Origin of the sequence: Actinopolymorpha pittospori, assembly GCF_014873875.1 — a bacterium.
GTDB classification, from domain to species: domain Bacteria; phylum Actinomycetota; class Actinomycetes; order Propionibacteriales; family Actinopolymorphaceae; genus Actinopolymorpha; species Actinopolymorpha pittospori.
Genome location: NZ_JADBEM010000001.1, coordinates 8,464,857 through 9,379,062 on the forward strand (window position 1 = coordinate 8,464,857; position 914,206 = coordinate 9,379,062).

At 70.5% G+C, this 914,206-nt stretch carries 818 protein-coding genes, 11 tRNA genes, 5 pseudogenes and 1 riboswitch (2 of these 835 only partly in view); of the genes and pseudogenes, 335 read left to right on the forward strand and 499 right to left on the reverse strand.

Annotated features, from left to right (window positions below; translation table 11 throughout):
* A pseudogene (locus HEB94_RS55135) lies at nt 1-179 on the reverse strand (magnesium chelatase domain-containing protein) (its annotated part extends 172 nt beyond the left edge of the window); the annotation flags it as partial.
* Nucleotide 180: 1 nt separating this feature from the next.
* Nucleotides 181-435: a YraN family protein gene (locus HEB94_RS39270; RefSeq protein WP_337918583.1), complete on the reverse strand. Its 255-nt coding sequence runs from the start codon at nt 433-435 to the stop codon at nt 181-183.
* A gap of 297 nt (nt 436-732) precedes the next feature.
* On the opposite strand from HEB94_RS39270, the gene HEB94_RS39275 reads away from it, so the two are divergent.
* Both HEB94_RS39275 and araD read left to right on the forward strand, forming a co-directional pair.
* Nucleotides 733-2,415 (forward strand): thiamine pyrophosphate-dependent enzyme, encoded by a 1,683-nt coding sequence (locus HEB94_RS39275; RefSeq protein ID WP_192754528.1) that lies wholly within the window; start codon nt 733-735, stop codon nt 2,413-2,415.
* 41 nt (nt 2,416-2,456) lie between these two features.
* Nucleotides 2,457-4,181 carry an L-arabinonate dehydratase gene (araD, locus tag HEB94_RS39280; RefSeq protein WP_192754529.1) on the forward strand — a complete coding sequence of 575 codons (1,725 nt, stop codon included), beginning with the start codon at nt 2,457-2,459 and terminating at the stop codon, nt 4,179-4,181.
* Nucleotides 4,182-4,271: 90 nt separating this feature from the next.
* On the opposite strand, the gene HEB94_RS39285 is transcribed toward araD, so the two are convergent.
* The 22 genes from HEB94_RS39285 to ftsY form a co-directional block, all read right to left on the reverse strand.
* Nucleotides 4,272-5,066 carry a ribonuclease activity regulator RraA gene (locus tag HEB94_RS39285; RefSeq protein WP_192754530.1) on the reverse strand — a complete coding sequence of 265 codons (795 nt, stop codon included), beginning with the start codon at nt 5,064-5,066 and terminating at the stop codon, nt 4,272-4,274.
* A 68-nt stretch (nt 5,067-5,134) separates the two neighbouring features.
* On the reverse strand, nt 5,135-5,695 hold the full coding sequence (locus tag HEB94_RS39290; RefSeq protein ID WP_192754531.1) for an LURP-one-related family protein: 561 nt from the start codon (nt 5,693-5,695) through the stop codon (nt 5,135-5,137).
* Nucleotides 5,695-6,024: a DUF2469 domain-containing protein gene (locus HEB94_RS39295; protein ID WP_192754532.1), complete on the reverse strand. Its 330-nt coding sequence runs from the start codon at nt 6,022-6,024 to the stop codon at nt 5,695-5,697. Before HEB94_RS39295 ends, HEB94_RS39290 begins: the two co-directional genes overlap by 1 nt.
* Complete coding sequence (locus HEB94_RS39300) at nt 6,021-6,827, reverse strand: ribonuclease HII (protein WP_192754533.1); 807 nt, start codon at nt 6,825-6,827, stop codon at nt 6,021-6,023. Before HEB94_RS39300 ends, HEB94_RS39295 begins: the two co-directional genes overlap by 4 nt.
* 21 nt (nt 6,828-6,848) lie before the next feature.
* Nucleotides 6,849-7,775, reverse strand: coding sequence for a signal peptidase I (gene lepB, locus HEB94_RS39305; RefSeq protein WP_337918240.1), 927 nt, complete (start codon nt 7,773-7,775; stop codon nt 6,849-6,851).
* A 23-nt stretch (nt 7,776-7,798) separates the two neighbouring features.
* Nucleotides 7,799-8,158 (reverse strand): 50S ribosomal protein L19, encoded by a 360-nt coding sequence (gene rplS, locus HEB94_RS39310; protein WP_192754534.1) that lies wholly within the window; start codon nt 8,156-8,158, stop codon nt 7,799-7,801.
* Nucleotides 8,159-8,373: 215 nt separating this feature from the next.
* Nucleotides 8,374-9,171 (reverse strand): tRNA (guanosine(37)-N1)-methyltransferase TrmD, encoded by a 798-nt coding sequence (gene trmD, locus HEB94_RS39315; RefSeq protein WP_192754535.1) that lies wholly within the window; start codon nt 9,169-9,171, stop codon nt 8,374-8,376.
* Nucleotides 9,172-9,184: 13 nt separating this feature from the next.
* Nucleotides 9,185-9,808 carry a ribosome maturation factor RimM gene (gene rimM / locus HEB94_RS39320; RefSeq protein ID WP_192754536.1) on the reverse strand — a complete coding sequence of 208 codons (624 nt, stop codon included), beginning with the start codon at nt 9,806-9,808 and terminating at the stop codon, nt 9,185-9,187.
* A 118-nt stretch (nt 9,809-9,926) separates the two neighbouring features.
* Complete coding sequence (locus tag HEB94_RS39325) at nt 9,927-10,175, reverse strand: RNA-binding protein (RefSeq protein ID WP_192754537.1); 249 nt, start codon at nt 10,173-10,175, stop codon at nt 9,927-9,929.
* Between the two features lie 4 nt (nt 10,176-10,179).
* Entirely contained in the window at nt 10,180-10,713 is a 534-nt protein-coding gene (rpsP, locus tag HEB94_RS39330) for a 30S ribosomal protein S16 (RefSeq protein ID WP_192754538.1), read from the reverse strand.
* 311 nt (nt 10,714-11,024) lie between these two features.
* Nucleotides 11,025-12,116, reverse strand: coding sequence for an amidohydrolase family protein (locus HEB94_RS39335; protein ID WP_192754539.1), 1,092 nt, complete (start codon nt 12,114-12,116; stop codon nt 11,025-11,027).
* Nucleotides 12,113-13,714: a signal recognition particle protein gene (gene ffh / locus HEB94_RS39340; RefSeq protein WP_192754540.1), complete on the reverse strand. Its 1,602-nt coding sequence runs from the start codon at nt 13,712-13,714 to the stop codon at nt 12,113-12,115. The genes HEB94_RS39335 and ffh overlap by 4 nt, the downstream gene beginning before the upstream one ends.
* A 169-nt stretch (nt 13,715-13,883) precedes the next feature.
* Entirely contained in the window at nt 13,884-16,307 is a 2,424-nt protein-coding gene (locus HEB94_RS39345) for a [protein-PII] uridylyltransferase (protein ID WP_192754541.1), read from the reverse strand.
* A 12-nt stretch (nt 16,308-16,319) separates the two neighbouring features.
* Complete coding sequence (locus HEB94_RS39350) at nt 16,320-16,658, reverse strand: P-II family nitrogen regulator (protein ID WP_192754542.1); 339 nt, start codon at nt 16,656-16,658, stop codon at nt 16,320-16,322.
* Nucleotides 16,655-18,064, reverse strand: a complete 1,410-nt coding sequence (locus HEB94_RS39355; protein WP_192754543.1) for an ammonium transporter — start codon at nt 18,062-18,064, stop codon at nt 16,655-16,657. Before HEB94_RS39355 ends, HEB94_RS39350 begins: the two co-directional genes overlap by 4 nt.
* Before the next feature lie 317 nt (nt 18,065-18,381).
* Nucleotides 18,382-19,854: an aminodeoxychorismate synthase component I gene (pabB, locus tag HEB94_RS39360; protein WP_192754544.1), complete on the reverse strand. Its 1,473-nt coding sequence runs from the start codon at nt 19,852-19,854 to the stop codon at nt 18,382-18,384.
* 57 nt (nt 19,855-19,911) lie between these two features.
* Nucleotides 19,912-20,667: a thioredoxin gene (trxA, locus tag HEB94_RS53915; RefSeq protein WP_202896791.1), complete on the reverse strand. Its 756-nt coding sequence runs from the start codon at nt 20,665-20,667 to the stop codon at nt 19,912-19,914.
* A 152-nt stretch (nt 20,668-20,819) separates the two neighbouring features.
* Nucleotides 20,820-22,571, reverse strand: coding sequence for a gamma-glutamyltransferase (gene ggt, locus HEB94_RS39375; protein WP_192754546.1), 1,752 nt, complete (start codon nt 22,569-22,571; stop codon nt 20,820-20,822).
* On the reverse strand, nt 22,568-24,388 hold the full coding sequence (locus tag HEB94_RS39380) for an ABC transporter substrate-binding protein (RefSeq protein ID WP_192754547.1): 1,821 nt from the start codon (nt 24,386-24,388) through the stop codon (nt 22,568-22,570). The genes ggt and HEB94_RS39380 overlap by 4 nt, the downstream gene beginning before the upstream one ends.
* Before the next feature lie 290 nt (nt 24,389-24,678).
* Nucleotides 24,679-25,986: an aspartate aminotransferase family protein gene (locus tag HEB94_RS39385; protein ID WP_192754548.1), complete on the reverse strand. Its 1,308-nt coding sequence runs from the start codon at nt 25,984-25,986 to the stop codon at nt 24,679-24,681.
* Nucleotides 25,983-26,756 carry a GNAT family N-acetyltransferase gene (locus tag HEB94_RS39390; RefSeq protein ID WP_192754549.1) on the reverse strand — a complete coding sequence of 258 codons (774 nt, stop codon included), beginning with the start codon at nt 26,754-26,756 and terminating at the stop codon, nt 25,983-25,985. The genes HEB94_RS39385 and HEB94_RS39390 overlap by 4 nt, the downstream gene beginning before the upstream one ends.
* A 7-nt stretch (nt 26,757-26,763) precedes the next feature.
* Nucleotides 26,764-27,960, reverse strand: coding sequence for a signal recognition particle-docking protein FtsY (ftsY, locus tag HEB94_RS39395; protein ID WP_192754550.1), 1,197 nt, complete (start codon nt 27,958-27,960; stop codon nt 26,764-26,766).
* A 298-nt stretch (nt 27,961-28,258) separates the two neighbouring features.
* Between ftsY and HEB94_RS39400 the strand changes: the two genes are divergently transcribed.
* Complete coding sequence (locus HEB94_RS39400; RefSeq protein WP_192754551.1) at nt 28,259-28,948, forward strand: sigma-70 family RNA polymerase sigma factor; 690 nt, start codon at nt 28,259-28,261, stop codon at nt 28,946-28,948.
* Between the two features lie 190 nt (nt 28,949-29,138).
* Here HEB94_RS39400 and HEB94_RS39405 read toward each other — a convergent pair whose 3' ends face one another.
* Both HEB94_RS39405 and HEB94_RS39410 read right to left on the reverse strand, forming a co-directional pair.
* Complete coding sequence (locus tag HEB94_RS39405) at nt 29,139-30,710, reverse strand: sensor histidine kinase (RefSeq protein ID WP_202896792.1); 1,572 nt, start codon at nt 30,708-30,710, stop codon at nt 29,139-29,141.
* Between the two features lie 36 nt (nt 30,711-30,746).
* Nucleotides 30,747-31,424 (reverse strand): response regulator, encoded by a 678-nt coding sequence (locus HEB94_RS39410; RefSeq protein WP_192754552.1) that lies wholly within the window; start codon nt 31,422-31,424, stop codon nt 30,747-30,749.
* A gap of 211 nt (nt 31,425-31,635) precedes the next feature.
* On the opposite strand from HEB94_RS39410, the gene HEB94_RS39415 reads away from it, so the two are divergent.
* The 3 genes from HEB94_RS39415 to HEB94_RS39425 are packed head-to-tail and all read left to right on the forward strand — an operon-like array spanning nt 31,636 to nt 34,638.
* Nucleotides 31,636-32,796: a LolA family protein gene (locus HEB94_RS39415; RefSeq protein ID WP_238361748.1), complete on the forward strand. Its 1,161-nt coding sequence runs from the start codon at nt 31,636-31,638 to the stop codon at nt 32,794-32,796.
* Nucleotides 32,793-33,758, forward strand: coding sequence for an ABC transporter ATP-binding protein (locus HEB94_RS39420; RefSeq protein ID WP_337918241.1), 966 nt, complete (start codon nt 32,793-32,795; stop codon nt 33,756-33,758). Before HEB94_RS39415 ends, HEB94_RS39420 begins: the two co-directional genes overlap by 4 nt.
* 25 nt (nt 33,759-33,783) lie before the next feature.
* A complete protein-coding gene (locus HEB94_RS39425) occupies nt 33,784-34,638 on the forward strand; it encodes an ABC transporter permease (RefSeq protein WP_337918242.1) in 855 nt (284 codons plus the stop codon).
* A 60-nt stretch (nt 34,639-34,698) separates the two neighbouring features.
* Here the strand turns inward: HEB94_RS39425 and HEB94_RS39430 are convergent, their stop codons facing one another.
* The 5 genes from HEB94_RS39430 to HEB94_RS39450 form a co-directional block, all read right to left on the reverse strand.
* A complete protein-coding gene (locus tag HEB94_RS39430; protein WP_192754555.1) occupies nt 34,699-35,706 on the reverse strand; it encodes an adenylosuccinate synthetase in 1,008 nt (335 codons plus the stop codon).
* A gap of 138 nt (nt 35,707-35,844) precedes the next feature.
* Nucleotides 35,845-36,693 (reverse strand): TrmB family transcriptional regulator, encoded by an 849-nt coding sequence (locus tag HEB94_RS39435; RefSeq protein ID WP_192754556.1) that lies wholly within the window; start codon nt 36,691-36,693, stop codon nt 35,845-35,847.
* A 101-nt stretch (nt 36,694-36,794) separates the two neighbouring features.
* Entirely contained in the window at nt 36,795-37,862 is a 1,068-nt protein-coding gene (locus HEB94_RS39440; RefSeq protein ID WP_192754557.1) for a DUF3048 domain-containing protein, read from the reverse strand.
* 148 nt (nt 37,863-38,010) lie between these two features.
* Nucleotides 38,011-38,541 (reverse strand): methylated-DNA--[protein]-cysteine S-methyltransferase, encoded by a 531-nt coding sequence (locus HEB94_RS39445; protein WP_192754558.1) that lies wholly within the window; start codon nt 38,539-38,541, stop codon nt 38,011-38,013.
* A 73-nt stretch (nt 38,542-38,614) separates the two neighbouring features.
* Complete coding sequence (locus tag HEB94_RS39450) at nt 38,615-40,096, reverse strand: AlkA N-terminal domain-containing protein (protein ID WP_192754559.1); 1,482 nt, start codon at nt 40,094-40,096, stop codon at nt 38,615-38,617.
* 122 nt (nt 40,097-40,218) lie between these two features.
* Here HEB94_RS39450 and HEB94_RS39455 point away from each other — a divergent pair, with 122 nt between their 5' ends.
* Nucleotides 40,219-41,055 (forward strand): isocitrate lyase/PEP mutase family protein, encoded by an 837-nt coding sequence (locus tag HEB94_RS39455; RefSeq protein WP_192754560.1) that lies wholly within the window; start codon nt 40,219-40,221, stop codon nt 41,053-41,055.
* Between the two features lie 107 nt (nt 41,056-41,162).
* Here HEB94_RS39455 and HEB94_RS39460 read toward each other — a convergent pair whose 3' ends face one another.
* The 6 genes from HEB94_RS39460 to HEB94_RS39485 all read right to left on the reverse strand — a co-directional run bounded on the left by HEB94_RS39460 (nt 41,163) and on the right by HEB94_RS39485 (nt 49,516).
* Nucleotides 41,163-42,128, reverse strand: a complete 966-nt coding sequence (locus HEB94_RS39460) for an LLM class F420-dependent oxidoreductase (RefSeq protein WP_192754561.1) — start codon at nt 42,126-42,128, stop codon at nt 41,163-41,165.
* Nucleotides 42,129-42,306: 178 nt separating this feature from the next.
* Entirely contained in the window at nt 42,307-44,043 is a 1,737-nt protein-coding gene (gene cydC, locus HEB94_RS39465; RefSeq protein ID WP_192754562.1) for a thiol reductant ABC exporter subunit CydC, read from the reverse strand.
* Nucleotides 44,040-45,830, reverse strand: coding sequence for a thiol reductant ABC exporter subunit CydD (gene cydD, locus HEB94_RS39470; RefSeq protein WP_192754563.1), 1,791 nt, complete (start codon nt 45,828-45,830; stop codon nt 44,040-44,042). Before cydD ends, cydC begins: the two co-directional genes overlap by 4 nt.
* The gene (cydB, locus tag HEB94_RS39475) at nt 45,827-46,786 is read right to left on the reverse strand and encodes a cytochrome d ubiquinol oxidase subunit II (protein ID WP_192754564.1); all 960 of its coding nucleotides are present in this window, start codon (nt 46,784-46,786) and stop codon (nt 45,827-45,829) included. The genes cydD and cydB overlap by 4 nt, the downstream gene beginning before the upstream one ends.
* Nucleotides 46,787-46,801: 15 nt before the next feature.
* Nucleotides 46,802-48,265 carry a cytochrome ubiquinol oxidase subunit I gene (locus tag HEB94_RS39480; RefSeq protein WP_192754565.1) on the reverse strand — a complete coding sequence of 488 codons (1,464 nt, stop codon included), beginning with the start codon at nt 48,263-48,265 and terminating at the stop codon, nt 46,802-46,804.
* A 150-nt stretch (nt 48,266-48,415) separates the two neighbouring features.
* Entirely contained in the window at nt 48,416-49,516 is a 1,101-nt protein-coding gene (locus tag HEB94_RS39485; protein ID WP_192754566.1) for an acyltransferase family protein, read from the reverse strand.
* A 144-nt stretch (nt 49,517-49,660) separates the two neighbouring features.
* On the opposite strand from HEB94_RS39485, the gene HEB94_RS39490 reads away from it, so the two are divergent.
* Both HEB94_RS39490 and HEB94_RS39495 read left to right on the forward strand, forming a co-directional pair.
* Nucleotides 49,661-50,065 carry a BlaI/MecI/CopY family transcriptional regulator gene (locus HEB94_RS39490; protein ID WP_202896793.1) on the forward strand — a complete coding sequence of 135 codons (405 nt, stop codon included), beginning with the start codon at nt 49,661-49,663 and terminating at the stop codon, nt 50,063-50,065.
* Nucleotides 50,066-50,067: 2 nt separating this feature from the next.
* The gene (locus tag HEB94_RS39495; protein ID WP_192754567.1) at nt 50,068-50,979 is read left to right on the forward strand and encodes a M56 family metallopeptidase; all 912 of its coding nucleotides are present in this window, start codon (nt 50,068-50,070) and stop codon (nt 50,977-50,979) included.
* Between the two features lie 105 nt (nt 50,980-51,084).
* Here HEB94_RS39495 and HEB94_RS39500 read toward each other — a convergent pair whose 3' ends face one another.
* The 11 genes from HEB94_RS39500 to rsmD all read right to left on the reverse strand — a co-directional run bounded on the left by HEB94_RS39500 (nt 51,085) and on the right by rsmD (nt 61,822).
* On the reverse strand, nt 51,085-51,255 hold the full coding sequence (locus tag HEB94_RS39500) for a hypothetical protein (RefSeq protein WP_192754568.1): 171 nt from the start codon (nt 51,253-51,255) through the stop codon (nt 51,085-51,087).
* 92 nt (nt 51,256-51,347) lie between these two features.
* Nucleotides 51,348-52,370 (reverse strand): ABC transporter substrate-binding protein, encoded by a 1,023-nt coding sequence (locus HEB94_RS39505; RefSeq protein ID WP_192754569.1) that lies wholly within the window; start codon nt 52,368-52,370, stop codon nt 51,348-51,350.
* A 146-nt stretch (nt 52,371-52,516) separates the two neighbouring features.
* On the reverse strand, nt 52,517-56,080 hold the full coding sequence (gene smc, locus HEB94_RS39510) for a chromosome segregation protein SMC (RefSeq protein WP_192754570.1): 3,564 nt from the start codon (nt 56,078-56,080) through the stop codon (nt 52,517-52,519).
* Nucleotides 56,081-56,354: 274 nt separating this feature from the next.
* Nucleotides 56,355-56,552 (reverse strand): hypothetical protein, encoded by a 198-nt coding sequence (locus HEB94_RS39515; RefSeq protein ID WP_192754571.1) that lies wholly within the window; start codon nt 56,550-56,552, stop codon nt 56,355-56,357.
* A gap of 816 nt (nt 56,553-57,368) precedes the next feature.
* Nucleotides 57,369-58,226: a bifunctional DNA-formamidopyrimidine glycosylase/DNA-(apurinic or apyrimidinic site) lyase gene (gene mutM / locus HEB94_RS39520; RefSeq protein ID WP_192754572.1), complete on the reverse strand. Its 858-nt coding sequence runs from the start codon at nt 58,224-58,226 to the stop codon at nt 57,369-57,371.
* Nucleotides 58,227-58,251: 25 nt separating this feature from the next.
* Nucleotides 58,252-59,022: a ribonuclease III gene (gene rnc, locus HEB94_RS39525; protein WP_192754573.1), complete on the reverse strand. Its 771-nt coding sequence runs from the start codon at nt 59,020-59,022 to the stop codon at nt 58,252-58,254.
* Nucleotides 59,023-59,030: 8 nt separating this feature from the next.
* On the reverse strand, nt 59,031-59,222 hold the full coding sequence (gene rpmF, locus HEB94_RS39530) for a 50S ribosomal protein L32 (RefSeq protein ID WP_192754574.1): 192 nt from the start codon (nt 59,220-59,222) through the stop codon (nt 59,031-59,033).
* 13 nt (nt 59,223-59,235) lie between these two features.
* Nucleotides 59,236-59,805, reverse strand: a complete 570-nt coding sequence (locus HEB94_RS39535) for a YceD family protein (RefSeq protein ID WP_238361749.1) — start codon at nt 59,803-59,805, stop codon at nt 59,236-59,238.
* Nucleotides 59,806-59,908: 103 nt separating this feature from the next.
* Entirely contained in the window at nt 59,909-60,556 is a 648-nt protein-coding gene (locus HEB94_RS39540; protein ID WP_192754576.1) for a hypothetical protein, read from the reverse strand.
* 120 nt (nt 60,557-60,676) lie between these two features.
* Complete coding sequence (gene coaD, locus HEB94_RS39545; protein ID WP_192754577.1) at nt 60,677-61,159, reverse strand: pantetheine-phosphate adenylyltransferase; 483 nt, start codon at nt 61,157-61,159, stop codon at nt 60,677-60,679.
* Nucleotides 61,160-61,246: 87 nt separating this feature from the next.
* A complete protein-coding gene (gene rsmD, locus HEB94_RS39550) occupies nt 61,247-61,822 on the reverse strand; it encodes a 16S rRNA (guanine(966)-N(2))-methyltransferase RsmD (RefSeq protein WP_192754578.1) in 576 nt (191 codons plus the stop codon).
* 145 nt (nt 61,823-61,967) lie between these two features.
* Here rsmD and HEB94_RS39555 point away from each other — a divergent pair, with 145 nt between their 5' ends.
* On the forward strand, nt 61,968-62,654 hold the full coding sequence (locus tag HEB94_RS39555) for an HAD-IA family hydrolase (protein WP_192754579.1): 687 nt from the start codon (nt 61,968-61,970) through the stop codon (nt 62,652-62,654).
* Between the two features lie 85 nt (nt 62,655-62,739).
* Here HEB94_RS39555 and recG read toward each other — a convergent pair whose 3' ends face one another.
* The gene (recG, locus tag HEB94_RS39560) at nt 62,740-65,004 is read right to left on the reverse strand and encodes an ATP-dependent DNA helicase RecG (protein ID WP_192754580.1); all 2,265 of its coding nucleotides are present in this window, start codon (nt 65,002-65,004) and stop codon (nt 62,740-62,742) included.
* Nucleotides 65,005-65,192: 188 nt separating this feature from the next.
* Between recG and rpmB the strand changes: the two genes are divergently transcribed.
* A complete protein-coding gene (gene rpmB / locus HEB94_RS39565) occupies nt 65,193-65,378 on the forward strand; it encodes a 50S ribosomal protein L28 (RefSeq protein ID WP_192754581.1) in 186 nt (61 codons plus the stop codon).
* Between the two features lie 70 nt (nt 65,379-65,448).
* On the opposite strand, the gene HEB94_RS39570 is transcribed toward rpmB, so the two are convergent.
* Complete coding sequence (locus HEB94_RS39570) at nt 65,449-66,537, reverse strand: thiamine-phosphate kinase (RefSeq protein WP_192754582.1); 1,089 nt, start codon at nt 66,535-66,537, stop codon at nt 65,449-65,451.
* A gap of 255 nt (nt 66,538-66,792) precedes the next feature.
* Between HEB94_RS39570 and HEB94_RS39575 the strand changes: the two genes are divergently transcribed.
* Nucleotides 66,793-67,026, forward strand: coding sequence for an Lrp/AsnC ligand binding domain-containing protein (locus HEB94_RS39575; protein WP_192754583.1), 234 nt, complete (start codon nt 66,793-66,795; stop codon nt 67,024-67,026).
* A 9-nt stretch (nt 67,027-67,035) separates the two neighbouring features.
* Nucleotides 67,036-67,506, forward strand: a complete 471-nt coding sequence (locus tag HEB94_RS39580) for a DUF3515 domain-containing protein (RefSeq protein WP_337918244.1) — start codon at nt 67,036-67,038, stop codon at nt 67,504-67,506.
* Between the two features lie 231 nt (nt 67,507-67,737).
* Here the strand turns inward: HEB94_RS39580 and HEB94_RS39585 are convergent, their stop codons facing one another.
* Nucleotides 67,738-68,892: a D-alanine--D-alanine ligase gene (locus HEB94_RS39585; RefSeq protein ID WP_192754584.1), complete on the reverse strand. Its 1,155-nt coding sequence runs from the start codon at nt 68,890-68,892 to the stop codon at nt 67,738-67,740.
* A gap of 73 nt (nt 68,893-68,965) precedes the next feature.
* Between HEB94_RS39585 and HEB94_RS39590 the strand changes: the two genes are divergently transcribed.
* On the forward strand, nt 68,966-70,114 hold the full coding sequence (locus HEB94_RS39590) for a trans-sulfuration enzyme family protein (protein WP_192754585.1): 1,149 nt from the start codon (nt 68,966-68,968) through the stop codon (nt 70,112-70,114).
* A 60-nt stretch (nt 70,115-70,174) separates the two neighbouring features.
* Here HEB94_RS39590 and HEB94_RS39595 read toward each other — a convergent pair whose 3' ends face one another.
* Nucleotides 70,175-70,927 carry a lysophospholipid acyltransferase family protein gene (locus tag HEB94_RS39595; RefSeq protein ID WP_337918245.1) on the reverse strand — a complete coding sequence of 251 codons (753 nt, stop codon included), beginning with the start codon at nt 70,925-70,927 and terminating at the stop codon, nt 70,175-70,177.
* Between the two features lie 180 nt (nt 70,928-71,107).
* Between HEB94_RS39595 and cofC the strand changes: the two genes are divergently transcribed.
* Together cofC and HEB94_RS39605 are read left to right on the forward strand one after the other, a co-directional pair.
* Nucleotides 71,108-71,794, forward strand: a complete 687-nt coding sequence (cofC, locus tag HEB94_RS39600; protein WP_192754586.1) for a 2-phospho-L-lactate guanylyltransferase — start codon at nt 71,108-71,110, stop codon at nt 71,792-71,794.
* Nucleotides 71,795-71,920: 126 nt separating this feature from the next.
* Nucleotides 71,921-72,130: a cold-shock protein gene (locus HEB94_RS39605; protein WP_192754587.1), complete on the forward strand. Its 210-nt coding sequence runs from the start codon at nt 71,921-71,923 to the stop codon at nt 72,128-72,130.
* Nucleotides 72,131-72,242: 112 nt separating this feature from the next.
* Here HEB94_RS39605 and HEB94_RS39610 read toward each other — a convergent pair whose 3' ends face one another.
* From HEB94_RS39610 to leuC, 3 genes are all read right to left on the reverse strand, one after another.
* A complete protein-coding gene (locus HEB94_RS39610) occupies nt 72,243-72,785 on the reverse strand; it encodes an HU family DNA-binding protein (RefSeq protein ID WP_192754588.1) in 543 nt (180 codons plus the stop codon).
* A gap of 692 nt (nt 72,786-73,477) precedes the next feature.
* On the reverse strand, nt 73,478-74,089 hold the full coding sequence (leuD, locus tag HEB94_RS39615) for a 3-isopropylmalate dehydratase small subunit (RefSeq protein ID WP_192754589.1): 612 nt from the start codon (nt 74,087-74,089) through the stop codon (nt 73,478-73,480).
* A gap of 15 nt (nt 74,090-74,104) precedes the next feature.
* A complete protein-coding gene (leuC, locus tag HEB94_RS39620) occupies nt 74,105-75,517 on the reverse strand; it encodes a 3-isopropylmalate dehydratase large subunit (RefSeq protein WP_192754590.1) in 1,413 nt (470 codons plus the stop codon).
* Nucleotides 75,518-75,636: 119 nt separating this feature from the next.
* Between leuC and HEB94_RS39625 the strand changes: the two genes are divergently transcribed.
* Nucleotides 75,637-76,356, forward strand: coding sequence for an IclR family transcriptional regulator (locus HEB94_RS39625; RefSeq protein WP_192754591.1), 720 nt, complete (start codon nt 75,637-75,639; stop codon nt 76,354-76,356).
* 77 nt (nt 76,357-76,433) lie between these two features.
* On the opposite strand, the gene HEB94_RS39630 is transcribed toward HEB94_RS39625, so the two are convergent.
* The 3 genes from HEB94_RS39630 to HEB94_RS39640 all read right to left on the reverse strand — a co-directional run bounded on the left by HEB94_RS39630 (nt 76,434) and on the right by HEB94_RS39640 (nt 77,286).
* Nucleotides 76,434-76,506, reverse strand: a tRNA-Glu gene (locus tag HEB94_RS39630).
* A 45-nt stretch (nt 76,507-76,551) separates the two neighbouring features.
* A tRNA-Gln gene (locus HEB94_RS39635) sits at nt 76,552-76,623 on the reverse strand.
* Nucleotides 76,624-76,704: 81 nt separating this feature from the next.
* Nucleotides 76,705-77,286, reverse strand: coding sequence for a helix-turn-helix transcriptional regulator (locus tag HEB94_RS39640; protein ID WP_192754592.1), 582 nt, complete (start codon nt 77,284-77,286; stop codon nt 76,705-76,707).
* A gap of 153 nt (nt 77,287-77,439) precedes the next feature.
* Here HEB94_RS39640 and HEB94_RS39645 point away from each other — a divergent pair, with 153 nt between their 5' ends.
* The 3 genes from HEB94_RS39645 (at nt 77,440) to HEB94_RS39655 (ending at nt 80,507) form a co-directional block, all read left to right on the forward strand.
* Nucleotides 77,440-78,048, forward strand: a complete 609-nt coding sequence (locus HEB94_RS39645; protein ID WP_192754593.1) for a GNAT family N-acetyltransferase — start codon at nt 77,440-77,442, stop codon at nt 78,046-78,048.
* Between the two features lie 134 nt (nt 78,049-78,182).
* The gene (locus HEB94_RS39650; RefSeq protein ID WP_192754594.1) at nt 78,183-79,685 is read left to right on the forward strand and encodes a carotenoid oxygenase family protein; all 1,503 of its coding nucleotides are present in this window, start codon (nt 78,183-78,185) and stop codon (nt 79,683-79,685) included.
* Nucleotides 79,686-79,724: 39 nt separating this feature from the next.
* Complete coding sequence (locus HEB94_RS39655; protein ID WP_337918584.1) at nt 79,725-80,507, forward strand: VC0807 family protein; 783 nt, start codon at nt 79,725-79,727, stop codon at nt 80,505-80,507.
* 130 nt (nt 80,508-80,637) lie between these two features.
* Here the strand turns inward: HEB94_RS39655 and gltX are convergent, their stop codons facing one another.
* Entirely contained in the window at nt 80,638-82,107 is a 1,470-nt protein-coding gene (gene gltX, locus HEB94_RS39660; protein ID WP_337918246.1) for a glutamate--tRNA ligase, read from the reverse strand.
* A gap of 19 nt (nt 82,108-82,126) precedes the next feature.
* Complete coding sequence (locus HEB94_RS39665; RefSeq protein ID WP_192754597.1) at nt 82,127-82,906, reverse strand: fumarylacetoacetate hydrolase family protein; 780 nt, start codon at nt 82,904-82,906, stop codon at nt 82,127-82,129.
* Nucleotides 82,907-83,076: 170 nt separating this feature from the next.
* Here HEB94_RS39665 and HEB94_RS39670 point away from each other — a divergent pair, with 170 nt between their 5' ends.
* On the forward strand, nt 83,077-84,081 hold the full coding sequence (locus tag HEB94_RS39670; protein ID WP_337918247.1) for a 3-methyladenine DNA glycosylase: 1,005 nt from the start codon (nt 83,077-83,079) through the stop codon (nt 84,079-84,081).
* Here the strand turns inward: HEB94_RS39670 and cimA are convergent.
* Nucleotides 84,018-85,625: a citramalate synthase gene (cimA, locus tag HEB94_RS39675; protein ID WP_192754598.1), complete on the reverse strand. Its 1,608-nt coding sequence runs from the start codon at nt 85,623-85,625 to the stop codon at nt 84,018-84,020. The genes HEB94_RS39670 and cimA overlap by 64 nt on opposite strands.
* Nucleotides 85,626-85,986: 361 nt before the next feature.
* On the opposite strand from cimA, the gene abc-f reads away from it, so the two are divergent.
* Complete coding sequence (gene abc-f, locus HEB94_RS39680; protein WP_192754599.1) at nt 85,987-87,723, forward strand: ribosomal protection-like ABC-F family protein; 1,737 nt, start codon at nt 85,987-85,989, stop codon at nt 87,721-87,723.
* 66 nt (nt 87,724-87,789) lie between these two features.
* Here the strand turns inward: abc-f and HEB94_RS39685 are convergent, their stop codons facing one another.
* Nucleotides 87,790-88,833: an ArsR family transcriptional regulator gene (locus tag HEB94_RS39685; protein ID WP_192754600.1), complete on the reverse strand. Its 1,044-nt coding sequence runs from the start codon at nt 88,831-88,833 to the stop codon at nt 87,790-87,792.
* A gap of 86 nt (nt 88,834-88,919) precedes the next feature.
* On the opposite strand from HEB94_RS39685, the gene HEB94_RS39690 reads away from it, so the two are divergent.
* Complete coding sequence (locus HEB94_RS39690; RefSeq protein WP_192754601.1) at nt 88,920-90,179, forward strand: alpha/beta hydrolase; 1,260 nt, start codon at nt 88,920-88,922, stop codon at nt 90,177-90,179.
* Between the two features lie 161 nt (nt 90,180-90,340).
* Here HEB94_RS39690 and HEB94_RS39695 read toward each other — a convergent pair whose 3' ends face one another.
* From HEB94_RS39695 to HEB94_RS39710, 4 genes are all read right to left on the reverse strand, one after another.
* Nucleotides 90,341-90,616, reverse strand: a complete 276-nt coding sequence (locus HEB94_RS39695; protein ID WP_192754602.1) for a DUF397 domain-containing protein — start codon at nt 90,614-90,616, stop codon at nt 90,341-90,343.
* A 196-nt stretch (nt 90,617-90,812) separates the two neighbouring features.
* Nucleotides 90,813-91,901, reverse strand: a complete 1,089-nt coding sequence (locus HEB94_RS39700; RefSeq protein WP_192754603.1) for a branched-chain amino acid aminotransferase — start codon at nt 91,899-91,901, stop codon at nt 90,813-90,815.
* Nucleotides 91,902-92,062: 161 nt separating this feature from the next.
* Nucleotides 92,063-93,118 (reverse strand): 3-isopropylmalate dehydrogenase, encoded by a 1,056-nt coding sequence (locus HEB94_RS39705; protein ID WP_192754604.1) that lies wholly within the window; start codon nt 93,116-93,118, stop codon nt 92,063-92,065.
* A 43-nt stretch (nt 93,119-93,161) separates the two neighbouring features.
* Nucleotides 93,162-93,317 carry a hypothetical protein gene (locus HEB94_RS39710; RefSeq protein WP_192754605.1) on the reverse strand — a complete coding sequence of 52 codons (156 nt, stop codon included), beginning with the start codon at nt 93,315-93,317 and terminating at the stop codon, nt 93,162-93,164.
* A 237-nt stretch (nt 93,318-93,554) separates the two neighbouring features.
* Here HEB94_RS39710 and HEB94_RS39715 point away from each other — a divergent pair, with 237 nt between their 5' ends.
* Entirely contained in the window at nt 93,555-94,121 is a 567-nt protein-coding gene (locus HEB94_RS39715; RefSeq protein WP_192754606.1) for an O-methyltransferase, read from the forward strand.
* A gap of 58 nt (nt 94,122-94,179) precedes the next feature.
* Here the strand turns inward: HEB94_RS39715 and serA are convergent, their stop codons facing one another.
* The 8 genes from serA to HEB94_RS39755 all read right to left on the reverse strand — a co-directional run bounded on the left by serA (nt 94,180) and on the right by HEB94_RS39755 (nt 104,670).
* Nucleotides 94,180-95,805: a phosphoglycerate dehydrogenase gene (serA, locus tag HEB94_RS39720; protein WP_337918248.1), complete on the reverse strand. Its 1,626-nt coding sequence runs from the start codon at nt 95,803-95,805 to the stop codon at nt 94,180-94,182.
* Nucleotides 95,806-96,105: 300 nt separating this feature from the next.
* Nucleotides 96,106-97,137: a ketol-acid reductoisomerase gene (gene ilvC, locus HEB94_RS39725; RefSeq protein ID WP_192754607.1), complete on the reverse strand. Its 1,032-nt coding sequence runs from the start codon at nt 97,135-97,137 to the stop codon at nt 96,106-96,108.
* Between the two features lie 43 nt (nt 97,138-97,180).
* The gene (ilvN, locus tag HEB94_RS39730) at nt 97,181-97,717 is read right to left on the reverse strand and encodes an acetolactate synthase small subunit (protein ID WP_192754608.1); all 537 of its coding nucleotides are present in this window, start codon (nt 97,715-97,717) and stop codon (nt 97,181-97,183) included.
* 66 nt (nt 97,718-97,783) lie between these two features.
* A complete protein-coding gene (locus HEB94_RS39735; protein WP_337918585.1) occupies nt 97,784-99,583 on the reverse strand; it encodes an acetolactate synthase large subunit in 1,800 nt (599 codons plus the stop codon).
* Between the two features lie 257 nt (nt 99,584-99,840).
* Nucleotides 99,841-100,467, reverse strand: coding sequence for a pyridoxamine 5'-phosphate oxidase family protein (locus HEB94_RS39740; RefSeq protein WP_192754610.1), 627 nt, complete (start codon nt 100,465-100,467; stop codon nt 99,841-99,843).
* Between the two features lie 21 nt (nt 100,468-100,488).
* Nucleotides 100,489-102,165, reverse strand: coding sequence for a dihydroxy-acid dehydratase (ilvD, locus tag HEB94_RS39745; RefSeq protein ID WP_192754611.1), 1,677 nt, complete (start codon nt 102,163-102,165; stop codon nt 100,489-100,491).
* A 123-nt stretch (nt 102,166-102,288) separates the two neighbouring features.
* The gene (locus HEB94_RS39750) at nt 102,289-103,611 is read right to left on the reverse strand and encodes a glycosyltransferase 87 family protein (protein WP_192754612.1); all 1,323 of its coding nucleotides are present in this window, start codon (nt 103,609-103,611) and stop codon (nt 102,289-102,291) included.
* A gap of 120 nt (nt 103,612-103,731) precedes the next feature.
* Nucleotides 103,732-104,670 (reverse strand): 2-hydroxyacid dehydrogenase, encoded by a 939-nt coding sequence (locus tag HEB94_RS39755; RefSeq protein WP_192754613.1) that lies wholly within the window; start codon nt 104,668-104,670, stop codon nt 103,732-103,734.
* 538 nt (nt 104,671-105,208) lie between these two features.
* On the opposite strand from HEB94_RS39755, the gene HEB94_RS39760 reads away from it, so the two are divergent.
* Nucleotides 105,209-106,390: a PQQ-dependent sugar dehydrogenase gene (locus HEB94_RS39760; RefSeq protein ID WP_192754614.1), complete on the forward strand. Its 1,182-nt coding sequence runs from the start codon at nt 105,209-105,211 to the stop codon at nt 106,388-106,390.
* Nucleotides 106,391-106,467: 77 nt separating this feature from the next.
* On the opposite strand, the gene gatB is transcribed toward HEB94_RS39760, so the two are convergent.
* From gatB to gatC, 3 genes are read right to left on the reverse strand one after another with little or no spacing between them, the layout of a single operon-like run.
* A complete protein-coding gene (gene gatB, locus HEB94_RS39765) occupies nt 106,468-107,970 on the reverse strand; it encodes an Asp-tRNA(Asn)/Glu-tRNA(Gln) amidotransferase subunit GatB (protein ID WP_192754615.1) in 1,503 nt (500 codons plus the stop codon).
* Complete coding sequence (gene gatA / locus HEB94_RS39770) at nt 107,967-109,460, reverse strand: Asp-tRNA(Asn)/Glu-tRNA(Gln) amidotransferase subunit GatA (RefSeq protein ID WP_192754616.1); 1,494 nt, start codon at nt 109,458-109,460, stop codon at nt 107,967-107,969. Before gatA ends, gatB begins: the two co-directional genes overlap by 4 nt.
* Entirely contained in the window at nt 109,460-109,777 is a 318-nt protein-coding gene (gene gatC / locus HEB94_RS39775; RefSeq protein ID WP_192754617.1) for an Asp-tRNA(Asn)/Glu-tRNA(Gln) amidotransferase subunit GatC, read from the reverse strand. Before gatC ends, gatA begins: the two co-directional genes overlap by 1 nt.
* A 227-nt stretch (nt 109,778-110,004) precedes the next feature.
* On the opposite strand from gatC, the gene HEB94_RS39780 reads away from it, so the two are divergent.
* Nucleotides 110,005-110,691, forward strand: coding sequence for an ACT domain-containing protein (locus HEB94_RS39780; protein ID WP_192754618.1), 687 nt, complete (start codon nt 110,005-110,007; stop codon nt 110,689-110,691).
* Nucleotides 110,692-110,788: 97 nt separating this feature from the next.
* Here HEB94_RS39780 and ligA read toward each other — a convergent pair whose 3' ends face one another.
* The 8 genes from ligA to HEB94_RS39820 all read right to left on the reverse strand — a co-directional run bounded on the left by ligA (nt 110,789) and on the right by HEB94_RS39820 (nt 121,059).
* The gene (gene ligA, locus HEB94_RS39785) at nt 110,789-112,903 is read right to left on the reverse strand and encodes an NAD-dependent DNA ligase LigA (RefSeq protein ID WP_192754619.1); all 2,115 of its coding nucleotides are present in this window, start codon (nt 112,901-112,903) and stop codon (nt 110,789-110,791) included.
* A gap of 108 nt (nt 112,904-113,011) precedes the next feature.
* The gene (locus tag HEB94_RS39790) at nt 113,012-113,578 is read right to left on the reverse strand and encodes an NADPH-dependent FMN reductase (protein ID WP_192754620.1); all 567 of its coding nucleotides are present in this window, start codon (nt 113,576-113,578) and stop codon (nt 113,012-113,014) included.
* A gap of 553 nt (nt 113,579-114,131) precedes the next feature.
* A complete protein-coding gene (locus tag HEB94_RS39795) occupies nt 114,132-115,718 on the reverse strand; it encodes an N-acyl-D-amino-acid deacylase family protein (protein ID WP_192754621.1) in 1,587 nt (528 codons plus the stop codon).
* Nucleotides 115,719-115,786: 68 nt separating this feature from the next.
* Entirely contained in the window at nt 115,787-116,689 is a 903-nt protein-coding gene (locus HEB94_RS39800; RefSeq protein ID WP_192754622.1) for a nitrilase-related carbon-nitrogen hydrolase, read from the reverse strand.
* Between the two features lie 84 nt (nt 116,690-116,773).
* Nucleotides 116,774-118,294 (reverse strand): Na+/H+ antiporter NhaC family protein, encoded by a 1,521-nt coding sequence (locus HEB94_RS39805; protein WP_192754623.1) that lies wholly within the window; start codon nt 118,292-118,294, stop codon nt 116,774-116,776.
* A gap of 36 nt (nt 118,295-118,330) precedes the next feature.
* The gene (gene menC / locus HEB94_RS39810) at nt 118,331-119,461 is read right to left on the reverse strand and encodes an o-succinylbenzoate synthase (protein WP_192754624.1); all 1,131 of its coding nucleotides are present in this window, start codon (nt 119,459-119,461) and stop codon (nt 118,331-118,333) included.
* Nucleotides 119,462-119,464: 3 nt separating this feature from the next.
* Nucleotides 119,465-120,133, reverse strand: a complete 669-nt coding sequence (locus HEB94_RS39815; protein ID WP_192754625.1) for a MurR/RpiR family transcriptional regulator — start codon at nt 120,131-120,133, stop codon at nt 119,465-119,467.
* Nucleotides 120,130-121,059 carry a hypothetical protein gene (locus HEB94_RS39820; protein WP_192754626.1) on the reverse strand — a complete coding sequence of 310 codons (930 nt, stop codon included), beginning with the start codon at nt 121,057-121,059 and terminating at the stop codon, nt 120,130-120,132. Before HEB94_RS39820 ends, HEB94_RS39815 begins: the two co-directional genes overlap by 4 nt.
* Before the next feature lie 184 nt (nt 121,060-121,243).
* Between HEB94_RS39820 and HEB94_RS39825 the strand changes: the two genes are divergently transcribed.
* On the forward strand, nt 121,244-122,398 hold the full coding sequence (locus HEB94_RS39825) for a M20/M25/M40 family metallo-hydrolase (RefSeq protein WP_192754627.1): 1,155 nt from the start codon (nt 121,244-121,246) through the stop codon (nt 122,396-122,398).
* Nucleotides 122,399-122,413: 15 nt separating this feature from the next.
* Here HEB94_RS39825 and HEB94_RS39830 read toward each other — a convergent pair whose 3' ends face one another.
* The 12 genes from HEB94_RS39830 to HEB94_RS39885 form a co-directional block, all read right to left on the reverse strand.
* A complete protein-coding gene (locus HEB94_RS39830) occupies nt 122,414-123,484 on the reverse strand; it encodes a methionine synthase (protein ID WP_192754628.1) in 1,071 nt (356 codons plus the stop codon).
* Between the two features lie 101 nt (nt 123,485-123,585).
* Complete coding sequence (locus HEB94_RS39835; RefSeq protein ID WP_192754629.1) at nt 123,586-125,472, reverse strand: ABC transporter ATP-binding protein; 1,887 nt, start codon at nt 125,470-125,472, stop codon at nt 123,586-123,588.
* Nucleotides 125,469-127,229, reverse strand: a complete 1,761-nt coding sequence (locus HEB94_RS39840) for an ABC transporter transmembrane domain-containing protein (RefSeq protein WP_192754630.1) — start codon at nt 127,227-127,229, stop codon at nt 125,469-125,471. Before HEB94_RS39840 ends, HEB94_RS39835 begins: the two co-directional genes overlap by 4 nt.
* 43 nt (nt 127,230-127,272) lie before the next feature.
* Entirely contained in the window at nt 127,273-128,358 is a 1,086-nt protein-coding gene (mnmA, locus tag HEB94_RS39845) for a tRNA 2-thiouridine(34) synthase MnmA (RefSeq protein ID WP_192754631.1), read from the reverse strand.
* Nucleotides 128,358-129,569, reverse strand: coding sequence for a cysteine desulfurase family protein (locus HEB94_RS39850; protein WP_192754632.1), 1,212 nt, complete (start codon nt 129,567-129,569; stop codon nt 128,358-128,360). The genes mnmA and HEB94_RS39850 overlap by 1 nt, the downstream gene beginning before the upstream one ends.
* Before the next feature lie 69 nt (nt 129,570-129,638).
* Nucleotides 129,639-130,295: a TenA family protein gene (locus HEB94_RS39855; protein ID WP_192754633.1), complete on the reverse strand. Its 657-nt coding sequence runs from the start codon at nt 130,293-130,295 to the stop codon at nt 129,639-129,641.
* The gene (thiD, locus tag HEB94_RS39860; RefSeq protein ID WP_192754634.1) at nt 130,292-131,110 is read right to left on the reverse strand and encodes a bifunctional hydroxymethylpyrimidine kinase/phosphomethylpyrimidine kinase; all 819 of its coding nucleotides are present in this window, start codon (nt 131,108-131,110) and stop codon (nt 130,292-130,294) included. Before thiD ends, HEB94_RS39855 begins: the two co-directional genes overlap by 4 nt.
* The gene (gene thiE, locus HEB94_RS39865) at nt 131,107-131,811 is read right to left on the reverse strand and encodes a thiamine phosphate synthase (protein ID WP_192754635.1); all 705 of its coding nucleotides are present in this window, start codon (nt 131,809-131,811) and stop codon (nt 131,107-131,109) included. Before thiE ends, thiD begins: the two co-directional genes overlap by 4 nt.
* Before the next feature lie 5 nt (nt 131,812-131,816).
* Nucleotides 131,817-132,626, reverse strand: coding sequence for a hydroxyethylthiazole kinase (gene thiM, locus HEB94_RS39870; RefSeq protein ID WP_192754636.1), 810 nt, complete (start codon nt 132,624-132,626; stop codon nt 131,817-131,819).
* A riboswitch (TPP riboswitch) is annotated at nt 132,619-132,718 on the reverse strand. Its footprint overlaps the gene before it by 8 nt.
* Nucleotides 132,719-132,793: 75 nt before the next feature.
* On the reverse strand, nt 132,794-133,759 hold the full coding sequence (locus HEB94_RS39875) for an electron transfer flavoprotein subunit alpha/FixB family protein (protein ID WP_192754637.1): 966 nt from the start codon (nt 133,757-133,759) through the stop codon (nt 132,794-132,796).
* 21 nt (nt 133,760-133,780) lie between these two features.
* Entirely contained in the window at nt 133,781-134,602 is an 822-nt protein-coding gene (locus tag HEB94_RS39880; RefSeq protein WP_238361750.1) for an electron transfer flavoprotein subunit beta/FixA family protein, read from the reverse strand.
* Between the two features lie 182 nt (nt 134,603-134,784).
* Entirely contained in the window at nt 134,785-135,648 is an 864-nt protein-coding gene (locus HEB94_RS39885; RefSeq protein ID WP_192754638.1) for a sugar phosphate isomerase/epimerase family protein, read from the reverse strand.
* 303 nt (nt 135,649-135,951) lie between these two features.
* Here HEB94_RS39885 and HEB94_RS39890 point away from each other — a divergent pair, with 303 nt between their 5' ends.
* A complete protein-coding gene (locus HEB94_RS39890; protein ID WP_337918255.1) occupies nt 135,952-136,746 on the forward strand; it encodes a class I SAM-dependent methyltransferase in 795 nt (264 codons plus the stop codon).
* On the opposite strand, the gene HEB94_RS39895 is transcribed toward HEB94_RS39890, so the two are convergent.
* The 3 genes from HEB94_RS39895 to HEB94_RS39905 form a co-directional block, all read right to left on the reverse strand.
* Nucleotides 136,743-137,957, reverse strand: coding sequence for an MFS transporter (locus HEB94_RS39895; RefSeq protein WP_337918257.1), 1,215 nt, complete (start codon nt 137,955-137,957; stop codon nt 136,743-136,745). The two genes, HEB94_RS39890 and HEB94_RS39895, sit on opposite strands and share 4 nt — an antisense overlap.
* 32 nt (nt 137,958-137,989) lie before the next feature.
* The gene (locus HEB94_RS39900) at nt 137,990-138,574 is read right to left on the reverse strand and encodes a MarR family winged helix-turn-helix transcriptional regulator (protein WP_192754639.1); all 585 of its coding nucleotides are present in this window, start codon (nt 138,572-138,574) and stop codon (nt 137,990-137,992) included.
* Nucleotides 138,575-138,844: 270 nt separating this feature from the next.
* Nucleotides 138,845-139,609 carry a M23 family metallopeptidase gene (locus HEB94_RS39905; protein WP_202896797.1) on the reverse strand — a complete coding sequence of 255 codons (765 nt, stop codon included), beginning with the start codon at nt 139,607-139,609 and terminating at the stop codon, nt 138,845-138,847.
* A gap of 605 nt (nt 139,610-140,214) precedes the next feature.
* Between HEB94_RS39905 and HEB94_RS39910 the strand changes: the two genes are divergently transcribed.
* The gene (locus tag HEB94_RS39910; protein WP_192754640.1) at nt 140,215-140,622 is read left to right on the forward strand and encodes a BlaI/MecI/CopY family transcriptional regulator; all 408 of its coding nucleotides are present in this window, start codon (nt 140,215-140,217) and stop codon (nt 140,620-140,622) included.
* Here HEB94_RS39910 and HEB94_RS39915 read toward each other — a convergent pair.
* The 4 genes from HEB94_RS39915 to HEB94_RS39930 form a co-directional block, all read right to left on the reverse strand.
* Complete coding sequence (locus HEB94_RS39915; RefSeq protein ID WP_337918258.1) at nt 140,598-141,320, reverse strand: acyltransferase; 723 nt, start codon at nt 141,318-141,320, stop codon at nt 140,598-140,600. The genes HEB94_RS39910 and HEB94_RS39915 overlap by 25 nt on opposite strands.
* A gap of 119 nt (nt 141,321-141,439) precedes the next feature.
* Nucleotides 141,440-141,640, reverse strand: coding sequence for a cold-shock protein (locus tag HEB94_RS39920; RefSeq protein ID WP_192754642.1), 201 nt, complete (start codon nt 141,638-141,640; stop codon nt 141,440-141,442).
* A gap of 424 nt (nt 141,641-142,064) precedes the next feature.
* On the reverse strand, nt 142,065-143,063 hold the full coding sequence (locus HEB94_RS39925) for a class I SAM-dependent methyltransferase (protein ID WP_192754643.1): 999 nt from the start codon (nt 143,061-143,063) through the stop codon (nt 142,065-142,067).
* A gap of 92 nt (nt 143,064-143,155) precedes the next feature.
* Nucleotides 143,156-144,010, reverse strand: coding sequence for an enoyl-CoA hydratase/isomerase family protein (locus tag HEB94_RS39930; RefSeq protein WP_202896798.1), 855 nt, complete (start codon nt 144,008-144,010; stop codon nt 143,156-143,158).
* Nucleotides 144,011-144,218: 208 nt separating this feature from the next.
* Between HEB94_RS39930 and HEB94_RS39935 the strand changes: the two genes are divergently transcribed.
* The 3 genes from HEB94_RS39935 to HEB94_RS39945 all read left to right on the forward strand — a co-directional run bounded on the left by HEB94_RS39935 (nt 144,219) and on the right by HEB94_RS39945 (nt 147,824).
* Nucleotides 144,219-145,916: an MDR family MFS transporter gene (locus HEB94_RS39935; RefSeq protein ID WP_192754644.1), complete on the forward strand. Its 1,698-nt coding sequence runs from the start codon at nt 144,219-144,221 to the stop codon at nt 145,914-145,916.
* A 196-nt stretch (nt 145,917-146,112) separates the two neighbouring features.
* The gene (locus tag HEB94_RS39940) at nt 146,113-147,198 is read left to right on the forward strand and encodes an S-(hydroxymethyl)mycothiol dehydrogenase (protein WP_192754645.1); all 1,086 of its coding nucleotides are present in this window, start codon (nt 146,113-146,115) and stop codon (nt 147,196-147,198) included.
* The gene (locus HEB94_RS39945) at nt 147,195-147,824 is read left to right on the forward strand and encodes an MBL fold metallo-hydrolase (RefSeq protein ID WP_192754646.1); all 630 of its coding nucleotides are present in this window, start codon (nt 147,195-147,197) and stop codon (nt 147,822-147,824) included. The genes HEB94_RS39940 and HEB94_RS39945 overlap by 4 nt, the downstream gene beginning before the upstream one ends.
* A 105-nt stretch (nt 147,825-147,929) precedes the next feature.
* Here the strand turns inward: HEB94_RS39945 and HEB94_RS39950 are convergent, their stop codons facing one another.
* The gene (locus tag HEB94_RS39950; RefSeq protein WP_337918260.1) at nt 147,930-148,949 is read right to left on the reverse strand and encodes an SMP-30/gluconolactonase/LRE family protein; all 1,020 of its coding nucleotides are present in this window, start codon (nt 148,947-148,949) and stop codon (nt 147,930-147,932) included.
* Nucleotides 148,950-149,233: 284 nt separating this feature from the next.
* Here HEB94_RS39950 and panC point away from each other — a divergent pair, with 284 nt between their 5' ends.
* Together panC and panB are read left to right on the forward strand one after the other, a co-directional pair.
* Complete coding sequence (gene panC, locus HEB94_RS39955; protein ID WP_192754647.1) at nt 149,234-150,964, forward strand: pantoate--beta-alanine ligase; 1,731 nt, start codon at nt 149,234-149,236, stop codon at nt 150,962-150,964.
* Nucleotides 150,961-151,860 carry a 3-methyl-2-oxobutanoate hydroxymethyltransferase gene (gene panB, locus HEB94_RS39960; RefSeq protein ID WP_192754648.1) on the forward strand — a complete coding sequence of 300 codons (900 nt, stop codon included), beginning with the start codon at nt 150,961-150,963 and terminating at the stop codon, nt 151,858-151,860. Before panC ends, panB begins: the two co-directional genes overlap by 4 nt.
* Here panB and HEB94_RS39965 read toward each other — a convergent pair.
* The 3 genes from HEB94_RS39965 to HEB94_RS53920 are packed head-to-tail and all read right to left on the reverse strand — an operon-like array spanning nt 151,836 to nt 154,317.
* The gene (locus HEB94_RS39965) at nt 151,836-152,282 is read right to left on the reverse strand and encodes an OsmC family protein (RefSeq protein ID WP_192754649.1); all 447 of its coding nucleotides are present in this window, start codon (nt 152,280-152,282) and stop codon (nt 151,836-151,838) included. The two genes, panB and HEB94_RS39965, sit on opposite strands and share 25 nt — an antisense overlap.
* Nucleotides 152,283-152,302: 20 nt before the next feature.
* A complete protein-coding gene (locus HEB94_RS39970) occupies nt 152,303-153,259 on the reverse strand; it encodes a universal stress protein (protein WP_192754650.1) in 957 nt (318 codons plus the stop codon).
* Nucleotides 153,256-154,317 carry a universal stress protein gene (locus tag HEB94_RS53920; protein ID WP_192754651.1) on the reverse strand — a complete coding sequence of 354 codons (1,062 nt, stop codon included), beginning with the start codon at nt 154,315-154,317 and terminating at the stop codon, nt 153,256-153,258. The genes HEB94_RS39970 and HEB94_RS53920 overlap by 4 nt, the downstream gene beginning before the upstream one ends.
* A 332-nt stretch (nt 154,318-154,649) precedes the next feature.
* On the opposite strand from HEB94_RS53920, the gene HEB94_RS39980 reads away from it, so the two are divergent.
* The 4 genes from HEB94_RS39980 (at nt 154,650) to glgX (ending at nt 161,538) form a co-directional block, all read left to right on the forward strand.
* Nucleotides 154,650-155,891: a site-2 protease family protein gene (locus HEB94_RS39980; protein WP_192754652.1), complete on the forward strand. Its 1,242-nt coding sequence runs from the start codon at nt 154,650-154,652 to the stop codon at nt 155,889-155,891.
* 152 nt (nt 155,892-156,043) lie between these two features.
* Nucleotides 156,044-157,627, forward strand: coding sequence for a GAF domain-containing protein (locus HEB94_RS39985; RefSeq protein WP_192754653.1), 1,584 nt, complete (start codon nt 156,044-156,046; stop codon nt 157,625-157,627).
* Complete coding sequence (locus HEB94_RS39990) at nt 157,620-159,299, forward strand: sensor histidine kinase (protein ID WP_192754654.1); 1,680 nt, start codon at nt 157,620-157,622, stop codon at nt 159,297-159,299. The genes HEB94_RS39985 and HEB94_RS39990 overlap by 8 nt, the downstream gene beginning before the upstream one ends.
* A gap of 118 nt (nt 159,300-159,417) precedes the next feature.
* Nucleotides 159,418-161,538, forward strand: coding sequence for a glycogen debranching protein GlgX (gene glgX / locus HEB94_RS39995; protein ID WP_192754655.1), 2,121 nt, complete (start codon nt 159,418-159,420; stop codon nt 161,536-161,538).
* A gap of 2 nt (nt 161,539-161,540) precedes the next feature.
* Here the strand turns inward: glgX and HEB94_RS40000 are convergent, their stop codons facing one another.
* On the reverse strand, nt 161,541-164,090 hold the full coding sequence (locus HEB94_RS40000; protein ID WP_192754656.1) for a GH116 family glycosyl-hydrolase: 2,550 nt from the start codon (nt 164,088-164,090) through the stop codon (nt 161,541-161,543).
* Nucleotides 164,091-164,179: 89 nt separating this feature from the next.
* Here HEB94_RS40000 and HEB94_RS40005 point away from each other — a divergent pair, with 89 nt between their 5' ends.
* Nucleotides 164,180-164,599, forward strand: a complete 420-nt coding sequence (locus HEB94_RS40005; RefSeq protein WP_192754657.1) for an RbsD/FucU family protein — start codon at nt 164,180-164,182, stop codon at nt 164,597-164,599.
* A 100-nt stretch (nt 164,600-164,699) separates the two neighbouring features.
* A complete protein-coding gene (locus tag HEB94_RS40010; protein WP_192754658.1) occupies nt 164,700-165,545 on the forward strand; it encodes a phytanoyl-CoA dioxygenase family protein in 846 nt (281 codons plus the stop codon).
* On the opposite strand, the gene HEB94_RS40015 is transcribed toward HEB94_RS40010, so the two are convergent.
* The 5 genes from HEB94_RS40015 to HEB94_RS40035 all read right to left on the reverse strand — a co-directional run bounded on the left by HEB94_RS40015 (nt 165,494) and on the right by HEB94_RS40035 (nt 170,622).
* The gene (locus HEB94_RS40015) at nt 165,494-166,357 is read right to left on the reverse strand and encodes a PhzF family phenazine biosynthesis protein (protein ID WP_192754659.1); all 864 of its coding nucleotides are present in this window, start codon (nt 166,355-166,357) and stop codon (nt 165,494-165,496) included. The genes HEB94_RS40010 and HEB94_RS40015 overlap by 52 nt on opposite strands.
* Nucleotides 166,358-166,422: 65 nt before the next feature.
* Nucleotides 166,423-167,646 carry a sialidase family protein gene (locus HEB94_RS40020; protein WP_192754660.1) on the reverse strand — a complete coding sequence of 408 codons (1,224 nt, stop codon included), beginning with the start codon at nt 167,644-167,646 and terminating at the stop codon, nt 166,423-166,425.
* A gap of 1 nt (nt 167,647) precedes the next feature.
* Complete coding sequence (gene clpX, locus HEB94_RS40025; protein WP_192754661.1) at nt 167,648-168,946, reverse strand: ATP-dependent Clp protease ATP-binding subunit ClpX; 1,299 nt, start codon at nt 168,944-168,946, stop codon at nt 167,648-167,650.
* Nucleotides 168,947-169,285: 339 nt separating this feature from the next.
* On the reverse strand, nt 169,286-169,978 hold the full coding sequence (locus tag HEB94_RS40030) for an ATP-dependent Clp protease proteolytic subunit (protein WP_238361751.1): 693 nt from the start codon (nt 169,976-169,978) through the stop codon (nt 169,286-169,288).
* Nucleotides 169,979-170,007: 29 nt separating this feature from the next.
* Complete coding sequence (locus HEB94_RS40035) at nt 170,008-170,622, reverse strand: ATP-dependent Clp protease proteolytic subunit (RefSeq protein WP_192754662.1); 615 nt, start codon at nt 170,620-170,622, stop codon at nt 170,008-170,010.
* Nucleotides 170,623-170,843: 221 nt separating this feature from the next.
* Between HEB94_RS40035 and HEB94_RS40040 the strand changes: the two genes are divergently transcribed.
* Together HEB94_RS40040 and HEB94_RS40045 are read left to right on the forward strand one after the other, a co-directional pair.
* A complete protein-coding gene (locus tag HEB94_RS40040) occupies nt 170,844-171,560 on the forward strand; it encodes an ArsR/SmtB family transcription factor (protein WP_192754663.1) in 717 nt (238 codons plus the stop codon).
* Complete coding sequence (locus tag HEB94_RS40045; RefSeq protein WP_202896799.1) at nt 171,557-172,861, forward strand: MFS transporter; 1,305 nt, start codon at nt 171,557-171,559, stop codon at nt 172,859-172,861. The genes HEB94_RS40040 and HEB94_RS40045 overlap by 4 nt, the downstream gene beginning before the upstream one ends.
* Before the next feature lie 149 nt (nt 172,862-173,010).
* Here HEB94_RS40045 and tig read toward each other — a convergent pair whose 3' ends face one another.
* Both tig and HEB94_RS40055 read right to left on the reverse strand, forming a co-directional pair.
* Nucleotides 173,011-174,441, reverse strand: a complete 1,431-nt coding sequence (gene tig, locus HEB94_RS40050) for a trigger factor (protein WP_192754664.1) — start codon at nt 174,439-174,441, stop codon at nt 173,011-173,013.
* A 179-nt stretch (nt 174,442-174,620) separates the two neighbouring features.
* Nucleotides 174,621-174,697 (reverse strand) — tRNA-Pro (locus HEB94_RS40055).
* A gap of 203 nt (nt 174,698-174,900) precedes the next feature.
* Between HEB94_RS40055 and HEB94_RS40060 the strand changes: the two genes are divergently transcribed.
* Together HEB94_RS40060 and HEB94_RS40065 are read left to right on the forward strand one after the other, a co-directional pair.
* Nucleotides 174,901-174,974: transfer RNA gene (locus HEB94_RS40060), tRNA-Gly, on the forward strand.
* A 544-nt stretch (nt 174,975-175,518) separates the two neighbouring features.
* The gene (locus HEB94_RS40065) at nt 175,519-176,850 is read left to right on the forward strand and encodes a serine hydrolase (RefSeq protein WP_192754665.1); all 1,332 of its coding nucleotides are present in this window, start codon (nt 175,519-175,521) and stop codon (nt 176,848-176,850) included.
* Nucleotides 176,851-176,973: 123 nt separating this feature from the next.
* On the opposite strand, the gene HEB94_RS40070 is transcribed toward HEB94_RS40065, so the two are convergent.
* On the reverse strand, nt 176,974-177,267 hold the full coding sequence (locus HEB94_RS40070) for a hypothetical protein (RefSeq protein WP_192754666.1): 294 nt from the start codon (nt 177,265-177,267) through the stop codon (nt 176,974-176,976).
* A gap of 66 nt (nt 177,268-177,333) precedes the next feature.
* Nucleotides 177,334-177,456 (reverse strand): hypothetical protein, encoded by a 123-nt coding sequence (locus HEB94_RS53010; RefSeq protein WP_273377206.1) that lies wholly within the window; start codon nt 177,454-177,456, stop codon nt 177,334-177,336.
* A gap of 109 nt (nt 177,457-177,565) precedes the next feature.
* Here HEB94_RS53010 and HEB94_RS40075 point away from each other — a divergent pair, with 109 nt between their 5' ends.
* Nucleotides 177,566-178,135: an ATP-binding protein gene (locus HEB94_RS40075; protein ID WP_192754667.1), complete on the forward strand. Its 570-nt coding sequence runs from the start codon at nt 177,566-177,568 to the stop codon at nt 178,133-178,135.
* Here HEB94_RS40075 and HEB94_RS40080 read toward each other — a convergent pair.
* Complete coding sequence (locus HEB94_RS40080) at nt 178,118-178,477, reverse strand: GNAT family N-acetyltransferase (RefSeq protein WP_192754668.1); 360 nt, start codon at nt 178,475-178,477, stop codon at nt 178,118-178,120. The two genes, HEB94_RS40075 and HEB94_RS40080, sit on opposite strands and share 18 nt — an antisense overlap.
* 72 nt (nt 178,478-178,549) lie before the next feature.
* On the opposite strand from HEB94_RS40080, the gene HEB94_RS40085 reads away from it, so the two are divergent.
* The 3 genes from HEB94_RS40085 to HEB94_RS40095 all read left to right on the forward strand — a co-directional run bounded on the left by HEB94_RS40085 (nt 178,550) and on the right by HEB94_RS40095 (nt 181,929).
* Nucleotides 178,550-179,071, forward strand: coding sequence for a DinB family protein (locus HEB94_RS40085; protein ID WP_192754669.1), 522 nt, complete (start codon nt 178,550-178,552; stop codon nt 179,069-179,071).
* Nucleotides 179,072-179,233: 162 nt separating this feature from the next.
* A complete protein-coding gene (locus tag HEB94_RS40090; RefSeq protein ID WP_192754670.1) occupies nt 179,234-180,223 on the forward strand; it encodes an SDR family oxidoreductase in 990 nt (329 codons plus the stop codon).
* A 380-nt stretch (nt 180,224-180,603) separates the two neighbouring features.
* On the forward strand, nt 180,604-181,929 hold the full coding sequence (locus HEB94_RS40095; RefSeq protein WP_192754671.1) for a CocE/NonD family hydrolase: 1,326 nt from the start codon (nt 180,604-180,606) through the stop codon (nt 181,927-181,929).
* 22 nt (nt 181,930-181,951) lie between these two features.
* Here HEB94_RS40095 and HEB94_RS40100 read toward each other — a convergent pair whose 3' ends face one another.
* From HEB94_RS40100 to add, 3 genes are all read right to left on the reverse strand, one after another.
* Nucleotides 181,952-183,487 carry a tetratricopeptide repeat protein gene (locus HEB94_RS40100; RefSeq protein ID WP_192754672.1) on the reverse strand — a complete coding sequence of 512 codons (1,536 nt, stop codon included), beginning with the start codon at nt 183,485-183,487 and terminating at the stop codon, nt 181,952-181,954.
* Nucleotides 183,488-183,666: 179 nt separating this feature from the next.
* Entirely contained in the window at nt 183,667-184,359 is a 693-nt protein-coding gene (locus tag HEB94_RS40105) for an HAD family hydrolase (RefSeq protein ID WP_202896800.1), read from the reverse strand.
* Nucleotides 184,356-185,357, reverse strand: coding sequence for an adenosine deaminase (gene add, locus HEB94_RS40110; protein WP_192754673.1), 1,002 nt, complete (start codon nt 185,355-185,357; stop codon nt 184,356-184,358). The genes HEB94_RS40105 and add overlap by 4 nt, the downstream gene beginning before the upstream one ends.
* A gap of 181 nt (nt 185,358-185,538) precedes the next feature.
* On the opposite strand from add, the gene HEB94_RS40115 reads away from it, so the two are divergent.
* Nucleotides 185,539-186,657, forward strand: coding sequence for an adenosine deaminase (locus HEB94_RS40115; protein ID WP_337918262.1), 1,119 nt, complete (start codon nt 185,539-185,541; stop codon nt 186,655-186,657).
* A gap of 179 nt (nt 186,658-186,836) precedes the next feature.
* On the opposite strand, the gene HEB94_RS40120 is transcribed toward HEB94_RS40115, so the two are convergent.
* Nucleotides 186,837-187,604: an MIP/aquaporin family protein gene (locus tag HEB94_RS40120; RefSeq protein WP_192754674.1), complete on the reverse strand. Its 768-nt coding sequence runs from the start codon at nt 187,602-187,604 to the stop codon at nt 186,837-186,839.
* Between the two features lie 654 nt (nt 187,605-188,258).
* Nucleotides 188,259-188,996, reverse strand: coding sequence for an SDR family NAD(P)-dependent oxidoreductase (locus HEB94_RS40125; RefSeq protein WP_192754675.1), 738 nt, complete (start codon nt 188,994-188,996; stop codon nt 188,259-188,261).
* Between the two features lie 201 nt (nt 188,997-189,197).
* Here HEB94_RS40125 and HEB94_RS40130 point away from each other — a divergent pair, with 201 nt between their 5' ends.
* On the forward strand, nt 189,198-189,848 hold the full coding sequence (locus HEB94_RS40130) for a TetR/AcrR family transcriptional regulator (RefSeq protein WP_192754676.1): 651 nt from the start codon (nt 189,198-189,200) through the stop codon (nt 189,846-189,848).
* Nucleotides 189,849-189,879: 31 nt separating this feature from the next.
* Here the strand turns inward: HEB94_RS40130 and HEB94_RS40135 are convergent, their stop codons facing one another.
* Nucleotides 189,880-190,839, reverse strand: a complete 960-nt coding sequence (locus HEB94_RS40135; RefSeq protein ID WP_192754677.1) for an NAD(P)H-dependent flavin oxidoreductase — start codon at nt 190,837-190,839, stop codon at nt 189,880-189,882.
* Nucleotides 190,840-190,850: 11 nt separating this feature from the next.
* The gene (locus HEB94_RS40140) at nt 190,851-191,285 is read right to left on the reverse strand and encodes an Rrf2 family transcriptional regulator (RefSeq protein ID WP_192754678.1); all 435 of its coding nucleotides are present in this window, start codon (nt 191,283-191,285) and stop codon (nt 190,851-190,853) included.
* Nucleotides 191,286-191,414: 129 nt separating this feature from the next.
* Between HEB94_RS40140 and HEB94_RS40145 the strand changes: the two genes are divergently transcribed.
* Nucleotides 191,415-192,170 (forward strand): SDR family NAD(P)-dependent oxidoreductase, encoded by a 756-nt coding sequence (locus HEB94_RS40145; RefSeq protein WP_192754679.1) that lies wholly within the window; start codon nt 191,415-191,417, stop codon nt 192,168-192,170.
* 71 nt (nt 192,171-192,241) lie between these two features.
* Here HEB94_RS40145 and HEB94_RS40150 read toward each other — a convergent pair whose 3' ends face one another.
* The 14 genes from HEB94_RS40150 to HEB94_RS40215 form a co-directional block, all read right to left on the reverse strand.
* Complete coding sequence (locus HEB94_RS40150) at nt 192,242-193,468, reverse strand: cytochrome P450 (protein WP_192754680.1); 1,227 nt, start codon at nt 193,466-193,468, stop codon at nt 192,242-192,244.
* A gap of 265 nt (nt 193,469-193,733) precedes the next feature.
* On the reverse strand, nt 193,734-196,850 hold the full coding sequence (locus HEB94_RS40155) for an AfsR/SARP family transcriptional regulator (RefSeq protein WP_202896801.1): 3,117 nt from the start codon (nt 196,848-196,850) through the stop codon (nt 193,734-193,736).
* A gap of 188 nt (nt 196,851-197,038) precedes the next feature.
* Nucleotides 197,039-197,111: transfer RNA gene (locus HEB94_RS40160), tRNA-Ala, on the reverse strand.
* Between the two features lie 100 nt (nt 197,112-197,211).
* Nucleotides 197,212-197,850 (reverse strand): histidine phosphatase family protein, encoded by a 639-nt coding sequence (locus tag HEB94_RS40165; protein ID WP_192754682.1) that lies wholly within the window; start codon nt 197,848-197,850, stop codon nt 197,212-197,214.
* Nucleotides 197,847-198,275 (reverse strand): ribosome silencing factor, encoded by a 429-nt coding sequence (rsfS, locus tag HEB94_RS40170; protein WP_192754683.1) that lies wholly within the window; start codon nt 198,273-198,275, stop codon nt 197,847-197,849. Before rsfS ends, HEB94_RS40165 begins: the two co-directional genes overlap by 4 nt.
* Nucleotides 198,276-198,350: 75 nt before the next feature.
* Complete coding sequence (nadD, locus tag HEB94_RS40175; RefSeq protein ID WP_337918264.1) at nt 198,351-198,947, reverse strand: nicotinate-nucleotide adenylyltransferase; 597 nt, start codon at nt 198,945-198,947, stop codon at nt 198,351-198,353.
* A gap of 47 nt (nt 198,948-198,994) precedes the next feature.
* Complete coding sequence (locus HEB94_RS40180) at nt 198,995-199,138, reverse strand: hypothetical protein (protein WP_192754684.1); 144 nt, start codon at nt 199,136-199,138, stop codon at nt 198,995-198,997.
* An 89-nt stretch (nt 199,139-199,227) separates the two neighbouring features.
* Nucleotides 199,228-200,511 carry a glutamate-5-semialdehyde dehydrogenase gene (locus HEB94_RS40185; protein ID WP_192754685.1) on the reverse strand — a complete coding sequence of 428 codons (1,284 nt, stop codon included), beginning with the start codon at nt 200,509-200,511 and terminating at the stop codon, nt 199,228-199,230.
* A gap of 85 nt (nt 200,512-200,596) precedes the next feature.
* On the reverse strand, nt 200,597-200,953 hold the full coding sequence (locus HEB94_RS40190) for a hypothetical protein (protein WP_337918266.1): 357 nt from the start codon (nt 200,951-200,953) through the stop codon (nt 200,597-200,599).
* Between the two features lie 11 nt (nt 200,954-200,964).
* Nucleotides 200,965-202,116 carry a glutamate 5-kinase gene (gene proB / locus HEB94_RS40195; protein ID WP_192754686.1) on the reverse strand — a complete coding sequence of 384 codons (1,152 nt, stop codon included), beginning with the start codon at nt 202,114-202,116 and terminating at the stop codon, nt 200,965-200,967.
* Entirely contained in the window at nt 202,113-203,474 is a 1,362-nt protein-coding gene (obgE, locus tag HEB94_RS40200) for a GTPase ObgE (protein ID WP_192754687.1), read from the reverse strand. Before obgE ends, proB begins: the two co-directional genes overlap by 4 nt.
* A 117-nt stretch (nt 203,475-203,591) precedes the next feature.
* Nucleotides 203,592-203,846 (reverse strand): 50S ribosomal protein L27, encoded by a 255-nt coding sequence (gene rpmA, locus HEB94_RS40205; protein WP_192754688.1) that lies wholly within the window; start codon nt 203,844-203,846, stop codon nt 203,592-203,594.
* A 55-nt stretch (nt 203,847-203,901) separates the two neighbouring features.
* Nucleotides 203,902-204,213, reverse strand: coding sequence for a 50S ribosomal protein L21 (rplU, locus tag HEB94_RS40210; protein ID WP_192754689.1), 312 nt, complete (start codon nt 204,211-204,213; stop codon nt 203,902-203,904).
* Between the two features lie 146 nt (nt 204,214-204,359).
* Nucleotides 204,360-204,860 carry a hypothetical protein gene (locus HEB94_RS40215; RefSeq protein WP_192754690.1) on the reverse strand — a complete coding sequence of 167 codons (501 nt, stop codon included), beginning with the start codon at nt 204,858-204,860 and terminating at the stop codon, nt 204,360-204,362.
* 162 nt (nt 204,861-205,022) lie between these two features.
* Between HEB94_RS40215 and HEB94_RS40220 the strand changes: the two genes are divergently transcribed.
* The 4 genes from HEB94_RS40220 (at nt 205,023) to HEB94_RS40235 (ending at nt 206,923) form a co-directional block, all read left to right on the forward strand.
* On the forward strand, nt 205,023-205,415 hold the full coding sequence (locus tag HEB94_RS40220; RefSeq protein ID WP_192754691.1) for a YbaB/EbfC family nucleoid-associated protein: 393 nt from the start codon (nt 205,023-205,025) through the stop codon (nt 205,413-205,415).
* Entirely contained in the window at nt 205,412-205,798 is a 387-nt protein-coding gene (locus tag HEB94_RS40225) for a YbaB/EbfC family nucleoid-associated protein (protein ID WP_192754692.1), read from the forward strand. Before HEB94_RS40220 ends, HEB94_RS40225 begins: the two co-directional genes overlap by 4 nt.
* A 15-nt stretch (nt 205,799-205,813) precedes the next feature.
* Nucleotides 205,814-206,128, forward strand: coding sequence for a type VII secretion target (locus HEB94_RS40230; RefSeq protein WP_192754693.1), 315 nt, complete (start codon nt 205,814-205,816; stop codon nt 206,126-206,128).
* Between the two features lie 438 nt (nt 206,129-206,566).
* The gene (locus HEB94_RS40235; RefSeq protein ID WP_192754694.1) at nt 206,567-206,923 is read left to right on the forward strand and encodes a hypothetical protein; all 357 of its coding nucleotides are present in this window, start codon (nt 206,567-206,569) and stop codon (nt 206,921-206,923) included.
* An 86-nt stretch (nt 206,924-207,009) separates the two neighbouring features.
* On the opposite strand, the gene HEB94_RS40240 is transcribed toward HEB94_RS40235, so the two are convergent.
* On the reverse strand, nt 207,010-209,994 hold the full coding sequence (locus tag HEB94_RS40240) for an Rne/Rng family ribonuclease (protein WP_192754695.1): 2,985 nt from the start codon (nt 209,992-209,994) through the stop codon (nt 207,010-207,012).
* A gap of 207 nt (nt 209,995-210,201) precedes the next feature.
* The gene (locus HEB94_RS40245) at nt 210,202-211,092 is read right to left on the reverse strand and encodes a TIGR03936 family radical SAM-associated protein (RefSeq protein WP_420481557.1); all 891 of its coding nucleotides are present in this window, start codon (nt 211,090-211,092) and stop codon (nt 210,202-210,204) included.
* A gap of 526 nt (nt 211,093-211,618) precedes the next feature.
* Between HEB94_RS40245 and HEB94_RS40250 the strand changes: the two genes are divergently transcribed.
* Genes HEB94_RS40250 through HEB94_RS40265 form a run of 4 tightly spaced genes read left to right on the forward strand, consistent with a single transcriptional unit; the run spans nt 211,619 to nt 213,627 of the window.
* Nucleotides 211,619-211,999, forward strand: coding sequence for a YbaB/EbfC family nucleoid-associated protein (locus HEB94_RS40250; protein WP_192754696.1), 381 nt, complete (start codon nt 211,619-211,621; stop codon nt 211,997-211,999).
* Between the two features lie 32 nt (nt 212,000-212,031).
* The gene (locus tag HEB94_RS40255; protein WP_192754697.1) at nt 212,032-212,352 is read left to right on the forward strand and encodes a hypothetical protein; all 321 of its coding nucleotides are present in this window, start codon (nt 212,032-212,034) and stop codon (nt 212,350-212,352) included.
* Nucleotides 212,353-212,360: 8 nt separating this feature from the next.
* Nucleotides 212,361-213,275, forward strand: coding sequence for a WXG100-like domain-containing protein (locus HEB94_RS40260; RefSeq protein ID WP_475555132.1), 915 nt, complete (start codon nt 212,361-212,363; stop codon nt 213,273-213,275).
* Nucleotides 213,268-213,627 carry a hypothetical protein gene (locus tag HEB94_RS40265; RefSeq protein ID WP_192754699.1) on the forward strand — a complete coding sequence of 120 codons (360 nt, stop codon included), beginning with the start codon at nt 213,268-213,270 and terminating at the stop codon, nt 213,625-213,627. Before HEB94_RS40260 ends, HEB94_RS40265 begins: the two co-directional genes overlap by 8 nt.
* Nucleotides 213,628-213,696: 69 nt before the next feature.
* On the opposite strand, the gene HEB94_RS40270 is transcribed toward HEB94_RS40265, so the two are convergent.
* Nucleotides 213,697-215,655: a TIGR03960 family B12-binding radical SAM protein gene (locus HEB94_RS40270; RefSeq protein WP_192754700.1), complete on the reverse strand. Its 1,959-nt coding sequence runs from the start codon at nt 215,653-215,655 to the stop codon at nt 213,697-213,699.
* A gap of 223 nt (nt 215,656-215,878) precedes the next feature.
* Between HEB94_RS40270 and HEB94_RS40275 the strand changes: the two genes are divergently transcribed.
* Together HEB94_RS40275 and HEB94_RS40280 are read left to right on the forward strand one after the other, a co-directional pair.
* Nucleotides 215,879-217,090, forward strand: coding sequence for a hypothetical protein (locus HEB94_RS40275; protein WP_192754701.1), 1,212 nt, complete (start codon nt 215,879-215,881; stop codon nt 217,088-217,090).
* A gap of 113 nt (nt 217,091-217,203) precedes the next feature.
* On the forward strand, nt 217,204-217,995 hold the full coding sequence (locus tag HEB94_RS40280) for a DUF1707 SHOCT-like domain-containing protein (RefSeq protein ID WP_192754702.1): 792 nt from the start codon (nt 217,204-217,206) through the stop codon (nt 217,993-217,995).
* 57 nt (nt 217,996-218,052) lie between these two features.
* On the opposite strand, the gene corA is transcribed toward HEB94_RS40280, so the two are convergent.
* Nucleotides 218,053-219,066 carry a magnesium/cobalt transporter CorA gene (gene corA, locus HEB94_RS40285; protein ID WP_192754703.1) on the reverse strand — a complete coding sequence of 338 codons (1,014 nt, stop codon included), beginning with the start codon at nt 219,064-219,066 and terminating at the stop codon, nt 218,053-218,055.
* Between the two features lie 666 nt (nt 219,067-219,732).
* Here corA and HEB94_RS40290 point away from each other — a divergent pair.
* The 7 genes from HEB94_RS40290 (at nt 219,733) to HEB94_RS40320 (ending at nt 228,548) form a co-directional block, all read left to right on the forward strand.
* Nucleotides 219,733-220,002, forward strand: coding sequence for a DUF2188 domain-containing protein (locus HEB94_RS40290; RefSeq protein WP_192754704.1), 270 nt, complete (start codon nt 219,733-219,735; stop codon nt 220,000-220,002).
* Between the two features lie 280 nt (nt 220,003-220,282).
* Entirely contained in the window at nt 220,283-220,903 is a 621-nt protein-coding gene (gene kdpF / locus HEB94_RS49800; RefSeq protein ID WP_202896803.1) for a K(+)-transporting ATPase subunit F, read from the forward strand.
* A complete protein-coding gene (gene kdpA / locus HEB94_RS40300) occupies nt 220,904-222,565 on the forward strand; it encodes a potassium-transporting ATPase subunit KdpA (RefSeq protein ID WP_192754705.1) in 1,662 nt (553 codons plus the stop codon). It begins immediately after the preceding gene.
* On the forward strand, nt 222,562-224,661 hold the full coding sequence (gene kdpB, locus HEB94_RS40305) for a potassium-transporting ATPase subunit KdpB (RefSeq protein WP_192754706.1): 2,100 nt from the start codon (nt 222,562-222,564) through the stop codon (nt 224,659-224,661). The genes kdpA and kdpB overlap by 4 nt, the downstream gene beginning before the upstream one ends.
* 7 nt (nt 224,662-224,668) lie before the next feature.
* The gene (gene kdpC, locus HEB94_RS40310; RefSeq protein WP_192754707.1) at nt 224,669-225,259 is read left to right on the forward strand and encodes a potassium-transporting ATPase subunit KdpC; all 591 of its coding nucleotides are present in this window, start codon (nt 224,669-224,671) and stop codon (nt 225,257-225,259) included.
* A gap of 65 nt (nt 225,260-225,324) precedes the next feature.
* Entirely contained in the window at nt 225,325-227,862 is a 2,538-nt protein-coding gene (locus HEB94_RS40315) for a sensor histidine kinase (protein WP_192754708.1), read from the forward strand.
* Between the two features lie 11 nt (nt 227,863-227,873).
* Nucleotides 227,874-228,548, forward strand: coding sequence for a response regulator (locus tag HEB94_RS40320; protein ID WP_425550418.1), 675 nt, complete (start codon nt 227,874-227,876; stop codon nt 228,546-228,548).
* Between the two features lie 700 nt (nt 228,549-229,248).
* Here HEB94_RS40320 and HEB94_RS40325 read toward each other — a convergent pair.
* Together HEB94_RS40325 and HEB94_RS40330 are read right to left on the reverse strand one after the other, a co-directional pair.
* Nucleotides 229,249-230,352, reverse strand: coding sequence for an IS630 family transposase (locus HEB94_RS40325; protein WP_192756249.1), 1,104 nt, complete (start codon nt 230,350-230,352; stop codon nt 229,249-229,251).
* A 214-nt stretch (nt 230,353-230,566) separates the two neighbouring features.
* Complete coding sequence (locus HEB94_RS40330; protein WP_192754710.1) at nt 230,567-233,572, reverse strand: helicase HerA-like domain-containing protein; 3,006 nt, start codon at nt 233,570-233,572, stop codon at nt 230,567-230,569.
* Nucleotides 233,573-233,860: 288 nt separating this feature from the next.
* On the opposite strand from HEB94_RS40330, the gene HEB94_RS40335 reads away from it, so the two are divergent.
* The gene (locus HEB94_RS40335) at nt 233,861-234,067 is read left to right on the forward strand and encodes a hypothetical protein (RefSeq protein ID WP_192754711.1); all 207 of its coding nucleotides are present in this window, start codon (nt 233,861-233,863) and stop codon (nt 234,065-234,067) included.
* A gap of 272 nt (nt 234,068-234,339) precedes the next feature.
* Nucleotides 234,340-235,776 carry a sulfatase family protein gene (locus tag HEB94_RS40340; protein ID WP_192754712.1) on the forward strand — a complete coding sequence of 479 codons (1,437 nt, stop codon included), beginning with the start codon at nt 234,340-234,342 and terminating at the stop codon, nt 235,774-235,776.
* A 53-nt stretch (nt 235,777-235,829) separates the two neighbouring features.
* Here HEB94_RS40340 and HEB94_RS40345 read toward each other — a convergent pair whose 3' ends face one another.
* Complete coding sequence (locus HEB94_RS40345; protein WP_192754713.1) at nt 235,830-236,750, reverse strand: DinB family protein; 921 nt, start codon at nt 236,748-236,750, stop codon at nt 235,830-235,832.
* A gap of 64 nt (nt 236,751-236,814) precedes the next feature.
* Here HEB94_RS40345 and HEB94_RS40350 point away from each other — a divergent pair, with 64 nt between their 5' ends.
* The 3 genes from HEB94_RS40350 (at nt 236,815) to HEB94_RS40360 (ending at nt 240,932) form a co-directional block, all read left to right on the forward strand.
* Complete coding sequence (locus tag HEB94_RS40350) at nt 236,815-237,846, forward strand: helix-turn-helix transcriptional regulator (protein WP_192754714.1); 1,032 nt, start codon at nt 236,815-236,817, stop codon at nt 237,844-237,846.
* Between the two features lie 43 nt (nt 237,847-237,889).
* A complete protein-coding gene (locus HEB94_RS40355) occupies nt 237,890-239,533 on the forward strand; it encodes a glutamate--tRNA ligase (protein WP_192754715.1) in 1,644 nt (547 codons plus the stop codon).
* Nucleotides 239,534-239,681: 148 nt separating this feature from the next.
* Nucleotides 239,682-240,932 (forward strand): Nramp family divalent metal transporter, encoded by a 1,251-nt coding sequence (locus HEB94_RS40360; protein ID WP_192754716.1) that lies wholly within the window; start codon nt 239,682-239,684, stop codon nt 240,930-240,932.
* Between the two features lie 24 nt (nt 240,933-240,956).
* On the opposite strand, the gene ndk is transcribed toward HEB94_RS40360, so the two are convergent.
* The 4 genes from ndk to HEB94_RS40380 form a co-directional block, all read right to left on the reverse strand.
* Nucleotides 240,957-241,367 (reverse strand): nucleoside-diphosphate kinase, encoded by a 411-nt coding sequence (gene ndk / locus HEB94_RS40365; protein ID WP_192754717.1) that lies wholly within the window; start codon nt 241,365-241,367, stop codon nt 240,957-240,959.
* 76 nt (nt 241,368-241,443) lie between these two features.
* Entirely contained in the window at nt 241,444-241,767 is a 324-nt protein-coding gene (locus tag HEB94_RS40370) for a DUF4233 domain-containing protein (protein ID WP_202896804.1), read from the reverse strand.
* Nucleotides 241,768-241,779: 12 nt separating this feature from the next.
* Nucleotides 241,780-243,162 (reverse strand): bifunctional folylpolyglutamate synthase/dihydrofolate synthase, encoded by a 1,383-nt coding sequence (locus HEB94_RS40375; protein WP_192754719.1) that lies wholly within the window; start codon nt 243,160-243,162, stop codon nt 241,780-241,782.
* Between the two features lie 155 nt (nt 243,163-243,317).
* Nucleotides 243,318-245,969, reverse strand: a complete 2,652-nt coding sequence (locus HEB94_RS40380; protein ID WP_192754720.1) for a valine--tRNA ligase — start codon at nt 245,967-245,969, stop codon at nt 243,318-243,320.
* Nucleotides 245,970-246,035: 66 nt separating this feature from the next.
* Between HEB94_RS40380 and HEB94_RS40385 the strand changes: the two genes are divergently transcribed.
* Nucleotides 246,036-246,635: a GNAT family N-acetyltransferase gene (locus HEB94_RS40385; protein ID WP_337918271.1), complete on the forward strand. Its 600-nt coding sequence runs from the start codon at nt 246,036-246,038 to the stop codon at nt 246,633-246,635.
* A 7-nt stretch (nt 246,636-246,642) separates the two neighbouring features.
* Here HEB94_RS40385 and HEB94_RS40390 read toward each other — a convergent pair whose 3' ends face one another.
* From HEB94_RS40390 to HEB94_RS40400, 3 genes are read right to left on the reverse strand one after another with little or no spacing between them, the layout of a single operon-like run.
* Nucleotides 246,643-247,116 carry a hypothetical protein gene (locus HEB94_RS40390; RefSeq protein WP_337918272.1) on the reverse strand — a complete coding sequence of 158 codons (474 nt, stop codon included), beginning with the start codon at nt 247,114-247,116 and terminating at the stop codon, nt 246,643-246,645.
* Entirely contained in the window at nt 247,109-247,468 is a 360-nt protein-coding gene (locus HEB94_RS40395) for a hypothetical protein (protein ID WP_192754721.1), read from the reverse strand. The genes HEB94_RS40390 and HEB94_RS40395 overlap by 8 nt, the downstream gene beginning before the upstream one ends.
* Before the next feature lie 2 nt (nt 247,469-247,470).
* Nucleotides 247,471-247,797 carry a hypothetical protein gene (locus HEB94_RS40400; RefSeq protein ID WP_192754722.1) on the reverse strand — a complete coding sequence of 109 codons (327 nt, stop codon included), beginning with the start codon at nt 247,795-247,797 and terminating at the stop codon, nt 247,471-247,473.
* Between the two features lie 432 nt (nt 247,798-248,229).
* On the opposite strand from HEB94_RS40400, the gene valS reads away from it, so the two are divergent.
* On the forward strand, nt 248,230-250,890 hold the full coding sequence (gene valS, locus HEB94_RS40405) for a valine--tRNA ligase (protein ID WP_192754723.1): 2,661 nt from the start codon (nt 248,230-248,232) through the stop codon (nt 250,888-250,890).
* 66 nt (nt 250,891-250,956) lie between these two features.
* Here the strand turns inward: valS and HEB94_RS40410 are convergent, their stop codons facing one another.
* Genes HEB94_RS40410 through glgP form a run of 3 tightly spaced genes read right to left on the reverse strand, consistent with a single transcriptional unit; the run spans nt 250,957 to nt 255,797 of the window.
* The gene (locus HEB94_RS40410) at nt 250,957-251,757 is read right to left on the reverse strand and encodes a hypothetical protein (RefSeq protein WP_192754724.1); all 801 of its coding nucleotides are present in this window, start codon (nt 251,755-251,757) and stop codon (nt 250,957-250,959) included.
* 41 nt (nt 251,758-251,798) lie between these two features.
* Complete coding sequence (locus HEB94_RS40415; protein ID WP_192754725.1) at nt 251,799-253,160, reverse strand: alpha-amylase family protein; 1,362 nt, start codon at nt 253,158-253,160, stop codon at nt 251,799-251,801.
* Nucleotides 253,161-253,208: 48 nt separating this feature from the next.
* The gene (gene glgP / locus HEB94_RS40420) at nt 253,209-255,797 is read right to left on the reverse strand and encodes an alpha-glucan family phosphorylase (protein WP_192754726.1); all 2,589 of its coding nucleotides are present in this window, start codon (nt 255,795-255,797) and stop codon (nt 253,209-253,211) included.
* A 266-nt stretch (nt 255,798-256,063) separates the two neighbouring features.
* On the opposite strand from glgP, the gene HEB94_RS40425 reads away from it, so the two are divergent.
* From HEB94_RS40425 to glgB, 4 genes are all read left to right on the forward strand, one after another.
* Nucleotides 256,064-258,385, forward strand: a complete 2,322-nt coding sequence (locus tag HEB94_RS40425; RefSeq protein ID WP_192754727.1) for an alpha-1,4-glucan--maltose-1-phosphate maltosyltransferase — start codon at nt 256,064-256,066, stop codon at nt 258,383-258,385.
* Nucleotides 258,382-260,076: a maltose alpha-D-glucosyltransferase gene (treS, locus tag HEB94_RS40430; RefSeq protein WP_192754728.1), complete on the forward strand. Its 1,695-nt coding sequence runs from the start codon at nt 258,382-258,384 to the stop codon at nt 260,074-260,076. The genes HEB94_RS40425 and treS overlap by 4 nt, the downstream gene beginning before the upstream one ends.
* 95 nt (nt 260,077-260,171) lie before the next feature.
* Nucleotides 260,172-261,581: a maltokinase N-terminal cap-like domain-containing protein gene (locus HEB94_RS40435; protein ID WP_238361752.1), complete on the forward strand. Its 1,410-nt coding sequence runs from the start codon at nt 260,172-260,174 to the stop codon at nt 261,579-261,581.
* Between the two features lie 54 nt (nt 261,582-261,635).
* A complete protein-coding gene (gene glgB / locus HEB94_RS40440; RefSeq protein WP_192754730.1) occupies nt 261,636-263,888 on the forward strand; it encodes a 1,4-alpha-glucan branching protein GlgB in 2,253 nt (750 codons plus the stop codon).
* 176 nt (nt 263,889-264,064) lie between these two features.
* On the opposite strand, the gene HEB94_RS40445 is transcribed toward glgB, so the two are convergent.
* A complete protein-coding gene (locus tag HEB94_RS40445; protein ID WP_192754731.1) occupies nt 264,065-264,274 on the reverse strand; it encodes a hypothetical protein in 210 nt (69 codons plus the stop codon).
* A 515-nt stretch (nt 264,275-264,789) separates the two neighbouring features.
* On the opposite strand from HEB94_RS40445, the gene HEB94_RS40450 reads away from it, so the two are divergent.
* The 3 genes from HEB94_RS40450 (at nt 264,790) to HEB94_RS40460 (ending at nt 270,316) form a co-directional block, all read left to right on the forward strand.
* Complete coding sequence (locus tag HEB94_RS40450; protein ID WP_192754732.1) at nt 264,790-267,960, forward strand: AfsR/SARP family transcriptional regulator; 3,171 nt, start codon at nt 264,790-264,792, stop codon at nt 267,958-267,960.
* A gap of 111 nt (nt 267,961-268,071) precedes the next feature.
* A complete protein-coding gene (locus HEB94_RS40455) occupies nt 268,072-269,385 on the forward strand; it encodes an FAD-dependent monooxygenase (protein ID WP_202896805.1) in 1,314 nt (437 codons plus the stop codon).
* 10 nt (nt 269,386-269,395) lie between these two features.
* Nucleotides 269,396-270,316 carry a GNAT family N-acetyltransferase gene (locus HEB94_RS40460; protein WP_192754733.1) on the forward strand — a complete coding sequence of 307 codons (921 nt, stop codon included), beginning with the start codon at nt 269,396-269,398 and terminating at the stop codon, nt 270,314-270,316.
* On the opposite strand, the gene HEB94_RS40465 is transcribed toward HEB94_RS40460, so the two are convergent.
* The 8 genes from HEB94_RS40465 to HEB94_RS51705 form a co-directional block, all read right to left on the reverse strand.
* Nucleotides 270,268-271,743 carry an ATP-binding protein gene (locus HEB94_RS40465; RefSeq protein ID WP_337918274.1) on the reverse strand — a complete coding sequence of 492 codons (1,476 nt, stop codon included), beginning with the start codon at nt 271,741-271,743 and terminating at the stop codon, nt 270,268-270,270. The two genes, HEB94_RS40460 and HEB94_RS40465, sit on opposite strands and share 49 nt — an antisense overlap.
* A gap of 88 nt (nt 271,744-271,831) precedes the next feature.
* Complete coding sequence (locus tag HEB94_RS40470; RefSeq protein WP_192754734.1) at nt 271,832-272,890, reverse strand: DUF8094 domain-containing protein; 1,059 nt, start codon at nt 272,888-272,890, stop codon at nt 271,832-271,834.
* Complete coding sequence (locus tag HEB94_RS40475; protein ID WP_192754735.1) at nt 272,883-274,541, reverse strand: hypothetical protein; 1,659 nt, start codon at nt 274,539-274,541, stop codon at nt 272,883-272,885. The genes HEB94_RS40470 and HEB94_RS40475 overlap by 8 nt, the downstream gene beginning before the upstream one ends.
* A 178-nt stretch (nt 274,542-274,719) precedes the next feature.
* Complete coding sequence (locus HEB94_RS40480) at nt 274,720-275,658, reverse strand: tetratricopeptide repeat protein (protein ID WP_192754736.1); 939 nt, start codon at nt 275,656-275,658, stop codon at nt 274,720-274,722.
* 137 nt (nt 275,659-275,795) lie between these two features.
* Entirely contained in the window at nt 275,796-277,853 is a 2,058-nt protein-coding gene (locus tag HEB94_RS53925) for an NAD-binding protein (RefSeq protein WP_192754737.1), read from the reverse strand.
* Nucleotides 277,854-277,901: 48 nt separating this feature from the next.
* Nucleotides 277,902-279,497, reverse strand: coding sequence for a xylulokinase (locus tag HEB94_RS40490; protein WP_192754738.1), 1,596 nt, complete (start codon nt 279,495-279,497; stop codon nt 277,902-277,904).
* Nucleotides 279,498-279,635: 138 nt separating this feature from the next.
* Nucleotides 279,636-280,301 carry a response regulator transcription factor gene (locus HEB94_RS40495; protein WP_192754739.1) on the reverse strand — a complete coding sequence of 222 codons (666 nt, stop codon included), beginning with the start codon at nt 280,299-280,301 and terminating at the stop codon, nt 279,636-279,638.
* Nucleotides 280,298-281,500, reverse strand: a complete 1,203-nt coding sequence (locus tag HEB94_RS51705; protein ID WP_202896806.1) for a histidine kinase — start codon at nt 281,498-281,500, stop codon at nt 280,298-280,300. Before HEB94_RS51705 ends, HEB94_RS40495 begins: the two co-directional genes overlap by 4 nt.
* A 230-nt stretch (nt 281,501-281,730) precedes the next feature.
* On the opposite strand from HEB94_RS51705, the gene HEB94_RS40505 reads away from it, so the two are divergent.
* Nucleotides 281,731-282,171: a DUF6069 family protein gene (locus HEB94_RS40505; protein WP_202896807.1), complete on the forward strand. Its 441-nt coding sequence runs from the start codon at nt 281,731-281,733 to the stop codon at nt 282,169-282,171.
* A gap of 351 nt (nt 282,172-282,522) precedes the next feature.
* Nucleotides 282,523-283,377 (forward strand): hypothetical protein, encoded by an 855-nt coding sequence (locus HEB94_RS40510; RefSeq protein ID WP_192754740.1) that lies wholly within the window; start codon nt 282,523-282,525, stop codon nt 283,375-283,377.
* Between the two features lie 87 nt (nt 283,378-283,464).
* Here the strand turns inward: HEB94_RS40510 and HEB94_RS40515 are convergent, their stop codons facing one another.
* The 6 genes from HEB94_RS40515 to HEB94_RS40540 form a co-directional block, all read right to left on the reverse strand.
* Entirely contained in the window at nt 283,465-285,189 is a 1,725-nt protein-coding gene (locus tag HEB94_RS40515; protein ID WP_192754741.1) for an FAD-dependent oxidoreductase, read from the reverse strand.
* Entirely contained in the window at nt 285,186-285,854 is a 669-nt protein-coding gene (locus HEB94_RS40520) for a class II aldolase/adducin family protein (RefSeq protein ID WP_192754742.1), read from the reverse strand. The genes HEB94_RS40515 and HEB94_RS40520 overlap by 4 nt, the downstream gene beginning before the upstream one ends.
* A complete protein-coding gene (locus tag HEB94_RS40525) occupies nt 285,851-287,329 on the reverse strand; it encodes an FGGY-family carbohydrate kinase (RefSeq protein ID WP_192754743.1) in 1,479 nt (492 codons plus the stop codon). The genes HEB94_RS40520 and HEB94_RS40525 overlap by 4 nt, the downstream gene beginning before the upstream one ends.
* A gap of 10 nt (nt 287,330-287,339) precedes the next feature.
* A complete protein-coding gene (locus tag HEB94_RS40530) occupies nt 287,340-288,413 on the reverse strand; it encodes a 2-hydroxyacid dehydrogenase (RefSeq protein ID WP_192754744.1) in 1,074 nt (357 codons plus the stop codon).
* 69 nt (nt 288,414-288,482) lie between these two features.
* On the reverse strand, nt 288,483-289,268 hold the full coding sequence (locus HEB94_RS40535) for a DeoR/GlpR family DNA-binding transcription regulator (RefSeq protein WP_192754745.1): 786 nt from the start codon (nt 289,266-289,268) through the stop codon (nt 288,483-288,485).
* Between the two features lie 239 nt (nt 289,269-289,507).
* Complete coding sequence (locus HEB94_RS40540) at nt 289,508-290,158, reverse strand: histidine phosphatase family protein (protein WP_202896808.1); 651 nt, start codon at nt 290,156-290,158, stop codon at nt 289,508-289,510.
* A gap of 231 nt (nt 290,159-290,389) precedes the next feature.
* Here HEB94_RS40540 and HEB94_RS40545 point away from each other — a divergent pair, with 231 nt between their 5' ends.
* Nucleotides 290,390-291,727, forward strand: a complete 1,338-nt coding sequence (locus HEB94_RS40545; RefSeq protein WP_192754746.1) for an HNH endonuclease signature motif containing protein — start codon at nt 290,390-290,392, stop codon at nt 291,725-291,727.
* A 166-nt stretch (nt 291,728-291,893) separates the two neighbouring features.
* Here the strand turns inward: HEB94_RS40545 and HEB94_RS40550 are convergent, their stop codons facing one another.
* The 8 genes from HEB94_RS40550 to HEB94_RS40585 form a co-directional block, all read right to left on the reverse strand.
* On the reverse strand, nt 291,894-293,351 hold the full coding sequence (locus HEB94_RS40550) for an FGGY-family carbohydrate kinase (RefSeq protein WP_192754747.1): 1,458 nt from the start codon (nt 293,349-293,351) through the stop codon (nt 291,894-291,896).
* Nucleotides 293,352-293,485: 134 nt separating this feature from the next.
* Nucleotides 293,486-295,198, reverse strand: coding sequence for a coenzyme B12-dependent isobutyryl-CoA mutase large subunit (locus HEB94_RS40555; RefSeq protein ID WP_192754748.1), 1,713 nt, complete (start codon nt 295,196-295,198; stop codon nt 293,486-293,488).
* Nucleotides 295,199-295,385: 187 nt separating this feature from the next.
* On the reverse strand, nt 295,386-295,901 hold the full coding sequence (locus HEB94_RS40560) for a MarR family winged helix-turn-helix transcriptional regulator (protein ID WP_192754749.1): 516 nt from the start codon (nt 295,899-295,901) through the stop codon (nt 295,386-295,388).
* A gap of 177 nt (nt 295,902-296,078) precedes the next feature.
* Nucleotides 296,079-297,146, reverse strand: coding sequence for a phosphatase PAP2 family protein (locus tag HEB94_RS40565; RefSeq protein WP_192754750.1), 1,068 nt, complete (start codon nt 297,144-297,146; stop codon nt 296,079-296,081).
* Nucleotides 297,147-297,549: 403 nt separating this feature from the next.
* The gene (locus HEB94_RS53930) at nt 297,550-298,212 is read right to left on the reverse strand and encodes a PH domain-containing protein (RefSeq protein ID WP_192754751.1); all 663 of its coding nucleotides are present in this window, start codon (nt 298,210-298,212) and stop codon (nt 297,550-297,552) included.
* Nucleotides 298,209-298,376 (reverse strand): hypothetical protein, encoded by a 168-nt coding sequence (locus HEB94_RS40575; protein ID WP_192754752.1) that lies wholly within the window; start codon nt 298,374-298,376, stop codon nt 298,209-298,211. The genes HEB94_RS53930 and HEB94_RS40575 overlap by 4 nt, the downstream gene beginning before the upstream one ends.
* Nucleotides 298,377-298,587: 211 nt before the next feature.
* Complete coding sequence (meaB, locus tag HEB94_RS40580; protein ID WP_337918277.1) at nt 298,588-299,604, reverse strand: methylmalonyl Co-A mutase-associated GTPase MeaB; 1,017 nt, start codon at nt 299,602-299,604, stop codon at nt 298,588-298,590.
* The gene (locus tag HEB94_RS40585; RefSeq protein WP_192754753.1) at nt 299,601-300,794 is read right to left on the reverse strand and encodes an acetyl-CoA C-acetyltransferase; all 1,194 of its coding nucleotides are present in this window, start codon (nt 300,792-300,794) and stop codon (nt 299,601-299,603) included. The genes meaB and HEB94_RS40585 overlap by 4 nt, the downstream gene beginning before the upstream one ends.
* A 90-nt stretch (nt 300,795-300,884) precedes the next feature.
* Between HEB94_RS40585 and mce the strand changes: the two genes are divergently transcribed.
* The 3 genes from mce to HEB94_RS40600 all read left to right on the forward strand — a co-directional run bounded on the left by mce (nt 300,885) and on the right by HEB94_RS40600 (nt 304,702).
* Nucleotides 300,885-301,433: a methylmalonyl-CoA epimerase gene (mce, locus tag HEB94_RS40590; protein WP_202896809.1), complete on the forward strand. Its 549-nt coding sequence runs from the start codon at nt 300,885-300,887 to the stop codon at nt 301,431-301,433.
* A 487-nt stretch (nt 301,434-301,920) separates the two neighbouring features.
* Complete coding sequence (locus tag HEB94_RS40595; RefSeq protein WP_192754754.1) at nt 301,921-303,066, forward strand: hypothetical protein; 1,146 nt, start codon at nt 301,921-301,923, stop codon at nt 303,064-303,066.
* 325 nt (nt 303,067-303,391) lie between these two features.
* Nucleotides 303,392-304,702 carry an AI-2E family transporter gene (locus tag HEB94_RS40600; protein WP_238361753.1) on the forward strand — a complete coding sequence of 437 codons (1,311 nt, stop codon included), beginning with the start codon at nt 303,392-303,394 and terminating at the stop codon, nt 304,700-304,702.
* A 125-nt stretch (nt 304,703-304,827) separates the two neighbouring features.
* Here HEB94_RS40600 and HEB94_RS40605 read toward each other — a convergent pair whose 3' ends face one another.
* The 4 genes from HEB94_RS40605 to HEB94_RS40620 form a co-directional block, all read right to left on the reverse strand.
* Complete coding sequence (locus HEB94_RS40605) at nt 304,828-305,613, reverse strand: ThuA domain-containing protein (protein ID WP_192754755.1); 786 nt, start codon at nt 305,611-305,613, stop codon at nt 304,828-304,830.
* Between the two features lie 72 nt (nt 305,614-305,685).
* Complete coding sequence (locus tag HEB94_RS40610) at nt 305,686-306,816, reverse strand: Gfo/Idh/MocA family protein (RefSeq protein WP_192754756.1); 1,131 nt, start codon at nt 306,814-306,816, stop codon at nt 305,686-305,688.
* A gap of 240 nt (nt 306,817-307,056) precedes the next feature.
* Nucleotides 307,057-307,896, reverse strand: a complete 840-nt coding sequence (locus HEB94_RS40615; RefSeq protein ID WP_192754757.1) for an alpha/beta hydrolase — start codon at nt 307,894-307,896, stop codon at nt 307,057-307,059.
* 47 nt (nt 307,897-307,943) lie between these two features.
* On the reverse strand, nt 307,944-308,234 hold the full coding sequence (locus tag HEB94_RS40620) for a hypothetical protein (RefSeq protein ID WP_192754758.1): 291 nt from the start codon (nt 308,232-308,234) through the stop codon (nt 307,944-307,946).
* 74 nt (nt 308,235-308,308) lie between these two features.
* Here HEB94_RS40620 and HEB94_RS40625 point away from each other — a divergent pair, with 74 nt between their 5' ends.
* Nucleotides 308,309-308,518, forward strand: coding sequence for a zinc ribbon domain-containing protein (locus HEB94_RS40625; protein WP_192754759.1), 210 nt, complete (start codon nt 308,309-308,311; stop codon nt 308,516-308,518).
* Nucleotides 308,519-308,599: 81 nt separating this feature from the next.
* Here HEB94_RS40625 and HEB94_RS40630 read toward each other — a convergent pair whose 3' ends face one another.
* The gene (locus HEB94_RS40630) at nt 308,600-312,004 is read right to left on the reverse strand and encodes a S8 family peptidase (protein ID WP_192754760.1); all 3,405 of its coding nucleotides are present in this window, start codon (nt 312,002-312,004) and stop codon (nt 308,600-308,602) included.
* Nucleotides 312,005-312,190: 186 nt separating this feature from the next.
* Between HEB94_RS40630 and nucS the strand changes: the two genes are divergently transcribed.
* The gene (nucS, locus tag HEB94_RS40635) at nt 312,191-312,868 is read left to right on the forward strand and encodes an endonuclease NucS (protein WP_192754761.1); all 678 of its coding nucleotides are present in this window, start codon (nt 312,191-312,193) and stop codon (nt 312,866-312,868) included.
* Here nucS and HEB94_RS40640 read toward each other — a convergent pair.
* Nucleotides 312,820-313,875, reverse strand: a complete 1,056-nt coding sequence (locus tag HEB94_RS40640; RefSeq protein ID WP_337918278.1) for a helix-turn-helix domain-containing protein — start codon at nt 313,873-313,875, stop codon at nt 312,820-312,822. The two genes, nucS and HEB94_RS40640, sit on opposite strands and share 49 nt — an antisense overlap.
* Before the next feature lie 95 nt (nt 313,876-313,970).
* Between HEB94_RS40640 and HEB94_RS40645 the strand changes: the two genes are divergently transcribed.
* The 3 genes from HEB94_RS40645 (at nt 313,971) to HEB94_RS53935 (ending at nt 316,704) form a co-directional block, all read left to right on the forward strand.
* Nucleotides 313,971-314,843, forward strand: a complete 873-nt coding sequence (locus HEB94_RS40645; protein ID WP_192754763.1) for a phytanoyl-CoA dioxygenase family protein — start codon at nt 313,971-313,973, stop codon at nt 314,841-314,843.
* Between the two features lie 121 nt (nt 314,844-314,964).
* On the forward strand, nt 314,965-315,969 hold the full coding sequence (locus HEB94_RS40650) for an FAD-dependent oxidoreductase (RefSeq protein ID WP_192754764.1): 1,005 nt from the start codon (nt 314,965-314,967) through the stop codon (nt 315,967-315,969).
* 75 nt (nt 315,970-316,044) lie between these two features.
* Nucleotides 316,045-316,704 (forward strand): DUF1707 domain-containing protein, encoded by a 660-nt coding sequence (locus HEB94_RS53935; RefSeq protein WP_192754765.1) that lies wholly within the window; start codon nt 316,045-316,047, stop codon nt 316,702-316,704.
* A gap of 34 nt (nt 316,705-316,738) precedes the next feature.
* On the opposite strand, the gene HEB94_RS40660 is transcribed toward HEB94_RS53935, so the two are convergent.
* The 4 genes from HEB94_RS40660 to HEB94_RS40675 form a co-directional block, all read right to left on the reverse strand.
* A complete protein-coding gene (locus HEB94_RS40660; protein ID WP_192754766.1) occupies nt 316,739-317,467 on the reverse strand; it encodes a GNAT family N-acetyltransferase in 729 nt (242 codons plus the stop codon).
* A 170-nt stretch (nt 317,468-317,637) separates the two neighbouring features.
* A complete protein-coding gene (locus HEB94_RS40665; RefSeq protein ID WP_192754767.1) occupies nt 317,638-317,907 on the reverse strand; it encodes a UBP-type zinc finger domain-containing protein in 270 nt (89 codons plus the stop codon).
* Complete coding sequence (locus HEB94_RS40670; RefSeq protein ID WP_192754768.1) at nt 317,904-319,472, reverse strand: Na+/H+ antiporter; 1,569 nt, start codon at nt 319,470-319,472, stop codon at nt 317,904-317,906. Before HEB94_RS40670 ends, HEB94_RS40665 begins: the two co-directional genes overlap by 4 nt.
* Before the next feature lie 70 nt (nt 319,473-319,542).
* Nucleotides 319,543-320,418, reverse strand: coding sequence for a 3-hydroxyacyl-CoA dehydrogenase family protein (locus HEB94_RS40675; RefSeq protein ID WP_202896811.1), 876 nt, complete (start codon nt 320,416-320,418; stop codon nt 319,543-319,545).
* 101 nt (nt 320,419-320,519) lie between these two features.
* Between HEB94_RS40675 and murA (HEB94_RS40680) the strand changes: the two genes are divergently transcribed.
* The gene (gene murA / locus HEB94_RS40680) at nt 320,520-321,842 is read left to right on the forward strand and encodes a UDP-N-acetylglucosamine 1-carboxyvinyltransferase (protein WP_202897768.1); all 1,323 of its coding nucleotides are present in this window, start codon (nt 320,520-320,522) and stop codon (nt 321,840-321,842) included.
* A 69-nt stretch (nt 321,843-321,911) separates the two neighbouring features.
* Here the strand turns inward: murA (HEB94_RS40680) and murA (HEB94_RS40685) are convergent, their stop codons facing one another.
* Nucleotides 321,912-323,186 carry a UDP-N-acetylglucosamine 1-carboxyvinyltransferase gene (murA, locus tag HEB94_RS40685; RefSeq protein WP_192754770.1) on the reverse strand — a complete coding sequence of 425 codons (1,275 nt, stop codon included), beginning with the start codon at nt 323,184-323,186 and terminating at the stop codon, nt 321,912-321,914.
* 176 nt (nt 323,187-323,362) lie between these two features.
* Between murA (HEB94_RS40685) and HEB94_RS40690 the strand changes: the two genes are divergently transcribed.
* Nucleotides 323,363-323,944 carry a cob(I)yrinic acid a,c-diamide adenosyltransferase gene (locus HEB94_RS40690; RefSeq protein ID WP_192754771.1) on the forward strand — a complete coding sequence of 194 codons (582 nt, stop codon included), beginning with the start codon at nt 323,363-323,365 and terminating at the stop codon, nt 323,942-323,944.
* A gap of 23 nt (nt 323,945-323,967) precedes the next feature.
* Here the strand turns inward: HEB94_RS40690 and HEB94_RS40695 are convergent, their stop codons facing one another.
* Complete coding sequence (locus tag HEB94_RS40695) at nt 323,968-324,870, reverse strand: LysR substrate-binding domain-containing protein (protein WP_192754772.1); 903 nt, start codon at nt 324,868-324,870, stop codon at nt 323,968-323,970.
* 133 nt (nt 324,871-325,003) lie between these two features.
* Here HEB94_RS40695 and HEB94_RS49805 point away from each other — a divergent pair, with 133 nt between their 5' ends.
* The 3 genes from HEB94_RS49805 (at nt 325,004) to HEB94_RS53025 (ending at nt 326,620) form a co-directional block, all read left to right on the forward strand.
* Nucleotides 325,004-325,264, forward strand: coding sequence for a hypothetical protein (locus HEB94_RS49805; protein WP_202896813.1), 261 nt, complete (start codon nt 325,004-325,006; stop codon nt 325,262-325,264).
* Nucleotides 325,210-325,422 (forward strand): RidA family protein, encoded by a 213-nt coding sequence (locus tag HEB94_RS49810; protein WP_202897769.1) that lies wholly within the window; start codon nt 325,210-325,212, stop codon nt 325,420-325,422. The genes HEB94_RS49805 and HEB94_RS49810 overlap by 55 nt, the downstream gene beginning before the upstream one ends.
* A 1,066-nt stretch (nt 325,423-326,488) precedes the next feature.
* Nucleotides 326,489-326,620: a hypothetical protein gene (locus HEB94_RS53025; protein ID WP_273377228.1), complete on the forward strand. Its 132-nt coding sequence runs from the start codon at nt 326,489-326,491 to the stop codon at nt 326,618-326,620.
* Between the two features lie 126 nt (nt 326,621-326,746).
* Here HEB94_RS53025 and HEB94_RS40705 read toward each other — a convergent pair whose 3' ends face one another.
* From HEB94_RS40705 to HEB94_RS40820, 24 genes are all read right to left on the reverse strand, one after another.
* Nucleotides 326,747-327,184 carry a DUF2550 domain-containing protein gene (locus HEB94_RS40705; RefSeq protein ID WP_202896814.1) on the reverse strand — a complete coding sequence of 146 codons (438 nt, stop codon included), beginning with the start codon at nt 327,182-327,184 and terminating at the stop codon, nt 326,747-326,749.
* 103 nt (nt 327,185-327,287) lie between these two features.
* Nucleotides 327,288-327,680, reverse strand: a complete 393-nt coding sequence (locus HEB94_RS40710) for a F0F1 ATP synthase subunit epsilon (protein WP_192754773.1) — start codon at nt 327,678-327,680, stop codon at nt 327,288-327,290.
* Nucleotides 327,681-327,838: 158 nt separating this feature from the next.
* Nucleotides 327,839-329,296: a F0F1 ATP synthase subunit beta gene (atpD, locus tag HEB94_RS40715; RefSeq protein WP_192754774.1), complete on the reverse strand. Its 1,458-nt coding sequence runs from the start codon at nt 329,294-329,296 to the stop codon at nt 327,839-327,841.
* Nucleotides 329,297-329,301: 5 nt separating this feature from the next.
* Entirely contained in the window at nt 329,302-330,213 is a 912-nt protein-coding gene (locus HEB94_RS40720) for a F0F1 ATP synthase subunit gamma (protein WP_192754775.1), read from the reverse strand.
* Nucleotides 330,214-330,218: 5 nt separating this feature from the next.
* Entirely contained in the window at nt 330,219-331,862 is a 1,644-nt protein-coding gene (gene atpA, locus HEB94_RS40725; protein ID WP_192754776.1) for a F0F1 ATP synthase subunit alpha, read from the reverse strand.
* A 48-nt stretch (nt 331,863-331,910) separates the two neighbouring features.
* Nucleotides 331,911-332,732, reverse strand: coding sequence for a F0F1 ATP synthase subunit delta (locus tag HEB94_RS40730; RefSeq protein ID WP_192754777.1), 822 nt, complete (start codon nt 332,730-332,732; stop codon nt 331,911-331,913).
* Entirely contained in the window at nt 332,729-333,274 is a 546-nt protein-coding gene (locus HEB94_RS40735; RefSeq protein WP_192754778.1) for a F0F1 ATP synthase subunit B, read from the reverse strand. The genes HEB94_RS40730 and HEB94_RS40735 overlap by 4 nt, the downstream gene beginning before the upstream one ends.
* Before the next feature lie 33 nt (nt 333,275-333,307).
* Nucleotides 333,308-333,517 (reverse strand): ATP synthase F0 subunit C, encoded by a 210-nt coding sequence (atpE, locus tag HEB94_RS40740; protein WP_192754779.1) that lies wholly within the window; start codon nt 333,515-333,517, stop codon nt 333,308-333,310.
* A gap of 54 nt (nt 333,518-333,571) precedes the next feature.
* Nucleotides 333,572-334,345 (reverse strand): F0F1 ATP synthase subunit A, encoded by a 774-nt coding sequence (gene atpB / locus HEB94_RS40745; RefSeq protein WP_192756997.1) that lies wholly within the window; start codon nt 334,343-334,345, stop codon nt 333,572-333,574.
* Nucleotides 334,346-334,394: 49 nt separating this feature from the next.
* Nucleotides 334,395-334,628 (reverse strand): hypothetical protein, encoded by a 234-nt coding sequence (locus HEB94_RS40750; RefSeq protein ID WP_192757218.1) that lies wholly within the window; start codon nt 334,626-334,628, stop codon nt 334,395-334,397.
* 111 nt (nt 334,629-334,739) lie between these two features.
* Nucleotides 334,740-335,204: a Cg1360 family ATP-synthase-associated protein gene (locus HEB94_RS40755; RefSeq protein WP_192754780.1), complete on the reverse strand. Its 465-nt coding sequence runs from the start codon at nt 335,202-335,204 to the stop codon at nt 334,740-334,742.
* Nucleotides 335,205-335,408: 204 nt separating this feature from the next.
* Entirely contained in the window at nt 335,409-336,530 is a 1,122-nt protein-coding gene (locus tag HEB94_RS40760) for an MraY family glycosyltransferase (protein ID WP_192754781.1), read from the reverse strand.
* A gap of 19 nt (nt 336,531-336,549) precedes the next feature.
* Nucleotides 336,550-337,164 carry an arsenate reductase/protein-tyrosine-phosphatase family protein gene (locus tag HEB94_RS40765; RefSeq protein WP_337918280.1) on the reverse strand — a complete coding sequence of 205 codons (615 nt, stop codon included), beginning with the start codon at nt 337,162-337,164 and terminating at the stop codon, nt 336,550-336,552.
* Between the two features lie 32 nt (nt 337,165-337,196).
* Complete coding sequence (locus tag HEB94_RS40770) at nt 337,197-337,850, reverse strand: L-threonylcarbamoyladenylate synthase (RefSeq protein ID WP_192754782.1); 654 nt, start codon at nt 337,848-337,850, stop codon at nt 337,197-337,199.
* A gap of 48 nt (nt 337,851-337,898) precedes the next feature.
* Complete coding sequence (gene prmC / locus HEB94_RS40775; protein ID WP_192754783.1) at nt 337,899-338,762, reverse strand: peptide chain release factor N(5)-glutamine methyltransferase; 864 nt, start codon at nt 338,760-338,762, stop codon at nt 337,899-337,901.
* The gene (gene prfA / locus HEB94_RS40780) at nt 338,759-339,844 is read right to left on the reverse strand and encodes a peptide chain release factor 1 (protein WP_192754784.1); all 1,086 of its coding nucleotides are present in this window, start codon (nt 339,842-339,844) and stop codon (nt 338,759-338,761) included. The genes prmC and prfA overlap by 4 nt, the downstream gene beginning before the upstream one ends.
* Nucleotides 339,845-339,955: 111 nt before the next feature.
* Complete coding sequence (gene rpmE, locus HEB94_RS40785) at nt 339,956-340,192, reverse strand: 50S ribosomal protein L31 (RefSeq protein ID WP_192754785.1); 237 nt, start codon at nt 340,190-340,192, stop codon at nt 339,956-339,958.
* 241 nt (nt 340,193-340,433) lie between these two features.
* On the reverse strand, nt 340,434-342,485 hold the full coding sequence (gene rho, locus HEB94_RS40790; protein ID WP_420481558.1) for a transcription termination factor Rho: 2,052 nt from the start codon (nt 342,483-342,485) through the stop codon (nt 340,434-340,436).
* Nucleotides 342,486-342,764: 279 nt separating this feature from the next.
* The gene (thrB, locus tag HEB94_RS40795) at nt 342,765-343,823 is read right to left on the reverse strand and encodes a homoserine kinase (protein WP_192754786.1); all 1,059 of its coding nucleotides are present in this window, start codon (nt 343,821-343,823) and stop codon (nt 342,765-342,767) included.
* 24 nt (nt 343,824-343,847) lie between these two features.
* Nucleotides 343,848-344,927 carry a threonine synthase gene (gene thrC / locus HEB94_RS40800; RefSeq protein WP_192754787.1) on the reverse strand — a complete coding sequence of 360 codons (1,080 nt, stop codon included), beginning with the start codon at nt 344,925-344,927 and terminating at the stop codon, nt 343,848-343,850.
* Between the two features lie 369 nt (nt 344,928-345,296).
* A complete protein-coding gene (locus tag HEB94_RS40805; protein WP_192754788.1) occupies nt 345,297-346,628 on the reverse strand; it encodes a homoserine dehydrogenase in 1,332 nt (443 codons plus the stop codon).
* A gap of 129 nt (nt 346,629-346,757) precedes the next feature.
* A complete protein-coding gene (lysA, locus tag HEB94_RS40810; protein WP_192754789.1) occupies nt 346,758-348,158 on the reverse strand; it encodes a diaminopimelate decarboxylase in 1,401 nt (466 codons plus the stop codon).
* 74 nt (nt 348,159-348,232) lie between these two features.
* The gene (locus HEB94_RS40815; RefSeq protein WP_192754790.1) at nt 348,233-349,294 is read right to left on the reverse strand and encodes a class I SAM-dependent methyltransferase; all 1,062 of its coding nucleotides are present in this window, start codon (nt 349,292-349,294) and stop codon (nt 348,233-348,235) included.
* Nucleotides 349,291-350,112, reverse strand: coding sequence for a hypothetical protein (locus HEB94_RS40820; protein WP_192754791.1), 822 nt, complete (start codon nt 350,110-350,112; stop codon nt 349,291-349,293). The genes HEB94_RS40815 and HEB94_RS40820 overlap by 4 nt, the downstream gene beginning before the upstream one ends.
* 225 nt (nt 350,113-350,337) lie before the next feature.
* Between HEB94_RS40820 and HEB94_RS40825 the strand changes: the two genes are divergently transcribed.
* On the forward strand, nt 350,338-352,524 hold the full coding sequence (locus HEB94_RS40825; RefSeq protein ID WP_192754792.1) for a glycosyltransferase: 2,187 nt from the start codon (nt 350,338-350,340) through the stop codon (nt 352,522-352,524).
* A 106-nt stretch (nt 352,525-352,630) separates the two neighbouring features.
* On the opposite strand, the gene HEB94_RS40830 is transcribed toward HEB94_RS40825, so the two are convergent.
* From HEB94_RS40830 to HEB94_RS40840, 3 genes are all read right to left on the reverse strand, one after another.
* Nucleotides 352,631-354,793 carry a glycosyltransferase family 4 protein gene (locus HEB94_RS40830; protein ID WP_192754793.1) on the reverse strand — a complete coding sequence of 721 codons (2,163 nt, stop codon included), beginning with the start codon at nt 354,791-354,793 and terminating at the stop codon, nt 352,631-352,633.
* Between the two features lie 497 nt (nt 354,794-355,290).
* On the reverse strand, nt 355,291-357,468 hold the full coding sequence (locus tag HEB94_RS40835) for a glycosyltransferase family 4 protein (RefSeq protein ID WP_337918588.1): 2,178 nt from the start codon (nt 357,466-357,468) through the stop codon (nt 355,291-355,293).
* 260 nt (nt 357,469-357,728) lie between these two features.
* A complete protein-coding gene (locus HEB94_RS40840; protein ID WP_192754795.1) occupies nt 357,729-358,493 on the reverse strand; it encodes a DALR anticodon-binding domain-containing protein in 765 nt (254 codons plus the stop codon).
* A 49-nt stretch (nt 358,494-358,542) separates the two neighbouring features.
* Between HEB94_RS40840 and HEB94_RS40845 the strand changes: the two genes are divergently transcribed.
* The 3 genes from HEB94_RS40845 to HEB94_RS40855 all read left to right on the forward strand — a co-directional run bounded on the left by HEB94_RS40845 (nt 358,543) and on the right by HEB94_RS40855 (nt 360,762).
* A tRNA-Arg gene (locus HEB94_RS40845) sits at nt 358,543-358,614 on the forward strand.
* Between the two features lie 255 nt (nt 358,615-358,869).
* On the forward strand, nt 358,870-359,697 hold the full coding sequence (locus tag HEB94_RS40850) for a pentapeptide repeat-containing protein (RefSeq protein ID WP_337918283.1): 828 nt from the start codon (nt 358,870-358,872) through the stop codon (nt 359,695-359,697).
* A gap of 45 nt (nt 359,698-359,742) precedes the next feature.
* The gene (locus HEB94_RS40855) at nt 359,743-360,762 is read left to right on the forward strand and encodes an MASE1 domain-containing protein (RefSeq protein ID WP_192754797.1); all 1,020 of its coding nucleotides are present in this window, start codon (nt 359,743-359,745) and stop codon (nt 360,760-360,762) included.
* 18 nt (nt 360,763-360,780) lie between these two features.
* On the opposite strand, the gene HEB94_RS40860 is transcribed toward HEB94_RS40855, so the two are convergent.
* The 5 genes and pseudogenes from HEB94_RS40860 to HEB94_RS40880 form a co-directional block, all read right to left on the reverse strand.
* Entirely contained in the window at nt 360,781-361,713 is a 933-nt protein-coding gene (locus HEB94_RS40860) for a helix-turn-helix domain-containing protein (RefSeq protein ID WP_192754798.1), read from the reverse strand.
* Between the two features lie 118 nt (nt 361,714-361,831).
* Nucleotides 361,832-363,044, reverse strand: a pseudogene (locus tag HEB94_RS40865) (IS110 family RNA-guided transposase); the annotation flags it as partial.
* 234 nt (nt 363,045-363,278) lie between these two features.
* The gene (locus tag HEB94_RS40870) at nt 363,279-363,947 is read right to left on the reverse strand and encodes an SDR family oxidoreductase (RefSeq protein ID WP_192754799.1); all 669 of its coding nucleotides are present in this window, start codon (nt 363,945-363,947) and stop codon (nt 363,279-363,281) included.
* Between the two features lie 3 nt (nt 363,948-363,950).
* The gene (locus HEB94_RS40875; RefSeq protein ID WP_192754800.1) at nt 363,951-364,748 is read right to left on the reverse strand and encodes an SDR family oxidoreductase; all 798 of its coding nucleotides are present in this window, start codon (nt 364,746-364,748) and stop codon (nt 363,951-363,953) included.
* Between the two features lie 24 nt (nt 364,749-364,772).
* Nucleotides 364,773-365,633 carry an alpha/beta fold hydrolase gene (locus HEB94_RS40880; protein WP_192754801.1) on the reverse strand — a complete coding sequence of 287 codons (861 nt, stop codon included), beginning with the start codon at nt 365,631-365,633 and terminating at the stop codon, nt 364,773-364,775.
* Nucleotides 365,634-365,776: 143 nt separating this feature from the next.
* Between HEB94_RS40880 and HEB94_RS40885 the strand changes: the two genes are divergently transcribed.
* Entirely contained in the window at nt 365,777-366,388 is a 612-nt protein-coding gene (locus tag HEB94_RS40885; protein WP_192754802.1) for a TetR family transcriptional regulator, read from the forward strand.
* 7 nt (nt 366,389-366,395) lie between these two features.
* Here HEB94_RS40885 and HEB94_RS40890 read toward each other — a convergent pair whose 3' ends face one another.
* The 8 genes from HEB94_RS40890 to dnaK form a co-directional block, all read right to left on the reverse strand.
* On the reverse strand, nt 366,396-368,066 hold the full coding sequence (locus HEB94_RS40890) for an FAD-dependent oxidoreductase (protein WP_337918288.1): 1,671 nt from the start codon (nt 368,064-368,066) through the stop codon (nt 366,396-366,398).
* A gap of 103 nt (nt 368,067-368,169) precedes the next feature.
* Nucleotides 368,170-368,409 carry a UBP-type zinc finger domain-containing protein gene (locus HEB94_RS40895; RefSeq protein ID WP_202896816.1) on the reverse strand — a complete coding sequence of 80 codons (240 nt, stop codon included), beginning with the start codon at nt 368,407-368,409 and terminating at the stop codon, nt 368,170-368,172.
* A 65-nt stretch (nt 368,410-368,474) separates the two neighbouring features.
* A complete protein-coding gene (gene trxA / locus HEB94_RS40900; protein ID WP_192754804.1) occupies nt 368,475-368,942 on the reverse strand; it encodes a thioredoxin in 468 nt (155 codons plus the stop codon).
* A 56-nt stretch (nt 368,943-368,998) separates the two neighbouring features.
* Nucleotides 368,999-371,638 carry an ATP-dependent chaperone ClpB gene (gene clpB, locus HEB94_RS40905; protein WP_192754805.1) on the reverse strand — a complete coding sequence of 880 codons (2,640 nt, stop codon included), beginning with the start codon at nt 371,636-371,638 and terminating at the stop codon, nt 368,999-369,001.
* The gene (locus HEB94_RS40910; protein WP_192754806.1) at nt 371,629-372,006 is read right to left on the reverse strand and encodes a chaperone modulator CbpM; all 378 of its coding nucleotides are present in this window, start codon (nt 372,004-372,006) and stop codon (nt 371,629-371,631) included. The genes clpB and HEB94_RS40910 overlap by 10 nt, the downstream gene beginning before the upstream one ends.
* Nucleotides 372,007-372,008: 2 nt before the next feature.
* Nucleotides 372,009-373,007, reverse strand: coding sequence for a DnaJ C-terminal domain-containing protein (locus tag HEB94_RS40915; protein ID WP_192754807.1), 999 nt, complete (start codon nt 373,005-373,007; stop codon nt 372,009-372,011).
* Nucleotides 373,007-373,618 (reverse strand): nucleotide exchange factor GrpE, encoded by a 612-nt coding sequence (locus HEB94_RS40920; protein WP_238361754.1) that lies wholly within the window; start codon nt 373,616-373,618, stop codon nt 373,007-373,009. The genes HEB94_RS40915 and HEB94_RS40920 overlap by 1 nt, the downstream gene beginning before the upstream one ends.
* Before the next feature lie 48 nt (nt 373,619-373,666).
* Nucleotides 373,667-375,586, reverse strand: coding sequence for a molecular chaperone DnaK (dnaK, locus tag HEB94_RS40925; protein ID WP_192754808.1), 1,920 nt, complete (start codon nt 375,584-375,586; stop codon nt 373,667-373,669).
* A gap of 978 nt (nt 375,587-376,564) precedes the next feature.
* On the opposite strand from dnaK, the gene HEB94_RS40930 reads away from it, so the two are divergent.
* Nucleotides 376,565-377,155: a DUF7144 family membrane protein gene (locus HEB94_RS40930; RefSeq protein ID WP_192754809.1), complete on the forward strand. Its 591-nt coding sequence runs from the start codon at nt 376,565-376,567 to the stop codon at nt 377,153-377,155.
* A 159-nt stretch (nt 377,156-377,314) separates the two neighbouring features.
* On the opposite strand, the gene HEB94_RS40935 is transcribed toward HEB94_RS40930, so the two are convergent.
* The 3 genes from HEB94_RS40935 to HEB94_RS40945 form a co-directional block, all read right to left on the reverse strand.
* Nucleotides 377,315-380,095: a winged helix-turn-helix domain-containing protein gene (locus HEB94_RS40935; protein ID WP_192754810.1), complete on the reverse strand. Its 2,781-nt coding sequence runs from the start codon at nt 380,093-380,095 to the stop codon at nt 377,315-377,317.
* Nucleotides 380,096-380,460: 365 nt separating this feature from the next.
* Nucleotides 380,461-382,683: a hypothetical protein gene (locus HEB94_RS40940; protein ID WP_192754811.1), complete on the reverse strand. Its 2,223-nt coding sequence runs from the start codon at nt 382,681-382,683 to the stop codon at nt 380,461-380,463.
* A gap of 17 nt (nt 382,684-382,700) precedes the next feature.
* On the reverse strand, nt 382,701-383,540 hold the full coding sequence (locus HEB94_RS40945; RefSeq protein WP_192754812.1) for a hypothetical protein: 840 nt from the start codon (nt 383,538-383,540) through the stop codon (nt 382,701-382,703).
* 310 nt (nt 383,541-383,850) lie between these two features.
* Between HEB94_RS40945 and HEB94_RS40950 the strand changes: the two genes are divergently transcribed.
* The 4 genes from HEB94_RS40950 to HEB94_RS40965 all read left to right on the forward strand — a co-directional run bounded on the left by HEB94_RS40950 (nt 383,851) and on the right by HEB94_RS40965 (nt 389,804).
* Complete coding sequence (locus HEB94_RS40950; RefSeq protein WP_192754813.1) at nt 383,851-384,801, forward strand: hypothetical protein; 951 nt, start codon at nt 383,851-383,853, stop codon at nt 384,799-384,801.
* A gap of 198 nt (nt 384,802-384,999) precedes the next feature.
* A complete protein-coding gene (locus HEB94_RS40955) occupies nt 385,000-388,863 on the forward strand; it encodes a multifunctional oxoglutarate decarboxylase/oxoglutarate dehydrogenase thiamine pyrophosphate-binding subunit/dihydrolipoyllysine-residue succinyltransferase subunit (RefSeq protein WP_192754814.1) in 3,864 nt (1,287 codons plus the stop codon).
* A 24-nt stretch (nt 388,864-388,887) separates the two neighbouring features.
* Complete coding sequence (locus tag HEB94_RS40960) at nt 388,888-389,064, forward strand: DUF6104 family protein (protein WP_192754815.1); 177 nt, start codon at nt 388,888-388,890, stop codon at nt 389,062-389,064.
* Complete coding sequence (locus tag HEB94_RS40965) at nt 389,061-389,804, forward strand: AAA family ATPase (protein ID WP_192754816.1); 744 nt, start codon at nt 389,061-389,063, stop codon at nt 389,802-389,804. Before HEB94_RS40960 ends, HEB94_RS40965 begins: the two co-directional genes overlap by 4 nt.
* Before the next feature lie 91 nt (nt 389,805-389,895).
* Here HEB94_RS40965 and HEB94_RS40970 read toward each other — a convergent pair whose 3' ends face one another.
* Both HEB94_RS40970 and HEB94_RS40975 read right to left on the reverse strand, forming a co-directional pair.
* On the reverse strand, nt 389,896-390,867 hold the full coding sequence (locus tag HEB94_RS40970; protein WP_192754817.1) for a zinc-binding dehydrogenase: 972 nt from the start codon (nt 390,865-390,867) through the stop codon (nt 389,896-389,898).
* 62 nt (nt 390,868-390,929) lie between these two features.
* Nucleotides 390,930-392,159 (reverse strand): NAD(P)-dependent malic enzyme, encoded by a 1,230-nt coding sequence (locus tag HEB94_RS40975; protein WP_192754818.1) that lies wholly within the window; start codon nt 392,157-392,159, stop codon nt 390,930-390,932.
* 432 nt (nt 392,160-392,591) lie between these two features.
* Here HEB94_RS40975 and HEB94_RS40980 point away from each other — a divergent pair, with 432 nt between their 5' ends.
* Genes HEB94_RS40980 through HEB94_RS40990 form a run of 3 tightly spaced genes read left to right on the forward strand, consistent with a single transcriptional unit; the run spans nt 392,592 to nt 395,262 of the window.
* A complete protein-coding gene (locus HEB94_RS40980) occupies nt 392,592-393,512 on the forward strand; it encodes an ABC transporter substrate-binding protein (protein WP_192754819.1) in 921 nt (306 codons plus the stop codon).
* Nucleotides 393,509-394,438 (forward strand): amino acid ABC transporter permease, encoded by a 930-nt coding sequence (locus HEB94_RS40985; protein WP_192754820.1) that lies wholly within the window; start codon nt 393,509-393,511, stop codon nt 394,436-394,438. Before HEB94_RS40980 ends, HEB94_RS40985 begins: the two co-directional genes overlap by 4 nt.
* Nucleotides 394,439-394,497: 59 nt before the next feature.
* Entirely contained in the window at nt 394,498-395,262 is a 765-nt protein-coding gene (locus HEB94_RS40990) for an amino acid ABC transporter ATP-binding protein (RefSeq protein ID WP_192757002.1), read from the forward strand.
* Between the two features lie 40 nt (nt 395,263-395,302).
* Here the strand turns inward: HEB94_RS40990 and HEB94_RS40995 are convergent, their stop codons facing one another.
* Entirely contained in the window at nt 395,303-395,641 is a 339-nt protein-coding gene (locus HEB94_RS40995; RefSeq protein ID WP_192754821.1) for a S24 family peptidase, read from the reverse strand.
* A gap of 109 nt (nt 395,642-395,750) precedes the next feature.
* On the opposite strand from HEB94_RS40995, the gene sodN reads away from it, so the two are divergent.
* The 3 genes from sodN to HEB94_RS41010 all read left to right on the forward strand — a co-directional run bounded on the left by sodN (nt 395,751) and on the right by HEB94_RS41010 (nt 397,876).
* A complete protein-coding gene (gene sodN / locus HEB94_RS41000; RefSeq protein WP_192754822.1) occupies nt 395,751-396,155 on the forward strand; it encodes a superoxide dismutase, Ni in 405 nt (134 codons plus the stop codon).
* Between the two features lie 297 nt (nt 396,156-396,452).
* Nucleotides 396,453-397,052, forward strand: a complete 600-nt coding sequence (locus tag HEB94_RS53940; protein WP_202896818.1) for an ATP-binding protein — start codon at nt 396,453-396,455, stop codon at nt 397,050-397,052.
* A 38-nt stretch (nt 397,053-397,090) separates the two neighbouring features.
* Nucleotides 397,091-397,876 (forward strand): RNA polymerase sigma factor SigF, encoded by a 786-nt coding sequence (locus tag HEB94_RS41010; protein ID WP_192754823.1) that lies wholly within the window; start codon nt 397,091-397,093, stop codon nt 397,874-397,876.
* A 2-nt stretch (nt 397,877-397,878) separates the two neighbouring features.
* On the opposite strand, the gene HEB94_RS41015 is transcribed toward HEB94_RS41010, so the two are convergent.
* Complete coding sequence (locus HEB94_RS41015) at nt 397,879-398,463, reverse strand: hypothetical protein (protein WP_192754824.1); 585 nt, start codon at nt 398,461-398,463, stop codon at nt 397,879-397,881.
* A 434-nt stretch (nt 398,464-398,897) separates the two neighbouring features.
* Here HEB94_RS41015 and HEB94_RS41020 point away from each other — a divergent pair, with 434 nt between their 5' ends.
* Nucleotides 398,898-399,149 (forward strand): WhiB family transcriptional regulator, encoded by a 252-nt coding sequence (locus tag HEB94_RS41020; RefSeq protein ID WP_092656556.1) that lies wholly within the window; start codon nt 398,898-398,900, stop codon nt 399,147-399,149.
* A gap of 129 nt (nt 399,150-399,278) precedes the next feature.
* On the opposite strand, the gene HEB94_RS41025 is transcribed toward HEB94_RS41020, so the two are convergent.
* Complete coding sequence (locus tag HEB94_RS41025; RefSeq protein ID WP_192754825.1) at nt 399,279-400,748, reverse strand: histidine kinase N-terminal domain-containing protein; 1,470 nt, start codon at nt 400,746-400,748, stop codon at nt 399,279-399,281.
* A 108-nt stretch (nt 400,749-400,856) separates the two neighbouring features.
* Here HEB94_RS41025 and HEB94_RS41030 point away from each other — a divergent pair, with 108 nt between their 5' ends.
* The 5 genes from HEB94_RS41030 to HEB94_RS41050 all read left to right on the forward strand — a co-directional run bounded on the left by HEB94_RS41030 (nt 400,857) and on the right by HEB94_RS41050 (nt 406,793).
* Complete coding sequence (locus HEB94_RS41030; protein WP_192754826.1) at nt 400,857-401,765, forward strand: DUF2785 domain-containing protein; 909 nt, start codon at nt 400,857-400,859, stop codon at nt 401,763-401,765.
* A 201-nt stretch (nt 401,766-401,966) separates the two neighbouring features.
* Complete coding sequence (locus HEB94_RS41035) at nt 401,967-402,245, forward strand: DUF3311 domain-containing protein (RefSeq protein WP_192754827.1); 279 nt, start codon at nt 401,967-401,969, stop codon at nt 402,243-402,245.
* Entirely contained in the window at nt 402,242-403,903 is a 1,662-nt protein-coding gene (mctP, locus tag HEB94_RS41040; RefSeq protein WP_192754828.1) for a monocarboxylate uptake permease MctP, read from the forward strand. The genes HEB94_RS41035 and mctP overlap by 4 nt, the downstream gene beginning before the upstream one ends.
* Nucleotides 403,904-403,950: 47 nt before the next feature.
* Nucleotides 403,951-405,651 carry an acetolactate synthase gene (locus HEB94_RS41045; protein WP_192754829.1) on the forward strand — a complete coding sequence of 567 codons (1,701 nt, stop codon included), beginning with the start codon at nt 403,951-403,953 and terminating at the stop codon, nt 405,649-405,651.
* A gap of 152 nt (nt 405,652-405,803) precedes the next feature.
* On the forward strand, nt 405,804-406,793 hold the full coding sequence (locus HEB94_RS41050) for a GNAT family N-acetyltransferase (protein WP_192754830.1): 990 nt from the start codon (nt 405,804-405,806) through the stop codon (nt 406,791-406,793).
* 38 nt (nt 406,794-406,831) lie between these two features.
* Here HEB94_RS41050 and HEB94_RS54965 read toward each other — a convergent pair.
* From HEB94_RS54965 to HEB94_RS41065, 4 genes and pseudogenes are all read right to left on the reverse strand, one after another.
* A pseudogene (locus HEB94_RS54965) lies at nt 406,832-407,241 on the reverse strand (thioesterase family protein).
* 5 nt (nt 407,242-407,246) lie between these two features.
* On the reverse strand, nt 407,247-407,462 hold the full coding sequence (locus tag HEB94_RS41055; protein ID WP_337918295.1) for a biotin/lipoyl-binding carrier protein: 216 nt from the start codon (nt 407,460-407,462) through the stop codon (nt 407,247-407,249).
* 59 nt (nt 407,463-407,521) lie between these two features.
* Nucleotides 407,522-408,826: an HD domain-containing phosphohydrolase gene (locus HEB94_RS53945; RefSeq protein WP_192754832.1), complete on the reverse strand. Its 1,305-nt coding sequence runs from the start codon at nt 408,824-408,826 to the stop codon at nt 407,522-407,524.
* Complete coding sequence (locus HEB94_RS41065; RefSeq protein WP_192754833.1) at nt 408,823-410,154, reverse strand: HD-GYP domain-containing protein; 1,332 nt, start codon at nt 410,152-410,154, stop codon at nt 408,823-408,825. Before HEB94_RS41065 ends, HEB94_RS53945 begins: the two co-directional genes overlap by 4 nt.
* Nucleotides 410,155-411,225: 1,071 nt before the next feature.
* Here HEB94_RS41065 and HEB94_RS54970 point away from each other — a divergent pair.
* Nucleotides 411,226-411,300: a 50S ribosomal protein bL37 gene (locus HEB94_RS54970; RefSeq protein ID WP_378079813.1), complete on the forward strand. Its 75-nt coding sequence runs from the start codon at nt 411,226-411,228 to the stop codon at nt 411,298-411,300.
* Between the two features lie 91 nt (nt 411,301-411,391).
* Here HEB94_RS54970 and rsrA read toward each other — a convergent pair whose 3' ends face one another.
* The 4 genes from rsrA to HEB94_RS41085 form a co-directional block, all read right to left on the reverse strand.
* The gene (gene rsrA / locus HEB94_RS41070) at nt 411,392-411,673 is read right to left on the reverse strand and encodes a mycothiol system anti-sigma-R factor (protein ID WP_192754834.1); all 282 of its coding nucleotides are present in this window, start codon (nt 411,671-411,673) and stop codon (nt 411,392-411,394) included.
* A complete protein-coding gene (locus HEB94_RS41075; RefSeq protein ID WP_192754835.1) occupies nt 411,670-412,284 on the reverse strand; it encodes a sigma-70 family RNA polymerase sigma factor in 615 nt (204 codons plus the stop codon). The genes rsrA and HEB94_RS41075 overlap by 4 nt, the downstream gene beginning before the upstream one ends.
* A gap of 344 nt (nt 412,285-412,628) precedes the next feature.
* Nucleotides 412,629-413,264, reverse strand: coding sequence for an alpha/beta hydrolase family protein (locus HEB94_RS41080; protein ID WP_192754836.1), 636 nt, complete (start codon nt 413,262-413,264; stop codon nt 412,629-412,631).
* A gap of 123 nt (nt 413,265-413,387) precedes the next feature.
* On the reverse strand, nt 413,388-414,140 hold the full coding sequence (locus tag HEB94_RS41085) for an SOS response-associated peptidase family protein (protein WP_192754837.1): 753 nt from the start codon (nt 414,138-414,140) through the stop codon (nt 413,388-413,390).
* 515 nt (nt 414,141-414,655) lie between these two features.
* Between HEB94_RS41085 and aspS the strand changes: the two genes are divergently transcribed.
* From aspS to rsgA, 4 genes are all read left to right on the forward strand, one after another.
* Nucleotides 414,656-415,975, forward strand: a complete 1,320-nt coding sequence (gene aspS / locus HEB94_RS41090) for an aspartate--tRNA(Asn) ligase (RefSeq protein ID WP_192754838.1) — start codon at nt 414,656-414,658, stop codon at nt 415,973-415,975.
* A gap of 190 nt (nt 415,976-416,165) precedes the next feature.
* Nucleotides 416,166-416,894, forward strand: coding sequence for a DoxX family protein (locus tag HEB94_RS41095; protein ID WP_192754839.1), 729 nt, complete (start codon nt 416,166-416,168; stop codon nt 416,892-416,894).
* A gap of 104 nt (nt 416,895-416,998) precedes the next feature.
* The gene (aroA, locus tag HEB94_RS41100) at nt 416,999-418,291 is read left to right on the forward strand and encodes a 3-phosphoshikimate 1-carboxyvinyltransferase (RefSeq protein ID WP_192754840.1); all 1,293 of its coding nucleotides are present in this window, start codon (nt 416,999-417,001) and stop codon (nt 418,289-418,291) included.
* Complete coding sequence (rsgA, locus tag HEB94_RS41105) at nt 418,288-419,310, forward strand: ribosome small subunit-dependent GTPase A (protein ID WP_192754841.1); 1,023 nt, start codon at nt 418,288-418,290, stop codon at nt 419,308-419,310. Before aroA ends, rsgA begins: the two co-directional genes overlap by 4 nt.
* Before the next feature lie 43 nt (nt 419,311-419,353).
* Here the strand turns inward: rsgA and HEB94_RS41110 are convergent, their stop codons facing one another.
* Nucleotides 419,354-419,851 carry a DUF2231 domain-containing protein gene (locus HEB94_RS41110; protein ID WP_192754842.1) on the reverse strand — a complete coding sequence of 166 codons (498 nt, stop codon included), beginning with the start codon at nt 419,849-419,851 and terminating at the stop codon, nt 419,354-419,356.
* Between the two features lie 116 nt (nt 419,852-419,967).
* On the opposite strand from HEB94_RS41110, the gene HEB94_RS41115 reads away from it, so the two are divergent.
* Nucleotides 419,968-420,765 (forward strand): inositol monophosphatase family protein, encoded by a 798-nt coding sequence (locus tag HEB94_RS41115; RefSeq protein ID WP_192754843.1) that lies wholly within the window; start codon nt 419,968-419,970, stop codon nt 420,763-420,765.
* On the opposite strand, the gene HEB94_RS41120 is transcribed toward HEB94_RS41115, so the two are convergent.
* On the reverse strand, nt 420,754-421,383 hold the full coding sequence (locus HEB94_RS41120) for a helix-turn-helix domain-containing protein (protein WP_192754844.1): 630 nt from the start codon (nt 421,381-421,383) through the stop codon (nt 420,754-420,756). The two genes, HEB94_RS41115 and HEB94_RS41120, sit on opposite strands and share 12 nt — an antisense overlap.
* A gap of 176 nt (nt 421,384-421,559) precedes the next feature.
* Here HEB94_RS41120 and HEB94_RS41125 point away from each other — a divergent pair, with 176 nt between their 5' ends.
* Nucleotides 421,560-421,988, forward strand: a complete 429-nt coding sequence (locus HEB94_RS41125) for a CBS domain-containing protein (protein ID WP_192754845.1) — start codon at nt 421,560-421,562, stop codon at nt 421,986-421,988.
* A gap of 8 nt (nt 421,989-421,996) precedes the next feature.
* Here the strand turns inward: HEB94_RS41125 and hutI are convergent, their stop codons facing one another.
* On the reverse strand, nt 421,997-423,190 hold the full coding sequence (hutI, locus tag HEB94_RS41130) for an imidazolonepropionase (RefSeq protein WP_192754846.1): 1,194 nt from the start codon (nt 423,188-423,190) through the stop codon (nt 421,997-421,999).
* A 182-nt stretch (nt 423,191-423,372) separates the two neighbouring features.
* Here hutI and HEB94_RS41135 point away from each other — a divergent pair, with 182 nt between their 5' ends.
* Entirely contained in the window at nt 423,373-423,867 is a 495-nt protein-coding gene (locus HEB94_RS41135) for a GyrI-like domain-containing protein (protein WP_192754847.1), read from the forward strand.
* Between the two features lie 70 nt (nt 423,868-423,937).
* On the opposite strand, the gene HEB94_RS41140 is transcribed toward HEB94_RS41135, so the two are convergent.
* Complete coding sequence (locus HEB94_RS41140) at nt 423,938-425,452, reverse strand: COG1470 family protein (protein ID WP_192754848.1); 1,515 nt, start codon at nt 425,450-425,452, stop codon at nt 423,938-423,940.
* Nucleotides 425,453-425,632: 180 nt separating this feature from the next.
* On the opposite strand from HEB94_RS41140, the gene HEB94_RS41145 reads away from it, so the two are divergent.
* Nucleotides 425,633-426,274, forward strand: a complete 642-nt coding sequence (locus tag HEB94_RS41145; RefSeq protein ID WP_192754849.1) for a helix-turn-helix transcriptional regulator — start codon at nt 425,633-425,635, stop codon at nt 426,272-426,274.
* Between the two features lie 146 nt (nt 426,275-426,420).
* On the opposite strand, the gene HEB94_RS41150 is transcribed toward HEB94_RS41145, so the two are convergent.
* The 4 genes from HEB94_RS41150 to HEB94_RS41165 all read right to left on the reverse strand — a co-directional run bounded on the left by HEB94_RS41150 (nt 426,421) and on the right by HEB94_RS41165 (nt 438,977).
* Nucleotides 426,421-432,060, reverse strand: coding sequence for a choice-of-anchor D domain-containing protein (locus tag HEB94_RS41150; protein ID WP_192754850.1), 5,640 nt, complete (start codon nt 432,058-432,060; stop codon nt 426,421-426,423).
* 165 nt (nt 432,061-432,225) lie between these two features.
* Complete coding sequence (locus HEB94_RS41155; RefSeq protein ID WP_192754851.1) at nt 432,226-433,203, reverse strand: hypothetical protein; 978 nt, start codon at nt 433,201-433,203, stop codon at nt 432,226-432,228.
* Nucleotides 433,193-436,849: a hypothetical protein gene (locus HEB94_RS41160; RefSeq protein ID WP_192754852.1), complete on the reverse strand. Its 3,657-nt coding sequence runs from the start codon at nt 436,847-436,849 to the stop codon at nt 433,193-433,195. The genes HEB94_RS41155 and HEB94_RS41160 overlap by 11 nt, the downstream gene beginning before the upstream one ends.
* Nucleotides 436,842-438,977: an AAA family ATPase gene (locus HEB94_RS41165; protein WP_337918299.1), complete on the reverse strand. Its 2,136-nt coding sequence runs from the start codon at nt 438,975-438,977 to the stop codon at nt 436,842-436,844. The genes HEB94_RS41160 and HEB94_RS41165 overlap by 8 nt, the downstream gene beginning before the upstream one ends.
* Before the next feature lie 183 nt (nt 438,978-439,160).
* Between HEB94_RS41165 and HEB94_RS41170 the strand changes: the two genes are divergently transcribed.
* The 14 genes from HEB94_RS41170 (at nt 439,161) to HEB94_RS41235 (ending at nt 454,845) form a co-directional block, all read left to right on the forward strand.
* Nucleotides 439,161-439,766, forward strand: coding sequence for a Pvc16 family protein (locus tag HEB94_RS41170; protein WP_192754853.1), 606 nt, complete (start codon nt 439,161-439,163; stop codon nt 439,764-439,766).
* Between the two features lie 95 nt (nt 439,767-439,861).
* The gene (locus tag HEB94_RS41175) at nt 439,862-442,021 is read left to right on the forward strand and encodes an eCIS core domain-containing protein (RefSeq protein WP_202896819.1); all 2,160 of its coding nucleotides are present in this window, start codon (nt 439,862-439,864) and stop codon (nt 442,019-442,021) included.
* A gap of 142 nt (nt 442,022-442,163) precedes the next feature.
* Nucleotides 442,164-443,753, forward strand: coding sequence for a phage tail sheath family protein (locus tag HEB94_RS41180; protein WP_192754854.1), 1,590 nt, complete (start codon nt 442,164-442,166; stop codon nt 443,751-443,753).
* An 86-nt stretch (nt 443,754-443,839) separates the two neighbouring features.
* Nucleotides 443,840-444,289 (forward strand): phage tail protein, encoded by a 450-nt coding sequence (locus HEB94_RS41185; RefSeq protein ID WP_192754855.1) that lies wholly within the window; start codon nt 443,840-443,842, stop codon nt 444,287-444,289.
* Complete coding sequence (locus HEB94_RS41190; RefSeq protein ID WP_192754856.1) at nt 444,289-444,756, forward strand: hypothetical protein; 468 nt, start codon at nt 444,289-444,291, stop codon at nt 444,754-444,756. Before HEB94_RS41185 ends, HEB94_RS41190 begins: the two co-directional genes overlap by 1 nt.
* Nucleotides 444,753-444,911, forward strand: coding sequence for a DUF6760 family protein (locus HEB94_RS41195; RefSeq protein ID WP_192754857.1), 159 nt, complete (start codon nt 444,753-444,755; stop codon nt 444,909-444,911). The genes HEB94_RS41190 and HEB94_RS41195 overlap by 4 nt, the downstream gene beginning before the upstream one ends.
* A 25-nt stretch (nt 444,912-444,936) precedes the next feature.
* On the forward strand, nt 444,937-448,293 hold the full coding sequence (locus HEB94_RS41200; RefSeq protein WP_192754858.1) for a hypothetical protein: 3,357 nt from the start codon (nt 444,937-444,939) through the stop codon (nt 448,291-448,293).
* Nucleotides 448,294-448,368: 75 nt separating this feature from the next.
* Nucleotides 448,369-448,806: a phage tail protein gene (locus HEB94_RS41205; protein WP_192754859.1), complete on the forward strand. Its 438-nt coding sequence runs from the start codon at nt 448,369-448,371 to the stop codon at nt 448,804-448,806.
* A 32-nt stretch (nt 448,807-448,838) separates the two neighbouring features.
* Nucleotides 448,839-449,612 carry a CIS tube protein gene (locus tag HEB94_RS41210; RefSeq protein WP_192754860.1) on the forward strand — a complete coding sequence of 258 codons (774 nt, stop codon included), beginning with the start codon at nt 448,839-448,841 and terminating at the stop codon, nt 449,610-449,612.
* Between the two features lie 13 nt (nt 449,613-449,625).
* Nucleotides 449,626-451,437, forward strand: a complete 1,812-nt coding sequence (locus HEB94_RS41215) for a VgrG-related protein (RefSeq protein ID WP_192754861.1) — start codon at nt 449,626-449,628, stop codon at nt 451,435-451,437.
* 39 nt (nt 451,438-451,476) lie between these two features.
* A complete protein-coding gene (locus HEB94_RS41220; RefSeq protein WP_192754862.1) occupies nt 451,477-451,761 on the forward strand; it encodes a PAAR domain-containing protein in 285 nt (94 codons plus the stop codon).
* Nucleotides 451,762-451,907: 146 nt separating this feature from the next.
* Nucleotides 451,908-452,318: a GPW/gp25 family protein gene (locus HEB94_RS41225; RefSeq protein ID WP_192754863.1), complete on the forward strand. Its 411-nt coding sequence runs from the start codon at nt 451,908-451,910 to the stop codon at nt 452,316-452,318.
* Entirely contained in the window at nt 452,318-454,282 is a 1,965-nt protein-coding gene (locus tag HEB94_RS41230; RefSeq protein WP_192754864.1) for a putative baseplate assembly protein, read from the forward strand. Before HEB94_RS41225 ends, HEB94_RS41230 begins: the two co-directional genes overlap by 1 nt.
* Before the next feature lie 17 nt (nt 454,283-454,299).
* Nucleotides 454,300-454,845 carry a phage tail protein gene (locus tag HEB94_RS41235; RefSeq protein ID WP_192754865.1) on the forward strand — a complete coding sequence of 182 codons (546 nt, stop codon included), beginning with the start codon at nt 454,300-454,302 and terminating at the stop codon, nt 454,843-454,845.
* A gap of 424 nt (nt 454,846-455,269) precedes the next feature.
* Here the strand turns inward: HEB94_RS41235 and HEB94_RS41240 are convergent, their stop codons facing one another.
* Nucleotides 455,270-455,518, reverse strand: coding sequence for a hypothetical protein (locus HEB94_RS41240; RefSeq protein ID WP_192754866.1), 249 nt, complete (start codon nt 455,516-455,518; stop codon nt 455,270-455,272).
* A 106-nt stretch (nt 455,519-455,624) separates the two neighbouring features.
* On the opposite strand from HEB94_RS41240, the gene HEB94_RS41245 reads away from it, so the two are divergent.
* Nucleotides 455,625-456,533, forward strand: coding sequence for an NADase-type glycan-binding domain-containing protein (locus tag HEB94_RS41245; protein WP_192754867.1), 909 nt, complete (start codon nt 455,625-455,627; stop codon nt 456,531-456,533).
* A gap of 209 nt (nt 456,534-456,742) precedes the next feature.
* Here the strand turns inward: HEB94_RS41245 and HEB94_RS41250 are convergent, their stop codons facing one another.
* The 3 genes from HEB94_RS41250 to HEB94_RS53950 form a co-directional block, all read right to left on the reverse strand.
* Nucleotides 456,743-457,339 (reverse strand): HNH endonuclease family protein, encoded by a 597-nt coding sequence (locus tag HEB94_RS41250; protein WP_192754868.1) that lies wholly within the window; start codon nt 457,337-457,339, stop codon nt 456,743-456,745.
* Nucleotides 457,340-457,421: 82 nt separating this feature from the next.
* Nucleotides 457,422-458,366: a DUF222 domain-containing protein gene (locus tag HEB94_RS41255; protein ID WP_192754869.1), complete on the reverse strand. Its 945-nt coding sequence runs from the start codon at nt 458,364-458,366 to the stop codon at nt 457,422-457,424.
* 305 nt (nt 458,367-458,671) lie between these two features.
* Nucleotides 458,672-461,662 (reverse strand): winged helix-turn-helix domain-containing protein, encoded by a 2,991-nt coding sequence (locus HEB94_RS53950; protein WP_192754870.1) that lies wholly within the window; start codon nt 461,660-461,662, stop codon nt 458,672-458,674.
* A gap of 770 nt (nt 461,663-462,432) precedes the next feature.
* On the opposite strand from HEB94_RS53950, the gene HEB94_RS41265 reads away from it, so the two are divergent.
* A complete protein-coding gene (locus HEB94_RS41265) occupies nt 462,433-464,076 on the forward strand; it encodes a sensor histidine kinase (RefSeq protein ID WP_192754871.1) in 1,644 nt (547 codons plus the stop codon).
* Nucleotides 464,077-464,089: 13 nt separating this feature from the next.
* On the opposite strand, the gene HEB94_RS53955 is transcribed toward HEB94_RS41265, so the two are convergent.
* Nucleotides 464,090-464,473 (reverse strand): nuclear transport factor 2 family protein, encoded by a 384-nt coding sequence (locus HEB94_RS53955; protein WP_192754872.1) that lies wholly within the window; start codon nt 464,471-464,473, stop codon nt 464,090-464,092.
* Between the two features lie 192 nt (nt 464,474-464,665).
* On the opposite strand from HEB94_RS53955, the gene HEB94_RS41275 reads away from it, so the two are divergent.
* Together HEB94_RS41275 and HEB94_RS41280 are read left to right on the forward strand one after the other, a co-directional pair.
* Nucleotides 464,666-465,292, forward strand: coding sequence for a ClpP family protease (locus tag HEB94_RS41275; protein WP_192757005.1), 627 nt, complete (start codon nt 464,666-464,668; stop codon nt 465,290-465,292).
* A gap of 3 nt (nt 465,293-465,295) precedes the next feature.
* Nucleotides 465,296-465,916 (forward strand): ClpP family protease, encoded by a 621-nt coding sequence (locus HEB94_RS41280; RefSeq protein WP_192754873.1) that lies wholly within the window; start codon nt 465,296-465,298, stop codon nt 465,914-465,916.
* Here the strand turns inward: HEB94_RS41280 and HEB94_RS41285 are convergent.
* Nucleotides 465,903-466,247 (reverse strand): helix-turn-helix domain-containing protein, encoded by a 345-nt coding sequence (locus tag HEB94_RS41285; RefSeq protein WP_192754874.1) that lies wholly within the window; start codon nt 466,245-466,247, stop codon nt 465,903-465,905. The two genes, HEB94_RS41280 and HEB94_RS41285, sit on opposite strands and share 14 nt — an antisense overlap.
* A gap of 236 nt (nt 466,248-466,483) precedes the next feature.
* On the opposite strand from HEB94_RS41285, the gene HEB94_RS41290 reads away from it, so the two are divergent.
* Entirely contained in the window at nt 466,484-466,999 is a 516-nt protein-coding gene (locus tag HEB94_RS41290) for a GNAT family N-acetyltransferase (protein ID WP_192754875.1), read from the forward strand.
* Between the two features lie 106 nt (nt 467,000-467,105).
* Here HEB94_RS41290 and HEB94_RS41295 read toward each other — a convergent pair.
* From HEB94_RS41295 to HEB94_RS41315, 5 genes are all read right to left on the reverse strand, one after another.
* A tRNA-Met gene (locus HEB94_RS41295) sits at nt 467,106-467,182 on the reverse strand.
* A 167-nt stretch (nt 467,183-467,349) separates the two neighbouring features.
* Entirely contained in the window at nt 467,350-470,340 is a 2,991-nt protein-coding gene (locus tag HEB94_RS41300) for a UPF0182 family protein (RefSeq protein WP_192754876.1), read from the reverse strand.
* Nucleotides 470,341-470,489: 149 nt separating this feature from the next.
* Entirely contained in the window at nt 470,490-471,542 is a 1,053-nt protein-coding gene (locus HEB94_RS41305) for a YlbL family protein (RefSeq protein WP_192754877.1), read from the reverse strand.
* A gap of 60 nt (nt 471,543-471,602) precedes the next feature.
* A complete protein-coding gene (locus HEB94_RS41310; RefSeq protein ID WP_337918301.1) occupies nt 471,603-472,109 on the reverse strand; it encodes a molybdenum cofactor biosynthesis protein MoaE in 507 nt (168 codons plus the stop codon).
* A complete protein-coding gene (locus HEB94_RS41315) occupies nt 472,106-473,146 on the reverse strand; it encodes an NAD-dependent epimerase/dehydratase family protein (protein WP_337918302.1) in 1,041 nt (346 codons plus the stop codon). The genes HEB94_RS41310 and HEB94_RS41315 overlap by 4 nt, the downstream gene beginning before the upstream one ends.
* Before the next feature lie 229 nt (nt 473,147-473,375).
* Here HEB94_RS41315 and HEB94_RS41320 point away from each other — a divergent pair, with 229 nt between their 5' ends.
* Nucleotides 473,376-474,764 (forward strand): zinc-dependent metalloprotease, encoded by a 1,389-nt coding sequence (locus tag HEB94_RS41320; protein ID WP_192754879.1) that lies wholly within the window; start codon nt 473,376-473,378, stop codon nt 474,762-474,764.
* Nucleotides 474,761-475,309: an NUDIX domain-containing protein gene (locus HEB94_RS41325; protein ID WP_192754880.1), complete on the forward strand. Its 549-nt coding sequence runs from the start codon at nt 474,761-474,763 to the stop codon at nt 475,307-475,309. Before HEB94_RS41320 ends, HEB94_RS41325 begins: the two co-directional genes overlap by 4 nt.
* Before the next feature lie 68 nt (nt 475,310-475,377).
* Here the strand turns inward: HEB94_RS41325 and HEB94_RS41330 are convergent, their stop codons facing one another.
* On the reverse strand, nt 475,378-475,551 hold the full coding sequence (locus HEB94_RS41330) for a hypothetical protein (RefSeq protein ID WP_192754881.1): 174 nt from the start codon (nt 475,549-475,551) through the stop codon (nt 475,378-475,380).
* A gap of 287 nt (nt 475,552-475,838) precedes the next feature.
* Between HEB94_RS41330 and def the strand changes: the two genes are divergently transcribed.
* Complete coding sequence (def, locus tag HEB94_RS41335) at nt 475,839-476,411, forward strand: peptide deformylase (RefSeq protein ID WP_192754882.1); 573 nt, start codon at nt 475,839-475,841, stop codon at nt 476,409-476,411.
* 37 nt (nt 476,412-476,448) lie between these two features.
* Here the strand turns inward: def and HEB94_RS41340 are convergent, their stop codons facing one another.
* The 3 genes from HEB94_RS41340 to HEB94_RS41350 all read right to left on the reverse strand — a co-directional run bounded on the left by HEB94_RS41340 (nt 476,449) and on the right by HEB94_RS41350 (nt 478,321).
* Entirely contained in the window at nt 476,449-477,003 is a 555-nt protein-coding gene (locus HEB94_RS41340; protein WP_192754883.1) for an STAS domain-containing protein, read from the reverse strand.
* Between the two features lie 170 nt (nt 477,004-477,173).
* Complete coding sequence (locus HEB94_RS41345; protein ID WP_192754884.1) at nt 477,174-477,599, reverse strand: hypothetical protein; 426 nt, start codon at nt 477,597-477,599, stop codon at nt 477,174-477,176.
* Between the two features lie 116 nt (nt 477,600-477,715).
* Nucleotides 477,716-478,321: a M48 metallopeptidase family protein gene (locus HEB94_RS41350; protein ID WP_337918303.1), complete on the reverse strand. Its 606-nt coding sequence runs from the start codon at nt 478,319-478,321 to the stop codon at nt 477,716-477,718.
* A 614-nt stretch (nt 478,322-478,935) separates the two neighbouring features.
* On the opposite strand from HEB94_RS41350, the gene HEB94_RS41355 reads away from it, so the two are divergent.
* Nucleotides 478,936-479,094: a DUF5679 domain-containing protein gene (locus HEB94_RS41355; protein ID WP_020575848.1), complete on the forward strand. Its 159-nt coding sequence runs from the start codon at nt 478,936-478,938 to the stop codon at nt 479,092-479,094.
* A gap of 104 nt (nt 479,095-479,198) precedes the next feature.
* Here HEB94_RS41355 and HEB94_RS41360 read toward each other — a convergent pair whose 3' ends face one another.
* On the reverse strand, nt 479,199-479,753 hold the full coding sequence (locus HEB94_RS41360) for a hypothetical protein (protein WP_192754885.1): 555 nt from the start codon (nt 479,751-479,753) through the stop codon (nt 479,199-479,201).
* 184 nt (nt 479,754-479,937) lie between these two features.
* Between HEB94_RS41360 and HEB94_RS41365 the strand changes: the two genes are divergently transcribed.
* The 3 genes from HEB94_RS41365 (at nt 479,938) to HEB94_RS41375 (ending at nt 483,455) form a co-directional block, all read left to right on the forward strand.
* Complete coding sequence (locus tag HEB94_RS41365; protein ID WP_192754886.1) at nt 479,938-481,029, forward strand: ThiF family adenylyltransferase; 1,092 nt, start codon at nt 479,938-479,940, stop codon at nt 481,027-481,029.
* Nucleotides 481,030-481,064: 35 nt separating this feature from the next.
* On the forward strand, nt 481,065-481,922 hold the full coding sequence (locus HEB94_RS41370) for an LLM class flavin-dependent oxidoreductase (protein ID WP_192754887.1): 858 nt from the start codon (nt 481,065-481,067) through the stop codon (nt 481,920-481,922).
* A gap of 171 nt (nt 481,923-482,093) precedes the next feature.
* Nucleotides 482,094-483,455 (forward strand): AarF/UbiB family protein, encoded by a 1,362-nt coding sequence (locus HEB94_RS41375; RefSeq protein ID WP_192754888.1) that lies wholly within the window; start codon nt 482,094-482,096, stop codon nt 483,453-483,455.
* An 80-nt stretch (nt 483,456-483,535) separates the two neighbouring features.
* Here the strand turns inward: HEB94_RS41375 and HEB94_RS41380 are convergent, their stop codons facing one another.
* The 5 genes from HEB94_RS41380 to HEB94_RS41400 form a co-directional block, all read right to left on the reverse strand.
* Nucleotides 483,536-483,697 carry a hypothetical protein gene (locus HEB94_RS41380; RefSeq protein WP_192754889.1) on the reverse strand — a complete coding sequence of 54 codons (162 nt, stop codon included), beginning with the start codon at nt 483,695-483,697 and terminating at the stop codon, nt 483,536-483,538.
* A gap of 286 nt (nt 483,698-483,983) precedes the next feature.
* Nucleotides 483,984-484,235 (reverse strand): hypothetical protein, encoded by a 252-nt coding sequence (locus HEB94_RS41385; RefSeq protein ID WP_192757219.1) that lies wholly within the window; start codon nt 484,233-484,235, stop codon nt 483,984-483,986.
* Between the two features lie 68 nt (nt 484,236-484,303).
* Nucleotides 484,304-484,585 (reverse strand): WhiB family transcriptional regulator, encoded by a 282-nt coding sequence (locus HEB94_RS41390; protein ID WP_192754890.1) that lies wholly within the window; start codon nt 484,583-484,585, stop codon nt 484,304-484,306.
* 687 nt (nt 484,586-485,272) lie between these two features.
* Nucleotides 485,273-487,447: an ATP-dependent DNA helicase UvrD2 gene (locus HEB94_RS41395; protein ID WP_192754891.1), complete on the reverse strand. Its 2,175-nt coding sequence runs from the start codon at nt 487,445-487,447 to the stop codon at nt 485,273-485,275.
* A 189-nt stretch (nt 487,448-487,636) separates the two neighbouring features.
* Nucleotides 487,637-487,879, reverse strand: coding sequence for a mycoredoxin (locus tag HEB94_RS41400; RefSeq protein WP_192754892.1), 243 nt, complete (start codon nt 487,877-487,879; stop codon nt 487,637-487,639).
* Between the two features lie 480 nt (nt 487,880-488,359).
* On the opposite strand from HEB94_RS41400, the gene HEB94_RS41405 reads away from it, so the two are divergent.
* A complete protein-coding gene (locus HEB94_RS41405; protein WP_192754893.1) occupies nt 488,360-488,923 on the forward strand; it encodes a GNAT family N-acetyltransferase in 564 nt (187 codons plus the stop codon).
* Between the two features lie 15 nt (nt 488,924-488,938).
* On the opposite strand, the gene nudC is transcribed toward HEB94_RS41405, so the two are convergent.
* On the reverse strand, nt 488,939-489,862 hold the full coding sequence (nudC, locus tag HEB94_RS41410) for an NAD(+) diphosphatase (protein WP_192754894.1): 924 nt from the start codon (nt 489,860-489,862) through the stop codon (nt 488,939-488,941).
* Nucleotides 489,863-489,971: 109 nt separating this feature from the next.
* Between nudC and deoD the strand changes: the two genes are divergently transcribed.
* On the forward strand, nt 489,972-490,676 hold the full coding sequence (deoD, locus tag HEB94_RS41415; RefSeq protein WP_192754895.1) for a purine-nucleoside phosphorylase: 705 nt from the start codon (nt 489,972-489,974) through the stop codon (nt 490,674-490,676).
* Between the two features lie 201 nt (nt 490,677-490,877).
* Entirely contained in the window at nt 490,878-493,799 is a 2,922-nt protein-coding gene (locus HEB94_RS41420; protein WP_192754896.1) for a M36 family metallopeptidase, read from the forward strand.
* Nucleotides 493,800-493,967: 168 nt separating this feature from the next.
* Here the strand turns inward: HEB94_RS41420 and HEB94_RS41425 are convergent, their stop codons facing one another.
* The 12 genes from HEB94_RS41425 to HEB94_RS41480 form a co-directional block, all read right to left on the reverse strand.
* Complete coding sequence (locus HEB94_RS41425) at nt 493,968-494,114, reverse strand: hypothetical protein (RefSeq protein ID WP_192754897.1); 147 nt, start codon at nt 494,112-494,114, stop codon at nt 493,968-493,970.
* 147 nt (nt 494,115-494,261) lie between these two features.
* Entirely contained in the window at nt 494,262-494,963 is a 702-nt protein-coding gene (locus HEB94_RS41430) for a hypothetical protein (protein WP_192754898.1), read from the reverse strand.
* Nucleotides 494,947-496,230: an ABC transporter ATP-binding protein gene (locus tag HEB94_RS41435; protein ID WP_192754899.1), complete on the reverse strand. Its 1,284-nt coding sequence runs from the start codon at nt 496,228-496,230 to the stop codon at nt 494,947-494,949. Before HEB94_RS41435 ends, HEB94_RS41430 begins: the two co-directional genes overlap by 17 nt.
* 22 nt (nt 496,231-496,252) lie before the next feature.
* Nucleotides 496,253-497,374 (reverse strand): ABC transporter ATP-binding protein, encoded by a 1,122-nt coding sequence (locus HEB94_RS41440; protein WP_192754900.1) that lies wholly within the window; start codon nt 497,372-497,374, stop codon nt 496,253-496,255.
* A gap of 10 nt (nt 497,375-497,384) precedes the next feature.
* Nucleotides 497,385-498,410, reverse strand: a complete 1,026-nt coding sequence (locus HEB94_RS41445) for a carbohydrate ABC transporter permease (protein ID WP_192754901.1) — start codon at nt 498,408-498,410, stop codon at nt 497,385-497,387.
* A gap of 15 nt (nt 498,411-498,425) precedes the next feature.
* The gene (locus tag HEB94_RS41450) at nt 498,426-499,376 is read right to left on the reverse strand and encodes a carbohydrate ABC transporter permease (protein WP_192754902.1); all 951 of its coding nucleotides are present in this window, start codon (nt 499,374-499,376) and stop codon (nt 498,426-498,428) included.
* A 9-nt stretch (nt 499,377-499,385) separates the two neighbouring features.
* Nucleotides 499,386-501,038, reverse strand: coding sequence for an ABC transporter substrate-binding protein (locus HEB94_RS41455; RefSeq protein ID WP_192754903.1), 1,653 nt, complete (start codon nt 501,036-501,038; stop codon nt 499,386-499,388).
* Entirely contained in the window at nt 501,035-503,023 is a 1,989-nt protein-coding gene (locus HEB94_RS41460; RefSeq protein WP_192754904.1) for a hypothetical protein, read from the reverse strand. Before HEB94_RS41460 ends, HEB94_RS41455 begins: the two co-directional genes overlap by 4 nt.
* Nucleotides 503,016-504,626 carry a TCP-1/cpn60 chaperonin family protein gene (locus HEB94_RS41465; protein WP_192754905.1) on the reverse strand — a complete coding sequence of 537 codons (1,611 nt, stop codon included), beginning with the start codon at nt 504,624-504,626 and terminating at the stop codon, nt 503,016-503,018. Before HEB94_RS41465 ends, HEB94_RS41460 begins: the two co-directional genes overlap by 8 nt.
* Nucleotides 504,623-505,723, reverse strand: coding sequence for an ATP-binding cassette domain-containing protein (locus HEB94_RS41470; protein ID WP_192754906.1), 1,101 nt, complete (start codon nt 505,721-505,723; stop codon nt 504,623-504,625). The genes HEB94_RS41465 and HEB94_RS41470 overlap by 4 nt, the downstream gene beginning before the upstream one ends.
* 21 nt (nt 505,724-505,744) lie before the next feature.
* Nucleotides 505,745-506,509 (reverse strand): phytanoyl-CoA dioxygenase family protein, encoded by a 765-nt coding sequence (locus HEB94_RS41475; protein ID WP_192754907.1) that lies wholly within the window; start codon nt 506,507-506,509, stop codon nt 505,745-505,747.
* A gap of 78 nt (nt 506,510-506,587) precedes the next feature.
* Nucleotides 506,588-507,634, reverse strand: a complete 1,047-nt coding sequence (locus HEB94_RS41480) for a LacI family DNA-binding transcriptional regulator (protein ID WP_337918306.1) — start codon at nt 507,632-507,634, stop codon at nt 506,588-506,590.
* A gap of 306 nt (nt 507,635-507,940) precedes the next feature.
* Here HEB94_RS41480 and HEB94_RS41485 point away from each other — a divergent pair, with 306 nt between their 5' ends.
* Complete coding sequence (locus HEB94_RS41485) at nt 507,941-508,885, forward strand: amidohydrolase family protein (protein WP_192754908.1); 945 nt, start codon at nt 507,941-507,943, stop codon at nt 508,883-508,885.
* Between the two features lie 18 nt (nt 508,886-508,903).
* Here the strand turns inward: HEB94_RS41485 and HEB94_RS41490 are convergent, their stop codons facing one another.
* From HEB94_RS41490 to HEB94_RS41515, 6 genes are all read right to left on the reverse strand, one after another.
* A complete protein-coding gene (locus tag HEB94_RS41490; protein ID WP_192754909.1) occupies nt 508,904-512,404 on the reverse strand; it encodes an ATP-dependent DNA helicase in 3,501 nt (1,166 codons plus the stop codon).
* A complete protein-coding gene (locus HEB94_RS41495; protein WP_202896820.1) occupies nt 512,401-515,646 on the reverse strand; it encodes a UvrD-helicase domain-containing protein in 3,246 nt (1,081 codons plus the stop codon). The genes HEB94_RS41490 and HEB94_RS41495 overlap by 4 nt, the downstream gene beginning before the upstream one ends.
* Nucleotides 515,647-515,762: 116 nt before the next feature.
* Nucleotides 515,763-516,578 carry a hypothetical protein gene (locus HEB94_RS41500; protein ID WP_192754911.1) on the reverse strand — a complete coding sequence of 272 codons (816 nt, stop codon included), beginning with the start codon at nt 516,576-516,578 and terminating at the stop codon, nt 515,763-515,765.
* A gap of 151 nt (nt 516,579-516,729) precedes the next feature.
* Nucleotides 516,730-518,334: an ABC transporter permease gene (locus HEB94_RS41505; protein WP_192754912.1), complete on the reverse strand. Its 1,605-nt coding sequence runs from the start codon at nt 518,332-518,334 to the stop codon at nt 516,730-516,732.
* Nucleotides 518,331-519,251 carry an ABC transporter ATP-binding protein gene (locus HEB94_RS41510; RefSeq protein ID WP_192754913.1) on the reverse strand — a complete coding sequence of 307 codons (921 nt, stop codon included), beginning with the start codon at nt 519,249-519,251 and terminating at the stop codon, nt 518,331-518,333. Before HEB94_RS41510 ends, HEB94_RS41505 begins: the two co-directional genes overlap by 4 nt.
* Nucleotides 519,252-519,510: 259 nt before the next feature.
* Nucleotides 519,511-519,777, reverse strand: a complete 267-nt coding sequence (locus HEB94_RS41515; RefSeq protein ID WP_192754914.1) for a hypothetical protein — start codon at nt 519,775-519,777, stop codon at nt 519,511-519,513.
* A gap of 221 nt (nt 519,778-519,998) precedes the next feature.
* Between HEB94_RS41515 and HEB94_RS41520 the strand changes: the two genes are divergently transcribed.
* Complete coding sequence (locus tag HEB94_RS41520; RefSeq protein ID WP_337918307.1) at nt 519,999-520,514, forward strand: GbsR/MarR family transcriptional regulator; 516 nt, start codon at nt 519,999-520,001, stop codon at nt 520,512-520,514.
* Nucleotides 520,515-520,579: 65 nt separating this feature from the next.
* On the opposite strand, the gene HEB94_RS41525 is transcribed toward HEB94_RS41520, so the two are convergent.
* The 4 genes from HEB94_RS41525 to HEB94_RS41540 form a co-directional block, all read right to left on the reverse strand.
* Nucleotides 520,580-520,891, reverse strand: coding sequence for an MGMT family protein (locus tag HEB94_RS41525; protein ID WP_192754915.1), 312 nt, complete (start codon nt 520,889-520,891; stop codon nt 520,580-520,582).
* Nucleotides 520,892-520,908: 17 nt separating this feature from the next.
* Nucleotides 520,909-522,081, reverse strand: a complete 1,173-nt coding sequence (gene moeZ, locus HEB94_RS41530; protein ID WP_192754916.1) for an adenylyltransferase/sulfurtransferase MoeZ — start codon at nt 522,079-522,081, stop codon at nt 520,909-520,911.
* Nucleotides 522,082-522,398: 317 nt separating this feature from the next.
* Nucleotides 522,399-523,073, reverse strand: coding sequence for a response regulator (locus tag HEB94_RS41535; protein ID WP_192757010.1), 675 nt, complete (start codon nt 523,071-523,073; stop codon nt 522,399-522,401).
* Nucleotides 523,074-523,243: 170 nt separating this feature from the next.
* Entirely contained in the window at nt 523,244-524,491 is a 1,248-nt protein-coding gene (locus tag HEB94_RS41540; protein ID WP_192754917.1) for a sensor histidine kinase, read from the reverse strand.
* A gap of 179 nt (nt 524,492-524,670) precedes the next feature.
* On the opposite strand from HEB94_RS41540, the gene HEB94_RS41545 reads away from it, so the two are divergent.
* From HEB94_RS41545 to HEB94_RS41555, 4 genes are all read left to right on the forward strand, one after another.
* Nucleotides 524,671-524,910, forward strand: a complete 240-nt coding sequence (locus HEB94_RS41545; RefSeq protein ID WP_192754918.1) for a hypothetical protein — start codon at nt 524,671-524,673, stop codon at nt 524,908-524,910.
* Nucleotides 524,907-525,809 carry a DUF418 domain-containing protein gene (locus tag HEB94_RS49820; RefSeq protein ID WP_202896823.1) on the forward strand — a complete coding sequence of 301 codons (903 nt, stop codon included), beginning with the start codon at nt 524,907-524,909 and terminating at the stop codon, nt 525,807-525,809. The genes HEB94_RS41545 and HEB94_RS49820 overlap by 4 nt, the downstream gene beginning before the upstream one ends.
* On the forward strand, nt 525,800-526,339 hold the full coding sequence (locus HEB94_RS49825) for a DUF418 domain-containing protein (protein WP_202896824.1): 540 nt from the start codon (nt 525,800-525,802) through the stop codon (nt 526,337-526,339). The genes HEB94_RS49820 and HEB94_RS49825 overlap by 10 nt, the downstream gene beginning before the upstream one ends.
* 133 nt (nt 526,340-526,472) lie before the next feature.
* The gene (locus HEB94_RS41555) at nt 526,473-527,198 is read left to right on the forward strand and encodes a YqeB family protein (protein ID WP_192754919.1); all 726 of its coding nucleotides are present in this window, start codon (nt 526,473-526,475) and stop codon (nt 527,196-527,198) included.
* Nucleotides 527,199-527,321: 123 nt separating this feature from the next.
* Here the strand turns inward: HEB94_RS41555 and HEB94_RS41560 are convergent, their stop codons facing one another.
* Nucleotides 527,322-528,260: an aldo/keto reductase gene (locus tag HEB94_RS41560; RefSeq protein ID WP_192754920.1), complete on the reverse strand. Its 939-nt coding sequence runs from the start codon at nt 528,258-528,260 to the stop codon at nt 527,322-527,324.
* A gap of 190 nt (nt 528,261-528,450) precedes the next feature.
* On the opposite strand from HEB94_RS41560, the gene HEB94_RS41565 reads away from it, so the two are divergent.
* From HEB94_RS41565 to HEB94_RS41590, 6 genes are all read left to right on the forward strand, one after another.
* On the forward strand, nt 528,451-530,727 hold the full coding sequence (locus HEB94_RS41565; RefSeq protein ID WP_192754921.1) for an immune inhibitor A domain-containing protein: 2,277 nt from the start codon (nt 528,451-528,453) through the stop codon (nt 530,725-530,727).
* 151 nt (nt 530,728-530,878) lie between these two features.
* Nucleotides 530,879-531,796, forward strand: coding sequence for a non-homologous end-joining DNA ligase (gene ligD, locus HEB94_RS41570; protein WP_192754922.1), 918 nt, complete (start codon nt 530,879-530,881; stop codon nt 531,794-531,796).
* A 318-nt stretch (nt 531,797-532,114) separates the two neighbouring features.
* On the forward strand, nt 532,115-532,276 hold the full coding sequence (locus HEB94_RS41575; RefSeq protein WP_192754923.1) for a hypothetical protein: 162 nt from the start codon (nt 532,115-532,117) through the stop codon (nt 532,274-532,276).
* A gap of 27 nt (nt 532,277-532,303) precedes the next feature.
* Nucleotides 532,304-532,915 (forward strand): TetR/AcrR family transcriptional regulator, encoded by a 612-nt coding sequence (locus HEB94_RS41580; RefSeq protein WP_192757011.1) that lies wholly within the window; start codon nt 532,304-532,306, stop codon nt 532,913-532,915.
* A 175-nt stretch (nt 532,916-533,090) separates the two neighbouring features.
* The gene (locus HEB94_RS41585; protein WP_192754924.1) at nt 533,091-533,318 is read left to right on the forward strand and encodes a DUF3107 family protein; all 228 of its coding nucleotides are present in this window, start codon (nt 533,091-533,093) and stop codon (nt 533,316-533,318) included.
* A 122-nt stretch (nt 533,319-533,440) separates the two neighbouring features.
* Nucleotides 533,441-533,707, forward strand: a complete 267-nt coding sequence (locus HEB94_RS41590; RefSeq protein ID WP_192754925.1) for a GlsB/YeaQ/YmgE family stress response membrane protein — start codon at nt 533,441-533,443, stop codon at nt 533,705-533,707.
* A gap of 201 nt (nt 533,708-533,908) precedes the next feature.
* Here the strand turns inward: HEB94_RS41590 and HEB94_RS41595 are convergent, their stop codons facing one another.
* Nucleotides 533,909-534,643, reverse strand: coding sequence for a ferritin-like fold-containing protein (locus tag HEB94_RS41595; RefSeq protein WP_202896825.1), 735 nt, complete (start codon nt 534,641-534,643; stop codon nt 533,909-533,911).
* 199 nt (nt 534,644-534,842) lie between these two features.
* Between HEB94_RS41595 and HEB94_RS41600 the strand changes: the two genes are divergently transcribed.
* On the forward strand, nt 534,843-536,537 hold the full coding sequence (locus tag HEB94_RS41600) for a DEAD/DEAH box helicase (protein WP_192754926.1): 1,695 nt from the start codon (nt 534,843-534,845) through the stop codon (nt 536,535-536,537).
* A 238-nt stretch (nt 536,538-536,775) separates the two neighbouring features.
* Here HEB94_RS41600 and HEB94_RS41605 read toward each other — a convergent pair whose 3' ends face one another.
* Nucleotides 536,776-537,498: a L,D-transpeptidase gene (locus tag HEB94_RS41605; RefSeq protein WP_192754927.1), complete on the reverse strand. Its 723-nt coding sequence runs from the start codon at nt 537,496-537,498 to the stop codon at nt 536,776-536,778.
* Nucleotides 537,499-537,616: 118 nt separating this feature from the next.
* Here HEB94_RS41605 and HEB94_RS41610 point away from each other — a divergent pair, with 118 nt between their 5' ends.
* The gene (locus HEB94_RS41610; protein WP_192754928.1) at nt 537,617-538,513 is read left to right on the forward strand and encodes an alpha/beta fold hydrolase; all 897 of its coding nucleotides are present in this window, start codon (nt 537,617-537,619) and stop codon (nt 538,511-538,513) included.
* On the opposite strand, the gene HEB94_RS41615 is transcribed toward HEB94_RS41610, so the two are convergent.
* The 4 genes from HEB94_RS41615 to HEB94_RS41630 all read right to left on the reverse strand — a co-directional run bounded on the left by HEB94_RS41615 (nt 538,486) and on the right by HEB94_RS41630 (nt 541,668).
* Nucleotides 538,486-538,743, reverse strand: coding sequence for a hypothetical protein (locus HEB94_RS41615; protein WP_192754929.1), 258 nt, complete (start codon nt 538,741-538,743; stop codon nt 538,486-538,488). The two genes, HEB94_RS41610 and HEB94_RS41615, sit on opposite strands and share 28 nt — an antisense overlap.
* 179 nt (nt 538,744-538,922) lie before the next feature.
* On the reverse strand, nt 538,923-539,879 hold the full coding sequence (locus HEB94_RS41620; RefSeq protein ID WP_202896826.1) for a RecB family exonuclease: 957 nt from the start codon (nt 539,877-539,879) through the stop codon (nt 538,923-538,925).
* Between the two features lie 118 nt (nt 539,880-539,997).
* Complete coding sequence (locus HEB94_RS41625) at nt 539,998-540,885, reverse strand: PHP domain-containing protein (RefSeq protein ID WP_192754930.1); 888 nt, start codon at nt 540,883-540,885, stop codon at nt 539,998-540,000.
* 147 nt (nt 540,886-541,032) lie between these two features.
* On the reverse strand, nt 541,033-541,668 hold the full coding sequence (locus HEB94_RS41630) for a DUF6758 family protein (RefSeq protein ID WP_192754931.1): 636 nt from the start codon (nt 541,666-541,668) through the stop codon (nt 541,033-541,035).
* A gap of 166 nt (nt 541,669-541,834) precedes the next feature.
* Here HEB94_RS41630 and HEB94_RS41635 point away from each other — a divergent pair, with 166 nt between their 5' ends.
* The gene (locus HEB94_RS41635) at nt 541,835-542,713 is read left to right on the forward strand and encodes an alpha/beta hydrolase (protein ID WP_192754932.1); all 879 of its coding nucleotides are present in this window, start codon (nt 541,835-541,837) and stop codon (nt 542,711-542,713) included.
* A gap of 23 nt (nt 542,714-542,736) precedes the next feature.
* On the opposite strand, the gene HEB94_RS41640 is transcribed toward HEB94_RS41635, so the two are convergent.
* Nucleotides 542,737-543,315 (reverse strand): histidine phosphatase family protein, encoded by a 579-nt coding sequence (locus tag HEB94_RS41640; RefSeq protein ID WP_192754933.1) that lies wholly within the window; start codon nt 543,313-543,315, stop codon nt 542,737-542,739.
* Nucleotides 543,316-543,322: 7 nt separating this feature from the next.
* On the reverse strand, nt 543,323-543,808 hold the full coding sequence (locus HEB94_RS41645; protein ID WP_192754934.1) for a YflT domain-containing protein: 486 nt from the start codon (nt 543,806-543,808) through the stop codon (nt 543,323-543,325).
* 403 nt (nt 543,809-544,211) lie between these two features.
* Here HEB94_RS41645 and HEB94_RS41650 point away from each other — a divergent pair, with 403 nt between their 5' ends.
* Nucleotides 544,212-545,348: a magnesium and cobalt transport protein CorA gene (locus HEB94_RS41650; RefSeq protein WP_192754935.1), complete on the forward strand. Its 1,137-nt coding sequence runs from the start codon at nt 544,212-544,214 to the stop codon at nt 545,346-545,348.
* Nucleotides 545,349-545,424: 76 nt separating this feature from the next.
* Here the strand turns inward: HEB94_RS41650 and HEB94_RS41655 are convergent, their stop codons facing one another.
* Nucleotides 545,425-545,928 carry an SRPBCC family protein gene (locus HEB94_RS41655; RefSeq protein ID WP_192754936.1) on the reverse strand — a complete coding sequence of 168 codons (504 nt, stop codon included), beginning with the start codon at nt 545,926-545,928 and terminating at the stop codon, nt 545,425-545,427.
* Nucleotides 545,925-546,245 (reverse strand): metalloregulator ArsR/SmtB family transcription factor, encoded by a 321-nt coding sequence (locus HEB94_RS41660; RefSeq protein ID WP_192754937.1) that lies wholly within the window; start codon nt 546,243-546,245, stop codon nt 545,925-545,927. Before HEB94_RS41660 ends, HEB94_RS41655 begins: the two co-directional genes overlap by 4 nt.
* A gap of 139 nt (nt 546,246-546,384) precedes the next feature.
* Between HEB94_RS41660 and HEB94_RS41665 the strand changes: the two genes are divergently transcribed.
* The 5 genes from HEB94_RS41665 (at nt 546,385) to HEB94_RS41685 (ending at nt 552,235) form a co-directional block, all read left to right on the forward strand.
* Entirely contained in the window at nt 546,385-548,379 is a 1,995-nt protein-coding gene (locus tag HEB94_RS41665) for a S9 family peptidase (protein ID WP_192754938.1), read from the forward strand.
* Between the two features lie 25 nt (nt 548,380-548,404).
* On the forward strand, nt 548,405-548,971 hold the full coding sequence (locus HEB94_RS41670) for a hypothetical protein (RefSeq protein ID WP_192754939.1): 567 nt from the start codon (nt 548,405-548,407) through the stop codon (nt 548,969-548,971).
* Nucleotides 548,972-549,149: 178 nt separating this feature from the next.
* Nucleotides 549,150-550,406, forward strand: coding sequence for a magnesium transporter MgtE N-terminal domain-containing protein (locus HEB94_RS41675; RefSeq protein ID WP_192754940.1), 1,257 nt, complete (start codon nt 549,150-549,152; stop codon nt 550,404-550,406).
* A gap of 97 nt (nt 550,407-550,503) precedes the next feature.
* Nucleotides 550,504-551,076 (forward strand): DUF1003 domain-containing protein, encoded by a 573-nt coding sequence (locus HEB94_RS41680; RefSeq protein WP_202897792.1) that lies wholly within the window; start codon nt 550,504-550,506, stop codon nt 551,074-551,076.
* A gap of 10 nt (nt 551,077-551,086) precedes the next feature.
* Entirely contained in the window at nt 551,087-552,235 is a 1,149-nt protein-coding gene (locus HEB94_RS41685; protein WP_192754942.1) for an Mrp/NBP35 family ATP-binding protein, read from the forward strand.
* A gap of 115 nt (nt 552,236-552,350) precedes the next feature.
* Here HEB94_RS41685 and HEB94_RS41690 read toward each other — a convergent pair whose 3' ends face one another.
* The 5 genes from HEB94_RS41690 to sigE all read right to left on the reverse strand — a co-directional run bounded on the left by HEB94_RS41690 (nt 552,351) and on the right by sigE (nt 556,941).
* Nucleotides 552,351-552,941, reverse strand: coding sequence for a sec-independent translocase (locus tag HEB94_RS41690; RefSeq protein ID WP_192754943.1), 591 nt, complete (start codon nt 552,939-552,941; stop codon nt 552,351-552,353).
* A gap of 103 nt (nt 552,942-553,044) precedes the next feature.
* Complete coding sequence (locus HEB94_RS41695) at nt 553,045-554,457, reverse strand: S1C family serine protease (RefSeq protein WP_238361757.1); 1,413 nt, start codon at nt 554,455-554,457, stop codon at nt 553,045-553,047.
* Nucleotides 554,458-554,514: 57 nt separating this feature from the next.
* Nucleotides 554,515-555,657, reverse strand: coding sequence for a sigma-E factor regulatory protein RseB domain-containing protein (locus HEB94_RS53960; RefSeq protein WP_192754944.1), 1,143 nt, complete (start codon nt 555,655-555,657; stop codon nt 554,515-554,517).
* A gap of 4 nt (nt 555,658-555,661) precedes the next feature.
* Nucleotides 555,662-556,252, reverse strand: a complete 591-nt coding sequence (locus tag HEB94_RS41705; RefSeq protein ID WP_202896827.1) for a zf-HC2 domain-containing protein — start codon at nt 556,250-556,252, stop codon at nt 555,662-555,664.
* The gene (sigE, locus tag HEB94_RS41710) at nt 556,249-556,941 is read right to left on the reverse strand and encodes an RNA polymerase sigma factor SigE (protein ID WP_238361758.1); all 693 of its coding nucleotides are present in this window, start codon (nt 556,939-556,941) and stop codon (nt 556,249-556,251) included. The genes HEB94_RS41705 and sigE overlap by 4 nt, the downstream gene beginning before the upstream one ends.
* Nucleotides 556,942-557,377: 436 nt before the next feature.
* Between sigE and HEB94_RS41715 the strand changes: the two genes are divergently transcribed.
* The gene (locus HEB94_RS41715; protein WP_192754946.1) at nt 557,378-558,004 is read left to right on the forward strand and encodes an O-methyltransferase; all 627 of its coding nucleotides are present in this window, start codon (nt 557,378-557,380) and stop codon (nt 558,002-558,004) included.
* A 66-nt stretch (nt 558,005-558,070) separates the two neighbouring features.
* Here the strand turns inward: HEB94_RS41715 and glgC are convergent, their stop codons facing one another.
* Nucleotides 558,071-559,297, reverse strand: a complete 1,227-nt coding sequence (gene glgC, locus HEB94_RS41720) for a glucose-1-phosphate adenylyltransferase (RefSeq protein ID WP_192754947.1) — start codon at nt 559,295-559,297, stop codon at nt 558,071-558,073.
* Nucleotides 559,298-559,345: 48 nt separating this feature from the next.
* On the opposite strand from glgC, the gene HEB94_RS41725 reads away from it, so the two are divergent.
* A complete protein-coding gene (locus HEB94_RS41725) occupies nt 559,346-559,882 on the forward strand; it encodes a GNAT family N-acetyltransferase (protein WP_192754948.1) in 537 nt (178 codons plus the stop codon).
* Here HEB94_RS41725 and HEB94_RS41730 read toward each other — a convergent pair.
* Nucleotides 559,864-560,250 (reverse strand): MmcQ/YjbR family DNA-binding protein, encoded by a 387-nt coding sequence (locus tag HEB94_RS41730; RefSeq protein WP_192754949.1) that lies wholly within the window; start codon nt 560,248-560,250, stop codon nt 559,864-559,866. The genes HEB94_RS41725 and HEB94_RS41730 overlap by 19 nt on opposite strands.
* Nucleotides 560,251-560,424: 174 nt before the next feature.
* Between HEB94_RS41730 and glgA the strand changes: the two genes are divergently transcribed.
* Nucleotides 560,425-561,582 carry a glycogen synthase gene (gene glgA, locus HEB94_RS41735; protein WP_192754950.1) on the forward strand — a complete coding sequence of 386 codons (1,158 nt, stop codon included), beginning with the start codon at nt 560,425-560,427 and terminating at the stop codon, nt 561,580-561,582.
* A 420-nt stretch (nt 561,583-562,002) separates the two neighbouring features.
* On the opposite strand, the gene HEB94_RS41740 is transcribed toward glgA, so the two are convergent.
* Nucleotides 562,003-565,485 carry a S8 family peptidase gene (locus tag HEB94_RS41740; RefSeq protein ID WP_192754951.1) on the reverse strand — a complete coding sequence of 1,161 codons (3,483 nt, stop codon included), beginning with the start codon at nt 565,483-565,485 and terminating at the stop codon, nt 562,003-562,005.
* 290 nt (nt 565,486-565,775) lie between these two features.
* Entirely contained in the window at nt 565,776-565,943 is a 168-nt protein-coding gene (locus HEB94_RS41745; protein WP_092656719.1) for a DUF3117 domain-containing protein, read from the reverse strand.
* Between the two features lie 194 nt (nt 565,944-566,137).
* Here HEB94_RS41745 and HEB94_RS41750 point away from each other — a divergent pair, with 194 nt between their 5' ends.
* A complete protein-coding gene (locus tag HEB94_RS41750; protein WP_192754952.1) occupies nt 566,138-566,995 on the forward strand; it encodes a PaaX family transcriptional regulator in 858 nt (285 codons plus the stop codon).
* Nucleotides 566,992-567,870, forward strand: coding sequence for an enoyl-CoA hydratase/isomerase family protein (locus HEB94_RS41755; RefSeq protein ID WP_192754953.1), 879 nt, complete (start codon nt 566,992-566,994; stop codon nt 567,868-567,870). Before HEB94_RS41750 ends, HEB94_RS41755 begins: the two co-directional genes overlap by 4 nt.
* Nucleotides 567,871-567,921: 51 nt before the next feature.
* Here HEB94_RS41755 and HEB94_RS53030 read toward each other — a convergent pair whose 3' ends face one another.
* From HEB94_RS53030 to HEB94_RS41770, 3 genes are read right to left on the reverse strand one after another with little or no spacing between them, the layout of a single operon-like run.
* Nucleotides 567,922-568,341: a Rid family hydrolase gene (locus tag HEB94_RS53030; protein WP_192754954.1), complete on the reverse strand. Its 420-nt coding sequence runs from the start codon at nt 568,339-568,341 to the stop codon at nt 567,922-567,924.
* A gap of 1 nt (nt 568,342) precedes the next feature.
* The gene (locus HEB94_RS41765) at nt 568,343-568,969 is read right to left on the reverse strand and encodes a DNA-3-methyladenine glycosylase I (protein ID WP_192754955.1); all 627 of its coding nucleotides are present in this window, start codon (nt 568,967-568,969) and stop codon (nt 568,343-568,345) included.
* Nucleotides 568,966-569,391, reverse strand: a complete 426-nt coding sequence (locus HEB94_RS41770; RefSeq protein WP_192754956.1) for a DivIVA domain-containing protein — start codon at nt 569,389-569,391, stop codon at nt 568,966-568,968. The genes HEB94_RS41765 and HEB94_RS41770 overlap by 4 nt, the downstream gene beginning before the upstream one ends.
* A gap of 181 nt (nt 569,392-569,572) precedes the next feature.
* Here HEB94_RS41770 and folP point away from each other — a divergent pair, with 181 nt between their 5' ends.
* Nucleotides 569,573-570,436, forward strand: a complete 864-nt coding sequence (folP, locus tag HEB94_RS41775; protein WP_192754957.1) for a dihydropteroate synthase — start codon at nt 569,573-569,575, stop codon at nt 570,434-570,436.
* A 57-nt stretch (nt 570,437-570,493) separates the two neighbouring features.
* On the opposite strand, the gene HEB94_RS41780 is transcribed toward folP, so the two are convergent.
* Entirely contained in the window at nt 570,494-571,390 is an 897-nt protein-coding gene (locus HEB94_RS41780) for an LOG family protein (RefSeq protein WP_192754958.1), read from the reverse strand.
* Between the two features lie 154 nt (nt 571,391-571,544).
* Between HEB94_RS41780 and HEB94_RS41785 the strand changes: the two genes are divergently transcribed.
* Nucleotides 571,545-572,726 (forward strand): threonine synthase, encoded by a 1,182-nt coding sequence (locus tag HEB94_RS41785; RefSeq protein ID WP_192754959.1) that lies wholly within the window; start codon nt 571,545-571,547, stop codon nt 572,724-572,726.
* 6 nt (nt 572,727-572,732) lie between these two features.
* On the opposite strand, the gene dapE is transcribed toward HEB94_RS41785, so the two are convergent.
* Complete coding sequence (gene dapE, locus HEB94_RS41790; RefSeq protein WP_192757015.1) at nt 572,733-573,791, reverse strand: succinyl-diaminopimelate desuccinylase; 1,059 nt, start codon at nt 573,789-573,791, stop codon at nt 572,733-572,735.
* Nucleotides 573,792-573,963: 172 nt separating this feature from the next.
* Here dapE and dapD point away from each other — a divergent pair, with 172 nt between their 5' ends.
* Together dapD and HEB94_RS41800 are read left to right on the forward strand one after the other, a co-directional pair.
* A complete protein-coding gene (gene dapD, locus HEB94_RS41795) occupies nt 573,964-574,905 on the forward strand; it encodes a 2,3,4,5-tetrahydropyridine-2,6-dicarboxylate N-succinyltransferase (protein ID WP_192754960.1) in 942 nt (313 codons plus the stop codon).
* Nucleotides 574,905-575,819: a VldE C-terminal domain-containing protein gene (locus HEB94_RS41800; protein ID WP_192754961.1), complete on the forward strand. Its 915-nt coding sequence runs from the start codon at nt 574,905-574,907 to the stop codon at nt 575,817-575,819. Before dapD ends, HEB94_RS41800 begins: the two co-directional genes overlap by 1 nt.
* Here the strand turns inward: HEB94_RS41800 and HEB94_RS41805 are convergent.
* Nucleotides 575,808-576,485 (reverse strand): DUF308 domain-containing protein, encoded by a 678-nt coding sequence (locus HEB94_RS41805; protein WP_192754962.1) that lies wholly within the window; start codon nt 576,483-576,485, stop codon nt 575,808-575,810. The genes HEB94_RS41800 and HEB94_RS41805 overlap by 12 nt on opposite strands.
* 181 nt (nt 576,486-576,666) lie before the next feature.
* Between HEB94_RS41805 and HEB94_RS41810 the strand changes: the two genes are divergently transcribed.
* The gene (locus HEB94_RS41810) at nt 576,667-577,878 is read left to right on the forward strand and encodes a PrsW family intramembrane metalloprotease (protein WP_192754963.1); all 1,212 of its coding nucleotides are present in this window, start codon (nt 576,667-576,669) and stop codon (nt 577,876-577,878) included.
* Nucleotides 577,879-577,941: 63 nt separating this feature from the next.
* Here the strand turns inward: HEB94_RS41810 and HEB94_RS41815 are convergent, their stop codons facing one another.
* From HEB94_RS41815 to fdxA, 3 genes are all read right to left on the reverse strand, one after another.
* Nucleotides 577,942-579,231 (reverse strand): citrate synthase, encoded by a 1,290-nt coding sequence (locus HEB94_RS41815; protein WP_192754964.1) that lies wholly within the window; start codon nt 579,229-579,231, stop codon nt 577,942-577,944.
* A 211-nt stretch (nt 579,232-579,442) separates the two neighbouring features.
* The gene (gene dapC, locus HEB94_RS41820; RefSeq protein ID WP_192754965.1) at nt 579,443-580,546 is read right to left on the reverse strand and encodes a succinyldiaminopimelate transaminase; all 1,104 of its coding nucleotides are present in this window, start codon (nt 580,544-580,546) and stop codon (nt 579,443-579,445) included.
* Between the two features lie 62 nt (nt 580,547-580,608).
* Nucleotides 580,609-580,935: a ferredoxin gene (fdxA, locus tag HEB94_RS41825; RefSeq protein ID WP_192754966.1), complete on the reverse strand. Its 327-nt coding sequence runs from the start codon at nt 580,933-580,935 to the stop codon at nt 580,609-580,611.
* Nucleotides 580,936-581,014: 79 nt separating this feature from the next.
* Here fdxA and HEB94_RS53965 point away from each other — a divergent pair, with 79 nt between their 5' ends.
* On the forward strand, nt 581,015-582,148 hold the full coding sequence (locus tag HEB94_RS53965) for a GNAT family N-acetyltransferase (RefSeq protein WP_420481559.1): 1,134 nt from the start codon (nt 581,015-581,017) through the stop codon (nt 582,146-582,148).
* A gap of 64 nt (nt 582,149-582,212) precedes the next feature.
* Here HEB94_RS53965 and HEB94_RS41835 read toward each other — a convergent pair whose 3' ends face one another.
* The 4 genes from HEB94_RS41835 to mshB form a co-directional block, all read right to left on the reverse strand.
* Nucleotides 582,213-583,925, reverse strand: coding sequence for a VanW family protein (locus HEB94_RS41835; protein WP_192754967.1), 1,713 nt, complete (start codon nt 583,923-583,925; stop codon nt 582,213-582,215).
* Between the two features lie 350 nt (nt 583,926-584,275).
* Entirely contained in the window at nt 584,276-584,794 is a 519-nt protein-coding gene (locus HEB94_RS41840; RefSeq protein WP_192754968.1) for a flavin reductase family protein, read from the reverse strand.
* Nucleotides 584,791-585,156, reverse strand: a complete 366-nt coding sequence (locus tag HEB94_RS41845; protein ID WP_192754969.1) for a DUF6113 family protein — start codon at nt 585,154-585,156, stop codon at nt 584,791-584,793. Before HEB94_RS41845 ends, HEB94_RS41840 begins: the two co-directional genes overlap by 4 nt.
* A gap of 108 nt (nt 585,157-585,264) precedes the next feature.
* Nucleotides 585,265-586,155 (reverse strand): N-acetyl-1-D-myo-inositol-2-amino-2-deoxy-alpha-D-glucopyranoside deacetylase, encoded by an 891-nt coding sequence (mshB, locus tag HEB94_RS41850; RefSeq protein WP_192754970.1) that lies wholly within the window; start codon nt 586,153-586,155, stop codon nt 585,265-585,267.
* A gap of 64 nt (nt 586,156-586,219) precedes the next feature.
* Here mshB and HEB94_RS41855 point away from each other — a divergent pair, with 64 nt between their 5' ends.
* Complete coding sequence (locus tag HEB94_RS41855) at nt 586,220-588,364, forward strand: S9 family peptidase (protein WP_337918316.1); 2,145 nt, start codon at nt 586,220-586,222, stop codon at nt 588,362-588,364.
* Nucleotides 588,365-588,421: 57 nt separating this feature from the next.
* Here HEB94_RS41855 and HEB94_RS41860 read toward each other — a convergent pair whose 3' ends face one another.
* Nucleotides 588,422-590,512 carry a GxGYxYP domain-containing protein gene (locus HEB94_RS41860; RefSeq protein ID WP_192754972.1) on the reverse strand — a complete coding sequence of 697 codons (2,091 nt, stop codon included), beginning with the start codon at nt 590,510-590,512 and terminating at the stop codon, nt 588,422-588,424.
* A 453-nt stretch (nt 590,513-590,965) separates the two neighbouring features.
* Between HEB94_RS41860 and HEB94_RS41865 the strand changes: the two genes are divergently transcribed.
* Genes HEB94_RS41865 through HEB94_RS41875 form a run of 3 tightly spaced genes read left to right on the forward strand, consistent with a single transcriptional unit; the run spans nt 590,966 to nt 594,405 of the window.
* Entirely contained in the window at nt 590,966-591,760 is a 795-nt protein-coding gene (locus tag HEB94_RS41865; protein ID WP_192754973.1) for a hypothetical protein, read from the forward strand.
* 21 nt (nt 591,761-591,781) lie between these two features.
* Nucleotides 591,782-593,593, forward strand: coding sequence for a fumarate reductase/succinate dehydrogenase flavoprotein subunit (locus tag HEB94_RS41870; RefSeq protein WP_192754974.1), 1,812 nt, complete (start codon nt 591,782-591,784; stop codon nt 593,591-593,593).
* Nucleotides 593,594-593,640: 47 nt separating this feature from the next.
* Nucleotides 593,641-594,405: a succinate dehydrogenase/fumarate reductase iron-sulfur subunit gene (locus HEB94_RS41875; RefSeq protein WP_192754975.1), complete on the forward strand. Its 765-nt coding sequence runs from the start codon at nt 593,641-593,643 to the stop codon at nt 594,403-594,405.
* 124 nt (nt 594,406-594,529) lie between these two features.
* Here the strand turns inward: HEB94_RS41875 and HEB94_RS41880 are convergent, their stop codons facing one another.
* The 4 genes from HEB94_RS41880 to HEB94_RS41895 form a co-directional block, all read right to left on the reverse strand.
* Nucleotides 594,530-595,006 carry a YbaB/EbfC family nucleoid-associated protein gene (locus HEB94_RS41880; protein ID WP_192754976.1) on the reverse strand — a complete coding sequence of 159 codons (477 nt, stop codon included), beginning with the start codon at nt 595,004-595,006 and terminating at the stop codon, nt 594,530-594,532.
* 238 nt (nt 595,007-595,244) lie between these two features.
* Nucleotides 595,245-595,880, reverse strand: coding sequence for a pentapeptide repeat-containing protein (locus tag HEB94_RS41885; protein WP_192754977.1), 636 nt, complete (start codon nt 595,878-595,880; stop codon nt 595,245-595,247).
* A complete protein-coding gene (locus HEB94_RS41890; RefSeq protein ID WP_192754978.1) occupies nt 595,880-596,887 on the reverse strand; it encodes a WXG100-like domain-containing protein in 1,008 nt (335 codons plus the stop codon). The genes HEB94_RS41885 and HEB94_RS41890 overlap by 1 nt, the downstream gene beginning before the upstream one ends.
* Nucleotides 596,887-597,225: a hypothetical protein gene (locus HEB94_RS41895; protein ID WP_192754979.1), complete on the reverse strand. Its 339-nt coding sequence runs from the start codon at nt 597,223-597,225 to the stop codon at nt 596,887-596,889. Before HEB94_RS41895 ends, HEB94_RS41890 begins: the two co-directional genes overlap by 1 nt.
* Nucleotides 597,226-597,360: 135 nt before the next feature.
* Here HEB94_RS41895 and HEB94_RS41900 point away from each other — a divergent pair, with 135 nt between their 5' ends.
* Together HEB94_RS41900 and HEB94_RS41905 are read left to right on the forward strand one after the other, a co-directional pair.
* Complete coding sequence (locus HEB94_RS41900) at nt 597,361-597,660, forward strand: 4a-hydroxytetrahydrobiopterin dehydratase (RefSeq protein ID WP_192754980.1); 300 nt, start codon at nt 597,361-597,363, stop codon at nt 597,658-597,660.
* Between the two features lie 4 nt (nt 597,661-597,664).
* Complete coding sequence (locus tag HEB94_RS41905) at nt 597,665-598,585, forward strand: LLM class F420-dependent oxidoreductase (RefSeq protein ID WP_192754981.1); 921 nt, start codon at nt 597,665-597,667, stop codon at nt 598,583-598,585.
* Here HEB94_RS41905 and HEB94_RS41910 read toward each other — a convergent pair.
* From HEB94_RS41910 to HEB94_RS41920, 3 genes are all read right to left on the reverse strand, one after another.
* Nucleotides 598,575-599,411: a carbohydrate ABC transporter permease gene (locus tag HEB94_RS41910; RefSeq protein ID WP_192754982.1), complete on the reverse strand. Its 837-nt coding sequence runs from the start codon at nt 599,409-599,411 to the stop codon at nt 598,575-598,577. The genes HEB94_RS41905 and HEB94_RS41910 overlap by 11 nt on opposite strands.
* A gap of 73 nt (nt 599,412-599,484) precedes the next feature.
* Nucleotides 599,485-600,432 carry a carbohydrate ABC transporter permease gene (locus tag HEB94_RS51745; protein ID WP_337918318.1) on the reverse strand — a complete coding sequence of 316 codons (948 nt, stop codon included), beginning with the start codon at nt 600,430-600,432 and terminating at the stop codon, nt 599,485-599,487.
* Nucleotides 600,429-601,715, reverse strand: a complete 1,287-nt coding sequence (locus HEB94_RS41920; RefSeq protein ID WP_192754983.1) for an extracellular solute-binding protein — start codon at nt 601,713-601,715, stop codon at nt 600,429-600,431. Before HEB94_RS41920 ends, HEB94_RS51745 begins: the two co-directional genes overlap by 4 nt.
* Nucleotides 601,716-602,620: 905 nt before the next feature.
* Here HEB94_RS41920 and HEB94_RS41925 point away from each other — a divergent pair.
* Both HEB94_RS41925 and HEB94_RS41930 read left to right on the forward strand, forming a co-directional pair.
* Nucleotides 602,621-603,151 (forward strand): hypothetical protein, encoded by a 531-nt coding sequence (locus HEB94_RS41925; RefSeq protein WP_192754984.1) that lies wholly within the window; start codon nt 602,621-602,623, stop codon nt 603,149-603,151.
* A gap of 40 nt (nt 603,152-603,191) precedes the next feature.
* Nucleotides 603,192-603,752, forward strand: a complete 561-nt coding sequence (locus HEB94_RS41930; protein ID WP_192754985.1) for a flavoprotein — start codon at nt 603,192-603,194, stop codon at nt 603,750-603,752.
* Between the two features lie 26 nt (nt 603,753-603,778).
* Here HEB94_RS41930 and ychF read toward each other — a convergent pair whose 3' ends face one another.
* Complete coding sequence (ychF, locus tag HEB94_RS41935; protein ID WP_192754986.1) at nt 603,779-604,852, reverse strand: redox-regulated ATPase YchF; 1,074 nt, start codon at nt 604,850-604,852, stop codon at nt 603,779-603,781.
* 174 nt (nt 604,853-605,026) lie between these two features.
* On the opposite strand from ychF, the gene HEB94_RS41940 reads away from it, so the two are divergent.
* A complete protein-coding gene (locus HEB94_RS41940) occupies nt 605,027-606,271 on the forward strand; it encodes a DNA recombination protein RmuC (protein ID WP_238361760.1) in 1,245 nt (414 codons plus the stop codon).
* Between the two features lie 253 nt (nt 606,272-606,524).
* Here HEB94_RS41940 and HEB94_RS41945 read toward each other — a convergent pair whose 3' ends face one another.
* The gene (locus tag HEB94_RS41945; protein WP_192754987.1) at nt 606,525-606,902 is read right to left on the reverse strand and encodes a hypothetical protein; all 378 of its coding nucleotides are present in this window, start codon (nt 606,900-606,902) and stop codon (nt 606,525-606,527) included.
* 270 nt (nt 606,903-607,172) lie between these two features.
* Between HEB94_RS41945 and HEB94_RS41950 the strand changes: the two genes are divergently transcribed.
* Complete coding sequence (locus tag HEB94_RS41950; RefSeq protein WP_192754988.1) at nt 607,173-608,726, forward strand: DUF6542 domain-containing protein; 1,554 nt, start codon at nt 607,173-607,175, stop codon at nt 608,724-608,726.
* On the opposite strand, the gene HEB94_RS41955 is transcribed toward HEB94_RS41950, so the two are convergent.
* Nucleotides 608,647-609,621, reverse strand: coding sequence for a 4-hydroxy-3-methylbut-2-enyl diphosphate reductase (locus HEB94_RS41955; protein ID WP_202896832.1), 975 nt, complete (start codon nt 609,619-609,621; stop codon nt 608,647-608,649). The two genes, HEB94_RS41950 and HEB94_RS41955, sit on opposite strands and share 80 nt — an antisense overlap.
* A gap of 185 nt (nt 609,622-609,806) precedes the next feature.
* Here HEB94_RS41955 and xseA point away from each other — a divergent pair, with 185 nt between their 5' ends.
* The 3 genes from xseA to glpX all read left to right on the forward strand — a co-directional run bounded on the left by xseA (nt 609,807) and on the right by glpX (nt 612,486).
* The gene (gene xseA, locus HEB94_RS41960) at nt 609,807-611,024 is read left to right on the forward strand and encodes an exodeoxyribonuclease VII large subunit (protein WP_192754990.1); all 1,218 of its coding nucleotides are present in this window, start codon (nt 609,807-609,809) and stop codon (nt 611,022-611,024) included.
* Between the two features lie 129 nt (nt 611,025-611,153).
* A complete protein-coding gene (locus HEB94_RS41965; RefSeq protein ID WP_192754991.1) occupies nt 611,154-611,390 on the forward strand; it encodes an exodeoxyribonuclease VII small subunit in 237 nt (78 codons plus the stop codon).
* Between the two features lie 40 nt (nt 611,391-611,430).
* Nucleotides 611,431-612,486, forward strand: a complete 1,056-nt coding sequence (glpX, locus tag HEB94_RS41970) for a class II fructose-bisphosphatase (RefSeq protein ID WP_202896833.1) — start codon at nt 611,431-611,433, stop codon at nt 612,484-612,486.
* Between the two features lie 36 nt (nt 612,487-612,522).
* Here the strand turns inward: glpX and HEB94_RS41975 are convergent, their stop codons facing one another.
* A complete protein-coding gene (locus HEB94_RS41975) occupies nt 612,523-613,164 on the reverse strand; it encodes a DUF1707 SHOCT-like domain-containing protein (protein ID WP_192754992.1) in 642 nt (213 codons plus the stop codon).
* Nucleotides 613,165-613,322: 158 nt separating this feature from the next.
* Between HEB94_RS41975 and HEB94_RS41980 the strand changes: the two genes are divergently transcribed.
* From HEB94_RS41980 to HEB94_RS51750, 3 genes and pseudogenes are all read left to right on the forward strand, one after another.
* The gene (locus HEB94_RS41980) at nt 613,323-614,036 is read left to right on the forward strand and encodes a spermidine synthase (RefSeq protein ID WP_337918323.1); all 714 of its coding nucleotides are present in this window, start codon (nt 613,323-613,325) and stop codon (nt 614,034-614,036) included.
* 171 nt (nt 614,037-614,207) lie between these two features.
* On the forward strand, nt 614,208-615,386 hold the full coding sequence (locus tag HEB94_RS41985; protein ID WP_192754993.1) for a citrate synthase: 1,179 nt from the start codon (nt 614,208-614,210) through the stop codon (nt 615,384-615,386).
* A pseudogene (locus tag HEB94_RS51750) lies at nt 615,281-616,696 on the forward strand (phosphatidylglycerol lysyltransferase domain-containing protein); the annotation flags it as partial. The gene HEB94_RS41985 and the pseudogene HEB94_RS51750, both read left to right, overlap by 106 nt.
* Before the next feature lie 487 nt (nt 616,697-617,183).
* On the opposite strand, the gene HEB94_RS41990 reads toward HEB94_RS51750, so the two are convergent.
* Nucleotides 617,184-618,473: a citrate/2-methylcitrate synthase gene (locus tag HEB94_RS41990; RefSeq protein WP_192754994.1), complete on the reverse strand. Its 1,290-nt coding sequence runs from the start codon at nt 618,471-618,473 to the stop codon at nt 617,184-617,186.
* A 51-nt stretch (nt 618,474-618,524) separates the two neighbouring features.
* On the opposite strand from HEB94_RS41990, the gene HEB94_RS41995 reads away from it, so the two are divergent.
* Nucleotides 618,525-619,925, forward strand: a complete 1,401-nt coding sequence (locus HEB94_RS41995) for a class II fumarate hydratase (RefSeq protein WP_192754995.1) — start codon at nt 618,525-618,527, stop codon at nt 619,923-619,925.
* On the opposite strand, the gene HEB94_RS49830 is transcribed toward HEB94_RS41995, so the two are convergent.
* Nucleotides 619,922-620,110: a hypothetical protein gene (locus HEB94_RS49830; protein WP_202896834.1), complete on the reverse strand. Its 189-nt coding sequence runs from the start codon at nt 620,108-620,110 to the stop codon at nt 619,922-619,924. The genes HEB94_RS41995 and HEB94_RS49830 overlap by 4 nt on opposite strands.
* A gap of 73 nt (nt 620,111-620,183) precedes the next feature.
* Here HEB94_RS49830 and HEB94_RS42000 point away from each other — a divergent pair, with 73 nt between their 5' ends.
* The 4 genes from HEB94_RS42000 (at nt 620,184) to HEB94_RS42015 (ending at nt 623,966) form a co-directional block, all read left to right on the forward strand.
* Nucleotides 620,184-620,741: a ribonuclease FAU-1 family protein gene (locus HEB94_RS42000; protein WP_202896835.1), complete on the forward strand. Its 558-nt coding sequence runs from the start codon at nt 620,184-620,186 to the stop codon at nt 620,739-620,741.
* A gap of 14 nt (nt 620,742-620,755) precedes the next feature.
* Nucleotides 620,756-621,814, forward strand: coding sequence for a phosphotransferase (locus tag HEB94_RS42005; RefSeq protein WP_192754997.1), 1,059 nt, complete (start codon nt 620,756-620,758; stop codon nt 621,812-621,814).
* Nucleotides 621,815-622,056: 242 nt separating this feature from the next.
* The gene (locus tag HEB94_RS42010; protein ID WP_192754998.1) at nt 622,057-622,407 is read left to right on the forward strand and encodes a hypothetical protein; all 351 of its coding nucleotides are present in this window, start codon (nt 622,057-622,059) and stop codon (nt 622,405-622,407) included.
* Nucleotides 622,371-623,966, forward strand: coding sequence for a multicopper oxidase family protein (locus HEB94_RS42015; RefSeq protein WP_337918325.1), 1,596 nt, complete (start codon nt 622,371-622,373; stop codon nt 623,964-623,966). The genes HEB94_RS42010 and HEB94_RS42015 overlap by 37 nt, the downstream gene beginning before the upstream one ends.
* Nucleotides 623,967-624,017: 51 nt before the next feature.
* On the opposite strand, the gene HEB94_RS42020 is transcribed toward HEB94_RS42015, so the two are convergent.
* The 7 genes from HEB94_RS42020 to HEB94_RS42050 all read right to left on the reverse strand — a co-directional run bounded on the left by HEB94_RS42020 (nt 624,018) and on the right by HEB94_RS42050 (nt 632,555).
* Nucleotides 624,018-625,208, reverse strand: coding sequence for an ABC transporter ATP-binding protein (locus tag HEB94_RS42020; RefSeq protein ID WP_192754999.1), 1,191 nt, complete (start codon nt 625,206-625,208; stop codon nt 624,018-624,020).
* Nucleotides 625,209-625,214: 6 nt separating this feature from the next.
* The gene (locus HEB94_RS42025) at nt 625,215-626,036 is read right to left on the reverse strand and encodes a carbohydrate ABC transporter permease (protein WP_192755000.1); all 822 of its coding nucleotides are present in this window, start codon (nt 626,034-626,036) and stop codon (nt 625,215-625,217) included.
* A complete protein-coding gene (locus HEB94_RS42030) occupies nt 626,036-626,965 on the reverse strand; it encodes a carbohydrate ABC transporter permease (protein ID WP_192755001.1) in 930 nt (309 codons plus the stop codon). Before HEB94_RS42030 ends, HEB94_RS42025 begins: the two co-directional genes overlap by 1 nt.
* 17 nt (nt 626,966-626,982) lie before the next feature.
* Nucleotides 626,983-628,290, reverse strand: coding sequence for an extracellular solute-binding protein (locus HEB94_RS42035; RefSeq protein ID WP_192755002.1), 1,308 nt, complete (start codon nt 628,288-628,290; stop codon nt 626,983-626,985).
* 523 nt (nt 628,291-628,813) lie between these two features.
* The gene (locus HEB94_RS51755) at nt 628,814-629,980 is read right to left on the reverse strand and encodes an aggregation-promoting factor C-terminal-like domain-containing protein (RefSeq protein ID WP_337918326.1); all 1,167 of its coding nucleotides are present in this window, start codon (nt 629,978-629,980) and stop codon (nt 628,814-628,816) included.
* Between the two features lie 141 nt (nt 629,981-630,121).
* Nucleotides 630,122-631,465 (reverse strand): PhoH family protein, encoded by a 1,344-nt coding sequence (locus HEB94_RS42045; RefSeq protein ID WP_337918328.1) that lies wholly within the window; start codon nt 631,463-631,465, stop codon nt 630,122-630,124.
* 328 nt (nt 631,466-631,793) lie between these two features.
* Entirely contained in the window at nt 631,794-632,555 is a 762-nt protein-coding gene (locus HEB94_RS42050; protein ID WP_192755003.1) for an isoprenyl transferase, read from the reverse strand.
* 136 nt (nt 632,556-632,691) lie between these two features.
* Here HEB94_RS42050 and HEB94_RS42055 point away from each other — a divergent pair, with 136 nt between their 5' ends.
* Nucleotides 632,692-633,312 carry an MBL fold metallo-hydrolase gene (locus HEB94_RS42055; RefSeq protein ID WP_192755004.1) on the forward strand — a complete coding sequence of 207 codons (621 nt, stop codon included), beginning with the start codon at nt 632,692-632,694 and terminating at the stop codon, nt 633,310-633,312.
* 52 nt (nt 633,313-633,364) lie between these two features.
* Nucleotides 633,365-634,444, forward strand: a complete 1,080-nt coding sequence (locus HEB94_RS42060) for a TRM11 family SAM-dependent methyltransferase (RefSeq protein WP_192755005.1) — start codon at nt 633,365-633,367, stop codon at nt 634,442-634,444.
* Nucleotides 634,445-634,480: 36 nt separating this feature from the next.
* On the opposite strand, the gene HEB94_RS42065 is transcribed toward HEB94_RS42060, so the two are convergent.
* The 3 genes from HEB94_RS42065 to HEB94_RS42075 all read right to left on the reverse strand — a co-directional run bounded on the left by HEB94_RS42065 (nt 634,481) and on the right by HEB94_RS42075 (nt 637,620).
* On the reverse strand, nt 634,481-635,062 hold the full coding sequence (locus HEB94_RS42065) for a hypothetical protein (RefSeq protein ID WP_192755006.1): 582 nt from the start codon (nt 635,060-635,062) through the stop codon (nt 634,481-634,483).
* Nucleotides 635,063-635,195: 133 nt separating this feature from the next.
* The gene (locus HEB94_RS42070) at nt 635,196-635,537 is read right to left on the reverse strand and encodes a DUF5808 domain-containing protein (protein WP_192755007.1); all 342 of its coding nucleotides are present in this window, start codon (nt 635,535-635,537) and stop codon (nt 635,196-635,198) included.
* Between the two features lie 10 nt (nt 635,538-635,547).
* Complete coding sequence (locus HEB94_RS42075) at nt 635,548-637,620, reverse strand: DUF255 domain-containing protein (RefSeq protein ID WP_192755008.1); 2,073 nt, start codon at nt 637,618-637,620, stop codon at nt 635,548-635,550.
* A gap of 156 nt (nt 637,621-637,776) precedes the next feature.
* On the opposite strand from HEB94_RS42075, the gene HEB94_RS53035 reads away from it, so the two are divergent.
* From HEB94_RS53035 to HEB94_RS42100, 5 genes are all read left to right on the forward strand, one after another.
* The gene (locus HEB94_RS53035; RefSeq protein ID WP_192755009.1) at nt 637,777-638,964 is read left to right on the forward strand and encodes a DNA methyltransferase; all 1,188 of its coding nucleotides are present in this window, start codon (nt 637,777-637,779) and stop codon (nt 638,962-638,964) included.
* Entirely contained in the window at nt 638,961-639,938 is a 978-nt protein-coding gene (locus HEB94_RS42085; RefSeq protein ID WP_192755010.1) for a hypothetical protein, read from the forward strand. The genes HEB94_RS53035 and HEB94_RS42085 overlap by 4 nt, the downstream gene beginning before the upstream one ends.
* A gap of 152 nt (nt 639,939-640,090) precedes the next feature.
* Nucleotides 640,091-640,426, forward strand: a complete 336-nt coding sequence (locus HEB94_RS42090) for a metal-sensitive transcriptional regulator (protein WP_192755011.1) — start codon at nt 640,091-640,093, stop codon at nt 640,424-640,426.
* Between the two features lie 96 nt (nt 640,427-640,522).
* A complete protein-coding gene (locus HEB94_RS42095) occupies nt 640,523-640,747 on the forward strand; it encodes a heavy-metal-associated domain-containing protein (protein WP_192755012.1) in 225 nt (74 codons plus the stop codon).
* A gap of 59 nt (nt 640,748-640,806) precedes the next feature.
* Nucleotides 640,807-643,068 (forward strand): heavy metal translocating P-type ATPase, encoded by a 2,262-nt coding sequence (locus HEB94_RS42100; protein ID WP_273378820.1) that lies wholly within the window; start codon nt 640,807-640,809, stop codon nt 643,066-643,068.
* Nucleotides 643,069-643,133: 65 nt separating this feature from the next.
* Here the strand turns inward: HEB94_RS42100 and HEB94_RS42105 are convergent, their stop codons facing one another.
* Nucleotides 643,134-643,610 carry a winged helix-turn-helix transcriptional regulator gene (locus HEB94_RS42105; protein ID WP_192755014.1) on the reverse strand — a complete coding sequence of 159 codons (477 nt, stop codon included), beginning with the start codon at nt 643,608-643,610 and terminating at the stop codon, nt 643,134-643,136.
* A 54-nt stretch (nt 643,611-643,664) separates the two neighbouring features.
* Between HEB94_RS42105 and HEB94_RS42110 the strand changes: the two genes are divergently transcribed.
* Together HEB94_RS42110 and HEB94_RS42115 are read left to right on the forward strand one after the other, a co-directional pair.
* Nucleotides 643,665-643,838, forward strand: coding sequence for a nuclear transport factor 2 family protein (locus tag HEB94_RS42110; RefSeq protein ID WP_192755015.1), 174 nt, complete (start codon nt 643,665-643,667; stop codon nt 643,836-643,838).
* A 29-nt stretch (nt 643,839-643,867) separates the two neighbouring features.
* Nucleotides 643,868-644,137, forward strand: a complete 270-nt coding sequence (locus HEB94_RS42115; RefSeq protein WP_238361764.1) for a nuclear transport factor 2 family protein — start codon at nt 643,868-643,870, stop codon at nt 644,135-644,137.
* 40 nt (nt 644,138-644,177) lie between these two features.
* On the opposite strand, the gene HEB94_RS42120 is transcribed toward HEB94_RS42115, so the two are convergent.
* The 4 genes from HEB94_RS42120 to HEB94_RS42135 form a co-directional block, all read right to left on the reverse strand.
* Nucleotides 644,178-645,116: an alpha/beta hydrolase gene (locus tag HEB94_RS42120; protein WP_192755016.1), complete on the reverse strand. Its 939-nt coding sequence runs from the start codon at nt 645,114-645,116 to the stop codon at nt 644,178-644,180.
* A gap of 119 nt (nt 645,117-645,235) precedes the next feature.
* Entirely contained in the window at nt 645,236-646,351 is a 1,116-nt protein-coding gene (locus HEB94_RS42125) for an aminoglycoside phosphotransferase family protein (RefSeq protein WP_192755017.1), read from the reverse strand.
* Between the two features lie 63 nt (nt 646,352-646,414).
* A complete protein-coding gene (gene rhmD, locus HEB94_RS42130; RefSeq protein ID WP_192755018.1) occupies nt 646,415-647,593 on the reverse strand; it encodes an L-rhamnonate dehydratase in 1,179 nt (392 codons plus the stop codon).
* Nucleotides 647,593-651,822, reverse strand: a complete 4,230-nt coding sequence (locus tag HEB94_RS42135) for a glycosylhydrolase-like jelly roll fold domain-containing protein (protein ID WP_192755019.1) — start codon at nt 651,820-651,822, stop codon at nt 647,593-647,595. Before HEB94_RS42135 ends, rhmD begins: the two co-directional genes overlap by 1 nt.
* A 148-nt stretch (nt 651,823-651,970) precedes the next feature.
* Here HEB94_RS42135 and HEB94_RS42140 point away from each other — a divergent pair, with 148 nt between their 5' ends.
* The 4 genes from HEB94_RS42140 to HEB94_RS42155 are packed head-to-tail and all read left to right on the forward strand — an operon-like array spanning nt 651,971 to nt 655,363.
* Entirely contained in the window at nt 651,971-652,774 is an 804-nt protein-coding gene (locus HEB94_RS42140; protein WP_192755020.1) for an IclR family transcriptional regulator, read from the forward strand.
* 44 nt (nt 652,775-652,818) lie between these two features.
* On the forward strand, nt 652,819-653,592 hold the full coding sequence (locus HEB94_RS42145; RefSeq protein ID WP_192755021.1) for an MBL fold metallo-hydrolase: 774 nt from the start codon (nt 652,819-652,821) through the stop codon (nt 653,590-653,592).
* The gene (locus tag HEB94_RS42150; protein WP_192755022.1) at nt 653,589-654,365 is read left to right on the forward strand and encodes an SDR family NAD(P)-dependent oxidoreductase; all 777 of its coding nucleotides are present in this window, start codon (nt 653,589-653,591) and stop codon (nt 654,363-654,365) included. The genes HEB94_RS42145 and HEB94_RS42150 overlap by 4 nt, the downstream gene beginning before the upstream one ends.
* Before the next feature lie 29 nt (nt 654,366-654,394).
* Nucleotides 654,395-655,363 (forward strand): GNAT family N-acetyltransferase, encoded by a 969-nt coding sequence (locus HEB94_RS42155; protein WP_192755023.1) that lies wholly within the window; start codon nt 654,395-654,397, stop codon nt 655,361-655,363.
* A gap of 42 nt (nt 655,364-655,405) precedes the next feature.
* Here the strand turns inward: HEB94_RS42155 and HEB94_RS42160 are convergent, their stop codons facing one another.
* The 3 genes from HEB94_RS42160 to HEB94_RS42170 all read right to left on the reverse strand — a co-directional run bounded on the left by HEB94_RS42160 (nt 655,406) and on the right by HEB94_RS42170 (nt 659,197).
* Nucleotides 655,406-655,855 (reverse strand): VOC family protein, encoded by a 450-nt coding sequence (locus HEB94_RS42160; protein ID WP_192755024.1) that lies wholly within the window; start codon nt 655,853-655,855, stop codon nt 655,406-655,408.
* 45 nt (nt 655,856-655,900) lie between these two features.
* Nucleotides 655,901-656,773 carry an aldo/keto reductase gene (locus tag HEB94_RS42165; protein WP_192755025.1) on the reverse strand — a complete coding sequence of 291 codons (873 nt, stop codon included), beginning with the start codon at nt 656,771-656,773 and terminating at the stop codon, nt 655,901-655,903.
* An 81-nt stretch (nt 656,774-656,854) separates the two neighbouring features.
* On the reverse strand, nt 656,855-659,197 hold the full coding sequence (locus HEB94_RS42170; protein WP_337918332.1) for a penicillin acylase family protein: 2,343 nt from the start codon (nt 659,195-659,197) through the stop codon (nt 656,855-656,857).
* A 285-nt stretch (nt 659,198-659,482) separates the two neighbouring features.
* On the opposite strand from HEB94_RS42170, the gene HEB94_RS42175 reads away from it, so the two are divergent.
* Complete coding sequence (locus HEB94_RS42175) at nt 659,483-659,899, forward strand: archease (RefSeq protein WP_192755026.1); 417 nt, start codon at nt 659,483-659,485, stop codon at nt 659,897-659,899.
* Nucleotides 659,900-659,951: 52 nt separating this feature from the next.
* Here the strand turns inward: HEB94_RS42175 and HEB94_RS42180 are convergent, their stop codons facing one another.
* The 3 genes from HEB94_RS42180 to HEB94_RS42190 all read right to left on the reverse strand — a co-directional run bounded on the left by HEB94_RS42180 (nt 659,952) and on the right by HEB94_RS42190 (nt 664,777).
* The gene (locus tag HEB94_RS42180) at nt 659,952-661,784 is read right to left on the reverse strand and encodes a helix-hairpin-helix domain-containing protein (RefSeq protein ID WP_192755027.1); all 1,833 of its coding nucleotides are present in this window, start codon (nt 661,782-661,784) and stop codon (nt 659,952-659,954) included.
* A gap of 50 nt (nt 661,785-661,834) precedes the next feature.
* Nucleotides 661,835-663,763 carry a penicillin-binding transpeptidase domain-containing protein gene (locus HEB94_RS42185; protein ID WP_192755028.1) on the reverse strand — a complete coding sequence of 643 codons (1,929 nt, stop codon included), beginning with the start codon at nt 663,761-663,763 and terminating at the stop codon, nt 661,835-661,837.
* A gap of 246 nt (nt 663,764-664,009) precedes the next feature.
* Nucleotides 664,010-664,777, reverse strand: coding sequence for a uracil-DNA glycosylase (locus tag HEB94_RS42190; RefSeq protein WP_192755029.1), 768 nt, complete (start codon nt 664,775-664,777; stop codon nt 664,010-664,012).
* 115 nt (nt 664,778-664,892) lie between these two features.
* On the opposite strand from HEB94_RS42190, the gene HEB94_RS42195 reads away from it, so the two are divergent.
* Nucleotides 664,893-665,687, forward strand: coding sequence for a maleylpyruvate isomerase family mycothiol-dependent enzyme (locus tag HEB94_RS42195; RefSeq protein WP_192755030.1), 795 nt, complete (start codon nt 664,893-664,895; stop codon nt 665,685-665,687).
* Between the two features lie 62 nt (nt 665,688-665,749).
* Here the strand turns inward: HEB94_RS42195 and HEB94_RS42200 are convergent, their stop codons facing one another.
* Complete coding sequence (locus HEB94_RS42200) at nt 665,750-666,046, reverse strand: hypothetical protein (protein ID WP_192755031.1); 297 nt, start codon at nt 666,044-666,046, stop codon at nt 665,750-665,752.
* 80 nt (nt 666,047-666,126) lie between these two features.
* On the reverse strand, nt 666,127-667,029 hold the full coding sequence (gene mca, locus HEB94_RS42205) for a mycothiol conjugate amidase Mca (protein WP_238363087.1): 903 nt from the start codon (nt 667,027-667,029) through the stop codon (nt 666,127-666,129).
* Between the two features lie 298 nt (nt 667,030-667,327).
* On the opposite strand from mca, the gene greA reads away from it, so the two are divergent.
* Nucleotides 667,328-667,837, forward strand: coding sequence for a transcription elongation factor GreA (gene greA / locus HEB94_RS42210; protein WP_192755032.1), 510 nt, complete (start codon nt 667,328-667,330; stop codon nt 667,835-667,837).
* A 97-nt stretch (nt 667,838-667,934) separates the two neighbouring features.
* Here the strand turns inward: greA and HEB94_RS42215 are convergent, their stop codons facing one another.
* The 3 genes from HEB94_RS42215 to ilvA form a co-directional block, all read right to left on the reverse strand.
* Nucleotides 667,935-668,366 carry a DUF2089 family protein gene (locus tag HEB94_RS42215; RefSeq protein WP_192755033.1) on the reverse strand — a complete coding sequence of 144 codons (432 nt, stop codon included), beginning with the start codon at nt 668,364-668,366 and terminating at the stop codon, nt 667,935-667,937.
* The gene (locus HEB94_RS42220; RefSeq protein WP_192755034.1) at nt 668,363-669,361 is read right to left on the reverse strand and encodes a hypothetical protein; all 999 of its coding nucleotides are present in this window, start codon (nt 669,359-669,361) and stop codon (nt 668,363-668,365) included. The genes HEB94_RS42215 and HEB94_RS42220 overlap by 4 nt, the downstream gene beginning before the upstream one ends.
* A gap of 63 nt (nt 669,362-669,424) precedes the next feature.
* A complete protein-coding gene (ilvA, locus tag HEB94_RS42225) occupies nt 669,425-670,654 on the reverse strand; it encodes a threonine ammonia-lyase (RefSeq protein ID WP_192755035.1) in 1,230 nt (409 codons plus the stop codon).
* An 87-nt stretch (nt 670,655-670,741) separates the two neighbouring features.
* Here ilvA and HEB94_RS42230 point away from each other — a divergent pair, with 87 nt between their 5' ends.
* Both HEB94_RS42230 and HEB94_RS42235 read left to right on the forward strand, forming a co-directional pair.
* The gene (locus HEB94_RS42230) at nt 670,742-672,610 is read left to right on the forward strand and encodes a cytochrome P450 (protein WP_192755036.1); all 1,869 of its coding nucleotides are present in this window, start codon (nt 670,742-670,744) and stop codon (nt 672,608-672,610) included.
* Nucleotides 672,611-672,720: 110 nt separating this feature from the next.
* Nucleotides 672,721-674,349, forward strand: coding sequence for an MDR family MFS transporter (locus tag HEB94_RS42235; protein WP_192755037.1), 1,629 nt, complete (start codon nt 672,721-672,723; stop codon nt 674,347-674,349).
* Nucleotides 674,350-674,443: 94 nt separating this feature from the next.
* Here HEB94_RS42235 and HEB94_RS42240 read toward each other — a convergent pair whose 3' ends face one another.
* The 3 genes from HEB94_RS42240 to HEB94_RS42250 all read right to left on the reverse strand — a co-directional run bounded on the left by HEB94_RS42240 (nt 674,444) and on the right by HEB94_RS42250 (nt 677,714).
* Nucleotides 674,444-675,367: a sulfotransferase domain-containing protein gene (locus tag HEB94_RS42240; protein ID WP_337918336.1), complete on the reverse strand. Its 924-nt coding sequence runs from the start codon at nt 675,365-675,367 to the stop codon at nt 674,444-674,446.
* 61 nt (nt 675,368-675,428) lie between these two features.
* Complete coding sequence (locus HEB94_RS42245) at nt 675,429-676,691, reverse strand: AI-2E family transporter (protein WP_337918338.1); 1,263 nt, start codon at nt 676,689-676,691, stop codon at nt 675,429-675,431.
* Between the two features lie 39 nt (nt 676,692-676,730).
* Nucleotides 676,731-677,714 (reverse strand): ROK family protein, encoded by a 984-nt coding sequence (locus HEB94_RS42250; protein ID WP_192755038.1) that lies wholly within the window; start codon nt 677,712-677,714, stop codon nt 676,731-676,733.
* A gap of 87 nt (nt 677,715-677,801) precedes the next feature.
* Here HEB94_RS42250 and HEB94_RS42255 point away from each other — a divergent pair, with 87 nt between their 5' ends.
* Nucleotides 677,802-678,722, forward strand: a complete 921-nt coding sequence (locus tag HEB94_RS42255; RefSeq protein ID WP_192755039.1) for a hypothetical protein — start codon at nt 677,802-677,804, stop codon at nt 678,720-678,722.
* A 4-nt stretch (nt 678,723-678,726) separates the two neighbouring features.
* On the opposite strand, the gene HEB94_RS42260 is transcribed toward HEB94_RS42255, so the two are convergent.
* On the reverse strand, nt 678,727-681,549 hold the full coding sequence (locus HEB94_RS42260) for a ribonuclease E domain-containing protein (protein ID WP_192755040.1): 2,823 nt from the start codon (nt 681,547-681,549) through the stop codon (nt 678,727-678,729).
* Between the two features lie 211 nt (nt 681,550-681,760).
* On the opposite strand from HEB94_RS42260, the gene HEB94_RS42265 reads away from it, so the two are divergent.
* On the forward strand, nt 681,761-682,585 hold the full coding sequence (locus HEB94_RS42265) for a GNAT family N-acetyltransferase (RefSeq protein ID WP_192755041.1): 825 nt from the start codon (nt 681,761-681,763) through the stop codon (nt 682,583-682,585).
* 7 nt (nt 682,586-682,592) lie between these two features.
* Here HEB94_RS42265 and HEB94_RS42270 read toward each other — a convergent pair whose 3' ends face one another.
* The 5 genes from HEB94_RS42270 to yczE are packed head-to-tail and all read right to left on the reverse strand — an operon-like array spanning nt 682,593 to nt 687,189.
* Nucleotides 682,593-683,471, reverse strand: a complete 879-nt coding sequence (locus HEB94_RS42270; protein ID WP_192755042.1) for an LLM class F420-dependent oxidoreductase — start codon at nt 683,469-683,471, stop codon at nt 682,593-682,595.
* An 8-nt stretch (nt 683,472-683,479) separates the two neighbouring features.
* The gene (locus HEB94_RS42275; RefSeq protein WP_192755043.1) at nt 683,480-684,913 is read right to left on the reverse strand and encodes a glutamate mutase L; all 1,434 of its coding nucleotides are present in this window, start codon (nt 684,911-684,913) and stop codon (nt 683,480-683,482) included.
* Complete coding sequence (locus HEB94_RS42280; protein WP_192755044.1) at nt 684,910-685,236, reverse strand: nucleoside triphosphate pyrophosphohydrolase family protein; 327 nt, start codon at nt 685,234-685,236, stop codon at nt 684,910-684,912. Before HEB94_RS42280 ends, HEB94_RS42275 begins: the two co-directional genes overlap by 4 nt.
* 43 nt (nt 685,237-685,279) lie before the next feature.
* Nucleotides 685,280-686,431, reverse strand: a complete 1,152-nt coding sequence (locus HEB94_RS42285; protein ID WP_192755045.1) for a cystathionine gamma-synthase — start codon at nt 686,429-686,431, stop codon at nt 685,280-685,282.
* Nucleotides 686,428-687,189 carry a membrane protein YczE gene (gene yczE, locus HEB94_RS42290; protein WP_238361766.1) on the reverse strand — a complete coding sequence of 254 codons (762 nt, stop codon included), beginning with the start codon at nt 687,187-687,189 and terminating at the stop codon, nt 686,428-686,430. Before yczE ends, HEB94_RS42285 begins: the two co-directional genes overlap by 4 nt.
* A gap of 62 nt (nt 687,190-687,251) precedes the next feature.
* Between yczE and yczR the strand changes: the two genes are divergently transcribed.
* Nucleotides 687,252-688,787 (forward strand): MocR-like transcription factor YczR, encoded by a 1,536-nt coding sequence (gene yczR, locus HEB94_RS42295; RefSeq protein ID WP_192755046.1) that lies wholly within the window; start codon nt 687,252-687,254, stop codon nt 688,785-688,787.
* A gap of 112 nt (nt 688,788-688,899) precedes the next feature.
* Nucleotides 688,900-689,526 (forward strand): peptide-methionine (S)-S-oxide reductase MsrA, encoded by a 627-nt coding sequence (gene msrA / locus HEB94_RS42300; RefSeq protein ID WP_238361767.1) that lies wholly within the window; start codon nt 688,900-688,902, stop codon nt 689,524-689,526.
* A 469-nt stretch (nt 689,527-689,995) separates the two neighbouring features.
* Here the strand turns inward: msrA and HEB94_RS42305 are convergent, their stop codons facing one another.
* From HEB94_RS42305 to HEB94_RS53970, 3 genes are read right to left on the reverse strand one after another with little or no spacing between them, the layout of a single operon-like run.
* Nucleotides 689,996-690,148, reverse strand: coding sequence for a hypothetical protein (locus HEB94_RS42305; protein ID WP_192755048.1), 153 nt, complete (start codon nt 690,146-690,148; stop codon nt 689,996-689,998).
* Between the two features lie 5 nt (nt 690,149-690,153).
* Complete coding sequence (locus HEB94_RS42310; protein ID WP_192755049.1) at nt 690,154-690,330, reverse strand: hypothetical protein; 177 nt, start codon at nt 690,328-690,330, stop codon at nt 690,154-690,156.
* Nucleotides 690,331-690,369: 39 nt separating this feature from the next.
* On the reverse strand, nt 690,370-691,845 hold the full coding sequence (locus tag HEB94_RS53970; RefSeq protein ID WP_192755050.1) for a recombinase family protein: 1,476 nt from the start codon (nt 691,843-691,845) through the stop codon (nt 690,370-690,372).
* Nucleotides 691,846-692,247: 402 nt separating this feature from the next.
* Here HEB94_RS53970 and HEB94_RS42320 point away from each other — a divergent pair, with 402 nt between their 5' ends.
* On the forward strand, nt 692,248-693,459 hold the full coding sequence (locus tag HEB94_RS42320) for a metallophosphoesterase family protein (RefSeq protein WP_192755051.1): 1,212 nt from the start codon (nt 692,248-692,250) through the stop codon (nt 693,457-693,459).
* Between the two features lie 133 nt (nt 693,460-693,592).
* Here the strand turns inward: HEB94_RS42320 and HEB94_RS42325 are convergent, their stop codons facing one another.
* Both HEB94_RS42325 and HEB94_RS42330 read right to left on the reverse strand, forming a co-directional pair.
* A complete protein-coding gene (locus tag HEB94_RS42325; RefSeq protein ID WP_192755052.1) occupies nt 693,593-695,515 on the reverse strand; it encodes an HNH endonuclease signature motif containing protein in 1,923 nt (640 codons plus the stop codon).
* Between the two features lie 198 nt (nt 695,516-695,713).
* Nucleotides 695,714-696,280, reverse strand: coding sequence for a hypothetical protein (locus tag HEB94_RS42330; RefSeq protein WP_192755053.1), 567 nt, complete (start codon nt 696,278-696,280; stop codon nt 695,714-695,716).
* Between the two features lie 291 nt (nt 696,281-696,571).
* On the opposite strand from HEB94_RS42330, the gene HEB94_RS42335 reads away from it, so the two are divergent.
* A complete protein-coding gene (locus tag HEB94_RS42335) occupies nt 696,572-697,786 on the forward strand; it encodes a PucR family transcriptional regulator (protein ID WP_192755054.1) in 1,215 nt (404 codons plus the stop codon).
* Between the two features lie 12 nt (nt 697,787-697,798).
* On the opposite strand, the gene HEB94_RS42340 is transcribed toward HEB94_RS42335, so the two are convergent.
* The 8 genes from HEB94_RS42340 to HEB94_RS42375 all read right to left on the reverse strand — a co-directional run bounded on the left by HEB94_RS42340 (nt 697,799) and on the right by HEB94_RS42375 (nt 708,835).
* The gene (locus tag HEB94_RS42340) at nt 697,799-698,131 is read right to left on the reverse strand and encodes a YnfA family protein (protein WP_192755055.1); all 333 of its coding nucleotides are present in this window, start codon (nt 698,129-698,131) and stop codon (nt 697,799-697,801) included.
* A gap of 55 nt (nt 698,132-698,186) precedes the next feature.
* Nucleotides 698,187-699,350, reverse strand: coding sequence for a uroporphyrinogen-III synthase (locus HEB94_RS42345; RefSeq protein WP_337918347.1), 1,164 nt, complete (start codon nt 699,348-699,350; stop codon nt 698,187-698,189).
* Nucleotides 699,347-699,697 (reverse strand): nitrite reductase small subunit NirD, encoded by a 351-nt coding sequence (gene nirD / locus HEB94_RS42350; RefSeq protein ID WP_192755056.1) that lies wholly within the window; start codon nt 699,695-699,697, stop codon nt 699,347-699,349. The genes HEB94_RS42345 and nirD overlap by 4 nt, the downstream gene beginning before the upstream one ends.
* Entirely contained in the window at nt 699,694-702,267 is a 2,574-nt protein-coding gene (gene nirB, locus HEB94_RS42355) for a nitrite reductase large subunit NirB (RefSeq protein WP_192755057.1), read from the reverse strand. The genes nirD and nirB overlap by 4 nt, the downstream gene beginning before the upstream one ends.
* Complete coding sequence (locus tag HEB94_RS42360; protein WP_192755058.1) at nt 702,264-703,817, reverse strand: FAD-dependent oxidoreductase; 1,554 nt, start codon at nt 703,815-703,817, stop codon at nt 702,264-702,266. The genes nirB and HEB94_RS42360 overlap by 4 nt, the downstream gene beginning before the upstream one ends.
* Complete coding sequence (locus tag HEB94_RS42365) at nt 703,814-705,928, reverse strand: molybdopterin oxidoreductase family protein (RefSeq protein ID WP_337918350.1); 2,115 nt, start codon at nt 705,926-705,928, stop codon at nt 703,814-703,816. Before HEB94_RS42365 ends, HEB94_RS42360 begins: the two co-directional genes overlap by 4 nt.
* A 56-nt stretch (nt 705,929-705,984) precedes the next feature.
* Entirely contained in the window at nt 705,985-707,442 is a 1,458-nt protein-coding gene (locus tag HEB94_RS42370) for an MFS transporter (protein ID WP_337918351.1), read from the reverse strand.
* A gap of 169 nt (nt 707,443-707,611) precedes the next feature.
* Nucleotides 707,612-708,835 (reverse strand): FAD-dependent monooxygenase, encoded by a 1,224-nt coding sequence (locus HEB94_RS42375; RefSeq protein ID WP_192755059.1) that lies wholly within the window; start codon nt 708,833-708,835, stop codon nt 707,612-707,614.
* 85 nt (nt 708,836-708,920) lie between these two features.
* On the opposite strand from HEB94_RS42375, the gene HEB94_RS42380 reads away from it, so the two are divergent.
* Nucleotides 708,921-709,565: a TetR family transcriptional regulator gene (locus HEB94_RS42380; RefSeq protein ID WP_192755060.1), complete on the forward strand. Its 645-nt coding sequence runs from the start codon at nt 708,921-708,923 to the stop codon at nt 709,563-709,565.
* A 4-nt stretch (nt 709,566-709,569) separates the two neighbouring features.
* On the forward strand, nt 709,570-709,905 hold the full coding sequence (locus tag HEB94_RS42385; protein ID WP_192755061.1) for an SSI family serine proteinase inhibitor: 336 nt from the start codon (nt 709,570-709,572) through the stop codon (nt 709,903-709,905).
* Between the two features lie 7 nt (nt 709,906-709,912).
* Here HEB94_RS42385 and HEB94_RS42390 read toward each other — a convergent pair whose 3' ends face one another.
* Complete coding sequence (locus tag HEB94_RS42390) at nt 709,913-711,283, reverse strand: cystathionine beta-synthase (protein WP_192755062.1); 1,371 nt, start codon at nt 711,281-711,283, stop codon at nt 709,913-709,915.
* 168 nt (nt 711,284-711,451) lie between these two features.
* Between HEB94_RS42390 and HEB94_RS42395 the strand changes: the two genes are divergently transcribed.
* From HEB94_RS42395 to HEB94_RS42425, 7 genes are all read left to right on the forward strand, one after another.
* Complete coding sequence (locus HEB94_RS42395; protein WP_192755063.1) at nt 711,452-712,447, forward strand: GDSL-type esterase/lipase family protein; 996 nt, start codon at nt 711,452-711,454, stop codon at nt 712,445-712,447.
* Nucleotides 712,448-712,629: 182 nt separating this feature from the next.
* Nucleotides 712,630-713,130 carry a nitroreductase family deazaflavin-dependent oxidoreductase gene (locus HEB94_RS42400; protein ID WP_192755064.1) on the forward strand — a complete coding sequence of 167 codons (501 nt, stop codon included), beginning with the start codon at nt 712,630-712,632 and terminating at the stop codon, nt 713,128-713,130.
* Nucleotides 713,131-713,290: 160 nt separating this feature from the next.
* Nucleotides 713,291-714,403: a radical SAM protein gene (locus tag HEB94_RS42405; RefSeq protein ID WP_192755065.1), complete on the forward strand. Its 1,113-nt coding sequence runs from the start codon at nt 713,291-713,293 to the stop codon at nt 714,401-714,403.
* 49 nt (nt 714,404-714,452) lie between these two features.
* Nucleotides 714,453-715,685, forward strand: coding sequence for an acetyl-CoA C-acetyltransferase (locus HEB94_RS42410; protein ID WP_192755066.1), 1,233 nt, complete (start codon nt 714,453-714,455; stop codon nt 715,683-715,685).
* 79 nt (nt 715,686-715,764) lie between these two features.
* The gene (locus tag HEB94_RS42415) at nt 715,765-716,238 is read left to right on the forward strand and encodes a PPOX class F420-dependent oxidoreductase (protein WP_192755067.1); all 474 of its coding nucleotides are present in this window, start codon (nt 715,765-715,767) and stop codon (nt 716,236-716,238) included.
* Nucleotides 716,239-716,423: 185 nt separating this feature from the next.
* Nucleotides 716,424-716,654 carry a DUF4287 domain-containing protein gene (locus HEB94_RS42420; RefSeq protein WP_192755068.1) on the forward strand — a complete coding sequence of 77 codons (231 nt, stop codon included), beginning with the start codon at nt 716,424-716,426 and terminating at the stop codon, nt 716,652-716,654.
* A gap of 15 nt (nt 716,655-716,669) precedes the next feature.
* Complete coding sequence (locus HEB94_RS42425; RefSeq protein WP_192755069.1) at nt 716,670-717,080, forward strand: PPOX class F420-dependent oxidoreductase; 411 nt, start codon at nt 716,670-716,672, stop codon at nt 717,078-717,080.
* A gap of 74 nt (nt 717,081-717,154) precedes the next feature.
* Here HEB94_RS42425 and HEB94_RS42430 read toward each other — a convergent pair whose 3' ends face one another.
* Nucleotides 717,155-717,961 carry a Bax inhibitor-1/YccA family protein gene (locus tag HEB94_RS42430; protein ID WP_192755070.1) on the reverse strand — a complete coding sequence of 269 codons (807 nt, stop codon included), beginning with the start codon at nt 717,959-717,961 and terminating at the stop codon, nt 717,155-717,157.
* 303 nt (nt 717,962-718,264) lie between these two features.
* Between HEB94_RS42430 and HEB94_RS42435 the strand changes: the two genes are divergently transcribed.
* The gene (locus tag HEB94_RS42435) at nt 718,265-719,230 is read left to right on the forward strand and encodes a zinc-binding dehydrogenase (RefSeq protein ID WP_192755071.1); all 966 of its coding nucleotides are present in this window, start codon (nt 718,265-718,267) and stop codon (nt 719,228-719,230) included.
* A gap of 70 nt (nt 719,231-719,300) precedes the next feature.
* Here HEB94_RS42435 and katG read toward each other — a convergent pair whose 3' ends face one another.
* The 5 genes from katG to HEB94_RS42460 all read right to left on the reverse strand — a co-directional run bounded on the left by katG (nt 719,301) and on the right by HEB94_RS42460 (nt 725,157).
* A complete protein-coding gene (gene katG, locus HEB94_RS42440) occupies nt 719,301-721,490 on the reverse strand; it encodes a catalase/peroxidase HPI (RefSeq protein ID WP_337918360.1) in 2,190 nt (729 codons plus the stop codon).
* 120 nt (nt 721,491-721,610) lie between these two features.
* Nucleotides 721,611-722,027: a Fur family transcriptional regulator gene (locus HEB94_RS42445; RefSeq protein WP_238363093.1), complete on the reverse strand. Its 417-nt coding sequence runs from the start codon at nt 722,025-722,027 to the stop codon at nt 721,611-721,613.
* A gap of 232 nt (nt 722,028-722,259) precedes the next feature.
* Nucleotides 722,260-722,337, reverse strand: a tRNA-Leu gene (locus HEB94_RS42450).
* A gap of 29 nt (nt 722,338-722,366) precedes the next feature.
* On the reverse strand, nt 722,367-723,653 hold the full coding sequence (locus HEB94_RS42455; RefSeq protein ID WP_202896839.1) for a class I SAM-dependent methyltransferase: 1,287 nt from the start codon (nt 723,651-723,653) through the stop codon (nt 722,367-722,369).
* Between the two features lie 127 nt (nt 723,654-723,780).
* A complete protein-coding gene (locus tag HEB94_RS42460) occupies nt 723,781-725,157 on the reverse strand; it encodes an FAD-dependent oxidoreductase (RefSeq protein ID WP_192755075.1) in 1,377 nt (458 codons plus the stop codon).
* A gap of 133 nt (nt 725,158-725,290) precedes the next feature.
* Between HEB94_RS42460 and HEB94_RS42465 the strand changes: the two genes are divergently transcribed.
* Nucleotides 725,291-725,962, forward strand: coding sequence for a hypothetical protein (locus HEB94_RS42465; RefSeq protein WP_192755076.1), 672 nt, complete (start codon nt 725,291-725,293; stop codon nt 725,960-725,962).
* On the opposite strand, the gene HEB94_RS42470 is transcribed toward HEB94_RS42465, so the two are convergent.
* From HEB94_RS42470 to HEB94_RS42500, 7 genes are all read right to left on the reverse strand, one after another.
* Nucleotides 725,956-726,828 carry a uracil-DNA glycosylase gene (locus HEB94_RS42470; RefSeq protein ID WP_192755077.1) on the reverse strand — a complete coding sequence of 291 codons (873 nt, stop codon included), beginning with the start codon at nt 726,826-726,828 and terminating at the stop codon, nt 725,956-725,958. The genes HEB94_RS42465 and HEB94_RS42470 overlap by 7 nt on opposite strands.
* Complete coding sequence (locus tag HEB94_RS42475) at nt 726,825-727,784, reverse strand: Ppx/GppA phosphatase family protein (protein ID WP_192755078.1); 960 nt, start codon at nt 727,782-727,784, stop codon at nt 726,825-726,827. Before HEB94_RS42475 ends, HEB94_RS42470 begins: the two co-directional genes overlap by 4 nt.
* 77 nt (nt 727,785-727,861) lie before the next feature.
* A complete protein-coding gene (locus HEB94_RS42480; RefSeq protein WP_202896840.1) occupies nt 727,862-728,386 on the reverse strand; it encodes a DUF501 domain-containing protein in 525 nt (174 codons plus the stop codon).
* 20 nt (nt 728,387-728,406) lie between these two features.
* Nucleotides 728,407-729,111 (reverse strand): FtsB family cell division protein, encoded by a 705-nt coding sequence (locus tag HEB94_RS42485; RefSeq protein WP_337918361.1) that lies wholly within the window; start codon nt 729,109-729,111, stop codon nt 728,407-728,409.
* 101 nt (nt 729,112-729,212) lie between these two features.
* Nucleotides 729,213-730,508, reverse strand: coding sequence for a phosphopyruvate hydratase (gene eno / locus HEB94_RS42490; RefSeq protein ID WP_192755081.1), 1,296 nt, complete (start codon nt 730,506-730,508; stop codon nt 729,213-729,215).
* Nucleotides 730,509-730,600: 92 nt separating this feature from the next.
* Nucleotides 730,601-731,611 (reverse strand): MazG family protein, encoded by a 1,011-nt coding sequence (locus tag HEB94_RS42495; RefSeq protein ID WP_192755082.1) that lies wholly within the window; start codon nt 731,609-731,611, stop codon nt 730,601-730,603.
* 26 nt (nt 731,612-731,637) lie between these two features.
* Nucleotides 731,638-732,255, reverse strand: coding sequence for a SurA N-terminal domain-containing protein (locus tag HEB94_RS42500; RefSeq protein WP_192755083.1), 618 nt, complete (start codon nt 732,253-732,255; stop codon nt 731,638-731,640).
* Between the two features lie 242 nt (nt 732,256-732,497).
* Here HEB94_RS42500 and HEB94_RS42505 point away from each other — a divergent pair, with 242 nt between their 5' ends.
* Both HEB94_RS42505 and HEB94_RS42510 read left to right on the forward strand, forming a co-directional pair.
* Nucleotides 732,498-733,820, forward strand: a complete 1,323-nt coding sequence (locus HEB94_RS42505; RefSeq protein WP_202896842.1) for a sensor histidine kinase — start codon at nt 732,498-732,500, stop codon at nt 733,818-733,820.
* The gene (locus HEB94_RS42510; RefSeq protein ID WP_192755084.1) at nt 733,817-734,479 is read left to right on the forward strand and encodes a response regulator; all 663 of its coding nucleotides are present in this window, start codon (nt 733,817-733,819) and stop codon (nt 734,477-734,479) included. Before HEB94_RS42505 ends, HEB94_RS42510 begins: the two co-directional genes overlap by 4 nt.
* 22 nt (nt 734,480-734,501) lie before the next feature.
* Here HEB94_RS42510 and HEB94_RS42515 read toward each other — a convergent pair whose 3' ends face one another.
* A complete protein-coding gene (locus HEB94_RS42515; RefSeq protein ID WP_192755085.1) occupies nt 734,502-734,921 on the reverse strand; it encodes an ArsR/SmtB family transcription factor in 420 nt (139 codons plus the stop codon).
* Between the two features lie 312 nt (nt 734,922-735,233).
* On the opposite strand from HEB94_RS42515, the gene HEB94_RS42520 reads away from it, so the two are divergent.
* Nucleotides 735,234-735,821: a TMEM165/GDT1 family protein gene (locus HEB94_RS42520; protein ID WP_192755086.1), complete on the forward strand. Its 588-nt coding sequence runs from the start codon at nt 735,234-735,236 to the stop codon at nt 735,819-735,821.
* A gap of 118 nt (nt 735,822-735,939) precedes the next feature.
* Here the strand turns inward: HEB94_RS42520 and HEB94_RS42525 are convergent, their stop codons facing one another.
* Entirely contained in the window at nt 735,940-736,770 is an 831-nt protein-coding gene (locus HEB94_RS42525) for an aldo/keto reductase (RefSeq protein WP_192755087.1), read from the reverse strand.
* Between the two features lie 110 nt (nt 736,771-736,880).
* Between HEB94_RS42525 and HEB94_RS42530 the strand changes: the two genes are divergently transcribed.
* Nucleotides 736,881-737,369, forward strand: coding sequence for a GNAT family N-acetyltransferase (locus HEB94_RS42530; RefSeq protein ID WP_192755088.1), 489 nt, complete (start codon nt 736,881-736,883; stop codon nt 737,367-737,369).
* Between the two features lie 31 nt (nt 737,370-737,400).
* Here HEB94_RS42530 and HEB94_RS42535 read toward each other — a convergent pair whose 3' ends face one another.
* The gene (locus tag HEB94_RS42535; protein WP_192755089.1) at nt 737,401-738,351 is read right to left on the reverse strand and encodes a CAP domain-containing protein; all 951 of its coding nucleotides are present in this window, start codon (nt 738,349-738,351) and stop codon (nt 737,401-737,403) included.
* Between HEB94_RS42535 and HEB94_RS42540 the strand changes: the two genes are divergently transcribed.
* Complete coding sequence (locus tag HEB94_RS42540; protein ID WP_192755090.1) at nt 738,350-739,396, forward strand: hypothetical protein; 1,047 nt, start codon at nt 738,350-738,352, stop codon at nt 739,394-739,396. The genes HEB94_RS42535 and HEB94_RS42540 overlap by 2 nt on opposite strands.
* Before the next feature lie 246 nt (nt 739,397-739,642).
* Here the strand turns inward: HEB94_RS42540 and mfd are convergent, their stop codons facing one another.
* The gene (mfd, locus tag HEB94_RS42545) at nt 739,643-743,281 is read right to left on the reverse strand and encodes a transcription-repair coupling factor (RefSeq protein ID WP_192755091.1); all 3,639 of its coding nucleotides are present in this window, start codon (nt 743,279-743,281) and stop codon (nt 739,643-739,645) included.
* 163 nt (nt 743,282-743,444) lie between these two features.
* Complete coding sequence (locus HEB94_RS42550; RefSeq protein WP_192755092.1) at nt 743,445-744,182, reverse strand: ATP-dependent Clp protease ATP-binding subunit; 738 nt, start codon at nt 744,180-744,182, stop codon at nt 743,445-743,447.
* A gap of 64 nt (nt 744,183-744,246) precedes the next feature.
* Here HEB94_RS42550 and HEB94_RS42555 point away from each other — a divergent pair, with 64 nt between their 5' ends.
* On the forward strand, nt 744,247-745,710 hold the full coding sequence (locus HEB94_RS42555; RefSeq protein WP_192755093.1) for a serine hydrolase domain-containing protein: 1,464 nt from the start codon (nt 744,247-744,249) through the stop codon (nt 745,708-745,710).
* 2 nt (nt 745,711-745,712) lie between these two features.
* Here HEB94_RS42555 and HEB94_RS42560 read toward each other — a convergent pair whose 3' ends face one another.
* Genes HEB94_RS42560 through HEB94_RS42570 form a run of 3 tightly spaced genes read right to left on the reverse strand, consistent with a single transcriptional unit; the run spans nt 745,713 to nt 750,234 of the window.
* Nucleotides 745,713-746,726 (reverse strand): sulfotransferase, encoded by a 1,014-nt coding sequence (locus HEB94_RS42560; protein ID WP_337918364.1) that lies wholly within the window; start codon nt 746,724-746,726, stop codon nt 745,713-745,715.
* Nucleotides 746,723-747,406, reverse strand: a complete 684-nt coding sequence (locus tag HEB94_RS42565) for an AMIN-like domain-containing (lipo)protein (protein WP_192755094.1) — start codon at nt 747,404-747,406, stop codon at nt 746,723-746,725. The genes HEB94_RS42560 and HEB94_RS42565 overlap by 4 nt, the downstream gene beginning before the upstream one ends.
* The gene (locus tag HEB94_RS42570; protein WP_192755095.1) at nt 747,403-750,234 is read right to left on the reverse strand and encodes a PKD domain-containing protein; all 2,832 of its coding nucleotides are present in this window, start codon (nt 750,232-750,234) and stop codon (nt 747,403-747,405) included. Before HEB94_RS42570 ends, HEB94_RS42565 begins: the two co-directional genes overlap by 4 nt.
* 419 nt (nt 750,235-750,653) lie before the next feature.
* Here HEB94_RS42570 and HEB94_RS42575 point away from each other — a divergent pair, with 419 nt between their 5' ends.
* The 5 genes from HEB94_RS42575 to HEB94_RS42595 all read left to right on the forward strand — a co-directional run bounded on the left by HEB94_RS42575 (nt 750,654) and on the right by HEB94_RS42595 (nt 756,672).
* Nucleotides 750,654-752,138 carry a hypothetical protein gene (locus HEB94_RS42575; RefSeq protein WP_238361769.1) on the forward strand — a complete coding sequence of 495 codons (1,485 nt, stop codon included), beginning with the start codon at nt 750,654-750,656 and terminating at the stop codon, nt 752,136-752,138.
* Nucleotides 752,135-753,382 (forward strand): phosphotransferase, encoded by a 1,248-nt coding sequence (locus tag HEB94_RS42580; RefSeq protein WP_192755096.1) that lies wholly within the window; start codon nt 752,135-752,137, stop codon nt 753,380-753,382. Before HEB94_RS42575 ends, HEB94_RS42580 begins: the two co-directional genes overlap by 4 nt.
* Nucleotides 753,379-754,785 (forward strand): GumC domain-containing protein, encoded by a 1,407-nt coding sequence (locus HEB94_RS42585; protein WP_192755097.1) that lies wholly within the window; start codon nt 753,379-753,381, stop codon nt 754,783-754,785. Before HEB94_RS42580 ends, HEB94_RS42585 begins: the two co-directional genes overlap by 4 nt.
* A complete protein-coding gene (locus HEB94_RS42590) occupies nt 754,782-755,594 on the forward strand; it encodes a CDP-alcohol phosphatidyltransferase family protein (protein WP_192755098.1) in 813 nt (270 codons plus the stop codon). The genes HEB94_RS42585 and HEB94_RS42590 overlap by 4 nt, the downstream gene beginning before the upstream one ends.
* A 100-nt stretch (nt 755,595-755,694) precedes the next feature.
* On the forward strand, nt 755,695-756,672 hold the full coding sequence (locus tag HEB94_RS42595) for a glycosyltransferase (RefSeq protein ID WP_192755099.1): 978 nt from the start codon (nt 755,695-755,697) through the stop codon (nt 756,670-756,672).
* A 74-nt stretch (nt 756,673-756,746) separates the two neighbouring features.
* Here HEB94_RS42595 and HEB94_RS42600 read toward each other — a convergent pair whose 3' ends face one another.
* Nucleotides 756,747-757,247: a glycosyltransferase gene (locus HEB94_RS42600; RefSeq protein WP_192755100.1), complete on the reverse strand. Its 501-nt coding sequence runs from the start codon at nt 757,245-757,247 to the stop codon at nt 756,747-756,749.
* Between the two features lie 18 nt (nt 757,248-757,265).
* Nucleotides 757,266-757,766, reverse strand: a complete 501-nt coding sequence (locus HEB94_RS42605; RefSeq protein ID WP_192755101.1) for a glycosyltransferase family 28 protein — start codon at nt 757,764-757,766, stop codon at nt 757,266-757,268.
* 243 nt (nt 757,767-758,009) lie between these two features.
* Here HEB94_RS42605 and HEB94_RS42610 point away from each other — a divergent pair, with 243 nt between their 5' ends.
* On the forward strand, nt 758,010-759,863 hold the full coding sequence (locus HEB94_RS42610) for a hypothetical protein (protein ID WP_192755102.1): 1,854 nt from the start codon (nt 758,010-758,012) through the stop codon (nt 759,861-759,863).
* Nucleotides 759,864-762,797, forward strand: a complete 2,934-nt coding sequence (locus HEB94_RS42615) for an MATE family efflux transporter (protein WP_192755103.1) — start codon at nt 759,864-759,866, stop codon at nt 762,795-762,797.
* 14 nt (nt 762,798-762,811) lie between these two features.
* On the opposite strand, the gene HEB94_RS42620 is transcribed toward HEB94_RS42615, so the two are convergent.
* From HEB94_RS42620 to HEB94_RS42645, 6 genes are all read right to left on the reverse strand, one after another.
* Nucleotides 762,812-763,852, reverse strand: a complete 1,041-nt coding sequence (locus tag HEB94_RS42620) for a glycoside hydrolase family 26 protein (protein WP_192755104.1) — start codon at nt 763,850-763,852, stop codon at nt 762,812-762,814.
* A gap of 325 nt (nt 763,853-764,177) precedes the next feature.
* Entirely contained in the window at nt 764,178-764,762 is a 585-nt protein-coding gene (pth, locus tag HEB94_RS42625; RefSeq protein WP_192755105.1) for an aminoacyl-tRNA hydrolase, read from the reverse strand.
* 24 nt (nt 764,763-764,786) lie between these two features.
* Nucleotides 764,787-765,434 carry a 50S ribosomal protein L25/general stress protein Ctc gene (locus HEB94_RS42630; protein WP_192755106.1) on the reverse strand — a complete coding sequence of 216 codons (648 nt, stop codon included), beginning with the start codon at nt 765,432-765,434 and terminating at the stop codon, nt 764,787-764,789.
* 233 nt (nt 765,435-765,667) lie between these two features.
* Complete coding sequence (locus HEB94_RS42635) at nt 765,668-766,648, reverse strand: ribose-phosphate diphosphokinase (RefSeq protein ID WP_192755107.1); 981 nt, start codon at nt 766,646-766,648, stop codon at nt 765,668-765,670.
* The gene (glmU, locus tag HEB94_RS42640; RefSeq protein WP_337918365.1) at nt 766,645-768,156 is read right to left on the reverse strand and encodes a bifunctional UDP-N-acetylglucosamine diphosphorylase/glucosamine-1-phosphate N-acetyltransferase GlmU; all 1,512 of its coding nucleotides are present in this window, start codon (nt 768,154-768,156) and stop codon (nt 766,645-766,647) included. Before glmU ends, HEB94_RS42635 begins: the two co-directional genes overlap by 4 nt.
* 120 nt (nt 768,157-768,276) lie before the next feature.
* Entirely contained in the window at nt 768,277-769,239 is a 963-nt protein-coding gene (locus tag HEB94_RS42645) for a helix-turn-helix domain-containing protein (protein ID WP_192755108.1), read from the reverse strand.
* A gap of 94 nt (nt 769,240-769,333) precedes the next feature.
* Between HEB94_RS42645 and HEB94_RS42650 the strand changes: the two genes are divergently transcribed.
* From HEB94_RS42650 to HEB94_RS42675, 6 genes are all read left to right on the forward strand, one after another.
* Nucleotides 769,334-770,278 (forward strand): phytanoyl-CoA dioxygenase family protein, encoded by a 945-nt coding sequence (locus tag HEB94_RS42650; protein WP_238361770.1) that lies wholly within the window; start codon nt 769,334-769,336, stop codon nt 770,276-770,278.
* Nucleotides 770,279-770,409: 131 nt separating this feature from the next.
* Nucleotides 770,410-771,201, forward strand: a complete 792-nt coding sequence (locus HEB94_RS42655; RefSeq protein WP_192755110.1) for a TIM barrel protein — start codon at nt 770,410-770,412, stop codon at nt 771,199-771,201.
* Between the two features lie 35 nt (nt 771,202-771,236).
* Nucleotides 771,237-772,223: a Gfo/Idh/MocA family protein gene (locus HEB94_RS42660; RefSeq protein ID WP_192755111.1), complete on the forward strand. Its 987-nt coding sequence runs from the start codon at nt 771,237-771,239 to the stop codon at nt 772,221-772,223.
* The gene (locus HEB94_RS42665; RefSeq protein ID WP_192755112.1) at nt 772,220-773,608 is read left to right on the forward strand and encodes a sulfatase family protein; all 1,389 of its coding nucleotides are present in this window, start codon (nt 772,220-772,222) and stop codon (nt 773,606-773,608) included. The genes HEB94_RS42660 and HEB94_RS42665 overlap by 4 nt, the downstream gene beginning before the upstream one ends.
* A 10-nt stretch (nt 773,609-773,618) precedes the next feature.
* Nucleotides 773,619-775,004 (forward strand): sulfatase family protein, encoded by a 1,386-nt coding sequence (locus HEB94_RS42670; protein ID WP_337918366.1) that lies wholly within the window; start codon nt 773,619-773,621, stop codon nt 775,002-775,004.
* 100 nt (nt 775,005-775,104) lie between these two features.
* The gene (locus tag HEB94_RS42675) at nt 775,105-775,305 is read left to right on the forward strand and encodes a hypothetical protein (protein WP_192755113.1); all 201 of its coding nucleotides are present in this window, start codon (nt 775,105-775,107) and stop codon (nt 775,303-775,305) included.
* A gap of 27 nt (nt 775,306-775,332) precedes the next feature.
* Here the strand turns inward: HEB94_RS42675 and HEB94_RS42680 are convergent, their stop codons facing one another.
* The 3 genes from HEB94_RS42680 to HEB94_RS42690 form a co-directional block, all read right to left on the reverse strand.
* Nucleotides 775,333-775,899 (reverse strand): DinB family protein, encoded by a 567-nt coding sequence (locus HEB94_RS42680; RefSeq protein ID WP_192755114.1) that lies wholly within the window; start codon nt 775,897-775,899, stop codon nt 775,333-775,335.
* Nucleotides 775,900-775,997: 98 nt separating this feature from the next.
* Nucleotides 775,998-776,216 carry an HNH endonuclease gene (locus tag HEB94_RS42685; RefSeq protein WP_192755115.1) on the reverse strand — a complete coding sequence of 73 codons (219 nt, stop codon included), beginning with the start codon at nt 776,214-776,216 and terminating at the stop codon, nt 775,998-776,000.
* Nucleotides 776,183-777,349, reverse strand: a complete 1,167-nt coding sequence (locus tag HEB94_RS42690; protein ID WP_192755116.1) for a DUF222 domain-containing protein — start codon at nt 777,347-777,349, stop codon at nt 776,183-776,185. Before HEB94_RS42690 ends, HEB94_RS42685 begins: the two co-directional genes overlap by 34 nt.
* A 405-nt stretch (nt 777,350-777,754) precedes the next feature.
* Between HEB94_RS42690 and HEB94_RS42695 the strand changes: the two genes are divergently transcribed.
* Entirely contained in the window at nt 777,755-778,693 is a 939-nt protein-coding gene (locus HEB94_RS42695; protein WP_192755117.1) for an aminoglycoside phosphotransferase family protein, read from the forward strand.
* 54 nt (nt 778,694-778,747) lie between these two features.
* Here HEB94_RS42695 and HEB94_RS42700 read toward each other — a convergent pair whose 3' ends face one another.
* Entirely contained in the window at nt 778,748-779,350 is a 603-nt protein-coding gene (locus HEB94_RS42700) for a PadR family transcriptional regulator (protein ID WP_192755118.1), read from the reverse strand.
* 119 nt (nt 779,351-779,469) lie between these two features.
* Between HEB94_RS42700 and HEB94_RS42705 the strand changes: the two genes are divergently transcribed.
* The 4 genes from HEB94_RS42705 to HEB94_RS42720 all read left to right on the forward strand — a co-directional run bounded on the left by HEB94_RS42705 (nt 779,470) and on the right by HEB94_RS42720 (nt 782,508).
* On the forward strand, nt 779,470-780,387 hold the full coding sequence (locus HEB94_RS42705; protein ID WP_192755119.1) for an SDR family NAD(P)-dependent oxidoreductase: 918 nt from the start codon (nt 779,470-779,472) through the stop codon (nt 780,385-780,387).
* 410 nt (nt 780,388-780,797) lie between these two features.
* A complete protein-coding gene (locus HEB94_RS42710) occupies nt 780,798-781,379 on the forward strand; it encodes a DUF1707 domain-containing protein (RefSeq protein ID WP_192755120.1) in 582 nt (193 codons plus the stop codon).
* Between the two features lie 65 nt (nt 781,380-781,444).
* Nucleotides 781,445-781,786 carry an ArsR/SmtB family transcription factor gene (locus tag HEB94_RS42715; RefSeq protein ID WP_337918367.1) on the forward strand — a complete coding sequence of 114 codons (342 nt, stop codon included), beginning with the start codon at nt 781,445-781,447 and terminating at the stop codon, nt 781,784-781,786.
* A 5-nt stretch (nt 781,787-781,791) separates the two neighbouring features.
* Nucleotides 781,792-782,508, forward strand: coding sequence for a cation efflux transmembrane domain-containing protein (locus tag HEB94_RS42720; RefSeq protein WP_192757037.1), 717 nt, complete (start codon nt 781,792-781,794; stop codon nt 782,506-782,508).
* A gap of 63 nt (nt 782,509-782,571) precedes the next feature.
* On the opposite strand, the gene HEB94_RS42725 is transcribed toward HEB94_RS42720, so the two are convergent.
* Nucleotides 782,572-783,594, reverse strand: coding sequence for a nucleotidyltransferase domain-containing protein (locus HEB94_RS42725; RefSeq protein WP_192755122.1), 1,023 nt, complete (start codon nt 783,592-783,594; stop codon nt 782,572-782,574).
* A 197-nt stretch (nt 783,595-783,791) separates the two neighbouring features.
* Here HEB94_RS42725 and HEB94_RS42730 point away from each other — a divergent pair, with 197 nt between their 5' ends.
* The gene (locus HEB94_RS42730) at nt 783,792-784,481 is read left to right on the forward strand and encodes a phosphotransferase family protein (RefSeq protein ID WP_192755123.1); all 690 of its coding nucleotides are present in this window, start codon (nt 783,792-783,794) and stop codon (nt 784,479-784,481) included.
* A gap of 23 nt (nt 784,482-784,504) precedes the next feature.
* On the opposite strand, the gene HEB94_RS42735 is transcribed toward HEB94_RS42730, so the two are convergent.
* Entirely contained in the window at nt 784,505-785,074 is a 570-nt protein-coding gene (locus HEB94_RS42735) for a hypothetical protein (RefSeq protein WP_192755124.1), read from the reverse strand.
* 168 nt (nt 785,075-785,242) lie between these two features.
* On the opposite strand from HEB94_RS42735, the gene HEB94_RS42740 reads away from it, so the two are divergent.
* A complete protein-coding gene (locus tag HEB94_RS42740; RefSeq protein ID WP_202896843.1) occupies nt 785,243-786,055 on the forward strand; it encodes an aquaporin in 813 nt (270 codons plus the stop codon).
* A gap of 39 nt (nt 786,056-786,094) precedes the next feature.
* On the opposite strand, the gene HEB94_RS42745 is transcribed toward HEB94_RS42740, so the two are convergent.
* The 4 genes from HEB94_RS42745 to HEB94_RS42760 all read right to left on the reverse strand — a co-directional run bounded on the left by HEB94_RS42745 (nt 786,095) and on the right by HEB94_RS42760 (nt 789,496).
* Entirely contained in the window at nt 786,095-786,706 is a 612-nt protein-coding gene (locus HEB94_RS42745; protein WP_192755125.1) for an NAD-dependent epimerase/dehydratase family protein, read from the reverse strand.
* A gap of 156 nt (nt 786,707-786,862) precedes the next feature.
* Nucleotides 786,863-787,465 (reverse strand): PepSY domain-containing protein, encoded by a 603-nt coding sequence (locus HEB94_RS42750; RefSeq protein ID WP_192755126.1) that lies wholly within the window; start codon nt 787,463-787,465, stop codon nt 786,863-786,865.
* A 73-nt stretch (nt 787,466-787,538) separates the two neighbouring features.
* On the reverse strand, nt 787,539-788,813 hold the full coding sequence (locus HEB94_RS42755; protein ID WP_192755127.1) for a sensor histidine kinase: 1,275 nt from the start codon (nt 788,811-788,813) through the stop codon (nt 787,539-787,541).
* Nucleotides 788,813-789,496 carry a response regulator gene (locus HEB94_RS42760; RefSeq protein ID WP_192755128.1) on the reverse strand — a complete coding sequence of 228 codons (684 nt, stop codon included), beginning with the start codon at nt 789,494-789,496 and terminating at the stop codon, nt 788,813-788,815. Before HEB94_RS42760 ends, HEB94_RS42755 begins: the two co-directional genes overlap by 1 nt.
* 155 nt (nt 789,497-789,651) lie before the next feature.
* Here HEB94_RS42760 and HEB94_RS42765 point away from each other — a divergent pair, with 155 nt between their 5' ends.
* The 3 genes from HEB94_RS42765 (at nt 789,652) to HEB94_RS42775 (ending at nt 790,983) form a co-directional block, all read left to right on the forward strand.
* Nucleotides 789,652-790,164, forward strand: coding sequence for a hypothetical protein (locus HEB94_RS42765; protein ID WP_192755129.1), 513 nt, complete (start codon nt 789,652-789,654; stop codon nt 790,162-790,164).
* 115 nt (nt 790,165-790,279) lie between these two features.
* A complete protein-coding gene (locus HEB94_RS42770; protein ID WP_337918368.1) occupies nt 790,280-790,762 on the forward strand; it encodes a DUF2975 domain-containing protein in 483 nt (160 codons plus the stop codon).
* The gene (locus HEB94_RS42775) at nt 790,762-790,983 is read left to right on the forward strand and encodes a helix-turn-helix domain-containing protein (RefSeq protein ID WP_192755130.1); all 222 of its coding nucleotides are present in this window, start codon (nt 790,762-790,764) and stop codon (nt 790,981-790,983) included. Before HEB94_RS42770 ends, HEB94_RS42775 begins: the two co-directional genes overlap by 1 nt.
* A 22-nt stretch (nt 790,984-791,005) precedes the next feature.
* Here the strand turns inward: HEB94_RS42775 and HEB94_RS42780 are convergent, their stop codons facing one another.
* The 3 genes from HEB94_RS42780 to HEB94_RS42790 are packed head-to-tail and all read right to left on the reverse strand — an operon-like array spanning nt 791,006 to nt 793,309.
* Nucleotides 791,006-791,878, reverse strand: a complete 873-nt coding sequence (locus HEB94_RS42780; protein WP_192755131.1) for an NAD-dependent epimerase/dehydratase family protein — start codon at nt 791,876-791,878, stop codon at nt 791,006-791,008.
* A 7-nt stretch (nt 791,879-791,885) separates the two neighbouring features.
* Nucleotides 791,886-792,767, reverse strand: coding sequence for an MIP/aquaporin family protein (locus HEB94_RS42785; protein ID WP_192755132.1), 882 nt, complete (start codon nt 792,765-792,767; stop codon nt 791,886-791,888).
* A 41-nt stretch (nt 792,768-792,808) separates the two neighbouring features.
* Nucleotides 792,809-793,309: a carboxymuconolactone decarboxylase family protein gene (locus HEB94_RS42790; RefSeq protein WP_337918369.1), complete on the reverse strand. Its 501-nt coding sequence runs from the start codon at nt 793,307-793,309 to the stop codon at nt 792,809-792,811.
* Nucleotides 793,310-793,356: 47 nt separating this feature from the next.
* Here HEB94_RS42790 and pdxR point away from each other — a divergent pair, with 47 nt between their 5' ends.
* Nucleotides 793,357-794,793: a MocR-like pyridoxine biosynthesis transcription factor PdxR gene (gene pdxR / locus HEB94_RS42795; protein ID WP_192755134.1), complete on the forward strand. Its 1,437-nt coding sequence runs from the start codon at nt 793,357-793,359 to the stop codon at nt 794,791-794,793.
* A gap of 61 nt (nt 794,794-794,854) precedes the next feature.
* Here the strand turns inward: pdxR and HEB94_RS42800 are convergent, their stop codons facing one another.
* Nucleotides 794,855-795,394, reverse strand: coding sequence for an LOG family protein (locus HEB94_RS42800; RefSeq protein WP_192755135.1), 540 nt, complete (start codon nt 795,392-795,394; stop codon nt 794,855-794,857).
* 280 nt (nt 795,395-795,674) lie between these two features.
* On the opposite strand from HEB94_RS42800, the gene nthB reads away from it, so the two are divergent.
* From nthB to HEB94_RS42810, 3 genes are read left to right on the forward strand one after another with little or no spacing between them, the layout of a single operon-like run.
* Nucleotides 795,675-796,388 (forward strand): nitrile hydratase subunit beta, encoded by a 714-nt coding sequence (gene nthB, locus HEB94_RS51775; RefSeq protein ID WP_238361771.1) that lies wholly within the window; start codon nt 795,675-795,677, stop codon nt 796,386-796,388.
* Nucleotides 796,385-797,014: a nitrile hydratase subunit alpha gene (gene nthA, locus HEB94_RS42805; RefSeq protein WP_337918370.1), complete on the forward strand. Its 630-nt coding sequence runs from the start codon at nt 796,385-796,387 to the stop codon at nt 797,012-797,014. The genes nthB and nthA overlap by 4 nt, the downstream gene beginning before the upstream one ends.
* Nucleotides 797,011-797,364, forward strand: coding sequence for a nitrile hydratase accessory protein (locus HEB94_RS42810; protein WP_192755137.1), 354 nt, complete (start codon nt 797,011-797,013; stop codon nt 797,362-797,364). The genes nthA and HEB94_RS42810 overlap by 4 nt, the downstream gene beginning before the upstream one ends.
* Nucleotides 797,365-797,404: 40 nt before the next feature.
* Here HEB94_RS42810 and HEB94_RS42815 read toward each other — a convergent pair whose 3' ends face one another.
* A complete protein-coding gene (locus tag HEB94_RS42815) occupies nt 797,405-798,739 on the reverse strand; it encodes a sulfatase-like hydrolase/transferase (protein WP_202896845.1) in 1,335 nt (444 codons plus the stop codon).
* Nucleotides 798,740-798,875: 136 nt separating this feature from the next.
* Between HEB94_RS42815 and HEB94_RS42820 the strand changes: the two genes are divergently transcribed.
* The 4 genes from HEB94_RS42820 to HEB94_RS42835 all read left to right on the forward strand — a co-directional run bounded on the left by HEB94_RS42820 (nt 798,876) and on the right by HEB94_RS42835 (nt 802,106).
* Complete coding sequence (locus HEB94_RS42820) at nt 798,876-799,745, forward strand: 23S rRNA (adenine(2030)-N(6))-methyltransferase RlmJ (RefSeq protein WP_192755139.1); 870 nt, start codon at nt 798,876-798,878, stop codon at nt 799,743-799,745.
* A 98-nt stretch (nt 799,746-799,843) separates the two neighbouring features.
* On the forward strand, nt 799,844-800,278 hold the full coding sequence (locus HEB94_RS42825) for a DUF1707 SHOCT-like domain-containing protein (protein ID WP_192755140.1): 435 nt from the start codon (nt 799,844-799,846) through the stop codon (nt 800,276-800,278).
* A 96-nt stretch (nt 800,279-800,374) separates the two neighbouring features.
* Complete coding sequence (locus tag HEB94_RS42830) at nt 800,375-801,412, forward strand: NADPH:quinone reductase (RefSeq protein ID WP_192755141.1); 1,038 nt, start codon at nt 800,375-800,377, stop codon at nt 801,410-801,412.
* Nucleotides 801,413-801,437: 25 nt separating this feature from the next.
* Nucleotides 801,438-802,106 (forward strand): GNAT family N-acetyltransferase, encoded by a 669-nt coding sequence (locus tag HEB94_RS42835; protein WP_337918371.1) that lies wholly within the window; start codon nt 801,438-801,440, stop codon nt 802,104-802,106.
* A 24-nt stretch (nt 802,107-802,130) separates the two neighbouring features.
* On the opposite strand, the gene HEB94_RS42840 is transcribed toward HEB94_RS42835, so the two are convergent.
* Nucleotides 802,131-803,024 (reverse strand): LysR substrate-binding domain-containing protein, encoded by an 894-nt coding sequence (locus HEB94_RS42840; protein WP_192755142.1) that lies wholly within the window; start codon nt 803,022-803,024, stop codon nt 802,131-802,133.
* A gap of 114 nt (nt 803,025-803,138) precedes the next feature.
* Between HEB94_RS42840 and HEB94_RS42845 the strand changes: the two genes are divergently transcribed.
* Nucleotides 803,139-803,879 (forward strand): SDR family oxidoreductase, encoded by a 741-nt coding sequence (locus HEB94_RS42845; protein ID WP_192755143.1) that lies wholly within the window; start codon nt 803,139-803,141, stop codon nt 803,877-803,879.
* A gap of 94 nt (nt 803,880-803,973) precedes the next feature.
* Here the strand turns inward: HEB94_RS42845 and HEB94_RS42850 are convergent, their stop codons facing one another.
* From HEB94_RS42850 to proS, 3 genes are all read right to left on the reverse strand, one after another.
* Nucleotides 803,974-804,795, reverse strand: a complete 822-nt coding sequence (locus HEB94_RS42850) for an SCO6745 family protein (protein ID WP_192755144.1) — start codon at nt 804,793-804,795, stop codon at nt 803,974-803,976.
* A gap of 223 nt (nt 804,796-805,018) precedes the next feature.
* Nucleotides 805,019-805,092 (reverse strand) — tRNA-Gln (locus HEB94_RS42855).
* 88 nt (nt 805,093-805,180) lie between these two features.
* On the reverse strand, nt 805,181-806,593 hold the full coding sequence (gene proS / locus HEB94_RS42860; RefSeq protein ID WP_192755145.1) for a proline--tRNA ligase: 1,413 nt from the start codon (nt 806,591-806,593) through the stop codon (nt 805,181-805,183).
* A gap of 51 nt (nt 806,594-806,644) precedes the next feature.
* Between proS and HEB94_RS42865 the strand changes: the two genes are divergently transcribed.
* Nucleotides 806,645-807,100, forward strand: coding sequence for a hypothetical protein (locus tag HEB94_RS42865; RefSeq protein WP_192755146.1), 456 nt, complete (start codon nt 806,645-806,647; stop codon nt 807,098-807,100).
* A 54-nt stretch (nt 807,101-807,154) separates the two neighbouring features.
* Here HEB94_RS42865 and HEB94_RS42870 read toward each other — a convergent pair whose 3' ends face one another.
* From HEB94_RS42870 to HEB94_RS42890, 5 genes are all read right to left on the reverse strand, one after another.
* The gene (locus tag HEB94_RS42870) at nt 807,155-807,967 is read right to left on the reverse strand and encodes a CPBP family intramembrane glutamic endopeptidase (RefSeq protein WP_337918372.1); all 813 of its coding nucleotides are present in this window, start codon (nt 807,965-807,967) and stop codon (nt 807,155-807,157) included.
* Nucleotides 807,968-808,017: 50 nt separating this feature from the next.
* Nucleotides 808,018-808,914 (reverse strand): NAD-dependent epimerase/dehydratase family protein, encoded by an 897-nt coding sequence (locus tag HEB94_RS42875; protein WP_192755147.1) that lies wholly within the window; start codon nt 808,912-808,914, stop codon nt 808,018-808,020.
* Nucleotides 808,915-808,982: 68 nt separating this feature from the next.
* Complete coding sequence (locus HEB94_RS42880; RefSeq protein ID WP_192755148.1) at nt 808,983-809,378, reverse strand: VOC family protein; 396 nt, start codon at nt 809,376-809,378, stop codon at nt 808,983-808,985.
* The gene (locus tag HEB94_RS42885) at nt 809,378-809,911 is read right to left on the reverse strand and encodes a GNAT family N-acetyltransferase (RefSeq protein ID WP_238361772.1); all 534 of its coding nucleotides are present in this window, start codon (nt 809,909-809,911) and stop codon (nt 809,378-809,380) included. The genes HEB94_RS42880 and HEB94_RS42885 overlap by 1 nt, the downstream gene beginning before the upstream one ends.
* Nucleotides 809,908-810,705 (reverse strand): trans-aconitate 2-methyltransferase, encoded by a 798-nt coding sequence (locus tag HEB94_RS42890; RefSeq protein ID WP_192755149.1) that lies wholly within the window; start codon nt 810,703-810,705, stop codon nt 809,908-809,910. The genes HEB94_RS42885 and HEB94_RS42890 overlap by 4 nt, the downstream gene beginning before the upstream one ends.
* Nucleotides 810,706-810,832: 127 nt before the next feature.
* On the opposite strand from HEB94_RS42890, the gene HEB94_RS42895 reads away from it, so the two are divergent.
* Nucleotides 810,833-811,354 carry a MarR family transcriptional regulator gene (locus HEB94_RS42895; RefSeq protein WP_192755150.1) on the forward strand — a complete coding sequence of 174 codons (522 nt, stop codon included), beginning with the start codon at nt 810,833-810,835 and terminating at the stop codon, nt 811,352-811,354.
* A 67-nt stretch (nt 811,355-811,421) separates the two neighbouring features.
* Entirely contained in the window at nt 811,422-811,871 is a 450-nt protein-coding gene (locus HEB94_RS42900) for an Rrf2 family transcriptional regulator (protein WP_192755151.1), read from the forward strand.
* Nucleotides 811,872-811,948: 77 nt separating this feature from the next.
* Here the strand turns inward: HEB94_RS42900 and HEB94_RS42905 are convergent, their stop codons facing one another.
* Entirely contained in the window at nt 811,949-813,811 is a 1,863-nt protein-coding gene (locus HEB94_RS42905) for an ABC-F family ATP-binding cassette domain-containing protein (protein ID WP_192755152.1), read from the reverse strand.
* A gap of 165 nt (nt 813,812-813,976) precedes the next feature.
* On the opposite strand from HEB94_RS42905, the gene HEB94_RS42910 reads away from it, so the two are divergent.
* A complete protein-coding gene (locus tag HEB94_RS42910; RefSeq protein ID WP_192755153.1) occupies nt 813,977-815,236 on the forward strand; it encodes a mandelate racemase/muconate lactonizing enzyme family protein in 1,260 nt (419 codons plus the stop codon).
* Nucleotides 815,237-815,339: 103 nt separating this feature from the next.
* On the opposite strand, the gene HEB94_RS42915 is transcribed toward HEB94_RS42910, so the two are convergent.
* The 10 genes from HEB94_RS42915 to rsmI form a co-directional block, all read right to left on the reverse strand.
* A complete protein-coding gene (locus tag HEB94_RS42915; protein WP_192755154.1) occupies nt 815,340-815,543 on the reverse strand; it encodes a DUF397 domain-containing protein in 204 nt (67 codons plus the stop codon).
* Complete coding sequence (locus HEB94_RS42920) at nt 815,533-816,423, reverse strand: helix-turn-helix domain-containing protein (RefSeq protein WP_192755155.1); 891 nt, start codon at nt 816,421-816,423, stop codon at nt 815,533-815,535. Before HEB94_RS42920 ends, HEB94_RS42915 begins: the two co-directional genes overlap by 11 nt.
* 592 nt (nt 816,424-817,015) lie before the next feature.
* Nucleotides 817,016-817,618, reverse strand: coding sequence for a pentapeptide repeat-containing protein (locus HEB94_RS42925; RefSeq protein ID WP_192755156.1), 603 nt, complete (start codon nt 817,616-817,618; stop codon nt 817,016-817,018).
* A 273-nt stretch (nt 817,619-817,891) separates the two neighbouring features.
* Nucleotides 817,892-819,010, reverse strand: a complete 1,119-nt coding sequence (locus HEB94_RS42930; protein WP_337918373.1) for a serine protein kinase RIO — start codon at nt 819,008-819,010, stop codon at nt 817,892-817,894.
* Between the two features lie 244 nt (nt 819,011-819,254).
* A complete protein-coding gene (locus HEB94_RS42935) occupies nt 819,255-820,163 on the reverse strand; it encodes a 4-(cytidine 5'-diphospho)-2-C-methyl-D-erythritol kinase (protein ID WP_192755157.1) in 909 nt (302 codons plus the stop codon).
* Nucleotides 820,160-821,134 carry a 16S rRNA (adenine(1518)-N(6)/adenine(1519)-N(6))-dimethyltransferase RsmA gene (gene rsmA, locus HEB94_RS42940; RefSeq protein WP_192755158.1) on the reverse strand — a complete coding sequence of 325 codons (975 nt, stop codon included), beginning with the start codon at nt 821,132-821,134 and terminating at the stop codon, nt 820,160-820,162. The genes HEB94_RS42935 and rsmA overlap by 4 nt, the downstream gene beginning before the upstream one ends.
* Nucleotides 821,135-821,354: 220 nt before the next feature.
* Nucleotides 821,355-822,449, reverse strand: a complete 1,095-nt coding sequence (locus tag HEB94_RS42945; RefSeq protein WP_192755159.1) for a resuscitation-promoting factor — start codon at nt 822,447-822,449, stop codon at nt 821,355-821,357.
* A gap of 627 nt (nt 822,450-823,076) precedes the next feature.
* Nucleotides 823,077-823,973: a TatD family hydrolase gene (locus tag HEB94_RS42950; protein WP_192755160.1), complete on the reverse strand. Its 897-nt coding sequence runs from the start codon at nt 823,971-823,973 to the stop codon at nt 823,077-823,079.
* Nucleotides 823,970-825,580 (reverse strand): methionine--tRNA ligase, encoded by a 1,611-nt coding sequence (metG, locus tag HEB94_RS42955; protein ID WP_192755161.1) that lies wholly within the window; start codon nt 825,578-825,580, stop codon nt 823,970-823,972. The genes HEB94_RS42950 and metG overlap by 4 nt, the downstream gene beginning before the upstream one ends.
* 88 nt (nt 825,581-825,668) lie before the next feature.
* Nucleotides 825,669-826,541, reverse strand: coding sequence for a 16S rRNA (cytidine(1402)-2'-O)-methyltransferase (gene rsmI, locus HEB94_RS42960; RefSeq protein ID WP_337918374.1), 873 nt, complete (start codon nt 826,539-826,541; stop codon nt 825,669-825,671).
* Nucleotides 826,542-826,629: 88 nt separating this feature from the next.
* On the opposite strand from rsmI, the gene HEB94_RS42965 reads away from it, so the two are divergent.
* Nucleotides 826,630-828,270, forward strand: coding sequence for a dolichyl-phosphate-mannose--protein mannosyltransferase (locus HEB94_RS42965; protein WP_192755162.1), 1,641 nt, complete (start codon nt 826,630-826,632; stop codon nt 828,268-828,270).
* On the opposite strand, the gene HEB94_RS42970 is transcribed toward HEB94_RS42965, so the two are convergent.
* Complete coding sequence (locus HEB94_RS42970) at nt 828,254-829,138, reverse strand: GNAT family N-acetyltransferase (RefSeq protein ID WP_192755163.1); 885 nt, start codon at nt 829,136-829,138, stop codon at nt 828,254-828,256. The genes HEB94_RS42965 and HEB94_RS42970 overlap by 17 nt on opposite strands.
* A gap of 131 nt (nt 829,139-829,269) precedes the next feature.
* Between HEB94_RS42970 and HEB94_RS42975 the strand changes: the two genes are divergently transcribed.
* Both HEB94_RS42975 and HEB94_RS42980 read left to right on the forward strand, forming a co-directional pair.
* Complete coding sequence (locus tag HEB94_RS42975) at nt 829,270-829,860, forward strand: DinB family protein (protein ID WP_192755164.1); 591 nt, start codon at nt 829,270-829,272, stop codon at nt 829,858-829,860.
* A gap of 250 nt (nt 829,861-830,110) precedes the next feature.
* Nucleotides 830,111-830,722 carry a CBS domain-containing protein gene (locus tag HEB94_RS42980; protein ID WP_192755165.1) on the forward strand — a complete coding sequence of 204 codons (612 nt, stop codon included), beginning with the start codon at nt 830,111-830,113 and terminating at the stop codon, nt 830,720-830,722.
* A 40-nt stretch (nt 830,723-830,762) separates the two neighbouring features.
* Here the strand turns inward: HEB94_RS42980 and HEB94_RS42985 are convergent, their stop codons facing one another.
* Entirely contained in the window at nt 830,763-831,431 is a 669-nt protein-coding gene (locus HEB94_RS42985; protein WP_192755166.1) for a hypothetical protein, read from the reverse strand.
* A gap of 270 nt (nt 831,432-831,701) precedes the next feature.
* Nucleotides 831,702-833,138: a GuaB1 family IMP dehydrogenase-related protein gene (locus HEB94_RS42990; RefSeq protein ID WP_192755167.1), complete on the reverse strand. Its 1,437-nt coding sequence runs from the start codon at nt 833,136-833,138 to the stop codon at nt 831,702-831,704.
* A 393-nt stretch (nt 833,139-833,531) separates the two neighbouring features.
* On the opposite strand from HEB94_RS42990, the gene HEB94_RS42995 reads away from it, so the two are divergent.
* Nucleotides 833,532-834,083, forward strand: a complete 552-nt coding sequence (locus HEB94_RS42995) for a flavin reductase family protein (RefSeq protein WP_192755168.1) — start codon at nt 833,532-833,534, stop codon at nt 834,081-834,083.
* Nucleotides 834,084-834,128: 45 nt separating this feature from the next.
* Here the strand turns inward: HEB94_RS42995 and HEB94_RS43000 are convergent, their stop codons facing one another.
* Both HEB94_RS43000 and rpmF (HEB94_RS43005) read right to left on the reverse strand, forming a co-directional pair.
* Nucleotides 834,129-834,773 (reverse strand): pentapeptide repeat-containing protein, encoded by a 645-nt coding sequence (locus HEB94_RS43000; RefSeq protein ID WP_192755169.1) that lies wholly within the window; start codon nt 834,771-834,773, stop codon nt 834,129-834,131.
* Nucleotides 834,774-835,169: 396 nt separating this feature from the next.
* Nucleotides 835,170-835,346, reverse strand: coding sequence for a 50S ribosomal protein L32 (rpmF, locus tag HEB94_RS43005; protein ID WP_192755170.1), 177 nt, complete (start codon nt 835,344-835,346; stop codon nt 835,170-835,172).
* 356 nt (nt 835,347-835,702) lie between these two features.
* Between rpmF (HEB94_RS43005) and HEB94_RS43010 the strand changes: the two genes are divergently transcribed.
* Together HEB94_RS43010 and HEB94_RS43015 are read left to right on the forward strand one after the other, a co-directional pair.
* Complete coding sequence (locus HEB94_RS43010) at nt 835,703-836,971, forward strand: MFS transporter (RefSeq protein WP_192755171.1); 1,269 nt, start codon at nt 835,703-835,705, stop codon at nt 836,969-836,971.
* Between the two features lie 66 nt (nt 836,972-837,037).
* On the forward strand, nt 837,038-837,553 hold the full coding sequence (locus HEB94_RS43015; protein WP_192755172.1) for an HIT family protein: 516 nt from the start codon (nt 837,038-837,040) through the stop codon (nt 837,551-837,553).
* Here HEB94_RS43015 and HEB94_RS43020 read toward each other — a convergent pair.
* Nucleotides 837,532-837,592 (reverse strand) — tRNA-Leu (locus HEB94_RS43020). The genes HEB94_RS43015 and HEB94_RS43020 overlap by 22 nt on opposite strands.
* A 573-nt stretch (nt 837,593-838,165) precedes the next feature.
* Between HEB94_RS43020 and HEB94_RS53975 the strand changes: the two genes are divergently transcribed.
* Both HEB94_RS53975 and HEB94_RS43030 read left to right on the forward strand, forming a co-directional pair.
* Nucleotides 838,166-839,848, forward strand: coding sequence for a DUF5677 domain-containing protein (locus HEB94_RS53975; RefSeq protein ID WP_192755173.1), 1,683 nt, complete (start codon nt 838,166-838,168; stop codon nt 839,846-839,848).
* A 989-nt stretch (nt 839,849-840,837) separates the two neighbouring features.
* Nucleotides 840,838-842,742 (forward strand): AAA family ATPase, encoded by a 1,905-nt coding sequence (locus HEB94_RS43030; protein WP_192755174.1) that lies wholly within the window; start codon nt 840,838-840,840, stop codon nt 842,740-842,742.
* A gap of 233 nt (nt 842,743-842,975) precedes the next feature.
* Here the strand turns inward: HEB94_RS43030 and HEB94_RS43035 are convergent, their stop codons facing one another.
* The 3 genes from HEB94_RS43035 to HEB94_RS43045 all read right to left on the reverse strand — a co-directional run bounded on the left by HEB94_RS43035 (nt 842,976) and on the right by HEB94_RS43045 (nt 845,186).
* Entirely contained in the window at nt 842,976-843,926 is a 951-nt protein-coding gene (locus HEB94_RS43035) for an SUMF1/EgtB/PvdO family nonheme iron enzyme (RefSeq protein ID WP_337918375.1), read from the reverse strand.
* Between the two features lie 58 nt (nt 843,927-843,984).
* Nucleotides 843,985-844,764, reverse strand: a complete 780-nt coding sequence (locus HEB94_RS43040) for an aminotransferase class IV family protein (RefSeq protein ID WP_192755176.1) — start codon at nt 844,762-844,764, stop codon at nt 843,985-843,987.
* A 224-nt stretch (nt 844,765-844,988) separates the two neighbouring features.
* The gene (locus tag HEB94_RS43045; protein WP_192755177.1) at nt 844,989-845,186 is read right to left on the reverse strand and encodes a helix-turn-helix domain-containing protein; all 198 of its coding nucleotides are present in this window, start codon (nt 845,184-845,186) and stop codon (nt 844,989-844,991) included.
* 169 nt (nt 845,187-845,355) lie between these two features.
* Here HEB94_RS43045 and HEB94_RS43050 point away from each other — a divergent pair, with 169 nt between their 5' ends.
* The 12 genes from HEB94_RS43050 to HEB94_RS43105 all read left to right on the forward strand — a co-directional run bounded on the left by HEB94_RS43050 (nt 845,356) and on the right by HEB94_RS43105 (nt 855,066).
* Nucleotides 845,356-845,835: a Pycsar system effector family protein gene (locus HEB94_RS43050; RefSeq protein ID WP_192755178.1), complete on the forward strand. Its 480-nt coding sequence runs from the start codon at nt 845,356-845,358 to the stop codon at nt 845,833-845,835.
* Between the two features lie 163 nt (nt 845,836-845,998).
* Nucleotides 845,999-846,280 (forward strand): DUF6284 family protein, encoded by a 282-nt coding sequence (locus HEB94_RS43055; RefSeq protein ID WP_192755179.1) that lies wholly within the window; start codon nt 845,999-846,001, stop codon nt 846,278-846,280.
* Nucleotides 846,277-846,573: a hypothetical protein gene (locus HEB94_RS43060; protein ID WP_192755180.1), complete on the forward strand. Its 297-nt coding sequence runs from the start codon at nt 846,277-846,279 to the stop codon at nt 846,571-846,573. Before HEB94_RS43055 ends, HEB94_RS43060 begins: the two co-directional genes overlap by 4 nt.
* Nucleotides 846,573-847,013, forward strand: coding sequence for an RRQRL motif-containing zinc-binding protein (locus HEB94_RS43065; RefSeq protein WP_192755181.1), 441 nt, complete (start codon nt 846,573-846,575; stop codon nt 847,011-847,013). The genes HEB94_RS43060 and HEB94_RS43065 overlap by 1 nt, the downstream gene beginning before the upstream one ends.
* Nucleotides 847,013-848,107 carry a DUF2637 domain-containing protein gene (locus HEB94_RS43070; protein ID WP_192755182.1) on the forward strand — a complete coding sequence of 365 codons (1,095 nt, stop codon included), beginning with the start codon at nt 847,013-847,015 and terminating at the stop codon, nt 848,105-848,107. Before HEB94_RS43065 ends, HEB94_RS43070 begins: the two co-directional genes overlap by 1 nt.
* Nucleotides 848,104-850,365, forward strand: a complete 2,262-nt coding sequence (locus HEB94_RS43075; RefSeq protein WP_238361774.1) for a cell division protein FtsK — start codon at nt 848,104-848,106, stop codon at nt 850,363-850,365. Before HEB94_RS43070 ends, HEB94_RS43075 begins: the two co-directional genes overlap by 4 nt.
* A gap of 153 nt (nt 850,366-850,518) precedes the next feature.
* Nucleotides 850,519-850,809, forward strand: coding sequence for a hypothetical protein (locus HEB94_RS43080; RefSeq protein WP_202896846.1), 291 nt, complete (start codon nt 850,519-850,521; stop codon nt 850,807-850,809).
* A 52-nt stretch (nt 850,810-850,861) separates the two neighbouring features.
* Nucleotides 850,862-851,809: a bifunctional DNA primase/polymerase gene (locus tag HEB94_RS43085; RefSeq protein WP_202896847.1), complete on the forward strand. Its 948-nt coding sequence runs from the start codon at nt 850,862-850,864 to the stop codon at nt 851,807-851,809.
* Nucleotides 851,810-851,855: 46 nt separating this feature from the next.
* On the forward strand, nt 851,856-852,209 hold the full coding sequence (locus HEB94_RS43090) for a hypothetical protein (protein ID WP_192755183.1): 354 nt from the start codon (nt 851,856-851,858) through the stop codon (nt 852,207-852,209).
* A complete protein-coding gene (locus HEB94_RS43095) occupies nt 852,206-853,252 on the forward strand; it encodes an AAA family ATPase (RefSeq protein ID WP_192755184.1) in 1,047 nt (348 codons plus the stop codon). Before HEB94_RS43090 ends, HEB94_RS43095 begins: the two co-directional genes overlap by 4 nt.
* A gap of 51 nt (nt 853,253-853,303) precedes the next feature.
* Nucleotides 853,304-853,615, forward strand: coding sequence for a helix-turn-helix domain-containing protein (locus tag HEB94_RS43100; protein ID WP_192755185.1), 312 nt, complete (start codon nt 853,304-853,306; stop codon nt 853,613-853,615).
* Nucleotides 853,616-853,647: 32 nt separating this feature from the next.
* A complete protein-coding gene (locus HEB94_RS43105) occupies nt 853,648-855,066 on the forward strand; it encodes a tyrosine-type recombinase/integrase (RefSeq protein ID WP_273377294.1) in 1,419 nt (472 codons plus the stop codon).
* Nucleotides 855,067-855,123: 57 nt separating this feature from the next.
* Here HEB94_RS43105 and HEB94_RS43110 read toward each other — a convergent pair whose 3' ends face one another.
* A complete protein-coding gene (locus HEB94_RS43110) occupies nt 855,124-855,924 on the reverse strand; it encodes a DUF5131 family protein (RefSeq protein WP_192755187.1) in 801 nt (266 codons plus the stop codon).
* A gap of 130 nt (nt 855,925-856,054) precedes the next feature.
* Nucleotides 856,055-857,179 carry a three-Cys-motif partner protein TcmP gene (locus tag HEB94_RS43115; protein ID WP_192755188.1) on the reverse strand — a complete coding sequence of 375 codons (1,125 nt, stop codon included), beginning with the start codon at nt 857,177-857,179 and terminating at the stop codon, nt 856,055-856,057.
* 629 nt (nt 857,180-857,808) lie between these two features.
* On the opposite strand from HEB94_RS43115, the gene HEB94_RS43120 reads away from it, so the two are divergent.
* The 4 genes from HEB94_RS43120 (at nt 857,809) to HEB94_RS43135 (ending at nt 861,245) form a co-directional block, all read left to right on the forward strand.
* Nucleotides 857,809-858,786 (forward strand): phosphotransferase family protein, encoded by a 978-nt coding sequence (locus HEB94_RS43120; RefSeq protein ID WP_192755189.1) that lies wholly within the window; start codon nt 857,809-857,811, stop codon nt 858,784-858,786.
* Nucleotides 858,787-859,118: 332 nt separating this feature from the next.
* Nucleotides 859,119-859,403 (forward strand): hypothetical protein, encoded by a 285-nt coding sequence (locus HEB94_RS43125; RefSeq protein WP_192755190.1) that lies wholly within the window; start codon nt 859,119-859,121, stop codon nt 859,401-859,403.
* A 2-nt stretch (nt 859,404-859,405) separates the two neighbouring features.
* Complete coding sequence (locus tag HEB94_RS43130) at nt 859,406-860,137, forward strand: maleylpyruvate isomerase family mycothiol-dependent enzyme (RefSeq protein ID WP_192755191.1); 732 nt, start codon at nt 859,406-859,408, stop codon at nt 860,135-860,137.
* A gap of 532 nt (nt 860,138-860,669) precedes the next feature.
* Nucleotides 860,670-861,245: an AAA family ATPase gene (locus tag HEB94_RS43135; RefSeq protein WP_238361776.1), complete on the forward strand. Its 576-nt coding sequence runs from the start codon at nt 860,670-860,672 to the stop codon at nt 861,243-861,245.
* 889 nt (nt 861,246-862,134) lie between these two features.
* Here the strand turns inward: HEB94_RS43135 and HEB94_RS43140 are convergent.
* The 7 genes from HEB94_RS43140 to galU all read right to left on the reverse strand — a co-directional run bounded on the left by HEB94_RS43140 (nt 862,135) and on the right by galU (nt 867,446).
* Nucleotides 862,135-862,211 (reverse strand) — tRNA-Ala (locus HEB94_RS43140).
* A gap of 118 nt (nt 862,212-862,329) precedes the next feature.
* Nucleotides 862,330-863,274, reverse strand: coding sequence for a divisome protein SepX/GlpR (gene sepX / locus HEB94_RS43145; protein ID WP_192755192.1), 945 nt, complete (start codon nt 863,272-863,274; stop codon nt 862,330-862,332).
* A gap of 106 nt (nt 863,275-863,380) precedes the next feature.
* Nucleotides 863,381-864,007 (reverse strand): GNAT family N-acetyltransferase, encoded by a 627-nt coding sequence (locus tag HEB94_RS43150; RefSeq protein WP_420481617.1) that lies wholly within the window; start codon nt 864,005-864,007, stop codon nt 863,381-863,383.
* A 41-nt stretch (nt 864,008-864,048) separates the two neighbouring features.
* Nucleotides 864,049-864,534: a MogA/MoaB family molybdenum cofactor biosynthesis protein gene (locus HEB94_RS43155; RefSeq protein WP_337918377.1), complete on the reverse strand. Its 486-nt coding sequence runs from the start codon at nt 864,532-864,534 to the stop codon at nt 864,049-864,051.
* Complete coding sequence (gene moaC, locus HEB94_RS43160) at nt 864,531-865,052, reverse strand: cyclic pyranopterin monophosphate synthase MoaC (protein ID WP_192755193.1); 522 nt, start codon at nt 865,050-865,052, stop codon at nt 864,531-864,533. The genes HEB94_RS43155 and moaC overlap by 4 nt, the downstream gene beginning before the upstream one ends.
* Nucleotides 865,053-865,162: 110 nt before the next feature.
* Nucleotides 865,163-866,395, reverse strand: a complete 1,233-nt coding sequence (gene glp / locus HEB94_RS43165; RefSeq protein WP_192755194.1) for a molybdotransferase-like divisome protein Glp — start codon at nt 866,393-866,395, stop codon at nt 865,163-865,165.
* 19 nt (nt 866,396-866,414) lie between these two features.
* Nucleotides 866,415-867,446, reverse strand: a complete 1,032-nt coding sequence (galU, locus tag HEB94_RS43170) for a UTP--glucose-1-phosphate uridylyltransferase GalU (protein WP_192755195.1) — start codon at nt 867,444-867,446, stop codon at nt 866,415-866,417.
* 247 nt (nt 867,447-867,693) lie between these two features.
* Here galU and HEB94_RS43175 point away from each other — a divergent pair, with 247 nt between their 5' ends.
* Nucleotides 867,694-868,326, forward strand: coding sequence for a 5-formyltetrahydrofolate cyclo-ligase (locus tag HEB94_RS43175; protein WP_192755196.1), 633 nt, complete (start codon nt 867,694-867,696; stop codon nt 868,324-868,326).
* 25 nt (nt 868,327-868,351) lie between these two features.
* On the opposite strand, the gene HEB94_RS43180 is transcribed toward HEB94_RS43175, so the two are convergent.
* Nucleotides 868,352-870,877 carry a penicillin acylase family protein gene (locus HEB94_RS43180; protein ID WP_337918378.1) on the reverse strand — a complete coding sequence of 842 codons (2,526 nt, stop codon included), beginning with the start codon at nt 870,875-870,877 and terminating at the stop codon, nt 868,352-868,354.
* A gap of 1,029 nt (nt 870,878-871,906) precedes the next feature.
* Here HEB94_RS43180 and HEB94_RS43185 point away from each other — a divergent pair.
* The 10 genes from HEB94_RS43185 (at nt 871,907) to mscL (ending at nt 881,949) form a co-directional block, all read left to right on the forward strand.
* Nucleotides 871,907-874,051 carry an ABC transporter substrate-binding protein gene (locus HEB94_RS43185; protein ID WP_192755197.1) on the forward strand — a complete coding sequence of 715 codons (2,145 nt, stop codon included), beginning with the start codon at nt 871,907-871,909 and terminating at the stop codon, nt 874,049-874,051.
* 93 nt (nt 874,052-874,144) lie between these two features.
* The gene (locus HEB94_RS43190) at nt 874,145-875,131 is read left to right on the forward strand and encodes an ABC transporter permease (RefSeq protein WP_192755198.1); all 987 of its coding nucleotides are present in this window, start codon (nt 874,145-874,147) and stop codon (nt 875,129-875,131) included.
* Between the two features lie 13 nt (nt 875,132-875,144).
* Entirely contained in the window at nt 875,145-876,263 is a 1,119-nt protein-coding gene (locus HEB94_RS43195) for an ABC transporter permease (RefSeq protein ID WP_192755199.1), read from the forward strand.
* A 104-nt stretch (nt 876,264-876,367) separates the two neighbouring features.
* A complete protein-coding gene (locus HEB94_RS43200; RefSeq protein ID WP_192755200.1) occupies nt 876,368-877,525 on the forward strand; it encodes an ABC transporter ATP-binding protein in 1,158 nt (385 codons plus the stop codon).
* Nucleotides 877,526-877,533: 8 nt separating this feature from the next.
* Complete coding sequence (locus tag HEB94_RS43205; RefSeq protein ID WP_337918379.1) at nt 877,534-878,610, forward strand: ABC transporter ATP-binding protein; 1,077 nt, start codon at nt 877,534-877,536, stop codon at nt 878,608-878,610.
* A complete protein-coding gene (locus HEB94_RS43210; protein WP_192755201.1) occupies nt 878,607-879,140 on the forward strand; it encodes a PsbP-related protein in 534 nt (177 codons plus the stop codon). The genes HEB94_RS43205 and HEB94_RS43210 overlap by 4 nt, the downstream gene beginning before the upstream one ends.
* Before the next feature lie 156 nt (nt 879,141-879,296).
* Nucleotides 879,297-879,668 carry an FmdB family zinc ribbon protein gene (locus tag HEB94_RS43215; protein WP_192755202.1) on the forward strand — a complete coding sequence of 124 codons (372 nt, stop codon included), beginning with the start codon at nt 879,297-879,299 and terminating at the stop codon, nt 879,666-879,668.
* A 182-nt stretch (nt 879,669-879,850) separates the two neighbouring features.
* Nucleotides 879,851-880,681, forward strand: a complete 831-nt coding sequence (locus tag HEB94_RS43220; protein WP_192755203.1) for an S-methyl-5'-thioadenosine phosphorylase — start codon at nt 879,851-879,853, stop codon at nt 880,679-880,681.
* Nucleotides 880,678-881,460 (forward strand): CpaB family protein, encoded by a 783-nt coding sequence (locus tag HEB94_RS43225; RefSeq protein WP_192755204.1) that lies wholly within the window; start codon nt 880,678-880,680, stop codon nt 881,458-881,460. Before HEB94_RS43220 ends, HEB94_RS43225 begins: the two co-directional genes overlap by 4 nt.
* Nucleotides 881,461-881,544: 84 nt before the next feature.
* The gene (gene mscL, locus HEB94_RS43230; protein WP_192755205.1) at nt 881,545-881,949 is read left to right on the forward strand and encodes a large conductance mechanosensitive channel protein MscL; all 405 of its coding nucleotides are present in this window, start codon (nt 881,545-881,547) and stop codon (nt 881,947-881,949) included.
* Between the two features lie 47 nt (nt 881,950-881,996).
* Here the strand turns inward: mscL and HEB94_RS43235 are convergent, their stop codons facing one another.
* Both HEB94_RS43235 and HEB94_RS43240 read right to left on the reverse strand, forming a co-directional pair.
* Nucleotides 881,997-882,149 (reverse strand): hypothetical protein, encoded by a 153-nt coding sequence (locus HEB94_RS43235; RefSeq protein WP_192755206.1) that lies wholly within the window; start codon nt 882,147-882,149, stop codon nt 881,997-881,999.
* Between the two features lie 98 nt (nt 882,150-882,247).
* On the reverse strand, nt 882,248-883,321 hold the full coding sequence (locus HEB94_RS43240) for an LLM class flavin-dependent oxidoreductase (RefSeq protein ID WP_337918380.1): 1,074 nt from the start codon (nt 883,319-883,321) through the stop codon (nt 882,248-882,250).
* A 203-nt stretch (nt 883,322-883,524) separates the two neighbouring features.
* Here HEB94_RS43240 and HEB94_RS43245 point away from each other — a divergent pair, with 203 nt between their 5' ends.
* Entirely contained in the window at nt 883,525-884,319 is a 795-nt protein-coding gene (locus HEB94_RS43245) for an aldo/keto reductase (RefSeq protein WP_192755207.1), read from the forward strand.
* 12 nt (nt 884,320-884,331) lie between these two features.
* Here HEB94_RS43245 and HEB94_RS43250 read toward each other — a convergent pair whose 3' ends face one another.
* Together HEB94_RS43250 and HEB94_RS43255 are read right to left on the reverse strand one after the other, a co-directional pair.
* The gene (locus tag HEB94_RS43250) at nt 884,332-885,141 is read right to left on the reverse strand and encodes an AraC family transcriptional regulator (protein WP_192755208.1); all 810 of its coding nucleotides are present in this window, start codon (nt 885,139-885,141) and stop codon (nt 884,332-884,334) included.
* Nucleotides 885,138-885,794, reverse strand: coding sequence for an alpha-ketoglutarate-dependent dioxygenase AlkB family protein (locus HEB94_RS43255; RefSeq protein WP_192755209.1), 657 nt, complete (start codon nt 885,792-885,794; stop codon nt 885,138-885,140). The genes HEB94_RS43250 and HEB94_RS43255 overlap by 4 nt, the downstream gene beginning before the upstream one ends.
* Before the next feature lie 296 nt (nt 885,795-886,090).
* On the opposite strand from HEB94_RS43255, the gene HEB94_RS43260 reads away from it, so the two are divergent.
* The 3 genes from HEB94_RS43260 (at nt 886,091) to HEB94_RS53045 (ending at nt 888,213) form a co-directional block, all read left to right on the forward strand.
* The gene (locus HEB94_RS43260) at nt 886,091-886,882 is read left to right on the forward strand and encodes a phytanoyl-CoA dioxygenase family protein (RefSeq protein WP_192755210.1); all 792 of its coding nucleotides are present in this window, start codon (nt 886,091-886,093) and stop codon (nt 886,880-886,882) included.
* A gap of 29 nt (nt 886,883-886,911) precedes the next feature.
* Nucleotides 886,912-887,835 carry a D-isomer specific 2-hydroxyacid dehydrogenase family protein gene (locus tag HEB94_RS43265; RefSeq protein WP_192755211.1) on the forward strand — a complete coding sequence of 308 codons (924 nt, stop codon included), beginning with the start codon at nt 886,912-886,914 and terminating at the stop codon, nt 887,833-887,835.
* 252 nt (nt 887,836-888,087) lie between these two features.
* Entirely contained in the window at nt 888,088-888,213 is a 126-nt protein-coding gene (locus HEB94_RS53045) for a hypothetical protein (protein WP_273377298.1), read from the forward strand.
* Between the two features lie 31 nt (nt 888,214-888,244).
* Here the strand turns inward: HEB94_RS53045 and HEB94_RS43270 are convergent, their stop codons facing one another.
* Nucleotides 888,245-889,711: an MFS transporter gene (locus HEB94_RS43270; RefSeq protein ID WP_192755212.1), complete on the reverse strand. Its 1,467-nt coding sequence runs from the start codon at nt 889,709-889,711 to the stop codon at nt 888,245-888,247.
* Between the two features lie 53 nt (nt 889,712-889,764).
* Between HEB94_RS43270 and HEB94_RS43275 the strand changes: the two genes are divergently transcribed.
* The 6 genes from HEB94_RS43275 (at nt 889,765) to HEB94_RS43300 (ending at nt 895,904) form a co-directional block, all read left to right on the forward strand.
* The gene (locus tag HEB94_RS43275) at nt 889,765-890,040 is read left to right on the forward strand and encodes a hypothetical protein (protein WP_202896848.1); all 276 of its coding nucleotides are present in this window, start codon (nt 889,765-889,767) and stop codon (nt 890,038-890,040) included.
* A gap of 254 nt (nt 890,041-890,294) precedes the next feature.
* Nucleotides 890,295-890,570: a hypothetical protein gene (locus HEB94_RS43280; protein ID WP_192755213.1), complete on the forward strand. Its 276-nt coding sequence runs from the start codon at nt 890,295-890,297 to the stop codon at nt 890,568-890,570.
* Nucleotides 890,571-890,811: 241 nt separating this feature from the next.
* Complete coding sequence (locus tag HEB94_RS43285; RefSeq protein WP_192755214.1) at nt 890,812-891,945, forward strand: HupE/UreJ family protein; 1,134 nt, start codon at nt 890,812-890,814, stop codon at nt 891,943-891,945.
* 35 nt (nt 891,946-891,980) lie between these two features.
* A complete protein-coding gene (locus tag HEB94_RS43290) occupies nt 891,981-893,777 on the forward strand; it encodes a calcineurin-like phosphoesterase C-terminal domain-containing protein (RefSeq protein WP_192755215.1) in 1,797 nt (598 codons plus the stop codon).
* A gap of 242 nt (nt 893,778-894,019) precedes the next feature.
* Nucleotides 894,020-895,138, forward strand: a complete 1,119-nt coding sequence (locus HEB94_RS43295) for an AI-2E family transporter (protein WP_202896849.1) — start codon at nt 894,020-894,022, stop codon at nt 895,136-895,138.
* Between the two features lie 97 nt (nt 895,139-895,235).
* Complete coding sequence (locus HEB94_RS43300) at nt 895,236-895,904, forward strand: 4a-hydroxytetrahydrobiopterin dehydratase (RefSeq protein WP_192755217.1); 669 nt, start codon at nt 895,236-895,238, stop codon at nt 895,902-895,904.
* 65 nt (nt 895,905-895,969) lie between these two features.
* On the opposite strand, the gene HEB94_RS43305 is transcribed toward HEB94_RS43300, so the two are convergent.
* Together HEB94_RS43305 and HEB94_RS43310 are read right to left on the reverse strand one after the other, a co-directional pair.
* On the reverse strand, nt 895,970-896,929 hold the full coding sequence (locus HEB94_RS43305) for an NAD-dependent epimerase/dehydratase family protein (protein WP_202896850.1): 960 nt from the start codon (nt 896,927-896,929) through the stop codon (nt 895,970-895,972).
* The gene (locus HEB94_RS43310) at nt 896,914-897,675 is read right to left on the reverse strand and encodes a phytanoyl-CoA dioxygenase family protein (protein ID WP_192755218.1); all 762 of its coding nucleotides are present in this window, start codon (nt 897,673-897,675) and stop codon (nt 896,914-896,916) included. Before HEB94_RS43310 ends, HEB94_RS43305 begins: the two co-directional genes overlap by 16 nt.
* A 313-nt stretch (nt 897,676-897,988) precedes the next feature.
* Between HEB94_RS43310 and HEB94_RS43315 the strand changes: the two genes are divergently transcribed.
* Nucleotides 897,989-899,611, forward strand: coding sequence for a plasmid pRiA4b ORF-3 family protein (locus tag HEB94_RS43315; protein WP_192755219.1), 1,623 nt, complete (start codon nt 897,989-897,991; stop codon nt 899,609-899,611).
* Nucleotides 899,612-899,740: 129 nt separating this feature from the next.
* On the opposite strand, the gene HEB94_RS43320 is transcribed toward HEB94_RS43315, so the two are convergent.
* The 10 genes and pseudogenes from HEB94_RS43320 to HEB94_RS43365 form a co-directional block, all read right to left on the reverse strand.
* Nucleotides 899,741-902,494: an alkaline phosphatase family protein gene (locus HEB94_RS43320; RefSeq protein ID WP_192755220.1), complete on the reverse strand. Its 2,754-nt coding sequence runs from the start codon at nt 902,492-902,494 to the stop codon at nt 899,741-899,743.
* Between the two features lie 3 nt (nt 902,495-902,497).
* On the reverse strand, nt 902,498-903,853 hold the full coding sequence (locus HEB94_RS43325) for an ABC-2 family transporter permease (RefSeq protein ID WP_192755221.1): 1,356 nt from the start codon (nt 903,851-903,853) through the stop codon (nt 902,498-902,500).
* Nucleotides 903,850-904,908 (reverse strand): ABC transporter ATP-binding protein, encoded by a 1,059-nt coding sequence (locus HEB94_RS43330; RefSeq protein ID WP_192755222.1) that lies wholly within the window; start codon nt 904,906-904,908, stop codon nt 903,850-903,852. The genes HEB94_RS43325 and HEB94_RS43330 overlap by 4 nt, the downstream gene beginning before the upstream one ends.
* 655 nt (nt 904,909-905,563) lie before the next feature.
* Nucleotides 905,564-906,124 carry an FAD-dependent monooxygenase gene (locus HEB94_RS43335; protein WP_192755223.1) on the reverse strand — a complete coding sequence of 187 codons (561 nt, stop codon included), beginning with the start codon at nt 906,122-906,124 and terminating at the stop codon, nt 905,564-905,566.
* A gap of 74 nt (nt 906,125-906,198) precedes the next feature.
* Nucleotides 906,199-906,447 carry a hypothetical protein gene (locus tag HEB94_RS43340; protein WP_192755224.1) on the reverse strand — a complete coding sequence of 83 codons (249 nt, stop codon included), beginning with the start codon at nt 906,445-906,447 and terminating at the stop codon, nt 906,199-906,201.
* A 405-nt stretch (nt 906,448-906,852) separates the two neighbouring features.
* Nucleotides 906,853-907,638 carry a class I SAM-dependent methyltransferase gene (locus HEB94_RS43345; protein WP_202896851.1) on the reverse strand — a complete coding sequence of 262 codons (786 nt, stop codon included), beginning with the start codon at nt 907,636-907,638 and terminating at the stop codon, nt 906,853-906,855.
* 80 nt (nt 907,639-907,718) lie between these two features.
* Nucleotides 907,719-908,453, reverse strand: a complete 735-nt coding sequence (locus tag HEB94_RS43350) for a hypothetical protein (protein WP_192755225.1) — start codon at nt 908,451-908,453, stop codon at nt 907,719-907,721.
* A complete protein-coding gene (locus tag HEB94_RS51785) occupies nt 908,450-909,328 on the reverse strand; it encodes an ATP-dependent DNA ligase (protein ID WP_337918589.1) in 879 nt (292 codons plus the stop codon). Before HEB94_RS51785 ends, HEB94_RS43350 begins: the two co-directional genes overlap by 4 nt.
* A gap of 2 nt (nt 909,329-909,330) precedes the next feature.
* Nucleotides 909,331-909,549, reverse strand: a pseudogene (locus HEB94_RS53050) (ATP-dependent DNA ligase); the annotation flags it as partial.
* A 121-nt stretch (nt 909,550-909,670) separates the two neighbouring features.
* Nucleotides 909,671-910,126, reverse strand: coding sequence for a hypothetical protein (locus tag HEB94_RS43365; RefSeq protein WP_202896852.1), 456 nt, complete (start codon nt 910,124-910,126; stop codon nt 909,671-909,673).
* Nucleotides 910,127-910,383: 257 nt separating this feature from the next.
* On the opposite strand from HEB94_RS43365, the gene HEB94_RS43370 reads away from it, so the two are divergent.
* Nucleotides 910,384-911,604, forward strand: a complete 1,221-nt coding sequence (locus tag HEB94_RS43370) for an IS110 family RNA-guided transposase (protein ID WP_192755227.1) — start codon at nt 910,384-910,386, stop codon at nt 911,602-911,604.
* A gap of 92 nt (nt 911,605-911,696) precedes the next feature.
* Here HEB94_RS43370 and HEB94_RS43375 read toward each other — a convergent pair whose 3' ends face one another.
* From HEB94_RS43375 to HEB94_RS43385, 3 genes are all read right to left on the reverse strand, one after another.
* Nucleotides 911,697-912,431: a dienelactone hydrolase family protein gene (locus HEB94_RS43375; RefSeq protein ID WP_192755228.1), complete on the reverse strand. Its 735-nt coding sequence runs from the start codon at nt 912,429-912,431 to the stop codon at nt 911,697-911,699.
* Nucleotides 912,432-912,983: 552 nt separating this feature from the next.
* The gene (locus tag HEB94_RS43380) at nt 912,984-913,475 is read right to left on the reverse strand and encodes a tyrosine-type recombinase/integrase (protein ID WP_192755229.1); all 492 of its coding nucleotides are present in this window, start codon (nt 913,473-913,475) and stop codon (nt 912,984-912,986) included.
* A 357-nt stretch (nt 913,476-913,832) separates the two neighbouring features.
* Nucleotides 913,833-914,206: the final stretch of an NAD-dependent epimerase/dehydratase family protein gene (locus HEB94_RS43385; protein ID WP_192755230.1), read on the reverse strand. Its footprint extends 562 nt past the window's final position; only the last 374 of its 936 coding nucleotides appear in the window; its start codon lies off the right edge, out of view — the gene reads right to left on this strand; it ends in the stop codon at nt 913,833-913,835.

Consider the following 914,206-nt stretch of genomic DNA (forward strand, 5'->3'; position numbering starts at 1 on the left):
CACCCCTGACCCGAGTTGGCGACGGCCGCCCGGACCCGGGAGCGTGCTTCGGCCAGGGCCGCGTCCGGGAGTCCGACCAGGCTGAAGCCGGGCAGGCCGTTGCCGATGTGGGCTTCGACGTCGACGACATGACCCTCGACTCCGGTGAGGGCGACCGAGCGTGAACGGGCGAGGGCCATCTCAGTCGACCCCGCGCACGTGCTCGATGCGGGCCGGCCCGGATGCCTGCCGCAGGATGCCGACCACGTCGATGCGGACCGCTTTGGGCCGCACGTCGTGGTCGGCGAGCCAGCGCCCGGCGAGGCGGCGCAGCCGAGCCGCCTTGTCCCGGGTCACCGCCTCGAGCGGGGAGCCGAAACCCAGCCCGGAGCGGGTCTTCACCTCACAGACGACCAGCGTGTCACCGTCACGGGCGACGATGTCGATCTCGCCTATCTCGCAGCGTCAGTTGCGCGCGAGGACGACGAACCCGGCCTCCTGCAGATGCCGGACCGCGAGCTCCTCGCCGTGGCGTCCGATCAGGTCTTTCACGTGCACGGGCGATCACCTCCGGCGCCCACTCTGGCCGGGGCGGGAGAGTGAGGACGGCGAGCGCGGACGCCCTGTGGACCAGTCGACCGGTGTACCGACTGTGGACAAAAACCGGGCGCGACGGGGTGCCGGGTCGGACGGTCCTGATATACGGGACTCAGTCGGGCGAGGGCACCCGAGCGGTCCGAAGGGAGCAGTCGCATGTCGGAGACCGTCGCCAGGACTGTCGTACGCCTCCTCGCCGACGCGGGCGTGCGCACGGCCTACACCGTCCCGGGCGAGTCCTTCCTGCCCCTCCTCGACGCGTGGGAGGCCGAGCCTCGTGTACGCCTGATCTCCACGCGGCACGAAGCGGGCGCGGCGTTCATGGCGGAGGCCGAGGCGAAGCTGACCGGACGGCCGGCACTCGCCCTCGCGAGCCGCGGCCCAGGTGCGGCGAACCTGTCGATCGGCGTCCACACCGCCCAGCAGGACCAGACTCCGCTGATCGCGATCCTCGGCCAGGTCGAGTCGGAGGTCCGCGGGCGCGAGGCGTTCCAGGAGGTCGACCTGGCGAGCTTCTACGCCCCGATCACCACGTGGTCCAGGGAGCCGTGGCGTCCGGAGGAGGTGCCGGCCCTGGTCGCACGCGCCTTCCGGGACGCCACCAGCGCCCGGCCCGGCCCGGTCGCCCTGAGCGTCCCGGCCGACTTCTGGTCGGCGACCTTCGAGGGCGCCGTTCCGCACGTCCTCCACCCGCAGGCCGGTCCGGACGTCGTGGTCGCGAACGCGGCGGAGGCCGTCGTCGCCGGGGCGGTGATCGCCCAGGCCAGCCAGAAGCTGGCCACGCTGCTCGCGACCGCACGCGCTCCCGTGGTGATCACCGGGCCGGGTGAGCGGGTCGGCCGAGACTCGCTCCGGCGTGCCAGCGAGCAACTGGGGTTCGGGGTGTACGCGGCCTTCCGCCGCCAGGACAGCTTCGACGAGGACCACCCGCACTTCCTCGGTCATCTCGGTCTCGGCGTACCCGACTCGATCCTGCGGGCGCTGCGGGACGCGGACGTCGTGGTCGTGGCGGGCACCCGCCTGGACGCGGTGACCTCGCAGAACTACCGCTATCCACTGCCGCACCAGCACCTGGTGATGCTCGGCACGGGGCTCCCGGTCCCCCACCATCCCGGCCGGACTACCCGACTGGAGGCCGACCCGCGCGCCGTTCTCGACGGGCTCGCGACCCAGCCCGGCGCGATGACCAAGCGCGACTGGGTGCCCTACCACGACGCGGCAAGGGAGTACGCCGTCCCGCCCGACCACGCCGCGCCCTCCGGCGAGACCACGAAGGGCCGCGTCCACCCGGCGTCCGTCATCACCGGCCTGCGCGAAGTCGCCCCCGACGACGTGATCCTCACCAACGACGCCGGCAACTTCTCGGCCTTCTTCCACCGGTACTGGCGGTTCCGCACCAGCCACCGCCTGCTGGCCCCGTGCAACGGGGCGATGGGCTACGCCGTTCCCGCCGCCGTGGCGGCGAAGCTCGCCGCTCCGGAACGCTCCGTCGTCGCCCTCGTCGGCGACGGCGGGATCCTGATGACCGGCCAGGAGATCGAGACCGCGCTACGGTACGACGCCCCGATCGTCGTCCTCGCCTTCCAGAACGGCATGTACGGCACGATCGCCATGCACCAGGCGGCGACCCAGGGCCGGCTCGCGGGCGTCGACATCGGTCGGCTCGACCTCGCCGCCTGGGCACGGGGCCTGGGCGCACACGGCCTGACCATCGACGACCCCACCCAGATCGATGCCACCCTGCGGGAGGCCCTCCGATGCGGCCGTCCCTGCGTGGTGGACGTCCGCACCGACCCTGACGTGATCGCGCCGGGTCGACGACTGTCTGAGATGTTGTAGCCGCAGAGCAGCCCGAGGCTGCCCTAGAAGGGAAGGCCGTCTTGCCTCGCATCCGCCCAGAGGACCTCCGTAGCCACGCGTGGTACGGCGATCCAGGACTCCGTGCCTTCGGCCACCGGTCGCGCACCCGCCAGATGGGCATCGCCGCCGAGGAGCACATGGGCAAGCCCGTCATCGGCGTGATCAACACGTGGAGCGAGATCAACCCCTGTCACACCCACCTGCGGCAGCGGGCCGAGGAGGTCAAGCGGGGCGTCTGGCAGGCCGGCGGCTACCCCGTGGAGCTGCCGGCGATCTCGCTGTCGGAGCCGTTCCAGAAGCCGAGCACGATGCTCTACCGCAACCTGCTGGCGATGGAGACCGAGGAGCTCCTGCGGTCCTACCCGATCGACGGCGCCGTCCTGCTCGGCGGTTGCGACAAGACGACTCCCGCCCTCCTGATGGGCGCGGTCAGCATGGACGTTCCCTCGATCTACGTCCCGGCCGGTCCGATGCTGCGCGGCAACTGGCGGGGCACGGTGCTCGGCAGTGGCAGCGACGTGTGGAAGTACTGGGACGAGAAGCGCGCGGGTGTGATCGGCGACCAGGAGTGGGGCGAGATCGAGGAGGGCATCGCGCGCTCACCCGGGCACTGCATGACGATGGGAACGGCGTCCACGATGACCTCGGCCACCGAGGCGCTCGGGATGACGCTTCCCGGCGCGGCCTCCATTCCGGCCGTGGACTCGGCGCACCCCCGGATGGCCGCCGCGAGCGGGCGGCAGATCGTCGAGATGGTGTGGGAGGACCGCCGGCCCTCCCAGATCCTCGACCGACGGGCCTACCTCGACGCGGTGACCACTGTCCTGGCGCTCGGTGGCTCGACCAACGCCGTCATCCACCTGATCGCGATGGCGGGACGTGGCCAGGTCCAGCTGAGCCTGGACGACTTCGATGAGCTCTCCCGGCGGGTGCCGGTGCTCGCCAACATCCGGCCGACCGGCGCCTACCTCATGGAGGACTTCTACTACGCCGGCGGCCTGCGCGGGCTGCTCTCCCAGCTGCGCGACCTGCTCCACCTGGACCGCCCCACCGTCACAGGACACACGTTCGGTGAGGTCATCGAGGGCGCGGACGTCTACAACTCCGACGTCATCCGCTCCCTCGACAAGCCTGTCTGGCCCGAGGGGGGCCTCGCCGTCCTCCGCGGCAACCTCGCGCCCGGCGGCGCCGTGATCAAGCACGCGGCGGCCGAGCCGCGCTTCCACCGGCACACCGGTCCCGCGGTGGTCTTCGACGGCTACCAGGACCTTCAGCGCCGGATCAACGACGAGTCGTTGCCGATCACCGCGGACACAGTGCTGGTGCTGCGTGGCGCGGGGCCGCACGGCGGGCCCGGGATGCCGGAGTACGGCATGCTGCCGATCCCGGACCGGCTGCTGAAGCAGGGGGTCCGCGACATGCTGCGGATCTCCGACGCGCGGATGAGCGGCACCAGCTACGGCGCCTGCGTCCTCCACGTCTCGCCGGAGTCCCACGTCGGCGGACCGCTCGGGCTCCTGCGTGACGGCGACCTGGTGACGCTGGACGTCGAGGCACGCCGGCTCGACGTCGCGCTCTCCGACGAGGAGCTCGCCGAACGGCGGGCGCACTGGGAGGCGCCGGCTCCGTCGTACGGTCGAGGCTACGGCGCGTTGTACCTCTCCCACATCACCCAGGCCGAGGAAGGCTGCGACTTCGACTTCCTCGCCCGGGAGGGAGCGAACGCGGCACCCGAGAGCCGCTAGGTGCGTCTCCCGAATCGAGCCGGTGAAGCGAGCGACCGGCCGCGCTGACAGACGGGGAGCCGGACCACCGGACCGGCTCCCCGGGCCAGGTCAGCCGAGCGGCGGGGGGTTGTCGACCGCCCAGGCGCGGTAGCGGGTCATGGTCGCGTCGTTCGGCGGATACACGCCCGGCAGGGCCGCGCCCGCCTCGATCTGCGCCTGGACGAACTCCTCGAGGTGTTCCTGCGCCACCGCGTCCGAAGCGACCTCGGCGGCGAGTTCGCGCGGGACGCAGACCACACCCTCGGCGTCGCCCACCATGACGTCGCCGGGATAGACCGCCACCTCGGCGCAGCCGATCGGGACCTGCATGTCGACGGCGTGGTGCTGGACGAGGTTGGTGGTGCCGGACACGCCAGCGGAGTACGCCGGGAGCCCGAGCGTCGCGAAGGTGGGCGAGTCGCGCACCGCTCCGTCGGTCACCACGCCGGCGGCTCCGCGCCGCAGCAGCCGGGTGCCCAGGATTCCGCCCAACGACGCGGCTCGGCCCCGGCCGCGGCAGTCCATGACCAGGACCTGGCCGGGCCCCACCGACTCCACGGCCTTGCGCTGGGGGTGCTCGGGGTCGCGGAAGACGCTGAGCACGTCGAGGTCCTCGCGGGCCGGGATGTAGCGGAGGGTGAACGCCGTACCGACCATGCGTGGGCTGCCCGAGTTCAGCGGGCGGAGTCCGACCAGGAAGGTGTTGCGCAGGCCGCGGGCCATCAGCTGGGTGGTCAGCGTCGCCGTCGACACCAGGCGCAGTGCCGCGAGGACCTCCGCGGGTAGGGGTTCGTCCGGAGCTCCCTGGCCCGTGGCCACCCGCCCGCCGTCCGCCCCGCCCGCGGGTGCCTGCGCGTCATCCATCCGGACCTCTCCGTCCCGGCGCACGGGGCGCCCGCTCGTTTGCTTCTGAGTCCAGGCGTGTGGGCGCGTCAGCGCGCCTGCAACGCGTCGAGCCCGACCGCCATCGCGCACACCAACCGGCGGTCGATGGTGGGGTCGCTCACGGTGACGTCGTAGTGGTCTCGCAGTCCGAACCGGCGTTCGACCGACATCACCGGACGACCGTCAGGGGTCTGGAAGTCGAAGTGGTAGGGCCAGGGAAGGGAGTCCAGGACGCGGCGCGCGATCGCCACCACCTGGCTGCGCTCCTGGCCGACACACTCACCCAGACCGGGCTGGCCAAGGTGCCAGGTCGAGCGCAGGAAGGACTGGGCGAAGTCCTTGCGGAACCAGCCCACCGGTGTGCCGTCCGCGGCGGTCACGTCGTAGGTCGCGCCGAGGTCGACGACCGAGCGGGCCTTGAACCCGAACAGCGGGACGCTCCGCTCCTCGTCGGCGTACAGCATGACCTGCTCACGGAACGCCATCCGCTTCTGCTGGGCGATCGCCACCCGTTGCCCGGACGTCCACACCTCGTAGCGGTTCACCATCATGGTGAACCGCTGTCGCACCTCGAACCGCTCCGCGGACTGGAACTCCGCGTCGTCCATCACCGGCCCCCGAAGGGACCGTCATCCTTCGGAACGTCGAAGTCGCTCTTGGCCAACTCCTCGACGTTGACGTCCTTGAATGTCACGACCTTGACGTTCTTCACGAAACGGGCAGGACGGTACATGTCCCACACCCAGGCGTCAGACATCGTGACCTCGAAGTAGGTCTCGCCGCCCTCGCTGCGGACCTTCAGGTCGACATGGTTGGCGAGGTAGAACCGACGATCCGTCTCGACGACGTACTTGAAGATCCCTACGACGTCGCGGTATTCGCGGTAGAGCTGGAGCTCCATCTCGGTTTCGTACTTTTCGAGGTCTTCGGCGCTCATTGCGCGCGCTCCCCTCCCCGATGCCGGCTCCCCGTGGTCACACTCACCAGGTCCTCGTTGTCAGTGAATAGATCGTCTTCGTCGACGGCGACAGCCGCCTCGGGACCATTCTCACCCATCGACCCGCCATCCCCCGGCGGCGGCCCGGTCCGATCGCGCCCAGCTGCCCGAAGAACGTTGACGTAACGGAGCCGATGCTCCGGACACGGTCCGTAGCGATCCAGTGCTTCCTGATGATCGGCCGTGCAGTAACCCTTGTGGGTCGCGAAGTCGTACTGCGGGTAACGCTCGTGGAGGTCCTTCATCAGACGGTCCCGGGTGACCTTGGCGACGACCGACGCGGCGGCGATGCACGCGATGACCCGGTCACCCTTCCACACCGCGAGCCCGGGCGCACCCAGGCCGTCCACCGGGAACCCGTCGGTGAGGACGTAGGCCGGTCGGGTCTCCAGGGCGAACAGCGCGCGCCGCAGGGCCTCGATGTTGACCCGGTGCATGCCGAGCCGATCACACTCGGCGGGGGGTACGACGACGACGGACCAGGCCACCGCCCGGCGTACGACCTCGGCGTAGCAGCGTTCCCGCGCTGCGGCGGTGAGGAGCTTGGAGTCGGCGAGGCCTGGAACCTCCCCGCGCCGGCCCTCGCGCAGGATCACCGCAGCCGAGACGAGCGGTCCGGCACAGGCGCCCCGGCCGGCTTCGTCGACACCGGCCACCGGGGCGAGTCCGCCGCGGATGAGGGCACGCTCGTAGGCGTAGAGGCCCGAATCTCGGCGGACCACCACCCGGCGTTCCGTACGCATGGCCCGACCTCCTCGGTCCGGTCAGCGACCAGCCCGGGATCGGCGGCGCCGCAGCAACCCGCGACGCAGCCCGGCCAACGGGAAGACGATGCCGGACGCGGCGAGGAACGGTGCCGCGCCCGCGAGCGGCGCACCGGGGACGGTCGCGGTCTGCCCGGCAGGCGGCGCAGGACCGGCCGCGAGCCCGGCGTCGGCGAAGGACGGGGGACGGCTGAGCAGCGTCATCCGGTCCAGTGGCCAGACCACGACGAAGGCGCGACCGATCACGTGGTCGATCGGGATGGTTCCGCCGCCCGGGTCACCGAGATGGGAGCGGGAGTCAGCCGAGGCGGAGCGGTGGTCACCCATCACCCACAGCCGGTCGGCGGGCACCCGGATGTCGAACGGCATCTGGGACGGCGGGTCACCGGGGTGGAGATAGCCGGTCTCGGCGATCGGCTTGCCGTTGACGGTGACGCGGTTCTGCTTGTCACAGCAGACCACGTGGTCACCGGGCAGACCGATCACCCGCTTGATGAAGTCCTTCTCACCCACCGTCGCGAAGCCGAACAGCTCCCCGATCTGGCGGAGGACCTTCTGCGGGGCGCCGGAGGGTTCCTCGATGACGACTTCGCTCTCCCAGGAGTCCGCACCGTTGAAGACGATCACGTCTCCACGCTCGACCTCGCCCAGCCGGTAGGACAGCTTGTTGACGAGAACGCGATCTCCTGGGATCAGCGTGTTTTCCATCGACTCGGACGGGATGTAGAAGGCCTGAATCAAGAAAGTCTTGATCAGGAGAGCGAGACCAAGAGCGAGGACGACCAACACCGGCAGCTCGCGCCAGAAAGAACGCTCCTTGCCGCCGCGCCGCCCTGAATCACCCTTGTCGGACTCTTCGTTCGACCGCAACGTCGGCGTCCTCCCCGCAGCTGACTCTCGGTCAGCCGCGATGTCGCGCTCGTCCACCCGTCGAGCCTAACCGGCGAGGGTCAGTTCGCGGGTGTGGACTCGCGCTTCTCCTTGATCTTCGCGGCCTTCCCACGCAGCCCACGGACGTAGTAGAGCTTCGCGCGACGCACGTCACCGCGGGTCGCGACCTCGATCTTGTCGAGGATCGGGTTGTGGACCGGGAAGGTACGCTCCACGCCCACGCCGAAGCTGACCTTGCGGACGGTGAAGGTGGCCTTGATCCCGGCACCCACGCGCTTGATGCAAACGCCCTGGAAGACCTGGACGCGGGTCCGGTTTCCTTCGACGACCTTGACGTGCACCTTCAGCGTGTCGCCGGGCTGGAACTCGGGAATGTCGGACCGCAGCGCGGCGGCGTCGATGGCATCGAGCGTGGTCATGTCATCTCCTCGTGGTGCCACAGGTCACCATCGGTCGTGGTCAGCACGTTTCGGTGCGGTTCGGGCGAATGCCCGGGCGTCCCCCCTGCGGCAGGAACGCGATCGGCTGCGGCGCGAACGAGCGCCGGCCAGCGGCTAAGTGTGGCACATGGACCTGGGAACACCCACATCGAGTCAGGACATCCTGGGGCGCCGATCCGGGTCGAGGCACCAGCTCAGGGCGCCGGGTCGGCGCCGGGACGCACCGCGGAGGGCGGATCCGGTGGCGACCAGCCCTCGGCCGCGAGGACCGCCCGGTCGCGGGTGTCCAACTCCCCCGCCGGCAGGCGGCGGAGCAGGTCGGGCCGGCGCCTGGCCGTACGTCGTAAGGCTTCGTCGCGGCGCCACCGTGCGATCTGACCGTGGTGTCCGGACAGCAGGACCGGCGGGACCTCGGCCTCCCGCCAGGTCGCTGGCTTGGTGTAGACGGGGTACTCCAGCAGCCCCGCGGCATGCGACTCCTCGACCAGGGACTCCGGGTTTCCGAGCACGCCGGGGAGCAGCCGGGCGACCGCCTCCACGATCACGAGGACGGCCACCTCACCCCCGGCGAGCACGTAGTCACCAAGGGACACCTCCTCGACACGCATCCGGCGCCTGGCGTACTCCGTGACGCGCTGGTCGATGCCTTCGTAGCGGCCGCAGCCGAACAGCAGCCACGGCTCGGCCGCGAGCTCCTCGGCGAGGCGGTGGGTGAACGGCGTCCCGGCGGGCGACGGTACGACGAGCCGGGGTTGCGGACCGCCCTCCGGGGCAAGCGCGTCGAGCGCCTCGCCCCAGGGCTCGGGCCGCATGACCATGCCGGCGCCCCCGCCGTAGGGGGTGTCGTCCACCGTGCGGTGCCGGTCGTGGGTCCAGTCGCGCAGGTCGTGGACACGCAGGTCGAGCGTGCCGGCCTCGGCGGCCTTCCCCACCAGGGAGAGCCGCAGCGGGGCGAGATAGTCGGGGAAGATCGAGACGACGTCGAGCCTCATCGGACTTCCCTCCTCACGCCGACCCACCCTGTGTCGATGGTCCAGCTCCGGTCGATGGTCCAGCTCCGGTCGATCGGTCGGTGTCGCCCGCGCCCGCATCGCCCGGCGTGCCGGTGTCCGCGGACGGCTCCTCCTCCTCGGGCCTGAGCAGACCAGGTGGCGGATCGAGCAGCACCCGGCCCCCGTCGAGGTCCACCTCGGGCACGATCGCGGCGACGAAGGGGACCAGGATCTCCCGGCCCTCCGGCGTTCGGACGGCGAGCACGTCCTGCATCGGAAGGTGCAGCACCTCCGCGACCTCGCCGACGTCCTCTCCTCCGACGGTCTGGGCGTGCAGCCCGACCAACTGGTGGTCGAAGAACTCCTCGGGGTCCTCGGGCCGCTCGTCGTCGGAGACGTCGGCGACCAGGGACGTGCCGCGCAGGCGTTCGGCGCCGGTCCGGTCGGTCACTCCCTCGAAGTGGACCAGCAGCCGGCCGCTGGTCCAGCGCAACGAGTCGATACGCAGGGGACCGGAATCGGTGTCGAACACCATGCCCGCCGCGAACCGGTCCTCCGGCTGGTCGGTGCGCACCTGCACGGCGACCTCGCCGCGGAGCCCGTGGGCGCGACCGATCTTGCCGACGAGCAACTCCATGAGGACAGCCTCCGCGAGACGTGAAAGGGCCGGCGGCGCCCCGTTTCGGTGGACGACCGGTGACGTGTGCCAGGTCGTCGGGAAAAGGGGCGCCGCCGGCCCCGGCGAAGCCGTAGGGTCAGCGGCCGGTGCGACCGCGTGCCTCGACGAAGTCGATGCGCGGGCTGCGACCCTTGTCGAGTGCACCGACCACGGTGCGAATGGCGTGCGCGGTGCGCCCACGACGCCCGATCACCCGACCGAAGTCCTCGGGGTGCACCCGCACTTCGAACGTCCGGCCGCGGCGAAGCTCCCGGGTGGTCACCCGGACGTCGTCCGGGTGACCGACGATGCCCCGGACCACGTGCTCCAGTGCCTCGACGAGCATCGGGTCAGGCTCCGCTCTCGTCCTGCGTGGCTTCCGCGGGCGCGGAGGCCTCGGACTTCTCAGGCTCGGCCTTCTCGGCCTTCTCAGGCTCAGCCTTCTCGGCCTTCTCAGCCTTCTCAGCCTTCTCAGGCTCAGCCTTCTCGGCCTTGGGCTTGCTGCTGCGGCTCGACTTGCTGACCGCCTCGGCCTGCGGCTCGAGGTGGGCGTCGCGCAACGCCTCGTCGAAGAGAATGCGCTTGTCGGCCTTCGGCGCCACTGTCTTCAGCGGCTCGGGCGCGGGCTCGCCCTTGAACTTCTGCCAGTCACCGGTGCGCTTCAGGATCGCGACGACGGGCTCGGTCGGCTGCGCCCCCACGGACAACCAGTGCTGTGCACGCTCGGAGTCGACCTCGATGAAGCTCGGGTCGCTCTTGGGGTGGTACTTACCGATCTGCTCGATCGTCTTGCCGTCACGCTTGGTGCGCGAGTCGGCGACGACGATCCGGTAGTAGGGCGCACGGATCTTGCCCATGCGCTTCAGCCTGATCTTGACGGCCACGTGTGTGGAGTCTCCCTGTGTGGATGAAGGGTGAGCGGTCGGAACCGCGTGGGGTGCGAATCCGGCCTCTCGAAGGGAGTCGACCAGCCGCGGAGTGAGAGGGCTCGCGACGGGACGGACTCGGCGGCCCATTCTGCCAGACGAGGCGGCGTTCCTTCACCGTGCGGTACTACTCGTCGCCGGACCTCTGCTTCCGGCGCTGATCCATGCGGGGCGAACCTGGACAAAAGTCCTGCGAAACGAGTAACGCCGCGGCGTCCACGAAGTCTCCGCGGGCGGGACCGGCTCCAGCCCGGGTCGTGCGACCCGACCTAGACGACGACCTTCCCGCGCAGCACCACCCGTGCCGGGGCCACGAGGACGCGGACGTCCTCGATCGGATCGTGGGAGTAGACCACGAAGTCGGCCGGAGCGCCCTCGGCGAGGTCGGCCGGCATGCCGAGCCACTTCCGAGCGCGCCACGACCCGGCCCCGAGAGCGTCGTACGCCGAGAGCCCGGCGCCTTCGGACAGCATCCGGATCTCGGTCGCGAGCAGCCCGTGCGGCAGGACGCCACCGGCGTCGGTTCCGGCGTAGATCGGCACACCCGCCTCGTGGGCGGAGCGCAGCGTGTCGTCGACCCGCGCGTGCAGGTCGCGCATGTGCCGTGCGTAGGCGGGGAACTTCGACTCACCGTGCGCGGCATAGGTCGGGAAGTTGTCGATCTGTCGACGGGTCGGCACCAGCGCCACCTGACGCTCGGCCATCATCCCTATCAGCTCGTCCGAGAGTCCGGTGCCGTGCTCGAGGCAGTCGATGCCGGCCGCCAGCAGGTCGGGCAGGGACTCCTCCCCGAACACGTGCGCGGTCACCCGGGCGCCGAGTTCGTGCGCCTTCCCGATGGCGTCGGCGAGGACGTCGCCGGGCCAGCAGGGCGCGAGGTCACCGACGTCGCGGTCGATCCAGTCGCCGACCAGCTTGACCCAGCCGTCGCCGCGTCGAGCCTGCTCGGCCACCGTGTCGACGAGCTCGTGCGGCTCGATCTCGGCACCGTAGTTGCGGATGTAGCGCTTGGTCCGGGCGATGTGACGGCCCGCCCGGATGATCCGGGGCAGGTCCTCCCGGTCGTCGATCCAGCGGGTGTCCGCGGCACTTCCGGCATCCCTGATCAGCAGGGTCCCCGCGTCACGGTTGGTGAGCGCCTGGAGCTCCTGTGCAGCGGGTGGGACCGCACCCTCGGCGTCCAGCCCGACGTGGCAGTGGGCGTCGACGAGGCCCGGCACGATGTAGCCCTCGGCGACGAGCTCCGCGTCCGCGACCGGGCTGTAACTGATCCGCCCACCGACGACGTAGATGTCACGGTGCTCACCGTCGGGGAGGACGACGCCCCGGACCCGTAGTGCTCGCGTCGTCGGACCCGTCACTTGCCGTCTTTCGGCAGCAGGTCGCGCAGCTCCTTCGGCAGCTCGAAGCCCTCGGGAACCTCCGCGGGGCCGCGCGTCAGGTCGGGCAGGCCGTCGCCTCCGAACGCGGGCGGTAGGGCGTCGCTCTCCGGGCGTTCCTGCGCGGTCACGGCGTCCTGACGGGCCCGCTTGGCCGGGTTGCCGGACCGACCGGCGCGCTGCGCCTTCTTGCCCTTGCCCTTGGCCTTCTTGGCCTTGCGGTTGCCGCCGCCGATCGCTCCCATGCCGGGGATGTTGGGCATGCCCGGCACGCCCTTCCCCTGGCTGAGCTGGCTCATCATCTTGCGGGCCTCGAGGAACCGCTCCACCAGCAGGTTGACGTCGGTGACCGTGGTGCCGGAGCCGCCCGCGATGCGGGAACGCCGCGAGCCGTTGATGAGCTTGGGGTCGTCGCGCTCCGCCGGCGTCATCGAACGGATGATCGCCTCGACCTTGTCGAGCTCGCGGTCGTCGAGCTGGTCGACCTGGTTGCGGATGTCGCCGAGCCCGGGAAGCATGCCGAGGATCTTCGACAGCGAGCCCATCTTGCGGACGGCCTGCATCTGGGCGAGGAAGTCCTCGAGGGTGAAGCCGCGCTCGGTCTTGAGCTTCTCGGCGACCCGCGCCGTCTGCTCCTGGTCGAACGCCTTCTCGGCCGTCTCGATGAGGGTGAGGACGTCGCCCATGCCGAGGATGCGCGAAGCCATCCGGTCGGGGTGGAAGACGTCGAAGTCCTCGAGCTTCTCGCCGTTGGAGGCGAACATCACGGGCCGGCCGGTGACGTGTCGGACCGAGAGCGCGGCACCGCCGCGGGCGTCGCCGTCGAGCTTGGAGAGCACCACGCCGTCGAAGCCGACACCGTCCCGGAAGGCTTCGGCCGTGGTGACGGCGTCCTGACCGATCATCGCGTCGACGACGAAGAGGATCTCGTCCGGCTTCACCGCATCGCGGATGTCGGTCGCCTGCTGCATCATCTCGGTGTCGACACCCAGCCGGCCGGCGGTGTCGACGACCACGACGTCGTACAGCTTGGTGCGGGCGTGCTCGATGCTTCGGCGCGCCACGTCGACCGGGTCGCCGACACCGCTGCCGGGTTCGGGTGCGAAGACCGCGACCCCGGCGCGTTCGCCGACGACCTCGAGCTGTTGGACGGCATTGGGGCGCTGCAGGTCGGCCGCCACGAGCAGGGGCTGGTGACCCTGCGCCTTCAGCCAGCGGCCGAGCTTGCCCGCGAGGGTGGTCTTACCGGCACCCTGCAGGCCGGCGAGCATGATGACGGTCGGCGGAGTCTTGGCGAACCGCAGCCGGCGCGTGTCACCGCCGAGGATCTCGATGAGCTCCTCGTTGACGATCTTGATGACCTGCTCGGCCGGGTTGAGGGCCTGGTGGACGTCGGCGCCGCGGGCGCGTTCCCTGAGCTGGGCGATGAAGGCACGCACGACCGGCAGCGCGACGTCGGCCTCCAGCAGCGCGATCCGGATCTCCCGCGCGCTGGCATCGAGGTCAGCGTCGGTGAGCCGGCCCTTGCTGCGGAGCCGCTTGAACGTCGCCTCGAGGCGATCCTGAAGTGTCGCGAACACGGTGGCAGTCTGGTCCTCGCTCGACGTGGTGGGGTCCTGCCAGAGTAGCCGTCTGTCCGGCCGGGATGGGCGGGCCGCCGCATGGTTGGGGTCGTCTCGTGCGATTTCTGACGATACATGCCGACCTGCGCGAGCGTCAGCCGGCAGGATCTTCCGCCCTGTACGTCCCCTATGCGAGGGACTTCCGCACCGACCGGGAGATCTCCGCGGCCGTGGTGTCCGCGAGCGGACCTCCTTCGGGCCGGGTCAGGTAGAAGACGTCGACCGCGTTGTCGGCCCAGGTGCTCACGTGGGCCGAACGCACCGAGCACCCCGCGGCGGCGAGCACCGCGCAGACGTGGTGGAACAACCCGGGACGGTCGTGTGCGCGTACCTCGAGCACGGTGGCCGCCGTGGACGCTCCGCCGACGACCCGCACCTGCGCGGCAGCGACGTCCGCGCCGTCGGCACTGGCAGCGTCGGCGCCGGCACCGTTCTGAGCCGCGCCGACCGGTCCCGCGCCTGCCGTGCCCACGCCGCCTCGCCTGCGGGTCCGACCCTTCGAAGAGGTCGCGTACGCCGCGTCGAGGCCGGCCAGCCGGTCGGCGAGGTCGGTGCCGCCGGCCAGCGCGGCGGTCAGGCGTTCGCGCAGCACGGCCCGCTCCGGCGGATCACCGGAGACCGACCAGATCGAGACACCCATGCCGTCCAGGGTGTGGACCGACGCGGAGCGGACGGAGAGCCGGGCGAGCGCGAGGACGCCGGCCACGGTCGCGAGCAGGCCCATCTGGTCCGGCGCCACGACCGTCAGCTGGCTGGCGCCGACCTCTCCCCCCTCCCGCGGCTCGATCACCACGTCCAACCCGCCGCGCTGCGCGAGCAGCCGCTGCCAGGTCGCGAGCGGGCCGGGTTGGGGAAGCTGGCCGCGTTCGAGCGTACGGCGCACCCGGTCGACGAGCCGCTCGACGAGTGCCGCCCGCCACGGTGTCCAGGCGGCCGAACCGGTCGCCCGCGCGTCCGCCTCGGTCAGTGCGGCGAGCAGCTCCAGGGTGTCCGCGTCCCGGACCACCGCCGCCACCTGCTTGATCGTGGTCGGGTCGTCGAGGTCGCGCCGGGTGGCCGTGTCGGCCAGCAACAGGTGATGGCGGACGAGCAGGACGAGCGTGGCCGTGTCGTCGGCGTCGAAGCCCCACCGGGGCGCCAGTCGGGCCGCGATCCGCGCGCCGGTCACGCTGTGGTCGGGCGATCCGTCGCCCTTGCCCATGTCGTGCAGCAGGGCGGCGACGAGCAGCAGGTCCGGCCGGTAGACCCAGCGGACCAGTCGGGCGGCCTGGACGCAGGTGTCGAGCAGGTGCCGGTCGACGGTGTGCCGGTGGACCGGCGAGTACTGCGGGGCGCACCGCACCCGGTCCCACTCGGGCACCAGGTCCGCGACGAGTCCGGCCTGGTCGCACGCCTCCCAGACCGGGAGCAGGTCCGGCCCGGCGCCCAGGAGCGCGGTGAACAGCCGGCGAGCCTCGTCCGGCCACGGGGTGGGCAGCGGCCGGTGCGCACCGGCCAGCCGGTCGGCGGTGTGCGGGGCGAGCAGCAGGCCACGGTCGGCAGCCGCGTAGGCGGCGCGCAGCGGCAGCATCGGGTCGGTGCCGAGCCGCGCGTCGGGAGCGAGGACCACCTCGCCGTCGACCGAGGCGACGCCGGGCGCGACCGGGGTGAGTACGGGACCCGGGCGCTGGCGGGAACGGGCACCACGCCGGACCGACCGGCCGGCGAGCGCACGCCCTACCCGCCGCCAGGTGACGTCGGAGAGGTGGCTCATGGTGCGGCCGAGCTGGTAGACGTGTCGGAGCAGGGCGTCCCGGTCGGCGAGCCCGAGCCCGGCCGCCACATCCGCCTGCAGGTCGGCGAGCAGCCGGTCGGTCGGGCGGCGCCCGCAGACCTCGTGCAGGACGTCGCGGACGTCGAGCAGGCCCTCCCGGATCCGCGCGGCGTTCGCCTGGGGCACCTCCACCAGCCAGGTGGCGGCGAGCGCCCGAAGGACCACGCCGTCGCGCAGGCCACCACGGGCCTCCTTCAGATCCGGCTCCAGCAGGGCGGCGATCTCCCCAACCCGGTCCCCCCGCTCCCGGACGCTCTCCTCCAGCTCGGGCAGCCGGCGAGGTGCCGTACGCCGCCATGCCGCCAGCAACGTCGTCCGCAACTGGATCGTCAGCGCGGCGTCCCCGGCGACGTGCCGGGCGTCGAGCAGCGACAGGGCCGAGCGCAGGTCACCGGCGGCGGCCGTGAGGGTCTCGTCGAGCGTGCGGACGCTGTGGTCGAGCGCGATCCGGTCGTCCCAGAGCGGGTACCACAGCCGCTCGGCGATCGCCGCGACGTCTGGGCAGCGGTCGTCGTGGAGCAGCAGGACGTCGAGGTCGCTCGCCGCGGACAGCTCCTCTCGGCCGTAGCCGCCGAGGGCCACCACACAGACGCCGCTCGCGGTGGTCTCGGTGGCCGTCAGCGCGTCGGCGAGCAGCGAGCGAAGCCGCTCGTCGGCACCGCGGGTACGCTCCGCCCGCGAGCGGCCGACCTGGGTCAGCAGCTCGCGGGCGGAGGGAACCGGCGTCGATGCGGGCATCGTCGGCAAGTCCTACAGCGCCTCCGGTCCGTGTTCGCCGGTCCGAACCCGGACCACGCTCTCGACGGGGACGACCCAGACCTTGCCGTCACCGATCTTGCCGGTGTGGGCGCTCTTCACCACGACGTCCACGATGTCGTCGACGTCGGCGTCATCGACCACGATCTCGAGTCGAACCTTCGGCACCAGGTCGATCTCGTACTCCGCACCGCGGTAGACCTCGGTGTGGCCCTTCTGGCGTCCGTACCCGCTCGCCTCCGTGACCGTCATGCCGGAGACGCCGAACGCCTCGAGTGCGGCGCGTACCTCGTCCAACCGGTGTGGCTTGATGACGGCGGTCACCAGCTTCATCGGGTCACGCTCCCTTCCTTGTCCTCAGCCGACTCCCCGGCCGAGTCCACCGCCGGCTTCTCGGCCGACTCTGTCGACTCCTCCGCGGAGGAGCTCGGGCCGTGCTCGGACCTCAGGCTCATGGTCTCGCGCATGAAGTGGCCGCGGGAGCCGCCACCGATCGTGCTGAAGTCGTACGCCGTCTCCGCGTGCTCGGCGAGGTCGATACCGCTCACCTCGTCGTCGGCGCTGATCCGGAAGCCCATCAGCTTGTCGATGACCTTGCCGATGACGTACGTCAGGACGAAGGAGTACGCGAGGACGGCCGCGGCCGCGACGATCTGCCGCCACAGCTGGCCGAACCCACCACCGTAGAAGAGACCGGCGACTCCGGCCGGGGCTGTCGCCGAGGCGAGGAGACCGATGAGCAGCGTGCCGGCCAGACCGCCGACGAGGTGGACACCCACCACGTCGAGGGAGTCGTCGAAGCCGAACCTCGTCTTCAACCCGACGGCGAGCGCACACAGCACACCGGCGACCAGGCCGACCAGGATCGCCCCGACCGGGGTGACCGAGGCGCAGGCCGGCGTGATGGCCACCAGGCCGGCGACCGCACCGGACGCCGCGCCGAGGGTCGTGGCCTTCCCGTCCCGGAACTTCTCGACCAGGATCCAGGCGAGGAGCGCGGCCGCCGTGGCGACCTGGGTGTTGATGAACGCCACACCGGCGAAGTGGTTGGCGGCGAGGGCGGAACCCGCATTGAAGCCGAACCACCCGAACCACAGCAGACCCGCACCGAGCAGGACCAGCGGCAGGTTGTGCGGACGCATCGGCTCCCTACGCCAGCCGACCCGCTTGCCGAGGACCAGGGCGAGCGCGAGGCCGGCCGCACCGGCGTTGATGTGGACCGCTGTTCCACCCGCGAAGTCGAGCGCCTTCAACCGGTCGGCGATCCAGCCGCCGTTGCCCTCGTCGAAGAAGAACACCCAGTGCGCGACCGGGAAGTAGACGATGGTCGCCCAGGCGACGATGAAGACGATCCAGGCGCTGAACTTCGTCCGGTCGGCGATCGCACCCGAGATCAGGGCGACGGTGATGATGGCGAACATCGCCTGGAACGCGACGAAGACCGTGGACGGGATGGTGCCGACCAGCGAGTTCTCGCCCAGCAGTCCCTTCAGGCCGACCTCGCCCAGGCCACCGATGAGTCCCCCACCGACGTCGGTCGAGAACGACAGCGAGTAGCCGTAGAGCACCCAGAGGATGCTCACGACGCCGATCGCGGCGAAGTTCATCATGAGCATGTTGAGCACGCCCTTGGCCCGGACCATGCCGCCGTAGAACAGCGCCAGTCCGGGAGTCATCAGTAAGACAAGGGCGGCACTGGCCAACACCCAGGCGGTGTCGCCGGCACTGAGCTCGGGCATCGTGTCTCCTCCTGTGGAGAGGGTCCGGAGCTGGTCAGGTGCTGGAGATGCGGGAGCCCGGTGACCGGGACCATCGACGGCTTCGACGGCCGCCGGGCGGGCTCTCGAGGATTCGGCAAGACTGGTCGCCCCGTGTTTCGTCGGCACGAGCCCGTTGTTGCGGCGCGATGACGGAACACCCCGGCAATGTGAAATCCGTGTGAACCACGGCCGCCCTGCCGGCGTCGCCACCGGGAGTTCCGACGCCTGCGACCTCAGTCACCGTCTTCCGCGGAAAACCGGCGTCCCGGGGCGGATCGGCGATGTCGCGACCGCGGCTAGAAGGTCCGTTCCGGGGCGTTTCCCGGCGCTGTCTCCGGCGCTGTCTCCGGGGCGGGCGGAAGGGCACGCAGCGGCACGGCGGCCTTGACCAGCATCTCGTCCCACTCCTCGACCGGATCCGAGTCGAGCACGATCGCGCCGCCGGCCCCCACGGTGACCCGTCCCTCGTGGATCACCGCGGTCCGGATCACCACGCTCAGGTCAGCCGTACCCGTCAACCCGAACTGACCGAGCGCACCGGAGTAGATCCCGCGGGCGCGGGACTCGAGCTCGTCCAGGATCCGCATCGTGCGCAGCTTCGGCGCACCGGTCATGGATCCCGGCGGGAAACAGGCGCGGGCGGCACCGACCGGACCGACCTCGGCGCGCAGCCGGCCGCGGACCGTGGAGACGAGGTGGTGCACGGTGGCGTAGGACTCGAGGGCCAGGAACGCCGGCACGGTGATGCTGCCCGGCTCGCAGACCCGGCCGAGGTCGTTGCGTACGAGGTCGACGATCATGAGGTTCTCGGCCCGGGTCTTGGTACTCGTCAACAGCTCCTTGCGGGCGAGCTCGTCCAACCCGGGATCTCCGCTGCGTGGCACGGTTCCCTTGATCGGCCGGCTCTCGGCGTATCCCTCGCGGTCCACGGTGAGGAAGCGTTCCGGTGAGGCCGAGAGGACGTGGACGCCGTCCAGGCGCAGGTACGCGGCGTAGGGGGCGGGATTGAGGCGCCGCAGCCGCCGGTAGACCTCCAGAGGCGTGCCCGTGAAGGGCATCTCGACGGTGTTGGTGAGGCAGATCTCGTAGCTCTCCCCCGCCCGCAGCCTGGCCAGACAGGTCTCCACGTCCCGCAGATAGGCGTCACGCGGACGGTCCAGCCAGGGCTCCGGCTCCGGGCCGGAACCGCCGGAGGGCACCCCCGGCCGGCTCCCGCCCGGCCGCGCGGCGCCCGGCTCCTCCACCTGCCCGGCCGACTCCGATGCGGCCGCCAGGTCGGTGAGGATGGCGGCGGCCTCCTCCAACCAGGCGGCGGGTTCGCCGTCGGCGACGAGTTCGACGACCCACGTACGCCGCTCCTCGTGGTCGACCCCGACGTACCTCGTCGCGGCGAGCCAGCACGCGTCCGGCAGGGGCGAGACGTGCGGGCCCGCCGCGCCGTCGTGGGCCTTCAGCTCATACCCGAAGTAGCCGACGTAGCCGCAGGCGAGCTCCCTGGGGAGTTCGTCCGGCACATCGACACGACGGCGGTCGGCGAGCCGGCGTTCCAGCCGGTCGAAGATGGTCTCCCCGCCCTCGCCGACGCGCTCGGTGAGCACCTCCTCGTGCGGCCCCGCGGACTCTCCCAGTACGGAGTAGCGGGCCGAGCCCCCGAGCAGGCTGCTGTCGAGCCAGAACGCCCATCTGCCGACACCGAAGAGCGCCGCGAACGCCCGCTCGGTGTCCACGGGGAACGCCAGCTCACGGCAGCGCAGGGACCAGCTCGTCACCGCACCAGCATGCCGCCCGGGGGTGGAGAAGACAGCGCCCGACCCGAAACCGGGCGCTCAGCCGAGCTGGAGCACGTCCTCCAGCTCGGCCAGCAGGCGAGCCCTGGAACGTGCGCCGACCAGGGACCTGACGAGCTGTCCGTCGCGGTAGACCTGCAGGGTGGGTACGGCGAGGACACCGCAGGCCGCGCCGGTCGACGGGTTCTCGTCGGTGTTGATCTTCGCGACCGTCAACCGGTCGGCGTACTCCGCGGCGATCTGCTCCAGGACCGGAGCGATCATCCGGCAGGGCGGGCACCAGGGCGCCCAGAAGTCGACCAGGACGGTCCGGTCGGCGCGGAGCACCCGCTCGCCGAAGTCGGCGTCGGTCACGGTCACCGTGGCGGGGTGACCGGACCTCGCGGGGTTCGTGGGGGTGGTCGCGTTCGGCGCCTTCAACAACATGTCGTGTCTCCTGTCGCTCGGTCGAGTGCGGTGGCCAGCTGCTCCTCGACCTGCGCCCGCACCGCCTGGAGCCGGGCGAGGCAGTCGTCGAGCTCGTCGAGCTTGCGGCCGGTAGACCGCGACGGAGTTCGGGCACACGTCGCCCGCGACATGGCCGGACCGTAGGCAGTCCACGAACGGCCGGGTGTCCTCCAGGGAGAACCCGATCGCGAGCAGTGACCGGATCTCCTCGACGACTCGCCAGTCGGCCTCGCCGTAGTCGCGGTAGCCGTTGGCCGTACGCCGTGCCGACAGCAGTCCCTGGGTCTCGTAGTAGCGCAGGGCACGAGTGGTCGTACCGGTCCGTTCGGCGAGCTCTCCGATGCGCATCTGGCCTCCTCGCGACGACCGTAAACGTTGACGTCGGCGTCAAGGCCAGTGTGAACGCGCGGGGACGAGAGGGCGGCAGCGACCTCCTGGTCACTGCCGCCCTCTCGTGCGAGCCGGTCAGGCGGGGAACCCCCGCCCACCCGGCGAGATCCCTACAGCCCGATGACCTGCCCCTCGGACCGTGGATCACTGCCGCCGGCGAGAACACCTGTCGCCGGGTCTCGGGAGATGATCTGCGCGCCGCTCTCGCAGCTCCAGTCGCCGTTGAGCGACACGTCATGGCCGCGGTCGGCGAGGGCCGCGGCGTACTCCTGCCCCGCCCGGCCCTCGAGCGCGAGCTCGAAGCGGCCGTTGGCCCCGGCGGAGGAGGAACCGAACCAGAAGGGCTGCTCGATGCTCTGCTGGGTGTCGAACCCGTGGTCGATCATGCCGGTGACCGTCTGGAGGTTCCACTGGGGCTGCCGGTCACCGCCGGGGGTACCACCCGTGACGACCAGGCGGCCCTGCGGATCCGCGATCTGGTAGCAGTTCAGCGTGTGCATCGGCTTCTTGCCGGGTGCGAAGACGTTCGGCGATTCGGGCGCCAGCGAGAACGCCTGCGCCCGGTTGTTGAGGACGACGCCGGTGTCGCCCGCCACCACACCACTGCCGAAGTTGCTGGCGACCGACTGGATGAGCGAGACCATCATGCCGTTGCGGTCGACGACACAGAGGTACGTCGTGTGGCCGCGGTCGAATTCTCCGGCGAGGACCTCCTGGCCCGCCCGCGCGCCGATCCGGGCGCTGCGCTCACGGGCCCAGTCCTTGGACAGCAGCTGCTCGACCGGTGAGGTGAGGAACGCGGGGTCACCGCAGTAGGCGTACCGGTCGGCGAAGGCGAGCTTGATCGACTCGATCAGGACGTGCGGACGATCCGGGGACGCCGCACCAAGCGCCGGGAGGTCGAAGTTCTCGGCGATGTTGAGCGCCTCGAGCATGACCAGGCCCTGGCTGGGCGGACAGGTCTGGAAGACCCGGTGTCCGCGGTAGGTGGTCGAGATGGGCGCCGAGACGTCGGTCCGATGGTCCTTGAAGTCGGCCGCGGCGAGAGCACCACCCACCTGCGCCATGAAGGCGCCGATACGTTCGGCGATCTCACCCTGGTAGAACGCCTCCGGGCCACCGGCGGCGATCGTCTCCAGGGTCCGGGCCAGGTCCGTCTGCCGGAAGACACTGCCCGGCACCGGCGGTGCTCCCTCGGGGAGGAACACCTTCGCCGACGCCGGGAAGGACGCCAGCAGGTCGGTGAACTTCCGGATGAAGCTGATGAGCACCGGCGAGATGGGATGGCCGTAGGCGTAGTTGACGGCCGGCTGGACGAGCTCGGCGAACTGCTTCGTGCCGTGCCGTTCCAGCAGGGTGAAGTAGGCGTGCACCATGCCGGGGACGGTCACCGAGAGCGGCCCGTTGCTGGGCATACGGACACCGTCACGGGCTTGCCGCATCGCCTCGATGGTCGCCGCGCGAGGCGCGATACCGCTGCCCTGGAAGGACGTCACGCTGCCGCCGTCCACGTTGGGTACGGCAGGGTCGTGCACTAGCGCGAAGAGGTCGCCACCAAGGCCACACATCTCCGGCATCACCACCGACGCGACCAGGGCCGCGCCCACCGCCGCGTCGACGGCGTTGCCACCCTGGGCGAGGATGCGCAGCCCGGTGCTGGTCACCAGTGGGTGGCACGAGGCCACCGCGCCACCCTCGGCGAGGACCGGGGCGATTCGGCGCCGGGACCACTCGAACGGCGTGGCGTCGGCGCGCGGGTGACCGATGACGACTCCGGAGTCAGCCGGTGGTGTGCCCACCTCCCCCGGATCCTTCCGCGGGATCTCCTGGCCCTGGGACGCTGCGGTCGAGGCCGCGCTCATTTGGCTCCCTTCGCGGGTTTGAGCCTTCCGGCGTACATAAGCATGATCGTGAAGTTGTCGGCGTACGGCGAGTTCTGCAGCAGTGGGTCGCTGTCGTCCGGCCACGCACCCACCCGGTCGTTCTCCAGGCAGGGGTTGTTTCCGTAGCGCTCGAACAGCGGCACCATCGGGAGCAGCTCGTTGAACGCCAGCGCCACCTTGGTGACGATGGCCTTCTGCGCCTCCTGATCGAGTCCCTCGCCGGCCTCCACGACGAGGCGTTCCAGGTCGACCTCGCCCACGACCTTCGTGGTCTGCTTGAGCTCGAAGCCCATGCCACGACCGCCCTGGTTGGCGGCGACCGGAATGTTGTGGGTGAACAGGTCCGCCAGGAAGGCGAAGTGCGGGTGCGGGTCATCGGAGGTGCCCCACGCCTGGATCGCCATGTCGTAGTTGCCCTTGTCCACGTCGATCGGTTGCTGGGACTCGGTGACACCACGACCGACGACGCCGAGACCGAAGTCCGACAGCTGTTTCGCGACGTCCTCACCCGAGGCCGACCAGTCGGCGTACTCCGCCGGGAACGTCACCTCGTAGTGCGCCTGCTTGCCGTCCGGCTTGATCCAGTTCGCACCCTGCTTGCGCCAACCCGCCTGCGTGAGCAGCTGTGTCGCCTTGTCCCGGTCGTACTCGTACTTGTTGAACTTCGCGAGATCCGCCTCGGAGATCCAGCCGGGCACGGAGTTGTCGGAGAAGCCGGCCATGTGGACGACGCCCTTGCCGGACTTGTCCAGCGACACCTGGCCGTTCTGGTCGCGGTTGATGGCGTGGGCGAGGGCCTGCCGCACCCGCGGGTCGAGGAACTCCTTGTGCCGGTCGAGGTTCATCAACAGCGCGGGTCCGGAGTAGACCGGTGGCCGGATGATCCGGAAGCCCTTGTTGACCAACTGCTTCTCGGTCGCGACCGGGAAGCCGAAGGTGGCGTAGTCGAGGTTCTTCGCCAGCACGACCGGGGTGATGGTGGTGGTCTCACCGTTGAAGATGACGACCTTGTCGAAGGCCACCGTGTCCGCGGCGTAGCCCGTGGGGTTCTTGACGAAGCTGAGCTGGGAGTTGGTGATGCTGTTGTAGTCGTAGTTGAACGGCCCGGAGGCGATCGCCTCCTTGGGCCGGAAGGACTGGAACTCCTGGTTGAGCTTCTTGCCCTCCGGGGATTCGAGATCCTTGCCGGACCCGAACAGCTCCTCCGCACGCTTGGCCCACGGGCCGTAGGTCGCGTCGGAGTGGATGTGCTGCCGCAGGGCGTAGCGCTCGACGACCGTGGACGGCTTCTTCATCGTGAGGACGACCGTGAGCTCGTCGGGTGCCTCCACCTTCTCGAGGTACTCCCACACCGAGTTGCGCATGATGCGCAGGCACCAGAAGGTGGTCACCGCGTCCTTGCTGGTGATCGGCTTGCCGTCACTCCACTTCAGGCCCTGGCGAAGCGTGTAGGTGAAGGTCTTCGCCGCCTCGTCGACGTTCCACTTCTCGATGAGCATCGGCTCCCACTTCTGCTCCTTCCAGCGGTACATCGCGCCGGGAGCCATGATGAGGTCGATGTAGAAGTGGTCACCCAGGATGGAGTCGGTGACGCCGTCCATGAGGTTGAAGTGGCCTTTGGGCGGGACCTGGTAAGCGGTCCCACCATGAAATTCCGCGGAAGCGACACCCGAAGCGCCAGGACTCGCGCCCTGGCGACAGGAGGAGAGCGCCAAGGCGCCGGCTCCTCCGCTCAGGATGGCGAGCACCTGCCGACGGGACAGGTTCGAGCCGACCAATGGTGAGGTTGAGCGCATGCGCACGATTGTGCTGATGAACGCGCAGAAACGAAAGCACAACAGCAAGGCGCGTCCAGCATCGGACGCGTGAGAGGCTCCTTGCGGACAAGGAGGTTTCCGGGCGAGGTCGCCGTTAACACGGCGTTGACACCGACCCCACCGGCGGCGCCGTCAGCAGGAGTGCGCCTCCCTGGTCACTGCTGACGGCGGTTTTCACTCTGGCACAGGACCAGCCCGGACGCGACCGACGGTGTCGATGTCGACACCTTCCGGACGCCGTCGGTCGCGTCCGAGACGAGGCGACGCGATCAGACGAGGGTTTCGTAGACCTTGCCGAGCGCCGTGGACAGGATGCCGAGCCCTTCCTCGGCCTCGGCCTCGGTCAGCGTGAGCGGCGGGCCGATCCGGATGACGTTGCCGTGCAACCCACCCTTGCCGACCAGCAGGCCGCCGCGACGACACTCCTCGAGGACCATGGCCGCTGCCCGGGGGCTCGGCTCGGTGGTACCGGGCGTGACGAGTTCGATCCCGATCATCAGGCCCTTGCCGCGTACGTCGCCGATCACCGTGGCGCCGTCGGCCAGCGCCCGCAGGCCGGAGAGCAGCGTGGCACCGAGCTTGGCCGCGTGGGCCTGCAGGTCGTGGGCGAGCATGTAGTCGAGCGTGGCGATCGCGCCCGCCATGGTGAGCGGGTTGCCGCCGAACGTCGAGAGCGAGTTGGCGCCCAGCCCGTCCATCAGCTCGGCGCGGGCGATCACCCCGCCGATCGCGAGTCCACCGGCCGCGCCCTTGGCGAAGGTGAGGACGTCGGGCACGACGTCGTGGGCCTGGTAGCCCCAGAAGTGTTCGCCGGTCCGGCCCCATCCGGTCTGCACCTCGTCGGTGACGAAGAGGATGCCGTACTCGTCGAGCACCTCCTTCATCGCGCCGTACAGGCCGTCCGGCGGGGTGGCGAACCCACCGACACCCTGGATGGGCTCCACGATCATGCAGGCCACGTCGCCCGCCGTGGTCGTCTGGATCACGTCGCGCAGGTCAGCGACGCAGGCGTCGATGTAGTCGGCGTCGGACAGGTCGCGGAACGGGCTGCGGTAGCGGTAGCCGCCGTGGACGTAGCTCACGTGTACGGGCGAGAGCGAGGTCGTGCCCCAGCTGCGGTTGCCGGTGATCGCGACGGTCGCGAAGGCCCGGCCGTGGTAGGAGTTGCGCAGCGCCAGGACCTGGTTGCTCCGGCGGGCGTGCGTGGTGAGCAGCAGTGCCGCCTCGTTGGCCTCGGTGCCGGAGTTGACGAAGAAGACCTTCGCGTCGGGGATGCCGGAGAGTTCGGCGATGCGCTCGGCGTACTCCACCTGCGCCCGGCCGAGGTAGGCCGTCGAGGTGTGGACGACGCCGGCGGCGAGCTGGCGTTCGATCGCGGCGTTGATCTCGGGTACGCCGTAACCGAGGGAGTTGCTCAGGATACCGGCGAAGAAGTCGAGGTAGACCCGTCCGTCGCCCCCGGTGAGCCGGCGGCCCTCGCCGCTCACGATCTCCAGGGGCTGGTCGTAGTAGAGCGCCTGCCAGTTGGGCATCACGGCGCGATGCCGCGCGTGCAGGTCGGTGTCGCGGTCGGTCATCTCAGTCCTCCGTCAACCATATCCACGTAGATGTCGAGGCCGGTGACCTCGGTGAACCCCAGCCGTGCGTAGAGGCGGGCGGCGGCGTCGGTCTCGGGGTTGAGGTGGGCCAGGGCCGCACCACCGTCGAATCCCCAGCTCACCAGTGAGGAGGTCAGGGCGGCGCCGATGCCGCGCCGCCGGGCCTCCGGAAGTACCCCTACCCCGAACACGCCGACACTCTCTCCGCCCACCCCGCGGGTGCGGATGCCCGTCGCCACCCCGACCGGCTCGCCGTCGAGCAGGGCCAGGACGTGCCGGAAGCCCTCGGCGCCGAGTTGGGGGGCCACCCAGCCGAGGTTGGGCTCGATCGGGTCGCCGAACGCCGTCGCGTCGATCCGGGCCAGGAGTTCGAGCTCGCCCGGCACCGCCGGCCGGATCGTCACGCTCGGCGGGCAGGGCATGGGGATGAAGGCGTCCGCACGCAGCCCCATGCACCGCTTGCGCAGCGCCAGCCGGCCGTGCGGCCAGTCGACGTCGGGTGGCACCCGCAGGCCCCAGGGGACCGCGCGCGCGGCGTACCACGCGCGTACGGCGTCGAGGTCGACCAGCTCGGGATCGGTCACGTCGCCGGCGTTCCACTGCGCGTAGGGCAGTCCCGACGCCATCAGGCGGACGCCGGGCAGCTCCTCGGCACCGCCGCCGTAGGGCGTACGGATCCGCCCCTCGGCCTGCCAGGCGTCGGCGTGCGCGGCCCAGACCGGCGCTGCGGCCGACCGCTCCACGAGCATCGTGCTCTCACTCTCCGAGCAGCGCGTCGACGAAGGCGGCGGGCTCGAAGGGGGCCAGGTCGTCGGCGCCCTCGCCGAGCCCGACCAGCTTGACGGGTACGCCCAGCTCGCGCTGGACCGCGATGATGATGCCGCCCTTGGCGGTGCTGTCGAGCTTGGTCAACACGATGCCCGTGACGTCGACCACCTCGGCGAAGACCCGGGCCTGGGTCAGGCCGTTCTGTCCGGTCGTGGCGTCGATCACCAGCAGCACCTCCGAGACCGGGGCCTGCTTCTCGATCACCCGCTTCACCTTGCCGAGCTCGTCCATCAGGCCGGTCTTGGTGTGGAGGCGCCCGGCGGTGTCGACGATCACGACGTCGGACTCCTGCTCGACGCCGGCCTTCACCGAGTCGAACGCGACGCTGGCCGGGTCGCCGCCCTCCGGGCCACGGATCGTGGGCACACCCACCCGGTCACCCCAGGTGGCGAGCTGCGCGGCCGCGGCCGCGCGGAAGGTGTCGGCGGCACCCAGGATGACGTCCTTGTCCTCGGCGACCAGGACCCGCGCGAGCTTGCCGACCGTCGTCGTCTTGCCGGTGCCGTTGACGCCGACGACGAGGACGACGGCGGGGTTGGTGGACGTACGGGTGACGTGGAGGGATCGGTCGAGGTCGGTGCCGACCAGCGTGAGCAGCTCCGAGCGCAGGATCTCCCGGGCGTGGTCCTGGCTCGCGGCCCCCTCGACCCGGACGCGGGTGCGGAGACGCTCCACCAGCTCCTCGGTCGGGCCGACCCCGACGTCGGCGGTGAGCAGGGCGTCCTCGATCTCCTCCCAGGTCTCCTCGTCGATCCGGTCCCTGGAGAGCAGACCGAGCAGACCCTTGCCGAGGGTCGACTGGGAGCGCGCCAACCGGGCACGCAGCCGGACCAGCCGGCCCTGCACGGGTTCGGGCCGCTCGATCGTCGGCACCGGGGGCTCGACGACCTCGAGCTCCTCGACGGGCGCCGTGTCGGCCCCTGTGCCGGTCGGGCGTTCGGCGGTGGCGACCGGTCCTTTGTCGCCCTCGTCACGTTCGCCGGTCGTACCGCCACGCGGCCCAGCCGAGGGCTCGCGCGGCTCCGGCGGCAGATCGACCCGCCGACCACGACGGCCGACCGCCAGCAGGCCCAGGACGACGAGGGCGACAACGACGATGACGATGGCTACGACGAGATACTCCACGGTCGCTCATACTCCCAGACGTCACCCACGCGCGCAGACGCCCGCCGCACCCCTGGCCGACCACAAGAGGTCTGTCACCGGCCCGCGGCCCGATCCGGCCCGTCGAGATCGAGCTACCCGACACCGGACGGCGCGGAAACTTTGTCCCATCGGCACCTGCGCCGGAGCCGGTCCGGGTTCGATGGAGGCACCGCCACGTCGGTGAGAGGACGGTCATGGCCACGCCGATCGAGCCCGTCTCCCCGGCCGCCGGGCAGTGGCGCCCGGTGCCCTCCCGGACCCCCGTGTGGGTGGCCCCGTGACCGCGGGCGTCGTGGGGGCCGCTGACGCGGCCGCCCTGGTGGACGCCGTCCGGCGCGGCGATCGGGACGCATTCATCCCGCTGTATCTGGACAATGTGGCCGCGGTCCGCCTCGCCGTCCGGGACCAGCTGCGGGATCCCGACCGGGTCGCAGACGCCGTGCAGGAGACCTTCACCCGTGCCCTCGCCGCGCTCGACCGGCTCCGGGAACCGGAGCGCTTCCGGCCCTGGCTGCTCTCGATCGCCCGGCACACGGCCGTCGACTTCCGGCGCGCCCAGACCCGCGTCGTGCTCGAGGAGCTGATCGAGACCGACATGACCACCCCGGACGCCGACGACCCGGCCGAACTCGCCTCGCTGCGTGACACCGCGGCCCTCGTGCGGGGACTGGTGATCGGGTTGTCCCGACGCGACGCCATCGCCCTGAGTCTGATCACCCTGGGCTTCGGGGTGGGCGACGTGGCGGCCACCCTGCGGATCACGTACGGCGCGGCGAAGGTCGTCCTGCACCGCGCACGCCGGCGGCTGCGGGCGGCGCTGGTCCTCCAGCTGCTGTCCGGCGGGTCGGAGGACCGGTGCCCGCAGCTGGTCAGCACGGTCGAGCGCGAGGGAGCCTCCGCCGGATACCGGCACGCGGAGAGCTGCCCGATGTGTGAGGACTCGGCCCGACGCGCCGTCTACGGCTGATTCCGGCCAACTGTCCCGATTCCGCCGCGCGGGCGCGAGCGCACCGGGAAAGTCGCACCAAGGAAGGCACGGTGGCCCTGTAACCGCCGGGACGGGGCCGCGACCTGCCTTCTGGATGGGCGGACGGTGTCAGACCAGGGGGGTGGGCCTGACGCCGGGCCGGAACGAGAGTTCGCGGCAGGCGCCCAACCTAGGGGGACGGCGGATCCGCAGGGTCCGGCACGGCCGTGACTCGCGGGTCCGCCTCCCCCGACCGTCGCCCGAAGGTGTCGTGGGCTCTCCTTCCACGCCCCTCACCTGACCCGGCTGACTCACCCGCCCCGCCCGCGCCGTCGCGCGGAAGTCGCACCTGCGCCCGTACGCCGGGACCAGCGTCACCGAGCGTGACCGTTCCCCCGTGGAGGCGCACCAGCTCCCGGACGATGGCGAGCCCCAGCCCGCTGCCTCCGTCGTCGCGGGCCCGGGCGCCGTCGAGGCGGGTGAACCGGTCGAAGACCCGCTCCCGGTCCGGTTCCGGGATTCCCGGCCCGTCGTCGGCGACGGTGAGCAGGACCGCGCCGTCGGGGGCCTCCACGCTGACGCGGACGCCGGTCGTGGCGTGGCGTACGGCGTTGTCGAGGAGGTTGCCGAGCAACTGCCGCAGCGCGTCCGGCGTACCCGTGACCCAACCCGGCTGGGCGGCGACCACACCGACCGGGACCCGCGCGTCGGAGTAGCGCCCGACCACCTCGGCGGCGAGGGCGGCCACGTCGACGCGCGCGGTGGGCGGCGGGAGGGCGCCCTCGTCGGCGCGGGCGAGCAGGAGAAGGTCGTTGGTGAGGCGGCCGAGCCGGTCGAGGTCGGTGAGCAGGTCGTTCGCGGTCTCCGTCCAGTCGGTGCCGGCGCCGAGCCGGTTGGCCACCTCGAGCTGGGTTCGCATGCTGGCGAGCGGGCTGCGCAGTTCGTGCGCGGCGTCGGCGACGAACGCACGCTGCCGGAGCCGGGCCGCCTCCAGCCGGCCGAGCATGTCGTTCAGCGTCACCGCGAGCCGATGCACCTCGTCGTCCCCGGCCGGTACGGGCAGCCGACGCGCCGAACTCGCCCCGGTGATCTCGGCGGCGCCGCGACGCAGCGCCTCGACCGGTCGGAGCGTCCAGCCCACGACCCGCCAGGCGACCGCGGCGAGCAGGCCGACCAGGATGGGGAACGCCACCAGCAGAGTCGTCTTGAACACCGCGACCGACTCGCTCATGCCGCGTGCCGAGACCGCCACCAGCACGCTCCCGCCGGTCGGCCGGTCGACGGGCTGGGCCACGACGCGCAGCGGACCCGTCGAACCCACCCGCTCGCCGCCGATCGTCTGGGGCCTGCCGGCTCGCGCGGAGGCAAGGACAGTGGGTTCCAGCAGCGGCACCAGCCGGTCGGCACCGGCTGACCCCGCCACGACCCGTCCACGGCCGTCGACGACCTGGACGAGTGAGGACGCGCCACCGATCGGGATGGGGTCGGACAGCCGCCCCGCCCGGACCAGCGCGGCGACGTCGCTCGCGGTCCCGCGTGCGCTCATGTCGAGATTGCGTTGCAGGCTGAAGGACAGCGTCTGCACCAGGACGAGGCCACCGAGGCCGAGGCCGACCGCGAGTCCGGCCGAACCGATCAGGATGAGGCGCGCGCGCAGGCTGGCGTGGTGCCACCGGTGGCGTACGGCGCTCAGGCCGCGCAGGGGTTCTGGTCGTACGCCGCCACCGCCGCGCCGCCGGCCCGCCCATCCTGGTCTCGTCATCCGAGACTCATCCGCATCCACGGGTCATCCGCGTCCTCACCCGACCTGGCTGCCCTCGTCGCCGACCAACCGGTAACCCGCGCCACGAACCGTCTCGAGCGCGCCTCGACCGATCTTGCGGCGGAGGTATCCCACGTAGACCTCCACGACGTTGGGGTCGGTGTCCTCGGCGGCGTCCCAGACGTGGTCGAGCAACTCGATCTTGGGGACGACTTCGCCGACTCGCCGGATGAGGTACTCGAGCAACGCGTACTCCCGTGCCGTCAGCACCACCTCGGCACCGGAGAGGGTGACCCGGCGACTGGCCGGGTCGAGTGTGAGCGCACCCGCGGCGAGCACCGTCGGGCGTTCCGGCGCCCCGCGTCGCAGCAGGGCACGCAGCCTGGCGAGCAGCACGACGTAGGAGAACGGCTTGGTGAGGTAGTCGTCGGCGCCGGTGTCGAGGCCCTCGGCCTGGTCGTAGTCGCCGTCCTTGGCCGACAGCATCAGGACCGGCACCCAGTTGCGGTCCTCCCGAAGTGCGCGTACGACCTCGAACCCGGACATCTCCGGCAGCATGACGTCGAGCACCACGGCGTCGTAGTCGCCGTGTCTGGCCCGCTCCAGCCCGTCCCGCCCGTCGGTCGCGAGGTCGACGGCGACCCCCTCGGCGGACAGGCCGCGCACCAGGGCCCGACCAAGCCGGGGTTCGTCCTCCACCAGGAGCAGTCGCACGGGCCCCAGCCTGACATGTCGCTGCCCACCGAGGAACTCTCCGGCACGGAGGTACGACAGGACACCGCGCGTTCTCAGCGTGCTCACAGGAGGGTTGTCGCAGGATGGACGCACCGCTTCGTGGCCCCCTCCTGGGCAGGGCACGCGGCGGCCGCCGCCGGTCCAGTCGATGCCGGCGGCGCGGTGTATCCGTCGAGGAGGTGGAGGGGTTTTGTTCGCGTCACGTCCCGCCCTGCGCTGGTTTGCTCCGGCGGCGGTTCTCGCCCTGGTCCTGCTGGTCGGCACGGCCGGCACGCTGTTTCGCGCCAACGCCGCCGGCGCACTGCCCGAACGCACCGCCGCCCAGCTCCTCGTCGACCTTCAGAAGGCCAACCCTGACGGGTTCTCCGGAACGATCTCGCAGCAGGCCGACCTCGGGCTCCCCCAGCTTCCCGGCATCGGCGGGGGTGACGACAGCTCCGACCTGTCCGCTCTGGTGAGCGGAAGTCACACCCTGAAGGTGTGGTATGACGGACCGGAGCGGTCCAGGATCGCGCTGCTCGGCACCCTCGGTGAGTCCGATCTCATCCGCGACGGCAAGGACGTCTGGGTGTGGTCCAGCACGTCGAAGACGGCGACCCACACCGTCCTGCCGGCCGGCAAGTCGGCGCCCGCGAAGTCGGTTCCCGACCTGCCGCGGACCCCGCAGGAGGCCGCCGACCAGGCCCTGAAGGCGCTCGATCCGAGCACGAAGGTCACGACGGACGGCACCGCCAGCGTGGCGGGCCGCGCCGCCTACCAGTTGATCCTCGCCCCCCGCGACGCCTCCTCCCTGGTGGGCCAGGTGCGGCTCGCGATCGACAGCGAGCAGCACATCCCGCTCCAGGTCCAAGTCTTCGCGAAGGGCGCCGGGACGCCCGCGATCCAGGTCGGCTTCACCCAGATCAGCTTCACCAAGCCCAGTGCCGAACACTTCCGCTTCGCACCGCCTCCCGGCACCAAGGTGACCGAGGGGAAGGCCGGCGACGAAGCGCACCCGCGCGGAGATCGAACCGCGCCCGGTAACGACAGCCACGCCCGCGGCGACCAGCAGAACGCACGCGAGCGGGGAGCGGACAAGGGCACCGGAGCGAAGGCCGCCGCCGAAGGGCCGTCGGTGGTCGGCAAGGGCTGGACCGCCGTGGTGACGGCGAAGATGCCCACCGAGGCACGCCATGCCGATTCCGAGTTCCGACCGATCCTCGACCGGCTGCCGCGGGTGAGCGGCACCTGGGGCAGCGGGCGACTCCTGTCCGGGGCGCTCTTCTCCGTCCTGGTGACCGACGACGGTCGGGTGCTGGCCGGTGCCGTCAGCCCGCAGCACCTCTACTCCGTCGCCGGGACAGGACAGTGACCGAATCGCCCTCCGCGGTGGTGACGGCCGAAGGTGCGGCGATCCGCACCTTCGACCTCACCAAGCGGTTCCGTTCCGGACAGGTCGCGGTCAGGGATCTGTCCCTCACCGTGCCGTCCGGATCCGTCTACGGCTTCCTCGGCCCCAACGGCTCGGGCAAGACAACGACGATCCGGATGCTGCTCGGCCTGGTGCGGCCGACGGCCGGCCGGCACGAGCTTCTGGGTCGGCCGATGCCGGGCGGAGCCGCCGGCGCCCTGCCCCGGATCGGTGCGTTGGTGGAGGGCCCGGCCTTCCACCCGTACCTGTCCGGACGCGCCAACCTGCGCCGACTGGACGCCGCGGACCGTACGGCGGACCCGGCCACAGCCGGCACCCGCGTCGACGAGGCCCTGGACCGGGTCGGCCTGCTGGCCGCGGCACGCAAGCGCTATCGCGCCTACTCCCTCGGCATGCGGCAGCGCCTCGCGCTCGCCGGCGTCCTCCTGCAACCACGTGACCTGCTCGTCCTGGACGAACCCACCAACGGGCTCGACCCGCAGGGAACCCGCGAGGTCCGGTCACTGCTCCTCGACCTCGCCCGGGACGGTACGACGATCATGCTCTCCACCCACCTGCTCTCGGAGGTCGAGCAGATCTGCACCCATGTGGGCGTCATGCACGTGGGCGCGTTGGTGGCCCAGGAGCGCCTCGCCGACCTGCGCGGCGGCACCCAGGCACGAGTGCGCGTCGAGACCAGCCGGCCGGACCTCGCCAAGGACACCTTGCGCAGGTTCGGCTTGACAGAACTACGGGTGGAGGGTCCAGCCGTGACCGCCCTGATCGGCGACCTCGCGCCGGAGAAGCTGGTGCCGGCGCTGGTCGAGGACGGCGTACCCGTGCGGGCGTTCGGGGTCATGACGCCGGGCCTTGAGGACGTGTTCGTCTCCTTGACCGGGGAGGGCTTCGATGTCAGTGGCTGAGGCACGTCCAGGGGACGCCGGGCCCGTGAGCGGGACACGCCCGCGCCCGACCTCCACGCCGAGACGACCGGTCAGCCCGCGGTTCTTCGGCTCCGAACTCCTGCTGCTCTTCGGTCGCCGTCGCAACTGGGCCGGCCTCGCCGTCCTGGCCGCCGTACCCCTCATCATCGCCGTGGCCTCGAAGGTCACCGACAGCGGAAGCGGCGGCGGTCCGAACTTCTTCAGCGGTATCACCTCCAACGGGCTCTTCGTCGCCCTGGCCGCCCTCACCGTCGAGCTTCCGTTGTTCCTTCCGCTGGCCGTGTCGGCCATCTCGGGTGACGCGATCGCCGGGGAGGCCAACCAGGGAACGCTGCGCGCGCTGCTCACGGTGCCGGTACGTCGTTCCCGCCTGCTGGCGGTGAAGTACGCCGGCATCGTGGTGTTCGCGCTCGCCTCGACCCTGCTGGTGGCGGTGGTCGGAGCGGTGGCCGGACTCGCGTTGTTCGGCGGTGGTCCGCTTCTCCTGCTCTCGGGGGTCGAGGTCGGGTTCGGCGCCGGGCTCTGGCGACTGCTGCTGGTCTGCTGCTACATCGCGTTCTGCCTGGCCACGCTCGGCGCGGTCGGGTTGTTCGTGTCGACGCTCACCGAGCAACCGATCGGCGCCACCATCGCCACCATGATCGTGGCCATCACGAGTCAGATCCTGAACAACATCCCGCAACTCGACTGGCTGCACCCGTACCTGCTCAGCCACTACTGGCTGGCGTTCGGCGACCTGCTGCGCTCCCCCATCAGCTTCGAGTCGATCACACCGGGCCTGTGGCTCGGCACGGGCTACATCCTGGTCTTCCTGGCGGCCGCCTGGGCGAGGTTCGCCGGCCGCGACGTCACCAGCTGAGGCGGGGCGTTCGTCCCCACCGCCGAACGTCGGGCCGGCGTCCCGTCGCCGGTCGGCCTGTCAGCGTAGGTCGATCATGTCCCGCAGCCGCGGACCCGTGTCGAGCAGGACGACCGGCGCGCCGGTGTCCTGCTCGACCTGGGCGATCAGTTCTCGCACCGGCGCGGTGATGGCGGCGGGGTCGCTCGCCCCTCGCATGGCCGGATCCACGTGGTCGCAGAAGGTCAGTGCGATCTGGGTCGGGCCGTTGAGCATCGCCGCGTACGCCAACAACTCCCGATCCAGGCGGCCCGCCTTGCGCCGAGGCCGTCCGGTCACCACGCCGTACTCCGCGATGCCGCGACGCAGCACCTCCGCCTCGCTCAGTTCGTAGGGCAACGGGCCCGCACCGACGCGCGTCGGCAGCGCCTTCACCACCATGAGGACGTCCTGGACCAGACGCCAGTTGAGGCCGACGTCGTCCATCGCCGCCGCGGCCGTGCAGTTGTCCGACGTGGTGTAGGGATACTCGTCACTGAACGCCAACGACAGCAGGGTCCCCTGCGAACCCTCGACGAGAACGAGGTCGTCGCGCGCCACGTCGTTCACCCGCCGCGCGACGTCGGTGACGTACGGCGCGAGGTCTGGTTCGTCACGGGCCTGGCGAGCCCGCCGCAGCACGAAGTCGGCGCGGGCGGCGCCGTTTCCGGTGCAGGTCGAGCCGACCGTCGCGGCGAGGTGTGCGTCGGCGCGCTCGGCCTCCACGTGCTCGGGCGCGATCAGTGCGCAGCGTCCGTCCACGAGGGCCCGGCCGGCGAGGCCGAAGCGGTCCACCTCGGCCGCGAACACCTCCGGGTCGACGAGGACGCCGGACCCCACCGCGACCGTGGTTTCCGGGTTGATCCAGCCGGTCGGCAGCTGACGTGCCCGGACGAGCGTTCCGTCGTCCAGCGTCACGCTGGCGCCGGCGTTCGTCCCGACGCCGGCGCGGACCGCCAACGGCGCCTTGTCGCGGACCGCGAGGTGGGCACAGACCTTGCCCTTGCCCGAATCGCCCCACAGGGCGTCGACGATGATGACCGCACCCATGACAACACTCCCTTGCGCTCCGGCCGATCGCGTGACCGGCCTTGTGTGATGGGGGTTTCGCGTCGTTCGACGCGCGTGCGGAAGACCTCTGTTGAGACTCCGTGCTGAAAGACTCAGCGCAGAGCTACTCGTGCTGGGCTACTCGAAGGGATTGAGTTCCTCGACCGTGGCGGCGTCGGCGCCGAACCCCACGACCGACATGAGCGCGCTGGCCTGCTCGGCCGGCAGCAGCTTCGACCGCAGTTCGACGAGATGCAGGCCGAACGCGTCCTCGAGTTCGGGACGCAACCGCTCGTAGATCGCGGCGAGGTAGGCCTCGTCCCGGATGAGCTTCTCGACCACCCGCAGGAGGGCCGGGTGTTCGGTGTAGACCGCGGCCGCCGGTTCGTCCAGCGACGCGATCAGCGCGGTCGTCGAGTCGACCGCGAGCGTGAGGAGGTGCCCGCCGACGGTCTTGGCGGGTGCCTCGTGGCGATAGACCTCGCCGAAGTCGACAGGTACGTCGCCGAAGACGTTGACGACGACCTGGCACCCGGACCGGGCGGCCGCGCGCAGCGGCGTACCCAGCCAGTCCAGGTCGTCGGCCCACAGGCAGATGGCGACGCGTTCGCGCGCGTCGGAGACCAGGGCACCGGCGCGTTCGAGCACGGACTCCCGCCCCCGCAGACTCCAGAACGCCGTGGGCTCGGCCGGTCGTGCCAGGGCGGCGAGGTCGACGATCAGCGAGTCGCAGCGCTGCGCGGTGTCCTGCTTGATCCGGCCCAGCACGTGCGCCGGCGGCTTCGCCAGGAAGCGTGCGGGCGTGTCGGTGACCTGCTCGGCGATGTCGCGCTCGACGAGGGTCGCGAGCACCTGGTAGACGTTCGCGCGTTGCAGGCCCGCCACCTTGGCGAGCTCGTAACCGGTCGCCGAGGGCTGGCGCAGCAGGGCGACGTAGACGCGGGCCTCCTGGGAGGAGAACCCCACTCGCACGAGTTCGTCGATCACATGCAGGAACCCTAGGGCAGGAGTAGTAGCGTTCGCAACTACTCCCGCCCTGTGTTGTCGAGTCCCGCGATGGTCCCGCCCGGAGCGAGGCCACCCCGACGTCAGCTCCGCGGAGCGAACACCACCCAGACCTGGCCCGGCGCGAAGGTCATCGGCTGACCCGCCGCGGTGGTGAACGACGTCCCACTGGTGGCGCTGGGCCGTGACCACCGGGCGTCGTAGGACCGGCCGTCGCGGAGCACCAGCGCCCGGCCCGATCCGACCGACTTCGTGTAGGGCGACTTGTTCCCCCACTTGTCGCCGAACCTGGACGGGCTGATGTCGACGTACTGCACGACGACCGTCGACGGGCGGGCCGGCGTGCCGTCGGCGGCGCCGAAGGGCTTGCCGTCCATGGCGACGGACCAGCGCCCCGCACTCGCCGACCAGGTGAAGCCCACCTTGAACGCGGAGTAGCGCACCGTCTCGCTCGTGTCGGCACGACCACCTGCGGGCGCGGCACCGAAGCGGAAGCCGATGTCGTGCGCCTTGCTGGCCTTCGGCGCCCGCGCGAGCAGGTCGGCCGGCCTGGCGTAGAGGTTGTGCGGAGCGGGCTTCGCGGTTCCGCGGAAGTACGGCGAGCCCGCGTGCGCCGGCGAGAGGTCCGTGACCGGCGCCTTCGCGATCAGCGGCAGCACCTTGCTGTTGGCGCCCGAGTAGGCGAACGCCGGCGTCCCGAACTGGCGCAACAACTCCAGATCGGATTCGCGGGCGCTGCGGATCGGCCCCACTGTGGACGGCAGCCGGGACGAGAACACCGCCATGCCCCGGGCGAGACCAGCTTCGACAGGCTCGATGTAGATGAGGTCGGCCTTGGAAAGACCCGTCTGCGGGCGGGCGGCCGCCACGTTGTCGATCTTCACGGCGAGCACCGGCTTGCGGGCCGTCCCTGGCAGGCCGCTCAGCGGCTGGATCGTGGCCGGGAGGCTCGCGGGCTGGGTCCGCGGGCCGGGCTTACTCGGACTCGCGGTCGGCGAGGGCGTGCTCGAGGTCGTGGCGGTCGGTGAGGCGCCCGGTGCGGCCTGGTCGTCGTGCGGGCCCAGATCACCGCATCCGGCGGCCGCGAGGAGGCTGATCGCGGCGACCGCGGCAAAAGCCGCGAAGGGTCTGTTTTTGTAATGAGCCGACATAGAACTGACTCTCGATTGGGGGTGGGACGCTTCGAAGTTGGACGGATCCGACAACGAAGCCAACAGAGTAAAGGGTGTCCATCGGAGTCGAACCTCGCCGCCTGCCCTTTCTCGTTCCCACCCACTCGACAACCCAGTCCGCCGCCCCTTAGCCGAGGCGCCGCACCCCTTGTTCCAGATCCAGCAGGAACCGCTTCCTCGGCAGGCCGCCGCCATATCCGGTGAGGCCGCCGCCGGCCCCCACCACCCGATGGCACGGGATGATGATCCCGATCGGGTTGCGACCGTTCGCCAGCCCGACCGCGCGGGAGGCGCGCGGCGCACCGAGCCCGTCGGCGAGTTGCCCGTAGCTTCGGGTCTCGCCGTACGGAATCGCGCGCAGTTGCGCCCACACGCGTTCCTGGAACGCCGTACCGGCCGGTGCGAGGGGCAGGTCGAACGTCTGGAGCCGACCGTCGAAGTAGGCCTCCAGTTGCGCGGCGACCTCACCGAACGGCTCGGTGTCGGGGTCGGGCTCCCCGAAGGTCTCCTGCGGCGGCCGGTGCCGCTGGTCCTGCATGTAGAGCCCGGCAAGGACGCCGTCGGTCGCGACGAGGGTGAGCGGACCGACCGGGCTGTCCACGACGGTGTGCGTGCGGTGTCCGGTCGTGGCGCGGGTGGCCGCCCGGGTGGTGCTCATGAGGGCGTTTCTCCTACCAGGGTTGGTGATGGTGACGAGACGGTGGCTGACTGGACCAGGGCCGCCCCGCGGGTCAGGCCACGGCGGCGCTCGGCAGCCGGTTGATCGGATGGTCGCCGGTGGCCCAGAGGTACTGCACGGCGTAGGAACGCCAGGGCTGCCAGGCGCTCGCGTGCTGGGTGAGGCCGGCGGGGGTGGTGGGCAGGCCGAGTTCGCGGGCCGCGATCCGAACCCCCAGGTCACCGGGCAGGAAGGCGTCCGGATCCCCGAGCGCGCGCATCGTGATCGTCTCGATGGTCCAGGGTCCGAACCCGGGCAGCGCGGCCAGCTGTGCCCGCGCCCGATGCCAGTCGCCCCCGACGGACAGGTCGATCTCCCCCGCGGCGAGGGCGGCGACCAGAGTCGTGAGCGTCGTACGCCGGCTGCCCGGGACCGCGAGCGAGGCTGGATCGAGCGACGCGAGCGCCTCGAGGTCGGGGAAGAGGTGCGTGAGCCCACCGCCCGGATCCTCGATCGGTTCGCCGTACGCCGTCACCAACCGGCCCGCGTGCGTCCGCGCCGCCGCGGTCGAGACCTGCTGGCCGAGGACGGCCCGCACGGCCATCTCCGCGCCGTCGACCGCACGCGGAACCCGCCGACCCGGGCTCTTGTCGACGTACGGCGCGAGGACCGGATCCGCGCGCAGCACCTCGTCGACCGCCACCGGATCGGCGTCGAGGTCGAGCATCCACCGACATCTCGTGATCGCGTGCGACAGGTCCCGCAGGTCGGTCAGCCGAAGCTGGCATCCGATGTGGTCGGGCTCTGGCCGCAGGGAGACGACGCCGTGGCCATGCGGGAGCCGCAGCGTCCGGCGGAACGCTCCGTCCCGCCACTCCTCCACGCCGGGGACGCCGGTCGCCGCGAGGTGGCCGAACAGGTTGTCCGGGCACAGCGGCGTGCGGAACGGAAGGCGCAGCGAGAGCTGGCCGGGCGTCGCGCCCGAGCGTCCGTTCGCGGATCGCCGTCGGAGTTCGGTCGGGGTGAGCCCGAACACCTCGCGGACGGTGTCGTTGAACGTCCGGACGCTCGCGAACCCGGCCGCGAACGCGACGTCGCTCATGGGCAGCGTGCTCGTCTCGATCAGCAGCCGTGCCGTCTGTGCGCGCTGCGCGCGGGCGAGCGCGAGGGGTCCGGTGCCGAGTTCGGCGAGGAGCTGCCGTTCGACCTGCCGGGTGCTGTAGCCGAGTCGGGTCGCGAGACCCGGAACGCCGTCCCGGTCGACCACGCCGTCGGCGATCAGCCGCATCGCCCGCGCGACGAGGTCGGCGCGGGTGTTCCACGCCGGGGAGCCCGGGCTCGCGTCGGGACGGCAGCGCTTGCAGGCCCGGAAGCCGTTGTGCTGCGCGGCCGCCGCCGTCGGGTAGAAGCGCATGTTGGCGACCTTCGGCGGCACCACCGGGCAGCTCGGCCGGCAGTAGATGCCGGTGGTGAGCACCGCGGTGAAGAACCAGCCGTCGAAGCGGGCGTCCTTGGACTGCACGGCCCGCACGCAGCGGTCGAAGTCAGTGTGCACTCCGCCAACATAGTCGGCGGTCAGCGCGTTGATTGGCGGGAATCCGACGTCATGGTCGGGCGCGACCACCAGGTCGTTTTCCTGCCAGCCCAGCCCCGGCAACCGTTGGTTGACTGCACGTCATGACACAGATCGAGACCGCTCAGTACTTCCGATCCCTGCACCGCCGCGCCGGCCTCCCGCTCCTGCTGCCGAACGCGTGGGACGTCGCGAGCGCGCGGCTCGTCGCGCAGGCCGGCGCGGCCGCCGTGGCGACCACCAGCGCCGGCGTCTCCTGGAGCCACGGCGTGGCGGACGGTGAGCACCTGGGCCGGGATCGCGCGCTCGACCTGATCACTCGCGTGGTCGCCGCGGTCGACGTACCGGTCACCGCCGATGTCGAGGGCGGGTACGCGGAGGAGCCGTCGGGTGTGGCCGAGACGATCCGAGGTGTCATCGCGGCGGGCGCGGCCGGGGTCAACCTCGAGGACGCTCACCACGGTTCGGGCCTGCCGCTGCGGCCGGTGGAGGCGCAGGTCGAGCGGATCGCGGCGGCCCGGGCGGTGGCCGACGCCGAGGGCGTGCCGCTGTTCGTCAACGCCCGCGTCGACACCTATGTGGGGGCCGTCGGCGACCCGGCCCTGCGGCTGGAGGAGACGCTGTCGCGTGCGGGCGCCTACGTGGCCGCCGGAGCGGACGGCATCTTCGTCCCGGGCGTCACCGATCCAGAACTCGTGTCCGCCCTCGTCGCCGGGATCGACGCACCGGTGAACGTCCTGGCCGGTCCGGGCGCACCCACCACTGCAGAACTCGCCCGCCTCGGCGTCGCCCGGATCAGCCTCGGCTCCTCGATCGCGGAGGCCGCTTACGCCGTCGTACGACGGAGTACGAAGGAACTCCTCGCGACCGGCAGCTACACCGCTCTGACCGACGCGCTGGACTACGCCGACGTCAACACGCTGTTGCGCTCGCGTCCCTGACCCGGTGCGGGAAACGCGGCGAGGGGCCTCCCGCACGAATGCTCGTACGGGAGACCCCTCGCCCGCGGACCTTCAGGACACGAGGGCCCGCTGCCGTGCTACCGCGTTCAGCTGAACCGCGGGATGACCTCTTCGGCGAACCGGTGCAACGGCTCGTGGTCGTAGGCCACACCCGGGATGTAGGTGATGAGGTAGTCGGAGCCGGCCTCGACCAGCGACTGCACCTTGTCGGCGATCTCGTCCGACGTACCGATCAGCGCGGACTTCGCGAACTGCTCGTAGCTCGTACGTCCACGCGCCTTGACGGTGGCCTTCTCCGGGTCCTCGCCCTTCGCGATCGGGAAGACGTTGATGCTGGTCGACTTGATGATCGAGTTGTAGTCGCGGCCCAGCTTCTCGCAGTGCTCCCGAAGGATGTTGGCCTTGTGTCGGAAGGCCTCGGGGTCGCCCCCACCGATGTTCGCGGCGTCACCGAACTGCGCGACGAGCTTCAGCGTGACCTTCTCGCCACCGCCACCGATCCAGAACGACGGGTGCGGCTTGCGGACACCCTTCGGCTCGTTGATCGGCTTGTCGATCGAGTAGTACTTGCCGTTGAAGACGGGCTCGTCCTCGGTCCACATCTTGTAGATGATCTCGGTGGCCTCGCGGAACGCACCCATCCGGTCCCGCAGCTCCGGCCACTCGTAGCCGTAGGCCTTCCACTCGTGCTCGTACCAGCCGGCGCCGAATCCGGCGTAGAGCCGGCCGTTGCTCGCGACGTCGACCGTGGAGGCGATCTTCGCGTACAGCGACGGGTGGCGGTAGCCGTTGCAGCCGACCATCTGCCCGACGTTGATCCGCTGGGTGTCGCGGACGAGCGTCGCCGTGATCGTCCAGGCTTCGAACGTCGTGTTCTGGGTGGGCTCAGGCACCGTGTGGAAGTGGTCGAAGACCCAGATCGAGTCCCACGGTCCCGCGTCCGCCGCCTTGGCAACCGCGGTCATCGCTTCGTACTGCTCGACCGGGTCGGCGATCTCGGTGAGATCCATCCGCCAACCCTGTGGTACGAACACACCAAAACGCGCAGCCATGCGCACCATCGTCCCTTCTTCGTACCCGCTTACCGGATACCTCAATTTGGGACCTTACCGACAGCCGGCAAACGTCCTGGGTCCGGACCGTGACCAGCCAGCGTGCGCGTGGCCGGAATCGGACGGGGCGCGGCCGGCATCGGACACGAACAGAAGAGGGACGGTCACCCACAGCCCGTCAGCCCTCACGACCAGCGTCATGACCACCGCCATGACCGTGGGCATCATCACGGGCACGCTCACGGGGAGGGGCGGGGAGGACGAGGACCTCGTCCACCAGGTCACGTGGCACCTCGCGATGGGTGATCAGAACGACGGTCCGTCCCGCGGTGGCGGCCAGCAGGTCACGGGTCAGCTCCGTCGCCGCCGGCTCCTCGAGGTGCTCTGTGGGTTCGTCCAGGATCACCACTGGAGCGTCCGCGAGCAGGCAGCGGGCCAGTGCGAGACGTTGGCGTTCTCCGCCGGAGAGGCGTTCACCGTGCTCGCCCACCCTGGTCCCGAGCCCGTCCGGGAAGCTCTCCACCCAGTCCAGCAGCCGCGCCCCTCGTAACGCGTCCCGTACGTCCTCATCGCCGGCGCCGGGACGGGCGAGCCGGACGTTCTCGGCGATGGTGGTGTCGAAGATGTGCGCGTCCTGCGCGCACAGGCTCACGACCGACCGGACGTCGTCCGCGCGCAGGCGCCGCACGTCCACCCCGTTCACCATGATCCGCCCGGCGGCCGGCTCCACGAAACGGACGAGTGCCTGCGCGAGCGTGCTCTTCCCACAGCCGCTCGGCCCGACCACGGCCACCCGCCGGCCCGGCCGCAAGTCCAGGTTGACGTTCCTCAGCACCCACGGTCCGGAGTCCGACCAGCGTACGGACAGCCTCTCCACCCGGACGTGGTACGGCGGTGCCGGAAGCGGATCCGGGACCGCGGGCTCCCGCACCGGTTCCACCGCCGAGCGGATCTGCGCGAGCCGAGCCAGTGCGGGCCGGACCCGGCCCGCGGTAGCGGCGGCACCCGGCAGGCCCGCGAACACGTCCGCGAGTGCCAGTGGAACGAGCGCGAGGACGGCGAGCAGCACCGGGTCGAGCCGACCCGACCCGACCGCCGGCACGCCGAACGCGAGCCCGGCCCAACTGGCGGCACCGACGAGTAGGACCAGCGTGCCGGCTCCGAGCCCGGTGCTCCACGCGGCTCTGCGCTCGGCTCGCCGTAGTCGCGCGTCGCTTTCCCCGACCCGGGCCAGGGCGGCGTCGGCCGCGCCATAGGCGAGCAGGTCGGGCGCCGCGTCGAGGAGTTCGGTCGTGGTGGCGGCGAGCACGCCGCGTTCGGGGGCGACCGAGGCTTCGGCCCGGCGTCCGGCGCGCGCGACCAGCCAGGGAACGCCGAGGAGGCAGAGTCCCACCGCGGCCGCGGTCGCCGCACCCGCGACGGGCAGGATCACCGCGAGCAGGGCGGCGGTGGCGGCCCCGGTCACTCCCGCCGCGGTCACCGGGAGGGCGATCCGGAGTACGACGTCGAGCACCGCGTCGACGTCGCCGACCAGCCGCGTCAGCAGGTCCCCGGAACGGAACGCCGCGAGGCCCGAGGGCGCGATCCGTTCGATCCGCTCGTACGCGCGGGCTCGCACGTCGCCGAGCAACCGGTACGCCGCGTCGTGGGCGAGCAGCCGCTCCGCGTAGCGGAGCACGCCGCGGCCGAGTCCGAACGCCCGGACGGCCACGATCGCCACCATCAACACGAGCACCGGCGGATGCTGGGCGGCCCGCGAGATCAGCCAGGCCGACGTCGCCAGCAGGGCGACCCCGCTCGCGGCCGCAGCGACGCCGGCGCCTGCCGCGAGGGTCAGGCGCGGCCACCGCTTCACCAGGCGCCACCAGCCGCCCATCGGGCGCCCGCGAGTCGCGTGGATGCTCCCGGCGCTCATGCGGGTACCCCCGCGAACGCCAGGGGCACCCGACCGGGTCGGGAGGTCGGGCACTTCCGCAGAGAGACCTCCACGACCCGGTCAGCCAGAGGGAGAAGGGCCGGCCGGTGGGTGACGAGGACGGTAGCGCAGCCCGCGGCCCGTAGCCGCCGGAGATGGCTGCCCACCCGGTCCTCGGTGACCGGATCCAGGCCCGCGGTCGGCTCGTCCAGGAGGAGCAGGCAGCCCTGGCCGGCCTGGGTCCGCGCGGCGACGCGGGCGAAGGCGCGGGCCAGAGCGACCCGTCGCACCTGACCGGCGGACAGTCCCGAGCCCCGCTCCCCCACCACCAGGGCGGGGTCGAGGTCGTCCGCACCGGCCGCCGCCAGGGCTTCGCGCACCTGAACCTCCGTCGCGTTCGGTGCGCCGAGGCGGACGTTGTGGGCGACCGTCCCGGCCAGCAGGTACGGACGTTGGGGCACCCACGCGAGCCCCGTTCGCCACCGCTCGATGTCGATGTCGGACAGCTCGACCCGCGTACCGAGGGAGCCGGCGCGCTCGACCTCGCCGCTCCCGAGGAGTACCCGGCCCGAGGCTGGTACGACGAAGCCGAGCAGGACCGCGAGCAAGGTCGACTTGCCGGCTCCGCTCGGGCCGGCCAGGGCGACGGTCTCGCCGGGCCGAACCTCGAACGACACACCGGACAGCACCGGCCCCTCCCGGCCCGCACGCACCACCTCCAGGTCCTCGACCGTCAAGGTCGTCCTGCCTGGCTCCGGACCGACCCGTCGCCCGGACGGGTGCACCGGGGTGTCCAGGACCCGGAACGCCTCCTCCGCCGCGGCGAGGCCGTCCGCGCTGGCGTGGTAGTGCGTGCCGACCAGCCGGAGCGGTAGGTACGCCTCCGGCGCGAGGACGAGCACCAGCACGGCGGTCCGCAGGTCGAGGTTGCCCTCGACCAGGCGGAGGCCGACACCGACCGCCACCAGCGCCACCGAGAGGGTGGCCAGGAGCTCCAGCACGAGGGCGGAGAGGAACGCGATCCGCAACGTCGCGAGGGATTCCCGCCGGTGCTGGTCGGACACCTCACGCAGCGCCCGGGCCTGCGCTTTCGCCCGACCGAAGACCTTGAGCGTGGGCAGTCCGGCGACGACGTCGGCGAAATGGTGTGCCAGGACGGCCAGTGCCCGCCACCGGCGCCGCGTCCTGGCCCGGGTGGCGAGCCCGACCAGCACCATGAAGACCGGGATCAACGGCAGCGTGAGCGCCACGGTGAGGGCCGAGAGCAGGTCGGCACCGACCATCCAGGTGACGACGGCCGCCGGGACGACCACCGCGAGGATGAGTTGCGGCAGGTAACGGGCGAAGTATCCGTCCAGCGCGTCGAGTCCCGACGTCACCAACGTGGTGAGGGTGGTACGACGTTCACCGACCAGCCAGGACGGCCCCAGCTCGAACACTCGCGCCAGCAGCCGCGCTCGCAAGGTCGACTTGACGGCGGCCGAGGAGCGGTGCGCGGCCACCTCCTGCGCCCAGGCGAGTGCCGCCCGCGCGACGACGACGATCCCGAGCGCGACCAACAGGTGCCAGACCCCGGCCAGCCCTGTCGCCCCGCCGGAGAACGAGCGACTGATCACGTCGGCCAGCAGCGTCGCCTGCGCGATCACCAGGCCCGCGGTCAGGGCGGAGATGCCGGTCGACAGCCCGACGTAGACCGCGCTCGCCCTGGCGTACCGCAACAGGCGCGGATCAAGCGGTGCGACCCCGCGCCGCGACGACCGGTTCCGCCGGCCGGTCCGGCCGCTCATCCGACCACCCGCTTGCGGAACACCCAGTAGCTCCAGCCCTGGTAGGCGAGCACCGCGGGAACGAACAGCGCGCCTGCCCAGGTGAGGATGCGCATCCCGTACGCCGGTGAGGCGGCGTTCATGATCGTCAGGTCGTGGCCGAGGGTCGAGGGCATGAGCGCCGGGAAGGCGGAGGCGAACACCGCGACCACGGTCAACCCCACCGCGACGGTCGTCGCGAGGAAGGCCCAGCCGTCCCGCCGGACGAGCACCCCCGCGAGGAGCCCGGCCCCCGCGATCAGGACGAGCCACTCGGCCGGTCCTTCACGCACACCGGTCCAGGCGAGGAAGCCGCCACCAAGAACGATCGCCGGCATCGCCGTCGCGACCACGGCCCGCCCGGCCCGGTCCCGTAGCGCGCCGGTGGTCCGCAGCCGCAGGAAAACCGCGCCGTGCAGGAGACACATCGCGAGAAGTGCCAGCCCACCGAGGACCGCGTAGGGCCGTAGCAGTTCGCCCAGGCCCCCGACGAGGACGCCCCGCGCGTCCAACGGCAGCCCGTGCGCGGCGCCCGCCAGTGCGATCCCCCACGCCAGTGGTGGCAGGGCGGAACCCACCGCGATCCCGAGGTCGCAGCGACGCCGCCAGGTCCGGTCGTCGTGCTTGCCCCGGAACTCAAGTGCCACGCCGCGCAGGATCAACGCGACGAGAATCACCACGAGCGGGAGGTAGTACGCGCTGGTCAGACTGGCGTACCACCCAGGGAAGGCCGCGAACGTCGCGCCCCCGGCCACGACGAGCCACACCTCGTTGCCGTCCCAGAACGGCCCGATGGTCGACAGCAGGGTTCCTCGCTCGGACTCGGTCCGCCCGAGCACCCGGGCGAGCACGCCGACACCGAAGTCGAAGCCCTCCAGGACGAAGTAGCTCGACCAGAAGAACACGATCAGCCCGAACCACAAGGTGGCGAGATCCATCGGTCGCACTCCTGCTCAGTAGGCGAACGTCATCGGTCGGTCGGCTTCGTCGGGATCGGCCTCGTCGCCGGCGCGCCTCGCGTCCCCTCCGCCGGAGTCGTCACCTCCGGCCGGAGGGTCGCCCTCGGCCGCTCCGGGCAGGTGTCGCGCCAGCCGGCGCAGGAGGCCGAACTCGACCACCGCGAGGACGGCGTACACCACGGTGAAGGCCAGCAGCGAGAACCAGACCTGCCAGGCGGTGGTGCCCGGTGACACGCCGTCGGCGGTCTTGAACAGGCCGAACGCAAGCCAGGGTTGACGGCCGCCCTCGGTGAACAGCCAGCCGAAGCTGTTCGCCAGCAGGGGAAGGAAGGGGACGGTGAGCGCGACCCTTGGCACCCACCGGTTCGCGAGCAACCCTGGTCGGCGCAGGAGGAGCAGGCCGACCAGCGCCAGGAAGGCGGCGAGCATGCCGAACCCGATCATCAGCCGGAAGCTCCAGTACGTCACCGGCACGTTCGGTACGTAGTCACCAGGCCCGTAGGTCGCGGCGTACTGCTGCTGCAGCGGGTTGATCCCCTCCACCTTGCCGGAGAAGCTCCCGGTCGCGAGGAACGACAGGACCTCCGGCACCCGGAAGCTCCACAGTTCCCGGTCACCGGCGACGTTCCCGAGCGTCAGGAGGGAGAACCCGGCCGGCTGCTCGGTGTGGAAGAGTCCCTCGGCCGCGGCCACCTTCACGGGCTGCAGCGACGTCATCAGCTTCATCATCGAGTCGCCCGTGATCGCCACACCGAGCGCGGCCACCAGGACCACCGAGCAACCCACCCTGGCGGCCGAACGGAACGCGGCCAGGACGTGTGCGGGTGCGCCCGGGCGCGCCAGGTGCCAGAACGCGACCCCCGCGACCAGTGCCCCGCCGGTGAGGAAGCAGGCCGCGGCGGTGTGCAGGCCGGCCTCGACCGCGGTCGGATTGGTCAGCAGCGCGACGAAGTCGGTCAACTCGATCCGCCCCGTGGCCGGGTCGAGCCGATACCCGACCGGGTGCTGCATCCACGCGTTGACCATGAGGATGACGTACGCCGAGATCTGCGTTCCGATGGCGACCAACCAGATGCAGGCGAGGTGCACGCCCTTCGGAAGCCGGTCCCAGCCGAAGACCCACAGGCCGAGGAACGTCGCCTCCAGGAAGAACGCGAGCAGACCCTCGATCGCCAGTGGGACGCCGAAGACGTCTCCGACGAAGCGTGAGTAGGCGCTCCAGTTCATACCGAACTGGAACTCCTGGATGAGTCCGGTCACGATGCCCATGGCGAAGTTGACGATGAACAACTTCCCGAAGAACTTCGTCAGGGCGAGATAGCGCTCCGCCTTGGTGATCAACCACGTCGTCTGCAGCCCGGCGATGATCGCCGAGAGGCCGATCGAGAGCGGCACGAACAGAAAGTGGTAGACGGTGGTGATCCCGAACTGCCACCGCGCCAGGTCGACTACGCCCATGCCGAGATACTACCGAATGTAGTACGACGCGTTGTCGTAACTTACGTCACAGCGCGGAACCGAGCCGGCAAAGGCCCAGCGAGCGAGGGGTGGGTGAGGGAAGGCTGGGTGATTAAAGGCTGGGTGAGCGAGGGCGGCGGTTGGTCGGCGTCAGGAACCAGGGGTGCGCCGCCGGGGCCGGAAGGCCCACTTCATGCCGGGCTCGATCGCCCAGTGGGTGACCGCTCGCACCGGAGGGGTCGACAGAAGCAGCGCGAGCACGACACCGGCGAGCGCCACCGCCGCCACGCCGAGGTTGCTGTGCAGGGCCGGGTGGTCGTACCAGCCGAGATAGGTGCTGAGCTTCACCGGGATGCCGTGCAGGAGGTAGACGTACATCGTCACGGCCCCAAGTGAGGTGAACCACATCCGGCGCGAGGGCACCAGCGCGAAGAACGCCGCCGACAGGATCGTCGCGCAGACCAGCATGCCCATCCGCATGGCCGTACCGGTGAGGTTGTCGACCCCGAGGTAGTCGTTGCTACGACGCCAGAAGATCCACTCCATGCTCATCCGGCTCTGTGCCCAGGAGGCCACGACCAGGCCGCCGACCAGCACCACGACGGCGAGCACGCGCACCCCGCGGCGTCGGAGGTAGACGAAGTACTCGGGCTTGCACAGCATGCCGAGCACGAAGAACGGAAGCAGGCTGAGCACCCGACCGGTCTCGAGAACTCCCGGAAGATCCTGCAGGCCGGCAACGAGCGAGATCGCGACCGCGACCGCGAGCGGCCAACGGATCCGCAGCCAGACCGGCGCCGAAAGCCGCCAGGCGCACAACGCCAGCAGGAACCACACCAGGAAGTACGGGTCGAGCAAGGTGAGGTTGACGTCGCTGCCGCCGACGAATCTCGCCAGCAGCTCATAGACCAACTGGAAGACGATGAACGGCACCACCAGCTGGGTGATCAGCTTGCGCACCTTGTCCGGCGAGGACGGGAAACGCCGGGAGAAGTAACCGGCCACGATGATGAAGACCGGCATGTGGAACATGTACAGGAACAGGTAGAAGGTGCGCGCCGCGGGTACGTCGCGGAGTGCCTCGATCGCGTGTCCGGCGACGACCAGCACGATCGCCAGGTATTTCACGTTGTCGTAGAAGGGATCGCGAACCTTCGACGATCCGGAGACAGAGGCGGCCGCCGACGGGTCAGCTGGACGTGAGGCTGGCTCGACGGTACGTGAATCGGGCTGAACCGTGGATGTCGCCATCAACCTGACCATACCGACACTCTCCGTTTGTCTCAAAGCCACCGTGGGCGGCGACTCCAGATCACCTCCGTCGTCGAGACCGGTCCGGACGGCCCGCGACGGTCGACGCGAGGGAGTACGACACGTCGTCGTAGAATCGGCCCCATGGCACGGCTGGGCAATCTCGAACGCGAGGTCATGGAACGGGTCTGGTCATCGACGGAGCCGGTGACGGTGCGCGAGGTGCACGAAGCTCTCGCGCAGGAACGTGATCTGGCTTACACCACGGTGATGACGGTGCTCGACCGACTCGCGAAGAAGGGCGTCGTCCAACGCGTCCGCGACGGCCGTGCCTACCGCTACGAAGCGGCCGCGGGCAAGGACCAGCTCGTCGCCGACCTCATGCGCGAGGCGCTCGACGGGGCCGGCAACGACGCCAACCGCGCCGCGGCACTCGTTCGCTTCGTCGACCAGGCGACACCGGAGGAGACGGCCGCGCTCCGCGAGGCCCTCGCCGAACTCGACGTGGTCGTCGATCCCCCACGCCGCCGACGCACACCGCGGAGCTGACGATGACGCCGGTCGCCCTGGGCATGCTCGCGTTGCTGCTCACCTGGCCCGTACCGGAACTCCTCGGCCGTGCGCGCTGGCCCATGCGGGTGCCGCGCGCCGCCATCGTGTTGTGGCAGGCCCTCGCCCTCGCCGCGGTCCTCGCGGCGCTCGGAGCCGGGCTCAGCCTCGGCATGAACGTCCTGCTCCAGCCCGACCGTGGTGCCGTGGCGATCGTGCTGCACTCGTTGGTGACGCTCCTCACCTGCATGGTGTTCGTCCGGCTGGTCTGGGCGACGGTGAAGGTCGCGGTTCGCACCCGGGCCCGGCGGCGCCACCACCGCATGCTGGTCGACCTGCTGGCCACCCCGGGCCGGCGCGTCCACCACGGTGATCTCGTGGTGCCCGGCATCCGGGTCCTGTCGGAGAACACGCCCTTCGCCTACTGCCTGCCCAGCGTCCGCGAGTCGCGGGTCGTGGTCTCCTCCGGCACGCTGGACCAGCTCGAGCCGGAGGAGTTGCGTGCCGTTCTCAGCCACGAGCTCGCCCACCTGCGGGCCCGTCACGACCTCGTGCTGGAGGCGTTCACGGCCCTGCGCGAGGCCTTTCCCCGCTGGGTGCGCAGTCGTACGGCACTCGAACAGGGCCACCTCCTGATCGAGATGCTCGCCGACGACGCCGCCCGCCGTCGGGTGGGGGCACCGCCGGTCGCTCGGGCACTGGTCGCCCTCGCGTCCACGCCGTCGGCTCCCACCGGCGGACTGGCCGCGGGTGGGGTCGGCACCCTGGCACGGGTACGCCGGCTCGCGATGCCGAGCGAGTCCCACCGGGCGCTGGCCCTCGCGACGTATCTCGCCGCGGGCGGACTCGTCGTCGTTCCGACCGTCACGCTCGCCATACCGTGGCTGTCCGGGCTCGCCGAACTGCTGCGCTGAGCGCACCTGCCTCCACGGCGTTCTCCGACCGGTTCCGGGCCGCGATCTCCGTAGCTTCGCGCGGTTCTGGCCCGTTTCGACGTTCTCCTCCGAGGAACTCCTCGGTCACGCCGCGTCGTCTAGTCGACGGCGTTCGGCGGGATTTCGCAGCAGCCTGTGACGTTCGTCCTCGTCGACCGGCTTGCGGGCTCTCGCCTTGCCCGCGAGGGCGACGCACGCCATGACCACCAGCGCGAGCGTCATGATCGCCAGCAGCGACCCGATGAGAGCAATCACAGCATGAGAGTTCCCTTCCCGGGTGGGACGAAACTCCAGCCACCTCCGCCCCGCCCGTCCCCCGCGCCCCGCGATCATTCCCGGGGAAGGGGTCAGGTCAGCGCCTTCACGACCTCCCGTACGCAGCGCTCGGCCGAGAGCGGTCCACCGAAGAGCCACGCACCCGATCCGAGGCGGTGCACGCGACCCGTCCGGACGAACTCCAGCCCCTTCCAGGTCGAGCCGTCGGCGACCTGCCCCGTGAAGATGTTGTCCCGCGCATCGGAGAGGTAGAGGAAGTCCGCCATCGCCACGGAGTTCAGCGCGGGTACGCCGACCGTGGTGAAGCCGTACTGATCGGGGTCGCCCTTCCAGTCGTTGTGGAGGCCGAGGCGTTCCAGCACTTCGCTCGCCAACGAACTCCGCGCGAACATCCGCAGCGTCGGGACGCCCCGGTCGGAGTACCCCTCGGCGAGCGCGAACGGCATGTCAGCCTTCCCGGCCTCCGCCAGGTCCCGCCTGCCCGCGGCGATCGTCGCGTCGAGCCGAATCAGCGTCGCCGCCGCGAGGTCGGACCGCCCGACGGCGCGCGCGAGTTCGGTGAACGTCGTCCGCATCTCCTCCCAGGCGGACATATCGGCGCGGTACGGGTCGAACACGAGCACCGGAGCGATCTTCCGCAGTCCGCTGACCCACCTCTGCGCCCGGGTCCGGTCGACCACGATCAGGTCGGGACGCAGGGCGCGGATCTTCGTCGCGTCGGGCTGCCCGCGCGGCCCGACGTCGGCGGTCTTCGAGGAAAGTCTCGCGGCCGGGTCCGCGCCGACCCAGCTGGCATAGCCGGCCCGGTCCGCCACGCCGACGGGTTGGACGCCGACGGCGACGAGGTTCTCCGCGTAGGGCCAGTCCAGGGCGACCACCCGGGTGGCCGCCGCCCGCAGCCGCACCTGTCCCGTAACGTCCCTGACCGTCACCGGGGGAACCTTCGGCCGCGCGGACGGAGCGGGTCGGGACGTGCCGGTCGCCGTCGGCGACGCGGTGGGTTCGTCCCGGTCCGCCCGGCCGTTGGTGCAGGCCGTGAGCCCCACGGTGAGGAGTACGCCGACCACCAGCGCGAGTGCACGTCGTACGGACACGGCAGTCGCCTCTCGGTGTGAGGGAGTTCGCTAGGAGGTGCTTACCCCGCGCCCATGATCGCCGACCCGGGCCGGTTGCCGCTGGTCCATCCCTATCCGCCGCATCCGCCGCATCCGCCGCGCCGACCCGCGAACCGCCGCGCCGGTCAGGCCGACTCCGCCTCCCGGATCCGCTGGCTGATCACGGCGGAAACCCCGTCACCCCTCATCGACACGCCGTACAGCGCGTCGGCGACCTCCATGGTCCGCTTCTGGTGGGTGACGACCAGCAGCTGGCTGGTCTCCCGCAGCTCCTCATAGATCTCCAGCAGCCGGCCGAGGTTGGTGTCGTCCAGCGCCGCCTCCACCTCGTCGAGGAGGTAGAAGGGGCTCGGACGCGCCTTGAACAGCGCCACCAGGAACGCCACCGCGACCAGCGACCGCTCACCGCCGGACAGCAGCGAGAGTCGCTTGACCTTCTTGCCCGGCGGACGGGCCTCGACCTCCACGCCGGTGGAGAGCATGTCGTCGGGGTTGGTGAGGATCAGCCGCCCCTCCCCGCCGGGGAACAGCCGGTTGAAGACGTGCTGGAACTGCGTCTCGACGTCGCGGTAGGCGGCGGTGAACACCTGTTCGACCCGGTCGTCGACCTCCCGGACGATCTCGAGCAGGTCCTTACGGGTCGCCTTCAGGTCCTCGAGTTGGCGGGAGAGGAACGTGTGACGCTCCTCCATCGCGGCGAACTCCTCCAGTGCCAGCGGGTTGACCTTGCCCAGCAGGGTGAGCTGGCGTTCGGCGGCCTTGAGGCGCTTGGTCTGCTCCGCCCGGTCGTAGGGCCGCGGCTCATCCTCGGACTCCTCCTCGCCGGGGGCGGGCGGAGACGGCGGAACGGGTATGTCGGGACCGTAGTCGCGCATCAGAGTCTCCGGGTCGACGCCGAGCTCCTCGACCGCGCGGGTCTCCAGCTGTTCGATCCGCAGCCGCTGCTCGGCCCGGGCCATCTCGTCCCGGTGCACCGAGTCGGTCAGCGCGTCCAGCTCACTGGCCAGGGCACGGACCCGCTGCCGCACGGAGTTGATCTGCGCCTCGCGCGCGGTCCGGGCCTGCTCCGCCTCCTGACGCTCCCGCCCGGCGGCGGCCAGCGACGACTCGAGCCGGCCGAGAACCTGGCGTACGGCGGCGAGGACGGCACCGGCCACCTGGGCCTCACGGACCCGGCGCTCCCGGCGCAGCCGCGCCCGTTCCCGGGCCGCTCGCTCCTCCCGGGCCGCGCGCTCCAGGGAGTCGGCGCGCCCGGACAGCGCCCGGCCCCGCTCCTCAGCGGTACGCAGCCCGAGCCGGGCCTCCATCTCCCGCTGGCGCGCGTCCCGGCTCTCCTCGGCGAGTTGGTCGCGCTCCTCGGTCGAGGGCTCCTCGTCCGGGGCGTCCTCCGCCGTCGACAGCCGCTCCTGCAGCTCGCTCAGGCCGCTCTGGTCGCGCTCGACGGCCTCGCGCGCCTGGTCCATGGCGGTGCCGAGGCGCTCGGCCTCGGCCTGGGCCGAGCGCGCCGCGGATCCCAGCTCGCCGAGCCGCTCCGCGACGGCGGCGAGTTCGGCGTCGGACTCGTGCAGCCGGGAGAGCGCGTCCTCGACCTGGCGGGCGGCGGCCGCGCGCTCCTCCTCGGCGGTGGCGCGTTCGGTCCGCAACCGTTCGGCACGCCCGCTCGCCTCCCGCAGCCGCTCCGTCGCGTCGTCGACGGCGGCCTGCACCTCCAGCAGGCTGGGCTGGGCGGCCGAGCCGCCATGACCCAGGTGGGAGCCCAGCAGGTCGCCGTCGCGGGTCACCGCCAGCACGTCGGGATGGTCGGCCACCAGGGCGCGGGCCGCGGCGAGATCCTCGACGACGGCGATCTTGGTGAGCAGGCGTACGAGCGCCGGAAGGACGTCGTGCGGCGCGCTCGCGACATCGACGGCGTAGCGTGCGCCGGGCGGCAGGCTCGGCCAGCCGTGCGGGTCGGAATCCGGACCGGGTGCCGCACCACCGACCACGAGGCCGGAGCGGCCGAGATCCTCCTCGCGTAGGTGCCGTAGGGCACCGACGGCAGCGTCGATCGACTCCACGGCCACCGCGTCCGCGGCGCGACCGAGCGCACCGGCCACGGCGGCCTCGTAGCCGGGCTCGACCGTCAGCAACGCCGCGACCGACCCCAGGACACCGGAGACATGCTCCGTCGCGGCGAGGAGTTCCGCCGCACCGTCCTTGCGGGCCAGGCCGAGTTCGAGGGCTTCCTTCCGGGCGGCGAGTGCGGCTCGCTCGCGCTCCGCCTCCTGCTCCTCCCGCCGGAGCTCGACCAGGCGCTCCTCGAGAGCCTCCAGGGCGGCGGACGCGGTCTCGTGGACCTCGTCCAGGCCCCGCTCGCCGGCGTCCAGGCTCGCCACGTCGGTCTCCAACGCGGTGAACTCCGCGTGTGCCGCCTCGGCACGGGCCTCCGCCTCCGTGCGGGCGGCCGTCAGCCGCTGGATCTCGGCCTCGCGGGTCTCCAGCCTGCTTCGGACGGTGTTGACCTGACCGGTCAGACGAGCGAGTCCCTCGCGACGATCGGCGGCCGCCCGGGTCAAGGCGGCGATCCGGCGTTCCTCCTCCGCGTGCGCGCGTTCGGTGGCCTGCCGGCGTCCGACCGCCTCGTCGAGGGCGTCGCGGTGCCCCTCGATCTCGGCCTCGATCGCCGCCTCCTCCTCGCGGACGCGGAGAGCCTGCGCCTCGAGTTCGTCTGGATCGCGGCCGGGACGCTCCTCCTCGCGCGCCTCCGCGAGGTGCCGGCTGCGCTCGGCGGCCAGGCTGGCGGTGCCCCCCAGCCGCTCCTTCAGGCTGGACAGGCGGTACCAGGTCTCCTGGGCCCGGGCCACGCGCGGCGCGTCCTCGCGGAGCGCCTCGTCGAGTTCGGCCTCCTCGGCGTGGACGACGCTGAGGTCGCGCTCCACCGTCGCCCGGCGTTCGCGGACGGCGTTCTCGTCGGCGACCTCGCGGGCAAGGGTGGAGGTGATCTGCACGAGGTCGTCGGCGAGCAGGCGTAGCCGCGCGTCACGGGCGTCGGCCTGGATCACCGCCGCCTTCCGCGCCGCCTCGGCCTGCTTGCCGAGCGGCCGCAACGCGCGCCTGATCTCGCTGAGCAGGTCCTGGAGCCGGGTGAGGTTTCCCTCGGTGGCGTCCAGCTTGCGCAGCGCCTTCTCCTTGCGCTTGCGGTGCTTGAGAACGCCGGCCGCCTCCTCGACGAAGCCGCGCCGGTCCTCAGGCGTCGCGTGCAGGATCGAGTCGAGTCGGCCCTGACCGACGATGACGTGCATCTCACGACCGATGCCGGAGTCGGAGAGGAGTTCCTGGACGTCGAGCAGCCGGGAGGTCCGGCCGTTGATGGAGTACTCCGAACCACCGTTGCGGAACATGATCCGGCTGATCGTGACCTCGGCATAGTCGATCGGCAGGGCGCCGTCGGTGTTGTCGATGGTCAGGACGACCTCGGCCCGCCCGAGCGGGGCCCGGCCGGCCGTGCCGGCGAAGATGACGTCCTCCATCTTGCCGCCGCGCAGGCTCTTGGCCCCCTGCTCGCCCATCACCCAGGCGATAGCGTCGACGACGTTGCTCTTGCCCGATCCATTGGGTCCCACGACGCAGGTGATGCCGGGCTCGAAGTGCAGGGTCGTCGAGGAAGCGAACGACTTGAACCCGCGGAGTGTCAGGCTCTTGAGGTACAACGCGCGGCTCCTCGGTACTGGCCGCCGCTCAGTGTTCCCTCAAGCCGGTGTGCGGCGCGGTCGGACGTCCGCGGCGCGCTCGCCGAGAGCCGGCCCGGGTGGGACCCTGCGCGGAGGTCTGGGGGCGGGAAAGACCTTCGCCCGACGATACCCGGGACCGTCCCGAGCCTCGACGCCGACGCGGCGGGCAAACTAAACGGGACGCCTCAAATGAGGCGTCCCGTCCGTACTGGTGTCTTTCGAGGCTGGTCCGCGGACGAGTCCGGGATCTCCCTCACGTCAGAGCGGGCTCGTGCTGCGCTTCGATCGTGAGCAGTTGCCCGTCGTGGGCCACTGCGCTCAGGGAGTCGTTTTCAGCCTGGAGTCGCATCACGTGCGCCTCCAGCTCCGAAACTCGCTTCTGCAGACGTCGCACCTCGGAGACCAGACGGGGGTCGGGGCCACCGACGTGGCCGAGGAGCGCTTTCGCCATAGGGGGTCCTCCACGCTGAGAGACCGATCGATGGATCGCTATGTCACAGCACTCAAGCGGGGCAGGGAGTGCTGGCGGTGCATCTAGAGTCTCACCAGACCGTCGTGCCGTCAAGGTGACCGGACGACGACGCACTGTAGCTAACTGATCGCGCTCCCCACTTATCCTCGGAATTCACCAGGAGCGCGCAAGCCGGACACAGAAACCGGATCCCTTACAGGTAAGGAGATTCGCGCGCACAGTCCACACGGCCGGCGGCCCCCCGAGTGCACGCCTCCCGTGCGGAACATCGCTCAACACCCTTCGCGCGTGTCTTACGGCACGAATGACGTTTGTCACACCCCGGCCAAACTCAAGATCATCTCCCACGTAGCGCCCCCGGTTGTCTTCATTCTCTGACGACAGGAGCCCAAACCTCCTTCTGGTAAAGGCGATGCGAGTGATCCCAGTGATGCGGGTCGTTGGACACCCAAGGACAGGTGCGGGTCAGGCCGAACGAGGGCCGACACACCCTCGTCGTCGTCAGCGCCGCCGCTACGGCGACGTTCCGTCACCGGTCACGCTCCGTCGCACCTGACGGGGTCGTGCGGCCGGCCTACCCGGATCGAGCGGACGAGACACCGGACCGTCCCGATGGAATCGGTGCCAGAAGCCCCGAAAAAATCCGGACTCGCTGTCTCACGTCGGCGTCTCACGAACGAAGACGGTGTCCCATCAAGCGAACGACCTGCCCGGACATGTCTTCCAACGTGGCACGTGGGGCTCCGCCCGGCGCGCCGACCGACGCCGCTCCGTCTCGGTTACCGGATATGCGTCTCACCAACGCCCGTGTCGCGGCCGAGGCTGGCAACGAGGGCAGGTGTAGGAGGAACGGTTCATGAACGGATCCCGTCGGATGGGTGAACCACAGCGCTCACAGGGTTCGGCCTCGCGTCCGTACACCGCGAGTGAGCGTTCGAAGTAGCCACTTTCGCCGTTGACGTTGATGTACAGCCGGTCGAACGACGTGCCACCGGCCAACAGCGCGGCGCCCATGACCTCGCGGACCGCCGCGAGCAGGCGTACGACGTCGGGCCGGCGCATCGTGTCCGTGGCTCGTGCGTAGTGCAGGCGGGCACGCCACAACGCCTCGTCGGCGTAGATGTTCCCCACCCCGGAGATCAGGTTCTGGTCAAGCAAGGCCCGCTTGACACCGGTCCGTCGACGGCGGAGCGCCGCGACGAACGCGTCGTCGTCGAACTCCGGATCGATCGGGTCACGGGCGATGTGCGCGATCTCCGCCGGGAGTTCGGCGCCGCCCGGGCTGATGGAGAGCCCACCGAACATGCGCTGGTCGACGAAGCGCAGGTCCAGGGCCGGCTGGTCGGCGAAGCTGAACCGCACCCGCAGGTGCGTCTCGTCGGGGGCGTCCTTCGGTCGGACGAGGAACTGACCGCTCATCCCGAGGTGGGCGAGCAGCCCGTCACCGGAGTCCAGCGGAAGCCAGAGGTACTTACCGCGCCTGCGGGCGCCGGTGACGCGCCGGCCGAGCAACTGGTCGATGAAGTCCTGTGAGCCGGCCAGGTGCCGGCGGATCGGACGCGGGTGCCGCACCTCGACACTGGCGATCACGTGACCGACGACGTGCTCCTCGAGGCCACCGCGGACCACCTCGACCTCAGGCAACTCAGGCACGGGCGCCGAGCTCCATCTCGCGACGTCAGGCGGAGGGGGACCCGGAGGTCCCCTTGGCTTCGGTCCGCCGCTCCGCGGAACCGTCGGTGCTCTCCCCGAGCATCGCGCGGATCCCGGTCCACGCCGCCTCGGCGGCCTGTTGCTCGGCTTCCTTCTTGCTCCGCCCGGTGCCGAGGCCGTAGTCGGTACCACCGACGACCACGTGGGCGGTGAAGACCTTCTCGTGGTCTGGTCCGCGCTCCTCGACGACGTACTCCGGCACGCCGAGGGCCGCGCGGGCGGTCAGCTCCTGCAGGCTCGTCTTCCAGTCGAGGCCGGCACCAAGACGTGCCGACGACTCGAGCAGCGGATCGAAGAGCCGGTGCACGAACTCCGTGGCGAGCGGGAAGCCGCCGGCGAGGTACACCGCGCCGATCACGGCCTCCACCGCGTCACCGAGGATCGAGGACTTGTCCCGCCCCCCGGTGGTCTCCTCGCCCCGACCGAGCCGGAGGTACTTGCCGAGGTCGAGGGCGCGCGCCACGTCGGCGAGCGCCCGCATGTTGACCACGGCCGCGCGCAGCTTCGCGAGCTGCCCCTCCGACAGGTCGGGATGGGTGCGGAACAACGCGTCGGTGATGACCAGTCCGAGGACGGCGTCGCCCAGGAACTCCAACCGTTCGTTGGTGGGCAGGCCGCCGTTCTCGTAGGCGTACGAGCGATGTGTGAGCGCACGCTCCAGCAGGGCGCTGTCGAGCACCAGACCGAGCTTGGCGTTCAGCTCGTCGTACGCCTCACTTCCCCCGACGCGGTCCACGGCGAAACTCAGACGTCGAGAACCTGACGGCGCCCGGCGCGGGGGCCGTACTGGCCGCACTGCGGGCACGCGCGGTGCGGCAGGTGCGAGGACCGGCACGCCGGGTTGGCGCAGGTGACCAGCTGGGGCACGGATGCCTTCCACTGCGCCCGCCGGCTACGGGTGTTGCTCCGCGAAACCCTCCGCTTCGGAACGGCCACGCCACTACTCCTTTTACCTAGGGTCGTCGGGCTTGCCCGCGACCTCATCTGTGTCGTCCAGCGCCAAACCGGCGAGTGCCGACCAACGGGGGTCGACCGCCGCCTCGTGCTGGTGGTCAGGATCGTCGGCCAGGCGCGCACCGCACAGAGTGCAGAGCCCCGGGCAGTCGTCGCTGCACACCGGTTGGAACGGCAGCGCAAGCACCACCGCGTCCCGTACGACCGGCTCGAGGTCGAGAAGATCACCCTCGAGACGGCTGGCCTCGTCGTCCTCGATGTCGCTTTCCGGGAACGCGTACAGCTCCTGGAAGTCGACTTCGAGCGTCTGCTCCAGTGGCTCCAGGCAGCGTACGCACTCCCCGGCGAGCAGCACCCGCGCCGTTCCCGACGCGAGCACACCCTCCATCACCGACTCGAGCCGCATCCGCAGCTCCAGTTCGGTGCCCTCGGGTACGCCGAGCACATCGGTGCCGAGTCCAGCCGGTGCGGGCACAGAACGCTGCAGCTTGCGCTGGGCCCCCGGGCGGCGGCCGAGCTCGCGAGTGTCGAGCACGAGCGGCGCCTGAGGGTCAACGGTGCTCAAGGCGTCCTTGCTTTCTGATCGCATGACGGAACCGGCCCCGATGGAGACCGATTAACGAGGGTACCCGAGGGCGGTAGGCCCGCTCAACGCCGCCCCGCTCGACTCACTCACCGGGCAGCGGCAGCGCGTCCTCGTCGACGGTGTAGGTGTCGAGTCCGCTCCGGTCACGGAGACGCTCGCGTCCTCGTGTCACAGCGTCCAGAGTCTTGTGCAGAGAGTGTTCGAAACGGCTGAGCTTCTGATCGACGTACTCGTCGACCTCCCGGCGCGCCGCGGGGTCATCACCTCGACGTCCACCTCGGCCTGGTTCGGCGGCCCGCAGCTCCTCGCGGCCGCGCCCCACCGAGGCGAGGGTCTTCTGCAGCGCGATCTCGAAGCCCGCGAGTTTGTGGTCGACATAGTCGTCGACCTCCCGCCGCAAGGCCTCCGCCTCCTCCTCGGCCCGGGCGGTCAGCTCCTCGGCAGCCTTGCGGGCGTCGCGGTAGACGTCGGTGCGCTGGAGCAGATCGGCCCGCTCCCGCTCCCACTCCTCGAGGAGTCGCTGCGCCTCCGCGCGGCCCTCGGCGACGATCGCGTCGCGCTCCTCGGTGACCTTGCGCGCCTCGGCGAGCTCGGGCGGCAGCAGGCGCTCCACCTCGGCGAGGCCGGAGAGGAGCTCCGTCCGGTTGACGATGCACGACGCGGACAGCGGCATGGATCGCCCCTTCTCGACGGTCCTGCGGAGTTCGTCGAGCTTGTCCTGCACGTCCACCGTGTGTCCTTTCGCTCCCCCCGGCCCGCTCGGCGATCTCACGCCAAGGCGGGTCCCGGTGCTTTCTCGTCTCCGGTCACGCGAGCGAGCGTCGGCTCACTTCTCGCGCTCCCCTGCCGCCTAGCGGACCTCCCCGAGGCGCTCGGTCAGGCGGCGCAACACGTGGTCGGGCACCAGGCCCGAAACGTCACCGCCGTACGTGGCGACCTCTTTGACCAGACTCGATGAGAGGAAAGAGTACTCGGGACTGGTCGGAACGAAGACCGTTTCGACACCGGTGAGCCGCAGGTTCATCTGTGCCATCTGCAGCTCGTAGTCGAAGTCGCCGACCGCGCGCAGGCCCTTCACGATCGCCTGGATCCCCTGCTCGCGGCAGAAGTCGACGAGCAGGCCGTTGAACGTCGTGACGCGCACCTCCGGCAGGTCCTTGGTCACCTCGCGGAGCAGCTCGACCCGCTCGGTCGCGGTGAAGAGCCCGGCCTTGTGCGGGTTGGTGCCCACCGCGACGGTGAGGTCGTCGAAGAGCCGGGCACCTCGGACGATGATGTCGAGGTGTCCGTTGGTCACCGGGTCGAACGACCCCGGGCAGACGGCTCGGTGCACTGACGGCTCCCACTGTCGGCGACTCTGGCGGACCGGTGCGAGGACCCCGAGGGGTCCCCGAGGGACTCCGATGGAACTCCGATGGAATCAGTCCCCGCCCGCGGCGCGACCGTACCAAAGGGTCGTGTCGCCGTACTTCCGCATCCGGTCGGAAACGAACCCCGGCGGCCAGGTGAACTCCGCCGTTCGAGACGAGCGTTCCACGACGATCGCGGCGTCGGGCTCGAGCCAGCCGTGGGCGGCGAGCTCGGTGAGGACGCCGGCCACGGCCGCGGCGGTCATGGCGTACGGCGGGTCGACGTAGACCACGTCGAAGGGCGCCGAGTCCGGTGGTGCACCGGCGACCAGTCGCTCGACCTTGCCGACCACGACCCTGCCACCGGGCAGGCCGATCGTGCGCAGGTTGTCCCGGATCACGTTGACCGCCCGGCGGTTGGACTCCACCAGGACCGCCGCTGCCGCTCCACGGGACAGGGCTTCGATACCGACGGCCCCGCTCCCGGCGTACAGGTCCAGGAACCGGCGGCCGGCGAGGTGCCCGAGGTCGGCCTCCAGCGACGCGAACAGCGCCTCCCGGACCCGGTCGGACGTCGGTCGGGTGTCTCGCCCCTCGGGGACGGACAGCCGCCGCCCGCGGGCCTCTCCTGCGACGATGCGACTCATCGCCGCTCATCCTCTCGCACGCCTCCCCCGCGCCGGCAGGTTCCTCGCCGAGGACGGGCGCGCGGGCGGCCCGCGTGCACGAGCCGCCGATCGACGATGATCCGAAGGGCGGCCCGAACGCCCCGCCGTGGCCTAGGGTCATCGCGTGTACCCGCGTGCGGTCATCTTCGACTTCTTCGGGACGCTCTCCCAGAGCGCCTCGACCACCGAGCGCTCCCGCGACCACGCCAAGGTCGCGGCGGCCCTCGGCGTGCCGACCAAGGACTACGAGGCGGCGCTGCGCCGGTCCTGGCCCGATCGCGCCCGCGGCGCCCTCGGGGATCTGGCGGGCACGATGCGCTGGCTCGCCCGCGCCTGCGGCGTCGAGATCGACGACGCGACCTGCGCGGCCGCGTGTGCCGCCCGGATCGCGACGCAGCGCGACTACGTCCGGCTCCGACCGGAGGCCGAGCCGACCCTGCGGGCGCTCCGGGACCGGGGTGTCCCGATCGGGGTGGTGAGCGACTGCACGCAGGAGTTGCCGGCCGCCTGGGACACCTTCCCCATCGCGCCGTACGTCGACGCACCGGTCTTCTCGGTGGAGGTCGGGCTGAAGAAGCCGGACCCGGCGATCTTCCTGCTCGTCTGCGAGCGGCTGGGTGTGGAGCCCTCGGACTGCGTCTACGTCGGTGACGGCGACAGCAACGAACTCCCCGGCGCGGAGGCGGTGGGGATGCGCGCCCTGCGGCTGGTTGCGCCCGACCACGCCGGGGCGCAGGTCTTCGACCCGATCACCTGGACCGGCGCGTGCCTAACCGACCTGCGAGACGTCCTCACCCTCGCCAGCGGGTAGCGGTGTCCTGCTGGCGAGGAGGACACGCGTAGCGGTGTCGTACGAGTGACGACGGCAACGCCGCCAGCGCGGATGCGGGGGCCCGCTAGGTCTTCTCGAGGTAGTCGGCGCGGTCGTCGTCGTAGAGGGCCGCGACAGCCTCCCGCAACGCCGGCAGCCGGGCGAGGCCCGGGTCGGCCGTCACGACCGCGGTCGCGTCGGCGCGGGCGTCGGCGATCACCTTCTCGTCCCGGATCACCGCCAGCATCCGCAGGCTCGACCGGCGGCCGGACTGGTCGGCGCCGAGGACGTCACCCTCGCGGCGCTGCTCGAGGTCGAGTCGACTGAGCTCGAACCCGTCGGTCGTGGAGGCGACCGCGTCCAGGCGGGTGCGGGCCGGCGTTCCCTCGGCGGCACCGGTGACCAGCAGGCACAGCCCCGGATAGCCGCCGCGCCCGACTCGGCCGCGAAGCTGGTGCAGCTGGGAGACCCCGAACCAGTCGGCGTCCATCACGACCATCGTCGAGGCGTTGGGTACGTCGACGCCGACCTCGATCACGGTCGTGGCGACCAGGACGTCGATCTCCCCCGCGGCGAACCTCCGCATCACCGCGTCCTTGGCGTCCGACGGCAACCGCCCGTGCAGAACGTCGACCCGAAGACCCGCGAGGGGGCCGTCCGCGAGTTCGGCGGCGAGATCGACCAGCGCGATGGCGTCAGGGCGGCTGGAGGGCGCCCGGTCGGGCTTGCCCTGGCCACCCTGGATCAGCTTGAGCACCGGTGGCCGGGTGCCGTCAGGCTCGACGAGGGATGCCTCCTCTGGTTCGTCGTCGCCGATCCGGGGGCACACGACGTAGACCTGGCGGCCCGTCTCGACCTCCTGGCGGATCCGCCGCCAGACGTGGTCGAGCCAGGTGGGCTTCTCGGCGAGCGGTACGACGTTGGTCTGGATGGGTGCGCGGCCGCTCGGCAGCTCGGTGAGCGTCGACACCTCGAGATCGCCGAAGACCGTCATGGCGACCGTGCGCGGGATCGGGGTGGCCGTCATCACCAGGACGTGCGGCGGGGCTCCGCCGGCCTTGCCGGTGAGCGCCGCGCGTTGTTCGACCCCGAACCGGTGCTGCTCGTCGATCACCACCAGTCCCAGGTCGGCGAACTGCACCTTGTCCTCGAGCAGCGCGTGGGTCCCGACGACCAGGCCCGCCTCGCCGGAGGCCGCTTCGAGCAGGGCCTTCCGGCGCACCGCGGTGCTCTGGCCACCGGTGAGCAGCGCCACCCGGGTGCCGTTGTCGGCACCGCCGATGAAGCCGCGCTCGGCCAGCGGACCGAGCAGTTGGGTGATCGAGCGGTAGTGCTGCTGGGCGAGCACCTCGGTGGGGGCGAGCAGCGCCGCCTGGCCGCCATCGTCCACCACCGTCAGCATCGCCCGGAGGGCGCAGACGGTCTTTCCGCTGCCGACCTCTCCCTGCAGGAGCCGCTGCATGGGGTGGTCGCGGGCGAGGTCGGCGCTGATGGCGGCACCGACTTCGCGCTGGCCCGCGGTGAGCTCGAAGGGCAGCCGGGCGTCGAAGGCGGCGAGCACGCCGTCGGCCACCGCCTCGCGGGGCTTCGCCGCGAGCTCACGCGCGGCGGAACGTCGCCGGGCCAGCTCGGTCTGGAGGACGAAGGCCTCCTCGAAGCGGAACCTCGCCCGCGCGGCCTGGACGTCGTCCCAGGTGTCGGGCCGGTGCAGGCCGTAGAACGCGTCCCGGAGGCCCGGCAGGCCGTGCCGCTCGCGTACGTCCGGTGGGATCGGGTCGGGAGGGGTGTCGAGCGCGTCGAGCACCCGGCGGACACAGCGGGCGATGCCCCAGGTCGCGAGCTGGGAGGTCGCGGGGTAGATCGGCATCAACCGGCCCGCGAACGCCTCGACCAGGGTGTCGTCGTCGGACTCCTCGTCGCTGAGGAGGACGAAGTCAGGGTGGGTGAGCTGCCGGGTGCCGCGGTAGCTGTCGACCTTCCCCGCGAACAGACCCCGCATGCCGACCTGCAGCTGGGTGCCCCGCCACTTCTGGTTGAAGAAGGTCAGGGACAGTTTGCCCTTGCCGTCGGTGACGACCACCTGGACGAGCGTGCCCTTGCGGTTGCGCATCGGCCGACTCTGGACCGAGGCGATCTCGGCCATCACCGTCGCGTCCTCGCCCGCCTGCAGGGCGTTGAGGTCGGTGAGCTCGCCGCGCTGGACGTATCGGCGCGGGTAGTGGCGCAGCAGGTCACCCACCGTCACCAGGTCGAGCCGCTCACGCAGGGCCTTCCCGGTGGCCGGACTCACCACGCTCGCGAGCTGTGTCCCCAGGGTGGTCTTCGCCGTGATCGGGAGTACCTTCGCCATCGCCCCGTCTGCCTCCTCGCCGCTCCCGGTCGACGTGTCTCCACTCTTCGGAAGAGGCTAGCGACACCCGCCCCCAGCAGCCCGGTTGGCGTATCCGGGCGGGTGTCGGATACTCTCAACCGGTTGTCCCGTGCACCGCGTGCCCTGGGCAGCGGTCCATATCCTCATCTTGCTCGGGAGAGTCTCCGGTGGCTGCCGTCTGCGACGTTTGTAGCAAGGGACCCAGCTTCGGCAACAACGTGTCGCACTCACACCGCCGCACGCGTCGACGGTTCGACCCCAACATCCAGCGGGTTCGTGCGACCGTCAACGGCACACCGAAGCGGCTCAATGTGTGCACTTCCTGCCTGAAGGCGGGCAAGGTCAGTCGCTGACCCTGCCCTCACGCGTCCAATCGGCCGGCTGCCCCTCGGGGCGGCCGGCCTTTTGCCATGCCCGGCGCGGTCAGCGGAAGTGGTCGTGGCCGGCCGGACCGGCGTACGCGCCGCCGTCGACCGTCACCAGCGGGGCCTCACCCGTGCCGGACATTTCGCCCCTGACGGACTCCTCCCCGGTCGCCGGGTGATCGCCCGCGTGAGCGGTCGAGTCGGCGGTCGGCTCAGCGGCGGCTGCGTGCACCTTGCCGATCACGCGCCAGTGCTCCGGGAGTAGGACGTCCGGACCGAACGTCGCGACCAGGGCGTGGTCCTCACCGCCGGTCAGGACGAATGCCAGCGGATCGGCACCGATCGCCGCGGCGACCGCCTGGAGCGGCTCGGCGACCTCCATGGTGCGGGAGTCCACGTCGATGCGGACGCCACTCGCCTCGGCGATGTGACCGAGGTCGGCGAGCAGGCCGTCGCTCACGTCGATCAGGGCGCTCGCACCCAGTGCCGCCGCCTCCGGACCCGCGTCGTACGGCGGCTCGGGGCGCCGGTGTGCCTCGACCACCACCCGGGGCGAGCGGAACCCGCGACCGAGCACCGCCAGCCCGGCCGCGGACCAGCCGAGGCGTCCGCACACCGCGACCACGTCTCCGGGACGCGCACCGGACCTGGTCACCGGCGGCCGCCCCGCGAGCGTGCCGAGCGCGGTGATGGAGATGACCACGAGGCCGGAGGACACCACGTCGCCGCCCGCGACGGAGGCGCCCACGACCGCGCACTCGTCCCGCAGGCCGTCGGCGAAGGACAGCGCCCACGAGGCCGGTAGGTCCCCCGGCGCACCGAAACTGACCAGCAACGCGGTGGGTACGGCGCCCATGGCCGCGACGTCGGCGAGGTTCTGCGCGGCGGCCTTGCGACCCACGTCGTAGGGCTCGGACCAGTCGCGACGGAAGTGCCGGCCCTCGACCAGCATGTCGGTGGTGGCGACCACCCGGCCGTCGGCGGCGGCCACCACGGCCGCGTCGTCGCCGGGGCCGAGCAGGACGTCGGCGTTCGACGGCAGGCGTTCGCGGAGAGCGGCGATCAGGCCGAACTCCCCCAGCGTGGCGAGGGTCTCCCCCTCCGCCGGCTGCTGTCGACCCGCCTGGGATCCGTTCGTCCCGCTCACCCGCACCGCTCCCTGTCTGGCCCGCGGCACCGTACCCCGGCACGGCGACGGGCCGTCGATCTGGATCTGCTTCCATCGTGCCGCCCAGGCCGCCGCTTCCACGGCCCGGCCCCGGCGCAGGACCTTAGACTTCCTGGCCGAGGCATACACGGCGGTGGTTGCCGCGATAGCGTGCACACCGACGTGACCCGACCCGGAGCATCGCGACGACGCTACCGTGTGGTGCGGGCCCACGAGCCGGGAGGACGTGCAGCGATGGTCCAGGCCTACATCCTCATCCAGACCGAGGTCGGCAAGGCGGCGGAGGTCGCCGAGCACATCTCGCATATCGCGGGCGTCACCCTCGCCGAGGACGTCACCGGGCCCTACGACGTGATCGTGCGGGCCGAGGCCAGCAACGTCGACGAACTCGGCCGGCTCGTCGTCGCGCAGGTCCAGGGGGTGTCCGGCATCACCCGGACTCTCACCTGCCCCGTCGTCCACATCTGAGTGGCGCCGGTGAAGCGAGCCACGTGGCGGGGTGCGGGAGGCGGGGCGCTCCTGTGCCTCCTCGCGGTCTCCGGATGTGGCGCCTCCTCGGTCACCGTGGAACCTCCGCATCCGACCGGCACGGCCGCCACCACCTGCCGCTCGTTGATGGCGGCCCTGCCCGCGAAGGTGCTCGACCAGCCGAGCCGTCCGGTCCAGCCGGAGGGTGCGCTCGCCGCCACATGGGGCGACCCGCCGATCCTGTTGCGCTGCGGCGTCCCTCGCCCGGCGAAGCTGCGTTCCAACTCCACCTGCCTCGAGGTGGAGGGCGTCGGATGGTTCGCCGAGAAGGCCGCCCGCGGATACATCTTCACGACCGTGGGCAGGTCGGCGTACGTCGAGATGTCGGTCCCCTCGGCCTACGAGCCGCCCGCCAACGCCCTCGTGGACGTCGGTGAGGCGATCAGGCGGACGGTGCCCGTCCGTACCGCCTGCGTCTGATCTCCGGCCGCGGAGCCTCCCCCCCAGCGCCCTCCCACCGGGTCCCCACCGGCAGGGGGTTCCCTGACGCGGTGGCCGTGCGCCAGGGAACCCCTCCTACGGACCTCGCCGGCTACGGCGGGCGTCCCGCCCGGAGGTCCGGGCAGCACTGGCCCGCCCGGGGACAGGGAGACGCTGAGCGCGTTCGCTGTCCCCGGCGGCGAGGTGGTCGTGGGGTCTCGCGGACCGGCCCTACCGCAGCCCGGTCGGGCGGCGCAGGGCGAGCTGGATCAGGTGGTCACAGAGCGCGGCGTAGTCGAGTCCGCTCGCCGCCCACATCCTTGGAAACATGGAGTACGGCGTGAAGCCGGGCATGGTGTTGATCTCGTTGAGCAGCAGGGTGCCGTCGGCGCTGAGGAAGAAGTCGACCCGGGCAAGGCCTTCGACGCCGAGTGCCTCGAACGCCGTCACCGCGAACTCCCGCACCCGGGCGGTCAGCTGCTCGTCCAGCGCGGCCGGGAGCTGCAGGTCGACGTGGGTCTCGTCGTCGAGGTACTTCGCCTCGAAGTCGTAGAAGTCGTACTCGCTGTCGTAGCGGATCTCGGCGACGACGCTGGCCTGGGCCCGGCCACCCTCCAGGCCCTCGATGACGCCGCACTCGAGCTCCCGGGCGCCCTCGACGGCGGCCTCGACGAGCACCTTGGGGTCGAACTCCTGCGCCTTCTCCACGGCCGCGGCCAGGTCGGCGGGATCGGTCACCTTCGTGATGCCGATGCTCGACCCGCCCCGGGCCGGCTTGACGAAGACAGGAAAGCCCAGTGAGGCGACCGACTCCGCGCAGGCCGCCGGATCGGCTTCCCACTGGGCCGGCTTGATGAGGGTGTACGGCACGACCGGGAAACCCTGCGCCTGGAAGACGAGCTTGGCGAAGTGCTTGTCCATCGCCACGGCGCTCGCGAGGACCCCGGCCCCGACATAGCGGACGTCGGCCATCTCCAGGAGCCCTTGCAGGGTGCCGTCCTCGCCGAACGGACCGTGCAACAAGGGGAACACGACGTCAACCTCGCCCAGCGTCCCGGGAACCGAGCCCGGGTCGAGCGACACCAGCTCACCGCCATGATCGTTGGCGAGCACGACCGTGGTGCCCTTCTCGTCGACCTCGGGCAGGCGGCCCGTCTGGATCGCGAGGCGCTCGGGCTCGTCCTTCTCCAGGACCCAGCGGCCTTCCATGGTGATACCGATGGGGATCACGTCGTAACGTTCCCGGTCCAGGGCCCGGAGCACACTGCCCGCGGTCGAGCACGAGACGGCGTGCTCCGAGCTACGCCCACCGAAGATGATGGCCACGCGTGGCTTGCGTCCGGCCTGCGGTGCGCCGGAGGCCTGGGTGCGCTCTTGCTCGCTCACCGACAAGACCCTACCGGTCCCCCATGAGACGGGGTGACCGGTCGGATGGGACCGCCTCGGGAAGAATCGCCGTATGCCCGACTTCGAGCCCAGCCTCAGTCCCGACACCCTCGCGGTCACCGCCGGACGGCCGCCGCACACGCCGGACGCGCCACTCAACCAGCCGGTGGTTCTCGCGTCCACCTACGTCGCCGGCGGCGAGATGGAGTACGGCCGCTACGACAACCCGACCTGGACGGCGTTCGAGGAGGTTCTCGGCGCCCTGGAAGGCGGCCGGGCGCTGGCCTACGCCTCCGGCCTCGCCGCCGTCGCGACCGTCCTGGACCTGGTGCCGGTCGGCGGGGTCGTCGTGGCGCCCCGCCATGCCTACCTCGGGACCCTTGGCCAGTTGGGCGATCTGGTGGACGCCGGCCGCCTCAGCGCCGCGCCGTTGGTCGACGTCGCCGACACCGAGGCGGTGCTGGAGCTCGTACCCGGCGCCGACCTGGTGATCCTCGAGTCGCCGACCAACCCGGCGCTGGAGGTCGCCGACCTCGCCGCACTGTGCGCGGGTGTGCGTGAGGCGGGCGCCGTCGTGGTCGTCGACAACACCTTCGCCACGCCACTGCTCCAACGTCCGCTGGAGATCGGGGCCGACATCGTCCTCCACTCGGCCACGAAGTACCTCGCGGGCCACAGCGACCTCGTCCTGGGCGCCCTGGTGACCGCTCCTACGCCGCGTGGCGAGCAGTTGCACGAACTGTTGCTGAACCACCGCAAGAAGATCGGCGCCATCCCGGGCACGTTCGAGACCTGGCTCGCCCTGCGGGGGCTGCGCACCCTGCACCTGCGCGTCGAGCGGGCGGCTGCCAACGCGGCCGAACTCGCCCGACGGCTCGCCGACCACCCCGCGATCGAGCGGGTGCGGTATCCGGGCCTGCCATCGGATCCGGGGCATCGTCGCGCCAGCGAGCAGATGAAGGGATACGGCGCGGTGATCTCGATCGAGGTACGCGGTGGCGCCGAGGCGGCGGACCGTCTCACCCGCTCCACTCGCCTGTGGGTACACGCGACGAGCCTCGGCGGGGTGGAGTCGACCTTCGAACGCCGGCGCCGCTGGGCGGGTGAGATCGCCACTATTCCGGACAACCTGGTCCGGATGAGTGTCGGCATCGAGAACGTCGAGGACCTGTGGGCCGACCTTTCGACCGCACTCGACGGCGTACTCGCCTCCCAGGCATAGGCCCATCGCCGCGAGGCGCTCCGCCCATCCGGGCGGGCGGGGCCACTCCCGGTCAGGAACTCATGACTGTTTGGCCCGCTTTTTGTACGGGTTGCCGATCGTCGGCAAGTCCATCTTGCCCGGGTCGAAACGGACCGCCGGCGGAAGCTCGGAGCGCAGGGTGGCGACGAGCCGGGTGAGAGTCTCCATCAGCTCACCCGTCGCCTTCTTCAGGACGGCCGGAGTGGGCCGAAGTCCACGGTAGGCGGACAGATCGAGCGCCGGTCCGGCGAGCATCCGCATCGTCTTGCGCGGCAGCAACCTCGGGAACTTCGCATAGGGCATCAGCACCTCGTGTGCGCCCCACTGCGCGATGGGAACGATCTCACAGCCCGTCCGCAGGGCGATCCGGATGGCACCGGTCTTGCCGACCATCGGCCACAGCTGCGGGTCGCGGGTGATCGTTCCTTCCGGATAGACGACGACGCACTCGCCGCGATCTATTGCGAGGCAGGCCTCCTCGAGGGCGTCGCCGGCCGTGCGCTTCTCCCGGTGCACGGGGATCTGGCCGGCCGACCGCAGGAACCTGCCCACCAACGGGATGCCGAAGAGGCTCGCCTTCGCCAGGAACCGGGCGGCCCGCCCCTGATCATGGATGAAGAGTCCCACGGCCACCGGGTCGAAGTAGGACAAGTGATTGGTGACGGCGATGAAGCCGCCTTCCCGCGGAAGGTTCTCAGCTCCGCGCCAATCACGCTTCGTCAGTGCCGCCATGGCGGGCCGCAGGGCGGCCGCGGCGATGTCGTAGCACCGGCCAGTGGTGGGCAAGGGCACGCTTTCCTCCTCGTCGACCCCTCACGTCGAACGCGAGGATGTGCAGCGACTGCTGGGGCATCCGGGCAGGCGCGCACTGTCCGGGCGCCCACGTCGCTCGCCACAGTGTGAACGACGTCCGCATCGGTGTCGAACGGTGGGTCGACCCTTCCTTGCACCGGGCTGAGAGGATCGGGGTCGATGTCAACGCAAGAACGTCTCGCCCAGCCGTCGGGTTCCGTCGGCTGGAGCCTCGTCGTCCCCGTGAAGCCGGCCGCGATCGGAAAGTCCCGGCTCGCGCCGTTCGCCGGTCAGCACCGCACCGGGCTCGCGCGAGCGATGGCGATCGACACCATCGGCGCCGCGCTCGCCTGCCCCAGTGTGACGGAGGTTCTGGCGATCACGCCGGACCCCGAATCGGGCGCCGTGCTGGCCGAACTCGGTGCCCTCGTGGTCCCCGACGAACCCACCGGTGGGCTGAATGCCGCCCTCGGCCACGGGTGTGCGCTCGCCCGCGCCCGCAGGCCCGACTGCGCCGTCGCGGCGATGCTGGCCGACCTGCCCGCCCTACGTCCGCAGGAGTTGGCACTCGCCCTCGCCGCGGCGCAGGCGCATCCCACGTCGTTCGTCGGCGACGCCGCCGGGATCGGCACGACTCTGTACTGCGCGAACCAGGGAGTGGCGTTCGCACCGCGGTTCGGCGGCCCGTCACGAGCCGCCCATCTCTCCTCCGGAGCCGTCGAACTCCTCCTGCCGACGATCCCGTCCGTACGCAAGGACGTCGACACCGAGGAGGATCTCCACCAGGCCAGGGATCTCGGCGTCGGCCCACGAACCGACGCCGCCCTGACGGCGCTGCTTCGACCGGTGGATCCTGGAGCCGACTAGGTCGTGTCCTGATCCGCAGGACACGACCTGGGACACGGCCCAGCCCATGGCGCCGGGTGGACGAAAGGATCACCCTTCGACTCACCCGGCCCCCATGATCGGGGCACAGGCCATAGGCTGCGATCCATGCAGGCAACGGTGCGTACCTTCGACCCCGCCACCCGCGCGGGCACGGTGCTGGTCGACGACGGCGTCGAGTTGAGCTACGACGCCGACGCCCTCACCGGCACCGGCCTGCGCCACCTACGACTTGGACAGCGGGTCCAGATCGAGGTGGATGGCAGCGGACCCACCACCCGGGTGCGGTCGCTGCGCATCTACACACTGCGGGAATGATCTTCACGCCCTGGTGGACCTTCGCGGGCCGGCCAGGACCTGACCGGGGACAAGCGAAGGGCCGACGCCTCCAGGAGGCTCGGCCCTCTGCTTTGTCTGGTGCGTTGGCGCGTCAACGCTTCGCAGTACGCTTCGCCGGCGTCCGCTTGGCAGTCGTCTTCTTCGCCGTGGTCTTCTTGGCCGTCGTGGTGCTCGGCGTCTTCTTGGCGGTCGTCGCCTTCTTCGCGACGCCGGTCGTCCGCTTGGCGGGCGCCCGGGTGGCGGCGGCCTTCTTGGCCGGAGCCTTCGTCGCGGTGGTCTTGGTGGCTGCCGCCCGCGGCGTAGCGGCCTTCTTGGCCGTCGTCGCGGCGGCGGTCGCCGAGACCCGCGGCAGCTTCTTGCTGCCGGAGACGACGGCCTTCAGTTCCGCCCCAGCGCGGAACTTCGGAACCGAGGTCTTCTTCGCACGCTTCCGCTCGCCCGTACGAGGGTTGCGGACCATGCGAGCCGGACGGTCGATCTTCTCGAAAGCGCCGAAGCCGGTAATGGCTACCTTGTCACCTGCCGCCACAGCGCGCGTAATCACGTCGATGATCGACTCGAGCGCGTGCTGGGCTTCCTTCTTGTTGCCGTCAAAGCGCGGTGCCAGCGCCTCGACCAGCTGAGACTTGTTCACTGTTTCCCTCCGTGAACGGGGTAGTACGAGCCTGCGCTCGATTCATGCGCACGTTAGGGAATGTAGCGCCGTTACTCAATCACCGTCAGCGCCACCTCCCCGATATCGACTCCGATCCTGCCCCCTTTGTGCCCGGTTCAGCCCTCTCGAACGCGTCCGACTGCGACTTTCGGGAGCCCTTTCCACGGGTCGCGTCCGCCCTGCAGGGGTTGGGAATGCGGCATCCCGCGGAGGCCTCCGGTCCGCTCGACGCGAGCATCGCGAGGAACCGCGACCGCCTCGCGTGACCGGCCGGGGCGAGATACCGAGACGCCAGGATTCTCTTGCCTGGTAGGGAAAACGTCGCCCTGGCGCGCGACCGCACAGGTGGCTTCACCGCCCTTCCGACCCTCAGGATCGGCCACCTCCGACCCCACCGCGAGAGGGTCGGCGGCCGGCCGGCCGACCGACCAGGTCCCGCGATGCCCACCAGACAAGGAACCCCGGGCACACCAGCACCACGACCGCCCGGACGGCCGGGGGAAATTTGCAAAAAAACTTGTGAAGTCTCCCCCGCTTCGGCGTGTCGCGCACCGGCATGTCGCCCCCAGAACGCAGGAAGCCCGGCGCCAAGGCCTTCGAAGCGGGCCTTGGAGCCGGGCTGGAAGCGTTCCCAGACGGCGGTCTCCGGCGGGCGGAAACCTCGCCGAGTCCTACGTGGCGACCGGAAGGGTGGTCGGCCGGATGCTGGGTCGACGGGCTTCGTAGGCGTCGATGTCGCTCGCGTGGGAGAGCGTCAGGCTGATGTCGTCGAGCCCTTCGAGCAACCGCCAACGGGTGTAGTCGTCGATGTCGAAGGAGTCCCGAATCGCACCTTCGCCCGAACCCGCGAGCACCAGACGGTTCTCCAGGTCGATCGTCACGCCGACGTCCGGCTGCTCCTCGATCAACGACCACAGGCGTTCGACGACCTTCTGGTCGACGAGGGCGGCGAGCAGGCCGGCCTTTCCGGCGTTCCCGCGGAAGATGTCGCCGAAGCGGGACGACAGCACCACCCGGAAGCCGTAGTCCTGCAGAGCCCACACGGCGTGCTCGCGGGAGGAGCCGGTGCCGAAGTCGGGCCCGGCGACGAGGATCGAGGCGCCCGCGTGCTCAGGTTGGTTGAGCACGAAGGACGGGTCGTTGCGCCAGGCGGCGAAGAGCCCGTCCTCGAAGCCGGTGCGGGTGACCCGCTTGAGGTAGACCGCCGGGATGATCTGGTCGGTGTCGACGTTGGCGCGCCGAAGCGGCAGGGCCTTGCCGGTGTGCAGGGTGAACTTGTCCATGTCGGTGGCTCCCGGTCAGACGGTGGCGTTCGGCAGGTCGGCCGGCGCGGCGAGATGCCCCGCGACGGCCGTCGCGGCGGCGACGAGCGGGGAGACAAGGTGGGTCCGGCCGCCCTTTCCCTGCCTACCTTCGAAGTTGCGGTTGGAGGTCGAGGCGCTGCGCTCGCCCGGAGCGAGCTGGTCGGGGTTCATGCCGAGGCACATCGAGCACCCGGCCGCCCGCCACTCGGCGCCTGCCTCCTTGAAGATCACGTCGAGCCCCTCGGACTCGGCCTGCAGCCGCACCCGACCGGACCCGGGAACCACCAGCATGCGTACGCCCTCAGCGACCGAACGACCACGGACGACTTCCGCGGCCGCGCGCAGGTCCTCGATCCGGCCGTTGGTGCAGGAACCGAGGAAGACCGTTTCGACCTTGATGTCGCGCATCGGCGTGCCGGCCTGGAGTCCCATGTAGGCAAGGGCCCGCTCGGCCGACGCCTGGCCCTCGGGGGTGTCGAAGTCCGCCGGAGCCGGGACATCCGCACCGAGCGGCACGCCCTGGCCGGGGTTGGTGCCCCAGGTGACGAACGGCGTGACGGTGCTCGCGTCGAGGACCACCTCACGGTCGAACGTCGCGTCGTCGTCGGTGCGCAGGCTCCGCCAGTACTCGACCGCGGCGTCCCAGTCCTTGCCCTTCGGGGCGTGCGGCCGCCCTTCCAGGTAGGCGAAGGTCGTCTCGTCGGGTGCGACGAGGCCAGCCTTGGCGCCCCACTCGATGGACATGTTGCAGACCGTCATCCGGCCTTCCATCGACATCGTGCGGAACGCCTCGCCGCGGTACTCGACGACGTGGCCCTGACCGCCGCCCGTACCCACCTTGGCGATGAGGGTCAGCACGAGGTCCTTCGGCGTCACGCCTTCGGGCAGCACGCCGTCGACGGTGACCGCCATCGTCTTGGGCCGGCTCTGCGTGAGGGTCTGGGTGGCGAGCACGTGCTCGACCTCACTGGTGCCGATACCGAACGCCAGCGCGCCGAACGCTCCGTGCGTGGAGGTGTGGGAGTCGCCGCAGACGATCGTCATGCCGGGCTGGGTGAGTCCGAGCTGGGGTCCGACGACGTGCACGATGCCCTGGTCCGCGTCACCGAGTGGGTGCAGACGAATGCCGAACTCCTCGCAGTTGCGGCGAAGGGTCTCGACCTGCGTGCGGGAAACCGGGTCGGCGATCGGCTGGTCGATGTCCACTGTGGGCACGTTGTGGTCTTCGGTCGCGATCGTCAGGTCTCGACGACGGACCTGCCGGCCGGCCAGCCGCAGGCCGTCGAACGCCTGCGGGCTGGTCACTTCGTGGACCAGGTGGAGATCGATGTAGAGGAGGTCGGGCTCGCCCTCACCGCGCCGTACGACGTGTTCCTCCCACACCTTCTCCGCGAGGGTGGTCCCCATCTTCTGCCTCCAGGCTTGTGCGTGCTCCGAAAGTCCTCCGGACCGCTTTTGGACCGCCCGGCCGGTCTTTTTCCGCCGGCGGGCTTGCGTCTCGCAATTCGAGACTGCAATATCGAGTCATGGACAACTCTAGCGGAGTCGGCGTTCTTGACAAGGCGGCGCTCGTACTCGGGGCCCTGGAAGCCGGTCCCGCCACCCTCGCTGGGCTGGTGCAGGTCACCGGGCTCGCTCGCCCGACCGCACACCGCCTCGCGGTCGCCCTGGAACACCATCGTCTGGTCGCGCGCGACATGCAAGGGCGGTTCATCCTGGGACCCCGGCTCGGCGAGCTCGCCGCCGCGGCCGGTGAGGACCGCCTGTTGGCGGCCGCCGGCCCCGTTCTGGCCCGGCTGCGCGACATCACCGGTGAGTCCGCCCAGTTGTTCCGCCGCCAGGGCGAGGGACGTGTCTGTGTCGCCGCCGCGGAGCGGCCGACCGGACTCCGGGACAGCATCCCTGTCGGCACCCAGTTGACGATGCACGCGGGCTCGGCCGCGCAGATCCTGCTTGCCTGGGAGGAGCCTGAGCGCCTGCACCGCGGCCTGCAGGGTGCGAAGTTCACCGCGGCCACACTGGCCGCCGTACGCCGTCGTGGTTGGGCGCAGAGCGTCGGTGAACGGGAGGCCGGCGTCGCCTCGGTCTCCTCCGGGATCCGCTCGCCCTCCGGCAAGGTGGTCGCCGCGGTCTCCGTCTCCGGCCCGCTGGAGCGACTGTCCCGCCAGCCCGGCCGGATGCATGCGCCCGCGGTGATGGCCGCGGCCGAGCGACTGTCGGAAGCCCTGCGCCGCGCGGCCGAATGACGAAGGAGGGGCCGCCCGAAAGGGCGGCCCCTCCAACGCGAAAGACCCCCTCCAGATGGAGGGGGTCTTTCACCTTGTAGCCCCGACCGGATTCGAACCGGCGCTACCGCCTTGAGAGGGCGGCGTGCTAGGCCGCTACACAACGGGGCCGTGGAAGCGAGCTGAACTCTAGCAACTGCCTCACCAGCTCACTCGCTGGGGTACTAGGACTCGAACCTAGACTAACGGAATCAGAATCCGTCGGGCTGCCAATTACCCCATACCCCAATGGCAAGGCCCTCCGCCGTGAAGCAGGTGGGCCGCGAAGCAGAATACCCGAGGTGGGGCACTGACCCCAAAGCGACCGGGTCACTGCGTGGTCGAGGGCCTCTTTCCGCGCCCAGATCCCTGCCCCGCTTCGGCCTGGAAGCGCTCGATCCGGGCCAGCGCCCACCGTGCCCACTCCAAGAAGGCGTCGTACTGGCGGACCCCGAACTCCGCCGCGAACCGGCCGAACTGCGTCGGCGAGCTCGCGTCCTCCTCCGACTCGATGTGGGCCACGATCGCGCGGATCTCGTCGCGTTGCCTGGCCGCCCGCTCGACGTACCCGCGCAGCAGGTCCTGTGCGAGCGGGGGCTCCAGCGCCGACAGCATGAACATCCGCAGGATCTCCTCGCTGCGTACGCGTGAGTCCCTGGTCGGGCTGAGCATCCAGTCCTGGAGGGCGTCGCGCCCGGCGTCGCTGATCGCGTAGGTGCGGCTTCCGCGCGCACCCTCGGCGATCACCTCGATCAGCCCGTCGCCCGCGAGCTTGTTCAGCTCCGGGTAGATCTGGCTGTGGTTGGCGTGCCAGGCGTACTTCTCCAGCGACTGCGCGAAGCGCTGGGTCAGGGCGTACCCACTCCCGGGCTCCACGGCGAGCAACCCCAACAACGCGAACCGCAGCGACACCGCGACCTCCTTCGACTTTCCGCACACTTTACTGTCAACCTCGACATGTAAGGATTGACATGTCGAATCTTACGTCTCATAGTCGTCGTGTCAGCCGGCCCCTCCCGAGTGAGCGGCCCGGGATCGGAAGCGGCGACGGGGAAGGGGGCCGCGATGAGGCCGACGACGCGAGTGGCCGGGAGAGCGGACGTTCGTGGGCTGGCGAGCGTGTTCGCCCAGGCGTTCCACGACGACCCGGTGATGGCGTGGATCCTGCCCGAGGAGCGGGCGCGGACGGTCGGCCTGCCGCGGCTGTTCGCGACGATGCTGCGCCACTTCTACCTGCCCTACGGCGCCACCGATCTCGCGGCTCAGGACACCGCACGCGACCCGCTGGGTGGCGCGGTGTGGACCCCGCCCGGACACTGGCAGCCCACCCGCTGGCGCGGTCTCCGCGCCATCCCGGGTCTGGCCCGCGCCACCGGCCGAAGGGGGCGCGCCGGCGTCAGGGTGACCGAGGCCCTGGAACGCGCGCATCCGCACGATCCGCACTGGTACCTCGCCATCGTGGGCGTGAGCCCGGCCGCCCAGGGCACGGGCATCGGTGGTGAGCTGATCCGGGCCAGGCTGGCCACCTGCGACCAACTGGGGATGCCGGCCTACCTCGAGGCCAGCAAGGCCGGCCTGGTCGGCTACTACGAACGGTTCGACTTCCGGGTCACCCGCGAGATCACGATTCCCGGCGGCCCGTCCCTGTGGGCCATGCGCCGCGAGCCGCGCTGACCAGACCCCGCGTCGCTCGGCCACATCCGAGGCCGCGGGAGGCGGCCCGGACGGCCGCTCCCCCAGGACCATCCACGACCGCCCAGGACCATCCAGGGTCGCTTCGCCCTGCCACGAGTCACGCCGGAGGACACATGTCAACGACAGCTTGGCCGAACGCTGAGCCGCCCGGGAACGCTCGGACCCCCGAGCCTCCCGAGACCGCCGACGCGCCGAGCCTCCGCCTGCCCGGGTTCCTCGCCCCGGTGCCGGACGAGATCGACGCGGTCGACCTGCCGGTCACCGGAACACTGCCGCCCGAGCTTTCCGGTCGCTACCTGCGCAACGGCCCCAACCCCGCACCGGGCGAACCCGCTCCGCACTGGTTCGTCGGCTCGGGCATGCTGCACGGCGTACGGATCCACGCCGGCCGGGCGGAGTGGTACCGCAACCGCTGGGTGCGCACCCGCGCCCGCGAGGGCACGCCGCCCGTCCGCCCCGACGGCAGCCGCGACCTCGCGGTGAATTCCGCCAACACCCACGTGATCGAGCACGCCGGACGGCTGCTCGCGCTGTGCGAGGGTGGCCTGCCCTACCAACTGAACAAGGACCTCGACACCGTCGGTCCGTACGACTTCGACGGTGCCCTGACGACCGCGATGACGGCCCACCCCAAGCAGGATCCGGTCACCGGTGAGCTGTTCTTCTTCGGCTACGGGGTTCGGCCGCCGTACGTCACCTACCACCGGCTGTCGGCGACCGGCTCGCTCGACCTCAGCGTTCCGGTGGAGGTGCCAGGTCCGACGATGATGCACGACTTCGCCATCACCGCCCACCACGTCGTCTGGCTGGACCTCCCCCTCGCCTTCGACCACACCCTGGTGGGGCGCGGCATGCCCTACCGCTGGAACGACGACTACGGCGCCCGGCTTGGCGTGATGGACCGGGACGGGCGCTCGGCGGTGCGGTGGTTCGAGATCGACCCGTGTTACGTCTTCCATGTGGGCAACGCGCGCGAGGACGCCGAGGGCCGGATCGTGCTCGACGCGGTGCGATACGACCGGCGGGCCTGGGACGCCGCGTGGTCGGGCATCGGTGGCAGCACCGAACCCGTCGCCGCGGCGGCCGCGGGCAGCAGCACCGGCCTCGTCACCGCCGCCGCGGGCACCGGCGTGAGTTCCTTGCACCGTTGGGTTCTGGACCCCGCGACCGGGCGTGCGCACGAGCGTCGCCTGGACGACCAGGGAGTGGAGTTCCCCACCATCGACGACGCGCGGACCGGACTCGACAACCGCTACCTGTACGCCGTCAGTTCGGGCGCCTCCGAGACGAGCCGCGCCGACGTGGTGAAGTACGACGTCGCGTCGATGACCAGTGAGCGGCACGAGTTGGCGGCGGATCTCGTACCCGGTGAGGCGGTCTTCGTTCCCGCGGCCAAGCGGGGCAACGAGGACGACGGTTGGCTGCTCACCATCGTCACCGACCGGGCCGGCCGGGGTTCGGAGTTGCTCGTCCTGGACGCGACCGACGTCACCGGCCCCGCCGTCGCCTCGATCCGCCTGCCCCGTAAGGTCCCCGCGGGATTCCACGGCTCCTGGATTCCCGACTCGGACCCACCGCCGCTCGCGGGCGACGCGCCGACGCCGGACGCCGCCTGAATGCCCACCGCCCCCACGAAAGCGACGGAGAACCACGTGATGACCACGCCGGGCACCCCTGCCGCGCGCAGCGACACAGCCCCCGACCAGGTTCACGACCCGAGCACCAACAACAACCCGAACGGCGCCAACGACCCGAACGGCGCCGACAACGCGCCGGCCGGGACCGACCGGATGGGACTTCGCCCCGTCATTCTCAGCTTGGTGTGGGACGTCGGCCTGTCCATCGGCGCCTACTACCTGTGCCGCGCCCTGGGCGCCAGCACCTACGTGTCCCTGCTCGTCGGGACACTGGTGGCCGGCGTACGGGTGGCTTACGTCGCGATTCGGGCTCGCCACTTCGACGCCTTCGCCGGCTTCATGGTCGGCGTGTTCGGCATCGGGCTGATCCTCTCGTTCCTGTCAGGAGACGATCGCTTCCTGCTATTGAAGGACTCCTTCGGCACCGCCGCGGCCGGCCTCGCCTTCCTCGGCAGCTGTGTCATCGGACGTCCGCTGATCTACTACGCGGCGCAGCGGTTCGCCGCGCCGACACCGCAGGGGCGGGAGCAGTGGGAGGCCCTGTGGGCGACCTCTGCGCCGTTCCGCCGGACGTTCGTCGTCCTGTCGGCGGTCTGGGGCATCGGGCTCCTCGTGGAGGCCGCCGTCCGCGTCGTCCTGGTGTACGTCCTGCCGGTCGACGTCATGGCCGGCCTGTCGTCGGTCCTCAGCATCGCCGCCTTCGCGCTGCTGATGACCTGGAACATGTGGTACTCGCGACGGGCTCAGGCACGCGGGCGGGCGCGAGCCGCCGCGGCGGCCGAAGCCGCCCCGGCCGCCTGAGAGGAGCCTCGCGCGATGCGGGGGGCGCTGCCTGGCACGCACAAGGCGTCGCCAGGCAGCGCTGCGGGACTCACCGGCCCGCGGTGGTCGCACGGCTCGTCGGGTTGTCCGAGCCCCCGCGGGGGTCTGCTCAGACGCCGACGTGCTCGTCGAGGGCCTGCTGGATACGGCTGAGCGTGCGGTCTCGTCCGAGCAGGGCGAGCGACTCGAACAGCGGCGGCGACACCCGCCGGCCGGTCGCCGCCACCCGGACGGGACCGAACGCGTGTTTCGGGCGACGACCGAGTTCGTCGACGAGGGCCTGCCGCAGCACCCGCTCGATGGCGTCCTTCTCCCAGACCAGGAGGGTGCGCAGCGCCGCGTCGGCCGCCTCGAGCACGGCTTTGGCGTCCTCGGTGAGGACGCGGGCCGCCGCCTCGGGATCGACCTCGAAGTGCCGGTCGGGCGCCAGGAGGAACGCCAACAGCTCCGCCGCCTCGCTGAGGTGGACGACGCGCTCCTGGATCAGTGGTGCCGCGGCCGCCACGACACCCGCCTGCTCCTCCGTGGGGGTGTCGGTGACGAGACCGGCCCGGGCGAGGAAGGGCGTGATCCGAAGAACGAAATCGGTGGGGTCGAGGGCGCGGATCTTGTGCCCGTTGATGGCGTCCAGCTTGCGCGGGTCGAGCCGGCCGGCGGTCGTACCGACCCGCTCGAGATCGAAGAGCTTGACGAGTTCGGCCAGCGTGAGGTCCTCCCGGTCGCCACCGGGCGACCAGCCGAGCAGCGCGAGGTAGTTGACGACGGCCTCCGGAAGGTAGCCGTGGTCGCGGTACCACGCGACGGAGGACGTGCCGTAGCCCTTCGACAACGGCTTGCCGTCGGACTCCAGGACGTGGGGTGTGTGGGCGTAGACGGGGATGTCCGCCTCGGCGGTGCCCATGGCCCGAAAGATCGCGATCTGCCGGGGTGCGGAGGCGAGGAGGTCGTCGCCACGGACGATGTGGGTGATCTCCATCATCGAGTCGTCGACCGCCGCGGCCAGGTTGTAGAGCGGGTAGCCGTTGGCCCGCATGATCACGAAGTCGGGGACGTTCGCGTGGTCGAAGAGCACCTCACCACGGATGGCGTCGCGCACCACCGTGCTCCCGGTGGGCATCCGGAAACGGACGACCGGCAGCCGGCCCCCCTTCTGGAACGCCGACACCTGACTCGACGCGAGTTCGCGGCAGCGGCCGCTGTAGCCGGGCGGCAGGCCCTGTTGCCGCTGCTCCTCCCGCTCCGCGTCGAGCTCCTCCTGCGTGCAGTAGCAGTAGTAGGCGTTGCCCGCGGCGAGGAACCGCTGCACCCAGGAGCGGTAGAGCGGGAGGCGTTCACTTTGCTGGTAGGGACCGAAGTCGCCGCCGACCTCGATCCCCTCGTCCCAGTCCAGCCCGAGCCAGCGAAGCGTGTCCGCCGCGGCGGCGATCGCCTCGGGCGTCACGCGGGAGCGGTCGGTGTCCTCGATCCGGAAGACGAACTGACCACCGGTGTGCCGGGCCCAGGCCCAGGCGTACAACGCGGTCCGGAGGTTGCCGACATGGAGGTCACCACTGGGTGAGGGCGCGAACCTCGTTCGCACCCGCCCAGATGAGCCCTCCCTAGTCATGTCTGATCACCCGGTTGGTCAGGGTGCCGAGGCCCTCGATGGTCACCGAGACCTCGTCCCCCACCTGCATCGGCCCGACGCCGGCCGGGGTGCCGGTGAGCAGGACGTCGCCGGGCAGCAGCGTCATGAAGGTGCTGACGTAGGCGATCAGGGACGGCACGTCGTTGATCATCTGGGACGTACGCCCGGACTGGCGTACCTCGCCACCCACCGTCGTGGTCAGGGCTAGGTCGGAGAAGTCGAGATCGGTCTCGATCCAGGGACCGAGCGGGCAGAACGTGTCGTAACCCTTCGCGCGCGCCCACTGACCGTCACGTTTTTGCAGGTCGCGGGCGGTGACGTCGTTGGCGCAGGTGTAGCCGAAGATCACCTCGGCGGCGCGTTCCTTCGGCACGTGCCGGCAGATCCGCCCGATGATGACGGCCAGCTCGCCCTCGTAGTTGAGGTCGCTGGTCGGCGGCGGGTAGACGATGCCGTCGCCGGGGCCGATCACGGAGGTGTTGGGCTTGAGGAACACCAGGGGCTCGGCCGGCACCTCGTTGCCGAGTTCGGCCGCGTGCTCGGCGTAGTTGCGACCGATCCCGATCACCTTGCTACGCGGGATGATCGGCGCGAGCAACCGGACGTCGGCCTGCGGCACGCGCTCACCGGTCAGCTGGACGGGGCGGTAGAGCGGGTCTCCGTCGAGTACGGCGAGCACCTCGGCACCCGGGTCACCCTCGACCGCGGCATACCTCGGGTCGTCACCAGCACTGAAGCGTGCGATGCGCAAAAGACTCCAGCCTCCAAAAGTGCGACGAATGGGCTTTCGCAGCCTATCGGGCCCGGCCCGTGGCGGCCTGGCGTGTGCGCCACGGCCGGGCCGGCATCGGCTGGCCGGAGCGGGCGGGAAGCCCCTCCCAGCCCGGCCGTCGACGCTGACGACGCGGGTACGGTGGCCGGGTGCGACCGTCCGACCCGCCCGCGCCGACGCCGGTGCCCACCGAAGTGCCGGAGGCGACCTGGCTCGCCCGCCAGGCCGCCCATGAACGCCGCGTGGACGCGTGGGTGGCTCCCCATCGCGGCCGGCGCAAGGATCAGCGGCGGCATCCGGTCGAGGACTTCCTCTTCACCTACTACTCCCACCGGCCGGCCCGGCTGCGGCGCTGGCACCCCGGCGCGGGTGTCGTCCTCGCCGGCGAGGCGGCCCGGCGGACGTTCCTGCACGGCCGCGACTACGTCGAGGTGGCCGGCGGGGTCATGATCGATCCGGCCGTGCTCGCCGGGCGGGCGGACGCGATCCGCTGGATCCGGGATCTGCTGACCGCCACGCGGGGACGCCCGGCGAGCTTCGGCTGCTTCGGTCTGCACGAGTGGGCGATGGTCTATCGGCTCCCCCAGGAGCGGGTCCGGCACGCGGGCTGGCCGCTGCGGCTCGGCGCCGAGGGCACCGACCGGGTGGTCGAGTCCCAGCGGATCCGCTGCTCCCACTTCGACGCGTACCGGTTCTTCACCGAGCCGGCCAGCCCGCTCAACACCCTGCGGCCCACGCGGGAGACCCAGCTCGACCTCGAACAGCCTGGCTGCCTGCACGCCAACATGGATCTGTACAAGTGGGCCTACAAGCTGGCCCCGCACGTCCCGTCGGAGCTGGTCGCCGACTGCTTCGAGCTGGCCCGGGAGATCCGTACCCTCGACATGCGTGCCTCGCCGTACGACCTGCGCGCTCTCGGCCACGAACCGGTCCCGATCGAGACACCCGAGGGTCGGGCGGAGTACGCCGGGGCCCAGCGCGACTTCTCGGTGCGGGCCCAGGCGCTCCGGGACCGGCTGATCGATGCCTGCGACGGCCTGCTCAGCCTGATCGACCCGCTGGCCCGGGCCCGCTCGGACCGGCCGGGGCCTCAGGCCCGCTCGGACTGCTCGGACTGCTCGGACTGCTCGACCCCGGCCCGGACCAGGCCGTAGGTCACGCCGTCGACCAGCGCCTCCCAGGAGGCCTCGATGATGTTGTGGCCGACGCCGACGGTCTGCCAGGACTCCTCGCCGTCGGAGAGCTCGATCAGAACTCTGATAACGGCGTCCGTCCCGTGCCCGGCGTCCAGGATGCGCACGCGGTAGTCGATCAGGTCGAGCTTCTCCACCACGGGGTAGGACTGGCCGATCGCGCCACGCAACGCGGCGTCGAGCGCGTTCACCGGACCGTTGCCCTCGCCGGTCACGATGGCCCGCTCACCACCCGCGCTCAGCTTGACCGTCGCCTCCGACAGCGCCTCCTCATCCGGGCGGGAGTCGGTGATCACGCGCCAGGAGTCGACGTGGAAGAAGTTCGGCCGGGCGCCCTCGACCTCCTCGATGAGCAACAGCTCGAAGGAGGCGTCGGCCGCCTCGAAGGTGTAGCCCTGCGCCTCCATGGCCTTCACGCGCTCGGTGATCCTGGTCACGAGCGCCCGGTCGCCGGCGAGGTCGTAGCCGAGTTCGCGGCCCTTGAGCTCGATGCTCGCCCGTCCGGCCATGTCCGAGACCAGGAGTCGCATGTCGTTGCCGACGTCCTCGGGATCGGCGTGCTGGTAGAGGTTCGGGTCGACCTTGATCGCGCTCGCGTGCAGACCCGCCTTGTGCGTGAAGGCCGACGCGCCCACGTAGGGCTGCCGGGAGTACGGCGGCACGTTGGTCACCTCCGAGACCGCGTGCGCGATCCGGGTCGCCTCCCGCAGTGCCGCCGCGGGGACGAGGTCGCGCCCACGCTTGAGCTGGAGGTTGGCGACGACGGTGACCAGGTCGGCGTTCCCGGTGCGCTCGCCGTACCCGTTGAGTGTGCCCTGCACGTGGCTCGCCCCCGCGTCGACCGCCGCGAGGGTGTTCGCGACCGCGCAGCCGGCGTCGTTGTGGCAGTGGATGCCGACCCGGGCGCCGGTGCCGGCGAGCACCGTCGACACGACGTCGCCCACCTGGTCGGGGAGCATCCCGCCGTTCGTGTCGCAGAGCGCCACGACCTCCACACCCGCCTCGGCGGCGACCCGCACGACCTCCAGCGCGTACGCCGGATTGTCGCGGTAACCGTCGAAGAAGTGCTCGGCGTCGACGAAGACCCGCTGCCCACCGGCGCGCAGGAACTCCACCGTGTCGCGGATCATGGCGAGGTTCTCCTCGAGCGTGGTCCGCAGGGCGAGTTCGACGTGCCGGTCGTGGCTCTTCGCCACCAGCGTCACGACGTCCGCGCGGGAGTCACGCAACGCCCGCACCAGTGGGTCGTCCGCCGCCTTCATCCCCGCCCGCCGGGTGGCGCCGAACGCCGCGAGCGTGGCGTGGCGGAGTCGGAGTTCGTCACCCGCCCGCCGGAAGAACTCCGTGTCCTTCGGATTGGCGCCCGGCCAGCCACCCTCGATGTAGCCGACGCCAAGCGCGTCGAGGTGCCCCGCAATGGCGAGCTTGTCCTCGACGGAGAGGCTGAGGCCCTCCTGCTGGGCCCCGTCACGCAGCGTCGTGTCGTACACGTGGAAGTCGCTCATCGGAAGAAGCTCCTTGCGAACCTGGATGTGGTCGGGAGGTGTGTCGGGGCCTGACAAACAAAAAACCTCTCGCGGGGTGCGAGAGGTCTGCGCGCAGGACGGGACGTGTCCGGCGCGCCTAGGTAATGATCACCGTGAAGGTGGAGTACATGCGGGCAGTCTCGCACATCCTGTTCGGACATGGTCACTCCCCTCCGCTGTAACCGAGGTGTCGCGAGCCGTCAGCGGACGGTCAGCTGTCCCCTTGTGACCTTCCGTCCTGGTTCGCTAGGGTCGATCCGTGGGCATCTGATCGGAGTTCCCGACCTCTCGCCGCGTGGTGGTTCTCACCCGTAGGCCTCCTCCGAGTTCCTGGGATCCCATGACGACGCCCTTCGCTTCTCCCGCCCTTTCCCGTGCCCCCGGTGCCCCTGTCCTGAAGGCTTCGGGGCTCACCAAGACCCATGACGGTGACCCGCTGTTCACCGATGTCAACCTCATCGTGAACGCCGGCGAGCGGATCGGTCTCGTCGGGCCGAACGGTGCCGGCAAGTCGACCTTGCTCCGCATCCTCGCCGGCCGTGACCGGCCTGACCGCGGCACGGTGAGCTACGGGCCGCGCGACCGGGTTGGCTACCGCGACGCCGACATCCCCGACACCGAGACCACGGTCGGCGCGTTTCTCGACGCGGGTCTTGGTGAGATCGCGGGCATCGCGGCCCGGATGCGCGTGCTGGAGCACGCCATGGCGGACTCCGGTGGCACGCACGACGCCGAGGACACCGACAACACGGAGAGGCCCGAGAACACCGAGGACGTCCTCGCGGAGTACGCCGCGGCACAGGACAGGTTCGAGGTGCTCGGTGGCTGGGAGGCGCAGGCGCGTTCGGAGGAGGTCCGCGACCGGCTGGGTCTCGCCGACCTCGACCCGTCGCGACGCCTGGGCCAGACGAGCGGTGGCCAGCAGGCCCGGCTCATGCTCGCGCGCCTCCTGCTGGAGCAGCCGAGCGTGCTGCTGTTGGACGAACCGACGAACCATCTCGACGCCGCCGGGGTCAGCTGGCTCGGTGACTACCTCGTGCGCTACCGCGGCGTCGTCGTGGTGGTCACGCACGACCGCGCGTTCCTCGACCGGCTGGTGCATCGCGTCGTCGAACTCGACGTCCTCACCGACCAGGCCGAGGTCTACGAGGGCGGCTACACCGCATACCGGTTGGAGAAGCGGCGTCGCCGCGCGCGCCTGTTGGCTGACTGGGAAGCGCAGGAGAAGCACCACCGCAGGTTGAGCGCCGACATCGAACGCACTGCCAACCAGGCCTTGCGCACCGAACTCACCACGCACAACGACCGGATGCGCCGCTACGCCAAGAAGGTCGCGAAGAAGGCGAAGGCGCGCGAGCGCAGACTGCGGCGGGAGATGACCTCGGCGAGCTGGATCGAGCGGCCGGAGGAACGCCCACCCCTGGTGCTCGACTTCGCGGGTTCGACGCCGCCCGACCAGGTGGTGCTCACTGCGCAGGCCCTGGTCGGCGACCGCGGCAACGGTCCGCTCTGGCAGGAGTTCTCGGCCCTGGTCCGAGGCGGCGAACGCGTCGTCGTGAGCGGTGAGAACGGTACCGGCAAGTCCACCTTGCTCGCGCTCCTCGCCGGTGAGTTGTCGCCCCTGCGAGGGCAGGCGACCCTGGGCGTGCGAGCCGGTGTGCTTCCGCAGGTGCATGACCAGCTGCCGTTGCGGATGCCGGTGCTCGACTACCTGCGCCGGCGGATTCCTCTCTACGAGGAGGACGCCGAGCGCCTGCTCGACTCCTACCTGTTCGACGAGGACCAGATCAGGCGCCCGCTCGGTACCCTCTCAGCCGGCGAGATTCGCCGGCTGCTGCTGGCCTGCCTGGTCAACGGCGGGCAGCAGCTCCTGCTCCTCGACGAACCCACCAACTATCTCGACTTCGACTCCCTCGACGTGCTGGACGACGCGCTCGCGGGATTCGGCGGGACAGTCGTCGCCGTCAGCCACGACGAGCGCTTCACCGAGAACTTCAGGCCCACCCAGCACTGGCGGCTCCTCCGCACGGCGCGGGGTCCGGCCACGTGGCAGGTGTCCACGTCGTCGGCGTCCTGAGCCGGGTCCGAGTGGTCCGAGTCAGATCCGGATCGGGGCCGGGGTGGGGCCGCTCGCGGCCGGTCCTCAGACGGTGTCCTGACGCCCCTGTCGGTCGCGGTGGTCCCGGCGGCCTGGTCGGTCCTGGAGTTCGGCCGGACCACGCCGGCGCACCAGCATGGCGCCGAGCGCGGTGCGCCGGTGCAGCACCGCGCGCCCGGCCCGGACGGTACTGATCAGGCCCGCCCCCCGCAGCGCCGCGGTGTGCGCGGACACCGTGGCGTTGCTCACCCCGAGCTGGCGGGCGAGCCCACTGGTGGTGTGTTCGTCGGCCAGCAGGAGCAGCAGGTCGAGCCGCGTACGCCCGAGCACACCGGCCAGGGCGGCCTCGGCGCTGTCGGCACCTGCCGGCCTCTCGGGTGAGAGCGGAATGCCCGGACCGGCCGCGTAGGTGACGACCACCGGCCGGTCCGGCTGGTCACAGACGAGTGGATGGCCGGTCCAGTGGAAGGTGGGGAGCAGCACCAGTCCCCGGCCGTCCACGTCGATGTGCCGCTCGAACGGCGCGTCGAGTTCCCACTCCTGTTCCCGAAACAGCGCGCCCGGCACCAGCTCACCGAGCGCGTGCCCGATGCCGTGCTCGGCCACGGTCAGGGCGTGCCGGGTGAACTCCGCCTGGTGCAGGTCGCTCAGCTGATCCCAGACGGGTCGCAGGGCATGGTCGTACGCCGACCGATGGGCGCGGCGGAGAATCTGCCAGGCCTCGGCGTCGCCCCGGTGCAGCGCGCGGATCCAGGGCGGCGCCGCGGTCGGGTGCGGTGCGTACACCCGCTCGAGCTCGGCACGGACGAGGTCCGGGCGCCACGCCCGTGGGCTGTCCAGCGCCTCGTCCAACGTCTCGTCGTAGATGTCGAGGAAAGCCGGTGCGAGCCCGGCGGGGACCAGGTCGCCGACCGGTGCCACGGCACGGGGCAGCGACCGGAGCATCCGTCGTCGCCACCGACCGAAGAGCAGGCCGTCGTCGCGACGGACCATCATGAGGAGGGCGCTGTTCAGCTCCAGGAGCGGTGCCGGTCGGGGCGAGAACCGGACGTGGGCGAAGTCGGCGGCGCTGAAGCGGATCCGGATCACTACTCCCCCTGGTGGCGTCGCGCAATCGTTTCGGGCCGGAGCTGAACCATCGTGCCCACCGCGGGCCGAACGGCAGCATGCGGGTCATGTCCTACGAACTTCCGCAGCCAGCAGACCCGCGTCCCGCACGGCCCACCAGGCGAGCCCTCACCACGTCGGCCGTCCTGGCCGCGGCCCTCCTGGTCGTGGGCGGTCGGGACGTCGCGGTGGCCCGTGCCGCATCCGCCGACCTGCGCCTTCGGCTACCGGCGCCGACCGGACCCCACCCGGTGGGGCTCACCACGTGGTACCTCCTCGACCGATCCCGCCGCGATCCCTGGGACAGCACCATCCCCGTGCGGGAGCTGATGGTCTCGGTGTTCTACCCCGCCCGCGACGTCCGCCGCCACCCGGTGGTTCGACAGCTCGACCCCGGAGTCGCCGGGGTGTTCGGCATGTTCGTGCCGTACCGGTTTCCGGGAGTGCCCCCGACCGGAGTGGACTGGGCGGCCACCACGACCCACGCCCACCTGGACGCACCGGCACTCGCCGGGCGGCGACCGGTGCTGGTGTACAGCCCGGGCGGCGGGGATCCGCGCGGCCTGGGCAGCAGTGTCGCGGAGGATCTGGCCAGCCACGGCTGGGTGGTGGTGACGATGGACCATCCCGGCGACGCCGTCGCCGTCGAGTTCCCCGGCCCGACCGACTACCGGGACGCGGTTCGCCCGACCGTCTTCGTGACCGATCCCCGGACCGATCCGACGACCTTCCGCACCATGATCGACGCCCGGGTCGCGGACACGCGGTTCGTGCTGGACCAGGTGGAGGTGCTGGCCGGCGGAGGCAACCCGGACGCGATCGGACGAGCGGTGCCGAGCGGGCTCGCGCGTGCGGTCGACCCGCGAAAGATGGGTGTCTACGGTCACTCCGCCGGCGCTACCGCGGCCGCGCAGGCGATGTATGAGGATCGCCGGCTCGGCGCGGCGATCAACCTGGAGGGCTATCTCGACCATCCCGCGGAGCAGCCCGGCCAGGAGGGAGCGTTGTATCCGGTCGCGGAGTACGGCGTGGACCGACCGTTGCTGCTCTGGAGCAGCGAGGGCTTCCCCGACCGGGCGGGCATGGCACGCTCCTGGTCGGCGATGCTCGCTCATCCAGGCGGCTGGACCAGCCGGCGGGACTTCCGGAACGCCGCGCACTGGACGTTCACCGACTTCGCCGCCATCGCGCCCCAGGTGCAGGCCGCCGGGCTGATGACCGCCGCCGCGCGAGCCGACCTCGTGGGCACGATCGACCAGGCCGATGCGGTTCGGACGGTGCGTACCGGCGTACGTGAGTTCTTCGCACGGCACCTGCGTCGTCCCTGACGCGCGGTCGCCGCCGTCGTCCACGGCGCAACCGACGCCTGCCCGGGGCGACCACACAGCACGGCGGGCTGGCACGCGACCGAGACCTGGTGTCAATGGTCGCCTGCGCCAGCCCGCCGGCACTCACACGTGTGGCGTTCTCCCGCGGCCGCGGGTCGGGGTCATCCGGACCCGGCCCTTGATCCCTCGGGCAGGGGCAGATCGAGCTCGGTCGGGTCGAACTCCCCGTCCTTCGCTCCGGAGAGGAATGCCTCCCACTCCCCTGGCGTGAAGACCAGCACTGGTCCGTCGGGGTCATGGGCGTTCCGCATGCCGATCAGCTCGTCCACGAAGGCGACTTCGATGTCGCCGCCGGCGGCTGCCGAACGCCACTCCGCGCGGCCCAGGTCGAAGACCCCCTTGAGGGGGTGGGTGACGCCTTCCGTTTGTTCCGTCATTCGTGGGTACTCCCTGTCTGAGGATCACCAGACGGCGACGGCGACGACCTTTGGGTGTTCCGGCGCCGCCGAAGCCCCCGTTGCGCACGGGAAAAGCTACTCCCTCTTCCCACAGACGCGCACGCAGAGTCCCCGGGTGTCGCACAGAGTGGCGACCAGCCTCGTTTCGGGGCGCCCCGAGGAACGCTCGGCGGGCTCAGCAGACCTTGTGCATCCAGCCGTAGCCGTCCTCGGCCCGGCCGTACTGGATGTCGAGCAGCTTCTCGCGGATCGCCATGGTGACGGGGCCGGCACCGCCGTCACCCATGACCACCTCGCCCTCGGGCGAGCGGAGCGAGCCGACCGGCGTGAGGACCGCGGCGGTTCCGCACGCGAAGACCTCCGTGATCCGACCGCTGTGGGCGCTGTCACGCCACTCGTCGATGCTGATCCGGCGCTCCTCCACCTTGTGGCCCATGTCGCTGGCGATGACCTGGACCGCGTGGCGCGTGATGCCCTCGAGGATCGTGCCGAGCTCGGGAGTGACGATCTGGCCGTCGTCGTAGACGAAGTAGAGGTTCATCCCGCCGAGTTCCTCGACCCAGCGGTGCTCGACCGCGTCCAGGAAGACCACCTGGTCACAGCCGTGCTCACTCGCCTCCTGCTGGGCGAGCAGGCTGCCGGCGTAGTTGCCGCCACACTTCGCCGCGCCGGTGCCGCCCACCGCCGCACGGGTGTATTCCTGCGACAGCCAGATCGACACCGGCTTGACGCCCTTGGAGAAGTAGGCACCGGCCGGCGAGGCGATCACGGAGAAGGTCACCTCCCGCGCCGCGCGCACACCGAGGAAGACCTCGGAGGCGAACATGAACGGCCTGACGTAGAGGCTGGTCTCGCCTCCGGCCGGCACCCAGTCACGGTCGACGCTCACCAAGGTGTCCAGCGCGGTCAGGAAGTCCTCCGCGGGAAGCTCGGGCAGGGCCATCCGGTGCGCCGAACGCTGGAAGCGGGCGGCGTTGGCCTCCGGACGGAACGTCCAGATCGAGCCGTCCTCACGGCGGTATGCCTTGAGGCCCTCGAAGATCTCCTGCGCGTAATGAAGCACCGCGGTGGCCGGGTCGATCGTGAGCGGGCCGTAGGGCTTGAGGGTCGCGTCGTGCCACCCCTGCTCGGGCGTCCACGTCACGGTCACCATGTGGTCGGAGAAGTACTTTCCGAACCCCGGGTCGGCAAGGATCTCCGCCCGGCGCGCGGCCGGGACAGGAGACTCGTTGAGTTGCTTGCGGAACTCGAGGCTTGCGGTCATGGCTGCACCGTACCCAATCCTTGGTCAACCCGCGGTGGCGCGAAGCCCACGGGACCTCCGGCCGTCCGGAGGGTGGAGAGATCTATCGGTCAAACAAGACGAAAGGCGCCGCCCGCACGATGGCGGGCGGCGCCTGGCTCCGAAGGCGAAAGCGTCGGAGCCTACGCGGTTACTCGGGCGGCGATGGCGTCGCCGATCTCGGTGGTCGTCCGGGCCGGCGCCCCGGCGCGAGCGGCGATGTCGGCCGTCGCGGCCTCCTCGATCCGGCGGGCCGCGGCCGGCTCGCCGAGGTGCTCCAGCAGCAACGCCGCCGACAGGATCGCTGCCGTCGGGTCGGCCTTGCCCTGGCCGGCGATGCCGGGTGCCGAGCCGTGCACCGGCTCGAACATCGAGGGAGCGGTGCGGTCGGGGTTGACGTTGCCGCTCGCGGCGAGGCCGATGCCGCCGGTCACGGCGGCCGCCAGGTCGGTGAGGATGTCGCCGAACAGGTTGTCGGTCACGATCACGTCGAACCGCTCGGGCTCGGTCACCAGGAAGATCGTCGCGGCGTCGACGTGGAGGTAGTCGACCTCGACCTCGGGGAACTCCGGCGCCACCTCGGCCACGACCCGCGCCCAGACACCACCGGCGTGCACGAGCACGTTGGTCTTGTGCACGAGGGTCAGCTTGCCCCGGCGGGCCCTGGCCCGCGCGAAGGCGTCGCGCACCACACGCTCGACGCCGAAGGCGGTGTTGATGCTGACCTCGGTGGCCAACTCGTGCGGGGTGCCCTTGCGGACCGTGCCGCCGTTGCCGACGTAGAGACCCTCGGTGCCCTCGCGAACCACGACGAAGTCGATCGGGGCGTCGCTGGCGAGTGGGGTGGGAACGCCAGGGAAGCTCCGCGAGGGGCGGAGGTTGACGTAGTGGTCGAACTCGAAGCGCAGCCGCAGCAGCAGGCCGCGCTCGAGGATTCCGGAGGGAAGGTTGGGGTCACCCGGCCGGCCGCCGACGGCTCCGAGAAGGATCACGTCGTGGTCGCGTAGCTCGGCGAGCACCGAGTCGGGCAGCACCTCGCCGGTCGCGAGGTAGCGTTCCGCGCCCAGGTCGTAGCTGTTCGGCTCGATCTTGACGTCGTGTGCCGGGGCGACCGCCTCGAGGACCTTCAGTGCCTCAGCCGTGACCTCGGGACCGATGAAGTCGCCCGGGATCACCGCGAGGCGGATGCTCTGCGCCATAGGGTCACCGTACTTGTCCTGTCCACATCTCGACACATCGGTCTTACGATGCGGACTTGCGGGTGGCGGTCGGTTTCCCCGCGTCGCGGGCGTCCGAACCACCGGTGGGCTCCACCTGCAGGATGCTCCGACCACCGTTGTCCCGGCGGTCCAGGGCTTCCTGCACGGCTCGATAGGCCAGTCGCTGGGCCTCTGTCATGGGAATTTCCTCCTTCGCGGTAACGGTCCTCGAGGTCGTCGAGGAGGGATGCGGACCAGCAGCACGAACTCCGAGGCGGGGAGCCGGCCCGTTGTCAGCAGAACCCGCCACGGCGGCGAAGGATGCATACCCAGGACACGCGCTCGAGAATAGTAGGACTTCCTAGTAATTGTCTCGCCAGGCGTCAGTGGTTCTCGGATACCGAGACCGCGCACACGTGTGCCACACTCTGGCCGCATGAGTGCTCCGCCCCAGCTTCCCGGTGTGGTCACCCGAGCCCACGCACTGTCGCGTCGGCGCGGATTCGTGTCGTCGTGCCGCAACGAGACCGGCTGGCTTCTCGCCACCCTGGCCGCGACGCGCACCGGCACCCTCGCCGAGTCCGGCACCGGTTGCGGTGTCGGCTCGGCCTGGCTGCGCAGCGGGATGCGCGACGAGGCCCGACTGGTCACCGCGGAGCACGACGCCGGGCTCGTCGAGGCCGTCCGCGAGATGTTCGCGGGTGACGACGCCGTCAGCGTGTTCGAGGCCGACTGGAAGGAACTCGCGCACGAGGCGCCGTTCTCACTGCTCTTCCTCGACGTACGGGAGGCGAAGCGGGCGGGACCCGACGTCGCCGCGGCGCTCGTCGAACCGGGCGGGCTCGTCGTCCTGGACGACTTCACGCCGTGCGCGACGTGGCCGCCGATGTATCAGGGCCGGGTGGACGTGACCCGCCAGCAGTGGCTCACCGACCCGAGGTTCACCACCGTCGAGGTGATGGTGGCCGTCGACGCGAGCGTGCTGATCGCCACCCGGCGCTGACGCCGCACTGGGCGAGCGTCGGCCGAGACGCTCGCCACCACCCGCCGCGACCCGCGAGTCAGTCGTCCAGGTTGATCGCGCGCACGTCTTCGGCGGAGATCTCCCGCACGATCTCGTCCAGCGCCGCCTGCGGGATGGCCGAGTCGACGGTCATCGCCACCAGCGCCTTGCCGCCTCTGCGGTCCCGGCTGACCTGCATCCCCGCGATGTTGACGCCCGCCGCACCGAGGATCCGACCCACGACGCCGACGACGCCCGGACGGTCGACGTACTGCAGCACCGCCATGTGTGCCGTGAGCTCGATCTCGATGTCGAAGCCCTCGACCTCGACCAGGCGCTCGATGTGGCGTGGTCCGACGAGCGTGCCGCCGACCGAGACCTGCCGGCCGCTCGCGAGGGTTCCTCGCAACGTGACCAGGTTGCGGAAGTCGGGGCTGTCCGGATCGGTGCGCAACCGGACCTCGAGCCCGCGTTCGGCCGCCAGCAAGGGCACGTTGACATAGGAGACCTGCTCCTCGACGACCGAGGCGAAGATGCCTTTGAGAGCAGCGAGTTCGAGCACCTTGACGTCGTAGTCGGTGATCTCGCCGCGTACCTCGACGTCCAGCTGCAGAGCCACCTCCCCGGCGAGCGCGGTGAAGATGCGGCCGAGCTTCTCCGCGAGCGGAATGCCGGGTCGGACGTCCTCGGCGATGACGCCACCCTGCACGTTGACGGCGTCGGGTACGAGGTCGCCGGCGAGGGCGAGGCGGACCGAACGCGCGACCGAGACACCGGCCTTCTCCTGTGCCTCCTCGGTGCTCGCCCCGAGGTGAGGCGTGACCACGACGTTGTCGAGTTCGAACAGCGGGGAGTCGGTGCAGGGCTCGGTCGTGAACACGTCGATGCCGGCACCGGCGAGCCGGCGCTCCTTCAACGCGACGTAGAGCGCGTGCTCGTCGATGAGACCGCCCCGCGCGGCGTTGACGATGATCGCGCCCGGCTTGACCTTCGCGAGTTCGGCCTCGCCGATGAGCCCCATGGTCTCGGGAGTCTTGGGCAGGTGGATGGTCATCGCGTCGCTGACGGAGAGCAGTTCCTCGAGCGGCACCAGTCGGACACCCATCTGGGCTGCCCGACCGGGCTGGACGTAGGGGTCGTAGGCCACGACGTTCATGCCGAACGCGGTCAGGCGTTGTGCCACCAGCACACCGATCCGGCCCAACCCGAGAACACCGAGGGTCTTGTCGAAGAGTTCGACGCCGCTGAACCTGCTCCGCTTCCACTCCCCCGCCCGCAGCGAGGCGTCGGCCGCCGGGATCCGGCGCGCCACCGCGAGCAGCAGTGCGATGGCGTGCTCGGCGGCCGAGACGATGTTGGACTGCGGAGCGTTGACGACCATCACGCCGGCCTGGGTGGCCGCCTTCACGTCGACGTTGTCCAGGCCGACACCCGCACGGGCGACGACCTTCAGCCGCGGCGCGGCGGCGAGGGCTTCGACGTCGACCTTGGTCGCGCTACGGACGAGGATGGCGTCGACGTCGGCGAGCGCGGGCAGCAGCGCCGAACGGTCGGCGCCGTCGCAGTAGCGAATCTCGAAGTCGCCGCCGAGCACCTCGACCGTGGCGGTGGAGAGCTCTTCGGCGATCAGGACGACGGGCTTGCGCGCAGCGCCGGGCACTGCGGGCAGAACAGGGGAGTTCACGGGCGGCAGTCCTCCTGCGTCGCGGCGGGGCAATCCGCCCGAGCACGACCTTGGGCCCGGCACTGCCGTCAGGATAGCCACGCGACGCACCCCTGCGCAGGAGGGCGCACGATTGTTACCGAACGCTCACTTGACGCCATTTCCACGGGGCTTGTCCACGATCATGACCTCCGCCAGACCCCTTCCACCGCCGGCCCCACCGGTGATCATGATCGGCCTCACGAAAACGGACGCGCCCGCGGGGGAAACGGAAAGGCCCCCGCCCGGTCACACCGGTCAGGGGCCTTTCCCGCACCACGCTCAGCCGCGGGCGGCCGTGCCCTCGACGTAGTCGTCGTCGTGGCTCTTCACCCACGCCATGAGCTCGCGCAGGTCCTTGCCGACCTTCTCGATCGGGTGCTGCTCGGACTCCTCGCGGAACCGCTTGAACTCCGGGCCACCGGCGTCCTGGTCGTTGATGAAGCGCTGCGCGAAGGTGCCGTCCTTGATGTCGCTCAGGACGTCGCGCATGTGCGCCTTCACCGCGTCGTCGATGATCCGCGGGCCCGACACGTAGTCGCCGTACTCGGCCGTGTCCGAAACCGACCAGCGCTGCTTGGCGATGCCGCCCTCGTACATCAGGTCGACGATCAGCTTCAGCTCGTGCAGGCACTCGAAGTAGGCGACCTCGGGCTGGTAGCCCGCGTCCGTCAGGGTTTCGAAGCCCGCCTGGATCAGCGCGGAGACGCCGCCGCAGAGCACCGTCTGCTCACCGAACAGGTCGGTCTCGGTCTCCTCGGTGAACGTCGTCTGGATGCCGCCCGCACGCAGACCGCCGATGGCCTTGGCGTAGGCCAGGGTGAGCGGCCAGGCGTTGCCGGTCGCGTCCTGCTCGACCGCGACGAGAACGGGCACGCCGCGCCCCTCGCTGTACTCGCGGCGGACCAGGTGTCCCGGCCCCTTCGGAGCCACCATCGCGACGTCCACACCGGCCGGCGGCTTGATGTAGCCGAAGCGGATGTTGAAGCCGTGGCCGAAGAAGAGCGCGTCTCCCTCGGCGAGGTTCGGCTCGATCGCCTCGGCGTACAGCTTGCGCTGCGCCGGGTCGGGCGCGAGGACGACGATGAGGTTGGCCTCCGCCACCGCCTCCGCGGGGGTGAGGACCTTCAGGCCCTCCGCCTCGGCCTTCGCCCGGCTCTTGGAGCCCTCGGGCAGGCCGACGCGCACGTCGACGCCAGAATCACGCAGCGACAGCGCGTGGGCGTGGCCCTGACTTCCGTATCCGAGTACGGCGACGGTGCGCCCCTGGATCACCGCCAGGTCGGCGTCGTCGTCGTAGAACAGCTTTGCCACAACATCTCCTTCTGCATTCAGTGTGTGATGAGGCCGGTACGGCTCAGGCGGACTTCTCGTTCACCCGGTCGAGCGAACGCAGGGTCCGGTCGGTGATCGAGCGGCTACCGCGACCAACGGCGACCATGCCTGACTGCACCAGCTCGCGGATCCCGAACGGCTCGAGCACACGCAGCATCGCGTCGAGCTTCTCGGGATTGCCGGTGGCCTCGATCGTCACGGTATCGGGGGCGACGTCGACCACCTTCGCACGGAACAGCTGCACCGTCTCCAGCACACTGCCGCGAGCCTGTCCGTCGGCCTTCACCTTGACCAGGAGCAGCTCCCGCTGCACCGAGGAGGAGGGCTCCAGCTCGACGATCTTGATGACGTTGACGAGTTTGTTGAGCTGCTTGGTGACCTGCTCCAGCGGGAGCTCCTCGACGTTCACGACGATCGTCATCCGGGAGATCTCCGGATGCTCAGTGGCGCCGACGGCGAGGGAGTCGATGTTGAACCCGCGCCGCGAGAAGAGCCCGGCGATCCGGGCCAGGACACTGGGCTTGTTCTCCACCAGCACGGAGAGAGTGTGTCGGGACATGGGGTCTCGTCCTTTCGAGCGCCTGGGCGGAAACGACCACGTTGAATCGGAACCGGAACGGAACCGTCAGAGGTCGTCGTTGTCCCAGGCCGGCGCCAGGTCGCGCGCGATCTTGATGTCGTCGTTGCTGGTACCGGCCGCGACCATCGGCCAGACCATCGCGTCGCGGTGGACCACGAAGTCGACCACCACAGGAACGTCGTTGACGCTCATCGCCTTCGCCAGCACGTCGTCGACGTCCTCGGGCCGCTCACAACGCAGTCCGACGCAGCCGTACGCCTCCGCCAGCTTGGCGAAGTCGGGGATGCGGGTGGAGTGCAGGTCGGAGTTGGAGTAACGCCCGTTGTAGAACAGCGTCTGCCACTGCCGGATCATCCCGAGGCTGGAGTTGTTGATCACCGCGACCTTGATCGGGATGTTCTCCAGCGCGCAGGTGGCGAGTTCCTGGTTGGTCATCTGGAAGCAACCATCACCGTCGATCGCCCACACGGTGGCGTCGGGCTGGGCGACCTTGGCACCCATCGCCGCGGGCACGGAGAAGCCCATCGTGCCGGCGCCGCCGGAGTTGAGGAACGTGCCGGGGTTCTCGTAGGAGATGAAGTGCGCGGCCCACATCTGGTGCTGGCCCACACCCGCGACGTACAACGCCTCGGGCCCGCCGGCCTGGCCGATCTTCTCGATCACGTGCTGCGGGGACAGCGAGCCGTCGTCGGGCTTGTCGTATCCGAGCGGGTACCGCGAGCGCCACTCCTCCAGCAGCCGCCACCAACCGGCGTAGTCGCCCTTGCGGCCGGCCGCGGCCTCGGCCTGCAGCGCGACCACCAGGTCGGCGATGACCTCACGGCAGTCGCCCACGATGGGGACGTCGGCGACGCGGTTCTTGGAGATCTCCGCCGGGTCGATGTCCGCGTGGACGACCTTCGCGCGAGGCGCGAACGTCGCGAGCTTGCCGGTCACCCGATCGTCGAAGCGCGCGCCCAGGCAGATCAGCAGGTCGGACTTCTGCAGCGCACCGACGGCCGCGACCGTGCCGTGCATGCCGGGCATGCCGAGGTGCAGCGGGTGACTGTCGGGGAAGGCGCCGCGGGCCATCAGCGTGGTGACCACCGGGATGCCGGTCATCTCGGCGAGGACACGGAGTTCCTTGGCGGCCCGCGCCCGCAGCACACCGCCACCGACGTAGAGAACCGGCCGGCTCGACTCGCTGATCAGCCGGGCCGCCTCCCGGACCTGCTTGGCGTGCGGCCTGGTCACCGGGCGGTAGCCCGGCAGGTCGACGGAGCCGGGCCAGGAGAAGGTCGTCATCGACTGCATCGCGTCCTTGGACACGTCGACGAGGACCGGGCCGGGCCGACCGGTGGAGGCGATGTGGAACGCCTCGGCGATCGTGCGCGGGATCTCGGCCGGGTCGGTCACCAGGTAGTTGTGCTTGGTGATCGGCAGCGTGATGCCGCGGATGTCGGCTTCCTGGAAGGCGTCCGTGCCGATCGCGCTCGCCGGGACCTGACCGGTCACGGCGACCATCGGCACCGAGTCCATGTAGGCGTCCGCGATCGGCGTCACCAGGTTGGTCGCGCCGGGTCCGGACGTCGCCATGCACACGCCCGGCCGTCCGGTCGCGAGTGCGTAGCCCTCGGCCGCGTGTCCGGCACCCTGCTCGTGCCGGACGAGTACGTGCCGGATCTTTCGCGAGTCCAGGAGCGGGTCGTACGCCGGGAGGATCGCCCCGCCGGGGATGCCGAACACGGTGTCGACTCCGGCCGCCTCCAGCGACTTGATCAGGCTCTGCGCCCCGGTCATCTGCTCACTCATGAGCACCCTCGCTTCGCTGTGGCCTCGCGCTGCTGCCCGAGACCCTGTGCTGATCCAACATGTGCGACCTGACGGCGTACCCGTCGGGTCGCTCGCTGCGCTCGCTCACCTGCTCGCCCTTCCTGGCGGCGCCATGATCACTCGCGTCCTTGTCATCCGGATTGTCTGGGGAAACAAAAACCCCTCGGCCCGAGAGGGCAACGAGGGGTGCGCGCTGGCATCGACCGCTGGTGCGGTTCAGCCGGCGCGCTGTCGGGGTACGAGAATCTGCGGACGCACCCATGCACGTTCTCGGACGACCCACCCTCACGTCAAGCCGAACCACCGGTCATCTCGCGATCTGGACGGGCCGTCCATATATCGTCGGAAGTGCCGGAAACTTCACGATCGTCGTCATCGAAGGCGGGCAGGCCGTCGATGCTGCGCTGGTTCTTCGCCCGGCGGTAGTCCGCCCGCCCCTCCTCGCCCTTGCGGTCCATGTGGGCGGGCAGCAGGTCGCGCTCGCCCACGTAGTCCATGAGGGGCACGCCGTAACCGCAGGAGTCGGAGATCCGGGTGACGTCGACGACGATGATCGCCCGGGCGCCCCGGAGCTCGCCGAACAACCCGGCGAGCCCCGCGAACTCCTCGTCGTACATCGACACCACCCGGCCCTGCCCGTGCAGGCGGACGACGTTGGGCGGGCCCTCGAACGCGCAGAACATCAGCGTCACCCGGCCGTTCTGCCGCAGGTGCGCGATCGTCTCCGCACCGCTCGCGGTGATGTCCACGTAGGCGACCGTGTGGTCGTCGAGCACCAGGAAGGTGCCGCCGACGCCCTTGGGAGAGACGTTGACGCTCCCGCCCGGGCCACTCGGTGCGGTCGCCACGAAGAAGACGTGCTGCGCCTCGACGAACGCCCGCAGGCGCCCGTCGATGCGCTCGTGGACCTTGCCCATCAGCCGCTCACCGAAGGCCGCTCAGCCGCAGACCGCGCCGTGGGCGGCCGAGGTCACGAGCTTGGCGTACTTCCCGAGCACCCCGCGGGTGAAGGTCGGCGGCAGCGGCTGCCACTCCGTGCGGCGGCGCTCCAACTCCTCGTCGTCGACCAGCAGGTCGAGCGAGCGGTTGGTCATGTCGAGGCGGATGACGTCGCCGTCGCGGATCAGCGCGATCGGGCCGCCGTCGGAGGCCTCCGGCGCGATGTGCCCCACGCACAGACCTGTGGTGCCACCGGAGAAGCGGCCGTCGGTCATGAGCAGGACGTCCTTGCCGAGGCCGGCGCCCTTGATCGCGCCGGTGATCGCGAGCATCTCGCGCATGCCCGGCCCACCCTTGGGACCTTCGTAGCGGATGACGACCACGTCGCCGGCCTGGATGGTGCCGTCCTCCAAGGCGTCGAGGGCGCCACGCTCCCGCTCGAACACCCGGGCAGGGCCCTCGAAGACCGCGGCGTCGAGACCCGCGCTCTTCACGACCGCCCCGTCCTCGGCGAGCGAGCCGCGCAGGATGGTGAGCCCGCCGGTGCGGTGGATCGGGTCCTTGATCGCGCGGATGATCGTGCCGTCGAGGTCTGGCGGGGCGATGTCGGCGAGGTTCTCGGCCATGGTCTTGCCGGTCACCGTCATGCAGTCGCCGTGCAGGAGCCCCGCGTCGAGCAGCGCCTTCATCACGACCGGGATCCCACCCACGCGGTCGACGTCGCTCATGACGTAACGGCCGAACGGCTTGAGGTCGCCGAGGTGCGGGACCTTGTCACCGATGCGGTTGAAGTCGTCGAGGGTGAGGTCGACCTCGGCCTCACGGGCGATCGCGAGCAGGTGCAGGACGGCGTTGGTGGAGCCACCGAGCGCCATCACGACGGCGATGGCGTTCTCGAACGCCTCCTTCGTCAGGATCTGCCGCGCCCGCAGGCCCTTGCGCAGCATCCCGACGACCGCCTCACCCGAACGCCGGGCGATGCCGTCCCGGCGCCGGTCGACGGCCGGCGGCGCGGCGGACCCGGGCAGCGCCATGCCGAGAGCCTCGGCGGCACTCGCCATCGTGTTGGCGGTGTACATGCCGCCGCAGGCGCCCTCACCTGGGCAGATCGCCCGCTCCACCTCGTCGACCTGCTCACGCGTGATCAGGCCACGGGCGCAGGCGCCGACCGCCTCGAAGGCGTCGATGATCGTCACGTCCCGACCGTCGACCTTGCCGGGGAGGATCGAGCCAGCGTAGACGAAGACGGAGGCGAGGTCGAGTCGCGCGGCGGCCATCAGCATGCCGGGCAGGCTCTTGTCGCAGCCCGCCAGCAGCACCGTGCCGTCGAGCCGCTCGGCCTCGACCACGGTCTCCACCGAGTCGGCGATGATCTCCCGCGAGACGAGGGAGAAGTGCATGCCGACGTGCCCCATCGAGATGCCGTCGGACACCGAGATCGTGCCGAACTCCAGCGGGTAGCCGCCGGCGGCGTGCACGCCGTCCTTGGCGGCCTTGGCCAGCCGGTCGAGAGAGAGGTTGCAGGGGGTGATCTCGTTCCAGGACGAGGCGACACCGATCTGCGGCTTCTCCCAGTCGTCGTCACCCATCCCCACCGCGCGGAGCATGCCGCGGGCGGCGGCGCGCTCCAGTCCGTCGGTGACCTCCCGACTGCGCGGCTTGATGTCGGTACTCATGCGTTCGGCTCCTCGTTCGCCGTGGATTCTTCGTACGTCGTCAGGTCGGCACGGGAGGGCGGGCTGCGGATGGGCAGGGCGCTTTCGCCGTGGACCACAAGATCGGGCGGGGTCGCCGCGCACTCACTGTACGGCGGTGGCAGGCAGCGGCGGACGCGCGGGCTCGCGGGAAGGCGCCCGACCCACGACCCAGGCGACCGTCAGCAGGGCCAGCGCGAGCAGCGGACCGAGCACGCTGAGCAGTTGCTGCCAGGGTGCGTAGGAGAGTTCGACGTTGCCTCCCCACGGCAGGACGTACTTGAAGATCGCGGCGGCCACCCACACGACGAACGCCCCGCCCACGACCCGGACCGAGCGCGGCAGGTGCCGGCCGACGAAGAGTCCGGCGCCGAGCGGCACGATCCAGACGAAGTGGTGCGTCCAGGACAGCGGCGAGGCCAGCAACGTCGCGAGCCCGGTGAGGCACACCCCGAGCAGGGGTTCGCCGCGGCGGAACCACAGGACCGCGACGTAGGCGCCGGCGAGTCCGGCCGCGGCGCCGAGGGCGATCCCGGTGTAGTGCTGCCATCCGCCGTACCCGAACAGCCGGACGACGGTGCCGAGCATCGACTGGTTCATCAGGAAGTGCGCCGGGCCGGTGCGGGTGTCGCCGGAGAGCAGCAGCCGCGCGAAGCCGAACGTCTCGCGCGGCATGAAGACCGCGGTTCCGACCGTGATCACGCCGGCGGTGAGGACGACGGCGCGCGCGGCCCGCCACCGTCGGGCCAGCAGGAGGTAGACCACGAACAGCGCCGGGGTCACCTTGATCGCCGCCGCGATCCCGGTGAGGACACCGGCGGGCAGCAGTCGGGCACCGGCCTGGTCCGTCCGGGCGGCGTCGGCTCGACCATCGACCGGATGGTCGGCGGGGTCGGCGAGGCGGTCGGCTGGGCCGGGCCGGCCGCGCCGCAACCACCTGACCAGGTGCGGGCCGACCAGCCTGGGACCCGGCACCAGGTCGGCGACGACCAGGGCCATCAGGAAGATGTTGATCTGTCCGAAGCTGACGGTCGCCCGGACCGGCTCGACGAGCAGCGCGCACGCCGTGGCGACCAGCGAGAGGGTCCAGCCGCGCAGCCCCGCGCGGTGGAGGACGAACAACAGCGCCAGACCGTTGAGCACCGTCCACCCCACCTGGAGCAGGGTGAACGGCACGAAGACCAACGGGACGGACAGGAGCGCGGCCACCGGTGGGTAGATGAAGGCGAGATAGGTGTCGGGCGTCCGGGCGGTGAGGATGTCGCCGCCGTCGAGCAGGACGTGACCGGTGTAGACGTACACGTCGAGGTCGACGGTGTTGGGCGCCCACGGCCAGAACACTCCGTAGGACTGCGCGAACGGCAGCACCGCGAGCAGGGCGACGACGGGTAGCGCCAGCTGCGCCACGATGCCCGCACGAGTGCGCACGCCACCCCTCTCCGCCGGTCCGAACGTCGGGACCTTCCTACCGGATCGGCGTGGACGCCGACCAGCAGGACCCGCCGCCGCGTCGGTACGGTCCCGTCCGGACCCGCCCGCTCAGCCCGATCAGCCCGCCACGACGGTGTTCTCGAGCGGCTCCCCCGCGACCCACCGACGCAGCTGCGCGCTCACCAGTGCCCGACCGCGCGGCACGAACGCCGAGGTGTTGCCACCGACGTGCGGGCTCAGCAACAGCCCCGGCGCGTCCCACAGGGGGTGCCCGGCGGGCAGGGGTTCGGGGTCGGTCACGTCGAGGGCCGCCAGCAGCCGGCCCCGCTCGAGCTCGGCCAGCAGCGCGTCGGTGTCGACGACCGGCCCGCGCGCGATGTTGACCACGAGCGCCCCGTCCTTGAGCATCGCGAGGAACTTCGCGTCGACCAGGCCGCGGGTCTCCTCGGTCAGCGGAATGAGCAGGACCACCACGTCGGCGGTCGGCAGCAGGTCGGGCAGCTGGTCCATACCGAGCGCGCCGTCGCGAGGTGTGCGGTTGACCTTCACGACCTCGCACTCGAACGGGGTCAGGCGGCGTTCGAGTGCCTGTCCGATCGCGCCGTACCCGACGATGAGGACGCGCTTGTCGGCGAGCGACGAGCGCCGGCCGAGCAGCCAGTGGTGCGTCTCCTGGGCGCGCACGAAGTCGGGGAAGCCGCGCAGGGACGCGATGATGAGCCCGACACCCAACTCCGCCGTGCTCGCGTCGTGGACGCCGCGCGCGTTGCAGAGGGCGACACCAGGCCGGACGAAGGGCTGGACGTTCTCGACACCCGCCGTGAGGGTCTGGACGACCCGCAGGCTCGGCATGGACGTGACCAGCTCGACGGTGTGGGCAGCACCCATGTACGGCGGGACGTAGAACTCCACCTCCGCGATCGAGCCCGGCGGCTCGCCGTGCCCGTCGTACACGTCGATCGCCAGCCCTTCGGGCAGACCGTCGTAGACCTCCGGGGGCTCCGGTAGCCAGACCCGCCGGATCCGGTCGGCGTTCCCACCCGCTGCTGCGCCCACTACTCGGGTCCTCCTCGGCAGTTACGTCGACAGCTCGCGACAGCTCTCGACAGGTCGCGATGTGGCGGACGGCGGGGCCTCGCGGCCCGTGCGCCCGCGGCCGGGGCGGAACAGCACCCCGTCACCGGGTGCGAGAGTGCCACATCGTCGCGGCGCCTGGAAAGGCGCGCGCCGCATGTCGGCCACCACCGGCGGAGGACGCCCCGCGACCCGACGGTCGCCGCACGCGACATCCGTGCGGGGCCGGCGCGCTGCTGGACCGCGTCAGCGCGCACGGGGCGGATCCGGCGCGGATCGACGCGGGATCGGCGCGGGGCCGGCACAGAAACCGCGGGAGAGGCTCGAAACCGACGCAGAAACTGTCGCGCGGTTCGTTGCTCAGGAAGACTGGGCCTCCGCGGAGCTACCGACTGGGGCGGCGCGGCCTCCGATTCGAATCGCCGGAGGTGGCCCGCCGCGGCGGTTGCCCTGCCCGTGAGGTCCAGTGAGGTCCCGTGAGCTCCCATGACGTCCCACGAGGTCCCCGGAAGGAGACTCGGTGCGCCGCGCAGGTGTGACCCTCGCCGCCGTCGCTGTGCTGGCCGTAGCCGGCTGCACGGACACCCCCACCACGTCGACAGAACCGACCGAGCGCCCGAGTTCGGCGTCCGCCTCGCCCACCGAGGCCTCCGACTCCCCCACCGCGTCGACCTCCCCCGCCACCTCGACGCCCTCGCCGCGCTCCGCGCCGTCGGGTCCGCCGCGGGTGAGCGGAACCATCGCCGGTGACCTCGCCGTGCCGTGGGGCATGGCGTTCCTCCCCGACCGGAGTGCCCTGATCGCCGAACGCGACAGCGGTCGGGTCCGGCACGTGGCCACGGACGGGCAGACCACCAACGCGGGGACGGTGCCCGGAGTCCGCGCCCGGGGCGAGGGTGGCCTGCTCGGTCTCGCGGTGGCGCCGACGTTCCGGTCGCAACCGTACGTCTACGCCTCCTTCACCGGCGCGGACGACAACCGGATCGTCCGGATGCGTTACACCGACAACCGGCTCGGCCGGCCCGAGGTCGTGCTCTCGGGGATCCCGTCCGAGGCGGTCCACAACGGCGGCCGGATGGTGTTCGGTCCCGACGGCATGCTGTACGTCGGTACCGGCGACGCCACCGAGGGCGAGGAGTCCCAGGACCGCACCTCGCTGGGCGGCAAGATCCTGCGCATCACGCCGGAGGGCCGACCCGCCGCGGGCAACCCGTTCGCCGGCTCGGCCGTGTGGAGCTACGGCCACCGCAACGTGCAGGGCCTGGCGTTCGATCCCGATGGACGGCTGTGGGCCAGCGAGTTCGGCCAGGACACCTGGGACGAGGTCAACCTGATCCGCAAGGGCGGCAACTACGGCTGGCCGGAGGCCGAGGGGATCGCCCGTGACCCGCGCTACGTCGACCCCATCGCGCAGTGGCGCACCGACGACGCCTCACCGTCCGGACTCGCCTACGCCGGTGGCTCCCTGTGGATGGCCGGCCTGCGCGGGGAGCGGCTCTGGCGCATCCCGATCGAGGACGGTCACCGGTCGGGGTCGCCCCAGGCCTTCTTCACCGGCGACTACGGCCGGCTGCGCACCGTCGCCGCCGCACCCGACGGTTCGCTGTGGCTCACGACCAGCAACACCGACGGCCGGGGAACGCCTGGCGGCCGGGACGACCGCATCCTGCGGGTCACCCTGGGCGGCCCCGACGGTCGGTGACCCCGCGGTCGACACGACCGGAAAGGGCGCCTGACGGTCAAATGCCGTCAGGCGCCCTTTCCAGGAGTCGCGGGGTCCTACTGGCCGCCGAGGCGGTCCAGGATGAGTTGACGGACCCGACCGGCGTCGGCCTGGCCGCGCATCTCCTTCATGACCGCGCCGATCAACGCACCGGCGGCCGCCACCTTGCCGCCGCGGATCTTCTCCGCGACGTCCGGGTTGGCCTCGATAGCCCGGTCGACGGCCGCACCGAGCGCGGAGTCGTCGCTCACGACCTCGAGCCCGCGCTTGGCGACGACCTCCTCGGGCGTGCCCTCACCGGCGAGCACACCGTCGATGACCTCGCGGGCGAGCTTGTCGTTGACCGTGCCCGCGTCGACCAGGGCCTGCACCTGCGCCACCTGCACCGGCGTGATCGGGAGCGCCTCGAGCTCGACCTCGGTGTCCTTGGCGCGCCGGGCGAGCTCACCGAGCCACCACTTGCGGGCCGCCGCCGGCGCCGCACCGGCCGCCACGGTCGCCTCGACGAGGTGCAGGGCACCCGCGCCGAGCACGTCCCGGAACTCCATCTCGGTGAAGCCCCACGCCTCGAACAGCCGGCGCCGGTGCTGGTGCGGCGGCTCGGGGAGGCTGCCCCGCAACTCCTCCACCCATTCCGGCGCCGGCGCCACCGGCACCAGGTCGGGCTCGGGGAAGTAGCGGTAGTCCTCGGCCTGCTCCTTGGAGCGCCCGGAGGTGGTGATGCCGGTGTCCTCGTGCCAGTGCCGGGTCTCCTGGATGACCCTGCCCCCGCCCGACAGGATGGCTGCCTGGCGGCAGATCTCGTAGGTCAGCGCGCGCTCGATCGAGCGGAGTGAGTTGACGTTCTTGGTCTCGGTGCGCAGGCCGTAGGCAGTCACGCCCCGAGGACGCAGGGAGACGTTGGCGTCGCAGCGCAGCGAGCCCTGCTCCATGCGTACGTCGGACACCCCGAGCGCGCGGATCAGGTCACGGAGCTCCGAGACGTAGGCCCGGGCCACCTGCGGGGCCAGTCGGCCGGCGCCCTCGATGGGCTTGGTGACGATCTCGATCAGCGGGATGCCGGCCCGGTTGTAGTCGACGAGGGAGTAGTCGGCGCCCTGGATGCGGCCGGTGACGCCCACGTGGGTGGACTTTCCGGTGTCCTCCTCCATGTGGGCGCGCTCGATCTCGACCCGGAACCGCTGGCCCTCGACCTCGATCTCGAGCGCCCCGTCGGTGGCGATGGGCTCGTCGTACTGGCTAGTCTGGAAGTCCTTGGGCATGTCCGGATAGAAGTAGTTCTTCCGGGCGAACCGGCACCATCCGGCGATGTCGCAGCCGAGGGCGAGACCGATCCGGATCGCCGACTCGACCGCCTTGGCGTTGAGCGCGGGCAGCGCGCCGGGCAGGCCGAGGCAGACGGGGCAGACCTGGGTGTTGGGCGGAGCGCCGAACTCCGTCGCGCAGCCGCAGAACATCTTCGTCGCGGTGTTGAGCTCGACGTGCACCTCGAGACCCATCACCGGGTCGTACTGCTCGAGCGCCTCGTCGTAGGACAGCAGGTCGGTCGTGACGGTCACAGTTCGGGTGCCTCCTCCAGGAGCGGGTGCCCCCAGCGCTGTTCCAACGCCGCCTCGACAGCCGCGCCGACGCGGTAGAGCCGGTCGTCGGCCATCACCGGCGCCATCACGTGCAGGCCGACCGGCAGGCCGTCGTCGGGCGAGAGTCCGGCGGGGAACGACGCCGAGGCGTTGCCGGCGAGGTTGGACGGGATGGTGCACAGGTCGGCCTTGTACATCGCCAGCGGGTCGTCGACTCGCTCGCCGATGCGGAACGCCGTCGTCGGGGTGGTCGGCGACACCAGGACGTCGACCTGCTCGAAGGCCCGGTCGAAGTCGCGGGAGATGAGCGTACGCACCTTCTGCGCCTGCCCGTAGTAGGCGTCGTAGTAGCCACTGGAGAGGGCGTAGGTGCCGATCATGATGCGCCGCTTGACCTCCGCGCCGAACCCGGCCTCGCGGGTCAGCGTCATCACGTCCTCGGCGCTGTGTCGTCCGTCGTCTCCGGTGCGCAGGCCGTACCGCATCCCGTCGAAGCGGGCGAGGTTGCTGGACGCCTCACTCGGGGCGATGAGGTAGTAGGCGGCGAGACCGTAGGTGAAGTGCGGGCACGACACCTCGACGACCTCCGCGCCGAGCTCGGAGAGCAGGTCGACCGCCTCGCGGAAGCGCTGCTCCACACCCGGCTGGAAGCCTTCGCCGCCAAGCTCCTTCACGACGCCGACGCGCATGCCGCGCAGGTCGGTCGCCTGGGCGGCCACCACCACCGGCGGCACCGGCATGTCGATGGAGGTCGAGTCGAGCGGGTCGTAGCCGGCGATCACACTGTGCAGGAGCGCCGCGTCGAGGACGTTGCGCGCACACGGGCCCGCCTGGTCCAGGCTGGAGGAGAACGCGACCAGGCCGTAGCGGGAGACCCCGCCGTAGGTCGGCTTCACTCCCACGGTGCCCGTCACCGAACCCGGCTGGCGGATGGAGCCACCGGTGTCGGTCCCGATCGCGAGTGGCGCCTGGAACGACGCGAGTGAGGCGGAGGAGCCACCTCCGGACCCGCCCGGGATCCGATCGGTGTCCCAGGGGTTGCGGGTGGGGCCGAAGGCGGAGTTCTCCGTCGACGAACCCATCGCGAACTCGTCCATGTTGGTCTTGCCGAGGATGACCAGGCCGGCGTCACGCAGCCGCCGGACCACCGTCGCGTCGTACGGCGGCCGCCATCCCTCCAGAATCCGCGACCCGCAGGTCGTCGGGACGTCCTTCATCGCGAGGACGTCCTTGAGCGCGAGCGGGACACCGGCCAGCGGGCCGAGCGTCTCCCCCGCCGCGCTCTTCTCGTCGACTCGCCGCGCCGTGGCCATGGCACCGTCGACGTCGAGGTGGAGGAACGCGTGGATCCGGTCGTCGACCTTGGCGATCCGGTCGAGGTGCGCCTGGGCGACCTCGACGGCGGATGTCTCGCCGGACCGGATGAGTTCGGCGAGCCGGGCCGCGGTGAATCTCGTCAGATCGGTCATCACGCCTCCTCGCCGAGGATCTTGGGAACCCGGAACCGGTTGTCCTCGACCGCGGGCTCCCCGTCGACGACGGGTGCCCCGGCCAGCGCCTCCTGGGCGGTCAGGCCGAGACGGGGCACGTCCTGACGGAAGACGTTGGTCAGCGGCAGCGGGTGGGAGGTGGGCGGAATGTCCTGCGCCGCCACCTCGCCGACCTGGGCGACCGACTCGAGGATGACGCCGAGCTGCGTCGCGTGCAGGTCGAGTTCGTCATCGGTCAGGTCGATCCGGGCGAGGCGCGCGAGGTGCGCTACCTCCTCGCGGGTGATCGCAGGCACTGGGTGCTTCCTTTACCTCGGATGGTCACGGGCGCGTCGGCCGGTCGCCGGCGTGATCATCAGGCGGCGGGTTGTCGCCGACGCGTACGCCAATCCTAGGAGTTCCGCTCCGCGGTCCCCCTCCGGGCGGGCCGCGGCGGCCGACACAAGCGATTCCGGCCAGGAAGCAGGACGAAAGTAATCTCCGCGGCATCCCACACGCCGATCATGCGCGCGACAATGAAGGCGTGTACCTGCTCCGGATCGCGCTCCCCGATCAGCCCGGCACCCTGGGCGTCGTCGCGTCGGCGCTCGGCGCGGCGGGCGCGGACATCCTTGCCGTCGACGTCGTCTCGCGGGCCGCTGACGGCACCGCGATCGACGACTTCGTCGTAGAACTCCCACTCGGCGGCCGCGCCGACTCCCTCGTCTCGGCCTGCCTGGCCGTGTCGGGGGTTCGGGTGCTGTGGCTCTCGCGCTATGCCGCGGGCGGCAACCTGCGGCACGACCTCGAGGCGGTCGAGGCGATGACCGAGCAGCCGGCCGAGGCCGAACGCCTGCTCGTCCGCCACGCTCCGGTGGTCTTTCGGGCCGACTGGGCCCTTCTCGTGAGCCGTGACCGCGACACCGGCCGGGTGGTGGTGCCGCACGCGACGCCGGCGGCACCGGACCTGCCCGGTGACGAAGCACCCTGGCTGCCCCTGGACCGGCCGGTGCGACTGGAGATACCGGCCGGTTGGGAGGACCGGGGCTGGCGCCACGTGACCGCGGCCACCACGCCGCTGGGCAGCAGGCACCGCGCGCTCGTGATCGGCAGGTCGGGCGGCCCGGAGATCCTCGGCTCCGAACTCGCCCGCCTGGCCCACCTCGCCGGTCTCTCCCAGACGGTCCTGCGCACGCTCGGGCCAGAGCCGGATCCCGTGCCGGACGACTGAAGTCGGGCAACGCCGGCGACCGCACTGACACGGCCTGGACCTGACCTGGACGCCACCAGAACGCGACCACTGCCTGGAACTGCCTGAAACCCGACGGCTACTCCGTGAGGGCCCGCTCGCGGGCCGCGTCGGGTCCCTCGTCGAGCAGGACCCGGAACCCGGCCTCGTCGAGGACGGGCACGCCGAGGTCGCGGGCCTTGTCGAACTTCGAACCGGGATTGTCACCCGCGACGACGAACCCGGTCTTCTTCGACACCGAACTCGACGCCTTCCCACCGCGCGCCTGGATGGCCTCGCTCGCCTCGTCCCGGGAGAACTCCTCCAGGCTTCCGGTGACCACGACCGTCACGCCCTCCAGCGGCCGTGGCCCGTCGTCGACGATCTCCTCCCGCAACCGGACGCCGGCGGAGCGCCACTTCTCGACGATCTCCCGGTGCCAGTCGACGCCGAACCACTCCAGCACCGAGGCGGCGATCGTCGGTCCGACGCCCTCCACGGCGGCGAGTTCCTCCTCGCTCGCGCCGGCGATCCGGTCGAGATCCCCGAACGTGCGGGCCAGCGCCTGCGCCGCCGTCGGTCCGACGTGTCGGATCGACAGGGCCACCAGCACCCGCCAGAGCGGACGGGTCCTGGCCGCCTCGAGGTTGTCGAGCAACCGCCGGGCGTTGGCGGACAGTGCGCCGCCCTTGGTGGTGAAGAACTCCGCGCCGAGAAGCTGGTCGCCGGTCAGGGCGAACAGGTCGCCCTCGTCGTGGATGAGGCCGCCCTGCAGGAGTGCCGTGCCGGCCTGGTAGCCGAGCACCTCGATGTCGAAGGCGCCCCGCCCGGCGAGGTGGAACAGCCGCTCCCGGAGCTGGGCGGGACAACTGCGGGCGTTGGGGCAGCGCAGGTCGACGTCGCTCTCCTTCTCCGGCCGCAGCTCGTGCCCGCACTCTGGGCACTTGGCCGGCATCTCGAACTCGCGCTCGGAGCCGTCACGCAGGTCGACGACCGGGCCGACGATCTCCGGGATGACGTCGCCCGCCTTGCGGAGCACCACGGTGTCGCCGATCAGGACGCCCTTGCGGCGGACCTCCTGCGCGTTGTGGAGCGTCGCGAACTCGACCGTGGAGCCGGCCACCTTCGTCGGCTCCATCACACCGTAGGGAGTCACCCGGCCGGTGCGGCCGACGTTGACCCTGATGTCGAGCAACCTGGTGTTGACTTCCTCCGGCGGGAACTTGAACGCGATCGCCCAGCGGGGCGCGCGTGAGGTGGAGCCGAGCTGGCGCTGCAGGGCGATCTGGTCGACCTTCACCACCACGCCGTCGATCTCGTGGTCGAGGCCGTGCCGGCGTTCGCCGTACTCGCGGGCGTAGGCGTCGACCTCCTCGAGCGTGCGGCGGAGGGCCACGTGCTCGCTGACGGGGATGCCCCAACCGGACAGGGTGGAGTAGGCCTCCGACAGCCGGCTCGGCTGCCAGCCGCGCACGCGTCCGATGCCGTGGGCGACGAACTGGAGCGGACGGCGCGCGGTCATCCGTGGGTCCTTCTGCCGCAGCGAGCCGGCGGCGGAGTTGCGCGGGTTGGCGAACGGCGCCTTACCCGCCTCCACCAGGCTGGCGTTGAGCTCCTGGAAGTCGGCGACCCGGAAGAACACCTCGCCACGCACCTCGAGCACGTCCGGGACCGCCGGGCCGCCCTTCACGGGAGTCAGCCGGGTGGGGACGCTGTCGATGGTGCGGACGTTGAGGGTGACGTCCTCACCGGTGTGGCCGTCGCCACGGGTCGCGGCGCGCACGAGGCGGCCCTCCTCGTAGACGAGGTCGACCGCGAGGCCGTCGATCTTCAGCTCGCAGAGGTATTCGGCCTCGGTGCCGACCTCCCGCTCCATCCGCGCCGCCCAGGCACGCAACTCCTCCAGAGCGAAGGCGTTGTCGAGCGACATCATGCGTTCGGGGTGCTCGACCGGTGCGAACTCCGTCGACCAGGCACCGCCGACCTTCTGCGTCGGTGACTCGGGGCTGCGCAGGTCGGGATGCTTCTCCTCGAGGCCGCGCAACTCCCGCATGAGCGCGTCGTACTGGGCGTCCGAGACGGTCGGACGGTCGAGCACGTGGTAGCGGTAGTTGTGCTCCTCGATCTCCTGCACCAGGACCGAGTGCCGGTCCAGGGCCGTCGTCGGAACGCCCGCAACCTTCCGTTTGGTCGCCTTCGGCGCGCTCTCTGCCATACGACGAACGCTACCGGCGGGGACCGACACGCGCCCGCGGGGAACCCCGGGATCGCCGGCACTCCGACCCGTGCAGCCAGTGGTGAGGTGACCGCCTCCGGGGACTCGCTAGGCGAGCCTGGCCCGGAGCGCCTCCACGACGCCGGGCGCGACCCGGCGTACCCACGGGTCGAGCACCTGGTCGAGCGCCACGAGATCACCCTCGAGCACGGTGAACGCCTCCACCGGCAACGAGGCGCCGACCTCGGTCAGGACCGGGCCGAGACCACTCTCGAGGCTCGTGAGGTGATGCGGCGCACCCGCGACCAGCACCGGGATCGCCAGCACGCCACCGAGCGCCAGGTGGGGCAGCCGGTCGAGGAAGACCTTCAACACGCCGGTGAAGGTGCCCTTGTAGGCCGGCGAACCGACCAGGAGCAGGTCGGCGCCCTGCGTCGCCGCGAGCGCCCCGGCGACGCCCGCCGTCGGCTCGGCGGCGAGGAGGTCACCGCCCAGTGAGGCCAGGTCGACCGCGGACACCGTGACGGAGGAAACAGCCTCGCCCAACTCGGGACGGACCCGCTCGACGAGCGCCTCGGCGGCGCGGACCGCCGTCGTGAAGGTCCGGCTCCCGGGGCGGGGATTGCCCACCAGCACCGTGACGCGCAGAGTGTGGCCGGTCGGGGCGGCGGTCATGATCGATCCTCCATCGGTGTGGACAGCCCGAGAGTACGAACTCCTCGACGCCGAGGCCGGGAACTCCCGGATCCGCTCCGCGATCCGCGAGGCCCGCACCTCCACCGCCACCGGGCGGCGACCCAGCCGTGGGACCCACCCGTCACCCTCACCAGGGGCATCGGAGCGGGGCTCGCGTGGCGGCGCCGCGAGTCTCAGGGCGACGTGGGCGTCCCGCGGCTCGGGTCAGCCGGCGTCAGGCGACCCCGCACAGAGCGCGCTCGCCTGCCGTCGTGGTTCGACGTGCGGACGCGAGACGGGCAAGGGTTTCCGGGTCACGCACCACACCGTCGCACCGACCGGATCCGAGGTCAACGACAACCGTCGCCTGTATTACATCCTGGACCGGTCGGAATTGACGGATTGCTCCCCGACCCGTGATCACGAGCCTCGACCGGACGAACCCCTCAGCCGCCACACCCGTGCGGCCACACCCGTGCGGCCACACCCGTGCGGCCACACCCGTGCGGCCACACCCGTGCGGCCACACCCGTGCGGCCTCACCCGTGCGGCCTCAGCCGGAGACGCCGGTACGGACGACCTGGCCCGCGGGCGCGCCGGTCGGCCCGCCGTCCTCCCACACGAACGTCCCGCCGATCAAGGTGTGGAGTACGCCCTCGGCCAGCCGCCACGGCTCGTCGTAGGTCGACGGGCCGGCGACCACGGCCGGGTCGAAGACGGCGAGGTCGGCGACGGCGCCCTCCCGGATGACCCCGCGATCGGTCCAGCCGAGCCGGGACGCGGGCAGCGACGTCATCTTCGCGACCGCGGTGGCGAGGTCGAGGACACCCGCCTCCCGCACGTAGTGGCCCAGCACCCGGGTGAAGGTGCCGAAGCTGCGCGGGTGCGGCGTTCCGGTACCCGGACAGTGCAGCACCCAGCCGTCGCTCGCGACCGCGACCGTCGGGTCGGCGAGGATCGCGCGTACGTCGTCCTCGTCCATGCCGTGGCTGATGATCGACGCCACTCCGCCCTGACGGCGCAGCAGGTCGACGGTCGCCTCCGCCGGGGTCAGACCGACGGCCCGGGCGATCGCCGCGACGTCGGATCCGAGGTACTTCCGGTACGGCCCCTCCGGCGTACCGGACAGCACGATCCGCTCGGGCAGGAACGTCCGCCCGCTCCGGGCGTCGAGGTCGGCGACGATGCGGGCCCGGTCCTGCGCGCTCTCCAGGCGCCGCACCAGCGCACCCACTCCGCCGTCCATCGCCCATCCCGGTAGCCGGGATGTGAGCGTGGTGCTGGACGCGGTGTAGGGGTACTGGTCGGCGTGCGCGTCCACCCCGGCGTCCCGGGCTCCCGCGATGGCGGCCATCGCGGCGTGGACGCGCCCCCAGTTGGGCGGGGCGACCGCCTTCAGGTGCGAGATCTGCACGCGTACGCCGGTCCGCCGGCCCACCTCGAGCGCCTCCTCGATCGCCTCGTCGAGCCGGTCGCCTTCGTCGCGGATGTGGGTCGAATAGACCCGGCCGGCCTCGGCGGCCGCCTCGGCGACGGCGGCGAGTTCGTCCGTCGCGGCGTACATCGCGGGTGCGTAGATCAGGCCACTGGACAGTCCCGCGACACCGTCGGCCATCGCCGCCCTCGCGAGCGCGAGCATCCGGTCCAGCTCGGCCGGGGTCGGAGCCCTGTCGTCCAGGCCCATGGCCGCGATCCGGAGCGCCCCGTGTCCGACCTGGGGGGCGATGTTGACGCCGAGCGGCAGCCGGCCGACGGAGGCGGCGAACTCCGCCGCACTCGACCAGTCCCACGGCATGTCCCCGTCGATGAACCCGCCGTGCGCACGGAGTTCGGACGCGTGCTCGGGTACGACCGGGAACGGCGAGAAGCCGCAGTTGCCGGTCACCAGCGTCGTGACGCCCTGGGCGGCCTGGGTCACCGCCTGGGGTGCGTCGAAGACGGTGTAGTCGGAGTGGGAGTGCAGGTCGATGAACCCCGGGCTGACGACGGCACCGGCGACGTCGACGTAGCGGCGGGCCTCCGCCGCGTCGACTCTTCCGATCGCCACGATCCGACCGGCGCTGATGGCGACGTCGGCGACGACGCCGGGTGCCCCGCTGCCATCGAGGACGGTGCCGCCGGCGAGAACGAGGTCGTACATCGGTTGCCTCCTGTGCGTGGTTGGTCGGGCTCGAGAGTCGGTGCGACGCCGCCCGCCGTGGCGTGTGGTCAGCGCAGCCGGGACTTCGTCTCCGGCACACGGACCGGCTCGGTCAGGCTGGTGTAGTGCCCAGGGTGGCGGCGGCCGAGGAAGTTCCAGCGCTCCCGGGCCGCCCGCGCCTGGTCGACGTCGACCGAGGTGGTCACGAGTTCGTCCGCGGTGGTCGCCGCCCGGGCGAGCACCTGGCCGAACGGATCGATCACGCAGGAACCGCCGATGAGTTCCACGCCGTCCTCCGTCCCGGCCTTGGCCACTCCGACGACGAAGACGCTGTTGCTGTAGGCGCCGGCACGCATCACGAGTTCGTTCTGCTCGTACGCGAGCGGGCCCGCCGGAGTGTTGTAGCCGATGAGCACCAGCTCCGCACCGTCCAGGGCGAGAGCGCGGTAGGTCTCGGGGAACCTGCGGTCCTGGCAGATCGCGATCCCGACCTGGGCGTGCGTCGTCTGGAACGCCTGGAAACCGGTGTCGCCGTGCGCGAAGTAGTAGGGCTCGTAGACGGCCCCCGGCCGCGCCGAGGGTCCGTCTGCGAGCCCGGGCAGGTGCAGCTTGCGGTACTTCCCGACGACCTCACCGCGCTCGTCGACGTAGACCGCGGTGTTGAACTGCCGGCCGTCGGCGGTGCGCTCGGCGTACCCGAGGTGGAACGCGATGCCCGCCTCCCGGGCGCGCTCGAACAGCGGCGCGACCATCGGAGCGGGCATCGCGGTGCTGAAGAACCGCGCCGCGTCGGAACGGATCCGCTTGGGGAAGTACGTCGTGAGCGCGAGCTCCGGGTAGACCAGCACCTGCACGCGTTCGGCGATCGCCTGCTCCAGCAGCGCGAGCAGCCGAGCGAGGATCTCCTCCGGTGTACTCGACTCCTGGTGGGGACCGAGCTGTGCGGCTCCCACCCTCACCCGACGGGTCACGACGTCCTTCCTCCCAAGGGTTCCACTCGTCTTCTGTCGTGCGTCTCCTGTCACGCGCGTTCGGTCGTGCGCGGGCGGTCAGGATCAGGTCATCACGGCGAGCAGGATCGCGTACATCACGCAGGCCGGAAGCATGACCAGCCATCCTGTCAACAACACGTTGCGCATGTTCTGCGAACGCGCCAGCCCCATCGCACCGATCATGTTGGCGTTGGGGAACGGGCCGTAGGTGTCACCCTTGGACGCCCACAACAACACGATGACCCAGGCGCTGGCCGACACTCCGAGGCTCGCACCGATCCCGCCGAACACCTTGTCCAGCAACACGACCTGCGCCGCGGTCGCACCGGGCACACCGACCCAGCCGAGCAGGCCGATCGCGACCGCGAACGGGAAGCCGGCCATGTGCGAGAGCTGGGTGCCGAACGTGTCGAGGATGACGTCGTACGGCTTGAGCCACTGGTCGATGATCATGAACAGCGCCGCCAGCAACCAGAACAGCAGGAAGATGCTCAGCAGTTTCGACCCACCGCGGTACATCCCGGTCGCGATGTCGACACTGGACAACCCACCGGCGTAGCCCGTGACGATGGCGAGCAGGGGCAGGGCGAGCAGTGGGAAGGCCGTTCCGGCGTTGGTGATCGTGGCGTAGACGACACTGGCGACGAGGAGCAGCACGAACGCCGCGGTGGCCCGGCCCGCCTTCGGGTAGCTCTTCGCCGCCGTTCCGGCCGCCTCCTCCGCGGTGTAGAAGTCGGTGCCGGTCGCCGCCGTACGACGCTGCATCCACGGCACGATGATCATCGCGAGGATGATCGAGAGGACCGCGAGCGGCCCGGCGCCCACCCGCAGGTAGGTGAGGTAGTTGACGTCCGCGGCAGTCAGGATCGCGACGTTCGAACCCGCGAACGGCGCGAGGGCGAGACCGGCGCAACCGCCGACGAACATCATCGAGGCCGTGGCCGAACGCGTGAAGCCCATCCGAGCCGTGATCGGGATGAGGATCGGCGCGGCGATCGCGAGCGCACCGGCGAGGGTGCCCAGACTCGCGACCAGGACCAGGCAGGCGAGCATCACGCCGAGCGTCACCATGTGCCGGTTGCGCTCGCCGACCAGCCGCATGATGGCGCTGACGATCATGTCGGCGACACCCGTCACGCGTAGGATCTCACCGACCCCGGCGCCGAGCACGATGATCAGGCCGATCATCGTGACCATGTCGCCGAGGGAGGTGCCGAGCACCTCGGCCACGGCCGTCGGTGGCTTGCCCGCGATGAAGACGGCGGACACCAACGCCACGATCGTGCCCACCACAAGGTCCATGCCGAGCAGGCAGAGGGCGGCGTAGAGAAGGATCGGCAGCAGGCCCCACATCGTTGGCTTGTCGACAGTGAAGCCGAGCACCGCGGAAAAGACCAGGCCGAGCAGTGCGACCACGGTGCAGATCCTGCGGCGCAGAGGCGAGAGCCCCACGGCGTAGGCGTTTCCGCCGCTCTCCTCGTCGCCGGACGACGCGTTCTCGCGCTCCTTCTCCTGCGGCGCGGTGGCGGCCTCCGGGCGTTTCGCGGCACGTCCAGGCGGGTTCGTGGGCCGGGATGTGGGCATTGGGGGTCTCCTGTCGAGGCCAGACCAGTGCGGGGCTTACCGGCTCGGGCCGGCGGAGCGGTGCATGGTTCGGAGCGAGATCTCACGGACGAAGGCTTCGTCCACGGTGTGGCCGCCCCCGACGGCCTTCCACGCAACGTCGACGAACCCGTGATCCGCGCTGATCGGCGGGGTGACGATGTCCCGTGCGTAGTACTTCTCCGACGCCGAGACGTCCGACGGCAGAATGAAGCCGGGCAGGCTGGACAGCGCGACGTTGGCCGCCCTTCCCACTCCGAACTCGTGCATCCCGCCGCACCAGACCGGTACGTCGTGCTGGCGGGCGAGGTCGTGCGCGGCGACGGCGGTGGTGAGGCCGCCCATCCGCGACACCTTGATGTTGAGGATCGCGATCGCCTGCAGGGCGAGGGCGGTCCGCAGGTCGTCGAGGTCGACGATGGACTCGTCGAGGCAGATCGGCGTCTGGACGGTGCGACGCAGCCGGGCGTGCGCCAGCAGGTTGTGCGGCGCGAACGGCTGCTCGATCATCGTGAGGTTCGCGTCGTCGAGCCCGCGTAGCGCGGCCAGGTGGTCCGGGTCCTCGGTGTAGGCGCCGTTGGCGTCGACGTGGAGATCGAGGTCGGGAAACTCGCGCCGGACCGCGCGGACCGGTTCGACGTCCCAGCCGGGTGCGATCTTGAGTTTCACCCGTGGATAGCCGGCCTCGACCTGTTTGGCCACCTGCTCGACCAGCGTGGCCGGAGTCGGCTCGATCCCGAGGCTGACCCCCGCGACCACGCGGTCCCGGGTGCCGCCGAGCGCCTGGGCCAGCGGGACCCCCGTCTCGGTGGCCCACAGGTCCCAGCAGGCCATGTCGACGCCCGCCTTGGCGAACTCGTTGCCGCGCACCCTCCGCCACGACTCCGCCGCGTCCCGCGGGTGCGACCACTGCGCGCCGAGGAGCATCGGCAGGAGGTGCTCGCCCGCGACGTTCCAGCAGCTCTCGACCGTCTCGGGGCCGTAGAACGGCCCGGACGGCGAAGCGATCTCGCCCCAGCCGACCGCTCCGGTCGTGCTGGTGAGCCGGACGAGGATGTGGTCGAGGTAGGACTTGCGGTGCGAGCTGGTCTCGAACTCGTGCACCAGTGGGAGCCGAGCCAGGAAGAGCTCCGCGGCGGCGATCTGCATGCGTCAGGCTCCTTCGTAGATCTCGAGTTCGTGGGTGACGGCCTCCCGGCGGGTGAGGCGACGCCGCGCACCCTTGGCGCTCGCGGCCGTGAGCGTCGCGAGGATGTGGGTCACGGCCGCGACCGCGGTCGGTGAGTCGACGTACGACGCGCTCCGCGTACCGATCACGACCGCCACGTCAGCCAGCCGGGCGAGCGAGCTGTCCGGGTCGTCGGTGAGACCGACCACGGCGCCACCCGCCGCGGCGAACTCCCGGGCGACCGTCACGGTGTGGCGGGTGTAGCGGCGGAACGAGAACGCCACCAGGACGTCTCCGGGGCGTACGTCGCAGAGGATGTCGACCGGCCGGGCCGCGACACCGTCCACGAGCGTGACGTTGGCGAGGCTCGCGGACAGGTCGATGGCGAGCAGCGCGGCATAGGCCGAGGACTTCGCGCCACCGATCACGAACCTCCGGCGGGCCGCGACGATCCGGGCGGCGGCCGCCTCCAGGGTCCCGTCGGTGCGGATCCGCCGGGCCGTCTCGGCGAGGTTGGCCGTCTCGTGGTCGAGGAGCTGGTCGAGCAGGATCGAGGACGACGAACGCCGGCGCAACCGGGCGCCGTATCGCTGGTCGGGACTGCTCGGGCCGCGTTCGTCCGCGCCGAGCCGGGTCCGCTCCTCCGTCGTCATCGGACCTGCCCGTCAGCCGGGGCGGACGCCCTGGCGAGGGTCGGCTGCTCGGCGGGAGTCGGCTCGACGGGAGTCGGCTGCTCAGCAGGGGTCGGCCGACCGGCGGGGGTCAGCTGGTAGACGGCGGTGTCGGGACTGATCCGACGGCAGGACGTGAGCACCATCCCGTCGGCCAGGGCGGACTCGATCTCCGCGGCGACCCGGTCGCGGACGGCCGACGCACGCGCGGAGTCGGTGCGGCTCAGGTCGGTCCAGGCCGCCGGGATGGGCAGCAGTCGGGTCTGTCCGACCGGGCGTGCTTCGCCCCATTCGGTCCCGCCGACCAGGTGGGCGACGTCCTCGGTCGCGAAGGGACGCTCGGCGACCGGCTCCGCCCCGTCCGCGTCGGAGATCCCCTCCGAGATCCCGCCCGTCCGCCACTCCACGACGACCCGGTCGCTGCGGCCTCCGGCGTCGGTGAGGTCGTAGTAGTCGCGGACGAACCACCGGCCGACCGCGCCGAGCACGTCGAGGTTGAAGTGGGCGTTGCGGGCGAGCATCGGGTCGTACGCCCACCGCATGGTGGCGATGCCGTCGCGCAGGGCGTCGGTGGCCTGGGCGCGCTTGAGGATCCGCCCCACGCCCTGGCCCTGGACGCCGGCGTCGACGACCGCCGCCTGGGAGTAGTGGTAGGTCGCGCCGGCCTCGGTGCCCACGAAGCCGTAGGTGAAGCCGACCATCCGGCCGGCCGGGTCGAAGGCGCCGAGGGCCGACCCGCCGTTGCGCTGCAGGGCGGTGAGCAGCTTCGGAGTCATCGCCGGATCGTCGGCCGCGAGGCCGAACACCTGGCGGTAGAGCCGGACCGCCTCCTCGCGCTCGCGCAGGGACCGCAGGGGGCGGGCGATGATCGCCGCCGCCTCACGGGCGGCGGATGCTGCGGCCGGCATGGGCTCCTCGATGGCAAAGATACGAAACGTATGAACGCGTGATTTTTAGCAGCACCGAGGAAGCGAGGTCAATTGATTGGACGTAAATTCCATGTTCCCCCAGGCGACTCGGTGGTTTCGCGCAGGGACCGAAGCGCGGAATCCGAGCTTCCAATTCACTGATACTGGTCATATCCTGCACTCCATGCATACGCCCGACCGCTTTCTGGAGCGCGCCCGTCAGCTGGAGCCGACGATGCGGGAGCGGCTCGCGTCGTACGTCGCGCACGAGACCCCGACCGGCGACGCCCTCGCGCTGAACCGTCTCGCCGCGGTCCTCGGCGCCCACTACACCGAACTCGGCGCCGAGGTCACCCTGGTGCCCTCGGCCGCCGGTGACCATCTGCTCGCGACCTGGGGTGGCGAGGGCTCGCACGTCCTGGTGCTCGGCCACCACGACACCGTCTGGCCGATCGGGCAGCTCGCCACCGAGATGCCCTACGACGACGACGGGGCGATCATCAAGGGCCCAGGCGTCTTCGACATGAAGGGCGGGCTGGTCGCGTTCGAGACCGCGATGCGGATCCTGCGCGACTGCGACGCGTCCCTCGGCCAGCCGGTGCGCCTGGTGGTCACCGCCGACGAGGAGATCGGCACCCCCACCGGACGAGCGCTGGTCGAAGGCCAACTGGAGGGTGCGGTCGCCGCCTTCGGGCTGGAGCCACCCCACCCCCACGGCGGGCTGAAGACGGGCCGACACGGGAGTACGCGAGTGCGGCTGGAGGTCAGAGGAGTCGAGGCGCACGCCGCCCTGGATCCCGGCCGCGGCGTCTCGGCGATCGACGAACTCGTCGACCAGATCGTCCGGATCCGGGAGGTCGTCGCCGCGGAGGAGCACGTGCTCTCCAACGTGGGGACGATCCAGGGCGGCAGCCGGACCAACGTGACGGCGGGTCGGGCGAGCGCCGACCTCGGCTTCCGGTTCGGCGACGCCGACGTCGAGAAGCGTGTCCTGGCCCACCTCGCCCAACTCGAGCCGATCCGCGACCGCGCACAGGTGAACGCGGAGATCCTCACCAACCGGCCGGCCTGGGCCGGCTCACCCTCCGACGCCCTGCTCGACCAGGTCGTCGCCGCGGGCGAGCGGATCGGTCAGCAGGTCACCGGCAAGCACGCCCTCGGGGCCGCCGACACCAACTTCGCCGGATCGGCGGGCATACCTGCCCTGGACGGGTTCGGACCGCGGGGCCGCGGGGCGCACGCACTCCACGAGGAGATCATCGCCGAGTCGCTGGTCGAACGGGCGGCGCTGCTGGCGACCTTGCTGGCCGGCGGGATCGAGCCGACGCCCGCGACCTGACCGGGATGGCCCCGCTCACCTGTCGGCGAGGTGGGCGGCGGCCGTACGGGCCAGCGTCATCGCGGTTCGGGCCCAGCCGGGGTCGGCGCCCGCGAGGCCACAGCTTGGTGTGACGACGGCACCGTTGGCCGCCTCGTCCGCGGCGAACCCCATCCGGCGCCAGAAGGACTGGACGGTACGGGTGACCTCCGCGTCGTTCGACCCGGGCGGACCGGCGGGGCGGGGGCCCCGGCCGTTGGCCGCGGCGCGGGTCGGGGGCTCCTCGGGACGGACCGCGGGTACGGCGCCGACGAGGAGCGCCACGCCGTCCTCGACCGCGGTGGCGAGTGGTTCCAGGTCGGCCTCACCCAGCATCGCGAGATCGAAGGACAGCCCTCGCGCCCCGGCCCGCCGGAGCAGCTCGAACGGCACACCGGCCGCGCACGAGTGCACGACGGGCAGCGCCTGCTCGGCGGAGATCCGCTCGATCATGCCGCGGAGCAGTTCCGTCCCCTCCGACTCCTCGATGGGCCGGTAGCGGGAGAAGCCCGACGCGGTGGGTACGGAGCCGCGCAGGACCGCGGGCAGCGAGGGCTCGTCCAGCTGTACGACGACCTCCGCTCCCGGCACCCGTCGGCGGACGCCGGCGATGTGCGCGGCCAGCCCCTCGGTCAGTGACTGAGAGACGTCCCGGCGCGCACCGTAGTCTCCGACCACCCGTCCACCGCGCGGGCGCTCGAGCGAGGCGGCGAGCGTCCACGGACCCGTGACCTGCAGCTTCAGCGGACCGGCGTATCCCTGCGTCAGCTCTTCCAACGCGTCGAGGTCCTGCGCCAGCACCGACCGCGCACGACGCTGGTCGAGGCCCTCCCCCGCGGTGAGCCGCCAGCCCGAGGGCTGCAGGTCGACACCCAGCTCGACGAGGAGTGCGCACGCGCGCCCGACCATGTCGGACCCGGGACCGCGCATGGGCAGTTCGGGAAGGTGGGGGAAGTCGGGCAGCTCGCCCAGGACGACCCGCGTCGCCTCGATCGGATCGTCGTACGGCAGGGAGCCGACTCCCGTCGCCGCGCCACTCCGCCAGGGCACCTCGATTGGCTTCGGCACGGGGCAAGACTACGGGCCGGTACGACACCGGAACCGACGGCCGGGTGTGGACCCGTCAGCTCAGCCGCCCCGCGGGTCATCAGGTCGCCGGAACGCCGGTGTCAGACGGACCCGTCGGCCGGGACGACCAGGTGTTCGCCACGGTCGGTGGTCCCGTCGGTGGCCCCCTCGGTGGCCCCGCCCGCGGCCCGGTCGGTCGCCCTCTCGGTGGCACCGTCCGTGGCGCTGTGACGGGCACCGTGCCAGGACTCCCAGAGCGCGGCGTAGGCGCCGCCCCCGGCGACGAGCTCGTCGTGGCTGCCCAGCTCCGTGATCCGGCCGCCGTCCACCACCGCGATCCGGTCGGCGTCGTAGGCCGTGTGCAACCGGTGCGCGACGGCGATCACCGTGCGGCCGCGAAGTACGGCGGCCATGGAGCGCTCGGTGTGCCGCGCCGTGGTCGGGTCGAGCAACGCGGTGGCCTCGTCGAGGATCACCGTGTGCGGATCGGCGAGCACCACCCGGGCCAGGGCGAGTTGCTGCGCCTCCGCCGCACCCAGCTGGGTACCGCCCGACCCCAACCGGGTGTCCAGGCCGTCGGGAAGTGCGTGCACCCATGCGGCGTCGACCGTGGCGAGCGCGGCGAGCAGCGCCTCGTCCCCCGCCGTCGACGAGGCGATCGCGAGGTTGTCCCGCAGCGTGCCGAGGAAGACGTGGTGCTCCTGGGTGACCAGGACCACGCGGCGTCGAGCCTCCTCCGGCGTCAGGTCGGTGAGCGCCACCCCGCCGACGGTGACGCGGCCGGTCCGCGGCGCGTCGATGCCGGCGAGCAGCCGGCCGAGCGTGGACTTGCCCGCCCCGGACGGACCGACGATCGCCAGGCGTTCGCCGGGACGCACCGACAGGTCGACACCGTGCAGGACGTCGTGGCCCTCGGCGTAGGCGTACCGCACGTCGACGACCTCGATCCGGTCGTCGGTGGGTTCGCCGCCCGCCGGTGGCGCGGCCGGAACGACGTCGGCGATGCCTTCCAGGCGCGCGAACGACGCCCCGCCGGCCTGGATCTGTTCCAGCCACATCAGGATGCGGTCGAGTGGGTCGACCAGCTGCCACACGTACAGCGTCGCGGCGACGACGGCGCCCAGGCTCACCTGGCCGTGCAGATGCAGCAACCCGCCGACGAGCAGGAGGACGGCGACGGGGAGTGTGTGCGCGAGCTCGGTGACGGGGAACAGCACACTGCGCAGGAACAGCGTCCGGACGGCGGTGCGGTAGGTGGCGGCGACGTCCCGGTCCCCCGCCTCGACCCGCCGCCGCTGGACCCGCAGCGCCTCGACGGTCCGCGCACCGTCGGCGGTCGCCGCGAGGTTCTCCGACCGGTCGGAGTAGGCCTCGCCCTGGGCGAGGTAGGCCGGCCGGGCGCGGGCGAGGTACCACCGGGCGACCACCACGACGACCGGCAGGCCGACCAGTCCGCACAGCCCGAGCAGCGGGCTGAGCAGGAAGACCGCGGCCAGGATGAACGCCACCTGCAGGGTCGCCAGGAAGACGTCCGGTAAGGCGTCGCGCAGGGTGTAACCGACCGTCGACACGTCGCCTGAGCTGCGCGTCATGAGGTCGCCGGTGCCCGCCCGCTCCACCACCGAGGTGGGCAGCGCCAGGGCCCGGTCGACGAACCGCTCGCGAAGCCGGGCGAGGACCCGCTCGCCGAACCGGTGCCCGACATACCTCGCGAACCTGGTCAGCAGCAGTTGGGCCACGGCGAACGCCACGATCGCGAGGGCCAGCCGATCCACGGTGGACACCGTGGTGCCGCCCTCGACCTCGTTCACGATCTGACCGACCAGCCAGGGGCCGGCCAGGCCGGCGGCGACCGCCAGACCGTTCAGGGCCAGCACGCCGACCACGGCCCGCCCGTCCGCGCGGATCATCGCCCAGGCGGCGCCGCGGACGGCACGCGGGCTCGCGACCGGCAGCCGCCACGGGTCTCGCGTTCGCGAGGGACTCATGCGGTGCTCGCCGAGGTCGAGACGGTCTCCTGCGCCAGGGGCGGCGGACCGTCGTCCGCGCCGCGATACACCAGCGCCTGGTAGCCGGGTTGGGTGGTGAGGAGTTCGGCATGCGTGCCCGTCGCCGCGACCCGGCCGTCGACGAGGTAGGCCACCTGCTCGACCCGGTCCAGCACCAACGGCGAGGTGGTGACCACCACGGTCGTCCGGCCCCGGCGGGCCGCGTGCGTGCGGGCCGCGACGAGGGCTTCGGTGTGCGCGTCCACCGCGGAGGTCGGCTCGACCAGCAGCAGGACCTCGGGGTCGGCGAGCAGCGCCCGCGCGAGCCGCAGCCGCTGGCGCTGACCGCCGGAGAGGTTGCGCCCCTGCGCCTCGATCTGGGAGTCCAGGCCGTCCGGTAGGCCCGCGACGACGTCCTCCGCGGCCGCCGTGTGCACCGCCGCCGTCACCGCCGCGCCATCCCGTTCGTCGTGGGTCGCGACGGCGTCGCGCAACGACCCGGCGAACAGGTGCGCGTCGTTGTCGCCGACGAGGATCCGCCGGCGTACCTCCGCGAGCGCCACGGCCGACAGCGGCACACCGCCCCACTCGACGTCGGAGTCGACGTAGCGACCCAGCCGGTCCACGACCGCCACCGCGTCGGGAGGTCGCGCGGTGACGATCGCCGACATCACTCCCGGCGGCACGTCGAGCCCGGACGAGGGATCGCGCAGCATCGCGTCGTCGCTCGGACCGGCCTTGCCCTGGTCGGTGTTGTCGACGGCGGGCCGCAGGGCCAGCAGCCGCACCACCCGCCGGGCGGCGACCAGGCCGCGGCCGACGTCGCCGGCAGCCTCGATGAAGAACCCGACCGGCCCCACGAGCACGGCGACGTAGCCGTAGACCGCGACGAGATCGCCGATGGTGATCTCGCCGGACGCCGCCATCCGCGCCGCGAGCCAGGTGAGCACCGCGACGAAGACGGCGGGAAGTCCGACCGCCAGGGCCTGGATCCAGCTTGTCACCGCACCGACCCGGTAGCCCTCGTCGCGCAGCGCGGCCGACGCGTGGTGGTACCGCTGCGCGAACAGCGGCTTGCCGCCGATGCCACACAGCACCCGCAGGCCCGAGACGATGTCACCGACCCGCGCGGTCAGGGCGCCCTGGTGCTCGCGGTAGACGGTCTCGGCGCCCTGCAGGCGGTTCAGCAACGGACCCAGCAGGATCGCGAGGCACGGCACCCCGAGCACCACCACCGCCCCGAGCAGCGGGGACACCTCGAGCAGGAGCACGGTCACCACGGCGTAGGCGACGACTGCTCCGACACCGGGACCGGTGACGGTCAGGGCCTGGGAGATCCGCTGGATGTCGGCACTCCCGATGCTGACCACCTCCCCGGTCGACATCACCCGCGGAAGCACCGCGCCGAGCCGCACCGCGTGCCGGGTGGCTACCTGCACCGTCCGACAGGACGCGTCCGTGCGGACGAACGTCATCGTCCGGTGCCGGAGCAGACCGAGGACGGCGTTCAGCACCCCGACTGCGACGACGGCGACCGACCACCCGACGAGGGCACGCGCGTTGTCCGAACGGAGTCCGTCGTCGACGGCGCGGGAGATGAGGTACGGCGGGACCGTGAGGCTGACCATCCAGGAAGTGCCCCACAGCGCACCGAGCAGCACTCGCCCGCGCTGCCGCCACACGAGCCACCACAGGTAGCGGGCCGGTCCACGCGCGTCGGGAACCCCGGGATCGTCGTACGGCGCGTGCGCGGGCATGGTGCGTAGGGTAACGACACCGCCCGCAGGGGCATCCGGGCGTTCAGATCGTCGCGGCCGCGACCGTGTGCGAGATCGTCGCCGAGCCGATCACCCTGGTGTCGTCGTACAACACGACCGCCTGGCCCGGCGCGACACCCATCGCCGGCTCGACCAGATCGACCCGGACCACGTCACCCTCGATCTCCGCCCGCGCCGCCAGCGTCTCGCCGTGGGCGCGGATCTGGACCCGGCAGCTGACCTGGCCGGCGGGTGGCGCGCCGCACCAGCGCGGCGCGGTGCCCTCGATCCGGCCCACCGCGAGCCGGTCGCGCGGCCCGACCGTGACGGTCCGGCTGACCGGCTCGATCGACAGCACGTAGCGCGGCTTGCCGTCGTCGGCGGGACGACCCAACCGGAGTCCTCGGCGCTGACCGACCGTGAACGCATAGGCGGCGTCGTGCTCGGCGAGCACCGCGCCGCTCTCGTCGACGACGGTGCCCGGCTGCTCACCGAGTTCGCGGGCGAGGAACCCGGCCGTGTCGCCGTCGGCGACGAAGCAGATGTCGTGGCTGTCCGGCTTCTCGGCGACCGCGAGCCCACGCTCGGCGGCCTCCACCCGCACCTCGCTCTTGTGGGAGGCTCCGAGCGGGAAGAGCGCGTGGGCCAACTGCTCGGTGGTGAGGACACCGAGTACGTAGGACTGGTCCTTGTCGGGGTCGACCGCCCGGTGCAGTTCCCGTCCGGCCGGCCCGTCGACCAGCCGCGCGTAGTGGCCGGTGCAGACGGCGTCGAAACCGAGCGCGAGCGCCCGGTCGAGTACGGCGGCGAACTTGATCTTCTCGTTGCACCGCAGGCACGGGTTGGGGGTGCGGCCGGCGGCGTACTCGCTCACGAAGTCCTCGACGACGTCGGCGTGGAAGCGCTCGGCGAGGTCCCACACGTAGAAGGGAATCCCCAGGACGTCGGCGGCGCGGCGCGCGTCACGGGCGTCCTCCAGCGTGCAGCAGCCACGGGCGCCCGTGCGGTAGGACGACGGGTTGCGGGAGAGCGCGAGGTGGACGCCGGTGACGTCGTGGCCCGCCTGGACGGCTCGCGCCGCCGCCACGGCGGAGTCGACCCCGCCGGACATCGCTGCCAGCACCCGCATCAGAACCGCCCTCCGCTCGCGTTGACCAGCCCAGCGCTGCGCGCGCGCTCGACCACCGGGCCGATCGCCTCGCCCAACGCGTCGACGTCGGCCCGCGTGGACGTGTGACCCAGGCTGAACCGCAGCGACCCGCGGGCGCGCTCCTGGTCCCGGCCCATCGCGATCAGGACGTGGCTCGGCTCCGCCACCCCCGCCGAGCACGCCGAACCCGTCGAGCACTCGATGCCGCGTGCGTCGAGCAGCAGCAGGAGGGAGTCGCCCTCACAACCGGGGAAGGAGAAGTGCGCGTTGCCCGGCAGCCGCGCCGACACGTCGGGACCGGGGTCGCCGTTGAGCTCCGCGTCGGGCACCGCGGTGAGTACCTGCCGGACCAGTTCTCCGCGCAGTTCGACCAGACGGTGCGCGAGGTCGTCACGGGAGGCGACGGCGACGTCGAGGGCCGCGGCGAAGCCGGCGACCGCCGCCACGTCGAGGGTGCCGGAGCGGACGTCGCGCTCCTGTCCCCCGCCGTGCAGCAGCGGGACCAGATCGGTCTCCCGGCGTACGACGAGCGCGCCGACGCCGACCGGACCACCGACCTTGTGGCCACTCACAGTCAACGCGTCGACGCCCGCGAACGCGAAGTCGACGGGAAGCTGGCCGACCGCCTGGACGGCGTCGGAGTGCACCGGGATGCCATGGGGACGGGCGAGGGCCACGAGCTCCTCGACCGGCTGGGTGGTGCCGACCTCGTTGTTGACCCACATCAGCGTGACCAGGGCCACCGACTCCGGGTCGGACTCGATGCTCGCGCGGGCGGCCTCGACGTCGACCCGGCCGAGGGAGTCGACCGGGAGCCACTCGACCTCGGCTCCCGCGAAGGAACCGAGCCAGCTCACGGCGTCGAGCACGGCGTGATGCTCGACCGCGCTCGCCAGCACCCGGCGCCGACGCGGGTCGCCCGCGTGCCTTGACCAGAAGAGCCCCTTGACCGCGAGGTTGTCCGCCTCGGTGCCGCCGGCGGTGAAGACGATCTCGGAGGGGCGGGCGCCCAGTGCGCGTGCGATCGTCTCCCGGGACTCCTCGACGACCCGTCTGGCCGCGCGCCCGGAGGCGTGCAGGGACGACGCGTTGCCCAGCCGGGGCAGCTGAGCGCTCATCGCCGCGACGGCCTCCGAAACCATCGGAGTCGTCGCGGCGTGATCGAGATAGGTGTGCGTCGTTCTGGTCATCGCGTCTCCAGCGTAATGACCGCCGCCCACACCCGAATCCGCGAGGGCGCCTGCCGGGTCACGTGCGGATCACTGCGGCAACGGCCAGCTCTCCTGCCGCCACGCGGCGTCCCAGAACATCCACTCCCAGGTCACCGCCAGCGAGAACGCCTCGCCCATCCGTGTCCGGGTGGCCTGGTCGGCAGAATCCGCCACCCGGTCCGCGATCGCGCGGGCCGTCGCGGTCGAGGCGGCGAACGACTCGTCTGCGTACGTACCGATCCAGTCGGCGTAGGGGTGTGCGCTCAGGTCGCCGGCGCGCTCGAGCAGCCGGGCGCCGACGTCCTGGTAGATCCAGAAGCACGGGAGGAGGGCCGCGACGAGCTCGGCGTACCCGCGGGACTGCGCGATGCCGAGGAGGTAGGAGGTATAGCCGACACAGGTCGGCGACTTCGGGTAGCGCGCGAGGTCGGCCACCTTGGCCCGGTGGAGTGCATGTTCGACCACGATCGCCCCATGTGCGGAGTTCGCGAAGAACGCGAGGTCGGCCGAGGTCTCCGCCTTGACGGCCGCGGCGGCGAGGGCGCGGGCGTAGTCGTCGAGGTAGTGGGTGTCCTGGGCGAGGTAGTAGGTGAAGCGGTCCCGGTCGAGGGTGCCGTCGCCGAGGGCGCGGACGAACGGCAACGCGTCGATCGCCTCCCGCGCCTTCGCCGTGGACTCCCAGACCTGCGCGGAGAAGCTGCTCATCGGGTTCCCCACCAGGCGTGGAAGTGGTGGACGGGGCCGTTGCCGGAGCCGACGGCGAGGGTGTCGGCGGCCGCCAACGCGTCGGTGACGTAGGCCTTGGCGTCCCGCACGGCGCTCTCCCAGTCCGGTCGCTGCGGGCGTAGCGCCGCGACCGCCGAGGACAGCGTGCAGCCGGTGCCGTGTGAGTTCGTCGTGAGCACCCTGGGTACGCGCAGCCAGGTCATGGTGTCGCTGTCGACGTAGAGGTCCGCGGACTCGTCCTGGTCCTCCGCGTGCCCGCCCTTGAGCAGCACCCGTCGCGCGCCGAGCGCACACAACCCGACGGCCTGGCGTTCGACCTCCGCGCGGGTCCGGGCGGTCTCCTCGTCGAGCAAGGCGGCCGCCTCGGGAAGGTTGGGCGTCAGCAGGTCGGCCATCGGCACCAACTGTTCGCGCAGGTCGCGTACGGCGTCCTTCTCCAGCAGCCGGTCACCGCTGGTGGCGACCATCACCGGGTCGAGGACGACCGTGCCGGGCCGGTGCCGGCGCAGCGCCTCCGCCACCGTGTGGATGACCGCGGACTCGGCGAGCATGCCGATCTTGACCGCGTCGACGTGCACGTCGGCGAAGAGGGTGTCGATCTGCTCGGTGATGAACGAGGACGGGATCACGTGGATGCCGGTGACTCCCCGGGTGTTCTGCGCGGTGAGCGCGACGAGGACGGCGGTGCCGTAGGCGCCGAGCGCGGAGAACGTCTTGAGGTCGGCCTGGATCCCGGCACCCCCGGAGGGGTCGCTGGTGGCGATCGTCAGGGCGACCGGCGGGCTGGTGCTCATCGAACCTCCTGCTGGGCCTCGTGGTCCGTGGGGTTTCCCGGACCGGTCGCCGCGCGGCGACCCATCGCCGTGCGCAGCCTCCGGGCGGCGGCACCGGGGTCGGGCTGGGCACAGATCGCGCTGACGACGGCGATCCCGTCGACGCCGGCCGCCCGGACGGCGGCCGCGTTGTCCACGCCGATGCCGCCGATCGCCACGCAGGGCAAGGATCCCTTGACAGCGCGGGACGTGATCGCGGCGAGGGTGTCAAGGCCGACTGGCGGTGCGGCGTTCGTCTTCGTCTGTTGGGCGAAGATCGGGCCGACGCCGAGGTAGTCGATGGTTCCGGGCGGAAGGGCCAGGGCCGCTTCGAGCTGTCGGGGCTCGTGCACGGACAGGCCGATGCACGCGTCCGGTCCGAGCAGGTCGCGGGCCCGCTCCGGTGGCAGGTCGTCCTGGCCGACGTGGACGCCCACACCGAGCGCGTGGGCGACGTCGGCCCGGTCGTTGACCAGCAGGGGCACGCCGGTGCCGGCCAGCACCCGCAGGACCTGCTCCCCGAGGTCGAGCAACTCGCGGGTGCCGGCCAACGGGTCACGCAGTTGTACCGCGGTGACGCCGCCCGCCACCGCCTCGGCGACCGTCGCGGCCACGCCTCGCGGCGCGCACATCCTGGTGTCGGTGACGAGGTAGAGCGAGAGGTCGACGGGCGTCCGCACCATCAGCGTCAACCCAACCTTGCATGGGTGCGGATCCGGTCGGCGTCGGTCGCGTCGAGCTCGTCGATCAGGGCCGTCGCGAAGGAGCCCGGGCGCGGAGCCCGGACGGCCGCCGCCTCGCCGGCGAGGTTGAGCAGCACCGTGGCGGCCACGGCGGCCAGAAGCGCGTCGTCCACGACCGCGAGGAACCCGGCGGTCAGCGCGCCGAGGGCGCAGCCGACACCGGTCACCCGCGTCATCAGGGCATGGCCGTTGGCGACCCGCACGGTCCGGTGACCGTCGGTGATCAGGTCGACCGTACCACTCACCGCCACCGTCGAGGAGTACTTCGCGGCCAACGCGTTCGCGCCCTCCACCGCCTCGTCCGGGTCGGCGGTCGACTCCACACCCCGTCCGCCGAGCCCACCGTCGAGGGCGAGCACCTCCGAGGCGTTGCCACGTATGACGCTCGGCGCAGCGAGGGTGAGCAACTCACCCGCGAGGGAGGTACGCCAGGGCAGTGGGCCCACCGCCACGGGGTCGAGCACCCAGGGCCGACCGTTGCGCGCGGCGGCGGCGACCGAGGCCCGCATCCCGTCGGCGGACGCGTACGTCACGGTGCCGAGGTTGACCAGGACGGCGCCGGCACCGCCGGCGAGAACCTCGGCGTCCTCGACGGTGTCGGTCATCGCCGGCGAGGCACCCGCGGCGAGGAGCGCGTTGGCCGTGAAGTTGGCCACGACGACGTTGGTGAGGCAGTGGACGAGCGGCGACTCCGCACGCAACCGCTCACGCGCGGTCGCTACGTCATCGACATTGACAGGTATGGGCACGACCATCGTGCGACAGTCCCTTCGCCAGCATGATCTGGATCAGGTTCGACGGGTGTGATCTCAGCCTCGGCACTGCCGGGGCACCCCGCGTCATCGGTTTCGACCGTATACCACCCACGCGCCCGGGAGTCACTGGCTCCGCGAAGTCACGCGCGGGAAGCGGTTCGGCACACTCAGCCCTTGCGCTGGTTGATCTCCTCGGTCGCCTGCGGCACCACCTTGTGCAGGTCGCCGACCACTCCGAAGTCGGCCATCTCGAAGATGGGCGCCTCCGGGTCCTTGTTGACGACGGCGATCGTCTTGGAGGTCTGCATTCCCGCCCGGTGCTGGATCGCGCCGGAGATACCGGCCGCGACGTACAGCTGGGGCGACACGGTCTTGCCGGTCTGCCCGACCTGGTAGGCGTGCGGGTACCAGCCGGAGTCGACCGCGGCGCGGGACGCGCCGACCGCCCCACCGAGGGCGTCGGCGAGCCCCTCGATGAGCGCGAAGCTGTCCGCCGAACCCACGCCGCGGCCGCCGGACACGACGATCGCCGCCTCGGTGAGCTCCGGACGCCCGGTCTGGGTCCGCGGCGCCCGCTCGACGATCCGGGCGGCCTTCGCCGCGTCGGAGATGGTGACCGCCGCCTTCTCCTCCACCGGTTGGGCCGGCGCCGTCTCCGGGGTCGCGGCGTTCGGCTTGACGGTGAGGATCGGCGTGCCGCGGGTGACCCTGGCCTGGACGGTGTAGTTGCCCGCGAAGACCGACTGGGTGGTCACCGGCGAGCCGTCAGGTCCCGGTACGACGTCGACGACGTCGGTCACCAGGCCGGAGCTCAGCTTGATCGCGAGCCGGCCAGCGATCTCCTTGCCCTCGGGGCTCGAGGTCAGCAGGATCGCCGCGGGCTGGCAGCGTTCAGCCAGCTGGGCGAGCGCCTCCGCCTTCGGCGCGACGAGGTGCTCGGTCAGCTCCGGCTCCTCGAGCAGGTAGACCTTCTGGGCGCCGAAGGCCACCAGCGTGTCCTTGGCCTGTTCGTAGCCCGAGCCGACGAAGACGGCCGAGGGCTCGCCGAGCCGGCGCGCGATGGTCAGCAGCTCGGTGGTCGTCTTGCGTACGACGCCGTCGACATGGTCGACGAGGACCAGGATCTCGCTCATTCTCAGCACGCTTCCCTTGTCTCAGACGAACTTCTGCTCGGCGAGGAACGCCACGAGCGCCCGTCCGCCTTCGCCCTCGTCGGTGACGACCGTCCCCTTCTGCCGGGGCGGCCGCTGCTCGTAGGAGTCGACGGCCGTCCACGCGGCGGCCAGGCCGACCGCCGCGGAGTCGACGTCGATGTCGCGCAGGCTCCAGGTCTCGACCGGCTTCTTCTTCGCCGCCATGATCGCCTTGAACGAGGGGTAGCGCGGCTCGTTGGCCTGGTCGGTGACGGAGACGACCGCGGGCAGGCTGGCCTCGACGGTCTCCGTCGCCGTCTCGCCGTCGCGGCGGCCCCGAACGCTGTCGGCGCTCACCTCGAGCGCGCTCGCGAACGTCACCTGCGGCAGGGAGAGCCGCTCGGCGATCATGGCGGGGACGACCGACATGCTGCCGTCGGTGGAGGCCATTCCGCACACCACCAGGTCGACCGGGGCGGCAGCACCGATCTTCTCGATGGCCTTCGCGAGGACGAGCGAGGTCCCGATCGCGTCGGAGCCGTGGATCGCGTCGTCGAGCACGTGCACGCCCTTGTGGGCGCCCATCTGCAGGCTCTTCTTCACCGCGTCGGCGGCGTCGGAGGGACCGACCGTGAGGACCGTCACCTCCGCGTCGCCCGCATCGGCGAGCTGCAGGGCCGCCTCGATGGCGTACTCGTCCAGCTCGGAGAGCAGGCCGGGCACGTTGGACCGGTCGACGGTCCGGTCACCGGAGTCGAATCCCCGATCCGCCGTCGCGTCCGGAACGTACTTCACACACACCACGATGTTCATGCTCGCGTCCGGCTCCTCACTCACGTCCATCGCTCGCGGCCTCGATCAGAAACCCGCATCCCAAGCCTGCCAGGCCCGTCACCGCCGTAAACCGTGGGAGTGACGCACCCGTCCCGCGCGACGTTACCCGCGAGTAGTTTGCCGGGCAAGCGGCACGGAGGATCGACCGGAGGCCGGCCCCGATCGATCCGTCCGTGCGAGCACGTGCCGACCTACAGGACCGCCTTCAGGGACTCCGCCGTCCGGGCGACCGCCTCGTGGGCCGGCAACGAACGGAGCTCGGCGTTGAAGGGCTCCACCTTGATCGGTCCGGCGTAGCCGATGTCGCGCAGCGCAGCGACGAACGCCGCGACGTCGATGACGCCGCTCGCCCCGGGCAGCAGGCGCTGGCCGTCGATCTGCTCGTCGCGTTCCCGTCCGGTCGGGGCGTCGTTGAGGTCGACCGCGACGATCTGGTCGGCGGTGAGGGTGCGGATGTCGTCCGCGCTCTCGGCCGAGGTGAACCAGTGGAAGGTGTCCAGGATGACACCGACATTGGAGCTTCCGATCGCGGCGAGCAGTTCCCTGGTCTCGGCCAGGGTGTGCACGAACGGGTACCGCTCGGTGGACCAGAAGGTCTTCGGGCCGACGTACTCGAGCCCGAACCGCACCCCCGCGGCCGCGAGGATCTCGTCCACCAGGCCGATCCGCTCCACGTGCCGCGCGAAGTTGCGCCGGTAGGTGAGCGAGTCGCTCATCGGGCGGATCCAGGTGCCGGCCCGGTCGACGCCGAGCGCGGCCAGCCGGGCGGCGAACTCCTCCAGCCCGGCGAGCTGGGTCGCGAAGGTGGCGGCGTCGGCGTTGATGTTCACCGGAACACCCGCGTTGCCCCACCGCACGCCCTGCTCGGCGAGCCTCGCCCGCAACTGCTCCACCTCCGCGGGCGACTGGCCGGCGAGGTAGCCGACGTCGGGATCGACCGCGCCGAACCCGAACTCCACGGCGAGGTCGACCGCGGCCGGGAAGCCCGGGCTGACGCCGAGCGCCCCGCAGCTGAGGTTGGAGTAGAACCCGTCCGTCTTCGCAGCGTCTGCCATGGGTTGTGGTTCTCCCGTCGATTCGGCGGCATCGCGTCCGTCAGTCACGTCGCGGTCCAGTCTGCTGGAGGAAGACGGACCGGTGGCGTGAGGAAGGCCACCACGACGGGGCCGAAACAGGACCGATCCGGCCGGACGCCGGGGCCGGGCACCTTCGGTGGAGCGAGGTGCGGACGCCGCGGGTAGCCTGCACGGACACCGATCTTGGTCGACCTCCAGCAGGTCGTCGTCCATCAGGTCCGTCAGATCCGTCAGATCGATCGGGTCGGTGACCGTCGCTCGTCGACCAGGCAGGGGGCCGCCGTGCCAGACCGATTCCCCGCAGCAGCCGTCCCGGACCTGCCACTGACCGGCGAACGCACCATGCCGGGAATCTGGCACGAGACGTACTGGTTCGCGCGGCACCTCGTCGTCTACCGATGGGTCGCCGACCGGCTGGCCGGACCGCGGGGTGCACCTGGGCAGACCGGCTCCACCGACAGCGTCCTCGACGCCGGCTGCGGCGAGGGGTACGGCGCCAACCTCCTCGCGTCCTCGACGCCCTTCGCCGTCGTGGGCCTCGACTACGACGCGGCGACCGCGCAGCACGCTCGCCGCACCTATCCCGACGTGAGCGTCGTACGGGGAAACCTCGTGACCCTGCCGTTCGCCGACGACTCCTTCGACGGCCTGGTCAGCCTGCAGACCGTCGAGCACCTGTGGGACCAGGAGGCCTTCGTCGCCGAGTGCGCCCGTGTCACCGCCCCGGGCGGCCTGGTGGTCATGTCGACGCCGAACCGGCTGACGTTCCCACCGGGCAACATCTGCCACGCCCGGGAGCTCACGGCCGCGGAGTTCCGGTCGCTGCTGGACCGTCCGGGGCTCGCCGACGTGACGCTGGTCGGTCTGTGGCACGGCGCCCGGATCGAGGAGTTCCAACGCCGGCACGGCGACGTCGTGAAGGCCCAACTCGCCGCGCCGCCGCAGGCGTGGTCACCCGACCTCGCGGAGTTCGTCGCCTCGTTGGGCCCTGAGGACTTCGAGGTCGGCGAGGGCGACCTGGACTCGTCGCTGGACCTGGTCGCCGTCGCCCGGACCGACACCTCTCCGACGCCCTAGTCGAGGATGCGTTCGCCGACCGCGGCGGCGCCCGCCGGGACCTGACGCGGGTTCGGCTCGCGACCGGCGTACATCAGGACCACCGCCACGAGACAGGTCGCCGCGCCGACGACGAACGGCGTCCGCGCCGACCCTCCCCAGTCGGCGAGGTGACCGACCAGGATCGCGGCGGCCGCGCCACCCATCCAGCGCAGGAAGTTGTAGCCGGCGCTCGCGACCGGCCGTGGCGCGTCGGAGACGGACATCGCCATGCCGGTGAGGAAGGTGTTGAGGCAACCCGAGGCGATGCCGGACACCACCGTCGCGGCGACGATCAGCGGACGCGAGCCCCACACGTCGGCGAACATCACGACGGCGTACAGCACCAGCGCCACCATCGTGGCGTTGCGTTCGCCGATCCGGGCGGCCAGGCGTGGCCCCACGACCACACCGCAGACCGCGACCATCAGGCCCCAGCCGAAGAAGATGCCACCGATCGCGAACGGGCCGTACTCCAGGACGAACGGCGTCCAGGCGAGGACGGTGAAGAACGAGTACGTGTACAGCAGCGCCGACAGCGCCACCACCAGCAGCCGTCTGTCCCGGAGCGCCTGGAACGGCGCCTTCATGGAGGTCCGGGTGGTGCTCGGCCGGTCCCGGACGAGCATCGTCGCGGTCAGGATCAGCGCGATGAGCATCAGGACCGAGGTGCCGACGAACGGGCCTCGCCACGAGATGCTGCCGAGCAGCGCGCCGACGAGCGGGCCGGCGGAGATGCCGAGCCCGAGCGCCGCTTCGTACAACAGGATCGCGGCGGTCTGGCCACCGGCCGCGGCGGCGACGATCATCGACAGCGCCGTGGCGATGAAGAGCGCGTTGCCCAGCCCCCAGAACGCGCGCAGCGCCACCAGTTGCCCGATCGACCCGGCGAGTGCGCAGGCGCCGGCGAAGACCACGATGAGGGCGAGCCCCGCGACCATGGTGCGCTTGCCGCCGAACCGGGAGGCGAACATGCCGGTCACGAGCATCGCGAGCACCTGCACGACGAGGTAGGACGCGAAGAGCAGCGTCACCTGGCTCGGTGTGGCGTTCAGACCCTGCGCGATGGAGAGCAGGATCGGATCGACGAGCCCGATCCCCATGAACGCGATCACCGCGGCGAACGCGACCACCCAGACCGAACGCGGTTGGCCTTTGATGGCATCAAGCAACTTCACCTGATGGGATGACACGGGAGAAGGACCCTCCTTCGGAGTGGACTGCGTCACGACTGGCCTGGCGGGGATGACGGGGGCGGCGGGGGCCCGGTGGTGTCGGGCGGTCCGGCACGGCCGTACTCGTCGGCGGCGACCAGTCGGGGCGGCGGGGGCCCGGTGGTGTCGGGCGGTCCGGCACGGCCGTACTCGTCGGCGGCGACCAGTCGGTCGAGTGCGGGCAGCGCCCGGTCGATGGCTTCGCGGTCGGCGTCCGACAGCCGGGCGAGACGTTCGTCCAGGAACTCCTCCCGGGCCCGCTGGATGCGCGAGATCACGGCGCGCGCCTGCTCGGTGGCCGAGACGATCACCGCCCGGCGGTCGGCCGGGTCCGGGACTCGGCGGACGTATCCGGCGCGCTCGAGGCGGCTGACGACGTTCGTCATCGACGGCAGCCGGACACCCTCCCGGGTCGCGAGGCTGCTCATGCGCTGTGGCCCCTCATGGACCAGGACGTTCAGCACCGAGCCCTGGGTGAGGGTGAGGTCGAGTCGAGGCGAGTGCCGGCGGACGAGGTCGTAGAGGCGGTAGACCAGTGGCCGCATCTGCCGGGCGAGCGGGCTGACGCGGGAGCCGGGGTCGATGACATCAGGCATTACTTAGCCAGGCTAACTTAGCTAGCCTAAGTAATTCCAGCCTTCGCGGCGGCGGGTCCTGAAAGTGGCCGGCATCGGACCCGGGCAGCCCCCCGCGAGTCCGGCGGTCGAGGTTTCCGACAGAGCATGACAAAACGCGACGAGGTCGGCGGGGCCCGACCCTGCCGGGTCAGGTCCCGCCGACCTCGTTCTGACGTGGGGACGAGCACCAACGGTGGTGCCGCGCCCCCCAAGGCAAGGTCACCGCGACGCCTGTTCGGCGTCAGGACATCAGGGGTGCAGCCCCTTGTCGACCAGCCACGGGAACGGGTTCACCGCGTCGTCGAGACCGCCGCCGTGCGGGCGTACCTCGAGGTGCACGTGCGGGCCGGTCACGTTGCCGGTGGCGCCGACGTAGCCGATCACGTCACCGACGTGCACCGACCCCGACCAGCGAAGAATCTTCGACATGTGGCCGTACAACGTGACGGTCCCGTCCGGGTGCCGGATCTCGACCCGGTTGCCGTAGGCGCCGGCCCACCCGGCGGCGCTGATCCTGCCCGAGCCGACCGCGTGGATCGGCACACCGGTCGGCGCGGCGAAATCGAGTCCATGGTGGAAGGAGGACCACTTGTTCCCGCTCTGACCGAAACGTCCGGTCAGGTGGTACTCCGTCAGCGGAAGTCCCCAACTCTTGGGCTTCGTCGCGACGGCGTTCTTCGCGGCGTCCTTCGGAGGCGACGATTCCTTACCCTTGTCCGGCTTGGGGGCGTTCCGGTGTCCACCGCCACGGTTGGCGGCGCTTTGTTCTCTCGCGGTCCGCTGCTTCTCGGTTACGGAGTCGGACGAATTCCCGTTTCCCGTACGCGCGGCGGCCGCTTCCTCGGCGACGGCGGAGTTCACAGACGACGCGGCCGACTCCGTGGGAGAGCCGACCGCAAGGGCGACGCCGCCTCCCACCAGGCCGACAGCGACGACACCGGACACTGCTGCCAATGGAATATTGCGCCACCGCAGGCCCCACAGGGCACGGAGGCGGCTAAGGAAAGAACTCAAGACTGCTTCCTCGCACGTTCGACGGCATGCTCGACCGCACGTTCCCGCACAGGAAACCGAGTTGCCGTGCCCTGGGTGAGGGCGTGGACCATCGACGGCAGCGATATTTGTCGCGCCCCGGCGCGTTGATGGCCTTGACGGATATTTGCGGTGTCGGTACCCGCTTATCGTGGATAAACGCTCGTTGTCCCCAACGCCCAGACACCTACCGGCGCTAGTCCTAACAGAGACCCTTCAATGCTTTCCAGTCGAAGGCGTTAGCCTCGCTACGATGCGGGGTCGTAGTGGTGAGCATTCAGAGCAGCCCGATATAGTCGGCGACTCCGACCACACACGGTCAGTTTGTTCTCCGTTTCGGAGGGACACAAAAGCCCGCTGACCTGACGATTCCTCGCATAGACCACGAGTCGCAAAGAGTAGTGAGAATAGCGATTTGTTCCATCACGCAGCCGTGGCGTTCTCGTTGCCGAGCGGCCCTACGATGATCCGTAGCAGGCCGTCCGGACCGTATGACGCGTCTCACACCCCCACCACGATCACAGCGTCCTCGCCCGCACCGGCCGGCAGCTACTCCGCCCGGCGGGCAGCCGACGACGGGAGCCTCGATGCCCCGGTTCGGTGAGCTCGAGGAGCAGGTGATGCTGCGCCTGTGGGCGACCGACCGTCCGCTCCAGGTCCGAGAGGTCCGGGAGGCGCTCAAACCCGACCGGGAGCTCGCGCACACCACGGTGATGACGGTGCTGGACAAGCTCTACCGCAAGGGCTGGTTGCGTCGGGAGAGCGTCGGCCGGGCCTACGCGTACTCACCGGTGATGTCCCGCGAGGCCTACACCGCGACCCTCATGCACGAGGCGTGGTCGGTCGCGGGACGACCAGCGACTGCCCTGGTCTACTTCATCGAGGCGATGACTCCCGACCAGGTCGAGGCGCTCCGTGACGCCCTCCGGGTCGCGACAGCCGTGCTGGAGGCCGAGCAGCCGGCCACCGATCAGGAGCGTCCCCGCAGCGCCTGAGCCGATCGCGCGGCCTCAGCCGCGGCTCCACGGGCCAGCCCCTCGAGGTAGGCCCGGCGGTCAGCGTCGGCCTCGTGGACTTCGCGCCGGTTCTTCACGACCCTCGCGGGGATGCCCGCGACGATGGAGTAGTCGGGTACCTCGCCGCGGACCACCGCGTGCGCGGCGATCACGACCCCGGTCCCGACCGTCGTACCCCGCAGGACCGTCGTCTTGGTGCCGAACCAGCAGTCCGGCCCGATCCGCACGGGTGTCTTCACCAGCCCCTGGTCCTTGATGGGGACGGCGAGGTCGCTGGTCACGTGGTCGAAGTCGCAGATGTAGGTCCAGTCCGCCAGCAGGCAGGACGCGCCGATCTCGACGTCGAGGTAGCAGGTGATCGTGACGTCTCGGCCGAGCACACACTTCTCGCCCAGTCGCAGCGTGCCCTCGTGGGCCTGCAGCCGGGTCCCGTCGCCCAGGTGCACCCAGCGGCCGAGGACCAGCCGGCCGTAGCCGGCGCGCGCCCCGAGATCGACCCGGCGACCGAGGAAGACGAACCCCTCCGTCACGATCTGCGGGTGTCGGATCCGCAGCAGCAGGAAGCGCCAGTAGCGGAGCAGGTAGTAGGGCGTCCAGGCTCGGTGGCGCACGACCCAGCGCAGGCTCGCGAGGGTGAGGAAGCGGGCCTGGCGGGGGTCCTTGGAGCGTCGTACCACGGCAGTAAGTCTGTCCTGCGGATCAGGTTCGACGGTGCGGGACATGACGAGGGCCCGCGGGAAACCCGCGGGCCCTCATCGCCACAGTGGTGTCTGAATCACACCGCAGTGGTGTCGGATCACACCGTGCGGACGTTCTCCGCCTGCGGGCCCTTCGGGCCCTGCACGACGTCGAACTCCACTCGCTGGTCCTCCTCCAAGCTGCGGTAACCGTCGGCGACGATCGCGGAGAAATGGACGAACACGTCCTGACCGCCGTCGACGGAGATGAAGCCGAAGCCCTTGTCAGCGTTGAACCACTTAACGGTTCCCTGCGCCATGTTTCTTTTTTCCCCTCGCGGAGACGTTGTTGCAGTGCTCGAACCTCACGAGCACCGAGTCGCCTACGGGGCATTGCCCGCGTGTCGAATCCCGCGGGCTGAAAGTACACGGCACAGGACCAATCGGACTCCGATGGCCTGCGTCGTGGACCTTCGCGCGTCTTGTCGATACGACGAACGACCGCCGAGGACGGTACCACCTTTGCGAGCCCGTGACCACGGCTCCTGTCCGGCGCGCGGCCGATGTCGGACCGCGTGTGCACGGATCTGTCGGGGCGGGTCAAGGCTCGTCCGGAGGCCTGTACGGGTCCCATACGGCTTGGATACGGCACCAGTACGACGTGAGTACGGCCTCGGTACCACTACCGTACGCGTTCGGTAGGCATTTCTGGACGGGTCCGATACAGGCCGTCGGTGGCGTGGGTCAGCCACGTACTCCGGTGATCGACACGTTGTAGTAGAGCTCGTCGGGCACGACACGCTTGACCAGCCGGTCGAGCGCCGACAGCCGCAGCCAACCGCGGTAGGCGAAGCTCGCCCATCCCCAGCCGAGGCGCTCGGGGTTGACGGCATGCTCGAACGTGCGCACCGGCCAGCCGAACCACGCGGCGGTGAGCTCCTCGGTGACCGTGCGAACCGTCACCGCACCGGCGCGTTCGGCGGTCCGCGCCAGTGTGTCGGGGTCGAAGGTGTGCAGGTCGACAACCGCTTCGAGGGCCGCCGCGCGCGAGGACTCGTCGAGTTCCTCCCGCGTGCGGGCCCAGCGATCACGCAGCGGCGCGAGCTGGGTCGCCCTGGTCGCGGCCCACCAGGTCGCCTGGGACAGCTTGCGGGCCACCAGGTCGCCGTACCTCGTCGGCTCACCACAGATCACGAACCGCCCGCCGGGCCTCAGCACCCGGAGCATCTCCCGGAACGCGAGCTCGACGTCGGGGATGTGGTGGATGACGGCGTGCCCGACCACCACGTCGAAGGTGTCGTCCTCGTAGGGCAGGCGCTCGGCGTCGGCGACCCGTCCGGACACCTCGAAACCGAGCCGGCGGGCGTTCTCCTTCGCCGCCTCCACCATGCCCGGCGAGAGGTCGGTCACATGTACCTCGTCGAGGATGCCGGCCTGGCGCAGGTTGAGCGAGAAGAACCCGGTGCCGCACCCGACCTCCAGCGACCGAGCGTAGGGCCAACCCGCCGCGCCGGCGGCGGCCACGAACCGGTCCCGGGCGTAGGCGATGCAGCGGTCGTCGAAGGAGATCGACCACTTGTCGTCGTAGGTCTGGGCCTCCCAGTCGTGGTAGAGCACGTTGGCGAGCTTCGGGTCCCGCCAGGCGGCCTCCACCTCGTCCGCACTCGCCACCGGATGGGGAGCCGGATCGGGCCGGTCCGTCGTACCTGCGGCGGTGTCGTTGCGGGTGTCGGTGTCTGACATCGGCTTCCTTCGGCTGGAGGTGTAGGCCTGCGAAGAGACGAGGGCGACCAAGCGACGGTAGACCCGGCAGCTTCGGTCGGACTCGCGGGGGCTCAGCGGCCCTGGAACCTCGGCTTGGCCTTCTCGACGAACGCCCGCATCCCGATCTCGCGGTCCTCGGTGGCGAACAACGCGGCGAACGTCTGGCGTTCGATCTCCAGGCCGGTGGCGAGGTCGACGTCGAGGCCGCGGTCGATGGCGGCCTTCGCCGCGCGCAACGCGTGGCCGGGGCCGCCGACGAACTGCTCGGCCCACGCGCGCGCCGCCGCGTAGACGGCGCCCGGCGACTCGTCGTCGACCACCTCGTCGAGGAGCCCGACCTCGCGGGCGAAGGTCGCGTCGACGATCCTTCCGGTGAAGATCAGGTCCTTGGCAACCGAGGGACCCACCAGCCGGGCGAGCCGTTGCGTGCCGCCCGCCCCGGGGATGATGCCGAGCTTGATCTCGGGCTGGCCGAGCTTCGCGCCGGCGGCTCCGACGCGCCGGTCGGCGGTGAGGGCGAGCTCGCAGCCACCACCGAGCGCGTAGCCGTTGACGGCCGCGACCACCGGCTTGGGTATCCGAGCGACAGCGTCGAACGCCGAGGTCAGGCCGTGTGAACGGACCTCCATCTCGGCGTAGGACATGTCGATCATCTCTTTGATGTCGGCGCCCGCGGCGAAGACCTGCTCACCGCCGTACAGCACCACCGCCGCGACGTCGGCGCGCTGGGTCGCTTCCTGCGCGGCCGAGCGGATCTGCTCCTGCATGGCGATGTCGAGAGCGTTCATCGGCGGCCGGTCGAGCCGGATCGTGCCGACGCCGTCCGCGACCTCGAGCCGCACCCATGTGCCCACCAGGTCTCCCCCTCCGCTGTCACCGATGTCGGCGCCGGCACGGACCGGCACCGTGTCGCCGATGTCTTTCATGTCCGGTTCCGGCAGCACTCGAGCCTATGGCATCGCCGGCGAACGTGAGACCCCCTTGCCGGACGACATCGCAGCGGTGGCCGGCCGGTGGACGACCGATGGCGGCCAGGTCCGGATTGGAGACATAATCCGAAAGACAGTTGCAGTAAGCAACTTTAATCTGGAGATGGCCTACACCTACTAGGCGAAACGGAGCACGAACACCAGGATGCCCGCGACCGGCTCACATAGGAGTTCAGAAACAGCCCCCTCATCACAAGCGACCTTCACCCACAAGCAGATTCTCGAGATCGTCTGGGCGCTTCTGCTGTGTCTCTTCGTCTCGTCGCTGTCCGCGACCGTCGTAGGCACCGCCCTTCCCACGATCGTCGGCGATCTGGGTGGCCAGGACCAACTGGCCTGGGTCGCGAGCGCAACCCTTCTCACGACCACGGTCTCCACACCGTTGTGGGGCAAGATTTCCGATCTCTACGGCCGTAAGCCGCTCATGCAGTTGGCGATCGCGGTGTTCGTCGTCACGTCTATCTTCGCCGGGCTGTCCCAGACGATGGGCGAGATGATCATCGCTCGAGCCGCGCAGGGCATCGGCGGGGGCGGCGTGGTCGCCCTCTCCCAGGCGATCATGGCCGACATCGTGAGCCCACGGCAGCGCGGCCGCTACGCCGGATACCTGGGCGCTTCGTTCGGTGTCGCGACCGTCGCCGGTCCGCTGATCGGCGGGTTCCTCGTCGACGGGCCGGGCTGGCGTTGGTGCTTCTACGTCGGCGTTCCCATCGCGATCGTCGCCTCGATCGTCCTGCAGCGGACACTGCACCTTCCCCACGTCCGTCGCAAAACCCAGATCGACTGGCTCGGCGCCACGTTCCTCACCGCCTCGATCACCTCGCTGCTCCTCGTGCTCTCACTCGCGGGCACCGAGTTCGCGTGGGCGTCGGGGTGGACGTTGCTGATGGTGGCGATCAGTCTCGGCTGTCTCGTCGCGGTGATCGTCGTCGAACGCCGGGCGTCGGAGCCGATCCTGCCGCCGCGGCTGTTCCGTGGCCGCACCTTCAATCTGACCGGGATCGCGGGCTTCTTGGTCGGGTTCGCGATGTTCGGCGCCATGATCTACCTGCCGCAGTACCTCCAGGTCGTCCGCGGCATGAGCCCGACGGCGTCGGGCCTGCTCACCATCCCGCTCGTGGTGGGGATGCTGGGCGTGTCCGTCCTGTGCGGGCGCGCCATCACCCGGTGGGGCCGCTGGAAGATGTTCCCGATGGCCGGGATCGCTCTCATCGCCGTGGCCTCCGGCCTGCTCGCCACCCTCCACACCGACACCTCACTGGTGCTGGTCTGCGCCTACATGCTGATCTTCGGCTCCGGGCTCGGCCTCACCCAGCAGGTGCTGGTGCTCGCCGTCCAGAACACCGCCGAACACCGCGACCTCGGGATCGCGACCTCGGCCGCGACCTTCTTCCGCTCCATGGGCGGCGCCGTCGGTGTCGCCGTCTTCGGGGCCATCCTGACCTCTCGGCTCGCCAGCGCGATCCCCGAACTGCTCGCCGAGCACGGTCTGAAGATCAGGCTCACGGCCGAGTCGTTGTCGGCGCACCTTGGTACGCCGGAGGAGATCGCGCACATCCCCGAGCCGCTCCGGAGTGTCATCCGGGAGGGATTCACCCTCGGGCTCAACCGCATCTACCTGATCGCCGTACCTCTCGTCGTCCTCGCGTTCCTCGCCATCCTCGCCGTCAAGGAGGTGCCGCTCCGTGGCCGGGTCGCCTCGCCCGAGGACGACACGGCGGCACCGGCGCCCGCGACCGGACCGGTCGTGAGCGAGAGCGCACGAGCGGCGGTCCCGGCGCCGGCACCGGTCGTCGCCGACACCACGCGGCACGCCGTACCGGCTCGCGCGCGTCGACGCTGACGCGGCGGAGAAAGCGCCGGGCCAAGCTCGGTTGACCACGCGGGGCAGGGTTCCCACCCACACCCCGTTACTGGGAGGATCACAGGGTCGGTCCCGTCCGACCGGCCCTGTGGTCCTCCTCCCGTCTCTGTGGAGCAGGCCGGGGCCGTCCGGAGCAACCGGCACGAACCAACCCGAGCGGAAAGGGAGTACGGCGATGCCGGACGTCAAGGCCGTGGTGGCTCGAGCCAAGAACGAGCCGGTGAGCGTGGAGACCATCCATGTTCCCGACCCGGGACCGGGCGAGGCCCTGGTCCAGGTGCAGGCGTGCGGCGTCTGCCACACCGACCTGCACTACAAGCAGGGCGGTATCGGCGACGACTACCCCTACCTGCTCGGCCACGAGGCGGCCGGCGTCGTGGAGGCCGTCGGCGAGGGCGTCCAGGACGTGGCCCCCGGCGACTTCGTGATCCTCAACTGGCGGGCCGTGTGCGGCAAGTGCCGCGCCTGCAAGCGGGGCCGCCCGTGGTACTGCTTCGCGACCCACAACGCCAAGCAGAAGATGACGCTGGCCGACGGCACCGAACTCTCCCCCGCCCTCGGCATCGGCGCGTTCGCGGAGAAGACGCTGGTCGCCGCCGGACAGTGCACCAAGGTCGACCCCGAGACCCCTGCCACCGTCGCCGGTCTGCTCGGCTGCGGCGTGATGGCCGGCCTGGGCGCGGCCCTCAACACCGGTGCGGTCCAGCGGGGCGACTCGGTGGCCGTCTTCGGCTGCGGCGGCGTCGGCGACGCCGCGATCGCGGGCGCGACCCTCGGCGGCGCGACGACGGTGATCGCCGTCGACATCGACGACCGCAAGCTCGAGTGGGCACGGCAGTTCGGCGCCACCCACACCGTCAACGCCCGCGGCGAGGACCCGGTCGAGCGGATCCGTGAGCTCACCGGCGGGTTCGGCGTCGACCTCGCCATCGAGGCGGTCGGGCGGCCCGAGACCTACAAGCAGGCGTTCTACGCCCGCGACCTCGCCGGCACCGTCGTCCTGGTCGGCGTACCCACGCCCGAGCTCACGTTGGAGCTTCCGTTCCTCGACGTCTTCGGCCGCGGCGGGGCACTGAAGTCGTCGTGGTACGGCGACTGCCTGCCCGAGCGCGACTTCCCCATGCTCGTCGACCTCTACCGCAACGGCCGGCTGCCGCTGGACGCGTTCGTCAGCGAGGAGATCGGCATCAACGACGTGGAGGCGGCGTTCACCAAGATGCACGCCGGTGAGGTGCTGCGTTCCGTGGTGGTGATGAAGTGACGGTCCGGATCGAGCGCGTCGTCACCTCCGGCACCTTCAGCCTGGACGGTGGCACCTGGGACGTCGACAACAACGTCTGGCTGGTCGGTGACGACCGCGAGGTGATCGTCATCGACCCGGCGCACGACGCGACGCCCATCCTCGCGGCCGTCGGCGACCGAACGGTCCAGGCGATCGTGTGCACCCACGGCCACGACGACCACATCAGCGCGGTCGGCGACCTGTGGGACGCGACGAAGGCGCCGATCTGGCTGAACCCGGCCGACCGGATGCTCTGGGACGTCGTCTACCCCGAGGTCGGGCCCGACGCCGACCTCGCCGACGGCCACGTGTTCACCGTCGGCGACGTGACGCTGACCGCGTTGCACACGCCGGGCCACTCACCGGGCGGCACCTGCCTGCACGCACCGGCCCTCGACGCCGTCTTCAGTGGCGACACGTTGTTCGCCGGCGGGCCCGGCGCGACCGGACGCTCCTACTCCGACTTCGACACGATCATCGCCTCGATCCGGGAGCGGTTGCTCACCCTCCCGGACCAGACCGTCGTCCACACCGGTCACGGCGACACGACCACGATCGGCGCGGAGGCGCCCCACCTGTCGGAGTGGATCGCCCGCGGGCACTGAGTACCGACGGAGCCGACCCGAACGCGACCCCGGTCGCGCCGAGAACGCCGAAGCCGCCCACCGAGACCTCGGTGGGCGGCTTTCGCGACTCCGGGCTGGCCCGGATCAGACCGCCACGCCACCGGAGCGCAACGCGCCGTTGACGGGGAGCAGGACCGCGTACAGCGAGGTCGTGGCGGCGATGAAGAGGCGGTTTCGGCGCGGTCCGCCGAACTCCACGTTGGCCACCGTCTCCGGCACCCGCACCTTTCCGAGCAGCGTGCCGTCCGGGTGGTAGCAGTGCACGCCGTCCGCCGCGCTGGTCCAGACCCGACCCTCCGTGTCGAGCCGGAACCCGTCGAAGAGGCCGGAGGTGCAGGTGGCGAAGACCTCGCCGCCGGACAGCCCTCCGTCCACGGCAACGTCGAAGACCCGCATGTGGGCGGGCCCGCCGGGCGTGTGCGTCGCCCCCGTGTCCGAGACGTAGAGCCGGCTCTCGTCCGGGGAGAACGCCAGACCGTTGGGGCGTACGAAGTCGTCGGCGACGATCCGCACCTTTCCCGTCGAGGGGTCGACCCGGTAGACGTGGCAGCCACCGACCTCGCTCTCGCTCTGGTGGCCCTCGTAGTCGCTGTCGATGCCGTAGGCGGGGTCGCTGAACCAGACCGAGTTGTCGGACTTCACCACGGCGTCGTTCGGGCTGTTGAGCCGCTTGCCGTCGACGTTGTCGGCCAGCACCGTGATCGAGCCGTCGTGCTCGGTCCGGGTCACCCGGCGGTTGCCGTGCTCGCAGGTGACAAGGCGACCTTGGCGGTCGACGGTGTTGCCGTTGGTGAACCCTGCCGGCGCGCGGAAATCCCCCACCGAGCCGGTGGTCTCGTCCCAGCGCAGCATCCGGTCGTTCGGGATGTCACTCCAGACGAGGTAGCGGCCGGCCGCGAAGTAGGCCGGACCCTCCGCCCAGCGGCACCCCTCGTAGAGCTTCTCCAGCCGGGCGCTCGTCTTGACACATGACCCGAACCGGTCATCGAGGATCTCGAACGTCTCGGACACGCCACCCATGCGGGCCTCCTGATCACCTGTCGTACGCCGGTCGGTCACCCGGTTGCCACCGGGCCGGTCGTTGGCCGGTCGCTGGCCGGTCACCGATCGGTCACCGGCCCCCACTCCGCGCGGACCAGCGCGAAAGGGTCCTGCGCCCGAAGGTAGCGACCGTGCCCCGCGAGCGCGACATAGCACCCGCATCGTGCCGCCCTTGGCCGCGTGGGCGTCGTCCGGCCTCCGCGAGACCGGATCGGGGCCGGCCGGCGACACCTATACTTTCGGTGCGCCGTGACCGGGCCCGCCCGGCACGGACCGGCCCAAACGGGTCACCGAGCACGAGATCCGCTTCCACCCCGAAAGACACCGAAAGCCGTCTGGTATCTCCGATGCGAGAACTGGAACGGAACCGAGACGCCGAGGCGTCGTCCGCGCTGCACCGGCTCGCCGTGATCGGCGACGGCCGCACCGGCGGTTCTGTCACCCACGCCGCCCGCGCCGCCGGGCTCGACGTCCACGTCGGCCGCCGCGGCACTTCCGCCGCGACCGCGAGCCTCGCCGAGGTCGCCCTCCTCTGCGTTCCCGACCGCTCGATCGCCTCCGCCTGCGCCGAGCTCGCCGAAGCCGACCCGCTCCCTGCCTACGTCGGGCACGTCAGCGGCGCCGCGGGCCTCGACGTCCTGGCCGCGGCACGCCGGCGGGGAGCCGAGACGTTCACGCTGCACCCACTCCAGACGATCCCCACGCCCGACACCGACCTCGCCGGGGCACCCGCCGCGGTGTCCGGGTCCAGTCCGGCTGCCCGGGACGTCGCCGCGGCGCTCGCCCGCCGGCTCGGGATGGTTCCCTTCGACGTACCCGAGGAGCACCGGGCCGCCTACCACGCGGCCGCCGTCCTCGCGTCCAACTTCCTCGTCACGCTCGAGGAGAGCGCCACCGAACTCCTCACCCGCGCGGGCGTGGCCGACGCCCGCGCGGTGCTGGCCCCACTGGTCCTGCGGAGTGCCGCCAACTGGGCCGAGGCCGGCTCCGCCGCGCTCACCGGCCCGATCGCGCGCGGCGACGAGGACACCGTGCGGGCCCACCTCGCCGCGGTGCGGGCGCTCGCACCGAAGTTGGAACCCACCTACACCGCGCTGGCCGAGCGCACCCGGGCGATCGCCGAGCGCGGCGCGGCCCCATCCAGCCAGGACTGGACGACAGGAGGTACACCGGTGAACGCGCCCCAGGTCATCCGGACCCGCGAGGAGCTACGCCGTGCCCTCGAGCCGGCCAGGCGCTCCGGTCGCCGTATCGGGCTCGTCCCCACGATGGGCTTCCTCCACGAGGGGCACGCCTCACTGCTGCGGGCCGCACGGGCCGGCTGCGACGTCGTGGTGATGAGCCTGTTCGTCAACCCGACGCAGTTCGGCCCGAACGAGGACCTCGCCGCCTATCCGCGCGACGAGGCGGCCGACCTCGCCATGGCGGCGGCGACCGGGGTCGACGTCGTCTACGCGCCCGACGCGGCGCACGTCTACCCGGCGGGCTACGCCACCAGCGTCGAGGTGGGCGGGGAGCTGACCCAGGTGCTCTGCGGAGACCCTCGCCGCCGGGGGTCCGCCCACTTCCGGGGGGTCACCACCGTGGTGGCGAAGCTGCTCAACGCGGTCGGGCCGGACGTCGCCTTCTTCGGGCAGAAGGACGCCCAGCAGGCGATCGTCATCCGCCGCATGGTGCGTGACCTCGACTTCCCGGTCGAGGTCGTCGTCGGGCCGACGGTGCGTGAACCCGACGGCCTGGCGATGAGCTCCCGCAACGTCTACCTCGAGCCCGACGAACGGGTCCGGGCGCGAGCGCTCAACCAGGCGCTGTCGGCGGTCGCCGACGCCGCCCGCGCCGGCGAGACCGACACCTCGCGGGCCCTCGCACTGGGCCACAAGATCCTCACCGACGCCGGGATCGATCCGGAGTACCTCGAGGCGCGCGACGCCGACGACCTCACCCTGGCGGCACGGTTCGGCGATCGTCCCGTGCTCGTCGCGGTGGCGGCCCGGGTCGGACGGGCGCGGCTCATCGACAACGTCGTCGTGGAGTCCCCACAGCCAGGCGCCGGCGCCGCGGCGGAGGTGGCGCGATGAGCTCCCAGCCGGAGCGCACCAGGCTCATCGTCGCCTCGCTCGCCGCGCTCAAGGCAGCGGGGACGCCGATCACGATGGTCACGGCGTACGACTTCCCCTCCGCGCGAGTGGCCGAGGAGGCCGGCGTCGACGTCGTCCTCGTCGGCGACTCGGCCGCGACGACGGTGCTCGGCCACGACTCCACGGTGCCGGTCGGCATGGCCGAGATGCTGATGCTCGCGGCCGCCGTACGACGGGGCCTGCGCACCCCGCTCCTGGTCGCCGACCTTCCCTTCGGGTCCTACGAGCGCTCCGACGACCTCGCCGTCGACAACGCCCAGCGCTTCCTCAAGGAGGCCGGCGCCGACGCGGTGAAGCTGGAACGCGGCGGCACCTCGGTCGCCCGGGCCCGCGCGCTCGTCGCCGCCGGGATCCCGGTGATGGGACATGTCGGGCTCACCCCGCAGACTGCCGGCCAGCTCGGTGGCTACAAGGCTCAGGGCCGGACGGCCTCCGCCGCCGCGCGGATCGCGGAGGAGGCGCTCGCCCTGCAGGAGGCCGGCTGCTTCGCCGTGGTCCTGGAGGCGATCCCGGCGGCGGTGACGGAGCGGTTGATGCCGTACCTGCGCATCCCGGTCATCGGGATCGGCGCCGGTCCCGCGACGGACGGACAGGTGCTGGTCTTCCACGATCTGCTCGGGCTGCTCCAGGGACACACGCCGAGGTTCGTCCGGCGCTACGCCGAGCTGCGGGAGCCGATGGTGCGGGCGGTCGCGAGGTACGCCGCCGACGTTCGGGCAGGTGAGTTCCCCGGTCCGGAGCACACGTACGGAATGCCGGCGACCGAGCTCACGGCGTTCGAGAAGTTCCTCGACCAGGCCGGCGGACCGGGTCAGCCCGGGGCCAGACTCGGGTAGTCGTCGATCTCGAGGTCCACCCGGACCGCGCCGCGTACGGTGTTGGTGACCGTGCACCGCTCGAGGGCCTCACGCAGCCCGACCAGCCGGCCCGGTGGCAGCTCCCGAGGCACCACCACGCGTACCCACACCGCCTCCACGCGGAGCGGAGGCTCCTCCGAGAGCCGGAAGGACGCCCGCACCACCATGGCGTCCTCGGCGATGCCCTGCCGGGCGAGGAAGCGTCCCGCGTGCAGTGCCACGCTCGCGGCGAGGGAGCCGACGAACAACTCCACCGGGGTCGGCGCGGTGTCCGAACCGCCCTCCACCATGGGCTGGTCGACGTGGAGCTGGTGGCCGCGTACCTCCACGGCGTAGGCGTCACCGGCCCGGGACCGCACCTCGACGCACGTTCCCTCCGGGCCGTCGAACGGACGACCCACCGGCCTGCCCCACCCTCCGCTCACCGGTGCACCGCCCGGACGACGGCGACGGAGCAGTGCGCGTGGTGAAGCAGGGTCTGGCCCACCGATCCCAGCAGCAGGCGCTCGATGCCGCCCCGCCCGCGGGCACCGACGACGACCAGTTCGGCGCCGCGGGAGAACTCCGTGAGGATCACCCCCGGACGTCCTTCGAGGACGTTCGTCGCGACATCGACGTCGGGATACTTCACCCGGAGCCCGGCGAGGCTCTCCCCCACCCAGCGGACGTGGTCGGCGCGCCTGCTCGCGAAGGCGTCGGTGTCCCACTGCGCCTCGTCCGGAGCGTCGATCCGCCAGCAGTGGACCACCGACAGCGGAAGCCCGCGCAGGGACGCCTCCTCGAAGGCGAACGCCACCGCGCGTTCGGCGTGGTGTGAACCGTCGGTGCCGACCACGATCCGCGGCCCGGCGGGGGCGTGTTCCTTGGACGCACGCACCACGATCACCGGGCAGTGGGCGTGCTGGGCGACCGCGGAGTTCACCGAGCCCATCACGACGGAGGCCACCGCGCTCCGTGACCTCGAGCCCACCACCACGAGTTCGGCGCCCTCCGCCTGCTCCAGGACCGCCGAAGCCGCGGCTCCGGTCACCACGACGCCGGACACCGCGTCGCGTTCGAGTTGGTCGCCGGCGACCGCCAGGGCCGCGTCGAGGTCGGCGGCCTCCGGCGACGGGTCGGCCGGCTGCCCAGCCTGTCCGCTGACCAGCGCGCTGACCTGTGCGCTGGCCGGTCCGCTGGTCTGGACACTGGCCGGTGCGCCCGCACCGCCCTGTCCGCCTCCTCCGCCCACCATCGCGAGAACGGGCTCGCGGGCACGGACCACCCGGAGGGGGCGGCCCCGGTTGCGGGCCTCGTCGACGGCGTAGCGCAGCGCCGTACGACTCTCCGACCGGCCGTCGATCCCCACCACGACGGGCCGCAGCGTTCGGTCGATCATCGGCGGACTCCAGGTGCGGGAGAGGAGACCCGACCGGCCGGCGGCACGGCGTCGGCACCGGGCGGGCGCTCCTCGGGCCAGCGGGGCACGGGTTCGAGCCACGGTGCGGAGAGGTCGCCGCCCAGCTCGTCCCCGAGATCGGCGTCGGAGGGAACGGGGACGAGCGCGACCGGACAGCACGCCCGGTTGATCGCCGTACATCCGAGCGTGGAGCCGAGCAGGCCACTGATCCCGCGGCCGCCGCGACTACCGACCACGAGCAGGTCGGGGTGCCGGGCGATCCGGAGCGGGCCGGCCACGGTGCCGTCGCCATGGGCGACCGTGACGTCCACGTCGGGGTGCGCGGCCGCGTGTGGCTCGAGGATCGCCTCGACCGCCTCCAGGCCGGGAGCGCTCATGCCGTGGAGCGCGGAGTTGTGATGCCGGGACCACCAGACGTCACCGCGCGGTGGCACCGGGACCGCGAGCAGCCGGGCACCGCGCAGGGCCGCCGCCGCGAAGCCGAACCGGATCACGGCTTCCGAGCGCGCGCTGCCGTCGACCCCCAGCACGACATGGCCGTCGAGCATGGGCAGCCCGGATCGGCTCGCGCGCCGCGCGAGGACCACCGGTCGCGGCTCGACTCCCGCGTCCACCCCCGCTTCGGCAGCGCGCAGGAGCGCGGACAGGACGCCGCGGCCCCGTACACCCACGACCACCAGGGTCGGGTCCGGTACGGCCTGCCACAACATCTCGCCGACCGGCCCGTGCACGGCGAGCGCGTACGCCTCCACCTCGGGGACCAGTGACCGCGCGGACGCGGCACCCGCCTCCGCCACCCGCCACGCCCGGGCCCTGGTGGTCTGCTCCGGTCCGTCCTCGCCCGACGTGCGGGGCGACTCCTCGGCGTCCCCCGCGTCGGGCCCGGCGGCGCCGGACAGTTCCGCGTCGTACCGGTCGAGATGCCGGCGGTCGCCGTACGCGTGCACGACGACAAGCGGCAACCGACGGAGGACGGCCTCGCGGGCCGCCCAGAACAAGGCGGGATGTGCCAGCGCGATGCCCTCGATCGCAGCCACGATCGCCGTCGTCGGACACGGCTGTCGACCTGTCATCGCCCGTCCCCCGATCCGGCCCCGCCCCGCGGCGACTCAAGCGTCACTTTCGCCCCACATTCGCGTGGTCACGTAGAGACGAAAGTCCTTCGCCACAAGCCGTTGGCCCTCCTCCGTGTGGACAGCCGTCCCTCCGACGCGGTGGGGAGCGCCCAGGCAAGCTGACCTTGACGTACTCACCGACGACAGCGACGCCGACGCAACCCGCGGGGACAGGGCCTAAGCCTCTGCTTCGTCCCCGTGGAGTGCGCGGAACCTGGTAGGAGGGGCGGGCAACCGATTCCCGTCAGGTACCCATGAAACCGACGTTCTCACTCGGCCGAATCGCCGGGATCTCCATCGGCGTGCACTGGTCCGTGCTCGCGATGATGGTGCTCGTCACCGAAATCGTCGCCGTGGGGATCCTGCCCGCCCGCGCTCCCGGACTCGGCGCGGTGACGTACTGGCTGACCGGCGTCGTCGCCTCCGTCACCTTCCTCGCCTCGCTCCTCGGTCACGAACTCGCCCACGCGGTTGTCGCGCGGCGCTTCAGGATGCGGGCGGACCGGATCACGCTGTGGCTGCTCGGCGGGTTCACCGAACTCGGTTCCCATCCGCCGACACCCCGCGCGGCCTTCCTCGTCGCTGCGGCCGGTCCGGGCGCGAGCCTCGCCATTGCCGCGGGGTTCGGCCTGCTGGCCTTCGGGGCGGGCTTCACCCCGCTGCCGGCGGTCGTCGCGGCCGTCCTCGCGTGGCTCGCGTTGGTCAACGGGGTCCTCGGCGTCTTCAACCTCCTGCCCGGCGCACCGCTGGACGGCGGACGGCTGTTGCAGGCGCTGCTCTGGAAGCGGACCGGTGACCAGTCCGGCGCCGCGGTGACCGCGGCGAAGGCCGGCCGCGTGGTCGGCGTGGTGCTGATCGTCCTCGGGGTGGTCGAGGTCGTCTCCCAGCGGCTGGTGGGTGGCATCTGGCTGGCGTTGATCGGCTGGTTCCTCATCGTCTCGGCGTCCACGGAGGCATCGTCGGTCTCGTTGCGGGACCGGCTCGCGGGTGTCCGGCTCCGCGACGTGATGAGCCCGGCTCCGCCGTCCGCACCGGAGTGGTGGACCGCCGAGACCTTCCTGGACCGGATGGCACGTGCGGACCGCCACCGGGCCTTCCCCGTGGTGGACATGGACGGCCGGCCGATACGGGTCGTCACCCTCGCCGACCTTGTCCGGCTCGCGCCCGGGATGCGGGCCCACACCAGGCTCGCCGAACTCGGCCGCCCGGTGCGCCAGGACAGCGTCGCGGATCCGGCCGACCTCCTCACCGAACTGCCCGCCTCCGCCTGGCCCTCCTCCTCCGACCGGAGCCTGCTCTTCGTCGCCGACGCGAACCGGCTGGTCGGCATGCTCACCGCGAAGGACGTGAGCCGCGCGATCGAACTCGCCAACCTCGGACACCTGCCCAGCGGGTCCGACAGCCCGGGCCCTCCAGTCGAAGAGCCCGAGCGGGAAGGCCCCGGGAGCGCCCCGCCCGTACCAGGCCGAAGCCCCGACCACGGGCACAACGCCTGATGCGGGACGGAAAGGTCGCCGGCCAGCTGGCACATCCGCGGTCCACAGGAATGCCGCACACCGGTCAGGCGCGGGCCCGCCCCGGCCGGGCAATCCCGGCGTACCGCCCGCCGTCGTCGTGTGCCCGACCCGGATCGACCTACCATCAAGAGGTGGTTGGGAACACCCTCCCGCCGCGCGACCGCCTTCGCCCGCTGGTCGACTCCCTTCTCATCATCGGTACGGACCTGGATCGCCGGCAGGCGTCGGAGCGGGTCGCGCGCTGCGCGGCGAAGCTCGTCGACGCGAGGTCCACGATCCTTCAGCTGGCCTGGCGACATTTCGGGGTCGTGGACCTGGTGGGGTACGGCCTGCGCCCGGAGGAGTGCCGCGAGTGCTCCCGACGTCCGGAGTTCCAGCACCTGGTCGAGCAGGTGGCGTTGTCCGGGCGCCCCATGGGCCACCGGAACCTCATCTGTGTCCCGCTCCACCTGCGCGAGGAGTTCCACGGGCTGCTGTGTGTGCAGGGCAAACGAGGCGGCTTCACCGGGTCCGACCAGGAGACGCTGGCCGCCTACGGACCCGCGGCCACGATGGCGCTCCACAACGCCTGCCTGTACGAGCACCAACGCCGCCGGCGGCACTGGTCGGAGTCCGCGGCCGAGCTCACGCACGTGCTGCTCGGCGAGGTCGAACGTGAGCAGGCCCTCCGCCTGGTGACCCGCCGGCTCCGGGAGGTCTCCGGCGCCGCCTGTGCCGTGCTGCTCCTCCTCGACCCCGACGAACCAGGCAGCGGAGTCCTGCACGCCGTCGACGGGCTGGGAATGGAGCACATGTCCGGCACCAGGGTCCCGGTGCAGAGCCTGACCGCCAAGGTCCTGGAGTCCGGACGCGGGATCGTCACCGCCGACCTGACCAGCGCGCCCGGATACGAGCCGGTGCCCGCGTGGCGGGCCGCCCTGGCTCCGCTCGGACTCGCGATGCTGCTCCCGCTCACCACCGAGGAGGAGACGATCGGTGTCCTCTTCGCCGGCTGGCTTCGGGGGTCGCCGGACGAACCGATGGCGGCGCAGGAGATCTCCCTGGTCGGGATGTTCGCCAACCAGGCAGCTCTGGCGGTCCGGCAGACGCGGGCCCAGGAGAGGCGCGCGGCCCTACGCGTCGCGGGTGACCGCGACCGCATGGCCCGGGTCCTCCGCGAGGTCGTTCTCCGGCGCCTGCACCAGATCGGCGCCGACCTGCGCGACGTGGTTCCGCTCTCCCGCCGGCCCGAGGTGCGCGGCCGGATCGTCGGCGCGGTGGAGGACGTGGACGACACCATCCGGTGCGTCCGGTCGATGATCTTCCAGCTGCACGAGCGGCAGACGCGCTGGGCGACGTTGCGGTCCAATCTCGACGCGGAGGTGCGGGCGGCGCGCGACGCGTTCGGGATCACGCCCGACCTCACGCTCGACCCAGCCGTCGACGCGCTCCCGCTCGACACCCAGCGCGAGCTCGCCACCGGCGTCCACGAGGCGTTCGGGCTGGCCTTCGAGAGGTGGACGCCCCGGCGTGTCGACGTCGTACTCACGTGTGAACGCGACCGCGTGCGGATGGCCGTTTCGTACGCCGAACCGCCCGCTCCCCCACACGCCGAGCGTGACCGCCCGACCGGGCTGGACGGGCTGGCGGCCCGGGCTCGCCGACTCGGCGGAGCCTGCACCGCCGTCGCGAACCGCGGCGGCACGACCATCGAATGGGAGGTGCCCGTTGGCTGAAGGACTGCCGAGCGTACGCAACGCCAGCCCGCTCATCGACGCGATCGTCGCCATCGGCACCGAACTCGAGGTCGGCGAGGTCGGTGCCCGGATAGTGGAGGCGGCCGCACGCCTTGTCGGCGCGCGGGTCGGCCTCCTACAGCTGACGTCGGTGGAGAACCAGGTCCTCGTCGCCTTCGACTACGGCGTGACGCCGGCGGAGGCGAAGCGACTGAGTGACCGGCCCGAACTCGCGGCCGCGCGGGAGGCACTGCACGAGTCCGGGCGCCCGTTGCGGTGGGCAGGATCGATGCGGCCCGCGCGCACCCCGACCGGCGCCGGCACCCACCCCGCCGAGCCGCCGGACGCTCCGGAGATCAGGAGCCTGCTGGCCGTCCCGATCGACATCCGCGACGAAGCCTCCGCGCAGCTCTACCTGGTGGACAAGGAGGCCGGCGACTTCACCGAGGACGACCAGTCGATCGTCATCGCACTCGGCACGGCGGCGACCATCGCCCTGCACAACGCGGACCTCTACGAACGCGAACGCCGCCGCCAGCAGTGGCTGCAGGCGGCCTCCGAGCTCACCCACCTGCTGCTCGGTCAGGTCGAACGCGACCAGGCGCTCAACCTGATCATCACCCGGCTCCGGGAGGTGTCCGGCGCCGACTACGGCGCTCTCCTGCTGGCCGACCCCGCCGATCCCGCGGTGCTGAGCCTGGAGGCGGTGCAGGGCGAGGGCATCGCCCGTTCCTCCGGCGACCACTCGCCCCTGCAGGGCCTCACCGCCGAGGTCGTCCGGACCGGGAGGAGCGTCGTCAGCACCGACCTGCCCCACCTCGAGGGGTACGACCCGCCGCCCCAGTGGCACCCCTCCCTGGCGAGGATGGGCCTGGGGATGCTGCTGCCCCTCACCGCGGGCCGGGAGGTGCTCGGTGTCCTGTTCGCGGGCTGGCGGCGTGGCTCCCCCGACGAGCGACCGGCCGCGCAGGAGGCGCCGATGGTCGAGATGTTCGCCAACCAGGCGGCGCTCGCCCTGCAGCAGGTCCAGTCCCAGGAGAACCGCTCGCTGCTGATGGTCCTCGACGACCGCGACCGGATCGCCGGCAACCTGCACAACGTCGTGATCCAGCGCCTCTTCGGCATCGGCACCAACCTGCAGATAGCCGCCGGACTCACCGACCGTCCAGAGGTCGGGACCCGGGTGAGCCAGGCGATCGAGGACCTCGACGAGACCACCCGGGAGGTACGCGCCGCGATCTTCCAGCTGCACGAGGCGCGTCGCGACGAGCCCTCCGTACGCGCGGACCTGATCGGGGCGGTCGACCGGGTACGCGAGCGCTTCGGGTTCATCCCGAGGCTGGTCGTCCGCGGCCCCCTCGACACGATCCCGGCCCGTATCCGCGGTGAGCTCCTGGCAAGCCTGCGGGAGGCTCTCTCCCTCGTCGGCAAGTACGCCACGCCGAGCGACGTGGAGGTCGAGGTGGAGGTCGCCGACACCTGGCTCGGCCTGCGTGTGGCGTACGACCGCGAGGCCGACATCTGCGAGGAGCGGCGAGCCGCCGACCTCGCCCGGTTGAGCGCCCGGGCCCGGCGGCTCGGCGGCTCGTGCGCGAGCCGGCGCGACGCGTCCGGACTCACCCACATCGAGTGGCAAGCATCCCTTGACGAGGAGGACCGCTCCTCGCAGTGAGGTGGGTGGGCGACCGTCGCCTTGAGTTTTCGTACGACGCCGCCGCGACCGGACCGGCCGGGGTCCCGCGATCCGTCGCTCACCGTCCCCTACACGTGCCGGACCGCGACCCGCCAAGATGTACCCCGTGACGACGACAGGCGCGACGCGGTGGTGGCCCGACGGCGGCCCACCTCGCGGGGCGACCTTCGACGGCGACGGGGTGACCTTCGCCCTGTGGAGCCCCATGGCCGAGCGCGTCGAGGTGTGCCTCTTCGACGGTACGGCCGAACGCCGGATCCCCCTCACCGAGCAGTTGTTCGGCGTGTGGTTCGGCCACGTCCACGGCGTCGGACCCGGCCAGCGCTACGGCTTCCGTGTGCACGGGCCCTGGGATCCCTGGACGGGCCACCGCTTCAACCCCGCCAAACTGCTGGTCGATCCCTACGCCCGCGCCATCGACGGCGAGCCCACCGACCACGAGGCCACCTTCGGACACGTGATCGGGCGGGACGACACCGTACGCGACGACCGCGACTCCGCGCCGTACGTCCCGCGTTCGGTGGTCGTCGACACCCGCTTCGACTGGGGAACCGACCCGCGACCGCGGGTGCCCTGGAGCGACACCGTCCTGTACGAGCTGCATGTGCGCGGCGCGACCATGCGCCACCCCCGGATCCCGGCCGAACTTCGGGGCACCTACGCCGGACTCGCCCATCCGGAGTTTCTGGGTGACCTCGTGGACCTCGGTGTCACCACCGTCGAACTCCTTCCCGTCCACCACTTCGTCAGCGAGTCGATGCTGCGTGGACGGGGCCTCACCAACTACTGGGGCTACAACACCCTGGGATTCTTCGCGCCGCACGCCGACTACTCGGCCGTCGGCGGTGGCGGCGGCCAGGTCGCGGAGTTCAAGGCGATGGTGAAGGCCCTCCACGAGGCCGGCATCGAGGTCGTGCTCGACGTCGTCTACAACCACACCGCCGAGCAGAACGAGTACGGTCCGACGTACTCCTTCCGTGGCATCCACAACGTCGCCTACTACCGGTTGGACGGCAGCGGCCGGCGCTACCGCGACCTCAGCGGCACCGGCAACACCCTGAACCTGCGCAACCCCGACGTCGTACGCCTGGTGCTCGACTCGCTGCGCTACTGGGTGGAGGAGATGCACGTCGACGGTTTCCGCTTCGACCTGGCTCCGGTGCTCACCCGAGGTGAGGGTGACGTCGACATGTCGGGACCCTTCCTCGCGGCTGTTGGCCAGGATCCCGTGCTGTCGAAGGTGAAACTCATCGCCGAACCCTGGGACCTCGGCTCCGACGGCTACCAGGTGGGCGCGTTCCCGCCGCCCTGGTCGGAGTGGAACGACCGGTTCCGCGACGCGGTGCGGGAGTTCTGGTCCGGTTCCTCCGACGGCGTACGCGACCTCGCCTCCCGGCTGTCCGGGTCGAGCGACCTCTACCGCCGAAGCGGGCGCCGGCCGTTCGCGTCGATCAACTACGTCACGGCACACGACGGGTTCACCCTGCGCGACCTCGTGAGCTATGAGAACAAGCACAACGACGACAACGGCGAGGGCAACCGCGACGGCCAGGACGCCAACCGATCCTGGAACGCCGGCGTCGAGGGTGAGACCGACGATCCCGCGGTCGTCTCGATGCGTCTACGCCAGGCTCGCAGTCTGCTCACCACCCTGGTGCTCGCGACCGGAGTACCCATGCTGCTCGCGGGAGACGAGCGCGGCCGCACCCAGGCCGGCAACAACAACGCCTACTGCCAGGACAACGAGCTGTCCTGGCTGGACTGGTCCGAGAACGGCGAGTGGCCGAAACTGCGGGAGACCGTCCGGACGCTGCTGCGGCTGCGTCGCGACCATCCGGTGTTCCGGCGCCTGCAGTTCTTCTCCGGCCGACTCGATCCCTCCGGCGGGCGGCGCGACGTCGGCTGGTTCTCCCCACGCGGCCGGGAGATGGACGACGCCGCCTGGCACGACTCCTCGCTGCGAACGTTGGGGATGTTCCTCGCCGGGGAACGCACCGCGCGCCGCGCACCAAGCGGTGAGCCGGTGCTCGACGAGTCGTTCCTGCTGTGGCTGCACGGAGGTGACCGCGCCGTCAACGTCACGTTGCCGGGGACGCCCTGGGCGTCGGCGTACGCCCTCGTCCTCGACACCAGCGAGACGGTGACCACCCACCGGGCGGGTGCCGGAGACCGGCTCCGGATCCCGCCCCACACCGCTGTCCTGCTGCGCGCCGACTGAGCTCAGCTCGCCGGGACGCGCACCTCCTGGTGCCGACCTTCCTTCCACACCTCGTCGCCGAGGTCGACGCTCCCCGTGCCGGCAAGGGTGAGTTGACGCAGCCGCACCTCTCCGCCGAGTACGGACAGGTGCACGGCCGCACCCTGGTCGTCCGGGCGTTGCTCGATCGTTCCCCAGGCCTGGCCGTTGGACCAGAACCACGAGGCCGTCTCCCGCGCGGACGCGAAGCCGAGAGCGCCGGTCGTCCCGTCGTAGGAGAACCCGGTCAGGGCCGGCACACCACCCCAGCTCGCCATCGCGCGCACGTAGTGGTGGCCGCACTCCGCCTCGTTGAAGGGGTTGCGGCGCCATCCGTCGTGGCGGTCCCGGACCGCCTCGTAGAGCCGGAGGCCCTCGTCGTCCATGCCTTCGCAGAACATCCCCACCGCGGCGGTGTACTCCAGGCCGGTCCAGACCTCGGCGTAGTAGGGGAAGGGCCGGTCGGGCCGGTTTCCGTGCGGGTAGGACGCGACGAGAAGCCCCGACTCCTCCCCCAACGCGTAGCTGCGCATCGGGTTGAAGTGGTCGGCCATGGTCTCGCGCCAGTTGAACGCCAGGATGCTGCGCAGGGTCGTCCGCACGTTGCCGGGGTCGAGCACGTGTCCGAGGCCGGACACGTGTGCCAGCACCTGGCCGACAAGCTGGTCGGCAAGGCAGCCGTCGCCGATCTGCAACTCCGGGTTGACCAGGTCGCGGGCACCGATACCGGGGAGGCGCAGCCCGGGCGCGATCGCGTCCTCCGAGCCCGGTGGGCGGATCTCGTGGCGGTAGTAGTCGCCGTTGAACAGGTGCACGTCGAACCAGGCGCTGCCGCGGGTGAACAGGTCCGCGCACCGCGCCGCGAAGTCGTCCTCGCCCAGGTGGCGGGCGAGTTCCTCCCCCGCCCGCAGTGCGGCGAGGTACCACGCGCCGATCTCGGGGTTGGGCCCGAAGTACTCGACGTCCATGGTGTTGTGCTGCGAGCCCTCCATCACGCCGTCCTGGTCGGCGTCCCAGCCCCCGGGACTCCAGGCGAACTCCAGAGCCTTGCGCGCCTTCGGCCACAGCTCCCGCAGCATCTCCTCGTCACCGCTGAGCCGCCAGTCGCGGTACAGCTTGACGAGGCAGCCCATCTGGCCGTCCGCGGCCGCCACACCGTCGTCGCGGGCCTGGTCGACTGGCTGCTGGACCCGGAAGCTCATGTGACCGTCGTCGCCCGTCGCGTGCCGGAACTCCGTGTCGCGCAACGATCTCGCGAGTGAGCCGAACAGGAACGGCGTGACGAGCTCGTAGTTCCACACGTGGGTGCAGCTGCCGTGGCAGGATCCGCTGCGGTCGTTGCAGCCCTCCCAGCCCCAGAACCCCCCGTCCCGGGTGCGGAAGCAGGTCTGGGAGCGCAGGGTGGAGACGTTGGACAGCGCCGCCTCCTTCACCACCTCGGGCAGGTCGGCGTCCACGAAGGCGTCGAGGAAGGCGAGGGTACGGCTCTCGAGGTCGGGAAGCGCTCCCGCGACCTCGGTGAGGACCTGCCAGGCGTCGGCGTACCTCGTCGCGTAGTAGTTGCCGACCGTCACGTCGCGCCGCCAGCTGAGCCGGTTGGGGAAGTGCCAGCCGAGCAGGAACGTGAAGGCGTGCCGTTCGCCCGGGGCGAGCACGCGCTTCGCCACCACCGAGGCCATCGGCCCCTCGGCCTGGCTCGTGCGCTCCTCGACGTGGCCGTCGGCCACGAAGTCGTCCCAGAAGTCGAGCAGGGCGCCGCCCCAGCTGTGGTCCGCCCACCCCGTTCGGGTACTCACGTCGGTCTCGGACACCACGGCGAGGGCGAGGGAACCCCACTGCTCGGCCGCCGGGTCGACGCCCGCGGAGTCGAGGAAGACCCCGTGCGTGTCGCCGTCTCGGCGGACGGTGTTGCGGTTGCCCTTCGGCGCGCCTTCGGAGCCGTCGGCTCCGACGAAGTTCTGCACGCTGCCCGCGACCGACACCTCGCGGGGACGGTCGCTGTCGTTGGTGACGACGTAGCGGAGCACGGCGACAGGGATTCCGCTCGCGTCGGTGTCGACCGGTACCAGAGGGTTGAACGCCTGCAGGCACACGTCGACCGGCACCAGCGGGTCGTCCAGAACGACCTGACCACACGGGTAGGCGGCGAGGAACTCCGAACCTGCGAACCGGGGCAAGCCGTGGTTGGCGATCGCCGAGCCGTGCGCTCCCCCGTAGTCGGCCGGGTCGATCGGGCCCTCCAGGGCCTTGGCGACCACGTTGGTCGCGGCCTCACCCGCGTCGGTGCGACCCGGGTCGGACTCACCATCGGGGGCGGCGGCTCCGTGACCGGCATCGGCGACCCTGATGGCGAAGAAGCTCGAAGCGGGTGTGAACCCCTTCGCCGGACGGTTGACCACCTCCCAGTCACGCAGGTCGCCACGCCCGCCGAGACTCACGGTCCCGGTGCCGATGCCGCCCAGGGGAAGGGCGATCCGGCGGGAGTGCGCGGCGTCGTAGCGGCGGAGAACTGGCCATTCGGGGACATCGCGCATAGGAGGCGCTCCCTGGAGGGATGGAGAGTCGCGGTCAGCGTCGTCGCAGACGTTATAGTCCGAGGCCGAGGAGAGCGAGAGGGGCGTCCATGCTGCGATACACACTGATCCATCCCGAGATCCTGGCCGCGTTGGCTTCCGCCGGTCACGGTTCGCGGGTGCTGATCGCCGACGGGCACTATCCGTTCGTCACCGCCGCGGGTCCCAACGCCACACACGTGTTCCTCAACCTCACGCCCGGCCGGCTTTCGGCGACCGAGGTACTCACCGCGATCGTCGACGCCGCCCCCATCGAGTCCGCCTCGGTGATGCAGCCGCCGCCGGAGTTGGCCACGCCGGAGATCTTCGCGGAGTTCGAGAACCTGCTGCCCGCCGGCACCCCGGTGGAACGGCTCGGACGGTTTGCCTTCTACGAGGCCGCGAAGACCGACGACGTCGCGCTCGTCATCGCCACGGGCGAACAACGCACCTACGCCAACATCCTGCTCACCCTGGGCGTCGCCGCCTGACGGACACCGTCCCACCGGAAGGGCGGGCGGCGGCGACCTCGACCACGGCACAGTGGTGGTGCGGCACACACCCGGCAGCCGAGTGAGGTGAGGAGCCGAGATGACCACGACAGAGGTGACCGTGCGCCTACGTCCGGACCAGCTCGAGGCGTTCCACCGCGACGGGTTCCTCGCGCTCGACGCCCTCACCACGCGGACCGAGGTGGAGTCACTGCGCGAGGTCTACGACCGGCTGTTCGAGCGCCGGGACGGGTACGCCGAGGGCGACCAGCTCGCGCTCTCCCGTCCCGACGAGGCCGGCCGGGAGACCCTCCCGCAGATCCTCAACCCCGAGAAGTACGCGCCCGAACTCGCCGACACCCTGGCCAGGACGAACGCGCTCGCCATCGCCCGGCAGTTGCTCGGCCCGCTGGCCGACCGGGCCGGCGACCACGCGATCATGAAGCCGCCCGGTCACGGGGCCGCGACACCGTGGCACCAGGACGAGGCGTACTGGAGTTCCGCCCACTCCCACAGCGCGCTCAGTGTCTGGATGCCACTGCAGGAGGCCACGCTCGACAACGGCTGCATGTGGTTCGTACCGGGCAGCCACGACCACGACGTGCGCCCACACCGGCTGGTCGATCCCGAGGCCCACGCGCTGGAGGTGGCCGAGGACGTCCCGACCACCGAAGCGGTCGCGTGTCCGATCCCGGCCGGTGGCTGCACGATCCATCACTGCCGGACCCTCCACTACGCCGGGCCGAACCACTCGGCCGCTCCACGCCGGGCGTTCATCATGGGCTTCCAGCTGCCGCCGCGGCCGCTCGCCGAGACGCGGGACTCTCCTGGCAGCGCCCGGAGTGGCGCTCCTGAGCACACGTCGCGACGACGGGCCCGCGTGACCGTGACCGGTCAGGCCGACGGCGGCACCGCGATCTCTCCGCGGGCGACGGCGACCACCTGACCGGACACCTGTGTCTCCAGGGTCCGGCCACCTTCGGCGCGCACCTGACAGTCGAGCCGGGAGGGTCGGCCCATCTCGGCGCCCTGGACGACCGTGTAGTCGGTGCGGCCGTCACCGGGCAGCAGGCCGGCGCCGACGAGCAGCACACCGATCGCCAACGCCGCGGAGCCGGTCGCCGGATCCTCCAGGACGCCGATCCCGGGCCCGAAGAGTCGGGCGTGCGCGATCCGGCGTTCAGCGTCCCAGGAGAAGACGTACACCTTCGCCACGCCGTGCTCACGGGCGGCGGCGAGGTCCACACTCGCGCGGGCGACCGCCGCGTCGGTCACCGGCAGGAAGTAGTGCTCCATGCCCGCGCTCGCCATCCGCGGCGCGGGACCGACGAGGTCCGCCGCGGTGAGTCCGGCGGCAGCGAGCAGCGGGGCGGGATTGACCTCCGCGCCGAGCACGGGTTCGCCGCCGGTGAGGGTGGCCCGGTCGTCGGCGACCTGGACGGGTAGCGACCCGGCGGCGCACTCCTGTACGACGTCTCCGGACGGGATCCGGCCGAGCCGGCCGAGCGTGACCGCGACGCCCACGCTCGGGTGCCCGGCGAACGGCAACTCCTCCACCGGGGTGAAGATGCGGACGCGGTAGTCGCCGCCGGCACTCGGAGGCAGGACGAACACCGTCTCGGAGAGATTGAACTCCGCTGCCAGGGTCTGCATCTGCTCCGTACGCAGCCCCTCCCCGTTGAGGACCACGGCGAGCGGGTTGCCGGCGTAGGGGCGGTCGGTGAAGACGTCGACGATCTCGTACGGGCGGGTCTGCATGGCAGCCATTCTTCCCGCTCGAAGCGGTCACTGTCGGCGTGGGTGGGAACGGCACCGCGCCCGGCTCACCCGGTGGTGAAGGGCTCCCAGGTGTGCCCGCCGTCGCTGGTCCGGTAGAGCTCGGAGGTGTGCAGGTCGGGGTAGCCGCAGACGAGGGTGCCGTGCTGGGGGTCGCTGAACGCCAGGTCGAAGACAGGTCCACGCTCGGGGACGGCGAGCGTGGTCTCCCAGGTGTGACCACCGTCGAAGCTCATGTGGACGAAGCTTTCGTCGCCACCGGTCGCGCCCACCGCGAGAGTGCCGCCGGAGCTGGCGGTGAAGGCGGTGGTGATCCCCGTGTCCGGAGCCGTACCGACGGTCTGGAAGGGGGCGCCGGACAGCGACGTGCGCACCTGTTTGGTCACCCGACCGCGGCCGGGATTGAAGCTGCAGAGCGCGAGGACCTGGCCCGGCGCCGTCTCCCCCAGTTGGGTGGACGCGTCCTGCTGGCAGGGCGGAGTGCTCGAGCGCCAGGTGCGGCCGTCCGGGGTGGTCCAGTATCGCGTCGGCGCGTACACCGGTCCGAGGCTGACCGCCGCGGCTGACCGCCGTACGCCGAGTTCGCCACTGGCCGAGGCCCCACCGCCGTTGTCGGCGATGGTGAGACCGGGCACGCTGGCCCACCGGCGCTCACCGATCGGCGTGCGGTAGACGTCGGTCCGCTTGTCGACGCCGAAGCCCGAGGCGATGATCGCGTAGGCATCCTGGTCGGTCGCGCCGAGGGCGCCGACGAAGACCGGCCTGCGGCCGCCGGCGAGTGACTCGCTTCGCCAGGTCGCCCCACCGTCGTAGGTCGCGTAGAGCACCAGGCCGTTGGTCACCAGCCCGACCGTGCGCGGGTGCAGGACGTCCTTGCGCTCCGCGAAGAGCACGCGTACCTGGTCGTGGCTCGGCGACGTCCGCACCGGGGGCGCCGGCACCTGGGTCCAGGTGTCGCCACCGTCGAGGGTTCGCATCAGCACGGCGCACTCGCCGGAGGCGCAGGGAGCGAAACCGAGTACCCAGCCCTGCAGGGGCGTCGGCCAGGAGGTGGAGGTCGGACTGAAACCGGCCGGGGTGGCGACCGGGGCCGCGTCGACCGACGGGCCGCTCTGGCTGTCCGCCGCGGGGCGGCTCCCCACCGTGGTCGTCGGGGGACGGGTCGGCCGCGCGTGCGCGGCGGCCGTCGACGCTGCCGCCGCCGTGGCGGGGATCAGCGCGAGACCAGCCAGCGCCGCTGCCATGCCGACCCGTGCGAGACGGGCCAGCACCTCAGGCCGACTTCTCGCGGCGTTCGTTCGAACGCTTGCGGCCGGGTTGTTCGCGGGGGATGAGGGTGGGGTTGACGTTGTCGAGGACGACTTCGCGGGTGACGATGACGCGGGCTACGTCGTCGCGGCTGGGGACCTCGTACATGACGTTGAGGAGGACTTCTTCGATGATGGCGCGGGTGGCGCGGGCGCCGGTGCCTCGTAGGAGTGCTTGTTCGGCGATGGCTTCGACGGCGTCCTCGCTGAACTCCAGTTCGACCCCGTCGATCTCGAACAGTTTCTGGTACTGCTTGATCAGGGCGTTGCGGGGTTCGGACAGGATCCGCATCAGGGAGGGCCGGTCCAGGGGTTGCACGGTCGCGATGACCGGGAGGCGGCCGACGAACTCCGGGATCAGCCCGAACTTCAGGAGGTCCTCGGGCATCACGTCGGCGAAGGTGTGTTCCTTCTCCCGGTCCTCCCGGGTGCGCACGCTGGCGCCGAAGCCGACGCCCTTCTTCCCGATGCGTTGTTCGATGATGCGTTCCAGCCCGGCGAAGGCGCCACCGACGATGAACAACACGTTGGTGGTGTCGATCTGGATGAACTCCTGGTGGGGGTGCTTACGCCCGCCCTGGGGTGGCACGGAGGCGGTGGTGCCTTCCAGGATCTTCAACAACGCCTGCTGCACTCCCTCACCGGAGACGTCACGGGTGATGGAGGGGTTCTCACTCTTGCGGGCGATCTTGTCTACTTCGTCGATGTAGATGATCCCGGTCTCGGCCTTCTTCACGTCGTAGTCGGCCGCCTGGATCAGCTTCAGCAGGATGTTCTCCACGTCCTCACCGACGTAGCCCGCCTCGGTCAACGCGGTGGCGTCCGCGATCGCGAACGGCACGTTCAACATCTTCGCCAGCGTCTGCGCCAGGTAGGTCTTGCCACACCCGGTCGGCCCGATCAACAAGATGTTGGACTTCGCCAACTCCACCGGCTCGTCCTTGGCATGACGGCCCGCGCCCGACAACCCCGCCTGCACCCGCTTGTAGTGGTTGTACACCGCCACCGACAACGCCTTCTTCGCCGGATCCTGCCCCACCACGTACTGATCCAAAAACTCAAAGATCTCCCGCGGCTTCGGCAACTCCGCCAAACCCACCTCAGAGGACTCGCTCAGCTCCTCCTCGATGATCTCGTTGCAGAGGTCGATGCACTCGTCACAGATGTAGACGCCCGGACCTGCAATGAGTTTTTTGACCTGCTTCTGGCTCTTCCCACAGAACGAGCACTTCAACAGGTCGCCGCCATCACCGATGCGTGCCACTCCGGAACGTCTCCTTAGGTTGCTCCGCCCGATGCTCGAGCGTTCGTCGAACCTGCCTCGGACCCGGGCGGGTTAGCCTTCCTCGTCGCCGCCCGGCCTTGTGGGCCCGCAGCCGCGCATCTGAGAGTACAGAGAACGACGGTACCCCGTTCTGGGCGCGAACGGTCGTGTTCAACCGCGCGTTGTGTACGCCCCCGGCGAAATCGGGAACTCTTGACAACGCCCGCCTTCCGCATGCGTCCTGGTTCGCCCGGCGTTGGGTGGGTTCCCGCGATCCCGGATCGGCACCGCGCCGTCCCGGGACCACGGATCCCCCTCACCAGGCCTGTGGCCGGCGTCTCAGACGTCGACCAGGCTCTTCTTGCGGCTCGCCAGCACCTCGTCGATCAGGCCGTACTCGACCGCCTGCTCGGCGCTGAGGTACTTGTCGCGCTCGATGTCGCGGGCGACCTCCTCGATTGGCCGGCCGGTGTTCTCCGAGATCATCTGCTCGAGCATGTTGCGCATGCGCAGGATCTCGTTGGCCTGGATCTCGATGTCACTGGCCTGGCCGTAGCCGCCCTCGGTGTAGGGCTGGTGGATGACGATCCGGCTGTGCGGCAGCGCCGAACGCTTGCCTGTCGCGCCGGCCGCCAGCAGCACCGCCGCCGCCGACGCGGCCTGCCCGAGGCAGACCGTGTGGACGTCAGGGGTGATGTAGCGCATCGTGTCGTAGATCGCCGTCAGCGCGGTGATGGATCCACCAGGGCTGTTGATGTAGATCTGCACCTCACGGTCGGGGTCCATCGACTCGAGGCACAGCAGCTGCGCCATCACCGCGTTGGCGATGTCGTCGCTGATCGGGGTGCCGAGGAAGATGATGCGGTCCTCGAACAGCTTCGCGTAGGGGTCGATCTGGCGGTAGCCGTAGGGCGTCCGCTCCTCCCAGCGCGGGATGAAGTAGTCCGCGCGGGGCAGCCGCTCGGTCGGGGTCGCGAGCCCGGGTGGGGTGACCAGACCCGACGTGGGCGCAGGCGGGGGAATGATCGGCATGGTGCTTCGTCCTCCAGGGAGCTACCGGGTCAGGAGACGGGGCCGACGGAGGCGACTTCGCCGGCGTACTTCACGACGTGGTCGATGAAGCCGTATTCACGCGCCTGCTCGGCGGTGAACCAGCGGTCGCGGTCGGCGTCCAGCTCGATCTGCTCGACCGTCTGCCCGGTGTGGAGGGCGGTGAGCTCCTGCAACTGCTTCTTCAGGTGCAGGCTCTGCTGGGCCTGAATCTTGATGTCGGACGCCGAGCCTCCAAGGCCGCCCGACAGCTGGTGCATCATGATCCGCGAGTGCGGGAGGGCGTATCGCTTGCCCTTCGTCCCGGCCGCCAGGAGGAACTGCCCCATCGAGGCCGCGAGCCCCATCGCGACGGTCGCGACGTTGTTGGAGATGAACTGCATCGTGTCGTAGATCGCGAGCCCGGAGTCGACGGATCCGCCCGGGCTGTTGATGTAGAGCCAGATGTCCTTCTCGGGATCCTCGGCGTTGAGCACGAGCATCTGGGCGCAGATCGCGTTGGCGTTCTGGTCACGGACCTCGGAGCCGAGGAAGATGATCCGTTCCTTGAGTAGCCGCTGGTAGATGTGGTCATCGAGGCCGCCCTGGCCGTTCTGGCCCTGCGCCTCCTGCGCGTATCTGTTCACGTCCTCCGCCTACGTCCTCGTGACTCGTGTCGGTGGCGCACGACGGCCCGTCACGCGGGCCGCGTACGCCATGGAACCTGTCACCGACCCTAGCCAACGCCTGAGCACTTACCGACGGCGAGCGCCCGGTGTTCGCTCACGGCGCAGAGCGGACCCGGACTGCCGAGAAAACCGCAAAGAGACCTTTGCAAATAGTCCTTTGCGATCCTACGATGTCGGGCATGCCCGAGCCGTCCGATCCGTCCCTTTCCGCGGTGTCGACCGATCCGGCCCTGCCCCCGTCGTCCGATCCGACCCGGTCCACCGCAGCGGCCGAACCCCCGCCGGACCTCGATCCGGTCCACGACATCACCCTCGACGCCCGCTCCCTGCGTGGTCTCGCTCACCCGGTCCGGCTCAAGATCGTCGGGCTGCTCCGCGCCGAGGGACCCGCCACCGCCACCCGGCTGGCCGCCCGACTCGGGCTCAACAGCGGCGCCACGAGCTACCACCTCCGCCAGCTCGCCCTCCACGGGTTCGTCGTCGAGGCCCCCGACCTCGGCACCGGCCGGGACCGATGGTGGCGCGCCGCCCACCGGACCACGTGGTACGACCCCAACGCCGTGGGCGGCGACTCGCGTGAGCTCGGCGAGGCCTACCTGCGCACGGTGGCCCGGCTCTACGCCGACCAGATGCTGAACGCCGTAGCCGAGATGTCGACCCTCCCGGACGCCTGGCAGGAAGCCAGCACCCTCAGCGACTACGTGTTCCGCCTGACCCCGGCCGAGCTGGAGCAGCTGATCGAGGACGTCAGCGGGGTCCTGCGGCGCTATCGGCGCATCGACCCGGAGGCGGCGGCCCCGGAGGGCACCGCACCGGTCGCGTTCCAGTTCCAGGCGTTCCCGCTGCCCGGCGCGCTCGGCGTCGAGGCGACCGACGGCCCCGGGGAGACATCGTGAACGCCGAGAGGACGCCGACCGACCGCTCCCCCGACGGGCCGCCCGCGGGGCCGACCCGATCCCGACGTGGGCTCGTCGGGCTGCTGACCGCCCAGGCGGTCTCCCTCACCGGCACCCGGATCTCCGCCATCGCGCTGCCGTGGTTCGTGCTGGTCAGCACGGGCAGCGCCACCGCGACCGGGATGGTGGCGTTCGCGGAGATGGCGCCGTACGTCGTCGTGAAGGCTCTCACCGGTCCGCTCGTCGATCGGATCGGTGCCCGGCGGGTCAACATCGGCAGCGACCTCGTGAGCGCCGTCCTCGTCGCGGCGGTTCCGCTGCTGCACGCGCTCGACGCCCTTCCCTTCGGCGTGTTGCTGGCCCTCATCGCCGTGCTGGGCGCCGTCCGCGGACCGGGCGACTCGGCGAAGGAGGTGCTCATCCCGGACGTCGTGGCGGCCGCCCAGGTCCCCATCGAGCGGGCCACCGGCCTGTCCGGGACGATCGAGCGGCTCGCCTCGACGATCGGCCCGGCGGCGGCCGGCGCGATCGTGGCGCTGTTGGGTCCGCTGACGGCACTGATCCTCGACGCCGTGTCCTTCGTCCTCGCCGCCGGGATCATCGCGGGCACCGTGCCTGGCGGCCGCGCCGCGCCGGACGAGGAGGAGAGCGCCGGAGGTTACCTCCACCAGCTCCGCGAAGGCTTCGACTATCTGCGCGGAGAGCGCTTGCTCCGTTCGATCATCGGCATGGTGGCTGTCACCAACCTGCTCGACGCGGCGATGGCCTCCGTGCTGCTGCCGGTGTGGGCCCGGGAGTCCGGCCGTGGACCGGCGGCGATCGGGCTGATCGCCGCGGTGATGAGCGCGCTGGCCGTCGGCGGGAGCCTGCTCGCCGCGGGCCTGGCCCACCGGCTGCCGCGCCGTACGACGTTCCTGCTGGGCTTCCTGGTGGCCGGCGCGCCGAGGTTCGTGGTGCTGGCCCTCGATGCCCCGCTCTGGCTCGTCCTGGCGGTCTTCGCGGTCGCCGGCTTCGGCTCCGGGTTCCTCAACCCGATCATCGGAGCGGTCGTCCTCGAACGCATCCCGCGCCGTCTCCTCGGCCGGGTCAACGCGCTGGGCGACTCGGTCGCCTGGGCCGGGATTCCCCTGGGCGGCCTCGTCGGCGGCGCGCTCATCGGTGTGGTGGGCATGTCACCCGTCCTGCTGGCGTTCGGTGCCGTCTACCTGGTCACGACGACACTGCCGGGGCTGCGGCCGGAGTGGAAGGACATGGACCGGCTCCGCCGGCGCCCGGTCGAGCGGGTGGAAACCTCTCCCTGACCACGTTCCCGCACCCGGCGCGCTGTCCGGTGGTCGTTGCGCCCAACCGACACCGGCGCCGAACCGACACCGGCCCGGACGACACCGGTGCCCAGACGGCGTCCGGGCCGGTCGCTTGCGCAGCGGCCGGCCCGGACAGTGAGACACGCTCAGGACTTGTCGTCGCCCTCCTGGGACTCCGACTTCTCCTCGGCCGCCTCGGGCGCGCTCTCGGCGCCTTCGACCGCCTCGGCCTCCTCGGAGTCCTCCGGCGCCAGAGTGCCGTCGGGCTGCAGCCGATCCAGGTCGACGGTGCGACCGGAGGCGTCGGTGACGACGGCCTTCTCGACCACGGTGGCGAGCGCCTTGCCGCGGCGGACCTCCCGCACGAGGGTCGGCACGTAGTTGGCCTGGACGACCTGCTGGATGTATTCGTCCGGGCTCACACCCGCGGCCTGCGCGCGCTGGAGCAGCGCCTGGGTGAGCTCCGGCTCGCTGACGGCCGTCTCTTCCTTGTCGGCCACCTCGTCGAGCACGAACTGCGACATCAGCGCCTCGCGGGCCCGCGTGTCGAGGTCGGCGACGAACTCCTCCTCCGACTGCTTCTCGCCCAGGAGGTACTGCTCCTCGGTGATGCCCATGTGCGAGAGCTGGTGGCGGATCGCGTCGCGGCGCGCCTCGACCTCGTTGGTGACGGCGCCCTCGGGAACCGGAATCTCGACGAGCTCGACGAGCTTGGCGAGTACGGCGTCGCGCGCCTCCTGGGCCTGCTGCAGCCGCTTGCTGCGGGCCAGCCGCTCCCGCAGGTCGGCGCGGAGCTCGTCCAGCGTGTCGAACTCGCTGGCGAGCTGGGCGAAGTCGTCGTCGAGCTCAGGCAGCTGCTGCTCCTTGACGCTCTCGACCGTCACCGTCACGTCGACGTCCTGGCCGACGTAGTCGCCGGAGGCGAGCTGGCTCACGAACGTCGCCGACTCCCCGGCCGACTTGCCGCGCACGGCCTCGTCGAGGCCCTCGAGCATCGACTCGCTGCCGATCCGGTAGCTCAGCCCGGTCGCCTGGGCGTCCTCGATCGGCTCGCCGTCCTTGCTGGCCGCCAGGTCGATGGTGAGGTAGTCGCCCTCCTCACCGGCGCGCTCCACGGTGCTGAGGGACCCGAACCGCTCCCGCAGCCCGGTCAGCTGCTCCTCGACGTCCTCGTCGCTCACGTCGCCGTCGGAGACGCTCACCTCGAGCCCGGCGTAGTCCGGGAGCTCCAGGTCAGGGCGTACGTCGACCTCGGCGGTGAAGGTCAGCTCCGCCCCGTCGGCGAAGTTGGTGACGTCGACCTCGGGCTGGCCGAGCGGCTCGACGTCGTTCTCCTGGAGCGCGCTCACGTAGAGCTGCGGGATGGCCTCGTTGACGGCCTGCTCCAGAACGACACCGCGGCCCACCCGCTGGTCGATGATCTGCGGGGGGATCTTGCCCTTACGGAAGCCGGGAATCGTCACCTGCCGGGCGATCTCACGGTAGGCGGTGTCGAGGTTCGTCCTGAGCTCCTCGAAGGGCACCTCGACGGTCAGCCGAACCCGGGTGGGGCTCAAGGTCTCGACGGCGCTCTTCACGATCGTGAATCTCCTCCGGATGCGGCATGGAACGCCCGAATGCGCCGGACGGCGCTCGCAGGCACGGCACCTCGGGATGGTCACTCATCGCGAATCCCGACGCGCGTGGAAGTGTACGCCAGCAGCCGGCGCGCCCGTGGCCCACGGTGAGCATGCCCGCGGGCCACGTCGTACGCCGGTGGTCGGGGAGGGGGGATTTGAACCCCCGGCCTTCGGCACCCAAAGCCGACGCGCTGCCAAGCTGCGCCACTCCCCGGCACCACGACTCCCAGCCGTTCACGACCCAGGACGGGCCGGGACCGGATGAGAACGTGACATGTTGCACCCACCCCGAGCGGACCAGAGTCGGCTGGCACTACGCTTGCGAGCGGCGCCGGCCCGGAGTTTAGTCCACGGACCACACTGGGTGAGGCACCGAGCCGGTCGATGCGGGGTCATGGGATCATGGACCGGCATCACGCGGGTGTAGCTCAATGGCAGAGCTCCAGCCTTCCAAGCTGGTCATGCGGGTTCGATTCCCGTCACCCGCTCCACGCTCCACCGCAGGTCAGAAGGGGTGCCACCCACACCGGGTGACACCCCTCTTCTGTCTCACGACCCCACTCGTGGGACGAGCGGGCCCTCCCCGGACAAGTCGCGGAAGATTCCTCGGCGCGTTCGGTCCCACCCCTCGGGACGTGCACCGGAGCCCCGGGCGCCCAACCGATCCGACCCCCCGGTCGGAGAAATCAGCCTCGCGGTCCCCGGGGTGGGCCGATACGATTCTGGCTGGCGGTTTCCGGCCGCCTCTGGGTCCGCGGGCAGAGCTGCAAGCTCATCGGTTGCACACAAGAGATCACTGGCAGGTCTTTCCAGCCCGTTGTCGCGGACCCTCGGGCGCCGAGGAAGGACTGCCTTGTCTCTTCAGCCACGCCCGCTCCCGACCGGCCCAGCCTCCGCTACCTCAAGCTCGAGGCCAAACGGCGCCTCGCCGCCGGGGAGTTCGCAACGCTTCACCAGGCCCAGCTGACCATCGCCCGCGAGCACGGGCTGTCGAGCTGGGCCGCACTCAAGGAACACGTCGAGGCCGCGGGACCGGTGAGCCACGCCCTCACGCAGGTGCGGTGGGTCCTGTCCCGCTTCGCGACGGCCGACACCCCGGGATGGGCGGCCCCCGACGAGGAGGAGCTGCGCCACCACTTCGGTGATCACTACCTGAGCCTCGTGCCGCCGGAGACGCTGACCGGCCTGCTCGGCTCGGTGGCCCAACGACTGCGCGCGGACCTCGCCGACGTGCGGGCCGAGCCGCCGCTCCTTCGCGCGAGGGTCGCCGACCTGCGGGTCGAGGCGGCGACCGAGGCCGACCCGCCGTACCGGCTGAGCACGCTGCGGTTGTATCCGCTGGAGACGAGGGTCACGGACCCGCGCGTGGCGGCACCGGCGACGCGTACCTCCGGTGCGGTGCCGCAGGAGGCAGCCGCGGTGGCCGCGGACTCCTTCGCCGAGCTGGGCCTGGTCGGCCTCGTCGTGGCCGGCGCGAGCGGTGACGGCTCGGTGTGGGTGACCGCACGGGGCTGGGCGAGCCTGGATCAGGATGAGGTGCTGCTGCCCGAGCACCGCTTTCCCGCGTACTCGATCACCAAGCTGGTCACCGCGGTCGCCGTCCTGCGGCTGGTCGCTGACGGCCGCGTGCGTCTCGACGAGCCCGCGAACGCGTACCTGCGCACCGTCCGGCTCGCCGACGACGCCGTCACCGTACGGGAGCTCCTGTCCCATACCGGCGGCGTCGACAACCCCGCGTCGATGTTCGCCGACCGCGTCCCCGACCTGGTCTCGGTCGTCGGGCCGGTCGCCGCATGCGGCGGGGAGCGGGGCACGTTCGTCTACGGCCACGGCGGGTACGGCGTGCTCGGCCAACTCATCGCCGACGTCACCGGGATGCCCTACCCGCGGGCCGTCGCGCGGATGGTCCTCGACCCGCTCGGCATGGCCGGGTCCGCGTTCCCCACGAGCCCGCCCGCGGCCGAGGTGGGCACCGGACACCGCCTGTCCGACGAGGGCTCCTTCGAACCCGTGCCGGCGCAGGTGTTCAGTCTGCCCGCGGCGGGTGGCCTGTGGACCACGGCGGCTGATCTCGTCCGCCTCGGTCTCGGGTGGTCCTCGCTGCTGCCCGACGCGCTCACCCGCGAGGCGCTCGCGCCGCGGGCCGAGCGGAACGACGGCCCAGGTGGCCAGGCGGGCCTCGGCTGGATGCTCAACCTGCCCAAGGACATCGCCGGGCACCCCGGCGCCGGCCCCGGCTTCTCAGCGTCCCTGATCATCAGACCAGGGCTGGTCGGTCCCGGCGGTGGCCAGACCTGGGTCGTCCTCACCAACCGGCAGGTCCTGGTCGAGCCCGTCAACGAGCGGTTGGCCCTCCCGATCGCCTGAGCGGCCCGCGCGGAGGGCGAGCGCTTCGCCCTCCGCGCGGAGGCACCCGTCGTGCAGGCCGTCCGGCGCACCTTCCTCAGCGCACTCGCTCCCCCCGCGGGAGGCGCACCTGGACCAGGGCACTCAGCCGATCCCCGACCTCCCGATCACACTCGCGGCCCCTTGGTCGCCGCGGGGTGATCCTGGCCCGTCGAAGCGCGTGAGGTACTCGCGGGCACGTGGGCGGGGGTCGGCCCAGAACTGGTCGGGACGCCGGTGGTCGTTGTTCTCACAGAAGGTCGTCAGGTCGGAGGTGACGAGAACGGACTCGATGTCGCCGCTCTGCTCACGGGTGACGGCGAGCAAATCGTCCTCGCGAGTCCAGCCGGCGAAGTCGAACGCCCAGGTGCCGTCGCACACGTACACGTGCCACGGCACCTGCCCGCCCTTGGAGCGCAGCGCGAAGGTCTCGTGACCCGAGTCCGGGTAGACCTCCTGGAAGGTCTAGGCCAGGATGTGACACGCGCCTGAGGCGAAGAACGCTTCGTCGGGGCGTTCCCAGGCCAGACGCTGATCCGCCCGCTGCGCGGGCGTGCGTCGGTACGGCTTGCATCCGGGATAGCTCATGGCGCGACCGTAGGGGCAGCGCCGCGAAGCCCACAAGGGATTCCGAGCGTCGCGGCGCCAGGTGGTTCTCCTTTGTGCTGGGGCGGTACGGGTCCCTACGCTTGCCGCCATGTCCGAGCCCACCGACGCCGTCGTGCCGTTCCTATTCGTGTCCGGCCCGCCCGGTGTGGGGAAGACGGCCGTCTCGTGGGAGATCTTCGACGAGCTCGTACGTCGGGGCGATCGACCCGCCCTCGTCGACCTCGACCTGCTGGGAGCCTCCTGGCCGGTCCCCGAGGACGACCCGTTCAACGAGCGCCTCAAGGCCACCAACCTCGGCGCGATGTGGCGAAACTTCCATGCCTCCGGGGTCCGGCGACTAATCGCGGCGGGCGTGATCGAGAACGGCGCGATCCTCCGCGCGTACGCCGACGCGGTTCCAGGCGCGGTGCCGGTCCTGTGCCGACTCACCGCGCGTGAGGACGTGCTCCGCAGCCGGATCGTCGGGCGCGGTCGCGAGCACGGGGACGACGTGGAGAAGCTCGCTCAGCGGGCGATTTACCTCCGCGATGAGCTCGGGCGTCACGACGGTGCGGACTTCTGGGTCGACACGGACGAGCGTGACATCGCGGAGGTGGCCCGCCTCGTGATCTCCAACGCCGAGGAGCGCTGGCTCCCGGTCTCACGTTCGGCCGGCTGACCTCGGGTTGGGCGAGCGACGGTAGACGAGCCGCTCACCGTCCTCGTCCCAGTAGTGATCGTCGAGTTCCATGCCGATCTTGCGCAGGACGCGCTCGGAGGCGGGATTCGGCGGCCGAACGCTCGCGTACACAGGGATCTGCCGGCTCTCCGCCCAGCCCAGAACCGCTCCCGCCGCCTCGGTGGCGTACCCGCGTCCCCGCGCGCTCGCGACGATGGCGTAGCCCAGGGTGATCCCCTTGGCCTCACGCCAGAACCCACTCGGCCGGGACGGCGAGGACGGTCGCGTCCTCGGTGTCCAGGATCCGCAGCGCGAGGCGCTCGGTCCGCACCACGACGTCACTCACAGCTCCCCCTGCCCGGGTCGCAACGGCCCCTGCCCGTTCGCCGTCACGGCGGCTGCCATCATCGCCCCATGGACTCCGACGCGGCCACCGAACGAATTCCTCCGCCGATCATCGGGGACGAACGCGAGATGCTGCGTGGCTTCCTCGACTACCACCGCGCGACCCTCGCCATGAAGTGCGACGGGCTCTCCGACGAGCAACTTCGCGAGAAGTCGATGCCGCCGTCGACGCTCTCGCTGCTCGGCCTCGTACGCCACATGGCCGAGGTGGAGCGCACGTGGTTCCGCCGGGCGATCAACGGCGAGAGGGACCTGCCGCTGGTGTGGTCGAACGAGGGCGACTTCCAGGTGGCATACGACGCGAGCGCGTCCAGCAGGTCCGAGGCGTTCGACGCCTGGCAGGCAGAGGTCGAGCACTCCCGGCGGATCGAACGCGAGGCAGAGTCCCTCGACGTCATCGGCCACCAGCCCAGGTGGGGCGAGGACGTGTCATTGCGCATGGTGATGGTGCACGTGCTCCTGGAGTACGCGCGGCACAACGGGCACGCCGACTTCCTGCGCGAGGGTGTCGACGGCACCGTCGGCGCCTGAGCGCGACCCCGAGCAGGACCGTGTCGGCGCCGAACCAGCACCGGTGAGCGTCCGGCGACGGCCGTCACCGGAAAGGTCCGCGTCGTGGGTCGGCGGCCGGTGGAAGGATGGGCCGGAAGGCCCGTCTTCGGGGTCCAGCGAGCAAAGGGAGCAACCGACCGCATGACTTCGCTCAAGGTCTTGTTCATCGGCGGGACGGGCATCATCAGCTCGGCCTGTGGCGCGCGCGCCGTCGAGGCTGGCATCGATCTCACCATCCTCAACCGTGGTACGACGTCGATCCGCCCGATCCCCGAGGGCGCCGAGGTGCTCCAGGGTGACATCCGCGAACCCGGCTCCGCCCGCGCCGCACTCGGCGACCGCGACTTCGACGTGGTGGTCGACTTCGTGGCGTTCACGCCCGACCAGGTGCAGGCCGACATCGACCTCTTCGCCGGCCGCACCGGGCAGTACGTCTTCATCAGCTCGGCGTCGGCCTACCAGACGCCGCCGGCCCGGCTTCCGATCGTGGAGTCGAGCCCGCTGCGAAACCCACGCTGGGAGTACTCCCGCAACAAGATCGCCTGCGAGGACCTTCTGACGAAGGCCTACCGCGACAGCGGCTTCCCGGCCACCATCGTCCGCCCCTCCCACACCTACGACCGGACGGCGATCCCGACCACCGGTCACTGGACCGACCTCGACCGGATGCGCCGCGGACAGGAGGTCGTCGTTCACGGTGACGGCACCTCGATCTGGGCCCTGACCCACCACGTCGACTTCGCGAAGGCGTTCGTGGGGCTGCTCGGCCTGCCGGCAGCGGTCGGAGACAGCTTCCACATCACTTCCGACGAGTCCCTCACGTGGAACCAGATCTACGGCGCTCTCGCCACCGCCCTCGGAGTCGAGGCCAAGCTGGTCCACGTGGCCTCGGAGACGATCGTAGCCGCCGAGCCCAAGCTCGAGGGCGCGCTGCTCGGCGACAAGGCACACTCGGTGATCTTCGACAACACCAAGGTCAAGACGCTGGTGCCCGACTACGTGGCGACCATCCCGTTCTCCGACGGTGCTCGCGAGATCGTCGAGTGGTACGACGCGCACCCGGAGCGACAGAAGGTCGACGACGGGCTGAACGCGCTGTTCGACAAGCTCATCGCCGCCGCGAAGGCCTAGGCCCTCGACGAGCGCGCCGGCGCCGGTCCCACATCTGTGGGGCCGGCGCCGCTTCATGCCTGGACCCCAGCCATCGGGCAGAGCGCCGGGCGTCGCGCCACCTCCTTCGGGGGTGACCCGCAGGTTGTGACCGTCGTCACCCCCGGGTCAGGACCGGCAGGTCCCCCGCCCGTCCTTTGTCCCCTACGTCGGTAGGGGGGCCAGACCGCATCGTGAGGGATGGCACCCATCGGCGACTCAGGTGCGCGACCGCCGTGGGGGGACGGTTCGGTCACGACTGACCAGGGCACGCCCGGACTCAGGCTTCGCCCCACAGAGTCCGTGCTGGCCCCGCCGGTGGGTGCCGTCGACTCCGACAGCGTGGCGCAAGGAGGCCGGTCGTGGCGGTCGTGGCACCTGAACGCCCCAAGCGGAGCCCAGTCCTCCGTCGACTGACCCGGCGGATCGGACATCGGCCGGTCTGGCGGAAACCGCGCCGTCCACTCCGGATGCTGCGCTCGGCCACCAAGGTCACCGCGGTCGCGCTCGCGGTCGTCATCGCACCCGGTGGCACGGTGCTCGGCTGCATCTTCCGGATGCTGGCGCTCGCCGCCGTGACGTTCGTCGTCCTGCGGATCGAAGGTCGCGCCAGCCTGCGCCGGCGTTCCGTACTCGCGATCGGCGTCGGCGCGGTCGGCGCCCTCGCGGGCTTCGGCATCGGGGTGCCGCACGCCGCGGCCGACGGCCTGTCCCTGCGTTCCGCCGCCGGAGCCGTCCTGGTCGTGGTCGGCGTCTCGTTGCTGGTCACGGGTCCGCTCGCACTCGCCCGCACCGTGCGGCGCTGGCGGCGCGTCGGCGTTCTCGTGGGATCGCTCGCGGCCGCGCTGATCCTGCTGCCGCCGCTGGTCGCCGCCGTCGCGGTCACCAATCCCCCGCCCACCCATCTGGACCGGCTCACTCCGGGCGACAAGGGGTACCCGTACGACAACGTGGAGCTTCGGACCACCGACGGGGTGCTACTACGCGGGTGGTACATACCGTCGCGCAACTCCGCGGCGGTCGCCCTGGTCCCCGACGCCGGAACGACCCGCTCCAGCGTGCTCCCCCAGGCGGTCCTGCTGGCCAAGCACGGATACGGCGTCCTGCTCTTCGACCCGCGTGGCAACGGCATGAGCGAGGGCGACGCGAACGACCTCGGTTGGGGCTGTGAACGCGACATCAACGCGGCGATCAACTTCCTCGCGAACCACTACGACGTGCGTCGCTCCAAGATCGCCGTGATCGGCCTCGGCCGCGGTGGTGAGGGGGCGATCACGGCGGGGGCGCGGGACGGTCGGATCCGATCCGTCGTGGCCGAGGGCGTCGGCCGCAGGTCCTTCGGGGACACTCTGCGCCTCCCGGACACGCCGTCTGGTTGGCTGCAGCGGGTCAGCGACTCGATCGAGTTCGCCGGCGCCGGCGTTCTGCGCCACTCCCTTCCCCCGCCGAGCCTGCGCAGGTCGATCGCCGCGATGGAACCGAAGAAGCTGCTGTTGATCGCGAACCGTGGCGAGATACGCGTGGGCCAGCTGTACCGGCGTACGTCACCCAAGACCGTGGCGCTGTGGAAGCTGCCCGACACCCCACACCTGCAGGCCTACGCGATGCGGATCGCGGCCTGGGAGGACCAGGTCACGTCGTTCCTGCGTACGACACTCAAGCCTCGCCAGGTGCCAATGCGTTCTTGACAGCACTCGGCCGGCGGCCCGGTCAACTGCGCGGCGCGAACACCAGCCGGTCCCGGATCGCCGTCGACTCGTCGATCGCGATGAAAGCCTCCACGAGGTAGCCGCGCGCGTCGTAGACGTGGGCCAGTTCCTCCAGACCATCGGCCAGCAGGGCCTGGTCGTCGGGGTTCGCCGCTATGGCCGCCACCCCCGATCGACCGGTCGGCCCTTGGCCCGGGTCCGATCCGCCGGTGATCTCCACACCGGAGACCAGACCGGCGACGAGATCGCGGAGCCGGTCGACCGCCTCCTCCAACGCCTGGGAGGCGTCTTCGAGCTGTCCCATCGCGCGACGGCGTACGCCGAGGAGGTACAGGTCGCGGGCGAGCATCCGGGAGCCTTCCTCCGGCCCCGTTCGCGGATCGACGACGAGCTGGCGGTCGACCGCGACCCGCTCCGCGGTCAGCCGGATGGAGGGGCCGCGTTTGTTCAACGCCCAGAAGGTGTCGGCGAGTTCGGTGAGCAGGTTGGCCAACGGGGTGAGGTGGCCGGAGGAGTTCGCCGCGAGGCGCCGCCGGATGACCAGCGCCTCCTCCAACACGACCACCGCCTCCGCAGGGCGGTTCAGTGCCCGAAGCTGGACCCCGAGGCAGCGCAGCGCGAACGCCAGGCCCGCCTCGGCGCGCGCCGGCTGCGTCTCGCACTCGTGCCGGAACAGTGCCACGGCGAGGTCGGCGCCGTCGAGGGCCTCGTCGTGCTGGCCGAGGGCGCCCCGCCACTCCGCGACATCGGCCAGCAGCGCCGCCTGAACACAGCGGTACTGGGCGGGATAGGCGCCGGCCATCAGCTGGAAGTAGGCGAGCGGGCGCGCGACCTGCTCCAGCGCCTCCGCGTAGCGCCCGAGGGCGCCCAACTGGCGCGCCCGCTCCCCCTGTGCGCCGAGGTAGGGAACGGTGTAGCGCCAGCGGCCGCGGCGGAACAACCACTGGTAGGTGACGACCGCCTCGCCGTACGCCGCCAGCGCCTCCTCGTAGCGGCCGCGGCCGGCGAGGAACTCACCGAACCTCGTGAGCACGGCGGCCAGCGCCGGCCGACTCGAAGGTGTCAGCCGGACCACCCGCGCTCCGTCCACCTCGGCGGGCCGGAGCAGCGCGACGGCCTCCTCGATCGTCGTCATCGCGTCGTCGGGTCGCCCCGCACGGGCGTAGGCCAGGGACAGGGCGTGCCGGGTCGTCGCCAGGACGTTGGCGTCCGCCGCGGGATGGTCCTGGACGAGTTCGACCGCCCGCTCGGCGGCGGCGAGCGCCTCGTCGTCGGCGCCGATGTCGCCCAGCCGATCGGCGAGAACACCCAGTGCGTGGGCCAGCCGAGCCTGGTGTCGATCGGGCCGGCGTCGATGGAGCAGGAGCCAACGCCGCACGGCGGTACGCGCGGCGAGAGCGGCCTCCTCACGGCGCTGATGGAACGCGAGATGTTCGGCGAGACTCACCCACACGGTCGCGAGCCACACTCGTCCCCACTCCGGCGCGACCTTCGCCGCCGCCCGAGCGCACGCGAGACGAATGCGTAGGGAGATCACGAGGCTCCTACGAGATGGGGTTGTCAATGACGCCAGGGAGATCATCTCACTCCGTCGGCGTACGGTCACCCGCTGATCGTTGGACATCCAACGATCAGGACTGCCTCGCGGCGCCGTCCGAGGCGGAGTCCATCCCGCGAAGGCCGAAGGGGCACTCCCCGAGGCCGCGCCCGGGCGGCTCAGAAGTGCGTGCGCAGGTCCGGGAACGCCTGCAGCCGCAGCACCTGAGCGTCGGTCGGGTCGACTTCGTCGTGTTCGAGCGCCCAGGTGTGGGGGTTGGGGATGAAGACGGCGTTCATCCCGGCCGCCCGGGCGGGATTGATGTCGGACTTCGGCGAGTTGCCGATCATCCACGTCGCCGAGGGCACCAGCGCGTGCTCGGCGGCCAGCTGCCGGTAGGTGTCGGCCCGCTTCTCCGGAACGATGTGGACGCCCTGGAAATGATGGGCGAGGTTCGACGCGTCGACCTTGCGCTGTTGTTCCTCCGGGTCGCCCTTGGTGAGCAGGCGCAGATCGTGCCGCCGGGCGAGGTCGTCCAGCGTCTCGGCCACGCCGGGAAGGAGTTCGACCTTGTGCTCGACCAGGGCCACCGCCAACTCCTCGATCTGTCGTTGCTCGGCGACGGTCGCGGGGCGCGCGCGCAGGCGTTCGAGGCACTGACCGAGGCTTCGTAGGAAGACCTTGCTGCCGTAGCCGTGCGCGACGGCGTTCGCGGCGTCGACGTCCTCCACCATCGTGCGTAGCTCGGCCCGGTCCAGCGTCGGATGTGCGAGCCAGTCCAGGAAGTCCTCGATCACCCGCTCGTAGAGCAGGTTGTTCTCCCAGAGCGTGTCGTCGGCGTCGAAGATGAGCACCTGCCTCGATCGCGTCACGACGACACCTCGGAGTAGGCCGCGTCGAGCAGGCCGCCCACCCGCGCGCGCACGTCCGCCGGCGCGAAGCTCGCGTCGAGGGCGTCGCGGTTGACCCGCGCGTAGTCGGCGAGCGTCCAGCCGAAGGTCTCGTGCAGGCGTTGGTACTCCTGGGTCAGGCGGATGTCGCTGACTCCTCTGGTGTCGGTGCTGATCCCGACCCGGACGCCGGCGTTGCGCAGCTGGTCGACCGGGTGGGCGTCGAAGGCGGGCACGGCGCCGGTCTGGACGTTGCAGCTCGGGCAGAGCTCCAGATGGATCCGCTCCTCCGCGAGCCGGGCCACGAGGTCGGAGTCCTCGACGGCGCGGACGCCATGGCCGATTCGGCGGGTCGCCACGGCGTCCAGCGCCTCCCACACGCTCGCCGGCCCGGCAGCCTCGCCCGCATGGACGGTCACGCCCAACCCGGCCTGTCGCACCCGCTCGAAGGCCGGCAGGTGCGGGTCGAGCGGATAGGTCGCCTCGTCACCGGCGATGTCGAGCGCCGTCACCGGACCCAACGCGGCGTGGCGCTCGACCAGGCGCGCGGTCCGCAGGCTGGCGTCGGTGTCGAAGTCGCGCAGGGTGCACAGGATGATCGAGGCCTCGATGCCGGTCTCCTGGGTCTGGCGGACCGTCTCCTCGGCGACGGCGCCCACGACCTCGTCCGGGGTCAGGCCCTCCTCGAGGTGGACCAGCGGGGCGAACCTGAGCTCGGCGTAGACCACGTGGTCGGCAGCCATCTGGGCGAAGGCGTCACGCACCGCGATCCGCAGCGCCCGCTCGGTCTGCAGGGCCGCACGATGGTTCAGGGTGTACCGGAGGTAGTCGGCCAGCGATCCACAGCGGGCCGGAGCGACGAACTGCCGGTCGTAGCGCTCCCGCGTGGTTCCCGGATCGATCTGACCTACGGCGTCATAGCTCAGGCAACAGTCGAGGTGGCTGTGCAACTCGACCTTGGGCAACGCCGCCAGGTCCACGTGTCCTACCTCCTCCGTCGGGCCGCTGGAGCGCCAACCGGCGTCGCGCCCGAGCCCGGCCAGGCACGCTACCAAAGCGCTTCTCCACCGACCGCCACGGCGCAGCAATACCGGGTAGAACTTGACAATTTCGTGTCAGCTTCGCGGCATCGCACCCTTGGGGCGTGTCAGACTCGCGGGCGTGCCCTCCCCGTTCCAGCGCACCGACAAGCGCACCGACGAGCTCACCGACGGACTGACGGCGCCTCTGACGGCGCCCATGACGACGACCGTGTCGTCGCCCTACGCCGGGTTCATCGCCGGACTTCCCAAAGCCGAGTTGCACGTCCACCACGTGGGTTCGGCGTCGCCGCGCATCGTGGCCGAACTCGCCTCGCGCCATCCCGGCGCGGCGGTGCCGGCCGACGAGGCGAAGCTCGCGGAGTACTTCACGTTCTCCGACTTCGCCCACTTCGTCACCGTCTACCTCAGCGTGGTCGACCTCATCAAGGACGGCGAGGACGTGCGGACGCTGACGTACGGCATCGCCGAGAACATGCACGCGCTCAACGTCCGCTACGCGGAACTCACCGTGTCACCGCATTCCCACCTCGACCGGGGCATTCCGGGCGAGGCCTTCATGGAGGCGATCGAGGACGCCCGCCTGGCAGCCGAACGCGACCTCGGGCTCGTCCTGCGCTGGTGTTTCGACATTCCCGGGGAGGACGGGTTGCGCGCCGCGGACATCACCCTCGACGCCGCGACCCGGCTGGCTCCCGCGGGGCTGGTCAGCTTCGGTCTCGGCGGACCGGAGATCGGCGTGCCGCGGCCGCAGTTCAAGCCGCACTTCGACGCGGCCCGCGGGGCCGGGCTGCACAGCGTGCCGCACGCCGGCGAAACCACCGGTCCAGGGACCATCTGGGACGCGCTGAACGACCTCGGCGCGGAGCGCATCGGGCACGGCACCTCGGCCGCGCAGGACCCCGAACTCCTTGCCCACCTCGCCGCGCACCAGATCCCGCTCGAGGTGTGCCCGACGTCCAACATCGCCACCCGGGCCGTCGCGACGCTCGCCGAGCACCCGCTGGCCGACTTCGTCGCGGCGGGCTGTCTGGTGACCATCAACTCCGACGACCCGCCGATGTTCGCCACGGACCTCAACCAGGAGTACGCCGTGGCCGCCGAACTCCTCGATCTCGACGAGACCGGCATCGCGGCACTCGCCCGTAACGCCGTGGGCGCGTCCTTCGCTCCCGATGACGTCAAGGTGAGCTTGACAGGAGAGATCGACAGCTACCTCGCCCGGCATCTCGCCGGCTGACCATGGAGGAGATCCTCCACAGATAGTGCCGATGTGTAGAGGGTTGCCTCCGGCCTCTCACTGGTCGAGCGTCTGCGCGTCAGCTTCGCTGGGCGAACGACGAACGGACGCCGGTCGGGGTCGCCTTCTCGACGGCCCCGTTTCCATGCCCAGTTCGGCCTGTCGGTCGGCGACTGAGCTCAGCGGCTCGGTTCGCGTTGCTCGGGCATCGTCTCGTGGTGCTGCTCGGGCATCGCCGCCTTGCGCAGGAGCCGGTCGTAGGTGAAGGCGGCGACGATGCCGCCGACGATCGGCGCGACGATGTAGGCCCACACGTCGGTGAACGCGCCCGCCACGATCATCGGGCCCAGAGCCCTGGCAGGGTTGACCGCACCACCGCTCAGCGGGCCTGCGATGAAGACCGCCGCGGCCAGTGCCAGGCCGGCCGCGGTGGCGGCGACGCCGGTCCGCGCCCGACGGTCCGTCGCGACGGACATGATGACGAGTACGAGGACGAAGGTCACCACGGCTTCGACGAGGAAGACCCGGCCCGCACCGACCCCGGGCGTTGGCTGCGTGGCGCCGAGCAGCGCCACCGAGCGCCCCGCCGTGCCGTACAGCACCCAGGCGATGAGGGCGGCTATCAGGGCACCGCCGAGTTGGGCCACCAGGTACGCCGGAACATAGCTCCACGGAAACTTCCGCGTCACCGCGAGCCCCAGCGTGACCGCGGGATTGAAGTGCGCCCCCGAGACGTGCCCGAACGCGGCGACCAGGACCAGAAGCGCGAGCCCGTTGGCCAGCACCACCGCGAGGGAATTGTAGGGACCGCCGGCGAGCGGTCTGCCCAGCGCGGCTGGAATCGCGGTCGCGATGATCGCCAGCACCAGCACGAAGGTGCCGATCGCCTCCGCGGCCGCGGCGGCGGCCATGTTCGCACCGATCCGGTGCCCGTAGAGGCCCGTCATCTCCTCGGTCGGCCTGGACGGCCTTTCCACGCGGCCTTCCCGGCCTCTGCGCCGGAGTGTGTGTCGCAGTGTCACCTCGCTCCCTCCTCGAGGGTCGAGCCTTCGCGACAGTGACCGCGATGGACCGTTCTCGAAAAGCGTGACACCGTCCGACCGGGCGCCGCCTCCCCCAGCCGACCCCTTCCGGGCGGGTCATCCTGGGTGTCGGTGGCTCATCCGTCCCGTTTCGGCTCCTTCGACCCGTTGGGCTCCTCGGGACGGCCTGTCGTCCTCGGCCGGTCGGGGCACTCCTGCGGCGGAAGTGACTGGCGGATGACGCGCCCACACCCCGGGCAGACCTCGCGATGCAGGCAGATCCACTCGATGCCGAAGAGTCGCCGCACCCAGGCTGGTGGAGGCCCACAGGGTCGGTCCCGGTGCCAGCCGTACATGACGTCTCGGCCGATGACGGATCCGTGCGGCACGCCCTGCTCTCCGTGGCACCAGTTCCGCGTTCCCGCACCCACGCCCTGACGTCCCTCGCGCCGGCCCGGGATGCCCGGACCATGGCGAGAACGCCCGCTCGACATCTGCCCACCTCCTCAGTGGACGGGCGACGCCGCGACGCGCACGTCCCCACAGACCAGGCTAGGTCGCGCCCCGCGGATCGAGGCGTCAGACCGTCTGGTCGGTCGGGCGAAGCAGGATCTCGTTGACAGCCACGTGGTCGGGCTGGCTGACCGCGTAGAGAACGGCATTGGCGACGTCCTCGGGCTCCAGGGTGCGAATCGAGCTCATCATGTCCTGGGCGACGGCTCGCATGGACGGGTCGGTGATGTGGCTCGCCAACTCGGTGGCCACGAACCCGGGCTCGATCACCACCACGCGCACACCCTGCGCGGTGACCTCCTTGCGCAGGGCCTCGGAGAACGCGTTGATCCCGAACTTGGTCGCCGAGTAGACACCCCCGCCGGCCGAGGCCGTTCGGCCGGAGGTGGACGAGGTCTGCACCAGGGTTCCCCGTCGTTCCAGCAGATGCGGCAGCGCGGCATGGGCGGTGTACATCGACCCCAACAGATTGGTCCGCACCATCCTGGTCCACTCCGTGGTGTCGGCCCCGAGGATCGGGCCGCTCAGCATGAGCCCGGCGTTGTTGACCAGTACGTCGAGGCCGCCGAAGCGTTCGACGGTGGCGGCCACCGCCGCGCGGCACGACTGCTCGTCGGTAACGTCGAGTTCGAGCGTCAGCACCTCACCCGACGCTCGCGAAGCGATCCCCGCCAGCCGCTCGGTGCGCCGAGCGCCGACGGCGACTCTCGCTCCCGCCTTCGACAGAGCCAGCGCGGTCGCCTCGCCAATACCCGACGAGGCTCCGGTGACCAGGACGGCCTTTCCTTCCAAGGAGTGATCCATGCGTTCTTCCTGTTCCATTCCGCTTCCAGTTCGCGACTGGTCGCGATCGGGTGGCCGGAGGCAAGGCGAGCACTGTCGCACCCTCCGGGGCCTCTAAGGTGACCAGACGGTCAGGTTAGACCGTAACACGTAACCGGACCGGGCGGTCAGCTTGAGCTAGAGTGGCGCTCGACACAGGACCGAGCGCCGGACTGGAGGGCCATGACCACCGCTTCCCCGACGTCGCGGCCGCCGCGAGCCGATGGCGTACGCAACCGACGACTGCTGCTGAGCGCCGCCGCCGACGCCTTCGCCGAGCACGGAACTGACGTCTCCATCGCCGAGATCGCGCAGCGAGCCGGCATCGGGAAGGGAACGGTCTTCCGGCACTTCACCACCAAGGAGGACCTCCTCGCCGCGATCATGGGCGAGATGGTGGACGGCCTGGTCGCCGTCGGCGTCGGCCTCTCAGACGCCGAGGATCCGGCGCAGGCACTCCTCGCGTTCATGACCGCCGGCGTCGAACTGCTCGCCAAGGACCGCGCGTTCTGCGAGGTCGTGGGACGCCCGTCACTGCACCATCCCGACGTCCGCGCGGGCCTCGAGCGGCTGTGCGACGTCGCGGAGAGGCTGACCGACCGGGCCCGCCGGCAGAAGGCCATCCGCCCGGACGTCACCGGAACGGACATCGTGTTGCTGCTCGGCGGCGTGCACCAGACCGCCGCGCCGCTGCTGGGTGCCGAACCCCAGCTGTGGCGCCGATACCTGGGCCTGGTCTTCGACGGCATCCGATCCGATCGGGCCCAGCCGCTGCCACACCCCGCACCGCGCGAACTGAGGTTCACCGAGACGACGCCGGATCCCTCCGAGTAGGCGGGCCCGGCGACCGCTCGCGCGCCTTCCCTCAGCGCCCTCCGGCTCGAGCCAGGGCATCCTCGGCCTGCGCGACGAGCGCGCCGACAAGATCGGCCGCGGGCGGCAGGTCGGTGATGAGGTCGATGGCCTCGCTGGCCCACACCGGCAACGGAGGCAGATCGCCGCGCGCGAGGTCGGCCTGATAGGCCAGCTGGGCCTGCTGGTCGACGGCGAGTTCCGCCTCCCGGCCCCGCCACCGGTCGAGGTAGGGGTGGCCGAGCGTGCGTGCGGTGTACTTCGACGGCCATCGCGACCCGCGGGCGATGTCGAGGACGCCGCTACGCTCGGTGTCCTCCCCACGGCCCTCGACGATCGCCCTGGCGATCGAGGGATCGACAAGCGCCTCGGCGCTCGCCTGGAAGCGGGTGCCGATGAGCGCCCCGGCGGCACCAAGCGCCAGGACGGCTGCCAGGCCACGGCCGTCGGCGATCCCACCAGCCGCCAGCACAGGCACCGGCGCCGCCAGGTCGACCACGACCGGCACGAACGGCAGCGTGGCCCGCCCGCGTCGAGCCCCGTGCCCACCGCTCTCGGTCCCCTGCGCCACGATGACGTCGGCTCCCAGGTCCACCGCCTGCCTGGCCTCCTCCAGATCGGTGACCTGAACCATCAGCGCGGCACCCGCGCCGCGGACTCGTTCGACGTAGCGGCTCGGGTCTCCGAAGGAGAACATCACCGCCCTCGGGCCGTGCTCCAGCACCCGTTCGACGGCAGCGAGATCGATCGCCCAGGTCTGAAAGCCGACACCCCACGGCTTCCCGGCGCCTGCGACGATCGGCAGCTCGCGGGCGAGCCAGTCCGGATCCCCGCCTCCGGCACCGAGCAACCCGAGCCCACCGCCGACAGACACCGCGGCCGCGAGCGCGCCGCCGGCGGATCCGCCCATCGGCGCCAACGCGATCGGGTGCCGAAGGCCCAACAGTCTCGTGAACGCCGTCGACAACGCCATGACCGCAGAGACTAGCGAGGCGCCGCGAGGACGTTCCGGAGTACGTCCTCCAGGGAGACGCGGGCCAACTCGCGCCTCAGCGTCTCCTCGATGCCCTCGTAGATGCCCTGCATCGCCGGCTGGATGCCATAACCCACCACGCACCCCGGGTCCGGGCTGGCGCGGTGCATCGCGAACAGCGGGCCGGGTTCGACTGCCTCGTACACGTCGAGCAGGGTCATCGACTCCAGCTCACGCGTCAGCGACCAGCCCGCGCCCACGCCTCGACGGGACTCCACGAGCCCCGCCCTGCGCAGCTCGCCGAGCAGCCGCCTGATCACCACGGGATTGGTGTTGGCGCTGGTCGCGATCTGCTCGGAGGTGGCGACCTCGTTGCCCTGGCGCTGGTGGAGGCCGATCCAGGCCAGCGCGTGGGCGGCGATCGTCAACCTGCTGTTTGCGCTCATGGCCCCCTCCTCTCCTCCGCAACGCCTCATGTTACGACCGAGCTGTCGTAACCACAACGGTTGCGATCTGCTGTCGTAACTATTACTGTTCCAACTGCCAAGAAGGTGTCAATCAGCGAGGTGAGAAGAATGAACAAGCCGCTCACGGGCAAGATCGCCCTGGTCACCGGGGGATCTCGCGGGCTGGGGGCCGCGACCGTACGGCTGCTGGCCGAGCAGGGCGCCGACGTCGCGTTCAGCTATGCCAGCTCAGCGAAGAAGGCGCAGGGCGTCGTCGACGAGGTACGCGGCACGGGGGCGAAGGCCGTCGCGTTCCAGTCCAACCAGGCGGACATGAGCCAGGCGCCGGTGCTGATCAACAACGTGGTCACGCACTTCGGCGGCCTGGACATCCTGGTCAACAACGCGGCGATCTCCCCCGAACAGGGCCGCACGGTGGACGACCCGGACGTCGACACCGCCGCGCTTGACCTCATGCACGCCACCAACTACCTCGGAGTGATCGCGACCATCCGGGCCGCCTCCCGAGTACTCCGCGACGACGGCCGCATCATCACGGTCAGCTCCGGACTGGGCACCCGAGTCGGCGTCCCGGGCGTGGCCGACTACGCAGCGACCAAGTCGGGGATCGAGCGGTACACCCTGGGCGTCGCACGGGACCTGGGGCACCGGGGCATCACGGCCAACGTCGTGGAGGCCGGCCTGATGGCGAGCGGCATGGAGCCGCCCGACCCCGAGGTCCTCAAGGCTCTCCTCAGCTCGCTGGCCCTGCAGCGCATGGCCGACCCCGCTGAGATCGCCGCGGCGATCGTCTTCCTGGCAAGCCCCGCCGCGTCTTACGTCTCGGGCGCGGTGCTGGACGCCCACGGCGGCTACAACGCCTGAACCGGTACGTGCCGTGCGCCCCGAAGGAGCGATGTCCTTCGGGGTGCACGTGGCGCGCTCGGCCGAGGGTTCTACGGGGCCGTTTCGGTCCAGGTGACCGGCAGTTCGTGGACGCCGTAGATGTTCATGTCGGTCCTGAGTTTCACGTCGCCGGCCGGGATGGCGAGCTGGAGGGTCGGGAAGCGACGCAGCAGTCCCCCGAAACCCGCGCGCATCTCGATGCGGGCCAGTTGCTGGCCCAGACACTGGTGGACGCCGTGGCCGAAGGACAGGTGACCGCGGGCCTTGCGGTGGATGTCTAGGGCGTCGGGGTTGTCGAAGCGCTGGGGGTCGTGGTTGGCGGCCAGCAGCGAGACGACGACGGTCGATCCCTTGCCGATCGTTTCGCCGCCGAGTTCGATGTCCTCGGTGGCGTAACGGTAGAAGATGTCACCGATGCTCAGGTAGCGCAGGAGTTCCTCGACGGCATCGGGGAGCAGCTCCGGGTTGGCGCGCAGTTCGGCCCGCTGATCGGGGTTCTCCAGGAGCGCGAAGGTGCCCAGGCCCAGCATGTTGGCGGTGGTCTCGTGGCCCGCGAGCAGCAGCAGGAAGGCGGCGCCGGTCAGCTCCTCGATGGTGAGGTCGTCGTGGCCGGCCAGGTCGGACAGGATGTCCTCGCTGGGAGTGGCGCGCTTGCTGGTGACCAGTTCGGACAGGTACGTCATCAGTGCGCCCAACGCCCCCATCTTGTCTTCCAGCGACACCTCCCTTTCCAGGAACTTGGCGGAGTTGACCTGGAAGGTCTCCCGGTCGGCGTAGGGGACACCGAGCATTTCGCAGATCACCAGCGAGGGCACCGGCAGCGCGAACGCCTTGACCAGGTCGACCGGCGGGGTCAGGTGCGCCAGCTCCTCCAGTTGTCGCTCGGTGATGTCGATGATCTGCTCTTCGAGCTGCTTCATGCGTTTGACGGTGAAGGCGCCGATGAGCTTGCGCCGCAGCCGGGTGTGGTCGGGTGGGTCCATGGCGATGAACAGGCCCGGCATCGGCGGGGACGGTTCGGTGGCGGCGGGCATGCCGGGGGTCTCAAAGGGCACGTGCATGACACCGATGTCCCCGCGGGAGCTGAACCGGGTGTCGGCCATGAGCTGGCGGACCGCTTCGTAACCGGTGACGAGCCAGCCCTGGTGACCGTCGGGGAAGGCCATGGGACTGACCGGGCGAGCCCCGCGCAGCCGCGTGATCTCGCTGGGCGGGTTGAAGGGGCCCGCGTCGCGCTCCATCGGGAGGCCCTGCGGAACAGCAACCGTTTGACTCATCGGATTTTCCTTTCGTGGCGGCTGGTGCAGCCACAATCGCCGACGGACCTGACATGCGACTGACATGGCTCAGACACCGGCCATGCCGGGGACCTGCTCGGCTGGGCCGTGTCGTGTGGGTGGTTGAGGTGGTGTCCCGGGTGGATGGTCCAGCAGGTTCCACCGGACCGCGATGGCCGGGGCAGGCCTTCGTCGATTCTGATCACACCCGGTCAGACCGGTGACACCCGATGGTGCTGACCGTGGGAGAGCGCGCGTTCGGCGTTCAAGGGGCGAGCGTGACCGCGACCAGCTCGCGCCAGTTCGCCCGCATCCCTTCCTGCGTCGCCTCGGCGAACCGCGCGTCCCCGAGGCGACGTCGCGCGACCTGCTCGATCCGGGCCACATCTGGTTGGGAGTGATCCCGCAGGCCGCGCACGCTCGTGCTTGCCGCGAGCAGCCGCACTGCCTGCTCGTACTGCTCCTCGCGTAGCGCCAGATCCGCCATCCCGACGATGACCTGCGCGGTCAGGGGGGCGTACCCGTACTCGGCCGTCACCTCGAAGGCGGCGACGCGGTGTTCCCTCGCCTCGTCGAAACCCTCGGCAAGATAACCCAGCATGTCGTGTCTCACCGCGATGATGTGTGTCTCGTTGCCCAGCATGTCCGTCGCGATGCCGAGTTGCTGGCGGGCCTGCTCGGCGTCGCCGCTCCAGCGCGCGAGTTCCGCCTTCGCCAGGGCCAGCTCGGCCAGCGCGTTCGGCCAGGTGACCCGTTCGGCGTGCCGCTGGGCCTCCGCCATGGCAGCCGCGCTCGACTGCCCGTCTCCCAACAGCCAGTACAGCTGGGCCTGCCGCGACCGCAACCGTACGACGTCCTCGATGGCGCCGACCTCGGCGACGACCGCGATCGCCTGTTCGTAGTGCTCGCACGCACCGGCGAACTCGCCGCGCATGGCGATGCGATCCGCCACCTCGGTCAGGGCGAACGACAGCCCCCACCGTTCGCCGATCGCGCGAAACTCGGTGAGCGCCAGCTCAAGATACGCGTCGGCACTCCACCCGTCCTGGCCAAGCATGATCCGCATCTTGCCGAGCTGTAGGCGGGCGATGGCCCGTACCCAGGGGTCCTCGTCGGCGAGCAGTGGTTCCCACGCGGGCAGGACCGCGTCCGGCGCTCGCATCATGCGTTCCAGTGGGGCGAGGAGCCGTACCGCCGGGTGACCGCACTGGACACGCTGACTGATCTCGTACGCCTCGTGGATCCACTCCTCCGCCTGGTAGTGGTCACCCCGTCCGGAGGTCAGGAAGTTCGTGACGAACACGTAGACCGTGGCCCGGATGTCATCGGTCACCTCGCCGGGCACGGCGGTGGCCGCCATGATCAGCTCGTTGCCTTCGGCCTTGTGCCCGCCGAGCCACCAGTACCAGCCGGCGGCCGCCGCGAGCCGCATCGCCCCCTGCGCCTCACCGGCCGCGAGCGCACCGCGCATCGCCGCACTGATGTTGTCGTGCTCGACCTCGATCGTGGTGAGCCATTCCAGCTGCTCGGCGCGGCGAAGATGCGGATCCGCGGTTTCGCCGAGTTCGGTGAAGTACGCCAGATGCGCGTGGCGTGCCAGATCCGATTCCCCAGCCTCCGCGAGCCGCTGGCCGGCGTACTCCTTGATCGTGCCGAGCATCCGGTACCGCGGCGCGTCGTCGCTGTCGGCGACCACCAGCGACTTCTCGGCCAGTGCGGTCAGCAACTCGAGCACCTGCACCGCCTCCACCGAGCCGCCGGCGCAGACTCGCTCGGCCGCTTCCAGGCTCGCACCACCGGAGAACACCGAGAGCCTGCGCAGAACCACCCGTTCGGCGTCGGTCAGCAACTCCCAGCTCCAGTCGATCACCGCACGCAGCGTCCGTTGCCGGGGCAGCGCTGTCCGGCTACCGCTGGTCAGCAGGCGAAACACGTCGTCGAGCCGGTCGGCGAGCTGATCGAGGGACATGGTGCGCAACCTGGCCGCGGCCAGTTCGATCGCCAGCGGCATCCCGTCCAACGCCCGGCAGACCCGCGCCAGGGTCGACAACGTGTGGGCATCTACCGCGAGATCCTTGCGTACGGCGCCCGCCCGATCGCGCAGCAGCCGGACGGCCGGAGCGGACTCGATCTCGCCCGGATCCGCGTCACCCGCGGGCACGGCCAACGGCGCGACTCGCCACAGCGCCTCGCCGGTGATGCCGAGCGGTTCCCTGCTGGTCGCGAGGATCCGCAGCCGATGGCACTCCCCGAGCACCCGATGGGCGAACGCCGCCGCCGACTCGATCACGTGCTCGCAGTTGTCCAGGATCAGCAGCGCCTCGCGCTCACGGAACGCGGTGACGACCCGCCCGGTCGGCTCCGTGTCCGATGCCTCGCCCAGCAGCGCGTCCCGCATGCGGAGCGCGTCAAGCGTCGCCTGCGCCACGTCACCGTCCGCGCCGATGGCCGCGAGCTCCACCAGCCACACACCGTCCGACACACCACCGAGCAGCGTGCGCGCGGTTTCGGTGGCCAGCCTGGTCTTCCCCGCACCGCCCGGCCCGACCAGGGTGGTGAGCCGAGAGCCGTCGATGAGTTCGCGGACCGCGGCGACATCAGCGTCCTTGGCGACGAAGCTGGTGAGTTCGGACCGCAGATTGGTCTTCCGGTCCTCCGCCCGCCGTCCCACCTCGCCCCGCAGCAGCGCGACGTGCAAGGCGGACAGCTCCGGTGAGGGGTCGACGCCCAGCGCGTCGGCCAGCGCTTCTCTCGTGCGCTGGTACACGAGCAGCGCGTCGGTGGTGCGGCCGGCGGCAGCGAGAGTACGCATCAGCGCGGCGACAAGGCGTTCTCGGAACGGATGCGCGGCCACCAGGTCGGTCAGTTCGCTGACCAGCTCCGCACCGTGGCCGAGGCTGATCTCCGCGTCGAACCGATCCTCCATGGCGGTCAGGCGTAGCCCCTCGAGCCGGGTGACCGCCGCGTCGTATGCCGCACTGTCCTGGACACCGACGTCCTGCATGGCCGCGCCGCGCCACAGTGCGAGGGCCTCGCGCAGCATCGGTACCCGCTGTGGATCCTCGTCGTTGTGGGTCTGGCCGACGAGGCGTTCGAACCGGATGGCGTCGACGGAGTCGGGTTCCACCCTCAACCGGTAGCCGTCCGGTTGCCCCTCCACCAACCCGTCCGGCAGTGCCTTCCGCAGTCGGGAAACCAAGCGCTGCAAGGCGTTCGCTGCTTCGGCGGGCGGCTGCTCGCCCCAGATCCAGTCGACGAGCGTCGCCTTCGGGACCACCTGACCGGGCTTGAGCGCGAGGGCGACCAACAGTCCGCGCAACCGGGCGCCCGGCACGTCGGCGAGAACGCCGTCGTCCGTTCGAACCTCGAATGGTCCAAGCATCCCGATCCGCACCTGGCTGATTTTGCCATGGGTGCTCGTCAGGCCTCCGACGGCCGAATTCGCGCATTGGTCGCCAGGCGCCAACGCCAAGGCCCCGACAAGCAAAAACCCTCTCGCTCAGATGGTGAGCGAGAGGGTTTCGTCCGCGGACGAATCGCGGGTCGGAACGCAAGAATCTGAATTCTCGGTGGAGCTGAGGGGACTCGAACCCCTGACCCCCTCCATGCCATGGAGGTGCGCTACCAGCTGCGCTACAGCCCCTCGCCCTTGCGGGCTCCGCAAGCTTACCGGGTCGGTATCCGGTGGGCGAAACCAGGGCACCCCCATCGATCTCGCCGCCTGGCGAACCGACCCGACAGCCTCAGCGGGTGTCGCCGGAACGCGGATCCGAAGGCGGCCCGGCGTTCCATTCGACGATGCGCCAACCGTTCTTGCCCTGCTCGCACACGGCCCACGCGCAGTTGCGGAGTCCGCCGAACACGTCCCAACATTCCGGCGGAAGGCCGACAAGCCGGGCGATCCCGACCCGGGTGGCGAGGCCGTGAGAGGTGACCACGACGGTCTCACCGTCGGCCACCAGCTCCGTCGCACGCAGGAAGCCCTTCTCGGCGCGCTCGGCGACCTCGGCCATGGTCTCGCCGTCGCCACCCCGTCGCACGTCCTCACCGGCGTCGAGGCGAGCCTGCAGGTCGGGGTGGCGGGCGATGAACTCGTCCCTGGTCATACCCGCCCAGGACCCGACGTGGATCTCTCGCAGGTCACTGTCGTAGGTCACGGGCAGGCCGGTGACGCGGGCCAGTGCGGCCGCCGTCTGGGTGGTGCGCGTCAGGTCGCTCGCCACGATGGCCGCCGGCCGCAACGCCGCGAGCCATCCGGCAGCCGCCTCCGCCTGGGCAAGACCCACCTCGTCCAGCGCGATGTCGGTCTGCCCCTGAAAACGGTCCTCGTGGTTCCACTCGGTCCGGCCGTGTCGCCAGGCCACCAGTCTCCTGGCGGTCACGCGTCTGTTCCGGTCGCGCGCGGATCGTCGGCCGACAGCTGGCCACCCGGTCCGCCGCCCACCGTGACAGCTTCGGGGAGCGGAATCTCCGGGCAGTCACGCCACAGGCGTTCGAGCGCGTAGAAGGCGCGCTCCTCGACGTGTTGGACGTGGACGACGAGGTCGCCGTAGTCGATGAGGACCCAGCGATTGTCACGGTCGCCCTCGCGACGGGACGGCTTGACGCCGGTGATGGCCAACTGGTCCTGGATCTCCCGGACGATGGCGCCCACCTGGCGGTCGTTGGATGCGGAGCACAAGAAAAACACGTCGGCGATAGCGAGCCGCTCGGAGACGTCGAAAGCGACGATGTCGCGGGCCAGCTTGTCAGAAGCGGCCCGGGCGGCCAGCTGTGCCAGCTCGACGGATTCGGTCGTTGCGGGCACGAGGTCCTTTCTCGACGAATCCGGACAAAAGACCGGAACGCCGTAACTGATCGGCGTACAGACAACCCCAGGATCTCACGTCCCGCGGTACATGCGCCTCTTGTTGATGTACTGAACAATCCCCTCCGGCACGAGGTACCAGATCGGTCGCCCCGCGGCGACCCGATCACGGCACTCGGTGGAGGAGATCGCGAGCGCCGGGATCTCGACCAGGGTGACGTCCTTCGGCACCTTCTCGGTGTCGAGCACGTGCCCGGGTCGGGTGCAGCCGACGAAGTGCGCCATCGCGAAGAGTTCGTCGACGTCACGCCAGGTGAGGATCTGGGTGAGCGCGTCCGCCCCGGTGATGAAGTAGAAGTCGGCCTCGGGACCGCGTTCGGTACGCAGGTCACGCAGCGTGTCGACGGTGTAGGTCAGGCCCGGCCGGTCGATGTCCACCCGGCTCACCGAGAAGCGTGGGTTGGAGGCCGTGGCGATGACCGTCATGAGGTAGCGGTCCTCGGCGAGCGCGACCTCCCGGGCACCCTTCTGCCAGGGTCGGCCCGTCGGGACGAAGATCACCTCGTCCAGGTCGAACCACGCCTGCACCTCGCTGGCGGCGACGAGGTGGCCGTGATGGATGGGGTCGAAGGTGCCGCCCATCACCCCGATACGGGGACGTCGGTCGTTCACCGTGTCTCCTCGCGCGGTCGAGTCCCGCGCCTGTGGGTCGCCACCGCTCAGCTGTGGGGCCGACCCTTGCCGATGGCGAGCGTGATCGCGAGCAGGATCAGCAGGATGACGAAGGCGAGCAGGCCGATGACCGGACCCGGAACCGGGAGCTCAGGACCGGCGGCCTGCACGATGGGCACCAACGACGACATGGCCGGCAGCCTACCGGGGAGCCACCCGCCGCCTTTCGCCAGCCCGGCGGGCCGGTCCATCGGCCGGCCTCACCGCGCCCGAACGCGGGTCAGCCGCGGATCTGCCCCTCGCCCACCACGACGTACTTCGTCGAGGTCAACTCCGGCAGCCCCATCGGCCCCCGAGCGTGCAACTTCTGGGTGGAAATGCCGATCTCGGCACCGAACCCGAACTCCCCACCGTCGGTGAACCGGGTCGAGGCGTTGACCACGACCGCCGCGGAGTCGACCGCCTGGACGAACCTGCGAGCGGCCGGCTGCGACCGGGTGATGATCGCGTCGGTGTGGGCGGAGCCGTAACGCCGGATGTGACGGCACGCGTCCTCGAGGGAGTCGACCACCGCCGCCGCGATGTCCAGCGAGAGGTACTCGGTGCCCCAGTCCTCCTCCGTGGCGGGCACCACGGCGTCGTCGTGGGCCGCCACCCGCGCGTCTCCGTGCACCGTGACACCGGCGTCGCGCAGCGCTGCGAGCGCGCGCGGCAGGAACGCCTCGGCGATCCCGGCGTGCACCAGGAACGTCTCGGCGGCGTTGCACACGCTGGGCCGGTGCGTCTTGGCGTTCACCAGGATGGACAGCGCCATGTCGATGTCGGCGTCCTCGTCGACGTAGACGTGGCAGTTGCCGACTCCGGTCTCGATCACCGGAACGGTCGACTGCTCGACGACGCTGCGGATCAGATCGGCTCCACCGCGTGGGATGAGGACGTCGACGAGACCGCGGGCCCGCATCAGGTGCGTGACCGACTCGCGACTCTCCGCGGGAACGAGTTGGACGGTGTCGGCGGGAAGGCCGACGTCGACGAGCGCCTTCCGCAGCGCGTCCACGATCGCCGCGTTGGACTCCCGGGCCGAGGAGGAGCCACGCAGGAGGGCGGCGTTGCCGCTCTTCAGGCACAGGCCGGCAGCGTCGGCGGTGACGTTGGGTCGCGCTTCGTAGATGATGCCGACCACACCGAACGGCACTCGCACCTGACGCAGTTCGAGACCGTTGGGCAGGGTGTACCCGCGGACCACCTCGCCCACCGGGTCGGTGAGCTGGGCGACGTCACGCAGGCCGTCGGCCATGCCGCGGATCCGCCCGTCGTCGAGCCGCAACCGGTCGATGATCGCTTCGGGCGTACCGGCCGCGCGTGCTCGCTCGACGTCGATCGCGTTGGCCGCCAGGATGCCCGCCGACTGGGCCTCGAGCGCTCCGGCCATCGCCTGGAGCGCGGCGTCCTTGTCGGCACGGGAACGTGCGGCGAGGTCGACGGCGGCCTCCCGGGCGCGGGACGCGGCGTCGAGGACGGCCTCGCGCTGCGCGGCGGAGTCGTCGTTCACACGATCGGTCATGGATCGATCCTAGGGGCGTGCGCCACCTGGGATCCGTCCAGCCCAAGATCGCCCCGCGAGCGTGCCGGGCCGGGGTCAGCCGGTGTCAGTAGGGGCGGACGGCGGTCCCGGCGAACGGCGGCGGCGCGGTGCCCTCGTCGACCCGCATGGTGAAGGTCTCCTGGTCGAGCACCTCCAGGCCGATGACCTCCCACTGCGGGAGCCCGGTGCTCTCCCGGTGTTCGCTCCACAGGCGTAGTGCGAGGGAAGCGGCGTCCAGGATCTCGTTGGCCTGCTCCCAGTAGCGCACCTCGGCGCGGTCGGCCTGGTAGCGGACGGTGAGGAGGAAGGGTCGCTCCTCGACCAGGCGTTCCAGGGCGGCGCGTACTTCGTCCAGATTGTGCGGCTCGCCGGACACTGTCACGGTGATGTGCCACATCCGCGTCTCCTGGGGGCTCACCACCGCCGCCTCTCCTACGCTCTCGTGCCGTTGCGGTCGCGCTGGCCGACCAGGACGAGATCGTCCCGATGTACGACCTCGCGTTCGTACGCCGGTCCGAGCTCTCGCGCGAGGTCCCGGGTGGACCGTCCGAGCAGTCCGGGGAGTTCGTGCGCGTCGAAGTTGACCAGCCCGCGGGCGACAGTACGGCCTTCGGGATCGACGAGATCCACCGGATCCCCGACGCCGAAGTCACCGTCCACCTCGACGATGCCGGCCGGGAGCAGCGACGCGCGGCGTTCGCAGACCGCCCGCACGGCACCGCTGTCCAACCGCAGCCGGCCGCGTGGCGTCGTCGCGTGCGCCAGCCACAGCTGGCGGGCCGGACGGCGCCGCCCGGTCCGGTGGAAGTGCGTGCCGACCGGCTCGCCGGCGAGCGCCCTACCGGCGTCGGAGGCGTCGGCGAGGATGACCGGAATGCCGGCGCCGGTGGCGATCCGGGCGGCCTCCACCTTCGTCACCATGCCGCCGGTTCCGACGCCGGACCTGCCCGACTTACGGACGACGACGTGGGAGAGATCCTCCTCGCCGCGGACCTCGCTCACCTTCGCCGAGCCGGGCCGGCGGGGGTCCCCGTCGTACAGCCCGTCGACGTCGGAGAGCAGGACGAGCAGGTCGGCGTTGACGAGATGGGCGACCAGGGCGGCGAGCCGGTCGTTGTCGCCGAACCGGATCTCCTCGGTCGCCACCGAGTCGTTCTCGTTGATGATCGGGAGCACCCCGAACTCCAGCAGCCGGGCGAGGGTGCGGTAGGCGTTGCGGTAGTGGGAACGCCGGGTCACGTCGTCGAGCGTCAGCAGCACCTGCGCGACCCGGAACCCGTGCCGGCCGAAGGCTTCGGTGTAGCGGGCGACGAGAAGCCCCTGTCCGACGCTCGCCGCGGCCTGCTGGGTGGCGAGGTCGCGGGGGCGGCTGCGCAGCCCGAGCGGCGCGAACCCCGTGGCGATCGCGCCGGATGACACCAGGACGACCTCGATGCCGTTCCCCCGCCGTTCGGCGAGGACGTCGACGAGGGTGTCGATGCGCTGCTGGTCGATGCCGCCGCGGGCACTCGTGAGCGAGGACGATCCGACCTTCACGACGACCCGATGGGCGCCCGTGACGTCGGTCCGAAGCCCTCCGCTCACCGGCCCTCCAGGCGGGGGTCGCCGCCACGGGGACCGCGGAGCATCTCCGCGCCGGTCTCGACGCTGGGGTCGAAGTCGAACACCACGGCGTTCTGCTCCTCCCCGATCGCCACGGCGTCGCCGGGTTCGGCTCCGAGCTTGCGGAGCTGGTCCTCGACGCCCAGGCGGTTCAACCGGTCGGCGAGGTAGCCGACGGCCTCGTCGTTGGAGAAGTCGGTCTGGCGGACCCAGCGCTCCGGCCGGCGGCCACGCACCCGCCACACGTCGCCCTCGCGCTTGATGCTGAAGTCGGACTCGTCGACGGCGCGCGGCCGGATCACGATGCGGGTCGGCTCCTGCGGCGGCAGGCTCGCCCGGCGCTGGTGGACGAGACGCGCCATGGCGTAGGACAGCTCGACCAGCCCCTCGCGGGTCGCGGCCGACACCTCGAAGACGTGCAGGCCGCGGGCTTCGAGCTCGGGTCGGACGAGGTTGGCGAGGTCCCGAGCGTCCGGAACGTCGGCCTTGTTCAGGGCCACGATGCGGGGCCGGTCCTCCAGCCCACCGTGCGCCGAGAGCTCCGCCTCGATGACGTCGAGGTCGCTCAACGGGTCGCGGCCGGGCTCGAGGGTGGCGCAGTCGATGACGTGGCAGAGGGCACTGCAGCGTTCGATGTGGCGGAGGAACTGGTGGCCGAGGCCGCGTCCCTCACTCGCGCCCTCGATCAGTCCGGGCACGTCGGCGAGCGTGAACGTCGTGTCTCCCGCGGTCACCACGCCGAGGTTGGGGACGAGCGTCGTGAAGGGGTAGTCGGCGATCTTCGGTCGCGCCCGCGACAGTGCCGCGATGATGCTGGACTTGCCGGCACTGGGGAAGCCCACCAGGCCGATGTCGGCGACGAGCTTGAGCTCGAGAACGACACTGCTGCGTTCGGCAGGCTCGCCGAGCAGCGCGAACCCCGGCGCCTTCCGGCGCGACGAGGCGAGGGCCGCGTTGCCGAGACCGCCGTTGCCGCCCGCCGCGATGACGTAGGAGGTTCCTTCCCCGACGAGGTCGATGAGGACCTCACCCTCGGGTGTCTTCACGAGCGTGCCGTCGGGGACCCGGAGCACGAGGTCGGCGCCGTCGGCGCCGGACCGGTTGCTGCCCTGACCCGGCCGGCCGTTCGCCGCCCGCCGATGGGGGGCGTGGTAGTAGTCGACCAGGGTGGTGACGCCTCGATCGACCTCGAGGACGACGCTGCCACCCTTGCCGCCGTTGCCTCCGTCGGGTCCACCGAGCGGCTTGAACTTCTCTCGGTGCACCGAGGTGCAACCGTGGCCGCCGTCTCCACCGGCGGCATGAAGCGTCACACGGTCGACGAACGTGGGTACTGCCACAGCGCACCTCCTTTCCTCGGGCGTCGCGGGCCTTCCTCGACAAGTGTCGCGGGGCCTGGCAAACAGTTCGGGGCGGGCCCATGGCCCGCCCCGACGGCTGTGATCAGGTGTGCGGCTCTACTCGCTCGGGACGATGTTGACGACCCGGCGGCCACGACGGCTGCCGAACTCGACGGCGCCCGCGGAGAGCGCGAACAGCGTGTCGTCGCCACCCCGCCCGACGTTGACGCCGGGGTGGAAGTGGGTGCCGCGCTGCCGGATGATGATCTCGCCCGCGTTGACCAGCTGGCCGCCGTAGCGCTTGACACCAAGCCGCTTGGAGTTGGAGTCGCGCCCGTTCCGCGAGGACGAGGCGCCCTTCTTGTGTGCCATGAGATTCAGCCCTTAGGTCTGTCTTCGGTGGGTTGTCCCGGGGACTTGCCCTGGGTCAGCCCTGCTGGATGCCGGTGACCTTGACCCTGGTCAGCGCCTGACGGTGGCCCTGACGCCGACGGTAGCCGGTCTTGTTCTTGAACTTCAGGATGTGGATCTTGGGGCCCTTGGCGGCACCGAGGACCTCCGCGGTCACCGAGACCTTGCCGAGCGCCGCGGCGTCGGACGTGACGCTCTCACCGTCGACGACGAGGACGGCGGGAAGCTGCACCGTCGAACCCGTCTGCTCGGCCAGTCGGTTGACCTCGAGGACGTCGCCGACGGCCACCTTGTGCTGACGGCCGCCACTGCGCACGATCGCGTACACCGCTGGTCTCACTCTCTTCGGACGTTCCGGGAGCGCGCCACCAGGTGCGGACGCGCGAAGACTGCGTGGATACCACGCCGACGCGCAAGAATACCTGACTGCCGGTTGGGCAGCCAACCCGAGCCCGGGCCGCCGGCCCGACAGGCCTAACGTCGCCCCTTGGCGAACACCTCGAACGCGCGTTCGCACATGCCGCCGAGCATACGCAACAGTATCGCCGGCATGAGGGCGGCCACCGCGACCGCCGCCACCTGGTCGAGTGTCTCCGCGGCCGCTCCCCGAGCCGGGAAGAACGCGAGCAGAGCGGACACCACGATGACGGCGGCCAGGACCCTTCCGCCGGTACGGAGCAGCCGCCCGAGTCGCCGCAGGGCCGAAGGTCGCAGCTGACCCCTCGCCGCGGGGACGGCATGGACGACGCAGACTTCTGCCGACACGGCCATGACCGCACCGATCACGAACAGTCCCACGCTGACCACTCCGGCGCTTCGTACGTCGGCGCCGACATAGGACATGAGGGTACGGACCGCCACAGCCAAGCTGCAGACCGCGTACACCCCGGCACCAAGTGCCCAGATCCACAGCGCCCTCGTCGCCAGACCGTCCGACCCCCGCCTGATCCAACGGATGGCTGTGTTCTCAGGCACGCCGGCAGCCTAGGCGCGTGGAGGAGATATGGAACGACATAGCGACATATGGATTTCATAAATGACATATAAACGGCTTTAAGGGGCGAAGAAGTTCACGCTTCCGCCACGCACACGTCGGCACAAAGATGATCTGCATTACGGGCGAGAAGGAAGGGGACCATGACCGCCACGAACGGGCCGAACTTCTTCGGAGATCTGCACGCCGACCTGGACCGGAGCCGTCGCGAGCTCGAGGGCACGGTGGCGGCGATCTCGGAGATAGAGGACGAACTCACCGGACAGACCTTCATTGGGGCCGACAGCAAGAAGATGGTGACCGTGACCCTGACCCGCGACGGGCTGGTCGACCAGGTGACGATCAGCCCGCAGTGGCGGACGAGGATCACCCCGACGGCACTGGGCCCCGCGGCGTTGTCCGCCTACCGAGCGGCTCGCGCCAGTCTGGCCGAGGAAGTCGCCGCCGCCTTCGCCGACGCGGGGCTCGACGCGCTCTCCGAACAGGTCCGGCGCAGGAGCCGGGTCTCCGACAACGAAGACGAGGGAACGCGATGATGCCCTTCGACGCCGCCTCGGAGCCCGGCAGGCCTGTCCAGCAGGCACAGGAGGCCGCCAGCGAGATCGCGTCGGCGGTGGTGAGTGCCGGCGATCCCAGGAAGGTCGAGGTGACCTGCCTGGCCACCGGCGAGATCCAGGGCATCAAGATCGCGACCACATACCTCTCGAGTGCGAGCCCTGACGAGCTTGGTGCGACGCTCCGAGACACGCTACGCGCCGGCCAGGAGGCCGCGGCCGATCGTCGGGCGGAGGCGACCGCCAAGGTCCTCACCTCACTCGACGAGCTGACTCAGAACCTCGCCCGGTCGATGTCCACCATGTCCGACCAACTGGCCGACGTCGTGTCCAACTTCAACCGACTCACGTTCGGCGGAAAGTGACGGGGGCGACGCACGATGGTCGAGGTCAAAGTCGCGATCAAGGGGCTGAAGGACACCGCCGCCGACTTCGAGGACATGGGCAAGAAGCTCGGCGCGGCATCGAAGAAGGCCGACACGATCGACCTTGCCAACCCCGAGTTCGGTTACATGGGTGAGAAGGAAGGGCTCAACACGGCATACGCCGCCGCTCAGAAGTTTCTGATCGACGTTCTCAAGGACGGAGCGGAGACGATGGAGAGCGTGGCAAAGGCCGTGCGGACCGCCGCCAAGGCATACGAGGCGGACGAGAAGGCCGGTGTCTGTCGCATCGACGACGCCTACGGCGACTAGGCCGACCAGGGCGACGAGAAGACAGCTACGGGAAAGGAGATCCGGTGGGGTACGGCCCTTACGGTCCATACAATCCGTACGGTCCTCGTCCTGAAGTACCCCAGTGGGTGAAGGACGCCGCCGGCAAGGTCGAGGAGTTCGCATCCTGGCTGGGCGTGCGACTGGGCGAGGCATGGGACTACCTGTGGGGGGTTCCTCAACGAACCCGGCGACCAGGACGCACTCAACCAGGCACGTGACGCCTGGACCGCGGAGAAGAGCGAGTCCGTCAAGTCACTCCTCACCGCCGCCCGCAACCATCTCGAAGAAGAAGCGAAGTACGTCGACGTCAACTGGTCAGGCCCCGCCGCCGAAGGCTTCCAGAAATACGTCTACGGCCAGGGCGGACAAGCCGGCCTGCTCGCCAACTTCACCGCCCTCGCCGCCTGCTGCGACAGCATGGCCACGGCACTCAAGGACATCCGCGACGTCCTCAGCGAACTCTGGATCTGGCTGATAGTCCTCCTCATCGCCTTCGTCGCCTGGGCGATCGTCTGCATCGCGATCGCGTTCCCCGGCGGATGGGGCTTCGTGAAGTTCCTCGAAGTCACCGGGGCGTTTCTCGCCGCCGTCGCCATCGCCGTCGTCAACGCCCGCAACACCCTCAACCAAGCCCAGGGCGCGATCGACACACTGCAGGACGTCGACACCGACACCCCGGGCTTCCCAGGCGGCAAATGGCCCCGCCCAGGGGTCGCCCTCAACGACGGATCCGTCACCGACGGAGACGCCAGCGACTGGCGGGTCAAGCGGTAGTGGTCAGACGGCGAAGCGCTGGCCGACACGAGTGTCGGCCAGCGCTTCCTCGTCTGCGGCCGTCCGTCAGAACGGCCCGGGTGCGGTCACTCCGCCGCGACGACCCGCTTGCGGCTGCGACGCCGTGAACCACGCTCGCCAGACTTCCGCCGGCCGCTGCCCTCGCTGGTCGACTCGGCCTGCTCCACCGGCTCGACGTCGGGTTCGAGGGCGTCCGCGACGGTCGTCGACGCATCCTCCTCGCGGGGGCGGAGCGAGTCCTCCTCGCCGGAGGAAGCGCCGGTACCGGCGCCCGCGGCGGTCGAGTCCGCACCACCCGTGGCCTCGGCCTGCTCGGGACGCGCCACGTCGGTCTGCGGCCAGCCGGTTCCCGCGGAGGTCTCCGCGGGGTGAGCGGGCTGGGTCGGTGCGGACTGGGACTGCGCGGACGCCGCCTCAGCCGGCTCGACCTCCGTCGACTCGTGCTCGACGGAGACCTCCTCAGCGGACTCCGCCTCGGCGGGCTCGGACGTTCCACCGCCACCGCCGCCGCGCCTGCGGCGCCGGGAACGACGACCGTGCTCCTCCTCGGTGGTGGCGGCCACGGGCGCGTGGGCCTCCACCGGTTCGAGGCGGACCTTCACCCCACGGCCGTTGCAGGCCTCGCAGGGCTCGCTGAAGGACTCGAGCAGGCCGGTACCGATGCGCTTGCGGGTCATCTGGACCAGGCCGAGCGAGGTGACCTCGGCCACCTGGTGCTTGGTGCGGTCCCGACCCAGGCACTCGACCAGGCGACGCAGTACGAGGTCGCGGTTGGACTCGAGCACCATGTCGATGAAGTCGACGACGATGATGCCGCCGATGTCGCGCAGCCGCAGTTGGCGGACGATCTCCTCGGCGGCCTCGAGGTTGTTCCTCGTGACCGTCTCCTCGAGGTTGCCGCCAGAGCCGGTGAACTTGCCGGTGTTGACGTCGATGACGGTCATCGCCTCGGTGCGGTCGATCACGAGGGAACCGCCGGAGGGCAGCCAGACCTTGCGGTCGAGCGCCTTCACGATCTGCTCCTCGATCCGGAACGACCCGAACACGTCCTGCGGTGACGTCCACCGCTCCAGTCGGTCCGCCAGGTGCGGCGCGACGTGGTCGACGTAGCCCTCGACCATGTCCCAGGCCTCGTCCCCGGACACGACCAGCCGGGCGAAGTCCTCGGTGAACAGGTCGCGGACGACCTTGATGAGCAGGTCGGGCTCGGACAGGAGGAGGTTCGGAGCCTGGCCGCCCGCGGCCTTCTTCTCGATCGCCTCCCACTGCGCCTTCAACCGGGCGACGTCGCGGGACAGCTCTTCCTCGCTCGCGCCCTCGGCGGCGGTGCGAACGACCACGCCGGCCTCGTCGGGAACGATGTCCTTGAGGAGCTGCTTGAGCCGGCTGCGCTCGGTGTCGGGCAGCTTGCGGCTGATGCCGTTCATGGAGCCGCGGGGAACGTAGACCAGGTAGCGGCCAGGCAGGCTGATCTGGCTGGTCAGCCGGGCGCCCTTGTGGCCGATCGGGTCCTTCGTCACCTGGACGAGGACGCTCTGCCCGGACTTCAGGGCCGCCTCGATCCGCTTCGGCTGGCCCTCGTGGCCGAGGCCGTTCCAGTCGACCTCGCCCGCGTAGAGCACGGCGTTTCGGCCGCGACCGATGTCGATGAACGCCGCCTCCATGCTGGGGAGGACGTTCTGCACCCGGCCGAGGTAGACGTTGCCGATCATGGACGACTGCGCCTCGCGGGTGACGTAGTGCTCGACGAGAACGTCGTCCTCGAGGACCGCGATCTGGGTGCGGTCGCCGTGCTGGCGGATCACCATCGTCCGCGCGACCGACTCCCTGCGGGCGAGGAACTCCGCCTCGGTCAGGATCGGCGGGCGGCGGCGGCCGGCCTCGCGTCCCTCCCGGCGGCGCTGCTTCTTCGCCTCCAGCCGGGTCGACCCTTCCAGGGCGCTCGGCTCGTCGTCGCCCCGGCGCGGCTCGCGCACCTTGACGACGGTGTGCTCGGGGTCGTCGGGGGCGGAGTCGAGCGACTCGCCACGACGCCGGCGACGCCGACGGCGGCGCCGGGAGCCACCGGCGGACTCCTCGTCGCCGTCCTCCTCGCCCTCGGCCTCGTCGGCCTCCGCAGCGGCCGCGTCGTCGTGGGACTCGGCAGGCTCGTCGGCGCGGTGCTCGTCGTCCTCGGCGCCCTCGGTGAGTGCTTCGGAACCGTCCTCGTCCGCGCCGCTCTTGTTGCGGCGGCGCCCACCGCGGCGGCGGCGCCGACGGCGGCCACCGTCGTCACCGTCGTCGTCGTTGTCGGTGTCGTCCTCGGCGTGGGTGTCGCTCTCGGCGACTGCCGGCGCGACCTCGACGGACTCCTCTGGTTCGGCCTCGGCGCGACCGCGGGAGCGCCGGCGACGGCTCGGTGCCGGCTCGGCCTCCGCGTCATCGTCCTCGACGGCGGGGTGGTCGGCACCGATCGTCGGCGGCTGGAAGAGAACCGTCGGCGGCTGGAAGGTCACAGCCTGCGCGCGCGGGACGGCCACAGGGGCGTCGATCGGCCCGGCGGACTCCTCCGAGGCGGCCGGGGTCTCGACGGACTCTTCCTCAGCCGGCTCGTCGGTCTCGCCAGCCGGTCCGGGCTCGGACGTCTCCACGGACTCGGGTGTCTGGTCGGCGGTCTGCTCGCCGGAAACGGCCGGTGCGACCTCCGCGTTCGCCGCGGGTGCCTCAGCCGCACTGTCAACCTGGCCTGGCTCGGCCTGGCTCGACTCGGTGGACTCCTCCACCGGCTCCGGCGCCGCGGCCGCCTTCTTCGCGCGGGTCCGCTTCGCAGCGGCCCGCTTGCGCGGCGTCCGTTCCTTGGTCGGCTGATCGTCGGCCGGCTGGTCGGCGTCCGCAGCGGACTGCTCCGGTGCGGCCGACGCGGCGGCCTTCGCCTTGGTTGTCCGCTTACGGGTGGTGCGGCGCGGCTTCTGCGGAGCCTCTGGCTCCGGCTGCGCGCCTTCCGGTTTCGCGGATCGTTCGTCGTATTCGGGTGTCGCGCCCTGTTCGGCGCTTGGCTCGTTGTCGAGCACAGTCGGTCTCCTGTCAGCCCCCGGGCTCGGGAGCCGCGCGGGGGCCACTGTCGGTCGTCGGCACCACCGTTAAGCGGCGACGACGTAAGTCGCTTCGTCAGCTCCGACCAGCCAGCCAAGGCTTCGCTCGGAGCCGCGACGACATCTCCGCCCACGGCACCCGCTTCCCCGGGCGGTTGACCCAACCGCGTCAACGGCTCCTGTCACTCACGAGGTGACGGAAGCGTCGCGGTCGGGCGCCAGCGGGTCGCCCACGGTGCCGGACTCCTCGTCCCACGGGCCCTGACTCCGCCGTGTCATTCGGTGTGGTGGCGGGAGCTCGGAGCCCGACGCCAGGCGGAGCCCAGCGAGGACATCGTCGGGTCGTACGGCGGGCGTTCCATGCCGCACGACCACCTGCAGTATCGCACAAGGAATTGTGAAGTCCTCGGATCCGCCCGGTCGCGGCGCTCCGGCCGGATCCGGCCGGTGGAGTTCCAGGCGGCGGACGGCGTCCCGTATGTCGAAAACGCGAAGTCCGTTCTTGGTGAGCCGCTCCACCTCGACGACCTCCCGGGCGAGGAACATCGGCACCGCCGCGGCCACGTCGTCGGCCGAGTCGGCGGGCATCGCGATCTCCCAGACCGAGGCCTCCAGCCGCTCCGCGAGGGAGTTCGCCCGGGCCTCGACGACCTCGACCACGTCGAGTCCGGGAGGAAGCGCCGCGTCGAGGCCGGCACGGAGCGCGTCCGGATCACAGCGGACCGAGACCCCGAGTTCGGCGTACTCGGCCTCGCTCGCGGAGCCCGTCGGCGCCGCGCCGGCGTAGGAGATCTTCGGGTGCGGACTGAAACCGGCGGAGTAGGCGATGGGTACGCCGGCGCGGCGTACGGCCCGCTCCAGGGCCCGCTGGAAGTCGCGATGGCTCGTGAAACGCAACCGACCTCGCTTGGCGTACCTGAAACGCAGCCGCTGCACCGTCGGGGGTGTGTTGCGGTCGGGTGGCGTCGGTGTCGGGCTCATCTCGTCGCCGACCCTAGCGGAGGGCCGGTCGTGGCCACCCTCGACACCCGCTCCCACGCCACCGGCGGTCTGCCGTACCCCGGGGTCCTCCCCCACAGGCCGGCGACCTCCCGCGCCGCCTCAGGTCGCGCCCGCATGCCCTGAGGACGCGGCGTCCGAATCCATACGGCGACATCCGCACGGCGAGCACCGACCGGGCTTTCCCAACCGGGGCTTCGACGCCGACGTTCCACCCGTGACACGGCCCGGGCCGCGCGACGCTACCGCGTGGGCTCACGGCGACCGAACGTCGCAGCTTCACGGCAGACCGTGATTCACGTCACGCTCGACGACCGACGAGGCGATGCCGGACGGGCGCCCGAGCCGAGCTGACCTCGATCGCCAAGGCGGCGGAAATCGCCCGGGGCGACAAATCGAAGAAATGCACTCGGCGCTGCGAATTCCCCCGAAGCGGCCAGATCGCCACGAAATGTTCCCGGACAATTCGTCGGCCAGAAACCCATATCGGGGCCGTGATCGCCTGTGGTGATTCTTTCCCGCGACGACACATTCTTGATGTCGATCTTGAATACACTGTCGCCGCTTCGACCTGGCCATCGCCGCAGCTGTGAAGGAGTCGCGCGTGAACGACGAGAGTCCCGGCCGGGCCGGCACCGGTCCCGATGTCGAAGCGCAGCTGGCCTCCGTGCGCGGAGAGGGCGAGGCGGCCGCCGGCCTCGTCCGGGTCACGGTCGACGGGACCAGCAACCTCGTCGGGCTCGTGATCGAGCCGAAGGCGATGCGGCTTGCTTCGCAGGACCTGACCGAGGCTGTCCTGGCCGCGTTCGGTGCGGCCCGCTCCGCCGTGCGCGACCAGCTCTCGACCCTGACGCCGACCTACGCCGTCGTCCCGAGCGAAGTGCAGTCCGCCGTCGAGCAGTTGCGCTTCGAGGCCGAACGCCGCCTCGACGCGTTCACCCAGACCGTCGACGACCTCACCACCAGGCTCGATCGGCGCTACTGAGCGACACGGACCGAGCCGCTGGAGGGAAGCACATGGTCAAGGAAGACTTCGACAGTATCGCCGGTGGCGCGACGACCGTCGGGACCTCCGCCGAGAGCCTCGGCCAGGACCTGCGCGCGCTCGAAACGACCGTGACCGCGGACAATCCCTGGGGCGCCGACGAGGCGGGCAGTGTGTTCGGCATGGCCTACACGGCTGTGCTCGGTCACGCGATGGAGGTGCTCGGCTCCCACGTCGAGCTTCTCGGCGGGGGTGCCGAGAAGCTCGGTGTGTGGGGCCTTCGTTCCGAGCTGACCGAGCTCGAGAACACCCTGACAGCGGCCACCGTCGACCCCTCCACCGTGGACGTCTGACCGTGGGAATGGAGCTGCCCGGCTGGCTGACCGAGCCGCTGAGCTGGATCGGTCTGGAGTGGCCACAGGCCGATGAGGTGAAGCTGTTCGAGGCCGGTCAGGCCTGGATCGCCTTCGGCATGCGGCTCCTGCCGGTGTCGGCGGAGGCCAGTACCGCTGCCGCCCGGGTGGTGGCCATGAACGAGGGGCGGCCGGCGGAGGCCTTCTACGAGTGGTGGCAGAGCGAGGACGGCCCGGCCAGACGACTCGACGAGGACGTCGCGGCGGTACTCATCATCGGTGCCGCGCTGATCCTCTTCGCCGCGCTGACCGTCGCGATGAAGCTGCTCTTCGCCGTCCAACTCGCCATTCTGGCGATGCAGGTCGCGGCGGCGGTCGCCGCCGCGTTCGCCACCTTCGGGGCTTCCAGCGCCACCATTCCGGGGTTCGTCGCCGCCACCCGCGCGGCCTGCACCAGGCTGGTGCGCCGCTTCGTCGACGACGTGCTGAAGAAGAACATCGCCAAGCTGCTCGAGAAGGCGAAGGCCCTGCTCAAGAAGATCCGCCAGCGTGGCCTGCTCGGCGGGCGTGGGCCGATCACGGCAAAGAACGTGACGCCGAACGCCACCGTGGGTGACCTGTTGAAGTACGGTCTGCCCGACGTGAACGGCAGCCCTTTGAGCATCGGAAAGAACGGGCGGCTGTTCAAGCTGACGGAGCGAGACCTTCTGAACGCCGTCCTCAATCCTCGACGCGGTGACTACATCATGGTGGCGCGCAAACCCAACTGGGCCGAAGCGGGCGTCGAGCCACCGCTGGGTTACGTCCGCGACGGAAACCACCGTGCTCTCAACCTGCTGCGGTGGGCTCGCCAGAACGAGAAGAATCCAGGAACCGACCCGCTGATCACCTGGGAAACGGAGATCTACGTCATCCATGTTTAGAGCCTCGAAACCATCGCGGTCCCGCGCGGTCGGCTACCTGCTGCACCAGGGCATCCTGGAGATCAGGGCGATGTCCGCCGCGCGCACGCTGCTCTCCACCGACGAAGGTGCCGATCCCGGTTCTCCCTACGAGACCGACTACCTAGCTCGCATCCAGCTGATCGCCGACGTGTGCCACGAGTTCGCGCCGGTGTTGATGAACGACAACCGCGGCGAGCGGGAGGAGGCGGCGGCCGACGCGCTGTCCTACCGCTTCGAGGTCACCGTTCCGGAGGGCCGCCGCTGGATGCGGGCACGGTTGGCCGAGCTCGGTGAGGAGTACAGGGACCTGCTCGGCCCGGACCCGGCCTAGGACACGACCCAGCCGCGTCGCCCATGACGCCGGCGCGGCGAAGCGCCCGCGCCGGCCCCGCTCGCACGACTAGGACTGGGCGATCAGCTCCTGCTGCCGGGTCTGGGAGACACCGACGATCGGAAGCAACTGTTGACCGGTCGGCCCGACCTGGATCTCGGTGCCCATCTGCGGGCACACGCCGCAGTCGAAGCACGGTGTCCAGCGGCAGTCCTCGACCTCCACCTCGTCAAGAGCGTCCTGCCAGTCCTCCCACAGCCACTCACGGTCCAGGCCGGCGTCGAGGTGGTCCCACGGGAGCACCTCGGTCTCGCCGCGTTCGCGGGTGGTGTACCAGTCGAGGTCGACAGGCTCCTCCGCGAGCGCGTCCGCGCACGCCGTCACCCAGCGGTCGTAGGAGAAGTGCTCACTCCAGCCGTCGAACCGTCCGCCGTCGGCCCAGACCGCCCGGATGACCCGGCCGACCCGCCGGTCGCCGCGGGACAGCAGCCCCTCGATCACCGACGGCTGGCCGTCGTGGTAGCGCAGGCCGATGGACTTGCCGTAGGCGCGGTCCTCACGGATGGCCGCGCGCAGCTTCGCCAGCCGTGCGTCGACGTTCTCCCAGGACTCCTGCGCCGCCCACTGGAAGGGCGTGTGCGGCTTGGGAACGAAGCCGCCGATCGAAACGGTGCAGCGGATGTCCTTGCGACCCGACACCTCGCGCCCGGTCGCGATCACCTTCCGGGCCAGGTCGGCGATGGCGAGCACGTCCTCGTCGGACTCGGTCGGCAGACCGCACATGAAGTAGAGCTTGACCTGTCGCCAGCCGTTGGCGTAGGCCGTGCTGACCGTGCGGATGAGGTCTTCCTCGCTGACCATCTTGTTGATGACCTTGCGCATCCGCTCGCTGCCGCCCTCCGGCGCGAACGTCAGCCCGGACCGCCGCCCGTTGCGGGACAGCTCGTTGGCCAGCGTGACGTTGAAGGCGTCAACCCGAGTGGACGGTAGTGACAAGGAGACGTTGCTGCCGTCGTACCGGTCCGCCAGCCCCTTGGCCACCTCGCCGATCTCGGAGTGGTCGGCGCTGGACAGCGACAGCAGACCGACCTCCTCGAACCCGGAGGCCTCGATGCCGTTCTGGACCATGTCGCCGATGGTGCGGATGCTGCGCTCCCGCACCGGCCGCGTGATCATGCCCGCCTGGCAGAAACGACAGCCCCGGGTGCAACCGCGGAAGATCTCCACCGAGAAGCGTTCGTGCACGGTCTCGGCGAGCGGCACCAGCGGCTTCTTCGGATAGGGCCACTGGTCGAGGTCCATCAAGGTGTGCTTGACGACCCGCCACGGAACGCCGCTGCGGTTGGGCGCGACCCGCTTGATCCGGCCGTCGGGGAGGTACTCGACGTCGTAGAACTTCGGGACGTAGACACCACCGGACGCGGCCAGGCGGAACAGCAGTTCGTCCCTTCCGCCGGGTGAGCCCTCCGCCTTCCACTCGCGGATCACCTCGCTGATCGCGAGAACGACCTCCTCGCCGTCGCCCAGGACGGCGGCGTCGAGGAAGTCGGCGATCGGCTCGGGGTTGAACGCCGAGTGGCCACCCGCCAGCACGATCGGGTGCTCGTCGGTGCGCTCGCGGGCCTCGAGCGGGATTCCGGCGAGGTCGAGTGCGGTCAGCAGGTTGGTGTAGCCGAGTTCGGTCGAGAAAGATACGCCGAGGATGTCGAAGGCGCCGACCGGGCGATGGGCGTCGACGGTGAACTGCGGGATGGCGTTGGCCCGCATCACCTTCTCCATGTCGGGCCAGACGGCGTAGGTGCGTTCGGCGAGGATCCAGTCACGCTCGTTCAGGACCTCGTAGAGGATCTGCACTCCCTGGTTGGGGAGCCCGACCTCATAGGCGTCGGGATACATCAACGCCCACCGGACCTCGCTCGAGTCCCAGTCCTTGACGGTCGAGTTGAGCTCGCCACCGACGTACTGGATCGGCTTCTGCACCGCCGGCAGCAGCGGCTCCAGCCGGGGGAACAACGACTCCACGGCCATGTCCTCGCGCACCTTCGATCGGGGGTCTTGTCGGCAAAGCAACCAGGGTAACCGTCGGCGATCGGCGACGAGTCGGGCGCACTCGGCAGACGCCCGACCAGCGCGGATCCGGCGGCCCGCGCTAAACCGGCCAAGCGAGGCGGATCCGACATCCCTCCCGCGCGGGAGGCGGTTCCCCGCCGCGGGGGAGGCACCGCGGTGATCGAGCGGTGACGCTCGGAGCATGCCGACCAGGAACCGGGCTGCTGGGGAGCCGACGCGCCCGACGCAGTCGACCCCACCGATCCAGCCGACCCCAGTGACCGAGCCCGCTTCACCGCCCGCCCACGTCCGCCCCACCACGCCCGCGACGCCGCCGCGATGGATGACCCATGCGCCGCTGGTGGCGGTGGTGTGGGCGTTCGGGTACGGCGCCCTGCGGCTCGTCTGGGCCCTCGGGGGTGCACCTGATCTTCCACCGCTCGGCGAGGACCTGCTGCTGGTGAGCGGCTGGGGCATCGTGGGCCTGTGCGCGCTCGCCGCCATCGTCGTCCTCGGCCTCCCCCTGACGACGGGACGCCTGACGACGGGACGCCTGACGACGGGCCACCTGACCACGGGCCTCGCCCTGACGGGCCTGCGCCGGGCGACAGGCCGCTCGTCCGGTGCGAACGGCCCCATCCTCCGGTCGGGGCGACTCCGCGCACTCGGGTGGTTCCTCGTAGGTCTGGGCTGGTCGGTGAGCGCCGCCGCGACCGCCGCCGCGGCACTTCTGCTCGTCGACCTCGTGGGCCTGCTCTTCTTCACCACCACCTGGGTCGACAACGCACCGGGCGCGCTCAGCCGGGCGGGGTGTGTGCTCGGCGCTCTCGCGGTCGGCGCGACGGTCCTCACCCACCAGCGCCGGTTGCGAGGCGGCTGCCTCACCTGTGGCCGCCACATCCGGGCGAAGTCGCCGGGGCGCGCGGAGGTACGCGCACCGTCGTGGGCACGTACGGCGGCCTACGTGGCGGTCCTGGGCTGTATGACGAGGTTCGGCGCGCAGGCCGTGGTGGGCTTCGGCCCGGAAGGTCACCCACTGCGCGTGAACGCCGTCTCCGGGCTGGCGTTCCTCGTCGGGGCCGCGGTGGCCGGAACGGTCCTGCCGTTGGCGCTGGTCCATCGTTTCGGCCGGGTGTGGCCGCGGTGGACGCTCCCGCTCGCCGGCCGGCGAGTGCCCCGCTGGCTCGTCCTCGGACCCGCCTTCGTGATCTCGGCGGGGATGACGGTGTACTTCGGCGCGGGCCTCGTCCAGATGATCGCCGACCCCGCCTCGATGACCGGGGACTCCGGCCTGCCTCCGGCGTTCTTCTGGGTCGCCGTGCCCGCCTATCTCGCCTGGGGCACCGGCATCGGAGTCGCCGCGCTGTCCTACCGGGTGCGTACCCGCCCGCGATGCCGTGCCTGCGGATGCTGAGTCCGACATCCACCGCCAGCGTCGCCCCGCCCGCCGAAAGCTCTCGCCCCCACGCCGGAGCGGTATTCTCCGTCTTCCACGGACGGATCGAGTGCCAGGATCGTGAGGAACCCATGAGCGACCAGAATCACGAAGCCGACGGCCCGGCCCGACCCGCTGTCCCCTCCTCCGCCAGCGACATCCTGGCCTCCGACGCCGAGCGCGAGGCCGTCGTCGCCCGGCTCAACGCCGCCTGCGGTGAGGGGCGGCTGACGCTGGAGGAGTTCAGCGAGCGGCTCGAACGCTCCTACACCGCCCGCACCCGCGGCGAGCTGCAGCCACTCCTGCGCGACCTTCCCGCGGAGAGCTCCGAGCCGGCGAGCGCTCCCGTGCACGCGGGCGAGCAGGGCGCCCGACGTGGCGAATGGCATGTCACCCCGATCGGCGGCATCAGCCGGCGCGGGCCCTGGCGCATGCGGGATCTGACGTCGATCACCCTGATCGGCGGCGCCGACCTCGACCTGCGCGAGGCGCAGTTCACCGCCCAGGAGGTCACCCTCACCAAGGTCTCCCTGGTGGGCGGAGTCAACCTCACCGTCCCGCCCGGTGTGCAGGTCGTGATCGAGGGGTTCAGCATCCTCGGCGGCCGGCGGGTGGAGATCGACGAGGTGCCCGACGGCGACGCACCGACCCTGCGGGTGCGGGCCTTCTCCCTGATCGGCGGGATCAACGTGCGGAGTTCGCGGCCGGTCGAGCGGCTACGGGCGGCCCGTGAGGCCCGTCGCGCCGGCCTCGACGGCGCCCGAGCAGAACGCCGTGCCGCGTTCGAGGAGGCCCGAGACCAACGCCGGGCCGGGCTGGACGACGCGCGGGCCGCGCGCCGGGCGGCCCGCGACGAACGTCGACGCGGCCGCCGCCACGGCTGAGCCGTCGACGCCACGGCTGAGCGGTCGACGCCGCCGGCGGATCCCTGGACCGCTGTCCTAGAGCCAGCCGCGGAACTTGAAGACCACGTAGAGAATGACGCTCACGCAGAACATCAGCACCACCGCGAAGGGATAGCCGAGGGTCCAGTGCAGCTCGGGCATGTGCGTGAAGTTCATGCCGTAGACCGTTCCGACGAGGGTCGGCGCGAACAGGATCGCCGCCCATCCGGAGATGCGCTTGACCTCCTCGCTCTGCCGGAACGTCGCCTCGGTCAGCCGGGTGATCTCCTCGTTCTGCCGTTGGGCGACGACCGAGGCGTTGACGGTGAGGGCGCTCGCGAGCAGTTGCCGGAACGCCTCCACGCGTTCGACCACGCGGACGACGTGGTCGTGGACATCGCGCAGCTTGCGGCGTAGCTCGACGTCGACGGCGTACTTGTCGAAACCGTCTGAGAGAGCATCGACCACGTCGACCAGCGGCTGGCAGGCGCGTTGGAACTCGATGACCTCGCGGGAGAGCTCGTAGATGCGCCGCGTGACGCCGGCCTGGCCGCCGAACACCTGCGCCTCGATCTCCTCGATGTCGTCGCCGAGCCCGCGCAGAACGGGCACGTAGTCGTCGACGATCCGGTCGAGGATGGCGTACAGGATCGCCTCGGGACCGCACCGCAGGAGTTCTGGATGAGCCTCGAGCCGTTTGCGGACCGGGGCCAGCTCCGGTGCGGCACTGTGCCGGATGGTCACCACGAAGTCCTTGCCGAGAAAGACGTGCAGCTCACCGACCTCGACGATCTCGGGTGAGTCGACGTACCTCGCTGGACGGAGCACCACGAAGAGCGTGTCGCCGTAGCGCTCCAGTTTCGGCCGCTGGTGGGCGTGCACGGCGTCCTCGACCGCCAGGGGGTGCAGGCCGAACTCCTGCGCCACCGAGGCGATCTCCTCGGCGGTCGGCCGGAACAGTCCGATCCAGCCCATCCCTCGCCGGTCCCGGATCAGCTCGTACGTCTGCTCCAGGGTCTCGGGTTCGACACGCTCGCCGCCGACGTAGATCGCGTTGTCCACCACGGTCATCGCGGAACCTCCGTTCGGCGCTCGAGGGGCATCCGCCGGAGCCGGTACGCCCGACGACCCCACAGTGTGACCCACCGCCGGTGGGGTTGGCGCCGCACCCCCGCCTCGGACTGCCGCCCTCTGACCGTACGGCGGACCCGCGGCGAACGGTGCACGTCCGAATGCGTTCTTGACGCGAGCGACCCACGTGACGCGCCAATCGACGCCGTCTGTCCCCGTGAGGACACGAATCGTCATGACCGCGTCAAGGCGACGGATGCCGGCGTCAGGAAGTCGTCAACAACGCTGGCGACCCCGCGAGGTCGCCCGTTGAAGTGGATGGCGGAGGACGCCGCGTGAGTCGCCACGGTTGCGGGACCGGCCGACCCGCGGCTCCTTCCCTGATCGTTCCCACCGGCACGGTTTCCGCGAAGAGGTGAGGGGATGGCGGTGCTCGCTCGACCGGCGTGGTCTCCCCCTCCGGCGCGGCCCTCCCGTCCGGAGTGGCCCCCCTGTCATCAGCGGCGCTGTCGGCGTCGACCGCCGCCGCTTTCCTGACGGTCCTCCGCACCAGCTCCCCCGTATCCCGGCCCTCCGCACACCCAGCGTCCAGGTGCGGATCGAGTGGCGACGACGCCCGCGATTCCGCAGACCTCCACGCGGGCCTCGAGCGACAGGAGTCCTTCCGTGATCATTCAGCCGCGGTTCGTCGAGTTCCATGTCCACCCACACCGTCGCGTCTGGCGGGTCTACCGCGACGGTGAGCTGCTCAGCCTGCACTGTGAGAAGGACCTGGCGGTGGAGGAGGCGCGCCGGCTCGCCCGCGCGCACGCGCCCAGCCGGATGACGATCCATGCCCCCAGCGGGCGGATCGAGACCGAGCACACGTACTGGCCGGACATCATCGCCGTGACCAATGAGGATGTCAGGCCCGGTCACGGGACATTCCCGTCGTGATGGCGGACATCCCACCCAGCCGGGGCTCGGGCCACTCCCCCACCGGTCATCTCCATGCCGTCGAGGGCGCCTTCGGGCGCGTGTGGAGCGGCAGACTGGACTCCTGAGCCGCCCCTGTCGGTGACCTGTTCCGGACCACCGTCAAGGGACCGTTAAGACCGCGAAGCATTCCGTTAGGGGGCTGCTAACGCGGGTATTGACGATGCCCGATCTCTCATTCAATGGAGCCGCCCGGGCCGGCACCTCAATGGTCCGTGCCGCGCAATCGAACGAATCTGCGATGGTCGACCAGGGACAGGAGGATCCGACCATGCTCATGCGGTCGGCCGCCCCCCGCCCAGCCGTCGAACTCGTCCCGGCGTGGGTGACGTTCTGCATCGGGGCCGGAATGTTGTTCCCGGTCACGCTCGTCGTGCGAGGGATCGGGTTCCGCGGTGACCTGGGATCCCTTGTCGTGCTGGCACTGGCAGCGCTCTGGTCGATCCGTTCCACGGCTCCGGCGGCGGCCGGGCTCGGCACCCTGTGCTCAGCCTTCACCACCGGATTCATCGTCAACTCGTTCGGAACGCTGACGTTCGGTCGACAGGACCTGCTCCTTCTCGCCGTCTGCCTGGGTGCACCCCTGGCGGTCTGCGCGTGGAGCAGGTCGACCTGGGCAGCAGTTTCCGCAGGCGGCGACTGGCCGGTCGCAGACCTGATTCTCACCATGTCCCTCGAAGGAGTGACCCACCGTGGCCGACGTCATCTTCGTCCTCGTGACGATCGTCGCCTTTGGCGTCGTCGTCGCCGTCCTGAGGGGAGCGGCACGGCTATGACCGCCGAGAACGTCGTCGGGCTGGTGCTCGCCATCCTGCTCGTCATCTACCTCGTCTTCGCCCTCATCCGTCCGGAAAGGTTCTAAATGAGCCCGGGTCTTACGGCCGTACTGCTGGTCGCGGTCCTGGTCGTCATGCTCGCCATCGTCCACCGACCACTCGGTGAGTACATGGCCAAGTTGTATTCGAGCGACCGGCACCTGAAGCTTGAGCGCGGGCTCTACCGCGTCCTCCGAGTCAACCCCGACTCCGAACAACGGTGGACGGTCTACGCCGCGAGTGTGGTGACGTTCTCCCTCGTCTCCGTCCTGTTCCTGTACCTCATGCAGCGGGTGCAGAGTTGGCTGCCGCTGTCGGCCGGCATGAAGCCGGTCCCGCCGGACGGCGCGTTCAACACGGCGGTCTCCTTCGTCACGAACACCAACTGGCAGTGGTACTCCGGCGAGTCGACGATGAGCTACCTCACCCAGATGACCGGCCTCGCGGTGCAGAACTTCGTGTCGGCGGCCGTTGGTATGGCGGTGGCGATCGCCCTCGTCCGCGGATTCGCGCGACGCAGGACACCGGATCTGGGCAACTTCTGGGTCGACCTCGTCCGCACCAACCTGCGCATCCTGCTTCCCATCGCCTTCGTCGGCGCGATCATCCTGGTCGCGAACGGTGTCGTCCAGAACCTCTCCGACCCGACCACGGTCCACACCCTGGCCGGCGCAACCCAGCACCTGCCTGGTGGAAACGCCGCGAGCCAGGAAGTGATCAAGGAGCTTGGCACGAACGGTGGTGGTGTCTACAACGCCAACTCGGCGCACCCGTTCGAGAGCCCCAACGGCTTCACCAACCTGTTCGAGATCTTCCTCATCCTGATCATCCCGATCTCACTTCCCGTGACGTTCGGGCGGATGGTCGGAAGTCTCAAGCAGGGCTACGCGATCCTCGCGGTGATGAGTGTGATCGCGCTCGGCTCGATCGTCGCGATCTACGCGGTCGAGTTCGCCCACCCCGGGGCCGCGCTGCAGGTCGCGGGCGCGTCCATGGAAGGCAAGGAGACGAGGTTCGGCGTTTCGTCCTCGCCGCTGTTCGCGGCCGTGACGACGCTCACCTCGACTGGTGCGGTCGACTCGATGCACGCGTCGTACACGGCGCTGGGCGGCGGAATCACCATCTTCAACATGGTGTTGGGTGAAGTCGCACCAGGCGGTGTCGGCACCGGCCTTTACGGCATGCTCATCCTCGCCGTGATGACGGTCTTCATCGCCGGCCTCATGGTCGGTCGTACGCCGGAGTATCTCGGCAAGAAGATCGGTAGCCGGGAGATGAAGTTCGTCGCCCTCTACATCCTGACGACCCCGGCACTCGTCCTGATCGGTACGGGCCTCGCACTCGCACTCCCGACTGGACGCTCGTCCATTCTGAACCCGGGACCGCACGGTATGTCGGAGGTGCTGTATGCCTTCGCGTCAGCCTCCAACAACAACGGCTCGGCCTTCGCCGGACTGACCGCGGGTACGCCGTTCTACAACACCGCGCTCGGACTGGCTATGTTGTTCGGGCGCTTCATCCCGATCGTGTTGGCCCTCGCCCTCGCGGGCTCGCTGGCCAACCAGAAACCGGTACCCGCGACGACTGGCACCCTTCGGACCCACTCGCCGCTGTTCGCCGGCATGCTCGTCGGCGTGACGATCATCGTCACCGGGCTGACGTTCTTCCCCGCACTCGCTCTCGGCCCGCTCGCGGAGGGTCTCTCATGACACACCCCTCTCCCACCAAACCCCGCGGGCACCTGGCGCCCGAATCGCTACAGCAACCCGTGGGTCCGCACCGGATCGCGGGCGGGGCCTTCAGCCCCGGCCAGCTGATCGATGCGCTGCCGTCCGCGTTCCGCAAGTTCGACCCACGGCTGATGGTGAAGTCGCCGGTCATGTTCGTGGTCGAGATCGGCGCCGCGCTGACGACGGTCTTCACCATCGCCGACTCCTCACTGTTCGGTTGGCTGATCGTCGTCTGGCTGTGGCTCACGGTGCTGTTCGCCAACCTGGCCGAGGCGGTCGCCGAAGGTCGCGGCAAGGCTCAGGCCGACACGCTGCGGCGCGCCAAGACCGAGACCGAGGCGCGGCGGCTGCGCGTCGACCGCACCGAGGAACGCGTGCCGGCGACGAGCCTGCACGTGGACGACCTGGTGGTCTGCGAGGCAGGCGACACCATCCCCGGCGACGGAGAGGTGATCGACGGCATCGCGAGCGTCGACGAGTCGGCCATCACCGGCGAGTCGGCTCCGGTCATCCGTGAGTCAGGCGGTGACCGGAGCGCGGTGACCGGCGGCACGAAGGTCCTGTCGGACCGGATCGTCGTCCGCATCACCAGCGAACCCGGTGAGACCTTCATCGACCGGATGATCGCCCTCGTCGAGGGTGCCAACCGGCAGAAGACGCCGAACGAGATCGCGCTGACCATCCTGCTGGCCAGCCTCACGATCATCTTCCTGCTCGCGATCGTGACGCTGCAGCCGATGGCCGGGTACTCCGGCGGCGAGCAGAGTATCGTCGTCCTGGTCGCATTGCTCATCTGTCTGATCCCCACGACCATCGGCGCGCTCCTGAGCGCCATCGGTATCGCGGGCATGGACCGGCTCGTCCAGCGCAACGTGCTGGCGATGTCCGGGCGGGCTGTCGAGGCCGCCGGTGACGTGTCGACGCTGCTGCTCGACAAGACCGGCACCATCACCCTCGGCGCCCGTCAGGCGGTCGAGTTCGTTCCGGTCAGCGGCGTCAGTTCCGAGCAGGTCGCCGAGGCGGCGCAGCTCGCGAGCCTCGCCGACGAGACGCCCGAGGGTCGTTCGGTCGTCGTCCTCGCCAAGGAGAAGTACGACCTGCGCGGCCGTGAGCTCGCCGGTTCGACCGTGATCCCGTTCGCGGCCGAGACCCGCATGAGCGGTGTCGACCAACCCGGTGAGCACGAGATCCGCAAGGGTGCGGCGAGTGCCGTCCTGCGCTGGGTGCAGAACTACGACGGTACCATCCCGCGGGACACCGCGGAGGTCGTCGACTCGATCTCGAACACGGGTGGAACTCCGCTCGTGGTCGCGGAACGACGCGACGGACAGGCCCGGGTCCTCGGTGTCATCCACCTCAAGGACATCGTCAAGGAAGGCTTGCGGGACCGGTTCAACGACCTGCGGGCCATGGGTATCCGCACGGTGATGATCACCGGCGACAACCCGCTCACCGCCAAGGCGATCGCGGAGGAGGCCGGCGTCGACGACTTCCTCGCCGAGGCCAAGCCCGAGGACAAGATGGCGCTCATCCGGCGCGAGCAGGAGGGCGGCAAGCTCGTCGCGATGACGGGTGACGGCACCAACGACGCGCCGGCCCTCGCCGCCGCCGATGTGGGTGTCGCGATGAACACGGGTACGCCGGCGGCGAAGGAAGCCGGCAACATGGTGGACCTGGACTCGAACCCGACGAAGCTCATCGAGATCGTCGAGATCGGGAAGCAGCTCCTCATCACCCGTGGTGCGCTCACGACGTTCTCCATCGCGAACGACGTCGCGAAGTACTTCGCGATCATCCCGGCGATGTTCGCGGCCGTCTATCCCGGCCTGAACAAGCTGAACATCATGGGGCTCGCCACTCCGGAGTCGGCGATCCTCTCCGCGGTCATCTTCAACGCCCTCGTCATCATCGCGCTGATCCCGTTGGCGCTGCGCGGTGTTCGGTACCGCCCGACGTCGGCGGCGTCGATGCTTCGCCGCAACCTGTGGATCTACGGCCTGGGCGGCATCATCGTGCCGTTCATCGGCATCAAGATCATCGACCTCATCATCTCGCTCATTCCTGGGATCGGGTGAACAAACCGTGCTGGCAACTGTGCGACAACTCGGCGCGGCGCTTCGCGCCCTGATCGTCCTGACCGTGATCCTGGGCCTGATCTATCCCTTCGCCGTCTGGGCGGTCGGACAGGTCGCCTTCAAGGACCAGGCGAACGGCTCGCTGATCCACTCCAACGGACAGGTGGTCGGCTCCCGGCTGATCGGTCAGGAGTTCGACGGCCCACGGTGGTTCCACTCGCGGCCGTCGGCGACCGGTGACACGCCCTACGACGCGATGAACAGCTATGGCTCCAACCTCGGTCCGACCAACCCTGACCTGGTGAAGATGGTCAAGGAGCGCAAGGCCACGGTCGCCAAGGAGAACGGCGTTCCCCAGTCGGAGGTGCCGCCGGACGCGGTGACGGCCAGCGGCAGCGGCCTCGACCCGCACATCTCCCCCGAATACGCCGCGATCCAGGTCAACCGGGTCGCAGAAGCTCGCGGCCTGTCCGTCGAGCAGGTGAAGCAACTCGTGAAGGACAACACCGACAATCCTTCCCTGGGCTTCCTCGGTGAGCCCGGAGTGAACGTGGTCGAGCTCAACCTCGCGCTCAACCAGGCGAGCGGCAGAGGGTGAACGAGGACCACCGCCAGCTCCGCCCGGGGCGGACCGTGACCCGCCCCGGGCGGACAATGGGGGGCATGGCGCGAGGAAAACTTCACGTGTATCTCGGTGCCGCACCGGGCGTCGGCAAGACGTACGACATGCTCGGCGAGGGGCACCGTCGTGCCGACCGTGGCACCGACGTCGTGATCGGCTATGTCGAGTGCCATGGGCGCATTCTCACCGAGCAGATGGCCGAAGGCCTCGAACGCGTGCCACGGCGGCATATCGAGTACCGCGGCAAGACGTTCACCGAGATGGACGTCGACGCGATCCTGCGGCGCCGGCCCGAGGTGGTCCTGGTCGACGAGATCGCCCACACCAACGTGCCGGGATCCCGTAACGCGAAGCGCTGGCAGGACGTCGACGAACTCCTCGACGCCGGTATCCGGGTCATCACGACCGTCAACATCCAACACCTCGAGTCGCTCAACGACGTGGTGGAGTCGATCACCGGCATCAAGCAGCGGGAGACCATCCCCGACGCCGTCGTACGCCGTGCCGACCAGATCGAGCTCGTGGACATGTCGCCGGAGGCGCTCCGGCGACGCCTGGCCCACGGCAACGTCTACGCGCCGGAGAAGATCGACGCGGCACTCGGCAACTACTTCCGCGCCGGCAACCTCACCGCCCTCCGCGAGCTCGCCCTGCTGTGGGTGGCCGACCGGGTGGAGGAGGGGCTGGCGAAGTACCGCGCCGACCACGACATCGAGGCCCAGTGGCCGGCCCGCGAGCGGGTCGTCGTGGCGCTCACCGGCGGGCCCGAAGGCGAGACGGTCATGCGCCGCGCCGCCCGGATCGCGGCCCGGGGCGCCGGAGGTGAGCTGCTCGCCGTCCACGTGGTCCGCTCCGACGGGCTGTCCAGCTCCTCACCGACGACCCTGGCGCACCAGCGCGCGCTGCTGGAGAGCATGGGCGGCACCTATCACCAGGTCGTCGGGGACGACATCCCGGAAGCGCTGTTGCAGTTCGCCCGGGCTGTCAACGCCACCCAGCTTGTGCTCGGGAGCAGCAGCCGCAACCGCTGGCAGCACCTGATCCGGCCCGGCGTCGGCACGATCGTGCCCCGTGTCGCCGGGGAGATCGACGTGCACATCGTCCCCCTGGAGCACGAGTCGCCCGGCCGACTGCCCGGCGTACGCCGCAGCGTCGGCCGGCGCCGGCTGGTGCTGAGCTGGGTCCTCGCCCTCGCCGGCCCGCCGCTGCTCACACTGGGTCTGATCTCGACCCGGGGCACGGCGAGTTTCGCCATGCAGATGCTCTTCTACCTCACCCTCGCGGTGGCCACCGCGCTCGCCGGCGGACTTCTCCCGGCGCTGGTGGTCGCGGTGTTCGGATCCCTGCTGCTGAACTTCTTCTTCACCGAACCCACCGGGACGCTCAACATCGCCCAGGGCGAGAACATCGTCGCGCTGGCGATCTTCGTGGTGGTCTCGGTGGCCGTCGCGTCCGTAGTCGACCTCGCCGCGAGACGGACCAGCCAGGCGACCCACGCGGCGGCGGAGGCCGCCGCGCTGTCGACGCTCGCGGGAAGTGTGCTGCGTGGCGAGAAGGCTCTGGAGGCGTTGCTGGAGCAGGTCCGGGAGACTTTCGGTATGACCTCGGCCGCGCTCCTCGAACGCCAGTCCGACGATCCGGACACCTGGCGGATGGTCGGCGCCGCGGGACCTGATCCCGCGACCCGTCCCGCCGACGCCGACGTCGACGCGGGCGTCAACGACCACTACACGCTGGTGCTGCGTGGCCGGGTTCTCCCCGCCGTCGACCGCCGCGTGCTGGAGGCATTCGCCGACCACGCGGCCGTCGTGCTGGAACGCCGACGGCTGTCCCAGGAGGCCGGCCGAGCCCACAAACTCGCCGAGGCCAACCGGATCCGGACGGCGTTGCTCGCGGCCGTCTCCCACGATCTTCGTACCCCGCTCGCCGGGGTGAAGGCCTCGGTGAGCAGCCTGCGGCAGACCGACGTCGAACTGTCCGAGGACGACCGGGCCGAACTCCTCGCCGGAATCGAGGAGTCGGCCGACCGGCTGGACCGACTCGTCACGAACCTGCTCGACATGAGCCGGATCCAGGCCGAGGCCGTTCGGCCGCTGCTCCGCAAGGTCAGCGTCGAGGAGGTCGTCCCGGCCGCGCTGATCGGCATTCAGGCGGAGACCGTCAAGGTCTCGTTGTCGGAGGCGCTGCCCCCGGTCATGGTCGACACTGGACTGGTGGAGCGGGCAGTCGCCAACATCGTGGAGAACGCCGTACGCCACAACCCTCCCGGCCAGCCGGTCATGCTCACCGCGAGCGCGCTGCGCGACCGGGTGGAGATCCGGGTCGTCGACCGGGGCCCCGGCGTACCGGACGCGACCAAGGAAAAGATCTTCGAACCCTTCCAGCGACTGGGTGACGTCTCGGCCGGCACCGGCGTCGGACTCGGGCTCGCCGTGGCGCGGGGATTCGCGGACGCTGTCGGGGGGTCTCTGCAGGCCGAGGACACCCCAGGAGGTGGCCTCACGATGGTGCTGTCCCTTCCGGCCGCTGGCGGTGGCTCCCCGGAGCTCGCCGACGTCCCGGCCGGAGTCGCGACGTGAGCGGCAAAGAGGTGCGAGTCCTGGTGGTCGAGGACGAGGCGCAGCTCGCACGCGCGCTCTCGATCAACCTGCGCGCTCGGCACTACGCCGTCGACCTCGCGGCCGACGGCCGCAGCGCGCTCGAACTCGCCGCACGCGCCCACCCCGACGTCGTCGTCCTCGACCTCGGGCTGCCCGACCTCGACGGGATCGAGGTGATCCGCGGGCTTCGGGGCTGGACCCGGATGCCGATCATCGTCCTGTCCGCCCGCCACTCCTCCACCGAGAAGGTGCGGGCGCTCGACGCCGGGGCCGACGACTACGTGACCAAGCCGTTCGGCATGGACGAGTTGTTGGCCAGGCTGCGCGCTGCCGTACGCCGGAGCCAGCCCGGCGGTGCCGGCGCGCCCGTGATCACGACACCGACGTTCACCGTCGACCTCGCGGCGAAGCGGGTCATCCGCGACGGTGCCGACGTACGGCTCACGCCCACCGAGTGGCACCTGCTCGAGACGCTGGTGCGGGAGCCGCACCACCTCGTCGGGCAGCGGCAACTGCTGCAGGAGGTGTGGGGACCCGGCTACACCACCGAGACCAACTACCTGCGTGTCTACATCGCCCAGCTACGGCGCAAACTCGAACCCGACCCGGCCCATCCGCGCCACCTCATCACCGAACCCGGGATGGGCTACCGCTTCGAGCCGTAGCGAGCGGTGGTGGTTTCCTCGGGGTTTCGAAGCTGGGGTTCCTGCTCTGCCGACTGGCGTTCTTCCGCGGAAGAACGCCAGTTCTTCGTATCGACTCTTCGGTAGGAGACACTCCGGCCCGGAGCCGGTTCTTCCGCGAAAGGAGCTGCGAAGCCTCGACGGCGCGGATCCTGCGCCTTTGAGAATTCGCTGTCGAGCAGGAACCGCAGCTACAGCCACTCACGCGTTACGGGACTCGCTGTCAGTGAGTAAGCGAAGCGCTTCGTTCCGCGCAGTCTCATGCGGCCGATTAGGCCTGTAATTCTGAAGAAACGACACCAGCCGGCGGCGTTCGGCCGGCTCGAACCGTCCGGCGGCGACGCGGCGACCGGGTTCCCATACATGTCAGTCGTCTCGCTGGCACGAAGAAGTTGCCATGATGATCCGACCAAGCCAGCTGATTTGGAGCTGTCACCGGAACATTGAGCTGGTCAGCCAGTCTTTGAGCAAATGGGTTCACGCCTTTCCAGTTTCACACGAGAAGAGGCGCATGGGCTCGCCTCCCAGGTCGACTCGTCACTAGCAAGGAAGTCGGCGAATTCGTCGGCCGCGAAGGAGTCGTTTCCAACTCTCACGCTTGTCGGGTCCCCTTGTAGATCAGCTGTGAATGCACCCTTCTCAGGAGGAAGCGCCGAAGCAATCTTGCGCATCTCCTGATCATCTAGTGTTCCCCGCCGGAAATTCGTGCGATATATCGGGCGAGGGAGTCGAGGATTTCTTCGGCTGTCTTCTTCCAGACGAACGGTTTCGGGTCGGTGTTCCAGTTCTTGATCCATTCGCGGACGTCTTTCTCCAACGCCTGGACGCTTTTGTGGACGCCGCGGCGTAGGAGTTGGTCGGTGAGGAAGGCGAACCAGCGTTCCACCTGGTTGAGCCAGGAGGCCCCGGTCGGGGTGAAGTGCATGTGGAAGCGCGGATGGCGGGCGAGCCAGTCGTTGATGGCGGGGGTCTTGTGAGTGGAAAGGTTGTCGCAGACGAGGTAGACGTCGAGTTGGGCAGGGACCGCTTTGTCGATCGCGATCAGGAACTTCTTGAACTCCAGAGCACGGCGTCGTCGGTGGGTCTGGGAGATCACCGTGCCATCGGCAATGTTGAACGCGGCGAACAGGCTGGTCACACCGTGGCGGACGTAATCGTGGCTGCGCCGCTCCGGCATCCCGGGCATGGCCGGCAGCACCGGCTGGGAGCGGTCCAACGCCTGCATGCCCGACTTCTCATCCACACACAACACCACCGCCCGCTCCGGCGGGTTGTGGTACAGCCCGACCACATCGACCACCTTCTCCACGAACAACGGATCCGTGGAGAGCTTGAACCCATCACTGCGATGCGGTTTCAACTCGAACTTCGCCCAGATCCGCCCAATCGTCGACTCAGACAAACCCGAACGCGCCGCCATCGACCTCCGCGACCAGTGCGTCGCACTCACCGGCGTCTCCTCCAGCGTCGCAACCACCACCTCCTCCACCTTGTCCAACAAGATCGACGGTGGACGACCCGGCCGCGGCTCATCGACCAAACCGTCCAACCGCTTGGCCACAAACCGCCGACGCCACTTGTTCACCGTGTTCGGCGACACCCCCAAGTCGGCCGCCACCTGCTTGTTCACCGCCCCCGGCACCGCACACGCCAACACGATCCGCGACCGCAACGCCAACGCCTGCGACGACTTCGCCCGACGCGACCAACGAACCAACTGCTCCCGCTCACCAGCAGACAACACCAACTCGGCCTTCGGCCGCCCAGTACGAGCCACGGACACCATCATACCGATTTAACATACGAATTTCCGGCGGGGAACACTAGGGCGTAGAAGGCTTCACCGGCAGGCGGGTGACCTTCGCGATGTCGGTATCGGCGAGCGGGTCGAACAGCGGTCGGGACAGGTCAGCCGCATTGGCCTGGCGTATCGCTCTGGTGCCTCGACGAGTTCGGCCGAGGTCAGCGGTCGCTCGCCACCGTCGCGCTCCCCTGGCCGGTCACCGTGCCCGAACGGTTCCTCCGTCCCCGTGCCGTTGGGCGTACGGCACCTTGAGGTAGCCCGCCAGCCAGGGAGCTCCGAGTCGCTCCGTCGTCTGATCCACCCAGGAAGGCCATCCTGGCTCGATCCGGGAGATTCCGGCGACCTCCTCCAACGCCGACCGGTGGCCCATCCCGAAGATCGCGTCCTCCACGGCGCCGCTGGCGAGGATCTCCCTGCGGCGGGCGAGAACCGCGGCGAGCTGATCGTCGCCACTCGGCTGCTCCACCGTCGTACGGTCGTGCAGTCTGATCAGCTTCGCGAGTTCGGGCCGAGGTCCGACGTCATGGCCGTTCGCGGCACCGGCACCATCGCCCGCACCGTCTCCCGCACCATCGCGGGCCGTCTGCGCGGCACCCTGCCGAAGCCGCCGGTAGACCATGTCCAGCTCGAACGCCCGCGCCAGCCACTGCGGCTCTTCGTACTCACAGGTGGGGAGGTCGCGGATTCGCGCCCGCATCGCGTCCGCGACGTGCGTCGCCAACGAGTCTGGTCTCATCCGGTCGGCGAGGAATCCGCTCCGGGCCGCGACCGCCTCGTCGGTCGCCACCGCGGCGGCGATCTTCACCACCCCCGCGGGACGAGCCTCGAGTTCGGCCCGCAACTCCTCCTGCAGGGTGGGGGTGGGGAGGTTCGTCAGGTGCGCGATGACCGCGAGCTCACCGAAGACCCGTAGGTCAGGGAACTCCTGGACGAGACGCTGACCGCGGACGTGGTCGGTGAGCGGCATGTCGTAGGTGTCGTAGAGGGCGGCACAGCGACCCGAGATCGGCGAGCTGACCAGCGCCGGACCACCGAGTTCGTGGTCGGCCGAGCGGCGTTCGCGTTCGGTACCGTCGGGCATCCGCACCAACACCGGGTTGTCCATGCCGTCGGTGAAGACCGCCGCCTCCCCCGGCGGCAGCGTCACGACGTACGCCGACTGCGCTTCGGACAGGTTCATCGTGGCACCCACGGCGTCGCGGTCGTCCCGGGCGGGAAGCCGATGGACGATCTTGACGGCGGTGTTCTTGATGACGTCCGGGATCAGCTTGGCGGGAATCTGTTCGGCGACGACGAGTCCCTCGCCGTAGGCGCGGATCTCGGCCAACAGCGCGGCGAACATCTCGACCGCGTGGGCCGCGGCGCCGCGGGTGTCGTCCGTACGGCGAAGCAGCCGGTGCGCCTCCTCGAACACCGTGAGGTGCCGCAGCGTCGCGTAGGCACCCGGGTCACGCCGCGCGGCGACGCGCAGGTGTTCGGTCAACGCGATCAGCACGGTCCCCATCAGGAACGCCTTGTCGCGGTCGTCGCCGACGTCCTCGATCTCCAGGACGACGTTGCGTTCGAGCAGTTTGCCGATGTCGATCCGGTGGCCGCCCTCCAGGAAGCGCCCGGTCGTCCCCAGCCGGAGGCTCGCCAACCGCACCTTGACGAAGCCGCGGACGTTGTCGGTGATCTCCCTGCTGTAGCCGATCTGGTCGACGACCTCGATCGCGCAACGCTCGAGGTCGGCCAGGGTCGGGTAACGCGGCACGTGCCGGTCGTGGACGGCCTCACCGAGGGCGACGTCCCAGCCCTGTTCGACGTACGCCTTGGTCAGCGCCGCCGAGAGCACCTGCGGAAATGGTTCGTCGGCGTCGAACGCCGCGAGGAACAGCGCGCGTACGAGGTCCAGGTGCGTCTGCAACGGAAAGCCCTCGATCGGACGCAGCGGGTCGATCCCCGCGGGCATCGTCGACGGATCGCCCGGACGGATCACGACGACGGCGGGTTCGGCGTGCTCCGCCGCGGCCCGTTCTTCCGCGGAAGAACTCAGTCGGGCGGCCATCAGGCGGTACTCCGCCTTGGCGGGCTCGACCACCAGCCATAGAACTCCCGCGGCGGACGCCTGCTCCAGCAGGGCACGCACCGTCTGGGACTTGCCCGCGCCGGTGGCACCACAGACGAAGGTGTGGCGGTTCAGGCTGCCCAGTGGTAGCGACATCGCACCCGCCACGCGCCGCTGCCGGTCGAGGACGTCGCCGAGCCGAACCCCGGCCCGCGCACCGGAGGCGTCGTGCTCTGGATCGACGAGGCGCTCCGGCGTGACGTCGAACCCCGACGGAAGCGTCAGGCGCACCCCTGGGATCTCGGTCGCCGGAGGCCTGGTCAGGGCGGCGAGCAGGCGGGACCCAGCGAGGTCGCCGTCCTCCACGGCGAGGACGGCGTCCGGGCTCCCGTAGTCCGGGCCCGGCACGAGCGTGTAGGAGTGACCGTCGAGGTCGATCGAGGCGACGACCAGTCCGGCCAGGGAGCGAGCCGCCACCTCGTCGGAACCGCCCACCAAGACCCTGGCCCGCCACAGACCGTAACTCTCGGCGGATCGCAACTCACGGTGCCAGGCTCGGGCACGGTCGTGCGCCACGGCGTGATCGGGTGAGGACTCGGCCCGTGACCTGGACTGCCGGGCGGAGTCGGCCACCTCGGAGATCACCGGCAGGAACTCCGGCACCGGAACCCGCGTGGCGAGGACCGCCAGCGCGAACGGTGCCTCCCACACACCCAGCAGCACCGATTCGAGCGAGGCGGAGAGCGCGCTCGACGGGCCGGAAGGACGACGTTCGCCGTCGGTGTTGGCGAGCAGGCCGTCGTGACGGACCGAGACCGACGTCCACTTCCGGAGCGTCGTCAGTCGGGTGCGCAACTCGCCGTTGCGCAGCGAGGACGTCCCCGCGCCGGGCGGCACGGGCGCCGCACCCGCCGCGATGATCTCGACCGGCGCGCCAGGTGCGGGTCGTCGCCAGATCCAGGCGAGCGGCGGTGTCGTCGGTGTGTGGAACGCCGCCGTCAGAGCCGCGAGCCGCTGTGGTGCGCCCTCGTCCGTGCGGTCGCCAGGCGGTCCTGACAGCTCACCGTTTCCTCGGCGGGTCTGGCCGACGTCGTGCCGCGGTACCTCCATCACCTGGTCCGCGTCTGTGGTGCCGAGCCACTCCCACACGCGCACGTCCCCTCCTCCACGTCGCGGTCCGGCCGCGGCCGCACGCGTCACGGCCGTACGCGTGATCGGGTCGACAGGTCGAAAGAGATTGCCTGTCAACGAGACAAACTGACGGTACGACAGGTGATCCGAGGCCGACGCACGATCGCGATCATGGATCGTAGCGGCTTTCCGCTCGCGTCGTCCGGGTCCGAAAGCCCCCGGAAGTGCCTGTGCGCGACCAACTGAAATCTCTCCGCCGCGAGGGCGCGCCTGCCGTGGCCGAGATCGATCGCGGGTGGCACGATAGGCGCCATGGCGGCTTACCTCCTGCTCCCCACCGGCGCGGGGCTCACCCTCGCCGACGTCGAGGCCTGGGCTTCCAGGGCTCGCACGCTCGGCGCAACTGACGAAGCCCCGGTCCACGTCGGAGAGCCGCCACTCGCGGCGGGCGAGGACGACGGCACCGTCACGCTCAGCGTGGCGGTCACCGTGACCCGCACGGTGCTTCCCGGCGCCTGAGCCAGCGCAACCAACCGTTGACGCCGCACCGCGCGTCCGGACACATTGACGCGACTGTATCGACCCGACATTGACCCGGCATTGACCCGACTGTCGTCGTCCCGTTCTTCGCCGGTGCCTGCTCTTCGAGACGCCCACCCGGCCTCGGCACCGCCGCACCTCACCTCGAGCACGCCTCGGGTCGGCCGTAGGTTGGTCGACCAGGAGGACGTCACGCTGGTGGCACCTCACGGCCGCCGCCTCGGTGCCGCCACCGACAGGAAGGTCCGACCATGCCCGACGCAGCGACCGGCCGCCCGGCCCGCCGCCCCAACGTCGTCGTCGTGTTCACCGACCAGCAGCGCTGGGACACCACCGGCGTCCACGGCAACCCGCTCGACCTCACGCCGAACTTCGACGCGATGGCACGCTCCGGCACCCATGTCGTCCAGGCCATCACCCCGCAGCCGGTCTGCGCGCCCGCACGCGCGGCCATCCAGACCGGCCGCTACCCCACGACGACGGGTGTCCACCGCAACGGCCGGACGCTGCCGGAGGACGGCCCGACCCTCGCCACGTGTTTCCGCGACGCGGGCTACGCCACCGGCTACATCGGGAAGTGGCACCTCGCTGGCGCCGAGCCCGTCCCACCGGAGCAGCGCGGCGGCTATGAGTCCTGGCTCGGCGCCAATGTGCTGGAGTTCGTCTCCGACGCCTACCGCACCGTGATGTTCGACGAGGCCGGCGAGCCGGTGCTGCTGCCGGGCTACCGGTCGGACGCGTTGTTCGACGCGGCGATCCGGTTCGTCGCCGACCACACCGAGCCGGACGGCTCCCCCGCCGAACGGCCGTTCTTCCTGTTCCTGTCGCTGATCGAGCCGCACCACCAGAACGAGGTCGACACCTATCCCGCACCGAAGGGATACGCCGAGCGATACCAGGGCCGCTGGCTGCCGCCCGACCTGGCCACGCTGTCGGCCGAGGGAGGCACGGCCCACCGGCATCTCGGCGGCTACTGCGGACAGGTGCGCCGGGTGGACGAGGGGCTCGGGCGGCTGGTCGACGCGCTGCGCACCCTCGACCTGCTCGACGACACGATCCTTGCGTTCACCTCCGACCACGGCAGCCACTTCAAGACCCGCAACGATGAGTACAAGCGTTCCTGCCACGACAGTTCCGTCCGGGTGCCGCTGGCGCTGCGCGGCCCGGGCTTCGACTCCGGCGGCGCCCTGAACCATCCGGTGAGCACGATCGACCTGCCCGCGACACTGCTGGACGCGGCCGGGATCGAGGTGCCCGCGGCGATGCAGGGCCGCTCCTTCCTCCCGCTCGTCCGCGACCCCGACGCCGAGTGGCCCACGGAGGTGTTCGTCCAGGTCAGCGAGTCGGAGGTCGGGCGGGCGATCCGCACGTCCCGGTGGAAGTACTACGCCGTCGACCCGGACGCCCACCCGTGGGACGACCTGGCCGGCAGCCGCTATGTCGAGACCGCGTTGTACGACCTCGCCAACGACCCCTACGAGCTGGTCAACCTCGCCGGGATGGCCTCGCACCGCGCCGTCGCCGAGCGGCTGCGGGCCCGGCTCCTCGCCCGGATCGTCGCCGCCGGTGAGGCCGAGCCGGTGATCGAGCCGGCACCCGAGGTACCGAGCGGCGCCCAACGTCGGGTCGACCCGGCGGTGCACGACGGTCGCTGGACGCCGGTGCGCTTCGGACACCAACACAGGTAGGGAGAACGCGCGTACCCCCCACGACTCCGCCGTGGATCAGGGGATCAGGGCGATCAGGGCTGGCGGGCCGGGAGGGAGGACAGGTACGCCGCGGCCTCCTCCTGGTGGAGGAACTCCGCCCACCCGAGCGGGGTGGCCTGGAACGTCGGGTCCCGGCGGTCCAGGTCGGCTCCGAGCGTGACGAGCCTGCGTAGGACGTCGAGTTCGCCCGCACCCGCGGCGTAGTGGAGCGGAGAGGGTGCGGACGAAGGTGTCGGGGCGTCGACGCCGAAGCCGAGATCGAGGAGCAGGAGTACGGCGTCCCAGCGCTGCCGGGAGGCCGCCTGCGACACGAGTGCGGGATGTTCGGCCATGGTCCGCGCGATGATCCCCGGCGTCCGCTCCTGGATCGTGCGCGCCTCGTCGTGGTCACCCCGCAGGCAGGCGTCGACGAAGGCGCTCCTGGGCCGGCTCGCCCGGAACAGGTCGCGGACGACTCCGATCTCCGCTCCGTGGTGGATCAGCTCGTCGAGGATGTGGAGCGCGAACGCCGAGCCGTCCTGCTCGCCGTAGGGCCCGGCGATCTTGCCCATGGGCCGCGCCAGCGCCTCCTCGTCCAGCGCGTCGAGGCGTCGTCGCCAGCTCGCGTGCGCGTGCTCCAGCGCGGCGAGCGCCGCCTTCGCGTCGACCTGCGGCGGGCCGGGTTCCTCTCCGGCCAGCGGGGTCAGCCCGAACCAGGTGGCGGTCCGTTCGGCACCGAGGACGTCGGTCACGTGCGCGATCCGCCAGGCGAGCGTGGTGAACGGCGGCGGCTCGAGCGGCAGCACCGAGGAGTCCACGGCGACGGAACCGTCCTCGTGACGCCGGATGGTCCAGCTGTCCGGGACCGGCTCCCAGAGGTACTCCTCGTCGGTGAGGCCGGCGAGGCGGTTCCAGAGCCGTTCCCAGGCGAAATCGGACAGTTCGAGCAGATGGGGTTTCATCTCCCTGGTCATGGCAGCACGGTATGCCCGTTGCCGGACAGAATCGGTCCGCCATTCCTGGGAGAATCCCCTGGCAATGGACACCGCCGACTCCGCCGACACCGCCGCGCGCCTGCTCCGGCTGCTCTCGCTCCTCCAGACCCGTCCGCAGTGGACGGGCGAGGAGCTCGCCGCGCGGCTGGGGGTCACCACACGGACCCTGCGCCGCGACGTCACCCGACTCCGGTCCCTCGGCTACCCGATCGACGCGGCGCTCGGCGTCCATGGCGGCTACCACCTCGGCACCTCCGGCCGGCTCCCTCCACTGCTGCTGGACGACGACGAGGCGGTGGCGATCGCGGTCGGCCTGCGGGTCGCCACGACGACCACCGTGTCCGGGGTGGAGGACGCGGCGGTGGCCGCGCTGGCCAAGCTCGAACAGGTCCTTCCGGCCCGGCTGCGGGAGCGGGTGAGCGCGGTGCGGGCGAGCACGGACCAGCTGCCGGGGCCGAAGCTGCCGATGATCGACGCGGAGGTCCTGGTGATGCTGGCCACCGGCTGCCGGCGTACCGAAGGGCTCCGGTTCTCCTACCGCGACCACCAGGGCCGCGAGACCGTCCGTTCCGTCGAGCCGCACCGGATCGTGCACACCGGCCGCCGGTGGTACCTCGTCGCCCGCGACCGCGACCGGGACGACTGGCGGACGTTCCGGATCGACCGCATCGCCAACCCGACCTTGACAGGCCAGCGGTACGCGTTGGCGGACCCGCCGGACGCCGCCGCGATGGTGGCGGAGGGTACGGGGATTACTCCGTGGGCCATCGAGGCGCGCATCCTGCTCCACCTCGACCTCGACCAGGCGCGACGGGACTTCCCCGCGACGGTCGGCGTGGTCGAGCCCGCTGGCGAGGGCGCCGCGCTGCTACGGGTCGCCGCGGGCGAGCTGGCTCCGCTGATCGACTTCGTCTGCCGGATCCGGTGCGACTTCGAGGTCCTGGCGCCGCCGGAGCTGCGGACGGCACTCGGCGAACTCGGGGCGAAACTCCTCCGCCGGCACGGGTCGGCGGTCCCGTGGGATCATGCTGACAGGCCAGCTGCGACGTGTTCCCGGCCAGCGGGACAAGGTTGATACCGTCAGTTGCCGCCAACACCGAGATGTGGAGATCCCACCGATGCTCGACCGCGCCGAAATCGACGCCCTCTTCCTCGTGGACCTGCCCGAACCGGCGTACTGGGAGCAGCAGTACCCGCCCCGGCAGCTGCCCGAGGGCGCGAAGGTGACGCGGCTCGGTCCCTCGCCCACGGGCTCCCCCCACGTCGGCCTGCTCTACGTCGCCACCATCGACAGGTCGGTCGCGGCCAACAGCGGCGGCACGTACCTCCTCCGGATCGAGGACACCGACCAGGCGCGGGAGGTGGAGGGCGCGCTCGACCAGTTCGAGCGGGCGTTCCGGTACTTTTCGGTCGAGCCGGACGAAGGCGAGGGAAACGGCGACTACGGCCCCTACTTCCAGTCGCAGCGGTCCCCGATCTACCTCAGCTACGTGCGTGACCTGCTGCGTCAGGACAAGGCCTACCTCTGCTTCGCCACGAAGGAGGAGCTGGCCGAGATCACCCAGGCGCAGCAGAAGGCGAAGCTGCCGACCGGCTACTACGGCCGCTGGGCGATCTGGCGCGACGCGTCCGAGGACGACATCCGCGCCAAGCTCGCCGCGGGCGCGCCGTTCGTCGTGAGGTTCCGTACGCCGACGCGCGTCGGGTCCCGGGTGCGCTTCGTCGACGCCATCCGCGGGCCGCTCTCGCACGAGGCCAACCGCAACGACGTCGTGATCCTCAAGTCCTCCGACCAGGAGCCACGGCTGCCGACCTACCACTTCGCGCACGCCGTCGACGACCACCTGATGCGGGTCAACCTGGTCATCCGGGGCGAGGAGTGGATCTCCTCGGTGCCGCTGCACCTCCAGCTGTTCGAGGCGCTCGGGTTCGAGCCTCCGGAGTACGCCCACATCGCTCCGCTGACCAAGCAGGACGGCGGCGGCAAGCGGAAGCTGTCCAAGCGCAAGGACCCCGAGTCCTCGGTCGACTTCTACATCGAGGCCGGCTATCCCGCCCCGCCGGTGCAGTACTACCTGCGCGGACTCGCCAACGGCCGGCTCGCCGAGCTGCCGCTGGCCGAGGCGCTCGCGGCGCCGATCCGGCTCGAGGACTGCGGTGTGGCGGGTCCGTTGGTCGACGTCGTGAAGCTCGAGGACATCAGCGCCGACTACGTCGCGTCGCTGTCCGGTGAGACCATCCTGGCCGAGGTCGCCGGGTGGGCCGCCACCCACGACCCCGAGCTGGTGGCGGTGCTGAACGACGAGCGCGACCTCGCGCTGCGGGCGCTCGCGGTCGAGCGGGACGGTGTCGAGAACCCCCGCAAGGACCTGCGCAAGTGGTCGGACTTCCGCTCGGCCTACGGCTTCTTCTTCCCGCGGCTGTTCCCGCTCGTGTCCGACCCCGCCGACGAGCGGCTCGGCAGCCTCGACCCGGCACTCGTGCGCACGCTCGCGGCGGAGTTCGCCGACACCTACCAGGACGTCGACGACGGGCAGGAGTGGTTCGGGCAGATCCGCGACCTCGCGGCACGCCACGGCTTCGCCAAGAACGCCAAGGAGTACAAGAAGGACCCGGACGCCTACCCCGGCTCCATCCGGGAGGCCGCCCAGGTGATCCGGGTCGCGCTCACCGGGTCGACCCGCAGCCCCGATCTCTTCTCGGTCGCCCGGGCTCTCGGAACCGACGAGGTACTCCGGCGGGTCCGCGCGCTCACCGCCTGACGCCGCCGCCCGGACCGTGGGTCCGGTGGTGTCATGGTCCGGACAGTGTCCGGTCCTGCAGCATCCGTCCCCGCGACCGGGTCCGGGTGGCACCATGCAGGCGTGGCCACCTCCCGGTGGCCGGATCCCAGTCGCCGGGAGGTAGCACATGGCGCTGTCGGCCACGCCCCGGTCGCGGAGCCGCACCACCCGCGCGCGTGCCAGCATCGCCCTGCTCGGTCCCGCCCTGGTGGCGGCGGTCGCCTACGTCGACCCCGGCAACGTCGCGACCAACGTCACAGCCGGTTCGAGGTACGGCTACCTGCTGGTCTGGGTCATCGTCGTCGCGAACCTCATGGCGGGCCTGGTGCAGTACCTCTCGGCCAAGACCGGGCTCGCCACCGGGCGTTCACTGCCGGCCCTGATCGCCGATCATCTGCCCCGCCCGGCCCGGTTGGCGTACTGGTTCCAGGCCGAACTCGTCGCGGTCGCGACAGACCTCGCCGAGGTCGTCGGCGGTGCGGTGGCGCTGGCGCTGCTGTTCGACCTGCCGCTGCTGCTCGGTGGCCTCATCACCGGCACGGTCTCGATGGCCGTGCTCGCCGTCCAGAACCGCCGCGGCCAGCGCCCGTTCGAGCGCCTGATCGTCACCATGCTCCTGGTCATCACGGTCGGCTTCCTCGCCGGCCTGGTGGTCGCGCCGCCGAGCCCGGGAGACGTCGTGGGCGGTCTCGTCCCACGCTTCGACGGCACCGACAGCGTGCTCCTCGCGACCGGGATGCTCGGTGCGACCCTGATGCCGCACGCGGTCTACGTCCACTCCAGCCTCGCCACCGACCGGCACGGACGGCCGCCGCAGGGACGGGTCCTGCGGCGCTTCCTCGGCGTCACCAGGATCGACGTCCTGGTGGCGATGATCGTCGCCGGTGCGGTCAACCTCGCCATGTTGCTGGCGGCCGCGAGTTCCCTTCGGGGTACGCCGGGCACCGACAGCCTGGAGGGGGCGCACGCCGCGATCGGTGCCCAACTCGGCGGCGGGATGGCGATCCTGTTCGGTGTCGGGCTGCTCGCGTCCGGGCTCGCCTCGACGTCGGTCGGCTGCTACGCAGGCGCCGTGATCATGGAGGGCATGCTCAGGCGGCGGATCCCGCTCCTGCTCCGCCGCCTGATCACCCTGACGCCCGCGCTGGTGGTCCTCGGCGTCGGTGCCGACCCCACCCAGGCGCTGGTGCTGTCGCAGGTGGTCCTGTCCTTCGGGGTGCCGTTCGCGGTGATCCCGCTGGTGCTCTTGACCGCGCGGCGCGACGTCATGGGCGGGTCGGTCAACCACCCGGTCACCACGGTCGCCGCCGGAGTCATCGCGGCGGTGGTCACGACGCTCAACCTCGCGCTGATCGTCCTCACCGTGAGCGGCGGCTGAGCGCCGCCCGCCCGAACGAACGGCTCAGGAGAGCTTGGGGAACCACAGCGCGATCTCCCGCGCCGCCGACTCCGGGGAGTCCGAGCCGTGCACGAGGTTCTCGCGGTTGGACAGCGCGAGGTCGCCGCGGATGGTGCCGGGGGCGGCCTTGCGTCCGTCCGTCGCGCCGTTGAGCGCCCGGACGACCTCGACCGCCTGGTCGCCTTCCAGGACACCGGCCACCATCGGCCCGCTGGTCACGAAGTCACGCAGCGGCGGGTAGAAGTCCTTGTCGACGTGCTCGGCGTAGTGCTCGTCGGCCGTCCCCGCGTCGATGGTGCGGAACTCGAGCGCGACCAGCGCCAGCCCCTTGCGTTCGTAGCGGCTGAGGATCTCACCGACCAGGCCGCGGCGTACGGCGTCGGGCTTGAGCAGGATCAGGGTGCGCTCGGACACGCGAACTCCTCCGTGGGTTCAGGGGCGGACACAGTGCCCGCGTCGAGGGAACGGACGGCGTGCGCAGCGTAACGGGTCATCCGGACGCCTCCCGCTCCGCCCGCATGGCCGCGATCCGGCGGTCGAGGACGAGACAGACGAACCACAGCACCCCGAAGACCGCGCCGAGGACGAACATCAGTGGGACGACGATCCCGAGCGCGAACGCGACCACCTGCAGGATCGAGCCCACCACCCGGCCGAACGGGAACCGCAGCAACGCCGTCACCACCAGGCAGGCGAGGGCCACGCCTCCGCCGACCGCACCGGCCAGGCCGGCGTGGACGTCGTTCAGCGAGATGGCCACCGGGATGGCGAGTCCGATGATGATCGCCTCGAAGACGAGGATCGCCGCGAGCACCGACCGCATGGTTCAGCGCCCTCCGAGCAGGACACGCGCCTCGCCGGCGGTGATGACCGACCCGGTGACGAGAACGCCGCCGGCCGCGAGGCCGCTGCTGCCGCTCTCCTCCGCGAGCTGGACGCCCAGCTCGAGGGCGTCGTCCAGCCTCGGTGCGATCTCGACCCGGTCCTCGCCGAAGATGTCGGTCGCGTACTCGGCCAGCTCGGCCGCCGGCATGGCCCGGGCGGTGGAGTTCTCCGTGCAGATGATCCGGGTCAAGACCGGCTCGAACGCCTCCAGGACGCCTTCGACGTCCTTGTCGCGCATCACGCCGACCACGCCGATCAGTGGATCGAAGGAGAACGCCTCGGTGATCGCCTCGGCGGTCGCGTTGGCACCGTGCGGGTTGTGGGCCGCGTCGAGGACGACGGTGGGGCCGCGGCGGACGACCTCCAGCCGTCCGGGCGAACGCACGTCGGCGAACCCGGCCCGCACCAGGTCGGCGTCCAGGCCCTCGCCCTCGGTGACGCCACCGGCGAGGAACGCCTCGACCGCGGCGAGCGCGCAGACGGCGTTGTGGGCCTGGTAGGCGCCGTGCAGGGGAAGGAAGATTCCGTCGTACATGCCGGTCAGGCCCTGCAGCGTGAGCTGCTGCCCGCCGACGGCGAGCTCACGCGCGACGACCCCGAACTCCAGCCCTTCCCGCGCCACGGTCGCACCGACCTCGGCCGCCCGGCGCATCAGCACCTCGGCGACCTCGACCTCCTGCTGCGCGATCACCGCCACCGCACCGGGCTTGATGATGCCGGACTTCTCGCCAGCGATCTCCGCCGGCGTGTTTCCGAGGTACTGCGCGTGGTCGACAGCGATCGGTGTGACGACCGCGACCTTGCCGTCGGCGACGTTGGTCGCGTCGAACCGGCCGCCGAGTCCGACCTCCAGCACCGCCGCGTCGACCGGTGCGTCGGCGAAGATCGCGAAACCGAGCGCGGTGACGATCTCGAAGAAGGACAGCGGCCGGTCCAGACGCGGATCGGCGAGATCCACGAACGGCATGATCTCGTGGTAGGCCTGCACGAAGCGTTCGTGCGACACCGGCTGGCCGGCCAGGGTGATCCGCTCCCGGACCTCGGCGAGGTGCGGGCTGGTCAGCCGGCCCGCCCGGACGCCGAACGCGCCGAGGAGCGAGTCGACCATCCGGGCGGTGGTGGTCTTGCCGTTGGTGCCAGTGAGGTGGACCACGGGCGCGGCGTGCTGGGGTTCGCCGAGCAGCTCGCAGAGCAGCCGGATCCGCTCCAGGGTGGGTCCCGCGACCGACTTGTGCTCCGGGAGCCGGGCCAGCAGGGCCTTCTCCACCTCCGAGTAGGCGGCCGCCGCCTCCAGTGCCTGAGCGTCCGCGTCACGAGCTGCCATGGCTACCTGCGCTTCCTCGTCTGGTCACCATGGCATTGTTCCGCGTGCGAGCGTGCGCCCTGCCGAAGGGGTGGGCGTCGCGCCCTCGCCGGCGCCGGCGAGGGCCGCGGACCGCACCCGATGCGCCGTCGTACACGCTCGATGACTCTCCGTGGTCAGCTCGGCAGGGCGGCGAGCTGCGCCTCCAGGCGGGCGACGTCGGCCTGTGCGGTCGCGAAGTGCTTGTTGACCTTCTCCACCACCGGCGCCGGCGCCTTGGCGAGGAACTCCGCGTTGCCGAGCTTGCGTTCGGCCTGGTCGCGTTCACGGCGCGCGTTGCCGAGGTCCTTCTCCAGCCGCTTGCGCTCGGCGGCCACGTCGATGGTGCCGGCGGTGTCGAGTTCGACCCGGACGTCCGCCACCGGAAGGGAGGCCGACGCGCTGAACGACGGACCGGGCACCTCCAGCCGCAGCAGCGTCCGGATCGCGGACTCGTGCGCCGCGAGGACGGTCCCCTCGATGCCGGCGAGCCGCGCGGGCACCCGCTGGCCGGGCTTGAGGCCCTGGTCGGAGCGGAACCTGCGCACCTCGGTCACCAACGCCTGCAGCGCGCCGATCTCCGCCTCCGCCGCCGGGTCGACGTACTCCGTCCGCGCGGTCGGCCAGCCGGCCACCACGAGGGACCGCGCCGGCTCGGCCTCACCGGTGGCGGTGAGTGCGAGCCAGAGCTGTTCGGTGACGAACGGCATGACCGGGTGGAGCAGCCGCAGCAGCCCGTCGAGGACGTGGCCGAGGACGGCCCGCGTGGCGTCGGCGGCAGCGCCGCCCGCTGTCAACGACGTCTTGGCGAGCTCGACGTACCAGTCGCAGAACTCACCCCACGCGAACGCCTGGATCGCCTCGCAGGCCTTGGCGAACTCGTAGCCGTCGTAGGAGGCGTCGACCTCACCGATCAGCCGGTGCAGCCGGGACAGGATCCAGCGGTCGGCGCTCGACAGGTCTCCGGCCGGCGGGACCGGCAGGGCGGTGGACGCGCCGTTCATCAGCGCGAAGCGCGAGGCGTTCCAGAGTTTCGTCGCGAAGTTGCGCGATCCCTGGGCCCACTCCTCCGTGATGGGGACGTCGGAGCCCGGGTTGGCGCCGCGGGCGAGGGTGAAGCGAGTCGCGTCAGCGCCGTAGCGGTCGATCCAGTCCAGCGGGTCGACGACGTTGCCGAACGACTTCGACATCTTCTTGCCGTGCGCGTCGCGGACCATGCCGTGCAGCACGATCTCGCGGAACGGCACGCTGTCGGCGGCGCCGCGGTCGTTCATGGCGTACAGACCGAACATCGCCATCCGGACGACCCAGAAGAAGAGGATGTCGTAGCCGGTGACGAGCACACTGGTCGGGTAGTAGCGCTGCACGTCGGGCGTCTCGTCGGGCCAGCCGAGCGTGGACAGCGGCCACAGGCCGGAGGAGAACCACGTGTCGAGGACGTCCTCGTCCTGGGCCCAGCCCTCCCCGGTCGGCGGCTCGTCGTCCGGTCCGACGCAGACCACCTCGCCGCCCGGACCGTAGTAGACCGGGATCCGGTGCCCCCACCACAGCTGGCGCGAGATGCACCAGTCGTGCATGTTGTCGACCCAGGAGAAGTACCGGTTGGCGAGCTCGGGCGGGTGGATGGTGATGCGGCCCTCGCGTACGGCGTCGCTCGCCGCCTTGGCCAGCGGCTGCACCTTCACGAACCACTGCAGCGACACCCGCGGCTCGACCACCGTGTCGCAGCGCTGGCAGTGACCGACGGCGTGGCGGTAGGGACGGACCTCCTTCTCGATCCGGCCCTCGGCCCGCAGCGCGGCGACGACCGCCGGCCGGGCCTCGAACCGGTCGAGTCCCTGGAACGGCCCGTGCGCGGTCACCACGCCGTGCTCGTCCATGATCACGAGGCTCGGCAGGTCGTGCCGCCGGCCGATCTCGAAGTCGTTGGGGTCGTGCGCGGGGGTCACCTTGACCGCGCCGGTCCCGAACTCGGGGTCGACGTGGGCGTCGGCCACGATCGGGATCCGTCGCCCGGTCAGCGGCAGGTCCACCTCCGTGCCGATCAGGTGCGCATACCGCTCGTCGTCCGGGTGGACGGCGACCGCGGTGTCACCGAGCATCGTCTCGGGTCGGGTCGTCGCCACCACCACGGACGCGTCGCCCTCGCCGTAGCGGATCGACACGAGCTCGCCGTCGTCGTCGGAGTGCTCCACCTCGATGTCGGACAGGGCGGTGAGGCAGCGCGGGCACCAGTTGATGATCCGCTCGGCGCGGTAGATCAACCCGTCGTCGTAGAGCCGCCTGAACATCGTGCCGACAGCCTTGGACAGCCCCTCGTCCATCGTGAACCGCTCGCGGCTCCAGTCGACGGAGTCCCCGAGCCGGCGCATCTGGCCGAGGATCCGGCCGCCCGACTCGGCCTTCCACTGCCACACCCGCTCGACGAACGCCTCCCGGCCGAGGTCGTGGCGGGACAGGCCCTCCTTGGCGAGCTCCCGCTCGACGACGTTCTGGGTGGCGATGCCGGCATGGTCCATGCCCGGCAGCCAGAGGGCGTCGAACCCCTGCATCCGGCGACGGCGGACGAGAATGTCCTGGATCGTGTGGTCCAGGGCGTGCCCGACGTGCAACGAACCGGTGACGTTGGGCGGCGGGATGACGATCGAGTACGGCGTCGCGTCCGGCTTGCCCGACGGTGTGAAGTAGCCGCGCTCGACCCAGCGCTCGTACAGCTTCCCCTCCACCTCGGCGGGGACGAAGGTCTGCGGGAGCTCAGGCGCGGAATCGGGCCGCTGCGACGCACTCATGCGGTGCAGTTTAGGGACCCACGACGGGGTGGCCATCCGGCCGGTGGGAGGTGCAGACTTCGCGCCGTGACCGAGAGCACCTTCCCCGCTTCCACGCCGTCTCCCACGCCGTCGCCCGCGCTGTCGCCCGCCGCGTCCTCCGGCCAGCCGTACGTGCTGCGGGCGGCGACCCCCGCCGACGCCGACTTCATCGCCGAGATGACCCTCGCGGCGTTCAACTGGGCGCCAGACCGGCCGCCCTTCACGATGGAGGCGTTCCGGGCCGACCCGGCGTTGTCGAAGTACGTCGACGGCTGGCCGGCACCCGGCGAGCACGGAGTCGTCGCGCAGGCTTCGGCTGCGGGAACGGGCGGGGGCTCCGGTGGGGATCCAGGGCGGTTGGTCGGCGCCGCCTGGTGGCGCTGCTTCGGCGCCGACGCACCGGGCTACGGCTTCGTCGCCGAGGACGTCCCGGAGTTGAGCCTCGCCGTGGCGGCCGGCTGGCGCGGTCGAGGCCTCGGCCGAGTGCTTCTGCGGGCGGTGGTCGACCTGGCGCGAGCCGAGGGCCTGGCCCGGGTCAGCCTCTCCGTCGAACGCGCCAACCACGCCGCCAGGCTCTACGCCGCCGAAGGGTTCGCGGTGGTGGGCGGAGACGAGAACGCCGACACCATGATGAAGGAGCTGTGAAGGGTGCTCAGGCGCGACGTGCGCGGCCGGTGCGCCGAAGCCAGAGCAGGCCGATGATCGGCAACACCAGCGGGATGAAGGCGTAGCCCCGGCCGAACACCGACCAGACCGTCGCGTCCGGGAACGCCGCCCGGTCGACCAGGCTGAAGATCCCGACCGTCACCACGCCCAGGAACTCGACCGTGCACGCGCACCAGGCCACCCGCCGCGCCGCCGTTCCGCCGCGGGCGAGGGCGACCGTGGCGACGACGTAGACCGCCGCGGAGAAGCCGGAGAGCAGGTACGCGACCGGAGCCTCGTGGAAGTTCGTCGCGATCTGGACGACGGCCCGGGCGCTGGCGGCCAGCGCGAACACCGCGTACACCGCGACGAGTACCCGGCCCGGTCCCGACGACGTGTGCGAGGGGGCCCGCGAACTACCCTGGCCGGTGCTGGTGGAGGGCGTCGGAGTCGGGGACGTCGAAGAGGTGGGCTCAGGCACCGGCCCACACCTGCTGGAGTCGGACGACCAGGACGACGACCACGAGCCCGGCCACACCGAGGACGGCGCTGCTCCACCGGTTGCGCTCCGAGGCGGCCCACAGGACGGCGATGGGCAGCACCAGGATCGAGACGATGAGATAGGTGAGGAATGTCGCGAATTCCGCGGCTCGCTCACCCCGGATCAGTTGCACGACCGCGCCCACGACCTGGACCAGCAGCAGCACTTCGACGACGGCGGCCGCACCGACCTGGAGGTTGTCCGGCGCCCGCTTGAGCAGGGCGCTCCCGAGCGACAGGGCGGCGAAGAGCAGGCCGACGACGATGAGTCCGGTGGACAGTACGTCGATCACCGTCACTCCTCCGTCTCTGGTCTCGTTCCGCGCTCTTCCCCGCACCAGACCATAGGGCCTGTCGCGCGGCATCCCCGCAGGTGGCCCGGCGGGTCGAACAGGCCGACCGCGGTGTCGAGGAGTTCGGGTCTCGCTCCGGCGACCCGGCGGACCCGCTCGACGATCAGCCGGTCGAGGACCCGGTCCAGCGCCTGGTCGATCGCGGCGACGTCCTGGCGCGCCAACTGGGGCGAGCGCCGCAGGAGTCGGGCGAGTTCGGAATCGATGATCCGGCGGCCGTTCCGGCGTACCTCGTCCAGCGCCGACTCCGCGCTGCCGTAGTCCCCCATTGCCACACCTCCACGAGACCGCGGCGCCTCGACGCGACGCCGACCCTACTACGACATGTAAGACTACATACCGTAGTAGGCGGTTTCGGGGGGAGTCGCGTCGACCTGCTCCCCCCTCGGTCCCACACCCCCTTTGACTCGGTGATCATGCTCGTGATCACGGGAACGGGGCGACTCGGGTGATCTCGGACGGTCGGCAGACCCCCGCCGGCGTGCGATCGGCCCTATGATTGGCCGCGATGACTCACAACGGATCGCCCCTCGACCACGCCCCGATCTGCCACGGCAGCGCGCGGGCGCGAGTAGCCACGCGCCTCTGAGCGCTCGCTGATCCGTACCCCTCGTCGCTTTTCCGCACCCTTTTCCGCACCTTCTCTTCGGCTGCGGCGTGCCGACGACCGCACGCCCGCCCCTTTACGAGGTGAGCCATCCATGCCGCCCATCGACGCAGCGACCGACCAGGCCACGACCCAGGGCCAGCCGGCCGAGCCGACGACCAACCGCCCCGAGACCCCCGCCACCCCCATCCCGGACCGCCCGAGCCTCGACGGCCTCGAGGACAAGTGGGCGCGACGCTGGGCCGCCGACGGCACCTACGCCTTCGACCGGTCCGTCCCGGCGGAGCGGGTCTTCTCGATCAACACCCCGCCACCGACCGCATCGGGCGACCTGCACGTGGGTCACGTGTTCTCCTACACCCACACCGACACGGTCGCGCGCTTCCAACGCATGCGCGGCAACGAGGTCTTCTACCCCATGGGGTGGGACGACAACGGCCTGCCCACCGAACGCCGGGTGCAGAACTACTACGGCGTCCGCTGCGAACCATCCATCCCCTTCGACCCCGACTTCGACGTGGCGGCCCTGACCACGCCTGCGGCAGCCGGGACCAAGGGTTCGGCGCGCCGGCCGTCCGACGCGCAGGCGCCCATCTCCCGCCGCAACTTCATCGACCTGTGCGAGGTGCTCACCGCCCAGGACGAGAAGACCTACGAGGAGCTGTGGCGCCAGGTCGGCCTCTCGGTCGACTGGTCCCTCGTCTACACCACCATCGGTGAGACCGCTCGCACGGTGTCCCAGCGCGCCTTTCTGCGCAACCTCGCCCGCGAGGAGGCCTACCAGGCGGAGGCGCCGACGCTGTGGGACGTGACGTTCCAGACCGCCGTCGCACAGGCCGAACTCGAAGACCGCGAACTCCCGGCCGCCTTCTACCGACTGACCTTCCACCCCGACGGTGCGGCTGGTGGGGCCGGCGCGGCCGTGCACATCGAGACGACCCGGCCCGAACTCCTGCCCGCCTGTGTCGCTCTGGTCGCCCACCCTGACGACGAGCGGTACCAACCGTCGTTCGGGACGACCGTGCGGACACCACTGTTCGGAGCCCGGGTGCCGGTGCTGCCCCATCGGCTGGCCGACCCGGAGAAGGGCTCGGGCATCGCGATGATCTGCACGTTCGGCGACGTCACCGACGTCGTCTGGTGGCGCGAGCTCGACCTGCCGACCCGCGCGGTCATCGGTCGAGACGGCCGGTTCCTCCCCGACCCGCCGGCCGGACTGGCCTTCGAGGGCGAACGCACCTACGCCGAACTCGCCGGCCGCACCGTCCGACAGGCGCAGCGACGGATCGTGGAGCTCCTGCGCGAGTCCGGTGACCTGGTGGGCGAGCCGCGGGAGCTGACGCACCCGGTGAAGTTCTACGAGAAGGGCGACCTGCCGCTCGAGATCGTGACCAGCCGGCAGTGGTACATCCGCAACGGCGGCCGCGACGCCGACGTCCGTCAAGCCCTCCTTGCGCGGGGCCGGGAACTCGCGTGGGTGCCCGACTTCATGCGGCACCGGTACGAGCACTGGGTCGAGGGCCTCACCGGTGACTGGCTGATCAGCCGGCAGCGGTACTTCGGGGTCCCGATCCCGGTGTGGTACCCCCTCGACGAGAGAGGTGAACCACGCTACGGCGAGCCGATCGTGCCGGACGAGCGGCGGCTGCCGGTCGACCCCGCCGCGGAGACGCCCGACGGATTCACCGAGGAGCAGCGCGGCCGGCCGGGCGGCTTCGTCGCCGACCCCGACGTGATGGACACCTGGGCTACCTCGTCGCTGACGCCCGAGATCGCGTGCGGGTGGGAGCGCGACGCGGAGCTGTGGGCGAAGACGTTCCCGATGGACCTGCACGCACACGCCCACGAGATCATCCGGACCTGGTTGTTCTACACCGTGGTGCGCTCCCACCTCGAGCACGACTCGCTGCCGTGGCGGCGGGCCGCCATCTCGGGCTTCGTGGTCGACCCCGACCGGAAGAAGATGAGCAAGTCCAAGGGCAACGCGAGCACGCCGATCGACGTGCTCCACCGCTACGGCTCCGACGCCGTGCGCTGGCGGGCGGCGGGCGCGCGGCCTGGTCTGGACTCGCCCTTCGACGAGACCCAGATGAAGGTCGGGCGCCGACTGGCGACGAAGATCCTGAACGCCAGCAGGTTCGTTCTCGGGCTCGGCGCCACCGATCCCGACCCGACCCTGGTCAGCGATCCCCTCGACCGGGCGATGCTCGCCGGGCTCGCCGCGACGGTCCAGACCGCGACGAAGGCGTTCGAGTCCTACGACTACACCAGCGCGCTCGAGGCCACGGAGCGGTTCTTCTGGGACTTCTGCGACGACTACGTGGAGCTCGTGAAGGACCGCGCCTACCGCGGCGATCCCTCCGTCAAGGCCGCCTTGGCGGTCGCGCTGTCGGTGCAGCTACGGCTGTTCGCACCGATCATGCCGTTCGTGACCGAGGAGGTGTGGTCGTGGTGGCGGGATGGTTCCATCCACCGCCAGGCATGGCCGACGCGGGCGGAGTTCCCGTCCGGCGACGGCGACGCCCGCCTGCTGGCCGCCGTCGGTACGGCGCTGTCCCAGATCCGCGGTGAGAAGTCGACTCGGCAACTGTCGATGCGTGCCGACCTCGCGAGGGTCGAGCTCCGCGGATCAGCCGGAGACATCGCGCTGCTCGAGTCGGCCCGCCACGACCTCGCCGCCGCCGGCCGGATCGGGGACCTGGCGCTGGTCACCGACCCCACCGCGACGGAGCTCATCATCGACGTCCGGGTCTGAACCGAGGCTGGTCGGCCACGATCGCCGACCTGAGCGCCCGCGTCGCGTGTGCCCAGGTCGGTGTGGTCAGAGACGGCGGAACGGCGATCCGGCGAGGACTGCCTTGTCGATGCCGTGCGTGTCGGCGTGGTGGTCGACCAGCCTCCACAGGGTCCAGAGGGCGTCGAACCGCTGCTCTGGTTCGTGACGCAGGTCGACAGCCGTGCGCATGGCGGCGAGCACCTCGCCGGCTCCCGGGTGCCGTTCCAGGGTGTGCAACAACCACTTGGCACCCGGGTGCGGCTCTCCGGCGGCGAGCAGCCAGAACTGTGCCGCATGCCGTACGCACAGGGCGGCGGTCAGCGCCTCGGCGGCCTGGTCCGAGCGTGGCAGGGTGGCCACAGCCTGGTTGCGGCACGTTCGGAACTCTTCGTAGGCCCGCTGGGCAAGGCGGTGACGATCTCGATCGAAGCGGGCTTCGACCTGCGCGCGGTACGGCTCCCCCACGTCGGCGGCCAGCCGCAGCGGAACAGCGTGTCGCAGTTGGAACGCCCACTCGGCGAGGTCGCGTTCCCGGGAGGCGCGGCCTGAGGGCCCGAGGGCGCGCAACTCGATCGCCTGCGATCGACGCCAGCGGATGTGTAGCTCGAGGCTCGGCGGGCTAGCCAACCGCGGCCGGGTCACCGCGAAGGCCTCGTCCAGCACGTCAGCAGGGACGTCGTGGTCGACGTCTTCGGACGTGAGAACCACCGTGTCCCAGTCGCTGAGGTCGTCCTCGGCCGTCATCGCGCGGGATCCGAGGAGGTACCAGTCGCCATGACGAAGGACAGCCTCGATGCGCGGATCGGCCAGCGCGGTTCGTACGAGCTCGTCCAGGCCGTTGATCACCGACCCATTGTCGTGATCTGGCGTGGCGGAGCACCAGCGAGTCAGGTGCGGAGCAGGATCGACCAGGCGTGCGCGGGTACCGACGACAGGGACGCACCGCTCCGGGCAGCGTCACCGCGCGGGTCGTCGCCGACCGGTGTCTCCGCCACCTCGAAGCCGGCGGTGTCGACCGGGAAGTCGTACTCCTCGTCGTCGAGGTTCACCAAGAGCAGGACCTCATCGCCGGGTGGGTCCGTCGCCGCGCCGGCGACGAGCGAGGGACGTGAGTGCAGGGCCAGGGCGCGGTTGGCCACGTGCGGGACGGACGTACACGCCCGAGCCAGCCAGGGATGCCTTCGCCGGAAGGCGAGCAGGCGCTGGTGCAGCCGGTGGAGTGGCCAGCCGGACCCGTCCAGGCCGGCCGGTGACGCCGGGAACTCCGGCCGGATCGCGTCGTCGCCGCCCTCCCGCTCCTCCTTGGTGCCCTGGAACGCCTGCTCGTCGCCGGCGTAGATCGTGGGAACCCCGGCCACGCACATCAGCACGGCGAGCGCGTGCCCGAGGTGGCGTCCGTCGTCCAGTCTGGTGGCCAGCCGGGTCACGTCGTGGTTTCCGGTGAAGGTCTGGGGCAGCTCGGCGGCCAGGAACCCCTCGTGGCGGCGCAGGGCCCAGGCGAGCTCGAACAGGTTGCGGTCGTTCAGGCTGCTCCAGATCGCCTTCCACAGCTCGTACTGCGTGACCGAGTCGACCGTGCTCGCCCGCGCGAAGTCCGCGTAGTCGCCGTGGATCACCTCTGCCACGAACCACGCGTCGGGATGCGTGGCCCGAGCAGCGGCGAGCACCTGCCGCCAGAAGTCGGCCGGAACGGCGTAGGCGGCGTCGAGGCGCCAACCGGCCACGCCGCGGCCGAGCCAGTACGTCAGGACCCGCGTCACATAGTCGACGACGGCGGGATCGGCATGGTTGAACGCGACGAGCCGATGGTGTCCCTCGAACGTGTCGTAGGCGTCCGCTGCCTCACCCGTGTGCCGGAACCACCGGTCGGCGGCGGAGCCCCGACCGGAGGCCCGCGCCTGCAGGAACATCGGGAACGTCCGCGCGACGTGGTTGAAGACGCCGTCGAGCACGAGCCGCAGCCCGCGCGCGTGGGCGGCCGCCACCAGCCGGTCGAAGTCCGCGTCGTCACCGAGGCGCGGGTCGATCCGGAAGTGGTCGACCGTGTCGTACCCGTGCGTCTCGGAGGCGAAGATCGGGCCGAGCAGCAACCCGGAACACCCGAGGTCGACGGCGTAGTCGAGCCAGCTCTCCAACCGTGGCAGCCGATGCTCGACCGGGGCGCCGGATGGCAGCGCCTTCGGCGGGGCACCGACGAAGCCGAGTGGGTAGACGTGCCACAGGACCGCATCGTCGATCCACGACGCCATCGATACCCCCTGCCCACACCGGCTTCGCCGGACGCCCGTCGAGCGTCGTCAGCGCAAGTCGCCGTTGACCATCGGTTGCGCCGCGGGCGGCCACTCGACCAGGCCGAGTTCAGCCGCGGAGGCGAGGTTGTCGTTGTGCGGCAGGATGCGCACGGTGTAACCGACCGGACCGGTCCGGTCGAACCGCACCTCGCCCTCGTAGCGGTAGCGACCTGCCTCGTAGCTCTCGGCCGGCGTCAACGAGAGCGTGCTGGGGTTCTGCAGTCGGTCGACGTCATCGACGCGGCCGTGCAGCACCTGGACGTCGACGTCCTCCGGCGACAGCGTGCCCAGGCTCACGAAGACCCGGAGCCCGGCCGATCCACCGACCTCGGCGCCCTCGCCGACTCCCCCGGACTCCACGTGGTCGACGTGGACGTCGTGCCAGGCCTCACGCACCCGCCGCTTCCAGGCGGCCAGCTGCCGGGCACCTTCGAAGGACGCGTTCAGGGCGCGCGAGCTCACCGCGGCCGGCGCGTAGAGCTGGCGTACGTAGTCGTCGAACATCCGGGTGGCAAGCACCTTCGGGCCAAGCGACTTCAGGGTGTGCCGGACCATCTCCAGCCAGCGGCGGGGCAGACCGTGCTCGTCGCGGTCGTAGAACCGCGGCGCGACCTGGTTCTCCAGCAGGTCGTAGAGCGCGTGCGCCTCGAGATCGTCCCGCCGGTCCGGGTCGCCGACGCCGTCGGCGGAGGGGATCGCCCAGCCGTTCTCGCCGTCGAACCACTCGTCCCACCAGCCGTCCCGGATGGAGACGTTGAGGCCGCCGTTGAGGGCCGCCTTCATGCCGGAGGTTCCGCATGCCTCGTAGGGGCGCAACGGGTTGTTGAGCCAGACGTCACAACCGGTGACCAGCGGGTAGGCCAGCCCCATGTCGTAGTCGGGCAGGAACACGATCCGGTGGCGCACCTCGGGGTCGTCGGCGAACCAGACGACCTCCTGGATCAGTCGCTTTCCGCCGTCGTCGGCGGGGTGCGCCTTACCGGCGATGACGATCTGCAGCGGCCGCTCCGGGTCGAGCAGGAGCCGCTTGAGCCGGTCCCGGTCGGCGAGCATGAGGGTGAGTCGCTTGTACGACGGCACCCGGCGGGCGAATCCGATGGTCAGCACGTCGGGGTCGAGCGCGTGCTCGATCCAGCCCAGCTCCGCCTCGGAGGCGCCGCGCGCGAGCCAGGACTCACGCAGGCGGGCACGGGAGTACTCGACGAGTCGCGCCCGCATGGACGCCTTCGTCTTCCACATGGCGGACTCGGGGATCTGGTCGACCACGCTCCAGTCGGTGGTGCCGGTGCCCTCGTCGATCCGGGTGAGCTCGCCCATCTCCCGGGCGACCCAGGTCGGCGCGTGGACACCGTTGGTGACGGAAGTGATCGGCACCTCGGTCTCGTCGAAGCCCGGCCACAGACCGGCGAACATCCCCCGGCTCACCTCGCCGTGCAGGGCGCTCACGCCGTTGGCCCGCTGGCCGAGTCGCAGCCCCATGACGGCCATGTTGAACAGGCTGGGGTCGCCGCCCTCGTAGTCCTCGGCGCCGAGCGCGAGGATCCGGTCGATGGGCACGCCGGGGGCCTCGTTGTCACCGCTGAAGTGCTGCTCCACCAGGTCACGGGCGAACCGGTCGATGCCGGCCGGGACGGGTGTGTGGGTCGTGAAGACCGTGCCCGCCCGGGTCACCTCGAGCGCCGAGTCGAAGTCCAGACCGCGCTCCTCGACGTACTCGCGGATGCGCTCCAGCCCGAGGAAGCCCGCGTGGCCCTCGTTGGTGTGGAACACCTCCGGCGCCGGCGCACCGGTGATGCGGCAGTAGGTGCGCAGCGCGCGGACCCCGCCGACGCCGAGGAGCATCTCCTGCAGCAGCCGGTGCTCGGTGCCCCCGCCGTAGAGCCGGTCGGTGACGTCGCGCTCGGCGGGCTGGTTGTCCTCGATGCCCGAATCGAGCAGGAGGAGGGGCACTCGGCCGACCTGCGCGACCCAGATCTGGGCGGCGAGGGTCCGGCCACCGGGCAGGCCGACCACGACCCGGGCCGGCGCGCCGTCGGACTCGCGAAGGAGGCTCAGCGGCATCGCCTGGGGGTCGACGATCGGGTAACGCTCCTGCTGCCAGCCGTCGCCGGACAGTGACTGTTTGAAGTAGCCGTGGCGGTAGAGCAGGCCGACCCCGAGGAGGGGCGCGCCGAGGTCACTGGCCGCTTTGAGGTGGTCACCGGCGAGGATGCCGAGGCCGCCGGAGTACTGCGGGAGCACGGCGGTGATGCCGAACTCCGGGGAGAAATAGGCGATCTGGCGGGGTACGTCGGAGCCGAGCGATTGGTATCGCCGGTCCTCGCTCAGATAACTTCGCAGGTCGGCCGCGGCCACGCGAAGCTCGGCGAGGAAGCCGTCGTCGGAGCTGAGCTCCGCGAGACGCTCGCCGGAGACCTCTCCGAGGAGCCGCATCGGGTCGTGGCCGGTGGCGGCCCACAGTTGGGAGTCGACGGCGGCGAAGAGGTCCTGGGTGGCGGGGTGCCAGGACCAGCGGAGATTCATGGCGAGGTCGCCGAGCGGCGCAAGCGGCTCGGGAAGGACCGGTCGGACGGTGAATCGTCGGATGGCACGCACGAGGGCAGAGGCTAACCCAGGGCGGCGGCCGACACGCCGTTGGCATGCTTTCCTGTTGCAAGAAGAGCAAGGTTTTGCAACGTTCGAGGGGGAACCACTCCCTTATGGACATCTCAGTGGCCCTCGCGTCGACCGGTCCGGTAAGCACCGACCCGCTACGGCGACGTGCGTGCCCGGTCGGAAACATTGATACTGGGGTGGGTAGGTTCACCGCCGTGTCCCAGCGTCGACAAAAAAACCGCCGCTTCCTCTTCTTCCGGACTCCTATGTCTTCCAAGAACGAGCACCCCCGCTCGCAAGCCGAGACAGCACCGGCCGACCAGGCGCGTCACCGCGCCGACCCGACCCAGCCGTCCCCTCAGAATCCGGCGGTCGGGCAGTCCACCACGGCTGCTTCGACGCCCCCTGCCGAGCAGGCTCCGACCACCGAGCGAGCCCAGAGCGCCGAGCAGGCCGTACGCCAGCCGGCTCCCGCTGAGCCGGCGCGCGAGGGTGGCTCGGAGCAGGACACCGCGAAACACAACGGTGGGAGCAACGGCACGGGCAACGGTCGCGAGGCCACGTCGTTCCCACCGAGGACCGCCGTCGGGCGCATCCCGATCATCGACGTCACACCCGACGTCCGCGCTGGTGACCGGTTCCCCGCCAAGGCCGTGGTCGGCGAGGCACTGACCGTCGCCGCGACCGTGTTCCGGGAAGGACACGACGCCCTCGGGGCCAACGTCGTGACCCGCGGTCCCGACGGGCGCACGCTCGGTTGGACGCCGATGCGCTGCGACGAGCCCGGCACCGACCGCTGGACGGCGCGGATCCGTCCCGACGCCGAGGGCGCCTGGACCTACGCGGTCGAGGCATGGAGCGACCCCGTCGGTACGTGGCGCCACGCCGCCGAGGTCAAGATCGCTGCCGGCGTCGACGTCGAACTCATGCTGGTCGAGGGCGCGCTCGTCCTGCGCCGGGCGGCCGACAACCTGCCCGAGGACGACAGCGACGGCCGCGACCTGCTCTGGGCGGCCGTGCGGGCGCTGGAGGACGAGTCCCGGCCCGCGCAGGCTCGGATGTACGCCGCCACGGCCCCGGACGTGCTGGAGCTCCTCGCCGCCCACCCGCTGCGGGACATGCTGACCGTCTCGGAGACGTTCCCGCTCTGGGTCGACCGCGAGCGCGCACTGTACGGCAGTTGGTATGAGTTCTTCCCGCGTTCGGAGGGCGCCTACTACGCCGAGGACGAGGGCATCTGGGTGTCGGGCACGTTCAAGTCGGCCGCCGAGCGGCTGCCGGCGATCGCCGACCTTGGCTTCGACGTCGTTTACCTCCCGCCGATCCACCCGATCGGGCGCTTCAACCGCAAGGGCCCCAACAACACCCTCCAGACCGGTCCCGGCGACCCCGGCTCGCCCTGGGCGATCGGCGCCGACGAGGGCGGGCACGACGCCGTCCACCCCGACCTCGGCACGATCGAGGACTTCGACACGTTCGTCCACCGCGCTCGTGACCTCGGCCTGGAGATCGCGCTCGACCTGGCGTTGCAGGCGGCGCCGGACCACCCCTGGGTGAAGGCCCACCCGGAGTGGTTCACCACGCTGTCCGACGGGACGATCGCCTACGCGGAGAACCCGCCGAAGAAGTACCAGGACATCTATCCGATCAACTTCGACAACGATCCCGCGGGGATCTACGCCGAGGTGCTCCGCGTCGTCCGGCACTGGATCGGCCACGGAGTCCGGATCTTCCGGGTGGACAACCCGCACACGAAGCCGGTGCGGTTCTGGGAGTGGCTGCTCGCGGAAGTACGCCGGACCGATCCGGACGTCCTCTTCCTGTCCGAGGCGTTCACCCGGCCACCGATGCTGCAGACGCTCGCCAAGGTCGGGTTCCACCAGTCCTACACCTACTTCACCTGGCGCAACACCAAGGACGAGGTGGAGTCCTACCTCACCGAACTGAGCCGGCACACGTCGGACTTCCTGCGGCCCAACCTGTTCGTCAACACCCAGGACATCCTGACCGCCTACCTCCAGGAGGGTGGCCCGGCGGCGTTCCGCGTCCGGGCCGTGCTGGCCGCCATGGGTTCACCGACCTGGGGCGTCTACTCCGGGTTCGAACTCTGCGAGCACCTCGCGCTCCGGCCCGGCAGCGAGGAGTACCTCAACTCCGAGAAGTACCAGTACCGGCCGCGCGACTGGGCCGCGTACGAGCCGGGCGGGGAGCTCGCCGGGCAGTCCATCGCTCCCTACCTCGGCCAGCTCAACCACATCCGGCGCCAGCACCCGGCTCTGCGGCGGTTGCGCAACCTGAGCGTCCATCACGTACCCGACCCCAACCTGGTGGTCTTCTCCAAGCGGGAACGGCTCCCCGACGGTCGTGACGACACCGTGCTCGTCGTGGTCAACCTCGACCCACACGCACCCCACGAGTCGACCGTCTCGCTCACCATGCCAGACCTCGGCCTGGACTGGTCGGACACCTTCATCGTCCGCGACGAGATCACCGGGGAGAGCTGGCGTTGGGGCCAGCACAACTACGTCCGGCTCGACCCGGCACACCAATCCGCCCACATTCTCGCCCTTCAGTGGGGATCCGCATGACCCAACTAGCTACCGAAGGCGGCCTGAGCTCCGACCCGGAGTGGTACAAGCACGCCGTCTTCTACGAAGTCCTGGTCCGCTCGTTCGCCGACTCCACCAGCGACGGTGTAGGTGACCTTCGTGGGCTGAAGGAGAAGCTCGACTATCTCCAGTGGCTCGGCATCGACTGCGTGTGGCTGCCGCCGTTCAACGTCTCGCCGCTGCGCGACGGTGGCTACGACGTGGCCGACTACACCGCGATCGCGCCCGACGTCGGCGCCCACGAGGACTTCGTGGACTTCATCGAGGCGGCGCATGCCCGAGGCATCCGGGTGATCGTCGACTTCGTCATGAACCACACGTCCGACCAGCACCCGTGGTTCCAGGCCTCCCGCGCCGACCCCGAGGGTCCCTACGGCGACTTCTACGTCTGGGCCGACACCGACGAGGGGTACTCCGACGCGCGGATCATCTTCGTCGACACCGAGACCAGCAACTGGACCTTCGACCCGATCCGCAAGCAGTACTTCTGGCACCGCTTCTTCTCCCACCAACCGGACCTGAACTTCGAGAACCCGAGCGTGCAGGACGCCATCGTCGACGCCCTGCGCTTCTGGCTCGACCTCGGAATTGACGGCTTCCGGCTGGACGCCGTGCCCTACCTCTTCGAGGAGGAGGGCTCCAACTGCGAGAACCTGCCGCGGACGCACGAGTTCCTGAAGCGGATCCGCAAGGAGGTCGACACCGACTACCCCGACCGCGTCCTGCTCTGCGAGGCCAACCAGTGGCCGGCGGACGTGGTGGAGTACTTCGGCGATCTCGGCAGCGGTGGCGACGAGTGCCACATGGCGTTCCACTTCCCGGTGATGCCGCGCATCTTCATGGCCGTACGCCGTGAGTCCCGCTACCCCATCTCCGAGATCATGGCGCAGACTCCGAAGATCCCCGACCGCTGCCAGTGGGGCATCTTCCTGCGCAACCACGACGAGCTGACCCTCGAGATGGTCGCCGACGAGGACCGCGACTACATGTGGGCGGAGTACGCCAAGGACCCCCGCATGAAGGCCAACATCGGGATCCGGCGCCGGCTCGCCCCGCTGCTCGAGAACGACACCAACCAGATGGAGCTCTTCACGGCGCTCCTGCTGTCCCTGCCGGGCTCGCCGATCATCTACTACGGCGACGAGATCGGTATGGGCGACAACATCTGGCTGGGTGACCGCGACGGGGTCCGCACGCCGATGCAGTGGACACCGGACCGCAACGCGGGCTTCTCCGCCTGCGAGCCGGGTCGGCTGACCCTGCCGGTGATCATGGACTCGATCTACGGCTACCAGGCCGTCAACGTCGAGGCGCAGCTCCAGAGCGCGTCGTCGCTGCTGCACTGGGTACGCCGGATGATCCACGTCCGCAAGCAGAACCCGGCGTTCGGCTCCGGCACCTTCACCGACCTCGGTGGCAGCAACCCCAGCGTTCTCTCGTTCGTGCGAGAGTTGGGCGATGACGTCGTACTCTGCGTCAACAACCTCTCGAGGTTCCCCCAGCCGGTCGAACTCGACCTGCGCCGGTGGGAAGGGGCCGAGCCCATCGAACTCCTCGGAGGCGTGCGCTTCCCGCACGTCGGCGAGTTGCCCTACCTCCTCACCCTCGGCGGCCACGGCTTCTACTGGTTCCGGCTACCCCACCCCTCCGGCGAGGAGCCCTTGGCCTGAGCGGAGCAGACCGGTCGGAGCGCGCCGGCGGTGAGGGCGGGATCTCCGAGGGAGCCCGCCCACGGCCGGCGGCACACAGCGAACGAAAGGTAATGATGGTGAAAGCCACTCAGACCACTGGCCTGCACGACTTCCTCGAGCGTCAGCGGTGGTTCACGGGCAAGGGCAGGGAGTTCACGATCGAATCCGCCCACCCGCTGAGTTGGCTGTCCGAACCCGGTGCCTGGCCCGCCGTTCGGGTCGAGCTGGTCACCGTTCGGTACGCCGACGGCAACGGCACCGCACTCGACGTCTACCAGGTGCCGTTGTCCTACCACGACGAGCCGGCCGAGCTGCTCGCCCATGCCGCGGTGTCGGAATGGGAGGAGCCCGATCTCGGCGGCGTGCCCGTCTGGGTCTACGACGCCCTGCACGACAAGGCCGCGACGGCGTTGCTCCTGCACGGGCTGCTCGACGACGTCGTCAAACCCGACCTGGCGTTCCACCGGCTCGGGACGATCGAGGTCGCGCGGGACGAGTCGTCTCTCGTGCTGACCGCCGAACAGAGCAACACCTCCCTCGTCTACGGCGAGGACGTCCTGCTCAAGGTCTTCCGTCGCGTCCACCACGGCCGCAACCCCGACATCGAGGTCCACGAGGCCTTCGCGCGACACGACTGCGGCAACGTCGCCCGGCTCTTCGGCTGGCTGGACGCCGAGTGGCCCGACGCCGACGGCAAGCGGGCGCGCGGCGACCTCGGGATGTACAGCGACTTCTTCCGGACGGCCACCGACGGCTGGGAGCTCGCGATCACGAGCGTGCGCGACCTCTACGCCGAGGCCGACCTGCACGCCGACGAGGTGGGCGGCGACTTCGCCGGCGAGTCGCACCGGCTCGGTGCCACCACTGCCGAGGTCCACGCCGACATGGCGCGCTACCTCCCGACCGGAGAGTGGGGCCCGGAGGAACTCACCGGCCTGGCGGCGGCGATGCGTGGTCGGCTCGCCGACTCCGTGGCCGCCGTACCCGCCCTGGCGCCCTACGCCGGCGGACTCCGCGACGCCTACGACGACCTGGAGCGGTCGGTCGGCTCCATGCCCGTCCAGCACATCCACGGTGACTTCCACCTCGGCCAGGCCATGCGAACGGTCGGCGGCTGGCGGATCATCGACTTCGAGGGCGAGCCCGCCCGGGCCTGGGAGGAGCGCGGCACCCTCGACTCGCCGATCCGCGACGTCGCGGGAATGCTGCGCTCCTTCGACTACGCCGCGCAGCACCTCCTCGCCGACCACGACCGCGCCGACGAGCACCAGCTCAGCTACCGCGCGGCGGAGTGGGCGGAGCGCAACCGCTCGGCGTTCTGCGAGGGCTACGGCGAGGTGGCGGGCATCGACCCGCGCGACCACGCCGTCCTGCTGCGTGCCTACGAAACGGACAAGGCGGTCTACGAGGTCGTCTACGAGGCACGCACCCGCCCGGACTGGATCGGTATCCCCCTCGCGGCGGTGCGCAGACTCGCCGGCTGACCAGTCCGTAGCCGATCAGAGTCCGTAGCCGATCAGAAGAAAAGGTGCACCCGGATGTCCGATCACCGCACCACGTCCCAGCCCACCAACGGCTCGGCGCCGGCCACCGGCTCCAAGCCCGTGGCTTCCTCCGCGGGCTCGACGGTCGGCCGGGAGGAGATCGACCGGCTGCTGGCCGGCGCCCACCACAACCCGCACACCTTCCTCGGACCGCACCCGCACGAGGGCCGCGTCCTCGTCCGGGTGCTGCGCCCGATGGCCGAAGGGGTGGTGGTCCGGGTCGGCGACGAACGGGTCGAGCTGGCCCATGAGTACTCCGGGGTCTGGACCGGCGTACTCCCCGGCGAGCGGGTCCCCGACTACCGCCTCGAGGTGACCTATCCCGACGACGTGACCGTCCACACCGACGACCCGTACCGCTTCCTGCCCACGCTCGGCGAGGTCGACCTGCACCTCATCGGCGAGGGCCGGCACGAGAACCTCTGGCAGGTTCTCGGCGCCCACGTCCGCGAGTACGACACACCCGGCGGCACGGTGACCGGCACGTCCTTCGCGGTGTGGGCCCCGAACGCCGAGGGCGTCCGCGTCGTCGGCGACTTCAACTTCTGGGACGGCCGCGGCCATCCGATGCGCTCGATGGGCGGCAGCGGTGTCTGGGAGCTGTTCGTTCCCGACGTGGGTGACGGTGCGCTCTATCGCTACGAGATCCTTGGTCGGGACGGCCTGCGGCGGCAGAAGTCCGACCCGATGGCGTTCCGCACCGAGACACCACCAGCCAACGCCTCGATGGTGTTCCACTCGACCTACTCCTGGGGCGACCAGGAGTGGATGGCCCGGCGGTCCACCGCGCAGACCCATGCCGAACCCATGAGCACCTACGAGGTCCACCTCGGCTCGTGGCGGCGGGGCCGCACCTACCGCGAACTCGCCGAGGAGCTGGTCCCCTACGTCGTGGAGATGGGCTTCACCCACGTCGAACTGCTCCCGGTGATGGAGCACCCGTTCGGTGGTTCCTGGGGTTACCAGGTCTCGTCGTACTTCGCGCCCACCGCGAGGTTCGGAGATCCCGACGGTTTCCGCGCCCTGGTCGACGCGCTGCACCAGGCGGGGATCGGGGTCATCCTCGACTGGGTCCCGGCGCACTTCCCGAAGGACGACTGGGCGCTCGCCCGCTTCGACGGGACTCCGCTCTACGAGCACGCCGACCCCCGCCGCGGCGAGCACCCCGACTGGGGCACGCTCATCTTCGACTTCGGTCGCCGGGAGGTCCGCAACTTCCTGCTGGCCAACGCGTTGTACTGGCTCGAGGAGTTCCACATCGACGGGCTGCGGATGGACGCCGTCGCCTCGATGCTCTACCTCGACTACTCCCGCGCCGAGGGCGAGTGGACGCCGAACCAGTACGGCGGCCGGGAGAACCTCGACGCGGTGAGCTTCCTGCAGGAGGTCAACGCGACCTGCTACCGCCGGGTGCCGGGCATCACGACGATCGCGGAGGAGTCGACGGCCTGGCCGGGCGTGACCCGGCCGGTTCACCTGGGCGGGCTGGGCTTCGGCTTCAAGTGGAACATGGGCTGGATGCACGACTCGCTCGAGTACCTCCGGCACGAGCCGATCTACCGGCAGTACCACCATCACCAGATGACGTTCTCCCTCGTCTACTCCCACTCCGAGAACTTCGTCCTGCCGCTGTCCCACGACGAGGTGGTGCACGGCAAGGGATCCCTGCTCGCCAAGATGCCGGGCGACCGCTGGCAGCAGCTCGCCAACCTGCGGGCCTACCTCGGCTTCATGTGGGCCCACCCGGGCAAGCAGCTGCTGTTCATGGGCGGAGAGTTCGCCCAGGCGGCCGAGTGGGCCGAGTCGCGCGAGCTCGACTGGTGGCTGCTGGAGCACTCCGAGCACCAGGGAGTGCGCCAACTCGTCCGCGACCTCAACGCCGCCTACCGGGCCGCCCCGGAGCTGTGGGCCACCGACCACGTCTCCGAGGCGTTTTCCTGGATCGACGCGAACGACGCGGGAAACAACGTGTTCAGCTTCCTGCGTACCGGTCCTGACGGCACGATCACCGCCTGCGTCGCGAACTTCGCCGCCGTGCCCCACGCGCAGTACCGCCTCGGGCTGCCGTGCACCGGCATGTGGCACGAGGTCGTCAACACCGACGCGCGAACCTACGCGGGGTCGGGCGTCGGCAACCTCGGCACGCTGCCCGCCGTACCGGAGAGCTGGCACGGGCGGCCGGCGTCGACCAGCCTGACACTCCCGCCACTTGGCACACTCTGGCTCCGTTACACGCCGACGTCGTGACCGGCGTCCTCGCCGCGGACACGACTCGGCCCCGGCGGGGTTACCGCCGGGGCCGAGTTTCGTGCGGGCCGCGGACTGTGGATGCGCCGCGGTCAGGTCTCGAGGTTTCGAGTGATCAGGGATCGGCGGTTCGGGCGACGCGCACGGGATCCCCGGACGAAACGAGCGGGTTCAGGTCAGTAGGCCTCGACGCCGGCACGCGGCGCTTCCAGCCGGTCGGCGAGCCGAGCCAGTCGAACGCCGGTGCCGCGAAGCGACCGGACCATCCACCGGTTCCTCGGCTGCGCGACGCGGTGGGCCGAAACCCTGGTCCGCTGCTCGAGCCGTTCGGTGTAGTCGTCGGCGTAGTTAGCAATGGCAGGCCACATGGTGTTCTCAGTCTCCATAGGTTGCTGGTGTTTGGTCGAGGTGAGGGGTGTCCTCACGACCAGTCACACGCCTCCACGCAAGGCGTCTTCGTTGACCCCCGACAGTGATTTCCGGTCTTGCTCTGTGTGTTCGCAGGACTGGTCACCACTTCGATGGTGACGTGGGAATGTGCCGGCGAGGTTTCGCCGGAGCATCATCTGGATGCACTCTCCCGACCCGTTACGTGCCAACGCCGTAAGCCGGCGCGGCATTCCGAACGGCCGCGAAGTCTTCGCGAGACATTTCTCGACGACGGTCCGGATCGTGACCACATAGTAGTCGGAGCAGGAAGTCACGATCTCGGCCACCCTCGGCCGCACCGTTCCAGGCTTCCACACCAGGTGGACGACGTCGACCGGATTTCGGCGAGCACGGCGTCGAGCTGACGGCAATGCTGTCAAGGAACGCTTGCATCGCCGGGGCGGGGCCTGCCAACACGTCGGTGGCCATAGCCCGCTGCTCGCGGGCGGAGCGGATCGCGGAAGATACCCGCATGCGGTTCGGCATCCTGGGACCCACCCGCGCGTGGCACGAGGACGGCAGCGAGGTCGCCCTCGGCGGCCCGACTCGCCGCGCCCTGCTGGCCCTGCTGCTCCTGCGTGACGGCACGGTGGTCCCGCCGGACCAGCTGATCGACGACCTCTACGGCGAGGACGTGCCCGCCGGTGCCGCCCACGCCCTGCAGTCCCAGGTGTCGCGGCTCCGGCAGACCCTACGAGCGGATGCCACCATCGAGCGCCTCCCCACCGGGTACCGGCTGAGCGTGGAGAGCGACCGAATCGACGCCGTACGGTTCGAGCGGCTCGCCGACGAGGGCCGGGAGGCACTCCTCGCCGGCGAGGCCCGTGCGGCCGCGGAGGCGCTCCGCACCGCGCTCACCCTGTGGCGTGGACCCGCGCTCGCCGACGCCGCTGAGGCGACCTCCGCCCGGCCGCACGTCGCGCGGTTGGAGGAACGCAGGCTCGCCGCCCAGGAGGACCGGATCGAGGCGGACCTGCGGCGAGGCGCCGCGCGCTCGGTGCTGCCGGAGGTACGGGAGCTCGTCGAGCATCAGCCGCTGCGCGAGCGGCTGCACGTGCTGTTCATGCAGGCCCTGCGAGCCGAGGCCCGGCAGGCGGAGGCGCTGGCCGTCTTCGAGCGGATCCGGCACCGACTGGCCGACGAGCTCGGAGCGGACCCGGGTCCCGAACTCGCGGAGGTGCACCGGGAACTGCTTCGCGGCGACCGGCGTCCGGCCGCGCCGGTACTGCCGGCACAGCTCACGACGTTCGTCGGCCGGGACGACGACGTACCCGGTGTCGAGGCGCTGCTCGGCAGTGCCCGGCTCGTCACGCTGGTCGGACCGGGTGGCGCCGGCAAGACCCGGTTGGCCATCGAGGTCGCGAGCCGCCTGTCCGACACCTGTTTCGTCGAGATCTCCCCGCTGCGTGACGAACGCGAGCTGCCGCCGGCGATCCTCGCAGCGCTCGGCCTGCGAGACGGCGGGCTGTTCGCACCGGGCAGCGGGACGACGCCCGTCGACCGGCTGGCGGCGGCCCTCGCCGATCGGCCGCTGCTGCTCGTCCTGGACAACTGCGAGCACCTGGTCGAGCCCTTGGCCGCGTTGGCCCAGCGGCTGCTCGCTGGCGCACCGGGCCTCCGCGTCCTCGCGACGAGCCGAGAGCCCCTCGGCATCACCGGGGAGCACCTGTGGCCGGTGGGCCCACTCCCCCTCGCCGCCGCCACGCGGCTCTTCGCCGACCGGGCGGCCGCCGTACGTCCGGGCTTCGTCGTCGAGGATGCCTCGGCCGAACTCGTGCGCCGGATCTGCGCGGACCTCGACGGCCTCCCGCTCGCGATCGAGTTGGCCGCCGCCCGGATGCGCGGCCTGGAGCTCACCGACCTGGCCGGCCGGCTCGACGACCGGTTCCGGCTGCTGACCCGCGGCAGTCGTACGGCGCAGGCCCGCCACCGGACGCTGCGGGCGGTCGTCGCGTGGAGCTGGGATCTGCTGTCGGAGGCCGAGCAGGTCATGGCACGACGCCTGAGCGTCTTCGTCGGCGGGACGACCGTCGAGGCCGCCGCACGGGTCTGCGGCTTTCCCGACGCGTCCGAGGCGGAGGATCTGCTCGACTCGCTGGCCGACAAGTCGCTGCTGGACGTCACGAGCGGGCGCTATCACATGCTCGCCACCATCCAGGCGTACTGCGCCGAACGCCTGGACGCCGCGGGCGAGACCGAGCGGCTGGACCGGGCGCACGCCGGCTACTTCCTCGACCTCGCCACCACCGCGGAGCCCCACCTGCTGCGGTCCGAGCAGCTGGACTGGCTGGCCGTCCTCGACGCCGACCAGGAGAACCTCCAGGCCGCCCTTCGGCGGCGCATCGAGGTGAGGGACGTCGAGGTCGCGATGCGGCTGCTCGCCACGCTGTCGTCGTACCTGTGGATACGGGGTCTGCGTGGGACGGTCGCGGGACAGGCCGTGGCGCTCCTCGACCTGGTGGGCACCGATCCGCCCGCGGGCCTGGAGGAGGCCTACATCCTGTGCGGACTGTCGGCCGCGGCCGACAGTGCGGGCCGGGAGGCGTGGAGCCGCCACCGCCCGGCGGCCGAGGCCCTGCTGGCCGGCCGGCCCCGCCACCATCCGGTGATCACGTTCGTCTGGCCGATCCTGAACGCGGGTGCGGCCGATCCGCACGTCGCCCTCACGGTCATCAAGGCCGGCATGGCGAGCACCGACCCCTGGGAGCGCGCGGTCGCCCAGCTCGTGTGGGGCTACCCGCACCTGACCTCCGGCGACCTCGGCGCGGCCGAGCGGGAGTTCAGCGCCGCCCTCGCCGCCTTCCGCTCGGTCGGGGACCGCTGGGGTACGGCCGTCGCCCTGGACGCACTCGCCGGCCTGAGCGCCATGTGCGGTGACCATGCGAGAGCGCTTGCCCTGACCGACGAGGCTCTGTTGCTCGCCGAGGAGCTGAACGCGACCGAGGACCTCGCCGACCTGCTGTGCAACCGGGCGGACTACCGCCTGCGCGCCGAAGCCCTCGCCCCACCGGGTCGGGAGAGCCTCGCGCTCGCCCGAACCGACTACGACCGCGCGGCGGAGATCGCCCGCCGAGCCGCCCACCCCACCTATCTGGCCGCCGCGCTGCGCGGACGGGGTGACATCGCGTGGCTCGAGGGCGACCTGCCGACCGCGCGACGGTGCTACGAGGACGCGCTGGCACGGTTCGAGCCGCACTGGATCAAGAGCATCGGCAACCGGACGAACGCCCTGTTCGGGCTGGGCCGGGTCGCCGTGCAGGAGGGGGACCTCGCGCAGGCGCGGGAGCGGTTCCGCGCGGCGGTCGAGGTCGCGGCGTTCGGGGGCCCTCTGCACGAGTGCGTGGATGCGGTCACGGCGTTGGCGGAGATCACCCTCCGCGAGGGCGACGCCGTGACGGCGGCCCAACTGCTCGGAGTCGCGGCGGCGTTCCGGGCCGTCGTGGTCGACCACGACCCCGTGGTCGCCCGGGTCGCCGACGCGGCCCGGACCGTGCTGGGCGCGTCCGGGTACGACGCGGCCTACAGCGCGGGGTCGCGCCGAAACTACGGCGAGGCGCTGCGCCTGCTCGGGGTGCCCGAGTCCGTCATCGCGTCCTCGCCGTACACCACCCTCGCCGAGCAGGACTGGCCACCGCCGTCCTGAGCCCGCGAAGACAGGGACCAACGGGTCGGCGGTGGGTCACGCACCAGCGCGCCCGCCCGCGGTGAGCGTTTGGTGCGCGCCCGGTGAGCGCCGCCGGACAGGCTCCCCGCCATGAACACACACCAGCGCTCCGAGCCCGAGCAGGCCATGAGCACCCAGGCCACGCAGCCCACGAACGCACCGGCCGGCGCCGGGAAGAGCGTCCTGATCTCCGGGGCGAGCGTCGCGGGACCCGCACTGGCGTACTGGCTGTCCCGGTACGGCTTCCGGACCACCGTGGTCGAACGCGCTCCGGCCCTGCGCGAAGGCGGCTATGCGGTCGACTTCCGGGGTACGGCCCACCTGAGCGTGCTGGAGCGGATGGGCATCCTGGGCGACATCGAGGCGGCGCGGACCAACATGGGCGCGATGTCGTACGTCAACGACGCCGGCCGGAGGATCGCGAGCATGCCGGCCGACCTGTTCGCCGGTGACGTCGAGATCCTCCGCGGCGACCTCGCCCGGATCCTCCACGACGCCACCAAGGACCGCACGGAGTACGTCTTCGGCGACTCGATCGCCGACCTGGCCGAGGACGAGAACGGTGTCGAGGTGTCGTTCGAGCGCGGCGCACCCCGCCGCTTCGACCTGGTGGTCGGTGCCGACGGGTTGCACTCCCGGGTGCGCGCGCTCGCGTTCGGCCCCGAGCAGTCCTTCGTCCGGCCGTCCGGGCTGTCCTGCGCGATCTTCACCACCGCCAACCACCTCGGACTCGACCACACCGGCCTCGCGTACCTGAACCCCGGCAAGATCGTCACCATGTACAGCGCGCGTGGCAACACCGAGGCGAAGGTGGTGTTCTACTTCGCCACGGCAGGGCGACCCGGCGCCGATGCCGCGCCCCACCACGACCGCCGGGACCTCGAGCAACAGAAGAAGATCGTCGCGCAGACCTATGCCGGCGTCGGTTGGGAGACGCCGCGCCTGCTCTCGGCCATGTGGGACGCCACCGACTTCTACTTCGACTCGATCAGCCAGGTCCGCATGGACACCTGGACCCGAGGCCGGGTGGCGCTGCTCGGCGATGCCGCCTGGTGCCCGTCGCCGCTGTCGGGCATGGGTACGGGGCTGGCCGTGGTCGGCGCGTACGTTCTGGCCGGTGAGCTCGCGGCCGCCGCCGGCGACCACCGAACGGCGTTCACGCGCTATCGAAGCGTCATGCGCGACTACGTTCTCGGCTGCCAGAAGGTGGGTGAGGGCGTGGGACGGTGGATGGTCCCCGACAACAGGTTCATGGCGTGGTTCGTCAACCAGAACTACCGACTGCTCCCGTACGTTCCGTGGAAGGGCCAGATCGCCAGGTCTGCCAGGAAGACCGCCAGCGCGATCGACCTCGCGTCCTACGGATCGACCGACCTGACTGGCGTGACCGGCTGGCCGCGATAACCTGCCCAGCGTGGCCGAACCGGATCCCGTGCACCCGACCCTGAGCGATGGTGTGGTGAGCCTGCGTGCCCTGGAGGCGGAGGCGCTCCTGCACAGCTTCATCGTCCTCGCCGAGGACGGCCCCGTCGGCCAGCTCGCGATCCAGGAGCTGGGCGACGCGGTGGGCCAGCTCACGTGGGCGACGGACCAGTCCTACCAGCGGCGCGGCTTCGCCACCCGGGCCGTCCGGCTGGCGACCGACTACGCCTTCGGCGCGCTTCGCCTCGACCGGGTGCAGGCGGAGGTCGACGCCCGTAACCACCCGGCCCTGCGCATCGCCGCCCGGGCCGGGCTGCGGCGGGAGGGTCTGCTCCGCGGATACCGCACCATCGAGGGCGAGCGCCACGACCGGGTGCTGCTCGCCCGGCTCGCCAGCGACCCGGGACCCGAGACGCAGGCCGGCTTCATCGGCCTTGTCAACTCGACCTTGCCACGGACCAGGTTGATCGCCCACGTGGTGATCCGCGACAACCAGGGCCGGATCATGCTCGCGGAGACGACGTACAAGACCGACTGGGAGCTGCCCGGAGGGGTAGTCGAGACGTTCGAGTCGCCCCGCGAAGGTGCGGCCCGCGAGACCTGGGAGGAGCTTGGCATCGAGCTCCCGATCGGCAAGCTCCTCTGCGTCGACTGGTTGCCGCCGTGGCGGGGCTGGGACGACGCGGTCGAACTGCTCTTCGACGGCGGCATCCACGGTCCTGAGTTGCTCTCCCGGCTCACGTTGCAGCCCCGGGAGATCCGGCGGGTGGAGTTCTGCACGCTCGAGCAGGCGCGCGAACGCTGCCTGCCCGGCACCCACCGTCGGCTGGTCGCCGTCGTCGGAGCGCCCGAAGGCCGCGTCCTCTACCTCGAGCGCGGCGCCCCGCCGGGTTCGACCGAACCCATCTTCTGAACGGGCGAGCCGAGGAGGCGTCGCGTCAGCGCGTCCCGGTCGGCGAGGAGTTCGTCCAGCGCCATCCGCAGGTCGCCCGCCTCCACGCTCACGGGCTCACCGTTGGAACCCGCCACGCCGTCGCGCTCGACCGCGAACAACACGGCCCGTCGCATGAGCTCCTTCGCGAACGACGCGGTGGTCCCCTCAGTTCTCGTCACGGCTTCGCTGAGTGCGTGCTCGTCCGTCCGGGTGTTCCCGGCGTAGAGCCCCATCAGCCGACGGCGACCGTCGGCGTCGGGCAACGGGATCTCCACGGCGAGGTCGACGCGGCCCGGGCGCTGCGCGAGGGCGGGCTCGAGCAGGTCCGCGCGGTTGGTGGTGAGGAGGAAGGCCACGTCCGCCTCGTCGGTGAGCCCGTCCATCTCGTTCAGCACCTGGAAGAGCAGCGGGTTCTCCATGCCAAGGGACATGTCGCGGGCCTCGGCGACGAGATCGCAGTCCTCCAGAACGACGAGCGCGGGCTGGAGCATCCGGGCGAGCGTGCATGCCGCACCGACGAACTGGATCGACGTGCCCGCCAGGATGACGACGGTGAACTCCGGTAGCCGCGACAGGAGATAGCGGATGGTGTGGGTCTTTCCCGTACCCGGCGCGCCGTGGAGGAGCAGGCCGCGCCGCAGGTGCTGGCCGGCGCCGCGCAACCGGTCGCGGTGCCGGGCGACGCCGACGATCTGTCGCTCGACCCGATCGAGCAGCCCCGCGGGCAGGACGACCTCCGCCGACCCCATGGCCGGACGCCGGTGGAAGCGCAGCGGTCCGGTCCCATGCCCGAAGGCGTGTCCCTCGAACGACAGCACCTTGCCGCGGAACGTGTTGTGTTCGAGGATCAGCTGGCGAAGGCCCTGGAAGAGCACGTCGGCGGTGTCCCGCCCACGGCAGAGCACCTCGAGGTTGACGGTCGAGGACCCGTGCCGCTCGCTCGGACCGCGGACCAGGACGGCGTAGGGCTCGTCGTCCCTCCGGCCGAGCACGAACCCGAAGTTGACGCAGGCGATCTCGTCGTCGACTCCGACCGCCACCTGGGCGAAGTCGACCTGGCCGACGGCGAGCCCACCGCCGAAGCCAGCCAGGTGGAGCAACTCGGTGAGGTCATGGCCGTGCCGATGGGGCAGCGCCACACCGACGAGTTCGTAACCGCTTCCGGGCGTCCCGAACCAGCGCTCGAGCGCGAGGTGCGCGTTGGCGTGGTCCCAGGCGGGGTAGGACGTCTCGAACACCGGCAACGCGCGCGGGTCGGTGCCCAGGTGCGCCTGCAGCACGTCGAGCAGGAGCGGGCCCCGCGGCCTCGGATCCTGGTGGACCACTTCCTCCAGGAACCGGCGGAAGATCTGGACGAACTCCGCGACCCGCGGGTCGTCTGTGGCGTGTGCCTTCGAAGTCTCCACGGCTCCCCCATGTCGACGCCGTTGGATGTCTCCACTCAGGCTAGCCAGCCTCCGGGGGCGTTGCCATCCACCGCGCTCCGGGCGCGCGCTACTTCATCTCCGCCGAGGCGAGCGAACGGTCGACGCCGAGCAACCGCACCTTGCCGTTGCCCTGGTCCTTCGGCGGCACGAACGCCGCCACCTGCCACACCCAGTTCGTCCGCAGGAAGGCGGTGGGGGCGGCGACCCCGGTGTAGGCGGCGACCGCGTCGGTCCGCTCGAACTTCAGGCTGCCGGTCTTCATCGCGAGGTTCTCGGTCTCGGCCAGGGTGAAGAGTTCTAGGCCGCCGCCGTCGGTGGTGGCCAGGGCGCGCACCGACGTCACCTCGAACTTCTGGTTGTAGCTGAACGCCGAGGACTGGCTCTTGTTCTGGGCGGTGGCCTGCTGGGAACGCGTGGTCTGTGTATGCGGCTCGAATGCCCGCGCCTGGGGAGCCGTCGGGCCGTCGGCGAGGAGCGCGGCGTAGGCGATCGCGACCTTCGACGGCGGGCGGACCAGCGTCCCGCCCGTCTCCTGCGAGACGTCGACCGCGGCGCCGTCACGGGTAGCGAGCGGAGGCAGGTCGACTCCCTCGTCCAGGTCGACCGAGACCGCCTTCTTCCACAGTGCGCCCGCCCGGGGGCGCAGGACGAGGCCCACGGTGGGTCGTGCCGCCTCGCCCGTACTGGAGACCGTGAAGAACCAGACGGGGTACTTCTGAAACTTCGGGAGGTAGACCTTGGAGCCGGTGTGGGTCGGGGCGCTGGCGGGCTTCTTGTTGTCGGGGTCGAGTCGCTTCGCGATCTGGAACTCCGCCTGGCTCGCCTGCAACAGCGGACCGGACTCGACGGAGGTGATGAGCTTGTCGTTACGGCCCGCCGCGGCCCGGCGGGTCACCTCGTCGTAGGTCCGCAGGAAGGTGCTCGTCGCGTCCGCGCTCGCCGGTGACCAGACCGGCGCCTTGCCGGTCTTCTCCTGCGGCAGGGAGACGCAGCCCGTACCGGTCGCCGCCAGGGCGACCACGAGGGCGCCGAACGCGATGCGCCGGGTCAGCCGCGCCTGACCGGCTCCGGCTCGCGCTGCGACGCGAGCGCCCCACCTGGGCGTTGGCAGACCCGGCCTAGCCATGGGAGTCCCCGTCCTGCTGCTTGGTCGTCGGAAGCACCGGGCCGACCGGACCCGGAAGCCAGGCGGGCGGATCGTCGTAGTCCGCGCCGAGAGCGACCTCGCCGGAGGCGGTCATCCCGGCCGGCCGGGCGTCACGAGCGGACGCCGGGTCCGGCCTGGCCTCCGCCGAACGACGGTCGCGGTCCGCGGCGTCCACCGCTGGAGCGAGGTCGGCCGGGCCGGGCGTGGAGCGCACTTCGTCGACGCCGACTTCGGTGGAACCGCGGGCGATGCGTCGGCCGGTGTATTGCACCTGAGCCGCTGGACCGGCGGCGGGGGCCGGCTGCGACCGCGGAGGCTGGCGGTCCGCGTTCGCGCGTTGTCCCTGTCCCTCCTGCCGCTGAGGTGACCCGCCCCGCTGATTCTGACCTGGACCTGGCTGACCCGGACCTGCCTGGCCCGGACCTGGCTGACCCGGCGGGGCACCGGGACCGGGCCGACCGTCGCCACCCCGCTGGTCCCCCGCGGGCGGGGGATGCGGGTCGGACGCGCCGCGGCGACGACCGGTGCCGGCGGGCCGCCAGGGCAGGGCGCTCGCGGAGTCGAAGCCAGGTGGGGCGGCCCCGAACCGCTCGGGCTGTTGGGGTTCGGGGGTGCTCCAGCCACGGCCGTCCGTGCCTGGGCGCGGCTCCGACGGCTGCGGCTCCGACGGGCGCGGCCCAGGCGGTGGGGACTGCTCGAAGGAGGGCGGGCCGTACGGGGATCGTTCGAACCCGGGTGGTCCGGCCGGGGTCTGGGGCGCATAGGGCCCGGCGGGCGGCGGCGCGTACGGCGTTCGACCTCGCGGGGCCTCGAACGCCTCCACGGCGCTCCTACCTCCGGAGCGCTCCGGCTCGGACTCCCGCAACGGCAGCAGGCCACCGACGGAGGCCGGGGCTTCGTCCGGCGCACCACGGGACGGGCGCTCGCCGGCGTTCCAGAACCCGCTCTGGTCCCAGGCGTCGCGGCCGTCCCAGAGCAGCGAACTCTCGTCGTCGTCCCCGCGCCGACGCCGGCCGCGGGAACGCCCCCGCACCAGCAGGAGGATCGAGCAGGCAAGCAGCAAGACGCCGACGCCTAACGTCACGAGCGAGGCGCGGAAGGCGCCCTTCACCTCGATGCCGACAGTGGCGTGTGCCTCGACGCCCGCGCGGCCGTCGGCGTTCATCACCGCGAGGTCGTAGGGGCCGTCGGACATGTCCCAGGACAACGTGCGGGCGCCACTGCCGGACGCCGTGGTCACCCACCAGTCCAGCCGGGTCGGCGGGACGACACGAGCGGCGCTGCCGTCCACCTCGCGGGTCCGCACCGTGGACGGATAGCCGAACTCCACGATCCTGGTGTTGGCGGAGCGCTCGAGATAGCTACTGAGGTCGACGTCGTGCGCGACACCGACGAAAAGCTCGGTGCCACGCCTGACCGGCTCGACCGTCACGACGAGCCGGGAGCCGTAGTAGTCGATCAGGTCCGGCGCGGTCGCGATCGCCACGCCCTTGCTGGTGAGCGTCTGCGTGCGCGCGCTCACGATGTCGTCGGGCCCGACGAGCCAGAAGGCCGCCAACCCACCCGCCCCGGCAGCGGCCAGCCCGAGGACTCCGACCAGGACACCGGCGACCATCCGGAAGACACGCATGCTCACAAGCTGACCCCGATTGATAGACCCTGCTGGGCCGTAAGCGTAACCAAGCACGCCGGGCCTCCGCCTGCCCCGGCGTGCTCGCGGTGGACAACCGAACTGCCCGCCGAACCGACGGCCTTCGTGGGCCGCCCCAGGAACGACTCAGAGCCAACTCAGGACGGACTCAGGAGGCTCAGAACAGTGCCGAGCTCAGCTCGCGACGCGCGGCGCGGACGAGCTCCTCCTCCGACCCGATGGCCTCGAACAACTCCAGCAGGTGGACGCGCAGGGCGTCGCGCTCGTCCCCGCTGGTCCGCCGGATCGCGTCGATGAGTCGCCGGAAACCCTCCTGCATGCGCCCGTCCGCGACGTCGAGGTCGGCGGCGAGGCTCTGCACCTTCGGCTCGTCCGGACTGGCGGCGGCGTCGGCCCGCACCTGGGCGGGATCGACGTCCTGGATCCGACGCAGCAGCTTTGCCTGCGCGAGCCCACGCTTGGCCTCGGCGTCGGCCGGCGCCTGGGCGAGCACCTTCTCGAACGCCAGGACCGCTCCATCGAGGTCGCCCGCGGCGATCGCCGCGTCGGCCTCGGCGTAGCGCGGGTCGCCGGCCTCCTCGTCCTCGACCGGTGCGGGTTCGCCCTCGACGGGGTCGATCGTGCCGGTGACACCCTGGGCGACCGCGAGCCGGAGCAGCTCGTCGATGAACTGCCGCACCTGTGCCTCGGGCAGCGCTCCCTGGAACAGCGGCACCAACTGGCCACGGACGACGGCGACCACGAGCGGGATGCTCTGGATCCCGGCGGCCTGGGAGAGTCGGGGGTTCTCGTCGACGTCGATCTTGGCGAGCAGGAACTTACCGGCGTAGTCCGTCGCCAGCCGCTCGAGGATCGGGCTCAGCTGCTTGCACGGCTGGCACCAGGTGGCCCAGAAGTCGATGACCACCGGCACCGTGGCCGACCGGTCGACGACGTCCTGCTGGAAGGTCGCCTCGGTGACGTCGATGACGTAGCCGCCGGGTGCGGAGCCGGCGGGCGCCCCGCCCCGGGCACCCGAAGCGGCGGCCGACGGAGTGGACGAGGCCGCGAGGCCGGACAGGTCCACGGCACCGTAGCGCGAGAAGTTTCCGGTCATGGCTTCGATTCTCCCCGACCAGGGCGATGCTGCCCACACAGGGCCTCGGGGTGTCTTGCCGGATCTGGCCGGGATCTCCCGATACGCCGGTCCGCGCCGGACCGCTCGCGCCCGACGCCCCCTCTCAGGCGTCCGGTCTACGCCGGATCCGGCCGGTCACCGTCGGCGGAGACCACCGGCGCGGCGGGCCCGGCCGGGGAGTCGGGCCGGGGACCCTCACCCAACGGCTCCGGACTACCACCCTGGGCGACCTCGACGGGTTCGGCGCCGGCGGCGTCCACCGCCGCGACAGCCACGCCATCCGACCCGGCTGGTTGGGTCCCCTCCTCATTCGGCTCCGGCGCGGGGACGGTCCGGGACCGCGTGGCGAGCAGAACCTCCGCGAGGCCGGCCCGGCTCGCCGCCACCGCCACCATGTCCCCCGCCCGCAGCGGGGTCGCCGGGTCGGCCGTCCAGTTCCAGTGCCGCCCGACCGCCCGGTGGGCGAGCAGCCGTACGGCGCCCTCCCCGGCGAGCGACCCGACCGGCTCCCCCTCGACCTGGCAACCGGCGCCGACCGACACCTCGGTGACGAGGAGCACGCGGCGTCCCGCGGGGACGGTGGCCTCGACCCGGCGCTCGAGCATCTTCGCCGCGAACTCCGGCGCCGCGAGCATGGACACACTGCGGGTGGCCCCGAGTCCGAGGCGTTCCTCCACCCGCGCCGCGAGGTCGTGGTCGAACAACCGCAGCACGATCCGCGCCTCGGCGTTGCGTTCGCGGGCGTACAGGCCGGCCTGCAGGTTGGCCACGTCGTCGTTGGTGACGGCGACGAGCGCTCGGCACCGGTGCAGCCGGGCTTCGTACAGCATCGCGTCGCTGCTGACGTCGCCGATCAGGACGGGTATCCGCAGCGCCCGGGCGGCGCGGACGCCGGGCTTGTCCTGGTCACGTTCGATGGCGACCACGTTGAAGCCGCGTTCGTGCAGGCGTTCGGCGACACCGGTACCGACCGTGCCAAGCCCACACACGACGACGTGGCCGCGGGGCCGACCCCGCAACACGTTCAGCGAGCGGGCGAGCGACGTGCCGACGAACGCGTCCACGATGGCGGCCGTGAGCAGGGAGACCATGACCAGGCCGAGGAGTTGGACGCCAACCCCGACCAGGCGAACCCACGGAGCGGCCTCGGACAGGCGCGAGTCGTCGAACCCGGTCTGGGTCACCGTCGAGACGGCGATGTAGAGGGCGTCGAGCCAGTCGATCCCCGAGGAGTGGTCGCGCGGCCACCACAGTCGCAGCGCGAGACTGCCGAGTGCGATGAACGCGAGCATCGCCACACCGACGCGACGCAGCCGGTGGTCGAAGATCCTGGCGAGGTCGGTGAGGAAGTCCTCGACGCGCGGGTGCACCCGACGGGGCGGCCGCCGGATCCCGGAACCCAGCACGATCCGGGTCGACCGGTTCCGCGACTCCACTCGCGGCCAGGTGGGGCGTCCGTTCGTACTCGCCGTCAGCAGTGGCCGGGAGTTCTCCGCGTTCTCGGCCGGGATCAGCTTGGTGGGGCCGTTGCCGGGCACCACGGCGAGGTCGGCGAGTGCGGGCTGGGAGATCAGGTCGGACGGGCCGACGGCCACCTCCCGCCCGGCCACGTTGACCCACCGCACCTCGGACTCGTCCAGGGCCGCGGCGACGAACGCCGGCGCGGCCATCGCCGCCGCCGAGACGATCGTGCTGTGCGGGACCAGGCGTTCGAGGTAGTCGCCAAGGCGCGGGTTGGTGACGTGGACGACGAGCCGGATCGTCGGGTTGAGCTCCTCTGCGGTCAGCGCCGCGTGGACGTTGCCGAGGTCGTCGGCCGCGAGCAGTGCCAACGCCCGCGCGGTGGGAACTCCCGCCTCGCGCAGCGCCGAGACGTTCGGTCGGGCGGCCTCGACGAGGGTCGCGCCCAGTGCCGCGATCTCCCGGGCGTGGTCGGATCGCACGTCCGCGACGACGACCGTGACGTCCTCGTGGACGGCCCGGAGCTCTTCCACGAGTCGTACGGCGGTGGTGTCGGAGCCACAGACGACGTGGTGGCCGAGAACCGGTCCGAGGTTCGCCCTGTCCGCCTCGCCTCGCTCGCCCACCTCGGAGTGGTCGACCGCGTCGCCCGGCCCGCCTGCACGGCCCGCACCGCCACCGTCGGTCCCCCGCGACTCCTCCGTCGTCGACACGCCGCTCCTCACCCTCGAAGTCCCCCTGGCGTCAGCCGCGGCCGCGGCTCAGGCTCGCGAGCTTAGATTGTCCCGCGCCGCGGTGAGCAGCTCGTAGCTGCGCCGCAGCGCCGGGTACAGCTCCCGGTAGACGGCGTAGTAACGCTGGTACGCGGCATGGCGTTCGGCGTCGGGCTCGAACCGCCGCACACTCGCGGCGGAGGCCCGCGCGCGTTCGGACACGGCAGCGGCCAGGTCTCCCACCAGCCCGACTCCGGCCGCCGCCACCATCGCCGCACCGACCGGGGCGCCGCGCGTGTGCGGTGACACCTCGACCGGCAGACCGGTGACGTCGGCCTTGATCTGGTTCCACGTCTGCCCCTTCGCGCCGCCGCCCACGCTGCGCAGTGTCGCGGGTCGCAGGCCGAGCCGGCCGAGCTCGTCGAGGTTGTGCGCCAGGCCGTACGCCGTGCCCTCGAGGATCGCCCGGACGACGTCGGCCCGTCGGCTCGCCATCGACAACCCGACCAGCGCGCCACGTGCGTCGGCGTCCCAGATCGGGGAGCGTTCCCCGAGGAAGTACGGCAACAGGACCAGGCCCCCGCTTCCGACCGGGGCCGTTCCGGCCAGCGCGTCCAGGGCGGCGAAGGCGTCGCCGTCCGCGCGGGCGAGCGGTTCGGTCGGCGACCCGAGGAGCGATCCGGCCAGTCCGCGCTCCCGGTCGCCGAACTCGTCGCGGAACCAGCGCAGGATCCCGCCGGTCGACACCATCGACCCGTAGACGAGGTGGTGGCCGGGCACGGGGTAGGGCAGCACGCTCATCGCGCCGAGCGCGTCACGGCGCAGCCGATCCGCCTGGAACGCCGCGTTCACCACCGTCGACTGGCCGGTCATCTCGCACAGGTCGCCGTGTCGGGCGAGTCCGGCCTCCAGGCCGGCCGCGGCTCCGTCGACGGCGCCGGCCACCACCGGCGTACCCGGCAGCAGGCCCGTGGCCCGGGCGGCCTCGGCGTCCACCCGCCCGACGACGGTGCAGGGGTGGACCGCCTCGGGTAGCCAGCCGCCGGGTACGCCCCACAGGTCGAGCAGCGGCTGCGACCAGCGTCCGCTGTCGAGGTCGCCGAGCAGGGTCAGGCCCTGGTGTCCGGTGTCGCAGGTCGGTACGCCGGTGAGCCGGTGGACGACGTACCCGTTGGCCATCAGGACGGTCGCGCCGCTCCGGCGTACCTCCGGGTGCGTGGCCAGCAGCCAGGACAGTTTGGGTGCGGCGAAGTAGGCGTCCAGCCGGTTGCCGGTCGCGGCGACGACGTCGGCCGCCGCGTCGAGGCGTGCGGCGCACTCACCATGGCCACGGCGGTCGAGCCAGAGCAGGGCGGGACCGACCGGAGATCCGGAGCCGTCCAGGACGACGACGCTCGGCGCCTGACTGCTGACGCCGACGCCCTCGACGTCGACGGGCGCGACACCCGCCGATCCAAGGCAGGCGGCCACGCAGCGAGCACTCGCCTGCCACCAGTCCTCCGGGTCCTGCTCGGCGCCGTTTCCTTCGACGTAGCGGGTGGGGTACTCCTCCCCCGCCTCGGCGACCACCCTCCCGTCGCGGTCCGTCAGGACCGCCTTGACACCGGTGGTGCCCACGTCGACTCCGACGACGACGCCGCCCATCGCCCACCTCCGTCCGGCCGCCCGGATGCGGGCAGATCGCTGCGGTTCCCACCCGCGGTCGACGGGCTGGTGTCCAGCATGCCGAGGGATCCCGTTTAGCAGCGGGTTGGTGCCCGGCACTGGCCGCCGGCGGACGACTCAGCGGGCCCGGTCGCCGCGGCCCACCAGCCCGGCGTCGTGGGCGAGCAGCCCCGCCTGGGTCCGGTTCTCGCAGTCCAGCTTTACCAGCATCCGCGAGACGTAGCCCTTCACGGTTGCTTCGGACAGGTGCAGCCGCGCTCCGATCCGGGCGTTGGACATGCCCTCGCCGAGGCAGGCCAGCACCTCCACCTCGCGCTCGGTCAGCCGGTCGAGGAGCGTGCGGGCACGGTCCTTCACGGCGTGGTCGCCCGCGGACGCGGAGACCAGCCGGCGCGCGGCGTCGGGTGAGAGCACCGTGTGCCCGTCGGCCGCGACCCGCACCAGCCCGATCAGGTCCTCCGGCGGTGTCGACTTCACGAGGAACCCGGTGGCGCCGGCACGCAGTGCCCGCAGGACGTACTTGTCGGCGTCGAAGGTCGTCAGTGCCACGACGGAGGGGCGTTCGGCGAAGGTGTTGATGCGCTCGATCGCGGTGAGCCCGTCGACACCCGGCATGCGAAGGTCCATGAGGACGACGTCGGGACGATGTCGCAGGACCGCCTCGACAGCCGCAGCGCCGTCGTGGGCCTCGTCGACGACCTCGATGTCCTCCGCCGAACCGAGGATGGTCCGCAGGTGCGCGCACACCATCGGCTCGTCGTCCACCACGACCACGCGAATCATCGCACCGCCTCCGCTGTCGGAACGTACGCCGGCAGGCTCGCCGTCACCTCGAACCCACCGTCCGGACTCGGACCGGCGTCGAGCGTCCCACGGACCAGCTCGACACGATTGCGAAGCCCTTCCAGGCCCGCTCTGGAGCCGGTCGCCGCGAGGCCGGCGTCGACGACCCCGACCGGCGCGGTGTTGCGGACCGCGAGGTGCACGCGATCGGGGTCGTAGCGGACCACGACACCGACCTCGGCACCGGGCGCGTGCTTGCGCACGTTGGTCAGCGCCTCCTGGACGATGCGGTACGCCGTCCGGCCGACGACGGGGGACGCCCGCGTCGGGTCGCCCTCCTCGACGAGTTCGGTCGGGATGCCCACCGAACGGGACTCGGCGGCCAGCGCGGCGATGTCCGGCAGCGCCAGCTCCTGTCGTCCGGAGTCGTCGTCGGGATCCGTCCGCAGGATCCCCACCAGGTCGCGTAGCTCGTCGAGGGCCTGGCATCCGGCGGCGCGGAACTCCTCCGCCGCCCGCCGGGTCTCCTCGTCGGTGGCCCGCACCCGTAGGGCGCCGGCGGAAAGCACCATCAGCGAAAGCCGGTGGGTCACCACGTCGTGCATCTCGGCGGCGATCCGGGCCCGTTCGTCGGCCCGGGCCTGGGCGGCCAGAAGGTACTGCTCGCGCTCGGCGCGTTCGGCCCGCTCCCGGAGTACGGCGATCAGGCTCCGCCGCGCGGTGAAGTACAACGCGAGAAGCGGTCCGACGGCCGTCCGCAGCAGCGCCACGGTCAAGATGACCATGGACGGGTCCCACGGTCGGGCGGCCACCAGGGTGAGGATGCCGACCAGGATCCAGCCCGGCCGGCGGATCGCGGCGTACCTCACCGGGAGGTAGGCCACCAGCACCGCCGACATCGGCGGCCACACGACGATCTCCCCGGCCGGCTCTCCCAGCGCACCGACGAGGATCAGCATCGTGACCAGCACGCTGAACCCCGTGACCGCGGCAAGGACCGCGAGTGGCGCCCGCCGCCGAGCCACCAGGCCGGCGTTCACGACGGCCTGCAGCACCAGCATCGCCCACGCGAGCGATCCGGGCCGCTCCGGCCACCATGAACTCCCGGCCAGCGTCAGGCCGGTGTCCAAGGCGACGAACCCAGCGGCGAGCGCGGCGTCGCCCAGCCGCGAGGCGGGCGACAGGGGGCGGTCGTCCACCCGGTCCTCCACGCATCTCACCGCGCAAAGGTAGTTCACCCGCGGCGCGCCGGGCCATGGCCGCGGGCCGGGACCCTACGAAGGTAGCCGTCGGCCTTCGACCCACCGACTTTCGTCGCATCGGTCGCCCACCATCGCCGCTGCCGGCCCCCGCGGCGTTCGGCTGGAATACCGGTCAGGAAGTCACCGACCGTCGCCGGCCGCGCACCGCGGCCAACCTGGAGGCAGCCATGTCCGCCACCCGCACCGCCCGAACCAACAGCCCTTCGGTACCCCCCCGGGCCGGAACCCGTGGCGCCCGGGCCCTGACCGTCGCCGCCGCGACCGCGGCCGCCCTGGTCGTGTGGGCCCTCATCTCCTACGTGTTCGGCGTCGACCTGGCCGCACGACCCTTCGGCGCACCGGACTACACCCCCGTCGGAGCGGCCGCCGTCGTGGCCGGGGGGCTGGTCCCAGGGCTGTGTGCCTGGGGACTACTGGCGCTGATGGAACGACTCGGCTGGCGCGCCCGGCGGGTCTGGACCATCGTCGCCGGCGTCGTCCTGGTGCTCTCGCTGGCGACTCCGCTCACCGGTGGTGAGACCCTCGGCGCGGTGATCGGCCTGACCGCCCTGCACCTCACCGTGGCGGCCGTACTCATCCCCGGTCTGGCTCGCACCGCCGTCCGGTGACAGTTCACCCACGAAGGTCGCCCGCGGATTGCCGCGACGACGGCCTGGGCACACACCCGGTGGGGGGCCCGACCTCGGGGGGATCTGGTCGGGACGTTTCAGTCCTGCCTGACCGGCGCCACGGCGCCGGTCGGCCAGTAGTCTGGGAGTCCCCACATGCACTCATCACATCCCGGCCCGGCCTCACATCCCGGCCCGGCCTCACATCCCCGCCTGGCCTCACGTCCCCGCCTGGCCTCACGTCCCCGCCTGGCTGTCGTTCTCGCCGCGGCCCTCCTCCTCGTCCTGTCCCCGCTCACGACCGGCTCCGCTCCCGCGGCGCCACCTCCCCCGGCCCCGCCGATGGGCAAGATGTCGACGACGACCCTGCTGCTCAGCTCTATTCCCGCGACCGGCGGACGGGCCGTCCCCTTCCTGCGCCTGCCGACCCGGCACATGAAGGCCGGGCAGTCGATCTACGTCGTGGGGCGGATGGCCGCCGTGACCAACGTGCCGAGGGGCCCGATGATGGGCATCCGCATCATCTGCCTGGGCGGGAGCGGAGGACCGTTCACCGTTCGCAACCACGACGGGCGCGCCTACGGCGTCCAGGCCATCGTCGTGCGCTGGCTCTTCACCGCCCCGCACGACGGCAACTACACCTGTGAGCTCCGTGGCGTGGGCGCGACCCAGATCGATCCGCAGGTGGCCCGACTCGACCTGGTCGCGAGCCGCAGCCTGTTGCAGGTGACACCGGTACGGACGGGCGCCCAGGGTTGGATGACCGGCGCCGACACCTGTGTCGGGACCCAGGGAATCCCGAACATCCCCCAGTGCGCGCAGCCACGTTCCGCGGTGACGGTCCTGGCGCGACACCTCTCAGCCGGTACGGCGCGCTTCGTGAACACCGTGACCGACGTGCAGTTGAGCCGGGAGTACGGCGCGTACCCAGGCGGTTCGAGCACCGTCAAGGTCACCTTGCATGCCACCCCGTCGACGGCGAGCGGACACCCGTGCGCGCCGGTCCGGTCGACCAGCCGGACCGCCACGATCAACGGGCACGTGCACCACTACAAGGTCAACCTCACCTTGCCGGGCACGCGGGTGAACCTCGGCGGCGGTTGCGGTCGCCAGGTACTGCTCCAGACCCGGGTCGAGCACCTGGCGGGCAACCCCGTCACCGTCCACGACTCGAGGTACTCCAACGCCGCGGCGTGGACCTACTGACCGAGGGGTCGTCCCCACGGTCGGTTCCAGCTCGGCATCGCATCGGTCGGCATCGCATCGGTCGGCACCGCCTCCGCCGGCCGTGCGTCAGCCGATCAGGTCGCCGGTCGCCGCCCGCCACGTGTCCGCCGCCTCCACGTCGGTCGGCATGGTGGCGGCGCGGCGTTCGGCATCGACCATCTGGGCGTACGCCGCGACCTCCTCGGCCCGGCGTGCTTCGTCCCAACCGAGCACCTCGCCCATCACCCGAGCCGCCTCCGGCGCCGCCGCCGTGCCCCGGTCGGCGGTCTCCATGAAGATCCGGGTCCGCCGGGAGAGGACGTCGACCAGGTGCAGCGCGCCCTCGCTGTGGGCGGCATAGGCGATCTCGGCGCTCAGATAGCGCGGCGCACCGGGGAGCGGACGCGCAAGGTCGGGCTGCTCGACCGCCAGGTCGAGCACGTCGGGCGTGAGGTCGCCGTAGCGGCCGAGCAGGTGGTCGACGTCCCCCGGCGAGACCCGGGCCTCGCGGGCGAGCCGGTCGCGCTGGTGGCGAAGCGCGTCGTAACCGGACGCGCCGAGCAGCGGCAGCCGCTCGGTGGTGGACGGCGGCAGCGCACGCCCGAGCGGATGGCTCGCCGCGTCGACGGCGTCCCTCGCCATCAGGCGGTACGTCGTGTACTTGCCGCCCACGACCGTGATCATGCCGGGTGGGCCCTCGACCACGGTGTGGTCACGGCGCAGCGCGGCCGTCGTCTTCGCTCCGGCCGCACCACCACGTCCGACGGCACTCGCGAGCAGCGGCCGCAGCCCGGCGTACACGCCGAGCACGTCGGCCGTGCTGATCGGGCGGCGCAACCACCGGTTGGCATGGCCGAGCAGGTAGTCGACGTCCTCGGCGGAGGCCAACGGATGCGCGCGGTCGTGGTCCCAGAGAGTGTCGGTGGTGCCCATCAGCCAATAGTCGAACCACCGGCGGATGATGAAGACACTGTCCTTGGTCCTCGCGATCAGCCCGGTGCGCGACTCGATCCGGTCACCGGGTACGACGAGGTGCACCCCCTTCGCCGGGCGTACGGCGATGGTCTGCTGGCCACCGAGAGACTGGACCTCATCGGCCCAGATGCCCGCGGCGTTGACCACGACCCGTGCCGTGAGGTCGGCGTGCCCGCCCTCCTCGAGGTCATGGACGCGGACGCCGACGACGCGTTCGCCGTCACGCAGCATGCCCACCACCCGCGCCCTGGTGAGGACGGTGGCACCGAGGCTCGCCGCGGTCCGGGCGAGCGTCATGGTGTGCCTGGCGTCGTCGACCCGGACGTCGTGGTACTGCACCGCGCCGGTGATGCCCTCCGGCCGAAGCTCCGGCATCTCCGCCAGGGCGGCTCGACGGCTCAGGTGCCGGTGGCCCGGGACGCTTCGCGGCCCGGAGAGCCGGAACACGTCGTACAACGCGACACCCGCGCCCACGTAGGGGCGCTGCCAGCGGCGGGTGAACGGGAACATGAACGGCTCGGGCTGCACCAGATGGGGGCACAGCCGCTCCACCATGAGGTCCCGCTCGAGCAACGCCTCCCGCACGAGACCGAAGTTGAGCTGCTCGAGGTAGCGCAGTCCGCCGTGGAAGATCTTTCCCGAACGGGACGACGTACCGCTCGCCAGGTCGTCGGCCTCGACCAGGATGACCGACAGGCCGCGCGAGGTGGCGTCGAGTGCCACGCCGGCCCCTGTGACACCGCCGCCGACCACGACCATGTCGACCTCGCGGTCACCGAGTCCGGCGATCTCCTCCCGCCGCCGCGTGGCGGACAGGACCGACCTGTCGGGCCTCACCGACCCGACTCCGGCGGCGGCACCTGTCCATAGTTGCCGAACTTGGCGATCACCCGCTCGATCTCCTCGACGGGCAGCTCGCGCGGGCGGAGCCCGAGGGCGGCGCCGCCGGTCGACGCGCGCAGCCACAGCTCGCACAGCCACTCGAGGTACTGGTTGAGCTGGAAGGCCTGGGCCAGCGAGGACCCCACGGTCACGGTGCCGTGGTTGGCCATCAGGCAGCCGTTGCGACCCTTCAGCGCGTCGGTCACCGAGGCGGCGAGCTCGGGAGTGCCGTACGTCGCGTAGGGGGCGACCCGGATCGCGCCGTTGAAGAGCCCGACCAGGTAGTGGATGGTCGGCAGCTCGTCGACCAGCGTCGAGACGGCGGCCGCGGACGTCGCGTGGGTGTGCACGACCGCGGTGTGCTCGGTCGTCCGGTAGACGGACAGGTGGAGCGGCGTCTCGCTGGTCGGGTCCAGCTGCCCTTCGACCAGCTCGCCGTCCAGGTCGATGACACAGACGAGTTCGGGGGTGAGCGCGTCGTAGTCGAGGCCGCTCGGCGTGGCGACCACCAGGTCACCCACCCGGACGCTCAGGTTTCCCGACGTGCCCACGACGAGCCCTTCCGGGCGTAGCCGCTGGGCGAACCGGACCACCTCGGCCCGCTCCTTCGCCAACCTCATACCTGACGCTCCTTCCATTCGGTGCGCGCGCGATCAACGGTCGCGCGGTAACGGTCGTACTCTCCCGCGTAAAGCCGGGTGCTGTCCGCACCGGGTCCGACCACCGTGGTCGCGGCGGCCCGGGTCGTTGCCCATGCACCCGCGTCGGCGTCCAGGCCGGTGGCGGCGATGCCGGCCAGGACCGCGCCGTACGCGCCGACCTCCGCGCTCGGCGCCACGTGCACCGGACGGCCGAGCACGTCGGCGAACAGCCGCAACCAGTGCTTGCTGCGCACGCCGCCCCCGCAGATCGCGACGTCGCCGCTCAGGCCGGCCGCCTCGAAGCAGTGCCGGGCGGCGTAGGCGATCCCTTCGCAGACCGCGCGGACGACGTCGGCCGGGGTGGTCTGGACGGTGAGCCCGTCGAGTCGGGCCCGGGCACCGGACTCGAGGAACGGCGCGCGTTCACCGGCCGGGGAGAAGTACGGCAGGCAGCGGACGCCGTGCGCCCCCGGCACGCTGGCCGCGAGGAGTTCGTCCACGCCGTCGTGGGTCCGGCCGATCAGGGCCAGCACCCAGTCGAGCGCGGCGGTGCCCACCATCGCCGGCATCGAGCGCAGCCAGCGGTCCGGACGGCCGAGCGGGAGGGTGAGTCCCGCCGGTTCGCCGGACATGTCCAGCTCGTCGATCACGACCTGGCAGGCGAGCGTCGTCCCGACGATCAGGTGGCCGACGCCGGGCTCGTCGACGCCGGAGCCGCGGGCACAGGCGGGCAGGTCGAAGGGACCCGCCGAGACGGGGGTGCCGACGGCCAGGCCGAGCAGTGCCGCGCCCTCGTCGTTCAGGACGCCGGTCGGGCCCGGCTCGACCACCGGGGCGAGCAGGTCGGCGCGGTGCGCCAGCCCGCAGGCGTCGAGGACGTCCGTCGCGTAGGTGCGGGTCACCGGGTCGAGGAAGGGCAGCGCCGCGTCGGAGGTGTCGGTCGCGCGGACACCGGTCAGCCGCTGCATCACCACGTCCTTGCAGTACGCCGCCGTCAACGCCCAGTCGAGCACCCGCGGCTCGTGCGCGTCCAGCCACGCGAGCACCGGTGCCGGACAGCCGGGGAACATCGCCCCGCCCGTCCGCCGGAACACCGTCTCGGACATCCCGTCGGCCTGCCAGCGGTCGGCGATCCCGGCGGCGCGGGCGTCCATCCAGGACACCGCGGGCCGCACGGCTCGGCCGGCGCCGTCCACGAGCCACACACCGTCGCCCTGCCCGGTGAGGGCGAGCAGTGTCGGCGGGCCCGCGGTCTGCGCGGCGGCGCTCTTCAGCAGCCCGCGCACCACCATGGCGACCGCCGTCAGCACCTCCTCCATGTCCTGCTCGAACCACGCCTCGTGCGGGCTCACGACCCGCGCCGGCGCCGACTCGAGTGCGCACTGCTCGCCGGCGTCGTCGAACAAGGCCGCCTTGATCACCGACGTACCGATGTCGACACCGATGTAGCTCATGGCCGCCTCCTCAGCGCCGGGTGGAGAGGACCTCCGGGTTGGCGCAGTGCGCCGGCGGCTCCCCGTCGAGCCACCGGCGTACTTCGCCGGCACAGATCGCCGCGGCGCGTTCGGCCACCTCCCGGCTGCAGCCGGCGATGTGCGGGGCCATCACGAGGTTGCGGGTGGCGAAGAGTCGCGAGGACCGGGGCAGTGGTTCCTCGGGAAAGACGTCGATCCCCGCAGCGGCGAGCGCACCCCGGTCGAGCGCGTCGCACAGGGCGTCGTAGTCGACCAAGCCGCCACGTGCGGTGTTGACGAGGACGGAGCCCGGACGCATCCGGGCGAGTTCCGCCGCGCCGATGAGTCCGCTCGTCTGTTCGGTCAGCCGGGCGTGCAGGCTCACCACCCGGGACTTCGCGAGCAGGACGTCGAGGTCGTGGACGCGCTCGACGTCCGGGCCGAACGCCTCCGCCGCCGCGAAGGGGTCGTACGCGAGCACCCGGGCACCGAAGGCGGTCAGCAGTCGGCCGACCAACTGTCCGATCGCGCCGTACCCCACCAGCCCCACGGTCGAGTCGCGCAGCTCGAATCCGGCCGAGTCGTAGCGGAAGTAGTGACCGGGCCAGTCGCGTCCGCCGGAGAGTTCGGCGTGCCCGGCGGCGATGTGGCGGCAGGTCGCCAGCATGAGGCCGAGCGCGAACTCCGCCGCGGCGTTCGCGTTGCGCCCGGGTGCGTAACAGACCACGACGCCGGACCGGGTGGCCGCCGCCAGGTTGACGTTGACAGGGCCACCGCGCGACACCACGACCAGGCGCAGGTCGGGCGCGTGGTCGAAGATGCGTTGGGTGAACGGCGCGAGATGGGTGACGGCGGCGTCCACGCCGTCCAGGGCGGCGATCATGGTGTCCTCGTCCCCGGCTGCCTCGACCACCTCGCCGACCTTGCCCCAGGGCCGGGTCGGCCAGCCCAGGTCGAGGGTGCGCACGTCCGGCCGCTGGCGGCGGGGTGCGGTGGACCGGCCGAGTTCCGCGTCGAGCGCCCGGACCAGGAGGTCGGGGCGGACGAACTCGTCACCAGCCGCGAGGATTCGCGCTCTGCTCATCTGTCCCCGTCTCTCCTCTGTTCCCGACTCTGGTCTGTAGTCTGGCCGACACGGGCGTCACCGCGAGGGTCACTCACCGGCCACCTCGACACGTACGTCATGGGACTTGAGCTCGGCCACCACGTTCCGGTCCGCCCCGGCATCCACGATCACCACGTCGAAGGCGTCGACCGGCACCAGCCGGTGCAACGCCGTACGGCCGAGCTTGGTGTGGTCGAGCAGCAGGTACCGCACCGCCGCGACCTCCAGCATGGCCCGCTTGACCGCGACGATCCGCTCCTCCTGGTGGTAGGCGAAACCGCCGGACAGCGCGGAGGTGGACACGAACACCGCGTCGACCCGGAGCGACTGGACCGCCTCGACACACGTCACACCGAGGAACGAGTCGTGCAGGGGGTCGTAGTCGCCGCCGAAGCCGGTGAGCCCGACTCCCCGGACCCGCGACAGTTCGCGCATCGCCGGCAGGAAGTTGGTCCCGACATGAAGCGGCCGTGCCGGAGCCAGATGTGCGACGAGCGCGAACGCCGTGGTCGAGTCGTCCAGGATGAGTGACATCCCGGACTCGACGTGACGGGCGGCATGCCGGGCGATCGCCTGCTTCTGCGTCAACATCGACTTGCGGCGGTAGGCGACGTTGGACTCGAAGACCCCGGACGGCTGTGCCGTGACACCGCCACGGAACTTCCGCACCACGCCCCGCTCGGCGAGCTCGTCAAGATCGCGGTGGATCGTCATCAGGCTGACGCCGAACATCGGCGCGAGCTCCTGGGCGGTCGACTTGCCCCGACCCAGCACGAACTCCGCAAGGCGTTCCTGACGCTCCTCCGGCGACTCGTGCCGGCCGTCGACGGTCATCGTGCGGCCACCACCTTCGGGTCCGGCGTAGGAACTGACGTCTCGGAGCGCCACACGAAGCGCACGGCGCCCTGCGCGGCGGGAAGCACCTGGTCACGTCGTCACACGACTTAACACGTTCTGACGTGATCATCTCGGGCTACCCTGTGACGAAGCGAGCAGGCGGGTCAAGAGGTGCTGACCGGGTTCGGCCAGGTGGGCTCACCGGGCCGCCTTGCCGCGGCGCACCGGGCCGCCGCTCACCAGGTTTCGGTTCCCGCTCCAAGCGGTGGGTTCCATGCCATGAGGCCCCACCGACCCGCGTGGTCGCGCCGCAGGACCGCGCCGGTGGCGTTGCGGATGACGGGCAACGCCGTACGGAAGGCCCGCGGAGGGATGCCGAGCAGGTCGCAGACCACGATGCGCAGGAACGTGCCGTGCGCGACGACGAGGACCCGGTCGCCGGACTCGCCGTTCGAGATGTCGGCGAGCGCCGCCCGTCCCCGTGCCAGCGCGGCGGAGGGAGACTCTCCGCCGGGAAGCGGGTTGGCATAGGGATCGGCCTCGAACGCCGCACGCTCGTGCGGGAACCGCTCCCGCATCTCCGCCGCCGTCAGGCCCTCGGCCGTGCCGAAGTCGAGTTCGACCAGGCGCTCGTCGACCGGCGCGCGCAAGCCGGTCTTGCGTACGGCCGGCTCCGCCGTGTCACGGGCTCGTCGCAGAGTCGAACTCACGATCGCCGTCAACTTCGCCTGCGCCGCCCACTCGCCGAGTTCGACCGCCTGCTCGTGTCCGAGATCGGTCAACGGCGCGTCCGTACGCCCGACGTAGCGGTTTTCGGCGTGCATGGGCGTCTCGCCGTGACGGACGAGGAACACGGTCACCGGGAGGCCGGGGCGATCATGAGGCACCCGTCGACGATAGACGTCTCCGTTCCGCCAGGACAGCGGAGGTCCAGTCAGCCGGTGCACCCAGCGGCCCGCCGCCGAGATCAACTGGGACGCCGACGTGCTCGCTGCCTACCGCCCTCCGTGTCGGATCTCGTTTCTGACAAAGACTTGTTCGAAAGAATCTTGGTTGGGCGGCTCGGATCGCCTTGTTTACAAGGGGTTGTTGTCGGTGGTCGGGTCTAGGGTTTGGTCATGGACACCGACACCACCTCCACCCATCCGCTTGGTGCTGTGGTCGATGGTGTCCGCGACTCCCTCGACGAAGCCGCGTCCTGTCCGATCTGGTCGCTCCCCGACGCGCAACTCGGCGGGGTGTTGGCCCAGCTTGTGCGGGAGCGGGCGCGTCTGGACGCCCTGATCTTCGACCTGGTGCGGCAAGCCGATGTCAACGCGGTCCACACCGGCACGGGTGCGGCGAGCACCGCGGTATGGGTCCGGCAACAGACCCGGATGAGCCGCGCCGAAGCCGGTGGCGCGGTGAAGCTGGCCAAGGCCCTCGACGCCACCCTGCACAGCACGAAGAAGGCGCTGTCGCAGGGGCGGGTGTCGTTGCGGCATGCGCAGGAGATCCACCTCGCCATGGGGAAACTCCCCGCCGACATCGACCCCGACGTCAAGGCCCAAGGCGAGGCCGCGTTGGTGGAACAGGCACAGACCTTCGACCCGCAGGAGCTGCGAGCGTTGGGAGACCGCCTGTATCAGGTGGTGGCCCCTAACGACGCCGACAGACGGATCGGTGAACAGTTGGCGCGCGAGGAGCGGAAAGCAGCCGCGAGCAGGACCGTCTACTTCGGCACCGCCGGACCAGGCATCGGCACCGTCACCATGCGGTTCGAACGCGCCTACATGGCCCAACTCCACGGCATGCTCGACGCCCTGGCGAAACCACGGCCCGGCCCGCACGGCAGGGACACCCGCCCCTACGACCGCCGCTTGGCCGACGCCGCGATCGAATGGATCGGCCTCGCTCAGGCCGCCGGGAACGCACCCACCCGGGGCGGGACCAGGCCGCGGATCACCGCCACGGTCCCCTTCAAGTTTCTCCGCGGCCTCCACGGGCACGGCGTCATCCACACCACCCTCCAAGCCACCGCAACCCTCAACCCCGACGGCGGCTGCGAGGCGTGCGTCACCGGCCGCGGGGACGCGGAGAACGGCGGCGCGGATGGCAGCGGTCCGAAGGTCGGGGCGTTCGGGAAAGTCCCCGACGGGATCCCGGTCTCCGCACGATGGCTACGCATGCTGACCTGCGACGCAGAGATCCTCCCCGCCGTGTTAGGCAGCGACGGAGCCATCCTCGACCTCGGCACCGGAACACGACTCTTCACCAGCAACCAACGCCACGCCCTCGGAGAACGCGACGGACACCACTGCAACTTCCCCGACTGCCAAGCACACGAAAAATGGTGCCACGCCCATCACCTCATCCACTGGGCAGACGGAGGACCCACAGACATAGGAAACGGGGTACTCCTGTGCCCCACCCACCACGACATGATCCACCACGAACTGGCAGGTGCGGATGGGTGACCACGGCCACCCCGAATACATCCCACCCCCATGGACCGACCCCACCCAACACCCCCTCCGCCGCTAGACCGCAGCCGCAGCCGCAGAGACCACCCTGCTGCCGCCGACCTCGCAGCGGACGCAACACTAGGTTGACGTCAAGATCATCCAGTGCCGGACGAAGCGATCAGTCCAACCACCCGCGCCTGACGAGTGCGTCCCGCCAGCGCTGGTAGGCATCGGTGAACCGATCGGTGCTGCCCTCCCGTGGAAGGTGGCGGGAGCGGACCCGCACCATCGCGTCCGCCGCACCCGACAGGGATCCGTACGTACCGGCCGCCGCGACCACCGCCATACCGAACGCGCCGTCGGTCACCTCGGGTACGACGATCTCGCGGCCGAGGATGTCGGCGTGCAACCGCGGCCAGTAGGCGCTGCGAGCCCCACCACCGGTGAGCGTCACCGCCCCCGTCACCGCCGCCCCCAACGCCTCGACGTGCTCGAGCGCCAGCCGTTCGACGAACGCGACGCCCTGTAGGAGTGCCGCGTGGCGTTCCGCGTCCCCGCTCGGCGTACCGTCCAGGAATCCTTCGGCGTCGGGCCTGCTGATCGGGAACCGCTCCCCCCGCCCGACAAGTGGGTACGCGAGGCAGCCCGCCGGTTCGTACGCCGCGGCCGCCTCGTCGAGCGCAGCAAGATCGGCGCCCGGGAACTCCCGGGCCAGCACACCCGCCCCCGCGCTCGACGCGCCACCCGGCCACCACCCGCCGTCCGGGCTGCGGTGGGAATAGACCGCGCCGCTGGGATCCTCGACCGGCGCCTTCGTCGTGCCCTTGAGGACGAGAGTGGTCCCGAGGACATAGTTCCACGCACCCGGGGTCAGGGCGCCCGAGGCGACCTGCGCGGCGCATCCGTCGGTCAGCCCGGCAAGGATCGGTGTGCCGGCCGGAATCCCGGTCAGCTTCGCCGCGGCAGCGCCGACCTCACCCAGCCGCGCACCCGGCGCGACGACCGCGGGCAGCCGAGCGGGGTCGAGCCCGTGTCGGTCCAGGACGTCGCGGGGCCAGTCGGCGCGCATCAGGTCGACGCCGCTCTTGAGCGCGTGGCTCCAGTCCGTCGCCACCGGTACGCCGGCCAACCGGGCGGCCACGAGGTCGGCCTGATGGGAGAGTCGCGCGTCCCCGGGAAAGTCGTGCTGCTCGAGCAGCCACAACGCCTTGGCGAGCCCCCACGACGCCTGCGGGCGGGCTCCGGCCGCCGCCCAGCCAGGTGCGGGGTCCGCGGCGAGGCGCGTGGCGTAGGTGCCGGCCCGACCGTCGTCGTACATGAGCGCCGGAGTGACCGGCCGGGAGGGATCGCCGTCCACGTCCCGGACGAACAACACCGTCCCGGACGTGCTGCACACCGCCAGCCCGCCGACCGTACCGACGGTGCCCGCACGCATCACTTCCCGTGCCGCTGCGGCGAAGGCGGACCACCACTCCTCTGGGTCCTGCTCGTGCCGGACACCGTCCCGCCGACTGCCCAACGAGGCCGACGCCTTCGCCACCACAGTGCCGTCGGCCGTCGCGGCGACCACGCGGACCCCCTGCGTACCGAGGTCGACACCAAGCCAGGTCAGGCCATGATCGGCATGCTCCGTCATGCACCCCATCACATCGGCGTCCGGAGCGGCGCGTCAACTCGACCCCGCGGATCTGGTCACCGCATGGTGCACCGACGACGACCCCGGGCGACGACAGCCCCAAGCGACGGCCCCGGGCGAGGACCCCAGGCGCGCTAGAAGCGCGCCGGTTCGCGGTAGTCGCCCCACTCCTTCTTCAACAACCCACAGATCTCACCGAGCGTGGCCTCCGCGCGGGCGGCGGCCAGGATGGCCGGAACCATGTTCTGGTCGGTACGCGCCACCTCCGCGAGTTCGCGCAGCGTCTTGTCAACGTCGGCTTGCACCCGCGTTCGACGGCGGTCGGCGAGCATGCGCCGCTGCTCCACCTCGACCTCGTGGCTCACCCGGAGGATCTCCACCTCCCCGGTCACGGAGGCCGTGTGCGCGTTGACGCCGACGATCTTCTTCTCGCCCTTCTCCAGTGCCTGCTGGTACTGGAAGGCGGCGTCGGCGATCTCACTCATGAACCAGCCGTCGTCGATACCCCGAAGCAGACCCGCGGTGATGGTCCCGTCGTCGCTCATCTCCCTGATCCGGGCGAACACGTCCTCGGCCTCGGCTTCGAGCCGGTCGGTCAGTGCCTCGACGTACCACGAGCCGCCAAGAGGATCGGCGACGTTACCGACACCGGTCTCCTCCATCAGCACCTGTTGGGTGCGCATCGCGATCTCCGCTGCCCGCTCCGACGGCAGCGCGAGGGTCTCGTCGAGCGCGTTGGTGTGTAGGGAGTTGGTCCCGCCGAGGACGGCGGCGAGTGCCTCGACGGCGGTGCGAACGACGTTGTTGTAGGGCTGTTGCGCGGTCAGCGACACGCCCGCGGTCTGGGTGTGGAATCGCAACCATGCCGCCCGGTCGGTCTTCGCGCCGTACACGTCCCGCATCCAGCGGGCCCAGATCCGGCGCGCGGCCCGGAACTTCGCGATCTCCTCGAAGAAGTCGATGTGGCTGTCGAAGAAGAAGGACAGCCCCGGAGCGAAGACGTCGACGTCGAGGCCGCGGGACAGGCCTAGCTCGACGTAGGCGAAGCCGTCCGCGAGGGTGTAGGCAAGCTCCTGCGCGGCGGTCGATCCGGCCTCCCGGATGTGGTAGCCCGACACCGACAGCGGCTTGTAGGCCGGGATCTCCTTGGCGCAGAACTCCATCAGGTCGCCGATCAGGCGCAGGTGCGGCTGCGGCGCGAACAGCCACTCCTTCTGCGCGATGTACTCCTTGAAGATGTCGGTCTGCAGGGTTCCGTCGAGGGTGGCGATGTCGACGCCCTGGCGTTCGGCTGCCACGAGGTACATGCAGAAGACGGGTACCGCCGGCCCGGAGATGGTCATCGAAGTAGTGACCTCACCGAGCGGGATGTCCTCGAAGAGCACGTCCATGTCGGCGGCCGAGTCGACCGCCACGCCACAGTGGCCGACCTCACCGAGCGACTGGGGCTCGTCGGAGTCGCGGCCCATCAGCGTGGGCATGTCGAAGGCCACCGACAACCCACCGCCCCCGCCCGCGAGGATCATGCGGTAACGCTCGTTGGTCTGATGAGCACTTCCGAATCCCGCGAACTGCCGGATCGTCCAGGTCCTCCCCCGGTATCCGGTCGGGTACAGGCCGCGGGTGAAGGGGTGTTCGCCCGGCCAGCCGATGCGCTCGAAGCGGGGATCATCGGCTCCGTCCGGCGGGCCGTAGACCGGCTCCACCTCCGATCCGGACAGGGTCGTACGCCGCAACCGGTCCTGCCTGTCCGCGGCGGCGCCCCCGCCGGACCGCAGGCGTTCCCCCGCCGCGTCGTACCGCTGCCTCCACCGGCGCCGGCCCTCCGCGATGTCTTCGGCCCTCATAGGTCCTCCCGGCTTCCGGGCGCCCTCGTGAGGCGCCACTGCCACGATAGTAGGACGTCCAACTATCCGCAGGCAGGTGCGGAGTTCGAGAGCATAGGAGTCGGGTCGGACACAATTCGGTGACTCCGGCCCGCTCGGATCCGCCTTCAGCCCGGCGACGGCACCCGCCCGCCGGAGGCGCGCCTGCTCAGGGCAGGAAGTCGCCCGCGTCCTGGCGTACCAGGGTCAGCAGCTCGTGCACCGTGCACAGGCTCGCGTCGTCGAGCGCGTCCAGCCCGAACCGCATCGCGACGAGGTCCTTCGTGGTGGCCTTGACGACCTCGCGCCCCTCGTCGGTGACCTCCGCCAGGACGCCTCGTCCGTCCTCCGGATGAGGGGTGCGTCGCACCAGGCCGTCCCGCTCGAGTCGCCGGACGATCGAGGTCACGGACGTGGGGTGCACCTGCAGGCGCTCGCCCATCTTGCCCAGCGGCAGCGCGCCGGTCCGGGTGAACGTGAGCAGCACCAGGGCTTCGTACCGAGCGAAGGTCAGGTCGTAGCGCCGCAGCACCTCGTCCAGTCGGGCGAGGACGATCTGCTGGACCCGCATCAGCGAGGTGACCGCCCGCATCGGCTCGACCGCGGCATCCCCACCGAAGTGGTGTGCCCACTGTCGGGCTGCCTCCTGAACGGGGTCGAACGGCAGCGGCCTCCTCTTCGCCATGCCCAGGAACGTAACAGGCGACCGGATCCACCCCTGGAGCTGGCCCACGTCAGCTGGCCACAGGAAAGAGTGGGAACCTGGTTGGCGATCTGTGCTCGGAGGCCGGTCCGGACCGGCCTCGGCCGCATCGCGTCGCCCTGGTTCGAACGGCGCCCATCGGTGGGACCGTGCGGCCTCTCAGGCGGGGTCGTGCTGGCGGGCGGCCGGGCGGTCGCCGTGTCCGGGCTCCTGTTGCGGGTTGTCGCCGTCGTCCGTGGCACGCGGCTCCGGCCAGCCTGTCCCGTGTCCCCGACCGCCCGTGCGGACGTGTGTCCTTGGGTGTGTCGGCGGGTGGGTGGGCTGGGAGCGCGCCGGGTGCGGACGCTGCTGGTGGATCATCTGCGCGTCTCGCTGCGATGACGGCGTACCGCTGTGCGCGGGCTCGCTCGGGCCGGGCTGCTGGTCGCCCCGCGCGGGCGTCGCGGGTTGGCCGGCCTCCAGCTTGAGCGGCGGGACGATGCGCCGCCGGATCAGGCCGACGCCCCACTCGACGACCACCCAGGTCGGTCCGGCAAGCCTGCGCAACCACCGTCGTACGCCACTCCAGCCGAGGTCGACGAGCAGCGTCAGCTGGAGCATCGCGGCGCCGACCATGGCGCCGGCGACCAGGTCGCTGAACCAGTGGGTGTGGCGGTAGACCGAGATGATGGTCATCAGGACGGTGATCCCGGCGACCACGGCCCAGAGCAGCCGGCGCACGGGCGGGCTGATGCTGCCGTAACGCACCAGCAGCGCCACGATCAGGCCGTAGACGAAGAGCGTGTTGGCGGTGTGCCCGGACGGGAAGAGGACGTTGTCGCCGACGAAGAGTTCGGGGCCACCGGTGCGCGGGCTCTCCCGCCCGCTGGCGAGCTTGAGGACGCCGATCACGCCGTTGAGCGCGATCGTGGAACCGATGGCGATCACGAGCGGGCGAATGCTGCGAATCCGGCGAGACAGGTAGAACGCCACAATGACCAGCAAAGGCAGACAGATCAACCGTTGGCCGATCCGGTCCACGGCGTCGGCGTAGGGGTAGTCGTACGGCCCCCGGAACTTCCAGATCTCGGATACGTGAGAGTCCAAGCTCAGCAGAAATCCGCCTCGGGCCAGATCCGCGAAGATCGCCAGCACCCCGACGAACAGGACGACTGCCAGCACCGGAAAAGTCGGAGTCGCACCGGTGGACTCGTCTCGGGCCTTCTTCTCCGAGACTCGACCGTGCATGACGGGCCGGCTCCTCTCAGTATCGACGGTGATCACGAACGCCGCGTTGGTGTCCGGCCGTCGGTCTTCCCGACGATAGACGACCAGTGAGTTAAGAGGGTTCCTGCTTACCCAGTGCGTGACTGAGCGTTGTCTCACCGTTCATTTACTCGTTGGGCGTCTTTGCCTTATTTTCCCCCGAAAACGGAGCATCGGGTGTCGCGTCGCGACGCTCGGGAGCATACCCACCTGGGCTGGAAGCAGATCCGCCTCGCCAGCCGACGATGGCTGGCGAGGCGGATCGAAAGAACTCGGAAGAACGTGGAGAACGTGACCGGCGCGAGGCGGACGATCAGGTCTCGCGGAACGCCACAACACCGCCACGGACGGCCGGAGACGCCTCAGCACCCTGCCGGCGCCGGGGTCAACGCGGTCGCGGCGGCGGAAGCCGACGGGCAGTGGGCGGGCCGGGACGACGCGGATGGTTGGCGCGCGGGCGGGCCGCCGTCGTCGCCGCCTTGACCACCGCGGCTGTTCCCTCTTCCTCCTCCCGCTCGTTGGCCGTCGCCCGGAGGCCGGAACGCTGGAGCAGGCGCTGAATCGTGAGGTCGCGCTGGTCGGGCCTACCGACGTACCTGACTTCGCGAAGTCCCTGCTCCTGCGCGGCGTTCTCGAAGACGAAGTGGCCGTAGCCGAGGATCCGGCCGGCGAACGGCTTGTCGATCGTGATGTCGAGAATCCTCATGATCGGGGTCGTGGCGATCTTCTTCGTCAGGACGCCACGCACGCGGAACACCCGCATGTTGGTGATCACGAAGCGGTCCATGTGTTCGGTCAGGGCGCGCCAGCCGGCATGGCCGAACAGCAGAAGAGCGCCGATGAACGGCACCCACGCAGCGTTGACGGGGAGGTTGATCATGACCCCGAACAACACCAGCGCACCCAGACACTCCAGGACCGGGATGATGTAGACCACCCAGTGGTGGCGCACCTCATCGACCACCACCTCGCCCTCGTCGGCGAGAAGGTGCCGCACGATCTTCGGATCGGCGATCGCTCGCCGAAGCCATCGGAGCGGTCCGGTCACGCGAACACTGTGCTGAAGAACGTGATGAGTGCCTGGAAGCCGTCACTGATCAGACTTCCGGCGCCGCGGACGGCATCGGCCGCGCTGTCGGGTCTGGTTACCAGATAGAACGCAACGAAGGCGATAACAAGCCAGGTGACCACTTTCTTCGTACCGGCTGTCACGTCCGTACTCCTCCCTTGTGGGCTGCTGCGCGGCCTCTTTGCGTGTTGTAGCCCAACACGAACTCTAAGTGGTATCTGCGGTACGGCAAAAGGGGCGCGACGTACATCCCACCCCGTGGGCGCTGACATCCCCAAGGTCTGACCGATAGGTCGACGGAGGGCCACGTTAGCGAGCATTCGGCGCGGTGGCGCCACCACCGTCCGTACCCACTCAGGGCATCCCCGAGTCACCGACCATTTCCGCGACGAGCTCGTCGGCCGCTCGATAAGGGTCCAACTCGCCGGCGAGGACGCGTTCGGTGAGCGTGTCGAGCCGGCGGTCGCGTGGCAGCCGGTCGAGTCGTCGACGCAGGTCGACCAGGGCGAGCGCCTCGATCTCGGCACGAGCCCGGCGGGTGCGACGACGCGTGAGTTCGCCTGTCTCCCGTCCGTGCGCCTCATGTGCCGTGGCCGCCTGGACCACCGCGTCGATCCCCTCGCCGGTGGTCGCGACACTCGGGACGATCGGTGGGGTCCAGGCCCCGTCCGGCCGCTCCCCGAGGGCGAGCATGTGGCGCAGGTCGCGGCTCACCCGCTCGGAGCCGTCGCGGTCGGCCTTGTTGACGACATAGATGTCACCGACCTCGAGAAGGCCGGCCTTGGCCACCTGGACGGCATCCCCCATCCCCGGCGCGAGCAGGACCAGCGTCGTGTCGGCCAGGGCCGCGACCTCCACCTCGGACTGTCCGACACCGACGGTCTCGACCAGGATCACCGCACATCCGGCGGCGTCGAGGACTCGGACGGCCTGCGGGGTGGCCCAGGCCAGCCCACCGAGGTGACCGCGCGTCGCCATCGAGCGGATGAACACCTCGGGGTCGGTCGCGTGGTCCTGCATCCGGACCCGGTCACCGAGCAGTGCTCCTCCGGAGAAGGGCGACGACGGGTCGACCGCGAGAACCCCGACGCGCAGGCCCTGCCGGCGGTATGTCGTCACGAGCGCGGACGTGCAGGTCGACTTGCCGACACCTGGTGCGCCGGTGATGCCGAGCACCTGCGCCTGGCCGGTGTAGGGCACGAGCGCCGCCGCGACCTCACGCAGGACGGGAGCGGCGTTCTCGACCAGGGAGATCAGGCGAGCGACCGCGCGCGGATCGCCGGCCCGTGCTGCTTCGACCAGCTCACCGACCGAGCGACGTCGGCGCCGGGGCCCCGCGGTCGCGCGCGGCTCCGTCGCTGGCTCGGTCACGAGGTGCCGCCGGCGCCCACCCGTACGACGAGGGCGTCACCCTGTCCACCGCCACCGCACAGCGCCGCGGCACCGACGCCGCCGCCGCGCCGACCCAGCTCCAGCGCGAGGTGGAGTACGAGACGGGCGCCGGACATGCCGATCGGGTGGCCGAGCGCGATCGCGCCTCCGTGGACGTTGACGCGGTCTTCGTCGACCCCGAGCTCCCGGACGGAGTGGACGGCGACGGAGGCGAAGGCTTCGTTGATCTCGATCAGGTCGAGGTCGGTGGGTGCGATCCCCTCCTTGGCGCAGGCGGCCCGGATCGCGTCGGCGGGCTGGGACTGCAGGGAGGAGTCTGGTCCGGCCACGACGCCGTGTGCGCCGATCTCGGCGATCCACGACAGGCCGAGGCGCTCGGCGGCTTCCCTGCTCGCGACCACGACGGCGCACGCGCCGTCGGAGATCGGGGAGGACGAACCGGCGGTGATGGTGCCGTCGGACACGAACGCGGGCGAGAGCCCGGCCAGCCGGTCGGCGTTGGTGTCGGGGCGGATGCCCTCGTCGGCGGTGACGACCACCGGCTCGCCGCGACGCTGCGGCACCTCGACGGGTGCGATCTCGGCGTCGAAGACGCCGTCCTTCGCGGCCGCGGCGGCCCGCTGGTGCGACCGGGCGGCGAAGACGTCCTGCTCCTCGCGCCCGATACCGAGCTTCTGGTTGTGCCGGTCGGTGAGCTCACCCATCGAGACCTGGGTGAAGGCGTCCCACAGCCCGTCGTGCTCCATCGAGTCGAGCAGGGTGGCGTCGCCGTACTTCACGCCGGTGCGGGAACGCGGCAGCAGGTGCGGTGCGTTGGTCATCGACTCCATGCCACCGGCGACGACGACCTCGAACTCCCCCGCCCGGATGAGCTGGTCGGCGAGCGCGATCGCGTCGAGACCGGACAGGCACACCTTGTTGACCGTCAGCGCGGGGACGGTCATCGGGATGCCCGCCTTCACGGCGGCCTGCCGTGCGGTGATCTGGCCGGTGCCCGCCTGCAGAACGTGGCCCATCACGACGTACTGCACCTGGTCGGGAGCCACGCCGCTGCGGTCCAGCGCCGCCTTGATCGCGATCGCGCCGAGGTCGACCGCGGAGAAGTCCTTGAGCGCGCCGAGCAGGCGCCCCATGGGCGTGCGCGCGCCGCTGATGATGACCGATCCCACGATGCCAGCCTACGCGGCTGGCGTCCCTTCGGTCCCGTTCGTTCGGCATGCCGGCGCATGGACTTCCACCGAATGGCGCAGGATGGAGGCATGCCCGCAGACCTTCCCGACGCGAGCTCCGACGGCTCGCCCGAGTCGACCGAGTCCTCCGGATCGGCGTCGTCCCCGTCGTCCCCACCGCAGCCGATGTTCCGTTCGATCGACCACGTGGGCATCGCCGTGACCGATCTCGACGCCGCGATCGCGTGGTACGCGGAGAAGTTCGGGATGCGCGTCACCCACACCGAGGTCAACGAGGAACAGGGCGTGCGCGAGGCGATGCTCGCCGTGGGCACCTCGGGCCCGCAGCTCCAGCTCCTCGCTCCCCTGCGCCCCGACTCACCGGTCGGGCGGTTCCTGGCCTCCCGCGGCGAGGGCCTCCACCAGGTCGCCTACACCGTGGACGACGTCGACGCGGCCTCGGCGGCGCTGCGCGAGCGGGACATCGAACTCCTGTACGACGAACCGAGGCGCGGCACGGCCGGCTCCCGGGTCAACTTCATCCATCCCAAGAACGCCGGCGGTTTCCTGGTCGAGCTCGTCGAGCCTCCCGCCGAGGCCGACGACACGCGCGAGATCCACGACACGCCGAACGCGTGACCGGCTGCGGCAGGGGACCGGCAGGCCCTTCCAGGCTTGGCCGAACCACGGTTGAACCCGGTTGATACACGGTCGACGCACTGTCGATGCATGCTCGAGGCACGCACGCTCCCGGGATGATCGAGGCATGATCGAGGGCAGCGCCGGGGAAGGGCCGGGGAAGGGCCGCTGGATGGCTCCCGGGCGGGAGGCAAGGCCGCCTTGCGTCGTCGGTCCGGACCATGGCGCGGCTCCGCCGAGCGGCTCGGAGTCCTCCTACCCAAGAGAAATCTGAGAATCCTGGCCTCTGCCGTCCACGGTGTCGGTGGGACGTGTCAAGGTTGTGACGGTGGCCTGCTTTCGGCGGGTTCTGTCGCACCTGGCGGCTCGTCGCGTCTGGCTGGGTTGCCGCCGTTTCGGGTGCCGCCGACTGACGCGCCCGTAAGTGGCAACCGCTTCCGAAGCGGGGCACCATAGGGGTGGTTCACCGGAGTTGTGAGGAGCGCGCATGTCTGAGCCGGACGAGGGCCTTTCCCTGCTGGAGAACGGTCGGAAGGTCGGCACGTTCACCACCGTCCTCCTCGGTTACGACCGGCAGGAAGTCGACGGTGTCGTCGAGCAGCTCGACGCGGTCCTCGACGAGCGCGACCGTGCCATCGGTGAGCTGCAACGAGATCTCGCGCTGACCCGCCGGGCCCTGGAAGAGGCGGGCGAGCCCACCTGGGCCAAGCTCGGCCGGCGGGCCCAGGAGATTCTTCGGCTCTCCGAGGAGCAGGCCCTCGACGTCGAGACGCGGGCGGAGGAGGCCGCAGCCGACATCCGGGCCGACGCCCAGGCGGAGGTCAGGCGGCTGACCGACGACGCCGAGCGTGGCACCTCCGAGGTGCGCAGGCGTGCGGTCGACGAGACCGAGAAGATTCGCAACGCCGCCGAGGAGGAGGCCGAGCGGATCATCAAGGCCGCTCAGAAGCGCCGTGAGGACATCCTCAAGCAGGCGACCGACAACGCCAACCGCCAATTGCGCGAGCTGGAACAGCAGCTGAGGACCCGTAAGCAGGGAGCCGAGCACGAGGTCGCCGCCATGCTGGCCGCGGCCGAGCGCGAAGCCGCCGAACGCCGCAGCGCCGTGGCCGGCATCCTGGAGAAGGCACAGCGCGAGGCGGCGACCGTGCACACCTCGGCGGCCGCGGCCGCCGAGCGGGTCACGAGCCACGCCGAGCAGCTCCTCCGTGACGCCGACAAGCGTTCGCAGGAGACCGACCACCGCACCGAGGAACGCCTCCGCAACGCCAACGACCGGGTGGCGCAGGTACTCGCACGCTCTCGCCGCGACGCTGAGCAGATTCGCAAGGAGGCCCGCGCCGAGGCCGACCGGATCGTGCGTGACGCCCAGACCAGGGCGCGCGAGGACACCACAGCGGCCGAGCGTCAGCTCGCGACCCTGCGACGCCAGCGCGACGACCTGATCGAGAGCCTCACCCGACTCCGCGACAACGTGGGCGTCATCGCCGGCGGCGTGCCCGACCAGCAGCGCCCGACGCCCGTCGCCGCCGGCGCGACAGGCCCCTCCTCGTCGGCGTCCGCGGGCAAGCCCGGCGCGTCGAGGCCCGCCGGTGAGCCGAAGCGGCCGGGCGGCGCATCGTCGGACAGCTGAGGCCGCCTGAACCCCCACGGCCAAGCCCTCCCGTCAGGTAGCTGGGACGGGAGGGCGCAGTCGTTCTCGACGACCAACACCCCGGCACCGCCCGACGACCTCTCGACCAACTCTCGACGACCTCCCGAGCAATCCTCGACGACCTCCCGACCAACTCTCAATCGACCCTCGATCAGCGCGGCCACCCACGACCCGAGGTTGCCCGGCCGGGCACATCTGACCACGCCGGTCGGCATGGTGGATGCGAACACCGCCCGCACATGAGAACCTGCACAGGCGCGACCCGGACAGGTGCGACGACGGGTCCGGCAGGTCGGAGGGCGAGATGGGCGAGAAGGACGTGGCAGGTACGCCTGCCCGGGGGGCGACCAACGGATCGGAGACCGCGGTGGCGGCAGAACAGTCGGTGACCGACGAGCCCGGCGCTTCGAGCGGGCAGACCGCACAGCGGACGGCAGGACGCGGCACCACCTCCTCGACCGGACCGCTCGAGGAGAGAGGCCCGAGCACCCCGTCGACAGCGACCAGGGGTCAGCTCGGCGCCGACGACGGCGACGGCGACGAGAACGACGCGGGGTCGATGCGGCTCGGCCGGCCAGGTCCCCGCATCAGCCGGCACTCGCCGTTCTATCTCGGCTTCTTCGGCGCGCTCGGCGCGCTCCTCGCCTGGCAGCTCGCCAACATGCTCGCCTCGGCGAGCAGTGTGCTCATCCTCCTGGTCGTGTCCCTCTATCTCGCGGTCGGTCTCAATCCGCTCGTCGAGTGGTTCGTTCGACGCCGGCTGCGGCGCGGCTTCGCGGTGATGTTGGTGTTCCTCGGCGTCGCGCTCGTCTTCGCGCTCATCGGGCTCGCCATCGTCCCGGTCGTGACCGAGCAGGTCACCTCGCTGGTCAACCAGGTGCCCGAATGGTTCACCGCACTGCGCAACAACCCGAACCTCCAGGACCTGGACGACGAGTACCAGATCACCAAGCGGGTCGAGGAGTACATCACCAGCGGCGGCCTGGCCGAGCGACTCTTCGGTGGCGTCGTCGGGGCCAGCCGGATCGTGGTCAGCACCCTCTTCGGTGGCTTCACGATCCTCGTTCTCACGCTCTACTTCCTGGGCTCCCTCCCGACCACGAAGGATGCCCTCTACAAGCTGGTCCCCCGCTCCCGGCGCGACCGCGTCTCCCTGCTGGGCGACGCGATCCTCGCCCGGGTCGGTAGCTACGTCGGTGGCCAGCTGGCGGTGGCGGCGATCGCCGCGACCGCGTCGTTCATCTTCTTCATGATCGTCGGGCTCAGCGAGTACGCCCTGGCGCTCGCCATCGTGGTGGCCGTCCTCGGGCTGATCCCGCTCATCGGTGGCGCGGTCTCCGCCGTGGTCGCGACCTCGATCGGTCTGCTCACCGACGTCAAGATCGGCATCGCCTGCGCGATCTACTACGTCGTCTACCAGCAGATCGAGAACTACCTCATCTACCCGCGCATCATGCAGCGCTCGGTGAAGGTGCCCGGCACGGTCATCGTCATCGCGGCGATGGTGGGCGGCTCCCTGCTCGGCATCGTCGGCGCCCTGCTCGCGGTCCCGACGGCCGCGGCGATCCTGCTGCTCATCCGGGAGGTCATCCACCCCCGACTCGAGGACGCCTGAGGTCTGCTCCCAGGATCCACAGACACCCACGACACGAACAGCGGGCCCCTCATCCGAGTTTGGATGAGGGGCCCGCTGCGTGCTCAGACGTCCGAGGTTCCTACCGCTACCGGACGGGACGGAGCTCAGGACTGCGCGAGCCGCGGGTCCGCGGTCGGCAGCGTCTGCCCGGACTCGTACCACCCGGTGGGACGGCGCGACACGTGCGGCGTGATGCGCTCCGCACCCTTCGGAGCGGCCCAGCCCACGGCGTTGGACAGCACCCGCTGAATGTCGGGGTGGTGGTAGACGGGGTACTCCTGGTCGCCGGGGCTGAAGTAGAACAGCCGGCCCCGACCGCGGCGGTAGGCGCAGCCGCTGCGGAAGACCTCACCGCCGGAGAACGAGCTGATGAACACCAGCTCGTCCGGCTGCGGGATGTCGAAGTACTCGCCGTACATCTCCTGCGCCGGGATCAGGATGGGGTTGGGGACGCCCACCGCGATCGGGTGGTCGGGCGCGACCGTCCAGACCATCTCCCGGTCGTTCTCGCTGCGCCAGTCGAGGGAGCAGGTGGTGCCCATCAGCTTGCGGAAGATCTTGGAGAAGTGGCCCGAGTGCAGGACGATCAGGCCCATGCCGCCGAGCACTGCCTCCTGGACGCGGTCGACGACCTCGTCCGCGACCTCACCGTGGGCGGCGTGACCCCACCAGGTGAGAACGTCGGTCTCCGCGAGCACCTCCTCGGTGAGGCCGTGCTCAGGCTCCTGCAGCGTGGCCGTGCGGACGACGACGTTCTCGCCGAGGTTCTTCGCGATGCCGGCCGCGATCGCGCCGTGCATGCCGTCGGGGTAGATCTCCTTGACCGAGGCGTCCCGCTGCTCGTGGACGTTCTCGCCCCAGACCGTCACCCTGATGGGGGACGTGCTCATGTGTAGCTCCCTTTGCTGCTCGCTTCAGTGAAGTCTCTGACGGTTCGCGACGAGCCCTGCCGCGGGTCCTCGCTACGCCTCGATGACTGGAATCTCGCGGCCTTCCAACGAGGACTGGTAGCAGGCGTCGATGATGCGGGCCCGCGCGAGACCGTCCCGGCCGACGTAGGCCGACCAGTCGCCGCCGCGAACGACCTTGACGAACTCGCGGACGACTGCCCGGTGGCCCTCGCCACGGATCACCCGCGGACGCACCTCGGCGGGCGCTCCGGCGACGTCGGTGTAGATACGGAGGGTGTCCTCGGCAGCGTAGTTCTCGACGCCGATCTCCGCACCACCGTCGGTGCCGTAGAGGGAGACGCCGAAGTCGTCGCCGGGCTTGCGGAACGTCGCCCAGCTCGTCTCCAGCTGGAGTACGCCGCCGCCCTCAAGGCGGAGGAACGCGGTGGCGAGGTCCTCGACCTCGTACGCCGAACCGACGGTCTGCTTGGCGGAGTACTCCGAGCCGCCGAGGCCACGCGGGCCGAGCTCGGAGAACGTCGAGGCGCTCGCGGAGAGTACCCGCGGCTCGCCCAGCAGGTACAACGCCATGTCGAGCATGTGCACACCGAGGTCGATGAGCGGGCCGCCGCCGGCCATCTCCCGGTTGGTGAACCAGCTGCCCATGCCGGGGATGCCGTTGCGGCGCATCCAGTGCGCCTTGGCGTAGTACACCCGGCCGAGCTGGCCGGCGTCGAGGTGCCGCTTGAGGATCGCGACGTCGCCACGCTCCCGGTGGTTGAAGCACACCTTGAGAACGCGGTTGGCCTTCACGGCCGCGTCGACGATGGCCTGCGCCTCCTCACCGGAGCGCGCGAGCGGCTTCTCCGACAGGACGTGTCGGCCACCCTCGAGGGCCGCGATCGCGATCGGCGCGTGCAGGTGGGTGGGCGTCGCCACACTCACCGCGTCGAGGTCGTCACGCTCGAGCAGGTCCTGCCAGCGCGCGTACAGATGGGGGATGGAGTGCTCCTTGCCGAGTTCGGCAAGGCGGTCGGCCTCGAGGCCGGCCAAGGCGATGACATCGACGTCCGGCAGCGCGAGGAAGCCCTTGAGGGCCGCCTGGCCGGCGAAGCCGAGGCCGATGACACCGACGCGGAGGGGACGGGAGGGTTCTGGCTGCCCGGCGGAAGCGGACTGCGCCGGGTTCGAGTTCGTGCTCATCGCGAGCCAGTCTAGGTAGCCGGCCGGCCTTCCTCGCAGGTCAGAAGCGGGGGCGAGAGTGGCCAACCCCGGCCAGTGCACACGCCTCGTCCACGGAAGGCACCGTGACCGTGTCCACTTCGGGGCCGCCTCACCCCGCCGACGACTGTCGGTGTCCGGGCAACGCCGGTTCGCCGCCGGCTCGGCGAACTCGGGTGGTGCGGATGGTCCACGAGTGCGCGGGGCGACCTTACGCCGACCTCACGTCGAGGACGGGCCTTTCGGCATCGGAACGTCGGCGAAGGCGGCGACGGTCTGGTCGGCGTAGGCGCTCGCGTCGGCGTACTCCATCGGGCCGTCCCAGGTGCCCGGCAACGCTCCGGCCTCGGGCGCGACCCGGGCCACGATCTCGTCGAGAACGCGTTCGGCGTTGCCCACCCACAGGTGCTTGGCGCCATCGACGCCGATCACCTCAGCCTGCGGGATGGCGGCGAACCGCTCCCGCGCGGCGTCGGGTCGAAGGTAGTCGTCGAACTCCGGCACCAGCGCCGTGACCGGCTTGTCCGACGCCGCCCACACCGCGAGGTGTTCCGGCCGGGAGTACCGCAGCGACGGCGACAACAGGATCGCGCCCTCGACCGCCGGGTCACAGCCGTGCATCAGGATCAGGTCGGTGCCGAACGACCAGCCGACCATCCAGATCTTGGGCAGCTCGGCGAACTCGGCGTACTCCAGGGCGGCGGCCACGTCGAACCGCTCGCCGTCCCCGTTGTCGAACGTTCCCTCGCTGGTGCCCTGGACGCTCGTCGTGCCCCGAGTGTTGAAGCGCACGACCGCGATGCCCGCGAGAGCGGGCAGCCGATAGGCCGCCTTACGAAAGACGTGGCTGTCCATCATCCCGCCGTGGGTCGGCAGGGGGTGTACGCAGATGAGGGTGGCCACGGGTGCCCGGTCGAGCGGGACGGCGACCTCACCGACGAGGGTCAGCCCGTCGGCGGTCTCCAGCGCGAGCGGGGTGCGGCGCGCCGGGAGCACGCTGTTGGCGCGGATCGGGCGCGGGCCGTTCGAGTCAGGCGCGGGGGGCGGAGCGGAGCTGGTCACCCCTCGATTGTCGCGCCAGGCCCGGTCGGTGCCGGCGGGCCGGGTCCCTACTTGCGGCGACGGCGGTCGCGGGCCCGCCAGCAGGCCGCGTGCCAGTGCCGGCGTTCGTCCAGCCCGTCCCCCGTGAACGACGTCGGATCCATCGGCCAGGCGACGACGTGGGGCGTCGCGGGTGGGATCAACTGGTCGCAACCGGGGCAGCGGTAGGGCTTGGTACTGGTGGCACCGGTGATCTGCCGGACCACCCAGTCACCGTCCGACCACTCCTCGACGTGCTGGTGGCCGCCGACGAGGGGCCGCGTGGGTTCCGGGCGGCGGCGGGGACGTCGGCGGGGCACGCGCTCATTCTCCCCCGCGGCCGATGGAGGCGGGAACACGGTGCCCACCCGCCGCCGTCGCCTACGCTGGTGCCGTGCCCCGATACGAGTACCGCTGCCGGACCTGCGGCGACACCTTCGAGCACGCCCGCCCGATGAGCGAGGCGGCCGCGCCCACACCGTGCCCGCAAGGTCACGACGACACGGTCAAACTTCTGTCCACCGTCGCTCTGGCCGGTCGAGCGGGTGCCGCTCCTGCCGCCGGCGGCGGATGCTGTGGCGGAGCCTGCGGCTGCGGCGGCTGAGCGCCACGACTCCCCCGTTGGCTGGTTCCGGTGAGCGGGCGGATCCCTCCGCCACCCACTCACCGGAAGCTCACCTGTCGCCTAGGAGAGCCCGTATGCCCGGATCGAGGTCACGGTGAGCTGGCCACCCCGGTCGTCCGCGGCGCTCGTCCGGATGGAGACGTAGCCCCCGGGCTTGTTCGGATGCCGGATCTCGGCGGCCCAGTTTCCGTTCGAGTCCTGGCCGACCGGTGCCTTGGCCCAGGTCCGGCCGTCGTCGTACGACACCGACAGCGAGACGTCCCGGATCGTTCCCTGGCCTCCTGGCCGCATGATCGGCAGCCCGAGCCGGAAGGCTCGCCCGGATGGTGCTCGCCCGGACCCGTCGAAGGTGCCCAGCACGAGTGAGTTGAGCATGGTGATCTGCTCGACGTAGTCCGCCGGCGCGGCCGAGGTGAACGCCCAGTGCCCGTTGACCTCCGTCGCGTACCTCGCCCACGGCACCGCGACCTTGGCCGTGACGTCCAACGTGTAGTCGGCCGAGGTCCTCGGCTGACCGCCGACTTCCAGGGTGAACGGGTCTGTCGACGTCGCGACGACCTTGCCGTTCCTGCGCAGGGTGCTGGTGCCGTCCACGCCTGTCGGGTTCCAGATCATCAGGCTGCCGCCGCGTAGCGAGGGTGCGAGGGGTGACATCTGGAAGCTCATGGTGCCGTCGCTGTGCCGGAACCCCTTCACCTCGGGACGAAAAGCCGCGGGGGTGAAGGTCCGGTCCACCACCTGCCCCGGTTCGTAGACCACCGGGTCGTGGAACTCGGTGTACCAGACCTGCGAGATGGTCGTCCGTACATCGAGGTTGTCGGTCCAGGGCAGCGGCTTGCCCGCGAACGCCGGCGTGAACAGGTGCGTTCGGTTGCTCGGGAGCGGCAGGTCGTAGTACCAGCCGAGCCCCATCGTGGAGTCGCCCGGCAACTGCGCCTCGCGGTGCCAGACGCCGTTCAGGTTCAGCGCCGCGCCCGCGGTCGCGAAGCTCACGTTCATCCGGCTCAGGTCGGCGTCTCGGACGGTGTACGTCGGGCTTGTCGGCACGCGTCCCTCGTTGCCGAAGGTGAGGTCGTAGGTCCCGCGACTCGACTCGAGCGACCGGAACATCGCGAACTGGTAGGTCCGCCCGGTCACCTGCGTGGTGGGCAGGGCGTACAGCGGGTTGCGGTGCGGTCCCTCCAGCGTGAGGAGCGTGGTGAACGGCCAGCCGCCGAGGACCTCGACCGTCCCGAAGATCGTCAGATTCGGCGTCGCGTCGGGTGCGTCGACCTGGGTGCGGACGAGCTTCGCCTGGCGCGCGTCGAGCGTCACCGTTCGGCTCGCACCCTGCACGTCGATCCGCGGTGCCGACAGCAGGGTGTAGGCCGTCGGCTTGATCCCGGCGGGCGTGGCGACGATCGTGCCGAAGGTGTAGGTGCCGCGCGGCACCCGGGCGACGAGGCCCTTCGCCGTCGCACGCAGGGTGTACAGGTCTCCGGTCTGGAGGTCGCCGACGACGGCGGGCGCCGGTTGCAGCTGGCTCAGCGACGTGACGAGCTTGCCGTTGAGGTCGATCGCCCGGATCGTGACGTCGTAGGACTCCGACTCCGCGCCCAGCGTGAAGGGCGTCTGGACGGCGATGCCAGGCCCGGTGGCGGTGATCCGCCCGTCGTAGGTGACGTCCGTCAGCGCCACCTTCGGGTCCGCGATGACGGTGACCTGTGCCGTGCTGCGGGCCGGGACGCGCAGCGTCTTGGCGCCGACGCGGATCAGTCCGGCGGGCGCCGGTCCACCGCCGACGGACTCGTGGACCTGGACGCCGATCTGGAGGGTGGCGTCGGACGCGGTGGTGTTGCGGTAGGTGAGCTTCCGCGTCGTCACGCTGTCGTGCGGCCAGCGCATGAACAGCGACAGCGAGCCCTCCTCCACGTTGACACGCTGGGTGAGTGCCCGACCCGGGTCGAGCTGTCCGGCGCCCTGGGCGACGGCGCTCTCCCCCGCGAGCGGCTTCGCCGTACTGATGAGCAGCGCCTTGAGCTGGGCCGGCGTCCACGTCGGTCGCAGTTGCGCGAGCAGCGCGGCGCCGCCGGTCACGTGCGGCGCGGCCATCGAGGTGCCCGACATGCGGGCGTAGGAGTCGCCGACCGGCTCGTCCGGGGTGGACTGGCGCGCTCGGGCCGCGACGATTCCCACGCCGGGAGCCGCGATCTCCGGCTTGAGCGCGAGGTCACCGGAGCGAGGTCCGCGGCTGGAGAACTCCGCGGTCGCACCCTTCGCGTCGACGGCGCCCACGGTGAGTGCCGCGTCGGCCGAACCGGGCGAGGTGATCATCTGGTTGTCCGGACCGAGGTTGCCGGCGGCCACGACGAACAGCGTGCGCTTCTGCGCGCTGATCCGGTTGAGCGCGGTCGCGATCGGATCGGTGCCGTCGGTCGGGAAGGTCGAGCCGACGCTGATGTTGGCGACCTTGACGCCCTGGTCGGCGGCCCATTCCATGCCCGCGATGAGTCGGGACTCGGTGCCGGCGCCGGTGTCGTCGAGCACCTTGGCACTCACGAGTGTGGCGTCTGGGGCCATGCCCTTGTACCGGCCCTTGGAGGCCGCGCCGCTGCCGGTGATGGTGGAGGCGACGTGGGTGCCGTGACCGTTCCGGTCGGTCACCACCGGGCTGGTGCTGAAGTTTCGTTCCGCCACGACGGCACCCGCGAGGTCTGGGTGCGTCTTGTCGATACCGGAGTCGATGACCGCGACCTTCACGCCCTTGCCGGTGTAGCCGAGTTTCCAGGCCCTGGGCGCACCTGTCTGCGGGACGCTGCGGTCCAGGGTCTCCCGGACGGGACCGTCAAGCCAGACTTGCTGCACACCGGAGGCCAACGTCTGCTGGCTCCTCACCGTCGATTCCGGACGCGAGTTCGCCATGGGACCGGCGAGCCAGCGCCAGAACTGTGCCGCCGAACTCTTCTGTGTCACCAGCGCCGACGCGCCGACACTTGGCAGGGACCGGCGTACGGCGACACCACTCGGTGCGGCAAGCGCCGACACGCGTTCGCCCGCGGACCTGATGATGAGGGGGATCTGGGTGGTCTTCGCGTCGTCGTATCCCGCGCGGACCAGGCCGGCGATCTCGAACAGTCGGCGGTCGAGCTTCCCGGAGGCAACCAGCGGCGCGGCGTCGGAGGGGAGGACCTCGATCTCGCTGCCGTGGCGGCGGGTGCTGAAGGCGATGCCGTCGCGGCCGGGGCCGTGCATCGGCACCGCGGTGATCACGCCGCCCGGAGCTGTGGTGAGTCGTACCCGGTCACCGGTCAGCAGCGTCACCGTCGCCACCTGTTTCCGGTGGTCTACCGGTGCGGCGCTGCGTGAGGTGGCCGCCTGCTTCGCGACCGTCAACTGGGACGGCGGTGCGGCCGTCGCGCCTGGTATGCCGGCCACCGCCAGCGCCCCCGCCGACAAGGTGAGCATGGTGGTTCGCAGAAGACCCATCGACCTATCCCCGAATAATCACTAGTGATGTGTCCACGGGAGCATTCCACGCGGCACGGCCGTTGATGGGTACATCCGTCTATGGTCGGCGAATAGGCGAAATCGCCCGGTTGACGAGGGACTCGCGCAACCGCGCACGACAGTGCTGGAGGGCCGCTTCGGACGGCTGAACTAGGCTGCGACGTTGTGCGCCTCGTCATCGCTTCCTGCCAGGTCGACTACGTCGGCCGGCTGACCGCCCATCTGCCGCGCGCGACCCGGCTGATCCTCGTCAAGGCCGACGGCTCGGTGTCCATCCACAACGACGACCGGGCCTACAAGCCGCTCAACTGGATGAGTCCGCCCTGCAAGCTCCTCGAGCAGCCCGGCGAGGACGGCGAGCCGGACCGCTGGACGGTCACCGGCAAGGACGGCGGGCAGCTCATCATCACCCTCGAAGAGGTCCTGCACGACTCCTCCCACGAACTCGGCGCCGACCCCGGGCTGCAGAAGGACGGTGTGGAGGCGCACCTGCAGGAGCTCCTCGCCGAGCACCCGGGGACCCTGGGCGAAGGGTTGAGCCTCGTCCGCCGCGAGTATCCGACCGCGATCGGTCCGGTCGACCTGTTGTGTCGGGACGCCGCGGGCGCGGCGGTCGCGGTCGAGATCAAGCGGCGCGGAGAGATCGACGGCGTCGAGCAGCTCACGCGCTATCTCGAACTCCTCAACCGCGACCCGCTCCTCGCACCGGTCCGCGGCATGTTCGCCGCCCAGGAGATCAAGCCCCAGGCGCGGGTCCTGGCGGGCGACCGTGGCATCGAGTGCGTGATGGTCGACTACAACGCGCTTCGCGGGCTCGACGACCCGTCGATGCGGCTGTTCTGATCGCCGGTCTCCTCGGTCGCCTCAGCCGGGCCGGTCTGTCGGGAGCGGTAGACACCGGGAGGTACGCCGAACCGCTCGCGGAACACCCGGCTGAAGTGGAACGCGCTCACGAAGCCCGACGCGGCGGCCACCCGCCCAACGGGTAGGTCCGTCGCCTCCAGCAGCCGCGCGGCGTGCCGCATGCGGGCCTCGCGGAGCGCCCGCATCGGTGTCCGACCGGTCTGCGCCGAGAACAGGTGGGCCAGCCTGGACGGTGAGAGCGCGACCTGGTCCGCCAGCGAGGCCACCGTGTGGGGTGCCGCCGGGTCGGCCGCGAGCAGGGCCTCGATCCGACGGATCCGCGGGTCGACGTCCGCGCCCGTTCGCCGGGCCGACGCCTCCGCAGCTCGCGCGTCGTCGGCGGTGTCCCTGACCGCGGCCGTCGCGAGCAGCACCACCTCCTCGACGCGGCCGAGCGCGAGCTCGCGTGCGGTGGTCCCGGCGGCGACGGCGGGCACGACCTCCCACGCGTCCGCACCGACGGCCTCGGGCAGCGGCCCCTGACCAGACCACCGGGCGTCGGCGTGCAGGCGCCGGAACGCCTCGTCCAGGCGGTCCCACACGACGTTCGGAACGCCTGCCACGCGGTAGAGCCGGCCGCCCACCTGGTGCGGTCGAAGCCAGGCCTGCCAGGCGGGACGCGTCTGACAGTGCACCCACCAGAACGACCAGTGGTCGGCCTCGGCGGCGACCGCGTAGTCGTGCGGCACACCCGGGCCCAGCGCGACCAGGTCGCCTGGTCGCGCCCGGACGTCGACGTCGCCCTGTCGGAACCGGCCGCTCCCGGCCACGGTCCAGGTCAGCAGCCAGCTCGGCGCGCCACGCGCGCGGTGGACGACGTAGCCCGGCCGGACGTCGAACCGCGCGGCGAGCAGCAGTTCAGCGGGCGGTGCGGGGGTACCTTCCGCCCCGTCGGTCTCCTCGACATGGTCTCCGGTAGCAGGATCGGGCAGGTCCTCAGCGGTCACGGGCATCCCCTCCCGGCCGGTCGCGCCCTAGCGTCTTTACCAAGGATCTTCTCAGGATGTATCCGCGGACGACCGTATCGAGGAGGCGCTCAGCAATGACGAACGTCCATGCCCCCGCGACCGCCGTGACCGTCGTGGACCCCGCGGCCGCGCGCGGGCCGGGGAGCGAGCCGGACACCGACCCGGCCCGACAGTTCGCCGAGGACGGCTACGCCATCTTCCGGTCGCTCTTCGCACCGGAGGAGGTCGCGGAGATCCGCGCGGAGTTCATGGCGATGCACGCCCGGGGTCCCGTGCCCGGCCACTTCGAACCCAGGCCGGACGTCCCGGGCGAACCAGTCGACGTCCTCCACTCCTACCCGCGCGTCATGCACCCGCACGTCTTCAACGACCTGGCCCGGCGCTACCTGCTCGACGCCAGGCTGCGGTCGATCCTCGAACGCCTGCTGGGTGAACAGCCCCTCGCCGCGCAGAGCATGTTCTACTTCAAGCCGCCTGGCGCACGCGGGCAGGCGCTCCACCAGGACAACTTCTACCTGCGCGTCGAGCCGGGCACCTGCGTGGCGGCGTGGGTCGCCTGTGACGTGATCGACCGGGCCAACGGCGGGCTCGAGGTCGTGCCGGGCACGCACCTGATGGACGTGTTCTGCCCCGAGGACGCCGACCCCGACGTGTCGTTCACCCGCGAGTACGTCCCACCGCCCCCCGGTCTCGCACCGGTTCCGGTCGACATGGAGCCGGGCGACGTGCTGTTCTTCAACGGCAGCCTGGTGCACGGCTCGGGTCCGAACGCGACGACCGACCGGTTCCGGCGTTCGTTCATCTGCCACTACGTCGGCCAACGATCGTGTGAGCGGATCTCACCGTGGTACAAGACGCTCACCATGGACGGCGACCCGGTGCGGGTGCCCGAGAGCGTCGGCGGTGGCCCCTGTGGCACCGAGACCGACGTCGCCGGTCCCCACTAGGGCGGGGTCGGACGGATCGTGGTCGGGTGCTGAGCGGGTCCGTCCGCGCGTGCCACCCGGTCCAGTGTTGGTGACTCACGGGACTTGAAGCCGGTCGGGCGCCGTCTGCATGATCGGGGTCATGGCCAGCGACGCGAGCACCCCACCGAACGAGGCCACCGGCGCCGCCTCCCTCACCGGGCGGGGGCGGCGGGTCCTCGTCATCGGCGCCGGCGTGATCGGCCTGACCTGCGCCGTGTCGCTGGCGAAGGACGGATACGACGTCCATGTCCTCGCCCGCGACCTGCCCGGGGAGACCACCTCCGCCGTGGCGGCCGCGATCTGGTTCCCCTACCAGGCGCTGCCGCAGGACCGCGTCACGGCATGGGCGGCGACGTCGTACGCCGCCTTCACCCGGCTGGCACACGACCACCCGGAGTCCGGCGTCCGGGTCCGGACCGGCCGCGAACTCGTCCGCACCCCCACTTCCCCGCCATGGTGGGCCGACGCGGTGCCGGACCTTCGTACGGTGACCTCCGCGCCGCCCGGTTACACCGGCGGGTGGGAGTTCGACGCGCCGGTCGTGGACATGGGCGTCTACCTCCCCTTCCTGGTCGACCGGCTCACCGCGCTCGGCGGCACGCTGACCCGGCAGGCGCTGCCCGGCCTGCCGAACACCGCTCCCATCGTCGTGAACTGCTCCGGCCTGGCCTCCCGCCATCTCGCGGGTGACCTGACGCTCACGCCGGTCCGCGGCCAGGTCTGCGTCCTCGACCAGGTCGGCATCTCGGAATGGTGGATCGACGACACCGACCCGGACCGACCGCTCTACGTCGTCCCCCGCCTCGACGAGATCGTGGTCGGCGGGACCTCCGAGCCCGGCGACTGGGACACCCACCCCCGTCCGGAGACCGCTCGGGAGATCCTCGCGGCCGCCACCGAGCTGGTGCCCGCGCTGGCCGGCGCCCGGGTCCGGCGACACCGGGTCGGGCTCCGGCCCAGGCGACCGAGCGTGCGGCTCGAGCCCGAGATCCGCGACCCTGGCCGGGTGGTGGTGCATTGTTACGGGCATGGGGGCGCGGGCGTGACGTTGTCGTGGGGCTGCGCCGCCGAGGTGGTGGAAGTCGTCCGCGCCCACACATCGTGATCGCGTCCGGCTCGCCGCCCGGCTACCGTAACGGCAACACCGTGCCGAACGGCGCAGGCGAAGTGAGGAGCGACCGTGGACGAAGCCGACGGACGGCCCGAAGCCGAACGGCCCGAAGCCGACCGACCCGCGACCCGCGCCTCCGACAGTGAACGCGATCAGGTGGTCGAGCTGCTCTCCGAGCACGCCGCGGTCGGCCGCCTCACCCTCGCCGAGCTGGAGGAGCGCATCCAGCAGGCCTACAACGCCAGGACCCACGCCGAGCTCGCGATCCTGACCCGTGACCTCCCCGACCACCAGGCCCAGCCGAAGGTCCGGCGCAAGGTCACCCGATGGTTCGTCGCGATCATGGGCGGCTCCACCCGCCGCGGCCGGTTCCGGCTCAGCGGCAGCGTCATGTCCATCGCGGTGATGGGCGGCGACACCATCGACCTGCGCGACGCCGAGGTCGACGGTGACGAGGTGGTGATCAACGCCTTCGCCCTGATGGGCGGCACCGACATCTACGTCCCCGACAGCATCGAGCTCGTCGTCGAGGGGTTCGCGCTGATGGGTGGCAACGACGAGCGGGGAAGCCGCCGTCCTGCCCGCGCCGGCGCACCGGTGATCCGGATCCGGGCCTACTCCCTGATGGGCGGCATCGACGTGTGGCGGCTGCCCTCGGAGAGCCGTGGCAAGCCGTTGAAGGAGGCGAAGCGGGCCGCGAAGAGGCTCGAACGCGAGTCCGACGGCTGAACACCGAGCCGTCCGGGCCGCGGGAGCCGGCCGCTCAGTTCGGGCGTAGCTGGACGTGCACGTCGACGGCCCGGAAGCCGAGCGCGCCGTAGAGACCGTGCAGGCTGGCGACCGCGCAGAGCCACACCGCACGCGGCTCCAGGCCGAGGGCATACCGTGCCGCCGCGGCCGAGATCGCTCGTCCGATCCCCCGTCCCCGACACTCCGCGACGACCGTCACGGCGGAGATGTACGCCGTACCCACGACCTCCCGGACCTGGGCGCACGCGACCGGAACCCCGTCGAGCCGCCCGACCAGCAGGTGGTGGTCGGGTGCGGCCAGCACCGCCGGTGACACCAGCGGGGCGAGCTCGGCGCCGTAGACGGCGAGGAACTCCTCCGCGCTCGCCGGCGTTCCGACCGCGAGCCCGGCCGGATGCGCTGCGGTGCGCGCCTGCGCGGCACTACCGAGGACGAGGACCGGAAGCTCGAGCCACGGGGCCAGGCTCCGGTCGCCGAAGACGCCCAGCCGTGCATAGCGTTCGCGGGTCGTCACCACCCACTGGTCGGGGCCGCGGTGAGCGTGGCCGGAGAGCCAGTCGATGGCCTGGTCGAGCCCGGCTGGATGCGGTGGAACCATTGCCTTCGCCTGGGTCGCCCAGGGCTGGTCGATCGGATAGCTCACGCACGGGATGCCACCGACCACCGCGGCTGATCCGGGCGCGCCGGAGGGGAGCTCGACAACAGCCGCCGCCCGTGCCAGCAGATCGGCGACGTCGGTCATCGGAGCACCGCGCGGGGCCGGAACGCCGGTGGGCCAGGACGCGACCACGACCAGGGACGCCTTGATCTGGGCACGGCGTCACCTTAGCGATCACCGTCCGCGGAGTCCGCCGGTTTTTCGGCTGCCGGGCAACCTGTCCGGGCCAGGCCGCGGGGCCGGCGCGCGGACGCTCAGCCGATGCGTTCGTCGACGAAGCACCAGCGCCATTCCTCGCCGGGCTCGAAGGAGCGCATCACCGGGTGGCCCACCGCGTTGTAGTGTCCCGTCGCGTGCTTCAGCGGCGAGGAGTCGCAGCAGCCGACGTGGCCACAGGACAGGCACAGACGCAGGTGCACCCAGTCGTCGCGACCCTCCGCAAGGCAGTCCTCGCATCCCTCGGTGGTGCTCGCCTCGACCTGGGCGGGTGCCTCCGCGAGGTGAAGGCAGGCTTGGTTGGTCATATCTCCTCCTCCAGTCGTCCGCGCGCGAGCATCAACTCCTCCAGGTCCAACTCCAGCTCCACCTGGCGCAGCACCTCTTCTGGAATCCGTCCCACGTCGCGGGCTTTGACGAAGACGTGCCGCTCGGCCGAAATCATGCTCAGCCGAAGTCGACGGAACGCCTCCGTCGGTGGTTCGTGGTGTGGATCGCCCAGTCGCTCCCACACCTGGTTGGCGCGGTCCTCCGCCCAACTGCGCAGGCGTTCGACCACGTACTCCGGTGCGTTCCCCCGCTCGTGTTCCAGACACCGGTGCGCCGCGCGGAGCGCCTCCTGGCGTATCTCCGCCTCGGCGAGCAGGTCTGCCCGCGGGTCGTCGCTGCGCAGCCGCAGCGCCCGGACGAGCCGCGGCAGGGTGAGCCCCTGGCCGACGAGCGTCACGTTGATGATGACGAACGCGATCCAGACCAGCAGGTCCCGCCCGGGGAACGTGAGCGGGAGGCTGAACGCCGCGGCCAGCGACACGACTCCGCGCATCCCGGCCCACGAGACGACCACGACGTTCGCGATGGGCGCCGGCAACCGACCCGTGCTCCCGCGTAGCAACGCGGGCAGGTAGGCGCCGGGGAAGACCCAGACGAAGCGTCCTATCACCACGGCGCCGGCCACGGCCGCCGTCGCCGCCACCACGAGCGGCCAGTCGAACGACAACTCCTCGACGATGCCACGCATCTGCAGCCCGACCAACAGGAACAGCGTGCCCTCCAACAGGAACTGCGCCACCCGCCACACCGCGTCGACCTGCAACCTCGCGTCCGGGCCCACCAGGCCGGGCCGGCGGTGGCCGAGGTAGAGGCCGCAGGTGACGACCGCGACCACGCCGGAGGCTCCGATGTAGTTGGCCGGCACGAACGCCAGGAACGGTGTGAGCAGCGAGATCGTGTTGTCGAGCAGCGGGTCGTTGGTGCGCCGGTGCAGGAAGGCGGCGAGTAAGGCAACCGCCCCGCCGATCAACAGGCCACCGAGCACCGCGACGGCGAGTTCCCGGCCGGCGTGGCCCCACGAGACCGCGAGTCCGGTGGCGGCGGCGACCGCGATGCGCAGGGTCACCAGTGCGGTCGCGTCGTTGACCAGGCTCTCCCCCTCCAGGATCGTCACCACCTGGCGGGGCAGCCGCAGCCGCCGGGCGACCGCCGTCGCGGACACCGCGTCAGGGGGCGCGACCACCGCACCGAGGGCGAACGCCGCGGCCAACGGGATCTGCGGGACGACCGCGTGCAGCACCAGGCCCACCAGGGCGGCGATGAACAGGACGTGCCCGAACGCCAGCAGGCTGATCGACCCGAGATTGCTGCGGAACGCGGGCACCGAGGTCCGCACGGCGGCGATGTAGAGCAGCAGCGGCAGGATGCCCTCGAGGACGAGGTCGGGATCGAGCCGTATCTGCGGCCAGCCCGGAACGAAGGACAAGATGATCCCGAAGACGACCAGCAGGATCGGGGCGAGGAACCCGATCCGGCGAGCCAGACCAGAGACCAGTCCGACGACGGCCAGCAGAAGGACCCCGTCGAGCAGGTGTTCGGTCACCCCCGAAGGTTAACGACGCTGCCGAGCCCCGCCCGGACAGGGCACCGTGCGGCGCCCGGTCGTGGCGGGATCAGCGCTCTCTGTTGTCGTAGTCGTAGAAACCGCGACCGGACTTACGACCCAGCTCCCCCGCCTCGACCATCCGGGTGAGGAGTTCGGGTGGGAAGAACTTCGGATCGGCGGTTTCGTCCCAGATGTTCTCGGTCGCGTGGCGGAGTACGTCGACGCCGGTCAGGTCCGTCGTGGCGAGCGGGCCCATCGCGTGGCCGAAGCCCAGCTTGCAGGCGGTGTCGATGTCCTCTGCCGAGGCGACGCCGTTCTCCACCAGCCGAACAGCCTCCACGACGAGTGCGGAGATGAGCCGCGTCGTCACGAATCCGGCGATGTCGCGATTGACGACGACACAGGTCTTGCCCACCGACTCGGCGAACTCCCGGGCCCGATCGAGGGTCGCGTCGGTGGTCCGGTGGCCGCGTACCACCTCACACAGCCGCATCATCGGGACCGGCGAGAAGAAGTGCGTGCCCACCACCGACTCCGGCCGGCTGGTGGCCGCGGCGATCCTGGTGATGGGTATCGCCGAGGTGTTGGTCGCGAGGACGGCCCCGTCGGGGCAGATCCGGTCCAGCTCGGCGAACACCTCGCGCTTGAGGTCGAGGCGTTCGAACACCGCCTCCACCACGATGTCGGCGCCCGCGACGGCCTCCAGGTCGGTCGTCGTGGTGATCCGGCCCAGCGTGGCCTCGACCGCCTCCGCCGGCACCTGTCCCTTGCGGGCGAACGTCTCCAGCGAACGGCGGATGCCGTCCATCCCACGCTTGAGCGCGTCGTCGGTGATGTCACGCAGGACCACCTGCCAACCAGCGGTCGCGGCGACCTGGGCGATCCCGGATCCCATCAATCCGGAACCAACGACGGCGACCGTGCGACTAATGAGTTCGGTCATGGGGGCACCCTACGAGAAGAAGGGCCGGCCATTACGGTGTGTCGTGCTCAGCGTGCGATTTGCGTCGTACGTGGTGGTTTCCGGAAGGGAGACACGTGACGATGGACACGATGGTGGTGTCGGGCGGAACGCCGTTGGCCGGCGAGATCGTCGTTCGAGGCGCCAAGAACCTCGTACCCAAGGCGATGGTCGCTGCGGTGCTGGGAGACCAGCCATCGACGCTGTCCAACGTCCCCCGGATCAGCGACGTGCAGATCGTTCGCAACCTGCTCGACCTGCACGGCGTCACCGTCCGCGACATCGACGGGAGCCCGGACTCCTTCGTGCTGGACCCCTCCCGAGTCGAGCAGGCGGCGGTCACCGACATCGAGGTGCACGCCGGGTCCAGCCGGATTCCGATCCTGCTGTGTGGTCCGCTGCTGCACCGGCTCGGGCACGCGTTCATTCCCGACCTCGGCGGCTGCAAGATCGGCGACCGGCCCATCAACTTCCACCTCGACGCGCTGCGCCAGTTCGGCGCCGTCGTCGACAAGTCTCCCGAAGGCCTGCACATCACCGCCCCGAAGGGGCTCACCGGCACCCAGATCGAGCTGCCCTACCCGAGCGTCGGCAGCACCGAGCAGGTCCTCCTCACCGCCGTCCGCGCCGAGGGCGTGACCGAACTCCGCAACGCCGCCGTCGAACCGGAGATCATCGACCTCATCTGCGTCCTGCAGAAGATGGGCGCGATCATCAACCTCGACACCGACCGGATCATCCGCATCACCGGCGTCGAACGCCTCGGCGGCTACATCCACGAGGCGCTGCCAGACCGGATCGAGTCCGCCTCCTGGGCCTGTGCGGCCCTCGCCACCGGCGGGGAGGTCTTCGTCCGCAACGCCCGCCAGGTCGACCTGATGACGTTCCTCAACGTCTTCCGCCGGGTCGGCGGGGAGTTCCTGGTGACCCACGAGGGCATCAGGTTCTGGCACCCGGGCGGGAAGCTCAACGCGCTCGCTCTGGAGACCGACGTCCACCCCGGCTTCATGACCGACTGGCAGCAGCCACTCGTGGTCGCGCTGACCCAGGCGACCGGCCTGTCGATCGTGCACGAGACCGTCTATGAGAACCGCCTCGGCTTCACCGACGCCCTGGTCCGCCTCGGTGCGCACATCCAGTCCTTCACCGACTGCCTTGGTGCGACTCCGTGCCGGTTCGGCCGCCGCAACTACACCCACTCGGCGGTGATCTCCGGACCGTCGTCGCTGCACGGCGCCGACCTCACGGTTCCGGACCTGCGCGGCGGCTTCTCCTACATGATCGCGGCGCTCGCGGCCCAGGGACGCTCGACCCTGCGCGGGATCGACATCTTCGCCCGGGGCTACGAGAACTTCCTGGAGAAGCTCGACGGGCTCGGTGCGCAGGTCGTCGACGTACGCGGCTGAACCGTACGCGGCGGAACCCTACGCGGCGGGCGCGCAGGCCCGCCGCGGACGGGACCCGACCGGGACGTTCTAGCCCACCGCCATGTCGTCCGGCTCGCGAAGGACCTGGGCGCCGAGCCCCTGGAGGACCCCGACGAGGTTGGGGTAGCCGCGATCCAGGTGATGGACGCCGGAGACCAGGGTCTCTCCGTCGGCGACCAGGCCGGCCAACAACAGCCCGGCCCCGGCGCGGATGTCCGTCGCCTCGACCGGTGCGCCGGACAGCATCCGCCGGCCCCGGATCACGGCGTGGTGGCCGTCGGTGCGAACGTCGGCGCCGAGGCGGGCCAACTCCTGCACGAACCGGAAGCGGCCGTCGAAGAGGTTCTCGGTCACCATCGAGGTGCCCTCGCTGACCGCGGCGAGCGCGACCATCATCGCCTGCAGGTCGGTCGGGAACCCGGGGTAGGGCAGGGTCACGATGTTGACGGCCTGGGGCCGACCGTCCATCCGGACCGTGAAATGGTCTGGCCCGGCCTCGACGGAAGCGCCGGCGCGGGCCAACTTGTCCAGCACGACGTCGAGATGGTCGGCCCGGGCGTTGCGCAGCGTCACCGCGCCACCGGTGACGGCAGCCCCGATGGCCCACGTCCCGGCCACCATCCGGTCGGGGACGACCCGGTGCTCGACCGACTGCAGGTCGGCCGGTCCCTCGATCTCCAGCGTGGACGTACCGATCCCGCCGATCTTGGCGCCCATCCGGGTGAGCATCTCGGCGATGTCCACGATCTCCGGCTCGCGGGCGGCGTTGTCGATCAGTGTCGTTCCGCGGGCGAGCGTCGCGGCGAGCAGGAGGTTCTCGGTCGCCCCGACGCTCGGGAAGTCGAGCAGGATGGTGGTGCCGTGCAGGCCGTACGGCGCCTCCGCCACGACGAAGCCGTGTTCGATCCCGATCTCGGCACCCATCTGGGCCAGGCCGGTGACGTGCATGCCGAGCCCGCGGGACCCGATGCTGTCGCCGCCGGGCAGCGCCACCTTGGCCCGGTGGCAGCGCGCCAGCAGCGGACCGAGCACGGTGATCGACGCGCGGAGCCGGCGTACGAGGTCGTAGTCGGCCTCGTGGTGGATGGTCTCCGGGACGTCGATGGTCAGCTTGCCGCCGCCCTCCGGGGTGAGCGAACAGCCCAGCCGTTCGAGCAGGTCGCCCATGAACCGGACGTCCAGAATGTCGGGTACGTCGTAGAGGACGGTACGACCCTGCGCGAGCAGCGCCGCCGCCATCAACTTCAGCACGCTGTTCTTCGCACCGGCGACGCTGACCTCGCCGGTGAGTCGGTTGCCACCCTGGATTCTCAGCCGTTCCACCCCCGCATGGTATGGGCCCGACCCCGTGACCATCCCGACACTCCGACATCCCGTCCCCGGGCCACCCGGGAAGGGTGACCTCGAATCGCACCCGATCGGGCGTCGGACCAGGCCTGTCACCGAGGCAGGCCGGCGATGATGGCCGTGCCACGCCGGACACGCCCTAGGCTTCGGACATGGTCAACCTCACTCGGATCTACACACGGGCCGGGGACGACGGGGAGACCCGGCTCGTCGACAACAGCCGGGTCGGCAAGACCGACCTGCGGCTCACGGCCTACGCCGACGTCGACGAGGCCAACGCCAGCATCGGCCTGGTTCTCGCGTTCGGTGACCTGTCCGAGGAGGTCGCGAGCGTCCTGCTCGACGTCCAGAACGACCTCTTCGACGTGGGCGCCGACCTCGGCAACCCGGTGGGCCCGCACGACGCCGACCGGCCGGTCCTGCGGATCACCCCCGCCTACGTCGATCAGCTCGAGGCACGCTGCGACGAGTTCAACGACCGGCTGGAGCCGCTGCGTTCGTTCGTGCTTCCCGGTGGTTCGCGTGGCGCGGCGCTGCTCCACCAGGCGCGGACCGTCGTACGCCGCGCCGAGCGCTCGGCCTGGGCGGCGCACGAGGTGCACGCGGAGACGATGAACGTCGTTGCCGTGAAGTACCTCAACCGGCTCTCCGACCTGCTGTTCATCCTCGCCCGGGTCGCGAACCTCGGTCAGGGCGACGTCCTCTGGCGGCCGGGCCGGACCCAGACCGGCTGAGCCCGGCCGAGAGCTGAGCCCGGTCAGGAGACCTTGAGCCGGCTCGCGACGTCTCGGAGGTGGTCCAGCAGCCGGCCCACCGGCGCCGGTCCCGGGCGACCGGCGAGGGTGACGGCGAAGACCCGGCGTACCGGCGCGTCGGCGTGGTGGAGGCGCAGCAACCTGATGTCGGGTGGGGCCGTTCGAAGCGCGAGCGCGGGTACCAACGCGACCCCGAGCCCGGCCGCGACACACCCGAGCTTCCCGGTCCACTCGGCGGCGACGATGTCGATGCGTGGGTTGAAGCCGGGTGGGAGGCTGGCCCGCATCAGCGTCTCCTCGGCGGTGACGGACCCGACGACGAAGGGCTCGTCGGCCAGGTCGGTGAGGCGTACGGTGCGTCGTGTCGCCAGCCGGTGGCCGCGCGGGACGGCGACCAGCAGTCGCTCGTCCAGCAGGTGGTGCAGCTCGTACCGCGTGGCATCGATCGGGCGGTCGGGTGGGGCGCTGACCACGACGACGTCGGCGTCACCCATCCGCAACCGGTCCAGAAGCTCCGGGCTCCTCCCCTCGACGAGCGACAGGGCGAGTTCTGGGTACTCCGTGCGGCACGCGGCGAGCGCCCGCGGCACCAGCGCGGCGACCGCGGTGGGGAAGGCTCCGACGCGCAGCCGTCCACCGCCAAGACCGCGGGTCGCGGCGAGTTCGGCTCGGGCCGTCGCCAGTCGATCCAGCACCGCCTCGACGTGTGGGAGCAGGCTCTCGCCCTCGCGGGTCAGCGCGACCCCGCGAGCAAGCCGCTCGAACAGCTGGGCACCGGTCTGCGTCTCGAGGGCGGCGACCTGTCGTGACACCGCCGACTGGGTGTAGCCCAGGGCCTGGGCGGCACCGGTGATCGAGCCGTGGCGGGCGACCGTACGGAAGACCTCGAGCGATTCCAGCTGCACGAAGCCATGCTAGATGCGCATGCGAGGTATGCGAAACATTCGCTGGTGGCATCGGTCCGTCGCGCCTAGCGTTGCAACGCGATTGGCCCTCGGCCTGCTGCCGACCACCGGCATCCCGCTCCAGGAGGCACCTGTGCAACGAGTCCTTGACAACCCGGCGAACGTGTCAGCGCCCTTCGGCGACCGCTTCGCGCACGTCGCGCGCGTGGACCTGGAGGGTGGTGCGTTGCTGATGCTCTCCGGGCAGGTCGCGGTTGACGACAGCGGTGAGGTCGTCGCGCCCGGCGACATCACGGTGCAGTCCGAGCGGAGCGGGTCTTCGCGATCATCGGCGACATCCTGGCCGCGCACGGCGCGACGTTCGCCGACGTCGTGCACCTCCGTACGTTCATGACCAACCTCGACGATCTGCCCGCGTACGGCGTCTCGCGCCGCGGTCTCTTCGACGGCACGCCGCCCCCGGCGAGCACGACCGTGGAGGTGAGCCGGCTGTTCCTGCCCGGTGCGGTGCTGGAGGTGGAGGTAACGGCGGTAGTCGCCGAGCGTGGATGATAAATCAGGAGAAAATGGATATTCCATGCCGTTCAGGTCTCGTCACCGGTGTTCTCGACCGCTAAGTTGATCTCTCGCGGTTGATCTCTCGCGCCGATCGCGGCACTCCAGCCTGGCCTCGGTCACGACGGCCGTGTGCCGCGACCCGAGCCCTGCGAAAGGGGAGGAATGGACGGCAGGCGGTCACAGTCGACCCCCCACCGGGCCTCCGCACCGTCTCAGCCATCTCGACCATCCGGTCGACGCATCGGCTCCGAGGAGTCCACCTGGGCCCGCCCACCGGCGACGCCGGAGATCCTCGACCACGGCCCCGACCACTCCAGCGGCTGGCATGCGTCGCGACCTGACAACTCCGCCTTGCGGCGCGGGCCGGCTGTCCCTGCTCGTCACACGACGCGCCCAGGAAACCGGCGCCGGAGTGCTCCCCCGGCAGGCCCGCTGTTCCGCCGACGCTGGGTCGGCCATCTGGTCGTCCTGGTGCCACTGGCCATCGCCGCCAGTTCGTTGGCGAGTCTGGACGCGACAGGCCATGGTCCGGCCCGGTAGTTTCCAGAGGGCTACCAGGTGGCACTCGGGATCGATCAGCGCAGCGGCGACACCGCGACGCCGATCGGCAGCGAGACGCAGGATCCGGCGGTTCCCGAAGCCCCCGCACCTGACGCACCAGACGGTGGGCGAGACAGCGACGACGCGTCCACCGGTGGGCAGGAGAACGCACCGCGCCTGCCAGGGCGGCCGGGTCCGGACCCGACCGGCGGCCCGGTCCCACCCACCCCCGGTCCGGGGCAGACGCTCGGCCCCGACCAGTCGCCGCTGCCGACACCCGGCCCGAGCACCTGGCCGACCGCGGGGGCCGGTGCCCGCGCCGTGGCCGACCCGCCCGGCCCCACCCCGACCGAACCCGACCACCTCCACGCCCCCGAAGCCGTCTCCCTGGCCGACTGCCGGCGCGCCCACCCCGGGTGCACCGACGCCCGGCTCACCGGCGCCGTCACCGTCCCCGAGCGACTCGGACAGCAACGGGATCCCGCTTCCACGACTCCCGCTGCCGCTACCGCTGCCCACCGTGATCCCACTGCCGCCGCTGCTGACGGGCACACCCCTGCTGCTGCCGCAGGCGGTGCCGCACCCGCGGTCGCCGGCGTCGCCGGTCTACACCAGCGACCTGGACATCGCCTACGGAATGGGACCTCGCTGAGCGAGCCCTGCTCGACTGACCGGCGCTGCTCGACTGACGAGCGCCGGATCAGTACCGCGGAGGGTTCAGTTCACGAACGGATGCATCAGCACCGCGGCGCTCCGCATGACCCGCGGCCGAGCATCGTCAGAGGGGCGCGTGCCGACGGCCGGGAGGTGCGGCCTCGAGCCAGGCCAGGAAGCCGGTGAGTGCGTCCTCGGCCATGGCGAGTTCGAAGCCCTGGCCGGCCTGCTGGCACTCGATCACCACATGCCCGGCGTACAGGCCGAGCGCTTCGTTGGCGGCCGGATCCCGGCGAGAGTTCACGACCAGCGCATTGCGGGAAAACACCCGCCTGGGGCGAAAGCCGAAGGAGAAGACCCGAAACCACTCGACGGAATCTCCGGAGTATCGGGCGATACCAAGCGACCAACCCTTGCCACTGGCCTGCTTGTGCAGTCTGAGGCTGGAGTCGAAAGTGCCGCCGCCGCGTTGAAGCAGACGGCGGCGAAATGCCAGGCCGGCCAGACAGAAGATGACCAGGGCGAGCAACACCCCGGCGATGTCGAGAACGATCTCGATCATCGCGCGCCACCGTACGGGCGGCGTCCTATCGGAGGGCGGCCGTGGGGGGTGTGCGGCGGAACCGCTGGTTCGATCGCTGCCACACCCTCACCACACCCGGCCGTCAGGAAGCCAGCTCGACTGCGCGGATGCGCGCCTCTGCACGGCGTACGTGTTCGAGCGCCTCCTCGTCGTCGCCACCGGCGGAACGCGCCCGCTCGAGTTCGTGACGCGCCGCCTCGAGATCGATCTCGTGCGAGAGTTCAGCGTACTCCGCGAGGACCGATACCCGGTCGTTGGCGACCGAGAGGAAGCCGCCCTGGACGGCGGCCACGAAGACCTCCGACGACGGCGTTCGAACCTCGACCACGCCGTCGACCAGCAGGCCGAGGACGGGCGCGTGCCCGGGCAGGATGCCGATGTCACCATCGGACGTCCGGGCGATGACAGTCGTCGCTTCACCGGACCACACCGTGCGATCCGGCGCGACCAGCTCGACGTGCAGGGGCTCTGCCACCGTTGATCCTCCTGGCCTGAATCGTTCTCGGGAGAATACCCGCTCAGGGGTACTCGGCCCCGGCGCACCCCCCACGACCACTCAGCGCTGTGGAGGGCTGCCGGAGGTCCTCCCGGGCGAGGTGCCCGGGAGGACCCGGTTCATCACTTCCGGGTAGGTCAGAGTTCCTTCTGGATCTCTGCCCACCGACGCTCGACGTCCTCGAGGCCACCGACGAGGTAGAACGCCTGCTCGGCCACGTGGTCGTACTCGCCGTCACAGATCTTCTTGAAGGCCTCGACCGTCTCCTCCAGCGGAACGAAGGAGCCCTCGATGCCGGTGAACTGCGTGGCCGCGTAGGTGTTCTGGGACAGGAAGCGCTGCAGCTTACGAGCTCGGGCGACGGTGATCTTGTCTTCCTCAGGAAGCTCGTCGATACCGAGGATCGCGATGATGTCCTGCAGCTCACGGTTGCGCTGCAGGATCTGCTTGACGCGGACCGCCGTGTCGTAGTGCTCCTGGGAGATGTAGCGCGGGTCGAGGATCCGCGAGGTCGACGTCAGCGGGTCGACCGCGGGGTAGATCGCCTGCGCGAACAGGTCACGGGAGAGCTCGGTGGTCGCGTCGAAGTGGGTGAACGCGGTCGCCGGGGCGGGGTCGGTGTAGTCGTCCGCGGGGACGTAGACCGCCTGCATCGAGGTGATCGAGTGCCCACGGGTCGAGGTGATCCGCTCCTGCAGGATGCCCATCTCGTCGGCCAGTGTGGGCTGGTAACCCACCGCCGACGGCATCCGGCCGAGCAGGGTCGAGACCTCCGCACCCGCCTGGGTGTAACGGAAGATGTTGTCGATGAACAGCAGCACGTCCTGACGCTGCACGTCACGGAAGTACTCCGCCATCGTCAGGCCCGCGAGCGCGACCCGGAGCCGGGTGCCCGGCGGCTCGTCCATCTGGCCGTAGACCAGGGCGGTGTCCTTGATGACGCCGCTCTCGTCGAACTCGAGGATGAGGTCGTTGCCCTCACGGGTGCGCTCACCGACACCGGCGAAGACGGACGTACCACCGAAGTTACGGGCGACACGGATGATCATCTCCTGGATGAGCACCGTCTTGCCGACGCCCGCCCCACCGAACAGGCCGATCTTTCCGCCCTGGACGTAGGGCGTCAGCAGGTCGATGACCTTGATGCCGGTGACCAGCATCTCGGTCTTGCCCTCGAGCTGGTCGAACGGCGGAGCCGGCCGGTGGATCGGCCAGCGCTCGGTGATCTCCAGCTCCTCGCCGTCCTTGGCGTTCAGGCACTCGCCCACGGCGTTCCAGACGTGGCCCTTGGCGACGTCGCCGACCGGGACCGAGATCGGCCCACCGGTGTCGCGCACCTCCTGGCCACGGACGAGGCCGTCCGTCGGCTGCAGGGACACGGCCCGGACGAGGTGCTCGCCGAGGTGCTGGGCGACCTCGAGCGTCAGCGTCAGCCGCTGCTCGCCGATCGACACCTCGGTCTTGAGGGCGTTGTAGATCTCGGGGATCGCGCCGGCGGGAAACTCGACGTCGACGACCGTGCCGATCACGCGTGCGACGCGGCCGACGCCGGCAGCCGACTCCTCGGCGGTCTTCTCGCTAATCGTGGCAGTCATCTCTCTCACTCACTCCCAGCGCTTGCCTCGGAGAGCGCGCTCGCGCCCCCGACGATCTCGCTGATCTCTTGGGTGATCTCGGCCTGGCGGGCCTGGTTCGCTTCGCGGGTGAGCGTTCTGATCAGCTCCTCCGCGTTGTCCGTTGCCGACTTCATCGCACGCTGCCGGGACGCCAGCTCACTGGCCGCCGCCTGCAGCATGCAGTGGTAGATGCGGTTGCCGACGTAGCGCGGCAACAGCGCGTCGAGCACCTCGGCGGCCGACGGCTCGAACTCGTACAGCGGAAGGACGTCGGCAGCTGCCGGCGGCTCCTCCCCCTCGACGACCTCGAGCGGCATCAGCCGGATGACCTCCGGACGCTGGGTCATCATGCTGACGAACTGCGTGTAGACGACGTGGATCTCGTCCACGCCACCGTTCTCGGAGCCCGCCAGGAAGGCGTCGATCAGGGTCTGCCCGACGGTCCGCGCGTCGTCGTACTGCGGGTTGTCGGAGAATCCCGTCCACTCCGCCTCGACCTCGCGGCGCCGGAAGCGGTAGTAGGAGACGGCCTTGCGTCCGGTGAGGTAGGGCAGGACTTCCTTGCCCTCTTCACGCAGCTTCTCCGCGAGGCGCTCACCCTCGCGAATCACGTTGGACGAGTAGGCGCCGGCCAGCCCGCGGTCGCTCGAGATGAGCAACAGCGCCGCGCGCCTGGCGTTCGGCCGCTCCGTCGTGATCGGGTGGTCGACGTGGGAGAAGGTCGCCAGGGCCGACACCGCGCGGGTGAGCTCCCGGGCGTAGGGCGTGGCGGCCGCCGAGCGATCCTGTGCCTTACGGATGCGCGACGCGGCCACCAGCTCCATGGCTCTGGTGCTCTTCTTGATCGTCGTCACCGCACGGATGCGTTGACGATAGATGCGGATCTTGCCTGCCATCTGGCTCAGCCCCGCTTCTGCCGGACGATCTTCTCCTGCTCGACGCTCTCCGCCTCGAGCGGCTCGACCTCTTCACGACCGGCCTCGAGCAGCCTGCCGTCGGAGGTCTCGAAGGTCTGCTTGAAGTCGGTCACCGCCTCTTCGAGGGCGTTGACCGTGTCGTCGGAGAGTTCGAGGGTCTCCCGGATGGCGTCGAGGATGCCGCGGCGGTCGCGACGCAGGAAGTCCAGGAACTCCCCCTCGAACCGGCGCACGTCGGCGACCGGAACGTCGTCGAGCTTGCCGGTGGTGCCGAGCCAGACCGAGATCACCTGGTCCTCGACCGGGTACGGCGAGGACTGCGGCTGCTTGAGCAGCTCGGTCAGCCGCGCGCCACGGTCGAGCTGACGGCGGGACGCCGCGTCCAGGTCGGAGGCGAACATCGCGAAGGCCTGCATCTCGCGGTACTGCGCGAGCTCCAGCTTGAGCTGGCCGGCGACCTTGCGCATCGCCCGGATCTGGGCGGAGCTACCGACTCGGGAGACCGACTGACCGACGTCGACCGCCGGACGCTGGTTGGAGTTGAACAGGTCGGCCTGGAAGAAGATCTGACCGTCGGTGATCGAGATCACGTTGGTCGGAATGTAGGCGGAGATGTCGCCGCCCTTGGTCTCGATGACCGGGAGGCCCGTGAGCGAACCCGCGCCAAGCTCGTTGGAGAGCTTCGCGCAGCGCTCCAGCAGGCGGGAGTGGAGGTAGAAGACGTCACCGGGGTACGCCTCGCGGCCCGGCGGGCGGCGCAGCAGCAGGGACATCGCGCGGTAGGCCTCGGCCTGCTTGGACAGGTCGTCGAAGACGATGAGGACGTGCTTGCCGCCGTACATCCAGTGCTGGCCGATGGCCGAGCCGGTGTAGGGGGCGATGTACTTGAAGCCCGCGGGCTCGGAGGCGGGTGCCGCGACGATGGTGGTGTACTCCATCGCGCCACCCTCCTCGAGGGTGCGCTTGACCTCAGCGATCGTGGTGCCCTTCTGGCCGATCGCGACGTAGATGCAGCGGACCTGCTTCTGCGGGTCGCCACTCTCCCAGGCCTGCCGCTGGTTCAGGATCGTGTCGACCGCGACCGTCGTCTTACCGGTCTTGCGGTCACCGATCAACAGCTCGCGCTGGCCACGACCGATCGGGATCATGGAGTCGATCGCCTTGACGCCGGTCTGCAGCGGCTCCTTCACCGGCTGGCGGGCCATCACGCCGGGGGCCTGCAGCTCCAGGGCGCGCTGGCCTTCGAGGTTGCCGATCTCGCCGAGGCCGTCGATCGGCTTGCCGAGCGCGTCGACAACCCGGCCGAGGTAGCCGTCACCGACCGGCACGGACAGGACCCGGCCGGTACGCCGGACGGGCTGCCCCTCCTCGATCCCGGTGAACTCACCGAGGACGACCGCACCGATCTCGCGGACGTCGAGGTTCAACGCCATCCCGAGGGTGCCATCCTCGAACTCGAGGAGCTCGTTGGCCATCGCCGAGGGAAGGCCCTCGATGTGGGCGATGCCGTCACCGGCGTCGACGATGGTGCCGACCTCCTCGGCGGCCAGCTCGCTGGGCTGGTAGCTCGAGACGAAACGCTCCAACGCATCCCGGATCTCCTCCGGGCGAATCGTCAGCTCCGACATCTTCGTGGTCCCTGCTCTCTCGGCAATCTCGGGTGTTCTGCGGGGCGGTCAGCCGGCCAACCGGCGCCGCGCGTCATCCAGCCGACTGGCGATCGTGCCGTCGATGACCTCGGCGCCGAGCTCGATGCGTAGGCCGCCGAGAACCCCGGGGTCGACAAGGATGTTGAGGTGTAGGTCTTGGCCGTACTGGCGGCTTAGGGCGCCGGCCAGCCGGTCCTGCTCCGCGGTGCTGAGCTGCACCGCAGTACGAACGGTTGCCACCAGCCGGTCACGCCAGGCCGCGGCGATCTTGGCGTAGTTGTCGAGGGCCTCGGTGAGAGACAACCCACGCGGCGCCACCACGGCCTGCTCCACCAAGCGTACGGCGGCGTCAGGGGTCTTCCCCGCGAGGAGGGTTCGGGCCAGTTCGGCCCTTTTCTCCGCCGGGACCGCGCGATTCGTGAGCGCCAGTTGGAGCCGCTGCTCGCGATCCACCAGCCGACCGAACCGGAACAGACCGTCCTCGAGGTCGTCGAGACGCCGCTCCGCCTCGGCGGAACGCACCAGCGCCAGCACCCCGATCTCCTCGAGAGCGTCGCCGAGCGCGCGTACCCGCGACCAGGGAAGCCGGACGGCTGCCGTCACGAGCGCGAGCGCGTCCGTGCTGAGCCTGTTCTGGAAGAGGTTCGCGGCCAGCCCGGCCCGGTCGTCAGCGGACCGGGATGGGTTGGTGAGCGCACGGCGCAGGGTCGGCTGGGAGTCAACCAGCCCCACGACCGACAACAGCTCCGTGCCGAGGGCCCCGAGCTGTTCGGGCGAGCCCGTGACGGTCTGCAGCTGCTGCCGCAGGACCGCCACCGCCTCGCGCGACGTGCCGCGAATGTCTGTCATCGCCGCTCCCCGACCGACTCCTGCTGCTCGAGTTCGGCGAGGAAGCGCTCGACGATCCGCCGCTGGCGGCCGTCGTCCTCAAGTGCCTCACCGACGATTCGGCTGGCGAGCTGCGTGGACAGGTCGCCGATCTCGGTGCGCAGCTGGGCAAGTGCCTGCTGACGCTCCGCCTCGAGCTGGCCGTGCGCATGCGTGATGATCCGCTGTGCCTCGGCCTGGGCCTGCTCCCGCATCTCCACCACGATCGCGGCGCCCTGTTCCTTGGCCTCCTCGCGGATGCGGGAAGCCTCGTGCCGGGCCTCGGACAGCTGTGCCTGGTAACGCTCCAGGGCAGCCTTGGCCTCGGCCTGCATCTCCTCGGCTCGCTTGAGCCCACCCTCGATGGCCTCCGTGCGCTCGGCGAAGGCCTGCTCGAACTTGGGTGCGACGAACTTGCGTACGACGTAGAAGAGGATGGCAAAGACCACCAGGCTGAGAACGATCTCAACCGGGTGCGGGACGAGAGGGTTGACCTCTTCCGCCGCCGTGATCATCGACGTCATGGCTACCGCCTCTTGTGTGCGATCAGTGTGTGATCAGTTCTGGAAGACGAAGGCGAGCGCGATGCCGATGATCGCAAGCGCTTCGGCCAGACCGAATCCGAGGATCGCGATCGTCTGCAGACGGCTCTGCGCCTCGGGCTGGCGGGCCACACCGTTGATGTAGGCAGCGAAGATCAGGCCGATACCGACGCCCGGACCGATGGCCGACAGGCCGTAGCCGATGATGGCGAGCGAGCCTCTCATGCGCCATTCCTTTCGTTGGATCTGTCGTTCGATGGAATTGAGGGAAGAGCAGGATCAGTGTTCTTCCGCCAGTGCACCGGAGATGTAGTTGGCGGTCAGGAGGGTGAAGATGTACGCCTGCAGCACCTGAACCAGGAGCTCCAGGAAGAACAGCGCGATATCCAGCACCATCGAGATGACGCCGATCGGCTTGAAGAACAACACGCTGGAGTGGAACAGGAGGTACTCGCCACCGGTCGCGAAGAGGATCAGCACGAGGTGACCCGCGAACATGTTCGCGAAGAGTCGCAGCGACAGCGTGATCGGACGGACCAGGATGTTGGAGATGAACTCCAGCGGGACCAGCAGGAACAGCATCGGGAGCGACACGCCCCCAGGCACCGTCTGGTGCTTGAGGTAGCCGACGAAGCCCTTCCGCTGGATACCGACCACGTTGTAGACGAGCCAGCTCAGGATCGCGAGCGGATAGACGAAGCCAACGTGGGAGAACGTCGGGAACTGGATGAACGGAAAGATCCCGAAGAGGTTGTTCACCAGAATGAAGAAGAACAACGTCACGAGATACGGCACGAACTTCAGGAAGTCGTGCGACCCGATCACGTCCCGCGCGATGGAGTTACGCACGAAGCCGTACGCCATCTCGCCGCTGTACTGCAGCTTCCCGGGAACGACCGCTGCCCTGCGCGCGGCGAGGACGAAGTACGCCCCGACGATGACAGCCGCGAGGACGAGCAACGTCATCGGCTTGTCGATACCGGCGGCGTAGGGCGGCAGATCGAAGACGGCCGGCCCTGGCGGCGTGAAGCCCCCGTCCGCGGCGAGGATCATCGCGCTCACACGCGCTCCTCTCGTACTGGTCGAGAAATGGTGGAGGGGGTCACTGGCCGTCCTTGGGCTCCTCGTGGTGGCCGTACCGCTTGAAGATGAGGTACAGCGAGAGCGCAAGGCCGAGCAGGATTCCCACGGGCAGCAGGAATGAAGTTCGGAGATAGTGGTCGGCGAGCCAGCCGAGTCCGCCGTAGAACGCGACTCCGGCTACCAGGTAGCCGAAGGCGCCCCACGGGTCGCGCCCACGACCCGATTGCTCGGGGGACGGCTCGTTCTGCCTCATCGCGCACCGTACGGTAGCAGCCGACATGGACCTCACCGAGACCGGGGTAAAGGGAAGGTAATGTCACCGGACGCGGGGCACGGAAGGGGACGATCCCGCAGGTCAGGGCGGTCATGCCGAACCCCCGGTGGGCGTCTCCCGGTGCTCTGAGGAGGTCGTCGGACGCTCGTCGAGGTCGTAGATCGGCACCCGCATCCGGACGAAGGCGCGGAGTTCACCGGCGAGCCAGGTGAAGACGCAGGCCAGCACCGTGAGTGCCGTGGCAGTCCGGTTGAGTACGTCGTCAACCCCGTCGAGCGAGCCGAGCAGAGCGAGCAGGGCGCCGAAGACGACGACTCGGACGAAGTAGCTTCCAACCGCCACGAGCAGGACGACCTCGGGGTACATTTCGCGTACGGCTCGAAGTGCGATCAGTCCGATTCCGGAGAAGATCAGTACGACGCAGGCTCCCAGGAGCGCGCCGACCAACCCGTGCGTGCCGGCCACCAGCCAGCTCACCACCACGGCGATCGCCGCGACGGGGAGGGTCGGGAGCAAAGCACCGCGGAGCAGGGGGGTCACTCTGTCGGTCGTCATGTCGGCGGCCGTCCTCGCGTGCAGTCGTTCAAGGTTTGTGAAACTTAGCACAAGGTCGAGGCAAAAACCGAACCCCACCCCATCCCGCGTGATTCCCCCGACCGGGACCGGCCGCTTCGGACCGACCCAGACCCTACCGAGAACCAACGCGGCGCGCGCGACCGGAGTCGGATCGGACGGATCTCCGGCGGGTCGGACCGCGACTCAGAGTGGGTGCGGCAGCTTCCTGCGGCGCGGAAGTACAGCCGTCGCGAAGATGGCCAGCACCACCACCGCGCCGACCAGGCCCACGGTCAGCCAGGTCGTCCACAGCCCGATCGCGACCACGCCGAACGACATCAGTCCAGCCCAGAGGTACATCACGAGGACCGCGCCGGGATGGGAGTGGCCGAGCTCAAGGTGCAGTCGGTGGTGCAGGTGCTTCTGGTCGGCGTCGAAGGGCGACCGACCGGCCCGGGTACGCCTGATCACGGCGAGCAGCAGGTCGATGAACGGCAGCGCCATGACCGCGATCGGCAGCACCAGCGGCAGGACGGCCGGAAGCAGGCTCTGGCGGACGCCCGACGTCGTCATCACGCTCGGGTCGAGCCAGCCGGTGAGGCTGATCGTCGAGGCGGCGAGCAGCAGTCCGAGCAGGTAGGCGCCGGAGTCGCCCATGAACACCCGGGCGGGGAAGAAGTTGTGCGGGAGGAAGCCCAGGCACGCGCCCGCGACCACCACGGTCACCAGCGTCGCTGTGGTGGCGCGGTTGAGGGAGAGCCCGATCGTGAGGCCGTAGGAGTAGGTGAAGAAGGCCGCGGCGCCGAGGCACACGACGCCCGCGGCGAGCCCGTCCAGGCCGTCGACGAAGTTGACCGCGTTGGCCATCATGATGATGATCAGCGCCGAGACCACCGCGCTCTGTGACGGGGACAGTGACAACGTGGTGCCGTCGGGTAGCGGCAACCAGTTCAGCTGCACGCCGGACACGACGAGGATCCCGGCCGCGACGGTCTGGCCGGCCAGTCGGGTGATGGGGTCCAGGTCGACCACGTCGTCGACACCGCCCACCACCGCGATCACCAGACCGGCGAGCAGCACACCCCACACGTCGCCACGAAGCTCGGGCAGCAGCCCGAGGAAGGGCAGCTGGGTGGCGACGACGAACGCCATCGCGACGCCGCCGAGGACCGCGAGACCGCCGAGCCGCGGGATCGGCACGGAGTGAACGTCCCGGTCGCGGATCGGCGTGACCGCACCGATCCGGGCAGCGAACCGCCTGACCAGGCCACCCAGCAGGTAGGTGGTCCCGGCCGCGACGAACAGGACGAGGAGATACTCACGCACGCTTCGGGCACCCGGTCCTCTACCGGCCCACCAAGGCCGTGACGGTCACTCCGACAGCCTCGGCGATCTGGGCGCCAGCGGCCTCGTAGACCTCCATCGGACGACCGATCGGGTCCGGGATGTCGTCCTCGTCCGGACGGGCGGGGCGGACGGTGCCACGTCGCCGGGCCGCCGCCGCGACCAGCGCCCGGGACCGTTCGAGCGGATCCAGGGGCAGCTCCGCGAGACTCGCGCCCGGCAGGGAGCCCTCAGCCGTCGCCGCGGTGATCGCCGCGCTCGTCCGGGCGAACTCCGTGAGGGTGAAGCTGCGCCGCAGCGCGGTCGGATCGAGGGTCACCACCTCGCTGCGGTGGGACCGGGTCGCCGTGAGGACGAGGTCGGCCGCGCCGACGTGGGCGGGGGTGAGCTCGGCGGAGACGAAGCCGTCGGGGTTCGCGCCGTAGGCCAGGAGAACCTTCGCGGACTCCGCGGTCATCGACCGGCCGTCGTGGGTGCCGGTGCCGGCGCTGTGGACGGAGAACCTGCCGGCGTCCGGGCCGAGACTCCGCGCCAGGGCGGCGCGGGTCATCCGCTCGGCCATCGGGGAGCGGCACATGTTGCCGGTGCAGACGAACAGGATCGAGAAGGTGTTCACGGTCGCGTCCGCTCCTCGCTGTGGTGGGTGGCTTACTGGTGGGGGTGGTCCTCGAGGTCTGGCACGACGCTACGGAGGCGTTCGAAGGAGAGCGCTCCGGCCCGCAGGACCCGTGGCGTGGCGTTCGTGAGGTCCACGATGGTCGACGGCGTGGAGCCCGGCGTGGGTCCGCCGTCGAGATAGACCGCGACCGAGTCACCGAGTTGGTCCTCGGCCTCCGCGCAGGTCGTCGCGGGCGGCTCACCCGACTTGTTGGCGCTGCTCACGGCGAGCGGCCCGGTCTTGGCGAGGAACTCCAGGGCGAGCTCGTCGTCGGGCATCCGGACGGCGACCGTGTTGCCGGTGTCGCCGATGTCCCACACCAGGCTCGGTTGCTGGAGGCAGATGATGGTCAGCGCTCCGGGCCAGAACTTCTCGACCAGGCGCCGCCCGGCCTCGGGAACCTCGTCCGCGATGCCGTCGAGCGTCTCGACCGAGCCGACGAGCACCGGCGGCGGCATCGAGCGGCCGCGGCCCTTCGCGGCCAGCAGGTCGGCGACCGCCTCGGGGACGAACGCGTCCGCGGCGATGCCGTACACCGTGTCGGTGGGCATCACCACGAGGTCACCACGCCTGATGGCGGTGGAGGCGATTTCCAGGCCAATGGTGCGTTCGTCTCGATCCGCACACGTATAGCGTTCGCTCACAGTCGCTCATCGTGCCATGTCGACGTGTGACTTCGCCGAGCAGCCGGTTCAGCGCTCGACACGGCGTGCCGTGACGAAACGGTTCCGGCCGGCCAGATCGAGGTGGTCACGCACCCGCTCCCACCGACCGGTGCCGGTGAACACCGCCGGAGCGCTCTCCCCCTGCACGTCGGCGTGCTCCACGACGACGTGTCCGCCGGGCCGGAGCAACCGGGAGGCGGAGCGTTCCACCATCCGGATCGCGTCCAGGCCGTCGGTTCCCGACCACAGGGCCAGGGCCGGATCATGGTCGCGGACCTCCCGCTCCACCGACTCATACGCCTCGAGCGGGATGTACGGCGGGTTCGCGACCACCACGTCGACCGTGCCGTCGAGCTCCGGGAACGCCGTCGCCGCGTCACCGCGGACCAGCGTGACGGTGGTCAGCGCGAGGTTGCGTTCGGCCCAGGCGTGCGCGGCCGGGTCCAGCTCCACGGCGTAGACCCGTACGCCGGGGACCTCCCCGGCGATCGAGGCCGCGACCGCGCCGGAGCCGGTGCACAGGTCGACCGCCACCGGCGGCTCCTCCGACTCGTGGGCCAGCTCGGCGAGGACGTCGATGGCCCAGCCCGCGACCACCTCGGTCTCCGGGCGCGGGATGAAGACACCCGGTCCGACGAGGATCTCGAGGTAGCGGAACGGCGCGGACCCGGTGAGGTGCTGCAGCGGCTCCCGAGCCGCCCGGCGGGTGATCAGCGAGTCGAACCGGCGCTCCTGGTCAGGCGTGAGGTCCGGGCCGCCGAGCCCGACCCGCGACCGCGGCAGGCCCAGGAGGTACGCCAGCAGCGTCTCCGCGTCGTGGCGTGGCGAGGCCACCCCGGCGGCCTCGAGTCGGCGGGCCGCGGGTTCGAGCAGGTCGCGTGCTCCGGTCATCCGGGCTGGTTCTCCAAGCCGGCGAGGCGCTCGCGCTGGTCCGCGTCGAGCAGGGCGGTCACGACACCGTCGAGGTCTCCGTCGAGCACCTGGTCGAGGTTGTACGCGGTGTAGCCGACGCGGTGGTCGGTGATGCGGTTCTGCGGGAAGTTGTAGGTGCGGATGCGTTCGGAACGGTCCACGGTGCGAACCTGGCTGCGCCGTGCCGCCGCGGCCTCCTGGTCGGCCGCCTCCTGCGCGACGGCGAGCAGCCGCGACCGCAGGATCCGCAGCGCCTGCTCCTTGTTCTGCAGCTGGCTCTTCTCGTTCTGGCAGGACACCACGATCCCGGTGGGCAGGTGCGTGATCCGAACGGCGGAATCGGTCGTGTTGACGCTCTGGCCGCCCGGTCCGGAGGAGCGGAACACGTCGACCCGCAGGTCCTTGTCCTCGATCTCGACGTCGACGTCCTCCGCCTCGGGGAGGACCAGCACGCCGGCCGCCGAGGTGTGGATGCGGCCCTGGGACTCCGTGACAGGTACCCGCTGGACCCGGTGCACGCCGCCCTCGAACTTCAGCCGGGCGTACGGCGTATCCCCCGGCTCGGCGCCGGAGCTCCGGCCCTTCACCGCGAGGGTGAGGTTCTTGACTCCGCCGAGGTCGGACTCCGCGACGTCCAGCGTCTCGGTCTTCCAGCCATGGCGCTCGGCGTAGCGGAGGTACATGCGCACCAGGTCGCCGGCGAACAGCGCGGACTCCTCGCCCCCCTCACCGGCCTTCACCTCGAGCAGGACGTTCTTGTCCTCGTTCGGGTCCCGCGGCAGGAGGAGGAGACGCAGACGTTCCGCGAGGGCCGCCTCCTCACCCCCCAGACGCTCCGCCTCCTCGGCGAAGCCGGCGTCCTCACCCGCGAGCTCGCGGGCCGCCACGAGGTCGTCGGACACCTGCCGCCAGGCCTCGTATGCCGACACGACCCGGCCCAGCTCGGCGTAGCGACGCCCGACCTTGCGCGCCGTCGCCTGGTCGGCGTGGATCGCAGGATCGGCGAGGCGGCGTTCGAGGTCGGCATGCTCGGCGAGCATCGCCTCGACGGCTTCGAACACGGGCGGCCTCCTACAGGGCGGCGAGATTCGCGAAAGGGACGGGCCACGGACGCGACAGCGCCGGCCATGCGAGTCCCTTCGGGGGACCCGCCGACCGGCGCTGGACGCTCGCTACTTCTTGTCCTGCTTGCCCTGCCTGTTCTGAACCTGGGCATAGCGCTTCTCGAACCGCGCCACCCGGCCACCGGTGTCGAGCAACTTCTGCTTGCCGGTGTAGAAGGGGTGGCAGTTCGAGCACACGTCGGCATGCAGGCTGCCACTGGTGCTGGTGCTACGCGTGGTGAACGTGTTGCCACACGTGCAGGTCACCGTGGTCTCGACGTATTCGGGGTGAATGTCGGGCTTCACTACGTTTCCTCCGCTCTCGAGGCACCGGGTCGCCATTCGCCGTCGGGCGGGCGTGAACCGGAGCCAGCGAATCAGTGTGCCATCTGAGGCACACGGCTGCTCAACCGCCCCGGCCCTTCCCGCATTCCCGGGCGGAACGGGGCGAGGGCCCCGACCACGCAACTCGCGCGGCCAGGGCCCTCGTGTCGTTTCGTGTCGCTTCTTCACGCCGGTGTCCCGGCGCATCGTGCCTGGGCTGGTGTCAGTCCTCGTCGCGGTCGCGGGAGGACGACGAGGCCGTCGGCATCGTCTTGTTGATCTGCATCAGGAACTCGACGTTGCTCCGGGTCTGCCGCAGCTTCTCCAGGACGAGCTCGAGGGCCTGCTGGCCGTCCAGGCCCGACAGGACCCGACGGAGCTTCCAGACGATGCCGAGCTCCTCCCGACCCATCAACAGCTCCTCACGGCGGGTGCCGGAAGACACGACGTCGATCGCCGGGAAGATGCGCTTCTCGGAGAACTCACGACGCAGCCGCAACTCCATGTTGCCGGTGCCCTTGAACTCCTCGAAGATCACCTCGTCCATCTTCGAACCGGTCTCGATCAACGCGGTGGCGAGGATGGTGAGCGATCCGCCGTTCTCGATGTTGCGGGCCGCACCGAAGAACCGCTTGGGCGGGTACAGCGCGCTGGAGTCCACACCACCGGACAGGATCCGGCCGCTCGCCGGCGCCGCGATGTTGTAGGCGCGGCCGAGGCGGGTGATCGAGTCGAGCAGGACCACCACGTCGTGCCCGAGTTCGACCAGACGCTTGGCCCGCTCGATCGCGAGTTCGGCGACCGTCGTGTGGTCGTCCGCCGGACGGTCGAAGGTGGAGGCGATGACCTCACCCTTGACCGTGCGCTGCATGTCGGTGACCTCCTCAGGGCGCTCGTCGACGAGCACGACCATGAGGTGGGCCTCGGGGTTGTTCTGGGTGATCGCGTTGGCGATCGCCTGCAGGATCAGGGTCTTACCGGCCTTCGGCGGTGAGACGATCAGACCGCGCTGGCCCTTACCGATCGGCGTGACGAGATCCATGATGCGGGTCGTCGGGTTGTTGGCCTCCGACTCCAGCCGCAGTCGCTCCTGCGGGTAGAGCGGGGTCAGCTTGCCGAACTCCGGACGCTGCTTGGACAGCTCGGGGTCGGCGCCGTTGACCGTGTCGACGCGGATCAGCGGGTTGAACTTCTCCCGCCGCTCGCCCTCGCGCGGCTGCCGGATGGCGCCGATGATGGCGTCACCCTTGCGCAGGCCGAACTTCTTGACCATGGCCAGGGAGACGTAGACGTCGTTCGGGCCAGGCAGGAACCCGCTGGTGCGGACGAAGGCGTAGTTGTCGAGGACGTCGAGGATGCCGGCCACCGGGATGAGAACGTCGTCCTCGGCGAGCTGGGGCTCGGGGTCGTAACGGTCCCGGCCACCGCGCCGGTCACGGCCGCTCTCGCGTTCGCGCCCGCCGCCGCTGCTGCTGCCGCCTTCGCGGTCACGGAACCGGTCGCGGGAACGCCGGCGCCGGCGCCGGCCGCCGCCTTCCTCGTCGTCGCTGTCGCGGTTGTCGCGGTTGTTGCGACCGCTGTCGCGGCTGGAGTCGCGGCTGTCGCGGCCACCGTCGCGGTCGCGGTTGCCGCCACGGCCACCCTCACGGTCGCCGTCGCGTGCCTCACGGCCGTCGCGGTTGGACTCCCGGCCGCCCTCGCGGCCCTCGCGGCCACGGGGAACGTCGTCTCGACCGGAGGACTCGCGACCGCCGTCGCGTTCCTCGCGGACGATCTCCGCCGGTGCGGTGCCGTTCGGGTGGTCGCCCTGGGTTTCGGTCCCCTGGCGGTTTTCGGGGTGCGCGGCTCGCGTCGACCGCCCGTTACGGCGCTGGCCGTTGGCCTGCGCGGGGGCGTCCTGGCCGGGGGCGGCGATGTCGCCGCCGGCCGGCTGCGCGGAGCCGGTGTCGTTGATGTCGATCTGGGTCTGCTCTCCTCGCGTCGATGCGCGGGACCCGCGCTTCGCGGCCGGGCGCGACGCGGGGGTCTCGTCGGCCGCAGCGGCCGGGGCGCTGCCAGACTGCGCCGCCTTGATGGCGTCGATCAGCTGGCTCTTGCGCATCCGCGCGGTCCCGGTGATGCCCAGTCCCTGCGCGACCTGCTGCAGCTCGGCGAGCACCATGCCTGTCAGGCCACTCGCGCGGCGCCGCGTGCGAACCGGACCGTCGTTGTCCGACGAACCAGCCATGACGGCGTCGGGGGCCTGCGAGGTGGTGAGATCAGTGGTATCGGTCACGTGAGGTCCTTCCCACGCGTGATGTCGGCCGTGGTGATCGCGTGCCAACCTGTCGAATGCCGGCGAATTGCCGGGTCCTCCCTGGTGGAGTCGTGCACGTGCGCACGAATGTGGGTCTCACGACGAGTCCGGGTCCGCCACCTGCGCCCTTTATGCACAAAGAGTGCAAAGAGCCACAGAAGGGACGCCACAGAGTCTGTTGACAGCGAAAGAAACGCTTCCCGGAATCGTGGCGAGATGGCGCCAAGCCATAACATGGGCTCGGGCCCGTCACGGAGCCTAACAGAATCTCTCCGATCTGGCTTCTCCCCGCTGCACAACATCCTTCCCCGGTCCCTCATTCCCTGCACCTCCGATCAGCACCCGGGCTCCGGAGCGGTCGAGTGGGAGCAGGTGTACGACATACCCCTCGGGGGCGTGGGTCCGAAGCTCTTCGCCCTGCCCTGCATGGGCGAACGCCAGCACGGTCGGGCCCGCGCCCGACACGACGGCCGGGTGCCCGTGCGCCCGCAGGTCCGCCACGAGCGCGGCCGAACCTGGCATGGCGGGGACACGGTATGACTGGTGCAACCGATCCTCGGTCGCCGCCATCAGGAGGTCGATGTCGACGCCTCCGGCGCCCGAGCCGTTCCCGGGCACCCTGTCCCCCTCCTGGCTCGCCCTGTCCCCCTCCCTGCTCGCCATGGACGTGAGCGCCGCGACGAGCAGGGCCGCCCGGCCGGCGTTCAGCGCGGCGTCCCCGTGGGGCACGAGAGCGGGGAGGAGCCCCCGGGCGGCATGCGTCGACACCGGCGTCTCCGGCACGAACAGCACCGGATCGAACGGCGCCGGCTCCAGACGGACGGCATGCGCGATCGCCTGGGCATCAGTCCACGCGACAGTCAAGCCGCCACGCAGACAGGCAGCGACATTGTCGGGATGTCCTTCGAGTTTTGTCGCCAGGGCGAGCATCTCGGCCTCGTCGAGGTGGTCCGCGGACTCCGGGACCAGGGCCCTCGCCGCGACCACACCCGCCACGATCGCCGCCGCCGACGACCCCATGCCACGACCGTGCGGAATCCGGTTGGTGCAGGTGAGGGTGAGGCCGGGCGGCTGGCCGCCGACCCGCTCCAGGGTGGTCCGCAGTGCCCGGACGACCAGATGGCTGTCGTCCTCGGGTACCTCTCCCGCCCCGTGCCCATGGACGCTGATCCGCAGACCCTCAGGGGCGACCGCGACCTCGACCTCGTCGTAGAGGCCGAGCGCCAGGCCGAGCGCGTCGAAGCCCGGCCCCAGGTTGGCACTCGTCGCGGGTACCCGGACCCGTACCGGCTCAGGACGGAACGCCGGTGTGCCCATGCGCTACCTCTCTCGCTGGCGTGCTCAGCGCAGTTCCAACGCCCGGGCCGCCGCGTCCGGATCCGGTGGCACGACCAGCTTGACGAGGTCTCCCGCCGCGGCCAGTGCGGTGTCCACGTCCTTCAGCCCATGCCCCGTCACCGTGATCACGACACCCTGCCCGGGATCGACCAGGCCGGCCGCGTGCGAGCGCAGCAGTCCGGCCACGCCCACCGCCGAGGCCGGTTCGACGAAGATCCCGTCCCGGGCGGCCAGGCGCGCCTGGGCGGCGAGGATCTCCTCGTCAGGAATGGCGTCGATGCGCCCGCTCGACTCCTCCAGGGCGGCAACCGCTTCCTCCCAGCGGGCCGGGTTGCCGACCCGGATGGCCGTCGCGACCGTCTCCGGGTCCTCGACCGGAGCTCCCGCCACGATCGGCGCGGCACCGGCGGCCTGGAAGCCCCACATCCGGGGGCGCCGCGTGGCGTGCCCCGCGGCGGCGTACTCGCCATAACCCGCCCAGTAGGCCGTGATGTTCCCGGCGTTCCCGACCGGCAGCAGATGGAGGTCCGGGGCGTCGCCCAGGACGTCGACCACCTCGAACGCCGCCGTCTTCTGCCCCGCGAGCCGGAACCCGTCCCGGTTGGCGGAGTTGACCAGGACGACCGGGTACTCCTCGGCAAGCCCGCGGGCGAGCTTGAGACAGTCGTCGAAGTTGCCGCGTACCTGCACCAGCCGGGCACCGTGGACGATCGCCTGGGCCAGCTTGCCCTGCGCGATCCGCCCCTCCGGGACCAGGACGACCGGCTGCATCCCGGCCCGCGAGGCGTACGCCGCGGCCGAGGCACTCGTGTTACCGGTGGACGCGCAGACGACCAGCTTCACCCCGGCCTCGGCAGCCTTGGACACCGCGACCGTCATGCCGCGGTCCTTGAACGAGCCGGTCGGGTTGGTTCCCTCGACCTTGATCCGTACGTCGCAGCCGGTCAACTCCGACAGCCAGCCCGATGTGACGAGCGGCGTACCACCCTCGCCCAGGGTGATCACCGGCGTCTCCGGACCGACCGGCAACCACGATCGGTACTCCTCGACGACGCCCCGCCAGGGCCGTGGCATTTCAGCCATCAAGCCTTCTCCTCGCTCACTGCGTCACTTGCCTTCGAGCTTCTCCCCCACCCGCCGTTGGATGAAGACAGCTGCTCGGCCAGTAGTTTCCGAGCCCCGGCCCAGCGTCAGGCCGGCGCCCTGGATCAGTTGTCCCGACCTGTCAACGACCGGTGGCGGGAGTCGGATCCCCGTTCACCCGTCCCGAGCCCCAGATTCTTCGGTCGGGTTCGGCTCCTCGTTCACCTCGCGGGCGGCGGCGCTCGTCCCTCACACCACCGACCACTCCGCTCACTTGTCCCCGAGCCCCTCCGTACTCATGGTCGGGTTCGGCTCCTCGTTCACCTCGCGGGCGGCGGCGCTCGTCCCTCACACCACCGACCACTCCGCTCACTTGTCCCCGAGCCCCTCCACACGCATGACGCTGGTCACCTCGCGCACGCTGTCGAGCTCCTCGAGGTCATTGACGGTAGCGGCAAGGGCCCGGTCGGCTGCCTGGTGGGTTACCACGACGAGCTGGGCATCCTCGCCACGCCCCTCCTGGCGCACCGTCTGGATCGACACGCCCTGCCGGGAGAACGCTGCCGCGACGCTCGCGAGCACCCCCGCGCGGTCGTCCACGGCAAGCGAGATGTGGTAGCGCGTGAGGGTCTCCCCCATCGGGTGGACCTCGAGCTGGGCGTAGGTCGAGGCAGCCGCCCCGCGCGCGGACTGGACGCGGTTACGGGCCACCGTGACGAGGTCGCCGAGCACCGCACTGGCCGTCGGCGCACCACCCGCGCCCGCGCCGTAGAACATCAGCTGCCCAGCCGCGGCGCTCTCCACGAACACCGCGTTGTAGGCCTCGCGGACGCTCGCCAGCGGGTGGTCCCGGGGGATCATCGCCGGGTGCACGCGAACGCCGACTCCACTGCCGTCGGCGGACAGCTCGGCGATCGCGAGCAGCTTGACCACGCACCCCATCGCGCGCGCGCTCTCGATGTCGATCGCGGTGACCTCGGTGATGCCCTCCCGGTGGACGTCGGAGGCCAACACCCTGGTGTGGAAGGCCAGTCCGGCGAGGATCGCCGCCTTGGCTGCGGCGTCGAAGCCCTCGACGTCAGCGGTCGGGTCGGCCTCGGCGTAACCGAGTTCCTGCGCCTCCTCCAAAGCCTCGGAGAAGCCGGTCCCCTCGGTGTCCATCCGGTCCAGGACGAAGTTGGTGGTGCCGTTGACGATGCCGAGGACCCGTCGTACGCGGTCGCCGGCGAGGGACTCCCGCAGCGGTCGGATCAACGGGATCGCCCCGCCGACCGAGGCCTCGTAGTAGAGGTCGGCGCCGTGCTTCTCGGCGGCTGCGAACAGCGTCGCGCCGTCCTCGGCGAGCAATGCCTTGTTGGCGGTGACGACCGACGCGCCGTTCTCCAGGGCGGCCAGGATCAGCGACCGCGCCGGTTCGATGCCGCCGATGACCTCGATCACGAGGTCGATGTCGCCACGACGGACCAGGGCGGCCGCGTCGGTCGTGAACAGATCGGGATCGACCGGGACATCCCGGCGCCGACCGGCCCGCCGCACGGCGATCCCGGCGAGTTCGAGCGGGACCCCGACCCGAGCGGCGAAGTCGGCCTGGTGCGTGACCAGCAACCGGACGACCTCCGTACCGACGACGCCACAGCCCAGCAGGGCAATCTTCAGCGGCCGGACGTCCGACTTGTGAGGCTCCGAGGACTGCTCACCCATGCGTTCGGCCCTTCGTCTCCTTCGTCAACTATCTGCCTGCCCAGTCTCCGAGACGCCGCAAATTATTGCCCGTCTCGTCCATGATTCGAGACGATGTCTCACGGTTCGTCAGCCGGTGCCGAGATGAGGTCACCAGACGTCGAGCCGGAGCAGGTCCTCTTCGGTCTCCCGTCGCACGATCAGCCGGGCCTCGCCGGCCCGGACCGCGACGACCGGCGGCCTCGGGACGTGGTTGTAGGTGCTCGCCAGCGACCGGCAGTAGGCGCCGGTCGCGGGGATTGCCAGCAGGTCGCCGGGGTGCACGTCGGCCGGCAGAAACTCGTCCTTGACGATGATGTCGCCCGACTCGCAGTGCTTGCCGACGACCCGGCTCAGGGCCGGGGGCGCGTCCGACCACCGGGACGCGAGGGTGCAGGAGTAGTCGGCGTCGTACAGCGCGGTCCGGACGTTGTCGCTCATGCCACCGTCGACGGCGACGTAGGTACGCGAGGCTCCGGCGTCGAGTTGGACGGTCTTCACCGTGCCGGCCTCGTAGAGCGTGAACACCGCGGGACCCGCGATGGCACGGCCGGGCTCGACTGACAACCTCGGCTTGACGACGCCGTAGGCGGCGCACTCGTGCTCGACGATCGCGCCGAGTTCGGCGGCGAGCTGCGCCGGCGACTCCGGGTCGTCCTGGGTGGTGTAGGCGATGCCGAATCCTCCACCCAGACAGAGTTCTGGTAGCTCGACGCCGTGCCGGTCCCGGATCTGCGCGTGCAGTCCGACCACCCGGCGGGCGGCGATCTCGAAGCCCGAACTGTCGAAGATCTGTGAGCCGATGTGGGAGTGCAGGCCACGCAACTCAAGCGCCGGCTCCGCGAGAACCCGCTCGGCCGCGGCCGCCGCGTCACCGTCGGCGAGGGAGAAGCCGAACTTCTGGTCCTCGTGGGCGGTCGCGATGTATTCGTGGGTGTGGGCCTCCACGCCGACCGTCACGCGGACGAGGACGGGCGCCCGGACGCCCCGGTCGGCAGCGAGCTTGGCGAGGCGGGTGATCTCGTCGTGGGAGTCGACGACGATCCTCGCCACCCCCGCGTCGAGGGCACGGGCGAGTTCGGCCTCTGACTTATTGTTGCCGTGGAAGGCGATCCGCTCCGGAGGGAACCCGGCCCGCAACGCCACGGCCAGCTCACCACCGGTGCAGACGTCGAGCCGCAGACCCTCCTCGGCGACCCAGCGGGCGACCGCACCGCACAGGAACGCCTTGCCGGCGTAGTAGACGTCCCAGCCGTCGAATCCCGCGCGGAACGCCTGGCAGCGGCCGCGGAAGTCGTCCTCGTCCACGACGTAGGCGGGCGTGCCGAACTCCTCGGCCAGCTTGGTGACCTCGACCCCGGCGACCGTCAGGACACCATTGGCACCCTTCGTCACGTTGTGCGGCCACAGGGACGTCACCAACGCGTTCGGATTCTCCGGGGACCGCAGCCATTCGGGGCTACGGTGGCCGGCGCCGGCGTGCAGCGCACCGGCTTCGTGGGATCTGCTCACCCGCCCATCCTGACGCCTCCGGCCGGATCAGGCGTGACCGGGGCGACACTCTGACGGAAAAACCAGGTCAGATGTCAGTAGGCCCGCTCACGGCGGCGTACGAGGGCGGCGTTCTTCTCCAGACGTACCCGTTCGGCCTCGTAGTCGGGCCGCGCCTCCAGCCACCGGGCGAGGACCTCCTGCTCGTCGACCCGGATCATGTCGTCGAGCACCACCACGGCGTCGGAATGCAGGTGGTCGACGAGCAGCGGGAACGCGGGATAGCGCGAGTGCCGGCCGGTGTCGGCGGGTGGGCCGTCGACGAAGAGCAACTCGATCCCGGCCAGGTCGTCCCAGGCCGAGCGGGCGTACCACTGGTAGGTCTCGCCGCCCAACTCGACCGGTTCCAGCGGGGCGTGGCGGATGTCCACGTATGCCCCGAGTTCGTGCCGCTCGACCATCGCCAGGGACGTCTCGACGTAGGACTCCTGGTGCTCGAGCGCGACGACGCGGCCCTTGATCTCGAACCGGCGCAGCACCATCGCGAGCCACAACGTCGAAGCCCCGCTCCCGCACTCGACGATCAACGCGGGTTCCTGGCGCTCGACGATGGAGGCGAGCAGCAACAACAGATCCGGGGAGGCCGCCCAACCGCGGGTCTGCGGCATCGGCCGGTCGACATCGCTCAGGGCGTAGAGGTTCTGCAGGGCCTCGATCTGCCGGAAGGTCACCAACAGGTCGACGGCGACACCCTTGCGGGTCCGGGTGATCACGTCCGCCGAGGCCTTCCGGACCAACGCATCGACCTCGGCGCGACTCAGGACGTCTCCGGAGAGCTTCCGGAGTTCGGATCGCACGGCCGCCATGTCCTCCGCGACCCCTGGCCCGATCCTCGCGATGTGCCCGAGCCGCTCGATCTGCTCGTCGAGCCGGACCGCCTGCCGGTCGAGCCGGGCCATCACCCGGCGGTGCTGACGGTGCGTCTGCACCAGGCCGGCGACGAGTGGCCCCAACGCCAGCAGCACCACCGTGATGCCGATGTCGACGCTGGCCAGCAGCGCGAACACGACCACCGCGCAGCACCAGGCGACCAGCGCCAGCACCACCCAGGACCTGCCCCAACCGCGTTTTCCACCGCGGCTGGACCCCGCTGTCATCTGGCGCCTCGGCGCTCGAGCCGTCGGCGGACACCGGTCCGCAACTGCCAGTAGCGCAACGTGAGCGCGCCCAGTTTGGAGGCCTTGAGCCGGCTGTGCTGGCGCTCGAGTGTGCGGTGCTGACGCTCGAGCGAGGCGTACTTCTGCTCGGCGGAGGTCCGCGCCGCGGTCTCTGCGGCGAGCTCCCTCGTGAGCCGGGTGAGGTGGCCGAGCAGCGCGGTCTCGCTGTCGAAGCGGGCGTCGGCACTGGTCTCCTGCGACTCCGCCCGGCGCCGCCCCGTGACCTCGAGGGTGCGCGCCATCGTCTCGAGCCGTCCCAGGATGTCCGAACCACTGCCCGCGCGGTCGGCCCGCAGGACGGCGCACAGACGCCCGTCCAGGGTCGCGACACCAACCCACACCAACCCGGACAGGTCGACCGGGTCCGTCGGGTCGGTCGCCGCGAGCGGGCTCGACGTCGATGTCGCGGAGGTGTCGGCGAGGGTCGTCTCCGCGGGCAGCACCACGACGTTGCCGCCCGGGCGAACCTGCGTACGAGCCCGGCTCAGGGCGGTGACGCTGAGCGCCGGTCCGAGCGCGGGACCATCGACGACCACCGTGTCGTACGTCGTCGCGGCGGCCTCGTCGCCGGCCTCACCGGCTGGGGGATTTGTGGCGTTGTCGGAAGGGCGCGCGGTCAGAATCGCCACGGACGCCCGCTGGAACGGCAACGCCAGACCCGATGGGGCCGATCCGGTCGTGAGCACCAGAAGGTCGGAGCCCGACCATTCCGGTGTCGCCTCGACAAGATCCACCGACCGCGGCGCGGATTGTGGCACCTTCGTCCTCCTGCCACCGATTGACGCGACGACCGCGCCAGACATTAGCCAACCACCTTACGGACATCCATCCGCAGGCCCGCCAACAAGTTGATAACGTACGCCCGCGACGCCAGGCGCCGGCGTACAAGCAGGTCCGCGCCCCCGGTCCAGGCATATGGGAGTGTGGACGCCGGTGCCGGCCGGGTCAATTACCCGCGCCGCCAATTCAAGGGGAAACAAGTGGTGAACGAGAAGCCGACACAGGGCGACAGCCATCCCGTGAACGTCGGCGACCGCCCCTGGCAGGCGCACTCGGAGGAACGCGCGGTCGACGAGTCGGTGGTCGCGGCCTGGAGCGAGGCTCTCGCACAACTTCGGTCCGCGAGCGACCAGACCTCCGCCGCCTCCCGTCCCGCTCCCCTCTCGCGCGGACTGACCCTGGTGGTGTCGGCCGTACCCGGCGACGACCTCGCGGGCTGCCTCGACGCCGTCGCGCACCAGTCGCTCGCACCGGACCACTACGACGTCCTGGTCGTGGTCGACGGACCCGTCGCCGCCGTCGAGCCGGCTCTTCACGGCCTCACCGCGGCGGGGGTGAGCGTGCGGGTCATGCAGGCCGCGCCGGGCATGCTGCGCGCCCGCGACGCGGGCCTGGCCGCCTCCCGACGTCAGCTCACCGGTTTCCTGGCCGCCGGCGACCGGATCGGGCCTGACTATCTCGACCGCATGGTCGCCGCGGCCGATCCCGCCTCGGTGATCCTGGCGACCGGCGCGGAGAACGCCCAGGCCGAGGCGACGCTGCCGACGACGGTCACGGGCACGGTCGTGCCGACCGCGCTGGCCCGCCGCGCGAGCGCCGACGATGCGTCAGACGGCCACGACGACGTGGTCTTCCTCGCCACGTTGCTCACGACGTACGGCTGCGAAGCCCGACCAGTGCCGCTCACGGGTCCGGCCGCGTACCACCAGGACCCGAACGTCGGTAGCGGTGCGGACAGCCGGGCCATCGACCAGGGTCCGGACGACTTCGACATCCGGGTCATGGGCCCGATGAGCGTCCTGCGCTCCCTGGACGGCCTGAGTCGGGGGTGTTCACCCAGCACCCTCGCCCTGGTGCGCGCCCACATCGACACCGAGGTCGACCGGATCAACGCCCACCTGCGCGCCCACCCCGACGACCATGGGCGGGTGGTCGAACTCCTCGACGCCCACGGCTTCGACTACTTCCCCTACGAGCGCCTCAACCGCGGCCGGGCCCGCGCGCTCGCCGTGGCCTACTGCTTCGCGCCGTACAACGACACGAGCGCCATCGTGATGGCCAAGCGTGTGCGCGACCGTCAAGACATCGTTGACGCGGTGTTCAACGTCATGGACGGCAAGCGGGAGAAGGATCCGAGCATCCGTCGGGTCAGCGGACCCTACGTCGAGAACGAGATCGCCGTCGACACTCCGACGTACTTCTCCAACTGGGCGTCGATCGAGGCATTCCGCGAGCTCGGCCTCGAGCGCATCGCCGAGATCGAACGCGTGAAGGGCCCCTACGAACGCGTCTACAGCCGCGTGATGTGGACCGCCTCCCACTTCCTCGCGGCCGCCTACAAGATGCGCAACTCCGCGACGACCTGGACGGCGGAGTTCTCCGACCCCGCCGCACGGGACGTGCAGGGCGAGGTGCGGAGTGCACCTCTGTCCGAGAGTGCGTTCCTGGACGAGGTACGCGCCGAGGTCCGCCGGCGTGGGCTCCCCCTCCTGGTGTCCGACAACGTGCTGGACTGGTGTGAGTACATCGCCTACGTCTTCGCCGACCGGGTCGTCTTCACCAACCCCAACCAGCTCGAGTACATGCTGAGCTACGCGCCGGTCCCGGAGGCCGCCGCGCTCGCGCGGGAGAAGGCGGTCATCTCCCCGCACCCGACCCTTCCGCCGGCCTTCTACTCGATGGTCGAGCAGTCCTACCCGCTGGACGCTTCGCTCGTCCACCTCGCCTATTTCGGCAACTTCTACGCGACCCGCGGCCTCGGTGACGTGCTGACCGCGCTGGCCGGACTCGAGCCCTCGATCCGCGATCGGATCCGGCTCCACGTCTTCACGGGCAAGGCCACCGAACTACGCAAGCACATGGACGAGTTGGGCATCGCCGACCTCGTGGTGATCAACCCGTTCGTGCGGTTCCTCGCGTTCCTCAACATGGCCTCGAAGTTCGACTGCCTCATCGTCAACGACGCCGTGACGGCCGACAAGCATGCCCGCAACCCCTACCTGCCGTCGAAGTGGAGCGACTACGCCGGCAGCGGGCGGCCGGTCTGGGGGCTCGTCGAGGCGGGCAGTCCGTTGAGCACCCAGCCGCTGCACCACGCCTCGCCGGTCGGCGACATCGCCGCCGCCCAGGACGTGCTCCGCAAGCTCGCCGCCATCGCGGACGCCCGGTAGCCACCTACCGCCGTCCGCCGGCGTGGCGGTGTCCTACGCGTGACGACAACACCGCCGTCCCGGCATTGACGACGACAACGCCGCCGACGTGGATGCGGGGCGTCGCTCACTCGCCGAGCAGGACGGCGCGGAAGTGGGGCTCGACGACCGACCAGTCGAAGTTGGCGACGACGTGTCGGCGGGCCGCCGCTCCCTCCGCGTCGCGGCGTTCCGGGTCGGCGAAGGCCAGGATCCGTTCGACCGCTTCCTCCGGGCGCTCGACCACCCACTCGGTCGGGAACACTCCACGGGCGCCCTCGTAGGACGCGTACATCGGCCAGTCGCGCATGATCGGTACGGCTCCGGAGGCCGCGCCCTCGGTCGGGCCGACCGGGAATCCTTCGCGTCGGCTCGCGCTGATGACGAACCCGGCGTCACGCAACACCTCGGGCAGATCAGTGGTGTAGCCGACGTAGACCAGCCCGTCACGAACGTCGTCGGCCGCGGCTCGCTCGCGGAACTCCTCGCGGTAGGCCATCGCGCCGGCGTGGGCCCGGGCGTTGAAGTCCCGGCCGATCAGCAACAACCGCCAGCGCGGATCGGTGGCCCGCAGCTGGGACAGCACGTCCAGCGTCCACAGCGGATCCTTCACCCGCTGTGCCCAGCCCACCATCGCGAGCGTCCGCTCGGCACCGGGTCGCTTCGCCAGACCGAACCGCTCCAGCCGCATCTCGTTCGGCACCACGTGGCGACCGGGCACGGCGGCGAGTTCGGGGACGGCCCGCTCCAGCAGTTGGCGTACGTGACCGCCGACGAAGATGACGTCGGACACCCGGGACCAGTCGATCATGTGCGGCTGATGGGAGATCGCTTCCAGGCTGTGTACCCGGACCACGATCCGCGCGGCCGCCGGCGCGTGCATCGTCACCCACAACGCCGCGTTGTCGCACCAGTCGACGAAGATCGTGTCGGCCCAGCTCAACAGGTCGCTGTCGGCCTGCGCGGGCGCCGGGAACTCCCGGCCCACTCCGTAGGCGAGCCGGTCCGTGATCAGCGTGGCTCGCTGGTTGCGCCGCGAGACGCCGGGCTCGCGCAGGTTGAGCACTCGTAGTTCGACGTCTGGTTCCTCGGCCAGTGCGCTGATGATGCCCTGGGTGAAGTGGGGGTAGTCACCGGGAACGACGAGCACGCGGTGTGGCGCCGGTGACCCGGGCAGCCGCGGCGGCGGGGACGCTGCCGCGGGAACGCCGGTGCGTTCCGGGCTGTCGGGATCCGCCAGGACGCCGGCCATCGCCCCGGCCGGCGCCCGTAGCGCCCGGAACGTGAGCGACTCCCGCAGCGGCGCCAGGAAGCCCACCGGGTCGCTGACCAGCGGACTCTCCAGGACGTCCGCGTGCAGCTCCCGGTTGAGCACGGCCTCGATGGCCTGGACGACCATGTCGGCGACGGCCGGAAGGTCTCCCGCGCGGAGCGCCTCGTCGGCGTGGGCCAGCAGCTCCCGGACGGAGGCGGCGAGTTCGTCGGCCGGATAGCCACCGGCGGCGATCTGGTTGGCGACGAGCGCCACCCGCAGCGCTGCGTGGACGGCCGGTGACAGGTCGAGGCCCAGGGCCGAATGGGCGACCGCCTCGGCCGCCTCGAACGCGTGTGCACGACGCAGGGCGTGGACGATCGGGAGCGCCTCGGCCACGAGTTCGTGCAGCCGCGGCTCGTCCGGGGCCGCGGCCACCCGTCCCCAGGCGGCCACCACCTCCTCGGCCGTGGTGCGGTCCAGACCGCTTCGCAGCAGCCGCCGCAGCGGGACGGTGGCGGCGAGCTGGGCGACGATCGCGTCGAAGGACGTGTCACTCGCGCTGAGCCTGACCGCGCCCTTGTTGTGCGCCGCAGCGCGCTCGGCCGCCGGTGCTGCTGCCGCGTCGGCCGCGACGATCAGGTCTGCCCTGGTGGCGCGGCGCCGGATCCACGGGTCGTACTTCGCCAGCAGCCACGCGCGGCGCTCGGGACGCGCCACTCGAGCCCAGCCGCGCACGACCGCGTTGCGTGCCACGACCCGCGCCCAGCGCTTGGAGAAGCGGGGCGGCGCCACGCCGTCGCGGCGGCCGCTGAGGCTCATCCGGAGGACGCGGGTTTCGGCGACCTGCCCGTCCAGGGCCTCGTCGAGATCGGCAGAGTCCCCCGAGGCGGTCGTGGCGACGCGCACGGTCAGTCCCGCGGAGCCGAGTCGTTCGACCAGCCCCACCAGACGCGGGGTGTTGCCCCGGTCACCGACAATGAGCAGCACCTCGGTCATAAAACGCCACAAACCTCACGTCGTGGTCCTACGCCATTGCTGCGGTCGCCGCCGGCTCGGACGTCTCCAATGCCCGCCGGATCGGCCACCACACGTCGGATCGACACCCGCGGGCGTTCTTTCGGGGGGCAGACTATAGGCCAGGCCCGAGAGCGGGTCGCATTAGGAGACCGTGTCCATGCGGCGTACGACCGCGGTCGGCTCGGATCACGCCCGCGTCGACAGCGTGGACGGAGATCTCCGCACCGAGGCGAACTGACGGCAAACCCTGGCTGACCTGGTGCTTGACGAAACTGAGCCGCGCATCGTCAAGACATCGTTGACGAGATGCCCGGGGACGTCGGCGACACGCCACGCGCCGCCGGCGAGGACGCCGGATTCGGACCCAGGCCACGTAGTCGGCGGGTCTCACTTCGTGAACACGCCACTGGACCGCGTCGCCACCCGGGCGAGTCGCCCGGCAGCCCACTCGCCCGAAGGGACTCCTCGAACCGTCCTCATTCGCCGAGCAGGACCGTGCGAAACTGCGGCTCGACGACCGACCAGTCGAAGTTCTTGACGACGTGCCCACGAGCGGCGGCACCCTCCATGGCCCAGCGTTCCGGGTCGGCGAAGGCCAGGATCCGTTCGACCGCCTCCTCCGGGCGCTCGACCACCCACTCGGCGGGGAAGATGCTGCGTGCCCCCGAGTAGGAGGCGTAGATCGGCCAGTCGCGCACAACCGGAACCGCGGCGGACGCGGCGCCCTCCACAGCGCCGACACCGAAGCTCTCCCGTCGGCTCGCGCTGATGACGAACCCGGCGTCCCGCAACACCTCGGGCAGGTCGGTGGTGTAGTCGACGTAGACCAGCCCGTCACGGACGTCGTCGGCGGCCGCCCGCTCGCGGAACTCCTCGCGGTAGGCCATCGCGCCGGCGTGGGCCCGGGCGTTGAAGTCCCGGCCGATCAGCAGCAGCCGCCAGCGCGGGTCGGTGGCCCGCAGTTGGGACAGCACGTCCAGGGTCCACAGCGGGTCCTTCACCCGCTGTGCCCAGCCGACCATCGCGAGCGTTCGCTCCGCACCCGGTCGTTTGGGGAGCCCGAACCGCTCCAGCCGCATCTCGTTCGGCACCACATGGCGACCGGGCACGGCGGCGAGTTCGGGTACCGCGTTCTCCAACAACCGGCGGACGTGATCACCCACGAAGATGACCTCCGCCACCCGCGACCAGTCGATCATGTGCGGCTGGTGCGAGATCGCTTCCAGACTGTGCACCCGGACCACGATCCGCGCCGTCGCCGGCGCGTGCAGGGTGACCCACAGCGCCGCGTTGTCGCACCAGTCGACGAAGATCGTGTCGGCCCAGTTCAGCAGGTCGCTGTCGGCCTGTGCGGGCTCCGGGAAGTCCCGGCCCACGGCGTCGGACAGCCGGTCCATGACGAGCATGCCGCGCTGGTAACGCCGCAGGACGCCGGGCTCGCGCAGGCTGAGCACCCGCACCTCGAGGTCCGGCTCCTCGGCCAGCGCGCTGATGATGCCCTGGGTGAAGTGGGGGTAGTCACCGGGAACGACGAGCACCCGGTGCGGCGCCCGTGACCCCGGCACCCTGGTCGACCGCTGGTCGACCGTGGGCGCCGTGGCGCGGTCGGGCCCGCCGGACGACCTACCGGACGACGTGGCTGGCGACGTGGTGGGCGAGGCGGGGGACGGCGCGGGGGACGCCGTCAGCACGCCGGCCATCGACCCCGACGGCGCCCGCAGCGCCCGGAACGTGAGCGACTCCCGCAGCGGAGCCAGGAAGCCCACCGGGTCGGCGACCAACGGGCTCTCGAGAACGTCCGCGTGCAGTTCCCGGTGCAGGGCCGCGTCGATGGAGTGGAGGGTCAGGTCGGTGCCCGTCCGCAGGTCACCGGCACGAAGCGCCCGGTCCGCGTACTCCAACAGTCCCCGCACCGAGCTGGCCAGCGCCTCGGCGGGATAGCCGCCGGCAGCGATCTGGTTCGTGACGAGCTCCACCCGCAGCGCGGCGAGTTCGGCGGACGGCAGGTCGAGGCCCAGCGCCGCCCGCGCGACGGACTCGCCCGCGTCGAAGGCATGCGCGCGCCGCAGTGTGCGTGCGATCGGGAGCCCCTTTCCCGCGAGCTCCCGCAACCGCGGTGCCATCGGATGGGCGGCGACGTACTCCCACGCCGCCACCACCTCCTGCGCGCTCGTGCGGCTCAGACCGCTGCGCAGCAGGCGCTGCAGCGGAACCATCGCGGTGAACTGAGCGAGGACGGCGTCCAGGGCCGCGTCGTCCGCACCCAGGCGGGCAGCGCCGTCGTTGTGCGTCGCCGCCAGCTCACTGGCGCGTGTGGCGGCCGGGTCGGCCGCCACGATCAGGTCTGCCCTGGTGGCGCGGCGCCGAATCCAGGGGTCGAACTTCGCCAACAACCACGCGCGGCGCTCCGGACTGCCCGTTCGAACCCAGCCGCGCACGACCGCGTTGCGCGCGACGATCCGCGCCCATCGCCTGGAGAAGCGTCGTGGTGCGACGCCGTTGCGCCGGCCGCTCAGGCTCATCTGGAGCACCCGGCTCTCGGCGACGTGCCCGTCCAGGGCCTCGTCGACCTCCGCGGCGCGTGCCGAGGCGGATACCGCGAGTGCGACTCGCACCGTCAGTCCCGCATCGCCGAACCGTTCGATCAGCCCCACCAAGCGGGGAACATCATCCTGGGCAACGACAATGAGTAGGACCTCGGCCATGAACCGTTACAACCCCCACGCGTCGTATGGACTCGCTACCGGCCAGGACGTCGAACGCTCGCCTGATCTTGAATCTCTGACGATCATTCCTGGCCAGACTATCCACGCCTACATGAGAAGTCCGCAACCGGCCTAATCGGGATGATCTTCGTCACATCGCGGAACGCGTCGTCAGTTCAGCCGTCGGGAGCGGGCGCTGTGAGGTCGTCTCAGAGCCGGTCCGGAGCCGACACGCCGCATCGTCTGAGGGCGTTCGCCACGACGATCCGGGCGGCCTCGACCAGAACGAGGCGGGAACCGTGCGCGGGGGTGGCCTCCTCGTCACCCCGCGGAAGCATCGACGTCGAACCCTCGTAGTCCTCGACGCAGCGCAGGACCTCGGCAAGGTGGCGATGGAACGCGCGGGCGTTCTCCCGTGTCGAGACACCGGGATACTCCGCCAGCGCGCAGACCAGCCGGCGCGCGGGCGAAGGGGTGAGCTCACCCGGGTCGAGGCGGTCGGGATCCCTCGCCACCCCGAGCGCGCCACCCGCCCGGAGCAGACCCGCCAGCCGTGCGTGGGCGTACCGCAATCCCGAGGTGAGTTCGTCGCCAGGCGGCGCGAGGACCGCCGCGCTGGCACCGGGTTCACCGGACCCCGCGCCGGTCATGCCCGCGAGGATCTCCCGGACGATCTCGGCGAGGCTCGCCGAGGTCAGTACGACGTTGACGAATCCCTCCTCCACCGCCTCCGCGCCGGCGATTCCCTGCCGGTCACGCAGGCCGGCCGCGAGGAGATCGGCCAGTGCCCGGGGCGAGACACCGGCGCCGGCCACCCGCAGCGCGACCGGACTCGCGAAGTCGCCACGGCTCGCCCGGACCGGGCGTTCGATCCGCACGTACGCTGGTACGCGGGTGGTGGGCGCCAGTTCGCCGGACGCCACGAGACGGGCCAGAATCTCGCGGATCTCGTCGGCCAGTTGGGCGGGATACACCGCGCCAGCGTAGTCACCGGGCGACCCTGCTAATCTGTGTCAGCCCCGAGCCCCCGTAGCTCAGGGGATAGAGCAACGGCCTCCGGAGCCGTGTGCGCAGGTTCGAATCCTGCCGGGGGCGCATCTGGTTCTCGCAGCGTGATCACGCTCGATGTCACCACCTCAGATCCGACCCGAAGACGTCGCCACGATCCGCCTGCCGTCCAGCTCCTCCGGTGGGCCGGAGTACGGTCGGGACGAGGTTCGCCCAGCCGGCGATCCGGTCGGCTCGCCACGCTCGTTCCCCTCTATCAGCCGCGGGGACCCTCGGCGGCCGGCTCGTTCCGGGACCGCGGGCCGGTGGCGTGGCCGAGAGCACGACAGGAGATCAACCACGGTGTCCGAGCGTGAGGCGCCCGCCCCCGCAGATCGACGGAACCTGCTGGCCGACTGCGAGTACTGCTTCGGGTTGTGCTGCGTCGCCCTCCCCTTCACCGCCTCCGCCGACTTCGCCGTCGACAAGGACGCGGGCGTACCGTGCACGCACCTGCGCGCGGACTTCCGCTGCGACATCCACGCCCAGTTGCGCGAGCGCGGCTTTCCCGGCTGCACCGCCTTCGACTGCTTCGGCGCGGGGCAGAAGGTGTCGCGGACGACCTTCGGAGGAAGGGACTGGAGGCAGGAGCCCGGCACGGCAGGGCGGATGTTCCAGGTGTTCCCCGTCGTGCGGCAGCTGCACGAACTCCTCTGGTACCTCGCCGAGGCGGTGACGTTGCCGCAGGCGCGTTCCCTCCACGGCGAGCTTCGCCGCGCCCTGAACGAGATCGAGGACCTCAGCAACAGCGGTGCCGAAACCCTGGCGGGCTTGGACGTCGGCGCGCTCCGCGAGGGCGTCAACCCGCTCTTGCTACGCACCAGCGAGCTGGTGCGCGCGCAGGTGCCGGGCCGCCGGAAGAACCATCGCGGAGCCGACCTGATGGGCGCCAGGCTCCGCGGCGCGGACCTGCGCGGGGCGAACCTGCGCGGGGCCTACCTCATCGCGGCGGATCTTCGCCGGGCCGACCTGCGGGCGGCCGACCTGATCGGTGCCGACCTGCGCGACGCCGACCTGCGCGGCGCCGATCTCACCGGCTCCGTCTTCCTCACCCAGGCCCAGGTCAACGCGGCCAGGGGCGATTCGGCGACCCGGCTGCCAGCGGCGCTGACCCGCCCTGCCCACTGGTAGCTGCTCGAGCCGACGAGGCCCAGGGGCCGCCTAGCATGGGTTCTCGTGGAGCGCCTCGGAGGGCTCCGACGTTATGCGGTGGTTGCTCTACAGATCGTCGGCGTTGGGGTCGCCTACTACGCCACCGCCTGGCTGGGATTCCTCACAGGGATCGTAGGCGGGCAGGTGAGTCCGTTGTGGCCGGCGACCGGAATCGCGTTGGTGGCCTTCCTGTTCCTCGGTGTGCGTGCCTGGCCCGGCATCCTGGCCGGCGCGTTCCTCGCCGAGTTGAGCTTCGTTGCCTGGCAACCGGCCCTACTGACCGCGGTCGGAAACCTGCTTGCTCCGCTATGTGCGTACTTTCTGCTCCGTCGGGTGGGATTCCGGCTCAACCTGGACCGACTTCGAGACGCGCTCGCGCTGGTGTTCCTCGGCGCCTTCGTCGGCATGACGGTCGGTACCGCCATCGGAACGGCGACCCAGGTGGCGTTCGGGATCACACCGCCGAGCCTGGTCGTGCCCACGGCGTTCACCTGGTGGACGGGCGACGTGATGGGGGTCATCGTCGTCGCGCCACTCCTGCTCGCGCTCTACCAGGTCCGGTCGCTCCGCGCGATCCGCAACGTCAGGCCACGCCGGATGCTCGAGGGGGCGGCCCTCGTGGTGGGTTCGGCGGTCATCGTCCTGATCAGCCAGCTCACCCTCGGCGCGGGCTTCATCGCCTTCCCGCTGATCGTGCTCGCGGCGTGGCGCTTCCGCCTGCTCGGCGCGACTCTCGCCGTGGCGGTCGCCTCGGTGATCGAGATCTACGCGGCGATCATGAACGTCGGAGCATTCGCCGACCGTGACCTGCTGGACAAGATGATCATCCTGCAGATCTTCAACGGATCGATCGCGCTCACGGGGCTGCTGCTCGCCGTGGCGATCATCGAGCGCGACCGCGCCCGGCTGGAGGTCGAGCGGACGGTGACCCGGCTCGGCGAGGTGGCAAGCCATCTCGAGCGCAACCTCGAGCGCAGGCGACTTCCTCCCCACGCGGACCTCCCGGTCCGGCCGGGCGAGGAGCGCCGGCCAGACCAGGAGTAGCCGCCCGGGCCACCCGGCTCAGGACCGCAGAGCCGTGATCAGCCAGCCGAAGACCGGTGTCAGGTCGGGCTGGACGGGTGAACCGTTGATGGTCGCCAGCAGCCGCCAGTAGCGGTCGACGCGGGGGTCGGCCGCGACCTCGAACCGCTCGATCATCCAGCGACGGAAGTCCGTGTCCGGCGTACGTCCGAACTCGGTGGCGAAGTCGTCGACGATGCTGTCGACGATCGGCCCGGCCTGCGCCGAGAGCGGGTCGACCGCGGCCTCGACGGCCGCGCCTACCTTCGCCACGACCACGTTCACGAGTTCGTGATGCAGCCTCGAACCCGGCTCGGGATCACGTGCCCGCTCCCGCGCCTGGTACTCCGCCATCCGGCGTACGGCGGCCCGGAAGTCCGGGTCCCGGCAGAGCTCGACCAGCTCCACCCACGCGTCGACCTGGGCCGGCGACGGATCCTCTGGGAGGTCGGGAGTCGCCATCCGGACGAGATCCACCAACTCGGGGTTGGCGTCGAGTCCACCGAACGCCTCCGTCACGAAGTCGTCGATGATGCGGCGACGCTCCTCCGCCGACAGTTGGGCAAGCTTGTGCATGAGTTCCAGCTCCTTCGGACTCGATCCGCGGCCCGCCACCGCTCGCAGGACGGCACGATGCACCCGCAGGGTGCGGATCTGGGCGTCGAGCGCGTCGGCGTGCGCGGTCGCGACGTCGGCGACGGAGACCTCGTGGTCGAGGACCCGTCGCGCGGTCGCGAGGTCGATGCCCAGGTCACGCAGCGTCCGGACCAGGTCGAGCCGGGCCAGTGCGTCGATGTCGTACAACCGGTAGCCCGCGGATGTGCGGTCGGTCGGCGGCAGCACACCGATGTCGGAGTAGAACCGGATCGTGCGGACCGGGAGGCCGGTCCGACGGGCCAGCTCCCCGATCGAGTAGAGCGTGTCGCCGTTCATACCGCCCACCTTCGAGTCTCCAGCCGCTGGAGGCTCAAGTCCTCCGGACGCCTCGATGATGGCAGCGCCGGCGGCTAGACATCCCACGTTCGTAAGGTGTCAAGCGGCTTGGTGATCGGTTTGGTTGGTGGGGGGGCCAGGCGGTCGTTTCGTTGTAGGGGGTGTGGTGGCGTAGGCAGCCGTGGAGGATGCCGACGAGTCGGTTGGCGAGTGTGCGTAGGGCTTGGTGGTGGGTGGCGCCGCGGGCTCGGTGGGTGTCGTAGTAGGCGCGTGCTCCTGGCGAGGCGCCCAAGGCGGCGAAGGCTTGCTGGTAGAGCGCATCAGCGAGTCGGCGGTTGCGGGCGTGTCGGGGCCAAGACGACGCGTTTCTTGCCGGAGGCTTTGGTAACCGGCGCCATGCCGGAGTAGTTCTTGCGGGCGCGGGCGTCGGTGTAGCGGTGCGGGTCGTCTCCGAACTCGGCGAGCACCCGGGCACCAAGCGTCATGCCGAGCCCTGGCTGGCTCAGGTAGATCTCAGCGTCCGGGTGCCGACCAAAACCCGCCTCCACCTCACCCTCCAGGGTCTGGATCTGGCGGGACAGTTCGCTGATCACCGCGACCAGGGCGGCCACGCTGGCCGCGTAGGCGTCGACGACACCCTCCCGGGCGGGTAGCTGTTGGGCGGCCAGCGCGGTCACGATCGTCTCCGCGGTGCCGGGCAGGTTACGTTTGCGCCCGGCCCGGGCCAGCACCTGCTCCACCCGCTTCTGGGTCAACCGGGCCCCCTTGGCGGGGGTCGGCGCGAGGGTGAGCACGGCGAGTGCGTCACGGCTCGCCAGGTCGTCGAAGGCGGCCAGAGCGCCGGGGTAGAACTCGCGCAACGTGGAGCGCAGCGTGTTGGTCTGCCGCTGCCGAGACCACACCAGCGACTGGTGCGCCCGGGCCACCACCTTGACGTGCTCGGCCAGCGCGGAGTCCCCGGCCACGGGGCGATGGCGGGCACGGTCCAGCCGGACCAGCTCGGCCAGCACATGCGCATCCCCGGCATCGCTCTTGGCGCCGGAGACTGCGTGTCGTTCCCGGTAGCGGGCGGCCTGCAACGGGTTGACCGCATAGACGGTGTAGCCGGCCGCGATCAACGCCTGCACCCACGGGCCCCGATCAGTCTCGATCCCCACCACCACATCTACCGGCTCACCCTGATCGGGTAGATGATCAGCGACCAGCCCGTGCAACACGGCGATCCCGGCCACCCCTTCCGGCACCCGCCGCCGCACCAACCTTCGCCCACCCTCATCCACGATCTCGATGTCGTGATGGGACTCCGCCCAGTCATCACCCACGAACAACACCAGCCAGGCCTCCCTACACCCTCCTCGACAACACCACACGAGCCTGCGAGGAGACCCAGGCGACCTAATGGACCAGTGCTCACCGGCACGACATCCCACCAGCCCTACCGCTCCCCGACCACCAGCACGGGGCACGATCTAGCCATAGGTCTCAAACACAAGACCAGGGCGCGTAAGTGCTCACCGGCCAGCGGCTCAGACACCAGACTGGCAAAACCACCCGGTGCACTCCCATTAGGGCGTGTCCCGCGCCGACACATCGCGCTCGAGGACCGCCGAGCACCTGGCGGCGTACCGACCCGACCACCCCTTCCGGCAGGCGTCGGGGTGGGTGACCCGTACGACCGCCGTCTCCTTCCGCTCCGGGCGGGTCAGCATCAGGAACCGCGCTGAGCGCAGGCCCTCGACCACGATGTCGGCCACGGTCGCCGGATCGAGGACCATGCCCGCGGGCCGGGGCACCCGCGGGCCGGCATCGACGGCTCCCCTCGGCGCGGGCGAGTCGACGACCGGACGCAGGCAGGAGAGGCGGTTTCCGGGACGGCGGTAGAGGACGGCGGCGACGTTGCAGTGGTCGCTCCCGTCGTCCTCGCGGTCCTCGCGGACCTCGGGGACCTCGAGAACCCCGACCGGGGCCGCGATCCCGCCGTTCGAACAGCACAGGTCGATGGGGCCGTAGCGAGCCTCGATCGCCGCGATCACCCGCGCGGCCTCCGCCTCACAGGTCAGGTCGGCGGCGATCGCCAGGCCACCGACCCGGTCGGCGACGGCACGGGCCGCGGCGCCGTCGCGGTCCACCACCGCGATGCCGCGCGGACCTTCCAACGCGAAGCGCTCCACCATGGCCCGGCCGATACCACTGGCACCACCGGTCACCACGATCGCACGATGCTCGAGTTTCATCGGTCACCGTCCGATCGCGGTTCCACCGGCCGCGGCCCACAGCCCCGCGACGGCGTCCAGGTAGGCGTCCGCGTCGTTGGCCCGCAGGACCGCCTTCTCCCTGCTGCCCGGGTGGGTCAGGATGAGGAACCGTTCGTCCCGCAGGCCCTCGACCACGGTCTCGGCGACGTCGGCGGGTGCCAGGACCCTGCCCGTCGTGCGAAGGAACCGCCCGACGGGGTCGCGGTCGACCCCGCTCACCAGCGGAGTCTCGACGACTTCTGGGCACAGGCAGGAGAAACGGACGCCGGTGCCGCGATAGAGGACGGCGAGGGACTCGGCCAGGGCCACCGCGGCGTGTTTGCTGACGGTGTAGGGAACCGCTCCGGGAAGCATCAGCAGGCCGGCGGCGGACGCGGTGTTCAACAGGTAGCCGTCCCGGCGTTCGACCATGGCGGGGACCAGCGCGCGGGCGGCCCACAGGTGCGCCATGACGTGGATGTTCCAGTGCCTGTGCCAGTCGTCGTCGGGAACGTCGAGACCACCAACGGGTGAAACGATCCCGGCGTTGGAGCAGAACAGGTCGATCGGGCCGAACTGGGCCTGCACCGACCCGATCACCCGCACCACCTCGGCCTCACGACACAGGTCGGCGGCGATCGCCAGGCCGCCGACGCGGTCGACCACGGCACGAGCCGCCGCGCCGTTTCGGTCCACGACCGCGATGCCGTGCGGCCGCTCCGCCGCGAACCGCTCCACCATCGCCCGGCCGACACCACTGCCGCCGCCGGTCACCACGATCGTCTTGTTCTCGAGCTCCATCACGTACCCCCTCGAAGGAACCGCTCAGCGAAACGCCGGCTCCGCGTCCAGGAAACGGGAGACGTGACCGACGAACAGTTCGGGGTACTGGAACAGCGAACCGTGCCCGGAGTCGGGGTAGATGACCAACTGCGCCTGGGGAATGCGCTGCGCCAGCACGTAGGCGTTGACAGTGGGCACCATGATGTCGTGGCTGCCGTTGACCACCAGGGTCGGCTGGTCGATCCGCTCGAGTTCGGCGTAACGCTCCCCGCGGACCTCCTGCCAGTCCACGATGGCCGCGCTCTGCGCCCTCGTGGTCTGCTCGGAGACGGGTGGGTCGACGTCGACCGTGCGCTGGTGCCTGCGCTCCCAGAACGCCTTTCCGGCCCGCTGGCTGGTCTGCGACGGTTCGAAGAAGAGGAAGAGGAAGTCCTCGAGCGTCGGCACCTCGTTCCTGGTCGCGACCGTGAGGGCGTCGGGGTGTCGGCCCTCCACCTCACCCCCGCGCGGTTTGGTCACCACCAGGACGAGCCGGCGCACCAGGTCCGGGTGGCGCAGGACGAACGCCTGGGCGACGTACCCGCCGATCGAGAGGCCCAGCACGTCCACCCGCGGCAGTTTCAGCGCCTCGACGAACACCGCCACGTGGTCGGCCATCTCCTCGACGGTCCCGGGCGTCTCGCCGCCCGAACTCGCCACGCCCGCGTTGTCGAAGAGGATCACCGGGCGGTTCGCAGCGAGGCCGTCGGTCACGAGCGGATCCCAGTGGTCCATCCCGCCTCGGAGATGCTGGAGGAAGATCAGCGGCGTACCGCGTTCCGCCCCGAAGCGCCGGTAGGCGTACCGGACACCCTTCGCCTCCAGAAACTCCGTCGGTGCGCTGGTGTGCGACAACTCCCCCACGGCGACCCTCCTTGGCCTTGTCCCTGCGAAACCCCGTGATATCGGACGGCCGCCCGAGCCGAGGTAGACCGATCGTTGTACTTCTTGACGCCGACGCTAGCACCGCCTCGACGGCAAGTACAACGATCGGTACACTTTCGATCGTGGGAACCACGTCGAAACGACCAGAAGCCACACCAGCGGAAGGTCAGCTCCGCGGCGGGCGCGGAGCGCGCGAGCGCATCCTGCGTACGGCGGCCAGGCTCTTCTACGAGCAGGGTGTCAACGCCACCGGGATGGAGCAGCTCACCGACGTGGCACACGTCTCCAAGCGGACGTTCTACCTGCACTTCCCCAGCAAGGAAGCATTGGTGGAGGCATATCTGCACCGCTTCCGCACCGACGCGCCGCTCGCTCGGGAACACGTGCTCACCCGCGCCGACCTGCCCGCGCGGGACCGACTGCTCGCCATGTTCGAGCGCCCGGAGTCCTCCGTGGCGCTGCGCGGGTGTCCGTTCCACAACGTCGCGGTGGAGATCGCCGACGTCTCGGCCCCGGCGCGCACGCTGGTGTCGAATCACAAGCGGGAGTTCGCCGAGCGCATCCGCGAGGTCGCGGCCGCGGCCGGAGCGAGCGACCCGGACCGGCTGGCCCGCCAGCTCGCCGTTCTCTACGACGGCGCGACCGCCCTGGCCATCGCGGTGAACAGCCCGGAGCCGTACGACGACGCGCGTTCTGCCGCCGAAGCGCTCATCGACGGGGGCGTCCCGGCGTGAGGCGGCCTCAGCGACGCCCGTAGGCAAAGCCCTCCCCCTGGGCCAGGTGCTCATAGACCAGCCGTACCGCCATCGCGCCCTCTCCCACACCCGAGGCGACCCGCTTGGTCGAGCCGCTCCGCACGTCGCCCGCGGCGAACACCCCGGGCAGGCTGGTCTCGAGAAGGCTCGACGGGATCGGGTCCACGACGTCGGGCCCGGTGAGCACGAACCCGTCCGCGTCACAGGCCACCTTCTCCCCCAGCCACCGCGTGCACGGCGTGACACCGATGAACACGAACAGCCCGCGGGCCTCCACCTCACGACAGGTCCCCGTCTCGGAGTCCTCGACCAGCAGGGCCCGTAGCACCCGGTCTCCGCGCAGCTCACGGATCTCGCTGTGCCGTGACACCTCGATGTTCGCGGTGCGCTCGATCTCGGTGACGAGATAGCGCGACATGTTCTCGGCGAGGTCCCGCTCGCGGACGACGAGGCTGACCCTGCTCGCGGTGTGGGACAGGAAGAGTGCCGCCTGACCGGCGGAGTTGCCGCCGCCCACCACGGCGACAGGCGCGTCGCCGCACCACTGCGCCTCCTGCTGGGTCGCGGCGTAGTAGATGCTCGTCGCCTCGAAGTCGGCGAGCCGGGGCACCGGCAACCTGCGGTACTGGGCGCCGGAGGCGATCAGGACCGTACGTCCACAGACCGAACATCCGTCCTCGACCCGCACGGCGTAGTGACCGTCCTCCTCCTCGAGCCCGGTCGCGGTCGCCGGAACGCTCAACCTGGCACCGAACTTCTGCGCCTGGATGGCGGCCCGCGTGGCGAGTTCGGCGCCGGAGATCCCGGACGGGAAGCCGAGGTAGTTCTCGATCCGGGACGACGTACCGGCCTGGCCACCGGTCGCCACGGCTTCGAGCGCGACGACCGACATGCCCTCCGACGCGGCGTACACCGCTGCCGCGAGGCCGGTGGGACCGGCGCCGACGACCACGAGGTCGAGCAGACCCGGAGGTGCGCTGGCGACAGGAACGCCGAGCCGCCGCGCGAGTTCGACGTTGCTCGGGTCGCGCAGCAACTCCTGCCCGCCCAGGATCACGATCGGGGTCTCCTCCGGCCGCACACCAAGGCCGCTCAACAACCGCTCCGCCGCCGGGTCCTTGTCCAGGTCGACGAAGCGGTGTGGCTGCCGGTTGCGGGCGGCGAACTCCCGCAGCCGGTGGGTACCAGCGGAGTAGCTGGAACCGATGATCCGGAAGCCGACGCCGATCCCGATCAGCAACGAACGCCGAAGCAGGTAGGCACGCAGGACCAGGTCGCCGAGCATCGGATCGCGCTCGACCACACCGCGCAGGTCCGCCGGTGACAGTTCGAGGACCTCGCCGTCCTCCGCCACCACCGCGGTGGCGAGGGACGCCTGACCGGTCAGCAGGCCGAGCTCACCGACGAAGCGGCCCGGCCCGTGCACGGTGATGAGCTGTTGCTCCTGTGATTCGTAGCCCGCGACGACGGCGACCTTTCCGGACAGGACCACGAAGAAGTCGTAACCCTCCACGGCCTCGCCGTAGAGCACCTCACCGATCCTGGTGTGCCGATGTTCTCCATGCGTGCTGAGCGCGTCGACCTGCGACTCGCGCAGTCGCGGGAAGGCGCCCTGCAGATCCGGCGTCTCCTCGAGTGTCCTCAGCCACTCGCGCACCGCGGCCCCCAGTTCCTCGCGCCCCGTCCGGCAGGTCGTCGTCGGCCTGGTCCGGCTCGTCGTCAACCGTTCTGCTCGTCAACCGTTCTGCTCGTCAACCGGGTCAGACGTACTGTTCGTCGAAGTAGCACCAGCGCCAGTCCTCCCCCGGCTCGAACGACCGCACGATCGGGTGACCGACGCCGTGCGCGTGCGCGCGTGCGTGGCGCAGCGGCGACGAGTCGCAGCAGCCGACGTGGCCGCAGGTGAGGCAGAGCCGCAGGTGCACCCACGGCGAGCCGAGGCGCAGGCACTCCTCACAACCCGCGGGGGTACGCGCCTCCACGGGACGAACAGCGCTCATGTGTGGATCCACCGCCACTGGCATGTCGATCTCCTCGTTCCTGAACTCACTTCTCGCTCGGGCGCTCACGTCCCGCTCGAGCTCCGCGCGACCTCGGCGAGGGCTCCCTCCACCCAGGCCCGCAGCATGTGGGCCGGCACCGCACCCAGTTGGGTCGCGACGACCTGGCCGTTCTTCATGACCAACAGGGTCGGGACGGCCTGGACGTCGAACCGCTCGGCGATGGCCGGCGCCTTGTCGACGTCGACCTTGACCAGCTTGATCCGGCCGGCGAGGTCGCGCGCGACCTGCTCCAGCGCCGGGCTGACCATCCGGCACGGACCGCACCACGTCGCCCACAGGTCGACCACGACCGGGATGCTGGAGCGGTCCACCACCTCGGCGAAGTTGTCGTCCCCCGCGACACCGATCCACGGCAGCGCCGCGCCGCAGTCACCGCACTGCGGCACTCCGTCCGCGATCGTCGGTACGCGGTTACGGCGGCCACAGTTCGGGCACTCCACGACATTGGTCTCGACGTCGGTGCTTGCCATCGACCTCGCCCCCCCTCTCTCTCGTTGCTCGCGACGCGTTGCCCGGCCGTCGCGGATCAGGCCGCCTTCGCCTGGTCGGTCGGCGTCGGGTTCTCGTACGCCACGACGATCTCGCCGTCCTTCGCCTCCACGCGAAGCGTCGCGCCGTCGTGGATGTCGCCACCGATCAGCGTGCGACCGATCCAGGTCTCCACCTCGCGGGCGATGAAGCGCCGCAGTGGCCGCGCGCCGTAGACCGGGTCGAACCCCTCGGAGGCGATCAACCTGCGGGCCGGCTCGGTGACCTCGAGCGTCATCCGCCGTTCGGACAGGCGCAGCCGCAGCTCGTCGAACATCAGGTCGACGATCTGCTCGATCTCGGCCAGCGTGAGCGGCTTGAACAACACGATCTCGTCGACCCGGTTGAGGAACTCCGGCCGGAAGCGCCCGCGCAGGTCGGCCATCACCCGGGCGCGCGCGTCCGGCTGGATCTCACCCTGCGCGGTGACGCCCTCCAGGAGGTACTCCGACCCCACGTTGGAGGTCATGATGATCACCGTGTTGCGGAAGTCGATCGTGTGGCCCTGGCCGTCGGTGAGCCGCCCGTCGTCGAGCACCTGTAGCAACGCGTTGAAGACGTCGGAGTGCGCCTTCTCGATCTCGTCGAAGAGGACGACGGAGTACGGCTTGCGGCGAACGGCCTCGGTGAGCTGGCCGCCCTCCTCGTACCCCACGTAGCCGGGTGGCGCTCCGACCAGCCGGCTCACCGTGTGGCGCTCCTGGTACTCGCTCATGTCGACCCGGACCATGTTCTCCTCGGTGTCGAAGAGGGCCTCCGCGAGCGCCTTCGCCAGCTCGGTCTTCCCAACCCCCGTAGGGCCGAGGAAGATGAACGACCCGATCGGCCGGCGCGGGTCCTTGATGCCGGACCGGGCCCGGATCACCGCGTCCGCGACCAGTTGGACCGCCTCGTCCTGACCGACCACCCGCTGGTGCAGGATCTGGTCAAGGCGCAGCAGCTTCTCCCGCTCGCCCTCCTGCAGCCGGCTGACCGGGATGCCGGTCCAGCGGGCCACGATGCTCGCGATCTCCTCCTCCGTGACGACCTCGCGCAGCAGCCGCCGGTCGCCGAGCCGGGCGGTGAGCTTCTCCTCCTCCGCGCGCAGCCGGCGTTCCAGCTCGGGCAGCTTCCCGTGCATCAGCTCGGCGGCGCGGTTCAGGTCGTAGGCACGCTCGGCCCCCTCAGCCTCCCGGTGGACGTGCTCGATCTCCTGCCGCAACTCCTGCACGCGCCGCAACGCCTGGCGTTCGGCCTCCCACTGCGCCCTGGTCGCGTCGGCCTCGGCCCGCAGGTCGGCGAGCTCCCTGCGCAGCTCCTCTAGCCGCTGCTGGCTCGCCGGGTCGGGCTCCTTCGCGAGCGCGGCCTCCTCGATCTCCAGCCGCATCACCCGACGGGTCGCCTCGTCCAGCTCCGCGGGCATCGAGTCGATCTCGGTGCGAAGCATCGCGCAGGCCTCGTCCACCAGGTCGATGGCCTTGTCGGGCAGGAACCGGTCGGAGATGTAGCGGTGACTCAGGACGACCGCCGCGACGAGTGCGCTGTCCTGGATCTTCACGCCGTGGAAGACCTCCAGTCGCTCCCGCAGGCCACGCAGGATGGAGATCGCGTCCTCCTCCGACGGCTCGTCCACGTGGACCGGCTGGAAGCGACGTTCGAGCGCGGCGTCCTTCTCGACCTGCTTGCGGTACTCGTCGACGGTCGTCGCGCCGATCATGTGCAGCTCACCGCGGGCGAGCATCGGCTTGAGCATGTTGCCGGCGTCCATGGCGCCCTCGGCCGCGCCGGCCCCGACCACCGTGTGCAGCTCGTCGACGAACAGCAGGATCCGCCCCTGCGCGGCGCGTACTTCACTCAACACCGCCTTCAGACGTTCCTCGAACTCCCCGCGGTACTTCGCGCCGGCCACCAGCGAGCCCATGTCGAGCGCGAAGATCACCTTGTCCCGCAGGCCTTCGGGCACGTCGCCGTTGGCGATCCGTTGCGCGAGGCCCTCCACGATCGCCGTCTTGCCGACCCCGGGATCACCGAGCAGCACCGGGTTGTTCTTCGTCTTCCTCGACAGGATCTGGATCACCCGCCGGATCTCGCCGTCGCGCCCGATCACAGGGTCGAGCCGGCCCGACACCGCGTCGGCGACAAGGTCCCGGCCGTACTTCTCCAGCGCTTCGTACGCCACCTCCGGCATGGCGGAGGTGACCCGCTGGTTGCCCCGGACCGCCGTGAGCGCCTGAAGAAACCGGTCCCGGGTCAGCCCCTGTTCGCGCAGGAGCCGACCGGACGCACTGGTCGGGCCCTCCTCCAGGAGCGCCATGACCAGGTGCTCGACGGAGACGTACTCGTCCTTGAGCCGTCGCGCCTCGCGGTCGGCGGTGTCGAGCAGGTGGGCGAGCCGTTGGGTGAGGAAGACCTGGCCCGGCTGGGCACCCGGCCCGGTCACCCGCGGGCGGCGTTCGACCTCCGCCTCGACCTCCTTGCGGAGCAGGTCCGGATCCGCGCCGGCCTGCCCGAGGAGCCGCGGCACCAGTCCCTCCGGCTGGTCGAGCAGGGCGAGCAGCAGGTGCTCACCGTCCACCTCAGTGTGGCCGAAGCGCGACGCCTTCCCCTGTGCGTCCTGCAGGGCCTCCTGGGACTTCTGGGTCAGCCGGTTCACGTCCACGATCGCCCTCCGATCCGTCGGACTGTGTAGGCGCGGGGTGCGGATGTCTGGCGCGGGGGTGGACGCAGGCCAGCGTGCTGGTCGGCCGCCTCGAGTTCGGCGATGCGGTCGAGCAGGTCGATCACGACGCCGATGCCGGCGTAGTTGAGGCCGAACCCGGCCCGGAGCCGTTCGATCCGCGCGACGCGGGTCAGTTCGCCCGGACCGAAGTGCAGGGCGCCGGAGGGATCGGCGTCGGCGTCCAGCAGCCCGAGGGCCACCAGCCGGCGTACGAGGTCCGGGTGCAGGCCCGCCTGGCGGGCGAAGGCGTCGAGGTCGAGCCGGTCGTCGGCCCGGCGGACGCGTACCTGGACGAGCGCGAAGCCCATGGTCACCTCCCCCTCGAGTCGGCGTATCCGGAGTCGGCGTGCGCCCGGGTCGAGACCCTGGCCAGCTCGGAGTACAGCCGCCGCTCCTCGTCGGAGAGGTGCCTCGGCACCATGATCCGAGCCTCGGCGTAGAGGTCACCGGGCTCGCCGCGCGGGTTGGGCATGCCGCGTCCACGCAGCCGCAGGCGACGGCCGCTCGACGTACCAGGAGGGACCTTGACCTTCGCCTCGCCGCCCGGTGTCTCCACCTGGACCGAGGCGCCGAGCGCCGCCTCCCAGGGGGCCAGCCGCATGTCGACGTCGATGTCGCGGCCATGGACGCGGTACCGCGGATGCCGGGCCAGTCGTACGACCAGGTAGAGGTCGCCGGGTTCGGCCCCGTCGCTGCCCCGGCCGCCCTGCCCGGCCAGCCGGATCCGCTGGCCGTCGGTCACGCCGGGCGGGATGTTCACGTCGTACTGGCGCTGCCCCTCCGGTCCCGCCAGCGTGATCGAGTGCCGGCCACCGCGGTAGGCGTCCTCCACGCTCAGGACCAGCTCGGCCTCCTGGTCCGCGCCCGGGATGGGGCCCCAGCCCCGCCCGCCGCGACCGGTGAACATGCCACCGAAGAGGTCCTCGATGTCGATGCCCTCCGCGCCAGCAAAACCGCCGAACCCACCCCTGTCGGCACCGCCCCAGCCCGGGCCCCCGGCACCGGCACCGGCGCCCGCACCGGCCCGGCCGGCACCGGCACGGGCCTGCGCCCGCGCCCAGGTCTCCGGGTCGACATCCTCCGGTACGCGGCGGAAGTCGGGCCCGAACGCGTCGTAGCGCTTGCGCAGGTCCGGGTTGGACAGGACGTCGTAGGCCTCCGAGACGTCCTTGAACCGCTCCTCCGCGCCCGGATCCTTGTTGACGTCGGGGTGGTTCTCCCGGGCCAGCGTCCGGTAGGCGCGCTGGATCTCCTCCCGCGTCGCCGTCCTCGGTACGCCGAGCATCTCGTAGAAGTCGCGGCCGGCCATCACTCCGCCTTCGTGGCCACCACCACGCCGGTGGGCCGCAGTTGGCTGCCGCCCTCGCCGTACCCGGGTCGTACGACGTCGAGGACGGTCCCGGCCGGTACGTCCGCGCTCGGCATCGTGGCGATCGCCTCGTGCCGGCTCGGGTCGAACGTCGCCCCCACCTCGTCGTCCTGGCGCGGGAACCCGAGTCCGGCGAGCATGGCGACCGCCTGTGCGAGGACGGCCTGGATGCCCTCGACGATCGCGGAGGACTCGGCCTGGCCGTGGGCGAGCGCCCGGTCCAGATTGTCCAGGACCGGTAGCCACTGGTTGGCCAACTGGGTGCGTACGTCGGCCCGTTGGCCTTCCAGATCGCGCGCGTGACGCTTGCGCTGGTTGTCGAGGTCGGCGACGGCGCGACGCCACAGGTCCTCGTACTCGGCCGCCCTGGTCTCCAGCTCGTCGATGAGCGCGTCGGCCTCGGCGCGCTCGTCGTCCGGCATGCCCGCGGTGGCCGAGACGTCCCTCTCGACATCCGGCGCGGAGCGCTGGGAGGGGGTGCTCGGTTCCACCCCCGACCGCTCCGGCGTGGCGGCGGCCGCGTCACGCGGCGATGGTTGCTGCTCGCTCATCCAGTGCCACTCCGTCGTGAACTCGGGTCGGTCCGTTGAGAACTCGGGTCATTCGGTGGTGAACTCGGCGTCGATCACGTCCTCGTCCTCGGTGGGGCCGCGCTGCCCGGGGACGCCCTGCTCGGCGCCGCCCGGTCCGCCCGGGCCGCCTGGTCCGCCCGCCGTTCCTCCGCTGGGTGCGGAGCCCAGGCTGTGGTAGATCTGCTGCAGTTCGCCGGTCAGTGAGCGCAGCCGGTCCAGGGGGGCGGTGTCGTCCTTGACGGCCTGTCTGGCGTCGGTGACGAGCAGTTGGGCGCGGGCACGTTCGTGTTCGGGCGTGGCCTCCCCCAGCTCGCCCAGACGCCGTTCGACCTGGTAGGCGGCCGTGTCGAGCGCGTTGCGCGCATCGACCACCTCGCGGATGCGGGCGTCGTCGGCGCGGTAGCGCTCGGCGTCGGTGACCATGCGGTCCACCTCGGACTGGTCGAGGTTGGAGCTCTCGCTGATGGTGATCTTCTGCTCGGCTCCGGTGTCCTTGTCACGGGCGGAGACGTTCAGGATGCCGTTGGCGTCGACGTCGTAGGTGACCTCGACCTGCGGCTCGCCGCGTGGCGCGGGCCGGATGTTCTCCAACCGGAACCTGCCGAGCACCCGGTTGTCCGCGGCGCGTTCGCGCTCACCCTGCAGCACCACCACGTCGACCGCGCTCTGGTTGTCCTCGGCGGTGCTGAACGTCTCGGTACGCCGGGCCGGGATCGTGGTGTTGCGGTCCATCACCTTCGTCATCACGCCACCGAGGGTCTCGATGCCCAACGACAGCGGGGTGACGTCGAGGAGCACGACGTCCTTCATCTCGCCCTTGAGCACGGCGGCCTGGATGGCCGCTCCGATCGCGACCACCTCGTCCGGGTTGACCGTCATGTTCGGGTCCTTGCCGCCGGTCATGCGGCGGACGAGGTTCGCCACCGCCGGCATCCGGGTCGCCCCACCGACCAGGATCACCTCGTCGATGTCGTCGGCGGTGACCTTCGCGTCCGACATCGCCTGTTCGACCGGGCCACGGAGGCGTTCGATGAGGTCGTGGGTGATCTCCTCAAACGTCGAGCGCATCAACGTCGTGTTCAGGTGCTTGGGTCCGTTCGCGTCGGCGGTGATGAACGGCAGGTTCACCGTGGTCTGCGTCACCGAGGACAACTCGACCTTGGCCTTCTCCGCGGCCTCGAACAGCCGCTGCAGTGCCTGTGGATCACGCCGCAGGTCGATGCCCTCCAACCGCTGGAAGTCATCGGCCAGGTAGTCGACGACCCGGCGGTCGAAGTCGTCGCCGCCGAGGTGGGTGTCCCCGGCCGTCGCGCGGACCTCGACCACACCGTCGCCCACATCGAGCAGGCTCACGTCGAAGGTGCCACCTCCGAGATCGAACACGAGCACGGTCTCGTGGCCCTTCTTCTCCAGCCCGTACGCCAAAGCCGCCGCCGTCGGCTCGTTGATGATGCGCAGGACCTCCAGCCCGGCGATCCGGCCCGCGTCCTTGGTCGCCTGCCGCTGGGCGTCGTTGAAGTACGCCGGAACCGTGACGACCGCCTCGGTGACCTTCTCGCCCAGGAACTTCGAGGCGTCCTCGGCGAGCTTGCGAAGGATGAGCGCGGAAATCTCCTCCGGCGAGTACAGCTTGCCGTGCACCTGGAACCGCACCGCGTCATCGGGACCGGGCACCACGTCGAAGGACACCGCATGCTGCTCAGACGCCACCTCTTCATACCGCCGGCCAACGAAGCGTTTCGCCGAGTAGACCGTGCCCTTCGGGTTGAGGATCGCCTGCCGACGCGCCAACTGGCCCACCAGCCGCTCCCCCTGCTCGGTGAACGCCACCACCGAAGGCGTCGTCCGCTGCCCCTCGGCATTCGGGATCACAGTCGACGCGCCACCCTCCACGGCAGCGATCACGGAGTTCGTCGTACCAAGGTCAATACCGGCTGCTCTCGCCATGGCTCCATGTCCCTTTGCTGAGATGTCCCTTTGCGGCGATGCCCTGTCGGGAGGTCCCTTTGTCGAGTTGTCCTTCGGCTGGGATGTCCTTCGGCTGGGATGTCCTTGTCCGCCGGCGCCCGCGCGCCGCGGTGTGCGAACACGGCCGGATCGCCACGTCACCAGGTGATCCGTGCCCTCGGGCACTGGACCGATGCGCCGGTGTCCGCGCGATGTGGAGAGCGCCCGGGCGACGGAAGGTGCGAAGCGCTGACTCGCTGGCGCCGCCTCGGCAGCGCACCGACCCAGAGCGCGCGCCCCCGCGCGCTCGGAAGCCCCCTCGCACACCAGTGTCTTCCTCCGCACGCGCGAGAACAACCCGTCATGACCTTTGGTGGTGGGACGCGGGAATGGCGAGGAGCGCGGCCCGACGAGGCCGTACCGCTGACGCGTCAACCTCGGGTTGCTAGACCGCTACGGCAGGCCCAGTAGCCGAATCCGGCGAGGACCGGGCGGGCGTCAGTTCCGGTTGACGGTGACCGGGACCTGTTGCCCGGCAGGCGTTCCGGCCGCATGGCGCGCGGGCGCTGACCGCCTCGCTTCGCTAGGTCGTCGATACCCCCTTATTCCGCCGGACTCCCTGATCCCGCCGGCCTCTGCTGCCGCCGGCCTCCCCCAAAGGCTCCGTCTCACTCGTCCCTTCGCCTTCATCCCTCCGGGGTGGCGTGAGGCCACGCGTACCCCGGCACGCTGGACCTGTCTCGGTCATTCTCGTTCGGGAGCCGCCTCGGTCCGCCAAGTCCCCTCCACCACTTTCGCCCCGCCTTCGCTCCGCCCGGTTGCTTCGTTCTCGCCCGGTCCGCGACCTTCCGGACCTGTTCTGCCTGTCGCCGACTTCACCCCGGGTGGGTGAGGCCGGCCATGCGTGCTGAGGCGGACCGTGGTGTGTGGACCCCTCCGCTCGATACGGAGGGCGCGAACCATCAGGGGGTTTGGACCATGACAGAACACCGCGACACGGGCGCCTCCCAGGAAGCGCGTCGGCGGGAAGAGGAAGCAGCAAAGGGACAGACCCAGCAGATGCCGGGCGAACGGGCTCAGGCCGAGCCCACCGTGCCGCAGGCTCGCCGGTCCGGGGAGGCGGAGTACGCCGAAGGACGGCCGTCCGGGGCCGGTGAGATGGCGGACATGATGGCCCGGATGAACTGGAACCTGTTCGCCGGTACTCTCCTGATCGTCCTCGGTGGCTTCCAAGCGATCTGGGGTGTCACCGGCGTCGTGAAGACGGCCGTCTTCCTGGTCGGGGCGCAACAGTTGATCCTCCCGGCCAACTACAACGCCTGGGGTTGGGTCCACATCGCTGTGGCCATCCTCCTCATCGTCACCGGGCTCGCGATCATCGCCCGGCAGACCTGGGCACGGCATGTCGGTATCGCCTTGTGTGCGATCGGGGCGATCGCGAACTTCCTCACGCTGGGCGCGTTCCCGCTCTGGTCACTCATCCTCATCGGATTCGACATCCTCGCCATCTACGCACTGGCCGTGCACGGCAGGGACTTCGGGCCTGCGGGCCGGCGCGCCGGCGCCTGATGAGATGACGACGGGGGACCAGCGACCAGCACCGTCACTCCGAGCTGACATACCCGTCGGGACGGTCACCCGTAGGAAAGGTGGGCCGTCCCGACGACCCTGCCCACCGTCTGCCGTTGTCAGTGCCCGCCTGGCAGGCCGTCAGCGCAGGCCGGCAGGTCAGCGCAGGAGGTCCAGCTGCAACGCCCGGGCGATCGCCTCTCGCCGCGAGGTCACGCCGAGCTTGCGGTAGAGCGTTCGTAGGTGGGACTTCACCGTGTTGACCGACAGGCACAGGTCCTGGGCGATCTCCTCGTTGGTGAGGTGGGAGGGGAGATAACGCAGGACAGCGCGCTCGCTCGCGGTGAGCCGCACCGACTGCTCGGGCGGCTTCCAGCTCGCCGCCGGTGCGACGTCGAAGCGGTGGAGCAGCGCGGTCCGGAATCCCGCGTGCGGCCCTTCGGGGGCGATCAGCACGGTGAGCAGGGCGCGAACCCCTCGCCCGGCGTCGAGGAACACCCGGACGAGGCCGTCACGTTCGGCGAGGGCGAGCGCGCGTTCGAGAAACTCCGCCGCGGGCGCCTGGGCGCCGAGTCGCCGATGCGCGGTGGCCGCGACGAGCAATGCGCCCACCGTGTCGACGACCCGGGTGCGCACGGTCTGTCCGGACAGGCAGGGAGTGACCGCTGCCAGCGCGGCGTTCGGGTCGGCGGCGGCCAGGTGTACCCGGCCGAGCGCCACCGCGTGGGAGGCGACGGACTCGCACCGCTCCGACGACCGGGCGGCCGTCAGCACCTCCTCGGCCCGAGCCGTCGCGCCCTCCTGGAGAAGAACCTCGATCTCGAGCAGCGCCGCAGCGTGTTCCACCTGGGAACGCAGCCGGACGGCGGCGTCCTTCGCCGCCGCGAGCTCGGCCCGGGCGGCCGACACGTCACCCTGGTAGAGCAGGACCCTCGCCCGGAACACGCCGAGCATCTCGGCAACGGGTGGATCGGCGCGGTCGGCCGAATCACCGACGTGACCGGGTTGCCGGTGACGTTCGAGCAGGGTCCACGCCTGGTCCAGTCGATCCCGCTCGAGCTCGACCTGCGCGCGGGCGAGGTCGAGAACCAGTGACCCCGACCCGGACGAGCCTTCGGTGGCGGCCCGCGGTGACCCGTTGGCCTCAGGGTCTCGAGGCGGACCGTCCGGCCGCGACCCGAGGGCACGCTCGGCCGCGTCCAACCGACCTTCCAACGCGTTCACGAGGGTGAGCCAGGCCTGCGTACGCCCCTCCCACAGCGCGAGGCCGCCCTCCGCGAGCCGCGGAAGTGCGTGCTCGAGCACCTTCCTCGCCTCGGGTAGGGCGCCGCGCCAGAGTTCGGCGACACCGAGCCAGTACGCCAGTGCGCCCACGTCTGCCTGGCAAGCGGCCGCGAGGCCGGCGTCACGGCTCTCGCCGAGGAGCGCGTGGCCGAGCGCCACCTCCTCCGGCCCGACCTGGCCGCGCAGGCAGCTCTGCCGCAGGCGGAGTTCGGCGCAGCGGATCCGACGCAGCAGCCGGTGTTCGCGATCTGGTCCGGGGGCGTCGGCCTCGGCGAGTCGAAGGAACGCCTCCGCGCCGTCCGCGTCCGCCGCGCCCAGGCGGACGTGGGCGCACAGCGCGGCGAGTTCGGCGCTGCCCCGGACCTCGTCCCCTGGGACCATGGCCAGCAGCGGCTCGAGGTCCGCGCCCTCGCCGTTGGCGAAGGTGCGGTAGCCGTCGCGGACCAGGATCTCGGCGGCGAGTCCCCAGTCCCGGGCTGCCACGGCGCTCCGGGCGGCGTCCACGACCAGCCCCTGTTCGGCGAACCACCGGGCCGCCTTGCGTTGCAGTTCGGGGATCTGCTCGGGCATCTCACGGCGCAGCCGGTAGCTGAGGAACTCCCGCAGCAGCGGGCCGTAGCGGTACCAGGACCGGTGGGCGCCGGTGCTGGTGACGAGCGCGTTGTCGCGGTCGAGCGTGTCGAGGGTCTGCGCGCCGTCGTGCTCGCCGGTCAACGCGTCGGCGAGGTCGCCGTTCAGCCGGTCGACCAGCGGCGTCAGCAGGAGGAAGCGCCGGGTCCGCGCCGACTGGGCGCCGAGGATCTCGTCGTCCAGGTAGTCGGCGACCAACGGCTCGTCTCCGGTGAAGGCCGCCATGTCGCGTCGTCCGGCCGGCTGCGAGCCCCACCACAGGGCGGCCAGCCGAAGGCCGGTCATCCAACCCTCCGTGCGCTCCCACACCCGCGCGAGATCCCGCTCGCCCAACTCGATGCCGAACGACGCGAGGAGATCCCGGGTCTCCTCGGGTGTGCAGGCGAGATCCGCCGAACCCACGTCGGCGAGCTCGCCAGCCACCCGCAACCGGGCCAGCGGCAGGGCGGGCTGCCCGCGACCGGACAGGACCAGGCGGAACGTCGGTGGAGCGTGGTGGATAAGTACCTCGAGACCGGTGAGCAACCGCCAGTTGGTGATTTCGTGTGCCTGGTCCAAGACGAGCGTCACCGGAGCTGTCAGCTGTGCGACCGCATCGAGAAGAGTCTGCGGAAATCGTTCACTCCCCGGATCCTCACCGGTGAGACCGGAGAAAGGATCCCCGTCCTCGACACACGCGCGCCGAAGAGATTCGACGACATAGGACCAGAAGACCTTGGGCTCGTTGTCGTTTCGGTCGAACGAAACCCAGGCGGCACGGCTCGGTAAGGCGCAGTTCAGCCACGAGGAAAGCAACATGGTCTTGCCCGACCCGGCCGACGCGTTCAGGAGAGTGACGCGGCGCCGCGCGGCCGCGGTGAGCACGTCGAACAGCCGCTGCCGTGGCAGGACGGGCATGGCCGGCTCGGGAATCGACACCTTGGCGTCAAGGAGGCCTTGCCGAGTGGGGTCGACCGGGCGCCGCGCCTGCGGGACGAGCGCTGGGCGCGACGGCCTCACACTGCCCACCCCGGAGTTCGTAGGCATGCCCCTCCCTCCTACGACACTGGGGTGCCTCCGGCTCGCGCGGTGTCCCTATCGGAACCCTACCGGCCACACGAGCGAGCCTTCCTCGACTATGGCTTCGACTATGGCGGCTGTTCGACGGTCGCGCACCTTTTTCACATTGTTGACAGGCAGACCGATCCGACCCGAAAGACAATCATGTGAATTGCGCGGGACAACATTGTCCGGCGTTGTTGTCTCGCACTTTATTGGCTCGGTGTTATTTCGCCCGAAAAGCGCTCGGAACAAAACACCGGAAGTGGGTTCTCCGGGATCACCGCGGAGAAACGCCCATACGGGAAGGAACGTCGGCACGCCGTACCGAAGTCACCTTCGGCTCGCGGGGCTCAGTGCGCACCGGGGTCGCCCGGGCCAGGGCGGCGGGCGGGTGTGTCGCCTGTTCGTGCCTGACCAGGCCGGCCGGGACCGGGTCGACCGCCCGTGAGTCGCTGGACGTCGGGCAGCCCGCGGACGCCCGCGGATCCCCACCGGCCGGGGTGTCCGGGGCCACCGGCGTGACCCGGCAGTCCTGGCAGGGTTCGCGGACCCACCTGCGCGGACGCCTCCGGACCCACCTCCCACCCGGGCGTGCCCTGCGAACCGGTGAGCCGCTGCAGGTCGGCGAGCCCGGTCGGCACGTCGGGTCGGCGCAGGGACTCCCCCTCGCCCGCCATCCGGTCGATCTCCGGGCCGCAGTCGCCGAGGCGCGGAGAGCCCGGGTCCCTCGGGTCGACGAGCACGAAGGCCGTGGGCGACAGTGCCTGCAGGAACGTCGGTTCGACACTGAACTCGTAGACCCGCTGGTATCCCATCGACTGACTGTCGGAGGTGCCGGACTGCTCCGACCAGCTGTCGCCCGTACTGACCGAGGTGCTCGTGCCCCGCGTGGTGGTCCGCTGGTCACCCTTGGTCCGCGCTCCGGAGTCGTGAGGGAAGTCCATGAGCGCGCCGTAGTGGTAGTTGCGGCTGCGCGACCACTGCCGGCCGCTGCTCTCCGACTCCTGGCGGCTCGCGCTGTCGGTCCGCGACGTACCGACCGTGCTCGAGAGGCTGCTGCTGCGCGACACCGTGAACTGGCTCAACACCAGCCGATGGTCGCGGCCGATGAACGATGCCGCCTGCTCGGCCTCCCGGGCGTTGCCGAGCCGCAGGAACATCACCGCCTCGCCGCCACCGAGCAGGTCGACCGCGTCCTCGCGCAGGTGGCGGAAGAACAGCACCAGCCGGACGCCGCGGCGCCGGGCCAGCTGGTCGAGGCGCTCGATGTGCGTACGCCGGAACCTGTCGGCACCCACGACCACCAGCACCCGGGAGCCGCCACGCTCGTCGTGCCGCAGCCGGTGTAGCAGAACCTGGAACAGCACGTGCGCGAGGAGCTCGCCGCCGAGGTCACCGACCCGTTCCGACAGCTCCCACACCCGCAGGTCGGCGTCGGTCGGCCGCACCAGCGCCCCGGGCTGTTCGCCCGACTCCAGAGCGGGGGACTCCAGCGCGGCGAGGCGTTGCAGTGCGGCGGCCAACCGGAACAACCGCGCCTCGGTCGAGCGCCGGGCCCCCTCACCGAGCAGGTCGACGAGGTCGTCGTACTCCTCCCGCGACAGCGCCGGCGGGCACGGCTCCTGGTGGGCGACGACCCGCACGGAGGCGTGCAGCCGGGTGAACGTCACCGGCCCACGCAGGCAGCCGCAGATCTGTTCGACCAACGTGGCGTCAAGGGCGCGGTCGCCGCCGGGGCCGCGGTCGCGCTCGGCCACGTGGACCGCCTCGGCCACGACCGTCCCGACGTCCTCCGCGGTCAGGCCGGACAGCGGATCCACCGCGGCCAGATCGTCGGGCAGCAGCGCCGCGTCGACCGACCGCCCCTCCTGGCCCGCCTGCCGCACCAGGTCGTGGCAGATCCCGTCCTGGGACAGGTCGACGACGGTCACCTCGGTGCCGGACCCGAGCTGGGACCCGGCCACGCTGAGCAGCAGCGAACCAGCCCCCGACGGGTCACCTCCGTAGACGTCGACCCGATGGGTGGTGACCGGGCGCAGTGGCTCCCAGTGTTGGGGTCGCACGCCGGCGGAGCGGTCCTGCTCGTGCTCGGCCCGTCGCCGGGCCCACTCGCGGGTCTCCTCGAGCACACTCTGCTGGCGCGCGACGAGCGACCGCTGCCACCTGCGGTAGCGCAGGTCCCCCCACCAGGGCAGCAACACCGGTCGGAGGGTGTAGTAGGCGACCACCGCGGTGCCGGCGGCGAGCGCGGCGGTCACCCATCGGGAGTACTCGCTCGAGAACCCGGTCGACAGCCAGGTCGCCATGCCGAGGACCGCGAGCGCACAGACCCGACGGACGTGTGACCACCAGCCCCCGGCGGACCGGTCGCGGCTGCCCGCGAGCTTCGTCAGCCAGGGCGCCTCGACCGCAGGCAGGCCCGGCGGCCGGTCGGTGAAGGGCGTCGGGGTGGGCACCTCGGGCGCGCGAAGCTCCCAGCCCCACCGCTCACCGGTGGCAGCGGACGGGACGCCTCCGGCGGGTGGGCGGCGAAAGGATCCCTCCGGGACGGGGGGATCCGCGGGAGTCGTCATCCGATCCGCACCGCCGCTCATCGGCTCGTACGCCGCGGAACCGGCGGGCGTTCGGGGTGCCCCCGGTGTGGTCGGCGGTCAGCCTGATCGGACCGGTCAGGCCGGTCGACCCGGTTGGCGCGGTCGGCCCGCGGACCGGCGGGGGCGGAGGGAGCGGGCCAGTCGGGGAGCAGTCCCTCGCCCGACCCGAGTTCGGCCAGGCGCTCCTCGGCCCGTGCCGTCTCCTCCGCGGCCACCCGGCCGCGTTCGTCGCGGTCGGCGTCGTCGGCGGGGGCGAACCGGCGCGAACAGCCCCGGCAGTGCAGGACGCCGTAGGCCGACCAAGCACCACAGCCCTCGCAGAACCGACACTCGAGCCAGGTGCGTTGTTCCTCTATCACCTGGCGGGCGGCGAGCGCCTGCTCCCAGCGCAGCCGGCACTGCGTGAGCACCCGGTCGAGGTCCGCGTCGGGCAGCGTGAGCCCGCCGGCCGCCTGCGCCGCCTCGACCAGCCGGCGCTGACCTCGGCGCTTGCGAAGCGCCGGGGAGCCCTCCGGTCCGATCGTCACCACCAGCGGATACCACCCGACCACCACCAGCAGGAGGCAGTCACCGGCGGGATGCCGCCACCGACGGCGGAGCACCGGCAGGCCGGCGTCGGCGTCACCCTCCTCGTCGAGGACCTGCCAGCCACCGGCCTCGGCGACCGCCTCGTCGAGCACGTCGCGCAGCCGATCGTCCAGATGCGGGACCGGAAGGACCAGGTGCGCGTAGGAGCGCCCCACCCAGGGCTTGCGCGAGAGGGCACGGTTGGCGAGGGGCATCGGGCGGGGAGGCTGGCCACCCCGGACCGGCATGCGCGCGGTCACGGTCTTCATCTCATCCTCACCCCCGCGATGACGCCTGTAGTTCTGGCGAGTCGAGTGTTCTGGCGAGTCGAGCGACTGTCGAGTGGCGGTCGATGACATGGCCGGTGGTCGCGCAGGGCCGCCCCACGATGACTCCGTGCGACACAGTACCCGTCACGCAGCGGTTTGTTCCGGATCGGTCCACAGGCAGCCCGTTACTATTAGGTACAAGTCGCCAAAATCCGGCTTGACAGGACACTACGGCGTGCACGAGGCTCGCCGGGACTCATCATGCCAACATTCGCATACTCGACGGGTTGCGCAGGCGGGAGGAACGTCGATGCGGGACGTCCAGAAGGGCCGGAAGTCGTGGCTGGAGCGCCTCACCTCACCCCCTGAGTCCGAGGCCGACGACCAGTACCAAGACGAGCCCCACCCGTTCGAGCAGCGTGCGCTCGACCCGGGTCCGCGCGCTCCGCTCCACCAGCCCCAGCCCCAGACGCAGCACCAGGCGCCTCACCAGCACGGTCAGCCGCCCCAGCAGCCCCCGATGCGCGACGCGCGCGACCGCGAGCCCGGCCTCCCGGAGGGCTTCGAGGCCTTCGCGCCTCCCGGTCTGCGCCCGCCGCCCTCCGACGACCTGAAGAGCGCACCTCCGGAGCGCACCTTCGCGCTGCCCGCGCCCGTCCTCGAGGGCGGCTCGCCCTTCGACGACCAGCCCGGCGACCGGAGCGCTCGGGAGTCGTCGGCCACCGCGACGCCAGTTCCACGTGACTCCTGGGAAGGTTCCGTGACCAGCCAGACGACCGCCGACGACACAGACGAGACCTACGAGAGCCCGCGGCGGCACTCCGGATCCGTGACCTCGAGTCCCCTGTCATGGCGGACCGAGCCCGACGACCTCGGCTCCGACTCCTCCGACGACCGCGACTCCGACATCCGGCTGAGCGACGACCGCGCCGACGAGGAGACCATCTCCGTCTCCGGGCCGAGTGAGGCCGAGCAGCTCGAGGCGGCCCGCAAGCGGCACGTCGACGAGCTGCAGCACCGCTGGCTGGTCACCCAGGCCCAGATCCTCGACGACCCGCGCGACGCGGTCCGTGAGGCAGGCCTGCTCATCGGTGACGCCATGCAGTTCGTGACCTCGACGTTCACCGATCACCGCGACCGCATCGAGCGGGAGTGGAAGAGCAACGACGATCTGAGCACCGACGAGCTGCGCATGATCATGCGGCGCTACCGCAACTTGTTCCAATATGTCCTTTCCGCGTCTCAGCTTCCGGACGTGTGACGCAGTATTCTCCGCCGTTTCGGCGACCTGACGACGCCGCGTGGGCAGCTGCCCACGCGGCGTCTATGTTCGTGGCGGGGAGGTAACGAAAACCCCTGCTCCCGGACCAACGGAGTTGAACTCGACGACTAGGCTTGGATCCCGAAGCCGAACAATCGGTCCATACGATCATGGTGAGCGGAAGAGGCGATCAACGCCGTGGCGTCCCACTCCTCGCACAACGACCCGCTGTCCCAGTTCGGGACGAACGAGTGGCTCGTAGACGAGATGTACCAGCGCTACCTGAAGGACCCGAACTCCGTGGACAAGGCCTGGCTGGCCTTCTTCCGCGACTATCAGCCGGACAGCAACGGCACCGGCCCTGACACCGACGGTGTCACGGCGACGGAGTCCAGGCAGACACAGTCCTCGGTACGCACCCAGGGCCAGGTCGGCGGCACGCCTCGTGGAGCGGCGTCTCCGGACCAGGTCACCTCGGCCAAGAACGGGACGACCGCGACATCGCGGCCCTCGGCTCCCGCTCCGGCCGTCCGTCCCTCCGCGCCGGCCAAGTCCACGTCGACGCCCGTCGCCAAGCAGACCCCCGCCGCGAAGCCCGCGACCGCGCCGGCCGCCAAGGCCGCACCCGCCGCCAAGGCCGCACCCGCTGCCAGGACCGCACCCCCGAGCAAGTCGGCCACCGCGAAGCCCGCCGAGGCTCCCGAGCCGGCCCCCGAACCCGAACTCGTCCCGCTGCGTGGTGCCGCCGCACGCACCGCCAAGAACATGGACGAGAGCCTGACGGTGCCGACGGCGACCAGCGTGCGCCAGGTCCCGGTGAAGCTGCTCATCGACAACCGGATCGTCATCAACAACCACCTCGCCCGCTCCCGGGGCGGGAAGGTCAGCTTCACCCACATCATCGGCTACGCGATCGCCAAGGCGGTCCGGTCGATGCAGGAGATGAACTACGGCTACACCGAGGTCGACGGCAAGCCGACGCTCGTCAAGCCGCCGCACCTCTCCCTCGGCCTCGCCATCGACATCCAGAAGAGCGACGGCACCCGCTCGCTGCTGGTCCCCAACATCAAGAAGGCCGAGACGCTCGACTTCGCGTCGTTCTGGAGCGGGTACGAAGACGTCGTACGCCGGGCCCGCACCAACAAGCTGACCGTCGCGGACTTCCAGGGCACGACGATCAGCCTCACCAACCCGGGCACCATCGGCACCAGCCACTCGGTCCCGCGGCTCATGGCCGGTCAGGGCTGCATCGTCGGTGTCGGCGCGATGGAGTACCCCGCCGAATACCAGGGCGCGGCCGAGGAGACGATGAACCGGCTCGCGGTGAGCAAGGTCATGACGCTCACCTCGACCTACGACCACCGCGTCATTCAGGGCGCGCAGTCCGGTGAGTTCCTGCGCCGGGTGCACCAGTTGCTCCTGGGTGACGAGGGCTTCTACGACGACATCTTCGCCGCGCTCCGCATCCCGTACGAACCGGTGCGCTGGGTCTCCGACATCCCCGCCTCCCACGACGACGAGATCGGCAAGCAGGCCCGGGTGCTGGAGCTCATCCACGCCTACCGCGTGCGCGGCCACCTGATCGCCGACACCGACCCGCTCGACTACAAGGTCCGTCGGCACGCCGACCTCGACGTGGTGACCCACGGCCTCACGCTGTGGGACCTCGACCGCGAGTTCGCGACCGGGACCTTCGGCGGCGGCAAGCGGTTCATGATGCTCCGCCACATCCTCGGGCTGCTGCGCGACGCATACTCCCGGACCATCGGCGTCGAATACATGCACATCCAGGAGCCGGACGAGCGGCGTTGGATCCAGGACCGGGTCGAGCGTCCCCAGGACCGGCTGCCCCAGCAGGAGCAGCTGCGGATCCTCGCCAAGCTCAACCAGGCCGAGGCGTTCGAGACCTTCCTGCAGACGAAGTACGTCGGTCAGCGTCGGTTCAGCCTGGAGGGCGGCGAGTCGGCGATCGCGCTGCTCGACGAGATCTGTGAGCAGGCCGCGATGGCCGACCTCGACGAGGTCACCATCGGCATGGCCCACCGAGGCCGACTCAACGTTCTCGCCAACATCGCCGGCAAGAGCCCCGCGCACATCTTCCGCGAGTTCGAGGGCAACATCGACCCGCGCACCATCCAGGGTTCCGGAGACGTCAAGTACCACCTGGGTGCCGAGGGCGAGTTCACCGCCGACAGCGGCGCGAAGATCAAGGTGTCGGTGGCGGCGAACCCGTCCCACCTCGAGGCCGTCGACCCGGTGCTCGAGGGCATCGCGCGGGCCAAGCAGGACATCCTCAACCGTGGCCTGGAGTTCCCGGTCCTTCCGGTCCTGGTCCACGGCGACGCGGCGTTCGCCGGCCAGGGTGTGGTGGCGGAGACGCTCAACCTCTCCCAGCTCCGCGGCTACCGTACGGGCGGCTCGATCCACGTCATCGTCAACAACCAGGTCGGCTTCACGACCTCGCCGACGGCGTCGCGTTCCTCGACCTACTGCACCGACGTCGCGCGGATGATCCAGGCGCCGATCTTCCATGTCAACGGCGACGACCCCGAGGCCTGCATCCGGGTGGCCCGGCTGGCGTTCGAATACCGTCAGGCGTTCCACAAGGACGTCGTGCTCGACGTCATCTGCTACCGCCGCCGAGGCCACAACGAGGGCGACGACCCGTCGTTCACGCAGCCGAAGATGTACGACCTGATCGAGGGCAAGCGCTCGGTCCGCAAGCTCTACACCGAGGCGCTGATCGGCCGCGGCGACATCTCCGTCGAGGAGGCCGAGCAGGCGCTGCGCGACTACCAGGAACGCCTGGAGCGGGTGTTCGCCGAGGTGCGGGCCGCCAAGTCCGCGCCGACGGAGAACTACCTCACAGTTCCCGACTATCCGGAGAAGCCCGCGGCGGAGCTGGAGACGGCGGTGCCGGCGGAGGTCCTCAAGAAGGTCGCCGACGTCCACGTCTCGACGCCCGAGGGCTTCACCGTCCACCCGAAGGTCCTGCCCCAACTGCAGCGCCGCGCCGCGGCGATCACCGACGGTCCGATCGACTGGGCCACCGCGGAGATCGTCGCCTTCGGCTCGCTCCTGCTCGCCGGACGACCGGTCCGGCTGGCCGGCCAGGACAGCCGCCGCGGCACCTTCGTGCAGCGGTTCGCCACCCTGGTCGACCGGCACACCGGGGAGGACTGGTCGCCGCTGCAGCACCTCGACGACGACAACCAGGGGCCGTTCTACATCTACGACTCCCTGCTGAGTGAATTCGCCGCCATGGGCTTCGAGTACGGCTACTCGGTCGCCCGGCCGGACGCGCTGGTCTGCTGGGAGGCGCAGTTCGGCGACTTCGGCAACGGCGCGCAGACCATCATCGACGAGTTCATCTCCGCGGGTGAGGCCAAGTGGGGGCAGCGCTCGGGCGTCGTGCTGCTGCTGCCGCACGGACACGAAGGCCAGGGGCCGGACCACTCCTCCGCCCGGATCGAGCGGTTCCTCCAGCTCGCTTACGGTGAGTCGATGACGGTCGCCCAGCCGTCCTCGCCGGCCAACTACTTCCACCTGCTGCGCTGGCACAGCCTGGGCGCGCTGCACCGGCCGCTGATCGTCTTCACCCCGAAGTCGATGCTGCGGAGCAAGGCCGCGACCAGCCAGCCGGCGGAGTTCACCAGCGGGCGGTTCCAGCCGGTGATCGGGGACGACGCCATCGACCCCAGCGCGGCCCAACGCGTGGTGCTCTGCTCCGGCAAGATCACCTGGGAGCTGCTCGCCGAGCGCAAGCGCCGGGAGGGCGACAACCGCCAGACCGCCATCGTGCGAGTCGAGCAGTTGAGCCCGCTCCCCGTCGACGCGCTGAAGGCGGAGCTGGCGAAGTACCCGAACGCGAGCGAGATCCTCTGGGTGCAGGACGAGCCGGCCAACCAGGGTCCGTGGCCGCACATGGCGCTCAACCTCGTCCCGGAGCTCGGCCGGACGATCCGGCTGGTCTCGCGCGCCGCTTCGGCCGCTCCGTCGGTGGGATCCGGCTCGGTGCACAAGAGCGAGCAGGCCTCCCTGCTCGAAGCGGCGTTCCAGTGAGCCGGCCCGAAGTCGACGCACACGATGTACTTCACTGATCGCGGTATCGAGGAACTGTCCGACCGGCGGGGCGAGGACGAAGTGACCCTCGCCTGGCTGGCCGGGCGGCTCCAGGAGTTCGTCGACCTGAACCCAGAGTTCGAGACACCGATCGAACGCCTCGCCACCTGGCTCGCCCGGCTGGACGACGAGGACGAGTGACCGCCGGCCTCGCCGACAAGCGCGTCGTACGCCGGGTGCTCCCTGACGAGCACGCGGCCGCCGATGTCAACAGACGCGCCTGGCCGTTCACGTTGCCGCCCGTCGCGCAGCTTCTGCGCGACGGGCTCGATCTCCCACCGGGCGTGACGTTCCTGGTCGGCGAGAACGGCTCCGGCAAGTCCACTCTGGTCGAGGCGATCGCGATGGCGTACGGCCTCTCCCCGGAGGGAGGCTCGACCGGAGCGGCCTACTCCAGTCGTCCCACCGAGTCCCCGCTGAACCGCGTGATCCGGCTGGAACGCACGGCGGGAGCTCCGCGGTGGGGCTTCTTCCTCCGTGCCGAGACGATGCACGGGTTCTACACCTATCTCGAGGACCGGGGCGGGGGCTCGCGTGACCCGAAGTTCCACGCGCTGAGCCATGGCGAGTCGTTCATCGAGGTCCTCCGCACCCGCTTCGACTCCCCCGGCTTCTACTGCCTGGACGAGCCGGAGTCAGCGCTGTCGTTCTCGTCCTGCCTCGCGCTGATCGGCGTCCTCGACGACCTCGCCCGCGGCGGCGGTCAGGTCCTGTGCGCGACCCACTCGCCGCTGCTCACGGCACTTCCGGGCGCGCATCTGCTGGAGATCGGCGAGTGGGGTATTCGTCCGACCAGCTGGGAGGACCTGGAGCTGGTCGAGCACTGGCGAAGCTACCTCTCCCAACCGCAGCGCTACCTCCGGCACGTCCTCGACCTCTGAGCCGAGCGTCCGTCCGTGGCGTCGCGGCGGATTCTCCCGCGGGAAAATCCGCACGACCCTCGGCTCGCTCCGGCGGTCCCACCCGTATGACCTACAGCGTGAAGACCACCTTGCCGAAGAGGTCGCCCGCTGCCATCGCGGTGAAGCCCTCCTTGGCCTGGGACAACGGCAGTACACGATCGACGACGGGACGTACGCCCGCCTGCTCGCAGAGCCGGAGCAGTCCGGCCAACTCGTCCCGTGTCCCCATCGTCGAGCCCACCACGCGCAACTGCAGGAAGAAGACCCGGTTGAGCTCCGCCGGCGGATTGGCGCCGCTGGTGGCACCGGAGCACACCAGGGTGCCCCCGGGCCGAAGCGACTTCAGCGAATGGCTCCAGGTGGCCTCGCCGACCGTTTCCATCACCGCGTCGACCCGCTCGGGCAGCCGCGCACCGGCCTCGAAGGCGGCGTCGGCGCCCAGGGTCTCCACCGCGCGCGACCGCTTCTCCTCGCCCCGTCCGGTCACCCACACGCGGTAGCCGGCGGCCTTGCCGAGCACGACCAACGCCGTCGACACACCTCCACCCGCGCCCTGCACGAGCACGGTGTCGCCCGGACGCAGGCCGGACTGGGTGAAGAGCATGCGGTAGGCCGTCAGCCAGGACGTCGGCAGGCAGGCCGCGTCCTCGAAGCTCATGCCGGCAGGCTTGGGCAGGAGGTTCGCGCGGGGTACGACGACCCGCTCGGCGAAGGTGCCCTGGTAGCGCTCCGACAGCAGCGAACGTCGGGGATCGAGGGTCTCGTCCCCCCGCCAGTTCGGGTCGCTCACGACGGCGTGGACGACGACCTCGTTGCCGTCCTCGTCCACGCCGGCCGCGTCGCACCCGAGGATCATCGGGAGCTGCTTCTCGGCGAGCCCGACACCCCGCAGCGACCACAGGTCGTGGTGGTTCAGTGCGCTGGCCCGGACGTCGACCCGGACCCAGTCGGGTGTGGGTGGTTCGGGATCGGGGCGCTCACCCAACTCGAGCGCGGAGAGCGGGTCCTGGCTGTCGAGACGTGCGGCATAGGCGGCGAACACCCTCCGACCCTACCCATCGCAGCGCCCCGACAGCCCCGTCAACCGCCGGGACAGGCCAGGACTCAGCGACGGGCCAGCCCCTCGCGTCGGGCGGCCTGCGCCACCGCGGCGGCCACAGCGGGGACGACCCGCTCGTCGAAGGGCGAGGGAATGACCCGGTCCGGTGCGAGGTCGGCGCCGACCAAACCGGCCAGTGCCCTCGCGGCGGCGAGCTTCATCCCTTCGCTGATCTGCGCGGCCCGCACGTCGAGGGCGCCGCGGAAGACGCCCGGGAACGCGAGGACGTTGTTGATCTGGTTCGGGTAGTCGGACCGACCGGTCGCGACGACGGCCGCGTGCCGGGCGGCGACGTCCGGGTGCACCTCGGGCGTCGGGTTGGCCAACGCGAGGACGATCGCGTCAGGTGCCATCCGCGCCACCAGCGCCTCCCCCACCTCACCGCCGGACAGCCCGATGAAGACGTCCGCACCGGCCAGTACGTCGCCCAGGCCGCCCGTCAGTCCGGCCGGGTTCGTCGTGAGGGCGAGGGCGCGCTTGGCCGGATTGAGGTCGGCACGGTCGGGGTGCAGGGCACCGCGCCGGTCGGTCACCACGATGTCCTCGACACCGGCCGCGAGCAGGATCTGTGCGACCGCGACGCCCGCGGCTCCCGCGCCGGAGATCACGACACTTGTGTCGGCCGGTTTGCGACGGGTCAACTCGAGCGCGTTGGTGAGCGCCGCCAGGACGACGATCGCCGTTCCGTGCTGGTCGTCGTGGAAGACGGGAATGTCCAGCCGGTCACGCAGTCGGCGTTCGACCTCGAAACAACGCGGCGCGGAGATGTCCTCCAGATTGATGCCGCCGAAGGCGGGAGCGAGTCGTACGACCGTCTCCACCAACTCCTCGACGTCCGTGCAGTCCAGGCAGATCGGCACCGCGTCGACACCGCCGAACTTCTTGAACAGCAGCGCCTTGCCCTCCATCACCGGGAGCGCCGCGGCCGGGCCGATGTCTCCGAGGCCGAGCACCGCGGTCCCGTCCGTCACCACCGCGACGGTACGGGACTTCCAGGTGTAGTCGTGGACGAGTTCGGGCGATTCGGAGATCGCCGTGCAGATGCGGGCGACGCCCGGCGTGTAGGCGAGGGAGAGGTCGTCGCGCCCGCGCAACGGGACCGAGGACGACACCTCGAGCTTGCCGCCGCGGTGGAAGGCGAACGCCGGATCGTCTTCGTACCGGTCGCCCGTCGGCCCGGGCGGAGGAACTGGAGCGGAAACGGAGAAGGGATCGGTCAGGGCATCTGTCGACATGCAGGGACCCTCGATGTAGATAGAAAGCGACGCGAGGCAATTGCCCGGTCAGCACGAAATCAGCACGAACGTGAGGAACGGCATCACGCTTCGACGACATGTCCAGGTCGGTCGCGGTGCCAAACGGGGGTCGCCCGTATCCGAAGAGTCTGTCATACCATGTGTCGGCTCCGCCGGGCACAACGACGAAGAAGTCGCCCTCTGGACGCCTGACCGCGCCACCCACACATCATGTGGGCGCACCGCCGACGCAGTTGCTCCATCGCAGCACTCGCAGTCGCATCACTCGCAGTCGCATCACTCGCAGTCGCATCACTCGCAGTCGCATCACTCGCAGTCGATGTACAGAGCCGGAACGACGCGACGCTCGGGGGTCGTCGCCTCTTCGCGGTCCACCAGATCGCCCGAAGCGCATACGCAAAGGACAGTGCCATGACCAGGCAGCTCACCCGCCGCGCACTGGCGTCGTGTGCGGTGCTCGTCGCCGCCGGAGCCACGCTCGCCGGCTGTGGAGGCCAGAACCAGCCCTCCGCGACCTCCTCCGAAACTCCCGCCGCCACCACCTCGGCGGACAACTCGCTCGCTGCGCTGGTCCCGGACGCGATCAGGGCCGACGGAAAGATCCGCATCGGCACCGACGCGTCGTACGCGCCCAACGAGTTCCTCGACGTCGACGGAAGGACCGTCATCGGCATGGACGTCGAACTCTACGACGCGATCGCCGGAAAGCTCGGCCTCGAGGTCGACTGGGTGCCGGCACAGTTCGGCGACATCATCCCGGGCGTGCAGTCGGGCAAGTACGAAGCCGGCGTCTCGTCGTTCACGATCAATCCCGAGCGCGAGCAGCAGGCGCTGATGATCTCCTACTTCAACTCCCCCATCCAGTGGGTGACGCAGAAGGGAAATCCGAAGAAGGTCTCGATCGACAACGCCTGCGGCCTGCGCATCGGAGTACAGAAGGACACGGTCGAGGTACCCGACCTACAGGATCGCTCGAAGAAATGCACCGACGCCGGTAAGCCCGCGATCACCCTCGACCAGTACCCCGGTCAGGACACCGTGACCAGCAACCTCGTCACGGGCAAGGACGACGCGATGACGGCCGACCTGCCGATCGCGGTGTACGCCGTGAAGCAGAGCCAGGGCAAGCTGGAGTTGCTCGGCGAGCCCTACGGCAACGCGCCCTACGGCATCGTCGTGGGCAAGGACCAGGCGAAGTTCGCCGAGGCGATCCAGAAGGCCACGCAGGCGATCATCGACGACGGCGGCTACGACGAGATCCTTCGGAAGTGGGGCAACGAGAAGGGCGCCATCACCTCCGAGCAGGTCCAGGTCAACCCGTCGACCCCATGACGGAGCCCGGCACCTCGCACGAGGTCATCAAGGCGGTGCCGGTCCGGCACCCCTGGCGGTGGGTGGCGACGGCGGTCATCGTCGTCCTGACGGCGATGTTCGCCCACATGCTGCTCACCAACTCCGCCTTCCAGTGGACCTTCATGGCGCGCAACGCCTTCGCCGGTCCGGTCCTCGACGGTGCCCGCGCGTCGGTGCTGCTGACCGTCGGCTCGATGGCCATCGGCATCGCCCTCGGGGTCGTTCTCGCCATCATGCGGCTGTCGGTGAACCCGATCCTGTCCGGGATCGCCTGGCTCTACATCTGGTTCTTCCGCGCCGTACCCCGGGTCGTGCTGCTGGTCCTCTTCGGCAACCTGGGCATCCTCTACGAACGGTTCGAGTTCGGGCTGCCCTTCGACTCGGCCCTCGCCGACCTGTTCGGTGTGCAGATCGACGGGCGACTGTTCGGGTTCGACGCGCGCACCGTGATCTCGGGCTTCGCCGCGGCCACCCTCGGCCTCGCGTTGTCGGAGGCCGCGTACATGGCGGAGATCGTCCGGGCCGGCATCCAGTCGATTCCGCAAGGACAGCTTGACGCGGCCGCCTCGCTCGGGATGTCGCGGACCCACACCCTGCGCCGGATCATCATGCCGCAGGCGATGCGCGTGATCATCCCGCCGACGGGCAACGAGACGATCGCCCTGCTGAAGGACACCGCGCTGGTCGCGTACGTACCCGCGTACGAGCTGTGGTTCCAGCTCCAGGGCATCGGGAGCCGCACCTTCCAGGTGTTCCCGATGCTCGTCGCGGCCTGCCTGTGGTACCTCGCGCTGACAAGCGTCCTCATGGTGGTGCAGTACTTCGTCGAACGACACTTCAGCCGGGGCACCCGGAGTCAGGCGGCACGGATGAGGCTGGACAGCGGTCGGGCAGGTGGCGCATGACGACAGGTCGAAGCCCCGGTACGCCGAGCACCGGTACGCCGATCGCCGGCACCGCGACGATGGTGAAGGCCGAGAACGTCCGGAAACGGTTCGGGCGGCACGAGGTGCTCAGAGGTGTCGACCTGGAGGTGGCCACCGGACAGGTGTGCTGCGTCATCGGGCCGTCGGGATCGGGCAAGTCGACGTTCCTGCGCTGCATCAACCACCTGGAGAAGATCGACGGCGGCCGGTTGTGGGTCGACGGCGCCCTGGTCGGCTACCACCAGCGCGGCGACCGGTTGCACGAACTCAAGCCGAGTGAGGTGGCGGCACAACGCCGTGAGATCGGCATGGTGTTCCAGCAGTTCAACCTGTTCCCGCACATGACCGCCCTGGACAACATCACCGAGGCGCCGATACGGGTCCGCAACGAGCCGAGGACGCAGGCCAGGGCGCATGCCCAGAGCCTCCTCGAGCGGGTCGGGCTGCGCGACCACCTGGGCAAGTACCCCGCCGAACTGTCCGGGGGGCAACAGCAACGCGTCGCGATCGCCCGTGCGCTCGCGATGCGACCGAAGCTCATGCTCTTCGACGAGCCCACCTCGGCACTGGATCCGGAACTCGTCGGCGAGGTGCTCGACGTCATGCGCCAACTGGCGCTTGACGGCATGACGATGGTCGTCGTCACCCACGAGATGGGCTTCGCCCGCGATGTGGGAGACACGGTCGCCTTCATGGACGAGGGCGTCGTGGTCGAGTCGGGTGACCCGCGGTCGGTCCTGACCAACCCCGGCCACGAGCGGACCCGCGCGTTCCTGCAGCGCGTGCTCGACGTCCGCTCCTGAGGCGGCCGGGCGCGGCTCAGGAGCGGACGCGGCGCGAGGGTCAGGCCGGGCGGCGCGTCCGGGTCCGGCGGCGCCATCGAGCCACGGAGTTCAGCACGCGGAGCCTGGTGACCACGACGGCCACCAGGTCGCCGTCCGGAATGGCACCGATCTGCCAGGAATCGACGCCTTCGTGAGGATTGTCACGTTCGACCCACCAGCCGCCCTCGGGCTCGCGGCGGACCAGCCGCTTCACCGACAGCGGTCGGTGTGGGAGCCGGACGAGCACCAGATCGCCCGGGCGAGCGTGATCGACGTAACGCACGACAAGCCGGTCGCCGTCCCATAGCGTGGGTTGCATGGAGCGGCCCCTGACCGTCGCGATGCCGAACCGCGCCACTCGAGATCCCCCAATCGTCGACGTTTGGAAGCAGGAGTAGTGTCGCAAGAAGTCAGGGAACCAATGGAACAAAAGCCACCCAGACACGGTTCGGGAAGGAAGGACGAAGATGCTTTCGCGTCTGTTCGCACCGGCAGTCGAGGTCTCGGCGCACTGCGACCTGCCGTGCGGGGTGTACGACCCGGCTCAGGCCAGGATCGAAGCCCAGTCGGTCAAGGCCATCATCGAGAAGCTCGATGGCAACAGTGACCCCGATTTCAGGACCCGTGCGCTGCTGATCAAGGAGCAGCGCTCCGAGCTGGTCAAGCACCACCTCTGGGTGCTGTGGACGGACTACTTCAAGCCCCCGCACTTCGAGAAGTACCCCCAGCTGCACTCGCTGTTCAACGAGGCCACCAAGCTCGCCGGTGGTGGCGGCGGCTCCAAGGCCTCGACGGACGTCAAGGTGGCCGACGAGCTGTTGGCGAAGATCGACGAGATCGCCGAGATCTTCTGGGAGACCAAGAAGGCCTGACCCTTTCCGGGCCGCTGTCGACACGCACAGGACCGCATCGATCCTCGGGTGTACCCGGGGGTGGATGCGGTTCTGTGCGTGTCGTCGTCCCAGCGTCTGCTCGTCGTCGTGGTTGTCGTCGCGGCGACCGCTCGGACGTCCGTCGAGGTGCGCTCGGCACCTCCGAATCGAACCGAATTTCTCGATGACGCCACGCAGTCTCCTTGCCACTCCGCGTGCCCAATCCGCCATCACGCGGTAGTCTCCCGGCGTACGGTGGGGCTGACCTGACCGACGTAGCCGATGGCGGAGGAACACGTGACCGACGTACCCGACAACGCCGATGCGGCACGGGACGATCAGGAGATGGACGTCGTCGAGCTCGGCGTCCCCGCACGTACGGCCTACGTGTCCGTACTCCGGACGACGGCGGCCGCTCTCGCCGCCCGGCTCGACTTCACCCTCGACGAGATCGAGGACCTGCGCATCGCGGTCGACGAGGCCAGCGCACTGTTGCTCACCCAGGCCGTGCCCGGATCGCAGCTGTCCTGTCGCTTCGAGCTCGCTGGTGACGAACTCACCGTCTCGGTGTCGGTGCACTCTCGCAACCCGCGGGTGCCCGCTCGCAACTCCTTCGCCTGGACCGTGTTGACGGCACTCGCCGGACACGTCGACACACTCGTCCAGCCCGAGCACCAACGCGCCACCGTCACACTGACCAAGCGCGGCGAGGCAGTCGCGCCGACCCACCCGTCGTCCGCCCAGGTCCGCGCGCTGGATGACGTACGCAACCAACGGGGCCGCGACCACCGGCCCCGCACCGGCGAGGCCGGGGCGACGACTGTCGAGGGGAACGCCGCATCAGCCGGCGGCTCGACCGGCGTACCGCCACGGGGATCGGGCGCGGTAGACCAGTGATCGAACACCCCATCACCACGCATGACTCGGGACCTGCCTTGGAAGACCTGCCGGGGCTGGACCGGGTGCCGGACACCCGCACGCTGACCCGAGAACTCTTCGCTCATCTCGGCAAGATCGACGCGGACGACCCGCGCCGGGCCAAGGTCCGCGATCGCCTGGTCGAGATGCACCTGCCCCTCGTCGAGCACCTGGCACGGCGGTTCCGCAACCGGGGCGAGCCACTCGACGACCTGGTCCAGGTCGGCACCATCGGGCTCATCAAGTCCGTCGACCGCTTCGACGCCCAGCGCGGCGTGGAGTTCTCGACGTATGCCACCCCGACCATCGTGGGTGAGCTGAAGCGCCACTTCCGCGACCGCGGTTGGGCCATCCGGGTGCCTCGCAGGCTCCAGGAACTCCGGCTCTCCCTCGCCACGGTCACCGGCGACCTCACTCAGGAGCTCGGCCGCGCGCCGACGGTCGGCGAGCTGTCCGGGAAGCTCGGTGTACGAGAGGAGGAGGTGCTGGAAGGTCTCGAGTCCGCCAACGCCTACAGCACGCTCTCCCTCGACGCCCCCGACCAGGGGCAGGAGGACGCACCGGCGGTCGTCGACTCACTCGGCACCGAGGACGAGGCGCTCGAGGGCGTCGAATACCGCGAGGCGCTCCGTCCGCTGCTCAGCCAACTGCCCGACCGGGAGAAACGGATCCTCCTGCTGCGCTTCTTCAAGGGGATGACGCAGTCCCAGATCGCCGCCGAGGTCGGCATCTCCCAGATGCACGTGTCACGGCTGCTGTCCAGGACGCTCGCCCAACTCCGCGAACGCCTGCTGCAGGACTGACGCTAGCCGCGGAACACCGCGGTCGACGGAGGCGCGAGCACCAGGCCGAGGGTGAGAACGGCCGCGACCAGCATGACGACTCCTGCCGCCGTGGTGGCCCCGGACAGGAACTCCCAGCCGATCGGAAGCATGATCAGCTGCGTCGCGACGGTCGGGCCACGGCTCCATCGCCGGCCGTTGAACAACCCCCAGGCGAGGAAGCCCAGGCCGACACCGATCGCCAGCACGAAGACACCGGCGCTCGCCGCGATGGCGAGACCCACCGGGTGCTGAACGACCGCCTCGACCGTCAGCCAGCCGCCGACCCCCAGGCCGGCGAGGGCCTCGAGCGCGGCGACCGCGGCCGCGGCGTACAGCGTGGGAGGAATGCGGGAGGGTCGGACAGGGCCGGGTGTCGGTCGTGCGCCTGCCGGCGTCTCCACCGCCTCGGCTCCGGGTCGGCCCTGGGTCGCGGTCGCTCCGGTCGAGCCGGTCGAAGCTGAGGACGTCCTCGCCGGACGGCCGGGCTTGGCGGTGCCGGCGGACTTCGGTGCCGAGCCGGAACGGCGAGCGGGCCTGGTAGCCGGGCGGGGTCGACGGTTGGCCATAGGCGAAGGTTACCCACCAGACCGGGCTCGGGAGCCGCGGCGCGATGCCGGCGAACTGCCCGGTATCGTTGCTCGTTCGGCGACTTCTTAGCGTGACCTGATCGTGATCTACGCAGGTTTCCGCTACGCTGTGTCACCGTTCGGCCAGCTTTGTGACGTAACCGACATAGACTTTTCCGCGCCACAACACGGAAAGGGTCTTGTGTATCGCTGGCATAGTTGAAACTATCGAGCCTGCAGAGAGGCGCGGCACCTGATCGGTGTAGCGCCGGGGGCTGACGTAAGCGATCACATTGCGTGTGACCGCCACCAGGGGACTGGTGTGCGTCTGTTGTCACGTGGAAGATCGTGAAAGTGTTCACACAGCAGAATTAGCCAACCAGCACAGCGCTGCCGGCCGAGCCGACGCGCACAAACTGAGGAGTGAAGCCTTGATGGACTGGCGCCACCGGGCCATCTGCCGGGACGAGGACCCTGAGCTGTTCTTCCCCATCGGGAACACCGGGCCCGCGCTCCTGCAGATCGAGGAGGCCAAGGCGGTCTGCCGTCGTTGTGAAGTCGTCGACCTCTGTCTGCAGTGGGCCCTCGAAACTGGCCAGGATGCCGGTGTCTGGGGCGGTATGAGCGAGGAAGAGCGACGGGCGCTTAAGCGACGTGCCGCCCGCTCCCGGGCCCGCATCATCTGATCGCGAAGCTCTCAAGGAGGCCCCTGCTACACCGGCAGGGGCCCCTTCATGTCCACCTTCGCGTGGTCGGTCAGCGCAGGTACCGGAAGCGAACGCCGGACGCGCGAACGCCGGAAACGACGGCAGGCCTCAGCGGCCGTCGTCGGGGAGGTCGAACACCACGCGCGTCCCCGATCCTTCCGACCGCGCGCCGATCGAGAGCACCCCGCCGAGTTCGCTCTCCACGAGGGTGCGCACGATCTGCAGGCCGAGTTGTCCGGAACGGTCGAGATCGAAGTCGTCCGGGAGTCCGCGTCCGTCGTCCTCGATGACGACCCGCAACCGCCCGCGCAGCCGTTCGGCCACGACCTCCACCCGGCCGCCGCGTCGACCCACACCATGCTGGACGGCGTTCTGCGCCACCTCGGTGATGACCATCGCGAGGGGTGTCGCGGTCTCCGCACCCAACAGCCCGAAGGAGCCGATTCGACGAGGGACCACCCGCGTCTCCGGAATCGACACCTCGGCCACCATCGCGAGGACCCGGTCCGCCACCTCGTCGAAGTCGACGCGTTCTTCGAAGGCGGTCGACAGGGTCTCGTGCACGATGGCGATGGTGCCTACCCTGCGGACGGCCTCCTCGAGTGCCTCCCGGCCCCCGGCGGCGCCAAGTCGTCGCGCCTGAAGCCGGAGCAGGGCCGCCACCGTTTGCAAGTTGTTCTTGACGCGGTGGTGGATCTCGCGGATCGTCGCGTCCTTGGTGAGCAACTCGCGTTCGCGGCGGCGCAGGTCGGTGACGTCACGGAGCAACACGAGCGCCCCGACCGGCGCGGAGTTCGGCACCAGCGGAATCACCCGCATGGTGACGACGGCGCCGTTGTTCTCGACCTCGGTCTCGCGCGGTGCGCGTCCGGAGATGAGCACCGAGATGGCCTCGTCCACGGGACGACGTGACGGAGGCAACAGCCCCGAGGTGATGGTGCCAAGGTGGCAGCCGAGCAGGTCTCCGGTGAGTCCGAGCCGACGATAGGCCGACTGGGCGTTGGGACTGGCGTACGTCACGATCCCGTCGACGTCGAGTCGCACCAGGCCGTCACCGACGCGCGGCGCGGAGTCGAGGTCGACCCGGTCGCCAGGCAAGGGGAAACCACCCTCGCTGATCATCTGGGCGAGGTCGGTGGCGGTCTTGAGATAGGTCAGCTCGAGCCGGCTCGGTGTGCGGACCGAGAGCAAGTTGGTGTTGCGGGTGATGACACCGAGCACGCGGTCGACCCGACGGACCGGGATGCTCTCGATCCGGACGGGCACCTCGTCGCGCCACTCCGGGTCGCCCTCCCGGCAGATCCGGCCGTCGTCGAAGGCCGCGTCCAGGAGTTGCCGACGCCCGCGTGGGACGAAGGAGCCGACGAGGTCGTCGAGGTGAGCGGTGGGCCCGGTCGTCGGCCGCATCTGGGCACATGCCCAGAACCCGAGTCCCTCCCGGTCGGGCACCCACAGAACCAGGTCCGCGAACGACAGATCCGCGAGCATCTGCCACTCCGCGACCAGTTTGTGCAGCCACTCGCGGTCGGGGTCGTCGAGCTCGGTGTACTGGCGGACCACATCATCGAGAGAGGGCACGCCGAGAGCGTATCCCCGGCCGCGCTAATCTCACGGCCTGCGGTGGCTCGCTCACCTTCGCGTGCCCTGATCGCAGCGAGGTGCCACGACGTCTGGAAGGATGGCCACGTGGGGGTTCGTGCAGCGTACTGGGAGCAGGTCCGCGCGAGCGGCTTCAGGCTGCCCCACGACCGCCCGCTGGACGATCTCACCGCCGAACTCGTCCATATGCTGGGCGACGTCGATCCGAAAGTGCGCGACGGCATCGCCTACCCCGTGCTCGCCGCCTGGATCAGCGAGGGTGTCTACGACGATCTGCTGGCCGGTTTCGGCGACGGTGTCTCCGAAGGGCTGTTCAACGGCCTTGGCGAGGACGGCACCGACAGTGTGCTCCGGCGTTCCTTCTCCGCCCTGCTGCTCGCCGAGTCCGTGCTGCGCGACCAGGTGGCGCGGGCGGTCCACTCCGACGCGATCTTCCGCTGGGGTGACCGGGCGGCGTCGTGGTTCGTCCGCGAACGCGACCTGCGTGGGTACGTCGAGGGCCGCGGTTGGGCGCACGCAGTCGCGCACGGGGCCGACCTGATCGCGGCCCTGGCTCGCTCGGAGCACTTCGGCAAGCTCGAGCTCACGGTACTGCTGGACGTCATCGCCGACCGGCTGCTCACCCCGACCACCCACCGCCTCCTCCACGGCGAGGACGACCGGCTCGCCTTCGCCGTCATGACGGTGCTGCACCGCAACCGCCTCGGCATCGACGTTCTCGAGCCCTGGGTCGAACGACTCGCCGCGTCCCTCGTTCCTCCCGTCGTCGACGAGGGCACCACCGCACCCGCCTGGCCCACACCGGTCGCGGGCAACACCGCGGGCTTCCTCCGCGGGCTGCACCTCCAACTCGCCCTCGGGGTGCGTGGCCAGCAGACGCCCCAGGACGTCACGCTGTTCGGTAAGCCACCGCAGGTTCGCGCCGACCTGCTGTTGGTGCTGCTGCGGGTCCTGCGCGCCGGCCAGCCAGCCATCTTCTCCACCCCGTCGCGCTAGCACCGGTCCGACGCCGCTGGCCTCGGGTTTCCCACGTCCCGCCCGACGCGCGGTCCCCACACGTCACCGGCGCCGGCTGTCGAACGGCCGCCGCGACACCTAGGACGCGAGCGAAACAAGGCCGACCCGGCCACGCCCCTTTTCCTCGACCCCGTCCGGCACTAATCTCTTCGCGGCTCATCTACCGCGGAGGTAGTCAAGATGGCTCCACACGTGCGCACGTCCGCGCCACTAGTCACACCCAGCCGGGTGCTGGTCGGGATCCTGCTCGCCGCGCCGTTCGTGGCGATGATGTGGGCCTCGTCCTACGCCCGCGTCGAGCCTCGCCTCGGCGGATTTCCGTTCTTCTACTGGTACCAGATCCTCTGGATCTTCCTGTCCGCCGCGTGCACCAGCGGCGCGTACTTCCTCGTCCGCAGGGAGAAGCGGAAGTACGCCACCACGGCCCCGGTCCGCCACACCGAAAGGGGATCGCGATGAAAGACGACGTTGACACCATCGCGCTCGTCGTCGTTCTCGTCCTCTTCGCCGCGGTCACCGTTCTCGGATTCAAGGCCGCGCGCTGGAGCAGGGGCTCCTCACTCGCGAGCCTGGACGAGTGGGGCCTTGGTGGCCGGCGGTTCGGTACCTGGGTGACGTGGTTCCTGCTCGGCGGTGACCTCTACACCGCCTACACGTTCATCGCCGTCCCGGCGGTGCTGTTCGCCTCGGGAGCACAGGGATTCTTCGCCGTTCCCTACACCATCATCGTGTACCCGCTGGTGTTCTTGTTCCTCCCCCGGCTGTGGTCGGTCTCGCACCGGCGGGGCTACGTCACCCCGGCCGACTTCGTACGGGGACGCTTCGGCTCGCGCGCCCTCGCGCTCGCCATCGCACTGACCGGCATTCTCGCGACGATGCCCTACATCGCCTTGCAGCTCGTCGGAATCCAGGCAGTCTTCGAGGTGATGGGACTCGGCGGATCGAGCAACATCCTCGTCGCCGACGCGCCGCTGTTCCTCGCCTTCGCGATCCTCGCCGCCTACACCTACTCCTCCGGCCTGCGGGCGCCGGCTCTGATCGCGTTCGTCAAGGACGCCTTGATCTATCTCGTCATCGCCGTCGCGATCATCTACATCCCGACCAAGCTCGGCGGCTGGACCGGCATCTTCGACGCCGCTGAGAAGAAGCTCACCGCGCTGGACGGCGCGGCCGGCAACCCGGCGGACTTCTCCTTCGCCGGCGTCGGCCAGGCCTGGCCCTACGCCACCCTCGCGCTGGGATCGGCAATGGCGTTGTTCATGTATCCGCACGCCATCACCGCCGTCCTCTCCTCGAAGAACCGCTCGGTCCCTCGCCGCAACGCCGCGATCCTGCCGGCCTACTCCTTCCTGCTCGCCCTGTTGGCGCTGCTGGGATTCATGGCGATCGCGGTGGGTGTGAACCCCGTCGGCCTCAACGGCAAGCCGAACGCCCAGCTGTCGATCCCGCTGCTGTTCGAGACGATGTTCCCGAGCTGGTTCGCCGGCGTCGCGTTCGCCGCGGTCGCCATCGGGGCACTCGTGCCGGCGGCCATCATGTCGATCGCGGCCGCCAACCTGTGGAGCCGCAATGTCTACAAAGCGTTTCTGCGGCCCGGGGCGAGCCATGCCGATGAGGCCAAGCAGAGCAAGGTGGTGTCCCTGCTGGTGAAGTTCGGCGCGCTACTGTTCGTCCTCGGGTTGGACAAGAGCTACGCCATCAACCTCCAGCTGCTGGGCGGTATCTGGATCCTGCAGACCTTCCCCGCCATCGTCTTCGGGCTCTACACACGATGGTTCCACCGGTGGGCGCTCTTCGCCGGCTGGGCGGTCGGCATGATCTACGGCACCTGGACCGCCTACAACATTCCCAACCCCGCCTCTGGCGCACAGCACTTCGGCGGTTCGACGGCCGCGATCCCGTTGCTGGGTGAGAAGGGCTACGTCGCCTTCACCGCCTGGGTTCTCAACGTCGTCGTGACGGTCGTCCTCACGCTCGTCTTCCGCGCGTTCAAGGTGGCCGAAGGCCACGACGAGACCTCCCCCGACGACTACCACGCCGACGCGGGTGAGCCGGGGGTCCGCGACGTCGCGACGCCCGGGGCCGCGGGCAAGGCCGGAGCCGCGGCGGAGGCGTAGCTCTCGATCCACCGGCATCACGGCATACCGCGCGGTAGGTTGCGGAGATGACCGGGATCGAGCGGACCGAAGCCGACGACTCCGCGCTTCTCGAGGGCCACGGCGGCGACCTCGCTGTCGCCGTGGCCCGGGCGCACGGCGTCACCACGATGTTCACCCTGTCCGGTGCCCACGTGTTTCCGTTGTACGACGCGGCGGTCGGCGGCCGGGAGCGTCCTGAGCCGCCGCCGCTGCGACTCCTCGACGTCCGCAACGAGCCGACCGCGGTGTTCGCGGCCGAGGCGGTCGGCAAGCTCACCCGCACTCCCGGCCTCGCCGTCGTGACCGCGGGTCCGGGCGTCACCAACGCCGTGAGCGCGGTGACCCAGGCGCGCCTCGCCGGCTCGCCGCTCGTCCTGCTCGGTGGTCGCGCGCCGACCCACCGCTTCGGCGCGGGAAGCCTGCAGGAGTTGGACCATCCGCCGCTGCTCGCGCCGATCACCAAGCTGGCCAGGACCGTCGGCACGGTCGACGACATCGCGCCCGCGGTGGACGACGCTTTCCGACTCGCCGGCGCGCGCCACCGTGGACCCGTCTTCCTCGATGTCGCGATGGACCAGCTCTACAGCCGGGCCACGTCGGTGATTCCCGAGGTCGCTCGGTCGGTCATCGAGCAGCCGGACGCGGACGCGGTCGCCGACATCGCGGCTCTGCTCGCCACGGCCGAACGCCCCGTTCTGGTGTTGGGATCCGACGTCTGGCTCGACGGAGCCGAGGTCGCCGCGCGCGCACTCGCCGAGGAGCTCGCGATCCCGGTGGTGACCAACGGCATGGGCCGCGGCGTCCTGCCCGCGGGCCATCCCCTGCTCGTCTCCAGGGCACGCGCGATGGCGTTCGGCCGGTGCGATGTGGCGGTCGTCGTCGGCGCCCCGCTCGACTTCCGGCTGGGATACGGCGTCTTCGGCGGCAAGGACGGCGCGCCCGTGGCCAAGGTCGTGCACGTGGTGGACGCACCGGAGCAGGTCGCCCAGCACGTCCCGGTCGAGCTCTCCGTGGCGGGTGACCTCCGGGTCAGCCTCGCCGCCCTCGCGTTGGCCTGGGAGCAGCTGCTCCGCCGCCCGCGCTGGTCGGAGTGGGCGGGCGACCTGCGCGAGGCGACGCAAGTGGCGTCGGCGGGTGCGGCCGCCGTGCTCGGCGCCGACACCGACCCGATCCATCCGGCCCGGATCTACGGCGAGTTGCTCCCGCTCCTGGCCGACGACGCGGTCGTGATCGGGGATGGCGGCGACTTCGTGTCGTTCGCGGGAAAGTACGTCGAACCAGCACAGCCCGGCTGTTGGCTCGACCCCGGTCCGTTCGGTTGCCTGGGCGCCGGACTCGGTGCGGCGATCGGTGCCCGCCTGGTCCGCCCGTCCGCGCAGGTCGTCCTGTTGCTCGGCGACGGCGCGGCGGGGATGTCCCTGCTCGACGTCGACACCCTGGTCCGGCACCGCCTGCCGGTGGTCATGGTCGTCGGCAACAACGGCTGCTGGGGCCTGGAGAAGCATCCGATGCGCATGCTCTACGGCTACGACGTGGCGGCCGACCTGCGGCCGGGTACGCCCTACGACGAGATCGTGCGTGCGCTCGGTGGCGCCGGTGAGGTCGTACGCCGTCCCGAGGCGATCGGCCCCGCCCTGCGCAGAGCGTTCGACGCCCAGGTGCCCTATCTCGTCAACGTCCTCACCGACCCCGAGATCCCCTATCCGCGTTCCACCTTCGGCGTCTGAACCGACCGCGCGTCTGAACCGGATCCCGGTGGTGCCGGGCCCATCGGTGCCGGGGCGAGCCACGTCGCGAACGTTCCGCGACGATTCGGATTGTTTCGGTGATCCTGTCCCCCAGGGCGTCCGATGTCGGAGTCTGCACGTATAAAGAGCCGGTGACCACGCTTCTGCGCGATGCCCGACCAGCGGAGTACGCCGACATCGCCCGGCTCCTCCACGACGTCTACGGCGGCGAGGATCTGGTCCGCCCCGGCTATCTCCCCGCCCTCGAAGACACCGCCGCCCGCGCGCAGGACCCGGCCACCGACGTCGTGGTGGCGCTCGATCCCGACACCGGCACGCTGCTCGGCACCGCGACGGTCGTCCTGCCCGGCACCCTGTGGACCTCGGCGACGCAGGAGGGCGAGGCCACCCTGCGGATGCTCGCCGTCCACCCCCGCGCCCGCGGTCGTGGCGTCGGCGCCGCCCTCCTCGGCGAGTGCGTCGCGCGGACCCGGCTGGCCGGCATCACCGCGATGGGGCTGCACACCACCGACGCGATGCGGGACGCGCACCGGCTGTATGCCAGGTGCGGGTTCACCCGGGCCCCCGAGCGAGACGAGGAGGCCCGGTCCGGAGGCATGCTGCGAGCCTTCACGCTGGGGATCGCGCCGGGTCCGACGGTCCGGACCGCCGAGCCGGAGGAGTACGACGAGGCCGGCCGGATCACCGTCGAGGCCTACGTCGGCGACGGCCTGGTCAACGCGACCGACAGCTACGCCGGACGGCTCGCCGACGGCAAGCGGCGCGCCATCGACGCCGAACTCCTGGTTGCCGCCGACCACGTCGCCGGCCGGTTGCTCGGGACCGCCACCTACTGCCCACCTGGCTCGCCCTACAGCGAGGTCGCCCGGCCGGACGAGGGTGAGTTCCGGATGCTGGGAGTGGCCTCGAACGCACGCGGGCGCGGCGTCGGGGAGGCACTGGTGCGAACCGTGCTGCGACGTGCCCACGCCGGCGGCCTGCGGGGCGTTGTGCTGTCGACCTCCACGAAGATGCACACCGCGCACCGGCTGTACGAACGGCTCGGGTTCGTGCGCGACCCCGAGCGTGACTGGGTTCCCGAGCCCGACGTCGCCCTGCTCGCCTACGCCCGCGAGGTCTAGCGAACCGGCCCGAGGCCGGGCCGTCAGGAAACGATGCGCTAGCCGGGAGGCCGCGACGGCCCGGCGGCGCGGGCCAGGAAGCGCTCGCGGTCGACGGTCGACCGAACCACGCGGCCGCGGGCCACCTCCCGCCCGTCGGCGGAGTGGATGGCGCGCACCACGAACTCCAGCGTCCGGTCCTCGACACCGACCAGCTCCGCCTCGACCCGGACGTGCGCACCGATCGGTGAGGGTGCGAGGTGGTCGAGCTCCAGTGGACGCCCACAGAGGTCATCCCGGCGTCGAGGGCGGGAGCGAGCGCGCGGCAGGTCGCCTCCTCGGCCCAGGCGAGCAGCCGAGGTGTGGCGAGTACGGTGACGTCGCCGCTGTTGAGAGCGAGCGCGGTGTCGGTGTCACGAACGGTCTGGTCGAGGTGTGCCCGGAGTCCGGGAGCGAGGCTCGGCGCCATCGCGGTCAGTCGAGAACGACGAGGAGGTCGCCCTCCTGCACGACCTCGCCGGGCTTCACCGTCACCTCGCGGACGCGGCCCGCATTTTCGGCGAGGACGGGAATCTCCATCTTCATCGACTCGAGGACGAGCAGCATCTGCCCCGCCTGCACGGTGTCGCCGGACTGTACAGCGATTTCGAAGACGTTGGCCACCATCTCCGCCCGGACCTGCTCGGCCACTACTTCTCCCTCCATGGACCGCCCGCCATCCAATCACGCCGGGTCGGGTCGGCGCACACTCAGCGGGGCGTCGGCGTCACCCGGTCGAGTACCCGAGCCAGCGATGCGACCACCCGCGGATCGTACTCGTAGGCCATGCCGAGCCGGAGCCCTTCCAGCGCCTCGAGCCGCGCGTCCTCGCTCGTGGCGCGGCCCACCATGTCGTCGTAGGCGTTCACGACCTTGATGATCCGGCTCTCCTGCGGGACGTTCGGGTCATCGGGCAGATGTGGCCTGCGGTAAGGCTCCGCCTGTGCCTCCACGACCGCGGCGACCCCCTCGAGCACGCTCGCCTGGCGTACGACCTCGGCTCCGAACGCGGCGATGCGGCGGCGTTCCTCCGGGGTCACGAGCACGGTCGCGCCGCCCGGGATCGGGTCAGTGAGCGAGAGCTGGCCGAGATCGTGCATGAGCGCGGCGTACTGCAGCACCCGCAGCCGGCGCTCGGGCAGGCCGAGGTCGCGTCCGATGGCGAGCGCGAGTTCGGTGACGCGGCGCGCGTGGCCGGTCTCGGTGTAGCCGCCGACCTCGGTCGATCGGGACAGCGCGCGGATGGTCTGGACCTGCATCCGCCGGATCCCGGCGTACCGACGGTAGGCGAGCTGGGCGAGGAGCAGCGGGATGGTCACCAGGGGCAGGGCCCAGAGCCCGACCTCCCAGATCGCCAGCGGGATCAGGACGCCGGTCGAGGCGATCGCGGCGCCGATCCCGAAGAACGCCGCGAGCTCGTTTCGCAACAGGGCTCGGAACGGTCCCCACTGTTGGCTCGCCTGGACTCCGGCCGCGAGCAGTGCCTCGAGTGGCCAGGCCACGATGGCGGCGAGGATCGTCAGGAAGACGAAGTAGGACGGCGTGTGGTCGTCGAGGGACGCGAACACCTGGTCGTCGAGGACCAACGGCCGGAAGATGAGCGCCACGCCGGCCACCACCAGCACCCGGCGGGCGATGCCGTCGAGTTCGGAGGGGCGGCCCGCGAGTGTGTGCGGCAACGCACCGGCCAGCATTCCGCCGGAGGTCACCGCGACCGTCTGCAGGATCGAGTGGGACGCGCGGCCCTCGGTCAGCAGATGGCTGAGGAGTGCGTAGCCGAGCGCCGCCGCCAACCCGATCGGCGCCTGGACGCGGTCGTCGGGAAGCCGCAGGCGCACCATCTCCCCGACCGCGATGACGCACGCGAACACACCGGCCACACTCGCGGCCGACACACCGCGGACGGCGGTCTGAGTGACCGCGACGACGACCAGGATGCCCGCACAGGCGGCGAGCACCACCGCCCCGTCGAGCCTTGGATGCGAGCGGTACGGCAGCAGCGATGGCCCGCTCACGGGGTCGCCTCGGAACCCTCGACCTGCGGCGGGTGCGCCGGATCGTCGTGGTCGAACGCACCGGTCACGCCGACGGCCGGAACGGTCTGGACCGGCGCGGCCTGCCAGCCGTCACGGCGTACGGCGGCGACGAAGAGGTCAACCAGCTCAGGGTCGAAGTGGGTGCCGCGGCACCGCACCAGCTCCTCGACCGCCTCGTCGACCGGGCGAGCGGCACGGTAGGAGCGCACGCTGGTCATGCAGTCGAACGCGTCGGAGATGGACAGCACGCGGGCGAAGACCGGGATGTCGGTGGCGCGCAGGCCGGACGGGTAGCCCGTCCCGTCGTAGCGCTCGTGGTGGTGCATGATGCCGGCCCGGGCGTCCTCGAGGAAGGCGATGTCGCCCACCACCTCGACCCCGTGCAGCGGGTGCAGCTTGATGGACTCGAACTCGTCCTCGGTGAGCCGACCGTCCTTTTGCAGGACCCTGGTCGGTACGCCGATCTTGCCGACGTCGTGGAGCAGACCCGCCTCGGCCACCGCCTCGAGCCGGTCGCCGTCCCAGCCCATCTGCTGGCCGAGCATGCGGGCGGCCTTGCTCACGCGTTCTCCGTGGCCCCTGGTGTAGAGGTCCTTGGTCTCGATCGCCTGCGCGAGCGCCTGCAGCGTCGACTGGTGTGCCTTCTGCTCGGCGGCGTACTGGGCGAAGGCCCACCGCGCGACGAGCAGGGGTGCGAGGACGAGCAGCCCGGCCATCGGACCGAGCTGGCCGAGCCACAACACCGCGAGCAGAAGGCCGAGGTAGGAGTAGCCGAGGAAGGAGAGGAACACCTCGACGAAGTTGGCTTTCATCGTGCGCAGCGGACTGCCGCCGCCGTCCAGCCAGAGCACGCCGCTGATCAGCACGGCGTTGGAGATGTGCCAGGCGATGATCGCCGCCGTGACCGGGACGAGTATGTAGGGGAAGGAGTCGCGGGCCAGCGTGCCGACCTCACCGCCGAGCGCGACGTAGACCGCCCCGCCGATGAACGTGCACACGACGCCCTGGGCGACGTTGTAGGCCCGCTTGTCGAAGGAGTAGGCGCGCCTCTTGGTGAAGAGCGCCCCGATGAGAGCGGGGGCACCCCACATGCCGAGGACCGGGTAAGTCGCGACCGCCACGACGGAGGTCAGCGACACAAGGACGTTGCGGCCGAGCCGAGCCTTGAACTGCTCGGTCAGCAGCACGAGACCAGCGAAGAAGATGAGGTCGACCGGGCGTGGAACGCTCGCCAGTGACCAGGCCGAGAGCGAAGCGGCCACCACACACAGCCCAATGACGTAGACCCGGGTGGCACGACTCGGCATGGATGACCACTCTTCCTGACCGGCTCGCGAAGAGCTTAGCCGCCACAGGCGGTCCGATCATCCCCTGTCCCAGAACGCTTTCACGTCGCGGTGGCGTCGTCGGGACGGGCTCGTCACACCTCCGCTGTCTCCTTCGTCGCGCGATGCTCTCCCCGCTATGCCGTACACATGCGCGTCACTTGTCTGCTACGGCGGCACCCGCTCGAACCGGACCGGCGAAGCTCGCCGGTCAGTCGTCACTCAGCCCCAGTCCCAGCCGCCACGCTTGGCGACCAGCGTGCACTTGCGAACGCCGTTCATAGCCTGTCCTCCTCCTGTGTCTGAGGTGAGGGGATCGGGTCGGCGCGCCGGCGACCGACACCGACACGGAGAGCTACATCTCGCCCGCAAGCGTGAACACGCACCGCTTACAGCGAACCACCAAAACGCGTTTCGATCCCGCGGTTTCCGCCATCGCGTGACCGGCTGGTGAAGAGTCAACGGGTAAAGATCCACCAGGTCAACCCATGCCAGAACGGGCGACTTCGCTCCGTGACCATGACTTTCAGTGATCTTCGCATGTCCGCCTCTTCCGGGCGGAAAACGACCAAAGTGCGGCGGGCTACGCCTGAGATGGTGACTTTGGGTCCACGTGGTCAGACCGAGAATCAGACAGATCGCCATGCCTTCGATTACTGAACGTGAACCCGATACTGAGCGTGTCTCTGCCCATGCCGAACGGCGTTCTGCGACAAGTTGAGCGGTAGGTGGCGGGAGCGCGTACGATCGCGCGAGCACCCCGGAAGACGTGATCACGTTCCGTAGGAATCTCCGGCGATCTCACGGCGGAGGCAGCGAACTGCGTCGGAAAATTCATACGCAGAGTTACCCCTTTTTTGACTGCGACAACCCGGCCTTGCCTTCGTCGGACGCCGTTGCGGACCTCGCGAGACCTTCGTGCGAAGATGCCCGCGGCGCACTGACCGCACCCACGGCGAGTCCGTTGAAGTGCAAGTTGACCACAACGGACGGCCTGGCGAGCGGAAAATTCGGAGCGCGCAGACTGCGGAGACAACACGAGAAGGTGAAGTGATGGCGAAGAACGGACGGCGACGTCGGGCCCGGCGCAAGAAGGCCGCCAACCACGGCAAGCGCCCCAACACCTGAGCGACGCGGTAGAAACGAAACGGACCCCACGCCAGCTGGCGTGGGGTCCGTTGGTGTCTGGGTGCTCGGCCGCCCGGTGGGCGCTGCGGGCTCAGCTGCCTGACTTCTCCTCGGAGAGCTCGACGTGCACCTCGCGGATACGGGTCAGAACCTTGGCCCGAAGGTCGCTCGGCGGTTTGTCGCAGCCACACGATCGCGCGACGAGGGACTTCACCAGGCCCTCGAGGTCGTACTTCTGCAAGCACGGTGCGCACTCGTCGAGATGATGCTGAATCTTCGAACAGTCAGCGTCGTCCATCTCCCGGTCGAGGAAGAGGAAGACCCGCTCGAGAATGTCCGAGCAGTCGACCTCGTGCGGCTTCCCGCAGCTCATGCGTCCTCGCCACCCTTCGGGCTGCCCGTCGGGACGAGTCCGCGTCCCCGGGCGTAGTCCTCGAGGAGTTCACGCAGTTGGCGCCTGCCCCGGTGCAGCCGCGACATCACCGTGCCGATGGGGGTGCCCATGATCTCGGCGATCTCCTTGTAGGAGAAGCCCTCGACGTCGGCGAGGTAGACAGCCATCCGGAAGTCGTCGGGCACCTGCTGCAGCGCTTCCTTGACATCGGAGTCGGGGAGGTGCTCCAGCGCCTCGGCCTCGGCCGACTTCAGGCCCGCCGAGGTGTGCGACTCGGCCCGGGCGATCTGCCAGTCCTCGATCTCCTCGGTCGCGGCACGTTGCGGCTCCCGCTGACGCTTGCGGTAGCTGTTGATGAACGTGTTGGTCAGAATGCGGTAGAGCCAGGCCTTGAGGTTGGTGCCCTCGCTGAACTGGTGGAACGAGGAGTACGCCTTGGCGAAGGTCTCCTGGACCAGATCGTCCGCATCCGCCGGGTTTCGCGTCATTCGGAGGGCAGCGTTGTACAGCTGGTCGAGGAACGGCAGCGCATCCCGCTCGAAACGGGCGCTCCGCTCCTCCGGTGTTTCGGCATTGGCGACAGCTGTCATCGCCCGCGAGGATAGCTCTACCGTCGCCGGCGCGTGCGCGGGCGTCCACTCTCGCCAGGTCGTCGTGACGTCGGCCGAGTTCGGCCGAGACTGGCAGGCAGCAACCACAAAGCCTCCTTCGCAGCGCCGTCCGACCTTCGCCCGGCGCTCCGAATGCCACAACACGCGGGGCCACCACGAGATTCCCGGGCCGACGATGATCTGCCCGGGTTCTTGCTCGGAAAGAGGACGAAACCCCCATGGGCCGGGTTCGTCCACGTCGGCCAGGTCGGCCGGTCAGCCAGGTCGGCCGGTCAGCCAGGTCGGCCGGGTCACCCAGGTCGGCCACGCCGCCCCGGCAGCCCTCAGACGCCGACCCTCCGGGCGATCCACTCGGCGATCGCCTCGACGAGCACCATGAGCGCGTCCTCCTGGCTGACCGGCGCCGAACGGGCGACGCGGAACTCGTGGTCGGCGCCTGGGACGACCGCGACGTCCGGCCCGTCCGGCAGCTCCTCCGGTCGGCCGAACGCGTCCCGCTCGCCCTGGACGACGAGGGTCGGCACTCCGGAGCCGAGGAGCTCCTCGACACGGGACTTCTCCGGGCGCCCGGGCGGATGCAGCGGGAACGCGAGGGCGACGCAGCCGACGGCCCCGACGCGCCGTGCCGTACGACAGGCGACGCGGGCGCCGGCGCTGCGGCCGCCGACGACCAGCGGCGTCCTGGTGCGCAGGGAGTTCATCGCGGCGATCCAGGCCCGGTCCAGCGTGTCGGGCGCCGGCGCGATCCGGCGGCCGGCCAGCCGCCAGGGCTGCTCGACGCGGATCACCGTGACGTCGTAGGCCGGGAGGGTGGCCGCGACCATCTCGAGGTCTCGTGCCTCTGGGCCCCCACCCGCGCCGTGGCCGAGGACGAGCGTCGCCGAGGTGCGACGCGCCCGGTTGTAGATCAGCCGCGCCGTGCCCTCAGGAGTCTCGACCAGCCGCTTGGTCCCCGTCATGAGGATGATCGTCGCAGAGAATCCGCCCGTCCGGCCCGGACACCGACCAGAAGGCCCGGACCGGGCGGGACGTGGAAGGGACCCGGCGCCGACCTGGCGCCGACTGCGCGACACGGGCACGACCTAGAACAGGCCGCCGGCCTGCTCGTCGACCTCCTCCGCGGGCAGGGGCTCGCGGAGTTCGGGGCCGTTGTTGCGCACGTTGTTGACCGCCGTCGAAACGGGATAGGCGTCCAGCCGGCCCGGCGCCGCGGGCACCAGCACCGACCGCAGCTTCGTCGCGTCGTCCAGCCGCGGGTCGAGCCAGGTGGAGTACTGAGCGGGCTCGACGAGCAGCGGCATCCGGTCGTGGATCCGGCCGACGTTGTCCTCCGCCGTGGTCGTCAGCACCGTGCACGTCCACACCAGCCGGTCGGGGTCGTCCTCCTCCTTGGAGGGGTCCCGCCAGATCTCGTAGAGACCCGCCATGGCGAGGATGCCGCCGTCGCTCGGGTGGATGAAGAACGGCTGCTTCTTGCCCTTCTGCTCGCCGTACCACTCGTAGTAGCCGTCGGCCGGGATCAGGCAGCGCCGCCGGGCGAACGCGCGCCGGAAGGCCGGCTTCTCGGCGGCGGTCTCCAACCGGGCGTTGATCAGCCGGTTGCCGATCTTGGCGTCCTTCGCCCAGGACGGGATGAGGCCCCAGCGGACCAGGGTGAGCCGACGCTGCGGCTCGGCCTCCTCGTCGTCGGAGGGCGGCCGGTCGAGGACGGCCGCGACCTGCCTGGTCGGCGCGACGTTGAAGTCGGCGAGCTTCTCGCGGACGTCGACCCGCGCGACCTCGAACTCCCGGGCGAGGTCCTCCGGGTCACGACTCAGCGAATATCTCCCGCACACACCGACCACTCTCCCGTGTCGACGGCTGAACGTGCTCGGGCGGGGTCCGAGGAAAGGTCGGGCACCCGCCGAAGCGGAGCGGCGCCCGTCCGGGCGCGGCTCCCATTCTTTCGGCGACCGCCGACAGTGCCAAACACCTGGACGCGAAAACCCGGTCGGCCGTTGGCCCCCCTGGCCGCTACGCTGAACGGCAACGGCGACGACGGAGACAAGTAGCGCGGGTTCGACCGGAGCACAGAGAGCCGACCGGTAGCTGAGATGGCGGCGTCCGGACCCCGACGCGAAGACCCTCCCGAGCCGCGGAGAGGAACGGCCACCCCCGTCCGGGTGGCCCAGTAAGCTCCGCCGCCCGGCCCCCGTCAACGGGCCCGAACGAGGTCGTCGTCTCCTTCGGGGGACGACGGCGAAGGTGTGGTGGCACCGCGAGTCCCCCTCGCCCACACCCCAGGGGACGCAACCAGGCAGGGATGCCAGGGACACCCCTGGAGTCCCGACACCCGTGGGAGGTGACCACCATGCAGCAGCCTGTCCTGCCCATCGCGCAGTCAGGTACCCGTACCCTCGCCGCCGAGCTCCCGTCCCGAGCCGGTGACGACGTGCGGCTCGCGGGCTGGGTCCACCGCCGCCGGCGCCTCGCGTCCGTCACGTTCGTCGTACTCCGTGACCGCAGTGGTCTGGCCCAGGTCGTCGTCCGCGAACCGCGGGCCCTGACCCAGGTCGAGGAGATCGGCGAGGAGACCGTCGTCGAGGTGACCGGGAAGGCCGTGGCCAACCCGCAGACACCCGGAGGAGTCGAGGTCGTCGACCCGACCTTCCACCTGTTGACCGAACCGGCGAGAACACCGCCGGTCGAACTCTGGCGCCCGGCCGTCAACGCCGGCTTGCCGACGCTGCTGGACCACGCGCCGGTCACGCTGCGGCACCCGCTGCTGCGGGCGCCGTTCGAACTGGCCGCCGCGTCGGTGGCGGGTTTCCGTGACACGCTCGGCGGACTCGACTTCACCGAGATCCAGACCCCGAAGATCGTGGGCTCGGTGACCGAGAGCGGTGCCAACGTCTTCAAGCTCGACTACTTCGGCGGGCCCGCCTACCTCGCCCAGTCGCCGCAGTTCTACAAGCAGACGATGGTCGGCGTGTTCGAGCGGGTCTTCGAGGTCGGACCGGTGTTCCGGGCCGAGCCGCACGACACGGTGCGACACCTCGCGGAGTACGTCTCCCTCGACGGCGAGCTCGGCTTCGTCCGCGACCACCGGGACGTGATGGCCATGGTGGCACGGGTGGTGGCCGGCATGCTGGACGCCGTCCGGGAACGCGCCGCAGGCGCCGTCGAGCGTCTCGACCTGACCCTGCCGAAGCTGCCCGCGGAGATCCCGTCGCTGCACTTCTCCGAGGCGCTGCGGCTGGTCGGAGCCTCACCGGACGAACCGGACCTCGCCCCCGCGCACGAGCGCGCGATCGGCGAGTGGGCACTGCGCGAGCACGGCAGCGACTTCGTGTTCGTGACGGGCTACCCGATGGTGAAGCGGCCGTTCTACACCCATCCACAGCCCGACGACCCACGCTGGTCGAACTCCTTCGACCTACTGTTCCGCGGCCTCGAACTGGTGACCGGCGGGCAGCGGCTGCACCGGTACGAGGACTACGTCGCCGCCCTGGAGGCGGCCGGCCAGCCGCTCGAGCCGTTCGCGTCGTACCTCGAGACCTTCGCGTACGGCATGCCGCCGCACGGCGGGTTCGCGTTCGGGCTGGAACGCTGGACCGCCCGCCTGGTCGGGGTGGAGAACATCCGCCAGGTGACGCTCTTCCCGCGGGACCTGCACCGGCTCGCGCCGTAGCGTCGGTCGGGCCCGGTCGCGAGGTGGTACCCGCGACCGGGCCCGGCACCGCCGACCCCTCCGCACCGGCCACCGGACTGCCCGGGAGCCGGCTCGTACGGCCTACGCCCGCCACGGCGAATCGTCCGGCGACATGCCGCGAAGCGGTGTGAATGTTCGGAACGGGCCGAGAAGCGGTATGAAAGATCACATGACGCTCGTCAGAATGCTCGCACGTCCGATGCTCTCGGCGATCTTCGTGATCCAGGGTGCGCGCGCCATCCGCAACCCCGACGCGTTCGTGCCGAGTGCGAAACCACTCACCGACCGGTTCGTCCCGTCTGTGAAGAGGCTCGCGCCGGCCGCCGTCGCCGACCGGGTGCCCGAGGACCCGCGCACGCTGGTCCGGCTCAACGGCGCCGTCCACCTCCTCGGCGGGCTCGCCCTCGCCACTGGAGTGGGCCGGCGGGCCGGTGCGGTGGCACTCGCGGCGTCGCTGGTGCCGACCACGCTCGCCGGCCACCCCTTCTGGGACGAGGACGACCCGGCTCAGCGGGCCAACCAGCAGATCCACTTTCTGAAGAACATCTGCATGATGGGTGGCCTGCTGCTCGCCGCCGTGGACACCGAGGGCAAGCCGGGCCTCATGTGGCGGGCCAGCCATGGCGCGAAGGAAGCCAGACAGGCGGGCCGACGCATGAGCCGCAGCGCCCGACGGGAGGCTCGCCTGGCCCGGAAGTCGGCGGAGCGGGAGGCCAAGCTGGCGGCGATGCTCGCCAGGCACGAGGCCCGGCTCGCCGCGAAGGGATCCTCTCCGGCCCGGTTCGCCCGCGCCGCCCGACGCGACGCCCGACGGGCGGCCAAGGCGGCCCGGCCGGTGATCGCGAAGGGCGCCAAGGCCGCGAAGCCCGTCATGGAGCGGGCCGGCCTGTCACACTGACGACCGGCCCGGAACCCGGCGCGGTCACCACGAAACAGACCGAACACCCGACCGGCGCCGAGCCGTCGGCAACCTGTCGGCCGGTCGGCTACGCTCAGCGTTCGATGGGAAGTCAAACGTCTGACCTGTGGCCCGCGCCGCTCGCTTCGACCGCGGTGGACGCGGATGTCCGCGTTCCCGGCTCCAAGTCGATCACCAACCGAGCCCTGCTCCTTGCCGCGCTGGCCGACGGACCGTCGGTCGTCGGCGAACCTCTCCGTGCCCGCGACACGTCCTTGATGGTCGGTGCCCTGCAGGCGCTCGGCACCCGGATCGAGGAGGCGCCCGAGGGATGGCGGGTCTCCCCCGGCCCGCTGCGGGGTCCCGGTGCCGTCGACTGCGGACTCGCGGGCACCGTGATGCGTTTCGTTCCTCCGGTCGCCGTCCTCGCCCAGGGCGACATCGACTTCGACGGCGACCCGCGTGCCCGGCAGCGCCCGATGGGCCCGATCCTCGACGCCCTCCGCGACCTCGGCGGCACCATCGACGACGGCGGCCGCAACGCACTGCCGTTCACCGTTCGCGGCGCCGGGTCGATGCCGGGCGGCAAGGTGGAGATGGACGCCTCCTCCTCCAGCCAGTTCGTCTCCGCGCTGCTGCTGGCGGGCGCCCGCTACGACGATGGCGTCACCGTGCACCACGTCGGCAAGCCGGTTCCGTCCCTCCCCCACATCGAGATGACGGTGGGCATGTTGCGCGAGCGCGGCGTCCAGGTCGACGACGGCGACCCGCACACCTGGCGCGTGAAGCCGGGCGCCGTTCGGGCACTCGACACCGAGGTGGAGCCCGACCTGTCCAACGCCGCGCCCTTCCTCGCCGCCGGCCTGGTGACCGGTGGGCGGGTGCGGGTTCTCGGTTGGCCGGAGACCACCAGCCAGCCCGGCGACCTGCTGCGGGAGATCTTCGGCCTGATGGGCGCCCACGTCCGGGTCGACAGCGAGGGACTCACGCTGCGCGGACCCGACACGATCGCGGGCGTCGATCTCGACCTCCACGACGTGAGCGAGCTGACGCCGGTGATCGCCGCCGTCGCCGCCCTGGCGACCGAGCCGTCCCACCTCCGCGGCATCGCGCACATCCGCGGTCACGAGACCGACCGGTTGGCCGCCCTCGCCAGCGAGCTCAACCGACTCGGCGGCGACGTCCGCGAGACCGACGACGGGCTGGAGATCCGGCCCCGACCGCTGCGCGGCGCCGACTTCCGGACCTACCACGACCACCGGATGGCCCACGCGGGCGCCGTCCTCGGGCTCGTCGTGCCCGGTGTGCGGATCGAGGACATCGCGACCACGAGCAAGACGCTTCCCGACTTCACCGGGATGTGGACGTCCATGCTCAACCGGGAGGCGGCTGCGTGAGCGACGCGCGCCGCCGGTTCGAGGTCGACGACCACGAGAGTTACGCACGTCCGGCGCGCCGCAGCCGGCCACGTACCAAGCAACGGCCGACCTACACCGACGCCACGACCGGCGTGGTCGTCACCCGCGATCGCGGCCGCTACACCTGCCGGGTCGAGTCCGACGGCGCCGAGGGGGACGTCCGCTCGGTGATCGCCGTCCGCGCCCGGCCACTCGGCCGAAAGGCTGTGATCGTCGGTGACCGCGTGCGCCTGGTCGGCGACGTCTCCGGTGACCCCGGCACGCTCGCCCGGATCGTGGAGATCGAGCCGCGTACGACCGTGCTCCGGCGTACGGCCGACGACGACGACCCGATCGAGCGGGCGATCGTCGCCAACGCCGACCAGCTCGTGATCGTCACCGCGCTCGCCGACCCGCCGCCCCGGCCGCGGCTGATCGACCGATGCCTGGTTGCCGCGTACGACGCCGACCTCGACCCGTTGCTCTGCCTCACCAAGGCCGACCTCGCGACACCGGACGAGCTGCTCGAGACCTACCGCCCGCTCGGTGTCGCGTCCGTGGTGACCCGCAACGACACCGAACTCGCCCCGCTCGTCCAGGAGCGGCTCGCCGACCGGGTGAGCGTCCTCGTCGGACACTCGGGCGTCGGGAAGTCGACGCTGGTCAACACCCTCATCCCCGGCGCCGACCGGGCGATCGGCGAGGTGAGTGAGGTGACCGGCCGCGGCCGGCACACCTCGACGCAGGCCGTGATGCTTCCGCTGCCGTTCGGCGGCTGGATCATCGACACGCCGGGCATCCGGTCGTTCGGACTCGCCCACGTCGACCCACATCAGCTGATCAAGGCGTTCCCCGACCTGGACGAGGTCACCGAGGAGTGCCCCCGCGGCTGTACCCATGCCCGGACCGAGCCCGAGTGCGCGCTGGACGAGGCCGTCGCCGGCGGTCGACTGGACGCGGCCCGGGTCGAGTCCTACCGCCGGCTGCTGGACTCCCGCGAACGCCACGCCGGCGACTGAGCCGCGCGCCCCGACGCAAGCGGCTCGGTCGCCGGCGGGCGGCTCAGGAGGCCGAGCCCCACACCGCCCGCGCCCCCGAGTCTCCGGTGCGAAACACCTGGACTCCGGCCGCGACCGCGGCGACGATGAGCAACACGACCACCACGATCTGGATCGGACGGGCGACCGAGACGGCGCTTCGCCGGCCCACCTCGCCCCGCCACGACGGCGCACCCGGCCCCTGGACGGCGAACGCCGCGGCCACCGACACCACGAAGAAGCCCAGGAGCACCCACCCGAGCAGCTGTCCCTGACCCTCGTGTGCCTGGGCGGCCGGGGTTCCGCCGCCGAGCCTGGTGATGAGGTGGTAGCCGCTGCGTTGCGCTACGACCGCGGCCAGCCACGATGCGACCGATCCCACGACCAACGGCCAACGCAGAAGCCATCGCCACCTGGGAACGAGCGCGTAACCCAGTGCCACCAACACGGTCAGCGGGACGAACACCACCACCACGTGGATGACAAGGACATGGACCGGCAGCCCCGACACCTGGTCGAACATGCCCACCTCCAAGACGACTCGATCATTGGTCACCTAGCCACACGCACGAGCGACCCGGGCGGTTCGATCAGCGGGTCGAAATGTCCGCCCGCGTGTGGGCCACTACCGTGTGTTCCATGGCCTCGACCCACACCGAAGACCTGCGTCTCGCCCACCTTCTGGCCGACGACGCCGACGCGCTCACGATGAGCCGGTTCCGCGCGGAGGACCTGAAGGTCTCGATCAAGCCCGACGAGACCCCGGTGTCCGAGGCCGACACCGCCGTGGAGGAGGCCGTACGCCGCACTCTCGGTCGCGCCCGCCCGAGGGACAGCATCCAGGGCGAGGAGCTAGGCCGGACCGGCTGGGGTCCGAGGCGCTGGATCATCGATCCGGTCGACGGCACGAAGAACTACGTCCGCGGCGTGCCCGTCTGGGCGACGCTCATCGCACTCGCCGTCGAGGACGAGATCGTCGTCGGTGTCGTGTCCGCGCCGGCGCTCGGCCGGCGCTGGTGGGCCACCAAGGGTGACGGCGCCTATGCCGGCCGGAGTCTGCGCTCGGCCCAGACCTGCCAGGTCTCCAAGGTCGCGGCGCTGTCGGAGGCGTTCCTGTCCTACTCCAGTCCTGCCGGCTGGGTGACGACCGGGCGGGGGGCCGGGTTCGGGCAGCTGCTGGAGGCATGTGGGCGCACCCGGGCGTTCGGCGACTTCTGGTCGTACATGCTGCTGGCCGAGGGCAGCGTCGACATCGCCACCGAACCTGAGCTCAACCTGCACGACATGGCGGCCCTCACCGTCATCGTCGAGGAGGCGGGTGGCCGTTTCACCGCGCTGGACGGCACGCCCGGTCCCTACGGCGACAACGCCCTCGCCACCAACGGACTCCTGCACGACGAGGTGCTCGGCCTGATCGGCGACGACCTACCGGAGTGATCCGCGGGTGGTCCGCTTCGGCTGGGCCGCGCCGTCCCGCCCGATCACCACGTCCAACCGGGACTCCTCACACTCCTGCGCCCCGGACGTCTCGTCGGTCATGCCGAACATCGCGAGCGTCGCGTCGACGTGGACCGTTCCCTGCGTCCGTGGCGGATGGGCCCGGCGGAACAGCAGGTCCGCGGCCTCCCGCACCAGGGCGACCGCGCGGGCCCAGTCCTCGGGGTCGACCCACAGCTCGGCGTCGGTGTGGAGCCGCGGAAGGTGCTGCGTCGGTGCGCAGTGGCGTCCGCGCCGCGCGAGCTCCTGCGCCATGGCCTGGTAGACGAGCGTCTGGATCTCCGGGTCACCCGCGTCCCGGGCCGGCTGGAGGCCCGGCACGTGGAGGTAGCGGCTCGCGACACCCTGCGGCTCCTCGGCCTCGTCCGTCTCCTCGCCCACCTCGACGAGGTGGGCGGCCGCGACCAGGGCGCGTACGTGGGAGGACGCGAGCGCGGGGCTGATGTCGAGCTCGCGGGCAATCTCGTCGGTGGACAGCGCGGCGCCCGTGACCAGGGACACGATGCGCAGCCGCATCGGATCAGCGAGTTCCTTCAGCGAAACGACCCCCAAAGACACTTTTGGGAGTATTGCCGCTGAGGATCTTGCTCGTCAAGTTCGAGATAGACCGGAAAATCCTCACATTGCGTGCGCGGGGGATTCCTCTACGCGGCCTGTCCGGGCTACGGTGCGCTTCACGGGAAAGTTGGCCGGAGCCGGCCGTCTGGCCGCCCGGCGAAGGAAGGGAGCCGGTGATGCGAATCAGCGAAGTGCTGCGCGGCAAGGGCCCCGAAGTCGTGACCGTCAAGCCGCACCTACCGGTCCGCCAGCTCCTCCACCTTCTGGCTGACGCCAACATCGGCGCGGCGGTCGTGAGCGAGGACGGCACCGCCATCGAGGGGATCGTCTCCGAACGCGACATCGTGCGCCACCTTCGCGCCGGGATCGGGGTTCTGGAGGCCCCGGTGGCCCAGATCATGACGCGTCAGGTCCACACCTGTGAGCCTTGCGACACGGTGGACGCGCTGATGCGCCTGATGACCGAACACCGCGTCCGGCATGTTCCCGTGCTCGACGCCGGCCGCCTCGCCGGGCTGGTGAGCATCGGCGACGTCGTGAAGATCCGGATCGGCGAGCTCGAGTTCGAGTGCGAACAGCTCGAGAACTACATCGGTCAGGCGTAGCGACCCGCCTAGCGCGGGTCCACGGCCGGCACACTCTCGCCCACGACCGGGCGACCGTCCTTCCACACCCGCGACACCAGCGGGACACCCGGCCGGTAGGCCAGATGGACGTACGACGGGGCGTCCAGCACCACGAGGTCGGCCCGGGCACCCGCCCGGAGCACCCCCACGTCGTCCCGTCGCAGCGCCCGCGCGCCGCCGGCGGTCGCGGCCCACACCGCCTCCGCGGGGGTCATCCCCATCTCGCGTACGGCGAGCGCGACACAGAAGCTCATGCTCGAGGTGTAGGACGAGCCGGGGTTGCAGTCGGTCGCGAGCGCGACGCACGCACCGGCGTCCAGCAGGCGGCGTGCGTCCGGGTACGCCGAACGCGTCGAGAACTCCGCGCCTGGCAGCAACGTCGCGACCGTGTCCGATCCCGCGAGCGCCTCGACGTCCTCCTCGCGCAGGTGGGTGCAGTGGTCGACCGAGGCGGCACCGAGTTCGACACCGAGGCGCACGCCGGGGCCGGCCGCGAGCTGGCCGGCGTGCAGTCGGGCGCCGAGTCCGGCCCCGATCCCGGCGGTCAGGATCTCTCGCGTCTCCTCGGGGTCGAAGGCGCCCCGATCGCAGAAGACGTCGACCCAGCGCGCGTGCGGCGCACAGGCCGCCAGCATCTCGCCGGCCACCAGGGTGACGTACTCGTCCCGGCGTCCGGCGTACTCCCGGGGCACGACGTGCGCACCGAGGTACGTCGTCTCCTCGGTCAGCGCCGCGGCGACCCGCAGCGACCGGGCCTCGTCCCGGACCGTCAGGCCGTACCCGCTCTTGATCTCGACGGTGGTCGTTCCGCCCGCGCGCATCTCCGCGACCAGAGCACCCGCCCGGGCCCGGAGCTCCTCCTCCGAAGCGGACCGGGTGGCCCCTACGGTCGAGGCGATTCCGCCCGCGTCGTAGGACCGCCCGCTCATCCGTGCCTCGAACTCCGCCGCCCGGTCCCCCGCGAACACCAGGTGGGCGTGGCTGTCCACGAAGCCGGGCAGCAGCGTACGGCCGCCGCAGTCGACCCGGGCATCGGCCGCGGGCGCCTTCGCCGCGGGGCCGACCCAGCCGATCCGGTCGCCGTCCACCAGCAGCGCGGCGTCCCGGATCTCACCGAGCGGGCCGCCGTGAGCCGGATCGTTGGTGACGAGGAGCCCGATTCGGTCCAGCAGGGTGACCATGCGCCGATCCTGCCGTACGGCGCAGGCACGGTCGCGGCGCTCGGTGGCGCGGCGAGGGCTCGTCGTGCCGATCGGCACCAATCGCCCGGAGTGGGATCGCTACCAGGGCCATCCTGGGGTGATCCGGCGCGCGAGCGATGAGTTTCGTCGCGCCGTCCCGTCTACCGGACATGAGGACACCTATGCCCACACCACCCGCCATCGTCGAGCGCGCCGAGCAGCCGTACGTCTCGATCGCGAAGACCGTCACCATGCAGACGATCGCCGAGATCGCCGACCGCATTCCGGAGATCTTCGGCTGGCTCAGTGCCCGGGGAGTCGAGCCCGCGGGTGCGCCGTTCTTCAGGTACAACGTCATCGACATGGAACGCGAACTCGAGATGGAGGCCGGCTTCCCCGTGTCGGTCGCCATCGAGGGCGAGGGTGACATCCAGGCCGGCGTCCTCCCCGCGGGGAGGTACGCCACCGTCACCCACGTCGGTCACCCGGACGAGCTCGTCGACGTCACGGCCGGACTGCTGAGCTGGGCCAACGAGCAGGGCCTGCGCTGGGACATGACCGAGTCCGACCGTGGCGACCGGTGGGGCTGCCGGCTGGAGTTCTACAACACCAACCCCGCCGTGGAACCCGACATGAACAAGTGGGAGACCGAACTCGCCTTCCGGCTGGCCGACTGACCACCGGCTGATCGACCACTGGCCACCGGCCGATCGACCAGTGGCCGAAGGCCCTCCCGGGGCGCCGTCCTCAGCGACCGCCTGGCCGCGGTGTCGGGGTCGGCGACCCCGTCGGCCGTGGCGTGGGCCGGGCGGCGAGGCTGCCACCGACGTAGGTCGCGTTGCGGCAGGCGCTGTCTCCGGGTGCCGGCGTCGTGCAGGTGAGCCGGACGATCAGGCGCTGGCGCTCGGTGAAGATGATCGGCGACACGAAGTGCTGGTCGAGGTCTCGGAAGTTCTCCGGCTGCAGCGAGAGCAGCACCTGGTCGTTGCGAAGAACCTGGAGGACGCCGGCGTCCCCGGGCGACTCGAACACCAGGTCGGTCACCCGCAGGACCTGCCCGCGCGGCACCGTGTAGGTGGCGTTGACCGTGTCGCCTGGGTCGGCGACGACCGGCAGCCGGCGGTTGAACGGCGCACCGGCCAGCGCCTCCTGCTGCGCCTGGGCCACCTGCTCGCGTTCGCGTTCCTGCCGCTGGCTCTGGAGCGTCTCCGCCGCCGTACCGGCCGAGTTCTTCGCCTCGCCGGCGGCACTGTTGGCCGAGCCCGCCTGCTCCTGCGCGGCTCCGGCCTGCCGGTTGGCCTCCTCCGCCACCGTCCTGGCCTGACCGACCTCCTGCCGGATCTGGTTCAGCGGGTCGGCCACTGCGTCCTGCGCCGTCGACTGGATCGCCGGCCGGATCGCGAGGAACCACAGGGCCACGAGCGCGACGGCCCCGGCCACCGTGGCGAGCACGGCACGACCGAGCCACGAGGGCAGCGTGACGTCCTGGAGCATCGTCCCGTCGACGCTCACGACCGGCTCGCGTGGCGTTGCCCGCCTCGGCGTGCGGCCCACTCCGGGCTGGGCGGGCCCGGGCGCCGGGGCGGCGGTCACGGTCGCCGACGCCGGCCCGGTGGCGGCCAGGGCGGGCGCCACCCGGTCGCCCTGCTCCCGCGCGGCGGCCACGTCCAGGGCGTGCACGGTGAACGTACGGGTCGCCGGCGTGCCCCGCCAGATGCGGTCGACGGCTCGGACGTCGACCGTGACGAACGCCGCCGTCCCGGGTGCGATGCGCAGCCGCTCTGGCCGGAACCGGAACCCGAGGAGCGCGTCCGGATCCTTGCCCGCGAACTCCAGCGTCACCGCCCGGTTGCCACGGTTGTCCACCGCCAGGGAGTGGCGGGCCCGGCGCCGGCCGTGGGAGGTGCGAGGGGTGAGTTCCCCGGTGAGGGCGTCACGCGCCTGCACCGTGACCGTCCCCTCGGGCACCGCGACGTCGCCGGGATGCTCGTGTGGTTCGACCACGACGGCGAACGGGATGTCACCCGCCTCGACCGGCGCGTCGACCGGCAGGTCGAAGGTCAGGGTCGCGCTGCCCTCCGCGTCGGGATAGAGCGAGAGGGTGGGGGGCTCGACGGACGCGAACGTCGCGAGATCCCCCGTGACCCGTAGGTTGTACGACTCGACGACCGACCCATGGTTGGTCACCGCGACGCGGCACTGCACGCTGCCGCCAGGCGTCAACTGCAGTGCGGTCATGTCCAGGTACGCGGAAGTGGCCACCCTCGTGACCGTACGGACGACCGCCCGCGCTCACACCGGACGCGGGTCCAGCCGAAGGTGCACCGATGCTGCCCCTTCGGGCCGGCGTTGAGCCGGCGTTAAGTGCAGGCCAAGTGCGCGACCCCACACTCCTGATCGGGCAGCACCTGCCCATGGCTTCGGGCGAGGGGACACCACACGATGAGTGAACGCATCAATGTCTACATCCGGGCGCTGGATCCGTTGTCGCAGGCGGGGGTGATGCACACCCTGCGACACCGGCCGGAGGTCTGGCTCCTGACCGAGGAGGACCTCGCGACCGAGCGGGTGGCCGACCCGTCCGTCGCGCTGGTGGTCACGGAGAACGTCGACGAGGAGACGGTGAAGGTCCTGGAGTCCGTCCACCAGTTCGGCCGGCGGCGCGTCGTCCTTGTCGCCTCCCGAGTCGAGGACGGCATGCTGCTCGCCGCGGTCGAGGCCGGGGTGTGCAGCGTCGTACCGCGCGCCCACGCGACGGCGGAGCGGCTGGTCCACGCGCTGCAGACCACCGCGTCGGGTGCCGGGAGCCTGCCTCCCGACCTGCTCGGGCGGCTGCTCGCCCAGGTGTCGAAGTTGCAGCGGCACGTTCTCGCACCACACGGGTTGTCGCGCACCGGGCTGTCGGACCGGGAGACGGAGGTACTCCGGATGGTGGCGGACGGCATGGACACCCGGGAGATCGCCGACCGGCTCGGCTACTCCGAACGCACGGTCAAGAACGTCCTGCACGACATCACGAGTCGGCTCCAGCTGAAGAACCGCTCCCACGCGGTGGCCTACGCGCTCCGGGAGGGACTGATCTGAGCCGCGGCACCGCGGTACCGACCTGAGGCGAGGCGTGATCTGACGCGAGGGGCGTGACCCGAACCCGGGGGGCCAGGTTCGGGTCAGGCCCCTCCTCCGCGCGAGAGAGCACCTGTGCGGCGGACCGCCGGCGCGGCCGACCCGGCTCAGCCGCGCGAGACGAAGTCCGGTGGCTGGCCGGTGAGCGGCACGACCAGGACGGGCTCGCTCCTGATCTCACCCACGCCGGGAATCGTGGCCACCAGTTCGCGTGGTCCGAGCACGTCCCGGCGGTACACCAGCACGGGCAGGGTGAACGTACCGTCCGCGGCGGGCGTCACCGAGGCGCTGCCGACGCCGGTGCTCCACGTCAGCCGGACGGGAACCCCCGGAGGGAACTCGCTGCCTTCGGCATGGGTCACCCGCCCCGGCCGGACCAGGCCGGGGTCGGCGACCAGCGTGGGCTGGATGGTCGCACCGACAAGGTCCACCGACACCGGTTCGGGGTCGAGCACGCCCGGAAGGTACGCGTTGGCGGTGACCGCGAGGGTCGTCTGCCCGTCGCCCAACCCACGCGGTGCGTAGCGCACCGGAACCACGCACTGCTGGTTCGGCCGCAACGCTGTCGCACAGGGTCGGCCGACCAGCGTGAAGCCCGCCGCGGACGCGGGCAGCGCGAGCGCGATCTGCACCGGCACCGAGCCGATGTTGCGAACGACCACCTGCTTCGGGGTCGTCGCGACACTCAGCCGTTGCGGGGCGAAGGCCACCCGACCGGGCGTGACGGAGATCGTCGCGACGCCCGGCTCCGGCTCATCCGGACCGTCCGGACCGTCCGGACCGTCCGGACCGTCCGGGCCATCGGGGCCATCGGGTCCATCGGGGTCGCCCGGATCCTCCGGAGGAGGAGGCGCGACACCCCGACCGGTCAGGGTGACGGAGTACGTCGGACCCGCGCGGTAACCCGATGCCGTCGAAAGCTGGAGCAGCGCGTCCGCCTGGTCCTCGGAGGCGGGCTGGAAGGTCACCTGGACCGTGCAGGAGGCGCCACGGTGCAGGGTCGCGCAGGTCTGCGCGGCGACGTCGTACGGCTCCTCGGTCGACGGCGTGCCCATCCGCACCGGACCACGGCCCGCGTTGTCGAGGGTGACGATGACCGGGGCCGAGCGGGTCCCGATCCGCAGTTGGCCGAAGTCGAGCGCGGTCGGGTCGATCACGAGCTGCGGAGGCCGGAGCCGCACGTAGACGTCTCGCGCCTGGTTGGTGTCGGCCACGGCCAGAACCGAGCTCGAGTCGAACGCCGTGAAGGCGCCGTCCTCGTCGATCGCCGGCCGCGCGCTCGATCCGGTTGGAGGGACCGCGCCGTCCTCGGTGAGGGACACGAGTTCGTTGAACCGCTCCTCCAGGGGCGCGTTCGCGAAGTCGGGTTCGAGATAGCGGACGTAGACCGCCCGTTCGCCGTTGGTGGGTTGGGCCACGAGGTTGGTGGCGGTCGAGGAGTAGGCGACCGTCGTACCGTCGTCGGACAGCGACGGATCCATGCTGCCGCCACCGCCGTCGGCCACGGGGTTGGCGAACATCGCCGAGGCGAGCACCGTCCGGCCGCTACCGAGATCACGGACGTAGACCTGGTCGCCGACCGGTCCGCCTTCCCCGCCAGGCTTCATCGTGGCGAAGGCGACCCGACGTCCGTCCCGCGACAGTGAGGGCGAGGCGGCGTCGAGTTCTGGGACCGCACCGGAGGGAAGCCGGGAGACCAGGACGGTGTCGCCGGACTCCCGGTCGTGCCGGTAGACCTGCCACTGTCCCGTCTCCGCGGAGCGGCCGAGCAGGGTACGCGAGGCGAAGGCGACGAACCGGCCGTCGCCGGAGACGCTCGGCTCCGCACCGTCGATGAGGTCACCGTCCCCGTCGACGCTGACGATCCGCGGCGCCGGACGTCCCGGCCCGGCGAAGTCACCCGCACCACTGGGGTCCTGGCGCAGCACCACCACCTCGGCGGTCCCGACCGCGTAGAAGCGGTACCGCTGCCACTCCGAGACGGGGGCGCCCTCCGGCACCACCGCGAGCGAGGCGGCGTACGCGCCGACCGCCTCCGGGCGGAAGCCGACGTAGGCCGTGCACTGCTCGCCGGGCGCGAGCACGGTGCTCGGCCGGCACGCCGGCGGCGCGGACGGCCACGGATCGGGCGGCAGGACGAGGCCCACCGAACAGTCCGCGGCGTCCAGCCGCAGGGTCGCCTGGGTCTCGCTGCCGTTGGTCACGACCAGCGCGGACGTGTCGACCGTGCCGACGGAGGGCGTGGCGCGGTATCCGAGCGGTAGACCCGCGTTGCTGACATGACTGTCCGACGCCGGATAGCTGGCGTAGGGCGGCGGCGCGATCGGGGCACACGTCCCGGCCGGCGGAGGTGGCGGGCTCGGGGGCCCGGTGCACGGGTCGGACGCGACCAACGGGATCGCCAGCCGGCCGTTCGGGGTCGACGCGTTGGTCCGAAGCGTCGCGAAGTAGGTGCGGCCGCACCGCGGCTCTGGTGGGGCGAGCTGCAGGTCGATCGTGCAGGCCGCGCCGGAGGCAAGGTTGCCTTGACATGTGGAGCCGGTGACCGCGAAGGCCGTCCGGTCGCGCCCCTCGACCACCGACGGTCCGGTGAACGCCACGGACTCCGCCGCGGTGAGCGTGACCTGGGCCTGGGTGGGCGATTCGCCACCGGGGTCGAAGTCGACGAGCGGCTCCTCCGCCCAGGGTTCGGCGCCACTCGTCACGCTCACCCGCAACGCCGGTGAGTCCGGATGCAACAGCGCCGGGAAGACCAGGGTGGTCCCGTCGCCGGACAGTCCCGGCCCGCAGTCGCGTACGCCCCAGCAGTAGACCGCACGCTGGAACGGCAGGTCGCTCGCGGTACCGCTGGCCCGGTGCGGGGTCGCGGGTCCGCCGCCGCCGGCCCGGGTGTCGGCGACCCAGACGTCCGGTGCCTGCTCGGACGGCTCGTCGCTCGCGGGGGACGCGCTGTAGGCGACCAGCCGGCCGTCCCCGGAGATCGAGGGGCCTCCCTCGACCGACTGGCCCTCGCCGGACACCCGCGCGGGCGTCCCGCCGGCCTGGTCGCGCAGGACGACCGTGGGGGTCCCGCCGTCATCGGGGATGGTGCGCGCGGCGACGTAGCGGCCGTCGTCGGAGATCGCCGGGGACTGTGCCTGTTCCGCCACCTGGCTGGTCTCGCCCGGCCAGCGGTCCGCGCTGATCCCGCTCCCGTCCAGGGCCACGGACACGCCCGGTCCGTCCAGGTAGCCGCTCCGGCTACCGACGAAGAAGGTCTCGGTCCGCGGCCCGACCTCGCCGGGCGCGAACGTCAGGCTCACCACGCAGGAGTCGCCGGAGCGCAGTACGCCACCGTTGCACAGGTCGCTCTCGATCCCGAACGGCGCACGGACCGGATCCACGCTGAGCGCCGCCGGACCCGGCCCGTCGTTCGTGAGGGTCACCGCCCGCGGGGCGGAGGCGTTGCTCACGGGTACATCACCGAAGTCGAGGGCGGTCGGCTCGACGCGCAGGCTGGGCAGCCGACGGGCGGCGTAGACGTCGTAGTCGCTGTCCCCGTCGGGTGGCAGCAGGGCGGCGCCGCTATCGAACGACGTCACGGAACCGTCGACGGTCGTCGAGGGGGTGCCGGAGTTCTCGGTGAGGTCCGGCGTGCCGTCCGGGCGTACCGACAACAGTTCGGTGCTCCCGCCGGTGAGGTCGGAGCCGACCTCGCGCGCGTAGACCTGGGAGGCCGGGAACTCACCGAGCGGCTCGCCAAGCAGGTTCGACGCGAACGACGCGAAGGTCACCGTGGAGCCGTCACCGGAGAGCGCCGGCGCGAAACTCTCCGCGTCACCGGGCGCACCGCCGGGTGTGCCGGACATCCGGGCGGTCGCCTGGAGGCCCAGGTCACGGACCCAGACCTGGTCGCTCTGGCCGACCACCGCCTGCGCTCCCGTGGGCGTCCGCCCGCGCTCCCGCCGCTCCCGGTCGGCCCGCGCGGCGCGCGCGGCGACCGTCGGGTCCCATTCGCGGATGGTGACGAAGGCAAGCCGTTGCCCGTCACCGGAGAGGGAGGGTTCGGCGGCACCGGCCGGCGGCGTGCTCCCGTCGGGCAGCCGGGACGCGAGCACCGTCGGCCCGCGCTGCCAGGTGCCGTCGCCGAGAGCGTCGGTGTCGTGGACGTAGACCAGCGGTACGTCGTTCGCCGTGGGCTCCCCGTCAAGCCTGTCGTACGACGTGAACGCCACCCAGCGTCCCTCGGCCGAGACCGAGACCTCCCGCCCGTCCATCGCGGGTCCGCCCGACCCGGCCTGGCTCACCACGACCGGCGGCGCCGACCCGAAGTTCCCCTGCCCACTCGGGTCACGCCAGAGCAGGGCGGCGTTGCTCACCGCGGTCGCGCTCAGCCGGAAGGAGCTCTGACCGACGTAGAGCCCGCCGGCGAGTGCCGCGACCTCGCTGGAACGGGCTTCGACGTAGGCGACGCAGGACTCGTTCACCGGGAGGTTCGCTCCCGGCAGGCAGGTTCCACTCGGCGCGCTCGGCGGTACGACCAGGCGCATGGCGCAGCCGGGCGACCTGAGCGTGACGGGCTGGGCGAAGTTCGTCCAGTTCGTCACACTCATCGCGAACAGCCGCGCCTGTCCGACCTCCAGCTCACCCAGGGGGAACACCGGCTGCTGGCGATGGTCGGTCCGCTCAGTGATCGGCGACGGCAGTGGCCCGGTCACCGTCGCTTCGCCGCTACAGGTCTCCGCGACCACCTCGGTCTCCCCCGAGGGCGCCAGTCCGATGACGGGCACCGGGGCGCAGGTGTGGTGGGCGATCACCGCCAGCTCGGCCTGACCGGCCGGCGTCGTTCCGGGCAGCCGCAGCGTGGCCTGGTGCTGGACGTCCTCGACGGTCGTCGTGCAGGGTGGCGTGTAGGTCACCTGGATCGTGCAGGCGTCGCCGGGAGCGAGGGTGCCCTCGCACGGGTTCTCCGAGGGGCCGACACCGAACGCCGCGTCCCCGTCGATGGCTGGTCCGGAGGCGGGGAACGTCACCGGATCGGGACCCTCCACCTCCACCCGCACGACCTGCTGCGCTGTCGCGGTGGTCCCGTGGAGGAAGCTCACCTGGTTTCCGAGGTCGACCAGCGGCCCCTGCCACCCGTTCGGCGGAGAGCTGCCCCCATACGGGTCCGCGGTGATCGAGAGGTTCGGCGACACGACCGAGAAGCTCGCCGGGGAGACGAGTGCCTTCCCGTCCCTGGACAGGTGCGGAGGGCAGACCGCCTCGGCCTGGTCGCACGGCGGCTGGCGTTGGTAGGGCAGGTCGTTCGGCGTACCCGTCACGCGGCGCAGGATGCCCTCGCCACCGGCGCCCGCACGGTCGACGACGTACAGGTCCTGGGAGGACGTCGCCTCCACGTCCTGGGTTCCGACGAAGCCGACCAGGCGCGCGTCCCCCGAGATGGTGGGCACCTGGGCGTAGCGGAGTCCGGGGGTCGGCAGGGTGGTCGTCGTCGCGACCGCCTGGTCGCGCAGGAGCAGACTGCCCCCGTCGGTGAACGCGACGTAGCGACCGTCCGCGTCGATGTCGGCGGCGTAGGTCGGGTCGTAGTCCCCCTCGGAGACGAACGTGAGGGCCGGCGCGGTGGTCGCCGCCGCCTCGAGCTTCGATGCGCCTCGGGTCGCGAGCCCGAGCGGCAGCAACAGGCTGCACAGGGTCGCCAGTGCGGTACCGAGCACCACGAGGGCGCGACGCCGCGACGAGGCGGGCGTACCAGCGTTTGCCACGTACGCCAGCGAAGCCCAGCGGCCGCGGAGTGACCAGAGATCGCCGGGCTTCCGGTCGGGCAGCCCAACCTGCCCAAGCAGGCAGGCCCGGCGTCGGCGTCACCCCGCGCGGACCGGCGCGCACGGCCGGCGCGGACAGCCGGCGCGGACAGCCGGCGCGCCTGGTCAGTCCCGCCGTCGGTCGGCGGACCGCGCGCGCCGCCGAGCCGCATCGTGGGCGGCCTTGACCGAGGCGAACGCCTCCGCTCCCCACCTGTCGCGGAGTGCGAGCAGTTCGGGCTCGAACGTCTGCCGCGAGAGTTCGGCACCGAGCAGGTCGGCCAGGGTGGCGTAGCCGGTGGCCAGCAGGCGGTAGGCGTCGACCCGATCGCCCACCCGGTCGGCGATCCGGGACCCGGCAAGCACCGCCGCGAGGTAGGCGAGCGGCTGAATCGCCTCCAGCGCGTGCCCGCGCGCCGACCGGGCAGCGGACCGTGCGGCGGCGAGGTCTCCTCGCGCGAGCGAGCGGGCCGCCGTGAGGAGGTCGAGTTCGGCCAGGGCACCCGGACTGCCGGCGTCCGCGGCGGTGCGCCCGGCGGCGGAGCGAAGGACGTCGACCAGGTCCGAACGCCCTTCTCCCTGGGCGAGCGCCACTCCCTGGACGAGAGCGCCCGCCGCCTCCGAGGCCGCTCCGCCCGCCACGGCGTCCGCGGCCGCGGTTCGCAGCACCTCCGTGGCGGCGTCGACCTGGCCCTCGGAGGCCAGCGCGTCGGCCTGCCGGCGGCGCAGCGAGAGCCGTTCCTCGACGGTCCGCCCGGGCTCGCGTGCCAACGCGTCGAAAGCCCGTGCCGCGGCAGCCGCCTCCCCCAACGCCAGCCGCGCCTCGGCGACCTCGAGCCGGGCCGCCGCCACGACACCGGCCACGCCGTCCGCGAGACGGATCGCCCGCTCCGCGCGGTCCAGGCCCTCACGCGGTCTGCCGAGCAGTCGGGACAGGCCGGCCCCGAGGCGCAGGGCCTTCGCCGCCTCCGCCGGGGCGCGTTCGGCGTACTCCGCCGCCACCTGGTCCGCCAGCTCACGCGCCCGCACCACCTCGCCTTGGGCAACGAGGTCGGCGACGCGGCGGAAGGTCTCGTCCGGCCCGCCCGCGGACTCAGTAGTCATGGCTGCCGACGATCTCATAGCCCGCGGCCACCAGTCGCCCGGTCGTCTCGGCGACCGCGGTGTGCCGCTGCTCCGCGTGGCGCTGCGCCCACGCCTGCAGGTCCGCGGCGAGCTGGTCGTGGTCACTTTGCCGCTGCTCGGCCCGCGCCCCCAGGTCCGCGGCATCGGTCTGGGCACGTTGCGCGTTCTGTGCGGCGGCCTGTTGTTCGGCCGAGTTCTGTTCGCGCGCGTTGCCGAGCCCCGTCTGGGCGGTGTCGAGTTGACCGGTGCTCTCCTGCGCCCGGGTCTCCTCGGCCGTGAGCGCCCCCTCGTCCGTACGCAGCCGCCCCATCTGCAGCGGACCCTGCGTCGCCTGGGTGTCCACGATCATCCGGGCCTGCGTGAGCTGTGCCATGAAACTGGTCGCCTCAGCGGCCGACTCGTGACACTTGTCGGCCGCGCTCTGTGCCGGTGGCACCACCAGAGCGATCCCCTCGAAGATGCTCCCGAACATGCTCGCCCCACCGACCCAACCGGACAGCAGGACCTCGAGTGTGCCGAGGCCGGCCATCCTCGACGCGGACTCGGTGACGGAGCCCCCGGCCTCCTCCTGCCGCTCCTGCTGTGCGGCGTTGGCGGCCGCGGTCGCCGAGACCTCCTGCTGGTGAGCCTCGGTCGCCTGCTGGGCGGTTTGCACCCCGGACTCGAGCTGGCCGATCTGGGCTGCCCGGCGTTCGGTCTCGGCCCGGTCGGCCGAGGCGTTCGCCGCGTCCGCGTCCGCCGTTTGTCGCAGCCGAACGGTGTCGGCGATCTCGCGGCGCATCGCGGCGAGTTGCTCGGGCGTTCCGGGCGGCCGTTCGTAGTCGGGACTCACACGCTCCATAGTGGTCCGCGCGTCTCCCTGCCGGTCCTGTGCGAGACCCGCGTACGGGTCGTTGTCGGCGGTGTAGGGGGCGCCCGTCGCCGGCTGGTCCTCCGACGCGAAGGCCGCGGCCACACTGGTGGCGTCGTTCGTCGAGTCCCAGTCGCCAAGGGTCGGCGCCCCACGGAAGCCGCCCGGCCGCCACTCCATCCACGCTTCGCCTTCGCGAACGTCCCGGGTGGTCCAGTGCTCCGGAGAATGCGGCCACTGCACCACCCGCCCCTCGTCCGGCGCGGGTGGCCCGATGCCGGGGAGTGTGGCTCGATCCGAGGGCTCGGGTGCCGGTGGCCCGATGCCGGGGAGTGTCACCCCATCGGTGGGTTCGGTGGGTGTGGGCGTCGACGACCCTGACCGGTTCGAGATCGGCACCTCGCCCCCGGGGATGGGCGCCGACCCCCGCCCGACGGTGCCGTACGGCAGTTGGATCTGCGGGCCACCCCCCGGATACACCACACCCGTACGGCCCGCGGCGCTCTCCGGCTGGGGAGCGATGCCGGAACGGAGGAAGGGCGTGTCGGGTGGGATCTCGAACACCCGGGCGGCGTCCACGGGATTGCCCGGACTCCCACCGGGCCACGCTTCCGGCAACGCTGACTGGTCACGGATCTGGCCCTCCCCACGCGCCGCCACCTGTTGGGCGTACGCCATCGCTTCCTCGCGCGTGGTGAAGATGTGGTCGACGTAGGAGCCCGGCGGGCCGACCCGGACCGCATAGCTGGGTTTCGCTCCGCTGACTCCGAACTCCTCGGCCGGCCGGTAGACGGGTGCTTCCTGCGTCGTGCCGTCCGGCTGCACGCTGGGTTCGAGGTCCGTACGCCCCATCGCGCCGTGGTACGGTCCGCCGTCCGGAGCACCCGGTGTGCCGTAGGCGTACGCGCCCGGAGGCGACAGCGGGTTGCGGTAGCCGGATCCGGGGGCGCGGTTCTGTGGCATCCGCGGCTCGAGGGGCGCGATGTCCACCTGCTGGAAGTCGCCCGCCCGAACGCTGCCCGGCGCCGGAGCGTCTCCACGCGCGATGTCGTCGAGGCCGGCGAGCGCGCTGTCGATCTCGTCGTCACGCAGACCCGCGAAGGGGTTCGTTTCCGGTTGCGGCCCCGCCTCGTACCGGAAGGCACCACCCTCGCTGGGATAGGACAGGCGGAGGTCCTCACCGGCAGGACCCGCCATCGGCCACGGTGTCGCCTCGCCTGCCGGGCCGCCGGGCGCTCCGTCAAGTCCCCCTTGCTCCGGGCCGAGTCCGGGCAGGGTGGGACGCCCTCCGTCCTCCCCGACTCCGATCACCGGTTGCCCTTCCAGGTGGGGCTCGGGCCCCAGACCAGGCAGCGTCGTACGCCCGCCCTCGACGTCGGGCGCCGCCGCGGGTGGCGCCGCCTCCACCGACGGGCCGCTCGCGTCCGCTGGCGTCCGTGGCGCGGCACCGTCGGGAATCTCATACCTCGCCGCGCCTGGCGGGTTCTCCGGCATCCCGAGCCGGTCGGCCGCTGCCCCTCCGACCTTGGTGCCGGCGAGCCCACCGAGAACGCCACCTATGGCTCCGGACGCCGCGGCGATCCGGGCGCCCTGTGCCTGCACCGCCAGGGGATCCGCGTCGCTGGTGAACGTGTGGAGGGCACGGAGCAGAGTCACGACCGGCGTCAATCCCATCTTGACGAGGCCGATCACGGCGGACGCCGCGCCCACCGACGTCGCGATCGAGGTGCAGGTCACGGCCACCGGTGAGGTCGCCCCGAAGCTGGGTACGACACCCAGCCAGGCCACCCCGGCGATGACCCCGCACACGAGACCAACCGTGTCGAGGACGTTGCCGGCCAGGTCGAGGAGCGTGATGAGCCCGTCGATGGTGTTGGCGGCCTGTTCGTAGCCGGAGGCTCCCTCACCGATCGCGTCGAGCTTGCCGGCGAGTTCGGCGCGGCCCTGCTCCGTTCCCAGTGCGGTGGCCAGGCCGTACGCCCCGATCGCACCGCCGATGATCGACCCGATGATCGGGACCGGGATCCGCCGTGCCGCGAGCCGGGTCGCACCGCGCGTCGCCATCGTCAGCATGAACCCGGCCGCGAACCCCTGGCCGAACCCACTGCCGAGACCGGCACCGACCTGTTCGGCCACGAAGCCGGCCCGGTCGGCGGACTGTGCGCCACCGGTGGTCTGGAGCGCCGCGCCCCAGCGCTCGTGCTCGGCGAGTTCGGTATCGACCAGGACCGCATCCATACCCGCCGCCGCACCGTCGGCTTCCGGCCCTCCGGTGAACGGAACGCCCTCGGCGGCCGGTCCGGCCGCCGCGTCGGTGGCAGGACCAGCGTCTGCGTCGGTCGCAGGACCTGCGTCTGCGTCAATCGGCGGGGCGGCGGCTGTGTCGATCGCCGGGGCGGCGGCTGGGCCAGTGGCTGGGTCTGTGGCTGGGGCGGGGTCAGTCGCTGGATCAGTGGTGGCGCCGGAGGTGGTCGTGCCCCCGTCCGGTGCCCCCGACTCCGACGCGACGTCGGCGTCTGGGCCTCCGCTGTCGGGCGCCCCCGCGTCGGGTTGCGCGGAGCCGTCGACGCCGGTGTCCGCGCCGGCGCCGAGGAGTCCGGAGACGGCAGCGTTCCCGGCGGTTCCCTGCAGGTCGGCGATCGACTGCTCAGCCGGCGCGAGACCTTGGGCATCGACAGCGGTCTCCGCGGTCGTGGGCGCCAGGCTCGGAGCCGGAGCCGAAGCCGGCGTCTGGCGGCGGGTCGTCGGCTCCGGAGCCGTCGCGGTGTCAGCCATGCCGCTCTCCACCTGAATCGGGACGGGGTGCGACGATCGACCAGTACGGCCCGAACTCCGCCTCCACGCAGAGTCGGCCGAGCTTGCGGTACTCGCGCTGGATCGCGCGTACGACGTCGGTCATCGTGACCGGACGACCGGCGTCGGCGGCGAGGTAGGCGGCCGACAGGGCGACGTTGCGGATGTCACCGCCGGACATCTCGAACGCCTTCGCGGCGTACTCCACGTCGACGTCCGCGGCGAGCGGAACGGCGGTGCCGAAGCAGCGCCGCCACAGCCGGAGCCGGTCCTGCTCGTCGGGCAGTGGAAACTCGACCAGCAGGTCGAGCCGCCGGGTGAACGCCTCGTCCAGGTTGACCCGCAGGTTCGTGGCGAGGATGGCCAACCCGTCGAAGGCCTCCATCCGCTGCAGCAGGTACGCGACCTCGACGTTGGCGTACCGGTCCCGCGCGTCGTTCACCTCCGAACGCTTGCCGAACAACGCGTCCGCCTCGTCGAAGAACAGCACCCCGTTGACACGTTCGGCCTGGTCGAAAACCCGGTCGAGGTTCTTCTCCGTCTCGCCGATGTACTTGTCCACGACGGTGGCGAGTTCGACGGTGTACAGGTCCAGGCCGAGCTCACCCGCGACCGCCTCGGCCGCCAGGGTCTTGCCCGTACCCGGTGGCCCGGCGAACAACGCACCGATCCCGTCGCCGCGCCGCCCGGTCTGGCGCAGCCCCCACTGGTGCAGGACGGTGGCGCGTCGACGTACCCGGGCCACCAGTTCGTGGACGAGTTCGAGTGGTTCGGCCGGCAGAACGAGCGCGGCGAGGTCGACCTCGGGCCGGATGCGGTGGGCGAGGTGCTCGAGACCGGCGGCGTTCTGACCGCGGGCGCCGGCCCGCAGGTCCTCCGCGGTGACGGCCCGGCCGTGGAACGACGCCTGCAGGAAGGCTCCGGTCGCCGCGCGGGACACGGCCTCGGGGGTCAGCCGGTACGACGCGGTGACGGCTGCCAGTTCGAGGCCCGGCTCGCAGCGCTCGCGCAGCGCCGCGCTCCAGAGCTGGTCCCGAGCGTCCTGCTCGATCAGCGGTACGTCGAGCAGGAGCGGGATCTCCTTCGCCCACGCCGGGTCCCACGACCGGCGTCCGAACGCCACCAGCGGCCAGCGCAGTTCCGCGAGTGCCCAGACGTCGGCGACCGACCGTTCGGCCAGGACGTCGACGGGACCGACGACCAGGCCCCGACCGGTGAGCCGCGCCTCCAGTAGCGCCGCACGAAACAGCGCGGACACGGCTTCGCCGGCGGGCAGGCGTTCGAGGTCGAGTACCAGCGCGCCGACACCGAGCCGGGCGAACGCCGCCCGGGCCCAGCCGGCAGCCGCACCACTGGTGTCGCGCAGATAGCAGAGCCGGACGTGCTCCGACAGCGCCCGGGCCAGCGCGTCCGGATCGCCGACGAGGTGCGGCGGGTCATCCGCGGTCAACCGGTGCAGGGCCCGGTCGGTGTGGTCGTCACCGAGCAGGTGGCGGCAGACCCGATCGGTGACCCGCAACGAACGGCTGAGGAAGGGACGCTCGGGCTCCTCCACCACGACCAGCCCGCTCTCGACCAGCGCACCGTGGTCGAGAAAGAGCGCGCGACTGGCCGGATCGAACGGTGAGAGCCCGGCCAGTTCGAGGGCCAGCCACGGGGTGGCACGTCGCCTCGTCACGTCGTCGTGGAGGTACCCGTACAGCCCCTCGAACCGCCGGTCGACGTCCGGCGCGAGAGCGGCCACGAGCATCTCGACTGCGGCCGCCGGCAACGCGAAGGCGCGCGCCAACCGGCGCAACCGCACGTCCTGACCGGCCGCCTCCGCCTGGTCCGCGCGGTTCTCGACGTCGCCACGGGCACCCGCGTCGTCGACGGGCGGCATCCCGGCGCGTGGGGTGAGCAGCCGTGCGACGTCGGCGTCGGCCAGGTAGAGCCCTCGGAACGGATCGTCTGGACGGTGGTCGGTACGACGTCGCGCGGCGACGAAAGCGGCCACGCGCCCGGCGAGCAGGTCGAGGCGTCCGAGCAGATAGCGACGGGACGGGTCGAGGTCGTCCATGCCGGCACCACCCGGCTCCTCCACCCGTTCCGTCGCTGCCCCACCCTCCACGGACGTAGGCTCGCCGATCCGCGGGCCGCCGCCAACGGAGTCCAAGCCATTCAACCGGGCACGGTGCGCGACCCTTTCGCGCATCGCGACGGGGTCGCCCTGCCCACCCGGGCAACGAACGACTCCCTCATGACCTCACGTCCGGCCGCGCGCCGAGGCGCCCTCACGGCGCACCCTGCGTAGGTGATCTCCGAGGTCGACTCCGCCCTCACCGCGCTGGTACGTCGGGAAGTACTCGACCGCGCCCAGGTCTCGGTCGTCCTCGACGCGCCCACCAAGGACTGGGCCGCGCGGCGCAGTGGGCCGACCGTCAACGTCTTCCTGTACGACATCCGCGAGGATCTGCGACGCCGGGGCAGCGGGATGTCCGCACTCTTCGACGAGAATGGCAGGCAGACCGGGCGCCGCAAGCCGCCTCGGATCTTCCGGCTCTCCTACCTCGTCACCGCCTGGACCCAGCGCCCCGAAGACGAGCACCGGCTGCTCGCCGCCGTTCTCGGCTGCCTCCTCGGACACGAGCGGCTGCCCGCGGACCTGTTGCCCGAGGACGCGCCAGCGGTCACCCTGACAGTGGGCCTGCCGCCCGAGGAGGACCGCTCCTTCGCCGACGTGTGGACCGCACTCGGCGGCGAACTCCGTCCGTCCCTCGACCTGGTGGTCGCTGTACCCATGTGGGCGGGCCCGCCGCAGCCGACCGACCCGCTCGTCCTCGAACCCCTGCACGCCGACGTCGGCTCTCTCGCCGACCCGGCCACGACCGAGCACGTCGAAGGCGCACGGCGAGGCTAGCCATGAACCGGCGGCCACGACACCCCCGGCCATGACACCGGCGGCCACGACACCGCCAGGCACCAGTGCCCCATAGGGGCAGGCAGGAGCAGGTGATGGTGTACGACCGCGACCAGCGACCGCGAGACCCCGCCGCGACCAGACGACACCACCACGACGACGGCGCCCACGAGGAGCCGCCCGCGCACCACGACGTCATCGCCCTGCAGCGGCTCGCGGGCAACGCCGCCGTGAGCCGGATGTTCGACGGCGAGGAGGAGTCCTCCGTACCGAACGTCGTGTCGTCGGGCGGCCGACCGCTTCCGACCGACACCCGCGCGGAGATGGAGGCGCGGCTCGGGGCGGACTTCTCCGACGTACGCATCCACACCGACGCGGCGGCCGATGAGTCGGCGCGTTCCATGCAGGCACACGCCTACACGGCCGGTTCGCACATCGCCTTTCGGGACGGGGCGTTCTCCCCCACCTCCGACGCGGGCCGGACCACCCTCGCGCACGAGCTCACCCATGTCATGCAGCAGCGCTCCGGTCCCGTGGCCGGATCCCCCATCGGCGGCGGCATCTCCGTGAGCGACCCGGACGACCGCTTCGAGCGCCAGGCCGCGGCCACCGCCGAGCAGGCGATGCAGCGGCAGCTCACCGGCGACTCCCCGCAGTCACCCGATCAGTCGGAACCGGTGCTGGAGGAAGAGGTCACCCCGTCGCTTGCACAACGGACGGTCCAGCGCTCCCACGAGATTGTCGCCCAGCGAGATGCCGACGACGACACGTTCGATCACGATGCTGACCCCCTTGCCCATCCTCCGGTGATCAAACCCGCTGACGACTCCATAGGTGAACTCATTTTCGAGTTGCGCGCGCAGGAGGACCAGGAGGCCCCGACGCCACTGTCCAGGCCTACGACCTCACTCGACACGAGTGCTGAAAACCTGAGACAGGTGTCGACGTTCTCCCAGAGCGTGCTCGTCCAGTACGGATCGAAATCTGGAGAGCCAGACGACGCCGCGAAGAGCGGCTTGCTGGACTCACTCAAGCAGAGCTTGAAGGACTTCGCCTACGGCGGCGAGACAACCCGCAGCATCGCGAAAACTGCATCCGCGAACCAACGATCTGTAGATAACGCAACCGTACTGGCGTCCCTCGTGCGGAGCAGTTTCCTCAACTGGATCGGGATGGTTGATCAAAGCAACTCGGCATGGGGATTGACCAAGGTTCAGGCAAAGGAATGTCAGATTGACATCAGCCCTGGAGAGTTGGGCACGGACGACCCCAGACGCCTGATCGGTTTGGGTGGCGCTCCAGTACCCGAAGGACCCGACCGCATCGACGTCAATCAGGTCCAGCAGAGCGCTCACCAGGTCGCCGCCGACGTCAGGCAGACGGGGACGCGGCAGGCGATCGACAACACAAGCTTCCAGATGGCCACACGTAATCATCTGGAGAAGTCAACGAATGCGCGGATAGCCCAGCGCAACGCATCCCAGATCCTCTTCGAGGGAGCTTCTGCCGCCAACGCGGGAATGCTCAAGGCAGAGGACGAACACAAAGCCGACTGGCAGGCGTACAGGCTCGCTCTCGACAGTGTTCTCACCGCAGTTGAGATCGGCGGAAATATAGCCGAGCCGCTGAGCGAGAAAGCGGCGCCAGATACCAGCCTGACCGACTGGGGCGTCGATGCCATGAGATTCGCCATGGACGAGAAGCTGGCCTCCATCGAACGAACTCTAGCAAAACTGAAAGAATGTCAGGCAAACCGGCAAGCAGTGATCAGCGACCAGCAGGCGATCGCCACCGTCGAGGCCTATCAGCTCGCCCTCAAGTCAGAACGCGAGGCGCTCATCACGCTTGACGAAGAGGGCCAGAAGATGATGTCGGCCCTGAAGGAGTTCGGTGGTGTCCTCGACCAGAGCGTTGAGGACAAGGGGCTGATGCCAAAAGGCTTCTCAACGAACGAGGCCGACTTGGCCCTGCTCGGCCGTATCCGGCAAAGCCTCGCGACGACGGAGCTCGCGGCGAGGACGTCGCCTGCTCAGTTCATCGACGAGCTACAGGCGAACCTGGCTCCACTGGCCGACATGAGCGACGGTCCGTGGCCCGCCCTCTTCAGTAGCGAGAGCGCGAGATACGGACAGATCTCGACTGTCGTCAACGAAGCGCAACGACTGCTGCAGAACCGCAAGATCCACCTCGACGCCCTCCACGTGGCCTTCCTGTCCGGGATGAAGGGCGCCGGAGACGTCGGGAAGCCTTATTAATACCGCGCTGGGGCAGCCGATCGGGCTGCCCGTTGGTGCACGGCCGGCTTCCCTCCGCCGCGTCCACTTGGCCGTTTTGCCGGGGTGGGGTCGCGGCGCACGCTGCATGCATCGCAGAGTCGACCTGACCCAAGGAGCTGGCATGCCGACGTATCTGTCCCCGGGTGTGTACGTCGAGGAGGTCGAGGCCGGGTCCCGGCCCATCGAGGGCGTGGGCACCGCCGTGGCCGCGTTCGTCGGCTTCGCGGCGAAGGGGCCGGTGAACACCCCGACGCTCGTGACGAACTGGACGCAGTACACCCAGACGTTCGGTGAGTTCGTCGAGGGGTCCTACCTCGCACACGCGGTCTATGGCTACATGCAGAACGGCGGAAGCGCCTGCTACGTCGTCCGCGTCGGCGCGGGTGGTACGAGCACCGAGAACGGGGCGAGCCCCGACGGCAGGGCCCGCCAGGCGACGCAGAAGCAGGTGACCGGTCCTCCGCAGGCCCAGCTCGGCGGGTACCGCGTCGTGGCGATCGGCAAGGGCAACTCAGGCGCCGACATCACCGTGGAGGTCGCGGACACCGCGACGCCCGAGCCGCCCGCCAACGCGGTGAAGCTGATCGTCTCCTCCGGCGGCAAGGCCGTGGAGGAGTACGACCCGGTCGTGTTCGACGCGAACGGCGACAAGGCCGCGAACGTCATGACCGTCGTCAACGCGAAGTCCAAGCTCATCCGGATCGAGGACGGCGCCGCCTCGGCGGGGACGGTCGCGAAGCTGGAGAAGGGCAGCCTTCCGCTGCTCACGCCCGCGCCGGCGTCGCCCGCGGAGGCGGGTGAGGTCAGCGCGGACGACTACGTGGGGGACGCCGCCCAACGCACCGGCTTCTCCGCCCTGGAGGCCATCGACGAGGTCACGATGGTCGCCGTACCCGACCTGATGAGCGCCTACCAGCACGGTGCGATCGACCTGGAGACGGTGCACGCCGTCCAGCAGGCCGTGATCACCCACTGTGAGCTGATGGGCGACCGGATGGCGGTCCTCGACACACCTCCCGGCCTGAACGCGCAGCAGGTGAAGGAGTGGCGGGTCTCCGGCGCCGGCTACGACTCGAGGTACGCGGCGCTGTACTGGCCCTGGCCGAAGGTCTTCGACCCCGCCACCGGCCGCAACATCCTGGTCCCGCCCGCCGGCCACGTGGCCGGTGTCTGGGCCCGGACCGACGAGCTTCGCGGCGTTCACAAGGCGCCCGCCAACGAGGTGTTGCGCGGCGCGATCGCCCTGGAGACCTCGATCACCAAGGCCGAGCACGACCTGCTGAACCCGGTCGGCATCAACTGCATCCGCACGTTCCCCGGACGCGGCATCCGGGTCTGGGGCGCGCGCACGCTGTCGTCCGACCCGGCCTGGCGCTACATCAACGTCCGCCGGCTCTTCAACTACCTCGAGGAGTCGATCGTCGGTGGCACGCAGTGGGTCGTCTTCGAACCGAACGACGACGCCCTGTGGGCCCGCATCCGCCGCACCATCGGCGCCTTCCTCGTCAACGAATGGCGTAAGGGCGCGCTGTTCGGGCTCACCCCGGACGAGGCGTTCTTCGTCAAGTGCGACCGGGAGACCAACCCGGCCGAGGCGATCGACGCGGGCCAGGTGACCTGCCAGATCGGCGTCGCACCGGTGAAGCCGGCGGAGTTCGTCATCTTCCAGCTCTCGCAGCTGTCCAGCGGGACCAGCACGGTCAGCGAGTAGCCAGACCGGTCAGCGCACGACCAGACCGGTCGGCGCGCAAGCAGACCGGACCAACGTCACGACCTTTGGAAAGGTGGTAAGACCCGATGCCACTCGCCGACCCCATGGACATGGCGACCGCCTACTCGTTCAGCGTCAAGATCGACGGTGTCGAGGTGCCGTACGTCATCGAGGTGTCCGGCCTCAAGAGCGAGGTCGACATGGTGACCTACCAGGAGCAGACCCACGACGGGAAGTACGTCGCCCGCCAGGTGATGGGTCGGCCCAAGCCCGGACAGTTCACCGTCACCCGGGGCCTCACCGACTCCAAGACCGTCACCGACTGGCTGAAGGCCGTCATGCAGGGCGACCTCAAGGGTTCCCGCAAGACCGCCGAGGTGGTCGTCTACACCTCCGACAACCAGCCGGTGAAGCGGCTCAACTTCCGCAACTGCTGGATCAAGGACGTCGAGGTCGGCTCCTCCCTGAAGGCAGGCTCGACCGAACCGCTCACCGAGAAGTTCACCGTGGCGTGGGACGAGATGGAGTACGCCTGATGCGTCGGACGATCCCCGGCGTGGTCCTGGCGGAGGAGGCTCCTCCGCCAGGGCAGTCCGCACCGGACGCTCCACCGCCGGTCGCCGCGCAACCGGTGCTGCGCACGGAGTTCGACTTCGAACTGCCGCGTGGGTACGTCGACGGCGACGGGGTCGTGCACCGCTCCGGGACCATGCGCCTCGCGACTGCCCGGGACGAACTCCTGCCGCTCTACGACGCCCGGGTCCAGGAGAACGCTGCGTTCACCACGGTCGTCCTGCTCGCGCGCGTCGTGACCCGACTGGGCTCGCTGACGCGGATCGACTCCCAGGTCATTGAGAACATGTTCGCCTCCGACGTGGCGTTCCTGCAGGACCTGTACCGCCGCGTCAACGCCGAGGGCCACACCCGCGCCGGTGTGACGTGCCCGTCGTGCGGTCACGGGTTCGCCGTCGACATCGCGGGTGGGCGCCTGGGGGAATCGTGACGTACGCGACCCACCGCCTGCACGAGGAGGTCGCGTACGTCGCCTACCACTTCCACTGGGCCTTCGACGACATCCTGGACCTCGAACACCCGCTGCGGCAGCGCTACGTCGCGGAGATCGCCCGCATCAACCAGCGGATGAGTGAAGGCGGGTAGCCGAATGCCAGCGATGCCAGGGTGGGTGGGCAGTCTGACGGACCGCTTCCGACGCGGCGGCGAACCGTCGCCGACTGTCGGCAGCGCCACCGCGACGGGGACGCCGGACCGCGCGCCGTCGGCTGACGGAGGTGCCGCGAACGTCCCCCACACCGACGCGGGCTTCCTCGCGCTTCCCCCACTCGGATCGGCGACCGGGCCGATCGCCCACACCATCCAGCGGGACGGCGCCGCGTGGATGAGTACCTGGCGGCAGCCCACCTTCATGACCGGCGTCGACCATCTCGTCGACCCGGACGCCCCGTCCGGCGTCGTCGCGGACCTCGTTCGTCCGGGACAACCCCGAACCCGCCCGGCCGCCCAGGACCTCACGCTGGCTCCCCTCGATCCGGACCCGGCCGAAGCAGAGGTCACCGGCGACCCGACGGACTCGGTGACGCAGCAGCCTCCGACCCGTTCGACGGCGACCGGTAGCCGAGCCACCGGTAGCCGGGCCACCGGTGGCGGCGCCGGCGCGGGCACGCGCCTGGGTACGGCGTTGCGATCAACGGTCCAGCGGCTCTTCGGCGGATCCGCTCCGGCGTCGCGCGACGTACCGACGTCTCCTCCTGCCGAGCGGCCCGAGCTGGTGCTGCGACAGCCGGCGAGGCCCGCCGGAGAAGACCGCGCCCCCTCAGGCACAGGCTCGGTACCGGCGCATGCAGCACCGGCGCATGCAGCACCGGCGCATGCAGCACCGGCGATCACGGCACCGATGCGCACAGCGCCAGTGGTGACAGCACCGGCGGGCACAGCACCAGTGGGCGTGGGCACAGCACCGGCGGGCACAGCACCAGCGGGCATCACCGCCCCCGTTCGAGTTCAGCGCTCGACCGCGGCGAGCGGACCCGAGCCGACCGCCGACACGGCCGTGGCGGCGGGTTCCGTGCCGGTGCCGCTGGACGAACCGACGGTGGTGCGGCCGGCCGGTCCCCCCGTGCCGCTCGCCGGCCTGCGCACCCTGCCACTGGCCGTCGGCCCCGTTCCGACGGCACCGATGACGCGGAGCGACCCGCCATGGTTGGCGCCGGAACGCGTTCTTCGGCCGGTGAATGACCCCACGACAGCGCTTGCGGTGCGGGTCCAACGCGCTCCCGAGAGTCCCGTCGAGACCGCTGCTTCGGAGTCCGGCCGGGCAACGGCGCACGGCCCCGAACCCACGTCGGCTCCGGCCCCGACTGTTCCCTCAGCGGACGCACCGGCCGCGGACGCCACGCCTACGGACGCCACGACCACTGATGCCACGACGGGCAGCCCGGTTGGGCCGTTGTCCGGCGTACCGCGGGTGACGTCCACCGTCGAGGCGTCCCCGCCCGTTCGGCCCACCACCCGTCAGGTGCAGCGGGTGACCGCGGACCCGCCCGTGCGGTCCGCCCGCCCCACCCCGACTCGGTCGCCGGACGGCAGCGGTGAACAGGGACCGGTGGCACCCTCGTCGTCCGCGACACCGGAGCCACCTCCGGCCGCGCAAGCCACGCCAGCGTCTCCACCCCGGACGCGTCGCCTGGGCCTCGGCGCACCCTTGGCGAGCGGCGACCTCCCCGTCCATCTGCAGCGTGCCGTCGGGGCACCGGGCGGCGGGACACCGGGCAGCGGGGCCGGTACGGAGTCCGTTGGGCCGTCCGCCGCGACAGCGGAGACGCCGCCCGCGCCGATGTACCGGTCGGCGCGTTCCCTCGCTCGCGACGAGTCGGCGGACCGCCCGGCCGAGCTTCGTCAAGTAACTATTGACAGCACGGATGCGAGCGCCTCACCAGCGGAGCCGCCTCGGGAGGAGCGGGCGCCTCTGCCCGCTTCCGACAGCGCGGAGCAGACCTCGCCCATCCTCGGGGCGGGTCCCTCGCTCACGGTCGACCCGTCGCTCACGGCGAGCCCTTCGCTCACGGCCGGGCAGCCGGTAGACGCTCCGGCGCCGACCACGCCCGGCGAACCGCTCGCGGTCCAGACGATCCCGCTCGCGGCTGCCCCCACCGGCGCCGCGCCCAGGACTTCCACCCACGCCGGCACTCCCACCACCGCGACTGGCGCGGGTGTGGTCAGCGGCCCGGTCGGCGGGACCGGCAACCCGCGGAACACCACCGCCGGCAGTGCGCCGGCCGACTCGACCGACGACGGGAGTGCGACTGCTCGTACGACCGAGAGCGCGTCCGAGACCGCGATCGGGAACGCGACCGACCGGACGGCCGAGACGTCCCACCTCGACGTCGTCGTGGCGAGGACGCCCGATTCTCCGTACCACGGCGCACTCGACGCACCGCTCCGGACCGCAGCAGGGCACGTGTCCGAGCCGGACGACGGGCCCGCATCCGCGACAGCCCCGGTCCAGCCGACGCATGCTGACCCTGACCACGGGCGCGGTCCCGTCTCCGCGCCGGTGCCGCCGGCGTCGGCGACGACGGCTCCGGTCGCCACCGCACCTCCGGTCGCCCCCGCACCTCCGGTCCGCACCGCCCGCCCGGTGCTGGCCCAGCGGCTCCTGTCCGGACAGCTTCCGGGGACCAGCCCCTTCGATCCGGTCGCGCCCGGCCCCGACACCGTGGTGCCGGCACGGCTCTCCTCCACCGCGCGTCGTCCAGCCGGGTCAAACGCCACGGCGACAGGGCCCACGGCCACCTTCACACCCGGCGCGGCGGGCGCCACGGCGAAAGGCCCCACCGGCTCGATGGCAACCCTCGGTACTGCCGCCGGCGCCACTCCGTCGCCCTTCTCGGGCGCGTACGCCGAACCTGGGCGATCGACCGACATGGCGCCCTCGTGGCAACGAGATCTCACGCCGGCCCAGCGGTCTCGCCAGGCCGACATCGCACCGACCGACACCCTCACGATCTCCCGGATCGCCTACCCGGCCTCGTCCCGACGGTTCGCACCGAGGGGTTCGATGTCGAGCGCGGCGACCCCCGCCGGCTCGATCGCCAGCGCGGCGAATCCCATGGGCGCGATGCCGGGCGGCGGGATGCCGGGCACCTCGCCGGCCGACATCGCGATGGTTCTCCCCAGGGCGCCGGCCGACCCTCGACCGGACGCCACCACGACCGCGCTGTCCGCTTCGGCCTACTCCGAGGGCGCCGCCACCAGCGACGCAGCCACGCCTCCCACGGACACCGCCACCACAACGGCCGCGACACCAACGACTACGGCGACGACGACGGCAGCGATGTCGACGGGAGCCGACGCCCTCACCGGTGGTGCGACCGACCTGACGGGAGCGGCCAGCGGCGGGATCGACTCCGCCGCGATCGACGTCCTCGCGCACCGCGTCTATCCCGCGATTGCCCGCCGGATCCGGGCCGAACTGCGACTGGACCGGGAGCGGCTGGGCGGGCTGGCGGACCGGTCCCGATGACCACGGCGGCCGGACACCCACACCGGCGGGTTCCCACGAACCACGAGGAGCAGAGGACATGAGGGAGGAGGCCCGATGACGGCGGAACAGATCCCGGCGTTCGGCGTGCGCTTCAAGGTGCAGATCGACGACGTCGAACTCGGCCTCTTCACGAGTTGTGAAGGGCTTGGTTGCCAGGTCGTCCTCGAACAGCGGCAGGAGGGCGGAAACAACGGCTACGTGTGGCAGCTCCCCTCGCGGATCACGTACTCGACGGTGAAGCTGACCCGCCCGCTCACGAAGGACACCGAGAAGGTGGCGCGGTGGATCGCCGGGCTGGCGAACGGAGTTCGCCGCACCACGGCACAGATCACCGCGATGACCACCGACGGTACGACGGTCGCGCGCTGGGGTCTGCTCGACGTCGTGCCGGTCCGATGGAACGGCCCGAACGTCACCTCCGGAGCGGCGGGTGTCCTGACCGAGACCATCGAGATCGCCCACCACGGCTTTCTCGACACGGCCCGGTCCTAGCGCGGCCACCTCCGCGGAGAAGGGAGAGGCGAATGGCGGGAAGCTCGATCGCGATGACGTCGGCCGGAGGGTCGGCCGGCGGTGCTCCGGCGAGCCTGGCCAAGGCGTACCTCTCTGTCCACGAGCCGCTGCCGGGTTCCGGCGCGGGCGCGAAGCCCGGGCCGGAGACCGGCCAGATCGCGTTCCAGTTCAACCCGAACGAACTGACCCTCGCCAAGTCGGCCCGTTGGAAGACCGAACCGGCGCGTGGCGCGAAGAAGGCCAGCCCACCGGAGTTCCAGGGCGCCGAACCGAGCCAGCTCGCCCTGGAGATGTTCTTCGACGCCACCGCGACGATGGACGACAGCGTGGTGAAGGCGGTCGAGAAACTCTTCGCCTGTTGCGTACCGACCGACACGAGCCTCGGCAAGAACAAGCCCGTTCCCCCGTTGGTGGTGTTCCACTGGGGCGCTCTGACGAGCTTCCCCGGATTCCTCACCCAGGTGTCAGCGAAGTACTCGCTGTTCACCCCCGACGGGACGCCGGTCCGCGCGACGTGCTCGGTGAAACTGCAGGAGATGCCCGCGGAGACGGCTCGCCAGAACCCGACCTCCGGCGGTCTGCGCCCGCACCGGGTGCACACGGTGCTGGCGGGCGAGAGTCTCGCGACGGTCGCCTACCGCGAGTACTCCGACCCGAACCTGTGGCGTGCGCTCGCCGAGTCCAACGAGATCGACGACCCGTTCCGGCTCCCGCCCGGAACCACCTTGCTCCTTCCCTCCGCCGACGAACTCGCGGCGCGGGACGGACAGGCACGGACGTACTGAGCGAGGAGACGAGATGACCCAGACGCATTTCACGAGCACTCTTCGAGTCACCGTCGACGGCCAGGCGCTTTCCGACGACATCCTGGTGCTTCTCACCGAGGCGTTCGTCGACTCCAACCGCCGGCTGCCGGACATGTTCGTGCTGCGCTTCCGGGATCCGGATCGACTGGTCCTGTCGCGCGGTCGCATCGAGATCGGCGCGGCCATCCAACTCACCGTCGTCGCGGCCGAGGAGAGCCGGCCCGTGCAGCTGCTGAGCGGTGAGGTGACCGCGCTCGAGGCCGAGGTGGACGGTGGCGGCGTCTACACGACCGTGCGCGGGTACGACCTCTCCCATCGCCTCATGAACGGCAGCAGCACGTCGAGCTACCTCAACGTGACGTACTCCGACATCGTCCGCAAGGTCGCTACCGAGGCGGGCATCAGCGTCGGGACGATCAGTTCCACCACGGTCGTCCACGAGTTCGTCGCCCGGACCAACACCTCCTCCTGGGACTTCCTCCTCTCACTCGCCGACGAGATCGGCTATGACGTGTACGTCGAGGAAGGAAAGATCCACTTCGTCGAGCCCACGCCGAAGCCGGGGGCACCGAGCGGACCCGGTCGGCAACCCCACGTTCTGCGACCCGGGGCGGACCTGCTCCGGCTACGTGCGGCCGTCACGGGTAGCGGGCAGGTGTCCTCGGTCCAGGTCCGGAGCTGGGACGAAGACCAGCAGAGAGCGATGATCGGCACCGCGTCGGCGCCGACCACCGGCCCCAACTCGACCACGACGCCGGCGATCCTGGCGGAGCGGCTCGTGGCGAGCACATTGGTCGTGACCCACCAGGCCGACACGAACCAGTCGGTGCTGGACGCCACGGCACAGGCGATCGCCGCCACGATCGGGGGAACGAGCGCCGAACTCGAGGGCGTGGCGCGCGGCAACCCGACCCTGCGGGCCGGGTCGACCGTCGCGATCGAGAACCTCGGCGCACCCTTCGACGGCACCTACGTCCTCACCCGGGCCCGCCACGTCCTGGACGCGACGAGCGGGTACACGACGGAGGTCGCGGTGACGGGCCGGCAGGAGCGCTCGATGCTCGGCCTCACCGGTGGGACGGGAGGCCACGCCACGTCCCTGACGTCCGGCGTCTTCCCCGCGGTGGTCACCAACGTCGCGGACCCCGAGGGGCTCGGTCAGGTGCGCGTGAAGTTCCCCTGGCTGGCTGACACCTTCGAGACCGACTGGGCCAGGGTGGCCCAACCCGGCGCCGGTAGGGGCTATGGGGCGCTCGTGTTGCCGGAGGTGGGCGACGAGGTGGTGGTGGCCTTCGACCGCGGAAGCCCCGAGAGGCCGATCGTGCTGGGTGGCCTCTACAGCCCCAACCGGCCACCGGGACGCGGTGACGTCCCGAACATCGACCAGGCCTCCGGCAAGGTCGGTCGCCGAACCCTCATGACACCTTCCGGCAGTCGGCTCGACATCGTCGACTCCCCGCAGAAGCCGGGGATCTGGCTGAGGACCGGCGACGGAAAGTGCGAACTCGGCATGGCCGGTAAGCCCACCGCCGTCACGCTGCGAAGCGACGGCACCGTCACGGTCAGCGCCAAGAACGGCATCACCATCGACGCGGGCAACGGCGACGTCACGGTCACGGGCTCGAAGATCGATCTGCGCGCCAAGACCGGCCTGACACTCAACGCGGGTGGTGGCGACGTTCAGGTCAAGGGCACGAACCTCGACCTGGCCGGCAACGTGGCGGCCAAGCTCACCGGTGTGTCCGTCTCCGTCACGGGCCAGGGTTCGGCCGAACTCAAGGCTCCGATGGTCAGGATCAACTAGCCGGCCAGGAACGAGAGCCCTTCCAGGAAAGGAGAACCGATGCCTCCCGCCGCACGCGTAGGAGACCCCACCGCCCACCCGGGCGTGGTCGGAGGACCGGGCGTGCCGACGGTCCTCATCGAGGGCCGACCGGCCGCGACCGTCGGCACCATGCACATCTGCTCGTTTCCGCCGCCGGCCGGTCCGCACCCTCCGTCGACGATCCTGCCGCCGGGTTGTCCGACGGTCCTGATCGGCGGGCAGCCGGCGGCCCGGATGGGTGACATGGGCGGCTGTGGGTCCCCCATCCTCATGGGTGCCATGACGGTGTTCATCGGCGGCTGACCAACGACACCACCAGCAGACACCACCAGCAGACACCACCGGGAGACATCACCGGCAGCACCACCGGCAGACACCACCGGTCCTGCCCCTCCTTCCCGAGGCGGGGCAGGACCGATGGACAACCTGACGCGAGAGAAGAGTGAGCGATGGGACAGGAGTTCGTCGGGGCCGGCTGGGCGTTCCCGTTGCGTACCGACGCGACCGGCCGCTTCGCCCTGGTGAGTCACGACCGGGAGATCGAGGAGAGCATCCGGCTCATCCTCGGCACCGCGCCGGGCGAGCGACCGATGCGGCCGGAGTTCGGCTGCGGCATCCACGACCACGTCTTCGCACCCGCCGACGCGACGACCGCGGGCCGACTCGCGGCCGACGTACGCAGCGCCCTGGACCGCTGGGAACCCCGTATCGACGTGCACGCCGTCGACGTCCTCTTCGACGAGGTCGACCGCGGCACGCTCTACATCGACCTGCACTACGCGGTTCGCGGCAGCAACGACCCGCGCAACCTCGTCTTCCCGTTCTACGTGATCCCCGAGCACTCCTCTGAAGGCGCCTGATGAGCCTGCCCGCACCCAACCTCGACGACCGCCGGTTCCAGGACCTCGTGGACGACGCCAAGCGTCTCGTCCAACGGCGCTGCCCGGAGTGGAGCGACCACAACGTCTCCGACCCGGGCGTGACGCTCGTGGAGGCGTTCGCCACTATGGTCGACCAGCTTCTCTACCGGCTGAACCGCGTGCCCGAACGCCACTACCTGCGTTTCCTCGACCTCATCGGCGTTCGGCTGTTCCCGCCCACGGCGGCCCGGACCCAGGTGACCTTCTGGCTGTCGGCGCCGCTGCCGGAGACGGTCCTCCTGCACGCCGCGACCGAGCTGGCGACGGTCCGCACCGAACTCGACGAGGCGGTGGTCTTCACCACCGTCGAGGACCTGGCGGTCGTCCCCTGCGAACTCGCCTATGTCGCCGGTTCGGAGGGTGGGCGTACTCCGGTCGACCACTCGATCGAGCTCCGCGACGGGCAGGACGTCGGCTGTTTCGCCGCGACGCCGGCGCCCGGTGACGCGTTCTACGTCGGGCTGACCAACGCGGTGCCCTCCTGCGCGGTCATGCTGCGCTTCGACTGTCGGGTCGAGGGCATCGGCGTGGACCCGACCGATCCGCCGGTCCGGTGGGAGGCGTGGGACGGCGAGACCTGGCAGCCGTGCGAGATCGAGCGCGACGAGACCGGCGGGCTCAACCGGTCAGGCGACCTGGTTCTCCACCTGCCTGCTCGCCACGTGCCCTCCGTCATCGCCCAGCAGCGGGCCGGCTGGCTCCGCTGCCTGCTCCTCGAACCCGAACCCGGGCAGACCTTCTACAGCGCGCCACCGATCGTGACCAGCCTGGAGGTCGCCACCATCGGCGCGACGACTGCCGCCGTCCACGCCGAACCGGTGACCGCTGAGGAGTTGGGACGCAGCGACGGAAGTCCCGGCCAGCGGTTCGCCCTTCGCCGCCAACCGGTGGTTGACACCGGTGAACCCGAGGTGCTCGAGGTCGGCGGCGACGGCGGCTGGGAGACCTGGACTCTCGTCGGCGACTTCACCGACTCCACCGCGGAGGACCGGCACTTCCAGCTTGATCGGCAGTCCGGGGAGGTGGCGTTCGGGCCCGCCGTCCGCAACCCCGACGGGACTGTACGCCGCTACGGCGCCGTCCCCCCGAAGGGCGCCATGCTGCGGCTCCGGCGCTACCACACGGGTGGCGGCACCGCCGGCAACGTCGCCCCGCATGCCCTCCGGGTCCTCAAGACCTCGATCCCGTTCGTCTCCGGGGTCGACAACCGCCGCCCGGCCTCCGGCGGTGTGGACGGCGAGACCGTCGCGGACGCCATGGTCCGCGGGCCGCTCGATCTGCGCAGCCGCCACCGCGCGGTGACCGCCGAGGACTACGAACTCCTCGCCCGCGAGGCCGCTCCGGAGCTGGCGCGGATCCACTGCGTGCCCGTCGCCGCGGGTTCCCCGGAGGCCGGGGCCGGCGAGGCGAACGTCGTACGGCTGCTGGTCGTCCCGACGCTCTCCCACGATCCCGGTACGCAACTGGAGTTCCTGCGGCTGCGCCCCGACGACGGCGTACTCGCCCGGGTCGCCGCCCACCTCGAAACCCGCCGCGCGCTCGGTACCCGGCTCGTCGTCGAACCGCCGTTCTACCGCGGGCTCACCGTCGTCGCCCGAATCACCGCCCAGCACACCACCGCCCCGGGCCGGCTGCGACGGGAGGCGCTCGCCGCGCTCTACCGCTACCTCGACCCGCTCGTCGGCGGACCACGCGAGACCGGCTGGCCGCTCGGCACCGCCGTCCGGGCCGGTGACCTGCACGCCTGCCTGCAGCGCGTGCACGGAGTGGACTCCGTCGACGACGTCCGGCTCTACCTCGCCGACCCTGTCCAGGGCACCCGGGCCGACGTTCCCGTACAGCGGCTCGACCTGGGCGCCACCGAGCTCGTCTTCTCCTTCGAACACCAGGTCCTCGTCCAATAGCACGGAAAGGAGCACCCATGCGTGGACTCGTCGACGGGCTCGCCAGCCCCCATCCCCTGCTTGGCATCCTGCCCGGGCTGTACGCCGAGGACGACCTCGCCAGCCGCTTCGTCGCCGCCTTCGACGACGCGCTCGCGCCGATCTTTCTCACCCTGGACGACTTCACCGCCTATCTCGACCCCGCGCTCACCCCGGAGGACTTCGTACCCGTCCTCGCCTCCTGGGTCGCCGCGTTCGACGATCCGCGTCTCGACGAGACGCGCCGCCGCCGGCTCACGGCGCGGGCGGCGGAGCTGCACCGCTTCCGGGGTACCGCCCACGGCCTGGCCGAGACCGTCGAGCTCGCCTACGGGGTCCGGCCCGAGATCGAGGAGTCGGGCGGTACGTCGTGGTCGGCGCAGCCCGGGTCCGCCCCGCCGGGAAGCGCCGAACCCGGAGTCGTCGTACACGTCCGTGCCTCCGACGAGGAGGCCGACGTGGTCCGAAGCATCGTCGAGAAACTGCGACCCGCGCATGTGCCGGTGCGGGTCGAGATCATTCCAGCCGAGGGAGATGTGTCGTGATCATCTGCGCGGGGTGCGGGGAACGTAACGCCGACGGGGTGGTGTTCTGCGCGCAGTGCGGTGTGTTCCTGGAATGGGAGGGCGAGAAGGTGTCTGACCCGAACGCCGCTTCCCGGGGCGACGGTGCGGGTCTCGATCCCGGTCTCGGTGCCGGTCTCGGTGCCGGCGCCGATGCGTTCCAGGCGGGTACGACGGGCGGCTCAGGCGACTCGGGCGCCAGCCACTCTGGCCACGCCCACTCTGGCCACGCCCACTCAGGCCACAGCCACTCAGGCCACAGCCACTCAGGCCGTGGCCGGTCGGGCGACGCGGTACCGGTCGCGGGTTCGGACGTGTCCGGCTCGCAGGTCGTGGGTTCGGACCTGACCGGCGCTCAGGTGCCCGGCTCTCGCGCTCGCGGGGGCGGCGTCGACCGCGGCAGCGTTCACCCCGGCTCGACCAACCCCGGCTCAGCCAACCCCGGCTCAGCCAACGCCGGCTCAGCCAACGCCAGGTCGACCAACTCCGGGTCGGACAGGAGCATGGTCGGCGGCTCGGTCAGCCCGGGCTCGGTCGATCCCCATGCTCCCGCCGCTCGAACGGACGCCTTCGAGTCGTCGGGGTCGGGTTCGCCCGGCTCGAGTGGCGCCACCACCGCCACCGAGGCGCCCGGCACCGGCGGCTTGGCCGGCATCTTCCGCCGTCTCGGCGTCGGGTCGCGACGCGGACCCTCGCAACCAGGGGGCACCGCACCGTCCGCGGGCTCAGCGCAACCAGCTACCGCGGGCCGGCCCGACACCGTGAACCAGCCCGGCACCGCCGCCCTGAACCCCGCCCAACCCGGCGCCGCTCAACCCGGCGCCGCCCAACCCGGCCCCGCCCAGCCGGTCACTCCGCGCCAACCGCAACAGGCACGCCGCCGGCGTCCACCCACCCGACGTCCCGCCCAGAACATCCCGACCGGCTCCCTGATCTGCGGCGCCTGCGCGATGCCCAACCAGTCCGACCGGAAGTTCTGCGCGCGGTGCGGGCATTCCCTGGCGACCGCCAACGTCGTCCGCAAGGCACCCTGGTGGCGCCGGCTGTTCGGCCGCGAACGAATCTACGAGGTAGGCACCCGCAGGGCACCCGGCCAGCCGGGCCGACGTCTCGGCACCATCGTCCGCATCGGCGTCGTCGTCCTCGTCCTCGCCGGCGCCGGCGTCCTCGCCGGGCCGCAGCGTGGGCTGGTCATCAATGCCTACAACGGCGTTCAGAATCTCCTGCTCAAACCGGAACAGGTCCGCCCCACCGGCCAGCAGGCAAGTGCGGCGGCGAAGGCGCATCCTGCCGCGCATGCCTTCGACGGCACCAGAGGAACCTTCTGGGCACCGGCCCGAACCTCCGTCAAGAACGGTGCGGTCCCGTGGCTGCGAGCGACGTTCGCCGAGCCCGTCAACCTCGTCACGATCGGCGTCACACCCGGCATGTCCGTCGACACGCCGAAGTTCGTCGCGGGTACCCGACCCGCGGAGATCGAGGTGTCGGTGACCACGGACGGCGATCCGGTCGTGAAGCGTTTCCATGTCGCGGACACCGCCGGCTTCCAGGAGTTCGCCATCGAGGCACCGGGCGCCAGGTCCGTGCAGATCGCCGTACTCTCGAGCACCGGCGCCCATCCCACGTTGGCGACTGCCATCACCGAAGTGGAGTTCTGGGCCAAGCGCTGAGCCGGGCAGCCGGGCAGCCGACGACGGCCTCACCTCGACGACGGGTCCACCACTGCGGGCCGTTCCGGATCTGCACCAGGAGTCGTCCGACCGATCTCGCGCTGGTCAGCCGCCCAGCTTACCTCTGCGAGAGGCGGCCGGCCTTTCGTGCCTTCGCGACAGTCAGGGCCAGCCTGCCACTGCGACAGGCAGGGCCCGCTTGCCCGTAGTCAGAAGGGTGGCGGGTCGTCGTCGGCTGGTGTGGCTGGTCGTGGTGCGGGTGGTGGTGGTGCGGGTGGTGGTTTCGGGTTCTTTTGTGGTTGTGGTGGTGCGGGGTCGGTGAGGTCGGGTGGGTGGGTGTGGTGGTGTCTGCCGTGTGGGTCGGTGAGGGTGTAGTGGCCTGGGGTTGTTTGGTGGAGGGTCCAGGCTGACTCGGTCTTCACTGAATGGTGGTGGGGGCACAGGGGTGCGGTGTTCGTGGGTGTGGTGGGTCCACCGCCCGCGTGGGGGGTGTTGTGGTCGAGGTCGCAGGTGGGGGCGGGTCTTCGGCAGGTGGGCCAGATGCAGCGTTGGTTGAGGGCGTGGACGAGTTCTGCTTGTAGTCCGCGCAGGAACCGTTGCGGTAGCGGATGCAGATGCAGCAGTTGCCCGGTGATCGGATGGGTGACCCCGACGGTGTAGCGGGCGTCGGGGTTGGTGAGCTGGTTGAGGGTCAGTCGGCGGGCGACCTCGGTGACGATCGGACCGAACCCGCCGAGCTCACCGGGCCGCTGCGACAACCCCATCAGCGTGGTCAGCGGAACGTTCAACTGGATCCGCGCCCGCACCCCCACCCTGGCCAGACCACTCCCATGCTCCACACTCGCGGCTGCATCAGCACTGGCCGACGGATGGTCTGTCCTCCGGGGCTCACCCGTAGCCCGCCGGTTCCCCTGAAGTCGTCGGCATGCTTGGCGTTGCGGCTGGTTGCGGTGCACGTGGCGCGGGAACCTTCACCACACCACGGCGAGCCTGCTCACTCGATTCGCCAGCGGCCCTGTCGCCGTCACCGGGGTCGGGGTTGTGGATGTGGCTGCGACCCGACAGCAGGCTGGTGGCGATGTCGGCGCGGAGCTGCCCAAGCCGACGACGATCGCCTGACTGTTTCATGGTGCGGGCGATCGCATCCACATAGCCGAACGCCTCCGCCGCCTGGTCCGCCGGGACTCCCCGAACGGCAAGGTCGGCGGCGCCGTCGATGGCGGGGTAGATCTCCACCTCCCGGTCACGCACCCGGCGTCGATGCCGCGCCAGGGCGGCATCGGGGTCGACCTTGATGACCTCCGCCTCCACCCGCATGCGAAGCAACCCAGCCCGCAACCCGAGAACGTCGGGGAACAGGGCGTCCTCCACCTTCCGCCTGTCCGCACCAGTGCTGAGATCGGCGAGACGTTCGGCGATCACCCGCACCTCGCCGACCTCCAGGTCGCCCCGGGCAAGAGCAGCCCGCGTCCGCGGCAGTTCGGTCAACGTCAACGCCAACGCGGCGTACCAGTCAGCGTGATACGCGGTCCACCCCAACAACGGCTCCAACACCGCAGGCGTATGCGGATCAACCGACCCCACCCGCACCGCCGGGTCATCGACCAGCCCCGGTGGGGTGTGCGCCAACTCCACCACATCGCCCAGACACCCCTCCTCCAACCAACAAATCAACCTCCGCCGCGCACGAACCAACTCCTCCAACTCAACCCCGTTACAGTCCCCCCGCGACACCGACAACAAAGCCGACAACAACCCAGGACCCGGCAGCACCTCAACGAACCCAGCAGGCAGCGGAGACACCCGCACCGACACACCACCAGACTCGCTCATACGTTCGATCCTACCGGCGACGAAGACCCGACGCGAACCAGAAACCCTTATCCACAAGGCAAAACAGCCACCACGAGCAGCCACCCACCTGTCGGTGGACCGTGATAATGCGGCCCAGCGAGACCAACGCGGTCGCTGGGCAAGGTGAAGTTGCATCCTCGGCAGACACCAACGGCACGCTGGAGTAAAGCCATCCCACAGGTGGTGCACTCGGCCGCTTGGCCGACCGCAAGGACGACCACCACCACCGACCACCACTCACGGCAAGGCGGCTACACCGCGAACCGTGCCGTGAACGGCCAGCGCTAGGCGGTCGCGGCGGAGTCCTCGATCCCCAGTTCGCCGAGGACCACGGCGTAGCGCCGTCGCGCCTGGGCAGCAGCGGCCGCGTCGCCGGTGAGCTGGTACGCCGCGAGGAGGATTCGCCAGCCCTGGTCGCGGAACGGATCGATCCGTACGGCGTACTCCCCCGCGTCGGCCGCCGCCACACCGTCGCGGCTGGCGAGCTCGAGTTCGGCCAGGGCGAGCGCCGCGCGGGCCGCGTCCGAACGCAACTCCTCGCGTTCCCCCACCACCCACTCGGCGGGTCCGTCCTCGGGAAGCAGGTGGCCACCATAGGCGGCGAGCACACTGCGCAGGGCGAGCCGCAGCCGGTCCGGAGGACCGCCCCGCGTCACCCGCCAGGTGGTCACGGCCTCCCGGAAGAGCGCGACGTCCGCCTGGCTGCCGGGCGGAAGCATCAGGAGGTACGCCGTACCGCTACGGCGCAGCAGCTGGGAACGCCCCCGAGCGGCGGCGGGTTCGAGGGCACGCCGCAGGGCCGACACCGCGACCTGCAGGTTGCGCCGACCGGTCTGGGGAGACATGCCCGGCCACAACGCGTCCAGCAGCCGCTCCTCGTGCACGGCCTGGCCGGCATAACAGGCGAGCATCCGCAACATCGCGCGCGCCCGCGGCCGGACACCGGCCAGATCGAGCTCGCGGTCGCCGATGTAGATACGGAAGGCACCGAAGCAGCGCAACGTCAGCGCGGGGGCCTCCGCGGCGAGCTCGCGGTCGGTGGTCGTCAGCACCTGCTCGGCGCCCACCGGCTCGGAAGCCACCCGCTGGGGGACCAGCGAATCGGCCACCAACGACTGGGCGACCGCCGGCTCACCCACCAACGGCTCAGCCACCAACGAATCGGACGTCACGAGCAGGCCGCCTCCCGCCGCCGACATGGCGGCGAGCACGTGGAACTCCGACGCACCGTCCTCTGCACAGTCGGCGAGCGCCTGGAACGCGAGGGCCCGAGCGGCATGCACACCCGCTCCCCGCGCGCAGGCCTCCGCCCGGTGTGCCTCGAGTTCGGCCGTGGGCGCACCGCCGCGCGCGAGCGCGACGGCGAGCAACCCGCGTGCCCATGCCTCCAGGACGCCGGCCTCGAGCCGGTGGGCCGTGTCGACGGCGTCCTCGAGGATCTCCGCGGGCTCGCCGCCGACCGCGAGTTCGGCGATGCCGGCCGCCAGCGCGGCGAGCAGTGCTCCCCACTCATCGCCGTCGCGTACGCACTCCATCCGGACCGCGTACGCCTCCGCCGGTGCCCGCGCCGCGATCGCTGCGGCGGCCCGGGCGACCCGGGCGAGCCAGGGCTGGCCGGCCTGCTCCGCCTCAGCCGCCAGGGAGTCCAGCGGCGCGGCGGTCACCGTGCCGGCCCACAGACCGGCCACCATGCCGAGCAGCTGCGTCGCGAGGGCCAGGAAGCCCTTGCCGTGCACGTCGATCTGTTCGGCGAGGCGAAGCGCGACGACCGGCTCACCGAGCAGCAGCGTGCTGAGCGCGGCCACGAACGCCCCGCCCACGTCGTCGTGCTCGGGCGCGAGCGCCGCCGGGTTCTGGCGTACGGCGGTTCGCAACAGCAGCGGCCACGGCGCGTCGGAGGGCGCCACCATCGGAACCATCCCGCCCGGGAGCCAGGCTTCGGTCGAGCGCCGTCCCTTCCGGGCGACATCGGCGGCCGGCGTCTCCCCTGCGAGCCGTTCGACGTCGTGGTAGGCGGCGATCGCACCCGCGAGGTCCCCGGCGTAGAGCCGACGATGGGCTCGGGCGAGACCGACCCACGGGTCACCCTCGATGGCGAAGGCCTCGTCCGGGAACGTCGCGTCGGTGCTGATGTCGGGGCCGTACTCGCGCAGGACGCGCTCCACGGCAGGCCAGTCCTCGGCTCGGAAGAAGGCACGCAGCGCCGCGGTCGGGAAGCCCGCCTCCTCCAGCAGCGCCCCGGCGCGGGCGTACCACTGTCGGGCCTCGCCGGCACCGAGCCGTTCCCGCAGGATTCCCTCGAGGTGCACCTGCAGGGCCGTGTGGTAGCGGTAGACGCAGGTGATCTCATCGGTCTGGGTCGTGAACAGCTGCCGTTCGGCCAGCTCCTCGAGAATGGCCGCACCACCGGGCCGGCCGAGCAGCGCGTCGCATAGGTCCGCGTGGAGGATCGTCAGAGCGCTCGTGAGCACGACGAAGTCGGCGATGTGTGGCGGAAGTCGGTGGAGCACGGTCGCGGTGAGGTACGCCTTCACGAGTCGGCCGCGGCCCCCGAGCCCCGCGACCGCCCGCCGCCGTGCCGACAGCGGCTTTCCAGCCGTCGCGAGGTAGAACATGTGGAGCCCGGCCGCCCACCCTTCCGTGTGCCGGGTGAGCGCCGCCACGTCTTCGGGTGGTAGCGGCTCACCGTAATGCCGCTCGAAGAGAACGCCGACCTCCCAGGAGCGCAGACGTAGGTCGTCCTCGCCGAGTGTCAGCGTGTCGGGTGCGAGCAGTTGCCGGGTGAAGCCCATGCCGGGCGCCTGGGTTCCCACCACGACGAACCGCACACCGGGCGGGGCCACCGCGATCGCCCTGGCGAGAACGCGTTCTGCCTGGGATCCGGCGAGAAGGTGCACGTCGTCCACCACCACGGTGAGGTCCACCGATGAATCGGCGGGTGAGTCCGGGTGACCGCTTCCGGCCCCGTCGAGCATCGCCAGCAGGACGGCCGGGTCCTCACTCGGTGCGTCTGGGAGGTGAAGTGCCATCGACAGGGCCGTGGTGAGGTACCGCGTGATCGCACCAGCCGAGGTGTCGGTCTCCTCCGCGTGGTACCACGCCACCCTGTGGTCGGGACCGCGACGACGCAGGTGGTCGACGTACTGCGCGACGAGGGTGGTCTTACCCGACCCCGGCAGGGCGGTGACGAAGAACACCCGGATCGACCGCAGGTCGAGAACGCGGAGCAGCCGCTGTCGAACCAGACCACTGGCCGTCGGCGCGGTGAGCTTCACTCGCGACGACCAAACCCGGGCCGCTCGTTGTGACCCCGCGTCCTCGCCTTCGTGCCGACTCTCGACCAACCCTGACACCTTGCCAACCTGCGCATGCATCGATGACCCCCCCGGGCATACGACGGTCGCGATCTCTCTCAGGCACACGATAGATCTCCGGAGCGGGCGCCGGGAGTGGGAGCTTTCCAACAGACAGACTGATTTGGGCGAAACAAGCAATGAACGGGGACCGGCGACCCGCGCGGGCCCGGGCACGGCGTGAGGTCCTCCCTCGTCAGCCCCGCGGCCTCGGACGGCGTCGACCGGCCGGCGGCTCAGCTCACCTCCGGGGCACCCAGGCGTTCCGGGGCTTCGAGGCGAGTTCTGACATCGGTGCTTTCGGAAACTTTCTACTTTTTGCCTACTGCCATTTCCGATAACGCCGCTCTGGCGATATCTTCCCGTACTTCGGATTCCACCGTGAAAGCGGGGTCATACCGCCGTCGACGACTGTCCCGATCAATGTCCGCGGCCCATGCTTTCCACCGATCTGTCCCGTTTCGGGTTCGGTCACTCCATCGCGGAACGGAGACTTCGTCCCGCTCGTGACGCTTTTCCGACGCTCCGGACCTCTACCAAAAGGGGCGAGTTTCACATGGGCGGAAATTGGCATCATCGACCGACAGCCGATCCGACCCTCCGCAGTGATTTCTGCTGTCTTGTCGCTCACGCGGAGGACACGCGGGACGCGCCCGGGGAGCACTCTCGATCGGCCCTATTACCATCAAGCAATGGTCAGCATCGGCGAACCCGACGGACGCTCACATGAGGGCAGGTGCGAACCGTCTGGACGACCGTACTTCGACGCCGAGTTCGCTCCGGACTTCATCGACTCGATCAAACGCATCGCCGCGTCCGCCGCCCGCCTCGTCGAGGCGGAATACGCCATTCTGTCCGCGAGCAACCGTGACGAAGGGTGCTTTCTGCTCATCAGCACTGGTTTCTCGAACGACCTGGACAGGGTCGAACACGCGGGGCTGGCCGACATCACCGAGCGACTCCGCGAGACTCACGAGGTGCTCCGGATCCCCGATCTGTGCGAGTACCGCCTGGCCGAAGGGTTCCCGTCCCGTCAGACGGCTCTCACCAGCCTGATCGGCGTCCCCATCCCCGTCGACGACCAGATCTTCAGCCAGCTTTACCTCGGGAACAAGAAGGGCGGCGCGGCGTTCACCGCGGCCGACGAGGAGGCGGCCGTCGCGCTCGCCGCCTCCGCCGGGGCCGCGATGGAGAACGCCCATCTGTTCGTCCAGGAACGCCGCCGCCACCGCTGGCTCGAGTCGGCGTTGGAGACGACGAGGCTCCTGCTCGGCCAGGTCGACCGCGACACGGCGCTACAACTGGTGGCGGAGCGACTACGTGAGGTGTCCCGCGCGGACGGGACAGCCATCATCCTGGTCAGTCCGGAGTCGTCGGAGGGCGTGGTCATCTTCGCGGCCGCCGACGGTTTCGGCGGTGAGAATCTCATCAACACACCCGTCCCGCTCCAGGGCCTCACCGCGCGGGTCATCAGCACCGGACAGCGCATCATCAGCGAGAACGTCACCGGCGAGGAGGGCTATGACCCACCGCCGGAGGTGCTGGGCCTTCAGGCCAACCTCGGCTCGGGGATGTACATCCCGCTCACCGTGGCGGGCAAGGTCCTCGGGGTGCTGGTGGTCGGCTGGCGGCGTGGCGCTCCAGGCGACCACATCTCGGCCCAGGAGGTCGAATTGGTGGAGATGTTCGCCGGGCAGGCGGCCCTCGCCCTGCAGCAGGCCCAGGCGCGCCAGCTGGTCCTGGAGGACCGCGACCGGATCGCGAACGACCTACGCGACGTCGCGGTCGACCGGCTCTTCGCCATCGGATCCCGGCTGCACGGCACCACCGGGCTGGTCGCCCGGACCGAGGTGGAGCGCCGGATGAACGACGCGATCGATGAGTTGGACGAGACGAGCCAGCAGATCCGCTCGGCCATCTTCGCGCTTCGCCACGACGACTCGAACGTCCAACGGACCGCCAGCAGCCAGGTTCTCGACGAGATCGACGCCGCCAAGGCGACCCTCGGATTCACCCCGCGCCTGGTCGTGCACGGCTCCGTCGACCGGTACCTTCCGCCGCACGTCCAACGCGAACTCGTCCGCGCCGTCCGGGAGACCCTCACCAACGCGGCGAGCCACACCGGACCGACCAGGGTCGAGGTCGAGGTCCGGGTGGGGACCGACGAGCTCAGCCTCACCGTGACCGACGACGGCAGCCTCTCCCAGCGTGAACCCTTTCACGGCGCGCTCACCCAACTCCGCGCGCGGGCCAAACGACTGGGTGGCGACTGCGAGGTGCGCGCGGGCGAACACCGCGGCACCCTCGTGCAGTGGCACCTGCCGCTGACCGTCTGACCCGGTCAGAACCTCAGCGCGACGTCAGCCCCGCGGGGTTGGCATCCGCGTCGAGATAGGTGCCGTGCCCCGCCTTCACCAGGTCACCGTCGAACGTCAACACTTCATTGACAAGCCGTCCGAGCTGGTTGCGGTAATGGATCACCACCGTGTCGACGCCGACGTACACGCCGACGACCTCGAAGCGCAGGTCGGGGATGCGGCGTAGGCCTTCCGTCCAGTAGTGGCGAAGCGCGGCCTTGCCGCGGAGAACTCCGTCGCCTCCCAGCAGGCGCGCGGCCACCGGCGAGGTGAACACCACGTCGTCGGTGAAATGGCTCAGCAGTGCATCGAGGTCGTGGGCGTTCCAGGCCGCCAGCCAGTCGTCGGCGAACCTGCGCGCATCGGTGTGATTCACCCGTCCATCATGGCGCACACCCACCGGCCGGTGCGGGTCAGCTCGATCGCCGGTATCTGGTCGCACACCGGCGGGTGACCCTCGTGTTCGCCGGCAGCGAATCTGCCCACGGCAGAGAAACGCGCGACCGGCCCTACCCCTCGGCGACAGTGAACGCAGGGAAAGCCCAGGGAGGCAACGTTGAACCTGTCCATGACCGCGGCGGCTGCCGCCGCGAACAACTTCGACGACCAGTTGGCCGCACGGCTGCTGTACCACCGCGTCGTCCTGCTCGGAACCGAGGTCGACGAGGTGAGCGCGAACCGCGTGTGTTCGCAACTGCTTCTGCTGTCGGCGGAGGACCCGAACGAGGACATCAGTCTCTACATCCACAGCCCGGGCGGCATCGTCTACTCCGGGATGGCGATCTACGACACGATGCGGCTGATCCCGAACGACGTCGCGACCCTCGCGATGGGGTTCGCCGCGAGCATGGGGCAGTTCCTGCTCTGTGCCGGCACGAAGGGCAAGCGTTACAGCCTGCCGCACACCCGGATCATGATGCACCAGGGCTCCGCCGGAATCGGTGGAACCGCCGCCGACATCGCGATCCAGGCCGAGAACCTCGAGCACTCCAAGCGGCAGATGGAGCGGTTGCTCGCCGAGAACACCGGCCAGTCGGTCGAGAGTATCCGCGAGGACAGCGACCGCGACCGATGGTTCTCCGCGCAGGAGGCACTCTCCTACGGGATGATCGACCGGGTCGTCGAGTCCCTCGACGGCATCGGTCACGGCGTCGGTCACCGAGGACACCGGGCGAACGTCAGGGCGGGGATCTGAACCATGGGCCACTACACGATCCCGAACGTCATCGAGCGCACCCACACCGGCGAACGCGCGACCGACGTGTTCAGCCGGCTTCTCTCCGAGCGGATCATCTTCCTCGGCAGCGAGATCGACGACGACGTGGCCAACGTCGTGATGGCTCAGTTCATCCATCTCGAGGCCGCCAGCACCAGCCAGGAGATCTCGCTCTACATCAACTCACGCGGCGGCTCGTTCAGCGCCCTGATGGCGATCTACGACACGATGCAGTTCGTCCTGCCCGACGTCGCGACCATCTGCCTCGGGCAGGCGACCTCGGCCGCGGCCGTACTCCTCGCGGCAGGCACACCCGGCAAGCGGTTCGCGTTGAGCCACTCCCGCGTCGCCCTGCACCAGCCGGAGGCGCGGGGACAGGGAGCGTTGTCGGACCTGCAACTGCAGGCCAGGGAGGTCTCCCGGGTCCGGGCTCAGATGCTCGAGGTGCTCGGCAAGCACACCGGACGGTCCGTGGAGTCGCTGCGCGCCGACACCGATCGCGAACGCATCTTCGACGCCGAGGAGGCACGCGCGTACGGCATGGTCGACGAGATCATCACGCACCGAAGTGAGGTGTCCGAACCGTCGCTCATGCGGCCATGAGCACTGGTCCCCGCGGCGGCCTGGCCGACATCGGACGCGACCCCACGGTCAGCACCCGGTGCGTCTGCGCCAGCAGGTCGGAAAGCCGGATACGCAGCGATCCGCAGACGGCCTGGAGGATCTCCGAGGAGGCCTCCTTGCGGCCGCGCTCGATCTCGGAGAGGTACTGCATGGAGACGCCGGCGTCCTCGGCGACGTCGCTGAGGGTGCGCCGCTGCGCGGTCCGTACCTCGCGCAACGCCTGACCGATCGCCGTCCGCAACGGGGGCTCGGGCGCCCGCGCGTGCGGCCGCATGGGCACGACGTTGTCCGTACCGCTGTCCGCGCTCATCCGTCCTCCTCGCCGGCTCCGTACCCGTGTCGTCTGGTACCCGTGTCGTCCGCGCCGGTGCCGCCAGCCTAACCCGCACGCCCGAGCGGCGGGCCGAACACCGCAACGGTGCTCGGCCCGCCGGGGATGTTCCCCGAATCGAGCTCGTGATCCAGCGCAGGCAGCGGCGCGAAGGTAACCGGGAGCGGCAATACTCTTCGTCACACCGATGTCCTCAGCCGTCAGGAGCCCGTCCCATGGTGAGGGATCCCACGGCGGAGCCTGGCGAAGGAGAGCCGGGCTCGCCGTACGTGCTGCGCGCGCTCGTGCTCGCGGACGCGGGAGAGGTTCTGACCGTGCAGCGGGCGGCGTTCGTGGCCGAGGCCCAGCACTACGACGACCCGTGGCTCCCGGCGCTGACCCAGACTCTCGCCGAACTGGAGCAGGAGATCCGGACCAGTAGCGGCATCGTCGCGGTCACCCGCGGCCGTGTCGTCGGAGTCGTCCGGATGCGGACGTTCGTCGACACGCTCTACGTCAACCGGTTGGCCGTCGCACCGGACTGCCAGGGACAGGGCATCGGTGGCGCCCTCCTGCGGGCCGCGGAACAGAGCACGACGGCATCCCGCGCCGGCCTGTCCACCGGCCCGCGCAGTGGGGCCAACCTGCGCTTCTACCAGCGACGCGGCTACATCCTCGACACCGAGAGCCCGCGCCGCGCCGAGACGGACTACCTCCGACTCACCAAGGTGCTCCGCCTCGGCTGCGCGTGAGTGAACGTGAGTGAAGCTGCGCAGCCGTGAGGCCGGATCCCGGGGACCACGATCGGCAGAGATGCGAAACGCTCCTGGAGGGAGACCCTCCAGGAGCGTTTCGTCGTGGTAGCGGGGGCAGGATTCGAACCTGCGACCTCTGGGTTATGAGCCCAGCGAGCTACCGAACTGCTCCACCCCGCGGCGACTTGGTAAACAGTACGGGTCATAGGCGTCCTGCGCAAATCGGCCCCAGCCGGGCGGCGGGAGGCCTCCGTCCGGCGCGACGGCCAACCGGCCCCACCATGCCGAATCGCCCACCCAGCCGGTGGCTGGATGGGCGATTCAGGAGGTCCGTCACGCGATGCCGGCTATCCGGACCGCGCGGCCGTCGAAGGCGATCGGCTCGGGGTCGGCGTGGGAGTGGGAGTGGGCGCGTTGTCGCCACCCGCGGGAGGGTTCGGTTGCGCGCGCCCCTGCGCCTGCGCCGCCCGGTTGACCGCGGCCTGCGCCTTGGCCACCGCGTCGGCGTACCCCTTGAGGTCACCCTTCCGCAGCGCCGCCTGCGCATCCTCGAACGCCTTGTTGGCCTCCGCCAGGGCCGTCGCCACCGTCTCGGTGGGCGGCGGCGCGGGCTCGCCCGGCTTGGCGGGTGGCGGCTGCTCGCCGTCGGTGTGCTCCCCGGTGTTGGCGCCCGCATTGCCCCGGAAGACCATGTTGAGCGCGTCCTGGAGGGTTTCGCCGACGCCGGTCTGGCCACCGAACGACGCGAGCACGAGGCGCAGCAGCGGGTACGACGCGTCCCCCGAACCACGCTGGACGTAGACCGGCTGGACGTACAACAGGCCGCCGCCGACGGGCAGCGTCAGCAGGTTGCCTTTGACGGCCCGGCTCTCACCTCGGGTCAGCGGGAGTAACGCATCGGCCACCCGGGTGTCGGACTCGAGTCGGTTGGCGATCTGACTCGGCCCGTCGATCTGCGTCTTGTCGTCGAGCTGCAGGACGCGGATCTTGCCGTAGTCGGGTGAGCGCGCGTCCGCGTCGACCGCGACGAAGGCGGCGAGGTTCTCGCGGTTGAAGTAGATGTAGGTCGAGGTGAGCGAGAACGTCGGAGTGTCCTCGCCAGGCATCCGCACCGACAGGTAGTAGGCGGGCTGCTTGGTCGACGTCTCCCGGGTCGGGTCGGAAGGCACCCGCCACCGCTCCGTGCCCTGGTAGAACGCGCCCGCCTTCGTGACGTGGTACTGCGCGAGGATCTCGCGCTGGATCTTCATCAGGTCCTCGGGGTAACGCACGTGGTCGAGCAGCGCGTCGGGAATCTTCGAGCGCGGTTGCACGGTGTTGGGGAAGGCCTTCATCCAGGTACGCAAGACCGGGTCCTTCTCGTCCCACGCGTAGAGCGAGACCGAGCCGTCGTAGGCGTCGACCGTCGCCTTCACCGAGTTGCGGACGTAGTTGATGCGCTCGCTCGGCTGGCCCACGATCGCCGGCTGCTGGTCGAGCGACGTCGAGGTCGCGTCGTCGAGTGCCACCCGCTGGGAGAGCGGGTAGTTGGGCGACATCGTGTAGCCGTCGACGATCCACTTGATCCGGCCGTCCACGATCGCGGGATAGGGATCGGCGTCCAGGGTCAGCCAGGGCGCGACCTTCTGCACCCGATCGCGCGGGCTGCGGTCGTAGAGGATCTTCGAGTCGCCGTTGATCCGGGACTGGTTCAACAGGATGTTGAAGTCCTGGAACTTCGCGGCGTAGAGCAGCCGGTTGCCGAACGAACCGATCTGTACTCCGCCCTTGCCCTGGTAGGTGTTGGTGGTCTTCGCACCGCCGCCACCACCGGGGATGTCGAGCTCGACCGGCTCGCTTCCCTTCGGCGCCCCGACGATGGAGTAGGGCGGCGACTCCTCACCGAAGTAGACGCGCGGCTCGTACTTGCCGAGATCACCCGTGGACGGGATGCCGCCCTGCAACCAGTCGGGGGTGCCCTCACCGGTACGGCGGTTTCCGTTGGCCGCGACCATTCCGTAGCCGTGGGTGTAGACCGTGTGGTCGTTGTTCCAGTTGCGCTGGTCGTCCGGCACACCCTCGAGGTTGAGCTCCCGGACGGCGACCACCGCGTCGCGGGACTGGCCGTCGACGGTGTAGCGGTCGACGTCCAGGGGCTTGTTGAAGGTGTAGAAGCCGCGCACCTGCTGCAGCTGCTCGAACGTCTCCCCCACGATCGCCGGGTCGATTAGGCGCACACCGGGCAGGGTCTGCGCGTCGTCGGCGAGCTGCCCGGCCGTCGTGGAGGTCTTGGCGGAGTACTCCTTGACCTCGGCGTCGGCGACACCGTAGGCGGCGCGGGTGGCGTCGATGTTGCGCTGGATGTAGGCGGCCTCGCGGACCGGCTCGTTCGGGCGCACCGTCACCTGCTGCACGATCGCGGGCCACGCCCAGCCCAGCAGGACCGCGGACAACACGAGCAGCCCGAGCCCCAGCCCGGGAAGCATCCAGGTCCGGCGCACGACGTTGGCGAAGAACAGCACGGCGCAGATCGCCGCGATGATCGTCAGGATGGTCTTGGCGGGGACCACGGCGTGGGCGTCGGTGTAGGTGATGCCGGTGAACGCCTGGTTGGACATCTGGTGCGAGCCGACGACCAGGCCGAACCGGTCGAACCAGTAGGCGACGGCCTTGAGCAGCACGAACAGTCCGAGCAGCACCGACATGTGCGCCTGGGCCGCCGCGGACGCCTTCTGGCCCTGGGACTGCAGCCGGATGCCGCCGTAGAGGTAGTGCGCGATGAGGGCGGCCAGCAGCGACAAGACGATGACGGTGAAGCCGAACCCGATCAGGAAGCGGTACCACGGGTAGCCGAAGACGTAGAAGGACACGTCGAGGTGGAACTGCGGGTCCTTGGTGCCGAAGGGCGTGGCGTTGCGCCACTGCAGGAAGGTCTCCCAGCGCCCCGACGCGCTCGAGCCCGCGATCAGCGCCAACAGCGCCGCGATCAGCCCGCCGATCAGCTTGCGGTGCGGGTCGACGACGGCGCGGTAGCGGTCGAGCGTCTGCTGTTCGGCCGAGACCGCGCGGTAGCGGGGCCGCAGTCGGTAGGCGAGGGCGAGGTTGCCGAAGACGATCGCGCCGAGCACCACACCGAACACCGCGAACATCCCGATCCGGGTGACGAGCGTCGTGCTGAAGACCTTGGAGTAGTCGATCGCCTGGAACCAGAGCCGGTCGGTCCAGAATTTGGTGAAGATCGCGAAGAACGCGATCAGCGCGACCAGGATGACGACGGTCGGAACGAGAGCGCGGGTCCGGGCGTTGCCACCGGTGAAGCCTCGCCGGGACGGATCGCGCGGTGCGGAGAAGCTACTCACGTTTCCTCGTTCCTCAGGTGCCGTGATGGTCCGCCGGAGCCGTTCGGACACGACGGTCCGGCCGGCCCGGAAATCCTGCCGTTAGTGGGCCAACTGTGTGAAGTGTCCAGGAGTTCCCGCCCTCCCCTTATGCCCGACCCTCGCCGCGCTCACCGTGCGCAACTCGTGACCTGCGCGTTCGGGTTCTTCTGCAGCGCCTCGAGTGCCGTGACGGCATCGTGCAGGGTGGCGACCCGCACCAGCCGGATGCCGTCGGTCGGCGCACCCGCCGCGGCGGCGCAGTTGTCGGCCGGGACCAGGAAGGTCGAGGCGCCGCCCCGCTTGGCACCGGCGATCTTCTGCTGGATCCCGCCGATCGGCCCGACCTTTCCGTCGGCCTCGATGGTGCCGGTGCCCGCGATGTGCTTGCCGCCGGTCAGGTTGTCGGTGGTGAGCTTGTCGACGATGGCGAGGGCGAACATCGTCCCCGCGCTCGGGCCGCCGATGTCCTGGCCGAGGTTGACCGTGACCGGGAACGGGAAGTCGAAGCCGTCGATGGGCTGGACCCCGACGAAGGCGCGGTTCGGGTCGTCCGGTGACCTGCCGGTGGTGATCGTCACGTCGAGCGGCTTGCCCGCCCGGCGCACCGAGAGCCGGATTTGGTCACCCGGCTTGTGCTTGCCCACCAGGTCGACCACCTGCTGGGCGCTGGTCGTCTTCGTTCCGTCGACCGCCACGAGGATGTCGGCCGCCTTCAGCCGGCCCACGGCAGGTGACTTCTCCACCACGGCCCGGACCTGGACCGCCGAGGGAACCTTGACGCCGACCTCGCGCATCGCGGCCGCGATCGCCGACTGCTGGGAGGTCTCCATCTGCTCGGCGTTTTGCTGCTGGACCTGAGCCGGCGTCTGGTCGGGTGGATAGATGTAGTCGCGGGGTACGACGGCCACGCTGGGATCGACCCAGCCGGCGATGACGCCCGCGACGTCGAGCTTCTGGTCCGGGCTGGTCACCGCGACGGTGGTGAGGTCGAGCTGGCCCGTCGTGGGGTAGGTCCTGCGCCCGTCGATCTTGATGATGGGCTTGCCGTCCACGTTGCCGAGGGTGTTCTCGATCGGACCTGGGCTCATCGCGACGTACGGAACCGGCACCAACCACGCGAGAGCGACCAGGGCGACGAGCAGGACAGCGGTCAGCGTCATCGTCGCGGTTCGGCGGGACATGGGAGCCAGGGTAGGTGACGAAGCACGGCCGGACCTGTCAGGGCTCGGCCGTGATCAGGCTCATTCCGCTCCGACCCACTCCGCGCTGCCGTCGGTGAAGCGTTGGTGCTTCCACAGCGGGACCCGGGCCTTCAGGTCGTCGATGAGCTGCCGACAGGCCGCGAACGCCGCGTCACGGTGCGGCGCGGACACGCCGACGATCACCGCGCTCTCCCCCACGGCCAGGTCACCGGTCCGGTGAACGGCCGCGAGGCCGCAGACGGGATGCGCCGCGACGACGGCCTCGGCCACCTCGCGCAGTTCGCTGAGGGCCCGGGGATGCGCGTCGTAACCGAGTTCGGTCACCGAGCGGCCGCCGTCGTGATCGCGTACGGCGCCCACGAACAAGCAGAAACCGCCGGCCCGCGGGTCGGCGATCGCGCTCAGCACCTCGTCGGCGGAGAGCGGACTCTCCCGCAGGTCGAGCAGCCGGATCTGGTCCCTGGCCACCGACTCGGCGCTGGACTGATCGCTGGACTGGGCGCCGGGCTGGGCGCCGGACTGGGCGTTGGACTCGGTCCTGGTCACGTTCCCCCTCGTGTCTTCCTCCGCCTCGCCCGGCGCACGACCGCGGCCGTACCGAGCAGGGCGACGGTGGCACCGGCCGCACCGAGCGTCGCCGTCTCGCGGCGCCCGATCCGCCGGCCGAGCGCCGCGTGGCGCCCGGCGACCTCGGTCGCCAGGACCTCGCACGCGGTGGTGTTGTCGTAGGTCGGCGTCCAACCGGCCGCCTTCAGCTTGCCGGAGGAGACTACCCACGGGTGGCTGACGTAGGCGAGATCACTGGCCGGCGCGGGCGTCAGACCCAGCCGGTGCAGCCGCTCGGCGGCACCGAGCGCGAGGCTCTCCGGCAGCTCCAGTCGGGGCAGACCGAACAGCTTCTCCACCTCATCCTGTCCGAGGAAGCCCTCGCTGCCCACCGTGACGGCGCCCTCGACCCGGCCGAGCGCCGACCAGACCAGGGCGCTCACCAGGTCGTCGACATGGCAGAACTGCCAGCTCGGCTTGCTGCCGCGGATCACCAGCAGCCGGGACGCCTCGAAGTGCCTGGTCAGGAAGGTGTCGACGGACGCGCCCACGACCATCGACGGCCTGACCACCGTGACCGACAGACCCGGATGGGCCTTCGGCGCCCGGCGGGCGAGCCACTCGATCTCGAGCAGGTCGGCCACCACGCCCTCGGGCCGCGCCCGCAGCGGACCGTCGTCCTCCAGGGGGACGGGGTTGTCGGCGAAGGCGCCGTAGACCATCGCGCTCGTGCACAGGACGACGCGGGGGACGCCGGCAGCGGCGGCCGCCATGATGACAGTCTGCGCACCTCGGACATTCCGGGTGCTGCGCTGGCGTGGGTCCGCGTCGGGGGACAGATCGACGTCGAGATGCACAACGACGTCACATTTCGCGATCCTCTGGGCGATCGCCGGGTCACGGACATCGAGGACGCGCCACTCCGCGCCCTCCACGTCGCCGCGCCGCTCGTCGACGCCGACGACCCGCTTGACCTCGCTCATGCCGACGAGGCGTTCGACCAGCGCTCGTCCGAGCCCGGAGGCAGCACCGGTCACCGCCACGACCAGCCCGCCGCCCCGGCGGGCCGAGGTGGCATGGCGACGCGTCGTACGCCGGCCGGGCCGGGCACGAACGGGGGTGGGTTCGTCGTTCAGAAGGAAACTCCCGGGCTAGGTTGGACGATATGAACAGCTCGCTTCGTACGGCTGGGGCGTGTCGACCAGCAGGCCCCGCGCACGTCTCCATCCGCACGCAGCTTTCCCTCATCCTGCCGGAGGTCCAACCGTGAGCAACGACGAGCCCGGCACCGGGCGCGAGGGCGAGGAGCCCGAGAAGCGTCCGCCCGGGGGTCCGGACAACCCGTTCGCGGGCTTCGACCTCGGTGCGATCTTCGGCCAGCTACAGAGCATGTTCTCCTGGCAGGGCGGTCCCATCAACTGGCAACTCGCCCTGGAGACCGCCCGGCAGACGATTCGCGCCTCCGGTGATGCCTCCCTGACCGCGCAGGAACGCTCCGAGGTCGACCAGACCGTCCGCATCGCCGAGCACTGGCTCGACGACGCGACCAGCCTGCCCGCCGGTTTCGCCGGCCAGGCCCTCGCGTGGAACCGCGCGGAGTGGCTCGACGGCACGCTGCCGGCGTGGAAGAAGCTGGTCGAGCCGCTCGCCGCGCATGTCGTCGGCGCCATGGAGAAGGCGCTGCCCGAGCAGCCCGGAGGGATGGGCGCCCAGCTCACCGGTGTCCTCACCCAGGTCGGCGGGATGATGTTCGGCGCCCAGGTCGGGCAGGGACTCGGGCAGCTCGCCACCGAGGTGTTCGGCGCCACCGACATCGGGCTGCCGCTCGGTCCGCTCGGGCAACCCGTCCTGGTGCCCGCCAACGTCGCGGCGTTCGGAGCCGGTCTCGGCCTTCCGCAGGACGACGTACGCCTCTACCTCGCCCTGCGTGAGTGCGCCCACCAGCGACTCTTCCACCACGCGCCCTGGCTGTCGGCGCACCTGTTCTCGGCGGTCGAGGACTACGCGCGCGGCATGCACGTCGACGTGAGCAAGCTCGAGGACGCCGTCGGCAACATCGACATGTCCAATCCCGACGCGCTCAACGAAGCCCTCGCGGGCGGCCTGCTGGAGCCGGAGGAGACGCCTCGGCAGAAGGCGGCGCTCGCCCGACTCGAGACGGCTCTCGCCCTCGTCGAGGGCTGGGTCGACGACGTGGTGACCTCCGCCGCGGCGCCCCGGATGCCGTCGGCGGTCCAGCTCCACGAGGCCATCCGCCGGCGCCGCGCTGAGGGCGGCCCCGCCGAGCAGACGTTCGTCACGCTGGTGGGTCTCGAACTCCGTCCGCGTCGGATGCGTGACGCCGCCACCCTGTGGGCCACGCTGCGGGAGACCCACGGGATCAGTGGCCGGGAAGCCCTCTGGGCCCACCCCGACCTGCTGCCCTCGGGCGACGACCTCGACGACGCGCGCGGGTTCGCCGAGCGGGCCGCCTCTCCGGACCGGATGGACATCGGCGATCTCGGGTTCGACGAGAGCACGCCGTCCTCCACCGAGCCGGGCGACCGGCCCGAAGCGGGCTCCGGCGACGCCAGCGAGAACCGGGGCGACACCGGCGGCACCGGCTCCGACGGCGGCGACAAGGGCCGCGACGGTGGCGACGGCGCCACCACGTGAGCGGCCTGCAGAACAGCGCGGTCGCGACCCTGACGAGGTGGACCGCGCCCTCGCCCGCGCAGGAGGCCCTCCGCCAGGACTACCTCGCCCACCTCGCCGCCCACCCGGAGGACGGGGTGTGGCGGCGGGGTCGTCTGGCCCACATCACCGCGAGCGCCGTCATCGTCGACCCGGCGGGTGAGCGCACCCTGCTGGTCCTGCACGGTCGGATCAACCTGTGGGTCCAGCCCGGTGGTCACTGCGAGGAGGGCGACATCTCACTCGACGCGGCCGCGGCCCGCGAGGCGCGGGAGGAGACGGGGCTGCCGGATCTCGTCGTCCATCCGGAGCCGCTCCTGCTGAACCGCCACGGGGCGCCGTGCGGCGCGCGGACGCATCTCGACGTGCAGTACCTCGCCACCGCGCCGGCCGATGCCGTACCGCTGGTGAGCGCGGAGTCGCACGCCGTGCGCTGGTTTTCGGTCACCGAGCTACCCGAGGGACTCGCCTCGGGGGTCGCGGAGAGTGTCGCCTCCGCACGTCTCGCGGCCCTCACCCGCTCCTGACCGGCCCTGGTTCGGCACCCCGGTTGGCACCGGGACCACGGCCCGGTCGGGCACCGGGTCGCCGAGGGTCAGAGGGCGAGCGCGAGGACGATCGCGAGGATCACCACGACAACGACGACCGCGGCCACCGCGATCAGGGCGTTTCGGCCGGGGCGGCGTTCGGCGCCGCGTTGTTCCACGAACTTCTGGAACATCACGGTGTTGGCGCCGGGATCGTCCTCGGGCCTGTTCACGTCCGACATGGGCCCGACCCTACCGGCGTTCGGTACATTCGGGCGCCTTCCAGTGGGAACCGTCCAGGACTGCGGATACCGGAATCACCGCCCGAATCGTGGCGATGCGCATCGCGTGAGGTGGGCGACGCGAATCGTCGCCGTGCGTCACCACGTCGGTGCCACCTGCCAGACCCGGGTGGCTTACGGTGATCACCGTGCCGCGGTCGTGCGGCGGCACAGGAGAACCGGCGCAGGCACGTGAACCTCGAGGAGTTGCCGTGGGCTCGTTGCCCGAAGGAGGGACCACCCGCCCAATGACGCGGTGGGGCGAACCCGTCATGCATCACCCCTGCCGACCCGTCGAGGTCTTCGACGAGCGACTGCACGCGCTCGTCGCCGACATGACGGCGACCATGGACGCGGCGGACGGTGTGGGGCTCGCGGCCAACCAGATCGGCGTCGACCTGCGGATCTTCGTCTACCGGTGCACCGACCGGGAAGAGGTCATCCACCAGGGTGTGATCTGCAACCCCGTCCTCGAGGTGCCCACCGGTGCGGACCGCCGGCTGGAGGAGTCCGAGGAGGGCTGCCTCTCCCTGCCCGGGGCCTACGCGCCCTGCGCCCGACCCGACGTCGCCACGGTCCGCGGAGTGGACCAGTTCGGTACGCCGATCGAAGTACGCGGCACGGGACTGCTGGCGCGCTGCCTCCAGCACGAGGCCGACCATCTCGAGGGGACCGTCTTCGCCGACCGGCTCTCCAAGCGGATCCGCCGGAGGCTGTTCGCGGAGGCGGAGGTCCTCGCGGAGGAGTTCCCCGCGGACTGGCCGGTGAGTTCGCGCGAGCGTTCCGACGACCCTGACGACCCTGACGACCAGGACGCCTAGGACGACCAGGACCTGTCCTGGCGAAGCCGTGACCGGGTCAGATCGCGAGCGGAGTCAGGCGCAGGTCGAGTGCCGCCAGGACGTTGCGGGTGGTCACCGCCGGGCCCGGCAGATCCTCGAACGCCGACAGCAGGGCCATTCGCAGGGCCAGGTGGACAGCGCCCGCGCCCATCCGGTCCGTCGCGCCGCTGACCCGTAGGTGGTCGAAGAGCGCGGTCGTGACGGCTGCGACGTAGAGCCGCATGCCGCTCGCGCGCAGGGAGTAGAAGAGTTCGACCAGCGCCTCGGAGCCCTTGTCGTCGATCTCTGGCGTCGCGTCCAGCGTCAGCACCACCACGAACGGCAGCGGCTGGTGCCGGCACACCTGGCGAAGGACCGTGTCGACCAGGGCCCCCGCGTTCTCCTCGACGATCGGGCTGGTGGGTTGAAGGCAGACGAGATCGCGCGGAATGGCCGCCATCCCGGTGAGCTCCCGGGTGCGCACCCGGCCGACCGGGACGGTCCGGGTTCGATGGCGCGGACCAGGGCGTTCACCACCCGCCTTCCGTGGCGCGACCCTTCGGGCCAGCCCCAGCACGTCATCCAGGATCATCGCGCTCCCCCGCCGGCGAGGTTCTCCAAGGAGTTCCTGGGGGAAGTCTTCGCAAGCCCGGCCGGATCCACGTCACCCGGACGGGATGAACCCGGCGCGATCATCACCGGCACGTTTCGCCCGCCGTTTCTTGCCGGGTCCCCGTACCCGACACCCCTCGTCACGGGTGCTCACCCGCGCTCGGACGGGTGCAGTTGGGCGGCGACGTAGGGTCCCACGAGGTCGGAGCAGGCACGCCGGGGCGCCGCGACCTCGACCATCGCGCCGTCATCGAGCCGTACGCGGAGCAGGAGCGGGCAGGGGCCGAGTCGCCGCAGGGTGGACGGCGCCACCTCGAGATCCTCCGCGAAGCGACATTCCAGCAGCAGTACCTCACTGAGGGTGAATCTGCGATAGACGACAAGTACGTCGTGTGCCCACATCGCGTAGGTGGGGTGGCGAGTCCATCGTTGGCTCAGGGACTCGACTCCCCACGAGGAACTGCGCAGCCGACAGCGGAAGACGCCTGGTGAAGCGAGGATGCGGCGTCTTCGTAACAAGACTCTCAAACCCAGACAAGCCAAGACGAGCGCGGCACCGGCCAGCAGCCACAGCATGAAATACCTCCCCGCGCGGAGCCCCCTGACAAGGCTGGGAGACCGAACGGGCGCCCACTACACCCCCTGCGGATGAAAACGCGGGAGCGGGCGGCGGAGAGCGAACCAGTGGGTGGTCAGCTGGGCTGCGGCTGGTCGTCGCAGTCCTCGAGCGGGAGGTGGGCAGCCGCCGCGACCCCTTCGAGGTAGCCGCGGGCCCGGTCTGCCTGCGGGTAGGCGCGCACCATGGCCCAGAAAATCGGGGTATGTCCGGGTTCGCGCAGGTGGACGAGCTCGTGGATCAGCACGTAGTCGATCACCCATCCGGGCATGCCACGCAGCCGGGACGAAAGCCGGACGGTGCCGTCAGTCGGGGTGCAGGACCCCCATCTCATGCCCTGGTTGCCGACCCACCGGACGCTCGTCGGCAACGGGGCGTCGTCGAGGTAACGCCTGCTCAGGGTGCGGGCCCGGCTGAGCAGTTCGTCGTCGCTGGGCCGCCGACGCTGCTCCTGGGCGGCCAGCCGGTCGAGCATCACCGAGACCCATTTGCGCTCTTCCTCCGGACTCATCCTGGCCGGAAGGAGGATCACCACCCGGTCGCCCTCGCGGTAGGCGCTCACGGTGCGGCGGCGGCGTGCACTACGGCGGACCTCGACCTCCTGGCAGGCATCGTCGCGCGCCGGGGTCGGTTGTGCGCCCGGTCGCGGCTCGGGGCGCTGCCTCGATGCCGGTTTGGCCACCTCAGAAAAGTACCCCCACCGACCGACAAGGAGCGGTCAACGTCCACAGGCGTGTTCGTCATCCACAGCCGCCACGGAGGAAATGTGCAGTTCAGTCGGGCTCGTGGCCAGGATGTCGCAAATTCTCCACAGCCCCGCCCACAGGCTGTCCACCGCCGTTCGACGCACCGCGCACAGGTTTTCCACAGGTCTGTCCACATCGCGACCGGTTCGATCCGGATCGGAAGAGAACCAGAAGGAAACGTCACATTGACGGCGGAACGTCCGGCCTCGTAGGTTCGGCGACGGAGCCCCTGGCAGCCGCGGGCCCGCTCGCAGGGGAAGGCGCGCGGGCCTGCGGCACAGGGGCTTCACGGTCCTCGCGTCCCGACTCGGCGGACTCGGTCGCGGACCAGCCCCCGCGTGGGGGTAACGTCGACACGGCGTCGCTCCGGGCGACCACATCCTGCGCCTCAAGGTCACGTACAGGTATAAATGTGCGCACCAAGGGCAGGACGTGAGCCATCTGCGTGCCGAGCACTCAGGAGTGAGCGGCGCTGGAATAAAGTGACCCGAGATCGGGCGGCCCGGGCTGGTCCGCCCTGCCCCGACCCAGCACAGCGAGGAGGGCCGTCATGGCGGAGACCTACACAGGTGAGTTCTACTGTGTGAAATGCAAGGCCAAGCGCAACGCGACCGGCGAGATCAAGGTGAACGACAAGGGCACGAGGATGGCCAAGGCCACCTGCCCCGAGTGCGGCACCAACCTCAACCGGATCCTGGGCAAGGCCTGAGCACCGAAGACGACGGAGCGGGCGGTCACGGTAGTGGCCGCCCGTTCGGTTTGTTCGGGTTGCCCAGTTTGTAGGGGTTCGCGAAGGACCGGGCCGACACGTGGTCACGTCGAGTCCCTGTCGCGTTCGCTAAGCGCCGTGAGGTAGCGGTTGTAGGCCGCCAGCGCCGCGGCGTCCACCTCGTCGAGCTCCGCTCCGCCCGTCGCCGGTGCGGCGACCGCAGTGGCGGTGAGTCGTTTGGGCGGGAGCGGCGGAAGGGCGACCGGCTCGGCCTCCGACTCCGCACCACGCCGGCGCCCCGTGCCCGACCAGGCTCTCGCGGCACTGCCGTCGGAGCCGGTCCGCGTCAGCGGGCGTTCGTCCGCCACGGCACTCTCCCCATGCTCCGGCTGGGCGCTGGGGTCACCGTCGCGGAGCAGTCGCCACCACAGGTAGACCGCGAACACCGCGAAGAACGGCCACTGCAGGGCGTAGCCGAGGTTCTGCCAGTCACCCGACCACGACTCGTAGCGCCGAAGCTGCCACCACGCCAGGAAGAGGAAGGTCGCGACCGCGGCGATCACCAGGAGCGTGAAGCCGATCCAGCGCAAGGTGAGCAGGCGGCGCAACCTGCTCGGCGTCGCGACGCTCGAGCCATCCGGGTCCATGCGCAGATCCATGGTCGCGTCGAGCTCCTCGTCGCTTCACCTCTGACCGCGCCGCGTCGACGCGCCGCGCGGGTCCTTGCCGACGACGATAACACCGCCTGTGGACGACGACCGCCGGCACATGAGACGGCGTGGCAAGCTTCCGTTCCTGCGAAAAACCGAGCGGTCGCGGTCGACTCACACGGGGAGGTCACTCTTGCGACCACAGATCAACCCTGCCCTTCGACGAGTCTGGCGTGACCCCGAGACCGTGCAGATCGGCCTGGACCCCGAACGCGCACTGGTGCTCACCGGACTCGACCCGGCCCTGCGCCACATCGTCGACGACCTCACCGGCGGCCAGACCCAGAACGCACAGACCCAGGACGCACTACTCGACGCCGCGCTGGCTCGCGGCGCCGACTGTCAGGACTCGCGCCGCCTGTTACGGCTGCTCTGCGAGGGCGGGGCGCTGCTCGACGCGGATTCCGCGGCGGACGCGCTCGACGGGCTCGGCCCCGCCGAACGCGAGCGCCTCGCCCCCGACCTCGCCGCGCGTTCCCTCGTGACCCGGGGACTGGACGGCGGAGCGGCCGACCTTCGTCGTCGCCGCGCCACCCGCGTCTCGGTCTTCGGCGCCGGCCGGGTCGGCGCGTCGGTCGCCACGATGCTCGCCTCGGCCGGAGTCGGCCAGGTCAACGTCGTCGACCGGTGCATCGCGCGGCCGACCGATCTGGCGCCGGCCGGGTTGTCCGGCCGGGACATCGGCAGACCTCGCGCGGTCGGCGCGGCCCGCGCCGCGGCGGCCGCCGGGCCTTCGACCGAAGTGGGCACCGTCGGTGACGCCCGCGCCGCGGAGCGACCCGACATCGCCGTTCTCGCACCCGACGACGAACCCGACCGCGCGCTCGCCGACGCGCTCGTGCGGGCCGGCGTGCCGCATCTGGTGGTCAGGATCCGGGAGGCGCGGGCGATCCTCGGCCCGTTCGTCCTGCCGGGTGAGTCGTCCTGTGTCCGCTGCCACGACCTGCACCGCGCCGCCCGCGACCCGCTCTGGCCGCGAGTCCTCGAGGAGGTCCTGGCCGCCCCCTGCGTCGCGCCCGCCTGCGACGTCGTACTCGCCACCGGCATCGCCGCGCACGCGGTCCTCCACCTCCTGGCCTTCCTCGACGGCACCCGACCGGCGTCGGTCGACGCGACGGTGGAGATGACACTCCCGGCGGGGAGCCTGCGCCGCAGGTCCTGGTCCGCGCATCCGTCCTGCGGCTGCCACTGGGATCCCGAACCCGCCCCCTTCGTCGCGGCGTAGCACCCATGTCGGTGGTTCGTCCTACGGTGACGCACATGAAATACGGCTTCGTGCTGCCTTATGGCGACGCCCGCACCGCCGCCGACCTCGCGGCGATCGCGGAGGAGCACGGTTGGGACGGATTCTTCGTCTGGGAAGGGATCTGGGCGATCGATGCCTGGGTCTCCCTCGCCGCGGCCGCGATGTGCACTGAGCGGATCCGGCTCGGCACCATGTTGACACCACTGCCGCGCCGCAAACCGTGGGAGCTCGCGGGTCAGACCTCCACGCTCGACAACCTCTCCGGCGGACGGGTCACGCTCTCCGTCGGGCTCGGCGTCAGCGGAGAGGACCGCTTCTGGCTGTTCGAGGACGACCCCGGTCGTCGCGTGCGGGCGGAGCGGCTCGACGAGGGGCTCGCCATGCTCGAGTCGCTCTGGCGAGAGGAGCCCTTCGAGTTCCACGGGACGCACTACCGCTCCCGTGTGATCGACACGTTGGAGCCACCCGCGCCGCCCGCCCCGGTCCAGAAGCCACGGATCCCCGTGTGGGTCGTCGGTGGCTGGCCCCGGCCGAAGTCGATGCGCCGCGCCGCGCGATGGGACGGCTGGCTGCCCAACTACGCGCCGGTCGGCGCGACCGAGCGGCTCGAGTTCACCCCCGACCTGCTTCGCGCCGGAGTCGACTGGATCCGCGCACACCGGGCGGAGTCCGGACTCACGATGGACGGCTACGACATCGTGATGGAGGGCAGCACCTCGGCCGACGACCCGCGCGGCGCCGCGGCGACCGTACGGCCCTGGGCCGACGCGGGCGCGACCTGGTGGCTCGACGCGACGTGGGGCCTCGAACCCGCACGGGTGCGGGAGGAGTCCGAGCGCCGGCTCCGTGCCGGACCACCGACGCTCGACTGAGAGCGGGGCGGGGAGGCGACGCGGCGGTCGTCTCGTGCCGGTGATGCCGCTTCGGGGCGAAATGTCGGGATCGCATCGATCAGTCGGCCGCGGGATGGTCGACTGGTGAATGACGATGATCTACGCCCTCGGTAGGACGATCAGTTTGACGTCTACCTGGACAATGGACGGGTGAGCGATCTCCCCCGCAATCCCGTCGCCCGGACCGCACGACTCGCGAGCCTCCCGTTGGGCATCGCCGGACGCACGGCTCTCGGGTTGGGCAAGCGCTTGGGCGGCAAGCCGGCCGAAATCGTCCTTTCCGAGGCACAACGTCGTACGGCCGAGCAGCTCTTCAAGGTGCTGGGCGAACTCAAGGGCGGCGCCATGAAGTTCGGGCAGGCGCTCTCGATCTTCGAGGCCGCCCTCCCCGAGGAACTCGCCGCCCCCTACCGCGCCACGTTGACGAAGCTGCAGGACTCCGCTCCCCCGATGCCGGCCAAGACCGTGCACCGGGTGCTGGCGGAGGAACTCGGCGCCAACTGGCGGCGGCGACTGCGCCACTTCGACGACAAGCCCGCGGCCGCGGCCTCCATCGGCCAGGTCCACCGCGCCCAGTGGACGGATGGTCGGGACGTCGCGGTCAAGATCCAGTACCCCGGAGCCGCGGAGGCCCTGCGTTCCGACCTCAACCAGATCGGCCGGCTCAGTCGGCTGTTCACGGCCTGGATGCCCGGCCTGGAGATCAAGCCGCTGGTCGCAGAGCTCAAGGAACGCATCGGGGAGGAGCTCGACTACAGCCTCGAGGCGGAGGCCCAGGAGGGCTTCGCGAAGGCGTTCGACGGTGACCCCGAGATCGCCGTACCGCACGTCCGCCTGCACACGAGTCGCGTGCTCGTCACCGACTGGCTGGACGGCACTCCGCTCAGCGCGGTGATCGCCGATGGCACCCAGGAGGAACGCGACCGGGCCGGGCTTCTTCTCGTTCGCTTCCTCTTCTCCGGCCCAGCCCGCGCCGGCCTGCTCCACGCCGACCCGCATCCCGGCAACTTCCGCATCACCCCCGACGGCCGTCTCGGCGTCCTCGACTACGGCCTGGTCGCGCGACTGCCGGACGGGTTTCCGCCGCAGATCGGCCGGCTGCTCCGGATCGGGCTGGACGGCGACAGCGAGCGGGTCCTCGAAGGGTTGCGCGCGGAGGGATTCATCAAGCCGCACATCGAGATCGACGCAGAGGACCTGCACGACTATCTGAAGCCCTTCACCGAACCCGCCCGCGAGCCGACGTTCCGGTTCAACCGCGAGTGGATGCGCACGCAGTTCCAGCGGATCACCGACGTTCGCGGCTCGAGCGCGAAGACGGCGTTCAAGTTGAACCTTCCACCGTCCTACGCGCTCATCCACCGGGTGTGGAGCGGCGGCATCGGGGTGCTCGCCCAACTTGGTGCCGAGGCGCCGTTCCGGGGCGAACTCGAGCGCTGGCTGCCCGGCTTCGTCGACGACGATCGGCCGGAGCTGCCCGAGAAGTCGACGAGCGGCGAGGCCCTGGGCTGAGGTGGGCCTCGGGTGCTTTCTCGTTCGAGGCGGGCAACCGTTCTTCGGCTACCAGGTCCTACGGCTACCAGGTCCTTCGGCTACCAGTAGGTGCGGTCCAGCCTGCCTTCGATGTTGCGTACGTTGTCGCGGGCGCAACGGTCGCAGTAGTGCGTGATGAGGCCGCGCTCCAGCGTCATCACCCAGGTGAGTGGTAGCTCGTCGCTGGGCGCGGAGACGCCACACAGCTCGCACTCGATCATGGACTCTCGTCCCCCCTCGAAGCGATCATCCGACCGCCGGTGTCGTTCGTCGTTGCGGGAACCATGCTCCTCGCTGAACGTGACAACAACGCTACGGACACCCGGCCAAAAGTCCTTTCTTTTGTCCGCCCCTGTCCGCGGCCGGACGTGTCGCCGGGCGAAGCCAGACGTGTAGCCGGGCGAAGCCGGACGTGTAGCCGGAAGGAACGACAAGGCCGGGGCACCGCAACCGCGGTGCCCCGGCCCACTGTCGTCGTACGCGCTACGAGGCTCGATCCGGGTCAGCTCAGACGAACCGCGCGCGCACCAGTCGCGCTTGCATCGCGACCTTCTGCGCCTTGCGGCTCAACCGGCGCGCGCGAACAAGCTGCGCGGCCCGCCGAATGTCCCGGGTGGACTCGACGCGCTGACGTATCTGCGCGCGTGCGAGGTCTTCGTGGAGCAGATGCATGGTGGTGCCCTTCGTGCTGATGTCGTTCGCTGCTGTGACCCGGATGGCCGGGGTGAGTTCGTGGTCTTCCAGGAAGTGATCAGTCATGGGGTTCTCTTAGTCAGTGGAGGCGACGGACCGGCGCGACCGGGCCGACGTTCTCGGGCGGGTGAGGGTTACGCGGCGACTTCGTTCTTGCGGGGACGTCCACGCGGACGCTTGCGCGGTACGACCACGCCGGCGATGAAGAGTTCGCCTCCCCAGACACCCCACGGCTCACGCCGAGCGAGGGCGCCGTCGAGGCACTCCCGCCTGATGGGGCAGGCCTGGCAGATGGCTTTGGCGAACTCGACATCCGCCGGCGACTCCGCGAAGAAGAGTTCCGGATCGGATGCGCGGCAGGGAAGCTCCGCCTCCGCTACGACGTCGGGTACGGCGTCGAGGACGCTAAGACTCACTTCCAGTCACCTCCTTGTGTCCTGGTGTCGTGTGGTTCGTCGTCCTGGTGGTGCTGCCGTTGCTGGTCGTGGTGCCTGTCGTGCTGGTCGTGGTGCCTGTCGTGCTGGTCGTGGTGCCTGTCGTGCGGGTGGTGCAGGTATCGCTGGTGCTGCTGTGGTGCTGGCTCATGACTGCCGCCGTCCGGTTCGGAAAACAAAAAGGCCGCGGATCCCTGGTCGGGATTCCGCGGCCTTGGAGGCGCCGGTCTTGTGTCATAAGACCGGTGGGCTCCAGGCTGGAACACCCGACAGTGGGGCCTTGGTGCGCGAAGCGGGAACATCGATGCCCGGGACGTAGACCGGGAGCACCGGGGAAATGACGCCGTCACGACGGCCGGCGAGGCCGGCAACGAGGACGTCGAACCCTCCGCAAGACACACTGGTCCCCTGGAACGGGAGCTGGACATGCGAAACGGCGGTCCTCGCAAGGGAAACCTTGGAGAAGATGGCGCCGGCCGTCAGCTCACGCGACTTGTCAGTCGAAGTGATCATCACGGGCCACCTCCTCTCGGTTCAGACATGCCACACCACGCATCGGCGGCGGGGTCGTGAAGACAGTACGCCTTCGAGCACGGGCCCGGCAACGGAATTAAGCGAGGAGTCTCAGGGTTTCCTGATTCGCGTCCGCTCCGCGCGCGACCAACCGGTTCAGGAGTCGGGATCCGCCGCCTCGTCGAGGGCGTCACCGCCACAGATCGCGAGCACGGCGTCGGCGTAGCGCGCGAGTTTGGTGGCCCCGACGCCAGGGATCACAGCCAACTCCGACTGCGCGGACGGGCGTGCCTCGGCGATCGCGATCAGCGTCGCGTCGGTGAAGACGCAGTAGGCGGGCACGCGTTGTTCCTGGGCCTGCTCGAGGCGCCAGCCCCGCAGGCGTTCGAACATCGCCTCGTCGTAGGTGGCCGGGCACTCCGCGCAGCGGCCCACCTTGCGTTCGCTGGCGTCGTGGAGTGGCTGCCCGCAACTGCGGCAGCGCGCCACCGAGCGGGTCGTGGCCTTGCGGCCGCCACGCTCACCGGCCGTTCCCGCCGAGCCGGCGTCACTGGCCGCGCCGCCCTTCGGCCGAACGGCGGAGAGGAAGCGGGACGGCGAACGGCGCCCGCGTCCGCCGGGTGTGCGGGAGCGGGACCAGGAGATGCTCAGGTGCTCACGAGCCCGGGTCACCCCGACATAGAGCAGGCGGCGTTCCTCCTCCACCTGGTCGGGGGTCTCGGCGTAGGTGATCGGCACGGTGCCCTCGTGGATGCCGGTCAGGAAGACAGCGTCCCATTCCAACCCTTTCGCGGCATGCAGGGTGGCGAGGGTCACGCCGTCGGCGGCCGGGGCGTGCTGGGCGGCGACCCGTTCCTCGACCAGCGCGACGAAGGTGGCGAGGTCGGCGTCGGGCCGCTCCTTCGCGAGATCGGCCGCGAGCGAGGCGAGGGCGACCAGGGACTCCCAGCGTTCGCGGACGGCACCCGAGCCGGTCGGCGGCTCCGGCGTCCACCCCGTCGCGGCGAGGACGGCGTGCACGTCGGCGACCAGCCCGGCTCCGGACGTCTCGGCGGCCCGGACCGATCCACGGAGCAGGACGATCGCCTCGCGGACCTCCGGCCGGTCGAAGAAGCGCTCGGCGCCGCGGACGAGGTAGCGGACGCCGCGCTCGGCGAGCGCCTGCTCGAAGGCCTCCGACTGAGCGTTGACCCGGAACAGGACGGCGATCTCGCGGAGCGGGGTTCCGCGCGAGGCGAGGCGCTGGACGGCGCGGGCCACCGCGTCGGCCTCCTCCACCTCGTCGGCGTACTCCGTGAAGACCGGCGGCGGACCGTCGGGCCGCTGCGCCCGCAGCGTCAGCCGGTGCCGGCTCGCCTCGCCGCGCGCACCGGCCAGCAGCCCGTTGGCGACCTTCACCACCTGGGGCGTGGAGCGATAGTCGCGCTCGAGGCGGACGACGGTGGCGTCCTGGTGCCGCCGGGTGAAGTCGAGGAGGTAGGACGGCGAAGCGCCGGCGAAGGAGTAGATCGTCTGGCTCGCGTCACCGACCACGCAGACGTCGGAGCGGTCGCCGAGCCACAGGTCGAGCAGCGTCTGCTGGACCGGGCTGACGTCCTGGTACTCGTCGACCACGAAATGGCGGTACTGGGACCGGATGGCCGCGGCCACCTTCGGCGCGTCGGCGAGCAGCGCGACCGCGCAGAGCAGGACGTCCTCGAGGTCGATCTGGCCGCGGTCGCGACGGATCTCCTCATAGGCGGCGAAGACGTGGGACACGGTGGCGGCGTCGTAGCCGGCGAGCTGGCGACCGGCCTTGGCCGCGAGCGTCGGGTAGTCGTCCGGCCGTACGTTGCTGACCTTGGCCCACTCGATCTCGCCCGCGAGGTCGCGCCGCCCCGCGAGATCGGCGGGGACCCGGCAACGGGCCGCCGCCTCGGCGACGAAGCGCAGCTTGCTCGAGACGATCGGCGGGAGTTCGGAGTGGTAGACCTGCGGCCAGAAGTAGCGCGCCTGCCGCAGAGCGGCGGAGTGGAACGTGCGGGCCTGGACGCCGGTGACGCCGAGCTCACGAAGCCGGGTGCGCATCTCGCCGGCCGCCCGGGTGGTGAACGTGACCGCGAGCACGGTCTGGGCCTGCCATCGCCCGGACAGGACGGCGTAGGCGATCCGGTGCGTGATCGCGCGGGTCTTGCCGGTGCCCGCTCCGGCGAGAATGCAGAGCGGTCCGTCCAGTGAGGTCGCCGCCGCCCGCTGCTCCGGATCAAGCGCCGCGAGCACCTCGTCAGGGGTGGGTGCCTGCGGTGGGGCCGGAGCGGTGCCGGGCGAGCCGGCCGCGAGAACGTCTGTCATCCCGTCCCATGATTCCAGGCCGATCCGACAGCCGGTGGGAGGTCCACCCGGCTCCGCTTCGGGCCGCGCCGTTCCAGGCTCCGGTTCTTCCCGCGTACGGGCCGAGCCGCGCAGGTCAGGCGGGACCGCCGGACAGCAACGGTCGGCGTGACCAGAGGGTCACGCCGACCGGTTGTCGTCGCCCGACCGTCAGACGCCGAGCTTCTCCTTGACCTGGGCGAGCGAGGGGTTCGTCAGCGCCGAACCGTCCGGGAAAACCACGGTCGGGACGGTCTTGTTGCCGTCGTTCACCTTCGCCACCAGGTCGGCCGCCTCGGTGTGCTGCTCGATGTCGACCTCGTTGTACGGGATGCCCGCACGGTCCAGCTGCCCCTTCAGGCGCCGGCAGTAACCACACCACGGCGTGGAGTACATCGTGATCGTGTTCGACATCGGAATCCTTCCCAGTGATCGTGACCGGTGGTGCGCCGGTGATCGTGTCCGCGCAGTCTTCAACCGCGAAGGTTCGTTACTTCTTCCCGTCCGCCGATCTTGGGCACATGGCGGGCAACCACCGCCACCATTGTCGATGGTCACCCATCGGAGCAGAAAGGCGGACAGGGCGACACAGGCCGACCGAGGGCCGGGGCACGCCCAGCGGGAGGGACAGGTGGTCAGGTGGGAGGGCGGCAGGTCGACCCACGCATCGCCACGCCCACCGTTCCCAGGCGCGCGTTCCTACTCGTAGTGAGCTTCGGGTGGGAGGCCGTAAGGCCACGCCGGGGACGAACGCCCGTACGGTCCTCTCCGCGATCACGCCTTCCTGGAACGTAGGTGAGCTGGACGAGACACCACTTCATATCCCACACCTCGACGTGATCTGTCTGTCGATGGCGACACTTGGAGCCACCTCCTCGGCGAAGGGATCCCACCGTGTACCCGACCGGACCGACGTACGCGCTCGCCCTCCTCACCGCGCCCGAGGAGGTCGAACCCGTGGTGCCCGAGATCATCGACGTCTACCGCGCGGCGTTCGGCGCACCGGGGTACGACGAGACCGAGGAGACGGTCGCGCACTTCGGCCACGAGCAGCTGCCGCGGCACGTGCGGCGCGAGGGATTCCGGCTCGTTCTCGCCCGCGCCGCCGACGGCCGGGCGGTGGGCTTCGGCTACGGACACACCGGCCGACCTGGGCAGTGGTGGTGCGACCGGATGCGGGACAGGTTGCCCACCGAGATCGCGGACACCTGGCTGGGCGGACACTTCGAGGTGGTCGAACTCGGCGTCCGGCCGGAGGCGCAACGGCGCGGGATCGGGGCGGCCCTGCACGACGCGCTACTCGCGGATCTCCCCCACGACCGGGCGCTCCTCACCACCTGGCGCGACGACCGCCCGGCGCGGCGCCTCTACCTGCGCAAGGGCTGGCGGCCGCTGGCCGACATCGTGGAGGACGACGCGAGCCTGTTGGGCGTGCGGCTGCCGACGCACCCACGCTGAGCGCGGGTGGCCCGGCTACCAGGAACCAGGCAGCTCCGCGCCGTACCACGTCTCGATCAGTCGGCGCGCGATCGACACCGCGCCGGGGAGCAGGAGTTCGCCGGAGTCGACCTTCGCGCGAAGGTCCTCGCGGGACAGCCACATGGCCTCGGCGATCTCCTCCTCGTCGACCTTGATCTGCGTGCTCGTCGCCCGCGCGAAGAACCCGAGCATCAGGCTGGAGGGGAAGGGCCAGGGCTGGCTGCCGGCGTACTCCGGGTCGACCACGTCGATCCCGGTCTCCTCGTGCACCTCGCGGGCCACCGCGTGCTCGAGGGGCTCGCCCGGCTCCACGAATCCGGCCAGGGTGGAGAACCTCCCCACCGGCCAGCTCGGCTGCCGGCCGAGCAGGCACCGGTCGGCGTCGTCGGTGACGAGCACGATGATCGCCGGGTCGGTCCGCGGGAAGTGCTGGGCGCCGCAGGACGGGCAACGTCGGACATGCCCGCCATCAGTGGACAGGGTGGGTGTTCCGCACCGCGAGCAACACGGGTGGGCCGCATGCCAGTTGATCAGTGCCATGGCGTGGACGAAGACGCCCGCGTCGCGGTCGGACAGCGTGCCGCCGGCCTCGCGAAGACCGGCCCGGGTGGCGTCGCCGCTGTCGACCCCGACATCCGCTCGTTCCGGGATCGACACCACGAAGTACGGCGTTCCGTCGTCCTCCAGGCCGAGGAAGTAGCACTCGTCCGGCTGCTTCCCGGTCTCGTCGAGGTCGGCCGGTGAGGCGTAGACCAGCGCGGTCCCGTCGTCGGTCACCGGAGCCTTGCCGTCGACGAGGACGAGGACCCGGGCACGTGGATCGGCCCACCGCTGCTTGACCCACTCCGGGTCCCGGCGACGCTCGGTCGCACGGTCGAGGGTGGCGCGGGCGAGGGCGAGGGAGGAAAGGCGGGGCACGGTGTGCCACTGTAACCGCCGCGCCGGGGTGGGATCGGGCTCCGGACCGGAGTGCGGTCAGGTTCGCCCGTATCGGCCGTGCTGCGCACACTCTGACAGGATCGCGCCCATGAGCACCCACATCGGCGCGGCACCCGGGCAGGTCGCCGACACCGTCCTGTTGCCAGGGGACCCACTCCGCGCCCAGTGGATCGCGCAGACCTACCTGCGCGACGTCGAGTGCTACTCCAGCGTCCGCAACATGCTCGGTTTCACCGGCACCTACGGCGACAGGCGGATCTCGGTGCAGGGCACCGGAATGGGACACCCGTCCCTCGCGATCTACGCTACCGAGCTCATGGCGGACTACGGCGTCCGCACCCTGGTCCGGGTCGGCTCCTGCGGCGCACTGAGCGAGCGGCTCGCCGTCCGCGACGTCGTGCTCGCCATCACCGCCTCGACCGACTCCGCGATGAACCGCATCCGGTTCGAGGGCTTCGACTACGCACCGGCCGCCGACTTCGGGTTGCTGCGTACGGCGGCGGACGTGGCGCGGGAGCGGGAGCTTCCGATCCACGTCGCCGGGGTGGCCTCGATCGACTCGTTCTACTCCGACCGGCCCGAACTCCTGCTCCGGTTGGCCGACTACGGCGTGGTCGCGGTCGACATGGAGACCAACATGCTCTACACCCTCGCGGCGAAGTTCGACGCCCGGGCGCTCACGGTCCTGACCGTCAGCGACCACATCCGAACCGGCGAGGCGACCACCGCGCAGGAGCGCGAGCGGACCTTCACCGCGATGGCCGAACTGGCGCTCGAGACCGTCACCGCGTAGCCGGACGCGCTCCGAACCGGCCACGGCCGACTACTCGCCGGGTTTCCCCGCTCTCCCTTTGTGTCAACTTTTCGGAAAGGGCAGGACGAACCGGTACGAGTCAGGACTACTCTTCCTGCGCTGCGACGATCTCCCACGCTCGGACCCGCGCCTGCTCCCGGCTCCCGGGTCTGACCCGACGCCTCATGAAGGAGGCACGGCATGCGTTCAGCTTCATCGCGTCGTCCCGCTCGCGGAAGACGCCGGGTCCTGCTGGCGGCCGGAGCGGCTGGCGCGCTGCTCACCGCGGGCATGGTGCCCACGGCAAGCGCTCTCGCGTCAGCGCCGGACGCCGGTCCGGCCCGCTCCCCGGCCGCGACGACGGGCAGGGACACCGGTCCGGGCGACAAGCCGGCGTTCTACGACGCACGCACCGAGCCCGCCGTCAAGGCGACGCTGGAACGCCGGGCCGCGACGTTCGCCGCCGGTCCCGGTGTCCGCGACCTCCGCCGCTCGCTCGGCACCGAGGGCATCGTCGACATCGACGGCCTCACCGGCACGCCGCGCCAGGTGGCCCGGACCGACGGGTTTCTGACCGGCCCGAGCAGGGCCGCCGCGAAGACCATCGCCCTCTCCTACGTCAGGGCCCACGCGGCGGCGTTCCGGTTGTCGGGTGCCGACATCGACCGGCTCCAGCTGCGCCAGGACTACGTCGACGTCGAGGGCACCCACCACCTGTCGTTCGTCCAGAGCGTCGGCGGCGTCACGGTGTTCGGCAACGGCGTGAAGGCGCACGTCGCCAGGGACGGCCGGCTCATCTCGCTGGACGGTGCGCCGGTGGCCGGGCTGCCGAGCGCTCTGACCGGCCTGGACAAGCCCACTCTCACCGCCGAGCGGGCCCGCCGCGCCGCCATCGAGGACGTCTTCGGTACGCCGAAGGCCGCGACCGCCGGCCCGGGCAAGGGCGCGAGCAAGGTCACCGAGTTCTCCGACGGTGCCCAGGCCAAGCTCGTGGTCTTCACCACGACCGCCGGACCGCGGCTCGCCTGGCAGACGATCACCTCGCCGGGCCGCACCCAGATGTATCTGCACGTGGTGGACGCCGCCTCCGGCCGGGTGATGTACCGGCGCGACCTCGTGCAGCACGACCGGGCGCAGGTCGTCGACAACTACCCGGGCGCGCCCCGCGGCGGAACGTTCCGCACCGTCGACCTGCCGGCCAGGTGGCTCCCGGCGAACTCCTCCCGGCTCGCCGGCAACGTCGCGCACGTCTACACCGACGCCAACGACAACGACACGGCGCAGCCGGCCGAGGAGGTCGCACCGAGCGGGAAGCGCTCCTTCACCTTCCCGCTCCAGACCTTCGCCCTCGGCGGCGACTGCGCGGCGGCCTTCCCCTGCACGTGGGACCCGGCCGCCCCGAACTCCTGGCAGGTCAACCGCAGGCAGGACGGCGTTCAGCTCTTCTACTTCATCGGGACGTACCACGACCACCTCGCCGCCAAGCCGATCGGCTTCACCCGGGCGGCCGGCAACTTCGAGGCGGTCGACGACGACGCGGTGCAGGGCGAGAACCTCGACGGCGCCAACACCGCGCAGGGCCTCCCCGACCCGCTGCACATCGACAACGCCAACTTCGCCACGCCGCCCGACGGCATGCAGCCGCGGATGCAGATGTACCTGTGGCGGCTCCCCGGTGACCCGAGCGATCCGTTCCTCGCCGCGAGCGGGGCGAACGACGCCGGCATCGTCTACCACGAGTACACCCACGGCCTGTCCAACCGGCTGGTCGTCGACGCGGACGGCGTCTCCACGCTCGGCAACGTCCAGGCCGGCTCGATGGGCGAGGCCTGGAGCGACTGGTACGCCATGGACTTCCTGGTCGACGACGGTCTGGTGAAGGACACCAGCGCACCCGGTGAGGTACGTGTCGGCCAGTACGTCGGACACGGCACCGACCTCATCCGCAGCCAGCCGCTCGACTGCCCGGTGGGCAGCACGTCGCCGAAGTGCCCTGGCACCCCGGAGACCGGTCCGGGCGGCTACACCTACGGCGACTTCGGCGTGATCGGCGGCGGTCCGGAGGTGCACGCGGACGGCGAGATCTGGGCCTCCACCCTCTGGGACCTGCGAGCCAAGCTCGGCTCGAAGCTGAGCGAGTCGCTGGTCACCCGCGCCATGGAGCTCTCGCCCGCCAACCCGTCCTTCCTCGACATGCGCAACTCGATCCTGCAGGCCGACCTGGTGGTCAACAAGGGCAAGGCGCACGCGTCGATCTGGAAGGTCTTCGCCGGGCGCGGCATGGGCTACTTCGCCGGATCGCTCGACGGTGACGACTCCGCTCCGGTCGAGGACTTCTCGCTGCCGCCGCGGCCGGGCACCCCGACCGGCACCCTCACCGGCATGGTCACCGACACCGACACCGGCGCGCCGGTAGCGGGCGCGACCGTGGCGTTCGGTGGACACAACTCCTTCGCCGGTGACTACGCGGCCGTCACCGCGGCCGACGGCTCTTACAGCATCCCGGGCATCTTCGCCGGCACCTACCCGAAGGTGTTCGCGCAGGGCGCGGGATACGACCGGGTGACGCATACGGTCTCGGTCGGTTCGAACGGCGCGAGCGCCGACTGGGAGATCCGTCGCGACTGGGCGGCCCTTGCCGGCGGTAGCCAGGTGACGGACGCCAACGGCGTCGACTTCACCGACTTCGGGTGCGGACCGGCGGGGATGTTCGACCAGTCCCAGGGCAACGGGTGGTCGACCGACGCCTTACCAGGAACGCCGGCGAGCTCGATCGACCCGAGGTTCGTGGTGGTGCGGTTGCCGCGGGCGGTGGACATCGCCGACCTGGCCATCAACCCCACGGCGACCTGCGGCGACGGGTTGAGCGCCTCGGCCGGTGACTACCGGGTCGAGACCTCGGCCGACGGGACCACCTGGACGACCGCGGCCGAGGGCCACTTCGGGCTGGCCCACCGCAACCGGATGAACGTCGTACCGCTCTCGGCCGGCACCGCCGACGTGCGGTTCGTCCGCTACACGATGCTCGGCACCCAGCTCGCCGAGTCGGGCGGCACGTGTCCGGGCAACTTCTCCGGCTGCGAGTTCGTCGACTCGGTGGAGCTCGCGGTCTATGGGAAATAGGGGCCGTCGCCGAGGCGGCAGCTGATCGGGTTCCGATCGGCACCTGATCGAGGAGGGGTACCGGCCAGGACGACTGACCGGTACCCCTCACTCATGCCCCGGTCGCTCAGGCCTGGCACCGACGGGCGAGGCCAAGGTCAGCGGCACTCAGCTCAGCGCCGGTCGCGATCAACAGCCGTCCAGGTCGAGGACGACGAGCAGGGCGTAGTCGGTGTCGAAGAGCACGCCCTCTCGTCTCATGGGGACCGCGACCCAGCGTTCGCGGTGCGTTTCGTACCACAGCAGGTATTCGCGGGATCGGTCGAGACGGCGCATGACGATGGCTATTCCCCGTCGGGAACACGGTCGCCCAACCCCGCAACGTCCGCGCACGGCATCGTCCGTGGTGCCCGCCGCCTGGACCGGCCGGCACCCGGACTTCGCGACACCGCGTTCGAACGTATGGTCGAATGCTAGGGGGTGTTACCGAGAAACCGGGGTCGACACGACGGCGCGAAGGTCACGAAGACGATGGGTCTGCGCCACCGCCACCAGCATGGGCACGATGAGCACCAGGCCGGCGATCGAGACCACTCCGACGAGCAGGAACATCCCGGCCAGCAGCCAGGTGCCAATCGTCCGCTCCGGGTGGCGCCACACCAACCTGGCCGCCTCCGCCGCCAATCGTCCGGGTGGGAGGGCAGGGTCCGCGACGAACAGCGGACCCCAGTACGTCGCGCACACCGACCAGACCAGGACCGCGAGCGTCAACACGGTCACCAGCGGCGCGAGACCCGCGGCCGTCGCCGCCACCGCCGCCCAGACCAGAACGCCGAACGTTCCGTAGAGGGGCGCGAGCGTCCGCAGGCTGGCCGCGCCCAACTCCCGGGCGAGCTCGCGGGCCAGCCCGACGTCGATGTGCTGGCCCTCGCATGCCTCGCGGGCGAGCCCGAACAACACCGCCGTCGCCAGTGGGAGCAGCGTGGCGCTGACCAGGCCGAGGACGATCCGCAGCCAGCCCGCCAGCTCGGGGAACCCGAGAGCCACCACACCCGGCGCGAGAACGAGGGCCCAGCCGACGTTGGCGACGACCAGGCGTTCGACCTGGTCCGCGATGGTCGCGAACGCCGCCCAGGCCGGCCGCCGGGGTTCGTCGCGCGGGCTCGTGTCATCCAGGAACGGCATCGGTCCTCCCGTCGTCGCCACGACCGGCACCAGCACCGTTGTCGACGGGGCCGATCATCGCGCCCGGACCGACGGTGACGTCCGCGTCCTCGAGCAGCAGCGAGGCCCCGGTCTGCGCGTCGAACAGGTGCACCTTGCTCATGTCGATGGCGAGGGGCACCTCCTGGTCGATGTAGCTGGCCGGCAGCCGCACCTTGAACGTCGCCACGAAGTCCTGCGACTCCTCCTGCGGCAGACTGAGGTAGACGGTGCTGCCGCTCGACGTCGGCTCCACCAGGTTGACGACGCCGTGCACGGTGTTCTCCTCGGTGACCTCGAACGGCGCCATCCGCGGCACGTGCAGGTGTTCCGGGCGTACCCCCACCTTGACCGGTCGGTCCAGGTGGAGCCGCGCCCGCGCGGTCATGCTCGGGTGCAGGTGGAGCCGCAGGCCGCCGCCCTCGGCGACCACGCCTTCGCCGTCGGCACGCAACCGCATGTCGAACAGGTTGATGCTCGGCGTACCGATGAAGTACGCGACGAACAGGTTGTGCGGGTGGTCGTAGAGCTCGGGCCCGGTGCCGATCTGCTGGATCTGGCCGGCGTTCATCACCGCGATCCGGTCCCCGAGCGCCATCGCCTCGGACTGGTCGTGGGTGACGTAGACGGTCGGACTGCGCTTCTCCCGGTGCAGGGTGAGAATGTCCTCCCGCGCCTGGTAGCGCAGCTGCGCGTCGAGGTTGGACAGCGGCTCGTCGTAGAGGTACAGCGACGCGTCCCGCACCATCGCCCGCGACAGCGCCACCCGCTGCCGTTCACCACCGGACAGCTGCCGCGGCTTGCGGGCGAGCAGATGCTCGATCCGGAACGTCCGCGCCGCCGCCGGAACGCGTTCGCGGACCTGCGCCCGGGGGGTGCGCCGTGACCGCAAGCCGTAGGCGATGTTCTCGAAGACCGTGAGGTGCGGGAGGATCGCGTAGTCCTGGAAGACCATCGCGATGTTGCGATCCCGCGGCCGGATCTCGTTGACCACCCGCTCGCCGAACCTGATCTGCCCCGCCGAGGCCGGCTCGAGTCCAGCCAGCAGCCGCAACGTCGTCGTCTTGCCACAGCCGGAGGGTCCGACGAGGACCAGCAGCTCGCCCTCGTCGATCCCGAAGCTCACCCGGTCGACGGCGCGCTTCTCCCCGAACTGCTTCACCAGGTTGTCGACCACGATCGCCTGCACAGCGCCACCCTTCGTCGCCCCTGCCGGGTCTGCCGTTCGTCCTTGCTCCGATGAGCTCATCGACTCCTCCTCCACGGGGTCATCAGAAGAGCTCGAGTACGCCGGGCACGTGCAGCGGTTCCTCGCTCTGCGCGGCGAAGAAGTACACCCGCTCCCAGTCCGGCGTGATCGCGACCTCGCTCCGGTCGGGATGGTCGATCGGGGCGGTGACGGCGACGTTCGCCTCACCGAGGTGGCCGTAGAGGAAGGTCGCCCGCTCGGTCGGGATGCGTTCCCGGTGCCGGACCGGCATCGGGACCCCGTCGGGGGCGTCCAGGATCCAGCCCTCCGGGCGGACGCCGGCCCGCACCGGTCCGGCCGGGAGCTTCCCGGCGAGGTCGGGCGGGAGCCGCCACGTGCCGCCGGGCACCACCACCTCCCCGCGCTCGATCGTCGCGGGGATCACCGCCATCGGGGGTGAGCCGATGAACGTCGCCACGAAGAGGTTCGCGGGGGTGGAGTAGAGCTCGTCGAAGGTGCCGACCTGCTCGATGTCGCCGTCCCGCATCACCGCGATCCGGTCACCCATGAAGACCGCCTCCTGCTGGTCGTGGGTGACGTACAACGTGGTGATCGTGAACTTCCGCAGCAGCTTGCGGATCTCCACCCGGGTCCGTTCGCGCAGCTTGGCGTCGAGGTTGGAGATGGGCTCGTCCATCAGGAACAGTTGTGGCTCGCGGACGATGCAGCGCGCGATCGCCACCCGCTGCTGCTCCCCGCCGGACAACGTGGTCGGCACCCGGCCGAGCAGCGTCTCGAACCCGACACCCATCCGGTCGGCCGTCTCCCGGACCCGGCGTTCGGCCTCCTCCTCGGTGCGGTCGTGCACCTCGAAGTAGTAGGCGAGGTTGCCCTTGCCCTTCATCGACGGGTAGAGGGCGTAGTCCTGGAAGACCATTCCGACACCGCGTTCCTGCGGCCGGACGTAGGTGACGTCGTGGTCGTTGTACAGGACGCGCCCCTCGTCGGGGTACTCCAGGCCCGCGACCACCTTGAGCAACGTGCTCTTGCCGCAGCCCGACGACCCCACGACGCTCACGGTCTCGCCCTGGGCGAGGCGCAGGCTGACGCCGTTCAGCGCGGGCCGCTCGCGCCCGCCGGGAAGGTCGACGATCCGCTCCGCCTGGTAGCGCTTGCGCACCCGGTCGATCTCGATCCGTGCCATCGTCAACCCCTCACTTCAGGCCACGCAGGCGGATACCGCGCAGCAGGTACTCGCGACAGACGATGAAGGCGATGAACACCGGCAGCGACTGCAGGATGCCGAGCACCATCAGGCCGTTCCACGACATGCCGGCGGCCAGGATCTCCTGCATCTGTTGGGCCTGCGCCGTCGCCTGTTCGGCGTTCGTCGCCCCGGCCTGGGTGAACTTCTGTAACAACAGGTAGATCTCCACCGAGGCCGGCATCTTCTCCGGTGTCTGCAACACGACCAGCGGCCAGAGGAACTGGTCCCAGGCACCACTGAACGACGTCCAGATCGCCACGGCGTACACCGGCACGCTCATCGGCAGCACGATCCGCCGGAAGATGTTGAACTCCGAACCGCCGTCGACGCGGGCAGCCTGGATCACCGAGTTCGGGATCGTGTCGAAGAACCCCTTGAAGAGCAGGAAGTTGAACGCCTGGAACACGATCGGGAGGATCACCGCCCAGTGCGTGTCCCAGATCCGCACGCTCGGGAAGACCAGGTCCGGGTTTCCCGGGATGCCCGGCACCTCCGGCAGCGCGAAGGGGAAGTTGCGGGTGAGGAGGTAGTTGGGGATGAGGGTCAGCGCCGCCGGCATCATCAGCGTGCCGATGAAGAAGATGAACGACCAGCGGGCGAACGGACCCGTCTGCAACTTGCTGTTGGCGTAGGCCGCCAGCGAGGTGATGGGGATACCGAGGACGAGTACCCAGAACGTGATCTGGACGGAGTTCAGGAAGAACATCCAGAACGGCCCGTCCATCAGCGACGCGGCGGCGGAGTTGCCGCCCTGGACCAGGCTCACGACCAGCCGCCAACCGGCGATCGTCGCGTCGTGGGGCCACCACGTCGGCGGGAACTGCAGCACCTCCTGACCGGACTTGAACGACGTGATCAGCATGAAATAGAAGGGGAACAGGTGCAGCGTGATGCCAAGACAGAGGAACGCGACCACCAACCACCAGGTGATCCGCAGCATCGGCTGTTTGCGCCCTACGCGTGGGAACAGCATCTCCGACCTCTCCCCTTACTGGTCCGGGTCTTCGCGGAAGAACTTGCGCTGGATGACCACCAGCACCATCGTCACCAGGAACAGCCCGACGCCCAGAGCCGTCGCGTCGGCGTAGCGCAGACTGCGCAACAGGTCGTAGAGGTACATGACCACGGTTCGGCTCGCACCACCCGGACCGCCACCCGTCATGATCATCGGGAACTCGAACACCTGCGAGGAACCGATGACGGCGAAGATCAGGAGCATCGAGATGACCGGTCGCAGTCGGGGCAGCGAGATGGTCCAGATCTTCCGCCAGAATCCCGCGCCCTCGATCTCGGCGGCCTCGTAGTAGGACGCCGGAATTCCCTGCAGCGTCGCCATGTAGATCAGCCCGGGGCCGAAGAAGAGGATGCCGGGGAAGACCAGCCAGAAGAGCACCTGGTTGCCGCTGTTGAGGAACGGCTGCGGATCCAGCTGCAGGATCTCGGTGGCGACGTACTGGAACAGGCCGTACTGCGCGTTGAACATGTAGCGGAAGAGCAGCGTGCTCGCGATCCCCGACAGGGGCAGGAACCACAACAGCATCATCCAGCGGATATGCCGGCGGGGCATCTCCATCAACAGGATCGCCACCACGATCGGGATCACGAAGGTCAGCCCGATGCTCAGCACGGTGTAGATCGCGGTGACCTTGAACGCCTGACCCACCAGCGGGTCGTTCCACATCCGCAGGTAGCTCTCCAGCCCGGTGAACTCGATCGGGCCGCGGAAGCGCGCGTTGGTGAAGCTGATGACGAACGCCATCACGAGGGGGTACCAGCCCCACGACAGCTGGAAGAGGAAGGCGGGCGTGACGAACAAGGCGCCTTCCAGCCTGCGCCGGGCGCTCAGTTTCGGCGCCGGGGCCGGGGGTGTCGCACCTCCCCCGCCGGCCCGGTCCGGGGCCACATCCTCGGTCTGTGGGATCACTCGCTCACCTGCCATGTACGCCGCTCACCCCTTCAGCGCCGGAAGCACGGAGTTCTCGTACCAGCTCCGGAAGACGTTTTGGTGGTACTCGGGTGCGTTCTCCCGCCAGTAGGCATCGTGTGCCTCGAAATACGCCCGGGCGGCCCGTACGAAGTCGGGATCAGACGTACTCGAGGAGAAGCTCTCGGCCTGCTGGTTCAGCGTGGTCTCCAACTTCGCCAGGTCCTCCCGCAGGTCGAGGTCGCCACGCTCGTTCGCCCATCGCGAGCTCATGTCGTCACGTGCCGTCTCGGTCGGTCCGGGACTCAACTCGGCCGGGAAGTAGAACGACTCGTTGGGGACGAGCGGAGTCGCGGCAGCCCGCCGCACCTGCTCCATGAACGGTTTGCCCCAGGCCTCGTCCGGTGAACTCGGCACCTCGTCCACCACACCCGCGAACAACGGCATGATGTTGGCGCCGTCGAAGACCCGCTTCGGGTCCTTGGTCGTCTCGTAGGTGACCGTGTGCTGCCTGATCCAGCCGGGTCCCTGCATGTAGGCGTGCAGGCTGATCGCCTTGTCCAGCGCGGTGTCGCCGAGGTCGGGCGAGAAGCCGAGCAGGTCGACCTGACCCTGCGTCGTGGCGTTCCGGCCGTCCAGGCCGATCGGCTGGGTCATCCAGCCGGCCACCTCCTCGATCGGCTTGTTCAGCCGCTTGGCGAGGTCCGCCGGCGCGTTGTCGCTGCCCGGCGCGTTGGAGAAGAAGATGACGGTGTTGTTGTGGATCGCCGCGTCTCCCCGCACGAACGCGGCGAGCGTGTCACCGTCGCCCATGCTCACGTCCGCGAGGACACTCTTGTCCTTGAAGACCATGTCCCGCATTGCCTGGATCAGCGGAACCCACCGGTCGGCCTGCGAGCTGTAGTCGTAGCGCCAGTTCCAGTTGGTCCCCGGCGCCGGGAGCTTTGCGTGGAAGTCCATGCCGTCCGCGCTCAACCGCTGGTTCAGTCCCCAGCCCTGCAGGACGATCCCCTTGCGTTTGCCCTGGGTGAGACCACGGGCGAGCTCGCGTACGTCGTCCCAGGTCCACTCCGGCGTGGGTTCCTTCAACCCCAGTTGCCGAATCAGGTCCACGCGATAGTGCAGACCGGTGCCGACGTTGTAGATCCACGGCGCCGCGTAGAACTTCCCGTCGACCGCCCACTTCTGCCAGATCGGCTTGACGTAGGTCGCCAACTTCCCCTCGATGTCGTGCGTCTTCAGGTGTTCGGTCACGTCCGCGGACAGCCCCTGGGCCATGGCGGAGCGGACCGCCTGGCGGTTCCAGCCGCCGAGGACGTCGCCCGGGAACATCGACGGGGCGGTCCCGCCGGTGATGGCGGTGGACAGGGTCTGCTGGTTCCAGACGTCCAGCTTGGTGTCCTTGATCGTCACGCCGGGGTTCTTGTCCATCCACTCGCCGAGCACCTCGGCGTACGCCTTCGTGCCCGCATTGCCCTGCTGTTCCTTCGCGGTCGGCATCGGGCCGTAGGGCCAGCCGTCGGTGGTCTTGAGGACCACCTCCCCGGAGGCCGAACCGTCCCTCGAGCAGGAGCTCACCAGCCCGCCGCCTGCGGCCAGGAACGTCCCGGCGGCCATCATGGAGAGCAGTTGCCGCCGAGTCGTCACACTCGGCGTTCCACGGTCGGACATCGTCATCCCCTCCTCCTTCGGTTACGCGACCACACCGAGCCACCGGCGAGCAGGACGAGCAGGTCGTCGCCGCGGGCGGCCAGGTCGTACGCCGATGCCGGTTCCACGCCTTCCACGCGGATCCAGGTGTCGGCCTCGGTGCCCTCCGCCGCAGCGGTGGTGGCGGGCAGCAGCCACAGTCCGTCCTCGGTCAGGACGGCGAGTCCCGCGGGACCGGCCGTCATCGCGCGGATGCCGGTCGGGAACGCCCGAAGCCGGGACCAGCGCCCGTCGGCGTCTCGGACGAAGAGCATCCGGCCGAGACTCAGGCCGGCCCGGCCCGGCGCTTCGGCGTTCGCGAGCGGTGTGGCCGCGGCGCTCGCGCTCGCGAGGCCGACGACCGGCCACTCCGTCTCGGCGGTGGCCTCCTGCCGCCACGCCAGCCCACCGTCGTCGGACACCCAGACGGTCGCGAGTCCCCTACGCCGGTCGAGGGTCGCCGCCACGAGTACGCCGTCCACGTAGGCGAGGGCGGCCGCCGGCAGCGTTCCGAACGGCGCGCGGAGCGGCTGCCAGCTCCGGCCACCGTCGCTGGTCCGCAGCAGTTCGTCGCCGTGCCGGGCGGGCGCGGCCCACCCTTCGCCTCCGGCGCCGAAGGCGAGGCACCCGACCTCCCCCGCGCTCCCGGGGAGCACCAGAGTCCAGCCGGCGTCTTCGGCCGGCGCGGGTGGCAGCAGGAACAGCCCGTCCGGTCCGGACGCGACCAGGGCGTCCTCCGGGGTCACCGCCACCGCCGTGAGCGGGAACGGCGCACCCCTGACCACCTCCCACCCTCCGCCCACGCCCAGGTGGACGAGGCCCGAACGACAACCGGCGAGCAGCGGCCGGTCGCACCAGGACAGCAACCGGTCCAGGTCGTGGGTGGGTGGCGCGGCGACCGGCGCCCAGTGTCGACCGGTGGCTTCGGCGCCTTCGGTGTCGTCGGTGCCTTCGGTGTCGTCGGCGCCTTCGGGGGCGTGGGCGGCGTGGGGGGTCTCGCGACGCGTGACCAGGCCGTCGTCTGTACCGGCATACACCGCGTCGGCGTCCCGGGCCAGGCAGTGCACCGAACCGATGTCGGCGGATCCGCCCGCGGGTCGCCAGGAGGCACCGCGGTCGAAGGAGCACCACAGCCCGCGGTCCACCGTCCCCGCGAGGAGCATGCCGTCCGCGGTCGTGGCCAGGGTGGTGACGGGTGCGGGCAGGGCGCCCAGCGGAGACCAGGTACGCCCGCCGTCGACCGAGCCCAGTGTCCCGCCCGTCTCCAGTCCGGCCACGAGACCGTCTCCTGAGGTGGTGGACGCCGTGGTGAACGCCGCGACGGGCGCGTCCACGCCGGGGCACCCTCGCCAGGCGCGACCGAGGTTGGTGGAGAGGAAGACGCCGGTCGGCGTACCGGCCAGGACGCCCCCACCGGGGACGACCACCAGCGCGCTGACCTCGGTGTCGGTGAGCCCGAACGATGCCGGTACGAAGGTGCGGCCGCGATCGGTGCTGCGGAGCACGCCGTCGCCGAGCGTCGCGGCCAGCACCACGTCGTCGTCGAGGGCCACGAGCGCCGACACCGGCGCGGCACCTCCCTGGACCTCCGCCGCCGCCCACGCCTCCGCCGGATCGCCGAGCCGGTGCCGGGCGAGGCCCTCGGCGCCGCCGGCGACCAGCCATCCCTCGACCACGCACAGGGCGGCGACACATGTCAGCGGTCGTACGCACGCCGTGGGAACGGGCGCGACCCTCGCGACGCCGCCAAGTCCGCCGACCCACACTCCGTCCGGGATCGCGACCACGGACAAGATCGGCGAGGCGAGGTCCACGACCGGCGATCCGCGCCACGGTCCCCATCCCGGCGACTCGGTCGCGGTCGGCTCGCCCGGGGCCATCAGATCGCCCGGCGCCATCGGATCGGTCGGTGTCATCGGATCGGTCGGTGTCATCGGTTCGGCCGGTGTCATCGGTTCGGCCAACTCAGCCACGGCCACTCACCACCTCGGCCGACACGAGCAATCCCGCCGTCTCGCCCGCGGCCTCCAACGCGCCGGCCACCACCCCCGCCACGTCCCAGATGCCGGCCTCCCGCATCCGCACCGAGCGGTCCGCGAGGACGTCGATGCCGTGTCCGGACCCAAGACCCCGCACCTGTTCCAGCGCGGCGCGCGGCTCGCGGCGGCCAGCGTTCGCGACAAGCTGGAGGAACGGCGCCGCCAAGCCCGCCTCGACCGCGGCCATGCCAAGCGCCCGGTCCGGGTCGGGGCAGCGTTCCCGCCCGGCCCGCACCGCGTCCACGCAGTCGAGGTAGGCCACGCCTCCGCCGGCGACCACCCCGTCCCGCAACGCCGTCCGCACCAGGCTGACCGCCTTGCGGGCAAGGCCGCGCCGCGCCTCGCGTTCGGTGTCGGTCGGCGCACCCACGCGTAGTGCGGCCACCCGGCCGAGCAGGCGCGCCTGCCGCGACCAGAGCCGGTCGCGAACGGCCTCCGTCGCGGCGTCCCGGCTCACGTCCAGCTCCCACGCGCGGGTCCGCAGCCGGGCCGCCAGCGCGCAGACCTCGCCCCGGTCGCCGGACCCGCCGCTCACCGTCAGGTAGCCGGCCTGCACCAGCGCGCGCCGGGCGCGACCGAGGTACTCCGGTCGGAACCGCTCGGGCGGACACCCCGACTCCGGCGCGACCACGGTGGCCCCGGTGAGCAGCGCGAGGTCGGCGAAGTCGTCGCCGACGTGGGTCCTGGAGGTGGTGATGGCCACCGGGGCGGTCACCACCACGCCGCGCCGGTCGTTCAGCTCGCACATCGTCTGGGCGCCGCCGCTGACCTCGCGCGCGACCAGCAGGAGCGGCGGGCGGTCGGGCATCGCGCGCACAGCCTCGAGGAACGGCCGGACCTGGTCGGCCTGAGTGAGTTCCAGGTCGGCGACGACCACGGCCGGTTCGAGGAGGGTGAGTTCGGTGTTCGCGCCGGGGAGCAGGCTCCGCTGCGCGGGTCGGCCGCGCCACCGGGCGCCGTCGACGTAGTCGTGGGCCAACCCGGGCAGGTAGTGCTCCTCGACGACCACGTCGCCGTCCACGCCGAGGACGTCGAGCAGCTCGCCGACCGCGGCACCGAGGTCGGGGTCGCCGGTCACCGCCGTGGCGAGCCCGGCGAGGTCCGCCTCACCGACGACCGGCGTCGCCTGGTCCTTCAGGGCCCCGCCCGCACAGCTCACGCCGAGCCGGATCCCCTCCCGGACCCGGACGGGACTCGCTCCGGCCGCCACCGAGCGGCGGCCGTGGCGCAGGATGGCGGTGGCCAGGACGGCGGCGGTCGCGCCACCGTCGCCGTAGCGCCGACCGACCTGGCGCACCATCTCCCGCAGCAGGGCGGCGCCGGCGTTGCGTCGTCTCCCCGGCAGCGCGGTGATGCGGCGGGCGATCGTCGCCGACTCGACGAGGCTCTCGGCCGACCCTCCACCCACGTCGTTCAGGACCACGCCGCGGGTCGGCCCCAGGGTGACCGCGAGCAGCCGCGCCAGCGTCTCGAAACCCTCGCACAGCTCGCGCCGGCGGGTAGCTTCGTCGACCACCGGGACCGGGCGCGACGTCATGGCACGAGCGCCTGTTCGCTGTCGTGGTCGAACAACCGCAGGCCCTCCGGCGCGACCCCCATCCGGAGTGTGTCCCCCGGCGTGAGGTCGCCCTCCTCGCCGGCGTGGAAGATCGCGGCCAGCGTGGCGTCCGCGGTCCGCAGCCGTACGACGGTCTCCCCGATCAGCGGTTCCACGTCGGCGACCTCACCGACCACCGCGGCCTCGTCGCCGTCGGACGCCCGCACCCACGCATCCGGCCGGATCCCGAGCGTGACCTGCTCCTTGCCGTACTCGCGCAGAGTGGGAGTCCATGCCGGCGGCAGGGGCAGGGCGGCGTTCTGGCTGTGGGCGACGTAGGACCCGTCGGTCGCCGCGAGCCGAGCGCTCAGCAGGTTCATCGGCGGCGAACCGACGAAGCCCGCGACGAACACGTTGGCCGGCCGTTCCACCAACTCCTCCGGCGGTCCGATCTGTTGGACCCTGCCGTTGGCGAGGACGGCGACCACGTCGCCCATCGCGAACGCCTCGGTCTGGTCGTGGGTGACGTAGACGCTCGGGCGCTTCTTCTCCCGGTGGAGCGCGAGGATGTCCCGCCGCAGCCGGTAGCGCAGCTTCGGGTCGAGGTTCGACAGCGGCTCGTCGAAGAGATAGGCGTCCGCGTCCTTCACCATCGCGCGACCGAGCGCGACGCGCTGCTGCTCCCCGCCGGACAGGTCGGTGATCGGCGAGGTGAGCAACGCGCCGAGATCCAGCCTGTCCGCGGCCGCGCGGACCCGGCGTTCGATCTCGTCCTTGGGAGTACGGCCGCGTGCCTGCAGGCCGTAGGCCATGTTCCCGAAGACGTCCATGCTCGGGTACAGGCCGTACTCCTGGAACACCATGCCGAGGTTCCGCTCACGGGAGGGCAACGAGGTCACCACCCGGTCGCCGACGACGACCTCACCGGCGTCCGGTTGCTCCAGCCCGCAGATGATCCGCAGGGTCGTCGTCTTCCCACAGCCGGACGGACCGAGCAGCACGAAGAACTCACCGTCGTCCACGGTGAAGCTCAGGTCGTCGACGGCGAGATGGTCGCCGAGTCGCTTGACCAGGCCGCGCACTTCGAGACTGGGCACCTGACATCTCCTCCTACTGGGTCAGCGGCGCGCCGCCGCCACGACGTCGGTCATCCCGGCCCACTCCCGCCAGATGTCGGTCATGCATTCCCAACGCACCGACGCGTGGTCGACGTGGGAAAGGCGGAAGAAGATCGCGTAGCGGATGTTCGGGGACGCGTTTCCGGCGATTCCGTGTCCCAACTGGTAATGCACCAGTGCGGCGTCACCGGCCCGCGCCGTCACCTGTTCCGGGGCGCCCAACTTCACGTCGGGCATGCCGTTCAGCAACGATTCCGGACCATGTTCGCGGAAGTATTCCTCGTACTGCCGATGACTGCCCGGCCAGACCGAGAAGTTTCCGGCATAGGACGTCGTCACGTCGCTGAGGAACACCCCGACAAGCGCGGTGAAGTTGCGGATCTCCCCCGCCGGTACGCCGTTGTGCGGGCTGTACATCCCGTCGATGTGGGCGTGTGGCTCACGCGGCGGATCGGTCGAGGGGAAGCGCAGCGCGATCTGCCCGCTCGACACGGGGGCGATCGCGCCCTCGCCGATCGCCGACTCCGCGACCTCCCACAGCGGCGAGGCGTGCAGCAGGTCGGTGATCGCCGAGGATCGCTGCACGGGCGGACAGTACGACTGGGACCGGAACGTCACCAACTTGTCCGGGTCGATCCCCTCCGATCCGAGCGAACCGTTGATCGCACGCAAGGCGGCATTGACAAGCTCGGGCGGGACTATTCCGGGCAGCTTGAGGATGCCGTCGTCGTAGAGGGTCTGCTTCTGGGCCGTGGTCAACCGCATATGTCGATCACCTTCGGGTTGGTCGCGCGTGCTGGATCATCGCTTGCGTTTCGTGAGGCTCGGTGGACAAGGCACCGGTCAGGCGGCGGTCCTTGGTCCGGTCGAGTTCCGACGTACGAGGTGGACCCCGATCCGGGTGTCGCGCACGCCCATGCGGGGCAGGCGGAGCCGCTCGACGAGGTTCCAGACGGCCTGCATGCCCAGGAGTTCCTTGTCGACGGCGATGGTCGTGAGTCCCGGCACGCTGTGCGCCGCCATCGCGATGTCGTCGTACCCGATCACGGAGAAGTCACGGGGTACGGCGACACCGCGGTCACGCAGCAGGTCGATCGCGCCGAGCGCGGTGTTGTCGTTGCCGCAGAAGACCGCGGTGGGTGGCACCGGCAGGTCGAGCAGGGCGGCCATCGCCTCCCGGCCGCTCTCCGCCGTCAGGCGACCGGCCCGGACGTACCGTGGATCCACGTTGAGGCCGGCTTCGGAAAGCGCATGCCGATACCCTTTCAACCTGGTCATCACGGAGTACGACGTGGCCGGGCCGGTGATGATCGCCGGCGGTGGGTCGCGGTGACCGAGGTCGATCAGATGCCGGGTGGCGAGGTAGCCGCCCTGATGGTCGTCGGCTCGCACACAGTCGACCGGAAGTTCCTCGGCCCGGTGATCGATCACGACGCACGGCGTGCCGGCCGACAACAGCATCGCGATGTAGTCGGGATCGATGGGTCCGGCCAGCAACAGGCCCTGCGCCTGTCGGCGCTGGACGACCAGCGGTGTGTGGTTGGCGTTCAACTCCCGGTCGTGCAGTGTCTCGACGACGAGCGACAGGCCGAGTTCGGCGATCGCGGACTGCGCACCGTAGAGAACAGGACCGTAGAAGGGATTCGCCGGACCCACGTAATGCTCCGCACGGGCCAGCAACCCGATCGTCGTAATTCCGTTGGCCAGCGCCTGGAACGGACGACGCCTGGGGTGATATCCGATTTCGGCGGCGGCGGCGAGGACCGCGTCCCGCGCCTGATCGGACACGGACGGATTGCTCGTGAAGACACCGGACGCGGTGCCGATCGAAACACCGGCGCGCACGGCCACCTCTCGAAGTGTCGCCCTCCGACGTGCCCCCATCCGCATACTCCCAGCGTTTCAATGAACGTTCAGGGACCTTGCTTGCGTGGAGATTACGTGTGGGCTTCCACGGCTTCAAAGCGCCTGTCCCATCGTGGACAGCAAAGGCCGAAAAGGGGCCAACCACCGTTTCGAAAATGAACAAAGCGCTGAATGTTCAGCGGCGTTCAGGTCAGCGGAGGGGATGGTCGACCGCCCGGTCGGCCCGCACAATGGGGCGATGCGGACATGTTTCGGGCGCCTCGCCCCTCGACCTGGACCACCGCACCCTTTCCGGCCGACCTCCGCGCACGCCGTCGACGGCGAGCCGACATGAGCGCCTACACAGGGCCCGTGATCGACGCTCACCACCACCTCTGGGACCTCTCCCTGCGCGGACAGCCCTGGCTGGTGGACGAACCGATGATCCCCTTCCGGTACGGCGACTACTCCGCCATCCGCCGCGACTACCTGCCCGCCGACTTTCGTTCCGACACCGCGACGGCACCCGGCCTCCGCGTGATCGGCAGCGTCTTCGTCGAGACCGAGTGGCGGCGCGAGGACTCCCTCGGGGAGATGGCCTGGATCCACGAGGTCGCCGAGCGAACCGGAGTCCCCAGTGTGGTGACCGGACACGCCGTGCTGGACTCCCCCGGGATCGCCGAGCACCTGGCGGCGATCGCCGCGTTCCCGCTCGCGCGCGGCATCCGGCACAAGCCCGGCGGGGCGGCGGTCCCGGAGCGGGCCGCGGCCGAGCCGACCCTGCTGAGCGACGCGCGCTGGCGGGAGGGCTTCGCCCGGTTGGCTCCGCTCGGGCTCCACCTCGAACTCCAGGTGCCGTGGTGGCACCTGCACGAGGCGGCCGACCTCGCGGGCGCCTTCGAGGCGACCCGGATCATCGTCAACCACACCGGGCTCCCCGCCGACCGTTCGCCGGAGGGCCTGGCCGGGTGGCGCCGAGCGCTTCGGGTGGTCGCCGAACGCCCGAACGTCCACCTCAAGGTCTCCGGGATCGACTTACCCGGCGTGCCGTGGACCGCCGACCTCCAGCGCGAGGTCGTCCTCGACGCGCTCGACATCTTCGGCACCGCCCGCTGCATGGTGGCGAGCAACTTCCCGGTCGACTCCCTGTGGGCGACCTACGCCGGGATCTTCGCGGGCTTGCGGGAGATCACCGCCGACCTGTCGGCGGATGAGCAGCGGGCGTTCTTCTTCGACAACGCGCGGGCGTTCTACCGCATCGACGAGGACCGACTGTGGGACCGGCCGCCGGACTAGAGGCGGGAGAGCCGTCGCTCATGCCGGCGGCTCCTGCGGCCCGGGGCCGTCCGGCCCGTCGGACTCCTCGGGCACCGCGGTGATGAGCGCTTCCAGCCCTTCGGCGTCGAGTAGGTCGACGGGCCGGATCGTGACGTTCTGGCGGACGTAGTGGAACGCCGCGTGAACACGGTCGAGCGGCAGCCCGGACAGTCGGGCCCAGGCAAGCCGGTAGGCCGCCAACTGCACCGCGCGGGTGGCCTCCTCCTCCGGATCGCGCGGGGGCCGTCCGGTCTTCCAGTCGACCACCTCGATCGCACTCACCCGGGTCCCGCCGACGATACCCATCGGCGGCTCGGACGGATCACCCGTCGACGCGACGCCCGGCTCCCCGCCGGGTGAAGCGGGGAAGACGGCATCCGCCCGGCCGCGGACGACGACCCCGGCGACGAGCAGTTCGAAGGACACCTCGACCTCGACCGGTTGGCGATCGGCCCACTCCGACGCGAGGAACGCCTCCTGTAGGGCGGCCAGGTCGTCGTCGGGGGCGGCCTGCGCGTCGGCCGAACCGGGCAGCTCGTCGATGTCGAGCAGCTGCGGCCGGCCGTACCTCGACTCCAGCCACGCGTGGAACGCCGTACCCCGGCGCGCGAGCGGGTTGGGCGGACGGGGCACCGGCCGTCGGATCGCCCGGGCGAGCGCGTCGGGCTCCCGGCGGAGTTGGACGAGCTGGCTCACCGAGAGCCGGTCGGGAAGGGCGACGACCACGTCGTGCCGGCTGGTACGCCGGGCCCGCTCGGCGAGCAGCAGGTCGACGTCGCGTTGCCAGTAGGCCGCGGCCTCCAGGACCGCAGGTGCGGGCGATTGTTCTGCCGCCAGGGCGGCCTTGGCGTACTCGACCAGCGCCGCTCCGGCCTCCAGCTCCGTGCGACGCTCCGGCGTCAGCGGGTCGTAGGGCCAGGCGTGGCGGGGAGGTTCGGCGGTGAGCGGGTTGCCACCGGCGACGTCGACCTCGCCGTGCCAGATACCGACCCGTCCGGCACCGCCGCGGCAGGCGTCAGCGATCTCGAGGAGATACTCGCCCGGCTCACGCGGGCGCTGCGTCTCGTCCCAGCGGTATCCCGAGCAGACCAAAAGCTGCCGCGCCCTGGTGGTCGCGACGTAGGCGAGCCGGCGCTCCTCGATCCGCGCCCGGTCGCCGCACTCCTCGACGAACCGGTCGAACGCCTCCTTCACCTCCTTCTGGTCGGCCGCGCCGGCGAAGTCGAGCACGGGCAGCGCCTCGCGGTCACCTCGCAGCGGGAACGGCAGCGCGCCCAGGTCGGTCAGCCAGGCCCGGTCCTTCTGCCCGGCCGCCGGGAAGATGTTCTCGACCAGTCCGGGTACGAACACGACGTCCCACTCCAGGCCCTTCGCGCCGTGCACGGTGAGCACCTGCACGCGTTCTTCGGCGACCTCCACCTGGCCGGGTTCGAGACCGCGCTCCTCGGCGTCGGCGGCGTCGAGATAGGACAGGAACGCCGACAGCGAGACGCCTTCGCCGCTCTCGGCGAAGGCGACCGCGACGTCGAGGAACGCGTCGATGTCCGCCCGGCTCACGGCGATGTCACCGGTGCGGGCGGCGATCTCGACGTCCAGCCCGAGGGTGCGAACGACGTCGGCGACCAGGTCGACCAGGGGTTGCGCGGCGCGCCGCCGCAACGCGCGCAACTCCTGCGCCACCAGCGTGAGCCGGCGACGGCCCTCCGCGGAGAAGAAGTCCGCGACCGGTGCGGCCTCCACCGCGTCCAGGGCGTCGATGATGCTCGCGTCGTCGACCTCGTCGGGTTCGGGTTCTCCGCCCTCCGGGTCACCCGGATGCCGCTCGGCGGGCGCGGTTACGTCGGGTGCGGCCGGTGCCCGCCCGGCGTCGTTCCGTTCGTCCGGCCCTGACCCGCCGTCGGGCCGCGGGGCACGAGTGGCCGCGAGACGTCGCGCCCACCGACCCAGCGCGTCCAGGTCGCGCGGCCCGATCCGCCAGCGCGCACCGGTCAGCAACCGCATCAGGGCGTCGCCGCGTCCGGGGTCGGCGAGCACCCGCAGGGTGGCCACCACATCGGAGACCGCCGGTGTCGCGAGCAACCCACCGACGCCCACCACCTCCACCGGAAGCCCGGCGGTGCGCAGGCTGTGCGCGAGCCGGTCGATCTGGCTGCGGCGACGGACGAGGACCGCGACCGTCCGGCCCGGCTTGCCCCGGGCGCGGTTCGCCGCGTCGGCGTCCCAGACGGCACGGGCCCGGGCCGCGACGTCGGCCGCCTCGTCCTCCACGGTGTGGTGCAGCGCCACGACCACCTTCCCGCGTGCGTTGGAGGGGTGCGCGGCAAGCTCGCGCACGTCAAGACCACCTTGACGAAGGGGTGCGGCGAGGACGTTGGCGACCTCGAGGATGGACGCGCCGTTGCGGAAGCTCATGGTGAGCGAGCGGGTGGGAGCGAGCTTTCCCGACGCGGTGCGGAAGTGTGATCCGAACGCCGTCAAAGTCGCCGCGCTGGCCCCGCGCCAGCCGTAGATGGACTGGCACGGGTCACCGACCGCGGTCACCGGATGGCCGGTCCGCCCACCGAAGAGTCCTCGCAGCATCGCGAGCTGTGCGTGGCTCGTGTCCTGGTACTCGTCGAGCAGCACCACGGGATAGCGCTCCCGCTCCCGCTGGCCGACCTCCGGGAAGCGTTCGGCCAACTCCGCCGCGAGCGCGGCCTGGTCGGCGAAGTCGACCGCCTCCCGGCGCCGCTTCTCCGCCGCGAACGCGCGCACCAACGGCAGCAGTTGGAGCCTGGCCTGCTGGCGGGCCAGTGCCTCCCGTACGTCGCTGTACATCGGCTTCTTCGTCCGAGCGACCGGTGGCTTGGTGCTCACCTCGGCCACCAGCCTCGCGGTGTGGTCGGCCACCTGCTCCGCCGACACGAGGTGGCCGCTCATCTCCCCGTGCAGTGCCAGGATGGCGTTGACCACCGTCGAGAACGCCGACTCGACCGCGTCCATCGGCCCGTCGTAGGTCTCCGCGACCCGGGTGGCGTACTGCCAGGCCGTCGCGGGCGTCACCAGCCGGGCGCCAGGCTCCCGGCCGAGGCGCAACGCGTGCTCGGAGACGATCCGCTGCGCGTAGGCGTCGTAGGTCGCCACGCTCACCTCCCCCGGTGGCGCGTCGCCATCGGACTCCAGGCTCACGTGACCGCGGGCGCGCAACTGGCTGAGACGGTGCCGGATGCGGGCCGAGAGCTCCCGCGCCGCCTTGCGGGTGAAGGTCAGGCCGAGCACCTGCTCGGGCGCGACCATGCCGTTGGCGACCAGCCAGACGACGCGGGCCGCCATCGTCTCGGTCTTGCCCGAGCCCGCGCCGGCGACGATCACGCCGGGTTCGAGCGGCGCCTCGATCACCTCGGCCTGTTCGTCGGTGGGCGGATGCAGTCGGAGCAGCCGGGCGAGCTCGACCGCGGTGTAGCGGACACCGTCCGCGCGGACGAGCGGCAGTGCCAGCTGGGTGCTCGGGTCGATCATGGCGTCACCTGGCCACCTTCGCTGTGGATCGGGCAGGACCGGCGTACGACACAGACACCGCACCAGCGGTTCTCGGTCGCGTCGAACGTCGACGCGGCCATGCCCTCCGCCGTCTCGCCGACCAGTCGCTCGGCCCAGGCGGGGTCGTCGCTGGCCGACAGGGGCGGCTGGGCCTGCTCGGACACCTTCGTGCCGCTGCCGAGCTGGACGAGAACGGCGCCGCCGGAGCGGGCTTCCTCATCGGGCTTGGACTCCTCGGCTCCCGCCTCGTTCCCAGCCGCGTCGTTCCCGGCATCCGCCCTGGCCGCGGCCGCCGCGAAGCCGTCCCGCTCCACCGCCAGCTGGTAGGCACCGAGCTGTGGGTGTTCGGGCAGGTCGGCGGCGGGTGGCTTGCTCTTCCCCGTCTTGAGGTCGACCACGACCAGCCGACCTTCGGTGTCGCGCTCGAGTCGGTCGACCCGCCCGGTCAACAACGCGCGGCCGATCTCGACCTCGAACGCCTCCTCGGCCGCGACCAGGTCGCGTGGGTTGCCCCGGAGCCAGCCCGAGAGGCGTTCCACCAGGACACGTGCCTGTTCGTGCTGGCGCGCGGCGTACCACCCCGTGCCGGTGTCCAGGCGGGCCCAGCGCTGCTCGAACGCGGGCATCATGTCCTCGGCGTCCACCGCGCCCACGGCCGCGTCGAACGCGAGGCCGTGGACGAGGGTGCCGACGCCCTGACTCAGCGCGTCGCCCGCGGTGCCGCCGCAACTCTCCAGCAGCCAGCGCAACGCGCACCGGGCAAAGGCCTCCACCTTGCTCGGCGAGACCCGCACCCGTTCGTCCGCTCCGCGCAGCGGCTGGTCGTCGGTGAGCAGCGGGACGGCGTACCACTCCGAGGGATCGGCCCCCCGGATGCCGGCCGCGGCCAGCCGGGCCAGCTGGTGCGCGGCGGCCAGCCGGCGCGGGTCGTCGGGAACCGTCGCCGGCGCGCAGACCACCGACCGCAGCTCCGCCACCACCGCCGCCAGCTCGAGACCGCGCGGCACCCGGGTGAGCGGGCGTTCCTCACCCGGACCGGCCCAGGGCGCCAGCTCGTCGACGAAACGGGACGGGTGCGCCTCCTCGCTGGAGACGGCCGTGACGAGGAGGCGGCGGCGGGCCCTGGTGACGGCGACGTAGAAGAGCCGACGCTCCTCCGCGAGCAGGTGGCTGACCGTCGCCACCGGAGCCGGATCGCGTCCGGCGACCAGGTCGACCACCGACTCCGAGCCGAGCAGCGAACCGCGCAACCGCAGGTCGGGCCACACGCCTTCCTGGACGCCGACGACCGCCACGACGTCCCACTCCAGGCCCTTTGACGCGTGTGCGGTGAGGACCGCGACGGTCTCGCCCTCCGGCGCCCGGGGCGCGAGGGTGTCGGCCGGGATCTCCTGACCGAGCAGGTGGTCGAGGAACACCTCCGGCCCCGCCGCGGGCAAGCGGTCGACGAAGCGGGCGACGGCGTCGAAGAGCGCCGTCACGGCGTCCAGGTCGCGGTCGGCGGCCGGCGCTCCCGCCCCACCGGAGGCGGCCCGGCGGGCCCAGCGCTCGGAGACCCGGCTGGCCTGCCAGACCGCCCACAGCACGGTCTCGGCGGTGGCGCCGGTCGCCTCCACCGCCTCCCGGGCGGTCGCGAGGAGGTGCGCGATCCGCTGCGCCGGCGCGGTCGCCACCGGGTCGAGTGCCACCAGGGCGTTCGGGTCGTCCAGCGCCTCCACCAGCAGGGCCGAGGACGACCGGCCGCCCCCGGTGGCGAGCTCGTGCCGCCGTAACTCCTGCCGCAGCCGCCGGAGCGCGAGCGCGTCGGCGCCGCCGTAGGGGCTCGCGAGCAGGTCGAGCACGGTGGCCGGGTCGAGCTCGGCCCGGACGGTGGCGAGTTCGAGCAGCGTGAGGAGCGGGCGGACGGCGGGTTGGTCGACCAGCGGCATCTCCTCCAGCCGCACCGTGGCGGGTACGCCGGCGACGGCGAGCGCGCGCCGGAGCAGCGGGATGGAGGACGCCGCCCGGACCAGCACGGCCATCCGCGACCACGCGACCCCGTCGACCAGGTGCGCCTCCCGCAGCCGCTGGGCGACGAACGCCGCCTCCTGGTTGTGGGAGTGCAGGAGATGGGCCTCCATCTCACCGGGCGGCGCGTCGGGTTCGGGAACGAGGCGGCGGTGGGCGGGTGGGCCACCGAGGCGCATGGTGACCCGCCGCGATGCGGCCAGCAGGGTCGCGCCGGCCCGGCGGCTCCTGGTCAGGGCGACGGTCTCGGCCTCGTCACCGTCGGCGCGGCGGAAGCGTTCGGTGAACCGGCGGATTCCCTCGCTCTCCGCACCTCGGAACGCGTAGATGGACTGGTCGGGATCACCGACGACGACCAGCTCGCGCCCGTCGCCGGCGAGGAGCCGCAACAGCTCCTCCTGAGCCGGGTCGGTGTCCTGGTATTCGTCGACGAACACCACCGCGCGGGCCGCCCGCTCCCGGTCGAGCAGCTCGGGGTCGGAGCGCAGCAGGTCGACCGCCGCGCGGACGAGCTCGGCCGGGTCGTAGGCGGGCGCCTCGGGGCGCAACGCCGTGATCGCGGCGTACTGTCGGGCGAACCGCGCCGCGGCCGACCAGTCGTCGCGTTTCTCGCGGCGTCCCAACGCACCCAGCGCCTTGGAGTCAAGTCCGCGCTCGGCGGCCCGCAGCAACAGGTCACGCAACTCCTGGGCGAAGCCGCGGGTGAGCAGTGCCGGTCGCAGCCGTCCCGGCCACCCCTTCGCCTCGAACTCCTCGACGTCACCGCGCAGCAGGTCGCGGATCACCAGGTCCTGCTCGGGTCCGGACAGCAGGCGGGGCATCGGCAGGTCGTGCAGGATCGCGTCGCCGCGTAGCAGGCCGAACGCGTAGGAGTGGAAGGTGCGCGCGAGGGGCTCACGGATCGTACGGTCGAGCCGGGCCGCGATCCGGTCACGCAGCTCGGCCGCGGCGCGTCGCCCGAACGTGAGCAGGAGGACCTGCTCGGGGGCGAGCCCGTCGCGTTCGATCCGGTCGACCGCCGACTCGACCAGGGTGGTCGTCTTGCCGGTGCCCGGACCGGCCAGCACGAGCAGCGGGCCGCCGCGGTGGGCCACCACCCGCCGCTGTGCCTCGTCGAGGTCCGGCCCGACCACATGCGTGGTCGGGCTGGTCCGTGGCCGCCGGACCAGGCGGTAGGCCGGGCCGGTGTAGGACGAGGCGGAAGAAACGGGCACGACCAGCATTCCACCAGATCCTGCCGACAAAGCAGGTTCCGAGGTCTTCGGCATGTCGGATCAGGTCGACCGCTCCCCTGAGCATCCGTACGACCCTTCGTACGGCCCGGACCGGCTCAGCGGATGCGGCCGCCCGCGGTGACCAGCCACTCGCCCGTCTCCCAGTCCGACGGGCCGTCGTCGACGCGGTAGCACAGGTCGAACCGGATGGTCAGTCCCGGCCAGGGGTGGACGATCGGGACGACGCGGAAGATCTCCGCGAGGTCGGGGAACGTGAGCCCCTCGGGTTCGGGAAACAGCGACTCCAGCTCCGCGCGGGTCAGGTCGGTCCAGAGCGCGAACTGCCACTGCGGCTGCCTCAGCCACTGGTCGTGGACCAGCTCGAACCGGGGCTCGCGGCCGACGACGAACTCGCGGATGTCGTCGGCGAGCTCCTCCTCCGTCGACGGGAGGACGAACGGCCACTCCTCGCCGGTGGGATAGCTGTACATCGTGGACGTCGAGGCGAGTCCACCCACCAGGTCCTGCCACCCCTTCGCCGAGGTGCGGCAGGAGGGCAGGTTCACGCCCGTGTGGTCGACCCGCTGGACGTGCCCGGCCAGGCGGCGGACCAGGTCCGCCAGCTCGACGCTGGCCGGCAGGGTCGGCGAATCGAGCGGGCCGGTACTCCCGCCCACACCGATGGACTGGCCGGTGTCGAACGCGACCTGCGGCGCGGCCACGTCGGCCAGCCGAAAATTCGTCACCGGCAGGGCGTCGACAGGCCGCGGCGGCGTGAGGGTCAGGCGGTCACCCACGCCCCCGTCCGTGCCCGCGCTTCCGGCGAGGTCGGCGTATGCCACCTCGGCGAGCAGCAGGCGCAGCTGGGCGAGGAAACCGCGCGACTCCGGCGTCTTCGGCAACAGGAAGCTGATCTCGCGGAGACGGTCCATGCGCCCGACCGTAGCGAAATCCAGGTGGATCCCGGGACGGCGGCCGTTCCGCCGACCACCTGCACAGCAACCGGACAGCGACCGGACAGCAACGGCACAGCAGTGCGCGGCCCCGGCGGTCATGTCACCCGCCGGGGCCGCGTACCAGGGTTCAGCTGACCGGAACGTCGCGGCGGCGGAAGCCGGCCACACCGGCGGCCACCAACACGACCGCGATCGCGGTCAACCAGAGCATCGGAGCGGCGGACACGTCGCCACCGGGCACCTGCGGGAGGTGGCTGAACGGCGAGAGGTCGAGCACCCCCTGCGGGAGGTCCAGAAGCGCTCCGACCTGGCCGAGCAGGAAGAACAGCGCGAGCGCTCCCCAGCTCGCGGCCGCGATCCGCGGCACCAGCCCGAACAACGCGATCGCGATGCCGGCCAGGATCCAGACGGCGGGCAGCTGCACCATCGCACCGGCGAACACGCGCGGCAGCTGGCCGCCGACGTCACCGGCGTTCAGGCCGTGGGCAAGGCCGGCCATGAGGCCGGCGACCGCGAGCGCGACCGTCGGACCGAGCAGGGCGAAGACGATGTGGCTCGCCGCCCATCGGTAGCGCGACACCGCCGTACCCAACACGGGTTCGGCCCGCATCGCGGTCTCCTCCGACCGCAGCCGCAGGGTCGCCTGGACGGCATAGCCTGCCGCGGCCACACCGACGAAGCCCATCGTTCCGGCGAGGGTCGCATCGACGAGGCCTGCGGAGCCCCCGAGCCGGGCGAACATCTCCTCGAGCTGCGGGTTGTCGGTCAGGATGTCGCGGACGCCGTAGGCGATGCTGCCGAACACCAGGCCGAGCGCGGCGAGTCCGATCGACCAGCCGAGCAACAGCCCCCGGTGCAGCCGCCACGCCAGCGCGAACGGGCTGCGCAGTGCGGGCGAGGCTTCCGCGGGTCCGAGGGACGGCGGCAGCAGACCGGCGCCGAGATCTCGACGGGCCGACAGTGCGGCCGCGGCCACGGTGAGCACCACGGCGAGACCCGCCGCGAGCGCGATCACCCACCACCGTTCGTCGTCGTACGCCCTGATCGCGTGCGACCAGCCGATCGGCGAGAGCCAGGACAGCCACGCCGCACCGGACCCCTCGCCGCCGATGTCGCCCGCGACGCGGAGAACGAACGCCACGCCGAGGGCGCCCAGCGCGATCCCGCGGGCCGCTCCCGCGCCCTCGGTGAGCTGCGCGGCGAGACCACCGACGACGGCGAAGACGCATCCGGACATCGCGAAGCTCAACGCGAACGCGAACGACCCGGCGGCCGGAAGGTTCTGGCTCATCATGCCGAGGCCGAGCAGCAGCGCGAGCAGGATGTTGGCTCCGAACGCCACGATCAGCGCGGCGGCGAGCCCGGCCTGCCGACCGAGCACGGTGGCGCCGAGGAGTTCACGCCGGCCCGCCTCCTCCTCGGTCCGGGTGTGCCGGATGACCATGAGCAGGCTGATCAGGCCGAGCACGATGGGAACGAACCCGGCGCGCTGGGCGACCAGGCCGCCGATGCTCGGGTCGTAGAGCGGCCCGTAGAGAGCGAGGAACGTCGGGTTGGTGCCGCTCGTGGTGGCATACTGCAGCCGGCCGGCCGCCGTCGGATAGGCGGCCTCGGTGGCCGAGACGTAGCTGATCGGGACGACGACCAGCAGCAGGAGCCAGACCGGCAGGATGAAGCGGTCCCGGCGCAGGATCAGCCGGACGAGCTTCCCGGTTCCGACCAGGGCGTTCATCGCGCCACCGCCTGCGGCTGCGAGCCGGTGAGGTCGTCCTGGTAGTGCCGCAGGAAGAGCTCCTCGAGCGTGGGCGGCTGGCTGGTGAGGCTCCGCAGGCCGGAGCGCGTCAGCTCGGTCATCAGCGCGTCGAGCTGGCTGGTGTCGACCTCGCAGCGCACCCTGGTGCCGTCGACCTCCAGGTTGTGGATGCCGGGCAGCCGGTCCAGAGCGTTCGGTGGGGTGGCGAGGTCGGCCGAGATCGACGTACGGGTGAGGTGGCGAAGCTCGGCGAGCGTCCCGGTCTCGACGGTGTGCCCGTTGCGGATGATGCTCACCCGGTCGCACAGGACCTCGACCTCGGCGAGGATGTGGCTGGAGAGGAGGACCGTCCGCCCACGGTCCCGCTCCTCCAGCACACACCGCTGGAAGACCTCCTCCATCAGCGGGTCCAGGCCGGAGGTGGGTTCGTCGAGCACCAACAGCTCGACGTCGGAGGCGAGCGCGGCGACCAGGCCGACCTTCTGCCGGTTGCCCTTGGAGTAGGCGCGCCCCTTCTTCTTGGGGTCGAGCTCGAAGCGCTCGAGCAGCTCGGACCGACGCTTCGGGTTCAGGCCGCCACGAAGCCGCCCGAGCAGGTCGATCACCTCTCCGCCGGAGAGGTTGGGCCACAGGGTGACGTCACCTGGGACGTACGCCAGCCGCCGGTGCAGCTCGGTGGCGTCCCGCCAGGGGTCACCGCCGAGCAGTTCGACCCGGCCCGCGTCGGCGCGCAGCAGGCCGAGCAGGATCCGGATCGTGGTGGATTTCCCCGCCCCGTTGGGGCCGAGGAAGCCGTGCACTTCACCGGCCCGGATGGAGAGGTCGAGCTCGTCCAGGGCGCGGGTTCGGCCGAAGTTCTTGCACAGGCCGGACACGGAAATGGCAAGGTCAGTCATGGAGATTCCTCGCGGTGAGTGTGGTGCGAGTGTGGAGAGATTCGGCGGAGCGAGCCCTCCCGCCGTTTCGCCGTACGGCATCTGTGTGCCGCAGACGGATCCGGCGGTCCGTGACGTGAGGGGCTTCCGCGACGTGGGGGCGCCTTCGTGAGGAGCACCCGACCTGGGTGTCGAGCTTGATGGACACCCGCTGGGTGGCCAGAGACCGTTCCCCGTCGAGTTCGTCAGGGGCGGTCAGCGGCCGGGCGACCCGGCTGGATCAGAGTCGCTTGGGAGTGGTCAGCCGGCCGGGCGGTCCCGACGCGACGTTCCACTGGGCGGCGCACGAACACCAACGTCCGTCCGTGCCGCGGTGACTGTGCCGGTAGGTGTGTCGGCAGTTGTGTCGGTGGCTGGACCGGTGAGTGGACCGGTTGCGGTCACCGCACAGGTGACCGGGTACGACGTGGCCCGACTCCGGATCCACACCGTGGGTGAAAGCATCGACAAACCGCCGCGGTAACGCGGCGACCTGGACCGTGCTCATCACGCCTCTCCTTGGTTGCGCCCGTCGTGCCCCACCGGCGAGCCGTCTCGACCGGCCTTTTTCAGGGCGAGCGTCTCGACGGTACACTAGATTCACAACTTCGTGAAACAAGTTAAGTGGGTAAAGTTCGACGGACGCCGGAAGCAGCGGTCACGGGGCGCGTGAGGTACGGCGTACGCAGGCACGACGCAGCAGCCGTACGCGGGAAACAGGGAGCAACCGTGACGAAGGACACACCGCCGCGGGACGAGGAAGCGGTCCGACGGTACGTCGAGCACATGGCGATGATCCTCGACGACCTCGGGGTCCCGCGCATGCCGGCCCGGGTGCTCATGACGATGATGGTGAGCGACGCGCCCTCGCTCACCGCGTCCGATCTCGCCGACCTGCTCGAGGTCAGCCCGGCCGCCATCTCCGGAGCGGTGCGCTACCTCCTGCACGTCACGCTGATCGCGCGGCTGCCGGAGCCGGGGTCACGCAGCTATCGGTACTACCTTCCCGACGACCTGTGGTACGAAGCGGCCTTCACCAGACGGCCCATGCTTTTGTCCATCGCGGATCTCAGCGACGAGGGCGCCAAGGCGCTCGGGGGCGCCGCCACGCCGTCCGGGCGCAGGGTCGAGGAGATGACCAGGTTCTATCGCTTCATCAACCAGGAACTCGACGGGCTGATGGACAGGTGGCAGAGGTACAAGGCCGGCGCCGAGGAGGTGGACCGGGAGTCCCGACCCGCCTGACAAGGAGACCCTGACAAGGGGATCCCACCGGGGATCGCACCGGGGGACCGGGGAGGGCGGGGCGCTCAGGCGTCGCTGCCGCCCCCCCAGCGGGCCCGCGTCATGTCGACGCGGTCGCCCGCCGGACCACGAAACGGCGCACCTTCCGCGCGCAGCATCCGCACGGCCTCGCCGGCATGGCAGTCGGCGGGTCGTCCGTCCGCACGGACGACCCGCCACCAGGGCACACCACCGCCGTAGTGCGACATGACCCAGCCGACCTGGCGCGGGCCACCCGCACCGAGGTACTCGGCGATGTCGCCGTAGGCCATCACCGAACCGGGCGGGATGGCCTCCACGACGGAGAGAACCCGCTCGACGTACTCCTCCGAGGGCATCAGCGGGTGTGACGTCTTTAGTAGGAGGGCTTGTCGGGCTCGATCTGGTTGACCCAGGCGAGCACCCCGCCGGCCACGTGCACCGCGTCGGCGAAGCCCGCGCCCTTGGCCGCGGCGAGCGCCTCGGCCGAGCGGCCACCGACCTTGCAGTGCAGGACGACCTGCTTGTCCTTGGGCAGCTTCTCGAACGCCTCACCGGTCAGGAACTCACCCTTGGGGATGAGTACCGAGCCCGGGATGTTGACGATCTCGTACTCGTTGCGCTCGCGCACGTCGACCAGGACGAAGTCGCGCTCGCCCCGCTCCCGCGCGTCGAGCCACCCCTTCAGGGTGCGTACGTCGATGGTCGAGTCCACAACAGCCTCCGCCGCTTCGTCGGAAATGACACCGCAGAACGCTTCGTAGTCGATCAGCTCGGTGACCGGTGCGGTGTCGGGGTCCCGGTTGACCTTGAGCTCGCGCCAGCTCATCTCCAGCGCGTCGAAGACCAGCAGCCGGCCGATGAGGGGGTCGCCGATACCGGTGATGAGCTTGATCGCCTCGTTGACCATCACCGAGCCGATGGAGGCGCACAGGACGCCGAGCACGCCACCCTCGGCGCAGGACGGAACCATGCCGGGCGGCGGGGGCTCGGGGTAGAGGTCGCGGTAGTGCGGGCCGTGCTCGGCCCAGAACACGCTGACCTGGCCCTCGAAGCGGAAGATCGAGCCCCAGACGTAGGGCTTGCCGAGGATGACGGCCGCGTCGTTCACGAGGTAACGCGTCGCGAAGTTGTCGGTGCCGTCGAGAATCAGGTCGTAGTCGGCGAAGATCGTCAACGCGTTGGAGGAGTCGAGGCGCTCCTCGTGCAGGTTGACCTTGACGTAGGGGTTGATCTCCGCGATCGACTCCTTGGCGGAGACGGCCTTGGGCTTGCCCACGTCGCTCTGGCCGTGGATGACCTGGCGCTGCAGGTTGGACTCGTCCACGACGTCGAAGTCGACGATGCCGAGCGTGCCGACGCCGGCCGCGGCGAGGTAGAGCAGGGCGGGGCTGCCGAGCCCGCCGGCCCCGATAACGAGGACCTTGGCGTTCTTCAGGCGCTTCTGCCCGTCCATCCCGACCTCGGGGATGATGATGTGCCGGGAGTACCGGCGCACCTCGTCGACGCTGAGGTCGGGGGCTGGCTCGACAAGCGGCGGCACGGACACGACTGACTCCTCAGATTGTCGGGATCCCTCTTCGGCAGCAACCACCGGTTTGCCTTCCATGTTCCCGCGACCCCTCGGTGGCCCGACGCCCGGCCCGGTCCCGGTGAGCCGACCGGCTCGGTCCGAGGTGACCATCGGGCCGGGCCGGTGGCACGAACCGTAGTGGGACGGGGCGGATCCGGTGGGCGCAGCGGCCGGAAATCCTCTGGAAAGTGCCGGAAAATCACCAACTCGACAGCCGAAACAGGGCCGCGACCGGGCGGAGGGGCCACGGCCGGACCAGCCGAACGGGCCGGCCCGCGCTCCGTGGCCGGGGATCAGGAGGTGCGCGCCTCCGGCGGGTCGAGCAGTCCGGCGTCGTGGGCGAGGAGCGCGATCTGGACCCGGTTGTTGAGGTCGAGCTTGGTCAGGATCCGCGAGACGTGGGTCTTCACCGTCGAGACGCTGAGGTGGAGGCTGGCGCCGATCTCGGCGTTCGACTGTCCCTGCCCGACCGCGACGGCGACCTGTCGCTCCCGTTCGTTGAGCAGTGCCAGCCGCTCACGTGCGCCGGTGCGCCGCAGGTCGGCGCCGGAGTCGGCCACCCGGTCCATGAGCCGGCGGGTCACCGTCGGGGACAGGACCGGCTCCCCCGACGCGACCCGGCGTACGGCGGCGACGATCTCCGCCGGCGGGGTGTCCTTGAGGACGAACCCGGCGGCCCCCACGCGCAACGCCCGGAGGACGTGGGCGTCGGCGTCAAAGGTGGTCAGGACGACGACCTCGGGGGCATCCGGTCGGGAGCGCAGCACCTCGGTGGCCGTCAGCCCGTCCATCGTCGGCATCCGGATGTCCATCAGGACGACGTCGGGTACGTGGCGGGCGACCATGGCCGCCACCTGCGTGCCGTCCGCCGCCTCCCCCACCACCTGGATGTCCGGGGCGCCGCCCAGCATCATCGCGAGGCCGGCGCGCAGCAACGGGTCGTCGTCGACGATGAGAACGCGGATCACACCGGCCACGGACGAACCCGCCCCACCGGCGGACCCGGCCGCGTCGACGGACCCGGCCGCGTCGACGGACCCGGCCGCGTCGACGGACCCGGCCGCGTCGTCGGCCCGGTCGGCGGACTCGGTGTCGGCGGGCCCCGATGTCCAGGGAGTCCCGGAGGTCTCTGGGGTGGTCATGGCGGCCACGGTAGCCAGGCCGCCAGCAGGAACCCGCCCGCGGCAGTCGGACCATGGGCGAGTCGCCCGCCGGCCTGGGACGCGCGCTCGGCGAGACCGATCAGCCCCTGGCCGGTGCCCGGGACCTCCGCGACGAACGACGCGAGGGTGGACGCCGCAGACGCGAGGGCGCCGGAGGAAGCCGAACGACCACCGCTTCGTACGCCCGCGTCCACCGCGACGGGAGTGGCGTTGCGGACCTCGACCGTCACCCCCTGGCCCGGCGCTCCGCACACCAGGACGCCGACCTCGGCGCCCGGCGCGTGCTTGTGCGCGTTGGTCAGTCCCTCCTGGACGATCCGGTACGCCGTGCGCCCGACGCTCGCCGGGACCGGGCCCTCGACCTCGACCCGGGAGTCGACCCGCATGCCGGCCCGGACCGAGTCGGCGACGAGCGCGGGCACCTCGGCGAGCGTCGGCTGGGGTAGCTCGCCCAACGGCGCGCGGAGGACACCGACCACCTCGCGCAGGTCCTGCAACGCCTGATGGGCGCTCTCCCGGATGACCCCGGCGGCCCGGGCGATCTCCTCAGGCGGCGCGTCCGGCCGGTACTCCAGCGCTCCGGCGTGCACGCTCAACAACGACAGCCGGTGCCCGAGGACGTCGTGCATCTCCCGGGCGATCTCCTCACGGGCGAGGTGCTGTGCCTGTTCGATCCGGAGCCGGTCCTCGACCTTCGCCCGGACAGCGCGCTCGCGGCGGGACGCCACGAGCTGTCGGCGATGCCGGACGAACAGCCCCCAGCCGATCACGCCGAGGGTCAGGACGACGGAGAGAAGGAACAGGAAGGGCACGGGCATGTCCGGTTCGGGGCGCAGCCACATGTAGATCGGCAGGGCGAGCAGGCCGAGCACGCTGACCAGCGCGGTGACCCTGAGTGGCCGGTGCACGGCGACGGTGAAGAGCGACACCAGCTGCGCGGCGCCCACGAGTTCGGAGAAGGTCGACAAGGGCACGAGCGCGAGTGCCAGCGCGACCGGCCAGCGGCGCCGCCACCACAGCGCGGCGCAGCCGAGCGCTCCCGTGATCTGGTCCAGCGTCAGCAACCAGGGCGGAACCGTCTGGTCGCCGATGCGCGCCTCGGCCATCCACACCCCGAAGACCACGGCCAGGAGGAACACCAGGGTGTCGACGAACCAGTCCCGCCGACTTCGACGCGACGGACGGTCCGCCAGGGGGTCGTCGGCTGTCCGCGAATCCTCCATGAGCTGAGAACCTACCCGCGCGACGCGCCCGTTGGTCCGCCCGCGCGTGGGGTCGAGCCCGGGAACGCCGACGTCGGTACTTTCGGCTGACGGCGACGCGCCGCCCGGCGACTTCGGTCGACGTGGAGGGCGCCGATGACCGATGCGGCGGGCAGGCGGGCTTCCCTAGCGTCGAACGCATGCGGACATCCGTTCAGTTGCTCGGCTACGTCCTCGGCCTGCAGGGCGTCATCGGGATCCTCTCCCACCTCGGCATCCGGACCTGGAACGGACTCTCCGTCGTCGAGCACGTGTCCGTACTCCGCGGCTACGAGATCTTCACCAACGTGGTCCTCGTCGTCATCGGCGCGGCACTCGTGATCGCCACCGTGCGACTCCGCAGAAGCGCCGACGAAGACGGGAGCGAGCAGCGACCATGAGCGCCAGCGAAACCGCCCGACCACGAGGTCCGGTGGCTCGCGGCGGCGTCCGCCCCGGTGAACGCGCCCTCGCCCCCGACCTCGCCCGCGGCGTCATGCTGTTGCTGATCGTCTTGTCCAACACGGGCTTCTACCTGTGGGCGGCGCACCACGGTCCCTCCGGCTGGCACCCGATCGACGGGAACGCGCTCGACCGCGCCGTGCAGTTCGTGATGATCACGACGCTCGACCTGCGCGTCTATCCGTTGTTCGCGTTCCTGTTCGGCTACGGGATGATGCAGCTGTTCCTACGCCAGACCGCGGCCGGAACCCCGGAGCGGACCGCCGTCGCGCTTCTGCGCCGGCGCGGTCTGGGCCTCATCGCACTGGGCTTCGTCCACGCCGCGCTGCTCATGGCCGGGGACATCATCGGGTCCTACGGACTGATGAGCCTGTTGCTGGGTTGGTTGTTCCTGCGCCGCCGCGACCGCACGCTGCTGGTGTGGTGTGCCGTCGCCGCCGCGGTGACGGTGCTCGCGACCGCGCCCGGGGTCGAGGCGGTGCTGACGGGGCAGCTCGCCGACCTCGGTACGTCCGGCACCGAGCTGACCACGATCGTCTACGCCTCCGGTGAGGAGAACCCGCTCGTCGCGGCCGGCACGCGACTCACCACCTCGGCGTACGTCACGGTCGCCGGCGGGTTGTTGTCGTTCTCCGGCATGGCCGTGATGCTGCTCGGGTTCTGGTCAGCGCGCCGGCGGATCCTCGAGGAGCCGGACCGCCACCTGCCGCTGCTGCGGTGGACGGCGGTCATCGGTCTCGCGGTCGGCTGGTCGGGTGGGCTGCTCGCCGCCCTCGCCACGTCGGCTGGTGGGACGTCCCCGCCGAGGCCGTCTCCGAGACGGGGGCGTTGCGCCTGATCCAGGACGGCACCGGCGTCGCGGCCGGCCTCGGCTACGTCGCGGTCTTCGGGCTGGTGGCGGCCCGGTTGGCCAGGAAGTCGCGGGGCACAGGCGACCGGAGCACGCTGGTCACCGCGGTCAGCGCCGTCGGCAGGCGCCCGCTGTCGAGCTACCTGACCCACTCGCTGATCTTCTCCCCGCTGCTGGCCGCGTGGGGACTCGGCCTCGGCGGGGCGATGGGGAGCGCGGGGATGGCCGCGTTCGCGGTCGGCGTGTGGCTGGTGACCGTGCTCGGTGCGTACGCGCTCGAACGCCACGGCCGTGACGGACCGGCCGAGAAACTCCTGCGCCGGTGGGTCTACGGCGCGACGGCCCGCCGCCCGGCCGCGACCGCACCCACACCGTCCGCCAAGGCCCCGCTTCGGCCAGGCTCCGGTGAGTGGGGCGGGCGGTACCGTCCACCTCCTGGGCAACACCGTCCTCAGCCTCGGCGCGATCGCGCTCGTCGTCGTGGCCTGGCGACGGATCCGGGACGCGAGAAACCTTGAACCCGCCCGTGCGTCGATCACAATCAATGACACGACCGTGCTTCGTGACGACCAGACCGCGCCGACCAGCCCGCACCGACCAGACCCGAACGCCGTGGGGTGCACAATGTCGCGTACTTCCTCAGGTAGTCCCATGTCAGGCGACCCACGGCCGACAGGTCCGGTGCCGATCGGAACGGCGACGGTCGTCGGTCCCGGTGGTCTGGTCCGCGCCCTCGTCTGGATCACTTTCCCGCTGCTCGGCGCCGCCGCGGCCGCCCTGGTCAAGGTGGCCGTGTCCTGGGCGGCGTGGGCGGAGCTACCGATCCCCGGCCTGGCGCGACTCCTCACCCGGTTCCCCGAGCCGCAGGCCACTTTCGGCGTCCTCGCCATCGGGTTCGTGCTCGGCCTCATCGTCGCCGGAATGGCCGAGCGCGACTACGTCACCATCTCCGTCGACCACAACGAGGTCACCCTCAGGCATGGGCAGACCTCCCACACGTTCGCGCGTACGTCGATCGGTGCCGTCTTCGTCGACGCCAAGGAGGTCGTGCTTCTCGGCCGCGGGACCGAGGAACTGATACGCCAGCGCGGTGACCTGCCGAACGTCCGGCGGATCGAGGAGGCCTTCGTCGCGCACGGCTACCCCTGGCGGACCGGAGGGGATCCGTACGGCGGTGAGTACCGGCGGTGGGTGGACGACGCACCGGAGTTGCCCGCCGCCGCGCATGCGGTGTTGCGTGCCCGCGACCGGGCTCTCCGCGCCGGCGACCAGGCGGACGTGACGGAGCTGCGCACCGAACTCGGCCGGCTCGGCTTGGTCGTCCGGGACCAGAACAAGCGGCAGTACTGGCGACGGACGCAACGCGCCCGGCGGTGAACCGTTGGCCGGACGGAGCTGGCGCCGGCGTGCCGGGACCAGCTCCGTTCCATCCGATCAAGCTCGGTTCGGGCTCCGTCCCACGCGGCCACGGGGGTGAACCGCCAGTCGGAGCGGCGTACCTCAGCGCCCCGGCGAGAGGAGGTCGTCGATCTCGGCCAGCTCCTCGGCGGTCGGCTCCCACTCACCCGCGGCGGCGTTGGCCCTGACCTGCTCGGCCGAGGTCGCTCCCGCGATCACGGACCCGCAACCCGGTTGCGCGGCGAGCCCCGAGATCGCGATCTCCAGGATGGACCGGTCGTGCTTCTCGCCCCAGGCGATCAGCGCCTCGACCCGGTCGAGCTTGTCCTCGGTGACATAGCCCTCCCGACCCGCGAGGCGGGAGTTCTCCGGAATCGCCCCGCCCTTGCGGACCTTGCCCGTCAGCAGCCCGTTGGCCAGCGGGAAGTACGGCAGCACACCGACCCCGTAGTGGCGGGCGGCCGGGACGACCTCGGCCTCGGCGCCACGCTCGAGCAGCGACCAGTGGTTCTGGGCCGAGACGAACGGCGTCGTCCCGAGCTCACGCGCCACGTGGGCGGCCTCGGCGATCTGCCAGCCGGTGAAGTTGGAGTGCCCGATGTAGCGGACCTTGCCCTCCTTGACCAGCTCGTCGAGCGCCGCGAGCGTCTCGGCGATCGGGGTCAGCAGGTCGGGACGGTGGATCTGGTAGAGGTCGATGTAGTCGGTCCGGAGTCGCCGCAACGAAGCTTCGACCGCACGGCGGATGTAGGAACGGCCACCCCTCGCCCCGGCCGCCTCGCCGTAGCCCATGTCGCCCGCGAACTTCGTCGCGAGCACCACCTCGTCGCGCCTGCCGGTGAGGGCCTCGCCGAGGAGTTCCTCGGAGCGGCCGCGCCCGCCGTAGACGTCCGCGGTGTCGAAGAGAGTGATGCCGGCGTCGAGTGCCGCGTCGACGACCTCACGAGTGCGATCGAGGTCCAACCGGCCGCCGAAGTTGTTGCAGCCAAGGCCCACGACCGACACGTGCAGGCCCGACTGTCCAAGAGATCGATAGCGCATGGGGCAGACCCTACGACCCCTGCCTTACGACCGGACGAAGCCGGCACACTCCGGTTGGTGATTTTCTGACCGAATCGCGGGACAGCTTCGGTGCTGATGTGCCACCTTGTGGATCACCATTTTCCCCCTTTGCCGACCCCGGCCGACTGTGCCCGGCTGTCCCGGGTGCGGATCCCCGGAAGGGAGTGCAGTGAGACTTCGCAAAGCCACCGCTGCCGTGGCATCGGTGGTGACCGTCGCCGCTCTCGCCGCCACCGCGGCCGGAATGCCGGCGTCCGCGTCACCGCCCGCCAACCCGCAGGCCGCGCGCACCCACGCGCCCGACGACATGCCCAACCCGTACGGCGACAAGCTCCGCGCCACCCGCAAGGCCGCTCTGGAGAAGGTGTTGCGCGGAGAGGCCACGGTCCAGCGCAAGGGCAAGTCCGATGTGGTCCAGCTGGCCAAGGGCAAGTACGCCCAGCTCAGCATGGAGAAGACGGACCAGATCTTCACGATCCTGGTGGAGTTCGGGGACCAGACCGACCCGCGCACCGGAGGCGCCGCGGGGCCGCTGAGCGGTGAGATCGCGGCGCCGCACCGTGGCCGGGACAACTCGACGTACTGGACCGACAGCTTCGACCGGCAGCACTACCTCGACATGTTCTTCGGCCAGGACCGCGAGTCGATGTCGACGTTCTACCGGGCGCAGTCGCAGGGCCGCTACACCGTCGCGGGCGATGTGAGCGACTGGATCAAGCTGCCCTACAACGAGGCGCGCTACGGCAGCAACGAGATCGCGGACTCCGACGCGTACTGGAACTTCGTCAAGGACTCCGCGGCCGCGTGGTACGACTCCCAGATCGCGGCGGGCAAGACACCCGAGCAGGTCAAGGAGTACCTCGCGCGCTTCGACCACTGGGACCGCTACGACTTCGACGCCGACGGAAACTTCGACGAGCCCGACGGCTACGTCGACCACTTCCAGATCGTGCACGCGGGTGAGGGCGAGGAGGCCGGTGGCGGCGCCGAGGGTGCCGACGCGATCTGGTCGCACCGCTGGTACGCCTTCCCGGACGCCACGGCCGGTCCCGAGCTGAACCAGCGCGGCGGTGTGCCCTTCGGTGACAGTGGCATCTGGGCGGGTGACTACACCACGGAGCCGGAGAACGGCGGGCTCGGCGTCTTCGCCCACGAGTTCGGCCACGACCTCGGCCTGCCCGACCTCTATGACACCAACAACAGCGAGAACGGCACCGGCTTCTGGACGCTGATGTCGTCCGGCTCCTGGCTCAACCACGGCACGGACACCATCGGCACCACGCCCGGTTACATGGGCGCCTGGGAGAAGCTGCAGCTTGGCTGGCTGGACTACGAGGTGGTCTCACCGGACCGCAAGTCGACCCACGTGCTCGGCCCGGCGGCCGAGTCGACGGCCAACCCACAGGCCATCGTCGTCCCGCTGCCCAAGGAGGAGACGTCCACGGAGTACAACACTCCGTACTCCGGCTCCTATGAGTGGTGGGGCGGCTCGGACGACGACCTGAACGCCGCGCTGCGGCGCACGATCAACCTCACCGGCAAGACCACGGCGTCGCTGACCGCCAAGGCGTGGTACGACATCGAGGAGGGCTACGACTTCCTCAACGCCGAGGTCTCTGTCGACGGCGGCATCCACTGGACCAGGGCCGGCGACCCCGTCACCGGTAGCTCCGAGGGCTCCTGGACCGACCTGACCTACGACCTGACGCCGTACGCAGGCAAGTCGATCGTCTTCCGCTTCCGCTACGCCACCGACGGCGGCGTGCACCTCGCCGGGCCGATGCTCGACGACATCCGCGTCACCGCCGACGGCGCGTCGCTGTTCTTCGACAACGTCGAGGGCGGCACCAACGGCTGGAGCACCAACGGCTGGACGAGGTTCGGCGGCACCGCCACCGCCTACAAGGGCACCTACTACCTCGCCGAGAACCGCCAGTACATCGGCTACGACACGACCCTGCAGACGGGGCCGTACAACTTCAACCGGCTGCTGACCAAGCCGGACTGGGTGGAGCGCTACTCCTACCAGAACGGTCTTCTCGTCACCTACTGGAACGAGAAGCAGGAGGACAACGACACGAGCCAGCACCCGGGCGAGGGTCTGATCCTCCCGGTCGACGCGCGGCCGACCCCGATCCGCTTCGACACCGGCGCGAACGCCAACCTCCGGGCGCAGGCCTTCGACGCGACCTTCGGTCCGGAGAAGACCGAGCCGTTGACGCTGAGTCGGGAGGTCCAGAACGGCCGCCGGATCCAGGTCGCCATCGCCGACGTGCCCGCACAGAAGGCGATCTCGGTCTTCGACGACTCCGAGCCCAACCGCTACTGGAACGCCTCGCTGCCCAACAACAGCGTCAAGGTCGCGGGGTACGGCGTCCGGATCGAGGTCACCAAGCTGTCGCCCGACAAGCGGCAGATGACGGTGGTCGTCCGACCGGCGAAGTAGACCCGCTCACTGCGGCATCCTCCAGACGAGGCCCCGGGCACGCGACCGCGTGCCCGGGGCCCTCGCGCGTCCCACGCCCGACCACGGCACCCGTGAACGGCGCACCGCCGCGAAGCTTGGCCCGCTCCCCCTCGGCGAGCAGGATGGATCCATGGCACCCACGAGCGCCTCCACCCGCGTACACGTCGACGGACGCGTCCTCACGTTGTCCAACCTCGACAAGGTGCTCTATCCCGAGACCGGGTTCACCAAGGGCGAGGTCATCGACTACTACAGCCGGATCGCTCCGGTGCTGCTGCCACGTATCCAGAGCCGCCCGCTCACCCGCAAGCGCTGGCCGGACGGCGTGGAGGGGCAACCCTTCTTCGAGAAGAACGTCCCACGCGGTACGCCTGACTGGGTGCGCACCGTCACGATCGCGTCGCCGGGAAGCACCCGCGGCTCGGAGGAGGTCGAGTACGTCGTCGCCGACGACCTCCCCACCCTCGTCTGGCTCGCCAACCTCGCCGCGTTGGAACTGCACGTCCCGCAGTGGCGGGTGGGGCCCCGTGGTGGGGTCAGACGTCCCGACCTGCTGGTGGTCGACCTCGATCCGGGACCGCCCGCCGACATCGTGGGGTGCTGCGAGGTGGCGCTCCTGCTGCGCGATCTCCTCGACGCCGACGGACTGCGCGCGTGGGCGAAGACGTCTGGTGGGAAGGGGATGCAGCTCTACGTTCCGCTCGCGGAGACCTCCGGCGACGCGACGACGGCCTACGCCAAGGAGTTCGCCGAGAAGCTCGCCCGGGACCGACCCGACCTCGTCGTCGCGTCGATGCGCAAGTCGCTCCGCCCCGGCAAGGTCTTCCTCGACTGGAGCCAGAACAACCCCGCCAAGACCACCATCGCCGCCTACTCCCTACGCGGCCGGTCGCGCCCAACGGTGTCGACCCCGCTCACCTGGGAGGAGGTGGAGGCGTGCGAGAACGCCGCGGACCTGGTCTTCGGGCCGGACCAGGTGCTCGACCGGGTGGAGGAGATCGGCGATCTGGTCGCCGACCTGGACTCCGTACGGCAACGACTTCCCTGACCATCCGGGAGCGCGCCCGGACCACCTCACCGCACGGGTGGGTCCGGAAGCGCCCGATTCGTGCGGTTCCTGGCCACAACCGATCCGTCTGGCGGCTAGTGTCGGGGCACCGTCATGGCGCGCGCTCATGGCACGGCCATCGCTCGGTCATGGCACTGTCGTGGCGCGCGCTCATGGCACGGCCATCGCTCGGTCATGGCACTGTCGTGGCCCGGTCATGGCACAGTCATGGCACGAAACGGGTCCGGAGCCCTAGGCTCGAACGGTCGATTCACCCGCCGCGGCAGGCCGCGACGAGTGAGATGAGGAGGGATCGCGATGTCCGAAATCGAAGTCCCGTTCGAGGACGCCGTCGAGATCGAGGACGAACTCGAAGCCGAGGCGAGCGAGGACGTCGAGGAACCCGACATCGAGGCACCCGAGGCCGACTTCGCCGAGCAGCGTCTCGAGGTCGACCTGGACGACGATGACTACCGCTGATCTCCACCGCGAGGAGCACGCGTGACCATGTCCGAGGCCCGCCCTCGGGGCGGCCGACTCCCCCGGCTGGCGCGCCGTGCCCAACTCCTCGACGCCGCCCGCCAGGTGTTCGTGGCCGTTGGCTACCACGCCGCCGCGATGGACGACATCGCCGAGCGGGCAGGCGTCAGCAAGCCCGTCCTGTACCAGCACTTTCCGAGCAAGCTCGAGCTCTATCTCGCGTTGCTCGACGCCACCTGTGACGCCCTGGTCGACGCCGTTCGTGCCGCGCTGGGGTCGACCACCGACAACCAGCAGCGGGTCGCGGCGACGATGGGTGCCTACCTCGACTTCGTGAGCGACGAGGACGGCACCTTCCGGTTGGTCTTCGAGTCGGATCTGACCGGTGAGCCGGCCGTCCGGGAGCGAGTCGACCGGGCGGGCCGCGAGTGCGCCAACGCGATCGCCGACGTGATCCAGGAGGACGCGGGGGTTCCGCGCGAGCAGGCGATGCTGCTCGCGGCCGGGCTCGCCGGAACCGCCCAGGTCACGGCGCGCTGGTGGTTGTCGATGGATGGCACGATCGGACGTGACGAGGCGGCGAGGCTCCTCACGACCCTCGCGTGGCGGGGCATCCGGGGATTCCCTCGCGCCGAGTGAAGAACGCCACATCCGCGACGCCGAGGTGATCGGGATGTGGCGCGACTTGGCCCACGTTGTGGGCTAGCCTCAACCCCGCCGGTGCACGATAGGGGTGAGGAGCTGCCGACGTCGCGGCACCGGTGGGTCAGCCGACCGAGCACGGTCCGGCTCAGGGACGAAAGAAGGGTGACCTGTGGAGGTCAAGATCGGTGTCCAGCACGCTCCTCGGGAGATCGTGCTGGAGAGCAACGAACGCCCCGAGGACGTCGAAGCGGCTGTGGGCAAGGCCCTGCAGAGCAGCGACGGCCTGCTCAGCCTCACTGACGAGCGAGGGCGCCGTGTCTTGATTCCTGCCGACAAGATCGCCTATGTCGAGCTTGGAGCGCAGTCAGAACGTCGAGTCGGATTCGGCGCCATGTAAGGACCCTGGCCACCACTTTTTCCGCGAGGACGAAGGGTCTGGACCAACGGCCGATTGAAACTGCGCCCGACGCGGGTGGAGGCTTGAGAAGCGCACTTCAGCTCCATGGAAGGGTGACTGAGATGAGCCTAATCGGACTGCTGATCGCTGGACTGATCATCGGTCTGCTCGGTAAGTGGGTCGCGCCGAGCAACCGGGACAACATCCCCATCTGGCTGACCGTCATCTGCGGAATCGGCGGTGTTCTCGTCGGCTACTTCGTCGCGGGCGCTCTCGGGGTCGCGGCCACGGGCGGAGTCGACTGGATCCGGTGGATCATCAGCATCGCCCTGGCCGCGATCTTCGTGGCCGTCGCGTCGACGCTGACGAGCCGCCGCGCGCTCAGGTAGTCGTTCGTCGGGGGGGACACAGCACACGAGTTCGTCGTCGAGACGAGGACGCGCCGGTCGAACCCTGGGTTCGGCCGGCGCGTTCTTGTCTGTCGAGGCGTTCTTGTCTGTCGAGGTAGATGCGGCCCGGTGGGCACGTCGGCGCCGCCGAGTCGTGCCGCTTGCTCCGTCTGTTCCTCGGCCCGCTTGCTCCGTCTGTTCCTACGACTGCAGCCCGAGCGTCGCCATCCGCTCGGCGTGCTTCTCGGTCAGCCGCGCGAACATCCGTCCGATGGCGGCGAGGTCCATGCCGGGACGGTCCACGCCACCGACCAACAGCGCGGTCAGGACGTCGCGCTCGGCCGCGACCCGCTGCGCCTGGGACAACGCTTCCCCGACAAGTCGCCGCCCCCACAGCGCGAGGCGCCCGCCGACCCGCGGATCCTCCGCAATGGCCCGGCGAACCCGGTCGACGACGAACGCCGCGTGGCCGGAGTTTTCCAGCACCTCCAGGACCAGCGCCCGGGTGTCGGCGTCGACGTAGGCCGCGACCTCGCGGTAGAAGTCGGTGGCGATGCCGTCACCGACGTAGGCCTTGACCAGTCCCTCGAGCCAGTCCGCTGGTGCCGTGTGGCGGTGGAACCCGTCCAGGGCCTCCTGGAACGGCCGCATCGCCGACACCGGCTCCACGCCGAGGTCATGAAGCCGGTCGCGCAGCCGCTCGTAGTGGTGGAACTCCGTCACCGCAAGGGCGGCCAGTGCGGCCTTGTCCTCCAGGGTCGGGGCCAGCGTGGCGTCGTCCGCCAGCCGCTCGAACGCCGTGAGCTCGCCGTAGGCGAGGACGCCGAGCAGGTCGATCACCGCCGGGCGGTAGATCGGATCGTCGTAGGCCGCGACTCCCGCGGACGCGGATCGATCCTGCGTGGTGGCGGGCGGATTCTCAGCGCTCTCGCTCATGGTGGTGAGCTTAGTGAGCACCCACCCCTTCGATCATGGTCGGCTCGCGCCCGGGTCGGAGATCGTCGCCACGCGCTCGAGATCATCGAGGATCGGCGGCGACAGGCCGGGATCCGACAAAGATCCACACGGTCAGCGCGCCTGGTCAAGGGCCCGGGGCACGCGGCGGATAGACTCCCATGCGGGGAGTCGTCCCGGCATGCGGACGTCCGCCGCGGGGGCCCTTGATCCGGGCGCTATTCCGGGACAGGCCCATCCACAACGCCACCGAGCGTTACGAAACAAGAGGCGAAAAGCTCTGACGACCTTCAAAGAACTTGGTGCGCTAGCCGACATCGTCGAGGCCCTGGCGCAGGTCGGCATCACCGACCCCTTCCCGATCCAGGAGATGGCGATCCCCATCGCGCTCACCGGAACGGACCTGATCGCGCAGGCGCGGACGGGCACCGGTAAGACGCTCGCCTTCGGGATCCCACTCCTGCAGCGGATCGTCGCGCCCGGCGACGGGGACTTCGCCGACCTCGACGCGCCCGGCAAGCCGCAGGCGCTGGTCGTGGCGCCGACCCGGGAGCTCGCCCTCCAGGTGGCAGCCGACCTCCGCGTCGCCAGCAAGATCCGGTCCGTCCGCACCCTCACGGTCTACGGCGGCGTGCCCTACGAGCCGCAGCTCGACGCGCTGACCATCGGCGTCGAGGTCGTCGTCGGTACGCCCGGCCGGCTCCTCGATCTCGCCGACCGGCGAGCGCTCGATCTCTCCCACGTCAAGGTACTGGTCCTGGACGAGGCCGACCGGATGCTCGACCTGGGCTTCCTGCCCGACGTCGAGCGGCTGATCTCCAAGACGCACGAGATGCGCCAGACCATGCTGTTCTCCGCCACTATGCCCGGCGTGATCGTGCAGTTGGCCCGGCGCCACATGCGTCACCCGATCAACGTCCGCGCGGAGGCGGCCGGGGAGAGCCAGGTCGTCCCCGCCACGGCACAGTTCGTCTACCGCTGTCACGATCTCGACAAGCCCGAGGTGATGGCGCGCATCCTGCAGGCCGAGAGCCGCGGCCGGGTGATGATCTTCTGTACGACCAAGCGGGCCGCCCAACGGGTCGCCGACGATCTCGCCGAGCGTGGTTTCGAGGTGGCCGCCATCCACGGTGACCTGGGTCAGGTCGCGCGTGAGCGGGCGCTCGACCGCTTCCGTTCGGGGAAGGTGGACGTCCTCGTCGCCACCGACGTGGCCGCTCGCGGCATCGACGTCGAGGGTGTCACCCACGTCATCAACCACACCTGCCCCGATGACGAGAAGACTTATGTCCACCGCATCGGGCGCACCGGTCGAGCCGGCGCGTCCGGTGTCGCGGTGACCTTCGTCGACTGGCCGGACCTCGCGCGCTGGAAGATGATCAACAACGCCCTCGGGCTGCCGTTCGACCAGCCGGTCGAGACCTACTCCACCTCCGACCATCTCTTCCACGACCTCGGGATCCCGAAGGAAGTGATCGGCCACGTGGGCGAGCCGCAGGGCGATACACGCTCCGGCGATCGGGAGAAGACGTCCGAGCGCCGGCCGCGTGGACGCCGACGGACCACTGGTGGCGGGCGAGCGTCGGAGGGCGCCCAGTCCGACGAACGCGAGGAGCGCGCCGAGCGGCCGCGGTCCAGCCGGGTCCGGCAGCGGCGCAGGCTGCGGGCTGGCGTGGTGGTCGCCGATCACGACGACTCTGACGCCGCGGCTCCCGACTCCGGAGGCGGCACGACGACGGCCACGGAAGGTAGCGAGGACAGCCCGGCCGGTGGCACGCGGCGGACCCGCACCCGCACCCGGCGGCGCCGGAGCGGTTCGGGTGAAGCAGCTGCCGACCACGCCGAGTCCGGCCCCACCGCGGACGCCGGCTCCTAAGGCGTAGCTTCTCATTCAGTCACTGTGCGTGCGGGCCAGCCAAGGGCGGCCCGCACGTTGCGTTGTGCCCTCCCCGCCGCGATGGCTGGGGCGTGTCCTGCGGATCATGGTCGAGTGGTGAGCGGGTCAAACCGCGCCCGGACGGCAAGGCGGAGGAGGATGCGCGTAGCGGTGTCCTACGCGTGACGACGACAACGCGGCCAGCCGGGATGCGGGGCACGCGAACCTTCGTGGAGGCTCAGGCGAGGACGATAACGGGGGTCCCCGGCGGAGCGAACTCCCACAGCGCCTTGGCGTCGACCGGCGCCTGCCGGACACAGCCGTCGGAGAGGGACTGCCCCAACTGGGCCGGAGTCTGTACGGGCTTGCCGCTCGCGATCGAGATCGGGATGTCGTGGAACCCGATGGCGGCGTTCTTGCCGAACGTGAACGTCACCATGTACTGCATGCGCTCGGTGCCGTGGTAACTGGTCGTGTAGCGGCGCTTGCGGATGACGTCGTAGCTGCCCGGCGAGACCTGGTTGAACTTCGTTCCCGACACGGGATACGAACGCTTCACGATGTTCTTGGCGTCGACGAGCCAGACGTGGTTGTCGCGGAGGGCGTAGACCACCCGCTTGCCCTTGCCGGTGCCCGTGGGCATCTCCGCGCCGACCATGGCACCGACGCTCGGGGTGGGTGGCGTCTTGGGGGTGGCGGACGTGGACGACGGCTTCGGGTCGGCGGCCTGCTGGGTCGCCTCCGGGCTCTCCCGGCGGCTCCGATCGGCGATGTCGCGCGAGGCGCGAGACCCGATGTCGTCGGCACCCGCGCTCGTGACGATGCTGGCGTCCTGCACCGGGATGATGCCCACGGCGCCCAGAACGGCGACCGCGAGGACCAGGACCGACAGGCCGGCCGCGATCAGGCGACCTCGGCGTAGACGGGGGCGCGGGCGTGACCGCGACGCGACGTGCCTCATGCCGTGTGCCTTTCGTCGTATCCGCTACCACGTCCGACGCACATAGTAGTGCTTGTGTCTCACGCAATTGCTCGGCCCGCTATGCCGTACGACACAAGCAACGCTAGCGTGGCCCTTCATGAGCACGCCGAGGTTCCTGGAGATACCTAACGGTGTCGTCACTCGCCGTCTCGTGACCACCCGGGGGACGTTCGCCGCACTCGAAGCGGTACCACCCCGCGGGGATCGCGCGCCGGGTTCGACCGTCCTGTTGCTACCCGGGTGGACCGGGAGCAAGGAGGACTTTCTCTCCCTGCTCCTTCCCCTCACCCTGCGTGGGCGCCGCGTCGTCGCCGTCGACCAGCGTGGGCAGTTCGAAACACCCGGTCCGGATGATCCGGCCGCCTACCGGCTGGAGGAACTCGGGCTCGACGCCCTCGCCCTGGCGGGCGCCCTCGACGCCGGCCCGGTGCATCTGGTCGGCCACTCGTTCGGTGGGCTGATCGCCCGCGCGGCCGTGCTCGCGGCGCCGGGCGCCTTCACCTCGTTGACTCTGCTCGGTTCGGGCCCGTCCGGGCTCACCGGCCAGCGTGCCGGGCTGCTGAGCCTGATGGTCGAGGCCATCCCGACCCAGGGACTGCCCGCGGTCTACGCCGCGAAGCGTGAGCTCGAGCGGATGGAGGGTGTCGAGGACCCGCCGCCGGCGATCGAGGAGTTCCTCGCCAGGCGGTTCCGCGCCAACAACCCGGTCTCCCTCACCGAGATCACCCGGCAACTCGTCAACGCACCGGACCTGGTGGCCGAACTCGCCTCCGTCGGACTGCCCACACACGTCGCGTGCGGCGTCGACGACGACGCGTGGAGCCCGGACGACCAGCGGCAGATGGCCGCGCGGCTGGCCGCGCACTTCACCCTGATCCCCGACGCGGGACACTCCCCGGCTGTCGACCAGCCGGACGCCACCGCGGCGATCCTCACCGACTACTGGGACGCGCTGGCGCGTTCCACTCAGCCGGTCGGAAACAACGCACCGTAGGCGACGAAGCCGATCGCCCAGGCGACCAGCAGATAGACCCAGCCGCGGCCGGCCTTCTTGTTCTTCCACCCGAGCACGCTGAGGATGACGACGGGAACGAGCAGCGCGAGGCTCGCGGGTAGTTCACCGTCGTGTTGACCGAACGCCCACAGCGCCGCGAGCACCGACAGCGCGACCGTTGCGCCGCCGAGGAGCTTGCGTGGTTCCCCCAACAGGCGAATCAGATCCATGTGCATACCGTAGGTGTGGCTTCACCCCATGGCGAGCCCGGTGCCGGTTGGGGCCGGCACGGCGGTGCCCGGTGGACATGGGCGGGGCGGATGGGGCGAACGGTTCGTCGTCCGGGCCTCTTCGCCGGCATCGCCGACGAGGCCTGACGTCGCACTGAGCCGGCGTCGCGTCCGCTCAGTCAGCCGATGTCAGGGGCGAGGCCGTCCCACGGGCGCAGGGTCGGGAACGCCGTACGCCCCTCCGGACAGCGGGCCGCGAAGTCGCACCACTGGCACTGCGGCCCGGGACGCGGCGGGAAGATCCGATCCTGCTCGGCGGCGGAGAGGCCCTGTGCGTAGGCCGCGCCGGCCTCGGCCGCCTCCTCCCCCACCTGGTCGGCCCGGTCGAGGTGGCGCCGGAACGACTCCGGCGTGTGGTCCCAGGCGACCACCGAACCGGTCGGCAGGTGGTGGAGCTCGACCCGGCGGCACGGACGGCGCAGGGTGCGCGCGGCGGCCGCGGCGTAGACGGCGAGGGCGAGCGACCCGCGCGCGTCCGCGGTGGTCAGAACGCGGCGCCCGGTCTTGTAGTCGACGACGACGAGTTCGACCTCGTCGCTGTCGCGATCGGCATCGTCGACGTTGTCGTCGTCCGGGTCATCGCCATCGTCGTCATCGTCATCGTCGTCCAGGTCGTTCCGGAATCCCTCCGGGCGAAGGTCGATGCGGTCGACCCGGCCGGACAGCGCGAGGGTCCCGGTGGTGAGGGCCACCGTGCGTTCGACCCCGATCGGGTCGTCGTCTGGATCGAGCCGGGTGACGTAGTTTTCCACCAGCCCCGCGGCGTACTCCCACCACCGCTCGCTCTGGGCGTCGTCACGGAAGCCCTCGTCGATCCATGAACGACGCGCGATCTGGCCCGCGGCCTCCGGCGTGCGGCCTTCGACGGGCAGTCGCCACCAGGCGGCGAGGGCGGTGTGCACACTCGCGCCCACACTGTTGTGCGCCCACGGCGGGCCCTTCGGCGGTGTGGGCCGGTCGAGGTAGGTGAACCGGTAGCGGCGCGGACAGTCCAGCCAGCTCGTCAGCCGGGTCGGGGTCGCCCGGAACAGCCGACGGGGCATCGCGTCGAAGCCGAGCTGTTCCATCGCGCTCATGAGGTCATCCTGCCAACGTCCACCCCCCCGCCGGCCGCGGGGAGCGGGGTGTCCCGCGCGGAGTTCGGCGGTGGCGACGGCGACAGGTGCGAGGTGCCCGGCACCACTCGCATGTCTCCTATGTGCTTTTCGGGAGGTACGGCGCGGGCGTCGTATGCCCGGAGCGTTCGGCGGCGGCGCGCGCACGGTCGAGCAGACGCGCGAACTCGCCCTCGTCGGTGGTGTAACAGCCCAGGTCGTGGTCGGTCTTTCCGGCGCCGTGGTGGTCGCTCGACCCGAGGGCGGCCAGGTCGAGGTCGGCCGCGAGCGCGCGCAACTCCTTGCGCACCTCGGGTGAGTGATCGTGGTGGTCGACCTCGACTCCGGCGAGCCCCGACTCCGCCAGCTCACCGATCACCTCGTCGGTGAGGATCTTCCGGCTGGCGCGACCACGTGGGTGGGCGAGCACCGGCGCGCCGCCGGCGGCCAGCACCCGGTGGATGACCTCGGCGGGGCCGGGCGCGTAGCGGGTGACGTAGGCCGAACGGCCCTCGCTCAGCCAGCGGTCGAACGCGTCCCGCCGGTCGGTCGCGTAGCCGCGGGCGACCAGGGCGTCCGCGACGTGTGGGCGGCCCAGCGACGTGGCCGCACTCGACTGCGCGGCGACGTCCTCCGGGGTGAGCTCGATGCCGTTCGCGCGCAGGCGCTCGAGGATGACCGGGACTCGCGCGTTGCGCCCGTCGCGGACGCGTCGCAGCGTCGCCACGAGTTCGGGGTCGGTGGGGTCGGGCAGATAGGCGAGCATGTGCACGCTCTTGCCGCCGAGCCGGCAGGAGACCTCCGCCCCGACCACGAGACCGATCCCGGCCCGCTCGGCCGCGGCGCGCGCCTCGTCCCAGCCCACGAAGGTGTCATGGTCGGTCAGTCCGAGGACGTCGACGCCGGCCGCGGCCGCCTTGGCAATTAGGACGGCGGGCGGGTCGGTCCCGTCCGAGCAACTCGAGTGCGAGTGCAGGTCGATGCGCAAGTGGTCTCCAGCCGAACGGACGCCGGTCTCCCCCACGGTGTGCGGCGGGCATGCGAGACGACCTTAGTGTCAGCCGACCCCGGGTGTCAGGACCACGAGCTGACATCTGGGCGCCCGGGTTACCTGCGAGCCCGCGCGAGCGACGGGTCACTCGCCGCGCAGCCGCGGCGTCAGCGCGCCGTAGGGCAGCAGGTCGACCTCGTGGCCGAGAGCGCGTAGGTCGACGAGGTCGATGGGCTCCAGCATCAGTGTGCCGGCCGTCTCCGGATGCAGGATCAGCCACAACCAGGACGCCGAGGACTCTCCCGCGTAGACAGCCCGGTCAGATAGGGCGTCCACCAGCCACAACGGGGTGGGATGGCCGTCCGCCTCGACCTTGGCCTGCGGCGTACATCGACCGAACGCATCGCCCGGGTCGGTTCCCGTCAGTCCAGCGTAGTTCGCACCGAGTCCGACGCCCATCTCCTCGGCGACGAGCAGCAGCTCACCGGCTCCGCCGACCGGGTTGGGACCAGAACACGCCAGCACCGTGGCCCGAACACCCTCGATCTCGTTGCCCGCGTGTCCGACGCCGGTGACGACCCAGGCGTGCGGCAGCGGCCACGGCAGCCACATCGGGAGCCGGGACCGGGCAGCGAGCCAGCGGACGAGTTCCGGCGTGGGTTGGACGAACGGCTGTAACGGGGGCACCGGGCCGTGCACCGGACAGGTCCACCGGGTCTCCCAGGCCGAGGGGGCTCTGAGCAGGCGATGGCATCTCGGGCATAGGGGGTCGCCCTTCATAGGGACGACGCTCCTCCGGTTCCGGTCACCACGTCAAGGGGACGCGACGGCATTATGGCTGGTTGGAGGCGACTTCGAGACGACTTGGTGGCGGACTGGTGAGAGGACCGTCACGAGGCAGCGGCTGGATGATCATCGGGATCACCGACATGCCACGATTGCCCGCATGCCACCGAGTCGCCGCTCGTTCCTCGCCGCCGGTGTCGGAGCCCTGGCCGTGGGTTCGGCAGGGGTCGGACTGGTCGAGACCCACGTCGTCCCGGGCCGGACCACCCTGCACACGGCACTGGGCCTCACCGGGGAGAACGGCACGATTCCCGACGTCGAACCAGGCCAACGGGTCACCGGGTCGTTCCGGTCCGCCGCCCTGGGCGACGCGCAGGTCCACTGGGCCGCCGCGTACCCACCCGGCTCTCCCACCGACGCCCCGCTGCCCGTCGTGCTGGCTCTCCACGGCCGCGACGGCGACCACCGCTCGGCGTTCGACGATCTCGGGCTGGATCGCTTCATGGCCGCCGCGGTGGCGAAGTGGCCGACCCCCTTCGCGCTCGTCTCGGTCGACGGCGGCGCCGCGACGTTCTGGCACCGTCGCCGCAACGGCGACGACCCGCAGGCGATGCTCCTCACCGAACTCCTCCCGCTGCTCTCCGAACGTGGCCTGCGGACGGACCGGATCGGTCTCTTCGGTTGGTCGATGGGCGGGTACGGCGCGCTGCTGCTGGCCGAGCGGCATCCCGACCGGGTCGCCGCGGCCGCGGCGCTGAGCCCGGCGCTGTGGGAGAACTACGACGACGTCCGGCCGGGCGCGTTCGACAACGAGACCGACTTCAGGGCCAACGACGTCTTCGCCGACCAGCGGCCACTGGACGGCCTGCGGCTGCGGATCGACTGCGGACAGGACGACGCCTTCGCGGCCGCGACGAGGTCCTTCGTACGGGCGCTGCACCCGCGACCGAGCGGCGGCTTCCAGCCCGGTGCGCACACCATCGGCTACTGGTGCCGGATGGTTCCCGACCACCTCGCCTTCCTCGCCTGGAACCTCTGAGCGGGTCCCCGCTCGCTTCAGGCTCAGGCGTTCCAGCGTTGGATCGCGGGGGTCTCGCCGCGCTCCCAACCCAACACGCTCACGGTCGCGACGTCGAGGACCAGGTTGGCGCCCACCCGCGGCGGCAGGTCCATCCAGCGCGCGCCGAGGACCCGGAGGAAGTGTCCGTGGGAGAAGACGAGCGCCCGCGTCGACGCCTCGCGGCGGACCCGAGCGATGAGCAGGTCGGCTCGGGCGGCGACCTGCTCCAGGGACTCCCCACCGGGTGAGGGGTGCGTCCAGACACTCCAGTCCGGGTCGTCCTCCCGAATCTGTGCGGTGGTGCGGCCCTCGTGGTCGCCGTACCTCCACTCCTGCGCGCCGGGATCGATCTCGATCCGGTCGCCGAAGCCCGCGAGTCGGGCGGTCTCGCGGGCTCGGGACAGCGGGCTACTGAGCACCAGGTCGAAGCTCGTACCGGCGAGACGATCACCGAGCTCCCAGGCCGAGCGTTCCCCGGCCTGGGTCAGCGGAACGTCGGTGATACTGGTGTGGCGGCTCGTTCGGCTCCATTCGGTCTCACCGTGCCGGGCGAGCCAGAGTTCGGGACGAGGGTCGTTCACCCGCGCCTCACAGCTCGCCGGTCTGCAGCGCGAGCCGGGCGAGCAGGTGTCGCGCTTCCTCGGCGTGGTCGGGTCTGCAGATCACCTCGTAGGTGCCCGCGACGACCTGGGTCATGGACGTGAAGTCCCGGCGACCACCGGTCGCGCGGTAGCCGATCCAGCCGAAGAGAACGCCGAACACCAAACCGATCACGATGGCGAGGACGATCACCACGACCGCGTTGCCACCGGATGGCGTGAAAAGGCTGAGCAGGATGCCGACGAAGAGGCCCCACCAGGCACCTCCTCCAGCGCCGATCCCGATCGCACGGCCCTGCGTCAGCCGACCGGTGACACGCTCGACCAGCTTCAGGTCACTGCCCACGATGGAGACGTTCTCGACCGGGAACTTGTTGTCGGAAAGGAAATCGACGGCTCGTTGCGCCGCGGCGTAGGTCCCGTGGGAACCGACCGACACGCCGGCCGGAAGCTCTGGAAGCGGTTGTCTGCGCATCACGAACTCCTCGAGATCTCGGATCGTTCATCGGCGACGGAGTCGGGTGGGCGTATCGGCTGCCTCCTTCGAGGATGCCCCACTATCTCGAATTTGACGCTGATAGGCTGTACGTCGGTCGCTTCCGTCCAGACATAGGCCACGAGCCGCCCATCTTGGGCTCCGGCGTTTCGGACTCGCGATCCCTGGTGGTCCCGCCCTCGCGGGGGCCTGGCGTCAAGGAGGTGGATCGGGTGAAACCTGCCTGTCCGTGCAGTACCCGCGTCCTCCGTCGCCTTCCGGCCAGCCAGCGTTAGCACGCCTCGCCACCGGTTTCCGGGCTTCGGAGGACCTCCGCCGTCCATCTCCACATCGTGGGTGGACGGGTTCGCTCGCCGTTTTTCGGGACGAGGAGGTGGCCGATATGGCCCTGCCCACCACCACCGTTCGTGACCAGCGCACCGCCGTGCTCGGCGGACGGCGCGCCCGCGCCATGATGCGCGCGATCCGACGCCGGCCCACCGTCGGTGCGCACCCACTCTCCTCACCGTCGTCGACCAGTCCGCAGACCGCGGTGGTCGACTGGGCCTTCTACCGGGACGGCAAGCGCCAGGACGACGTCACGTCGTACGCCGACGCCGTCAACCGGGCTCGGCAGGGCGGCGGGTTCGTCTGGATCGGCCTGTTCGAACCCAGCGAGAGCCAGCTCGCCGGAATCGCGGCGGAGTTCGAGCTGCACCCCCTCGCCGTCGAGGACGCCGTCACGGCACACCAGCGGCCGAAGCTGGAGCGCTACGGCGACTCGCTGTTCGCGGTGTTCAAGACCGTTCGCTACTGTCCGCACGAGGAGCTCACCTCGACCAGCGAGGTCGTCGAGACCGGCGAGGTGATGGCCTTCGTGGGTCCGGAGTTCGTGGTGACCGTGCGACACGGCGACCACAGCGCGCTCGGCCAGGTACGCCGGCAGCTGCAGGAAAACCCGGACCACCTCGCGCACGGACCGTCCGCGGTGCTCCACGCCGTCGCCGACCGGGTGGTGGACGACTACCTGACCGTCGTCGACCGGCTCCAGGACGACATCGACGAGCTGGAGATCTCCGTCTTCTCCGCCCGCGGGGCGCGCAACGTCGAACGCGTCTACCAGCTCAAGCGCCAGGTCCTCGAGCTGAAGCGGGCGGTGGCGCCACTCGCCGGTCCGCTCCGCCAACTCGCCGAACGTCCGGTCCGGCTGGTCGCCCCGGAGATCCGGGAGTACTTCCGCGACGTCGAGGACCACCTCGCGCGCGTCCGGGAGCAGGTCGCCGCCTTCGACGAGTTGCTCACCTCGATCCTGCAGGCGAGCCTGGCCCAGCTCACCGTCGCCGAGAACGAGGACATGCGCAAGATCTCGGCCTGGGTCGCGATCCTTGCCGTGCCGACCATGATCGCCGGCATCTACGGCATGAACTTCACCCACATGATGGGGACCGACTGGCCCTACGGTTATCCCACCGTCCTCATCGTGATCGCGGTGATCTGTGCGATGTTGCACCGCTACTTCAAGCGCAACGGCTGGCTCTGACCCCGGTACGACAACGGCTCCGACAACCCCGCGTGCCCCGTGCCCATGATCACGGGGTACGCGGGATGTATGTAGGTCAGGCTGCGGCGCCTCCTGTCGCCTTCGCGAACGCCTGGAGCATCCCGGGCCAGCCGCCCTCGCTGCCGACGGAACCCCGCATGGAGTCCCATCCGGTTCCGTGCCGCTCGAGTTCGGAGTGCACCAGCGTGACCTTCGTCCGTCCTGCTCCGTCGGACCCGAAGTGCACGTCGACCCGGCTGGCCTGGTCCAGGTCGGGGTCGAACGTCCACGCCAGGTTGATCTGCCAGGCGAACGCGAGATGGTGCGGGCGGTCCCACGCGAGGACCGTTCCCCACTGGCACTCCGTACCGTCGACGTCGCGCCCGTAGCACCGGCCGCCGACACGAGGTTCGACGACCTCCTTGTCGAGAGTCCCGCCACCCAGGTGGTGGGCACGCGGCCACCAGGTGTCGATCCCCTCGGTGAAGACGTCGAAAGCCGTCTCGATCGGCGCGTTCACCACGATCTCGGTACGGACCAACGCGTCCTCAGCGCCACGCGTGGTGGGCTCCTGTGTCATCGTGCTTCCTCTCCCGGGCCCTCGACCCGCTCCTTGAAGGCGGTCAGCGCCTGGGTCCAGAACCCATGGAAGTACGCCTGGAGCCCGGCGACGCCGTCCGGATTGAGGCGGTAGACCCGCCGGGTGCCGACCGGTTCGTCGACCACCAGCCCCGCCTGCTTGAGCACCTTGAGGTGTTGGGACACCGCCGGCCGGCTGACCGGAAGGTCGCGGGCGAGTTCCCCGACCGCGCACGGCCCCTGCCCGAGACGTTCGAAGATCGCCCGCCTGGTCGGGTCACCGAGCGCCTCCAGTGCCGCGCCCTGGTAAGTCCTCACGAACGGTAAGCTACAACTTACCGATCTGCGAACGCAAGCCTCACGACGTCGGTCCCAGAACCCAGAAACCGACACCACTCAACGGGATCGACCTGGAGGGCCATGGCCCCGCGCGGGCGAGAAGTCCTACGCTCGGCCGATGACCACCAAGGCAGTCGCTCCCTACGGAGAATGGGTCTCGCCGGTCAGCGCCTCGATGCTGACGGCAGCCGCCCGCCCACTGAGCTTCCCGACGATCGTCGGTGACGAGATCTGGTGGGCGGAGGGTCGCCCCGCCGAGGGCGGCCGGTCGACCGTCATGGCTCGTCGTTCCGACGGGACCGTCGAGGAACTGTTGCCGGCGCCGTGGAACACCCGCACCCGCGTACACGAGTACGGCGGACGCTCCTTCGTCGGCGTACCCGGACCGGCCGGCCACGCACTCGTCTTCGCGCAGTTCGACGGCCAGCGGCTCTACCGCCTCGACCCGGGCGCCGAGCGGCCGGTTCCGCTCACACCCGCGCCCGCGATCCCGGCCGGACTCCGCTACGCCGACCTGGTCGTCGCCCGCGACGGCGCCGAGGTGTGGTGCGTCCGGGAACGCCACACCGACGACGACCTCGAACGCCACCTGGTCGCCGTCCCCACCGACGGAAGCGCCGCCGAGGACGAGAACGCGATCCGGGAGATCGTCGGCGGTTCCCGTTTCCTCGCCAACCTCCGCCTCTCGCCTGACGGCACCCGGCTCGCCTGGCTCGCCTGGGACCACCCCCGGATGCCCTGGGACGGCACCGAGCTTCGGGTCGGCGCGCTCGACGCGTCCGGCCGGGTGCCGGAGTGGACCACGATCCTCGGCGGTCCCACCGAGTCGGTGTTCCAGCCTGAGTGGGCAGACGACGACCAGCTGTACGCCGTCTCCGACCGGACCGGGTGGTGGAACCTCTACCGCCTCGACGCCTCGGGCGGCGAGCCCGTCGCGCTGCGTTCCGCGCAGGAGGAGTTCGGCGCACCGCTGTGGCAGCTCGGGTACACGTCCTACGCCGCCCTGCCCGACGGCACCGTGCTGTGCATGCACGGCCCGGTCCCGTCGGGCACTGAGCGGATCGGCCGGCTCGACCCGGCGACCGGCACGCTGACCGACCTCGACCTGCCTTACCAGGTGTTCGGCACCAGCCTTGCCGTCTCCGGTGGGCGGGCGGTCGTCGTCGCGGGAGGGCCCACCACCCCAACCGCCCTGGTCCGGTTCGCCGCCTCCGGTGACGGGAGCGACGTCGAGGTCCTGCGGAGCGCGCTGGACCCCGACCTGGTTCCCGACGCGGGCTACCTTCCGATCCCCGAGTCGACCACGCTGCCCGGTGGCGACGGCCAGGGCGTGCACGTCCACGTCTACCCGCCGGCCAACGCCGACTTCGAGGCACCGACGGGTGAGTTGCCGCCGTACGTCGTCTTCGTCCACGGCGGCCCGACCTCGGCCTCGCTGGCCACCCTCGACCTCGGCAAGGCCTACTTCACCAGCCGCGGCATCGGCGTGGTCGACGTCAACTACGGCGGCTCCACCGGCTACGGCCGCGCCTACCGGGAACGCCTGCGCGACCAGTGGGGCATCGTCGACGTCGAGGACTGCGCGGCCGCGGCCCGGGCGCTGGTCGACCGCGGTGACGCCGATCCGGCCCGGCTCGCGATCCGTGGTGGCAGCGCCGGCGGCTGGACGACGCTCTGCGCGGTCACCGACACCGACGTCTTCGCCGCTGGGACGTCGCTGTTCGGTGTGGCCGACGTCCGGCTCCTGGCCGCGACCACGCACGACTTCGAGTCGCGCTACCTCGACGGTCTGGTGGGCGACCTGAGCGACCCCGCCATCGCCGCCCGCGCCGACAAGCGTTCTCCGCTGAGCCACGCCGACCAGACCCGCTGCCCGGTCCTGCTGCTGCAGGGATCCGACGACCCGGTCGTCCCCCTCGAACAGGCCGAGAAGTTCCGGGACGCGCTCGCCAGCCAGAGCATCCGGCACGCGCTCATGGTCTTCCCGGGCGAGCAGCACGGCTTCCGGAAGGCGGAGTCCATCATCGCCGCCACCGAGGCTGAACTCTCGTTCTACGGCCAGGTGATGGGCTTCGAACCGCCGGGGGTCCCCCGCATCACCCTCAGCGACTGAACCGGATCTGTGACAACCTCGCCCCATGAGTGACGCGGAGCGCGACCAGGCCGTCCGGCTGGCCCTCGTCGAGGAGGCCGCCCGTCGTTCCTCGGTGCTGTGGCTGGACTACGCCGGCCTCGACCGGCCTCGACCGGCATGGCACGTCTGGAAGGACGGGGCGGCCTACGTCGTCGCCGACGCCGGCGAGGGCAGGGGCGAGGGCACGGCCGGCCCGGAGCAGTCCCTGCCCGGGCTGGCCGGGGCCTCCTCCGCCACGGTCAACTGCCGCTCCAAGGACAGCGGCGCCCGGCTGGTCAGCTGGCGCGCCGCCGTCGAGCGCCTGGCTCCCGGCACTCCGGACTGGGAGGAAGCGCTCGGTGCGCTGCGCGCGGACCGGCTCAACACCGTCGACGGCCCCGGCCTGGCGGCCCGCTGGGCCGAGTCCGCCGTCATCGTGCGCCTCACACCTACCGGTGAGGTGCTCGAGGCGCCTGGTTCGATGCCGGCCGACCGAGCCGCCGCACCGCCTCCGGCCAGCCCGGCGACCACCACCGGACGCCTTCCCTGGGTCGTACACAAACGGCCGCGGCACCGGCCGCGCCTGTCCTGAGCGCGGCGTCCCCACCAGGCCCGCACAGCGCCGCACCTGGCGTACGACCGGCCGCGTGGCCCGTTTGTCGACTTCGCTCCGTCCCGACCACACAGTCGGGCCACCGCGGTTCGACCTCGGGCCTGTCGTCGCCTCCAGCGGGTTAGCCTGACCGTGGCGACGAAAGGGGCAGCAGAAGATGAGCGGGTCCCCGACCCGGGTGTTCGTCGCGAAACTGGCGTCGACGATCGTCTACGACCCACGCGGTGACCAGGTAGGCAGGGCCCGCGACGTCATCGTCATGCTCCAGCCCCGCAACCAACCGCCCCGCGTACTCGGCCTGGTCGTCGAGGTGCTGGGGCGACGCCGCATCTTCTTGCCGATGACCCGCGTGATCAGCATGGACGCCGGCCAGATCGTGACCACCGGGCTGGTCAACATGCGGCGGTTCCAGCAGCGCCCCACCGAGACCCTCGCCCTGGGCGAACTCCTCGACCGCAAGGTCACCTTGCGCGAGACGGACGAGGAGGTCACCGTCATCGACCTCGGGATCGAGCAGTCGCGGGGCCGCGACTGGATGGTGGCCAAGGTGGCGATCCTCAAGCGGGCAAAGCGGTTCGGGCGGCGAGGGCAGACCGCGGTCGTCGACTGGGACGCCGTGACGGGCCTGAGCCTGGTCGAGGAGACGCAGGGCGCGACCCACCTGCTGGCGACGCTGGAGAGCATGCGCCCCGCCGACCTCGCGAGCGTTCTGCACGACCTCACGCCGAAGCGGCGTTCGGAGGTCGCGGCCGCCCTCACCGACGAGCGTCTGGCCGACGTGCTCGAGGAGCTGCCGGAGGAGGACCAGGTGGAGATCCTCGGCGCCCTCGACGTCGAACGTGCTGCCGACATCATCGAGGAGATGTCCCCCGACGACGCCGCCGACCTGATGGCCGAGCTGCCGCCGGAGACCGCCGACTACCTGCTCACCCTGATGGAGCCGAAGGAGGCGGAGGACGTACGCCGGCTCCTCAGCTACGAGGAGCACACGGCGGGCGGACTGATGACGACCGCGCCGGTCGTGCTGCCACCGGACGCCACCATCGCCGACGCGCTCGCCCAGGTCCGCAACCCCGAGCTCACCCCGGCACTGGCCGCGATGGTCTATGTGTGCCGGCCGCCTCTCGAGGCGCCGACCGGCCGGCTGCTCGGGATCGCACACATCCAGCGTCTCCTGCGCGAGCCCCCGTCCGACCTGATCTCGGGTGTGATCGACACCGAGCTCGAGGCGATGTGGCCGGAGGCGTCCCTGGAGGAGGTCACGAGCTATCTCGCGACCTACAACCTCGTCGCCGCACCGGTCGTCGACGAGGCCGGGCGGCTGCTCGGCGCCGTGACGGTCGACGACGTGCTCGACCACCTGCTGCCGGACAACTGGCGCGAGCGGTTCGCGGAGGTGAACCGTGGCGAGTGACCCGGGCCAGAGCCGCCGCAGTGAGGCCGAACGCCGTAGCGAGGCCGAACGCCGCTACCTCGAGCGGGGCCGGGGACCTCGGTCGGACAGCCGGCGGCTGGACACTCCGCGCATACCGGGCCGGACGTTCCGGCCGCAGTACGACCCGGAGCTGTTCGGCCGCTTCGCCGAGACCTTCGCGCGGTTCATGGGCACGGCCCGCTTCATCGCGTACATGACGGTCTTCGTGATCGTCTGGATCGGCCTCAACCTGATCGGGATCTACGGACTCAAGTGGGACCCGTACCCGTTCATCCTGCTGAACCTGTTCTTCTCCACCCAGGCCTCCTACGCCGCGCCGCTGATCCTGCTGGCCCAGAACCGCCAGGAGGCCCGGGACCGCGTCCAGTACGACCAGGACCGCGACATGACCACCCGCACCCGCGCGGACATCGAGTTCCTGGCCCGCGAGGTGGCGTCCCTGCGGGCGGCCGTCGGCGAGGTCGCCACCCGCGACTACATCCGCTCTGAGCTGCGGGCCCTCCTCGCCGAACTCGACGAGCGACGCGACCGTGACCACCGCCCGGACAACCCCGGACACATCCGGTCAGAACCGGAGGGCAGCGGATCGGCGGCGTCGACGCGCGCCGCCGAAGCCCGCGCTCGAGGTGGCCGTGGCGGGAGCCCGTAGCATCAGGTGTATGACCGTGCCTACGCAGGAGCAGCTACACGCCGCGCTCGGCGGCGTCCTCGACCCCGAGATCCGCCGGCCCATCACCGAGCTCGGCATGGTCCGTTCGGTCGAGGTGCGACTGGACGGCACCGCCGAGGTCACCGTCCTGCTGACGGTGGCGGGATGTCCCATGCGGGAGACCCTCACCCGGGACGTCACCAAGGCGCTGTCGGCCCTGCCCGGCGTGCGTGACGTCGCCGTGACGCTCGACGTGATGAGCGCCGAGCAGCGCCAGGAGCTGCAGGGCCAGCTCCGAGGCGCGGCACCCGCCAAGGTCAACCCCTTCGCCAAGCCCGAGTCGCTCACCCGGATCTACGCGATCGCGTCCGGCAAGGGCGGCGTCGGCAAGTCCTCGGTGACGGTCAACCTCGCTGTCGCGATGGCCAGCCAGGGCCTCAAGGTCGGCCTCCTCGACGCCGACGTCTACGGCCACTCGGTGCCGGCCATGGTGGGCATCGCCGACCTGCGGCCCACCCGCGTCGAAGAGATGATCATGCCGGTCCCGGCCTACGACGTGAAGGTCATGAGCATCGGCATGCTCAAGCCCGGCCGTCAGCACGTGGTCGCGTGGCGTGGTCCGATGCTCGACCGCGCCCTCGGTCAGATGCTCTCCGACGTCTACTGGGGCGACCTCGACATCCTCCTGCTCGACCTGCCGCCCGGCACCGGCGACATGGCGATCTCGGTCGGCCAGCAGCTCACCAACGCCGAGGTCGTGGTCGTCACCACCCCCCAGGAGGCCGCCGCCGAGGTCGCCGAGCGGGCGGGGACGATCGCCTCGATGCTGCACCAGAAGGTCGTCGGCGTGGTCGAGAACATGTCCTGGCTGCCCTGCCCGCACTGCGGGCCCAGCCACCGGATCGACGTGTTCGGCACCGGCGGTGGAACCCGCGTGGCCGCGACCCTGAGCGAGCGGTTCGGTTACGACGTTCCGCTGCTCGCGGAGATCCCGCTCGACCCTCGGCTGCGGACCGGTGGCGACGCCGGTGTGCCGGTCGTGATCGACGACCCGGGGGCCGCCGCCTCCGACGTGCTGGCCGGTCTCGCCAAGCAACTCGCCGACCGCCGGCCGAGTCTGGTAGGTCGTTCCCTCGGCTTGACGCCGACCGGGAGCTGAGCCGTCTCGACGTCACCGGACGCCGACCGGGGTGCTGAGGAAACTCTCCGGTCGGCGGAGGTGGGCGGCCCTTCGGGCAGAACCGATGTCCGCAGGCCGCCCGCGCGGCCGAGGCTCAGGTGGCCTCGAGGTCGTAGACCGGGCGACGGTCCTTGGTCGCGTCGGTGTCGGCCGGCTGGTCGGCGGTGTCTTCCACCGACCGCGCGTCAGACCCGTCACTCTCGTCAGCGCCCAGCCGGGCAGTGCCGTTGAGCTGGTCGCTGTCGTCCGTGCGGTCGACACCGTTCACGTGGTCGGTGTCCTTGGCCGGCTCGGCGCCGTTCGCCCCGTCACTGCCGTTGACGTGATCGCTGCCGTTGACCGAACCGTTGCTGGACCCGTTGCTGGACTTCGAGTCGTCGTCGACGCTGACCCGCAGGTCGTTGCGCAGGTCGAGGTCGCGGTCCACGCGCAGGTCGTCCTCGTCGATGCCGGACAGAACGTGCTTGCGGACGAAGTTGCGCGGGTTCAGATCGGCGATGTCCAGGTCCTCGAACTCAGGTCCCAGCTCGCGGCCCAGCTCGCGCCGGGCGTTGTTCGCCATGGACCGGACCTGGCGGATACCGCGGGCGGCCTGCCGGGCGATATCGGGCAACCGGTCGGGCCCGAAGATGAACAGCGCGGCAATAGCCAGCACGAGAAACTCGGGGGCACCGATGTCGAACACCCGCCCAGGGTAACCCCCCTCGGCGATCTCTGCTCGGGGCCTGCCACACCGGTCCAGCCCCGGCCAGTCCCACCGATACCGATCGATACGGGACGTGGCGAAGTCAGCCGGTTTCCTGCCCGAGAGTGACGATGACCTTGTGCTGGTCTCCGCCGCGCTCGTAGACGAGCTCGACCCGCTGCCCCGGCACGTGACTGCGGATCTGGACGATCAGGTCGTCGGCGCCGTTGACCTTGTGCCCGTTGATCACGGTCACGACGTCGCCCCTTCGAAGGCCGGCGCGGGCCGCGGCGCTGCCGGGCTCGACGTCGCCGAGGCGGGCGCCCGGACCCTGGTAACTCACGTCGACGACGGCCCCGACCACGGGGTAGACGGCGTGCCCGGTTCTGATGATCTGGTCGGCGGTGCGTCGGGCCTGGTTGATCGGGATGGAGAACCCGAGGCCGATGCTGCCCTGCTGCTCGCTCTCGTTGAACCCGCTGCGGTCGCCGACCGTCGCGATCGCGGAGTTGACCCCGACCACCTCCGCGCGCAGGTTGACCAGCGGGCCGCCGGAGTTGCCGGGGTTGATCGCCGCGTCGGTCTGCAGCGCGTTGATGTAGGACATCTCGCTCTCGCCTCCGCCGGCGGTGACCGGACGGTTGCGGGCGCTGACGATCCCGGTGGTGACGGTCCCGGCGAGCCCCAGCGGGGAGCCGAGCGCGACCACGGGCTCACCGACCAGCACCTTGTCGGAGTTGCCGAGTGCCACCGGCTTGAGGTTCTTGACGCCCTTCACCCGGATCACGGCGAGGTCGTAGGACGGACTCCGGCCCACGACCGTCGCCGTCGCCTCGTCCCCGTTGTTGAACGCGACCTTGATCTCGCCGCCGGACGCGCTGGCGACGACATGGTTGTTGGTCAGGATGTAGCCGTCGTCGCGGAGCACGAATCCCGAGCCACCCACCCGACCCTGCGCGGCCGCGACGGAGATCTGCACGACGCTCGGCAACAGCGCGCCCGCGACGGTGGCGGCGCTTTCCGGCTTCGGGAACGCCGACGCCCTGGAGCCGAGCTCGTCGGTGGGCTGGGGCGGGGCACTGGTGATCAGCGCCGGCCCCCAGCGCAGCGTCGCGAAGACACCGGCACTGGCCCCCAGCGTGGCCGCGACGAGCGCGAGGACCACCCCGACGACGATGAGGACGTTCCGGCGGGGCAGGCGGCCTCCGGTGCCGGTGGTGGGGCTCCCGTTGCTCCCGTTCCCGTTGTTACCTGGTCCCGTCGGCGGCAGACCGAAGGGACGGGGTGCCGGTCCGGAGCCGTTGCCGGCGGCGGGATGCGCCCAGGCCGGCGGGGGTTCGAAGTCCGGCCGCTCCGTCGGGTAGCCGAAGGGCCGGTTCATCCGTTGGAGGGGGACGCCGGTCGGCCCCTGCGGGCGGGGCGCCTGCGTCGCATGGGCGTGGTCCGCGGGCGGCGGCGTCGGCCGCTCCGCCCGCCTCTCGCGCCCGTCCTCGAGGCCCTCGCTTCGCTCCGTCATCCCGGCCCGCCCTTCCCTCGTCACCCGGCAGTGGCGCGGCTGCGCACCAGCATTTCGTCAGTCGAAGGGATTCAACCAGGAGACCATCCGAGCCATGCCCCGGTCCAGTCGTTGGGCAAGGCCAGCTCCTGTCGTGGTGGGTACAGTCCGCGGAAATGCCGCAACCGCGGCATCCAGACCCTGGGGCGTATCACACACGACGGTGTAAACCAGCCCGTTGTCGGCCCACACCGCGTACGACGACAAGCCGTACCTCACGTACACCTCACCGCTGGACATCACCCGCCGGGTGAAACCCGAAAGGGCCGAGGCGTCCAGCCGGCCGCGCTGCTCGAAGACGGAGGTGCCGACGAGACCGTCGGTGTAGGAGAGGTGCAGGGTGCGCCCGCCGTCGGTCCGGCGTACGTCGTGCAGCACCGGGCCCGCCGGGTCGGCGCCGAGCCACGCGTCGCAGCAGTTCCAGCCCTGGGCCGCCAGGTGGGCGTAGTCGGCCGGAGCGACGACCGCGTTGTCGTCGTCGAGGAGGGTGGGGGGCAGGTGGGACAGCGACGTGGTCCGTACGTCGAGGCTGACGTAGGCGTTGGCCCGCATGAGTGATCCGTCGGTGTCGTAGAGCTCCCGGCGCAACACGAGGCCGGTCTCGTCGTCGATCCAGAACTTCGCGGCGGGCGTTCCCTCGCGGCGATCCGCCTCGACCACGACCGCGGACCGGCCGACGGAGCTTCCCGGCCCGACGAGGGAGAGACGGTAGGCGCGGGCCAGGTCGGCCAGGCTGCCGAGGCCCCTGCTCGCGCCGTCCCGGGCGGCGTCGGCGGGACCCGCGTCCCTGGCCACGAAGGCGGCGGCGTTCTTGGTGGAGCCGCCGTGGATCTGGATCGCCGTCCCGCGGCCCGGGACGTTCGTGACGTCGACGAGTTCGGACGCGCTGACCACGGCGTTCCAGACGGCCACGAACTGCGTGCCCGAGTAGGCCGTGGATTCTTCGGCGGCCGCCGCCCTGCGCAGGGCCTCGACCGCCGCCACGTCGTCGACGTCACGGGCGCCAGGCTGTGGCGTGGGCTGCGGATCGCGACCGCTGGGGGGACGGACGCCGCTGCCGGCCGCCGCGCCCGCCGGCAGGCCCGTGGTGAGGAGGAGCCCGGCAAGGACGGCGAGCGCCACCAGCCGGATCGATGTCGACGACAGGGGGCGCGTCACCACCGGCTCACCTTCCGGCCGGCAGCTCGAGCAGCTCTCGGCCGAAGGAGGCGGTCACCGCACCCGGATCGGACAGGGGGACTTCGGAAGCGGTGCCGGCGTGCTCGACGGCGTAGCGCTCGACCGGGGGTACGACGCTCACCTCGTCGCGGGTGGGCGGTCCGCCACCGACCGCGAAGGCGGTGACGAGAGCCATGCTGGCCATCGCGGCCGCCCCGGCCACGCCTACGGTGAGCCGGCGGCGGGACCGGCCCGGTAGGCCGGCGGCGCGGCGCGGCCGACGGGTTCCGGGCTGGCCGGGTGGGCGAGTCCCGGCCGGCGACCCCGGCCGGGAGGAACGCAGCGGACCCCTGCTGGGTGCGGGGGTGTGGAGGTCGCCCGGTCGCCCGGAATCGGCCAGTGCGAGCAGACCCGCCTGCAGCGACGCGGAGGGCGCCGGGTCGGGCATCCCCGACAGGAGGGACTTGACGCGGCGCTCGGCGTCCACCTGGGCGCGACAGTCGTCGCAGTGGGCGAGGTGGGCCAGGATTTCGTCTCGGGACTCGTGGTCGAGCTCGCCGTCGACCAGCGCGGAAAGGCTGGCGCGATCGTGGCTCACCACGCGTTCCTTTCGGCAGGAACCGTCCGACCGGCGGATCCGGCGGCCTCGGCAGCACCTCCAGTCGCCTGGCCGGCACTGGACTGGTCCCTCATCGGGCGGATCGTGGTTCGTCCCCCCGCACCGGACTCGACCTGGTTGCGGGGCGGCATACGGTGGGCGAGCGCCTCCCGCAGCTGGGAACGTCCCCGGTGGATCCGGCTGCGGACCGTTCCGAGCTTGACGCCCAGCGTGGCGGCGATCTCTTCGTAGGAGAGGCCCTCGATGTCACAGAGCACCACGGCCGCGCGGAACTCCGGCGGCAGCGCCTCCAGAGCGGCCTGGATGTCGGCGTCGAGGTGCCGGTCGTCGTAGGCCTCGGCCGGGCTCGGCTCGGAGCCGGGCAGGCGCTCCGGCGCGTCGTCGGGCAGGGCGTCGAACCGGATCCGCTGCCGGCGGCGCGCGAGGTCCAGGAACAGGTTGGTGGTGATGCGGTGCAGCCAGCCCTGGAAGGTGCCCGGCGTGTAGGTCGACAACGAGCGGAAGACCCGGACGAAGACTTCCTGCGTCAGGTCCTCGGCGTCGTGCCGGTTGCCCGTGAGGCGGTAGGCCAGGCGGTAGACACGGGACGAGTGTGTGCGGACGATCTCATCCCAGGACGGAGGCGTCCAGGTCTCCGCCGGCGCGGTGCCCGCGAAGTTCTCAGACATCGGACCACCTCCCCCACTCCTACCAGTGCCGGATGGGTGCCGGCCGCTGGTTCGCTGTCCAGATCGCCGGCGCGATGCCCTCGTGAGCCGACGCCCCACCGGCGCTCCGGCAGGTGATCCCATTGTCTCCACCGATGGGCCAAAACGGCTCGGATCCACCCCTGGTCTTAGCCCCTTCTTAGCATCAAGGGACGTCAGGGTTCGTCCCTTACTTCGCCTCAGGGTCGAGACTGCGCGTATCCGTCATCTCACCCGAGCGTGGCCCGAGGTCACCAAGAGCGACCAGAACCAGTCTGACCAGGTACTTGGGACGGTATGTCGGGACGTTGTCGGACCGAGGAGGACTAGGCTTTCGGGCGGACCGGATCACTGTGACCCGCGCGGTGGCTCGAGCGCCACCCCACCGGGCCCGACCAAGGAGGTTGTCATCTCCACGATGAAGCCCGCCACGTGGGCATACGCCGAGGGTTTTGTCGCCGAGGACGACGTACTCATCCGGGCCCGGGCCCGCGCCGCGGAGGTCGGGGCGATGCCGATCGGCCAGGGCGGTGGCGCGACCCTGCGCTTCCTCACCTCCGTGCTGAACGCGAAGAGCGTGGTCGAGATCGGCACCGGCTGCGGTGTCTCCGGCATCTGGATGCTCCGCGGCATGCGCCCCGACGGCATCCTGACCAGTGTCGACGTCGAGGCCGAGCACCAGCGGCTCGCGCGGGAGTCCTACTCCGAGGCGGGCATCGCTCCGCAGCGTACCCGCCTGATCACCGGTCGCGCCCTCGACGTCCTCCCCCGGCTCACCGACGGCGCCTACGACCTGGTGTTCTGCGACGCCGACAAGAACGAGTACACCGAGTACTACGAAGAGGCGCTGCGGCTGCTGCGGCCCGGCGGTGTCGTGGCGATCGACAACACGCTGTGGCACGACCGGGTGGCCGACCCGGCCCAGCGCGACCCCGCGACGGTGACGATCCGGGAGCTGGGCAAGCGGATCCTCGACGACGACCGGGTGGTCCCGGTGCTGCTCGCCGCCGGCGACGGCCTGCTCTGCGCGACCAAGCGCGGCTGAGGAGCGGCCACCGCCCCGGGCGGGGCAGCGCTGCCCTTGGACCCGGGCCGGCCGCGGCTCCGACGATCAGCCCGTGACGTGCTGGCCCTTGCCGAGCACGGTGATCCCGCTGTCGGTCACGGTGAAGCCCCTGGCCCGGTCGTGTTCGGGGTCCACGCCGATGCGGGCACCTTCGGGCACCACGATGTTCTTGTCCAGAATCGCGCGGCGGACCACGGCGCCCGCGCCGACGACCGTGCCGTCGAGGATCACCGAACTGGTCACCTCGGCGCCGTGGAGCACCCGCGTGGCGGGCGAGAGCACCGACTGCTCGACGTGTCCGCCCGCGACGATCGAGCCCATCGACAGGATCGAGTCTCCGGCCTGGCCGCCTTCCACGAGCTTCGCACCCGGGAGCTGCGGGAAGCTCGTGTAGATGGGCCAGCGCGTGTTGTAGAGGTTGAAGACCGGGTCCACCGAGACCAGGTCCATGTGCGCCTCGTGGTAGGAGTCGAGCGTTCCGACGTCGCGCCAGTAGCTGCGGTCGCGCTCGGTCGTGCCGGGGACGTCGTTGTGGGCGAAGTCGTAGACCTGGGCCTCACCCTTGTCGGTCAGCATCGGGATGATGCTGCCGCCCATGTCGTGCACCGAGCCCTCGTCGTCGGCGTCCATCCGCAGGGCGTCGAGCAGCGTGTCGGTGGTGAAGACGTAGTTGCCCATCGACACGAAGGTCTCGTCGGGGTTGTCGGGCAGGCCCGGCGGCTGGGCGGGCTTCTCCAGGAACGCCCGGATGGACCGGCCGTCGGAGTCGGTCTCGATCACGCCGAACGCCGACGCCTGGTCCCGGGGCAGCCGGATGCCGGCCACCGTGACGCCGGCGCCGCCCTCGATGTGGGCGTCGACCATCTGCGAGACGTCCATCCGGTAGACGTGATCCGCGCCGAAGACGACGACGTAGTCGGGCTGGTCGTCGTAGATCAGGTTCAGCGACTGGTAGATCGCGTCGGCGCTCCCCTGGAACCACCGCGGTCCGAGTCGCTGTTGGGCGGGCACCGGGGTGATGTAGTTGCCGAGCAGCGTCGACATTCGCCAGGTCAGCGAGACGTGCCGGTCCAGGGAGTGGGACTTGTACTGCGTGAGCACGCACAGCCGACGGATGCCGCCGTTGACCAGGTTGGACAGCACGAAGTCGATCAGGCGGTAGGTGCCGCCGAAGGGCACGGCCGGTTTGGCTCGGTCGGCCGTCAGGGGCATGAGGCGCTTCCCCTCACCGCCGGCCAGCACGATCCCGAGTACCCGCGGTTCCTTACCCATACGGGCACCCTAGCCCGCACCGATTACCACGAGGTCACAATGGGCGGCATGCCTGAACTGGTCACCCCCACCCCAGATGTCCGGGCCTCTTTCCTCCTGGCGATGGCGGAGTTTCGCGCCGAGGGACGAGGGGGCAGCACGGACAACTCCATGATCGGGAGGGAGCACCGGGAGTACGCGGCGACCTGGGACACGCCCGAAGGCTTCGCCGCCTACGTCGCCGACCTGCGGGCGGCCGCCTGGGAGGAGACGCCGCGGCCGGAGGGCTTCGTTCCCTCGACCACGCTGTGGTACGTCGAGAGCGCGGAGTACCTCGGCCGGCTCGCCATCCGGCACCGGCTCACGCGGTTCCTGCTCGACATCGGTGGACACATCGGCTACGACGTCCGACCGAGTGCCCGGCGGCGCGGGTACGCCACCGCGATGCTGCGGGCGGCCCTCCCGGTCGTCCGCGACCTCGGCATCGACCGGGCGCTCGTCACCTGCGACACCGACAACGTGGGATCGCGCAAGGTGATCGAGGCCAACGGCGGGACCTTCGAGGACGAGCGCAACGGGAAGTTGCGCTACTGGGTGGCAACCTGACCGTCGGCCTGGGCGTCAAGTTGGGCGACCAGCCGCTTCGGGGCGATCTGGCGGTAGGCGTCCTCGACGATCTCGGCGATCCGGTCCCAGTCGACCTCGACGTCGAGGTACACACCGAGCCAGCCGCGGTGACCGACGTAGGGCGGCCGGAAGAAGCGTTCGGGCTCCGCCTCGACCAGCATCTGCTGCACCCCCTCCGGCGCGGCGCAGCAGAAGGCGACCCGATCGTTGTGGTGGTGGTCGGCGTAGGTGACGAAGACCTTCCGGTCCCGGACGAACCACGTCGGCTCGCCATGGCTCAGCCGTTCGGTCACCTCGGGGAGCGCGACACACAGCGCCCGCACCTCGGCAAGCGGATCCGTTCTCATCGCCTGATGCTCCCACGAGCCGGCCCGCGAGCCCGGTGGAACCAGCCACGTGGGAGGAACCGCGGTGAACGCGCCGGAACGGCAGGCGAACGCGAGGCAACGGCGCGACCCACCGCGGGTCCTGGACGGGACCGAAGGGTTCATCCGGTCCACGTCGAGCCGTAGAGTCCGGGCATGCGCGTCGCGATGCTCACCAGGGAGTTCCCGCCGGAGGTCTACGGCGGCGCCGGAGTCCACGTGGACTACCTCAGTCGCGGGCTCGAGGCGCTCGTCGACCTCGACGTGCACTGCCTGGGGGCACCGCGACCCGGGGCCGTCGCGCACTCCGAGGAGGATCCCCGCCTGGTCGGGGCCAACCCGGCCCTGCGGATCTTCGCCGCCAACCTGGAGATGGCGGCCGCGCTCGAGCGGGCCGACCTCGTGCACTCCCACACGTGGTACGCCAACCTCGCGGGCCATCTCGGCAAGCTCCTGCACGGTGTGCCCCACGTCGTCACCGCGCACTCCCTCGAACCCCGACGGCCCTGGAAGGAGGAGCAGCTCGGTGGCGGCTACCGGCTCTCCTCCTGGGCGGAGCAGACGGCCTACGACGGAGCCGACGCGATCATCGCGGTCAGCGCGGCGATGCGCACCGACGTGCTCGAGTGCTATCCCCGGGTCGATCCTGACCGGGTTCGGGTGATCCCCAACGGCATCGACAGCGGGCAGTACGCGCCCGACCACGGCACCGATGTCGTCGATCGGCTGGGCGTCGACCCGACCCGTCCCTCGGTCGTCTTCGTGGGCCGGATCACCCGCCAGAAGGGCGTCTCCCACCTGCTGCGGGCAGCGGCGGACTTCGATCCCAAGGCACAGCTGGTGCTGCTCGCGGGCGCGCCGGACACTCCGGCCCTCGCCGCGGAGTCCACCGCGGCGGTCGAGCGGCTCCGGGCCAGCCGGGACGGCGTCGTCTGGGTCCAGGAGATGCTTCCGCGCCACGAGGTCATCCAGATCCTGACCCACGCCACGGTGTTCTGCTGTCCCTCCATCTACGAGCCGCAGGGCATCGTGAACCTCGAGGCGATGGCCTGCGAGACGGCAGTCGTCGCGAGTGCGGTGGGTGGGATACCCGAGGTCGTGCGCGACGGCGAGACCGGGCTGCTGGTGCCGTACGCCGAGGACGACCCGGCGGGGTTCGAGCGCGGCCTGGCCGAGGCGGTCAACGCTCTGGTCGCGGATCCGGCCCGGGCCGCCGCGCTCGGAAAGGCCGGACGAACACGCGCGGTCCAGCACTACGGCTGGGACGCGATCGCCCGCCGTACGGTCGAGGTCTATCGATCGCTCGTCGGGTAGGGCGTGCCGCCCAGACCGAGCTGCCCCGAGCCGGGGGAAGCGTAGGAAGCGGCGAAAGCCGCGGGGAAGACGGAAAAACCCGGTGCCGCTCGCCGCCGGGTCGAGCGGCACCGGGCGTCTTTCCCGTGGGCGACTCAGCTCGACTCGTACGCGCGGAGGGTGGTCCGCTCCGGCGTTACCCCACATGCCGAGTGCCGTCGCCCGCAGCCAGACCTACCCCGCACTCTCCCGAGGCCAAACCCAGCGGTCCCAGGCTCCCGGAACTCCGGACTCCGTGCCGGCCGCCGCGGCGAAACGAAGCGGCCGGCTGACCCGCACCAAGTGCTGCGGGCCAGCCGGCCGTGGATCTTCCAGCTTCTCGAATCGGCCTTCCCAGTCGATCAGGGTCCCTGCCCGACCACGACCTCAGGGCCTGGGCGGTCAGGAACCGACGGCGTAGGCGCGCACCACCGTCTGCTCCACCGAGTTGCCCTTCGCGTCGGTCGCCTTGGCGCGCAGTGACACGTAGTCCGCGCCGCTCGCCGGGGTCCGCACCCTGGCGAGCCAACGGTCGCCGCCGGCGTTGTCCACCACCGCCCGGCGCCACGTCTTTCCGTCGTCGACCGACACGTCGACCTGCAGGTGCAGGACCCGGCCGGCCTTGGAGCCCGGCTGCGCCTCCACGCTCAGCGGCACCAGCGCCAGCCGGCCCTCATGGTTGCGGTTGAACTGGTCGACCCTGGGCGCGAACCGGATCACCGACAGCGGGAGCGCGGTCGGCGCGCCACCACCGACGCGGCCCGAGGTGAAGGTCCATACGTTGTCGATCTTCGTGGACAGCTGGGAGTACGACGGTCGGGTGGCGCTGGCCTCCAGCCGGAACGACGCCTTGGCGCCGGGCACGGTCACGGGGCCGTCGAAGTAGCCGGGGTACTCCGAGTCGGCGACCTTCCTGCCGTCGCGGAAGAGCCGGGTCCGTGCGGTGTCGACCAGGGAGGCCCCCGGGTGCCCCGCACCGTCGGAGAACATCGGCAGGTAGACGTCGATCTCGTTGCCCAGCCGCGAGACGGCGGGGTAGCCCTCGTCCGAGCCGAAGACCGGACCGAACACGGCCGCGTTCCACTGCTCGGAGACGGACTGGCCCGCCCGGTAGCCGCGTACCTCCCCCTCGAGCGCCGTCTGGTCCATCGGCCAGCCGTCCTGGTCGTAGACGACCTCGCTGAACGTCGGCGCCCAGCGGATCGATCCCGGCTCCAGGAAGCTCGTGACCTTGTGCGGAAGGTCGAAGCTCAGTCCGGCGGTCCACCCACTGGCACCGCTCTCCTCCGCGTACCCGTAGACGGACCGGCTCGCCAGGCGACCAGGCTGCTGCCGCGCGAAGGAGGAGACGACCTTGCCGAGCTGGCCGTCGCTGACCGTACGCGCGAGCCCGTCGAAGAACCGGCCGGACCGGGTGGCCATCAGGCCGTAGAAGTAGGGGCTGTCGGCGAAGTTCTCCTCCGGCCCCGGGACGGCCCACTGACTGCCCGACTCCGAGACCATCTCGTCGGCCGGGACCTTGGGGCCCATGTGGCCGGCGTAGAGGTTGTCGAAGGAGAAGGCCAGCAGCGAGGAGTTCAGTCCGCCGTTGTCCGCGGTCCGGGTGTAGCCGAGGTCGACCACGGCCGGCGTGACGGAGGACCGGCGCACGGTGGTCGTCACCGGCTTGGCCTTTCGCGCGTCGACGGTGATCGTGGTGTCGCCGGACAGGACGAGACGCGGCCGCACCATCATCACGAAGTCCCCGTCCTCGGTCGGCGGGAAGAACATCGACTCGAGGAGGTACTCACCCTTCGGCAGCCTGATCCGCGTCGTGCCGTCCTCGCCCGCCGGGAACTCCCAGACCGGGACGTCGATGCCGTAGAGCATGTCGTTGCCGTCAGTGGTCGGCTGGCCCTGCCGGTCGAGGTGGTTGACGGTGAGGTCGTAGCTCTCGACCTCCTTCTCCACACCCAGTGGCGTGGCGAGGGAGACTCCGGCACCGCTCGCCACGAGGCGGCCGCTGTAGAAGCCGTCCGGGCCGTCGTGGTTGGTGTGGGACGTCACCGAAACCGACGCGGAGCCGCCGGCGGGCACGGTGACCGTGTCGGCGCTGAGCTCCAGCGCGGACGCCGGGGCGTCCTCGCCGTTCGGGCCGGTCATGGTCGCGGACAGGGACAGCGTGGCGTCGGCCGTACCGGCGTTGCGGTAGGTGACCTCCTTGGTCACCGCCTCGTCGTCGGAGTGCGGCCACCGCGCGAGGCCGAACGACACACACACCGGGTCGGTCGTGACCTCCTGGGTGATCGCCTTCGCCACGTCGACCCGGCCGGCGCCCTGTTCGAAGACGCTCAGGTCCGGGTTGGCCTTGGCCGAGGCGGTCAGGGTGGACTTGAGCTGGTCCGCCTGCCAGGTGGGGTGCTGCTGCAGGAGGAGGGCGGCCGAGCCCGCGACGTGCGGGGTGGCCATCGACGTGCCGCTCATCCGGACGTACCGGTCGCCGACCAGTTCGCCGAGTTCGGTGCCGGCGGCCCGGGCGGCCACGATGTCGACACCTGGTGCGGTGATGTCGGGCTTGATGCCGCCGTCACCGAGGCGCGGTCCGCGGCCGGAGAACTCGGCGAGCTGGTCCTCCCGGTCGACCGCGCCGACGGTGAGGGCGGCCTCGGCGCTGCCGGGTGAGTCGATCGTTCCCGCGTCCGGACCGTAGTTTCCGGCCGCGATCACGAAGAGCGTGCCGGTCTGCTCGGTCAGGGTGTTGACCGCTTCTTCCAACGGGTCGATTCCGGGCGTGTCACCGCCACCCAGGCTGAGGTTCACGATGTCGGCGTCCTGTGCGGTCGCCCACTCCATGCCGGCCAGGATGGACGACTCGGTGCAGCCTCCCCCGTTGTCGCAGACCTTGGCGTCGAGCAGCTTGGCGTCGAACGCGACGCCCTTGTACCGGCCGTCGGAGGCCGCCGCGGTGCCGGCGATCGTGGAGGCGACGTGCGTGCCGTGGCCGTACCCGTCGCCCGGAGTGTCCTCGGTGAAGTTCTGCGCGGCGACGACCTGTCCGGCGAGGTCGGGGTGGGTCGTGTCGATCCCGGTGTCGAGGACCGCGACCGTCACACCTTCGCCGGTGTAGCCGGCCTCCCAGGCCGCGGGCGCGCCGATCTGGGGAACGCTCTGGTCGAGGACCGGTCGGCGAACGCCGTCCAGCCACACCTTGCGCACATCGGAGCCGAGGGCGCGGGCCTCGCCCCGTTGGGGGGCGAGCTGGCGCCAGAAGGTGGCGGCGTCGCGCTTGTCGACCGTGACGGCGGTGCCGTCGACGGACGGCAGCGCACGGATGGTCTCCCCGCCGGCCGCGGCGAGGCGGGAGCGGTCGCCGGACTGCGCGCCGGCCCCTGCGTAGGTGACGATCAGCGGGACGACGTCGCGGTGGGCGTCGTCGTAGCGATCCTTCAGCAGGCCGGTCACGTCGAAGAGCCGGCGGTCGATCCGATCGGCCCGAAGCAGCGGAAGCGCATCGGAGGGGACGACGTACAGGTGTCCCTCCGCGCGGTGGGTGAGGAAGGTGATGCCCCCTCGTCCCTTGCCCGGGACGACGGTCCCGGTCGGTGCGTTCGCCGACGGCAGGACCACCCGGTCACCGGTCACGAGCGTGACCGAGACGGCGGATCCCTTCGCGGGCGAGCCTTCCTGGGCCGTGGGCGGAGCTGACATCGCCGGCGGAGCGCCGGCCCAGCCGGCAGGACCGAGCGAGACGGCCAGGCCGGCGATCACGCCACCGATGCCCACGACCCGGACGCGGCGCCCGAACCGATGGCTGATGGCGTGGCCGCGGGTGCCGTGTTCGGCGGCCGTGGGGGCGCTCCCGCGATCTCTGAAGCGGGCGCGGATACGACGTCGCAGAGCACTCAATGCGGACCTCCCCGTCGAGGAGACGGGGATCACGGGCTTCGCGTGACCGCGACCGACGACCCCCGTCGAGACAGCCGCACCCTACATACCCGGTATGCAGGAGTAAAGGTGCGTGTTCACCCAGAGATACTCAGAGGTCGACGCTTCGTCATCAAGTTGGTCAGAAGGTGCCAACTACGACGTCGTGGACGTCCCGCGCAGGCCGCCGTGGTATGAATCGGGCATGACGAGGCCCCGGTCGGAAGCTGACGTTCCGACCGGGGCCGTCGTGGTACGGCGTTCTGGTCCTGCTAGCCCACGACCGACTTGAGCGCGTCACCGAGCTCGCGGGCCTCGTCGGCCGAGAGCTCGACGACGAGCCGCCCGCCACCCTCGAGCGGAACCCGCATCACGATGCCCCGCCCCTCCTTGGTGACCTCCAGCGGTCCGTCGCCCGTCCGCGGCTTCATGGCCGCCATGCGCGCACTCCTTTCCTGTCGTCCGTGCGCGACGACTCCACACCGTGGAGGGTGCGAGGCCGCCAAGCGTGCCGATACGAGCCGCCATTATCCCGCATGCCGTCTCGACACTGGTAGCCAAGATCGGCAGGCCGCGCGTCCCGACCGTCCGCTTACGCCGGACCAGCCTGATTTCATCCGGCAGACTCGGGTTCATGCAGGCCCGGTCGGCGCTGTTCGATCTCTACGGCGACTACGTCCGGTCGCGCGGGGGTAGCGCACCGATCGCGGCACTCGTCCGGTTGCTGGCGCCCCTCGGAATCGCCGCCCCCGCGGTGCGTACGGCGGTGTCCCGGATGGTGCGGCAGGGCTGGCTCGAGCCCGTTCGCCTTCCGGTCGGGCCGGGATACGCCCTGACCCCCCGGGCCGTTCGCCGGTTGGACGACGCGGCCGCCCGGATCTACCGCACCCGGTCGGTGGACTGGGACTGCAGTTGGCACCTGCTGGTGATACCACAGATCCACGGGCGAAGCGCGCGCGAGCGCTTCCAGGCCGGCCTCGGGTTCCTCGGCTACGCGCGACTCAACGCCGGTACGTGGCTCGCCCCGCGCCGCTCGGAGGAGGTCGACGCTCTCCTGCGGGCGGAAGGCGCTCGGGCGGACAGCTTCGTGGCCCGCGATCTCGGCGATCCCGTGGAGCTGGCTGATCGCGCCTTCGACCTCGCTTCGCTCGGCGCGGCGTACCGGAGGTGGCTCGCCGAGGCCCGCACGCTGGCGACCGACAGCGGCGGCACCGCGACCGCGCCCCCGACGGGCACGCCGGCAGGGGCGCCGGCCGCTGCCCAGGTCGACGCCGAGGAGGAGACGGTCCGGGCCTACGCGACCCGGAGCGTGCTCGTGCACGAGTGGCGGAAGTTTCTGTTCCGGGACCCCGGACTGCCGAGGGCGCTGCTACCCGCCGACTGGCCCGGAGACGAGGCGGCGGCGTACTTCGACACCCACGCGACGAGGTTGCTGCCATCCGCGGCCCGCTTCGTCGACACCTGTCTCGCCCACGACGGAGGACTCTCATGAACCCATCCACGGACCCCACCCAGACGCCAGACGGAGGCCGACCGGCCTCCGGGGCGGCGACCGATCCAGGTACGGCACCGACGACGCCGCCCGTGCTGTACGACCTCAAGGCAGGGATCGCGACGATCACTCTGAACCGTCCCCGCGCCGCCAACGCTCTCGACCTCGCCACCAAGGAGGCGCTCCGCGACGCCGTCCTGGCGGCCGCCGACGACGAGTCGGTGCGTTGCGTGATCCTCACCGGCGCCGGGGAGCAGGCGTTCTGCGCCGGGCAGGACCTCCGCGAGCACGCCGTCAACCTGCGGGAGATGACCCCGGAGGAGATCTGGTCCACCATCCCGAACCACTACGTCCCGATCGCCCGCGGACTCGCGACCATGCCGAAGCCTGTCGTCGCCGCGGTCAACGGGGTCGCGGCCGGCGCCGGCGCGGCGTTGGCGTTCGCCTGCGACTTCCGGGTGCTGGCCGACACCGCCGGGTTCAACCTGGCGTTCACCGCGGCGGGACTCTCCTGCGACACCGGCACGTCGTGGACGCTGCCTCGCCTGGTCGGGCACGCGAAGGCGGTCGACCTGCTGATGCGGCCACGCACCGTCGGGGCCGAGGAGGCCGAGCGGATCGGCCTCGCCACCTCGGTCGTCCCCGCGGCCGACCTCGCGGAGGAGGCGGGCAAACTCGCCCGTCAGCTCGCCGACGGGCCGACCGCGGCCTTCGCGGGCGTCCGGCTCTCCCTGGCCTACGCGGCGAGCAACTCCCTCGAGGAGGCACTCACCTTCGAGGGCGAGATGATGCGCCTGTGCGGCCAGACGGACGACCACATCAACGCGGTCGAGGCCTTCCTGGCCAAGCGCCGGCCGAGCTTCGAGGGGCACTGAGCCCCTCGGCCCGGACACTTCGTCGACGGGAACTCCACGGCGTCAACGGGGTCAGCCGTTGCCGAGCACCTTGCCCAGCTTGCCCCGCCGACTCACGAGCATCGCCTCGGCCTCGATCTCGACCTTCCAACGAGGGTCGAGCAGACCGGCGACGACCACCATCGTGGAGACGGGCCGGACCTCACCGAAGACCTTGCCGTGCATCCGGCCCACGGCGTCCGCGTCGGCGGCGTCGGTGATGTACATGCGGGTGCGGACCACGTGCTCGGGCCCGGCGCCCACCTGGGCGAGCGCGGTCAGGATGATCTCGATACAACGGAACGCCTGGACGCCGGGGTCGGGGTCGACCTCGCCGTCCTCCCAGATCGGGGCGGTCCCGGCGACCAGCACCCGGTCACCGATCGACACCGCCCGACTGAACCCGAACTCACGTTCGTACTCCGACCCAGACGCCACACGCTGACGTGCCACCTCACCACTCCCTCGGCTCGAGCCTGCCCGCCCCGGCGGCGGCACTCCCGGCGGCGACGGCGCCCCGGCTGGCACAGTCCACCAGATGGTCGTCCACCATGCCAGTGGCCTGCATCAGCGCGTAGCAGGTCGTCGGGCCGACGAACGTGAAGCCGAGGCGCTTCAGCTCCTTCGCCATCGCCTTGGACTCGCTGGTCTGGGCGGGGACGTCCGCGAACGCCCGCGGCGCGGGGCGGCTGTCCGGTTCCGGTGCGAACGACCACAACAGCGCGGCCAACCCGCCCTCGAGCGCGCGGGCGGCCCGGGCGTTCCGGATCGCGGAGTTGACCTTCGCCGTGTTGCGGACGATGCCGCTGTCGGCCAGTAGACGCCGTACGTCGGACTCGTCGAACTCCGCGACGGTCGCGATGTCGAAGGCGGCGAAGGCGGCGCGAAACGCCGGACGCTTCCGCAGGATCGTCAGCCAGGACAGCCCGGACTGGAAACCCTCCAGCGTCATCCGCTCGAACAACCCCCGGTCATCGCGAACCGGGCGGCCCCACTCCTCGTCGTGGTAGCCGAGGTACTCGGGCGCGGACGTCGCCCAGGGGCAGCGCTTCACCCCGTCCGGGCCGGTCACGGCGGTCATCGCTCGTCCGAGCGGAAGTCGTTGCGGGTGGCCTGCTCGTGCGGGTGCGGACTGGCGTAGGGGCTGCCGAACGGCTCCACGGGTACGCCGGCCGGGCGCCCGCCCGGACCGTCATCCGCCTCCGCGAGGCGACTCTCGCGTTCGGCGAGTCGTTGCTCCCGCTCGGCGAGCCGGCCCTCGCGCTCGGCGAGGTCGCGGGTGAGCCGGCTGATCACGTCGTCCACCTCGTCCATGCGGTAGCCGCGCAGAACGACGGAGAACGCCACGTGCTGGAGGTCCTCCGAACCCACCGGCCGGTCGGTCGGCAGCCGCACCTCCCGCCGGTCGGGGTAGGCGCGCGCCATCGCGCCGCCACGCCCCACCGCGACGGCGGCGGTGGCGCCGAGGACGACCAGCACGAGGACGACCCACAGCCAGGTCATGCCCTTGATCGTGCCACGTGGTCCCCCGGCGGAGCCCGGTAGGGGACGATGGCGCGCCAGGCGATCCGGACGAACCACGCGATCCGGCGTCGTGCCAGGCTGGGCGCCGCCCCCGTTCGGGCGCGGGTGGGTGAGGCTGGAACCGAGTGAGCGACGCGAGAGCACCACTGGAAGGGGTCCGATGCGGTTGCGCTTGGGCAGGCTGGAGTTCGCGGAGGGCGACTACGCCGTGATGGCGATCGTGAACCGCACCCCTGACTCGTTCTTCGACGCCGGCGCCACCTACTCCGAGGACGCCGCCCTCGCCCGGGTCGCCGAGGTCGTGGAGGCCGGCGCCGCGATCGTGGACGTCGGCGGGGTGAAGGCCGGGTACGGCGCCGAGGTCAGCGTGGCCGAGGAGCTCCGGCGGACGGCACCCTTCGTCGCCGAGGTCCGCTCCCGCTTCCCCGACCTCGTGATCAGCGTCGACACCTGGCGCTCACCGGTCGCGCGGGAGCTGTGCGCCGCGGGAGCGGACCTGATCAACGACACCTGGTCCGGCGCCGACCCCGGCCTCGCCAAGGTGGCCGCGGAGTTCTCCACGGGCCTGGTCTGCTCCCACACCGGCGGTCTGCCGCCACGCACCGACCCGCACCGGGTGGCCTACGAGGACGTCGTGGCCGACGTCGTGGCCCGGGTCACCGAACTCGCCGAGCGCGCGGTCGCGGCAGGGGTACGACGCGACGGCATCCTCGTCGATCCCACCCACGACTTCGGCAAGAACACCTGGCACTCCCTGGAACTCACCCGGCGACTCGACGAACTGGTCGCCACCGGCTGGCCCGTCCTGGTGGCGCTGTCCCGCAAGGACTTCATCGGCGAGACGCTCGACCTTCCGGTCGGGGAGCGCCTGCCGGGCACGCTCGCCGCGACCGCGATCTCCGCCTGGCTCGGCGCGCGGGTCTTCCGGGCGCACGACGTGCGGGAGACGCGGCAGGTGCTCGACATGGTCGCGTCCGTCCGGGGGGCCCGGCCGCCCGCACGGGCGCGGCGCGGCCTCGCCTAGGCGAGGCCCGCTCCGCCGACGCCGGGCGCGATGCACTCGGCCGGCACGGCCGGTGGATCAGTCCGGCGAGACCGGCCCGCCGTTCGGCCCCTGCGCGGGCGGACCGCCGGGAAGGGCACCGCCTGCCCCATCGCCGTTCGGACCGTCCACCGCGAGCCCGTCGACGCTCAGATCACCGCCCGCCGGTACGTGGCTCTGCTCGACGGCCCGGACGACCTCGACGGCCTCGTCGACATCGTCGGTGAGGTGCAGCATCTCCAGGTCGGCCGGCTTGATCTTGCCGTCGGCGAGCACGGTCTCGCGCAGCCAGGTCAGCAGCCCGGACCAGTACGCCGTCCCGATCAGGACCAGCGGGAACGACGTCACCTTGCGGGTCTGCACCAGCGTCAGCGCCTCGAACAGCTCGTCGAAGGTACCGAAACCGCCCGGAAGCACCACGAAGCCCTGGGCGTACTTCACGAACATGGTCTTGCGCGCGAAGAAGTACCGGAAGTTGAGGCCGATGTCGACCCAGGGATTCATGCCCTGCTCGAACGGCAGCTCGATCCCGAGCCCGACCGACACGCCGCCGGCCTGGCTCGCTCCCTTGTTCGCGGCCTCCATCACTCCCGGACCGCCGCCGGTGATGACGGCGTAACCGGCCTCGACGAGCGCCCCGCCAAGGCGCTCGGCCGCGGCGTACATCGGGTCCTCGACCTTGGTGCGCGCACTGCCGAACACGCTGATCGCCGGCCCGAGTTCGGCGAGCATCCCGAACCCCTCGACGAACTCCGACTGGATCCGCATCACCCGCCAGGGATCCGTGTGCACCCAGTCCGAGGGGCCCCGGGTGTCCAGGAGCCGCTGGTCGGTGGTGCTCGTCTGCATCTGGGTACGCCGCGTGACGATCCGGCCACGTTGCTTCTCCCGGGGCCGATCGGGCCTGGTGGGCCGCTCGTCCTGCTCTTCCCGCATGAATTCGAAGGGTAGTGGCCCGTCGCGACGACGCCACCAGAGCCGGGTCAGAGTGCGCTGAAGTTTGCCCGGACGTTCAACAGCTGCCCGAATTCTTTCGCGACGGTTCTCGCGAGAACGCGGAGGAACCGGCCATACCGGCACACTGGTCCTCATGCGCTTCTCGGCCCTCACCCAGCTCTCCTGCCCACGCTGCTCCCGCAGCCATGACGCCGACCAGGTGACCAACGTCTGCACGTGCGGTTCGCCCCTGCTCGCGGAGTACGACCTCGCCGAGATCCGGGCCGGTCGCACCCGCGAGGAGGTGAGCGCCCGACCGGCCACGCTGTGGCGCTACCACGAGCTGCTCCCGGTCCGCTCCCCCGACCAGATCGTCACCCTCGGCGAGGGCATGACCCCGCTGCTGCCGATGCCAGCGTTCGGCAAGGAGGTCGGCGTCCCCCACCTGCTGATGAAGGACGAGGGCCTGATCCCGACCGGGACGTTCAAGGCGAGGGGCGCGGCGGTGGGCGTCTCCCGGGCCCGTGAGCTCGGCGTCAAGAACATCGCGATGCCCACGAACGGCAACGCAGGCTCGGCCTGGGCGACCTACGCCGCCCGGGCGGGCATGGGCAGCCTCATCGCGATGCCCTACGACGCGCCGGAGATCTGCCGGCGGGAGTGCCGCGTCGTCGGCGCGGAGCTGGAGCTGATCGACGGCCTGATCGGTGACGCCGCCGCGCTCGTACGCGAGAAGCTCGCGGAGCGCGACGGCTGGCTCGACGTGTCGACCCTGCGCGAGCCCTACCGCATCGAGGGCAAGAAGACGATGGGCCTGGAGATCGCCGAGCAGCTCGGCTGGCGCTGCCCGGACGTGATCCTCTACCCCACCGGTGGAGGTGTCGGACTGATCGGCATCTGGAAGGCCCTGAACGAGCTCGTGGAGCTGGGCTGGATCACTGGTCCGCTGCCCCGGCTCGTCGCCGTGCAGGCGAGTGGCTGCGCACCGATCGTCACGGCGTACGAGGCGGGAGCGCAGGAGAGTGAACCCTGGCCGGACGCGCGCACGGTGGCGTTCGGGATCACCGTGCCCAAGGCGCTCGGCGACTTCCTGATCCTGCGGGCGATCTATGAGACCGGTGGCTGCGCCGTCGCGGTCGACGACGAGGACCTGCTGGCCGAGCAGCGCCGCGTCGCCGAGCTCGAGGGGACCTTCATCTGCCCGGAGGGCGCCGCCGCCTTCTCCGCCGTCCGCGCGCTGCGGGCGTCGGGGTGGATCGAGGCCCAGGAGGAGGTCGTCGTCCTCAACACCGGCACCGGGCTGAAGTACCCCTCCACCGTGCCCCTGCCCAGCTGACGGACCCTAGCTGAGCCAGGCGCGCATCCGTTCCTCGCAGCGGCGCAGTTCGGCGACCTCCACGAACTCGTCCTTGGTGTGGGCGAGCGCGGACCCACCGGGGCCGTAGTTGACCGCGGGAACACCGAGCTCGGCGAACCGCGCGACGTCGGTCCAGCCGAACTTCGGCCGGGGCTCGGCCTCGACCGCCGCCACGAACGCCGCGGCCGCCGGCCGGGACAGGCCCGGCGCCGCGGCGGGCGCGGAGTCGCGGCACTCCACGGCGTACTCCGCGAAGGTCTCCCGCACGTGCGCGAACGCCTCGTCCTCCGAACGGTCCGGGGCGAAGCGGTAGTTGACGGTGATCCGACACTCGTCGGGGATCACGTTGCCCGCGACGCCGCCGGTGATGCCGACGGCGTTGAGGCCCTCGCGGTAGACGAGCCCGTCGACCGGCACCTGCCGGGGTTCGTACGCCGCGAGCCGGGCCAGGACCTCCGCCGCGGCGTGGATGGCGTTCTCGCCCATCCACGCCCGGGCACTGTGGGCGCGCTTGCCGGGCAGGATGATCTCGGCGCGGAGCGTGCCCTGGCAGCCGCCCTCCACCTGCGCGCTGGAGGGCTCCATCAGGACGGCGAAGTCGGCCGCGAGGGTGTCCGGGTGCTCGCGGGAGAGCCGGCCGAGGCCGTTCTTCTCCGCCTCGATCTCCTCGCAGTCGTAGAACACGTAGGTCACGTCGCGGACCGGCTCGACGAGGGTGGCGGCCAGCCGCAGGGCCACCGCGACGCCGCCCTTCATGTCGCAGGCGCCGAGGCCGTAGATCCGGTCACCGACCCGGCGGGACGGAAGGTTGTCGGCGACCGGAACGGTGTCGAGGTGCCCGGCGACGACGACGCGTTCGGCCCGGCCCAGCGAGGTCCGGGCCACCAGGGTGTTGCCGAACCGCTGCGTGTCGAGGTGTCCCAGCCCGGACAGCGCCGCCTCGACGGCGTCGGCCAACGCGCGTTCGTCGCCGCTCACCGACGAGACGTCGACCAGCGCGCGGGTGAGGGCAACCACGTCGGAGTGCAGATCCAGGCTCGACATGACGGCAGTCTGCCAGCCGGCGGAGGAGTTGACCCGCCCGGACCTCGCATATCCGGGCATCCGACCCGCCGCGCCCGCCCGGGTGCGCGCCGCGTGGACGCCCGCGTGCACGCACGGCGAGTTTGCCGGACCCGAACGCTCGGACTTGCCTGGCTCTGGCAGGCTGAACGCCATGACCGACACACCTGGTGCCTGGGGCTTCGGAATCGCCACGACGAGTCAGACCGGCAGAGTCCTCGACACCTGGTATCCCGAGCCCGCGCTGGGATCGCCAGGACCTGGACACGACGAGCCGCCGGCCGAGCTCGTCGCGCTGGAGGGTGAGGATCCGCTGCGCCGGGTCCGGCGTTCCGTCGTGCGCACGGTGCTCCCCTCCCTGGACGCCCCGCCCGCCGACACGCCCGACGCCTACCTGCGGCTCCACCTGCTCTCCCACCGGCTGGTCCGACCGCGAGAGGCCAACCTGGACGGCATCTTCGCGGCGCTGTCCAACGTCGTCTGGACCAGCGCCGGCCCCTGTGACGTCGAGGGGTTCGAGCAGACCCGGCTCCGGCTGCGCGCGGCCGGCCAGGAGGTCATCGTCTACGGGATCGACAAGTTCCCCCGCATGGTCGACTACGTCGTACCCGTCGGAGTGCGGATCGCCGACGCCGACCGGGTGCGGCTCGGCGCCCACCTCGCCGACGGGACCGTCGTCATGCACGAGGGGTTCGTCAACTTCAACGCCGGCACGCTCGGCGCCTCCATGGTCGAGGGTCGTATCTCGGCCGGCGTGGTCGTCGAGGAGGGCTCCGACGTCGGTGGCGGCGCCTCCATCATGGGCACGCTGTCCGGTGGCGGCACCGAGGTGATCACCATCGGAAAGCGCTGCCTGATCGGCGCGAACGCCGGTGTGGGCATCCCGCTCGGCGACGACTGTGTGGTCGAGGCGGGCTGCTACGTCACGGCGGGCTCGAAGATCCGGCTCACCGACGGTGAGATCGTCAAGGCCCGCGACCTGGCCGGAACGCCCGGCCTGCTCTTCTGGCGCAACAGCATCTCCGGCGCGCTCGAGGCCCGCCCTCGCACCAGCGGTGGAGTCGAGCTCAACACCGCGTTGCACACGAACAACTGATGGTGGCTCGCGGGGGGATGCGGGCCGCGAAGATCGTCGCCATCGTGGTGATCGTGTGTGGGCTGGTGGTGGCCGGTGCCGCGCTGGCCACCGAGATGCTGTTCCGGCAGCCGCTGGTGGAGGGCTGTCACGCGACGGTCGCCGGCACCTCGACCGAGCTCACGGTCGAGGAGGCCGAGAACGCCGCGCTCATCTCGGCGGTGTCCGTCCAGCGCGGCCTGCCACCGCGGGCCGCCACCATCGCCCTGGCGACGGCGTTCCAGGAGTCCGGCCTGCGCAACATCGACTACGGCCACCTCGACTCGGTGGGGCTCTTCCAGCAACGGCCGAGCCAGGGCTGGGGCACGGTCGCGGAGATCCAGGACCCGTACTACTCCGCCGGCCGCTTCTACAGCGCCCTCGTCGACGTGCGGGGCTACGCCGCCATGGAGATCGCGGTCGCGGCCCAGGCCGTGCAGCGGTCCGCCGACGGGAGCGCCTACGCCCAGCACGAGGCCGGCTCCCGGGCGCTCGCCTCGGCCCTGACCGGCCAGTCCGACGCGGCGTTCAGCTGCGAGGTCCAGCAGACGACCGCGAGCGCCTCGGCCGGGTCGGACCTGATCGGCGAGCTCGGCAAGGCCTACGGCACCGCCAAGCCGGTCGGCGGCGACGTCGGTGTGACCGGCTCGGCCGCCACCGGCCTGGCGGTCCGGCGTGAAGGCGACTCGATCATCGACATTCCGCTGGCCTCCACGCAGCGACAGCTGGGCTGGTCCGTCGCACAGTGGTCGGTCGCCTACGCCAAACGGTTCGGCGTCTCCTCCGTCTCCTACGACGGCCACACCTGGTCGGCGGACCAGTCCAAGGACGGGTGGCGAGCCGACACCGAGACCGGACCGCACCAGGTCCGGATCATGCTGGCCTCACCCTCCTGAGGCGACCTCCGCGGCGGGGGTCCGCGCCTGCGCGGCGCGCAGCCCGAACGCGACGACGACCTGCACCAGCCCGACGCCGATCGAGCTGAACGCCGTGACCGGCTCGACGCCGGCCAGTGAGAGCTCGGGCAGGAGCAGGAACCCGACGCCGACCGCCACTGCCACCAGGCCGGACGTGATCAACCAACCGCGTCCCCGGGGGTGGCCGGCCACCGAGGTCATCGCGGCCATCAGGTCTCCGAAGCCCGTGAGCAGCCACTTCAGCGACAGGAAGACCACGACCAGGACGAGGGTGGTCACCAGGCCGCGCAGGCACAGAGCCGCGGTCACGATCAGCAGGACGCCGACCAGCGCGGAGAAGATCGTCTCGCCCGCGCCGCGTCCCTCCCGTACGAGCAGCGCTCCCGCCACCCGGGTGAAGCCGTCGCCGAGCAGCCAGACGCCGACCAGCATCTGGAAGGCGACGACATCCAGGAGCGGCCAGGACAGGAGCACGAAGCCGAACGCCAGCGCCAGCAGTCCGAGGGTCAGCGACAGCCACCACGGCGCCCGGCCCGTGGCGGGCCCTGGTCGGGACGCGACGGCGACATAGCCCGCCGCGACGCCTGCCCCTCCCACCGCGAGTGGATCCTCCTGCGCCGACTTCGCACCGTTGCTGCCCGACACCCCGCCCGGAGTACCACCTGGCGTACTGCCCGACGTTTCCATCGGCTTCCCCCCTCGGCCCACCCCTCGGCCCACCCAGGTCATACCCTCCCGGGCGGGTCTCCGCACTCGCGGGCCACCTGCCACCCGTCCCGTCACGCGCGCAGGCATACATGGCACGCGGGTGGAGAAGACTCCAGGCATGAACGACCTCGCCACCGGTGTCGGCACGGGCCGGCCCGGCCCGGAGCACGGCCGGCGCCTGACGTCGTACGCCTGGGGCCGGGTCTTCCTGCTCGGCCTCGCGGTGTGGCTCGTCGCGGTGATCCTCACGCTGTCGAGCGGGGACACCGCGCTGGTGCCGACGGTGGTGCTGCTCGGCAGCTTCCTGATCCCCCTGACGTACGCCACCTGGGTGTACGAGCGGGGTCGGGTCAGCGAGATCACCCTCGCCCTGGTGGTCCGGGCGTTCCTGGTCAGCGGCTTGCTCGGACTGCTCAGCGCGTCGCTGTTGGACAACTACCTGAACGCGCCGACGCCGTTCCTCTACGCCGGGTTCGCCCTGGCCCAGGAGCTGGTGAAGGTCCTGGCCCTGCTCTACGTCGCCCGTCGGGTCCGCCGGCGCACCCTGCGCACCGGGCTGGTCCTGGGCGCCACCGTGGGGTTCGGCTTCGGGGCGTTCGAGACCGCCGGGCAGGCGCTCCAGGCGCTGATGAACGTCAGCGGGCTGTCGATGGGTGCCCTGGTGGAGACCGAACTCCTGCGCGCCCTGCTCGCGCCGGTCGGTCAGGGGCTGTGGACCGCGCTGATCGGCGGCACCATCTTCGCCGCGACCAAGGGCGACCGCTGGCGTTTCACCAGCGGGGTCTTCTTCGCCTATCTCGGCGGCAGCCTGCTGCACGCACTCTGGGACTCCCTGCGCAGCGTCGCGGTGGTCTTCACGCTCCTCACCACCAACACGAGCTGGGAGTCGCGCCTCCTCACCCTGGGGTACATCCCGCGGCCCTCGACCGCGCAGGTCCACCTCTACACGGTGACGACCGCGGTGGGATACGTCCTGGTCGCGGCACTCGGCGTGCTGTGGCTCGGGATCCTGCGCCGCCGGATGGAGCCGGTCACGGCGATTCTGGGACCACCCGAGCCGGCCGTCGGCACCACCGAAGCATCCGAGGCCACCGCGACGCCCGCCGGCCCGGCCGAAGCGGTCGAGCCAGCCGGAGCGGTCGAGTCAGCCGGAGCGGTCGAGCCGGCCGAACAAGCCGAACCGAGTGAGCCGAGTGAGCCGGGCGAGCCGAGTGAGCCAGCCCAACCCGTGGCCCAGGCCGCCGGCACCAACGAACCGGGTCAGAGCGCGACTCAGGCGCCGGCCGAGCCCGCGTCCGGTGACCGGACGCCGGACAAGACCGACGCCTGAGTGGAACGCCAGTGAGCCGAGTGGAACCCCAGTGAGGAAGCCGAGCCGCGCGTGCGCGACGGACTAGCGGTTGCTGATCGGGACGAAGCCCCGCTCCTGCTCGCCGGTGTAGACCTGCCGGGGCCGGCCGATCTTGGTCGCCGGGTCAGCCGTCATCTCGCGCCACTGGGCGATCCAGCCGGGCAGTCGACCGATCGCGAAGAGCACGGTGAACATGGGGGTGGGGAAGCCCATCGCGCGGTAGATCAGACCGGTGTAGAAGTCGACGTTCGGGTAGAGCTTGCGCTCGATGAAGTAGTCGTCGTTGAGGGCGAAGTCCTCGAGCTGCTTGGCGATGTCGAGGAGCTGGTCGGACTTGCCGAGCCGGCTCAGCACGTCGTCGGCGCTCTTCTTCACGATCGCCGCACGCGGGTCGTAGTTCTTGTAGACCCGGTGCCCGAAGCCCATCAGCCGGACGCCGCGCTCCTTGTTCTTCACCCGCTCGACGAAGTGACCGACGTCACCGCCCTCGGCGGCGATTCTCTCGAGCATGTCGAGGACGGCGGAGTTGGCGCCACCGTGCAGCGGGCCGGACAGGGCGTGGATGCCGGCCGACACCGAGGCGAACAGGTTGGCCTGGCTCGAACCGACCAGCCGCACGGTCGAGGTCGAGCAGTTCTGCTCGTGGTCGGCGTGCAGGATGAAGAGCCGGTCGAGCGCCTCCGCCACCACCGGGTCGACCTCGTAGGGCTCGGCCGGGAGGCCGAAGGTCATCCGGAGGAAGTTCTCGACGTAGCCGAGGGAGTTGTCGGGGTAGAGGAACGGCTGCCCGACGGTCTTCTTGTAGGCGTAGGCCGCGATGGTCGGCAGCTTCGCGAGGAGCCGGACCGTCGAGATGTCGACGTGCTCGGGGTCGGCGGGGTCGAGGCTGTCCTGGTAGAACGTCGAGAGCGCACTGACCGCCGAGGACAGGACGGGCATCGGGTGCGCGTCGCGCGGGAAGCCGTCGAAGAACCGCTTGAGGTCCTCGTCGAGCAGAGTGTGCCGGCGTACCTTGTCGGCGAAGTCGTCGTACTGCTCCTGCGTCGGGAGCGCGCCGTAGATCAGGAGGTAGCTGACCTCCAGGAAGTTGCTCTTCTCCGCGAGCTCCGCGATCGGATAGCCCCGATAACGCAGAACGCCGGCGTCACCGTCGATGTAGGTGATCGCCGACGTACAGGCTCCTGTATTCACATATCCCGGATCGAGTGTGACGTGCCCGGTCGCCTTCAGTAGCGCCGAAATGTCCACGCCTGAAGCACCCTCAGTCGCGGGTACAACCGGGAGTTCAATCTCCCCATTTGCGTGCTTCAGCGTGAAATGTTGGTCTGTCACGCTCGTGTCCTCCGTCCTGCCCTGTTCGGCCCGGCCGGGAGGAGCCGGCCGTGAAGGGACCGTGCCACCATCTGTCGTCTCAACGAACGATGGTCGCCTGTCGCCTCCACGACTCGCGAACCGTTGCCGGTTGGCACGGCCCACGCGTCGGCATCCTCCACTTTCTGTCGTATGGCTCCCCGTGTGTGTGGGAGACCCGTCTTCGCTGAGGTCACGCGAGATCGCGCGTTGCCAGCAAACGGGTCGCCGCAGCGGCAACCCGTTCATCAGTCGCAGTGAACGCTACCCGGACATGCCGGGCACCCGCCGCGCCGTAGAAGTCACCTGGAGTGACGAGGACGCCCCTGTCCGCGCACCATCGCACGGTGTCCGCGCAGGGTTCGTCCCGTGTTGCCCAGAGGTACAACGAACCTTGGGAATGGTCGACGCGGAAGCCCGCGGACTCGAAGGCGTGTCGCAGGGTGTCCCTGCGGGCGGCGTACCGGGAGCGTTGTTCGTCGGCGTGCGCGTCGTCGTGCAGCGCCGCTGTCATGGCCGCCTGGACCGGCCCCGGGACGATCATCCCGGCGTGCTTACGGACGCCCAGAAGCTCTTGCACACAAGAGGAATCGCCCGCGACGAAGCCCGCGCGATAACCCGCGAGGTTGGAACGCTTGGACAGCGAGTGAACCGCGATCAGGCCCTCGTGGCTGCCGCCGCACACCTCGGGGTCCAGGACCGACACCGGCCGCGCGTCCCAGCCGAACTCGAAGTAGCACTCGTCGGAGGCGACGAGTGCGCCCCGCTCGCGGGCCCACGCCACGACCTTCGCCAGGTGGTCGGCGGGGAAGATCTTGCCCGTGGGGTTGGAAGGTGAGTTGAGCCACACCAACTTGACCCGTTCGGGCCCGAGCGCGACCGTCGAGTCGGTCGCGACGACGGTGCATCCGGCGATCTGGGCGCCGACGGCGTAGGTCGGGTAGGCGGCCTCGGGGATGACCACGACGTCGCCCGGGCCGAGCCCGAGCATGGTCGGCAGCCAGGCCACGAACTCCTTCGACCCCACGGTGGGGATGACGGCGTCGGGACTCACTCCGGGGACACCGAGCCGGCGGTGGAGATAACCGGCGGCGGCTTCGCGGAGTTCCTGAGTTCCCTGGGTGGTCGGATAGCCCGGGGAGTCGGCAGCGCGCGCGAGCGCCTGCTGGACCACCTCGGGGGTGGGGTCGACCGGCGTTCCGACCGACAGGTCGACGATCCCGTCCGGATGGGCGGCAGCGCGCTGTTTGTCAGGAAGTAGACGATCCCACGGAAAGTCCGGGAGCGGACTTCGCACAGTTTCCCTCTCGCTCGCCTCATCGGGGGCCCCGCGAATGCCGGGCGGAGCCCCCGGGTGGGTCACTCCTCGGTGTTTTGCGGTGGCAGCGCGGCGATGAGTGAGTGGTCCTTGTCGACCACGCCGGTCTTCGAGGCGCCCCCGGGCGAGCCGAGATCGTCGAAGAACTCGACGTTCGCGGCGTAGTAGTCCTTCCACTGCTCGGGAACGTCGTCCTCGTAGAAGATCGCCTCTACCGGGCAGACCGGCTCACACGCACCGCAGTCGACGCATTCGTCCGGGTGGATGTAGAGCATCCGCTTGCCCTCGTAGATGCAGTCGACAGGGCACTCGTCGACACACGCCCTGTCCTTGAGGTCCACACACGGCTGCGCGATGACGTAGGTCACCGGGTTCCTCCTCTGTCGAACTGACACTCCTAGTATCGCCAGGTCGGTACAACCCGCGACAACGAAGGGTCCATTAACGGTGCCACTGTCTGCCTCTGACGTAGGACAGCGGGTCGTCGTTCGCCGCCGTCTGGGTGTGGAGTACGAACGGCCGGTGTACGGCGATGTGCTGGGAATCCTCGAGTCGTGGTCCGCCGGACAGCTACGTGTCCGGCGTCGCGACGGTGTGCTCGTCGAGATCGCCGAGACCGATGTGGTGGCGGGAAAGCCGGTCCCTCCCCCGCCGCCGAGCCGGTTCCGGTCACAAAACGGTCCGGACGAGCAGGACCATTCAGACGATCCGGATACCGGCTCGGATCCCGCGGCGGAACCGGACCAGCCCCACACGGGACCAGGCCTCGCCCGGGTTTCCGCGTCCGGATGGCCGGCCACCACGGTCGAACCACTCGGCGAGTGGCTGCTGCAGGCCGCGGGTGGCTTCACCGGGCGGGCGAACTCCGTGCTTCCGTCCGGCGATCCCGGACTTCCTCTCGACGAGGCGCTCGCCCGGGTGAGCGACTTCTACGCCCGGGCCGGGCTGCCGGCCTGGATCCAGGTGATCGTGGACTCCCCGCTCGAGGAGGAGCTCCGTCGGCGAGGGTGGCGGATCCAGTCCAGTGGCAAGGGGACCTTCGACACCACCGACGTCCGGGTCGCGCCCCTCGCGGACCTGCTGGCGCGAACCGAGGAGCCCCCCGTTCAGGTCGCGCTGGGCCGAGATCTCGACGACGCCTGGCTCGCGATGTACGGCCGGTCCGGCCGGCAGGACACGGCCCGCCAGATCATCACCGGACCGGAGCACGTCGCGCTCGCCCGGGTCACCGCCGCCGCCGCGAACTCGGTCGCGGCTCTCGCGGCGAGTTCCGTCGCCACGCACGGCGGGAGCCCCAGCGGCTCCGACCCGGCGACGGAACTGGTCGGTATCGCCCGCGGTGTCGTGACGGGCACCTGGCTCGGTGTCGGCGCCGTCGAGGTCGCCGCCGACCGGCGCCGCCAGGGCCTCGCCCGGGCGATCATGGCCGGTCTCGGCCGGTGGGGCCGGGAGTGCGGCGCGACCTGGGTCTACCTCCAGGTGGGCACGGACAACGCCGCCGCCCTCGCGTTGTACGACCGGCTCGGCTTCCGCCTCGACCACCAGTACTGCTACTACTCCGCGCCCCGGAGCACGTCCTAGAACCCGCGTCGGCGCCCGTCCTGGGGCGCGCTGGCACCCCAGGACGGCCGACCGCGATCGGGTATCAGGTCGGAGGCGTCGGGGGCGGAGGTGGCGGCGTGGCCGGCGGCTCCTCACCGCACACGATGGTGTCCTCGGGCTGGTACTGCACGTGGTCCTTCTCGGTCTTCACGAGCTTGCCCTCGCGGTAGAGCTCCCGGGTGATGTCGACGTCGAAGCCACGTACGCCGTCCTGGGGCACACAGCCCGCCTTGGTGTCGTGGATGGCCTTCGGTTCGCGGAAGTTGTATCGGGCGGAGGTCTTGTCCTTGACCGTCCAGTACTTCGTGCTCCACAGCCGGACGGTGATGCTGCCCTTCGCGCCGCTCACGCTCGGGACGTTGACGGCCTGGACCAGGACGCCGTAGGGCGTGTTGTTGCGCCACCGCAGGTCGAGTGAGCCCCAGTAGACCGTCGCCTCCCGGCCGACCGGGTAGCGGTCGATGTAGAACCCGTGCGGCCGGTGCTCGACGTCGTCCATACCGGCGAAGAAGCCGGCGTTGTACGTCGTGGTCGCGACCTGCGAGACACCTCCGCCGAGCTCCTCACGAAGCCGGCCGCCCTTGATCACGAAGCCCTCGGTGAAGCCGTTGGCCGCCGTGCGCTCACCGACCAGGCCGTTGAGGCTGAACGTGCCGCCCGGCTTGATCAGGGTGCCGTCGATCAGTTCGGCGGCCCGGCCGATGTTGGTGTTGCGATAGTCGGCGTGCGGATAGGTGGTGGTGAACTCCCCGACCACCTGCTTCACACCGAGCTGCTGGACGGCCTTGGTGGTCACCTTCGGCTGGGTGGCCTGGGTCCGGACCGTCGCGACCCGCTCGTCGCCGGACTTCGGCAGTGCCGCGAGCACGGCGCTGCCGAGGTTGGCGGGCGGCACGGTCTGGCCCGCGACAGCGGGGAAGATCGTGGGACGTCCGCCGAAGATCTTGACGCTCGCGTCGCGGCTCTTGGTCGAGACGGCGGCGAGGTCCTTGGACACCCGCTTGGCGAGCGCCGCCGCGTCGAGCTTCGGGGCGAGCCGTCCCGACTCGTCACCCACCATCGTCAACGCCGCGCCGAGGTCGGCCGGAGCCACCTGGAACGACTTGGAGTTGACCCGTACGGTCACCGGACCCGACATCGCGGGGGTCGCGAACTCCCGCATCGCCCGCTGCACCTCGGCCCGGCCGACCCGCGGCTTCTGGTCCTTGGTCGGCAACGCGATCGGACCCGACGTACGCAGGAACTCGCTCCTGATCCGCCGAGCGGCCGCCGACTGGTCGAGCACGTGTCCCGCGGCGGGCTCGGTGGCCTTCGCGGTGCCGCCCGCGAAGGTGATCGCGCCCTCGCTGGGATGCCGGTCGATGTCCTTGGCGAACGCGCCCAGGGCACCGCTCAGCGCGTTCTCGTCGACGGTCAGCACCGGCCGGACCTCACCGCCGCCGGTGAGGGAGCCCACCAGCTCGACGGGGTTCAGGGTCCGCGGCTGGTAGACCGAGTCGACGGTGGCGGGCACGTCGAGCCCGAGTCCCGCGTCGACCGGACGCACCGTGTGGGTCTTTCCGTCGGCGCTGAGGTGAAGCGGCTGCTCGGCCCTGGGCAGCAGTCGATCACGTATCCGGTCGACGGCACCCTCGTAGGAGAGGCCACCGATCTGGACCCCGGCGACGGTCGTCGACCTCGGCACCTGATCGCTCAGACTCAGGACGAGGACGGCGTAGGCACCGACCAGAACGAGCAGCACCCCACTCGCCGCCAATGCGATGATCCGCCCGGGCTGTCTCTTCGGCCGCGACGGAGGCATATCCGCCATCTGTCGCGTGCCATCCGGCTCGAACAAGACTCCTCCGCGATGCGTGAGATGCCGCGGCCCGTTCGCCTGGGCGCAGCGCCGACATCGCGCCAAGAGTAGAGGCTTTCGGAAGCCTCTGACGCCCTGCTGATCGATCTTTCCGGTCCGCCACCGCAAGTGAGCTTTGCGTTGTCCTGGCGCTCTTCCGGGCGTTCTGCCGGGACCGTTCCCCCTTTGGTCCGACCTCGGTCCGACGCCTTGTTCCACACCGTCTGCCCTGGTTTTGGACTGACCCGGACGGACGTCTCGACGGGGTGTCAGACCTGGATGTCGGGCCCGGATCCGACCGGGTGATAGGCCCCGTCGTAGTAGACCAGGGCCGGCCTCGCGAGGGCAGGAACGTCGGTCGCGATGACCTCGCCGAGGAGGATCGTGTGGTCGCCGCCGTCGTGAACGGAGTGGGTCCGGCACTCGAGCCGGGCGAGGCCGTCGGCGAGCAGGGCCGAGCCGGTCACGCCGCGCACGACCGGTATCCCGTCCAGCTGGCCCGCCAGCGGGCGTCCCCTCCTGGCGAGGTGGGTCGCGATCGCGTGGGACTCCGCCGCGAGAATCGACACACCGAAGGTTCCCGTCGCGAGCACCGCCTCGTGGAACCTCGCGATCTTCTCCGCGCAGACCAGTACCAGCGGCGGTTCGAGCGAGGCGGAGGTGAACGCGCTCACCGTCATCGCGTGGTCGACGTCTCGCCACCTGGTGCTGACGATGGTCACACCGCTCGCGAACCGGGCCAGGGCCGCGCGGTAGGCGGCCGGGTCGATCGGCGGGTGCTCACTCATCGGCGCGGCTCCGGGTCGCGCCGCAGCAGCTGCCAGGCGATCAGGATCACGCCGACCAGCATGAAGCCGAGGCCGTACCAGTCCCCGGCGACGAGGAAGTCGCCCTCGGGACGCGGCACCAGGGCGATCCCCACCGGGATGACCCAGCCCAGCACGCAGGTGAGCGCGCCGCGCCGCCCGAGGAACCGCCGCCCCTGTCCGAACAGCAGGCCGGCCACGACGAGCGCGAGGACGAGGCCGTAGGGCAGCGGGACTCCGATCACGTCGACGGTCGCCCGCGACATGACGACGCCGCTGGCGCCCGCGACCACACCGAGGAGTACGAATCCGGCGTATCCGGCCGCCCGCGAGAGTGCTGACACGCGGGGGAGCCTACGCGCGTCGTTCCCGCGGGCGGTGCGGCGAGCCGGGAGTGTGGATCGGCCCGAACTGATCGGCCCGGACGGTCCGAACTGATCAGGCCGGCAGGATCAGGCGACTCCGGCGAACAGGTCGGTCTCAGCTCCCGTCCCCGGATCGACCGGCCCGGCGGTGCCGTGCACGAGGCGGTAGCACTCGAGCCCCCAGACCTGGCTGCCCAGGTTGTTGGACAGGGCGAAGAAGGGGCCGTCGACGCTGATCTGGGTGGCGTGCGCCCGCATCGCGGCGAGCTTGCTGTCGAGGTAGCCGGCGCCGTCGATCCGGGTGCTGATCAACGCGTCCGGAATGACCATCCGAGGGAGCTCGCCTTCGGGGTCGAGGCCCTCGAACGTCGTCAGGTCCCCTGCGGCCCGCAGCCGGCGCAGGCTCTCCCGCATCATCGACTCGGGCATCGCGGTCCAGTAGACCTTCGGGACGCTCCAGGCGTCACCGAGATCGAGGCGGTACGACGGGGCACCGGCGAGGGCGTGTGCGTAGGTCGCCACCCGGTGCGCCTGGATGTGGTCGGGGTGGCCGTACCCGCCGAACTCGTCGTAGGTCACCAGCACCTGCGGCCGGACCTCGCGGATCACCTCGACGAGGTGGTCGGCGGCCTCGAGCAGGTCGGCCCGCCAGAAGCAGTCGGGACGGTCGTTGGCGGGCGTGCCGATCATGCCGGAGTCGCGGTAACGCCCGGCGCCGCCGAGCCACCGATGGTCGGTGACGCCGAGATGACCCATCGCGTCGGCCATCTCCTTCTCGCGGTGCTCACCGAGCCCGTCGTCCTGGTCGGCGGCCAGATGGGCGAGTTCGGGCACCAGCACCTCGCCCTCCTCGCCTCTGGTGCAGGTCACCAGGGTGACCTGCGCGCCCTCGGCGACATATCGGGCCATGGTGGCGCCGTTGCCGATGGTCTCGTCGTCGGGGTGAGCGTGCACGAGCAGGATTCTTCGGTCAGCCATGACGCCCACCTTACGGACCGGCTGGTCCGACGGTTTCCGCTCAACCGTGCCAGGATCGACCTTCGTGACCACACCGCACCGAAACCCCAGCGCGGCGGCCGCGGACGAGTCGCCGGCCCCTTCCTATCCTCGGCTCAGCGCCCGCACGCTCCGCTTCACCCTCGGAGCCCCGCGCACCTTCGCGCTGGCGCCCGACGGAAGCCGGATCGCCTTCCTGCGGGCCCCCTCCGGCACCGACCGGGGCACCGAGTTGTGGACCTACGACGTCGCCTCCGGCACCGAACGCCGGATCGCCGACCCCGCGGCGTTGCTGACCGGTGGCGACGAGGACCTCTCCCCCGAGGAGCGCGCCCGACGGGAACGCTCCCGCGAGGGCGCGGCCGGCATCGTCGGATACGCCTCCGACGCGAGCGTCCGGTTCGCGGCGTTCGCCCTTTCCTCCCGGCTGTGGCTCGCCGACCTCGACGGCGGCGACGTGCGTGAGCTGCCCTCGGTGGCCCCCGTGGTCGACCCCCGTCCGGACCCCACCGGTCGCTACGTCGCCTACGCCTCGAACGGCGCGCTCCGGCTCGTCGACACCGCCGCGCAGGGTGGTGCGCGGGAGCGCGCGCTGGTCGAGCCGGACGTCGCGGGACGGCCGGTGACCTGGGGTGTCGCGGAGTTCATCGCCGCCGAGGAGATGAACCGCACCCGCGGCTTCTGGTGGGCGCCCGACGGCTCGGCGCTCCTGGTGGAGCGCTATGACGAGACCCCGGTCCCGGTGTGGCACATCGCGAACCCCGCGCACCCCGAACAACCACCGGCACCCGTGCGCTACCCCGCCGCCGGCACCGGCAACGCCGAGGTCTCCCTGTGGCTCGTCGACCTCGACGGCGACCGTCGCCAGGTCGACTGGGACGCCGGGGCCTTCCCCTACCTCGCCGAGGTCAGCTGGACGTCGTACGGCCCGCCCCTCCTGCACGTGCTGAGCCGTGACCAGCGCTCCGGACAGGTGCTCGCCGTCGACCTCGGGACCGGGGCGACCTCGGTGGTGCGCGAGCAGCGTGACGCCGCGTGGGTGGAGATCGTCCCGGGTACGCCGAGGTGGCTGCCCGACGGTCGGCTCGTGACCACCGTCGATGAGGACGGGACCCGGCGGCTCGCGTTCGACGGGAAGCCCGTGACGCCGCCCGGGCTGCAGGTCGGTGCCGTCCTGGACCTCGACGAGACCGGCGTCCTCGTCTCGGCGACCGCCGAACCCACCGAGCAGCACGTCGTCCAAGTCGGCCTGGACGGCACGGTCACGGCGCTCACCAGCAAGCCCGGCCTGCACAGCGGTCGGGCCGCCGGGGGTGTCCGGCTGCTCCTGTCCCAGTCGCTCGCGCACCACGGTCTCGAGGTGCGGGTGATCCGCGACGGTGTGGAGAACGGCCGGATCGTGTCGCGCCAGGAGACCCCGCCGTTCGTGCCCGAGGTCAGCCTGCTCCGGCTCGGCCCCCGGGAGCTGCGCACGGCGGTTCTCTTCCCGCGCGGGCACCAGCCGGGTTCGGCCCGGCTGCCCCTCCTGCTCGACCCGTACGGCGGCCCACACGCGCAGCGGGTCCGGTCCTCGCGGGCCGGCTATCTCGCCAGCCAGTGGCTCGCCGACCAGGGCTTCTGCGTCGCCGTCGCCGACGGGCGCGGCACGCCCAACCGCGGGCCGGAGTGGGAACGGCAGGTCCACAACGACTTCGTGAGCACCCTCGACGACCAGGTCGAGGTCGTCGAGGAGATCGCGAAGCGCTACCCCGACGACGTCGACACCGACCGGGTGGCGATCCGGGGCTGGTCCTACGGCGGCTATCTGTCCGCCCTCGCGGTGATCGCCCGCCCCGACGTCTTCCACGCGGCGGTCGCCGGCGCGCCCGTCACCGACTGGCGCCTCTACGACACCTGCTACACCGAGCGGTACCTCGGCCACCCCGACGAGCAGCCCGAGGTCTACGCCCGCAACAGCCTGCTGGACGCCGCCGCGGGTCTGCGCCGTCCGCTGCTGCTCATCCACGGGCTCGCCGACGACAACGTGGTGGCGGCCCACACCCTGCGGCTGTCGTCGGCGCTGCTCGCCGCCGGCCGCCAGCACACGGTCCTGCCGCTGACCGGGGTCACGCACATGACACCGCAGGAGGTCGTGGCCGAGAACCTCATGTTGCTCGAACTCGACTTCCTCCGGAACGCGCTCGGCGACTGACCAGGCCGCCATAGGGCGGCTGGTCGGTGACCGACCAGCCGCCCTCCGGCGGGTCGCTCAGTCGATGCCCTTCGCCTGCCGGAGCAGGTCGAAGAAGTGGTCGCCCCGCACGGCGGTCACGTGGTCGCCGACCTGGGCGCGCACCTGGTCCAGGACCCACACCAGGTCGCCGGGGTGCAGGTCCCAGGCCGGAACGCCGACCGCGACGAACACCGGCTCACTGCCGTCGAAGTCGCCGGCGTTGGCCACGATGCGTTCGACCATGACGGTCCGGTCGCTGATCGCGAGCTGGGTCGAGACGGGCAGGTTGCCGTCCATCACCGTCGTGTCGCTGCGAACGAACCACATGTTGTAGAAGACGCCCCGCAGGTCGAGCTGTTCGTTGTACGCCGCCGCGCTCTCGGGGGTCAGCGCGTCCCGGTCGTCCAGCGCGTACAACACGTCCAGGCCGGGCCGGTCGAGGTAGGAGCGGGTGTCGGCCAGGAACCGCGGCAGGTGGTCGGCGGGCCACAGCGACGGGAAGAAGTAGCCGGCCCCGGTGGGCCCCGCGACCACCGTGTCGACCGGGCTCGCGGTCCGCAGGTAGTGGCTCAGCATCAGCGGCGCGACGTCCAGGAGGAGCGGGCTGACCGACCAGTTCAGCGGTACCTTGCCGCGGTCGGGGTGGTCCCACAGCTGCCGCATGCGGTGCTGGTCGTACTGCAGGTTGTCGCCCTCGCTGAAGGTGAACGTGAGATAGACCTTGTTCGCCAGCGCGGGCGGCGCGGGCGCGCGTTGGGGCCGGACCGGTTCCCGGACCCCGCCGAACACCGTGGCGTTCTCGAGGAAGTCCGCCGCGAGGGTGTAGACGCCGTGCCGGGACGCGAGCCGGACGCCGTTGAACTCGTCGGTGAACCAGCCGAGGTACGGCGTCCCCTTCTCGACCGCCGCGAAGATTCGTTCCAGCAGCGCGGTCTCCTCCGGGGAGTCGTTGGAGGCGAGCCAGAACGGCATCGCCTTCGTGGCGACCGCGTAGTCGCGCAGCTGCTGGGAGGCCGGCCTGCGATCGTCGGAGGAGACTGCGGGGGCGGTGCCCGAGGCCGAGACGAGGTACTGGTTCCACATGTCGACCGAGACGATGAGCGTCTGCGTCCCCGCCGGAACGGCAAGCTGGTAGACGAAGTAGCCACCGCCGTCGGCGAACCGGTGCGCGTCGTTGGTGCCGGCCTGCGGCTTCAACGTCGAGTTGCCCTTGTCGAACAGCACGGCCCGCTCGGCGTCCGTGCCGGCCGTCAGGTCGGCGACGACCTCCCCGTCGGCGCGCACGGTGACCCGGTGCACGGCGGGTCCCCAGCCGTCGGCGGGCTGGGAGTCCTGGAAGCGCAGGTACACGTTCTCGCCGCCGAGGAAGTCGGCCATGTCGTAGGCGTGCACGTCCCGGTTGGAGGAGTCCCGGATGGGGCGCTCCTCCCGCGCGAGCTCCTGGAAGTCCTTCCAGTTGTCCGGCGGGACGGGCACGCTCTGGCCGGGGTTGATGCCGAAGAGCACCCGGTGGCTCGTCTGGGGCCAGAGGTTCTCGAACGCCCAGGTTGTCGCCTGCAGGCTGGTCTCGAACCGGTCCCGGAAGTCGTCCAGGACCGGGAGGTCGTACGGCGCCGCGGAGAGCCGTTCGACCAGCTCCGGGCTCGCGATCACCCCGTCCCGGAGCGAGGCGACGGTCGTGGCGACGTTGATGGTCTCGACCACCTCCGGGTCGTAGACCACGAGGCCCTTGGCGCGGTGGAGGTGGCGCTCGAGCAGCTGCCACGGGTCGGTGAGGAGCCGGTACGGGACGCGGGTGTCCTCGAGCCAGGTCTCCTTGCCCTCCGTGGTGTTTCCGCGGACGACGTAGATCTCCGGCCGGGCCCGGTTGACGAGGCCCTGCAGCGTCGTCACCAACAGCTGGACGTCGACGGCCGTGTCGTCGCTCATCATCAGCGCGTCGAGGTGCCGGGGGCGGGTGAAGGTCGGCAGCTCCTGCCGGCCGGGCCAGGAGATTCCCATCGGGCTGGGCTCGGCGTGGGCCGGGACGGGCGCACCGACGACGCTCCAGACCCCCGCGGCGAGGCCTCCCGCGAGGAGAGTCCTTCGGGACGTGGCGAGTGGCGTGGTGATCCGAGCTGGTCTCATCGCATGTCACTCCATCGAGGAGGGCGGCTGGCGCCGGCACGGGACGGACATGGTTCCAGACGGTGACCGGACCCTACCTGCGCGCATGCGCCGCACCGCTCGAATGGCCGCTTTCCGCCACCGGCGGGCCGCCGCCTCGCCGGACGGCCCCCGGAAGGCCGCGTCGGGGACCTCTGGCGAGGAAAGTGTGTCCGATCACACACCCGAAGGTGGCCACGGCGCCCACCACGGACCCTTCGAAGGGTGCACGATGCGTTGCGAAGCTGCCGCACGTGTGTGATCCGCCCCGCAGCGTCGCCATCCGCCCGACCTGGGCGGCTGGGATCCCCGGGTGTGCGGCAGACTCTCCCCACCCGCCTGCCGGGAATCGTGCACCGAGGAGCACACTCGGTGACGACGGCCCGGTTTCGACATGGCACGGCATCGGACTGGTACGCGAGAGGATTGTGCGAGATGGCTACGGGAGTGTTGGGGCCCGAACGCGCGCAGATCGACAAACGGACTCTGCGCCAAGACCGCTGGTGGATCTATCCCCTCGTCACCTTCATCGTCTTTCTGGCGTTCGTCGTCTACTCGTCCTGGAGAGCGTTCTCCGGCCGTGACTACTACGCCTCGCCGTACCTCTCGCCGTTCTTCTCGCCGTGCATCAGCACGTCGTGTGTGGCGGGCTCGAGCGACTTCGGACAGCCGGTCGACTTCCTGCCGGCGTGGTTCTCCCCCGCCCTGCTGATCCTGATCTTCCCGCTGGGCTTCCGGCTCACCTGCTACTACTACCGGAAGGCCTACTACCGCTCCTTCTGGCTTTCGCCGGCCGCCTGCGCGGTCGCCGAACCCCACAAGAAGTACACCGGAGAGCGTCGTTTCCCGCTGATCCTGCAGAACATCCACCGCTGGTTCTTCTACGCGGCGGTCATCATCGCGATCATCCTCACCTACGACGTGGTCATCGCCTTCCGCGACGAGGACCACCGGTGGGGCCACATGGGCCTCGGCACCCTGATCCTGCTGGTCAACGTCGTGCTGATCTGGCTCTACACGCTGTCGTGCCACTCCTGCCGGCACATCACCGGCGGCCGGTTGCGCAACTTCTCCAAGCACCCCGTCCGCTACCGCTTCTGGACGTTCGTGTCGAAGCTGAACGCCCACCATCCCCGCTACGCCTGGGCATCGCTGATCTCCGTCGCGCTCGCCGACTTCTACATCTACCTGTTGGCGACCAACGTGATCTCCGACGTCCGGTTCTTCTGACATGACCGAGGTGTACTCCGCATGAGCACAGTCGACTCCGCCAATCTGGGCGAACGTCACTCCTACGACGTCGTGGTCGTGGGCGCGGGCGGTGCCGGTCTGCGGGCCGCTATCGCCGCACACGACGCGGGGGCGCGCACCGCCATCGTCTGCAAGTCCCTGCTCGGCAAGGCCCACACAGTGATGGCCGAGGGCGGGATCGCCGCCGCCATGGGAAACCTGTGGCCCGACGACAACTGGAAGGTGCACTTCCGCGACACCATGCGTGGCGGGAAGATGCTCAACCACTGGCGGATGGCCCAGCTGCACGCGCAGGAGGCGCCGGACCGCGTTCTCGAACTCGAGGAGTGGGGCGCCCTCTTCGACCGCACCGACGACGGCCTGATCTCCCAGCGCGACTTCGGTGGCCACCGTTATGCCCGGCTCGCCCACGTCGGTGACCGCACCGGCCTGGAGATGATCCGCACTCTGCAGCAGCGCGCCGTCGCCCTCGGGATCGACGTGTTCATGGAGTGCACGATCACCGAGATCCTCCGGGACGGTGACCGCGTCGCCGGCGCGTTCGGCTACTGGCGCGAGAGCGGCCGCTTCATCACCTTCGAGGCGCCTTCCGTCATCCTCGCGACCGGTGGGGTCGGCAAGTCGTTCAAGGTCACCTCCAACTCCTGGGAGTACACCGGCGACGGCCACGCGCTGGCCGTCCGGGCCGGCGCGACCCTGGTCAACATGGAGTTCGTGCAGTTCCACCCGACCGGCATGGTCTGGCCGCCCTCGGTGCGCGGCATCCTCGTCACCGAGTCGGTCCGCGGCGACGGCGGAGTCCTGAAGAACTCCGAGGGCCGGCGCTTCATGTTCGACTACATCCCGGAGTTCTTCAAAGCGGAGACGGCCGACACCATCGAGGAGGCCGACCGCTGGTACACCGACAAGAAGAACAACCGCAGGCCACCTGAGCTGCTCCCCCGCGACGAGGTCGCCCGCGCCATCAACGCCGAGGTCAAGGCCGGCCGCGGCACCCCGCACGGCGGTATCTACCTCGACATCGCCTCCCGTCGCGATCCTGAGTACATCCGGCGCCGGCTGCCGTCGATGTACCACCAGTTCAAGGAACTCGCCGACGTCGACATCACCAAGGAGCCGATGGAGATCGGCCCGACCTGCCACTACGTCATGGGCGGTGTCGAGGTCGACCCCGACACCGGCGCCTCGGTCGTCGCGGGCCTGTACGCCGCGGGCGAGGTCGCTGGCGGCATGCACGGCGCCAACCGACTCGGCGGCAACTCCCTGTCCGACCTGCTGGTCTTCGGACGACGCGCCGGCCTGAACGCCGCCTACTACGCGATCAGGACGAAGGACTCGCCCGTCCAGGTCGACGACGTCGCCGTCCGCGCGGCCGGCAACGCCGCGTTGGCACCGTTCACCGAGGAGGGCGGCGAGAACCCCTACGAGGTCCAGAAGGATCTCCAGGAGGTCATGCACAACCTGGTCGGCATCATCCGTACGGCGGAGGAACTCGAGCAGGCGCTCGGGCAGATCGAGAAGCTCGCCGAGCGGGCCGAGCACCTGACGGTCGAGGGCAACCGGCAGTACAACCCCGGCTGGCACCTCGCCATCGACCTGCAGAACATGCTCTGGGTCTCCGAGTGCATCGCCCGGGCGGCGCTGACCCGGACCGAGAGCCGGGGTGGCCACACCCGCGACGACTACCCGATGACGGATCCCGACTGGGGCACCAAGAACATCGTCCTCCGCGAGAAGGAGGGCGCGGTCGACCTGGTGATCCAGCCGCTTCCACAGATGCCCGCAGAGCTCAAGGCGCTGTTCGAGCAGTAGAGCTAGCCCGGGGAGCGGGCGACGTTCCCCGGAACCGAGGAGAACTGATGGGATACGACCTGTCCATGCGGGTTTGGCGCGGCGACGCCGACGGCGGCGCGCTCGCCGACTTCACCGTGCCGGTCGAGGAGGGCGAGGTCGTCCTCGACGCCATCCATCGCCTCCAGGCGACCCAGGCCGGTGACCTGGCGGTCCGCTGGAACTGCAAGGCGGGCAAGTGCGGCTCGTGCAGCGCCGAGGTCAACGGGCGGCCGCGCCTCATGTGCATGACCCGGCTGTCGGAGTACGACCAGGGCGAGACGATCACCGTGACGCCGATGCGTGCGTTCCCCGTGATCAAGGACCTCGTCACCAACGTCTCGTACAACTACGAGAAGGCGAAGGAACTCCCGGCGTTCGCGCCGACGCCGCCGGACGCCGACGGCAAGCGGCGGATGGCCCAGGCCGACGTCGAGCGCGGCCAGGAGTTCCGCAAGTGCATCGAGTGCTTCCTGTGTCAGGACACCTGCCACGTCATCCGCGACCACGAGGAGAACAAGCCGGCGTTCGCCGGACCGCGGTTCTTCCTGCGGTACGCCGAACTCGACATGCACCCGCTCGACACCAACGATCGGCGCCAACTCGCCCAGTCCGCGGCGGGTCTGAGCATGTGCAACATCACCAAGTGCTGCACCGAGGTGTGCCCTGAGCACATCAAGATCACCGACAACGCGATCATCCCGATGAAGGAACGCGTCGTCGACCGCAAGTACGACCCGCTGGTCTGGCTCGGCTCGAAGATCTTCCGCCGCGACCAGCGCGAAGAGGTCTGAGGCAGGGCATCAGGGCATCCGCCCCGGTCACACCCGGCCCGTCCCCCGGCATCTCCAGCCGGGGAGACGGGCCGGACCACGTTCCGGATGGGTCGTTCCGCGCCGAGGGTCCGTCTGGAGATTGTCAGCCAGCCCATCCCGGCGGCCGGCGACGGTGTAGTTCGGAGACGCGCTGGACCGCCGCCAGCGCGTCCCGCATTCCTTCTCCCGCCTCCTCCATCGCCCGTCGAGACGCGTCGGAGACCTCGTCCAACATGCGGGTGAGGTCCGGCAGCGGCGGGACGTCGGGTACTCCGGCGACAGCCTGGGCGTTGTGGGCTTCGATGGCCGCGTTGACGGCTTCTCGGATCGCGGCCGCCAGGTCCTCACTGGGCGCCCGCAACGCCCGCGGGTCCAGCGTCACGTCGCTCACCCGCCCCGCCGTCACCGTCACCTGCACCCTGCCGTCGAGCGCGTGGCCCGTCGCCGCGGGTGGCTCGGGCCGGTCTGGACCCTGCGGACCGCGCTGCCTCGCGTCTCCATCCGTCGCCCGCCGTGCCTGCGCGAGTTCCTCCCGCACCCGGCCGACGACGTCTCCTGGAGCGCGCCATGGATCGGTCATGCTCGTGTCCCTTCCCCCGTGTGTCCCCGTGGATCCCCGTAGATCCGCGTGTTGATCGTGCCTCGTCACCCTCGCTTCGGTTGGTACTCGCCTACCGTGGCCTGGCGGCGTTCACAGCGGCCACGGCGTCGACCGGCGGAGCCCCCGCCTCGACGACGGTCGCCCCTGGAGTGACGGCAGAGCGTCGAACCCCGACTGCGACAACGAGTCCACCATCGATGTGCTCGACCGGCCGTGCTCACTCATCAGGAACAGATCTCGGCACCGGTTGATACTCGCTCACCCGTGCCCCGGCGGCGTTCACAGCGGCCACGGCGTCGACCGGCGGAGCCCCCGCCTCGACGACGACGGTCCCTCCAGGAGTGACGGTGCCGGTGGTGCCGGTGAAGTCGGCATCCACCACCACGGTCTCGTCGAGCCCGGTGGCGTCCATCCGCGCGTCACGCACACGCGCACCACGCAGGTCCGCGCGCCACAGGAACGTCTTGGTGAGCTCCGTCCGGTCGAGGACGGCGCCCACCATGACCGTCTCGGCACAGTCGGTACGCAACAGCCGGGCGCCGGTGAGATCGGCCTCGGTGAGATCCGCGTTGTCGAGGATGGCCTTGTAGAGGTCGGCGCCGACCACGTGGGCACCGCGCAGGTTGGCGCCCGCAAGCGTGGCGCTCACGAGATCCGCGCCGCGCAGGTCACAGGCGGACAGGTCGACACCGGCGAGCACCGTTCCCGAGAGTGCGCGACCACGGAGGTCGAGGCCGCGCAGTGACCGTCCGGAAAGGTCGAGGCGACCGCCGGTCCCGCCACGTCGTTCGTACCAGCGCCGATGCTCCTCCAGGAGGGCATCGAACTCTTCCTGCGTCAAACCGTCGGCCATCAGTAGATCACCACCTTGCCTCTCCACTCGGGATGGGAGGCGACCAGGTCCTTCAGGTCCTCGAAGTCGGCAGGAGACAAGCCGCGGGTGTCCAGGGCGACGTATTCGCCGTTTTGGATATCACGCAGGATCTTGTTCTCTGCTCTCGACCGAGTGTACGTACGATTCGGATCCGAGTGCGTGAGGAACCCTTTCACGTCCCAGGGCTGACCTGTCGCGTCCACGAAGTCCGCCCTGGGGTCGGTGGAGTTCTGGACTGGTCCCTTGACGCTTCCTGTCGCCTCCAGTCCGAGAGCCACCTCGGCCTCTCGCTCAGTGTCTGGAGTGCTCCTCCCCTGCGCCGCGTCATACGCCAAGTCGTCCTTGCGGCGCTGATACTCGTCCTTCGCGTCGGCGCGTTCCTGGGGCGTGTCGAAGGAGTCGACTCCGTACTTCGACGAGTGGATGGGACGTCCGTCGAGGCGCTGAATCTCCTTGCTCAGGTGATCACGGGCCAGGTCGGAGAGCAGCGGACCGAGTTCGCGAATGAGGGCGATGGTCAGCTGGACCGACATCACGATCGTCCGGTTGATGGCGACCGCGGCCTCGGCCGCGGCGGCCAACGAGGCGCCGAGAGTGAAGAAGGCCGCCGCGATCGCGGCGGCGAGGATGATCGCGAAGGCGATGAGCTGGACGATGACGAGGACCTTCAGGATCAGGACCAGTGCGGCCGCCGAGAAGAACGCGACGGCGACGGCGTTCGCCACGATCCGGGAATCGGCAAGGTAGCTGTCCTCGCCGGCCACCTTCTGCCAGTACTCGTCGAACGCCGTGATTCCCGGGCTGGTGTTTTCCTGGACCATCTTGTCGACCGCGGTCACGGCGAGTTTCGCATGCTTCTCGCTGGCCTCGCCGAAGGCCAGCCAGGCTGATCCGCAGTCGAAGAGAATGCTCTCGTCGGCCTCCGGCCAGGTGCACCCGACCCAGGAAAGCGCCTCGATGAGCTCCTGCGGAAGTTGCAGTCCCATCACGGATCACCGAGGCTGTCCACGATGCTTTGCACCTTGGCCGTCTGTGCGGTGTTGTCACGCTCGACGACGGTGTAGGCATCGGCCATCTGGTTCATCGCGATCGCTGTCTCGACGACACAGAATCCGGTCTCGGTGAAATACGTGAGGGCGGTCGGGCCGGCGGCCTGGTACATCTCCTTCAACGCCGCGCCGAGCTCGTCGCCACCGTAGCCGGAGTCGGCGTCCTTCATCGACGACGTGAGCTCCTCGACGGACTCACCCCAGTCCTGGCCCGCGGTGTCCACGTCCTCGGCGGCCAGATGGATGTTTTCGGGTCGTACATGAACGTCGACCATCCCAGGACCGTACCAGGACGACCAGCGGTCGACCCTTCGTCGAACGTCCGTCCTGTGGACAACCGACCGGGCCGAGACGACGCCGAGTGCGCGGCGTGCTTGACCTCATCGATCCGAGCCAGCAACGTGGCGCCCATGACCGACCTGCTCACCGACGACCAGATCACCCACGCACTCCGCGACCTGCCCGGCTGGCAGCCCCGCCCCGGTTCCCTCGTACGGGACGTGACCGCGCCCGACTTCCTCGCCGGCATCGCCCTCGTCGGCGACGTGGCGCAGGCCGCGGAGCAGATGAACCACCACCCCGACATCGACATCCGGTGGACGACCGTCACGTTCTCGCTCACCACCCACGCGCGGGGCGGCGTCACCGACAACGACGTGGAACTCGCACGCCGGATCTCCGAAATCGTCGACCAGCGGTTCGGGGACTGACGCGATGAAGGCGGGCATCGACGTCGCGGTGTTCAACTGGCCGGGCGGCCCGGCGCGAATCGGGCCCATGCTGCTCGAGATCGGTCGGGTCACCGAGCAGGCGGGGATGGACTCGCTGACGCTGATGGACCACTACTTCCAGCTCGAGTCGTCGCTCGGCCGCACCGAGGACCCCATGCTGGAGGGCTACACGACGCTGGGCTTCCTCGCCGCCGCCACCTCCACGGTGCGGCTGCACCTGTTGGTCACCGGCACGACGTATCGCCACCCCGGGTTGCTCGCGAAGATCGTGTCGACGCTGGACGTCCTCTCCGGCGGGCGGGCCGTGCTCGGGATCGGCGCCGGATGGTACGAACGCGAGCACCGCGCGCTCGGCGTCCCCTTCCCACCGACGGCCGAGCGCCTGGAACGCCTGGAGGAGACGCTGCGCATCGTGCTCCAGATGTGGAGCGACGACAACGGGCCGTTCCAGGGACGCCACTACCAGCTCGCCGAGACGATCAACTCGCCACAACCCCTGCACCGACCACACCCGCCCATCATGATCGGTGGTGGCGGGGAGCGCCGGACCCTCCGCCTGGTGGCGAAGTACGCCGACTGCTGGAACCACTTCGACCCCGAGGGCAGCCTCGACACGCTCCGACACAAACTCGGGGTGCTCCGCGAGCACTGCGAGCGCGAAGGACGGGACTTCGACGCCATCGAGAAGTCCGTCGTCTGGACCGGCGAGCTCCCGGTCGGCCACGCACGAGTCCGGGAGTTCCTTGCCACGATGCGGTCCTACGTCGACCTCGGCATCACCGACGTCCGCTTCGTGCCCCGCGGGCCCGACCCGGCCGCCGACATCGCGACCATGGGCGAGGAGCTGATGCCCGAACTCGCGGAGCTGAACCCGGCGAGCTCGCCACCGCGGCTCAACCCTTGAGCGCGCCGGCGGTCAGGCCGGCCATGAACTGCCTGGCGGCCAGCAGGAACGCCACGAAGATGGGCAGCACACTGATCACGCTGCCGAGCATGACCGCGGCGGTGTCCTGCCCGTACAGCGTGTTGAGGTTGGCGAGGGCCAGCGGCAGGGTGAACTTCTCCTGGGAGTTCAGCACGATCAGCGGGATCTGGAACGCCGTCCAGGTCGCCATGAAGGTCCACACCCCGAGGGCACCAAGGCCGGGACGGATCAGGGGCAGGACGATCGTCCAGTAGGTCCGCCAGTCCGAGGCTCCGTCGATGCGGGCCGCGTCGTAGAGGTCCGTCGGGATCGTCTGGGTGATGATCTGACGCATCCAGAAGACCGCGAAACCGTTGGCCGCGCCCGGGATGATGAGCGGCCAGAGCGTGTCGATCCAGCCGAGCCGGGCGATCAGCACGTACCACGGGATCAGCCCCACCAGGCCGGGGATGAAGATCGTGGCGAGGAGTACGCGCCACATCCAGCGGGAGCCCGGCGCCTGCCGGAACCTCGCGAAGCCGTAGCCGACCAGCGACGCGAGCAGCAGGACCAGCAGCGTGTGGGCGACGGCGACCAGGATGCTGTTGGCCATCGCGCGTACCACCGAGACGACCTCGACCAGACGCGACCAGTTCTCCGCCAGGTCGTCACCGGGCAGCAGGGGCGGCGGGAAGTGGTAGATGGAACCGTTGTCGTGCGTGGCGAGCACGATCATCCAGTAGAACGGCAGGACGAACAGCAGGACGACGAGGTAGATCCACACCGTGACGATCCGGCGGGTCATCGGCGATCCGGTTCCGTTCATGGCGCCACCTCTCGGGTCCGCGGCGTTCGCGCGCCGACGTCCGCCGCCACGCCGCCGGCCGCTGCCACGCCGTTCACACCCGCACCCGAAGCAAGCGGCTGTTGACGATGGTGAAGATGGCGATCAGCGCGAACATCACCCACGACAGCGCCGAGGCCATTCCGAAGCGGAAGTCGGTGAACGCCGTGCGGTAGAGCATCGTGCCCAGCACCTCGGCCGCCTGGTCGGTGCCGCCGGTGCCGTTGGTCAGCACGTAGGGCTCGTCGAAGAGCTGGAAGGCACCGACGGTGGAGGAGGTGGCGCTGAAGAAGATGATCGGCAGCATCAGCGGGAACGTCACCCGGGCGAACACCTGCCAACCCCCCGCACCGTCGACCCGCGCGGCGTCGTACAGCTCGCGGGGAATCGACTGCAGCCCCGCGACGAACAACAGCATGTGGAAGCCGAGGAACCGCCAGGCGATCATCACGATGATGATGGGCTTGATCCAGCCGGTGGAGGCGAGCCACTCATAGGTCACCCGGTCACCGGTCACCGCCGACAGGAAGGCGTTGACCAGACCGGCGTTCGTGGAGAACAGGACGCTCATGATGATCGCGATGACCGCGGGCGCGGCGAGCAGCGGCAGCAGGAACACCATCCGCAGGAAGCTGCGACCGAACACGACGTACTCGTTGATGAGATAGGCGAGGACGAACGCCGCGCCGACCGTGAGCAGGGTCGAGCCGAGCCAGATGTAGACGGTGTTGAAGACCGCCTTGCCGAACGCCGGGTCGGTGACGATGGCGACGTAGTTGTCCAGTCCGACGAAGCGGGCGGGGTTCAGCCCGTCCCAGTCGGTGAACCCGATCCAGAACGCCGCGACGATCGGTATGAGCCCGAAGAGCGCGAACAGCACGAAGAACGGCGACACCATGAGATAGAAGGTCCGGTGCGCACTGATGCGGGCCCCGAGTCCGCTCGCACCGGCCGAGCCGCTCCCGGCGCGCCGGCCCTGGTCGAGGAGGGTCGTCCCGCTCACGCGACCTTGTCCTCGACCTCGGCCTGGGCACGTCGGAGCGCGGATCTGATCGAGCGGACGCCGTGCACGACGTCGTTGACCGCGCTCGACAGGGCGGTGTTGGCGATGGCGTCGTTGGGATTCGTCACCGGCGGCTTCATGGTGGCAGACACCTCACTGAAGACGGTGTTGACGTTCTGGTTGGCGTAGAACGGGTCCGGCTTGTTGATCCAGGCGCTGTCCCAGGCTGGTTTCCAGGCGGGGTAGAGGTCGCGGGCGTACATCGCCGACAGGCTCGCGGGGTCCTGGGTGACCCACTTGACGAACTCCCAGGCGGCAAGCTGGTTGGTGCTCGCCCGCAGGACGCCGATGAAGTCGCCGCCGTAGTTGAAGGCGCTCACGCCGTCGGTCGCGGGTGCCAGCGCGACGCCCCACCTGCCCGCGCTGTCGGGCGCGTACTGCGCCTTGATCAGGCCACCGAACCAGTTGCCGGAGAAGAACGTCGCGATCTTGCCCTCGTTGATGGCCGCGCCGCGTTCCTGGGAGGACATGTCGGGGGCCATCAGCCCGCTCTTCTGCAACTCGATGGCGAACTCCAGTGCCCCCACCACGATGTCGTCGTCGAGCTGCGGGGTCCCTGACTCGTCGAAGTAGGACAGCCCGGCCTGGTTGCGCAGGACCGCGACGAGCTGGCCGGGATCATCGACCAGCCAGCGCTCGCCCTTGACCGCGACCTTCCTGCCGGCCGCCACGAACGCGGGCCAGTCGCGCATGCTTTCCTGGACGTCCGCTGGCTCCGTCGGCAGGTCGGCCGCCTGGAACAGGTCGCGGCGGTAGAACATCCCACCGGGACCGGTGTTCTTCGGCAGTGCGAAGACGCGCCCGCTGTCGCCGCCGGTGACATACTTCCAGGAGAAGTCGGCGTACTTCCCGGCCACCGCTTCGGCGCCGAAGGGCTTCTGGGCGAGGTCGACGAACCCCGGCTTGTTCTGGAAGTTGGAGACGTTGGTGATCTCGACCATGGCGACGTCAGGCCCCGTGCCCGAGACGAGCGCCCCCAGCAGCTTGCTGTTGAAGTTGCCGCTGAAGCCCTGAACCCGCACCTTGATGTCGGGGAAACGGCGTTCGAACGAAGGGATGGTTTGGAGGAACGTCCGGTCGTTGTCCGGCCACGTCCAGACTGTGATCCGACCTGTGCCGTCGCCCAGTGCGCCGTCGCGGGAGAGTCCGCAACCGGTCGCCAGTGCGGCGGTTCCGGCGGCCACGCCCAGCAGTCGCCGGCGCGTCATGCGGTCACTTCCCATGTCTCTCCTGGCAGGAGTGATGGCGAAGGGTCCGATCTGGAGCGCCGATAGTAGTGGATGTCGATCAGGTGACGACAGTCCGTGGCCGGAGTGGACGGCAGGTCGGCGATTTCCTGTCAGCGACCCCTCGCACCGAAAGTTTTCCTAGAAGAAGGCGCTGTTCAGCATCTCTTACGCAAAATCTGTTGACTGACGGGCTTGCGGCCGGAGATCCTTGAGGCGCAAGGCGGAAGACAACGGTCCCGGTTCCCGATGGTGCGCGCCGCAACCGACACCGCGAACCCAAGGGGGTTCATCATGAGGGAGCGTTATACGAGATCGCGACGAGCGCCCAGAACGGTCGGTGGACGCCGGCCGTCATTCACACCAACACCTTCAGCAGGGATCCGGAGTCGATCGCCCGGGGCCTGCTCGAGCAGTGGATCATCGACCACGCCGGTCGCCTCACCGGCGGCCGGGTCATCGTCTACACCAACGCGACGCGAGCCGAGTCCGCTCGGTTGCTGGCCACCGTGCGGGTCCGGGTCTACAAGGCCGAAGCGGGCGACGGGGCCGCACCAGTCGCCGTCGCCTACCTCGGCGAGTTCGACCGGAGCCGCAGGTCCCGCGACCTGGGTCGCGGGCCGCACCAGGCCTCGACACCACACCAGCGGCGGCGCGACCGCATGCGCGCCAGGCTACGGCTGCCACGGCCACGCCCTCACGTCGCGCTGACGCGGCCTGAGAGCACCACCAGCGGGACCTCCCCGCACACCCCATCCCGCTCCGCACAGACAAGGGCTGAGCCCGATCGGGCTCAGCCCACCGACGTGTGTCGGCCCCTGCTGACCGGTCGCGCTTCATGGAACACGCCCTAAGCTGGCCATCGGCGGTGTCGCCGATCATCGCGCGCCACGAGGGGGACCATGAAAGAGCGCTACACCTACGAGATCGCGACCAACGAGCAGGGCGACGGCTGGCAGCGGACCGTCCTTCGTGACGACGAGTTCAGTCGCCCGCCCGCCTCCGTCGTCAGGTCGCTGCTCGAGAGCTGGATCATCGACCATCCCGGCCAGTTGACCGGCGGCGAACGCGTCCACGTCTACGACCTCGCCACCCGCACTCCCCTCGCCCACGACGGCGGCCGGGTGCGGGTGCTGCTCTACCGCGGTCGGGTCAAGGACCACCAGACCACACCCGCCGCGACCGGCTACCTCGCCCTGGACGAGCGCGACTTCCCGACCGTCGACCCCCACGATCCCGGCGAGCGGTGGCGGCGGATGCGCGCCTCGGCCCGCCGAGCCGCCACCGACCGCCGGGTCGGCGCCGGCGCGGCCGCACTGCTCACTCTCACCCTCGGCTACGTCGCCAGCCGGAAGCTCCGCACCCGTCGCGGCGGGCTCGCCGACACCCTGCTGACCAAGGCCCCAGGCCGACGTTCGTCACGGCGACGTTGACGACAGCCCTCCACCACGTCGCCGGCCCGGGCCCGCGCTGATGCCACACCTGCTCTTCGTCGTGACCGCGGCCGGAGGCCTGGACGACGTGGCCGACGTCGCCGTCGCGCCGTTGGTCGCTCGCGGCTGGACGGTCCAGGTGGTTCCGACGCCGAACGCGCAGACCTGGCTGCGCTCGACCGGCTCGATGGACCGGCTGGCCGAACTCACCGACCTTCCGGTGACCGCCGGATCGGACTATCCGCCGTACCGCACGGCGACCGAGGCGCGTCCGGACGCCGCGGTCGTCGCGCCGGCGTCGTTCGGCACCCTCAACAAGCTGGCCGCCGGGATCGGCGACAACCGCGCCACGACGAAGCTGAACGAGCTGTTCGGGATCCGTCCGGCCCGGCGGGTGGTGATCCTGCCGAACGTCAACGCCGCCCACGTCCGTCATCCGGCGTGGGAACGCAGCAGGGCCGCACTGCTCGCCGTTCCCGGCCTGAGGTTGCTACTCGACCCGGACGTCGCCGAACTCAACGAACCCGGCGAGCCGCACCCGCCCCTGCGCTGGGACCTGCTCCTCGACGCCGTCGGCGATCCGTCGGTCTCGCCCGGGTGAGCGGAAGGGCGCGGTGAGGTCGTGTCCTAGACGTTGAACTTGAACTCCACGACGTCGCCGTCGGCCATCACGTAGTCCTTGCCCTCGAGCCGGACCTTGCCGCGGGAACGCGCCTCGACGATGGCACCCGCGTCGACGAGATCGTCGTACGACACGATCTCGGCCTTGATGAACCCACGCTGGAAGTCGGTGTGGATCGCCCCGGCCGCCTCCGGCGCGGTGGATCCCTTCCGGATCGTCCAGGCGCGCGACTCCTTGGGCCCGGCGGTGAGGAACGTCTGCAGGCCGAGGGTGTCGAACCCGACGCGCGCGAGCATCTTCAGGCCCGACTCCTCCTGCCCGGTCGACTCCAGGAGTTCGGTCCGCTCCTCCGGTGGCAGCTCCAGCAGCTCGGACTCGATCTTGGCGTCCAGGAAGATCGCCTGGGCCGGCGCCACCAGAGCGGACAGCTCCGCGCGCAGATCGTCGCTGGTGAGCTCGTCCTCGTCGCAGTTGAAGACGTAGATGAACGGCTTGGCCGTGAGCAGGTTGAGCTCGCGCAGGGTCGCGAGGTCGAGGCCGGTCGCGTAGACGGTCTCGCCCTTCTCCAGCGCCTCCTGGGCCTGGCGCACGACCGCGACGGTCTCGGCGACGTCCTTCTTCTGCCGGGCCTCCTTCTCCAGCCTCGGCAGTGCCTTCTCGATCGTCTGCAGGTCGGCGAGGATCAGCTCGGTCGTGATCGTGCCGATGTCGCCAGACGGTGAGACCTTGCCGTCGACGTGGACGACGTTGGGGTCGCGGAACGCCCGGGTGACCTGGCAGATCGCGTCGGTCTCGCGGATGTGGGCGAGGAACTGGTTGCCGAGACCCTCCCCCTCCGACGCGCCCCGGACGAGGCCGGCGATGTCGACGAACTGCACCGTCGCCGGGACGACCTTCGCCGAGTCGAACATCTCGCCGAGGACGTCGAGCCGGGGATCGGGCACGCCGACGACGCCGACGTTCGGCTCGAGCGTCGCGAACGGGTAGTTGGCCGCGAGCACGTCGTTCGCGGTGAGCGCGTTGAAAAGTGTCGACTTCCCCGCGTTGGGAAGCCCGACGATTCCGATCGACAAGGCCACGGGCCGCAAGCCTACGCGGACCCGCGCCTCGAAGCGGAGCCGGCCGCGTGGCGGGTCCCACCAGGGAGGAACCAGGCAGGCGGCAAAGAGGCAGCCGGGAGGAGGAGGCGCCGCGGCGCGCCGGTTCGGAGAGGTTGACGAGCTATGTCGGTGCTCACCGACAAAGTGGTCACCATGAACGGAACGATCTTCCTCGCGTTCCTCGTCGGCCTGGCCCTCGGCGTGGCGATCGGCGCCCTGCTCGTGTGGGCCCGGATCGCCGAGGCGCTCGCCCGGGCGAGTGCCGAACGTGACGCGGCAGAGGGCCGGCTCGCCGAGCTGACCGCCGACCGCCGGTCGCTCGCGGAGCAGTTCAAGTCGCTGTCGTCCGACGCCCTCGCCCAGTCCAGCCGGCAGCTGCTCGACCTCACCGACGCCCGGGTGCGGGCAGCGGAGACCGTCGTCGCGCCGGTCAAGGAGAGCCTCGACCGGTTCGACGTCCGGCTGCGTGAGCTGGAGGAGTCCCGGGTGGCGCTGCAGTCCTCACTGCGGGAGCAGGTCGACGCCGTACGCCTGACCGGCGAGGCGCTCCGCAAGGAGACGGGCGCCCTCGCGACCGCCCTGCGCAAGCCCCAGGTGCGCGGCCGCTGGGGTGAGTTGCACCTCGCCCGCGCCACGGAGCTGGCCGGGCTGGTCGAACACTGCGACGTGAGCTTCCAGCACAGCGCCGCCAACACCGACGGCGACACCGACGCCGTGCACCGACCGGACATGGTCGTTCATCTGGCCGGCGGGAAGCACGTGGTTGTCGACGCCAAGGTCCCCTTGCAGGCGTTCCTCGACGCCGCGGAGGCGAGCGACGACCGGGCCCGCGCCCAGGGCCTCGCCGGACACGCGCGGCAGGTGCGCCACCATGTCGACTCCCTCGCCGGCAAGGGCTACTGGCGCCGGCTTCCCGCGACTCCGGAGTTCGTGGTGCTGTTCATGCCGGGCGAGGCGTTTCTGTCCCACGCCCTCGAGGCCGACCCCACGCTGCTGGAGTACGCCGCCGAACGCCGGGTGATCCTCGCCACCCCCACCACGTTGATCGCCCTCCTTCGCACCGTGGCCTACGCCTGGACCGAACAGGCACTCACCCAGAACGCCCGCGAGGTCTTCGAGTTGGGCCGCGAGCTCTACCAGCGGCTGGGCCGTCTCGGTAAGCACCTCGACCGGCTCGGTCGCTCGCTGAGCGGCGCCGTCGGCTCCTACAACGAGGCGGTGGGTTCCCTCGAGACCCGCGTACTCGTCACCGCACGGCGGCTGCACGACCTCAAGGTCACCGGCGAGGAGCTGGACAGCCCGGAGCCCGTCGACCAGGCCGTGCGTCCACTCGCGGCCGCCGAACTCGTCGCCTCCGCCGCCGAAGCCCGAACTATCCGGAGGGTCGGCGAGGGGTGACGGTACGCATCCGCCGGCTACGTACTGTGCGGTAATTCTCATGATCTCTTCCCGGGGGCTCGTGACGCGGCACAGATCGGGGCAATATCGTTCTGGGGTGCGGGACTCGGGTAGCGAAGCGGCGTCGTCACCGATGCGCGGCTCCGAGGACTCCTACGCCGACGCTCCCGGACCAGCTGATTCGTTCGACCGTCCGGGCCCCCGATCCGGTGACTCGTCCCGACGGGGAGACTCGCCCAGGCGTCCCGACTCCTCAGGTTCCTACCCCTCCAGCGCCTACCCCTCCGGTGCCGCCCAGCGCGCCGGCCGGCGGCCCGCTGGTGCCGGTGGTCGCTCCACGTCGTCGACTTCGACGGGTCGACCCATCCCCTTCTCCAACGTCGCGTCGGGTCCCGGCGCCGCTGGCACTGGCGCGACTGGCACCGCCGGTGCGAACGACCCCACCGAAGGTCGGACCCCCGAGCGCGTGATCGGCCGACGGATGGCGACCGGGCCCCGGCCCGAGGAGCGCCCGTCCGACGACCCGCAGCCCGGACTCCACCGCACCGGTGAGCACCGCCTCGGCGACCTCCAGCCCGAAGAGCGCCGGAACGATGGGCACCGCAACGATGGGCACCGCAACGAAGGGCATCGGCCCAGCGAACCTCCCACCGACGCCTCCGGCCCAGCCGCACCCAGCCGAGGCCGGCGGGCTGCGACTCCTTCCGCCGAGCCGCCGGCGTCGCCGGTACGCCCGCTCGGTGGACGTCGGGCGGCCTTTCCGCTCCCGGAACCGACAGCGCAGGGACCGACGCAGGAACCGACAGCGCAGATACCGACGCGGCAGGGTCCCGGCTCGGACGCGGGTGCTCCACTCGGGCGCCGCGCGCGCTTCGTCCCGCCGTCGCCCTCGACCGACCAGGTGCCGGACGAGCCCGACGAGGACGACTTCCCGCCCCGGCTGACCGGACGAGCGCGCGGCACCCGCCGTCCACTGGCTGGCGACGTGCCGGTCGAGTCCGGGCCGGCCGCACATCCGGCCGCACCCCCGGCCGGGTGGAGCCCGCCGGCACCCGCCGGACCCGACGACACCCGTGCACGCGGCCGGCGGCGGCGCGCCGTCGAGCCGTCCACATCGCCGGCGCCGAGCACGCCGTCCGCACCGTCCGCTCCCCTGGACGCCCCAGACGCCGTGGGCTCCCCGGCCACTGCCGCCGACGCCACCGCCGGGTCGAGCCGGCACGCGCCGGCACCGCCCGGGCACCGGGGCGAACTCTTCGAGACGTCGGGTGAGTCCCGTACCCGGTCGGCACGCGCCGGCCAGGAGGTCGCGCCCGAGCCCAGCGGACCCGACCCGTTCGCCGACTTCCCGCGGCTGCCGGGCTACGCGGACCTGCCCGGCCCGGACTGGTCGCCCGCCGGCACACCCGACACCGGCACACCCGACACCGGCACACCCGACACCGGCACACCCGACACCGGCACGCGCGCCGGCTGGGACGACCTGGCCGACCCGCTGGGCGCGCCCGGCCCCCTGGCGGGCCAGGACACCCCCGACTCGCACCCACCAACCGTCAACTGGCCGGGCCTCGACATCCCCGGCGAGACCACGGCGGCCCATCGCGGAATCGACCCCGAGCCCACCGTCTCCGGCCTCCGTCCCGACCTCGACGTACGGACGTTCCAGGACCCACTCGCGGACCCGCCCTCGCCCCGCCAGGAAGCCTTGGTCACCACAGCGGCGGGCGTGACACCCGAGCGGTCGGGCATCGGCGAAGTGGCTCCCGACGAACCGGTACCCACACCGGGCCGGCCCGCCCGGGCGGGCGACGAGGAGAACGCCGACTACCCCGACGACCTGCGACCGCGCCGCGGCCGCCGCGGCGCCGACGGCACGTCCGCCGAACCGCGCGCCGACCGGACCCGGCGGCCTGACCAGGCCGGCAGCCGGCCGGAGCGGGCGGACGCCGACCCGGCCGAGCGCGCACGAACGACCAAACGTCGGGACCGGCGCCCACGACAGTCGGGCATGCCCCCTCTGGTCGGGGTGCTCGTGGGGATCGGCGGCAGCGCGGCCGGTGCGGCCCTCGACCTCGTGGTGACCGGCGGACTCGGCGTGCTGTTCAGCCTGTGCTTCGTCCTGACGGCCTTCGGTGTGGCGGCGGGCATCCGGCGTTCGGACGTCTTCACCGCGGGGGTGCTGCCACCGCTGTCCGCGCTCGCGACCTTCGTCGGCGTCGGCGCGTTGGCACCGGAACGGCTGGGTGGAACGTCGTCGCCCCTCGGCGCCGTACTCGCCGGGCTCGCCGCGGAGTCGTGGACGCTCGTCGCGGCCTGCGCGCTCGCTCTCGGCACCATCGGGCTCCGCGTCGCCCTCGGCGAAGCCCCGCCGGAGGTCAGTGCTGAGGAGCCGCTCGAAGACCCTTCCGAAGCTCCGGGGGCAGCGCGAAGATCAGGCTTTCCTCGGCGGTCCTGACCTCTTCGGCGGGCGGGAAACCGCGCTCGGTGAGCAGGTCGAGTACGCCCTCCACCAGCGAGTCGGGCACCGAAGCACCGCTCGTGACCCCGACGACGGAGACCCCGTCGAGCCAGGCGCCCTCGACCTCGCTCGCGTTGTCGACCCGGTAGGCCGCCGTGGCGCCCGCCTCCAGCGCGACCTCGACGAGGCGGACGGAGTTGGAGGAGTTGGCCGAGCCGACCACGATCATCAGGTCGGCTTGGTGGGCGATCTCCTTCACCGCGATCTGGCGGTTCTGGGTGGCGTAGCAGATGTCGTCGCTCGGCGGGTCCATCAGCTGCGGGAACTTCTCCCGGAGGCGTTCCACCGTCTGCATCGTCTCGTCGACCGACAGGGTGGTCTGGGAGAGCCAGGCGACGTTGGAGGGGTCGCGGACCTCGATCCGGTCGACGTCCTCGGGGCCCTGGACCAGCTGGATGTGGTCGGGCGCCTCCCCCGCGGTTCCCTCCACCTCCTCATGACCCGCGTGGCCGATGAGCAGGATGTCGCGGCCGTTGGCGGCGAACCGCCTGGCCTCGTTGTGCACCTTCGTCACCAGGGGGCAGGTCGCGTCGATCGTCCGCAGTGACCGGTCGCGTGCCTGCTCGTGCACGTACGGCGCGACCCCGTGGGCGGAGAAGACCACCATCGCGCCCTCGGGTACCTCGTCGAGTTCGCCGACGAAGATCGCGCCGCGCTCCTCCAGGCTGCTGACGACGTGCTTGTTGTGCACGATCTGCTTGCGGACGTAGACCGGAGGGCCGTAGAGGTCGAGGGCCTTCTCGACGGTGACCACCGCGCGGTCGACACCGGCGCAGTAACCCCGGGGGGCGGCGAGCAGGACACGGCGTTCGGTCGACGTCATGCCCCTCATCGTAAGTGGCTCGTCCGGTGCCTGTGCCCGCCCGCCACGGGCATGGACGACCGGCGAGCGCCCGTTGGTGTGGAAGGACGCCCCACCGCTGCCCGCGATGTGGCGATTGTCACCTTCCACGCGCAGCGGAGGAAACCCGACGCAACCCCGCGTACGGTCTCCATCCGGACCCCTAAGCTGCGCCCATGCCCCTGCAGACCTCACCGGAGAGCCCGGCACCCGTCCGCCAGATCGCCAATCTCATCGGCCAGTGGATCGGGCGGCTCGGCGCGGTGTGGGTCGAGGGCCAGGTGGCCCAGCTGACCAGACGGCCGGGCACGTCCACGGTGTTCCTGACCCTGCGCGACCCGGTCGCCGACATCTCGGTGCAGGTCACCTGTCCGCGGCGGGTCTTCGACATCGTCGATCCACCGGTCGTGGAGGGTGCCCGGGTCCTGGTACACGCCCGGCCGACCTACTACGCGCCGCGGGGCACGCTCTCCCTCGCCGCGGCCGACATCCGTCCGGTCGGGCTCGGCGACCTGCTGGCCCGGATCGAACGCCTGAAGCGACTGCTCGCCGCCGAGGGCCTCTTCGCCCGGGAGCGCAAGCGTCCGCTGCCGTTCCTGCCCACGGTGATCGGGCTCGTCTGCGGGCGCGGTTCGGCGGCCGAGCACGACGTCCTCGAGAACACCCGGCGGCGGTGGGCGGCGGCTCGGTTCCGGGTGGAGAACGTCGCCGTCCAGGGCCCACAGGCGGCCGGCCAGGTGATGGAGGCGCTGCGTCGGCTGGACGCCGACGCGGAGGTCGAGGTGATCGTGCTCGCCCGCGGTGGCGGCTCGGTGGAGGACCTCCTGCCGTTCTCCGACGAGGGCCTGATCCGCGCGGTCGCACAGTGCCGTACACCGGTGGTGAGCGCGATCGGGCACGAGCAGGACACACCCCTTCTCGACCTGGTGGCCGACTTCCGTGCCTCCACCCCGACCGACGCCGCCCGCCGGATCGTGCCCGACGTCGGTGAGGAGACCGCCCGGATCGAGGCGCTGCGCACCCGGGGCCGGCAGATCCTCGGCGGCTGGCTCGACCGGGAGCTGACCGCGCTGCACACGCTGCGGGCACGTTCCGCTCTCGGCGACCCTGAACGCGACCTCGGCCGGCGGGCCGAACAGGTCGACGCCCTGCGCGACCGAGCCCACCGGTGCGTGACCCAACTACTGGACCGGGCCGACGACAACCTCCACCATCAACTGGCGCGGGTACGCGCGTTGTCCCCGAAGGCGACCCTCGAACGCGGCTACGCCGTGCTGCAGAAGGCGGACGGCCGGGCCGTGCGGGACCCCGGTGAGGTCGAGGCGGGCGAGTCCCTTGCCGCGCGGGTCGCGGGCGGCCAGTTCGGCGTCCGGGTCGACGGCGAGCCTACCTAGGCGCCGTCTCGCGGATCAGGGTCCAACCGACCGTCATCCGCCGCGCAAGACCCCGGGCAGACCTGGACACTTCGGGGCGTTTCCGACCGGGCCCGCCGCGTGGGGAACCCCGTCGATAGGGTCGGACCTGTGAGCGAGACCGAGACCGCACCGTCATACGAGCAGGCGCGTGACGAACTCGTCGACGTCGTCCGCAAGCTCGAGGCGGGTGGCACCACCCTCGAGGAGTCCCTGCGCCTGTGGGAACGCGGCGAGGAGCTGGCCAGGATCTGCCAGGGCTGGCTGGACGGTGCCCGGGCCCGACTCGAGGCGGCCCGTGCCGCGGCGGGCGCCGTCGAGGTCGAGAACCTCGACAAGGACGGTTGAGCGAACCGGACAGCGAACCGGACTGCGAAGGAGACACCCCATGGCCAGCCCCAGCACCAGCGCCGCTGCCGCGAGCGTGCCTCCCCCGCTTCGTACCGGGGAGGACGCACCCGACCGCAACCTCGCGCTCGAGCTCGTCCGGGTGACCGAGGCGGCGGCCATGGCGGGTGGCCGCTGGGTCGGCCGGGGCGACAAGAACGGCGCCGACCAGGCCGCCGTCAACGCGATGCGCACCCTGATCGCCTCGGTCGGGATGCACGGTGTCGTCGTCATCGGCGAGGGCGAGAAGGACAACGCCCCGATGCTCTTCAACGGTGAGGAGGTCGGCTCCGGCGAGGGACCAGAGTGCGACGTCGCCGTCGACCCGATCGACGGGACGACGCTCACGGCCAAGGGCATGAGCAACGCGGTGTCGGTGCTCGCGGTCGCGCCGCGCGGGGCGATGTACGACCCGTCGGCCGTGTTCTACATGGAGAAGCTCGTCACCGGGCCCGAGGCCGCCGACGCGATCGACATCACCGCGCCCGTCACCGAGAACATCAAGCGGGTCGCCCGCGCCAAGCGCGGCTCACCCGAGGACGTCACCGTCGTCATCCTCGACCGTCCACGGCACGAGGGGCTGGTGCGCGAGATCCGGGAGGCCGGCGCCCGGATCAAGTTCATCACCGACGGCGACGTGGCCGGCGCCATCATGGCGGCCCGCCCCGACACCGGCGTCGACCTGCTGGTCGGTATCGGCGGGACGCCCGAGGGCATCATCGCGGCCTGCGCGATGAAGTGCATCGGCGGGATGATCCAGGGTCGGTTGTGGCCACGCGACGACGACGAACGCCAGAAGGCGATCGACGCCGGGCACGACATCGGCAAGGTGCTGATGACCGACGACCTGGTCTCCGGGGACGATGTCTTCTTCGTCGCGACCGGGATCACCGACGGCGAACTGCTCCGCGGTGTCCGCTACCGCGGCGACGGCGCCACCACACACTCCCTGGTGATGCGTTCGCGCAGCGGCACCATCCGTTCGATCATGTCCGAGCACGCGCTGAGCAAGCTGCGCGCCTACTCCACGATCAACTTCGGCCGAGTCGAGGGCTGACGGACCGGCCGGCGGCTGCCCGCCCAGGCCCGCCGGTCAGGACGTCGAGCCGTCCTTGCCCCACTTGAACCAGTTCCGACGGCGGGGCGGCCGGGCCACCAGCTCGCCGAGGATGACCGTGCCGCGGACCCGGATCACCGGGGTGCCCGGCGCGTGCGTGCCGCGGGTCTTGTTGTCCTTGCTCGCGAGGACGGTGGTGCCGGCGTCCATGTCGACGGCGATGTCGTCGGGCACGATCAGCGTGATCTGGCCGAGCCCGATCTGGACGTCGAGCACGACCTCGTGCGGGAGCGCGGCGTCGGTGAAGTCGATCGTCACCGAGCCGAGAATCGACCGGGCGGTCATCTGCCGCGGCGCGAGCCAGCGCCCGGCCACCTTCTGCTCGCTCAGGAGCGCGTTGACCTCGTGCGGCCCCTGTCTGGGAGCGCCTACGTCACCGACCGCACCGGACGTGCCGGCCCGGCCCGCACCAGCGGCCTCGGGCAGGTCGGCGGTCAGCGGGACCAGTTCGGCGTAGGTCTTGGCGTTGAAGGTCTGCTCGAGGCGAGTCTCCAACTCGGTGAGGTCGAGGCGCCCGGCGGCAGCAGCGTCGCGAAGCACCTCGGCGGTCCGGTCGCGGTCGGAGTCGGAGGCGCGAAGATCGCCCGATCCGCCGGCCGACCACGGGGCGTTGCTCATGGTGGGCTCCCTGGTGTGTCACTGGTCGCGACACCTGAGGCTAGTCCTTTCCGCCCGCCCGAGGTCTCCTCCCGCCGGAGGAAGCCCGCCGGACCGTCCCCGGAGGACGAGCGTCCGGGGCACCCTGGCTCCGAACGGGCCTGTCCTAGGGTGTGGAGGTGGTGCGAAGCGAGATTCCGGCTCCCGACGCCTCGCGACCGGTCACGCTGGCCGTGGACGAGTCCGCGCGCGGATCGGTCGCCCTGCGGCGCAGGCTCACCGACGAGGGCGCCGAGGTCTTCGAGTTGATCACGAACGGCACCTTCGTCATGGACACCCTGGAGACCACGACCGAACGCCTGCTCGCGCGGGCGGCGCTGGCCCACCCGCCGGCGACCGGCACGTGGTCGGTGACCGTCGGTGGGCTCGGGCTGGGCTTCACCGTGCGAGAGCTCCTCGCCGACCCGCGGATCACCCACGTCGACGTCGTCGAACTCGAGCCGGCCGTCGTGGCGTGGGTGCGGGAGGGCCTGGTCCCCGACACCGCTGGGGTGCTCGACGACCCGCGGGTGCGTGCCCACGTCGACGACGTACGCCGGTGGCTCCCGGAACGACCGGACGCGAGCACCGACGCGATCCTGCTCGACGTCGACAACGGCCCGGACTTCCTGGTGCACATGGCCAACACCGAGGTCTACGAACCACCGTTCCTCGCCGTCGTCAAGCGGGCCCTGCGTCCCGGCGGCGTGGTCGCCGTCTGGTCCGCGACGCGTTCGACCTCCCTGCGCAGGCGACTGGAGCGGACCTTCGCCGGGTGCGAGGAGGTCCATCGCGTCGTCGAGCGCGAGGGCCGGGACCTCGACTACTACCTCTACGTCGCGCGACGGAGCTGAACCTCCGCGGAAGCGTCCGTGAGACGCGTCACCTTCCTGACCCGTGCCCCGCTCACCCTGTATTTATCTTGATCCAATCAACGTTGACAACATATCTGCCCGCGACGGACTCTCCTCTCGTCGTACGAATCTCGTCGTACGAATCTCGTCGTACGCACGAGGGAGGTCGCGATGCCGTCCACTGTCGTCCCGCCACGCCCCCAGCCAGGTCCGGGCCCGATCGTCGTTCCCGCAGGTCTCGCCGGCGTCGCGGTCACCGAGACCACGATCGGCCACGTACTGGGGGTGGAGGGCTTCTACCACTACCGCCAGTACTCCGCGGTCGACCTCGCACAGGCGCGTCCGGTCGAGGACGTGTGGCACCTGCTCTTCACCGGTGACCTCCCCGACCGGGCCCGGCACGAGGAGTTCACCGCGCGGGTCGCCGCACTGCGGCAGATCCCCGACGACGTCCTCGCCGCCCTTCCGGCCATCGCCGCGGCCGCGCCGGCACCACTCGACGGACTCCGCACCGCGCTCTCCCTCGCCGGCGCCGCCCAGGGCCTGCGTCCCCTGTGGGACCTCGACGAACCGGCCCGGCTGCGCGACGCGCTGCTGGTCTGCGCACAGGTACCCACGCTGCTCACCGCGTTGTACCGGCTCGGACAGGGCCTCGAGCCGATCCCGCCACGCGACGATCTGTCCTACGCTGCGAACTACCTCTTCATGCTCACCGGTGCCGAGCCCCGTCCCGAGCACGCGCGCGCGATCGAGCGTTACCTCGTCTCCACCATCGACCACGGCTTCAACGCCTCGACCTTCACCGCCCGGGTGATCGCGTCGACCGGCGCCGACGTCGCGGCCTGTGTGGTGGGTGGGATCGGCGCGCTCTCCGGCCCGCTGCACGGAGGCGCACCCAGCCGCGCACTGGACGCCCTGGACGCGATCGGCACTCCGGACCGGATCGACGCCTGGGTGCGGGATCGGATCGAACATGGCGACCGCATCATGGGTTTCGGGCACCCCGTCTACCGCACCGAGGACCCGCGTTCGCGGATGCTCCGCGCGACGGCGGAGGAACTCGGCGGCGACCTGGTGGCCTTCGCCGTCCAGGTCGAACGCCGGGTGCTCGACCTGCTCGCGGAACTCAAACCCGGGCGTGAGCTCCACACCAACGTCGAGTTCTACGCCGGGGTGGTGATGGAACTCGTCGGGCTGCCGCGGGCGATGTTCACACCGACGTTCGCCTCCAGCCGGGTCATCGGATGGTGCGCGCACGTCCTCGAGCAGGCACGCGACCGGAAAATCATCCGTCCCGACGCGACGTACGTCGGTCCTCCGCCGCCGCAGCCGGTTCCCCCGCTCGGGTAGGCGTCCGGCACGCGATCAGAGGTCCAGGGGCGAAGGTCCCGCACCGCTCGCCCCAACCGGGCCTGTTCGTGCCCACCCCCGGGCCCAAAGTCCAGCTTGGGTCGCTGGACGGCAGCCGAGTATCGAGGTATCGCCCTCGAACTCCGAGCCTCGCCCCCGACCCTCGCCTGGATGGACCCGTGACCGGATGGACCACCGAACTCGCCGTCGCCGGCGCCCTCGGTTGCCTGGTCGCGCTGCGCGGCCTGCTACTCGGCCGGCCGGTGCGCCGGTGGTACCCGGCTCTCGTCGGCGTCCTCCTGCTCACCGGTGCGGGTAGCGCGCTGGCCAGGAGTCCGTGGCCCTTCGCGGCCGGGCTGGTCGCCGTCGGCGCCCTGCTGGTGTGGCCCCCGCGCCCGGAACCGCTCGCCGATCCCGCGGTCCGGGCGCGGGTGCGCCGGCTGGTCGACCGCAGCGAGACCGATCCGGTCGCGGCGTTCGCGCAACGCACGGACCTGGCGTACGCGTTCAGCCCCGACCGGCGAGCGGCGCTCGCGTACCAGGTGCGTTTCGGCACCGCGATCGCGACCGGTGACCCCATCGGCGCCGCCGGCTCGATGACCGCCGCGGTGACGGCGTTCCGCCACGAAGCCGCGCGTAACGGCTGGCGGACGGCGGTGCTGGGTGCCTCCGCACGCCGGCTGGACCTGTGGGTCGGCGCCGAACTGCGGGCGGTCCCGATCGGGCGCGACGTCGTCGTCGACCCGTCGACGTTCTCCCTGCACGGGCGCCGGTTCCGCAACCTCCGGCAGGCCGTACGGCGCACGTACAACGCGGGGGTCACCACGCGGATCGTCTCCGAACGCGCGGTCGAACCGTCCCTGCGCGGTGAGCTCACCGAACTGCTCCGCCGCTGCGATCGCCGTCCCGCGTCCGGCTTCTCGAGGAACCTCGACCATCCCCTCGACGGGCTGCACGCCGGTGTCGTCCTCGCGGTGGCGCGGGACCGGTCCGGCCGGGTCGCGGGTCTCGCCCGGTGGGCCAGCTCCGACCACGGCCGCGAGCTCTCCCTGGACACGACGTGGCGCCTTCCGGACGCGCCGAACGGTGTCAACGAACGCCTGACACTCGACATGCTCGCCTGGGCGCGCACCCACGGCGCGGACCGCCTCTGCCTGTCGTTCGCGGCGTTCCCGGAGGTCCTCGACCGGCCCCGCCCCCGGACGCCGGGCGCACTCGGTCTCGCGGCGGGACTGCGCTGCCTGCGGGTCCTGGTTCGGGTGGAGTCGGTCAACCGTTACCTGCGCAAGTTCCACGCCCTCGGCGAACGACGCTACGTGCTGGCCCGCTACCGCGACCTCGCCCGGGTGGCGGCGGCGACGCTGGTGCTGGAGTTCTTCCCGAGGCGTACGTCGTTCCGGCGACCGGTGAGGCTACCGCGGCAGGCGCAGGCACCACGCCCGCTGGTGCGAGTCCCGCGACAGGCGGAGGAGCCGCGAGCTGTCGTGGGGGTCCCGCGGCAGGTAGGGCGGCACGCGGCCGGACCGCTCGTCCCGCGGCAGGTGGGGCGGCCCGCCGCCGGTCCGCTCGGCGAGTCGGCCGCACGGCACGGATCGCCGGAAGGAGCACGGATCCCGGTCCAGCGCTCCACGCCCCCGAACCTGGCGGGCGGCCCGAGGCACAAGGCCGGTGGGGAGCACACCACCGGCGGAACCGAGCAGCCCGTCCGTCGGGTCGGCCGCCACACCGGTGGCGACGCCGGTGCCGGGAGCGGTCCGAGCCAGAGCCGGCCGCCCTGCGGCGGCCTCCCGAGTACGCCTAGGCGCCGGGGGCTGATCCCGTATAGAGCGCACGCGGGCGGAACCGGAGCCGGTGGGCGTACTCCTCCAGCGCATGAGCGACCACCCCTGCCATCCGCCCCAGCAGGAAGATCACCTCTCCAGAACCGTCCGCCAAGCCGGCCTTGACGGCGAGCGCACCGAGTGCGAGGTCGACGTTGGGTCGTGGCCCGCCGTGCCGGCCCACGACCCGGATCAGCTCCCCGACCGTCTCGTCAACCTGACCTTGCGTACCGGACCGGGCGACCAGGTCGAGCAGTGCCTCCGCGCGCGGGTCCGGTCCGGTGTAGACGGCATGGCCGAATCCAGGCAGCCGCTCCCCCTGACGGAGCCGGTCTCCTACCAGCCGGGGCACGTCGCCCGACTCCGCCGCCTCGCGCAGGAATCCCTCGACCGCCGAAGCGCTCGCCCCGTGCAGCACCCCGCCGCCCGCGCTCAACGCGGTCAGCACCACGAGGTAGGGGTCGGCCCACACCGAAGCGGCGATCCGGGCGGCGAAGGTGGAGGCGGCCAACTCGTGGTCGGCGAGCAGGATCAGGGCCGCGTCCAGGGCCCGGATCTCACCCGTGCCCGGCGGTCGGTCGGCGAGGCGTGACCACAACCGCTCGGCGATCGAGCTTCCCGGCACCGGCGTCCGGACGGGCAGGCAGTCGACGACCCCGGCCACCAGGGCTCTCGCCGTCGCGGTGACCGCCGCCGGCCGCCGGTCGTCCCGCATCGGGTCCGCCGCGGCGAGCGTGGCCACCGCCACCCGAACCCGGTCGATCGGCCGGGTGGAGGCGGGCAACGCCTCCTGGGCCCGCCGCCCTACCAACACGGCGGCGTCGCCGGCCCGCCACGCGCCGCCGCGATCCGATCCAGCCGACCCAGAACCAGCCGACCCGGAACCGGCCGACCCGGAACCGGCCGCTCCAGAACCGGCCGCTCCAGAACCGGCCGACCCTGACCAGAGCAGCTCGGCGACGTCCTCGAAGCTCGCCGTCCGGGCGAGTTCGATCGCGTCCCGGCCGCGGTAGTAGAGCGCGCCCTCGGGGTCCAGCAGGGTCAGCTCGGTGTCGATCACGACCTCCAGTGCACCCGCCCGGCCGCCGCGGCGGTTGCGCTTGGCGAGGCGTTCGACCTCGATCCGGTCGAATCGGGACGAACGCCGGTCAGCGCCCCGGTGCCGGGACAGCACTCCCCTGCTCACGTAGGCGTACACCGTCTCAGGTTTCACCCCGAGCAGTTCGGCGGCCTGGGCGGTGGTCATCCACCGGGTGGAGTCGCTCACATCGGCAACCTCATCACACCCTGCGTGGGCAGGGGGTCATAGAGTCTCCGCATGGCGAAGGAGCGAGAGAGCGACTACCGGATCGAGCACGACACCATGGGCGAGGTGCGGGTTCCCGCCCACGCCAAATGGAGGGCCCAGACCCAGCGTGCCGTGGAGAACTTCCCCATCTCCGGCTCGACGCTGGAAAGCCAGCACATCCGGGCGCTCGCGCTGATCAAGGGCGCCGCCGCGAAGGTCAACGCCGAGCTGGGCGTGATCGACGACGATCTCGCGAAGGCGATCCAGGAGGCGGCCGCCCAGGTAGCCGCCGGGTCCTACGACGACCACTTCCCGATCGACGTCTACCAGACGGGGTCGGGCACGTCGAGCAACATGAACGCCAACGAGGTCGTCGCGACGCTCGCCACCGAGGCGCTCGGCCGGGCGGTCCACCCCAACGACCACGTCAACGCCTCCCAGTCCAGCAACGACGTCTTCCCCTCCTCGATCCACATCGCCGCGACCAACGCCGTCCTGCACGACCTGGTGCCGGCGCTCTCCCACCTGGCCGAGGCGCTCGAGGCGAAGGCCGCGGAGTTCGCCGACGTCGTGAAGTCCGGCCGTACGCACCTCATGGATGCCACACCGGTCACGCTGGGCCAGGAGTTCGGTGGCTACGCCGCGCAGATCCGCTACGGCATCGAGCGCGTCGAGGCCTCCCTTCCCCGCGTCGGTGAGCTGCCCCTCGGCGGCACCGCCGTCGGCACCGGCATCAACACCCCGCCGGGGTTCGCGGCGAAGGTGATCGCCGAGCTCGTCGCCGCCACCGGCCTCCCGCTGCGCGAGGCACGCAACCACTTCGAGGCGCAGGGCGCACGCGATGGCCTCGTGGAGCTCTCCGGCCAGCTCCGTACCATCGCGGTCGGCCTCTACAAGGCCGCCAACGACATCCGCTGGATGGGATCGGGCCCGCGCACCGGCCTGGGTGAGATCGCGCTCCCCGACCTTCAGCCGGGGTCGAGCATCATGCCGGGCAAGGTCAACCCGGTCATCCCGGAGGCGGCCCGCCAGGTCGTCGCGCAGGTCGTCGGCAACGACGCTGCCGTGGCCTTCGCCGGCTCCCAGGGCGACTTCGAGCTCAACGTCATGCTGCCGGTGATCGCCAAGAACCTCCTCGAGTCGATCCGGCTGCTCTCCAACGTGAGCGTGCTGTTCGCCGACCGGTTGGTCGCTGGCATCACCGCCAACGCCGAACGCTGCCGGGAGTACGCCGAGTCCTCGCCGTCGGTCGTCACCCCCCTCAACCGCTACATCGGCTACGAGAACGCCGCCAAGGTCGCCAAGACGGCGCTCGCGGAGCGCAAGACGATCCGTCAGGTCGTGCTGGAGCAGGGCTACGTCGAACGCGGTGACCTCACCGAGGAGCAGCTCGACCAGGCGCTGGACGTTCTCTCCATGACCCACCCCTAGGGCATGACGAGGCCGGTGTGTGCCGGGGAGTGATCGACTCGTCCCACCGGGTTGATCTCGGCGAGTAGTCTCGCGCGGGTGAACCTTTCTTCCAGTACGACACCCGACCCCGGCAGGCAGCGCCCGAGCGGGGCTCCCGGGCGCCCCTCGGGCAGCCCGCCGTACTGGCAGCCGGGCACTCCCATCTGGTGGCGTTACCGACAGCGCGCCCAGACCAACGGGCGCCCGGAGACCGCGCGACCGGAGACTGTGCGACCGATGACGGTCGTCCGTGACGACGCCGACGCGCTCGTGGCCTGGCTCGCGCCTGGCACCCCCGTGCTCCGGCCGGTGCTCACCGACGGCCGCGACCTGCGTACGGCGCCGCTCGCCGAGTGGTTCGCGGCCGGTTCCCGCCACGCGCTCAAGCGTGACGTCTGGCACGGAGCCGGCATCCTCAAGGTCGCGCCGACCGGCGTTCCCTGGTCGGTGTGGTTGTTCTGGCAGCCGGACGGCACGTTCCGCAACTGGTACGTCAACCTCGAGGACGTCCACGTCCGTGACGACTCCAGCATCCTCACCCAGGACCACGTGCTCGACGTCGTGGTACATCCCGACCGCACCGTGCGGTGGAAGGACGAGGACGAGCTCGCGGCGGCCGTCCAGTGGGGACGCTTCTCCGTCGAGGACGCGGCGAGGTTCGAGCAGGACGCCCGTGACGTCGAACGCGTCGTCGCCCGCTGGGATCCGCCGTTCTGCGACGACTGGCAGTCGTTCCGGCCCGACCCCTCCTGGCCCCTTCCCGCCCTGCCGGCCGGTATCCGGGCCGACTTCTGACCACGGAGGCGTCCGTGCCGGATCCAGCCGCGTCGGCTGATCCTTTCGCGTCGGCTGATCCTTTCGCGTCGGCTGATCCTTTCGCGTCGGTTGGTGCAGCCGCGCTCCTCGCGCACTGGGGGCTACCCGCGCCGGACGCCGTGCACCACCCGGGCGAGGGCACCAACAACTCACTCGTCGTCGTCGAGGTCGCCGGCGCCAGCTACGTCCTGCGCGGCTACCAGAACGCCGCCATCGCCCGCGTCGCCGCGGAGCACCGGTTCCTGGCCGCCCTCGCGGCGGCCGGGCTGCCCTTCGCGGTTCCCAGCCCGATCCCCACACCGGACGGGCGAACCTGCGTGCCGACGCCGAACGGCCCGGCCGCGCTCTTCCACTATCTGCCCGGACGGCCACCGAGGCGCGACGCGGGGACACTCGTCGTCGCCGGTCGGATGCTCGGCGACCTCGACCGGGCCCTCGCGGCACTCCCGAACGCCGTCTCGCCCTACGACTGGCGCCATCCGCTGTCGGAGGTCCATCCGGCTGTCCCCGACCTGGCCGAACTCGCCGCCGCACTCGCGACCGCGCTGCCCACCACGGCCGGCGAAGACCCGGGCTGGCTCCCCGCCGCGGCCGAGCGGGCGGACGTGGCGTACTTCCGGTTGTGGGAAACCCTGCCGGTGCAGATCGTCCACGGCGACTTCGCACTGTCCAACACACTCGTCCACGACGACGGCAGCCCCAGCGCGGTGCTCGACTTCGAGGTCGCCGGGCTCGGCCTGCGGGTCACCGACCTCGTGGTGGCGGTGTCCCTGTGCACCGACGGCTGGTGGACGCCGGGCGCCGCCGCCGCCGCCGACCTGCTCTGCCGGGCCTACGCCGAGCGGGTGACGCTCACCAGCGCCGAGTGGGCGGCCTTTCCCGACCTGCTCCGAATCCGCGCGCTGGAGTCACTGGTCTGGCGCTGCGGTCGCTGGCGGCTGGGGCAAGCCTCCCTTGACGAGGTACGCGACCGCTTCGACACGGCGCGCCGGATCGAACGCTGGCTCGACACGCACGGCCCTACGCTCGTCGACGACCTGCTCCACCGCTGAGCTACGCCAGCCGGAGTAGGCGCGTTGCCGCCTGACGACGGACGCGTACGCGCACCCCGCTCGGCCACGCTGGAGTCCGCGAACGGCCGCGGAACGGCCGCGGACATCCCAAGTGTGGAGAGGCATCTGTCATGGCACACGGCGCGTCGGCGCAACCATCGGCCGCGACCAGGCGACCGGGCGAAGGGCACGACACCAGACCGGTCCCCGGTCGGGGCTGGACCTTTTCCACGTTCCGGGTGATGGTCGGACTCCAGGTCCTCGCGATCTTCGTCCAGGCGATCACCGCCGGCCTGGTGGTCGCCGGCCGCCCGGGCGCGAAACCGCTGCACGGCACCACGGCCACCGTCGCACTGCTCGTCGGGCTGCTGACCCTGGTCGCCGCGATCCTCGTGTGGAAGCCAGGCGGTGGCTCCGCCCGATTCACCGTCCCGAGCGGCGTTCTGCTCGTACTGCTCGTCGTCCAGAGCATCCTCGGCGGCAACCACGTGAAGGCCGTACACGTCCCGCTCGGTGTCGCGTTGTTCGGCGGCGTCGTCGTGGTGGCGGTGCAGGCGTGGTCGGGGCCACGCGCGCGCTCGGTCCGGTCGTGACGCTCTCCCGCCGGGACGCGCTTCGACTGCTCGGTGCGGGGGCGCTCGGAACGTTCGCCGCGGCGGCCACGACATCGGCGTCGGGGTGCTCACTGCTCGGCTCCGGCAGCCCCGAACCCCGGCTGCTGGAGAGCGAGGGGCCGCTGCCCGCGCCGTTTCGGGTCCCGCTGCCCGTGCCTGCGGTCGCGAAACCCGTCCGCACGGACGCCACCACGGACTACTACGACCTGTCTCCCCGGGTCGCCGAGCAGGAGATCCTGCCCGGGCTGCGGACGCGGATCTGGGGGTACGCCGGCGCCTTCCCCGGTCCGACCCTCGAGGCGCGCAGCGGGCGACGGGTCGTCGTCCACCAGACGAACCAACTGCCCGTCCCGGTCGTGACGCACCTGCACGGCGGCCGGACGCCGGCGGCGAGCGACGGTTATCCCACCGACCTGCTGCTGCCCTCCCACGGTGACTTTCCCGGCCGGATGGGAGATCCCCGGGCCAACGTCGCGCGAGGCAGTCGAGGCTATGACTTCCCGATGGACCAGCGCGCCGCCGCGCTCTGGTACCACGACCACCGGATGGACTTCACCGCGCCGCAGGTGTGGCGGGGCCTGGCCGGCATGTGTTTCGTCCGGGACGACGACGAGGACGCCCTCCCGTTGCCCCGGGGCGAGCAGGAGGTCCCGCTGCTGATCTGCGACCGTGCCTTCGACGCCGACGGCACCCTGCGCTACCCAGCGCTGGACCCGGAGCTACGGGCCGAGCCGGGCGTACGGGAGGCCTACGCCGGTGGCGTCCTCGGCGACGTCATCCTCGTCAACGGCGCGCCCTGGCCGTCGCTGGACGTCTCCACGAGGCGGTATCGGTTCCGGATCCTGAACGCCTCCAACGCCCGGCGCTACGAGTTGTCCCTCGATCCGGTTCCGCACGGGAGTCCGGTGTTCGTCCAGATCGGCGGCGACGGGGGCCTGCTGGAACGCCCGTTGGCCCGGTCCACGCTGACGCTGGCGCCTGCCGAACGCCTCGACGTGGTCGTCGATTTCACGGGATCTCCGGTGGGTACGACCGTGCTGCTCCGCAACTCCGCGGCAGAGGGGCCGGCGGGACGGGTGATGCGGTTTCGGGTCGTCCGCAAGGAGCGGGACGAGACGTCGGTGCCGCCGCGGCTGTCCCGGATCGAACGGCTCGACCCGGCTCGGGCCGTGGCCACCCGGGACCTGTCCTTCGAGTCCGGGGACGTGCACGGCCACAGCGGCTGGACGATCAACGGGGACCCCTTCGACCCGATCAGGGCGACCGCCCGGCCGCGGTTCGGCAGCACCGAGGTGTGGCGGCTCACCAGCGACGTCGCGCATCCGGTGCACCTGCACCTGGTGCACTTCCAGGTCCTCACCATCGACGGGGAACGCCCCGCCGCGGACCTCGGCTGGAAGGACACCATCGACCTGCGCCCCGCGCAGACGGTGGAGATCATCGCGCGCTTCGACGGCTACCGCGGCCGCTACGCCTTCCACTGCCACAACCTCGAGCACGAGGACATGGCGATGATGGGCAACTTCGAGGTCGTCTGACGTCACGGTCGTCGGGCCTCGAAGTCGCCCATCGTCATCAACGTCCTGCTGTCAGGCGGGCACGTGCTCGCTGCTCGCCTGGGGCGACAACCCGAGGTTGCTGCCGTCGTGCGGGTCGAAGAGGTGGATGCGAGAGACGTCGAGCCAGAACCGCGTGGGTTGGTCCTCCCGCACCTGGCTGGCCGGGTCGAGGGAGATGACGAGTTGCGGCCGCATCGCCTCCATGTCGAGTTCCTCGGCGAGGGCGTCGATCTCGGCGCGGGCCTCGTCGCCGGACTCGTACGGCACGTAGGCGTACTGCTCGTTGCCGAGCCACTCCGTCACGTCCACGGTCGCCTCGAACACCTCACCTCGGTCGCGCTTGGCCTCCTCGACGAACTCGGCGTCCTCGAAGGCGCCTGGCCGGATGCCCGCCACGAGCAGCTTGCCCTCCAGCGCGGCCCGGTCGAACGCCGACGGCAGCGGGACCGTGGCGAAGGGCAGCGTGATCTGACCGTCCTTGACCGTCGCGGGCATGAAGTTCATCGGCGGGGCACCGATGAACCCGGCCACGAAGAGGTTGACCGGCTCCTCGTACAGCTCGCGAGGTGTCGCGCACTGCTGCAGGACGCCCTTGCGCAGGACGGCGACCCGGTCGCCGAGGGTCATCGCCTCGGTCTGGTCGTGGGTGACGTAGACCGTCGTGGTGCCAAGGCGACGTTGCAGCCGCGAGATCTCGGTGCGCATCTGCCCACGCAGCTTGGCGTCGAGGTTGGACAGCGGCTCGTCGAACAGGAATGCCTCGGCGTCGCGCACGATGGCGCGGCCCATCGCGACCCGCTGCCGCTGACCGCCGGAGAGCTGGCTCGGCTTGCGCTGCAGGTGCTCACGCAACTCCAGCAGGTCCGCCGCGCGCTCCACCTTGGTGCGCACCTCCTCGTCGGACTGCTTGGCGAGTCGCAGCGGGAACGCGATGTTCTCGTAGACGCTGAGGTGCGGATAGAGCGCGTAGTTCTGGAAGACCATCGCCAGGTTGCGGTCGCGGGGCGCCTTCTCGTTGACCCGCTGCCCACCGATCAGCATGTCGCCGGAGGTGATGTCCTCCAGGCCCACGATCATCCGGAGCAAGGTCGACTTGCCGCATCCGGAGGGGCCGACGAGGATCATGAACTCGCCGTCGTCGACCGTGAGACTCACGTCGTTGACCGCCGGGTAACCATCGCCGTACTTCTTGACGATGTTCTTCAACTCGATGCCTGCCATGGCGCATCAACCCTTCACCGCGCCGGACGTCAACCCGGCGACGATCTTGCGCTGGAAGAAGAGAACGAGCACGATCACCGGGATCGTGACGATGACCGCGGCCGCCGCGATCGCGGCCGTGGGTTGTTCGAAGAAGGACTCCCCTGTGAAGAACGCGAGTGCGGCCGGGACCGGACGGGCCGCGTCGGAGGCGGTGAGGGAGATGCCGAACACGAAGTCGTTCCAGGCGAAGAAGAACGTCAGGATCGCGGCCGTGAAGACTCCGGGAGCCGCGAGCGGGACGATCACCTTGCGGAACGCCTGCCACGGCGTCGCACCGTCGACCTGCGCCGCCTGCTCCATCTCCCAGGGAATCTCCCGGAAGAACGCCGAGAGCGTCCAGATCGACAGAGGCAGCGTGAACGACATGTAGGGGATGATCAGACCCGCCCACGTGTCGTAGAGACCGAGACTGCGCCACATGTCGAACAGCGGCGGCACCAGGGAGATGGTCGGGAACATCGCGATCGCCAGCGCCATCGACAACACGAGCTTCTTGCCGCTGAACTCCAGCCGCGCGATCGCGTAGGCCGCCAGCGTGGCGAGGATCACCGACAACACGGTCGAGATCAGCGAGATGCCGAGGGAGTTGCGAAGAGCGCTGGTGAAGAGATCGGAGCTGAAGACGGTCCGGTAGTTGTCCCAGGTCCAGTCCTTGGGGAAGAACCCCGTGGTGCTGGTGTCGGCCTTGAAGGACAGGGAGAGGATCCAGGCCACCGGGAAGAGCGTGTAGACGATGACCGCCAGACCGGCGAGTCCCCACAACGCCTTGCGTCGACGTCCGTTCATCAGCGATCACCTCGCACCTGGGACAGGTCGGTCCGGAAGAGTTTGATGAACACGAAGGCGATGAGCAGCACGGTCAGGAACAACAGCACCGACACCGCCGAACCGAGTCCGACCGCCGTTCTGGTGATCATCTGGCGGTAGGCGAGGAAGGACACGGTCTCGGTGCCCTGCGCGCCGTTGGTCATCACGAACACGTTGTCGAAGATGCGGTAGGCGTCCAGGGTCCGGAACAGCACCGCGACCATGATGGCCGCGCGCATGTTGGGGATCGTGACCTTCCACAGCCGCTGCCACCAGGTGGCACCGTCGACCTTTGCGGCCTCCTGCAACTCCTCCGGAACCTGCGCGAGACCCGCGAGAAGCAGCAACGACATGAAAGGTGTCGTCTTCCAGATCTCCGACAGGGAGATCGCCGCGATCGAGGATCCGAACTGCGCGAAGAAGTCGTAGTTCTCCAGCCCGAACCAGGTGTTGACGAATCCCGAGTCGGGCGCGAACGCGAACTTCCAGGCGAACGCCGAGACCACCGTGATGATGCCGTAGGGCACCAGGATCGCCGTGCGGACGATGCCGCGTCCGAAGAGGATCCGGTGCATCACCATCGCGAGCGCGAACCCGATGATGAGCTCGACCACGACGGTGATGACCGTGATCAGGACGGTCACTCCGACGTCACGCCACCACAGTCCGTCGGACAGGACCATCGCGTAGTTGTCGAACCACACGAACTCCCGGGACTCCGGGTCGGTGATCCGGTAGCTCTGCAGCGAGAGCCAGACGGCCTGCAGCATCGGGTAGGCCGTGACCGCGAGCATCACCACGAACGCCGGTAGGCACAGGTACCAGCCGAGTCGTTGTTCGTGGCGGGCCCGGTCGGACACCCGCGCCGGGGCGGTCGAGGGAGGAGTCGTCGTTTCCATTGTCGTCATGGTTTCCTCCTTCCGCCTCAGATCAGCTCGTCGTCATGGAGGACCGCGACGATGAGCGTCGCCGTCGCGGCCGGCGTCGTCGGACCGACCGCGCGCGCCGGGTGCCACATGCGCTGCACGGCCGCGGTGATGTCGGGGTAGTAGGGCGTGATGGGTCGCGGCGCCCCGTCGTCGACCGACTTGCGGAGCAGGTCGGACATCGGGAACGCCTTCCTGATCTCCGGATCGGAGTACACCGACTCGACCGTCGGCAGCAGACCCTCGCCCAGCATGTAGGTCTTCTGGCTCTCCGGGGAGGTGATGCAGCGCACCGCGTCGACGCTTTCCGCCGGATGTTTGGTGAACGCGCCGATCGCCAGGTCGATGCCACCCAGGGGCGGGGCGCTCGGCCTGCCGTTGACAACCGCGGGCCACCGCGTCCAACCGAAGTCGTCAACCCGGGCCTGCTGCTCCTTGATCTGCTTGTCGAGTTCGGCGCGCTGGCTCTGCGACTTCGCCGCCTCGCGCTGCTGGCGCAGATCGGTGAGCGTTCCGGTCTCTGCTGTGTAGACGAAGGGCCAGTTGGTCATGAAGCCGCCGTTGTCGGCGAGGAAGCCGGCCTGCGAGGTTCCCTCGTCGGAGTTGCTGATGTCGGCGGAGGCGGCCTTCGACCGACCCAACGTACGAAGGACATCCGCCGCCGCACGACCGGCCGCGGAGTCGATCGCGGGTGTGACGTCCTTGCCCGCTTCGGGATTCTTCAGGATCTGACCACCGGCCGAGGCGACCAGTGAGTTGATGAGGGCGGAGTAGCCCTCGTAGCGGGACGCCTGCACCTGCACCGTCGTTCCGGTCCGCTCGGCCGCGGCGATGACCTGCTTCCAGGTGAGGTTGGTGTTGGGCCCGACGTCCAGCCCGGCCTTGCGCGCCACCGACTTGTGGTACCACAACAGCTGGGTGTTGGTGTTGAACGGAACGGCGTACAGCTGGTCCTTCCAGCGCGCCGCTTCCAGCGGTCCCTGCAACATGTCCTTGGTGAGCTCGGACTGCTCCTGGGAACTGAACTCACGCAGGAATCCCGCGTTGGCGAACTCCGCGAGATAGGGCAGGTCGAGGCTCATCAGGTCGATGCCGGAGTCTCCGGCCGCGAGTCGGCGGACGAGCTGCTCGCGTTGGGCGGTCGAGTCACGGGGCAGCAACGCGGTCGTGATTCGGTAACGACCGTTGGCCTCCTGCGTGCACGTCTCCGCCAGCTTCTGCTGGGTACCGTTGTCGGGGTTGATGTACCACGTCAGCGTCGGCGGACCGGAGTCACTGGAGCAGCCGGCCAGGGCCGCTCCTGCCACCAACGCCGCGGCGGCGAGGAACGCCGTTCGGCGACGCGTTGGGCTCGATGATGACTGAGGACCCGACCGACTCGCGGTCGCTGTCTTCGCTGGCTGCGTTCTCCGGCCCTTGTGGCCGGCTGCGTTACGCACTGCGCCTCCACGTCGACTTGTCTGCACGCACCGTATGGGCAGATGGCTGCGCGAATTTCGCCTTGGTTTCATCCTGTCTGTCTGGGGCGAATCCGCAAGCCACCACGCACAGTGGCACGTTGTGACCGGTCTCGTGGCGCGACACGGATCCGTCGGGCTCCCGCCGGTGGGATGGCAGGCGCTTTCACGTTCACGACGTCGGCATGACGAAGCCCAGCGACACTATCAGCCGATACGGACAGGGACGACTCGATAACGACTCGACGTCACGTGGGAGGAGGCGCTGCACGCGCTGTCGTGGCAGGACTCAGCAGCACGAGTGGTGCGCGACCGGTCCGGCGTCACGCCGCGGCCGGCGCCACGCTGGCGCGTGTCCTGGTGTGCTGGTGTCCTAGTAGTAGTTGTGGCTCTGCCAGAAGGACCAGGCACCGCAGGGCGTGCTGTAGCGCGACTCGATGTAGGAGAGGCCCCACTTGATCTGGGTCGTGGGGTTGGTCCGCCAGTCCGAGCCGGCCGAGGCCATCTTGCTGCCGGGCAGCGCCTGCGGGATGCCGTAGGCACCCGAGCTGGGGTTGGTGGCGCGGTAGTCCCAGCTGCTCTCGTGGTTCCAGATGGTCACCAGGCAGTCGAACTGGGTGTCGCTCCACCCGCGTGCGGCCACCAGCCGGGCGGCGACCTCCTTCGGCGAGCCAAGCTCGAGCCGGGCCCGGTTACGGGAGGCGCGTTCCTGGGCGCGCTCCCGCTCGACGGCGGTCCGGTCGAGGACGTCGGCGCCGGTCGCCGGGACGGGGGTCTCGGTCGCGGTGGGCGTGGAGGTCGGCGTGGCCGTCGGCGTCGCCGTCACCGTACGGGTGGTGAAGCGCGGCGTCGCCGAGGAACTGGGCTTGAGCGTCGCCACCCGCTTCGCGGTCAGGGCGCCGCGGACGTTGAGGTCGGACAGGACCAGCGTGTTGGTGGCGTCCGGGTGGCTGTTGGAGAGGACCACGCCCGCGCCGACGGCACCCGTGACACCGATGCTCGCGGCCGTGACCGCCGCGAACGCGGGACTGAGCCGGAAGCCTCTCCCCTCGGTCGTCTCGGCGTCCGCGGTGAGGCCGGCAGTGAGACCGGCGGTGAGGTCAGCGGCGAGGTTCGCGCCCGGCTCCACCGGTGCGGAGGTCACGGTCGCGGAGGTCACGGTCGCGGAGGTCAGGGTCGCGGAGGTCGCGGTCGTGGGGGCCACGTCGACGTTGGGCGCGCCTACCGTGGTCGCGGCGCCGGTGGACGGCTTCGCGACGGCGCTCACCTCCACCGCGTCCAACGTGACGGCGTCCAGCTCGACGTCGCGGACCACGACCGGTTGGAGGACGGGAGCGGAGTACGAGGGGGACGGCGGGGGCACCGGAGCCGGCGCGGTCGAGGAGAACGAGACCGGCGCGGGTCGGGCCGCGCGCTTTCCACCCGCGGGCGCGACGACATCCGACGCCGTCGTCTCCTGCGGTGGCCGGCCGAGGAACGCCGCGCGACCGCGCGACTTGTGCTTGGCCGGTGCCCGGTGCTTACCCGCGTAGCTCGTCACACATGCCTCCAGACGTCCCTCGCGGATGGCAGCAGCGCCCCACGCGAGACCGAGTTGCATACGGAAAGCCGCGAAGCGACGACGCTCCGCAAGCTGACGGAGGTGCCGGGGTCGCCGCGAGTGCGACGACCCCGGCCGTGCTCACAGTGAGATGTCCTCGAGCATTTCGGTCACCAGGGCAGCGATCGGCGACCGCTCAGAGCGGGTCAGCGTCACGTGCGCGAACAACGGGTGCCCCTTGAGTTTCTCGATCACAGCCACTACTCCGTCATGGCGTCCGACCCGCAGGTTGTCGCGCTGCCCCACATCGTGGGTGAGCACGACCCGGGAGCCGGAACCAATCCGTGACAATACCGTGAGCAAGACGTTGCGTTCCAGAGACTGTGCCTCATCGACCACGACGAACGCGTCGTGGAGCGAGCGGCCCCGGATGTGGGTGAGCGGCAGGACCTCGAGCATGCCCCGGTCGATGACCTCCTCGACGACGTCCGCGTTCGCGACCGCGCCGAGGGTATCGAAGACCGCCTGCGCCCACGGCATCATCTTCTCCGCCTCGCTGCCGGGCAGGTAGCCGAGATCCTGTCCACCGACGGCGTACAGCGGCCGGAACACCACCACCTTGCGGTGCTGTCGGCGTTCCATCACCGACTCCAGGCCCGCGCACAGCGCCAACGCGGACTTGCCGGTTCCGGCCCGCCCGCCCAGGCTCACGATCCCGATCTCCGGGTCGAGCAGCAGTTCCAGGGCGACCCGCTGCTCGGCCGACCGGCCGTGCAGACCGAACGCCTCGCGGTCACCGCGGACCAGGCGCACCCGCTTGTCCGCGGTGACCCGGCCGAGCCCGCTGCCGCGTTCGGAGAGCAGGACGAGCCCGGTGTGGCAGGGGAGGTCGCGCGCGGCTTCGAGCTCGATCGACCCTTCGGCGTACAGCGTGTCCAGCTCGGTGGAGGGCAGGTCGACCTCGACCATGCCGGTCCAACCGGTCTCCACCGGCATCTCCGCGCGGTACTCCTCGGCCACCAGGCCGACCGCCGAGGCCTTGACCCGAAGCGGCAGGTCCTTCGAGACGAGAATGACGTCCCGGCCCTCCGCCGCGAGGTTGCGGGCCACCGCGAGGATCCGGGTGTCGTTGTCGCCGAGCCGGAACCCGGGCGGCAGCAGCTCTGGATCGGTGTGGTTGAGCTCCACTCGCAGACTGCCTCCGGCCGTACCAATCGGGACCGGTTCGTCGAGCCGGCCGTGTTGGACGCGGAGTTCGTCGAGCAGGCGAAGCGCGGTCCGGGCGAAGTAGCCGAGTTCGGGGTGGTGGCGCTTGCCCTCGAGTTCGGTCACGACGACCACCGGCACCACGATCTCGTGCTCCTCGAAGCGCCGGAGCGCCTGGGGATCAGCGAGCAGAACGCTGGTGTCGATGACGTACGTGCGCTTCAGGTGACCTGGAGAGGAGTCCACAACCGCAGTCGCGTTCGGCTCCGATGCAGCCACGTTCGGTCCCCTTCGGACCGGACGACGCGCACCCAGCGCCCCGGTCCTGGCTGAGAGCTGACTGGACCGGGACCGGCCCAACGGGCCGGGTGCCGGCCCGCCTGGCGGTCGGGGTCTACTGACCCCGGCGCGCGTTCCTCGTGCGTGGCCTGCCTCGCCTGACGGCGAGAGGAAGACGTCGTCGCACGCATCGATAGGCCTCCCGAACGGCCGGGGCTCTCCGACCGTCACAATCGAAGGTACGTGCCCGGGGGCCGGCCGAACAGAGGGACACGAAAGCCTTTCGGTTAAGGAGAGGTTCCCGAGCGCTTAACGAAACGAACTCGCGTCAAAGTCCGTAGCGGCGGTTTCGCGCGGCGAAGGCCCGGATCGCCCGGAGAAAGTCGACCTTTCGGAAATCCGGCCAGAGTGCCTCACAGAAATAGAACTCGCTGTGCGCGCTCTGCCACAACAGAAATCCGGACAGACGTTGCTCTCCGGACGTACGGATCACAAGGTCAGGATCGGGTTGCCCCTTGGTGTAGAGGTGTTCGGCGATGTGTTCGACGTCGAGCAGCTCGGCGAGCTCCTCGATCGTCGTTCCGCGACTGGCCTGCTCATGGAGCAGGGACCGGACCGCGTCGGCGAGTTCCTGCCGGCCGCCGTATCCCACCGCGACGTTGACGACCAGGCCGGAAACGGCCGCCGTGCGCCCAACGGCGTCCTTCAGATGGGTGGCGAGGGACGGCGGCAACACGTCGGAGGAACCCACCAGGTTGATCCGCCAGCGACCGCTCGCGGCCAGGTCGGCGACCGTCTCCTCGATGATCGCGAGGAGAGTCTCCAACTCCTCGGGCGGGCGGGAGAGGTTGTCGGTGGAGAGCATGTAGATCGTCACGACGTCGACGCCGAGGTCCTCACACCAGCCGAGGAACTCCGGAATCTTGTCGGCGCCGGCCCGGTGCCCCTTCGAGACGGTGCTCCCGGCCGCCCGCGCCCACCTGCGGTTGCCGTCCATCACGACTGCCACGTGTCGCGGCACCCGCTCGGGCGGGATCGACGCCAGGAGTCGCCGCTGGTAGATGCGGTACAACAGGCCGGGCAGGGCCATGTGATCCTCACCTCCGAAACGGCTCGCCCTGAGGCTACCGCCGCCGCCTCGGCTTCGGTCAGTGACTCACGTTCCACGTGGCGAGGACCGTTCGCTTCACCGGTTCGACCGGGACGGACGCCCTAGACTCGGCCCCATGCGCGTCGTGAAGTTCACCCATGCCCTGGTCCGGCTGGAGAAGGACGACCGGGCGCTCGTGATCGATCCCGGCACGTTCAGCGAGGAGGAGCCCCTGGACGGCGCCGAGGCGGTACTGATCACCCACGAGCACACCGACCACCTCGACACGGACAAGCTCGACCGGCATCCGGATCTCCAGATCTGGACCAACGCCGCGGTCGCCGCGCTGTTGACCAACGTCGATCCCGACCGGGTGCACGTCGTCGCGCGCGGAGACCGGTTCAGCGCCGCGGGGTTCGAGGTGGGCGTCTACGGCGAGGAACACGAGGTGATCCACCCCGATCTGCCCATCGTGCCGAACATCGGGTTCTTCGTCGACGACAGCTTCTTCCACCCCGGCGACGCGTTCACCGTGCCCGACCGGCCGGTCGACACCCTGATGGTGCCCACCTCGGCGCCGTGGCTGCGGGTCGCCGACTCGATCGACTACGTCCGCGTCGTCCAGCCACGCCTCGCGCTCTCGGTCCACGACGGGCTGATGAACGACATCGGACTCGGGCTGGTCGACAACCTCCTCGGCGGGCTGTCCGGCGCGGATTACCGCCGGCTGACCTCGGGCAGCTCGGTCGACATCTGACCTGCCTCCAGCCGGGCTCGCCGCCGCGCGGGCGACCTGCGATCGTGGTGCCATGCCGCGTTACGCACTGCTCGTCCTGCCCGCGACGAACCGGGTCTACGCCGAGGCCTCGGTAGGCCTCACCCGGGCCGAGCTGGGCGTCGTCGCCGAGCGCGCGCTGGACGGCCGGCTGCACGACGTCGAGGAGACGGTCATCGGCGGTGTTCCGTACGTCGGGTTCTCCACCGACACCCCGCTCGCCGCGGCGGAGATCGGCCACCTCTCCCAGCTGTCTTCGATGTACGCGCTGTTCGAGATCGCGGGTGAGCCGGCGGGCGGGCCCGAGGGCGCGGCGACCCCGCTGCTGCGTCCGGTCGGGTTGACGCCGCTGGACCAGTTCGACGACGACCTGCTCACGATCCAGAAGTACGCCGGCAAGACGAACGAGCTCTTCACGAAGCTGCTGCTCAACGTCACCGTGCTGGCGTCGGCCTCCGCACCGGACATGCTGACCCGCAAGCTGCGGATCCTCGACCCGCTCTGCGGCCGGGGTACGACCCTCAACCAGGCGCTGATGTACGGCTACGACGTCGCGGGCATGGAGATCGACGGCAAGGACGTCGAGGCCTACTCGGGCTTCTTGCGGACCTGGCTCAAGCGCAAGCGGATCAAGCACCAGGCGGAGTTCACGCCCATCCGGCGCGAACGCAAGATCATCGGGCGCCGCCTGCACGTGACCCTCGCGGCGGACAAGGCGGCCTACAAGTCCGGGGAGACCCTCGACCTCACCGTCGTGAACGCCGACACCGTGCGGGCGCGGGACTTCTTCCGGCCGCGGACCTTCGACGCGATCGTGACCGACGCCCCCTACGGCGTCCAGCACGGGAGCCACGACGCGGGCAAGCTCTCCCGCGGGCCGCTCGACCTCCTCCGCGCCGCCGTGCCCGGCTGGGTCGAACTGCTCCGGCCGGGCGGGGCGCTGGGAATGTCCTGGAACACCTACGTCGCCCGGCGGGAGGACGCCGAGGAGGTGCTCGCCGGCGCGGGCCTGCGGGTCTGCGACTCGCCGCCGTTCCTGGGCTTCCGGCACCGCGTCGACCAGGCGATCAACCGGGACGTCGTGGTCGCGACCAAGCCCGAGCCGCAGGGCTGACGTGCCGACGCGGCTCGGACCTGCCTGCCGGTCCGTTCAGGAGGCACCGGCAGCCGTCTTGGGCCCCTCGTCCGGCTCACCCAGGTTGTCGGCCACCTCGCCGGCGTCGGGCCCTTCCGCCCGAACGCGCTCGACGTGGGCCATCGCGGCACGCAGCTCGCCGAGCCAGCTCTCGGCGTTGCGCCCGACGAGCTTCACGCACCAGGCCAGCGCCTCGGAGCGGGTGCGGGCGACTCCGGAGTCGACCAGCGTGTCGAGCACCCGGCGCTCGGACTGCCGCAGCCTCGTCATGACCGGCACCGAGAGGGTGGTGAAGGTCTCCCGGCTCTCGCCACAGCAGGCGCCCCAGGCGACCTTCTGACCGGTCGCGTGCTCGAGTTCGCGGGCGATCCGGATCCGGTCGTCGCGGGTCCGCTCGCGGAACTCCTTGATCCGTCCCGCCTCGGCGGCGGCTCGCTCGACGGCCGAGGCCTCGTCCTCCAGCTTCGGCGCGGCGAGGCGCCCGATGACGGTGATCTCCTCCCGGTCGGTCGTGAGCTCGACGAGGTCGAACCACTCCTCCGGGAGCCGGCCGGAGAGCCAGCCGCGGATGCGTTGCTCACGTTCTTGCCGTGTCATGTAAGGATGATTACACCGTTACGGCGGTACGACAAGAGCCGACGACCCGCCGGCACCGATGGGTGGGCCCGCCGGTGCCGGGGGCGAGCTGTCAGAGCCGGTGGGACAGCTGTCAGAGCCGGTGGGACAGCCGTCAGAGCCGGTGGGACAGATGGCCGTTCGACTGGGCGTCCGGGCTGACCCGCTGCCTGGCCAGGCGCGCGACCCGGCCGAGGTTGAGGTCCCAGCCGAGCCCGTAGGCGGTCGGCACGAAGAGCCGCTCGTCCTCCGGCGCCCACCAGGTGGAACGCAACCGCTCGACGGTTGGCGGGCGGTAGTCGTAGGGAACTCCGACGACCCGGCCCTGCCAGGTCCGTTCGGCCGGCGGGCGGCGCAACTCCCGTGCCACCGAGGTCGCGACGAGCGCGCCAGCGGCGCCCCACATCAGCGCCTCGAGCCGGCCGACCTTCTTCTTCAACTTCCGCTTCTTGCCCATCGGACCTCACTTACCTCCGGTCGTCGTCGATCCCGGCGTCACGTACGCCGATCTTTACGGCCAGCTCGGCCAGGTCGGTGACGGGGCGCTCGCAGACGAAGTCGCGGCAGACGTAGGCCGCGGCCTTCCCCTCGAGCAGACCCCGGTGTGCCAACAGCGGCACCCGTCCCGCGCCATTCTGGCCGGTCTGCGCGTCTGTGTCCGGATCGCCGGCATCCGGCGCGCCGACCACCACGACCGCGCCGGGCGCCGGCGAACGCAGCGCGAGCCGGTGCAGGGCCGCACGGTCCGGATCGCCGGATGCCCCGACGACGGCGACCTCGACGGGTCCCGCGGCCAGCGCCTCCGCCACCGCGAGACCCCAGCCGGCCGCCCGCGGCGCCCGCGTGGCCAGCCGTCCGCTCACCCCGAGCGCGGCGCCGGCCGCCTCCCGATGGCGGGTGGATCCGGTGAGCGCGGCGTAGCTCAGCAGGGCGCCCGCCGCCGCCGACCGCCCGGACGGGGTGGCGTTGTCGGTCGGGTCCTGAGGTCGGCGGACCAGGCGCTCGGCGTCGTCAGCGGTGTCGAAGAAACCGCCGTCGCCGTCGCCGAACCGGTCGAGTACGAGGTCGAGCAGACCGCCCGCGCGGGCCAGCCAGATCGGCTCACCCGTCACCGACAGGAGGGCGAGGTAGCCCTCGGCGACGTCGGCGTAGTCCTCCAGCACGCCGGGGCTGGTGCCGGCCTGCCCGTCGCGGGACGTGCGGACGAGCCGCCCGGCGCTGTCGGTGTGCAGGCGGACGAGGAGTTCGGCGGCCTCCCGGGCCGCCTCGACGTAGGAGGGTTCGGCCAGCAACGCGCCCGCCTCGGCGAGCGCGGCGACCGCCAGGCCGTTCCACGCCGCGACGACCTTGTCGTCACGGCCTGGCCGGACCCGGGTCTCGCGGGCCCGCGCCAGCCGGGCCCGGACGCCCGCGAACCACTCCGCGTCGTCCGGGTCGCGGGGCAGCTGCAGGGTCGACGTCCCGTGCTCGAAGGTGCCCTGGTCGGTCACCACGAACAGCTCGGCGGCGGCCGCGCCGTCGACCTCTCCCAGGACCTCCGCGAGCCCACCCGGCGTCCAGGCGTAGAACTTCCCCTCGACCCCCTCGCTGTCGGCGTCCAGGGCGGAGGCGAAGCCACCCTCCTCGGTGCGCAGCTCACGGAGCAGGAAGTCGGCCGTCTCCCGGACCACCCGCTCGGCGAGCGGTGCGCCGGTGAGTCGCCACCAGTGCAGGTAGACGCGGAGCAGCAGCGCGTTGTCGTAGAGCATCTTCTCGAAGTGCGGGACCACCCAGGCCTGGTCGACGCTGTAACGGGCGAAACCCCCGCCGAGCTGGTCGTACATCCCGCCCCGGGCCATTCGCTCACAGGTCTGCTCCACCATGGCGAGCGCCTGCTGCCCGGAACCACCGCGGGTCGCGGCCCGGAGCAGGAACTCCAGCACCATCGACGGCGGGAACTTCGGCGCACCCCCGAACCCGCCGTGGCGCGGGTCGAAGTCAGCGCGCAGCGCCTCCACCGCCTGGTCGAGCAGGGTCACGTCGGGCGCCTCGCCACTCGGGAAGCGGGTGTCGGAGAGCTGGGCGACGATGCTCGCGGCCGACTCGACCAGGTCGGCGCGGCGCTCCCGCCACGTGCGCTCCACCGCCTCGAGGACCTGGCCGAACGCCGGCAGTCCGTGGTGAGGCGTGGGCGGGAAGTAGGTGCCGCAGTAGAACGGCTCGCCGGTCGGGGTGAGGAAGCAGGTCATCGGCCAGCCGCCCTGGCCGGTCATCGCCTGGGTCGCCTCCATGTAGACCGCGTCGACGTCGGGCCGCTCCTCCCGGTCGACCTTGATGTTGACGAAGTGGGAGTTCATGGTGGCGGCGGTGGCCTCGTCTTCGAAGGACTCGTGGGCCATCACGTGACACCAGTGGCAGGCGGAGTAGCCCACCGACAACAGGATGGGCACGTCGCGGCGGCGGGCCTCGGCGAACGCCTCCTCACCCCAGGTGAACCAGTCGACCGGATTGTCGGCGTGCTGGCGGAGGTAGGGGCTGGTCGCTGTAGCGAGGCGGTTCACCCCATTCACCGTAGCCCACAATTCCGACGGAACCCGTCGTCGCCGTGCCGTTCCGCGGCGACACCTCCGCACCCGTGCGGCCCGGAGCCACCGCCCCCGCGACCGGGGCGGAGTGCCGATGACGCGCTGTCCCCGGTCCCGACTAGCCTGCGGTGCGTGGGTGGTCAGGGTAGGACACGCGGCACGGGTCAACGTCGAGCACGCGACCAGCGCGGCTCGAACCAGCAGTCGGTCCGAGACCGCGGCCGGAGGGCCCACGGCGCCGAGTCCGTCGACGTGCCGCCATACGAACTCCACACCGGCGACGTGGCGAAGGCCTACCCGCGCTGGCCCACACCGGTGACGATCATCAGTGACGGCGCCTACGGCGTCCGCGGCTTCCACGGCGACACCACCGGACCCGACGGACTCCTCGAGTGGTACCGCCCCCACGTCGAGGCCTGGTCGGAGGCGGCGCATCCGGCGACCACGTTGTGGGTGTGGAACACCGAGGTGGGCTGGGCCACCATCCACCCGCTGCTGGTCCAGCACGGCTGGGACTACGTTCAGACCATCACCTGGGACAAGGGCATCGCCCACATCGCGGGCAACGTCAACGGCAAGACGATCCGCCGCTTCCCGGTCGTCTCCGAGGTCTGCGTCCTCTACCAGCGCAGGTTCGCCGTCGACACACCCGGCGGTCCGCTCCCGGTGCGGCAGTGGCTGCGGCACGAGTGGCAGCGCAGCGGCCTGCCGCTCTACCGTGCCAACGAAGCGTGTGGGGTCAAGAACGCCGCGACCCGGAAGTACCTCACCCAGGACTGGCTGTGGTACTGGCCGCCCGGTGAGATGTTCGAGAAGCTCGCGACGTACGCCAACGAGCACGGCGAGCGCACCGGCTGGCCCTACTTCAGCCTCGACGGCACCTCCGTCGTCACCGCGAAGGAGTGGGACGGCCTGCGCTACCGCTGGAACCACCAGCACGGCATCACCAACGTCTGGCACCGCGGCCCGCTGCACGACGACGAGCGGCTCAAGGGCACGCTCCGCCGCGCGGCGCCACGCGTCTACAAGCCGACCGCCGGCAGTTCGGCCCATCTGAACCAGAAGCCGCTCGAGTACATGGAACGCCTGGTGCGCGCCGTGACCGAGCCCGGCGACGTGGTCTGGGAGCCCTTCGGCGGCCTCGCCTCCGGCTCCGTCGCGGCGGTCGCCCTCGGGCGGCGGGCCTACGTCGCCGAACTCGACAAGAACTTCGCCAAGCTGGCCTGCGAACGCCTGGAGGTCGCGAGCGCCTCCGCCGATCCGGCCGCAGAGGAGGCCGCCGTTCCCGCCGACCGGCGGGGCGGCGAGGAGACCTCGTGACGGCCGAGACCGACGACCAGACCGAGGGACTCTTCGACGCGACCGAGGCCGCGCCGCTCGGTCCGGACGCGCCCATCGAGCCCGTCCTCGACCCGGCAGATCCGCGGACGACGCTGCAGGCCAGGCTGCGCACGCTGCTGCTCGGCCTGCCGGCCTACTTCGAGTTCAGCAACCACGTCGCCGGCGTCAACGCCACCGACCTGCACAGCCTCAACACCCTGTTGGGCACCTCGATCGAGGGCCAGGTCGTCAGGGCCCTCAACCAGCAGCGCGCGCTCTGGGATCCCGACGACCAGTGGCTCGGCTACACCTTCGAACGCCAGTCGCAGCGGTTTCCCGACGTGCGCCTCGTCCGCAAGGGACACGCCCGCGGACCGGAGATCGCGCTCGGCATCGAGCTCAAGGGCTGGTTCCTGCTCGCCAAGGAGGGCGAGCCCAGCTTCCGGTTCACGACGACCGCGGCCGCCTGCGCCGAGCACGACCTGCTGGTCGTGGTGCCGTGGTACCTCGACAACGTGCTCTCCGGGTCACCGGTCGCCGCCGAACCCTATGTCGCCTCCGCCCGCTGGGCCGCCGACTACCGCACCTACTACTGGCAGCATGCGCGAGACGCCGCGAAGGGGACGGACCGGAGTATCCAGACACCTCCGGGCGCCACGCCCTATCCGGGCAAGGACACACAGATCGCCGACGTCCCGGCCTACGACGGAGGCAAGAACTTCGGTCGGGTCGCCCGCGTACGTGGGTTGATGGACGACTTCATCAAGGCCTCCCACGAGCTCGAGGTCCTCGGGATCCGGATCCTCGACTGGTACCGCTTCCTGCGGATCCACAGCGACCAGGCCGACCCCGACCAGGTCTCCGAGCAGCTCGAGCGAGAACTCCGCCGCACGGCGCGGTCCCGCTCGGCCCGCGACGCCGGGGACGCCCTGCGGGCGGCCCGGACGCTCGGCGACCTGCTCGGACCCCGCTGAGCCTCGCGGCGCGTCGGCGCCCCCACCCACCGCCCCTCCCCGCCCGGCCTCCTCAGCCGCCCGGGTGTCTCCAGGCACGTGCACACATACCGCCTTGGGGTATGGTGGGGAGCGTTGGGACGATACCCCTTGGGGGTAGCAGGGAGATGGACATGGCCACCACACCGGCCGACTCGGGCGCCGGAAGCGCGACGCCCGGGCACAAGCCACCGGGTTACCTCCACCAAAAGGACGCCCACCTCAAGCGGCTCCGCCGGATCGAGGGTCAGGTCCGCGGCCTGCAGCGCCTGGTGGAGTCCGACACGTACTGCATCGACGTCCTCACCCAGGTCTCCGCGGCCACCCGGGCACTGGAGTCGTTCGCGCTCGGTCTGCTGGACGAACACCTTGCCCACTGCGTGAGCGAGGCGGTCGCGAACGGCGACCAGGACGCGCAGGAGAAGGTCAAGGAAGCCTCCGCGGCGATCGCACGCCTCGTGCGTTCCTGAGCAAGACACCGGGGCTCTGCAAGGTCATCTTGAAAGCTGCCTGACTCTCCGCACCACCCCTCACTTCGCACCACCCAGACTTCGAGGAGACCCCCCATGGCGATCACCACCACCTACACCGTGTCCGGCATGACCTGCGGCCACTGCGCCGCCGCGGTCAAGGGCGAACTCGAAGCGCTGAACTCGGTCTCGGCCGTCGATGTCGACCTGGTGGCAGGCGGCGACTCCACCGTCACCGTGACCAGCGCCGAACCGCTCTCCCGCGACGCGGTCGCCGCCGCGGTGGACGAGGCCGGCGACTACCGCCTGGTCACACCGTGAGTCCCGCGGCGACTCCCAAGGCCCCGGCAACCGCCCCGGCGGGTTCCGGGGCCGGGACCCTGCAGCCGGACCGTACGGTCGAGCTGACCATCGGCGGGATGACCTGTTCCTCCTGCGCGGCCCGCGTGGAGAAGAAGCTCAACAAGCTCGACGGTGTGGTGGCCACGGTCAACTACGCGACGGAGAAGGCGAAGGTCAGCTTCCCCACGACCGTCAGCACCGACGACCTCGTCGCCACCGTCGAGGCCACCGGCTACACCGCGACGCTGCCGGCTCCCCCGGCTGACAGCGCCGGGTTCACCGCGACTGCCCCCGCGACCGACCCGGAGGGTGAGCACACCCGCGCGCTCGGGCGCCGCCTGCTCGTGAGCGCGATCCTCGCCCTGCCGGTGGTGGTTCTCGGAATGGTGCCGCCGCTGCAGTTCACCAACTGGCAGTGGCTGGCGCTCGCGCTCGCCTCGCCGGTGGCGGTGTGGGGTGCGTTGCCCTTCCACCGCGCGGCCTGGACGAACGCCCGGCACGGTGCCGCCACCATGGACACGCTGATCTCGGTCGGCGTGATCGCGGCGTACCTGTGGTCCCTCTACGCGCTGTTCTTCGGCGAGGCCGGGACGCCGGGTATGCGGATGGAGTTCACCCTGCTGCCGGCGCGCGTGTCCGGCGCGAGCGAGATCTACCTCGAGGTCGTCGCGGCGGTGACGACGTTCATCCTGGCCGGACGGTACGCCGAGGCGCGGGCCAAACGGCGTTCCGGTGCAGCGATCCGCGCGCTGCTGGAGATGGGCGCGCGCGACGTCGCCGTGGTCCGCGACGGTGTCGAGGTCCGCGTGCCGATCGAGCGACTGCGGGTGGACGACACGTTCGTGGTGCGACCCGGTGAGAAGGTCGCGACGGACGGCGTGGTGGTCGAGGGTAGGTCCGCCGTGGACGCCTCGATGCTCACCGGCGAGTCCGTCCCCGTGGACGTCGGGCCGGGCGACCCCGTCGTCGGCGCCACTGTCAACACGGCGGGACGCCTGCTGGTTCGAGCCACCCGGGTCGGGTCGGACACCCAACTGTCCCAGCTCGCCCGACTGGTCGAGGACGCGCAGAACGGCAAGGCGGAGGTCCAACGACTCGCCGACCGGGTTTCCGGGGTGTTCGTCCCGGTCGTGCTCATGCTCGCGGTGGCGACGTTCGGGCTCTGGCTCGGCCTCGGCGGTACGGTCACCACGGCGTTCACCACCGCGGTCGCGGTGCTCATCATCGCCTGCCCCTGTGCCCTCGGGCTGGCCACACCGACGGCGCTGATGGTCGGCACCGGTCGGGGCGCGCAACTCGGCATCGTCATCAAGGGACCGCAGGTGCTCGAGTCCACCCGTCGCGTCGACACCGTGGTGCTGGACAAGACCGGGACGGTGACGACCGGGCAGATGCGCCTCGTCGACGTCGTGCCGGCCGATCCCGACGGCGCGCCGGACGTGTTGCGTCTCGCCGCCGCGGTCGAGCACGCGTCGGAGCATCCGATCGCCCGTGCCGTGGTCGCGGGCGCACGGCTCGGCGACGACTCTCCGCCGGTCGCGGTGACGGAGTTCGTGAACGCCGAGGGCCGTGGTGTCAGCGGCGTCGTGGAGGGGCACCTGGTCCGCACCGGGCGGCTGTCCTGGCTCCTCGCCGAGGGCGTCCCCGACCCGGGGGCCTCGTTGCGGGAGGCGGCCGAGCGCGCCGAGGAGGCGGGCCGGACACCGGTGTGGGTCGCGGTGGACGGCACGGCGCGCGGCGTCCTGGTGGTCGCCGACACGGTCAAGCCGACCTCGGCGGAGGCGGTCGCGGGCTTCCGTCGCCTCGGGCTGCGGCCGGTGCTTCTCACCGGCGACAACGCGCGGGCCGCGCGGACGGTCGCCGCCGAGGTGGGAATCGGTCCGGACGACGTACGCGCGGAGGTCCTGCCGGCGGAGAAGGTCGACGCCGTGCGCGCCCTGCAGGACGAGGGTGCCGTGGTCGCGATGGTCGGCGACGGTGTCAACGACGCCGCGGCACTGGCGCAGGCCGACCTCGGCATCGCGATGGGTACCGGCAGCGACGTCGCCATCGAGGCGTCCGATCTCACCCTCTCCCGCGGCGACCTGCGTGCGGCGGTGGACGCGATCCGGTTGTCCCGGTCGACGCTGCGCATCATCAAGGGCAACCTGTTCTGGGCCTTCGCCTACAACGTCGCCGCGATTCCACTGGCCGCGCTCGGTTTCCTCAACCCGCTCATCGCGGGCGCGGCGATGGCGTTCAGTTCGGTCTTCGTCGTCACCAACAGCCTGCGGCTGCGCCGCTTCGCGCCCCAGTCGTAACGGCGACCCGGACACCGGCGATGCGCCGGTCGGCACCAACATTGCCGACCGGCGCGCCGGCAGATCTACGCGTTGTCGATCGCGTAGCTTCCCGCGACGATCGACTCGTCACAGTGCCGGCAGCGCAGATCCACCTCGAGCTCATGCCGGCACGCGTGGCGGAGGACGGCCTCGGGTGCGTTCTGGGTCCGGGCCCATCGCAGGCCCCACTGGGCGAGAGTCAGCAGGACCGGGCGGAGCTCGTCTCCCGCCGCCGTGAGGTGGTACTCGTAGCGAGGCGGATGCTCTGAGTACTGTCGCCTGCTGATGACGCCGGCGCTTTCGAGTCCGCGGAGTCGGGCAGCCAGGATGTCGCGGCTGGCGCCGGTGTTGGCGACGATCTGCTCGAACCGATGGACGCCGTAGTTGATCTCGCGGACCGCCAGAAGCGTCCACCGTTCACCGATGATCTGCAGCGCGTCTGCGATCGGACAGTCCCGGGGGACCGGCTGCGGAGCCGTCGCCTGGCGCGTCACGGACCTGGTCACCTTCTGCGGGCTCATGACCCGATCATAGTCCGTTGTGTTTTCCAACTGACTGTGGTTGACTCCACGGACATGACGACCAGCACCCAGGATTACGTCGACGTGGTGAACGTGGTCCACCAGCACTTCCAGTTCTCCGACGCCAAGGACTTTTCCGGGGCTCGATCCCTGTGGGCCGACGAGCTGACTGTTGACCTTGGCGGTGTCAATCCAGCCGTGGGGGAACGGTCGCTGCCGACACCCTGAAGGAAGCCTGGACACGTCTGCTGGGTCCGATGGAGCTCACCCAGCACATGCTCACCAGCCACGTGGTGAGCGTTCACGACGACGAGGCCACCGTGACCTTTCACCTTCAGGCGCTGCATTATCACTCGGCGCTCGGCGAGGGCCCGGAGGTCAACACCTGGACCCTCTACGGCCGGGGTACATTCCGACTACGCCGCACATCCGGACGCTGGAAGATTTGCTCCACGCGGCTGATCGGTCTGCACAGCACCGGAAACGTGAACATGGTCGCCGACCTGACGAGACGCGCCCCGGCGTGACGCCCGAATGTGCCGTGTCCTTGACTGTCTAGGACACGACCTAGTTCCGGGCGAGCGAGGAGAGGGCGATCCGCAACCGTACGTCGAAGTCGTCGGGGTAGGTGTGTCCGAGGCCTGGTACGACGTCCAGCCGGCAGGCAAGCCCGGCTTGACGCAGACTCTCGTACGTCGCCTGGGCACCCTCCCCCACGTCGTCGTCCTTCTCCCCGAGCAGGATCACGCCGGGCACGCCGCGGTCCGCACCGGCACGCACCAGGGCGGGGTCGAGGTCCGTCGGGAACACCGCCGGCGCCACCGCGACGAAGCCCACGGGGGTTCCGGGCGATCCGGCGAGTGCCCAGCGCATCGCCGGCCGGGCGCCCGCGGAGAAGCCGCCGGTCACGAGCGGAAGGTCCCGGTCCGCGGCGTCGAGGCCGGCGACGGCGGTCGCGATGTCGCGGGCGGCGACTTCGGGATCAGGCCACGAACGGTAGGTCGGGGTGTTGCGCTGGCTGGAGTCCACCGCGAGGAGAACACAACCGGCGTCGAGGGCCGCCGCCCACTCGGTGGCGGCGTCCTCCGCCTCCTCCCCCGCTCCGTGCAGGGTGACCAGCAGACCGTGCGGTTCCCCCTCCGGCCGGCGTAGGAGGGGCGGTCTCGTGGTGTCGGCCGCGGCGTCCGCACGGGCCTGGGACTCCCGGACGAAGTCCGCGAAACCCTCGATCCCGGCCAGGTCGGCGAGGTCGTCGTCCTCGAGCAGGATCCGGCGGTGCCACCACGCGCCGGCGGCGAAGGCCGCGCGCAGTTCCTCGTAGGCCTCCTCCGGCCGGCCACCGAGGGCCAGCAGGCAGGCGGCGAGGTGGGCGAGGTCCGCCCGCCAGGCCGGCAGGTCCGGCATCGCCGCACGAGCCAACGCGACGCCCTCGGTGTGGTCGCCCCGCAGGTAGGCCTCAGTGATCTCATCGGCGACCGTCTCGTAGCGGGCCCGTTCCTCACGCACGCGTTCTGCTCACTCTCCTGTGACGTCCGGCTCGTCAGGGTGTCGAGTCGGCCCCGTCGAGTATCGAGCAGACCCACGATGGCGGCCGCCGCGGGACGCCACAACAGGTTTTCGCGTCGTCAGCCCAGAGCCTCGCGGGCCAGTCCCAGCAGGAAGACGGCGCAGGCGGCCCAGAACGGCGCCGCGTCCTCGACCGGGCGGCCGTTCATCATCGGCCGTCCCGCCGTCGCCGTCGTGAGGAACGCGGGCACCAGCCAGCCGTACTTCGCGGCCGCACCAGCGGCGACGGCGCGGCGCACGTCCGCCCGAGGCAGACCCCGCCCCGCCGCGGCGAGTCCGTCGGCGTACCCGGCCACGAGCGTCTCGAAGAGTTCGGGCAGCACCGTCGGAGGCAGGTGGAAGTCGGCCACCGCGTCGACGAGGAGGGTGCCGAGGTCCTCACCGAGCGCACCCACCCCGGCGAACGCCCAGTCGATCGCGACGGTGTCGCCGTCGACGTCGAAGAGGTTGCGCGGGTGGAAGTCCAACTGGCACAGCGTTCGCGGATACCCCGCGAGGACGTCGAGCAGCCCGCCCCGCACGTCCCACAGCGCGGCGAACTCCGCGGCCCGCCGGACCGGGAGCACCGCCCGGACGAACGGATGCCGCCACGCGTCCACGTCGTCGAGGATCGCGGACACCCCGGCTCGGCGTTCGACGTAGAGGCGGAGCCAACCACGACTCAGCCACGGCGTCAGCAGGTCCGGCGACTCCGCGAGGGCGCCCTGCATCCGGCCGAGATGCGCGGCCGCGAGTCGGTAGCGCGGGAGCGCCCAGCCCGATCCCGGGTCGCCCTCGACGTCCTCCATCCAGACGGCGACGCTGCCGTCCCGGCGTTCCTGGACGCCGTAGGGGCGCGGCGCCCGGAGGCCACCGCGCAGACTCGCGAGCAGTGGGTGTTCGAACGCGTCCGCCTCGCGCCGCCAGTAGAACGGGTGCACCGGGTCGCGGTCGGAGCCCCAGACCGCGCCGTCGTGGTCGGCGTGGCCGACCACCTTGACGACGCTGGACCAGTCGCTGCCGCGCTGCCGCCAGATGCCGACCGTGGCGAGGCCGGGCACGTTGGAGCGGGCAACCAACTCGACCTGCCCGCTCCGTACCTCCTCGACCCCACGGCCCAGCGCCGCCGCCACGCACTCCGGCACCTCCGCCGGGTGCGGATCGGACGCGTGCCAGGGACGACCCGTCGACTCCACGACGGACAGTCTGCCGCGTCCCCGACTCAGTGCGTGCCCAGTGTGTGGAGGGCCCGTGGGTGCTCAGTGTGTGTAGGGCCGGTGCAAGTCGCACTCCGGGTTCAGCCGTACGCCGAAGCCGGGTGTCTCGGGCAACCGGAGCCGCCCGCCCTCCGGCACCGGCTCGTCCAGCAGCAGCGGATGGAACATCGGCACGATCTCACTCGCCTGCGGATGCATCATCAGGAACTCCGAGAACGGGCTGTTCCGACGGGTGATCACGAAGTGGTAGGAGTACACGCTCGACCCGTGCGGGACCACCGGCACGCCGTGCGCGTCCGCGAGCGCCGCGATCTTGGTCAGCTCGGTGATGCCGCCACACCAGTTGACGTCCGGCTGGATCATGTCGGCGCACCCCATCTCGAGGAGCAACCGGAAACCGAACCGGGTCCATTCGTGCTCTCCGGTGCTCACCCAGGTGCCGGTGGGTACGCGGCGCCGGAGTTCGGCGTAGCCCCAGTAGTCGTCGGGCGGGAGAGGCTCCTCGATCCACTTCAACCCGAACTCCGCCGAATCCCGCGCGAGCCGGGTGGCGTAGTCGAGATCGAGCGACATCCAGCAGTCCCAGCTGAGGAAGAAGTCCTCGCTCACGCGTTCGCGCATCGAGGCGAGCTTGTCGAGATTGGCCCGCATCCCCTCAGGGCCCTCGGCCGGGCCGTGCTGCAGGGGCAGCTTGCCACCGATGAAGCCGAGCTTCTCGGCGAGGTCCGGGCGCGCACCGGTCGCGTAGAAGACCAACTCGTCCTGGACGGGACCGCCGAGCAGGGCGTAGACCGGCTCCTGGCGGATCTTGCCGAGCAGGTCGTACAACGCGAGGTCGACCGCGCTCAGGCAGTTGACCACGAGGCCCTTGCGGCCATAGAAGAGGGTCGAGGAGTACATCTGGTCCCAGATCTTCTCGATCGAGGTGACCGGGGCGCCCTCGACGAACCTCGCCAGGTGCTTCTCCACGATGTACGCGCCCGGCTCGCCTGCCGTCGTGGTGGCGAAGCCGACCGTCCCGTCCTCCGCCTCGATCTCGACCACCAGGGTGCCGAGCACGTTGAGGCCGAACTTCTGCCGGCTCGCGCGGTACTCGGGGTAGCGCGCCATCGGGGTGGCGATGTGGTCGTCGATCCAGTGCTGCCCACCCTGGTCGTGATAGTCCGCGCCACCACCACGGACGACGTACGCCCGCACCTCGCGAATCCTCGGCATCGCCATCAGGTCGGTCCTCCTCTTCGGTCGGGTCTTTCGGTCGGATGGTCTTGGACCGTCTCGTCCGGTCCTGGCACCTCGCGCTCGACGACCAGGCGGACCGGGCCGAACAGGCCGGAACGCCGCTGGCCGGCGAACACCGCCATCGTGGGCGAGGCGTCGTCGAGGTAGGGCGCGAGCGTGTTGAAGACGCTCACCTCGACGTCGTTGCGGCCGGCTCGCAGCAGACCGGTGAGGTCGAAGCGGTACGGCGACCAGATCCGCACCCCGGCCGGCGATCCGTTCACCGTCACCTCGGCGGTACCGCGCACCGAACCGAGGTCGAGGACGGCCCTACCGGGCACCTCGGCGCCGGTACCGGTGTCAACCTCGACCTGACGCCGGTAACGCACGCCACCGGAGTGCGAACCCAGCCCGGCATCGGCCCACGGGCCGAGCGCGAGAGGTCCCTCGTCGCACTCGAACACCAGGGGACCGTTCCACAACGCGCCCGCCACCCGGCCGTCGACGGGTTCGACCCGGACGGCGAGCACCCGCCGCCCGTCCGCCGGGTTCACAGGCTCGTGGGCGGACGTGGTGCTCCTCGGATCTCCTGGTGGGAACACAATCCGGCCGTGCGTGACGGCGACCGGCACACCGTCAACCCACGCTTGCACCGCCCCGGTGGCGACGGGCAGGGACGCCGACGTCGCGCCCGGTGGAACGACGAGGCGGAACCACTCGGGTGGCTTCGACTGCCCAGGGCGCGCCTCCGGAACGACGTCGAGCACGCCGCCACCGGCCGCGGCCGGCTCCAGCCAGGCCGCCGCGGACAACGGATGCGGCCGCGGCCGCAGCAGCGAGAACCGCGGATCGTAGGCGTGCGTGCGCCGCGGCGCGGCCGGCACCGGCACACCGTCTCTGGCGAACGTCCACGAAGCACCGGTGACGAAGGTCGTCGCCGTACCGTCGAAGTCCTCCACCAGCGCGTCGACGAGGACGGCAAGGGGCTTGCCGATGTCGGTGAACCGGACCTCGATGATGTTGTCGCCGGTCGCGAGGTGACGCGTCACGTCGTAGGGCAGCACCCGCGTCTGGCCGCCGTAGGGTTCGAAGGCACCCTGGGTCGCGACCTCCTGCCCGTTGACGACGAGTCGCGCCGGCCCGTCCGTACCGAGCTGGAGGAGGGCGCGCGCGGGGTCCCGCACCAACGGAAGGACGCCTCGTGCGAGAAGTTCGGTGCCACGCACCGAACCGTCCCCGGGGACCAGCCACTCCGGTCGCGCGAACGCCGGCGCGTCCGCCGTCAGTGCCCAGTACCCCCGCAAGGCGTCCTTGCGCTCGGCGGTCACCCGGACCTCGAGCAGGTTCGCGCCGGTCCGGGTGCGGACCGGCTCCAGGCGCAGGTAGCCGCCCCGGTCGGCGCCGAGTTCGACACCGTTCCACCACACCTGGGTGCGCCCGCCGGCGGCGATCGCCAGGGTGAGATCGCGTTCCTCGTGGGCGGGGAGGCTGGTCCGGAGTACGACGACCTGCCCGGGCTCCACACCGTCCACGTGCCAGAACTCCTCCGGCACCCGCCCCTTGGGGCCCAGCATCCGGGTCTGGAAGGGGTCCTTCTCGATGCCGTGGGACAGCGAGTAGCGCAGTGGATGCCAGCGGGTCCCCTCCAACGGCCCGTGCAAGGGTCGGGTCAGCGGTCCGGCATGGTCGGCGGGAAGGGGCTCCGGCACGTCGGCCGGCGCCAGCGGATCGGTCCGCCAGCCGAAGGTGCCCTGCCCCACCAGGACCTCCTCCCACGGCGCCTCGTCAAGGTCGACTTGCTCCCAGTGGTCCGCGGTGCCGTCCACGTCGACCCGGTGGCGCACCCGCCATTGCTGGACGGGGAACGCCCCCTCCGCCGCCGGCAGGGCGAAGTCGCCGTGTCGGTTGTTCATCGTGGGGAGCACCTGTGCCGTCCAGGGGCCGTCGAGCGTGATCTCCCAGGTCCGCCGGTCGGGGTCCGGATCGCGGACGACTCCCGCCGGGTCTCCCGACCGGACCGGAGCGTCTCGCCACACCAGGATCGCGGCCGGGGCCTGGTCGAAGCGGACGGTGACCTCGGCCGTGCCGGCGTCGGCGCCCTCGCCGACCACCCGCACCGGCGCCGCCCGGGTCGTTCCGGTCAGCGGATCCCACTGCTCCACGTCGCTGACCCGACCACCGTCGGCGATCCGTACGACGACCCGCGACCGGTACCGCGACGGGTCGAAGTCGTACCCCTTCTCCCGCGGCCCGGAGAACCAGTTGACCCCCTTGGCGAGCATCGGCTGCGCGGTCGCCCACCCCAGTGGCGCGGCGGGCACCAACAGGACGTTGCGGTCGCCGACCCGACGCAGCAACACGGGACCGTCCGCGTCGACGCCGCGACCGAGTGGTTCCAGCGCTGCCGGCAGGTCCTCGACGGTGGGGACGTACACCGCCGTCCCCTCCTCGACCAACGCGGCGAGCGTGCGTACGGCGGCCGCGCCCTCGGCGCTTCCCTCCGCGGCCCGCACCGGCCGGTCGCCCACGACGACCAGCAGCCCACCCTGGCCACAGAAGTCCACCAGCTTCGCGGCGGTCGCCCCCTCCAGCACGCTGGCGCTCGGCACCACCACGGCCCGGTAGGACTCGCCGCGGGTGTGCAACGCACCGCCTCGGACCTCCGAGGTCGCCACCGTGTCGTCGTCGAGGACGTCGAAGTCGCGGTGCGCCCGGTCGAGCACGCCCGGGTGCGTGTCGAACCACACCATCCGACCGACGATCTCGACGTACGTGCGACTCGCCCGCCGCGCCGGCTGCGAACGACTCGTCAACAGCGTGCCCGCCCGCACTGTCGCGGACGGGAACAGGACGCCGACGTCGCAGCGGTGCTCGCCCCGCGTCAGCAGCCAGCACAGCCGGCTCACCGTGTCGGCGAAGTACCTGTAGTGCGGCCAGTACGGCTGCCGCCAGCAGGTGCTCGGCGGCGCCCACTCCCACCAGCCACCGCGCGTCGAGTAGTAGACGGCGTGCGGGTTGTAGAGGGTGGCGCCGGCCAGCAGCCACGGCATCAGCCAGTCGAAGGTCTCCTCCAGCGTGCCGCCCCATCCGCTGCTGTGGAACGACTCGATCCAGGTACGCGGTCTGCCGTAGTGGTGGGCGAGCGAGCTGTGGATCTTCGCCTCGCCGTGGTGGTCGCTGCCAGGGGCGCTGAACCACCGGTGCGTGCGGGGGTAGTCGGCGTACTGCCAGGTGGAGCCGAGTGGATCGCCGGCCCGCGACGGGCTCTGCTGGTCGACGCCGACGACCAGGCCGTGGCGTTCGTGCCAGGCGTGCAGCGGCCCGAAGAACGCCTCCTCGGCCAGCACCCCGCGGACTCGCTGGTAGTCGGAGCGGACCCGCTCGGAGTCTGGCCCCCAGTCCTCCCACAGGGCCGCGATGCGGTCCTCGATCCGGTAGTCGTGCCGCTGCGCGAACTCCGCCGCGAACCCCGGGCTCCACGTGGGCAGGTTGGGCAGCTCGTCCTGGAAGGATCCGGCGATCACCGAACCGAGGTAGGTTCCGAGCCGGTGCTCGAACTGCCCGTGCACGGTGTCGAGCAGCGCGGCGCACGCGCGCGCCGAGGTGTAGTCGAACCCCTGCCGCAGGCTGTACGCCAGCATCAGCCGGTACCGACCGCCGGCAGCTTCTCCGCCGCTGCCCGGGTCCGCACTGCCTGACCACACGACCCGGCGCCCGGCCAGCTCGACCGGAACCGGCGGACCCGCCACCGCACCGTCGCCGGACAGGGGCAGCGCGGCCGCCGCGATCGGGGTGCCGGCGGCGGGACAGTCGAGTTCGCCCGGTCCGTCCAGGTCGACGACGACCCGTTCCAGTGAAGCTCCGGCGTACTCCGGCACCCGCGTCACGAGCTGTCCCTGCAGGTTGGCGCCGGAGAAGCCGATCTGGTCGTAGAACCACAGGCGCGCTCCACGCCTTCGGGCGTGCTCGCACAGGCCCAGCCACAGCTCCCACCACTCCTCGCTGAACAGCGGCGGATCGTCGGCGAGGGAGCCGTACGTCGGGCCGGTCGGCGCGAGGTTCAGGACGACGAGGTTGTGGACGCCCTGGTCCACGAGCTGGTCCAGCTGCCAGCTCAACCGGGGCAGTTCCATCCGGTCGCCGCTCCACCACCAGATGGGCGCCGGTGAGAACTCCGGAGCCGGCCTCGCGAAGCCCCGGAAAAGTTCGCGGTGACGTGACTGCCGAGGCACGTGGTCCTCCTCCGGACGGATGCGCTGGCCCCTCGCCCCCTGTCGGCGTAGGTTATGCGCAGTTTCAGCTCGGTGAACATGTGTTCACGTATCCGAATCACCCGCACGGATCCCGCGATGGCGAGCAGGGGGCGACGATGTGAACGACATGACCAAGGGCAGCGCGGTGAAGTCCGCCGAGCGGACCCTCGCGATCCTCGAACTCCTCACCCGGCACGAGGAACCCATGAGCTTCACCGCGATCGCGCAGGCCCTGCGATATCCCCGTTCCAGCCTGCACGGCCTGCTCCGGACGGTCGTCGAACGTGGCTGGGCGGACTTCGACCCCGAGCAGCGCAGCTACACCCTCGGCATCCGCACGCTGGAGGCGGGCAACGCCTACACCCGGGCGCTCGGCCTGGTCGAACGCGCGCTTCCGTTGATGGAACGCATCCGCGACACGATCGACGAGACCGTCCAGTTGGCCGTCCTCGACGGGTTGCACAACGTCTACGTCGCCAAGGTCGACGGTCGGCAAACGCTCACCCTCGCGTCCGAAGTTGGACGACGGCTGCCCGCGCACGCGACGGGCGTCGGAAAGGTCCTCCTGGCCGGACTCGGCCAGGAGGAGCTGGAGACCCGGCTGGGTCCCACCACCCTGGCCGGATTCACCCCCCACACGCTGATCGACAAGGATCGCCTGCGCGCCCACCTGCGCACCGTCAGCGGTCGGGGCTTCGCGGTCGACAACGAGGAGTACACCCTCGGCATCCGGTGCGTGGCGGTTCCCGTCCAGGACTGGAGCAGGCACACCGTCGCCGCGCTCAGCGTGTCGGTTCCGGCGATCCGCTTCACCCCGGCCCACCGCGAGAAGGCCCACCGGCTCCTCCTCGACGCCGCCCACCGGCTCTCCACCGCGCTCGGCTACCGATCCGGTCCCGGTGGCAGGTCCGGCGTCGTCCCCGTGGGCTGACGAAACGTCCGTGCACAGGCAGTCCAAGGAGAGGCGAGTCGACGATGAGTACCTACGGCGTCCACCTGCTACCCCTCGGCCGTGGAGACGTGCCGGGACCAGAGCTGTTCTGGATGAGCGGCTTCGAGGAGTGGCACACCCTGCTCTTCCAGTCCGCACTCATCCGCGGCGACGGCGTGACCGTGCTCGTCAACACCGGTCCGGCCCGCGACCTCGAACCCATGAACGCGCACTGGGAGAAGGTGCTCGGCGCACGGGCCCGGATGCGTCGCGAGCCCGGTGAGTACATCGTCGACCAACTCGCCGCGCACGACCTGACACCCGACGACGTCACCCATGTCGTCCTCACCCCGTTGCAGCTCTACACCGTGAGCAACGTCGCGTTGTTCCAGAACGCCGAGATCTGCGTCGCCCGCCGCGGCTGGGTGCACTTCCACACGACGCACGCACATCCGCACGACAACCGGGCGACCTCGATCCCCGACGACGTCCTCGTGCATCTCGTGACCGACGCCTGGCCGCGGGTGCGGCTGCTCGCCGACGAGGACCAACTCGCCCCGGGCCTGCGCACCTGGTGGAGCGGCGTGCACCACCGCGCGTCCGTCGTCGTCGAGGTCGACGCGCCGGCCGGTGTCGCCGCCATCTCCGACAGCTACTTCGTCCTCGACAACGTGGAGAAGGACATCCCGATCGGGATCAATGAGAACATGTACGAGGCGATCACCGCCTACGCCCGTGTACGCGACACCGCGGACATCGTCGTTCCGCTGTACGACCCGCGGAACCTCGACCGCTTTCCCGGCGGGAGGATCGCATGAACGTCCCTGTCCCGCAGGCACCACGGACCGTCCTCGTCACCGGGTCCGCCCGCGGCATCGGCCGTGCCACCGCCGCCCGCTTCGGCCGCGAAGGTGCTCGCGTCGTCGTCAACCACCCGCCCGGTGAGCGCGGGTTCGCGCAGGAGACGGCCGAGCTGGTGACGGCCGCCGGCGGGACCCCGCTGGTGGTGGAGGCGGACGTCGCCGACCCCGACGCCGTGACCGCGATGGCGCGGACGGTCCACGACACCTGGGGCTCCCTCGACGTGCTGGTCAACAACGCGGGCATCTGTCCCTTCGCCGACTTCTTCGACATCGACGTCGCCCTGTGGGACCGGGTCCAGCACGTCAACCTGCGGGGTGTGTTCCTGGTCACCCAGGCCTTCACCCGCGCCATGGTGGAGGCGGGGCGCGGCGGGCGGGTGCTGTCGGTGTCCTCGATCTCGGCCTGGGTCGGAGGCTCCCAGCAGGTGCACTACTGCACCACCAAGGCCGGGATCAGCTCGCTGATGAAGAGCCTCGCCATCGTGCTCGGCCCACACGGCATCACCTGCAACGCCGTCCTCCCTGGGGCCATCGCCACCGACATCAACAAGGACGACTGGACCGACACCGCGAAGGTCGACTACTTCCGGTCGCGGATCCCGGTCGGCCGGATGGGCGAGCCGGCCGACGTCGCGGGCGTGCTGTGGCTGCTGTCCCAACCGGAGTCGGCGTACATGAACGGTTCCGACGTACTGGTCGACGGCGGTATGTTCGTCAACCTGCAGTAGCCCAAACCGCGAGGACCGAGGGGTGAGAGTTGGCACGACTGCGACCGGCGTCGGGCGAAGAGACGGCGCGGTGGTACGACCTCTGGCAGGACCGACAGCGGGCCTGGTGCCGACGGCACGGGCTCGCCGACACCGACGAGTCCGACCACCTGCGCCGCCTCGACCTGTGGCGGGCGAACGCCGCGCAGGCCAGGGTCTTCGCGATCGCCGCCGAAGACTGCGACGACACCGACGACTCGCTCCTCGGGTTCTGCGCGCTGTCCCTCCGCCCCGACTCCCCCAGCCGCCCTGCCGTCGTCGACGACATCTGGGTGGCACCCGAGCACCGCCGCCGCGGTCACGGCTCGGCCGCCAGGGCAGCTCTGGAGCGGTGGTGCCGCGAGCACGCCCTTCCCCGACTCGTCGTCACCGTCGATCCCGGTGACCCGGCGCAGGCGGCGCTGTTTCGTCCCTACACCGTCACCGCCCAGCGGATGGCGCGGTCCCTCCTCGACGTGCCGGACCTTCCCGACGGCGTGGTCGGCAGGCCCATGACCGCGGCGGAGTTCCCGTCCTGGCGGCAGGAGGGGATCGCCGGGTACGCGCACGACATCTTCGACAGCGGCGGCGAGGCCACTCTCGACGACGCGTTGGCGCGCTCGGCGCGGGAGTTCGACGAACTGTTGCCGGCCGGGGCCGAGACCGAGCACCACAGCTTCTGGGTGCTGGACGCGTCGTCGACCGCCGCCGGTGATCGCGACGGCGGGTACGTCGCCTCCATCTGGTTGCGCCACCACCACCAGGTGGGCCGGTCGTTCGTCTTCGCGCTCGCCGTGGAGCCCGAGTACCGCGGGAAGGGCTACGGACGAGCAGCCATGCGACTGGGCGAGCGCGCCAGCAGGGACGCCGGTGACTCCGTGCTGGCGCTCAACGTCTTCGGCCCGAACACCGTGGCGATCAATCTCTACACAAGTCTCGGCTACGTCGTGAGCGACCAGTCGCGCTCGACCGAGCTCTGAGGTCCCGCTGGTCCTGACCTCCGGTCCCCACCGCCGGACGGATCAGGCGACGCAGAACTCGTTGCCCTCGGGATCGGCCAGCACGACCCATCGCGAGCCGCCCTCGGAGCCCTCGCCCAGCCTGGTCGCGCCGTGCGCGCACAGGCGGGCGACCTCCGACTCCACCTGGTCGGGGCCGAAGTGCAGGTCGAGGTGGACGCGGTTCTTCACCTGCTTGACCTCCGGCACGACCTGGAAGAGCACCCGTCCGCCCTGCCCCACGCCAGTGTCGGGGTTGACGGGATGGTCGGGATCACGAACGGCCGCCGCGTGCTTCCAGGCGCTACGGCCGTCGATCTCGGTGACCTGGTCCTCGACGGGAACGCCGTTCGCCAGCAGGGACTTGATCAGTGTCGAGTGGTCCTCGACGACGTAGCCGAGCGCCTCGGCCCAGAACCGCGCCAGCAGGTGCGGGTCGGCGCAGTCGATGCACACCTTGTATCTCACAGCCATGCCCGCACCCTAGGACCTGGCACCGACAGGTGGCCCGCGAACCGGTCAGCCGGCGGGCCTGAGCGACGACATCGCGTCGAACTCCTCGTCGGTGAGTTCGACCTGCGCGGCGTGCAGGTTGTCCTCGAGGTGGCTCACCCGGGAGGTGCCGGGGATCGGCAGGGTCACTGGTGAGCGGCGGAGTAGCCAGGCGAGGGCGAGTTGGGAGGGCGGGACGCCCTTGGTCCGGGCGAGGTCGTCCAGGGGTCCGCCGGGGCGGGCCAGTTCGCCGATCGCGATGGGGTTCCAGGGGATGAAGGCGAGTCCGTGGCGGTCGCAGTAGTCGAGTTCGGCTTCGGCGTCCCGCTTGACCAGGTTGTAGAGGTTCTGCACGGACACGATCTCGGTGATCGCGCGGGCCTCCTCGATCTGTTCGATCGAGAAGTTGGAGACGCCGATGTGGCGGATCTTGCCCTCCTCGCGCAGCTCGGCCAGGGCTCCGACGCTCTCGGCCAGTGGCACCTTCGGGTCGGGCCGGTGCAGCTGGAAGAGGTCGATCCGCTCCACACCGAGGCGGCGCAGGCTCAGCTCGCACTGCTGCTTGAGGTACTCGGCCCGGCCCACCGGCACCCAGACTCTCGGCGCCGGGCGGGTGAGCCCCGCCTTGGTGGCGATCACCAAAACCTCCGGGTAGGGGTAGAGGGCCTCACGGATCAGCTCCTCGCTGATCTCCGGGCCGTAGGAGTCGGCCGTGTCGATGAGGTCGACGCCCAGATCGACCGCACGGCGTAGGACCCGGATGGCCTCGTCGTGGTCGGCGGGTGGACCCCAGATGCCCTCACCGGTGATGCGCATCGCACCGAAGCCCAGCCGGTGCACGGTCAGGTCGCCGAGGGTGAACGTTCCGCTCGCGTGTGCGGGCCGGGTCGCCGCGCTCATACTTCGCAGACTACGCCGCGCGGCACCGGTCGACCCGACCTTGCCCGCACGGCCCTACCAAGGTGGATCCCCCATCGGCCCTCACCCCTGGGGGAGCAGCCGGATCCGGGCCGCCACGTGTCGTTCGACCGCTGCCCGGCTGTAGAGCATCGGCACGTACTCGCCACGCGCCCAACGCTCGGCGAGGTCCCGGTAGTGCGGACTACGCGGGTCGCCGGACTGTCCGGGCGTGTTGACGCAGATGGAGTTGTCCCACTCGCCCACGTCCATGACGACCCGAACCGACGCGCCGATCGTCTGGACGAAATCCTCCGGGAAGTACGGCGCGGCGTTGACGGTGGTACCCGAACCGCCCACCCGGATCGGCCCGACGTCCAGCGTGGGATCGAGGAAGCCGAGCGGGTGCGGCTGGTGGTTGTGGTGCAGGTCTCCCCAGGCCCAGGTCCGGGAGTCTCGGCCCAGGAGGCGTTCGACCTCCTCGTAGGCACTGCGCAACGTCGAGGTGAGCAGCAGGTCACGGCGTTGCTCGCCGTCGGCGCCGAAGCGGCGGTCGGGGTCGGCGAGGGCGGCGCGGGCGGCGGCCTGGTCGATCAGGTCCAGTAGGGGCCGGGTGCCCGGTGGGAGCATCTCGTCGGCGTAGCCCGGCAGCAGGTGGCGCGACACCCAGACCTCGTACAACGCGGCTGCGGGTGAGTCGACCTCCTCCACCGCGTCCCAGTCACGCACCAGGGTGAGGGCCGCGGCCAGTGCGGGATCGTCGCCGTCCGGCCGGATCTTGTCCAGCAGCGCGAGGACCTGCTGCGCGGCCGGTGAGCGCCGGTCGGTCTGCAGCCGCGCGGAGTCCTCCACGCCGTGCCGGTCACCGCCACGGAGCACCTCGACGATTCGGTGGTGCCGGGAGGTGTCGGGCCATTCGTAGCTGAGCTGCCGGTCGGCCGGAAAGTCCGTCGGCAGGTTGTACTGGTTGGCGGTCGCGACGAAGCCCTCCGCCGGATCGACGACCTCGGGGAAGTGCTCGGGTGCGTAGAAGCCGTCCCACTCGTAGCGTCCGTCGCCGGGCACCGGGAGCAGCCCGTCCCAGCCGGGCCTGCGGGGTACCAGCCCGGCCGCCTTCCACCCGATCGTCCCCGTCACGTCGGCGTAGACGTGGTTCTCACCGGGGCTCCCCCACCCGCGCAGGGCGGTCCGGAACTCCTGGGCGTCCCGCGCGCGCAGGTAGGCGAGGCTGCCGAGGTAGGCCCCCGTGCCCGGCTCGAACCACGTGGCGCGAACGGCGTAGGCCCGGTGCCGGGCGAGGTCGACGTGGATGACGGGACCGTGCCGGGTGAACGCAAGGTCGAGTTGACGAGGGGCGGCATCGCGTACCTGAAAGGTCTCCCGCTCGACCCGCATCGTCTCCCAGTCGTCCCCGTAGCGGTAGCGGGCCGGGTCGTCCGGATCGAGATCGTAGACGTAGAGGTCCTGGACGTCGATCGGAAAGATCGTGAATCCGAACGCGACCTGTCCGTTGTGCCCGAGCGTCACGCCGGGCAGCGCGGGTTCACCGGCCCCGATCACGTCGAGGCCGGGCGCGGACAGGTGCGTGAGATAGCGCAGCGACGGTGTCGCGTAGGCGCGGTGCGGGTCGCTGGCGAGGATCGGCCGGCCGGTCGCGGTGCGGCTTCCGGCGACCACCCAGTTGTTGCTGCCCTCCGCGGTGGCGTCGATGCCGGCGACACCGGTCGTACCGGCCGCGCTGGTCAGTGGCGCCCGCGGGTCGCCGCTGAAGACCAGCGGGGTGGTCGCGAGGTCGAACGTCCGCAGCAGGTCGTCCGGGAGTTCGAGGTCGATCCCCTCCGCAAGGTGTGGTTGGCGGGCCGGCCGGAGTGCCTGACGGACGAGGTCGGCCTCCCAGCCGGCCGCGTGGGTGACCCGTGCGCGCGTGACCTCGTGCAGGAGGTTGAGTGCGATGCCGTGGCTGCGGACGCGTACGACGTCCTCGGGCCGCCAGCGCGCCGGCCGGTAGCCGAGCAACCCGAACTCCGGCGGGAGCGCCTCGGGGTGCCCGTCGAGCCAGTCGAGGTAGGCGTTGATGCCGGCGGTGAAGCGTTCGGTGCTACTGCGGGCGTCCGGACCGTAGGCGGCCCACTCGGCCTCCAGGTCACCGCGGTAGAGGAACAACCTGCAGGCGCGGTCCCGCTCCAGGTAGTCCGGACCGAACACCTCCGCCAACAGCCCCAACCCGCGGCGCCGCCACAGGTCGATCTGGAAGAGCCGGTCGCGGGCGGCGTTGAAGCCCTGCCCGAAGAACGCGTCGTCGGCGCTCCCGGCGTAGATGTGCGGGATCCCCCACGCGTCCACGACGATCTCCACCGGCCCGGCCAGCCCGGCCACGGACGTGATGGTCGTCTCCGCAACAGTCGGCCCCTCGGGCGGGTTGTTCACGCTCGCACTCCTCCAGTCGACGCCGTACCACTCGGTCCATACGGTTCACACGGTCGAGCACAGCGATCATCCACGGGAACAGGCTGTCCGCGTCAACCGCGTTTCGCGGGGTCAACCGGGTTCGGCCGTCGATCGCGGCTCACCGGAGCCGCCAGACACCCGAGCAGAGGTCGATCATGGTCGGCGCGACGGTCGGGAATCCGCACCGCCCGAAAGCGCGTGTGGGCACCACCTGGGGGCGAATCGAGGCGTACCGTTCGAGACAGGCACGCAAGGAGGCTCGCCATGCAGGTCGGACACCGGAGCGTCCCCCGCGACACCGACGCCCGGATCGAGGCGTGGGCACCGACGCGGGAAGGGTGTGTGGCCGAGGCGGTGGTGGCCATGGTGGAGACCTTCGCCGACATCCGTGCCGCCAGGCCCTCCGACGTCGCGACCTTCGAGGTCCCCACCGAGGACACCGACGAGGACCTGCTCGTGACCGTGCTCGGCGAGGTCCTCTGCCTCCTCGACACCGCGGACGTCGTTCCGATCCGGGTCGATCTCGAACCCGTCGAGGAGGGCTACGACGTCCGGTTCGAGGTCGTCGAGATCGACAGGCTGACACTCGTCGGCGCCATTCCTTCGGGGGTGGCGGCCCGGGGCCTGACGTTCGAGCCGGACGGCGACGGCTGGACCTGCCGGGTCACCCTCGACGTCTGAGGCTGTTCGCTCCCGTGCCGGTGAGCTGTTCGCTCCCGGTCGGGTGAGCCGGTCAGCGCTTGCGCCCCTTGCGGAGGAACGTCCGGAGCCGGCGCAGCGGCCAGGTGTTGATCACGTCGTCGGGGGTCAGCCAGCCACGCTGGGCGGTGCCCGCGCCGAATCGGAGCAGGTCGAGGTGGGCGACCGCGTGGGCGTCGGTGTTGATCGCGAACTTCACGCCGTGCCGCTTCGCCGCGAGGATGTTCTCGTCGTTCAGGTCGAGCCGGTCCGGCGACGCGTTGACCTCGAGTGCCGTACTCGTCCGCGCGCACGCCTCGTACACCGCCTCCAGGTCGACGTCCACCGGTGGCCGCCGGCCGATCAGGCGGGCGGTCGGGTGCCCGATCACGTTGACCGCGGGGTTCTCACAGGCGCGGACGATCCGCCTGGTCATCTCGGCCCTGGACTGGTTGAAGTGCGAGTGCACGGAGGCCACGCAGATGTCGAACCCGGCGAGGAAGTCCTCCGGCCAGTCGACCTCGCCGCCGGGGTCGATGTTGAGCTCGGTGCCGTGCAGCAGGGTCAGCTTCGGGTACCGCTCGCCGAGGGCCCGCACCTGATCCCGCTGGGACAGCATCTTCGCGTCGGTCATCCGCTGCATGAAGAGGTTCGGTGCGTGGTCGGTGATCGCGTAGTAGGCGTATCCGCGGGCCGCGGCGGCCGCGACCATCTCCGCGAGCGTCGCCACCCCGTCGGTGAGGTCGGTGTGCGTGTGCAGATCGCCGCGGATGTCCTTCTCCGTCACGACCTTGGGCAGCGTTCCCGCCCGGGCCGCCTCGATCTCACCGCGGTCCTCCCGCAGCGTCGGCGGGATCCAGGGCAGCCCGATGCGCTCGTAGACCTCCTCCTCGGTCTTCGACACGACGAGTTCGCCCGTCTCGCCCGTCTCGACGGCCTCCGCCGCCGGCCGGCGGCGCCCGCCCTTCCTGCCGCGCTGCCCCCGCTGCTCGCCCTGCTCGTCGTCCCCGTCGTGCTCGTCCCTGGGGACGGTGAACAGTCCGTACTCCGACAGCTTCAGGCCCTGGCGTACGGCGATCTCCCGGGTCCGCACGTTGTGGGCCTTCGAACCGGTGAAGTACTGCAGCGCGGCGCCCCAGGACTCCGGCGGGACGACACGCAGGTCGACCTGCAGTCCCGCGGTCGTCCGGATCGAGGTCTTGGTGTTTCCCCGGGCGATCACCTCCGCCACCAGGTCGAGCCCCGTCAGCGCGTCCATGATCGTGCCCGGGTTCTTCGACACCGCGAGGACGTCGAGGTCACCGACCGTCTCCCGCATCCGGCGCAGCGACCCGGCGTAGGTGCAGCGCACGCATCCGGGCACCTTCGACAGCGCGCCCACGATCTCCTCGGCGAGCTCCGTCGCCACCCCGAGGTCGACCCGCCCGCCGGACTGGCGGAGCAGGTCGATGCCGTGCCGGAGGTTCTCCTCCGTACGTGGCCCGAACCCCTTCAGGCCCGCGAGACGCCCCGCGTCCAGCGCGTCCAGGAGGTCCTGCACCGAGGCGATGCCGCGCTCGTCGTAGAGGACCATCGCCTTGCGTGGACCGAGCGTGGGGATCTCGGTGAGCTCGCGCACACCGGCCGGGATCTTCGCGCGCAACTCCTCGACGGCGGCGATCTGCCCGGTCCGGAAGTATTCGGTCACCTTGGCGGCGATCGACGTTCCTACGTTGGGGATCGCGCGCAGACCGGCGGCGTCGAGAGTGGACACGTCGAGGTGGTAGCCCGCCACCGAGCGCGCGGCCTTCTCATAGACCCGCGCACGGTAGGCGTCGCCTCCCGTGATCGCCACCAGGTCGGCGTACTCCTGCAGCAACGCGCCGACCTGCTCGTTCGGTCGGGCCATTCCCCGAGTCTAGGGCGTCCCCGGGCTCCGGGGCCGCGGCGAGACGCCGCTCACACCGGGGGCAACCTGACAGAGCTGATCCCCTGCAGGAACTGCTTGGCGACGGGACCGGCGTCCGCACCACCGGCACCACCGTCCTCGATCACCAGCGCGAACGCGATGTCGCCGCGGTAGCCGATCATCCAGGCGTGGGTGCGGGGCGGGTTGTCACTGCCGTACTCCGCCGTCCCCGTCTTCGCGTGCACCGGGGCGCCGCCGGGCAGGTTCAGCGTGGTGGCCGAGCCGGTGGTGACGACGGAGCGCATCAGCCCCCGCATGGCCGTGGTCAGCGACGCCGGCAGCTTCTTTCCGACCGTCCCACCCGGCGCGACGTCGGGCAGCAGTACGGGCCTGCGGGGTTGGCCGGAGTCGATGGCGGCCGCCACCATCGCCATGCCGAGCGGGCTCATCAGCACCCGGCCCTGGCCGATCATGCTGGCCGCCCGGTCGGTGAGGTCGGCCGGCTCCGGCACCGAACCGGAGTACGCCGGAACGCCGAGCTTCCAGGTCTCCCCGATGCCGTACGTGCGGGCCATCTCCACGAGGTCGGAGTTGCTGATGTCGTCGGCGTGTTCGACGACCGTGGTGTTGCAGGAGTGGGCGAACGCCTCCGTGAACGGCCCGTCGGGCAGCACGGTGTCGTAGGCGTTCTTGAACATCTTGCCGCCGACGGTGGTCCGGGCCGGGCAGGTCGCCGGGTCGCTCGGCTTCAACCCGCCCTCGACCAGCGCGGAGACCGACACCACCTTGAACGTCGAGCCCGGCGGGTACTGTCCGACGAACGCGCGGTTGTACGACGTGACGCCGGGCCCGTTGGCGGCGGCGAGGACCTCGCCGGTGCTCGCCCGGACCGCGACGAGCGCGGTCGGCTTCGCCTGGCCCTGCACGGCGGTCTCCGCCGCCTCCTGCACGCGCGGGTCGAGGGTGGTGCGCAGCGGCTTTCCGGGCTTGGCCACCTGGGTGTACAACGTCGCGACCTTGTGGCCGTCCTTCTTCTCGACGAGGTCGACCTGAGCGCCCGGGGTGCCTGCCAACTGCGTCTGGTAGGCCTCCTGCAACCCGCTCGCGCCGATCTCGTCGCTCGCGGATGCCTGCGGTCCGGCCTTCTTCAGCGACTCCGCGGTGGCCGGCGCCACCACTCCGAGGACGCCGCGCGCGTAGGTCGAGGACGGCGCGAGCGACATCGTGTCGTCCCGGGTCACGACGCCGGGTACGTCGTCGAGCCGGACCCGGACCTCCTGGTACGCCGGCTCCCGCAGCGTCAGGACGTCGACGAAGTGGGTCGGATCGGCGGCCTCGGCCCGCTGCCGCAGGGCCGCCGCGTCGATGTCGAGGATCTGCTGGAGCTGGGCGTAGGTCACGTCGGGCTGTACCCGGCGCGGCTCGACACCCACCCGCACCACCGGCATGTCCTTGGTCAGGGGCTTGCCCGCGCCGTCGAGAATCGACGCGCGTCGTGGCAGCGTGCGTTCCCGGTGCAGTTCGGTGCTGGCGGTGAGCTCCGGGTGGAACGTCGCGGGCGTCCACCAGACCCGCCACTTCCCCTGGGCGTCCTGGCGCACCTGCGCGGTCGAGGCGTAGCGCCAGGTTCCGATCCCGGAGACCTCCTGGCTCACGGTGAGGGGCTGGTCGCAGACACCGCCGTCGGGGTTGATCTTCTTCGCCTCTTCACCGTCCAGGCAGACCGGGGCGCCCTGCGGACGGACCGTCGTGGCGCGGATTCCGAGGTCCTTGCCGGCCGCCTCGATATCCCTGGTCGCCGCGGCCGCGGTACGCGGGTCGACGGTGGAGACGGCCTTGCCCGCGGACCACGCCGACGCGAACCCACGCGCGGCGTCGACCGCCCCCTTCGGCGGGCCATCGGGCCCCGAACACGCCGCGGCCCCCGCGAGCGTTCCGAGCACGGCGAGTGCGACCCCGGTCACTGTTCGACTACGCATGCTTCATCCCCCGACCTTGGATCTGGGTCCGAGAGGGAGTAGAACACACCGTCCAGGCAGGAAGTGGGCGTACCTCGCGGACCGCGTGCGATCCGCCGACATCCGGCGAAGACGCTCGGACTCTGAGAGAGATCCACCCGCACGTGAGGCCGCCGGGCCTCGTGGTGGCCGGTGGGCACACCCCGGGTGTGTTGTGAGCGTGTTCTGAGCGTGTCCAGGGCGTTCTGAGCGTGCCCGGGCGTCGTCCTAGGCCAGCGTCCAGTCGACGGGCTCGCCGCCCTGCTCGGCGAGCATGGCGTTGGCCCGGCTGAAGGGCCGAGAACCAAAGAATCCGCGATCGGCCGACATCGGGCTCGGGTGCGCGGACTCGATGCGGGGCACCGACTCGAGCAGCGGCCGCAGGCTCTGCGCGTCCCGGCCCCACAGGATCGCCACCATGGGAGTGCCGCGACCGACGAGGGCGCGGATGGCCTGGTCCGTGACCTGCTCCCAGCCCTTGCCCCGGTGCGCGGCCGGGCGACCCGGCTGGACTGTCAGCGCTCGGTTGAGCAGCAGGATCCCGCGCCGCGACCAGGGCGACAGGTCGCCCGTCGACGGCGCCGCCAGACCGAGGTCCGCGGCGTACTCCCGGTAGATGTTCTGCAGGCTGCGCGGAATCGGACGTACCTCCGGTGCCACCGAGAAGCTCAACCCGACGGCGTGGCCCGGGGTGGGATAGGGGTCCTGGCCGACGATGAGGACACGGACGTCGTCGAAGGGCTGCTGAAAGGCACGCAGGACGTTGGGACCCGCCGGCAGGTAGCTACGTCCGGCCGCGATCTCCGCCCGGAGGAAGTCACCCATGGCCGTGATCTGGTCGGCGACCGGGGCGAGCGCCGACTCCCAACCGGCGCCGACGACCTCCGCGAGCGGGCGGGAGCCGGTCCGTTCGTCGACCTGGCCGGCCGGTGCCGCCTGGTCGACCGGCGGCTCGGTCGTCGTCTGGTCCGCGGCCGCGTTGGCCAACTCGGTCACGCCTACCTCCTGCGTACGCCCTGGGTCCGGGTACGAGCGACGAGCCTATGGGACCGCACCTGTCGCGCACTGATCCACCCGACGCGCCGGTTCCCGGGCTCGTTAGGTTGGTGGCGTGACCGACCTCCCGCACGGAGTCTTCGACCCCGCGACGTACCAGAGGCTGTTGCGGGCCCACGGGGACGCGCTCCTCGACGCCCTCGCGACGGGGCCGTCGACCACGAAGGTGCCCACCTGCCCTGACTGGACCCTGCGGGACCTCGTTCACCACGTGGGCCAGATCCACCACTGGGCAACGGCGATCGTGCGGACGGGGACGGGACCGAACCATCCCCAGCTGCACGCCGAGGAAGGGGAGGACGTCGGTGAGTGGTACGCCGAGCGGCTCCAGAACCTGCTCGACGCACTCGCCCAGACCGATCCCGACACGCCCACCTGGGGGTTCGGTCCGTGCTGCAGGACGGCGCGCTTCTGGTCGCGGCGACAGACACACGAGGCCGGCATGCACCGGGTCGACGCCGAACTCGCCATCGGCCGTTCGCCGCTCGTCGACCCGATCCTCGCGGTCGACGGCGTGAGCGAGGTGTTCGACGTGATGATGGCTCGGGTCGCCGAGCGGACGGGCACCACGCCGACCCTGCCCGCGCCCGTCCTGCTGGAGTGCACCGACCGGCCCGAACGCTGGCTGCTCTGCCCGGACGACGGAAGCGACGCTCCCGCCCTGCCCAAGACTCTGGGACCAGACCTGCCCGACGACCTGGCCGCCACCGCGGTGGCGGCGGTCCGGGGCAGGGCCGGTGACCTGTGGCTCGCGTTGTGGGGGCGCGACGTCGCGGCCGGGTGCACGCCGATGATCGACGGCGACGCCGAGGTCGCACGGGCGCTGCTCGCCTCGAGGTTGGTTCCCTGACCCGGTCGCGGGTGGCCGGCGGCGGACAGCTCGTCGGCAGTCAGCCGTCAGCTCGTCGGGCGTCAGCTGGTCGGGCGTCTGCTCCCGGCGCCGGCGCCGGGGCGCTCGCTGGCGCCGTCGGCGCTGTCACCGGTGGGCCCGTCCGGACCCCTGTCGTCGGGGCCCTCTTCGCCGCCGGACTGACCGGGCTCCTGCTCCTCGAAACTCGCCTTGGCCTTGCGCAGCTGCTTGTTCATGTTGCGCCACAACAGCACGGTCGCGACACCGATGCCCGCGATCACGACGAATCCGAGCAGGCCGGGACCCACCCATACCGACTGGTCGCGGGGGGCGGCCGCCGCGAGGAACGCATACAGCACTGGGAGTACCTTCTCTCGCCTGAATCTCCGGGGCCCGCGCCCCACGCAGGCTCTCTACCCCTGATTGTCGCAGGCCGGGCTCAGGATGCCTCTGGCGCGAGCGCGTCGGTCGTGTCGTCGCTGCGCCGCTGGCCGGAGAGGTGCCGGAGGCCGGCGAACAGGTCGTCCTCCGGTGTCGTGGTCTCCACCAGGCTTCGGGCCAGCTCGAAGTCCTCGGTCGGCCAGGCCGCGGCCTGCACGTCGAGCGGGCAGGCGAACCACGACCCGTCGGGGTCGATCTGCGTGGCGTGGGCGAGCAGGGCCTTGTCACGGACCGCGAAGTAGTCGGCGCAGGGAACCCGTGTCGTGATCCGGGCCGCGTGGGCGGGGTCGGGCTTCCAGTCCTTGATCCGCTCGGCGTAGGGGGACTCGAGGCCCCGACTCACCATCGCCTCGTGCAGCGCGATCATGCGCTCGCGGTGGAACGAGTGGTGGTAGTAGAGCTTCAGCGGATGCCACGGCTCGCCGGCCTCGGGGTAGGCGTCAGGGTCGCCCGCCGCCTCCCAGGCCGCGATCGTGATCTTGTGGGTCATGATGTGGTCGGGGTGGGGGTATCCGCCGTTTTCGTCGTACGTCGTCACCACGTGTGGCCGGAACTCACGCATGACCTTGACCAGCGCGCCGGCCGCCTCCTCCACCGGAGTCGCGCCGAAGCTGCCGTCGGGCAGCGGCTCGGGCGAGTCGCCCTCGGGGAAGCCGGAGTCGACGAAGCCGAGCCAGACCTGCTCGACGCCGAGGATCTCCCGGGCGCGGTCCATCTCCTCGCGGCGGATCTCGGCCAGGTTGGCGAGGACCTCGGGCCGGTCCATCTGGGGGTTGAGGATCGATCCGCGCTCGCCCCCGGTGCACGTCACGACCAGGACCTCGACGCCTTCCGCGACGTAACGCGCGGTGCTCGCCGCACCCTTGCTGGACTCGTCGTCAGGGTGGGCGTGCACATGCATGAGGCGCAGTGGCTGGGTTTCGGTGGACGACACCGTAGTGATCTCCTCTGTCAGGTGGCGCAGTCGTGAAGGATACGCGCGCTCCATCATGGTGGCCCAGCCCGCCGACACCTCCCGCGGCGACCTCGCCATCTCCCCGACTATGGGATGGCCGGAACCGTCGAGCGTTGTTAGCCTGATAGGTCAGTCCGTACAGTTCCGGACACGCATCGAGAGCACCGATACCCGAAAATGCGGGCAATCTGGGCAATCTGACCAACCCGAGAGAACTGTCCCCGCACGACCAAGGAGCGAACCTGTGACGCAGTCGACCGACGAGAACGTCATCTGGCTCACGCAAGAGGCCTACGACCGTCTCAAGGCGGAGTTGGACCATCTCACAGGTACTGTGCGCGCGGAGCTCGCCCGGCGAATCGGTGAAGCCCGAGACGAGGGCGATCTGAAGGAGAACGGCGGCTACCACGCCGCCAAGGAGGAGCAGGGCAAGACCGAGGCGCAGATCCGCAAGCTGCAGGACCTCCTGCGCCGCGCCCGGGTGGGCGCCACCCCGCCCGACGACGGTGTGGTCGAACCCGGCATGAAGGTCACGATTCGGTTCCAGGGTGACGAGGACACCGAAACCTTCGTGCTCGGTTCGCGCGAGCTCCTCTCCCTCGACGAGTCCGTCGACCTCGAGGTGTATTCGCCGCAGTCTCCCCTGGGACTCGCGATCAGCGGCAAGCGCAAGGGCGACACCGCGACCTACGCCGCGCCCAACGGGCGGGCGGTGACCGTGGAGATCGTCGACGCAGTGCCGTTCGGCGCCTGAGCACAGACCACCAGACAGCTCGACGGTGCGCGACCCACCGGGGTCGCGCACCGTCGTACTTTCACTCGCTCCGTACTGTCGCGGGCGTCCGTTCGCCTCAGCCGACTCCCCGGAGGCGGTCGGCCGCGTCGTCGACGTCGATCTCACCTCTGGCGAGCATCGCGAGGACGTCCTCCCGGCGCGGTCGCGGCTCGAGGTCGACGTCCGGCGCCGGGCCGGCGCCTTCCAGGCCGAGCTTGGCGAGCAGGTCGGCATAACGCTGCCGCGCGGTCGGATAGCTCACCCCGAGGTGCCGCTCGACCTCGCGCATGTTGCCCCGTGACACCAGGAAGACCCGCAGCAGGTCCCGGTCGGCGTCGGTGAGTCCGCAGAACGCGCACGACTCGAAGACTCCGGACAACTCGCTCGCGCACGAGCCACAACTCAGGCGGGTGACCTGTAGGCCGGCGCCGCACACGGGGCAGTCGCGCGGCGCGCGGTACTCCGGCTCCGCCGCGCCACTGACGCCGTATGCACGCGCCACGCTCACGGGGCCTGCTTGATCGTCGCCATTCCCATGACGACCTCGAGGTCGAGGCGGGCGTCCCCGTCGCCCACCACGTGCTCGTCGCTGTCCGCGCCCGGCGGCTCCCACTGGACCCGGCCGAGCTGGACGTCGGGGCGGATCCGGACGCTCGACCCCGGCAGCAGCCGCAGCTGCAGCGAACCCGACTCGGTGCGCAGGCGGGACTTGCCCTTGTGGATCCGGCCCTCCACCTGGGCCGAACCGGCCTGCACGAGCACGTCGATCGGCCCCTCGACGTCACGGACACGCGCCGAGCCGCCGGTGACCCGCACCTGCTCCAGGCCGGGGATGCGCTCGGCGTTGACGCTGCCGGCGGTCACCTCGACCTCGACCGCCAAGGCCGGGTTGACGCGGACGGACAGCTCCCGGCCGAGCTCGAACACGCGCTCCTGGACGTCGCGCAGAGATCGTGTGCGCATCAGGGTGAAGCCGTCGAGCGAGGCGCCGAACTCGCCCTCGCTGCTGACGACGAGGGTGTCGCCTTCCTGGCGTACGACGTGGGGGCCGTCGACCGCGACCGTGGAGATGAACGGCTCGCCGATGATCCGGACCCGGCGGCCGACCGCACGGATCCGCAGCCGGGTGGTCGCCGCGGCGCTGGGGGTCGTGGGCAGAGCCTTGTCCGTCGACGTGGCCGACGTCTCGGTCGCGGCTCCTGCGGCCGCCCCGCCGGCACGCCGCGCCTCGTCGATGCGCCGCGCGCCCTCCTCGGGAGTGAGCCGTCCGGCCGCGACGTCGGACAGGATCCGGCGGACCGGGTCCTCCTCGGTCGCCTCCGCCTGGGGACCGGCCGCGCCCTCCGCAGCCCGGACGGTCTCCGCGGCGGCGCGGCGGGTCTCGGCGTCGCTGTGGCCGCCTCCGTTGGCGGCGTGTGCCTCTGCGTTGGCCCCGTTGGTGGGCTGGACCGGATCGGTCGCCTCGGCCCAGGGGTCAGAAGGGGGTGGTGTGTTCTCAGACATAGGACAATTCCACTCCCCAGTTCATGGAGTGTCAAGGCAACTTTTATAGATCCGGAAAAGCACTTACGAAAAGTTCAGGGTGTACCCGGAGGCCCGGAGATGTCCGAGGATCTGCTCCCGATGCTGTTTTCCGCGCGTCTCGAGCTGCAGCGCCACACCGACGTCGCCCAGGTGCAGGTCGGCCGAGGTGCGTTCGTGGACGACGTCCAGGACGTTCGCATCGACCGCCGCGAGTTCGGCGAGCAGAGCGGCCAGGCCGCCGGGCCGGTCTGGCACCGAGACCCGCAGCGAGAGGTACCGTCCGGCCGCGATCATGCCGTGCCGGACCACCCTCATGAGCAGCAGCGGATCGATGTTTCCGCCGGAGAGGACCGCGACGACCGGCGGCTCGAACGCGTCCGGCGTGTCCAGCGCCGCGGCGACCGCGGCCGCGCCGGCGGGCTCGACCAGGAGCTTCCCGCGCTCCAGGAGCAGCAGCAGCGAGCGGGACAGCGACTCCTCCGAGACCGTCACCACCTCGGAGACGTAGCGGCGTACGAGGTCGAACGGCGTACCACCCGGCCTGCCCACCGCGATCCCGTCCGCCATCGTGGTCATGCGCCCGAGCGACACGGGACGCCCCGCGGCGAGTGACGGAGGATAGGCGGCCGCGCCCGCTGCCTGGACGCCCACGACCCGCGCCCGCGAGCCGCGCGCGGCGAGGGCCGCCGCGATCCCGGCCGCCAGGCCCCCGCCGCCCACCGAGACGAGGACCGTCGCCACGTCGGGGCACTGCTGGAGGATCTCCAGGCCGAGCGTCCCCTGGCCGGCCACGATGTCGGGGTGGTCGAAGGGGTGGATGAAGACCGCGCCGGTCACCTCGGCGTACTCCCGGGCGGCGTGCAGCGCCTCGTCGATCGTCTGGCCGTGGAACCGCACGTCGGCGCCGTAGGAGCGGGTGGCCTCCTCCTTCGGGATCGGCGCGCCGAACGGCATGAAGACGGTGGCCTTGGTGTCCAGCAACCGGGCGGCGAGCGCGACGCCCTGGGCGTGGTTGCCGGCGCTGGCCGCGACCACCCCGCGGGAGCGCTCCTCCTGACTCAGCCGGGAGATCCGCACGTAGGCCCCGCGGATCTTGAAGGACCCGGCGCGCTGGAGGTTTTCGCACTTCAGGTGCACCGGGCCGCCGACCCTGTCGGCCAGCCAGCGGGACGCCTCCATCGGCGTGGTCCGCGCGACTCCCCCCAGCGTGCGCGCCGCGTCCTCGACGTCCGCGAGGAGTTCGGCGAGATCGGGGTCGCTCGGCGCGTTCATGGTCGCAGTGTGGCACCGCCCGGCGTACAAAGAACCATGGGAGTCAGGTCGGTCCAGCCAGCCCGTCCGGCGCCGCGCCGTCCCCGGGTGCCACGGCCGCCCGGACCACCCGGCGCGCTCCTGTACGCCGGGGTCGTCCTGCGCCGGGAGCCGACCGCGTACTTCGCCCGACTCGCCCACGAATATCCGCGACTCGCCCATCTGCGCCTCGGCCGCGAACACGTCTACGTCCTGAACCACCCCGACCTGGTGCAGGAACTCTTCGTCACCCGGGGGCGCGACACCCGCAAGGGCCGCGCGCTGGAGCGGATCCGGCTGCTGCTCGGCGACGGCCTCCTCACCAGCGAGGGCGAGCGGCACCGCGCCCAGCGCCGGCTGATCCAGCCCGCCCTGCACAGCGAACGGATCCGGGAGTACGCGCGGACCATGGCCGGCGCCGCGCGGGAGCACTCCGCCGGCTGGCGGGACGGCGAGCAGGTCGACCTCGCCGCGGAGATGTCGGCGCTCACGATGACCGTGGTGGGGCAGGCGCTGTTCGGCTCGGACCTACGGGGCGAGACCCACCGGGTCGCGGAGTCGCTCGGCGCGTTGCTGCGCGGGTACCAGCGCCGGATGCTGCCCGGAGCCGACCTGTTGCTGTCCATCCCGACACCTGGTCGTGCCCGGCTGTTCGAGGCGATCGAGCGGCTCGACCGGGTGGTCCGGCGGCTGATCGAGGAGCGCCGCGCGGCGCCGCCCGGCCCCGATCTGCTGTCCGCGCTGCTCGCGGTCATGGACGACGACACCCACGTGCGGGACGAGGTCATGACGCTCCTGCTGGCCGGGCACGAGACGACGGCGAGCGCGCTCAGTTGGACCTTCTGGCTGCTCGACGCGAACCCCACCGCGGCGGGCTGGCTGCACGAGGAACTCGACCGCGAGCTCCCGGGCGCGGGCGGCGGGGACTCCGACGGGCTGTCCTGCGCCGACCTGGACCGGCTGCCCCGCACCCGCGCCGTGCTCGCCGAGGCCATGCGACTCTGCCCGCCGTCCTGGCTGCTCGGCCGCCGGACCCTGGTCGACCTCGAACTCGACGGCTGGCCCCTGCCTGCCGGGTCCCTGTGCGTGACGAGCCAGTTCGCGCTGCACCGGGACCCGCGGTTCTGGAGCCGGCCCGAGCGGTTCGAGCCGGCCCGCTGGATCGGCCCGGACGGTCGCTTCGACGAAGCCGCGCCGGGCCAGCCGCGCGCCGCCTACCTGCCGTTCGGTCTCGGCGCCCGGATCTGTGTCGGGCTGAGCTTCGCCTGGCCGAGGGGGTCCTCGTGCTCGCGACACTCGCCCGCCGCTGGGCGCCGCAGGTACGTCCCGGGTACGAGGTCACCCGCCAGGCGGCCGTCACCCTGCGGCCGAAGGGCGGGCTGCCCGTCGTCCTGCGCGAACGCGAGCGGGGCCCGGCGAGTTCGGAGTACTAGTTGCAGCGCGCAAGTAACCCCGTACACTTGCAGTGTGCAACCAACTGGATCGTCCCCGGCCGACCTCGGGTCCTCCTCGACTCCCGAGACGCTGATGGTCGCCCTGATGCGGATGATTCGCCTCATCAAGCGAGACCACGATCTGCCGATCGACCCTTCACTGCACTACGTGTTGCACACCGTCAACTGTTCCGGACCGATGCGGCTGTCCGACCTCGCCGCGCAACTCCAGCTTGACCTGTCGACGGTGAGCCGACACGCCCGAGCCCTGGAGAGCTCCGGCTACATGGAACGCGCCGTGGACCCGATCGACAAGCGCGCCGCTCTCCTGTCGGCCACCGACGACGGCCGCCGCGTTCTGGAAGCGGCCTCCGCGCGCCGTCGTGCGCGCCTTGACGCAGTGCTCGCCGGCTGGTCCGAGGAAGACCTGCACACCCTCGACCGGTTGCTCAACCAGCTTGCCCACGACCTCGACACCGAGGCTTCGAAGCCGGCCGGCGCCTGATCCCGCCGCCCTGCCCGGCGCTACCTGACAGGACCTGATCGGTCCCCATCCGACACGCGCGGACCCACCGGTCCCCGCACGCTTTCACCACGCACACGGAGTTCGTTTCGATGAGCGAAGACCTACGTCAGCCATCGGCCGCGCCCGGAGGAACCCCTCCAGCGACCGATGGCCCCAGCTACCTCTCCCACCGGCAGATCCTGATCACCCTGAGCGGCCTGATGGCCGGGATGCTGCTCGCCGCACTCGACCAGAGCATCGTCGGTACGGCACTGCCGCGCATCGTCAGCGACCTCGGCGGACTCGACAAGCTGTCCTGGGTGGTCACGGCATACCTGCTGACCTCCACCGCCTCCACGCCCCTGTGGGGCAAGATCTCCGACCTGTACGGGCGCCGCCTCATCTTCCAGGCGGCGATCGGCACCTTCCTGGTGGGCTCGGTCCTCGCCGCGCTCTCGCAGAACATGATCGAACTGGTCGCCTTCCGGGCGATCCAGGGCCTGGGCGGCGGTGGCCTGATGGCCCTCGCCTTCGCGACCATCGGCGACATCATTCCGCCGCGTCAGCGTGGTCGCTACCAGGGCTACTTCGGTGCGGTGTTCGGGCTCTCCAGCGTCGCCGGTCCGCTGCTCGGCGGCTGGTTCACCGACGGCCCGGGCTGGCGGTGGATCTTCTGGATCAACCTCCCGATCGGCGTACTCGCGCTCATCGTCACCTCCTACGCCCTGCGGATGCCGACGATCCGGCGCAACCACAAGATCGACTACCTCGGCGCGACGATGATCGTGGCCTCGGTCTCCACGATCCTGCTCTACCTGTCGTGGCGCGGCGTCAGCTACGGCTGGACCGAAGGTGGCGCGCTGGCGCTGCTCGCCGCGGGCATCCTGCTCGCGGTGGCCTTCGTGTTCGTCGAGTCGCGTGCCTCCGAGCCGATCCTGCCGCTGCGGTTGTTCCGCAACTCCGTCTTTACGGTGAGCAACGTCTACGGTCTGATCGCGGGCTTCGTGATGTTCGGCGCGATCATCTACCTGCCGCTCTACCTCCAGGTCGTGCAGGGCCTGTCGCCGACCGCCTCGGGTCTCGCGATGCTGCCGATGATGGCGGGACTGTTCACGTCCTCGATCGGTGCCGGACGGCTCATCACAAAGAACGGCCGCTACAAGATCTACCCGATCGTCGGCGCCGCGGTCATCGCCGTCGCCCTGTGGCTGCTGTCCAACCTGCACGCCGACTCCACGCTGTGGACGATCGGGGTGTTCGAGTACGTACTCGGCTTCGGCCTCGGCCTGACCATGCAGACGATCATGACCGCGGTGCAGAACGCCGTCCACTTCCGGGACATGGGTACGGCGACGAGCGCGACGACGTTCTTCCGCAGCATGGGTGGCGCGCTCGGCACCGCCGTGTTCGGCGCGATCCTCACCAGCCGTCTCACCTCCCACATGGCGGAGACACTGTCGCCGGCCATGGCGGCCAAGGTCCCGGCCGGCGCGGCGCAGAACGTCAGCGCGATCCAGGCCCTGCCACCGGAGGTGAAGGCGCCGGTCCTCGAGGCCTTCGTCCGGACACTGCACGACGTGTTCATCTTCGGGGTGCCGTTCGCCGTGGTGGCCGTCGTGGTCGCCTTCTTCCTGAAGGAGATCCCGCTGGCCACCGGTCACACCCCGGCGAGCGGATCGGGTTCTGGTAGCGGGGACGGCGAGGCCGAGGCGGAGTTCGCCCCGACCATCTCGCACTGATCTCACCACCGAAGCGCACGACACCGAGGGAGCCCCGGCACACCGCCGGGGCTCCCTCGACGTTTCGGGTCGTACGTCAGTTTCGGGTCGTACGTCAGTAGCCGTACCGCCACCGCGCCGGCGCCGTCAGCGCCGACACCAGCGCCCGGTCCCGCGACGACAGGTGGCGGCGCCACGCCGTGTCCTCCCTTACCGTGACGACCCGGGAGGACGTGGACCACGGGTTGCCCGACACCGCGTGCGAACCCGTGAGCCTCGCCGTCCCGTCCACGCCGATCGGCAGGTCCCCACGATGGCCGACGAACGCGGCGATCCTCTCGAAGCAGCCGTGCGGCCTCGCGACGAAGTCCTCGTAGCGCACGCGCATCGTCGGCACGCCCTGCCGGGCGAGGACCGCGAGCGTGGCGTTCTCCGCCGTCCAGTGCAGGGCCGCGCGTCCCGGTGAGTACCTCGCCATCTCCTGCTCCACGCTCGTGCTGGTCGCCATCGGACGCGGAACGCGTTTGCCCCAGGAGTACGCCACGGCGCGGGGATCGCGGACCACGTGGACGACCCGCAGGCCCGTGCCGTACCGCTGGCGTAGACAGGCCGCGAGCGACGCGTGCTTGCTCGCGTCCACCACGACCGGGCACCCGCTCACCCGGGCGACCGCGCCGTAGAGCCGGTCGTACAGATCGGTGTAGCGCTCGACCCGGCGGACGAACTCCGGTGACCAGCGGCGGCTCAACAACGTCGGCACGAACCGCATCCGGTCCACTGACGCCTTGAGACGCAGGACCTCCCGGGCCCCGATCCGGGACCAGCCGCCGAACGCCTCCCGGCCGACGTCCCGCCAGAACACGCAGGCCTCGAACGGCGTCCCGCACCCGCACGCCTCGCCGTCGAGCAGGCCGCGCTGCCACATGTGGACCAGCTCGCCGGCCGAGCAGACGCCGGGCAGCTCACCGAGCAGCCGCTCGATGAGCGTCGACCCCGAACGGCCCATGCCGCCGACGTAGACCAGCCGAAACCCGCTCACGACACCCTCACGCGAAGACGTTCCACAGTTGAGCGAAGACCAGATGCAGCTGACGTGGAGGTCAGCCCCCAGCGGCGGGTGGACCGGCACGGATCGCCGCGTCGCGTCGGGACCGCACGTCCTCGACCAGATGTCGTACGACGCCGTTGAGTACGGCGACCGTGGGTACCGCGAACAGCGCGCCGACGATGCCGGCCAGGTATCCCCCGGCCGCGATCGCCAAGAGGATCGCGAGCGGATGCAGCCGAACGAACCTGCCCATCAGGAACGGTTGCAGCAGGTGCGCCTCGATCTGCTGGACGAGCAGGACGCCGGCCAGCATCAGCAACGCGATCAGCGGCCCCCGCGCGACGAGCGCGACCACGACGGCGACCGCCCCCGACAGCGTGGCACCCACGATCGGGATGAACGCGCCGAGGAACACCAGGACGCCGATGGCGAACGCGAACGGCACCCGGAGCACCACCGCGACGATCGTGATGCCCACCGCGTCCACCAGGGCCACCAGAACCGTCGCCCGGACGTACGCCGTCAGGGAGACCCAGCCCCGTCGGGCGGCACCGTCCGCGTCCTCCTGGGCCGCCCGCGGAAACAGGTGCAGCACGAAACGCCAGATCCGATTGCCCTGGAACAGGAAGAAGAACGTCGAGAAGAGCGCGATAAAGGTGCCGGCGACGACGTGCGCGAGCGTCGTGGTGATCTGCAGCGCGCCCTGCGTCAGTTGGTTCGTCGAGAGGGCGCGCCGAAGCGACTGGATACTGCGGTTGATGTCCCCCTCGGAGACGTGGAAGGGGCCGCGAACCAGCCAGACCCGGATCTCCTCGACACCACCCACGACCTGCTTGGCCAGGCCGCGGTAGCCGAGCGCGATCTGCTGTCCCACCAGCGCCAGCAGGCCGAGGATCACCACGATCAGGAGGAGCAGCGTGAGCCCGGCGGCGATACTCCGCCGCACGCCCGCCCGTGCGAGCAGGTTCGTCAAGGGCTCGAGCAGCGCCGTGATCAGGATGGCGATGAGCACGGGGACGACGACCACGCCCAGCTTGATCAGCACATACGCGATCGCGAGAAGCGCGATGGCCACCAGGATGAGCCGCCACGACCACTCACTGGCCACCAGCAGGCCGCGCGGCACCACGTCGGTACGGGTGGCCGCGCGCTGGACGTAGGACGGACTGGTCCGTGGTCGCGGCGGCGTGGGAGGGCTGCTGGGCTGCTCCTGCCCGGTCTCGGGACGGGGACGGCCACCGGGGCGCCACCGCAGCCGCCGGCGGAGTCCGGCGAGCCAGCCGCCCGGCGTACGTCCGCCGCCCCCGTTGATCACATAGTGGTCATACCCGGCGGAGGCGGCGACACTCTCGCCTCAGTCAGCCGACCAGTAGCGGTCCCCGCGCAGGATGAAACTGGCCGCTCCGACCATGCCGGCGCTCTGGTCCAGGACCGGCCGTTCGATCCGTGCCCTCCGCGTGAACTCCATCCGCGCGTAGGTGCGCACCGTCCGCTCCAGCGGCTCGAACAGCAGCGGGCCCACCTGGGAGACGCCGCCACCGATCACGACGCGGTCGACGTCGCACAGCGCGATCGCGGACGCGATCCCGACTCCGAGCGCCCAGCCGGCGCGCTCGAAGGTCTCACGGGCGATCTTGTCGCCCGCACGGGCGTCCTCGGCGAGTTCACGCACGTCGGCGGCGGGGTCGTCCGGCCGCCAGCCCTCCGCCCTGGACCACTCCACCAGGGCCGGACCGCGGGCGATCGCCTCGACACAGCCGCGTCCGCCGCAGCCGCACGCCGGACCGTTCGGGTCCGCGACCACGTGTCCCACGTGCCCGGCGTTGCCGCTGCCCCCGTCGATCAGCCGTCCGCCCAGGACCAGGCCGCCACCGACGCCGGTGGAGACGACCATTCCCAACATGTTCTCGACCCCGCGCCCGGCCCCACGCCAGTGCTCGGCCGCGACGACGGCGACCGCGTCGTTGTGCACCCGAACCGGTACGTCGGGGAACATCTCGGCGAGCCGCGCCCGCAGCGGGAACCCCCGCCAGGCCACGATGTTGACCGGCGAGACCTCGCCCGCGGGCCACCGCATCGGACCACCGCAGCCCACACCGACACCCTGCACGACCGGTCGCCCGGCCGCGTCCAGGACCTTCTCGCAGAGTCCGCGAAGGCGGTTCCAGATCGCCTCGGCGTCGTCGTCTGGGCGCACGAGGGTGGGCGTGCGGTCGCTGACCAGGACCTGCCCCTCCGGGGCCACCACGCCCACGGCCATCTTCGTACCACCGATGTCGACGGCGAGAACGGGCGCGTTGCTGCGGTCTGCCGGGCGTCCGGCTGCGAGGTCGGTCATGCACGCATCTTGCCTGGTGCCTCACGATCGGCCTTCATGAGGACGAGAATTCGGCGAAGGACCGCATATCAGGAGGAAACTCTCCCCATGCACTGGAGCGACGGCGACACCACGTCCGACCGATTCGACGTGGCCGAGGTGGGCGAGCCGCGACGGCGGAACGTCCCCCGCTGGCTGCGGTTCGGCCTGCTCGTGCTCGGCGCGATGGTCGTGGGCTGGCTGCTGTTGCAGCGACTCACCGCCGCGGACACCGGCGTCGAGGTGGCCGATCCGCGGTTCGACTCCAACTACGTCGTCCAGGTCGATCTCACCGTGACGAACCGGCTCGGCGACCCGCAGGTCCTCCTCGCGCCGAAGCCACCGAAGCTTCCCGGCCTCGAGTACGTCGGAATGTTTCGGGGCGAGCGCGTCACCGAGTACGGGGAGGATGGCTCCGCGGACGCGGTCCCGCTGGCCCCACACGGCCGTCGTACCCTCACCCTCGTCTGGAAGGTCCGCGACTGCGTTCCCGCGCTCGCCGCGGGCGGCCGGCAGGTCGTCGTACCCCTGGAGGTAGGACGGGCGATCGGCGCCAAAGCGACCCTGCAGGTGTCGACGGGTCGGCAGCGCGACCTGCTCCCTTCCGTCTGCGACACCTCGCCGACCACCGGGCAGCCACGCTTCGTCGCCTCCGAAAGCGACTCGGCCCCGGGCGAGAACTCGACCATCACCACGTTCGTCCGCGTCCAGAACACCGGCGGCCGTCCGATCTCCTATCGCAGTACGGGCCTTCCCTCCGGGGCGGCGATCGACCTGACCCCACGGCTGCCCGACCGCTATGGGCCCGTACCGGTCGGGGACCAGCAGGCGGTCCTGCTCTCCTTCCGGTCCAACGACTGCCGGGTACCGGAGCAGGGTCCCGCCACGGTGGTCATGCGCTTCCGCAGCACCGGTTCGGACCGGGACGAGACCCTGGAGGTACGCCTCGCCGACAGCTGGGCGAACTTCCTCGGCGTGTGTACCCCCTGAAGGCTCAGCTCGGGCGGCCGAACCTCGACAGCAGACCGGGCCGGCTGGCCTCGTCGGAGTGCCGCGGTGGTGCGTCCGTGCCGAGGCGGGGCAGGTCGGACAGGTCCACCGTGGGCGCCGACGTGCCGTTGGCCCTCCGCCGCGCGGAGTCGACGGTGAGGTCGGCGAGGTAGGCCGCGAGGCTCGCGTTGCGCAGCCGCCCGTCCGGCGGGGTGGCGGCGAGGAGGTCACCCGCGAGCCGTACGGCGTCCGGGGTCACCGTGACGCCGTGCCGCTCCACCGCCAGGTCGAAGAGCATGGCGAACTCCGCCGCCTCGAAGTCCCGGGTGCGGACGACGCGCCACCACGCCGCCAGCGCCGGGCTCGCGTCGACCAAGCGTCGGTATCCGTCCTGCGCGCCGAACGCGACGATCTGTACCTGGGCGCCGTGCACGCTGATCAGCCGGTGCAACTCCTGCGCGAGCGGACGGCCGACGGTCTCGTAGCTGACCAGTTGGTCCAGCCCGTCGATCGCGATCAGCCGCTCGCCGTCGCACCCCTCGACACGGTCCCGGAACTGCCCCACCGCCTGGGCAACGGCGAGCCGCGCGAACTGTTCGTGGTGGAGCCACACCGCGGTCCCGTCGAAGCCGCGCAGTGTCATCAGCCGGGCCAGCACGTCGACCGCGACGGGGCCGCCGACGTCGGGTGGGCCACTGATGAGCAGCCGAAGGTCCTGCGCCGGGATCTCCACCATCTCGCGCAGGACCGCGACCAGCGCGGGCTGCCCGACGATCCGGTCGATCATCGCGGTCGCCTGGGTCAACGCCGATGCCCGGCCGAAGGACCGCTCCGGCGCGAGCGTCTCCGCTCCCGCAGCCGCACCTGCGTCTGCGTCTGCAGCTGCGTCCGAGTCTGAGTCTGAGTCTGAGTCTGAGTCCGGTGCGGGTTCCGCCGCGGCTTCGTCCTCCGGGTGTTCGGCGACCGAGTGTTCTGCGTCTGGGTGTTCGGAGTCCGCCCCCTGGACCATCGGCTCGACGGGCGTCGGTGCCGCCACGTCGGCCGGTGCCTCAGCGGACGCCGGCTCCTCAGCAGGCACTGGTTCCTCGACAGGCGCCGGTTCGTCAGCGGTCGCCGGTTCCTCAGCAAACGCGGGATCCTCAGCGAACGCCGGATCCTCGGTCTCCGTCGAGGCAGACTCTGTCGACTGCTCGAGCGACGTCTCGCTGCTCCGCTCCGCCGCCTCGACGAGCTCTTCTCGCGATTCCTCGGGCTCTCCCTCGACCTGCGCCTCCGAGTCATCGGCAACCGGCTCGGGCTCGGCCGACCGTTCCGCCGGCTGTTCCGCCGATTGCTCAGGCGACTCCGCGGCGTGCGGTTCGGGCAGGTGCGGCACCGTCGGACGACCTGCCATCTCGGTCGGCCGCATCCAGCCGTTGTGCGCGCCGAACCGTCCCGCGCTGCCCTCGGCCAGCGCCACGTCCTCGGCCAGCGCCATCTCCTCGGCCAGCGCCACCTCTTCGGCCAGCGCCACCTCCTCTGCGACGTTCACCTCTCGCGCGAGGTCCGCCTCAGCCGCGGGTTCGGCCCCCGGGTCAGCCGCAGGCTCGAGTTCCGCGGGCTCGACGGGGGCACTCGCCTCCGCGTCGTCGGCGGGGTGCTCCTCGACCCCGGCCTCCGCGTCGACGCGGCCCTCCGGCGGGAACACGTCCTCCGCGGCGAGCCACCCCTGCATGGAGGTGGTCCCCGTGAGGGGGTGACGCACGCGGCGTACCCGGAACAACCGACGCACGTCGTCCTGGAACCCACCGACGGGAACCAGGCACGGTCCGGGTGTCCGCGACTTGCCGGGCAGCCCCTGCACCGCACCGGTGAGACGTACGGCGAGGTCGAGCCAGGCTCGGGCGAGATCGAACTCACCGGCGACCAGTGCGCGCGCGAGCCAGGCCCGCAGGTGGCGCTGCCAGGCCCGCGCGTTCCACGATCGGATGTGCCCCGGCAGCCGGTCCTGCACCTGTCCGTACAGCTTGCCGCGAATGCCGACGGCGAGTTCGGCGGGCGCGTCGGTCACACCCGCCTGGACCAACAACTGGATGAACGCCGTGATGACGTCGTCGCCGCCGGGAACGACGGCCGCGAGCTGTTCGTGAGCCGCGCTCCACCCGTCGACGATCCAGCTGAGATAACCCACCGGGCCGGTCAGTTCGGGCAACGAGCGCACCAGGTCGTCGCTCGCCGCGTCCGCCCAGCGCTCCTCCAGGCGCGTCCACTCCGAAGGGAGGTACGGGGTGGAAAGCGTCGCCTCGCGCAGGTCTGGATCGTCTGCCGCCTGCTCGAACAGTGTGAGCAGCGCCCGCCGTCGGACCTCCAGCGGATCGACCTCGGCCAGTTCCCGCAGGATGTCGACGGTGAGCTCCCAGGCGAGCTTGCGCAGGTCCCGGTCGTCGCCGGCAGCACGGAAGAGCTCACCGCCCGGCGGCCGCCAGGGCGAGGCCGGCGCCACCCAGCGAATCGTCGGGTCGAACAGCGCCGGGGTGGCCCGGTAGGCCGCGACCAGGTCCTCCTCGAGGCGTAGCGAGGAGCCACCCCGGACCGCGCCGTCGCCGCACAGGAAACCCACGATGCCCAGGACGTCGGCGACGACCGCGGGTGCCGGCGTGCGCAGGAGGGGATGTCGGGCGAGGGTGAGTCGGACCGAGCGACGGTCGCGCGCCAACGCGTCGATGCGCGCGGCGAGTTCCTCGACCAGGCCGGCGGGTACCTGCCATCGGCCGTGGGAATAGAGATCGAGCACGGGCTCCTCGGTGAAGAGGAGGTCGAGAGCTCCGCGAAGCCGAGACTCACTCATGGCAAGGGTTCGTCCTTCACGCCTGCGGGGCGCATCGCGTCGTCGGGCGTCGTCGAGCGACCCACGGTCGGGACCGGGACCGCAGAACAGGGGCAGGAAGATCCCGCGCAGCCTAGCGGAGTGGATCAAGAAAGACACCGGCAAGATCACGTGCCGGGCACCCCGTCCGGGAGCAGGCTTGACATCTGGCCAGGTCGGGGAAAGTCGCAGGGTGACGAACCCCGCGCCCGGACCGGGACCGGTCACCGTCCGGCCGCTGGACCACCCGGCGGAGATGCGTGCGGCGGTCGACCTCTACCGAGACGTCCTCGGGCTCTCCCCCACCGACCCGGCCGTGAGTCCCCGCCTGTTGGTCGGGCTGCGCCGCAACGGCGGTTCGGTGATCGGCGCGTTCGCCGGCGCCGCTCGCGACTCCGGCGCCTCCCGCGGCGCGCTGGTCGGGTTCGCGTACGGATTCGTCGGCCGGGACGCCGCGACCGGCGAGGTCTACCACTACTCGCAGAGCGCGGTCGTCGCCCACGACTGGCAGGGGCGAGGGGTCGGGCGGGCCCTGAAGTACGGCCAGCGCGACGTCGTCCTCGGTACGGGCCTCACCAGGATGCGGTGGTCCTACGACCCGGTGCGGGCGGGCAACGCGCACTTCAACCTCGACGTGTTGGGCGCCCGCGCCCGGTGGTTCGTCCCGAACCTCTACGGCGTCGACGACATGGGGCGCGACCGTGGGCAGCCCACCGACCGGCTGGTCGTGGAGTGGGACCTCGTGGGACCGCCGGACCCGGCCGCCGTCGAGGGCGTTCCGGCGCGCGTGCCCGGCTGGGGTGAGACGGTCCCCGCGGGCGCGGACCTGCTCCTCGGCATACCTCGGACCTGGCAGGTCGTGGCCGCCGATCCGGAGCGGGCGATCGCGGTCCGAGCGTCGGTACGGGAGGCGTTCGAGCCCGTGATGGCCGCCGGATACGTCGCCGTCTCCTGCCGGGTCGCGGAGCCGGGCGGGGACGAGCCCGGCTCCGCGTACTACCGCCTGCGACTGGGGTGAGGCGAACTCAACCGATCGAGCGCAGCCGCGGCAGCAGCCCGGCGACCTTCTCCACCTGGCTCACCGCGTCGTCGCCGCGGACGACGTAGATCACTTCGCCGATGCCGATGCCGGCGTACTCCTCCGCTGACTTGACCAGCGTGTCCAGCTCGTCGCCGACCCGGATCTGGACGGTACGCCGGATCTCGGCCGGGTCGCGTCCGACGTCGGCGCAGTGCTGGTCCAGCACACCGCAGAGGTCGGCCATCTCCTCCACCGAACCGCCGGCGGCGTTCCAGGCGTCGGCGTACTTCGCCGTGATCCGCAGCGTGCGCTTACGCCCGCTGCCGCCGATCCACAGCGGCGGGCCGGGCTGCTGGACCGGCTTGGGGTTCGCGAGCGCGTCGGTCAGGTGGTAGTACTCGCCGTGGAACGTCGTCGTCGGCTCGGTCCACAGCGACCGGATCACCTGGCACGCCTCCTCGAAGCGGTCCAGGCGCGCCCGAACACTGCCGAGGTCGATGTCGAGCATGGTGTGCTCGACCTCGGCCCAGGCCGCGCCGATGCCGAACTCCAGCCGCCCGCCGGACAGGTGGTCGACGGTGACCGCCATCTTCGCGAGTACGGCGGGGTGCCGGTAGGTCACACCGGTCACCATGCAGCCGATGCGGATCCGCTTGGTTCCCTCGGCCATCGCCGCGAGCAGTGTCCAGCCCTCGAACACGTCACCGCTCGGGTCGTCACTGCCGATCGACGCGAAGTGGTCGAAGTTCCAGCAGCTGTCGAAGCCGGCCTCGTCGGCCAGCCGCCACACGCCGCGCAGTTCGTCGATGGTGGTGTGTTGGGGCGCGAGTTTGATACCGATGCGCAGGCCCGCATCGGCAGCGCTTCCTGCGAGAGAAGTCATGCCGCCAGTCATACCGTGTCGAGGACACGGGACGCCAGAGTGGCGGCGGCGACCGGATGGTCGTCGGCGAGCAGCCCCACCGCCGCGAGGACGTACGCCGCGTCCACCCGCAGGAGCGGCCGTTCCGGAACCAGCCGACCGTTCCCCGCCTCGCCGGCCAGCCCGGCGCGGAGCACCCGAGCCGTGAGCTCGACACCTCCGTGCCGCAGCAGACCACCCGACCCGACCAGCAGCCGCACCCCGCGCAGGTCCCTGCCCTTCCGCTCGATCCGCGGGCCGGAGGAACCGGTGACCAGGTGGGTGCGGCCCGCGTGCCTCCGCAAGGCGAGCTTGACGGCGAGCGCGGTCAGTCGTTCGTCGACGTCAAGGTCGCCCTGCGTGGTCGCCACGAATGCCGGATCGGCGTTGCGCCGCTTGGCCTCCGCGCCCAGCGACTCCCGCTCCTCGACCGACAGCAGGTTCTCCTTGACAGCGGCGTGGACGATCCCCCGCGCGTTCCAGCGGAGCCCGAGGTCGCCCTCGACCGTACGGCTGACCGGGAGCGTGGCCACGACCTCGCGTCGCAGGACGCCGCCCTCGGGGTCGGGCTCGAGGACCGAGTGGACGTCGGTGGTGGCGCCGCCGACGTCCACCACGACCACGCCGACGGGCGCACCCGAGTCGGCCGCCGAGGCACGCGCCAGCACCTCGACGCCGCGGAGCACGAGATCCGGGGTCGCGCCGCGCACGATCTCCGCGAACTCCGTCCGCCGGGACAGCTGCTTCCCACCGATCACGTGCCGGACGAACATCTCGCGGATCGCCGCGCGTGCGGGTTCGGGGCGGACGACACCGATCTCGGGCAACACATTGTCGGTGACGGTCACGGCACCCGTCCCGGCCCCAGCCCCAGCCCCAGCCCCAGCCCCAGCCCCAGCCCCGGCGGTGAGGATCTCCGCGACCTCGTCCCGGCAGGCCAGGTTCCCCGCGACCACGACCGGCAGTCGCAGATCCGCCTCGGCGAGGGTGTGCGCGTTCGACCGGAGCACCCGGGTGTTGCCGCCGTCGGTACCGCCGACCAGGAGCACGAGGTCCGGCTCGCTCGCCGTCAACGCCGCTACCGCGGCGGCGTCGAGCGTCCCGGACGCGACGTGGACGACCCTGCCGCCGGAGGAGGTCGCCACCCGCTCACCGGCCTCACTCGTCACCAACTCCTCGTTGCCGACGACGGCGACCCGCAGGCCACCCCCGGCGCTCGAGCACGCCCGGACCGGCCAGGCCCGATGATCGCCCGTCTCTCGCGCCAGCCCGGCGCGCAGCGCGTCGAGCGCCTCCATCAGGTCGGTGCCGATGGTCGTCGGATGGCTGCCGGTCGCGATCAGCGCTCCCGTCGCCGCGTCGACCAGGGCCGCCTTGGTGAACGTCGAACCGAAGTCCACACACAGGATCGGCGTCCTGGTCATGTGTCCAACTGCGCGGAGATGCCGACCTCGAGTTCGTCGACCATACGCCGGAACTCCGCGTCCAGGTCCACGTCGTACAACCGCGCCAGCACCAGAACCGACCACAGGCAGTCGGCGAGTTCGTGCCCGAGCGCCTCCCGGCCACCCGGCATCTCCCGCGCGCCCTCCTGCGCCATGACCAGCTTGGCAAGATCGCCGACGTCGCCGACGAACCCGAGCATGAACTCCTCGCGGTTCCAGGTCCGGCCGCGAACCCGGTGGTTGAGCTCGTCGTAGAGGGCATGGACGCGCATCGCGCGCTCGGTGAGCTGGTCGATGTTCATCGGGCCAGCGTAGGTACCGATCCGAGCTTCCTGGACGAGCGTCCTAGCCGAGCGCCCGCCCGAGGTCGTCGAGCAGGTCGTCGATGGTCTCGATCCCGACCGAGAGCCGTACCAGGTCGTCCGGCACCTCCAGCGGCGAGCCCGCCGCGCTCGCGTGCGTCATCCGCCCCGGGTGCTCGATGAGCGACTCGATGCCGCCGAGTGACTCGGCCAGCGCGAAGAGGCGGGTGCGTTCACAGACCTCGATCGCCGCCGCCGCGCCGCCGCGCAGCCGGCACGACACGATCCCGCCGTACCGCCGCATCTGCTTGGTCGCGACCTCATGGCCCGGGTGGTCGGGCAGCCCGGGGTAGAGGACCTGGCCGACCTTCGGGTGCGCCTGCAGGAACGCGGCGACCCGCTCGGCGTTGTCGCAGTGGCGTTCCATGCGTACGGCGAGCGTCTTCAGCCCGCGCAGCACCAGCCAGGCGTCGAACGGGCCGGCCACCGCGCCCATCGCGTTCTGATGGAACGCGAGCCGCTCGCCGAGACCCGCGTCCGCCGTCACCAGCGCGCCGCCGACGACGTCGGAGTGGCCGCCGCAGTACTTCGTCGTGGAGTGGACCACCACGTCCGCGCCGAGGGTGAGCGGCTGCTGGAGGTACGGCGAGGCGAAGGTGCTGTCCACGACGAGCAGCGCGCCGGACTCGTGCGCGACCTCGGCGAGCGCCGGGATGTCCGCGACGGCGAGCAGCGGATTGGTGGGCGTCTCCACCCAGACCACCGCGGTCGGCCGACTGCGTACGGCGGCCCGGACGGCGTCGACGTTCGGCAGGTGCACGGCGGTGTGCGCCACACCCCACGGCTCGGCGACCTTGGAGAACAGCCGGTAGGTGCCGCCGTAGGCGTCGTCGGGGATGACGACGTGATCGCCTGGCTTGCAGAGCGTGCGCAGCAGCGTGTCCTCGGCGGCCATGCCACTCGCGAACGCGAGCCCGCGGGCACCGTGTTCGAGGGCGGCGAGGCACTTCTCCAACGCGGACCGGGTGGGGTTCCTGGTGCGGGAGTACTCGTATCCCTGCCGTGGACTGCCTACGCCGTCCTGGAGGTAGGTGCTGGTCGCGTAGATCGGGGTGATCACCGCTCCGTTGTTCGGGTCGGCGTCCTGACCTGCGTGAATGGCCAGCGTCTCGAAGCCTGGGTGCTGCTCACTCATGGCCCCGAGGCTATCCGGACCGGGGCCCGGCGGCGGGTACCAGGCTCGGTACGCACGGTGAGTCGCGGCAACAGGACGTGGACGAGGGGTCCGATGCCGAGCGCGTACATCACCGTCCCGATCCCGACCTGCCCGCCGAGGAGCCAGCCGACGGCGAGGACGGTGACCTCGATCGTGGTGCGGACGAGCCGTACCGATCGTCCGGTACGCCGGACCAGTCCCGTCATCAACCCGTCCCGCGGCCCCGGTCCGAGCTGGGCGCCAATGTAGGCGGCCGTCGCCACCGCGTTGAGCACGATGGCGCCGATCATGAAGACGAACCGGAGGACGAGCGACCCGGGCACCGACAGCACGGCGAGGGCGAGGTCGACCACGACGCCGACGAGCAGGGCGTTGCTGACCGTGCCGAGGCCGGGCCACTGGCGGAGCGGGATCCAGGCCAGCAGGACGACGATGCTGACGATGATCACGATGGTGCCGAAGGAAAACGGCGTACGGGACACCACGCCCTGGTGGAACACGTCCCACGGATCCAGGCCGAGGTCCGCCCTGATCATCAACGCCAGCGAGACGCCGTAGAGGACGAGTCCGAGGTACAGCTGTGGCAGGCGTCGGCGGAGGCGGCCGGTACGAAGCGCCGCAAGCGGTTGGCCGGAAGGTGGATCAGCAGGTGGGCCGGAGGGTTGGCCACCAGGTTGATCGGCGAGATGGTCGGATGGATGGTCGGAAGGTTGATCAGCAGGTTGGTCGACGGGCACGCGGACGATCCTGAGGCAAACTGGCCTGGAAATACAGGGCCAGTTGTGTGACAGTGGCCCTCATGGCGGACCGCATGGCCTCAGCTGGCCACCTCGCCGGGCTCCTGGGCCCGTGGCGGCAGGCCCGCCATCCGTCACCGTCGTACCGCGCCCTCGCCGACCGGATCCGCGTCCTCGTCCTGGACGGCCGACTTCCGCCCGGTACCCGACTGCCCAGCGAGCGCGAGCTCGCCCTGGCCCTCGGGACGAGCCGCACCACGGTGACCTCGGCGTACGGCGTCCTACGCGAGATCAGCTTCCTCACCAGCCGACGGGGAGCCCCGAGTCGCACCGCGGTGCCGCCCAGCGCCGGAGCGCGATCGACCGGCGTCATCACCCCCTCCGCCGAGAACGAGTCGCACCTGCTCGACCTCGGCGCGGCGGCTCTCACCGCGCCACCGGGGATGGCCGAGGCGGTCGCCGCCGCCAGCGAGGCACTCCCGGCCTACCTCGGTGGTCACGGCTACACCGCCCGCGGCGTCCCGGCGCTGCGCGACCTGGTCGCCCGCCGCCACACCGAGCGCGGGCTGCCGACCTCACCCGACCAGATCCTGGTCACCAGTGGGGCGCTCCAGGCGTTCGCGCTGGTGCTCCGGACGTTCGTGAGTCCCGGTGACCGGGTGCTCGTCGAACACCCGACGTACCCGAACGCCTTGGAGGCGATCCGGCAGACGGGCGCTCGTACCGTCCCCGTTCCGCTCGCCCGCGACGGCTGGGATCTCGTGATGCTCGAGGCCGCGATGCGCCAGTCCGCGCCACGGCTCGCCTACCTCATCCCCGACTTCCACAACCCCACCGGCCTGCTCATGGACGAGAGGGAGCGCGGCCGGACCGCCCGTGCCGTCAGCCGTGCCCGGACCCTCACCGTGGTCGACGAGACCCTGCTCGACCTCGACCTCGATCCCGGCCTCGAGCCGGGCGGCGCCCCCGACGGCTCATCCGGCGCACTGCCCAGCCCGCTCGGCGTGGGCACTCCGCAGGAGGCGGTTCTCCACATCGGCAGCACCAGCAAGTCGTTCTGGGGCGGACTCGGCATCGGCTGGCTGCGCGCGCCCCTGCCGCTGGTCGCCCGACTGCTCAGCGTCCGGGCGGCGACGGATCTCGGCACGTCCGTCCTGAGCCAGCTGACGGCGGCGGAGCTCCTGGTGAAGCAGGACTCGATCCTGACCGAACGCCGAACGGTCCTGCGCTCGCGGCGCGCCGCGCTGGTCGACGCCCTGAGGACACACCTCCCGCAGTGGCGCTTCGCCGTCCCACGCGGCGGCCTGAGCCTGTGGTGTGAGTTGGACGCGCCCGTCTCCAGCGACCTCGCCGTCCTGGCCGCTCAACTCGGCGTCCGGCTCGCCAGCGGGCCGAAGTTCGGCGTCGACGGGGCCTTCGAGCGGTACGTGCGGCTGCCGTTCACCCTGCCGGAGGCGGACCTGCGCACCGCCGTCACGCGCATTGCCGACGCCTACGCGACCCTCACCCGGGACGGCCCGCACGGCCTCTCCCCCAGGTCGTCGGCATCCCGACGGATCGGGCCGGCAGCGGACGACTCCACACCCGTGGTGACCTGAGCGGCGCCGCGGGTCGTCGGACGGAATTCCCGGTACGCCATGCGACGTTGAGTGCAGTGACGTTGGCGAGGAAAGGGTGGGCTGTATGTACCTGTTCCGCAACAAATCCGAGATGCCGAGCCCCGATGGCGCGCTCCCCGGACGACCCGAGCGGCTGTTCAGCCTGTCGCCGACCCACACGGAGTTCGGCACCCCGCTCGAGGGCCCGGTACCTGAAGGGTTCGAGGTCGCGGTGTTCGGACTTGGCTGCTTCTGGGGTGCGGAGCGTCTCTTCTGGCAGACGCCTGGCGTGTGGTCGACCGCGGTGGGTTACGCCGGTGGCTACACCCCCAACCCGACGTACGAGGAAGTCTGTTCCGGCCAGACCGGGCACGCCGAGGTCGTCCGGATCGTGTTCGATCCCGCGAAGGCGTCGTACGCCGACCTGCTGAAGATCTTCTGGGAGGCTCATGACCCGACCCAGGGCTACCGGCAGGGCAACGACGTCGGCACGCAGTACCGCTCGTCGATCTACTACACCTCCGAGACGCAGCGCGAAGCCGCCGAGGCGACGAAGCGTGAGTACGGCGAGCAGCTCGGCAAGGCGGGCTACCACCAGATCACGACGGAGATCGCCCCGCTCGGGGACTTCTACTACGCCGAGGACTACCACCAGCAGTACCTAGCAAAGAACGTAGATGGCTATTGCGGTCTCCAGGGGACCGGCGTCGCCTGCCCGATCGGCGCGAGCCACGCCTGAGCGATCGCGAGACACTGCTCGAACGTCTGTTCTAACCTGGATCAGGAGTCGACGAACACTGGGCAGGGAAGCGACTCCAAACGAAAGACCCCCGTCCGGGAGTCCGGGCGGGGTTCTTCATATGCGCGATCACGTCAGACTCAGAAGACGCTTGTAAACACCGCGAGAATCGCCGCCGCGATCAGCGTCGCCGCCACGCCGCCACCGATGGTGAGCACCCAGGGGTCACCCCGCCCCAACTTCGGAGCTCCTTCGTGCCGACCGCCTCCAGGTGGCTGAACGGGGGCCAGACGTCCTCGTCAGGACCTAGCTTGAAGTGTTCGTTGCGCTCATACGTCCTGGGCACAGCGCGGTCCTCTTCCCCTCCCCCTCGGAGGACAGATTACGGCGTGCAACCGACCACCTCTGAACGCAAGAGCGCCCGCCCTCCCCTGCTAGCGGGAAGGACGGGCGCTCGTCTGCGGTGGGTTTACACGCGCCGCCGGGCGACGCGTCGGAATGCATGGATCTCAGCCGCGAGCATCGCGAGGCGAAGGTCGTTCTCACGGTCGTGCTGGAGCCGCACTGCCAGCGCGACGACGGCGACCGCTACGACCGCGACGGCCGCGCCCAAGAGCCACATCGCCCTTAAACCCTGTCGTCCCGGTCGAGCGTGGAGAGGCCGTTCACGGGGTCGGCGATCGAGAGCTCGGTCGTGATCCCGTCCGCCATGAGGGAGGAGCGGCCAAGACCGCCGTTCGGCGTGCCGTTGCCGCTCGACGACCCGTTGCCGCTCGACGACCCGTTACCCGGCGCGTGCATCATCTCTAGAGCTTCCTTCACCGGGAAGGGGCCTTTCGCGTTTCAGAGGTTCTCAGTGCTCCAGCGGAGAGAGGCTCGCTTTCCAACTGGGTAGCGCCCGCGGACCGGGCTGGGTGCGACGTCGACGGCTTCGAGCGCGGACAGCAGGAGTCCCCGGCGAGCTTCGACGCCCTCCGTCTTCGACCACGCCTCCGCGAAGGTCTCCCCCGTCCGACGAGTGCGTACCTCGGGCGCCGCGGTCTCGGCCTCGCGAGCCTTCGAGCGTGCGGACTTCAGCGTCGCGAGCCGATCGGTGAGCGCGGCGACGTCGGCTCCGTCCTCGGCCATGCTGGCGAGCGTCTCGGAGATCGCGTGCTCGATATCGACGAGCGCGGGAGCCGGATCCTCGGCCTCGACCGGCTCCAGCTCGACGACCTGGAGGCGGCCGATGGTCGCGAGGAATTCGGAGACGACGTACGCCTCCAGATGGCCACGGTTGACGCTCACGGGCGCGGGACACCCACGCTGCTGGCACCGGTACTGACGGGCTGCGCCCTGAGCCGCTGTCGCGCGATACATCAACCCTCCGCAGGATCCGCACCGCGCGAGCCCGTACAGGAGCGCGGGCTCGGCTCCCGCTCGCTGACGCGTTCCCGGGAGCTTCGCGGCGTCGAGAATCGCGAGCAACTCGCGGCGCTCTGCCGGTGTGATGATCGCTGTCGACTCGTCGACGACGGGGAGTCCGTCCACGTCCCGTAGGACGTCCGCTCGGCTCTTCTCGCCAGGCTTGCGACCCGGTGTGTATGTCGTCATGCCCGCAAGCGCCGGAGCCCGGAGAATCGCCTCCACCGATGCCTCATGCCACCTCGCGGAGTCCCTCCGGCCGCTACGTGAGCGCGGCTCGACGCCGGACGTCTCCAGCCACCGCGCGAGCCCGTAGAGACTCTCTCGGGCGAACGCACGGACGACCATCTCGCGGACGTAGCCGATCCGGTCCTGGTCGTGCGCGAGGACCATCCCGGGACCGTCAGGGTTCGGGACGTTGATGAAGCCGAACGGCGGGCGCCCTCCGGCACGGCGGCCGGTCGAGATGATCGCACGGCGGGCGGCCTTCACGCGCGCAGAGATCGCGGCGGCTTCCATCTCGCCGAACACCGCGAGCATCGTCGCGAACGCTCGGCCGGAGGGAGTCGTCAAGTCGATTGGATCCTCAACTGCGACGAGGCCGGCGCCACGGGCTCGGAGCGTCTCGTCGGCGTGTAGGAAGTCGAGGACGCGCCGTGCGAGCCGGTCGACCTTCCACACGATCACGGCGTCGTAGCTCTCGCTCGTGTCGAGCAGGCTCCGCCATCCAGGGCGATCCTCGGGCCGGTTCTTCGTGGCGCTCACGCCGTCGTCCACGGCTTCGGCGACGACCGTCCAGCCGCGAGCGGCGGCGTACTTTCGACCGGCGTCGAGCTGGCGCTCGATCGAGATGGACTCCTCCGTAGTTACGGATAGGCGCGCATATAGACCAACTCGTCCGAGTGGGCTCGTCACGTCCTAAGACTACGCAAATAGCGCACTACTAAGAGCAGTACCTCTCCGACCAGAAGAACCCGAACGGTTACTGCGGCCTCCAGGGCACCGGTGTGGTCTGCCCGGTCGGCATCGTGACGTCCGACGGCTGACCCACCGCTCCAGCGGTCCCCTTCCCGGACGGCGTGTGAGCCCGCACGCCCTCAGCCTCCGAAGACGCGCCTCGACACCGCGCTGCGTGTGACGCTGATTCGGAGGCTCCGGGTCGCATCGACACCTTCGTACTCGGCGAAGCACATGCGCAACCGACAAGCGGTTCGGGTGCGCTTCATCCACGCATCATCGCGGCGACGGTTGCTGGCGCCCGCCGCTCGCTAGGGTCCCCGGCACCACCCCTCCCCGCATAAGAGGAGACGACCCGCGATGACCGAGCACGACCAGCAGTCGACGGGCCAGGACACCGAGCACAGCGCCGGCTGGGACCGGCGCGACTTCGTCCGGATGGGCGGCCTGGGCACCGCCGCCCTCGCGCTCGGCGCCACCGGAGCGCTCGCCGGCGCGGCACCGGCCAGTGCCTCCAACAACGACCGGCCGCTGCGGTTCAAGTCCGACGGCACGTTCAAGATCGTCCAGTTCAACGACACCCAGGACGACGAGCGGATCGACCGGCGCACGATCGAGCTCATGGAGAAGGTGCTCGACGCCGAGCAGCCCGACGTCGTCGTCCACAACGGCGACAACATCACCGGTGGCTGCGCGAACGCCACCGAGATGAAGCAGGCGATGAACAACGTCGTCCAGCCGATGGAGGAGCGCGGGATTCCGTGGGTCGTCGCCTACGGCAACCACGACGAGGACTCCACGCCCGACACCGGGATGGACGAGGAGGACATGCTCGCCTTCTACCGTTCGTACCGGTACAACCTGAACCAGCCGAGCCCGCGCGGCGTCACCGGCAGCGGCAACATGAACCTGCTGATCCGTGGCGCCCGCGGCCAGCGGCCGAGCTTCAACCTGTTCCTGCTGGACAGCGGCCGGTACGCCCCGGAGGCCATCGCCGGGCAGGACTTCGAGGGCTACCCGACCTGGGACTGGCTGCGGATGAACCAGGTGCACTGGTACACCGAGACCTCCAAGCTCGTCGAGAAGCAGGCCGGCCAGAAGGTGCCGGCTCTGATGTTCATCCACATCCCGCTCTGGGAGTACCGCTTCATGTGGTTCGCCAGCGTCGACAGCCGCACCGCCGCCGACCACGAGCGCGCCGTCGCCAAGCACAGCATCGTCGGCGAGCGCAACGAGGACGAGTGCCCCGGCCCGTTCAACAGCGGCATGTTCTCGGCCATCCTCGACCGCGGCGACGTCAGGGGCGTCTTCTGCGGCCACGACCACGTCAACACCTACGTGGGCAACTACTACGGCGTCATGCTCGGCTACGCGGGCAACACCGGCTTCGGCACCTACGGCCTCAGCGGCGCCGAACGGAACCGGCTGCGTGGCGCGCGGGTCTTCAACCTCACCGAGCAGGACGACGACGTCGATATCGAGACCCACATGGTGTTCGCCGCCGACCTCGGCATCGACCTGACGGCGAACGACCAGAGCATGGACCCGCTCCCGCTGCCCCGCCGCAAGTAGTTCCGCACCGGCGTAAGCCAGGCAGCACGCCGTTGACGATCAGGTGACCTACCCGCAGCGAAAGCCGGCGCGTAGGTCGCCTGATCGTCGCGTGTGCCCGTGCCGACGGAGAGCCCCACCTTCTTCCGGCACGTCATGCCGCGGGCCGCATTCGACGGTGGTCCTGCGCGTCGAGGATGACGCCGACGGCGTAGTCGAGGTCGAGTGGGTCGCCGTTCCACCACGGTGGCGTGAGTACATCGGGCCCGAACGACTGATCCGCGCGAGCCAGGCGATCATGTTCGGCCGAGTGGCCAGCGTTCCGATCGCTCCGGTCGCCTTCGTCGTCCTGGTCGTCCTGGCTGTCCCGGTCGTCCTGGCTGTCGCGGTCACCGGGCAACGCGGGCGACCTCGGGACCGGAGAACCATCCGGTCCGAAGAACCGGAACCCTCCGGTGGCTGCCGGAGTCACGGTGAACCCGCCCTCGTGCATGAGCCAGTGGTGGAACCTGCACAGGAGGACGAGATTGCGTAGGCGGGACTCTCCACCGTGCGCCCAGTGCTTCGCGTGGTGAATCTGCAGGCCGTGCCGGGTGCTACAACCCGGTGCGGTGCAGGCGCCGCCGTCGCGGATCCGCACCGCACGGGCGGTCGCCGCCAACGGGAACCTCGTCGCGTCGCCAACGTCGAGAATCTCCCCGGAGGCATCCCGGAGCAGTCCGACCACGGCTGTCTCACAGGCCAGCCGTCGCGCTGTCTGCGGGTGGAGCGGCGGCCCGTCGTCGAGACCGCATGGGCCCGGCCGGTCGGCTGGCGACAGTCGCGAGTCCCCGGCCTCGGGTGGGTCCGCTGTGGCCGCGAGTGATGCGGCGTCGACGTGAACGATCACGCGGTACTTGTCACCGCCGTTCACGAAGCCGGGTGTGTGCGCGAGTTGCGTCTCGGCCATGAGCGCGAGTGCGTCAGCGGCGAGTGCGGCCCGCCGCCCTGGGTGTAGCCGTAGGGCGGCAGCCGACGAGCAGCGGGTTTCGTGGCTGGCACGGCGACCTCCAGGCAGTCTGCCCTCCGCGCGGGCCTGGTCCGGGCCGGTCGAACCTTCCGCGGAAGAATCCGTGCTGTCGTCGTTGTCGATGTCGTCGATGTCGTCGTTGTCGATGCCGTCACCGTCGCCGGCAGGCTGATCGAGAGCGCTGTCGTCGCCGCCACGCTCATCGTCGGGTGCGCTGTCGTCACCCGCGGCGGTGGACTTCAGCAAGGTGTCCATGGCCGCCTCCAGGGCCGCGACGACCACCCTGCCCTCTTCGGGTGCCATCCGGCCCCGGATCACCAGCGAACCATCGTCGGCATACCACCACCGCAACTCGCGCCGCATCGCTCGGTGTTGGGCGGCCTGCAGCGAGCGGGCCGCGCGACACCCGTGCGCGATCCGGTCCAACTGGGCGGCGGTCGAACTCCTGGCCAGAACGAGCAACTCCTCTTCCTCCCGCTGGTCGGCGGTAGGGGCGGGGCCTGCTCCCGAGGCTGTCGCGGGATCGACAGGTGACGCATCGTCCGATCCAGCGGAAGCACCTTCCGACGCTGGGGATGACGGGACTGCCCGGATGCCTGAGGAACCAGGGTCAGCCTCCCCCGCCTGTTCACCGGCCGCGGCGATGCGGGTGAGGGCGCGAACCTTGGAGTAGGACAGTCGACCGGCCGCGAACTCCACGGCGATCCTTGGCAGTCCTTCCAGGGCACGGCCGACGCGCAGGTGCTCGTACGCCGCGGCCAGACTCATGCCACAGCGCCACGACAACCACTGGGCGCTCGACCTGCAACCCGACGCACGCCAGCCCTCACGCCGGTCGAACTCGACCAGGAGCCGCAGCCACTGGGAGGTTGTCGCCGCGATCCGCGCCGCACCCGCGCAGATCCGCGACTCCAACGACTCCAACGACGTCGCCACCTCAGGGCCGGGAGCGGCGTCGCGAACCTGACCTCGATCAGGCTCCGGAGGACCCGGACGGGCGCCCAGGGCAGGACTGGGTGTGCCGGGTGCTGGCCGGGCGGGCTCACCGCCGTCGCTGAAATCGCTCATACGTTCGAGCGTAGGTGCGGCCACCGACAGCGCCCGTCCGACAGCGGAGGAGCGGCCGAGCGTCAGGGAGCGTTCTTTCCGGCGGGTGGAATCACCCGAGCGCCGAAGAACTCTCGCGCATCCCTGCGCGGGAGAGTTCGGCGACGGTGCACGGACTCTCCCGCGGAAGAACGACAACCGCTCCGCGTGAGGGAGTGCTCAGCTCGCGCCGGACGTCACCGGCTCCGCCGCTGCCCGCTCGGGAGCGATCCGCGCGGACGCGGAGGACGCGCCCGGATCCGACTCCGAGCGTGCGGACGCGGTGCGCTCAGCTTCGCCGCGCCCGGACCCGCCACGTCCAGATCCGCTGCGCCCAGATCCGCTGCGCTCGGTCCTGCTGCGCTGGGATCCGCGGCGCTCGGTGTCGCCGCGCTCGTCCTCGCCCCGCTCATGCTCCCCGTCGCCAGACTCGCCGATGCCGGGCTCGCCGATGCTGGCGCCGACGCCGGGCCTGATGAGTTCGGGTGCGGTGAGACGAGGTGCGAAGAGGTCCGGCGGAGCGGCTCCTGGGCCGTCTTGCGTTCCTCGGCCGACAACCTCGAACTCCCCCGGGAAGAGCACTGTGTAGCGCGGAACGCTGCCCTCACCGAGGTCGATGAGGTAGGAGCGGTCCGGGGTCGCGTGTGTGTCGAAGACGTGTCCTTCAGTGCCTGGCTCGATCGTCTGGAAGCCGCTGCGGATCTCGATCGTGGTCCGGATCCGGTCGGCGAGTGCGACCTTTGTCATCTCGTGGTCTCCCCTGGCGCGGGCCGCGGATACCCATATCCCCTGCGCGACGGGTCGCGTTCGCCTGGACGCCTTGCGCGTTCACGCGTTCCGACCCCTCCGCCGCCACTGCTCATTGCTTTTCGGTCACTGATGTACTTCCGACTACAGCTGCGCATCCACCGTCGTCCGCCCGGCCGGTCAACAGTGGGTTGCACGCGCAACCGTGATCAGTATGCAGAAGGTAACCCGCTCTTACCCATGGATCGCCGGATTTGCACCATCCCTTTGTGACGGATAACAATCACGATCATGGATGCCGCGCTTTTCGACCGGTTGACCTCCCTCGTTCCGGTCCTCGCGCGGCGCACTCTCGAACGGCTCGTCGCGGAGGTTCCGGCCGGCACCGTTCTGCCGCGTGAACTCGCCGAACACGAACTCGACAAGATCAGCGGCCTGGTCGAGGACGACCTCCGGCTCTATCTCCGGATGCTCGCCGAGGAGCGGATGCCGACGTTCCTCGAGTTGTCCTCCGTCATGGACGCCGCCGCTCGCCGCGCTCAGGAACGCATCGCGCTGGCGGACACCCTGACGATGCACCACGTGGGCCTTCGACTGGCCTGGGAGGAGATCGTCGCCAGGTTGTCCCCCACCGACCAGGTCGACGTCGCGCGGTGGGCCGGCCACCTGCTGCGGTACGTCCAGGTCGTCACCTCCTGCGTCTCCACGGCGTACGTCGAGGCGCAGGAGACCATCCACAGCGCCGAGCACGAGGCGCGGCGGGCCCTGCTGGCGGCGCTCCTGGCCGGTCGACCCGCCGCCGCGTATGCCGAACGGGCTGGCCTGCGACTCGCGTCCTCCTACCTCGTCGTCGTACTCGCCCTCGGTGGGGCCGACGCGTCCGGTCCCGCCGGTCGAACCATCGGCCTGCTGCGACAGTCCCGTGGGGTGCAGGAGGAGTTCGACCGGTACGCCGGTACGCCGGTGTTGTGTGCGGCGGACGTACGCCTCGGCACGGCTCTGGTGCCGGTTTCGGCCGACGCCCTGCCGGAGCCGCGCGCCGGGCTCGACTCTCTCGCCGAGCGGCTGGCCTCCGTCGTCGGAACGCCGGTGATGCTCGGCGCGGCCGATGCGATCGGGCTCCATGCCATTCCGGCCGCGGTCACCCAGGCACGCGACGTCGCCTGGCTCGCGCTCGGACTGGGCCGACCGCCCGGCGCGTACCAGCTCTCCGACGTCCTGCTAGAGTACCAGCTGACCCGGCCTGGCGCGGGTCGCGACAAGTTGGCGAGGTTGCTCGACCGGCTGGACGGACATCCGCACCTGCTGGAGACGCTGCTCGCCTACCAACGCAGCGGACACAACCGGCGGCAGGCCGCCGCGACCCTCCACGTCCACCCCAACACCCTGGACTACCGGCTGAGCCGCGTCGCCACGCTGACGAACCTCGATCCGGGACGGCCGGCGCACGCCCAACTCCTGGCCGCCGCCGTGATCGCCCGGACGCCGCTGCCTACGTCGACCTGATGGCCGGGCGTCTCACCGACGCGGCGCGTACATGATCACCCCGACGCCGACCAGGCACACCGCGGCGCCGAGAAGGTCCCAACGGTCGGGGCGGAAGCCATCGGCCACGACCCCCCAGAGGAGAGATCCCGCGACGAACACGCCGCCGTAGGCCGCGAGGATCCGCCCGAAGTGCGCGTCCGGTTGGAGCGTCGCGACGAACCCGTACGCGCCGAGCGCGACGACGCCGCCGGCGATCCAGAGCAGGCCTCGGTGCTCCCGGACGCCCTGCCACACGAGCCAGGCGCCACCGATCTCGGCGAGTGCGGCGAGAACGAAGAGGACGAGGGAACGGCCCACGGTCATGGACCGCACGTTACGACCGTGGAATCGGGCAGCGCACGCCCGGCCCCGGCTGGGGTCAGGGTGCGACCGGTTGGGTGGCGGCGGGTTCGACGGCCAGGCGATACCCCCGCTTCGTGACCGTTCGGATGATGCGGGAGTCGCCGAGGCGGGCGCGCAGGCGCGCGATGGCCATCTCGACGGCGTGCCCGTCCGCGCTGCGGGGCAGCGACCGGAGCAGGTCCGCCCGGGAGACCACGCGACCGGGACGATCCGACAGGGCGCGCAACAGCGTCATGGGCGCCGGAGCGAGCGTGCGCATCGTCCCGTCGACGATCACCGCGTGTCCCCGGATCTCCAACTGGTGGCCGGCGACCTCGACCATGCGGGTCCGGTGCTCGGGGAGCCGCTCCGACAGCGCGCGGACCAGACCACCGAGCCGGGATCGGGACGGCTGCAGGGTTGCCACGCCGTACCGGTCCAACGGGCCCGCGGCGACCGGGCCCACACAGGCGGCGAGGACGTCCTCGCGGAAGGCCGCCAGCATGGACTCCCGGCCCGATCCGGCGACCTCGAGCAGGGCCGCCGCGGCGGGGGCGCTGGTGAAGGTGACCGCGTCGACGTAGCGCAGCCTGATCAGCTCGACCAACCGGACCAGCGGGCTGATGTCCTCCGGGAGCACCCAGCGGTAGACCGGCACCTCGAACACCTCGGCTCCGGCCTGGCGGAGCGCCGCCACGAAGTCCGGCAACGGCTCACCGTGGAGTTGGACCGCGACCTTCTTCCCACGGACCCCGGTCGCGAGCAGGTGGTCGAGGACCTCACTCGAGCACTCAGAGTCGGGCGCCCAGGCCTCGGTGAGCCCCGCCGCCCGGATCGCGCCCCGCGCCTTCGGCCCCCGGGCGATCAACCGGGTATCGGCAAGCGTCGAGAGCAGCCCGTCCGCGAGCCCCGCGCTCTCGGCCGCCTCCAGCCACCCGCGGAAGCCGATCCCTGTCGTCGCGACCGCGATGTCGATGCCTTCGGACAGGCAGGAGCGGGTGGCCTGCTGGAGGGCCCGGTCATCGGAGAGCGGCACGATCCGGATGGCCGGTGCCTCCACGACGCGTGCGCCGCGGCGTTCCAGCAGCGCGACCAGTTCCTCGCGCCGCCGCGCGGCCGTCACCCCGACCGTGAACCCGGTGAGCGGACGGCCTTCCCTCTCCTCCGCCATCGGCGGTCGGACCGGCTGGGTGAGACTCACAGGTGTTCCCGCACGCCGATCGATACGACGCCCTCGCGGCACGCGACCGGGTAGGTCGGGATCCGGACACCCTCGTCGGTCAGGCACACGCCGGACCGCAGATCGAAGACCTGCTTGAACATCGGCGAGGCGAGGGTGGGCATGCCAGCGGACGTCCCGACGATCCCGCGCGACATCACGTACGCGCCGGAGAACGGGTCGTGGTTGCCCACCGCGTACAGCTGACCGTCGTAGGTGCGGACGAGAGCCACCTGCGTCTCGCCCACCAACGCAGCGACGGCGCGTTCGGGAACCAGGTCGTCGTAGGCGCACACCGACACCCAGATGCGGTCCAGAGTCGCGGTCATCCGTGAACCTCCTGTTGCGCTCGGGTCGCCAGGGTCGGTCCGGCGACGAGGACAGGTGCCCCAGCGGGGACCGACTGGCCGCGCTGGGTGACGAACTCGATCGAGGGGTCCGGCGTACCCGGTGCGTTGACGAACGACACGAAGCGGCGCAGCTTCTCGGGGTCCTCGAGAGTCGCGCGCCACTCGTCCGCGTAGGTCGCCGCGTGCCGGCTCATGGCGGCGTCGAGGTCGGCGCAGAGACCGAGCGAGTCGTCGACGATCACCGAACGCAGGTAGTCGAGTCCGCCGTCCAGCCCCTCGATCCAGGCCGACGTCCGCTGCAGCCGGTCCGCCGTACGGATGTAGAACATGAGGAACCGGTCGATCGTCCGCACCAGCGTCTCGGTGTCGAGGTCGGTCGCGAACAGATCTGCGTGGCGGGGCCGGAAGCCGCCGTTCCCACCCACGAAGAGGTTCCAGCCGTTCTCCGTGGCGATCACGCCGACGTCCTTGCCGCGCGCCTCCGCGCATTCGCGGGCGCAGCCGGAGACCGCTGCCTTGATCTTGTGCGGGGAACGCAGGCCGCGGTAACGGAGTTCGAGCTCGATCGCGAGGCCGACGGAGTCCTGGACGCCGTACCGGCACCAGGTCGTGCCCACGCACGACTTCACGGTCCGGACCGCCTTGCCGTACGCGTGGCCGGACTCCATGCCCGCGTCGACGAGGCGCCGCCAGATCTGCGGCAACTGCTCCACCCGGGCACCCAGCAGGTCGATGCGCTGCGCCCCGGTGATCTTGGTGTAGAGGCCGAAGTCGCGAGCGACCTCGCCGATCACGATGAGCTTGTCGGGTGTGATCTCCCCGCCGGGGATGCGGGGTACGACGGAGTAGGTGCCGTTGCGCTGCAGGTTCGCGAGGAAGTGGTCGTTGGTGTCCTGCAGCGCGGCCTGCTCACCGTCGAGGATGTGACCGTTCCCGAGGCTCGCGAGGATCGACGCGATCGTGGGCTTGCACAGGTCGCAGCCGCGGCCGGTACCAAGCTCGGCCACGATCGAGGAGAACGTCCGCAGCTCCCGCACCCGGATCAGGTCGAACAGCTCCTGCCGGGAGTACGCGAAGTGCTCGCACAACGCCTTGGACTGCTCGACGCCTGCCTGCGCGAGCAGCGTCTTGAGCAGCGGTACGCAGGAACCGCAGCCGGTGCCGGCCCGGGTGCAACTCTTGAGCGCGGACACGTCGGCACACCCGTCGCCGACCGCGGTGAGGATGTCGTCCTTGGTGACCGCGTGGCACGAGCACACCTGCGCGGTCCCCGGAAGGTCTCCCTGGATCTCACCCGAGCCGAGGAAGTCGGCGAGCTTGCCCGGCAAGGGGCCGCCGACGCTCGCCCGCAGTGTGGCGTATGCCGAAGCGTCTCCGACGAGAATGCCGCCCAGCAGCGTCTGGGCGTCGTCGGTCAGGGCCAGCTTGGCGTAGATGCCGTGCGCCGGGTCGGAGTAGACGACATCGAGTTCGCCGGTGGTGTCGCCGAAGCTCGCCACGTCGACGCCGAGCAGCTTCAGCTTCGTCGAGGTGTCACCGGAGACGAACGTCGCGGGGGTCGCGTCACCACCCGTGAGGTGCCGCGCGACGACGTCGGCCATGGCGTAGCCGGGCGCGACGAGCCCGTAGACCCTGCCCTCCACGCAGGCGCACTCGCCGACCGCGTAGATCGCGGCGTCCGACGTACGGCAGGACTCGTCGACGACCACTCCACCCCGCGGTCCCACCCGCAGGTCACACGCCCTGGCGAGCTCGTCGCGCGGGCGGACGCCGGCCGCGAAGACGACGGTGTCGACCTCGACACCGGGGAACGAGCCGGAGTCGGCGCAGGGTTCTTCGGCGGAAGAATCCGTGGCGTCTCCCGCGGAAGAATCGCCGGCGAAGACCATCCGCCCGACGGCACCGTTCGGGCCGGGTTCGAGACGTTCGGTCTTCGTCCCGGTGTGCACGGTCAGGCCGAGCGCCTCGACGTGCCGGCGCAACATGGCGCCGCCGGCCTCGTCCAGCTGCATCGGCATCAACCGGGGCGCGAACTCCACCACGTGTGTGCGCAGCCCCAGCAAGCGGAGTGCGTTCGCCGCCTCCAGCCCGAGCAGCCCGCCACCGACCACGGCGCCGACCCGCTTGCCCGCGCAGTGGGTCCGGAGAGCCTCGAGGTCGTCGAGGGTTCGGTAGACGAAGCAGCCCGGCAGGTCGTGCCCGGGCACGGGCGGCACGAACGCGGACGAGCCGGTCGCGAGAACGAGCGCGTCGTAGGGGTGCTCCCCCGACCTGGTGAGGACGACCCGGCGCTCCCGGTCGATCGACACCGCCGGGTCGCCGAGGCGCAGGGCGAGCGTGGGGTCGCCGTCGTAGAAGCCGTCGGGTACGAGGGAGAGGTCCTCGGCCGCCGTGCCGGTGAAGTACGCCGACAGGCCGACCCGGTCGTAGGCGGCGCGGCTTTCCTCCGCCAGAACCGTCACGTCGCACCGCCCGTCGGTGTCCCGCGCGCGGAGCGCCTCGACGAACCGCTGCCCGACCATGCCGTTGCCGATCACGACGAGCTTCATGCGACCCCCTCTTCCTCACGTACGTCGGACCCGGCCGCGGACTCGCAACCGGACTCGGCTGCGGACTCGACATCGGGTTCGGAAGCGAGCTCGGAACTGAGCTCCGAACCGGGTTCGGGTTCGGCGGACAGCGCGCCGACGAAGCCCTCGATCGTGTCGCGGCACCCGCCGCAACCCGTGCTTGCGCGAGTGGTCGCCGTGACCTCGGCGACGGTGCGGGCGCCGCCGAGCCAGGCGCGCGCGATGGCACCGGCCGTCACGCCGTTGCACTGGCAGAGCATGCTGTTCGCCGCGGGCACGGCAGCGGCGCCCGCCGCACCCGAGCCCGCCGCACCGACCCCACCGACCGCGCCACCGCCGGGCCGTGCGAACAGCAACGACCGAGCGTCGGTGGGTATCGGTGCGCCCCGGTCGAACAGTTGGGTGAGGGTGCCGACGCTGGGGTTGTCGCCGAGCAGGATCGCCCCGACCAGCCGCCGTTCCCGAATCAGGACCTTCTGGTAGATCTCGCGCGCCGGGTCGGCGAAGGTGACCACCTCGGTGTCCTCGTCATGGGGGTGCGGGTCGCCCATGGCGGCCAGGTCGACGCCGCGTGCCTTCAGTCGGGTGACGAGCCGCGAGCCGGTGTAGCGCGCCGGCCTGCCGCAGATCCGCCCCGCGGCCACCCGGGCCTGTTCCCACGCCGGGGCGAGCAGGCCGTAGACCCGGTCGCGGTGCTCGACGCAGTCACCGATGGCGTAGATCGACGGGTCCGACGTACGCATGCCGTCGTCCACCACCACACCACGGCCCGTTCGCAACCCCGCCTTGACGGCGAGCTCGACATCGGGCCGGACGCCGCAGGCGATCACCAGCAGGTCGGCCGGGATCGCCGTGCCGTCCGCCAGGACCACCCCGCGGACCCGGTCGCCTCCGACCACGGCGGCGGTCGCCGCGTGCAGCCGTACCCGTACGCCGAGCCCTTCGAGGGTGCGGGTGAGGATGCGGCTCGCGTCGCCGTCGAGCTGGCGCTCCATCAGCTGCCCCCGCGCGTGCACCAGGTGGACCGACAGGCCGAGGCCGGTGAGTCCGCGTGCCGCTTCCAGGCCCAGGAGGCCACCGCCGAGCACCACGACGTCGCGGGCACCGTCCGCGGCGGCGAGGATCCGCCGACTGTCGGCGAGGGTACGGAACACCGCCGCTCCCTCGACCAGCTCGCCGTCGGCCCGGGTGAGGCCGACGATCGGGGGGACGACCGGACGGCTGCCGGTGGCCAGCACCAGGGCGTCGTAGCGGGTCCGGCTCCCGTCGTCCGCACGGACGGTCCGGCTTACCGGGTCGATCTCGGTGACGGCCACTCCGGTACGCAGGTCAAGTGCCCCGGAGGCCTCGGGGAGCAAGAGGTCGTCCTCCTCGACCCGTCCGGCCAGCAGTTCCGGCAGCAGGATCCGGTTGTAGGCGCGGGTGGGTTCCGCGCCGAAGATGACGACCGGCCGCTGCGGGTCGAGTGCGCGCAGGTCGGCCGCGAACCGCGCGCCCGCCATGCCGTTGCCCACCACGACGACGCTCATGCGACCAGCTCCAGGCGTACGGCGCACACCTTGAACTCCGGCATCCGCGACGTCGGGTCCAGGGCCGGGTTGGTGAGAGTGTTGGCGCGGCCGGCACCTGGCCAGTGGAACGGCATGAACACCGTGTCGACCCGGATCGAGTCCGTCAGCCGCGCGGGCGCGACCGCCGAGCCCCGCCGGCTCACCACCCGAACGTCGTCGCCGTCCTCGATACCGTGCCGTTCGGCCAGGGCGGGATGGAGTTCGACGAACGCGCGTGGCGCCGCGGCGGCGAGGGTGGGTACCCGCCGGGTCTGGGCACCGCTTTGGTACTGCGCCCGCACCCGACCGGTCGTGAGGTAGACGGGGTAGGCCGCGTCGATGTCCTCGACCGCGGGCCGATGGTCGACCGGAACGAAACGCGCCCGCCGGTCCGGTGTCGCGAAGCCGTCGAGGAACATCCGCGGCGTGCCCGGATGGTCCGCGTCCGGGCAGGGCCAGAAGAGGCCGTCCTCGGTGTCGATGCGGTCGTAGCTGATCCCGGCGTAGTCGGCGACACCGCCGGCGCTGGCCCGGCCGAGTTCGTCGAAGACCCGCTCCGGGTCGGTGTCGATCGCCGCGTCGTGACCGAGTGCCCGCGCGAGGCCGGCCAGGATCTCCAGGTCGGTGCGCACCTGTGCGGGTGGGGGCCGTAGGCGCCGCCTCCGGATGACCCGCCCTTCGAGATTGGTCATCGTCCCGTCCTCCTCCGCCCACTGCGCGCTCGGGAGTACGACGTCGGCCAGGGCCGCCGTCTCCGACAGCACGAGATCGGCGACGACGAGGAGGTCGAGGCTCGCGAGTCGTTCCTCGACCCGGCCCGCCGCCGGCGCCGAGACGACCGGGTTGGTCCCGAACACCAGGAGGGCGCGGGGCCCTTCCGGCCGGCCGAGCGCGTCGAGGAGTTCGGTCGCGCTCGGGCCGCGACCCGGGATGCTGTCCGGGTCGACACCCCAGACCGAGGCGACATGTGCCCGCGCGGCCGGATCCTCGATGGAGCGGTAGCCGGGCAGTTGGTCCGACTTCTGCCCGTGCTCGCGGCCACCCTGACCGTTGCCCTGTCCGGTGAGGCAGCCGTAGCCGGAGCCCGGGGTTCCCGGCAGGCCGAGCGCCAAGGCGAGGTTGACGAACGCGCTGACCGTGTCGACGCCCTTCGCGTGCTGCTCCGCGCCGCGTGCCGTCAGCACCATCGCGCGCCCGGCGTGGGCGAGAAGGCGGACCGCCTCGTGCTGGTCCGCGACCGGCACACCGGTGAGCCGTTCGACGCGCTCGGGCCAGTAGGTCATCACGATCGGGCGTACGTCGGCGAACCCGGTGGTACGGGACTCGACGTACTCCCGGTCGACGTACCCCTCCACGATCGCGATGTGCAGCAGCCCGAGCGCCAACGCCAGGTCGGTGCCCGGCGTGAGCTGCAGGTGCAGGCGGGCCCGCGCCGCGGTCTCCGTACGCCGGGGATCGACCACGATCAGGCCACCGTCGCCAGGGCGTTCGGCGGTGAGGAACCGGAGGAACGGCGGCATCGTCTCTGCGACGTTGCTCCCCACGAGGAGCACCGTGTCGGCCTCGGCGATGTCGGCCATCGGGAACGGCAGGCCGCGGTCGAGCCCGAAGGCACGGTTCCCCGCGGCCGCCGCCGACGACATGCAGAAGCGGCCGTTGTAGTCGATGTTCGGTGTCCGAAGGACCGTCCGCGCGAACTTCCCCAGCGCGTACGCCTTCTCGTTCGTCAGCCCGCCACCGCCGAGCACCGCCACCGCGCCGGGACCGGACTCCTCCTGCGCCCGCGCGATTCCGGTGGCGACCACGCCGAGCGCCTCGTCCCAGGTGGCGGGACGCAACGCGGCGCCACGGCCGCGCCGAACCAGCGGCGTGCGCAGTCGTTCCGGAGAGCTCAGCAGCTCAGCCGCCGTCCAGCCCTTCTGGCACAGGGCAGCGCGGCGCCCACCGGCCGCCCGCGGCGCCACCTCGACCTGGTCCGGTCGGGCCGTCGCGGGTGCCGGGCGCAGTTCCATCCCACACTGCAGAGCGCAGTACGGGCAGTGCGTCGCGACCCCGGGCATGTCGACGAGCGTGCGATCCCACGGTTTCACGTCTGGGTCTCCTAGGTTTCGGATCTGCTAACGGCGGCTCACTTTGGGTGCCGACGTCACACGGATACGTCAGCAAGACTCGGCAAACGAGCGGCGAGGACCCGTCGGCGCAGGTAAAACCACCAGGTCACACCGAGGCAGAACACGTAGAACAGCCCATACGCGGTCACTGCGGTCGCGACCGACCCCGTGGCCGACAGGGAGGCGCCGTACGCCCTCGGGATGAGGAAGCCGCCGAACGCCCCGACGGCGGAGATGATGCCGATGGCCGCACCGGCCTCGGTCAGGCTGGTCCGACGGGCGTCCGGGACGCCGGCGCGTTCGGCCCGCTCGCCCTGGCGGCGGAAGATCGCCGGGACCATGCGGTACGTCGAGCCGTTCCCGACACCGCTCGCCGCGAACAGCACTCCGAACGCCGTCACGAACAGCGCGAGCGAACCCGACTCCACCGCCACCAGCAACAGCGCCATACCGGCCGCCATCACCACGAAGACGACGAAGGTCACCCGGGCACCACCGAACCGGTCGGCGAGCAGACCACCGACTGGCCGCAGCAGCGAACCGACCAGCGCGCCGAGGAAGGCGTACCTCGTGGCACCGGAGTCGGGGAACACCGTCGTGGCGAGGAGCGGAAAGGCGGCGGAGTAGCCGATGTAGGAGCCGAACGTCCCGACGTAGAGGACCGCCATCACCCAGGTGTGCGGGCGCTTCGCGGCCCCCACCTGACCCTGCACGGGCGCCCTTGAGACCGCGAGGTTGTCCATGAACAGCCATGCGCACACCGCGGAGACGAGAATCAGCGGAAGCCACATCAGGCCGGCGAAGGCGAGGGTGGTGCCGGCCCCGGCGTTGATCACGATGGGCACGAGGAACTGCACGCTGCTGGTGCCGAGGTTCCCGCCGGCCGCGTTGAGACCGAGGCCGATCCCCTTGCTGCGTTCGGGATAGAAGAAGGACATGTTGGTCATCGAGGAGGCGAAGTTGCCGCCGCCGAGGCCGGCCGTGGCCGCGACCAGGACGAAGAACCAGTACGGCGTTCCCGGGTCGCTCACCGCGAACGCGAGCAGGCCGGTCGGGACGACCAGCAGCAGGGCGCTGGCGACGGTCCAGTTCCGTCCGCCGAACCTCGGTACGGCGAACGTGTACGGCACCCGCAGCACCGACCCGACCAGGCTCGGCACCGCGACCAGCCAGAACAGCTGGTCGACCGAGAACGCGAACCCCACCGCCGGCAGGCTCACGACCACCACACTCCACAGCAGCCACACCGAGAAGGCGAGGTGCTCGGCGAGGATCGAGAAGATCAGGTTCCTGGTCGCGATCCGCCGACCCGTTCGCCTCCAGAACGACTCGTCCTCGGGGTGCCAGTCCTCGATCCAGCGGCCGGTCGAACGCGGATTGCCCGGGTCGCCCGGTTGGTCCGGCTGGCCGGGTTGCCGAAGCTGGCCGGGTTGGCGAACGTGGTCTGGATGGTCAGGACCGGCAGTCTTCGTCACGGCCTTCGCGCTGGTCACGGCGTCCTCCCACAGTCGAAATCTGCTTCTCCGTGGGGACGCTAGGAACCGGCTGTTTCACCTCGGGACGCCTGCGACGGACAGGCGGTTAAAGAGGCCGCACATGTCCGGCCGGGTCACGGTGAGGTCGCGTCGGTCATCGGCACGACACGAGCGGACGCCGGTCGGGTCAGCGCGCGCTGGTGGTCGCCGTGGGCTGCCAGTCCGTGGCGGCGGTGAGGCTCCTCGCCGCGCCGTTCGCCGGGACGACCGAGATCAGCCGGTCTCGTACGGCGGCCACCCAGGGATGCCGCAACTGCCCGATTCGCCCGAGCAGGCGGGCCTGGCGGGCCAGACCTGTCGTACGGGCCCGGCGGAGCCGGTCGTACCTCGGCAGCCCCGCGGGTACGTCGGCGACCGCGGCCGCGCGGAGCACGGTCGCGAGCTCGACCGCGTCCTCCAGGGCGAGGCAGGCGCCCTGCCCGAGGTCGGGCGTCATCGCGTGGGCGGCGTCGCCCAGCAGCGCGAGTCGGCCGGCGACGAAGGTACGCGGGAGGGGCCAGAGCAACTCGACGTCGTTGCGGATGATCCGCTCCGGCGGCGTCGCCGCGAGAACGCGGCCCACCGGGTCGTGCCAGCTCGCGAACAGCTCGACCAGCCGGTCCCGCCGACGGGCCGCGTCGAACTCCTCCGGACGGTACCGGGGATCGGCGTGGGCGAGCGTGGCGTACCAGTAGATGCCGCCGCTACCGAGTTGGAGGAACCCGAAACGCTGACCGCGTCCCCACGTCTCACTCCCCGACTCGAGCGCGGGGGCCAGGTCCGGCGAGATGAGTCCACGCCAGGTGACGTAACCGGCCGAACGGACGGCAGGGCGTGGGTCGACGGCCGGGCGGAGGGCGCTGCGAACGCCGTCCGCGGCGACCACCAGGTCCGCGGGGTACTCCTCGGGGCCCGCGTCGCCGTGCGCGTGGACGACCGCTTCGACACCGCGCTGGTCGACCGCCGTCACCGTACGCCCGACGCGCAGCGACTCGGCCGGCACCAGCGCCCGCAACGCCTCGTGCAGCGCTGCCCGGGTCACCATCAGTGGGCTCGCGGTGAGTCCCCCACCCGATCCTGCGCCGGCACTCTCGGACCCGGCTGTCACGCGGGTGAGCCAGCGTCCGTCCGACGTGCGGAGCCCGACCATGCCGCGCATCGCGTCCCGGGCGCGCAGGTGCACGCCGAGGTTCGGATCCAGCGCCTCCAGCGCACGCAGGGCGTTCGGCCACAGCGCGAGGGCCGAGCCCGTCGCGCGGACCTCGGCACCGTGCTCGAGCAGGGTGACCGACCAACCGTCCCTCACCAGGGCACCTGCCGCCGCAAGTCCGCCGACACCCGCGCCCACCACCACCGCTCTGCGTCGTGCCATCACCGCTCCCTCTCTACAAATGTAGAGTCGCCCCGACGAGCTGCACACTACAGCTGTAGAGGCCGCACCGGTAGGGTCGCGCACTGTGAGTCGTTCTCGGTCCGAGTTGCTTCTCGACGCGGCGATCTCGGTGGTCGCCGAGTCCGGGCTGCGCGGGCTCACCCACCGCGCGGTCGACGCTCGGGCCGAGGTGCCCTCGGGCTCGACGAGCTACTACTTCCGGACCCGTGCCGCGCTCCTGCATGGACTGCTCGGCCGCCTGCTCGACCTCGACGAACGGGACACCACGCGGCTCGGCGAAGCCCAGCCGGACGCGACCGAGCAGGACAGGGCCGAGCCACCCGAGCCCCCCACCAGTCCGGATCTTGACACCCTCACCGACGCCTGGACCCGGCTGTTCCAGTACTGGCTCGGCCCGGGCCGCGAACGCCTGCGCGCCCGCTACGCCCTCTACCTGGAAGGGCGCCACCACCCCGAACTCCGGGAGATGCTCGACACCGCGAGCGCGCGGATCGTGGCCGGGGCGGAGCAGTTCCTCACCGCCGTCGGTGCGCCCGCACCTGAACGGGACGCACCGTTCCTCATCGCCCTGCTCGACGGGATCCTCTACGACCAGGTGATCCGGGCCGACCCGCCCGCCGACGGCGCCGAACTCCGCCGTCGTATCGAGGTCGTACTCCGCGCCGTCTGGCGGCCGGCACCGCCAGAAGCCGAATCAGCGGTTGAATGAAGCCATGACGACACCCACCACGCGTCTCACCGTCACGGTCTGGGACCGTCCGGACGCGGCGCCGCGGACCTGGGAACTCATCGCGAACGACGGGAACGAGGAGGTGGCCGCGGCCGGCACCCATCCCGATCCGGGCGGCGCAATCAGTGCGATCGCGACCGCCACCCGCCCGTTCGAACCGGTGCCACGGGACGCCATGTGCACCCAGATCTACGGCGGGCCGCAGCGTGCGCGCATCGAAGGTGTGTGGCGGGGCCAGCCGGTGTCGGCGTCCTACGACAAACACAACGGCTGCGAGATCGCCCGCTGGAAGGCGCTGAGCGCCGTCCTCGACGCCTGAGCGGGGGTTACATCCCCGCCGCGAGGTGGGCGAGCAGGTCCTGCCGAGTGAGCACCCCCACCGGCTTGCCGTCGTCGAGGACGAGCAGCGCGTCGGCCGTCTCCAGGCGGCGGACCGCGGCGGCGACGGGTTCACCGGCACCGACCGACGGCAGCGGCGGAGACATGTGCTGCTCGACCCGGTCGGCGAGTCGCGCATGGCCGGAGTACAACGCCTCGAGCAGGTGGCGTTCGTGGACGGCGCCCGCGACCTCGGCGGCCATCACCGGAGGCTCGGCGCGGACGACCGGCATCTGCGACACGGCGTACTCGCGCAGAATGTCGATCGCCTCCGCGATCGTCTCGTTGGGGTGGGTGTGCACGAGCGAGGGCAGGGTGCCGCTCTTGCGCCGGAGGACCTCCCCGACGGTCTCGGTGCTCTCGCCGCTGAGGAAGCCGTAGTGGGTGAGCCAGGCGTCGTCGAACACCTTGGACAGATAGCCGCGTCCCCCGTCGGGCAGCAGGACGACGACCACGGCGTCCTCGCCCGCCTCGCGCGCGACCTGCGCGGCCGCGACGGCGGCCATGCCGGACGAGCCGCCGACGAGCAGCGCCTCCTCGCGGGCCAGCCGGCGCGTCATCGAGAACGAGTCGTGGTCGGACACCGCGATGATGCGGTCGCAGACCGACTGGTCGTACGTCGTCGGCCAGAAGTCCTCACCGACGCCCTCGACGAGGTAGGGACGACCGGTGCCGCCGGAGTAGACGGAGCCCTCCGGGTCGGCGCCGACGATCTGGACCCGCCCGCCGGAGACCCCTTTGAGGTAACGCCCGACACCGCTGATCGTGCCGCCGGTGCCGATGCCCGCGACGAAATGGGTGATCCGTCCCTCGGTCTGATCCCAGATCTCCGGACCGGTCTGCTCGTAGTGGGACAAGGGGTTGTTGACGTTGGAGTACTGGTCCGGCTTCCACGCGCCGTCCCGCTCCTTCACCAACCGGTCGGAGACGGAGTAGTAGGAGTCGGGGTGCTCCGGGGGTACGGCGGTGGGGCAGACGACGACCTCGGCACCGTAGGCCGTGAGGACGTTGCGCTTGTCCTCACTCACCTTGTCGGGGCAGACGAAGACGCAGTGGTAGCCCTTCTCCTGCGCGACGATGGCGAGGCCGACGCCTGTGTTGCCGCTGGTCGGCTCGACGATCGTGCCGCCAGGGGCGAGGGCGCCCTCGCGTTCGGCGGCCTCCACCATGCGGAGAGCGATCCGGTCCTTCACACTGCCGCCGGGGTTGAAGTACTCCACCTTCGCGAGCAGGAGTCCTCGGACACCCTCGACGGACCGGGCCAACCGGACCAACGGGGTGTTGCCGACCAGGGACAACAGCGACTCGTGATACTGCACGAAAGAACTCTAGGTGAGGGGCGAGCGCAACGGTATGCCCGCGCCGTGCGAGTCTGGGGAGTCGACGCCGTACGCCACTCGTCGGCGCGGCGTGATCCCACGGAGGTCCCGGGTAACCATCCCGTCCGCCCCACGACCAGGTAGGTAGCGAACTCGAAGGAGATCCTGGTGGGTAAGGCTCGCGCTGCTCGGAAACTGGCGGCCGCCGCGGCACTCGGCGGTGGCGGTGCCGGGCTGCTCGGCGGCACACTCGTCGCCATCCTCTTCGCGGAGGCGATCCTCGCCAAACGCACGATCGGTGAACCAGCCGGACAGGCACCCGTCGCGGACGGGCTCTACGGCGAGGGTCCCGGCGAACCCATCTCCTTCGTCGTCCTCGGCGACTCCACCGCCTGCGGCCTCGGCGTCGACAGCGCCGACGAGACGCCCGGCGGGCTGCTCGCGGCGGGGCTCGCCGCACTGTCGGGGCGACCGGTGCGGCTCAGCGTCGCCGCGATCTCCGGTGCGGAGACCCAGCACCTGGACGACCAGGTCGACCAGGTACTCATGGCCGAACCCGACGTCGCCCTGGTCATCATCGGCGCGAACGACGTGACCCACCGGACCCTGCCCACCGACTCCGTACGCCTGCTCGTCCAGGGCGTCCGGCGGTTGCGTGAGGCGAGCTGCGAGGTCGTCGTCGGTACGTGTCCCGATCTCGGTACGGTCGAGCCGCTTGCCTTCCCGCTCCGCCAGCTCGCTCGCGTCTGGAGCCGCCGGCTCGCCGCGGCGCAGACGATCGCCGTCGTCGAGACCGGTGCCCGTACCGTCTCGCTCGGATCGCTGCTCGGCCCGGAGTTCGCCGCCGCGCCGCACGAACTGTTCGGCCCCGACCGGTTCCATCCCTCGGCCGCGGGATACGCCAGCGCCGCGGTGGCGCTGCTCCCGTCCCTCGCCGCCGCGATCGGTTACTGGCCGGAGGAGGAGGACGCCGACGTTCCCCTCGGCGAGGGCCAGATCCTGCCGATCTCCTACGCCGCCGTCCGCGCCGCCAAGTCCTCCGGTACGGAGGTCGCCGGCACCGACGTCGCGGGGCACGAGCGCGGCCCACGCGGGCGCTGGGCGCTGTTGCGCCGGCACGGTCGCCGTGAGGTCGCCCTTCCCGACCAGCTCTCCGCCGGATGAGCCGGACATCGGGTACGGCCGGCCGCTGTCCACATCCGCTTGACATCTGGCGATCAGTGCTGCCATGTCCGCCGCCGGCGACCTCTCGGGATGAAGCCGGACCGCCAGGTTGTTGCACGCAACGCGGGTGGCAGTGGCCTCACACTGCGGTCCGCTGGTCCGTCCGCGGAAGGGATGACTGGATGAGTACGTACGACAAGCCGACCGACAGCCCCGAGGGCTGGGTGGCCGAACACACGAAGCAGTACCTCGAGTCCAACGGTGAGGAAGGCCACATCTGGCGGAACGACGCGCCCACGCTGCTCCTCACCACCATCGGGCGTCGCAGCGGCCAGGCCCGTCGCACCCCGTTGATCTACGGCCGGGACGGGGCCAACTACCTGATCGTCGCGTCCAAGGGCGGCGCACCGACGTCGCCCCTGTGGTACTCCAACCTGGAGGCCAACCCGGAGGTGCGGATCCAGGTCGGCGGCGACCAGATCACCGCGCGGGCACGGGACGCGAGTCCGGAGGAGCGCCCGCGCCTGTGGAGCATCATGAGCGCGATCTGGCCCGACTACGACAACTACCAGACGAAGACGGACCGGCAGATTCCGCTCGTCGTACTCGAGCCACAGGGCGAAGGTAATTCCGTTGACCCGCCGGGCGCACCGCGAGAGAGTGTCCGGCATGTGACGTCATGACCGGCCCTCGTCGACCGGTCGCACCAGACCCCGCCGACGTCAGCCGCCCGCATGGAAGGGCGGCTGCTCGGTGGTGGCGTGGCGTTCCCCGCTCGCATGAGAGCCGACTCCGCCAGTCCGAGTCCGCCCGCCGCTCACCACGTCAGGGAGCCCGTCCGATGTGTATGTACACGTGTATCCGAATCCTCCACCGGGGACTCGGTATGCCCGCCTCCAGGAGTTCCTCGTCCATGCCGGGGAGCCTCCCTACCGCCTGAGGCAGCTTCTCCGCGGCGTTCACGACCGCGGCGTCGGCGAGTTCGCCGAACTCACCGAGTTGCCCGTCCGCCTGCGCCGCCTGCTCGCGGCCGAGTTCGGTCCGACCCTGACGACGCTCTCACCCGTCGCGAGCCAGCACGGCCCGCAGGTGGAGAAGGTCCTCTTCGAGAGCAGGCAGGGCGCCCGGATCGAGACGGTCCTCGCGAAGTACCGCGCCCACTGGACGTCGCTGTGCGTCTCGACGCAGGTCGGCTGCGGCCTCGGATGTACGTTCTGCGCCTCCGGTGCCGTCGGGCTGGTCCGCAACCTCGACGCCGACGAGATCTGCGACCAGGTACTCCACTTCGCGCCGGTCGACAGCATCGCGTTCATGGGGATGGGCGAGGCGCTCGCGAACCCGCACACGTTCCCGGCGCTCGAACTGCTCACCGGCGGGGACTTCCACGCGATCGGTCCGCGGCGGCTCACGGTGTCAACCGTGGGTTTCGCGCCGGGAATGCGTCGTCTGGTCGCGGAGCATCCGCAGGTCAACCTGACCTTGTCGGTGCACTCGCCCTACGACGAGGAGCGGGCAGAGCTGATCCCGTTGCAGAACCGTTTCTCGCTCGCCGAGTGTCTCGGCATCCTGGACGACCACGTGGTCGCGAGCCGGCGCAAGGTCTATCTCGCGTACCTCCTGATCGACGGGATCAACGACTCCGCCGCGCACGCCCGGGCGCTCGCGGCACTGGTGCGGGAGAGCCGGCGACCCGGGCTGTTCCACGTCAGCGTGATCCCCTACAACGACGCGGCCGGGGTGAGCGAGAGGTTCCGGCGGCCGCCGCCGGCGGTGGTCGCCGACTTCCTCGCGACCCTGCGCTCGCGCGGGATCCGGGCGAGCCGGCGGCAGCAGTTCGGGGGCGACCTCGACGCCGCGTGCGGCCAACTGCACGCCCGCTACCTGTCCGGCCAGTCTGGCGAGACGGCTACCCGAGCACCGGGCCGGCGTACTAGCCTCGACATTACCGAGGGGTAACCCGAGCGGTCGCGAGACCGGCGACCAGGCCGGTCACGAGGGAGGACCCATGTCCGAGGCAACCGACGCCGTCATCGTCGCCACCGCGCGGACCCCGATCGGACGGGCGTTCAAGGGTTCCCTGAAGGATGTCCGACCCGACGACCTCGCGGCGTTCGCGGTCGACGCGGCACTCATGAAGGTGCCCCAACTCGACCGGACGGAGATCGACGACCTCTACCTCGGCTGCGCCGAGCCCCGCGACGAGCACGGCGCCAACATGGCCCGCAGGGTCGCCGTGCAACTCGGCCTGGACTCGGTGCCCGCGGTGACGGTCAACCGCTTCTGCGCCTCCAGCGTGCAGACGGCCCGGATGGCGTTCCACGCGATCAGGGCGGGCGAGGGCGACGTCTTCGTCTCCGCGGGCGTCGAGTGCGTCTCGCGGTACGTCGGCTTCGGCAGCGCCGGCGTCGACCCGGCGCAGACGCACAATCCGCTGTTCGCCGACGCCGGGGTCAGGACCACGAAGTACGCCGAGACCAACGAGGTCTGGCACGACCCCCGCGCGGACGGCCTGCTCCCCGACGTCTACGTCGCGATGGGCCAGACGGCCGAGAACGTCGCGACCGCGCGTGGGGTGAGCCGGGCGATCCAGGACGAGTTCGGCGTGCGGTCCCAGAACCTCGCGGAGGAGGCGATCCGGAGCGGTTTCTTCGCCCGTGAGATCACGCCGTACCCGCTCCCGAACGGCACCGTGGTCGAGGCCGACGACGGTCCGCGACCCGGCACCACCCTGGACCGGGTCGCCACGCTCGACCCGGTGTTCCGGCCGGCCGGGACGGTCACCGCCGGCAACTGCTGTCCCCTCAACGACGGCGCCGCCGCGGTCGTGATCATGAGCGCCGAGAAGGCCCGCCGGCTCGGTGTCACCCCGCTGGCCCGCATCGTCGCGACCGCCGCGTCCGCGCTCTCCCCCGAGATCATGGGCCTGGGCCCGGTCGAGGCGAGCCGGCGAGCCGTGGCCCGCGCGGGCATGACCATCGACGACGTCGACCTGGTGGAGATCAACGAGGCGTTCGCCGCCCAGGTGATCCCCTCCGCCGAGGATCTCGGCATCGCCTGGGACAAGCTCAACGTCCACGGCGGGGCGATCGCGCTCGGTCACCCGTTCGGGATGACCGGCGCCCGGATCATGACCACCCTGGTGAACGGCCTCGCGACCCGCGACCAGGAGATCGGCCTGGAGACGATGTGCGTCGGCGGCGGCCAGGGCATGGCCGTCATCCTCGAGCGGCTGTCCTGACACCACCGCCGTCCTGAGACCACCGCCGTCCTGACACCACGAACGGTCTGAAACGGGCGGCCTGAATAGGCTGGCCGTCATGAGCCCATCGATCGCCACCGCCGACCGTATCGACCACGCCGCGCTGCTGGAGTTCCTCCGGACCCGGCACCAGGGCGTGCTCGTCACCACTCGACGCGACGGCCGTCCGCAGATCTCGCCCGTCACGCTCGGGCTGAACCGGGACAACCGCATCGTCATCTCGACCTATCCCGAGCGGGCCAAGGCCGTCAACGCCCGCCGTGAGCCCAGCGTCAGCCTCTGCGTCATGTCCGAGGGCTGGAGCGACCCTTACATCCAGGTGGACGGGACCGCCCGCGTCATCGACCTGCCCGAGGCCATGGAGGGGCTGGTCGAGTACTTCCGGTGCATCAGCGGCGAACACCCCGACTGGGACGAGTACCGCGCCGCGATGACCCGCCAGGGCAAGTGCGTGATCGAGGTCGACATCGAGCGCTGGGGGCCCCTCGCCCGCGGCGGCTTTCCGGCCCGACTGGTCGACTCCGACTCCTGACCCGGAGGCAACCGACTCCTGACCGGTAGGTGAACGCCGGCCGCCTACCGGATGAGGAAATCTACCGATCGTGAGGGAGTTCTCCTTTGTCGCCACGAGGCGTGCGAGGGGTTGTGTCGGGCCAGAACCTCAGGCAGGCTCAGGTCATGGACCGAAACTGACCCCCAGTTCTCCGGGAGGCCGTCATGGCTCTGCACCACTCCGAAGAGACCCATCAGAACCTCGTCGCCCGTCTCGTGGACGCGACCGGGCGAGATCTCCCCGAGTGGATCAGAACTCTCGAAGACGGACCGTCGTTCCTTCGGTTCGAAGATCGCGTCAGGTGGCTCCGTGACGAATACGGCATCGCACACGGACACGCCACCGCGATCGTCCATGAGCAGGACCTTCGCCGCGCGCAGCGCAACCTCGGCTGAGGTTCCACCCGCTGCATGAACGTCGACGAAGCGCGCGCCTTCCTCCGCGAGCACCACCAGGCTGTGCTCGGCACCCTCCGCAAGGACGGTCTGCCGCAACTGTCGCCGGTCCTGGTCGGTGTCGACGACGAGGGATACGCCGTCGTCAGCACCCGCGAACCCGCCTACAAGGTTCGCAACGTACGCCGCGATCCCCGTGCGACGCTCTGTGTGTTCACCGATCGGTTCTACGGTGCGTGGCTGCAGGTCGAGGGCACGGCCAGCGTTCTCTCGCTGCCGGATGCGATGGAGCCGCTGGTCGACTACTACCGCCAGGTCGCAGGCGAGCATTCCGACTGGGACGGCTACCGCGCCGCGATGGAGCGGGAACGCCGCTGCCTGCTTCGGGTGCGGTTCGACCGGGTGGGACCGACGGTCTCCGGCTGAGCCGAGAGGGCAGACATGGCGAGGGCCGCCCGAGCAGTGCTCGGGCGGCCCTCGCCGTCTTTGTCCGTGCAGGCTCAGTCGCCGCCGCGCAGGATCGCGAGGATCCGGAGCAGCTCGATGTAGAGCCAGACCAGCGTCACCGTCAGACCGAACGCCGCGAACCACGCGTCCTTGCTCGGCGCGCCGGCGGCGATGCCCTGGTCGACGTAGTCGAAGTCGAGCATCAGGTTGAAGCAGGCGAGGGCCACCCCGATGATCGCGAAGACCAGGCCGAGGCCGCCCAGGCCGCTCGCGCCGAAGCTGGCGCCGAACAGGCCGAGCACGAAGTTGACCATCACCAGCAGGAAGAAGCCGAGGGTGGCCGCGACGACGAACCGCTTGAACTTCGCGGTCACCCGGATGACCTTGAACTTGTACATCGCGAGCATGGCGGCCGAGGCGCACATCGTGCCGAGTACGGCCTGCATCACGATGCCGTCGTCACCGGCGTAGGCCGAGAGCACCTTGCTCGCCAGCCCGACGAAGACACCTTCGACCGCGGCGTAGATCAAGATGATGGCCGGGTTGGTCACGTGCTTGAGCCCGATGACGAAGCCCAGGCCCATGCCGACGAGCGCGGCGCCGATCAGCAGCCCGAAGTGGGACGCCTGGACCGGACCGCTGAGGTACCACGTGGCAGCGGCCACGACGATCAACGTGCCGAGCGTCATCGCCGTGCGCGCGACCACGTCGTCGAGGGTCATCCGGTCGCGGCTGGCCGGACCGGCGTACGACGGCGCTTCGTACATCTCGCGCAGCTGTTCGCTGCTCATGCTCGAAGCGGAGTATCCGGCCGACTGGAACGCGTCGCGGCGCCGGAACACCGGGTTCTTGCTCTGCATCCTGTGTCCTCCTCCGCCTACGGCGGATCAGATGGGCTCAGCTGGTGCTCAAACTGCTGCTCAAACCGTGCGCAAAGTAGTGCTCGACTGCTTGGTCAGCCTGCTGCTCAGGTGGTGCGGTGATGATCTTGACAGGACGGTCATCGATCGTGCCCGTAATGGTAATGAATTGGCAAAGCACTTGTCGCCACTTGAGGGGCGATTGTGACCATGACCGGTGCAACGCGCCCCGACCGACGCCGAGTTCCGTTGACCTCAACGGTGGTTGAGGTTGCAGGCTGGTCCCCAGCGGAAAGGGGAGCCATGCGCGCGGTGTGGTTGAAGGAGTTCGGTGGACCTGAGGTACTCGTGGCGGGCGACGCGCCGGAGCCGGTGCCCCGGGCGGGTCAGGTCCTGATCGAGGTGGCGTTCGCCAACATCACCTTTGTCGAGACGCAGCATCGTGCCGGCGGCACCGGCCCCTTCGTCGCGCAGCTCCCGATGATCCTCGGCAACGGCGTCGGCGGGGTGGTCAGGGCCGTGGGGCCGGGCGCCGACGAAGCGTTGGCGGGCAGGCGCGTGATCAGCGGTACCGGAGGTTCCGGTGGTTACGCGGAGTGGGTCGCCGTCGACGCCGCCGCGACGTACCAGGTGCCGGACGCCGTACGCCTCGACACCGCCGTCGCGCTGCTGGCCGACGGGCGTACGGCGACGATGCTGCTCCGGGCGGCCTCACCAGACCCCGGCGAGCGGGTGCTGGTCGAGGCGGCCGCCGGCGGGGTGGGCAGCCTGCTGGTCCAGCTGGCGAAGGCTGCCGGCGCGCAGGTCGTCGCCGCGGCGGGCGGGACGCGCAAGACGGGGCTGGCCCGTGACCTCGGCGCCGACGTGACGGTCGACTACCGGGAGCCGGACTGGACCGAGCGGGTACGCGCCGCGGTCGGCGAGGTGAACGTCGTCTTCGACGGCGTGGGCGGCGTGATCGGCCGGTCGGCGTTCGACCTGCTTGGCCGCGGTGGGCGGATGGTCACCTTCGGGCTCGCCAGCGGCGCCTGGACAGACGTTCCGGACGAGACCGCCGCGGCACGTGGTGTGACGGTGGTCCGGCCCCGGCCCACGCCGGACGAACTACGGGCCTGCACCGAGAGCGCGCTGGCGCAGGCGGCGGCCGGAGCGTTGCGTCCGGTCATCGGGCAACGGTTCCCGCTGGAGCGGGCGGCCGACGCGCATGCCGCCATCGAGTCCCGCGCGACGGTGGGCAAGACCCTGCTGGTGGTACGGGCGGACCAGTGACGGATGTCCGGGTCGGCCGACGTGCGGCCGACCCGGACACCGGGTTCAGACGATCGGAGTCAGATCTGGCTCAGGCGATGTCGTACCGGTCGAGGTTCATGACCTTGACCCACGCGGCCACGAAGTCCTGAACGAACTTCTCCTTCGCCTCGTCGGTCGCGTAGACCTCCGAGATGCCTCGGAGCTGGGAGTTCGAGCCGAAGACGAGATCGACGGGGCTGGCGGTCCACCTGACCTCACCGGTGGAGCGGTCCCGACCCTCGTAGACGTTCTCCGCCGACGCGGACACCTTCCACTCGGTGGCCATGTCGAGCAGGTTGACGAAGAAGTCGTTCGTCAACGTCTCGGGCCGGTCGGTGAAGACGCCGTGTCGGGTCTGCCCGAAGTTGGCGTTGAGCGCCCGCAGGCCACCGACCAGCACCGTCATCTCCGGAGCGGACAGCATCAACATGCTCGCCCGGTCCAGCAGCAGGACCTCCGCCGGCAGCTTCTGCCCGGCGCGCAGGTAGTTACGGAACCCGTCGGCAGCCGGTTCGAGGACCTCGAACGACTCCACGTCGGTCTGCTCCTGCGAAGCGTCCGTACGACCCGGCACGAACGGAACCGTGATGTCGTGCCCGGCGTTCTTCGCCGCCTGCTCGACCCCAGCGGCCCCGCCCAGAACGATCAGGTCGGCGAGTGAGACCTTCTTCCCGCCGGCCTGCGCGCTGTTGAAGTCCTGCTGGACCTGTTCGAGGGTCTGCAGCACCTTGGCCAGCTCGGCCGGGTTGTTGACCTCCCAGTCCTTCTGCGGCTCCAGGCGAATCCGGGCTCCGTTCGCCCCACCACGCTTGTCGGTGCCACGGAAGCTCGCCGCGGCCGCCCAGGCGGTGGAGACCAGCTGGGAGACGGACAGCCCCGACGCGAGGATCTTGGCCTTGAGGGCGGCGACGTCCGCCTCCGAGACGAGTTCGTGGTCGACCGCCGGAACCGGGTCCTGCCACAGCTGAGCCTCCGGAACCCACGGACCGAGGTAACGCGAGACCGGGCCCATGTCACGGTGCAACAGCTTGTACCAGGCCTTGGCGAACGCCAGGGCGAACTCCTCGGGGTTGTCCAGGAACCGGCGCGAGACCCGCTCGTAGGCCGGGTCGAACCGCAGGGCGAGGTCGGTGGTCAACATCGTCGGACGGTGCTTCTTCGACGAGTCGTGCGCGTCCGGAACCGACTCCTCGGCGCCCTTCGCGACCCACTGGTGCGCCCCTGCCGGGCTCTTCGTGAGCTCCCACTCGTAGCCGAAGAGGTTCTGGAAGAAGCCCATGCTCCACTTGGTCGGCGTGCTGGTCCAGATGACCTCGAGGCCGCTGGTGATCGTGTCCGCGCCCTTGCCGGTGCCGTAGGTGTTCCGCCAGCCGAGGCCCTGCTCCTCCAGCGGGGAGGCCTCCGGCTCCGGGCCGACGTTGTCCGCGGAAGCCGCGCCGTGGGTCTTGCCGAAGGAGTGACCGCCGGCGATCAGCGCCACCGTCTCCTCGTCGTTCATCGCCATGCGCGCGAACGTCTCGCGGATGTCCCTGGCGGCGGCCAGCGGATCCGGAACGCCGTTGGGCCCCTCCGGGTTCACGTAGATCAGGCCCATCTGCACGGCGCCGAGCGGACCGGAGAGTTCCCGGTCACCGCTGTAGCGCTCGTCACCGAGCCAGGTGTCCTCCGACCCCCAGAAGATCTCCTCGGGCGCCCAGATGTCCTCGCGACCGAAAGCGAAGCCGAACGTCTTGAACCCCATGGACTCCAGGGCACAGTTGCCGGCGAACACCAGCAGGTCGGCCCAGGAGATCTTCTGACCGTACTTCTGCTTGACCGGCCAGAGCAGCCGGCGCGCCTTGTCCAGGCTCGCGTTGTCGGGCCAGCTGTTGAGGGGGGCGAAGCGCTGGGCACCGGCGCCGGCTCCACCGCGGCCGTCGGCGATGCGGTACGTGCCCGCGGAGTGCCAACTCATCCGGATGAACAACGGCCCGTAGTGGCCGTAGTCAGCCGGCCACCAGTCCTGCGAGGTCGTCATCACCTCGACGACGTCCTGCTTCAGCGCCTCGAGGTCGAGGGTCTTGAACTCCTCGGAGTAGTCGAAGCCCGCGCCCAGCGGGTTGGACCGGGGCGAGTGCTGGTGGAGAACCTGCAGGTTCAGCTGATTCGGCCACCAGTCCTCGTTCGTCCTGGGCCGAGTCGACTTGGGAGTCGGGGAGGGAATTGCTGGGTTCTCGCTCTCGCTACCGTGGTCAGACACGTCTGGTCCTTCTCCCGTCTCGCTGTTTGCCACTGTTGGCTGGTCGGTCTTGCGTCGGTTGGTCTGTGGGGAGCAGGGGCTTGGGTTGCCCTGCCGGCATGGAGTGCTTGGTGTCCGCGATCAGATCTCGGCCCGGGCGGTTTCTGAGGCGACGCAGTCCGGACATCGGCCCCAGTAGATGACCTCGGCCTCGTCGATGACGTAGCCCGAGTCGTCGACGGCGGTCAGGCAGGGAGTTTCGCCGACCGCGCAGTCGACGTCGGCGATGGCACCGCAGGACCGACAGACGACGTGGTGGTGGTTGTCCCCCACCCGGGCCTCGTAGCGCGCCACGGAGCCCAGCGGCTGGATGCGCCGCACCAGGCCCGCGGTGGTCAGCGCCCGCAGGACGTCGTAGACGGCCTGGTGGGAAACCTCACCGAGATCCGCACGCACGGTGCCGATGATCGAGTCCGTGTCGGCGTGCGGATGGTCGTGCACCGCGGCCAGCACCGCTATCCGGGGACGCGTCACACGCAGGGCCGCCCCGCGCAACATGCGCTCGTAGTCCGAAGTCGTGGACACACGAGGAAGTCTGGCCCATTTTCTGGAATCAATCAAGTTGAGTGAGCACGGCGCGGACATCTCGGAGTCGGCCCGTCGCCTGGCTCCCACCAGCGGCCGGCCCGACCGAGATCATCGAGGGTCGGCAGGATCAGCGAAACGATCAAGAAGACGAACAAGGCGCCTGGACCAACCCGCGTCCGGCGCCTGCGTGGATGTATCTACGTGCCCCCGGTGGGACTCGAACCCACAAATCTGACACCCATTTTAAGTGGGCCGCCTCGACCAGTTGGGCTACGGGGGCTCCGCGACAACTCGTCGCCGCGCACCACATTAGGGCATGCCCAGGTGCCATTCGGATCTGTCGAGCGGCAGTGCTGCGCGGCCGTCGGTGTGGGTACGAACGGCCAACACCTGATGGGCCGCGATCCGCGCGTTCTCGAACGCCAGGGCCGAGACGGCGAGGTAGAGCAGCCAGACCCGGGCCCGCCCCGGTGAGGTCTGGCGTAACCACGGCTCCCACGCGCCCTCCAGGTTGGTCACCCAGGTCCGAAGGGTGCGGGCGTAGTGCTCGCGCATCGCCTCCAGGTCGCGCACCTCCAGCCCGGCGTCCTCGAGGATGTCCACGATCCGCCCGAGGGTCAGGAGTTCGGCGCCAGGAAAGACGTAGGCGTCCAGGAACGACCGTTCTCGCGCCAACGGCTCGCCCCTGCGGCTGATCTGGTGCAGCAGCAGTCGACCGCCCGGCCGGAGGAACCCGCACAGGCGCCGCGCCTGGTCGGCGAGCCGGCCCTCCCCCACGTAGTCGGCGACCCCGTTCGCCGTGATCGCGTCGTAGGGGTCGACCTCGAGGTCGCGCCAGTCGGCGACCCGGAACTCCACCCGCGCGGCGACCCCGGCGTCGAAGGCACGCTTCGTCGCGATCTCGGCCTGCTCCGCGGAGGACGTGATGCCGGTCCCGCTCACGCCGTAGCGCTCGGCGGCGTGCAGCAGGAAGGTCCCCCACGCGCAGCCGACGTCGAGCACCCGCATGCCTTCCGTCAACCCCAGCTTGCGACAGGCGAGGTCCAGGGCCGCCCGCTGCGCGTCGTCGAGGGTGGCGGCCGGCGTGGTCCAGTAGCCCGCGCTCGGCACCAGCGTGTCGCCGAAGACCCGGGCCAGCAGACCCGTGCTCACCGGGGTGTCGTGGGCGCCGCTGAGCTCCTTGTCGCGACCGAGCGCATGCCGGCGTTCGGCTCCGGTGATCTCCTCCGCCGGCGGCTTGGGCGCCGGGCCGACCGCACCGAGATAGACCGCGGCGCGCATCAGCTCACTGCGGTCGGCGGCGGTCAGTTCGGGCTGGCGACCGATCGAGCGGCCGAACGGCGCGAGCTGGTCCAACGCGGGGAGGATCGGGCCGTCGACGTCGACCTCCCCGGCCACGAACGACCTGGCCAGACCGAGTTCGTCAGGACGCCACAGCAACCGGCGAACGGCGCGCCGGGAGTGGACCCGCACCACGGGCGCGTCGGCGGGCCCGGCCACGGACCCGTCCCAAGCGTGGATCCGGACCGGCGCCTCCAGTCCGAACAGCCGGAGCAGAACGTCGTGCAGACGCTCGGCGACAACCGGACCAGGCACGACCACCCCCATCTTCCGTACCCGTCTTCGCTGTTGCTTCTACCCGTGTTCTACCCGTCGTGTACCGGCCGGCCACCGGTGGCCTGTCACATCGACCGCCGGTGGCGTGCGCGCGAGCCGCGGGCTGTCAGTTACCGCCCGTACCGAGGCGTTGGGGTTCGCGGTCCTCGGGCGCGGCCGGCGGCACCTGGCGGGGCAGCGCGCTGCGCTCGAACTCCTCGCGCGGGCGCTGCAGGCTGCCCAGGGAGACGATCTCACGGTGGAAGAACAACCGGAGCGTCCAGTCGGCGACGATCCTGGTCTTCCGGTTGAACGTCGGCATCCGGCTGACGTGGTAGGTGCGGTGCATGAACCACGCGAGCCAGCCCTTGAGCTTGATCCCGTAGACCTGAGCGACGCCCTTGTGCAGGCCGAGGCTCGCGACCGAGCCGACGTGCTTGTGCCGGTAGTCCTGCAGCAGTTTGCCCCGCAGGGACCGGGCGACGTTGTCGCCGAGGACCTTCGCCTGCCGGACGGCGTGCTGCGCGGACGGGCTGGTCAGCGCTCCTGGCGGACCGGTCAGGTCGGGAACGGCGGCGCTGTCTCCAGCCGCCCAGGCGTGCTCGACGCCGACGACCCGCAGGTCGGGCTCGGTCCGCACCCGGCCCTGCTTGTCGCGGGGCAGGTCGGTCTCGGCGAGCACCGGGTTGGCCTTCACCCCGGCCGTCCACACGATCGTGTCGGACTCGAAGCTGGAGCCGTCGGAGAGGATGACCTTCCCGTCGACGCAGGACTCGAGCAGGGTGCCGAGCTTCACGTCGATGCCACGCTCGCGCAGGGCGCGGACGGTGTAGCGGCCCATGTCCTCCCCCACCTCGGGCAGGATCCGGTCGGCCGCCTCGACGAGCACCCAGCGCATGTCCTCCGGGCGCACGTTCTCGTAGTAGCGGCAGGCGTAGCGGGCCATGTCTTCGAGTTCGGCGAGCGCCTCGACGCCGGCGTAGCCGCCTCCGACGAACACGAACGACAACGCGCGCTGGCGGACTGCCTCACTGGTCGTCGACTCCGCGACGTCGAGCCGGTCCAGCACGTGGTTGCGCAGCTGGATCGCCTCCTCGACCTGCTTGAACCCGATGCCGTGCTGGGCGAGCCCCGGGATCGGCAGGGTGCGGGCGACCGAGCCGAGCGCGACGACCAGTTCGTCGTAGCCCAGGTCGTACACGTCCCCGGCGCGGGGTTCGATGCGGGCTGTCCGGTTCGCGTGGTCGACCGAGACGATCCGGCCGGTGATGACCTTGACCCGCGGCAGGACGGCGCGCAGGGACACGACGACGTGCCGGGGCTCGAGGTTTCCGGCGGCGGCCTCGGGCAGGAACGGCTGGTAGGTCATGTAGGAGCGAGGGTCGACGATCGTGATCGTCACCTCGCCACGCTTGAGTTCCTTACGGAGAGCTTTCTGCAACCGGAAGGCGGTGTACATACCGACATAGCCGCCTCCGGCGATCAGGACGTGCCTTGTGTTCACGTCCGTTCACCTCCTCGCTCAGGAGTAACGCTAGTCGCTCGTGAATCATTTCACAAGCATTCGGAGTCTCACGTTCGGAAGCTCACAAACAAGCTCTCCAGCCTCTAAGCTCGAAGGAACGCGGGAGGGAGCCGTGGGCGCGATCATCGCTGTCATCGTCATCGCCCTCGTCGTCGCGCTGGTAGCGCTGACGGTCCCAATGGTCGTGCTTGCCCAGCGCCGCGAGCAGCGCCGGCTCGAGGATCTCGCCGCCTGGGCGAACTCGATCGGTTGGACCGCCTACGCCGGAAGTGTCGAGGTGCCCTGGACGGCCCGACTTCCCGGAGCCAACCCCCGAGGCGTGCGGTGTCTGTTCACCGGGATCCACCGGGAGCTGCCGGTCAGCGTCGCTGAATACACCTACCAGAGCACTCACACGACCTATGTGAACGGACAGTCGCAGGTCACGACCGACACCCATGATTTCGTCGCTTGCGTCGTACATCTCCCCTACACCTACCCGGGGATCGAGGTCTCGAGCCGCGGGTCCGGCTCGCGGATGTGGCGCTGGCTCAACGGACCCGACCATACCGAGGTCGGGATCGACGAGTTCGACAAGGAGTTCCGGGTCCGCAGCACCCACCCAGAGACCGTGCGCAGCGTGATCGGTCCCGCCCTGGTCCGTACGCACCTCGCCGGGATGGCACCGAACTGGAGCCTGCACGGCTCCGATCTCGTCGTCTACTGGCAGGGACGGATGGAACCTGCCCGCGTGCTGCCCGCGCTCGACTCCGTGATCCGCATCGCGAACCTGCTCGGTCACTGACTCGAGCTGGCGCGGAGTCCGGCGTAGGACGCGGCGCGGGCGAACACCGCGTCCAGCATCGACTCGGTGAGCTTGCCGGTGAAGGTGTTCTGCTGACTCGGATGGTAGGAACCGACCAGCAGGATCTCCGGCAGCTCCCGCCCCTCCCGTGCGGCGAGCACCACCTCGGCGCCGTGCCCGAACTTCGGCCGCGGCCGGGGAACGGCGTAGCCGAGGGCGGCGAGCGTGCGCAGGGTGGAGTCCCACGCGTAGGAGCCGAGCGCCACCGCCGCGCGCACCGTCGAGGAACACAGTTCCCACTCCCGGACGAGCCACGGGAAACAGGTGTCCCGCTCGGTCGGCACCGGCTTGTTGGCCGGGGGCGCGCAGCGCACCGGGGCGACGACCCGAAGGCCCAGCAGCCGCTGCCCGTCACCCGCGTGGACGCTCGTCCTCGTCCGCGCCAGGCCGAGCCGGTGCAACGAGGCGAACAGCCAGTCGCCAGAACGGTCACCGGTGAAGATCCGCCCGGTCCGGTTGCCGCCGTTCGCCGCGGGTGCGAGTCCGACGACGAGCAGCCGCGGCGCGGGATCACCCCAGCCAGGCACCGGCCGGCCCCAGTACGGCTCCTCCGCGAACGCACGCCTGGGCTCCCGCGCCACCTGCTCGCGCCACGCCACCAACCTCGGGCAGGCGCGGCACACCGACTGGCGGGCGACGAGCTCGTCGAGGTCCCTCGCGGCGGCGGCGAGCGCCGCCACCTGCTCGGCGTCGTGGGCGACCGGAGTGTCCGGGCTCGCCGGGTCGTCCGGCCAGCCGGTGCCCGGCGGGACCGGACTCGGATACGGCGTCCCGGTCACCGGGTGCGGCCGGTCGGGCGTGGTCATCTCAGGGCCCGTGCGTAGGCGCTGAGCGCGATCCCGTCGAGGATGTCGTGCTCGCTCACGACGATCTCCGCGAGGGCGAGATACGGGGCGACCCGGGCGAGGATCCGGTCCAGGATCAGCGCGCCGGCCCCGATCACGTCGACCCGACCAGGGTGCATGAACGGCAGCGCCGCCCGAGCGTCGTGGTCCATCGTGAGGAGGCGCCCGGTCGCCGCATGGACGTCGGGTGCGGGAATCCGCGCGTGGTGGATGCGGGTCGGGTCGTACGTCGGCAGGTCGAGCGCCGTCGCGGCGACCGTCGTCACCGTGCCGGCGAGGCCGACCAGGGTGCGGGCCCGCTCCAACGGGACGCTCGCGGCGGCCTTGTCGAGCTGGCGGTCGACCTCCGCCAGGGCCGTCTCGATCTGGTCGGGGCTCGGCGGATCGCCCGGCAGGCAGCGTTCGGTCAGGCGTACGCACCCCAGGTCGACGGACACGGCCGCCTCCGGCGCTTCGCCACCCAGGACGAACTCGGTGGAGCCGCCACCGATGTCGATGACGAGGTACGGCGTGGCGAGGCGGTGCCGGGCCAGTTCCCGGGTCGAGCCCGCGAAGGAGAGCTGGGCCTCCTCCTGTCCGGTGATCACCTCGGGCTCCACGCCGAGGATCTCCCGGACCCCGGCGACGAACTCGTCCCGGTTCTCGGCGTCACGCGAGGCGGAGGTGGCCACGAACCGGACCTGTTCGGCACCGAGTTCGGCGATCCGCGCGGCGTAGGTCCGGCTGGCGTCGAACGTCCGGCGCAGCGCCTCTGGCGCGAGGCGACCGGTCCGGTCGACGCCCTGCCCGAGACGCACGACCTCGAGGCGCCGGTCGAGGTCGACCAGGCGCTCGTGACCGGTGGCCGGATCGGCGGTGATGTCAGCGACCAGCAGCCGGATCGAGTTCGTGCCGCAGTCGATCGCCGCTACCCGCATCTGGAACTCCCCTCACCTCAACCGACCGTCCGACCGTATTGCATCCGAACCCGAATCCCCCGCAGGACCGGATCGCGTCAGGACGGATCGATCTCGACGCAGGGCCCCCCGGCGCCCCAGTCGGGCAGCAGCGCCAGGGCCTCGTCGCCCAGCGGGTTGACGCCCGGGCCCGCGGCGAGGGAGTGCGCCACGAGCGCGTGCAGGCACTTCACCCGCTCAGGCATGCCGCCGGCGGAGACACCGGCGATCTCGGGCACGTGCCCGAGCTTCTCGCGCTGGGCGAGGTAGTGCTCGTGCGCCCGCTGGTAGGCGGTCGCGAGGTCGGGGTCGGTCTGCAGCCGCCCCGTCCACTCCCGCATCAGGCCGCTCGCCTCCAGCCGGCCGATCTCGGCGGCGAGGCGCGGACAGGTGAGGTAGAACGTCGTCGGGAACGGCGTACCGTCGGGCAGCCGGGGTTCGGTCTCCACCACGTCGGGCAGGCCACAGCCGCAGCGGTGGGCGACCTGGCGTACGCCACGCGCCGGGCGGCCGAGCTGGGCGCTGACCGCGGCGAGATCGGCCGGCTCGGGCCCGGTCGTCGATCCGGTCGTCGGTCCTGTCATCGGTCCTGCCGTCTGTTCTGTCATCGGTTCTGCCCCGGGGAGGGCGTGGACTCCGGGTCGATGGTGGCCGCGGGCTTGGGACGCTTCGGCGTGGACGTGGGCTTCGGCGGCTTGTTGGCCTCCTCGACACTGCCCCACAGGCTGCTCCACCAGGCCCGTTGTGCGGGGCCCTGCTCGGTCGCACCGGTCGAACCGCCCGCGACCGGCGGCGTGGCGGACTTGCCGGTGCCGCCGACCACGACGTAGCCGGTCTCGCCGGGCATCACCCACCCGAAGCGTTCGCGGGCCTGGGCCTCGACGTAGGCGGGGTCCTTCCAGCGGCCGAGTTCCTTCTCCAGCTCGGCAACGCGCTCACTGCGCTGCGAGGCCTCCGCCCGCAGGTCGGCGATCCGGCCGCGCTGTTCGGCCCACGCGCGCAGGCTGGAGGCGTAGGAGATCACCAGCGCGGCGATCACCAACGCGAGGATGGCGGCGCGGCCGGTGATGCCGTTACGGCGACGCCGGTTGGCCTCCGGCGTTCGAGCGGCGCTACCGGGACGGCCGGACGAGGAGTTCGCCGCCTGTGCAGGGCGGCGCGCACCGGAGGTGGGCGAGGCGGTCGTACGGCGGGTGGCGGGGCCGGCACCGGCCCGGGACCCGCGCCCAGGGGTGGCCGGTTTGGCGCGGCCACGACCCCGACCGGGACCCGCCGGCCGGGCGTTACGGCCACCTCGCGCGTCGTTCACCAGACCTCCCCCGGCCCTGTCCCGGTCGTTGGGTCCGGGACCCCGGTGTGACATCGGGGTCCCGGACCCGCGTTCGGCATCCGGGCGTCAGGCCCGGCCGCTCAGCCCAGCTCGGGCTGGAAACGCGGGAACGCGCCGCGTCCGGCGTACCGGGCCGCGTCGTCGAGCTCTTCCTCGATGCGGAGCAGCTGGTTGTACTTCGCCACCCGCTCGCTCCGTGCGGGCGCACCCGTCTTGATCTGGCCGGCGTTCGTGGCGACGACGAGGTCGGCGATCGTGGTGTCCTCGGTCTCACCGGAACGGTGGCTGATCATCGTACGGAACCCGGCCCGGTGTGCGAGCTCGACCGCGTCGAGCGTCTCGGTCAGGGTGCCGATCTGGTTGAGCTTGATGAGCACCGCGTTGGCCGAGGCCTCGGCAATGCCGCGGGCGATCCGCTCCGGGTTGGTGACGAACAGGTCGTCGCCGACCAGCTGGACCTTCGCACCGACGGTCGAGGTGAGTCCGGCCCAGCCGCTCCAGTCGTCCTCGGCCAGCGGGTCCTCCAGCGAGACCAGCGGGTAGGACGCGATCAGCTCACCGTAGTAGGCGGCCATCTCCTCCGAGGACTTCTCCCCGCCCTCGAACCGGTAACGGTCGGAGGCGGCGTCGTAGAACTCGGTCGCGGCCGCGTCGAGCGCCACCGCCACGTCGGCGCCGAAGCGCAGGCCCGCCTTCTCGACGGCGGTCGCGATCAGGTCGAGGGCCGCGCGGTTGGACGGGAGGTTCGGCGCGAAGCCGCCCTCGTCACCGAGCCCTGTCGACAGGCCCTGCGACTTCAGCACCGACTTGAGCGCCTGGTAGGTCTCCGCTCCCCAGCGGAGCGCCTCGGAGAAGGTCGCCGCGCCGATCGGAGCGATCATGAACTCCTGGAAGTCGACGTCGTTGTCGGCGTGCGCACCTCCGTTGACGATGTTGAGCATCGGCACCGGCAGCAGGTGGGAGTTCGGCCCGCCGATGTAGCGGAAGAGCGGCAGGTCGGCGGAGTCGGCGGCGGCCCTGGCGACCGCGAGCGAGACGCCGAGCAGGGCGTTGGCGCCGAGCTTGCCCTTGTTGGGGGTGCCGTCCAGGTCGATCAACCGGGCGTCGATCAGTCGCTGCTCGCTCGCCTCGTAGCCGACGAGCTCGGGTGCGATCACGTCCAGAACGCCGCTCACGGCGGTGAGGACACCCTTGCCGCCGTAACGCTTGTCGTCACCGTCGCGCAGCTCGACCGCCTCGAAGGCGCCGGTCGAGGCGCCGGAGGGCACGTCGGCGCGAGCGATGGTGCCGTCGTCGAGTCCAACCTCGACCTCGACGGTGGGATTACCGCGCGAATCCAGAATTTCGCGTGCGGTGACGGCCTCGATCGTTGCCACGAGCTCCTCCAAGACAACCTGAACAATCCTGAATCAATGTCGTGCCGAGCCTAGCCGCGCAATGCGAACGGTCGGAGAACCGACCCGCGAACCTACCGCTCCGCGGCCTGAACGGCCGCGATGTAGCGGCGACACGCGTCACGCAGCGCCTGCTCCGGGTCGACGTCCGCGGCCCGGGCGACGTCGACGAGGGCGAGCAGGGCGTCGCCCACCTGCTCGGCGTCCGGCCGCTCCGGCAGGGCGCGCGCCGAAGCGATCTCGACGTGGACGCCGGCCCGGGTCGTCCGACTCAGCAGCTTGTCGGCGAGGGTCAGGCCGGGCAGGGCGAGCGGAACCCCCTCGACGGCCGACGTACGCCGTTTCTCCTCCGCCTTCAGCGCGTCCCAGACGTTCTCGACCTCCGCCGAGGTGGCCTCGGGGGAGACGTCCGGGCCGAACACGTGCGGATTACGGCGGATGAGCTTCTCGACAAGATCACCGGTCACGTCGTCGATCGTGAACGGCGTGTCGGGGTTCTCCTCCGCCAGGCGGGCGTGGAAGACCACCTGGAACAGCAGGTCGCCGAGCTCCTCACGCAGGTGTTCCTGTTCGCCGGTCTCGATCGCCTCGACCGTCTCGTAGGACTCCTCGACGAGGTAGCGCACGAGGGAGCGGTGGGTCTGGTCCCGCACCCAGGGGCACCGCGCCCGGAGCTGGTCCATCACGGAGACGAGGTCGAGCAGCCGGGCCCCGGGCAGGTCGTAGGACGCGGGCACCACCTCGAGCTCGGGCAGTCCGGACATCCCGGCCTCGGCCCGGCGAGCGAGCACCTGGCCGAGCGCCCGGCCGAGGGCGGGGTCGCCGTCGTCGGCCGCGAGCCAGACGACGCTCTCGCCGGCGTCGGCGGCGTCCAGGAGCAGCAGGGCCAGCTCACCGGAGGTGGGCGTCGTCTGGACCGTCTCCACCGCGACACCGGCAGCCTCGATCGACGGGCGCTGCGGATGGTCGACGTCGCCGGTGAGCACGCGGTCGGCGCCGCGCAGCAGCTCCCACGCCGGCCAGGCCAGCAGCCCGGGGGCGACCCGGGGGCTGGTCAGGAGCAGGGTGACGTGGCCTGCGGTCACAGCGGTCAGGAGCGGTGCTCAGACTCTCAGGGAGCCTGCGGGGCGGGTACGGCGGCCGGCGCCGAGGAGGGCGTGGACTTGACCAGCTGGCCGTCGGGCCGCAGCGTCGTACCGGACCACGTGCCGTAGCGCGGGTTGACCTGGACGCCGATCTCCTTGGCGGCCGCGGTCATCCGCTGACCGACCAACTGGTCGGCCTTCGCCTGGTCCTGCTGGCTGGCTGGCGCCCGGCCGAGGAGCTTCGTGCTCAGAGTGCGGCGGATCACCACGTACCGGGCGAAGCCGTCCACCATGTCGGGAGGAAGCACGACCTGCTGGGCCGTCATCTCGGCCCGCACCTTGTCGACGTCGGCCTGGGTGGCTGTGACGCCCTCGCGCCGCCCGGCCACGACGATCACCTGGTCGTCGATCAACTGCTGCAGCAGCTCGCCCTGCAACTGGGTCGACTCGGCGTCGCCCAGGTCGGTCCGGCCAGCTTTCGCGAGGATGTCCTTCGACTGCTTCTGCAGGTAACTGACCGAGATGGTCTCGTCGCCGACCTTCGCGGCCGAACCTGGGTTGGACACCGAACCGCATCCGGTCAGCCCCAGTCCGGCGACCAGTGCGACAGCGGCGATTCCGGCGGCGTGCCTTCGACCGACCACGGGACCTCTTCCTCTGGGTTCCTCTGGTTCCTAGGCTTTTCTGGCTCCTGCGGGCACCAGCCTCGTCGGACCTGATCGTACGCAGCGCCGCTCGGCCGAAGGCCTGAGGGGTCGGGGCCGGTGGAGGCCAGGTGACCGCGCGCGACGATCACCCGATCCGCCGATCTTCGCGGGTGCGCGACGCCGCGTTCTCACCCGTTCGGCCGAGGGCGCGGACCTGTGCCCGGCTCTACGCTCGACCCATGTCAGCGCTCCGGCTCCGTCTCGGCGTGTCCGCCGGTGTGCTGCTCGCCGCCGCGGGGGTCGTCGCGGGCGCCCTCTCCGACCCGTACTTCTGCGTCCCGGCGGGCGTCGCCACGGGCGCGCTCGTCGCGCTGCTGTTCGCCGGCCGGTCGCGGCGGACGTGGGTGGCCCGGGTCACGACCGTCGCGGCCGTCGTCTCACTCGTCGCGACCGCCCTCGCACCGGGCGCCGACGCGGCGCAGGCCGTCCAGTTCTTCGGCCTGCTCGAGCTTGCCAGCCTGATCTGGCTGATCATCCTGGTCGTACGCCTCGCCCCCACCCGCGCGGCCACCCTGGTCGGTGCGCTCACCAGCCTGGCCCAGGCGACGCTGATCCTGCGCGCCACCCGCGACCTCCCACCGATCGACCAGATCGGCGCCGTCGGCTTCTGGGCGATCGGCGCCGCCTGCGCCGTGGCCGGCGGAAGCTATCTGCGCTCACTGGACAACACCCGGGTGCGCGCCGTGCGCGACGCCCGGCGGGCCCAACGCCTCTCACTCGCCCGGGACCTGCACGACTTCGTGGCCCACGACGTCAGTGGCATCGTCGTCCAGGCCCAGGCGGCCCGCCACGTGGCCGCCCAGGACCCGCAAGCCGTCCTTGACGCTCTTCGGCGGATCGAGGACGCCGGGTTGCAGGCTCTCGCCTCCATGGACCGGACCGTCCACATGCTCCACGATCTCGAGGGCGACCAGCCGGTCGCGGCGGAGGTCAACGGCACCGACGGCCCCGGCAGCGACGGGGCCAGCGGAGCCGGAGCCATGCCGGCCGGCGCCGGCACGGACGCCGCGGAGCGCACCCCTGCCCGCGGCATCGGCGATCTTCCCGAACTCCTCGAGCGGTTCGGTGCCGGCGGCGGTGGGGCGGTCCGCCTGGACCTGCCGGACGGGCTCGCGGCCGCGGTCCCCCGCGAACTGCATCCAACCGTCTACCGCGTGGTCGTCGAGGCACTCACCAACGTCCGCCGGCACGCGCCGGGCCACTCGAGCGTGCTCGTGTCCCTGCGCCGGGAGAGACAGGACGGCAAGCACGTGTTGACGGTGGCGGTGGCCAACGACGTGGGCGACCCGGACGGCGCGGGCCGGCACGACGACAGCGCCGGCGAACCGGCGCTCGGCAGGCCGGACGGCGCCGCGCGCCACAGCGGACTCGGCCTGGTCGGGCTCGCCGAACGGGTCGGGGCGCTGGGCGGCCGGCTCACCGCCGGACCGGACGGCCGGGCCGGTTGGCGTACGGCCGTCGACCTTCCCCTGCCCGAGGAGCCGGAAGGCCTGACACGATGACCGACGTGGCCACGCGCATCCTCATCGCCGACGACCAGGAGAACATCCGCAGCGGCTTCCGGCTGATCCTCGACTCCCAACCCGACATGCGGGTCGTGGGCGAGGCGGCGGACGGGATGTCCGCGCTGGAGCAGGCGCGGCACCTGCGACCCGACGTCGTGCTCGCCGACATCAGGATGCCCCGTCTGGACGGGCTGGAGGTCACCCGCCAGCTCGCCGGGCCGGAGGTCACCGACCCGATGAAGGTCGTGGTGGTGACGACGTTCGACCTCGACGAGTACGTCCACACCGCGCTTCGGCACGGCGCGTGCGGCTTCCTGCTCAAGCGTTCCGGCCCGACGTTGCTGATCGAGGCGATCCGGGCCGCGATGGCCGGTGACACGCTGATCAGCCCGTCGGTGACGGTTCGGCTGCTGCGGCACGTGACCGAGCGGCGGGCCCGGCCCGGCCGGCAGCCGACCGAGCCGCTCACCGAGCGGGAGACCGAGGTGGCCCGCCTCGTCGCGCAGGGGAAGACGAACGCCGAGATCGGTGCGGACCTGTTCATCTCCGCCGGTACGACGAAGACCCACATCGCCAACATCCAGCGCAAGCTCGGGGTCCGCAACCGGGTCGGGATCGCCGCCTGGGCCTGGGAGTCGGGCGAGGCCCGGCCCTGATCCACCCGGAGGCGGATGGTCCTCAGGTCGCGTCGGGCCGCCGGCTCGGGTGCCGGGGCGTAGGTGGGTCGGGCGCGAGCGAGCCGTCGGGGGCGATGTGCTCGAAGATCTGGTCCACCAGAGTGAGCACGTGTGGGTCCTCGACGGCGTAGATCTGGCGCCGGCCCTCACGATGGGCGGTCACGAGCCCGGCCAGCCGGAGCTTGGCGAGGTGCTGGCTCACCGCGGCGACGGTCGCCCCGGTGCGTTCGGCCAGCGTTCCCACGTCGTACTCGTGCCGCGCCAGCATCCACACGAGGTGCAGGCGGGTCGGCGAGGACAGCAGGTCGAAGGTGTCGGCGGCGGCCTTCAGCTGCGGGCGGGACGGATCGTGCGGCGGTGTGCCGGCGTCGGCGTCCCTCGGCGAAGCGAGTCCGTTGGGGGGTTGCGATGGATTGGCCATGGCGTACCCGATTCTTCCTCATCCGCACGCCGCACGGTACGGGTCCGTGTGATCTCGGCCACAACGATCTAACACTTGCGCAAGTGGTTGACAATCGTGAGGCCACTCCTCCAGGCTAGACAGCGCGAAGGGGAGTAGCCCCCAATGCCGAGGTCGACAGACTGGCGCCTTTCCGCGGCGCCCGGCCCGGCAGCCTTCAAAGCAGCTCATGCGGCTCACGAGGCGGGCGAGACCTTCGGCCACGGTGTACGCACGCCGGGTCGAGGTTTCGCGACTCTCGCCCCGGCCTGGGACGAGGAGCCACTCCCCTCCATGGATGCCCTGACAGCAAGCTTCCTGCTGAGCTTCGGCGTGATCTTCGTCGCCGAGCTCGGCGACAAGTCCCAACTGATGGCGATGACCTTCGCCACCCGCTTCCGTGCCATGCCCGTCCTGATCGGAATCACGGTCGCAACCGCCGTCGTCCACGCGGTCTCCGTGGGTGTCGGCTTCGGTCTCGGTTCCGCCCTTCCCACCGGCTGGATCTCCCTCGTCGCCGGCATCGCCTTCCTCGGCTTCGGCGCGTGGACGCTGCGCGGCGACACGTTGACCGACGACGAACGGAGGAAGGCCCAACGTGCCACCCGCTCCGCGGTCATCGCGGTGAGCGTGGCGTTCTTCCTCGCCGAACTCGGCGACAAGACGATGCTCGCCACCATCACCCTCGCCACCCAGCACGGATGGTTCGGCACCTGGGCCGGATCGACCGTCGGCATGGTGGTCGCCGACGCGATCGCCATCGTGGTCGGTCAGCAACTCGGCCGGCGGCTGCCGGAGAAGACCATCCGGTACGGCGCCGCGGCGCTCTTCGCCATCTTCGGCATCTGGCTGATCGCCGAGGCGGTGATGAAGCTCACCTGACATCCGCACTCGGAAACGGCGAAGGGCCTCTCCGCTCGGTGAGCGGGGAGGCCCTTCGCCGTCATACGTTCGACGGCACGTCGCCTGACGTGTGGCCGGTCAGGACCCGAGTGTTCGGTCAGGACCCGAGCGTGTCGGGGTCGCCGCCGATGCGCTGGTCCCGGTTGAGACCGCTGATCGCGGTGACGTCCTCGGCGCTCAGCTCGAAGTCGAACACGTCGAAGTTCTCCTTGATCCGCGACGGCGTGACGGACTTCGGGATGACGACGTTGCCGATCTGCAGGTGCCAGCGCAGCACGACCTGCGCGTTGGTCTTGCCGTACTTCGCAGCGATCGCGGCGACCGCCGGGTCGCCGAGCAGGTCGCCGCCCTGGGCGAGCGGGCTCCACGCCTCGGTGGCGATCTTGTGCTCGCCGTTGAACGCCCGCAGCTTCTCCTGGGAGAAGTAGGGGTGCAGCTCGACCTGGTTCAGGACTGGGACGACCTCGGTCTCGTCGAAGAGCCGCTGCAGGTGTGCCGGCTGGAAGTTCGAGACGCCGATCGAGCGGATCCGGCCGTCGGCGTACAGCTTCTCGAACGCCCGCCAGGTGTCGACGTACTTGTCCTTGCTCGGCACGGGCCAGTGGATCAGGTAGAGGTCGACGTAGTCGGTCTTCAGCTTGGCCACGCTCTCCTCGAACGCCGCGAGGGTCGTGTCGTAACCCTGCGCGCCGTTCCACAGCTTCGTGGTGACGAACAGCTCCTCGCGGGGTACGCCGGACTCCGCGATGCCGCGACCGGTGCCTTCCTCGTTGCCGTAGATCGCCGCGGTGTCGATGCTGCGGTAGCCGACCTCGATCGCGGTCCGCACGGCGGCCACGGCCTCGTCGTCAGGGACCTGCCAGACGCCGAACCCGAGCTGGGGGATCTCCACACCGTTGTTCAGGGTGATGGTAGGAACCTTGGACATATGCGCGTGAACCTCCACGTGAACGCTGCCGGTGACAGTCGCAGACATCAGACCACAAGGCCAGGCCTCGCCTGGTACCTCCCCCTCCCCTGCCGGCTAGATTTGCCCGCGTGGAGCTGCGTGTCGTCGCTTTCGACCATCCGGACGCCCAGGAGCTGACCGAGCAGGTGCAGCAGGAGTACGTCGTCCGCTACGGCGGGACGGACGCGACGCCGATGCGGTCAGCGGAGTTCGCGCCGCCCCTCGGCCTCTTCCTCGTCGGGTACCTCGACGGCCGGCCGGTGGGATGCGGCGGCTGGCGCACGGTCAGCGCGCAGGAGCCGGTGCTGCGCGACGGGGACGCCGAGCTGAAGCGGATGTACGTCGCCCCCACCGCGCGTGGACACGGCCATGCGCGCCGGCTGCTCGCCGAACTGGAGCGCACCGCCGCCACCGCCGGGCTCACCCGGATGGTGCTCGAGACCGGGATCCGCCAGCCCGAGGCGATCTCCCTCTACCGGTCGTGCGACTATGCCCCCATCTCGGGCTTCGGCCTGCACAAGGACGCGCCCGGCAGCCGGTGCTTCGCCAAGCCACTGGTCGTCAGCATGTCCGCCTGACCCGCGTTGCTCCCAGGTCGCCAGACACGACCTAGTTGTAGCCGAAGTCCTGGGTCCACCCGGGGCCACCCTCACCGAGGTGGACGCCGACACCGATCGCCTTGATCTTGCAGTTCAGGATGTTGGCGCGGTGTCCCTCGCTGTTCATCCACGCGTCGACCACGGCCTGCGGGGTGGGCTGGCCACCTGCGATGTTCTCCGCCGCCGGCGCGTCGTAGCCGGCCGCCTCGATCCGGTCCCACGGCGTCCTGCCGTCGGGTGAGTTGTGGTCGAAGTAGTCGCGGGCCGCCATGTCCGCGGAGTGGCCGCGGGCGGCGGTGCGCAGCCGCTCGTCGGACCGCAGTGGGCCGCACCCGGCGTCTGACCGGGCCGCGTTGGTGAGGCTCACCACCGCGTTCTCGTAGGCGGTCTCCTGCGAGGACGGGGGCGGCGTCGGCGGAGTCGTGGTCCGCGGCTCGCGGTGCGGCTCGGGCGTGGTCGGGTCGGGGCGTGGGGTGTTCCGGGGCGCCGGCGGCCGACTCGGCGTCGGTGTGCTCTTACGGCGCACGGGGTCAGGCGTCGTCGTGGGCGTGCCGGCCGAGGTGCGGGTCGGCTTCGGGTCCGGGCGGCGGCTCGGCGTGCCGGCGGGGGCGGTTCGCTTGCCGGGCGTGCTCGCGGTGGCGGTCGCCGACGGCGTGCGCGACGTGGAGGGGGACCTCGCGGGCGTGACCTCGGTGGTGTCGACCGTCGGCCCGACCTTGTTCCCGACGTCGGTCGCGGTGAGCCGGGTCGGACCGTCCGCGACGGTGCTCGGGTCACCCCCCGGCAGGAAGAACGTGCTGATGGCCGCTGCTGCTCCGCCGACGCCGAGGATGGCGACCGCGACCATCACCATCATCAGGACGCGGCGTGGTCTGCGATGCCGTCCTCGGTGGCGTGCGGGCTCGTCCGAGAGTTCGTCGAACTCCTGATACCGGAGGTGGTCCTGCTCGTCGGGCGACATGGCTGCTCCCTACCGAGGTGCTGGCGGGTGGAAATCCTTCGAAGATCAGGGAACGTCGGGCGTCCGCACGGTCGGCACCGGCGGGAGCGGCGTACGCGGGGGCACCGTCGGCAGCCAGGTGGGCAGCGGCCCGGGCTCGCTCGGCCCCGGGATGGTCGGGGTGGGCGACGGGGTCGTCGGCGTCGGCGACGGTGTTCCCGGGGGCGTGGTCGGAGGCGGTGTGGTCGGCGGCGGCGTCGTCGGAGGCGGTGTGGTCGGAGGCGGTGTGGTCGGCGGCGGCGTCGTCGGCGGCGGCGTCGTCGGCGGCGGCGTCGTCGGCGGCGGCGTCGTCGGCGGCGGCGTCGTCGGCGGCGGCGTACCCGGCGGTGTCGTCGGAGGCGGCGTACCCGGCGGTGTGGTCGGCGGCGGCGTGTGTGGTGGGCGCGGCGTGTGGGACGGGGTCCCGGTGGGAGACGCGGTGGGGGGCGGCGTCTGGGTCACCGTGGGCGTCGGAAGGGCGGTGTGCGGTGGGGCGGGCGGCGCGGTGTCCGGGCCCGTGGTGCCGGGACTCTCGGTCACCGGCTGCGACGTCTGGGGAGGAGCGTCGGAGGTGGTGTCGCCGGGCACGGGGACCGAGGGCAGCTGCGTGGTTGCCGGCACCGCCGGGGCGCCGGCCGCGAGGAGCGTGTCCGAGCCTGACGCGGAGGCCGGGGAGGCCGCCTTGTCCGGCCCCGCGGTCGACCCGCCAGTGCCCGACAGAGCGACCCGCGGCACGACCGGCGTGGAGGTGGGGAGCAGGGGGACGCGGGCGGCCGTGCCGAGGGCGGTGCGCAGCGCGGCCTCCGTGGCCCCGGCCTGGGTGGAGGTCCCCGTGCCCTGGCCGGACGCGTCCAGGGGTGCCGGACCGAAGAGGTACCAGCCCGCGCCGGTCGCCGCGACCCCGACGGCCACGACGCTGGACACCACCGAGGCGATCACGAACGTGGGCCGCGGCCGCCGGTGCCGGCCGGCGGGTCGCCACCGGTCGGCGCGCTCGGCGTCGAGTCCGTCGTCGTTGTTCAGCTGATCACGAGGTACGCCGTCGAAGGGCATTGGACATACTCCCTGGTACTCGCATACGTCCGTCTCCCCCGCGCACAGTGCCAAAGCCGACGTAACACTAACTGATTGGCACAAAGCAGCCTTCTGGCAACAGGCGGTCACTTTCGCCCCATGAGGGGCAGACGCGACCGTCGTCCCGGGTGGTTCTCGGTGGAGAGCTACCCAGGACGACGGTGGGTGAGAGCGTGCACGCGGCCCGCGACCTCGCGGGTCACCTCGAGGCGGTCGCCGGCGCTTCCAGGAGTACGGCGTCGATGAGCTCGCCGGCCCAGCGCAGCAGCTCGAGATCACGCAGGGGCTGCCCGCCGATGGGCGCGGTCGCCGGGCGCGGCACCAGGATCGTGTGGCTCGGCCGCTTCACGATGGTGCGGGGGTAGAGGCGCAGAAGCCGCAGCTCCTGGCTCTCGCGCAGCTCGACCGGGCCGAAGCGGACCTGGTTGCCCTGCATGGTGACGTCGGTCAGACCGGCCCGGCGCGCGTGCAGGCGGAACCGTGCCACCTCGAGGAGGTTCTCCACGGGTTCGGGCAGCGTGCCGTACCGGTCGGCGAGCTCCTCGCCCACCTGGTCGACCTCCTCCGCCTCCCGGACCGCGGCGAGCCGCTGGTACATCTCGAGCCGGAGCCGCTGGCTGTCGACGTAGTCGTGGGGCAGGTGAGCATCGATCGGCAGCTCGACCTTCACCTCGTTCTCCTCCTCCGGAGCGTCGCCGCGGTATTCGGCGACGGCCTCCCCGACGAGGCGCACGTAGAGGTCGAACCCGACGTCGGCGATGTGGCCGGACTGTTCGCCGCCGAGCATGTTGCCCGCTCCGCGGATCTCGAGGTCCTTCATCGCGACCGCCATCCCGGCGCCGAGCTCGGTGTTCTGGGCGAGCGTCGCGAGCCGGTCGTGGGCGGTCTCGGTCAGCGGCCGCTCCGGCGGGTAGAGGAAGTAGGCGTACGCGCGCTCGCGTCCCCGGCCGACCCGGCCCCGCAGCTGGTGCAGCTGGGACAGGCCGAACAGGTCGGAGCGTTCGACGATCAGCGTGTTGGCGTTGGAGATGTCGAGCCCCGCCTCGACGATCGTCGTGCAGACGAGGACGTCGGAGCGCTTCTCCCAGAAGTCGGTGATGACGTCCTCGAGCTGGTGCTCGCCCATCTGCCCGTGACCCACGCCGACCCGCGCCTCGGGGACGAGCTGACGGATTCGCCCCGCGGCCCGTTCGATCGTGTTGACGCGGTTGTGCACGAAGAACACCTGGCCCTCACGCAGCAGCTCGCGCCGGATGGCCGCCACCACCTGGCGGTCGTCGTAGGAGCCCACGAACGTGAGGACGGGGTGGCGTTCCTCCGGCGGCGTCATGATCGTCGACATCTCGCGGATCCCGGTGATCGCCATCTCGAGCGTGCGCGGGATCGGGGTCGCCGACATGGTGAGCACGTCGACGCTGGCCCGCAGCGCCTTCAGCTTCTCCTTGTGCTCGACGCCGAAGCGCTGCTCCTCGTCGACGACGATGAGGCCGACGTCCTTGAACGACACCTCGCTGCCGAGCAGCCGGTGCGTGCCGATCACCACGTCGATCTCACCCGTGGTGAGACCGCGCAGCACCTCCTCGGCCTCCTTGTCGGTCTGGAACCGCGACAGCGCCCGGACCGTCACCGGGAACGGCGCGAACCGCTCGGCGAAGGTGGAGTAGTGCTGCTGCACCAGCAGCGTGGTGGGGACGAGAACCGCGACCTGCTTGCCGTCCTGGACCGCCTTGAACGCGGCGCGCACGGCGATCTCGGTCTTGCCGTAACCGACGTCGCCGCACACCAGCCGGTCCATCGGGACCGACTTCTCCATGTCGGCCTTGACGTCCTCGATGGTGGCGAGCTGGTCCGGTGTCTCGACGTAGGGAAAGGCGTCCTCGAGCTCGCGCTGCCAGGGCGTGTCCGGACCGAACGCGTGACCCTGCGTCGCCTGGCGCGCGGCGTACAACTTGATGAGCTCGCCGGCGATCTGTCGCACCGCCTTGCGGGCCCGGCCCTTGCGCTTGGCCCAGTCGCCCCCGCCCATCCGGTCCAGGCTGGGTTGCTCGCCACCGACGTAGCGCGTCACCTGGTCGAGCTGGTCGGTGGGGACGAAGAGCCGGTCACCCGGCTGGCCGCGCTTGGACGGCGCGTACTCGACGACGAGGTACTCGCGGGTGGTGCGGTGCTGGCCGGTGCCGACGGTGCGCTGCGACATCTCGACGTAGCGGCCGACACCGTGCTGCTCGTGGACGACGTAGTCGCCGGGCGTGAGCTCGAGTGGGTCGATGGTGCGTCGGCGCCTCGTCGGCATCCGCCGCATGTCCTTGGTGGAGGCGCCGGCCCGACCGGCCACGTCGGTCTCGGAGAGCACGGCGATCCGCGCCTGTGGTGCCACGAACCCGTGCTCGAGCCGGCCGCAGGTGACGTGCACCACCGCCGGCTCCGGCGCGGAGTCGAGCCGCTCGTCGAGCCGTGCCGGAAGGTCGTGGCCGCGCAGCACCTCCGCCATGCGCTGGGCGGGTCCGTGTCCCTCGGTGACGAAGACGATCCGCCACTCCTGGGAGATCCACTCCCGGATGTCCCGGACCGCGCGTTCGGTGTCGCCGTGGTAGGCGTCGACCGCGTGCGCGGCGATGGTGTGGGACTCGACCGCGCCCGCGTCGACGTCGACGTCGATCGCGACGAGTTCGCCCGCCTCGGTGCGGACCGGACCGGAGGGGGCGACGGCACCGTCGGGCTCCAGCGCGAACGGTGAGACGCTCCACCAGGCGAGCCCCTCGGCCAGCGCGTGGTGGCGTACGTCGGCGAGGGTGCGGTAGGCGGCGGCGCCGAGGTCGATGGGCGCGTCACCGCCGCCGGCGGCGGCCGCCCAGCTGGCCTCGAGGAACTCCTGGCTCGTCGCCACCAGGTCGTGTGCCCGGCTGCGGACCCGCTCGGGGTCGGCGACCACGACGTGGGTGTGTGCGGGCATCAGGTCGAGCAGCAGCTCCATGTCGTCGACCAGGACGGGGGCGAGCGACTCCATCCCCTCGACGGCGTGTCCGTGCGAGAGCTTCTCGAACAGCTCGGCGAGCTCGGGGTGGGAGCTCGCGAGCTTGCCGGCGCGGGCGCGGACCTCTTCGGTCAGCAGCAGCTCCCGGCACGGCGGCGCGTACAGGCCGTGGTCGGCGGTGCCCAGCGAGCGCTGGTCGGCGACCTTGAAGGAGCGGATCTCCTCCACCTCGTCGCCGAAGAACTCCACCCGCAGTGGGTGCTCCTCGGTGGGCGGGAAGACGTCGACGATGCCGCCGCGTACGGCGAACTCGCCTCGCCGCTCCACCAGGTCGACCCGGGTGTAGGCGGCCCCGGCGAGCCGGCGCACGAGGTCCTCCAGATCCACCTCGTCACCGACGTGCAGCCAGACCGGCTCCAGGTCGGCGAGCCCTTTCACCTGGGGCTGCAGCACGCTGCGGACGGGTGCCACGACGACGCGGGGCGCGGGCGTCTCCTGCGTGGGATGGACCAGCCGACGCAGGACGGCGAGCCGGCGACCGACCGTGTCCGAGCGGGGGGACAGCCGCTCGTGCGGCAGGGTCTCCCAGGCCGGGTAGTAGGCGGCGGCGTCATCGTCGCCGAGCAGGCTCTGCAGGGTCTCGGTGAGATCCTCGGCCTCCCGGCCCGTCGCGGTGACGGCCAGGACGGTGCGACCAGCACCAGCCTGGTCGGGTGGGGCGGCGAGGGCGGCGATCGCGAAGGGTTGCAGCGCCTTGGGTGCGGTGAGATCGAGTGGGGCGGCGGCACTTTGGCGGGCGGCGTGCACCGCGGCGGCGAGCGCGGGGTCAGCGACGGCGAGCTCGACGAGTCCGGTGAGGCTCATGGGTTCCTTCGGCTCGAGCACGAGTGGGCGGGCGCCGCGCCGGGCCGGAATGACGCGAAGCACCACGAACGCCCCGATTCGCGAGGCGAACCGGGGTCTCGCCCAAGGCTAGCGCGGCGAACCGACAGGCCGGGCGGGCGATCACGGGCTGTGGACATGCCCCCTACCGGCGGGCCTGCAGATAGGCGTCGATGAGCGCGCTGACGGAGCGCCGAACCTTGTCCAGGGTGAGGCCGCGGTCCGCGAGCAGCCGGCCGACCTGGCTCTGCCGGTCGGCCACGAGGCCGAGCAGCAGGTGCTCGGTGCCGATGTAGTTGTGCCCGAGTTCGAGCGCCTGCCCGAGCGCCGCCTCCAGGGCGCGGCGGGCGGGCGCGCCGACGGGGATCGTCGCGGGAGAGGGCTCCTCACCGGCGGGAACCAGCCGCTGGAGCGCCTCCCGGAGGCCGGCCGGGTCCACCCCGTCGGCCACCAGCGCCTTTACAGCGAAGGTGTCGGCGTCGTCCAGGACGGCGAGCAGGAGGTGTTCGGGGCCGAGCGAGGCGTGCCGGAGCCGGCGTACGTGGTCCTCGGCGCGGCGCAGCGCCTCCTTCGTCCGCGGGGTGAGCCTGGTGAAGCTCCCCGCGTCGGCGAGGTCGGCGAGGGTGAGGCTCGACCAGCGCGGCGTGTAGCGCTGTTGGGCGGCCTGCCGGCTGACCCCCAGGTGCGCGCCGATGTCGGACCACGAGTGCCCCTCGGCGCGGGCCTGCTCGACGAAGTATCCGACCAGCCGGTCACCGAGGTTGTGCAACTCGGCCACGACGGACTCGGCGAGATCGATCCGTTCGAGCGCGCTCTGGTGACGAGCCTCACTCTCGGCGGTCACGATGCCGACGAGCTGGGACAGCTCGGGAAGGTCTCGCACCCGACGAGTATGACTGTCAATGATCGGGTTGACAAACGACATACGTCAAGGCAAGCCTTGACACATGCGGATCACACGTCTGGTCGTGGCGCTCGATGAGCTGGTGCCCGAGATCCTCGACCACACCAAGGCACCTGGACTGTCCGTCGCGGTCGGCATGGGCGAGGAGGTGGCCTGGGCCCAGGGCTACGGCCGCGCCGACCTGGCCACGGGCCGGCCGATGACCTCCGACACGGTCGGCCCCACCGGCTCTGACTGCAAGACCTACACCGCGGCGGCGGCCATGCAGCTGGTCGAGCGCGGCCTCATCGGCCTGGACGACCCGATCAACGACCACCTCGAAGGGCTCCGCGTGGTCAATCCACACGGGGACCGAGCGATCACGCTGCGGGACCTGCTGACCCACCGCAGCGGCCTGGGCACGAACTTCGGCAACTCCGACACTGTGCCGCCACCCCCGCTGGGAGAGCACCTGCGCCAGGTCTTCCGGCGAGCCCGGTCGGACGCCTACGGCGGATCGATCGTGCCGTTCTGGGGCACCAAGGTCGGCGTCAACTACCAGTACAGCAACGTCGGCATCGCGTTGGTCGGCTACCTCGTCGAGCAGCTCAACCCCGACCGGGTGTCGTTCTCGGAGTACGTACGCCGGCACGTCTTCGAACCCCTCGCGATGACCTCCACCTGCTTCCCCCCTGCCCAGGTCCCGAACCACGTGCCGGCCGACCTGCTCGCCCGCCGCTCCGTGGGGTACGCGACCCTGCCCGGCTTCCACTTCCCGCTCCCGCAGATCCACATCGGCGACTACCCCGCCGGCACCGCGCTGAGCACACCGTCCGACCACGCCCGCTTCGTCCTCGCCATGCTCAACGGTGGCCGGCTCGCGAGCGGGAGCATCCTGGCGCCGGCGACGGCCGCGGCGATGCTCGCGCCGCAGGCCGCGGCCGGCCCCGACCCCAACCGCGCGATCGGTTTCGTGTGGAGCGTCTTCCACCACGGCACCAAGGAGGGCTACGTCGGGCACGGCGGTGAGCACATGTGGGGCTGGAACCACTTCGCTCGTGGCTGGCCGCACCACAGGGTCTCGGTGGTCGTCTCCACCAACCAGTGGGACCTCGGCGACCTCGGCACCTCCGAACGCCCGAGCCACTTCGCGGGGCGGCTCGTCGCCGGCGTCGTCACCGCCTGGGTCAACGGCCTCGACCCACTACCCCGGCGCAGCTCCACCTCCGCGCGCAGCTGGGTCGCTGGCGCCCTGGTCGCCGACCGGCTCACCAACCGGCTGGGTATCTCGACGCCGCCCTCCCCCGAGCAGGTCGCCCGGATCGCCGAGCAGACGGTCGTCGCGCCTGGTACCCCGTGGGACCCGCAGGTGTTCCAGGAGGCGATCCACCAGGTCTACGTCGGCCCGGACTCGCTCCGGAAGAACGTCCAGATCACCCGCGAGGAGGTGCCAGACCACCAGCGCGAGCTGGTGCAGCGACAACTCGGCGTGCCCGGGCTGGGCAATCAGCTGCCACCCCTGGACTGACCTCAGGACGAAGCGGAGGAGGTCGAGGACCTGTCGGTCGCGGCTTCGCCTCCGACCTGTGCCGAGCGCCAGGCGAGTGGGTGACCGAGGAGTTCGGCCAACCGCTCGTCGTAGGGGCGGAAGTGGTCGTCCAGCCGGTCACGCACCGACTCCGGCATCGGCCAGCCAGGACGGGCGTTGTGCCGGTCGAAGGAGGGCGGCAGCCATTCGGGGAGGCCGAGGAAGGCGAGGATTCCGGAGTAGACCGACTCCGGGCGGGTCAGGAAGTCCTCGCTCTGGACGACGTGGACCCGTTCCCGGCCGAATTGCTCGAACACCGGCAGGAGCTGTTCGACGTAGCGGCCGCGCGTGACGTAGGCGTGGTGGCGGTGGGAGTGGCTCACGTAGCTCGGATCGTCGCGCAGCCGCTCCTCCTCACCGGCCAGCCGCTGCGGTTCGAGTTCGAGCGCGCGCTCGAAGGAGCCCTCGGTCTCGAAGCCGCGGGCGACACCGTGTTTGTAGGCGGAGTAGGCGCGCTCGACCGGGTCGCGCAGGATCACCAGCAGCCGAACCATCGGGAGGTCCGCGGCGATCCGGGGCAGGGCGAGCGGGTGGTAGAGGTAGTAGCCACTGGACTCCATGGCCTGTGGCTCGTGCGTGCCGGCCGACCAGTGTCCGGCCCGCCGGCGCGCCGTCGACAGCAGCGGGAAGTGTCCCCGATACCACCCCGGACCGCGCTCGTAGTGTAGGTCGAAGTAGTTGACTCCCTTGTGCAGAACGGGTGCCGCGACGACCGGGTGCGCGCTGAGGGCGCGGTGCAGCGCGGTGGTGCCACAGCGCTGGCCACCGGCCACCAGGAAGCTCGGCATCATCCTGCCGCCGGAGGTGAGCCGCCCGAACGTGCGGCTCACCTTGCGACCGGAGCGCTTCACCCACGGTGGCGCGGAGGAGCGCATGCTCTGCCGAGCCGGTGCCGGTGCCGCGTTGGTTCCGGCTTCGGCGGTCGCACCCCCCGCGCCCTCGCCCCCGTCGTTCACGGCTCGCGCACCTCCACCACCAACCGGGTCGGTTCCTTCAACTCCCGGACGCGGAACTCCGCCAGCGTCTGCAACCCGACCGCGAACCGGAGGCTGCCGCCGAGATTGCGTACCAGCAGGATCTGTCGGACTGTCGGCTGCTCCGGTGACAGGTCCGGCGGGACGGCGAGGCGGCCACGGATGTTCGGGTTGGTGAGGGAGAAACTCACGTCCAGGAACGCCGTGCCCTCGACCGCGATCGGGTCGTCCTCGGGGTGCGCGCGGACGACGTCGACGTAACCCACGCGGTACTGAGGCAGCACCTTGGTGTCGGCGAAGGTGAAGGTCACCGTCTCGACGCCGGTGCCCCGGGCGACGTCGAGACCGACGATGCGTGCGGCCGCGTCACTGTAGTTCTGTTGCGGTTGCCGACCGAACTCCTTGGACGGCGTGCTCCGGGCCATCGGCGCGCCGGCACTGCGCGAGGGCCGCGGGGAGGGCGAGCCGGACGCCGACGCGGACGGCGTCGCGGACGGCGTCGGCGACGGCGTCGGCGACGGCGACGGTGGCGTCGTCCGGGTCTCCTCGACGGCCGCGGCCCGCGCCGGGTCGTCGGGCTTGGCAGGGTTGTCCGCGGCCCGGGAGCAGCCGGCGAGAGCCAGCGCGACGACCGCGGTCAGGAGCAGCGCGCGCACCCTCATGAGTGGGCTCCCACCACGAACGACCACATGGTGGCGTGTGCACTGGAGGAGTTGGCGGTCGCCGTGAGCCCACCCGCCGACGCGGCTCCGGAGGCGACCCCGGCGTCGGTCAGCAGTGCGGTGATGCGACCACCGCCGATGCCGCTCGCGCTGCGGCGGACGTTCTGGCCCGCGGGCGGCGTGAGCGCGGTCGTCGCCGAGGACTTCTCACCCCAGTAGCTCACCAGCCACGTCGCCGACGTGGCGGGCGGCGACAGGCTCACGGTCGGCGCGGTGTGCGTCGTCCGTGCCGTCGTCTCGGCGACACCCGCGAACGCGCTGACTGCGATGTTGGGTCCGCGGTAGGCGACCACGGTGAGATCACCCTTGGCGTATCCCGACAGGGGCACGGTGACGGTCCTGCCCGCGTCGCTCGCGGCGGCGGACTTCTGCCAGGCGCGGCTCACCATGCTGGAGGTGTTCCTCGCCGCGACACCGGTCCACCCGGTCACGCCGGTCGGCGCGGAGATGGTCGGCGTCGTGGTGTTGATGGAGAAGAGCAGCAGCAACCGGTCGCCCGCCTGCACGGTGCTCGGGATCGTCACCTGGTGGTTCTGGACGTTGGCGTTCGCACCCGCCTGCCCGACGAACCGCACGGTGACCGGCGGAGCGGTGACGGTGACGTCGGCGTTGGTGCCGGCGGTCGCGCCCTGGTTGTCGGTGACCGTGAGCCGGACGACGTAGTGACCCGCCGCGGCGAAGGTGTGCGTCACGGTCGCGTCGGTGTCCGCAGTGCCGTCACCGAAGTTCCACGCGTAGGACGCGATCGAACCGTCGGGGTCACGGGAGTCGGCGGCGGAGAACGTGCAGGTCAGGAACTGGCAGTCCACGCTCGCCGAGGCGACCGGCGGCTGGTTGGGCGGCACCGAGTGGGTGTCGAGGAACATCGCGCGTGAGCGCCAGTCGTTGCCGTCGACCGTGGGCCCACTGACGATCTGCACCGTGCCGCCCGCGGGGCTTCCGTCGGCGAACTGGATCCGGCGGAGGTTGCCGTCGCTGGAGGTGCCGAAGTAGAGCCAGCCACCGGAGACGAACATCCCGGCGATCCGGGAGAAGTCGACTCCCGGAACGTTGTTGCTCGCGGTGAACCGCTGGGCGCCCACCACGTCGCTCTCGACTGTGAACGTGCGGTAGTAGAGAGCGCTGGAGCCGCTGCGGGTGTAGTAGAGGCGGCCTCCGGACCAGAACATTCCCGTGGCCGCGGCGACGTCCTGGTGCCATGCGGTGTCGCGACTGATCAGGTCGCCGGTCTCGATGGTCACCGGTGCGCCGTAGGAGGTGCCGTCGAACGTGCGCCGGGTGAAGTCGCCGTTGGACCAGCCGGCGTAGAGCTCGTCGCCGAGCATGAACCCGCCGCGTACGCCGCTCCAGGTGATGCCGCCACCAGGCACGTCGGTGGTGGACCCGGAGGAACTGCCGTCGACGTGCCGGACGACCGGATGAGTGGTCCCCGACGCGGAGGGGACGGAGTAGACGTTGGCGGGCAGCGCGCCGACCCGCGGGTGCGGCACGGTGGTCCCACCGGCGAGCGGGAAGAAGGCGATCCGCGCGTGGTATTCCCAGTTGCCGATCCGGTCGGTGTCGCTGCCGACCCACAGACCCTGGGAGGTCGCCACCATGTCGAAGACGCCGACCCCCTTGGTGCGGCCGGGGTTCCACCGCAACGGCAGGCCGTTCTCGGGGTCGAGGGTCGCGATACCCTCCCGGCCGACGGCGCCGGGGCCGGCCGCGTCTCTGCCGGTGGGGTTGTTGTGCCAGCGGAAGTGGCCGCCCACGTAGACGGCCGTGCCGGTCGCCGCGACGGCGTAGAAGGTGTCGCCGCCGGTGTAGGAGGTCCAGGTCGGGGTGATGCCGGTGCCCTGGGTGCCGGTCTCGAACCGGCTCACCGTGTCGCACGGAGCGGGCGGTGCCTTGTAGGCGCCGGTCGTCGTGACCACGAAGTAGGAGCCGTCGGGCGCGATGTCGATGTCGCGCATGTAGGAGTCGAACGACGCCGAGCAGGTCGCGCTGTAGAACTCGGTCTGCCAGTTGGCGACGCTCGCCTGCGTGCCGCTGAGGTTCAGCATCGCGATCTGCACCCGCCGCTGGTCACCGACCAGGGTGAAGTTGCCGATCGCCACCAGGCGGGAGGCGTCGGGCGTCACGTCGATCTTCATGATCTGCATGACGCCGCCGTTCTGCGGCCCGGCGAAGACCAACCGGTTGAAACTGTCGAACGCACCCGTCGCGGGGTTGATGGTCGCGAGCCCGGGCTGGCGGTGTCCCGCGACGTAGACGAAGGTGCCGGCGAGCCAGAGCCGGCCACCGGCCAGACGTAGGTCCTTGACCCGACCGTCCAGGGTCGGGATGGTGAAGCCCGACGTCAACTGTCCATTGGCGATGTCGATCCGCGCGAGGCTCTTCGCGGGCCGCCCGCCGATGGTGTCGAAGAACCCACCGGCATAGACCGAGCGCCCGTCCGCGGCGACCGCGAGAGCCGCGACCTCACCGTCGGCCGACGGTGCGAAGGTGGTGCTGACAGCTCCGGTCGACGCGCTGAACGCGACGATGTTGGAACGGTCGTAGATGGTGTTGCCGTCGGCGGAGCTCACCTGAGTGAACTCGCCGCTGAGCACGATGAGGTCGCCCACCTGGACGATCGCCATCACGCGACCGTCGAGTACGTGCGGCGTCCAGTTGACGGGGTCGTCGCTGACGACCCTGGTCTGTGGTGTCTGCACAGCCGATGCCGACGTCGGCAGGAAGAGTGTCGGCAGTGTGGCCAGGATCAGGGCGGCAGCGACGCCCATCCGGCGCAGTCTCACCAGTTCCCCCCAAAGGAACGGAGCCCGACCGCCGCCCCAGGTCCGAAGTGCGACGGCGGCCTGTGCGCGGCAAGACGCCGCATACGTGTCAGCATCTTAGGGGCTTCGTCATGCATCTGTATGACAGCGGAAGCGATGTGACCATATCTTGGCGATGGTGCACTGGTGGGAGGGAAGTCTCGTATCCTCGACGAAGGTCGGGGTCATTTTTGCCAGGCACATTTCCCGCGTCGGGACGGGCGCGGAACACACGCCCGGGCGCGGGCTGCTCGACCTTGCCAGGCCATATGGGAGGGCACCCGGTGCGGGGCGTTGACGACATGAACGCGCCGGTCGAGCGACCGGACGGTCGCGGCCTCCCCACTCCCCGACGTCCCATGACGTCCACGACTTCGATGACGTCCATGACGTCCACGACCCCGCCTGGTCCCGCCGACCGCGCGCGTGTCGACGACTCGAGCCCGGCGGCGCGCTCCGTACTCCCCTCACCGGGTGGCCCGTCGACCCCACGCGGCGGGCTCCGCACGTCCGGAGCGCCGTTCCCCGCCCCGCGGAAGTCGCGATTCCTGCGACCCGGGTGGGCCCTGAGCGCGTTGTTCCTCGGCTTCCCGTTGTGGTGGGCGCTCGGGCTCGGGACCTTCGCCTTCGTCATCTTCGCCGTGCCCCTCGGCCTCGAACTCTTCCGCCGGCACGGCCTGCGGGCGCCGCGCGGGTTCGGTGTGTGGCTGCTCTTCCTCGTCTGGATGCTCGCGAGCGCGACGATGCTGTGGAGCGACGCGCCGGGCGGCGAGCCCGGCGGTTTCGGCGGCGGTCGCCTCATGGTCTTCGGCTACCGCGCGGCGATGTACCTCGCCGCGACGATCGTCCTGCTGTACGTCGTCAACGCCGACGAGCGCGCGCTGCCGACGAGGCGGGTCCTGCGCCTGCTCGGCGTCATGTTCGTCGTCACCACCTGCGGCGGGCTGCTCGGCGTGCTCGCGCCGGGGTTCGAGTTCCGCTCGGCGATGGAGCTGCTGCTCCCGCACGGGATCGCCACCAACGAGTTCGTCAACCGAATGATCCACCCGGCCGCCGCCGACACCCAGGACATCCTCGGGTACGACGAGGCGCGTCCGATCGCACCGTTCTCCTTCTCCAACTCCTGGGGCGCGAACTTCTCGCTGTACCTGCCGTTCTTCCTGCTCTCCTGGCTCGGCCGGGAGGCGGGGTGGCGGCGCCGGCTCGCACCGTTCGTCCTCCTGCTCGCCGTCGTCCCGGTGGTCTACTCCCTCAACCGCGGCCTGTGGCTGGCCCTTGGCGTCGGCGCCTGTTATCTCGCGGTGCGGCTCGCGGGACAGGGCCGGCTCTGGGCCCTGCAGGCCATCGTGGCGGCGATCCTGGTCGGTGCCGTGGCGTTCGTCGCGAGCCCCCTCGGCACGATGGTGGAGCAACGGCTCAACGCGCCGCACTCCAACGAGCGTCGGTCGCAACTCGCGACGGAGACCGTACGCAACGTCCTGGTGGGCTCGCCGCTGCTCGGCTTCGGGTCGACCCGTGACGTCCAGGGCAGCTTCGCGTCGATTGCCGGTGGTTCGACACCCGACTGTCAGGCGTGCGGGGTGCCGCCGTTCGGCACCCAGGGCCAACTGTGGCTGGTCGTCTTCTCCCAGGGCGTCGTCGGCCTGTGCCTGTTCCTGTACTTCTTCGCGCGGCGGTTCTTCGCGCACTGGCGAGATCCGACGGCACTCGCGATCGCCGGCAGCACCGTGCTCATCTTCTTCGGGATCGAGTTGCTGGTCTACGACACGCTCGGTGCCCCCATGGTCACGGTGATGATCGCGCTCGGCCTGCTGTCCCGCACCACTGCCCGGCGCCCACCGGAGCCGGCCCGGGCGGGTGGTCCGCGATGAGTGGCCGGCGCCACCAGTCGACGCTGGAGGCCCTCCTCGACACGACCCGACTGCTGTGGCCCGCGCCCGCGTGCAGCCGGGTGGACGGCGCCCTGCCGAGAGGGCACCGGGTCGTCCGGGACTACGTCCTGCTGCCCGGTCGGCGTCAACCCCGTCTTGCCCTGCCCGTCCACGACCCGCGGGTGGCGGCGAAGGTGCTCCAGAAGTACAGCCAGGGGCTTTCGGCGGCCGAACGGGCCGTCCGCACCACCTTCTCCCGGCTGGTCGCGTTCCCCGCCGTCAACCGAACCCTGACGACACTCGCGCCGCACCGGCTCAGCGTGAGCGTGCCCGCCGGCCACCAGGTGGAGTCCCTGGAGACCCACCTGGCGCAGCTGCTCGACAGCGAGGTCGTGATCAGCGTCGGTGTGGGTCGCCCCCGCGCCAACCGCAAGCCCGTGGTGCACGTACTCGACCCGGAGGGTCGCAGCCTCGCCTTCGTGAAGGTGGGCACCTCACCGCTCACCCGGGAGCTGGTCCGTGGCGAGGCCGACGCGCTGCGCTCGTACTGGTCGGTGGGTCCACACGAGAATCTGGTCGCCGTTCCCCGGATCCTCCACCACGGTTCCTGGCGTTCCCTCGAGCTGTTGGTGTTGAGCCCGGTCCTGCCCTCCGCCCCTCGGTGGCGTCGACGTCCGGACGTGCCCACCGCGGCGATGCGTGAGCTCGGTGTCCGGCTCGGCACCACGCGGTGCGCCCTCGATCGCAGTCCGATGTGGGCGGACGTGCGGCGCACGCCGGCAGAGCTGGGCAACCGCGAGCAGGCCGCGGCGTTCGAGCGGATCGTGGACGCCGCGCAGGCGCGGTTCGGCTCCAGCCCGGTCACCCTCGGCGCGTGGCACGGCGACTGGACGCCCTGGAACATGGCGTGGGACCAGGACCAGGTCCTGCTCTGGGACTTCGAGCGCTTCGCCACGGGGGTGCCGCTGGGGTTCGACCTCGCGCACTACCGGCTGCAGTCCGCCCTGCGGGCCGAGGGCGAACGAGCGGCCGCGCAGCTCATCCGCGCGGACCTGTCCACGAACGCCAGGACCGGCGGTCACGGCGCGGCCGAGGGCGACGACCCGGCCGCAGTGCGCTGCGCCTACCTCGTCGAGCTCACCCGCCGCTACGTCCGCGCCAGCGAACCCGTCGAGGGCACGCCGCTGCGCGCCCGCACCGCGTGGCTGCTCGAACTCCTCGACGAGCTGGTCGTACGCCGATGAGGAGCGCCATCGGCCCCCGCGGCACCGTCGAGCTCGCGAGTTATCCGCGCGCCGTCGCCAGGCACTGGCTGCCCTGCTGCCTGCTCGCCCTGATCGGGCTCGCGGTCGGCCTGCTCCTCACCCTGGCCACGCCACCGCGGTACGTCTCGACCGTCGCGGTGTCCGCGCCCGGCACACCGGCGTACCTCGCGGTCAGCGTCGACGTGGGTACGGCCCCACGCGATCCGCGGGAGTGGACCCAGGACACCGAGGCCGCGATGATGACCTCCGCCCCGGTGCTCCGCACCGTCCGCGACCGCCTCGGCACCCGCGAGAGCCTCACCGAACTCGCGGCCAGGGTACGGATCACGGTGCCGACGAGCACCCGGATCTTCTTCCTCGACTTCGCCGCCACCGACCCGGCGACCGCACGGCGCGGCGCCCAGGCGATCGCGGAGGAGTACGTGCGCTACCGGTCGCGGATTCTCGCCGACCGGGCGAGCCGGGTGGGCGCTGCCCTCGACGAACGCAGGGCCTCCCTGCAGGCCCTGCTCGCCGAGGTCCAGGTCCCCGGCGCGGACCCGACCGCCGCGCCGGTCCCCGTCAACCCGGTCCTGCGGGGCCGGATCCAGGACCAGATCACCCACATCGACGACGCACTCGGCACTGCCTCGCTCACTGTCGCCAACACCGCCGAGGTCGTTCGGCCCGCCTCCACACCGACCCGTCCGGAACGCCGGAACGCGGAGGTGCCGCCGATCTCCGGCCTGTTGCTGGGCGGACTCGCCGGGCTCGCGACCGGTCTGCTGCGGTCTGGACGTCGACCGCGCGTCCACGACACCGACGAGGTGTCCGCCCTCACCGGACTGACGGTGCTCGCCCTGATCGATCGGGAGGCCGTCCGGTCCGGGGCGGCGTCCCTGGGACTCCGGGTGCTCGCCGCCCAGGTGCGGATCGCCGCCGCACAGCGCGAGGACGGGGACCACCGAGACAAGACCGACGACCCCGACGACGTCGCCGGCACCGGCGACGCCGACGACACAGGCGGCACCGCGGTCGCACGCCTCGCGGACCCTCCGCGGGCCCTGCTCGTCGGGTGTTGTGCCGACTCCCTCGTGACCGCGCTCGCCGACCGGCTCCGAGAGATGCTGGTCCGGGCCGGAGCCGCGGCCGCTGACCCGCTCCTCGGGGACGTCCTCGTCACCACGGGCCGACCAGACGCGACCGGCACCCTCCTTCGAGCCCGAAGTGCCGACGTCGTACTCCTGCTCGCCGAACTCGACCACAGCAACCGCCGCGACCTCGCCCGAACCAGCCGCCTGCTCACGCGCGCCGGAACGAAGATGGCCGCCGTCGTCGTGGGCGACCACGCCGCCGACCGGGTAAGCGGCGAGCACAAGGAACCGAAGGAGGCCGTGTCATGAGCGTCGTCCCCACGGGCCGCAAGCCGATGGAGGCCATCTGGACCCGGCTGGTCATCGAGCCGGTCGCCGGCCGGGTGATCCGGCTGCTGGTCCCATGGTCGGCCGCCACACCCAACCGCGTGACCGTGGTCGCCGGACTGCTCGCGCTGTGCTCGGCGACGGCGTTCGGCACCGGTCATCTGGTGGTGGGCGCCATCGTGTTCCAGATCAGGTTCCTCGTCGACTGCCTGGACGGGCGGCTGGCCCGCATCAGGGGTACCGCCACCGCGTGGGGCGGCGCCCTCGACCTGATCGCCGACGTCGTGGGCATCACCCTCAACTACGCCGCGCTCGCGACCTACCTCGTCGCCGCGGACGCCGCGCCGCCGTTGCTGCTCTCCGCCGTGATCGCCTCCAACGGCGTGTACGTGTGGACCCTGTCGCAACGCAAGTCGATCCCGGGTGGTGACCAGCACGACTGGAGTCGCGAGGCGGTCGCCGACACGGGCGGCGGCGGTTCGCCACGGGCGCGGCTCGTCCGCTTCATGGCCCGCCACGGGATGGTTCCGACGCCGTACGCGGTCGAGATCGAGGCCTGCGCGCTGACCCTCGCACCGCTGACGGTGCTGCTGATGCCGGCCGGGCAGACGTACACGATCGCCGTGGCCGGACTCTGGCTCGCGAGTGTGTTCTACGTCGTCGCCTCCGCCCTCAACGTCTACCGGACCTGGCGACTCACCTCCGCGATCGACCTGGCGGGGGTAGGAGGTCGCGACCCGGCGCCGGCCGGCCGCTCCGGCGAAAAGGTGACGCCGCACCGGAGCCGGTGACGCGCGAACGGCCGCGCCGCGCGCGACACTGTGCCACACGAGCACCGCGTGCGAACGCGGCGTGGGAACGGGGAGAGCAGTGCCGAAGGGGGATGCGACCGTGAGCGTCGACGAGGCAACCGGACGGACCGAGCAGGTCACGAGCGACACCGACAGCCCGGCGTGGCTGCCACCCGTGTCGGTGGTCATCGCCACCAGGGAACGGCCGGAGTTGCTGCGCCGGGCCGTCCAGGCGGTGCTGGACCAGGAGTACGCCGGACCGATCGAGTGCGTGGTCGTCTTCGACCAGGCACCCATGGACGCGTCGCTCGTCTCGGGCACCTTGGACGCACCACGTCGCGTCATGGTCGTCCCCAACACCAGAACCCCGGGTCTCGCCGGCGCCCGGAACTCCGGCATCGACGCGTCGACCGGCGAACTCGTCGCCTTCTGCGACGACGACGACGAGTGGTTGCCGCAGAAGCTGCGGATCCAGGTCGCCTACCTCGCCGCGAGCGGCGCCGACGTCGCCGTCTCCGGCATCGAGGTGCACTACGACCAGAAGGTCATCCCTCGGGTGCCGAGGGTCGAGGACCTCAGCCTCGCGAAGCTCGCCCGCCGCAGGATCATGGAGGCACACCCGTCGACGGTGGTGGTGCGGGCCGAGGCGCTGCGGGAGCGGATCGGCCTCGTCGACGAGGAGATCCCCGGTAGCTACGGCGAGGACTTCGACTGGATCCTGCGAGCCGCCCAGGCCGGCCCCATCGCGGTCGTCGAACGCCCCCTGGTCAAGGTGATGTGGGGCCAGCAGTCGTTCTTCAACCGGCGCTGGGAGACCATCATCGAGTCGATCGACTACGGCCTCGCCAAGCACCCCATCCTCAGCGCCGACCCACGCGGTCTGGCCCGGTTGCAGGGTCGCAAGGCGTTCGCCTACGCCGCGCTGGGCCAGTCGCGAAACGCCCTGGCGTGGGCGGCGCGGACGATCCGGCTCAGTTGGCGGGAGCAACGGGCCTACGTCGCCATCGTGGTCGCGCTCCGGATCGTCTCCGCCGACCGCGCGCTGCGACTCGCGCACTCGGTCGGTCGCGGTATCTGACCGACCAAGCGAAGCTGAGCGACCCCGAGCCAACGAAGCCGTTCGCTCGGGGCCGTCCGCTCGGGGGCGCTCGCTCAGCGGAAGAGCTTGGCCACCAGGGCGCCGAACGTGCGGACCGCCTGGTCCGGCCGCTGGTCGTCGTCGCTGTCGGTGCGGCGGACGACCCGCGGGTCGCGGAGGGCGGCGTCGAGCAGGACGTCGAACTCCTGCTGCGTCGCGGCGGTCAACACGTGTCCGCTCTGCGCGAGCCGGCCGGCGAAGCGTTCCTGGTGGTCGTCCACATGCTCACCCCAGAGGGCGCGACGAGGGACGACGATCGGCAGGTGGCCGCGCCGACGCGCCTCGAGGATGGTGGACGGGCCAGCATGGCAGACGAGAATGCCGGCGTCGTCCATCCAGCTACCGAGCTGATCGGGTTCGGCGTAGGCGGTGCCGTCGGCATGCCGCGGTGGCATCGCGGTGCCGTACTGGATCAGACACTCGACGCCCGGCTGTTGCATCGCCCAGTGGTCGACCCAGCGGACGAGGCGGTGGAAGGGGTGGTAGTCCGTACCGACCATGGCTAGAAGGCGCATCCGAAGCTCCGGGCCGACTCAGAGGAGGGTTCCGATGACGTGGGAGCCCTTGTAGAGCGCGGCTTGTTCTTCCCACTGCACACAGAACAACGACGACAGCGGTCGGCACAGGCGACCGGTGAGGGTCCGGGTGTCGAGGCGATCGTAGACCTCGAGGTAGACCGTTCTGATGCGCATCGCCCGGGCGACGAGGAAGAACGGGAACGCGACAGCGGCACCGGTGGAGACCACCAGGTCCGGACGCGCACGCCGCAGCACGCCGCGGGCGAGCACGAGGTTGCGGAGCAGGTTGGGAATGTTCCGCGTCGTCGGGAAGTAGGCCCACACGACCTTCTCCTCGCGCAGGTGCGCCTTCGCGTCCTGGGTGGCGAACGTGACCCACGTTCGCTCCCGGCCTTCCCACCACGGTCGCAACGCGAGGAGTTGGGCGAGGTGCCCGCCGCTGGAACCGACCAGCAGAACTCGTTGTGGCAAATCAGGCGCGGGCTCGATCGGCCCGATGCCGTCGCTCGTATGCATGGTCGCCCCCCCGACGATCATGACGCACTGTGAATCTGTCGCAGCATTCTGTCCGTTGTTGTGTGGAAGTTAGTCATCTAGAACTAGTTTCGCAGGCCGTACATAAAATTGTTGCCTACGAAACCCATCGACCACGACATGCTTCGCCAGCCCGGCAAGAGGGGGCGCAATCCGTCGAAACGCCACCTGGCAGGCAAACACTGGTCTACCGTCTCTTGAGCACCACTTGAACCTGGGGGGATCATGCGCGACGTCGAGGACACGTCCGCGCTCACGGCCTTCGTCGTCAACGCCCTGCGCCGGCATGTCGCGCTCATCCTCGTGCTGTGCGTACTCGGTGGCGTGGCCGGGGCGACGTTCGCGCTGCGGCAGGGCATCCACTACACGGCCAACGCCTCGATCCTGGTCAACCCGCTGCAGGGAAACCCCTACGCACCGGACGGCCGGGGCGAGCAGTTGGTCAACCTGGAGACCGAGGCGCAGCTGATCCGGACCGACGGTGTGGCCCAGCTCGCCGCCAAGCAGATGCGGACCTCCACGCCGTCCGACGAGCTGCGCGCGGCGCTGGAGATCGAGAACCCCACCAACACCCAGGTGCTCCGCATCTCCTTCACGGCGGCGGACAGCCGCCACGCGCTGCACGGTGCCCAGGCCTTCGCCGACTCCTACCTCACCTATCGCCGCCAGCGCGCGCAGTCGGTGATCGATTCGCGGCTCGCCCGGATCCGCCAGCAGCAAACCAGCACGCAGTCCGCGCTCAACGACGCCACGGCGGAGTTGGCGCGGACGTCGACCGAAGCCGCCCGCCGGGCCTACCTCGGCGAACGGGTGAGCGCGCTCGCCTCGCAGCTCGCGAGCCTCGAGACCGAGGTCAGCACCCTCACCGCGACCGACCTCAGCCCGGGTCAGGTGATCAGCCCCGCGGCGCTGCCGATCGGCGTCGGCGGCAACTACACCCCCCTGATGTTCGGCGGCGCCGGTCTCCTCGGCGGTCTGCTCCTCGGCGCGGCGCTCGCCCTGCTGCGGACCCGTATGGACCAGCGGATGCACGATCCGAGCGACGTCGAGAAGCTCGGTGTACGCCTGCTCGGCTTCGTCGACGCGGGCGGACGACTCGGCGGGCGCCGATCCAGTGCCGAGCCGCCGCCGCTGCCGGAGGCCTACCGCGCGATCCGTACGACCATCATCACCAGCACCGACGTCCCTCCTGTCACCCTCGCCGTCGCGAGCGTCCGGAGCGGCATCGCCTCGGGTCCCGAAGCGGCCGGCATGGCGGTCGGCCTCGCCCGCGCGGGTTTCAGCGTCGCGCTCGTCGACGCGACGGGAGAGGTGACCCGGCTGCTCACCGGCACCGGCGCGCTTCCTGGGCTGTCCGAGCTCCTCGCCGGCATCACCGGCCTGCGGAACATGCTCGTCCAGCCGGAGGAGAACCTCGTCCTGCTCCCGCTCGGTCGTCCGGCCCGGGAGACGATGGACCAACTGCTGTCCGGTCAGATGCGCGCCACCCTCGGTCGGCTCCGGGAGTGGTACGACTACGTGATCCTGGCCGCTCCCCCGGCACCGAGCGCCGACGGGCAGGCCCTCGCCTCCCTCGCCGACGGCGTCGTCCTGGTGGGCGGCCTCGACATCAGCTCCCGTGCCGACCTGGCGACCGCGACCGCGGCACTCGAGCACGTCAATGCGATGCCGCTCGGCGCGGTCATGGTCGCGGGACTGTCCCCGGCCGGCACCGCGCCCCGACGGTCCCTGCTCGGGCGGCTCCTGATGCCGCTCGCCCGTCGGCAGGCGCGAAGGCGGGCCCAGAAGGAGGCGCGCGAACTCGGCAAGGGCGCGACGCGGTTCCCCGAGCCCACTCCCGCGGCCGAGCCGGCCGACCGCGTCCCGCACGCCCGGCCCGCCGCACGGCAGGGTGGCGAGGCGCACACACCCATCAGCACCACCAGGCGACGGCGGATCACGCCGAGCCATCCCACGCGGGCGGCCGCCCGCGCGATCGCGGCGAACGGCACCACGCGTTCGCAGGAGACGGGTCACCTCGAAGCGACGGTCGGAGCCGACGACTTCGAGGGGCAGCGACCCGACCGGGGGGACGATTAGGTGAGCACGGCAGCCCCGATCCAGCGGCTGGCGCGCAACGGAACTCTCAACCTGGCGGGGACGCTGGTAGGCGGCGCCGCGGGCATCGCCTTGGTGGTCGTCGTCACGAACGGCGTCCCTCAGGACGTCGCCGGGATCCTGTTCGCGGCCACTTCCTTCTTCCTGATCGTCACCGCGATCTCCGGCCTCGGCACCGATGTCGGCCTCGCCCACACCATCCAGCGGCAACTCACCGCCGGCAACCCGGCGGGCGCGCTCGCCACGGTGCGCATCGCGCTCCGACCGGTGATCGCGCTGAGCGTCGTCGCCGCGGTGGCCGTGTGGGTGACCGCGCCCTGGTTGGCGGGGTTGCTCGGCAGCGACCCGGCGAACGGCGGACCCGCCACGATGGCGCAGATGCTGCGCGTGCTCGCGGTCGCGTTCCCCGTCGCCACGGCGTACGACACGATCCTCGCGGCCACCCGCGCGCACGAGACGATGCGGCCCAACGTCCTTGTCGAGAAGCTCGGCCGGCTCCCCGGCCAGATCCTGTGCGTGCTCGTCGCGGTGTGGCTCGACGCGGGTCCGGTCTGGCTCGCGGTGGCCTGGGCGGCGCCCTACGCCGTCGGCCTGGTCGGCATCGTGTGGTGGTACCGCACGATCACGACCTCGTTGCGTGGCCAGCCGGACGGATCCGGCGCCGAGGCTCCCGCGACGCTGGCGCACGACTTCTGGGGGTTCACGACGCCGCGCGCCTTCGGCCGGATCTGCCAGGTCGCCCTGCAACGCGCCGACATCGTCCTCGTCGCCGCTTTGCTCAGTCCACGTCACGCGGCCGTCTACACCGCGGCGACTCGCTTCCTCGTGCTCGGCCAACTCGGCATCCAGGCGATCCAGCAGGTCCTCCAGCCGCAACTGTCGGCGCTGTTCGCCCGCGGCGACGTCAACGGCGTGCGTGACGTCTTCTCGGCGTCCACCGCGTGGCTGATGGCGATGGCGTGGCCGATCTACCTCACCAGCGCGGTCGCGGCTCCGGTGTTGCTGAGCATCTTCGGCGGCGGCTACGAGGCCGGTCAGGCCACGGTCGTCATCCTCGCTCTCACCATGCTCGCCACGACCGCGACCGGGTCGGTCGACATCGTCTTGTTGATGGCCGGACGCAGCCGGCAGAGCCTGGTCAACAACGCACTCGCCCTCGTCGTCGACCTGCTGCTCGTCGTCCTGCTCGTGCCCACGCTCGGCATCACCGGCGCGGCCATCGCCTGGGCGGCCGCCCTCGCCGTGCGGAACTCGCTGCCGATGTTGCAGGTGCGCCGGGCCTACGGCGTCATCTCCTTCGGCCCCGGCGTCGGCTGGGTGGCGGGCGCGGCGACACTGTGCTTCGGGCTCATCCCGCTGCTGATCAGCCTGGTCGCCCCGATGACCGTCCCGGTCGTGGTGGCCTGGCTGGTGCCGATGTGCGCGCTGTACGCCCTCCTGCTGTGGAAGGGCCGGCGCCACCTCTACCTCGGTGCGTTCCGTTCCGTCCTGCCGGTCGCCCGCGTGGTCTCCCAGGTCCGGCGGGTCGCCGCGAGGGCGCGGCGGATCCTCGCGCCGGTCCTGGGCGGAGCCCTCGCGTTGGCGCGCGCGCTGCCGCTGCCCCGCCGGGCCCGGGTCGTGTTGTCCACCCTCGCCCTCCGCAAGCCAGGGTTGACGCAGGTTCGGCTCGACCACCTGCTGCTCGGCGTCCAGGACGGTGTGCCCGCCTCGGCGTACGCGGAGAGGTTCGACGACCTGCTCTGGGCGTCCACGCCGGTCACGCATGGCCCACACGCCGAACTCCTGCGGCTGGCCGCGCGGTGTGAAGGGGCCCGCCCCACCGACGAGGCCATCCTCGCCTCGCCCTACGCCGAGCACGCACGCCGCTGCCTGCGCCTGTCCGGCCGCTACTTCTGGGCCACCGACGAAGCGGGCATCGTGGAGGTGGCGCGCTCCTTCCTGGCCCGCGCGGACCTGCCCGTCGCGGCGCCCGCTGGCTCGCGTCCGGTGACGGTGCACGCCTCAGGAGATCCGGCCATGACGGCCGCCGCCGGGACGCTGGCCCCGACAGCGGTGTCCCCGCCCCGCCCGGCACCGACGGCCCGGACCGGGCAGAGCTCCACCGCCGACCCGGTGCTGGTCGCTCCGATCCGCGACTCCGACTGCTACCAGGTACTCGACGGACACCACCGGCTCGCGCTGCTCGCGCACCAGGGCGTCCCGACCGCCCAGGTCAAGGTCAAACGGCTCCCGGTGACCACACCGCTGCAGGACCTGCTCACCCAGATGAGCTGGATCGGCGGCAAGAAGGAGCTCTACCAGCCGGTCGACGCACCGGAACTCCGGCAGAGTTGGACGACGGTACGCCGCTGCCAGGACCGGCTCGCGCTGATGGACGGTCAGCTCGCGGCACTCGGCGCCGGCCCGGGCCACAGCTATCTCGACGTGGCGAGCTGCTACGGCTGGTTCGTCCAGCAGATGGCGGAGCGGGGATACGCCGCGCAGGGCGTTGAACGCGACCCGCTCGCGCCGCGGCTCGGCGCGGGCGTCTACGGGCTCGATCCCGGCCGGGTGAGCGTCGGCGACGCGGTGGAGTTCCTACGCACGGCGCGCGAGGATGGCCGCCGCTTCGACGTCGTCTCCTGCTTCAGCCTCCTGCACCACTTCGTCCTCGGGCGGGGCGGCGGCACCAGCGCGGAGGAGCTCACCCAGCTCCTCGACTCGGTCACGGGCCGGGTGATGTTCCTCGACACCGGACAGGAGCACGAGGCGTGGTTCGCCCGGACGCTGCGCGGCTGGGACGCCTCCCACATCGCGCGGTTCCTGACGACGTACACGACGTTCGACGAGGTGATCGACCTCGGCCCGGACCAGGACGCCGTGCCCCCCTACGCCGACAACTACGGTCGTCATCTCTTCGCCTGCGTACGGAGATAACGCTCGGCCGGGGCCTACGGGTTGAAGTAGGGCAGCATCCCGGTCCTGCGGTAAGCCGTCAGCGACGCGGCCGAGGTGTCCACCCGGGTCACGCCGACCGTCCGGCCCACCGAACTGTTCCAATAGACCAGCGCCTTGATTGCCGGCCAGTACCTCGTCTGCTCGCCGAGTTGGGTGAACAAGGCGGCTTTGGCAGCTGGATTACCGGGCTGTTCCGCTACCCCCCACTCACCGAGCATGAGCGGCTTTCCGGGGGCGAAATTGGTTGCCCAGGTATAGAAGCCGGGCCAGTTCGGATACTCCGGGAAGGTGCGGTTGAAGAGATCCTCGATGCCGCCGCGATAGGCCCCGCTGCCGAAGATATAGGGGTCGTAGGCAATCCAGTCGACCACGTCATTACCGGGGTACATGTCTTCGAACCACGGCTCGCTTCCCCACCTCGGCAGGCCCACGTAGTTCATCACCGTCACGATCTGGTTGACACCGCGCGACCGCAACCGCAGAATCACGTGCCGGTACATGGCGCGGTAGTCGGTCGCCGTATAACCCGAACCAGGGGTGGGGCGCACCTCTTCCTCGGGTTCGTGGTGGACGGTGAAGAAGAACTGTTGCCGGAAGTTGGCGTTCATGTAAGCCGCGAGCGCGTCGAGTTCGGCATTGGTCGCACCGGCCGCCACCTGGGCCCAGGTATGCCCGGCCTCGGGCTTGTAGTTGATCGAAAGTAGACGGTTCTTTCCAGGCTCGGTGGCCCGTTTGATCTGAGTGGGGGTGGGGAACCTCTCACCGGCCCGTTGGTAATAGTGCGAGATGTTGACCGTGCGCCCGATCTGGGTCTCGAAGTTCACCAGTGCCGCGTCCCAGGTCTCGCCGTTGAGCGGGTTGGACGCCACACCCCACCACGCACCACATCTCGGCACGAGCTTGGGGCCAACGCCACAGGTGCTCTTGACGGCCGGTCCCAAAGAGTCAGCGGGTGCGCTTTGGGCTGCTGCCTGGCTCGCGGCAAGCACGAGAACGAACGCGACGCCCAGCACTTTGACGAGCTTGCGAGACACGATGGCCCTCCTGTCGGGCATTTCCCTCACCATATGCGGGGAACCAGACCCGCCTCAGGCGAATGCGGAGGGCACTCAACCACGGAAGGGAGTGTGCGTGCCGAGAGGTCTAGCGGGTCATGCAGAAGGTGCCGGCTCCACGCACCCCCCGGGCGCGAAGCCGGCACCTCCGAAGCAGGGACTCGCCGTCTGCATGGAAAGTTGCAGCCGAGATCAAACCGTAACCTGATGGCCAGGAAGGCTCCCCGTTCGGGAAACGGAAAGGAACACCGCGGCCGCCGGCCATCGAATGCCCGGCGGATCGCCGGTCACACCGGTCGTGCGATCAGACGTGGTAGGAGTTCTGCGACTGTTCCAGGCCCGCGGTGACGAGTGACTCCACCGCGTCGGCGGCACGGTCGAGGAAGAACGGGAGTTCCTTGCGTTCGGTCGAGCCGAACGGCGAGAGCACGAAGTCGGCCGGGTCCTGCCGTCCGGGCGGTCGGCCGATGCCGCAGCGGACGCGAAGGAAGTCGCCGGTCCCGAGGGACCGGCGGATCGAACGGAGCCCGTTGTGGCCGTTGTCGCCGCCGCCCATCTTCAGCCGGAGCGCGGCGAACGGAATGTCGAGTTCGTCATGGACGACGACGATCTGGTCGGGCTCGACCTTGTAGAAGGTGGCCAGGCTGGCGACCGACCCACCGGACTCGTTCATGTACGAACGAGGCGTCGCGAGGACCGCTCGGACGCCCGGAAGCCCGCCGAGTCGGCCCTCGAGCACCTCGGCCCGCCCGCGTGGGTGGGGCCGCAGCCTCCCACCCATCCGCTCGGCCAGCAGGTCGACGACCTGGTGGCCGATGTTGTGTCGATGTGCGGCATACGTGGGCCCGGGATTGCCCAGGCCCACCACCAGCCAGGGACTGTCCGCCATGGCTGCCCGTCGCGCCCGCGCCTACTACTGGCCTTCGGCCGCGGTCTCGCCGCCCTCTTCGGCAGCGGGAGCCTCGGCGGCCTCGGCAGCCTCACCGGCGCCGGCCTCGGCGAGCTCACCCTCGACCTGCTCCGCGGTCGGCGCCGCGGCGATGTTGACGATCAGGGTCTCGGCGTCGAGCTGCATCGCGGTGCCGGCCGGGAGGACGATGTCCTTGGCCAGGATCTGCGTGCCGACCGCGACGCCCTCGATCGAGACCTGGATCTCGCTCGGGATGTGGGTCGCCTCGGTCTCCACCGACAGGGTGGTGTGCTCGAGCGCCACCAGGCTGCCCGGTCCTGCCTCGCCGACCAGCGTGACGGGGACCTCGACGACGACCTTCTCGCCCCGCTTCACGATGAGCAGATCGACATGCTCGAGGAAGCCCTTGATCGGGTCGCGCTGGACCTGCTTGGGAATCGCCAGCTCGCTGCGATCACCGAGGTCCACGTCGAAGAGCGCGTTGGACGTCTTGAGCGCGAGCATCAGCTCGTGACCCGGCAGCGTGACGTGCACTGGAGCACTGCCGTGGCCGTACAACACGGCGGGCACGAGACCCGCGCGTCGGATCCGTCGTGCCGCACCCTTACCGAACTCAGTGCGGGACTCGGCCTTGATCTTGACCTCGGACACGGAAGTTAACTCCTCGAAAGAACGGGCGGCGTCGGGCTGCGGGCGATGGCTGCTCGGCGGCGCACGAGTCCGAGACCGCGTCGATCACGGAGCCGGTGTCGGGCGTCCCTCGCCGAGGCAACCGGGAAAGAATACCCTCTGTCGTGTTTCTGGTCGCGCAGGGGGCTGTCGACCCTATCGCAGCGCCGTGCCCGCCGCGAGCCGCGCGAGGCTGTACGACCGGGGTCGTACCCTCAGCTGACCCCGCCGAAAAGGCTGGTGACCGAACCGTCTTCGAAAACCTCGCGAATCGCCCGCGCGATCAACGGCGCGATCGACAGCACGGTCAGCGAGTCGAAGCGGCGTTCCTGCGGAATCGGCAGGGTGTTGGTCACGACGACCTCGCGGATCCGGGCGTTCTTGAGCCGGTCCACCGCCGGGTCGGAGAGGACACCGTGCGTCGCGGCCACGATCACGTCGGAGGCGCCGGCGTCGAGCAGGGCATCCGACGCCTTCACGACCGTGCCGCCGGTGTCGATCATGTCGTCGACCACGACGCAGGTGCGTCCCTCGACCTCACCGACGACGCGGTTGGCGACGACGGAGTTGGGGACGTTCACGTCGCGGGTCTTGTGGATGAACGCCAGCGGGCAGCCGCCCAGCCGGTCGGCCCACTGCTCGGCGACCCGCACCCGGCCGGAGTCGGGGGCGACCACCGTGAGCAGGGACGTGTCGACCCGGGTCTCGATGTAGCTCGACAGCACCGGCAGCGCCAGCAGGTGGTCGACCGGGCCGTCGAAGAAGCCCTGCGTCTGGGCGGTGTGCAGGTCGACCGCCATCAGCCGGTCGGCACCCGCGGTGTGGAACAGGTCGGCCATCAGCCGCGCCGAGATCGGCTCCCGGCCGCGGTGTTTCTTGTCCTGCCGGGCATATCCGTAGAAAGGGGTCACCATGGTGATGCGCTTGGCGGAGGCCCGCTTGAGCGCGTCCGTCATGATCAGCTGCTCCATGATCCACTCGTTGATCGGAGCCGAGTGACTCTGGATCACGAAGGCGTCGCAGCCGCGAACGGACTCCTCGAAGCGCACGTAGGTCTCGCCGTTGGCGAAGTTGTACGACGTGGTCGGCACGAGATCGACCTCGAGCAACTCGGCCACCTCGCGCGCGAGTTCAGGATGAGCCCGACCCGAGAAGAGCATCAGGTTCTTCTGGGTGGTGCGCTTCATCCCGGTCACTGCTCGCTCCTGTCCGATGCTCCATCAACATCGCCAGTCTGCCTCTCCTGGCGCGCGGGCGCATCAGCGGTGTCCGTCTGCTGCCCGGCGGCGCGGGCGGCCGCCTCCGCCGTAGGGGTGCCGGCACGCTTGCGGGCCACCCAGCCGGCGACGTTGCGCTGCTGCCCCCTGGCCACGGCGAGCTCGCCGGGGCCGACGTCCTTCACCACGGTCGAGCCGGCCGCGATATAGGCGCCGTCGGCGATCTTGCGGGGTGCGACGAGCACGGAGTCGCTGCCCACGAAGGAGTGGCTGCCGACCTCTGTGCGGTTCTTGTGCACTCCGTCGTAGTTGGCGAAGATCGTGCCGGCCCCGATGTTGGTGGCCGCGCCGATCGTGGCGTCGCCGACGTAGCTCAGGTGCGGCACCTTGGCGCCCGGACCGATCTCGGCGTTCTTGGTCTCGACGAACGTGCCGATCTTGCCCGCTTCGCCCAGGTTGGTACCGGGCCGGAGGTAGGCGAAGGGCCCGACGTTCGCGCCGGCGCCGATCACCGCCCCCTCACCGTGCGTGCGGACCACCCGTGCGTCAGGGCCGACGGTGGTGTCGGTGAGCGTGGTGTCGGGGCCGACGTGCGCGCCCGCGGCCACCGTGGTGGCTCCCCGAAGCTGCGTCTGGGGGTACAGCGTGACGTCGGGTTCGAGCGTCACCGACGCGTCGACCCACGTGGTGGCCGGGTCGATGACGGTGACCCCGGAGCGCATCCAGGCGGTGAGGATCCGCTCGTTGAGCAGCCGGCCGAGTTCGGCGAGCTGCACCCGGTCGTTGACGCCGAGGATCTCGCTGTCGTCCTCGGCGACCACGGCGTCGACCCGGTGACCCTCCGCACGCAGGATGCCGAGAACGTCGGTGAGGTACTCCTCACCCTGGGAGTTGTCAGAGCTGAGCTTGCCGAGCGCGTCGGCCAGCAACACGGCGTCGAACGCGAACATCCCGGAGTTGATCTCGGCGACCGCGCGCTGCTCGTCGGTCGCGTCCCGGTGCTCGACGATGCCCTCGACCGAGCCGTCCGGCGCGCGCAGGATGCGGCCGTAGCCGGTGGGGTCGGGGACGACCGCGGTCAGCACGGTCGCGGCGGCACCCCGCTCCTGGTGCGTCGCCAGGAGGGCGCGGAGGGTGTCGGGGGTCAGCAGGGGAACGTCACCGTTGGTCACGACGACGGTGCCGGCCAGTGGGGGCAGTGCCTCGAGGGCGGTCCGGACGGCGTGTCCAGTGCCGAGTTGCTCGGCCTGGACGACCGGGCGGGCGGTGGGGTCCAGGGCGGCGAGGTGGGCCGTCACCTGGTCCCGGCCGTGTCCGACGACCACCACGAGGTGCCCGGGCTCCAGCGCACGGCCGGCCGCGGTGGCATGGCCGACCAGGCTTCGCCCGCCGAGCTCGTGGAGCATCTTGGGGGTCCGGGACTTCATCCGCTTCCCCTCACCGGCGGCGAGGACGATGACGGCAGCCGGCTTCACAGTCGCGATCACGCGGATGTACTCCTCGGCGTCGCGGGCAGGTTCGGCCCGAGCATATCCGTGCGACCGCGCCGACGTGGCCGCGCCCGGCCGTCACGGGTCGAAGGTCCGAGGAGCGTCCGCCCCGGACGGTCAGAGCAGTCGCTGGCGGCGTCGCCACACGGTCGGTGGCTGGCCCGTCCGCTCGCGGAACACCCGGGAGAAGTAGTTGGCGTCGACGAAGCCAGAGCGGTGCGCGACCTGGGCCACGGTGAGCGGGGTGGCGCGCAACAGCCCGCGGGCCCGCTCGATCCGCTGCTCCAGGACCCACTCCATCGGCGAACGCCGAAAGTGCGCCACGAACCTGCGGCTCAAGGTGGCTCCGCTGCACCCACCCACCTCAGCGAGCACCGTCACGGTCAGGCGGTCGGCGAGGTGGTTCTCGACGTAGGCCAGGACTCGCTGGAGTTCGTCCGGCGCAGCGCCGAACGGGTCCGGCCCGGCCGCGGGCGCGACGTCTCGCCGGGAGGCGAGTTCGGTCAGTTCGCCGGCGAGCATGGTGCCGAGCGCCCGGACGAGGCTCTCCGACGGCGTTCCTCGCCGCCAGACCTCCACGGCGTACGCGCTCAGCTGGGCCAGACCCGGTGCCGCGTCGGCAGTCGTGGCCAGCACATGGCCACCGAGGAACGGCTCGCCGTCGCGCCGCCAGCCGCAGCCGGCATGGGGATGCAGGGGATCGTGCGGCACGGAGGGCTCCACCGGATGCCCCTCGTCGTGCTGGGGAACGAGATGGACGCCGAGCATCAGGAACGGGTCGACGTCGGCGGCGGCGTAACAGATCCGGTGGCCCCAGGGCAGCACGAGGAGTACGCCGGGGGTGAGTGCGTACCGCACGCCGTTGACCCAGACCTCCCCCTGCCCCGCCCGGCACCAGGCCACCATGCGCGACTCGACCCGGGAGAAGCCGAACCGCTCACCGGGACCGAACTGCACGGCGTTCGCCTGCAGCAGCGCGGGAAACGCCGGACGCGCCGACGGGACGGCGACCGCCGACCCCACCTCGGACGGGCCCAGCGGCGTCGCCAGCGTCAGCGTGGCCGGCACTGGACCTGTCATGAGCGGATCCTCCAGTCATCGACAGCTCAGGCCATGTCACCAAACCGTGACCCGTGGTGATCTGGACTCCGACGGCTCGACACGGGAGCGCCCTTTGACCAACTCGCCGGACACCTCGCCGCGCACGACGGACTTCCTCGACTCCTCCGGGCTCCTCGACGACCCCGCCGCGTTGCGAGCACGCGCCGACGAGCACGGCTACCTGTTCCTCCGCGGACTGTTGCCCGCCGCCGACGTTTTCGACGTCCGCCGGCGACTTCTGGAGATTGTCCGACGGCACGGCTGGCTCGTCGATGGAACGCCGGTCTCGGACGGCATCGCGGACGTCGAGGCGTTCGACCGGGTGGACCGGGCGGCGCGGGAGTTCTGCGGCGTCGGTGTTCCCCGCGCGGCGTACGAGGACGTCCAACGGGTGCGGGAGTTCCACGAACTCGCCCACCATCCCCGGCTGCTCGCGCTCTACCGAGCGTTGTTCGGCGCGGAGGTGCTTCCCCATCCGCGCAACATCGCGCGCGTCATGATCCCGGGCCGCGCGAACCACCCGACCCCACCGCACCAGGACTTCATCCACATCCAGGGAACGCCGCGGGTCTGGACGGCGTGGTTCCCGCTCGGCGACTGTCCGCGCGAACTCGGCGGGCTCACGGTGCTCGACAGGTCGCACCACGAGGGGCTCATGTCGTACAAGGCGTCTGAGGGTGCGGGCGGTCTGGAGGCCTACCTCTGCGACCTGGACCTGCCCTGGGCGCAGGGGGACTTCGCGGCGGGGGACGTCCTGACGTTCTCGAGCCACACCATCCACCGCGCGCTCCCCCACCAGCGAGCGGACCGGGTCCGACTCTCCTGCGACTTCCGCTACCAGCCCGCGGCGGAGGAACTCCTTGAGGCCTCCCTGCGCGTGCACTGCGACGTCCTGTCCTGGGACGAGGTCTACGCCGGCTGGCCTCCTGGCGGCATCCGGTGGTACTGGCGCGACCTCGCCCTCCGGCACTCGACGTGGGACGAGTCGCTCCGCTGGCAGAAGGACCGGATCTGCTGAGTCGGCCCGCGTGCCGGGACCTCCGCGACCCACACGTCGCGGCCACACCGCACGTGCGGCCCGCACCACCGCATCGGAAAGACCCCATCCAACCCATCCACCCAAGGCCATCGATCGGAAGAAGGTGACGCGTGAAGCTCGGATGCAACACCGTCCTGTTCGCCGGGTACGACGTGGGCGAGGCGCTCGACAACCTCGCCTTCGCGGGGTACGAGTACGTCGAACTCGCCGCGATCAAAGGCATGTGCGAACACCTCTCCGTCGACCAGGGGACACGCGGCGCGGAGGAGGTCGGCAAGCGGGTCGAGGCGGCCGGGCTGACCGCGACCGCCGTCGAGGCCGCGACGACCGACCCGGAGCGGCTGGCCCGGATCTGCGAGCTGGCGGCGACCGTCGGCATCGAGATCGTGAACGTCGGCTCCGGCGGCGTCTCCGGTGACGAGGAGTCGACCAAGCAGGCGATCGAGAACGTCGCCCGGCTGGCCGACATCGCCGCCTCCGCCGGCTGCAAGCTCGCCGTGAAGCCGCACGTCGGGCAGGCGATCTTCGACGGCGCCACCGCCCTGCGCCTGACCTCCGAGGTCGACCACCCCGCCCTTGGGCTCAACTTCGACCCGAGCCACCTCTACCGCGCCGACGAGGATCCACACGAGGTCGCCGCGCGCTGGAACACCCGCATCCTCACGAGCCACTTCCGTGACTGTGCCTCGCGGGAACGCCAGGTCGGACCTCCGCCGACCCAGATCCCCGGACGCGGAACCGTCGACATCCCCGCGACGCTGCGCGCGCTCGCCGACGTCGGGTACGCCGGCCCGCTCAACCTCGAGGTGATCGGCGCGGCGGCCTACACCCTCCCCCAGGTCACCGCGATCGCCGCCGAGACCCGCGGCTACCTGAACCGCTGCCTGCAGGAGCTCGGCTGAACGCGGCCGACCCACACTCACCAGAAGGAGTGCGTATGTTGCGTGTCGCAGTCGTCGGCCTGGGCAACATCGGCAAGACCCACAGCCGCTACTACAGCGAGAACGCCGACGCCGAACTCGTCGGGCTGTGCGACATCGACGCCGCCCGGGTCGACCCGGTGGCCAAGTCGTACGGCGTACCCGCCTACCACGACCTCGGCGAAATGCTCGCCGCCGAACGTCCGGACGCCATCAGCGTGGCGACCGCCGGACCGGAGAACGGCGGCCACCACTTCGAGCCCACCATGCAGGCGATCGAGGCCGGTGTGCACGTCCTGGTGGAGAAGCCGATCTCCAACAACATCGAGCACGCCCGCGCCATGGTGGCGGCGGCGAAGGAGCGCGGCGTCCTGCTCGGCGTCAACCTGAACCACCGCTTCACCCCCGCCGCCGAACGCGCCAAGCGGATGCAGGAGGAGGGCGCCCTCGGTGAAGTGCTCTTCCTGAACATGGCGTTGTGGATCAACAACCCGAACGAGAGCTCGCCGTGGTTCCACCTGCGCGCGCTCCACCCGCACTCGATCGACGTGATGCGGTACTTCGGCGGTCCGATCGCGAAGGTGCAGGCCTTCCTGCACAAGGGACCCGGTCGCTCGATCTGGTCCAACGCCTCGATCAACGTCCAGTTCGCGAGCGGTGCTGTCGGCCACCTCACCGGCAGCTACGACGCGAGCGGGCTGCACCCGATCGAGCGGTGTGAGGTCGGTGGCAGCGCCGGCCGGCTGGTAATCGAGAACGTCTACCAGAAGCTCGAGTTCTTCCCGCGGAAGTCGCCGGAGAAGATCGTGGTCGAGAACTCCATCATGGGCGGGATGGGGAGCTTCAACGAGACGTTCCGCAACCGGATCAACGCCTTCGTCTCCCAGGTCGCGGCCGGTGGGCCGCTCGATGCCTCGGGCGCCGACGGGCTCGCCGCGCAGGAGGTCATCGAGGCCGCGATCCGGTCGTTCGAGGGCGGCACGGTCGAGGAGGTGGCGGGTTGACGAACATCGTCCTGATCGCGCTGGACACCCAACGCGCGGACCACCTCGGCTGCTACGGCTACCACCGCGACACCAGCCCGAACCTCGACGCCCTCGCCGCCGCCGGTGTCGTCTTCGAACGCTGCTACGCGCCGAACATCCCGACCCACCCGAGCTTCACGACCCTCTTCTCCGGCAAGGAGGCGATCACCCACGACATCGTCAACATCGGCGGTGGCGTGCCGATCGCCGACGGCGTACGCCTGCTCCCGGAGATCCTCTCCGACGCCGGCTACGTCACCGCCGCGGTCGACAACATGAACCGGCACTTCAGCCGGGGCTTCGAGCACTACCACAACTACCAGTGGGACCGTTCGGATCCGACCGTGCTCCGCAAAGCGGAGACGGTCACCAACCTCGCGCTCCCCGCGATCGAGGAGGTGATCAACGACCCGCGGCCCTTCTTCCTCTTCCTGCACTACTGGGATCCGCACACGCCGTACCTCCCACCGCCGGGCTACGAGGAGCTCTACACCGACGGCGAACGGGACCCCTACGACCAGGACAACCACAGCATGGACGAGGCGTGGACCTGGGAACCGTTCAAGTGGTACTTCCACGACTGGATGCCCGGCGTCACCGACGCGGAGCACGTGGTCAGCCTCTACGACGGCGAGATCCGCTACATGGACAGCTACCTCGCCAAGGTCTTCGCCGCGCTCGAACCCGTCCGCGACGACACGATCGTCGTGATCACCGCCGACCACGGCGAGGTCCTCAACGAGCAGCTGGGCTACTTCGACCACCACGGCCTCTACGAGGGCAACATCCACATCCCGTTGATCATGTCCTGGCCCGGGAAACTGCCCGCGGGCCGGCGGGTCCCCGGCATGGTGCAGAACCTCGACGTCAGCCAGACCCTCCTCGACCTCGTGGGAATCCCGCAGGTGCAGGGCATGGAAGGGGTCAGCCTGCTGCCCTCCATCTACGGCGTCCGGGAACGCAACTACGAGACGGTGTACTTCTCCGAGGCCACCTGGCAGGTCAAGCGTGCGGTCCGAACCGACCGTTGGAAGCTGATCCGTGCGATCGAGCCCGATCCGCACGGGCGCCCGATGAAGGAGCTGTTCGACCTGGCGGCCGACCCCGGTGAGCAGGTCAACCTCGCCGAGGACCGGCCCGACGTCGTGGCCGAGTTGGAGGCTCTCCTGGACGCGTGGTTGGAGAAACGGCTCGCGGAGACCGGACGGAAGTCCGACCCGGTGGCCGACCAGGGCGCGTGTGCCACCAGTATCGGGAAGCCGAAGCCGGACGATGTGGTCGGGGCGGGAGCCGTTCCGCTGCGGGAACGCACCGGGAGGGCGGCGAGCATTCCCGACCCGAGCGAACTCAACTCGGGTCGCTGAACGGACCCCCGTGCCAGACCTCCTGCCAGCCGACGTGCCCGACGGGATGCCGGACATCGTCGTTGTCGGGATCGACACCCTTCGTCCGGACCATCTCGGGTGCTACGGCTACCCGCGCCCGACGTCACCGGGCCTGGACGCGCTCGCCGCGCAGAGCGTGGTCTTCGACACGACCTGCGCGGCGGGCATCCCCACCACGCCCGCCTTCACCACCCTCTTCACCGGGCTGCATCCGCTGGTGCACCGCGTGGTCACCCATCCGGCGCGACACCGGCTCGGTGGTGACGTCCGTACCCTCCCCCAGCTCGCGCAGGCGGCGGGCTACTTCACGGCGGCCTGCGACAACCTCGTCGTCCAGGGACAAGGCCGGGGCAGCTGGTTCGCCCGCGGTTTCGAGCAGTACTCCGGCTTCGTCTACACGCCGTTCCAGGACCAGAGCGCGCGAATCACCGACGCGGCGTTGTCGTTGGCGGCGGAGCGCCGGGACGCGCCGATGTTGTTGTTCGTGCACTACTGGGACCCGCACACGCCGTACGGGCCGTGCCCGCCCTACGACACGATGCACTACACGCCCGGATCGGCGTCGGTGGATCTGGCCGACGTCCGCGCCCTCGCGCCCGACTACTACGACGTGTTCCTCTCCGACATGCGGCTGCGCCACCCGGACGATTACGCCTACGTGGTCGCGCAGTACGACGGTGAGATCAGCCAGGTCGACGCCCAGGTGCGACGGCTGGCCGACGGGCTCAGCGGCCTCGGCCGCTTCGACGACGCGATCTTCGTCGTCCTCTCCGACCACGGCGAGTGTTTCGGTGAGGGTGACTTCCACTTCGACCACCACGGCCTGTACGACGCGGTGACCCGGACGGTCCTGACGATGCGGATACCCGGGGTGCAGCCCGGCCGGTGCGGTGCCCTGGTCTCCCACGAGGACCTGCTGCCGACCCTGTGTGATCTCGCCGGCATCCCGCTCCCGGCGTACCCCCTGACCGGACGCAGCCTGCGCCCCCTGCTCGCCGACCCGGCCGCACCCGGCCGCGACGCCGTGGTCACCGTGGAGTCCACCCGGCAGGCGTCGCTGTCGCTTCGTACGCCGACGCACAAGCTCATCCAGCCGATCACCGAACTGCTGGACGGCACGCCGCTGCCGGACTTCTACGGACGGGCCCGATCCGCCGATCCACTCGTCTTCGACCTCAGTGAGGACCCGGGTGAGACGCGGGACGTCGCGGCGGAGCGGCCGGACCTGACGGCCCGGCTACGCGCCGAGCTCGCTCGACGGACGGGTGAGCTGCTGACCCGCACCGACGGTCCGGATCCGCTCCGCACCCAGGGCCTGGGCCTGCCGTACGAGCACTTCCTCCGGCGTCTCACCGCCCGGCACGGCGGCCACTAGCCTCCGTACTGCTCCGCACGGGCCAACTGCACGGCTCACCTGTGCGTCTTACCTCCGACGCAGCACAATGGCGGGAGAAGACGGGACGAGAGGGGTCGCGATGACCAAGAACCCCGAGCCCGAGCACCGGGAGCATTTCACCGACGAGGAGCTCGCCTTCCTGCGGTACGCCCGATTCGGCGAGCTGCCCGAGCGGGTGCTTCCGGCAGACCTGGTCGAACTCGTCGAAACCGAACCCCCGGAAGGGCTCCCCGAGACGATCGACGATCCGCGACTCTGGGGCGAGGCCGGTCGGTTGTGACCGTTTCACGCTGAAGTGCGTCGCGGTTCACTCGACGGCGGCCTTCCAGAACCACGAGGTCAGCGGGGGCCGCTCGTCGAGTTCACCGCGACCGGTGGACCACAGCAGAACTGCGACGGGCTCACCGGACGGCGCGTGGGGGAACAGACGGTCCAGAACGGCCGCGCTGAGGTCCGTCGGCGGCCGCCACGGCACACCGAGCCCCTGGGCGATGTCGTAGGTGTGGAGGAGGGTCTCGGCGACACCCATCGCGGCGAAGCCGGTCGGGTCGCACGGACCGTAGTGCCAGGCGCGGGTAGCGGGGTCCGCCGAGGCCAGGGCCAGCTGCAGCAGGCCGCTGGACGCCTTCACCACCTCGAGTACGTCCGCCGGGGAGGTGCCTTCCCTGACCATGAGGTCGTAGGGGAGATAGGCGCTGTCGGGGCGGGCCGCGAGTTGTCCGGCGTACGCCAACAGATCATGCGCGATGTGGGCGGCCGTCTGCCAACAGCTCCACTCCAGGGGACCCGCGCGCACCTGCCAGTCCCGGTCGGTCTGCGGGGTGAGTACCTCGACCATCTCGACCAGGGCGTTTCCTACATCGCTTCCGTTCATCGGACGCATCCCGGAAGCCTGCCAGCACTCGGTTGGGGATCGGGAGGCCGGGGGCTCCCACGGCATCCGGTCAGCGGCGTCCGGTCAGCGGCGTCCGGTCAGCGGCGGATCACGCTGTGGTCGTCGGGTCGGATGACGTGCTGGTAGGGATCCACCCAGGGCGGCGGGAGGTATTCGGGGTGGCCGTCGTCGCTCATGCGGACGGTCCAGCCCTTGGTGTGGATGACGGTGTGATGGTGCTGGCAGAGGAGGACGCCGTTGTTCAGGTCGGTTGCTCCTCCGTCTACCCAGTGCTTGATGTGATGCGCTTCGGCCACTTCTCCGGCCGTCTGCAGTCGGGGAAGTGGCAGAAGTAGCCGTCCCGCTCGGCCAATGCGTGTCGTTGGGAGGACGTGAACAGCCTGGTCCCTCTGCCGAGGTCGAGAACCGCCCCGTCGCCCCCGAGGACGGCCGGGATGATCTCCGCATCACAGGCCAGTTGCCGCACCAGCGTCGCTGACAGCGGCGGCCCCGTGATCCGGTAGCCGATCAGGGTCTGCCCGCCCCGCCCGCTCCTGTTCTCGTCGCCGTGGGTCTTCACCTTCAGATGCGCGGGGCCGGAGTCGGTGAGCACGGAGTTGAGAGTGCCGTAGCCGAGCCGGGCCACGAGGTCGGCCAGGGACATCGTCACGGTGAGGCGCGGGCTGATGCTCCCGCGGGTGGGTGCGTCGGCGGCTGCCTGTGCCTGGCTGAGGAGTTCGGCGAAGGCGTCTGCCTGCCGGCGTTCGCTGCTGCGCAGGTCCGGCCCGTCAGGACCGGTCGGCCCAGGGCGGGCCAGCGGATCGAGGAGTGCCTGCAGGATCGCGAGGGTGGGCACGTCGAGGCGCAGGAACATGGTGCCCATCCCGTCGCGGACCGGACCGAAGCTCAACGTGCGGTTCTCCCGGGCCCTGCGTTCTTGTTCTTCCAGTTGCTTCCCGATCCGGCGTTCGGCGTCCTCGGGTGCGATCACTTCGTAGAGGTGTTTGCCGGCCTTGTCCAAGTCATCGGTGTCGAGGGCCTGCGCACTGTCGAGCAGGAACGCCTCCGCCTCCGCCCGTACGGCGGCGTCGACATCGTTGGGGAGGCGGCGGATCGCACGCTCGATCACCTGCGCCTGACCCAACGAAATCTCACCGTCAGAGAGGGCTTCACCCGTCGAACGGAGCATCTGGTCCAGCGCCTTCGCCAACCGCACCGACACCGACGCCTCACGACGACCCATCCGCGTCACCTGCCGCACCCAGCCCGCGGCGTTGGCGGCACCGGCCAGCTTCTTCACCTCATTCAGCTCAGCCTGCCGCGTCAGACTCAGCCGCAACGAAGCGAGCCTCGCTTCATATGCAGCGATCTGCCGCATCGCCCCTTCGTATTGATCCAGCGGCAACGACAACGTTGGGCACCCCACCGCACCGTCGAGCTGCTCACCCACACCAGCAAGCCAAGCCAGCAACGGATGCGAAGCCCGCACCCCCGCTGGCACTGCCGGTGTCGATGTCCATGACCAAACCCTAGACCCGACCACCGACAACAACCCCCATAAAACAAGGGTATTCAGCCCCACCGGTGAAGCTTCTTTCTGACAATCCCTGGTCACGTTCCAGGGCCGACGAAGGACGCGGAGGTTCCCCTCCGCCGCCCCGACAGACCCACGACCCCCGTCACACCCACACCGAAAAGACCCCTCGGGCCGTCGTCAACTCTCCTTTGACTTCGCGCGTCAGCGACACCACCGAGTCCACGCACAGAACGCCCCGATCCCCACCTCCGATCCCGACGACCCCACGACCTCGACGACCTCGAAATCCACTACCGGACCGCGTTCACGATCGTTACCGTGTCCAGCACCATGACCGATGCGCGGCAGACTGACGACAACCTGATCCCGGCAGGCGTTCGGGAGCGGATCAGCACCTATCACGAAGCCGGCGCGGACTGGCTCGAGCGACTCCCCGAGCTCGTCGCACGATGCGTCAGCACCTGGGACCTCGTAGTCCTTCCCGCGTTCGAGCCTGGCGGCGACTCCAGTTGGGTCGCACCCGTGCGTCGCGGCCAGGGCGACCTGGCCGTCCTCAAGATCACTGTCCCGACCGCGGTTCGGGACGATCCCGCCACTCCACTCGGGATCTGGGCGGGCCGGGGTGCCGTTCGGCTCTACGCCCACGACACTTCGATCGGCGCCTCACTGCTGGAGTACTGCGTTCCCGGCACCGACGCGGCCGACCTGCCGCGAGACGCGGCGGACGACGTAGCGGTCGAGGTCCTCGAACAGTTGTGGCAGGCAGACCTCCCATCCGACGCCCCCATCGAGCCCCTGACCAACATCTGCGCCCTGCGGATCCGAGCGCTGGAACGACGGGCCGACCAGTACGCCGGCGACACCGAGGACGTCGGCGGCCAGGTCGACGTCGGCCCGTTCCGAGAGGCCGCCCGCCTGTTCGCCTCGCTACCCGGATCGACCGATCGTCAGGTGTTGCTGCACGGCGACTTCCATCGGCGCAACGTGATCTCCTCCGCGCGGGGCTGGCTAGCCATCGATCCGGTCGGACGGAGAGGCGATCCGGGGTTCGACGTCGCCGCGTTCCTCCAGCACGACGCGAACCGTCCCGACCTCCGCGCCCGGGCCGATGGGCTCGCGGACCGGTTGGGACTGGACGCTGAGCGGACCCGCCACTGGCTGTTCGCCTTCGTCACCCAGGCGGCCTCGTGGCACCTGTCGATCGGCGACTACGCGACGTACGCCACCTTCAGCCAGGGCGCGTCCACCCTGACCTGAGACAGCCACCAACTGGTGGACGACTCCGTAGGACACAACCGGCCGGAGCCGACGTCACGCGCCCTTCTTCGACTTAGGGCTCGCCCCCGACTTCTGCCCTGACGTCTTCTGCCCTGGCGTCTTCTGGCCTGGCGTCGCCAATGGCACGGTCTGCGCCCACTCGGCCCACTCGCCAAGCGACTGGTATAGGCGCACGGCGCCCTCGATAGCGATACGCAGCGACTGTGTCGCCGGGCTGTCCCCGAAGTCGCCGCGGTCCTTCGCCTCGGCGTGCGAGCGGTAGACCGTGGCCATCTCGGCGAAGAAGCGCGCCTCCTCGGCGAGGTGACGACGTAGATCCTCCGGCTCCATGAGCCAGAAGAAGACAGAGCGCAGCAGGGACTGCAACCGCATGGTGTGGTCGACCTCGCCGGTGCTCAACCAGCGCTTCACTTCGGCTAGACCGCCGTCGGTGATGCGGTAGGCCTTCCGCCCGCGCGGCCCTTCGCTCTCGACCTCGATGAGTCCTTCCCCGGCCAGCCGGTTGAGCTCGGCGTAGATCTTCGGGTGCTGGGCGGGCCAGACCGTTCCGAGCACCTCCTGGAACCGACGAGCAAGGTCATACCCGCTGGCCGGCCCCTCGGCGAGGAGTCCGAGCAGGCCATGGCGCAACGACATCGCGGTTCCTCCCGATCCGGTTTCTCGAAGAGCATCTTGACATGTCCCAAGGACCCCGTGCACCGTAGGACATGTCCGTAGGTACATGTCCCTACGGACATGACGATCAGGGGGCTGTGATGGCGGAACGTCAGCAGGATCCACAACAGGCACGTCGGCACGATCATCAGCCCGGACGCGCGGTCATGGTGACCGGCGCGACGGGAGGTATCGGGTTCGCAACTGCTCGCCTGCTCAGCGAGCGGGGCTACATGGTGTACGCGGGCATCAGGGGCGAAGGAGGGGCGCTGACCGACCTGCCCGGCGTGCGCCTGCTACCGATGGACGTGTCCGACCCCGACAGCGTCGCCGCGGCTGCCGAGCAGGTGCGGCTTGACGTGGGAGAGGACGGCCTGCGCGCAGTGGTCAACAACGCGGGCATCATCATCCAGGGCCCGCTGGAGTTGGTGCCGCCCGCGCAGTTGCGACAACAGTTCGAGGTCAACACGTTCGGTCCGGCGTACGTCATCCAGACCTTCCTGCCGTTGCTACGCGCAGGCGGTGGGCGGGTGGTGAACGTCAGCGCGGTCAGCGGGCGGGTCGCCGTACCCTTCATGGCACCGATCTCGGCGAGCAAGGCGGCCCTCGAGTCGCTGTCCAACGCACTCCGGCTGGAACTCGCCGCCTGGAACGTACCTGTCGTCGTGGTCGAACCCGGCACGACGGACACCGCGATCTTCGCCAAGGCAGGCGCGGCGACGGAGGCGGCCCTGGAACGCACCGACCAGCGCCGGGTGGCGCTCTACCGCGACCACCTCGCCGCCGTGGAGAAGGCCTTCGCGAAGTACAAGGCGGCATCAGTCGACGGTGTCTCCCGCACGATTCTCGCCGCCGTCGAAGCCGACCGGCCGAAGCGGCGTTACACGGTCGGCGACGCGAGGTTCCTCGCCCTCCTCACCCGAATCCCGGCCGGACTGCGGGACCGGATCATCGAACGCACGCTCGGACTCCGGGGCGCCGGAGCGAATCTCCCAACTCCGGTAGCCACGTCACGTTGACATCGACGACCTCGTCGCGCCGCGCCGCGGCGCGACGTTGGTAACGTCGCGAGCGTGGCCGTCCGCGGAGTGGGCGAACTCCACGAGCTCCGTCGTACGAAGGGGACGGTCACCGGCTGATCGAACACCGCCCAGGCTGGGTGGCAGGGCCCATCCCGGCCCTCCTCGCCCAAGGGTAGGGCTCGAGGTACGAGGACAGCACCTGGGCGGTGTTCCTCTCCCGATCGACAGTGGCTGGCGGAGCTTGTCGAGGTCATCGACGAGGACCGGCCTATCCGGGCGGAGTCGGCGCGTTGCCGCTTCGACGCCCGGACTGGTCCATCCGGCTCGACGACAGGTGAGCGGCCGGGCGTCCACGGGTGATCGGCTATGTGTGACGCTGAGGCCTCGGCGCCGCTACGCTCTGGCGGGTGAGCGCTGACACACCGCCGCCCGGAGACACCGCGCGCGCATCCGACGCCGACCGGGATGCCGTGGTCGCCCGGCTCCAGGACGCACTGGCCGACGGCCGCATCGACTTCGAGGAGTTCGACAAGCGGATGTCCGCAGTGACGGAGAGCCGCACCTTCGGCGCGCTGACGCCCCTGACCGCGGACCTTCCCGACCTACGATCTCAGCCGCGAGAGTCGCTCACGTTGCGCAGCAAGGGAAGCACGCTGGTCCGCGAGGGCCGGTGGAAGCCATCGCGGGACCTCGTCGTCGACGCGTCCCTGTGCAAGGTCCGCCTGGACCTGACCGAGGCCGACTGGCCAGGCCCGGAGATCGCCATCAGCGCGTCTCTCGCGCACTGCACCCTCACCGTCGTCGTGCCCGACGACACCGACGTCGACACCGGCGATGTCGAGTTCGTGTTCAGTTCGTCGAAGGGCCGCGCGGACGCCGCGACGCAGCCCCGCCGCTCGGTACGGATTCGGGGAAGGGTTCAGCACGGCAAGATCCAGGTCAGCAGGCCGAGCGACCCCAAGGGATTCTTCCGCCGCCGCGCCCGCTGAGCCACACCATCGCCCAATCCGGCTATCATCGCCACATGGCGATGAATGTGGCTAATGAAACCTGCGTGTCCGCGAACGTCGCCGCCGGGTTGGAGCCGGCGGTGGCGCTCTTCCGGTCGCTGGCGGACCAGACCCGGTTGCGGATCGTGCGCCGTCTCGCGGCGGGCGAGGCGCGAGTCGTCGATCTGACCGGCGAACTCGGACTCGCGCAGTCGACGGTCTCCAAACATCTCGCCTGTCTGCGCGACTGCGGGCTGGTCGACTTCCGCGTCGAGGGCCGGCAGTCGTTCTACACACTCACCAGGCCCGAACTCCTCGACCTGTTGGCGGCGGCCGAAGGTCTGCTCACCTCGACCGGGCACGCGGTGGCGTTGTGCCCGACGTACGGAAGCGAGCTTCGGACGTGACCGCCATGCTGAGCGCGGAGCGGCGGAGCGTCCTCAACCGCCGCAGCCTGCACCTCGCCTACGCGACCGCCGGGTACAACCTCCTCGAAGGGCTGGTCGCGGTCGGTGCCGGCGCCGCCGCCTCCTCGACCGCGCTCCTGGGCTTCGGCCTGGACTCCTTCGTTGAGGTGTCCTCCGCGCTCGTGGTCATCTGGCAGTTCCGTTCCCGCGTACCCGAGGCGCGTGAACGACTGGCCCTGCGGCTGATCGCGGTCTCGTTCTTCGCGTTGGCGGCCTGGATCTCCTTCGACGCGGTGCGTTCCCTCGCGGGAGCGAGCGAGGCGAAACCATCACCGGTCGGGATCGGCGTCGCGGCGGCGTCCGTGGTGGTGATGCCACTGCTGGTGTGGGCCAAGCGTCGTACGGGCCGCGAACTCGACTCCCTCACCGTGGTCGCCGACTCCACCCAGACCCTGCTGTGCACGTACCTGTCCGCGGTCCTGCTGCTCGGCCTGGTCCTCAACGCCGTACTCGGCTGGGCGTGGGCGGATCCCGTCGCGGCTCTGGTGATCGCGGTCGTCGCCCTCCGCGAAGGCGTGGAGGCCTGGCGGGGCGAACACTGCGACGACTGCGCCCTACCCGCGGCCGGCACCGGCAGCGACACCCGCACCGGCACCGAGGACCCCTGCGACTGTGCGCCCGGCTGCACCGGTCCCTGCTGCCGGCCCGGCGGCGTCAGCTGACTCGTCACTGCGGCCACCTACCGTCGCCCGTACCGTCGACCGACGCGGACGGCCGTCTCGCGGTCAGGCGAGGTCGCGCAGGTCGTCGGTGAGCGCGCTTAGTTCCCGAATCGACGCCCTCGGATCGACACCGGCCTCGGGCCCCATCCAGGTCTGCCGCGCCGAGGGAAACCGTCCTCGGTACAACGAGGCGAACGCGAGGAGGTTGTCTCTCACGTTCTGGGCGGGCGTGACATCCTCGCCGGCCAGGCGGCGCGCCGAGTAGGACAACGCGATCCGGTCCTCCAGCCACTCCGGCGTGGAGTGCGGTACGGCCGAGAACTCGTCGGCTTCGGCATGGACTGCCCGGAGGATGCCCTCGGCCACCGCGGGGTCGCCGTGTTGTTTCGCGCGAGCCTCGAAGAGGGTCCAGTACCGTCCTAACGACCCGGCCCGCTGACCCCAGCGTTCGGTGGCCACCTCCGCGAGCGCTGTCCCAGCCCGCCGGATGCTGATCCAGGCCCCTGTCGGGTCGCCGGTGACCAGCAGCCGTTCGGCCTGCGTGGTTGCCTGCCGCGCCTGTTCGAACCACCCGGCGATCCGCGCATCGACCACGCCTGGTTCGAAGCGGCTTCGGGACGACCAGTCCAGGAAAGCCTGCGCCACACCGCGCGGGTCGCGCCGGGCGAAGCCTCCGTGGATCTTGTCGACGCCGTGTAACCAGCGCGGATCACTCATGCGCTCCCGTACCGCCGTACGCCCCTCCGAGGCGGCGCTGAGCACGTCGGCCTCGTCGAACGTGAGCCGCCCGGCGTCGACACCTGTGTAGATCCCGCTGACGCCCCACATCTCACTCAGCTGGTAGGCACGCAGGTCGACCTCCGCGGCCGTCTCCTCGACCGAGCGCCCGGAACACACGACCATGATGTCGATGTCGGACAGCGGCCAGTGCTCACCCCGGCCGAGGCTGCCGCCGACGACGAGGCCGGCGACGCCAGGAACGGCTCCCAGCGCCTCGACAGCTTCCTCGGCACGACGCGCCAGACGGTTTTCCCAGTCCCGCAGGCGCGGGTCGAGATCGGTGGATGATTCCGGTGGCTGCGACATGCGGGACCCTCCGGCTGAGACCAAGCCCGACTGTGGACCAGGCGTGGATCCTACTCACCCGAAGGCTCGTATGCTGCTCTCCTCCCACGCCACCAGACGGCCGTGCCGGGGTGCATCCCAGGGCGGAGACGCTGGGCGGAGAAGCTCGGCAGAGAAGCTGGCGGCGAACGTCACCGACACGACGAGGAACCCGCACCATGCAATCGCTGCGGCACGGCTACACCAACGACACCCGCGGTGACGGCTCGGTGGTCGTCAAGCGGTACGAGGGACCAGACCAGGTGGTCCGGCACCGCACCGAGCAGGCGATGCTGACACACCTGAGCCACCACCTCCCGGTGCCGCGACTGGTGAGGACGACCGACGCCGCTCTGCACATGGAGCACGTCGCCGGCGTCCACGGGCAGGAGCTGATCGACGCCGGTCAGGCCACGCGGGTTCTCCGGTCCTGCGGCGAGATGCTCCGGCGGATCCAGTCCGTCGCCGTCCCGACCCCTTTTCCGGAGGGCTCTGTTCTTCTCGAGGGCTCTGTGCCTGCCGACGCTGTGTTGGTGCACGGTGACTACGGTCCGAACAACATGCTCTTCGACCCGGACACCTTCGACGTCACGGCGGTACTCGATTGGGAGTGGGCGCACGCGGGCGACATCGTGGAGGACCTGGCCTGGTGCGAGTGGATCGTCCGAACGCACCACTCCCCGGACGTCGCGGCGTTGGACGAACTCTTCGCCGCCTACGGACACCGTCCATCCTGGACCGAACGGCAGGACGCCATGCTGGCGAAATGCCGCGCGATGCTCGCCCTGGTCGAGCGGGGAGACCAGGCGCGCGCCGGCGTGCGCCGGTGGCAGCAACGAATAGCCGTCACCCTCTCCTGGACCGAGTGACGCCGGCCCTCTTCAGCGCTTCCCTACGGGTTCAGATCCACGGTCTGCAAGGGGGTGCCGTCGGCGGCCAGGGCTTCCACGAGCGGCTTGTGGCGGGTCGCCATGATCACCGCGACATGACCGTGGAACGGCACGTCGATCGTCCGTGTACCGGCCCTGACAACATCGACCTCGGCCGCTGCCTGGAGATCGGCGAAATGAGTCGGCGCATGCCAGGACAGCCAGCGCGGAACGTTGCTCGCGGGGTGCCCGAAACACTGGCCACGCAGGTAGCGGCCGTCCAACTCGGCAGCGCAGCGACGGGCCGCGAGCGGATAGTCCTCGGTCGGGCCGCCCCCGCCGCCGAGATAGTGCCAGTCGTCGCCATGCCGCTGAAGGAGACAGAGCCGGACGCTGGGTCCCTGACCGCCCCCTTCGGACCGCGGCGGCGTCAGGAGAAGAACGACGCCCACATCTCCGTCGATATCGATGCTGAGGGGGATGTATGGGTGCTGCTCGTCGAGCACAAGGGGTACGACGTCTGGTACGCCCTCACGCAGCAGTCGTCGGCACGTGCCCTCGAACTCCTCGAAGTCAGCGAACCCGCCCGCCATGATTCAGTCTAGGCACATGATCAGCGCCAGGCGCCTGTCGCGACGTCGGTGCTAGCGTCGAGCAGTACGAGCCACTGAACTGAGCGCGAACTATCGCATGCGTTGTCGTCCTTGTGCGGGTATCCCGGGTGTCGACCCGCCGCGGCGCGTCGACGCTAGGAGATCGCGGTGAGTACCTCTGCTTCTCCTCCAGGCAAGCTGCCCTTGACGCGGGCCGCCGACGAGTTCCTGCTCACCACCGTCCTGTTGTTCGTCGCGGTGACTGTCGTGCGCTGGCTGCGTGGGCCGGGTTCTCCCTTGTACATCGCCGATCTCGGCGTCGCACTCGTCGTCGTCGGGATTCTCAGCGGGACGATCCTCACCGCGCTGATCTTCACCGCGCCCGGCAGACGCAGCGGCGGGCACATGAATCCCGCCGTGACCGTCGCCCTGTGGCTGATGAACGCCTTCCCCGGACGCAGCGTCCTGCCCTACGTACTCGCCCAACTCGCCGGCTCCGCCGTGGGGACGGGTCTCGCGCGCCTGGTGTGGGGGCCCGTGCTCTCCGTCCCGTCGGTCGCCCACGCCGCGATCAGACCCGGCCCTTCCTGGCATCCCGCGGCCGTCTTTCTCACCGAGGCGGGCTGCATGTTCGTCCTGATCCTGATCGTCAGGTTCCTGGCCCGTCCCCGCTATGCGCGCCTGCTGCCGTACGCCATCGGACTGTGCGTCGGGCTCGTGATCGCTCTCCTCGGTACGCGCAGCGGGGGCTGCATCAACCCCGCCCGTCAACTCGGCCCTGCCGCGTTCTCCGGACAGACCCTCGATCTGTGGATCTATCTGGTCGCGCCGATCCTGGGAGCGGCTCTCGGGGCCTCGATCCACCACCTGCCCATTCCGCACATGCGCAGGCACCAGGCCCTGACGTACAAGATGTGCGGCGACTGCACCGTCATCAACTGGGAGACGTCCTCCACAAGCGAGCCGCGAACGCGGGCATGACGGCGTCGCACGTCGTCGGCTCGGGTCGCGGTCGGGCGCTCAGTCGGTGATCAGGACGACGCCGGTCGGCTGGCCCAGCGCTTCCACCGTGCGTTCGGCGGCTCGGTCGATGTGAACCCGAGGTTCCCCGGGCGGTTGCTGCTCGTTGTAGGTGCCGGGCCCGTAGAGCTGCCCATAGCGCAGCACAACGCCGCCCTCGGCAAGAACCAGACGTTCCAGTACGACGACAGCGTCGGCATCGGGCCCGTCCGGGAGCTGCCAGGCAACGCTTTGCGCCAGGATCTTGGGCGACCCGCTCTGCCGGGCGGCCTCGATCAGGTTCTGGGTTCCCTCGGTTCGGATCCGAGCGTCCCGATCAGCGAGTGCACTGATCTGCTCCACGTCATCCGGCAGGTCGGTCAGTTCGTTCAGCATGACGTCCGGGTCGAAGTCGCAAACCGCCTGGAGAAGTGCCTCCCGGTCGAAGACGTCACACACAATCGGTTCGGCGCCGAGGCGGCGAAGCAACTCCGTCTTGCTGGACGAGCGCGTCATGGCACCGACCACGTGTCCGGCCTGAACCAGGCGGGGAACCAACTGCTGCCCGAGCACGCCTGAGGCGCCGGCAAGAAAGACTCTCAGATTCCGATCAGTCAGAGCACCTTCGGACATGATGTCTCCTCACTCCCTGACCAGGGTACGGCGAACCCGGCGCGCAGACCTGGCAGGAGCGGATTGACGCACGACTCGTGATTAGTGTCGTGCCAACGCGAGGTACCGCGGTGACCAGGGGGCGGTCCGCCCCCTGGTCGCCGCGGCCGCATGGGCTTACCGGTGGCCGGCAGGATCGTCATGGCCCCCGCGGTGACCGTCATCGCCACCCCGACGGTCACCGCCGTGGTCGTCACCGCGGTCGTGGCGGGCATCGCCGTGGTCGTCCTCACCGCGGTCGTCGCGCCCACCGTCCCGGCTGTCGTCGTCGAGCCGGGTCACCGCGCCGGTACGGGCGTCCACCCGAACGTCCGCGCGCCGAGCGCCGTCGACGACACGGACCTTCCACTCCAGCCGGCCGTGCTCGAGTTCGCGCTCGACCCCTGTGACGTGACCGCCGCCGACCCGGGTGACGGCGATCCGACCGGCCTGCTCGGCGCTGATCGCCGCGGTCGGCCGCGAGCCGTTCGGGATCGCCTTCGGCGCCACGGTCACAGGCGATTCCGGCGTCCGCGACGCCGCGGTGGGCCGGGCCGCATCAGGCGTCGCGGTGGGCCGGGACCTGTCGGAGGAGGAGGTGGGCCGAGACGTGTCGGACGACGAGGTGGCCACCGTCGAGGCACCCAGGCCGCCGTTGTCCGCCGCGAGGGCCACGCTGGTCCCGCCCGCCAGGAGCGCCGTCATCGCGCCGGCCGTGAGGAGAAGTCGTGTGTTCGGCATGATCAACCTTTCGTCGAACGGTTCGTAGACTCGACGATGCCGGTTCGAGGGATAGGCCCGCCCTGTGGCGAGGTTATGGCGCGGCTAAGAGTTGCAGGGTCACGCTCAGACCGCCCAACGCCGATCGCCCCAACCGCAGGTCGCCACCGGCTCGTTGCGCGGTCCGACGTGCGATGTCCAGCCCGAGGCCGCTCGATCCCGATCCCGACTCACCCCGCCGCGCCAGCCCGGGTTCCGGCAACCCCGGACCGGCGTCGTCGATGCTCAGCAGTACTTCACCGTCTGGCGACCGGTACAGCCGCACCTCGAAGGCGGTTCCGTCCGGCGTGTGGGCGAAGACGTTGCCCAGCAGCGCGTCCACGCACGCCGCGAGCTCGCCACGGCCGACAGTCACCGGGAGTGGCCCGGGCGCGAGGTCGCGGCCGATCTCACGGTCGGTGTCCTCGGCGAGCACCGCCCAGAAGTCGACGCGTTCGCGCACCACCTCGGCAGCGTCACAGCCGGAACCGCTGCCGGCGCTCCGCCTGCGGGCCTGGTCGATCGCCTGGGTGACGGCGCGCTGCACGGCGTCGACGCCGGCCTCGATACGCACCGCCTCATGCCGGTCGGCGAGCGCCTCGGCGTCCAGCCGCAGCGCGGTGAGCGGCGTACGCACCCGGTGGGACAGGTCAGCGACGGTCTCGCGTTCCTCGCGCAGCAGTTCGCTGATGCGCCCCGCGAGATGGTTGAGCGCGGCGGCCACCCTGCCGATCTCGTCGGGAGCACCCGGATCGGCTCGGGCGTCGAGGTCACCCGCGGCGAGGTGGTGCGACACCGAGGCCAACTCGATGGTGGAGCGCACCAACCGGCGGGCCAGCCGATCGGCGACCAGCAGGCTCATCCCGAGCAGCACCACCCCCAGCCCGGCCAGCAGCAACCACGCCCTGGCGACACCCCTGGTCAGTTCCGCCTCCGACACGAACGCACGGATCACGCCGTAGGCGCCGGCGCTGTCGCGGACGGCGAAGACGATCTCTCGACCGCCAGGAACCTCACCGGAGGCGCTGCTGCCCCGCGACGCGAGTTCGACCAGCGGGGAACGCGGGACGGCCGCGCCCAACCGGGAGCCGTCGGCGAGGAACACGCTCACGTCGTACGCCGAGGTGGCGTCGGCCTGCTCGACAGCGACCGCCAGGGTGTCCCGATGGGCGGTCACGACCATCGAACTCAACGCCTGCGCCTGCACCGTCGCGCCCTGGACCGCACGATCCACCGCGACCCCGCGCACCAGGAGGGCCAGCGGTACGAGAAAGGCGACCAACACCAGCGAGGTGGTGGCACCGACCAGAACCAGGACCCGGCGGCGCATCAACGCTCCGGCGCGGCGACGCGGACACCGACGCCGCGCACGGTGTGCAGGTACCGAGCCTGATGCGCGGTCTCCCCCAGCTTGCGCCGCAACCACGACACGTGCACGTCCACGGTCTTGTCCGCACCGCCGTAGGGCAGGTGCCAGACCTCGGCCAGCAACTCCCGCTTGCTCACCACCTCACCCGCTCTGACAGCCAGGTAGTGCAGCAACGCGAACTCCCTCGGCGAGAGCTCCAGATCCCTGCCGTCCAGGGTGGCCTCGTGGCTGCGCGGGTCCAACCGCAGCCCGCCGACCTCCACCGCGCCCGAGGACCGGTCCTCCCCCATCCGGCGCAGCACGGCCCTGATCCTGGCGTCGAGTTGGGCCGCGCTGAACGGCTTGACCACGTAGTCGTCGGCCCCGGCGTTCAGTACGGCCACGATCTCCGACTCCTCGTCACGCGCGGTCGCCACCACCACCGGAACGCTGCTCGCCCCCCGCAGCATCCGCAGGACGGTGCGGCCCTCGACGTCGGGCAGTCCAAGGTCGAGCACCACCACGTCGGGGGCGTTCGCGACCGCGAGTTCCAGCCCGGCCATGCCCGTCGCCGCCGATGCCACGGCGTGACCACGCTCGGTCAGTCCACGGATCAACGCGCCGCGGATCGCCGGGTCGTCCTCAACGAGCAGCACATGGGGCACGGCACCCAACGGTAGGCCACACCGCGGCTCGGCCCCAGTCGCTGGCGCAGCCATGACAGTCCCATAGCCTCGCCTTAACCAGGAAGCAGCATGCTGGACTGGTGCGCATGCCGACACTCAGCGGACGATCCAGTCGCGCCAGGACAGTGGGTACCGTGCTGGCCTGGCTACTGGCCGCAGCCGCCGCGACGCTGGTCGGGGTGGTCGCGGTCGGGGCGATCGGCAGTGGGATCGTGCCGCCCTCCGGGCGTCTCCTCAGCCCGTCGGAGGTCAGCGCCAGGCTCGCCGAACCAGTCGGCTCCGCAGCGCCCACCCCGACCACCCCGACCACCACGACGGTCGGTCCAGCGGCGCCCACCCCGACCACGCCCAGCCGGACGATCCCCACGTCGGGCGTACCCACGCCCACATCCACACCCGTGCCCACATCGGTGGCCGCCGCCACACCACGCGTGCTCGGTAGTCCGGGTGGCACCGTCCTCGCACGCTGTGGCCCGGCTGTCGAGGTGGTTTCGGCCATACCCGCGCAGGGCTACGACCTCAAGGACATCGAGCCACACGAGGGTCGGTGGCGGGTCCGCTTCGAGGCCGGTCGCACCCGGGTCGAGGTGGTGGTGAGCTGCGTCGACGGCCGGCCACGGGCGGCGGTCGGCCGAGACGACCACTGACCTCGCGGCCTCGCGGCCTCGCGTCCGAACGGCGCCGACTCCTAGCCGAAGCTATCGACTTTCGATAGACTTCCATCGTTGCTCGATCGATAGGAGGGGCGATGGGAAGCTGGCAGTGCTGGCGCTGCGCGCCGTACTCGTGGCGTTGTTCGCCGGCTCGGTGTTCGTACAGGCGGTGATGGTGCCGCTGATCGCCCTCGACATGGAAGATCTGGGCGCGGATCTGGCCTACCTGCGCACCCCGTTCCTCGTGATCACGGTGGTGGGGGTCGTGACGGTCGAGGTCGTCCTCGTCTGCGTGTGGCGGCTGGTGACGATGGTGCGACGGGGAACGGTGTTCTCCCACTCCGCCTTCCGCTACGTCGACGTCGTGATCGGCGCGATCGTGGCGGCGGCCCTCCTGGTGTTCGCGCTCGGGGTCCTGCTGGCCCCGGGCGAGGCCGTGCCGCCGGGCATGGTCCTGCTGGTGGGTGGTGTCGGCCTGGGCGTCCTGGGGGTCGCGCTCATCGTGTTCGTCCTGCGGATGCTGCTCGCCCAGGCCATCGCACGTGACGTCGAGGCGGCGCAGATGCAAGCCGAGCTTGACGAGGTGATCTGATGCCGATCGTCGTCGACATCGACGTGATGCTGGCCAAGCGGAAGATGTCCGTCGGCGAGCTCGCGGACCGCGTCGGGATCACCCCCGCCAATCTGGCGGTGCTCAAGAACGGCCGCGCCAAGGCGGTGCGCTTCACGACCCTCGCCGCGCTCTGTGAGGTGCTGGAATGCCAGCCGGGAGACCTGCTGCGCTGGGAGACCCGGGACGGCGAGGACGGATGACCGTCGGCCGCCGACGAAGCCGTCAGGCGGTCTGTGCCGCGAACCCGGATCGCCACGTCGCATGTTCGGGTCGCCACCCCCGGGATCGGGCCAGCCGGTTGGACGCTCCCCGCGCCCAGCTCAGCCGCCCGGGTCGGGCCTGGGGTGCGGGCAGTCCGTGAGCGGCAGCCAGCACCGGCACCCACTCCCGACCCTGCGCCGGCTCGTCGTCGACGATGTTGACCGGCCCGGTCGGCCAGTCGAGCGCGGCGACAGTGGCCCGCGCGACATCGGCGACATGGACGAACGACGTCACCGACAGGTCCGGCTCGAGGTACCCGAGGAAGGGTGCGGTCGGATCACCAGCCAGGGCCGCGGCGACGGAGCCTCCCGGCGCGTACCACGTGCCTGGGCCGTACATGATGCCGAACCGCAGCAGCACCGCGGTGTCCAACTCGGCCGCTGTCTCCTCCAGCGCCCGAACTCCGTCCACCATCGCGCCTCGCGGCGGCGCGGCCCCGATGTCGAGCGGTGTGTTCTCCTCGGCCGGATCTCCTCCGGGCACGTACGCCCAGGCGAGCGACTGGGCGACGATCCTCGTCACACCGGCGGACCTGGCCGCGTCCACCAGGTTGCGCGTCCCCTCCTGGCGTAGCCGGTCGGTCGCCTCACCGTCCGCGTTCGACAGGGCGGTGAGCTGGTGGATCACCACGTCGGGCGCCGCGTCCAGCACGACCTTTCGCAGGCCGTCCCGGTCGGACGCGTCCGCCTCCGCGGCCGACGCGCCCTGACGCGATATTCGCTCGGTCCCCGCGAGTGTGCGGGAGGTTCCGGTGACGTGGTGTCCCGCGTCCAGCAGCAGCGGAACGAGCAGTCGGCCAACCGCACCGGTGGCACCCGCGACCAAGATACGCATGGATGGATCACTCCTGTCTTTGTGAGGGTCGAGTCGGCAGCCCGGCACCGGCCGGGCACGTTGTCAGGGCGCGCGTGGGGTCGAGTGCCTGAGGCGGATCGCCGAGAAGGACGGCGAGGCGGGCCTCCGCCGCGGGAGTGCGCTGTCCGCGCGGCCGATGTCCGTGGAACCGCCGGGTGAGCAGGTTGTGGGCCCAGGCTCCGAGCGCCGCCCCCAGGATCGGCGCGACCAGGTAGATCCACAGGTCGAGGGTCTGTCCGGAGAGCGCGGCAGGACCGAACTGGCGGGCGGGGTTGATCGAGCCGCCACTTCGCGGACCGAGCAGTGCGATCACCAGGCCGACCGAGGCGCCGATGGCGTACGGCACCAGCCGTGCGTAGCGGGAACGGACCATGAGGAACCCGACGAGGAGAATCAGGACGGCCATGGAGGCCGTCTCGCCGAGAAAGACGGCCACGGGCTGCCAGCTGAGCGCGGGCCTGATCGCGGCGTACGCGACCGACGGCAGGTCGACCGCTGGCCCCCACGCCAGGCGCGCGAGACCCGTCCCGGCAGCGGAGCCCGCGAGTTGGGCGAGCACGTAGGGCAGGACGCCGCGACCGGGGAACGCGCCCATCAGCCACAGGGCCACCGTCACGGCGGGATTCATGTGCCCGCCACCGCGCCTGCCGGGCGGGGTGAGAATGAGCCCGGTGAGGATGGCCCCGCTGAGACCGCCGATGACGGCGAGCGCCGCGTTCAGGTCGGCGATGTAGACGAGGGAGCCCGGATCACGCGACCACCGGACGATCGTCACCGCGAGGAACAACAGGACGGTGGTGAGTACGAACTCGTCGGCGGCGCCTGCCAGGAGGTGTCGGCGGGGAAGGGAAGGAGCGGTACTCACCATGATCTCCAGGTGGTTGCGTGCCGGACTGCTCGGCAGCTGCGCTAGACGCCCGGGGTGTAGTGACCGGGCACCAACCGGGTCGACACCCCGAAGCGGTTCCACGCGTTGATCGTCGTGATGGCGACGATGAGGCGGGCCAACTCGGTCTCGTCGAACTCCTTCGCGGCCCTCGCGTACACCTCGTCCGGGACGAATCCGTCCGTAAGGACGGTGATCGCATCGGTCAGCTCGATCGCCGCGATCTCCTTGGTCGTGTAGAAGTGCTTCGACTCCGTCCACGCGTCGAGCTGGATGATCCGCTCCGCCGACTCGCCGGCCGTCAACGCGTCCTTGCTGTGCATGTCCAGGCAGAAGGCGCAGTGGTTGAGCTGGGACGCGCGGATCTTGACCAGGTTGAGCAAGGTCGGGTTGACGCCCTGTCTCGCTGCCATGTCCAGCCGGATCATGGCCTTGTAGGCCTCGGGGGCGAGCTTCGCCCAGTCCAGGCGCGGCGTGTGCTCCGCGAGGCGTTCTGTGCTGTCGAGTGTTTCGTTCGTCGTCACGTCCGCAACGCTACGCATCAGGTGGCCCTGGGGTAGGGTCCATTTCTATGGAGGATTCTTGGGCCAATTCTTCGGACGCCCCGTCTTCCGCGTTCGGGACCGACCTGCATCTGGAGCTCAGCGGACCCGGGCTGCGCGTCGGGCTCACAGACGCCCTGCGCGAGGCCGTGCGCACGGGCCGCCTGGTGCCCGGCACCCGCCTACCGTCGTCCCGCTCGCTCGCCGCCGATCTTGGTGTCGCCCGGAACACCGTGGCCGACTCCTACGCCGAACTGGTCGCCGAGGGGTGGCTCACCGCCCAGCAGGGCTCCGGGACCCGGGTGGCCAGGCGGGCCGAGCCGCGCAGGGCGGCGCATGCCGCTCCCCGTACGAGGCCGACCCAGCGCCGTCCCACGTACGGGCTGCTGCCCGGTTCGCCGAACCTCGCGGAGTTTCCCCGCACGCAATGGCTCAAGGCGGCCCGTCGCGCTCTGACCGCGGCCCCGCATGACGCCTTCGGCTACGGCGACGCCCTCGGCCGGGTGGAGCTACGCACCGCCCTCGCGGACTACCTGGCGCGGGTCCGCGGGGTGTACGCCGAGCCGCAGCGCGTCGTCATCTGCTCCGGCTTCCACCACGGTCTGACGCTGCTGGCCCAGACCCTGCGGGCGCGGCGGGTGGGGGCGGTGGCCGTCGAGTCGTACGGCCTCGACATCTATCGCGACCTGCTGACCGGCGCCGGCCTGCGCATCCCACCCCTGTACGTCGACGAACGTGGCGCGCGCACCGAGGATCTGACGGGACTGCGCGGAGTCGGCGCGGTGTTGGTGACGCCGGCGCATCAGTACCCGACCGGGGTCGCGCTGCACCCGGACCGGCGTGCGGCGGCGATCGACTGGGCGCGCGCCACCGGCGGGCTGATCCTGGAGGACGACTACGACGGGGAGTTCAGGTACGACCGGCAGCCCGTCGGCGCACTGCAGGGCCTCGACCCGGAGCGGGTGGTGTACTTCGGCACGGCGAGCAAGTCGCTGGCGCCGGGGCTGCGGCTCGCCTGGATGGTGCTGCACGAGAACCTGGCCCCAGAGATCGTGGCGGCCAAGGGCTACGTCGAGATGTCGAGCACGCTGGAGCAGTTGACGCTCGCGGAGTTCATCGCGTCGGGCGCCTACGACCGTCATGTGCGCGCGATGCGGCTGCAGTACCGGCGCCGCCGCGACCAACTGGTCGCGACCCTGGCACAAAGAGCGCCCGGCGTCCGCGTGACCGGCCTGGCCGCCGGCCTGCAGGCGGTCCTGGAACTCCCGCGCGGGACCGAGCGCTCGGTCGTCGAGACGGCGGCTCGGCAAGGCGTGGCCGTCAGCGGGATGGCGGAGTTCCGCCACGAGCCGGCGGACTCCGGCTGGCGGCTGCCCGAACAGGACGCGCTGGTGGTCAACTACGCGGCTCCCTCGGACAGCGCGTGGGCGGGTGCGCTGGACGCGCTGTGCGGGGTGATGCCCTAGACCCGGACGCCGGGTGCTCAGCGGGCGGCGTGAACCGCGATCGCCAGCCTGGTGTTGGCACTCACCGCGTTCCGAGGGACTTCTCCAGATGGGCGAGGGCCTCAACACCCTCCTCGGCGAAGAGGACCATTTCGGCCAGGGGCACCGGCAGGAACCCCTCCTGCTCCATCCGCTGGAGCTGGAGTGTCAACCCGTCGTAGAAGCCCGCCGTGTTCATGAGCACCACTGGTTTGTGGTGAAGTCCGTGCTTTCTCAGCTCCAGGACCTCGGTCGCCTCGTCCAGCGTGCCCAGGCCGCCGGCCAGCACCACCACCGCGTCCGATCGGGCGAGCAACAGCGCCTTGCGTTCGGCGAGGTCTCTGGCGATCACCATCTCGTCGGCGTCCTCCCTGGCCCAGGTCCGGAGAAAGTCGACCGAGATCCCGACGAGCCGCCCGCCGGCCTCCCGTACTCCGTCGGCGACGACCTTCATCAGCCCGGTGTCGGATCCGCCCCACACCAGGGTGTGGCCGCCCTTGCCGATGAGCTCGCCGAACTCGTGGGCCGGCCGGGTGTAGCGCTCGTCGAGGTCGGCGCCGGACAGGAAGACGCAGATCTTCATAACCGAGCTACCAGACCGGCGGGCGCCGTGCGCGCTCCGGAAGGCGTCCCGTGCGCGCGCATGCCCCGTTCGTCGTCATGCCCGCAACGGTACGCACGCGGTGGTTCGCAGGCATGGGCCATTTCCGGGACGGGCTCCTGGGCCACTTCGTCCTGGTCCGCGACCTGACCGGCCCGCGTCCCGTCGGTGTGGAAGTGGCCCGGTGGTCGTCGCGGTCGTTGTTTACGAGGACGGACGTTTCGGGCACGTACCCGTTCAGGTGACCTTGGGGGGCAACGACATGCGTAACGTGCACGATGTCGGCGGGCAACTCGGTTACGGCCCGATCGACGTCCGCGCCGACGACGGCCGGGTCTTCCACAGTCCGTACGAGAGTCTGGCGTTCGCGCTGACGATGGCCTCGGGCGCGAACGGGTTCTTCCACAACGCCGACGAGAGACGCTTCGCGATGGAGCGGCTCCCGCCCGATGTGTATGTCCGCTGCGCGTACTGGGAGCGGTGGCTCGCGGCTGCCGAAATGAAGCTCGTCGAGAACGGCGTTCTGGACTTCGATGCCATCCGCGAACGAGAGCAGACGGTGGACCCAGGTGCGACCGCGCCGGCTGCCGCCCCCGAAGGGCTGAACGACGCCATCGACAACCTGATCGCCCGCGGCCGCGCCCTGGCCGGCCAACTCCCCGAACCGCACCGGTACGCGGTCGGACAGCGGGTGCACACTCGAGTGACGAACAACCGGCACCACACCCGGCTGCCCGGCTACGCGATGGGCCGCGAGGGTGTCGTCGTGGCGCAGCTTCCGGCGTTCCCGCTTCCCGACGCCGTGGCCAGCGATCCCGACGGACCAAGCGAATGGACGTACCGGGTCCGATTCGAGGCCAGGGAGCTGTGGGGCCAGGACGGGGGCGCGCACGACGTCGTGATGCTCGACGCGTTCGAGAGCTACCTTCGCGCGACGAACCCGACCACCGCCTCATCGGACAGGGAGACCTCGTGAACGAGTTCCGATCCGACCCGTCGACAGCACAGGGGAGGTACCCGGCCGACCCGCAACAGTTACTTGCCCGTGCCCAGGCGATCGAGGCGCTTCTCAAGGAACGCGGCGCGTTGGGAGACGACACCGTCGCGCGCATCGTCGCGAAGTACGAATCCGAGATCGGCCCCCTGCACGGGGCCCGGGTGGTCGCCCGTGCGTGGGTCGACCCGGCGTTTCGGCAACGCCTGCTCGCCGACGCCAGCGCCGCCTGCCAGGAACTCGGCGTCGGCGGTCTGCAGGGTGAGCGCATGGTTGCCCTGGCAGACGAGGACGACGTTCACCACGTCATCGTGTGCACCCTGTGCTCGTGCTACCCGTGGCCGGTGCTCGGCCTCCCACCGGGCTGGTACAAGAGCCCTCAGCATCGTTCCCGGGTGGTCGCCGAGCCGCGTGCCGTCCTTGCGGAGTTCGGTCTGACGCTGCCGGACACCACCGAGATCAGGGTGATGGACTCCACGGCCGAGGTGAGGTACTTCGTCCTGCCGCTGCGGCCCGCCGGTACGGAGGACCTCGACGAGAAGGCACTGGCGGCGCTCGTCACCCGCGACTGCCTCATCGGCGTGGCCCTTCCGCGAGGTCCGCGATGAGCACCGACGAGCTGTACGGCATGCCCGAACCGACCGCCCCGCCACGACGCAACGGCGAGTTGGCATTCGACGAGCCCTGGGAGAGTGCAGTGTTCGGCGTCACCCTTGGCCTGTGCGAACGCGGGAACATCCGGTTCGAGGACTTCCAGCGCCGGCTGGTGGAAGAGATCACCGCCTGGGAGCGTGGTCCTCGCAACCGTGAGTGGTCCTACTGGACGCACTGGCTGGCCGCCCTGGAACGTGAGCTGGCCGCCCGGAACCTGCTGGGCAGCGCCGAGATCGACGCGAAGGTCAGCCAGATCCTCCACAGCTACACGCACGCCGAACCCCACGGCACGCACGAGCACTGATCCTGCACGTCGGTAGCGCGTGTGCCAGGACCTGCCGCTGTCAGCCCATCAGGACCGCGTCGCGCCAGCCCGCGCAGGTCGCGGCCCAGGCCAGGAGTCGTGACTTCATCGCCGCCACCTGTTCGGGATGAACCTCGGACACGTTGTGCTGTTCGGCGGGGTCAGCGTCCAGGTCGAACAGACCCTCGCCGACGACGACGGGTGCGGCCATGCTCTCGCGTGCCTCGAGCACGAGCTTCCAGCGTCCGTGCCGGGCCGCCACCTGGCCTTCGTACTCCCAGAACAGCCATCGATCGGGGTCGGGCTCGCGCCCGGCGAAGCCGGCCAGGACGGCCTCGCGCAGCCCGGTCAGCACCGACCGGCCGTCGATGTCCGCACACGTGGAAGGGCTTCCGTCGACCGCTTCCAGCAGCGTGGGCACCAGATCCATCATCGCGCCCGGGCCCGCGAGATCCGTGCCGGCGGGCAGCTGTGCGGGCCAGGAGATGATGCCCGGGACGCGGATCCCACCCTCGAACAGCGAGCCCTTGTGCCCGCGCAGGCCCCCAGCCGAGCCGCCCGTGTAGGACACCTCCTCACCGTTGAGCCAGTTGCGTTCCTCGACCGACGGACCGTTGTCGGAGGAGAAGAACACGATGGTGTTCTCCCGTAGGCCCAACCGCTGCAGGGTGTGCAGGATGTGCGCGATTCCGTCGTCCATCGCCTTGATCATCGCCGCCATCATCTGGCGGTCCTCGGGAAGATGTGCGAAGGCTTCCACGTACGCGGCGGGCGCGTGCAGCGGGTAGTGCGGGGCGTTGAAGGGGACGTAACAGAAGAAGGGACGATCCGCGTTCTGCTCGATGTAGTCGGCGGCCCGATGCGCGATGACGGTGGTGAGGTACTCGCCGTTGAGCCACACCTCCTGCTCGTCGTCCCACAGGTCGTGCACAGCGTTGTGGTTGCCCCAGTAGTAGATGTGGGAGTAGTAGTCCACGCACCCGGCGCGGAAGCCGAAGGAACGCTCGAAGCCACGGTGCAGCGGTCCGTAGCTGGCCTCCGCGCCCAGGTGCCACTTGCCGAAGATGCCTGTCGCGTAGCCACGGTCGCGCAGTTCGCTGGCCAGGGTCGACTGTGGCGGCAGTCCCGCCGTACGCCGCGAGCCACCCAGGATGGCCTCCACCCCTGCGTGTGCCGGGTAACGACCGGTCATCAGGCTGGCCCGGGACGGGGAGCACACCGGGGAGTTGGAGTACCACTGCGGCAGCCGAACCCCGCTGGCCGCCAACCCATCCAGGGCGGGCGTGTCGAGGTCGTCGGCGCCGAAGCAGCCCAGGTCGCCCCAACCCAGATCATCGGCGTACAGGACCACGACGTTGGGTGCGGGCTCGGACACCATCACTCCTTCACGCTCCGGGAGGATCACGCTAGGGCCAGGGCAAGCTCGCCACTGGGACGAGGTTGGACGCGCCGAGCTGGAACGGCCGATTTGTGGTGGCGCCAACTCGTCCGAGCCTGACAGGCTCCCGAGTATGGCCAACCACCACTTCGGGAAGTTCGCCGACGTCTGGAAACATCTCACCCTGGTCGAGGTGCTGGCGCTCGAACGTCCTTCGCGCTACGCCGAAACACACTCTGGATCAGGAGCGAACGCCATGCTCGTTGATCCAGAGCGCCGGTTCGGAGTGCTCCGATTCCTCGAAATCGCGGACACGACGGCAAGCCTTGGGCAATCTCGCTACCGCGCGCTGTTGAAGCAGTTCGGGGATGTGCGCAGCTTCTATCCGGGTTCGGCCTTGTTGGCGATGGCACAGCTCGGGGTCAGCACCAGCTACCTTCTCTGCGACCTTGACCCCGTTAGCGTCGAAGACCTTCGCGCCTGGTCCGCGCGATTGGGCATCACGCAGTGCGAGATAGCACAAGCCGACGGGATGACGGCAGTTCTGGACTGGCTTGATGACAGTGCCGGCTCAGCGACGCCCCGTCATGTCGTGGTCCATGTCGACCCTTTCGATCCTCATTCCCGTCTGGCCGATGGCCTGTCTGCTCTCGACCTTGCCGGCCGGCTGGTCGACGAGGGATACGGCCTTGTGTACTGGTACGGCTACGACTCGCCGAACGAGGCGTCCTGGGCGTATCACTCCCTCAGGGAGACGACCCAAGGTCCCTTGTGGTGCGGCGACGTGATGCTCGTCGACGAGACAGGCGCGGGTAGGCCCGGCGACCTTGGACGCGCTTCCACCTCGGGTACCGGCAGTGGGATCGTCCTGGCCAACGTCTCTGAGAACACCCGGACAACCTGCCTGGCGCTGGGAGAGGCCCTCGCCAGCGCCTACTCCGGGTCAACGGTTCCAGACGGCACACGCGGACATGTCAGGTTTTCCGTTCACGAACGACCGTAGCCGAGTGCCCAAGCTTCGTCCGCCGAGGACCTCACCGAACGAGACCAGGACGTAGTAGCGTCGCCCGGCGAGCGTCGCCGGATCATCTGGAGGTCAGGTTGAACCCCGATCCGCATACCCGTCCAGGCGCGCGCCGCGTCGGCGATGACGAGCGCAACGCCTGCGCCGACCTCCTCGCTATGCACCGCGCTCGGGGGCGCCTGACTCAGGAGGACTTCGAGGAGAGAGTCGCCGTGGCGCTCACCGCCCAACACACCGGTGAGATCGGTCGCATTCTCGCCGATCTTCCACTCGCCCCCGAAAGCTCAGAAGCCGACGTCCCGCGTACTCGGGCGGAGAGGACGATCCCGGGACGCTATGAGTACGTCGGCGGAGGACTGCTGCTGCTCGGCCTGTCGTGGGTGATGATCGTCTCCACCGCGTCCGACACGTGGTCACTTGTCGCCGCGTTCATTGCCAGTGGCGTTGGCGTCATCGCCGCCTTGCTCGTAGCCCGTGGCATACGCGGTCCGGCGAGACGTCGGGACGATTGAGGGTTACGGCGTCGAGACGGCCACGAAAGTCACTCATACAGCGGCTCTGTGCAGGTCTCGCGCCGGCGGCGTATCCCGTTGCCTAGCATCGAAGGCATGCGCGCGATCGTGTACACGGAGAAGGGTCCATCCAGTGTCATGCGGCTGGCCGAGCGGCCGGTCCCCGAGCCAGGGCCGGGCCAGGTTCGGGTGCGCGTGGTGCGCGCGGGGGTGAACCCGACCGACTGGAAGGCGCGGGTCGGCTCGGCGATGACCACGGGGTTCCCCGAGGTGACCCCGGGCCAGGACGGCGCGGGCATCATCGACGCGGTCGGTCCAGGGGTGCCGGACGTGTCAGGCCTGGCTTTCGGCGGCCGCGTCTGGCTCTACCTCACCCAGCATGGGTCGCCGTACGGCACCGCCGCGGAGTACTGCGTGCTCGACTGGCAGCGGGCCGTGCCGCTGCCCAGCGAGCTGGCGGGCGACGCGGCGTTCGACCTCGGCGCGTGCCTCGGCGTGCCCGCGATGACCGCCCACCGGGCGCTCACCTCGGGTCCCCGGGCCGAGCGGCTCGGGCCTGGCACGCTGACCGGGCAGGTCGTCCTCGTGCACGGCGGCGCGGGCGCGGTCGGCAACGCCGCCATCCAGCTCGCCGCCTGGTCCGGGGCGACGGTGCTGACCACCGTCAGCAGCGCCGAGAAGGGCGCGCTCGCGGCGGCGGCCGGCGCCGACCACATCGTCAACTACCGCACCCAGGACGCCGCGGCCGCCATCCGCCAACTCGCCCCCGACGGGGTCGACCTGGTCGCGGAGGTCTCCCCTGCCGTGAACAACGAACTCGACCTGGCCGTGGCCGCCAACGGCGCGACGATCGCGATCTACGCCAACAACGGCGGCGACACGTTCGGCATCGACATCCGACCGACGTTCTCCCGCAACCTGCACTACCAGTTCCTGCTGCTCTACACCCTCGAGCCGGCCCACCTCACGGCCGCGGCCGAGGACATCACCGCCGCGCTCGCGGCCGGGGCACTGCGTGCCGGCGAGGAGGCCGGCCTTCCGCTGCACCACCACCCCCTCGAGGCGACCACAGCGGCACACGACGCCGTGGAGCGGGGAACCGTCGGCAAGGTGCTGATCGACGTCGACCGCTGAGGACGATGGTGGGACCCTGTGCCGCGTGAAGCACTCGCCTGTGGCCGGCGATGGTGGCTCCCGGTTCACCAGGCGCCTGCGACTCGAACCGGTCGGCCCCGCCAACGCTGATGACCTCTGGCTTGTCCATGGCGACGACGAGGTGTGGCCTTGGTACGCCAAGGAGAAGCCGAGTCGTGAGCAGGTCGAGCAGTGGGCACAGGCCATGGGCGACTCGTGGCGTGTGCACGGCGTCGGCAAGTGGATCGCGTACGACCGGGTGAGCGGCGAGGTGGTCGGTCGCGGCGGGCTCGGGCGCACACCGGTCGACGACGACTGGGGTCGGATCTACGCATTTCTTCCGGAAGAGCCGTGGGTGCGGGTCGCGCATGAGTCTCACCGCCCATCCGTCGTGCACGCGAACTGGGTCGAGATCGGATGGGCGCTACGGCACGAGTGCTGGGGGCGCGGCTACGCGTCTGAGATCGGCCGTGCTGGCCTGGCGTTCGCCTTCGACGTCCTCGGGGTGCAGGCCGTGGTGTCGTGCACGGACCGCCACAACATGCGTTCGCGCGCCGTGATGGAGCGCATCGGCATGCGGGACGCGGGCGAACTCTGGAGCGAAGAGTTCGAGGGAGAGCAGGGCAACCCGCCGTTGGCGGTGCGTGTGCTGCTGCGAAGCGGCCGGAACCGGTCCTCCGCGACTCCTACCTGAGGCGTCGACCGCGGCCGGATCACCTCACGACCGAGCCGAGTGGAGGTACTCCTTCCGCACGATCTCCTCGATCGCCCGCAACTCCACATCGCTGCGGTTCGCTTCGTAGACGAGGCCGACCTGGCTCGGCGTCAGGTCGTCGACGAGCCGGTGCGTCACGTCTGGCCGCGTGTAGTACTGCGCGGTCGACTCCGGGAGGACCACGATGCCACGCTCGCCGGCGACCATCTCCAGCTTCTCCTCGACCGTGGGTGCCCGGGGCGGCTGGGGCGGATTCGGGTCCCCGGCCCTCCGCAGTGCGGCCGACGCGTCCCGCCACTCGGGTACGGCCTCAGGATTCTGGAGCAGATCGAGCAGGGCGAGGTCGGCGAGGCGCACGGTCTCCCGCTCCGCGAGGGGGTGTGAGACGGGCAGGACGACGACCCGTGGCTCGGCGTAGAGCGGGATCACGGTGAGCCCTCGCCGCTTGATGGGGAAGCGTACGAAGCTCGCGTCGATTCGTCCGTCCAGGACCATTTCCACCTGGTCGTCCCAGGACGTCCGTACGACGTCCACGTGCAGTTCCGGGAATCGCTCGCGCAGCGCCCGGACGGTCCCGGTCGGTCGGATACCCGGCATGAACCCGATGGTCAGTCGGGAGCCACCGCGCGCCGCCTGGCGCACCCGGCGCTGCGCGGCCGTCGCCGACCGGAGGACCGCACCGGCGTCATCGACGAAGGCGGCCCCGGCGGGGGTCAGCGCCGTACCACGGGTGGAGCGGACGAAAAGCTCGACGCCGAGCTCACGCTCGAGCACCTTGATCTGGCGGGTGAGGACGGGCTGTGCGATGTGCAGCCGGTCCGCCGCCCGGATGAAGCTCAGCTCCTCCGCGACGGCGAGGAAGTAGCGGAGCTTGCGTAGGTCGAGATCGTCCGGCACTCACTCCACCACCTCTCGTCATACCCAACGGGTATGAATCGTGCCACGAACAGGTCTTGGACGGTGGTCGCCGCGGGAGCCAGGCTTGAACCGCGTCCCACGAAAGGTTCAACCATGACAGTCGACGGAGCAGCACTCCACGGAACCCGCATCCTCCTCGTCGGCGGCACCTCCGGGCTCGGTCTCGCCGTCGCCCAGGCCGCCGCCGCACGCGGTGCCGCCCCGATCGTCGCGTCGCGCTCCCGAGCCAACGTCGACCGCGCGCTCGCCACTCTGCCCGACACCGCGGAGGGCACCACGGTCGACCTCGCCGACCCCGGCTCGGTCGAGCGGCTCGTCGAGTTCGCCGGCCCGATCGACCACCTGGTCTACACCGCGGGAGGACCACTCCGACTCACCATGCTGGCGGACCTGACCCCGGAGATCGCCCGGAACTTCTGGGAGACCCGCTACCTCGGGGCGCTCGGCGTCGTCCGCGCCGTCAGCGTCGCCGACGCCTTGCGGCCGGGCGGCTCTGTCGTTCTCACCGGGGGCAACGCCAGCCAGCGTCCAGGGCCGGGCTGGTCCCTCGGGGCCAGTGTCTGCGGGGCCATGGAGGCCCTCACCCGGCAGCTCGCGCTCGAACTCGCACCAATCCGGGTCAACCTGGTGGCACCCGGCGTCACCCGCAGCCCCCTGTGGGCCGGCATGTCCGGTGACGAGGAGCAGGCGATGTACGACGACCTCGCCGCCACCCTGCCCGTGCGCCGGGTGGGCGAGCCGTCCGACGTCGCCCTCGCCTACCTCTACGCGATGGAACAGCCGATGGCGACCGGTACCTCGATCCTCGTCGACGGCGGCGCCGTCCTCGTGTGAGCACCGCGCCTCGACGACTCGTCCGTACGCAGGTGGCTCGACGCGGCCGGGCTGCCGTTCGCTCCTACGTGTCGCCCCTATGTGGCGGGGCCTCCTACCGAGAGCCGGCAGCGTCGAGCGCTGCGGAGATGGGCTCGAGGTCCGCGATGAGCTGGTCGAGCTCGCTCGGCTCCAGGCTGTCGTACGCCGGTGCGGCGAGGTCGTCGGTGAGCGACTCGATCCGCTCTTTCGTCTTGCGGCCGGCGTCACTGAGCCAGCCGGAGGCGTCGATGAGGCCCCTGGCGCGCATCCCGTCCACAACCGCGGCCAGCTGGGCCGCGGGGAGGTGGTGGACCCTGCCGAACTTCTCCGCGGGAAGGCCATCGGAGAGCGCGTGGAGCACGTGGGCCTGCGTCCCGCCGATGCCGGCGGCGACCAGAGCGGCGTTATGACCGTCCCCGCGGTGCTCGCGGAGCAGGGTGGCCGCGTGCCAGAGCCTGGCCACGGGTTCCTCGGGTACGGGGAGCGCTCGGAGCCCGGCGTACAGGACACGTCCCTCTGTCGGGGCGCTGGAGGCCGCCTTGGTGGCGAGGTCGGCGGCACGCGCGAGGCCGGGGGTGTCGGCGAGGTCACCGAGAATCCGCCTCAGCGCCGCGACGCAGCCCTGCTCGCGAGCGGCGAGGGCCGCCTCGGGAGTGGCCGTGTCCCAGACGCGGGGGATGTGGCGGGCGACCTCACCGTCGGCGAAGTTGTAGAAGATCGCATGGACCACCTCGGCCGGGACCCGGCCCAGCGGGGCGGCCCGTCCGGCGAAGTAGCCGTCCCAGTAGTTCCGGAAGCCGAGCGCCATGAGCGCATCGGTCGGCTCGTCGGAGAAGTAGGTGACCAGGTGGATCGGCTCCACGAGCCGGTGCAGGCGGCGGGCGGTGGACTCCATGGGTTCCTCCTGGGGCACTCGGGCGAGTGGTGGCGCCCCTCGTGGACGGCCTCACCCCTGCTACGAACACCTCACTCCCGATCCGACAACGCCTCCGGACTTCTTTTCAAGGTGGCTGCTGTCAGCAAGGGCGTTGGCAAACCCGGGTTGGAGTGAACGTCGTTGCCGATATGCCTCGGCCCCTGCCGGCACGTTGGTGCTGGTCAGGGGCCGTTGGTGTGGGTGGCTGGGGTGGGAGGACTCGAACCCCCATCATCAGATCCAAAATCTGAGGTCTTGCCCTTAGACGACACCCCAAGGCGCCCCACAGCCTACGCGGGGCGCCTCGCGGCCTTCCCACCGGTTTGCCGAAGTCAGCGGGGAGGCTGCGGGTGGTCGGGAGTGGTCAGTACGACCGGCCCACGACGGCGACAAGGTCCGGTTCGTCCTCTGTCTCCGGGACGCTGCCGTCCGGCCGGAGCAGGCAACGCACCGTCACGGCGCTCTCCGCGAGCCGCGCCTCGCCTTCCTCGCCGACCGTCGACCAGGGGATGCGGGCCCACCCGTCGCTCGCGGCCTCCACGGCCTCGTAGAGGCTCGTCACGTCGACGGTGTGCCCGTCGCGCCATGCGGTCGCCTCGGCGAGGAGCGCCGCCTGGTCGGCGTCGAGGGCCTCCGAGACCACCCGCACGACGTCGGCGACGGGGGTCGCGTCCTTGCTGCCCGGGATCCGGCGTACGACGGTCACCGCACCGGCGGTGACGTCGCGGGGACCGATCTCGACCCGGACCGGAATGCCCTTGAGCTCCCAGTCGATGGCCCGGCGGCCGAAGGCGATCTCGGCCCGGTCGTCGAGTTCGACGCGGATGCCGGCGGCGCGCAGTTCGGCGACCAGCGCCTCGGCGAGCGGTGCGACCCCCTCGCCGGCCTTCACCACGGTGACCACGACCTGCGTCGCGGCGAGTCGCGGCGGGATCCGCAGGCCCGCGTCGTCGCCGTGGGTCATGATCAGCCCGCCGACCATCCGGGTCGACGCGCCCCACGAGGTGGTCCAGGCATAGGGGCGCTCCCCCTCCGCGTCGAGGTAGCGGATGTCGAACGCCCGGGCGAAGTTCTGCCCCAGTTCGTGGCTCGTCCCCATCTGCAGCGCCTTGCCGTCGCGCATCATCCCCTCGCAGGTCAGCGTGTGCGTGGCACCGGCGAAGCGTTCCTTCGGCGTCTTCAGCCCGGGTACGACGGGGATCGCGAGCACGTCGGTCATGAACCCGGCGTACGTCTCGTGCAGGATCCGGCGCGCGTAGGCGGCCGCGTCGGCCTGGGTGGCGTGGACGGTGTGGCCCTCCTGCCACAGGAACTCCGTCGTCCGCAGGAACACCCGCGGGCGCAGCTCCCAGCGGACGACGTTGCCCCACTGGTTCAGCAGCAGCGGCAGGTCGCGGTAGCTCTGCACCCACTTCGCGAGGTACTCGTTGATGATCGTCTCGCTGGTGGGCCGGACGACGACGGGTTCCTCGAGATCCTTGCCGCCCGCGTGGGTGACGACCGCGAGCTCGGGGCTGAACCCCTCGACGTGCTCGGCCTCGCGCTGGAGGTAGCTCTCCGGGATGAACAGCGGGAAGTACGCGTTTCGGGCACCGGCGTCCTTGATCCGCGCGTCGAGCTCGGCCTGCATCCGCTCCCAGATGGAGTAGCCGTACGGTCGGATGACCATGGTCCCGCGCACGGGGCCGTTGTCGGCCAGCTCGGCCTTGGCCACGACGTCCTGATACCACCGGGGGAAGTCACTCTTCTGCGGGGTGAGCACCGCTGTTCTTGCCATGGGTAGACAGTAATGTCGCGCCTCCGGCGAAGACGAGTCAGAATCTCCCGCATGACCTCCGACGACGACGTTCGCCGTCCCGACATCCGCTCCGACCTCGACGCCGGGCCCCACGGGCCTGGCTCCGATCCTGGCTCCGGGCTTGACGCCACCACCGGTGCCACGCCGGACGCGCGGAGCGACCATCCGGAACGCCGACCGCTCAACCTGTCCGGCTGGATCGGGCTCGCCGCGGGCGCCGGTGCGTTCCTCGCCAGCCTTCTGGTCGGCTGGACCGGCGCGGTCGTCCTCGCCGCGCTCGCGTTGGCGCTCTCGATCACCGGGCTGGTGCGGGTCTACCGCGGCCGGGCGACCAACGGTGCCGCGGCCGCCGGAGGCCTGACGCTCGCGGTCGCCACCATCGTTCTCGGCTTCGTCTGGGCCCATCTCGCGCAACCCTGCATCCCGCTCACGAACGACACCCAGCGCTTCAACCAGTGCTACCAGGACAACACCGGGCTGCTGTAGTTCCCGTGTGGTTCCCGGTGTGGTTCCCGACGAGGGACCGCAACTCGGCCGCGCCTAGGGCAGCCAGCCGACGTGTCCCTTGAGGAGGGCGTACCCCACGAACGCCACCACGTCGAGCAGGGTGTGGGTGATGACCAGCGGCCAGAGTCGGTTGGTGCGCTGCCAGAGCCGGCCGAAGATCAGACCCATGACGAGGTTGCCGACGAAGCCGCCGAACCCCTGGTAGAGGTGGTACGACCCGCGCAGGACCGCCGCCGCGAGCAGCCCGGAGTTCTCGCTCCAGCCGAACTGCCGGAGCCGGGTGAGCAGGTAACCGACGACGAGCGTCTCCTCCGCCCAGGCGTTTCCGGCGGCCGACAGCACCAGCACCGGCGTACGCCACCAGTGGTCGCCGAGGGCGGATGCCTGCACGGTGAGGTTAAGGTCGAGGGCCTGGGCGAGCAGGTAGAGCCCCAGGCCCGGAATGCCGATCAGCGCGGTCAGCCCGATGCCGAGGGCGAGGTCACGGGCTGGTCGGCGCTGGTCGAGTCCGATCGACTGGGGCCGGATGCCGCCGCGCCAGAGCAGGTAGATCGCGAGGCCACCCCACGCGAGCAGTTGGAGTACCGAGGTGAGCTGGTACGCCAGGTCGATCAGCTGCTGCGCGGCCTGGGAGACGTTCAGGGCGACGGACTGCTTGCTGAGCGGCTCCGGCCGTAGCAGCGAGTCAAGCAGTGACAGCAGGCTGCGAAGTCCGGACAACCCGAGGGTCACACTGAAGACGAGCAGCATCTCGACGAGCAGGGTGCGACGCTCGCCCGGGTCGGTGACCACCGCGGGCTGTTCCGGTCGCTGCGGCGCCAGCCAGGCGCGTAGGCCGATTCGCACGTCCGCACGCTACCTGGCGTCGGTGGGAGCGCGGCGGGTCACGGCCGGGACTAGCCGTGGAGCAGGCGGGCGATGTCGGCGGCGAACCGTCGTTCGGAGTCGTCCTGCGGTTGGTAGCCGATCACCTCGCGGGCGTTGGTGATGCTCCAGAACTTCCTGGCGTTGTCGGAGACTCCGTAGAAGATGTGGAACGGAACGCCGTACTCGTCGGCGATGTCGGGGGTCTCGATCGACTTCACGAACAGCTGGCGCAGGTCACGCTCACTGATGTAGCCGGCGAGCTCACGGACGTAGCGGTGCGCCGGCTGGTCGACGAACAGCTCCGGGTCGATCTCACGCGGCACCACGATGCGCAGCTGGATGACCTCGAGGGCTCGGCCGAGGCTGCCGCACGCGTAGAGGAACCCGAGCGACTCATAGGCGGCCTTCGCCCAGCCGTAGAAGCTGTCCGGCCGCGGATAGTCCTCGGGGGTGACCCGGTCCCTGCGCCCCTGGAAGTAGGGCTGCTCGTACCACTTCGCGGCCTGGTTGGTGCTGGCCGCGACGACCCGGGGAACGCCGTGGTCGACGGCCAGCTGGTAGACCCGCTGCATCAGGTCGACGTTGCGGCGTTCGGTGTCGTAACGCGCCTGCGAATCCGCACCGGTGGGCCGCTGGTAGGCCGTGTGGACGACGACGTCGACGCCTTCGAACAGCGGCGCGAGCTCCTCGACCGGGGTCTCGAGCAGGTCGACGACCTCCACGCCCGGTGCGGGCGCTATGTCGACGAGCCGCAGGTCGTAGCGCTCCCGAAAGCCTGGCAGCAGCTGACCCGCGATGTATCCCGTCGCCCCGGTGAGGAGGACACGCTTCGCGGACCCGTTGGACGCGTTGGGCCCCGCGGCATCGGAGGCGTCGGTGGAGGCGGTGGAGGCGGTGGAGGCAGTGGAGCTGGCGTCGGACGACATGGCCTCAGCCTGCTCCATCGCCATGACCACGGTCCAACGAGGCGGTGACGCCGAGCGGTCCGGGTCCGCTACCGGTCAGTGGCGCCTTCGGTGTCGGCCGGACCGTCCAGCGGAGACAGGATCTCGACCCGGTTGGCGTTTCCGTCCTGGGAGTAGAACCGTCGGTACCCCGGGAACAGGTCGTCCCACTCGACGGCGAAGCCCGCCGTGGCGACTCGCTCGGCCACGGCGTCGATGTCGTCCACGCAGAACGCGGGATGGGCCTTGCGGGCGGGCTGGAAGTCCTGCTCGACGCCGACGTGGAGTTCGGCCCGGCCGTCGGCCGAGCGGAACCACACGCCTCCCCGCGCGGCGAGCGCCGGTGGCTTGACGGCCTCGGGCAGCCCGAGCGCCCCACCGTAGAAGGCCCGGGCGGCGTCCTCACCACCGACGGGGCAGGAGACCTGCGCGTGGTGCAGCCTCATCAGCCCTCACTCCCGAGGTAGAGCTTCATCCCGACGTGGCTCGCCACGAAGCCGAGCCGTTCGTAGAACCGGTGCGCGTCGACGCGGGCCCGGTTGGAGGTCAGCTGCACGCGGACGGCGCCGCGCCGACGAGCCTCCTCGACCACCCAGTCCATCAGCGCGGTCCCGATCCCCTGGCCCCGCAGTTCGGGGACCGTACGGACCGACTCCACCTCGGCGATCAGGCCGCCGTGGTAGGTCAGGTGCCGGGCGAAGGTGAGCTGGCAGGTGGCCACGATGGCGCCGTCGAGTTCGCCGACCAGCAGCAGGACGTTCGGGTTGGCGGCGATCTCCTCGAACGCCGCGACATAGGGCCCGGCGACCTCGCCGTCCTGGCCGACGTCCTCGGCGACCTCGCGGATCGCGTCCGCGGCGATCATCGCCACGACGGCGGCGAGGTCGGCGCGCGAGGCCTCCCGGATCACCATCCGCGAGGCGGCGGACGGCGCGGCGGACCCGGTCGAGCCGAGCGGGTTCGTGGACACGGAGCTCATGCGTCACCTCGTTGCGCGACCGCGAACACTCGGCGGAACGGCAGGACCGTGCCGAAGTCGCGGGGTGGATAGGCGGTGTTCAGGCGGTCCTTGTATATCCGCTCGAACTCCGGCCGTACGTCGTCGGGGAGCGCCTGCAGGATCGGCCGGGCCCCGGTGCCCTTGATCCACTCGAACACCGCGTTCTCGCCGGGCAGAACGTGCAGATAGGTCGTCTCCCACGCGTCGACCCGGCACCCCGTGCCGGCCAGGACCTCGAGGTAGCCCTCCGGACCAGGCGCGCTGATCCGCTGGGTGACGCGGCCGGCCAGGCGGCTCGCCCACGGCTCCTCTGCGGCGAGGTCGAACAGGAGCTGGTGGCTCGGGCTCTCGAAGTTGCCGGGCACCTGCAACGCGAGGAAGCCGCCGGGAGCGAGCTGGTCCACCCAGGTCGGCAGGAGGTCGAGGTGGCCGGGGACCCACTGCAGGGTCGCGTTGGTGACGAGGACGTCGACCGGGCGGCTCGGCTTCCAACCGTGGGCGTCGCCGAGGCTGAAGCTCAGCCGACCGGGTTGGGCGAGCGCGCCGGCCTTCTCGATCATCTCGGCCGAGGAGTCGATGCCTTCGACGGTGGCGTTCGGCCACCGGTCGAGCAGCGTCGCGGTGAGATTGCCCGGGCCGCAGCCGAGGTCGACGACGTACGCCGGATCCTCCGCGGTGACCCGCGCGACCAGGTCGACGAAGGGTCGGCCCCGCTCCCCGGCGTACTTCAGGTACTGCCTGGGGTCCCAGAGCAACCGCTCACCCTCGCTCATGTCCGCCTCCCGCCATGGATGGACCTTCGTCCACCAGGATCGCCGAGCAACTTATCTTGACGTCGAGATAGTCTGGTTGCAGCGGTATCTCGATGTCAAGAGTCTTGACACCCCCTAGGCTTACTCCGTGAAGAACGTCCCCGAGGAGCACGACCAGCAGGACGAGGTCGACCGGCTCGTGCGCGCGTGGCGGCGAGAGCTTCCCGACCTGGACGTCTCGCCGTTCGACGTGCTGTCCCGGGTCACCCGGCTGGCGCGTCACCTCGACCGTGCCCGCCGCCTCGTCTTCGCGACGCACGACCTCGAGTCGTGGGAGTTCGACGTCCTCACCGCGCTGCGTCGCGCCGGTACTCCGTACGAACTCTCGCCGGGACGGCTCCTCACCCAGACCCTCGTCACGAGCGGAACCATGACCAACCGGATCGACCGGCTGGCCGCGAAGGGCCTGGTCGAACGCCGCCCGGACCCCACCGACCGCCGGGGCGTGCGGGTGCGGCTCACCGCCAAGGGACAGAACCGCGTGGACGCCGCCCTGGCAGGGCTCCTCGACCACGAACGCGCCCTGCTGGCGGGTCTGGACGAGACCGACCGCGAGCAACTGGCGACGCTGCTGCGACGCCTGCTGACTCCGTTCGACGAGCGGGCCTGAGCGCACCCGTTCCGCCCTGGACCGGCCGGGGTACCCCAACCCCCTGCCGACACGGCATGATGTGCCCGTGCAGATCTCGGCGCGCGCCGACTACGCAGTCCGCGCCATGCTCGAACTCGCCGCGACCGACGAGATGGTCACGGCGCAGGCGCTGGCGGACGCCCAGGGGCTGCCACACAAGTTCCTCGAGGCCATCCTTGGTGATCTTCGCCGCGCCGGTCTGGTCCGTAGCCACCGTGGCGCCGACGGCGGTTACCGCCTGGCGCGACCGGCCACCGAGATCGCGATCGGCGACGTCATCCGCGCGGTCGACGGCCCGCTCGCCGGCGTGCGCGGGGTCCGCCCCGAGCAGGCGAAGTACGAAGGCGTCGCCGAGCACCTGCAGACGGTCTGGGTCGCGACCAGGGCCGCGGTGCGCGGGGTTCTCGACGAGACGAACCTCGCCGACGTGGTGAACGGCGAGCTTCCCCACCTGCGCGGCCTGGTCGACGCACCGGGAGCCTGGCAGCCCCGCTGACCACGGCGGCGGTCCCTGGCCGGTGGCCCGCGGACCCGGACTCACGCGACCTCGGGCCGACGCGACCTCCGCGCGCGCTACTCCAGCGACTCCGCGAGTTCCAGCCAGCGCGACTCGACCTCTTCCTTCTCCGCCTGGACGCCGCGAAGCTCGGTGTCCAGCGTCATCAACTTCTCGTAGTCACTCGCGTGTTCGGCCTGCGCCGCGTGCAGCTCGGCCTCCCGCGAGGTGAGTCGGGACAGCTGCCGCTCGAGCTTGGCGAGTTCCTTCTTCGCCGCGCGCTGGTCGGCCGCGTCGGGCGGGCGTGCTCCGGAGCCGTTCGGCGTCGGCGTGGAGGACGCCGCCGATACCGCCGATCCCGCCGATCCAGTCGAGCTGGTCGGAGTGGGGCGGTCGGTTCCCGACTGCCGTCGGGCGAGGTACTCCTCCACCCCACCGGGCAGCATGGCGAGCCGCCCGTCGCCGAGCAGCGCCCAGGTCGTGTCGCAGACCCGCTCCAGGAAGTACCGGTCGTGTGTCACGACGACGAGTGAGCCCGGCCAGGCGTCCAGGAAGTCCTCGATCACCTGCAGCGTGTCGATGTCCAGGTCGTTGGTCGGCTCGTCCAGCATCAGCACGTTGGGCTCGGTGAGGAGCAGGCACAGCAGCTCCAGCCGTCGGCGTTCACCACCGGACAGCTCGCCGACCCGGGTGCGCAGCCGGTCTCCCCGGAAGCCGAAGCGTTCCAGCAGCGAGATCGCGGTGACCTCCGGCCCGGCCGAGGGCACCGGGCGGCGGCCGATCGCGCCCGGCCGGATGTGGTCGGGTCCGAGCTTGATGACGCGGCGGATCTCCTCGGCGGCCTCGGTGACCGTGAGGGTCGGGTCGAGGGTGCCGAGTTCCTGGGTCAGGTGGCCGAGTTGCACGGTACGTCCCGTGATCACCTTGCCGTGGTCGGGTTCGGTGTCCCCGGCGAGCAACCGGAGCAGCGTCGTCTTGCCCGCGCCGTTGACGCCGACGATGCCCACCCGCTCGCCCGGTCCGAGCTGCCAGCTGACCGCCCGGAGCAGTTCACGGGAGCCGCGACTGATGTCGACGTCCTTCAGGTCGATCACGGTCTTGCCGAGCCGGGCGGTGGCGAACTTGGCCAGCGCCGGCGAGTCACGCGGATCGGGTTCGTTCTCGATCAGGGCCGCCGCCGCGTCCATCCGGAACTTCGGCTTGGACGTCCGTGCCGGCGCGCCCCGGCGTAGCCAGGCAAGCTCCTTGCGCAGGAGGTTCTGCCGCCGGGACTCCGACGCGTCGGCCATCCGGTCCCGCTCCGCGCGGGCCAGGACGTAGGCCGCGTAGCCACCCTCGAAGGCGTTCACCTCTCCGTCGGCCAGCTCCCACGTCGTCGTACACACCGCGTCGAGGAACCACCGGTCGTGCGTCACCGCCACCAGCGCCTCCGGGCGGGCGACCAGGTGGCGGGCCAGCCAGTCGGTGACCTCGATGTCGAGGTGGTTGGTGGGTTCGTCGAGCAGGATCAGGTCGTACTCCTGGACGAGCAGCCGGGCCAGGGCGACACGGCGCCGCTCACCACCGGAGAGCCCGTCCACGGTCCGCTCGATCGGCACGTCCCCGAGCAGGCCGCCGAGGACGTCGCGCACCCGGCGGTCGGCCATCCAGACGTGCTCCGGCTGGCCGCCCAGGACCAGGTCGGCGACCGTCGCGCCCGGGTCGAAGCCGTCGCGCTGCTGGAGTACGCCGACCCGCAGGCCGCGGTTGTGCGTGACGCGGCCGGAATCGGCCTCCTCGGTGTCGGCCAGGAGGGCCAGCAACGTGGACTTGCCGGCGCCGTTGCGGCCGACGAGGCCGATCCGCTCGCCCGCCGAGACGCCGAGGCTCACCTCACGAAGGAGCGGGGTGATGCCGTAGGCCTTGTCGACGCGCTCGAGGTTGACGAGATTGGTCGCCATCCCTGCCTTTCCGTACGCCGCCGCACGGTGCGGCAGCGCTGTCAGTGCCCGCCGGATGTCGGCCGGCGAACGCCGTCGAGGCTATCTCTGTCCGCGGACCGACGTGTTCCGGCGGCCACCCGAAGTGGGCCAGGATGGCTGAAAACATCTGACGAGAGGCTGCCGATGACCGCGCCGCTGAAGATCACCGATGTCGAACGCATCGTCGTCAACGTGCCGTTCACCCCACGCTGCCAGGAATGGAACGCCCTGCTCGTCTGGGACTGGTCGATCATCGAAGTGACCAAGGTGACCACCGACGCCGGGATCGTGGGATACGGCGAGACGCTGCTCCACTACGGCTGGGGCCTGGTCTTCGACAGCGCCGTCGCCCGGGTCCAGGGCCGTAACCCCGCCGACTTCCTCGGTGACGACTCGCTCGGTCCCGGTCTGCAGATGGCGTTGTACGACGTCGTGGGCAAGGCGCTCGGCGTTCCTGTCTCCGCGCTGCTCGGCCCGCGGGTCCGCGAACACTGCCCCATCGCCTGGTGGAACACCAAGATGAGCCCGGAGGCCCTCGCGCTGGAGGCGCAGGAGGCGGTCGAGGCCGGTTACGTCTTCCACAAGTTCAAGGCGCGCCCGTGGTTCGACGTCTACGCCCAGGTGGACGCCATCAGCGCGGTGACGCCGCCGCACTACCGCCTCGACATCGACTGGAACGGCATGCTCCTCAGCGCGGGCGACGCCGCTCCGGTCCTGCGCGACCTCGACGGGCGCGAACGCGTCGCCATCTACGAGACACCGATTCCCCACCCGGACCTGGAGGGGTACCGCCACCTGCGGGACAAGGTGGGTCACCCGCTCGCCGTCCACCTGAAGGCGCAGCCCTACCAGGCCATGATCCGCCAGGAGACCTGCGACGGCTTCGTCGTGGAGGGCGGCGTCGTCTCGATCCTGCGCCAGGGCGCGATCTGCGCGGAGTTCGGCAAGTCGTTCTGGCTCCAGGTGGTGGGTGCCGGCCTGACCACGGCGCTGGTGGCCCACCTCGGCTCCGTCCTCACCCATGCCCGTTGGCCCGCGGTCACCGCGCTCAACAACTACGCCGACGACCTGCTGGTCGAGCCGTTGACGGTCGAGCAGGGCTACCTCAAGGCACCGGAGGGGCCGGGCCTCGGTGTGACGGTCGACGAGGAGGCCCTGGAGCGTTACCGCATGCCGCTCCCCCACTCACTGCCCGAGCGCCGCCACATCCTCTCGGTCGTCTGGCCGCACGGCAAGGTCGTCCACTACGCACGGATGGCGCAGGTGTGGACCGACTTCCTGGCCGGCAACCACCCCGTACAGGACCGCGGTGTGACCATGGAGGTGCGGCTCGACGACGGGTCGGCCGACTGGACCGAGCTGTACACCCGGGCGGAGCAGGGGCCCGTGCACAGCGCACGTTGAGGTTTACGGACAAATTTGCACATTGGGTACACATGCGAAACCTCCGACCTAAGTCGGAGGTTTCGCGCTTTGTGGCGATAATTCGCCCGCGGAAAGCGACGGGTCAGCGCAGGTTGAACTCGCCCTTCTTCGCGCCGCCAACGAAGCTGGACCACGCGCCCGCGCTGAAGATCAGCTTCGGGCCCTGCCGGTCCTTGGAGTCGCGGACTGCGAGGTGAGCACCGAGGTCAGCGACCTCGACGCAGTTCTGCATCCCGACCGACGCCGATGCCTTCCGCCATCGTGCACGGGACAGATCAACTTTCATTTTCGCCTCCTTGTTGGGTGGCCATCTCGGATGCGATGGCCACGACTTTGCGGGCCGACTCGGTGGGACTGAGCGCCACGGCGGCCATGTGAGCGAAAGCGCGGTTGGCCCGATCGACGTCGGACTCGGTTTCCAGGAGGGCGATCCCCGCGTGTCCGTCGGTGTAGACGACGGGTGAGTGCACGTCCTCGTCGAAGTCGAAGATGGTGAACGGGCCCATGGTGCCGGGGTAACTGCCGGCACTGAACGGCACCACCTGGAAGATGCACCGCTCCGCGAGCTCGAGCACCCGCAGCAGCTGCCCACGCATGATGCTCGGGTTGCCGCCCACGGGTCGCCGGAGGGCGGCCTCGTCGACGATGACCCACAGCCGACTCCGGTCGTCGTCCGCACCCTGGGCCCAGAACTGCTCCTGGCGCGCCATCCGGATCTTCACCGCGCGCTCCTGCTCGTCCGCGGTGGCGAACGTGCACATCGCGTCGAGCGCGCTCGCGTAGGCCTCGGTCTGCAGCAGCCCGGGCATGACAAGGGGCTCGAACTGCCGGATGCGCTGCGCCTCGGACTCCAGGCCGACGAAGGCGTTGTACTGCTTGGGGAGCGAACCCAACGGCGCCCACCAGCCACGCTGCTTGCCGAGCCGTTGCAGCTCGCGCAGCAGGGTGGCGAGGTCCTCGTCGTCCACCTTGTACAGGTCGAGGAGTGCGTCAAGTTCTGTCTTCACGATTCCGACCTCACCCGCCTCGATCTTGCGAATCTTCGAAGGGGAGCACCCGAGCAGGTCGGCAGCGTCGTCGAACGTGCGTCCCGCGTCCTCGCGTAGCCGCTTCAGCTCCTTGCTGAGCCGCCAGCGAGAAATCGTCGGTCCGGTCACTCTGGGCATGCAAGCCTCCCCGGTGTGTAACTGGGGCAAGTGTGGCTCCTGAAACCAGATGTCGCAAGTACTTCTGCCGGACCAATCCGGAAAACAGGATCGCCATGATCAATTCGGATCATGAAAATTTACATTGGAAGACTTACTTGACCATCCGTGGTGATCCTGTCACTCTAGGAGTCCCTACGGGCCGTCGTAGACCCCGGCCCATTCCCTGCGCGGCGGCCCGTAGGACTCCACTTCGCTGGAGGGCTCGTGATGGAGATGGAGGGTCTATGCCCGTCGTCACGACAGTCATGCCGTGTCGCTTTCAGCTCTACCGTCACCGGGACGCCTCCGGCGTGTCGGGAACTGGCGTCGTGGCTTGGGGGACCGTCTACCCCAACGGGAAGGTCAGCCTGGCGTGGTGTGGACCCCGGCCCTCGGTCAACGTCTACGAGTCACTGGCGGACGTGACCGCGATCCACGGACACGACGGCCACACCCAAGTGATCATGTGCGACGAACTGCCGCACCCGATCAGAGCCGACGCACTACGACTGGGATGTGTTTGCTGATCCAAGCCGACCGCGGACGGGACGTCCGGTCCGCGGCGGAGGACCTACTCGGCGGTGTCGACGACAGCGCCGTACGACTCGGCGAGGCGCACCGCTCCGGCGAGGTCGAGGTGGGTCCTACCCAACACCGCGACACTGAGGTCGACGGCGTGCAGAGTCGCTCCACGCAGGTCGGCGTCCTCGAGACCAGTCCCTCGCAGTGACGCGAAGGACAGGTCACACCCACGCAGGACGGTCTTGGCGAGGTTGGCCTCGGACAGGTCGGCGTCGCCCAACCGGACACCGGAGAGGTCCAGACCGCGCAGATCCGCCCCGCGCATCAGGACACTCCCCCAGTGGCCGCCACGCACGGTCAGTGGTCGGAAAACGCAGTCGACGAAGGTACTACCGGTGAACTTGCAACCGTCGAGGACAGCCGTGAAGAACGACGTACGACGAAACTCGCAGCCGACGAACGCCGACTCACGGTGCTCGGAGGCGTTGAACCTGCAGTTGTGGAACTCACAGCGCTCGAACACCGCGCCGTGGCTGCGGGCCTCGGTGAGATCGACCTCGCGGAACACGCACTCGACGTACCGGTCGCGGTCGAACTCACGCGCATACCAGTCAAGGCCATCGAACGCCTCGGCCTCTCGCACCTCCGCCATCGCCCCATCATGACGGACCCCACCGACAGCTAGACCCCGCCGACAGCTAGACCCCGCCGACAGCTAGACCCCACGACTTCACGCCGACGGTCGGCGCCCCGAACGTCCAGGACCGACCGTCCAGAACCGACCGTCCAGAACCACCAGACCACAACCCCACCAGCCGTCGCCGGTGCCGGATCCCTGCCCAGTTTCCGTCACCGGCGACGGCCGCACCGGTGGCCGGCTCGCGCTGACCCCCCTGCCCCACGCGCGAGCCGGCCACCGACGTCCTCACACCACGCCGGCCTCCTCCAGGACGGCGTCGGCGAGTCGGTCGGCATCCGCCACTTCGGGATCCAGCCCTCGGGCCAGAAACCACTCGCTGACCCGCTTCGTGTCGCGGCGGAGGAACTCCGGCCCCTGCGGGTTGGCCACGATGTCGACCAACTGCGGAAGGTCGATGAGGATCAGCTCGTCACCGTTGACCAGCAGGTTGTACGCCGAGAGGTCGCCGTGTGTGTAGCCGCGCCGGCCGAGCAGCACCAACGCTTCCTGCAGCTGGTGCCACAGGTCGGCGAGCTGGACCGGTTCGGGCCGTAGCTGCGCGAGCCGCGGTGCGGCCGCACCGTCCGGCGTTCCGATGAACTCCATCAGGAGTTCGGTCCCAAGATGCTGCACCGGGTAGGGCACCGGCACGCCGCCGGACCAGAGTTCGCCGAGGGCGGCGAACTCCGCGATCGCCCACTGCTGCGCGATCAGGTTGCGGCCGAAGTCGGTCCGGTTCGCGACCGCGCGGCCTTCCCGGGACTTGCGGGACCGGCGGCCTTCGAGGTACCCCGCGTCCCGGTGGAAGAGCCGGTGGTCGCCGCTGCGGTACCGCTTGGAGGCGAGCAGGCAACTCTCCCCCGTGTCCGGGACGCCCCGCTCGATCAGGAAAACGTCGGCTTCCTTCCCGGTCTTGAGCACCCCGAACTCCGTGTCGACCGCGCCCAGGTTGGTCACCAGCCAGTCCGGGTACGGCTCCGGGCCGTGCGCCCCTGCGTCGTCCCAGGTCGTCCAGCGGTAGCCGGTCGGTGGGCCGTCGGCGATGACCACGTCCTCCCGCTCCTGGACGAGCCGGGCGCGGGCCTCCTCGGTCATCCGGCCGCGGGAGCGCGGTGCGGGATCGTCCTCGTCGCGGAATCGGCGCATCCGGGTCGAGGTCGGCGCGTCGTCGTCGTACGCGTGCGCGTACCGGTCGTCCGCGTCGTCGGCGTTGCCGCTGCCGGGGTTGCCGTCGTTGGGGTTGCCGTCGTCGGCGTCAGCGTCGTCGGCGTTGCCGTCGCCGGAGTTGGCGATCTTGTTGTGGAAGTAGTCGTTGAACTGGTCTTCGAAACTGTCGTCGTCGTGCTTCAGTTTGCGCTTGCGCACTGGAGAGCTCCTGGAGGAAGGCAGCCCTCCCGCCGTGCGCGAGTGAAGGCGGTCAGCGACCGGAGGGCTGAGCGAGAGGTCGGATGTCTGACCCGACCCGGACGATTGGATTGGCCACGACACACCTCCTCGATCGCTACCGGCGTGAGCGCCGGTCCTCGACAACTGCGGATACTCTGCCGAGCCCTGCCTGGGCTCCGCAACTGATTTATCGGGAACTCCCCCGGGTCCGTCGACGGGTGGTTCAGCCCTCGACGACCCGCGCTCCAGGCACCGGACCGGTCGCGATGCGCACCGACGGGCACAGTCCCGTCCCCGCCAACCGCGCCGACAGATCGACCGCGTGGCCGTGCCCGCGGGCGAGGAACGCGCACGTGGGCCCGGATCCTGACACCACCGCGCCGAGAGCGCCGTACTCACGGCCGGCGTCGAGCACCTGGGCGAGTCGTGGTCGGAGCCGGAGCGCGGCCGGCTGCAGGTCGTTGGCGAGGGCCCGGCCGAGGTCGGTTGCCGAGCCGGTCCGCAGCGCCGCCATCAGCGCCTCCGGGATCCGTGGCGGCAGGACCGCGGCGGCACCGCGGAGCCGGTCCAGGTGCGCGAAGACCGCGGGCGTCGACATGCCCTCGCGGTCCAGCGCGAACACCCACTCGAAGGCGCCCCGCGCCAGGGCCGGCGCGACGATCTCACCGTGGCCCGAGCCGACGGCCGTCCCACCGAGCAGGCAGAACGGCACGTCACTGCCGAGCCGCGCGGCGAGGTCCAGCAGCGCGGACCGGTCGAGCTTCGTCCCCCACAGCGCGTCGCAGGCGACCAGGGCCGCCGCCGCGTCACTGCTGCCCCCGGCCATTCCGCCGGCCACCGGAATGCCCTTCACGATGTCCAGGCGTACGCCGGTCTCCACGCCGGCTTGCTCGGCGAGCAGGGCAGCCGCGCGGTAGGCGAGGTTGCCGTTGTCGAGGGGTACCTTGCCGGCCTGCTGTCCGGTGACCCGCACGGTGATCTGGCCGTCCGGGACGAGCGTCGCCCGCACCTCGTCGTAGAGGCTGACCGCCTGGTAGACCGAGGCCAGCTCGTGGAAGCCGTCGGTGCGCAGCGGACCGACCATGAGCGCCAGGTTGACCTTCGCCGGCGTCCTCACCACAACATCGCTCACGGAGCGGACTTCCTTTCTGCGCGGTCCTTCGCCCGTCTCGCGGGTGGTGTCTCCTCGAAGGTATGCGCCGGGGAGCCGGACGGGTCGGAGCCGGAGTGCGCCGGCAGCCGCTCCGCGATGCGTGCGAAGTCCTCGACCGCGAGCCGCTCGCCACGCGCGCCAGGATCGACGTCTGCCGCCCGCAGGACCTCCTCGGCTCCTACCGGTGATCCGACCAGCCGGGACAGGGCCGCTCGCAGGGTCTTGCGACGCTGCGCGAACGCCGCGTCGATCACTCTGAACACGTCCTCGCGCGCCGCCGTGGTGGAGGGCGGGCGGCGGCGCGTGAAGGCCACCAGCCCGGAGTCGACGTGGGGCTGCGGCCAGAAGACCGCCCGCCCGACGAGTCCGGTCTTACGGACCTCGGCGTACCACGCGGCCTTCACACTGGGGATGCCGTAGATCTTCGACCCGGGCTCGGCCGCGAGGCGCTCGGCCACCTCCAGCTGGACCATCACCAGGCCGTTCTCGACCGAGGGGAAGCGCTCGAGCACGTTGAGGAGGACGGGTACGGCGACGTTGTAGGGAAGGTTCGCGACCAGGGTCGTGGGCGCGGGACCGGGGAGCGCCGTGACGTCCATCGCGTCGGCGTGTACGACGCTCAGCCGATCGGCCTGCCGTGGGGCGAACCGCTCGACCGTGGCCGGCAGCGCCGCGGCGAGCCTGTCGTCGATCTCCACGGCGACGACGCGGGATCCGGCGCCGAGCAGTGCGAGGGTGAGGGAGCCGAGCCCCGGGCCGATCTCCAGCACGACGTCGGACTCACCCGCACCGGCGGTCCGGACGATCCGGCGCACGGTGTTGGCGTCGGTCACGAAGTTCTGTCCGCGCTGTTTCGTCGGACGGATCCCGAGTTCGGTCACCAGGAGACGCACGTCCGCCGGTCCGAGCAGGCCCGGGCCGGCAGGCTCGGGTTCACACGCATTGCCCACGTGGGAACGCTATAGGGCGGCACCGGCGCCCGAGCCCCCCGCTCGCCCTCAGCGCAAAACTTCGCCGAGATCGCGAGCGGCGGACCGGGCACCAGGCGGTCGGCACGCCTCAGGGGCCGGGAAGGCGCATCCGGGTCGGGCGCTGACCAGCACGCTCCGCCGGCCGGGGCTGGGGCCGGCGGAGCTGGCCGATCAGGGCCTGCGGGTCAGGGCTTGCGGGTCAGCTGAAGAGCCTGCGACCACAGACGGGCCACTGGCCGGAGCCCGCCTTCTGGTAGAGGAGCTTCGCCCGGTAGGTCTGTTCCCCGGCGGAGTTGTCGATCGGGTTGCCGGAGCCTCCGACGGAGCGCCAGGTGGACACCGAGAACTGGTACAGCCCGTAGTAGCCGGCCGAGTTGACCGCGCGCGGGTTGCCGCCCGACTCGCACTGGGCGAGTGCGGACCAGTTGAGGCTGTCGACGCCACCGCCGACGGGTCCGCCGCCACCACCGCCGCCACCACCGCCGGTCTCCTGCTTGGGCCGGTCCTTGGTGCCGACGACGACGACCCGGGAGACCGGCTTGCGGATGACGCTCTGCGAGACGATCCGGGCGCTGGCCTTCTTACCGTCGACGTACACGGTCTCCACGACCTTCCGCTTCACCCCTCGTTGACCTGCGCGTTCGACCTTGCTCTGGTCGTCGTACATCGAGGAGCTCGTCTTGCGGATCGTGGTGTAGGGCAGGAACAGGTTGGCCGACGTGGTCCGGGTGGAGACCCGGTTGATCGTGATCGTGGAGCCGCTTTGCACCATGCTGGACAGGGCCGGTCGGACGCGGTCGTCGGCGTCCACCTTCACGTTGGCCCGGGCGAGTACCTCACCGACGGTGAGTACAGGCGCCGACACAGGAGTCTTGGTGCCGTCATGGCTGATCGTGAGCGACTTGAGGGTACGGACGTCGACCGCGAGTCCCTTTCGGGCGATGCCGACCGAGCGGCTCGCCGAGGTGCGTGCCCCCTCGTAGCGGACGCCGAGATCGTTGAACGCTTCCCCGACGTTCAACGCGGTGACCCAGTGGGTCCTCTTCTGTCCGTCGACGGTGAGGGTGAGCGGGCGGGCGTATCGGACGGCGATGCGGGTGCCGTCGGCGATCTTCGCGGAGCGCCCCGGAGCCACGAGGTCACGAGGCCCGACCGGAACCTTCTCGGCCGCGAGTACCTCGCCCACCGTGGAACCGAAGGAGTGAATCTGTCGCGCTTTGCCGTCGACCGAAAGGACAACGGCCTTGTCGAGTGTGACGTAGGTGGCGGCACCAATGCCTATTGCCCCCACCATACCGATGCCAACTGCACCGATAAGAACCTTCTTACGCACGGTGCTCCGATGTTCGTGCTTTCCGGGCACGGACACGGACGACGTCAGCACTTCGGGAGTCAGGTCGCACCGGTTCTACGGTGAACCACCGGTGTCATCCACCGGCGTCGGGTGCGTTTACGAAACCCCCCTGCACGCCGCCCGAGGCTCCCCGACCCCGGCCAACGTCTGGGGACCATAACGGAGAATCGGGCGAGGTACAACTCACCCTCCCAATTTCCTCTAATTCGGTCACGGACCGTGAGTAATCGCGATCACGACAAACTGTCAAGCAGAGGGGAAAAGGGATCCCTAAACCAAAGTGTGCGAGGACGCGAATTCCGACCGTGTCATTTTGGTGGCTGATCTGGGCGAATCCGGGCGGAATCTGGCGGCCGGAGAGCGCCCGGAGAGCCGGCCGCCGGCCCGACCCGGGGCCGAGGTCGGGCGCCGCGTTCGGGCTGTCTTCGAGCCGGATTCGGGCCGGGTTCGGACCGACGTCGGGCCCGGCGGCAGGGGGTCGGAAGGGTTCCCGCCGGGGCGTCGGGAGGGAGCCTCGGGCGGCCGGGACGGCGCCAGGAAGGGCGAGCCTCGGCGGTCCGGAGCGACCTACCAGGTGCCGAAGACCGCCGCGGTGGCCGCGGCGATGGATGTGCAGACAGTGTCGACGTCGACGTCCTTGACCTGGGCGATCTGACGCACCGTGATCGGAATGAGGTAACTCGCGTTCGGGCGGCCGCGATACGGCGACGGCGTGAGGTACGGCGCGTCGGTCTCCACCAGGACCCGCTCGAGCGGCACCTCGCGGAGGGCCTGGCGCAGCGGTTCGGCGTTCTTGAACGTCACGGTGCCCGCGAACGACAGGTAGTAGCCGCGCCGGACGCATTCGCGCGCCATCTCCGCGTCGCCGGAGAAGCAGTGCATCAGCACCCGGTCGGGTGCGCCCTCCTCCGCCAGGACGCGGAGGATGTCGGCGTGGGCGTCCCGGTCGTGGATGGCGAGCGCCTTGCCGTGCTTCTTGGCGAGGGCGATGTGGGCCCGGAAGCTGTCCTCCTGGACCTTCCAGCCATCCTCTGGCGTCCGAAAGTGGTCGAGGCCGGTCTCCCCCACCGCGCGGACGCGTGAGCTGGAGCCCGTGAGCCGGTCGATCTCGTCCAGCGCGGCATCAAGATCGCCGGACGCGGCCAGCACGGGTGCCTCGTTGGGGTGGAGGGCGACGCCGGCGACCAGGGCGTCGTACCGGTCGGCCGCCTCGACCGCCCAGCGTGCGCCCGGCAGGTCGCAGCCGATCTGGACGATCCTGGGTACGCCGACCGCGGCGGCCATCGCCACCGCCTCCTCGACGGGCAGCCACTGCCCGTCCGGACCGTCCGCGATGTCGAGGTGGCAGTGGGAGTCGGCCACCGGTCGCGGCAGCGGCTCGGGGGGTTCGGGCCGGCGGCGGTCGCGGCGGGATTCGGCGTCCGCACGCGCCCTGGTCGGCCCGGACGCCGGCGTGGACGTCACGGCGTCTCCGGCTCCTCGATCCGCGGGAAGAGCGGCGCACCCTTGGTGAGGACCGAGCCCGCCGGGAGCACGCCCCAGCGGCCGGAGTTGGTGAGGGGCTGGACGTCGAGTTCGCCGAGGCTCTCCCGGGCGCCGAGCATGTCCCACAGGGAGGCGGCGCTCTTCGGCATCACCGGACGGTGGAGCACCGCGATCGCCCGCAGCGACTCCGCGGCGGTGTAGAGGATCGTGGACAGCCGCGCCTGACCCTCCGGTGAGTCGTCCTTGGCCACCTTCCACGGCTCCTGCTCCGTCAGGTAGCCGTTGACGGCGCCCACGAAGGACTCGATCACGGCCAGTGCCTCGTGGAAACGCAGCGCCAGCATGGCCTCGTCGGCGACTCGTACGGTCTCGGCCAGCCTGTCGGCCAGCACCTGCTCGGCGGGTCCGTGGTCGGCGGAGGCCGGCAGCGCGCCACTGAAGTAGCGGCCCACCATCGCGGCGACCCGGGACGCGAGGTTGCCCAGGCCGTTGGCGAGTTCGGCGGTGTAGACGGCGCTCAGGTGCTCCCAGGAGAACGACCCGTCGGACCCGAACTGGATCGCGCGCAGGAAGTAGTAGCGGAAGGCGTCCGAGCCGAAGGTGTCGATGATCTGGCTCGGCGCGATCCCCGTCAGTTTGGTCTTGCTCATCTTCTCGCCACCGACCAGCAGCCAGCCGTGCGCGAAGACGGTGGTCGGCAACGGCAGGCCCGCGGCCATCAACATCGCGGGCCAGATCACCGCGTGGAAACGGAGGATGTCCTTGCCGACGAGGTGAACGTCAGCCGGCCAGACCTGCTTGAACAGAAGCGGATCCGTGCGGTATCCCGCGGCCGTGACGTAGTTGAGCAGCGCGTCGATCCAGACGTAGAGAACATGCTCGTCGTCCCACGGAACCGGAATTCCCCAGTCGAAGGTCGACCGGGTGATCGAGAGATCCTGCAATCCCTGGTTGACGAAGGCGATGACCTCGTTACGGGCGCTTTCGGGCTGGACGAACTCCGGGTGCTGTTCGTAATGGGCGAGCAGCTTCTCGGTGTATTCGGAGAGCTTGAAGAAGTAGTTGGTCTCCTTCAACATCTCGACCGGTCGGCCGTGGATGGGGCACAGCTTCTGACCGTCGGGGCCGTCGAGGAGTTCTGAGGGGATCTTGAATTCCTCGCAACTGACGCAGTAGGGCCCTTCGTAGGTGCCAGGGTAAACCTCGCCCGCGTCGTACAGATGCTGCCAGAACTCCCGAACCCGCTCGGTGTGCCGCGTTTCGGTCGTACGGATGAAGTCGTCGTTGCTCGCGTCGATGGTCTGGAGCACGGGCTTCCAGGCGTTCTCGACCAGTCGGTCGGCCCACTCGCGGGGAGTCACGCCGTTGGCGTCGGCGGTGCGCATGACCTTCTGGCCGTGCTCGTCGGTGCCGGTGAGGAACCAGACCTTCTCGCCCCGCTGGCGGTGCCACCGGGCCAGGACGTCGGCCGCGACGGTGGTGTAGGCGTGCCCGATATGTGGCGCGTCGTTGACGTAGTAGATCGGCGTCGTGACGTAGAACGCCTTGCCCTCGCCAGCTTCCGTGCGCTGTGCCGCATCGACCATGAGAGCGATCCTAGGGTCTGTCCCGCGGATCAGGGTCGATGGGTGAGCGGGTCGCCCGCGCCGCGATGGCGAGGCGGAGAAGGAGTACTCACCTGGAGGAGAGGACCGCGTCGTAGACGGTCCGTTTGGGAACGCCGGCCTCCCGTGCGACGGCGAGGATCGCGTCCTTCTTCGGCGTACCGTCCTCCATCCGGGCGGTCACCCTGCGCGCGAGCTCCTCGTCGTCGAGGTCGGCGGGGTCGGGTGCCGGCGCGCCGCCGACCACCACGGTGATCTCCCCGCGGACGCCGGACTCGGCCCACTCCGCGAGCGCGCCCAGCGGTCCCCGGCGTACCTCCTCATAGGTCTTGGTGAGCTCCCGGCACACCGCCGCCGGCCGCTTCGGGCCGAACGCCTCCACCATCGCCCCGAGTGCCGCGGCCAGCCGGTGCGGCGCCTCGAAGAAGACCATCGTCCGGCGCTCGGCGGCCAGTTCAGTGAGCCGGCCCGCGCGCTCGCCACGCTTCCGGGGCAGGAACCCCTCGAAGCAGAACCGGTCGACCGGCAGTCCGGACACCGCGAGCGCGGTCGGAACGGCGGAGGGACCGGGTACGGCGGTGACCCGGATGCCCGCCTCGACCGCGGCCGCGACCAGGCGGTATCCCGGATCGGAGACCGACGGCATCCCCGCGTCGGTGACCAGGACCACCCGCAGCCCTGATCGCAGCGCCTCGATCAACTCGGGCGTACGACGAGCCTCGTTGCCCTCGAAGTAGGAGACCACCCGGCCGCTCGGGCGCACGCCGAGCGCCGTGGCGAGAGTGTGGAAGCGCCGGGTGTCCTCGGCGGCGATCACGTCGGCGCCGGCGAGTTCGGTGAGCAGCCGGGGCGGGGCGTCGTCGCGGCTGCCGATCGGGGTGGCGGCGAGCACGAGGGTGCCGCCCGCGCCGCCTGAGCCGACCGCGTTGACAGGGCCTGTCACACCCGACTCCTCCGAAGCCGCCACCTCGCCATCCTCCCATTCAGGTGGTGGCGGGCCGCGCCCAGGCAGTGTCCGTACGATTGCCCGGATGACGACGACGGCCTCCGAGCGCGCTGGGGACGCGCCGCAGGGCCGGTCCGGTGGCCAGCAGGTGCTGGTGGCCGGGCGGGACCCCGACGGACGTCCCCTCCCCCCGCTCCGCCAACGCCTGTGCCCCCCGCTGCCCGATGACGGCATCCGGGGCTGGATCGGTCCCCTGCTGATCATGGCGTTCGCGGCGGTCCTGCGGATCTGGGACCTCGGCCGGCCGGCGAAGTTCGTCTTCGACGAGACCTACTACCCCAAGGACGCCTTCAGCCTGCTGAAGTTCGGGGTCGAGCACCAGTTCGTCGACAAGGCCAACGAGCGCATCCTCGCCGGCGACCTCGACGTCTTCGACGGTCCGGCGTTTATCGTCCACCCACCCGCCGGCAAGTGGATGATCGCGGCCGGCGAGGCGTTGTTCGGCATGGACCCGTTCGGGTGGCGGATCGCGGTGGCGATCATGGGTGCGCTGTCGATCCTGGTGATGGCCCGGCTCGTCCGTCGGCTCACCCGGTCGACGCTGCTCGGCTGCGTCGCGGCGTTCCTGCTGTCCCTCGACGGCCTGCACCTCGTCGAGAGCCGGATCGCGTTGCTCGATCTGCCGGCCATGTTCTGGCTGCTGCTCGCGGTCGCCGTGCTGCTGATCGACCGCGACTGGGCGCGCCGGAGGTTCGCCGACGCCGCCGAACCGCTCGGTCGGGTCGCGGCGGGAACGTGGGGTCCGACCCTGCTGTGGCGGCCCTGGAGGCTGGTCGCCGGGCTCTGCTTCGGCGTCGCCTGCGCCACCAAGTGGAACGCCGCGATCGCGCTCGCGGCGTTCGGACTGCTCACCTGGGCCTGGGACGTCGGCGCACGGCGCGCGGTCGGTGCGGCGTTCGCCCGGGGCGCCAACCTCGCCCGGCTCGCCCTCGACGCGGCGGTGGCGTTCCTGACGGTGGCCGGCACCGCGGTCGTCGTCTACGTCGTCTCGTGGTCGGGGTGGCTCGCCTCGGCCGACGGCTACGACCGGACCTGGGGGCGGGACAACCCCGCGCACGGGCTCTCCGCCCTGCTGCCCGACGCGATCCGCTCGCTGTGGCACTACCACGCCGAGATCTGGTACTTCCACACCCATCTGACCGACAAGCACCAGTACGCGTCGTCCCCGCTGGGCTGGCTGGTGGTCGCCCGGCCGGTGTCGTTCGACTGGACCGACAACGTCGGCGGCGCCGGGTGCGGTGGCACCAACCGCTGCGTCCAGGAGATCCTCGGGATCGGTACGCCCGTGCTGTGGTGGATGTCGGTGGTCGCGCTGGTGGCCTGCCTGGTCTGGTGGCTCGCCGCCCGCGACTGGCGTTTCGGCATCCCGGTGGTCGGCGTCGCGGCGACCTGGCTGCCGTGGTTCCAGTACGCCAACCGGCCCATCTTCAACTTCTACGCGATCATCATCCTGCCCTGGATGATCATCGGGCTCACCCTCGTTCTGGGCAAGGTGCTCGGACCGCGGGACGCCTCACCCATCCGCCGGATGTGGGGGGCCGCCGTGCTCGGCGGCGTCGTCCTGCTGGTCGTGCTCAACTTCGCCTACATCTATCCGCTCCTCACCGGGCAGACGATCCCGTACGACGCGTGGCGGCAGCGGATGTGGTTCACCTCCTGGGTCTGAGGCCTGCCTCGTAGCGGGCCCGCCGCCCGATCGGTACGAATCCGAGCCGGCGGTAGAGCCGTGCGGCGCCGGGGTTGTCGACGTTGACGTCAAGGTGGCATTGCGTCGTACCGGTCGCACGCATGGTCGCCAGCGCGCCCGCCACGAGCGCGGCGCCGAGCCGGCGTCCCCGCCAGTCCGGTCGGACGCCGACCTGGACGATCAGGTCGGTGGTGCAGGTCAGGAACCCGACGGGGCCGTCGGCGGCACGGGCCACCATCGACAGGTCCGGGCGGAACTCCTCGTCGACGGTCCAGGAGACCCACTGCTTCAGAGTCCAGCCCGGGAAGCCCGGCCGGTCGCCGAAACTCCCGGCGTAGGCGGTGAAGAAGTCGGCGATCACGCCGTCGGACCAGGCCTCGACGGTCACGCCCGCGGGCAGCGGGACGTCGGGCGACGGGACGGTCAGGTCGCGCCGCATGACGTCCTCGGCGAACACCCGGGTCAGGTCGTACCTCGCGTACAGGCGCTCCGCCGCGGGCGTCACGGCCTCGGTCAGAATACGCAACGTGCACGCGTCGCCGCCCTGTGCACATGTCCAGCCGAACAGCTCCCGCCCCAGCCCTCGGCCGCGCCACGCGGGATCCACCTGACCGACCGCGTCGAGCCGGTCACGGTTGCGGCGGGCCGCCGCGGCCGCAACCACCTGCCCGCCCGGCTCGACGGCCCCGACCGTCGACTTGCCCGGCAGCAGGTAGGAACGGTCGACGAAGGAGGCCGTCGCGGCGTCGGGCGAGCCGCCGTCCGCCCGCAGACAGCGGCTGGCGAGCGCGGCCAGCAGGGGAACGTCGCCGGCCTCGAGCGCCCGCCACCGCAGTGTTGCCGCCATCGCCGCACCTGCCCCTCTCCCGAACGTGGGCCGAAAACCCACTGCGGTCGCCGTGACGATGGTGACATGATCGCGGCGCGTCGCCCCTGTCATCTGGCGTACGACGATAAGGCTCGAGGGAGGCAAGGACCATGGCTGACGGACCCCGGATCGCGGTACTGCGGTGGCAGCTCGACATCGCCTGGTCCCTGCTGGAGCTCCATCTCGCGGATCTCGACGACGTGGAGTGCCTGTGGGAGCCGGCCCCTCGTACCTGGACGGTCCGTCGGGGACCCGACGGACGCTGGGTCGCAGACTGGCCCATTCCCGGCGTCGGCGACGAGCCCGAACCCCCGCGCTCGATCGCCTGGCTGACCTGGCGGGCCGGCTCGTGGTGGACGCAGACGTCGCTGCGCTGCTTCGGCGGTGAGCCGCCGCTCTGGCGCGAGAGCGACTGGCCGGGCGACACCGACGCCGCGACGGAGTGGCTGCGCGGGTGCAAGGAGCGCTGGAGCCGGCAGCTGGGCACCCTCGACGACGCGGAACTCGACTCCAGCGCCCGTAGCGAGTGGTTCCTTCGGGGGACCCGACCGTTCGGGTACGTCGCGGCCTGGGTCAACACCGAGGTGATGAAGACGGCCGCGGAGATCGGCATGCTCCGCACGCTCTACCGGGCGTCCGGGCCCTGCCGGCTGACCTACCCCACGCTGCCAAGGTCACCTTGGCAGCGTGACACCGCCTGAGCACGGGGCTCGCCTACCTCGCTGCCGCGGGCCGGTTTCGCCCGTCCCGATTTCGGCGACACGGCCTGTCCCACAAGGGACCTTCGCCCCTACGGAGGCCCCCACCTCCACCGCCAAGGTGAGAGAGCCGCACCTCGAGGAGGTCTCGCGGCGCGCCAAGCACGCAGCCCCTGAGCAGTGCCCGGCTTCGCGAGAGGGAGACCTCCATGATGGACGACGCGCCTGGCGCGACGTCTCCGCTGGAGTGAGGATGTCCGCCCGAGTCGGCGACCGCATCGTCGTACGCACCGATCCGCACGGCACGGACCGGCGGCACGGCACTGTCCGGGAGGTCCTCGGCAGCCCGGACTCACCGCAGTACCGCGTGGGCTGGGACGACGGGCACGAGTCGTTCCTCTACCCGGGACCGGACACCTCGCTGGTCCCGGCCGGCCAGGACCAGGGCGCGGTCGACGACAGCGAATCCGGGACGCCGATCGGCGAACACGACCCGGTCGAGCGCATCATGAGCTACCCGGTGCGTACGGTCGACGCCCTGGACTCGCTGCGCACCGCCGCGGAGACGCTCGCCGAGGCCAACGTCGGCGCACTCGTGGTGATGAGGGAGTCCACACCGTTGGGGATCATCTCCGAACGCGACATCGTCCGGGCGGTCGCCGGCGGTGGGGACCCCGATGAGGTCTGGTCCGCGGACGTGATCGGCGTCGACACCGTCTGGGCCGCGCCCACCGATCCGATCCTGCACGTCGCCGGGCTCATGCGGCACGCGTCCATCCGCCACGTTCCGCTCCGAGCCCAGGGTGAGGTGGTGGGAATCGTGTCCGCGCGTGACATCCTCGCCGTCCTCTACGAGCGCTGCTGAGGATCCGGGTCTGTCCGCTCCCGAGCCGAGGGCCCGGGTTTCAGTGCTCCGCGGAGGTACGCCGGGGATCCAGGCGCCGCAGTTCGGCGAGGACCATCCGTACAACGTCGTCCACCGCGGTGTCCGCCGCCTCGACAGGCGCGTCGACGCCCTCGGCGCCGGCCTCCACGGAGAAGACAACCACCCGCGGCGGCAGGTGGAGCGAGGTCAGCAGGCCGAACAGCCCGGCCGTTCCGGTCGCCGGGTCGGGCACGGCCGATCCGTGGGTCTCCATCACCGACTGCCGGATCGTGCCGGGTACGCCGCCCTCCTGGGTGGACTCGACCATGATCAGCTCGTCGAGACCGCTGTCCGCGCTGAAGAGACGTACCGGAAGATCAGTGCTCGCGAGCAGCCGGACGCCGGGCACCTCGGGCACCTCCACACCGACCATCTCGAAGTCCGAGAGGTCGCCTCCCACACCGGCTCCGGCGGCCCCGACGCCGGTGACCGAGGTCCCGGCTGCCCGTTGCCCGGTGGCCGGACCGGCCCCACCCGGTCCGGCCTTGACCGGCTCGCCGGCGATCTCCTCGCCGGCTGCTGGTGCGTGATCAGCGACCGACTGCCCCCCGGTCAGCCGGTCGCCAACCAACCGCGCCACGACCCGCGGACCCACATCCCAGGCCTGCGGTCCGGTGCCCCCACTCCCCACCACTGCGACGGTGAACATCGGACCTCCCCCCGGCTCCCCCCGAACTGCGGGCGCGGAACCTGACGCGGCAAAGGGAAACCCCTCTCGCCCGCGGCGCGGCACTGCATCGAACACCCCCGCTGCCATGCCGCTGCGCCGAAGGGTTTCCCCTGCGAGTTCACTTCAGCATCTGCGCACCACCGGTCAGGAGTGCCATAGGTCACCGCGCGACGGGACGTTCGCCTTGGGCGTCTTCGTCCCATCCGCACCGGGAGGGCTGCGGGAGCCGCCGCGAGCGGGCCGGCGAGATCACCAGCTGGTGGCGAGAGGGAGCCCTTCGGTGTATCCGGCCGCGCTCTGGACGCCGACGACCGCCTTGGCGTGGAACTCCTCGATGGTCGCCGCACCGACGTAGGTGCAGGAACTTCGCACGCCCGCGACGATGCCGTCCAGGACGTCCTCGACGCTCGGTCGCTCGGGGTCGAGATACATCCGGGCGCTGGAGATGCCCTCGCCGAACAGGCCCTTACGGGCTCGCTGGAAGGGCGTGTCCTCCGCCGTACGCAGGGCCACCGCGCGGGCGGAGGCCATGCCGAAGCTCTCCTTGTAGAGCCGGCCCTCGTTGTCGCGGTGCGCGTCCCCCGGTGACTCGAAGGTTCCGGCGAACCACGAACCCACCATGACGCTCGAGGCACCCGCCGCCAGGGCGAGGGCGACGTCACGCGGGTGCCGTACGCCGCCGTCGGCCCAGACGTGCTTGCCGAGTTCCCTGGCCCGGGCGGCGCACTCGAGGACCGCGGAGAACTGCGGCCGCCCGACGGCCGTCATCATCCTGGTGGTGCACATCGCGCCTGGTCCGACACCGACCTTCACGATGTCGGCGCCGGCCTCGACGAGATCGGTCACTCCCTCGGCCGTGGCGACGTTGCCGGCCACGACCGGGACGTGCGGATCGAGCCGGCGGACCAGGCGGAGCACCTCGAGGGTGCGTTCCTGGTGGCCGTGGGCGGTGTCGACGACGACAATGTCGACGCCCGCGGCGAGGAGCGCCTTGGTCTTCGACTCGACGTCACCGTTGATGCCGATGGCGGCGCCGATCCGCAGCCTGCCGTCCGCGTCCACGGCGGGTGCGTAGAGCGCCGCACGCAGGGCACGCTCCCGGGTGAGAATCCCGACGATCCGGGAGTCGGAGTCGACGATCGGGGCGAGCCGGTGCCGGCCGTCGTGGAGTTCGTTGAACGCGTCCTCGGCGTCGATCCCGTCCGGGAGCGTGAGGAGCTCGGTCGACATCACCCGGGACAGCTGCGTGAAGCGGTCGACCCGCTCGCAGTCGGCCTCGGTGACCACGCCGATCACGTGACCGTCGTCGACGACGATGACAGCGTTGTGGCCCCGCTTGGGCAGCAGGTTGAGCGCCTCACCGACGGTCCCGCTCGGCGCCATCGTGATGGGGGTGTCGTAGACGGTGTGGCGTTCCTTCACCCAGCCGACCACGTCGGCGACCACGTCGACGGGGATGTCCTGGGGGATCACCGCCAGGCCGCCGCAGCGGGCGATGGTCTCGGCCATCCGACGGCCGGAGACCGCCGTCATGTTGGCCGCGACGATCGGGATGTTGGTCCCGCTGCCGTCGACGGTGCGCAGGTCGACATCGAGCCGGGACGACACGACGGACCGATTGGGTACGAGAAAGACGTCGCTGTAGGTGAGGTCCTGTTCCGGGACCCGATCGTGGAGGAAGCGCACATCCACCTCCTTGGGCAGGCGACTTTCATCGCTCCGGCGACTGAGGACACTTGAAGGTTACGGCTCTCTCACAAAGCTCGGAGTCGCCCGCCCCACGTCCCTCACTGCGCGCATTCCGGCGAACCCGGACGGTCGACACAAGTCGGCATCTTCGCACCACTTCGCGCGTGGGCCTCGCGACGCCCTTCTGGACGCGGAGCCGTACCCTGAACTCGCGATCTTCGCCTGTTTCGCCTGCTTACGCCTGTGCCGTCGTCCCACCGTCCGCGCCCGCGCCGGGCCAACGCCGCCCCCGCGCCGACCGACCGCACCCCGCTCACCCCGGTCGCGCCCATCGCGGGGCCGGAACCGGACTGATTCCCAGCGGGATCCGCGTACCTGCCTGGAGGCGCCATGACCAGCTGCATCGATGCGCCCGCCGGTGTCTCGCCGGAGACCTACCGCGCCGTCTTCCGCGGCTACGCCACCGGTGTCTCCGTCGTCACCGCCGACGCCGGTGAGGGTCCGATCGGGTTCACCGCCAGTTCGCTGGCCTCGGTCTCACTCGACCCGCCGCTGGTGTCGTTCGCGCTCTCGACCGCCTCCGGGTGCTGGCCCGTCATCGCCGCGGCCGAAAGCGTCGTCGTCAACCTCCTCGGCGCCGACCAGCACGACATCGCGGCGAGGTTCGCCACCCGGGGCGTCGACCGCTTCGCGGGTCCGACCCGGTGGACCCGGCTGCCGACCGGGGAGCCGCTCCTGGTCGACGCGCCGAGCCATCTACGGGGCGTCATCGAGCACCGGTATCCGGCCGGCGACCACCACCTCGTGGTCGCGCGCATCACGCACGCGACGTACGGGGACCACACGCCGCTCGTCTACCACGACGGCCGGTACACGACGGTCCACGAGGACGGCTCCGAGCGCGGAGCCGGGCTGCGCGGGTCCGGCCGACAGCACCACTGACTGCTGGGCGCTGACTGCTGGGCGCCGACTGCTGGGCGCGGCGCGCTACTCCGTGCCGGTGACGTCGGCGTCGGCGTCGGTCTCGATGACGATGCCGAGTGCGTTGGCCAGCGCGTAGGTCAGTGCCATCAGGTCGTTGGGGTCGATGACGGCGCCCCGCATGCTGGCCACACTGCGTACGCCGTCCAGGACGCAGTTGTGCAGCCGAGTCCCGACCATGTCGGCCTGGGCGAACTGCGCCCCGGTGAGGTTGCAGTCGACGAACCGCGCGCCCTTGAGGTCGGCGTTGGTGAAGTCGGCCTGGGTGAGGTTGCAGCCGACGAAGTGCACCTTCGTGAACGACGTGAACCGGAACGCCGAAAGGTCCATCCGGCACTGCTCGAACACCACGTCGCGCAGCGTCCCGTCGGTCCAGCGCAGCCCGGTCGTCCGCAGGCCGCGCAGCTCGCAGCGAATCAGCGAGGAGGACGTCGTGGCGAGGTTGGCGAGATCGGAACGCTGGAACCGGCAGTCCGCGAACGTCGTCTTCGTGAGAGCCGACCCACTGAGGTCGGCACCGGTGAACTCGCACTCCTCGACGTCGACCGAGGCGGCATCGCGGTCGGAGAGCGCCACGTCGGCGTAGGCGAGCCGACGAAGGTGGGCCTCGTCCTCGAGGTCGTGGTCGGGGAGTACGGCAGACGACAGCACCTTCGGAAGCCGTGGCCCGGCCGGGCTCCGTTGCTTGCCGGCTGCCCTGGTGCGGCCCGCGGTTGCACGACCGGCGGCGGTTGCACGACTGCTCGCGGCACCGCTGGTGGCGGCAGCGGGACTGGCGGCGGCTGTGCGACGGCTGGGGTTGGACGGCACCATCCCGCGACCCTAGTCCGCGGATCCGACAGCCAGTCCCCGCGCCGGCCGACTCGCGAACGGGCGATCCGACCCCGCCTTCGTCGCCTCCGTGGCGGTCTTCTTGCCGAGGGTGGAGAAACTGCCCACCGACCAGCGCTTCGGTGGGCACCTTCTCCACCCTCGACGCCCGCACGTGTTCGCACGCGTCCCGGGCCGCCAGTGGCCAGGACCGCCCGGGACGCGCACGTTCGTAGGTCAGGCGGTGACCCACCTACCTCGGTACTGACCGCATCGGGGACACGCTCGATGTGCCAGCTTGAGTTCTCGACAGGCCCTGTTGTCGCATCGAACGAGCGAGGGCACGGTCGTCTTCCAGTGCGCCCGGCGAGACCGGGTCCTCGATCGAGACTTCCTTCTCTTCGGCTCCTGCATTGTGCGCGGCTCCCCTGTGTGGACCCGCACGTTCCCACGTCCGCCAACAGCGTTGGCCCGAACGGGCTGGATCGCCCACGTCGCATCAACGAGTGGACGTAGCGCCGCACGGACGGCTGCAGGACGGACCTACGTCTCAGAAACGCAGCGGCATGCGGGTCGCGGCTGGGACATTCGGGCGAGGACTCCGCCTAGCGGGGAGGCATCCGGCGCGACTCGGCCACGTACACATGGGTGCGCATGACCAGCAAGGTACATCGCCGGCGGCTCTGCTCTGGGCGTATGACCCTCGATCAGCGTGGCTGGAACTGGCAGGTTGTGAGCCACGTCCCCGACGACCGAGGCGGAGGTCGCGCATGCTGTGGCGCTGGACAGAGGTCCTGCGGAGCAACCGGGAGTTCGCCAAACTCTGGACGGGCCAGGCGTCCTCGTCGTTCGGGAGCGCCGTGACGACGGTGGCGATGCCCCTCACCGCGGTCGTCGTACTCCACGCTTCGCCGCTTCAGATGGGCGTACTCTCCGCCCTCACTGTGGTGCCCCATCTGCTCTTCGGCCTGCCGGCCGGCGTGTGGGTGGACAGGTTCCGGCGGCGGCCGATACTGATCGTCGCGGACCTCGGGCGAGCCCTGCTGCTGGGCACCATCCCGGTTCTCGGCGCGTTCGGCCTCCTCCGCATCGAGCACCTCTGCGCGGTGGCCTTCCTCGCCGGCGCACTGACGCTGTTCTCCGACACGGCATCGACGACGCTTGTCCCGGCGCTGGTCGACCGGAAGCGGCTGATGGAGGCCAACGGCGCGTCGATGCTCAACCAGACGGTGGCCGCCACGGCCGGTCCGTCGGTGGCGGGCGGCCTGGTCCAACTCGTGACGGCACCGATCGCGATCGCTCTCGACGCCATCTCCTACCTGGTCTCGGCGGTGTGTTCGTTCCTCATCCGGGAGCCGTCCCACCCGGTCCGAAGCGACGATTCGCGGCCGCGTTCGGCCCCGATGCGGGCGCAGTTGACCGAGGGCCTCCGTGCCGTCTTCGGGAATCCGCTCATGTCGGCGCTTGCCGTGTCGGCGACGTTGGGTGCGGTCGCGGGAGCGATGCAGGGGCCGCTGGTGGTCCTCTACATGGTCCGGGAGTTACGCCTGTCCCCGTTCCTGGTCGGGGTCGCGGTCACCGTCGTCGGAGTGGCCTCGGTCGCGGGTGCCCTGGTCGCACCGGCGTTCAGCGACCGGCTCGGGCCCGGCCGCTCCTACATCGTCGGCCAGTTGCTCGTCTCCCTGGCCGGCTTCGTCCTGGCGGCCCCTGGTGGTCCGATGGTGCTGCTCGCGTCGGTCCTGTTCCTCGGGCAGACGTTGACCGGCCTCGGACTGCCGCTGTTCGCCGTACCGCAACGAACCCTCCGGCAGGCCCTGGTCCCCGACCACCTGCTGGGCCGGGTGACGGCCACGTGGCGGACGCTCGTCATCGGCGGCCAGACGTTCGGCGCGCTGCTGGGCGGACTGCTCGGTACGGCGCTCAGACTGCGGCCCACGCTCATCCTCAGCGGTGCCGGCATGCTGCTCGGGTTCCTCTGGGCGGCTCGCTCACCCCTTCGATCCCTCACGCACGTGCCGGGCGCAGAACCGGCGACCTGAGACGCGAAAACGCTACGCCGCCGGGTGGGTCGCGGCGCGGCCGTTCGGGTTCGGTAGAGATGAGCCATGTCTTACAGCGAAGTACCGGGCTGCGGGTACTGCGATGCGCTCGAAGGACGGTGCCGCAGTGAGCCGCTGGCGTTCGACGACGGACGGTTCGCCGTGTTCATGGGGCGATACCAGCCCACGGGGCCGGGCTACGCGCTCGTGGTACCACGCCGGCACGTTCAGGATCTGCACTCCCTGCCCGACCTGGACTGCGGTCCGATGCTTCAGATGGTCCGGCGGACGTCCGCCGCTGTCCGGCAGGCGTTCGGCGCCAGCGGTACGACGGTGGTCCTGAACAACGGCTCACCCGGTCAGTCCGTCCCGCATCTCCACTTCCACGTCGTCCCGCGCCGACCTGGGGACGGCTACCCACGAAGGTCCAACGACCCGGAGCACGAGGACGCGCTGATCCTCCAGGCGCTCGCACTTGCCGCCGCCCTCGGCGAATCCGACGTCGAACAGACAAAGGCGCCGATCACGTACGTGATCGGCGCCTCTGACCTGCGATTTCCTGGTGGAGCTGAGGGGATTTGAACCCCTGACCCCCTCGATGCGAACAAAGCTCACGGCTCCAGGGCCTGCTTGGTACTAGACATACCCGCAGGTAGAGCTCCTCGGTGAAGCGCTACTGGCCCCCTCTGACATCACCTGCCGCTCCCATGGCGCTCCCATCTCGCTCCCACATCACCGCTGGTTGGACGCCTCGGTCCGGGCTTCCCGGGTCGCCTCTATCGGCTGGGTCACCTGTGGGATGACCGGCTCGGGCCACCTCGGCGTGCTCAGGCGTCCAGCGCGATCCAGGGACTTTGATGCCAGTCGACTGTCAGCGTCGGGAGGAGAGGCTGAAACAGTAGGGGGCAGCTCCCCCTACTGTTTCAGCATCTCCGCCGCTCCTATGTGACGCTGTGACATAGAGAGAATGTGGGAGGGACAGCGCCCACCTGTCTGTCACACCCCTGTCACTCAAGTCACTGCCGGTCAGAGCCGGCCGAGTGACAGTTGTGACAGCCCTGGCATGTCCCGGTGTCACCGCATCGATTCGCTCGGGACCGGACCGACGTCCGCATGGGCCGCATCACGCGTCCAGCTCCTCACGGTCGGAAAACGCCTCACATGTGAAGGGCCTAGGCCCTACGGTTGATCAGCGTGACGCTTCCACGCCCCAATCAGAAGTCCGGGCCGCTCTCTGGTCATGTCAAGAAGGGCCGAATCTACCGGTCGCCGCTCGCCGCAACCGATCTGCTGCAGATTGGAGACTGGGTCCGGGACGACCTGCCGGACCTCTTGTGGCCCGTGCTCACGCTGTCCGAGCTCGGAAACCGGGAAGTCCTGCGATTCGCACGCTGGCAGAAGGACGTTCAGGTAGACCTCGCAGGACAGGCCGAGCCGCGCATTATCGCAGATGGTCTTGATGGCAGGCTCACAAGCCTTGACCGACTCGTTACTAAGATTCCGGACGCGAGAGCTGTGATCAAGGCGAGGGCCAAGGAACACGGATTACTTCCCGAGTCGGTCGAGAACGCCTTGGCCTCCTATCCTCTTCGCCCTGGCGATTGGCTTGTAGATCGCGAGATGTTACCCCCTCGCCGGGAAGAGATGGATTTGCTCGCACGGGCAGTGTTCCAGATACTTAGGGACGGGCACCGCGAAGCCTTGATCAAATGTTTGTACATCTGGAGTGCCGTCCAAGCTGGCACCCTAAGCACCACCCCCGACACGATCGAGTTACTCAAGCATTATCCAGGTGATCCCGAAACACGCACCAAGGCGGACTCGATCGTACGGGCGATGTGGGGCGCACAAAAGGCGTTACTGCTCCACAAGAGCGAGAGCCACTTCGCGGACGCCATCAGGTGGGCCAAGGTGTTCTGGGGATCGAACTCAATGACCTCACGCTGCATGAGGCGGCGCGAAGTCGAAACGGATGAGATCGAACTCGAAGAAGGCGTGGTAGACCCGCCAAACCCGTCGACCCCGAGTGGCGAAGTACCGGCACCGGGCACGCCACCAGAGCGAGGTGCTCGCCTTCGTCGGCTGGCGATGGACCTTCTCGCCAGCTACGTGGAAGCTCTCGAAACCTCACCGGCCCGGCTCCACGACCGAGAGAGGCAGGAGGTCCATTCTGGGCTCGTCGCCCGCGCCGGGCGCGATGTGATCACGGCGCTCGGCGCTCCGGACTTGTGGTGTATGGAGCATGGCGCTCACATCGTCCGAGTGCTCGTGGAGGTGCGCATCTACATCCAGTGGATGGCACAGCAGGACCCCTCGATATATCGCGTCTTCCAAGACTACGGGGCTGGGAAGGCAAAGCTGTACGCACGAATTTTGGGCGAGCTTCCCGAAGATGCGAGAGAGTCTGACTTCGAGGAAGCCCTGAGAGAACTGAACAGGTTGAGTCACAACGACCGGACACTGGATCACCGAGTGGTCGACACTCGCGACTCTTTTGCCGGGGGGAAGTCCATCCGGGCAATGGCTGATGAGTGCGGCATGATCGATCTCTACCGACAGGCATACCAAGTCGCGAGCGGCGTCGCACATTCTGAATGGTGGTCTATTGAGACACATTCGATGGAGCGTTGCCTGAATGTACTACACGGGGGGCACCTCATTCCGAGCCTCTCTCTCAACTCGGGCGAAAATGTCGAACTAGCAAGCTCATGGGTGGACCAGCTCTACGCGCTGATCCGGATTAGCATGCAGATACTCGGGACTGACAACAAGGCAGTAGCCAATGCATTCGCCTGGCTGGATGACGAAGTGGTCGATGGGCAGTCCGCCGGTGATCCCGCGGACGACAGTCCGGGCGGTCACCCCGAATCTGCCTGACAGCGCCGCGCCACATACGTGCCACATGTGGCGGTCACCTCCCGGTGATCAGCGGTCAACATAGCGGTCACCTCGGCCGTGTCGCCCGCGCGGCTCGGCCAGGTACTCCAGCACGTGGTGGCGGTGGCATGTCGATGGCGGAACCTATCGTTCGAGCCACGGGCCCCGCCTCATCCGCGCACACGGCAGGCAGGCGCCCGCCAACCTCTCAAGCATGTGCTCCGTCCGGAAAGCGAGACGGCGTCCGACGCCGCCTGGGGCATCAGCTGCCCGGCAGCTCCCACGGCAACGCGATGAGCATCCTCGCGCCGCTCGGCACTCAGAAGGGGCACACGCAACCTCGCGTGCGGTCATCCCTTCGGCCGGGCGGGAGTTTGCCATCATCGCAGCCTTGACCGCACGATCGGCCGCGAGCCAGGCTCGACGGGGGCAGAACTGCGCTGCGGAGGCGACACGGCCGGCCTGCCCCGGCGTGCTCAGGCGTCCAGTGCGATCCGAGGATGTTGATGTCACCGTTGATGTCAGTTGGCTGTCAGCAACGTGGGGGTGGAGAGGCTGAAACAGAAGGGGTAGGTGGGTCACCCCCTGCTGTTTCAGCGTCTTCACCCTCTCGCGGGTGACGCTGTGACATAGAGAGAGTGTGGGAGAGATGGCGCCGAGCCAACTATCACATCCCTGCCACTCACGTTTCCGCAGATCAGAGCCGGTCGAGTGACAGAGTGACAGGTGTGACAGTGCCGCCGTCGAATGTCCTCCAGCAACAGGCTGGGCGGCGCAGAGCCGCCGCCCGCGCCGAGGAGCCTGCGGCCGGCTAGCGGAGCCCGGAGTGAGAGTTCTAGCGATGTGTCAGCGGTCTCCCGCAGTGATCGCTAGCATTGGTGATCCCTGCCCATGCGCGGCTAGCGCGGCAACTGGGCGCCGCGTACAAGTAAAAGATGCAGATCTACGTGAGAACCACGGCGTCAAATAGTTAGGCCCTGGAGGGTCATGTGCGAATTCAGACGGTAAGAATCTGCAACTTTAGATGCCTACAAGACGTCACTATTTCATTTGACGGCGTGACAACATTCATCGGTCCGAATGGAGCTGGAAAGTCATCCGTGCTGCGCGCGCTGGAATGGTTTTTCAACGGCGACACGACCGCCTTGACCGACCACGATGTGTACTCCGGCGCCGATCCCGCCGCACGTCAGATCACCGTAGAAGTGACTTTCACCGAACTGACAGAGAGAGATCGTACGCAGCTAGGTGAGCGATATGCTCCGGTTGGGTTTTCTAGTTTCCGCGCCAAGCGCACATGGGAAGCTGGAGTCGACAGGATGACTGTTGCCACTCAAACGTATGCCCCGTTTGAGGAGGTACGCAGGGGAACCACGGTCGCAGAGAAGAAATCTACCTATAGCGAGCTGGTCGCCTCTTACCCGATGCTCAACCTCCCAAAATGGACCAAGGTGGACGAGGCCGAACAGGCAATGAAGGCGTGGGAGAAAGAGCATCCCGACCAGCTTGAAGAAGTAATGGTGAGCACGGCTCAAATATTCGGGTTCAATGGCCAGAACAAGTTGTCAGGAATTTTCGACTATGTGCTTGTGGCTGCCGACATGCGTGCGGTCGAAGAGAGCGTAGAAGGCAAAAAGACTATTATTGGCCGCATCCTCGATCGTACCGTTAGTCGCGACGTAGCCCGCGCCGAATTCGAAGCACTCGCTGCGGAGGTCAGCCAGCGCCAAGCGGAAATTACTCGTCGACTCTTGGGTGGACAACTAGAGGAGCTTGGCCAAGCGCTAACTGCCGAGGTAGCCGTTTTCACCAGTGGGCGCGGTGTGCGGCTGAACGTGACATCGCCCGATGTGCGTCCTATTCCTGCGAGCGTCAACGTTCTAATCACTGATGCCCTTGTGGAGACCTCGGTTGACCGTCAAGGGCATGGTTTCCAGCGGGCACTGTTGATCTCCTCGCTCAAGCTTCTTGCAACGCGGGGAACAGATACCAGCGACAGTAGTGTGATCTTGCTAGCAGTCGAAGAGCCGGAACTCTTTCAACACCCGACCCAGGCGCGAGTATTTGCGAGAGTACTGAGGGAGCTTTCAGAAGCACCGGATCGTGGCATGCAGATTGCTTATGCGACACACAGTCCGTACTTTGTTGACCCAAGGTATTTCGATCAGGTGCGTCGGGTGACCCGGAGCCGACACGATGTCAATGGACACGCCGAGGTAGAGGTCTTTCAAGCGTCCTTGGAGGCAGTCTGCGCCCGCCTCGACGGCTTTGTTCCTGATAACTCCATACGATCTCGCTGGGACCAAGTATGTACGAGGACCCTAGCTGAAGCCCTGTTTGCTGAGGCAGTCGTTCTGGTGGAGGGCGACTGCGACAAGGGAATCCTTGACGGAATGGCATCTCGCGGCGGGCAGATATCCTTTGAAACCCATGGAATCACAGTCGCACAGGCTGCAGGAAAACAAAATCTTCTGACGCCGCACGCCATTCTCGCGGAGTTGCGGATCCCAACGCTTACTGTCTTTGACAGCGACAAAGGTAGTGGCGACCGAAAGCGCGCAAGCGGGAAGGATCCGCTGGCCGCCAGACGGGAGGATGAAAACAATGCGAGTATGAATCGTCTACTTCTAAGGTATTTCTCTGTTCCAGAGAGTGACTATCCGGCCGGAAAGATCAGTCCGACACTGTACGCGTGGGATGGCGATCTAGAGCGCGTTCTCGCACGTGATTGGCCTGGCTGGGAAGACACCCATAAGCAACTTATTGACGAGGGTCGAGGTGTCAACGGGAAGGACCCAGCCACGTACGGTCTAGCGGCTAAGGAGTGCCCAGAGGGGCCTACCGGAGTCCTTCTCGATGTCGTCGCGGCTGCGGGCAATCTAGTCGCACGCTAGCCATTTCGGTCCATGCCCCCAAGGAGGTGCCGAGCCAACCTCACCACGAAGCGCTCCGCGATCACGGCCGCCAACTTCGCTCCTGGCCGTAGGCGGCCGGTAGCCGTGCCGGCTTTCCATCTCCAAGGCATCGAGCAATCTCGGCACCAGGTAGCCGCAGAGCTTGGTGAGGTTCAGGGGCGTGTCGCAGGACAGGCAGCACCGCATAACCGGAGTACTGCCGGAGGGCGGATTTATCGGCGCCGGAGCGTGTCGTTAAGTAGCCGCTCTAGTTCGTCTGCTGGTGCAACGCAGCGGAAGCCCGTGTCGTCATCGCACATGGTCGCCGCGGCATCGTTCACCAGGGTTGGCGTGGCTCGGTCGAACGGGCTGGTCCAGGCGCCGCCCTTCAACTCGTGGCGGCCTGGGCTGACCTCGGTGGAGCACCATTCCCAGACGTTGCCGCACATGTCGTAGACGCCATACGGGCTGACGCCGCTTCGGTAGCAGTCTCCAGGGGTCGTTTCACCGATCCCGTTCTCCCGCACGTTGCACTTTGCGGGCGTCGGCTGATCTCCCCATGGATAGACCGCGCCACGCGTGCCGCGGGCAGCCTTCTCCCACTGCTGACTCGTGGGTAGTTGCTTGCCCGCCCACTCCGCGTAGGCCGCCACGTCCTGCCAGGTCACGTAGACGACCGGATGCTTCTCGATCCGGTCAGGGAAGACGCCATCATCCCAATGCCGAGGCGTGGCACGTCCGGTAGCGGCGACGAAGCGAGCGTAATCGGCATTGCTTGTCGGATAGACATCGATGTAGAAAGCCGGTAGCCATACTGGCTCGATGCTTGGTCCAGATAGATAGACGCCGCCATCCACCTTGACCATCGGGCTCCCGTCGATCGGATGCCTGACTTCCTTATTCGCAAGGAGATCTCGGGCTGCGCCATCGTCGACGGCGGGCACCAATGAGTCGCCAGTGAGGAAGGTGAAGCGGGCCTGCGTGTCAGGATCTGATCGCGTGAGACAAGTGTCGAGCGCGGCTTGGTTCACCGGTCGGGGTTGAATCGACTCCCGACCGGCCTCCCATTTCGAGATCATGCGCTCGCTGACGCCGAGGTGCGCGGCGAACTCGCGGATACTCATCCTCTTCGCCTCGCGCAACGCCCGAACTTCGACACCCGACCATCGCTGAACAGTCGCCACTAGGTCTGCTCCCTGTCTGATCTTCGTGGAAGAGGGTAGCGGACTGTAGATCGCTGGGTCACACCGCTTCGGTCGGGATGTCCTGGTACAGCGCACCCAACTCGCACACGACCTTGTGGTCACTGGCCCACTGCTGAGCATCGACGGCCACGATCGATCTGACCCCCGTCGCCGCGTTCGTGGCGAAGGAAGCTTCCATCTGAGAGAGGTCTGACAGAGTCAGCGACTCACTGACTACGGGCTCGTCAAGGGCCTGCTGAAGCAGGGTCATCGTTGTTCCGGCCAGACACTCAGACCGAGGCCAGATGATCTGTCCGTTGCGCACGAAGCCGATGTTCGACGTAGCGATCTCCGAAATTGAGCCGTCCGGATTGAGGAGCAACACGTCGTCGAATCCTTCGCGCTGGGCTGCGCGTCGACGCTGCAGCACGCCGAACAGCCCGATGTGTTTCACGGCCGGGTTCTCCCGCCTATACGACACTGCCTGGAGGTGCAGCGGCGTAGGCGACTTCGTTGCTGCGGCCCGAGTGGTGACGAGAATGTGCGGATTGGCGTCGGCGCCAATCGTTCCCAGATCGAGGGCCGGGTCATAGACCGTTACCCGCACCACGGTCTTCTGAGGAGCGTCCGCTAGTGCGTGGCGAACGTGGCGCCGCACTCGGTCGATGTCCAGCTCGACGTCGAAGAGCTGGCGGCAGTCACGGGCCAACCGTTCCAGGTGTAGCGAGAGGCCCCGCACCTGGCCGTCTTCGACCAGCATCGATGTGAAGTGACCGTAGTTGGTCAACGCCAGCGACCTGACCTGCTCGATGGTGGCGGGCATTCCATTGAGTTCCATGGCGGTCAGCTTCCCATCTCAAACGGGCCAAATATAGGCGGCTAACACCCAAGTTCAGCGAAAGTTCAGTGCTGCCGGTTCGGCGAAAGTTCAGTAGCACCGGTTCGGTAAAAGTTCAGCGGAGCAGCCCTGTCTGGGCAGTTCTCAGGCCGGGCAATCGGCTGCAGCCTGGATACATGATCAGATCCCGAAGGTTCAGGCGATTCCGCCGCACGTCACTGACGTCAGCGCATGCCGCGGAGTACGGCTTTGACAGTGGCCTGGGAGACACCTGCGGCCTCGGCTATCTCGGGGACCGTGTGACCGGTCGTGCGGCGCACATCTCGTATGGCTTCGTCGCGGCGCTGTCGCAGCTCGTCAAGCGACCGGCTGGCGTCGCGGACCTGCTCAGCCAGCTTGCGGAGATCCTCCAGGGCCATCATGCGCGCGAGTCTATCGGCTGGCCGGATACACACCTTCTGGCTAGACGGCTAGACGTCTAGCCGCTAGCCGTCTAGCGTATGTCTCGGACAGGGACCTCAAGGAGATCGGTGACACCGGCCAGGCGGAGGGGAGTCAGCGATGCGTGCTTGGTGGAGGAGACAGGACCAGGTGGCCGACGTGGAGCGCGATCGGGCTGCGTTGGTCTTGAGTCGTGTCGCGGAGGCTCGTGCCGAGCTTGCACGGGTGGAGACGAAAGCGGGCGTACTGGCTGGTCTGTCGGGAGCTGCAGTGACAGTGATGTTGGCGACGGCGGCCGCGCGGCCATGGTTGCGGCCCGCGATCGTGGGTTGGGTTTCCGTCGCGGCGTTCACCGGGTCGACGGTGGTTTTGTTGGTGGCTTTGCGGCCGGCTCTGCGTCGCGGGGTTGGGCTGTTGCGTACGGCGTCGCTGGCCCCCGATGTGGTGCTGGAGGAGAGCGCGGAACGCGCCGGCCGGGCCGACATGGAGATGCGCGAGACGGCCGCGCTGGCGGTGCTGTTGTCGGGCCTGGCCGTCCGCAAGTACCGGCTCGTGCGGGCTGCAGTCGATCTGGCCTTGCTGGGCCTGGTGCTGGCGAGCGTGGCAACGGGCCTTGCTGTGTGGCTTTGACCTGTCAACGCACGCTGCTAGGTGGGGGCTGGCCGGTTCGAGTCCGGGCGCGCGTACGAGATCGGTGGTGCTTACACATCGCTGATCAGCAAGTGGCCCCGCGGGTGCTGACACACCTGCGGGGCCGGTGAAACCGCGAACCTAGAGAGAGGAACTGCGGTTCATGCACATCATCTCCCACCGGCCTTCGGGTCGGTACGACGATGACCAAGACGCTCCGATTGAGGACCGGGAGCCGACCCGTGCGGAGCTGGCCGCGATCGAGGCCGAGTGGCCGTTGATCGAGGCAGAACTGGCCCTGCTGGACGAGCAGATCGCCGTCCTCAACCTCACCGGCCACGGCTCGGAGCTGCACCGCCGTCGGATCCGACGGGCCGAACGTCGCGTGCTCGCGGCGCGACGGACGCTGGCGGTCCGGGATGACGCGGCGGGGGTTGCGTCATGACGTGGCAGCCCTCGATCGGCGCGCAGCTGGGCGCCCTGCTGCGGGACATGCCAGGTCTGGGCGCGGACCGGGCCGATTTCGCGGCGTGGCTGCTGCGGAAGGCGGACCTGCTGACCCGGATCAGCGAGGAAGACCCCGACCCGCAGATGCAGATCCAGGCCCGAGGCCTGGCCGAGGTGGCCCGCCGGCAGGCGCGGCGGCTCGCCCACATGGCCACGAACACCACCGACCCGGCTGACACCGGCAGTGACACCGAGCCCCGCTCCTCCGATGCGGGTGGGGGTGAGGGCTGATGGGCCGGAGCTTCTATCGGTGGCGGGCGTTCCGCTGGGTCAGCCTGTGGGATGGGCGGCAGTGGTCGGCCCGGTACGTGGACGGGCTCCCGGCGTTCCCGTTCCACCACGCGCCCTCTGGTCTGTTGACGCGGCGGCAGCTGCGCGAGCGCGGGCTGTGCCCGGGCGGGCAGGAGCCGTACGCGCTGCTGGTGTGGCGACGCGATGAGGCATGGGCGTCCCTGTACCGCCTCGACCTGGCCAAACCCAAGCGGACCCCCACGGCTGGACAGCGGCGGGCGCTGGCCAAGGCGATGGCCGCCCGCCGTACCTGCCGGGCCTGTGGCCGTGATGTCGGCTACTGCGTACCGACCTCGACGCGCACCTGCTCCACCTGCGAACAGCCCGAGGACCTGGCCGACGACATGACCGAGGGCGTAACCGGAAGGGAGGCCGCGTGATGAGTGCGACCGGGGTATGGACTGGTGTGCGTGACCTGACCCGCGACCGCCCGACGGTGCTCGAGGAGAACGCGCCTGCTGATGTGCGGTGTCGGCCGCTGTCGGATCCGGAGCTCGCGGCGACCGTGGTCGTGGGCGTGCTGGTGGGTCTGCTTGGGCTGATCGGGTTGGTGACGTCGTTCGCGACGGTCGCGGCGGCCGCCGCTCCGGCGTTCGGGCGGCTGGCGTGGCTGGTGCCGGTAGGTGTCGACGTCGGGATCTTGGTGTTCTCCGCGCTGGACCTAGTGCTGGCCCGGCTGGACATGCGCGTGGTGTGGCTGCGGCTGGTGCCCTGGTCGTTGACCGCCGCCACCATCTACCTCAACGTCGCCGAACAGTCCACGGTGTTCGGGCAGGTCGCCCACGCCGTGCTGCCGGGCATGTGGGTCGTAGCGATCGAGGTAGGCACCCACGCCATCCGAGTCCGCGCCGGACTCGCATCGGCACGCCGGATGGACAGCATCCGTCGCTCGCGGTGGCTGCTCGCCCCGGTCTCGACGCTGGGGCTGTGGCGACGGATGGTGCTGTGGGAGATCACCGCCTACCCCGATGCCCTCCACCGCGAACGAGCCCGGCTTCTGGCGCTGACGGAGTTGAAGGACCGCTACGGACACCTGCACATCGCGGGCCGCACGGCCCGGTTCCCGGCTGCGTGGCGGTGGAACGCCCCACGCCGCGAACGCGCCCTCTACCGCCTCGGCGAACACATCCCGCACCACGACCAGGCGGAACCGGCCCCGGCTCTGGCCCCACCTATGCCGACGACGCCGCGACCGATCCCGCGCCCGAAGGCGACCACGAAGACGGGAAGCCGGTCCCGCCGTAGCACTGTCGTACCGGACGTGGTTGACCTCGTGCCGGCCGCCGAGGCGGCAGCGGAGCGGATCGCCGCACGGGGTGAGGACCTGACCCGGAAGGCACTCGCTGCCCAGCTACGCGCCGACGGCCACCAGGTCGGCAACGCCAAGCTCGGCACCCTCCTCGAACACCTACGCAACCGCATCACCACAGACAGCTCATCAGGTGACGAGACGTTGAGGGAGACGTCCGAATGAGTGGCCGCAACCGCGACACCAACAACGCCCACCCCGCACGCGAGGACGGGAGGGTTGAGCTGGTCCCACTCCCCCGCCGCGCCGACGCCCCGGACGGTCCCGGGACCGAGGGGCACCTGGTCCCGGACCGCGACGGCGACGGTCCTCTTACTGGTCCGCAGGCCGGTCCCGGGACCAGCCCGGAGACGGCCGTTGCCCGGTCCAGTGGCTCGGAGGTGTCCTACGAGATCGAGCTCGACGAGTCCCCGCGCCCTGGTCGTGGTTCGGTCCCGGTTGATGCTCCCCCGGCACCGGACGGGCAGCGGCGCCCGGTCATCCCGCCCGCGTTGTGGCCGCGCAACATCGGCGGCACGACCAAACGCACCGCCGGCCGGTGGGCGCACATCACCGCCTTCCACACCGTCCGGGCGCCCTGGTACGGGATGCAGGTCGCCACCTACTCACTCCGTGGCCTGTACCGGCTCGTCGCCCAACAGATCGCCTGGTGGTGGGTGCGCAACCACTTCACCCTCCTGCAGCACGCCGCCGACGCCAACGACACCAAGGAATGGGCCAAGGTCCTCCGAGAGATCAAGGCCACCCGACTTTGGCGCGGCATCGTCCTCATCGGCGAGGCCATCGCCGTCGCGCTGTGCCTGCCACTGGCCTGGCAGACCGTGCCCGGCCCCTACCTGGCGGGCGCGGCAGGCGTCGCGATCCTGCTACTCGCCCGCCACGGCCGCCCGGTCGGCCGCACGATCGTCGGCACGGCCGTGGTGAGCCCCCGGTTCCGCAAACTCAACTCCGACATCGTGCTGCGCGCCTACTACGCCGCCGGCCTAGGCCGGCCGGACAGGACCGACCAGGAGGTCCGCTTCGGTTCACCGATGGGCCGCGACGCACGCAACACCGGCTCCCAAGTCGTCGTCGACCTGCCCTATGGCAAGGGCTGGTCGGACGTCTCGGCCGCCCGGGAGAAGATCGCCTCCGGTCTGGACGTGCACCTCAACCAGGTGTTCCTGACACCCGACAAGACCTCCAGCCGGCGGCACACCCTGTTCGTCGCGGACCGGGACCCGCTCGCCGTCCCGGTCGGACGGACCGACTTGCTGGACTGCAAGCCGCGCAACATCTGGCGCCCGGTCCGCTTCGGCAAGGACGAACGAGACCGCCTGGTCACCCTCGCCCTGATGTGGGTGTCAGTGCTGGTCGGTGCCCAACCACGCAAGGGCAAGACGTTCGCCGCCCGACTGCTCGCCCTGCACGCAGCCCTGGACCCCTACGTGAAGCTGATCATCGTCGACGGGAAGAACTCCCCGGACTGGATGAAGTTCCGGCTCGTGGCACACCGAATCATCTTCGGGACACACCCCAACCCGAACGACTCCGACCCGATCAGCCACCTGCTGGAGGCGTTGGACGAAATCCTCGCCCACATCGAGGCGGTGAACCAGCAGCTGGCGAAGCTGCCCGCCACCTTGTGCCCGGAGGGCAAACTCACCGAAGAGCTGGCCCGCGACCCGCGCTTCCCGGACCTGCGGGTGGCGATGGTGGTGATGGAGGAGTTCCAGGTCTACTTCGAGACCGAGGACCAGGCCGTCAACAAGGAGATCGCCGGCAAGCTGTCCCGCATCCAAGCTGTCGGCCCCTCAGCCGGGGTGGTCATCCTGTCCAGCTCCCAGAAGCCGTCCGGTGTTGGGGCGGGGGATGTGGGCCGGCTGTTCAACCGGTACCGCGACAACCACGCCGTCCGGTTCGCGCTCAAGTGCGGTAACCGGCTCGTCTCCGAAGCGGTGCTGGGTGGCGACGCCTACGCCGAAGGGTTCGACGCCTCCTCCCTGCCGGTCGGAGACGAGTACCGGGGCGTGGGCTACCTGTATGGCGCCACCGACGCCACCCCGACCGTGCGAACGTTCCTGGCCGACCAGGGCGACGCGGAGAAGATCCTCACCGCTGCCCGCGCCCACCGCGAACGGCTGGCCACCCTAACCGGCATGGCAGCCGGCGAGGAGATGGCCCGCCAGGCCCGGGATGTGCTTGCCGACGTCCAGGCCGTGATGGCCGGTGAGACCGGGCTGCAGTGGCCCACCATCGCCGCCCGGCTGGCCGGGCAGATGCCCGAGCACTACGCCGGGCTGTCCGCCGACGCGATCTCAGCCCAGCTACGGGCACTGGGTGTGCCGAGCGTGGACATCAAACGCGACGGCCAGGTCCTCAAGGGCGCCAAAGCCGCCGCCGTCGCCGCAGCCATCAACCGCCGGAAGGTCAACGGAGGGTAACCACCGGGCGGGGCGGGACAGGTAGCGCCCGCCCCGCAACCGGTAGCGGCCACGCTACCACCCCACAACTGACCTGATCAGGCCGTCCGTCCGCAGGTAGCGGGTCGCGGCCACAGCCTCTCGCGCCCAAAAACAGCCCCAGGAGGCATCCGAATGCTCTTCAACGCCGCGACCGCGACCCCACTCGCCGCCACACACAGTGACCAACCTGGTGTGGCTGGCTGGCTCGTGCTCGGCCTCGCCGCATGGGCCGCCGGCTACCTGCTCCTGTGCTGGATCTGGCCCTTCCGCAACTGCCGCCGCTGCAACGGCTGGGGCAAACACCGCGCCCCCATCGGCCGAGGCTTCCGCCACTGCCCCCGCTGCGACGGCACCGGCCACCGACTCCGCACCGGCCGCCTACTCCTCAACCACCTCCGCGACATACGCGGCGCCAGCAAATAACCCCTGCCCGCCAACAAGCCCAGTCCGCACCACACCTCGAGGAGGCCCGGACATGACCGCCCCCATGAACGCCGCGCTGGATGCCGCGCTGGCCGCCGCCGCACGCGGCTGGCACGTCTTCCCACTCCGTCCCAACGACAAGCGGCCAGCCTTCCCCAACCACACCGCCGAGACCTGCGACGGCACCGACCCGCGGTGCCGGGACGGGCACACCGGCTGGGAAACCCGCGCCACCACCAACCCCGACCGCATCCACCGCGCCTGGACCCACAAGCCCTACGGCGTGGGCGTCGCGACCGGGCCGTCCGGCCTGGTCGTCATCGACCTCGACACCCCCAAACCAGGCGACCAGCCACCCGAGGAATGGAAGCTGCCCGGGATCGTGGACGGGCACGACGTCCTCGCCGCCGTCTGCGAACAGGCGGGCCAGCCACTGCCGGTCGACACCTACACCGTCGCCACCCCCAGCGGCGGCACCCACCTCTACTACCAACACCCCGCCGGGCCACAGCTGCGCAACACCACCGGCGGCACCTCCGGATCGCTCGGCTGGCTCATCGACACCCGCGCCCACGGCGGCTACGTCGCCGCAGCCGGCACCACCATTGCCGGACGCGCCTACCGAGTCGTGCACGACGTCGAACCGGCGCCGCTCCCTGACTGGCTCGCGCGACGCCTCTCCCCCGCCCCACTGCCACCCCAGCGGCCCGTCCGGATCGACCTGCCCACCGACCGGCACGGCCGCTACCTCCAGGCCGCGATCGCCCGGCAACTCCACCACATCGCTACCGCGACCGAAGGCACCCGCAACACCGCCCTCTACCGCTCCGCCGTCGCCCTCGGACAACTCGCCGCCGGAGGCTCCATCGCCGAGGAAGAGGTGCGCCAGCTACTCACCCGCGCCGGACTCGACGCCGGCCTACGACCCCGCGAAGTCACCCGCACCGTCGCCTCAGGAGTGCGCGACGGCGCCAAGCGCCCCCGACACGTCGCCGCATAGCCACTGGGTCAGCGGACCAGAGCAGCGAGAGAAAGGCATGACAGTGATGAATTGGGCAGATACGACCAGCGCGGCGGCTTTCGATGACGTGCTGCTGCCACTGGAGTTCGAAGACCTCGCCCGCAGCAAACCCAGGCCCGGCAGCTCCGTCGGCTACCGGGCCGCGTGGCTGCTACGCAAAGCCGCCCTGTTCGACCGGCTCGCCAGCACTGACCCAACCCAGGCCGACACTGCGCTGACGGTTGCTGGCCGCGCCCGCGAGGCCGGCCGGCGACTCCAAGCCCAGCTCGTCGACGCTCTCGCGCCCGAACTGGCTACCGGCGACGAACGCCCGGCCAGCCAGACCGCCTCCTCGGGCCTGTGCAACGACATGACCACACCACGGGAGGAAGCAGCATGAGCCTGGCCAGGCCACTCGCCTCGGTCCCTGATCCGGTCAACCGAAAGACCCGGTGGACCGACGCAGAACTGATGGCAGTCGACTTCCCCGAGCCACGGTGGGCCGTGCCCGGGTTGTTGTGCGAAGGGCTGAACCTGCTCGCCGGGGCACCCAAACTCGGCAAGTCCTGGCTCTCCCTCGGACTCGGCGCCGCCATCGCTAACGGCGAACCCGCCCTGGACACGATCGAGGTAGAGCGCGGACCCGTCCTGTACTGCGCACTCGAAGACACCGGCCGCCGCCTCCAGCGACGCCGCCGGCAGATGCTCTCAGCCGGTAGTTGTGCCGCACCCCTGCTCACCCTGGAAACTGCCTGCCCCACCATGACCAGCGGTGGCGAAGGGCTCCTCATCGACTGGCTTGAAGCCAACCCACACGCACGGCTCGTCATCATCGACACCTTCGAAAAGATGCGCGGCTCCACCCCACCCGGCATGTCGGCCTACGCCGCCGACTACGCCGCCGCCGCCCGCTTCAAGCGGATCGCCGACTACTACAACGTGCCGTTCCTGCTCATCCACCACGTCCGCAAACAAGGCGCCGAGGACTTCCAAGCAATGGTCTCCGGCACCAACGGCCTCACCGGCGCCGTCGACGCGATCCTCGTCCTCGAACGCGCCCGCGGCCAAGCAGACGCCGTCCTCCACGTCACCGGGCGCGACGTCCAGGAGAACGACTACGCCCTCACCTTCAACCCCACCGCCGGCGCCTGGACCCTCCTCGACGGCCCCGCAGCAGACCACCTCATGCACGACACCCGCGCCCAGATCAGCAGGTACGTCCGCGCCAACCCCGGCAGCACGCCCAAAGCCATCTCCCAAGCCACCGGCATCAACGCCAACACCATCCGCAAAACCTGCACCCGCATGGCAGAAGACAACCAACTCCACAGCACAGCGGGCGCCTACTACCTGACCGAGCCGAATGACAGCACGGACACGGCCGAACTGTCACAACTGTCACTCCGTCACTCCACCCCCTCCGGCCCGGGACAACGGCAGTGACATGAAGTGCTGACACCACACCCGCCCACCACAGCACGAGCGAGGAGTCGGATGGACGCAGTCCCCACGCTCTACACCACCGAGGAGGCGGCCAAGGTCCTTCGGGTCCGCCGGAGCTGGCTAGAACGACAGGCAGCGGCGCGGCGGATCCCGTTCACGATGCTCGGCGGCTGCTACCGATTCACTGCTGACCACCTGGCCCAGATCGTGCACATCTTCGAGTCGACGCCCACGGTCACTGACCTTCTGGCCCGTTCGTCGCCACAGCCAACCCCACGTACGCGGCGACGTACGACCGATGGAACGACGGGGAGCACCCCGCCGCTCAGGGCACGCCCCCGAACGCAACGAATGGTCGCCTAGTCTTCCCAACATCTTGAATCGGAGTGGAACCGATGGCTTACGCAGAGAAGCGAGGCGGCCTGTGGCGCGCACGGTGGCGCGGCCCAGGCGGAACCCTGGAATCCAAGTCGGGCTTCAGGACTCGGAAGGCCGCCGAAGACCACGCCCGCGATCAAGAAGCCGCGATCCGGAACGACACCTATGTTGACGCTCGAGCTGGCCGTATCACCTTGACGGACTGGGTGAATCTCTGGTTTCCCGCGCTCGACTTGGAACCCACAACGATGAACAACTACCGGTACATGATCGAAGTGCACATCCTGCCCACATTCGGGGACCGTGCTCTGGCATCTCTCAGCACAGAGGAGATCGCGCTCTGGGAGATGAACCTCGTCGCTAGCGGGCTTACTCGCCGCACAGCGCACGACGCCCGCTCGACTCTCACCACGGTGCTCGCCGACGCGATCCCCCGGTACATCAAGGTGAATCCCGCAGCCCGGCGACGTGGTAAGGGGCGGAAAGGACTCCGACGTATCGAGCGGATTGAGAAGAAGCGCAAGGTGTGGGCGACGCCGTTGCAAGCACTCCTCATTGCAGAACGCGCGGCCACACTCTCCGGCACGTCGACCGACTTCGTACTGCTAGTTACGGTGGCCTACACCGGTATGAGGTGGAGTGAAGCTATCGGTCTGCCACCCGACTGCATCCGCAGTGACGCACTCGACATCCACTGGAAGCTGTACGAGCTGAACGGCCGGTTCTATCGCGGCCGGCCCAAGGACGGATCGATGCGTACGGCCGACCTGCCACCATTCCTCTATGAGCTGCTGACTGATCATCTGAGCGTGGCCCAAGGCCGGTCGTGCACCTGCCGAAGTCAACACGGAGGCGGAAGCGACATCGAGTGGTGCACCGGATCTGAGTACGTCTTCCTCGGACCTCACGGGGGCCACTTCCGCCGGTCCAACTACAGCGAGCGCGTCATGCGACCCGCTGCCGACGGCTGGTACCCGGCAAGGAAGGGAGGCAGCCCGCGGCCGATGGCTCCGGTCCTAGTCGACGTCGCCGGGCCCTGGCCGGGCAGGCCGCTGCCACCTTGGCCATCGGCTACGCCCGGCGTAGCGGCGTACGTGCCGCCGACCGGACGTGGGCGCCCACGACTCGGCGAAGACACGCGCCCGGTGTCCTGGCTACCCCTGCTGCACGGGCTCTCCCCGCACGGCCTTCGCCACGGACACCAGACGTGGATGGACGAAGTTGGCACCTCCTACGTCCTGCAGTCGGAACGCATGGGCCATGAGGTCCCCGGCATGCGCGGTGTCTACAGTCACGTGAGCAAACCCATGCGGGCCGGCCTGGTCACCGCGCTCCAGGCGCTGTGGGAAGAGTCGTTAGACGAACGAGCGCTGATCGCACCGCGCTCCGCGGTCGGCGCACTGGACGCACTGCTTCTAGCCCGCCGGGGTCACTAGGAGACGGACGGTATCCCGCGCTCGCGTTGTGCCGGAGCGACCGCGGGATACCGTCTATCAAAGGTGGGCGGCGCCGCTTCCCATGGGCTTAGCCGGTGACAATCGGCGCTCGTGCCCCGCAGAAGGTTCAGGCATCTGGTCCCATGTTTGGCCGTCGAGGTCGCGGCCGAGGGACTTGGGCGTTCGCCCTCCCCATTGCTTGAAGAAAAAGGGCACGCTTGCCGAGAGACAGGCGTCGCGGATGTCCCGAGCCCACCTGATGTCCATCGGTCGGTATCCGTGACCTGACTCCCCACCAGCGATTACCCAGTCGATGTCGGCTAGGTCCAGCCCATCGAGCGATCCGAGCAGCGGCTCGCAGGACAAGAATCTGACCGCCGCCGGCACACGTCGGAGGTGGTCGACGCGGTGCGCAACGTCCATGTTCTCGATCGATACACCAAGCCACACGTTCGATGGCCAAGGCAGCTGCCCGGCAATACGTGACGCTCGCAGAGGCCTCTTCGTCAGTACTTGGTACACGTGCCGCGGAGTGTCGACCATAACGTCAAAGACGTCGCGAATGAAGGAGGTAGGCACTTTGGCGTGGAAGAGATCGCTCATTGAGTTAACAAACACCGTGCGCGACGAGCGCCACCGCCGCGGTTGCTCAAGCGAGTCGGGGTGGATGGTGACTGCGAACCCGCTTCCGGACGTGCGCGGGTCGCCGTCCTGTTGGTACTTCGGAGCTCCCATGGCTTTGAGCCGCCTCGCCAGCGTCATGGCATAGCAGTTGTCGCAACCGCTCGACACCCGGTCGCAGCCAGTCACTGGGTTCCAGGTGGCCTCGGTCCACTCAATACGCGAACGGTCACTCATCCTTAGGTCCCGACTCAGGTCGAGCTACATGTCGATCAGACATTGCGGGGCAATCCTTGGGAGGTCACGGCCTGAGTTTGCCCCATGGCGACCGCATCCGACCAGCCGCACCGCCGGTAGCGGGAGTCCGTCACCTTCCGTTGCCGTGACCGATGCCAGCGGTGGTAAGCCGCACAGTCCCGCCGAGTCGTACCCGGCCGCCCACGGCGTCGCCGACGACGATCCCCTCGCTGACAAGCTGATCGAGCGCGGGTTTGACCTGGCTCTCTTTATACACGGTCCGATACAGGGCGAACTGCCGGAGATCACTCACACTTGCGGCCTGTCCTGGCTGGTCACGTAAGTACTGCGATAGCTCCCGCCTGAGCGGTGCTGTCACCGGCTCAGGCTCGATGTCAAGTAGCTGCTGATTCGGGTCCGCCGGGTCGCGGTATTGCACACCATGTACGGGGTCGACCTCCCACATCGCCTCTTTCATCTTCTGCAGCCCCCGTACGTGGGTGGTCCCGAAGACGAGAAAAAGTGATTGCCCGCGATCGTCGACCAGCTCGAAGGACAGCACGAAAGCAAAACCAACGTCGACTAGCACGTCACGGTACTTGTTCAGCATCCATTGCGTCTTCTTGTCGGCAGGCTGCCCGGCGACATCACGCCATCCCGCATCGCCAAAGACTATGTCTCCATGCTGAATACTGGTCACCTCGGCGAAGCGGGCAAAATACTGCGGTCCGAAGGTGATCAATATTTCACTGGACGGGTTCCGGGCGATCCGGCGAACAAGATCGAGCTTGACCGCGCCGCCCCATGTGTCGAGCACGACCAACATGGGACGGCCCCAGGCATTATGCTCGGTCAGCAGATTAGAGAGGGCCGGATCATAATCCCCCGGCTCGACCGCGAGGTCGATCCCATAGTGCGCTAGCTTAGCGAGCGGGACAGGCGAGGCGGCCTTCTCAAGCTCCCCTTCAAGCCGCACCGCACGCCGCTTGTCGCCCTCAACGAACAGAAATCTCAGGTCTCGCGCCAGAAGACGCAATGTTGGATCTCGGATAACTGCGCGCAGAGCAATTACGGGAGATCCGGGCTCGCCACCGAGATAAACGCCGGGGCCGGCGAAGCCCTCCGCATACGTCACGTCACCCTTCCAGCTGCGGATCATGATCGGCATCCACTTGCTCAGATACTGCTCATAGACTCGATGCTTTGCGAGTGTGTGAGGAGAAGCCTCCCAGAGGACGCTCTCATTCTGGTCCACGCCGTGACCCCGCACGCGCCACCCCTCCCGCGCCAGATCGACATTACGCCTGATACACAAACGTACAATCGTCAGGCCCACGTGTCGCCGTTTCAGTCAACATGACCATCCGGGCCAGAACTGGTACCACCTGTGCGCCCAGACCGAGCGCGTGGGCATGTAGCCATTCGTGCAAACTTGCATGTAATCCAGGCATGGTGGAGGGCTCCTTCGTGACGCACCGGTGGCGCGTCCTAATCAGGGGCCTTTTGGGCCAGCCCGAAGGACTGTCTAGCGACTGTCGGCTGACGAAGGCAGGGACGCGTATCTACGCCAGCGAGGTCGCGGACGCCTACCTCATGCGGCGCGCCCTGGTGCGGGGCTACGCAGTCATCATCTGGCGCGGTCGGCACGTAGTCGAGCCCACCGAGCTGCCGCTCAGGGAGGCTGCACGATACGGCCGGGGACCAGTTTGGAAGGCTGGCGCCACCCCTGGTCACGGCTCACGTCTCGCGTACCGGCGACCCCTGAATGGCCGCTCGTGACCGCTGCGGCCCGCCCCTAATCGGACGCCAGTTGCACGGCAGAGCCTCCAAGGGGGCCAGTGAATCTCTTTGATCAACAACCGCTGTGCTGTTGGAATGGCCGGCATGTCGATGCAGCCAGGCTCGTTTGTGGAATGGCAGCACGCCCAGGTGAGCACCCCGCGCTCGGTGCTGGCCGAGGTCGTACGCCACGCGGTGGGAACTCGGATCGAGCAGGTGGACCGGATCGTGGAGGGCTACGAGAACGAGGTCTATCGCGTTCGTTGCGCCGACGGGCAGGATGTGGTGGTCCGGATCTTGCGGTTCGGGCGGTTCAGCGGTGATTCCACCAGGTCGGCGGCCGAGGCCAGGGCGATCGGTCAGGCACGGGCTGCCGGAGTGCCGGCGCCGGAGATCCTGCTGCTCGATACCGTACGGATCGACGGGACAGAGTTCCCTGTCATGGTGCAGCGCACGGTCCCCGGCCGTCCACTCGCCGAAGTTGTCACCAGCCTCTCGGAGCGACAACGGCACGACGTGCTCGCCGAGATCGGCGGATTGATCGCCCGAATCAGCGGCGTCCATGTCAATGACGAACGCGACTGGCCGACGGCGATGGCGGCCGAGCTGGCCGACCGACGTTCGGAACGGGATCAGGTCCTGGCAGGCGGGTTCTCGGCTGCGCAGTTCGACCAGATGCTGGACCTGCTCGAGGGATACGTCCACGACTTTCCCTGTCAGCGCTGGGTGCTGTGTCATGGCGACCTCAGCCCCCAGCACATCTTCGTGACCGGTGACGGCACGGACGGCGACGCCGTACGAGTAAGCGGGATCATCGACTTCGGCGACTGGAAGCCCGGCGCACCGGTGCACGACCTCGCGGTACTCCGGGTTCGCGGCCCGAAGCTGGACCTCGCGCCACTCCTGGCCGGCTACGGCGCCCACGCCGACGACACCTACCGCCGGCGGCTAGACCTGCACACCCTGGATATCGCCCTGTCCTCGCTGTGGATCGGAGTGGATGAGGACGACCAAGCCTGCATCGAACGTTCCAGCACGCTCATTCGCGTCCTACTTGCCAACCTCGGCGTTCCTGCCTTCTAGGTGCCAACCGCCGCGCGGCTCGTTCATTCTGGTGGCTGCCATTTCGGGGCCCCTGAGGGCGCCTCACTCCCGGAGACCTCCTACAAGGGTAAAGGTCAGGCGGAGCCAACCGCGCGTTCGATCACCACTGCCTTGCAAAGGCCATTCCCCCGCTCACGCTCCCCCGAGCGTGGATCAGCGCCGCGTCCCACAGCACGTGTTGCGACCGTGGATCACCGCTACGGACCAAGATCACCCTTGGCTTGGGGCACGCGGAGGGCACGGAGGCCGTGAGTGGTTCTCCGGCGTCGGTCAGCGCTGTACGTTTGTTCCAAGCTCAAGAGGAGGCACGCATGGACCCCGATCTCGCTGAGGAACTGAGCCGCTGCGCTGCCCATCATGGAGTGACCTTCGATCCGCGAGCTGTCACCGCAGCCCTCCACCTTGCCCGCCGATTAGAGGCTCCGGACGAGGCGCCTGCGGTGGCCTTCGACTGGCTTGACCAAGCGGCGATCAATGTTCGCAGTTTGGCGCTCGTACAAGCCGCGCCGCGACCCAACGGTGTGGATGAAGTCGATGTCGCTCGTGTTGCCTCTCACAGGCTCGGCCTGCCACTGTCGGCTCTGATCCCGGGTTAGAGATGGGGTTGCCGCACGCTGCGTTCAACCCCGACGCCGTTGCACGCTCAATCGACGACGCAACCCGTCAGCTGGTTGAGACAGTCGAATCCCTCCATGAGGACGATTTGCGGGCGCCGTCGCTGCTACCGGGCTGGACCCGAGCGCACGTGCTGACCCATCTCGCCCGCAACGCAGACGGCGGACGACGACTGCTGGTGTGGGCGAGAACCGGCGTCGAGACTCCGGAGTATCCCAGCATGCAAGCCCGGACTGCGGAGATCGAGGCAGGCGCAGCTCGCTCGGCGACTCAACTTCTCGCCGACGTACGCGACTCCGCGAAGCGATTTGCCGAGGAGTACGCCAAGATGCCGCCGGACGCTTGGTATTCGAAGGTTCGCTGGACGGGAGGACACTGCGGCCCAGCCTTCGAAGGCGCAAGAGCCCGCCTGTTCGAAGTCCTGGTCCACCACGTGGACCTTGATGCCCGCTACTCCCCCGAGGACTGGCCGAACGACTTCACCACCCGCGCACTGGAAGACATCTCGGCGCACGTGGCCACCCTTCCCACCGCACCCGTCGTGCAGATGTACGCCGAAGACACCCGGCTCTCGTACTGCATCGGCGATGATCATGCCAGCCAGAAGATCATCGGAACTCAAGCCGCCCTGCTCGCCTGGCTGCTGGGACGCTCGGCCGGCGACGACCTGGTAGCTCCTGCCAATGCGCCCATACCTGAGATGCCCGCCTTCTGAGCCGGGAACAGATCCAGTCTGAAAAGCGGAAGGTCGGCGGTTCGACCCCGCCCCTGCCCACCATCCTGACCATGCGATATGGCGGAGCGTGACTGACCGCCAATGCCCGTTGATCACCCTCTTTGACCGCCCGCTGTTGCACGTGGATTGCACGGGACAGCGGGCGGTTCTGCGTCCGGCCTGACCTTGTTATCCGTAGGAACGGGCACCGTGATCACGAGCTGCTCGTCCGCGCTCGGGAGGTCGTCGGCCTGGTGCTCATCGTCGCCCGGCGTTGCAGCTCGTTGGGGTCAGACTGGGGTCAGTCGGAGCGACGCATTACGAGTGGGTTCTCGCGGGCAGGTCACTCCGTCGTCCTGGTACCGCTGAGCACCTGGGAGCACGGGCTCGCACCGCAGGAGACATCCCCGGGTAAGCTCGGCCGCGCACGGGAGGGACCGCCGCTGATGAGTTCGACGTCATCACAGGATTGATCGCGCCGAACAATTCGCTATCGGGTCCACGGCTTAGATGCGTCACCGAAGGAGGAACATTGACTTCGGCAGATGAGGCCGCGCCACCGTCACCGGCGCGGCTGTGGCCGACGTTGGTTGTGGTCACCGGCCCGGCCGGATCTGGGAAGACGACGCTCGCTCACAGGCTCGCGCGGACGATCGGCTGTCCGGCGATCTGCCGCGACGAGATCAAGGAGGGCATGGTGCACGCGCACGGACCCGGATTCACCGCCGCCGTCGGAGATCCGCTGACACGTCGCACCTATCCACTTGTCTTCGATGTCGTACGGCTGCTGCTCGACGGTGGCGTAACGGTCGTCGTAGAGGCGGCATGGGAGCACCACCCCTGGGAGCGCGGGCTCGCACCGCTCGCGACGTCGGCCGATCTCAGGGTCATCCGGTGCCACACGCCGCACGAGGAGATGCTGCGACGGCAAGAGCAGCGGCTCGAGAAGGTGGCAACCCGGGCTGCGCACAACGACCGGGGTTCGCACAGCACCGAGAGGCCCGTCGCCTGGGAGGCCATCCACATCGATGCGCCCACACTCGACGTCGACACCAGCGACGGATACGTCCCCGAACTTGACCGGATCGTTGCCTTTATCAACACATGAGCTGCCCGCGGGCGACCTCGTGCCAGGCCCGCGCCACCGAGACTGGCTCTTCACCACCAGAAGCGCCGACCAGCTGCGCGACCTCGGGATCTCGGTAGCGAGCCAGTAGCAAGCGCCAGTACAGGTCGGCCTGGAAGGCACAAGGCGGCGCCCTCAGAGGGTTCCTCTCCCGGACCGAGGACCGGGGGTCCAGGAGGCAGCGCCCCCGGAAAGACCTCAGCCTGAGATGGCCTGAACAGTCGTGCGAACCGTCAGTGGCCGCGCCGGCCCGGCCGAGGACGGCCGCCAGGCCGCCCGCAGGACGAGGACGGGGCGGTGCGCGCCGCTTGCGGCGCGCCTTGACCCCCTTTAGAGCCGGAGTCGGCAATGTGCGACCTCTGACCCTAGGTTCTACCAGCTTGTACTCCGGGCTGAACACTCGTCGCGACGGCCGGGGTGCCGGATCGGTCTCTTCGGCCGGCGGGGTGGACGGCCCGGGCTGCTTGTCGGGTGGTGGGGACACGTGCACAAGGATCTCCGATCCCGCCCTCGGTCAGGAACCCCGGTACTCACTCGGGGTGTCTCACACCAGCCTGACAAAGAGGGCTTGGCAGCAGCGGCCCGCCCTCTGCACGCCGAACGTGTGACACATGGGCATGCACGAGATGTCACACCTGTCACTCTGTCACTCTGTCACTCCCTCACCGGGTTTGAACTCGGGAAACGGGAGTGAGCGGTGAGCATGTCTAGAGCGTCGGGAGACGAGGAGCGCTCAAGCTTTCGTACGAGCCGATGGCGGTACACGCACGCCCTGAGCGATCTCCGCTCCCATTCCGCTCCCAAAATCGGACATTGGACAGTCAGAGGGGCCGGCCACGTACGTGGCCGGCCCCTCTGACCTGCGATTTCCTGGTGGAGCTGAGGGGATTTGAACCCCTGACCCCCTCGATGCGAACGAGGTGCGCTACCGGACTGCGCTACAGCCCCAGGAATGAGCCCGCACCCGGCCGAACCGCCTGGCCTGAGCGCGAACGACGATGACGATAGCACGCGGACTCACCCAGAACGCCGCCGAGGCCCGCCCCGAGCGGCGCTCGTCGCCCGCTCAGTCGCCGACGGCGCGCCGCTGATCTCCGTTCGAACCGTCACGCTTGCCCGACTCGCGCCCCGTCCCGGGCTCGTTGTGACCGGTCTCGTCGAGCAGCATCGCAGACGCCTCCTCCGGACGGGACAGCATGCCGGCCTCCGGCAGCCGCGCGGTCGTCCAGGTCCCCTGGTCGGCGAGATCGACGGTCCGGACCGTGCGCGGCGCCTTCGCCTTGGTGACGTAGGTCGGGAGCGGCACCTCCACCGGGTCCCACAGGTCGCCGGACGGAGCGCGCGTACCGGCGACAGGACGCTCGGAGGTCGAGGCCGCCGGTTGGGCGACCTCCCCGCCGTCCGAGGTGTCGTCGACCCGAAGCTCCGCCGGGCGGTTCAGATCACCAGTCGTCGCCGCGAACCCACGATCTGGCGCGACCTCGCCTCCGACCCCGGCCGGGTTCTGTTGACCGGCCAGCCGGTAGGACTGGCCGCCGTGCGCCGAGGCCCACGCGGAGGACGCCTCGACGCGGGCGCCTTCGCGGGGCGCCGCCGCTTGCGGAGCGACCGGACGGACCAGGCGCTCCCGCCGGGCGGCGGAGACCGAGACCACCAGGAAGCCCGCGATGAGGACGAGCGGAATCACGAGGTTCCACCAGGGCAGCGCTCCGACGGTGGCCAGGATCGCGACCAGGGTCGTCAGGCAGATCAGGGCGACGAGGGTTCGTCGACGCCGGGCCGCGGCCGAGGGACCGACACCGGGTCGGGCCCGCGGCGGTGGACCAACGACCTGACCGTCGCCCGAGGGAGGACGGACAGGCACGCGCCGCCGCGCCAGGACACGCATCGCGGTCGAGACGCCGTTGACACTGCGTGCGGCTGCCGCCTCGTCGTGCCGGCGTAGCCACAGGGGGACGAGGTAGGCGGCCCACGCAGCGACGATCGCCGCGTAGATGAGGCCAGTACCCACGCAGACGAACGTACGCAACCGCCCTGGTAAATCGGCGCAGGCGATACGGTGTGTCGCCAGAGTTACCGGACAAGTCGTGGGTGAGTTCGCTCATCGGGCCGCCGCTTCAGCCTGGCGAGGTGTTGCTCCCCCGCTGCGACTGGGCCGCCGCCTGCGTACGCCGCCAACGGTTCAGCAGCCCTTCGGGCACTTCCTCGGCGTTCAGGGCGAAGGCGAGATGGTCACGCCAGTCACCGTCGATGTGGAGATACCGAGGCCGCAGCCCCTCCGGGCGGAACCCGAGCTTTTCCACGACCCGCAGGCTCGCGGCGTTCTCCGGCCGAATGTTGATCTCGATCCGGTGCAGCCCGAGAACGAAGAAGCAGTGATCGGCCGCGAGCGCGACGGCCGTCGGCATGATCCCGCGACCGGCGTAGGCCTGGTCGACCCAGTAGCCGATCTGCGCCCACCGTGCGGACCCCAGCGTGATGCCGCTGACGGTGAGCTGGCCGACGAGTCGCTCGATCTCGACCCGCGGCCCCGGTGGTGCGGGCGGCTCGGTGTAGGTCACGACGAACGGCAGGCAGATCCCGGCCCGCGCCTGGGCGCGCAGCATTCGGACCATCGAGCGGAAGGTTCGCGGACGCGGCTCGACACCTGCGGGCGGGGTCGCCTCCCATGGCTGCAGCCAGGCGAGGTTTCGGGCACGTACGTCGCGCCATGCCCGGGCGTCGCGGGTCCGCAACGGCCGCAGCCCGACAGGTCCCTCAGAAAGCCGTACCGGCCAACTCCTGGTCAGCCTGCACCTCCCGCGTGGTCGCCGCCGTGGATCTGGTCGACGGCGTGGACGAGAACCGGCGCCAGCACTGCCATTCCATCCCGTGCTCCACCGGTCGAGCCGGGGAGATTGACGACGAGCGTGGAACCGGCAACTCCGGCAAGCCCTCGGGACAGACTCGCCGCGGGGACGCCGTGCCCGAGACCATACGCCCGGATGGCTTCGGCCAAACCCGGGACCTCCCGGTCCAGGACCGGCCTGGTCATCTCTGGCGTCCAATCCGACGGGTTCAGCCCGGTGCCGCCCGTCGTGAGGACTACTTCGTAGCCCTGGGCGACCGCGTTCCGCAGGGCGACACCCACCGGCTCACCGTCCGGGACGACCTCCGGCCCGTCGACGTCGAATCCCAGCGCACGCAGCCCGTCCGCCAGGATGGGCCCGGCCCGGTCGGCGTAGACACCGGCCGACGCTCGGTTGGAGACCGTCACCACGCGGGCCCTCACGAGGATCGCCGCCAGTCGCCGGAGACTCCGCCGGTCTTCTCCTCGACCTGGATGTCGGAGATCACCGCGGCGGGATCGACGGCCTTCACCATGTCGACGACGGACAGGGCGGCGACCGACACCGCGGTCAGGGCCTCCATCTCGACGCCGGTCCGGTCGGTGGTGCGCACGGTCGCCACGATCGCCACCGCGTCGTCCTCGACCGTCAGGTCGACCTTGACACCGGTGACCGCGATGGGATGGCACAGGGGAATGAGCTCGGGGGTTCGCTTCGCGCCCATGATCCCGGCGATGCGGGCCACCCCGAGCGCGTCCCCCTTCGGTACGCCGCGGCCGCGCAGGAGTTCGACGACCTCGCCGGAGACGTACACCCGACCGGTCGCGCGCGCCGTCCGGGCGCTGGCCTGCTTCGCGGAGACGTCGACCATCCGGGCCGCGCCCGTCTCGTCGACGTGGGTCAGCGTACGGGCGTGCTCAGGTCCGGAGTTGGACGTCCCAGACCCGGATACTTCGGGCATTCGCCCGCCTTCCTCTGTCGTCGCGGGTCCGTGCGTCCCGCCCGGCGGCGTGCTCACCGACCGGACGCGAGCGACCCGCGTCTGCCGTCGTCCTCAGCCACCATGATCCGTCAGGTCCGCTCCCCCGAGCCGTCGAGGAGCACCACTTCCAGCGTCGCGCCTTCGGCGACTTCCCGCACGTCCTCGGGGACGACGGCGAGCGCGTTGGCCTGCGCGAGCCCGGCCACCAGATGCGACCCGGAGCCGCCGACAGGGGCGACCAGCGCCCGGCCGTCGGCGTCGAGGGAGTAGGCCACCCGGGCGTACTGCCGGCGCCCCTCCGGAGATCGCCAGCCCTCGGTGGCCGTCGCGGTGACCGTCGGCGTGACGTGTGGGGTCAGCCCGAGCATCTTGCGCAGCGCCGGACGGACGAACACCTGGAACGACACGTAGGAGCTCACCGGATTGCCCGGCAGCGTGAAGATCGGCGTCTGGTCCTCGCCCACGACACCGAAGCCCTGCGGCATGCCCGGCTGCATGGCGACCCGGCTGAACTCGACGGTGCCGAGCCGGCTCAGCACCTGCTTCACCACGTCGTACGCACCCACACTGACGCCGCCGCTGGTGACGACCAGGTCGGCCCGGACGAGCTGGTCCTCGAGCACCCGAAGGAACTCCCGCTCGTCGTCGCTCACGCAGCCGACGCGGTAGGCGACGGCGCCCGCCTCCCGGGCGGCTGCCGCCAGGGCGAAGCTGTTGGCGTCGTAGATGGCGCCCTCACCGAGCGGCTGGCCCGGCTCGCGGAGCTCCGACCCGGTGGACAGCACGACGACGCGGGGGCGCGGGCGTACCTGTACGACGTCCCGGCCGACCGACGCGATCAGCGCGAGCTGGCGGGCGTCGAGGTGGGTGCCGGAACGCACCAGCAGCTGGCCGGTCCGCACCTCCTCGCCGCGGCGGCGGATGTAGCTGCGGTCGGTGGGCGCCTGGTTGACCGACACCTTGACGACGCCGCCGTCGGTCCATTCGACGGGGATCACGGTGTCGGCACCATGTGGCATGGCGGCGCCGGTCATGATGCGCAGCGCCATGCCGGGCGCGAGCGCGTGCGCCTCTCTCCCGCCCGCCGGCAGGTCGCCGACCACCGGGAGAACGACCGGATGGGCCTCGGAGGCGTTCGCCACGTCCTCACCGCGGACGGCGTAGCCGTCCATCGCGGAGTTGTCGAACGCCGGCAGGTCGACCCCGGCCTCGACGTCCTCGCACAGGGTGCAGCCGTGCGCATCCATGAGCTGCTGCCGGAACGGCGGCAACTCATGGATACCGGCGAGCACCGCCTCGAGGTGTTCCTCGACGCTTCTCACCTTGCCGTCACCTTCCTGCCTAGCCGGCGTCCACGCCGGTGGGGTGGCCACGCGTCGCACCGTTCGTTCCGGTCCGCCGCCCGGAATCCTGCCCCGAGTCCTGCCCCGAGTCCTGCCCCGAGACACGGTCCTCCTCCGCGCCGCGTTCAGCCACGAACTCCCGCAACCAGCGGAGGAAGTCCGGCCCGAGGTCCTCCCGCTCACTCGCGAGGCGAACGGTGGCGCGAAGGTAGTCGGCCCGGTCGCCGGTGTCGTAGCGGCGCCCCCGGAAGAGGACACCGTGGACCGTGCCGCCCTCGCTGGCGGGGAGCTGGGCAAGTGTGCGGAGCGCGTCGGTGAGCTGGATCTCGCCACCGCGACCGGGTGGGGTCTCCCGGAGTACGTCGAAGACCTCCGGAGCGAGCACGTAGCGCCCGATGATGGCGAGGTTGCTCGGGGCGTCCGCGGCGTCCGGCTTCTCCACCAGGTCGGTGATGCGTACGACGTCGGTCTGGTCGGTGGCCTCCACGGCCGCGCAGCCGTAGAGGTGAACCTGGGCGGGGTCGACCTCGATCAGGGCGACGACGCTGCCACCCTTCGCCTTCTGCACCTCGATCATGGTCGGGAGAAGCGGGTCGCGTTCGTCGATGAGGTCGTCGCCGAGGAGCACCGCGAACGGCGCCGCGCCGACGTGGGGCGCCGCGCAGAGGACGGCGTGCCCGAGCCCGTTCGGAGCTCCCTGCCGGACGTAGTGGACGTCGGCGAGCCGGCTCGACAGCTGCACTTCGGCGAGGCGCTCGTGGTCGCCCTTCTCACGGAGCGTCTCCTCCAGCTCGTACGCGCGGTCGAAGTGGTCCTCGAGAGCACGCTTTCCGCGCCCGGTGATCATCAGGACGTCCTCGAGTCCGGCCGCGACGGCCTCCTCGACGACGTACTGGATCGCCGGCTTGTCGACGACGGGCAACATCTCCTTCGGAGTGGCCTTCGTCGCCGGCAGGAAGCGCGTGCCGAGCCCGGCCGCGGGAATCACGGCCTTACGAACGGTTGATGTGTGTGCACCGCTTTGACCCATGCGCCGAACCCTAGTCGGTGCCCGACGACGCCCTCCGAAGCACCGCCGCGCCGCGACGGGAGCGTCGCGGTGTCCGCCGATGCGTCACCCGTTCCCGTCGTTGCTCACTGCCCGTCGATATCCGATCACCGGAAATGTTCACGTTCTGTAGACCTTTACGACAGATTCCCCCACGGTCCGTAGATTCCACGGAGTCATTTTCCGGAAGTAGTGCGCCCGCTCAAAGGTTGAGAGAAGATAACGAACCATGCACGCAGGGGGCTTCCGAGCACCGGATACGCACCAGGCCAAGGAGCGGCTGCGACGACGTGTCCTGGCCCGGCGGGGCAAGCTGCGTCCTCCCGATCTCCAGTCCGCGGCCATCGCGCTTCGTGACGTGCTGCTCAGCGTGTCCGAGGTGAGCCGAGCCGCCGTGGTCGCGGCGTACGTCGGCGTCGGCACCGAACCCGGCACCGGACCGCTGCTCGACGCCCTCCACCGCCGCGGCATCCGGGTGCTGTTGCCGGTGCTGGAGCCCGACTTCGACATCGACTGGTCCGTCTACACCGGACCTGAGTCGCTCGTCCGGGCCGCGCGCGGCCTGCTCGAGCCCGACGGCCCGCGACTCGGACCAACCGCGGTCGGCACCGCCGACGCCGTACTCCTGCCCGGGCTCGCGGTAGACAACTCCGGCATGCGGCTCGGCCGGGGCGGCGGGAGCTACGACCGGGTGCTGCGGCGGACCGCCCGCGAGGCGTTCCGGTGCGTGGTCCTGCACGAGGGCGAGATCGTCGACGGCGAGGTGCCCAGCAGCCGCCACGACGGACGGGTGCAGGCCGCCGCACTGCCGTCCGGGCTGGTCCGCTTTCCGGTGACCGCCCACCAACCCGAGCACGCCTGAGGGTGTGGCTCCCCGACCAACCGTCCTAGGGGATCAGGGCCAGAGTGTGTTCGGAGGCGCGCTGGACCTCGTGGGGTGAGAACGCCCAACGGTAGGAGCCGCCGCTCGCCCACGTCCGGAACTGGTCGTTGTAGTGCTCCGACCACGGATGCCCGGACGCACCGGTGAGGTTGACCCACCGGGAGTTGTCGAAGTTGGCGAGGTCGACGACCATCCGCATCGACGGGACGGCACCCACCTCGTAACCGTCGCCCGCGGCGTTCCACCCGGTGGCGAGCACGGCGTCCGAACCACCGGGTAGCTCGTAAGGCCCGCGGTTGAAGAGGCGCTCCAAGGGCACGATCCCGCTCTGCCCGAACGCCTGGTTGACGAGGTCCAACTGGTGCAGCTTGCCCCATCGCCACTCGGTCGGGTCCTTCGCCATCCGGCGGGTGAGGTCGGCGCGGGCATCGACCAGCGCCTTGCGCAGGATCGTGTCCCGGTCCTCGCGGACGTTCCGGGTGCGTACGTCGTCCCACCAGGCGTTGGTGGGCTGGGTCAGCATGGTGCGGACGAGCTCCCACCATCGGTCACCGCCCGACGGCCACGCGCGCTCGGGCAACTCGTCGTGGAAGGTCTCGGCGAGCAGGCTCCTCCACACCGCGTTGAAGTACGCCGCGGGCGCGGAGTTGACCCCCTGGGTGTAGTTCCAGCCGGCGAAGAGTCGCTGTGCCTCCGCGGTGAAGTCGTCCACCTTCACCCGTCGGAGGTAGGGCACCAGCATGGCCGCGTTGGCGTTGTAGGTGTCGAGCTGGATGTTCTGCATGTCGGCGGCGTCGAGTTTGCCGCCACCCCGCAGCAGGTCGGCGATCCGGTCGCTGCGGTAGCCGTAGGAGTAGTGGTCGGCGAGCCGGTAGCGGTAGGTGGGTGGGGCGACGGCCTGGTTGGCCGTCACGATGTAGCCGGAGGCGGGATCGAGTTCGGACGGCAACTGGTCGAAGGGCACCCAGCCGGTCCAGTCGTAGTCGCTGAGCCACCCTGGTACGGGCCACTCGCCGGTGCTCCCCTTGCGGATCGGGATCCGGCCCGGCGCCTGGTAGCCGATGTGGCCGTCGACGTCGGCGTACACGAGGTTCTGGGCGGGCACCTCGAACTGCGCGGCCGCCTCCCGGAACTGCTGCCAGTCCTGGGCCGCGTCGAGCCGGAACAACGCGTCCGCGGTGGTGCTGGCCTGCAGCGCCGTCCAGCGCAGCGCGACGCCGGTCTCCCAGCCGCCGGCCTTCGCCCGCCGACCGACCGGTGAGCCGTCGATCGCGTCGCCGACCTCGGCGTCCGCGTCGGACAGCAGCGGGCCGTGGGCGGTGGATCGGACGATGACCTCGACCGAGTGCCGGCCCCTGACCTTGATGATCTCGCGGCGCGTCGACAGCGGCTGCCGGCCACCGTCGTACATGTAGGTGTCGCCGTCGATCTGCTCGACGTAGAGGTCCATGACGTCGGGACCGAGGTTGGTGAAGCCCCAGGCGATGCGGTTGTTGTGACCGATCACGACACCTGGCAGTCCGGAGAACCCGAAACCGGCGACGTCGAACGGACACGACTTGGACAGGATCCGACAGTGAAGTCCGATCTGGTACCAGACCGAGGGCATCTGCGCCGCGAGATGCGGGTCGTTGGCGAGGAGCGGTTTACCGGTCGTCGTCCGCGACCCGGCGACCACCCAGGCGTTGGAGCCGAGGCCCGCGCCGTCGCCCAGTCCGGCGGCGCCGGGAGGGGGTGCCGCGTCCAGCAGGTTACGAGCCCGGGTCAGCGCCTCCCTGGTGCCGGCGGGCAGGGCGGCCCGGCCGGGCGTCCGCGGCTGACCACCGGCCGACTCGGGCACGCGCGTCACGATCGGCGGATGCCGGTCGAAGGGGTACGGCGGGTAGAGCTGGTCGACCCGCGCCGGTGGGAGCTTGGAGGAGTCGAACGCGCGGGCGATCTCGTCGTCGAGGTTGCTGCGCAGGTCCCAGGCCATCGCCTTCAGCCAGGCCAGCGAGTCGATCGGCGACCAGGCCTCCGGTCGCTGGTCCGGTCCGAGCATGCCGAGGGTGTACTCGACGGACAGCTTCGAACCGGAGTGGGTGTCGAGGTAGGAGTTCACGCCACTCGCGAAGGCCTGCAGGTAGCGGCGCGTCTGCGCGGACAGCCGTGGGTACTCCTGGGCGGCCACCCGTCGCCAGCCGAGCGTGCGGACGAACCTGTCGGTCTGCACGAGGTCCGGGCCGAACCACTCGGCGAGCCGTCCGCTGGTGAGATGGCGCCGAAAGTCCATCTCGAAGAACCTGTCCTGTGCCTGGACGTAGCCCTGGGCGCGGAAGAGGTCCTCCGGTGTGTCGGCATAGATCTGAGGCACGCCCTGGCCGTCCCGGCGGACCTCGACGGCGGCGGTGAGACCGGGTAAGGAGGTCTCCCCGTCGTAGGACGGGAGCGAGCGCCGGATGCCCACGACCGCTGCGATGCTCGTCCCGACCAGGGCGAGCGCGAGCAGGAGCGCGAGTCCCATCGCGAGCCGCGTCAGACGTCGTTGCACCCTCCGCAGCCTAACGGTTACACCTGGACATGGGCCGCGAACCCGACGGACGGTCGGCGCCAGCACGAATCTCGCCACGACGCCCCGGCCGCGGCACCGCGCCGCCGGTAATACCGACATGCGAACGGGCTAATCTTCGGCTCGCTCGAATTAATTCGGGCAGGCAATATCTGAACCGGGCGGGCCGGCTAATGAATACGGCACGAAATAGGCAGACTCATTCTCCGTACGAGAATTTCGAGCGCCCTGCGGCGCCCGCCGGCACGGAGCATCGCACACCGCAGGCAGCCCTGATGTCAAGACATGAATACGGCGTGGCTCCCGACGAGGCCGAGGTTGGCCATATTCCGCGCTCAGAGCGCTTGCCTTACAGGGCTCCCGCCGTGTAGTCCAGCCGGATCGACTGCCAGGTTCGGCCATCCGGTAGCGCTCCCACACCATCGGTCTGACATCGTTGCCAGTACGGACGGCGATATGCCCCTAACGGCGTGTAGTTCTATCCAAAAACTGACCTTTCAGTTGATCCGGGGGGCTTGGAACCCTGGCCCGGACGGCATTAACATGCCCGAAATTGCGTGCCGGCTTCCGATCCAGGAGGTCTGTTCGCCAGTGTCCGGAAGAGGTAACGAGACGGTCGCGAAATGATGACGAATAGCGCGCACACGGCAACGACGGTTCCTCGGGCGAGCGCTCTCCGACAGAACCCCGCGGTCTCCCGCCCTGCGCGGGCCACGCGCCATACGCACCTGCCCGTGACCTCGGTGAGCCGGGCATGACTTGCCACGCGATGACCATGTGGTCCGCCGATGAGGAGAACCACATTGGTGTCGCGACATCGTCGATCGCCTTCGACGACACTCGCAGCCATCTGCGCGACACCTGCGTATCCACGCGACCGGGACGGTCGGCTCGTCCTGCTGTTGGGTCGCCCGATACACGATCACCTCGAGCCCGCATCACCGCAGTCGCCGTCCGGCGTGCCCTCGGGATGCGCGCTCACAGCCCCTTGAAGGAAAGGGCACGGATCAGATGACCGAAAAGGCCATGCTCCACCGGCGGACGTTCCTGTACGGAACCGCCGCCGCCGCGGGTGCCGTCATGCTCGGCGCATGTTCGAGCACCGGAAGTACGCCGGCCGCTGAGGGAGGCAACACGCCGTCCGCGTCCTCGTCGACGGCCAAGGGCTCCGAGACCAAGCCGCTCCCCAAGCCGGCGAAGTTCCAGGAAGCTCCGATGCTCGCCGAGCAGGTGCAGGCTGGCACGCTCGACCCGATCGAGAAGCGGCTGCCGGAGAACCCGTTCGTCATCCCGCACAAGTGGGTGAAGCCGGGGAAGTTCGGCGGCAACCTGCTGATGATCAGCCCCACCGCGACCGGTGGCGCGATCGACGCCAGCAACAAGGAGTACATGTACGGCCATACCTTGTTGCGTTGGCTCAACGACGGCCTGGCCATCGGCTCGGGCATGGTCGAGTCCTGGGAACACAACGACGACGCCAGCGAGTGGACCCTGCACTTCCGGAAGGGCTTGCGCTGGTCCGACGGTCACCCCTGGTCCACCGAGGACATCATGTTCTGGTGGAACGACCTCGTTCTCAACGAGGACCACACCGACACCCCGCCCGACGAGTGCAAGTCGGGCAAGGGGACGGTGGCGACGCTCACCGCGCCGGACGACGTCACGATCGTCATGAAGTTCGACGCTCCCGCCCCGCTGACCGCCGACCGGCTGGCCATGTGGGTCAAGGGCACGATCGGCAACGGCCCCAAGTGGATGGTGCCGGCGCACTTCGCCAAGCAGTTCCACCCGAAGTACACCAAGAGCGTGCCCAAGAACTGGGCCTCGGCCGGCGGGCTGTTCGAGCTGAAGGTCGACTTCTCCCGCAACCCCGAGTGCCCCACCATGACGGGATGGCGCCTCAAGGCCCTCAAGGAGGGCCAGACGATCAGCTGGGAGCGCAACCCGTACTACTACTGCGTCATGCCGAACGGCGACCAGCTTCCCTACGTCGACTCGCTCACCATGTCGGTCGTCCAGGACAAGCAGGTCGGCAAGCTGCAGATGCAGCAGGGCAAGCTCGACTACGTCCACGGCGCCTTCTTCGGCGTCGACCTGCCGGACATCTCCACGATGAAGCAGGCGGAGAAGACCTCGAACCTCGACGTCATCCTCTGGGACGGCGGCTCGGGCACCGGCTCGGTGTTCTTCCTCAACTACGACCACCCGGACCCGAAGTTCCGCAAGCTCATCCGGGAGCCGAAGTTCCGCAAGGCGCTGTCTATGGCGACCAACCGGGGCGAGATCCAGAAGGCGATCTACTTCAACACCGGCGAGAAGACGACCGGGACCCTGAGCCCCAAGGCGAAGGAGTACATCGTCGACGACGAGGGGAAGAAGACCTACCAGGATTGGCGGGACGCCGCGGTCAAGTACGACCCCGACGCCGCCAAGAAGCTGCTCGACGAGCTCGGCGTGGTGGACAAGGACGGCGACGGCCTGCGCGAGTTCCCCGACGGCAGCAAGCTGATGATCTCCCTCGACTACCCCGCGAACGCGGTGGACGAGCACAAGCAGAAGAACGCCTACCTCGAGCGTGACTGGAAGGCGGTCGGCATCAACGCCCGGCAGAACCCGGTCGCGCCTGAGGGCGAGCTCGACCAGTGGAAGGCCGGCAAGCTCACCTCCAGGACGGCGTGGGAGGTCGGCGACGGGCCCAACCACCTCGTCTACCCGCAGTGGCTCGTCCCGATCGAGCCCGAGCGCTACTGCCCGCTCGAGGGCCAGTGGTACAACGTGCGCGGCACGCCCGACGAGAAGCGGCAGCTCGACGTCGACCCCTTCAAGCGGACGCCGCCGCGGATGGAGCCCGAGAAGGGCGGACCGATCGAGCAGCTGTGGACCATCTATGACCAGACCAAGGTCGAGCCGGACGAGATGAAGCGCACGCGGCTGGTCTGGGACATGATCAAGATTCACATCGAGCACGGCCCGTTCTTCCAGGGATCCGTCGCGAACACCCCGCGGGTGGTGCTGGCCCGCAAGGGTCTGCAGAACGTCCCCCGCAAGGAGAACCTGACACAGGGAGGCTTCGCCAACCCGTGGATCCATCCGACGCCGGCGGTCTATGACCCCGAGACCTTCTTCTGGGACAACCCAGACGAGCACACGGTCTAGGCGCTTCGTCATCGGGTGGGGAGCGACGATGCTCCCCACCCGTAGCGACGTCCGACCAACCAACCGGGATCGACTGACCGGGAGACGCCCGCCATGCTTGCGTTCATTGTTCGCCGTCTGCTCTACATGATCCTCACGCTCTTCATCATCTCGATCGTCAGCTTCGTGCTGATCCAGGCGCCACCTGGAGACGCGCTGAGCGCCGAGATCCAGCGACTGCGGAGCATCGGAAACAACGTCTCACAGGACCAGATCACTGCCCTGGAGACGCGTTACGGCCTGAAGGATCCGGTCCTCGTCAAGTACGGCAAGTGGATCGGCGGCTTCGTGAAGGGCGACTTCGGCCAGTCCTTCACGTTCCGGCAACCGGTCGGTGACCTCATCTGGGGTCGGCTCGGGTTCTCGGTCATGCTCGCCGGCGGCGCGCTCATCATCGGTTGGTTGATAGCCATACCCATCGGGGTCTATTCAGCAACACATAGATACTCCTTACCCGACTACGTCATCACCCTGCTCCAGTTCATCGGCGTCGCCGTGCCGGAGTTCCTTCTGGCGCTGGTCGTGCTGGTCTTCGCGGCACGCTTCCTGAACGCCGACGTCGGCGGGTTGTTCTCGGTGAAGTACCAGGACGCCCCGTGGAGCTTCGCGAAGTTCGTCGACTTCCTCAAACATCTGTGGATCCCGCTGGTGGTCATCTCGGCCAGCAGCACTGCCTGGCTCACCCGAGTGATGCGCGCCAACCTGCTCGACGTGCTCAACCAGCAGTACGTCCAGACAGCCCGCGCGAAGGGTGTGCTCGAACGCCGGGTCATCTGGAAGCACGCGGTTCGAAACGCCATCCACCCGCTGATCATGGCGCTCGGTACGACGCTTCCCGTGCTGATCTCCGGTGAGGCCATCGTGAGCATCGTCCTCAACCTGCCCACGACCGGCCCGTTGTTCCTCCAGGCACTGCTGAACCAGGACATGTACCTCGCGGCCACCCTGCTGATGTTCCTGTCGATGCTGTTGATCGTCGGCAACCTGCTCGCCGACATCGCACTGGCATGGGTCGATCCGCGGGCACGGTCCGCCGAGTGAGAGGGCGCCACTGATGGCGATCATCCAGGAACCAATGCCCGGCCCGGAGGCCACTCCGAGCGAGAAGGGCAGCGACGTCGGCGAAATCCCCCAGTGGCGGTTGATGGCGCGGCGTTTCAAGCAGAGCAAGCTCGCCGTGGCCGGCGGGATCGTCCTGCTGCTCATGTACTTCGTCGCGTTGTTCGCGCCGTTCCTGGCGCCCTACGACGCGAACGCTGTCAACTCCGACCGGACGAACGCGGCGCCGACGAAGATGACCTGGCACGGCGGTCCGGCCGTCTGTCAGCTCAAGCAGACCCTCAACCAGGACACGTTCACCTGGGAGTACGCCACGGACTGCACCAACCCGGCGCCGGTCAAGTGGTTCGTGAAGGGCTTCGAGTACAAGATCTTCGGTCTGATCCCCTCGACCACCCACCTGTTCGGCGTCGACAAGCCGAACACCGTCTACCTGTGGGGAGCAGACGACCAGGGCCGCGACATCCTCAGTCGCACGCTGGCAGGTTCCCGGGTCTCGTTGACGATCGGTCTGCTCGGTGTCGGTATCGGCACCGCCCTCGCCGCGGTGATCGGCACGATCTCCGGGTACTTCGGCGGGCTCGTCGACAACTTCCTCCAGCGCATCATCGAGATCATCCTCTCCGTGCCGACACTGCCGCTGTGGGCCACGATGGCGGCGGTGCTCCCCCGCGACATGACGGTGACCAAGCGATATCTGCTGATCACCCTCATCCTGTCCCTTGTGGCGTGGGCCGGATTGGCGCGCCAGGTGCGCGGCAAGGTGATGGCGTACGCCGGATCCGACTACGTGGCGGCGGCCCGGGCGGCCGGCAGCGGCCACGCCCGGATCATCCTCACGCACATGGTGCCGAACTCCGTCAGCCACCTCGTCGTCGTGACGATGCTGGCGATCCCGGGCACGATCATCGCCGAGACCTCCCTGTCGTTCCTCGGTATCGGCATGCTGCCTCCGGCTGTCAGCTGGGGCGTGCTCCTGCAGGACGCGCAGAAGGTCCAGGTGGTCACGCAGTACCCCTGGATGCTCATCCCGGCGGCCGCGGTCGTCCTCGCGGTCACCTGCTACCAGCTGCTCGGTGACGGCGTTCGGGACGCGGTGGACCCCTATGGATGATCCTCGCGCACACCACCGACCCAACCCGTGCGACCGGTCCGGGGCGCGGCGCTCGCGTAGCGCCCCGCACCAGCGCAGGAACGAGGAGAGACAGGGGTCTCGACATGAGTGAGGCAACCATCAGCAACCCCACCGCCGCGATGTCGACGGACGCGGTCGTGAGCGTCCGCGACCTCCACGTGGAGTTCCCGACCCAGCTCGGCGTCGTCCGCGCGCTGAACGGCGTGAGCTTCGACGTGCCACGTGGCCGCGTACTCGGCGTCGTCGGCGAGAGCGGCTCGGGCAAGAGCGTCACCGCGCGCGCGATCCTGCAGATCGTCGAACGGCCCGGCCGCATCACCAGCGGCGACATCCTGTTCCGTCCCGGCGCCGCCAAGGAGGGCGGAGGCCGGGCGACCCGGCGCAACCGCGGCCGGGCGGCCGCCGCCAACGGTGACGCCGGCGGCGAGCGCGAAGCCGTCGAGCTGACCGCCCTCGATCCGCGCGGCGACCAGATCCGCTCCATCCGCGGCCAGGAGATCTCGATGATCTTCCAGGAGCCGATGACGTCGCTGAACCCCGTCTACACCGTCGGTGACCAGATCAGCGAAGCGATCCTGCTGCACCAGACGCCCGACCGGGCCGAGGCCAACAAGCGCGCGGTCGAGATGCTCCGCCGGGTGGGCATGCCCAACCCCGACCGCATCGCGAAGAGCTACCCCCACCAGCTCAGTGGCGGTATGCGCCAGCGCGCCATGATCGCGATGGCGCTCTCGTGCACCCCGACGCTGCTGATCGCCGACGAGCCGACCACCGCGCTCGACGTCACGACCGAGGCTCAGATCCTCGAGCTGATGCGTGAGCTGCAGGACGAGTTCGGCATGTCGATCATGTTCATCACCCACAGCATGGGCGTGGTGGCCCAGCTCTGCGACGAGGTCGTGGTGATGTACCTCGGCCGGATCGTCGAGCGGGCGCCGGTGGAGGACATCTTCTACAACCCCAAGCACCCCTACACCGTCTCCCTGCTGCGCTCGATCCCCCGGATTGGCGTCAACCGCGGCGTCCCGCTGGAGGTCATCAAGGGTTCGGTGCCGGATCCGTACTCCACGGTTCCGGGTTGTCAGTTCCACCCGCGCTGCCCCAGCGCGATGAAGGGCCTGTGCGACACGGTCGTCCCACAGGAGACCGCCGTCGACGGGAGGACCGACCACAGCGTTCGGTGCCACCTCTACCCCGGCAGCACCCCCGCCGAGACCGCGTCCGCCGGCGCGAGCGAGTAGGAGGAATCGTGAGCGACGACACTTTGCTCGAGGTCAGCGGTCTGAAGAAGCACTTCCCCATCAAGCAGGGTTTCCTCAAGCGCACGGTCGGTTACGTCAAGGCCGTCGACGGGGTCGACCTGTCGGTCAAGCGTGGAGAGACGTTCGCCATCGTCGGCGAGAGCGGCTGCGGGAAGAGCACGACCGGACGGACGATCCTGCGCCTGGAGGAGCCGACGGAGGGCCAGGTCGTCTTCCAGCACTCCGAGCTCGGCAAGGTCAACATCGAGTCGGCCGATGCCAAGGTGCTCAAGCGGGTCCGCCCGGAGATGCAGATCATCTTCCAGGACCCGTTCTCCTCCCTGGACGCCCGGATGACGGTCGGCCGCATCATCGCCGAGCCGATGATCATCAACAACACGTTGAGCGGCCAGGCGTTGCGGGACCGGATCGCCGAACTGCTGACGGTCGTCGGGTTGCGGCCGGAGCACGCGAGTCGTTACCCGCACGCGTTCAGCGGTGGTCAGCGGCAGCGCATCGGGATCGCCCGCGCGCTCGCCCTGAACCCGAAGCTGATCATCTGCGACGAGCCGGTCTCGGCGCTGGACGTGTCGGTGCAGGCGCAGGTCCTCAACCTGCTCGAGGACCTGCAGCGCAGGTTCGACCTGACGTACGTCTTCATCTCCCACGACCTGAGCGTCGTGGAGCACATCTCCGACCGGGTGGCGGTGATGTACGTCGGGCGTGTGGTGGAGGTCGGCTCCACCGACCAGCTCTTCTACAGCCCGAAGATGCCCTACACCGAGGCCCTGCTCTCCTCGCTCCCGCAGCCGGACCCGCGCAACCGCACCCGTCCGACCCTGCTGACCGGGGACGTTCCGAGCCCGGCCAATCCCCCGTCCGGCTGCTACTTCCACACCCGCTGCCCCTACGCCCAGGACATCTGCAAGACCGAGGAACCACCGCTGCGTGACACCGGCGACGGCCACATGGCCGCCTGTCACTTCTCCGACACCCTCGAGCTCAAGGGCGCGTCCCGCCTGAGCGAGGTGCCGAAGCTGCCGGAGGTCATGGCGCGGCACGCATCACAGGAGGCATCGAAGTGAACACGCCCATTCGTGACGGGCGTCCCCGGTTCACCGGGGTCAGCACCTACCAGGACTCGCTGGGCCGGTTCTCCTTCCGGTACCCGTCGGACTGGAACCAGTTCGAGCTGACCGAGGACCGCGAAGGGGTGCTGTTCTCCCCCGAGGACGACGAGCCGCAGACGTACTTCGCCGCGTGGGTGAGCAAGCTGGAGGCGAACGTCGTCGCCGAGGACCTCGACACGCTGCGTGAGGGCATCGAAGCGGGACTCGCCCAGCTCGCCGGCTGCGAGGTCGAGGTCGCGAAGGACGACCTGCTCGGCAACATGGTGAAGCTCGAGCGCACCTACACCTTCGAGGAGGCGGGTGTCGTACGGAAGCGCCGGGTCTGGACGTTGTACGTCGACACCTGGCGAATCGTGCTGGTCTGGCAGGGATCGAGCGTCGAGGAGTACGCCTACTGGCTGCCCATGGGCAACTACTCCTTCGCGACGTTCGAGATCCCCGAAGCGTTGTGGTTCGCGACGGACCGGGACCTGAAGGCGTTCTGATCCGTTCGGATCGGGTTGACACCCGGTCCGATCCGGCGTGCTCCGAGGCCGGGACGGGAGCGGCTTCCGTCCGCTTAGCAGTCCTGGCCTTGGAGTGCTAGCCTAACCTGCGGTGTCGCCGGCCCTGGAGGCGGCGATCTTGGACATGGAGGGGCAGTGCCTACCTATCAGTACGCCTGCGTCGACTGCGGCGAAGAGCTCGAGGCCGTCCAGAAGTTCTCCGACGACCCGCTGACCGAGTGCCCCAACTGTGGGGGCAAGCTTCGCAAGGTCTTCAGCGCGGTCGGCGTGGTCTTCAAGGGCTCCGGCTTCTACCGCAACGACAGCCGCAGCGCTTCGACCGGAGGCTCCTCCAACGGAAGCAAGAGCTCCGGTACGACCGAGAAGGCGTCGACGAGCAAGTCCGAGAGCTCCGACAGCGGCTCGAGCACCAGCAAGGACAGCTCGAGCTCGTCCAGCTCTTCCAGCTCCTCGACCTCCTCGACCTCCTCGAGCGGCTCCAGCTCGACGAAGACCGACGCGGCATAGCGCGGTCGCTCGGACCCCGAGCGCCGCATCCGATCCACCCGACGTCCGGCCGGTGTCTCCACCGGCCGGACGTTCGTTTGGCGGGACGTGTCGCCTGGCCGGGTTTTCGTCCACAGACCGTCATCCGGCGCGCACTGTGGATGGTCGGGCGGGCGGACGAGGGTCTTCTCTAATCTCGTCGCATGACCCAACCCGCTCCATCCCCGCACCTGCCACGGGCCGAGATCGGCGTCATCGGCGGCTCCGGTCTGTACGCCTTCCTCGACGACGCGACCGACGTCGAGGTCCCGACGCCCTATGGTGAGCCTTCCGACCCGCTCGTGGTCGGCACCGTCGCCGGCCGTGGCGTGGCGTTCGTGCCCCGGCACGGCCGCGACCACCGCCATCCCCCGCACCGCATCAACTACCGCGCCAACCTGTGGGCCCTGCGCTCCCTCGGCGTACGCCAGATCCTGGCGCCGTGCGCGGTCGGTTCGCTGCGGCCCGACCTCGGTCCCGGCACGCTCGTCGTTCCCGACCAACTCGTCGACCGCACGTCCGGGCGGGTCCAGACCTTCTACGACACCGGGGCCGTTCACGTCGCCTTCGCCGACCCCTACTGTCCCGACGGGCGGCGCGCGGTCATCGACACGGCGACCCGCACCGGGTGGCCGCCCCAGGACCAGGGCGTGATGGTGGTCGTGGAGGGCCCGCGCTTCTCCACCAGGGCCGAGTCCCGCTGGTTCGCCGGGCAGGGCTGGCACCTGGTCAACATGACCGGACATCCCGAGGCCGTACTGGCCCGTGAGCTGGGGCTGTGCTACACCGCGATCGCGCTCGTCACCGACCTCGACGCCGGGGTCGCCGAAGGCGAAGGTGTCCAGCAGGCGGAGGTCTTCGCCCTCTTCGCCGAGCACGTGGGGCGGCTACGGACCCTGCTGTTCGAGACCATCCCCGCGCTGCCCGGCGAGCGTTCCTGCCCGTGCGCTCACGCGCTCGACGGTCTCAGGCTCCCGCTGACCCTGCCGGAGTGAGCGCCGTGTCCTCGACCCCGCGACGCCTCCTCACCGACCTGACCCGCGCGATCTCCTGGCATCGACGGCTCCTCGCGGCCGGCCTGGCGGCAGCGAGCCTGGCGTTGGCGCTCCATCTTCTCGAGCCGGCTCCGGCCTCGACCGTCACGGTCCTCGCCGCGGCTCGCGACCTGCCCGGGGGTGTTCCGCTCGTCCCCACCGACCTTCGCGAGGTCGCGCTTCCGCCGTCCGCGGTTCCCGTCGGCGCGCTCAGACCGGGTGCCCGGCTCCCGCAGGCGCTCCTCGCCGGGCCGATGCGCGCGGGCGAGCCGGTCACCGATGCCCGGCTCCTCGGTCCGAACCTGCTGGGGCCGGCTGGATCCGTCGACGTGGTGGCGGCACCGGTGCGGGTCGCCGACCCTGGGTCACTGGCTCTCGTCCGCGTCGGCGACCGGATCGACCTGCTGGCCGCTGAGACCGAGGCCGCGCAGGCGGGCCAGCCCGCTCGGGTGGTCGCGTCCCGGGCTCGGATCCTGGCCTTACCGGGACGGCCGACGTCGGACGGGCTCGTCGGGTCGGGGGTCGACCAGTCCGGCGGTGCGGGCTCCGTCGGGGGCGGGTCGGGCAGTGGCTATGACGGCGGTCCACTCGGGTCACTGACGGGCGGCGCCGACCTCGACACGGGCCCGGGCGCGGAGGGCGGGCTCGTCGTCGTGTCGGTGCCGCCGGACACCGCCGCCGACCTCGCCCGCGCCGCCGTCACCGCACGGATCTCCCTGGTGCTGCGCGGCCCGACCTAGCGTTCTGGTGCGCCGTGCTGGGCCGCGACTCCGGGGCCGCGAGGCGGTAGCTTCCGAGGACGAGTCCGGCGAGGAAGGGACACCATGATCCAGGGGTTCAGGCAGTTCCTCATGCGCGGCAACGTCGTCGACCTCGCGGTCGCGGTCGTCATCGGTGCGGCCTTCGGCAAGATCGTGACCGCGGTGGTCGACGGGTTCATCAACCCGTTGATCGCCGCGCTGTTCGGCCAGCCCGACCTGAGTGACGTCGGCACGTTCACCATCCATCACGCGCAGTTCAGCCTGGGCCTGATCCTCGACGCGATCCTCGACTTCCTCATCATCGCGGCGTCGGTCTACTTCCTGATCGTCGTCCCGGTCAACCGACTCATGGCGCTGCGTCGACGCCGCGAGGTGGAGGAGGTCGAGGAGGCACCGCCGAGTGAGGAGGTGGTTCTCCTGCGCGACATCCGCGACCTGCTCGCCCGGGAGAACACGCCGTCCTCCTGAGCGTGGGGCCGCGTGATCGGCGGGAGGCGGGACCGGCTCGGCGTGAGCTACTGGCCGTGGTGGGGCGGCACCTCGTCGAGATAGCGCTGGTCGACGTCCTCGGCACGATCACCCCAGCGTTCGGGGTCGTCCTCGGCGGCGCGATCGGGCAGAAGGGGGCCGATCGTGTCCTTCGGGCGATCCGGCTTGCGGGGTTCCATGCCTCGATGATGCCTCGCCCGCCGCCACCGCCGCCACGCGGTGTCCCATTGGCGACGACGACAACGCGGCCAGCGTGGATGCGGGGCGCCGCGACCCCTCAGGTGTTCCAGAGTTTGGTGAGTAGCTCAAAACTGTGGACGCGTTCGGACAGGCCGTGGGTCATCGTCGTCACCATGAGCTCGTTGGCCGCGGTCGCTGCGACGAGTTCGTCGAGTTCGGCGAGCACCTGCTCCGGATCACCGATCGTCGGCCGGCTCGGCCCCTGGGCGATGATCTGACGTTCGGTCTCGGTCCACTCGTGGGCCGCGGCCTCCTCGACGCTCGGCATCATCCGGGGCTTGCCGGTGTAGAGCGAGACCTGGGACAGCCGTGCCGGTCGCGCGATCGCCTCGGCGGCCTCGGCCGTGTCGGCGACATACACCGACTGGGTCACCATGGCGTAGGGCTCGGCAAGGGTGTCGGAGGGCCGGAACATCTTGCGGTAGAGGTCGAGCGCGGGCAGCGTGTTGGCGGCGCTGAAGTGGTGGGCGAACGCGAACGGCAGCCCGAGCAGGCCGGCGACCTGCGCGCTGTAGCCGCTGGAGCCGAGCAGCCACACTCGCGGCGCGGACGACGCCACCGGTGTGGCGCTCAACCGACGTGCCCCGAGCCCGCCGCCGTCCTCGTGGTAGCCGAGCATCGTGAGCAGGTCGTCCAGCTCCTGCGGGAACTCCTCCGCGCCGAGCCCCTGCTGCGTACGCCGCAACGCGGCCGCGGTCGCCTGGTCGGTGCCGGGCGCGCGTCCGATTCCGAGGTCGACCCGGTTCGGGTGCAGCGCCTCCAGCATCGCGAACTGCTCGGCGACGACGAGCGGGGCGTGGTTGGGCAGCATCACACCGCCCGATCCGACGTTGATCGTCGAGGTCAGCGCAGCGACGTGGGCGATCAGCACCGCCGGGTTGGTCGACGCGATCCCAGGCATGTTGTGGTGCTCGGCCACCCAGAACCGCTGGTAGCCGAGCTCCTCCGCGCGCTGCGCCATGGTGGCGGCGGAGCGTAGGGCGTCGGCGCTGGTCTGGCCGACGCCGACCGGAGCGAGTTCGAGAACGGACAGGGGTATCCGGCCGGAGCCGGTCGGCTGGGACGACTCGCTGCTCTCCGGCCGCGGAAAGGTGGTGGTTTCGCTGGTCACATCAGACTCGCCTGCGCATCGACGGCATATCGTTTTCCAACGTACCCCTCCCCCGAACCACCCGGCCGGGCGGCCGGTCAGCCGGGCGGTGATCGGTCCCGGCGTCCCGCGTGCCGTCCCGCATGCCGTCCATTTGTGGTCAGGCCCGGCGTGCCGCCACCCCCGGATTGGCGTTCGTCACCTGCAGGGGGTAGGACCAGGGCATGACAGACATCGGCCTTACCTCCGAACTCACCGCTCCCCTCCCGCCGAGCGGTCAGATCCCGTTGATCGGGTTCGGCACCTGGCAGCTGCGTGGCGACGAGGCCCGCCAGGCCGTCAGCTGGGCGCTGGAGGCGGGTTATCGACACATCGACACCGCCACCGGGTACGGCAACGAGCAACAGGTCGGCGCGGCGCTCGCGGACAGCGGCGTACCCCGCGACCAGGTGTTCGTCACCACCAAGCTGCCGCCGGACCACGTGGGCCGGGAGCGCCGGACGCTGCGGGAGAGCCTGGACAACCTGGGCGTCGACTACCTCGACCTGTGGCTGATCCACTGGCCGCCGAACGGCACCCCCGGCGAGGATTCGTGGAAGGTGTTCGTGGAGGCGCAGGGAGAGGGCCTCGTCCGCAACATCGGCGTGAGCAACTACTCCCTGGACCAGATCGACACCCTCACCAACGCGACCGGCGTGACCCCGGCGGTCAACCAGATCAAGTGGAGCCCCTTCCTGTTCGACCGGTCCCTGCTCGACGCCAGCCGGAAGCGCGGCGTCGTGGTGGAGGGCTACAGCCCGTTCCGTGCGGCCAAGCTCGACCACCCGGAGCTGACCCAGATCGCGGAGAAGTACGGCAAGACGGTCCCGCAGGTGATCATGCGCTGGCACGTGCAGCGCGGGATCGTGGTGATTCCCAAGTCGGCACAGCGGGAGCGGATCGAGTCCAACATCGACATCTTCGACTTCGAGCTGTCCGCCGACGAGCTGAACGCCGTCGACCACCTGACGGAGGCCTGAGCAGGCCAGCCCCTAGGGCTGGACTCCTGTGGCGGCAACGTGTGGCTCCTCACCCCGCGGCGGGCGCAATCCGCCGGGTGAGGAGCCGGTCGCTGCCTTGACGTGCCGGCTCAGATGGCTCACGGAGTCGTAGCCGGTCAGCTCAGCGATCGCCTGCAGCGTCAACGTCGAGTTGCGCAGGTAGCCGAGTGCGTGCCGCAGGCGTACGCCGTGCAGATGGGCGCGCAGGGTCGTGCCCCGGAAGCGCGCGAAGTACGCCCGCAACGCCGACGGCGAGACGCCCAGCTCACGTGCGATCTCCGCCAGGCGGACCCGTTCGGCGAATCGTTCCTCGACCAGTCGCTCGGCCTGCGCGACAAGGCGTTCGCCGGGCGCCACCTCGGTGGAGACTCCGGCCCGGCGGAGCAGGATGTCGAGTTCGGCGAGCAGCAGCGCGGCCATCGCCTCGCGGTCGGGGTTGGGCTGGGACGACTCGTGGACGAGCGCGTCGAAGACCCGACCGAGCCGACGGTCGCCACCGTCGAAGCCGATCCGTGGCCACGGCCAGTCCGCCGGCGCGCGTACCTGGACGTGCCGGTTGGTGTAGCCGCCGGTGGTGAGCTCCGCGTGCGGCGTGTCGGGTGGGGTGAGCAGGACCGTCCCCGGCGTGGCGTCGTACCACCGCGGCCCGATCGAACACCGGGCCCGGCCACTCGCGTAGTAGACCAGCTCCCACGAACCGTGGGAGTGCAGCGGGAAGCCGCGGCCGGGTTGGCCGACGTAGATGCCGGCACCGAGCAACGTGGGTGTCCCCGTCGGCTCCGACCCGCCGGTGTCGCTCATCCGGGTAGCCCGGACTCGCGGACGGTGATGTTCAGGCGTCCGGCGGAAAGGCCGATGTCCGGACCGGTGCCGGGAAGCGTCCTCGGTACGCCGTGGAACGCGAGCCGCGAGGGTCCGCCGAACACGACGAGGTCACCGGACTCGAGTTCGACGTCGGTCCAGGGCCGGTTGCGGTTGGTGGTGTTCCCGAACCGGAACACGCAGGTGTCTCCGAGGCTGAGCGAGACGACCGGCGCGAGGCTGCGCTCGTCCTTGTCCTGGTGCTGCCCCATCCGGGCGGCGTCGTCGTAGAAGTTGACCAGGGCGATGTCCGGCCGGTACGCCGCACCCGCACCCGGGTCGTCGTACGCCTCCGTCACCGCCCGCCGCGCGAGTTCACCCAGCCAGTCCGGGAACTCCTTCACCGGTGAGCCGTCACCGTCGTCGATCGTGCGGCTGTAGCGGTAGGGGATCCAGTGCCAGCCGAGGCAGACCGTGCGCACCGACATCACGCCGCCGCTCGGCAGCCGGGTCGCCCGCATCCCGGCGGGCGGGGCGGCCCACTCACGGCACGCCTCGACAAGAGTTCGCTGGCGGTCGTGGTCGAGCCAGCCAGGGACGTGGACGGCTCCTGGCGCGATCTCGGCCCGATCTCTGGGCAGCAGGGTGGCCATACTGGTCACCCTGCCAGATCGGTGGCGATCTGTGCATAGGACCCGTCGGCTCCTGCATGGTCAAAGCTCTTACCTGTCGCGAGATTGGCAGTGTGGCCGGGGGCCATGGTCGGTCGTGGCGCGCCGTTTCGTGCCTGTCGCCGGTCGATCGCGCCGCCCCGAGGCCATTGGCCCGGCCGCGAACATCGCGTACAACCGCGAACGACGACGCGACGACGCGACTGAGTACGACGAGTACGACCGCGACCGTCAGCGGTCGACGACCAGCGCAGTGAGGACGGCGAACGGAGTTGAGCATGGACACGGCAACGGCGATGCGGGACCTCAAGGTGACCGACGACACCCTGACCCCGCAGGAGAAGGCCCAGCTCGACCGGGACGGCTTCCTCCCGCTCGCCGACATCCTGAGCCCGGACCAGGTCGAGGCCTTCGCCGCTCGGCTCGCCGAGCTCACGGCGGCCGAAGGTGACAAGGCCGGGCTGGAGGTGCACCAGGAGGAGGGGACCGACCGGCTCGCCGACCTGATCAACAAGGATCCGATGTTCGAGGTCTGCTTCTCCCATCCGCGGGTCCTCGCCGCGATCCACCGGGTGCTCGGCGACTTCAAGGTGTTCTCGCTCAACAGCCGGGCCGCCCATCCCGGCAAGGGGCACCAGGGCCTGCACACCGACTACGGCGAGGCGGTCCAGCCCGGCGACTTCCGGGTCTGCAACTCGATCTGGCTGCTCGACGACTTCACCGCGGAGAACGGCGCGACCCGCGTGGTCCCCGGCTCTCACCTGCGCGGGAAGCTGCCTGGTGAGGAGATGGCCGACACCAAGGACGCCCACCCCGACGAGGTACGGCTCATCGCGCCCGCCGGCACCGTGGTGATCTTCAACAGCCACCTCTGGCACGGCGGGACCCTGAACGCCTCGACCAAGCCGCGGCGGGCGATGCACTCGGCGTTCTCCCGGCGCGAGATCCCCCAGCAGCTCGACCAGAAGAAGTACATCCGGGCGTCGACGTACGACCGGCTCAGTCCCGCCCAGAGGTTCCTACTCGACGTGACGGCCGAAGACGTCCAGCAGCACGCCTGCGCAGGCTAGACCGTGGGGACATCCTCGATACTGGTCAGATGAATCCTGGTGCCCAACCCCCCAAGATCTACGTCGGTCCCCAACAGAACCCGCAGGTCCTCGATGCGGTCAAGGAGGCCGGCGGCGAAGTCACCGACAACGTCGCCGACGCCGAGGCCCTGGCGTGGTTCGGGGGTTCGCCGAAGCAGTTCCTCGAACTCGACCACGACGGCATCCGCTGGGTCCAGCTTCCCTCCGCCGGCATCGAGTCGTGGTTCGCCGCGGAGATCTTCCGCCCCGGAAAGGTCTACACCTGCGCGGCGGGGAGCTATGCGGACACCGTGGCGGAGCACGCGCTCGCGCTGATGCTCGCCGGTCTGCGGCACCTGCACACCCTCGCCGGGGAGCGAACCTGGACGCGCGTCCAGTCCGGAACCCTGCTGGAGTCCACGGTCGGGATCGTCGGCTGCGGCGGCATCGGGCGCGCCCTGATCCGGATGCTCACTCCGTTCGGGGCGCGCGTGCTCGCGATCACCCGGTCCGGGACGCCGATACCCGGCGCCGCGCAGACCTTCACGCCCGACCGGCTGGACGACGTCCTCATCGAGTCCGACGTGGTCGTGATCGGCGCGCCGGCCACCGCCGACACGCGACACCTGATCGGGGCCCGCGAACTGGGTCTGATGCGGTCGCACGCCTGGCTGATCAACATCGCGCGCGGCTCCCTGATCGACAGCGACGCGTTGGTCGAGGCGCTGCGCTCCGGCAGCATCGGCGGCGCGGGCCTGGACGTCACCGATCCCGAGCCGCTCCCGGACGGACATCCGTTGTGGGACGCGCCGAACGCCCTCATCACCCCGCACTCCGCGAACCCGTCCCAACTGCTCATCCCCGGCCTGGCCGCCCGGGTGCGGGAGAACGTCGCACGCTACGCCGCCGGCGAGGAGCTGGTCGGTCTCGTGGACGTCGCACGCGGCTACTGATCCGCCCACGCCCCGAACCGACCACGCCCTGCCCCAGCCTGAACCGACCACGCTCTGAACCCCGCTCGATCCTCGCTGCCACCGACTCCCCCGGACTGACGACCACCGTCTCCGGGGGCTCGGCGGCACGACGAGTCAGGGCGGCCGCGAACGGTCCACGCCCCGAACGGGCACCGGCTCCACGAGCGCCGCGCGGCGTATGGTCGGTCCAGTACGACGGTCGTAGAGACACGGCGGAGGAGTCTGCACCGCATGTGGAGCGAGTTCGCTCGGGGCGCGATCGTCGCCATACCCGAGCAGAACCAGCGCTCCGATCGGCGGCCGACCGGACCGAGTTCGGCGCCGGCCGGAAACCGTACGACGTTCCGTCCCGGCTGACCGGCTCCGCGTCCCGGCACGGACCGCTCGCTTACTCGTCCTCGCCAGGCCGGCCCGGGTCGTCCTCCGCGGTGAGCGGGCGGGCGATGTTCTCCAGGGGCCGCCGCTCGGCCGCGACGCCGAACGCGAGTTCGGCCAGTCCCCCCGCGGCCATCGCGACGGCGCCGATGAAGAAGCCGACCGCGACCAGCGTCAGGTTGCCGCTGTGGACGAACTGCCCGAACAAAGCCGGCCCGGTGATGCCGCCGACGGCCGTCCCGACCGCGAAGAACAGCGCGATCGCGAGCGCCCTGGTCTCCAACGGAAAGATCTCGCTCACTGTGAGATAGGCCGAGCTCGCGCCGGCCGAGGCGACGAAGAAGCTCACGGCGACGACGGCCGTGAACGTCGCCGCCGTGAGCGAACCGACCAGCAGCAGGAATCCGAGAGTTGCCACCAGAACCGCCGAGAGCAGGTACGTACCGGCGATCATCGGCTTACGGCCAACCGTGTCGAACAATCGGCCGAGCAGAATCGGGCCGAGGAAGTTACCCACGGCGAAAACGGCGAGAAAGTACGGAACCGAACCCGTGGCGACGTCGAAGAAGGTGTTGAGAATCGTGCCGAGATCGAAGGTCACCGCGTTGTAAAGGAACGCTTGCCCGACGAACAGCGCGACCCCGAGCACCGCGCGCCGTGGATAATGCCGTACGGCGACCCTGCCGATCTCCCGGAACGGAATGGTCGCCCGCTGGCGAATGACGATGCTCTCACCCGGGGCGGGTAGCTCCTTCCCGGTCTCCTTCCGTACCTCCGCCTCCACCGCGTCGACGATGGCCTCGGCCCTGTCCTCATGCCCGTGGATGAAGAGCCAGCGTGGACTTTCGGGCACGTGTCGGCGGACGAGGAGGATGGAGACGCCGAGGATTCCGCCGAGTCCGAAGGCGAGCCGCCACCCGACGTCGGTCGCGAACACCGGCGAGAGCAGGAAGATCGCCGCGATACTGCCGATCGCCGAACCCATCCAGTAGCTGCCGTTGATCGCGATGTCGACGGTGCCGCGCCTGCGGGCCGGGATGAGTTCGTCGATGGCGGAGTTGATCGCGGCGTACTCACCACCGATGCCCATCCCGGTGAGGAAGCGGACCAGGAAGAAGTACCACGCCTCGAAGGAGAACGCCGTCGCCACCGTCGCGACGATGTAGACGCCGAGGGTGATCATGAACAGTTTCTTCCGGCCGAACCGGTCGGTGAGTTGACCGAAGACCAGCGCGCCGACGCAGGCGCCGGCGACATAGATCGCGGCCGCCGTACCGACGTCCGCGGTGCTGAGTTCGATGCCACTTCCGGGCTGGGTCATCCGCGGTGCGACCGAGCCGACGATGGTCACCTCGAGCCCGTCGAGGATCCAGACGGTCCCCAGCCCGACGACGATCCGCCAGTGAAAACGCGACCAGGGAAGCCGGTCCAACCGGGCCGGGACGTCCGTCCGGATCCTGCGGAGTTCGCGCGACGTCATCGACCGCCCCATCGCCGGTGTGGAGCCGGGCTCGCCAAACGGCGCGTCCCGGCGTGGGACCGCGCATAGGCTTCTCGCTGATGATGGGCTGTCGCATCCTCGGTCATCGCTTCGACTTCACCAGCGAGGGCGAAACGATGTCGTGGCGATGCCGGCGAGGCTGTGGCGCCGGTGGAAGCAAGCGTTACCCCACCGTGGAGCACGCGCGCCGCTATGCCGGGGCTTTCGACCGGGACGATCGGCGTGACCTCGGCCGCCGCGCGCCCCTGGTCGGGCTGTTCCCGCTCCGACTCCTGTACGCCGTACGCGACCGCCGGCGTCGACCCTGAGCAGCGCGCGCCGGAGGGGCCGGCTCCCACGGACGGGACATCCACGCGCGGCGGCATGCGAGCGATCTACCCTCGGACGTTCCGGCGTACGCCGTGACCACACCCGCACGGTCGGTACGGACAGACCTCGTCGGCACGGCCCGCGGCACGCGCTGCCGGACGGCGCGTAGCGCCCTACCCGCGGAAGGTGTGCACGCCCGGGAATGTGGTCGGTGGGCTCCGACTGCCGGCCCAACGCGATCTACCCTCGGAACGTGGAGGGGCAGGGGGCAGACATCCGTCCGTTCGAGACCGACCACGAGGCCGGCTACGAGGGGCCGGGCTGGCGGTGGCTGGCGCCGTCGCCGCCGTACGAGGTGGAAGACGCCGGCCAGTGGCGGCCCGGGCTGTTGCGGATGTGGCGACTGTGGCCTGACGGCTGGTACGGCCTGATCCGCTGGGGAGATCACCATCAGCCCACCTGGGTCCCGCGGGCCCGGCTGCGACCGAGTGAGTACGCGAAGCCGAAGCGCACCCGCCACCACCGGTAGATCCCCAAGCGCAAGCCGGCTTCATTAGTTGGGACAACTATTCAATTCGGTCTGACCGATCCGTTCACCTTCGTTCACTGACGGTTCGCGTTGCCACGAACAGTTCGTTGCTCACGCGCACTTTGATCAAGGAGCGACAGCCGGGCGCCGCCTGGGAGCGCGCACGTAGGGCCCGTCACGTCAGCGGGTCATCCCGCATGCACCAGCCCGGTCGTGTGGAGCCGAGCGGAGGGGTCCCGGCATGTCGAGGCAGGCAGATGTCGGCACCGTACGCGACCGCCGGATGGGCAGTCCGGCGGTGAGGTCCCTCCTCGTTCTCGCTCTCGCGGTGGTGTGGAGCGCCGGTCTGCTCCCCCGGCCGGCGTCGGCGCACACCCTCGACACCCAGGGATTCTCCGAGATCGCACAGCAGGGCGACGACGTACGGTACGAACTGATCGTCGACTACGCCGCGTTCGCGACCGTCGCGGGCCTTCGGCAGCCGGGGGCCGGCCCGACCGATCACGCCGCGCGGGCACTACGACAAGGCGAGCAGGCGGCCGCGGACTACCTCGACGAGCACCTGCAGGTCCTCGTGGACGGCGTCGCCTGCGCGGCCGAGCTGACGGGCTCGGGGATCGAGCAGCGCTTCGAACAGCCCTACGCGCGGTTCTCCTTGCGCTACGACTGCCCCGGCGCCGGCGAGTACGAGATCAGGTACTCCGTGCTCGTCGCCGACCTGGACCCCGGGCACGTGAACGTCGCGGGCTACGACCTCGGCGGCACGAGCGGGGAGTTCGTCTTCCACGCCAAGAACCGGGACCTGGTCGTGGGCGAGGGCAACCTGCTCCGCCAGGCCTACCGCTTCGTCGTCCTGGGCTTCCACCACATCCTCGCCGGTCTGGACCACCTGCTCTTCGTGGTGGCGCTCCTGATCGGCGCCAGGAACCTGCGCGAGGTGCTGCGCGTGGTCACCGTCTTCACCCTGGCCCACAGCGTCACCCTGATCCTGACGGCCGTCGACGTCGTACATCTCCCGTCGTCGGTCGTCGAGCCTTTGATCGCGCTGTCCATCGCCTACGTCGCGGCCACGAACGCCGTCGGACGGGCCGCGCCGAGGGCCCGGCTCGCGGTGGTCTTCGGCTTCGGCCTTCTGCACGGCATGGGTTTCGCCGGGGGGCTGCAGCTGACCGGCGAGGTGGACTGGTCGTCGATCTCCTCGCTGCTGAGCTTCAACGTCGGTATCGAGCTGGGGCAGGCGCTCATCGTGGGTCTGCTCTTCCCGGTGGTCCTCCTCGCCCGCCGACACCCGTGGTCGAAGTACGTCCAGCTCGCGGCGACCGGCGTGATCACGGTCTTCGGCCTGGTGTGGTTCGTCGAACGAGTGCTGGCCTAGTCAAACGACAAAAGGAGAAACGACACGTGCCGAACATGGCTGAGATCCGATGGTCCAGCAGGAAGGCCCACGGAATACTCCTCGCGGTGGCACTCTCGCTGGGACTGGTGGCGGTGGGCAAGCCGGTGGTCGCACCCGCGGTCGCCTGGGCGCAGGACGCGACCGACGAGCCGCAGGTCGCCACTGGCGTGGTGTACGACGACCGCAACAAGAACGGCAAGCAGGACGCCAAGGAGCCGGGGGTGCGGGACGTCTCCGTGTCCAACGGCCGTGAGGTCGTGCGTACGGACAAGCAGGGTCTCTACCGCATCGGGGTGAGCGACGAGACCATCATCTTCGTGACCAAGCCCTCGGGCTACATGGTCCCCGTCGACGACAAGCAGCTGCCGCAGTTCTACTACATCCACTACCCCAACGGCTCGCCGCTCCAGACCCGCTTTCCCGGTATCGCGCCGACGGGTCCGCTGCCCGAGTCCGTCGACTTCCCGCTGTACAAGGAGAAGGACGCCAAGAAGTTCAAGGCGCTCGTCTTCGCTGACCCGCAGACGGCCAACCTCGCCCAGATCGACGACCTCCGCGTCGACGTGGCGACCGAGCTGACGAACACCGACGCGTCGTTCGGTATCACGGCCGGCGACGTCGTGAACGACCCGCTGGACCTCTTCGGTCCGCACAACGAGGTCATCTCCGACCTCGGCGTTCCGTGGTGGAACCTCCCCGGCAACCACGACATCAACTACGACGTACCCGACGACACCTACTCCACCGAGACGTACAAGAGCGTCTACGGGCCGACCGACTACTCCTTCGACTACGGCCAGACCCACTTCGTCAACATGGACAACGTCGACTACCTCGGTGGCGGGGACTACCGCGGGTACCTCGACGAGCGGCGTCTGGCGTGGCTCGCCAACGACCTGCGCTTCGTCCCGAAGAACAAGCTGGTCGTCATCACCACCCACATCCCGCTCCGGACCGAGGCCATCGGCGGCGCCAGCCTCAACCTCGTGAACCTCGACGAGCTCTTCACGATCCTGAAGGGCCGTACACACGTCTTCACCACCTCCGGCCACGACACGTCCAACAGCTGGCAGACCTACATGGAGCCGGGCGAGGAGACCCCGACGCCCGAGGGCGTGAACCGCGCGGTGTGGCAGGGCAAGGAGGCGTTCCATCACCAGGTGCTGGCCGAGGTCCGCGGCAGCGGCTGGAGCACCGGTCCGACAGATGAGCGCGGTGTCCAGGCGGCCGACATGTCGGACGGTAACCCCAACGGCTACTACTTCCTGGACGTCGACGGGAACGACTACCAGATGCGCTTCAAGCCGGCCAGCCTGCCGGCCGACTTCCAGATGCGGATGACCTTCCGTGGCGGCGAGGGTAACCAGACCCTCAGCAGCGGTGACCGCGTCTGGATCCCGTCGGGGCCGAGCGGATCCGCCGGCATCACGCCGGTGCCCCGGTTCGCCACCAACGACTGGGCCGGCGACCAGCCGCCCCTGGTCGAGGTGAACGTCTTCGACGGTGGCGAGCGGCACAAGGTGGAGGTCAGGTTCGACAACGGCCGTTACACCCGGATGGGCTACAACCCGCCGTCGTTCGGTCTCACCGACGGAGACCCGACCGGCAACCTCGACACCTACATCGTGGCGCTGCGGGAGAAGCTCACCGGGTCCCAGCGACCGGCCGGCCCCGAACCGTCCTCCCACATCTGGACGGCACCCGTACCCAAGGAACTCAAGCCCGGCCAGCACACGGTGACGATCAGGAGCACCGACCCGTTCGGTAGGACAACGACGTCCGCGCAGCGGTTCCAGGTTCTCAGCAGCTAGGCGCGTGGTCCGCGGCCGCGAGGGAGGTGAACCCGCCTCGCGGCTCCGCCTGACCACGTACGAAGACCTCCGGCGTGCCGGACGACCGTCCACGGCGTCCGGAGGTCTTCGTCGTCCGCCCTGCCGACGCTCGCGCCGACCTGTCGCACAACTCGTGGCAGGGTCGACGACGAATCACTCGGCAAGGATGAGGCCCGTCGGCGAATCCCGCCCACACTCAGGTCATGCCGAGGTTGCCCCGCGTGACGGAGCGGTCCGACACCGCCCGTGGCCTACCGCGCGGGCTGGTCCTGTTGCTCGGCGCCGCCGCGACCGTCGTCGTGGTGGCGGGGCTGAAGGGCATCGCCGGAATCGTGGCACCCGCGTTTCTCGCGCTCGTGCTGACGATCGGGTTCCACCCGCTGCGTGGCTGGTTGAGAAGGCGCGGACTACCGGGCTGGGTCGTGACGATCCTGATGATGATGGTGGTCTACTCCGTACTTCTGGGACTCGCGGTGGGCCTCGCGCTGGCGATCGCGCGATTCGCGACCCTGCTCACCACCTACGGGCCGGCGATGACGAGGCTTGCCCGCGATGCCACGGAGTGGCTGGCGAGCATCGGCGTCGGGGAGGACAGAATCCGGGCGACGGCCCGCGCGGTCGACCCTACCCGGTTCGTCGGGATCGTCGGCGACCTGTTCACCGGCCTGCTCTCGGGGCTGTCCAACCTGGTCTTCGTGGTGGTCCTGCTGTTCTTCCTCGCCCTCGACGCGGCGTGGTTCTCCGAGCGGCTGCGGGCCATGGAGCGTCGCGCCGACGGAGTGGTGAGCGCCCTGATGGCGTTCGCGTCGGGAACGCGGCAGTACCTCATCGTGTCGACGGTGTTCGGAGCGATCGTCGCCGCCCTCGACGTCGGCCTGCTGTACCTGCTCGGCATCCCGGCCCCACTGCTGTGGGGCCTGCTCTCCTTCGTCACCAACTACATCCCGAACGTCGGCTTCTTCATCGGCCTGGTGCCTCCCGCGGTGCTGGGGCTCCTGGAGTACGGGCCGGAGGGTCTGGTCGCCGTCGTGGTGGGATACTGCCTGCTCAACTTCGTGATCCAGTCCCTCATTCAGCCGCGGTTCGTCGGACAGGCGGTCGGGCTCGCCACCACCCTGACGTTCCTCTCGCTGGTGTTCTGGGTCTGGGTACTCGGCGCGCTCGGCGCCCTGTTGGCGATACCGCTGAGCCTGTTGGCGAAAGCCCTGCTGGTCGACTCAGACCCACGCACCCGGCGCCTGGGGGACCTGCTGACCGGAGTCACCGCACGGGGTCGACCGGCACGCCGCCAGACCCGCCCTGGTCGACGTCAGACCCGCCCCGGTCGACGCCGCCCCTGACCGAGCCGGATGGGCAGACCGTCCCGCTCGCGGCCAAGCGGGTCGAGATGGTTTCGCAGCCCTGTTTCCGTTCCCGATCTTGGGGGAGAGTGGGGCGATGAGCAACGAGAAGCTGACCGGACAGCAGATCGCCGACGCCGGCCTCGACGGCTGGGCCTTCCTCTCCGTCTACGGCAGCGGCGGGCTCTACACCCGTATCCACACCACGACCTTCACCAGCGGCCTCCAGATCGTCAACGCGATCGGCGAGGCCGCCGAGGAGTCGAACCACCATCCCGACCTCGACCTTCGTTACGCCCGGGTCGACGTCCGGCTGAGCAGCCACGACGCGGATGGCGTGACCGAGCGTGACCTGAGTCTCGCCCGCCGGATCTCCGCCATCGCCGGGGCCGCCGGCGCCGAGATCGACTGCCGCAGCGTCTCCCACGTCGAGCTTGGCCTGGACACCCCGGACCACGAGAAGCTCGGGCCGTTCTGGGCCGCCGTGTTGGACGGGCGCTACGTCACCGGCGAGGGATGGGCCGACGTGGGCGACCCGAACCAGGCGCTGCCGCTGATCTGGTTCCAGCGCTCCGGCCGCGAGGAGCCACGGCAGCGCTGGCACCCCGACGTCTGGGTCGACCCCGCACAGGTGCGGCCGCGGATCGACGCGGCCCTGAGCGCCGGTGGAACGCTGGTCAGCGACGAGCACGCGCCGGCGTTCTGGGTGCTGTCCGATCCGGACGGCAACAAGGTCTGCCTGTGCACCTGGCAGGCGCGCGACTGAGCAGGCAGGCCAAGGGCGAGAAACGACGGACGCCCTTGGCCTTGGCCGTTCGGCGGAGTCGAGGACTATCCAGGATACCAGACCCGTCGCGGATCTTCGGGACTTCGCTGATAGGTCCAGGCGTCCTCGACGAGACGTTCGGTGTCGTAGCGCGGTCTCCAGTCCAGCAGGAGTTTCGCCTTGGTGTTGTCCAGCCAGGTGGAGTGGTAGGGCGTCGGCACCGTGACGGCGGGCAGGCCCCGCGTCTTGGCGAGATGCTCCGCCACCTGCTGGTAGTCGACCGGCTCGTCCATGCAGATGTTGAAGGTCTCCCCGCCGGCGGCCGGGTGGCTCAGTGCGATGGCGATCGCCTCGACGAGGTCGCTGACGTGGACGAAGTTGCGCTTGAGCGGCGCGCCGTCGGCGTCCAGCGCCAGCGGGACGGCACCGTCCGGGACGTCGCCATCGACGAGTTCACGCCACACCGGGCCACCGAACAGGTCGGGACCAAACGACAGGGAGTACCGGAAGTCGTCCCGATCCATGATCCAGGGTGCTCGTAGACAGGTGCCGCCCAGGCCGTAGGCGATCTGGTACTGCTCGAGCATGACCTCCTCGAGCACCTTCGACAGTGCGTAACACCCCTGGTAGGCGGTGTGCCGCTGCGTCTCGGTCACCGGGCCGGGATGTTTGTAGACGTAGTGACCGACCGCGGCGTCGCCACCGACCAGAACGAACCGCTCGAACGTCGGGCTCTCCCGCGCTTCCTCCAACAGCCAGAACAGGCCCTTGACGGCCACGTCCATGATCTCGTCGGGCGTCTCCTTGCAGGTGGCCAGATGGACCACGTGGGTGACGCCCGCCATCGCCTCCCGAACGGTCTCCCGGTCCGAGATCGTCCCGAACACACACTCGACACCCGGGACGTCGAGCGGCCTGTTGTGGCAGAGCGCGCGGATCTCGCAGCTGCCGCCGAGCCGATCGACGAGGGCCCGTCCTACCTTGCCGGTGGCTCCGGTGACGAGCAACCTCACGAGTTCTGCCACTGCGGCAGGTCGAGCATCACGCTGCCTTCGAGACTTCCCATGGTCGCCCTCGCGCGGGCGCCGTCGAAGAACTGGGTCTCGTCGAAGAGCCACGGCCGCGTGCCGCCTGCCGCCACGTGCCGCTCCCGCAGGTTGGCGAGCATGCCGGGCGCCCGGTACGACGGCCACTTGACCCCCGACCGGCCGTACGACGCGTCGATGAACCAGCGCGGGCTGTCCTCACCACCTGGCTTGGGGCGACGTGCGTGCCACATCGCCGAGTGCACGATCAGGACCGATCCGGGCGGCACGTCGTCGACCGTGATCGAACCCGGGAGGTCGGAGGTGCCGAGGAAGGTCAGCGCACGGCTGTCCGTGGCGTAGCGGTGGGAGCCGGGCACGAGCAGCAGGTCGCCGATCGTGCCGTTGAGTCCGTTGAGGTAGAAGAACACGTGCACCATGAGGTGCGAGCGGTTGGTCTGCGGGTACTGCTCGTAGTCCTGGTGCCAGGAGACCCCGTTCTTGCCGGCGTCGTGGCGGGCCGCGTGGATGTGATGGAACACGTACGGTCCACCCATCAACTCATCGACCAGTTCGCCGACCCGGGGGTGCCACACGAGTGCGCCGATCTGCTCGTTCTCGTACGCGTGTCGCTGGGGTTGCGCCGCGGCGTGCTCGTCCACAGCCGCCTTCAGCGTGTCGATTTCTGCCTTCTCCAGGAATTCAGGAAAGACGGCGTAGCCCTGATCCTGAAATGTTTCCAGCATCATTTCCCCTTTGACTTCTCACGTGCGAACAGAACTCACTCGACCGATTATGCAGCGTTACACAGTCGGCACCGATGCAGCTTAATTCAGCAGAAAAGGACGCTTCACGCTAACGGGGCCGGATTTTGCCTGTCAACGCGTTCTGGCCGATCGTCCGGTACCGGATGCCCCTGCGACGGCGTACCCCCAACCACTCTCCGGTCCTCGACGCCAACGCGCGTGAAGCGGATTCGGATACCGGCTCCACGACGCCGACACGCCGCCGTTGGAACAGGGTCAACGGGATGCATGGTGGAAGACATAGGTTGTGGGGATGAGTCATGCTGGCCGTGGCCGCGAAGGCAAGAAGAAGCAGAAGGAAGACCGCCGCGCCGATCTGGCCGTAGCCCGGGGCGCGCCGGAGGCGTGTGACTGTCCCGTGTGCTCGGGGGCGGGCGTCGATCCGGCGCAGGTGCTCGACGCGCTGCTCGACGGTGCCGCGGGCCTGACCGACAGCGAGGACGCGCTGGATGCGGAGGTGGCGGGAGCGGCGTTGGTGGCCATGATGACCGTCACCGGGGATGAACTGGTGCCAGTGTTCGTCGAGGGGCTCATCCCACAGCTCGAAGCCACGGCCGGCGGCCACGCGCTTGCGCTGCTGCGGGCGATGGGTTCGGTCGCCGCCGGTGTGCAGGAGCAGGTGGCCGCGGCCGCATCAGAGGCTGCCAGCCGCCTCGCGGCAGCCGGCATCCCCAAGCCGCGATGGGACGATGAGCTCGCAGAGCCGGTGCAGCTCGGTGACTGCATGCGACTGTACGACAGTCAGGAGACCATGTCGGTGCTGGTCGCGTCGTTCCGACGGGCCGGCCGCGGGCACGGGTTCATGGTCATCGTCGATGAGCAGGACTGCGGCGCCGCCGAGGACATCCTCTTCCTCGACGCCGACCAGCTGTCCGAGGCGTTGGACGACCTCCGTACGGACGGGCTCGGCGACGGCCTGGACATCAGGACACAGACGCTGAGCCCGGCAGGGTTGCGCTGGTACGTCGAGGAGGCACTGCACGCACGCGCCGTACACAACGACGAGGAGCCTGACGAGGCGGCCGCTGCGATGTCCGACGAGGACGAGGGCCCGCCCTACCCAGTGCTGGCGCAGCTGGTGCGCGCCAGGCTGACCGTTCTGCCGCAGGCACGTAGGCCCGAAGGTGCGCGTGTGCACACCCACGCCGGCCCGTCCACCATGTTGGAGGCGCTCGCGAGCACGATGGCCGGTGCCGACGGTGGGCGCCGTGGCGGTTTCGACGGGCCGCGGTTCAGGCGTCCGGCGCCGGGGAAGCTGCATGCGAAGCGGAAGACGAGGGACGGCCCGGCGCCGATCTACCAGGTCAAGGTCGGGTTGCAGGGTGCCAAGCCGCCGATCTGGCGGCGCCTACTGCTACCGGCGGACGCGAGTCTGGCCCTCGTGCACGACGTCATCCAGGTCGCGTTCGGCTGGGATGACAGCCACATGCACGTCTTCGAGACCCCATTCGGTGACTTCGGACGTGCTGACCGTGAACTGGGGCATCGGGCCGAGAAGCCAGTCACGCTGGAGCAGGTAGCGGCTCAGGCCGGGGCCAAAATCCGGTACACCTACGACTTCGGCGACAACTGGGTGCACGAGATCGTGGTGGAGAAGCTTGTCGACCGAGACCCTGCGCTCCGCTACCCGTCCTGTACGGGTGGGCGCCGCGCGGCGCCCCCAGAGGACTCCGGCGGCATCTGGGGGTACGAGGAGCTGGTGGAAGCGCTCGCCGACCCGGATCATCCGGAGCACGAACTGCAGTTGGAGTGGCTGGAACTGGACGACGCCAGCCAGTTCGCGCCGGCCGCGTTCGACCGGGACGTAGTTGACCGGGCGCTAGCCAGACTCGCGGCCCCTCGGCGACAACCAACCGGCGGCTCCAGGAGCCGATGACCCCGCTGGCCGCCGTCGCGAGCTTCACGACGCCGCCCATGTCACGGGATACGGTGTGGCGGGAGACCGCAGACGGCCCACCGGGGAAACCCGGCGGGCCGTCGTGTCGGTTGTAGGTGTGTCCTGAGATCAGCCGTCCGTGTCCGGCGACGGCATGTAGCGACCCGGGACCTGGTCCGGAGCGAAGATCTCCTTCTCACCCGGGTAGGGCTTGGTCCAGTTGTGCGCTTCGTACCAGGAGAAGTGGTTCATCTGCGCGGGGTTGGCGGAGTCGGCCTTCGCGAGCGGCGCGTTGAAGGGCTGCTTGGACTTCCAGGCCTGCCACTTCGCGGCGACGTCCTTCTTGTCCGCCGGGACCTTCCCCGTCGGCGCGAGCGCGAACTTCGCGTCCTGCGGGGCCGGGGTGTCCAGACCACACGCCGGCGGGGTCGAGATACCCAGCGTCAGCGAGGTCCGGTTCGGAACCGCCTTGAACGGCCGGTAGTCGGGCTTGGTGGTGAAGGCCGACGCCATGGGGGTGGCGGCGGTGTCCTTCTGGTTCATCGGCTTGATCCCGAGGATCTGCTCGATGGTGCGGATCATCGTGATCTGCGTGTAGTAGTGGCTGTCGACGACGCCGTGGTTGGCCCAGGGGCTGATGACCTGGATCGGAGCGCGGTGACCGTCGATGTGGTCGGTGCCGGCCTGGGAGTCGTCCTCGACCACGAAGATCGCGGAGTCCTTCCAGTACCTGCTGTGCGTGATCTCGTCGACGATCTGGCCCGTCGCGAGGTCGTTGTCCGCGACCTGAGCGGCTCCGTTCACCGGACCACCGGTGTGGTCGTTGGAGAGCCAGAACATGTTCAGGTTCGCCGGGCCGTTCTTCTCGAAGTCACGCTTCCAGATCTCGGCCTTGTAGATGTCTGGAACGTTGGTGTCGAACAGCGGGAAGCCCGGTACGGACACGTCGTTGAGCGAAGGGATCGCCGAGCCCACCTGGATGGGGTAGGCGGTGTCCTTCCCGGTCTCCTGCATGTTCTGGACGTCGCAGTAGTAGTTCTGCCACGTCGCGCCGGCCGGCTTGGTCTCCAGCGACTGGAACTCGCCGAAGTCCTTGACGGTCTGGCCCGCCGCCTGCGCACCGGTCCAGATGAAGCCGGTCCGCTGGTGGCCGAGAACGTCGTTCTCGGTGTCGTAGCTACGCAGGTACTCACCGGCACTGGACTCGGTGTACTCCGGGTTGTCGGCCTGCATCAGCCAGTTGTGACCCTCGGCGGAGTTCGTGCCGACGTCGTAGGTGTTGTCGTAGAGCCCGAACTGCTTGGCCAACGCGTGCTGGTTCGGCGTCACGTTCTCGCCGTACTGCGCCAGCGACGGGTCGCCGTTGCCTTCCGGCATGTCACCGAGCATCTGGTCGTAGGTGCGGTTCTCCTTGACGATCAGGAAGACGTGCTTGATCGTCGAGGGGTCACCGAGCTTCTTCGGGACCGGCACGGCCCGCTTGGAGCTGCTGGTGGATTCCTTGACCGGGTTGTTGTCCCAGCCGTTCTGCTCGAAGACCACCTTGGTCTGCGCCTTGATGGTGTTGTCGTCGGGCAGGGTGAACCGCTGCAGGCTCGACGTCGTGTCGTGCGTGCCGTGGCCGGCGGGGTCCGCCTTACGACGGGCGTCGATACCACGGGTGTTGGAGACCAGCACGTCGTTGCCGACGGTGGTGATCTCCGCGGGGAAGTAGTCCGTCGGGAGCAGGCCGACGTAGCTGACCGGCTCCAGCGGGGACGTGTACTTGTAGACGGCAACCGCGTTGGCGCGGCCGAGCGTCACCAGCAGGTGACCGTCGTCGGTCAGCGTCACCGCGTCGGGCTCGTAGCCCACCGAGGCCTCAGGCCACGGCTGCGTCGCGATCGTCTGGACCACCTTGTCCTTGGACGTGTCGATGACTGACACATCGTTGGTGGCGGTGTTGGTGACGAAGACGGCACCGTTCTTGGCGTACAGGGCGGTGGGGTGCAGACCCACGTCGACGCTGTTCGGGGTGGCATCCGGGTTGGCCAGGTCGATGACGCTGACCGTGCCGGTCGTGCTGGCACCCGTCTTCGGGTCGGCCGGCACGTCGGTGCCGTAGGAGTTGATCGTCGTGTCGCCGGGCTTGGCCTGGCGGCCGCCCTCGTTGCTGACGTAGAGCTTGTTCCCGACCATGACCATGTCACGGGGGGCGATACCAACGGCCCAGCTGCGCTCGATGGCGCCGGTCGCGGTGTTGATGGCGACCACGCGGTTCTGGCCGTTGACCGCGGAGTACACAGTCTTGCCGTCGGGGGAGAACACCGCCTCGGCCACCAGCGCGTGCTTGGCCCCGTCCGCCGCAATCTTGATCGACGTCGGGTTCGCGACGCTGCCGTCCGCGTTCACGGTCAGCTTGGTGTAACCGTCGGTCTGGCCCAGCCACAGCTGCGAACCATCAGGGGAGTACGTCGGACCTTCCTGGCCCACGTCGTTACCGCCCAGGCGCGGGGTCGAGGACGCCGCGTTGCTGACGTACTGCTGGACCTTCCAGTCCTTCAGATCCACGATCGCAAGCGCCGAGCCACCATCGGTGACCGACGCCGCGACGTGGGTGCCGTCCGGGCTGAGGGAGGACGACATGATCTTGCCGTTGTTGATGACCAGACGCTCACCGATGGGCTTGACGTACTGGTCGCTGGAGACGACCAGGCCCTTGTCGGTCTCCTCACCGACATGCTGCGTACCGAACGCGTCGGTCGAGGCGTAGGAGATTCCCCCGCCGGCGACGGCGAGAGTAGCGGTGCCGGCCGCCACCAGGCGGACTCGGCTTCCGGTGCGTCCACCGAAGAGTCCGAACTGGACCTTCGGGGCGCGCCGGCGCTGACGTGTGACTTGCATCAATCATCCCTTCCGGGAAGAGGCGAGCAGATCGACGTTCCCGTCGAACTGCCACAGAGGGTTCGGTGCGTCCCCGTACGGGGTCCGCACCTGGAAGTAGCCGTTCACCTCCTTCGGTCCGTCTCCGTCGGCGACGTACCGCCCGTCCGCGGTGACGTCGAGTTGGTAGATGGCGCTGCCGACCGTGTCCACGCCGGGCAGGTGCCAGGACACGACGCAGCGCCAGTCGTTGCCGGGACCCTCGTCCTCGACGCGGCTACCGCCCTTGTCGCAGGACGCGGTAGCCCGAACCTGGGTCTCGGTGACCTCGGGCCGGTTGAGCTCTTCGGTCTGCAGCCGGTAGAGGTGGGCGTAGGACGTGGCGAGGGAGTCCTGCAGCTTGGACTGCTCGATCCCGGAGCCCTTGGCCGGGGTCGCGACGCTGATCACCCCGACGGTGAGGGCCACCAGGACGGCCAGCGGCAGCGCGCCGCCCAGAAGCACACGGCGGCCCGACCCGTCGTTCGTCAGGTCGGTGAAGTCCCGGTGCAGGAACAGGCGGTAGGCCAGCGCGGTGGCGACGACCGCCCAGGCGAGGCTCACCGCGATGCCGATGAGAAGGGGGCCCACCTGCGCCGACTCGGTGAACAACCCGCGCCAGGCGAGGAAGGCGTGGCTCGGCAGCGCCATCCGCACGGCCACCGGCAGCGGGAGCATCTGCGCGAGCTGCAGCGCGAAGGCGAGCAGCGCGGGCATCAGCAGCCCGGTCGGCGAGCGACCCAGTGCGACCGAACCGACCAGGCCGACCGCGGCGAACGCCAGCGTCGGTGCCAGCACGCAGAGCCACGCGAGCAGGACCGTGCCGGCCGCGTCCCCGGGGGCGAGGATGTGGCCGTCCAGGCCGGCGAGCGGTCGGTTGCCGACCGCGGCCAGTCCGCCGACGATGCCCGACACGGCCAGGCCGGCCACGAGGATCAGGAGCACGGTGAGGCTGGCCAGGGCCTTCGCCGCGAAGATCCGCTTCGGCGAGCGCACCGCCACGAGAAGGTGGCGCCAGGTGCCGAGCCGGTCCTCGACGGCGAAGACGTCGCCAGCCACGAGCGACGTCAGCAACGGGAGCGCCCACGTGCCGGAGAAGCCCAGTACGACGAGCGCCCCCGCCCAGCCGGTCGCGTTCATCCAGCGGCCGAAGACGGTGTCGGCGGGTAGTGAGCTCTGCAGACTCACCGCGGCCACGAAGATGGCAGGGGCGATCCAGCAGGCCGCGAGCAGCACGCGAATCCGCCACTGGGACAGCAGCTTGACCAACTCGAACCGGTAGCCGTGCAGTACGGGCGCCGGACGGGCGTCAGCCCTGGGTGGGGCGACGGTCACGGTCATCGCACGTTCTCCTCGTCGGTCTGCGCGGGGGCGGTCTGCGCAGGGACGGTCTGCGCGGGCACGGTCTGCGCGGGCACGGACCGGGTGGTGGTACCGGTCCCGGCGGAGGCTTCGATGTCCGTCCCGGATCCGGTCAGGGCCAGGAACGCGGCCTCGAGCGGCGGCACCACGGGAGCAAGTTCGCGCAGGGCCACGCCGGCTCCCACGAGCCGCACGACCAGGTCGTCGAGCGCGGGCATCGGCCCGCGGACAACGAGGTCGGCGTCGCGCCGTTGGCCGGAGTCACGGCCGGACACGACGTGGAGCCCCGGCGTCTCCGCTGCCACCCTGTGGGCGGCCGCCGGGTCGGAGGTGAGCAGTCGGTAGTCGAGTTCGCCGCTCTCGGCGGCGAGCTTGCTCACCGGCCCGGAGAAGACGACCCGTCCGACGGCGAGGATGGTGACCTCCGAGCACAGCGCGGCGAGGTCGTCCATCCGGTGGCTGGAGAGGACCACCGCGGTTCCCTCCGCGGCGAGCCCGGTGATGACGCGGTGTACGTGGTTCTTGCCGGCGGGGTCCAGGCCGTTGGCCGGCTCGTCGAGGACGAGCAGTCGCGGCCTGGTCAGCAGGGCGGCGGCCAGTCCGAGCCGCTGGCGCATTCCCAGCGAGAAGCCCCGTACCCGGTCGTCGGCGACGTCGGTGAGCCCGACCTGCGCCAGCGCGTCGTCGACGTCGACGGTGCCTTCGGCCTCGTACCGGCGCAGGGAGACCAGGGCCGAGAGGTTCTGCCGCGCGGTGAGCGAGGGATAGAGCCCCGGTCCGTCGACGAAGCCCGCGACACCGTCGGGTACCTCAAGCGTTCGCCCGACCGGCGTCCCCAGGATCTCGAGGCGGCCGCTGTCCGCGACCGCCAGACCCAACAGCAGACCGAGCAGTGTCGTCTTGCCGGCGCCGTTCGGTCCGACCAGGCCGTGGACCTCCCCGGTCGCGACGTCCAGGTCGACGCCGTCGAGTGCGACCACTTCGCCGAAGGACTTCGTTATCCCGCGAATCCGAACTGCGGGAGTGCCTTCCATGTCGGTCCCCTTTTTGTTGGTTGCCGACACAGCAACCTAGGGACCGCGCTTTGCAGCAGAAAGGCGGGCAGCCAAACGTTCGGGAAACACGCGCACAAACTGCTCAACGAACGCCCCGGAAGGCGCTTGACCACCTCAACTTTCGAAATGCATCAGCCGTTACGCTGGGCCGAAGTACTTTGCCAATTGCTGACGAAGTTTACTAAGCGATGACCAAAAGATGGAGCTTTCCGCACTCATCGTCGCCAGCAACAAGCGGATCTCCAGCGCGGACGTCGATCGAGCCGCGCCGGTCCGGACGAAGCCGCCCCGGCCTCCCTGTGACAGGAGGCGGGGGGACGCTGCTTCAGCCTCGCTGCGTGTGCAACCGCCTTGGAGCACGGCCTCCGCACGCCAGCAGACTCCCGTGAGCGCCAACGTCGGCGACTCGACCAGCGACGATCCGGACGGCGGACCTTGACCGCGCACCAGCGCCTTTCAGGGTGGACTCAATCACGCCTCACGAACTACTGAAACGGCTTCAGCCGACAATCGTGCGATGGACGTTCCAGCAGCTCAGGCCTGATTTTCGCCACCGTCGAAACAGGTCGTCCGACCGAGTTACTTTTGCCGGAAAGCACAGGTCCCGGCCACGTTACCTTCTTTTCGGATCGCGCTATGCGGCGACGGGTAGGCTCCAGTCGATGCGGTATCCGTGCACAGGGCCGAACATCCTCGTCGGCTTGAGGAACGTCTTGAGCGCGATGGGCATGAGCACGCTCATGACGGCGCTACCGACGGGGCCGAAAGCCTTCTGCCGGTTGTTGTGCTCCGCGTTGACGGCAATCTTGGTGACCCGGTCGCGGCGTAGCCGCTCGTAGGCGGTGGCCGCCCGCGGGTCGGGCAGGTCGCGCAGGCAGCGGGCGAGTTGGATCGCGCTCTCGACCGCGAGGGACGCACCCTGGCCCGAACTGGAGGACGGGGCGTGCGTGGCGTCGCCGACGAGCACCATCCGATCCCGGTGCCAGTGGGGCACCTTGGGCATGATCTCCAGGCCGCCCACGACCAGCAGATCCTCGGCGTCGACCCGGCGCAGCACATCGCGGGCGGGGAGGTCGTCCGCGTGGACGTCGCGCAGCTGACGCAGCCACTGGTCCGGTGGAGTTTGGCCAGCCTGGGCCATGCTGAGGTACTCGGGGCTCGGAAGGTCGCCTGCATCTCGACGACGCTGCGCCATCTGTTAGGCACCAGGGCTCACCAGCGCGCTCTCCCGTTCGCGGCATGAGAGGCGCTCGGTCGTCGTGCGGGCGCCTACGAATGAGGAAGCGCGATCTTGCGCGTTTGCCTAGACGGGCGGGGCTCGCGGTCGAATTCGGCCGCGAGCTTCGTGGCTGCATCGTCCGGCGCGTCGGCGCCGATCCACAGCGCCTGGCCGTCCGCGCAAGAGGCGATGGTGACGCCGTAGCAGCCGGCGATACGACCGCGGGCGTCGAGCGATGCGCTGATCTGGATGCGGAGCAGCTCGAGGCGGGGAGGGTGCTGGCGGTGAGCGGACGACATCGACCCGGAGGTTACGGGAGGAGATGTCGAACGCCAAGAAGGCGGAGCAGAGGAAGTTGGGAACGTCGACCAGTCGCTGTGTGGGCCGAGCGCGCACGTGTCCCTTGTCCGTCGCCATGTCCACGTTGGATCACGTCTCGAGGTCCGATCGCGGCAGTCAGACAGGCTCATCGCATTCGGGCCGTCCGGGTCCAGGGTTGGGCGAAGGAGTTGGGCGCAGCGACCACGGCGGACGCGAGGGTCTGCGTGTTTGGCGGGGTACCTGCGGTGTGAGTTCGTGGTGAGTCCGGAGAGCCCCGACGCGTAGCGGTCACGCACAGGTCCGTTCAGGTCAGGCCAGGTCCGTTCAGGTCAGGCCAGGTCCGTTCAGGGGCCTGCCGGCCCGGGAGGCGTGGCCGAGGTAGGTCACCAGCGGGAGCCCGCCGGGTCGAGCACGAAGTCGACCAGCGGGGCGACCTCGTGGTCGCCGATCCGCCCGCGCCGGCGGGCCAGGACCGCCTTGAGGAGATCGCGGGGATCCTTGGGCTTGAACCCGCAGACGTCCTCGTTTCGCAGTCCGTACGCCGCCATCAGCGCGGCGAGCTGGGCAGGTGGTCGGAGCCGGGCCGCCGCGTACCGGCCGCGCGGCATGATCCGGGTCATCGGCAGCGCCTGGAAGGCGACGAGGTACGACGTCAGGCGCGCGGGCAAGGTGCGGTTGACGGTGTCGTAGAAGACTACGCCGTCGCGGCGAACGACGCGGGCGGCCTCGGCGAGCACCTGGTCGAGGCGGCCGGTGATCTCGAAGGTGTCCGCGTAGTAGGCGAGGTCGAACGCGGCATCAGGGAGCGGTAGTGACTCACTCGGGGCGGTCTCGTGAGTGATCGGGAGACCGGCTCGCTCACTGGCCGCCGCGGCCAGCCCGGTCGCCACCGGCGACGGATCGACCGCAGTGACGTGCAGGCCAAGCCCCGCGAGTCCGCGTGCCAGGTCGCCGCGACCGCTTCCGACCACCAGGGCCCGCAGACGTGACGGTTCGAGCCGCCGTCGGCGCAGGATCCCCGCGACGTACTCCAGCCGAACCGCCTGGAAGGCGACCGCCCTGAGCTGGCGGCCGTCAACGGCGTCGGCGTTCGGTGTATCGATCTCGATCAACGGAGCGGTTGCCACGTTCCCCCATGTCGCCGTCGTCGGGTGCGGGGCGAGTGACATGCCTTCCCGCCTCAAGTTCGTTGAAGGAACCTAACACGCTCCGTCTGCGCGTTCCGGAACGTCACCTACGGACAACTGCTCTAACTCAGGAGACGCGCTTCATGGGAGCAGTTGGGATGGCCGTGGCTGGACGCGCCCCGAAGGTGATCGCGCTGAACGAGGCGTGGCAGCTGTGGCACGGGCCGGGCAGCGCGGAGCGCAAGGAAGCGACCGATCAGGCCATCCTCGACTGAGGCGCGCAGCATCACCGGCAGCTGACCAGGCGAGCTACAGGGCGAAGTCGTTCTCGTCCCACTCCTTGACCTGCTGCACCACACCTGCGGGGCCGCGCACATCGCGCGGCCCTGTTTCACTGCGTCGTCCGCCGACGACGTCCAGGGACCGCCTGGGAGGCCCAGGTACTCCCGGAGCCCCTGGCCGTTCGCGGCGAGCATCCTGGGGTACAGACGTCCGTCCGTCATCGCTTCGAGCACCAGGTCGACGGTGTCGTCTAACCGTGCCGCCGACACGGGCTGGAGAGTGCCCGCGCCGATGCCGGCGTACAGCACCTCGGCGATCCGGTGGCAGGTGAGCATCCGCGGCGAGGCGTAGTGCCGCGACCGGTACAGCCGGTCCCGGGTGTCCTCGCGGGTGTCGTCCGGGCTGGCCGCCAGGATCGTGTCCGCGCCGTCGACCCGCTCCCCGCGGCGGATCCGGTCCGGTCCCTGCAGCATCGGCGCCAGGAGCTGGTCGGTGAGCGCGGCGCGCCAGGTGCCGTCGCCGGAGTAGATCCCCGCCCGTCCGGTCTCACGTACGTGGTCGTGGATTGCCGTCACGGCGTCCTCCAAGGCCTGGCGCCGCCCACCGGTCGGCACCTCGTACCCGTCGACGCCCTTCCCGTACCTGCGCCACTGCCCCACGGCCGCATTGTGGATCGAACGAGTGTTCGACGGAAGGGTCTATGACCGTTCTCTGTCTCGAGATCAAGATCAAGAGGCACCTCGTTGGGTGCGATGTCCCGGACCCGCAGCATGCGGACGGCGTGCCGCCACCTCCGGCCCTGGTCGGCGGCGATGTCGGCCCGGATCTCCACCACGACCAGCGGGGCGACCTGGTGGTAGCCGGTCGGCTTGGACCGCCAGTTGACGGTGAGTTGTGCCGGCCATGGGTGCCCGCCGATCGCAGCGACCAGCAGCGGCGTGACCGCGGCGGCCTGAGCGTCGGTCAGGTGAGTGGTCCTGCCCGCGTAGTGGAGTCGGCCGGTGTCGGAGGCGTACCGGCCGAGCAACAGTGCCGCCGGCCGGTGGAGGCTGCCGGTGACTCCGCCGATCACGGCGTCGGTGGTCTGCCGCGACTTGTACTTCAGCCACACCCGCGCCCCGGAGACGTACGGACTGTCCGCCGGTTTGATCATCAGGCCCTCGACCCCGGCGACGGCCATCGTGTCGAACCACTCCTCGGCCACGGCCGGGTCCGGCGTCTGCATGGCCAGGGTCAGCGGCGAACGGGCGGGGACGCGACGGAACAGCCGCTCCGGTACGGCACGCCGTTCTCGTAGCGGACGGCGGCGGAGATCACCGTCTTGCGCCGTCTCGAGCACGTCGAAGACGACCAGGTGGACAGGCTGGCTGCCCGCGAGCTCGCGGGCGTGACGGCGCTGGGCGTAGCGGCGCTGCAGACGGTTGAGTCGAGCCGGCCCCCGGCCCAGCAGACGATCTCCCCCTCGATGACCGTCCCGGCAGGCAGGTAGGCGTACAGCGCGCCCACCAGCTCGGGGAAGGCGTCGTCGAGCGGTGTGCCGCGTCGCGAATGGACCTGTACGGAGCTGTCCGCCCGGATTGAGGCCAGCGCGCGGTACCCGTCGAACTTCGGTTCGTAACGCCACCCGCCGGCCCGAGGAGCAGGTAACCGGTCGATGCTCTTCGCGAGCATGGGCACGATTGGCCCACGGATACGCACTGCGGGACCTTCGGGTGGTGCGGTCTGACCGCACCACCCTAGGGCCGGGCTTCGCGAGCGGCGCCAGAGGCGTCTCTCCCGACGAGTGGAACTGCTACAGCATGGCGACGAGCGCGCTCATTGCCTGGACCATGTTCAGCCGGTACTCCTCGTGCACGGTGACCCGATGCCCAAGTACGTTCCTCCTGCCTGACCTGAGGTTGTACAGCGGAGTTCCGTGCGAGAAGGCGACGACGCCGGTGGTCTGGAAATCGCGGACGTCGACGATGCCGGACCCGAGCGCGGCGAAGGTGAAGATCTCAGGGTTGCTGTCCATGAGCTTCTCGATGTCCTGGTCGATGGAGCGAAGGACCGCCGCGTATGCCGAGGCGGATCCCATGTACTGGGTGATCCGGTTCTTTGCGATGAGGTGCACCTGAGGGAGCGGGCGCTCCTCGGTCCGAAGCCGGGTCGCGAAGGCGTACGTGGCGTAGATGTCCGACGGGAGCTTGAGGCCGTACACCAGGGAAAAGGCGTTCTGGATGGCTCGCCGGGAGGAGTCGTCCGCCATGACCGGAAGTACGAGCCTAATGAGAGTTACCGGGTCAGCCGCTGGCAGACTCGGTGCCCGGTAGCCGTCGGCAGGTGAGCACTCTCGGAGCCAGGACATGAAGTCCTATTGACAGATCGTGCCCCTGCCGGTGGTCGGGAGGATGGACCGCTGATGGGATGTCGTGCCCGCCGTCGTGTGGCGTGAGCACTTGATCATTAGGTTGCGGAGGTTCTCCCGCGGGCTGCTGATGGTGGCTGTCGAGGACGGGAGAACAGGTGATGTTCGTCGGGGACGACTGGGCTGAGGATCATCACGACGTCGAATTGCAGGACGTGCAGGGGCGACGGCTGGCCAAGGCCCGGCTGGAGGAGGGCATTGCTGGGATCGCACGGCTGCACGAGTTGATCGGGCGGCAGTTGGATGAGAACGCCGAGGCCGACCAGGTCGTGATCGGGATCGAGACCGACAGGGGCCCGTGGGTGCAGGCGCTGATCGCGGCCGGCTACCGGGTTTATGCGATCAACCCGCTGCAGGTTGCCCGGTTCCGGGAGAGTACGTCGGTGTCGGGGGCCAAGAGCGATCCCGCCGATGCCCACACCATCGCCGACATGGTGCGCCTGCAGCATCACCAGCTACGGCCGGTTGCCGGGGACACCGCTGAGGCCGAGGCGATCAAGGTGGTCGCCCGGGCGCACAAGACGTTGATCTGGGAACGTAACCGTCACATGCTGCGGCTGCGGCACGCGCTGCGGGAGTTCTTTCCCTCTGCCCTGGCCGCGTTCGGTGATCTGGCCGGAGCTGATGCTCTCGAACTGCTGGCCAAGGCGCCCGACCCGGACTCGGCGGCCCGGTTGACGACCGCCCAGATCACCGCGGCGCTCAAGCGGGCCCGTCGCCACCATGTGGCCGACAAGGCCCAGAAGATCCGGGCGGCGCTGCGCGCCGAGCAGCTCGGTCAGCCGGCCATCGTGACGTCGGCCTACTCAGCCACCGTCCGCGCCCAAGCGGCCATCCTGACCACGCTGAATGAGCAGATCAAGAGCATGCAGGAGCAGGTGGAAGCACATTTTGGGCGGCACCCGGACGCTGAGATCATCGTGTCTCAGCCCGGTCTCGGCATGATCCTCGGTGCCCGGGTGCTTGCCGAGTTCGGTGACGACCCCGACCGCTACGCCAGCGCCAAAGCCCGCAAGAACTACGCCGGGACCAGCCCGATCACCCGCGCCTCCGGCAGGAAGCATGTCGTCACGGCCAGATACGTCCACAACGACCGCCTCATCGACGCGCTCGGCCGCCAGGCCTACGCCGCGATGATCTGCTCGCCCGGTTCCCGCGCCTACTACGACCAGCAGCGAGCCCGCGGCCTCGGCCACCACGCCGCCGTCCGCCAGCTCGCCAACCGGCTGGTCGGCATCCTGCACGGCTGCCTCAGGACCGGCACCACGTACGACGAAGCGACCGCATGGTCACATCGCACGGAACAAGTCGCTGCTTGACAACTTTCGACTTGGGATGTCTGTCAACGGCAGAGAGTGCGATCTGGGTGTAGATCGAAAAGCTCGTCGGGTTTGGTTTCCAGGCCGGAGCCTCAGCTGCTGGCCAGGGTCCGGTCCAGGAGGGGGAGCAGGCGGCCCCAGTGGCGCTGCAGCCCGGAGGGGTTGAAGGCCTCGGTGTCGGACATGGTGAAGCCGTGGACGGTGCCGGGGTAGATCTCGGAGGTGTAGCTAACCCCCGCGGCGTCCAGAGCCTGATTGAGCTCGCCGAGGGCCTCGGGCGTCATATCGGTTTCGGCGTGGCCGAGGTGGACCTGGGCGGTTAGCTTGGCGAGGCTGTCGGGCCCGTCGACGCCCACGGGGCCGTGGAATCCGGCGACGGCGGCCACCTGGCCGGGGTGGGCCGCGGCGGTGCGCATCGCCAGGAGCCCGCCTATGCAGTAGCCGGTCACCGCGACCGGTCCGGCGCCGACCTCGGGCTGGGCGGTGAGGAACCTGATGTAGGCGTCGGCGTCGCTCAGAATGCGTTCGGCGATGTGCGCCTCGATCAAGGGCATCAGCTGGGCGACGACCGCAGGCCGGACCTCTTCTCCGATGAACTCGGGAAGTTCGATCACCGGTGCCGGGCCGTTCCGGTAGAAGAAGTTGGGGACGAGCACGTAGTACCCGTGCCCGGCCAGTTCGCGGGCCATCTCCTCCAGCACGGGCCGGATGCCGAAGGCGTCCGCGTACATCAGCACCCCTGGGTGCCGCTCGCCACCGTCGGGGAAGGCGGCGAAAGCGTCGGCCTGGCCGTCGGCGGTGGGGATCTGCAGAGCCTTGGTAGGCATGAATTCTCCTGTCGTGGTTGATGTGTAGAGCCTGTGATCAACACGACGGAGGCGGAGCCCGCGCAGCAACGCAAGATTCTCTATCGAACAGCGGGCCCGCACCGGCCCGCACGGCACTCAGAAGAGCACCGGGTAACCAATCTGCGTGTGGCGCAATGCCGTCCCGGTAGTCATCGCCGTACAGCGTAGCCAACCGGACAACGCCGACGCACACCGTCCCGGTCCGCAGTCTGGGTGGAACAAGCTCTGTTCCGTCACAGAGCCGATGGTGCAACGCTCAGTCGAGCGCTCGCGCTCTTCACCTGCCACGACCTGGATCACCACACCTGGACCTCCTGACCCCGCGTAGTGGCAGCCGGCGCCAACGTCACCCTGGGCGCCGTTTCATAGGTAACGGATATCTGACCTGGCGCTGATGCAGTGCGCCGGATCGGCTGTGGATCGTTCACTCCATCCCACAGGAAAGGGCCGGGGCGCGAAGGAGAGCGATGCGCCTGGCGCCGATATCCCTGGGCAGGGGGTCGGGGTCCGCCAGGCGCACCACCATCTCGGTCAGCCCCTACCGCCGCAGACCGGCCTCGGCTCGTCGAGCATGGCGGCCAGACGGCTGGCCAGCGCGGCATCCCGTTCCACGGCGTTGCTGCGTTCCCAGTACGCCTGCGTGGTCTCGGGTCTGGCGTGGCCGGCCCACCGCTGCACCTCAGCGAGTGGTGCGCCGGAGTCGAGCAGCGACGTGATCGCGGTGGCGCGCAGAACGTGCGGGGTGACCTTGTCCGGTGAGCGCAGGCCACCGCGGCGGGCGAGCCGCTGCGTGATGCGTACAACGTCGAACCGGTCAAGCGCCTCGCCTGCGGCGTCCAGCAGTAGCGGCCCCTCGGTGCGCCCGGCGAGGTAGGTGGTCAGCCGGTCGCAGGTCGCCGACGCCAGCGGCACCACCGCCCACGCGCCGCGCTTGCGCTGCACCTGCATCGTGCACGGCGTCGCGGCGAAACTGACGTGCTCGACCCGCGCGCTCACGAGCTCGGAGACCCGGGGCCCCACCACAGACAAGCTGCTCGCGCCGATGCTGCAGGGCCCGGACCGAGTCCACCGCGGCGAGCGCGTCGACGGCGCCGACACCATCCTGGCGGCCGGGCCGGAGGACAACCGCGAGGACATCCGAGACCGGCTGTAGATGGAGTTCGGGGCGGTCACGGCACTACGCCAGCCCACGGATGCTCACCCGCTCCCGGATCGCCGAAGTGCTATACGCCGGCATCGGCGCCGGCCTGCCGATAGGCCAGGGGCAGCGATACCTCGGGCACGGTCGAAGGGCAGCCATCCTTGCCGAATGGTTGCCGTTCGACAGGCGTTCGGCTCCCCGAATACCTACCGAGGCCGGGAAGAACGACGCTCAGCAAGTCACGGCACAACCTGGAGGCCTTGGCGCCAGGTGGGGTGTGTCGGGTGCCAGCCCAGTTCGCGCTTGGCCTTGGCGTTGGATGCGCCGCGCAGTTCGGTCATGAGCACGACGCCGGCCTGTCCGGCGGCCAGTCGTCCAATGAACCGCGGTACGCGCATCGGTTTTTTGGCGCCCAGCATCGCTGCCAGTTCCGGCAGCCATTCGGCGACCGGGGCGGGGTCGTCATCGACAATGTTGTAGACACCGCGACCGCCGTTCTCCACCGCTGCGACCGTGGCCTCGGCGGCGTCGGCGATGTGGACGAACGACCACACCCCGCCGCCGTCGCCGACGACCGGGAACTTGCGTTTGCGGATCATCTCGAGCTGCTCGG

Excerpts from the sequence above, each read along its gene's own strand:
- HEB94_RS39275 (WP_192754528.1), top strand. The coding sequence starts at position 733 with ATGTCGGAGACCGTCGCCAGGACTGTCGTACGCCTCCTCGCCGACGCG.
- HEB94_RS39285 (WP_192754530.1), bottom strand. The coding sequence starts at position 5,066 with ATGGATGACGCGCAGGCACCCGCGGGCGGGGCGGACGGCGGGCGGGTG.
- HEB94_RS39290 (WP_192754531.1), bottom strand. The coding sequence starts at position 5,695 with ATGGACGACGCGGAGTTCCAGTCCGCGGAGCGGTTCGAGGTGCGACAG.
- HEB94_RS39295 (WP_192754532.1), bottom strand. The coding sequence starts at position 6,024 with ATGAGCGCCGAAGACCTCGAAAAGTACGAAACCGAGATGGAGCTCCAG.
- HEB94_RS39300 (WP_192754533.1), bottom strand. The coding sequence starts at position 6,827 with ATGCGTACGGAACGCCGGGTGGTGGTCCGCCGAGATTCGGGCCTCTAC.
- rplS (WP_192754534.1), bottom strand. The coding sequence starts at position 8,158 with ATGACCACGCTCGATGCCATCGACGCCGCCGCGCTGCGGTCCGACATT.
- trmD (WP_192754535.1), bottom strand. The coding sequence starts at position 9,171 with ATGAGGCTCGACGTCGTCTCGATCTTCCCCGACTATCTCGCCCCGCTG.
- rimM (WP_192754536.1), bottom strand. The coding sequence starts at position 9,808 with ATGGAGTTGCTCGTCGGCAAGATCGGTCGCGCCCACGGGCTCCGCGGC.
- HEB94_RS39325 (WP_192754537.1), bottom strand. The coding sequence starts at position 10,175 with ATGCTCGTCGAGGCACTGGAGCACGTGGTCCGGGGCATCGTCGGTCAC.
- HEB94_RS39345 (WP_192754541.1), bottom strand. The coding sequence starts at position 16,307 with ATGCCCGCATCGACGCCGGTTCCCTCCGCCCGCGAGCTGCTGACCCAG.
- HEB94_RS39350 (WP_192754542.1), bottom strand. The coding sequence starts at position 16,658 with ATGAAGCTGGTGACCGCCGTCATCAAGCCACACCGGTTGGACGAGGTA.
- HEB94_RS39355 (WP_192754543.1), bottom strand. The coding sequence starts at position 18,064 with ATGCCCGAGCTCAGTGCCGGCGACACCGCCTGGGTGTTGGCCAGTGCC.
- trxA (WP_202896791.1), bottom strand. The coding sequence starts at position 20,667 with ATGCGCATCGGAGAGCTCGCCGAACGGACCGGTACGACCACTCGTGCC.
- ggt (WP_192754546.1), bottom strand. The coding sequence starts at position 22,571 with ATGAGCGCGGCCTCGACCGCAGCGTCCCAGGGCCAGGAGATCCCGCGG.
- HEB94_RS39380 (WP_192754547.1), bottom strand. The coding sequence starts at position 24,388 with ATGCGCTCAACCTCACCATTGGTCGGCTCGAACCTGTCCCGTCGGCAG.
- HEB94_RS39385 (WP_192754548.1), bottom strand. The coding sequence starts at position 25,986 with ATGACCGACCGCGACACCGACCTGCACGCGCGGCATCGCGCCGTGATG.
- HEB94_RS39390 (WP_192754549.1), bottom strand. The coding sequence starts at position 26,756 with ATGCTCGTGGAGCGGTCGGCCGCAGCGCCGGTCTGGGCCGCGCACGCC.
- HEB94_RS39405 (WP_202896792.1), bottom strand. The coding sequence starts at position 30,710 with ATGACGAGACCAGGATGGGCGGGCCGGCGGCGCGGCGGTGGCGGCGTA.
- HEB94_RS39430 (WP_192754555.1), bottom strand. The coding sequence starts at position 35,706 with ATGGGTGCGGTCATCATCGTCGACGCCCTGTGGGGCGATTCGGGCAAG.
- HEB94_RS39440 (WP_192754557.1), bottom strand. The coding sequence starts at position 37,862 with ATGTCGGCTCATTACAAAAACAGACCCTTCGCGGCTTTTGCCGCGGTC.
- HEB94_RS39445 (WP_192754558.1), bottom strand. The coding sequence starts at position 38,541 with ATGAGCACCACCCGGGCGGCCACCCGCGCCACGACCGGACACCGCACG.
- HEB94_RS39455 (WP_192754560.1), top strand. The coding sequence starts at position 40,219 with ATGACACAGATCGAGACCGCTCAGTACTTCCGATCCCTGCACCGCCGC.
- HEB94_RS39460 (WP_192754561.1), bottom strand. The coding sequence starts at position 42,128 with ATGGCTGCGCGTTTTGGTGTGTTCGTACCACAGGGTTGGCGGATGGAT.
- cydC (WP_192754562.1), bottom strand. The coding sequence starts at position 44,043 with ATGAGCGCCGGGAGCATCCACGCGACTCGCGGGCGCCCGATGGGCGGC.
- cydD (WP_192754563.1), bottom strand. The coding sequence starts at position 45,830 with ATGAGCGGCCGGACCGGCCGGCGGAACCGGTCGTCGCGGCGCGGGGTC.
- cydB (WP_192754564.1), bottom strand. The coding sequence starts at position 46,786 with ATGGATCTCGCCACCTTGTGGTTCGGGCTGATCGTGTTCTTCTGGTCG.
- HEB94_RS39480 (WP_192754565.1), bottom strand. The coding sequence starts at position 48,265 with ATGGGCGTAGTCGACCTGGCGCGGTGGCAGTTCGGGATCACCACCGTC.
- HEB94_RS39485 (WP_192754566.1), bottom strand. The coding sequence starts at position 49,516 with ATGGCGACATCCACGGTTCAGCCCGATTCACGTACCGTCGAGCCAGCC.
- HEB94_RS39490 (WP_202896793.1), top strand. The coding sequence starts at position 49,661 with ATGGCACGGCTGGGCAATCTCGAACGCGAGGTCATGGAACGGGTCTGG.
- HEB94_RS39495 (WP_192754567.1), top strand. The coding sequence starts at position 50,068 with ATGACGCCGGTCGCCCTGGGCATGCTCGCGTTGCTGCTCACCTGGCCC.
- HEB94_RS39515 (WP_192754571.1), bottom strand. The coding sequence starts at position 56,552 with ATGGCGAAAGCGCTCCTCGGCCACGTCGGTGGCCCCGACCCCCGTCTG.
- rsmD (WP_192754578.1), bottom strand. The coding sequence starts at position 61,822 with ATGAGTCGCATCGTCGCAGGAGAGGCCCGCGGGCGGCGGCTGTCCGTC.
- recG (WP_192754580.1), bottom strand. The coding sequence starts at position 65,004 with ATGGCGAAGGTACTCCCGATCACGGCGAAGACCACCCTGGGGACACAG.
- HEB94_RS39575 (WP_192754583.1), top strand. The coding sequence starts at position 66,793 with ATGGTCCAGGCCTACATCCTCATCCAGACCGAGGTCGGCAAGGCGGCG.
- HEB94_RS39590 (WP_192754585.1), top strand. The coding sequence starts at position 68,966 with ATGCCCGACTTCGAGCCCAGCCTCAGTCCCGACACCCTCGCGGTCACC.
- cofC (WP_192754586.1), top strand. The coding sequence starts at position 71,108 with ATGTCAACGCAAGAACGTCTCGCCCAGCCGTCGGGTTCCGTCGGCTGG.
- HEB94_RS39605 (WP_192754587.1), top strand. The coding sequence starts at position 71,921 with ATGCAGGCAACGGTGCGTACCTTCGACCCCGCCACCCGCGCGGGCACG.
- leuD (WP_192754589.1), bottom strand. The coding sequence starts at position 74,089 with ATGGACAAGTTCACCCTGCACACCGGCAAGGCCCTGCCGCTTCGGCGC.
- leuC (WP_192754590.1), bottom strand. The coding sequence starts at position 75,517 with ATGGGGACCACCCTCGCGGAGAAGGTGTGGGAGGAACACGTCGTACGG.
- HEB94_RS39625 (WP_192754591.1), top strand. The coding sequence starts at position 75,637 with ATGGACAACTCTAGCGGAGTCGGCGTTCTTGACAAGGCGGCGCTCGTA.
- HEB94_RS39645 (WP_192754593.1), top strand. The coding sequence starts at position 77,440 with ATGAGGCCGACGACGCGAGTGGCCGGGAGAGCGGACGTTCGTGGGCTG.
- HEB94_RS39650 (WP_192754594.1), top strand. The coding sequence starts at position 78,183 with ATGTCAACGACAGCTTGGCCGAACGCTGAGCCGCCCGGGAACGCTCGG.
- HEB94_RS39655 (WP_337918584.1), top strand. The coding sequence starts at position 79,725 with ATGACCACGCCGGGCACCCCTGCCGCGCGCAGCGACACAGCCCCCGAC.
- cimA (WP_192754598.1), bottom strand. The coding sequence starts at position 85,625 with ATGAGCGACTTCCACGTGTACGACACGACGCTGCGTGACGGGGCCCAG.
- abc-f (WP_192754599.1), top strand. The coding sequence starts at position 85,987 with ATGACGACGCCCTTCGCTTCTCCCGCCCTTTCCCGTGCCCCCGGTGCC.
- HEB94_RS39690 (WP_192754601.1), top strand. The coding sequence starts at position 88,920 with ATGTCCTACGAACTTCCGCAGCCAGCAGACCCGCGTCCCGCACGGCCC.
- HEB94_RS39695 (WP_192754602.1), bottom strand. The coding sequence starts at position 90,616 with ATGACGGAACAAACGGAAGGCGTCACCCACCCCCTCAAGGGGGTCTTC.
- HEB94_RS39700 (WP_192754603.1), bottom strand. The coding sequence starts at position 91,901 with ATGACCGCAAGCCTCGAGTTCCGCAAGCAACTCAACGAGTCTCCTGTC.
- HEB94_RS39705 (WP_192754604.1), bottom strand. The coding sequence starts at position 93,118 with ATGGCGCAGAGCATCCGCCTCGCGGTGATCCCGGGCGACTTCATCGGT.
- HEB94_RS39710 (WP_192754605.1), bottom strand. The coding sequence starts at position 93,317 with ATGACAGAGGCCCAGCGACTGGCCTATCGAGCCGTGCAGGAAGCCCTG.
- HEB94_RS39715 (WP_192754606.1), top strand. The coding sequence starts at position 93,555 with ATGAGTGCTCCGCCCCAGCTTCCCGGTGTGGTCACCCGAGCCCACGCA.
- ilvN (WP_192754608.1), bottom strand. The coding sequence starts at position 97,717 with ATGTCCCGACACACTCTCTCCGTGCTGGTGGAGAACAAGCCCAGTGTC.
- HEB94_RS39740 (WP_192754610.1), bottom strand. The coding sequence starts at position 100,467 with ATGGGCAAGGTCCACGAGCGCATCGACGGGCGCCTGCGGGCGTTCGTC.
- ilvD (WP_192754611.1), bottom strand. The coding sequence starts at position 102,165 with ATGAGTACCGACATCAAGCCGCGCAGTCGGGAGGTCACCGACGGACTG.
- gatA (WP_192754616.1), bottom strand. The coding sequence starts at position 109,460 with ATGACCGATCTGACGAGATTCACCGCGGCCCGGCTCGCCGAACTCATC.
- ligA (WP_192754619.1), bottom strand. The coding sequence starts at position 112,903 with ATGGCAGAGAGCGCGCCGAAGGCGACCAAACGGAAGGTTGCGGGCGTT.
- HEB94_RS39790 (WP_192754620.1), bottom strand. The coding sequence starts at position 113,578 with ATGACCGCCGCCCCGACCGGCCACACTCTGCGCGTCACGGTGCTGGTG.
- HEB94_RS39795 (WP_192754621.1), bottom strand. The coding sequence starts at position 115,718 with ATGTACGACCTCGTTCTCGCCGGCGGCACCGTCCTCGATGGCAGCGGG.
- HEB94_RS39805 (WP_192754623.1), bottom strand. The coding sequence starts at position 118,294 with ATGCCCACATCCCGGCCCACGAACCCGCCTGGACGTGCCGCGAAACGC.
- menC (WP_192754624.1), bottom strand. The coding sequence starts at position 119,461 with ATGCAGATCGCCGCCGCGGAGCTCTTCCTGGCTCGGCTCCCACTGGTG.
- HEB94_RS39815 (WP_192754625.1), bottom strand. The coding sequence starts at position 120,133 with ATGACGACGGAGGAGCGGACCCGGCTCGGCGCGGACGAACGCGGCCCG.
- HEB94_RS39820 (WP_192754626.1), bottom strand. The coding sequence starts at position 121,059 with ATGCCGGCCGCAGCATCCGCCGCCCGTGAGGCGGCGGCGATCATCGCC.
- HEB94_RS39825 (WP_192754627.1), top strand. The coding sequence starts at position 121,244 with ATGCATACGCCCGACCGCTTTCTGGAGCGCGCCCGTCAGCTGGAGCCG.
- HEB94_RS39835 (WP_192754629.1), bottom strand. The coding sequence starts at position 125,472 with ATGAGTCCCTCGCGAACGCGAGACCCGTGGCGGCTGCCGGTCGCGAGC.
- HEB94_RS39840 (WP_192754630.1), bottom strand. The coding sequence starts at position 127,229 with ATGCCCGCGCACGCGCCGTACGACGATCCCGGGGTTCCCGACGCGCGT.
- mnmA (WP_192754631.1), bottom strand. The coding sequence starts at position 128,358 with ATGCGGGTGCTGGCAGCGATGTCCGGCGGGGTCGACTCCGCCGTGGCG.
- HEB94_RS39850 (WP_192754632.1), bottom strand. The coding sequence starts at position 129,569 with ATGACCAGAACGACGCACACCTATCTCGATCACGCCGCGACGACTCCG.
- HEB94_RS39855 (WP_192754633.1), bottom strand. The coding sequence starts at position 130,295 with ATGAGCAGCTTCTCCGCGCAGGTCTGGGAGTCCACGGCGAAGGCGCGG.
- thiD (WP_192754634.1), bottom strand. The coding sequence starts at position 131,110 with ATGAGCACCAGCCCGCCGGTCGCCCTGACGATCGCCACCAGCGACCCC.
- thiE (WP_192754635.1), bottom strand. The coding sequence starts at position 131,811 with ATGGTGCGGACGCCCGTCGACCTCTCGCTCTACCTCGTCACCGACACC.
- thiM (WP_192754636.1), bottom strand. The coding sequence starts at position 132,626 with ATGGTCGTGCCCATACCTGTCAATGTCGATGACGTAGCGACCGCGCGT.
- HEB94_RS39875 (WP_192754637.1), bottom strand. The coding sequence starts at position 133,759 with ATGAGCGAGATCCTGGTCCTCGTCGACCATGTCGACGGCGTCGTACGC.
- HEB94_RS39880 (WP_238361750.1), bottom strand. The coding sequence starts at position 134,602 with ATGGACGTGAGTGAGGAGCCGGACGCGAGCATGAACATCGTGGTGTGT.
- HEB94_RS39885 (WP_192754638.1), bottom strand. The coding sequence starts at position 135,648 with ATGGCAGACGCTGCGAAGACGGACGGGTTCTACTCCAACCTCAGCTGC.
- HEB94_RS39900 (WP_192754639.1), bottom strand. The coding sequence starts at position 138,574 with ATGCCTGATGTCATCGACCCCGGCTCCCGCGTCAGCCCGCTCGCCCGG.
- HEB94_RS39910 (WP_192754640.1), top strand. The coding sequence starts at position 140,215 with ATGCCCCGGTTCGGTGAGCTCGAGGAGCAGGTGATGCTGCGCCTGTGG.
- HEB94_RS39920 (WP_192754642.1), bottom strand. The coding sequence starts at position 141,640 with ATGGCGCAGGGAACCGTTAAGTGGTTCAACGCTGACAAGGGCTTCGGC.
- HEB94_RS39925 (WP_192754643.1), bottom strand. The coding sequence starts at position 143,063 with ATGTCAGACACCGACACCCGCAACGACACCGCCGCAGGTACGACGGAC.
- HEB94_RS39930 (WP_202896798.1), bottom strand. The coding sequence starts at position 144,010 with ATGAAAGACATCGGCGACACGGTGCCGGTCCGTGCCGGCGCCGACATC.
- HEB94_RS39935 (WP_192754644.1), top strand. The coding sequence starts at position 144,219 with ATGCCCGCGACCGGCTCACATAGGAGTTCAGAAACAGCCCCCTCATCA.
- HEB94_RS39940 (WP_192754645.1), top strand. The coding sequence starts at position 146,113 with ATGCCGGACGTCAAGGCCGTGGTGGCTCGAGCCAAGAACGAGCCGGTG.
- panC (WP_192754647.1), top strand. The coding sequence starts at position 149,234 with ATGCGAGAACTGGAACGGAACCGAGACGCCGAGGCGTCGTCCGCGCTG.
- panB (WP_192754648.1), top strand. The coding sequence starts at position 150,961 with ATGAGCTCCCAGCCGGAGCGCACCAGGCTCATCGTCGCCTCGCTCGCC.
- HEB94_RS39970 (WP_192754650.1), bottom strand. The coding sequence starts at position 153,259 with ATGATCGACCGAACGCTGCGGCCCGTCGTGGTGGGGATCGACGGCCGG.
- HEB94_RS39980 (WP_192754652.1), top strand. The coding sequence starts at position 154,650 with ATGAAACCGACGTTCTCACTCGGCCGAATCGCCGGGATCTCCATCGGC.
- glgX (WP_192754655.1), top strand. The coding sequence starts at position 159,418 with ATGTACCCCGTGACGACGACAGGCGCGACGCGGTGGTGGCCCGACGGC.
- HEB94_RS40000 (WP_192754656.1), bottom strand. The coding sequence starts at position 164,090 with ATGCGCGATGTCCCCGAATGGCCAGTTCTCCGCCGCTACGACGCCGCG.
- HEB94_RS40005 (WP_192754657.1), top strand. The coding sequence starts at position 164,180 with ATGCTGCGATACACACTGATCCATCCCGAGATCCTGGCCGCGTTGGCT.
- HEB94_RS40010 (WP_192754658.1), top strand. The coding sequence starts at position 164,700 with ATGACCACGACAGAGGTGACCGTGCGCCTACGTCCGGACCAGCTCGAG.
- HEB94_RS40015 (WP_192754659.1), bottom strand. The coding sequence starts at position 166,357 with ATGCAGACCCGCCCGTACGAGATCGTCGACGTCTTCACCGACCGCCCC.
- HEB94_RS40030 (WP_238361751.1), bottom strand. The coding sequence starts at position 169,978 with ATGCCGATCATTCCCCCGCCTGCGCCCACGTCGGGTCTGGTCACCCCA.
- HEB94_RS40040 (WP_192754663.1), top strand. The coding sequence starts at position 170,844 with ATGCCCGAGCCGTCCGATCCGTCCCTTTCCGCGGTGTCGACCGATCCG.
- HEB94_RS53010 (WP_273377206.1), bottom strand. The coding sequence starts at position 177,456 with ATGAGCTATCCCGGATGCAAGCCGTACCGACGCACGCCCGCGCAGCGG.
- HEB94_RS40075 (WP_192754667.1), top strand. The coding sequence starts at position 177,566 with ATGTCCGAGCCCACCGACGCCGTCGTGCCGTTCCTATTCGTGTCCGGC.
- HEB94_RS40085 (WP_192754669.1), top strand. The coding sequence starts at position 178,550 with ATGGACTCCGACGCGGCCACCGAACGAATTCCTCCGCCGATCATCGGG.
- HEB94_RS40090 (WP_192754670.1), top strand. The coding sequence starts at position 179,234 with ATGACTTCGCTCAAGGTCTTGTTCATCGGCGGGACGGGCATCATCAGC.
- HEB94_RS40120 (WP_192754674.1), bottom strand. The coding sequence starts at position 187,604 with ATGACGGGCCTCTACGGGCACCGGATCGGTGCGAACATGGCCGCCGCC.
- HEB94_RS40125 (WP_192754675.1), bottom strand. The coding sequence starts at position 188,996 with ATGGATCACTCCTTGGAAGGAAAGGCCGTCCTGGTCACCGGAGCCTCG.
- HEB94_RS40130 (WP_192754676.1), top strand. The coding sequence starts at position 189,198 with ATGACCACCGCTTCCCCGACGTCGCGGCCGCCGCGAGCCGATGGCGTA.
- HEB94_RS40135 (WP_192754677.1), bottom strand. The coding sequence starts at position 190,839 with ATGGCGTTGTCGACGGCGTTCACGAGACTGTTGGGCCTTCGGCACCCG.
- HEB94_RS40140 (WP_192754678.1), bottom strand. The coding sequence starts at position 191,285 with ATGAGCGCAAACAGCAGGTTGACGATCGCCGCCCACGCGCTGGCCTGG.
- HEB94_RS40145 (WP_192754679.1), top strand. The coding sequence starts at position 191,415 with ATGAACAAGCCGCTCACGGGCAAGATCGCCCTGGTCACCGGGGGATCT.
- HEB94_RS40150 (WP_192754680.1), bottom strand. The coding sequence starts at position 193,468 with ATGAGTCAAACGGTTGCTGTTCCGCAGGGCCTCCCGATGGAGCGCGAC.
- HEB94_RS40155 (WP_202896801.1), bottom strand. The coding sequence starts at position 196,850 with ATGCTTGGACCATTCGAGGTTCGAACGGACGACGGCGTTCTCGCCGAC.
- HEB94_RS40180 (WP_192754684.1), bottom strand. The coding sequence starts at position 199,138 with ATGTCGTCGTTGGTGCCCATCGTGCAGGCCGCCGGTCCTGAGCTCCCG.
- HEB94_RS40185 (WP_192754685.1), bottom strand. The coding sequence starts at position 200,511 with ATGACCGATCGTGTGAACGACGACTCCGCCGCGCAGCGCGAGGCCGTC.
- rpmA (WP_192754688.1), bottom strand. The coding sequence starts at position 203,846 with ATGGCACACAAGAAGGGCGCCTCGTCCTCGCGGAACGGGCGCGACTCC.
- HEB94_RS40220 (WP_192754691.1), top strand. The coding sequence starts at position 205,023 with ATGACCGCCACGAACGGGCCGAACTTCTTCGGAGATCTGCACGCCGAC.
- HEB94_RS40225 (WP_192754692.1), top strand. The coding sequence starts at position 205,412 with ATGATGCCCTTCGACGCCGCCTCGGAGCCCGGCAGGCCTGTCCAGCAG.
- HEB94_RS40230 (WP_192754693.1), top strand. The coding sequence starts at position 205,814 with ATGGTCGAGGTCAAAGTCGCGATCAAGGGGCTGAAGGACACCGCCGCC.
- HEB94_RS40235 (WP_192754694.1), top strand. The coding sequence starts at position 206,567 with ATGGCCACGGCACTCAAGGACATCCGCGACGTCCTCAGCGAACTCTGG.
- HEB94_RS40255 (WP_192754697.1), top strand. The coding sequence starts at position 212,032 with ATGGTCAAGGAAGACTTCGACAGTATCGCCGGTGGCGCGACGACCGTC.
- HEB94_RS40260 (WP_475555132.1), top strand. The coding sequence starts at position 212,361 with ATGGAGCTGCCCGGCTGGCTGACCGAGCCGCTGAGCTGGATCGGTCTG.
- HEB94_RS40265 (WP_192754699.1), top strand. The coding sequence starts at position 213,268 with ATGTTTAGAGCCTCGAAACCATCGCGGTCCCGCGCGGTCGGCTACCTG.
- HEB94_RS40270 (WP_192754700.1), bottom strand. The coding sequence starts at position 215,655 with ATGGCCGTGGAGTCGTTGTTCCCCCGGCTGGAGCCGCTGCTGCCGGCG.
- HEB94_RS40275 (WP_192754701.1), top strand. The coding sequence starts at position 215,879 with ATGCCGACCAGGAACCGGGCTGCTGGGGAGCCGACGCGCCCGACGCAG.
- HEB94_RS40280 (WP_192754702.1), top strand. The coding sequence starts at position 217,204 with ATGAGCGACCAGAATCACGAAGCCGACGGCCCGGCCCGACCCGCTGTC.
- corA (WP_192754703.1), bottom strand. The coding sequence starts at position 219,066 with ATGACCGTGGTGGACAACGCGATCTACGTCGGCGGCGAGCGTGTCGAA.
- kdpF (WP_202896803.1), top strand. The coding sequence starts at position 220,283 with ATGGTCGACCAGGGACAGGAGGATCCGACCATGCTCATGCGGTCGGCC.
- kdpA (WP_192754705.1), top strand. The coding sequence starts at position 220,904 with ATGAGCCCGGGTCTTACGGCCGTACTGCTGGTCGCGGTCCTGGTCGTC.
- kdpB (WP_192754706.1), top strand. The coding sequence starts at position 222,562 with ATGACACACCCCTCTCCCACCAAACCCCGCGGGCACCTGGCGCCCGAA.
- HEB94_RS40315 (WP_192754708.1), top strand. The coding sequence starts at position 225,325 with ATGGCGCGAGGAAAACTTCACGTGTATCTCGGTGCCGCACCGGGCGTC.
- HEB94_RS40325 (WP_192756249.1), bottom strand. The coding sequence starts at position 230,352 with ATGGTGTCCGTGGCTCGTACTGGGCGGCCGAAGGCCGAGTTGGTGTTG.
- HEB94_RS40335 (WP_192754711.1), top strand. The coding sequence starts at position 233,861 with ATGGCGGCTTACCTCCTGCTCCCCACCGGCGCGGGGCTCACCCTCGCC.
- HEB94_RS40340 (WP_192754712.1), top strand. The coding sequence starts at position 234,340 with ATGCCCGACGCAGCGACCGGCCGCCCGGCCCGCCGCCCCAACGTCGTC.
- HEB94_RS40345 (WP_192754713.1), bottom strand. The coding sequence starts at position 236,750 with ATGACCAGGGAGATGAAACCCCATCTGCTCGAACTGTCCGATTTCGCC.
- HEB94_RS40350 (WP_192754714.1), top strand. The coding sequence starts at position 236,815 with ATGGACACCGCCGACTCCGCCGACACCGCCGCGCGCCTGCTCCGGCTG.
- HEB94_RS40355 (WP_192754715.1), top strand. The coding sequence starts at position 237,890 with ATGCTCGACCGCGCCGAAATCGACGCCCTCTTCCTCGTGGACCTGCCC.
- HEB94_RS40360 (WP_192754716.1), top strand. The coding sequence starts at position 239,682 with ATGGCGCTGTCGGCCACGCCCCGGTCGCGGAGCCGCACCACCCGCGCG.
- HEB94_RS40375 (WP_192754719.1), bottom strand. The coding sequence starts at position 243,162 with ATGGCAGCTCGTGACGCGGACGCTCAGGCACTGGAGGCGGCGGCCGCC.
- HEB94_RS40380 (WP_192754720.1), bottom strand. The coding sequence starts at position 245,969 with ATGAGTGCGTCGCAGCGGCCCGATTCCGCGCCTGAGCTCCCGCAGACC.
- HEB94_RS40400 (WP_192754722.1), bottom strand. The coding sequence starts at position 247,797 with ATGGGGGACTACGGCAGCGCGGAGTCGGCGCTGGACGAGGTACGCCGG.
- valS (WP_192754723.1), top strand. The coding sequence starts at position 248,230 with ATGCCGCCCATCGACGCAGCGACCGACCAGGCCACGACCCAGGGCCAG.
- HEB94_RS40415 (WP_192754725.1), bottom strand. The coding sequence starts at position 253,160 with ATGGCGTCGTGGATCGACGATGCGGTCCTGTGGCACGTCTACCCACTC.
- HEB94_RS40425 (WP_192754727.1), top strand. The coding sequence starts at position 256,064 with ATGTCTTCCAAGAACGAGCACCCCCGCTCGCAAGCCGAGACAGCACCG.
- treS (WP_192754728.1), top strand. The coding sequence starts at position 258,382 with ATGACCCAACTAGCTACCGAAGGCGGCCTGAGCTCCGACCCGGAGTGG.
- HEB94_RS40435 (WP_238361752.1), top strand. The coding sequence starts at position 260,172 with ATGGTGAAAGCCACTCAGACCACTGGCCTGCACGACTTCCTCGAGCGT.
- glgB (WP_192754730.1), top strand. The coding sequence starts at position 261,636 with ATGTCCGATCACCGCACCACGTCCCAGCCCACCAACGGCTCGGCGCCG.
- HEB94_RS40445 (WP_192754731.1), bottom strand. The coding sequence starts at position 264,274 with ATGGAGACTGAGAACACCATGTGGCCTGCCATTGCTAACTACGCCGAC.
- HEB94_RS40450 (WP_192754732.1), top strand. The coding sequence starts at position 264,790 with ATGCGGTTCGGCATCCTGGGACCCACCCGCGCGTGGCACGAGGACGGC.
- HEB94_RS40455 (WP_202896805.1), top strand. The coding sequence starts at position 268,072 with ATGAACACACACCAGCGCTCCGAGCCCGAGCAGGCCATGAGCACCCAG.
- HEB94_RS40470 (WP_192754734.1), bottom strand. The coding sequence starts at position 272,890 with ATGGCTAGGCCGGGTCTGCCAACGCCCAGGTGGGGCGCTCGCGTCGCA.
- HEB94_RS40475 (WP_192754735.1), bottom strand. The coding sequence starts at position 274,541 with ATGCGTGTCTTCCGGATGGTCGCCGGTGTCCTGGTCGGAGTCCTCGGG.
- HEB94_RS40480 (WP_192754736.1), bottom strand. The coding sequence starts at position 275,658 with ATGACCGGAAACTTCTCGCGCTACGGTGCCGTGGACCTGTCCGGCCTC.
- HEB94_RS40490 (WP_192754738.1), bottom strand. The coding sequence starts at position 279,497 with ATGGGCGGCGTCGTCGTCGGAGTCGACGTGGGCACCACCGGTGTCAAG.
- HEB94_RS40495 (WP_192754739.1), bottom strand. The coding sequence starts at position 280,301 with ATGATTCGCGTGGTCGTGGTGGACGACGAGCCGATGGTGTGCGCGCAC.
- HEB94_RS40505 (WP_202896807.1), top strand. The coding sequence starts at position 281,731 with ATGTCCGCCACCCGCACCGCCCGAACCAACAGCCCTTCGGTACCCCCC.
- HEB94_RS40510 (WP_192754740.1), top strand. The coding sequence starts at position 282,523 with ATGTCGACGACGACCCTGCTGCTCAGCTCTATTCCCGCGACCGGCGGA.
- HEB94_RS40520 (WP_192754742.1), bottom strand. The coding sequence starts at position 285,854 with ATGAGGTTGGCGAAGGAGCGGGCCGAGGTGGTCCGGTTCGCCCAGCGG.
- HEB94_RS40525 (WP_192754743.1), bottom strand. The coding sequence starts at position 287,329 with ATGAGCTACATCGGTGTCGACATCGGTACGTCGGTGATCAAGGCGGCC.
- HEB94_RS40530 (WP_192754744.1), bottom strand. The coding sequence starts at position 288,413 with ATGAGCAGAGCGCGAATCCTCGCGGCTGGTGACGAGTTCGTCCGCCCC.
- HEB94_RS40535 (WP_192754745.1), bottom strand. The coding sequence starts at position 289,268 with ATGACCGTCGACGGCCGGCACGAGTCGCCGGAGGAGCGTCAGGAACGC.
- HEB94_RS40545 (WP_192754746.1), top strand. The coding sequence starts at position 290,390 with ATGGACACCGACACCACCTCCACCCATCCGCTTGGTGCTGTGGTCGAT.
- HEB94_RS40550 (WP_192754747.1), bottom strand. The coding sequence starts at position 293,351 with ATGACGGAGCATGCCGATCATGGCCTGACCTGGCTTGGTGTCGACCTC.
- HEB94_RS40555 (WP_192754748.1), bottom strand. The coding sequence starts at position 295,198 with ATGAGGGCCGAAGACATCGCGGAGGGCCGGCGCCGGTGGAGGCAGCGG.
- HEB94_RS40560 (WP_192754749.1), bottom strand. The coding sequence starts at position 295,901 with ATGGCGAAGAGGAGGCCGCTGCCGTTCGACCCCGTTCAGGAGGCAGCC.
- HEB94_RS40565 (WP_192754750.1), bottom strand. The coding sequence starts at position 297,146 with ATGCACGGTCGAGTCTCGGAGAAGAAGGCCCGAGACGAGTCCACCGGT.
- mce (WP_202896809.1), top strand. The coding sequence starts at position 300,885 with ATGCCCGCAGACCTTCCCGACGCGAGCTCCGACGGCTCGCCCGAGTCG.
- HEB94_RS40595 (WP_192754754.1), top strand. The coding sequence starts at position 301,921 with ATGTCTGAGCCGGACGAGGGCCTTTCCCTGCTGGAGAACGGTCGGAAG.
- HEB94_RS40600 (WP_238361753.1), top strand. The coding sequence starts at position 303,392 with ATGGGCGAGAAGGACGTGGCAGGTACGCCTGCCCGGGGGGCGACCAAC.
- HEB94_RS40605 (WP_192754755.1), bottom strand. The coding sequence starts at position 305,613 with ATGAGCACGTCCCCCATCAGGGTGACGGTCTGGGGCGAGAACGTCCAC.
- HEB94_RS40610 (WP_192754756.1), bottom strand. The coding sequence starts at position 306,816 with ATGAGCACGAACTCGAACCCGGCGCAGTCCGCTTCCGCCGGGCAGCCA.
- HEB94_RS40630 (WP_192754760.1), bottom strand. The coding sequence starts at position 312,004 with ATGGGTCTTCTGCGAACCACCATGCTCACCTTGTCGGCGGGGGCGCTG.
- HEB94_RS40645 (WP_192754763.1), top strand. The coding sequence starts at position 313,971 with ATGACGAACGTCCATGCCCCCGCGACCGCCGTGACCGTCGTGGACCCC.
- HEB94_RS40650 (WP_192754764.1), top strand. The coding sequence starts at position 314,965 with ATGGCCAGCGACGCGAGCACCCCACCGAACGAGGCCACCGGCGCCGCC.
- HEB94_RS40660 (WP_192754766.1), bottom strand. The coding sequence starts at position 317,467 with ATGACCGACGTCGCCGATCTGCTGGCACGGGCGGCGGCTGTTGTCGAG.
- HEB94_RS40665 (WP_192754767.1), bottom strand. The coding sequence starts at position 317,907 with ATGACCAACCAAGCCTGCCTTCACCTCGCGGAGGCACCCGCCCAGGTC.
- HEB94_RS40675 (WP_202896811.1), bottom strand. The coding sequence starts at position 320,418 with ATGACCGAACTCATTAGTCGCACGGTCGCCGTCGTTGGTTCCGGATTG.
- murA (WP_202897768.1), top strand. The coding sequence starts at position 320,520 with ATGGACACGATGGTGGTGTCGGGCGGAACGCCGTTGGCCGGCGAGATC.
- HEB94_RS40690 (WP_192754771.1), top strand. The coding sequence starts at position 323,363 with ATGGTCAACCTCACTCGGATCTACACACGGGCCGGGGACGACGGGGAG.
- HEB94_RS40705 (WP_202896814.1), bottom strand. The coding sequence starts at position 327,184 with ATGATCGAGATCGTTCTCGACATCGCCGGGGTGTTGCTCGCCCTGGTC.
- atpD (WP_192754774.1), bottom strand. The coding sequence starts at position 329,296 with ATGACTGCCACGATTAGCGAGAAGACCGCCGAGGAGTCGGCTGCCGGC.
- HEB94_RS40720 (WP_192754775.1), bottom strand. The coding sequence starts at position 330,213 with ATGGCAGGCAAGATCCGCATCTATCGTCAACGCATCCGTGCGGTGACG.
- atpA (WP_192754776.1), bottom strand. The coding sequence starts at position 331,862 with ATGTCGGAGCTGACGATTCGCCCGGAGGAGATCCGGGATGCGTTGGAG.
- HEB94_RS40730 (WP_192754777.1), bottom strand. The coding sequence starts at position 332,732 with ATGACAGACATTCGCGGCACGTCGCGCGAGGCGGTGGCGGTCCTGCGG.
- HEB94_RS40735 (WP_192754778.1), bottom strand. The coding sequence starts at position 333,274 with ATGACGTCGATGATCACGGCGGCGGAAGAGGTCAACCCTCTCGTCCCG.
- atpE (WP_192754779.1), bottom strand. The coding sequence starts at position 333,517 with ATGAGAGGCTCGCTCGCCATCATCGGCTACGGCCTGTCGGCCATCGGT.
- atpB (WP_192756997.1), bottom strand. The coding sequence starts at position 334,345 with ATGATCCTCGCCGCGGACGGGGGCTTCACGCCGCCAGGGCCGGCCGTC.
- HEB94_RS40750 (WP_192757218.1), bottom strand. The coding sequence starts at position 334,628 with ATGAGGCAGAACGAGCCGTCCCCCGAGCAATCGGGTCGTGGGCGCGAC.
- HEB94_RS40755 (WP_192754780.1), bottom strand. The coding sequence starts at position 335,204 with ATGACGACCGACAGAGTGACCCCCCTGCTCCGCGGTGCTTTGCTCCCG.
- prmC (WP_192754783.1), bottom strand. The coding sequence starts at position 338,762 with ATGACCGGAGCACGCGACCTGCTCGAACCCGCGGCCCGCCGACTCGAG.
- thrB (WP_192754786.1), bottom strand. The coding sequence starts at position 343,823 with ATGGGCACACCGGCGTTCCGTCCTGAGCCGGTACGGGTCCGGGTACCC.
- thrC (WP_192754787.1), bottom strand. The coding sequence starts at position 344,927 with ATGGCTGAAATGCCACGGCCCTGGCGGGGCGTCGTCGAGGAGTACCGA.
- HEB94_RS40805 (WP_192754788.1), bottom strand. The coding sequence starts at position 346,628 with ATGGGTGAGCAGTCCTCGGAGCCTCACAAGTCGGACGTCCGGCCGCTG.
- HEB94_RS40815 (WP_192754790.1), bottom strand. The coding sequence starts at position 349,294 with ATGACAGCGGGGTCCAGCCGCGGTGGAAAACGCGGTTGGGGCAGGTCC.
- HEB94_RS40830 (WP_192754793.1), bottom strand. The coding sequence starts at position 354,793 with ATGACCGAGGTGCTGCTCATTGTCGGTGACCGGGGCAACACCCCGCGT.
- HEB94_RS40860 (WP_192754798.1), bottom strand. The coding sequence starts at position 361,713 with ATGAACGGCGACACGCTCTACTCGATCGGGGAGCTGGCCCGTCGGACC.
- HEB94_RS40870 (WP_192754799.1), bottom strand. The coding sequence starts at position 363,947 with ATGAAACTCGAGCATCGTGCGATCGTGGTGACCGGTGGTGCCAGTGGT.
- HEB94_RS40875 (WP_192754800.1), bottom strand. The coding sequence starts at position 364,748 with ATGGAGCTCGAGAACAAGACGATCGTGGTGACCGGCGGCGGCAGTGGT.
- HEB94_RS40895 (WP_202896816.1), bottom strand. The coding sequence starts at position 368,409 with ATGAGCGCTGTTCGTCCCGTGGAGGCGCGTACCCCCGCGGGTTGTGAG.
- trxA (WP_192754804.1), bottom strand. The coding sequence starts at position 368,942 with ATGGCAAGCACCGACGTCGAGACCAATGTCGTGGAGTGCCCGAACTGT.
- HEB94_RS40910 (WP_192754806.1), bottom strand. The coding sequence starts at position 372,006 with ATGGGCTTCGCGCTCGTCCAGGTACGCGTCCGCCGGGCCGACGACCGG.
- HEB94_RS40915 (WP_192754807.1), bottom strand. The coding sequence starts at position 373,007 with ATGGCCGGCCGCGACTTCTACGAGATGCTCGGCGTACCGAGGACGGCG.
- HEB94_RS40920 (WP_238361754.1), bottom strand. The coding sequence starts at position 373,618 with ATGAGCGAGCAGCAACCATCGCCGCGTGACGCGGCCGCCGCCACGCCG.
- dnaK (WP_192754808.1), bottom strand. The coding sequence starts at position 375,586 with ATGGCGAGAGCAGCCGGTATTGACCTTGGTACGACGAACTCCGTGATC.
- HEB94_RS40930 (WP_192754809.1), top strand. The coding sequence starts at position 376,565 with ATGACAGAACACCGCGACACGGGCGCCTCCCAGGAAGCGCGTCGGCGG.
- HEB94_RS40935 (WP_192754810.1), bottom strand. The coding sequence starts at position 380,095 with ATGCCTACGAACTCCGGGGTGGGCAGTGTGAGGCCGTCGCGCCCAGCG.
- HEB94_RS40940 (WP_192754811.1), bottom strand. The coding sequence starts at position 382,683 with ATGACGACTCCCGCGGATCCCCCCGTCCCGGAGGGATCCTTTCGCCGC.
- HEB94_RS40945 (WP_192754812.1), bottom strand. The coding sequence starts at position 383,540 with ATGAAGACCGTGACCGCGCGCATGCCGGTCCGGGGTGGCCAGCCTCCC.
- HEB94_RS40950 (WP_192754813.1), top strand. The coding sequence starts at position 383,851 with ATGCGGGACGTCCAGAAGGGCCGGAAGTCGTGGCTGGAGCGCCTCACC.
- HEB94_RS40960 (WP_192754815.1), top strand. The coding sequence starts at position 388,888 with ATGTACTTCACTGATCGCGGTATCGAGGAACTGTCCGACCGGCGGGGC.
- HEB94_RS40975 (WP_192754818.1), bottom strand. The coding sequence starts at position 392,159 with ATGTCGACAGATGCCCTGACCGATCCCTTCTCCGTTTCCGCTCCAGTT.
- HEB94_RS40980 (WP_192754819.1), top strand. The coding sequence starts at position 392,592 with ATGACCAGGCAGCTCACCCGCCGCGCACTGGCGTCGTGTGCGGTGCTC.
- HEB94_RS40985 (WP_192754820.1), top strand. The coding sequence starts at position 393,509 with ATGACGGAGCCCGGCACCTCGCACGAGGTCATCAAGGCGGTGCCGGTC.
- HEB94_RS40990 (WP_192757002.1), top strand. The coding sequence starts at position 394,498 with ATGGTGAAGGCCGAGAACGTCCGGAAACGGTTCGGGCGGCACGAGGTG.
- sodN (WP_192754822.1), top strand. The coding sequence starts at position 395,751 with ATGCTTTCGCGTCTGTTCGCACCGGCAGTCGAGGTCTCGGCGCACTGC.
- HEB94_RS41015 (WP_192754824.1), bottom strand. The coding sequence starts at position 398,463 with ATGGCCAACCGTCGACCCCGCCCGGCTACCAGGCCCGCTCGCCGTTCC.
- HEB94_RS41020 (WP_092656556.1), top strand. The coding sequence starts at position 398,898 with ATGGACTGGCGCCACCGGGCCATCTGCCGGGACGAGGACCCTGAGCTG.
- HEB94_RS41035 (WP_192754827.1), top strand. The coding sequence starts at position 401,967 with ATGGCTCCACACGTGCGCACGTCCGCGCCACTAGTCACACCCAGCCGG.
- mctP (WP_192754828.1), top strand. The coding sequence starts at position 402,242 with ATGAAAGACGACGTTGACACCATCGCGCTCGTCGTCGTTCTCGTCCTC.
- HEB94_RS41045 (WP_192754829.1), top strand. The coding sequence starts at position 403,951 with ATGACCGGGATCGAGCGGACCGAAGCCGACGACTCCGCGCTTCTCGAG.
- HEB94_RS41065 (WP_192754833.1), bottom strand. The coding sequence starts at position 410,154 with ATGCCGAGTCGTGCCACCCGGGTCTACGTCATTGGGCTGTGTGTGGTG.
- rsrA (WP_192754834.1), bottom strand. The coding sequence starts at position 411,673 with ATGAGCTGCGGGAAGCCGCACGAGGTCGACTGCTCGGACATTCTCGAG.
- HEB94_RS41075 (WP_192754835.1), bottom strand. The coding sequence starts at position 412,284 with ATGACAGCTGTCGCCAATGCCGAAACACCGGAGGAGCGGAGCGCCCGT.
- HEB94_RS41080 (WP_192754836.1), bottom strand. The coding sequence starts at position 413,264 with ATGACGGGGACCAAGCGGCTGGTCGAGACTCCTGAGGGCACGGCGCGG.
- aspS (WP_192754838.1), top strand. The coding sequence starts at position 414,656 with ATGCAGCAGCCTGTCCTGCCCATCGCGCAGTCAGGTACCCGTACCCTC.
- HEB94_RS41095 (WP_192754839.1), top strand. The coding sequence starts at position 416,166 with ATGACGCTCGTCAGAATGCTCGCACGTCCGATGCTCTCGGCGATCTTC.
- aroA (WP_192754840.1), top strand. The coding sequence starts at position 416,999 with ATGGGAAGTCAAACGTCTGACCTGTGGCCCGCGCCGCTCGCTTCGACC.
- HEB94_RS41110 (WP_192754842.1), bottom strand. The coding sequence starts at position 419,851 with ATGTTCGACCAGGTGTCGGGGCTGCCGGTCCATGTCCTTGTCATCCAC.
- HEB94_RS41115 (WP_192754843.1), top strand. The coding sequence starts at position 419,968 with ATGGCCTCGACCCACACCGAAGACCTGCGTCTCGCCCACCTTCTGGCC.
- HEB94_RS41125 (WP_192754845.1), top strand. The coding sequence starts at position 421,560 with ATGCGAATCAGCGAAGTGCTGCGCGGCAAGGGCCCCGAAGTCGTGACC.
- hutI (WP_192754846.1), bottom strand. The coding sequence starts at position 423,190 with ATGGTCACCCTGCTGGACCGAATCGGGCTCCTCGTCACCAACGATCCG.
- HEB94_RS41135 (WP_192754847.1), top strand. The coding sequence starts at position 423,373 with ATGCCCACACCACCCGCCATCGTCGAGCGCGCCGAGCAGCCGTACGTC.
- HEB94_RS41145 (WP_192754849.1), top strand. The coding sequence starts at position 425,633 with ATGAGTGAACGCATCAATGTCTACATCCGGGCGCTGGATCCGTTGTCG.
- HEB94_RS41155 (WP_192754851.1), bottom strand. The coding sequence starts at position 433,203 with ATGACTACTGAGTCCGCGGGCGGGCCGGACGAGACCTTCCGCCGCGTC.
- HEB94_RS41160 (WP_192754852.1), bottom strand. The coding sequence starts at position 436,849 with ATGGCTGACACCGCGACGGCTCCGGAGCCGACGACCCGCCGCCAGACG.
- HEB94_RS41175 (WP_202896819.1), top strand. The coding sequence starts at position 439,862 with ATGGTGTACGACCGCGACCAGCGACCGCGAGACCCCGCCGCGACCAGA.
- HEB94_RS41180 (WP_192754854.1), top strand. The coding sequence starts at position 442,164 with ATGCCGACGTATCTGTCCCCGGGTGTGTACGTCGAGGAGGTCGAGGCC.
- HEB94_RS41185 (WP_192754855.1), top strand. The coding sequence starts at position 443,840 with ATGCCACTCGCCGACCCCATGGACATGGCGACCGCCTACTCGTTCAGC.
- HEB94_RS41190 (WP_192754856.1), top strand. The coding sequence starts at position 444,289 with ATGCGTCGGACGATCCCCGGCGTGGTCCTGGCGGAGGAGGCTCCTCCG.
- HEB94_RS41205 (WP_192754859.1), top strand. The coding sequence starts at position 448,369 with ATGACGGCGGAACAGATCCCGGCGTTCGGCGTGCGCTTCAAGGTGCAG.
- HEB94_RS41210 (WP_192754860.1), top strand. The coding sequence starts at position 448,839 with ATGGCGGGAAGCTCGATCGCGATGACGTCGGCCGGAGGGTCGGCCGGC.
- HEB94_RS41215 (WP_192754861.1), top strand. The coding sequence starts at position 449,626 with ATGACCCAGACGCATTTCACGAGCACTCTTCGAGTCACCGTCGACGGC.
- HEB94_RS41220 (WP_192754862.1), top strand. The coding sequence starts at position 451,477 with ATGCCTCCCGCCGCACGCGTAGGAGACCCCACCGCCCACCCGGGCGTG.
- HEB94_RS41225 (WP_192754863.1), top strand. The coding sequence starts at position 451,908 with ATGGGACAGGAGTTCGTCGGGGCCGGCTGGGCGTTCCCGTTGCGTACC.
- HEB94_RS41230 (WP_192754864.1), top strand. The coding sequence starts at position 452,318 with ATGAGCCTGCCCGCACCCAACCTCGACGACCGCCGGTTCCAGGACCTC.
- HEB94_RS41235 (WP_192754865.1), top strand. The coding sequence starts at position 454,300 with ATGCGTGGACTCGTCGACGGGCTCGCCAGCCCCCATCCCCTGCTTGGC.
- HEB94_RS41240 (WP_192754866.1), bottom strand. The coding sequence starts at position 455,518 with ATGCCGGCCAAGCCGCCGGTGCCGGGCGCCTCGGTGGCGGTGGTGGCG.
- HEB94_RS41255 (WP_192754869.1), bottom strand. The coding sequence starts at position 458,366 with ATGAGCGAGTCTGGTGGTGTGTCGGTGCGGGTGTCTCCGCTGCCTGCT.
- HEB94_RS41265 (WP_192754871.1), top strand. The coding sequence starts at position 462,433 with ATGGTCAGCATCGGCGAACCCGACGGACGCTCACATGAGGGCAGGTGC.
- HEB94_RS41275 (WP_192757005.1), top strand. The coding sequence starts at position 464,666 with ATGACCGCGGCGGCTGCCGCCGCGAACAACTTCGACGACCAGTTGGCC.
- HEB94_RS41280 (WP_192754873.1), top strand. The coding sequence starts at position 465,296 with ATGGGCCACTACACGATCCCGAACGTCATCGAGCGCACCCACACCGGC.
- HEB94_RS41285 (WP_192754874.1), bottom strand. The coding sequence starts at position 466,247 with ATGAGCGCGGACAGCGGTACGGACAACGTCGTGCCCATGCGGCCGCAC.
- HEB94_RS41290 (WP_192754875.1), top strand. The coding sequence starts at position 466,484 with ATGGTGAGGGATCCCACGGCGGAGCCTGGCGAAGGAGAGCCGGGCTCG.
- HEB94_RS41305 (WP_192754877.1), bottom strand. The coding sequence starts at position 471,542 with ATGTCCCGCCGAACCGCGACGATGACGCTGACCGCTGTCCTGCTCGTC.
- HEB94_RS41330 (WP_192754881.1), bottom strand. The coding sequence starts at position 475,551 with ATGTCGGACGTGAACAGGCCCGAGGACGATCCCGGCGCCAACACCGTG.
- def (WP_192754882.1), top strand. The coding sequence starts at position 475,839 with ATGACGCGGTGGGGCGAACCCGTCATGCATCACCCCTGCCGACCCGTC.
- HEB94_RS41340 (WP_192754883.1), bottom strand. The coding sequence starts at position 477,003 with ATGATCCTGGATGACGTGCTGGGGCTGGCCCGAAGGGTCGCGCCACGG.
- HEB94_RS41345 (WP_192754884.1), bottom strand. The coding sequence starts at position 477,599 with ATGCTGTGGCTGCTGGCCGGTGCCGCGCTCGTCTTGGCTTGTCTGGGT.
- HEB94_RS41355 (WP_020575848.1), top strand. The coding sequence starts at position 478,936 with ATGGCGGAGACCTACACAGGTGAGTTCTACTGTGTGAAATGCAAGGCC.
- HEB94_RS41360 (WP_192754885.1), bottom strand. The coding sequence starts at position 479,753 with ATGGATCTGCGCATGGACCCGGATGGCTCGAGCGTCGCGACGCCGAGC.
- HEB94_RS41370 (WP_192754887.1), top strand. The coding sequence starts at position 481,065 with ATGAAATACGGCTTCGTGCTGCCTTATGGCGACGCCCGCACCGCCGCC.
- HEB94_RS41380 (WP_192754889.1), bottom strand. The coding sequence starts at position 483,697 with ATGATCGAGTGCGAGCTGTGTGGCGTCTCCGCGCCCAGCGACGAGCTA.
- HEB94_RS41385 (WP_192757219.1), bottom strand. The coding sequence starts at position 484,235 with ATGACTGATCACTTCCTGGAAGACCACGAACTCACCCCGGCCATCCGG.
- HEB94_RS41395 (WP_192754891.1), bottom strand. The coding sequence starts at position 487,447 with ATGACAGACGTTCTCGCGGCCGGCTCGCCCGGCACCGCTCCGGCCCCA.
- HEB94_RS41400 (WP_192754892.1), bottom strand. The coding sequence starts at position 487,879 with ATGTCGAACACGATCACGATGTACTCCACGCCGTGGTGTGGTTACTGC.
- deoD (WP_192754895.1), top strand. The coding sequence starts at position 489,972 with ATGAGCACCCACATCGGCGCGGCACCCGGGCAGGTCGCCGACACCGTC.
- HEB94_RS41420 (WP_192754896.1), top strand. The coding sequence starts at position 490,878 with ATGCGTTCAGCTTCATCGCGTCGTCCCGCTCGCGGAAGACGCCGGGTC.
- HEB94_RS41425 (WP_192754897.1), bottom strand. The coding sequence starts at position 494,114 with ATGCGCCGTCTCGACCGATCCCGCGAATACCTGCTGTGGTACGAAACG.
- HEB94_RS41430 (WP_192754898.1), bottom strand. The coding sequence starts at position 494,963 with ATGCCGTTCCTGGATGACACGAGCCCGCGCGACGAACCCCGGCGGCCG.
- HEB94_RS41435 (WP_192754899.1), bottom strand. The coding sequence starts at position 496,230 with ATGAGCTCATCGGAGCAAGGACGAACGGCAGACCCGGCAGGGGCGACG.
- HEB94_RS41440 (WP_192754900.1), bottom strand. The coding sequence starts at position 497,374 with ATGGCACGGATCGAGATCGACCGGGTGCGCAAGCGCTACCAGGCGGAG.
- HEB94_RS41445 (WP_192754901.1), bottom strand. The coding sequence starts at position 498,410 with ATGCTGTTCCCACGCGTAGGGCGCAAACAGCCGATGCTGCGGATCACC.
- HEB94_RS41450 (WP_192754902.1), bottom strand. The coding sequence starts at position 499,376 with ATGGCAGGTGAGCGAGTGATCCCACAGACCGAGGATGTGGCCCCGGAC.
- HEB94_RS41455 (WP_192754903.1), bottom strand. The coding sequence starts at position 501,038 with ATGACGATGTCCGACCGTGGAACGCCGAGTGTGACGACTCGGCGGCAA.
- HEB94_RS41465 (WP_192754905.1), bottom strand. The coding sequence starts at position 504,626 with ATGACGTCGCGCCCGGTCCCGGTGGTCGACGAAGCTACCCGCCGGCGC.
- HEB94_RS41475 (WP_192754907.1), bottom strand. The coding sequence starts at position 506,509 with ATGCGGTTGACCACGGCCCAGAAGCAGACCCTCTACGACGACGGCATC.
- HEB94_RS41480 (WP_337918306.1), bottom strand. The coding sequence starts at position 507,634 with ATGCGGATGGGGGCACGTCGGAGGGCGACACTTCGAGAGGTGGCCGTG.
- HEB94_RS41485 (WP_192754908.1), top strand. The coding sequence starts at position 507,941 with ATGAGCGCCTACACAGGGCCCGTGATCGACGCTCACCACCACCTCTGG.
- HEB94_RS41490 (WP_192754909.1), bottom strand. The coding sequence starts at position 512,404 with ATGATCGACCCGAGCACCCAGCTGGCACTGCCGCTCGTCCGCGCGGAC.
- HEB94_RS41500 (WP_192754911.1), bottom strand. The coding sequence starts at position 516,578 with ATGGACCGTCTCCGCGAGATCAGCTTCCTGTTGCCGAAGACGCCGGAG.
- HEB94_RS41505 (WP_192754912.1), bottom strand. The coding sequence starts at position 518,334 with ATGAACGCCCTGGTCGGAACCGGGAAGCTCGTCCGGCTGATCCTGCGC.
- HEB94_RS41510 (WP_192754913.1), bottom strand. The coding sequence starts at position 519,251 with ATGACTGACCTTGCCATTTCCGTGTCCGGCCTGTGCAAGAACTTCGGC.
- HEB94_RS41515 (WP_192754914.1), bottom strand. The coding sequence starts at position 519,777 with ATGAGCACGGTCCAGGTCGCCGCGTTACCGCGGCGGTTTGTCGATGCT.
- HEB94_RS41525 (WP_192754915.1), bottom strand. The coding sequence starts at position 520,891 with ATGCCCTCGGAGGAGTACGTCGAGCGGGTTCTCTCCGTCGTGGAGGCC.
- HEB94_RS41540 (WP_192754917.1), bottom strand. The coding sequence starts at position 524,491 with ATGGAGGATTCGCGGACAGCCGACGACCCCCTGGCGGACCGTCCGTCG.
- HEB94_RS41545 (WP_192754918.1), top strand. The coding sequence starts at position 524,671 with ATGCGGACATCCGTTCAGTTGCTCGGCTACGTCCTCGGCCTGCAGGGC.
- HEB94_RS49820 (WP_202896823.1), top strand. The coding sequence starts at position 524,907 with ATGAGCGCCAGCGAAACCGCCCGACCACGAGGTCCGGTGGCTCGCGGC.
- HEB94_RS41555 (WP_192754919.1), top strand. The coding sequence starts at position 526,473 with ATGTCAGGCGACCCACGGCCGACAGGTCCGGTGCCGATCGGAACGGCG.
- HEB94_RS41560 (WP_192754920.1), bottom strand. The coding sequence starts at position 528,260 with ATGCGCTATCGATCTCTTGGACAGTCGGGCCTGCACGTGTCGGTCGTG.
- ligD (WP_192754922.1), top strand. The coding sequence starts at position 530,879 with ATGGCACCCACGAGCGCCTCCACCCGCGTACACGTCGACGGACGCGTC.
- HEB94_RS41575 (WP_192754923.1), top strand. The coding sequence starts at position 532,115 with ATGTCCGAAATCGAAGTCCCGTTCGAGGACGCCGTCGAGATCGAGGAC.
- HEB94_RS41580 (WP_192757011.1), top strand. The coding sequence starts at position 532,304 with ATGTCCGAGGCCCGCCCTCGGGGCGGCCGACTCCCCCGGCTGGCGCGC.
- HEB94_RS41590 (WP_192754925.1), top strand. The coding sequence starts at position 533,441 with ATGAGCCTAATCGGACTGCTGATCGCTGGACTGATCATCGGTCTGCTC.
- HEB94_RS41595 (WP_202896825.1), bottom strand. The coding sequence starts at position 534,643 with ATGAGCGAGAGCGCTGAGAATCCGCCCGCCACCACGCAGGATCGATCC.
- HEB94_RS41600 (WP_192754926.1), top strand. The coding sequence starts at position 534,843 with ATGCGGACGTCCGCCGCGGGGGCCCTTGATCCGGGCGCTATTCCGGGA.
- HEB94_RS41605 (WP_192754927.1), bottom strand. The coding sequence starts at position 537,498 with ATGAGGCACGTCGCGTCGCGGTCACGCCCGCGCCCCCGTCTACGCCGA.
- HEB94_RS41610 (WP_192754928.1), top strand. The coding sequence starts at position 537,617 with ATGAGCACGCCGAGGTTCCTGGAGATACCTAACGGTGTCGTCACTCGC.
- HEB94_RS41615 (WP_192754929.1), bottom strand. The coding sequence starts at position 538,743 with ATGGATCTGATTCGCCTGTTGGGGGAACCACGCAAGCTCCTCGGCGGC.
- HEB94_RS41620 (WP_202896826.1), bottom strand. The coding sequence starts at position 539,879 with ATGAGCGCGATGGAACAGCTCGGCTTCGACGCGATGCCCCGTCGGCTG.
- HEB94_RS41630 (WP_192754931.1), bottom strand. The coding sequence starts at position 541,668 with ATGAAGGGCGACCCCCTATGCCCGAGATGCCATCGCCTGCTCAGAGCC.
- HEB94_RS41635 (WP_192754932.1), top strand. The coding sequence starts at position 541,835 with ATGCCACCGAGTCGCCGCTCGTTCCTCGCCGCCGGTGTCGGAGCCCTG.
- HEB94_RS41645 (WP_192754934.1), bottom strand. The coding sequence starts at position 543,808 with ATGCGCAGACAACCGCTTCCAGAGCTTCCGGCCGGCGTGTCGGTCGGT.
- HEB94_RS41650 (WP_192754935.1), top strand. The coding sequence starts at position 544,212 with ATGGCCCTGCCCACCACCACCGTTCGTGACCAGCGCACCGCCGTGCTC.
- HEB94_RS41655 (WP_192754936.1), bottom strand. The coding sequence starts at position 545,928 with ATGACACAGGAGCCCACCACGCGTGGCGCTGAGGACGCGTTGGTCCGT.
- HEB94_RS41665 (WP_192754938.1), top strand. The coding sequence starts at position 546,385 with ATGACCACCAAGGCAGTCGCTCCCTACGGAGAATGGGTCTCGCCGGTC.
- HEB94_RS41670 (WP_192754939.1), top strand. The coding sequence starts at position 548,405 with ATGAGTGACGCGGAGCGCGACCAGGCCGTCCGGCTGGCCCTCGTCGAG.
- HEB94_RS41675 (WP_192754940.1), top strand. The coding sequence starts at position 549,150 with ATGAGCGGGTCCCCGACCCGGGTGTTCGTCGCGAAACTGGCGTCGACG.
- HEB94_RS41685 (WP_192754942.1), top strand. The coding sequence starts at position 551,087 with ATGACCGTGCCTACGCAGGAGCAGCTACACGCCGCGCTCGGCGGCGTC.
- HEB94_RS41695 (WP_238361757.1), bottom strand. The coding sequence starts at position 554,457 with ATGACGGAGCGAAGCGAGGGCCTCGAGGACGGGCGCGAGAGGCGGGCG.
- sigE (WP_238361758.1), bottom strand. The coding sequence starts at position 556,941 with ATGTCTGAGAACTTCGCGGGCACCGCGCCGGCGGAGACCTGGACGCCT.
- HEB94_RS41715 (WP_192754946.1), top strand. The coding sequence starts at position 557,378 with ATGAAGCCCGCCACGTGGGCATACGCCGAGGGTTTTGTCGCCGAGGAC.
- glgC (WP_192754947.1), bottom strand. The coding sequence starts at position 559,297 with ATGGGTAAGGAACCGCGGGTACTCGGGATCGTGCTGGCCGGCGGTGAG.
- HEB94_RS41725 (WP_192754948.1), top strand. The coding sequence starts at position 559,346 with ATGCCTGAACTGGTCACCCCCACCCCAGATGTCCGGGCCTCTTTCCTC.
- HEB94_RS41730 (WP_192754949.1), bottom strand. The coding sequence starts at position 560,250 with ATGAGAACGGATCCGCTTGCCGAGGTGCGGGCGCTGTGTGTCGCGCTC.
- glgA (WP_192754950.1), top strand. The coding sequence starts at position 560,425 with ATGCGCGTCGCGATGCTCACCAGGGAGTTCCCGCCGGAGGTCTACGGC.
- HEB94_RS41745 (WP_092656719.1), bottom strand. The coding sequence starts at position 565,943 with ATGGCGGCCATGAAGCCGCGGACGGGCGACGGACCGCTGGAGGTCACC.
- HEB94_RS41750 (WP_192754952.1), top strand. The coding sequence starts at position 566,138 with ATGCAGGCCCGGTCGGCGCTGTTCGATCTCTACGGCGACTACGTCCGG.
- HEB94_RS41755 (WP_192754953.1), top strand. The coding sequence starts at position 566,992 with ATGAACCCATCCACGGACCCCACCCAGACGCCAGACGGAGGCCGACCG.
- HEB94_RS41765 (WP_192754955.1), bottom strand. The coding sequence starts at position 568,969 with ATGACCGCCGTGACCGGCCCGGACGGGGTGAAGCGCTGCCCCTGGGCG.
- HEB94_RS41770 (WP_192754956.1), bottom strand. The coding sequence starts at position 569,391 with ATGACCTGGCTGTGGGTCGTCCTCGTGCTGGTCGTCCTCGGCGCCACC.
- folP (WP_192754957.1), top strand. The coding sequence starts at position 569,573 with ATGCGGTTGCGCTTGGGCAGGCTGGAGTTCGCGGAGGGCGACTACGCC.
- HEB94_RS41780 (WP_192754958.1), bottom strand. The coding sequence starts at position 571,390 with ATGCGGGAAGAGCAGGACGAGCGGCCCACCAGGCCCGATCGGCCCCGG.
- HEB94_RS41785 (WP_192754959.1), top strand. The coding sequence starts at position 571,545 with ATGCGCTTCTCGGCCCTCACCCAGCTCTCCTGCCCACGCTGCTCCCGC.
- dapE (WP_192757015.1), bottom strand. The coding sequence starts at position 573,791 with ATGTCGAGCCTGGATCTGCACTCCGACGTGGTTGCCCTCACCCGCGCG.
- dapD (WP_192754960.1), top strand. The coding sequence starts at position 573,964 with ATGACCGACACACCTGGTGCCTGGGGCTTCGGAATCGCCACGACGAGT.
- HEB94_RS41800 (WP_192754961.1), top strand. The coding sequence starts at position 574,905 with ATGGTGGCTCGCGGGGGGATGCGGGCCGCGAAGATCGTCGCCATCGTG.
- HEB94_RS41810 (WP_192754963.1), top strand. The coding sequence starts at position 576,667 with ATGAACGACCTCGCCACCGGTGTCGGCACGGGCCGGCCCGGCCCGGAG.
- HEB94_RS41840 (WP_192754968.1), bottom strand. The coding sequence starts at position 584,794 with ATGAGTGAGCACCCGCCGATCGACCCGGCCGCCTACCGCGCGGCCCTG.
- mshB (WP_192754970.1), bottom strand. The coding sequence starts at position 586,155 with ATGGCTGACCGAAGAATCCTGCTCGTGCACGCTCACCCCGACGACGAG.
- HEB94_RS41860 (WP_192754972.1), bottom strand. The coding sequence starts at position 590,512 with ATGAGACCAGCTCGGATCACCACGCCACTCGCCACGTCCCGAAGGACT.
- HEB94_RS41865 (WP_192754973.1), top strand. The coding sequence starts at position 590,966 with ATGGCTACGGGAGTGTTGGGGCCCGAACGCGCGCAGATCGACAAACGG.
- HEB94_RS41870 (WP_192754974.1), top strand. The coding sequence starts at position 591,782 with ATGAGCACAGTCGACTCCGCCAATCTGGGCGAACGTCACTCCTACGAC.
- HEB94_RS41875 (WP_192754975.1), top strand. The coding sequence starts at position 593,641 with ATGGGATACGACCTGTCCATGCGGGTTTGGCGCGGCGACGCCGACGGC.
- HEB94_RS41880 (WP_192754976.1), bottom strand. The coding sequence starts at position 595,006 with ATGACCGATCCATGGCGCGCTCCAGGAGACGTCGTCGGCCGGGTGCGG.
- HEB94_RS41885 (WP_192754977.1), bottom strand. The coding sequence starts at position 595,880 with ATGGCCGACGGTTTGACGCAGGAAGAGTTCGATGCCCTCCTGGAGGAG.
- HEB94_RS41890 (WP_192754978.1), bottom strand. The coding sequence starts at position 596,887 with ATGGGACTGCAACTTCCGCAGGAGCTCATCGAGGCGCTTTCCTGGGTC.
- HEB94_RS41895 (WP_192754979.1), bottom strand. The coding sequence starts at position 597,225 with ATGGTCGACGTTCATGTACGACCCGAAAACATCCATCTGGCCGCCGAG.
- HEB94_RS41900 (WP_192754980.1), top strand. The coding sequence starts at position 597,361 with ATGACCGACCTGCTCACCGACGACCAGATCACCCACGCACTCCGCGAC.
- HEB94_RS41905 (WP_192754981.1), top strand. The coding sequence starts at position 597,665 with ATGAAGGCGGGCATCGACGTCGCGGTGTTCAACTGGCCGGGCGGCCCG.
- HEB94_RS41910 (WP_192754982.1), bottom strand. The coding sequence starts at position 599,411 with ATGAACGGAACCGGATCGCCGATGACCCGCCGGATCGTCACGGTGTGG.
- HEB94_RS41920 (WP_192754983.1), bottom strand. The coding sequence starts at position 601,715 with ATGGGAAGTGACCGCATGACGCGCCGGCGACTGCTGGGCGTGGCCGCC.
- HEB94_RS41925 (WP_192754984.1), top strand. The coding sequence starts at position 602,621 with ATGAAAGAGCGCTACACCTACGAGATCGCGACCAACGAGCAGGGCGAC.
- HEB94_RS41930 (WP_192754985.1), top strand. The coding sequence starts at position 603,192 with ATGCCACACCTGCTCTTCGTCGTGACCGCGGCCGGAGGCCTGGACGAC.
- HEB94_RS41940 (WP_238361760.1), top strand. The coding sequence starts at position 605,027 with ATGAACGGAACGATCTTCCTCGCGTTCCTCGTCGGCCTGGCCCTCGGC.
- HEB94_RS41945 (WP_192754987.1), bottom strand. The coding sequence starts at position 606,902 with ATGCCCTTCGTTGCGGTGCCCATCGTTGCGGTGCCCATCGTTCCGGCG.
- HEB94_RS41955 (WP_202896832.1), bottom strand. The coding sequence starts at position 609,621 with ATGAGGGGCATGACGTCGACCGAACGCCGTGTCCTGCTCGCCGCCCCC.
- xseA (WP_192754990.1), top strand. The coding sequence starts at position 609,807 with ATGCCCCTGCAGACCTCACCGGAGAGCCCGGCACCCGTCCGCCAGATC.
- glpX (WP_202896833.1), top strand. The coding sequence starts at position 611,431 with ATGGCCAGCCCCAGCACCAGCGCCGCTGCCGCGAGCGTGCCTCCCCCG.
- HEB94_RS41975 (WP_192754992.1), bottom strand. The coding sequence starts at position 613,164 with ATGAGCAACGCCCCGTGGTCGGCCGGCGGATCGGGCGATCTTCGCGCC.
- HEB94_RS41985 (WP_192754993.1), top strand. The coding sequence starts at position 614,208 with ATGCCGTCCACTGTCGTCCCGCCACGCCCCCAGCCAGGTCCGGGCCCG.
- HEB94_RS41995 (WP_192754995.1), top strand. The coding sequence starts at position 618,525 with ATGGCGAAGGAGCGAGAGAGCGACTACCGGATCGAGCACGACACCATG.
- HEB94_RS49830 (WP_202896834.1), bottom strand. The coding sequence starts at position 620,110 with ATGGGAGTGCCCGGCTGCCAGTACGGCGGGCTGCCCGAGGGGCGCCCG.
- HEB94_RS42000 (WP_202896835.1), top strand. The coding sequence starts at position 620,184 with ATGACGGTCGTCCGTGACGACGCCGACGCGCTCGTGGCCTGGCTCGCG.
- HEB94_RS42010 (WP_192754998.1), top strand. The coding sequence starts at position 622,057 with ATGGTCGGACTCCAGGTCCTCGCGATCTTCGTCCAGGCGATCACCGCC.
- HEB94_RS42020 (WP_192754999.1), bottom strand. The coding sequence starts at position 625,208 with ATGGCAGGCATCGAGTTGAAGAACATCGTCAAGAAGTACGGCGATGGT.
- HEB94_RS42025 (WP_192755000.1), bottom strand. The coding sequence starts at position 626,036 with ATGAACGGACGTCGACGCAAGGCGTTGTGGGGACTCGCCGGTCTGGCG.
- HEB94_RS42030 (WP_192755001.1), bottom strand. The coding sequence starts at position 626,965 with ATGACGACAATGGAAACGACGACTCCTCCCTCGACCGCCCCGGCGCGG.
- HEB94_RS42050 (WP_192755003.1), bottom strand. The coding sequence starts at position 632,555 with ATGGCCCTGCCCGGCCTGTTGTACCGCATCTACCAGCGGCGACTCCTG.
- HEB94_RS42055 (WP_192755004.1), top strand. The coding sequence starts at position 632,692 with ATGCGCGTCGTGAAGTTCACCCATGCCCTGGTCCGGCTGGAGAAGGAC.
- HEB94_RS42060 (WP_192755005.1), top strand. The coding sequence starts at position 633,365 with ATGCCGCGTTACGCACTGCTCGTCCTGCCCGCGACGAACCGGGTCTAC.
- HEB94_RS42065 (WP_192755006.1), bottom strand. The coding sequence starts at position 635,062 with ATGACACGGCAAGAACGTGAGCAACGCATCCGCGGCTGGCTCTCCGGC.
- HEB94_RS42070 (WP_192755007.1), bottom strand. The coding sequence starts at position 635,537 with ATGGGCAAGAAGCGGAAGTTGAAGAAGAAGGTCGGCCGGCTCGAGGCG.
- HEB94_RS42090 (WP_192755011.1), top strand. The coding sequence starts at position 640,091 with ATGGCCACCACACCGGCCGACTCGGGCGCCGGAAGCGCGACGCCCGGG.
- HEB94_RS42095 (WP_192755012.1), top strand. The coding sequence starts at position 640,523 with ATGGCGATCACCACCACCTACACCGTGTCCGGCATGACCTGCGGCCAC.
- HEB94_RS42105 (WP_192755014.1), bottom strand. The coding sequence starts at position 643,610 with ATGAGCCCGCAGAAGGTGACCAGGTCCGTGACGCGCCAGGCGACGGCT.
- HEB94_RS42110 (WP_192755015.1), top strand. The coding sequence starts at position 643,665 with ATGACGACCAGCACCCAGGATTACGTCGACGTGGTGAACGTGGTCCAC.
- HEB94_RS42115 (WP_238361764.1), top strand. The coding sequence starts at position 643,868 with ATGGAGCTCACCCAGCACATGCTCACCAGCCACGTGGTGAGCGTTCAC.
- rhmD (WP_192755018.1), bottom strand. The coding sequence starts at position 647,593 with ATGGCGATGCCGAGGATTCGCGAGGTGCGGGCGTACGTCGTCCGTGGT.
- HEB94_RS42140 (WP_192755020.1), top strand. The coding sequence starts at position 651,971 with ATGACCAAGGGCAGCGCGGTGAAGTCCGCCGAGCGGACCCTCGCGATC.
- HEB94_RS42145 (WP_192755021.1), top strand. The coding sequence starts at position 652,819 with ATGAGTACCTACGGCGTCCACCTGCTACCCCTCGGCCGTGGAGACGTG.
- HEB94_RS42150 (WP_192755022.1), top strand. The coding sequence starts at position 653,589 with ATGAACGTCCCTGTCCCGCAGGCACCACGGACCGTCCTCGTCACCGGG.
- HEB94_RS42160 (WP_192755024.1), bottom strand. The coding sequence starts at position 655,855 with ATGGCTGTGAGATACAAGGTGTGCATCGACTGCGCCGACCCGCACCTG.
- HEB94_RS42165 (WP_192755025.1), bottom strand. The coding sequence starts at position 656,773 with ATGAGCGCGGCGACCCGGCCCGCACACGCGAGCGGAACGTTCACCCTC.
- HEB94_RS42175 (WP_192755026.1), top strand. The coding sequence starts at position 659,483 with ATGCAGGTCGGACACCGGAGCGTCCCCCGCGACACCGACGCCCGGATC.
- HEB94_RS42180 (WP_192755027.1), bottom strand. The coding sequence starts at position 661,784 with ATGGCCCGACCGAACGAGCAGGTCGGCGCGTTGCTGCAGGAGTACGCC.
- HEB94_RS42185 (WP_192755028.1), bottom strand. The coding sequence starts at position 663,763 with ATGCGTAGTCGAACAGTGACCGGGGTCGCACTCGCCGTGCTCGGAACG.
- mca (WP_238363087.1), bottom strand. The coding sequence starts at position 667,029 with ATGCATGTGCACGCCCACCCTGACGACGAGTCCAGCAAGGGTGCGGCG.
- HEB94_RS42220 (WP_192755034.1), bottom strand. The coding sequence starts at position 669,361 with ATGTCTGAGAACACACCACCCCCTTCTGACCCCTGGGCCGAGGCGACC.
- ilvA (WP_192755035.1), bottom strand. The coding sequence starts at position 670,654 with ATGAACGCGCCGAGCGACCCCGATCTCGCCGAACTCCTCGCGGACGTC.
- HEB94_RS42235 (WP_192755037.1), top strand. The coding sequence starts at position 672,721 with ATGAGCGAAGACCTACGTCAGCCATCGGCCGCGCCCGGAGGAACCCCT.
- HEB94_RS42250 (WP_192755038.1), bottom strand. The coding sequence starts at position 677,714 with ATGACCGACCTCGCAGCCGGACGCCCGGCAGACCGCAGCAACGCGCCC.
- HEB94_RS42255 (WP_192755039.1), top strand. The coding sequence starts at position 677,802 with ATGCACTGGAGCGACGGCGACACCACGTCCGACCGATTCGACGTGGCC.
- HEB94_RS42260 (WP_192755040.1), bottom strand. The coding sequence starts at position 681,549 with ATGAGTGAGTCTCGGCTTCGCGGAGCTCTCGACCTCCTCTTCACCGAG.
- HEB94_RS42270 (WP_192755042.1), bottom strand. The coding sequence starts at position 683,471 with ATGACTTCTCTCGCAGGAAGCGCTGCCGATGCGGGCCTGCGCATCGGT.
- HEB94_RS42275 (WP_192755043.1), bottom strand. The coding sequence starts at position 684,913 with ATGACCAGGACGCCGATCCTGTGTGTGGACTTCGGTTCGACGTTCACC.
- HEB94_RS42280 (WP_192755044.1), bottom strand. The coding sequence starts at position 685,236 with ATGAACATCGACCAGCTCACCGAGCGCGCGATGCGCGTCCATGCCCTC.
- HEB94_RS42285 (WP_192755045.1), bottom strand. The coding sequence starts at position 686,431 with ATGAGTGAGCAGCACCCAGGCTTCGAGACGCTGGCCATTCACGCAGGT.
- yczR (WP_192755046.1), top strand. The coding sequence starts at position 687,252 with ATGGCGGACCGCATGGCCTCAGCTGGCCACCTCGCCGGGCTCCTGGGC.
- msrA (WP_238361767.1), top strand. The coding sequence starts at position 688,900 with ATGCCGAGCCCCGATGGCGCGCTCCCCGGACGACCCGAGCGGCTGTTC.
- HEB94_RS42305 (WP_192755048.1), bottom strand. The coding sequence starts at position 690,148 with ATGTGGCTCTTGGGCGCGGCCGTCGCGGTCGTAGCGGTCGCCGTCGTC.
- HEB94_RS42310 (WP_192755049.1), bottom strand. The coding sequence starts at position 690,330 with ATGATGCACGCGCCGGGTAACGGGTCGTCGAGCGGCAACGGGTCGTCG.
- HEB94_RS42320 (WP_192755051.1), top strand. The coding sequence starts at position 692,248 with ATGACCGAGCACGACCAGCAGTCGACGGGCCAGGACACCGAGCACAGC.
- HEB94_RS42325 (WP_192755052.1), bottom strand. The coding sequence starts at position 695,515 with ATGAGCGATTTCAGCGACGGCGGTGAGCCCGCCCGGCCAGCACCCGGC.
- HEB94_RS42330 (WP_192755053.1), bottom strand. The coding sequence starts at position 696,280 with ATGACAAAGGTCGCACTCGCCGACCGGATCCGGACCACGATCGAGATC.
- HEB94_RS42335 (WP_192755054.1), top strand. The coding sequence starts at position 696,572 with ATGGATGCCGCGCTTTTCGACCGGTTGACCTCCCTCGTTCCGGTCCTC.
- HEB94_RS42340 (WP_192755055.1), bottom strand. The coding sequence starts at position 698,131 with ATGACCGTGGGCCGTTCCCTCGTCCTCTTCGTTCTCGCCGCACTCGCC.
- nirD (WP_192755056.1), bottom strand. The coding sequence starts at position 699,697 with ATGACCGCGACTCTGGACCGCATCTGGGTGTCGGTGTGCGCCTACGAC.
- nirB (WP_192755057.1), bottom strand. The coding sequence starts at position 702,267 with ATGAAGCTCGTCGTGATCGGCAACGGCATGGTCGGGCAGCGGTTCGTC.
- HEB94_RS42360 (WP_192755058.1), bottom strand. The coding sequence starts at position 703,817 with ATGAGCGTCGTCGTGGTGGGCAACGGCATGGCGGGCGCGCGGTTCGCG.
- HEB94_RS42375 (WP_192755059.1), bottom strand. The coding sequence starts at position 708,835 with ATGGCACGACGCAGAGCGGTGGTGGTGGGCGCGGGTGTCGGCGGACTT.
- HEB94_RS42385 (WP_192755061.1), top strand. The coding sequence starts at position 709,570 with ATGACGACACCCACCACGCGTCTCACCGTCACGGTCTGGGACCGTCCG.
- HEB94_RS42400 (WP_192755064.1), top strand. The coding sequence starts at position 712,630 with ATGAGTACGTACGACAAGCCGACCGACAGCCCCGAGGGCTGGGTGGCC.
- HEB94_RS42410 (WP_192755066.1), top strand. The coding sequence starts at position 714,453 with ATGTCCGAGGCAACCGACGCCGTCATCGTCGCCACCGCGCGGACCCCG.
- HEB94_RS42415 (WP_192755067.1), top strand. The coding sequence starts at position 715,765 with ATGAGCCCATCGATCGCCACCGCCGACCGTATCGACCACGCCGCGCTG.
- HEB94_RS42420 (WP_192755068.1), top strand. The coding sequence starts at position 716,424 with ATGGCTCTGCACCACTCCGAAGAGACCCATCAGAACCTCGTCGCCCGT.
- HEB94_RS42425 (WP_192755069.1), top strand. The coding sequence starts at position 716,670 with ATGAACGTCGACGAAGCGCGCGCCTTCCTCCGCGAGCACCACCAGGCT.
- HEB94_RS42430 (WP_192755070.1), bottom strand. The coding sequence starts at position 717,961 with ATGCAGAGCAAGAACCCGGTGTTCCGGCGCCGCGACGCGTTCCAGTCG.
- HEB94_RS42435 (WP_192755071.1), top strand. The coding sequence starts at position 718,265 with ATGCGCGCGGTGTGGTTGAAGGAGTTCGGTGGACCTGAGGTACTCGTG.
- HEB94_RS42445 (WP_238363093.1), bottom strand. The coding sequence starts at position 722,027 with ATGTTGCGCGGGGCGGCCCTGCGTGTGACGCGTCCCCGGATAGCGGTG.
- HEB94_RS42470 (WP_192755077.1), bottom strand. The coding sequence starts at position 726,828 with ATGACCACGCCCGACCGGCCGCACCCGGTGACCGGGACGCCGTATCCG.
- HEB94_RS42475 (WP_192755078.1), bottom strand. The coding sequence starts at position 727,784 with ATGCGGGTAGCGGCGATCGACTGCGGCACGAACTCGATCCGGCTGCTG.
- HEB94_RS42480 (WP_202896840.1), bottom strand. The coding sequence starts at position 728,386 with ATGACAGGACCGACGACCGGATCGACGACCGGGCCCGAGCCGGCCGAT.
- HEB94_RS42505 (WP_202896842.1), top strand. The coding sequence starts at position 732,498 with ATGTCAGCGCTCCGGCTCCGTCTCGGCGTGTCCGCCGGTGTGCTGCTC.
- HEB94_RS42510 (WP_192755084.1), top strand. The coding sequence starts at position 733,817 with ATGACCGACGTGGCCACGCGCATCCTCATCGCCGACGACCAGGAGAAC.
- HEB94_RS42515 (WP_192755085.1), bottom strand. The coding sequence starts at position 734,921 with ATGGCCAATCCATCGCAACCCCCCAACGGACTCGCTTCGCCGAGGGAC.
- HEB94_RS42520 (WP_192755086.1), top strand. The coding sequence starts at position 735,234 with ATGGATGCCCTGACAGCAAGCTTCCTGCTGAGCTTCGGCGTGATCTTC.
- HEB94_RS42525 (WP_192755087.1), bottom strand. The coding sequence starts at position 736,770 with ATGTCCAAGGTTCCTACCATCACCCTGAACAACGGTGTGGAGATCCCC.
- HEB94_RS42540 (WP_192755090.1), top strand. The coding sequence starts at position 738,350 with ATGGCTGCTCCCTACCGAGGTGCTGGCGGGTGGAAATCCTTCGAAGAT.
- HEB94_RS42535 (WP_192755089.1), bottom strand. The coding sequence starts at position 738,351 with ATGTCGCCCGACGAGCAGGACCACCTCCGGTATCAGGAGTTCGACGAA.
- mfd (WP_192755091.1), bottom strand. The coding sequence starts at position 743,281 with ATGAGCCTCACCGGACTCGTCGAGCTCGCCGTCGCTGACCCCGCGCTC.
- HEB94_RS42555 (WP_192755093.1), top strand. The coding sequence starts at position 744,247 with ATGCGGATCACACGTCTGGTCGTGGCGCTCGATGAGCTGGTGCCCGAG.
- HEB94_RS42565 (WP_192755094.1), bottom strand. The coding sequence starts at position 747,406 with ATGAGGGTGCGCGCGCTGCTCCTGACCGCGGTCGTCGCGCTGGCTCTC.
- HEB94_RS42570 (WP_192755095.1), bottom strand. The coding sequence starts at position 750,234 with ATGGGCGTCGCTGCCGCCCTGATCCTGGCCACACTGCCGACACTCTTC.
- HEB94_RS42575 (WP_238361769.1), top strand. The coding sequence starts at position 750,654 with ATGACGTCCACGACCCCGCCTGGTCCCGCCGACCGCGCGCGTGTCGAC.
- HEB94_RS42580 (WP_192755096.1), top strand. The coding sequence starts at position 752,135 with ATGAGTGGCCGGCGCCACCAGTCGACGCTGGAGGCCCTCCTCGACACG.
- HEB94_RS42585 (WP_192755097.1), top strand. The coding sequence starts at position 753,379 with ATGAGGAGCGCCATCGGCCCCCGCGGCACCGTCGAGCTCGCGAGTTAT.
- HEB94_RS42590 (WP_192755098.1), top strand. The coding sequence starts at position 754,782 with ATGAGCGTCGTCCCCACGGGCCGCAAGCCGATGGAGGCCATCTGGACC.
- HEB94_RS42600 (WP_192755100.1), bottom strand. The coding sequence starts at position 757,247 with ATGCGCCTTCTAGCCATGGTCGGTACGGACTACCACCCCTTCCACCGC.
- HEB94_RS42605 (WP_192755101.1), bottom strand. The coding sequence starts at position 757,766 with ATGCATACGAGCGACGGCATCGGGCCGATCGAGCCCGCGCCTGATTTG.
- HEB94_RS42610 (WP_192755102.1), top strand. The coding sequence starts at position 758,010 with ATGCGCGACGTCGAGGACACGTCCGCGCTCACGGCCTTCGTCGTCAAC.
- pth (WP_192755105.1), bottom strand. The coding sequence starts at position 764,762 with ATGGCGGACAGTCCCTGGCTGGTGGTGGGCCTGGGCAATCCCGGGCCC.
- HEB94_RS42645 (WP_192755108.1), bottom strand. The coding sequence starts at position 769,239 with ATGACAGGTCCAGTGCCGGCCACGCTGACGCTGGCGACGCCGCTGGGC.
- HEB94_RS42660 (WP_192755111.1), top strand. The coding sequence starts at position 771,237 with ATGTTGCGTGTCGCAGTCGTCGGCCTGGGCAACATCGGCAAGACCCAC.
- HEB94_RS42675 (WP_192755113.1), top strand. The coding sequence starts at position 775,105 with ATGACCAAGAACCCCGAGCCCGAGCACCGGGAGCATTTCACCGACGAG.
- HEB94_RS42680 (WP_192755114.1), bottom strand. The coding sequence starts at position 775,899 with ATGAACGGAAGCGATGTAGGAAACGCCCTGGTCGAGATGGTCGAGGTA.
- HEB94_RS42700 (WP_192755118.1), bottom strand. The coding sequence starts at position 779,350 with ATGTCGTTGCGCCATGGCCTGCTCGGACTCCTCGCCGAGGGGCCGGCC.
- HEB94_RS42705 (WP_192755119.1), top strand. The coding sequence starts at position 779,470 with ATGGCGGAACGTCAGCAGGATCCACAACAGGCACGTCGGCACGATCAT.
- HEB94_RS42720 (WP_192757037.1), top strand. The coding sequence starts at position 781,792 with ATGCTGAGCGCGGAGCGGCGGAGCGTCCTCAACCGCCGCAGCCTGCAC.
- HEB94_RS42725 (WP_192755122.1), bottom strand. The coding sequence starts at position 783,594 with ATGTCGCAGCCACCGGAATCATCCACCGATCTCGACCCGCGCCTGCGG.
- HEB94_RS42730 (WP_192755123.1), top strand. The coding sequence starts at position 783,792 with ATGCAATCGCTGCGGCACGGCTACACCAACGACACCCGCGGTGACGGC.
- HEB94_RS42735 (WP_192755124.1), bottom strand. The coding sequence starts at position 785,074 with ATGGCGGGCGGGTTCGCTGACTTCGAGGAGTTCGAGGGCACGTGCCGA.
- HEB94_RS42745 (WP_192755125.1), bottom strand. The coding sequence starts at position 786,706 with ATGTCCGAAGGTGCTCTGACTGATCGGAATCTGAGAGTCTTTCTTGCC.
- HEB94_RS42750 (WP_192755126.1), bottom strand. The coding sequence starts at position 787,465 with ATGCCGAACACACGACTTCTCCTCACGGCCGGCGCGATGACGGCGCTC.
- HEB94_RS42755 (WP_192755127.1), bottom strand. The coding sequence starts at position 788,813 with ATGCGCCGCCGGGTCCTGGTTCTGGTCGGTGCCACCACCTCGCTGGTG.
- HEB94_RS42775 (WP_192755130.1), top strand. The coding sequence starts at position 790,762 with ATGCCGATCGTCGTCGACATCGACGTGATGCTGGCCAAGCGGAAGATG.
- HEB94_RS42780 (WP_192755131.1), bottom strand. The coding sequence starts at position 791,878 with ATGCGTATCTTGGTCGCGGGTGCCACCGGTGCGGTTGGCCGACTGCTC.
- HEB94_RS42785 (WP_192755132.1), bottom strand. The coding sequence starts at position 792,767 with ATGGTGAGTACCGCTCCTTCCCTTCCCCGCCGACACCTCCTGGCAGGC.
- pdxR (WP_192755134.1), top strand. The coding sequence starts at position 793,357 with ATGGAGGATTCTTGGGCCAATTCTTCGGACGCCCCGTCTTCCGCGTTC.
- HEB94_RS42800 (WP_192755135.1), bottom strand. The coding sequence starts at position 795,394 with ATGAAGATCTGCGTCTTCCTGTCCGGCGCCGACCTCGACGAGCGCTAC.
- nthB (WP_238361771.1), top strand. The coding sequence starts at position 795,675 with ATGCGTAACGTGCACGATGTCGGCGGGCAACTCGGTTACGGCCCGATC.
- HEB94_RS42810 (WP_192755137.1), top strand. The coding sequence starts at position 797,011 with ATGAGCACCGACGAGCTGTACGGCATGCCCGAACCGACCGCCCCGCCA.
- HEB94_RS42820 (WP_192755139.1), top strand. The coding sequence starts at position 798,876 with ATGGCCAACCACCACTTCGGGAAGTTCGCCGACGTCTGGAAACATCTC.
- HEB94_RS42830 (WP_192755141.1), top strand. The coding sequence starts at position 800,375 with ATGCGCGCGATCGTGTACACGGAGAAGGGTCCATCCAGTGTCATGCGG.
- HEB94_RS42845 (WP_192755143.1), top strand. The coding sequence starts at position 803,139 with ATGACAGTCGACGGAGCAGCACTCCACGGAACCCGCATCCTCCTCGTC.
- HEB94_RS42850 (WP_192755144.1), bottom strand. The coding sequence starts at position 804,795 with ATGGAGTCCACCGCCCGCCGCCTGCACCGGCTCGTGGAGCCGATCCAC.
- proS (WP_192755145.1), bottom strand. The coding sequence starts at position 806,593 with ATGGCAAGAACAGCGGTGCTCACCCCGCAGAAGAGTGACTTCCCCCGG.
- HEB94_RS42865 (WP_192755146.1), top strand. The coding sequence starts at position 806,645 with ATGACCTCCGACGACGACGTTCGCCGTCCCGACATCCGCTCCGACCTC.
- HEB94_RS42875 (WP_192755147.1), bottom strand. The coding sequence starts at position 808,914 with ATGTCGTCCGACGCCAGCTCCACTGCCTCCACCGCCTCCACCGCCTCC.
- HEB94_RS42880 (WP_192755148.1), bottom strand. The coding sequence starts at position 809,378 with ATGAGGCTGCACCACGCGCAGGTCTCCTGCCCCGTCGGTGGTGAGGAC.
- HEB94_RS42885 (WP_238361772.1), bottom strand. The coding sequence starts at position 809,911 with ATGAGCTCCGTGTCCACGAACCCGCTCGGCTCGACCGGGTCCGCCGCG.
- HEB94_RS42890 (WP_192755149.1), bottom strand. The coding sequence starts at position 810,705 with ATGAGCGAGGGTGAGCGGTTGCTCTGGGACCCCAGGCAGTACCTGAAG.
- HEB94_RS42905 (WP_192755152.1), bottom strand. The coding sequence starts at position 813,811 with ATGGCGACCAATCTCGTCAACCTCGAGCGCGTCGACAAGGCCTACGGC.
- HEB94_RS42910 (WP_192755153.1), top strand. The coding sequence starts at position 813,977 with ATGACCGCGCCGCTGAAGATCACCGATGTCGAACGCATCGTCGTCAAC.
- HEB94_RS42915 (WP_192755154.1), bottom strand. The coding sequence starts at position 815,543 with ATGAAAGTTGATCTGTCCCGTGCACGATGGCGGAAGGCATCGGCGTCG.
- HEB94_RS42920 (WP_192755155.1), bottom strand. The coding sequence starts at position 816,423 with ATGCCCAGAGTGACCGGACCGACGATTTCTCGCTGGCGGCTCAGCAAG.
- HEB94_RS42925 (WP_192755156.1), bottom strand. The coding sequence starts at position 817,618 with ATGGCGGAGGTGCGAGAGGCCGAGGCGTTCGATGGCCTTGACTGGTAT.
- HEB94_RS42945 (WP_192755159.1), bottom strand. The coding sequence starts at position 822,449 with ATGGTGGGGGCAATAGGCATTGGTGCCGCCACCTACGTCACACTCGAC.
- metG (WP_192755161.1), bottom strand. The coding sequence starts at position 825,580 with ATGGTCGATGCGGCACAGCGCACGGAAGCTGGCGAGGGCAAGGCGTTC.
- HEB94_RS42965 (WP_192755162.1), top strand. The coding sequence starts at position 826,630 with ATGACGACGACGGCCTCCGAGCGCGCTGGGGACGCGCCGCAGGGCCGG.
- HEB94_RS42970 (WP_192755163.1), bottom strand. The coding sequence starts at position 829,138 with ATGGCGGCAACACTGCGGTGGCGGGCGCTCGAGGCCGGCGACGTTCCC.
- HEB94_RS42975 (WP_192755164.1), top strand. The coding sequence starts at position 829,270 with ATGGCTGACGGACCCCGGATCGCGGTACTGCGGTGGCAGCTCGACATC.
- HEB94_RS42980 (WP_192755165.1), top strand. The coding sequence starts at position 830,111 with ATGTCCGCCCGAGTCGGCGACCGCATCGTCGTACGCACCGATCCGCAC.
- HEB94_RS42985 (WP_192755166.1), bottom strand. The coding sequence starts at position 831,431 with ATGTTCACCGTCGCAGTGGTGGGGAGTGGGGGCACCGGACCGCAGGCC.
- HEB94_RS42995 (WP_192755168.1), top strand. The coding sequence starts at position 833,532 with ATGACCAGCTGCATCGATGCGCCCGCCGGTGTCTCGCCGGAGACCTAC.
- rpmF (WP_192755170.1), bottom strand. The coding sequence starts at position 835,346 with ATGCAGGAGCCGAAGAGAAGGAAGTCTCGATCGAGGACCCGGTCTCGC.
- HEB94_RS43010 (WP_192755171.1), top strand. The coding sequence starts at position 835,703 with ATGCTGTGGCGCTGGACAGAGGTCCTGCGGAGCAACCGGGAGTTCGCC.
- HEB94_RS43015 (WP_192755172.1), top strand. The coding sequence starts at position 837,038 with ATGTCTTACAGCGAAGTACCGGGCTGCGGGTACTGCGATGCGCTCGAA.
- HEB94_RS43040 (WP_192755176.1), bottom strand. The coding sequence starts at position 844,764 with ATGGAACTCAATGGAATGCCCGCCACCATCGAGCAGGTCAGGTCGCTG.
- HEB94_RS43045 (WP_192755177.1), bottom strand. The coding sequence starts at position 845,186 with ATGATGGCCCTGGAGGATCTCCGCAAGCTGGCTGAGCAGGTCCGCGAC.
- HEB94_RS43055 (WP_192755179.1), top strand. The coding sequence starts at position 845,999 with ATGCACATCATCTCCCACCGGCCTTCGGGTCGGTACGACGATGACCAA.
- HEB94_RS43060 (WP_192755180.1), top strand. The coding sequence starts at position 846,277 with ATGACGTGGCAGCCCTCGATCGGCGCGCAGCTGGGCGCCCTGCTGCGG.
- HEB94_RS43065 (WP_192755181.1), top strand. The coding sequence starts at position 846,573 with ATGGGCCGGAGCTTCTATCGGTGGCGGGCGTTCCGCTGGGTCAGCCTG.
- HEB94_RS43070 (WP_192755182.1), top strand. The coding sequence starts at position 847,013 with ATGAGTGCGACCGGGGTATGGACTGGTGTGCGTGACCTGACCCGCGAC.
- HEB94_RS43075 (WP_238361774.1), top strand. The coding sequence starts at position 848,104 with ATGAGTGGCCGCAACCGCGACACCAACAACGCCCACCCCGCACGCGAG.
- HEB94_RS43080 (WP_202896846.1), top strand. The coding sequence starts at position 850,519 with ATGCTCTTCAACGCCGCGACCGCGACCCCACTCGCCGCCACACACAGT.
- HEB94_RS43085 (WP_202896847.1), top strand. The coding sequence starts at position 850,862 with ATGACCGCCCCCATGAACGCCGCGCTGGATGCCGCGCTGGCCGCCGCC.
- HEB94_RS43090 (WP_192755183.1), top strand. The coding sequence starts at position 851,856 with ATGAATTGGGCAGATACGACCAGCGCGGCGGCTTTCGATGACGTGCTG.
- HEB94_RS43095 (WP_192755184.1), top strand. The coding sequence starts at position 852,206 with ATGAGCCTGGCCAGGCCACTCGCCTCGGTCCCTGATCCGGTCAACCGA.
- HEB94_RS43100 (WP_192755185.1), top strand. The coding sequence starts at position 853,304 with ATGGACGCAGTCCCCACGCTCTACACCACCGAGGAGGCGGCCAAGGTC.
- HEB94_RS43105 (WP_273377294.1), top strand. The coding sequence starts at position 853,648 with ATGGCTTACGCAGAGAAGCGAGGCGGCCTGTGGCGCGCACGGTGGCGC.
- HEB94_RS43110 (WP_192755187.1), bottom strand. The coding sequence starts at position 855,924 with ATGAGTGACCGTTCGCGTATTGAGTGGACCGAGGCCACCTGGAACCCA.
- HEB94_RS43120 (WP_192755189.1), top strand. The coding sequence starts at position 857,809 with ATGTCGATGCAGCCAGGCTCGTTTGTGGAATGGCAGCACGCCCAGGTG.
- HEB94_RS43125 (WP_192755190.1), top strand. The coding sequence starts at position 859,119 with ATGGACCCCGATCTCGCTGAGGAACTGAGCCGCTGCGCTGCCCATCAT.
- HEB94_RS43130 (WP_192755191.1), top strand. The coding sequence starts at position 859,406 with ATGGGGTTGCCGCACGCTGCGTTCAACCCCGACGCCGTTGCACGCTCA.
- moaC (WP_192755193.1), bottom strand. The coding sequence starts at position 865,052 with ATGCCCGAAGTATCCGGGTCTGGGACGTCCAACTCCGGACCTGAGCAC.
- galU (WP_192755195.1), bottom strand. The coding sequence starts at position 867,446 with ATGGGTCAAAGCGGTGCACACACATCAACCGTTCGTAAGGCCGTGATT.
- HEB94_RS43175 (WP_192755196.1), top strand. The coding sequence starts at position 867,694 with ATGCACGCAGGGGGCTTCCGAGCACCGGATACGCACCAGGCCAAGGAG.
- HEB94_RS43185 (WP_192755197.1), top strand. The coding sequence starts at position 871,907 with ATGACCGAAAAGGCCATGCTCCACCGGCGGACGTTCCTGTACGGAACC.
- HEB94_RS43190 (WP_192755198.1), top strand. The coding sequence starts at position 874,145 with ATGCTTGCGTTCATTGTTCGCCGTCTGCTCTACATGATCCTCACGCTC.
- HEB94_RS43195 (WP_192755199.1), top strand. The coding sequence starts at position 875,145 with ATGGCGATCATCCAGGAACCAATGCCCGGCCCGGAGGCCACTCCGAGC.
- HEB94_RS43200 (WP_192755200.1), top strand. The coding sequence starts at position 876,368 with ATGAGTGAGGCAACCATCAGCAACCCCACCGCCGCGATGTCGACGGAC.
- HEB94_RS43220 (WP_192755203.1), top strand. The coding sequence starts at position 879,851 with ATGACCCAACCCGCTCCATCCCCGCACCTGCCACGGGCCGAGATCGGC.
- mscL (WP_192755205.1), top strand. The coding sequence starts at position 881,545 with ATGATCCAGGGGTTCAGGCAGTTCCTCATGCGCGGCAACGTCGTCGAC.
- HEB94_RS43235 (WP_192755206.1), bottom strand. The coding sequence starts at position 882,149 with ATGGAACCCCGCAAGCCGGATCGCCCGAAGGACACGATCGGCCCCCTT.
- HEB94_RS43245 (WP_192755207.1), top strand. The coding sequence starts at position 883,525 with ATGACAGACATCGGCCTTACCTCCGAACTCACCGCTCCCCTCCCGCCG.
- HEB94_RS43250 (WP_192755208.1), bottom strand. The coding sequence starts at position 885,141 with ATGAGCGACACCGGCGGGTCGGAGCCGACGGGGACACCCACGTTGCTC.
- HEB94_RS43255 (WP_192755209.1), bottom strand. The coding sequence starts at position 885,794 with ATGGCCACCCTGCTGCCCAGAGATCGGGCCGAGATCGCGCCAGGAGCC.
- HEB94_RS43260 (WP_192755210.1), top strand. The coding sequence starts at position 886,091 with ATGGACACGGCAACGGCGATGCGGGACCTCAAGGTGACCGACGACACC.
- HEB94_RS43265 (WP_192755211.1), top strand. The coding sequence starts at position 886,912 with ATGAATCCTGGTGCCCAACCCCCCAAGATCTACGTCGGTCCCCAACAG.
- HEB94_RS53045 (WP_273377298.1), top strand. The coding sequence starts at position 888,088 with ATGTGGAGCGAGTTCGCTCGGGGCGCGATCGTCGCCATACCCGAGCAG.
- HEB94_RS43270 (WP_192755212.1), bottom strand. The coding sequence starts at position 889,711 with ATGACGTCGCGCGAACTCCGCAGGATCCGGACGGACGTCCCGGCCCGG.
- HEB94_RS43285 (WP_192755214.1), top strand. The coding sequence starts at position 890,812 with ATGTCGAGGCAGGCAGATGTCGGCACCGTACGCGACCGCCGGATGGGC.
- HEB94_RS43290 (WP_192755215.1), top strand. The coding sequence starts at position 891,981 with ATGGCTGAGATCCGATGGTCCAGCAGGAAGGCCCACGGAATACTCCTC.
- HEB94_RS43300 (WP_192755217.1), top strand. The coding sequence starts at position 895,236 with ATGAGCAACGAGAAGCTGACCGGACAGCAGATCGCCGACGCCGGCCTC.
- HEB94_RS43310 (WP_192755218.1), bottom strand. The coding sequence starts at position 897,675 with ATGCTGGAAACATTTCAGGATCAGGGCTACGCCGTCTTTCCTGAATTC.
- HEB94_RS43315 (WP_192755219.1), top strand. The coding sequence starts at position 897,989 with ATGAGTCATGCTGGCCGTGGCCGCGAAGGCAAGAAGAAGCAGAAGGAA.
- HEB94_RS43320 (WP_192755220.1), bottom strand. The coding sequence starts at position 902,494 with ATGCAAGTCACACGTCAGCGCCGGCGCGCCCCGAAGGTCCAGTTCGGA.
- HEB94_RS43325 (WP_192755221.1), bottom strand. The coding sequence starts at position 903,853 with ATGACCGTGACCGTCGCCCCACCCAGGGCTGACGCCCGTCCGGCGCCC.
- HEB94_RS43330 (WP_192755222.1), bottom strand. The coding sequence starts at position 904,908 with ATGGAAGGCACTCCCGCAGTTCGGATTCGCGGGATAACGAAGTCCTTC.
- HEB94_RS43335 (WP_192755223.1), bottom strand. The coding sequence starts at position 906,124 with ATGGCGCAGCGTCGTCGAGATGCAGGCGACCTTCCGAGCCCCGAGTAC.
- HEB94_RS43340 (WP_192755224.1), bottom strand. The coding sequence starts at position 906,447 with ATGTCGTCCGCTCACCGCCAGCACCCTCCCCGCCTCGAGCTGCTCCGC.
- HEB94_RS43345 (WP_202896851.1), bottom strand. The coding sequence starts at position 907,638 with ATGTCACTCGCCCCGCACCCGACGACGGCGACATGGGGGAACGTGGCA.
- HEB94_RS43365 (WP_202896852.1), bottom strand. The coding sequence starts at position 910,126 with ATGGCGGACGACTCCTCCCGGCGAGCCATCCAGAACGCCTTTTCCCTG.
- HEB94_RS43375 (WP_192755228.1), bottom strand. The coding sequence starts at position 912,431 with ATGCCTACCAAGGCTCTGCAGATCCCCACCGCCGACGGCCAGGCCGAC.